The organism is Paenibacillus sp. FSL H7-0714 (genome assembly GCF_038003765.1).
Classification (GTDB): Bacteria; Bacillota; Bacilli; order Paenibacillales; family Paenibacillaceae; genus Paenibacillus_AQ.
Genome location: NZ_JBBOPT010000001.1, coordinates 5822966 through 6745711, shown reverse-complemented (window position 1 = coordinate 6745711; position 922746 = coordinate 5822966). Strand labels below are relative to the sequence as shown.

Genomic DNA, 922746 nt, shown 5'->3' with positions numbered 1-922746 from the left:
ATCTTTGTAGTAGTTATTCCGGTACTCGTTGGTGCAATTTTCTTTATCGGTATGAAGGGATTACCACTGTTTAAAGCGATACAGGTCAAGCTGGATAAATTAAATCTGGTTCTACGTGAACATTTGACGGGTATCCGTGTTATCCGTTCATTTAACCGGATTGATCATGAGAATAAACGCTTCTCCGAGGCTAACCGTGATCTGACAGACACAGCGATCAAAGTAAATAAAATCATGGCCGGTTTGATGCCGCTTATGATGATTGTTATGAACTTTTCCATGATCGCAATTCTTTACTTTGGTGGGATTCGAATCGGCGATGGCGATTTACAAGTCGGCTCACTGATGGCATTTATTCAATATGCGATGCAAATCATGTTCTCCCTGATTATGGTGTCGATGATGTTCGTGCTGATTCCTCGTGCTTCAGCTTCAGCCTTGCGTATCAATGAAGTGCTTGATATGCGGCCGGAGTTCACAGATCCATCAGAGAGTGAATTACACACAACGGCTCAAGCAACTAAAAAAGACGGCCGTGATCATATGCGTGGTTTTGTTGAATTCGATAATGTCTCCTTTTCTTATCCTGGCGCGGAACAACCTGCACTTTCGAAAATTAGCTTCAGTGCTCGCCCAGGTGAAGTTACTGCGATTATCGGGGGTACTGGTTCAGGTAAATCTACGCTGCTTAGCTTGATTCCAAGGTTCTATGATGTTAACGAAGGTGCTGTACGTGTTAACGGAGTAGATGTGCGTGAGATGACTCAGGAAGAGCTACGGAGCAAAATTGGTTACATCCCTCAAAAAGCGGTATTGTTCTCAGGTACGATTAACGAAAACATTCGCTACGGTAAAGAGGATGCTACCGATGAAGAAATCATTCATGCAGCCAAGGTAGCTCAGGCCTACGATTTCGTGTCAGCAATGAAAGATGGATTTGATTCGGAAATTGCTCAAGGCGGCAGTAATGTCTCTGGTGGTCAGAAACAGCGGCTGTCCATTGCACGTGCGCTTGTGAGAAAACCTCAAGTTTATCTGTTCGACGACAGCTTCTCTGCACTTGATTTCAAAACAGATGCCAAGCTTCGTGCGGCACTCAAAGATGAAACCACGGAATCCACTGTTCTAATCGTAGCTCAACGGGTTAGTACCGTTATGGATGCCGACCGGATTATTGTTATTGATGAGGGTGAAATCGCCGGAATGGGCACTCACCGTGAACTGCTCGCGAGCAGTGATGTGTACCGCGAGATCGTATCCTCGCAGCTGTCAGAGGAGGAAATAGCATGAGCGAACAAAACAATAAACCTGCTGCTCCGCGCGCCCATAAAGGTCCTGGACCTGGTGGCGGCCCTGGCATGCGGATGCCTGCAGAAAAGGCTAAAGACTTCAAGGGTACACTTCGTCGTCTGATTAAGTATTTAAGACCTCGTATGGTTCAATTGATTATTGTTCTTGTAATGGCAATTGCCAGTACTGTATTCAGTATCTTCAGTCCTAAGGTTATGGGTAAAGCAACAACTAAGCTATTCGAAGGTGCTTACGGTAAATTAATGGGTGTTGAGGGAGCTTCCATTGATTTTGGATACATTAATGATATCCTGATCATACTTGCGGGACTGTATTTGCTTAGTGCTCTATTTAGCTATATTCAGCAGTACATAATGGCCGGCGTAGCTCAGAAGGTCGTCTACGACATGCGTGAGCAGATCAACAGCAAGCTGGAACGTTTGCCTTTGAAATATTTTGATTCCCGTACCCATGGGGAAATTCTAAGCCGTGCTACGAATGATGTGGATAACATCAGTACTACATTGCAGCAGAGCTTAACTCAATTGATTACTTCTATTGTCACCATTATCGGTGTCATCGTAATGATGCTTACCATCAGCCCATGGCTGACGTTGATTACAATTGTTACATTGCCACTCAGCTTCGTTGTGATTATGGCTATCTCCAAGCGCTCGCAGACTTATTTTGTCGGACAGCAGAAGTCACTCGGTCAGTTGAACGGTCATGTAGAAGAAATGTATACAGGTCACCGGATTATTAAAGCTTTTGGTCGTGAACCGCAGTCCCTTAAGGATTTCGATGAAATTAACGATAAGCTTTACGACTCTGGCTGGCGTGCCCAATTCATGTCCGGTATGATTATGCCGCTCATGATGTTTATCGGTAACTTGGGTTATGTAATGATTTGTGTAGTCGGCGGTATCTTTGTTACTAAAAAAATGATCGATGTTGGGGATATTCAAGCTTTTATTCAGTACTCCCGTCAGTTCACCCAGCCGATTGCACAAACGGCTAATATAGCGAATATTATTCAATCCACTATTGCTTCCGCAGAACGTGTATTTGAACTTCTGGATGAAGAAGAGGAAGTTAAGGAAGTTAATACTACACTTGCGAAGCTTGATGAAGGTACTCCGGAAGGTTCCGTTGAGTTCCGCCATGTGAAATTCGGATATAAAGAAGATGCGATTCTGATTGAGGACATGAATATTGAGGTTAGTCCAGGTCAGACTATAGCCATTGTCGGTCCTACTGGTGCTGGTAAAACCACTCTGATTAACCTGTTGATGCGCTTCTACGAGCTTAATGATGGGGAAATTATCATTGATGGCGTAAATATTACCAACATGAGACGGAGTGACCTGCGCAGCAAATTTGGTATGGTGCTTCAGGATACCTGGCTGTTCAATGGTACGATCCGCGATAACATTGCTTATGGACGTGAAGGTGCCTCAGAAGCTGATGTGGTGCGTGCTGCCAAGGCTGCTCATGCCGATCACTTTATCCGCACACTTCCGCTTGGCTATGATACGGTGTTAAATGAAGAGGCTTCTAATATTTCTCAAGGACAGAAGCAGCTGATTACGATTGCGCGTGCGATTCTGGCTGATCCATCGATCCTCATTCTTGATGAAGCAACGAGCAGTGTCGATACACGGACAGAATTGTTGATTCAAAAAGCAATGAAAGCATTGATGCAAAACAGAACCAGCTTCGTAATTGCTCACCGTCTTTCGACGATTCGAGATGCTGACCTTATCCTTGTGATGAATCAAGGTAGTGTAATCGAGAAGGGCAATCACGAGGAACTGCTTGCACAAGGCGGATTCTATGCTGATCTTTACAACAGTCAGTTCTCCGAAGGAGATTTGGACGCAGGCTAAATTGAAGTGAAAGAAAAAGTATAGCAAACCATAAACCCCTCTTTTCACATGTTGCTGATTTTAAATGTGAAGAGAGGGGTATTTTATATGTGCTGAGGTGTTTTGATTTTTCAGAAAAATAAAAAAAGTTTGATTAAAAATTAAAGCATATATATGATAGAATTAAAAATGACCCGCGGCTCATTTTTAAGGCGGGAAAGTAAAGGAGAGGATGAAGGGAATGTCAGGCTACGGTAAATGGGTGGCAGGAAAAAAGACGAAATGGATTACTCTTCTCGTATGGATAGTGCTAGTAGGTGCACTTACCCTATTATGGCCTGCAGTGAATTCTCAAGTTGCTAATAATGCGCCCAATCTCCCAGATGATGCACAATCAATACAGGCAACAGCAATTGCAGAACAAGAGTTTCCAAGTGGAAGCGGAGTACCTGCATTGCTCGTATGGCATAGAGAAGGTGGGCTTTCGCAAGACGATTTAGTACATATCACTGCTGTATACAACAAGTTGGAGCAGCAACCGTTACCCCATCAGAACTTTGTTCCCCCACTAGGGAAGCTGCCGCCGCAGGCACTGCAAGCCTCATTATCTGAGGATCTTAGTACACTGGTAACCCCGGTGCTTTTTGATAAAACGGCAGATAGTGATCAGCTCGGTGAAGCTGTGACAGAAATGAAGAAGATCATAAACACAGAGACGGGTGGAGACCCCTCCGCGGCTAAGGTAGATGGAAAAGACCTGAGTTTACGTGTTACGGGTCCAGTGGGCATCTCTATAGATGCTTCAGGCCTGTTTCAGAACGCTGACGTCTCCTTGTTAATTGCTACGGTCATGCTTGTGCTGGTGTTCTTATTAGTGATTTATCGTTCGCCGATCTTGGCGTTTATTCCACTTATTGCAGTTGGATTCGCTTATGGTGTAACTAGTCCGATTCTTGGAAAAATGGCGCAAGAAGGCTGGATCACCGTGGATTCACAGGCAGTATCCATCATGACAGTTCTGTTGTTCGGTGCGGGTACGGACTATTGTTTGTTCCTGATCTCACGGTTCCGGCAGTTGTTGAAGGTAGAAGAGAGTAAGAGTCGTGCGCTTCTTCGCTCAATTACCGAATCTTCAGGCGCCATCGCTATGAGTGGCTTCACCGTCGTGCTCGCGCTGTTTGCGTTATTGCTGGCTAAGTATGGAGCTTATCATCGTTTTGCAATACCGTTCAGCGTGTCGATTTTCATTATGGGAATTGCTAGCTTAACGCTTGTACCTGCACTTTTGGCAATCTTCGGACGGACCTCGTTCTTCCCATTCATTCCGCGCACGCCGCAAATGGAGGTTGAACGGGCTAAGGCTAAAGGAAAACCAGCTCCAGAACCCAAAGTCTCCCATAAAAAAGGGATTGGCGGATTTGTAGTTTCCAGGCCTTGGGCTATCGTAGGAGTGACCGTCATCGGACTGGGGATTCTGGCTTCATTCTCTAGTGGAATCAAGTTTACGTATGATATCCTCTCTTCTTTTCCTAAAAATATGGAGTCCCGCGAAGGGTTCGACCTCATCGGTAAGCAGTTTTCTCCGGGAGAACTAGCACCCGCTAAACTGATTATTGATACTAAGGGGCAAGCGAGTGGAGAGGATCTTAAAGTCATTCTCGGAGGGCTCACGTATGTGGACACGGTTTCCGATCCGCAGCAGGGCGCTGTGAACAAGGATATTCTGGGTTATGATATCGAATTTAAGAACAATCCTTATTCACTTGAAGCGATGGGGCATATTCCAGCCCTTCTAGCAACAGCAGAGCAAGCGCTGATTGATGTAGGGGTAGAGAATCCTTCAGATCATGTGTGGGTAAGTGGTCAGACAGCGACGCAGTATGATACCAAAAAAATCGGAGATCGTGACACCGATCTGATTATCCCTGTTGTTATCGGGTTGATCACTTTGCTGTTGTTGATATATCTGCGCTCGATAGTGGCGACTATTTATCTGGTCGGAACGGTCATTCTCTCCTTCTTCTCTGCACTTGGCTTAGGCTGGATTATCATTCATTATGTGATGGGCGCAGATGCCATTCAGGGAGCGATCCCGCTCTATTCCTTTGTATTCCTGGTGGCACTTGGAGAAGATTACAACATCTTTATGATCTCGAATATTTGGAAAAAGCGTAAGACCATGCCGCTTAAGCAGGCCATCGCGGAAGGCGTGAATGAGACCAGCTCGGTAATTACCTCTGCGGGCCTCATTCTGGCAGGTACTTTTGCTGTATTAGCTAGCTTACCGATTCAGGTGCTTGTGCAATTTGGTATCATCACCGCTCTAGGTATTCTACTTGATACCTTCGTAGTACGTCCGTTCCTTGTGCCCGCTATTACGACACTTTTTGGTCGATGGGCATTCTGGCCGGGGAAACATCAAGAGGTGGAGCAAGCTCTGCCTCGTAGTAGTGAGCAATAAGCGACACACTGTAAAAACAAACAGGGATGTCTCAAAGCCATATTGGCTTAGGGCATCCCTGTTGTTATTGTCGTGGTCGAAATCCAATGCTTAATTACTGGTGCCGGGTGTTCGGCTGATCATCAGCTTATATTTGTCGATAGAAGCACCAAGAATGGCTTCATTTCCACCAGCACCGCGGTGTGATTGACGGAAGGATTCACTGGATGTCCAGCCTTTAAATGCCTCCTCATTCTCCCACATGGTACAGATTTTTAATTCCTCAACACCTTCTTTGGCACTTCCTTGCCAAACCTCCATGCGGACGAATCCTGGCATATCCTGTACACCATTATTTCCTCCGAAACGTTGAGCAATGGCTTCACCATGACCTTCTTTAACTTTAATGGTATTTGTTACTACTAGCATATTAGGTAAACCTCCGTTCAGTAGTGTGATATCCATACATAAACATTAGGCTGAATATATAATTGCACTTTATACACTTAAAAGTTCTGGTTCGTTAGAAACGAAGACGATAAGTGTATTCTCTGCAACTAAATTAGATGAATCTGGCGAATGGTCGAGAATTGCCTGCTTTTAGTTGCACAGAGTGCAATTAAAGTATGGCGGAACCTCTAACTACACTGAATAGATGTACAAAGTGCAACTATCGTCTATTCGAACGCCAAGTAGTATTCAGAGCCGAAGCGCCCAGCGTAACTACAATACTCAACTACAACACCCAACACCCAACACAACGTAACTATAAGTATCTATAATTAAATAAATACTTAATCTCTATTTACCTGCTCTGGCGTTAAAGTAACCTACTCTAGCCCTAAAATGGAGTTTGATTGCAGAATACGCAACAGAATAGCCGAAAATAGTCTACATAAGGTATTCTGTTGCACTTTGTACAATTGAATCAGGGATCAATGGCACGAAAGTACGGTTTTCCTCCAGTTTGATTGCACAAAATGCAATCGAACCAAGTTTCTCTCTCGACCAGAGACATTCTATTGCACAAAGCGCAATCAGAGCTTGAATTAGAACCAGCCAGCTCGCTTTTTATTGCGGATTAGTGGTCCAGAGTCCAGCTGTTTTTAGGAAGACACGATCCGGCAGCTTCAAGGCTGTTAAAGCCAATTCAGCTACATCCTCAGGCTGCATCATGCGGTCTTCGTCACCGATTTTAAGTCCAGCGTTGGAAGCTAATCCGGTATTAACAGTGCTTGGAGTCAAGGCTACGACGCGGATGTTGTGCTTACGCACCTCTTGTGCGAGAGCTTCGGTCATGCCCATCAGTGCGAACTTGGATGCGCAGTAAGCCGAGCCTGTCGCGAAACCGCGTTCTCCAGCGGTAGAAGAGATATTGATGATATTTCCACCATTTTTCTCAATCATAGCTGGCAGTGCAGCGCGAGTTACATAATACGTACCGTAAAGATTGACTTGGATATGACTTTCCCAATCGGCAGGGTCCATTTCTACTAAAGTGCCGAATTTTGCAATTCCGGCATTGTTGATTAATGCGTCAAATGTTCCTAGCTCGTTTTGCAGGTAAGCAACCGCACGTTCAGCTTCTTCGCGTACAGCGATATCCGCAACGGCAATGCTGACTTTAACGTCGTATACTTCCGTTAAGGCTGATTTTAACGCTTCGAGATCGCCTGAAGTTCTGGAGATCAGGCCCAAATTAGCACCTTCCTTAGCTAGTGCCATGGCTAAGGCTTTGCCGATCCCTTTGCCTGCACCAGTAATCACAACACTCTTTCCTCTCAAATCCATCTCTAACGTCACGCTCCTTTAAACATTTTTGAAGCTAATGCTTCGTTCATGTCCTATTATACCTGAATGCTATAGGGCATTCACAATCGCCGAAGGAAAACGATTTGAAAACTTCCATGTATAGACGATGTTATTTTCCATGAATCCATCATTTTGTTTCCACGAATGAAATGATTTATTCGTAAAGCTTCGTCAGCGGCACGGATGCGGGTCCCTCTAAGACTTCTCCATCATAGGAGAAACGGGAGCCGTGGCAAGGGCAATCCCAAGAACGGTCGCCATCGTTCCATTCGCATTCACAGCCCATATGTGTACAGGTTCTGTCTACCAGATGAAGCGTCCCTTCCGGATCCTTATAAGCTCCCACACGTTTACCGTCATGGAAGACAACAGCCCCTTCGTCTGCCTTCAAATCACTTGTCTTTTTATGGACGATTTCTACTTTGCCCGCTACAAGCTCTTTTGCCACATTGGCATTTTGAACGAAGAAGCTTTTTAGGCTGGCGCCAGCTTTGAAGCGGGATGGATCGTATAGCTCTGTGTATGGATTATCCTTACGCTGAATCTGATCGGAGATAATTTGAGCGGACAAGGTACCGCTTGTCATGCCCCATTTTCCGAATCCGGTAGCGATATAAATCTCTTCGCTGTCCGAAATCTTGCCGATGTAGGGGACCTTGTCCAGCGTAATTAAATCCTGTGCTGACCACCGGTAAGGGATCGATTTGATGCCCAGCAAGTGGCCTGCGAACAGCTCCAGATTCTCATAATGACCTATCGTGCAAATGCCTTGGCCCGTCTTATGATTCTCACCCCCGACGATAACCAGATTCTGGCCTTCCCACTCCACTGCACGCAGAGAACGGGTTGGTTCGCTGGCGCTTAAATACATTCCACCCTCAAAATCCGTTTCAGGCTGGATCGCCAGACAGTAGGAACGTTCAGCATGCAGTCGCGAGAAATATAACGCACCTCCGTCGTAGAAGGGGAAATGAGAAGCTGACACAGCGTAACGGCAGGTGATACGGAAGTCATTCTTTTCCGTAAAAAGCGTAAGCGTATCGTTCTTCTCCACCTTGTCCGCCATCATTGTATGCTCATAGATCACGCCACCTTTTTCCACGATAACCCTCAACAAGGCCTTCAGATATTGCAGGGGGTGAAAGCGAGCTTGTCCTGGTAATTTAATCGCACCGCTCGCCATCAGAGGAATAGAGACGTTATCCAGCCATTCACCGGGCAGGCCTAATTGTTCATAGGCTTGATACTCTTCTTCCAACTGTTTAAGCGTTTTATGATCTTCAGCATCTGCGTATAAATAGGCCGCTTCACGTTTCATGCCACAAGACACTTCCAGTTCCTCAGCCGTATTTAAGATCCAATTCATAGCCTCATTGTTCGATTGATAATAGAGCCGCGCATTCTCCGCCCCAAAATGTTTCAGCAAATGATGATAGATTAATCCGTGCTGAGTGGAGATCTTGGCGCTTGTAAAACCCGTAGTACCGCTGAGGATTTCCCCTGCCTCCAAGAGTGCGACTTTGTATCCGGCTTTGCTTAAGAGATAGGCTGTTGTAATCCCTGTAATACCGCCGCCCACTACAGCGACATCTGTAGAGATATCTTCAGTGAGCTTTGGAAAAGCCGGTAAATCTGTAGTGTCACGCCATATTGATTCTGGAAATTGCGGAAGACCTTGCGTTATTTTACGGTGTGGATCCATCTTATTATCCCTCCATCTGTACAATGCTCATTTCATTTATTACCACAGTCCCGTTAAAAGAAACTCTGTATTCATATGTGCAGTGCATGAATTCAGAGAAATAGTGCCAAAATAAGGTGGCATCCGGGAAGCGCAGGATAAATAGGAGGGATGATCCATGTCAGTTCAACAGGATAAGCACAATGTTTCTCTGGAATGGATCAAGGGTGAGTTGGACGGATTTGCCGATTTAATTGATAGAACGCTCGTTGCACCTTTTGGGCAGATCAACTTACTTTATATTAAAAGCGTTACAGATTCGCAGACGCTCAGTCGCCATGTGATTACGCCGTTCTATGAGATGGGGGATACTAACGCTTACCTTGATTACATTACGACGTATCCGGGCACGGAAGAGGAGACTACGAAGGAAATAGCGATCGATCTTTTGCTTAGTGGCTACGTTCTTCTTAGCATAAATGATGTGATTTGTTTTTTTGACGCGATGAGTACAGAGAGCAGCGGTGTTAGTGAAACGTCTGCAGAAAGCATTTCACAGGGACCTTCAGATGCACTAACGGAGGATATTGCGGTTAATCTGAACATGATTCGTCGTCGCTATCAATCCACTAATCTCAAAATGGAAACCATGGTCATCGGCGATGTCTCCAAAACAAAAGTGGCCATCCTATACGACATCAGTCGTGTTGATCATAATGTATTAGCGGAATTAAGGGAGAAGATGAATACCCTAAAGGTTGATATTTTACAGGCTACGGGAGAACTTGAGAAGTTTATAAGCAGTGATAAATTGAGAATACTCCCTAAGTCTATTATTACTGAAAGACCTGATAGAGTTGTGTTTAATTTGTCTGAAGGAAAAGTAGCGATACTCCTGGATACAACGGGATATGCGATAGTGTTGCCCTCCATATTTAACGATTTTTTTACATCCATGGATGATAAGATCCAATTTCCTATTGTGGGCCGTTTCTTAAAGCTACTCCGAATTATCGGTGTGTGCATGACGTTATGGCTGCCTGCGATCTATGTAACACTTACCTCGTATAACCCAGAGATTATTCGTGTGCAGGTTGCACTACTCATTTCGGGTAGTCGCGCGACCGTGCCTTATCCATCTTTTGTGGAAGTGCTCTTAATGCTTATGATGATGGAATTTCTGACCGAGGCGAGTTTACGGCTGCCCAAAGCGATTGGTCCTACGGCCACGACGGTCGGAGGTCTAATCTTAGGTCAGGCAGCTACGGCGGCAGGGCTTGTAGGTAATATTATGATTATATTGGTCTCTGCTGTTGCGATATCCAATTTTCTGATTCCTCTGAATATGATGAGCTTGTCGATACGCGTGCTGAAGTACATTTTTCTTATAGCTGCCGCTGTTCTAGGAATGGTTGGTGTAGTGGTCTGTGTTGTAGGATTCGCGATGTATTTATGCAATCAGCGTAGCTTTGGACAACCTTATTTCAGATTGTTTTTTCTTGATAACCTTGGTAAGAAGAAGGGCGGGGAACATTGATGGCCAAAAGCCGTTATTTCTACTGTCTTTTTCTGATGAACAGCTTGATCAACATCATTAATTTTGTTCCTAGGGAACTAATAGACAGACGCTTTGACGGTGCTTTGTTCTCCATACTAATTGCAACGGTCCTTGGCACTTTGTTTGTCTATATATTTACTGTATTGATTGCTAAATTTCCTGGAAAGGGGTTTCCGGAAATATTTAACCCTCTTCTTCCTAAGCTGCTAGTCAAACCCTTACTTGTCTTTTTTGCGGGTTTATGGTGTGTGGCTGGGGGGGTTACCTTGCTTTCCTTTGTAGATATTACGCTGAGATATGTCAGTCCGAATTCAAGCCCATATACTGTCGTGATCGGTTTTCTGATATTGGTCTGTATCTGCTGTCGCTTTGATTCACTATCACTTTTGTATGGTCTTGAAATCATTCTTTTCGTTACATTACCGTTAATTGTCTATGGCATTGTAAAGGCGCTGACCAATCCGGATTTCAATTGGGATTCTGTTCTGCAGATCACTACATACATCTGGCATAAGCCGGATTTGATGAGTCTTTCGGCAGCTACCTTTTCTTTTAGTGGTTATATTAATCTAGCCATCTTTAATCGGGTATTTCATGGGTTAAAGCTAAAGCATGTCTGGATTTTAGGGGTGGAAGGACTTCTCGTACTGCTCATAACCTTTTTGGTCCCTATCGGATATTTCGGTACTGTTGCGATTGAGAGACATGTATATACGTGGTTCTCGACGGCAGACAGTATCCGGATAGAATCCTTTATTATTGAACGGATGCTATTTATTTTTTATTTTGCCTACATGACTTTATCTCTGGTGAGTGTAATTGTTCATTGGCATGTAGGGTTAGGGTTATTCAAAGGTGCTATTTCATCTACGAAAAAAAAATCCCAGAAGGCAGAGCAGTGGAAAGAGTGGCTCATCCTGTGCTTGTTTAGCGGACTGGTCCTCTCCTTAATTTGGATGGATCAATATCAGCTCAACGTGTTGGGCATTTGGTTTCTACAGATCCGCTGGTTTGGTGAGATGTTCTTAATCGCTCTGCTGTTTTATTGTTATCGCAAAGTAAGGAGGCAGAGGTTGTGAGAAAAGCACTTAGTGCAATAGGAATTGTGTTACTGCTACTCCTTGCCGGCTGTGACTTCAAAGAAATTGATTTAAGGATATTCGTACTGGCGATCGGTGTTGACCCTGGTGAAGAAGAAGGGACTTTCAAGATCAGCTTGAAACTGGCCATCCCACAGGGGGAAGTTACTAAGATTGATGAGAAGATGCAGATATTAACCGAAGAGTCCCCTAGTATTTCGGAAGCGCTCCGCAGAATGAAGTCAAAAGTGGAGAAGGAGCTTGATTATTCCCATTGTAAATCGATTATTTTGGGAGAAGGGATCGCACGCAAAGATATTCAGCATGTTATGGATTGGGCCGTGCGGCGCAGAGATGTCCAGCTTATTGTAAATTTTGCAGTCGGGCGTCCGGAGGCACTTCAAGTGCTGCAGGTACGACCCGAATCGGAGCGTATCCCATCGAATTCTCTTATTCTGGCGATGAGTGGTCAGGGAACGGAGTCTCCTTTTATTGCTAGTGTTTATTCCTTTCAGCTGATGAGAAATATTTATGAGAAGGGTATTGATCCGATTTTGCCGATTATCGAGGCCAAAGGGAAGAGTGAGTTCTTAATTAATAAAATTGCTCTACTGGATAGCGAGAAAATCAAGATGGTGCTTACACCAAACGAAACCCGGCTATACAATCTGCTGTCGCGCTCCAACTTACGGACCAATTTGCCAGCCCATATTGAGGGGGTCATGTATCAGTTTTACACAGAGAGCTCATCCTCGGACTACAAGATACTAAATACCGAGAGCGGAAAAGCTACTATTCGATACCATATTAAGATTAAAGGGATCCTCGAAGAGAGTAGCAGCCAGGATTTGGTGACACATAGCTTGTTGAAAAAAATTCAGACGGCCGGCGAGAAAGAATTGGAAGATGATATCTTAGCATTACTGACAAAAATTCATTCGAGCGGTTTGGATCCTTTTGGGTGGGGGCTGCACTATGGAGCTAGACATTTTAATAATGATACCGAAATGGAAGTGTGGAAGGAGCTCTATGCTGGGCTCGATTTTCAGGTCAAAGCTGATGTTAACATCAAATATTCAGGATTGATTAAGTAACTGAGAAAGTAATGAGTGGATAAAAGTGGGATTGACGTTCTTACATTCACGATTTATACTTGATCTAAAAACAAGTTAGAGGATGATAGCAATGAAAAGTCTAAATTTGACTTCCCAACGTCAAGCCGTTTACGATATCGTCCTTAATTCACATGACCATCCCACTGCTGCGGAAGTAATGAACCGGCTAGTAGAACAAGGTCATAGCTTAGCATACGGTACTGTATATAACTCTCTTCGTTATCTTTCAGATAAACAAATGATTCGTGAGCTTAAGCTTGGTGAGGCTGCCAGCAGATATGATGCCCGCATGGATGATCACCAGCATATCATTTGCGAGGTTTGCGGTGCGGTTGATGAGGTAATGAACCAAGTTCCACGAGACTGGATGAATACAGTGGCCAAGGATACAGGTTATACCATTGGTCATGCTCATGTGGTATTCGGAGGCGTCTGCCCGAACTGCAAGAATAAGAACGTGAACTAGGATGAAAGAACCGGAGCCTTTTGCTACGGTAATGATAAGAAATAGGCTTATTTGAGTAGATCGCTCTCTTTGAGGCGGTCTTTTTGTTGCGTTTATATGACAATTTTTAAGAATGATGAGAAAAATGAAGAAAGATAGGAGGAAAATCGGTTCCAAAGGAGGATATATAATTATATAGTAAGTCTGGTAAATAAGTCCTTCTTTAAGACTCGAAGAGAGAGAGAGTGATGACATCTATGAACAAAAAAGCGGGTATGAGTATCCGAACCAAATTAATTCTGACATACCTATTAGTTCTACTGTTGCCCAGTATCATTATCGGTTGGCGAACCTATCAATCTGCTAGCCATGAAGTGGAAGATCAACTGGTGAACAATGCTACCGAAAGTGTTGAGGCAGTAGATGCAATCATCAACTCGAATATTCAATCGAAAATAGATGCTATTTCTTATTTTGCTGCTGAGTTCACCGCTGAGGGGACCAACAGTGAGGCAAATGGAGAGACGGTAGCTTCTATGAAGGACAGATTAAAGGAATATGCTGTGCTACATCCTGATGTGCTAGATATATATGTTAGTACAAGCAGAGGGCAATCGATCCATGCTTCGGAAGCCAAGCTGCCCGAAGGCTATGATCCCAGACAGGAAAGTGCCTATATTAATTCTCTGAAGCACGGGAAAGGTGTTGTGATTTCTCCGGCCTTTCAAACTGTGAATCAGGAAACGGCGATCGCGATATCAACGGTCCTGAAGAGCGGTGACGGGGTGATAACCCTGAATCTCAATCTATCTGCATTAGGAGAATTGACCGCGACCAAGGTGGGCAAGGAAGGATATATTATTATCCTGGATAACAGCAAGAAATATCTTGTTCATCCAACAGAGGCTATTGGGCTGGAGTCATCCGATGACTTTATAAAGACAATGTTCGAGGAAGATCAAGGTACTTTTGATTATGTCTACAAGGGTACGCACAAAAAGATGACGTTTATGGTAAATGAGCTTACGGGCTGGAGAATCGGAGGCACGATAAGCATAGATGAAGTGACTTCAGTAACGAGTGGAATCCGCAATACAGCGCTGCTTGTAATTGTAGCTTCCGTTCTGCTTGCACTAATCGTAATCTATTTTAATATTCAATCTATCTTGAAGCCTCTGATCCGTTTGCGGAAAGCAACTGCCGTGATAGCCAAAGGGGATCTGTCCGAAGACATGGGGGCTTTCCGCAAAGATGAAATTGGCATGCTAGCCGAGAACTTTCAATTAATGGTGCTCAGCCTGCGCCAGATGATCATAGGTGTGCAGGAGATGACGAGTAATGTCTCCTCTTCAGCCGAAGAGCTGACTGCCAGTGCGGAGCAGAATGCCCAAACGATCGAACAAATGACGATAGCGATTCAGGAGGTAGCGGCAGGGACGGAACGGCAGGTGATCGGTGTACGCAAAGGAATGGAAAGTACAGCGGCGACGACAAGCGAAGTGGATCATATTTCCGTATATATGGAGCAGGTGTCTGCGATGATGGACAAGACTTCACTCTCTGCTTCGGAAGGAAATGATTCCGTCATCAGCGTGGTGGATAAGATCAATGGTATCGATAGAACGGTGGGAGAGCTTGGCAGTGTAATCGACAAGCTGAACGAAAGAACCGGTCAAATTGAGGGCATTGTCGGCGTAATCACAGGGATTGCCCGTCAGACCAATCTGTTAGCTCTCAATGCTTCTATTGAGGCGGCCAGAGCTGGAGAGCATGGCCGTGGATTTGCCGTTGTCGCTGCTGAAGTGCGTAAGCTGGCAGAGGAATCAGAGAGATCAGCGCATTTGATTGCAGAGCAGATTACCGCCATTAATAGTGAGATGACGCTGGTGACTCATACGATGGAAGACACAAAGCAGCGCGTAACCGAAGGGATAGAGGCCGTGGATACTTCCGGACGTTCCTTCTCCCGTATCCGTAGAGCGGTCAAGAGTGCCGCAGAGAAGATTGAGGCAATGGGTGGGGCTGTACAGACCTTATTGGTGGAATCAGATCACATGGAGAAGGCTATAGGAGAGATTCGCGGCATCTCTGAAGAAGCGGCTGTGAATACAGAGACCATCGCGACGGCAGCGCAAGAGCAGCTCGCTTCTGTTGAAGAGATGGCGTCTTCGTCTACCGACCTTAGCCGTCTTGCGGAGGAACTGCAAAAGCTTGTGAGTAGCTTTAAAATACACTCTTCCTAGTAATAATATATATTTCATATAGGAAAACGATGCTTTTATCTTCCCTTTTGCAGCCCTTTGCAAGTATACTGATAAACAATAATGTTGGGTTAGGCAACGGAGAGAGGAGAGATAATAGTACATGGCAGAGCAACTGAAAGGGTTCACGGTCGCCTTGGCGGGTCCGCGCAAATCGGAAGAGATGGCCAAGTTGGTGCGAAATATGGGGGGGACGGCGTTATGTCGACCTGCTCAGGGTACTGTCTTTCTTGATGATGAGGCATTGGAGGAAGGATTGAATTCATGGATCAGCCATCCACCTTATTTGGTGATCCTTACCACAGGCATGGGACTGGATGCTCTCTTCCAAACGGCTGAACGCCTTAATATCGCTGAGCGTTTCTTAGAGGTCCTTTCTGGTTCTATTATTGCTGCACGGGGTTATAAGACAGTGAATGCTTTGAAAAAAAGAGGACTTACGCCGGAGGTTCGTGACGACGACGGAAGTACGATCGGATTGATTCGTGGGCTTCAATCTCTGGATTTGCAGGGCAAGGAGGTCGTACTGCAGCTGCACGGCGATCCAGCTCCTCGTATGCTCGCATGGCTGCAGGAGGCTGGGGCGAATACCCGCCAAGTGCTGCCGTATCGTCATACTCTACCAGAACCGGGTGAGCTTGAAAGATTGCTTACAGAAATCATAGAAGGTAAGATTGATGCCGTGGCTTTTACAAGTGCGCCACAATTTCGTTTCCTCTCTCAATTTGCTCGGGAACAGGGCAAGCTGGAGGAGATGCTGAGGTCTTTCGAGGATAAAGTGCTTGCTGTTTCTGTAGGGCGTATTACCTCTGAGGCTCTAAAAGAAGAGGGCCTACAACGTATCATCATGCCTGAGCATGAACGGATGGGAAGCATGATTGTAGAGTTGGGCAAATATGTGGCGGCGAATCGCTAGACCATAGTGTGCGGCAGCTTTACAAGATTTACGTTACTATTCAGAAGCATTCCCGCCCGATTCAATGGGTGGGGATGCTTTTTTACCCGGAAGAGGATGCCTTAAGAGTAGTAAACCTGCCATCTGCATGGACATTCGCAGCAGTTTTCCTTAGAATATAGGCAACATGTGATGAATAATAACAATGAATAAGGAGGAGGATCCCCATGGACAAAAGAAAATGTCTGTTACTTGGTGATTATACCCATCCCCGTTTCCATCCACTTCAAGGAGTGGACCAACAAATTAGCGAGATCTTAAATGATTTATTAACCGTTCAGTGTTCAGAAAACAAAAAAATGATGCGCATTGAGCATTTAGGAAGTTATGACTTATGCATTGCCTACAACGAATTATGGAATGAAACTGTATCTCCTCAGCAAACCGCTGGCCTACTCAGCTATGTGAGCGGTGGTGGAGGACTGATTGTTCTTCATACAGGTGCTTCTTTGACGAAGCGTAACGAACTAGCTCAGCTGATCGGTGGACGCTTTAATGGTCACACCGCTTACGAGCCAATGAATTTTAAGGTGCTAGAGCATGACATTACTGAGGGCGTTGAAGACTTCCAGCTGGATGAGGAGCCTTATCATTTCGAATTTGATCCGTTCACAGATCGGACTATTCTTCTTCAGTATGAATCGGAGGGTCAATGGCTTCCAGCTGCATGGTGCCACAGCTATGGTTTAGGACGAGTAGTGTTCCTTATGCCTGGGCATCATGAGCCATCCTTCCGCCATCCAGCACTACGTAAACTGATCTTGCAGGCAGCTACTTGGGCTGCACGTATTCCGGTAAGTAACTAAGGGATAGAGCGTTTTTTTGAAATACGCACACAGTGAGGTATACTTTAATCATCAACTCCGTTTGTAACGAAACGGAATCTTTGGGAGGAAGTACTATGAGTGATTTGTTTAAAAAAGCGATCTCTTTAGGAGTGGGCCTCACCATTGTTAGTAAGGAAAAAGTAGAAAAGGTTGTTGAGGAACTAGTGAAGCGTGGGGAGCTTGCTCCTTCGGAGTCTAAGGCCCTTGTTGACCGTCTGATTGAACGCGGTGAGGAAGAGCGAGGTATGCTCAAGTCTGTTGTACAAGAACAAGTACAACGCGTGTTGAAGGAAATGAAGGTTCCTGTACAAAGTGATATTGACGAGCTGGAAGGCCGAATTGCTGTGTTGGAGCGTCGATTGGCCGAGCTGGAGGGCATTTCCCATCTAGAAGGAACATCGGCGGAAACGCGTACGGACTAAATGGCAGTACGTATCAGACATGCCGGACGATACCGGTCCATTGCCATGGCGCTTATGCACCATGGTTTTGGCTATATGGTGGAGGAGCTGGGGCTCTATCATTTATTATCCCTTCCACGCCGTCTTGTAACGCAAGAAGCTCATACAAGCCTTACGCTCGGGGAGCGGATTCGGCTCGTATTGGAGGATTTGGGCCCAACCTTTATAAAGCTTGGACAACTCGCCAGTACACGTTCGGATCTGCTGCCTGATTCTATTATTCAAGAATTGGTAAAACTACAGGATAATGTGCCCCCGTTCCCTGTGGAGCGCGTGCGCACGATTGTGGAGCATGAACTCGATCAACGGATGGATGAAATCTTTAATTCCTTTGAGGATACTCCTCTTGCGGCTGCGTCGATCGGTCAAGTGCATAGAGCTGTTCTTCACAGTGGGCAGGTCGTGGCTGTTAAAGTTCAGCGCCCTGGCATACTGCGAACGATGAGTAGGGATTTGGAAATTCTCAAAGATCTGAGCGCCCTTGCTGAGAAGCAGCTAGGCTGGGCGAGGCAATATCAGTTGTCCCGTATGGTAGAGGAATTCTCGAAATCTCTGCTTGGTGAGCTGGATTACGGCCAAGAAGGACGCAATGCAGAGAAAATTGCTCAACAGATGGATTATGACGGAGTATACATCCCGGATATTTATTGGGACTATACGTCAGCACGAGTGCTGACGATGGAATATGTGGTAGGGATTACGCTAAGTCGTCGCGATGAACTACTGAGTAGCGGCGTTAAGCTTAAGGTTATTGCTCAGCAGCTCGTGGAAATGATGCTAAGACAAATTTTCATTCATGGCTTTTTTCATGCAGATCCGCATCCAGGGAATGTTATGAGAATGGCTGATGGGAAGCTGGCTTTGATTGATTTTGGCATGATGGGGCGGCTGAACGAAGAGATGAAAGAGCAGCTGTCTGCGCTTGTCATCGCACTAATGCGCAAGAATACGGATGCGATGGTCCGGGCAATTTTGCGTCTCGGCGTCATCCCTGAGGATGCTGATCGAGCGGCATTGCATAATGATATGGATCGACTTCGCGAAGAGTATTATGATGTTCCGTTCAGTAAGATGAGCATAGGTAAAGCGCTAAATGATCTGTTTGGCATTGCTCGCAAGCATCGATTAGTCCTTCCCCCGGATCTAACGATGCTTGGTAAGACGATGCTGACGCTTGAGGGTGTCATTAGCAACCTGGATCCAACGATTAGCATTTTAGAGATGGCAGAGCCTTTTGGACGGGAACTTGTGAAGCAGCGATTTAGTGGTCCCCGATTGCAGCGCAAGTTCCTTGGCGGCGTAGCCGATCTAACGGAGAGTCTTCTAGAGCTTCCTGGGCAGGCAAGGCAGTTATCTGCGCTAATTAGTAAGGGAAAGCTTAAGGTAGAGATTGTGGCACCTGAGCTGGAGCATTTGGAGCGAAAGCTGGACCGGGTTGGGAACCGCTTAGCGTTTAGTATTGTGATGCTTGCGTTCAGTATTATCATGGTTGGACTCATTATTGGAACTGCGATGCGCGGTCAGCCTTCAGTGTTATGGAATTTCCCTACAGTGGAGATTGGCGGCGTAGTAGCGCTTCTGATGTTCTTATGGTTGATCTTTGCGATTTTTAAATCGGGAAGGTTCTAACCTACAACTACAGGATAGAATAATTATTATTCTGCAGTTTCACACAAATGCCGTTCTATAAAGTACAATATAAAAGATAACTTTCTAAGCTTAACTTTACTTCTATTGTATAAAGTGGAATGGACCGCAAATGGAGTGCCGTCTAAACGTCCGGTGGATCGCTGCTGCCCAGAAACCGAACTTTGACCGCACTCTTTTAACGGGTCAAGGGATACATGGGACGGAAGAATGCCGGTGACGGGGTTCTTCCGCTTTTGTTTGAATATAGCTGAATCGGAAGCATACGCCCCCAAAAGGACAGTCGGGTAGGGGCTGCCTGAATAGGGCTTTGGAAGACGGAAGTTAAGTAAGAGATGTAATCAAATTTAACTGAGAAAATAGTGAGGTGGAGAATTTGCCGGGATTTAAAGAATTAGGTGTTTCAGAATTACTGTGTACATTGCTTCAAGGTCAAGGCATCGTTAAGCCTACACCAGTGCAACAGGAAGCAATACCGCCATTGGTGCAGGGTCTGGATGTAATTGCAAGAGCGAAGACAGGTACAGGGAAGACATTAGCTTTCTTGCTGCCAATTATGGACAAGATCCACACGGAGCGAGCTTATCCGCAGGCGCTAATTATGGCCCCAACACGTGAGTTGGCTTTGCAGATTACAGAAGAGGCACGTAAGCTGGCGCGTCATACGGATATTAAAATCTTGGCCGTTTATGGTGGTCAGGATGTTGAGAAGCAGCTGCGTAAGCTCGAAGGTGGCAGACATCTTATTATCGGTACACCGGGCAGACTGCTAGATCATATGCGCCGGGAGACGCTCGATCTTAGTGGCGTTAAGATGCTCGTTCTGGACGAAGCGGATCAAATGCTGCATATGGGATTCTTGGAGGATGTAGAGACCATTATTACGGCTGTTCCTTATCGCCGTCAAACGATGTTGTTCTCTGCGACGATGCCAGATCCGATTAAACGTCTCGCAGCTAATTACATGAAAGAGCCTCTGGATATCATTATTAAGAGTGGTTCTCCGATTCCGCTGGATAATATCAAACAGCAAGTCGTGGAAGTCTCGGATCGTAATAAAGAAGAGGCGCTCAAAACATTGATTGAACGGGATCGTCCTTACTTGGCTATTATTTTCTGCCGGACCAAACGTCGGGTGTCCAAGCTGAACGAAGCACTCCAAGCAGCAGGTTATGATTGTGATGAGCTGCACGGTGATTTGTCCCAAGGTAAACGCGAAGGTGTAATGAAGAGATTCCGTGATGCGAAGCTGCAGCTTCTTGTAGCCACAGATGTAGCGGCTCGGGGGCTGGATGTCGAAGGTATCACTCATATCTTTAACTACGATATGCCACTTGATGTGGATAGCTATATTCACCGGATCGGCCGGACAGGCCGTGCCGGAGGTAAAGGGCTTGCAATTACGTTCACTTCTCCACGTGAGCAAGATGGACTAGACTTGATCGAGCACGGCATTTCGCAGCGCCTGGATCGCCGCCGTTACGACAAGGATGAATTCGGCGTTGGCGAATTCGTTGCAGTACAAGGCGGCGGACGCCACGGCGGTCGTCAAAGCGGCGGCGCTGAGGCAGCGCGCACGGGCCGCGGACCGAAGACCGGCGGCTCTGGCCGCGGCGGTGCTCCGCGCGGCGAAGGCGGAGCGCGGCAAGGTGGCCGCGGCCGCGGTAAGGAAGCAGGCGGCTGGGGCGCGCCTGCAGAAGGTCGCCGCGGTGGTCGTTCTGATGCGGCGGCTGGCAAGCGTGGCGGCAGCGGCTTTGACGCTGCTGCACCTAAGGGCGGCGGCAAGGCTGCCGGCGTAGTACGAGTAGGCGGCGGCTATGGCGCCTTCGCCTCCAGAGGCGATGCGCCAGCTAGCGGCAACGCAGCAGCGCCTAGCAGCACCGGTTCGCGCGGTGCGAACCGGAAGGGCGGCCCAAGCACTGGCTACAGCGAGAACGTAGCCAGAGGTGCAGACGGCGGCGCTTACGTTGGCGGCACACCACGAGGCGGCTTAGGCAGCGGCTACGGTACGGGCCCGTCTAGAGGCGGCGGCAAAGGTGGTAAAGGTAGCAAAGGCGGCTATAGCGGTGCCAAGGGTGGCGCTGGTAAAGGCGGCCGCAACAGCGGAAATACGGGTTCCTCACGGGGTGGACGCGGCAGCTCCGGCGGCTTTAAAAGCGGCGGCAGAGGCACATCCAGATAATGTGAGTGGAATTTCATAACTAAAACTTGTTACCATAGGGAAGTTAGCGGACAAGCTAACTCCCTATGGTAACTTTATTTTGTAGGCACAATTATCCGAGCGATATTTGTCTAAAAAAGGATCTTAGTGTAACATTTTTGAAGGAAAGCTTGTCTAATAGATAAATAGAGTGTTTCGACTTCGAGGAGGAAGATCTTGCAGATGTCTAAAAAATTGAAAATAATAATCTTGTTAATTGTCGTTATTGCTGTTGGGTGGGGGATTGGGAAATATACGACGCCTTCTCCTTCTGCTTCAGATAGTAGCGGTTCCAATATAAATGTGCAGGATGATCTTCAAGCTAAGCCTGGTGAGGATGGTGATAGCACCGAAGAGGGTATAACAGACCCAGTGGTAGCTAATCCAACTAATATAACGGATCCCTCTGATCCGTCCGAACCGGATAGTAACGGCAAGGGAAATAGCACTGATGATTCTTTTAAAGAGCCTGACAGCATAGCTGTGATGGTGAATAAGGAGTATGGACTGCCGGAGAACTATAAGCCAACGGATCTAGTCTACCCGGAAGTGCGTTTTACATTTAAAGAGAAAATCGAGAAGCGTATGATGCGTAAGGAAGCTGCCGAAGCGTTAGAGAAACTGTTCGCAGGCGCAGAGGAAGACGGGATTTACTTGGCTGGCGTTTCGGCCTACCGTTCTAAGGAAACCCAAACAAGGCTGTTCAATCGTTATGTTGAGAAAGACGGAGAAGAACTGGCTCGTACTTACAGTGCCGTGCCTGGCTATAGCGAGCATCAGACAGGGCTTGCTATCGATGTCTCAGGAAGTGACGGGAAATGTGCTGCGGAGAGCTGTTTTGGTGGAACGAAGGAAGCGGAGTGGCTAGCGCAGCATGCAACCGAATATGGTTATATCATCCGCTTTCCAGAAGGAAAGCAGGACATTACAGGATATAAGTATGAGCCTTGGCATATCCGTTATGTGGGCAAGGATATAGCTACTTATATTGCGGATAAAGGGATTACGCTGGAAGAATATTATGATGTCGTACCAGTATCCAAATAACAAAGTGATAGAGAGCAGGCCTAAGAAATACATAGGGCTGCTTTTTTTTATCTTAGTGTTTACAGAAAGTGTCGATAAGTTGCAATCTGTTACAATTCGGGTAAGATACGTAGTGTAGTCTAAGTACATGGAAGGAAGGGGAATTAGGATGTCGATCTACAATTTTTCCGGCGTTACGCCTTCGGGTAAAGAAGTGTCATTTACAGAGTATGAAGGTAAGGTAGTGCTGATTGCCAATACGGCTAGTAAATGCGGACTTACACCGCAGTATGGGGATCTCCAGAAGCTATATGAGCAGTATAGGGATCAGGGACTTGTAGTATTAGGATTCCCCTGCAACCAATTTGCGGGTCAGGAGCCGGGTACAAGTGAAGAGGCAGAAGAATTCTGTCAGATTAATTATGGCGTTACCTTTCCTGTGTTTGCCAAAGTGGATGTGAATGGACCGGATGCCAGCCCTCTTTTCAATTATTTAAAAGAGCAGCAGCCGGGTACTGGCGACAGCAGTGATATCAGCTGGAATTTCACGAAGTTTCTTATTGATCGTGGCGGTAATGTAGTAGCTCGTGTGGAGCCAAAGGAATCGCCAGAAACGATGTCAGAACAGATTGAGTCCTTACTGTAGATCATTTAGGGACTGATGAATTGTTATTTTACAAGTATCCTTTCGACCTCGGTCTTTGGCCGAGCCTCGACGGGATTTTCTTTTTTTACATAGGAATATAGAATAGGCGCCTTAAATTTTGTTGTGATAAATTATACTTGACGCTTTACAGAGACCATGTATTCTTTGAAGAGAATGTAATGCCCATGCAAAATATGCATAAAGCGTGGAATACAGCAGGATAATAACGGCAGGAGGGTTCAATACAAGCATGAAGTTAATTACAGAGGTAGCAGCACAAGCGGGAATTGACGAAGAGCATCTGGAACTATACGGAAAATATAAAAGTAAACTTTCACCGTCCTTATGGGAAGACATGAAGAACAAACCAGATGGTAAGCTGGTATTGGTCACTGCGGTGAATCCAACCCCTGCTGGCGAAGGGAAGACCTTAACAACCATTGGGCTGGCACAGGCATTGAACGCAGCAGGAGTAAAGACCGTGGCTGCCTTGCGCGAACCATCCCTCGGACCATGCTTAGGCATGAAAGGCGGTGCCACGGGCGGCGGCAAGTCACAGATCATTCCGGCAGATGAGATTAATTTGCACTTTACGGGTGATATTCATGCGGTGACTTCTGCACATAATTTATTGTCTGCGATGATTGATAATCATATCTTCCAAGGTAATGAGCTGGGTCTTGATCCGCAGCGTATCGTTTGGAAACGCGTGATGGATATGAATGATCGCAGTCTGCGGAATATAGTGACAGGGCTCGGAGATGGAAATGGAGCCGTGCGGGAAAGTGGGTTTCAGATTACAACAGCTTCTGAGATTATGGCTGTATTATGCCTATGCGATAATCTGAGTGATCTCAAAAAGCGTCTGAACCGTATTTTGATTGGGTATGACCAAGAGGGACAGCCTATAACGGCCGAGCAAATAGGAGCAGTTGAAGCGATGACAGCGCTGCTGAAGGAAGCAGTCAAGCCTAATCTGGTGCAGACCTTGGAGGGCACTCCTGTTATTGTACACGGTGGTCCATTTGCGAATATCGCCCATGGCTGCAGTAGTGTTATCGGTACTCGTTATGCACTCAAGCTGGGGGATGTTGTTGTTACGGAAGCAGGCTTCGGAGCGGATCTTGGTGCAGAGAAATTCATGGATATCAAATGCCGGCAAGCGGGTCTAACCCCTTCAGCGGCAGTGCTTGTCGTGACGGTGAAATCCTTGAAATATAACGGTGGTGTACCTAAGAATGAGCTCCAAACGGAGAACCGGTCGGCGCTGCGCTCTGGATTGTCTAATTTGGAGCGTCATGTAGAGAATCTCGGCAAATTTGGGGTGCCTGTTCTTGTTGCCATCAATCATTTTGAAGGCGATAGCCCAGAAGAGATTAATGACGTTGTGGAGGCTTGTCGCCGATTGAACGTTCCTGCGGCAATATCCAAGGTATGGGCAGAAGGTAGTGCGGGCGGACAAGAGTTGGCTTCGGAATTAAAGAAACTTCTGGATCATAGCGACACTGAACGTTTTGCTCCTTTGTATGAGAATGAACTCGACATCTCTTCCAAAATCACCAAGATTGTTCGCGAAATTTACCGTGGTGCGGAGGTTAACTTTTCCCCTGCGGCCAAACGCAGCCTAGCGGTGATTGAGCGTCTTGGGTTAAATAATCTTCAAGTATGTATGGCGAAGACTCCTTATTCCTTCTCAGATCAGCCTAGATTGCTTGGCGCTCCAGAAGGTTTCATGGTAGGTATCCGTGATATTACCCTTTCGCTCGGTGCAGGGTTTGCTGTAGTGATTACGGGCAATATCGTTACGATGCCAGGTCTACCGGCTAAGCCAGCTGCTGAGGCACTATGGATGGATGAGGATGGCGTGATTCACGGTTTGGTGTAGATACAGTTTATGATCAGGCTTTTCCCTGTTGGTGTAGGGGAAAGCCTTTTTTGCGCGTAATAAGAAAGTATATCCTGAGGGGGCAGAACATAATGTCCTACGCCCATGGCAAAGCTAACGAGGTCGCAATCGGCAGCAGTGACGGAAAATGCTTAAAATTGTGAACAATCTGAGAATATAGGCGAAAAGACTTGTAATGTGATAAATATCACAATATAATCAGTTTATAAAGTGAAATAAATCACAATTAATCCATCGGTGATCAGATATCTAATTTGGTCAGTCAAGCAATTCGAATATATAACCAGGTTGTCCATTTGAAGGAGGAAGAAAATAATGAAAGTAGCTGTCATTGGATGTACCCATGCCGGAACTGCCGCAATTGTAAATACTGCCAAGCTTCACCCGGAAGCCGAGATTACGGTGTATGAGCGTAATGATAATATTTCTTTCTTATCTTGTGGAATTGCTTTATACGTAGGTGGAGTGGTCAAGGACCCACACGGGCTGTTCTATTCTTCCCCTGAGAAGCTTGCTGAGCTTGGTGTAAAGACCAACATGCGTCATGAAGTGACCGTTGTGGATACGAAGTCCAAAACATTGCGTGTTCGCAATTTGGTAACCGGACAGGAGTTTGACGATACCTACGATAAGCTGATTATGACTACGGGATCATGGCCGATTGTACCGAAGCTCGAAGGGATTGAGCTGGAAGGCGTCTTGCTTTGCAAGAACTATGATCATTCCAATACCATTATAGAAAAAGCTAAACAAGCGAATAAAATCACAGTCGTAGGCGCTGGATATATCGGCGTTGAGTTGGTGGAAGCCTTCCAAATGAACGGAAAGCAAGTTACGCTGATTGATGGTGAAGATCGTATTTTGAATAAATATTTGGACCCAGAGTTTACTGCGCCGATCGAACAATCCTTTAAGGATCATGGTATTAAATTAGCGCTGAATGAGAAGGTAAGTTCTTTTGCTGGTGAAGGTGGCAAAGTTACCAAGGTTATCACAAGCGAAGGGGAGCATGAAGCGGATCTTGTAATTCTCTGCATCGGCTTCCGTCCGAATACTGAGCTGTTAAAAGGTCAAGTGGATATGCTGCCAAATGGCGCAATTCTGGTCAATGATTATATGCAGACTAGTTGCCCAGATGTGTATGCCGCTGGTGACAGCTGCGCGATTCATTACAACCCTACGGGTAAGCACGCTTATATTCCACTGGCAACCAATGCCGTACGGATGGGCACTTTGGTCGCACGTAACTTAGTGAAAGAGACGATTCCTTATATGGGTACTCAAGGGACTTCGGGCATTAAGATTTATGAAGATAATATCGCTGCTACCGGTCTTACTGAAGAAGGGGCTAAGGCTGAAGGAATGGACGTAGAAACTACCATGATTATTGACAACTACCGTCCAGAATTTATGCCAACCTTCGAGCAGGTGCAATTAAAAGTGGTATTTGATCGCGCCACACGCCGCATTCTCGGAGCACAAATCTTGTCCAAGACGGATTTGACGCAATCGATTAACACAGTATCTGTATGTATTCAAAATAAAATGACAATCGATCAGCTTGCCTTTATCGATTTCTTCTTCCAACCTCATTACAACAAGCCTTGGAACTTCCTGAATACAGTAGGACTCGAATCGCTACCGGCATCAGTACCAAGCAAAGAGGCAGTAACCGTATAATTTAATTGCATGTGAACAATAAAGTTGGGTAAACCGGAGCCATATATGGCTCCGGTTTTTTGTGATTGATACTGGTACTATTTACCTTTAAAATAATATGGAGCCTATTCTTACAATTGTAATTATGGATGCGCTTCGTTAAATTTGACATGTCAGTGAAAAGTTTCACTTAGTTTTTCATTAAGTGATAATTATCACGTTAATGTGTTTTATGACACGCTACAATGGTCGTAAAGGAACAAATTTTAAGTAAATAGATGAAGGGGATAGGAATCATGGCTTATAATAAACCGCAGCAGATTGCCGCAGTCACGGTCGAGAACGGTATAAAAAAGGCGCACAATCCTTTAAGCACCGTACTAATTCTGGGCTTTCTGGGAGGAGCGTTTATCGCGCTCGGATTTTTACTGGATATTCGCGTCATTGCTGGCGCACCACATGAATGGGGATCCATCGCTAACTTTATTGGGGCAGCTGTCTTCCCTGTCGGATTGATTCTAGTACTGCTTGCAGGGGGAGAACTGCTGACAGGCAATATGATGGCTGTGCCACTTGCTTTTATGGCGAAGAAGATATCCTTCTGGGAAGTGGTTAAGAATCTCGTATTGATTACCCTGAGCAATCTAGCGGGAGCTTTGTTTGTAGCTTACTTTTTCGGTCACGTGGTTGGTTTAACCTCTGACGGTGTGTATTTGGAAAAATTAGTGGAGATGGCAGGACATAAGCTTGAGGCAGACTTCTTGCCGGCATTTGTTTCCGGTATCGGTTGTAACTGGCTCGTAGCTTTAGCGGTATGGCTCTCCTATGGAGCAGATAACTTCAGTGGCAAAATCCTCGGCATCTGGTTCCCAACAATGGCTTTTGTAGCTATCGGCTTCCAGCACGTTGTAGCCAACATGTTCTTAATTCCGGCAGCTATTTTTGAAGGTTATTTTTCATGGGGAGAGTACTTCAACAATTTTGTTCCGGTATGGCTAGGAAACTTGACGGGCGGTGCGATCTTTGTTGCGGCAGCTTATTGGATGGCTTACCTGCGCAAAGAGCCTGCATCTATTCAGTCCGTGGACAGCATGTCCGGCAGCGGTGTAAAAAAACACGCCTAAACCTATCTTATAAAGCACTCCTTAGAATAGTTGAGGGGTGCTTTTTGCTGTATAGACAAATAAAATCCGCCGTGATGTATCCGAACTCGGGGGAACGAATTCGGATGCACAGCGAATTTTAAAAGGGGGAGTGTTTCTAGGCTCTATTACCCTGACTCTGTAATAACGAAACACTTCATTATTGTTTAGTCTACTTTACGGACGACAGCGGCAACTATAAAATATAAATAGATAGTAGAAATAGGGAGGAATGCGGACGTGAAAGGTGCTACTTTTTTCTCAGCTACGGTAGAAGTTAGTCCTAAATAAGAGGTAAAGTATACTGAGACTTTATCACGATAGCACGTCAATGCGTCTGCTTGCCCTGAACCCTGTTTTGGGATAATACTGGATGGAATAATGACACATATATTACAGGGGATGTACACTACTTATGAAGTTTTTACAGAATTATCCTAAAGAAGTTAAGATATTTTTAATTGCTAGTCTTATTAATGCAACGGGTAGTGCACTGATGTGGCCATTGGTTACAATGTATGTTTTTGATGAGCTTGGACGCAGCATGTCGGATGCTGGATTAGTGATTCTTATTCAATCAGTTGGAGGAATTGTGGGTCAACTACTCGGGGGCTCACTCTATCATAAGGTAGGCGTTAACCGGCTGATTGTTGGAGCGCTGGGCATGAATGCACTTGCTCTGTTCACTTTGCCGGCAGCAAGTAACAACTGGACGTTATTTATGGTCGCGATGGGACTGGTAGGGCTCTTTAATTCACTGTCCTTACCTGCGATTCAGGCATTTATCGGCTTTCGTTTTACGAAGCAGCGCGGAGAGCTGTTTAATGTTATTTATGTCGCTAATAATATTGGTGTAGCACTGGGTACGGCGTTAAGTGGTTTTTTGGCCGATATTTCTTATATGCTCAGCTTTGTGATGAACGGCGTAACTTCAGCGGTATTTGCGGTATTCTTTTTTGTATATCTCAAGAAAGTCGGAGGAGATTCTTCACAGGAGGTCGCAGAACACCAGAAGGCTGGTCCTGACAAACAATCTACCTGGAAGCTAATGGGGCATACACGAATTTATCTTTATATGGGTATTGCCTCGATGTTCCTACTATTAGGGAACTCTATATGGAATACAGGGGTATCTCCGTTCATTATTTCTGAGGGCTGGCCTAAGAAGACTTATGGTTTTCTCTGGACGCTTAACGGAATTCTCATTTTTGCGGCTCAGCCGCTCGTAACAGTAATTAAACGCTGGTTCGCATCTACCTCAACGGCGCAAATGACAGTAAGTGCTCTATTTTATTTGGGTGGGTATGCTGTTCTTTTATGGATGCCGACTTATTCAGGTCTAGTGCTTGGGATGGTACTCGCTACGCTTGGGGAAATGCTGATATCTCCGGCCATGCCTTCCTTTATTTCGGATCATGCAGGTCGTAGTGCTCCTTTCTATTTAGGGCTAAGTGGAGGCATGGGGGCAGTCGGTAGGGTGATTGGACCATACTTAATGGGTAGGTTATACGATAGTGGAGGCTTAGCGCCTACCGCATGGTTGGCATGTGCGATGGCACTGCTGTCCGTAGGATTCTTTATCGTTCATGCGTATATCAACCGCCGAGGAAATTCATTGGAGCGGTCAATAGGATAGTTGAGCATAGTGGATTCAAATGATCTACTGTGAATTCTATAGAGGTGCAAGGCAAGGGGTGTACATCTTTATGAAACTTAGCAACAGGGATAGGTTTATAATAAGGTTCTCAGAGATTAAAGACGTGCGGGAGCTGATTCATCTGGATCATATGATCTGGACGGAGAACACTAGCCCGGGGCCATTACTGTGGCGTTCCCAAGAGGATTATCTACTGAATGCTCCCCCGGGTTCGCAGCTAGTAGCGCTAAAGGATGACAAGCTATGCGGATATGTTGGGTTTGGCTGCCCTAGTCGAATGGAGAGTAACAGGCATGTGTGCGAGGTCAATATTGCTGTTCATCCGGATTATCAACGTTTAGGTATTGGCCGGCAGCTCATAGAGGCTATTAAGGAACATGCCGCAGATAACGCCATTCGTAAGCTGCGTCTACGCGTATTATCCTGTAATGAATCAGCGCTTTCTTTTTATCGTAAATGCGGGTTTGTGGAAGAGGGACGTCTGCGGGAGGAGTTTTATCTTGGCGGTCGATATGTGGATGAAATATTTATGTGCTGCATGCTGACAGGAGGAGAAGGATATGGAGATCATCTCACTTAATGTGGGGCGGCCAGTAACAGTGGATTATCGGGGAAAACCTTTGGAGACTGGGATTTATAAAATGCCTGTCGAAGGATCAGTTCAGCTAAATACCAATGGTTTTATCGGAGATGGTCAGGCGGATCTGAAACATCACGGGGGCCCTGATAAGGCAGTTTGTGCCTACCCCATCGAGCATTATCCCTACTGGGAGCAGCAGCTTGGGAAGAAACTGGAATACTCTGCCTTCGGAGAAAATATAACAACTGCCGGCTTATTAGAGACAGATGTGTGCATTGGCGATGTGTACGAAATAGGTACCACTGTGCTGCAGGTCAGCCAGCCACGTTATCCTTGCTTCAAAATCTCACAAAAGCATGGCCCGGCAGATCTCCCGGCTCAAGTGCTGGACACTAGATATAGCGGATTTTACTTGCGTGTGCTTCGTGAAGGAAAGATCTCAACCGGAGATGCGATTGTCAAAAAAGAAAGTGGAGCTGGCGGTGCGTCCGTGGCGCATGTACTACATTTAATGCAAGTAGTGCTGCAAGAGGAAGCTGCACTGGCATCTCTTGCGGAGCTAGAAACTCTCTCCGCCGTAGTGCGGAACAAGTTTCGAAAACAGCTGGGTCTGCCGGAGAGTTAAACACTATCTAAAAACCAAAATAAGCCTGGAGGCGTATGCCTTCCAGGTTTATTTCTATTTATGAGCTTATACTTGTTGCTTGCTTAGCCTAACTTAACCGAGCAGCTGCCATTCACTACGTAATAAACCGTATACGGCATGGTTGACGTAGCCGTCAGGCAGTTTCTCTGACTGTCTAATCACACCCTCAAGGACAAAACCAAGCCGTTCCGGGATCGCCCGGCTGGAAACATTTCCGGTCGCGCAGCGAATTTCTACACGCTGCAGCTCCATTTCCAGTAGTGCATAGTCTACTAGCACCCGACAGGCACTGGTCATATACCCTTTACCTTCATATCCTTCACCCAGCCAGTAGCCGATCCCAACAGATCGGTTATGCCAGTCAATCTGGTGATACCCAATAACACCGGCGAGCTCACCGCGAACCCATAGTCCAGCGGTAAAAGCACCATTGTCAGTGCTTTGTTTAACCGCATTTTTGATGAAATTTAGAGTGTGGGCCTGTTCCGTAACGGCATCCACCCAAGGGAGCCATTGTCGTAGTCGTTCCCGTGAGTGCTCTACTAACGCGAACATGTGCCGAGCGTGCTCTGGCATTAGCGGCTTTAACATCAGCTCTTCATCGATGACATAATTAAACAAGCGGTTGCCTCCTTTTTGGCACAAGGCCTTATGTATGATTATGGATTATTTCTTATGATTATCATGCTACTCTATCGCCCTGACAGAAGTCAAAAGGTCTAAAGACACTAAAAAATGATCCGTGCCTTGTGCCCCCTTTTATTGAACAATCTACGGTTAACGGGTATATTAGTAGGAAACATGTTTATACAAGAAGTAGTGTAACACTACAGAATGAAAGGTTGATAGCTGTGGAGAACCGTAGCACCCCCTCCAATTTTATTAAGAATGTTATTACCGAAGACCTCCGTACCGGTAAAGTAAAAGAAGTTATCACACGCTTTCCACCGGAGCCGAACGGTTATTTACATATCGGACATGCCAAGGCGATCTGGATTAACTTTACACTGGCGGACGAGTTCGGTGGCAAGACTAACCTAAGATTTGACGACACGAATCCGGCTAAAGAGGATACGGAATATGTAAACTCGATTCAGGAAGATGTAAAGTGGCTCGGTTATGAATGGGAAGAGCTGCGTTTTGCATCTGATTATTTTGAGGAAATGTACAAACGTGCCGAATTATTAATTACAAAGGGCAAAGCCTATGTCGATGACCTCAGTGCGGATGAAATTCGTCAATTGCGTGGAACGCTGACGGAACCAGGAAAGAACAGTCCGCATCGTGATCGTAGTATCGAAGAGAATTTGGATCTGTTCCGGCGTATGCGTGCAGGCGAATTCAAGGACGGTGAGAAGGTTCTTCGCGCCAAAATTGACATGGCGTCACCGAACATTAACCTGCGTGATCCTGTAATTTATCGGATTACACATGCACATCACCATAACACAGGCGATAAATGGTGTATCTACCCAATGTATACCTTCGCTCATCCGTTAGAAGATGCTATTGAGGGGATTACTCACTCCCTTTGCTCGCTCGAATTTGAAGATCAACGTCCATTCTACGATTGGGTTGTAGCTGAATGTGAGATGCCAGCTGTCCCTCATCAATATGAATTTGGTCGTCTGAATCTGGCTCAAACGATGACTAGTAAGCGTAAGCTGAAGCTGCTTGTAGACGAAGGACATGTGGATGGTTGGGATGATCCACGGATGCCTACGATTTCTGGTCTACGCCGTAGAGGATATACGCCGGAAGCAATTCGTAAATTCGTGTATGAAGCAGGGATTTCCAAGAGTCAGGGTCTGGTGGACCTGCAAATGCTGGAGCACTTTATCCGTGAGGATCTTAAGCTAACTGTACCGCGTACTATGGCTGTGTTACGACCGCTTAAGGTTGTTATCACCAATTACCCAGAAGGTCAAACAGAATGGCTTGAAGCGGAGAATAATACAGAGAATGAGGAAATGGGCGTACGTCAAATTCCGTTCTCGCGTGAAATTTATGTTGAGCGTGATGACTTTATGGAGAATCCGCCAAACAAATATTTCCGGTTGTTCCCTGGTAATGAAGTACGTCTGAAGCATGCTTATTTCATCAAATGTAATGAGGTTATTAAGGATGAGAATGGCGAGGTAGTGGAGCTGCATTGTACGTATGATCCAGAAACGAAGAGCGGAAGTGGATTTACAGGCCGCAAGGTAAAAGGTACGTTGCACTGGGTTGAAGCTAGCCAAGCGGTTCCTGCGGAATTCCGTCTATACGAGCCTCTGATTTCTGCTGAAGAAGCGGATGAGGCTGTGGAGGTTGAAGGTTTGGATTCCTCGGTAGAGAAATCGGAGCCTAGCTTCTTAGATCAGCTTAATCCTAAGTCCATAGAAATTCTGCAAGGGTTTGTTGAACCTGCGCTTAAGGATAGCGTGGCTCAGGATAAATTCCAGTTCTTCCGTCATGGCTATTTTAATGTGGATAGCAAATATTCGGCGCCTGGACATCTCGTATTCAATCTTATCGTTTCACTGAAGAGTTCATTTCAGCCTCCTAAACAAGGCTAAATAGATAAATTAATCAAGGTAACAGCAAAAAGCAGGCTCAAACGTCCCGAATAGGTACGTTTGAGCCTGCTTTTTGTTGAATTATAATGCTTCGATGTCGAAGATCTCTTCATCTTCCTCTGAAGGGGGGCGATACCCTCCACGGCTAACAAAGAGCCACATGAAACCAAAGCCAAGCGTTCCAATAAGCGTCAAAAATACACCCGTCTGATACATGCTTTGTGCACCCAGATACTGATACATCCAACCTCCGAGAATACCTCCAATGAAACCGGATATCCCACTCCAGCTTAGGGTGTAGAGCGCTTGTCCGGAAGAGCGATAAGGCCGTGGAATCAGGAGCATCGTCAATTGGGTACCTACATAGAAAAAGCCGCCGAACGTTATGCAGTGTAAAATTTGAATGAACACCACTTGAAGGGCAGTAGTCGCATCAGCCATAAACCACCAACGCAAAACGAACAAACCACTGACCAATGCAAGCCAGCCGAGCAGAACAGAAATTTTACGTTTCAGGAACCGGTCACAGAGAACGAATACGCCTACCTCCAAAATGGAGGAGAGGAATACGGCAAGACCAATCATTTTTTTTGAGCCGCCCAGATCCGTAATATACAAGGATATAAATGTGGTGTTCATAGTGTTTGGAATGGATACCAGAATACCAAACAATAAAAAGCACAAGAAAAAAGGATTGAAAATCAACTTACTTAAGCCCTTATACGGCATCGGAGCTCTCATAATGGTATGGTTAATTTTAGGTAATACAAGAACGGATAGGATTGATGCACCTAGTAACGCTGTAAGCAGATAGGTCAAGATGGATACATCAGCCCAATCCAGGATAAAGCCGGCGACAATCGCAATCAGTGCCCACCCTATTGAACCCCAAAGCCGGAAAGAACGGAAGCGCTGATTAGTTCCGTCAATATAGCTGAGAATCATCGTGTTGCTTTGAGCAAATAGTGGTCCTTGGAAGAAATAGAACAAAATAATGGCGTTGTAGATCGTTTCATATGTATTTGCTCGAAACATAAACTGTGAGAACACTAGCGTTCCGAATAACATTAGCAAAACGATACGCCGTATATTCTGAGAACGGTCTGTTAAGAACGCCCAAAATGGATTTGCAAATATGGATACTAGCGCTCCCATAGAGAATAAGACACCAATCTCTAATTTGTTCATCCCTACATCCAGCAGGTATAGTTGAAAGAAGCTGGTGAAGAGGACCATGGTTCCATATACAAAAAAATTGAACCATTTTAAAGACGTGATAGAAGATGGAATAACGCCTTTTCGCAAATGGTTCACTCCTTTCTCACTAAATATCTTGCATGGAGTAGAGTGGCCAATAGTAGGCCCTTCTATCACTGTAACACGTGTTGAAAAGGGATACAAACACCCTTTTTTACTTTTTTACATTATTTTGGGTTTTATTTATGTTTGAGACGATAAGCGACAAAAAATGCGTGAACGCGTGCGTAGAAGGTACAAACGCTAAGTGTAACTGGCGTTATTTTGGCCTTTGACTATTCACGCAGGATGGCAAATGACAAGGCAGTATTGTCTGATCGGCGCGTTTAACTTCAGTTTACAATCTGCAGATAGGATGGATGTAAGGCGAGAAAGATATTACTAGCTTTTCTCGTAGAGCTATTAAGAAAAGGGGAGTCATTGTCATGAAGAAATCCGAATCCAAGCGAAAGATGGCGCTGAAGCCGTTCTTAACGCTACTAAGAGAAACCAAGCCTTCATACGGCTTATTGGCTATAGCCATTGCGTTAAGCATGATATCGACATTGGTTAGTCTGGTCATCCCGATGTTCACTAAGAACTTAGTGGATGGCTTCTCTCTGGCCTCCGTGAGCAAGCTGCAGATTGCGGGTATAGCAGCTGCATTTATTGCGCAGACCATTGCGGGAGGGATCTCTATCTATCTGCTCAATTATGCAGGTCAGAAGATGGTTGCAGGTCTGCGGGACCGACTGTGGCGTAAATTTCTAGTTCTGCCTGTGGCTTATTATAATGACAACCGAACGGGAGAAAGTGTCAGCCGCATGACGAATGATACAGGGATCATCAAAACGCTGATTTCCGAACATCTAGCCAGCTTATTTACCGGAGTGATCTCCATTGTAGGTTCGATCTCAGTTCTGCTATTTTTAAATTGGAAAATGACACTTGTTCTATTCACTGTTCTTCCACTTTCTGCGTTGATACTAGTACCACTTGGGCGGCAGATGTACAAAATTTCCAAAGGAATGCAAGATGAGACAGCTTCTTTTACTGCTACACTTAGTGGTGTTTTATCTGAGATCCGTCTGGTCAAATCCTCAGGCGCAGAGAAAAAAGAGTACGAGGCAGGCAAGACTGGAATTATGAACCTGCTTTCCTTTGGTATTCGTGAAGGCAAGATTAGCGCGATGATCAGTCCACTCGTCTCCTTTGTTTTTATGATGCTGCTTGTGGTCATTATCGGTTATGGTGGGATGCAGGTATCTTCCGGTGTCTTGACGGCTGGAGAACTGGTCGCCTTTATTCTTTATCTTATTCAGATTATTATGCCACTTACTCAACTGACTACGTTCTTCACACAGATTCAGAAAGCTAAGGGTGCCTCAGAGCGTATTATTGAGACCTTGGCAGCAGAAGAGGAAGTATATGAGGGACAGGAAGAGGCAAATGGCACAGAAGGTCCGATTTCAGTAGAGGGATTAAGCTTTGGATATAAAAATGGTGAGAAGGTATTGAATGATGTAAGCTTCCAGATGCTTCCTGGTCAGGTGACGGCTATTGTCGGACCGAGCGGGGGCGGCAAGACCACTTTGTTCTCGTTGCTAGAACGTTTTTACGAGCCTCAGTCAGGTCTGATAAAGCTGGGTGACAAGCCAGTGTCTACATTCTCATTGCGTTCGTGGCGGAAGCTTATAGGGTATGTCTCGCAGGAAAGTCCACTGTTGGCTGGTACGATTGCTGAGAATTTAACCTATGGATTGGATCGTGACGTTAGCAGGGAGGAGATGCACGCAGCTGCAGCAATGGCTTATGCAGATGGTTTTATTGATGCACTTCCTGAAGGATATAATACGGATGTCGGCGAAAGAGGCGTGAAGCTGTCTGGTGGACAGCGGCAACGGATTGCTATTGCTAGAGCACTGCTGCGGAACCCGAAGATTCTTATGCTTGATGAAGCCACTTCCAGTTTGGATAGCCAATCAGAAGCCGTGGTGCAGAAGGCACTGTCCAATCTGATGAAGGGTCGGACTACGATTGTAATTGCGCACCGTTTGGCTACTGTTGTAAATGCAGAGCAGATTATTTTTATGGAAAAAGGTCAAATTACCGGAAAGGGAAATCATGAGGAACTACTGGAAAACCATGAGCTGTATCGTGAATTTGCCACCCAGCAGCTACAGATGAATAACCCCGAGGTTCAGGACATTGAAGAGGAGGCTCCAGTGCTACATGACAAAAATACTAGTAGTGGACGACGATCCGCACATTCGCGAATTGGTAGAAGTATTTCTGAGAGCTGAAGGAATGGATGAGATCTATGGAGCTTCCGATGGACTGGAGGCTCTTCAGATTCTGGAAGGCAATAACATAGATTTAGCTATTATTGATGTGATGATGCCCAACATGGACGGCTGGGAGCTATGCCGGCGGATGCGCCAGAACTATGATTTCCCGATTTTAATGCTGACAGCCAAAGGGGAAACCTCACAAATTGTAAAAGGCTTTGAGCTGGGTAGTGATGATTATTTGGTCAAGCCATTTGAGCCGGTTGTACTTATTGCGAGAGTAAAGGCGCTGCTTAAACGATATCAGATTTCTGCCGCGCAAAGTGTGACCGTAGGCCGATTGCGTATGAATCGCAAAACCTACGAGGTCTCTTCAGAGTATGGGGAAATTACCTTGCCGCTTAAGGAATTTGAGCTGTTGTTTAAGCTGGGCAGCTATCCGGGGCAAACATTGACAAGAGACAGGCTGATCGAAGAAATTTGGGGTTATGATTTTGAAGGGAATGAGCGGACACTCGATGTGCATATCAATCGTTTGCGTGAACGGTTCAATCAGGATAACTATGGATTCGTTATTCGTACGATACGTGGTCTAGGGTATCGGTTGGAGGGGCATGCATGAACTTGTTTAAAGATATTGTGAAGCATGTTTTGATGTTTATTCTCTTTCTTGTTGCAGCTGCGCTTTGCTGGACTGCGGCTTATTTTCTAATGAACCAAGTGAATGCTGCATATGGCTGGCCTTCCTCGAAGTATGTTTTGCAATTGGTCACCTTTCTAGTTGGCTTTGTGATTTTACTGCTGGTCTTTTTCTTATTTTCTATTTTCTTTCGTGGCTGGGAACGTGTCTTTTATAAATCGGTTATTGAAGGAATTCGCCGTATTTCCAAGGGAGACTTTGATGTTGTACTTGAACAAAATAGGGAATACCGTGAATTCGGCGAAATTGTAGAGAGCATTAACGAAATGGCTAGTGAGCTGAGTCAGATGGAGACCATGCGCCAGGATTTTATCTCCAATGTATCACATGAAATTCAATCCCCGCTAACCTCCATTCGAGGGTTTGCGCTTGCGCTGCAGGACGAAACCTTAAGTATGGAGAGTAAGAGGCACTATATTGATATTATTGTGGCTGAGAGTACCCGCGTATCTGGGCTCAGTGATAATTTATTGAAGCTATCAGCGCTCGAATCGGGTAATTTTCCGTTTGAAAATCAGGTTTATCGTCTGGACAAACAGCTTAGAGATACAATTCTGGCTTCTGAGCCACAGTGGCTGGAGAAAAATATTGAGGTAGAGGCCGAACTGGAAGAAGTGAATGTAACTGCGGTAAAAGATTTAATGACCCAGGTCTGGACTAATCTTCTTCATAACAGCATTAAATTCACTCCCGAGAATGGATGCATTCATATCAAGCTTCGAACGGTAGATGAGCGGGTAGAGGTGGAGATTCAAGATAGTGGGATTGGTATCTCTGAAGAAGACTTACCCCGCATCTTTGATCGTTTCTATAAGGCAGACAAAGCTAGAACAGCAAGCGGGGGCGGTAGTGGCCTGGGCCTATCACTGGTTAAGAAGATCGTTGAGCTGCATAACGGTAAAGTAACCGTGGCCAGCCGACCGGGTGAAGGAACGGCTTTTGTAGTGAGCTTGCCTATGCCAAAGAAATAAATCGGCATTGTTTATGTAAATATGAATATTTACATAAACATGCAACAAAATCCGACATGTCTTTACAATTTTCTACTATTCTAAATATAGAATCTACGAAAATCCAAAAGACATCGGAGGATTAATCATTTTGAAGAAGAGCAAAATTCGCGTTTTTCTAACTAGTTCGCTTGCCGTATTATTGTTAGCACCCAACTTTTCATTACAGACAGTTTATGGTGCTTCAGGAGAATCAGCGCCTGATATCACGTCTACAGCTTCTGAACATTCAGGAAAATGGATGACAGGTGAATACCATGCACATACGTTTGAATCGAACGATGCTCAGGAGTCATTGAAAAGTGTGCTCGATGCTGCATTTGAACAAAATGGTTTTGACTGGATGACACTGGCTGATCACCTTCGGGTATCTGACCGGGATGACGAAGGGGTGAATCTCCCTGGCGGCTCCATTCCGATGTCACAAGGTATTGTGGATTATCAGAATGAGAAAATTAAGAAGTTACAGGCAGAAGGCAAATATGCTGGGAAAATTATTTTTTCCGGCTTTGAGTGGGATATGCCCCAATACGATCATGCTGCAGTTGGGATTGTTACAGATCATCCAGGGTCCGCAGAAGCTTTGAAGGCTATTAATCAATTTGAATATTTATTTACTAATCGTGATGTAAGTATGTTCGATCCGGCAGATGTGGCTGAGTGGAGTACGGCGGATAGTAGAGCTTTTTCTACAAAAGAAGATACTCGCACAGCTATGAAATGGCTAAGTAGTCATTATCCAGATAGCTATGTACTGATCAATCACCCCTCCAGAAAAAATGGCACAAGCTCGGAGCTTAAAGTAGAGGATATCCGTGACTTTAACAATATCGATCCGAATCTTGTCTTCGGCTTTGAAGGTATGCTGGGCAATCAGATGGCGAGTGATCGGGGAGAGACGCCTGAGACTTACGGAGGTACAGACGTCAAGGTTGCACAGCTTGGAGGAATGTGGGACGCACTGCTGGGTGAGGGCCGCAGATTTTGGAATTTTGCTAACTCAGATTTTCATTTCAAAACAAAAAATGATCAATTTTCCAGCGGTTACTGGCCTGGTGAGTATTCCAAGAACTATACCTGGGTGGATGGCTCCGATATTAACGCTGTCGTAGATGGCATGCGGTCAGGGAAATCCTTCTCTGTTTTTGGGGATCTCATCAACGCATTAGAGTTTAACGTGTCTGGAGATGGACAAGAGGAAGAAATGGGTGGAGAACTGGACGTAAAACAAGGGGACGACCTAGAGCTTACGATCCGTTTCAAAAGTCCACAGCAAAATAATAATGGCGACGCTGTTAAGGTAGATCATGTAGATTTGATCTCCGGTGAAGTCCATGGCAAGGTTGATCCAGGTACACCTGATTACACCAAAGCGACTAACGATACAACAAAAGTGTTGAAACGCTTCACAAGCGAGGACTGGACTACAGATTCCGAAGGCTACAATGTTATTAAGTATAAGGTAGAGGCAGCGGACAAGGATCGTTATTTCCGGTTAAGAGGGACTAACCTTGGAACTGATGTTGCGGGAGAAACGGTTAACGGTGAACCGCAGATTGATCCAAAAAATAATACCGTCGATAACCTGACTCGTTTCGAAGAAATCAACGCCCGTAATTATAGTGATATGTGGTTTTATTCCAATCCGATTTTTGTGGATGTGGAGTCGTACAGCGATCAGCAGGCAGTTAACGATACTATGACTGCATTAGATCTAGGAGACACAAGCGCAGTAACTTCTGATCTAACGTTGCCTACCGAAGGCAAACACGGGACAAGTATTGTGTGGAAAAGCTCCAATCCGGTTCTAATGACGAACGAAGGTAAAATCATCTTCCAACCTAAGAAGGATACGAAGCTGACCTTAACAGCTACAATTCAGCGGGGATTGGCTACGGAAACGAAGTCTTTTGAAGTAACGCTAAGCGGAGATGATAGTATCACCCCATTGGCGCTTCATAGCACATTAAAGACTGAGAACGGACAAGCTTATTTAAGTGGTGACTGGACAAATCAGAGTGTTTCGGTAAGCGTGTATGCTAGCGTATATATTCCTGGTGCAGATGTATCCATTCAATTAGCGACTGATGTAAACGGAAATTTCCTGCCCTATAAAAGTGGGAAAGTGGTTGAGATTTCGGATGAAGGCCAACATCAACTGCAATTCAAGGCAACGGATTCTTTAGAAAATAAGACAACATTGCCGCTTGCTGTGAATATCGATCGTACAGCACCTGTGATTACCCTGAAGGGGGATAGCCGTCTTAGTCTGACCCAAGGGGATGACTTCAAGGACCCGGGCGCAGACGTTACTGACAAGGTTGGGATTGCAGGCTCTATCCTGGTGACGGGAACAGTGGATGTTCAGACTCCAGGAACCTATACACTGAAGTACAATGCGACAGATTTGGCTGGCAATGCAGCTACTGAGATTGTACGCACAGTAGTTGTAACTGCGGGCACTAGCAGTGGAGAGGGGAATAATAACGGAGGAGGCAACGGACCAGTTGCAACTCCAGCTCCTACCGCGGCGCCATCTCCTACAGAGCAGCCTTCTACAACTCCGCGTGTGGAATTGGAGGTAAAAGCACAGCAGGGAGGAACGGGCACACTTAAAGACGTGGGCAGCTTTACGATTCCGGCTGGAGCGTTGTCTGGTAACAGCGAAATTGCCTTTTCGGTTATTGCTGCTGATGAGACACCAGCAATGGGCGCTCTTCAGGCTGTGAGTGCAGCAGTAGAGCTTACTAGTGACAAGGCAGGCATGCTCAATAAGCCTGTGAAACTGTCCCTCAATTACGATGCGACCAAGATTACATCGGGGCATAAAGCAGCTATCTACTATTACAACGAACAGCTTAAAAAGTGGATTTATGTTGGTGGTCAGAGTCAAACGGGTGGGACTATAACTGCAAGCTTAAATCAGCTTGCCAAATATGCTGTGTTTAATTATCAGGCCCCATCGATTACCGATTTGAATACTCATTGGTCCACGGCGTTTACAGACCGTCTAATCGGTATGGGTGTCATGAAAGGGTACGAGGATCATACCTTCCGTCCGAATGAGGATATTACTCGGACACAGTTCGCTTCTATGATTGTACGGGCGCTTGGTTTGCAATCAACAGGTAGCACAGTGAAATTCGCGGATCAAAGTGCAATTCCAGCTTGGGCTGCAGATGATGTAGCAGCGGCGGTAAATGCCGGAATCCTTCGTGGATATGATGTGAACGGCAAAATGTTCTTCGAGCCTTCAGAAAAGATTACCCGTGCCGAAATGTCAGTTATGCTCGCGAATGCTTTGAAGGCTAATGCCCATAAGCAAACGGATAAAGAGGGGGACTTCGCGGATCTTACCTCCATTCCACAATGGGCACAGGCATCTGTAAAAGCGGGTGTTGAAGCGGGTATTTTGGGTGGATTCGAGGATAACACATTCAGACCTGAGAACAATGCTACAAGAGCGGAGGCAGCAACGACGCTTTACAAGCTGCTCGAGGCTCTATATCTATAATAGTGGATGGTGAAGGCTATCCTTTAATCTCTAAATGAAACGCCGCTTTTCCCAGATGGCTTGGGGAAAGCGGCATTTTTAATGAGACGGACTAGCCTCCAATTTGAGACATACGCCGAGCCGTCGGCGTGTGGCTTTGTGCTTTTTTCTCCAAGGCTAATGCCATTTCGTGGTTATGTGGCTTGTTACCCAGAGCTTTGCGGAATAAGGCCTGCACTGCTGCGGGATCGCTTATTAGGGGGCGGACATTGTACTCATCTTCCCAATACAGACAAGCTTTGATATGGCCATCTGCTGTTAGTCTTAGTCGATTGCAGTTATCGCAAAAGTGATCGCTTACGGGATGGATTAATCCGAACGTTCCTTGCGCTCCAATAACCCGCCGATTCTGGGAAGGGCCATTACCAGATGGCATCTCAGCTTCCTCGGTTTCCCAACCAGCTGAAGTACAAGCTTCTATTACAGTTTCCAGCGGCAGATAGGATTGGCGCCAAGAATCAGTAGCACTTCCGATGGGCATATATTCAATAAAACGTACATTTAGTGGACTGTTCAACGTAAGGGAGATGAAGTCTTTGATCTCGTCATCATTAATCCCTTTCATCAATACAACGTTAAGCTTGATCGGCTCCAGCCCGGCAGCTTGTGCTGCCTCGATCCCCTTTAGTACCTTGGAGACCTCACCGCCGCGTGTAATCATAGAGAAGCGATCTTGCCGTAAAGAGTCCAGACTGATATTCACCCGTGACAACCCGGCTTCTTTTAGCAGTGCTGCTTTAGCTGGAAGCATTAATCCGTTCGTAGTCAGTGAAATATCCTCGATCCCCGGAATGGCGGATATCATAGTTACTAGCTTCTCCAGGTCTTTGCGTACAAGAGGTTCTCCACCTGTTAGCCGTACCTTGCGTAATCCAAGTGGTGCTAGCGATTCCACAACTGCGGTGATTTCCTCATAGCTCAGAATCTCGTCCTGCGGCTGGAATTCCATCCCTTCCGCTGGCATACAATAAATGCAACGCAGGTTGCAGCGGTCGGTAACCGAAATGCGGATGTAGTCATGTAAACGTCCAAAAGGGTCCGTCAGCGGCTCCATAGCGTTGCTCCCTTCATTTGTTGGTGTTTTGAATGCTTCCCGCCTTAAGAGGAGGCGAAGGTGTTTATACTTGTTTAGAATTTTAAAGATCGCTCGCGGGTACGTCAATGATCAAACTATTGAACGGGTTAAACTCCACCTATTTGAATAAGGAGGGTTGTGATTTAATTGCATAATAATGGACAAACTAAATAGAATGACAAAGCCGAAATAGACTTGCAAAAATGTGACAAAAGTACGACAAATGAAGAGATTAGTCATAGAATGCTCACGGAAAGCGTTTTTAATATCCGATATAATCTAGGTGCGGATTACTTTTACGTTCACTTTTGCGAAAACAGAAAGGATACCGGAAATTGCACGTCGATCATGTGACGGTGTGTGACCGGGAAACCCAATGAGGAGGATTTGCAAAATGACTATGCAAACTGTTCCATCGCTCGCCGTGCCGGAGGCATTTAGCCATTGGTTGGAAAGTCGGGGATTAATATATCAGCTTTTAGTGGATTTTTTGGGCAGAAAACCATCACTCTCACTTGTGGCTCAGTGGAGCCGCAATCGCAAGATGAGTGTTGCTGCAGAGATGACGGAAGGCGGACGGGAACTGAAGCGCTATCTGAGTCAGGAACCGAATAAGCTCCCCCATATATGTGAGCAAGAGACCCAAGAGTATAAACGGCTTATGCACGAACAGACAGTAAGCTCCTTTAAATTACGTGAAGCTGCTATTCTGGGTCGTTCTGAAGATTTCTGCAACGTGCTTGCTGATGTGTATACATCAGCAGGAATTGTATTTAATAAATGTAATGGTGAAGCTGATGATCATATTGCTATTGAGCTGGAATTTATGGCAGTAATGCATGAGCGGATGTTGTACAATAGCTTCTCAATTAGAAGTGCTATGGATTTACTTGATATTCAGGTAGCCTTTTTGGAAGATCATTTACTGCAATGGACTCCACAGTTCTGTGAGAAGTTAAATGCAGCAACGAATAGTACGTTGTATTTGGGGCTTTCCCATATGCTCGCTGAGTTTCTCCCCCTTGATCTGCAGATGCTGCGTTCATGGAGAGCTTCGCTGGAGAGCAGTGCAACAGCAATGGTATAAGAACACTATAATGCAGAGCCCGGCCTATATATTAGGTCGGGTTTTTCGTGCTATGGAAGTGTAAATAGCGATTTAATTGAAGCTCTAAGTGGAGCGATGAAATGAAGATCTGAGTGAAGTCCCAAATGACGATCCAAGTGAAGCTCTAGAAGAATAATTAGGGAATTTCTCCCTAAAACTCTGAAATTATTGGTCATAAGACATGTAATTAGGGAAAACCTCCCTATAATTCACCTGATTTGGCGCTAAATCAGGTGAATTAGCTATTTTTTAGGGAGGAATTCCCTAATTTCGTACATTTAGAGTGATTATCGGAAATTTTTAGGGAGTTTTTCCCTAATTAGTTTAGACCTACTGTCCACCGCACAACTACCCATCGCAAATCATGCACCGCCTACCGCACAACCGCCTATCGTCAATCCCCCGCCCGTCCAACCACTCATCTCCCACCTACAAAAGTCTACTGGGTTACTTTGCCCATTCCATAAAAAAGAAGCTGCCCCATAAGTAGTATTCACTACTTTGTAGACAGCTTCTTCATTTAGCATGTTTACTTGATATGCATCAAGTGTTCTAGTCAATTACCTTTTTACTGCGGAATTTCATCAGGAATTCATACACGACTGGCACTACTACAAGTGTCAGCAGCGTGGAGCTGATCAAGCCGCCGATAACGGTAACGCCTAGCCCTTTGGAGATGATCCCTGCACTGTTTTCAAGTCCTGTAACCAGTGGCAGCAATGCACCAATCGTTGCAAGTGCAGTCATCAGGATTGGACGTAAACGTGTGCCGCCTGCTTCAAGCAAGGCTTGACGTGTGGTCATTCCTTCTTTTTCCTTATGAATAACGCGGTCGATGAGGACAATGGCATTCGTGACTACAATACCAATCAACATCAACGCACCCATGAGGGAGGAGACGTTTAAGGTTTCCCCAGCGATCAGAAGGGCTACGAGTACCCCGATAATGGTGAAAGGAAGTGAGAACAGGATAGCAAATGGAGCTAATCCACCGCCAAACGTAACCACAAGCACGAAGTATACGATGGCAATAGCAGCCGCCATAGCAATACCTAATTGACCAAATGTGTCATTGATCTGCTCGGTTACACCACCGAAGCTAACCGTCACGCCATCTGGTAATTCCATAGCATCTATTTTTTCCTTCACGAGGTTTGAAGCACTATTGACGTCACTTGAAATAATCTCGGCAGTGACATCCACCTTCATCTTACCGTCCATCCGAGTAATCGAGTCAGGGGAAGAGCCGTTTTCAATTTTAGCGACTTGCCCGATTGGCACGGAAATGCCTAGTGGTGAAGTCAATGTAGCCTCTTCCATTTCTTTAATGCTCTTATACGTTTCTTTATCAGTTTCGATATAGACTTTGTAGTTCTTGCCGTCCATTTCTACTTCTGTGAGTACTGGACGTGTACCTGCAGGAGCAAGCTTCATCGCAATTTGTCCCGCTGTAAGTCCAAGGGAGCTAAGCTTTTCTTGATCCGCTACAATCGTATATTGATCGTAAGCTTCTTTGAGACTTGTTTCGCCATCCTTGAAATTAGTGGTGTCAGCCTGTACGATCTTGGCGATCTCATCTGCTACCGGCTTAATTTGATCTAGTTCGTCTCCGAATACATTCACGGTTAACGTGCTTCCACCCATACCTCCGCTCATCATCGCGGACATATCGCCCCACACACCATCTGGGACTTCTGCGGTTAGGCCTTCGATCAACTTCTCTTTTACATTTTCGAAATCAGGAGTATTACTATCGTAAACGATGAAAAAGAGTCCTGAGTTGCTGGATCCGCCCATACCCATCGGGCCGCCGCCACCAATGGAATATTGCATTTTATCTACATGCTGTTGCGCTAAAATATATTTCTCAGCTTTCAGACCTTGTTCTTGAACTTCTTCAGTTCTTTGTCCAGCCTTCGGTGAGTAGGTTAGCATAACCGTTTTATCCTCTTGGGAAGGCATAAAGCTAACGCCGATAGGCTTGATCAGGAACAAGCTGCCCGCAAGGAGCAGAACCGCTACTCCGAACGTAACGAGTTTATGGGAAAGACACCAGTTCAGAATTTTTTGGTAACCAGCAGACATTCTGTCTGGTTTCTCACTATGCGTCTTCTTACCTTTCAATCCGTTGCGGAACAGGGAGTGTGCCATTGCAGGAACCAGGGTAATCGCAACTACCAACGAAGCGAGCAGGGCGAAGACCATGGTTAAAGCGAAAGGCAAGAACAGCTCTCCAACCATACCACTTACTAGAGCAAGCGGTAAGAATACCGCGATGGTTACAATCGTAGAGGACATGATTGGTACGAACATTTCACGAGTGGCTGCACTGATTAATTCCCGGCCTTTTAGCTTCTCGCCAGATAACGAGAGTCGCCGGTATATGTTCTCTATGACGACAATCGAGTCATCGACTACCCGTCCGATGGCAACGGTCATCGCACCAAGGGTCATCATATTAAGCGTAATGTCCATTTGACGCAGACATAATACTGCGATCAGCAATGATAAAGGAATAGAGATGATAGAAATGATCGTCGAACGAATATTCCGCAGGAAGACCAAAATGATAATTACTGCGAAAAGGGCGCCAAATACAGCTTTGGACAACATTGTATTTACGGAGTCCTCAATCGGCTTACCTTGGTCAAGCAGAACTGTAAGGTCAATGCCTTTATATTGTGCTTTTAATTCTTCAGTTTTGTCCTTAACACCATTTACGACATCAACAGTGTTGGCATCGTTGGCTTTTACAATCTGGATACCGATCGATTCTTTACCATTCGTACGGGAGATCGATTCAGAATTCCCAACAACCTCAATTGTAGCAAGCTCTCCCAGCTTCACGGTTGGCAATCCCATATTTGCAGCTCCGCCAGTAGCTCCGCCAGCAGCTCCGCCAGCAGCGCCTGCACCAGCTGTACTTCCGGCACCTGCACCGGTAGCGCCAGCTCCAGGAGCCCCAGCGCCAGCAGCGCTCGCTGCACCAGTTGGCATAACTGGAATGGTCACATTTTTAAGATCTTCAACGGTGGTAATGTTGCCATCCACGACAACTGCCTTTTGAGCTTTGTCCATCTCGAACAGTCCTAGTGGAACACGGAGGGAAGAGCCTTGAATGATCCCTTTAACCGTATCTTCGGTCAGTCCGTATTGCTTGAGCTTCTCTTGATTGAACTTAAGCGAAACTTCTTTGACGTATTGTCCAGAGATTTGAATAGAAGCAACACCCTCAACATCTTCAAGGGCAGGACGAATATCGTTCTCGGCAATACGGGTTAGTTCCTCGAGATCTTCTGAATCTCCATTCGATAAACTAAGGGAGACGACAGGCATTGAGCTAAGGCTAAAACGGGAAATGGAAGGCTTTTGCACATTGTCTGGCAATGAGACCTCATTCAGCGCTTCGCGAACAGCTGCTGTAGCATTATCCAGATTTGTTCCATAATCAAACTCGATTTGGATACTGGAGGCATTCTCCAGAGAAGTGGAGGTGATTGTCTTTACACCATCCACATTGCGCAGCTTTTGCTCCAACGGTTTACTGACATCATTAACGACGCCTTCTGGTGCAGCCCCCGGATAAATAGTTGTTACGCTAAGATAGGGTATACTAATATTAGGTAAGGTTTCTTGCTTCATTGTCAGTCCGCTATACAAACCGGCAAATACAATAATTATCGTCAGAAGCCAAATGGCAAATTTGTTCCTGAGCGAGAAATTAATTAAGCTTTTCATAAGTTTTGTTTCTGCTCCTCTCGGGCCTTTTCTTTACGAAATAGGGCGCCATTTTGAAAATTTATAATACTCGCTATCCATGTTCTTCTCTCTCACGAACTCTTTATAGAGCAATTAACGAAATAAGCATGAATGATTTGAAAAAGAGGTAACCAGCTTCCTCAATTCTTCCAATGGTGTAGTGAGCTCTGAGCAGGATTGGAGGTTGGACAACATCCCCTGTATGATTGCTTTGCGTGGGTGTGGTAAGAGAACTTCACCTTCTAGAATGTTGAGTGATTCCAGCAAATCGGCTGACTCTTCGGGTTCTATACTATCTAATTTACTGACCACAGTCTTCATGTCCTTAATGATCTGCAGTGGATTCTTGCGCTTACTCTCCTCATTCTCCTCCATCCAGCTTGCTAGAATAGTAGAGTTGATGAGAGGAGCCTGCTTACTTGTAAGAAGACCAGCTACAATAATATCTAGTAGATTCATTAGATGATCAGCCATAACGGCAAGGGACAAGTGGGTATCCTGACGAAAAATAACGGCAATATATGATTTGATTAGTCCATGACCTACAATACATAAATCTCCGGTATAGGGAATGATGTCTTTTCCATAAAGGGTCTCCATCTTCACCTGAAACCAGCGCAAGAAGGAAGCATTGTTTCTACGCAGCCATTCCGGTACTTCTGTATCAAATCCTTTTCCGGCAACTTCCTGAATCTGACGCTGTAAGAACTCACGTAATTCGTACACATGACTCAGTAGAATTTCTATTTGATTCCTAAGCTTTTCACGCGGTGTTCTTTGGGTTTCTTGTTCTTCACGTAATAAGGGATCACGAATCATTCGGTAACAATAGAGAAAAATACTGCGTTCCAGTTCTTCTTTGGATTTGAATACTAGATACAAGCTTCCCTTCGAAATTCCGCATAATTCGGCGATCTCTTGCATGGACGTGGAAGAAGAGCCTTTCACAGCGAATAACTGCATGGCGATCTTAATAATCTGTTCCTGCTTGTCCACAGTTTTATCGCTCATTGGGGGGATAACCTCCTTTCTGACTACCCAGTTCTATAATTGACTAATCGGTCAAAATAATTATATTCGATCCATCTTGTCATTACAAATTTCAGAACAGAAGGGTTACAGTTTTGTTGTAAATAGATTTTTACACAGTAATTGTCTAGGAAGATATAGGTTCTTCATGTAATATATAAAATGTGTCATTTTGGTGTTGCTTTTATGAATAAGAAGGTAGGTACAATATGAGAAGAGGACTTCAATCTATAATTATTATTGGGGCTTTCATAGCATTTTATTATTTTGGTTTTGGTATTTTTGGGAGTACTGCTGGAACAATTATTAGTATTTTCTCCACACTGACAGTCGTTTCAATTAGCTTAGCTATTTTTATGGAGAACCGTAATCCTTCTACTACGATGTCATGGATTCTTTTGCTTGCGTTGATCCCGGTGCTCGGTTTGGTCTTTTATTTTCTATTTGGACAGAATGTATTTAAACGTCGTAAATATGATAAAAAAGCACAAAGAGATCTTATGGCCTATGAGCGGATTGAGAATGACGCTTTGCGTACGCATCAAGATTGGTCGGTCTTTGACCCCTCGCGTCAAAAACTACTATTATTATCCAAGACTCTAGCGCGTACTCCTATTTCCTTTGCTTCAGAGACGCGCATCCTTACCAATGGTGAAGAGACGTTTGGTACATTACTGCTAGAGCTGCGACAAGCGAAGCACCATATACATATGGAGTATTACATCTTCCGTGCAGATCACATTGGAACGCGTATTCAACAGATTTTGATCGCAAAGGCGCGTGCGGGTGTATCTGTCCGATTTATGTATGATGCTGTGGGTAGTTTTCAGCTTTCTAAAGCTTTTTTGAAAGAGTTGGTTGATGCTGGAGTACAAGTGGCATCGTACGGTAATTCCACCTCCTTTTTCTCTAGCCGGGTTAATTACCGGAATCACCGAAAAATCGTCGTCATCGACGGTGATGTCGGCTTCATGGGTGGACTCAATGTGGGCGATGAATATCTAAGCCGTAGCAAAACTTATGGATTCTGGCGTGACACCCATATGTTAGTTAGAGGTGAAGCGGTACGGACGATGCAAATCATCTTCTTGCAAGATTGGATGCATACTACAGGTGAAAAAATACTGGAGCAGGATTATCTCACACCACAGCTACACTTTATGACAGGGGACGGAGCAGTACAGATCATTGCGAGTGGGCCGGACAATGAACGCCGTGCACTCAAAAATATATTTTTCTCCATGATCACCTCAGCTGAAAAATCAGTTTGGATTGCCAGCCCTTATTTCATTCCGGACGAGGATATCCTGACTGCGATACGTGTAGCGGCTATATCTGGTCTAGATGTTCGCTTGTTATTCCCTGCTAAGCCGGATAAATGGATTCCGTTTCTGGCTTCGCATTCTTATTTCCCGGCATTGCTGGAGGCTGGAGTGAAGATTTATGAATACGAGAAGGGCTTTATACACTCTAAGCTGTTAATCGTGGATGGTGAAATAGCGACTATTGGTACAGCAAACATGGACATGCGGAGCTTCCATCTTAACTTTGAGGTAAACGCATTGCTTCTTCAGACAGAGAGTGTTACACGAATCGTTGCTGATTTTGAACGGGATTTATTGTCCACCACTCAGATTGTGCATGAGACCTTTATGAATAAACGCATGGTGGTACGTATACTGGAATCTGCCGCCAGATTAATGTCTCCATTACTATAACTTCATTACAGATTAAACCACCGCGGAGGGTGCTGCCTTCTCTGCGGTGGTTTTTGTTTAAAAAGTAGTAAAGCCCAGGTTAGTCTGCAGCCGGAACAGGATGTACTTGAACCAGGTCACATCGCTCTGATAGGCCTCAAAAGGTAAAGTGAACGTATGACCCTCGTTATTCCATAGCCGATTAAAGTAGGCTTCCATGTCTGTGAACAGCGGCTGATCTCGCTTCATAGAAATCCACAGATCATTCTCTAGATTGTAGTCATCTAGATTGCGAGTGGTGAAATTGGTGGAACCGCCAAGAACGATGGAGCTGCCGGTTTGTTTGGCGATAAAGAGCAGCTTTGGATGATATTGCTCTTTGGTTGTATTGTACCAACGAATAGAGATTTCACCGTTCGTGCGTTTGTTCAGATCCATGGCAACTGGACGGTTGGGGATCCCGATTTTATCACGCCCGAAGGCGTTCTGATTTGGATCCAGGATTAGGTTTACCTTAGCCCCGCGTGATGTAGCCTCTACCAACGCATCCAGAATGGCATCATCAGCAAGATAAAACATCCCCATCCATACGGTATCCCCCTTCCGGGCGGACCTAATGCCTTGCAGCGCATATTTGTATACCTTTCCTTCTGTTAAATAGCGAACTTCTAGAGCTTCCGCTGATGGTAGGTTCTTTTCTTGGGTGAAATTGGGCTTATGAAGTAGCAATGGACCTGCATCTGAAAGATTGGCTGCCGCCTGCTCGGTCTGGAGAATATCGGCAATAATTGGACCTTGTACCTCCAAAGCAATATTGGAGTGGTAGGCGCTGGCATCGTGAACATTTCCAGAGGAAATTAGTGCAGTGTTCTCACTGACAATTACTTTGCGATGGTTCGCCTTCACATTCAGCAGCTTCAGATAAGATCGAGCGGTAATATCCGGTCCACCACTGGCCATAAGATTGGGGATAAAGCCCTTACCGGATTGTCCGAACCATTGAATGAAGGTGCGCCAGACGGCTGAATAGGCAGGTGTAGAATCCCGCAGCGAATTAACATCGGTCATGATGACTCGGATCCCCACGGCCTTCATTTCTTCCAGAAGATGATTGGGCGCCGAGTTGTAATTGGTATTGACCTCATCGGTGATGAAGACAATCTCCATTTCGGGATAGGTTTGCTTTTGTGAGATTAATTTATCTGTCAGCATTCGACTGACTGGAGGGAATGACTGATCTTCATGGGTATAATCATTGAACAGGAACAGGTCGATGACTAAGAACTCCCTTGACTCCTCGATGATATGTAGCATTCTCGGAAGAATTTCACTCTCCTGCTTACCTGTGTCCGTACCGTCTGGATAGGTTAGGTCATGCCAGAAGGATACATTGTTCACTTTGTATATGGGACTTTCATAGGAAATCCCAACGGGTAGAGGTTTATGTGTCTGGTATATCATGACGCCGATTAACCAGAGAATTAGAATGACGCAAGCCCATATCACTCGTTTGCGGCGTCGTGAAGAGGTGCGTTTCTTTGGAGCAAAAGCATGGGTTCTATCTTGTATCACTTGGGGCTGAACGGGTTGTTCACGATCTGATCTCATCGGAAGTTCCTCCTGAAAGTATTGCAGAGCACTTCCTTTATAATTATTATGCTCCGGCGTGTACCAACCTATTAACACCTAGTGGGTAGAAATGAAGCATCCCTCGTATTTCACTCACTTCATATTGTAAATTCATCTGAAGGGATATGTTATAATAAGTGCAGTTTAGGAATAGGAGGAACGGAGCATGAATCATACGCCAGAAGAGGCCGGACCATATGATGCGAATAGGCAGTCTGGCGCGGATCATGGCAATGACCTACCGACTGTAGAGGTTTCAGATAAGAAGTCTTTATTGCCTGCATCAAGGACAGGTGAACGCAAAATAGAGCATGTACGCCTTTGTCTAAATGAAGAAGTTGGTGGCGTTGGTGTGACTACGGGGTTTGAACATTACCGATTTCGGCATAATGCTCTTCCAGAGCTGAATTTCGATGATATATCATTGCAGACTACGTTCCTGGAACGTGAACTTCGTACACCACTGCTGATCAGCTCGATGACAGGCGGCAGTGCAGCTACAGGAGCCATCAATGCCCGACTAGCAGAGGCAGCACAGCATCGTGGATGGGCGCTGGGGGTTGGTTCTGTGCGAGCGGCGGTGGAGCGCTCTGAGCTAACCGAAACATTTTATGTACGGGACAAAGCACCTGATATACCGGTTATCGCTAATATTGGCGCCGTACAGCTGTCCTATGGTTTCGGGATTGAGGAGTGTCGCCGGGCTGTGGATATTGCTGGTGCGGATTTTCTTGTGCTGCATCTCAATGGTCTTCAAGAGGTCTTCCAACCGGAAGGGAATACTGGCTTTGCTTCCTTACTATCGCAGATAGCAAAAGTATGCCGTGCACTTGAGGTTCCTGTAGGTGTAAAAGAAGTCGGCTGGGGCATTGACGGTGATACAGCAGCACATCTTTATAATGCAGGGGTAGCTTTTGTTGATGTAGCGGGTGCAGGTGGAACATCCTGGAGTCAGGTCGAGAAGTTTCGGAGTAGAGACCCTATACGGCGCGCAGCGGCTGAAGCTTTCGCAGACTGGGGTACTCCAACCGCAGATTGCATTGCGGAGGTACGTGCTGTCTCCCCGAAGGGGGCATTGATTGGCAGCGGCGGCTTGAAGCATGGTGTGGATGCGGCGAAGGCATTGGCCCTCGGTGCTGATTTAGCAGGCTTTGGACGCAATCTTTTAGGACCGGCAGTAGATTCTGAAGAGGCGCTAGATGCTGCACTGGCTCAGGTAGAGCTGGAGCTTAAGATAGCAATGTTCGGCATCGGAGCTCCCGATTTAGCAACTTTACGTGGGACTTCCCGTTTAATACGTAAATAAAAGTATATGGTAAATATAGAAGTGAGGAAGTGAAAAAAGATGATGATTAAATTGGTTCATATGGATGAGTCTGCTTTTCAATTTTTCTTAGGTCAAGCTACTCGTGATTACGCTGAAGATAAGATTAAAGCCGGCGCTTGGGACCCTGAAATCGCGATGAAGCTGTCTGAGGAAGCTATAACACAGTCTTTACCTAAAGGGTTGAGCACAGATGGCGCTTATCTATATTCTATAGTAGAAATAAGTAGTGATATCCAGGTAGGATACATCTGGTTTAATGTAAGTGAAGGCCGCAGCGGCCGAGAAGCTTTCATTTATGATTTCTATGTTTTTGAACCGTATCAGAGTAAAGGCTATGGCAAGCAGGCTATGGTCGCACTCGATGAAGAAGCTCGTGAGATGAACGTCACCAAAATCGGGTTACATGTCTTCGGTCAGAACAATCGTGCATTTGAGCTCTACAAAAAAATGGGATATACCGTAACTGACATTACGATGTCTAAAGATTTGTAATACTTAACGTGGAGACCTCGAAGGAGGTCTTTTTTGTGTTGTTCTAAGAAAACTAATGTAAATAATTGTGATAAATATATTTGAATTAGGAGGAATAGAAAAATATGATTATTAAATAAATTCCTGAAAATGGATTCAGCTATATGGAATATTGGAAGGGGGATTAAGGTGAGACCAAGGTTTGTATTACCAGCGGCTTTATCTGTAGCTGCAATACTGTTACTGGTTAGTTGCAACCGTGGGGATTCGCCAGGGAAAAAGCAATCTGCGTCGGGGCAAGTTCAGGCAAGTCCGGTTGCGCCGGTAGCCTCTTCAAAGGTAGCGGGAAAACAGCTAGAAGCGGCGTTGTCTCCATTGACAGTGGAACAAAGATTAGAGGATTTTGATTATATGTGGAAGATTATTGAGGAGAACTACCCTTTCCTAGAGGTAAATAAGCGTCTAAATGGAGAGGATTGGCTTGCGAACAAAGAGGAGTACCGTAATGAAATTGCAGCAGTGAAGACAGATGATGAGTTTTTTAGACGAATGAAATTCGTACTTAGCAGGTTAAATAATGGGCATACCAATTTTTTATCTAAGGAAGAATATCCATGGTTTCTAAACGCCTATGTTCAGGCAGGTTTTGGTTATGAGCCTTGGATCAACGTGTTTCAACAGCCAAATGTGTTGGCTCGTTACAACCAGAAACCTTTAGCGGAGCAGCAAAGCTCTAATGGCATCGTTAACGATATGAATAGTGGTGAGGCAGGGAGTCAGACAGGAAAGACTTCCGGGAATGTAAAAAAGGTTATTATAGAGCCAGAGCAAATAGCGTATCTAGGCATGCGAAGCTTTGCTGGAAGTCTCATGGAGATGGATAGTTCGGAGATTCGTGATTTTTTAATAGAAGTTAAAGATTATAAGACATTAATTCTAGATATCCGCGGAAATGGCGGAGGAAACAGTAATTACTGGAGAGCTCATATTGCTCCTCTGCTGATCAATAAACCTATCGAATACAATACATACTTACTTTATACAAGAGGCAACTATGCTGAGACCTTTATGCAGGCACGTCAGATCACAAGGGGGCAGCAGCCTATTACCAACATCAAAGACGAACAGTTGCCTAATTTACCATCGGAAGCATTAAAAATGTTCAAGACATATAGTAAAAATACAGATGTAGTAATCCCTCAAGAATCCGTTGGTTTTAAAGGAAAGATCTATTTGCTGGTAGATAGCTCTGTGTATTCAGCGTCGGAAGGTTTTGCAGCATTTGCAAAAGGCACCGGGTTTGCGACGGTTGTTGGTGGCAGAACAGGTGGGGACGGACTAGGGATGGATCCACTTGTCGTTGCATTGCCTAATAGCGGTTATGTATTCAGATTTTCCTTTGAGATGGGACTTAACTCTGATGGAAGCTGCAACGAGGAAGTGAAGACAGTCCCTGATGTGGAGGTTGATCCAGATACTTCTAAGCCCCTATTGGATCAGCCGGCGGTGCAAAAAGTATTGGAACTTGCCAAATCCTATTGAAATGGGTTCGCTTGGATAAGGCTGGATTGACACAACTGTAAGACATCCGGTGTTGCTGGAGAATATGTTCTAATATATAATGGTTTAGATCGTATTACTTATTCGGATGATCAATTTAGCTGAAAATAGGAGTTGTCATATAAATGGCTTTGAAAGCGGGAATCGTCGGTCTTCCTAACGTAGGAAAATCCACATTGTTTAATGCAATAACGCAAGCGGGAGCAGAATCCGCAAACTACCCTTTTTGCACGATTGACCCTAACGTTGGTGTCGTTGAAGTTCCGGACGAACGTCTTGATAAACTGACTGAGCTGGTACAACCTAACAAGACTGTACCTACTGCTTTTGAATTTGTTGATATCGCTGGTCTTGTGCGCGGTGCGAGTAAAGGTGAGGGACTAGGCAACAAGTTCCTAGCTCATATTCGCGAAGTAGACGCTATCGTTCATGTCGTTCGTTGTTTTGAAGATGAGAACGTTACCCACGTGGATGGAAAAGTAAATCCGATCAGCGACATTCAGACCATTAATTTGGAACTGATTCTTGCTGACATTGAGAGCATTGAGAAGCGGATTGAGCGTTCCCGTAAGAACATCAAAGGCGGCGACAAGAAATACGCTCAAGAAGTTGAACTGCTTGAACGCGTCAAAGAAGTGCTCTACGAAGATAAACCTGCACGTAGTATAGAATTGTCCGATGACGAGAAGGTTATTATCCGTGATCTTCATTTGTTAACATTGAAGCCTGTGCTGTATGCAGCGAATGTAAGTGAAGAAGAAGTAGCAAGTGCTGAGAATAATCCTTATGTGCAGCAAGTACGTGAATTTGCAGCAACTGAAGGTGCTGAAGTTGTTCCGATCAGTGCTAAAGTAGAAGCTGAAATTGCCGAGCTTGAGGGCGAAGATAAAGCGATGTTCCTAGAAGAACTTGGGCTAGAAGAATCTGGTCTGAACCGCTTGATCAAAGCGGCTTACAAACTTCTAGGCTTGTATACGTATTTCACGGCAGGCGTTCAGGAAGTTCGTGCGTGGACCATTCGTAAGGGAACTAAAGCACCCGGAGCTGCTGGTGTAATTCACACAGATTTTGAACGTGGATTTATCCGTGCTGAGGTAGTGGCTTACGCAGATCTTTTGGCAGCAGGCTCAATGAATGGTGCCAAAGAACGTGGTCAACTGCGTCTAGAAGGTAAAGAGTATTTGGTGCAGGACGGCGACGTTATGCATTTCCGTTTCAACGTTTAAGAGGACTGAAGCATACTAATGATAAGAGGGTCATCTCAGTCGGTAGAGGGTATCTACTGCTGGGATGATCCTTTTTTTAAAATATAAGACATTTATTAAGGGATTTACGCGTACAGAACTGTAGCCATTTCACAATATCTTTGGTATAATATAAAGTCGTATATCTAATTTTATGACATATGTTTTAATCGCTTTATTTGCGAATTTGAAATTGAACTAGGAGAGGTGAATTCCCTTGTTGGACCGATTGCAATCCCTGGCGGACCGCTATGAGAAGCTCAGTGAACTGCTTTGTGATCCGGATGTTGCAAACGACAGTAAGAAACTGAGGGATTATTCCAAAGAACAATCAGACCTACAGCCTGCATTTGAGGCGTATACTGAATATAAGAGTGTAATGGAAGAGCTTGAAGCTGCTAAGCAGATGCAAGGCGAAAAGCTTGATGATGAGATGAAGGAAATGGTCAAGATGGAAATTGACGACCTTTCCAAACGTCAGGTAGAGCTGGAAGAGCAAATCCGCGTATTGCTACTGCCTAAAGACCCGAATGATGATAAGAACGTAATCGTCGAAATTCGTGGTGCAGCGGGTGGAGATGAAGCGGCATTGTTTGCTTCCGACCTTTATCGGATGTACACCCGGTTTGCAGATTCACAAGGCTGGCGCGTGGAGCTAATGGATGTCAACGCGAGCGATCTTGGTGGATTTAAAGAGGTAATCTTCCTTATTAACGGCCGCGGTGCATACAGTAAGTTGAAATACGAAAGTGGTGCGCATCGCGTACAACGTATCCCAGCGACTGAATCCGGTGGACGTATTCATACCTCTACTTCTACAGTATCGGTGATGCCGGAAGCTGAAGCATTTGAGATTGAAATCCATGATAAAGATATTCGTGTGGATACCTTCTGTTCAAGTGGTGCAGGCGGACAGTCTGTAAATACGACCAAGTCTGCAGTACGTGTAACCCATGTACCTACGGGCATCGTTGCTACCTGTCAGGACGGTAAGTCACAGAACTCCAATAAGGAAAAGGCGCTTCAAGTGCTTCGTGCCCGTATCTCCGATATGAAGCGGCAGGAAGAAGAAGCAAAGTATGCTGGTGAACGGAAGAGCAAAGTAGGTACGGGTGATCGTAGTGAGCGTATCCGGACGTATAACTTCCCGCAGAGCCGGGTTACAGATCATCGCATTGGCTTGACACTGCACCGTCTGGAGCAGGTTATGAACGGAGAAATCACTGAAATTATTTCGGCTCTTTCAATTGCTGAACAAGCTGATTTGATGGATAGTATGGACAATGGATAATAATGCTTTGAACGATGGCGTATTTGTCATGTCGGAAGTGAAAAGCATCCGGGAAGCCTTTGCGGAGGCTTCTTCTTTTTTGAGCCAGAGCGGTTGTAATGAACCGCAACGCAGTGCGCAATTACTGCTTGAGCATGTGCTAGGCTTGTCCGGGGCTGCGTATTATATGGCACTGGCGGATTCTTTTCCAGCTGCGGTCAAGGAACAGTGGGAGGCGGGAGTTACCCGCCGGAGTAAGGGTGAGCCGGTGCAATATATCATTGGCGAGCAAGAGTTCTACGGGCGTCCTTTTGAAGTGACGCCTGATGTGCTTATTCCACGGCCGGAGACGGAACTGCTCGTCGAGGCGATTTTGCGGTACGGCGCGGAGCTTTGGCCGGACGGCACGGTTGCGCCGAGTGAAGCGGCGCAGGAAGAAGGCGCTGCTTCGTTAGCAGCAGCGCAAGATCGTGCGGGCGGCGCGGAAGGTGGACGCGCCGTACGGCCGCTGACCGCCGTCGATATCGGCGCCGGCAGCGGAGCGATTTCCGTCACGCTGGCGGCGGAAGCGCCGGCGTGGCGGGTCTGCGCCGGCGATATTTCGCCGGCGGCCCTAGCTGTGGCGAAGCGCAATGCGATGCGCTCCGGCACAGCCGTGGACTTTCGGCTCGGCGATCTGCTCGAGCCGTTCGCGGGGATGGAGACGGATATTCTCGTCTCCAACCCGCCGTACATTCCCGGCGAGGATATCGCCGGGCTGCAGCGTGAGGTGCGCGACCATGAGCCGCGCACTGCGCTGGATGGCGGAGCGGACGGGCTGGACCCGTACCGCCGCATGATGGGGCAGCTGGCGCTGCTCCCGGCACCGCCGCGCCTGATCGGCTTCGAACTCGGCTTCGGACAAGCCGAGCAAGTAGCCTCGCTACTTGAAGCGGCGGGCCATTGGAAAGAGATCATCACCATTAATGATCTGGCTGGAATTCCACGTCATGTGCTAGGTATAGCACGATAATACTGCATGCTGTGCAGGGGACTCCTGTTGATCGGGGAGTAAAATTGTATTTTCAACCCGACTTCCTTTACAATAGAATTTAACCGGACTTCTTGGTGAACCATAAAAGAAAGCCCAGATTTAGAGTAGGGAGGCAGAACGTGCTTCAGAAGATTAAAAAAATTGATGGTGCTATCGTAGTCGTTCTGTTATTGCTCATGACTGTCAGCATCTTCGCCATATATAGTGTGACTCATGGAAGAGAAAAGCTGGACGGACATCATATCCGTATGATGATGTATTATGCAATTGGCTTTATTGCTTTTATTGGAATGACCTTTTTAGATTACAGAATTTTAGTGAAATACGCGCTATATATTTATTTGTTTGGAATAGGTATCCTGGTACTCGTCAGCTTTTTGGGCGAGACCAAGAATAATGCCCAAGGCTGGTTGTCCCTCCCTGGAGGACTGAGCCTTCAGCCTGCCGAGCTATTCAAGCTAATATTGATTCTATTTCTGGCAGCGATGCTTGTTCGTAAGAATAAGAGTAAACTCTTGTTTTGGCGGGATGTTGTGCCGCTCGGCCTATTAACCTTATTTCCGTTTCTTATTGTCCTTACACAGAATGACCTTGGGAATGCCTTGTCTTACATCGTGATTCTTGCAGGTCTGTTGTGGATTGGAAATATTAAGTACACTCACGCATTAATCGCTTTGGTGATTGTAGCAAGCTCTGCGATTGCCGGAATTATGAGTTATATCCATTATCATGACGAAATTAAAACGTTTCTTAACGATATTGGCCGTTCGCACTGGATTGAACGTTTCGACCCATGGCTTGTTCCGGATAAAGCGACAGCGAAAGCTCTTTATCATACCAAAAACGCCAAGCTTGCGATTGCCTCAGGTGGGATGAGTGGAGAAGGCTATATGAACGGTAGCTCTGTTCAGACGGATCGGGTGCCTTATACGTATTCAGACTCTATCTTTGTGCAGATTGCCGAGGAATTTGGCTTTGTCGGTTCTGCATTTGTGCTGCTACTGTATTTTATCCTGATTCACCGAATGATTCTGATTGCGCTGGAAGCCAGAGATCGAGCAGGTCCATTTCTGATCGTCGGCATTGTCGCGATGATGCTGTATCAGATTTTTGAGAATATTGGTGCGTTTATTGGTCTGATGCCTTTGACAGGTATCACATTGCCATTCATCAGCTTCGGAGGTACCTCCCTGCTTATTAACATGGCCAGCATTGGGCTGGTAATGAGCGTGCGTCTGCATGGTCAAGATGTAGAGGAAGATTTGCCTAAGCCTACTCCTTATGCAGCCGCCAAACAGGTTTAATCACTAAATCAAAAGACAACCGTCAGAAACTCATCTTTTAAGGATGGGAACTGGCGGTTTTTTATTTTGGGAATTGAATCTCTGATATCGGGTGTATTACATAAATTTGGAATTGTGGCCTTGAATGCTCTACAATAGAAAGGAGAGACTTTCCTCAGGTGAGGGTGGTTGGAACCTTAATAGAGTAAGGGGTTTGTGTATGCTTAAAAAGCTCAAGAAGATCGATAGCGTGATTCTTATTGTTCTGGTTATGCTGATGGTTATTAGTATTCTTTCGATATACAGCGTGACTAATGGTAGATTAGTTCAGAAACTAGATGGGTTCCATCTACAAATGCTTAAATACTACATTGTAGGGTTTGTAGCGTTTTTTGTGCTTACCTTCGTGGACTATAGGATATTTGTTAAATATGCTCTTTATATTTACATCTTGGGTATTGGTCTGCTAGTGTCGGTTAGTTTTTTTGGTAAGGTAAAGAACGGTGCGCAATTAGGGCTAGAGATAGGTGGACTTAGCTTTCAACCTGCGGAGCTTTTTAAGTTGATATTGATTCTTTTACTCGCGTCCATACTGGTCCGTAAACAAGGAGCCACGCTAACCTTCTGGAAGGGAGTCGTTCCGCTGGCGCTTCTTACATTGCTCCCTTTTGCCATAGTTATTGTACAGAATGATCTCGGAAATGCGCTAAGCTACATCGTAATATTAATCGGTCTTCTATGGATCGGGAATATCAAAATTTCACATGCACTCATCGGATTACTAATCGTTGGCGGATTGGGTCTTGCAGGAATTCTGAGCTATATTCACTATCATGATGAAGCGGTATATTTTTTTGAGGAAACCCTTGGCAGGAAGCATTTAGTGGATCGTTTTGATCCTTGGCTCGTACCTGATTTGGCGTCAGATGATGCAAGCTATCACACGAAAAATGCTAAAGTGGCTATTGCCTCCGGAGGGATGAGTGGCGAGGGGTACATGCAAGGAAGCTCTGTGCAGAGTAACCGTGTTCCATATACCTATTCGGATGCCATATTCGTACAGGTTGCGGAGGAGTTTGGGTTTGTGGGTTCAGCGCTGCTGCTGTTGCTCTTTTTTATTCTTCTTCATCGGATGATACTGATTGCTCTAGAGAGTAGGGAGCGTAGTGGTCCGTTTTTGATTATTGGAATTACGGCAATGCTGCTATATCAAATCTTAGAGAATATTGGAGCTTTTATCGGCCTAATGCCGCTCACGGGAATTACACTTCCGTTCATCAGTTATGGAGGCACATCTCTTTTAATTAATATGGCATGCATGGGGATTGTAATGAGTGTGCATCTTTATGGTCGGGATGTTGAGGAGGATTTGCAGTTGCCTAAGGCGCTTGCTGTAAAATTATAGATTTAATAGATTCATAGGTTTGCAGTCTCTCATCTCTGGACATACTACTAGCATGAGAGTTAAGAGGAGAGGGGCTGCGACAAATGAACGATAATCATATGGATAAAAGAGATTCCTTACGTGTAACTTTTAAGTATACTGCCATTTTAATTTGTTTTTTTATGATCGTTATCATGGCCTGGGAAGGTCAAAAAACCGATGCAGCAGTAGCCGAAGTATCGATTCCACAGGATTCTATCCGGCTGCGTATTCTGGCGAATTCGGACGGAACACAAGATCAACTAGTGAAGCGGCAAATCCGCGATACAATCGTAGAGCAAATGAACCAGTGGGTAACTGCACTTGAGGACCCACAGAGTTTAGAGCAGGCACGCGCTTTAATTAGAACTCATCTACCAGAGCTTAATGCACTAGTTGGATCGGAGCTAGAGAAACGTGGCATTCAATATTCTTATAAAGTTGAGCTGGGTGTAGTTCCTTTTCCGACCAAATTGTACGGTGGAACAGTCTATCCGGCCGGAGAATACGAGGCTGTTCGGGTAACGCTGGGTGAGGGAAAAGGGCAAAATTGGTGGTGCGTACTGTTTCCGCCGTTGTGCTTTATCGATGCGGGTTCTGGAGATGCGGCGGCACCTGCTGCTAACAAAGGGGCGAAGACCGTTTCGGCTGCCGGGGCAGATAGCGGAGTTAAGGCGCAACCGGCAGTAGGAACAGCTGTACAAGCAGATTCTTCGGCAAAGGATGTTGCGGCAGCGGATTCCGCAGAGCCAGAGGTACGGTTCTTCGTTTGGGAACTGCTGCAAAACCTTTGGAACTGGATTAGCGGATTATGGTCGTAATGCTGATGTTAGCCCTTTGGTTTTGTGGAAATGGTCTATAGTTTTGAATCTAGATATGTTACTATTTCATAAGCAGATCGACTGCGGCGCCTTCATTGGGGCCGCTTTTTGGTAGGATTAGAGTTAATGAACCTCAAGAGTATTTATCCTAAGATTGCAAGAAAAGCTATTGTTCAATATATATCCTGTAGAAAGCCTGTGATGAGAATGAATGAACCACACGACCCTTTATTCGCCGTTCAGCGGCGGAGTGGAAATAGAAATGAGACTGTATATTGGGAACTGGATTTGCTGGAAGATGCAGCTTCGGATTCCGGTGTACTTCAGCCAAGTGAGGAGAATAAGTTAGCCATCGTGGAGGCGGCAGCCATGCTTCGTGAAGGTGGAACGGTCGCTTTTCCAACCGAAACGGTCTATGGACTTGGAGCGGATGCACGGAATACTGCGGCAGTTGAGGCTGTTTTTGCGGCAAAAGGGCGACCGTCTGACAATCCCCTAATCGTGCATATTGCTGATCCAGGTGCTTTGGACGAGCTGGTTACAGAAGTGCATCCTACGGCTGCGGTATTGATGGATGCTTATTGGCCAGGACCGCTGACAGTTGTTCTTCCTGTTCGTGAGGGTGTTTTGTCATCCTGTGTAACGGCAGGACTGGACACGGTAGGTGTTCGTATGCCTGATCATCCGGTAGCTTTGGCGCTGATCAGTGCAGCGGGCTGTCCCGTTGCGGCACCTAGTGCTAACCGTTCCGGTCGTCCGAGTCCGACCTTAGCTTCACATGTGATGGAAGACTTGGCCGGATACATTGGCGGTGTACTTGATGGCGGCGCGGCTGGAGTTGGACTGGAGTCAACTGTGGTGCAGGTGCAGCCTGATGGAAAGGTTGCAGTGCTTCGTCCTGGTGGGATTACTTTGGAGCAGTTAGCTGCTGTAGTGGGAGCAGAAGCCATTGCTGCTGAGCCAGCTGTGGTTAAAGAATTTGGAACTTCCGCAGCAGCGGAAGCTCCAGTAGCCACTGCACCGAAGGAGTGCCACGGTGCAGAAGCTGTTTCCGACAGCTCGGCGCCACGCGCGCCGGGCATGAAGTACACGCACTACGCGCCGCGCGGCTGGCTCGGTGTGGTGAGCGGATCTTCTCCGCAACGTGTTGCGGATGAAGCCGCGAGTCTACTTCAGGCGGCACAGCTGAACGGCGAAGTGACGGGCTTACTCCTCTTCGAGGAGCATAAGCCCCTCTATCCCGCCGATCCTGCCGCCTGCGTTCTTTCCCTCGGCTCGTTATCCTCGCCGGAGGAAGGGGCGCGCTCCCTATATGCCGCGCTGCGGCGCTTCGATGAAGCGGGAGCGACTTACATCTTGGCCGAGGCTTGTCCGTATACGGGCCTCGGCGTAGCTATTATGAACCGGCTTATGAAGGCAGCCGGTGGTTCCGTCATTGATGCCGGATAGCCACGGCGACCTTTCTATCCAGCTATAGTATAGGTTCTTCGAATCTGAAATCTCCTATGAAGTCATGATTACCCCCTTGTCCGCATATCGTTGTTGTACAAGATATTTCGGACTTGGGGGGTTAAGCATGGGCATAGGAGATGTATATGCCGGTTGGGGACAGACAGTTACTATTGCTATAATGGCGATTGCATTAGGGATGGATGCCTTTTCGCTCGGAGTAGGGATCGGGATGAAAGGGATTCGTCTGCTGCATATTCTGCAAATGAGTGTGCTCATTGCTTTTTTTCATATGCTGATGCCTCTTCTAGGTTTATTGACTGGAAGTTATGTCGGACATTTGCTAGGTCAAGTAACAACTTATGCCGCAGGAGGGCTACTTGTGCTGTTAGGCGGACATATGGTGTATAACTCCTTTCGTCCGGAAGTGGTAGGTACGCGAGCTATGAATCACCGAACCTTATGGGGAATGCTGCTTCTATCACTCAGTGTAAGTGTGGATTCTTTTTCCGTTGGGGTATCCTTAGGGATGTTTGTGAATGGTGTGCTTCTGACTATACTAGCCTTTGGTGCCTGTGGAGGTCTGATGTCAATTATCGGCCTGCTTCTTGGCCGGCATGTCAGTCGTGGACTCGGGGAATATGGGGAAGCACTGGGCGGGGCTATTTTATTGGGGTTTGGCTTGCTATTCATCTTTTGATACAATAACGGCATTACAATATTTTAATTTCATGGGGGTGCAAAAGCATGCTGCATATTTTATTCGTCTGCACCGGTAACACATGCCGTAGTCCTATGGCTGAGGGGCTTTTACGAAAGCTTGCGAAGGAACGCGGAATCGACCTGGAAGTGCGGTCTGCAGGTGTATCTGCCATTTCTGGTACTTCTATATCGAGACATGCTGCAGCTATTTTGCGAGAAGAAGGCATTCATGATCATTTAGAGTCGTCGCAATTAACAGGGCAATTCGTCGCTTGGGCCGATCTTGTACTTACCTTAACCAGTGGACATAAGCAACATTTGCTACAGTATTTTCCGGATGCCGTAACAAAAACATATACATTGAAGGAATACGTGCATAACGAAGAAGCTGTGACTGAGGATATTAAAGAATTGGACAGCCTTTATGCAGATGCTGAGTTAAGCATAGCTCTAGGTGGTGAACCCAACGCAACGGATCTACAACGAATGATTGAAATCCGCCAGCGTATCCCAAGCTTTGATATTTCTGATCCATTCGGGGGTACGCGTGAAGATTATGAGCTTACTGCTGCTGAGATTCGCACTTCGTTGTTTAGTTTATTAGATAAACTGGAATCCTTACGCCATTTGTAAATGGTTGATTTTCAGTCGGCTTTGCTTTAAGATGAAAGTACAACTAATCGGTTCCGATGTAACTGGCGACAAATGTGGATCAAACCACGATGGAGCATCGGAATAAACGGCCGGTCGCCTGGGCAAAAGAGCAAATCCGCAGCTACCTGCGGACTGCTCTTTTTTGTTTAAATGAAGCTTGTTTGAAGCTTGAGGAGGTAGGGTGATGGACAAAGTTGTGGAGTTATCTTTAACTGAAGCTACTGTCACTGTGTTAAGGGAGTTGGCGGAAGCTGGTAACCTTGGATCTGGTAAAATTGTTGTCCTAGGAGTTAGCACAAGTGAGGTCGCTGGTGTCCGTATTGGAACCGGTGGTGCGCTTGAAGTCGCACAGCAACTGCTTGAAGGGGCTCGTTTGGTCGCAGCGGAAAAAGGATTTCATCTCGTTTATCAGTGCTGCGAGCATCTGAATCGTGCGCTTGTAATGGAACGCTCTTTGCTAGAGTCGCTTGGGCTAAATGAAGTTTCAGCTGTACCTATACCTGGTGCTGGCGGTTCGATGGCTGCGGCTGCCTATCGCTCTATGAAAGATCCTGTTCTGGCGGAAACGATAGAAGCGCATGCTGGCTTAGACATTGGTGAGACTCTTATAGGTATGCATTTGCGCCGCGTGGCAGTTCCTTTTCGACCGACCTTACGGTACATTGGAGCAGCTAGAGTGAACGCAGCATGGGCCAGAACTCCGCTTATTGGCGGCGAACGTGCGGTTTACCGCACTCTTGAACAGAGTGGTTCACAGGTTTGTGATTGATGAACTTAGATTTATGTTTTTGCAGAAACGTAGACCTAAAGCTTTTTCGTGGCGGGCAAATCGTTTCTATTTAAATACAACATATCTACACACACTAGGGAGGAAATAAGAACATGGAACAATTACGTAAGAGTGACCCGGCAGTACTGGAAGCAATGGAACTGGAACTGAAACGTCAGCGTGCCAACATTGAGCTTATTGCCTCAGAGAATATCGTTAGCGAAGCCGTAATGGAAGCCATGGGCTCAGTGCTTACGAACAAATATGCAGAAGGCTATCCAGGCAAACGGTATTATGGTGGCTGTGAAGATGTGGATATCGTTGAGAATCTGGCTCGTGATCGTGCAAAAGAATTGTTCGGTGCGGAACATGTCAACGTACAGCCTCACTCTGGAGCACAAGCGAATATGGCTGTATATCTCGCTGCACTTAACCCGGGCGACACGGTTCTTGGCATGAACTTGGCGCATGGCGGACATTTAACGCATGGTAGTCCAGTAAATGCTTCTGGATTACTCTATAACTTCGTAGCTTATGGTGTACAAGAAGATACTTTCCTAATTGATTATGACGAAGTACGCAAAGCAGCCTTCAAGCACCGTCCTAAGTTGATTGTTGCTGGTGCAAGTGCGTATCCGCGCATTATTGATTTCGAAAAACTTGGTGCTATCGCCAATGATGTCGGCGCGTTGTTTATGGTAGATATGGCCCATATCGCAGGTCTTGTTGCTGCTGGTCTTCATCCGAGCCCGGTTCCTCATGCTCATTTCGTTACAACTACAACACATAAGACTTTACGCGGTCCCCGCGGAGGTATGATTATGTGCAGACAGCCATGGGCGGCTGCTATCGATAAAGCCGTATTCCCTGGTTCCCAAGGTGGACCGCTGATGCATGTCATTGCGTCAAAAGCAGTCGCATTCGGCGAAGCTTTGCTGCCATCCTTTAAGACCTATGCTGAGAATGTAGTGAAGAATGCAAATGTTCTTGCAGAAACACTGATAAGCGAAGGGGTTAACATTGTATCCGGTGGTACAGATAACCACTTGATGTTGCTTGATACACGTAACCTGAACATTACCGGAAAAGATGCGGAAAAAGTACTAGATTCCATCGGAATCACTGTGAATAAAAACGCAATTCCATTTGATCCTACAAGTCCTTTCGTAACAAGCGGTATTCGTATTGGTACACCTGCGGTTACTTCCCGTGGTATGGACGAGCAAGCTATGGTGGTTATTGGCCGCATTATAGCTAATGTTCTGAAGAATCCGAAGGATGAATTGAAATTAGCTGAGGCAGCTCGTCAAGTTGCTGATTTGACGGATCAGTACCCACTTTATCCAGAACTGAAATACTAGTTCCTATTCGTATTCATTAATAAATTCACCTCCACCGAGTCCTGATTTTAGGGTTTGGTGGAGGTTTTTTGTTGTTTATTGTTCACAATATTATCTGGGTAAATTGATGGAAAATCATGAAATCAATCATGAAAGTTCATGGAACTTTCATAAACAATAGTGAAAAAAATGTGAATAGTATGAAAAATGTAAATTTGCACAACCTAATCTAGGTTTTATTCCAGAAAAGGCAATGGAATTACCAATCCTTACCTTTATAAGCGAAGGAAAATACAGGGGTAGGGGTTCAATATGGATACATGTGCCTTTCTAGGTGAAATGCGGCGATGGGAATGCTATAATAGACAGGATTTAGCCATAGAGAAGCAAAAGCGCTTTCTAGGGTTATAGACACGACTTACAATTACCGGAGGGACAGGAAATGGGAAAATTGGTGATTTGCGATCATCCTTTAATTCAACACAAACTAACATTTATTCGCGACGTAAGAACAAACACGAAGGATTTCAGAGAGCATGTTGACGAAGTTGCCACATTGATGGCTTATGAGATAACACGTGATATTCCTCTAGAAACCATTACAGTACAAACACCGGTCACTGAAACGGAAAGCAAAGTGATTTCTGGAAGAATGCTTGGGCTTATCCCTATTCTTCGTGCTGGTCTGGGTATGCTTGAGGGCGTTCTGAAGCTTCTTCCTGCTGCTAAAGTAGGACATGTTGGCTTATTCCGTGATCCGGACACGCTTCAACCGGTTGAGTATTACATCAAGCTTCCTACAGATGTACAGGAACGTGAGCTGATCGTAATTGATCCAATGCTAGCTACGGGGGGATCTGCGATTGCTGCTATTACCTCGCTGAAGAAGCGTGGCTGTACACAAATTAAAATGATGAACCTGATTGCAGCTCCAGAAGGTGTTGCTGCGGTTCAAGAGGCTCACCCAGATGTTGATATTTATGTAGCTGCGCTTGATGATCATTTGAATGAGCATGGATATATCGTTCCAGGACTTGGCGATGCTGGAGATCGTTTGTACGGAACTAAGTAAATAGTAATTCGTAATAGGATATAAGAAATTTGATTATTTTTTGATGAGAGGGTAGGGGTTATGTCCAAAATTAAAGTGATGACTATTTTCGGAGTGCGCCCCGAGGCGATCAAGATGGCTCCTCTAGTTCTTGAACTGAAGAAGCATCCTGAGCACATCGAGTCAATTGTATGTGTAACAGCACAGCACAGGGAGTTGCTCGATCAAGTGTTGGAAGTGTTCAATATCACTCCTGATTACGATCTGGATGTGATGAAGGATCGTCAGACGCTTAATGAGATTACTATTCGAGTACTTGAAGGCCTGGAACCTGTACTCAGAGAGGTTAAACCTGATCTCGTATTGGTGCACGGGGACACATTAACGACGTTCCTTGCAAGCTATGCCTCATTCCTGCAGCAAATTCAGGTTGGGCACGTAGAAGCAGGACTTCGGACATGGAACAAATTGTCTCCGTATCCTGAAGAAATGAACCGTCAGCTTACAGGTGTATTGGCAGACCTGCATTTCGCTCCAACGGATTGGTCAGCTAGTAATCTGAGACATGAGAACAAAAAAGAATCAAGTATTTATATCACAGGCAACACTGTAACCGATGTGTTTCAATATACCGTACAGCCTGATTACCGGCATCCTGTTTTGGATTTTGCTTCAGGAAAAAAACTTATTTTGATGACTGCTCACCGTAGAGAATCGCAAGGTGAACCGCATCGGAATATCTTCCGGGCAGTCAAAAGAATCGCTGATGAATTCGAAGATGTAGCCATTGTTTATCCTGTGCATCCGAGTCCTGCTGTTAAGGAACCTGCACATGAAATTTTGGGTGGACATCCAAGAATTAAGCTGATTGATCCGCTGGATGTCGTGGATTTGCATAATTTTTATCCGCATACCCACTTGATATTGACCGATTCTGGCGGTTTACAAGAGGAAGCTCCTTCATACGGAGTACCAGTTCTTGTGCTTCGTGATACGACGGAGCGTCCTGAAGGGATAGACGCTGGAACGCTAGAACTTGTGGGCACGGACGAGGAGAAGGTGTATGCACGGACACATGCTCTTTTGACTGATAATGAGCTCTATCAGTCGATGAGTCGGGCCGCCAACCCGTACGGAGATGGCAAAGCCTCCCAACGAATTGTCAATGCGATTTTGCACCATTTTGGTGTAAATAAGGAGCGTCCTGAAGAGTTTCACAGAATGTTCACAAAAAATAAATAATTTCATTTAAAGTAATATCTGATCTGATTAAAATCAACATACAGTGAAACTGTACGGTTTATATGGTTTTGGAACATTTTGCTGTGATTATTTTCATGTTTTCAAGGGTTTTTGGGCAATGTTCAATGAATTGACAAAGACTCCAGAAATTCAGTAAAATTAGTTGGGATTGTAGCCATGAAAGAACAAAATAGCAGGGACAGCTTGTTACAGACCGCGCTTATCATTGGAAGTGCAGGCACTATACTCGCCGCTTACATTGTTATTGGTTTTTTTGCGGCAAGGTGGCTGAAAGACTTGATGGAGGGGCCGAAATATTGGCTCGCTATTGGCACTATAACCGGAATGATTCTGGGAATTGTGAACGTCGTCCTGTTAATTAAAAAATTTTTGGGGGAGCAGAATGGATAATATGACTCCCATGATCAATACCGTCACTAGAGTTACGCTCGTCCTTATGGCAGGACTCTTAATGGGCTGGGCGCTTCATCATGAGACCAGGGATTTTACACTGGGCATGACTCTGGGTCTGGTGGCGGGATTGGTAAACTTTCGTTATCTGGCCGTCAAGGTTCGACGGGTAACGCAGTCGATTGCGAGCAACGAAGGGAATGCCTTCAGCCTCGGTTTTGTTACACGGATTAGCTTCGCAATTTTGGTCACCATGTTCGCGGTCAAGATTGAGCATTTTTCCCTGGTAGCAACTATTTCGGGCGTATTCATTCCTCAGCTTCTCGCCATTCCTGCGGGGATATATCTGAGTGTGAAGAACAAACTTTAACCAGATTAAAGAGAAAGGGGGATGATACTATGCATGAGATGCCGAAAATCTTTGTCGGGGGAATACCGATAGATATATCAGCCGTATTGATGCTTCTGATCAGTTGTACAGTAGTATTTGTGCTGGTGATGCTGTCGGTTCGTAAGCTTTCGGTTGAGAATCCATCTAAGCTTCAGAATTTTATGGAATGGGTTGTTGAATTTGTAGAGGGTGTCATAAGCAGTGCCATGGACCTGAAGAAAGGAAAACCTTACATATCTTTGGGGCTAACGTTGATTCTGTTTATCTTTGTTTCCAACCTTCTTGGATTGCCTTTCTCAGTTGTAACTGAAGCACATGGACCTGTAACCGTGTTTGGCCATGTGATTGAAGCAACCAGGAACTTGGCGCATGGTGATCATGTTGAGATCTTATGGTACAAGTCGCCGACTGCTGACATTAATATCACTGCAGGATTGGCAATTATTGTGTTTATACTGATGAACTTCCTGGGCATTAAGCTCAACGGCAAGCATTATTTCAAACACTATATTGAGCCGTTTCCAATCTTTTTGCCACTGAACATTATCGAGAACCTGGCAAAACCAGTAGCTCTGGCTATTCGTCTATTTGCTAACATTTTTGCCGGAGAAGTACTGATTACAGTCATTTTGAAACTGGGGATTCTCAGTATTCCTTTCCTTGCTGTATGGCAAGGCTTCAGTATTTTCGTCGGGGCACTACAGGCGTTTATCTTTACGATACTAACGATGGTTTATATCGCACAGATGACGATTCACGAAGAAGAAGCACATTAATGAACTGCTGCGAAGGGAACGGTTATCGTCTGATTTTCTTTCGCGGGAGATATCTTATATCATTAAACACAATATGAACCAAAATTAAAGGAGGATATTTACAAATGGAATATTTAGCAGCAGCAATAGCGGTTGGTTTGGGTGCACTTGGTGCAGGTCTTGGTAATGGTATGATCGTTAGTAGAACAGTTGAGTCCATCGCTCGTCAACCAGAAGCTCGTAATGCGCTTCAAACAACAATGTTTATCGGTGTAGGTATCGTCGAAGTTATTCCGTTGGCAGCAACAGTTATCGCATTCCTAATCATGTTTTCATCTTAATAAACCGTATTTACGGTTTGGCGGGGACGGCCGATGCCATCCGCGCCTTACTTTTGTATACGTCCGCATGACGCGGTAATGGAAGGGAGTGACCTCAGTGGAAATTGTTTGGACAAACATCTTATTTTCAATTGTAGCCTTTGGGATTCTATATTTCTTGCTCAGTAAGTATGCGTTCAGCAAACTGTTCGCAGTTATGGAGAAACGCCGTGAGCTGGTAATGCAGCAAATGGATGAAGCTGCGAAGACTAGAGAGCAAGCGGTCGCGTATGTGGAAGAGCAGAAGCAGGCGCTGAACAGTGCACGCCAGGAAGCTCAACAGATTATTCAACAATCGCAAATTACTAGTAATCAACAGGTAGAACAAGCTTTGGCACAAGCTAAAGTTGAAGCTGCACGCGTCAAAGAAGAGGCCGTGCGCGATATCGAGAACGAGAAGAATAAAGCAGTGGAAGAGTTGCGCAGCGAAATTGGAACGGCATCTGTTCGTATTGCTTCTAAACTTCTTAAGAAAGAAGTTAGTGCTAGCAGTGAGCAGGAGCAGCTTGTGAACCAATACCTCAATGAGGTAGGAGGCCGATCATGAGCCGCGATACGGTAGTTGCCAAGCGCTACGCTAAAGCATTGTACAGTGCAGCGGTAGAGAAGGGGATTACCCTTGAAGTAGAAGAACAGCTCAAGGCAGTGGTCGAAGTTTTACATTTAGACCAAGAGGTACAGCGGTTTATTCTTGCACCACGTATCTCGGAGTCCGACAAGCTGAAAGTGCTGCGCACAGCACTTCAAGATAAGCTCTCTCCTATTGTAATGAACATTGTAGAACTGTTAGTAGAGCGAGGCAGAACCGATATTTTTGCCGAACTGCTGGATACGTATATCAAGATTGAAGGAGACGCTCTTGGCATTGGTGATGCTAAGGTATACTCCGTTTATTCTTTAAGTGAAGAAGAACAAGCGGCTGTAGCTGCAGAATTCGGCCAGCTAGTAAACCGTAAAATTCGGGTTACGAATGTGGTCGATCCAAGCCTGCTGGGAGGACTGAAGGTTTATATCGGCGATACGCTGTATGACGGAAGTCTTTCTAGTAAATTGGAACGTCTCGAGAAATCCTTTAATGATAAGCATAGAAGATAGGGGTGAGGATATTGGGCATCAGACCTGAAGAGATCAGCACTTTGATCAAAAGTCAAATTGAGCAATATAAAGCCGATATCGAAGTTGCCGAAGTGGGCACCGTCATTCAAGTCGGAGACGGTATCGCTCGTGTCTACGGTCTGGAAAACGCAATGGCAGGCGAGTTGCTAGAGTTCTCCAACGGTGTAGTGGGCATGGCGCTCAATCTGGAAGAAAGCAACGTCGGTGTTGTAATTCTGGGTGAGTACAAGGAAATTCGTGAAGGCGATCAAGTAAAACGTACTGGACAAATCATGCAAGTTCCAGTTGGAGAGGCCCTTCTGGGTCGTGTTGTTAACGCACTCGGTATGCCGCTTGACGGTAAAGGCCCAATTCAAACGACGGAGTTCCGTCCGGTTGAGAATAATGCTCCTGGTGTTATCGACCGTAAATCGGTTCATGAGCCAATGCAAACTGGTCTTAAAGCGATTGATGCGATGGTACCAATTGGTCGTGGACAACGCGAACTTATCATTGGTGACCGTCAAACAGGTAAGACTGCAATCGCAATCGATGCGATTATCAACCAAAAAGGCAACGGAATGAAATGTATTTATGTTGCCATTGGACAAAAACAATCCACAGTAGCACAGGTTGTAGAAACTCTCCGCCGTCATGGCGCGTTGGAATATACAATCGTTGTAACTGCTTCGGCTTCAGAGCCATCCCCACTGTTGTATATTGCTCCATACGCAGGTTGCGCAATGGGCGAGTACTTTATGTACAAGGGCGAACACGTATTGATCATTTATGATGACCTTTCAAAACAAGCTTCGGCTTATCGCGAATTGTCCTTGCTGCTTCGTCGTCCACCGGGTCGTGAAGCGTTCCCTGGTGACGTGTTCTACTTGCACTCCCGTCTTTTGGAACGTGCGGCTAAGCTTAGTGATGAGCTTGGTGGTGGTTCATTAACCGCGCTTCCGTTCATCGAAACACAAGCATCTGACGTATCGGCTTACATTCCTACGAACGTAATCTCGATTACAGATGGTCAAATCTTCCTTGAATCCGATCTGTTCTACTCTGGTCAACGTCCGGCGATCAACGTCGGTATCTCCGTTTCCCGTGTAGGGGGCTCCGCTCAGATTAAAGCGATGAAGAAGGTAGCTGGCTCGCTCCGTTTGGATCTTGCTCAATATCGTGAACTTCAAGCTTTCTCACAGTTCGGCTCAGATCTTGATAAATCCACGCTTGCTCGTCTGAATCGCGGAGCACGTATGATGGAAGTTCTGAAACAAGGTGTAAATCAGCCGTTGTCTGTTGAGCATCAAGTGCTTAGCTTGTACACAGCTGTAAAAGGATACTTGGATGATATTCCTGTTAAAGACGTAAAACGTTTTGAAAAGGAATTCCTTGCTTACATGGACAGCAGTGCTGCTGAAGTTGCTCAATCCATCAGAGATACCAAGGATTTGACAGCAGATAACGAAGCCGCTCTTAAAGCAGCGATTGATAAATTTAAAAGAGGCTTTGCTACTAGCTAATATAGATCGTACCTAAACGATTCTTACTAAGTGAGCTTTGGCTATGCCGAAGCTCAGGCTATTACTTATAAAGTTGGCTTTGAATTCGTCAAAGCTAAGAAGATGCTTACGAAGTTAGCTTTGACTTCGTCAAAGCTTTAAGGTGGTGAAATCATGGCAAGAAGCATGCGTGATATTAAACGTCAAATTAAGAGTGTTCAAAACACAAGACAGATCACAAAAGCGATGGAAATGGTAGCCGCCTCCAAGCTGAGAAAAGCCCAGGAGAAGGCAATTGCCGCCCGTCCTTATGCTGAGAAGCTGAAAGAGGTTGTATCGAGCATTGCTGCCGGTACAGAAGGCGTTCAGCATCCCATGCTGGTCAGTCGCCCTGTGAAAAAAACTGGTTATCTTATCGTGACCTCTGATAGAGGGCTTGCGGGAGGATACAATGCTAATATTTTACGTAAGGTGACGATGCTCATCGCGGAACGACATAAATCCAAAGATGAGTACGCCTTGTTCGTTATCGGTCGTAAAGGCCGTGACTTCTTACGCCGCCGTGAATATCCGATTGTACAGGAAGTTACTGAGCTATCGGATGCGCCGAAATTTGCTGACATTAAATCTATTGCTAATTCGGCAGTACAGCAGTTTGTAGATGGTACGTATGATGAGTTGTACGTTTGCTACAACCAATTCGTCAATGCGATTACCCAGATCCCAACCGTTGATCGACTGTTGCCTATGGAAGGCGTAGGAAATCATGAGCATCATGAAGCGACTGCAAATTACGAATATGAACCTTCACCAGAAGGCGTACTCGAAGTACTACTTCCGAAATACGCCGAAACTTTGATTTATAGCGCAATTCTGGATGGCAAGGCCAGTGAGCTGGGTGCGAAAATGACAGCGATGGGCAGTGCAACAAAGAACGCGTCGAAAATGATCGGAGAACTTACCCTTACGTACAACCGTGCCCGTCAGGCGGCAATTACGCAGGAAATTACCGAGATCGTGGCCGGAGCGAACGCTCAGTCTTAAAAATACAAGAACAGTTAAGCAGCGTGCTTGACTTGCCTTGTATTTTACGAGAAACAGTGCCGCATGGAGCGATACATAGTATCGCCCGCTTTTGGAGTATGGCTCCTTAAGAACGGCACTGCAGTTCTTCTTAAAATATAAGTAAGTATAGGTTTTACACTATACAAAATGCTTATATTTCTACGAGAAACGGTTGTCATCTTTATATGACGACAACGTCGTTTCTTCTTGATGTAATAGCTTTCGAGGAGGGAAATGAAGATGAACAAAGGACGCGTTGTAAGCATTATGGGTCCGGTTGTCGATATTGAATTTGAACGCGGCCAATTGCCCGAGATATTCAACGCTATCAAAATTGAAACCGTCTTGGACAATGGTCGCCAGATTAACCTAACACTTGAGGTTTCCAATCACTTGGGAGACAATTTGGTACGTTGTATCGCGATGTCTTCTACAGATGGTCTGGTTCGCGGACTGGATGCGATTGACCAAGGTGGTCCTATTTCGGTTCCTGTTGGGGAAGCGACATTAGGCCGGGTATTTAACGTACTTGGAAATCCAATTGATAACGCTGGTGAAGTTGTTGCTGAAATAAAGAACCCGATTCACCGTTTGGCTCCGACATTTGATGAATTGTCGACACAAGCCGAAATTTTGGAAACGGGTATTAAAGTTATCGACTTGCTTGCACCTTACGCTAAAGGCGGTAAAGTTGGTCTGTTCGGCGGTGCCGGTGTAGGTAAAACAGTAACGATTCAAGAATTGATTAATAACATTGCCCAAGAACACGGCGGTATTTCCGTATTCGCAGGTGTGGGTGAACGTACTCGTGAAGGTAATGACCTTTATCACGAAATGACGGACTCCGGCGTTATTAAGAAAACAGCAATGGTGTTCGGACAAATGAATGAGCCCCCAGGCGCGCGTCTACGCGTAGCTTTGACCGGTCTTACTATGGCGGAATATTTCCGTGATGTAGAAGGTCGCGATACGCTGCTCTTTATCGATAATATATTCCGCTTTACCCAAGCGGGTTCCGAAGTATCCGCTCTTCTCGGACGTATGCCGTCCGCGGTAGGTTACCAACCAACCCTGGCTACTGAAATGGGTCAGTTGCAAGAGCGTATCACTTCTACCAAAAAAGGCTCCGTTACTTCCATTCAAGCAATCTACGTACCAGCGGATGACTACACTGACCCTGCTCCGGCAACGGCGTTTGCTCACTTGGATGCAACAACTAACCTTGAGCGTAAGATTTCCGAGAAGGGGATTTTTCCAGCGGTTGATCCACTGGCTTCCAGCTCACGTCTGCTAGCTCCGGAAATTGTTGGTGAAGAGCATTACAATGTGGCACAAGGTGTTAAACAATTACTGCAACGTTATACCGAACTTCAAGACATCATTGCCATCTTGGGTATGGATGAATTGAGTGAGGATGATAAGGTTATCGTAGCTCGTGCTCGTAAAGTTGAGCGGTTCCTGTCACAGCCTTTCCACGTAGCTGAACAGTTTACCGGCTTCAAGGGTAAATACGTGCCAATCAAAGAAACTGTACGTAGCTTTAAGGAAATCCTGGATGGTAAGCATGATGATCTTCCAGAAGCAGCGTTCCTTTTTGTGGGTACAATCGAAGAAGCGGTTGAAAAAGCGAAATCGATGTAACACTGAGCTTATTGAATGCTTTCGAAGCGAGCTTTACTTCGTAAAGCTAAGTGTATGCTTTCGATGAGAGCTTTACTTCGTAAAGCTTTAAGGAGGAATGGAAGTGAATACCTTTTTGTTGGAAATTGTCACGCCGGAGCATCTCGTCTATTCTAAACAAGTGAATAGCTTGACAGTACGGGGAGTCGAAGGCGAGTTGGGTATTTTGCCGGGACACATTCCGCTTGTGACTCCACTTCAGGTTGCTCCGTTATCCGTCAAATCGGACGGTGTTACGATCTCCATCGCCGTTCATGGCGGTTTCGTTGAAGTGCATAAGGACAAAGTAACAGTGCTGGCCGAAAGTGCCGAACTGCCAACGGATATTGATGTTGAACGCGCCGAGGCTGCTAGAGAACGCGCTCAGCGCCGTCTCCAGACTCGTAGCAAACAAGATGATATCGATCACCGCCGTGCGGAGTTGGCGCTGCAACGCGCTGTTACACGGATTAAAGTGTCCACTGGTAAAGGACAACAGTAGGATATAAGCGGTCAAGCTCTAAGCTTGACTGCTTTTTTTGTTATAGTAATCTATGTAGTAAAGGTTAAGATTTCTTCATTTTTTTGGATATTGGCATTGAATTGTTTAAAAATTTGTAAAAGTACTGGATTCTTTTGCCCTGCACAAGTATGATATAAGAGTCGATTTCCGAGTAATACGAACACGGAGGGTTAGCATGGGGGATATATTGTCCAATGGATGGTCTAGTGCCGCTGGAACCAGCAGCATGATCTCAATGATTGTTTCTTTGCTCAGTGTTGTATTATCTTGGTGGGCATTGCAGAACCTTAAGCTGGATTTGGTCATAAGATATCCCAAGAGTCCTCAAGGAAGGCTGCTGCACTTGCTTCTGGCTATTGTACTTGGTCGTTTTGTTGCAGGATTCTTTCTGGATTACCTTAGCTGGAGTGGGATGATCCGCTATATGTTTTAGGAATATGTAGTTTGGTTATAAGTGTCATAGGTCGCAATGGTCAAAAAGTGTCGAATAATAAGGTTTTATTATGTCAACACTGAACTTTAAGGAACATGCCCGGCTGAATGGGCGTATTGATGGAGTATGCGAATTTTTTTGCAATTACTTTTAATCTAAAAAATAATTTAAGAAATAATGGACGCGGAGGGAAACCGAAAATGAGCAAATTTATCGTCCGCGGTGGCAACAGATTGACCGGGAGCGTGAAAGTTAGCGGCGCAAAAAATTCCGTATTACCGATCATAGCCGCCTCTCTATTGGCAGAAGAAGGAGTAAGCGTCATTGTGGACGCACCTCCGCTTGATGATGTAATGACGATTTCAAAAATGTTGGAATCTCTGGGTGCAGGGGTTACATATCAAAACGATATTATCCAGGTGGATGCTACAAACATCACTTCCTGTGAAGCACCTTATGAATGGGTACGGAAAATGCGGGCATCTTTTTTAGTCATGGGTCCTCTGTTATCACGGCTTGGTCATACAAGAATTTCTTTGCCTGGTGGCTGCGCCATTGGCACACGACCGATTGATCAGCATTTGAAAGGATTTGAAGCGCTTGGTGCGGAGATTAGTCTCGGCCAGGGCTACATTGAAGCGAAAAGTAACGGTCGCCTGCGCGGAGCCAAAGTGTATTTGGATGTAGCTAGCGTGGGTGCGACCGAAAATATAATGATGGCAGCGGCACTCGCCGAAGGTATGACCGTGATTGAGAATGCGGCTAAGGAGCCTGAAATTGTCGACCTGGCCAATTATTTGAATGGTATGGGCGGAATCGTTCGCGGTGCGGGTACAGGTGTTATCCGTATTGAAGGCGTAGAACGTCTGCATGGCGTTAAACATCATGTGATTCCTGACCGTATTGAAGCTGGTACCTATATGGCTGCCGCAGCAATTACAGGTGGGGACGTATATGTGGAAGGTGCAATCGCTGATCACTTGGGACCTGTTATTGCTAAGATGGAAGAGATGGGTGTAACCATTATTCCTGATGAGAATGGGGTTCGTGTAATTAGTGACAAACCTCTTAAAGCTGTTGATTTGAAGACTTTGCCGTATCCAGGCTTTCCAACGGATATGCAGTCACAAATGATGGCATTATTGCTGCGCTCTGAAGGAACTAGTGTCGTTACAGAAACTGTATTCGAGAACCGGTTCATGCATGTGGATGAATTCCACAACATGAATGCTGAGATTAAGATCGAAGGTCGCTCAGCAATCGTTACAGGTAATGCGCAATTGGTCGGAGCCAAGGTTTGTGCTACGGATTTACGTGCGGGAGCTGCGCTTATTTTGGCAGGTCTTGTTGCTGAAGGCACTACTGAGGTAAGCGGAACTCATCATATCGACCGTGGATATGTACATTTGGCTGAGAAGCTGTCTGGACTAGGTGCGGAAATATGGCGTATCTCCATGGAAGACACAGCCGCGCAAACGGTGAAGGACGAAACTCTTAAACCAGAAGTAGCCAAGAGCGAATCAAGCAAAAGCGATGAGGTTAAACCTCGCTTTCAGGTTCAAGCAACTTGGGTATAATATCAGTCATTAGGTGAGAACAGGCTGCAGTGATGCGGCCTGTTCTTTTTTTAAATATAAGAGTTTATATGTTCTACGCTATAAATTATCCTTATATTTCTCGCATAAACGCTTACCGTCCTTATAGGGACAGCGAAGGCGTTTTTGCTTGTATTATTAGAAAGTAAATCTGAATCCTCATCTAATGAGGATTTTTTTTCGTTTGTGATTTTTTAACGCGGGGCATAGTGATAGATACGAGAAAGCTAGTCTCTTTCTCTCAAATATTGTTCTAGTATTTGCTGTAAATTCATATCTATAAGAATCAACAGTGACTCACGGAAGGAGCCATAGAGATGAAAGATTTCCGCTACTTGCGACGTAATAAGTCAACGCGCTGGCACTCGCGTCCCCTTGCTCCCCGGCTCAGGCGCCTCGGTCCCGCCGCCTGGATCGCAGCGCCTATCCTGGCGGCGCTGCTGATTCCACTGGCGGTTGTCCCGCTGCACCGGGGACAACCGGCGCCTCCGGCCTTGCCGACGGTAACGACCTCACCAGCCGCACCAGCGGGGCCGGAGGCGGCTGCGCAGGAAGCGCCGCAGCCGAAGGTCTCCGTCTATTTGTCGCGTAGCGGACAAATAGAGACGTTGCCGCTGGAGGAATACGTCAGCGGCGTACTTGCGGCCGAGATGCCGGCCAGCTTTGAGCTTGAAGCGCTCAAAGCGCAGGCCGTAGCGGCCCGCACCTTTATCCTTCGCCGCCTGCTGGCTGGCGACAGAAGCGGCGTCCCCGTTCCGGGGGCGGATGTAACAGATACGGTAAGCCATCAGGCTTACGTATCTAAGGATACGCTGGAACGGAAGTGGAAGCTCGGCGGAAGAAGCGCCGACCTTGCAAAGCTTCAGCGCGCGGTCCTTGAGACGCGCGGTGTCATTATGACCTATAAAGGGCAGCCGATTACGGCCTCCTTTTTCGCCTCCAGTGGAGGATATACCGAGAACTCGGAAGAATACTGGAATGCAGCGATTCCCTATCTGCGCAGTGTAACTAGTCCTTGGGAGAAAGAGATTACCCCAAACTATGCGGTGACATCTACATTCACCATCTCGGAAATACTTACTAGACTTGGGCTAAACGACAGAGTAATTCCTGCTTCAAAAAATACTACCCAATCAGGCATGACAAAAAATATCTCTACTTCCTCTGAATTGCCGGTAGAAGTGTTGTCTCTCACCACTGGACATCGGGTTAAGGAAATCTCTATTGGAGGTACTATTTTTACTGGAAGAGAAGTGCGAGAGAAGCTAGGGTTACGTTCCAGCCAATTCAGTTGGGGGCGAAAAGGGAATAAAATCTATATAACTACCTTCGGAAATGGGCATGGTGTGGGAATGAGTCAGTGGGGAGCTAATGGGATGGCGAAGGAAGGCGGAACGGCTACTCAAATTCTCAAACACTATTACAGTGGTATCTCTTTTACGCAAATCTCAACTCTTCTGAAAAAATAACTTGAAAGATACGTATAAAAGATAGAAGCCCGGTAACACTGGTTACTGAGGTGATAACCATATGAATGAACAAGACAAAAACAAAACAAACCATGATGAATCTCTCAAAAAATCGCAGGGAGATTCAGGTGCTAAACCTTCTTCATGGAGCAAGATGTTATCTAAACGTTGGGTGTTCCCAGCAGTCTACACGGCGGCAGCGGCAATTATACTAACTTTGGTGTGGGTCTATCAGGATGCCGGCCAAAAACCGCTGGACACCGCCGCCACATCACAGCAAGTAGGAGCTTCAACTAACGAAGCTGGTACTGCAAACAGTAATCCAGATGCCCTTGAAGTTCTTGCTTCAGCGGAAAGCTTGGTTTGGCCAGTAGCCAATCCAGGTGAAGTAGAAGTGGTCAAACCGTATTATGATGAGAATGGTACAGAAGACAATCACGTTGCCGCAATGGTGCAGTATAACGACAAATTTATTCCTAATGTCGGTATCGATCTTGCCCGTGAAGACAACAATACGTTCGACGTCAAAGCAGCGCTTAGCGGTGAAGTTACTAGAGTGGACGATGTTGCAGTGTTAGGTAAGGTCATTGAGATTACCCATCAAGGTAATATGAAGACCGTCTACCAAAGTCTTGGCGAAACGAAAGTTAAACAAGGCGATGTTGTGAAGCAAGGAGATACGCTTGCAACCGCAGGTCGCAGTGAAATCGAGAAGGACCTTGGCAATCATGTACACTTTGAAGTGTATAAGGACGGCAAAGTAGTTAATCCATCAGAGTTACTGCCAGGGCGATAAGAATATTTACTGCAGGGGGCTAATGCCCCCTGTTTTTATGTGAAAAAGGCTTTTCGTAAGCAGCATGCTTATAAAGAGCCTTATTTTTCTATGAGAAACGGTTATTGTCTTTGATGAACCAACGACGTTCCGTCTTGCTAATAACAAGGCTTCTTGGGTTGTCCATTAAATAAAATGAGCCCTCCCAGGCTTGTCATGTCTTGAAAGCGCGAATATATAAGCCCGCCCCTCATATAATGTACCAAACTATCCACAGTTGGGAGGCGGGAGCGTGCACGATTACATCAAGGAACGTACGATCAAAATCGGACGCTGCATCGTGGAAACCAGGCATACGGTCCGGACCATAGCCAAGGAATTTGGCGTTTCAAAGAGCACGGTGCACAAAGACTTGACGGAGCGTCTGCCAGAGATCAACCCTGATCTGGCTGATCAGGTGAAGCACATTCTTGAATATCACAAATCCATCCGACATCTTCGGGGGGGAGAAGCCACAAAAATTAAATATAAAAAAACGACGGGGAAAAAACGTGAGGTTGCTGTAGCATCAAAGCCATAAGATTTTCGGAAATTTAAGGAAATATTCAGCTTTAAAACATTGTGTAGTTCCCCTAAAGTATGTTATTTTTAAATTTAGTACTAACTGCTGTTTTTTCAATTAAAATAACACTTTGGGGGCTCTTTCATTATGTTTAGCAAGGATATCGGAATCGACCTCGGCACGGCCAATGTGCTCATACATGTTAAGGGAAGGGGAGTCGTTCTGGATGAACCTTCCGTGGTCACACTTGAAAGTGATACGAAGAGAGTCCTTGCGGTGGGAGAACAGGCACGTCGCATGGTTGGACGTACACCCGGAAATATAACAACTATCCGTCCTTTACGGGATGGTGTCATTGCAGATTTTGAAGTCACGGAAATGATGCTGAAGTATTTTATCGACCGTGTTGGCGGTCGCACCTGGTATTCACGGCCTCGCATTCTGATATGCGCCCCTACAAATATTACATCTGTGGAACAAAAGTCCATTCGGGAAGCGGCAGAACGCAGCGGGGCTAAGGAAGTATTTATGGAAGAAGAGCCAAAGGCCGCTGCGATTGGAGCGGGAATGGACATTTATCAGCCAAGTGGAAACATGGTCGTCGATATCGGTGGCGGAACGACGGATGTAGCCGTACTTTCTATGGGCGACGTCGTTACCGCTTCTTCGATTAAAGTCGCTGGAGACAAGTTCGATGAGGCCATTTTAAGATATATTAAACAAAAGTATAAATTGTTGATCGGTGAACGGACGGCAGAGGATATTAAGGTTACTATTGGTACGGTTCGACCTGGTTTGATGAAGTCCGAAATGGATATTCGTGGCCGGGACATGGTAAGCGGACTTCCCCAAACGCTCACTATTACGGCGGCTGAGGTTAAGGAAGCATTATGGGATCCGGTTTCTTCCATTGTGGCTGCAGCTAAATCGGTACTGGAGCGTACACCACCAGAGTTGTCTGCGGACATCATTGACCGGGGTGTGGTTCTTACTGGTGGAGGTGCTTTGCTTAACGGATTGGACGAGCTACTCTCAGAAGAATTACATGTACCTGTTTGGGTAGCGGAAGACCCTATGCACTGTGTGGTAAAAGGAACAGGAATTATGCTGGACAATTTGGACAAGGTCGTTAAGAAAAAGTTCTAAGCAGCCGATATAAAAGGTAGCATTAGATTCGGAAGGAGACTACCTTCATGATAAGAGGTTTATATACGGCCGCTGCAGGTATGGTTGCGCAGCAACGTAGACACGATACGGCAACACAGAACATCGCTAACTTAAATACAACGGGATATAAGCAGGTTGACAGTGTTAATCATGCTTTTCCGGATGTCTTGATCTCGGCTATGATTAATGGCAATACCACGCCGGTGGGGCGCCTTAACACGGGAGTTTTTGCAGAACAGTCAATATCCCAATATTTACAGGGTGATTTAAGGGAGAGCGGCAAGTCTATGGATTTTGCTTTATCTACAGATTTGCAAGTCGCCGACCCTGTGACGGGTCAAAATATAGCCTTTGATGGTTCAGGGAAATATGTAAGTCCTGAGGGTGAGGTTATTTACCGTCCACAGGCTTTCTTTACTGTTCAGGATGCTGAGGGCAATAACTTATTTACCCGAAATGGAAGCTTCTCAGTAAACGCGGCTACGGGAGAAGTGTTGAGCAGTGGAGGCTTCAAGGTTCTGGATTCCACTGGCAAGCCTCTTGTCTTGACAGGAAATCAGGACACCCTTAAAGTGGACGGGCAGGGGAATGTACTAAATCCAGTAACAGGACTTCCGACAGGGACCAAGATTGGTGTGAGTGTAGTTACAAAGCCGCAGGAGCTTGTGCGTGATGGTAAAGGTGTGTTTCACGCTGATGATATAGCGGCGGCAGACATTCGTTACTCCAATGCAACTGATAACTTACAGGTGCGTCAAGGATATTTAGAGGGTTCCAATGTTGACCCTACTCAGGTTACTGTTGATTTGAATGCCGCATACCGGGCGTATGAAGCGAACCAAAAGATCGTCCAATACTATGATAGCAGCTTGCAGAAGGCTGTAACTGAAGTCGGCAGGGTATAAGTGCTGCTTTTGAAGTGGGTTTTACAGGTACAGCTTATAGGAGGTTTGATCTATGAACAACTCAACGATTAGTGCAGCAGTCTCCATGTCCAGCCTTCAGCAGCGGCTTGATATTATAGCGGATAATCTAGCCAATATGGATACAAATGGTTATAAGAGCAAGAAAGGTTCCTTTGAGGATGTGCTGACTCGTGTGCAGCAGCAATCGGATGACTATGATCAGCCGGGCCGCGCTACACCTCTAGGCTTTAATATCGGTTTTGGGACTTATGTGCCTTCGATTACGACTAATTGGGAAGAAGGCCCCCTTAAAGAAACAGGTAATCCAACCGACTTGGCGCTTCAGGGTAATGGGCTGTTTGGAGTTCAGGTCAATGGAACTACAGCTTATACAAGACAAGGTGACTTTCACTTTACGCCTGACACCACCGATGCAACGAAAATGGTCCTTGTAGATAATACGGGGAATCCGGTACTGAATACAGCAGGTAATCCTTTAACGGTCCCTGTGGGCGTGAATGCAGCTATCGATGAATCCGGTCGTGTATTAACGAAACAGTCAGAGAATGGACCTGTTCGGGTAGCAGGTACTATAATGATTGTAGAACCTAAGACACAGAATGCTTTAAAGGCAGTGGACGGGAATTTCTATATGCTTGCCGATGGAGTTACAGCACAGCAGGCTTTTGTACAAAGAGCGGCAGGTGAGGCGTCTGGAATTGGAGTACGCTCAGGGTGGCTGGAGCAGTCAAATGTCGATATGACCACAGAAATGACAGAAATGATGCAGATTCAACGTACGTATCAACTCGCAGCTCGGGCGCTTTCTTCCAGTGATCAGATGCTAGGTCTGGCCAATAACATGCGCGGGTAGAGGTGAAGGAATGGAACGTCAGAAAAAGGTGAAGTCGGAAGACAAACCAGAAGACAAGAAAGAGCCGAAGCGGCGAGGATTATCAAAATGGACACTCATCCAGTGGATTCTTATTCCTTTGCTTCTCATAGCTGCACTTGGAGGCGGACTGGTTGTCGGTTACGTTGTCCTTGGCAAAAAAGAGTTTAGCGATGTTCTACAATGGAGCACGTGGAAACATGTCTATGATTTGGTTTTTGCTCCATAATTTAAGATGATAACGACTCCCTTCTTGCTTAAGGGAGTTTTCTTTTTTATACGGATAAATGTATAATGGTGGGGGGCCTCGGGCAGCAAAAAGGGCCCTCTCCGCCATGCTATCGCATCCGGTGGAGAAAGCCCCTTATCTCAACCTCCACTTCTGCAGGTGGTGAAGGATATATATAGTTTTTACCGAAGCTGCCTAAATTTATGCAGTTCGGCGAAGAATAAATGAAGTAACATCCGAAAGGAGTTTTGTTAATAATGCTGGATATCAACCAAATTCAAGAAATCATCCCCCATCGGCCTCCATTTCTGCTGGTGGACAAGATCACTGAGATTGAAATGGGTAAACGAGCTGTTGGCATTAAAAATGTAACGATCAACGAACCTTTCTTCGCAGGTCATTTTCCAGGTTATCCGGTAATGCCGGGCGTACTGATTACAGAAGCTCTTGCACAAGTTGGTGCGGTTGCTATTCTAGGGGTAGAAGCGAATCGCGGTCGGATTGGCTTTTTAGCCGGGCTCGATGGATTCCGTTTCCGTGGTCAAGTCGTACCGGGAGATACGCTCACTCTTGAAGTGGAGATTACTCGCCTTAAGGGCAGTATTGGAAAAGGACAAGCTACTGCGTCGGTTGAGGGGAAAGTTGTTGCCTCTGGGGAAATTATGTTTGCGCTCAGCTAATATTAATTAGCGAATATATATTATACATGGAGAAGGAGAGATTCTAAATGACTCAATTAAGCCCAAAAGCGGCAGAAACCTTATCTCGCTGGCTGGAGAACGCATCTGTTGATGAGTCTACGAAGGCGGAGCTGCGCGCTCTGGAGAACGAGCCACAGGAGCTCGAGGAACGATTTTATAGAGATCTAGAATTCGGTACAGGTGGTCTACGCGGTGTAATTGGTGCAGGTAGTAATCGTATCAATCGTTATACGGTAGGTAGAGCTACACAAGGTTTCGCTAAATATATTCTGGAGACGCATACTGGAGAGGGAAGACCTTCTGTTGTTATCGCTCATGACTCCCGTCGTTTCTCGCCTGAATTCACACTTGAGGCTGCTCTTGTATTGGCTGCTAATGGCATTGAGGCTCATTTATTCACTTCTCTGCGTTCAACACCCCAATTGTCGTTCAGCGTGCGCCATTTGAAGGCAACGGGCGGTATTGTTATTACTGCAAGTCATAATCCCCCTGAATATAACGGGTATAAGGTTTATAATTCTGAAGGTGGACAGCTTGTCCCTGACGAAGCCGAAAAGGTCATTTCTTACATATTAGGGGTTGACACTTTTGATGGTGTGAAACGGATTTCCCAAGAAGAAGCGGAGCGTCAAGGTCTGCTGCACTGGCTTAGTGAGAAGGATGACGAAGCGTTTACCGATACTGTCGCTGCGGTTAGTCTTGCAAGTGAAGAGATCGCCTCTACGCTTGGAAAAGACTTCAAAATCGTATACACCCCGCTACATGGTACTGGTAACCTGCCAGTCCGCCATGTGCTTGAGAAAATAGGTTTCACACAGGTGCATGTTGTACCTGAGCAAGAACAACCAGATTCCGAATTTTCCACTGTAAAATCACCGAACCCAGAAGAACGCGAAGCCTTTACACTGGCTATGAAGCTGGGCGAAGAGTTGAATGCAGACCTCTTAATTGGCACGGATCCCGATGCAGACCGTATGGGGGCAGTGGTTCGTGATAATGAAGGTAAATTTGTTGTTTTGTCGGGCAATCAATCTGGAGCTTTGATGATTCATTATTATTTGAGCCGTTTACAGGAACAAGGTAAGTTGCCTAGCAATGGTGCAGTTGTGAAGACTATCGTGACGAGCGAGATGGGGGCTGCTGTAGCCTCTCATTATGGTGCAACTGTATTTAATACGCTAACGGGCTTCAAATATATTGGGGAAAAAATGACTCAATTCGAACAATCCGGAGATTACACATATCTTTTCGGTTATGAAGAAAGCTATGGTTATCTTGCAGGTAACTATGCTCGTGATAAGGACGCCGTTCTTGCGGCTATGTTGATCGCTGAAGCAGGTGCTTATTACAAAGCTCAAGGCAAAACATTATATGATGTTCTTCAGGAATTGTATGAGCAGTTCGGATACTTCTTGGAAAGCCTGGAGTCCCGTACATTGAAGGGTAAGGATGGCGTTGCGCAAATTCAAGGTATCATGAATGATTGGCGTACGAATGCACCACAAGAAATTGCGGGATCTGCCGTTACAGAGGTGCTGGATTATTCGCTAGGCCTTAATGGTCTGCCGAAGGAAAATGTACTAAAGTATTTGCTGGCTGACGGTTCATGGTTCTGCCTGCGTCCTTCCGGTACCGAGCCAAAGATTAAAGTTTATTTTGCGGTTGTGGGTGAATCCTTGCAGAATGCTAAGGATAAGGTAGCTACACTATCCAAGCAGGTTATGGCTCGTGTTGACGGGGAACAATAAAATAAGAATATAGATTGCGCTCTATATTGTGAAATTATATTTTTTACGTAGAAACGGGTACCGTCTCTAAAAGGATGACGATCCGTTTCTACTTTTGTAAAAAGAGTTTTGAAGTGAAAGAGGAGGTACTTTTGGTGCAGCAAAAATGGCAACGTTGGAATATTTCTTCCCGAAAGTGGCTGTGGATCATAGTTGTGGTTGGCGTTTTAGCTGCCTTGCCAGTTGTCTATGACCGTCTGCAGACGGAGAAGTCTTCCAAGACAGTGGAATTTGTATTTGATTACCGTGATTTAGTTGAAGTAGCAAGCTATCGTGCTAACCCGCAGGATTATATTTCCGAACAGTTAGATCGTCTAAAAGATGCTGGTGTTCAGAGTATGGCGATTTACGAAAGCACGCTGGAAGATTATCGGAAGGCGCGTCGTCTAATGATGTGGGGTGCGGCTGATATCGCTAATCTTACGGATACAATCATTCCGGTGAATGAGAATTATACTTATGTTCTTTTTACTAATCCTGATTACTACCAGGCCCTGGCGCCTGTCATTAAAGAGGCATTCGGTAATCTTGGGATTACTTCGAAGGAATGGAGTTTCCGCGGACAACAAGGTCTTATTATTGAGACTCCAATAGAAGATGCTACACTGAAGCCACTTCAGCCGGATCCATTTACACTGGAGATGCTGCATGACAAAGGGTTCACCATTGTACCGCGTCTTGTGGATTCTTTGACTTATAATAAAGCAACAGTTAAGAAGCTGTTAGATCGTTATGAAGAATTGGGTGTAAAACGAATCCTATTCGAGGGAGAGTCCGTTAAAGGGTTTAATGATGATGCCGATACGGGTAGTATCACTGACTTTGCAAATCTCCTTAAGGAACGTGGAATCGGAATTGCAGCGATTGAAAATATTAAGAAGCAGCAGAAGGGCTTTAACAAGCTTGCCTATTTGCTGGACTATAACGTAACACGGTTATACTCCCTTAGCGAAGGGGATTCTGCCTTAGATCCAAAAGTGATCTCAGATCGTTTCGCGCTGGCAACAAAGGATCGCAATATCCGAATGATTTATTTAAATACGATTCCTTCGCGAAATACAGCTAAGGCACAGATTACAGATACGCTAGACAACCTTGTCACGAGTCTGAGTGATCCTGGTGGTGCCGTTGAGCAGATCAAAGACAATGGGTTTAAGTTAGGACAAGCTACGGCTTTTGAGGTTGTAGATTCGTCTTATCAGCGTTACTTCAAGTTAGTTGCGGTAGTTGGCGCAGTCTCTTTAGTAGCGCTGCTGATTTCATACTTTATTCCATGGCTTACGATCCCGGCATGGGTGCTAGGATTACTGGGAAGTGCAGGCCTGCTGGTCTTGAAACCAGAGCTATTTGAGCAGGCACTGGCGCTAGCGGCTGCGATAAGTGCACCAACCCTGGCGGTTGTACTTGCCATTCGTAAGGTTAATGAAATGGGACCTCCGCTACGGAACAATACCCTTACCTATAAGGCTATGAGCCCGCAACGTCGGTTTACGCATAGTCTGGTGCTTTATTTGAAGACGTCATTAATTTCTTTGAGCGCTGTGCCATTCGTGATCGCACTGCTCAACAACATAACCTACAGCCTAGTGCTGGACCAGTTCCGTGGTGTTAGTCTGCTCCATATGGCGCCTATCGGCCTTGTAGCACTTTATGTACTCCTCTATCGCGGAGAGTTTGTCTTTAACAAGACAGGTAAGCTGCTGCGTACACCAATCACATTAGCTATGGTTCTTGCCGCTATGGTTCTTGGGGTCGTAGGTATGTATTATTTAAGCCGTACTGGAAATGGTGGTAACGTAACACCTCTAGAAATGGCCTTCCGTACATTCCTAGAGAATACGGTTGGTGTCCGGCCGCGTAATAAAGAGTTTTTGCTCGCACATCCGTTATTAATTCTTGGTGCATTTCTGGCCTTTAGATATCGGAATGCAGCATTTATCATGATCATTGCCGTAATTGGTCAGCTCTCCATGGTGGATACCTTTGCACATATTCATTCACCTGTTCTGATCTCGCTGGTTCGTGGATTGCTCGGTCTTGGACTCGGACTGATCATTGGTGTAATTGCCGTAATCGTATGGCAGATTGCAGAAGGGTGTTGGAAACGATGGTCGCCACTCCTAAAAAGATAGTTATCTCTGGTTACTATGGTTTCCGTAACAGTGGAGATGAGGCGGTGTTGCAGTCCATTCTAATTGCACTGCAGAAACAGTCTCAAGCTTTGGGTATATCCATTGAGCCTATAGTGCTGTCCATTGATCCTGAGTGGACGAGCGCCACATACGGAGTGAAATCCGTGCACCGGATGAAGCTTGTTGAAGTCCGTCAAGCGATTTATGAGAGCGCTGGTCTGATCAGCGGTGGGGGCAGCTTGCTGCAGGATGTCACAGGTAGCAAGAGTATTCCTTACTATTTAGGTATTATCAAGCTTGCGCAGTGGATGGGGAGACCAACCTTTATCTATGCTCAAGGTATCGGGCCAGTGAATCGCAAGCTTTTTCACCCTTTAATCAAATCCGTGTTTCGTAAATGTACTTATATATCTGTGCGGGATGAACAATCCCGCGAGCTTCTCCTATCTATGGGACTGGAACAGAAAAAGATAGAGGTTGTTCCCGACCCGGTTATGGGCTTGTCTTTGCCAGAGGACACGGATGCTACTACACAATCTTCAGAATTATCTGATTCACTTCCGGTGATTGGGATATCGGTACGTTTTTGGGAGCAAGACCGCAGAGAACTGGAGGCTCTTGCACAAGGCTTGATTAAGGCCAACCGTGAGGTTCCGTTACATTTGCGATTTCTCCCTTTTCACACCCCTTCGGACAATGAGGCTTCACGTTATATGATGGAGAAGCTGAAGGGAATCATAATCGAGCATGGTGGGCAGATCAGTATATGTGAGGATGCTATTCACCCGCAGCATATGCTACGGGAAGTGGGACAATGCGATGTTCTGATCGGCATGCGACTTCATAGCTTGATTTACGCGGCTGGAAGACGTGTTCCACTGATTGGTATTTCTTATGATCCAAAGATCGATCATTTTCTGGACAGAATCCAGTGCCATCCTGTTGGAGCAACGAACACACTTGATGCTGAACATGTTGCTGCCGAGATTGTTCATCTTTTGAACACAGGACAGGAATGGAGAGCGGCACGGGAAGATGTCATTTCCAAGTTGATTCAAGAAGCAGAGGCACCAGCTCGGCAAATCGTAGAATATTTTCACCATAAAGGATGATCTAAAGTGAAAGCAGAAAGCGCGGTACCTACAGTTCCTATTTTTGGAATTAGAGTCTCGAAAGTTGATATGGCAGCAACAGTTGCCTATTTGACGGAGGCTGTTCATACCCGTATCCCGCATCAAGTGATTACAGCTAATCCAATTATGGTTATGGCTGCACTGGAAGATCCAGCTTATATGGATATTATGAAATCGGCTGAATTGGTTGTCCCCGATGGGACAGGCGTTGTATGGGCTGCTAATTATTGTAATGAGCCGGTATCAGAACGGGTAGCAGGTTATGATCTGTTACATGAATTGATGCGGCAGGGTGAAAGATATAGTTGGAAGGTATATCTTCTAGGTTCTACGCCTGAAGTGATTCGGGAAACCGCTGAAAGGTTACAATTGCAATATCCGGGTGTTATCATTGCAGGATATCACGACGGTTATTTTGGTCCGGATGCAGATGAAGAAATTGTGGCTGGAATTGTTAAGGCTAATCCTGACTTATTATTTGTTGCCAGAGGTGCGGATAGTCAGGAACCTTGGATTGCTAAATATAAGTTCAAACTGGGCGTTCCGATCATGATGGGGGTCGGCGGTAGCTTTGATGTGATCTCTGGGAAGAGCAAAAGAGCGCCAATAGCCTTCCAAAAAATGAGAATAGAATGGTTGTACCGTCTCCTAAAAGAACCTACACGGTACAAACGAATGCTTGCACTGCCGAAATTCGCATTAAAAGTGGTGCGTGAGAAAGATAAAGTAACAAAAGTCTAGCAAAATGCCGATATTCACCTAGAAAATGAGATAAATAGCCTAAATAAAGGATTGGAATTTGTTTTTGTAACAGCGTATAATTCAATGCGGTAGAGAAATGGGGGTCGACTGATCAAATGTTAATCATATACATCGCTGGATTTATCGTATGCATGGGACTCGCACTTGGCCTCACACCTTTGGTGAAGAAATTCGCCATTAAGATTGGTGCAACAGATGTGCCGAATGCTCGTAAAGTGCACACGAAAATTATGCCCCGCCTTGGCGGATTAGCTATTTTTCTAGCGTTTGTGTTAGGCCTGCTTGCCGTATTGCCGATTATTCCATACGAGTTCACTCCGCGGGAGGTCAACTTCATCAAAGCGCTGCTATGTGGTGGCGGACTGATTGTACTTATCGGGGCACTCGATGACCGATTCGAATTATCAGCAAAAGTGAAGCTACTGGGCCAAATTATCGCAGCCTGTATCGTTGTTTTCGGCTTTGGTATTACTGTAGATTTTGTGAATATTCCATTTAACAATACGTATTCCTCACTGGAGAGCTGGATTGCTATCCCGCTTACGATTTTCTGGATTGTCGGTGTTACCAATGCCGTTAATCTGATCGACGGGCTGGACGGGCTTGCGGCTGGTGTATCAGGAATTGCAATTGCTACGATTGCGGCAATGGCTTTCGTGATGGGAAACACCATGGTGGCAATGCTGTGTCTGTTGCTTCTGGGTAGCATCATCGGATTCCTGTTCTTTAACTTCCATCCTGCTAAGATTTTCATGGGTGATACGGGTTCACTGTTCTTAGGCTTTTGCTTGGCATTACTTGCTTTGCTAGGATTTAAACAGATTGCAGTGGTTTCGTTTATTACACCTTTGCTTATTATCGGTGTACCATTGTCGGACACGTTCTTTGCGATCGTGCGCCGTAAGCTGCAAAAGAAACCAATCTTCGCACCAGATAAAGGTCACTTGCATCACTGTCTACGCGAGCTTGGCTTTAGCCACCGCCAGACTGTACTTATTATTTATGGTATTGCTGCATTTTTCGGTATTTTAGCGGTCATTCAATCATCCGCAGCTCTTTATGAAGCGAACTGGGTTACGTTCGTGGTCATCTGCATCATGCTATTCTTCCTGCAGATTGGTGCTGAAATCACAGGTTTGATCGGCAAGACTAAACGTCCTGTACTTAATGCGATAGCCAGATTACGCATGAAAGCTAGTCAAGAACGCGGATCTAAACTGTAAGATGAACTTATATAATATTATAGTAGGAACTAAATCTTATTACGCAAAAAGCTCATCCTATCACAGGATGGGCTTTTTATGTTCTTAGAATTTATTTAAGAATTGTTTTTTATAAAATTATTAAGCAGTATTCCTTCAGATTATCGTCCTATGTACCGATAAAATAATTAATATCAACAAAAGGGAGAGATTAATGACATGCAGCGCATGAGAAAGACATTTATATGGTCGCTACTGCTTGCTTTAGTAGTAACTCTAGTCCCCAATGGACTTATGAATACCGCAGAAGCGGCAGATAAGCCCACTAGTTATTTTACACCTGACAATAAAGATTTACGAAATACAGTTGATCTGACGCTATTACCGTCACTGAATCAAATCTCCAGATCTAATGTATTAAAAGTAACCGATGCGAACTTACGGGTTTCTGGAACTTTCACCAAGGTAACTAGCTCAACGCTGGGCGCAAATGTGCAACGTTTGAATTGGGATCAGTCAACTGGAACTGGAAAATGGGTAGAAGATCCTACACATGTGATGCCAGGTGTTGTTCAGTTGGATGTGGACAGCCCGGATAACCGGTTTACTGCAAATCTGACGTTGTATCCAGGGATTAACCGGATTACGTTGACCGGGTCACAGGGAAGTAACGATCGTTCTGAGGCTTTTTATGTTCTTTTTGATCAAGTACCTTATGTTGAGAGACTTCAAGTATTAGGCGGTTCAGATAAGCTTGACCTGAACGAAGGTGCGCAGCTTGTAGTAGCGAATTCAGAAATTACTTTGGAAGGTAAAGCACAAAATGCATCAAAGGTTACTGTTTCTATTAACGGTAAAAGTGCAGAAGGTACTTCTCTATTGCAGGACGGAACTTTCTTCTCACAGCGGATGTTGCTTAATCCAGGTGTGAATGAGCTGAAGCTAGTCGTTATGAACGGCTCTGATACATTGTCCTTTCAATATACGATCTTCTACTTTGATGAGAAGAATCCCATTGTTAAATTATACTTAGGGGATTCGAGTGATCATGTACAAGATCTGCTTGGCAGAGATGAGCCGATATTTACGGAGAACAATGATACTGCCAAAGTATTTGTACAGATGATGCTTCCGGACAATGCAGGGATTCCATTTCAAGGTTCAGCATCTATAAAACTTGATAATTCGGTTGTGACTGCTAATTACGGAAGTGGGATAACTATTGATTCTAGTGGTAAATTGACCTTGACTCCGGGGTCTGAAATTTTGGTTCCTTCACCGAAGAAGGATTCACCTTCATATCGTCTAGTGACATTCAGCATTCCACTGGCTATGGTGAAAGACACTACAGGGAATATTTTAGTAGCTCAAGCGCACAATCTTTCGGTTGCTTATGGAACTAAAACGATAAATCGTCCTATAGACTTTCAATACATGCAGGGAAAAACGGTTATTACAGATATGAGACTGTTAGAAGGATATAATCCCGCAGATAATACCATTCCACCAGGCGTATCACTGAATGGAGCGAAGGTTGACTCCAGTGAGTTCTATATTCGGGTCAGAACTAATAGCAAACCAAATGATACTACGTTACAAGCTAGCTATTTACCTTTATCCACTAAAACCTTAGTTCCTGTGTTGGTTAAGACCATATCAGATACTGAATATATTTATAAAATAACGGATTTCCAGAATGGTAATCAAACCGTACGCTTTAATTTCAAAGATTCTACCGCCAATAAAGATGTTAATATTTCCTTTGCATCAAAGAACTACATTTATGTAGCCAACCTTACTGATGGAGAGACTTATACTATTGATTCAAACGCAAATAAATCAATCACAATTAAAGGGCAATACATTGATTTCAAGAATTTATCTAGTGCTTTCTTTGTAGCTGAAATGTATGTTAATGGGATAAAAGTTAAAGCAAAAGACGATGCTTGGGTTGACAAAACAACAGGTAACTTTGATGTTACATTAGCGGTTAACGCTACAACAGGTCCGTTGGTATACGGGGAGAACAAAATCATCTTAACTGCAACAGGTATTGATGATAAGGGACAAACAAGAGAAGTGCGCAAGGAATTACGTATCTATATTATAGATGAAAACGTGTCAACGATTAGTAAGTTCCAACCTGCTGTTGGTACGGGTAGACCAGACTTTCCTGCTCGAGACTTCACATCAACTGATACTGGACTTGCTAAACTTTTCAATTTAACACCGGATTTCATTTATAAAGATAATATCTATACAACAAGTCTGAAGACATATGATTTAGTTCTTCGAGGAACCGGAGCAGTTAAGCTCAATTTGAATTTGGGTACTAAGAATATTGTTTCTGTTGATATTCCTACAAATTCGCAAACAACTGAGACTGCTACTTTTCCTTCGGATAGATACACTTACAACTTCGCGGGAAATCAAAAAGAGTTTATTATGCGAATCCAAGATCTCACTAATGACGCACCAGGAACGTATATATACACACTTGAATTGATTAACAGTACAGGCGCTAAGACTAGCCGGAAGTTAGAAATTGTTAGGGAAGTAAGTGCATATCGCATTCTTTCACCTCAGCCTTCTGTAGGGACTCAATATGTTGTGAACAAAAACTTCGTACACTTCGATATTGAAGCTGAAGGAGCTACAGACGTTATCATAGATAAAGAAAAGGCAGTTAGACGTACGGATTTAGGGGCTAGTCGATTTGTATTAGATTATGTAGGATTAAAACAAGATAAAGCTAATGCTATTAAAATTTCGATTGTCCGTGGAGGATCAACCACGACAGATACCATTTCTGTATTTTATACAGGGGCTGTAGATGTCGATTCTCAGTATATGGCACCAAAGGTAGCAGATAAATACAGCGTATTTAACAAGGGGTTAGAATTAAACTTTCCTAAAGGAACAGTAATGCAAAGTACAGATAGACGGAGTCTTACGAAATTCTATCCTGACACTAAGCTGCGTTTTGGTATTGCTGAGCCGAAGACAGGTGTAGTAGAACGCCGAAATGATTATGGAAATGTAATTGGTTTCCCTGAGACTTTTGAGGATAGTGGTATTCCAACATGGTCAATTCCTGATGAGTTTACTCTTCGTTTTAGTTCCACTTATGAGACGAGCAACTTTGGGCGCATTTCGCCAATGTACTGGATTAGTGGTGGATTAGGGGAGTTGGGAACAGCCTCAACAGCAGGATATATTCCTGCTACAAATGGATTAGCTCCTTATTCCGTTGATGGATTGTTTGGGGATCCGCAGATTCCCGCTGAACGCAAAATTAAACCTTCCAAACGCGGGACGTTGACCCTTTCGTTTGACCCCAATGTGGTAGTGGAGGCAGGTACCCAAGTTACTGTGTTCAAATATAATGATAAACGGGAATGGGAGAATATTGGAGGCACGGTAGATACCAATAAACATACAATTAGCGTTCCATTTGATGAATTTGGATACTATACCGTCATGAAGATGAGCCGAGGATATAATGATGTTACGAATCATGCTTGGGGCAGAAATATTTTAAATGCTTTGTATTCAAAAGGAATTATGAATAATCTTCGCTTTGAGCAATTCGGAACCGACGATCAGACAACAAGAGGAGAGTTCGCAACACTTCTTGTTAAAGGATTGAACCTTCCGCTTAATTATGATGATAAGAAGACATATGCGGATCTTGTACCCGGAGCAAGCTCAATTACCTGGGACTATGCCCATATTGAGACAGCGGCAAGAGCAGGTATCGTTACAGGACTCTCTGATGGTGTATTCGGACCAGATCAGCCGATTACCAGGGAACAAGCAGCTGTAATGATCGCCAGAGCACTTAAATTGAAGCTGGCAGTGAATGATCAGAAATTAAAAGACAATGTCGCCAAGTCATTCATGGATTCCGGTAAGATAGAATCCTATGCATTGTCTGCTGTTCAAGCAGTATCGAAAGCCAAAATCATGAATGGAACTGAAGTGAACACTCCAGGACAGAAGAAGCCTTCATATAACTTTAATCCTAAGTCCAACATGACCAGAGCTGAAGCTGGAAAAATTGCTGTTGAACTATTGAAAAAGAGTACTACTATATTCCCTAAAAACCTGAGCTAGAGGGATGGCTTCATATTGTATGATTTTATTACAGAGGGTTGTTTAGTCGCCCTCTGTTTGTTCATTTTTCAGCCACTATATATTCGGTATACTTTATATCTGATTACCATTTGGGTATAATAGAAAAAGAAAAAGCAAAGTTTTGAAGAGCACGTGGATTTATACAGCTTAAATTACCATTTAGACATCTTTGTAATCTGCTTCGATTTACGATACAATAACTGAGAAAATATTATTTTCTGAAAGGTGAAAGCCAAACATGAAACCGATTTTAGCAAAAGCACAGTTAGATTACATGAAAGCCAAGAATATGTTTGAGAATAGAGCAAAAGTGTTAGAAAAGGAAATTGCGGCTAAGCGGGCACTACAGGAGATTACACAGGAGGTTATGGAGGAGCTTGTTCAGGCTACAGGATTCCATGATTCTTACAATGAGCTTGTCGTTGCTGAGAACGCTCTGATCGAATGGTCTCATACTACAATTAAGCATGAGAAGAGCTACCGCGAGAATCGCGCAGCTATTGATGCAATGTATGACAATGTAAACTCAAGTCCTGAAAAGCGTCAGGAATTGATCCAGTTATCTATGAAGATTCGTTAGACCCTGCTGTAATAGAAGCAAGCGCCGGCAACGGCGCTTTTTTTGTTTCGTTCTGTATGGATGCTGTCTATAGGGGAGCCTCGAATGGTGAAGGTAAGTAGTAGCCATTAGCTTAAGAATCATCAAAAACAGGAGGCAACCAAGAAAGAACAAGTTAGATCGAACCTGTAAGCGAAAATTTCTAGGTTGGCTTTAAAAACCGAAGCTCAGAAGAGGAATCACCATATAATTGTCCTATTGTGTTGTGAAATCAGAGCTTTTCGCCCCCTGCATACTCAAATTTTGTAGGAATGTTTAAATAAATGGCACTAGTGTTAATGATACTTAGTAAATATTGCATAATGACGTTTGGAAAACGACTATGGTATACTATTTTCCGTGGCAACCCATGATTAACAATAGTTAGTAGAACATACATATGTATCTTCTATTGGAATTGTACCGGGAAACAAAAAAAGAAAAGATTTTTTTTGAAAAACCGCAACTTTTCCAAATCTTCTGCGTTTAAGGTGTAGAGTCATTTACACAGGCAGTTGAAATTAACCGGTGGTAAAGCGAATTTAACAAAATGGAAAAATTAGCTTTACGTGACTTGAGGCACATTGTATAATACTTAGGTATAATTAGGAATCTAGTATTGTCATGTCCTGATCATTGTTTACCAGTTTCTGTGATACCCGTCACAGACATTATTTATACTTAATTTGCTCAACTCTGGAAAGGGGGTGCATCGGCTAATGAGTGACACGAGCTACTCAACTAAAGAAAAATCTCAGTTTATGAACGTCCAAGGAGGAGAAAAAAAGGTTATGAAGAAAATTTTATCCGTAGCATTATCTACAGCAATGGCATTCTCGATGTTTGCCTCTGTAGCGTTTGGTGACGCAGCAGCAACTCCGCAACAAAAATTTGACGCTTTGGCAGCAAAAGGTATTCTCAATGGGTACCCAGATGGTCAAGCTCACCTTGAAAAAGATCTTACTCGCGCTGAATTCGCGAAGATCGTTACTAAATTGTTCGATCTTACTGAAGTAACTAACAAATTGTCTTACAAAGACAAAGGTTACAACGCTAAGAACTGGGCAGTTCCTTACATCGAAGCTGTTACTGCAGCTAACTTGATGCAAGGTAAAGATACTGTTAAAGGTATCTTCGACTACAACGGTAAAGTAACAGTTGAAGAAGTAGCGGCTGTATTGTTCCGCGCTTTGAAACTTGAAACACCAGCTACAACTGACAACACTGCATCTGCATGGGCTAAAGGTTATGCTCAAGCAGTAATCAATGCTGGTCTGATTGCTAAAGACACTAACTTCAAAGCTAACGCTAGCCGTTCTTTGGTAGTTGAAACAGCTTATGCAGTTGATCAATTGAAAGCAGCTCCTACTGTAGCTTCTGCTGAAGCAGTAAGCCCAACTAAAGTAGTTGTTACTTTCTCTGACAAAACTACTACAACTGTTGAATTGACTACTGCTCTTGTAGCAGGCGTTGAAACTACAATCAACTTCAAACACAACAACCACGATTACACTACAAAAGTAACTTTGGCAGCACCTAAAGTTGTTTCCGCAACTGCTCCAAACGCTAAACAAGTAGTTGTTAAATTCAACCGTGCTATCGATGCTGATACATTGGCTGAAGGTGGAAAAGTTCTTGATGGCGTTGTGAAAGTAACTAAAGTTGGAAGCAAAGATGATGAAGTGGCTAACGCTGTTGTAACCTTTGATGCTGACAATACTGAAGCTACAATTACTATTCCTGGAACTAAAGGTCTTAAAGGTAACTACACTGTTGTAGTGAACGATACTGTTAAAACAACAGCTGGTGAAGCTATTCCAGCATTCACAACTTTGCTTACTGTAGCTGATACTGTAGCTCCAACAGTTGCTTCTGTTACTTCTACTGCAAAAGCAACTACTAAAGACGTTTATGTAAAATTCAGCGAACCAGTTAAAACTACTGGCATCGTTGCTTACGTAAATGGTTCAAATGCTGCTGTAACTGTACAAAATGATACTTACACTGAGTTCAAACTGAGTGGAGTAACATTGGATAGCGGTAAAACTTATGATGTATCCCTGCTTAACGTAACTGACTATGCAGGTAACGTAGCTAATCCAAACCCAATCAAAACTACTGTAACTGTTGTTTCTGACGTTGCTGCTCCTGTAATCAAGAGCGTAACTCCTGTGAGTGACAAATTCGTTGAAGTTGAGTTTGATAAGAATGTTGAACGTGCATCTTTGGTTGGTAATGTTCGTCTCTTGAACTCTGTTGGAGAAAGCCAAGGAACATTCAGTGTTGTTACTGCTGATAAAACTGGCAAGAAATTTACCCTGCAGAGCCCTCTGAGTAGCTTCCCATCCTCTGGTACTTTCACTGGATCCGTTGTATTCGGAGCAACTGTTAAGGATACATTGGGTAACACTTTGGGAACTGCTTCAAGTCAAGCAATCACTTTCACTAAGGACACTGTAGCTCCTACAGTTACTGGTATCACTTACACAACTTCTACTTCTGTTAAAGGTCTGAAACTGACTTTCTCCGAAGATGTTGTTAACACTGGAGTAGGTTCAGTAGTTCTGATCAATAACAAAACTGGTCAATCTACTGCGATTGCTAACACTACAAATGGTAGTGGAAAACACTTCACTTTCACAGGTGTTAATGTAGATGCTGGTGAATATTCTGTGCGTCTGCCAGAAGGACTCTTCAAAGATAAATCCTTCTCTGGTAATAAACTTGCTGCAACTGTATTAACTGTGAAAATTGGATCAGAATCTTCTGATGGCGATGCTCCAGTACTGTTCAACAACCAAATTGTAATCAATGACAGCACTGTAACTGGTAATGTTTATGGTGATGCTACTATCACTGTTGATTTGAAAGATACAAGTGGTCTGAACGTTACATCTGTACTAGATGTTAATAGCTACACATTGGACGACAAGGCATTGCCTGCGGGTTCTTATGTAACTATTGCTACTCTGGATGAAAAGGGAGCACCAGCAACTAGCTCTTCCAGTCCGAAATATGCTCGTGCAACAATTCATATCCCTAGCTCTTCGATCACTGAAACTAAAACTGACTACAAATTCGTAGTTAACGGCGTTACTGATGTGAATGGTAACACTATTGAAGCTGTTTCGAAGACAGGTACGCTTACTAGCAGAACTAGTGCACTCTTTGATTCTGCAGTAATTTCCAACGGAAATTCTTACGAGCTGGTTCTTGGATTCTCTAAAGAAGTAAGTAATCTGCAAATTTCTGATCTGGAAATTTACATCAACAATGATTCAGGACAAAACCGTGTTCTTCCTGATGCTAAGAATTACAGCGTAACTAAGATTGCTAACGGATCGGATAAAGGCAAGTGGTCTGTTACTTTCAAGAAGGCTGCTGTTAATGCAACCCCTGCTACAGACGATTTGGATCTGAACTCCAATGATGTTAACAGAATCATCGTTAAGATTGCTAAGAATGCAACTGCAATCGATAAGGATGGTAACAAAATCACTGGTGAAACAGAAATCTCTGTTAAATAAGATTCGTTTACCGAAGCAAGAATAGCCTCTTCGGAGGCTATTCTTTTTTTATAGGCATTTATCCCCATATGAGGAGGAACTTCATTGAAATCGGTATGGAAAGTAACAACAGCTGCTGTATTACTGGCTGGTGGTGTATGGGCTGGATCACTGTTGAATGTTACTGCTGAAGGTGCAGGTGTTGGTTCACAGCCTGGCACAGCAGATGATCCAGTGGTTACCAAAAGCTATGTAGATCAGCAAATTCAGAAAGCACTTACAGGTGGTTCAGTTACAGCTCCAGTAGCTACAGCTACACCGAGTCCAAGCTCAGCTCCAACAGCTACAACAAACCCGACTACTAGCAGTAATGAATCCGTAATTGTCGATGTAAAACCAGGACAAACTTTAATTGCTTCCGCGGGTGCAGAATTTATCGTTCGTGCGGGTAAAGCGATTATCTACTCTCAAGATGCAAATGGTGTTGCTGATTTAACGGATGGTAAGGATCTTGCCAATGGAGTAGCTGCGCCGACTAACCATTTATTATCTTTCCCTCGTGATGGTCGTGGGATTACTGTGCAAACAGGACAAACCCTTGGCCTTGTTGTCATGGTTCGTGGCGGATATACACTAAAATAATTTGTAATTATATATATTCATAATGCCCGTAAAAGTACTTAATCATACCTTCAAACTGATTTCCAAAGTTACAAATCATTGGCGCGATTGAAGAGTAGCTGTTGGACGCACAATATTCCTGTAATCTTACAAATTCACAGGAGGTGCTGTAACATGGCACGTAACAATCGTACAGTGGTACCGGAAAGTCGGGCAATGCTGAAGCAAATGCAATATGAAATTGCAGCTGAATTTGGTTTGTATGGAGCGCATTATGGAGGCGGAGCAGACACAGAGTTTGCTTCTGAATTGGGAGCAAGCGGAGGTAGTGGTTCTGGCCGTAGCCAGTATCTTGGACATCTTAGTTCAAGAGATAATGGCTCTGTTGGTGGAGAAATCACGAAGAGACTCATTAAGCAAGCAGAACAGTCTCTTCTTTAATAATATCAGGGGTGAAGGAATTCTTATTAATCCTATCTGATATTTCTAATTAATACTGTGGAATCAATATTTATACTGTGATGGAGGGGCTTCGGAGTAATTGACACCACCTCCCAAATAAGATAATATGACTTTTGAGGAAAGCCTTAGACCTTTTCCATATGGGAAAGGTTCATTTTTTTGAAGAGTTTAGTGAATATAAACATGAAATACTGCAATCATCCTTCATAAAAAGAACAGGCCCCTGAGTTTCTTTGTTTATAGTTTTTATTAATTTGGCCTGTGATTAATAAGGAACTCCTTATACAGTGTCAGACTAACCATAAGGGAGGTTGTTATACTTGTCTATTAAAGGGCGTCATTTGTTTACTTCTGAGTCCGTGACGGAAGGGCATCCGGATAAAATCTGTGACCAGATTTCCGATGCGGTATTGGATGCATTTTTAGCTAATGATCCAAATGCACGTGTAGCCTGCGAAGTTGCAGTAGCAACTGGTCTTGTTTTGGTGATCGGGGAAATCAGTACCAAATCTGAGTATGTAGATATTCCTGCCATCGTACGCAATACCATTAAAGAAATTGGCTACACTCGTGCAAAATATGGTTTCGATTATAATACTTGTGCAGTGTTGAGCTCACTTAATGAACAGTCAGCTGATATTGCTCAAGGCGTAAACTCTGCTCTCGAGCACCGTGATCCAGCACAATTGGCTGAAGAAACAGCAAATATTGGTGCGGGTGATCAAGGCTTAATGTTCGGTTTTGCTACGAATGAGACACCAGAACTGATGCCGTTACCGATCGCTTTGTCTCACCGTATTGCTCGTCGCTTATCTGAAGTTCGTAAGAACGGAACCTTGGAATATTTGCGTCCTGACGGGAAGACACAAGTTACGATCGAGTATCAAGATGAGAAGCCTGTACGCGTGGATGCTATCGTAGTATCTACACAGCATGCGGAAGAAATTTCTCTTGAACAAATTCAGGCAGATATTAAAGAACATGTAATTATGCCGGTTGTTCCTGCGGAACTGCTCGATGCTGAAACTAAGTATTTTATTAACCCAACAGGACGATTTGTGATTGGTGGTCCTCAAGGGGATGCTGGTCTGACTGGACGAAAAATTATCGTTGATACGTATGGCGGATATGCTCGTCACGGCGGCGGCGCATTCTCTGGTAAGGATCCAACTAAAGTGGACCGTTCTGCGGCTTATGCAGCTCGTTATGTGGCGAAGAATCTTGTAGCTGCGGGTCTAGCTGATAAATGTGAGATCCAGCTTGCTTATGCCATTGGTGTGGCTACTCCTGTCTCGATTAATGTGGATACATACGGAACAGGTAAAATCAGTGAGGAAAAGATGGTTCAACTGATCAGCAACAACTTTGATCTTCGCCCTGCGGGTATTATCTCCATGCTTGATTTACGTAAACCAATTTATAGACAGACTGCAGCATACGGCCATTTTGGACGGACTGATGTTGATCTTCCTTGGGAACGCGTAGATAAAGCGGAATTACTCAGAGGTCAAGCAGGATTGTAGTTAATTATATGTTCTTATAATTCGTTAAGCCCGCAAGTTGGCACTTAGTGTCAGCTCTGCGGGCTATTTTTATGTAATGGGCAGAATTAGGATTGATTCTAATCATAGAGAAGTAGACTACTAAACTTTGTAAGCCCTTTAACCGAAATATAAGAATATACATAAAGACGTTAGTATGGTTTGAGAGGAGTCTATCACGGCATGAAAAGAAAAATTTCAATATGGACGGCAATTTTTCTAGCGGGAGAACTGGTACTTGGAGCAGGGTATCCTTCTATCGGAATTGGAATATCGGCAGTACATGCTGCAGCGGAATTTGGCATTAGTGTGTCGCCAGCACCTGGAGCAACCTTTGTAAATATCGGGTCATCTCTTAAATTAAGCTTTGATCGTCAAGTAAACCCACAGGCTGGAGAAATTACGATCACGGGTCAGGGTGATAGTACACCTTTTGTGACGATTCCTATTGGTAGTTATGGTTTAATTGGTAGTTCAAAAGATTATGAGCTTAAATTAGGGCCAAACCAACAATTCACTCCGAATAAGGCATACACGGTCACAATTCCCAAAGGATTGTTCAAAGATAACGAGGGTAATGAATCAGGACTTACTTCATGGGCATTTACCACCGCTCCTGAGAGTAATACGGCTATCACGGCAGGCAACTTTTCACCGGCTAGTAATGCAAGAGTAGATGCCGGGAGTTTAAAGGAACTTAGTCTGACACTAAATAAGCAGCTGTTAAAAGGTGGGGGCTCTATCCGAATCCTGTCCTCAGCAGATAATACAACAGTGCAAGAGTTCAGAATAAAGGATGATGACACTAGAGTTAACGTTCTGACTGATGCTAACTCTACTACAGTTAAATTAACGCTAGAGAAAGCATTGGCAGCCGGAGGGAATTACTATGTTCTTATTGATGCCTACGCTTTTAAGGATGTTGATAATCGAACGTTCTCTGGTATTTCTAGCGGCAATGTATGGAGTTTCTCTACAAAAGGTGTAGCTGAAATTCCGATGACTCCATCACCGGCTAATGGTACAGGTGGTGTATCTACCACAGGAGCGCTACAGCTTACTTTTGACCGTCCTATGATGCCTGCATCAGGTGTGATTACGGTGTCCCCAGGGGCTGTTAACGATGCTAGAACGAGATGGCTTAATGTGAACTCGCCAGCGGTTACTGGAGGAAGCAGCAGAACCATAACATTGAATCCGGCATTAGCAGCCTCACCTCTGCTAAATGGCACTCAATATACAGTTACCATCCCCCAAGGTGCTTTTTATGACCAAGATGGAAATATATTTCCTGCCTCGGGCGCTTACACTTGGACCTTCACAACGGTATCTTTGACTGGACTTGGCGTAAGTGCATTGAATCCATCTGATCGAAGTGAATCTATTGCTAACAACAGATCCTTTTCGATCGCTTTTAATCGGGATGTGAATTATAACGGTGCAGTGGCCAATGGTGTGGCTCTATATAAAAGCGGAGGATCTCAGGTGCCGGTTAACGTTACTCGGAGTACCACTACAGCTAAAGAATTTATAATCACACCTTCTGTAGCGTTAGATAGTGATTCAACTTATTACATTGATATCGCTAAAGGGGCTTTTGTAGACGCAAGTGATGCCAACGTTCTATATGAAGGATTAAGTGGTAAAAATTCATGGAGCTTCAAGACCTTGTCTCTGGACAAAACTGCTCCACAGCTCACATCTGCACAGCTTGAGAATAACCGAACGATTCGTCTGAAATATAATGAGTCGCTCAATTCATCCATAGCGTTGTTGACCTCAAGCTTTGGAGTTACGGTGAATGACGAGAATCGAGCGATTGAAAGCGTCTATATTCAGGGAGACAGCGCTTATCTGGTGCTGAGTACAGGAGTAGCTGTTGGGCAGATTGTAAAGGTCAGCTATAATGGCGGACTGCGGACCATTCAGGATCCAAGCGGAAATGCGGCGAGCACTTTTAGCTCTAAACAGATCACGAACTCCATCGAGTCCTCCATGCCGACACCTAAAGATGGGAGAATCACAGGGAGATCCGTAGTATTAAACTTTAACGATACACTAAAATCAGTTTCCTATTACGCTCATAACCAGTTCTCAGTGACTGCAGATGGAAGCTCACTTGGGGTCAACTCGATCAGTTCCAGTGGCAATACAGTAAATTTAACATTGGCTAGTGAAGCATCAAATGGACAGAATGTTCGGGTATCCTATTATGCAGGTTCTTATCCTTTGCAAAATTCTTATGGACAAAATATTGCGGACTTTACTGATTTCAATATCCGTAACAGTAACGATACGATTGCGCCAGTGTTTCAAAGTGCAACCGGAGGCGGCACTAAAATCATTTTAAATTATAATGAAGGCTTGTCTACAACCAATCTCCCACTGAATAGTCAATTCTCTGTTTTAGTGGGCAGCACGCCTAATTATGTAACTAATGTATCGGTCAGCGGCACTCAGGTTACTTTAACGCTTCAGAAAGCGCTGACGTTGAATCAGAATGTGACCATATCTTATGTGCCGGGTTCTGCCGGGGTGAGCGATTTGAATGGAAACCGAGCGGCGTATATTAACCTGCAGCCTGTATCCATTTCGGAGAATAGCGGCACCACTGTTCCGGAGATTAATTCAGCGGCCGTGTCGGGTGACGAGCTAACAGTTACTTTTGCAAAAAATATGCAGGCATCCGGTTCCCTCTTCACCAATCAGTTCGGAGTTAGAGCAGATAGCAGCAGCGTAGGAGTGCAATCCTACTATATCTCAGGCAATATTCTGAAGATAACATTATCCTCAGCTGTAAAAACCGGGCAAGCTGTCGACTTATCCTATATGTCTGGTAACGGTATGATTAAGGATTTGAGTGGGAATATACTATCCTCATTCTCAGCAATATCAGTTCAGAATCTAACCGGCGTGACCACCGGATCTGGAAGTCGTCCATCCTATCTGGGAACACTTGCAACGAGTGAGTTTGGAAAAGAGTATCTACTGTTAAAGAGCGACTCCTCACAAATTGTGGATGACCGTTCTTTATACAATCAATCCGTAAAAAGATATACTATAAACGCAGATCGAATAGCTGCAAGTTATGAATATCTGAATAAGATGAACAATGATATATTAGCTTTTGAGGTTCCTTCCACCGAGCAAGCAGCTTTTGTATCCGTTCCTCTAAAACCATTGCTCGATGCGGTAAATCGTAATAAAAATACTAAGTTTATGATTCGTCATGGAGATAACCTATTTAGCGTAGGGCTCAATGATATGGATATGAACGGGCTTGCGAGCAGCCTGAACTCGGACAGTAAAAATATTTCGCTCGTGCTTCGCTTGGATAAAGTTCCAGCAGGCACATTTACACCTTTTGAGCAAAAGCTGCAAACGTTGGGTATGCGAACCGTTACTAGTCTCACGGATGTACGTGTGACGGCGATCGTTAGCGGTAATTATTCGAATGCCAAGGCACTGGCTGTACCAGGAGAATACACCGTACGTACTACTTCTTCGTTAAATAGTGCGCAGACATCTGTAGTCAGATTAGATCCTTCTTATGACGATGCAGCTTATCTACCCACAAAAATCAGTACGGTAGGCAGCTATACGATTATTCGTGCTCGAACCACCGGTAATCAAGTGCTAGGGACCTTCTTGTCTCTCCGGACTTTCACGGATATGAGTAAGCACTGGAGTAATGCGATTGTAGCTGAGCTTGGCGCTAAGAGTATTATCGATAGCAGCTACGGCAATGCGTTTAATCCGGAGAAAAAAATTACCCGCTCTGAGTTTGCTGTTATGCTTAGTCGGGGTCTGGGTTTGCTTGGAGATCGTGAGACAGCACAACGCTTCCGAGATGTACGGCCTTTCACACAAACAGGAGACTATATTGGTGCAGCGGCTAAAGCTGGACTTATTACAGGGAACACGGATGGTACTTTCCGTCCGAATGATAATATAACACGCGAGCAGATGGCGATCATGATGATCCGTGCGATGGAATATACCAATCATCCTATTACACTAAGCGGTACTTCTGCCTCAACACTTGCAAGATTCAAGGATAAGGCAAAGATTCAGAATCAAAGTGCGGAGTTCGTCGCAAAGGCAGTGCAGTCAGGGATTATTTTGGGCATGACAGTAAGTGAATTTGGGCCCCAAGGCAATGCCACCCGTGCTCAAGCTGCCGTGATGTTACAACGGATGCTGAAACAGGCTGATTACTTGTAAACAACTCTTATAGATAACCAAACAATTGGTAAAGCCCGGCAATTATGCCGGGCTTTTTTTGTCGTCTAATTATGACAGTTTTGACTCTATAAAGCTTGAAATCTCTCAATTTCGCAACTTTTTGGCTTATTTTCAGTCTATTAAAAGAGTACTAGAAAAATAGGAACCAGTTTCCAGACATTGATATGGACTGATAGAGTACAAAAGAGATGGGAGAGTTACGTTGAAATGAATGAAGTTTTCATGGAGAAGAAGAGTAGCGAGGTTGTACGGGGAATAAGATTATCTTCCACTAAAAAGTGGATTGCTGCTTCATTGGCTGGTGTGTTATGGATTATGCCGGTAATCGGCAGTGAAGGTATGATGCTGTTTGGTCAGGGGTCTGCACCAATCGCAGCTGCAGCCACAGCTCCTTTTAAAGTAAGTAAGCTGGGAGAAGAAGTGATTACTTCGGGCGCCATTATGATGAAATATAAATATACTACTACACGTTCTGGGGCGAGTGCTTCTGGGCTTGCGGATGTCATTCGTGTAGATCTTAACAATCCATATGTTTCTTTAGATGTAATGACTGGTAAAGGTGGAAACCTGACTACGCGGCAAAGTACTGGCGGGATGGCCAAGGAAACTGGAGCCGTGGCCGCAGTAAATGGCGATTATTTTAATACAGGTGGAGAGGGTGCTCCGATCGGTGGACAAGTATCAGGTGGAGTACTGGTGTCTACCCCTTCACAATTGGATGGAATGTATGCCTTTGCAGTGACAAAAGATCGCAAACCTATTATTGACGAGTACAGCTTTGAAGGGATGGTAACCGCGCCAGATGGCGCACAGTTTGAGATCTCCGGTATCAATAAAGGCGCTTATAGCCCTGAAGGCGGCAGCTCGACTTATAGTCATGCTAATGCTATGTATATCTACACAGATGTATGGACTGCACTCGACCGCCCTAAAAATAGCTCTACCACTCCAACAGAGGTACTTGTTGAGAATGGTGTAGTTACTCAAATCTCAGAAAATGCTGCACTCCCTATGGCGGTTCCAAAGGGAGCTTATATTTTGCGGGCACATGGCTTAGCCGCACGATATGTTACTGCCCATTTGACGGTAGGACAACCTGTAACAAGTGTGTATTCCCTGAAATCTAAGACTACAAAGCAATCGCTAGATCCTGCGAGTCTACAAACAATGATTGGCGGACATACGATTCTAGTAAATAACGGAAAAGCAGCAACGTTCTCTCGTTCTACTAGCAGCATTGGAGGCTATCGTGCACGCACGGCTTTAGGATATTCTCAAGACGGACGTTATGTATATATCATAGCTACTGAGAAAAATGGCAATAGTTCAGGGATGTCTCTAACCGAATTGCAATCATTCATGACCAATATTGGAGTCTGGAAAGGTCTTAATCTCGATGGAGGCGGCTCTACAACGATGGTAGACCGGCCCCTCGGTGAAACCTCTACTACTCTCACTTTTAATACAGAGTATGGCACAGAGCAACGCAGTATCGTTAACGGGCTTGGTGTCTACACTAACGCACCGCAAGGTGAAGTCAAAGGAATCAAAATTAGCGGAAGTTCCGCACTGCTGGTTGGACAAAAGGCAACATATTCTTTAAAGGGTTATGACACTTACTACAACCCTATTGATGTAGCAGCAGGTAATCCTACATGGGTATCAAGCGGCGGAAGCGCAACGGTAAGTGCAGGTGAAGTAACGGCAGTGAAGCCAGGTACCGTTACCTTAACGGCTAAAAGCGGTTCTGCAAGCGCCTCTACAACTGTTACAGTTCTGGGTGGTAATGATCTATCCAGTATGAGTGTAGGTACAGCTACAGCGCCACTGACAGCCGGAACTACTGTGTCTGTCCCTGTTACAGCGGCAACGAAGAGTGGAACAACTATCATTGTTCCGGATTCAGCACTGAAGTGGGAGTTTGTAGGCTTTAAGGGAGCCGTGAAAGATGGCAAGCTTACTGTAAACGCCGTTGATGCAGGGGTTACTACAGGTTATGCTATTGCCCGTTATGATGGATTTAGTGCAGTGGTTGTATTATCAACAGCAGCAGCTACAACATGGGAAGATTTCGAGAAGGTAAGCTATCCAATCGACTTTACTACCAATGTTCCAGCGGTACAGGGTACTGCAACGATAGTGGATGGAACGGCTGAAAGAGTAGGCTCCAAGGTGCTTTCACTCAGTTATGATATGACGGCTGGCAGCGGCAAAATGTATGCTTATGCTCAGCTTAATGGTACAAGCGGCAAAACAGTTCCAGCGCTTGCAACTTCGATGTCGGTTGATGTGATGGGCGATATGAGCTTGAATTGGCTGCGTGCTGAATTTGTAGACAACAGTGGAGCTACAGCTTATGTGGATCTTGCGAAGATCATCGATTGGAATGGTTGGAAGAACATTAACATTGACTTGTCAGGCTCAGGCATTAAATTCCCAGCAACGCTGAAGAGACTCTATGTTGTCAACGTAGAGGAAGGCCAAGATGAACGGGCGAAGACGGGTACAGTTGCCGTTGATAATATCAAGTTTACAATGCCATCGCTTTCTAGTGATGCAGGCTTACCGAAAGGTACGGCTTCCATGAGCATTGGTTCAAAAGCAATGACCGTAAACGGAACAAAGAAAGCTATTGATGTAGCTCCAATTGTAAAAGACGGCAGTACTTATGTGCCAATTCGGTATGTCCTTGATGCTTTCGGAGGCAGCGCTACTTGGGATCAGGTGAATAAGAAGATCATGGTATTACGCGGAGCCAAGGCACTGGATCTTACCGTAAATAAAAAAGAATATCTGCTGAACGGCAAACGTCAAAGTGCTGAAGTAGCACCAATCATTTTACAAGGTAGGACTTTAGTACCGTTAAGACTAGTTTCTGAACAGCTAGGATTAACTGTAAAATGGGAACAGAAAACGAAGACCGTAACTATCGAATCGTGATATGTTAATATAAAGGAAAACCTTTAAAACGATTCGATAGAAAAGGGGCAAGCATCCGTGGAATTTCAAGCCGATGCGATTGATCGCGTCATTAAAAATACCATCGACGTGATGGAGAGCAGCAAGTATCAGATTTTTGAAATATTGCAGGTTGCGCGTGATGAACTTGCTGCACTCAACAAAGAACTGCAGCGGGTCATGGACGAAACGGATGAGACATTGAAAAAAGTAGACAAGCTGGAGCTGCAGTATCATCGCTCCAGAATCCGGCTGACAGAGGTCAGCCGGGACTTTGTCCGCTACTCGGAGAAGGATATCCGTATTGCCTATGAGAAGGCTACGGAGCTACAGCTCGAACTCATGATGACGCGTGAGCGAGAGGTCTATCTTCGATCAAGACGTGATGAATTACAAATGCGAGTGCGCAGTGTCGAAAATTCTGTAGAGCGCGCAGAGTCAATTGGTTCGCAAATGAGCGTAGTGCTCGAATATTTGTCGGGAGAACTAGGTCAGGTGACGAGAATTGTCGAATCTGCGAAGAACAGACAGATGATAGGACTCAAGATAATCCTGGCTCAAGAGGAAGAACGGAAGAGAATTGCCCGGGAAATTCATGATGGTCCTGCTCAAATGCTGGCGAATCTAGTCCTTAGGACGGAAATTGTAGAAAGAATGCTGGTAAAGCAGGAATTTGGGTTGGTGCAGGACGAAGTAATAGATTTGAAAGGACAGGTTCGATACAGCCTGGAAGAAATGCGTAAGGTCATCTTTAATTTACGACCGATGGCTCTCGATGATTTGGGATTAATTCCGACTTTGCGGAAATATGTGCATGATTTTGAGGAGAAGACGAAGCTGAGGACGACCTTGGAAACCAGAGGTCAGGAACATCGACTATCTTCAGCCATGGAGGCAGCGGTATACCGATTGGTCCAGGAAGCTTTGTCTAATGCAGCTAAACATGCCTACCCGAGTTTCGTATTGGTAGAGATTACTTACCAAGCGCAGTTAATTAAGATTGTGATTAAGGATAATGGGTTAGGTTTTAATGTGCAGAAATTAAAAAATCCGCAGGGCAATCGTGAAAGCTTCGGGCTAGTAGGTATGCGGGAACGTGTAGAGCTGCTTGAAGGCAGAATGGAAATCATATCAGCCGAGAATCAGGGGACAACAATCGTGATCCACATTCCGACGAACGTGGAGAAAGGGAAGGAGTAATGTGATGGAGAACTTAAACTCTACTAAAACGCCCATTAAAGTTCTTTTGGCGGATGATCATCAGCTTTTTCGTGAAGGGCTGAAACGTATTTTGAATATGGAGGAGGATATCGAAGTCATCGGTGAATGTGGTGACGGTATCCAGGTCTTAGAGTTCTGTAACGGAACTAAACCAGACATCGTACTGATGGATATTAATATGCCAATTGAGAATGGCGTGGAGGCCACTCAAAAACTGCGGGAAATGTTCCCGGAGGTTAAGGTAATTATTTTATCGATTCATGATGATGAGAGTTATGTTTTTGAAACCCTTCGTAAGGGTGCCAATGGTTATTTATTGAAGGATATGGAGGCTGAATCCCTTATTAATGCGATCCGTTCGGTCTGTGAGGGACACGCTTTTATTCATCCAAAGGTTACCGGAAAGCTAATCAATCAATTGCGGCGCATGACTTACCTTAATGAGACTGGAGTAGCTGCTGATACGGTAGTGAAGGAAGCCGGTGTTAAGTTTGTGGCCGGTGACAACAATCCTCTAACACGTCGTGAAGCGGAAGTTTTGCGCCTAATGGCGGAAGGTAAGAGTAACAAAATGATCGGTGAGTATTTGTTTATTAGTGAAAAAACGGTCAAAAACCATGTTAGCAGTATTTTGCAAAAAATGGAAGTTGATGATCGTACGCAAGCTGTAATTAACTCGATCAAATATGGTTGGGTAACCTTATAAGAATATTTACAGATTTACGGTACATATAGGAATGAATTCAAGGAGAGCACAGCTTGTTCCTTTAAAATATAAGAAAGTATAAGTTTCACTCCATACTTTATGTCTTATATTTCTCGCTTAAACGCTTACCGTCCTTGCAAGGACGCCGAAGGCGTTTATGCTTGATAGGAACTCTGGGCAGTCACCGACCTTTTAAAGCCGGCATATAGTGTTGGTATACAGAGGAGGTGCATCTCCATGGTAGCCCAGTTGATATGGATTGCGGCTGTTTATGTATCCGCTGCAGTGATTATTCATATGCTGCATAATAGGCAGAAGGTGCGGCAGACACCGCAGTCCGTGAAATGGATTCATTATATTTTGATTACTCGCAATCATGCATCTGTTGTGGAATGGTACATTCGGGCGCTGACATTTCAAGCTTTTTTAACCGGAAAACGATTTCGAGTAACGTTCATGGATGATGGCTCGAGCGATGGAACCCTTGGAATTGTCTCCAGGATGGCCGATAGTGGCTGCTCTATCGATCTTGCAACATCTATGTACACTTTTCAGGTGAGTGAAGAAGAGTTGGGGCAACAAGGGATTGTGGTAGACTTGCGGTTGTCAGTGCAGTCTGTTTCGTTGCCTTTTATGGGGATGGCAGGAAGTAGGGGATGCGAATCAAAGCGCGACAGATCTTAAGTGAATATGTGAGTAACGGGTGAAGCACACTCTCCAAGAAATGGAGGAGTGTGCTTTTTGCGTTAGAGGCTGGGAAAGTAGTGTGGGCAAGAGTGATTAATGGTGAGACTTAAGGAGGCCGATTTTATGCGAGCTGCTGTATATGCCTTGGAATGTAGGGGGATCTGGAGTGTTTGGATTTCTTTAGATCTTACAGTAGATAGATGGTGGTGGTCTGGCGCTGGGCTGGAGAGTCAAGGTAGAGGCTTAGTAACGGAGGACAAGCTGGTTTTATTATCTCCTGCGCTGCCGCTGGGGTGGACGGTGAAGCTGCGCGATCGGTTTAAACAAAGAGACGGGATGAGGAACTGGGGGGCTAAGGAGTGGGGGCAATACGTAAGCAGTGTTCTTGAGCCTGAGTTGAAGGAGGAACGGGAAAGGAAGGGTGGCTTAGTGATAGGGTATCGCTATGGCAGGCTTCTGAAATAAGTGGGCGATTTATAGAACAGTCTAGAAAGAACAATGAATGCAGAGGAAATGACCTCGATTATGCTTTGCTTGAATCGGAGGTAGAACAATTCGTACATGCGGTGGCCGGCCGCTCTTTACTGCAGCCGGGCTTGCGCGCTGCTGCTGCGTAGCGCAGCGCTTCCGGCCGTGCGGTGCACGGCCGCCCTTGACCCCACCGCGGCCGCAGGCCGGTGGGGGCTCAGCCCAGCGCAGGCGGGAGCCGCTGGCTCTGCGCTGGGTTTTCTGGCGGAGCGGCGCGAGCGCTCCGCCAAAACGCGCCCAGAGCGTTTCCTGCTCTGGGCGGTAACGGGAGCCGGGAAGACAGAAATGATCTTCCCGCTCCTAGTGGCCGTGCTCGCCGCCGGTGGGCGGGCGCTCGTAGCGACGCCGCGGCGCGACGTCGTACTCGAGCTCGCTCCGCGGCTCGCGAAGGCTTTCCCGGCGGAGATTCTCGCCGTGCTTTATGGCGGCAGCGCAGAACGCTGGGTGAGTGGTCGCTTAACGCTCGCGACCATATTATGGCATAGTTAATTTCTATTTATTGGAAAATTCCCCTTGCACCACAACCAAAATCTATATCTCTACTTTTACTCAAGGATAGACTATAATACAGGATGTGCCTGTTTTTAGTATAAAGTCTTGGATTATTCCGTCCATTCTAATAGCGGAGGTGTTCATGATAAAACACAAAGTACTAATTGTTGAAGATGAAATTCTAGTGAGGATGGGTTTGAAAAACTCCATTCAATGGAGTAAGTTCAACATGATTGTTGCAGCAGAAGCATCAAATGGGCAGGAAGCTTGGGATATCTTTCTGAAGGAAAAGCCGGATGTAGTCATTACTGATCTTCGTATGCCTATACTCGATGGTATGGCATTGATTAGCAAAATCCGCGAGATAGATAAAACATGCAAAATTATTATCTTAACCTGTGTTGAGGATTTTGAAAATTCGCACAAGGCCATAAAGTACAGTGTCACAGATTATATATTGAAGCTTAGCATGACATGGGATGAGATTGATGCCGTTCTTAGGAAAACGAAAGTAGAACTTGAAAAGACGAATCGGGAAGTTAGCCTGTACGAAGCTTCAGAAGATAACAAGGAGGAACTGAAGCAGTGTCTGATTAAGAGTTTTATCGATATAGATGCAAGCGAACAGGACAATTTGTCAAATCAGGTTTCGGTACTGGAATGGAAGGTCAAGCCCTACAATCTCGTTGTAGGTATCATGCATATCGATACTGACCGAAATTCTACACAAAGCACTAGTAAGGAGCATAAACAAATTAAAAGTCTTGCTATTACGAATATGCTTACCGAAAATTTTGAAAGAATACCTGGCTCGGAGGTTATTTATGAAAGCGATTACCGATATGTGATCATTTTCAACGCTGATAGCCTTCATACAGACATTGCCTGTGATAATCAATGGCAGCATGGTATAAAACCGATATTGGATCATACTGAAAGTGTCATGATGATGTACCTGAACGCCTCAGTTGTCTTTGGTTTTAGTTCTTTGGGAACAGGCTTCAGCTCATTGAAGAAGCTTTACCATGAAGCATCTGCCGCATTGCAAGAAAGTTACTTTTTCAATAGGGAAAATAAAATGTTCTACGCAGATGGATTTAACAGTAGCAGCCCGGAGGATATCTGCAACCGCATTATAGATGCAATGAAAAATAATGAAAGAATAAACGAATTATTTGCTTCAGGAATGGATGAGATCGAGAGGAAAGTCTCATGCTTTTTAAACGAATGCACAATTGATTCAGAAAATATTCGCATGTTATTTTATAAATTGATCAATTGGCCAGCAGAGATTTTCAAACTTACGAATGAAATGCTTGAAGTATCTATGTATTCCTGTATGAATGAAATATTTAAATGTGATGTAATGGAAGACATGATCGAAGCCTATATACGATATCTAATTGAATTAGCGGATATAAAATCCGAAAAAATGATTTACAGCAGAGAGGTCAGTGGCATCGTTAATTATATCAACACGAATTACATGAAAGATATTTCATTAGGTGAGGCGGCTCAAAAAGTAAATAAGAGTCCGGGTTATATTAGTGGTTTGTTCAAAAAGGAAATGGATATGAGCTTTACTGAGTATCTTATATGGGTAAGAATCAATAAAGCAAAGGAACTGCTTGCCTCGACTTACCTGAAATTATACCAGATATCTGAAAATGTCGGATTCACAGATTATAGTTATTTTAGCCGCGCTTTCAAAAAACAGACGGGCACTAGGCCGCAATATTATCGTGATCAATGGGGAACTTTACAAATTGGTGATGAAAATGGGTAAATTCATTAGAAACTTATTACAACGCCAAACCCTGTTTAAGGAATTTGTAATTGCTTTCACTATAGTAAGTATGATCATGACGATTTTAGGTTACTTGTTATATTACAATACAACTTTTAAAATACTTCAAAACCGTCAGGAAATAGAGACTATTCAGCAGTTTAAGCAGCTGGATAGGAATTTCATTAATTTTTTCGATAGTATTAATAAAGTATCTGTCATTTTATTGGATAACCTTTCAAAACGTTATAATTCCGAATATGAGGATGGAATAAGTCAACTGATGAAAATAAATGATTATTCGGATGACAATGCAATTAGTCTTCTCAATAACATGGGCAATGATTTTAGTCAGCTTATGGAGGAGAATAGTTTGATCGATTCCATATTTATCTATACAGGCAAGGGTGGTGTTATTGGCAGAAGAGCCACTTTTTCCAAAAGCCAGATAAGAGGGGAAATGGATGAATACGTTTACAAGTCAGGCTTGTATGAGAATATTGTAGAAAATTATCCAAAACTTCAATGGTTTGGAGGAAACAATATTCAAAATATAGGAGGATTCGATGATCATGGGAGCAGCGATAATGATGCCAGCTTGATTACAGCGGCTAGAAGCTTCAAAAGTATCTATTCAGACAATTCCAATGGGTCTAACGGAGTTCTTCTGATTAATATCAATGAAAGCGAATTGACGGATTATTATAAATATGCATTTGATTATGACAAATCAAATGCATATATTGTCGATACGTCAGGTAAGATTATTTCAGGAGTTGACAATTCGCTTCTGGGTACAAAAAGTACGGAATTTAATGAAATCGATTTGAAGAAAGATTATGGAAGCTTCGTGCAGAAAGATGGTAAAGACAAAAAAAACATATTTTATTATAAAGTCAAATATACGGGATGGATATTGTTTTATGAAGTTCCTTTATCCATGTATAGAAAAGATATAAATATACTAAACAAGATATTGGTACTTATCTTTGTCATTAATTTGATTCTGATCTTAGCCATTTCTTTATTGATCATGAAACGTATAACGATACCGCTTAATTCATTAACATCTGCAATGCGGAAAATCGGAAATGGCAGTCTGGGACTTATGATTAATAACTCTTACAATAATGAATTTGGTCTCCTGGCCAAGAGATTCAATCAGATGTCGCTTGATATAGAGAATTTGATGAAAGAAAAGGAGGAAATCGAAAAGAAAAAACGAGAACAGGAGATAGCTGCGTTACAGGCGCAAATCAACCCGCACTTCATTCTAAACACGATAAATACAATCAAATGGATGGCTGTTTTGGCCAACACTTCAAATATCGCTGAAAGTATGTCGGTGTTTGGTGATCTCTTGAAGCCTTTGTTAAAAATGAAATCGGATTTCAATACGGTAAAAGAAGAAATTGAATATCTGAAGAATTATGTGAAAATTCTTAATTACCGTTATGGAAATATAATCAAGCTCAATGTTGAACTTCCGGATGAATTGTTTGAATATAAACTGCCTCGCTTTATATTGCAGCCAATCATTGAAAATGCAGTTCAGCATGGGATGGATAGCACGAATCAGCCGTTTATGATCTCAATTACAGCCGCTGCCGAAGATGAAAACATCCAAATAAAGGTTTGCAATAATGGAAAAGAAATCAGCAAGGAAAAGTTGGATGAAATAAGACTGTCATTACGCCATCCTATAGACAGCGAGAATAACGCTTCGAGCCGAATAGGCCTTAGCAACATTGAGAAACGGCTTAATATCTATTATGGACATGGCTACGGCTTAGCAATTGATAGTAATGAAGAGCGCAATACAGTTGTAACCATAATAGTACCCATGCAAGGATAGAAGATTAGACAGAATATGCTCATATTCCATGATAAAAGTATAGGTGTCCAGAAATGTGAGAATAGTCCATGCAAGTCTATACTTTGTGGCCTTCGGGTCTACAAAGTTTTTTTTATTATGGTAAGAAAACGTATAACTGTCCATTGAGCGAGAGTAATAGTATTTCGTATAATTCAATCAACCCATTGAAATGAAAGCGTTTGCCAGTTCTCGAAGAACAGAAGGAAGTAGATCAACTCAAAAGGATGGAGATTATGGAAATTAGATTAAAATCTAATAGAAAAAGAAAACCGATGGGCAGAGCCCCCTTTTTACTGTCATTGCCGTTTGTAGCATTCTTTATTGTCTTTTCTTATATACCGTTATTTGGTTGGGTCTATGCATTTTTTGACTATAGGCCAGGAGTTCCTCTTTTAAAAACACCTTTTGTTGGACTCAAGTATTTCTTGGAGATTTTCAGGGAATGGAGTCAGACCGGTATTGTAATTAGGAATACATTGGTATTGAGTTTTTTTGGTATCTTGTTATCACCTTTAGCGGTAGTGTTCGCGATATTGTTAAATGAAGTTAAGAGCAAACGATTCAAAAGTTTCATCCAAACAACGACAACACTACCCAATTTTATAAGTTGGATCATTGTCTATGGTCTTATGTATTCCATTTTTTCAATGGATGGCATGGTTAACACTGTCTTTATGAAGCTTGGTCTGATCGACCAACCACAGAACATCTTTGGTAATGCAGACATTGCATGGTATTTCCAAATTGCGTTAGGTCTATGGAAGGGTCTTGGATGGAGTGCGATTATTTACCTTGCTGCCATTGCAGGGATCGATCAAGAGCAGTACGATGCTGCTAAGGTTGACGGAGCAGGACGTTGGAGATGTATGTGGAATGTAACGCTCCCGGGAGTAATAACGACATACCTTGTGCTGCTACTGCTCGGAATAAGCAATATTCTGTCAAATGGATTTGAGCAGTATTATGTATTTAATAATCCGCTTGTTTCAGAAAAATTGATGGTTCTAGATCTGTATGTATATAACATGGGCATTGTATACGGTCAATATTCTTACTCGATCGCGATTGGGATTTGGAAGACAATCGTAGGTATAGCCATGCTGTTAACAGCCAATCAAATTTCTAAAAAATTACGAGGTGATTCTATTATATAGCCTGGTGTTTACTGAAAAGTAACTATTAATTGATTGGAGTAATGAGAATGAAACATAAACTAACATTGAATGATATCATTTTTAATATAGCCAATTATGCTTACTTCGCATTGTTTGCTTTAATGTGTATCTATCCATTTTATTACGTATTCATTTATTCGGTCAGTATTCCGGGCGAAGCATTAGGCGGAGTGACTTTATTGCCGCTTGGATTTACTCTTGCAAACTATGAGATGCTATTAAAGTTGCAGAATATACCTAACGCGTTTTTAGTGTCGGCTGGGAGAACAGTTATAGGTACGATCATCACGATCATATGCAGTTCCTTTTTTGCTTACCTGGTCACGATTCCCTATATGTGGTACCGGAAATTTATTTACCGCTTTGCAATATTCACGATGTACTTCAATGCCGGTATCATTCCGTGGTATTTAACGATGAAGGAAATTGGCCTGAAAGATAACTTCCTAGTTTATATCATCCCGTCTGCGGTTTCTGTTTTCTTCGTCATCCTAATAAAAACCTATATAGAACAATTGCCGGGGTCACTCTCCGAATCCGCGATGATTGATGGAGCAGGCGTTATCAGGATCTTTGCCCAGATTATTTTCCCGCTGTCAAAGCCAATTGTAGCGACCATTGCTGTATTCTCGGCGGTAGCACAGTGGGGCTCATGGTTTGATAATCTGTTGCTCGTTTCCGATCATAAACTCCAAACCTTGCAACTCATCTTATACCAGTATCTTAATTCCAGTCAGATATTAGCAAATATGTCGGCCCTTGATCTGGCAAGAGGCGCTGCCGTGAACGCGGTAACGCCGCAGTCCATTCAGGTAACGATAACGATGTTAACTACTTTGCCAATTATCCTAGTATATCCTTTCCTCCAGCGTTACTTTGTTAAGGGAATCATGATAGGTGCAGTAAAAGGCTAGAGTTGTTAGTGAATGTTGGGGGTGTAAGATGGAACTTGCATCTCATGACATATACCTTGAAAGCGCAGCTAAGTGCTTTCGGGAACGTTTTTCTCGAAAAAAGGGAGGCATTACAATGAAGAAGTTGAAATACTCAGCAATTGTTGCGGTTGTTCTTTCGGCAGCTCTATCCATTACAGCATGCAGCAGCGCAAACAACTCACCCACTTCAACAGATGGTTCCAGTAACAATTCACCAAAAGTAAACAATTCATCCACCGCGGCTCCACTTCCAGATATTACGCTTACACTTCGCGGGTCAGATTCACCTGTTCCAGGTGTTCAGAACAATGAAATCATGAATGAAATTGCCAAAGAACTTGGTATTAAAATCGACTATTCAACAAGAGATGCAACCAAGGACAAAGTGGTGCTTGCCGGTGGCGATCTGCCCGATATCATGCAGATAGATAATGTTGATCTGCCAACGTATATTAAAGGCGATCACATTATTCCGCTTGACGACCTTCTAACGGAGTATGGACAAGATATTGCAAAAAATGTACCCAAAATGGTCTCATTCAGCAAACAGCATCTTAGTGCGGATACCGGTAAGCTGTATGGGTTAACTACAAATATCGAAGTAAATAAGACTTCGTCGAGTCCAGTGTATAATTATGACATTGGGCCAACTCTCCGCTGGGATTATTACAAAGAATTAGGTTATCCCGAGATTACCAATGATGACCAATTACTGGATATATTAAAACAGATGCAGCAGAAATATCCGAAGACAGCTGACGGCAAGCCGGTTTACGGTATATCTGGGTGGACTGACTGGGGTCTATGGCCCTACTATGTATCCTATGCCTTCTCACATGGCTATATGGATGGCGTTGCGGATGCTTATCTCATCGATGCGAAGGGCAACCTTCAGTCAAACTTCACGGCAGAGGGCGGCATTTTCAAGGATGCAATGCAGTTTATGAACAAAGCGTATAATATGGGTCTCGTAGACCCGGAAATGTTCACACAGAAGAATACAGATTTTGTCGCAAAGGTAAAAAACCTTCAGATACTATCTGTCCAGAGCACCTGGTGGAATGGTGATGCCCAGAAGGCAATGCTTGCTCAAGGTATTAAGGAAGGCGGTTATTATCAAATTCCGGGTTTAACTCCATCAGTTTGGGAAGGCTATGGTTCTCCAATTCTCGGTGGTCTTAGCACTCGCAGCTTTGTTATTTCGAAAAACAGCAAGAATCCTAAAAGAGCGATGCAGTTTCTTAACTTCCTCTACTCGTATAAGGGCAGCCACCTCCTCAATAACGGTATTGAGGGGAAACATTGGGATTTAGAAAACGGCAAGCCTGAGTTTAAGGATGCAACATTAGAGGCAATGAAGACGGATTCGACGTTCAGAGAGACGTCAGGCATTGGTTTGTATGCAAATATGATAGGGCTGTTAGGCAACGACGACAGTGGTAACCCATTAACACTGGGTTCAACGGATAAGGCAATGAAGTTTAATGTGTCAGATGCCGATAAAGACTTTAACGCGCACTATGGAGTTGATTATCCGGGTCAAGCATTCATTAAAGCTCAGGAAGCAGGAAAGGCAAAGGTTGAGAAATTCGATACAACATGGCGGGACCTTATGCCTGAACAACCTAGTGATATCAAAATGATTGAAGGTAAAATATCGAATTACGAATTGCCATGGGTAGCCAAACTCATTCTGAGCAAGTCGGATGCCGAGTTTGAGAAGATGTGGACCAAAGGTGTAGAGGATATGAAAGCAATGGGATATGACGAATTAATGAAATGGACAATTGAAAACAATGCCAGTGCCGTTCAACAGGTCTCCGAAATAAATTAAAAATGTAATAAAATAGCAACAACAAACAATGTTTAAATAACGGATGGTTTCTTCGGAAAAGTCGAATTGTTCTCGATTTTTCGGTGATGAAACCATCCGTTACTTTATAAAGAGCAATTCCAGTTTGACACAGTGCCTTCCAATTACTGTGGAGATTGAGGTGTAGGATGATAGTCGGGAGCTGTGATGCTAAATGTATATTTGAAAGACTGTCAGGTGTCTATACAGAACCAGTCAGAGATGTCAATAAAGCCATCACCATACCGGACTGTTCGATTATAGGCAACGGGAAATAGCAGTAGATGTTGGAAGGAAGGGAGTTTGATGGTACTAAGCCTTGTACCATCTGCCTCCGCGAATGCCGAGAGGCTATATAATTGTAAGGCAGGAGGTATAAATATGAACAATACAAGTAGAATCAACGGAAAGTTCCACCATTCCGTGCGTATCCTGGCGCGGGAGAATGCGCCGGAAACGTATTCATCCGAGCCCACATTAGTGGAGCAGGCTAAGCAAGAGGCTGCCAGAAACGGTATGCGCCTGTGGTACTAACAGCCGGTCAAAGATTGGCAAACTGAGGGCCTTGTTCGGCAACGGATTCTTTGGTTCCGTGCTCTTTGGTGGCGTGATCAAGGATCGGATCCACCTCAATGATAAGACCCTCTAAACCGGCGGCCTGGAAACGTCGGGAAACTACAATGGCGGCAACCGGAGCACGCCGATGTCGATGGATACTGTCAAAAAAAATCAAGATGAGCTGGAAAGCCAATCATACAACAATGGCGGAGGCAATGTCAGCGATATGTTCGGCGACCTTAAGGGCATGGGAAGTTATCAGGACTTTGCTGACCTCTGGGTTGACTTCGCTCCCGCCGGACATACGGAAGCCGCGGCCAGAAACTATGTCCGCGACCTAGACCTCAACACTGGTATCGCTTCGGTTTCCTACCAGAACGACGACGATACCTTCCGGCGTGAGTATTTTGCCAGCTACCCCGAGAAGAATTTCTTACAAGTGAATTAAATCCATTAATAGTAGCGATAGAAGAATTAGACAGAAACGATAATTAATAATAACTCTTATGAAATAGGCGAACGTATCGGTAACGGGGGGGGGGATATAAGTATAACCACAAGTTGATAGATAAAGAATTTGCAATTAAGATTTTGAACCCAGCCTTTGTTCCAGAAGATGAAAAAGGAGAGTATAATAAGCGATTTTTTAGAGAGGGAAACATTCATTTTGATGTTAATCAGGCTCAATCTAAAAATTAGTGGTTGACGAATTTAAGTGAGCATAGAGCGAGGATGAAAATGGAAAAACATCTGCAAATCCTGTATCGTTGTAAGTCCTACCAAACAACAAAAGGAAATGACAGATGCCACTCCAGTATATCAACGAACTGCTCGAATTACCAGAGCTACAACTTCATAAGATCGTCTCCATGGATGCCCAGGAAGTTCACCTAGAGGCATCGCCAGTGGCCTACAAACAACCTTGTCCCATCTGCCATTCCGAACAAGAGGTGAAGCGTGACGGCCGCAACGCGACGGTTGCGGCTGCCGTAAGGAAGCTGGAGCTCGAAGGTCAACAGCGGGTTCGATTCATCGAAGAGAAGCAAATATTGCGCACCAACGTGCTTAATCGGTGGATAAGTCGTTCGATTCCAATGGCGGAGTTAAAGCAACGCTCGGAGATGGCTGACATTCCACTCCATCACCGAGCGTATGTCATCGTGACCGGCAGCATTCTAAGAAGCGATCAGGTAGGAGACAGCTTTCCACCCGATGTCCGTAACGAGATTGTATCCGAAGTAAGTGAAGTGGTTAGTACAGATGCTTCGGATTTGCTCTCTACGTACACAACGAGATTTTGTCGATTTCGACGGCGATATCGTGATTTTGTTCTCGAATCACGGCGGCAACTTGAACAGGGAAGTTTTGTATAGGGAACTGGAGAGCCTCTATGAGAGCGTCAGGGAGCGATGGCGAATCGATATGCTGTTCTCCATAGGCGCGACCGTTGGCAGTTAACTTGAGGTGCCCGCGAGCTATCGGCAGGCTAAAGAAATACAGATTCAGAGAGTGATTAACAGTGACCGGTTTATCGTCGACGGGGAACATGCTGGTATGCGGGCGTCCAGTATCGAATTTCTGCTGGGACTACAGACGCTGATGTCGCTGCTCGCCAAGAAAGACCGTCAGGCAATGGATTGACGACTCGTTCGATGGATTGAAGGAGCATATACGCGCTTCTCTTGCGGATGTGCAGGACGGCGCGCTGGAAATTATGCTTCAAGTCGCCAAGCAAACAGGGCGTAACAACTTTATGGAAAGTTTCGCCCAGTTGTTCCGTTTAAGGAGCATAGACCAGATCAAACAATATGTTCAGCAATTTGCAAGCGAGGCGCTTGACGCCGTTTCCGCGGCGGAAGAGAGCCGAAGTCCGGTCATTAGCAAAATCGTACAGGATATCCATACCCGTTACGAATCGGAGCTGTCGCTTAAGACGCTCGGTCATATCTACAACGTCCATCCCGTCTATTTGGGCCAATTGTTCAAGAAGGAGATGGGCGTCGGATTCACGGATTACCTCAACGGCTATCGCATCCAAATCGCCAAGGCTGTTTACGAAATTCCGCCAACCGAATTCCGTTCCGCCCATAGAGGGGTACCGAAAGGGTAGGGAGGGTAGCATGAACCCGAAATCCAAAGATCGCCGGTTGCATTGTGGGCAGCCGGCGTTTTTTTGTACGATGGCACAATCGACGAACGTGTTGTACGAAGATAAGATGTATAGAGTGCGGGTTCGGGTTCGGGTGGGGCAGAGCGGCAGAGGTAACGTCGAGAAGTTTGTGTAGTAGGTTTATCCATCGGGGACGATGGATGGTAAGGTTAGTATTATTTCGCTGGAGGGCGTAGTCCCCAGCGAAGGCACTGGAGATCGTTATCATTCGGTCTATTCCTTCTCCGGATAGCGTTCCTCAAATAGCTCTCTCTGTTTCTTCTTCACAGCAAGTTTCTCCAAAGCAACATATGACACGGTTCTCGAAGCGTTCATTGTAGTCAATCTTCTCCAGATATATGATCTTCTCAGCAGCATCCATGTTGGTTAGACTATCCATCGGCTTGAGTCTTTGCCTTTTTTGTGTTGAGCGATCTTGTTCATGAAGTAGACGCCCCAATTCGATTCGCTCATGACGAACGGCGCCGGGTCGAAGAGGCTGAAATATGATGGATCGGTGAGCCACTTCTCCGAGAACTGCTTTTAGTTCCACGCTCGAGGATCGCCAAGCAGGTCGGTTCCCGCTTTCTTTTGTTCCCAATAAGCCGGAATCACTTCTTTATATTTCATGACGGGAATGCTGTAGATGAGCTTATCAAGCGTCTTCTCTTCTGCGAATTTAAAGCCCGTTATATATTCGAATTGGTTCTGCTTCAGATGCGGCAGCATGTCGTTGAACGCCTTCGGGTCTTGTTCTCTCAAATAATCGCCCAGACAGAACACTTGTCTCGGCCTCGGCTCGACGAATGCCGAATAGGACAGCCCGATCAAAACGTTATCCGTCTTGATGCCGTGATCTTCCATCATAAGAAGCAGTGTATAGGCATCACAGGCCATATAGAGGGTGCTGACAAGTGAACATCGCTTGCAGCTTGTCCTCTCCTTCGACGGACGTTGCCTGATCCGTCAAATAACGGCCCAAGGAATGGTCGGGACTTTCATTCGTGCCCAAGCGTCCGAATTGCCGATCAGAATGGCGTAATCGGTTAGTTTGTTTTTTTTTGGCCATTTCCTCAACGATGACTTCCATAACGCTTTGATCTTTCGTGAAACATATTGTAGCTGAGCCGGTAATTGTAGACCGTCTCCAACTTCGTGTAAGCGCTGGTCCCAAATTGGGCCAATACGACAAAAACGAGAGCGAAAGCAAGGCCCAAGTAGCCGTAAATCGCTTTTCGAATTTTGGTGTACGACTTCTTGAAGGAAACCATGCCTGTTGTGTTCGTTCTTAATTCCGTTTTCATAGGATAACAACAAGCCTCTTATTCGCAATTGCGAGGATTCCGATTATTTCAACTTTCTTTGACGCCGATATTCGCGAGGCGACAGCCCTGTATGCTTTTTAAATTGCCGCGACAAATAGGAGCACTCCATTCCGACTTGGGCCGCAATCTCGGACACGCCTTTGTCCGTACGGAGCAGCTCATGCTGTACCCGCTCCATTCGTCGGTTGTTGATATAGCCGATCGGTGTAAAGCCTAACGTCGCTTTAAATACGATCATGAAATAGTTCGGATGCAGATGAACAAGCTTAGCCAGCATCTCCACCCGAATCGGTTCGGCAAGATGACGGTCGATATAAGCCAGCACCGCGTCCAGCTTATGAGTGCCGGGCACCGATGAAATCTCCGTTGCAGCTGCATGTGCAGCGAATTCGGACAGCAATTCGTACAGCAATGCTTTGATCCGGAAAGGCGCATCCAGCCTGGAACTATGGTAGTAATGAATAAGCGCCTCGAATCGTTTGGCCGTTCGAGTGCCCTTCCGCATCTCCACCTTATGCGGGACGCGAAGCATATCGAACAGATGCATCTCCCCCGCTTTGGCGGTGAAATGGCACCAATATTTGCTGAACTCCTTCCCTTCATATAACGAAAACGATATCGGCAGGCCTGCCTGCAGCAAAAACAATTGCCCCGGCTCTGCTATATATTCATAATCGCCGATGCGGAGACGCGCCTTCCCTTCGATTATATAGTAGAAGCGGTTAACGTCCTCTACGATGGCATCCGCCCTCCACCACTTGCCGATCCGTGCCTTCTGTGCGGTAATAAGCTCTATTTGGGCGCTCGATAAATATTGCCGAATGTAGTCCGCCTTCAAATTGTCCGCCCCTTCCGTTTAATCGATTACAATTGAACTATAACTCATTAGAATTATACAACTTTTCGAACATGTCCGGTATTACAATTAGTGCAGATGCCGACTGGCACTTATCCATACAAGGAGTTGACAATAAGATGGCAAATATCGATTGGTTTAACGAAGCGCGGTTCGGCATGTTCGTTCATTGGGGAGCGTATTCGGGGGCGGGCCGCGGCGAATGGGTGCTCAATCGCGAGAACATTCCGTTGGAAGAGTATACGGAGAAGTACGCGAATCATTTCCTGGCGGAGCGTTACGATCCTCGGGAATGGGTACAACTTGCGAAAAAAGCGGGCATGAAATACATTGTGCTGACGACGAAGCATCACGACGGATTTTGCTTGTGGGATACGAAGACGACCGATTTCAATACGGTCAACATTGGGCCAAAGCGCGACCTCGTTCGCCCGTTTGCGGAAGCGGTACGCGAGGCGGGACTGAAGCTTGGCTTCTACTTCTCCGTCATGGACTGGAGCCATCCCGATTACCCGGACCCTTACTTGCTGCCGGAATGGCACGACGAGGAAGCACGCCGCAGGTTCGTCCACTTCTATCAGTCGCAGCTGGAGGAGCTGCTCACGCAGTATGGCAAGGTAGACATGCTCTGGTACGACGGTGTACATCCCAAACCGATGGACGGCGAGCGCATAAATACATGGGTGCAGTCGCTTCAACCGCATATCTTGATCAACAACCGGAATGGAGAACCCTGCCATTTCGGCACTCCAGAGCAGGAGATCAAAGCTGCTGAGCGCGGCCAAGCTTGGGAATCGTGCATCACGCTAAACGATAATTGGGGTTACCACGCCGGAGATTACAACTACAAGTCTTCGACGGATGTCATCCGTATGCTAACGCAAGTGGCGGAAGGAGCCGGTAATCTGCTCCTCAACATCGGACCGAAAGCGGACGGCACCGTTCCCGACGAGAGCATCGCCATTCTGTCTGAAGTCGGTCAATGGCTGGAGCGCAACGGCGAGTTTCTGTATGCCTCGTCACGCTCTCCGTTTGAATGGAACAACTTCGGCCGGCTTACGACGAAAGGAAACAGAGTATACGTGCATATCTTCCACAGCACCGGCGATGAGCTATGTATTTCCGAAATCGGGAACCCCGTGCTCTCCGCTCGTGTTCTTTCGACAGGGCAGCCTATTCCTTTTGATCAATATCGCACGCGACTATTCCTGAAACAGCTCCCAGCCAAAAACAATAGAGAAGTGTTGACGCTGGTGCTTGACGTGGAAGGACCTCCCCAATCAACCCGCATGTAACGACAGCTTCTAGAAGAAAAAAAGGAGTCTCGCGAGGACTCCTTTTGGTAGTGGGCCATGCATGGCGATTAACTAGTACACAGTGGCGTTAATGAATAATCAAATGATACGAAAAGGTAGACTGGGAAAAGAATTTCCGCTATGTTAGAAATATCTGACATGAGACGGGAGAAGCAAGGCGATGGGAAGGGCGCGACCGTCAAACTATCCTTCATGGATGGGTCGGGTCGCGCCTATTCTACAATGCTGGTTTTCCATTTTGGTTCGGCGCTTGTTAAACAAACGCTCCAGTTTTGCATCCAAAGAAGCATTGGAGGAACGCATTTCCCAATTCATCGCCTACTATAATACTCACTTGGCTAAACCCTTCAAATGGAAATTTGATGGGAAGCTGCTGAAGATTTAACATGCCTGATTACTTACTTACGCCATCATGTACTAGTTGGGCTGCATGTTCTTTATTTTCCTTAAACGGCTTTATTTGACGTACATTCTCTAACCCGACTTCTTTAAAGCCTCCTAATGCACACGCAGCTAACTTATAGTACTTATTCTCGCTATCGCGTAGCTTTTTCTCGTATTTCTGTTTCAGATCTTTGATTTCTTGTTCTTTATTAATGAGTTCACTTTCGAATTTATGATCTTTTTCGATTAGTTCTGCCAATTGTAAGTTTTCTTCTTGATTAGCCACCTTGCTAAGTAAACGGTAATGAATAATCATGACGTCTTTGGCCAAATTGAGTATCCCTTGGCGATTGTCCTTTTCCAATAACTTAGAGAATTCATCAAAATAATTAACAAGGCCAACCGGGTTCCCTTTTACATTTGTTTCTAAAGAGTCTCGTTCCTTAATGTATTTATTATCGTTGATGGTAGCGATTTCTTCCTTCATCCTCATTATCCAAATTGGTCTGTCTGGTCTTCAATATATTCTTGTTCGCTCGGCAGGGAACGATGTATCACCAAATGACCTAATTCATGATTTAGTGCGAATCGAAGACCTTGCGCTATTTTATTATGTGGTTATGTATGGTTGTCGCGGTTTGTGGATAAAGCGTGGATAGAGTCGGGAATAAGTTGCCCAGTCATACAAAATGGAGATATGAGTTCTTATTTAATCCAAGAAGCGCAATAATTTATTGGTATTTAGAATTAGCTACATTAAATGTCCAACTAAAAAAATCATTGGTGGATTTATTTTGACTTAAAATTTTTGTCCGATAATAACGTAAATCTCCACTTTTTTCGTCAAAGAATTATATGTCCAAAATATTCAATGAGGAAATTTGGGTATAGAGTCTCGACCCATCAGCTGCTGCGCTTCCATCGAGGCTTTGATCTCGTTATCATAGACGAGCTGGACGCGTACCCCTACCACAATGATCCTATGTTGGCTTATGCCGCAGAACAAGCCTGTAAGGTAGATGGCTCTTTTATCTACTTATCAGCCACTCCACCACATGAAATGCAGCGGTTGGTCCGGTCAGGCAGACTTCCACATGCCAGAGTGCCTGTCCGCTTCCATGGTCATCCTTTGCCTGTGCCGCAGCACCTGAGTATGATATCCATTCAAACATGCCTAAAGCGTGGGAACTTACCTAGATCGATCATACATACGCTTCGTAAGTCGCTCGAGCGCGAGGCGCAAATCTTTTGTTTTGTGTCGCGTATTGCACATATTGAAGGATTACTGGTTCTGCTTCGTCGGAGCTTTCCCGGCGTAGTTATCGAGGGTACTTCCTCCAAAGATTCCTTCCGGGCAGAGAAGGTAACTGCTTTTCGCGACCGGGCTATCTCCCTATTAGTAACGACTACGATTCTGGAACGAGGAGTTACAGTCCCACGCAGCGATGTATTTATTTTGGATGCGGATAGCGATCTTTTTGACGAAGCCTCCTTGGTTCAGATGGCTGGACGTGCCGGGCGATCAAAGGATGATCCTGCTGGGCGTGTTGTATTTGCCTCTCCCCAATGGACCCGATCACAGCGAGGAGCGATCTCCCAAATCCGTACTATGAACATCATCGCTCGCCGCAAAGGATACATTAGCAAGGAGGCGCCGAGATGAGCTCTCTGTTCTCATGGTTAACTAAATCTCAGGCACTCTTGTCCCCTTCCGTAACTCCATGCTTAACCTGTGGGAGGCGCAATACAGGATCCTCACAATTTCCTGGAATTTGCAGGAATTGCGTAGAATCCATTCCTTGGATACGCTCCCCACGCTGCTTGAATTGTGGTCGGCATGTGGGCTGTCCTGACTGTACCCGCAGTATTGAACCGTCACCGATTATTTGTAATCGGAGTGCAGTGGCCTACACTAGTGTTATGCGAGAATGGTTGGGTCAGTATAAATATCGCGGGAATGAACGGTATGCCCCTTTACTAGGCCTCATGCTGGATAGAGCCTATCTAACCCTAAAAAAAGAGAAGCAGAGCGCTCTTTTATCCCGAAAACCATCTATCATCCATCGTTCTTGGTCTGCTGATTTGTTAGTGCCAGTGCCTGTCAGTGATGCCCGGCTTATGGAGCGAGGATTTAATCAAGCGGAAAGATTGGCGGATGTGCTGTCTAGACGTAGAAAGGTCCCACAGCTTCCGCTGCTAATCCGTACACATCATACGGGAAAACAGAGTTTTAAGAGCCGAGCGGAACGACTAACGGATATGAAGCACGCTTTTGCGGAGAATCCGGCAGTAACAACACAATTTGCGGATTGGATGAATAGTGAGGTATCTCTAAATCGTCCTCTTCGGATTATTATTGTTGATGATATTTATACAACGGGTAGTACCATTCGTGCGTGCGCTGAGATCATACAACAAATGGGTGCAGATTATGGTTATACGGTAGAGGTGTATAGCCTAACTTGGGCACGTTCCTGAGGAGAGCGAAATGCATGATTGTGAACAGCCCATTCACTTTTTGAAGAGATCCATGCCCGTAATAGCGTTTCTTCCGTCCCATAGACGAATTCTTTGCAATCATGTAATCTAGGAGCATAAGGATATTATGCGTTGTACAGAATGTACGGAGAGGAGCGGCTGCTTGTTATGAATCTAGACAATTGTCCAAGGTGCGGCCGGTTGTTTGTTAAGAATCTTATGGGGTTGTGCCAGCCCTGCATCAAAGAGCTGGAGCATGAATATGAGATCTGCGTGGATTATTTGCGGGAGAACAAAGGAACCAACATTCAAGAGCTGTCCGATGCTACGGAAATTTCGATAAAGGAGATCACCCGCTTTATTCGAGAGGGCCGGATATCTATAGCAAATGCTCCTAATATGATGTATCCCTGCGAGGTATGTGGAACGCTGATTCGCGATGGGCATATGTGTGATAGTTGTCGTACTCGGCTCAGGAAGGATCTCTCCAATGCTGCAAAGGAAAGTGCTGCTGAGGATACTACCAAAAAGACAACAGACGGTGCATATCGTGCAATAGACAAATTGCGTGGCCTATAAAATCTGCAAAAAAACGTTTGCAGCTATAAAGTATGTTTCAGTCTACGCCGATAAACTTAGTAAAGATTATCGGCTTTTTTATATTAGAAGGAAGGTGAAGTTATGAAAATTAACGAGACCGGACGAATTAACGCGATGAATCCGTATCAACGCAGCGCGGATGCGCAAAGGCAGGAACAAATGAAGAAAAGTTCACGCAAGGATGAGGTTTCGATCTCTGATGAAGCAATTCAGCTCTTGCAAGCACAGAATTCTGGTAATGATGCTGAACGTGCACTTAAGATCGATAGCTTGAAGCAGCAGGTCTCCACGGGTAACTATCAGGTAGATGCAAAAGATCTTGCTGAGAAGCTATTACCTTACTTCAAAGAGTTTCAGGGAAATTAGGTGGATTAGAAATGTCTATTCAAAGGTTACTTGAATCGATACAATTATTAATTGAACTGCATGAGAAGCTTTTAGAGGCCGCAGAGAGTAAGACACAGGCCATCGTTAACAATAATTTAAGTGAGATAACACTCACGATGTCTAAAGAATCCAGAATTCTTAAGGAAATTGAGAAGCAGGAAGCTGTCCGAGAGACTGTTGGGCATGAGCTAATGCAAGAGAAAGGCATAAAATCTCGCTTGGAATTAACTGTATCTGAGTTATCGAGATTAGTATTTGATCCAGAAGATAAAAGCAGGCTTTTGGCTGCCCGAAAAGAACTTGTAACCCTGCTTGGAAAATTAAAAGAAGTAAACGAATTAAATCAGCTTTTAATCTCCCAATCTCTCTCTTTTGTCGACTATTCCCTTAATCTTTTTATAGGTGGGGATGAGGATGAAGCCGTCTATAAACGCCCCGATACACAATCAACTGCTGCACGTGGTCCTCAACGAAATGGGATTTTTGATGCCAGAGCTTAACATATATAGCTAGACCTAAATAAGGAGTTGTTCCTCAATGACATCTACATTTCATACCCTTGAGACAAGTAAAAGGGCGCTATTCGTGACTACAACAAGCTTGCAAACTATGGGCCATAATATATCTAATGTAAACACAGAAGGTTATACCCGTCAGAGAGTGAATATTTCAGCCTCAAGACCAATATGGGCACTGGGATTCACAAAAAGTGAGGCAGCTGGGCAACTGGGAACAGGGGTTCAATATGATAGTATAACCCGTATTAGAAACAGTTATTTGGATCTTCAATTTCGCCGTGAGAATCAGGAACTTGGTGCAGCCGAAGTTCTTAATACATCTATGGTTGCGATTCAGAACATCATTAATGAGCCTTCAAGTAGTGGACTCAGTACAGTGATGGATGACTTCTGGAACTCGTGGGAAACATTGAATCGTGATCCTTCATTATTGAGTGCGCGAGTTGCCGTCGCAGGTACAGCTCAGAATCTAGCAGATACTTTAAAACACATCAGTGATTCCCTCACGAATTTAACTACAGATACCGCATCTAATATTGATAAAAAAGTTATTCAAGCAAATGATATGATCGAAAACATTACTAAGCTAAACAAGATGGTAAAAGACAATGAGAGTTTTGGTGATCATGCCAATGATTACCGAGATCAGCGAGATTTGTTAATAGACCAATTATCCAAAATCGTTGACATCACGGTAACTGAGGATGAAGCCGGAATGGTCAGCATTACTGCAGCTGGTGTTAGTGTGGTTAATGGGATTGACCCTACGACTCCTTTAACAGCTGGGGATGCACAAAATGCAGCATCGGGAGAATTAAAAGGATATATCAGGTCTTTGCAAGAAGCGGATACCATACGGAATCAATTGAACGGTATGATGAAGACACTAGTTTCAGGTAAAATCACCGTTTCCCTGGATAATGGATATGTAACCTCTTCTCCAATGACAGCACTGAATGATGTAACCTTGAAGGATGGATCGACGATTATCGCAGGGCAAATGATCCCAGTTGGATCAGAGATCACTTCTCCTATGAAGGTAGAAGTTAATGGTTTCAACGGTTTGCATGCACTGGGTTATACATTGTCAGATCCGGCTACTTCGGGACTTCCTTTTTTTGTCGCCAAGGACGGTGGCAATGAGATTACAATAGATAACATTACCTTAAATCCTGAGCTAGCGAAGAATACAGATAAGATTGCTGCCTCCTCCAAATATGAGACCGTCAATGGAGTTAATAAGACCATTCGTGGTAATAGTGATATGGCAATTGCGCTCGTGGGATTGAGAGATGCGGTGTTTAAGTTTCCGGACAACTTGACATCACTTTCACAAGGTACAACGGACGATTTCTTCAGAGCACTTACTGCAGATCTTGGACTTCGTGCTCAGAATGTTGAACGTAATTACAATAACGAAACAAGTCTAACAAATTCATTAGAATCCCAAAAACAATCTGTCAGTGGTGTCTCTATGGATGAAGAATTATCGGACATGATTAAATTTCAACAAACCTATAATGCTGCTGCACGAATAATGACGACATTTGATGAAATGCTTGACAAGGTAATTAACGGCATGGGAACTGTTGGCCGCTAGATATTAGGAGGATGAAAAAATGCGAGTAACAGGATCGATGCAAAGTATGCAGTTAATGAATAATTTGCAGAAAATTAACCAAAGCCTAACCCAAGGCCAGAATCAGCTGGCTACTGGTCAAAAGATTACGAAACCTAGTGATGATCCTATTGGACTCGGATACCAAATGCGTTATGATACCGATTTGGCGCGTAGCGACGAGTTTTTAAGCAATACACAAACAGGTGGCGAGATTTTAAGTACTATGGATTCTCTGCTCCAACAGTCAAATGACGTTCTGAAACGCGCACGAACGCTTGCTTTGCAGGCTTCTAACGGTACTTACTCTGCTGAACAAAGGTTAACGATCTCTGCTGAAATTAAACAGCTGAAAGAACAGCTCGTGACAATAGGTAACAGCAAATATAATGGAAATTATTTGTTTAATGGACAAAAATCTGATCAAGCTCCCTACACTACGAATGGTGCAGCGACTGATAGTACCGATCCTGGTGTACTTTATCTTTACGTTAGTCCTGCTGTGAAGGTTCCAGTAAGCATTACAGGGGAAGAGATATTCGGTGGAGCAGGGACAAATAATGCATTTAAGGTGCTTGACGATCTTGCTGCTGCATTGGATAGCAATAATGCCGCAGGGATCAGTGATAGCTTAAATGGAATTGATACTGTTGCTGATAAATTGTCCATCGCATGGGCTGAAATTGGTGCGCGTTCCAACCGTTTTTCACTTATGGAGACACGTATTACTAACGAACAGGTCAGTCTAAAAGAAATGCGAGCAAATGTTGCGGAAGTTGATGTTGCTCAAGCAATTACGGATTTGAAATCGAAAGAACTTGTGCTACAGTCTGCGTTATCCACTGGTGCTAGAATTATGCAATCCTCATTACTTAATTTCTTGAACTAAATGTTTGAACCTTGATTTATGTCGAAGGAGAGGGTTATGTGGGAATTAGCGGAATTGATTCAGGGTCATGGGGCAAGTATATTCCTGCAGAACTGACAGTCCAACTGCACCCTGCTGAATTGGTAACGGACTGGACAACCGTATTCGATGATTTGGATCTCAAACGGCCACAGTCGTTGATGAGAGATTTGGCGAACCAGAATCGTAGTATAGCGATTGAAAATGTTTCCATTAAGGCACAAGAGGGAGATCGCATTGCGAATATATCTTCTGGAGAAAAAAATGTATTTGGTGCTATTGCACATGACCGTTATATGAGGAAAGGGCAGAAGGAAATCACGTTGGAAGCTCTACCTCGTCAGGGTGTATATATTGATTTTCGCATCCATGCTCCTGAAATTCAAGTTGATGCAAGGGGAGTACTGCCAAGATGATGGAGATTAACAGTAAGACCTATGGTGTTCTTAACCTGAAAGAGGATCAAATTTATTCATTCGAAGCGGGACTCTTAGGTATTTTAGACATTAAACAGTACGCTTTGTTTCCTATGGAGGGAACGTCTTTTTTCGTATTGCATGGACTCGATGAAGATGTGAGTTTTCTATTGTTGCCTGCTCAGTTGGCCATTGTCGATTACGGCTTTCGAATAACAGACGAGATTATTGAACTTCTCTCCTTAGAGACATCGGAAGATGTAGGTGTGATGCTGGTGGTTAATATCCAAGGAGAAGATTTATTTGTTAATCTCATGGCGCCAATACTTTTGTCTCCACACTCCTTAAAAGGATGTCAATATATTATTAAGGATCAAGAACTCCCAATTCGTTATCCGCTCTCTCACAAGGAGGACGACTAAATGCTGGTGCTGAGGCGTAAAGTCGGTGAAACTGTTATGATCGGTGACAAAATTCAAATTCAAATTTTGGGTATTGATGGTGATCAAATCAAGATTGGGTTCCTTGCTCCTAAAGATGTTCAAATTTTGAGGCAAGAGCTGTATGAAGGTATTGTTGTCGAGAATATGGCAGCTAAGGTACAGAAAGAACAACTACAACCAGATCAAATCCTTAATCTGCTAAAAAAATTTAAAATGTAAATCATTTTGAAGAAGGTAGGTTAGGGATATGAATATTAACCGTATAGATGTAACACAAACGGATAAGGTCAGCGGTATTGGGGCTGTAAATCGAATAAATCCGGTACCATCCATATTTGACTCTCAATCGCAAGAAATAGAGAAGAAATCGACCATATATAATGAACAGACAAAAGTGGAACAGACTAAGCTAGATGAGCAAATCAAGAAATTGAATGAATCCATAGCTAGCTCAGGTAAGGAGCTTCGGTTTAAATATAATGATGAGGCGCATCAGCTTTATGTAGAGGTTCTGAATTCGGATACAAAGGAAGTTCTAAACAGTCTTCCTCCAGAATTCTTGATCGATTTATCTCTGAAAATGAAGGAGATCGTGGGGATGTTCTTCGATAAAAAAATTTAATGAATTTGAGGTGACAGGAATGGCGTTAGGAATATCAGGATTATCAGGTTCAGGCTTGGATACCAGTAAATTAATTACTGCAATCATGAATCAGGAAAAGGTACCCTTAAATAATCTTACAACTAAAAAGGAAGTCACGACGGCTTATAAAGACTTCTTCACAGCACTCAATAATAAGACATCTACTCTAAGAGATGCGGCTACGGCATTGTCGGATCTTTCCACTTATAATGCATTTTCTGCAACTAGTTCGAACGCTAGTACGTTATCAACCTCAACGGTTGGAGATAAATCATCAGCAGGGTCATATTCTGTTACAGTTGCAAACTTGGCTCAGAAGCATGTCGTAGCGAGCAAAGGTATAGATGTATCTACAACATTTGCTGCGAGTGGGCTTCCTACTACATTCGCAATTAAAGGTCAATCCATAGATTTGACAAGCATTGGAATTAAAAGTGATACAACAATGGGGGATGCTTTATCCCTTATTTCTAATGCGATTAATGGTTTAACCGGCACAGGAGTTAAGGCATCGGTCATCCAAACTGAAAGTGGAAAAAAGAGTTTAGTACTGACTGCTTCTGATTTTGGTACAGCTAATAAAGTTGATATCGCTCAATTAGATTCCAATTGGGCATTCGTGGAAAAGCAAGAAGCGATGGATGCTAAAATTACAGTTAATGGAATTGACATTATTAGCTCAACCAATACAGTTGAAGATGCCATAGAAGGCGTTAAATTAACACTTACAGGTGTTGGTTCTTCAACAGTTGAAGTTGGACAAGATGTTTCCGGAATAACTAAAAAAATAGAGACTTTTGTTTCGGCATATAATGATATAGTCAAGACTATTCGTGACAATACGAAGGCCTCAACTAAAAATAGTGATGGGTCACTTTCACTGACATTAATGGGTGATTCACTATTGCGTGATATGCAAACTCAGTTGGGCGGTTGGATGCAACAAGTAATAGGAAGTACTGATCCGAATAGAGATATTAAACTCCCTAATATTCTTTCGGATATAGGAATAGAGATTGATAAAGGAGTCACTTCAGCATCGTTGATGACAGGTAATATCACCTTTGATAGTACTCTATTTAAAGAGAAGATGCTGGCTAATCCCGAAGCTGTAAAAAAATTGTTGACAGGTTCATCTTCCGGTTCCATTGGAAATGTTGGAATGGCTGATTTGTTTAAAGATAACCTGAAAGTATGGACTGATAGTGTTGATGGACTCATCACAATGAAAATTAAAGGATATAGCTCAGATATTACGTTTCTAAGTGAGCAAATTACCGGTATGAGTAATCGATTGGATATGAAGAAGGCAGCACTTGAGAGAAAATATGCAAATATGGAAGTCATGTTATCTGGCTTGAAGAGTCAGTCAGACTATGTATCTAACATTCTGAAAAGTATCACTGGCTCTTCAGATAAATGAGTAGGGGGCTAATTTGAATGGCATCACCCAATTTAGCTGGTTATCAAGCGTACCAGAAGAATAAATTCCAGACCGCATCTCCACATCGATTAACCCTGATGCTTTATGATGGGGCTATTAAATTTGCGGGCAAAGCAAAAGAATCTATCGATAATGGCGATATTGCAGGAGCGAATTTTAATGTCACTAAGACACAAGATATAGTATATGAGCTGTTGTCCTCTCTCAATGAGAAGCAGGGAGGAGAGATTGCTTCTAATCTAAAGAAATTGTATTTCTATATGATAGACCGATTAATTGAGGGTAATATTAAAAAACAGTCAACACCGATTAATGAAGTAATCTCATTGTTACAGGAATTACGTTCTGCGTGGGTGGAGATTGGAAAGGGTGGTACACTTGGGTGAAGTTGACGAATACCGTTCGTTAATTCAACAAAGGCGTGAACTTTTGTTGAGATTAATTGAATGTTCTGAATCGCAACTGTTATTGTTATCTGACGAGGAGAATGAGAACGTGGCATCCTTGTTTGATAAATCAATACAACAATGGAATCAATACACCCAACAAATGGATAGGGTTCAAAATATTTTGAGTTCTTCGGTGATGCCAGAATATTTAGACGATTCGAAGGATCTCGTCAAACTCGTCCAAAAGCTAGCTTCAAGTGTGGATCAAACAAAAAGTCTTCTGGAGCAGTCAACGGGTCATGTAGGGACGGATTTGATGCATGCTAGATCACAGCGCAAGCTAATGAATGCATACTATAGCATGGAGAATTCTGATCAAATCCCACTTTATTTTGATCAAAAAAAATAGTTTGTTTTTCGCAAGAATATTCGAAAAAAGAACTAAACAAAATATTGAATTCACCGATATATACAATAGGCCACAAGGACGTGGCCACTAACCAATCATGGAGGATGATATCAAATGGGTATGTTTATTAACACAAACGTTGGTGCAATTAACGCTAACCGCAACCTGAGCTTCAACAATACGCAAATGGGTAAGACAATGGAAAAATTGTCTTCTGGTTACCGCATCAACCGTGCGGCTGACGATGCTGCTGGTTTGGCAATTTCCGAGAAAATGACTTACCAAATCAACGGTTTGAACCAAGCGCAACGTAATGCGCAAGATGGTATTTCCTTCTTGCAAACAGCTGAAGGTGACTTGACAGAAGTTCACTCCATGCTACAACGTATGAACACACTCGCTAACCAATCAGCGAATGGTACGTATGTAACTGCTGACCGTGATAAGCTTCAATTGGAAGTAACACAACTGCTTGCTGAAATTGGACGTGTAACTACTAACTCCAAATTTAATGGTGTAAACTTGTTGAATGCTTCTGCTTCTGTTGATTTCCAGATTGGTGTTTCTAAAGCGGAGACACTTACTGTGAAACTGACTGATAACGGTACGACGAAATTGGGAGTAAACGCTATTTCTGTAGCTACTGTTACTGGAGCTAAAGCAGCAATGTCTGCAATCGCAACAGCAATTGACACGGTTTCAACTAACCGCGCTCAGCTCGGTGCATATCAAAACCGTTTGGAACACACCATCAACAGCTTGGGTGTAACTTCCGAGAACTTGTCGGCTGCTAACTCCCGTATCAAGGATGCTGACATGGCCACTGAAATGACATCATTCACGAAGAACCAAATCTTGGTTCAAGCAGGTACTGCAATGTTGGCGCAAGCTAACTCAGCACCACAAGCAGTTCTTAAGCTGTTGGGATAATATTTTTGAGATCGTACGATAAGCCTTCAGACTCTGGAGGCTTATTTTTAGTTTATATATACCAATAACATTCTAACTTAATCATTCGAAAAGATGGCCTTTCATCCAGAAAGATAATCGAAAAGTCTAAACAAAATAATGGAAATACCGATATAAATAATAGGCCATAAGGATGTGGCCATTAAACCAATCATGGAGGATGATTTCAATGGGTATGTTTATTAACACTAACGTTGGCGCAATTAACGCTAACCGCAACCTGAGTTTCAACAATACACAAATGGGTAAGACAATGGAAAAGTTGTCTTCCGGCTATCGAATCAACCGTGCGGCTGACGATGCTGCTGGTTTGGCAATTTCCGAGAAAATGACTTACCAAATCAACGGTTTGAACCAAGCACAACGTAATGCACAAGATGGTATTTCCTTCTTGCAAACAGCTGAAGGTGACTTGACTGAAGTTCACTCCATGCTGCAACGTATGAACACACTCGCTAACCAATCAGCGAATGGTACGTACGTAACTGAAGACCGTAAGAAGCTTCAATTGGAAGTTTCACAACTTCTTACTGAAATTGGACGTGTAACTACTAACTCCAAGTTTAACGGTGTTAACTTGTTGAACACAGCGGCTACAGTTGATTTCCAAATTGGTGTTTCTAAGACAGAGACTCTTACTGTACAATTGTCTAACAACGGCGTGAAGAGTTTGAATGTAAGTGGTATTTCTGTATCTAGTGTTGCTGGTGCTAAAAATGCAATGTCTGCTATTGCGGCGGCAATCGATACAGTATCCACTAACCGTGCGCAGCTCGGTGCATACCAAAACCGTTTGGAGCACACCATCAACAGCTTGGGTGTGACTTCTGAGAACTTGTCGGCTGCTAACTCCCGTATCAAGGATGCTGACATGGCGACTGAAATGACATCATTCACGAAGAACCAAATCTTGGTTCAAGCAGGTACTGCAATGTTGGCGCAAGCTAACTCAGCACCACAAGCAGTTCTTAAGCTGTTGGGATAATATTTTCAAAGGTTCACAAGATAAGCCTCCTGAGTCTGGAGGCTTATTTTTTTTGAGTTTAAGTAGATTTTACATAGATATCACTTTATCTGAATAGAAAAAAATAGTTCTATTTCCTCTAGAAAATATTTAAAAAAAGACTAATTGAAAGTAATAGATTCGCCGATATATATAATAGGCCACAAGGATGTCGCTATTAAACCAATCATGGAGGATGATTTCAATGGGTATGTTTATTAATACAAACGTTGGTGCAATTAACGCTAACCGCAACCTGAGTTTCAACAATACACAAATGGGTAAGACAATGGAAAAATTGTCTTCCGGTTACCGCATCAACCGTGCGGCTGACGATGCTGCTGGTTTAGCTATTTCTGAGAAAATGACTTACCAAATCAATGGTTTGAATCAAGCGCAACGTAACGCACAAGATGGTATTTCCTTCTTACAAACCGCTGAAGGTGACTTGACTGAAGTTCACTCCATGCTGCAACGTATGAACACACTTGCTAACCAATCAGCGAATGGTACGTATGTGACTGCAGACCGTCAGAAACTTCAACTGGAAGTAACACAATTACTTACTGAAATTGGACGTGTAACTGAAAACTCTAAGTTTAATGGTGTGAACTTGTTGAACACTACAGGTACAGTTGATTTCCAAATTGGTGTTTCTAAGACAGAGACTCTTAAAGTGAATTTGTCTAAAAATGGTACTACTGCATTGAAAATTGATAAGATTTCTGTAACCAATGTTACTTCTGCTAAAGCAGCAATGTCTGCAATTGCAGCGGCAATTGATTCAGTATCTACTAACCGTGCTCAGCTTGGTGCTTACCAAAACCGTTTGGAACACACGATCAACAGCTTGGGTGTAACCTCCGAGAACCTATCGGCTGCTAATTCCCGTATTAAGGATGCTGACATGGCTACTGAAATGACATCATTCACAAAGAACCAAATCTTGGTTCAAGCAGGTACTGCAATGTTGGCGCAAGCTAACTCAGCACCACAATCAGTTCTTAAGCTGTTGGGATAATAATTTCGAGAGTATGAACGATAAGTCTCCAAATTTTGGAGGCTTATTTTTTTTTCCTTCTATACAATGCCATTGTTGTAAGACCGATATAAATGATAATAAGAATATCATAAATAAGGTGTGAAATAGATGAAAATAACAATTGATGAGCAAAAAGAAATTATATCCTCTCCATTACGGGAAGAATTCAATAAAATTTGGTTAGAGTTTACCACCGAAATTTACCAAGCGGAACGCCTGATTTATTGTGTTGATATCGATGGTCAAGTTCTATACAACCAATATGAGCAGTATATTCTACATCACATACAGGAGATTGAAAATATCCATATTCATACAATGTCACGTTTTGATAGTATAAACGAAACGGAAGAGCAACTTGTTCAATATCTAAATAAATTCATTCCTGGGATGATAACTATAGTTGATCGGATGTATGGAGATATGTCTAATGAACTCTGGGGGGAATTAGCAACAGGTTTAGAAGGGCTACAATGGATTGCAAGTTCATTTGAATTTTTGAAGATATTGTATAGCTCTGATATATTGAACAATATTATTATTAGTAATTATTGCTCTGATCTTGAGAATATCGTAAAAGATCTTGATGCTAATCTCACTGAAGATGATTTGGTAGCTGTTGCGGATCTATTTAAGTACGAATTATTACCTTTATTGGATAAATATAATACTGAGATTGGAAAGTCAAAGGTTCAGTTATCATGAATATTATCGAAAAGAACTCAACGTTTTTAAAGACTAGTTATCCTGAATTTATGCAGATCATAAAAGAAAATATTATGTATGATGGATCTGAACTCAGTGAAACTAGAAATCAAGAGCCTAATCTAATTTTACTAAAGGATGATAAACAACATTATTTGCATAGTAAATATAATGCTACAGAAGAAGCTAAACGTTGGGTATTATCTTTGGGGCCTGAACAGCTTCAGGTAGAGCATCTTCTAATTATTGGGTGTGGGCTAGGGTACTACTTAGAGCAATTACTAGAGAACACGAAAGCAACTAGTATATATGTTTATGAGCCTGAAGTTAGCATATTTAATGCTTGGGTAAATTCTAGAGATGTTCAGAACGTTCTAAAGGATCAAAGAATTCGATTTGTTGTTGTTGGGGAGTTTGACTTATTGCAAACTCAGCTGACTATGCATATTTCCCAATATGCTAATAATTCTTTGAGTATAATTGCTCCTCCAATATATAGGAAATTATATGAGTCGACAATCAATAGCCTTCAATCTAAGGTCAAAGAGGCACTTAGTACACAACTATCCAATCAAGCTACCTTAAAAAATTTCAAGAGTGAATGGGTACAAAATATTTTATTTAATTTGCCTTATGTTGTGATGAGCACTCCTGCTGTAAAGCTAAAAGAAATTGCTATAGGCATACCAGTCATTATTGTGGGCTCGGGACCCTCATTGCAATATGACATTTCTTATCTTCATGATTTACAGTCCAAATGTTTAATTATTGCAGCAGGATCAAGCATACAAGCGCTCGAACATCATGGGGTTATTCCACATATAGTCGTCTCTATTGATGGAGGACTACCAAACTACAGAGTGTTTGAGAATATAGATACAAGTAAAGTAGCACTGCTTTATAGTCCACAAATTAATTATAATATACTAGAACATTATAAAGCCCCATTAATTGCAGCAGGACTAAGTTCAGATTCGATTACGCCGAATTTTGTTGATAAAGAGGATATTCCTGTATTTAGATCAACAACATCAGTAACTGGCACAGTACTTCAGATTGCTGAATATATGGGAGCATCTGAGATTATTCTGATGGGTCAAGATCTTTCTTATCCAGATAAACAGATTTATTCATCAGGTGTGAGACATGCCACAAAGGAGCAAAGCGCTCAACTACTTGAAGAGGCTAATGAATTGGTACCTAATGTAGATGGAGGATTTAACTCTACTTCATTGAAAATGAAAGTTACGTTAAATGATATGGAGCTTCAGATAAAATTAATTAACTTTAGTGGAGTTAAAGTGATAAATTCCTCAAGACATGGAGCACATATAGAAGGAACAGAGTGGGTCCCTGTGGATGAAATGTCTGAGAGATGGACAGATTTACCAAACAGAGATTTTGATGTGAATGAGTTATTATTGCACTTGACGAATAAAGAAAAGGCAGCAAATTTAATTAAATTACAAATGGAATATCGTGTGTTGTTGAAAGAAACCAATGATACTGGAAAGCGAATAAAGAAGTTAATTATAAAGTTAGATGCTATGGCTGGTATGTCAGTCAATAGTAGTATTAATACAATTTCGAGTAGATTAGTTGAGATCGATAAATTGTGGACTCGAATTACGCGCCAACAATCTTTTATCACGTTATATTCTTTCTCCTTAAAACATCATACTAACAGTTATATGAAGTTTGTATCTACGATCGTTGAAACTGAAAATGTACGTGATAAGTCGAGGCTGATTGTGGAGCATTTGGGTGAACTAGTTAGGGCAATGGATGAGTTTACCCCTGAATTAATAGGCACATTAAGCGATGCTATGAAACGTTTAGATAGTATGATAGATGAAATGAGTGAGGCAATGCATGGGTAGACAATTTAACGGTAAGAAGATTCTAATAGTTGGTGGTACAGGTACAATCGGACAAAGTCTGTTGCGTGCAATCCTCATAGATAATCCTGAGGTCGTTCGTATCTTTAGCCGGGATGAATATAAGCAATTTATGCTACAGCAGGAATATAAAGAATTTAGCAATATTCGGTATCTCATAGGCGATGTTCGTGACTATAATCGTTTAGAAAGAGCAATGCAGGATATCGATTATGTGTTTCACACCGCGGCTATGAAGCATGTTCCTGCGTGTGAATATAACCCTTTTGAAGCGGTACAGACAAATATACTTGGCACGCAGAATGTGATTCAAGCGGCTTTAGCATGTGATGTTAAGAAGGTTATTTTTACAAGTACAGATAAGGCAATTTCCCCTACCAATACCTACGGGGCTTCTAAGTTAATGGCAGAAAGGCTTGTCGCAGCTGCACAGTATCAAGCAGGTTCTAAGCAAACTAAGTTTGCTGCTGTTCGTTTTGGCAATGTAATGGGCTCGAGGGGATCTGTAATTCCGCTTTTCCAATGGCAAATTGAAGAGAAAAGAAAGATCACAGTGACTTGTAAAGAAATGACTCGTTTTATGATGAGTTTAAGACAGGCAACTGAATTAACCTTAAAAGCCATGGAGCTAGTACAAGGTGGAGAAATATTTGTGTTAAAGATGCCAATTGTTCAGTTGATAGATCTGGCCAATATTATTGTTGAGAATTCCGCGCAAAAATTAGGCATTGATTCAAACGGTATCATTATTGAAGAAATCGGGATGCGCCCTGGTGAGAAGATGTATGAGGAGTTAATGACAGAAGAAGAGTCCGTACATGCATTGGAGACAAATGAGATGTTCATTATTAGAAACTCGTTTATTGAAAAACATAACTATTTTGAAGCGAAAAAAGCTAAAAGACAGAGTTATAGTTCACATGGTCTAGTTCCGCTGAGTCACCAAGGTTTATTATCGTTATTAAATAATGAAAAACTATTACTTTGATATCCTTACAGCAATATAAGCAGATTAAAGAAAAGGGGCTATTTGTTTGAAAAAAGTAGTAAAAATTTTGGTAACTTTGCAGCCACATAACCCTTATATAACAGAAATTAGCGCCCATATAGAACGAGATAAAATACGGGTTGCAGAGAGAAACTTTTGATGAAAATTTTCATTAGAGTAGATGCTTCCGAAAAAATAGGTACAGGTCATGTTATACGTTGTCTCACACTAGCTGATGAGCTACGAAAAAACTTACATGAAGTGATTTTTATAAGTGTGCAGATGCCAGAGTATTTTATCAGTTTGATAAATAAAAAAGGATATTCCTTCAATAAACAGGCTTCAACTCATATGGTAGGAAGCGTTATGGATGCATTCAACATATTAAAATTTTTACAATCAAAATATGAGATCTCTAATGAAGATTGCTTAATTATTGATAATTATCAAATTGATCATATCTGGGAGACTGTTATGAAGCAGTCGTTTGGTAAAATAGTGGTTATTGATGATCTGGCTAATAGGCAACATGTGTGTGATTTATTATTAGATACTAACGAATATGATTCTCCTGAGAATAGATACGAAGGCCTGATATCTATTGAAACAAAGAAACTTCTGGGGTCTAGATATTCCTTATTACGAGAAGAGTTTTTAGAAGTTCGTAATTTGATGTTTGAAAATCAAATTTCAAAAAGAATCTTAACAAATATATTAATATGTTTTGGAGGAAGTGATCCTACCAACGAAACTATGAAAGTAATTAATGCTTTGGAATTATTACTGGACCATTATAAGGAACTTGAACTGACGGTTATCTTAGGACGAGCTAATCCTAATATCAAAACTATTCAAGAAAAATGTAAGGGTTTAAAAAAGGTAAGATGTTTAATTCAACCACCATCAATGGCATTAGAAATGTCCAGGGCTCACATTGCTGTGTGCGGTGGAGGGACTATGACTTGGGAAAGATATTGCATGGGATTGCCTGCACTTGTTATAGCTATAGCAGAAAATCAGATAGGTGTGGCACAACATGGTGAGAAAAATAATATTGATAGATATTTAGGGGAATCAAAGTTTGTGAGTGAACAAATAATTAGAGCCGAATTATTAGATTTTCTTAATTCATCACGAACTTCAGAAGAAACACGCCTGAAGGCTATGAACCTAGTTGATGGGCAAGGAGTAAAACGTGTAACCAGAATGATTATGGATAACAATATTTAATGAATTTATTATGAAAACTATGATTATATATCTAAAGAGATAATGTTAAAGGAGTTAAAGCTATGAATGATATAGAACAAACTATATCTGTAGCCGATTAATTCCTTTTTTAATGGTAGAGATCTTTATTAAATATACAGTTAACTAGTAGACATCATTCTGAGAGAGGGAACTGGAAATATGGGGAATTCAGAAGTAGTTATTAATAGTTATGGGTATTATGAATTATCTGAACCGCCATCGGATTCGGAGCTTGAAAGATATTATGAAAATATCTACTATCAAGAATCTAAAAGCTTATATTCTAATACGTACAGTGAAGATGAAATTTTATACTTTAAAAATAAATATCTACAAAAATTCCATGTATTAATGGATCATAGCATTCAAAAATGTAGTTCTAATAGATTTTTAGACATAGGATGTGGAGAAGGGTGGGGGCTCAGCTTCTTTCATAATCTTGGATGGAAGGTTATGGGGGTGGATTACTCTAACTATGGTTGTGAAACACATAATCCAGATATGTTACCATTCATAAGTTGCGGTGCTCCTTCACAAAAATTAGATGAGCTGAAAGCCTCCCAGCAAGTGTTTGATGTCATTTGGCTTGACAATGTGTTAGAACATTTAAAGGAACCATTAGAAATGTTGAAGTATTGTCATTCTCTTTTGTCTAATAATGGCCTATTGGTTATTGAGGTTCCGAATGATTTTTCAGTTGTTCAAAATAAATTACTATTGAATGGAGACATCGATGAAACTTTCTGGGTTGTGAACCCTGATCACATATCATATTTTAATAAAGATGGTCTAATTAATCTTTGCTCAGCTGCTGATTTAGATTTTGCTGATTTAATTTCTGATTATGCTATCGATTTTGATCTATTTAACGTAAATACTAATTACAAGAAAGATCCTACTTTAGGAAAGGCTTCACATAAGGCTAGAATTGAAATAGAAAATTTAATTCATAGTATTTCTATAGAAAATGCAAACAACCTTTACCGTGTATATGCTGAACTAGGGATAGGCAGACAGATTACTGGTTTTTTTAGAAAAAGAGTTCGAGAGCTATAGTAATCGATAATACCATAAGAATTAAGAATAAAAACATAGGGAATAGGATGGGGTAATATGTCGAAAGTTTTAAGTAATGCAAGTAATAGCGAATTACAGCGTAGGACTACGGTGGCTGAACAGTTAAGAGGCTCAACTATTCCAAATAGTGAACTGTTAGATAACCTTGGATTATATTTAAGAAGACAAAACTTATCAAGAATACTATATATTCATGATCTATATAAGCAAATTATTGATGTTCATGGAATTATCATGGAATTCGGAGTGAGATGGGGACAAAACTTAGCATTATATCAGTCATTTCGGGGAATTTATGAACCATATAACTATAATCGAAAAATAGTAGGATTTGATACATTTGAGGGATTTATTAGTGTTGATCCTGAAGATGGCATGCTTGCCAAGGTTGGAGATTACGCTGTAAGTGAAAATTATGAGGTTCAATTAAGCGAGTTGTTAGATTTTCATGAGAAAGAGAGTCCCATTCCACATCTTAAAAAATATGAATTAGTTAAAGGGGATGCATCTGAGACTATTCTTGATTACTTAAAAAGACATCCGGAAACAATAATTTCTTTAGCATATTTCGATTTTGACTTATATAAACCTACTCGTGACTGTCTACAAGCGATTATGGAACATACAACTAAAGGAACAATTATTGCCTTTGACGAATTAAACTTTTCATCGTTTCCTGGTGAAACAGAAGCTTTAAAAGAAGTGATAGGATTAAACACTTACGCAATAAAACGTAGCCCGCTTAATCCGTTGTGTTCATATATAGTAATTAACTAATTATTCTAAAGGAAGGTAATATGAATATTACTGCTATTATTCAAGCTCGTATGGGCTCAACACGTTTACCGGGTAAGGTATTGAAGAAGCTCGCTGATCATACAGTGTTAGGGCATGTCATAACAAGGTGCCAAGCAATTCCTTCTGTGAACCAAGTTATTGTGGCTACTACTGTCCAGGAAGATGATATCGACATTTGTAAGGAAGCCTTAAAGTATGGAGTTCCTATTTATCGAGGTAACGAGGATAATGTGCTCAGTCGCTATTATGAGGCTGCAAAAGAGGCTGATTCTGATATCATTGTACGGATTACATCTGATTGCCCTTTGCTTGATCCGGAAATCTCAGAAACCGTTATTCAATATTTTTTGAATCATAATTACGATTATATTAGTAGCGGTTTAGATGGTACATTTCCTAGAGGACTAGACACCGAAGTGTTTACTTTTAAGGCTCTGGAAGTAGCGTACAAACAAGCCACACAAGAGTATGAATTTGAACATGTGACACCTTATTTATATCAGAATAAGGAGCAGTTTAATATCCATGCTTTCCAAAATCACACAGATCAATCTAAGTACAGACTAACTCTCGATACCGAGGAAGATTGGAAATTGATATCAAAGATTTATGATGAGTTATATAAGGGTGAAATATTTTATATCAATGATATTCTTGAATTGTTTAAGCGATATCCAGAGTTAGCATGTATCAACGCTGAAGTGAAACAAAAAAAATTAGGGGATTAATATATATATATCCCTGCAATATCATTATTTACACGCTTGACTAAAGGAGCGTATAACTCAGTGAATATGATCAATTTTAAAGAAGTCACGAGCCAGGGATTTGTAGGGCGGATGGAAGATGTAATTCCTGCCAAGGCGGTGTTAGTTACCAGTGCTTCTAAGAAGGTTCCTTTACTAAAATGTGTGTTGAAAAGTATACAGAAAATAGGACATCCTTCTTTTCTAATCAGCGGAGACAGCAATCCAAACGCTATAGCGCAGTTTTTTACAGATTCATTTTGGCATATGCCTAGGTTGGACGGAATGGATCTACAGAAACTCTTGTTTTATTGTAATGAACAACATATTAAATATATTATTCCTACTAGAGATGGAGAATTAAGCTACTTCTCACGATATAAAGGTGAGTTGCAACAAAATGGTGTTCATGTCATGGTTTCCGAAATGAAGGGTGTTGAAACTTGTCTTGATAAGCTTTTGTTTTTTCAAGAAGGTCTTGCACTTGGGTTTTCTGTAATTCCTACCGCGGAAGAATCCTCAGCACTGGATGTATCTCATTTTGTTGTAAAAGAGCGATTTGGTGCTGGTTCGGAGTCTATTGGACTAAATAAAATACTTGATGAAGCAGAGGAATATGCAAAACGTCTGCAACATCCGATTTTTCAACCTTATATTAAGGGAATGGAAGTTAGTGTTGACGTTTACGTACAGAAAAATGGCGTATCCAAGGGAGCCATAGCAAGAAAACGTGAGATTGTTGTGGGTGGAGAATCTCAAATAACTACTACGTTTAGGGATGAAATGTTAGAGCAGCAATGCGCAGACTTTGCAGAAAAATTAGGATTGTATGGACATGTACTTTTTCAAGTGATCATTGACGATGAAGGAAAGTACCATTTTATTGAATGCAACTCACGTTTCGGAGGAGCCTCACGATTAAGTATAGAGTGTGGTTTGGATAGTTTTTATTGGTTCTTACTTGAATCTGGGGGAAGCGATTTGACGCAGTATCCATTTGTTCGCGCTGCTCAGGACAAACGGCTAATTCGATATGCTGAGGACTTGATTTTATGAAGGTTGTAGTATTTGATCTGGATGATACTCTTTATAATGAAATAAGTTATGTAGAAAGTGGTTTTCGTGCCGTTGCAGAATATCTATATGAACGCTATTCTAGTAACGTCGAAGAAAGTATGAGTATTATGTTAAATGAACTCAAAAAGAATGGTAGAGGTAAAGTATTTGATCGCTTACTTGAATACCACTTACTATATTCTCGAGGAAGAGTGAAAGAATGCTTAGGTATATATCGTCAACATAAGCCTAAGATTGAACTTTTTGATGACTCTAAAAACTGTATTGAAAATTTAAGCAACCAAAACATTCCATTATATATTGTGACTGATGGTAACAAAATGGTGCAAAAGCGTAAATTAATAGCCCTAGGCCTATATGAACATCCTGCAATAAGAAGATGCTACATTAGCCGCAGGTTTGGGATTAAGAATGAAAAACCATCTCCTTATTGTTTTCTACAAATTTGTACTGTTGAGAAGGTAGATCCATTTGATGTGGTTTATATTGGAGACAATCCGAATAAAGACTTTGTGGGAATAAAGCCGCTCGGATTTAAGACCGTTAGAATATTAAGAGGTGGATTTGCCTCTCTTACAAGACCCAAACACTTTGAAGCAGATATACAAATAAGAAGCTTAGATGAGTTGTATAATCGTGTATATGATTTTTAAGTGTGACAGTCTTAAATCTTATATTTGGATAGGGAGAATGAGTGAGAAATGGAATTTAAAATTGGTGACCGTCAGATTGGAAAGAAATTTAAGCCCTTTGTAATTGCAGAAATGTCAGGAAATCACAATCAATCACTAGATCGTGCGCTCACTATTGTTGAGGCTGCTGCGCACGCTGGTGTGGATGCTCTAAAACTGCAAACCTACACGGCTGACACAATGACGCTGAATATTCATGATGGTGATTTTTTTATAGAAGATCAGAATAGTCTATGGAAAGGGAACTCATTGTATCGACTTTACGAAGAAGCCTACACACCGTGGGAATGGCATGAACCTATATTTAAAAGATGTAATGAACTTGGCCTGTTGGCTTTTAGCACTCCTTTTGATGAGACGGCAGTAGATTTCCTAGAATCGTTGAATGTGCCTGCATATAAGATTGCTTCATTTGAAAATACGGATATCCAACTAATTCGCAAGGTTGCCTCCACAGGAAAACCCATTATTATTTCTACAGGAATGGCCTCTATAGCAGAGTTAGACGAAACGGTACGCGCGGCCAGAGAAGCTGGAGCTGAGAATATTGTGCTTCTCAAGTGTACAAGTACATATCCTTCATCACCGGATAACACCAATATTATTACCATCCCGCATATGGAGCAACTGTTTGAATGCCAAATTGGTATTTCAGATCACACCATGGGTGTCGGTGTATCTGTAGCTAGCGTTGCTTTGGGTGCTACAGTGATTGAGAAGCATTTTACATTGCGACGTGCTGACGGTGGAGTGGATTCAGCATTCTCTTTGGAGCCTGAAGAAATGGCTTCTCTCGTAATTGAATCTGAGCGGGCTTGGCAGGCAGTGGGCATGGTTTCATATGGAGCATCTGTAAGAGAGCTGGAATCAATGAAGCATCGACGCTCCCTGTACATTTCTAAAGAAATGAAGCAGGGTGATGTATTTACTAGAGATAATGTAAAAGCGATTCGGCCTGGTATGGGTCTTCCGACTAAATATCTAGATCAGTTACTGGGAAGAAAGATCAGCAAAGATGCACATATAGGAACAGCTATTACTTGGGATTTGATCTAGTTTAACTGAAATTCAGTTATTTTTATTGAAAGATTTAATGATAAATACGAGCTATTTAGGATAAAAAAGCTCTATTGTATGAGGAGGTTAAAAAATTGAATATTTTACTCACCGGCGGAGCCGGTTTTATCGGCCGTTGGGTCGCGAAGAGACTGCTCGATGAAGGTCACAAGCTGTGGATTGTTGACGACTTATCCAATGGACGTGAAGCGAATATTGAAGAATTTCGGACACATCCGGGCTTGCAACAGTTTATTAAAGGTACAATTCTAGATGAAGCTTTACTAGTTGATTTATTTGATAAACATAGATTTGAAATATGCTACCATCTTGGAGCTTCTATCAACGTTCAGGATTCAATTGATGACCCTAAGACAACATTCGACAATGACACCGTAGGCACATTTATTATATTGGAACAGTGCCGAAAGCATAACACAAAGGTCGTTTTCATGAGCACTTGTATGGTATACGATCGTTGTAGCGATGAAGGTGGCATAACGGAGTTACATCCAACAAAACCAGCTTCTCCATACGCGGGAGCTAAGGTAGCAGCAGAGAATATGGTACTCTCTTATTTCTACGCTTATAATCTACCGACTGTAGTTATTCGTCCATTTAACACCTATGGTCCTTATCAAAAGACTGGTGGTGAGGGTGGGGTAGTTGCCATCTTTATTAACAATCACTTAAATGGAAAAGATCTTAATATTTATGGAGAAGGAACACAAACCCGTGATCTTTTATATGTTGAAGATTGCGCGAAATTTGTAGTTTCCGCAGGTTTTTCGGATGAAGTCAACGGTGAGATTGTGAATGCGGGATTAGGTAGAGACATCTCTGTTAACGAATTAGCGCTTCAAATTACTGGGGACGCCACTCGGATTAAGCATGTGAAGCATATCCATCCTCAGAGTGAAATTCAAAAGCTGCTATGTAACTCTTCCAAGGCGAATCAGCTTCTAAAGTGGCAACCTGAAGTTACGCTGGAAGAAGGAATAGCACGTACTACTGAATGGATCCAATCTGGTGGTCTTAACTGAATTGGAATGCAAAAAGAGGGGGCATGACAACGATGTCTGATCAATCAGCGCTTAATCCGGTGCGTACAACATTACTTCCTTATGGACAGCAGTGGCTTGACGAACAGGACATCGAAGCAGTTGTAAAGGTTCTTAAGGGTGATTTTATTACTCAAGGTCCAGCGATTGATGCTTTTGAAACTAAAGTGGCAGATTATGTAGGAGCCAAATATGCTGTAGCATTTACGAATGGGACCGCAGCACTGCACGGTGCTTGCTTCGCTGCAGGGATTGAAGAAGGCGATGAAGTAATTACTACACCAATTACTTTTTTGGCTAGTAGTAATTGTGTGCTCTACCAGGGCGGTAGACCGATATTTGCTGATATTAACATGGATACCTATAACATAGATCCCACTGAAATTGAGAATAAAATTACAGCAAGAACTAAGGCGATTATTGCCGTTGATTTTTCTGGACAACCCGTGGAGATGGACCGAATAGCTATGATCGCTCGAGATCATAATTTGGTTCTGATTGAAGATTCAGCTCATTCTTTGGGAGCTAGCTTTGCAGGCCAAAAGGTAGGGTCCATTGCTGATATGACAATGTTCAGCTTTCATCCGGTCAAACATATTACAACTGGTGAGGGCGGAATCATTACAACGAATAACGAAGAATATTATCGTAAACTGCTAATGTTCCGTAGCCATGGAATGACCAGAAATCCAGAGGAACTCACAAGGAATGATGGTCCATGGTACTATGAAATGCATGAGTTAGGCTACAACTATAGAATGACGGATATGCAGGCTGCTCTCGGTGTTAGCCAGATGGACAAGCTAGACTCGTTTGTAGAGAGAAGACGTGAAATTGCGGAAAGATACAATGAGGCCTTTTCTTCGTTACAGGGAGTGGTTATTCCCGCACAACATGCTCAGTCAGAATCATCGTGGCATTTGTACGTTGTGCGATGGCTCCCTGAACATTTTGCTGGGGACAGAAAAGATATATTCCAAGCTTTGAGAGATGAGAACATTGGCGTTAATGTTCATTATATCCCTGTATATCTCCAACCTTATTATAAAGAATTAGGTTATCAGTCAGGATTATGTCCAAATGCGGAATTGTACTATGACTCAGCAATTTCCCTTCCCATTTTCCCGAAAATGTCGAACTCTGACGTTAATGATGTTATTACGGCGCTAAAAAAAGTATATAAACGATTTTATGAATAATTATGACAAGGTTGTAGGATCGGAGAGTACCTATGAATAAGCACGTATTAATGCCAACTTATATGAAGGACTTCGCTTGTATAGGTAGCGAGTGTGAGGATAGCTGCTGTACGGGGTGGCAAGTTACCTTGGATAAAAAGTCATATAAAGAATACAAAAATATAAAACATCCTCAATTATCCAAATCACTTCAGCAAGGTATGAAACGCAATAAGAGCGATGCCACATCTTCAGCTAATTATGCTAGCTTTCATTTAGATCAGCACGGACGTTGTCCAATGCTTAATGAACGGAATTTATGTGGTATTCAATTAAATCTGGGAGAAAAAATGCTCTCTCCCACTTGTAAAACGTATCCAAGAGTTGTAAATCTAGTAGATGATACTTATGAGATGTCGGCAAAATTGTCTTGTCCAGAAGTTGCGAGATTAGTTCTGTTAAACAAAGAGAAGATGGAGTGCGAAGAGGCTGAGGTTACATTAGATCCATCGTGGTCCATGCTAAGCGTTCTTGATACTCAGAATCCCAAACTGGCAGAGAAATACTTCTGGAATATTAGAGTGTTTACCATCGATGTTCTACAGAATAGAAATTGGTCTATTGAGGAACGTTTAGTTTTTCTAGGGCTGTTTATCCAGAAATTAGAGCAATTATTAGCTCAGAATCATATTGAGCATATCCCTGATCTAATTCATGAGTATATTGATAAGATGGAGTCCTCTGACATACAAGCTAGTTTGGATATGATAAAAGGTAATGTCAAAATGCAGATGCATATCATTATGCATTTTGTGTCACTTCGTGCCAAATTAGGGGTTTCTAGCGAAAGATATGTTTCGATTTTTTCTGACATGTTGTCGGGATTTGGCTTAGATCAAGGGGATACGATTGATGTTGATCTACTAGAACAACAATATTTGAGCAATTATACAATGTACTATGAGCCATTTATGAGTGATCACTCTTATATGCTGGAGAACTATTTGGTGAATCATGTTTTTGAAAGCATGTTCCCAAAAAGTGGTGATTCGTTATTCTCTGATTATATGTTAATGGCGGTTATTTATATGATGGTTCGAATTCATTTGATTGGAATATCAGGACACTATAAGGGATTAAACGAGGAGATCGTAATCAAAGTCGTGCAATCTTTTAATCGGGTGACTATGCATAGCTCCAATTATTTAGAGATGATCAAAACATATTTTAAAGAGAATGAGTTTGATTCGTTGGCTCATATCGTTGCAATCTTAAGTACTAGAGTCGCTGAGTAAGGGGTGATCTGTTGAAGACAATTGCATTAGTGATGATTGTTAAGAATGAAGAGTCAGTCATTGATCGCTGCTTGAAAAGCGTGAGTCATATGGTGGATGAAATAATCATTCTAGACACAGGATCAACAGATCGTACAAAAACTATTGCCCAAGGCTATGGTGCCAAAATATTTGACTGGACCTGGAACAATAACTTTTCCGATGCTCGTAATACTGCGTTAGCTCATTCGACATGTGATTGGAATCTGGTGCTAGATGCGGATGAGTATATAGATAATGATTGTAGTGAAAACATTCGTGAATTTATCAATAAGCAAAATGCCATTGGTAAGATAAAGCTGGTCAATCAATTTAAGGGTAATGATGGCGAGCTATCGTATGCGCATGGGTTTGTTTCACGTATGTTTCCAGCAGGTATTCGATATGAGGGACATATTCATGAACAGCTTATATCTGATCTGCCTAGAATCAGCGTTTCTGTTGAGGCTCATCATGATGGCTATATGGAGTCTAAAGCGGATCGTAATATCCCTATATTACAGGCGGAAATCGATAGCAACCCGAGGGACGCTTATTTTCTTTTTCAAATTGCAAAGGAATTTAGGGGAATTGAAGATCATGTTCAAGCTTGCGAGCATTTATACAAGGCATATTCTCTTCTAGATAAAAGTGAAAACTATGCCCCGAATGTTATTGTAAACTTGCTCTATGAGATTATCGCTACAGAGAGATATGAGGACGGGCTTCCTATCATCAGTAGAGAACGTGAATGGTTACATGATTTTACAGATTTCCACTTTGTTTGTGGTGTTCTTTACATGAAGCTTATTTTGAACAATACCGCGAAGTATGTCGGATTGTTGCCTCTTATTGAGCAATCTTATCTTAAATGCCTACAAATCGGCGATACAGACCAGTATGAATGTGTTTATGGGACTGGAAGTTTCTCGGCGCTGCATAACTTGGGAAGTCTTTATGAAGTAATGGGGAAGCTTGATAAGGCTAAGCAATGTTACCAAGAAGCTTCTGCTAAGTTTGATTATGAGCCATCTGGTAGAAGACTAGAGCTGCTCAAGTGAAGCGACCTTAATTGTAAGTGAGTAAATGTCGAAAAAGCTTTCATTTCACTGTTTCACTATAGGAGTAGACGGGTATTAAATACCGTCTGCTCTTTTTTTGATCCTTACGCCGCAACTATTTCTTGATTATGGTAAATTAAACGTCCTATTTTACGTGGTAAATTATTGCATGTAAACATTTACTTTTCCAATTGACAATGAAGAAGTTACGGTGGTATAGTCGATTTGTGAGCAAGACTCACGTTCATCTGATGACGAAGGGAATGTTTAATCAATGGAAGGTAAAGTAAAATGGTTTAACGCAGAAAAAGGTTATGGTTTTATCGAGACTGCAGACGGTGGCGACGTATTCGTACACTTTTCCGCGATTCAAACTGACGGTTTCAAGACTTTGGATGAAGGCCAATCCGTAGAGTTCGATATCGTTGAAGGCGCACGCGGACCACAAGCAGCTAACGTAATCAAATTATAATCATACGGCTAAGCCGACCTACATATAAGTAGATGGTTAGCAATTTAGACAGCGCTAGCAAGGATCTTGGGATTTCTCCCAAGGTCCTTTTTTTGTGCTCTCAAAAGCCTCTATCAAGGCAGTTAATAGAAAGAAAATAGCGTACTTTGTAAATTTTTAATATGGAAAATGTTAGAACTCTTCGAAATGTGGGTAATAGCTTTACGTTGAGCTGTTTATCTTACCTCGACGCACACTATGTTAGCCTAGGCCAATACTTCCAAAAAGAGATTCATATAGCCTACGCTATCAAAACTTTTAGGAGGATGATTAGCAGGATGAAAAAGAAGTTGCGCGGTCTCATGACCGGAGTTTTAGGAGTTAGTATGTTATTAGGATCTCTTGGCAGCGTATCTGCCGCCTCCGTACCTAAGGATATTCAAGGTCACTGGGCCCAAGCTCAGCTACAGGAATGGCTAGATAGTGGATACCTTGGAGGATACCCAGACGGTACAGTTAAACCAAACAAGGCAATTACACGTGGAGAGTATGTGACTCTAGTAAATCGCCTGTTCGGTTTTAAAGAAAAAGCAACTGTAAGCTTTAAAGATATGAAAAGCACAAATTGGAACTACAGTGAAGTGGCTAAAGCCGTGGAAGCTGGCTATATCGGAGGATACGAGGACAATACGTTCCGTCCTAATAGTCCGCTCACAAGACAAGAGGCAGCAGTAATGGCTGCGAAATTACTTAAATTGAGCACCAATAGCACTACTAGCAAATTTAAAGACAATGCACAAATTGCAGCATGGGCAAAAGGTGCAGTAGCCGCTGCAGCGGATAAAAAGATTATTAACGGTTATCCGGATGGAACCTTCGGTCCTAAGAAATCGTTAACACGTGCAGAGGCTGTAGGTATCATCAATACCTCAGTCATCTATTACCCAGGTAGCGGCACAGGTGGTGGAGTAATTCCTACCCCAACGCCAACGGCTACTCCGACACCAACAGCTACCCCAACCCCAACAGCTACTCCAGGTGGTAGTACTGGTGGTGGAAGTGGTGGTGGATCTGGCGGCGATAACGGAAATGTCACAACACCAACCGTAAGTGGGGCAACCTATGGTAACGTTGGTTCGGTAACAGCCGATGTATACCTGACATCTTCCGTAACAGGCTCAGTGTACTATGTTGTAGCTCCTTATACTGCTAACGTAACTGCACCGAGTGCATTACAGGTGGAAAAAGGACAGATCAGCAATGGAACTGCAAGCGAAATTCATGGTAGTGTTGCAACTGTAGCCAACACAACGGTTACATTCTCTGTTTACGGATTGAATCCTGGGACAGAATATGCAACATATATCGTAGCAGCGGATGCATCTGGCAATCTGTCTACTGTCACAACAGTTCGATTAACTACTGCTCAGGCAACTGCAAACTCGATTACGCTTTTTGAACCAGGACAAGTAGGTACTGTTACAGCCGATGTATATGTTAAATATGGTGTGACAGGTGCCGCTCCAACCCCAGTAAGATATGTAGTATTGCCTGCTAATGAAAAAGCACCTAGCGCAGCACAAATTTCTTTAGGTCAGAATAGTACTGGTACAGCATTGACTGCTCCATGGACGGACGCGCTTACGTTCGCTCCTGGTGTAAAACATACGCATACATTGACTGGATTGACAGCCAATACTGCCTATAAGGTATACGTTATTACAGGAACAGATACGCAATTGTCACCTGTAGAAATCATTCAAATTCATACCAAGTAACTTGAACTTATACTGTTTCAGTTAGGGAATATAAGAATGGAATTCGTACTATAATAACGACAGGTTTACTTTTGGTCCGGTGAGGCGAATAGTTGCTCTTACCGGACTTGTTTTATTTGTGAACACTACGACAATATTTGTTATCTAATTGTAAGGGCTGTAAGGAATTACTTTTTACTTAGGCTTAACAATTTGGTATAATGAAGGTGTAACTAAAGGAGGAGTGGCCATGCAATTCACCATTCGAGGTCAACAAATTGACGTGACCGACGCTTTGAGAGAGTATGTTGATAAGAAGCTCAGCAAACTTGAGAAGTATTTCGAAGCACCCCCTACCTCTGAAGGGTCTGTGACGCTTGGCGTAGTTCGCGGCCTTCATACGGTGGAAGTAACCATTCCGCTTGCTGGCGTGACGCTTCGTGCGGAAGATCGCAGCGATGACATGTATGCTTCCATAGATGCCGTTGTGGACAAGCTAGAACGTCAAATTCGCAAACACAAAACGAAGATCAATCGTAAGTTCCGTCAAGAGGGACTGAAGACGCTGTTTGTGGATGGAGCTAGTACCGCTGTTGCTGTAGAAGAACAAGATTATGATGATTTAGAAGTTGTGCGGAACAAACGCTTTACAATGAAGCCGATGGATGTGGAAGAAGCAATTCTTCAAATGAACATGGTAGGACATAATTTCTTTGTGTTTTCCAATATCGACACCTCGGAAGTAAGCGTAGTTTACAAACGTGATGATGGTAAATATGGACTGATTGAACAGGGCTAAGATACAATGATGCCAGTTATGCTCTAAGTATAAAGGGCCTCGAGAGTTAGTCAGAACCTAAGAAATTTAAACCGAGCCCCTATTCGCTTGCAGCGAATAGGGCTCTTGTGCGTATAAGCGACTATATTTGAAAAATGTGGCTGATACACCTTGTATTGCGGCATCTCTTACAAACTGTTACAATTTATGAAGCAGCGGAATCGAATTTATAAATGGCCCTTTCAATTTTGTGAGGATGGGCTCGGTTCCACCATCTGTGTTGCATGAAAGGGGTTAACCATGCTAGGACTTGTAAAGAAAATATTCGGAGATACAAACGATCGTGACGTTAAACGTCTCATGAAGACAGTCGATGTAATTAATGGATTGGAACCGGAATTTGTAAAGCTATCTGATGAAGAATTACAAGCTAAGACAGCAGAATTCCGTGCCCGTATTGAAAAAGGCGAAACTTTGGAAGAAATTCTTCCCGAAGCATTTGCTACCGTACGTGAAGCTTCCAAGCGGACACTTGGTATGCGGCATTTTGATGTGCAGTTGATTGGTGGTATGGCTCTGCATGAAGGCCGAATCTCCGAGATGAAGACTGGTGAAGGTAAGACACTAGTAGGTACATTGCCAGTGTATTTGAATGCTTTGCTAAGTAAAGGCGTACACGTAGTAACGGTCAATGACTATTTGGCTCAGCGCGACAGCGCACAAATGGCACAAATCTATAACTTCCTGGGCATGACGGTTGGGGTTAACCTAAGCGGTATGGACCATGCTGATAAACAAGCTGCTTATGCCTGCGATATTACGTATGGCACGAACAACGAATTTGGTTTCGATTATTTGCGTGACAACATGGTGCTTTATAAAGAGCAAATGGTTCAGCGCCCTCTGTATTTCTGTATTATTGATGAAGTGGACTCTATTCTTATTGATGAAGCACGTACACCTCTTATTATTTCCGGACAAGCTGAGAAGTCTACAGAATTGTATTTTTCAGCAGACCGTTTCGTGAAAAAGCTTAAGGCTGAAGAAGACTACACAGTTGATATTAAGGTGAAGTCTGTAGCCTTGACTGAAAAAGGTGTAGCTACAGCTGAGCGCGCTTTTGGTATTGAGAACTTGTATGATCACAGTCATGTAACCTTGAATCACCATATCGTCCAAGCCCTAAAAGCAAATGTAATCATGCGTCGTGACGTAGATTACGTTGTAAACGAGGGTGAGGTCGTTATTGTTGATGAATTTACAGGACGTCTAATGTCAGGTCGTCGCTATAGCGATGGGCTGCACCAAGCGATTGAAGCGAAGGAAGAAATCGAAGTACAGAATGAGAGTATGACTCTTGCAACGATCACATTCCAGAACTACTTCCGTATGTATCGCAAACTGGGCGGTATGACAGGTACAGCGAAGACTGAGGAAGAGGAATTCAAGAAGATTTATGGTCTTGAAGTTCTTCAAGTACCTACGAACAAACCAAATCAGCGCGTAGATATGCCGGATGTTGTCTACAAGAGTGAGAACGGTAAGTTCAAGGCTGTAGTGGAAGAAATTGTAGAACGTCACAAAAAGAACCAGCCGGTACTGGTTGGTACAGTGTCGATCGAGAATTCAGAGCTCGTATCTGAAATGCTGAAGCGCAAAGGCGTTAGACACCAAGTGCTTAACGCGAAGCATCACGCTGCGGAAGCAGAAATCATTACCCATGCAGGTCAGCCAGGTACAGTTACGATTGCTACCAACATGGCTGGACGTGGTACGGACATCGTGCTGGGTGAAGGTGTGACAGATCTTGGAGGTCTGCATATCATTGGTACAGAGCGTCATGAATCACGCCGGATTGATAACCAGCTGCGCGGTCGTGCGGGTCGTCAAGGTGACCCTGGTTCTACACAGTTCTACTTGTCGCTTGGCGATGAGCTTATGAAGCGTTTTGGTGCTGACAACGTTCTGACTATGATGGATCGTCTCGGATTCGAGGAAGATCAGCCGATTGAGAGTCGTATGATCACACGTGCTGTAGAATCTGCTCAGAAACGTGTTGAAGGTAATAACTTTGATATCCGTAAAGTCGTATTGCAATATGATGACGTGATGAATCAGCAGCGTGAAATTATTTATAAACAACGCCGTGAGATTCTGGAGTCCGATAATATTAAAGATGTCGTGCTTGAAATGATCAAGCCAGTAATTGAGCGTATCGTTCTTGCACACTGTAGCGATGATATTCCTGAGAACTGGGAACTGCAAGAAGTTGCTGATTACGTAAACAGCAAGCTGCTTGAAGAAGGTGCTTTGACCCGTGATATTCTATGGGGCAAGGAAGCAGAGGAAATCATCGAGTTCATTTTTGAACGTGTGCTTGAGAAATATGCTGCTCGTGAAGAACGCCTGGGCTCAGAACTCGTACGTGAATTCGAAAAAGTAATCGTGCTTCGTTCCGTAGATAGCAAATGGATGGATCATATTGATGCAATGGATCAATTGCGTCAAGGGATTCACTTGCGTGCTTACGGTGGTACGGATCCACTTCGCGAGTATCAATTCGAAGGCTTTGAGATGTTTAATACTATGACTGCTACGATTCAAGAAGAAGTAGCTACTTATATTATGAAGGCTCACATCGAGGCGAATCAGGAACGTCAATCCGTTATTGATGAAGACAAGATCTCTACAAACAGCGAACCTGTTGAGAAACGTCCGGTTCATGTTGAGGCTGTGACTGGCCGTAATGATCTTTGCCCTTGCGGAAGCGGCAAGAAGTACAAGAATTGCCACGGTCAAAACGCATAAGACAAACGTTTAGTAGCGCTCATATTCAGGTGTTGAAGATGTAAGTCTTTAACCCTGATCTCTATGGGTATACTAACCATAAAGAGCGGCTGGGCCCGGGGGTATCCCCCGTTTACGGCCCAGTCGCTTTTTTGGATATTTAGTATTCGAGCGAATGAGGAATGGAGAGAAGGTTTGGAACTGGAGAAGCGTAGCGCTCGCCTTTATCTTCAGATTCCAACCGCAAGTGCGGTTATCTAATCAAGGAATCTGAGGATAACAGCGATCGGAAGTCCAATCCTTCTCGGAATGGCTGAACATTCACTCATTACTAATTTTCCAATAGCGAAGACCGTAACAACCAATTTTGAAAGGTGAAGTGACCTATGATAGAACCAAATGTAAAGCAGGATCTGCGTGAAATAGGCAAGAAACTAACTGACCTTAGGGGGTCTCTTTGACTTAGATCTTAAGCAAGAGATGATTTCTAACTTTGAAGAGAAAATGGTGGCTCCAGGATTCTGGGATAATAGTGAGCAAGCGCAGAGTGTAATCGCTGAGATGAACGCTGTGAAATCTTCCGTAGATCAATACGAGAAGCTTCAACAGGAATACGATGATGCTGCTATGATGGCAGAGCTTGCGGATGAAGAGGGCGATGAGGATCTGGCAACAGAAATCGGAGAGACGATCCGTAGCCTAGGCAGTAAAGTGGATGAATTCGAGCTGCAATTGCTGCTTAACCAACCGTACGACAAGTTAAATGCTATTCTTGAGCTTCATCCGGGTGCAGGCGGAACAGAATCTCAAGACTGGGGACAGATGTTGCTGCGTATGTACACACGTTGGGCTGAGAAACGTGGATTTAAGGTTGAGGTGCTTGATTATTTACCGGGTGATGAAGCAGGGATTAAGAGTGTCACACTGCTCATCAAGGGTTTCAACGTCTACGGATATTTGAAAGCCGAAAAGGGTGTACACCGACTGGTGCGGATATCCCCGTTTGACTCTTCTGGCAGACGCCACACCTCTTTTGTGTCCTGTGATGTTGTTCCGGAAATTACGGATGATGTTGAAGTTGAGATCCGCACCGAAGATCTTAAGATCGATACGTATCGCGCGAGTGGTGCCGGTGGACAGCATATCAATACTACGGACTCTGCTGTACGGATTACTCACTTGCCGTCGGGCGTAGTGGTAACCTGCCAGAACGAACGTTCACAGATCAAGAACCGGGAACAAGCCATGAAAATGCTGCGTTCCAAGCTCTATGAGCGCAAGCTGCAAGAGCAGCAGCAGCAATTGGATGAGATTCGCGGCGAGCAATCGGAAATCGCTTGGGGCAGTCAGATTCGTTCCTATGTATTCCATCCGTATAACATGGTCAAGGATCACCGTACTTCCGTGGAAACAGGTAATGTGGGTGCAGTAATGGACGGAGACCTGGACGCATTCATTGATGGGTACTTGCGTAGCCAGATCAAGGTTGAGGCGGATTAAGGGATTTTTTCGGGAATATAGGAAAGTATAAGCTTACTCCATACTTTATCTTTATATTTTTTTAGGGGAAACGGATACCATTCTTTGATATGGATGGAATAGCCGTTTCTTCTTACGTAGAGCAAGATGACACTTTAAGGAGCGCCATGAAATGCAAAAAATCAATTCTCGTAATAAACCCCCGCTGATTCCACTGAATGGACCCGTCCGTCATGTGGTGGATACAATGCTTATTCTGATCGGTTCGCTAATCACGGCATTGGGGTTTAATCTTTTTTTTCTGCCTAATCATATAGCTTCTGGTGGTGTATCGGGTCTTTCTGTATTGGCTGAAGCTTGGTTTGGGGCTGAACCGGCATTTACGCAATGGGCACTTAATATCCCGCTGTTTGTGCTCGGAGTAATCTTCCTGGGTAAACAATACGGCGTTCGCTCGTTGCTCGGGAGCTTTGTATTGCCGCTATTTATCTTGTTGACAAAAGATTTGCCTACACCGACAACCAATCCACTTTTAGCCTCCATTTATGGCGGTATCTGTGTGGGGGTGGGACTTGGCGTTGTGTTCCGCGGACGGGGCTCAACAGGTGGACTTACGATTTTGGCGCAGATCATTCAAAAGATATCCGGTCTCAGCTTCTCGGTTTCCGTTGTGTTGCTGGACGGGACGGTTATTGTGCTGGCTGCATTTATACTCGGCATGGAGCAGGCGCTGTATGCGCTGATCGGATTGTTTGTTACAGGTAAGGCCATTAATGCAATAGAGGTAGGCTTCCGTTATACGAAGGTTGCTTATATTATCTCGGACAAGACAGATGAAATCTCTGCGGCGATATTAAATGATCTGGATCGTGGTCTGACAAAGCTGGACGCACATGGCGGGTACACTGGAGATGCACGTACTGTTCTGATGGTTGTGGTAGGTCAGAATGAAGTATCAAGGCTAAAGGCGATTGTCCAATCCGTAGATACAAGTGCATTTGTTATTATTACCGAAGCACATGAAGTGTTAGGCGAAGGATTTAAAAGAGAAGCGTAATCTCTCCTACGGGGGAGGCGACGCTTCTCTTTTTTTCTAAATGAGGTTATATTTAGGATGAATAAAGTTCACATATTGTGTTGTATTTATATTAATAGGGATGTATAATAATACATATTTCTAAGACGGTATGCATTATATTAAATAATTTATTCATGATAAGCAGGAAGTGGGGATGACAGTGGAAGGCAAGCTGAGGGCGGCGATTGTTGGATCAACGGGTTATGGAGGCGTAGAGCTGATTCGGCTACTACAAAGTCATCCTAAAGTAGAGATTACTTCGGTAATTTCCTCATCTAGTGCAGGGGATGCGATAGAGGAAGGGTTTCCTCATTTGACGGGCATTATTGACCGAAGGCTGGATGGCGTTGATCCGGCGCAGATGGCTGAGCGGGCGGATGTGGTTTTTACGGCTACGCCGTCTGGTGTAAGTGCAAAGCTGGTGCCGCAGCTGCTGGAAGTTGGACTTAAGGTCGTAGATCTATCCGGTGATTTCCGATTGAAGGATGGCGTAGAGTATGAGCACTGGTACAAACATACAGCTCCTGCTGATGAGTACCTAGAACAAGCTGTGTACGGACTTTGCGAGGTGTTCGGAGAGCGTGTGGCCGGGGTTGATTTTATATCTAATCCAGGCTGTTATCCTACGGCTACACTTCTTGGACTAATTCCTGCGATTCAGGCAGGCTGGATTAAGCATGACAGTATTATTATTGATGCGAAATCAGGGGTTACCGGAGCTGGACGCGGAACGAGCCTGATGGTGCATTATGCAGAGATAAACGAGAACTTAAAAACTTATAAAATAAATAAACATCAACATATACCAGAAATCGAGCAGACACTCACGGAGATTGCTGGAGAAAAGGTAACCGTAACGTTCACCACACATCTCGTGCCAATGAGCCGAGGTATTATGAGTACGATGTATGCAGGAATGACGGGCAATTATACGGAGCAGGATTTTGTGAATTTATATCGTGAATATTATGCGGGCAGACCTTATGTGCGGGTGCGCGATGTAGGTGTGATTCCAGCGACAAAAGAAGTTAGCGGCTCTAATTATTGTGATATCGGATTTGCGACAGATGCTCGTACAGGGCGGGTGACCATAGTCTCCGTCATTGATAACGTTGTAAAAGGTGCGGCAGGTCAGGCAATACAGAACCTTAATTTGATGATGGGATGGGAGGAAACCCTTGGCCTCGGTTACACACCTGTGTATCCATAAGGATCAGCGGTACAAATAACATGAGCGAGATTGAATTATTTACTACCTTGGAAGGTGGAAGCATTACTTCACCTAAAGGATTTAAGTCCGGAGGACTGCACTGTGGATTGAAAAAAACAGACCGCAACGATCTCGGAATGATTCTTTGTGAGGTTCCAGCTACGGCTGCTGCCGTATATACGACAAATGTTTTTCAGGCGGCTCCTCTGAAGGTGACGCGAGAAAGTCTTGTGAACGGAACGTTGCGGGCGGTAGTCGTGAACAGCGGGAATGCTAATGCCTGCACAGGTGAACAAGGCGAGGCCGATGCTTATGAGATGCGCGCTGCTGCGGCTCAACATTTGGGTGTGGAGGTTAATGATGTTGCTGTCGCCTCGACTGGTGTGATCGGTGAGCTGCTGAAGATGGATTGCGTACGTAGCGGTATTGCTGCAATACCAGAAAAGCTTGACGGTGAGGCTGCTGGAGCGGAAGAATTCTGTCAGGCCATACTTACAACTGATTTAGTTAAAAAAGAGGTTGCCGTGAAGGTGCTTGTTGGCGGTGTAGAAGTTATTATTGCTGGAGCTGCGAAGGGCTCCGGGATGATTCATCCTAACATGGCTACCATGCTCGGTTTTATGACTACAGATGCTGATATTTCAGCGGAAGATTTACACAGTCTACTTCGTTCTGCTACGAACGTTACTTTTAATATGATTACAGTTGATGGAGATACAAGCACGAATGATATGCTAGTCTCGATGGCTAGTGGGCTTGCAGGTAATGAGAAGCTGACTCGATTTCATCCGGATTGGGACGCTTTTGCTGCTGGATTCACTTATGTGTGCCAGACGCTTGCCAAAGCGATTGCTCGAGATGGCGAAGGTGCAACTCACCTGATTGAGGTTCAAGTGAATGGTGCTGTTCATGACGAAGCTGCTTCAGCGATTGCCAAGACAGTGGTGGGTTCTAGTCTAGTGAAATCTGCTATTTTTGGAGCGGATGCGAACTGGGGACGGATTATTGCTGCGGTTGGACGCGCGGGTGTGCCAGTATCGCCGGAGCGTGTGAACATTTCGTTAGGTGATATCGAGGTGCTACTGCATTCGAAGCCGGTTGCTTTTGATGAGGAGAAGGCTTTGGCCTATTTGCAAAAAAGTGAAACTGTGCTGATCACTGTAGATTTGCATGATGGAACCGGAAAGGCTACAGCTTGGGGCTGTGACCTAACTTACGATTATGTGCGTATTAACGCTGCATACCGTACCTAATTTGTGGCGGCTTAAGCCCACAAGGGAAGGATACCGAACTTATGACGCTAAATAGCGAGCTTGAACTTATAGATGCATTAGATGGTAGTGGATTGTTTGTGATGAAATGCGGCGGCAGTACGCTGGCTGCTCTTCCTGATTCTTTTTTCGAAGATTTACGAGATTTGCAGCAGGAAGGCATTCAACCTGTAATTGTTCATGGCGGAGGGCCAGCCATTTCAGAGAATCTAGCAAAGCTGGGCATTGAAAGCAGCTTCGTGAACGGTCTGCGAGTAACCACCGAGGCAGTACTAGATGTCGTAGAGATGACGCTGGCAGGGAGTATCAACAAGGCGATTGTAAGGCGAATTCAAGGAAGTGGCGGTCTAGCTCTAGGGCTATCCGGCATCGATGGAAATATGATTACTGCTAGACCCGTAGCTAATAGCGCTGAAGTAGGTTTGGTAGGCGAAGTAACGGAAGTGAAAGCTGATATCGTAACAGGGATTATAGGTATGGGATATATTCCTGTCATTGCACCTATTGGTGTAGATGCTGAAGGTCAGCGCTACAATATTAACGCAGATACAGCAGCAGGGGCAGTCGCTTCATATGTAGAGTCTCCCCAAATGATCGTAGTTACAGATGTGCCTGGCATTATGAGTACGGTGGAGGGTCGAAAGGTTGTGCTTCCATCCGTTACCGTACAGGAAATCGAAGCTTTAATTGAAAGTGGAGAAATTTACGGTGGCATGATCCCAAAAGTACGGGCAGCTATCGATTGCATTCAAGGCAGCGTTTCAGAGGTTATTATTGTGGATGGAAAAGAACCACGGGTGCTTAGCCGAGTGCTACAAGGTGAAGCGATAGGCACACGTATTATTCGTTCGTAGAATCATAGATGAGTATCAATTAGAGGTGCAGCCTGGTACACAGGAGCACAAGGTGGGAGAGTGACTTAGAATGAGCAAGCTTACACAAGCTGAATTGGATTCGCAAGCAGGGGCACAGCAGACCGATACAGTAGGATCAGGTACACCGGATGTTGCAGCAGGCAAGCTTAGCGCGGTATTCCCTTCTTACGCCAGATATGATCTCAGCTTAGTGAAAGGCAAAGGCACCTGGGTATGGGATGATAAGGGCAATAAGTATCTTGATTTCACAAGTGGATTAGCTGTGACCAGTCTAGGTCATGCTCCTGAAAAAGTCGGTGCGAAGCTAAAGGATCAGATTGATACGCTCTGGCATGTCTCGAACCTGTTCCATATTCCTGGACAGGACAAAGTTGCAAACCTTTTGACAGAGAATAGCTGCGCTGATCAAGTGTTTTTCTGCAATAGTGGGGCAGAAGCGAATGAGGCTGCTATTAAGCTGGCTCGTCGTTACCACCAGAAGATTAAAGGTGTGGATCGTTATGAGGTCATCACATTTGAACAATCCTTCCATGGACGTACATTAGCCACACTAACAGCTACAGGTCAGCAAAAGGTAAAAGAAGGATTCCTGCCGCTTCCAGCAGGCTTCAAGACTGTGCCCTTGCATGATCTCCCGGCGTTAGAGGCTGCTATCGGAGATCATACCGCTGCTATCATGCTGGAGATGGTGCTTGCAGAGGGTGGCGTGCTTGAGGTAGAGCCTGAGTTCTTGAACGCTGTAGTGGCACTGTGCAAGAAACACGGATTGCTTCTGATTGTAGATGAGGTACAGACAGGTATGGGACGTACAGGCAAGTTGTTCGCTCATCAGCATTATGGAATTGAACCAGATATTTTCACTTTGGCTAAAGGGATTGCTAGTGGGTTCCCAGCGGGTTTAATGCTTGGCAAAGGATATTTGCGTGATGCTTTCTCACCAGGCAGCCATGCGTCCACCTTCGGGGGAACACCACTCGCAACAGCGGTTATGGCAGCGACAATTGAAACGATGCTGGAGGATGAGCTTCCACAACGCGCTGAAGAAATGGGTAAGTACCTGACAGGTCTTTTGAAAGAGAAGCTGGCGGATAGTTCTTTTGTGAAGGATATCCGTGGTAAAGGACTGTTGATCGGGATTGAATGTCAATCACCAGTGGGCGATATTGTTTTGGCTGGACAAAAGAAAGGCCTGTTGTTCGTGACAGCGGGTCCTAATGTCCTTCGTCTGTTGCCTAATCTATATGTAAGTAAAGAGGAGATCGACCAAGCGGTAGACATCGTCTCCGAACTCATTCATACTTATGCTAAACAAGCAAACGGGGAGGTAGGCTCATGAGTCAGGGCGTACAGAGTAACAAGCACACCATTGCACAGCAACTGAAAGGCCGTGATTTACTGGAGCTGAACGATTACAGCCCGGAGGAAATTACGTATCTGATTGATTCGGCGATTGAGCTGAAGAAGAAGCAGAAAAATGGCGAAGAATTTCAGCCGCTGAAGGGGAAAACGATTGGTCTTATTTTTGAAAAATCCTCTACTCGTACGCGCGTATCGTTTGAAGTTGGAATGTATCAGCTGGGAGGGCATGCCCTTTTCTTGAGCAAAAATGACATTCAGCTTGGACGCGGTGAAACGGTTGGCGATACAGCACAAGTAATGTCACGTTACCTCGACGGAATTATGATCCGTACCTTCGGCCATGACAAAGTAGAGGATCTGGCTCGTTATGCTTCTATTCCAGTAATCAACGGTCTGAGCGACCTGGCACATCCTTGCCAAGTGCTGGCGGATTACCAAACCATTTATGAGCACAAAGGAAAGCTCAAAGGCCTGAAGCTGGCTTACATCGGCGATGGCAACAATATGGCGCATTCTTTGATGATTGGTGGAGCCAAGCTGGGTGTTGATGTATCAATCGCTGGACCAGAAGGTTATGAGCCGGATGCAGCAGTTGTAGCAGAAGCCCGTGAGATCGCTAAAGAAACCGGAGCTAAGATTGTGGTTACTAACAGCCCGCAAGAAGCTGTACAAGACGCTGACGTCATCTACACCGATGTGTGGGCGAGCATGGGCTTCGAAGAGGAGCAAAAGGCGCGTGAAGCGGCATTCAAGGACTATCAGGTCAATGAGGAGCTTGTAAAAGGCGCGAAGAGCGATTATCTCTTCCTGCACTGCCTGCCGGCCCACCGTGAGGAAGAGGTTAGCACAGGCGTGATTGACGGCCCTAACTCGGTCATCTTTGATCAGGCTGAGAACCGCCTGCATGCGCAAAAGGCTTTAATGGCTGCGCTGATGAGTTAAGGAATCATAGATAATTAGGATTGAACTTATATTGGTCTAAGATTATATAAAATACTATATAAGATGAACTTAATAAGTAGCGTTGGAATTCCGGTGCGGAGCAATGAAGTGAAAGTTTGCAACTGTAGGAGCGTTAGCGTTCGCCTTTATAATCAGATTTCATCTGCGAAGGCAGACTACAATCATAGAAATCTGATTATAACAGCGACCGGAAGTCCAAACATTTCACGTAGTTGCGCTTTATCACCGGAGTTCTATAAGCGCATTTAAGCGAATCTTATACCCCCCACACGAAAGGAAGTTGCCACACCATGGCTAAAGAAAAAATTGTACTCGCCTATTCCGGCGGACTAGATACATCCGTTATTTTGAAATGGCTTAAAGAAACTTATGATGCTGAGATCATCGCCTTCACAGCCGATATCGGCCAAAAAGAAGAGCTCGACGGTTTGGAAGAAAAAGCACTAGCTACTGGTGCATCGAAAGTATACATCGACGACCTGCGCGATGAATTCGCTAGCGATTTCATCTACCCTATGTTCCAATCTGGCGCACTTTATGAAGGCCAGTACTTGCTCGGAACTAGTATTGCTCGTCCGCTAATCGCTAAGCGTATGGTGGATATCGCCATCGCTGAAGGCGCTACGGCTATCGCGCATGGCGCGACAGGTAAAGGTAACGACCAAGTGCGTTTTGAACTTGGCGTAGCTGCTCTTGCACCAAACATTAAGGTGATTGCACCTTGGCGTTTGGAAGAGTTCCGCAATCAATTCCCGGGTCGTGCGGAAATGATCGCTTATGCGGAAGCTAATGACATTCCGGTACAAGCCTCTGCGGCGAAGCCGTATTCGATGGACCGTAACCTGCTGCACATCAGCTATGAGAGCGGCGTATTGGAAGATCCTTGGTTCGATCCAAGCGCACCTGAGAACAAAGGAATGTTCCTACTGAGCAACGCTCCAGAGGATGCTCCGGATGAAGCGGAATATTTGGAACTCGATTTTGTTAAGGGAGACTGCGTAGCCCTGAATGGTGAGTCCTTAAACCCACTTCAAGTGATGGAGAAATTGAACGAGCTAGGCGGTAAACACGGTATCGGACGTGTGGATATGGTTGAGAACCGTTTTGTCGGCATGAAGAGCCGTGGTGTGTATGAGACTCCGGGTGGAACAATCCTGTTCGTCGCTCATCGCAAAATGGAGTCCATCACGATGGACCGTGAAGTGATGAACCTGCGTGACAGCCTGATCACTCGTTACAGCACTTTGGTGTATAACGGTTTCTGGTTCGCACCAGAGCGTATTGCACTGCAAGCTCTTGTAACACAGAGCCAGCAAAATGTAACAGGTACTGTTCGTCTTAAACTGTACAAAGGCAACATCATTGGCGCTGGAGTGAAGAGTCCAGTCAGCCTGTACAATCCTGAGATTGCAACGATGGAAGCTGATCCTACACAAGCTTATGATCAAGGGGATGCAACTGGTTTTATCCACTTGAACGCATTGCGCCTTAAGGTTTCTACAGGTGTAAATGGAGCTTCGAAATAGAACGATAACATAAACTTAAACGGGCATTCCGAAGGCCGTTCCTCCCGTCAGGATAGGAGCGGCCCTCTGGCGTCCAAGAGGAGGAAACTACAGGTGAGCAAGCTTTGGGGCGGACGGTTTACTAAAGGAACAAACAAGCTGGTGGAGGAATATACGGCTTCCATTGGATTTGATAAGGCTTTGGCCAAAGAAGATGTACAAGGCAGTCTGGCGCATGTCACAATGCTGGGCAAATGCGGAATCCTTCCACAAGAAGATGTGGAGACGATTAAGCAAGGTCTGAACAAAGTATTGGACAAGGTTAACGCTGGAGAGGTTGTTTTCTCCGTAGCGGATGAAGACATCCATATGAATATTGAAAAACATCTGATTGAGGAAATCGGTCCAGTCGGAGGTAAGCTGCACACAGGACGCAGCCGTAATGATCAGGTGGCAACGGACATGCACCTTTACTTACGTGGCCGTGTAGTTGAGCTAGTTAGCTTGCTGCATGAATTGCAGGAAGCTTTGATCGAGCAGGCCAAAGATAATGTGGAGACAATTATCCCTGGTTATACGCATTTGCAACGGGCACAACCGATCCTGTTTGCTCACCACTTGTTGGCTTACGTCTCCATGTTCCGCCGCGATGCAGAACGTCTGACGGACAGCTACAAACGGATCAACGTGCTGCCACTCGGAGCAGGAGCACTTGCGGGAACGACCTTCCCGATCGACCGCCATTTTGTAGCGGAACAACTGGGCTTTGACAGTGTGTATGAGAACAGTCTGGATGCTGTCAGCGACCGCGACTTCATCGTTGAGTTTCTGGCAAATGCTGCGCTTGTAATGACTCACCTATCCAGACTCAGTGAGGAACTGGTGTTGTGGAGCAGCACGGAGTTCAGCTTTGTGGAACTGGATGATGCTTTCTGCACAGGCAGCAGCATTATGCCGCAGAAGAAGAACCCGGACGTACCAGAACTGGTACGGGGCAAAACAGGCCGCGTTTACGGCAACCTGATTGGCTTGCTGACCGTACTGAAATCTCTGCCACTCGCCTACAACAAGGATATGCAGGAAGACAAAGAAGGCATGTTCGATACCGTTACTACGCTGACTGGTGCACTGCAGTTGTTCGCGCCGATGATCTCCACCATGAAGGTGAACAAGGGACGTATGCGTGAAGCCGTGAACACGGACTTCTCGAATGCAACGGATATCGCCGACTTCTTGGTCGGCAAAGGTCTTCCTTTCCGCCAAGCACATGAAGTAATCGGAAAAACCGTGCTCTACTGCATTAACGAAGGCAAGTTCCTGCTGGATCTGTCGTTGGAAGAGTTCATGCAATTCTCACCGCTGTTCGACGAGAATATCTATGCTGTTCTTCAACCGGAAGCTGTAGTTAACGCCCGTAACGTTTATGGCGGCACAGCCACCGTTCAGGTGAAAGCTGCAATCGAACGAGCGGAGCTGGCATTGCACGAAGCTAATGAATGGGTTGTACAACACGGGGACGCTATATTGTAAACCGTATCAATACCAAATCTCGCCTCAGACTTTTATAGGTCGCAGGCGAGATTTTTTTTTATCTAAAGGGGCTCTAATTACAACACGACTGGATTCACAGTGTTCTTTACGGTTATCCTTAGATTAGGGATAGGAGGGTGCGTAAGTATGAGTAGAGAGCAAATCCTAGACGAGCTTAGATCACAATTAGAACTGGGGAATCATATTATTGGAGTAGCCACAGGTGCGGGAATAACGGCAAAGTATGCGAAGCAGGGTGGAGCAGACTTCCTTCTGATGTTAAACTCGGGTAAATTCCGGCAGATGGGGAGGAGCTCTCTCGCTGGGATTTTGCCTTTTTGTAATAGCAATGATATGGTGATGGACTTTGCATCTAGAGAGATCATACCTTTGGTCAGAGATATTCCTATTATTTTTGGGCTCAATGCAACCGATCCGACAAAAGACATGGAGACCTATATCAGTGAAATAAAGAATAAGGGATTTTCCGGAATTAATAATTACCCCACGGTTGGATTAATAGATGGTCAATTTGGAGAAGCGCTCGAAGAAGAGGGGAATGGTTATCTACTCGAAGTAGAAGCTATAAGGACCGCCCATGAAAAAAATTTGTTTACCATAGCCTTTGTATTTGACGAAATCCAAGCCGCTCAGATGATCGAGGCAGGAGCAGATATTATTTGTGCACATTTAGGCTTAACCGAAGGGGGATTATTAGGAGCCAAAAAAGTATTCTCTCTGGAAGCTGCCAAGGCTAAGGCGGACAAGATTTTTAATACATGCAATGAGCTAAAGCCAGAGTTAATTAAGTTGGTTTATGGTGGTCCCGTGAAAACGCCAATTGATGTGCAGTATATGTACAGTAATAATCAAAATTTGATGGGGTATATCGGGGGCTCTGCTTTTGAAAGAATTCCCTCGGAGAAGTCCATTACGAATATAACCAAAGCTTTTAAAGTGTCGGGGACGCTGGATGAAGATGATTTTATGGTCAAAATGTTAGACGGCATCACAAAGCACTATGATTATGTTGAATTTGTAAAAGAATACGTAGCTCAAAATTATATGAATGAGATCTTGTTTGCAGATTTAGCTAAGGTGGCCCATGTATCCCGAAGTTACTTAAGTAGTTTGTTTACCAAAAAAGTAGGCTGCAGCTTTCAATCGTATCTCGTACAATTTCGGATGGATAAGGCAGCGGAAATATTACATAGAGACCCTATCCAGTTATCTGAGCTAGCACCATTAGTTGGGTACCAAGACTATGCGCAGTTTAGCAAAATGTTTAAGAAGTATAAAGGGTTCTCGCCAAAACAATATAAATCTAACATAAACACAAAAACATAAGACATAAAAGCGTTTTCATTGATAAACCAAAGAAGTATGATTAACTCATAAGTTGATCATGCTTTTTTGAAATATAAGAAAGTATAAGTTTCACATTATACATTATCCTTATATTTCTCCTTGTAGATATTTGAAGAGGAGGTTGAAGAAATGAAGACGATTGCCATTGCCGGAACTTTTGACACCAAGGGTGAAGAATATCTCTACATTAAAAATTTGCTGGAAAGCTTGGAGCTAGGTACGTTTACGATTCATACGGGTGTGTTTGAACCCACTTTTACACCGGATATCTCTAACCGAGAAGTAGCAGCAGCCGCGGGTGTAAGTATAGATGAGCTCGTTGCCAAGAAAGATAGGGCACTAGCAACAGAATTATTAGCCAAAGGTATGGAAAAATTAGTACCTGAATTATATAAGCAAGGCAAATTTGATGGAATTATCTCCTTTGGGGGCACTGGAGGTACTTCACTTGTAACCCCTGGTATGCGGGGATTGCCTATTGGTGTACCAAAAGTGATGGTTTCGACCGTAGCTTCAGGGAATACTGCTCCATATGTAGGCACTAGTGATATTGTCATGATGCCATCGGTTGTAGATGTTGCTGGTCTGAACTCCATTTCAACAAAGATTTTTACCAATGCGGCCTTCGCCATCGCCGGTATGCTTAAATTTGAGAATAAACAAGTGATAGAGAAAAAACCATTAGTAGCTACAACAATGTTTGGGGTAACAACCCCCTGTGTGACGGCAGCCCGTAACTATCTTGAAGCTAGAGGATATGAAGTGCTTGTATTCCATGCAACAGGTGTAGGTGGCCAGTCCATGGAAGCGCTAATCGAGGCTGGTTTTATTGAAGGTGTATTGGATCTGACCACAACAGAATGGGCGGACGAAATTATTGGTGGTGTGCTAAATGCCGGACCTCATCGGTTAGAAGCTGCTGGAAAACATCATATTCCACAGGTTGTATCGGTAGGCGCGCTTGATATGTGCAACTTTGGCCCTTATGATACGGTACCCGAGAAATTTGCTGGACATAAGTTCTATAAGCATAACCCTACAGTTACTTTGATGAGAACAACAGTAGAAGAGAATGCAGCCATCGGTAAAAAGCTTGTCGAGAAATTAAATATGGCCAAAGAAAAAACGGTATTAATGTTGCCGCTTAAAGGGATATCCGGCATTGATGTTGCAGGGGAAGCTTTTTATGGGGTAGAGGAAGATCAAATGTTATTTGATACCTTAAGAAATGGTGTAAACAGAAATGTTGTCGAGGTTATCGAAATGGATTGTGCCATTAATGATGTGGAGTTTGCAGAAGCAGCAGCGCAGAAGCTAATAGATCTCATGAGCAAATAAGGCTTTTATAAGATAAATAAATATTTAAATGGAGGCGTTACACATGAACAAAAATACAAGAACTGAAATCATGGCGAAGTTTAGAGAAGAAGTAGCAAATGGAAAGATTCTTTTAGGTGTTGGGGCTGGCACAGGGATTACTGCAAAAAGCAGTGAAGCTGGCGGAGCAGATATGCTGATTGTTTATAATTCAGGAAGATACAGAATGGCAGGCCGAGGATCACTTGCGGGGTTATTATCTTATGGAGATGCCAACCAAATCGTAGTCGAAATGGGCTCTGAGGTATTACCTGTTGTGAAAAATACTCCCGTATTAGCAGGCGTATGCGGAACGGATCCTTTTAGAGTGATGGAGGTTTATTTAAAACAACTTAAGGAACAAGGTTTCAGCGGCGTGCAAAACTTCCCAACCGTTGGTTTGATCGATGGCGTATTCAGACAGAACCTGGAAGAGACAGGGATGGGATATGGTTTAGAAGTAGATATGATTAGAGCGGCGCATGAATTGGATATGCTCACAACGCCTTATGTATTTGATCCTGAACAAGCTAAAGCTATGGCAGAAGCAGGCGCAGATATTTTGGTGGCGCATATGGGCTTGACTACTAAGGGTACAATTGGAGCTAAGACAGCTCTTACTTTAGATGATTGTGTAGAAAGAATTGAAGCGATTATTAAAGCAGGAAAGGCAGTAAATCCCGATATTATGGTTATTTGTCACGGTGGACCGATTGCTGAACCAGAAGATGCTGCGTACGTAATTGAACGGACAGAAGGTATAGACGGATTCTTTGGTGCATCCAGTATTGAGAGATTTGCTGCTGAAAAAGGGATCACAGAACAGACTGGATTATTTAAAAAAATCACCAAACAAGCATAAATGCCTTCGGCGTCCTTATAAGGACGGTAAGCAATTAAGCGAGAAATATAAGGATACAGTAGTGTGAAACTTATACTCTATCTTTATATTTTAAAAGAACCCTCCTAAGAGGGTAATCTGAGTAGAACAGATATTAAAGGTGTAGCTTATGGCTGCACCTTTTTGTTGTCTATTAGAAGAAGCTAGTTATTACTCAACGGTAGCCAAGCCAATATATCGCGGATTTTGGCATCCCAGTAGCCCCATTCATGGTTGCCAGGACCTTCATCGTAGGTGAAATCAAGGGAGGTTGCTCGGCATGCATCGCGGAATTTTAAGTTATCTGTGTACAGGAAATCTTCTGTGCCACAGCATTGATACAGCGCTGGTTTCGGTTCCGTGGAGCGGTTCACTTCCTCAAGCAGCCATAGAAGGTCTTCGGGCGTTCCGGCGATATCTTCTGTTCCGAAGATCATCTCGTATTCTTTGCTTTTGACGGTAGGATCTTCCGCGTTCATAAAATTATGCGCCATATCGAGTGCTCCTGACAGACTCGCTGCCGCTGCAAAAGACTCCGGTTTACGCAGTCCCAGCTTGATCGCCCCGTAACCACCCATCGATAGTCCAGCTACAAAGTTCTCCTCACGTTTATCTGACAATGGGAAAAACGAGCGCGCAAGCATTGGCAACTCTTCACTAATAAAGGTCCAATAACGGCCTCCAACCGCCATATCCGTGTAGAAACTGCGATGTACATTCGGCATAACTACAGCTATTCCCATCTCTGCTACATATCGTTCTATAGAAGTCCGGCGAAGCCAGATCGAATCATCGTCTGACAAACCGTGCAGCAAATACAGCGTAGGGTGAAGTTCGCCTCTAGTTACGTTGCTCATCCCGATTTGTGTGGTTGTTTTTTGCGGCAAAATTACAGTCATTGAGGTATTCAATCCTAGTACTTCCGAATAAAATTTGCACTCTATTAAAGCCATTTCATCCATCCCCTCTCTCTCCAAATAATAGCACACAGAAAAAGTGAGAGATATTGTAGAAATATCTGAATTATAAGGATTTTAAGGATTGCTGTACCTAGATATGAGAGAATATAATGGAAGTAGAAAAATAAGGAAGAAACGTGCAAATGCGAAATTATTTTCATAGGCGGGAGGCAAAAAGTAGGATGAAATCGGGCCTAAAGCAGGAAAAAGGTTTTACTTTGATCGAAGTGCTGGCCGCTATTGTGATTTTGTCGATAGTATCACTGGTGCTTACGTCTTACTTTACAAACGCCATGAGTTACTCTAAATCGAACCAGAACAAGACGATTATGGTCAATCTGGCGCGGAATGCGCTGTTTTATGTGGAGAAGCAGGATTTTAAGGAAATGAGTAATTTTTTTGTAACAGATCCATTAAAGCATAAGATGATTGTAGATGCAGGTGAGGAACTGCCCATGATTAAGGCTTCTGAGTGCACGACGACTATAACATGTGTTTATAGCAATAGTTTTGTAAATGGTGGAGCTTTACCAGATGTATTAAATCCAGTCGTTAACAACATCAAATATGAGATTAATATTCGATACCAGTTTCAATTACATCAGGAGATGCAGGAAGGAAAGAATAGTGGTGGAGGGGTAGATACCCGCAAGAGCGAGATGGCACCTTATCTTATCCCTGTCGAGGTGAAAGTTAGTGGTAATGGTGGGCCTGGTGGAACAGCTTATAATACGGTGGTGGAGGGATATATTACGGATGAGAAGATTCGCTGACCGCCTAAAATACCAGCAGGGCTTCACACTGATTGAGATGATCGCCGCGATTACCCTCTTCGCTATGGTTGCAGGAATGCTCTCTATGATGATGATGTTCGGTTTCCGCAGCTATCATAAAATAACGATTGAGAACTCACTTCGTGAGGAAGCTGATTTGATTATGTCATCTATCATTAATGAATTATATGTATTCGGACCAACTAGAGTGGAGAATACGACAGATGGATTAAATCTGATAAAGGATTCAGATGGTGTGATATCTACGCGAACTATTCAATTTGTTACTTCTGAGGGCGGGGAAGGTGGCATTACCACACTTACCATTAATAGTGTCATAAACGATCCTCGTACCTCAATTCATTCCGATCTATCTGGTTCTACGATTGTTTCTACCAATTCTAATGGTACGGGTTGCAAGGTTAATGTACCTTGTAGAAGCGGACTCGTTGATATAAAACTACTTTTAACTCAGCATTACGATGGAAGGACATATGATATGGAGATGGTGAGCAAATTTGGTTTTTAGGAGGAATCACATAATGACAGGACAATCATCCCGGTCTATCCGCGTCAGAATAGCTCATACTAGTTTGCAATGCTTAAAAGAAGAGAGAGGCTCGGCACTTGTACTGGTCATGTTCATTGTACTGATTCTTACTATTCTCGGTTTAAGTGTACTTAGTGCTACAGTGGGCGGTGCACAGCGGACAGAGACGCGTAAAAATGATGTGCAAAGTCTACACTTAGCTGAAAAAACGCTTGATGAGGCTGTGGCGTATATTACATCGAGCTTAAATAAAAAAATAGAGAGTAATATAGATATTAGCCAAGCAGAACTGGATCAGTCCATAAAGAATTTTTTGACTGCACTTCCAACCACACTTCCAGATACACTTTCAGCAGGTCTTAAGACAAGTACTGATTTGGCAAACGCAACTGGGAAAATAAGTGGAATTACATATGCGGTAGAGGGGACGATTGGAACAGGAACGTTGGTCAAATACATAGTGACTATCAACTCGGAGGCTGAAGTTAACGGGGTCAAGCGTAATCTTAAGCAAAGGGTGTTTATAGACACATTTCCAGATTTTCTTAAATACACTATTGGGTCAGAAAAGAATCTTACGATTAATGGAGCACCCTTAATTATTGGGAACATTTACGCAGGAGACATACTAATTATCAGCGACAAGGCTGAGTACACGTATAAGAAAAAATTCCATACACTTGTATCAAGTCCCTTTGAAATAGATGGTGAGGCGCATGTTCAATCTCTTGATAAGCTGATATATCGAGAGGAAGGCAAAAGTGAGTTGAAGGCTTCTGAAATTACTAAAGAAACCTCCATGACTGGAAAAATCCCTCAAGATAAGGTGGAAATTAGAAATCGTCGTACATTCGTAGAAGTTAATGTTGAGGGATCATTTGTGGATAAAGTGGCGGAAGCAATAGGGGCAGGGGCTGACAGAACTACGATTCGAAATAAGCTTGCTGAAGGCAAACTAGCATCCTATTTAGCGGGTATGAATCTATATAATTTTGACGCTATTGATCAGGTTGGCTTGATCAAGCCAATTCTCAGGGATGATTCGCCTGAGGCTCAGAAGGATTATAAGGAGGAAATGAGGGAATATACTAAAAAATTAAACACTATAAAGCATCCAACCAAATCTGTTATTTATAATGGAAATCTGGATCTGGACGGCAGTGATGACTTTCCGGGTGTCTTATACTCAGAAGAAGACAAAAACTCAACGTCATCCCGTAAGTGGCTCATTGTAGACGGAAATCTAATCGTTGATAACTATGGTAATGAAAAACCAGTACAGATACGAGCGAATATTTTGGTGACTGGAAAGGTAGAAATTCGGGGGAATGTTCAAATTGATTCCACTATGTTTGTATTTAAAGAACCCTCGACTATTAATGGAATTCCCGAACATACTACATTGGTAGAAGATGCAACACTTCAAGGATTGGATGGTAAGGAACTAGTATTGATCTCCCGTGGTCCAATACTTATTAATCGTTTGGCCGCCTTCAGTAACACCCCTACTCAGTTAGATGCTTTTTTCTATACTGATTCGGATGCGGATTTATATGGTGTAGGATCTATATTCTCGCTTAGCGGAGGATTCTTTGCAAAGGGGAATCTTACTATAAATGCTGTGCGGGGAACAGCTGTAGGCAAAGATAATAATATTGTAATAGACAGCAACAGCAATTTGATCCGGTTCAAGGCAGCTTATAACGATCAGATCTTTGAAGATCAGAAGGCCGGACTTCCCCGTGTGAAGACAGTGAATATTAGCGTAGAAGACATGCAGTTGGAGTAGCGTTTGATATAAATGTGGAATATAAAACCCCCGAGTCGCAGTATCTTTGCGACTCGGGGGTTTTGCCTTTTTAGTAACGATCTTCGTTCTCTACAATTACCTCTACAGAGGCTTGGATTATAGGGTCTTCAATATACGAAACAGTAATAGTGGCTTTCCCCTTCTTTAGACCGGTTATTTTACCATCACCTGAAACCGTCAGGATGGCTGTGTTGCTGCTTGTCCAGAGGAGTTTATCTTTAAAGTCATTTTTGATTAAGCTTTCTGGCCAAATTACAAGACCGTTATTAAATAAATCTCTGGAATTATCCGGTCCAACTCCTATTTTGAATGGCGCGGGTAAGGATAGGTTAGTTAATTTAACACCAATTGCTATTTCTTTAAAGGCTTCAATAACAGGGGAGGATCCTTTTACAATCACTTTGACCTTGACTGATTTGGTAAACACGTTGCCCTTTAACTTTATAGTTTTGTTATCAGGGGTAGGGAAGTATGTTGCATAATTACTTCCATCCCCTTCCAGGCTCCATACGTATTCAACCGGATCGGAATTCTCTACAGGTTGAACGACAGACACATTTAACGGTATTTCGCTTCCAATATTCACAAAAGAATCGCCGTTAATCCTTATCTCACGAACAGGATTAGTAATTTTAATTGTAAGTTCTTCAGTATCGGCTCCATCAGGCTTTCGGGTTGTGTTCACCGTAGCTACAATAGTCACAAATCCAGATCGTTTAGCCTGCAAGGTGGCGTTACTTCCGATGTATGGATCAGGATTCTTGGTTATCGTTGCATCGGCTGAATTAGATCCTGGCTTGATGGACCATTCGTAGCCGGTTATCGTTTCTTCAAAGGGCTCATAGCTCGCTTCGAAGGAAACTTTCTCGCCGACTATAGCGTGATCTGCTCCCTTAATAGTTAAATCAGGTGAAACCACAGTTACTATTGCAGTGGTAGAAACCTTACTTCCATCGTTTCTTATATCTCTTGCCGTAATTACTAGTGTTGCTGCTCCGGCTCTCAAACCTGTGATGACCCCTGTCTCTGTAACTGATACAACATCTGGCTGCATCGACAACCAAATTACTTCTTTATTGTTTGCATCTTCAGGCGTTATGACCGGTAGAAGTTTCAGCTCACTACCTACCCGAATCCGAGTATCTTGAAGTTGAATGTTCGCTACTTTAACGATCGCTTCAAAGGAGATCGGCGAGAAGTTTATTGTTACCCGGTCCCGTGTGACTGGTGTCGGATTCGGTAAATTCCCAGTGAATGAAGACAGAACAATACTGTGCCCACCATTATATGGAGAAATGGATTTTCCGATTACCGAGCCAACAATATCACCTGTAAAAGATATATTTGCTAGTGGAGCCAGAACTGAACCATAAATTTTGTATCTATGAAGGTTCAATGAAGTGGCTTCATAAAAATTGTATAAAACGTTATTACTGCTCACTCCTACAAGGGTATTGGAGCCATTGCTGACGGTTACATTCTTTCCAGGAATATTGACAACAGTAGTGGAACTATGTGGTGTATCAATGATCAGACTTTTAATATTTCCATTGATCGGTGTTACATAAAAGACGTTAAGGTTAGGATCAATTCCTTTTAGAGTGATGGTGTGCTCCGGACCTGTTGGTTGGGCAGTCTCCGGTAATGTTGCATACGATAATGAGCGACTTTTCAGGCCTTTCGCAACCTCAGCGAAATTAATGAACTTATCTTTATGCAGGGTTTGTCTAAGGAGGTAATCTGGAGCAGTTATACTACCTCCGTAATAAGCCATCCCATTTAGAGTACCGCCATCTAAGCTCAGGTTTCCACCTGCCACAATAGTCGCAGTAGTTTCGGTATTCGTTAATGATTGCCCTACACCAAAAGAGTTGATATATATATTCCCACCTGCTGCTATGCGCCAGTTATTGGTGAATCCAATGTTTCGAAAATCAATGTTCTCTAGCATAAAGATTGAATAATCATTAGCTATGCCGAGTGAAGTAATTGGAGCGTTGGATCCAGGGAAAGTAAGCGCCTCTGCATGAATATCCTCATAAGTAATCTTTGAATTATCTAGCAGGTATAATTTCTTTTCTTGCGGAACTGCTGTAAGACTAAAAGTGATAGTAATACTGTTTTCTGGCGTATAAGATTTGACGTTGTTACTCTCTGTTAACTTGTAAGTGATGTTTCCTAGATTTTTTCTTAAAGTATATCCTGTGCTTAAAGTACCGCTCTTGGTCATACCATCCGGGAGAGGTTCGCTAAATTCCAAATTCGGAGGAAACTTTTCTTCAAACTGAACGTCTGAAATCACTAGGTTATTAATTCCTTGTTCACCGGGATCAACAGCAAGATAGGGAACAGAGTTTGGCGTTACAGTGTACGTAAATATAATCGGCTTACCCTTCTCAACAGTAGCGGAAGGCTGTGTACGTTGAATCGTGAGGTTCGAATCGATCTTTTGTACAGTCATGTTTACGATTTTAGTTGAGAGTGCGCCTTGTTTGTCCCAAGCAGTAATCTCGATTTGAAGATTTCCACCTGCAGGGAGAGGGTTGTTAAAAGCCTGAGTAACTGTCTCTCCAGATAAAATTGCCTTCTCGTTCATTATGTAGCCGGCAATTACATTGTCGTTTTGTTTAAACTTTACACTGGTAAATAGGTTCTTGTCCTTCAAATCCCAGTCATCGACTGTATAACTGACGACCAGTTGGTTCTGATACGAAGGCTTTATACTGTTGTCAGAGGGTGTGTGCACTGTGATTTCCGGAGCATGATTAGCACCTGTAAATGCACGGTACATCGTATTTACGAACAACTTTTGTTCCCACTTTGGAAAAGACGTTGCTTCAGTTTTTTTATAAGACGTTCCAATGATATGTCCGGTTCCTGAGTAAGTCACATTTCCTTTAGAATACGTATAGTAATGGTTCCAGCTATCATTGCTATCACGGTTACTACCAGTGATATTGTACCAAGGGGTCACTGAGGGGTCCTCTAAGTCAAGGGTGAAATATTGATTATGTGTACTGGCTACAGTATTCCTACCATCTTGAACACTTAAATTAAAAGGATATTGTGTGAGTAACCCATCATTCACAGGAGTAATAGATGTTGATGTGCTTGGAGCATTTAATCCCAAGTTGGTCTGAGGGGTGGTTTGACCGGTAATTCCTTGGAACTTCTTCGTCCATTGGCTGCTATTGTTGTTGCTGGTATTAATATAAATAGTATCGTGAGTGAACATGGCAGATTGTTTAGTTTCATTTATGAATTTTAATACGGCATCCGCCGAAAGTTCGTTAATTGGAGCTTTTTCATTGTATATATCCCGGAATCCAAATAGGAGCATGTCGTATGTGCCGTTCAAACCGTATTTTGGTGTAGAACTTTCCTTATTCTTAATGTAATCGTTGAATTGAGTCATTGTTTTTGTATCGATAACCAGTTCGTAGTCTTTGTCTAGGCTATTTAGAAAACTGGAATCCATAACTAATTCATTATTAATGAGTTGGCTGTCATTATTTCCATCAGGTAATATCTGCAATACATTAACCATCGTCTTCTTACCCTTAAATTGAATAGTGCCGGTAGTGAAATCACTTAGAACCTTTTGATTCAAAGAATCTACTGCCTCTAGCTTCCAATATAATAGACCTGAATAAGTCTTAGGGAGCTTATATTTGATTTCACCGGTTGGCGAAGTGCTCAAGGACGTGGTAGCAACGACTTGATCTTCAGTCATTTTTATGGACTTATCTAAGCCCAGATAGAGCTTAACAAGTATAGGATTCGTTCCTAAATTAACATTTGAAACGTTGAACTTGAATGTGAGCTCGTCGCCGGGCGTATAGATCTTGGGCACAGTCGCACCGTATTCGATAATTTGACTCTTGTTAGTAATGTTTAGTTGAGGTCTTTGCTTCATTTTGGACAAATAAGTGGAATTACTTATTTTCAATTCGGAGATAAAGGCATTTAACTCAGAATCATTGAAGAATAGAACATTGGATTTTGGGGTTAATGCCTGGTATGTATTAAAGGTATTATATAAAATTCCGTTCTGTGTTGGAGCTGAGAAGGGCTGCTTGTGGAAAATTACATATAACCCCTTATTAATAAAATAATCGGTGATTTCTTTCGCTTTTAAATTAGTTATGTCATTCATAACTGCTTTGGTATTATGATCTTTTCCGGAGACCCCACTCGTACTGTAAGTCCCCTTCCCGATATAAACCGCATCGTATCGCCCGTCCAGATCATCTCGCAGCGCCACAAAGCGCTTCATACTCATCGTATCAATCGTAAAGTTAGCTAATCCAGAGGTTAGAGATGCAAGCTCGCTGATACCACTTTCAGTAACCTCCAGCATCCGAATCTGGTATTCATTTGAACTGGCTTCTACATTCATGAAGTGATTTTTGAGTGGCAGAACAAGCAGAAGGAGAAGCAAGATCGTTACTGTAAAAAGATAGAACCGTTTGTTACTGGCAAATTTCATGGTCATCTCTCCCTGATTGTTAACTATTGGTAGATATGGTCGAATCGTATGTTATATATGCTAGTTTACGACAGCTTTTTCAGCTGATTTCATTGTAAAATTATCCAATCTATGTTATATACATTCTAGGACATTCAGCATTGATAGACAACATAAATCTATTGAAATATACCTATAAATTTATTACTAAAGTCCCAATTATATTGAAAAATACGCTAGTTTGACAAATTTGATGGATCCGTAATTATGGAAAAACTATTTTCGTGTTTTGCAGAAATAGAACTGGTAATTTATCTTTTGTTTATTCCTAGTATTATCCATTATTGAGGTCGGCATAAAGGTATAACCAATAACGGCATATGGAGCTGAACGGACATGGCCATCGCCAAAAAGAGACTTGGAGATTTGCTGGTAGAAAATAATATTATTTCGCAGGAACAGCTGCTTGAAGCACTTGCGGAACAGCGTAAAAGCAAGCGTAAGCTTGGCGATCTGCTAATCTCTCAAGGCTATATCACGGAGCAGCAGCTGATTGAAGTGCTTGAATTCCAGCTGGGTATTCCGCATGTCAGTTTATTTAAATACCAGATTGATCCTGCGATCACACAGATTATTCCTGAAAGTATGGCTAAGCGTTATCAGGTACTTCCCTTCTTAAAAGAAGGCGGTAAGCTGATGGTTGCGATGGCCGATCCGCTGGATTATTTTGCGATAGAAGATTTACGAATGAGTACAGGGTTCCGAATCGAACCTGCTATTTCCACTAGGGATGAGCTGCAGCGGGCGATTGCACGTCATTACGGCATGCGTGATTCTATGAATCAGATGCTAGTAGAGCTCCCGACACAGGAAGAAGTAGAAGAGACAGAGATTACAGATGAGGATTCTCCTATCGTACGTTTGGTCAATCAGATGATTCAGCAGGCTGTTGCTCTGCGGGCATCTGATATACATATGGATCCAGGTGAGAATAATCTAACGATCCGCTACCGTATTGACGGAACCTTACGAACAGAGCGGATTATTCCTAAGCAGATGCAGGGCTTTATCACCGCTCGTCTGAAAATAATGGCCCGACTGAATATCGCTGAACGGCGTTTGCCACAAGACGGCCGAATCAAAATGCAGTTTGATTTCAAAATGGTAGATATTCGCGTGTCCTCATTACCTACGATGCACGGGGAGAAGATTGTACTGCGGTTGCTAGATTTAAGCACAGGTGTCAAATCTGTAGATGCTTTGGGATTCAGTGAGGGGAATGCGGAAGTTTTTAAGGAAATGATTGCTCGTCCTTACGGAATTCTGCTAATCACTGGACCTACAGGTAGTGGGAAAACAACGACTTTATATTCAGCGCTGAATCAACTCAATGTAGAAAGTGCAAATATTATCACAGTTGAAGATCCAGTGGAATACCAGCTTGAGGGTGTAAACCAGGTGCACGTAAACTCGGCTATTGGGCTAACCTTTGCAGCTGGGCTACGTTCGATTCTCCGACAAGATCCGAATATTGTAATGGTCGGTGAGATACGGGATGCGGAAACTGCTGAAATTGCGGTTCGTGCCTCATTAACAGGTCATCTAGTGTTGTCTACTTTACATACAAACGATGCGATTAGCTCCGTCTCTCGCTTGCGGGATATGGGAGTAGAGCCTTATTTAATTGCCTCCTCACTAATTGGTGTGGTAGCTCAGCGGCTCGTTCGCAAAATCTGCACCGACTGCAAAGAAACCTACAAACCGTCTGAGCAGGAAGCGATTATGCTACGTAGCTTGGGGTTGCCATCGGATGAACTACATCGTGGTCGAGGTTGCGGTAGTTGTAGCAGTTCTGGTTATCGTGGCCGAATAGCGATTCATGAGGTGCTCAGTATTGACGATCATTTGCGGCAGCTTATTACGAACACTGCTTCAGTAGAAGAACTGCGTGTCGCAGGTAAAGCGCGTGGACTTGTACAACTGATGGATGATGGACTACTCAAAGTTAGTCAGGGAATCACGACGTTACAAGAGGTCATGCGCGAGACGGTCTCACATTAGGATATATAAGGTGTATTGCATTTTAATCTAGGGGGAGCAGCGGATGCCAACGTATACGCGGGATATTAGACAGCTTTTGCAGACGGCTTACTCCTCCAAAGCTTCCGACTTACATATCTCTGTAGGCTCGCCTCCGGTGATACGTATGGATGGAACGCTTCACCCACTTGAGGGTGTACCAGTAACAGCTGATGAAGCTGCAGAAATGGCAGAAGCGCTGCTTGGCAGTGAACGAAACGAAGTGTTTCGGAATGCAGGCGAGGTGGATTTCTCTTATCCGCTGGATAGCGGCGTAAGATTTCGGGTGAATGTCTATCGTCAGCGGGGTGAGATTAGTATCGCTGCCCGGGCCATTCCTGCAGAGATTCCGAGTCTAGAGCAGCTGTCGATGCCTCCGATTTTGTCCACTTTGTCACTTAAACCACAAGGTTTGATACTAGTAACAGGGCCTACGGGCAGCGGTAAATCCTCTACGTTAGCAGCTATGCTGAATTACATTAACAAGACCGAAAGCAAGCATGTTGTGACACTTGAAGATCCTATAGAATTTCTGCATAGTCATGGAACCTGTCTAGTGGATCAACGTGAAGTGGGCAGCGACACAGCTAGCTTTGCGAGCGGACTACGTTCTGCATTACGTCAGGATCCGGATGTTATTCTCGTTGGAGAGATGCGGGATTTGGAGACCATTACAGCAGCAGTTACTGCCGCGGAAACAGGTCATCTTGTGATGGCAACCTTACATACAACAGACGCACCACAGACGATTGATCGAATTATTGACGCTTTTCCGGGTCATCAGCAGGGACAGATTCGTTCACAGCTAGCCTCAGTATTACTGGCAGTTGTCAGTCAGCGGTTGTTTCCAAGGGCAGGGGGACGTGGGCGGATATGTGCAACAGAGATCTTAGTGAATACACCTGCAGTAGCTAACCTCATTCGTACCGAAAAGACACATCAGATTAAAAATGTGATGCAAACGGGACGCTCGCAAGGCATGCATACGTTGGACATGAGTATCCGTGAGTATTTATCACAGGGGTTCATTGAACCAGCAGCAGCTAAGTCGTTTATGGCGGAGGTGAGTAGCTGATGCCTCTTTTTGAATATCAAGTGAAGACAACCGCAGGCAAGTCCATTAAAGGAAAGCTAACCGCAACAGATAAGCCTACGGCAATGGAGGAGTTACGCAAGCGGGGCCTTACGGTATTCTCGCTGATCGAACGCAAAACAACGATTCTCTCAATGGATATTTATATCGGTAATCCGGTTAAGCCACTTCATTTCATCATTTATTGTAGACAGTTTGCCACGCTTATGCGTGCTGGAGTGTCGATTGTAGATGCAACGCGTATTTTGGCAGAGCAGACTGAGAGCAAACCGCTCCGTAAAGCACTTGTGGAAGTGAATTCAAGCCTGATGCGCGGAATCTCGTTCTCACAAGCTGTTCAGGATCATAAAAAAATCTTCCCGCAGCTATTCGTCAGCATGATCCGTGCCGGAGAGGAATCAGGTGATATTGAGGGGACGCTCGACAGACTGGCGATGTTTTTCGAGAAGCAGCATTCCACGACGGAGAAAATCAAATCTGCACTCACTTACCCGATTACGGTCGGGGTTATGGCGATTGGAGCGGTTATATACCTCCTGTGGGCTATAGTTCCACAGTTTGTAACGATGTTCGAATCGATGAATGCGGAGCTTCCGGCGATTACAAAGATGGTATTGGCACTTAGTAAAAGTATTCAAGGTCAATGGTATTTCTGGATACTCGGAGTTCTTCTCCTAGTGATAGCTTTTCAGATTACAAAACGCACAGAAAAGGGTGCCTACGCACTCGATTATGCCAAGCTGAAGATTCCGGTGTTCGGTAAATTGAATCAAAAAGGCTCGATTGCTCAGTTTACGCGAACTTTTGCATCTCTTTATGCCAGCTCAGTTCCGATCCTGCAATCCTTGGTGATTGTAGAAGAGGTAGCAGGAAATAAGGTTATTGGGGGATTTATCCGTAGTGCAGGAGATTCGCTGAGACAAGGAAACCCACTGTCTGAACCTCTGAAAAAAGCATGGGTTTTCCCGCCGCTAGTTACACAGATGATTGCGATTGGTGAAGAGACAGGAGCACTCGACACAATGTTGTCTAAGGTAGCTGATTTCTATGAGATGGACGTAGAAAATACCGTTGATCGTCTGAAGTCACTGCTTGAACCATTGCTGATTGCTTTTCTAGCAGGTGTTGTAGGTGTGATTGTGGCCGCTATTATGCTGCCGATGTTCAGTCTGTATGGCAATATGTGAACCTTGTGGTTCCTTGTAAATATTGAGAGGGGTGACGCCGGGGAGGCGGGGCAGGGTTGCAGATCCTTTGCTAGCGCTAGACAAGGAAGGACGAGCATTGTAGCGGGATTCACGGAAATAAAAGATATAGGCTGTACCATCACATACCACTTAGAGGGGGAAATAAAATGTTAGCACAAGCCATTAAGAGAAGATTGAGCAAAGAGGAAAATCAAAAGGGGTTTACGTTGATTGAGTTATTGGCCGTTATCGTTATCTTGGGGATTATTGCGGTTATTGCTGTTCCTTTGATTGGGAATGTAATCGGTAATTCAAAAAGTAGTGCGGATGCAGCAACGGCACGTCAAGTTTATGATGCTGCGAGATTATATATTATCGGTGAGAAAGACGGAGCTTTTGAAGGACGCGGAAAAGTAGAGATTAAAGCTATGCAAGATGGAGGTTATCTTGATAAGATTTACCTTCCGAGCGATAAAAAAGAGGTCACTTCAGGATTTGTGTTTTTTAATGCAAAGGGTCAACTTGATAACACCACCACTGCTAAAACCGATGCTGTTACTTTAGAAACAGGATCTGACGCAGCGGATATTCATGAATTCAGTGCTGCTAATGTTCTAAGCGCTAAAAAATAATTAGGCTTTTTCATCCCTAAGGAATCGGACTTCCCGATTCCTTTTTTAAAATCCAGAAAGCCAACAGAGGACATCCATGACGATATTCATCGCAAGTTACATCACATTACTGGGCCTGACTTTAGGCTCCTTCTATAACGTAGTGGCACTGCGGGTGCCAGCTAAGGAATCCTTGCTTAATCCACCGTCACATTGCCCGAACTGTAATACGCGGCTGAAGGCGCGAGATTTGCTTCCGGTGATAAGCTTCCTGCTGTCAGGAGGCAAGTGTCGTTACTGCGGCACAAAGGTGTCGCCTTTATATCCACTAGGAGAAGCGGCAACGGGTTTGCTTTTTCTATGGGTGTACTTACGATTTGGTCTGACGGGGAAGGGAATCCTCGGGTTCGTGTTTGTGAGTTTAGCGGTTATTGTGACGGTTGCAGATTTGAAGTACATGCTGATTCCGAACAAGGTATTGCTATTCTTTTTGCCGATACTGCTCATTCTTGTATTGCTCTATCCAGAGGGGCTGTTATGGCATCACTTGCTGGGGGCTGTGCTTGGGGGAGGAGCTCTTATCCCCTTTGTTCTGTTAGGAGGGATGGGTGCCGGGGATGTGAAGTTATTTGCGCTGCTGGGCTTGGTCATCGGATTTCCTAATGTGATTTTGGCTTTTCTGATGGCTTGTCTGCTTGGAAGTGTGGTCGGAGGACTGCTAATGCTGCTCGGAATCATCAAACGCAAACAACCGATACCTTTTGGACCATGGTTAGCAATAGGGGCTTTAATTAGTTACGGATATGGTTCACACATCATTGGCGCGTATCTCTCGCTCATCGGATAGGAGGACATCGATTATATGCTTGGATTAGGCCCTAAAGTGGCCGGGCTTTCTATTGAAGCTACCGGAATCCGTTATATTAGTTTTAAGAATAAACAGTCATGGGAAGTCCGCAAAAAACGGTATCTTCCGCTCCTTCCAGGCATGATCATTGAGAATCAGGTGGCGGATAGCGAGGCGCTTTATGATCGGGTTAGGCAGTGGGTGAGGAAGGAAGGGTTAAGGGGCAGCAAGGTTTCCTTGTCGATTCCACCTTCGCAGATCATTATCCGCAAAATGAGTATCCCAAGTACCAACGATAAGCAGGTTGAACAGCTCGTAAAGCTCGAAGTGGAGACGGGGCTGCATTTGCCATTTGAAAATCCTGTTTACGACTATGTGACGCTCGAAGTGGATGAGGAACATAGCCATTTGCTCGTATTTGCCGCTCCGCGGAAATCGATACAGGATTATGTAGAGATTTTGGAGCGTGCGGGTCTTCGAATAAGCAGTGTTGAAATTTCGGCTACCGCCTTGGCGCGAAGTATAGCAACTGGACATGGGGAAAGCTTTGTGGAAACGATGCTGATTAATCTAGAGCCATCCGTCATGGACGTTTATATGTTCAGAAATGGTAATCCGGTGTTCATTCGTACGATTAACTTGCTTGATCTGCATAAAGGTCGAAATGTTGCGGCATTGGAATTTATGGTAGACGGTGAAGTTTTGGCAGAAACAGCAGTTGCTGTGGAAGAGCAATTATCACCGGAACAAATGGTGGAGATCACTGCGGAAATCTCGAGGATGCTCAGCTTCTACCAATATAGCTTGCACGATGGCTCGACTCGTATCAAAAACTTAGTTATAACAGGTGTCCCTTCCATTCGTAAACAGCTAGATCTAGAGCTTCAGCAGTCGCTGGCAGAACTCGAGATTACACCGATAAGTCTAGACCAGATGGGTAAAGATGCTGTATCTGATCTTGAGCTAAATGATTACCGAGTAGCAGCGGGGACAGCTCTAAAAAGCATCATCAGCGTGGACACGATTGACCTACTGCCAAGAGAAGATCGGGAGACGTTATTATTCCCCTATGTGACCATGGGTCTTGTGGCGATCTGGCTGGTGGGAACGATTGGGACGAGTATTTATTTTTCGGCTAATAAGGGTCAAATCTCTAATGGTAAAGAGGAGCTGCAAGGCTTGCAGGATCGCAGTTTAATGCTACAGGTAGAGCTTGGGAAACTTAAGAACAGCGGACCTGGGCAGTTAGATCGGAAGACGGCAATCGCAGAGATTCAGAACAATAAAGTAATTGCTGTTCCTATTCTAGATGAATTAGTCGAAGGGTTACCACCGGGTTCTCTGCTCCGTGACATTAACTACACCTACCGGACATCGATTGACCTGACTGTTAATGTACCAACTATGGTAGAAGCCTCTAACTATTTAAGACAACTGCGTCAGATGTCCTTTACAGTGGATGCTTCTATTTCGAAGCTGACCGAAGGAACTGTGGATCAGAGTGCGGGGCCAACGAATGCAGCCACTTCCTTAAATATGTATACAGCCATTTATAAAGTAAACTTATTAGCAAATAATCAACAGACAAATGGAACGGATGCAAGCCAAGAGGAGGTGAACAGCGATGGAACAGTTCAATAAGTATCGCTCTCCAATCGTAATGGGTGTATTGATTCTGTTCTTGATGCTGTTTGCCTTTTATATGCTGGGTGTTCAACCGACAAATAAGGAAATATCCGCACAGAACGCAGAGATCAGCCAGCTGGAGAAAGAAGCAGAGATTCTTCAAACTAAAATTAATGAACTAAAAAGCAGCGCTACTTCTTTGGATTCCGAACAACAGAAACTTCTGGCAGCACTCCCGAAAGGCGATGACAGCGAAGGATTGATTGATGATTTACGAGCGGTTGGGATGTCCTCACAGGCACGCTTAAAGGATGTCAGCTTTATTTTGGATGAGGCTAATCCGATTCAGCAAATGACTGGTTCGGCTGAAGTGCTGTTCCCGACGGTCAAACAAGTCAAAATGACTGCTGTAGTAGAAGGCACCTATACAAGCATACGGCAGTGGATGGATGAGCTACAGGCGCTGGCACGTATAGTGAATGTAGACTCATTTAATTTCCAGCAATCCTATGAAGAGCGATCTAAGGATAGTCCTGAAAGTATCTTGACAGCTAACGTAGCTTTCACAGCTTATTATGAGGTTGTTACTCCTTCTTCGAATTAGATCTCTAACCGTTGTAATAACACTATTTCACGACTCCACTTTTCCTGTAAATCAGGAGGGTGGATTTTTTTCGTTACTATAAAATATAAATGCGTTTTCATTCCTCTGATTATTGGGTATTTTAGCTTGCGGGGTGCATAAGCTGGAACAGTGGCTATCGCCTGTATTTTTCAGATGACAAAGGAGGAATTCAGAATGAACAAAAAGTGGATGATTGGTTCGTTGGCCCTTTCCATAGGCCTTATCTCAGCAAGTGGGGGAGCTATGGCAGCTTCGCCGTCAGCAGGAAGTACGGCAATCAAGAAGGTGGCTGTGTCTGCGCCTGGGAAAGAGGGCCCTGCTACCATCAATAATTTGACAGTGAAAAGTATCATTCCGCTGGTAGTCCATGCAAGAGCTCTTTATTTCTATAGTAATCGAGGCGGAAACATCTTCCCGATAGAAACCTTCATGTATAAAGCGCAGGAGTACCGTTATCTTTCCAGTGACATTGGCACAAAGACGAAGCTGATGAATTACATAAAAAAAGCCTACACTCACAATGCAGCAGCATATTATGTGCAGACTCAATTTTTGGAGTATAACGGAAGAATGTCGCAGGTTAATGCAGATGTGGGCAATTTATTAATGTATGAAAAAGCCACCGCCCGCATGCTCTCTAAAACTGCGACAACCGCTGAATTTGAACTGACTGTTCCTTATCCAGGTGCGCAGGAAAGCAGTGAGTCGGTGTATGTGAAACTGAAGAAAGTGGAGGGATACTGGAGAATTGACACGTCACCGGATATTCTTTTCTGAGGAAAGGGGAAGGTATTAGAGGAAAGATGATGGCAGGGGCTATGAACTAACTGCGCTTCAGGTCAGAGATATAAACAACACCTGCGAATTTGCCTTTACGGGTAATGATGACACAGTCATTCTTCATAGGATCTGGGCGGCTCATAGCAGTAGCTAATACGGATTCAAGTGGAGTGGAGATATCAAAAATGAGTGGCGTTTTGTTCATGAGCTTCATGGCAGGTTCTTTGTAGAACAGATCTACTCCTGATCTTCCTGTGGCTTTTAAAAAGAAACGGTCGCACATTAACAATCCAAGCGGTTCATTCGTGGCGTTACAGACGATGATGCATTTGGATTCTGGGTGCTGGAACATTACGCGAAGGGCTTCTCTGCAAGTACGTGAGGCAAAAATAGCAGGTGCACTGCGGACAATATTAGAGAGATCATTTACAAGAGCTGTTGACATGGTGTTCATCCTTTCTGATTGTAGATCTATTTCTAATGTACCCCCGAATCGTAAATTTTAAAGGCGAGAAAGGTCATCTACAGGTAAAATAGATGCACAAGCTAAAACGGTCAGAACCTCATGAGGTTCTGACCGTTTTTTTTTGTAGGTAATCTATTCACTTCGAACGCCATCCTCAACCAACTGCTTTCTAGGTGCTTCTGGAATAACAGATTTACTTACGCCTCCACGATTGATGGCGATTAACCGTTTTTGTGCGTAATACACGTCACGGGATAATTTCTTTACCTCAGTGGATTTACCGTCAACAATCCGGGTGCTGTAAGTCTCAACAACATATCCGGTCTTCCCATTTTGTATAACGCGTGAGCCTCCACGGGGGAGGGAAGGGTCGTTTACGTACTTGTCGACTGGAGGCAGCACCTCTACGATTTGTGAGTGGACCTTATATGTAACATTTTTCGGAAAAGTACCGAAGAGCTTGATCGATAGTGATCGACCTTGCACAGCAGCTTTAATGACTAGATATTTGCCAGTCGTATTGCGAAAACGGAAGTTGATATAGCCTTCAGCGAAGGTGGCATCCTGGCCTTTGGGTAGATAGTTGACCGGCAAGGAGTGATTGCGGCGCTCCACAATCTCCAGTCCGGTGCGCAAAGCGGCATTGTACAGCGTACTGGAAACTTGGCAGATTCCGCCGCCGACGCCGGCTTGTAGCTTACCGTTCACAATGACTGGCGCTTCGCGGAAGCCGTAATCTATTTTTGCTTTTTCAATAGCTTTGCCATAGTCAAAAACGGCTCCAGGTGGGAGCACGGTTCCGTTCACAGCTTTGGCTGCTGATTCGACGTTGTAGATTCGTCCAGGTCCACTTGCTCCGAGAGAGGTGCTGAATTGCATGATTTTTCGCTCAATACCTTGCTCCTTTAGAGCGTTTAGAGTGATGTCCGGTTGTAATATGGTTAATGGAACTTCCAAAGTAATTCCCTTCTCTTGCTGCGAGAGTAGTCGACTAAAACGAGTGGGGGCAGCGGCCCATAGTGAGGTTACCATTCCTGTCCAGTCTACCTCAAGGGAAGTCTTCTCGGACGTATACACTACACGATCATCCCCGGTAATTCGCCGCGTAGCATCTACTGGATCACCGAAGGATTCTCTCTCCCAAGCGGGACTTAAGATGGTCTGTAATTGAGCAATATCCAGATGGGCTTCAAGACTCCAATTCTGGGGGAAGCTGTAGCGGGCTTTTACACGATCCCATAGCCGCCCCTCCGTAAGATCTTGTAGACCTTGCTCAAAAGCAGCGGCTTCATAGGCCATTCCAGCTTGTTTAAGCTTGAGGGTAAGCTCAGAATTCCCTTCGACCTGCAACACAAGGGGGATAGATTCAAGGGCCTGTAGCTTTTTCTCCAGTTCGGAACGTACCTCTGAGATATTCAGCCCGCCCACCTCCCATCCGGCAAGGGTTGTACCTTTTGGAAGCGTGTTTTTATGGCCATATAGTTGAAGTCCCCCATAGATTAATGAACCGATAAGAATGAGTGCAATGACTATTATGAGGGTAAGATGGATTTTTTTCATGAATAATCTCCTTCCTGGATGGCTTCTGCGAGCGGCACAGTAGGTGCTTTTTATATGTATATGTACAGACATTACAAAACTTTCGAATAGTGGGGCAGTTACGGGGTACTCAATCGGTTACAGATTTGTTACAATAGATACATTGCGGAAATATTGAAGTTTATGGAAACTTAAGCTGTACCCTGTCGATTCACACAAGTGGAAAATGTCATAATTGGGAAGTGAGAAAATGATTGAAATGCAAGATGTATGGAAGACGTACCCTAACGGAACTCACGCACTGCAAGGAGTTTCAGTAAAAATTGACCGCAATGAATTTGTGTATGTTGTCGGTCCATCCGGCGCGGGTAAATCTACTTTTATGAAATTGATTTATAGAGAAGAAGTGCCAACTAAAGGTCAAATTTCTGTGGGAGGCTTTAACATAGGGAAGCTTAAACAACGTAAAATCCCATATGTGCGTCGTAATATCGGCGTTGTGTTTCAAGACTTTCGGTTATTACCAAGGATGACAGCGTATGAGAATATCGCTTTTGCCATGGAAGTTATTGAAGCCCCGAAGAAGGTCATCAAGAAACGTGTGAATGAAGTTCTCGATCTGGTTGGCCTCAAAAATAAAGCAAATCGTGAGCCCTCACAGCTCTCAGGTGGAGAACAGCAGCGTATTGCAATTGCTCGGGCTATCGTTAATAACCCATCTGTTATTATTGCGGACGAGCCTACAGGTAACTTGGACCCTGAGACTTCATGGGGCATTATGCAGCTGCTGGACGAAATTAATTTTCGTGGAACAACAATTGTAATGGCTACCCATAATAGAGATATCGTGAATAAAATGCGCAAGCGGGTGCTTGCGATTGAGAACGGAAACATTGTGAGAGACCAGGCGAGAGGGGAATACGGCTATGAGTTTTAAGACCTTCTTGCGACACTTGCGGGAAGGCTTCAAAAGCGTATTCCGTAATGGCTGGATGTCGATTGCTTCGATCACTTCCATCGTCGTCTCTCTTTTTGTCCTAGGTGTATTTATTCTTCTTGTTCTTAATGTGAATGCTGTAGCGGATGAGGCAGATAGCCAGGTACAGATTAATGTGCATTTGGCACTAAATGTAGATCAGAAGTTGCGTGAGACTTTGCAGACTGAAATTGGCAATATGCCGGAGGTCAGCAAGATTACGTTCATCTCCAAGGATCAAGGACTTAAAGATCTCCGTGCAGATATGGGTGAGGACGCGGCTGAGCTTCTGGAAGGGTTCGATGAAGACAATAACCCTCTCCCAGATACGCTTAAGGTAGAAGTTGTCGAACCTACTACAGTATCATTTGTGGCTGAGAAGATTGAAGCACTCAACAAGACACATACTGAACAGCCCATTTACAAAGTGAAATATGGCAAGGGCTCAATAGAAACCTTGTTCAAAATAACACGCGCTGTACGAAACATTGGTTTTATTTTTGTAGCAGGTCTGGGGCTCATGTCTATGTTCCTCATCTCTAATACGATTCGGGTTACGATACTTGCTCGTCGTAAGGAGATTGGCATTATGAAGCTCGTAGGCGCGACAAATTATTTTATTCGCTGGCCTTTCTTTATAGAAGGGGCATTGATCGGTCTGATCGGATCGCTCATTACCTCCGTTGTCTTGTATTTGGGTTACAGCACTTTGGAATCGACCGTACAGGGAGATCCTATGCTCCAATTGCAGCTAATTCCGTTCGATAATATTTGGATGCTGGTCGTCGGTGTACTAGTTGGACTAGGCGTGCTGATCGGCGTCTGGGGAAGCACGGTTTCTATTCGTAGGTTCTTGAAAGTTTAATATTAAAAAGTGAAGGATGGGGAGTGCAAGTTGAAGAAGATTGCTGCCGGACTAACCGTAATGTTACTAGCTGTCACTATATTCCAGCCCTCTGATGGATATGCCAAAAAAACAAGTGTTGCCGAAATCGATAAGCAGCTAAAGCAGCTGCAAAAAGAGGTGCAGGAAGCTAAGGCGCAGCAGGAGAAAGCGGCGTCCCAAACGCAGGAAGCACAGCATTATAAGAATAAGACGAATCTCAATCTGCAGTATGTCTTACAGCAAGTGGATCAAGTTAAGGGCAAAATGACCGAAATCTCTACCCAAATTTCCGATACAGAACAATCTCTGAATGTTACGGCAACGGAGTTGGATAAAGCAGAAGCACGAGTCGCCTCTAGAGAGGAAGTCTTAGGATCCCGTGTTCGATTAATGTATACCGATGGTGCGGTTTCTTACTTGGATGTTTTGCTCTCCTCGACAAGCTTCGCTGATTTTCTGGATCGCGCGGATTCACTTAAGATGATTGTGGATCAGGACCAGGAGCTGTTAGTTCAACATAAGTTGGACAAGCAGACGGTGATAGAGAAGAAACAAGAGCTTGAAGGGCAATATGCCCAAGCCAAGCAGCTGTATACTTCTTTGGAACAACAGAGAAGTCTGCTGAAGGAGAAAGAAGCTGAGAAACAGGAGCTTATCGCTTTCTATGATAAGCAAATTCAAGAAAGTGATGATTTAAGTGAAGAGCAGAATGAAAAGCTAGTCAAACTGGCAAGCGAACGCTCTGCGCTGGAAACGCAAAAGGATAAGATTAAGGCAGAGGAAGCCGCTCGCAGAGCAGCAGCGGCTAAGGCGGAAGCGGCTCGTAGAGCTGCGGCGGCTGCCAAGAAGGCTGCAGCTGCAGCTAGTAAGGGAAGCAGTAGTTCTAGCTCCAGCTCTAGTGATACGGGATATTCAGGTGGAGATGGGCCGTTTCTACTTCCTGTAGGATCCGCAAGAATCTCATCCCCTTATGGACCACGGACACATCCAATCACGGGTGAGAAGGGGAAAGTACACACCGGCGTCGATTTTGCGGTTCCACAAGGAACCAATATTCATGCGGCGGATTCCGGAACGGTTATCTTGGCTGAATGGTGGAGCGGTTACGGATATTGTGTAATTATTGATCATGGAGGCGGAGTTTGGACGCTCTACGGACATATACGTAAAGGCGGTCTTAGAGTTAGTGCCGGGGATAAAGTCAATCGCGGAGATGTGGTTGCTGAATCAGGTTCCACAGGTAATTCAACGGGTCCCCACCTTCACTTCGAAGTACGGATTGACGGTAAGATTGTAAATCCTATGCCTTATCTCTAATTTTTAACGAACTTATAACTCATATTATTTGATTGTACGGCATATACTGGAAGAGATACCGTACCTTTCAGGACGGACTTAGGATGTTGTTTACAAGATGGACAAGAAGGGACGGTGGGAACATCATGTTAAAAAAAAGCACCGCGGCGTTTATGATTATCGCCGCCCTGCTATGCGGTAGTTTAGTAACCTTGGGCGTGACGGGTTATACTCATGTCTTTGGACAAGCTGCAGGACAAGGATTAGCCTCTGCGTTGCAGGTTGCAGGTCTACAGCAGAAGGAATCCCAGAAGCTTGGGACTGCGCTCAGTTTGATTGAGAGCAATTACTACGAGACGGTAGATCGGGAGAAGCTGATAGATGGTGCTGTCAACGGTATGATGGAAGCGCTAGGCGATCCCTATTCCAACTATATGGGTAAAGAAACTGCTGAGAAATTTGAAGAGAGCATTGAGGGTTCCTTTTCAGGTATCGGTGCAGAAGTCTCTTCGGATAACGGTAAAGTAGTCGTGGTCTCCCCAATCAAGGGTTCACCTGCTGAAAAAGCAGGAATTCAGGCTAAAGATGTCATTTTGTCCGTTAACGGAGAATCGCTAGAAGGCATGGATCTAAATGCTGCTGTTGCGAAGATACGCGGACCTAAAGGCAGTAAGGCTACTTTGAAAATACAACGTTCCGGCTCTGTAGAGCCTCTGGAGTTCGCTCTTACTCGGGATGATGTGAAGCTTGAGACGGTATACTCAACTATGGAAAAAGACGGTGTAGGGGTAATCGAGGTCACTCAGTTCTCCCTAAATACTGCAGAACGATTCAAGGAAGAGCTTGGGAAGCTAGAGAAGCAAGGCATGAAGGGATTGGTCATTGATGTCCGTAATGATCCAGGCGGTGTCCTCCCGATTGTTATTGAGATGGCTGAAGAGTTCATTCCAGCTGGTAAAAACATAGTTCAAATAGAATACAAAGATAAAAAACGCGAAGTTAGCACCTCCAAGGGATCTAGCAAGGCTTATCCAGTGGTAGTGCTAATGAATAAAGGTAGCGCGAGCGCCTCGGAAATATTGGCGGGTGCCTTGCAGCAGTCAGCGGGAGCCAAGCTAATAGGTGATAATTCATTTGGTAAAGGCACGGTGCAGACAAGCTTTGACAAACAGCTTGGAGATGGCAGCTTACTGAAGGTTACCATTGCTAAATGGCTTACACCGGACGGCACATGGATCCACGGCAAAGGAATTAAACCGGATATCGCGGTAGCGCAGCCGGATTACTTCTCAGTGGCTCCGATTAACAAGAGCGTGACGCTGCAATATAACATGAACAACGGTGATGTAAAGAGTGCACAGACGATGCTGGATGGCTTAGGTTACAAGCCTGGTCGCAAAGATGGCTATTTCGATGCTGGCACTAAGAACGCAGTGAAGAAATTCCAGAGTGAAGCGAAGCTTCAAGTCACAGGCATGATTGATGCCAAGACTGCTGAAGCGCTAGAGGTGGCACTGATCAAGGTGATTCAGGACCCTGCCAACGACAACCAACGGAATAGAGGGATTGCTGAGATTCAGAAGGAAATTAAGGCGGCAGCGTCGAAAAAGTAAGAAGGCTGAATTCAGCCTTCTTTTTTTCTGTTAAGATTAGAAAAGGTAAACACTTAGGGCAGAAGGGTACGGTTCAATGCGCAGCAGAATCTTTTGTCGTCTCTAAAGGACGCCGAAGACGTCTCTGCTTGTTATAAACTTATCATTAACCGGAAGAAAAGGAGTGTGACGAACAGTTTGAATGTGATTCAGGAATGGTTAGGAAGCTTGGGCACTGCGTTCTTACACTTATTGATCCAGCCATATTACTATATTGCTATTATATTTATTGCGTTGTATTACCGTCGGCAGGTGGCATTAGAACGTAAGCTAATTCATGTGAAGTTACATAGCTGGGGTCAAGAAACGTGGCGAACGGTGTGGAGCGGGCTGGTAATGGGACTAGTAGTTTCTATTGCAGCCATATTGTTAGGAGTATCCTTATCAGGTACAGCTGTGGCCTGCATTTGGGTAGTCAGTATAGTGTTATCGCTATTGCGTGTACGGTATTTGTGCTTCGCTTATTCTATAGGTTTGCTAGGTGTGATTCAATTTGTACTGTCTTTCTTTCCGGATGCCTTACATAGCGGAACGATCGGGAATATTACAACAGCCATACGGGAGATGGATATTCCCGCATTGCTAGTGCTAGCTGCGCTACTGCACATGGCGGAGGCGCTGCTGGCCCGCTGGCAAGGGGCGAAGCTTGCGACGCCCCTCTTCTTGAAGGGCAAGCGCGGCATGGTTGTCGGCGGCTATCAGCTGCAGGCTTTCTGGCCGCTGCCGCTGTTCCTGCTGATCCCTTCGGGGGCAGGAACGGATCTGCCATGGCAGCCGCTGCTGGGCGGCGGGCTTGGCATTGTCTCTCTGCCCGTCATCATCGGCTTCAGCGAGATGACGCAGGGCATGCTGCCCGGGCGCAAGGCGGCCCGCACTTCAGGACGGCTGCTGATGTACAGCATCGTCCTGCTCGGCTTAAGCCTGCTTGCCGCTTGGTGGAGCCCGCTGACCCTGCTCGCGGCGCTCGCAGCGATGGTGCTGCACGAAGGGTTAAGCTGGTACAGCGCTCTGGAAGAGCGCAGCATCAGCCCCATCTTCGTGCATCCACCGCGCGGCCGCAAGGTGCTGGCCGTGCTGCCGGGCAGTCCCGGACAGGAGCTGGGCATACTGCCCGGCGAGATTTTACTGAAGGTCAACGGGGTCCTGTTGACCGATGCCGCGCAGCTACATGAGGCGCTGCGCATGAATCCAGCGTTCTGCAAGCTGGAGGTGCAGAACCGTGAAGGGGAGAGCAAATACCTTCAGAGCCCGATCTACGACGGGGACCATCATCAGCTCGGCATCATTCTGGTACCGGAGACAGATGGAGCGGTTACTGCGGAGGCGAAGCCTTCCAGCATCTTCAGCATCATCGCGATGAAGACAGGTACTCGCAGCCGGCATCTTCCGAACGGCCGACTCAAACGGAACAAAGCTACTGAAGCCAAGAAGGAATCAGCGGAAGGATAACTAAAGGCAAGCCCGGACTCTGGAAATAGAGTCCGGGCTTTTTTGTAGAACTCCTATCCCCGTCCACCCTTCAAATAGAAAATAGCGATTTGCGTACGATCTCGCAGCTCTAATTTACTTAGAATATCCGTTATGTAATTTTTGACCGTACCCTCGCTAAGAAATAGCTGTCCGGCGATTTCTTTGTTGGTATGCCCCTCAGCGATAGAAGCGACAACGGCCAGTTCCATTTTGGTCAGTCCGAAAGATTCCAGTGGCTGTACCTGTAGAGATTCAGGACGGGTCGCGGGCTGTAGAAAGGTGGTTAGTTTACGCGCGATATCAGGGTGGATTAGCATGTTGCCTTCATTAACTGTTTTGACACCTTGTATGATACGGTCAGGCGGTATGTTTTTGAGCAAATATCCACTGGCACCGTTCCGCAGCGCCTCAATGATATACTCATCGTCATCGAAGGTAGTTAGCATCAGTATCGAAACCTGAGGAAAAGCCTGCTTAATTTTCTCTGTCCCTTCAACACCACCGCAGCCTGGCATCCGAATATCCATCAGAATCACATCCGCCATATCTCCCGCTTGGAGCAAATTCAAAGCCTCGTTTCCGTCACTTGCAGCTCCGATCACTTCAATATCGGGGTCCATCCCTATCAGTACTTGCAGACTTTGACGAATAAAAGGATCGTCATCTACAATCATCACCTTAATCATTAGCGTAGCTCCTTCTTCATAATATAGATTTCTTTTTTGCTTCAAGTCCTACGTTGCCTATACAATCTCTCCCTGCTTATAAATGGGCAACCGCGTAACAATGGTGAATTGAGGCTCCTGCCGCCATTCCAAGGTTCCGCCGATCAGATGTGTTCGTTCGAACATTCCTTTCATCCCGACCCCTCCACTTTCCGGCAGTTTGGTTAGTTTATTGCCTTCGGGAAGCGTCCCGTTGTTGCTGACCTCCATCGTAACTCCAGTATCACTAAAGTCGACTTTAATCGAAATTGCAGTTGCATTTCCGTGACGAAGGGCATTGGTTATGGCTTCTCGGGCGTTCTTATACAAGATCACCTGAATACTAGGATATAGCGGGTAAGGTATCCCATGCACTTGGTATGAGGTCTCGATTCCCGTATCGCGGCCGATCTCTTCTAGCAGACGGTCTAACGCATAAGCTCCCTCTAATTGTGGCGTATAGTTGATACGCTTCACTGCAGAGCGCATATCGTCCATGCTGGCTGACAATTGATCTCGAATGAGCTCCATCATCTGCATTCCGCTTTCAGGGGAGGTGGGTAAGGTGAGTAGCGCGGCTTCCATCATCATTTTAATGCGGATGAGGCGGTGGCCGATATCATCATGGAGCTGGCGGGAGATGCGAACCCGTTCTTTGGACTGGGCTGCATCTTCTATTTGGGCGTTAAACTCCAGCAGTCGGTTGCGGGCTTCATCCAGCTCGAAATGCTTTTTTCGCAGCTCATCGTAAAGATTGAGGGTGTTCTCACGGCCCCGACCCGCCCTCTGTAACAATTCGTTGAGATAGGCGATGAGCAGAAAAGTAATGTTGATGAATGTGATTATAAGTTTTGGAGAATCCCAGAGCGCTATGTTCAAGGTAATCAGATGCACAACCGTAAACACGAGAGGTACTGCTTGGGGCTGAAGTCTAGAATAATAAAGTAATGCTGAAATGGCCGGGAAAATCATTATGCTGCCGTACTGGTAACATAACCAGGCAGTGAACAGTATTTCCACAATGCTTATTAAGGCATGAAAGGAACGGGGTAGCTTTGGCACCATGACCACAAGGAATAGAAGCATCAGAATATGCAACGTGAAGATTCCATAGTCGGCATATGGGTAGATGTAAATGCTAATACAAGCAGGAATTATGATGAGTAGGTATCGCAATAGGGTCAGTTCTCTAGTCACACCTAAGACATCCTTTATAGAGTTTCTTCTAATCTTAGCATATTCGCCTACTTCTTCAGGAGATGACTTAAGTCACCTTCAAAAGATGACCTTTCGTACCTCCGTGGTCAATCCCTTTAAGCTAAAATTGTAAATATAGAAGCGCAAAGACAGGAGCGATGAAAAGATGGCAATCGCCGTATTAACCGATGTGGTGAAACGATATGAAGGTAAATTAACAGTAGATCATGTGAACATGACGATAGAAGAAGGAGAAATCTTTGGCTTGCTAGGCCCGAACGGAGCGGGTAAAAGTACAACGATCAGTATGATCTGTGGCTTGCTTAAGATTGACGGGGGAGACATTGTTATCGACGGTCTGCCCGTGTCCTCGAAATCACTTGAGGTGAAGAAAAGAATTGGTTTGGTTCCACAGGAATTAGCCTTATACGACACGATGACAGCGGCGGATAACGTTACCTTTTTCGGAAGATTGTATGGTTTGCGTGGCAAGCTCTTGAAGGAACGGGTAGATGAGGCTCTTGCGTTTACAGGCCTTAGCGATCGTGCTAAAGAGAAACCCTCAACCTTTTCCGGAGGGATGAAAAGACGTCTGAATATTGCCTGTGCTATTATGCATCGTCCCAAGCTGATTATTATGGATGAACCTACGGTGGGGATTGATCCGCAATCTCGTAATCATATTCTTGAATCGGTTAAGGAGCTCAATCGACTCGGTTCAACGATTATTTATACCAGTCACTATATGGAGGAGGTTGCGGCCATTTGCGATCGAGTAGCCATTATGGATAAAGGGCATATCATTGCTTGCGGCACGGAAAAAGAACTGCGAGAACGCGTTGCCAAGGAAGAAAAAATCGTCATTAAAGCTGCTAATATCACACCGGAGCTTGTTCAGGAGCTGACGCTTCACCCTAGAATTAGACGCGTAGAAGCAAAGGATGAAGTAGTCGAGCTGTATCTGCCTTCTTCACAAGGGGAGCTACAGGACATCCTTTTTATTTTTGCCAAGCATAAGGGGATTATCGGCTCGCTAAATATTGAAGAACCTGATCTGGAGACGTTGTTTCTAAGCTTGACCGGAAGGACCTTAAGAGATTAAAGGGGGGATTATTCTGATGAATACTTGGACGATTATGATCTATGAGCTGCGAAGACTATTTAGCTCACGTTCTATGATATTAAATATGTTTTTGTTGCCCCTGTTATTGATCTTTCTCTTAGGTGCTTCGCTCTCCGGTGTCGTTGGTGACAAAGGCTCCACTACTATTGATGTTGTGCGAGTGGCTGTTGTTAATCTTTCTGGCGAGGGCTATGAGAGCTCGGCGATGATGGATAGCTTTTTGAAGTCAACAGAGCTTAAGGATATCATTACTCCGGTTATGGTGGATAGTCGAGAGGCGGCAGAAAGCGGTCTGCGAACAGGAAAATATGGTTATGCGGTTGTTGTTCCTCCAGGCTTTGATAGTAAGGTACAGAGCGGTGAAGCCGCACAGCTGGAATTTATACTGGGCCAAAAAAGTACAGATAACAGGGTGGCAGGGACGGTCTTCGATAATTTTCTGAGGAATCTTAATTATAAACAGTCTGTGGCGATGACACTGGGTCCAGAAGCTTTGAACGTTATGGCACCTAGTTCCACCAGTAATGAGCCTTCCGTAAAGCTTGGAGAACTGAGCGAGGGAGGATATTCATATACTTCTTCCCAGTTCTATGCGGTATCCATGATGCTGATGTTTTTGCTGTATAGCGGCTTGACGGTATGTACTTCTCTTTTTAATGAAAAAGAAAATCATACCCTTTTCCGGATAAATTCAATGCCAGTCAAAGGCTCAGAACTGTTTATTGGCAAAATGCTTGGTGTGGGTGTTGTAAGTATAGTACAGTGCGCAGCGATTATTATTCTGACGAATGTGCTGTTCGGTGTGAATTGGGGAAATCGCCCGGGCTTGTTACTCCTATTTTGCTTGCTGATGATTGTGGCTTCGATGACCTTATCTATCGTTATTTCTATGTTCAGCAAGACTGGAGCAAGCGCAAGAAGTGTGGTTACGGTACTCACTGTAAGCATGACCTTCATTAGCGGGGGAATGGCACCACTTCCAGAATCGTGGGTGAACTCTATAGGGGCGTTTACGATTAATCATTGGGCAATGCAGGCTATTCTGAAAATGATGTTACATGCCGATGTATCGCAAATTATGCCGAATTTGGGAGTGTTATCGCTGATCTGCCTAGTGTTGTTCAGTGCAGCGGCTATTTCGTACCGGAAGGTGGGTTATCATGGATAAAATCTTAACGATTGCCTGGAACATGGTGAAACGAACCATTGGTACTAGGAAGGGGGTGCTCATCTATATTCTGCTTCCTTGTATTGTACTTGCAGGTATTGTTTCCGTTACTGGAACGATGGGAGAGAACCCAGCTGTTGTGCTGTATTCGAATATGGATAACGGGGCAGCAGGTAAGCATTTGCTCACTGAACTAAAGAATTCCGGAGAATATAAATTTGTAGAAAAGACTGACGAGACTGCTTTAAGAGAAGGCGTAGTCGATCAGAATGGAGAAGCGGGGATTCTAATTCCAGCAGGCTTCACTTCGGCACTACTTGCTGGAGAAGAGCCACAAATTAGTGTGTATGAGCTGAAGACGAATGAAACTTCCGTTATGATTAAATTAAAAGCGAGCACAATTGCTGATGAAATGAGGAGTACGGCCGCGATCATAGGGGCAGTTAATAACGGATCTAAGGACGTTGACGCACAGTTTACTACGGTTATGCAAAGAGCGGAACAGCACAGTATTGGCAGCATTCGAACTGATTATAATCTATATCCTCGGGAGGGACTGGGAGTCGTTACGGGCTTAACGCTAATGTTTCTCATGAGCCTGGTCACGAGCTCTGTGTCTCTGATTATGGATGATCGGAAAGGCCGGACGATGATGCGAATGTTCAGTGCTCCGGTTCGTTCTTACGAGATTGCTATTGGTAATTTTCTGGGTAGCTTCATGGTCGGACTGATTCAGATCGTCGTAGTGCTCGCCTTAGGTCGCTGGGTGCTGCACTATGATTATGAAGTTCCAATCTATCTCTATTTCCTTGTTCTTGCGGCATTTATGCTGGTGTCTATGGGGATCGCGAGTACAGTGGCAGGATTAATTCGTAATCCTAATAATGCTGGTATGCTGAATTCCCTTATTATCACACCGACTTGTATGCTTGGCGGCTGCTTTTGGCCTTTATCCATTATGCCGGACTATATGCAGAAGGCGGCTAACTTTGTTCCGCAAAAATGGGCCATCCAAGCGGTCGACATCGCTGCAACCGGTGGGGGCTGGAATGAGTTGTGGTTACCCTTTGCCATCTTAGGTCTTATGGCTGCTGTGCTACTGGCGATTGGTTCTGCCATTCTCCGCCCAAGTGAAGCTGGAATTAATGCTTAGAAAGCATAAGGCTAGATATTCATAGCTTGGGCTGTTACCTTCAGGTACAATAATAGGTATCAAATGTATTTGATTCTTATTATGTACAATAGAGGACATTTCTAGGAGGATGAACAGATGAGCAGCAATAAATTGGCTTGGACATGGCGGGTGAAGGAAGAATGTCTGGAAGAGTATGTAGCGATGCATTTAAATCCTTGGCCAGAAGTTTTGGAGGAGCACAGTAAGGCTGGTATTTCTAACTACTCCATCTTTCAGAATGGTAATCAATTTTTTTATTGCTTTGAATGTGAGGATACAGAAGCGGCTTTCGATTACATTGCTAAAAGTGACGCCTGCAACCGATGGAATGCCATTACTTCAAAGATGGTTGAAGGGTCATTTGATTTCAATGATGAGGTGCCAATGTTGCCTTTACGTGAAGTGTTCTATCTAAAATAGTGAAGCTGATTCTTTATTAACTAAAATTTGCATAAGGTAAAATATCGGCGTATTTTGTTTACAGTCTTTTATATTACGGTTATAATATATTTAATATTGTTTAATTGAATAATTTTTTGTTTTTTGGAGGAGCCTGTCAACAAGGGCTCCTCTTTGTCTTTTTTGGGCTTGGAGATGTCCCTGGTTGGCAGTTCTTATATACAACAAGGGAGTGGATGAAACATGGAGTTTGTTCTATATCTTATGCTGATTATACTATTCACCAAGCTAGCTGGTGATTTATCTGTACGACTGGGACAACCGTCGGTACTGGGTAAGTTAATTGTCGGTATTATACTAGGTCCTGCGGTACTGGGTTGGATTCAAAATGGAGAGTTTATTCATTATTTTTCGGAGATCGGTGTTCTATTGTTAATGTTTATAGCAGGGCTTGAGACTGATCTGGATCAACTGCGCAAGAACTGGAAGTCAGCTTTCGCAGTAGCCGTCGGAGGTATTATTTTACCTTTTCTAGGTGGATTCGCCATCGGAGAAATGTTTGGTTTTGCTTATCATAATGCTATGTTTATGGGTGTCATTCTTAGTGCAACTTCGGTCAGCATATCGGTTCAGGTACTGAAGGATATGAATAAGTTGAATACACGTGAAGGTTCTACCATTCTGGGAGCCGCTGTAGTCGATGATATTCTGGTTGTTATTTTGCTCGCTGTATTAATGAGCTTTTTCGGCACAGGAGAATCAGTGTCCATTGGTCTTTTAATTACGAAAAAAGTGTTGTTCTTCGCTGTAGCGCTTGTTGTGGGTTGGTTCGTTGTGCCGCGGGTTATGAAATGGATGGCTCCGTTAAAGGTGACAGAGGCTGTTATCGCAGCGGCGCTAATGATTTGCTTTGCGTTCGCGTATTTTGCTGAAATTATGGGGATGGCAGGCATCATCGGTGCTTTTGCAGCTGGGATTGCTATTTCACAAACCTCCTTTAAGCACACTGTGGAATCTAAGCTTGAGCCTATCGCCTATTCGATTTTTGTTCCGGTCTTCTTTGTCAGTATCGGACTTAATGTTTCCTTTGAAGGGGTTGGCAGTCAACTAGGATTCGTCCTCTTGTTGACGGTGATTGCCATTCTGACCAAGTTGTTTGGTGGCGGTCTGGGGGCGCGTCTTACAGGATTTAATAACCATTCATCGCTTATTATTGGTTCAGGGATGATTTCGCGGGGTGAGGTTGCATTGATCATCGCGGCAACAGGTCTGCAAAGCGGATTGTTGCAGCAGCAGTATTTTACTTCCGTAATTATTGTTGTCATTGTAACTACACTTGTAACACCACCACTCTTAAAATATATGTTCCGCGATCCAGTGCGCGCTAAACAAAAATAATAATCATAGCAAAAGGGTGTCTCGAAAGCCATTTTACATGGCTTTTGGGGTGCTCTTTTTTTGTTTGCTCTAATTCCCTATCCTTCGGAAGGAGAAAGCCCCCCGTCTTAAGACTGAGTATAAAACCAGCCGTAGGGCTGTTTTGACTTCGACCAAAAATGTCTAAACTAAATCTCGGGATGGAAAATAATACATAATGGGGCAGTCATAAGAGGAGTACCAGAAATATACGGGGTGGAAGGGGAAACGATAATGAAATGGTTAACCAAATGGTCGTTCGGTAACAAGGCGGCGGTAGGGCTTTTAGTGGTAATGGCGCTTGTAGTGGGAGGGCTGAGCTATACTTCGCTACCGATGGAATTTATGCCAGAGGCAGATAATCCGCAAGTGACTGTAACGGTGCTCGGTCCGGGTCAGGATGCCCATGCGATGGAGACGAAGGTTACGAAGCCGATTGAGGCTGGGGCCGCATTTGTTAAGGGAAAGAAAGAAATACTGTCCACTTCCGGAGACGGATACGCACAGGTGAATATTTTTTATGACTCAAAAACAAATATGAAGGATGCAGCTGGGGAGGTGCAAAAGGTTGTAGATTCGTTGCAGTTCCCTGAAGGTGTGATGGCCCCTTTTGTACTTCAACTGAATACTTCCATGATTCCTGTGTCGCAGGTCACCCTTTCGTTTGACGAAGGTCTGACTAAAGAAAACCTTAAGCTTGCGGAAGAAACGATCATTCCAGAGATGCAACAAGCAGAAGGTGTAGCCAACGTCGCCTTATATGGGAAAGTAACTCCGCAAGTGCGGGTGAAGCTAGATCCAAAATTAATGGCTGAGAAAGGAATTACGACACCTCAAGTACTAGGGTTACTTCAGGGACGTAATGTATCGGCATCCCTTGGAGAGCAGACGATTGGTGGTCAGACAGGTAACGTTAATGTGGTTTCTACAATTGATAGTATCGATACTCTAAAAAAGCTACCCGTATCCTCGGGTGTTAAGCTACAGGATATTGCTGTCATCGAATTGAAGGAAGATCAAGAGAGCGTTAGCCGCTCGAATGGGAAAGATGTTCTTTTCGCCATAGTAACCAAAGAAGCTAATGCGAATGCAGTAAGTGTCGGAGATCATATACAGGATACCGTAGCACATATTAACAAAACCATTCCAAATGCAGAGGCAGCGGTCGTATTCAGCACATCAGATATGGTGGTTACCTCTGTGAATAGTATGATGCGTGAAGTATTGCTGGGCGCATTGTTCGCGACGATCGTAATTTTACTGTTCCTACGCAACCTGCGGGCAACCCTGATTACGGCGGTTTCTATCCCGCTTTCTCTAGCTGTTACCTTATATCTCCTTGATATATCCGGCATAAGTCTGAATATTATTACGCTCGGAGGTGTGGCCGTTGCGGTTGGTCGCTTGGTTGATGATAGTATCGTAGTGATCGAGAACATTTACCGTAGGCTGCAAAAAGAACCCTTCTCCCGTGAAATGATTATAAGCGCAACTGGGGAAGTGGCTAGAGCGATTACTTCATCTACGATTGCAACGGTAGCGGTATTTCTGCCGATGGGTCTTCTGCGTGGTAGTTTACAGGCGTTTCTACTTCCGTTTGCCTTAACAGTCACGTATTCATTGCTTACTTCACTCGTCGTAGCTTTGACGGTAGTGCCACTGTTAAGCTCATGGCTGCTGAGAAGAACTTCAATGAAAGAACACGAGCCGTCTAAATGGTTCACCCGATTCCTCGATTGGAATTTGCGCCGGAAATGGATTACTTTATCGCTAGGTCTTCTCCTTCTGATTGGCTCTATCGCTGCTTATGTGACTATGCCAAAAGGTGCGCTTGATGCTTCAGATGCCAGCTATGTCTCTGTTCAGTTGAATTATCCGAAGGATGTTCCTGTCAAAGAGATTTTAGAAAAAGGAAAGCAGTTAGAGCAAGATTTGATGAAACAGCCTGAAGCGGAAACGGTGATCATGCAATCAGGGAACAGTGCAGATGCGGCCCAGTGGGGGTCCGTCAGCTCGGAGACCTTAGTGGACTATACCGTTGTGATGAAAAAAGGTGCGGATGCGCAAGGCTTCATCGATCATGTCCGTGATGTGAAGGATTCCTACGCTGGGGCAACACTTGTTGCTAATCAAATGAGTATGATGGGTTCAAGCTCCACTAGCGAATATATTGATATCGTGGGTGATAATCTTACAGATATTACTGCTGTTGCAGCAGAAGTTACGAATAAGTTGAAGACTGTGGAGGGTATTCAGAAGGTCAGTAGCAATATGGAGGATACCAAACCTGTCTTTACATTTAAGGTAGATCCAGCACAGACGAATGCACAAGAAATTACCATGCAATTGTCGGCTATGCTGAACCCGATCCCTATGGGGCAAATCGAACTGGACGGTACACCTGCGGGAGTAGTGTTAGATCCTATGGCTGAGCCTAAGACAGAGCAAGATTTAAAAGCAATGACGCTCATGACTGCTGAAGGTCCAAAGCCGTTGTCTCAACTAGCAACCTATGAGGTTCGGAATGAACCAGCACTGTTGTTCCATAAAGATGGGAAGCCATATGCGAGAATTACAGCGGAAGTGGATCCGAAGAAGGTGTCTGAAATCGGAGCGGATATTAAAAAGCAAACCGATAGTCTTACCCTTCCAAAGGGTGTGACTCTATTTGCAGGCGGAGCCTCGGTTGATCAGTCAGAGGATTTCGCTGACCTTGGTATGACAGCGCTGATCTCCATCGGGTTGGTGTATCTGATCATGGTCCTCACCTTCAAAACCCTTCGTGCTCCGCTGGCAATCATGTTCTCCTTGCCTTTGGCTGCGATTGGGGCAATTGTTGGACTGATCGTATCCGGCGTAACACCTGATTTCACTGCCCTGTTCGGGGCTCTGATGCTAATTGGTATCGTCGTCACGAATGCGATTGTGCTTATCGACCGTATTAAGCAGAATGAAACGCATATGGGTATTCGCGAAGCCATTCTGGAAGCGGCCGGAACACGGATGCGCCCGATTCTGATGACGGCTATTGCTACCATTTGCGCCATGACTCCACTGCTGTTCGGCCATGCCGAGATGGGCAGCATCGTCTCGCAAAGCTTGGCGATTGTGGTCATCGGTGGCTTGACCGCGGCAACGCTGCTTACGCTGGTTGTGGTTCCAGCGATTTACGAGCTGTTCTACTTCCGTAAATCGGCTAAGGAGCGCAAGGGCGTAGTGAAAGTAGAAACTCCGACGCATGGTGCGTAATATCAAAAAGTTATAGTGATAAACAACTGAAACAGGCCCTTCTCAGACATTTTTAATGATGCTGGGAAGGGCCTTGTTTTTTAGAAAATGAGAATTTACTTGCGTATTTGTGCGAGAGATCTAAGTTTTGATTTTATAAATAATGATTTTTACAACGATATACAATGCATTTAGCATAATTAATATGAAAGGGATGATAGAGAATATTCTATGGGACGAAGATAAGGCGGATAGCATAAATAATGCGAGGAGCAAATAGGGAAGGGACAATAAATATTTTCTGTGGAATACATTATGGACAAATTCAAATTTCACAAGGAATACATTCCTTTCTAATGGGAAAACGCTACCCTCGAAATTAGGATATCATAACTCCAGATTTTTGCGAAGGTGCAGGCCGAGTAGATCATAGTGTTGATTTTTAGTTACATGCGAAAAGCAGGCCGACGATACTTGGTATCGTGGCCTGCGTTTTTAATACTACTCATTAGCTGTTAACCGCAAGAACAATTCAATACCGGCTTACGCGCAGCCTGTGTCTCATCCAATCGGCTAATTTCTGTGGTATGAGGTGCGTTGATTACGATTTCCGGTGTCTCCTGCGCTTCTTTTACGATCTGGATCATCGTATTAATGAAGCCGTCGAGCGTTTCTTTACTTTCCGTTTCCGTCGGCTCGATCATCATACATTCCTCAACAGTCAGAGGGAAGTACACGGTTGGCGGATGGTAGCCGAAGTCGAGTAATCGTTTAGCAACGTCTAAGGTGCGTACACCATACTGCTTGAGGTTTTTGCCGGACATTACGAATTCATGTTTACATACGCCCGGATATGGGATTTCAAAATACGGCGCCAGACGGTGCATCATATAGTTCGCATTCAGCACGGCATTTTCGGATACCTCACGCAGTCCGTCTGGACCATAGGTGCGGATATAGGCGTAGGCACGAACGAGAATACCAAAGTTGCCGTAAAAAGCTTTCACGCGTCCAATCGATTCAGGACCGCCGAAGTCGAGTGAGAAGCTGCTATCTTCGTTTTTCACCACAGTTGGTTGTGGTAGGAACGGAATCAAGATTGATTTTACGCCGACAGGTCCGGCTCCAGGGCCACCACCGCCGTGCGGGGTGCTCATTGTCTTATGCAAGTTCAGATGCACCACGTCAAAGCCCATGTCGCCAGGGCGGGTAATGCCCATAATAGCATTGGAATTGGCTCCATCGTAATAGAGTAAGCCGCCTGCTTCGTGCACGATCTCAGCAATTTCGACGATTTGGGTCTCAAACAAGCCGAGTGTGCTTGGATTGGTCAGCATCAGTGCGGCTGTGTCACTGCCAACAGCTGCTTTGAGTGCTTCAAGATCAACCATCCCTTTATCTGTGGAAGGGATCGTGATCGTTTCAAGTCCTGCTGCTGAAGCGCTAGCAGGATTGGTGCCGTGTGAGGAATCCGGCACGATAACCTTCGTGCGGGTCTCCCCGCGGCTTTCATGGTAAGCGCGGATCATCATGAGGCCGGTCCATTCACCATGAGCACCTGCGGCAGGCTGTAAAGATACAGCATCCATGCCGGTTAGTGCGGATAAGTCATTTTGCAGGGTATACATTAATTCCAGTGCGCCTTGAATACTTTCTTCCGGCTGGTACGGGTGGATCTTAGCTAGGCCTACGATGCGGGCAACATCTTCATTGATTTTAGGATTGTATTTCATCGTACATGAACCGAGTGGATAGAAGCCGTTATCTACCCCAAAGTTGCGGCGTGACAAGGAAGTGTAATGGCGAATGACGTCCACTTCGGATACTTCTGGAAGCACGACGGGTTCGCTACGGAGTAAACCTGATGGAATCAGAGCTTCCAATGTTTCTTCCTGCGGCACATCGCATATTGGCAAGGAATAGGCCGAACGGCCGGGACGGCTTAATTCAAAAATTAGACTTTGCTCCGGTTTCATAAACAGCCCTCCAGTGCGCTAGCGAATTGGTCGATTTCGTTTTTGCTTCTTTTTTCCGTAACGGCTACCAGCATTTGTCCAGCAAGTTCAGGATAATCACGGCCCAGATCATAACCGCCTAAATAACCTTCCTTCAGCAGCTTCGAATTAATTGCACTTACGCTGCTTCCTTCCGGAAGCTTCACGACAAACTCGTTAAAGAATGGGGAGGAAAAGGTAAGTTCAGCCCCTGTCAGTTCGCTTAGTTTATTAGCGGCGTAATGGCTTTTACGAATGTTCAGCTCGCCTACTTCACGCATCCCTTCTTTACCCATTACGGACAGGTAGACGGATGCGCAGAGTGCGAGCAGCGCCTGATTGGAGCAAATATTCGATGTCGCTTTTTCACGACGGATATGCTGTTCACGAGCTTGGAGTGTCAGAACGAAGCCGCGTTTACCGTTACGGTCAACAGTTTGACCAACGATACGACCTGGCATGCGGCGCATTAAATGCTCTGCTACAGCGAAGAATCCACAGGTTGGTCCGCCGAGGGAAGCTGGAATACCGAGTGGCTGAGCGTCACCGACTACGATGTCGGCTCCGAGCTTACCTGGTGTTTCTAGTACGCCAAGAGCGATCGGATTTGCACTGACGACGAACAACCCTTTAACAGCATGGATCAGCGGTTCAACGGAGCTAAGATCTTCGATGCTGCCAAAGAAGTTAGGCGATTGCATCAGTACTGCAGCCGTATTACCATCAATGGCCTCAGCAAGCTTAGCCTGATCGGTAACACCGTCTCTATAGTCAATCTCCACTACCTCAAGACCCCAAGCATTAGCTGATGTGCGTAACACTTGGCGCGCTTCAGGATGAACGGTGCGGGAGACAATTAATTTTTTGCGTTTGGTAGCACCAGCTGCGAGGACGGCTGCTTCGGATAATGCGGTTGCGCCATCATACATGCTGGCATTGGCTACTTTCATACCGGTTAGTTCGCAAATGTAGGATTGGAATTCGAAGATCGCTTGCAGTTCGCCTTGGCTGATCTCCGGTTGATAAGGGGTGTAAGCAGTGTAGAATTCTGAACGGGAAATGACATGGTTGATCACCACAGGGATGTGATGGTCGTATAATCCGGCGCCGAGGAAGCTGGCGTGCGAATCGAAGTCAGCATTTCGGTCAGCGAGACCTTTCATGTGACGTAGCAGGGCGTACTCATCGAGTGGTTCAGACATCGGCATAGTGCCTTGATAACGGACGGCTTCAGGGATATCGGAAAACAGCTCATCTATGGACTGAATCCCGACGGTTTCCATCATCTCTACGCGGTCCTGTGCTGTCATGGGCAGATAACGGTGCTTCATTAAGGTTTCACTCCTTGGCTTTTTTAAAATATAAGAAAGTACAATTTTCACGCTATACTTTATCCTTCTATTTCTCGCTTAAAAGCTAACCGTCCTAATAAGGACGCTAAAGGCGTTTATACTTGTAAAAAGGGGCCTTAATCACGACAGCTTTAAGCTGCTTGCCGCGTATCTCTACGAAAACCTCTGTGCCTATTTCACTATAAGCTGTATCAAGCAAAGCTAATCCCAGGTTGCGTTTCAGCGTTGGAGATTGGGTTCCGGTTGTGACCTCTCCGATTTTGATGCCGTCCGCATAGACTGGGTAATGGGAGCGTGGAATGCCTCGATCAATCATTTCTAGACCGACAAGACGGCGGGGGAGACCCGCTTCTTTTTGCTGTATCAACGCATCGCGTCCGATGAAATCTGCTTTGTCCAGCTTTACGAAAAACTGAATCCCTGCTTCAAGAGGAGTGATGTCAGCCGACAGCTCCTGACCGTACAGTGGCAATTTTGCCTCGAAACGAAGCGTATCCCGTGCGCCCAGTCCAGCAGGTGTTAATCCGTGAGGAGAGCCAACTGCGAGAAGGCCGTTCCATAACGTCGCTGCCCCATCCAGCGGAGCATAAATTTCGAAGCCATCTTCACCGGTATAACCCGTACGGGAGATCAGTACTTCTACACCGCAGACGGTTGCGCGTTCGATGAAGTGGAAAGGCTTGAGCGTTGAGATCGGTGCATCAGTAACTTCTGCGAGTATGGTCTCTGCCAGCGGACCTTGCAAGGCGAGCAAAAGCGTCTCGTCAGAGACATTAGTGAGTGTGACTTCACCGAATTCAGAGGTCAGATGCTCTTGCAGCCACTGGAAGTCCTTATCGATGTTGGAGGCATTTACGACGAGCATATAACGGCCTTCACTTAGTCGATACACGAGTAAATCGTCGACCACCCCGCCGTTTGGATAACAGAGCAGCGTATATTGTGCCGCACCATCGGTAAGGCGGCTGACATCGTTGGTCGTCATTTTTTGTAAAAAGGCTTCAGCGCCGCTTCCGATCACCATGAATTCACCCATATGCGATACATCGAACAGTCCAGCCTGCTGGCGAACAGCCTCATGCTCCTTCACGATACCTGTAAACTGTACTGGCAGCTCCCAGCCGCCAAAATCAATGCACCTGGACTCCGCATATGCGGAATAGAGATCATAAAAAGGCGTTCTTTTCAAAGCATCCATGTCGTCACTCCCCTAGTCTGATTACATACGAAAAAAAGGACAGGCAGAAGCAATCATGCATAAATGCACTAATCGCTTTCTGCTCTGTCCTTTGTACCTGAGAGTTACCCTGCGTAACTAACATGCAAGTTTCCCCGTTGGTGACCTGACGCACTCAGCCTCGCGTCTGATGCTCTCCAGAGGTACGTCCGACAAAGGTCCTTTTGCCTGAGAGATTCACCCCTGTTAGGGCTTACTCCTTCGGCGCCGTCTTCAAGTGAGACAGTCTCTCCCTATGCCATCATCCGCAACTGTATTTGTTTCTTATGTCTCCATTAAACGGGTATAGGAGGGCGCTGTCAACAAGAAAAAGTCAAAAAAACGACAAATTTATTTTACTTTTAGTAATATTGACATTATGCTCCGCGATCACTTAGGCTATAACTAAATTTAGAATTCCAATTTGGAAATGAGGCGGCTTGAAATGAGTGAAGTTTTAGATAACCTTCTTTACAGCGAAGAGCATGAGTGGGCACAGCAAGTGGAAGGACGCGTAGTACGTGTTGGGATTACGGATCATGCTCAGCATTTGTTAGGCGATATCGTATTTGTGGAATTTCCAGAAGTGGGTTTGGCCATTTCAGCTGGCGACAGCGTAGGTAGTATCGAATCTGTTAAGACCGTATCGGAACTGTATTCACCCGTCTCAGGGACGGTTACCAAGATTAATGACGGTTTAGAAGCTAGTCCAGAACTGATCAACGATAAGCCTTATGGCGAGGGTTGGATTTTTGAAATTGAAGTGGACGGAGAGTACGCTGATGCTGTAAAAGGTCTGCTAGATGCAGCTGGATATCGTGCATTGGTAGGGGAGTAATTCTAATTTTTTTCTGAATATTAATTTCACCGAATGTGATATTTATAGCAGCAAGTTTCCGTTTTTGGGGACTTGCTGTTTGGTGTTTTTATATAGATAGTGGTGGTGATTTTTGAGTTAAATCCTGGGACTCTTTAGAATTATGGGATTTTATTTAAAAGCGAATCTACTGATTGTGGAATTAGGGAAAACCTCCCTTATTTTAGACGAATATAGCGTGACACAAAGGGTTTTAGGGAATTCCTCCCTAAAATTTCGGTGAAAAGCGCTATTTCTGACTAAATAGGGTATTAATCAGGGAGGAATTCCCTAATTCTGCGCCTGGACAAGGGAATAGGCAGATAATCAGGGAGTATTTCCGTAATAAATAGTGGCGAGCCCATTTTGGTATGTTGATAAGCAGATTCGCTCCCGCACAGGCCTAGCTACTGTAACTAGCTCTGAGTAAAACATTTTTTAGGCACCCTCTTGAAGCTGCCGCAGCACAATGATCTCTACACGGCGGTTCTTTTGCTTACCTGCAGCTGATGTGTTCTCCGCGGTGGGCTGGGTATCAGCATACCCTGCATATTGAAAATTGTCGGGGTTCAACCCTTCATGATCTAAGAAAAAGCGAAGCACTGACAGCGCACGAGCACCAGATAGCTCCCAGTTGTCGTTATAGTGAGAAGCCGAAGATACTGGAGTATTGTCGGTATGTCCTTCAATGCTGATCTTTGCGCCGATATCGCTGAATAAGCCAGATAACTGCTGAAGAGCAGGTAGGGCTGGAGACTTCAGGTCTGCCTTACCTATATCGAAGAGAAAACGGTCACTGAGTGTGATTTCTATCCCCTGCGGTTTGTCGGCAACAAAAATTTGTTCTCCGAGATTATTTTCCTCTACATAGTTCGTAATCACACCCATTAATTTAGCAAGTTTAGCCTCTTGTTCTCGAAAAGCAAGTTCACGTGCCGAAGGTGTTTCGTTCTCCGTTTGTTCAGCAGATCCATCATTCGGTCTCGCAGTTGCAGCTGCATTCCCATTCCCGTCTGTACTTTCCGGTTTGTTCTCAGTTGATTTCCCAGCATCTAAAATGCCGTTCCCACCCTCAAGGACAGTGCTGCCAGATTTGAAGGTCTCGGATAACGAGCCTGTCACGATGTTATATTTGTCAGTATCCAGGCTGCTCATCGCATACAATATAACGAAAAAAATAAGTAAAAGTGTAATTAGATCAGCATAAGTAATCATCCAACGGTCGCGGCTTTCCCGAGTCTCTACACGCCGCTTGCGCCGGTCTCTTTGTCTCATAGAAGACCTCTAGTTTCCGCACGGTCATTCGTGTCCGTGTCTGAGATGAATGAGTTCAGTTTTTTACGCACCAGCAAGGGGTGATCCCCGTTCTGCAAAGAAAGAATGCCGACGAGCAGCATTTCCATACTATGTAGCTGGCTTTGACTGCGGGATTTGATTTTGGAAGCGATGGGTAAAAATATTAAATTAGCGATGGCAACACCGTACAATGTTGCGGTAAATGCCACTGCGATAGATGTGCCCAGATTTGACGGATCTGTAAGGTTGCCAAGTACACGGATGAGCCCCATCACCGTCCCGATAATTCCCATCGTTGGTGCATATCCACCTGCAGCTTCAAAAATCTTAGCATAATTCTCATGCTTCAATTCTTTAGCATCCATTTCTAATTCAAGGATCTGTCTTACCTGCTCAGGATCAGTGCCGTCGACAATAAGAAGTAGACCTTCACGTGTAAAAGGGTCCGGATGTTCTTCAGCTTGTTTTTCTAACATTAGAACGCCGCCGCGACGGGCCACGGTTGCCATTGCAATAAGTTCTTCTGCTTTTTCTACATCACGATCAGGGTTGCTACCGAAAGCCATGCGTAATGCTGTTGGAATGGAGCGCAGCTTAGATGCCGGGAAACTGATCATAACGGCGGCAAACGTACCCCCGAACACAATCAAAGCTGCATTAAGCTGCAGCAGTCCTGAGAGGCTTCCGCCTTCCCAGAGATAGCCGCCGATTAACGCAGCCAGTCCAGCCAATAGGCCGATTATTGAGGTAATATCCATGCTTCAAGCTCCTAACATTTCTATGTATTATGGTTTGCAACGATCTAGGCAACACTGTATAATGAACGGGAACACATATTCTTATCTTCCATATTTTTTAATTATAAGAAAGTATAAGTTTCACGTTATACTTTAATCCTTATAATTCTCGCACAACAGCTTAACGTCTTTTAGAGACGCCAAAGGCGTTTTAGCTTGCCATCGTATGGAGAGAGAACATTCAGACAACAATTATAATATATTAATCTAGTTTAGACGATAGAGGGGAGACGGGCAAATGAGTGATATTGTCGTCAGTACAAAGACTTTTGAATTGGAGTCCGAGTATACACCCCAGGGCGATCAGCCTCATGCCATAGAGGAATTACTACAAGGCATCCGGCAGGGCAAGAAGCACCAGACGCTGCTGGGCGCGACGGGTACGGGTAAGACGTTTACCGTTGCACAAGTTATTTCCAAATTAAACCGCCCGACGTTAGTTATTGCGCACAACAAGACTTTGGCTGCCCAACTGGCGAGTGAGTTTAAGGAGTTTTTTCCGCATAATTCGGTAGACTATTTCGTCAGCTACTACGACTATTACCAACCAGAGGCGTATATTCCCTCCTCCGATACTTATATCGAGAAAGACTCCAGTATTAATGAAGAGATTGATAAATTGCGCCACTCCGCAACGAGCTCCTTGTTCGAACGGCGTGACGTTATTATTGTGGCGAGTGTGTCTTGTATTTACGGCCTCGGTTCGCCGATGGAATACGGAAGCTTGCTTTTGTCCTTGCGGGTAGGGATGGAGAAGCCTCGAAATGAGATTTTGAGCAGGCTAGTGGATATCCAGTACCAGCGTAATGATATCAATTTTGTACGCGGAACCTTCCGTGTACGTGGTGATGTGGTTGAGATTTTCCCGGCATCTCAGGGTGAGCATGCCATTCGGGTCGAATTGTTCGGTGACGAAATTGAGCGAATCACTGAGATTGATGTACTGACGGGTGAACTGATCGGGGAGCGCGATCATGTCGCTATTTTTCCGGCGTCTCACTTTGTTACCAAGGAAGAAACGATGCGAGTGGCACTGGTCAACATTGAAAAAGAGCTGGAAGACCGCTTAACGGTTCTTCGTGACGCAGGAAAGCTTCTTGAAGCTCAGCGTCTGGAACAGCGGACACGTTATGATATTGAGATGATGAAAGAAGTGGGCTTCTGCTCTGGGATTGAGAACTATTCCGGTCCGCTCACCTTCCGTGAACCAGGGGCAACTCCGTATACATTAATGGATTATTTTCCAGATGATATGTTGATCATTATTGATGAGTCCCATGTAACACTTCCACAGATTCGGGCGATGTATAATGGTGACCGGGCGCGTAAGACGGTACTGGTAGAGCATGGTTTCCGTTTGCCGTCTGCGCTGGATAACCGTCCACTCCAGTTCGAGGAATTCGAAGAAAAGGTGAAGCAGATCGTATATGTTTCAGCGACACCAGGACCCTATGAAATGGAGCACTGCGACACCATGGTGCAGCAGATTATCCGGCCTACAGGTCTTTTGGATCCGATCATTGAGGTTCGTCCTACAGAGGGACAAATCGATGACTTGATTAGTGAAATTCGTGATCGGGTGGAACGAGATGAACGTGTACTCGTCACAACGTTGACGAAGAAGATGTCGGAGGATCTGACGGATTACTTTAAGGAAATTGGGATTAAGGTTCGTTATATGCACTCTGATATCAAAACGCTGGAGCGGATGGCGATCTTACGTGATCTTCGTCTTGGTACATTCCATGTTTTGGTAGGCATTAACCTGCTAAGAGAAGGTCTCGACCTCCCAGAAGTATCGCTGGTCGCTATTCTCGATGCTGATAAAGAGGGCTTCCTTCGTTCCGAACGCTCCCTAATTCAGACGATTGGTCGTGCGGCCCGTAACTCCGAGGGTCGTGTAATCATGTACGGTGATCGAATCACTGATTCGATGGAGAAGGCGATGAGCGAAACGTCGCGTCGTCGCGCCATCCAGATCGCCCATAATGAGAAACACGGCATTACCCCAACCACCATTAATAAAAAGGTGCGTGACATCATCGAGGCAACGAAGGTTGCTGAGTCTAAGGCGGATTACCTCACGGGTGTTGGTGGCAAGATGAATAAGAAAGAGAAACAAAGCCTGATCCAGCGTCTGGAAGCCGAGATGAAGGACGCTGCGAAGAACCTGCAATTCGAACGCGCGGCAGAGCTGCGTGACGCATTGTTGGAGCTTCGGGCCGAGTAATAAACCTTAAATGCATCACCGATATTTAAAATAAGGAATTGAACGGTGCTGTCCTGGCCGTTCTTTTTGAATAAATAGATGGACGCGCATCCCGCAGGGACAGTGCTATGCAATGATTTTGGCACTTACGCGTATCCCATAGGGACAGCGTTCCGCAACGCTATAGCAGTTGCGGTAATCTCGCACTTTCCGCTCTTAGCTAGTGTGCGCCTAACGTCCAAGCGGCCCCGTAGGGATAAGCGCTCCGAACGCCGTAGTCACTAAGTTCCGTCCCCCCAACCTCCTTCGCCAAAAAATGCGGGTGTCCAGAGGGTGCAACCCTTGGGGCCCTCCCTTGGAAGGGAGGGTTTGGGAGGGATCGAAAACGCTTTTAATAAAGCTCTGAAATCGTTAAAGTTTTGATATTTGATTCATTAAGGAGAGGTTCCGTTGGCGAACGATAATATTGTAATTAAAGGCGCGAGGGCGCACAATCTCAAAAACATCGATGTGACGATTCCACGTGACCGTTTCGTCGTGCTGACGGGGCTGAGCGGCTCGGGTAAGTCTTCGCTTGCATTTGATACGATTTATGCTGAAGGACAGCGGCGTTATGTTGAATCTTTGTCAGCTTATGCTCGTCAGTTCTTGGGGCAAATGGAGAAGCCGGATGTGGATTCGATAGACGGATTATCCCCGGCAATCTCTATTGATCAGAAGACAACAAGTCGCAACCCGCGCTCCACAGTTGGTACGGTTACTGAGATCTATGACTATCTCCGGTTGCTTTTTGCTCGGATCGGTCACCCTCATTGTCCAGAGCATGGAATTGAGATTACTTCCCAGACCGTTGAACAAATGGTAGACCGGATTATGCAGTATCCTGAGAAGACTCGTTTGCAAATCCTAGCGCCTATTATTTCAGGACGTAAAGGTGAACACAAAGGACTCTTCACAGATATTTCTAAGCAAGGGTTCGTACGTGTGCGTGTGGACGGTGAGCTAAGAGATCTGTCTGAGGATATTGAACTTGAGAAGAATAAAAAACACACCATAGAAGTTGTTGTAGACCGGATCGTCGTTAAAGACGATGTGGAGACCCGGCTGACGGATTCACTGGAGACAGCACTTAAACTTTCGGGCGGTAAAATCCTTGTGGATATCATCGGTCAGGAAGAGCTGCTGTTCAGTTCTAATTTTGCTTGTCCGATTTGTGGTTTCAGTATTGAAGAACTGGCACCACGTATGTTCTCCTTCAACAGTCCGTTTGGAGCCTGCACAGAGTGCGATGGACTTGGAATGAAGATGGTGGTCGATCCAGATCTGCTTATTCCTGATGCTGAGAAATCCATTGAAGAAGGTGCTTTTTTAGCTTGGACCGGAAGTACTTCTAATTACTATCCGCAATTTCTGAAGTCCGTGTGTGAGCATTTTAATATTCCACAGAACGTTCCAGTGAGCAGTTTAACACCTGATCATATGAATAAATTACTGCATGGTACAGGTAGTGAGAAGGTTCGCTTCAAATATGAGAATGATTTTGGACAAAAGAAAGATGCGATGGTTGCTTTTGAAGGGATTATTCCGAATCTGGAGCGTCGTTACCGGGAGACCGCATCTGACGGTATTCGTGAATTTATCGAAGGATTTATGAGTGCTAAGCCTTGTCATGTCTGTAAGGGCAAACGTCTGAAGAAAGAAATTTTGGCGGTGACGATCAACGAGCAAAATATTTCGGATATTACCGATCTCTCGATTGGTGACTGTCAGCATTGGTTTGAAGAAATAAAGTTAAGTGAGAAAGAGACAGCTATCGCCAATCTCATTCTTAAGGAAATCTGCAATCGTCTGGGATTCCTAGTGAATGTCGGACTGGACTATTTGACACTTAGCCGCGCAGCAGGCTCGCTATCTGGTGGTGAAGCACAGCGTATCCGGTTGGCCACTCAGATCGGTTCCAGTTTGATGGGTGTACTGTACATTCTGGATGAGCCAAGTATTGGTCTGCATCAACGGGATAATGATCGCCTGATCTCTACGCTTGCTCATATGCGTGACCTAGGCAATACGTTGATTGTTGTAGAGCATGACGAAGATACGATGATGGCAGCGGACTATATTATTGATATCGGACCGGGTGCGGGTATTCATGGTGGACAAGTTATGGCGCAAGGAACACCGGAAGAGATTATGAAAGATCCGAATTCCTTAACCGGTGAATATTTAAGCGGTCGTAAGTTTATTCCAGTTACCGCTAAGCGTCGTGCTACCGATGATCGTTGGATAGAAATTCGTGGCGCTAAAGAGAATAACCTGAAAAATGTGAATGTGAAGATTCCATTGGGTGTATTTACGGCGGTGACTGGTGTGTCGGGCTCCGGTAAATCTTCACTTATTAACGAAATTCTGTACAAGAGCTTGGCACGACAGCTGAATAAGGCTGTGAAGGTGCGTCCGGGTCAGCACAAAGAAATTCGTGGCTTGGAAAATCTCGATAAGGTTATTGAAATCGACCAATCGCCAATTGGGCGTACACCACGCTCTAACCCAGCAACCTATACTGGCGTATTTGACGACATTCGTGATCTGTTCTCGAAGACGAATGAGGCAAAGGTACGGGGGTTCCAAAAGGGACGCTTTAGCTTTAACGTAAAAGGCGGACGCTGTGAAGCTTGCCGTGGGGACGGAATTATCAAGATTGAGATGCACTTCTTGCCTGACGTATACGTTCCTTGCGAGGTATGTAAAGGTAAACGTTATAACCGGGAAACACTAGAAGTGAAATATAAAGGGAAAAACATTTCCGACGTGTTGGAGATGACTGTAGAGGATGCTACAGAGTTCTTCGTGAATATCCCTCGTATTCACCGTAAAATGCAAACGCTGATGGATGTGGGTCTTGGCTACATTAAGATTGGTCAGCCAGGTACAACATTATCCGGTGGTGAAGCGCAGCGTGTGAAGTTGGCTTCTGAGCTATATCGCCGTAGTACAGGCAAGACACTCTATATTTTGGATGAGCCTACAACAGGTCTGCATGTGGACGACATTGGTCGTTTACTTGAAGTATTGCACCGCTTGGTGGATTCCGGAGAATCGGTTCTTGTCATTGAGCATAATCTGGACGTTATTAAGACTGCTGATTATATCATCGATATGGGACCAGAAGGCGGCAGTGGCGGCGGAACTGTACTGGCAACAGGAACACCAGAGAAGCTCATCACCGTTACGGAGTCATACACAGGTAAGTATCTGAAGCCGGTTCTGATTCGTGATACGGAGCGTACTGAAGCGCTTATGCTTGAGACGGCGGAAACTACCTAAGCTATAAATAGCTGGATAGTATAACTACTAAATAATAAAGGTCGCGGCAATTTGCCGTGGCCTTTATTGTTTGTTGTCCAAAATTATTATTTTGGGAAAACAATTGATCGGTACAATTGCTGGTAGTCAGCAGTAAATTAGAGCCTTTATCCGTTCTGATGTGAGTTTTCTAGTAAACGTTATATGACTCCTATAAAAAGAATACTAAATAATAGACGGGATAGGCATATGTAGGGCATGTCCGTCGTAAGATTTAATGAGGAACATGCTGTTGCTGTAAGTATACTTAATGGGTAATAGAATAACTGTAGGCTCGATGGTTCCTTGAAAAATAAATAACTAATTGTAATATACATTTTGATCTATTAAAAGCTTCAGCTACTAGATTGGGGAAGCAGCCTTAGAACTAAAATCAAACCGATAATCGGCTAATTTGAGGGGGGTTAATCCATAACTGATACTTCATTTCATCACCTTCAAAAAATAGAGCATTACTCGTTAGGTTTGTATCGCTTTCTCCAGAAAACACCAAACGTCAATGAACAAAATCATTAATATATCCGATTTTGCAGCGATAAAATATTTTTTTTGCGGCAAATACATAATTTTTCTACAAAACCTATTGCATCGCCCAAATGGTAGCGATAACATAGAAGAGGATATGGGGAATACTGGATCTTGCTTGACAACATTTTTGAGGAGGTAAGGTAATGCTACTTGCAGAAGTTGCCGCGCAAGGACCGTCTAAATTTCATACCTTTGATGTTTTTATGATTTTATTCACTATCCTAATTTTGGTTGGAGTCGTTCGGTTACTGAGAGCTCCCCAAAAGAACAAGTTCGCCATTGCTTTCGGAGCGGTTAGTTTGTTGGTTTTTATAATCTCTGACTATGCCATGGTGATGCATTGGTTAAGTTAACGGAAGAATTAAATTGAACAGCTTTGCACCAAAAGACTCCTTTAACGCCGTGGGCGCATTGAAGGTGTCTTTTTTTCAAATTATATAATGTAAAATTAATCCATTCGCAGAGAGAGGGTCTGGTGAAGGTTGATGAGGATTGGGGAGAAGCTGGTGAAGAAAGGAATGGGCTTGCTGCTGTGCGGTTTGCTGCTGTGCGGTTTGTTGCTGTCAGGAGTATGGAGTGAGTCGGTTTATGCGTTGGGTGATACGACTAAGACGGTTAGCGCGGCGACCACAACCCAGAGAGACAAAATCAAAAATTCAACAGCAGCGGAAGACCCCGTACCAGGGATTATTAAAAGTATCACCCCCTCCGTAGTGGGCATTATCGGCAAAGACGATAGTGGGGGGGCTAGCGGACCGGATGATCGATACAATCTGACGCATGGTTCTGGCATTATTGTGAAATCGAATGGATGGATTGTAACCAATGCACATGTCATCAAAGATCTGCAGAATGCCTTGGTAGTGACGTCGGACTCCAAAACCTACAGCATTAAAGAAACATATCTAGATGAAGTTAGTGATCTGGCCCTGATCAAAATCAATGCAACCTCCCTTAAACCTGCAAAGTTTATTCCATCGACCGGCAAAACCGTTGTTGGTGAGAAGGTAGTGGCCGTCGGAACACCGATTAGCTTTTCTCTAAGGAATTCAGCGACCGTAGGGGTTATAAGTGGCCTTAACCGTGAAGTAGCTGCGGCTTATCGTCTGATCCAAAGTGACACAGCGATTAATCCCGGGAATAGCGGGGGGCCGCTAGTGAATATGAAGGGCGAAGTGCTGGGAATAAACAGCCTGAAATACTCAGCGGTGGGCGTGGAGAATATGGGCTTCTCAATACCGTCGGATACCGTGCAGTATATTATGAACCAGCTTTTTAAGTACGGTGAAGTAAAACACCCGAGTCTTGGATTGGAGTTAGAGCCGAGTTGGTCCTCGATTGTGGGCTTGCCAACGCTTGATCCCCTGACTGTAACCAAAGTGATTTCTGCTGAAGCACGCAAGGCGGGTGTTGCCGAAGACGACGTCTTGTACAGCATTGACGGCCACCGTGTGGTCTCACTAGTTGAGATTAATGAATTGTTTAAAAGCTATTCTCCAGGTACAACGGTACGACTGGTTATGCAAAGTGATGGGGATATCGTCATCCGTAAGCTGGTGCTCACTCAGGGTGATCCCCTATTAAGTGAAGAGGGTGCAGGAGCAGATGGAGACGAGCATACGGAAGAGTGATCAGAAAACTCGAGAGGGGGACGGAAAATGGGCTTTAAAGTTTTAAAACAAGGATTGTGTGCGATGCTGGCCTTATTATTGCTATTTTCTATATTACCGATACCAACCGCACGGGCAGCAGAAACAGATAAGCTGCAGCTGAGTCTTAAAGTTGGCAGTACTTCTGCTACGGTGAATGGCAAGAAGGTGACTATCGAGCGGCCTTATATGGAGAACGGAACGGTTATGGTACCGCTCGGGGTTTTTAAAAAGACATTTGGCAGCACGGTTTCCTTAGAAGGAAATGATGTAGTGAAAGTAACGTACGGCTCTCATACAGGGTTAATGACGATTGGTAGTATTAGTGCCTGGAAGGATGCGACTAAAGTTAAACTCACCTCCGCGCCTCGGATGGTTTCAGGTGTGTTGATGGTGCCGCTGCGTTTTGTGGCGAGTGTACTGGGTGCAACCCTCTCCCAGGGTAACGGTGGTGAGCTGATCATTACCTTAGCTCCTGCTGACAATGAAGGCAATGTGCCAGTGGATACTGGTATTGATAGCGATGTGGGGAAGACGCAAATTGGGAACAGCTATTATCGATGGACACTAAATTATCCGTCTGGACTGATTGCTGGAAATAGCGGTGGTGATGAGAGTGTGGCTACCTTCTCCAGTGCGGACAATCTTTATTATTTGGAGATTCATGCAAGTGATCAGGCAGTTGCTGTTGATGCAGATGGGCTATTAGAACAACTAGTCCGGGAAGTCGAGTTAGGCAGTGAACTGATATTAGACCGGGAGTCGTTCCCGAAAGCCTCTGTACCCTATGCACGATTGGTCAGTAAAGATTCTAGCGGAGCACTTTGGGAAAACAGGCTGATCTATGCTGAAGGTAGACTTTACGAGATTTATTTGACGGATGAGAAAGCCACTAATTATAAGGATTTAGCCAAATATGCGGGGTTACTGAGCTCTTTTCGGCCCTCTTTTGACACTAAAGATAACAAAATCCGTGATCTCTCTACCGTAAAGAATGGCTTAAGTGAAGCCTATAATGAGGACTATGGTATCTCACTACAGGTTCCTGCCGCTTGGACTAAGGATGACCAGCATTTTTATTATGAAAGCAAACATGGAAGTCATTTGAGTGTGGCGATTACATCGGCACCTGCTGGTTCTACACTAGAGAGCTGGGCTGAAGAGTTGAAGACAAAAACGCAGGAGAACTTTGTAGCGGACGCTTATGTTTTTAAGGATAGCATGAAGTCTGAAATCTCCGGCGTACCTGCGCAAATAAGTGAGACACAGCTGAATTTCGGCAACGGTTGGGCGACAGAATATCAGGCAATCGTGCTCAAGAATGGGTACCGTTACTATTTTGAATATGTGACACCTCCTGGACAAGAAGACGATAAGACCAAATTCAATGCTATTATATCCTCCATTGATATTGATTTTGATCTGTTGAAGGAGAACTTCGGGCGACTCGCTAGCGATGACTATAAGACAATCAAGAATAAAACGATAACCAAAGTATCCAAAAGATACGGCTATGCCATCGACATTCCACGTTTATGGACACCCAATCAAGATGTATTCGAGACACAGTTGGTAGAGTATTGGTTCATCGGAGGACGTTTCCAGATTAACTCGAAACCTGAAAGCTCAGTCGATTATGCGGTGAATATGCTCAAAGATTCTTATCAAAATAAAAATAATGATCCTAAAGGTCCTCGCATTGAAAGTATAGTGGAGTCTACCTTTGCCGGTGCTCCTGCTACGATCCTTACTGTGCATCAAATCAAGAATGGTGTTCCTGTCCGCAGTAAGCACGTTGTTTTTGGTAAAAATGAGGTGGTCTACACGATTACTGTTACGCTGAATGATGCCAATGCTACTGCAGAACAGCAAGCATTGTTGGATAAAACGCTGCAGTCGTTTCGGTTTACAGGGAATGAGTAGTTTAGAGGTGATTGGAGTTCATGACTAACTAATAGTAGAGTGTAATTCAATTAGATGAGAACGTCTTTGTAGCCAAAATGGCGTGGGGCGTTCTTTTCTTTATATAAATGTTGGTAAACACATGGCGCTGAGATGTGATATTTGATACAATTATCAAGTTAATCAACTAGAAATGACCCGCCACATGGCGGTTTGGGAGGATATAAATGAAAGAGCAACAAATACGCAGAGAAGACGTGGAGCTATTGGCACCTGCAGGTGACTGGGACTGCATGCGTGCGGCGGTAGCGAACGGAGCGGATGCTATCTTTTTTGGCGTAGAGAAGTTTAATGCACGGGCGAGAGCGAATAACTTTCGCATGGACGAGCTGACGGAAATTATGGCGTTTTTGCATAGCTATGGTGTGAAGGGTTTCCTGACCTTTAATATACTGGTTTTTGAAAATGAATTGTCTGATGCGAAAGAACTGATTGATGCTTGTGTAGATGCTGGCGTGGACGCAGTGATTGTACAGGATTTAGGTTTGGTCAAAATGATTCGTGAAATCTCACCAGACTTCCCGATTCATGGATCGACACAGATGACGATTACTTCCCCGGAGGCGGTTGAGTTCACTAAGCCTTTCAGTTTGGAGCGTGTGGTACTCGGTCGTGAGAACAATCTGAAGCAAATTAAGACGATTGGGGAACAAGCCCGTCTGCCGATGGAAGTATTCGTTCACGGAGCCTTATGTGTCTCTTATTCGGGTCAATGTCTAACTTCGGAAATGTGGGGTGGACGCTCCGCCAACCGCGGAGAATGTGCTCAAGCTTGCCGTCTGCCTTATGATCTGATGGTGGATGGAGAAGTTAAACCAATGGGTGATGTAACTTATTTGCTCTCCCCTAAGGATTTGGCAGCTATTGATCTTATGCCTGAGCTGATCGAGGCGGGTGTAACTTCTTTCAAAATCGAAGGACGCCTCAAGAGCCCGGAATACGTTGCGAATGTAGTTAGTAAGTACCGTAAGGCAATTGATCGGTATTTTGATGGCGATCTATCCAAACCATCGAAGGAAGAAGTTCGTGAACTGCAACAAAGCTTCTCCCGCGGTTTCACGCATGGTTTCCTAGATGGAACGAACAATAAAAAGCTCGTAGACGGCACTTTCCCGAAAAGTCGTGGTGTATATCTCGGAACGGTTGAACAAATTCTTCGTGATGGAGTTGTCTGCCGTATTCATGCACCGCTTAAGCGGGGAGACGGAATCGTGTTTGATGCAGGGGATCCGACGAAAAAAGAAGAAGGCGGACGCGTTTACGACCTTCGTCGTAAAGGTGTGAAGCTCGAAGGTGAAGCCGGAGAAGGCTGGATCATCGACATCGTAGCCGGTCGTAATGATGTGGATCTGCGTCGTCTAAATGTCGGTGACCGCATTTGGAAGACAAATGACCCTGCGTTAGACAAGGCGCTGCGCCAGACTTATGAGACAGAGAAGCCGTACCGGGTATTCCCGGTACATGTGCGAGTGCAGGGCTGCGTCGGCGAGAAGCTGACCACCTGGTGGACGGACGTTCAGAAGAACGTTACCGTCCGTGTGGACTCGGAGCTCGCGCTGGAAACAGCGCAAAAGCGTCCGATGGATGCCGCGCTGCTGGAAGAACAATTCGGCCGCCTGGGCGGAACCGTGTTCCAGCTTGATGCGCTAGAGTCGCATCTGCAAGGCGACGTCATCGTCCCTATGCGCGAGCTGAACAGCATCCGCCGCCAAGCGGTGGAGCTGCTTGCGGGCGAGCGCCCGAAACCGCCCGTGTACGTGAAACGGGCGATCGAGGTCTACGGCGACGCTACCCGCAGGGACGTCGCTCCGCAGCGCGCCGGTGAAGCGGAGCTCACCGCGCTGTGCCGCAGCCTGCCGCAGGTGCAGGCTGCGCTCGAGGCCGGCGTGAGAAACATCTACGCCGACTTCGAGTTTATCAAGCAGTTCCCGGCAGCGGTAGATGCGGTACGGGCTGCAGGGGCCAGCATCGCGCTGGCCACACCGCGCATTCATATGCCGGGCGAGAATGGCTACCACGCCAATATCCTGCGCTTGCAGCCTGATGCCGTGTTAGTACGCAATACCGGCGCGCTGTATTATTATCTGCGCCGCCGCCAAGAGCAGCCTGATGCCGTGCATCCACGCCTGATCGGCGATTTCTCATTGAATATTGCCAATCATAAGGCAGTGGATCTGTTCCTTGAGGCAGGCTGTGACATGGTAACACCATCCTATGACTTGAACATTCAACAGATGGTCGACCTGCTTGAACATAGTGATACCTCTCGTATGGAGATCGTAATCCATCAGCATTTGCCGATGTTCCACACAGAGCACTGTGTATACTGTACCTTCATGAGTGAAGGCACAGACTTTACGAACTGTGGTCGTCCATGTGAAGAACATCGCGCTTCTTTGCAAGACCGTATTGGAATGTCACATCCAGTTCGTGTGGATGAAGGCTGCCGTAATACCGTCTATAATGCAGTTGAGCAGTCCGGTGCGGAGTATTTGAATAATTTCCGTGATCTAGGCGTATCCTCGTACCGCGTGGAGTTCCTGGAAGAGACACCAGAGCAAGTGGCTGAGGTAATTAGCCTATACAGCCGCGCACTGCGTGGTGAGATCTCTGGTACGCAGGTATGGAAGAGCTTGAAGGCTACCAACCAGCTGGGGGTTACGCGGGGGCAATTGGTGAACGCGAAATAATAAGGGTTAAAGGAATAGGGCTAGGTGACTACCAGAGTAAAGCTGGGGTTGCTTGGCCCTTTTTTATAGATGTCATCTCGTCCTCTTTGTTACTTGCATATACTAGATAATATATAGGTGAGAGTTAGCAAAGGGGGGATCTTGTAAAAGACTTATATAATTCCTCCCTCTCCGATTTGATTGGAATAGATATACAAATATAACAAACACTCTGACATTAATCTGTTATAACTGTTATAATTAAAGGAAATATGCCATTTTACTATACAGAGTATTTAAGATGGAAGAGTAACCGACAGAAGGAGTTAATGTGATGAAGATCCGTAAAGCCATTATCCCCGCTGCAGGTCTTGGTACCCGTTTTTTGCCTGCAACTAAAGCAATGCCTAAAGAAATGCTACCGATAGTAGATAAACCGACGATCCAATATATTGTCGAAGAAGCAGTTGCTTCGGGAATCGAGGATATTATTATCGTGACGGGGAAAGGGAAACGTGCGATTGAAGACCATTTCGACAACTCTTTTGAACTAGAGTTTAACTTAGCAGAAAAGCAAAAGTGGGAACTTCTTGAATCCGTTCGCAAATCCTCCGAAATGGCTGATATCCATTACATTCGCCAAAAAGAACCAAGAGGTCTTGGACATGCGATTTGGTGTGCACGTAAATTCATTGGTAATGAGCCGTTTGCTGTTCTGCTAGGTGATGATATCGTTGAAGCGGATAAACCGTGCCTCAAACAGATGATAGATGTTTATGATGAATATAAATCTTCAATTGTAGGCGTTCAACCCGTTCCATGGGAAGAAGTGTCGCGTTATGGTGTTGTAGACGCTTCGCCTTTGGCTGAGCGGGTTTATAAGGCCAATCGCCTTGTAGAGAAGCCTAAGAGAGAAGATGCTCCTTCTAATCTAGCAATCCTAGGACGGTACATCTTAACTCCACGTATTTTTGATATGCTTGGAGAACAGCAGGTAGGTGTAGGTGGAGAGATTCAGCTTACGGATGCCATCTCCCGATTAAGTGAAGTGGAGCGGATTATTGCTTATGACTTTGAAGGTAAACGTCATGACGTTGGTGAGAAGATGGGCTTCATTCAGACCACTATTCATTATGCACTTCAGCATGAAGAGCTTAAAGATGACTTACTTCGTTATATGAAAGAGCTTGTAGATAATGAAGTCGCTAAGACAGGGCTTTAAATAGAACTCATATCATTGAAAAAAGCGCGCCGCTGTAATTACAGTGGCGCGCTTTTTTGATTTCTTCCTTTTTTAGAATTGTGAATTTGCGATGGCTTCGATCTGTGCTGCTTCCGCAGGATCAGCTGCGATCAGTGAATTGTATATCGCCTGATCTTCGCCACCAGTTTTCGTCAATGCAGCAAGATACCAACGGGCAATTTCACGATTCGTTGCATCTGCGAAATCTTGGCTTATGGCTGGTTTCAAGATGGAGACTGCATTTTGTAGCTGTCCAGACATATAATGCATTTTCCCTACCTTCAGTTTTATATCTGGAGCAAGAGTCTTGGAAAGTTCATTATCCGCAAGTACATGATTGTAGGCCAAAAGCCCAACGGCAAAGCCAGCTTTCATATTTTCTAATCTATCTTCATCATCTTGTTGTGCATAAGCTGCCTGTCCTAAATCAAAAGAGCGGCTGATGAGTGAACTGTACCAATTTATATCCCAAGGAGTTTCGCTGTTCATTATATCCGTGTAATTAGCATCTGAATTCAGCTTTAGAGTTGTCTTCGCTGCATCCTCTTGTCCGGATAAGAGCTGCATTTTGCCGACGTTTAAAGCGATAGTTGGCGTTACTGAGAAAGGACGCCCTTGCAATTGTTCTGGTGGAAGAGTCTTCAGATGTTCTATACCGGCAAGAATGTGATTATATGCTTCTTGAGCTTCATTGAAATACGCTTGTTTTTTTGTCTCATCCTTTTGGTTAAGGGCTTGCTGACCTAATGCAAAGGAACGGCTGATGAGAGTATCATACCAACTAATATCCCAGTTGAACTTATCAGCATTATCACGGTAAACACCGTATGCAAGATCATTTTGACCTTTTAAATCATAGTAGCTCACCATTTGAGCTAAAAGATATTTGTTGTACGGCTCATCTTTTAGTGCTCGAGTTAATACATTATGGGCCTCTTCAAGAAATTGCTCATCTTGCGTTTGATTGAATACCGTCATATCCAAAGCAGATAAGGAGATGGCGGATTCAGGATGATTAGGACGGGTTTTTAAAGACTCAACCAGTGGTGCTTTAATTTCTTCGTATGAAGTACTTACTCTAATCAGATTCTTACCCTTTAGAGCAGCATTACTGGAACCGATATAGCTAATCGAGAGGAATAGTAAGAATATAGTGCCTACCGTGAGAACAGCGGAATATCCAAGCCGCAAACCAGTTGTATTCCAACTTTTACGTAGCTGTTTGCTATCCATTACAACTGCCATGCCCGCCAGTCCAAGGAAAACGAGTATTCCCATAAAGGCATAACTCATATTGAAATCAAGTAGACTATGCACAAGAATGGATAATGCAATGATTAGATAAAAGAAACCATTCTCAAAATCATTTTTATCGCGTTTCACATACCCACGAATATACTTATAGAAAATATACAAAATGAATCCCATAAATACGATGAAACCAAGGATGCCAACCTCAATCAAGTATTGTAAAAAGAAGTTGTGCACTTGCCGGCTAGTGTAAGGGTTATTCTGATAGTGCTCATATAGTGAGGACCAGCCTCCGCCACCAGCACCAAGGATTGGATAATCCTTAACTACCTTCATGGCATCTTTATAAAAAGTAATCCGTTCAAGTACGCTATGTTGTTGGAAATTGATGTTCTCAAGACGAGTCTCCATATTATCAGGCAAGATACTTTTTGCACTCGTACCGATAAGTAAGAAAGCTACAATTGCTACTAGAGCGACAGATCCGAGCGGAATCCAAAGGCTTGTCCGTTTACGTGAAGACCAATTACTCAGCTTCTTATGCAGCCATGGAGCGACAAAACGCTGAATGACCCAAGATAGGCCAGCCACAACTAGTGAAGCTCCTAATAGATATGCCCAACCTTTTAAAGCGGAAGTAGAAGTGAAATTCGCGTTTAACTCTATTCCTAGATTAGTTACGGGTGTCGTAATGAGCAAAGATACAATACCGGCAACTCCTAGATGCAGAATCCAAAGGATTTGCTGTGCAGGTTTTAGGAACAGAAGTAGAAGTATGAATACTACAGGTAGCAGGACCAAGCCACCGCGAGATAAGGTTAACAAGATCGACACAATGATGGGCACTAACATAAAGCCATGAGTCAACGTTCCATACCATTTTTTAGAGCGAATAAGCACGAATATTGCTACAAAGAGAAAGGCCATTAAGAATGCAGCGTATGTATTCGCATATTGAAAGATCGAAGTCAGACGAAGTCCGTTAGAGTCCGTCATTACTGCATCTAAGTAGATATTATTTCTTACGGTGTTTGAGAACCAACCCACTAGAGCTCCCGCTAGTTTGTTACTCCCCAACCAATTTAGTAGTCCAAACCCTACTATGAAATAAGCAATTGCTAGAATGGCATTTTGAATGACAACATTTACTTGCTTTTGCTTCAAGAGATAAAAGGCTATAATGAAGACTGCAACATACATGCTCTGAATAAACAGCATATTCATCGCCGTATAATGCGAAACTGCGACAAACAATGATAAAGCGTAGGTCAGAGGCAGTAAGATAGAAGCTGAAGCTACTAAGTCCCTCTGTTCATCTAGTTTGAATTTTTTGTAGTATAAGCCAAGGCAGACTAGCAGCAAAAGGCCGCTTAGTAGTGCTGATACATAGATTGGCTTCTCGAAGTCTAATTGTTGTCCGTTAAATAATCCCACTTGAAATGGGGCCCAACACAAAAATAAAATGAAAGCAACAACCAATGCCCAGATCGGAATTGCTATCTTTTCAACATTTCTCGACTGAGCGGCGTTTTTACCGTATACTGGTTTCGACACGTTATAATCTCCTTTTCCTGTAGGTACGACAATATTTTAGCATATGACTGATTTGAATTAAACTTTATATTCGTCTGGCAAGCTAGCAAGGCTTAATTTCAACATAAAAGTAAGGGGAAAATGATGAAATCCTTTAAACGTTTATTTCTATTGATATGTACAATTGCAATCTTTACAGGTAGTTATTATTACATCAATCTTTACATTAAGGATAATACTAAAACGTACCTACATTTGGTTGTAAAGTCCGAAATATCAGATGAGTACCAAGTCTTTTTTTCCACCTCAGAGAATAGTTGGTCAGAAGCCAATTCAACTAGCTTAATGTACAGCCAGCAGAGCGAATGGCAAAATTTAAAGTATGAAATACCAAAAGGATATTCATTTATCAGAATTGATCCTGGGAAAAGAGAAAATGAGATCTCCGTTAAAGACATATATTTATCTGGCAATTCCAAAGTAACTGTGAATATTAAAGAGGCTGATTTGAAGTTCAATCAAATAAAAATCGGCAACTATGACGAAAACGAACACTTTGTGCTCAGTTCAACCGGAAGTGATCCATACTTTCATTTTAATATGGAATTATTATTACAAGAATCAACTAATAACATAAACATAGGTTTACAATTATTAACTATAATTACTAGTTTATTGGTAGCTGTATTTTCATTTTTCATAGGGAAATCATTAAAGCAAATTTTGAAATTCGGTAGGGACTTTTTTGTAAATAGAACTTTAATAATGAATTTAGCTAAAAATGATTTTAAAACTAAATACGCTTCATCATATTTAGGAGTGCTTTGGGGATTTATAAATCCACTTTTAACTATAGCGACATACTGGTTTGTATTTCAGGTTGGCTTAAGAAGTGGAGATATTGGCGATACACCTTTTATAATTTGGTTTATTGCTGGAATAATACCTTGGTTCTTCTTTTCTGAGGCTTTGTCAAGTGGAACTAACTCCTTCGCTGAATATAGCTATTTGGTGAAAAAAGTTGTTTTTAAAATAGAGCTATTACCTCTAGTTAAAATATTCTCAGCTTTTTTTGTCCAACTGTTCTTTATTGTTTTTATATTTGTTGTCTATGCTTTCTATGGTCATCTTCCAACAATATATAGTCTTCAATTAATATATTATGTTTTTTGTTTAGTGGTTTTAATAGTTTCTCTAACCTTCCTTACTTCGGCAGTAGTCCTTTTCTTTAAGGACTTGAATCAAATAATTGCTGTAATATTACAGATGGGATTCTGGTTTACTCCGATCGGATGGCCAGTTAGCATGCTATCGGATTTTTGGGCTGGAGTATTCAAACTTAATCCTATGTTTTATATAGTTCAGGGATACAGAGACTCATTAATTGACCATATCTTCTTCTTTGATCGTCCTTATCAGACGATATATTTTTGGCTGTTTTGCTTAGTTATGTTTACTTTCAGTCTGAAAGTTTTTAAAAAGCTAAGACCTCATTTTTCTGATGTACTATAGGAGTGGTAATTATGGATAAAATCATCGAAATAACAAATATTTTCAAATCTTATAAATTGTATGATAAGCCTACGGATAGGTTAAAGGAGGCTATTCATCCTTCTAAGAAGACCTACCATAAAGAGTTTATTGCTCTAGATGGGATAACTTTTTCTGTAGAAAAAGGTGATGCTCTTGGTATTTTGGGTAGAAATGGGTCAGGGAAGTCTACACTTCTGAAAATGATTACGGGAGTTCTGACTCCAACTAGTGGTGATATTTATGTGAATGGTAAGATTTCCGCTATATTGGAGCTGGGGGCGGGTTTTAACCCTGAGTATACAGGAAGAGAAAATATTTATTTGAACGGATTAATGATGGGATATAACCGTGAGAAAATGGACGGTAAGGTAGACTCTATTATTGAGTTTGCAGATATAGGTGATTTTATAGATCAACCTGTTAAGGTATACTCGAGCGGTATGTTTGCAAGGCTTGCATTTGCAGTTTCAATTAACGTTGAACCTGATATTTTAATTGTGGATGAAGCATTAGCAGTAGGTGATACAAGATTTCAAACTAAATGTATAGATAAAATGAAAGATTTGAAGCTTAGAGGAACAACAATCCTATTTGTATCTCATGCTTCAGAGCAAGTTAAACGTTTTTGTAACAAGGCGGTTTGGATTAAAAATGGAAAGATAGAAGCTATGGGTGATTCGAGTGAAGTGGTAGATTTATACGAAGATTTCATGAGAAATGATTTGGGATATTCAGAAGATACAATTGATGTACGAGATATTCAAGAGTCAAAATCTGACCCCGACTTTATTCTACCAGCGAATCCAGATATCTTAGCATTAATAACCAAAGTAGAGATTAACAAGAATACATTCCGAACATTTGATGAATTGATAGTTGAAATAGAATACGAAGTATATGAAGAAACTATTGATGATTTATTACTGGGAGCTGCAATATACACTCCAAAGAGAGAGTATATCTTTGGACCTAATACCTTTTTGGAAAAAATAACAATTCCAAATAAAATGGGCCGGCATAAGGTGAATTATTGTATTCCTCAATTACCATTGCTTGGAGGAACATTTTGTCTGGATGTGGGATTATTTAACAATGAGGGTATTGTAAATATTCATTACAAGGAAAATGCTGTAACATTCAGTATAACTAATAAATATTTTTCTGAAGGACTAGTTTATATTAACCACAAGTGGGAGGTCTTGAAATGATTGATATCCTATTTGATCAATTTCAGAGATATAATAATGTAACCAATGTTATTAATACATTAAGGAAGTCAGGACAGGTTTTTAAAATTTTAGAGGTTGGTGCTAACGAACATCAGAATTTAGAAGGATTTCTGCCTGATGATCAAATTACCTATCTTGATATTCTTTTACCAGAAAATTTAAAAAATAATCCAAAATATATTTTGGGTGATGCTACTTCAATGGATTTCCCCGAGAATTATTATGATATTGTAGTTGCGTTAGATGTATTTGAACATATAGCAGATGAAGATCGTATCAAGTTTATAAGTGAATTATATAGAGTCAGTTCAGACTTTTTCGTAATTACTGCTCCTTTCCATTCTACGAAAGTTTATGAAGCTGAGAAACGTGTTAATGCATTATATAAATCGATATTTAATAAGGATTTTATATGGCTCGAAGAACATATGACCAATGGATTGCCTGATTTAGACAAGCTAACCAAGTATTTAAACTCAAAAGAGATGGAGTTCAAAATTATTAGTCACGGTGATATAGATATTTGGGAGAGAATGATGGCTATTCATTTTATAACCGCTCAAAATCCTAAGTTGACTGTTTATAGAAAAGAGATCGATAGATTTTATAATCAACACATTTTTGAATTTGATTATACAAATGATTCTTATAGGAAAATTTGTATAGTGGCTAAAGGTTGCAGTCTTTCTAAACTGGCCAAAGCTGATTCGGAAGAAATGCAATGTACGGATAAAGATAGAATCATGAACAAGCTAGCTGCTCTAGAACGAACTTTCTATAATTTAGCTTCATTAAGCACTGAAACTGTTATAGACAAAAGTAAAGCTGATTTTATACAAGTCTTTTGGGATAATGGTGAAGGTTTTAATGAGATGAATAGTACTCGAGAAAAAGTGGTTAGTGATACATGTCATTTCGAAAAAGTAATTGATCTTGGGGGGCTGAAATCAATCCGAATAGATCCTTCCGATTTCAGGGGGGCATTTAGATTCAACGAAATTTCCATCACGAAAGAGGATGGAGAAAAAGTTTCATATGAAAAGTATAGTTTAAGAGGGAATTATAACTTTGAATATAATAATCTATTTGTTTTTTATAATGATGATCCCTATGTAATTCTTGATTTTAATAATCAATTAACTGTAACGGATATAAGAATGAATATTACAAAAATTAATGAAGATGAGTTTAAAGTCTCAATGATCGACAATGTGACCAATGAAATGAAAAAATTAATCGAAAAGCAGGAGACTCATCACCAAGAATTAAGCTTGTGCAAGGAGGAAATTTTAAATCTTAATAAGAACAGTGCTGATTTAATTCAGTATAATGCAGAATTAAATCACTGTAATTTAGAGTTAAATCGTCATAATGAAGAAATGGTTCTCAAAAATAATGATTTAATGGTGCAGCTAGAAGATTTGAATCTTTTAGTGGGAAAATTGAATAAGCTAAATGATGCAACTAATAGCCTTAACGAACAATTATCTCAGGATATACTTAATTACAAAAAGCAGCTTGAAGAAAAAAAACGAGAATTACAAGAAATATATGGATCGAGATCATGGCGATACGTATCTAAAATCAAAAAAATAATAGGTAAATAATGAGGAGAGAGCAGGTGTCTTTTTTGTCCGGGAAAATATTAAATATATGGTACTTAATTATTGGTTTTTTTGGTATTACGAACAAAATAAGTATAGTTCCAGCTAATGATTTGGTAGAGAGAGGTGATGGAGCTTGGCGCTCTCTGGGCGAAGATCCATACTTTATACTGAAAGGGAATATGATGAGTGGATGGAATAAGTTGTACTGGAATTCTAAATCGGATAAATATATTCCTCTGAAAATATATTGGGATAATGGAGAGGGGTTTTCCGAAGAGAGAAGTGCAACTTTCTCAGGGATACCAAGTGGAAATGTGAATTATAAAACGTTTTTATTTATACCTCCAAAAGTACAAGGAATTAGACTTGACCCGGGAGAAGGAAAATCGGAATTTGAATTTAGGGATTTAAAAATAAGAAGAATAAGCAGAGTATCCGTAGTAGTTTCCGCGTTTCGAAATTTTCTTAAGCAAAGAGGTATAGGGTATAAAAAGCCTGGTATGATTTTTAGTAAAATAGTAAGTATATATAGAAATGAAGGGATTGCTTCATTATGGCTTAGAGTTAAAAGGAATTTAGATATCAACTCTAATAATGTTGTTAGTGGATATGAATCCTGGATTGAAAAAAATAAACTAATGGATTTTGAGATTGAAAGAATAAAGGACAAGATTGAACAGTTCACCTACAAACCCCTTATCTCTGTTATTTTGCCGGTTTATAATGTGGATGAAGTATGGCTTAGAAAATGTATCGATTCCGTTATTAAGCAATATTATAGCAATTGGGAATTATGTATTTCTGATGATGCCTCAACTAAAAAACACATTAGAAAGGTTTTGCAGGAGTATGAGGAGCAAGATTCTAGGATAAAGGTAGTATTCAGAACGGAAAATGGTCACATTTCGAACTCGTCTAATTCCGCTTTACAACTAGCAAAAGGTGAATTTATTGCCTTATTAGATCATGACGATGAATTGACCGCAGATGCTTTATATGAAAACGTAAGTCTTTTAAACATTAACCCCGATGCTGATGTTATTTATAGCGATGAAGATAAAATCTCAACCGATGGTGAACGCTTTTCACCTTATTTTAAGCCTGATTGGTCTCCAGATTTATTGATGTCTCAAATGTATATTTGTCATTTGACATTGTATCGGAAAATATTAGTGGATAAGCTTGGGGGATTTCGAACTGGTTATGAAGGTAGCCAAGATTACGACTTAATGCTAAGAGTTTCTGAATTAACAGATGAAATTTACCACATCCCCAAAATACTTTATCATTGGAGAACAATTCCTAATTCTACAGCATCTAATACTGGTTCGAAAAATTATACACATATTGCTGGTCTTAAAGCACTTGAAAGTGCAGTTGAAAGAAGAGGAATTGAGGCGGTAATTGAATCGATAGAAGATGAGTCAAACATTTATTTAACTAGGTATATGCCAGTAGGTAATCCTAAAGTTTCAATTATAATCCCAACGAAAAATATGGTGACTGTTCTCCAAACTTGTCTGGAATCAATCTTTGAAAAGACAAATTATGAAAATTTCGAAGTTCTTATTATTGATAATGGTAGCGATGATTCTGAAGTAATTGAAGCTTATCGTTATTGGGAGACAAAAGAAAAGTCGCGTTTCAAAGTATGGCCATTAGATATTCCTTTTAATTATTCTAAGTTAAATAATTACGGTGTGACTAAAGCAAAGGGTGAATTGCTACTCTTATTGAACAATGATGTAGAAGTGATATCTGAAAATTGGTTGACTGATATGGTCGGACAGGCTGTTCGTCCTGAGGTCGGAGCAGTTGGGGCAAGTTTGTATTATCCAGACAATTTATTACAGCATGGTGGGGTAGTTCTTGGATTAGGGGGAGTTGCAGGTCACAGTCATAAGCATTTTCCCGCAGAGAATCCTGGATACTTTAGGAGGTTAAAAGTAATTTCTAATTACACTGCGGTTACTGCAGCATGTTTAATGATACGCAAAGAAATATTTCTTGAAGTGGGGGGCTTAGAGGAAGAGTTACAAGTAGCATTTAATGATGTTGATTTCTGTCTAAAAGTATGGAGCAAGGGGTACAATAATGTGTGGCTTCCTCATGTAAAGCTATACCATTATGAATCAAAGAGTAGAGGTTACGAAGATACTCCTGAAAAGCAGGAACGGTTCTTGAAGGAAATTAATTGGATAAAAAGACATTGGTCCAATATTCTTGAAAATGATCCTGCTTATAATCCGAATCTTACAAAAGATAGAGAAGATTTTTCTCTTGGGGAACCTCAAAGTATTTATAATAACAATATCGGAGTGAATAGAAGGAAAATATCAAAACAGATGCAAATAAAGGGAGAGTACAGTGGTTGAAAAAAATAAGCACTACATAATTAAATTAGCAGTGTTATTTATATGTGTCTATTCATTTCATTTAATAATTAAAGTTGCCCCAGGTGATGATACTTGGTTTAGTGATGTATCAGATCAGTTTTCTTTTCTTAGCTATTTAAAATTTCGTTATAATGAGTGGTCTGGAAGAATGCCAGCTGAAGCAGCGTTATATTACTTTTTGGATGGAAGGATATGGATTTGGAGAATAATAAACACAGGAATGATTGTTTCTTTGGGTTATTTAATTGTGAGAATTATAAAAGAAAAAGTTCAGTTTCGGGAAATATTGGCAGCGATTCTCCTATTAGGTTTTTTTAGTCATAGTATTATGAGTTCTGGTCTATTGTGGATTACTGGTTCCATGAATTATCTTTGGCCTATCTGTGGAGCGTTATTTGCGATGATACCATTTGCTGACTATTCATTAAGAGGGAGATTTGCGAAAGGAAATACCAGATTAGTTCTTTGTGGTATTATTGGTTTACTATCAGCTTGTAGTAATGAACAAGTAGCCCTATGTATGATCTCTTTTTCAGTTATTTCAATCTTTCATTCTTTTTTTACAAATAAGAGTTGGGATATTAAATTAATGTTCTTAACAATTATCTTTGTGACGGGAGCTCTCATTCTATTTCTTGCTCCAGGCAACGATAAAAGATATATTGCAGAAACTGCTACGTGGTTTCCAGGATTTGATTTATTATCTATTAAAGATCATATATATATCGGGGTTATTTGGATATTTAACAAAACTACCTTTGAAATGCAATATATAATATTAATGATTTCAACAGTTTCTATTGTTGTAATGTATAAAAAATATGACAAAATGAGACTAATTCAAAGTGCTTTATTGTATGTTTTTTCATGCATGTTTTTAATTGTTGTATTTACAAAAATTATGGGTAGTTCCACTTCTTTACTATACGATTTCACCGCTATACAAAAATTTAATTTTGGCTACGAAATCTCTCATATTTGGAGACTGAATTTCGATTTTCTAGTTGCTATTGTTCCTTATATATTCTGGATTTTATATTATATGTTACTTAGTTTCATTATTTTTCTTGTTACTGATAGAAGTTTATTCGTTATTTTAACTTTATTAGCATCAATTGCTACAATGGTCGTTATGTTTGTTTCACCTACAATCTATGCGTCAGCGAGTAGAGTTCTAACTGTTGCTAGCGTTTTGATTATGTTAGTTATTGTTAATATCTTTATTAGATTCAATTTATTGAGTTTTAAAGTTACTTGGGTTATCTTTTGTACCTTTTCGACAATTAATATACTAACACTCTTTATCAGTTGGGTAATCCATGGTTACACTCCTGTACTGTAGAGTAATAGAATTGGGAGATATTTAATGAATCAGATAACAATTCTAATTCCTGCGTATAACGAAGAAGAAGTGCTTTATCCTTTATATGAAAGACTTTGTGATGTTTTTGATAGCTTGCCTTTGTTCGAATTCGAAATTCTGTTTGTAAATGATGGTAGTAGAGACAATACAATGAGTATAATTAAAGCATTGCGGAAATCAGATCCTAGAATTTCATTTGTAGATTTGACCAGGAATTTTGGAAAAGAAATTGCTATGATGGCTGGCTTTGATTATGCAAAAGGTGATGCAGTTATTATCATAGATGCAGACCTACAGGATCCACCAGAATTAATACCAGAAATGATTAAGTACTGGCAGGATGGATTTGAAGATGTATATGCTAAGAGAAGAACAAGAGCTGGAGAAACATGGTTCAAGAAATGGACATCATCTCTCTTTTATAGTCTGCTTCAAAAATTTTCAAGTATTCCAATACAACCCAATACTGGGGATTTTCGCTTGTTAGATAGAAGGTGCATTGAGGCTTTAAAACAAATGCGAGAAACTCAGCGCTATACAAAGGGCATGTTTAGTTGGATTGGTTTCAATAAGAAGGAAATTCTATTTGATAGAGATGCGAGATTAGCTGGTAAGACCAAGTGGAACTATATAAAGTTAATTGATTTAGCTATTGAAGGAATTACGTCCTTTACTACTAAACCTTTACGTATATCCGCCCTATTTGGATTTGCTATTTCATTATTTGCTTTTATCTATATAGTGTGGATTGTCTTCAAGACACTAATTTATGGTGAAAGCGTGGCTGGTTATCCATCATTAATGACTGTAGTATTATTCTTGGGAGGAATACAGCTCTTATCTTTAGGAGTTATTGGAGAATATTTAGGAAGAATATTTAATGAAACTAAAAAACGACCTTTATATTTTGTTAATGAATACAATGATTTTAAAAAGATGGCCGAATGAAGAACTACCGGGAAATCTTCAATTATATTATTTTCGGGGTATTAACAACGGCAGTTAATTTATCAGTTTTTTATTTTTTTAGTGAGGTTGGTTTTGATTTTAAAATATCAACCACAATTGCTTGGTTTCTTTCGGTATTATTTTCATTCATTACTAATAGAAGATATGTTTTTAAAAGTAACAAAAGTAGAAGTAATTCAACTTTTAAGGAGTTCAATCAATTTTTTGTTCTTCGAATATTATCATATATTATTGATCTGGTAAGCATGATATTACTCGTGAACTATTTATCGATGAATATTCTGATATCAAAAGTAATAACTAACTTAATCGTAATAGTATTGAATTATGTGATTAGTAAAAAAGTAATATTCAAATAAAAAGTTGGAGGTAACATAATGAAAGGCATAATCCTAGCAGGTGGTACAGGCTCACGCCTGTATCCGTTAACGAAAGTAACAAACAAACATCTTCTTCCCGTTGGCAAATACCCAATGATTTTTCATTCCGTTTATAAATTGAAGCAAGCTGATGTAACAGATATTCTGATCGTTACTGGTAAAGAACATATGGGTGATGTAGTTAATCTATTAGGTAGCGGACATGAAATGGGTGTTTGCTTTACTTACAAAGTACAAGATGAGGCAGGCGGAATTGCGCAGGCTTTGGACTTGGCAGAGCAATTCGTCGGGGATGATCAAATGATCGTTATCCTTGGTGATAACGTGTTTGCTGATGATATCGCTCCTTATGCACGTAATTTCCGTGAGCAAAAGACAGGTGCTAAGATCCTGATTCAGGAAGTTCCTGATCCTAAGCGTTTTGGTGTGCCTGAATTAGAGGGTAATCGGATATTGTCTATCGAAGAGAAGCCTAGTGAACCCAAGTCTGGCTATGCAGTCACAGGGATATATATGTTCGATAGTGAAGTGTTTAATATTATCAAAACGATTACACCTTCTGCACGTGGAGAATTAGAGATTACTGATGTTAATAATGCATATATTAAACGTGGAGAATTGACCTTTGATGTTCTACAAGGTTGGTGGACAGATGCAGGTACACATGCCTCATTAGCTAAAGCACATAACTTGGCGCAAGACCTTCTATTTGGTGAAGAATTCGGAAAACTGAAACTTTAGATGTGAAGGAGGTTTGCAATATGAAAGTTACACCCTTAGAACTACAAGGTGCGAGCATTTTAGAACCTGTAGTCCACGGCGACAACCGTGGATTTTTCATGGAAAGCTACAACGAAGAAGTAATGAATAAACTCGGGTTGAATTATAATTTCATTCAAGACAACCAGTCCCTCTCCGCAGAGGTCGGTGTCCTACGAGGTCTTCACTACCAACTGAACCCTAAAGCCCAAACAAAATTAATCCGCGTCTTATCCGGTGTTATTTATGATGTTATCGTCGATATCCGTCGTAATTCACCAACATTTGGTCAGTGGGTTGGCGTAATTCTTAGCGAATATAACAAACGCCAACTGCTTGTACCTAAAGGTTTCGCGCATGGCTTCTGCACGTTGGTCCCTAATACCCAAGTGTTATACAAGGTGGACGAATATTATTCCCCTGAGAATGATCGCGGCATATTATGGAATGATCCAGCGTTAGGTATTGATTGGCCGACTTCTAGTCCGATATTATCGGATAAAGATCAACGTCATCCTGTACTGATGGACGCGGAACTTAACTTCGAATTATAAACATAACATTTCATTGAACAAAAGGTGGGCTATAAATGAAACTGCTAGTTACCGGCGGAGCCGGCTTTATCGGCAGCAACTTTGTATTATACATGCTGCAACAACATCCTGATTATCAAATCGTTAACGTAGACGCGTTGACATATGCAGGTAATTTGGAGAATTTGAAGTCAATTGAAAATCATCCGAACCACAAGTTCGTAAAAGCAGACATTACAGATGTACAGGCAATGGATGCTTTGTTTAGCCAAGGTGTTGATGTAGTGGTAAATTTCGCGGCTGAATCGCATGTGGATCGGAGTATTTTGGAGCCAGAAGTGTTTGTGAAGACGAACGTGCTTGGAACACAAGTACTTTTGGATGCGGCGAAAAAATACAGTGTTACTAAATTCGTTCAGGTTTCTACGGATGAGGTATACGGATCACTTGGAGCAACCGGTTTGTTTACTGAAGAAACTCCTTTGACTCCGAACAGTCCATATTCGGCAAGTAAAGCTGGTGGCGACTTGCTTGTACGTGCATACCATGAGACATTCGGACTGCCAGTGAACATTACCCGCTGCTCGAACAATTATGGCCCGTACCAATTCCCTGAGAAGCTTATTCCGCTTATGATCTCCCGCGCACTTGCGGATCAAGCGTTGCCTGTATATGGTGATGGGATGAATATCCGTGACTGGTTGTATGTTGAGGATCACTGCAGCGCGATTGATTTGGTTATCCACAAGGGCGTGAACGGTGAAGTATACAACATTGGTGGCAATAACGAACGTACAAATGTGCATATCGTGAACACAGTATTGCAGGAACTTGGCAAACCTGATTCACTGATTACTTATGTTCAAGACCGTCCGGGTCATGATCGCCGCTATGGCATTGACCCTACCAAGATTATGAACGAACTGGGTTGGAAGCCGAAACATACGTTTGAAACAGGTATTAAAGAAACCATCCAATGGTATCTCAATAACCGCGAATGGTGGACTCGCATTCAATCTGGGGAATACCAGAAGTACGCTGAATTACAATATGGCGATCGTTTGGGAGAATCTCTATAATGGTTCAACTGAAGGTACTTGTTACAGGTGCGGCCGGACAATTGGGTCAGGATGTTGTTTTACTACTCCAGCATCATGGTCACCAAGTGATGGGCTGCGACCGTCAAGAGATGGATATCACCGATCTGGATCAGTGTATCCAGGTTATTGGTGAGTTTGGACCGGATGCTGTCATTCATTGTGCTGCGCATACAGCAGTAGATGCGGCAGAAAGTGACATCGATGCAGCTTATTTAATTAATGCAACGGGCAGTCGAAACGTAGCGCTAGCTTCTGAAAAAGCTGGAGCTAAGCTGGTGTACATTAGTACGGATTATGTATTTGATGGTTTGGGAGTACAGCCTTACCATGAGTATGATAATACAGACCCTAAGAGTATATATGGTAAATCGAAACGTGCGGGTGAAGTGTTAGTTCAATCCCTTTCCTCTAAGTATTTCATCGTACGCACATCATGGGTGTACGGTAAATACGGGAATAACTTTGTCAAAACAATGCTGAAGCTTGGTCAAGAAAAGCCACTGCTTCAAGTCGTAGATGACCAAAAAGGTTCGCCTACCTATACAGTCGATTTAGCTCGATTTTTGTTAGAGCTTATCCAAACTGAGAAGTATGGTGTATACCATGCGTCAAATAGCGACTCATGTACTTGGTTTGAATTTACACAGGCAATTTTTGCAGAGGCTGAGGAAGTTTTAGGTTTGAAATTTACCGCTAAGCTTGAACCGTGTGCTACAGAACAGTTCCCGAGACCTGCACCACGTCCTCGGAATTCGGTGATGGAGCATCTGTCGATACGTACGAATGGATTTGAGGATATTCGACCTTGGCGCGAGGGCCTGAGAGATTTCCTCTTAGAGCTAAAAGAATAAGATAGTAGCAATTGAAACTCCCAAATCGTTTATAACGATACGGGAGTTTTTTGTATTCTTTCGTTATAATAAGAAGGGAGTGTGTAGTTAACAAGAAATTACAAAGTCGAGGATACTCATGAATAACAAAACAGTAAGTGTACATATCGTCACCTACAACAGTGCTGACGACATCATAGATTGTATAGAGGCAGTAATGGCACAGGATTATTTGGTCAAAAAAATTGTCGTAGTGGACAACGCTTCAACTGATGGTTCGGCGGATAAGGTCAGAACGTTCTATCACCAGTTTAACTCGGACTCACCCGCTGCATTCTTGGTGGGGCATGAAGCTATGAACTCCGCAAGGGAGATAAAGCAATATCCAACAATTGACCTTCTGGAGAATGAGCTTAACACAGGCTTCGCCCCAGCCCACAACCAGGCCATTTCGGCCACGAATACAGATTACGTGCTCGTCCTTAACCCTGACCTTACGCTGGCTCCAGACTATATCTCCAGACTAATCACACAGATGGAGAATAATCCACAGATCGGCAGCGCCACAGGCAAGCTTTTGCTGAAGGCGGATCATGGGCTGGTAGACAGCACAGGTCTCCGAATGAACAGAGCACGCCGTGCATTTGATCGCGGTGCGGGTGAGCCAGCTGACCAATGGACGCAATCGGGTCCTGTATTCGGTGTATCTGGAGCGGCTGCGATGTATTCTCGACGGATGATCAACGACATAATTGTTGATGGCGAGTTTTTTGATGCAGACTTTTTTGCCTATAAGGAAGATGTGGATGTGGCTTGGAGGGCGGAGTTATTCGGCTGGCAGGGATATTATGATGCTGAGGCGATCGGGTATCACGAACGTGGCTGGAAAACGTCTGGTCGTAACACTAAGCCGTTGTTCATCCGACGAATATCTTACATTAACCGCTACAAAATGATCTACAAGAATGAACCGACTCGAATTATGCTGAAGACAATCTTCATTTCTCTCCCCTATGAAATTGCAGCTCATGGTTATATGCTTCTGAGAGAGCCACAGTTAATTACAGCGTGGAAATCCTTTTTTACTCAGCTCCCTGCGTTAAAAAAGAAGCGGGAGTATATACAAGCCGCGATAAAAGAGAGAAAGAAACACGAAAGTTAAACCACATCTGGAAAAACCTCCCTAAAACGTCACCTCCTCTCAGGGAGGTTTTATGTTATAATTATTGTCGGTAGATTACTATATTTGTCAGGAGCGTTACGCAGTGAATGTAGATGTAAGCATACTTATTGTTAATTACAACACGTGTCGCCTGACGATGGATTGTCTCAGGTCGGTGTATGACTCTGCAACGAACTATTCCTATGAGATTATTTTAATAGACAACAATTCCAATGATGATTCGGTAGAGAAGATTAGTAGAGAGTTTCCAGGTGTAATGTTGATCGCAAATAACGACAATGTCGGTTTTGCCCGTGCTAATAATCAGGGGATGGAAGCTTCATCCGGACGGTATGTGCTGCTGCTGAATTCAGATACGGTGGTACGTAAGGATACGCTAGAGACGATGATCTCCTTTATGGATAGTCGGCCTGATGTAGGAGCGTCTGGGTGCAAGATTATTTTACCGGATGGCTCGCTAGATAAAGCTTGCAAGCGGGGGTTTCCTACACCGTCTGCTTCGTTCTATTATGCTTTTGGATTTAGTAAGCTATTTCCGGATCGTCCGAGGTTTAACGGTTACCAGTTAGGTTATCTGGACCCTGATCTTGATTACCCGATAGATTGTCTGGTTGGTGCGTTTATGCTGCTGCGGCGGGAGACGATTAACCAGGTGGGTGGATTAGATGAAGAGTTCTTTATGTACGGCGAGGATTTAGATTGGTGTTATCGTATTAAAGAGGCTGGTTGGGAGATTTATTATTATCCGAAGACTGCTATCGTGCATCTTAAAGGCGGTAGCGCCAGACGCAGACCGTTTAAGATCGTCTATGAATTCCACCGGGCAATGATTTTATTTCATCGTAAGCATTATAGTAAGAAGTACAACAGTATGATAAATGGAACAGTATATGCCGGCGTAGGTGTGAAGTTCGCACTTTCGCTTTTGCGGAATGCCTTAACTTCGCCTAAAACAGTCCCATCACCTGCTCAGAGTCTTAACTCCGCTAATGAAACAGGTGCACGTAACGAAAAGAATACTGAGGTGAATTTATGATTCGGCGTAATCAGAAATTTTTGACACAGCTCTATATGGTGGCTGACTTTCTTGTCATCCAGCTGTCCTTCCTTATAGCCTGGTGGCTAAAGTTTAGAAGTGGTTGGATGGAGTACGAAAACCCGTTGCCTGTAGAGTCGTACGCTTACTGGAGTATGATTTATGGCGGAATTGCAGTGTTAGTCGGTATACTGCTGTCGCTGTATTTGCCGAAGCGTAAGAAACGGTTTGTCGATGAATTCATTAAGATTTTCCAAGTGCATATTATGGGCATTTTCATTCTGCTTGGTCTGATGTTTTTTGTGAAAGAAATAAATATCTCCCGAACATATCTAGCTCTTTACATGGGATTGAACATTCTTTCTATTATGCTGTACCGTTATGTACTGAAGAAAATGCTTAAATCTTTTCGCGAAAAAGGCTTCAACCGACAGTTTGTACTTATCATCGGTGCAGGTACGCTAGGCAAAAGATTCTACAATAATCTAGAGCAATACCCCGAGCTTGGATATGAAGCGATTGGTTTCCTGGATGACTATCATACTTGGGATGGAATTGAAGAGCAACGATATAAACCGATTCTAGGAACAGTTGACCAGTTGTCTGGAATGCTAGAGATGCTGCCTGTGGATGAGGTTATACTTGCTCTGCCGCTTGATGCGCATTCGAAGTATCCTTCAATTATTGCGGCCTGTGAAAAAGCAGGTGTACGCACACTGATTATCCCTGACTTTTTTGACTACTTACCAGCCCGCCCTTACTTTGATAACTTTGCAGGCATGCCAATGATTAATGTTCGTGATATTCCACTAGATATGACGGGTAATAAGATGGCAAAAAGATTGTTTGATATTGTGTTCTCTTTGTTCGCAATTATTATGATCTCTCCAGTGATGCTTATCGTGGCTCTTGGTGTCCGACTGACCTCTCCGGGACCGATTATATTCCGGCAGGAACGTGTGGGACTGAACCGTCGTAATTTTATGATGTATAAGTTCCGCTCCATGAAGATGCAGCAGGATGGTGAAGAGGATACAGGCTGGAGTACGCGGGAAGATCCTCGTAGAACAAGATTCGGGACCTTTATCCGTAAGACAAGTCTAGATGAGCTTCCGCAATTTTTTAATGTGTTGCTGGGACATATGAGTGTGGTGGGACCTCGACCAGAACGCCCATATTATGTGGAACAGTTCCGTGATGAAATTCCGAAGTATATGGTTAAGCACCATGTACGACCTGGAATCACAGGTTGGGCACAGAGCAATGGACTTCGCGGTGATACTTCCATCGAGGAGCGGATCAAACACGATATTTTCTATATCGAGAACTGGTCTTTACTGTTCGACATTCGAATTATTTTCAAAACGATTCGCAACGGCTTCGTCAACAAAAATGCTTATTGATTCCTGCACTTATTTAGATTTGTGAAATTTTAATAATACCCCGTTTTGCCACTGGCAGAGCGGGGTATTAATTTTCTAATCTAAACTTTGTAAAGGAAACTCACAACTATGAATAAGAAAAAGATTATTGCAACCGTAGTAATGATTGTCGCACTAATAATGATTCTTGTAATAACGTTGAACAAAGGGGAAGAGCAACCCGCGAGCGGTTTTGAAGCGCACAGAATCGTTGCACATGCCATGGGTGGCATTAACGGTCATACGTACACCAATGCTTTTGAAGCATTTGTTGCTAATTATGCACAGGGAACTCGCGTATTTGAAGTAGACTTGTTATTATCGGCTGATGATCAGCTAGTAGGTAGGCATGAGTGGTCAGGCAACATGAGTAAGCTTTTAGGTCAGTTGGATGTTCTTCCTGCTAATAAACAAGGGGAGGTACTAGATTATAAGGAATTCATGGACAGCCCAATCCTGAATATATACTCCCCGATCGATGTCGAGAAGTTGCTTGATCTGATGCAGCATTATCCAGATGCTTATATCGTGACCGATACGAAAGAAATCAAACCCGAACTTATAAATAAACAATTTACATTGTTGGTAGAAGCGGCGCAGCGCCGGGATCCAGCCATATTAGATCGGATTGTTCCACAAATATATAATCAGTCGATGCTTGATGAGATCAATAAGGTGTATTCTTTTCCAGAAGTGCTTTACACTCTGTACCAATCCAAGGATACGGATGAACAAGTTATTGAGTTTGTTAATAAAACAGGTGTGGATATTACCATGCCAGTTGGCCGAGCCACCAAGAGCTTTGTTAAAAAGCTGAAGAAGGCTGGCGCTCGTGTATATGTTCATACAGTAAATGAAGAAGCTGAAATTAGGGAACTGGCCCGTATGGGCGTGGATGGTTTTTATACTGATTTTGTACCCGAAGAGGATTTGATTAACATCTCAGGTGTACGTTGAAATCTTAGACTACTTATTACCATTAAAAAATACGAAAAAATGTTCGCATTTTTGTTCGCTTTAAATTGACACACCTGCTGTGCTGGCATAGACTAGATCTATATCTTTTGCGGCGGCAGGAGTGTCTTTGTCTTGCCCAAATGACTATTAAGGATGATTCTCATGAAATCAGTGCAGCAAATGATCAAACCTTGGCGGCATGTATTTAAGCTAGACCCTGACCGGATGATTTCGGATGAGGATTTGGAGGCCGTTTGCTTATCTGGCACGGATGCCATACTGATAGGGGGCTCAACAGGAGTAACCTATGAGAATACAGTGGATCTCCTAGCAAGAGTAAAACAGTTTGAGTTACCTTGTGCACTTGAGGTATCCGAACTTGAAGCTGCTGTTCCCGGATTTGATCTTTATATGATCCCTATGGTGCTTAATACGCCCGATCCAGCTTGGATTGTAGGCCATCATCGCCGAGCTATTGAACGCTATGGATTTATGATTCCATGGGATTCGCTTCTAACGGAAGGTTATATTGTGCTGAATAGTGCCTCTTCAGTTGCACGGATTACAGGGGCTGAGACGGCCATTGATGCTGAAGAAGCGGCTGCTTATGCTCAGGTTGCGGACAGGCTGATGTCACTGCCGATTGTTTATCTTGAATACAGCGGTAGGTTCGGGGATATGGAGACTGTGCGGACAGTACGCGAAATGGTGGAACACGCCCAACTTTTTTATGGTGGGGGCATTACTTGTGAGGCGGAAGCCGAGCAGGCAGCAGCTCTATGTGATACAGTAGTGGTCGGCAATATTATTTATAGTGATGTACAGCAGGCACTGCTAACAGTTGCGGCTGTAAAAAAGACAGTACAAGAGCAATTCGATTAAAATATAAGAGAGTATAAGTTTCACGTGATACATTATCCTTATATTTTCGCATAAACACTTACCGTCCTTATGACGCCAAAGGCGTTTATGCTTAGTGGTTATTTTTAGGACTACTTATGATTTGTGATTTTATATTTAGAAAGGAGCATGTTACACATGCAACTTATTAGCATACAAGACGCAGTAAGTCGACTGAATCCTCCACAAAGACAGGCTGTCGAAACTACTGAAGGACCACTTTTGATTATGGCTGGTGCGGGCAGTGGGAAGACGAGAGTGTTGACTCATAGAATTGCCTGGCTGATTGCCAATCGAAAGGCGCCGCCTTGGGCGATTTTGGCGATTACGTTTACGAATAAAGCCGCGCGGGAAATGCAAGAACGTGTATCTAAGCTTGTCGGACCTGAGGGAAGAGATATCTGGGTATCCACCTTTCACTCTATGTGTGTTCGGATTTTGCGGAAGGATATCGAGCGGATTGGTTTTACCTCCAACTTCTCCATTCTGGACTCTACAGATCAGTTATCCGTAATACGTAACTGTATGAAGGAACTGAATATTGATACGAAGAAATTCGAACCAAAAGCTGTGCAGGCTATCATTAGCGCATCCAAGAATGAACTGATCACTCCGGCGCAGTATGAGCAGAAGGTTGGCGATTATTTTGAAGGCTTAGTTGCAAAGGTATATAAGATGTATCAAAGACGTCTAAGAAGCAATAACTCGCTTGATTTTGATGATTTGATTATGAAGACCATCGAACTGTTTAAGGAAGTTTCCGAGGTCCTTGATTTCTACCAAAAGAAATTCAAATACATCCACGTGGATGAGTATCAGGATACGAACAGAGCGCAGTATATGTTGTGCCGTATGCTCGCTGATAGCCATCACCGGATTTGTGTGGTAGGGGATAGTGACCAGTCGATTTATCGCTGGCGCGGAGCGGATATTACGAACATTCTTAATTTTGAAGAGGACTATCCAGAAGCGAAGACCATTCTTCTAGAGCAGAACTACCGTTCAACTGCTAATATCCTGAATGCAGCCAATGGTGTGATCGCACTCAATAGTGGACGTAAGCCGAAGAAGCTGTGGACCGATTCCGAGGAAGGCGCCAAGATTAAGGTGTACCGGGCGGACTCCGAGCATGATGAAGGTTACTTTGTAACCGGAGAAATCAGCAAAAATGTGAAACAGGGTCAAGCCTACCAGAATCATGCGATACTGTATCGTACGAATGCCCAGTCACGGGTAATCGAGGAAATTCTAATTAAATCTGATATTCCGTATCAAATCGTAGGCGGGATTAAGTTCTATGATCGTAAAGAAATCAAAGATCTGCTCGCTTATTTACGCCTGTTATCTAACCCTGATGATGATATCAGCCTGACGCGTATTATTAATGTACCTAAGCGGGGATTAGGGGATACAACGGTTGGTAAGCTGGCAGCTGCGGCTGGTGAGCGTGGTGTTTCTATTTTCCGCGTACTGCAAACTGTAGATGATTTGGGCTTTGCCGGACGGACGCGGAATATGCTAGTAGAGTTCTACGATATGATTGAAGCTCTGCACCGTATGGTGGAGTTCTTGTCCGTAACAGAACTGACGGAAAAAATACTGGAGATGTCACAGTACCGTTTGGAGCTGCAAAATGAAAACACTCTCGAATCTCGCTCGCGACTAGAGAATATCGATGAGTTCTTGTCCGTGACGATGGAGTTTGAAAAGAATAACGAGGACAAGTCGCTTGTCTCCTTCCTCACGGATCTTGCACTTATCGCAGATATTGATAGTGTGAATGATGATGAAGAGGACCGTAGTGACGCTGTAGTCCTGATGACGATGCACAGCGCCAAAGGTCTGGAGTTCCCAACGGTATTTATCGTCGGGATGGAAGAAGGCGTGTTCCCGCACAGCCGAGCCTTCCAAGACAACGATGAGCTCGAAGAGGAACGCCGGCTTGCATATGTAGGGATCACCCGCGCCGAGAAACAATTGTTTCTCTCTTGCGCGCGGATGCGTACGCTCTTTGGGCGGACGACGGCGAATCAGCCGTCCCGCTTCATTGAAGAGATTCCGGAGGAGTTGAAGGAAGATACCGCGAAGACGCAGGACCGCTTCCAACGCGGAGGCTCAGAGGTAGGCGGTGCTTACGGCGGACGCGGCTTCAGTGGCGGCAGTCGTGGGAACTTCGGCGGCCGAAGTGGAGCTGCTGGTGCGGCGCCGATTGGCAGCGGAAGCACAGCGTCCGCAGCGACAAGCAAGAGCAGCGTGACCGTAACCTCCGGAGGCGCACAGCACGCTACTGGAGCAGGGGCTGCAGCAGCTGGCGAATACAAAGCGGGTGATAAAGTTTCGCACGGCAAATGGGGCACTGGCACCGTTGTAGCTGTAAAGGGCACCGGGAATGATACGGAGCTGCAGATTGCTTTTCCGGCACCAGTGGGTGTAAAACGACTGCTTGCAGGGTTTGCGCCGATTACCAGGGTGGAATAATAGTAGGAAACGATTAACGAACGGATATTTAGACCACGCTAACCATTAGGAAACTTATTGACGGAGGGATGTACCTGCATGGATGCTATGCATGTGATGGAAGAGCTTGTTGCGGAGTTAAATAATTATAATTACCACTATTACACGCTGGATGCTCCGCTAGTCAGCGATAAGGAATACGATGTTTTATACGACAAGCTTGTAGCACTGGAGGCTGAGAGTGGCTTCGTACTACCGGATTCACCTACACAACGTGTAGGTGGAGAGCTGCTTAAGGGCTTCACGCCGCATCGGCATCTGGCTCCGCTTTGGAGTCTCGATAAAGCACAGAATATTGAACAGCTGCGGAGCTGGAATACGCGGGTACTCCGCTTAGTGAATGAGTACAATCTTAAGAACCCAGGCAACCCTCTACCTGATCCTTGTTATGCAGTAGAACTGAAGTTTGATGGCTTGACGCTGAATCTAACCTATCGGAATGGTGTTCTCGAACAGGCATCGACGCGTGGTAATGGTGTCATTGGTGAAGGAATACTTGCTCAGGTGAAGACCATTAAGTCTGTTCCATTAACGATTCCTTTTAAAGAAGGTGTTATTGAGGTTCAGGGTGAAGGGATTATGAATCTGTCTGTGCTCGCTGATTATAATACCCGGGCTGCAGAGCCGCTTAAGAATGCACGTAATGCGGCGGCAGGTGCACTGCGCAATCTTAATCCGAAGACTACTGCAGAACGTCGTTTGAATGCATATTTCTATAATGTAGGTTTTGGAGAAGGTGTAGAGTTCGCCGATCATCAGGAGATGATGGATTTTCTACGGAATAACAAATTCAAAGTAAATCCTTATCTGACTTACTGTAATGATTTCGATGATGTGACTGAGCAGCTTGCTGGAATCGAGGAGAGTCGTTCAAGTCTTGATTACCTCATTGATGGAGCGGTGATCAAGGTGACGGATTTCCGTATTCGTGAAGTTCTTGGTTACACTGACAAGTTCCCTCGCTGGGCAGTGGCTTATAAATTTGAAGCTGAAGAAACAACGACCGTGCTTGAGTCTGTTAGCTGGAATGTAGGACGTACAGGTAAAGTGACTCCTTTAGCTCGTGTTGAAGCCGTAGAGCTTGCTGGAGTTACCGTACAGAATTGCACATTAAATAATGTGGGCGATATTGAGCGCAAAAACTTGAAATTCGCCTTAGGCTCACGAGTGTTTATTCGGCGTTCTAATGATGTTATCCCGGAAATTCTCGGCAAGGTAACGGAAGAGAATGACGGAGGAGAAATTATTTTCCCTGAGGATTGCCCGGCTTGTGGATTTCCGCTAGAAATGCGCGGTGCGCATCTTTTCTGTAATAATAAGCTGAACTGTAGACCGCAAATTATTAGTCGGATCACCCATTTCGCTTCACGAGATGCGATGGATATTGAGACGTTTAGTGAGAAGACGGCAGGCCAGCTCTACGACGAGCTTAATGTTCATGATTCTGCGGATCTGTATGAATTGTCCTTTGAGCAGCTTGTACAGCTGAACCGTTTCGGGGAGAAAAAAGCACAGAATTTGCTGCAAGCGTTAGAGGATAGCAAAGGTCGCGATCTCGCCTCATTCCTCTTTGCGTTAGGAATCCCTAACACAGGTAAAGCAACAACTAAGATGCTGGCTGATCATTTCCGCGATCTGGATGCTGTGATGCAGGCTAAAGCGGAAGAACTTGCCGAGTTGCCAGACATTGGCGGGATTGTCGCCGAGAGTATTGTTAACTTCTTCGCAGATCCTATAGTTGTGGCGAATGTTGCTCGGTTGCGGGCGCTTGGGGTTGAAGCAAAAGCTCCTGAGGCCGCACGCCCTGTTAGCACGGATTCCTTCTTTAGCGGAAAAACGGTAGTGTTGACCGGTTCATTACAAAAGCTTACACGTGACGAAGCCGCCGAACGTCTGGAAGCACTCGGAGCGAAGGTGTCTGGAAGTGTATCTAAGAAGACGGATTTGGTTATTGCCGGCGAGAAGGCAGGTAGTAAACTGGCCAAAGCACAGCAGCTGGGCATTCAGGTCATCGAGGATGAGGATGAGCTGATTCGACTGCTGGAGATGTAAGCATATTTTTACTAAATTCTAAAAGGGTACCAGTTCCATTTCGTTTAAGTACGAGTGGAGCGGGTACCCTTTTTTTGCGTAACCTACTTATTGTCGTTCGATTTTAAGTACATGTTTCTATTTTCGAGGAAAAACGTTCAATGGATCTGCTAATATAGAAGCTAAAGATAATTATTACTATATTTGAAAGGAACCCCCTCCTGTGAAGAGAGAAACGATATTGTTAGTAGATGATGAGAAGGAAATTGTAGAGCTGTTATCGATATACCTCTGTAATGAGGGCTATCGCCTGCTTAAAGCTTATGATGGGATGGAGGCACTGGCGTGTCTGCAGAAGGAAGAAGTAGATCTGATTATTCTTGATGTCATGATGCCTAAGATGGATGGATTAGCTGCATGTATGAAGATCCGTGAAGAGCGGAAGATGCCAATTATCATCCTTTCAGCCAAAAATACGGATATGGACAAAATCTCAGGACTTAGCATAGGAGCGGACGACTACGTGGGCAAGCCGTTTAATCCTTTGGAGATTGTGGCACGAGTTAAGTCACAGCTGCGTCGTTATCACGCTTTCAATAAAGATAGTAATAGCCTAGGGAATGACAGCAAACTGAGCTTTGAAGATTTAACTATAGATACGTCTAAGCATGAGGTACATATAGACCAGCAGAAGATTAAGCTGACCCCCCGGGAATTTTCTATTTTAGAGCTTTTGGCAAGGCACCAAGGTCAAGTGCTCAGCTTAGAGCAGATATACGATAAGGTGTGGAACGAACCATTTTTAGATGGGGGTAATACTGTTATGGTACATATTCGTAACCTCCGCGATAAAATCGAAGTGGATTCGAAGCGCCCACGTTATATACAAACCGTCTGGGGAGTTGGCTATAAATTAGATGGACCTTCCTGAAAGGATTAGGTGAGGCTTCTTGAATTCAAAATATATAACTACGATTCGTTGGAAGTTTATATACGCCTTTTTGCTTAGTGTGCTTTCCGGTGGATTACTGCTGTTTGCAGGTTACCAGCTCGTTAATTTCATGATCTATCTTAATCCAGTGTCAGAGTCGGCTCCCTATTCACGTATCTTACGCTGGATCATTAATCATATTGGCTCTATGCCACTGCTGACCGCAGCTGGTATTATCAGCTTTTTGCTGTTCTTTTTTATCTATACTCGTAAAATAGTACTGTATCTGGAGGAGATCACCAAAGGAATTCGGGAAATCACAAGCTCCGGGATGTCGCACCGAATTGAAGTCAGAACCACGGACGAGCTGGGAGTGCTGGCTGAGAATATTAATGAAATGGCTGAACGTTTGCAGCACTCTGTGGAAGAGGAACGTAAAGCAGTGAATGCAAAAAATGACTTGATCACGGGTGTCTCCCACGATTTACGAACCCCCCTTACCTCTGTCCTCGGTTTTCTGGAATATATCGAGCAAGATCGATGCCAGGAAGAAGTAGAAATACGATATTACGTGAGCATAGCCTACAACAAATCCCTTGTGCTGCGTAAACTGATCGACGATCTTTTTGAATATACACGCGTAAATAGTGGGGAATACCCTCTAGTTATGGAGCGATTAGATTTAAAAGCATTTATACGGCAGCTAGCGGAGGAGTCAGTTCCCGAACTAACAAAGGCTGAAATGACCTATGAGATCGATGACCAAGCTGGTGAGTTGTGGATAGAGGCTTCCCCTAAAGAATTAGTTCGTGCATATGAAAATTTGATTACGAACGCGATCCGTTACGGTAGAAGCGGCGGGAAAGTGGAGATTGGTTTCAGTAAAAGGGGAAATGAAGCGGTTGTCCGCATTAGCAATTTTGGAGAGATGATTGCAGAGAGCGATATTCCGTTTATTTTTGAACGATTCTATCGAGCAGAGAAGTCTCGTTCACAGCATACAGGCGGTTCAGGCCTAGGTCTTGCCATTTCCAAAAGTATCGTCGAACGCCACAATGGCGTTATTTATGTAGAAAGCTCCCCGCTTCGGACGGATTTTATCACCTATTTCCCATTCTTCATAGAATCTTAAGAAAACTCTTGGCGGGTTCTTAAGATTTGGAAGATATCCTTGTGAGCACAAGGAGGGAATGACTATGCACAAACTTCGGACGGTTCGCATCCATTATCTTTATATTTTTATAGGGAGTGCTCTTTTGAGTGCTGCCTTTCTTTTTGCTGTCCAGCGGGCTGTTGCTTTGCTGTATTCTCATTATTCGGGGAAGTCAGGCGTCTTTTTTGTTCGTCTTATCCATTGGACCATTAATCATATTGGAACAATCCCTAGCGTCATAATTCTATTTGTTCTATTCTTCAGTGGGTTGTTTATTCTCCGTTCACAGAAAATTGCCGATGATTTGCACACGGTAATGATTGGAAGCTCAGAGTTAGCAGACAAGGGAGTAACAAAAGAAATCAAGGTCCTCTCTGGAGGAGAATTAGGCCAAATCGCCGCTAACCTGAATCGCATGCAAAGAATTGAAGTTCCGAATAGAGGCGTAGCAACAGAAACGATGCAGGACACACCAGCTGTAGCTTTATTGATAAGAACTCGGGCAATTCTCCGTGCTCTCCGTGAGGTAGAGGAGGCTGACAACACGGATGATGGGATGGAAGCCCAAGCACTTCTTGAAGCAGCGAGTGTTGAAGCCCGTAGTATGGAGCGGTTCTTAGAGAACCTGATTATAGAATCATGAATGCCGTTACCGAAAAAAAACAAAGTGTAGCCCATTCAGGCAAGGATGGCAGATGGATCGTGCGTACCCGGATACTCCGTCTGGGGTATTTATTATTTGATGGGAGTATCATTGGAATAATAATAGCGCTCGTAGGTTTGCTTTACGTATTTCAATACGGCGGGCAAGTGGTTAAACAGCAAGAGGATAAACTTCAGCTGCCGGAATCGAGCATCATTAAGACCTCGGACGGGACGACATTACGAATGATCCCTTTACCGGGCTCGGGGTATAGACATTCAGCGGAGCTGGAGGAAATGCCTGCATTATTGATAAATACGTTTTTAGCGGTGGAGGACCGACGCTTTTATAGCCACCAGGGATTAGATTATAAAGGGATTTCTCGCGCTTTTCTAAATAATATTGTGGATATGGATCTCTCTGAGGGCGGGAGTAGTATTACTCAGCAGCTAGCTCGCAATCTTTATTTGAACAGGAACAAGAATGTCATACGTAAGCTAAACGAAGCATCCATTGCTCTTGCATTGGAGAGGCAGTTATCAAAACGAGAGATTTTAGGGCTTTACCTCAATCAGATTTACATGGGGCGTGGACAATATGGAGTAAAGGCAGCTGCGGAGCGTTATTTCAGCGTATCCGATTTGAAAAAACTAGAAATATGGCAAATCGCCACCCTGGCGGGAATCCCTAAAGGACCGTCTATTTATAATCCGGTAGACAATAGTACATTATCCAAAACAAGAAGGAATCTCGTTCTACAGATCATGCTAGATCAAGGACTGATCACTAATGAACAAATGCGTGAGGCTAGAGATAAACAGTATCAACCTCCCGCCGCAAACAAAGAAGAAGTCATTGGTGTGCATTATGTGGACGCTACGCTTAAGGAAGCGGCTCAGATCACTGGGAAGTCTGTGGAGGAGCTTCGAACGGGTGGCTACACTATCGTTACAGGGTTGAACATTAAAGCACAGCAGGCGCTAGAGCAGGCTTTTCTAAAGGGTTCTTCTTTCCCGCCTGACGGAAAAGATCAGCAGGTAGAAGCAACTATGACCATAATGGATCATCGTACAGGTGAAGTGGTGGCACTAATTGGTGGGCGTGAACAAAATGAGGGGAGCTTGAACAGAGCTACAATTGATGCGCGGCAGCCAGGCTCCAGCTTCAAGCCGATCATTGATTATGGACCCGCGCTAGAGAGCGGGAAGTATAGCCCGAATAGTATACTGTCTGACCGAAAATACGCTTATGGCAATTATGTACCTGAGAATTTGAATGGTGTGTATCAAGGTCAAATCACAATGAGTATAGCGCTGCAAAAATCCGTGAATGCGCCAGCTGTTTGGCTTTTGAAGCAGGTTGGAATCTCTTCTGCACGGCAATTCGCAGCCAAATTAGGAATTGTACTGACGGAGGAGGATAACCATTTATCAATAGCTTTAGGAGGGCTTCATAATGGGGTATCGCCACTTAAAATGACACAAGCCTATGGTGTCTTTGCTAATGGAGGTAAATTCAATGAGGCTCATATGGTACGCACGATAATGGATTCAAAAGGGAAGGTTGTGTATTCACATCTCTCCGAATCACGGCAGGTAATATCGCAGCGAACCGCAGAGGCAATGACGATGATGCTACGTAATGTTGTCAATGAAGGAACGGGCAAAAAAGCGCAAATGAACAGACCTGTAGCGGGGAAAACCGGAACAACCCAATTGGATCTGCCAGGCGTGAGCAAGAAAGCTAACCGGGATTTGTGGTTTGTTGGTTATACTTCGGAATGGACAGCTGCAGTGTGGATGGGGTTTGATCGTACAAATAAGGATAATTATATGACAGAGGGCAGCGGGAAGGCTGCCGCTCTATTTTCTACAGTTATGAGTAAGGCGTTAAGTGGTTACTGATGTTACTGATGTTACTGATGTTACTGATGTTACTGATGTTACTGGTGTTACTGATGTTTATTGAGCGGCCCATTCTTCTAGTTTCTCGTCTCTAGGAAGCAGGAGAGCAAGGAAACCCAAAAGAGGTAGGAATCCACAAGCTATAAACACTTTTGAAATTCCAATGCTGTCAATCAGATTGCCGAGTACCAAGGAGCCAATTCCTCCGAGCCCAAAAGCAAGACCAGTGATTAACCCTGAAACTGTTCCGATATTGCCTGGATAAAGCATCTGAGCATAGATTACAGTAACAGAGAAGCTGGACAAAAGGATGAAGCCGCCAATCAGTAAGAGTATAGCTGCCCACATTTGGTTCACGAAGGGTAGAGCCAGTGCGAAGGGCACTGTTCCGACCATAGAGAGAAGAATGAGATTACGCCGTCCGAAGCGGTCTGCCAGTGGGCCTCCAAAGAATGTACCGACAGCTCCAGCTGCCAGATACATAAAAATATAGATTTGGGCCTTATCAAGCGTCATTTGATATTTGTCCATTAAATAGAAAGCGTAGTAACTGCCGATAGAAGCGCCGTACCAAGATCTTACAAAGACTAGGAAAACGAGGATGATTGTTGCCGTTCGAATACTTTTGCGTCGGGCAGGATCGATTGCACGAGCTGTTGATTTTTTATGAAACGTATATCCCGCATCCAGCATCTCTCGATACCAGCGAGCGACATAGGTCTGGACGGCAATTCCGGCAGCCGCAACGATAGTGAAGCCAAGAGCGCCGATCTGCCCAAAGGGAATGAATATCCATTTCGTGAGCATTGGTCCTAAAGATTGTCCAGCATTGCCGCCGACTTGAAAAATAGATTGCGAAAGACCTTTCCGCTGACCGGCAGCCATATGAGCAACACGCATACCTTCCGGATGAAAGGTAGCAGATCCGAAACCGATTAGCATGACGGAAAACAATACAAGGATATAGTTGTTGGCATAAGCCAATAAAAGTACGCCTAGAAATGTGCTGCACATACCCAGTGGTAACAATATAGGACGAGGCTTACGATCAGCCGCATACCCAATGACTGGTTGGATCACAGAGGACGTCATGTTTAAGGCAAAGGAGATCCACCCGATCTGAGCGAAGGAGAGCATCAAGTTATCTTTGAGAATAGGAAAGATTGCTGGGATGACTGCCTGAATAGAATCGTTAAATAAATGAACAAAGCTGACAGCCAGCAAAATCTTATAGATTGTTGCTTGCTGCAGATTACGCTGCTCCTTGTCCTTGGTGTTTGTTTGGGCCGCAGCACTAGATGGATTGTTTTTCATTTAGACTCCTCTCATACGTATTATTAGAAGTTAATATATGGGATTACGATAAATTCTATTTAGCCATAAATTAAGGATTATTGGAATCAATTTGTGTTGGTTTGTGCTAGTTTGAAAGTATTTATTCGTAGATTATTTTTTATTTCAAAAAAAGCTTGCAAACATAAGAACAGCATGGTATATTATCTCTTGTGCTTATGACGCATCGAACGAATGAAACACAAACGATGAAAAAATAAGTTGACAAGAAATACGACAACATGATATACTCTAATTCCTGTGCAAGAGACATTGAATGTCGAAATGCTAGGAGCAAGTTCTTTGAAAACTGAACAAATGGAACGCGTTAATTTTTAAAAGATTCATTTAATGAATCGTCAGTTTCAAAATGAGCATATCGCTCTTTTCAATACTAATTGGAGAGTTTGATCCTGGCTCAGGACGAACGCTGGCGGCGTGCCTAATACATGCAAGTCGAGCGGAGTCATTTTGAAAGCTTGCTTTCAAAATGACTTAGCGGCGGACGGGTGAGTAACACGTAGGCAACCTGCCCCTTAGACTGGGATAACTACCGGAAACGGTAGCTAATACCGGATAATTTCTTTTTTCTCCTGAAGAAAGAATGAAAGACGGAGCAATCTGTCACTGAGGGATGGGCCTGCGGCGCATTAGCTAGTTGGTGGGGTAACGGCCCACCAAGGCGACGATGCGTAGCCGACCTGAGAGGGTGAACGGCCACACTGGGACTGAGACACGGCCCAGACTCCTACGGGAGGCAGCAGTAGGGAATCTTCCGCAATGGACGAAAGTCTGACGGAGCAACGCCGCGTGAGTGATGAAGGTTTTCGGATCGTAAAGCTCTGTTGCCAGGGAAGAACGTCCGGTAGAGTAACTGCTATCGGAGTGACGGTACCTGAGAAGAAAGCCCCGGCTAACTACGTGCCAGCAGCCGCGGTAATACGTAGGGGGCAAGCGTTGTCCGGAATTATTGGGCGTAAAGCGCGCGCAGGCGGTCATTTAAGTCTGGTGTTTAAACCTTGGGCTCAACCTGAGGTCGCACTGGAAACTGGGTGACTTGAGTACAGAAGAGGAAAGTGGAATTCCACGTGTAGCGGTGAAATGCGTAGATATGTGGAGGAACACCAGTGGCGAAGGCGACTTTCTGGGCTGTAACTGACGCTGAGGCGCGAAAGCGTGGGGAGCAAACAGGATTAGATACCCTGGTAGTCCACGCCGTAAACGATGAGTGCTAGGTGTTAGGGGTTTCGATACCCTTGGTGCCGAAGTTAACACAGTAAGCACTCCGCCTGGGGAGTACGGTCGCAAGACTGAAACTCAAAGGAATTGACGGGGACCCGCACAAGCAGTGGAGTATGTGGTTTAATTCGAAGCAACGCGAAGAACCTTACCAGGTCTTGACATCCCTCTGAATCCACTAGAGATAGTGGCGGCCTTCGGGACAGAGGAGACAGGTGGTGCATGGTTGTCGTCAGCTCGTGTCGTGAGATGTTGGGTTAAGTCCCGCAACGAGCGCAACCCTTAACTTTAGTTGCCAGCAGGTAAGGCTGGGCACTCTAGAGTGACTGCCGGTGACAAACCGGAGGAAGGTGGGGATGACGTCAAATCATCATGCCCCTTATGACCTGGGCTACACACGTACTACAATGGCCGGTACAACGGGAAGCGAAACCGCGAGGTGAAGCCAATCCCATCAAAGCCGGTCTCAGTTCGGATTGCAGGCTGCAACTCGCCTGCATGAAGTCGGAATTGCTAGTAATCGCGGATCAGCATGCCGCGGTGAATACGTTCCCGGGTCTTGTACACACCGCCCGTCACACCACGAGAGTTTACAACACCCGAAGTCGGTGGGGTAACCCGCAAGGGAGCCAGCCGCCGAAGGTGGGGTAGATGATTGGGGTGAAGTCGTAACAAGGTAGCCGTATCGGAAGGTGCGGCTGGATCACCTCCTTTCTATGGAGAATCGTCTTCTGCAATGAAGACATTCAAATCGGAAGTTAAACTTCCAAAATCATTTAACGCGTATCCATTTGTTCGGTTTTGATGGAATTTGCGGGGCCATAGCTCAGCTGGGAGAGCGCCTGCCTTGCAAGCAGGAGGTCAGCGGTTCGATCCCGCTTGGCTCCACCAACAAACTTCATCTTTTTGTTATGTCTAGAATATTTTTAAACTTGATCCTTGAAAACTGGATACCGAAACGAATTTGCGTTTTAGAACATCTTTTAGCTAAAACTTGTGTAAACAAGTACGTTAGTTATTAGCTGGAAGCGAAGATTTTCAATTGTGCGAACAAGCGAAACATCGGAGCGAAGGTTAAGCTAATAAGAGCACACGGAGGATGCCTAGGCGCCAGGAGCCGACGAAGGACGTGGCGAACAACGAAACTGCCTCGGGGAGCTGTAAGCAAGCTTTGATCCGGGGGTGTCCGAATGGGGAAACCCAGCTGTGGTAATTCGCAGTTACTCATCTCTGAACACATAGGAGATGTAGAGGCAGACCAGGGGAACTGAAACATCTAAGTACCCTGAGGAAGAGAAAACAATAGTGATTCCGTCAGTAGCGGCGAGCGAACGCGGAACAGCCTAAACCTAAGAGCTTGCTCTTAGGGGTTGTGGGACGTCTCACATGGAGTTACAAAGGAATATGGTAGGCGAAGAGGTCTGGAAAGGCCCGCGATAGAGGTAAAAGCCCTGTAGCCTAAACTGTGTTCTCTCCGAGACGGATCCCGAGTAGTGCGGGGCACGTGAAACCCCGTATGAATCCAGCAGGACCATCTGCTAAGGCTAAATACTACCTGGCGACCGATAGTGAAACAGTACCGTGAGGGAAAGGTGAAAAGCACCCCGGAAGGGGAGTGAAATAGAACCTGAAACCGTGTGCTTACAAAAAGTCAGAGCCCTATTAATGGGTGATGGCGTGCCTTTTGTAGAATGAACCGGCGAGTTACGTTTAACATGCAAGGTTAAGTCGAGAAGACGGAGCCGCAGCGAAAGCGAGTCTGAATAGGGCGATTGAGTATGTGGACGTAGACCCGAAACCGTGTGATCTACCCCTGTCCAGGGTGAAGGTGCGGTAACACGCACTGGAGGCCCGAACCCACGCATGTTGAAAAATGCGGGGATGAGGTGGGGGTAGCGGAGAAATTCCAATCGAACTCGGAGATAGCTGGTTCTCCCCGAAATAGCTTTAGGGCTAGCCTCGGTATAAGAGTAGTGGAGGTAGAGCACTGATTGGGTGCGGGGTCCGCAAGGATTACCAAGCTCAGTCAAACTCCGAATGCCATATACTTATTGCCGGGAGTCAGACAGTGAGTGCTAAGATCCATTGTCAAAAGGGAAACAGCCCAGACCATCAGCTAAGGTCCCCAAGTGTGTGTTAAGTGGGAAAGGATGTGGAGTTGCACAGACAACCAGGATGTTGGCTTAGAAGCAGCCACCATTGAAAGAGTGCGTAATAGCTCACTGGTCGAGTGACTCTGCGCCGAAAATGTAACGGGGCTAAACACACCACCGAAGCTATGGCTAGATACGTATGTATCTGGGGTAGGGGAGCGTTGTATGTGGGTTGAAGGTGTACCGTAAGGAGCGCTGGACAGCATACAAGTGAGAATGCCGGTATGAGTAACGAAAAGATCAGTGAGAATCTGATCCGCCGAAAGCCCAAGGTTTCCTGAGGAAGGCTCGTCCGCTCAGGGTAAGTCGGGACCTAAGGCGAGGCCGAAAGGCGTAGTCGAAGGACAACAGTTTGAAATTACTGTACCACCGTAATCCGCTATGAGCGATGGGGTGACGCAGGAGGGTAGTGACGCGGACTGATGGATATGTCCGTCTAAGCAGTGAGGCTGATGTGTAGGCAAATCCGCACATCATTAAGGCTGGGCTGTGATGGGGAGCGAAAATTACAGTAGCGAAGGTCATGATCTCACACTGCCAAGAAAAGCCTCTAGCCAGGAGAAGGTGCCCGTACCGCAAACCGACACAGGTAGGCGAGAAGAGAATTCTAAGGCGCGCGGAAGAACTCTCGTTAAGGAACTCGGCAAAATGACCCCGTAACTTCGGGAGAAGGGGTGCCCCGGTAGTGTGAATAGCACGAGGGGGCCGCAGTGAAAAGGCCCAAGCGACTGTTTAGCAAAAACACAGGTCTGTGCGAAGCCGCAAGGCGAAGTATACGGGCTGACGCCTGCCCGGTGCTGGAAGGTTAAGGGGAGTGGTTAGGGGTAACCCGAAGCTATGAACCGAAGCCCCAGTAAACGGCGGCCGTAACTATAACGGTCCTAAGGTAGCGAAATTCCTTGTCAGGTAAATTCTGACCCGCACGAATGGCGTAACGACTTGGGCGCTGTCTCAACGAGAGATCCGGTGAAATTTTAATACCTGTGAAGATGCAGGTTACCCGCGACAAGACGGAAAGACCCCATGGAGCTTTACTGCAGCTTGATATTGAATTTGGGTACGATCTGTACAGGATAGGTGGGAGCCGTAGAAATCGGAGCGCAAGCTTCGGTGGAGGCGCCGTTGGGATACCACCCTGATCGTATCTAGGTTCTAACCTAGTACCCTTACCGGGTACGGGGACCGTGTCAGGCGGGCAGTTTGACTGGGGCGGTCGCCTCCTAAAGAGTAACGGAGGCGTTCCAAGGTTCCCTCAGAATGGTTGGAAATCATTCGAAGAGTGCAAAGGCATAAGGGAGCTTGACTGCGAGACCTACAAGTCGAGCAGGGACGAAAGTCGGACTTAGTGATCCGGTGGTACCGCATGGAAGGGCCATCGCTCAACGGATAAAAGCTACCCTGGGGATAACAGGCTTATCTCCCCCAAGAGTCCACATCGACGGGGAGGTTTGGCACCTCGATGTCGGCTCATCGCATCCTGGGGCTGAAGTAGGTCCCAAGGGTTGGGCTGTTCGCCCATTAAAGCGGTACGCGAGCTGGGTTCAGAACGTCGTGAGACAGTTCGGTCCCTATCTGTCGTGGGCGCAGGAAATTTGAGAGGAGCTGTCCTTAGTACGAGAGGACCGGGATGGACGTACCGCTGGTGCACCAGTTGTTCCGCCAGGAGCATGGCTGGGTAGCTACGTACGGACGGGATAAGCGCTGAAAGCATCTAAGCGTGAAGCCCCCCTCAAGATGAGATTTCCCAATTAGTAAGACCCCTTGAAGACGACGAGGTAGATAGGTTGGAGGTGGAAGTGCAGTAATGCATGGAGCTGACCAATACTAATCGGTCGAGGGCTTATCCTATACTTAAAACGCAAATTCAATTCGGATTCAGTTTTCAGGCATCAAGCCTGTAACCAATAAGCTGCATGTTCTTTTGAAGGACTGATATTTTCGCAGCGATTTCGAGAAGCGGAAGCTTCGAAAAATCATGTTTGGTGGCGATAGCGGAGGGGTTCCACGCGTACCCATCCCGAACACGACCGTTAAGCCCTCCAGCGCCGATGGTACTTGGACCGAAGGGTCCTGGGAGAGTAGGACGTTGCCAAGCACAATTAGACCACTGTTGAGTAATCGACAGTGGCTTTTTTGCGTTTATTATAGACTGTGGAAAACTTGTGGATAAACTTTTGGATTTGCAGAAAAAGTTACGCACATGTGGATAGATGATTGAAAGAGAAATAACCCCTAAATAGTGTGGATTAAATACATATTTATATGGATCTGTCAACAGAAAACCTAAGTAGTACACGGGTTGCTGTGGATATAACCGGGATTATGTGGATAGAGCTATTGATAAGTGGATAACTATTTTAACTTGGATGTGACAAGATTTCAAGACTATTTTTAAAACTGCATAGAGCTGTGGATAACTAAAAATAAAGTTATAAATAATGCGATAGATTAGCGCGCAATTGACGCTCTTGTTATACTTATCCTAAATAGTAATCTTATAAAGGATGAGGTGAGTTTGTGGTAATAAGACAGTTACGTTCAGAAGAATTCGATGCAAGCATGAACTTGTCAGAATATGCTTTTCAGTACAAGCTTCCTAGTGAAAAAAGGGCAAGTGCTAAGGAAAGATTCAAGGCTGAACAGGTATGGGGTGCTTTTGAGAACGGAACATTGGAAGCTAAATTGACGATTATACCTTTCCAAGTCTACATACAGGGCAGAGTGGTACCTATGGGTGGTATAGCAGGAGTGGCTACATGGCCAGAGAACCGCAGACAAGGACATGTGGCAAATCTATTGTCTCATGCGCTGCATACGATGAATGAGGCAGGTCAAACGCTCTCTTTTCTACACCCGTTCTTGATTCCGTTTTATCGTAAATTTGGCTGGGAGGTTTATTGTGAATATAAGAAATACTCTATTCCAGTAGCGAAGTTTCCCAAAAAGGTCGAAGTTGAGGGCAAGGTTAAACGGGATATAAAAGATATCGAAGTATTAGATAGCCTATACAATCGATTCGTTGTCAGATATAACGGGACACTTAAGCGCGATTTGGACTGGTGGGAGAACTCTGTTCTAGATGATGAAGGAAAGAGTGCAGTATTTTACTCCAAGAGTGGTGAACCAGAGGGATATGTGCTGTATAAGGTAGAGAACAGAGAACTGGTTATTGATGAATTTGTTTTTTTGAATGAACAAGCTCGGCAGGGGTTGTGGACATTTCTTGCGAACCATGATTCGATGGTGACCGGTGCATCCTTAAAGCTAGTGCCTTCGGATGACATGTTACCTTTCTTGCTGCCAGATCCACGTATAGGACAAGAGAATTATCCTTATTTTATGGGGCGGATTGTTAATGCCAAGTCATTCATTGAAACTTACGCCTTCAGAGGAAATAGTAGTCAAAAGAAGCAGCTAATATATATCGAAGATAAGTATGCACCTTGGAATGATGGGTTATGGGCATGGAATATCTCTAATGAGGGCTCGGCTACTTTGATACGAGTGGAAGGGGAACGGGCGGAAGCAGACTTGAGCTGTGATATAGGCACTTTGACGGCCTTGATGCTTGGATACAAACGACCAACAGAGATGGCTCGTTATGGAAGTGTCTCTGGCCACGCAGCAGCACTGGAATGGTTTGAAGAAATTATTCCACAAGCACAGACAGCTTTATTTGATCATTTTTAAAAATATAAGAAAGTATAAGTTTCACGCTATACATTATCCTTATATTTCTCGCATAAACGCTTATCGCCCTAATAAGGATACCGAAGGCGTTTATACTTGACAAAAATTAGGCTCTCCCCTTCGAAAGAAGTTGGGAGAGTTCTTTATTTCCGAATACATTCGCTGAAAAAAGTGAAAAATAAGAGAATCCACTTGGAATTAGCACAGAATATGTTATAATATTAAAAAGTCAAAGAAAGTCAAAGTCAACGAAGCATAATGACAGCGATCCGATCCTCTGAACACGTGGGATTATCCACAAATGTTTAAGTTCAATTAAAGACCATTGTCATTATGAATGCAAGTTGCAATCGGTATTATAAAGATTTAAGCACTGGAGGATGAGTGATGCGCAATATCTCTGATATTATCGAACAATATCTGAAGAATATTTTGCATGAAAGTCCCGAAGGTACGGTGGAAATCCAGCGAAATGACCTGGCGGACCAGTTCTCATGCGTACCGTCACAGATCAATTATGTCATCAGTACACGCTTTACTCTGGAAAAAGGTTATGTGGTGGAAAGTAAGCGTGGTGGCGGGGGATATATTCGTATTCAACGTTTTGAATTACCACCAAACGTGGCACTGCATGCCCATTTAAACCATACTATAGGTGGCGGGATTGATCAGAACGCTGCTGAAGGGCTGATTTATCAGCTGGAGGAAGCTGGTTTTCTAAGTAAGCGTGAAGCGTGCCTTATGCGCGCTGCTGTTTCTCGGGAATGCCTAACGGTTAAGATTCCATACCGGGATGAGATTCGTGCCAAGATTATGAAGGCGATGTTAATCTCTTTGTTAGGCAAATAATTGTCAACCATAAGGGAGGGGCTTTCGCTTATGCAATGCCAGGAATGTGGCGTCAAGCCGGCAACACTCCACTTCACTAAGATCGTGAATGGAGAGAAGACGGAGTTTCATATCTGCGAGAGCTGTGCACGGGAGAAGGGTGAACTCATTCCCGGAACGGCTGGAGGATTCTCCATCCACAGTCTGCTCTCAGGTCTGCTTGATCTTGAAGGTGCCGGCAAGGAGAAGTCGGCTGCAACGAAGACAACGCAGAGTCTGCAATGTGAGAATTGTGGGATGACGTACTCCCAGTTTAGTAAATTAGGCCGTTTTGGCTGTAGCTCCTGTTATGAATATTTTAACAGCGCACTGGACCCGCTTTTTAAGCGAGTGCACGGCAGTACTTCACATGTAGGTAAGATTCCGAAACGTGCAGGAGCTCAGATTGTGTTTAGACGCCAAATTGATGAACTCAAGCAGGAATTACAGCAAAGTATTACACAAGAAGAATTCGAGAAAGCAGCGGAGCTGCGAGATCAGATTCGTAAACTTGAAAAAGAAATAGCACAAGAGTAAAGTCTTTGATATATAGGGGGGATATGACATGTCAAGTCTCCGATTTACTGAACAAGCGCTTAGTGATTGGATGCGTTCTGGAGGTAGTCATTCTGAGATTGTAATTAGCAGTCGTATGCGTATTGCCCGTAATCTAGAGCATCTTCCGTTCCCAATGCTGGCTTCCTTAGAGCAATCGGAAGAAGTATTAGAGCTACTGGCTCCTGTGTTTCATGAGGAAGCAGCTGCAGATTTCGGATCTTTTCAACTCCTAAAGCTTGATGAAGTGAATGAACTGGACAAAAAGGTACTGGTTGAGAAGCATCTAATCAGTCCTAACTTGGCTAATGATTCGCGCAGTGCGGCTGTCTTATTAAATGAAGATGAGTCGGTCAGCATCATGATTAACGAAGAGGACCATCTGCGAATCCAATGTCTGTTTCCTGGTCTTCAGGTTAGAGAAGCATGGGATCGTGCGACGGCGATCGATGATATATTCGAGGCAGCTGTCAATTACGCTTTTGATGATAAAAGAGGATATTTGACTAGTTGTCCCACCAATGTTGGTACTGGGCTTCGTGCCTCGGTAATGCTGCATCTACCAGCGCTTGTAATGACTCATCAGATCAATCGCATATTGTCTGCAGTAAACCAAGTGGGATTGACTGTAAGAGGAATTTACGGTGAGGGTAGCGAAGCAGTAGGGAACATCTTTCAAATTTCTAATCAGATCACTCTCGGTCAAACGGAAAGTGAAATTATAGAGAACCTTCACAGTGTAGTTACCCAGATTATAGAGCATGAGCGAAATGCACGTGAACGGTTGCTTGTTGATTCCGCCCTGAGAATAACAGACCGAGTGAAACGTTCTTACGGAATTTTATGTTATGCAGCTCTTATGGAGCTTAAAGAATCTGCTCAACGCCTGTCTGATGTGAGACTTGGGGTTGACCTTGGCATTCTGGAAGGTCTTTCGATTTCAGTGCTTAATGAACTTAACGTTAAGACACAGCCAGGATTTCTGCAAAAGATGTTCGGCGATGAGCTGAACGCTACTGAACGAGATATGTATCGGGCAAAACTGCTCCGAGAGACACTGGGAACACAACATTAATATAGATATTTATTATTCATGGAGGTGCAGGAGATATGATGTTTGGAAGATTTACGGAACGCGCACAAAAAGTGCTAGCGCTGGCGCAGGAAGAAGCTGTTCGTTTAGGACACAACAATATTGGTACAGAACATATTTTGCTCGGACTTATTCGTGAAGGAGACGGCATTGCTGCTAAGGCATTAATAGCTTTAGGGCTAGGTCTTGAAAAAATCCAGGACGAAGTGGAGACACTGATTGGCAGAGGTCAAGAACAGCCTACGAACATTGCTTATACTCCTCGCGCTAAAAAAGTGATTGAGCTGTCGATGGACGAAGCCCGCAAATTGGGTCATACGTATGTTGGCACTGAGCATATTTTGCTTGGACTTATCCGTGAAGGGGAAGGTGTCGCGGCTCGTGTGCTTAATAACCTCGGCATCAGCTTGAACAAAGCTCGTCAACAAGTTCTTCAGCTCCTAGGAAGCAGCGAGGCTGCCTCTAGTCATAGCGGGACTCCGGCTAACGTCAGCACACCGACCCTAGATGGTCTTGCGCGCGATTTGACCGCCTATGCTAAGGAGGGCAATCTAGATCCAGTTATCGGCCGTAGTAAAGAAATTGAACGTGTTATTCAGGTACTGAGTCGCCGGACTAAGAATAACCCGGTACTGATCGGTGAACCTGGTGTTGGTAAAACAGCTATCGCTGAAGGACTTGCACAAAAGATTATCAATAATGAAATCCCAGAAACACTTCGCGACAAACGCGTCATGACGCTCGACATGGGCTCAGTAGTGGCTGGAACAAAATATCGCGGTGAGTTTGAAGACCGCCTCAAGAAAATTATGGATGAGATTCGCCAAGCAGGTAATATCGTGCTCTTTATCGATGAGCTTCATACGCTAATCGGTGCTGGTGGCGCGGAAGGTGCGATTGACGCATCTAACATTCTGAAACCGGCGTTAGCCCGTGGAGAACTTCAGTGCATTGGTGCGACTACGCTTGACGAATATCGTAAATATATTGAAAAAGATGCAGCATTGGAGCGTCGTTTCCAACCGATTACGGTGGATCAACCTTCTCCAGAGGAAGCGGTCCAAATTCTTTTCGGACTTCGCGATCGTTATGAAGCGCATCACCGTGTGAAGATTACGGATGAAGCTATAGTGGAAGCAGTGAAGTTGTCCGACCGTTACATCCCGGACCGTTTCCTGCCAGATAAAGCGATTGACCTTATCGATGAAGCAGGATCTAAAGTAAGGCTTCACTCTTACACCATCCCGCCAAATCTGAAGGAACTTGAGATGCGCTTGGATGATATCCGTAAGGAGAAGGATTCCGCAGTGCAGAGTCAAGAGTTTGAAAAAGCGGCAGCCTTGCGTGATACAGAGCAAAAAATCCGTGAAGAGCTTGATACGACTAAGAATCAATGGAAAGAAAAACAGGGTCGCACGGATTCAGAGGTTACACCTGAAGACATCGCACAGGTTGTAGCTAGCTGGACGGGTATACCTGTAAGCAAGCTGAAGGAAGAGGAGACCGACCGTCTACTTAACATGGAGGCTTTACTGCATGAACGAGTGATCGGTCAGGACGAAGCTGTTAAGGCAGTTAGCCGGGCACTACGCCGTGCGCGTGCGGGTCTTAAAGATCCGAAACGTCCAATGGGTTCCTTTATCTTCCTCGGTCCTACTGGTGTAGGTAAAACTGAGTTGGCTCGTGCATTGGCTGAAGCCATGTTCGGCGATGAGAATGCGGTCATTCGTATTGATATGTCGGAATACATGGAGAAGCACTCCACGTCCCGCTTAGTCGGTGCCCCTCCTGGATATGTTGGCTATGAAGAAGGTGGCCAATTAACCGAGAAGGTACGCCGTAAACCTTATTCTGTAGTGCTGCTTGATGAAATTGAAAAAGCGCACCCAGAAGTATTCAATATTCTGCTGCAAGTTCTTGAAGACGGTCGTTTGACTGACTCTAAAGGACGGGTAGTCGATTTCCGTAATACATTAATTATTCTGACTTCTAACGTAGGCGCACAAGCGATCAAGAAGAATTCGACACTTGGATTCACAGCTGTGCAAGATGCTGGAGCAGAATACGGTAATATGAAGGGCAAGGTTATGGAAGAGCTTAAGAAGAGCTTCCGTCCTGAGTTCTTGAACCGGATTGACGAAATCATCGTCTTCCATTCCCTCGATGAGAAGCATATTGCTGAAATCGTTACATTGATGTCTGATGAGCTGCGCAAGCGGCTGCGTGAATATGATGTTGATTTCGTTCTCACAGATGCGGCGAAGGCTTTCCTGGCTAAGGAAGGTTACGACCCAGCCTTTGGTGCACGTCCATTACGTCGTGCGATTCAGAAGCATATTGAAGACCGTCTTTCCGAGGAATTGTTGAGAGGAAATATCCAAAAGGGTGATTCGCTCAACATTGATGAAGTTGGCGGAGAACTTGTAGTGAATAAAGTGGATGCTCCTGTAGCTCCATTGCTTGAAAAAGAAGTAGAATCCGAATAAAAAAACGGAATAAAAAAAGCTTCCGCTCCTCAGTTTATAGAGGGGCGGAAGCTTTTTTAATATAAATTTATCACTTAAAAATATACATTTAGTACAAATTCCGAATGACCTTTCGTTAAAGGGGCAGAAATGGTAAACTTTCATTAGAAGAAAATATCCGCAATTTAAAAGTTCGGACCGTAAGGAGAACAAATGGCTAAACCAAAAACTAAATTTTTTTGCACCGATTGTGGATACGAATCGCCAAAATGGTTCGGAAAATGTCCCGGGTGCCAAGCTTGGAACTCCATGGTGGAGGAAACGGAAAGCGTAGTCAAAACACAGGGAATGAATGCCCCTATTTTTCATAGTAAAGAAAAGGCACAATCGATCATAAGTATAGAAAGTGACAAGGAACCGCGCATACTGACAGGTATAGGTGAGCTTAACCGTGTTCTCGGTGGGGGGATCGTACCAGGATCGCTGGTACTAGTAGGGGGAGACCCAGGAATCGGTAAATCTACGCTCTTATTACAGACGTCGCATGCTCTGACAACTCAGGGATTGCGAGTGCTGTACATTTCGGGCGAAGAATCGGTAAGGCAAACTAAACTACGTGCGGATCGCCTCGGTGCGTTGTCAGCTGAGCTATATGTACTATGTGAGACGAATATGGAAAGCATAGAAGAAGCGATTGAACAAATTCAGCCGCAATTTCTTGTTATCGATTCGATTCAGACTGTATTTATGCCAGAAGTAACTAGTGCGCCAGGCAGTGTGACCCAGGTTCGGGAATGTACGACAAGATTTATGCGTATCGCTAAGATTCGGGGAATTGCTACAGTTCTCGTTGGGCATGTCACCAAGGAAGGCGCTATTGCAGGCCCACGGATGCTTGAACATATGGTGGATTGTGTGCTGTATTTTGAGGGAGAGCGGCATCATACGTATAGACTCCTGCGGGCTGTAAAGAACCGCTTCGGTTCAACGAATGAAATCGGCATTTTCGAAATGGGTGAAGTGGGTCTAACAGAAGTAGAAAATCCATCGGAGCTCTTCTTATCGGAGCGTCCACTCGGCGTAGCCGGATCTACAGTCGTGGCTAGTATGGAAGGGACTAGACCGGTGCTTGTTGAGCTTCAGGCTCTTATCGCTGCCACTCATTTCCCCTCCCCACGCCGGGTGTGCACAGGTATGGATCACCAGCGGATGGCACTCATTATCGCTGTACTTGAGAAGCGGATGGGCATGTTCCTGCAAAATCAGGATGCATACCTTAATGTTGCTGGAGGAGTGAAGCTGGATGAACCGGCGATTGATTTAGCAGTAGCTGTTAGTATCGCTTCCAGCTTTCGTGATATTTCAACAAAACCTTACGATGTTTTCTTCGGTGAAGTAGGACTTACAGGTGAAGTAAGAGGTGTTTCACGCGCGGAAATGCGTGTGAAGGAGGCCGCGAAGCTAGGCTTCCGGCGGGTGATCATGCCAGAGAAAAGTTTGAAGGGCTGGAAGCACCCGCAAGATATCCAGATTATTGGCGTCAGTACCGTAGCAGATGCACTATCGGTCGCGTTAGATTAGGGGGCACAGGGATTATGAAAGAATATAACCAATTAGAGAATATGAATGATCTGCTCAGACTGGCGGCACCGGGGACACCCTTTCGGGAAGGTCTTGAGAATGTGCTGCGAGCTAAGACGGGAGCACTAATCGTCGTTGGGTATAGTCCTGAGGTGATGGAGGTAGTGGATGGAGGATTCTCCATTAACTGCGATTTTTCACCCAATTATTTATATGAGCTCGCCAAAATGGACGGTGCCATTATTCTTAGTGAGGATTTGAAACGAATTTTGTATGCAAATACACAGCTAATTCCGGATTCGTCCATCTCTTCAATCGAGACAGGCATTCGTCACCGGACCGCCGAGCGCGTAGCGAAGCAAACAGGTAAACTGGTTGTTTCTATTTCACAGCGCCGCAATATCATTACCCTGTATCAAGGTTCCATTCGGTATGCGTTAAAAGAAATCGGAGCTATTTTGGCTAAAGCTAATCAAGCGATTCAGACCCTCGAAAAGTACAAAGCGGTTCTTACACAAGGACTGACGAATTTGTCTGCTTCGGAGTATGAGGGAATCGTCACCGTAGCTGAAGTGGTCGGAGTGATTCAGCGGGTAGAGATGGTTCTACGCATAAAAATGGAGATCAAACGATATATAAATGAACTAGGCAATGAAGGACGCTTAATCAGCATGCAGATGGAAGAACTGGTTGGAAATACAGAGGAAGAAGCATGGCTCCTATACAGAGACTATGCTAAGGAAGAGCAAGAAGATAAAATTCGTGAAATTATTGCCGGTCTCAAACGTATTAGTGATGATGACCTAATGGATGACAACCATATTGCTCGATTGCTGGGCTACTCTTCTACGGCAATTTCTTCCGAAGAGGTGGTTACTCCGCGTGGATATCGTCTGCTCAACAAGATTCCGCGGCTTCCAAATGTGATCATTCATAATCTGGTGGAGCGGTTTGAAATGCTGCCTAATTTGATGTCTGCAAGCATAGCTGAACTGGATGAAGTGGACGGAATTGGGGAGGTGCGGGCTCGTAATATTCAGGATGGGCTCAAACGTTTACAGAAGCAAGTTCTTATTGACAGGCAAATGTAAATAACATACAATCACGTAATATTGGAGCTGTTTAAGGCCAATGTGAGAAAATTGAGGTGAAGGAATGATACAAAAATCAATTCCGAGTCTTTTTACCATAGGTAACTTGATGCTCGGAATGTTTGGTATCATGATGGCGTTTGACGGTAAAGTTAGCATGGCCGCTATCATGGTTATTATTGCTATGCTGTTAGACGGATTGGATGGCCGAGTTGCTCGTGCACTTAAATGTGAGAGTGAATTTGGTAAGGAACTGGACTCTTTGTCTGATGTCGTTTCTTTTGGAGTAGCACCGGCTGTTATTATGTACGTCTCAAGCCTGCATGATTTAAATTCTGCATTAGCCTGGACAGTAACTGCAATTTTCCCGGTGTTTGGTGCATTGCGCCTAGCTCGCTTTAATGTTCATCCAGGAGTTCCTGGTTATTTCATCGGATTGCCAATTCCTGCTGCTGGTGGTGTACTTGCCACATTAGCTCTTTTTAATAAAGATGTTTCTGCTCCATTTATGATCGTGGCTACATTGCTCTTATCATATTTGATGGTCAGCACTGTTAAATATCCTAATTTTAAGAAGGTTGGATTACCTAAAAAAGTGGTTGTCGGAGCGCCAGTAGTCATTGTTGTTGCCGTGGCTGTTGCTGTTGTGTTCCCTGAACAAATTGCTAAGCTAATCTTCGTCTTACTTGGGATTTACGCGTTATATGGTTTTAAACAAAACATCGATCGATTGACAGCCAGACGCCGTCACCGTCGTAGAAGACGTTCTGAAGATAAAGTGTATCACTCGAAGAACGGTTAAAGCAGTCTTGTAGTAAGGTTGAACTAATATAATTATAGCTAGAGGCTTTGTCGTCCTTAGGGGATGGCAAAGCCTTTTTGCAATTCCAGCGCTACCCCAAGTTTATCGTCTTGAAAATTGGAACATACTGGTGAGGTATAGATCATTCAAGGATGAATAAAAAGGAGGTGCGTTAGGTTATGTGGAAAAAAGTGATATTGTCTTTTGCTTTAATATGTGGTGCTTGGTCTGGTTTTTCGCTATACCATGCGCTTGAAAGAGGATTCCCCAAGGGGATGGAAAAGCTGAGTGAAAGTTTACCTGTAGAGGGAAGCATTTTATTTACGGTGCTGGGTGCCATTATTTTTTTGTTTGCGGGGTCTTTATGCGCGGAATGGGGAGGTTCAAAACTGCGGGAGGCGGTTCTGTACTGTTCGCGTATACCAATGAATGAATTGGCTGCAGGTGCAGCTGGGCTTACAGGGGGGCTTTTGCTATCTCTTCTGTTATATCCTGCTATGATTTGGCTTGGAAAAGCTGGGCAGTTGCTGCAGGTACCCGTTACGTTAGCTTTTGGATATATGGGGCTGCGGATCGGTCTGGAGAAAAAAGAGGAACTAGCTGCACTTTGGACAACTGGACGCTGGGGGCAAGCGGCTGAACCGGAAGGTCGTGGCCTGGAGGAGCATAAAATCCTCGATACAAGCGTTATTATTGATGGTCGGATCGCCGACATTTGCAAAACTGGATTTATTGAGGGAACGATTGTCATACCGGAATTCGTACTTGAGGAGCTCCAGCATATCGCAGATTCTTCCGATCTACTGAAACGTAATCGCGGACGGCGGGGACTTGATATTCTCAATAAAATCCAAAAAGAGCTCGATGTGAAGGTATTAATCTACGAGGGAGATTTTGAAGAAATCTCTGAGGTGGATAGTAAGCTGGTGAAGTTAGCGAAGGTACTGCGAGGTAAAGTAGTTACCAATGACTTTAACTTGAATAAGGTTTGCGAATTACAAGGAGTCTCAGTCCTGAATATTAATGATCTTGCGAATGCCGTGAAGCCCGTAGTGTTGCCTGGTGAGGAAATCGTAGTTCAGGTCATTAAGGATGGCAAAGAGCATGGACAAGGCGTAGCCTATTTAGACGATGGAACAATGATCGTTGTGGAAGGCGGACGGGAATATATCGGAACTACGATGGAGGTTCTCGTCACGAGTGTGCTTCAAACTTCAGCTGGACGGATGATATTTGCGAAGCCAAAGCTCTTGGAAAAAGCACAATAAGCGTAGATAAAGTGCATGGCAAATGTCCTATGGGTTGGAAATGCCCGCCAAACACGTTATGATGGGAATATACGTGAAAGACAGGAGCCTGAGTAATGTCAAACGGTGTGGGCGTCGTCATTGTGGCGGCAGGCAGAGGAACGCGAATGGGGACTGTAGAGAGCAAGCAATATCTGTTACTGCAGGGTAAACCAATCATCGTTCATACGCTGGAAGTATTTCAGCAGCACGAATTGATTTCTGAAATCGTGCTCGTAACCGGTAAGGAAGATATTGAGCGCTGCCGGGAATGGATACAGCTCTATAAGCTGGACAAGGTTAAGGCTATAGTACCTGGTGGATCTGAGCGTCAGCATTCCGTACATAAAGGATTGTTGAAACTTACGACACAGTGGGTAATGGTACATGATGGTGTTCGTCCGTTTGTGCAGCCGAATGAAATTGAGGCATGTTACGAGCGAGCGAAGCAGATCGGTGCTTCAGTTCTTGCTGTACCAGTCAAAGATACGATCAAACAGGTAGATAACGAAGGCAAAGTACTGTCTACGCCGGATCGGCGAAGTCTGTGGGCGATTCAAACCCCGCAGACTTTTCGTCTTTCTGAATTGCTGGATGCCTATGCGGCCGCGGAGCGGGATGGATTTCTAGGTACTGATGATTCCAGCTTGGCAGAGCGTGCTGGTATTCCGGTTTCTGTGGTAGAGGGAAGCTACAGAAATATTAAGATTACGACGCCAGATGATTTGGATTTTGCAGAATTCACAGAAAGAAACAGGGGAGAGGGACAATCATGATCGCTGTAGGACAAGGGTTTGATGTACATCAACTGGTTGAGGGAAGGCCTTGTATTATTGGAGGCGTTACGATTCCTTATGAAAAAGGATTAGTAGGACATTCCGATGCCGATGTGCTGCTGCACGCAGTAAGTGACGCGATTCTAGGCGCACTAGGACTTGGTGATATTGGCAGACATTTTCCGGACACAGATCCAGCGTTTAAGGACGCGGATAGCTTGAAATTATTAGAACAAGTGTGGGCACTTGCTAGCGAGCGAGGTTATAAGCTTGGAAATATCGATTCAACGATTATTGCCCAAAAACCAAAGATGGCGCCATACATTCCACAAATGACGGAGATTATCGCTCGTGCGCTTCACGCGGACCCGTCCAAGGTGAACGTTAAAGCTACGACTACTGAACAGCTTGGTTTTGCCGGTCGTGGTGAAGGAATTGCCGCACAATCTATTGTCTGTCTACTCCAAGATGTGATATCATCTTGAGATGGTCTAAGTAGCAAATCTAAGTTTTAACCATATGAAGCGGAGGGAATATAATGACGGATCAAGTCCGGGTGCGTTACGCACCGAGCCCTACGGGACATTTACATATAGGTAACGCCAGAACGGCGCTGTTTAACTATCTGTTCGCCCGTAATAAAGGCGGTAAATTCATTATCAGAATTGAAGATACAGACGTGAAGCGCAATGTCGCAGGCGGTGAAGAGAGCCAGCTTAAGTATTTGAAATGGCTAGGCATGGATTGGGATGAGAGTGTTGATGTTGGCGGAGAGTACGGACCTTACCGCCAGACTGAACGTCTTGACCTATATCGTGTATATTGGCAGGATTTGCTGGATAAAGGTTTGGCTTACCGCTGTTACTGCACAGAGGAAGAACTGGAAGCAGAACGTGAAGAACAGACTGCACGTGGAGAAACCCCTCGTTATTCCGGCAAACACCGTGATTTGACGGAAGAACAACGCCTTGCCTTTGAAGCTGAGGGACGAGTAGCTAGCATTCGCTTCCGTGTACCAGAAGATCGTACGTACACGTTCGATGATATCGTAAAAGGTACTATTTCTTTTGATACGAAAGAAATGGGTGATTTTGTTATCGTGAAGAAGGACGGAATTCCGACCTATAACTTTGCGGTAGCTGTTGATGATTATTTGATGGCTATCACCCATGTACTACGTGGGGAAGATCATATTTCCAACACACCACGTCAGCTTATGATCTATGAGGCTCTTGGTTGGAACCCCCCAATATTTGGTCATATGACACTGATTGTCGGTGACAACCATAAGAAGCTTAGCAAGCGGGATCAATCTGTAATTACATTTATTGAGCAATATGATGAATTGGGTTACTTGCCTGAGGCTTTGGTTAACTTCATTTCTCTACTGGGCTGGTCGCCAGAGGGAGAAGAGGAGATCTTCAGTAAAGAAGAACTTATTTCTATTTTTGATGCGGACCGTTTGTCCAAAAGTCCGGCTGTATTCGATAAGTACAAGCTGGCGCATCTAAATAATCACTATATTAAGCATGCTGATCCTAAACGGATCTCGGCATTAGCGATTCCACATCTGCAAAAAGCGGGGAAAATACCGGCTGAGCTGAATGATGAGCAGCAGGCATGGGCAGAAAGCCTTGTAGCACTGTATCAAGAGCAGATGAACTCTGCCTCCGATATCGTAGAGCTATCTGAACTATTCTTCCGCAGCCATCTGGAGTTAGAAACAGAAGCGGCGCAGGTTCTGGCGGAAAGCCAAGTGCCTGAAGTCTTGTCTGCTTTCCTAGCTAAGGTTGAAGCTTGTCAGGATTTCAGTGCTAGTAATATGGCTGTACTGATTAAGGAAGTGCAGAAAGAAACAGGGCACAAAGGCAAAGCGCTCTTTATGCCGATACGTGTGGCTTTGACCGGACAAACGCACGGACGTGATCTTAATATAACGATTGCTTTGCTCGGCCAAAACCGTGTCATCGAACGTTTGAAATCACAAATTAAAGGAGCTTAAGGTAGCATTACTTATCATTAAGCCTCTTGTCAGTCCCTTATCTTTTACGCTAAGATAGAACCATATGATAATAGCTGTGATCAGGAGAAGTACGTCCATAAAGGCAATTGCCAGAGAGAATAACCGAGAAAGGGATACCCTTTCGGGCTGGGAGTTATTCATTTGTCCGGGGCAGAACATGCGCCTGTGAGCTGCACGGTTGAACGATCCTAAAGGCTCGTTAGATCGTGCCGGGTACATCGCCGTTAATGATGCCAAGTGGAACGAAGGAACTCTGCCGATGGTAACAACAGCAGTCTGTTTGATTCGTTCAAGCAGAGTGGAACCGCGGTTAAACGTCTCTGCAGCTTTATGCTGCAGGGGCTTTTTTTGTTTCAGGGTATCTTTTCTAATATAACAAACCAAGCAAACACCCACAGCATATGTATGATAAGAATAATGGATTGGAGACAATACCTTCCTTGTGTACCTGTAAACAGGAGATGGGGGAGTCAAGAAGAGAGGAACCGTGATGTTTAAGCATATTAAGTCGGACATTCGGGCGGTATTTGATAACGATCCCGCTGCCCGCAGCTGGTTCGAGGTTGTCTTCACATATGCAGGGTTGCACGCCATTTGGGGTCACCGGATTGCCCATTCTTTTTTCAAACGCCGCTGGTATACAATGGCCCGTATGGTCTCACAGTTTAGTAGATTTATGACCGGTGTTGAAATCCATCCCGGAGCTGTCATCGGAAATAGGCTGTTTATCGACCATGGTATGGGGATTGTTATTGGGGAAACCTGTGAAATCGGTGATGATGTTATTATCTATCAAGGTGTTACACTTGGGGGGACAGGGAAAGAAAAAGGTAAGCGCCATCCCACAGTTGGCAACAATGTAGTTATTGGTTCTGGTGCGAAGGTATTAGGATCGTTTCGTATCGGCGACAATTCAAATATAGGTTCGAATGCGGTTGTGCTGCGTGAAGTTCCAAATAACAGTACAGTAGTAGGAAATCCGGGCCGTGTAGTAAAACGTAACGGTGAACGTGTATCCGATCGCTTGGATCATACCAAGATGCCAGACCCGCTTGTAGATTCACTTCGCTTTCTGCAAAAAGAGATCGAAGAGATCAGAGAGAAACTTGGCGAAGAAGATAAGCAAAAGACCGCGCAGCGGCTAGTCGAAACTCAGCAGTACATTGGTGATTACGAAATTTAAGCATATCCGGTACTTAAGGAATCGGGACAACAGAAAGGGTTGGAATAGGATGGCTTTACAAATTTACAACACAATGACACGCAGCAAGGAGCAGTTTGTGCCCCAAGAGTCGGGCAAAGTGAAAATGTATGTATGTGGTCCAACCGTTTATGGATATATGCATATCGGAAATGCTAGACCTATTATTGTCTTTGATATGGTCCGGAATTATTTGGAGCAACTCGGCAATGAGGTACGGTATGTTACGAACTTCACAGATGTAGATGATAAACTGATACGCAAAGCAGAAGAAATGAACACTTCAGTAGCAGAGGTTGCTGAGATTTTTATTAATGCTTATCGTGAGGATCTTGAAGGGCTTGGAGTAAAACCGGCAACATTGAATCCGCGGGTAACAGAAAGCATGGAGCTGATCATTGAATTCATTAAAGAGCTTGAGGAAAAAGGGTATGCCTACGAGAGTGGTGGTGATGTATACTACCGTACTTCCAAATTTGAAGACTATGGTAAGCTGTCCCGTCAGAATCTAGATGAATTACAGTTTGGTATTCGCGTGGAGGTAGACTCACGGAAAGAGAAACCTGAGGACTTTGTGCTGTGGAAAGCAGCAAAACCAGGTGAAGTGTACTGGCAGAGCCCGTGGGGAAATGGACGCCCAGGCTGGCATATTGAATGCTCGGCTATGGCAAGAGAGTTCTTGGGGGATACGATGGACATCCACGGGGGTGGACAAGATTTGCAGTTCCCGCATCATGAATGCGAATGCGCTCAGACAGAAGCTCTGACGGGTAAGCCACTCTCTAATTACTGGATGCATAATGGATTTATCAACATCGGTGATGAAAAAATGTCGAAATCATTGGGTAACGGATGGCTTGTGAAAGATATCCGTGGGCAATTTAAAGCTGGAACTATTCGTTATTTCATGCTATCGACCCATTATCGTAATCCGTTGAACTTCTCGGTGGATTCAATGACTTCAGCTGAAAAGAGCGTAGAACGTATCTCACTTGCAGAAAGTAACGTTAAGCATCGTCTTGAACTTGCTGCTGAAGGTGCTCAGGGTGAGGTCAGCTTAGAGATTAATGATAAGTTATCTGCTATTGTGGCCAATTTTCATGCTAGAATGCAGGATGACTTTAATACCCCTGATGCGATTACGGCTATGTTTGATTGGGTGAGTCTTGCAAACCATACCCTTGCGAATAGTGAAGCAGCCCCTGCTGATTTTGCTGCGTTGCTGCAAGCTTTTGGGGAAATGAATGCTGTGCTGCGTTTGACACCTGAGCATGAGGAAGAAGAGATCGCGAGTGAAGAAGTTGAACGATTGATCGCGGAGCGGGTTGAAGCGCGTAAAAATAAGAATTGGAGCCGGTCCGATGAGATTCGTGATGAATTAGGTCGCTTGGGCATATTGCTTGAGGATACTCCGCAAGGAATGCGGTGGCGGCGGAAATGAGTGAGGAACGCAAGTTTCAGAACGGGTGGTTTCCTTACGAGCCTTCCAAACCTGCGCGACTCCTCTCGCCAATTGTGCTTGCCTATGTAGGAGATGCCATTTACGAAGTGTCAGTTCGCCAGTATTTAGTATCTCTTCCGAATTTGCGCCCAAACCATTTGCATCGCTCTGCTACAGGACTTGTATCCGCTAAGGCGCAGAGTGCAATTCTTGGATTTTTGGAGCCAAGTCTCACAGAAGAGGAAAAAGATGTCGCCCGTCAGGGGAGAAATGCTAAATCGGGAAGTATTCCTAAGAATGCAGATGTGCTTGAATACCGTCATGCTACTGCTTTTGAGTGTCTGATAGGTTACTTATACTACACAGGTCAACAGGAGAGAATACAAGAAATTGTGAACAGTGGCATACAGTTTATGTTGAAACAGCCGTGATAAGGCTTTTGCGAAATAGAGAATAGGAGAAGTGAACATGGAAGAAGATTTGAAGACAGAAGAGGAAATATTGGCTGGGAAGCATTCAGTGCTTGAGGCGCTTCGTGCGGGTCGTACATTAAATAAAATATGGATTGCAGAAACGGCTCAGAAGCATCTGACCGCACCAATCGTCGCTGAAGCACGTAAAGCGGGGATTGTCATTCAGCATGTGGACAAGCGTAAGCTGGATCAGCTTGCTCCTGGAGTTCAACATCAGGGGGTAGTTGCTCAAGCCGCACCTTTTGCCTATGTCGAGGTAGATGATCTGCTGGCTGCAGCTGAAGCCAAAGGAGAGCCTGCATTCTTGATTTTGCTGGATGAGATTGAAGATCCTCATAACCTGGGGTCCATTCTGCGGACAGCAGATTGTACTGGAGTGCATGGGGTAATCGTACCTAAACGTCGTTCGGCTCAGATTACTGCTACCGTCTCCAAAACATCGGCGGGTGCCGTGGAATATGTTCCGGTTGCGCGAGTCACTAACCTAGGTCAGACCATTGATCGTCTGAAAGAGCAGGGAGTCTGGGTAGTAGGTACGGATGTGGATACAGATCAGAATCTGTTTGGATCCAATATTTTCACAGGACCGGTAGCTGTTGTAATCGGTAATGAGAATAAAGGAATGGGACGCCTGATTCGTGAAAAATGTGATGTATTACTTAAGCTGCCGATGGCCGGAAAGATCAATTCATTAAATGCCTCTGTCGCCGCAGGAGTCATTATGTATGAAGTGGTACGCCTTCGGCAACAGCAGGGATAACTATGGCCGACTGGCGCGATGTGCTGCTTGTGGACGGGTACAATATGATCGGTGGCTGGCCGGAACTTGCGGCACTGTCCCAGATTGGTATGCAGGAAGCACGCGACCGCTTGATGGATTTGCTGGCTGATTACCAGGCTTACTCAGGACGACGAGTTATTGCTGTGTTTGATGCATATCGCGTTCCAGGATTGGGTCGGTCATTTGTCCAGGGCAAAGTCCAGGTGTTTTTCACCAAGGAAAAAGAAACCGCAGATGAATGCATTGAGCGATTGGTTGGAGAATTTAGCAACCGACGTCGGCAGATCTATGTTGCAACAAGTGACTTTGTGGAGCAACATATTATTTTCGCCCAAGGTGCACTGCGGATTTCTGCAAGAGAATTGCACCTAGAAATTGAAGAGAACCAGAAACAAGTGAAAAAAGCTATCGAACCGGGAAGTATCAGTTCTACACGTCATGCTTTGGAAGACAAACTGCCTCCTGATGTGCGGAGTAAATTGGAAAATTGGCGTAGGCAGTGACAAGAGGAAAGATTTAGGTGATATTTTTATTCCATTTTATGCTATTCCAGATTGTTTTTGGACAAATCCGGTTGACGGTGTAAGGTAACATAATATATACTGATCCTATATTTCGCGAAGTAACGATGTGTCTTGCGTTGCAGCCGGGGGGATTCTTGGTGAGTGTCGACCTCAAGGAAATAATGCTATCCGAGTATGATTTCATAAGTGATGAAGATATTGTCGAGGCTTTCCGTGGTGGCGACAGTGGCGCATTGGAACACTTAATTAATAAATACCGTAATTTTGTACGTGCTAAAGCCCGCTCTTATTTCTTGATCGGGGCAGATCGTGAAGATATTGTTCAAGAAGGAATGATTGGTCTATATAAGGCTATTCGTGACTTTAAAGGTGACAAGCTCTCTTCATTCAAGGCTTTTGCTGAGCTCTGCATAACACGTCAGATTATAACTGCTATTAAGACGGCCACGCGTCAGAAGCATATTCCGCTCAATTCTTATGTTTCTTTGGATAAGCCCATTTATGATGAAGATTCCGACCGGACGCTTATGGATGTCATTTGTGGAACTCAGGTACTAGATCCAGAAGAGCTAATTATCAATCAAGAAGAATTCATTGGACTTGAAGATAAGATGGCGGAGATTTTAAGTGACCTAGAGCGTAAGGTTCTGATGTTGTATTTAGACGGACGATCTTATCAGGAAATTGCTGAAGATCTGAAGCGGCATGTGAAATCTATTGACAACGCTTTACAACGAGTAAAGCGGAAATTAGAAAGATATCTAGAAGTGCGTGACAATTAATGATATAATGAACACAAGAGGGCTCGTACATCGAGTTCTTTTTTTTAGTCTCATGAAATTGCTTAGATAGAATTAGGAGCTAACACCATAAATTTCTATTTGAGTTGATTTTAGTTGTTGCCGTTGAGGGTAGGTTTATACACAGTCGGAATGCCCCATAATGATAAGGAAGACAGCGAAGTGTGAGGAAGAGATAGACCCAAGGACAGGGTACGGCCATATGACTATAACACCCGAAATTACCCAGTGCAGAACGGAATTCTTTCGTTGACACAGACCTTGACATTATGCTAAAGTGTTTTAGGTAGGCCTAAATTCGCGGCTTTTTTTAGGATCAATATTTACGTCTTCTAATTGTATTGTTAGAAGGACGTCTCGGGAGGTGCACATCATGCGGGTAATTATCACTTTGGCTTGTACAAGTTGCAAACAAAGAAACTATGCGACTACCAAAAACAAGCGAAATCACCCCGACCGCATGGAGATGAAGAAATTTTGCAAGTATTGTAACTCGCAAACTCCTCATCGCGAAACCAGATAGTCTGTGGAGGTGTAGTCGGCATGAAACGTAGTTTCAAGTCTATGTTTTCCTTTTTCACTGAGAGCTGGAGTGAACTCAAAAAAGTTCGCTGGCCAAGTCGTAAAGAATTGACCAACTATACATTGATCGTTCTCGGTACAATTGTAGTTGTCGCTATTTACTTCTGGGTTCTGGACATCGGTATTTCCGCTGTGATTGAAGCGATTATTTAGAGAGGTCCCAGGTGGCTTGATATGGAAAAAAGATGGTATGTCGTTCATACCTATTCTGGGTATGAGAATAAGGTCAAAGCCAATTTGGAAAAGCGCGTTGAGTCCATGGGCATGGAAGACAAAATATTCCGCGTTCTTGTTCCTATGGAAGAAGAAATCGTAAACAAAGACGGTAAGAAAAAAACCGTTATGCGTAAAGTTTACCCGGGTTATGTTTTGGTGGAAATGGTTCAGACTGATGATTCCTGGTATGTTGTCCGCAATACTCCGGGCGTTACTGGATTTGTTGGTTCGACAGGCTCAGGGTCTAAACCAACAGCTTTGCTTCCGGAAGAGGTAGAACAAATTCTGAAGCATATGGGCATGGTTGAACCTAAAGCGAAGATTGATTTCGAAATCAAGGAATCCGTACGTATTATGGTTGGTCCGTTTGCGAATTTTGTGGGATCCGTGGAAGAAATTTTGGCTGACAAGAGCAAGATCAAAGTGCATGTGAACATGTTTGGACGGGAAACCCCGCTAGAGTTGGATTTCACTCAAGTGGAGAAAATATAACATAAGCTAAGGGTTTCTTGTGGGAGAGCGCCAATGGCGTTCGAAGACCACTATTTTTGCAAGGAGGTGTCACTCATGGCTAAAAAAGTTATTAAAATGGTGAAACTGCAGATTCCTGCAGGGAAAGCAAATCCAGCGCCTCCAGTAGGTCCGGCGTTAGGTCAAGCAGGTGTCAACATCATGGCATTCTGTAAGGAATTTAATGCTCGTACTGCCGACCAGGCTGGCTTGATCATTCCGGTTGAAATTACAGTATTTGAAGACCGTTCCTTTACGTTCATCACTAAAACTCCTCCGGCTGCTGTTCTGCTTCGCATCGCTGCTAAAGTAGAAAAAGGATCCGGCGAACCAAACAAGAAAAAAGTAGCAAAAATCGGCCGCGCTGCGGTTCGTGAAATTGCTGAAACAAAAATGCCAGACCTTAACGCTGCATCTGTAGAAGCTGCAATGCGTATGGTTGAAGGTACTGCTCGCAGTATGGGTATCACAATCGAAGACTAGTAGTTTTCGAAGAATCGGTCATTCGTGACCCGCAAGTATGTGGGAGGAATTTCCGCTAACACCACAAAGGAGGAACATTTTCATGGCTAAACATGGTAAGAAATACCAAGAAGCTGCTAAGCTGATCAACAGCGAAGCAACTTACGAGCCTTCAGAAGCTGTAGAGCTTGTGAAAAAGGCAGCGACTGCAAAATTCGACGAAACCGTTGAAGCAGCAGTTCGTCTGGGTGTAGACCCGCGTAAACAAGACCAAGCAGTTCGTGGTGTTGTTGTCCTGCCTCACGGCACTGGTAAAACACAACGCGTGCTTGTATTTGCAAAAGGTGAAAAAGCGAAAGAGGCAGAAGCTGCTGGCGCGGATTTTGTTGGTGATCAAGACATGATCAACAAAATTCAACAAGGCTGGTTTGAATTTGATGTCTGCGTAGCTACACCTGATATGATGAGTGAAGTCGGTAAACTGGGTCGTCTGCTTGGTGGTAAAGGTCTTATGCCTAACCCTAAAGCTGGCACAGTTACATTCGATGTTTCCAAGGCTGTGCAAGAAATCAAAGCCGGTAAAATCGAATATCGTCTTGACAAAGCAGGTCAAATTCACGCGCCAATCGGCAAAGTGTCCTTTGATGCTGCACAATTGAACGATAACCTTAAAGCTCTTATCGACGCTTTGAACCGTGCGAAACCAGCTGCTGCTAAAGGTGTATACCTTAAAGGCATCTCGATTTCTTCCACAATGGGTCCTAGCGCTCGTGTGAATACAACCGTCTTCAGATAAATAAGGGTTGACTCTTTGGGTCAATTTTGATAATCTATAACAGTTGTGAAACTTAAGGTATCAATCTTAACCTTGAATATGCTTACCGTAGACAGTAGGTGCCTTAGTGCTTAATTCCCTACCGAGGTGTTGTGATAGAAACAAGAAGTAACGAGCTCGCTCGTATAACTTTCGTTTTATCAAGCCTTCGTGATTCTGCGGAGGCTTTTCTAATGCCTGCGTAGGAGCGGTGATGCTTTCCTTGGAAAGGACGCCGACACATAAATTTTCAGGAGGTGTATACATTGGCAAATGCAAAAGTAATTCAAGCAAAACAGGATGCGGTTGACGTTGTTACTGCGAAACTGCAAAACAGTCTTTCGACTGTTGTAGCGGACTATCGTGGATTGAACGTTTCCCAAGTGACTGAACTGCGTAAGCAACTTCGTGAAGCTGGCGTTGAGTTTCAAGTCCTGAAGAACACATTGCTACGTCGCGCAACTGCTGCGGCTGAGTTGACTGAGTTGGATGAAGTTTTGACTGGTCCAACAGCTATCGCATTCAGCACAACTGATGCAGTAGCTCCAGCTAAAATTTTGAACGATTTCGCCAAGAAAAACGACGCTTTGAAATTGAAAGGCGGCGTAGTAGAAGGACGTGTCATCGACGCGGACCAATTGAAAGCACTGGCTGAGCTTCCATCCCGCGATGGTTTGCTGTCCATGCTGCTTAGCGTACTTCAAGCTCCAATGCGCAACTTCGCGCTTGCAGTTAAAGCTGTTGCTGAAAAAGAAGAACAAAGCGCGTAAGCCTTTGGCTCTTACAGCATAAATCAATACCACAAACAAATTTAAATTATAAATGGAGGTTCAATCATGAGTAAAGAAGCAATCTTGGAAGCAATTAAAGGCATGAGCGTATTGGAACTGAACGACCTGGTTAAAGCAATTGAAGAAGAATTCGGCGTAACAGCAGCAGCTCCAGTAGCAGCTGGCGGTGCGGTAGCAGCAGTAGCTGAAGAGCAATCCGAATTTGACGTAATTTTGACAGGCGCTGGCGCTTCCAAAATCAACGTTATCAAAATCGTTCGCGAAATCACAGGCCTTGGCTTGAAAGAAGCTAAAGACCTTGTAGACAACGCACCAAAAGCAATCAAAGAAAAAGTAAGCAAAGACGAAGCCGAAGCTACTAAAGCAAAATTGGAAGAAGCAGGCGCAGCTGTAGAAGTGAAGTAATTCCTTCTATACTGAAAACCCCTTGAACTTGTTCAAGGGGTTTATTTTATAAAAATATAAGAAAGTATAAGTTTCACATTATACTTTATCTTTATATTTCTCGCTTGAACGCTTACTCGTCCTTATAAGGACATCAGAGGCGTTTATGCTTGATAGAGTTAGTAGGGTTGTGTGAATACAAACTATTAACATAAAGGAAAGGGAGGATAGAGATGTCGCAACATTATTATTCGCAGCAACCGGAAGTGCGTCATGACAGACGTACCATCGACACCGTTCTAAGAGGCAAAAGCTTTCGTTTCACAAGTGATGCAGGTGTGTTCTCTAAAGGAGACATCGATTACGGTAGTCGAGTTCTCATTGAAGCTATGGATATTCCGGACGGTTCAGCAGTGCTTGATGTGGGTTGCGGATATGGACCGATAGGCATAAGTGCAGCATACCTAGCCCCCAAAGGGCAAGTTACGATGATTGATATTAATAGTCGTGCGGTAGAACTTGCGCGTGAAAATGCCCAGCACAATGGAATCCGGAATGTTACGGTAATGGAAAGCGATGTGCTCGGCGCATTGAATGAACAACAAAAGTTCGATGTGATTCTTACCAATCCTCCGATACGTGCAGGAAAAGCTGTAGTGCATCAGATTTTTGAAGAAGCTTATGAGCATTTAAATGAGGGTGGATTTCTGTGGATTGTCATTCAGAAGAAGCAGGGCGCTCCATCAGCGGTAGCTAAACTTGAAAGCTTGTTCTCAAATGTAGAAGAAGTGGGCAAAGATAAAGGTTATCGTATTATTAAAGCTCAAAAATAAAAATCAATAGGTTATTGACATGTGATAGTGATAATGGTATTATTATAAAATGTCAGTATTAAGATAGGCTCCATGTCTTTAGTTTGCTGAAAATGTCAAGCGATATATTGTCGCCGGCTAGCGCAAGCCGCACGGCAAGTTTTTTGCGAATTGGTTCTCTATGCTCTGGCGTAGCGAGTGTTACGCGGTAATAGATAATAGCGCATAAACTGTTGCTTGGTGACGTATAATATGTACGTTTTGGGCAAATCTACTGGATAAGGAGTATTTTGGTCATGGATAAGTGCGCTCTTTTTTCGAAGATTTCGATAAGGGCTTTTCTTTTATTTATGACTGAATCCTTGTAGTATGGTTCCATTATACGGTTCCAAACAAGGGTTCGCAATCAATTTTTAAGTGAGTAGACATGAGGGGTGAGTAAAGTTGGCAGGACATCTTGTTCAGTATGGTCGACGCACTCGGCGGAGCTATGCGAGAATTAACGAGGTACTCGAGGTCCCGAACCTGATCGAGATCCAACAAAAATCTTATGATTGGTTTTTGGAGGAAGGATTGCGGGAAATGTTTCAGGACATCTCGCCGATCCAGGATTTCACAGGTAATTTGGTACTAGAGTTCATTGATTACAGCCTGGGTGAACCAAAATATACGGTTGACGACGCTAAAGAGCGGGACGTGACGTATGCGGCTCCTCTGCGTGTAAAGGTGCGGCTCATTAATAAGGAGACCGGTGAGGTCAAAGAGCAGGAAGTGTTCATGGGAGATTTCCCGCTGATGACGGAGACCGGCACTTTTATTATTAACGGTGCGGAACGGGTTATTGTCAGCCAGTTGGTTCGCTCTCCAAGCGTCTATTTCAGCACAAAAGTGGATAAGAACGGCAAAAAAACCTACACCGCCACAGTAATCCCGAACCGCGGAGCCTGGTTGGAACTTGAGACCGACGCTAAGGATATTATGTATGTTCGTATCGATCGGACTCGTAAAATTCCTGTTACCGTACTTTTGCGTGCTCTCGGTTTCGGTAGTGATGCCGAAATTCTGGAATTGCTTGGCAATGATGAATATATTCGCAATACGCTGGATAAAGACAACACGGACTCCACGGAGAAGGCGCTTATTGAAATTTATGAGCGTTTGCGTCCGGGCGAACCGCCGACACTAGACAATGCCAAAAGTTTGCTGGTCGCGCGTTTCTTTGATCCAAAACGCTACGACCTAGCTAATGTAGGCCGTTACAAAATCAATAAAAAGCTACACATTAAGAACCGTCTTTTCAATCAACGTCTTGCTCAGCCTTTGGTTGACGAAGCTACAGGGGAAATCCTGGCTGAGTCTGGTCAAATGGTCGATCGCAGACTGCTTGATGAATTGATTCCTTACTTCGAAAAGAATGTTGCCTTTAAGAACTACCGTGTTACTGGTGGTGTTATGGACAGCGAAGATATTCCTCTTCAAACGATTGACGTATTCTCGCCAATTGAAGAAGGTCGGGTTATTAAGCTGATCGCTAACGGCAACATCGACAAGTCTGTTAAGCACATTACTCAAGCTGATATTATATCCTCGATCAGCTACTTTATTAATTTGCTTCACGGAATTGGTAATACCGATGATATCGACCATCTGGGTAACCGTCGTCTGCGTTCTGTGGGTGAACTTCTGCAGAATCAGTTCCGTATCGGTTTGTCCCGTATGGAGCGCGTTGTGCGTGAAAGAATGTCGATTCAGGATGCTAATGCAATTACGCCTCAAGCTCTGATCAATATTCGTCCGGTTATCGCGTCCATTAAAGAGTTCTTCGGTAGCTCCCAGCTGTCTCAGTTTATGGACCAGACGAACCCACTTGCGGAACTTACGCATAAACGTCGTCTGTCTGCACTCGGACCTGGTGGTTTGACACGTGAACGCGCGGGCTTTGAAGTTCGTGACGTCCATCACAGTCACTACGGCCGGATGTGTCCAATTGAAACACCGGAAGGTCCGAACATTGGATTGATCAACTCCTTGTCCACCTTTGCTCGTATCAACGAATACGGCTTTATCGAAGCTCCGTATCGTTGGGTAGATCCAAAGACAGGTAAGGTAACTGAACAAATCGATTATCTGACTGCTGATGAGGAAGATAATTATGTAGTTGCTCAGGCTAACGTATTGATCGATGAAGATGGCTCCTTTAAGGAAGACATGGTAATCGTTCGTTACAATAAAGACTCTGACAACATTACAACAATGCCAAGTAATCGTGTAGATTACATGGACGTTTCGCCTAAACAGGTCGTATCCGTCGCTACGGCGCTCATTCCGTTCCTTGAGAACGATGACTCCAACCGCGCTCTGATGGGATCTAACATGCAGCGTCAAGCCGTTCCACTTCTAATTCCTAAAGCTCCGCTCGTCGGAACAGGGATGGAACATAAATCCGCTAAGGATTCTGGCGTATGTGTTGTTTCTAAATATGACGGTATTATCGAACGCTCTTCAGCTAATGAAATTTGGCTGCGCCGGGTTGAAACTGTCGAAGGCAAAGAAGTTAAAGGCGATATCGTTAAATATAAATTACACAAATTTATGCGTTCCAACCAAGGTACCTGTATTAACCAACGTCCTCTAGCTAAAAGAGGGGATATTGTTAAGAAGGGTGACATCCTGGCGGACGGTCCTTCTACAGAAATGGGCGAACTTGCTCTTGGTCGTAACGTAGTCGTTGCGTTCATGACTTGGGAAGGTTACAACTACGAGGATGCGATCCTGTTAAGTGAAAAGCTAGTTAAGGAAGATGTATACACTTCGATTCATATCGAGGAATACGAATCCGAAGCTCGTGACACTAAACTGGGACCTGAAGAAATCACACGTGATATTCCAAACGTGGGCGAAGAAGCTCTGCGCAATCTTGATGAGCGTGGAATTATCCGCATCGGTGCGGAAATCAGTGCTGGTGACATTCTAGTTGGTAAGGTTACTCCTAAGGGTGTAACTGAATTGACTGCAGAAGAGCGTCTCCTACACGCTATCTTTGGTGAGAAGGCTCGTGAAGTACGGGATACCTCTTTACGCGTTCCTCACGGTAGTGATGGTATTATCGTGGACGTTAAAGTATTTACACGTGAGAACGGCGATGAGCTGCCTCCTGGCGTAAATCAATTGGTTCGTGTGTACATCGCTCAGAAACGTAAGATTTCAGAAGGTGACAAAATGGCCGGACGTCACGGTAACAAGGGTGTCGTTGCTCGTATCCTGCCAGAAGAAGATATGCCGTTCCTTCCAGACGGTACGCCGGTACAGGTTGTTCTTAACCCTCTAGGCGTTCCTTCTCGTATGAACATCGGACAGGTGCTTGAGGTCCATATTGGTATGGCCGCATTGCGTCTGGGAATTCACATTGCAACGCCGGTATTCGACGGAGCACGTGAGTACGACGTATTTGATACGATGGAAGAAGCTGGTATGCAGCGTAATGGTAAGACTGTATTGTACGATGGTCGTACAGGTGAGCGCTTCGAACGTGAAGTTACTGTCGGCGTCATGCATATGATCAAACTGGCGCACATGGTTGATGATAAGATTCACGCCCGTTCAACAGGACCTTACTCACTAGTTACGCAACAGCCACTGGGTGGTAAAGCTCAGTTTGGTGGACAGCGTTTCGGGGAGATGGAAGTGTGGGCGCTTGAAGCTTACGGTGCTGCATATACATTGCAAGAAATTTTGACTGTAAAATCCGATGACGTGGTTGGTCGCGTGAAGACGTACGAATCCATTGTCAAAGGTGAAAATGTACCGGAACCAGGTGTTCCTGAGTCGTTCAAGGTATTGATCAAAGAACTGCAGTCCCTGGGTATGGATGTTAAGATTCTTAGCGGTGACGAGCAGGAAATTGAAATGAGAGAATTGGACGATGAGGACGAGACGTCAGGCGACAAGCTGAGCCTCAATTTAGAAGGCGCAGAAGTCGGAGTAGAATAATCACGTTGGAGCTTTTGAGTTCCATTTTATAAAGGACCGCGCCCTCTTTTGATGTAACAGTCAGAGGAGGGCAAAGCGGTACTAAATCAGGATTAGGTTAAGGAGGGTTGCTCCTTGTTGGACGTTAACAATTTTGAATTTATGAAAATCGGACTCGCTTCTCCGGAGAAGATTCGTTCATGGTCCCGCGGAGAAGTTAAGAAACCGGAAACCATTAACTATCGTACATTGAAACCGGAAAAAGAGGGTCTTTTCTGTGAGCGTATCTTTGGACCTCAAAAAGACTGGGAATGTCATTGCGGTAAATACAAACGTGTCCGTTATAAGGGCGTAGTCTGCGACCGTTGTGGCGTTGAAGTTACTCGTGCTAAAGTTCGTCGTGAACGTATGGGTCACATTGAATTGGCTGCTCCGGTATCTCATATCTGGTACTTCAAAGGTATCCCAAGCCGTATGGGTTTGGCACTAGATATGTCTCCAAGATCACTTGAAGAGATTATCTACTTCGCTTCGTATGTTGTAACTGACCCAGGTGAAACACCACTGGAAAAGAAACAACTTTTATCCGAGAAAGAATATCGTAGCTACCGTGAAAAATACGGTTACGGATTCCAAGCGGGCATGGGTGCTGAAGCTGTTAAGAAGCTTCTTCAAGACATCGACATCGAAAAAGAGCTGGAATTCCTCAAAGAAGAACTGCGTACGGCCCAAGGCCAACGTCGTAACCGGGCGATCAAACGTCTGGAAGTCATTGAAGCATTCCGTAACTCAGGCAACAAACCTGATTGGATGATCATGGATGTTCTTCCGGTTATTCCTCCGGAGCTTCGTCCGATGGTTCAATTGGATGGTGGCCGTTTTGCTACGTCTGATTTGAACGATCTTTATCGTCGTGTTATTAACCGGAACAACCGTCTGAAAAGACTGCTGGATCTTGGTGCACCTGATATTATCGTGCAGAACGAGAAACGGATGCTACAGGAAGCTGTCGATGCTCTCATCGATAACGGCCGTAGAGGACGTCCGGTAACGGGTCCTGGTAACCGTCCATTGAAATCTCTCAGCCACATGCTGAAAGGTAAACAAGGACGTTTCCGTCAGAACTTGCTCGGTAAACGGGTTGACTACTCTGGTCGTTCCGTTATCGTTGTAGGACCGTACCTCAAAATGTATCAGTGCGGACTTCCTAAGAAAATGGCGCTAGAATTGTTCAAGCCTTTTGTCATGAAGGAATTGGTTAATAAGGGCCTAGCCCACAACATAAAGAGCGCAAAACGTAAAGTTGAGCGTGTAAGTCCTGAAGTATGGGATGTACTTGAAGAAGTAATCAGAGAGCACCCAGTACTTCTAAACCGCGCACCAACACTTCACCGTCTCGGTATCCAAGCTTTTGAACCGATTTTGGTGGAAGGTCATGCTATTCGTCTTCACCCACTCGTATGTACGGCTTATAACGCCGACTTTGACGGTGACCAAATGGCGGTGCACGTTCCTCTGTCAGCAGAAGCTCAAGCGGAAGCACGTATTCTCATGCTTGCATCCGGTAATATCTTGAACCCTAAAGACGGAAAACCGGTTGTAACACCTTCCCAGGATATGGTCCTTGGTACTTTCTACCTGACCATGGACAACAAGGAAGAAAAAGGATCAGGTATGATTCTGCGTACCGTAAATGAAGCTGTATCGGCTTACCAACGCGGAACTGCAGGTCTTCATGCTCGTGTAGCTATTCCAGTTAAAGCACTAGGTAAGACTTGCTTTACGGAAAAACAACAAGGCGCAATGTTGATTACTACGATCGGTAAGATTATATTTAATGAAATTTACCCAAGTAGTTTCCCTTATATCAATGAAGCGACTAAGACTAACTTGCTGCATGGCACGCCAGAGAAATACTTTATCTATGAAAAAGGCGCTGATATTCGCGAGCTGATTGAATCCGCTCCTGAAGCCAGCGCTGTAGGTAAAGAATATCTGGGTCTGATTATCGCACGTTGTTTTGAAACTTATCATACAACCAAAACCTCTATGATTTTGGATAAAATTAAACAACTCGGCTTTACTTACTCCACACGTTCCGGTGTTACCGTTGCTGTGTCGGATGTTATCGTGCCTGAGGAGAAAGTTACGATCCTGAAAGAGTCCGAAGCTAAGGTAGATGTGGTTGCTAACCAATATCGCCGTGGTCTGATCACTAATGACGAACGGTACGACCGTGTTATTGAGATCTGGTCGAAGACGAAGGATGATCTTACGAACATCCTGCTTAAATCGATGGACCGTTTCAACTCTATCATGCTCATGGTTGACTCCAAAGCGCGGGGTAACAAATCGCAGATCACTCAGCTGGGTGGTATGCGTGGTCTGATGGCAACACCTTCGGGTCGGATTTTCGAATTGCCAATTAAAGCGAACTTCCGTGAAGGTCTTACGGTCTTGGAGTACTTTATCTCCACTCACGGAGCGCGTAAAGGTCTTGCCGATACCGCACTTCGTACTGCTGACTCCGGATACTTGACTCGTCGTCTCGTTGACGTAGCTCAGGACGTTATCGTCCGTGAGGAAGATTGTGGAACGGACAAAGGATTTACAGTTAGTCGAATTCAGGATGGTAAAGAGGTTATTGAGGATCTGTATGACCGTATTGAAGGTCGTTACTGCTTCGAGACTGTTCGTCATCCAGAAACAGGCGAAATCATTGTTCACCGCAACGATTTGATTGACTCCGATAAAGCGGAAGCAATCGTAGACGCTGGTGTAACTAAGCTACAAATCCGCTCTGTACTAAGCTGCCGTGCTCGTCATGGTGTTTGTAAGAAATGTTACGGTCGTAACTTGGCAACTGGTAAACACGTTGAGATCGGTGAAGCGGTTGGTATTATCGCTGCGCAATCTATCGGTGAACCAGGAACCCAGCTTACAATGCGTACGTTCCATACCGGCGGTGTTGCCGGTGATGACATCACGCAAGGTTTGCCGCGTATTCAAGAGTTGTTTGAAGCCCGTAACCCTAAAGGTCAGGCTACAATCAGTGAGATCGATGGTGTAATCAAGGAAATCCGTGAAACTAAGGATCGTCGTGAAATCGAAGTTCAAGGTGAAGCAGAATCCAAGACTTATTCCATTACTTATGGATCACGTCTACGTGTCAGCGAAGGCCAAGAAATTGAAGCCGGCGATGAGTTGACAGACGGTTCGATTGACCCTAAAGAAATGCTGCGAATCAAAGGGATCCGTGGGGTACAAAACTACATTCTGCAAGAAGTTCAGCGTGTATATCGTAACCAGGGCGTTGAGATCAATGATAAGCACATTGAAGTTATGATCAAACAAATGCTTCGAAAGATCCGTATCATTGATGCAGGTGACACAAGTCTGTTGCCAGGCGCGTTTGCGGATATTCATGAATATGAAGCTGCTAATAAGGAAGCCATCTTGTCAGGTAAAGAGCCTGCAGTTGCTAAACCGGTCTTACTCGGTATTACCAAGGCATCTCTTGAGACAGATTCCTTCTTATCCGCTGCATCTTTCCAAGAAACTACTCGTGTCTTAACAGACGCTGCTATCAAAGGCAAAGTAGATAAGTTGCTTGGACTCAAAGAAAATGTTATTATCGGTAAGTTGATTCCTGCAGGTACTGGTATGAATCGTTACCGTAATGTTAAGCTAAGTGATCCAAATGCAGAAAGCGCGCTTGAATCTTTAGAGCCGGTTCCTGCTGAATAAATTAGCAAACATGGTAGTGAACTCGTGTCATACCTAATCATAGGTGTGACACGAATATCTGCTGTGTATAATATTCATAAAAATTATTGCTGAATTTCTTGACACCATCTATTGATAATGCTAAAATGTCTAAGGTGCGTGAGTAGCCATGTTATCCTTGTTCATTGGAGGTAATGATTATGACTGATGATAGAGGACTACAGGATGCTCAGGTCAAGATCGGTACCAAACAAACCGTCAAGGCGGTAGAGTTGGGCCAAGCTGCAGAAGTCTATGTGGCAGAGGACGGAGATCAAAGGCTTACTTCCAGGATAGTTATGCTTTGTAACAAACAAGGTGTTAAGATCACATACGTGGATACGATGCTGAATTTGGGCAAGGCCTGCGGAATAGAAGTTGGCGCTGCGATGGCAGCCGTCTTAAAACAATAGCTACGGAAATGTTTTTGTACTGGGGTGAACTCCAGCGGCAAGAACTTTTCATTTGTCTTTTTATGAACCGCCTGGGTCTGTGGGCTTAGAGTTCTTAAATCGGCTATCATTTCAGGAAGGGGGTGGCAACAACATGCCAACAATTAACCAATTGGTTCGTAAAGGCCGTCAAGCCAAAATCGAAAAATCTAAATCTCCCGCTCTTCAAAAAGGGTATAACGCCCTCAAGCGTGAGGCTACAAATTTGAGCGCTCCGCAAAAACGCGGTGTGTGCACTCGTGTTGGTACTATGACTCCACGTAAACCAAACTCAGCGCTTCGTAAATATGCCCGTGTTCGTTTGACGAACCGTCTCGAGGTAACAGCTTATATCCCGGGTATCGGACATAACTTACAAGAGCACAGTGTTGTATTACTTCGCGGAGGTAAAGTAAAGGACCTTGCAGGGGTTCGTTACCATATCGTTCGTGGTGCATTGGATACAGCAGGTGTAGCTAACCGGATGCAAGCTCGTTCTAAATACGGTGCTAAACGTCCTAAAGCTAAGAAATAAGAAAAAATTCTAGAATAATAAACATTTAAGAAAGGGGGATATCCATGCCACGCAAAGGTCCAGTTACTAAGAGAGACGTATTGCCAGATCCGTTGTATAATAGCAAGTTGGTTACTCGTTTGATTAACCGCATTATGCTGGGTGGTAAAAGAGGTGTCGCTCAAAGCATTCTGTACAATTCATTCAAGTTGATTGAAGAACGTACGGGTAAAGATCCGATGGAAGTTTTCGAAGCTGCCATCAAGAATATCATGCCGGTTTTGGAAGTCAAAGCTCGTCGTGTCGGTGGTGCTAACTATCAAGTACCTATCGAGGTTAAACCAGAGAGACGTACTGCTCTGGGATTACGTTGGCTCGTAAACTACTCTCGCAACCGCGGTGAGAAGACGATGGAAGAGCGTTTGGCGGCTGAGATCATCGACGCTTCCAACAACACAGGCGCTTCTGTTAAGAAACGCGAAGATACACACAAAATGGCTGAAGCAAACAAAGCGTTCGCTCACTACCGTTGGTAGGATTAAGGTCATTCAAATAACTTATATTTTGAAGGGAGATCCATTTCATGGCTAGAGAGTTCTCCTTAAAAAATACACGTAATATCGGGATCATGGCGCATATTGATGCTGGTAAAACAACTACCACAGAGCGGATTCTTTTCTATACAGGCCGTACGCACAAAATCGGTGAAGTTCACGAGGGTGCTGCTACAATGGACTGGATGGAGCAAGAACAAGAGCGCGGAATCACGATTACGTCCGCTGCTACGACTGCTGCGTGGAAAGGTCACCGCATCAATATCATTGATACCCCAGGACACGTTGACTTCACTGTTGAAGTTGAACGTTCCCTGCGTGTATTGGATGGGGCAGTAGGTGTATTTAGTGCAAAAGAGGGCGTTGAGCCTCAGTCTGAAACCGTATGGAGACAGGCTGACCGTTATAACGTTCCACGTATTGCATATGTGAACAAAATGGACATTATCGGTGCGGATTTCCTTAACGTAATCGAAACTATGCGTGATCGCCTTCAAGCCAATGCAGTTGCTATTCAATTGCCAATTGGTGCAGAAAGTGATTTCACTGGTATTATCGACCTTGTTGAGCAAAAAGCACACATGTTCAGAGATGATCTAGGCCAAAACATCGAAGTAACGGATATTCCGGAAGAATATTTGGCCAAAGTTGAGGAGCTGCGTCTCGAGTTGATCGAGAAAGTTGCTGAACTTGATGAAGATCTGACTATGAAGTACCTGGAAGGCGAAGAAATTACAGTTCCGGAAATTAAAGCTGCACTGCGCAAAGGCGTAGTTGAAGTTAAATTGTTCCCTGTAATTGTTGGATCCTCCTACCGTAACAAAGGGATTCAGCTTATGCTGGATGCTGTTGTTGATTACTTGCCATCTCCTCTTGACGTTCCAGCTATCACTGGACATCTTGATGATGGAACTGAAGCAGTTCGTCATTCTTCGGATGAAGAACCGTTTGCAGCTTTGGCATTTAAAATCATGACTGACCCTTATGTAGGTAAACTTACGTTCTTCCGTGTATACTCTGGTATTCTAGAGTCCGGATCTTACGTAGTTAATGCTACTAAGAACAAGCGTGAACGTATTGGTCGTATCCTTCAAATGCATGCTAACAGCCGTCAAGAGATTTCCATCGTGTATTCTGGCGACATCGCTGCAGCAGTTGGTTTGAAAGACACCAGTACAGGTGATACACTGTGTGATGAGAAGCATCCAGTAATTCTGGAATCAATGAACTTCCCTGATCCAGTTATCGAAATCGCTGTTGAACCAAAAACAAAAGCTGACCAAGATAAATTGGGCGTTGCTCTCGGTAAGTTGACTGAAGAGGATCCAACTCTTCGTGCTCATACTGATGAAGAAACAGGCCAAACTATCCTGGCTGGTATGGGTGAACTTCACTTGGACATCATCATCGACCGTATGCGTCGTGAGTTCAAAGTAGAAACCAATGTGGGTAAACCACAGGTTGCTTACCGTGAAACGTTCAAGGCACCTGCTCGCGTCGAAGGTAAATTTGTACGCCAATCTGGTGGTCGTGGTCAATACGGTCACGTATGGGTTGAATTTGAACCCCTCGAGCCAGGTACTGGTAGCAAATTCGAAAGTAAAGTTGTCGGTGGCTCGGTTCCTAGAGAGTACATCGCTCCTGCACTTGCGGGTATCGAAGAACAAATGAAAAACGGCGTACTTGCAGGCTTCCCGCTTGTAGACGTTAAAGCTACCATCGTTGATGGTTCTTACCATGATGTCGATTCCAACGAAATGGCATTTAAAATTGCCGGCTCGATGGCGCTTAAAGCAGCTAAAGACAAGTGTAAACCTGTCCTGCTTGAGCCAATCATGAAAGTAGAAGTAACTGTTCCTGAGGAATATATGGGTGATGTTATGGGTATGCTGAACTCCCGCCGTGGCCGTATCGAAGGTATGGATTCCCGTGGTGGAGCGCAAATTATCCGTGCTAAGGTGCCTCTTTCCGAAATGTTCGGATACTCTACAACTCTTCGTTCTGGTACTCAAGGACGTGGCGTATTCTCAATGGAGCTTTCTCACTATGAAGAAGTTCCTAAATCCATTGCGGAAGAGATCGCTGCTAAGAACAAAGGCGGAGAATAATTACTAGTTTTAACTTGCCGTCCGAGTATAATTACTCAGTCATCTAAGATAAACATATATGCGGGCGGCTCAAATATAAGGAACCCCACATTAAGGAGGAACTGTTCAAATGGCAAAGGCAAAGTTTGAACGTAACAAACCGCACGTTAACATCGGTACTATTGGTCACGTCGACCATGGTAAAACGACTCTGACTGCTGCAATCACTACTGTATTGTCCAAAACTTACGGTGGCGCAGCTATCGCATTCGATCAAATCGACAAAGCTCCTGAAGAGCGCGAACGTGGTATCACAATCTCCACTTCCCACGTTGAATATGAAACTCCTAACCGTCACTACGCTCACGTAGACTGCCCTGGTCACGCCGACTATGTTAAAAACATGATCACTGGCGCAGCGCAAATGGACGGAGCTATCCTGGTTGTATCCGCAGCTGATGGCCCTATGCCACAAACTCGCGAGCACATCCTGTTGTCCCGTCAAGTAGGTGTTCCATACATCGTTGTTTTCTTGAACAAATGCGACATGGTTGAAGACGAAGAGTTGTTGGAATTGGTTGAAATGGAAGTTCGTGACTTGCTGAGCGAGTATGACTTCCCAGGCGACGACACTCCAATCATTCGTGGTTCTGCTCGTGAAGCTCTTCAAAACCCAGAAGGCGAATATGCTAAGAAGATTGTTGAAATGTTCGAAACAATCGACGAGTACATTCCACTTCCAGAGCGTCAAACTGACAAACCATTCTTGATGCCTGTCGAAGATGTATTCTCCATCACTGGCCGCGGTACTGTGGCAACTGGTCGCGTAGAACGCGGAACAGTTAAAGTCGGAGAAGAAATCGAAATCGTTGGTATTCACGAAGAAACTAAGAAATCTGTAGTTACGGGCGTAGAAATGTTCCGTAAATTGCTGGATTCCGCTCAAGCGGGCGACAACATCGGAGCTTTGCTTCGTGGTGTAGACCGTACTATGATCGAGCGTGGCCAAGTATTGGCTAAACCGAACTCTGTTAAACCACACACTGAGTTCACTGCTCAAATCTACGTTTTGACTAAAGAGGAAGGCGGACGTCACAAACCATTCTTCACTGGTTACCGTCCACAGTTCTACTTCCGTACAACTGACGTAACTGGCATTATCAACTTGCCAGAAGGTACTGAAATGGTTATGCCTGGTGACAACATCACTGTAACTGTTGCTTTGATCTCCCCTATCGCTATTGAAGAAGGTACTAAATTCTCCATTCGCGAAGGTGGACGTACAGTTGGAGCAGGTAGCGTAGCTTCCATCCAAAAATAAATTCGTTTCTATCTGCGGGTAGACTCTGAATCATAGTGCCCCGGATTCTTCTTGCGGAGAATCCGGGGCTTTTTGTTATTTTATAGGATAAACCATCTTAAATTCGACAATATACGATAAAATATGTATGAAATTTCGAATAATTCTACAAAATTCAACAAAATTCAACGATAAATTGTTTACAATTTTAATAATCATAGAGTAAAATGAAAGGAAGGTAATATTGTAAAAAAATAGTAATTGAGGGGAGAGTGATAACATGGGAAAATGTCCTTTTTCATTCATGCATGCTATAACATCACGTAATAATAATGAGGATTCTCACACCCCTAATTTAATAGAAAATAAACACCAGATTAAGCGTACTGAAGATTTTTTTCATACTCTTGAGGGTTATGACGAACTCAATGAGCAAATGAGAATGATTGATCTATCTGAATCAGATTTTAACTTATTACGTAGGGTGAAGCCTAGCGTTGAAAAGAATATAGACTATATCATTGATCAATTTTATAATTCGGTATTAGGTGTGGATAAACTAGAAGCCATTATATTGGAGCATAGTAGTATCGAGAGGTTGAAAACAACACTCCGCGAGCATATCATTGAAATTTTTGATGGCAAAGTTGATGAAGAATACATAGCAAAGCGAATGAAGATTGCTAATATTCATAAAAGAGTAGGACTTGAGCCTAAATGGTACTTATCTGCTTTTCAAAATCTTCAGAACGTTTTTATACAAGTTATCTATAATGAGACACATGATGACAATACGCGTCTACATGTAGTTAAGACCGTAACTAAGCTGCTTAACCTTGAACAACAACTTGGCCTAGAGGAATACGAGAAGGAGAACGTCAAAGAGAAGGAACAGCAATACCTTTTGGTTAAAAATGAATTAAAGCAGAAAATTGCTGAATTCAGCAGCGAATTAATAGATTTTAGTATCGATACAAATGCCGCTGTGAAGCAGCTAGTAGCCAGTAGCAATGAAGTGAGTAGAACATTCCAACGTACAGCTACATCCGCTGTAGAGTCGCAGGGGTTGGCTACAGATGGACATGAGCATTTGGATAGCTTAACAGGACAGATTAATCTTATTTATCAAAGTACTAGTGAAATGGAACATTCAGTCCACGAATTAAGCAATTCCTCTAAACAAATTCAAAAAATCGTAAACTCAGTTAAAGATATTGCAGATCAAACTAAAATTCTTTCACTTAATGCAACGATAGAAGCCGCTAGAGCCGGAGTGCATGGTAGAGGGTTTAGTGTAGTTGCTCAAGAAGTTAGTCGGTTGGCAGAGGATACGAAGAATACTGTAATTCAGATCGTAGAGCTGACTTATAAATCGGGAAGTCTCACACAACAGGTCGTTGAGGAGATACGTAAGGTACAAGAGCTAACCAAAAGTGGGAGATATCAATCCGTTGAGACTAGTCTTTTGTTTTCCGAAATTGTAGAGGCGATGAAGAGTAGCACACAAGAAATTGTTATAGTAGAAGAAGAAATAAGAACATTGATTCAGACAATAGAGGGAATTGGGTCAGCAACAGCACAGACTGCGGAGTCAGCTGAGTTTTTTAAGTCTGCCACTGCGAATCTTTAACCTATATAATAGTAATAAAGCAACGCATGAAAAAAATATGCGTTGTTTTGTTATTTTAGCTTGCAATACTGCTGCCTATTATATATAATAATAAATGTTGTTCTGAGACGTTGCGATGATGTGAGAGGTTACTGACACACCCGGCCCCTTTGCCATGAGGTCGACGTCAGAAAATTTTCACGGAGTATGTCCGATAATAAATTGGGCGATAGAAGGAGGGACTAAAATGGCAAAGCAAAAAATTCGTATTCGCTTGAAAGCATACGACCACAGAATTCTTGATCAATCCGCAGAGAAAATCGTTGAAACTGCAAAACGTTCGGGTGCTGGTGTATCTGGACCGATTCCGTTGCCAACTGAGAAGCAAATCATTACTATTCTCCGTGCGGTACACAAGTACAAGGATTCCCGTGAACAGTTTGAACAACGGACTCACAAACGTTTGATCGATATTGTGAACCCAACACCACAAACTGTGGATGCCTTGATGCGCTTGGATCTACCGTCCGGTGTAGATATCGAAATCAAATTGTAATTCTATTTTTAGCAACTTAGGAAAAGAAAAGAGGTGTCAACATTGAAAGGTATCTTAGGAAAAAAACTCGGTATGACTCAAGTGTTTACTCCAGAAGGTAACGTAATTCCTGTTACTGTTATCGAAGCAGGACCTTGTGTAGTACTGCAAAAGAAAGACCTGAATATCGACGGATATGAAGCAGTGCAATTGGGCTTTTCTGATAAAAAAGAAAGTCGCTCCAATAAGCCTGAACAAGGTCACGCCAAAAAGGCAAATGCAACACCTAAGCGCTACGTTCGTGAAATTCGCGGTGTTGACCTCGGGTCTCTCGAGGTTGGACAAGAACTGAAGGCTGATATTTTTGCTGAGGGCGAATTTGTTGACGTAACTGGCACATCTAAAGGTAAAGGTTTCCAAGGTAACATCAAACGTTGGGGACAAAGCCGCGGACCAATGGCACACGGATCGCGTTACCACAGAAGACCGGGTTCCATGGGTTCTATCCAAGCTAACCGTGTTCCGAAGGGCAAACGCCTCCCAGGACATATGGGTCACACGACTATCACGGTTCAAAAGCTTGAAATCATCAAGGTTGACGTTGAACGTAACGTATTGCTGGTTAAAGGCGCTATCCCAGGTCCTAAAAACAGCTTCGTGAAAGTTAAACAAACCGTTAAGAAATAATTACCTAAGAAAGGAGGAACATGAAATGCCAAAAGTAACACTTTTTAATATTAGTGGCAACGAAGTTGGTGAAGTAGAACTTAGCGATACAGTATTCGGTATTGAACCGAATGAGCACGTTCTACACGAAGCTGCGCTTATGCAAAGAGCTTCCCTTCGTCGTGGTACACACAAAGTAAAAGGACGTTCTGAAGTTCGTGGCGGTGGACGTAAGCCTTGGAAGCAAAAAGGTACAGGTCGCGCTCGTCAAGGATCCATTCGTTCTCCACAATGGAAAGGCGGCGGCGTTGTCTTCGGACCAACACCACGTAGCTATTCCTGGAAATTGCCTAAGAAGGTTCGTCGTTTGGCGATCAAATCCGCTTTGTCCTCGAAAGTACTCGAGAATGACATTATCGTATTGGATAGCTTGACAATGAATGCTCCGAAGACGAAAGAATTCGCAGCAATCTTGAACAACCTGAAAGTGGAACGCAAAGCTTTGATCGTAGCTACTAGCTATGATGATAACGTAGCACTTTCCGCTCGTAACATCCCTGGGGTGAAATTCGTAGCGGCTGACGGCATTAATGTTCTTGACGTACTGACGTACGACAAACTGATCATCACTAAAGAAGCAGTTCTGAAGGTAGAGGAGGTGTTCGCGTAATGAAAGATCCTCGTGATATTATCAAACGTCCGGTGATTACGGAACGTACTTCCGACTACATGAGCGAAATGAAATACGCTTTTGAAGTGGATATCCGTGCTAACAAAACCGAAATCAAAAAAGCTGTCGAGGCTATTTTCAAAGTAAAAGTAACTAATGTGAACACAATGCGTGTGCCTGGCAAACTGAAACGTTATGGTAAATATTCTGGTTACACTCCAGAGTGGAAAAAAGCCATCGTTAAGCTTAGCCCGGACAGCAAACCGCTTGAATTTTTTGAAGCGGTAGAATAATACTCTTAAAGTAAGGAGGAAACTATAGTGCCAATCAAAAAGTACAAACCGACCTCTCCGGCAAGACGCCATATGTCTGTGTCTACGTTTGAAGAAATCACAACAAACCAGCCAGAGAAATCGTTGCTTTCTCCGCTGTTCAAACATGCGGGACGCAACAACCAAGGTAAAATTACGGTTCGTCACCATGGCGGCGGACACAAACGTAAATACCGTATTATCGACTTCAAACGGACTAAAGACGGCATACCAGGTAGCGTTGCTACAATCGAGTATGACCCGAACCGTACATCTAATATTGCTTTGATCCACTATGCTGATGGAGAGAAACGTTATATCATCGCTCCTAAAGGCCTAAAAGTTGGGGATAAAGTAGAGTCCGGCCCAACAGCCGACATCAAAATTGGTAACAGTCTTGCGCTGGAGAACATCCCAGTGGGTACAGTTATCCACAACATTGAGTTGAAACCAGGTAAAGGCGGACAATTGGTTCGTGCTGCTGGTACAGAAGCTCAATTGCTTGGTAAAGAAGAAAAATACTGTTCCGTTCGTTTGTCATCCGGTGAGGTTCGTAAGATCCTTAGCGTATGCCGTGCAACTATCGGTTCCGTAGGTAACGAAGATCATGAATTGATCAAAATCGGTAAAGCTGGACGTAGTCGCTGGCTGGGCCGTCGCCCTGAAGTACGCGGTGTTGTAATGAACCCGAACGATCACCCACACGGTGGTGGTGAAGGCCGCGCTCCAATCGGACGTAAATCGCCTATGTCTCCATGGGGTAAACCAACCCTTGGTTACAAAACGCGTAAGAAAAACAAGGCATCTGATAAATATATCGTTCGCCGCCGCACAAAATAAGACGCTTCTGGCAAGTTAATAAAGCGCGAAGCGTCGATTCGCGGTTTGAAGAACCGGATGAAGGGAGGATTCACACATGGGTCGCAGTTTAAAGAAGGGGCCGTTTATCGATGGCTACCTGCTTAAAAAAGTTGAGGAACTGAACGAGGCTGAAAAAAAGGTTGTAGTTAAAACTTGGTCCCGTCGCTCAACCATTTTCCCTCAGTTTATCGGACATACGTTTGGTGTATATGACGGCCGTAAACACGTGCCTGTATACGTAACAGAAGATATGGTAGGTCACAAGTTGGGCGAGTTCGCGCCAACACGTACTTACAAAGGCCACGCGGGTGACGATAAGAAAACAAGAAGATAATAATAAGGTCTCTGTTTGAAAGGAGGTTAAACAATGGAAGCAAAAGCACATGCAAGATCGGTGCGGATTTCCGCTCGTAAAGCGAAACTGGTTGTTGACTTGATTCGTGGTAAGCAAGTGGGGGAAGCAATTGCTATTCTTCGCCACACTCCGAAATCCGCTTCTCCGGTCGTTGAGAAGTTGCTTAATTCGGCAATTGCGAATGCTGAGCATAACTATTCTTTGGACGTGAACAGTTTGTTCGTTAGCGAGGTTTTCGTTAACCAAGGACCTACTATGAAACGTTTCCGTCCGCGCGCCATGGGCCGCGCAAGTCGGATCAATAAACGCACGAGCCACATTACACTGGTGGTATCTGAGAAATAAGGAGGGATAACACGTGGGTCAAAAGGTAAATCCAATCGGACTCCGGATCGGGATCATTCGCGATTGGGAATCTAAATGGTATGCAGGAAAAGATTTCGGTACTCTTCTGATGGAAGACGTCAAAATCCGGGAATACCTTAAAGGTAAGTTGAAGGATTCCGCTGTTTCCCATATCGAGATCGAAAGAGCGGCTAACCGCGTGAACGTTACAATTCACACTGCTAAACCAGGTATGGTTATTGGTAAGGGCGGAGCAGAAGTAGAAGTACTTCGCAGCGCAGTTACAGCAATCGCTGGTGGCAAAAAAGTACACATCAACATCAATGAAATCAAGCACCCTGAATTGGATGCAATTCTTGTAGCTGAGAGCATTGCTCAACAATTGGAACGTCGTGTATCGTTCCGTCGCGCACTCAAACAAGCGATTCAAAGAACAATGCGTTCTGGCGCAAAAGGGATTAAAACTCAAGTAGGCGGACGTCTTGGCGGAGCTGAGATTGCTCGTTCAGAAGGTTATAGCGAAGGAACAGTTCCACTTCATACGCTTCGTGCCGATATCGATTACGGAACGGCTGAAGCACATACAACTTACGGTCTTATCGGCGTAAAAGTATGGATCTACCGTGGAGAAGTTCTTCCCCCAGCTAAGAAACAAGCTGCTCAGGAAGGAGGCAACTAATCATGTTGGTACCAAAACGCGTAAAACACCGCAAACAACAACGCGGACACATGAAGGGTATGGCAAAGGGTGGTACTGAATTGAACTTCGGCGAATTCGGCCTGGTTGCAATGGAACCATCTTGGATCACTAACCGTCAGATCGAAGCTGCTCGTATCGCAATGACACGTTATATCAAACGTGGCGGTCAAGTTTGGATCAAGATTTTCCCAGATAAGCCTATTACTCAAAAGCCTCTCGAGGTTCGTATGGGTAGTGGTAAAGGTAACGTTGAGAAATGGGTAGCCGTAGTTAAACCGGGCAAGATTATGTTCGAACTCGGAGGCGTGTCGGAAGAAATCGCTCGTGAAGCGATGCGTCTTGCCGCTCACAAGCTGCCTGTTAAGACTAAGTTTGTGAAACGTGAAGAATTGGGTGGTGAAGCAAATGAAAGCTAATGAACTTCGCAACTTAACCACTGCTGAGATTGAACAAAAGATCGCTGGATTCAAAGAGGAACTTTTTAATCTCCGTTTCCAATTGGCAACTGGCCAACTGGACAACCCGACTCGGATTCGTGACGTGCGTAAGGAAATAGCTCGTGCTAAAACCGTAATCCATCAAAGAGTGCTTGGGATTAGTTAAGTGAGACGGATCTCAGATCCGTATTCAGGAAGGAGGCTAACTAATGAGCGAAGAACGTAATGCACGTAAAGTGCTAATCGGTAAAGTGGTCAGTGATAAAATGGATAAAACCATCGTAGTCGCTGTTGAAACCTATAAGAAACATAACTTGTACCACAAACGCATCAAGTCTACGAAGAAATTCAAAGCACATGATGAGGAAAACGTTGCGAAAATTGGCGATACCGTAAAAGTCATGGAAACTCGTCCGTTGTCCAAGGACAAACGTTGGAGACTAGTTGAAGTGGTTGAAAAAGCGGTTATCATCTAAGATAATCAAAAGAGTTTTTCCGGAAGGAGGAAATTATAATGATTCAACCATTTACACGCTTGCATGTGGCTGACAACTCTGGTGCGAAGGAACTGATGTGTATCCGCGTACTGGGTGGTACTGGACGCCGTACAGCAGCAATCGGTGATTTGATCGTTTGTTCCGTTAAACAAGCAACACCAGGCGGCGTTGTCAAAAAAGGTGATGTTGTTAGAGCGGTAGTTGTTCGTACGAAACGTTCCGTTCGTCGTAAAGATGGATCTTACATCGCATTCGACGAAAATGCAGCTGTTGTTGTTAAAGACGACAGAAGCCCTCGTGGAACACGTATCTTTGGACCAGTTGCTCGCGAACTTCGCGATAAAGACTACATGAAGATCGTTTCCTTGGCACCGGAAGTAATCTAATAAACACGAGCACCAATAAGTTGAAGGTTAGTTATAGGAGGTGTAATAAATGCCTAGAGTGAAAAAAGTTCTGGAATCCCATAACAATAAACTGCACGTGAAGAAAGATGATGTGGTGCTTGTGATTAGTGGTAAAGACAAAGGCAAAAAAGGCCGTGTCATCGCTGCTTATCCTCGTGAAAACCGCGTTCTGGTAGAAGGCGTCAATATGGTGAAAAAACACCAAAAGCCGAACCAGCTGAATCCACAGGGTGGAATTATTGAGCAGGAAGCTTCGATTCATGTGTCCAACGTAATGCACATCGATCCGAAGTCCGGCAAAGTAACACGTATCGGTTACAAAGTATTGGACAACGGTAAAAAAGTTCGGATTGCTAAAAGATCCGGAGAGATTATCGACTAATCTAGCCCTTAAGAAAGGAGGTTAAATCTTCATGGCAGCAAGAATGAAAGAACGTTATCTCAACGAAATAACACCTGCTTTGATGCAGAAGTTTAACTATACAACTGTTATGCAAGTGCCTAAGATCGAGAAGGTTGTCATCAACATGGGTGTGGGTGACGCTGTTCAAAACTCCAAAGTACTTGATGCTGCAGTTAATGACATGCAGTTGATCGCTGGTCAAAAACCAGTAATCACTAAAGCTAAAAAATCCATCGCTGGTTTCAAACTACGCGAAAATATGCCGATTGGGGTTAAAGTAACACTGCGCGGCGAGCGTATGTATTACTTCTTGGACAAATTGTTCAACGTAACGCTTCCACGCGTACGTGACTTCCGTGGTGTTTCCACTAAAGCCTTTGACGGCCGTGGTAACTACACACTTGGTCTTAAAGAACAATTGATCTTCCCCGAGATCGAATATGACAAAGTGGATAAAGTCCGCGGTATGGACATCGTTATTGTAACGACTGCTAAGACGGACGAGGAATCCCGCGAGCTGCTGGGTCAGCTGGGAATGCCTTTCGCAAAATAAAGTCGGTTAATCCATTTTCTCCGAAAATGTTTAGGAGGTGTCAGGCTAAGTGGCAAAAACTTCGATGAAAGTTAAACAACAACGTACGCCTAAGTTTAAAGTACGTGCATATACACGTTGCGAACGTTGTGGTCGTCCACATTCGGTACTGCAAAAGTTCAAAATTTGCAGAATTTGTTTCCGTGAATTAGCTTATAAAGGCCAGATCCCTGGCGTGAAAAAAGCAAGTTGGTAAGAAGTTTATAAACGGGAAGGAGGTTTACACACATGACTATGTCTGATCCTATTGCAGATATGCTTACTCGTATTCGTAACGCTAACATTGTGCGTCACGAAACGGTAGAAATGCCTGCTTCTACTATGAAGAAACAAATCGCTGACATTTTGAAGCGTGAAGGTTTCATCCGCGATGCGGAATTCGTTGAAGATAGCAAACAAGGGATTATCCGTATCTTCTTGAAATACGGCCCTAACCAAGAGCGTGTTATTTCTGGTTTGAAAAGAATCAGTAAACCAGGCCTTCGCGTATACACGAAGAGCAATGAAGTGCCTCGTGTACTCGGTGGTCTAGGAATCGCGATTATCTCCACATCTAAGGGAGTTATGACCGACAAAGAAGCTCGTCAATCAAAATCTGGCGGAGAAGTTGTCTGCTACATTTGGTAATAAACGTCACAAGATAAGGAGGTGCAACACATGTCTCGTATTGGTCGTAAACCAATCGCAGTACCTAGCGGTGTAGATGTCACTTTGGACAACGCCGTTATTACAGTAAAAGGTCCAAAAGGTTCTTTGACTCGTGAGCTTCATAAAGACATGAAGGTTACAGTTGAAAATAACGAAATTACCGTTGTTCGTCCGTCGGATAACAAATTGCATCGTTCACTTCACGGCACAACCCGCTCCGTTGTCAACAACATGGTAGCAGGCGTGACTGAAGGTTTCTCGAAATCTCTGGAATTGGTTGGGGTCGGATATCGTGCAAGCAAATCCGGAGATAAAGTCGTTCTGAACGTTGGTTACTCCCACCCGGTTGAAATTACACCGGAAGCAGGTATTGAGTTTGAAGTTCCTGCGAACACGAAGATCATCGTTAAAGGTATCGATAAAGAACGCGTTGGCGCATATGCTGCTAAAATTCGTTCCGTTCGTGAGCCAGAACCGTATAAAGGTAAAGGTATCAAATATGAAGGCGAGCGTATCATCCGCAAAGAAGGTAAAGCTGGTAAGAAGAAATAACCAGTTTGAACTTAATTGTAAGATACCCCGTGCATCTTAAAGTGAAGCTGTTTACGGCAAACTGAAGGGAGTGAAAGGGAAGTCATGATTACAAAAGAAGATAAAAACAAGGCTCGTCTCAAAAGACACCTGCGTGTTCGTAAGAAGATCCAGGGAACTACTGAGCGTCCACGTTTGAACGTATTCCGTTCTTCAAAACACATCTACGCTCAACTGATCGATGATGTTAAAGGGGTTACTATCGTATCCGCTTCTACACTTGATAAAGAACTGAGCGCTAACATCGGTAATGGCGGCAGCGTTGAAGCTGCAGCGAAAGTTGGCCAATTGGTCGCTGAGCGTGCTAAAGAAAAAGGCTATGCAGTGGTCGTATTCGACCGCGGAGGTTACTTGTACCATGGACGAATTCAAGCATTGGCTGACGCAGCTCGTGAAGCTGGTCTTGAATTCTAGAATAATTCTTAAAAGGAGGTTAACGACTTGCGTGTAGATCCGAACAGTTTAGAACTGACAGAAAGAGTTGTACACATTAACCGTGTAGCAAAAGTTGTAAAAGGCGGACGCCGTTTCAGCTTTAGTGCACTCGTTGTTGTGGGCGATGGCAATGGCTACGTCGGTGCTGGTATCGGTAAAGCCGGCGAAGTTCCGGATGCCATCCGTAAAGGCATTGAAGACGCCAAGAAAAACCTGATTCACATTCCAATCGTAGGAACTTCGATTCCCCATCTCGTTACTGGCCACTTCGGCGCAGGACGCGTGTTGCTGAAACCAGCATCAGAGGGTACTGGCGTTATCGCTGGCGGTCCAGTTCGTGCGGTATTGGAATTGGCAGGCGTTGGCGACATTTTGACAAAATCACTGGGTTCTTCGAATTCCATGAACATGGTCAATGCAACTTTGGAGGGACTTTCCCGTCTGAAACGCATTGAAGAGGTCGCGAAACTTCGCGGCAAATCTGTCGAAGAATTGCGCGGTTAAGGAGGGGAACGTCAATGGCAAAATTGCAAATTACCCTCGTACGTAGTGTAATCGGACGTCCAGAAACACAACGTGTTACTGTTAAGACGCTCGGCCTACGTAAACTCAACACGACAGTGGTTCACAATGACAGTCCTGCAATTCGCGGAATGATCAACAAAGTGAGTCACTTGCTATCTGTAACTGAAATTGAAGGCTAATCGCCTCGCATAAATTAACAAACATAAGGAGGTGCAAACGATGAAGTTACATGAACTTGCTCCAGCTCCTGGTTCCCGCAAAGAACGCAATCGCGTTGGTCGTGGACCAAGTAGCGGAAATGGTAAAACTTCCGGTCGCGGTCACAAAGGTCAAAACTCACGTTCTGGCGGTGGTGTTCGCCCGGGCTTCGAGGGTGGACAAAATCCGCTCTATCGTCGTCTGCCTAAACGTGGTTTCGTCAATCCTACCCGTAAAGAGTATGCGATTGTGAACCTTGAAGATCTGAATAGCTTTGCAGAAGGAACAGAAGTGACTCCGCAGTTGTTGCTTGAAACTGGTGTTGTCAAGAATTCCAAAAGCGGCATTAAGATTCTCGGCAACGGTGAGTTGACCGTAAAATTGACTGTACAAGCAAATAAGTTCTCTCAATCTGCGGTAGAGAAAATCGAGGCTGCCGGCGGTAAAACCGAGGTGATCTAATGTTCAAGACGCTTAAGAATATCTGGCATGTTGAAGATTTGCGCAAAAAGATCCTGTTTACCTTGTTCATTCTGATTATCTACCGTATCGGTTCGTTTGTTCCGGTTCCTGGTGTGAACAAAGATGTACTGCAAACAGCAAATCAGAGCGGTGACGCTTTGATGGGACTCTTGAACACCTTTTCGGGCGGAGCGCTCAAAAACTTCTCGATATTTGCGATCAGTATTTACCCATACATTACAGCATCCATCATCGTGCAATTGCTATCGATGGATGTTGTTCCTAAGTTTGCTGAATGGGCTAAACAAGGGGAGCACGGGAAAAAACAATTGGCGCAAATCACTCGTTACGGTACAGTGATATTAGCCCTGATCCAAGGTTTTGCTACGTCGATAGGGTTTAACCGGATTTATGGAACTCAAATGATGCCGAATGCGACATTTGCTGATTACTTGCTGGTTGCCATTATCTTGACGGCGGGTACTTCTTTCTTGATGTGGCTTGGTGAACAGATTACCGAAAAGGGAATCGGGAACGGGATTTCGATCCTGATTTTTGCGGGAATCGTCGCCGGTATCCCGGGACATATCACGAGTACGGCTAACTCAAGCTTTATTCAGCCGGATCAGGTGTTCCTGAATATTCTTAAAGTCGTTATCGTGCTGATTGTGATTGTGGCGATTATTACAGCAGTTATCTTCGTACAGCAAGGTATTCGGAAGATTCCTGTTCAATACGCTAAACGCGTAGTCGGCAATAAAATGTACGGTGGACAGAATACGCATATTCCGCTCAAGATTAATGCGGCTGGTGTTATTCCGGTAATCTTCGCCGTATCATTGCTTCAGTTCCCAGTTGTTCTCTCCAGTTTTTGGTCAACGCATGATTGGGCGAAATGGATTGCTAAGTATTTAGCAATGGATGCACCCCTTGGTATGCTTCTGTATGTAGTGATGATTATTGGTTTCACGTTCTTCTATACGTTCGTGCAAATGAATCCTCAACAGATGGCTGATAACATGAAGAAGAATGGTGGGTACATTCCAGGTATCCGTCCTGGTAAAGCCACAGAGAAATATCTGACTAGAGTAATGTCTCGCTTGACCATGTCCGGTGCGTTGTTCCTAGCCGTGATTTCTGTAATGCCGGTATTCTTCGGTGCTTTATCCGGATTGCCCAAAGAAGTTCAAATTGGTGGTACTGCACTGCTAATTGTTATCGGTGTGGCATTGGATACTATGAAGCAGATCGAGAGCCAATTGATTAAACGCCATTACAAAGGCTTCATCAATAAATAGGCGATAGGTTCCGGCGAAGCTTGAGATCTCTTTCTTCCCGGCACCTATTGTGCTGTTTCTTGCTTGGTGGCGAACTTTTGGGGGGAGAGAGAAATCGTGAACATTTTATTCATGGGCCCTCCGGGGGCAGGCAAGGGAACACAAGCGGCAGAGATCATAAAAGAATTTGGCATTCCTCATATTTCGACAGGAGATGCTTTCCGTTTGGCAATCAAACAGGAGACTCCAGTAGGACTGAAGGCCAAATCATTTATTGATCAAGGTTTGCTTGTACCAGATGATGTGACCATTGGTATAGTTGAAGAACGGCTGCAGCAGTCCGATTGCGAAAAAGGATTTCTATTGGATGGTTTTCCAAGAACTCTTTCGCAAGCGGAAGCGCTGGAAGAAATTCTTAGCCGTTTGAACACTTCTTTGGATCATGTCATCAACTTGAATGTTGACCGTGGACTGTTGATGGCGCGTCTTACTGGACGTCGTATCTGCACAGTTTGCGGAGCATCCTACCATTTAATCTTCAACCCGCCGAAGCAAGATGGCATTTGCGACATTGATGGCGGTGAATTGTATCAACGTCCGGATGACAACGAAGAAAGTGTAGGCAAGCGTCTGGATGAGTATGATAACAAGACAGCGCCGCTGCTTGCGTTTTATGATAATAAAGGTCTTTTGCGTCAGGTAAATGGGGAAAACGAAATCAATGTCGTTTCTTCTGAAATCGTATCTTTATTGCGGGGTTAATGTAATGATCATTTGTAAATCCGAACAGGAACTTGCCTTTATGAGGGAAGCTGGTCGAATTGTTGCCGAGTGTCACCGTCTTATTGCTGAGGCCATTGAGCCTGGCATTACAACGGGCGATCTCGACAGAATCGCCGATCAATACATTCGCAGTCAAGGTGCTGTGCCGTCTTTCAAAGGCTACAACGGTTTTCCTGCCAGCATTTGCGCTTCAGTCAACGAACAATTAGTGCATGGATTTCCAGGTAAACGCAAACTGATCGAAGGCGATATTGTAACGCTGGATATCGGTGCAGAGTACCGCGGTTATCACGGTGATTCCGCCTGGACCTACGGTGTGGGCAGCATTTCCGAAGAGGCTCAGCGTTTGCTGGACGTTACGGAAGGCTCCTTGTACGCGGGACTGGCGTTAGTTAAACCGGATGTGCGCTTGTTTACAATCTCCCATGCTATCCAGCAATACATCGAAGAGGCTGGTTTCTCAGTCGTTCGTGAGTATGTTGGTCATGGTATTGGGGCAAAACTGCATGAAGAACCGCAAATTCCGAATTATGGCATAGCGGACCGCGGACCACGTCTGAAACCGGGTATGGTACTCGCGATTGAGCCGATGGTAAACGTAGGAAAGAGACATGTCAGAACGCTGGAAGATAACTGGACTGTCGTTACGGTGGATGGCTCACTATGTGCTCACTTTGAGCATACAGTAGCAGTTACTCCGGACGGCATGGAAATTTTCACAAAACTGAATGCGTAGGTGATCTCCACTTGAATACTGTGAGCAGCCCGCAGGTTGGTCAATTAGTGAGAATTCTCAAAGGCAAAGATGCCGGAGAGGCAGCCGTTGTTATCGCAGTTGTTGATAGCAGATTTGTATACATTGCAGATGGAGACAAACGTAAGTTTGATGGGCCAAAGAAGAAGAATATTCTTCATCTTGAGCTCATACCCTTCATCAGCAGTGAGGTTGTGAACAGTTTGGAAGAAACTGGGCGGGTAACAAACGGAAAGCTGCGTTACGCAGTCATGAAGTATGCTGGACCCACCGGAATAAGTGCTGATGAGAAAGGAGACTAACTGTGGCTAAGGAAGATGTCATTGAAGTAGAAGGTACTGTCCTTGAACCGTTGCCAAATGCAACGTTTAAGGTTGAGCTTGAGAACGGTCATCAAATACTTGCCCATGTATCCGGTAAATTGCGGATGCACTTTATCCGTATTTTGACCGGAGACAAAGTGGTCGTGCAGTTATCGCCTTATGATTTATCAAAAGGTCGTATAACTTACCGTAAATAGATGGGAACTACGAAAAAAGTTTTGCTTCGCAAAACTTTGAGGAGGTAATTAACATGAAGGTAAGACCTTCTGTAAAGCCCATTTGCGAGAAATGTAAAGTAATCCGCCGCAAAGGGACTGTTATGGTGATTTGCGAAAATCCGAAACACAAACAAAAACAAGGTTAAGAAGGGGGTGTAGCGTAAAATGGCTCGTATAGCTGGAGTGGATTTGCCACGTGACAAACGCGTTGAGATCGCCTTGACTTATATTTTCGGAATCGGTAAAACGACTTCTCAGAAAATTCTTAATGAAACAGGCATTAGCGCTAATACACGTGTCCGTGATTTGACGGAAGATGAAGTCAGCAAACTGCGTGAAACGATCGACAAAATAGTTAAGGTTGAAGGTGACCTGCGTCGTGAAATTTCCTTGAATATTAAACGTCTTACTGAGATCGGCTGTTACCGCGGTGTTCGTCACCGTCGTGGATTGCCTGTTCGCGGTCAACGTACTAAAACCAATGCCCGTACCCGGAAAGGCCCGCGTCGTACGGTAGCAAACAAGAAGAAATAATAAGGGGGGATAAGAGACAATGGCTAAACCGAAAAAAGTCGTACGTACTAAACGTCGCGACCGTAAAAATATCGAATCCGGCGTGGCACATATTCGTTCCACGTTCAATAACACCATCGTTACCATCACAGATCCTCACGGAAATGCAATTTCCTGGGCAAGCTCCGGCGGCCAAGGATTTAAAGGTTCCCGTAAGTCGACTCCATTCGCAGCACAAATGGCAGCTGAATCAGCAGCTAAAGCAGCTATGGAGCACGGCATGAAGTCGGTTGAGGTTATGGTTAAAGGACCGGGCGCGGGCCGCGAAGCAGCCATCCGTTCCCTTCAAGCTGCAGGGCTTGAAGTTAACCTTATTAAAGACGTAACTCCGGTTCCTCACAATGGATGCCGTCCGCCGAAACGTCGTCGCGTATAGTGAAATCAGTATTGTAAATGTGGTATAATTCTGACGCATCTGCTAATAATAGGTGTTTAGGCATACTACATGATGCACCTGATGGGGTGACAGTTTCATATAGGAGCGACGTTGAAGGAGGGGTAAACTCGTGATAGAAATCGAAAAGCCGAAGATTGAGACCGTAGAAGCTAATGATGAAGGTACCTATGGGAAATTCGTAGTTGAACCGTTGGAACGTGGGTATGGCACGACTCTGGGGAATTCACTTCGCCGGATATTGCTTTCTTCGCTTCCAGGAGCCGCAGTGACTTCGGTCCAAATTGACGGCGTTCTGCATGAGTTCTCGACCGTTCCAGGCGTAATGGAAGATGTGACGGAGATCATTCTGAACCTTAAAGCCTTGTCCCTGAAGATTCATTCAGACGAGGAAAAAGTGTTTGAGATTGATGCCGAAGGGGAAGGCATCGTTACCGCAGGTGATATCCGTGCGGACAGCGATGTTGAGATCCTCAACCCGGATCTTCACATTGCAACGCTGGGACCTGGTGCGAGACTTCACATGCGTATTTTTGCAGGCCGTGGTCGCGGCTACGTCCAAGCGGACCGGAACAAACGCGACGATCAGCCAATTGGCGTTATCCCGGTTGACTCCATCTACACTCCTATTTCACGCGTTAACTACGGCATAGACAATACACGTGTTGGTCAAGTGACCAACTACGACAAATTGACGCTTGAAATTTGGACAGATGGCAGTATTAGACCGGAAGAGGCTGTAAGCCTCGGAGCCAAAATTTTGAACGAGCACCTCGTATTGTTCGTAGGTCTTACGGACGAAGCGAAAGACGCCGAAATTATGGTTGAAAAAGAAGAAGACAAAAAAGAAAAAGTGCTAGAGATGACAATCGAAGAGCTTGATCTTTCTGTCCGCTCCTACAACTGCCTCAAACGTGCTGGTATTAATACCGTACAAGAGCTTACCACGAAGACTGAAGAAGATATGATGAAGGTGCGTAACCTTGGTCGTAAATCTTTGGAAGAAGTTCAGGAGAAGCTTGAGGAACTTGGTTTGGGACTACGTACAGAAGAATAACTACAGATTGTTACAGTAAAGGAGGGAAAACACATGGCATACCAAAAATTGGGCCGTGATTCCAGTGCGCGTAAAGCGTTATTTCGCGACATGGTAACGGATCTATTTTTATACGAGCGCATCCAAACAACGGAAGCTAAAGCGAAAGAAGTTCGTTCTATCGCTGAAAAGTTGATCACTAAAGCTAAAAAAGGCGATCTTCATGCTCGTCGTCAAGTAGCTGCATTTGTTCGCCGCGAGACTGTTGATGGTGAACAAGATGCAATTCAAAAATTGTTCTCTGACATTGCTCCTCGTTACACAGAGCGTCCAGGTGGATACACTCGTATCCTGAAACTCGGACCTCGTCGTGGGGACGCTGCGCCTATGGTTTATCTTGAATTGGTAGACCGCGCGTAGTATCACAAGTATTGATTTCCGATGCTTCCCTTTCATCCGGCCCTCTTTGGAGTAAAGATGGGGGAAATATCAGCGTTATTGTGCTGCAGAGGCGCAAGACTCTGCTGTACTAATAACCGTGGGAATCACCTTGGTTCAATTGAAGGAGCTCCCGCAGGGGCTCTTTTTTTTGAAGTAATGGAGTGAAGTTTTAATGGATGCCGTCCTTCTAGGGACGGCAAAGCCATTTTTTCCTCTTGAATAAGATCAGACAGTGCTTCGATCGACGTTTCTGCTGAACGGTTTAAAAAGGAGAACGGAATGCGTAATCTATTGATGAAGGTCAATTATGACGGAACAAATTATGATGGCTTTCAGACCCAGCCTCAGGGCAATACGATTCAAGATCGGCTGGAGCAAGCGATACTCCATCTGACAGGTGAGGAGCTTAAGATTACTGCTTCTGGTCGCACAGATGCCGGAGTACACGCCTACGGTCAGCCTTTTAACTTTACGACCTCCTCTCGAATCCCACTTGAACGTTGGTGTCTGGCGCTTAATGCCCGGCTGCCACAAGATATCGTGGTTACTGAGGCTAGGGAAGTACCGCTGACGTTTCACTCTCGTAGAGGAGCTAAGCGTAAAACTTACCGATACACGATTAACGGCAACAGGTTTCCAGACCCGTTTCAACGGCGCTGGCAGCTTCATCATCCGGTGAGGTTGGACATTCCTGCGATGCAGCAAGGCTTAACGCATATTTTAGGGACACATGACTTCACTTCGTTTGCTTCACGGAGGTCTACTAAGGCCTCTCATGTACGAACGATCTTTGAAGCTCATATGGAAGTAGACCGCAGCATGTGCCGACCCTCTTCATTAGATCAGGGAGTGATCCAAACTTATATAACGGGTAGTGGATTTCTTCAGCATATGGTTCGCATTATTATGGGGACTTTGATCCATGTGGGGGAAGGTAAAATAGATGCTGATCATGTTGCTGAGATATTGGCGGCATGTGATCGTTCTGCTGCTGGTCCAACAGCTATGGCCAAGGGGTTGGCTTTGTGGAGTGTAGAATATGACGAGACTGAAAGTGAATCTTTTTTTCTATAAATTTCTTCCTGAATAATAGACTGAATGTTTAAAAATCACTTGCACTTGTTATGTTTATACTGTAATATAAAAGTTGTGTTTTCTTGATGGCTATCCCACAGCCCCGATCAAGGAAATGCCAAAAAAATGCTTTGCTTAACTCACATAATTGTAATTCAATGAGAAACAAGATATACGAAACAGAAGATTTTCGTACGAGAACAAGGAGGAAACATTCATGCGTACCACCTATATGGCGAAGCCGAACGAAGTTGAACGCAATTGGCACATTATTGATGCCGAAGGCAAGACACTCGGTCGTTTGGCCAGCGAAGCCGCTGCTTTGATCCGTGGCAAACACAAACCGCAATTCACTCCACACGTTGATACAGGAGATTTCGTTATCGTAATCAACGCTGAGAAGATTCACTTGACCGGTAAGAAATTGCAAAACAAGAAATACTACCGTCACTCGATGCACCCAGGTGGCTTGAAAGTTACTAATGCTGAAACTTTGCTGAATACTAAACCAGAACGCGTAATTGAATTCGCTGTTCATGGTATGATTCCTAAGACTCGTCAAGGGGACCACATGAAGCTGAGATTGAAAGTATATGCAGGCGCCGAGCATCCACATGCAGCACAAAAACCTGAAGTTTACGAACTTCGCGGATAAGAATAGAGGAGGACAGTTTCATGGCACAAGTACAATACTATGGGACAGGTCGTCGTAAACATTCGGTAGCACGTGTTCGCCTTGTACCGGGTGAAGGACGCATTGTCATTAACAAACGTGAGATGGACGAATATTTCGGTGTGGAAACACTGAAAATGATCGTAAAACAACCTTTGAACCTGACTGAAACACTAGGCAACTACGATGTAATCGTTCTTGCACATGGTGGCGGCATTTCCGGTCAAGCTGGAGCAATTCGTCACGGTATCTCCCGTGCATTGCTTAAAGTTGACCCTGAATATCGCGGTGCGCTTAAGAAAGCCGGCTTCCTGACTCGTGACCCACGTATGAAGGAACGTAAGAAATACGGCTTGAAGGCTGCACGTCGTGCGCCTCAGTTCTCGAAACGTTAATATTTATCAAGAATTCAACCCTTGGCCTTTACGGTCGAGGGTTTTATTTTTTTTAGCAGCCCCTTTCGAACAAGAAATGGGCTTTTTTTGCATTCATTTACTAATTCTGAGGGTTGAAACTCATTGACTTCCTCAGTAAAAGTTATATACTATTTCATATAGAAATAGTTGGTTTTATTACTTCTTTTACCTCATTTATTCATACGATTAATATTTTGGATGGAGGAATACCTTAATGAACCTGCTCGAGAAAGAAGATTTGATCAGAATAAAGGCCGAAGAATTAGAGAGTGCTTCACCCGAGGATATTATCCGCTGGGCTGTAGAAATATTTCCTAACATTACTTTTGCCTGCAGCTTTGGTGCCGAAGATGTAGTGCTTGTTGATATGCTTCACAAAGTTAGTCCATCTACTGATGTCTTTTATCTCGATACAGATTATCATTTTAAGGAAACCTACGAAACCAGAGATTTGATGGCAGACAAATACGGATTAGAGTTTGTACGAGTGTCTCCGCAACTCACCACGCAGGAGCAAGCACTTCAATACGGTGATGCGCTATGGACGGTTGACCCAAATCAATGCTGTGGTATTCGTAAAGTTGAACCATTGACTCGTATATTATCTCAATATGAGGCATGGATTACTGGAATTCGTCGCGATCAAGCGCCTACCCGTGCAAATGCTAAAAAGGTCGAGTATGATTATAAATTTGGTTTAGTGAAGTTTAATCCTATTGCGGATTGGACGTCAGAAGATGTATGGAACTATATTCGTGAAAATGACGTAATCTATAACCCTCTACATGACCGTAACTATCCAAGTATTGGCTGTGAGCAATGTACACGTCAGGTTATGCCAGGTGAAGATCCGCGTGCTGGCCGTTGGTCTGGATCAGAGAAGACAGAGTGCGGATTGCACAAGTAAGACATATCCCTGTGGGAACATAGAAGGAGAGACTAAGATGACTTCAATACGTCCGCATGGCGGAACTTTGGTTAACCGTGTAGTAGAGGGTACTGAAAGAGAAGAATTGCTAAATCTCGCGCGTGATAGTAAGGTAATTGCCTTAAATACCTGGACTTTATCCGATTTGGATCTTATAGCTGTAGGAGCATTTTCGCCACTGACAGGCTTTTTAAATGAGCAAGACTATCATTCAGTAGTAAAAAACATGCGATTAGCAGATGGCACAGTATGGAGTATTCCAATAACACTGGCTGTAGAAGATGATGTGGCTGCCGGTTTATCAATTGGGGATAAAGTTTCTCTAATCGGTGAAGAGGACGGAGAGATTTACGGATTATTGGATATTGAGAGTATATATACTGTTGATCAAACGATTGAAGCACAAAATGTCTTCAAAACAACAGACCCTGAACATCCAGGTGTGAGCAAGCTGTTGGCTCGCCCTGCAACTTATGTTGGGGGACCCATTACAGTCTTGAACCGCCCACAGCCAGAGAAGTTCGGTGAATTTTATTTTGATCCTGCGGATACGCGGAAGATATTTGCTGAAAAGGGCTGGAGAACGGTTGTAGGCTTCCAAACACGCAATCCGGTCCATCGAGCTCACGAGTACATTCAAAAGTGCGCTATGGAGGTTGTAGACGCTCTATTCCTAAATCCGCTTGTGGGTGAGACGAAGTCAGATGATGTACCGGCAAATGTACGGATGAAGAGCTATCTGGCGCTTTTGGAGAACTATTATCCTGAGGATCGTACCTTCCTTGGTGTTTTTCCGGCGGCAATGCGTTATGCAGGCCCTAGAGAAGCAATTTTCCATGCAATGGTTCGCAAAAATTACGGCTGTACCCATTTCATCGTCGGTCGTGACCATGCTGGGGTAGGTGATTATTATGGCACTTATGAAGCACAGGAAATTTTCTCGAATTTTAGTGCTGAAGAACTTGATATTACTCCATTATTTTTTGAACATAGCTTCTTCTGTAAAAAATGCGGGAATATGGCATCCAGTAAAACTTGCCCTCATCCTAGTGATGATCACATGACATTGTCGGGTACGAAGGTACGTGCTTTGCTCCGTGATGGCCAATGTCCTCCGCCAGAATTTACACGGCCTGAGGTTGCGAAGATTCTGATTGAAGGTATGACTCAAGAAGTTACAGCTTAATCATTAACAGCTAGTACTATTTGACCTTCTTGTCCCATATAGATGAGTATTATCTATCGGGACGAGGGGGTCTTTGTTATGTCTGGCCGAAAGCAGAGTAAAGTCTCGGTCTGGATTTCATGGAGCAGTATCAAAAAAAGTATGCTTGGCGTGATATTGCTAGCTATAATGATCGGAATTATTGCATATGACATGCCTACCGCTAAAACACTAAATTATTGGAGTCTGCCCTTGTCAGGAAAAGTTATTGCGCTCGATGCGGGACATGGTGGAGCTGATGGAGGAGCGGTTAGCCGGGAAGGGCTAATTGAGAAAGATATTAATCTCGCGGTATCGCTTTATTTGCGTGATTATTTGCAGCAGGCAGGTGCTATTGTAGTAATGACTCGTGAAGGTGATTATGATTTGGCTCAGGAAGGTACTAAGGGCTATTCTAAGCGTAAGACAGAAGATCTTAAACAAAGAGTAAGAAGTATCGAAGAAAAAGGCGCAGACCTTTTTATAAGCGTTCACATGAACAGTGTCCCTTCCAATCGTTGGAGTGGAGCACAGACCTTTTACTACCCCAATCACAAGGATAATAAAGCTATAGCGGAGTTTGTGCAGAGTGAGCTGAAGACTACGCTGGAGAATACGGATCGTGTGGCTAAGACAGTGAATACTGTTTATCTGTTAAAAGCATTGAAAATACCAGCGGTACTTGTAGAAGTTGGCTTCTTATCACATCCTCAGGAATCTGCTCTACTTGGAAATGATGTCTATCAGCGTAAGGTTGCGACTAGCATTTATCGGGGGATTCTTCGGTACGCCTCCGAGTAGTCAGGACTACTCATGGGGAGACAGGTAATGCTATAATAGACAAAAACTCCGGAGAATTTCTCAACCGGAAAGGAAACAGAGGTGCTTCCCATGCTGACTAAGGAACAAATTCAGGAAATACTGCAGCCATTAACAGACTCTGAAACTGGAAAAAGCCTTGTGGAACTACAGCTGATCCGTGACATTATGATTAAAGAAGACCGTATTTCTTTATCTATCATATGTCTGAATCCTGAAGAGCAAAGTCGCATGGATCTAGAACAACAGGTTCGTGAATTGCTTGAAGCGGGTGGGGTTTCTAATGTACATATCCGGCTTCGTGATGCAACCGATTATGAACGTGCTATACTTCGCGGAGAGAGCGTAGAGGATTTCGATGAACCTGGGAAACTTAAAGGACATGCAGCAGGCCTTGATGACCATGAATTAATTAGCGAGAGCTCTGGCGTGAACTTTATCGCCGTGGCCAGCGGCAAAGGTGGAGTTGGTAAGTCAACCGTAACGGTGAATTTGGCCGTAGCCCTTGCAAGAAAAGGGAAAAAAGTTGGTCTTATCGATGCTGATATTTATGGTTTCAGTATTCCCGATATGATGGGGATCGAAGAGGGACCAGTTGTAGAAGAAGGAACGATTATTCCTGTGGAACGTTTTGGAGTGAAGGTCATGTCTATGGGCTTCTTTATTCGTGAGAATAGTCCAGTTATTTGGCGGGGACCTATGCTGGGTAAAATGCTTCGCCAGTTCTTCAATGATGTTGGTTGGGGTGAACTTGATTATATGCTGCTTGATCTTCCCCCAGGTACTGGTGATGTGGCACTTGACGTGCATCAGATGCTGCCTCACAGCAAAGAGATTATAGTTACGACACCTCACGCTACCGCAGCGTTTGTGGCGGCTAGAGCGGGCTCTATGGCTCTACAGACAGATCATGAGATTATTGGAGTCATTGAGAATATGGCTTATTATGAGTGCACTGACTGTGGTAAGAAAGATTATATCTTTGGCAGAGGCGGAGGAGCGAGGCTTGCCGAGACGCTTCATACGGAGCTGCTTGCACAAATACCGCTAGGTGCACCGGACAACCATATTTCCGAACCGGATTTCTCACCTTCTGTATACAAAGAAGAGACACCATCAGGACAATTATTTGCAGAAATTGCTGATAAACTTATTGCCAAATATGAGCACTAACTCTTGTACATAAAAAAGAGGCCTTCCCACACGTATTAGTGGGATAAGGCCTTTTTTTTAAGAACTTGAATCATCGCCGCTGCCGCCGCCACTGCTTTCCTGTTTGTCGCCACCTTCGCTACCCTTTTCTTTTTTCTCTTTTGGTTCAAGTTCTTCTTGTACGACTTTTTTAAGTAAATTCAATACTTCCATGCGAAATAATGGAGTTTGCATGGATTCCTGCATGGTCTTCATGGATTGTTTACGGTAATCAGGTGTTTTAGTGAGATTTAAAAACATTGTCATCATTTCTGGAGACTTCATAATTTCTTCGACTGATTTCTGATAAGTGGGATCCTTAATTAGCTGTAGGTGTAGTTCCTTGCTTTGTGATTGAATGGCTTTAGCAAAATCGCCCGCGAATTTGGGATCAGTCATTATCTTCTCGATTTCCTTCTGATATTCCGGTGCAGTGAGAGTATTTTTAACAGCGAGCTTGATCTCCTCTGTTGTTTGAAGTGGCATCATCTTCATGCTCATTCCACTGGTACCGCTAGAGCTGGAGCTTGATAATGATTCCTCAACCGCTTTTTTACCCTCATCGCTTTTCAATATATCTAAAACCATGGTCTTCGTTTCTTTATAACTGCCTTGTCCGGAAGAAGAACTGCTCTGCTCACTTCCGCAAGCCGTTAAGGCCATAACAAAGCTCAATGCCAAACCCACAGATCCGATAAATCTCCATTTCATTGGCGCTGCCCTCCTTTATAGGATTCTCTAGATGTATTATGCCGAATTAGATCACATTTATGTTGTGGGTGTAATGGTGTTTTGTCGGTATCCTTGGTAAAATAAATCTGACAAGAGGAGGTGAATTGGCTGAGTATAAAAAAATGGTTTTATTTATTTTGGACTACCCTCCTTATAGGAGCGGGTGGGGCTGTAATCGCTGGTCTGGCACTGCAATTCGTAAATGGTAAGATTGATTTCAAAAGTGTCGGGGATTTCTTTTTATACCCGCTGATTCTGCTTGGCTACGGTATGCTTGTAAGCGTTTATTCGCAACTTGGTTTTTTTGCCTATTTGATTTTGAATTATATGGGCAACGGCGTTTTTCCACAAAAGGTTTGGAAATACATACAACTAGTGCTTTCTGTGCTCGCATTGCTTGAACTAATTTTTTTGCGTACCGTCGTTGGTGGGGAAAGAAATGTTATGTCTGATCTAATATTAGGAATCGTTATTTTGCTAGCAGCTATTATTGTGTCTTATTTCAAAGTAAAAAGTACAAACATCTCAGCTTTGATTCCAACCCTCTTTTTTATGACAGCTATTTCAATTGTGGAAGTTATTGGCGTGCTCCGTATAGGTGTTGATAGTGCAACGGTATTTATTGTTGTTCCGCTTATCGCTTGTAATGCATTCCAAATTTTGATGCTACACCGTATTCTGAAGCCGGCAGCCGGATAATGAATGGGGAAGGCACTAAACAAAGAACCCCGTGCTCTGATCTCAGAAGACGGGGTTTTTTGCTCTAACTGTATCTTAACGATTAAAATCTGATTGTAGAGGTTAATCTTAAAGAACGATACGCTCACAAAACTAAGTGTATGCTTCCGATGCGAGTTTTGTACGAGGCTCAACAATGATGCATATGCTTTACAAAACTTAGTAGATGCTTCCGAAGTGAGTTTTGTACGAAGTAACACAAGTGTAGTAACGCTCACAAAACTAAGCGTATGCTTTCGAAGTAAGTTTTGTACGAAGCGTCCCGATGATGTATATGCTTTACAAAACTTTTAGGAGGGGAATATATGGACATCAAGCGCTATATGATAAAAGACACAAAAGAAATCCGGCTTAACAAGCTGGATCCGGACGACACAGGTGTTTTTAAATCCAAAAAAGAAGTAGAAGCCAAAACAGAAGAGCTTAAAGCACGTTTGGCAGAGCTCCAAGATATTTTGTTTGCTCAGAAAAAGCATTCGCTGCTTGTTATTCTGCAAGGAATGGATTCCAGCGGTAAGGATGGCACGGTTAAGCATATTTTTTCAGGCATTAATCCACAAGGATTTATAGTGACCAGCTTCAAGAAACCATCTCTAGAGGAAGAGGCTCATGATTTTCTATGGAGGGTTCATCAGAAGACACCCCCTAAGGGATATATCTCTGCATTTAACCGCTCGCATTATGAAGATGTATTGGTACCACGGGTACACGGAGGGTTAAAAAAGGATGACTTGAAGCGTCGCTTTCGTTACATACGGCAGTTCGAGGAAATGCTGGTGGAAGAGGGGACGACAATTATCAAGCTTTTTCTGCATATTTCTAAAGAGAAGCAGCTGAAGAAGATTAAGGAACGGCTTGAAGATCCCAAAAAACATTGGAAATTCGATGCAAGTGATCTCCAGGAGCGGGAGTATTGGGATGATTACCAAGAAGCATATGAAGATGTTTTCAAGGAATCTAGCATAGATAAAGCACCCTGGTACTGGATACCCGCCAATCATCAATGGTACCGCAACTATTTGACCTTATCCATCGTTGTAAAGACACTGGAGAGTCTGGATCTGAGCTATCCGAAGCTGAATACCCCCACACCTGACATATCGGAACTCATTTCTCCACGTCATTAATCCTTTGGACAGATCAACATTCATTACGGCACCAGAGATTGTATGTGTTTTTACAGCCCAGCTGCGTCCTCAATGGCATTACTCAGTGAAGCTGAGTCGCGGACTTCTTTACCTTCGGTGTTGCTTTGACTAATCAGCTCAGAGACGGTAACGAATTCATAACCTTGTCTGCGGAGCTCGTCGATAATGAGTGGAAGTGCTTCATGTGTTTGTTTACAGGAATCACTGGCATGTAGAAGGACGATATCACCTGGATGCGCTTTTGTCGTTACACGCTTCACGATATTGTCTACGCCGATGTTCTTCCAGTCCAGGGAGTCTGTATCCCATTGAATGACCTTGTAGCCGAGATCGCTGGCAACCTGAAGGACTCTTTTGTCAAAATCACCATTAGGCATACGAATCAAGTTGGGTTCAGTGCCGGTTAATTCGGTAAGTACGGTGTGAGCCGTTGAGATCTGTGTACGAATTTCTTCGTTGCTTAGTGTGCTGTAATTGACGTGTTTATGACCATGACTTCCAATTTCAAAACCTGCATTCTTAATGTTAGTTACAATGTCTGGGTGAGTCTTACTCCATGGAGACGATAGGAAGAAGGTGGCTTTGTCCACTTTCTTGTCTTCAAGTACCTTCAAAATTGGTTCGGGTCTTTTCTCCCCCCAGCTAATATCGAAGGTCAGGGCAATCAGCTTCTTCTCTGTTGGTACACTGTAGATCGCGGAAGGTCCGGATTCAGAAAAAACGGTTATGTTTCCCCTCTCGACATAGACAACTCCAGCAGCAAGAAGCACAGCGGCGAAGATATAGATGAATCGTTTAATCTTTTTGCCGCTGAATACATAAAAAGAATTCATAATGACAGCGCTCCTCTCCCATGCGAAATGCTTGTTTGTTCTAAATGTATGCTCGTACCGCAAGGTTATGACCTAAGAAACAGAGATCACAATTTCAGGAGGGTATTTATGTTGTCGTTCTTCACGTTTATTAAAGATCTAAAAACGATCCGGAAGGCTTTATTGCTATCCTGTCTGCTCTTCGCAGTAGGAGCGGTTATAGGGTGGGTAGCTACTAGCAGTCTGGAAAAGCTATTGGTTCAGCAATTAGAGGGGCTCAGTGAAATCAGTGGCAACCTTAGAGATTCTTCTAATCCGCAATGGAGCTTCTTTGTATTTATATTTTTGAATAACAGCATCAAGGGTGTTCTTATCATATTTTTAGGAGCGTTGTTCGGTATACTGCCAGCCATATTCTTATTTATTAACGGAGCGGTTATCGGCTATCTGATTCATTTATCAGCACTGCAAGGACAGGATTTATTCGAACTAATAGTAAAAGGACTGCTGCCACATGGGATTATAGAGATTCCAGCAATCATTATTGCTTGTGCATTTGGACTTCAGTTCGGCGGGAAAGTAGTTGCAAGTCTGTTTAGCTCATCCACTAAAAAAGTGAACAGAGGTGTTGGTTGGTCTTCGTTTATGCGTCAAACACTTACGGCATCTATTTGGACAATAATCCTGTTATTTGTTGCAGCCATCATTGAAAGCACAATAACTTTTTCTCTTTTATCATAAAACTTCCGAGAATGGAGCATAACAGTAAAGCTATTCATCCAAGGATTGCCTAAAGGTCAGAAGTATATAATCGTGACGAAACCATAAAGGGAATTTTTAATAATTATGGTTATAAAAAGAGTACTCCGGTTAATCTAGTGTAAGAGGATCTTAAGGCAGCTTTCTCCATGAGATGGACTAACTAATTATGTACAAGGGGTTTTTGGTTTTAGTGAATGTGTTACTTGCAACTTCATGAAGGAGGCCAAGCATATGTTGGGAATGTTGTTCAACGAAAAAGAATGCAAGGAACTGGATTATGTTTTGCGGAAAGAACTTGATGAGATGCTGTTAGATTTGAGCGATCAGCGCTTGGACCAAAATATCAGGCATGCCATCGCCAATAGATATAAGACTGTATTTCGTATGTATGCTCGTTTTGCTCCTCAGAAAGAGCTTTCCAAGTATGCGTGGGGTGGACGTTCTTCTCAGTATAAACACTAAGGATAAGCGGTAAATGCAAGAGTCTTATATGAATTTAAGATTTTTTAATAAAATAGCTTGACTAAAAAGGAGTGCTCGTGATAAATTATATCTCGCGCTCCTTTTGCTTGTGTAAAAGGGAAGCGGAAGGCAAGAAAAGTTGAAAAAAACTTTTTCAAAAAAAAGACTTGCCAAACAACGAAACACTATGATATATTATAAAGGTCGCCGCTGAAAAACAACGACGACGAAATGAGAGACATTGATCTTTGAAAACTGAACAACGAGTGAGTAGGAAATCACGAAAGTGAAATCCAAAATTAGAGAATTAATTTTCTCGTCAGATGTTTCAAAATGAGCATATCGCTCTTTTCAATACTAATTGGAGAGTTTGATCCTGGCTCAGGACGAACGCTGGCGGCGTGCCTAATACATGCAAGTCGAGCGGAGTCATTTTGAAAGCTTGCTTTCAAAATGACTTAGCGGCGGACGGGTGAGTAACACGTAGGCAACCTGCCCCTTAGACTGGGATAACTACCGGAAACGGTAGCTAATACCGGATAATTTCTTTTTTCTCCTGAAGAAAGAATGAAAGACGGAGCAATCTGTCACTGAGGGATGGGCCTGCGGCGCATTAGCTAGTTGGTGGGGTAACGGCCCACCAAGGCGACGATGCGTAGCCGACCTGAGAGGGTGAACGGCCACACTGGGACTGAGACACGGCCCAGACTCCTACGGGAGGCAGCAGTAGGGAATCTTCCGCAATGGACGAAAGTCTGACGGAGCAACGCCGCGTGAGTGATGAAGGTTTTCGGATCGTAAAGCTCTGTTGCCAGGGAAGAACGTCCGGTAGAGTAACTGCTACCGGAGTGACGGTACCTGAGAAGAAAGCCCCGGCTAACTACGTGCCAGCAGCCGCGGTAATACGTAGGGGGCAAGCGTTGTCCGGAATTATTGGGCGTAAAGCGCGCGCAGGCGGTCATTTAAGTCTGGTGTTTAAACCTTGGGCTCAACCTGAGGTCGCACTGGAAACTGGGTGACTTGAGTACAGAAGAGGAAAGTGGAATTCCACGTGTAGCGGTGAAATGCGTAGATATGTGGAGGAACACCAGTGGCGAAGGCGACTTTCTGGGCTGTAACTGACGCTGAGGCGCGAAAGCGTGGGGAGCAAACAGGATTAGATACCCTGGTAGTCCACGCCGTAAACGATGAGTGCTAGGTGTTAGGGGTTTCGATACCCTTGGTGCCGAAGTTAACACAGTAAGCACTCCGCCTGGGGAGTACGGTCGCAAGACTGAAACTCAAAGGAATTGACGGGGACCCGCACAAGCAGTGGAGTATGTGGTTTAATTCGAAGCAACGCGAAGAACCTTACCAGGTCTTGACATCCCTCTGAATCCACTAGAGATAGTGGCGGCCTTCGGGACAGAGGAGACAGGTGGTGCATGGTTGTCGTCAGCTCGTGTCGTGAGATGTTGGGTTAAGTCCCGCAACGAGCGCAACCCTTAACTTTAGTTGCCAGCAGGTAAGGCTGGGCACTCTAGAGTGACTGCCGGTGACAAACCGGAGGAAGGTGGGGATGACGTCAAATCATCATGCCCCTTATGACCTGGGCTACACACGTACTACAATGGCCGGTACAACGGGAAGCGAAGCCGCGAGGTGAAGCCAATCCCATCAAAGCCGGTCTCAGTTCGGATTGCAGGCTGCAACTCGCCTGCATGAAGTCGGAATTGCTAGTAATCGCGGATCAGCATGCCGCGGTGAATACGTTCCCGGGTCTTGTACACACCGCCCGTCACACCACGAGAGTTTACAACACCCGAAGTCGGTGGGGTAACCCGCAAGGGAGCCAGCCGCCGAAGGTGGGGTAGATGATTGGGGTGAAGTCGTAACAAGGTAGCCGTATCGGAAGGTGCGGCTGGATCACCTCCTTTCTATGGAGAATCGTCTTCTGCAATGAAGACATTCAAATCGGAAGTTAAACTTCCACAATAGAACCTTCGGGTTCGAACACTCACTCGTGTTCAGTTTTGAAAGAGTAAGTCTCTTTCATATACGTTTGGTGGCGATAGCGGAGGGGTTCCACACGTACCCATCCCGAACACGACCGTTAAGCCCTCCAGCGCCGATGGTACTTGGACCGAAGGGTCCTGGGAGAGTAGGACGCCGCCAAGCGGACAACCATTCTTTGGTTGATTCACAATGTTATATGGGCTTTTAGCTCAGTTGGTTAGAGCGCACCTCTGATAAGGGTGAGGTCGGTGGTTCGAGTCCACCAAGGCCCACCATATAACTTTATATCTTTTATGGGGCCATAGCTCAGCTGGGAGAGCGCCTGCCTTGCAAGCAGGAGGTCAGCGGTTCGATCCCGCTTGGCTCCACCATAATTTTAATTCAATACCTTCTTTAAACATTGATCCTTGAAAACTGGATACCGAAACGAATTTGCGTTTTAGAACATCTTTTAGCAACTTGTGCAAACAAGTAAATGTTATTAGTGAGATTTTTCTTAGGAAAAATCAAGGTTAAGCTAATAAGAGCACACGGAGGATGCCTAGGCGCCAGGAGCCGACGAAGGACGTGGCGAACAACGAAACTGCCTCGGGGAGCTGTAAGCAAGCTTTGATCCGGGGGTGTCCGAATGGGGAAACCCAGCTGTGGTAATTCGCAGTTACTCATCTCTGAACACATAGGAGATGTAGAGGCAGACCAGGGGAACTGAAACATCTAAGTACCCTGAGGAAGAGAAAACAATAGTGATTCCGTCAGTAGCGGCGAGCGAACGCGGAACAGCCTAAACCTAAGAGCTTGCTCTTAGGGGTTGTGGGACGTCTCACATGGAGTTACAAAGGAATATGGTAGGCGAAGAGGTCTGGAAAGGCCCGCGATAGAGGTAAAAGCCCTGTAGCCTAAACTGTGTTCTCTCCGAGACGGATCCCGAGTAGTGCGGGGCACGTGAAACCCCGTATGAATCCAGCAGGACCATCTGCTAAGGCTAAATACTACCTGGCGACCGATAGTGAAACAGTACCGTGAGGGAAAGGTGAAAAGCACCCCGGAAGGGGAGTGAAATAGAACCTGAAACCGTGTGCTTACAAAAAGTCAGAGCCCTATTAATGGGTGATGGCGTGCCTTTTGTAGAATGAACCGGCGAGTTACGTTTAACATGCAAGGTTAAGTCGAGAAGACGGAGCCGCAGCGAAAGCGAGTCTGAATAGGGCGATTGAGTATGTGGACGTAGACCCGAAACCGTGTGATCTACCCCTGTCCAGGGTGAAGGTGCGGTAACACGCACTGGAGGCCCGAACCCACGCATGTTGAAAAATGCGGGGATGAGGTGGGGGTAGCGGAGAAATTCCAATCGAACTCGGAGATAGCTGGTTCTCCCCGAAATAGCTTTAGGGCTAGCCTCGGTATAAGAGTAGTGGAGGTAGAGCACTGATTGGGTGCGGGGTCCGCAAGGATTACCAAGCTCAGTCAAACTCCGAATGCCATATACTTATTGCCGGGAGTCAGACAGTGAGTGCTAAGATCCATTGTCAAAAGGGAAACAGCCCAGACCATCAGCTAAGGTCCCCAAGTGTGTGTTAAGTGGGAAAGGATGTGGAGTTGCACAGACAACCAGGATGTTGGCTTAGAAGCAGCCACCATTGAAAGAGTGCGTAATAGCTCACTGGTCGAGTGACTCTGCGCCGAAAATGTAACGGGGCTAAACACACCACCGAAGCTATGGCTAGATACGTATGTATCTGGGGTAGGGGAGCGTTGTATGTGGGTTGAAGGTGTACCGTAAGGAGCGCTGGACAGCATACAAGTGAGAATGCCGGTATGAGTAACGAAAAGATCAGTGAGAATCTGATCCGCCGAAAGCCCAAGGTTTCCTGAGGAAGGCTCGTCCGCTCAGGGTAAGTCGGGACCTAAGGCGAGGCCGAAAGGCGTAGTCGAAGGACAACAGTTTGAAATTACTGTACCACCGTAATCCGCTATGAGCGATGGGGTGACGCAGGAGGGTAGTGACGCGGACTGATGGATATGTCCGTCTAAGCAGTGAGGCTGATGTGTAGGCAAATCCGCACATCATTAAGGCTGGGCTGTGATGGGGAGCGAAAATTGTAGTAGCGAAGGTCATGATCTCACACTGCCAAGAAAAGCCTCTAGCCAGGAGAAGGTGCCCGTACCGCAAACCGACACAGGTAGGCGAGAAGAGAATTCTAAGGCGCGCGGAAGAACTCTCGTTAAGGAACTCGGCAAAATGACCCCGTAACTTCGGGAGAAGGGGTGCCCCGGTAGTGTGAATAGCACGAGGGGGCCGCAGTGAAAAGGCCCAAGCGACTGTTTAGCAAAAACACAGGTCTGTGCGAAGCCGCAAGGCGAAGTATACGGGCTGACGCCTGCCCGGTGCTGGAAGGTTAAGGGGAGTGGTTAGGGGTAACCCGAAGCTATGAACCGAAGCCCCAGTAAACGGCGGCCGTAACTATAACGGTCCTAAGGTAGCGAAATTCCTTGTCAGGTAAATTCTGACCCGCACGAATGGCGTAACGACTTGGGCGCTGTCTCAACGAGAGATCCGGTGAAATTTTAATACCTGTGAAGATGCAGGTTACCCGCGACAAGACGGAAAGACCCCATGGAGCTTTACTGCAGCTTGATATTGAATTTGGGTACGATCTGTACAGGATAGGTGGGAGCCGTAGAAATCGGAGCGCAAGCTTCGGTGGAGGCGCCGTTGGGATACCACCCTGATCGTATCTAGGTTCTAACCTAGTACCCTAATCGGGTACGGGGACCGTGTCAGGCGGGCAGTTTGACTGGGGCGGTCGCCTCCTAAAGAGTAACGGAGGCGTTCCAAGGTTCCCTCAGAATGGTTGGAAATCATTCGAAGAGTGCAAAGGCATAAGGGAGCTTGACTGCGAGACCTACAAGTCGAGCAGGGACGAAAGTCGGACTTAGTGATCCGGTGGTACCGCATGGAAGGGCCATCGCTCAACGGATAAAAGCTACCCTGGGGATAACAGGCTTATCTCCCCCAAGAGTCCACATCGACGGGGAGGTTTGGCACCTCGATGTCGGCTCATCGCATCCTGGGGCTGAAGTAGGTCCCAAGGGTTGGGCTGTTCGCCCATTAAAGCGGTACGCGAGCTGGGTTCAGAACGTCGTGAGACAGTTCGGTCCCTATCTGTCGTGGGCGCAGGAAATTTGAGAGGAGCTGTCCTTAGTACGAGAGGACCGGGATGGACGTACCGCTGGTGCACCAGTTGTTCCGCCAGGAGCATGGCTGGGTAGCTACGTACGGACGGGATAAGCGCTGAAAGCATCTAAGCGTGAAGCCCCCCTCAAGATGAGATTTCCCAATTAGTAAGACCCCTTGAAGACGACGAGGTAGATAGGTTGGAGGTGGAAGTGCAGTAATGCATGGAGCTGACCAATACTAATCGGTCGAGGGCTTATCCTATACTTAAAACGCAAATTCAATTCGGATTCAGTTTTCAGGCATCAAGCCTGAGCATTTACGCTGTAAATGCCCGTTTGGTGGCGATAGCGGAGGGGTTCCACGCGTACCCATCCCGAACACGACCGTTAAGCCCTCCAGCGCCGATGGTACTTGGACCGAAGGGTCCTGGGAGAGTAGGACGTTGCCAAGCGGATATTCCCTGATAGCTCAGTTGGTAGAGCACTCGACTGTTAATCGAGTTGTCACAGGTTCGAGTCCTGTTCGGGGAGCCATGCTCTCATAGCTCAGCAGGTAGAGTGCTTCCATGGTAAGGAAGAGGTCACCGGTTCGAATCCGGTTGAGAGCTCCACAGATTTGCAAGGCCCGTTGGTCAAGGGGTTAAGACACCTCCCTTTCACGGAGGTAACATGGGTTCGAATCCCATACGGGTCACCAACTTTTACTTGTACTTACCCTTAGAGGGTCCCATAGATATGGAGGCTTAGCTCAGCTGGGAGAGCATCTGCCTTACAAGCAGAGGGTCGGGGGTTCGATCCCCTCAGCCTCCACCATAATCTTCCTGAGAGATTATGGGCAACATAGAGGTAACATCAATGGGGATTAGCCAAGTGGTAAGGCAACGGACTTTGACTCCGTCACTCATAGGTTCGAATCCTATATCCCCAGCCAAGTGCGAGCCATTAGCTCAGTTGGTAGAGCACCTGACTTTTAATCAGGGTGTCGAAGGTTCGAGTCCTTCATGGCTCACTTTTATTATTACATGCGCGTGTGGCGGAATGGCAGACGCACCAGACTTAGGATCTGGCGTTTCACGACGTGGGGGTTCAAGTCCCTTCACGCGCACCACTTATTGCGGACGTGGCTCAGCGGTAGAGCATCGCCTTGCCAAGGCGAGGGTCGCGGGTTCGATTCCCGTCGTCCGCTCCATAATTTTTGCGCCCTTAGCTCAGCTGGATAGAGCGTTTGACTACGAATCAAAAGGCCGGGAGTTCGAATCTCTCAGGGCGCGCCATTTTTTTATTAAGCAATTATAGTATTTTAACGGGATGTAGCTCAGCTTGGTAGAGCACCTGGTTTGGGACCAGGGGGTCGCATGTTCAAATCGTGTCATCCCGATTTTACCTTTGCGGGTGTAGTTCAATGGTAGAACTTCAGCCTTCCAAGCTGATAGCGTGGGTTCGATTCCCATCACCCGCTCCATAATTTTATAGTAACGGGATGTAGCTCAGCTTGGTAGAGCACCTGGTTTGGGACCAGGGGGTCGCATGTTCAAATCGTGTCATCCCGATACTCAGCTTAATTGCTCTTAGAAAGCTCTTACTTCGGTAAGAGCTTTTTTTGTTATGTATAGAATTAAAACACACATAAATTCATATAACATATGCTCTATCATTCTTCCAAAAGAAACTGTACTTCTGGCGGAATGCCAATCCGTAGATAATAACTTTTACAGGATTCTTCTTGCTCAGGATTACTGCCTATGGATAGTAGCTTTACAGCAAAGACGTTAGCTTGACGCTCAAGCTTGCCAGGAGAGAAGTAAGAACTTTCTTCCAGGAAAAAGCGGTTAATCCCCTTGTGAAGGCGATCATGTCCTAATTCATGCGCACAAACGAAGCGCTGCCACTCAACTGGCAACTCATTATGAATGACGATAAATCTTCTTCTTAGTTTTCGGTAATATAATCCCTTTGTGCCTGTCCCAAGGTTCATGAAGCGAATATGAATACCTAGCGCTGAGGCCAGCTCGAACGGACAATTGGTTTTATATTTTTTAATCAGATTATTGATCAGTTCATCCATATTCTTCACCTGCAGCATGTTAGTGTAGTTATTAAGTGTTGTTGGATTTCTTTCTCTTGTTCATCTGTTTGGCTTCCCAGAATAAGCCGGTCAGTACATCTTTTATCCTCTGCTTGTCATCCTTGTCTAATGGGATTCCATCAAACATCAGCTCTCCATCATCCTCCAGCATTTTACGGAAGTCACGTTTGTCCTTGCTTGTAGCCCACTCTGGGACAATCTCTTCGCTTGGAAGAGCCTGTTCCTGCAAATACCCCGCTTGATCCATTAGCTCCTCGTACGGGACTCCTGTAGCCTCTGCTATTTTGCGTAATGTAGTCGGCTTAGGAACTCCTCTTAGACCATTTTCAATCCGTGAAATCTGTGATCCGCTAATGCCTGCTGCTGCTGCCAATTGATTAATAGTGAGTCCCTTTGTTTCGCGAAGTTGCTTCATATAATCCCCAAAATCCTGTTTCATCTCAACCACTCCTTATAGACTGAAGCTTATGTTATTAATATAAGCCATTTTTGCCACTTGGTAAACAACAAAGCGTATATCATTGCCAAAAGGCAAGATAATGGAGGGAAAGCTATTCTTTTTCGCCCAAAACAGACTCAAACGGGGTTTTACGAGATTGGTAGAGAAGTGGTATATTATAGAAAAATACGAACAGAATACGAACACTTTTATATTTTAGCACATTGCTTAGGAAACTTCCGCAATTTAATCTCATTCTGTTAAAACCTAAAGGAGTGCATAAAATGATGAACTTATCTGCTTTACCGGAGCTAGACCGTCGCCGAACCCAGGTCGCTATAGAGAGCATGTTGGAGAAATACCGTATTTTTAAGACCGTTACATTTGAGGCTAAGGAAGCCAGTACTACTTATTCGTATACAGAAAGATTTCATGGTCCTACGAATACTGTTACTGATCAGACTGCTGCGATAGCTTCTTATAATGTGGATATACCGGCTGCTAGGAGGGCTTTTTGCTCGGCGATAGACTCTGTGGTAGAAAGACTCGATACGAGGGAACAGCAATTAGTAAGAGAGCGTTATATGAAAAGAGACGAAACGTACGATTATACGATTTACAATCATGTGTTTGATCCACCGGTAAGTAAGGATACTTACGTGAAGATACGCTCGAAGGCTTTTTATAAGATGGCTTTGGCTTTAACGGATCTCGGTCTACTGTCCCTTAACACTTTAATAACAGCACCTAGAGTGAAGAAAGAGAAGATTAGTATTACTTAAGAGATATAGACGGTTACTAAAGACTGTGTCGTCCGAGCGGATGATGCGGTCTTTTTTTATTGATTTTATGATCCTCCGAAAAACCGCTCTATACCATCCCAAAGCTAGCTTAAACCTCGTCGGTATACCGTCTCTGCAAGGCAAATAGGGGTGTATATTTATAACATGGCAAATGAAGCAAAAAGAACACCGCAAGAGCATGAATGCTCTGCTAATAGTTCAACCCTAGTGGTGATGAGAACAAATCTAGCGGTGAAAGATTCTTTTGGCATTGGCCTGGTATAGAAGGGTATTATCCAACATCGGATAGTATCCTTTTTTGTTCTTAATTTTAGTAGAGGGGGTGTCTTCTTAATGTTAATGCAATTGAAGGTTAACACCATCAAGGATCGGCGAACCGCCGCAGTTCAGAAAGGAATGGAGTGATGTCGGTACAACAATTACGAGAACACATTACGAGTGCGCTGGAGAAGTACTTTCCAGATGTGCCTGTATATGTGGAGGGGGAGAAACCTCAGACGGCTTATTTTTATCCTGGACTGATCTCAGCGACTTTGGATCGGCAGCGGGAAGGCCGATATTTAGCGGTCTATCGCTTCGGTATCCGTTATGAACAAGGCAGTCTGCTGGAAGCTGAGAGAATGGCAGATAAGCTGAGTGAGGCAATGGCAGGGATGGAGCAAGAGGGTGGCTCCTTTCGTGTAGCTAGGCAAGCCTGGGAAGCTGGGGTAGAGGGGCATGGACCGCTTTTTACAACAGACTATATGGTGTATTTGCAAAGTGAGAAGCCTGACCCCATTAAGATGGGACAAATGATAGGAGGAGAAAGACTGAAATGAGCACAAAGGTGAGTAATGGAGATCGTTTTGGTAAAGAGCAGATTGTGAATTCATCGCTTTTTACGGTTAAAGAAAAGGATGTACTGAACGTTATTTTGCAGGATGACAAAAGTTATACGATCGAAGAAGCGAAGCAATCTATGGGATTGTTTATGAATAAGGAGGTTTTGAACTAATGGCAGGCGGAACATGGACAACTCAAAACAAAGTGCGCCCAGGGGTGTACGTAAATGTAGCATCGAATCAAGGTGCCATCGGCAAAATGGGAGAACGCGGGATTACTGCTTTGGCACTTGCCTTATCTTGGGGAGAACCTGGAGTGATCATGGAGATTACCCCGCAGGACGACGTGAATAAGCTGCTAGGTTATGGTTTGGAACATCTAACATTGCTGCCAGTACGCGAAGCGCTGAAACGTGCGGGAACATTACTTCTCTATCGATTGAATGAAGGGGTTAAAGCGGCAGTTACGAATAGTGGTCTGCAAGTAACGGCTAAATACGGCGGTGTACGCGGAAACGATCTTTCTGTTGTTATTGAAAAGAATATTGAGAATAATGCTCTTTTTGATGTAAAGACACTGCTGAATGGAACTGAACTGAATAAACAAACGGTTGGAACGGCTGAAGAGTTGGTCGCTAACGATTATGTACAATTCCAGAAAAATGGTGCAGAAGGCTTGAAGCTAACCGCAGGGATGCCGCTTATTGGCGGAGCTAATGGTACGGTGACAAATGGTGCGCATAGCGATTTCTTGTCTGCTCTTGAGGTGCTTGAGTTCCAAACGGTTGGACTAGTATCGCAGGATAGTACGCTTAAGGCGCTGTATAGCTCTTGGGTGAGAAGACTGCGGGATACGGAAGGTAAGAAAGTGCAGGCTGTACTATCGGATTATGCTACTGCGGGTCATGAGGGTGTGATCAGCGTGAAGAATGGGGTAGTACTGAGTGACGGAACTAGGATTGATAACAACAATGCTGTTGCTTGGGTGGCCGGTGCTACGGCTGCTGCTGAGGTGAATCAATCACTGACTTATCAGGGATATGACGACTCCGTTGACGCTGATGTGCGGCTTAGCCATTCTGAGACGACTGCAGCTTTGCTGCGAGGTGAATTGCTCTTTACTTACAGTGGAGGGCGAGCTGTGGTGGAGCAAGATATTAACACGTTTACGGCATTTTCTCCGGATAAAGGCAAAGCGTTCTCCAAAAATCGTGTGCTACGCGTGCTGGATGGGATTGCGAATGATCTGAAGCGTATTTTTGAGAACTACTACATTGGTAAGGTAGCGAATAATGAAGATGGACGGGCTCTGTTCTGGTCACAATGTGCGACTTATATGAATGATCTGCAGGATATGGGTGCGATTGAGGGCTTTAACGCGCAGACAGATGTTGTCGTTGTGGCTGGTGAGGATAGTGATAGTATCGTGCTGGATGTGGCTGTGAAACCGGTAGATTCCGTAGAAAAAGTATATATGAAAGTGAAGGTGGTTTAAGATGGCATTTTTAAAAGCTAGTGATACGATTTCCGGCCAGGAGGGCCGTGCGTATGCCGTGATTGGTACGCAAGCTGAAGAGATGTTCTATGTGAAGACGCTTGAAGCTACGGTAGAAAAAACAAAGGCAGAGGTGAAGACTCTAGGCCGCCGTGGTGTTCAGCATAAAGCGACTGGATGGTCGGGCAGCGGTTCGATGACGATTTTTTATATGACTAGCCGTTTCCGCCAGATGATGCTCGATTATATGAATACAGGTGTCGATCAATATTTCGATATTGAGGTTACGAATGAAGACCCATCGTCCAGTGTTGGAGCACAACGCATTATTTTAAAAGGCGTGAACCTTGATAGTGTCATCATGGCTTCTCTTGATACAGAATCAGATGCGCTGGAAGAAGAAGTGAGCTTTACCTTTGAAGACGTGCAGATTGTGCAAGCATTTGGCGCTCCCGCCGGCTCCGGAAAATAATAAAGACAACTAGATAGGAGCAAGTAAGGCCCGGGCGTGCAGGTGAGCGGCGGGTCTCTTCTCTGTCTAGTTAGTAGTACTAGAAGAAACTAAATCATTTTAGGAGGAAGACAATGAGTGAATTAAGTTTGTTTTTTGCGCAAAATGTAGCATGTGACACGACCGAGGAGTTTGTAGTATCGCAGCGGTTTAAGGATAAGGAAGGAAACGCAGTTGCCTGGAAGCTACGCAGTATGAACGAGGATGAGAATCAGGAATGCCGTAAAGCAGCTACTCGTAAGGTCAAAGGTAAGAACGGAGTGTATACCTCCGAGATTGAACCGAATGATTATATGGCTAAGCTTATGACCTCAAGTGTGGTGCATCCAGATCTGAAAAATGCTGAGCTACAACGTTCTTATGGTGTTCTTGGTGCCGAAACGCTGCTGCGTAAAATGCTGCTTCCAGGTGAATTTGCGGCACTGGGTGAACGGGTACAGGCCTTGAATGGCTTCGGTACAGATATGAACGAGCTGGTGGATGAAGTAAAAAACTAATCAACGAGGGCGACAGTGAAGCGAACTTAGCTTACTACGCCCTCCACGAGCTGCATATTTTACCGCATGAGCTGATGAAGCTGTCTTCGCGCGAACGTGCCGCAATTTATGCGATGATTGCTGTTCGTGTGGAGAAGGAGAAGCGGGATCAGGCACGGAGTAAGGCGAGGAAGAGATGAGGGGGTGAATGAATGGCAGGTATGCAAAACAATATAGCTGGAATCCAGCAAGTCTCCAACCAATGGATCAATGATATAACCAATCAAATTACAACTCAGGTTTCTGCAAATATTTCAAATTCCTTTTCCGCAACCTTAAACCGAATAAGTATGAAAATAGTCAATAAACCCGTGTACAACATTACTAACAATTACAGTGCAGCTTATACCAGAATTCAAGCTTCTATTGGAGGCGCAGTACAGGCTCAGGAGAGACTGAACGGTGCGGCAGAACAAGGAGCAGCAGGGGCTGAACAGCAGGCGGGTACATGGGAAAAGATCACCGGTGCTTTTGGGAAAGCCAAAGGTGTGCTGGAAAAAGTTAAAGGAGTTATGGAAAAGGTGCTTGCGCCTGCAGCTGAACAGCAAAAATGGGAGGATCTTTTTAAAGCGAAAACCGGAAATGCTGATGTTGGTGTGGCAATGTTTGATAAGTTCAAGAAGAGGGCACTAGATACCGGGCAGGATGTAAACAAGTCCATGGAAAGTGTCTTGTCGTTTTATCCTAAAACTCAAAATACGGATCAGTTAGATAAGCTTATGGATTATTCCACAAGGCTAAGCATGATGTCTCCGGAGGGTAAAGATATTGGTGATACTTCATCGGCGATTACTTCTGCTTTTGAGGGGGATTCTAGTGATTTAGCATCCATGCTTCAGGTGGATAAAGAGGATCTGGGTGGACTTGATCTAGTGGCCGGAACGGGCAATATGGAAGCCTTTTTGAGTACTTTGGGAGATATTATGACAACGTCAGGGATGACGAGTGATTCGCTACAAACCATGATGGATTCACCCGTTAATCAATGGCAAGCTCTTCTTGGAAACTATAACAACTCTCTGGCTGGTATGGGAGAAGGTGCTCTTGCAGCATTGTCACCACTATTAGGCATTCTTAACCAGGCATTTTCAGATGGAAGCTTTCAGCCAATTATCGATGGGATAGCGATTGGACTGGCGATACTTGCACAAGTATTCTCGCAGGTCGTACAAGGTGCATTGTATCTCTGGAGTGTTCTTAGCAACCCTGTTGTTTTGCCGATTGTTTTGGGTGTTGTTGCTGGAGTTATTGCCTTAGCAATCGCGATGAATGCCTCAACAATTGCAACTAGAATTTCATCTATTGCTACCGGAATTGCTACCGCAGCCCAAGGCATTTTCAACGCTGTGATGAGTGCTAATCCAATTGCACTTGTAATAGGGCTTATAGTTGCACTTATAGTAGCATTTTTAGGGATTGTGGCAGCCCTTCAGCCTGTGAGGGACTTTTTGGCGAATATGTTCAGGGGACTGGGACAGCTCGTTGCAGAATTTGTGGGCTTTGTTATCGATCTTTGGACCGGATTTGTTAATGGTATTATTGGCGCTGTGAACTTTTTGCTAGATAGTATAAATAAAGTAGTTGGAGCTGTTGGCAAATTTATTGGTATAGAGTCGGAGATCAATCTTCATATTGAAGAGGTTGATAGCAGTCAATTCAAAAAGGATTTGCAAATGGACATTGGAGCTTCTTTTAATTCAGGGGCAGAAAAAATCCAGAATTTTGATATCAATAAGTTTAAAGAAAAATTAAATGTGGGTGGAAATAAGAGTAATAACACCACATTAAATCAGTGGAATACTACCCATTCAGGGGATTTGTCAAAACCTTTGCAAACGCCTACCGTACCTGAAATTCCAGTAGTTCCTACGATGAATACACCTTCAGCTACGGGTTCTTTTCAAAATGCAGGAACTCCAGGTAATCTAAACACCGTAAACCGCGTGAAGCAACTCGACTCCATCAACGACACTGTAGACATCTCTAGCGATGATCTGAAAATGCTGCGTGAGCTAGCGGAGATTCAGGCGATCCAGAATTTTGTGGAGCTTACGCCGACGGTGCAGGTGACGACCGGGAATATTAATAATGCCGGAGACATTGATACGATTATCAACAAGATCGGGCAAAAGCTGAACGAGGAGTTTGTCTCTACAGCACAGGGGGTGTATACGTAACGTGGAAGAGTACGGGATTTTTCTTGGTTTTAATAATCAGGCGGAAGCATTCCGGCTGCCAGTCAACCCGGAGACCTTAGAGATCAAAGAGAGCGGGGATGGAAAAAGCTATACCATTATAGATTTGGGTGAAATCAATACGATTGCTTATCCGAAGCTTACGGAGATTACAATTGAAAGTATTTTTCCGGCACAAAAGTATCCGTTCGTATTGGTGCAAGAAGACGGGTTGAAGAGACCTTTTGAATATGTGGAGCTGATTAAGAAGTGGATGACTAGTCGCAGACCTATTCGTTTTGTATTCTCTGGGGTGAGTTATGCTGATGACTTGAAAAAAGCTGATGGGAAGCTAAACAACCCTCAGAAATGGTTAAAGGAATCATCGACTAGTGAGGATAAATCCATAGAAATTGATTTCGGTGTGAACATGGCTATGAGTATTGAAGGTTTCTCTTGGAAGCTCAGTGCGGGTACATCAGGGGATATTGAATATTCTTTATCTCTCAAAAAGTATGTATTCTATCAAGCGGTAGCAGTTAAGGTTGTCAAAGATGAAGTGAAGGTAGAACAGAAGCGGGCTAATGAAAAGCCCAAACCTAAAACGTATATCATGAAATCTAAAGACAATCTATGGAAAATAGCTAAAGAAATTCTTGGAGATGGCAAAAGGTGTGGAGAAATCCAGAAACTTAATGGCATTAAAGATAGTGAGCTGAGGAAGCTTCCAATCGGTAAGGTCATTAAGCTACCGTAGGAGGCTGTTATGGAGCTACTTGTAAAGAATAAGGAAGGACATTTATGGGATATTTCAGGTATCGTCTCCGATATTACATGGAAAACTGCTCGTTCAGGCAAACCATCAACGCTAGAGTTAACACTTGTGGACAGTGGTATCTATCAGCATCCCAAGTTTAGCATCAGCAACGGTGATATTATTCAGTTCAGCAAAGATAATGTGGATGTATTCTACGGGTTTGTGTTCAGCATTGATACAGGCTCGGATCAGGAGATTAAGCTGACTGCTTATGATCAGATTCGTTATTTACTAGGCAATGGTAGTTATGTTTTGCAGGATGTCACGGCTAGCGATGTTATTACTAAAATAACCAAGGACTACGGCCTGAAGACAGGTGTGCTGGAGAATACAGAGTACCGAATTCCCTCATTAATTGAAGATGACAAAAAGCTGTTGGACATCATTATGGGAGCGATCGGCAGTGAGCTTCAGTATAAGGGGCGGTTGATGGCTTTTTACGATGATTTTGGCAAGCTTACGCTGCGTAAACCGGAGTCTATGCTGCTTAACCTAGTGCTGGGAGCGGGGCATTATCTGTACGATTATTCGCTCAAAAAAAGTATTGATGATGATACGTACAACACCATTTTTCTATACAAGGATAACGAGAAGTCTGGTAAGCGTGATTTCTTTCCGGTTAGCGATAAGGATAATGTGAAGCGCTGGGGTATCCTGCACTTGTATCAGAAGGCCGATGACAAAGCGAATGCTGCACAAATTCAGGAGAAGGCAAATAATCTGCTAAAAATGCACAACCGTGAAAAGCTTAGTCTCTCCGTACAGGCGATTGGTGATATGCGCGTAAGGGCTGGTAATTTCATTTATGTCCTGCTTGATGAATTCAAGACTCAGGTGTTTCTGGTGGATCAATGCAGTCATAAGATTTCCGGTGGGGAGCATACGATGTCCCTCGATATAAAGGTGGTGTAGAAATGATGTTGGATATTATAAAAAAAGCAAGCTTAGGAGCCGTGGGAAATACAAATCCCGTGGCTTTTTCTTATGGGACGGTAACGGAGGCAGCCCCTTTGCAGATCCAGGTGGATCAACGTTTTATTTTATCGGGGAATGCGCTAGTGCTGCCTGAATCGGTAATGGAATGTAAAGTCGAGCTAGAGGGTAGAGAAGTGGTAGTGCGTCGAGGGCTTGCCTCTGGTGATCGGGTTCTGATGGTTCGGATGCAGGGTGGACAAAGCTATATTGTTCTGGATCGGCTGGTGAGTCCGATATGATTCCTGCGATTGGAAAATCTGGACCGATAACTGCCCTTCTTGAAGGCGAGGTCAACCTTGAACGTGGGGAAAGCCCCAGTCTAACTTACCGAATGGATTGGGACAGACAAAGGATCACTGGCCAAGCGGATGGACTTGAGGCAGTGCAGCAGGCAGCGGCCAAAATTCTGCGAACCGATAGATTTGAACATCTGATTTACAGTTCGGATTACGGAACAGAGTGGCAGCTGGTTCTGGGTAAGGATCGGCTGTTGGTCAGAGCTGAAATCAGACGTGTCATTAGTGAGGCCTTACTTCAGGATGAACGAATCCTTAGCTTAGAGAATATTGAGGTTTCGTTTACCGGAGAAAACTTAACTTTTGACTGCAAGGTGGTCACACGTTACGGGAATTTTCAGCTGAGAAAGGAGTGGAATGAGGATGTATGAGGATCAGACGTATGAGGCTCTTTTAGAGCGGATGCTGGACCGGGTTCCGTCAGGTCTGGATAAACGCGAGGGCAGCATCATTTATGACGCGCTCGCTCCGGCAGCAGCAGAGCTCGCGCAGATGTACATTGAGCTGGATGTGAATAATAATCTGTATTTTGCAGATACAGCGACCGGAGAGTACTTGGAGCGAAGTATCTCCTGGTCAGGAATTGTTAGGCGAGAAGCGAGCAAAGCGCAACTGAAGGGGATTTTTTATAAAGCGGATGGAGGATTTGTAGATGTCCCTCTCGGAAGCCGCTTTTCACTCGATATGCTGAATTATATGGCTGTGGAGAAGCTATCTCCTGGAGTGTATCGGCTAGAAAGTGAAACCGCTGGAGAAGAAGGAAACCGATATTTTGGTTCTTTGCTGCCAGTGGATTATATTTCAGACCTCGCGCGCGGAGAAATAGCTTCTCTTCTGATCCCTGGAGAGAACGCCGAAAGTGATGAATCGCTACGCCAGCGTTATTTGGATTCAGCCAGACGCCCAGCTACTAGCGGCAATAAATATCACTATATGGAGTGGGCGATGCAGGTTATTGGGGTGGGAGGTGCACGTGTTTTTCCGCTATGGAACGGTCCTAAGACGGTGAAGGTGATTGTTGTGGACGCTGAGAAAAAACCTGCTTCTGAGTTATTGGTGACTAAGGTTCAGCATTACATTGATCCGGTCTCTGGAGCGGGTGAGGGGCAAGCACCCGTAGGTGCAGTTGTAACAGTAGCGTCGGCGAAAGGCAAAAGTATTAGTGTAAGCGCAAAAGTTACCCTCGCTTCAGGTTATGCGCTGCAAGCTGTAAATGATGAATTCAAGGGGATTCTTGAGAGTTATCGCAAGGAGAAGGCTTTTTCAGCAACCTATATTAGCCAGTCAGTAATCGGTGCACTATTGCTAGCTACTGAGGGAGTCGCGGATTACAGTGAACTGAAGCTGAACGGTGGAGCGGGCAACGTAATGTTGAACGAAGAAGAAATACCTTTGTTCGGCAACGTTTTACTGGAGGTGTAGCATGGGTTACCCGGAGAAAGTTGATATTTTTCAAGAAAAGCTTAATAAAAAAGCAAATGGTGGCAGCTATGTTATTGAAGAGAGATTACCGCTTGTAAATGGCATGTATAGTGGTGCGCTTGCGCATGACAACATCAATAATCAGACCATCGCGGTGTACACAGGGTCACAGTATTCCGGGATCGAGCTACGTAATTTTACGGTGTCTTTTCCGGATGAAGCGCCATGGCGGTGGTTGATTAAGATTTTTGCCGATGTGCCCGAGGTTTATGTGACTTACGAAACCCCCGGGGATACAGTTGAAGCGGATGATATTAATGGTTTGCAGGTAAGTATTACCGCTGTTCAAACTGAAATAGAACGGTATAAGAACAAGGGTCAGATTGACGGAGGATCATTCAGAAGAGAGGTGTAAAATGGCACAGACTATACAAATAAAGCGGGGAACAAAGGCTGAGCTAACGAGTTATGGCGTGTTGAAGGCGGGTGAGCTTGGTTTTTGCAGTGATACTAAGGAAGTTTATATTGGTGACGGCACGTCTAATTCCATGGTCGGAAGGGCGTTGTCCGGGCCAGAAGCTTCGCGTCCGGTTGCAGGAGCCGTTGGCCGTTTGTATTACGTGACTACGGGTACGAATAGCGGATATTTGTATTTTGATGATGGGGCAGCTTGGCGGCGGGTGAACGCGCAGAAGCTTAGCGATCTGACAGGTACAATTGATGATATCGCTGATGGAGCAACCTACGCGAAGGTGCTTAAAGCGGATATTAGTGCGGGACATATCAATAAAGTATCAGATGGCACGAATGTAAAGACTGCCGCTGAGATCAAGACTCACATTGACGATGTGACCAAGCACCGGACGATCAATGATGCCGGGACTACGATTACAGATTTGTGGTCAGCGCAAAAGATTAAAAATGAAATTGAGTTGGCCAAGCATAACATCGAACCGCAAGCGTCGGTAAAAGATCAGAACCTGCTGGCTCCACCTGCCAGTCCGGTTGAGGGTGACCGATACATTATTCCAGCGGGAGCAACCGGGGCATGGGCGGGGAAAACCAATCAAATCGTTGAATATCAATCTGCCGCTTGGGTATTTTATGTTCCGGCTGTAGGCTGGACCGCTTACGTCGATGATGAGCAGAAGATTTATAGCTGGAACGGTAGCGCATGGGTGCGCACAGGTGGTGCGTTACAGACTATTACCGCTGGTAACGGGCTGATCGGCGGCGGTCAAGCCGATGCTGTGACGCTGAATATTGGTGCAGGTAATGGGATCACGGTTACTGCAGACGCGATTGCGGTGACGGCTGGAAAAGGGATCACCGTGGACTCGGCTGGTGTAGCCGTAAGTGTGGATGGAAGCAGTATCGTTTACGATGCAGCGAATGGCAATAGACTTACTGTAGCCAGTATTGATGGCGGAACATTCTAGGGGGCGGGACAATGGCTTTAAAGACATTGATTCAAATACGCCGCGGATTGGAAAGTGCGATTGGAGCACTGGCTATTGGTGAGCTTGGCTATTGTACAGACAGTGGCAAGCTGTACATTGGTTCTGCTGCTGGTAATGTCTTACTGGTAGCCGCGCAGAGTACCGGAGATATGCTGAAAAGCATTTACGATACGAATAACAATGGCAAGGTGGATTTCGCGCAACAAGCGGATAGTGTAGCTTGGGCGGGTGTAGCGGGTAAACCAGCGGTATTCCCTCCGGCGGCGCATACACATGATTATTTGCCCAAAGGGCCCCTAACCTGGAATCAACTGAAGGGGGTGTAGAGGATGAGTTACGGCAGCTCTTTATACAGCGAATTGCAATATTCGGCAGATAAAGATTCGAGCCATCCGGGTGAAGTCGAGGCGCCTGATCTAATGCAGTATTTGCCGGATTATTATAAGGATGTCCGTGAAATGGAGAAGCTTCAGGAGACCATCGGGCTAGAAATTGGTGGACTGAAGGTAGGCACTGTAGATGTACTGGATCAAGCGTTTGTTGAAACAGCAACGGTGAGCCTTGGACGTTGGGAGGCTGAGCTTGGACTAAATATTGATTCATCCAAGTCATATGCCACACGCCGAGAGATGATTAAGGCGAAGCTGCGTGGAAACGGGACGACAACGCCGGAGATGATCCAGCGGACAGCGTCTGCTTTTTCAGGTGGAGTGGTTGAAGTGAAGGAAGTGCCTGATGAGTACCGTTTTGAGATTCATTTTGTAAGTACGTTGGGCATCCCTCCCAATATGGCAGGGTTGATTCAAATCATCGAAGAGATTAAACCTGCGCATTTGGCTTATGAATTTGTGTTCAGCTATACCTGGTGGGACTCTGTTAAGGCTTTGACCTGGGAGAGTGCCCACAGTAAAACATGGAACGAATTAAGAACTTATAGATAGGAGAGTGACACATGCAAACGACAGGAAATTTGGGGTTAAAGAAGCCCGAGGGAACAGACATTGTTGATATCGCAGATCTGAACGGGAATATGGATATCTTGGATAATGCCGTTAATGGCAAGGTTGATAAAGTTACTGGGAAACAGCTGTCGACTAACGATTACACCGCAGCTGAGAAAACTAAGCTGGCGGGGATTGCTGCGGGTGCAACGAATTATGTGCATCCAGCTACTCACCCACCGGCTATTATTACTCAAGACGCGAGTAATCGTTTTGTTACTGACACGGAGAAGACAGCATGGAATGCGAAAGAGACCCCGACTGGTGCTCAGGCAAAAGCGGACGCAGCTGTCGCAGCAGCAAAAGCAGACTATATTCGTCAGCCGGGGTATGCTGCAACTAGCGGCACAGCTACAGCTTATACTGCAGTTCTTACTCCAGCACCTACGACAACACCGGATGGATTCGGTATTACTATCGTTCCACACGTCACTAATGGGGCAAGCCCTACGCTCAGTGTTAATGGACTTGCAGCTACACCTCTTAAAGATCAAAAAGGCGTAGCTTTTGCAGCTGGCAAACTTCTCGTTGGCAAGCCCTATACATTCCGTAAAGTGGGGACGGATTTTTTAGCAGCTAGTGGGGGAGGAGGTGAATACGGAACAGCTACAGCTGCGGATGTATTAGCGGGTAAGACGATCGGCACCGAGAATAACGGCGTGGTAAATGGCACAATACCAGTAAGAAATGCGACTAACGGCGTAGGCGGTACAGGGCACCACACCGCAACTGAAAGCTCAGTAGGCGTGTATACGAGCGGAGACACTCAGAATTACGTATATGTTCGACCAAATCCGAGCATGTCGCGGGTAGCGTATGAAGGCGATACTTGGGTACGTGCAGCAGCTCCTGACCTTATACCTCAGAACCTTTTAGCAGGAAAAACAGTGTTAGGGATGGCGGGCGCTATCGCTCAAAAGGGGCAGACAACAGCGTCGATTAACACGGCTTGGGATGGGAATAACTTATGGGCGAGGATACCTTTGGGCGCGTATCTCACTCCAGGGGGTACCGCAAATACTGCCGACATACAAATACCAGTGGCGCAGGCAAGAGCAGACGGGAATATCCAATCGGGAAATATACGTAATGGTGTTTGGGTGTATGGCGTGCAGGGTACTTTACAGCCTAAGTTATACGCCGAGGGTGTAAGTAGTAATGTAGGTTCAAACGGAGCCTTATATGTGGAAGGTTTAGCATTTAGACCTAAAGTAGTTATCGTATATCGCACCGCAAATGGTACATTCGCCGCGGGTGCGGATATGGGGAATTGGACACGAGGTATAGTAAATACTAATGGTCAGTTTTATGGGGCGATATTTGAACTTACTAATAGCTCATTCTGGCTTGGGTATGCTCTGTATCAACAAGTAGATTACAATTGGAGTGCATGGGGTTAAGGAGGAAGAATTCAAATGGAAATAGGAAGAAAGATCTATTATGATAAAGTAACAGGAGTCGTCTTAGTTGATACCGGAGAACGTTCCGGTAGTGTGGTTGAGACAACGCAAGAGCAGGACTTTAAAGTCTATAAGGTTCTAGCCGAGCGAGTTACCGAAACTGTAGGATGCTTAGAACTTGAATATGGTGAGTGCGGGCAGGATTTTAGAGAATGTAATGGATACCGTGTGAATATTCAAACGGGAAAGTTAGAGTTTAGCTATCCAGATCCAAACGTCGATCCTGTAGAGCCGCAGGAACCGCAATACATCGAGCCTTTGACTAAAAAGGTGGAAACGCTGTAGGTTGACAATGCAGGTTTGTCGCTAGAGTTGGTACACGTGCAAGCAAGGCAGGATCAGGCTGAGAAAGATAAGGCTGACATGCTCCTAATGATTGTACAAGGAGGTGTAGCTTAATGAACTGGTATGCGACGATTAAACATTAATATGTGGCGGGATATTACACAACCGATCAGGTACAAATTTTTGTCACCGCCAAGATAATCACTACTGAACAAGCTATAGAGATTATTGGAGATAGCGCCCCATAGCTGGCGTTTTTATTTTGCCCTCGAATCTAGTTCGGGGGCTATTTTTTATCAATTTAAAGGGAGTTTTTATATGACCATTGCGGGAGCAAATACAGGAGGAGGCGATGCTGAAGCAGCGCCTATAGCGTATCGTGTGGAAGAAGTAGAAAACAGAATTACAGTTATCCAAGACGAGCTGCTTAGATTTGAAACAGAATATCTTAGTTTTAATTCTGAGCTCTCATTATTAAAAGAAAAACAATCGCGCCATGAGGAAGATGTGAAGCAAATTAAACAATCAACGATAGAAATGAAAATTCAATTTAACGAGATTATGAGGCGTTGGGACACTTTAGACTCACGTGTGTTTCAGCTATTGCAACAATCCCAGACGGACAGCAAGAGCGAACGAAAAGTGTTTGTTGATCTACTTAAATACGTTCTGGCTGGTACTATCTTTGCTATTATTGCCTTTTTATTTAAAGGAGGGGTATAGATGCTCACTTTGTCCCAAATCAAAGAAAAATCAAGTAAACGTCTAACCAACCTACATCCCGTAGTCCGTTCCGCTGCTACTGCGCTAATCGAGCGCTGTCACAAACTCAATATCCCCATACTCATTACGCAAGGTCTTCGCACAATTGCCGAGCAAGATGCTCTTTACGCACAAGGTCGCACTAAACCTGGAGCGATTGTCACCAATGCGCGTGGCGGGTATAGCTATCATAATTTTGGATTAGCCGTAGATTTTGCTCTTTTGCTACCGAATGGATCGAGTGTGTCATGGGATATGCGCCGGGACGACAATAACAACCAGATCGCAGATTGGCAGGAGGTTGTAAAAGAGGCCAAGGCACTTGGCTTCGAATGGGGTGGTGATTGGACTAGCTTTAAGGATTACCCACATTTTCAAATGGCATTTGGCTTAATGCTCACTCAGTTACGTGCAGGGGCAAAGCCCTCAACATCTGCGGTGGAGTCAGCGTATAAGGTCATCAATCGGAAGGAGGAAGAAGAATTGAAGGGTGATATTTTTGCCGTCGTAAAAGTTAACGGGGTTAAGGTTACAGATGGAGTTCTTGAAAAAGGCATAACCTACGTTCCCGTTCGTATTATTGCAGAAGCGCTAGGTGCACAGGTGGGTTATGATTCCGCCACTCGAACGGTTGAGATTAAAAGTACTCACTAAGGAGGTATCTATCATGGAAGCTAGAGAGATTTTAGATGATGTTATGGCGTTTGCCTCAATATTAGCTGTATTCGTGCTGGCTCTGGTTCAATTGGTCAAAAATAGTATCAACATCCCGCGTAATGCAGTCCCTGTCATCGGACTATTGATAGGCTTGCTCATCGGAGCGGCAGCGTATCCTTTTACCGATCTGGATATCGTCCTTCGGCTTTGGGCTGGAGGGCTGGCTGGTTTATCTGCGACGGGGTTGTTTGAGCTAGCTTTTAAGGATCGTCCGGGGACGACGAAAGAGTAAATGGATAATAGGTTCAAATCATAAAAAAGGGCTGTTCCAAAACGTCTGAATAGACCTAAGGAAGAGCCCCATTGTTTTTTTACGAGATTACATAGTTAAGCTTCAGAACGAAAGCGTACTTCCAGGTAGCAAAGAGTACAGCCCTGCAAACCCTTCTCCTTCTAATATAGAAGTGACATGATCAATATGCGATTTGGGAGCATGAACGAGCACCGACCGGCGGCTAGGAACCGTTTGGAGCATTTCTCGAATGTCCGGTAAGCCTTGGTGGACTTTATAGCGAATGAGTGAGATTGTACATCTCGTGTCGCTAGATTCTTCTACTATAGAATGTTTAACGAGACGGTGCCCGAAACTACCTGCCGCCAAATGTCCCGTAAAAATCACATGGTTGTCAGGAGAAGCAGAGAGCTGGTGAAAATACTCTTGTGCTTTTGCCGACTGCATCATTCCGTCATTGGTAAACACGATTGAGCTCTTGAGATTCAACAGTGCCTTTGCACGTTCCTCTGGATTAGATACAATGCACAAGTTCTTTCTATTAAAAAGCATATCAACGCGCTGAATAGCGCCCTCTTTCAGCCATTCGGTCTTATCGCTCAAACCTCTTAAAGGTGCTATGAGCTCTTCTTCGACGATCAGCTGATCATCCGGGAAGCACTCGCTTGCCCATACGATTAATTCCTGGCTTCTGCCATGGATAGGCACCGGAAGGAGGACTGAACCCCCTTTTTGCAGAGTGTTACAGATCGCTGACTCTAATTGCTGTAGCTTTACAAGCTGCTCATCAGGATCCGCGCCATATGCGGCATCGATAATGGATAGATCGACGATATCTTTAGCTCCGGCTTCCATAATCGTTGGTGAATCTGCCATGAGCAGCAGCGACTCCTTCGTATAATCCCCTGAGAAAAATACGATTGTTCCATCCCATTCGAGGATCAGCCAAACCGAACCTGCTAAATGTCCGCTTCGCCCCCATTGTACTCGAAGATTAGGTGCAATCCTCAGCCAAGTCTGAGGGGGGATATGCTCCTCCAAATACATGAACTGGATAGATTGCTTATCTATTTCTTCATAAGGTAGTGATGCGGACTGAGCGGCCACATATTTATCCCAAGCTTCGAAATAATCGGGAAGCTGTTTAACGGTAGCTTTCGTTGTCCATACCTTACCTGAATATCCATACTTATATAGTAGGGGAAGTGCTATGGAATGATCCTCATGCGCATGGGACAGAAACACTGCCTGCAAATGTGGGATGATGTCTGTATCTAGCAGGGGGTATTCACCTGGACCTTCTTTTTTGACACCACAATCGAGTAGAATACCAGATTGCCCATCTTTGTTCTGCAAAAGATAGGAGGAACGGCCATGCTCTCCGGCCCCTCCCCAAATCGTTAGTATGCTCATCGTTGTCTCCGCTTTCTATCTGGGCTTAAATATTCTAATACTAGTAGTAATATAGTAGTAACGCCGACAGAGATTACTGCCATGGCCATCCCCATCGCTACTGCGCCTTGTTCAAACTGGGCAAAAATATAGGTCGCCGATGTCTGCATTGAAGGTGGAAGAATGAGTAAGGAGGCTACCAGTTCCCGATTGGAAATGGTGAAGGTCATCATCCATCCAGCCACCATCCCCGGTAGAATGAGTGGGAGCAGGATACGTCGGAACACATAAAGCTTGCTTCCTCCGAATACTTGTCCCGCTTGCATAAGGGAAGAATCGATCTGCCCATAGCTCGCTTTTACATACTGAACAGTATAGGGGATGAATAGTACAACGTAGGTAAGCACAACCATCCAGTAGGTATTATAGAGCGGAATAGGCATCCAGCGAGCATTCCATAGCAGGATTAGCCCTACTACAATTACAATTCCAGGAACTGTGTTGGGAAGTAGGCTGAATAGATCTGTAATTTTCTGCTTGAATGTAGCTCCTTTTCCTACAGTTAAGGCAAACCAAGTCCCAAGAATAACCGCGATACTGGAAGCAACGATGGCTAATGTGAAGCTATTTAATAAAGCCTCAAGACCTTGAGAACCCGGTGATAGCAGCTCTGCATAATGTTTTAAGGTTAAATTGCTCCATGATACGCCTTCTCCTCGCAGCTTCAACAATGAGGCTGTAATGATCGAGAAATAGGGAATGCCGATAGATGCTAGAAGTAATAGAACAACATATCCCCAACTAAGAACCCCTACAATTCCAGTACTTTTATAACGTTTGGTACGAGTCCCTTTTCCGCCTATTAAGCGATAAGAAAAGCGGCTGCTAATTAGAGTCTGGATGTACCACATGACGAGACAAACTCCGAGCAGCAAGGAAGCTAGTGAAGTAGCCTTTCCAAAATCTATTGGCCAACTAGAGATATACTTATGGATCTCAGAGGTCAGAACGTAAAAGCCGATCCTACGACCAAAGGTCGCAGGGGTACCAAATTCGGCAATCGTTTTGACGAAGATGAGAAGAGCTCCAAGCCCATAGCTGGATAATAGCAAGGGAATGATTACTCTTTTAAATCTGTAAAAGAACGGAGCACCATGAACAGAGGCTGCTTCCTCCAGATTGCCTCCGATCTGCAAAAGCACATTACGCAGCAGTAAATACAGGAAGGGGAATAAATGCAGGCTCATGATCAGCACCATCCCTCCATAACTAAAGAAATACGGAGTCAGCACGGAGGAAGCGGGCAGAAACTGTTCCATATACCCACCCGTCTGCATAAATAACATCCAACCCATTGAACCAATGTATGGCGGAGTCATAAAAGGAATTAGTAGCACAACATCCAGCCAATTATGATGCCCTAAGTCCGTTTTAGCCATAATCCAGGCTAGAGGTAGTGCAAATAGCGTAGTTAGTAGAATAACGCTTACCCCGAGCCCGATAGAATTCAGCAGTACCTCAACCAGATCATGACTACTCATAATGGTTCGTAGTGGCGCGGCTATATTCAGCTGCTCATTGGGATAGATACTGGTCCAAAAAATGAGCAGGAGTGGCAGCAGTACGAGCACTGTCAGTATAAATAAAGCAAGTCCGCCGCTCACCCATTTAAATGAGCGTAAAGAGTTAATATTCATTACGCTTATTTAAAAATTTGTGTGAAGATCGAGGAAACTTCATCACTATGTTCGTTCATCCATTCCCATTTCACATCAAATGTCTTAATTTCATCGAGATTCGCACGATTCTCTGCTTTCACATCGGTTCTGCCTGGCAATAAGTAGGCTTTAGCAACTAGCGCTTGAGCTTCATCAGATAGAAGATAGTCGATAAAAGCTCTGGCATTATCTACATTCGGACTTGTCTTAATAATCGCAGCCGGGCGAGGGCTGATCACTGTTCCTTCAGCAGGGTAGACGATATCTACAGGCTCTCCATCAGCTTTTGCCTTATAAGCCATATAATCTACACCTGAGGCAACGACGGATTTAGCACCGGTAATAACCGGATCAAGTGCCTCCTGATTGGCTCCCGCCATCGCTACACCATTGCTTTTGTATTGTTTAAAAAGATCCCAACCGCTGTCCCCTTTAGCGCTTAAATATCCAGTTACAAAATCTAGAGCCGAGCCAGATAGCGAAGGATCTGGAATATTGACAGTTCCTTTCCATTCCGCTTTAGTTAGATCATCCCATGAAGTCGGAGGTGTGCTTACTTTTTTAGTATTGTAGACAATCCCCAGTGCGGATGCGCTATAGCTAAAATAATTACCATCAGCTGTGTCTGACCAATCGCTAACGAGCTTATCTGCATTAATCGCCTCTTTATATGGAAGCAATAAACCATCATTCTTCATCCCTTGCATGGACGGAAGGGAGGCAAGAACAACAACATCGACTACTGGATTGGACTTCTCTGCTTCCATACGGGCTAGTATTTTTCCAGTAGTGCCTTGGAACATTTCGACCTTCACACCGGTTTTGGCTTCAAAGCCGTCTTTAATTTTATTGGCTAGACCTTCAGGACCTGCGCTGTAGACGACAAGACTGCCACTCAGAGCTTTCTCTGTGGGTTGTGGTGCTTCAGTTTGAGCTGTAGTGTTAGCGGTTGAAGTCGGATTGCTTGCGTTAGCAGCAGGAGTGTTAGTAGAGCTACAGCCGGCTAGACTCGCTCCGATTATAGTTGTTAGAAGAAGTGTACTAAGTCCTTTAGTGTTATTCATTGATTTCAATGTGAATGCCTCCCTAATATTTTTTGCATCTTGCTGCATGGAACAGCATCATACGAGCTATTCCATGCAGTGGACGCTTAATTCAGATGATGGATCTGGTGCTCTGAAGCGTAGACCTGGATCGTCTCTCCAACAGGTAGACGTTGATCATGATAAGCGGTCCAAGCGGTTTGGTTCTCCATTTCTAGAATGACCTCATAGCGATCACCCATATAGCTCACATGTCGAATCGTCCCCGTAAAAGGGAGAGAGGAAGCATTCTCCTGAGACCAACGTAAATGTTCCGGACGAAGCATTTGCTTATCGGGAACGATCCAGTTGGATTTTCCAATAAAGTGGGCTACAAAAGGATGGTTTGGTTTCTGATAAATTTCCTCAGGAGAACCTGCTTGTAAAATAGTACCACCTTGCATCACGACCACTTCATCTGACATAGACATCGCCTCGGTTTGATCATGGGTGACATATAAAGCGGTAATACCCATGTTTCTCACCAAGGAGGTTAACTCCAGCCTCATTTCATCTCGCAAGACCGCATCTAGTGCACTTAACGGCTCGTCGAACAATACGAGTTGGGGTCTAGTAACTACAGCTCTGGCAAAAGCAACCCGTTGCTGTTGTCCACCTGACAGCTGATGGGGAAAGCGTAGCTCGAGTCCTTCCAGCTTTACGGATCGAAGGGCTTGCTGAACCCTAATCCGTAAATCCTTTTTCTGCTTAGAGGCACGAAGTCCGAAGGCGACATTCTCGAAGACAGTTAAATGCGGCCAGAGCGCGAAATCTTGAAAGACCATGCCAAAGTTGCGGCTATGGATGGGGCGACTAATTTTTTTGTTGCCTGAGAAAATAAACTCGTCATCCATTAGGATTTCTCCAGCATCCGGTGTTTCTAGCCCAGCAATCAGACGGAGTAGTGTCGTCTTTCCACAACCTGAAGGACCGAGTAATGTCGTAAAGCTTCCAGCGGGAATCTTCAGATCTGCAGCCTTCAAGGCATGCACATCTCCGAATTTCTTTTCCAATCTGTGGATTGTAATTTCCTTCATCTCTATCTACCTGCCTGTTCTTAAGCTTGTTCTTAGTGTAAAGGTAAAGAATTCCCGCTATATTTGCTGAATGTAACTGTGATATTAACTTTTTTGCCGATTTATTTTAACATTCATAGAATTCTTCTATGTTACCGTTTAGTGAATAGGCGAGGAGTGGATGATAATGAACCTTAATTTAATCAAGCTGGAAATCGTAGAACTGTTAAATAAACATAAGAAAATAACTACAGTAGCCGATAAACTCGGACTGAAGCAGCCCACCGTTACGTACCATTTAAAGAATTTAGAGCAGCAATTGGGGGAGAAGTTATTTGAATCCAGAATGGATAAAATGATTCTTACGGAGAGTGGAAAAGCGTTTCTTCATTATGCGACTAAAATCAATGCACTAGCTGCAGAAGCGGAGCGGGTTGTAAAAGAGTTCAGTCAGGCGGGGCGGGGAACGCTTAAGATTGGTGCCAGTTACGTTCCAGCTACTTATATTCTTCCGAAAATATTGGGGCTGTTTGGAGAACAACATCCGGGGATTACGATCTCTTTATCGGTTAAGCCTTCCCCTGTAATCAAAGAAATGCTGGCTAGCCATGAGATTGACCTTGGTATTTTGTCTACAGAATCTTTTTATCTACCAGATCTGCATACTCAAGCCTTGTGTGAGGACGAGCTCGTGCTTGTTTTTTCGCCATCTCATGAATTTGCCTCATTTTCTAATCTAAATCCGGCTATGATTGCTTCAGCAAGTTTTATATTACATGACAAGGAGTCGAGTACACGCCAACTGACGGATAAATGGTTTGAGCGTGAAGGGAATGAACCGAGGACCTATATTCTACTGGATTCACTGGAGGCCATAAAGCAATCGCTTATGAGTGGAAAGTACGTTTCGTTTATATCGCGTCTTGCTGTGGAGGATGAGGTAGCCAGAGGAAGATTGCTAATGCGCACCATTCCAGATTATAATTTTCAAAGACATATTTATTATTCGTATAACCGCGATCGTCATTATTCTCCGCTTATTGGCCTGTTCATCGATCAGATTCGAACGCTCCGTATTTAAATACACATAATGAAGGTATGCTAGAGCCATTATATATAAGAAAGAATACATAAAATATAAGGACTGTATAAATTGAGAAATTGGTGTATAATCTTAGATACTGTGTCGCTTTACAGCGCAAAATAGTTGGAGATTTTCACGCAGTTTTATTGTATGATATGAGGAAACCTTTAATAGGCGATTTTTAGACAGACAATAATTAACACATTGATCCGGAAGAGAATGGGGGGAGCAGCATGACCGAACTTACGACTACCGTCAGCAAAAGCAACTCTAACAATCTGCTGCGACGGGACGTACGGTTCTTGGGGAACATTTTAGGAGAGGTCTTGGTTCACCAAGGCGGTAACGAACTACTAGAGATCGTGGAGAAAATTCGCGAAACCAGTAAATCGCTGCGCTCACTATTTTTACCTGAACTGCACAGTGAATTTAAGGAGTTAATCAATTCTTTGGATCCAGAGAACCGTCATCAGGTAATAAGAGCGTTCGCTATTTATTTTCAGCTCGTGAATATTGCCGAACAGAACCATCGGATTCGCCGCAAACGTGACTATGAACGTTCAGCTGGGGAGACAGTCCAACCCGGTTCTATAGAAAGCGCGATTAAAGAGCTTCGTGAACGTGATTTCTCTCATGAGGAAGTTAACGAGATTATTGCAGGATTATCTCTGGAACTTGTAATGACGGCACATCCAACGGAAGCTATGCGCCGTGCTATTCTCGATATTCATAAGCGGATATCTGATGATGTTATGGGTCTGGATAACCCTACCTTAACCTTCCGGGAGCGTGAACAGCTCCGTGAGAAGCTATTAAATGAAGTGATTACGTTATGGCAAACGGATGAACTGCGTGACCGTAAGCCTACCGTACTCGATGAAGTACGTAATGGGATGTACTATTTCCATGAGACGATCTTCCATGTATTGCCCGATGTTTATCAAGAACTTGAACGTTGTCTCAGTAAATACTACCCAGGGCAGAATTGGCATGTACCAACCTACTTGCGTTTTGGCTCATGGATTGGTGGAGACCGTGACGGTAACCCTTCGGTAACTTCTACAGTTACTTCACAGACTTTGCGCATGCAGCGTAAGCTGGCGATTCGGGAATATCAACGGATTATGCGTGAACTCATGAAATATCTAAGCTTTAGCACAAGTATTGTTAAGGTGACGCCTGAGCTAGTAGAATCCATTGAAGCTGATCGTGAGATCATTAATCTTGGCAAGATGGAAGAATGGCGAAATGATAATGAACCTTACCGTATTAAGCTCAGCTATATGATCTCCAAGACACAAAATGTTCTGGATGATGAGAAAAAAGATACTCTTGAGCGTTATTCTACACCTGAAGAGTTTATCAATGATTTGAACGTGATTGACCGCAGCTTACGGCATCACTATGCCGATTATGTGGCCGACACTTACATTAAGAAATTGATCCGCCAAGTGGAGCTGTTCGGTTTCCATACGGCGACACTTGATGTGCGTCAGCACAGTCAAGAACATGAGAATGCTATGACTGAAATTCTGGCGAAAATGAACATTACGCCGGATTACTCCAAACTGTCTGAAGATGAGAAGATTGAGCTACTGGAGAAGCTGTTGAATGATCCACGTCCAATCACTTCTTCTTATCAGACGTATAGTGAGGGTACAGAGGAATGTCTTGCAGTGTACCGGACGATCTTCGCTTCGCAAGAAGAGTACGGCAAACAATGTATTACTAGTTATCTGATCAGTATGGCAGAAGCGGCAAGCGATATTCTGGAGGTTATGGTCTTCTCCAAAGAGGTAGGACTATTCCGCAAAGATAATGACGGTACAGTCGTATGTACGCTGCAAGCTGTGCCACTTTTTGAAACGATTGATGATTTGCATGAAGCACCACAAATTATGAATAGATTGCTCAGCATGCCTATCTACCGCGATGCAGTAAGAGCAATGAATGATTTGCAGGAAATCATGCTTGGATATTCAGATAGTAACAAAGATGGCGGCGTGGTTACCGCTAACTATGAACTGCGTGTTGCTCTGAAAGAGATTACAGCTACAGCCGATAAGTTCGGAATCAAGCTGAAGTTCTTCCACGGTCGTGGTGGAGCGCTCGGCCGTGGCGGCATGCCGCTTAACCGCAGCATTCTGGCTCAGCCAGCCTCGACGATTGGCGGAGGCATTAAGATCACCGAGCAGGGAGAAGTTATCTCCTCCCGTTATTCGATGCAAGGGATTGCTTACCGCAGTCTAGAGCAAGCGACATCTGCGCTTGTGACTGCAGCGATCAATGCGAGAATTCCACAAGCGGATTTATATGAAGAGAAGTGGGAAGAGATTGTTGCCCGTATCTCTGAAGTTTCGCTTCACAAATATCAGGATTTGATATTCCGTGATCCGGACTTCCTGACTTATTTCAAAGAATCTACACCTCTGCCTGAGGTTGGAGAGCTTAATATTGGTTCACGCCCTTCCAAACGGAAGAACAGTGACCGGTTTGAAGACTTGCGTGCAATTCCGTGGGTATTTGCGTGGACACAAAGCCGTTATTTGCTTCCAGCGTGGTATGCTGCTGGAACCGGACTGCAGAGTTTCTATGAGGGTAAGGAAGAGAATCTGAAGATAATGCAGCATATGTATGAGAACTTCTCATTCTTTACTACACTGATAGATACGCTGCAAATGGCTATTTCAAAAGCGGACCTGATCATTGCTAAGGAATACGCCAGCATGGGCAAGAACGAGGAAGCACGTCAACGGATCTTCGGCCAGATTGAAGATGAATTCAAACTGACCTCTGAGTTGATCCTGAAGATTACTGGTCAGCAGGATATTCTGGATAATGTCCCTGTGATTCAGGAGTCGATTAGACTCCGCAATCCTTACGTTGATCCACTTAGCTATCTGCAGGTTCAATTGCTATCTGAGCTTAGAGCGCTCCGTCAAATCGATGGAGACGATAGCGAATTGCTCCGCGAAGTATTGCTTACCATCAATGGCATTGCCGCTGGTCTTCGGAATACCGGCTGATATAGTCTTAACACAAAGAGTCCGCCCTTTATTGGGGCGGACTTTTTGTGCTTGTATAGGAAATTACGATAGCAGAATCATAGACCGAAATAAAGCGATGCGCTGTGGCACACGCGTTATGGACTTTGCCAGGAATGTGTGCAAAGGATGCACAAAAGGAGCGCCGGAGCCCGTGTTTATTTGCATCTTTATAGGAATTACTGTTTGCTCGCACACATAAACATTTTTAAGTTTCATATTTCTCTGCTTCAGGGTCAAAATGCTGAATTAAAGGGAATTATTACCCGTAAATCGGTATTTTAAGGTCATTTCGATAAAATATAGGAGTTGTTCCCTTTATATCAGCTGAACTTGGTGTAATTAATTGAATTTGTCCAATATACAGGGAGAAATTCCTTATAACTTTTTCATAAAACAGCTGTGACCTAAGTTATAGGGTGGTTTTCCCTATAACTCGTTCCATCAAAATGTAATCCTCAACCTACACTGGAGTTCCTACTTGCTAAATCACCGAAAACCCTGACGAAAGTATAACAATGTCTGCTCCATATACGACAAATTTAAACTAACAGCAGCCTATTCAACCGACGGGATGATTTTGTTGCTTAATACGAGCTACTTTGCTCATAAACTAAATATTGTGCTGCGAAGTGATTCTTTTGTTCTGAAAAATATTGTGGTGCTTTGCCCAATATTGATCTTTCAGGCCCTACCCAAGTAACCGAGATGTAAGCGAAGGTAAATAGTGTGGCACTTATTATTCAGGTGATGGAGTAGCGTAGAGAATGTTTGGAACTGTAGGAGCGTTAGCGATCGCCTTTATTGTCAGATTTCTACCGCAAGTAGCGGTTTAAATCAGGAAATCTGACAATAACAGCGACCGGAAGTCCAAATATTTCTCGAAGCTGCACTTAATCACCTATACCAAGTTGTCCAGTTTTTAACTCAGTTTACAGAGAAGGTTACAATACAATCCTTGATTTTTACACAAACTTGAATTACGATTTAATTGCTTGTACCGTGGATATTTGAAAATAAATACCAAGGGCGGCAAGTCTGGGGGAGTTAACAGGTGGAGAATTTGGAAGGCAGATTGACAAAGCTCGCCTTAAAAGGCGACCAAAGGGCATTTGCCGAGCTTGTGGAACTATATAAAGACAAAATATATCATTTGGCGTACCGGATGCTGAACAATCGCCATGAGGCGGAGGATATAGTTCAGGAGACCTTTTTGCGTGTGTATAGAAACTTGGATCGGTATGATGATAAACAGAAGTTCTCTACCTGGATTTATCGGATTGGTACGAACCTCTGTATTGATAGATTACGCAAACGGAAACCAACCTATTCGCTCGATGCAGATATGAACGATCAGGAGGGCCTTGACGGCTATTCGTTGATTCCAAGTGATAATGTAACACCTGAGACCGAATTACTGCTCTCTGAGACACAGGGGCTAATCTATGAGGCCATTGACAGTCTGCCTGTGAAATACAGGTCTGTGATGATTCTTAGATACCTGCAGGATTTGTCGCTTCAGGAAATAAGTGACGTGCTCGACATGCCTGTAACCACGATTAAGACGCGTGTACACCGAGGTCGTGAATTTTTACGTAAAAAATTAGGCCCGAAAATGTAAAAATAGATTTTTTTTTATGAAACATCTTTGGGAGAGCGACGTATGTAAGTTAAGCAAGTCTTATGTGTCCTGACCCTTTGTCTTAGGATAATTAAATAGCACTCATGAAAGGATTGGCTCCTATGGAATGCAAACTGGCCGTCTCTATGATGCACGACTACTTGGATGACGACTTGCCCGATCAGCAGCAGAGGGAGTTGAAGGAGCATCTTCTATCCTGTCCAGATTGCCGTGCAAAGTTTAAAGAATTAGAACAGACAGATATGTTGATGTTCTCCCTAATGCATCAGAATCCTGTTGCCTCAGATGATCTTGTGAGCCGGATAATGAGTTCATTGCCAAAGACCAAGAAAGAAAATGCTTTTGTTACCTGGATCAAGAGACACCCTGCACTTACAGCGGCATCTCTGTTTCTTGTCGTAATGCTGATGAGTTCCGTAACTTTTTGGAGTCCAGATAGACAACTTGTAGTTAGAGGTGCAGATCTGGATCAAGTGGTTATCAAAGGGGATACTGTAATCGTACCTTCCGGCAAGATTATTACCGGTGACCTTACCATAGAGAATGGTAAAGCACAGGTATATGGGGAAGTGAACGGCAACGTAACAGTCATTGACGGTTCTTTGTATCAGGCTTCAACAGCTCATATTTCTGGGCAAGTCAAAAGCATAGACCAAGCGGTAAGTTGGCTCTGGTATAAAGTGACGAACATGTTCTCTGAAGTTGCCTACCGTTAAAGAAAGCGACAGTGGTTACCTTGAGCTGGAATATTATTTTGCGCCTCTTTTTCCGGAAAGATGGCGCTTTTTTGTTGCCTAAATTTAGAAAAATTAGAAAATGGGTGAGGGGCTAAACTTGCAACTGGAGCCCGAACGTTATAACCTAGATATTGATACAGATCTAACAGACATTTTACATAAACCCAGCTAATATGAAATGACGGGGGTTTTAGGCAATGAGTTATTTTACAGACTTAACATGGAAAGATTCCATTAAAGATATTATTGATATACTGATCGTCAGCTACATTATTTATAAAGTGCTTAATATGGTCCGCGGAACTCGAGCGATTCAGCTGCTGAAGGGGATTCTGGTCCTGGTTTTGATTTGGGCTGTGAGTACCATGCTAGACCTCTATACGCTCAAATGGCTAATGAATCAAATGTTTACATTCGGGGTGCTGGCGGTCTTTATCATCTTTCAGCCGGAACTACGAAGGGGACTGGAGCAGCTTGGACGAGGTAAATTTTTCGGACGGGCTGGGGAAAGTGATGAAGAACTCAGTAAATTAATTGGCGAAGTGATTAAAGCCGTAAATTATTTATCACATAGAAAAATAGGGGCATTAATCGTATTCGAGCGAGAGACAGGCCTTAATGAATATACGGAATCGGGTATCGCCATGCGTTCTTTAGTCAGCTCTGAGTTGCTGATTAACATCTTTATACCTAACACCCCTCTGCATGACGGAGCCCTTATTATGCAAGGGAATCAGATCGCCGCGGCTGCATGTTATTTACCTTTGTCCGAGAACCCTTTTATTAGCAAGGAACTGGGGACAAGACATCGCGCGGCTATCGGGATTAGTGAGGTTGCGGACTCTGTGTCTGTCATTGTCTCGGAGGAGACAGGACAGATTTCTCTGGCCATCAATGGTCAAATTGTAAGGGACATTAAGGAAGAATCAATGATTTCGAAGCTCCATCAAGAGCTGAGTGTAAGTTCATCGCTGAAGGAGAAAGGTTCAACTTTCTGGAAACGGAAGGGGGACAAAAATCATGGATAAGTGGATGAACAATAACAATTTCAATAAGATTCTAGCCCTTGCATTTGGGATCATACTGTTTACTATGGTTCGTATCGACACTGCGCCTGTTGGACAGACCACGGTCGATACTAAATCGAAGATTATTGAGAATGTAAAGATCGAAGAGATCGGTCTAGATAAAGATAAATTTGTACTGGAATACAAGGATGTAGATAGTGTGAGTATGGAGGTTAAGGGGAAGAACTCGGATATCTCTTTTCAGTTCTCGGACGACTATAAAGTGACCCTTGATCTAAGTAAGGTTGAGCCTGGAGATAATACGTTGCCACTCTCATATTCATTACCTAGAGGTGTAACTCTTGTCAGAATGACTCCTAAAGAGGTCAATGTACATGTAGAGCTGCGAAATACAAAGTCTTTTCCCATAACATTGGTTACCAAGGGAGAACCAGCAGCAGGGTATCAATTAGGTACCCCAGTCTTGCAGCCTACGGATACTGTTGAGGTTACGCTGCCAGATAATGAGTTAAGCAAAGTGGTGAAGGTACAAGGCACCATTGAGCTAAATGGCGAGAACGAAACCTTTAAAGAGAAGAAATTGAAGCTGCATGCTTATGATAATGAAGGAAAAGAAGTGAAGGATGCCGTCATTGAGCCGGCTACCGTTTCGGTGGAGTTGCCAATTACCTTGCCTTTTAAGAGCTTACCGCTGGATATCGGCTTTACCGGACAACTTCCGGGTTCTCTCGTCTTATCAAATGTGACACCTGAGCTGGAATCAGTCGTGGTATATGGCCAAGCCAATGCATTAGCTGCATTATCTACCTATGAAGCAAGTGTCGATCTTAGCGCTATAGATTCTGCAGGAACGAAGCAGCTGAAGGTAGAACTGAAACCTCCGGCAGGAACTGAGAAAGTAATGCCTGAAACCGTGAATGTTTCATTAACGATCTCAGAAATTGCTGAACGGACGGTTGAAGCGGTACCCATCAAGTTACAGGGTGTCGGTGATGAGTTTGAAGGAAGTATTGTTAATCCAACAAGCAAGGATATAGCCCTTACCTTAACAGGTGCACCTACTTTGCTAAATCAACTAAATAAAGACGATATAGGTGTTGTGGCTGATGTGACTGGCCTGACTGCCGGGACTCACGAGGTTTCTTTACGGGTATCACTGCCTAAATTCATCGCACTGGCTAATTCAAGTGTGCCTCTTACGGTAACTGTACAGTTGCTGTCACCTGCAACGCCGGTGCCTACGCCTCATCCAGACACGGGTAGTGTAACTACTCCTGAGCCAAGCTCTGAACCTGTTATAGGCGATGAGGAGGCCACTGAGAAGCCTACACATAGCGGAGAAGTTGGAGCTACAGCGACGCCTGTCCCCACGGATAGCAGTCCAGAGAATAATGGCACAGCTAACACAAGTACGAATTCCGAGAATCCTGTAGGTACAGGGGGCACGTAACCTTTTATTGAAATACGTCTTTTAGGATATGTCCCAAAGGTACACCAAAATAGTATTCAAATCATAGGATAGAACATTAAGCTAATGTAGCGTATTCAAAGGAGAAAAATAATGGGGAAGTATTTTGGAACTGACGGTGTGCGGGGAGTAGCAAACCGTGAATTAACTGCAGAAATGGCTTATAGCATTGGTCGCTGTGGAGGATATGTACTAGCGGGTAACGTGCATAAACCAAAGGTTGTCATTGGGATGGATACACGAATTTCCGGACCTTTGCTCGAATCGGCTCTTATTGCTGGTTTGCTGTCTATTGGGGCAGATGTAATCCGTATAGGTGTAGTGAGTACACCTGCTGCTGCCTATATTACGAGATTATTAAAGGCAGATGCAGGGGTCATGATTTCGGCATCACATAATCCGGTTGAAGATAATGGCATTAAGTTCTTTGGCGGAGATGGTTTCAAGCTTACGGATGAAACTGAGCTGCGTATTGAAGAACTAATGGATGCTGAAGTTGATGAATTGCCTCGTCCTATCGGCTCTGGATTAGGTATGGTTACGGTTGATAATGACGCCAAGTACCTTTATCTGGAGTATTTGAAGACAACCATTTCTCAAGATTTCAAGGGAATTAAGGTTGTACTCGACTGTGCTCACGGCGCAGCGTATGAACTTGCACCAAGATTGTTCAGAGAGCTGGGCGCTGAGGTTATTTCTATTGGTGCTGAGCCTGATGGATTGAATATTAATGCTGGATTTGGTTCGACACATCCAGAGACTTTGCGTGAGGAAGTATTACGTCATGGAGCGGATTTGGGACTTGCTTTTGACGGAGATGCTGACCGATTGATTGCGATCGACAATAAAGGCGATGAAGTGGACGGAGACTTTATTCTCTGTATTTGTGGGGATGCAATGAATCGTGCTGGTAAGCTGAAAGATAGCACGATTGTATCAACGGTTATGAGTAATATCGGATTCTACAAAGCTACCGAGAAATTATCCCTGAACACTGCTAAAACAGCTGTAGGCGATCGGTATGTGATGGAAGAAATGCGCCGTGGTGGTTTTAATCTAGGTGGAGAACAGTCTGGACATGTTATCTTCCTTGATTATAATACAACAGGTGATGGTATTCTGACGGCTATCCAGCTGGTAGATACGCTTAAAGCTTCCGGTAAGCAGCTTAGCGAGGTTAAGAGCATGATGACGAAATACCCGCAGGTGCTGATTAATGTTCGTGTACAAGATAAGACCAATTATCCTAACAACCAGGCTATCGAAGCAGCTATCGCTGAAGTAGAAGGCAAGCTAGGCGACAATGGCCGTGTACTTGTACGTCCGTCGGGTACGGAGTCTTTAATCCGTGTCATGGCAGAGGGACCTGATAAGGCAGATCTAGATCTTTATGTGAATCAAATTGTAGAAGTTGTTCAACGCGAATTGGTATAATTCATTACCATATCTATATAGCCGGTGTAGAGAGTGATTTGGACTCGTTACACCGGTGTTTATTATTTTTGGATGGATCGTCTGAACAGGGATTTGTGAAATTTAGGTTGGTGCAGCATTGCCAAAGTAATGTAAGGTGCATATAATAGATTAAGTGTCATTCTAGAAGGAAAGCGGGGATTGTGAGGTTTGCAATAGCAAGCGCCAGAGCTTGGTCGAGCGCGGGGGAGAAGGGAAAGCTGCTACATGGTTATGTAGACAAGGCTTGAACGGATCACGGCAGACGTAAGCTGACGAGGTGGAGGTGTTCGAAATGTTCGGCGGGGACCTCCCGGTGATGCACCAGAGCCGTAAATGGAGACGGAAAATGGAAGGGCGACCTTTCACACAACGTTTTCATGGGTGCATAAGAAATATAAAATTCATGTGTGCGCGCATCGTAAAGAAACACGTTGGTTCTGCCACGGCAGAGAAGAAGGCTGTGCATTTCATGAACATAAGATGTAAGTGACAGTTTATTTTGTTGATCCAAAAATACAACAGAATATTTGCTTTTTCTCAAAAACATGCCGCACGGCACGTTTCTTTCCTTATGCCGCCACATTACGATAACTCGGACGGGGGAAATAATAATGTGTGGTATTGTAGGATATATTGGTAATCAGAATTCGCAGGGGATCTTGGTTGAAGGATTGAAGAAGCTGGAGTATCGGGGATATGATTCCGCTGGTATAGCTGTATTCACTGGGGAAGGACTGCAAGTAGTGAAAGCACAAGGCCGTTTGGCGAATCTGCAGTCGAAGCTGGAAGGCAGCCCACTGGCAGGTAGCGCAGGTATCGGACACACACGCTGGGCAACTCACGGTAAACCATCCGATGAGAATTCCCATCCACATACGGATAACAGCATGAAGTTCTCGGTCGTTCATAACGGTATTGTCGAAAACTATCTGGATCTGAAAGAAGAGCTGATTGCTGGCGGATGCCACTTTGTCTCCGAAACAGATACAGAAGTTATTTCACACCTGATTGCTCGCGAATATGATGGAGATATCGTGAAAGCTGTGCAAAAAGCGATTACCTTCATGCGCGGTGCTTTTGCATTAGGCGTCCTGACTGAATATGAACCAGATAAATTGGTGGCTGTGCGTCAAGCAAGCCCGCTAATTATCGGTCTTGGCGAAGGAGAAAACTTTATCGGGTCAGATATTCCTGCACTGCTTGAATATACCCGTAACGTATATATTTTGAACGACGGCGAAATGGCAGTCTTGACAAGAGATGCTGTCGAACTGATGACGATTGAAGGAAATTTTATTTCTCGGGAAATGATTACTGTCGATTGGGATGCAGTTACCGCAGAAAAAGGCGGCTACGAGCATTTCATGTTGAAAGAAATCCACGAGCAGCCTAAGGCTTACCGCGACACTATGCGTGGTCGTATTAATGCTGAAGGCAACAAGGTTGTTTTGCCAGAGTTGAACATCACAGAAGAACAAATCAAGAACATCCGTAACATCCAAGTTGTTGCTTGCGGAACGGCATACAACGCTGGTGTGGTAGGACGTACTATGATCGAATCTTTGGTTCGTATTCCAGTAGAGAATGACATTGCTTCGGAATATCGTTACCGTTCACCAATCGTGACCCCGGAAACTTTGGTTATCGTTGTCAGCCAATCCGGTGAGACTGCAGATACATTGGCAGCTCTTCGTGAAGCGCAAGCTAACGGTGCACATGTTCTGGCAATCACAAACGTAGTGGGCAGCTCTATTGCTCGCGAAGCGAATGATGTGTTGGTAACCTTGGCAGGTCCAGAAATTGCAGTAGCCTCGACCAAAGCCTACACTTCACAATTGGTCGCTTTCGGATTGTTTGCTCTTTACTTGGCTGAAGTTCGCGGTACACAAACCGAAGCTCAAGTGGCTAAGATTCTAGCAGCTATGCAAGCTCTACCAGAACAAGTGGAAGAGATCCTGGCTCAAAAAGAAGCGATCAAAGGTTATGCAGAGCAAATTTCTGAGCACAAGAATCTGTTCTTCATCGGCCGCGGCGTAGATTATGCTGTTGCTCAAGAAGGTTCCTTGAAGCTGAAAGAAATCTCTTATATTCACTCTGAAGCTTATGCAGCAGGTGAATTGAAACACGGTACATTGGCTCTGATCGAGGAAGGCGTTCCGGTTATTGCCCTGGCAACTCAGGAAGCTGTGCTTGAGAAGACCGTCAGCAACATCAAAGAGGTGAAAGCTCGCGGCGCAGACGTGCTTGCGATCACTCACCAAGAGCATTTGACTGACCTGCTTAGATCAGTGGATCAAGTGTTTGTAATTCCTAAGACATTACCAATGCTCACAGCAGCGTTGTCCGTAGTACCTCTGCAATTATTATCTTATTATGCTTCTCTTGCGCTAGGTCATGACGTGGATAAACCACGTAACTTGGCGAAGAGTGTTACTGTGGAGTAGGAATTGTTGGGGATAGCCAATTAATGTAGAATGACATTAAAGTTGGTTATTAGACATTAATGTGAGTAACTTAACAATAATGTTTGTATCTTAACAAAATAGATTGTAATTACTGTTTATAATCATTTTAGCTTGCTAAGTCGCTCATATTTTTGAGCGGCTTTTTTATGCCTTTAAAGAGGAAGATAGGAAAACGAAGTAAAATTAGGCTTTACTGTGAGGAGAAAATAAAGTGTTAGATTCAGCAAATAAAGTTGTAGACTCGGAAAATAAAGTATTAGACTGACGCTGCTTGATTAAGCTAACGGGCAGTTTAGAGCAACATTAAATTCGGTATAATTTTGAAAGGAATGACAGCGGTGAAGACAGATAAAGAAATGTTGATATCGGTTATATACAACGACACTTCAAGAGATGACGAAATTGACGATGCCGTTATGGATTTATCCAAATTTGATGACGATGAAGTGATACAAATTCTTATGAAAGTAGCAAATGACGCTTCATTCGATCACATGATAAGAGCCAGTGCAGGAGAATCTTTGGCAGATATTTGGTTAAGAAGAAGTATCATCAACTATACACAGTTAGGAACTCTGACAAAGATTGCATTGAAAGAAGCATTGGCAATGATTAAATCCAACCGAACTGATTGGTATACGACTTTTTCGGAATTATTCCCGATGAAAGTAAAGTGAGAACCGATTTTACGCTAATAGAACACGATTGCCTTCTGAGTTTTCTCACCGTACTATCCCTCCTTTACTACCCGTTTGTGTCAACTGCGTCCTATCTGTTGGGAGAGGAGGGATACTCCTACTCCCTTATATCTTCGTACTGTGCAGATTTTCCTATAATTACCGGAATAAAGAGATTTGGCCGAAATTAGCATGCAGAATCGCATTTAATTGGGAGGTCTGGCACGTTCCTGCGTCTCTCCCGAGCTTAAGTTTCTCATTTCGGGCTGGAATCCGGCATGATCCGGTGCCCCTGTCAGTCCAAAATTCCGGGAAAAATGCGCGGCTTGGCATACTGTTCTGATTGTGGCATTTAGCGAAAATGCCAGCCGCAGTTTTTTGAAGATTAAGAATATAGATGTAACCTTGTACCCGTCTCATACATCTAATCAGCAGAAACAGTGACAACGAATGAACAATAAGACCTCATAGAGAATGGAGGCTGACGGTTGGATATTGATCAAGAGGAAGAAGTCAGGCGCGCGCAGGAAGGAGACGAGGAAGCTTTCATCCATCTTGTGAAAAGGCTGGAGCTGCAAATGTACAATGTGGCGAAATCGATTGTGAAGAAGGATGAGGATTGTGCAGACGCGATGCAGGAAACGGTATTGAAGGCCTACAAGGCCATTTCAACGCTGCACAGCCCCTATTTTTTCAAAACATGGCTGTTTCGTATTTTGATCAACGAATGCAATCTGATTTTACGTAAGCGTGCGCAGAATATCACTATGGCCGAGCTACCCCAGAGGCAAATGGTTTCCACCGAAGTTGAAGCTATCGACCTTCGCGAAGCGGTCTACCGGCTGGAGGAAGTGTCGCGGACGATCATTATCCTGCATTATTTTCAGGATCTTCCGCTGCAGCAGATTGCAGACATCATGGAGCTGTCCGAGAGCGCGGTCAAGACACGGCTGCACAGGGCAAGGAAAACGTTATATGGATGGCTTGCAGACCCCGCAGAAAGGAAGGTGAACGCATGAGCAATCCGGAACTTGAGCTTGATCTGGGAATCTTGAAAGAGCAGAGGATTGAAGAGATGCCGGAATTAGTACGTGTCCGTATGGAGCAAACCTATCAAATGATGAGCAGCGTACCTCCGAAGCCTGTCTCTGTCAAGAAAAAAAGCCGCTGGCTGCGGAATGTTATGATTACAACGGCAAGTGTGGCGGCTGCGGGAGTTATTTTCATCAGTCTGGGATTCATTTCACCTGCGATGGCTCAAACCTTGAAACAAATTCCCTTCGTAGACAGTGTATTCAGATTGGCGGGAGACCTCGGGCTGCAAACCGCGAATGAGAAAGGGATGACTGCAGCTGTCCATCAGACGGTTACCCATCAAGGAGTAACGCTTAGTGTATCCGAACTGATGTATGACGGGAGCCGTTTATCCCTGGTGTTGACCCGTGATATGCCGGAGGACGCGAATGAAACTTTTTATGATTTGTGGGGGAGCGAGAAGGGTCCGGAAGGGCTTGTGAACAACATCGACTTTTTTATCAACGGTGAACCGGTAAATACAAGCTGGGGGATCTCCTCCGGCGGAGACCAGGCCCCTGACTCCCTCATTGTTACCACCTTTGAATCGGTAGAGGTGCCCGACGAGTTCGATTTTTCTATGGTGGTCAGAATAGCTAAGCTAAATCAGGATTTCGAATTCAATATTTCGGTGAAAAAGAATAATACGAACAGTATCGTGCTGACCCCGGCAGAGATGAAGACACACGATCATATCCACATGAAAATCAAGCGAATCGAGCTTAGCCAAACGACGACCCGTTTGGTTGTCGAGATTAGGGGTGAGCCCGGTGAAGACATTCGGGAGTTTCAGCAAAAGATTCCGGATAAATATAAAATCACAGGGTTCCTTAATATTGATTTTGATCTTACCGATGAGCAGGGGCGAACCCCGACATTTATCGGAGGCAGCGGTTCGGGTGAAGGAAATTATTTATCCTATACAACCATGTTTGAGCCGATGGAGGCCACGCCGAAAACTGTCACCGTAAAGCCGTATATCCGCTCCAGAGAAAATAAAGTATATATTCCCGAGCTTGAATTTACAGTGCCTGTACAATAGCAGATTGGCAAAAAAATCTCCGGCAGATCACTTGGGACTGACCCCCGTTTATGAGACAGGGATCAAAGCACCTTGCAAGTTTAAGCAGCCAGTCGTCGGAAATCCACCGGCGACTGGTTATTTAGTTTCGCTTGAATCCGAATTGAGTTATAGTAGGTGATGTAGTCTCGAACGGTCTGTTCAACGATTGCCGTCGTTGTACACATAAGATCTTCGAGGTAGAACGTGCTGCTTATGATCGCAAAAAAAAGTATCGTCCTGGCAATTCGATGATTCACACACATAAATAATTCCTTTTCTTTCTGCTCTGAAATAACTCATATTAATCATCCTCGCTCTTCGTACTGGGAATCTGCTGACGCTGAGCTTCCATCAAATTACGTTTAAATGTAACAAGAGCTGCGGATACGATACTCCAGATTTCAGTTTCAGATAATGATTCAGGATCTAACCCTTCTAATACCGCTATTTCCTTAATCCTCTTATTATCAAAAGATTTTAATCTAACTTGCATCGTTTTCACTCCTTCACAGTTTGCGTCTACTGCTCAGTATCTTCGTACTATGCAACAATCACTATGACTCTCGATGAAAAATCTTCTTTAAGCTAACTGTGAGGCTAGCGTAAACAAAATGATCAAAAGTATTAACCATACGTAGTTAATTACATTTCGGGATTAGCGCAATGATCTTAGGCAGCTTCGTTTGGTTAACGAGGGTAGTTTAAGTAAATGTAAATATTTACTTGCGAACTAATGTTCGGTATAATAAACTTGATTCCATTACAAAAAGGAGATGTTGGATATGTATAAACACATTAAAGATTTTGCCGCAACTTGGCAGAATGAAACAGAAGCAACAATGCGGACACTGGAGATGCTGACCGACGAGTCTCTTGGCCAACAGATAACAAGCGATCATAGAACGCTTGGACGTGTTGCATGGCACCTTGTACAGACGTTGCACGAAATGCCATCTCGGACGGGACTGTCTTTCGAAGGACCGGGCGAAGATATGCCGGTGCCAGCTTCGGCAGCAGACATCGCGTCAGTCTATAAGAGGACCTCACAAGCGCTCCTTGATGCTATACAGTCCAGTTGGAAAGATGAGAATCTGCTTATCATGAGCGATATGTATGGTGATCAATGGCCAAACGGCTTAATGCTGGATATTCTCGTAAAGCATGAGATTCATCATCGTGGTCAGATGACAGTCCTGATGCGTCAGGCAGGCCTTCGTGTGCCGGATCTTTACGGCCCGACAAAAGAGCAGTGGGCTGAGTACGGAGCGCTACCTCCAGTAATTTAGAGTAAGATTATATTCGCTTTGGCCGTTTGGCTATAGTGGGATTTATAAGTATTTTATCATAGGATTGAAAGTGGTGGCTTGAATCATAGACAAGAGGATACCATCGGACTGAAACTGTTGATTCTATTGAACTCCCATGGAAGAACGCAATTACTTCTATAATCTGTGGTGTCGCGTGAGCGACATGGATGGCTAACGGGTAAGTTGAGCCACGCGGATTGAGGTTAAGATTTATTGAACTAACTGGATACTATAGTTTAATAGCATAAATTGTTGAGCAGGCCGAAGCCTGCTTATTTTATTGAACGGTTAAGCTGCTTGCTTAAGGGGCATACCTTTGTGTGGGATGTAAGCTTTTTTGTCTTGTGCAAGCTAACTACTCTTTTACTGTCGGGTATTAATTAAAAATATCTTTTACCAAGCTCACGAATATATTTCCTATCAAAAACTTTGAAGCCATTACGATCGTAACGATTACAAGACCGATGACATTGCCAAGGTTTTGTTTTTTATCATCATTCATTCTGCAACACCTCTCTATTCCTCAAACGATAAATTCATAGGCTCGTCTAGAAGTTCACACATAAAATCGATATTCGTCGTAGGCACCTTGGTATCCACTTCCTCGAATTGAAGCCCATCTATCCAGACCTGTCCACTCCCGGACAACAGCACACCAAAAGCAATCGCGGCACTATTATCCGGCACATCCAGCACGATGCTGTAATGGTTCCACTCCGTATCTCCAATAATGGGGCGGTCACTCATGTTATCGAATTGCAGTACATCATGAAGAGCATCATCGACTCGCATCCAGAACCCACAAAAGCCTCTCACTGCTTTTGTTTTGATAAACCCTGAGAGCTTTAGTCTTTTGCCCATATATTTGTCCGCTTTGAATTGCTGCATCATCGTTGCAAATTCGCCTTCCGTCGGTACCACTGTAACCGACTTTAAAAATCCGGACGCTCTCCCTTGATGGAAGGTTTCCCGGTCAATCCCCATCTGATAGTTGAAGGGGTGACTCCCGCTTAATTGCCATCCCTTTAATAATTGTTCATTTTTCATTTTCATTTCCTCCCTTTGCATCGTTAATTTGCCCATGATTTTGCGATACTGCCCTGGCGGTAATTGATAGTATTTCTTAAAAGAACGGGTGAACGATTCTTGGCTCTCAAAGTGATAATAAATGGCAATATCTATAATTCTTTCATCTGTGAACAGTAACATGTTGGACGAATTTGCAATTCTCCGAAATCGGATATATTCAGATACGCTCACGCCAACCTCTTGCTGAAAAATCCGATGGTAATGATACTTTGAAAACCCTGCAAACTTAGCCATACTCTCTAGTGACAATTCTTCGGGCAAATGCGTCTCTATATAGGCAATCGACTCTTGGATGATCGGACTGTAGCTCATGTTATAACCTCCTTAAGAATAAAATATCAGAAGCAACCGCTGCATATTTGATATATATTGCTTTGTTTCTCGGGTATATAAAGGATAACTCCATCCATATTATTGTGTTCACATAAAGATAGCAATAATGATCAAAAAGGTGTGGTGCAATGAATGTATATTTGAAGTAGAACGTAAAATTATTTTTCGGTAAGGAGTTAGATGCAATGAAATGGAAGGCGAATACCCTTAGTCTGCGTAGCTTGTTGTGCATGCCGCTCACTTTGATCATGCTTAGTGCCTCGATAACATCAGCGGTTATCCCGGTCAAGACTGCATATGGGGAAGCAGCGGTGAATGAACAGCAAGTCAGAACAGCAAGATCGTATCAGGCTACTTTATCCGATTGGAAGCGTTGGGCCGCGGATCATGCTTATGCCTTACAGACGATCCAACCGGAATCATGGTCTTCGAACGGAGGATCCATTGGGCAGGACAAATTTAGCGACCTTGATATACTGATCCCGTTGCTCGCTGATAAGCGAATCGTATATTTGGGAGAAAATTCACATGGTGTGGCCGAATTTAATCTAGTCAAAACGCGCCTCGTTCAATACATGCACCAAACGCTAGGGTTTAACATTGTTGCATTTGAGAGTGGTTTGGGCGATGCAGCCCTTGGTCAAGGACGGATAAAAAAGACGGCGACTCCCGATACGATGAGGCGTTCCATATTTGGCGTATGGTGGACGGAAGAGACGAAGCCGCTATTCGAATACATGAAGGAGACACATAAGAGCGAATCGCCTTTGCGACTGACGGGCTTCGATATTCAGGTGCAATCCCCGCTTTTTCAGAATGCGAACTGGATTCCAAGTATTAAGCTGAAGGACAGAGCGCTGCAAGCGGAACAAGAGGTTCATAAGTGGAGAATGAGCAAGGATCAAAGCGGATTCCGTAAGGCCAAGCCTGAGCTGATTAAGGTGTATGAAGAGCTATTGCAGGCTGTGACTAAGAATGAAAATGCGTTGAAGATGGACTATCCCGATGAGCCGCATATCGTCAAGTTAATGAAGCGAGCGCTAGAGGATCGAATCCGGGTCATTCAGGAATTTAATGAGCTGTGTATCCAATCCAATCTATTAACAGAACAAGGGGATTATAGCGGCGCTCAGTCCATGATGGAATGGCGCGATCGGGCGATGGCCAGCAACCTTGCATGGTTGGTGACAGAAGTTTATCCGGAAGAGAATATCATCGTATGGGGCCATAATGGCCATATCAGCAAAGCACAGTCTCTGATTTCCACCATGCCGAAGAGTATGGGAGAGCTTATGCCAAAGGAACTGCAACAGGAAAGCTACGTCATGGGTCTATTTATGGGCGAAGGACAAGCAGCCGAGAATACGAGGGAACCGATTCAGTTGAATCCGATTATTCCGGGGTCTATGGAAGATATTTTGGCGGCTGTAGGACAGCCATATACATTCATGGATTTACGCTATCGGGAAAATGATCGGGGAAATTCTTGGATGTTCGAACGGATGATAGCCTCTTATCAGGTGCAAATGCCGATGCCGTTAGAGCTAAGACGGCATTTCGACGGCGTCCTTTTCATCAAACAAGCGAAGATGCCGACATATTTGCCGGACACACATAAGTGAGAAGGAAACCGTTTTAAAAAAGTTATTCTTCTTAGATTTCAGGCTCAGCTTCGTATCCCTTCGGGACAAGCCATTTTTTTGATTAAGACTCCTGAGCAGACAAATCTAAACTACATTGAAATAGGTGGAACGGAACAATGTGCACTTACCTTGGAAGTCAATGATTTTCACGGACTCTACAGCCAAATGAAGAACAACGGAGCTAAGGTATCGGAGATTGAAGATAATGGGGTCTGTGGTAATGTCTGGTGATAAGGAAGTCTGGAACCAGTAAATAAAGTTTAGAACCGCTAAAGTCAGTCCCGATGATGCTCATGATATCATCGGGATTTTTCTATATAGGGAGTTATTATGTCAACTATTGGAGATAGAATTAAAAAAGGGTGAATTTAAGCCAGCCTTAGATATTTTATTGGAAATAAATAATAAACCTAGCTTGGATTTATATTGGTTGTTATATGGTGAGAAACAAACAACGAGACAGAAAAATAATGCTGAAGGGAAATTTAATATAAAAGAAACTGATATGATTGAGAATTTTGATAAGCTGAATTTAGATGATCAGGACGAAATAATTGAATTTTTTAAATGATAGTAAGCCGTTACATATAGATAGGAATAAGGTTTTTGATTAGTGAATAAGAGGGTTAGACTAACTGCAGTCGCCACAAGGGCTCAAGCTAGTGCTATTCCGTCAAGGAGAAGTGACTCACCGGAGCAAAATCAAAATCCTCGACTCGACAACCTTGCCGTCATTGCAACTCAGCTCCAGCGCCGCCAGCGGATACATTCCGACATGTACCATTTCAACATTGTTCTCTAGCTTAACATGTTAACCTAGAGAATTTAAATTGACATCTATTTTGTAAACAATGTATAATTAAGGAATATTTACCTATATTTTAATTAATTTCTTCTAGATCTATTTCTATGAACCTCATTGCGACCGCTCGCCTTCAAACAATAGAAATAGAACCCCATCATGCGATTTGTTGAAACGGGTATTAATTACTTCTTAACAAAGGAGGCGACACTCTAATCTTCTATAATGGCAGTTTGATTGGGAGAAGTTGAAATCTGACTAAATGAAAATTAAAGGAGTGGACTTATCTTATGAAACGGTTATTCAAGAGTAAATGGTTGATAGCGATTCTGGCACTTGTATTTATTGGATCCGCAGCACCTGCTGTATTTACTCAGACGACGCATGCTGCCGGCACGCCGAACCCTCATGTCATTATAAATGTAAATAGCAATAAAACATTGGGAGTCAGTGGATGGGATAAACAAGCGGATGGCGCGCTTATCATACAATGGAACTTTAATTGGAATTCCATTGTTAATGATCAAAAATGGTATTTGGAAGCTCTAGGAGACGGCTATTATCACATCAGAAACGTAGAAAGCGGAGATTTACTGGAAGTCAGCGAATCGTCTACATCCGATGGTGCTAATGTGATTCAATGGCCGGATAATGGCGGATGGAACCAACAGTGGAGAATTATTCCAACTAATCAAGATAGAGGTGACTCGTCGTATATTATCAACCGAGGTAGCGGCAAGTATTTGGATATGTCGGGACAATCGACATCCGACGGAGGACAGGCTGTCCAGTGGGATTTTAATGGCGGCGCCAATCAGCGTTGGTTCATCCCGCCTGCATCGTAACACATATGAAGCTAATGCCGCGCCGTTTCTACACTTAGAAACGGCGCGGTTTTTTAGATAGAGAAATTCAAGTTGACACATAAATGCAATCACTAGCGTTGCATAGTTCTAGATTGACGTTGCTTCATAAGCTATAGGGCAGGATAGATTAATAAATACCGAGAGGATGCCGTGATAAGTGGCATCCTTTTGTTTCGCTAAAGGACAGTTTGGCTATAGCTAGTGCTACAATTGGCATGAGAGAAATTTCTTGAATAAATGAGTTGTTAAAATGAGCAAAACGAAAGTAATGGCATTCTTCAGTAATTTCAGGAAGGATATTCCATTGAATTATAAAAGCATTCTCATCCTTGACTTTCCCCTGCACGGGAAACTGTATACTCACATTATGTTATAGATTGGAGGTGATATTTTGTTCAAAATCAGTGTATTTTCCAGGCTAAGCAAAGTCTCCTTAAAAACACTGCGCTATTATGACCAGATTGGCATACTAAAGCCGAGAAAGGTGGATCACGATACTTGCTACCGTTACTATTCCGCAGATCAGCTACTAGAGCTCAACCGAATCTTAATCTATAAGGAATTGGGTTTTACATTGCCCCAAATTAAACAGCTGCTCCAGGAAGATATTACATTGGAGAATATTCAAGGGATGTTTAAGCTGAAAAGAAGCGAAATACAGCAAATCATCGATACGGAACAAGCCAAACTCGTCAGGATTGAGGAGCGTATGCAGCTTATAGAAAAAGAGGGGCAATTCGAAACGGGTCAAGAAATCAGAGTCAAAGCAGAGGGTGCTCAATTATTTCTTTATCAGAAAGCATGCGGGAAAGAAGAGGACATTCCGGATTTGCTTCGTCAATTTGATCAGTTTATAACGACGGAAATTCGTCAATTAATTCAAGGACCTCAGGTTGTTTTGTGGAAAGAAGTCGAAGGAAAAGAGGATGAGTTTGAGTTTGAAGTCGGGTATTTTTTAACCTCTGAGCTGCGATCATTTCCAGAACCGTTTCAGCTACGGACTCTTCCTCCTGAACCGATGATGGCCACAATGGCTTTTCATTCAAATACTAATTTTGATTGTGCGGCCTGTGTTCATTTAGCGAAATGGATTGAGAAAAATAACTATCAAATCAAGGAGAACGAATCGGGTAGGGAATTATATTTACCGTTATCTCCAGAACGAGATGCACAATTCATAGAAATACAAATTCCCATTATAAATAGATAACTGAAGAAGGTGGAGTGGGGGGAATTGAAAAATAAACGGATCATTTATATTCTGGCACTGGCTGTTTTTCTGATTGGAACCATTGAATATATTATTACGGGAGTTATTGAGATGATTGCTGTGGACTTGGGAGTATCTACTTCAGAAGTTGGATTATTGGTGACTGTGTTTGCTCTCTCCGCAGCCATTGTCGCTCCGGTTTTGATTGCATTAACGATCAATGCAGATCGCAAGAAACTACTAATGACCACCCTTGGTGTGTTTATTGCCAGCAACGGACTTATGTTTGTAGATCTTGCTTATGATACAGTACTATGGATACGTATTATCCAAGGGGCTAGCGGAGGAATCGCTACTGTTGTAGCCATGGCAATAGCGACACGACTCGTTGAAAGAGAAAAAAGGGGCAATGCCATCGGTATCATTTTGATGGGGCTTAGCAGTTCGCTAGTGCTCGGTGTTCCTGTGGGCACATTTTTTAGTGAGATGTTTGGATGGAGAGTGCTATTTGTTTTAATTGGATTATTAAGTGTTCTTCCATTATTTATCATCTATAAAAAGGTTCCGGCAATAAAAGAAGAAGAAAAGGTTACCCTTAGAATGCAGCTCTCTATTTTAAGAAATCCAACCATTCTGATGGCCTTGGCTATTACGTTATTTTATGTCGGCGGCTATTCTACACTGTTTACTTATATTACGCCTTTCTTGCAAGCCACGTCCTCTCTTTCCATGACCGAAATTAGCGGTGTTCTGTTCCTGGCGGGCATTTGCAGCTTTGTCGGATCAAGGCTGGGCGGACAATTGGCAGATGCAAAAGGATCGAAATTCACCATTTGTCTCGGACTCCTGTTACAAGGGGCAACTCTTCTTTTATTCGCTCTAGCCGGTGTCAATCTCTTGGTATTAATCTTGGTTTTAATGATTTTTATGTTAGCAACGTGGAGTATTTCCCCGGCCCAGCAACTATATCTGGTTACTCTGGCACCTCGAAATCCGGACATTGCCCTTAGTGTAAATACTTCGTTCATCCAATTTGGTTTTGCACTGGGATCTGGATTAGGCGGGCTAGTCATCAGTCGTACATCTGTCCTATATTTGAATTGGCTGGGCTTTGCCGCTGTAAGCATAGCTTTACTTCTTGCCATCTTACTATTTAAAAAAATGAGCAGTAGGACTGGAACTCCTATTGTTACTAGATAAATACGAAATGGACTGAACTAGGGTGAAACTAAAATGATATTCCGTCTTATTGAAGTGAGACAATCATGTATTCCTCATCTCTTAGAGTGAGCAATGATGTTTCTATTTTCCACCCTAAATGGTGTATAAGACAGTATAACTCTTAAGTCATAACGTTATAAAAAGTTGCACCCTATCACCTCGTTAGATATGATTATCTAACGGGGTGTTTTTTTGTAACTACGCCTGAACAAAAGGCGATTCTGAGGTTAGGAGTGATCGACATGGAGGTTTTTGCAGACTATTTAGCGCAAATTGATAACCCACAGCATCGGGAGCGAATGGAAGAGGTGTTGGCTTGGGTAACTAAGAAATTCACAGATTTAAAACCAAAAATTGCGTGGAATCAGCCTATGTTCACTGATCACGACACCTATATTATTGGCTTTAGCGTATCCAAACAACATATGGCTGTTGCGCCTGAAATCGCAGGAATTAATCATTTCTCAGATGCAATTGTACGGGCAGGCTATGATCACACCAAGCAGTTGTTACGGATCCGATGGGATAGTCCGGTTGATTTCTCATTACTTGAGAAAATGATTGAGTTTAACATTATGGACAAGGCAGATTGTTCAACTTTTTGGCGAAAATAAAAAAGTAGTTAGCCTCGATGATGAATACATCATCGGGATTTTTTTAATTAGGAGTAAGACACTCCTACATAAAAGGTTGCTAGAAATGGAGCTAATGACCTCGCCTGTCGGTATTGGGGGCGAAAATATTAGTTCTTTTTGTCGAATCCATAATTCTTTCTAAGCGGATCATTAGCAAACATGCTAATATAATGACTGAAAAGGTTGAAAGCCCTTACTTTTTTACGGATAGGGGCGATCATCTCATGCTCATATGACAAAGAGGGGAAGAGACTGCATGCGGCGGATACTGTCGATGTTAAAGTTAAATACGCTGCGAAATCAAATGTTGCTCGGTTTTCTCGCCGTCATGCTCATCATTCTGACGTTCGTTGGAGGGATTACGTTCCATTCAGTCTCGACGCTACTCAAGAACAATGCGGAGAAGCATATTCAGCAAACCGCGATTCAGGCTAACGGCCGTTTGGAAAGCGTTCTCGAACAGATTAATTCTCTGACGACGCTGGTCTCGACTAACGATTATATTCAGCAACTCCTTTTACGCGATATAGAGGGTCATCCCGCTACCTTTACGGAACGGCAAGCGCTGCCATCTATTATTAATCTGGTCCAAATCTACACAGACGGTATCAAATCTGTTGAGCTTTATAATAAAGACGGAGTGAGGCTGTATCCTCTCGACGGCAGTACCCTTAGAGATAAGGTACCCGAGGATTGGATTGAAATGGCGACCAGAAAGGAAGGCAGTCTCGTTTGGTTCGGTATTGATCCGCTTGATTCTACATCGCTTGTAGCGATTCGACAGATCAGCCTTATTGATCGGCATTTCACAACTGGAGGGTATTTACTCATTCGCTCAGACCGAGATAAGTTTGCACTTAAAGACTCTTTATCCGGGGAAGGGGACGGAGAAACAGTATTACTTCTCGCTCCTGATGGGCAGTTCATCACGTCTAACGATGACAGTATTTCACAAAAGACAGCAGCAAAGCTGGTGGAGGAATCCGACGATCAGAATGTTTCCATCGGCAAACGGTCCTTTATCGTTGTCAAACAGCGGTCTTCCGTGACAGGATGGACGCTACTCATCTTAACCCCGGTTAACGTCATCACCAAGGGGATTTCGGTCTTGCGGACGACCATTGTCGTATCGGCTTTGATGGGTACCTTACTGTTCACCCTGCTTTCTTTTTTCCTATCTATACTTATTACCAGACCTGTGTTCAGGTTGATCAAAGCTATGAGAAGTACCCGTCTAGGCATCCTGAAGCCTATCGAGAATGTATCGTCCACTATGGAAATTCAGGAACTGAATTATTCCTATAACAAAATGGTTGATAATATCAACGAGCTGATCCAGTTGGTTTATGAGAAGGAGTTATCCCGGAGTCATACGGAGTTGAAGGCACTTCAAGCGCAAATTAATCCGCATTTTTTGTTTAATACCCTAGATGTTCTGTACTGGTCGCTGCTGGATAGGGATGAAGATCAACTGGCGGAGTATGTTGTCGCCATGTCTGATTTATTCCGCTATACGATCACCGGCTCGAGTAAAGGGGGATGGGTGAAGTTACAGGATGAGCTGGAGCATGTAAAGCGATATTTGCTTATTATGAAGATGCGATTTGAAGATCGCTTGGAGTGGGAAATTGAGGCTCCTCCTGAATTTTCGAATGTGGAGTTACCCCGACTGTTGCTGCAGCCCCTTGTAGAGAATGCCGTATTGCATGGGGTCGAGAGCAAGATTGAACCGGGATGGATAAAGCTAACGGTTGCTGGAGATGAAGAATGGGTCACCATTACGGTGGAAGATGACGGGATGGGTATGGACGAGGAGATGCTGCGCTCTCTTGTGGAAGGGCTGGATAGCGGAAAGGTATCTTCTTCAAAAGATTCCGGCGTCGGAATCGCTAATGTGCATAGAAGGCTTCAACTATTTTTTTCGAGAGAGAATGAGCAGGGTGCGGCAATGACCATCGATAGTCAAAAAGGTCAAGGCACCCGTATAAACATCAAAATTCCTGTTCGAGGAGACAAAATGCCATGAGAAGCCGAACAATTCTTATTGTCGACGATGAACCGAGATCTAGAGAAGGAATGAAGAAAATACTAGAGGTGTGGGCAGCCGGTCATTATGAAATCCTTACGGCAAGCAATGGGATCTCGGCTATTGAAATTCTGGAGGAAATACCGGTGGAGCTCATGATATCGGATATCCGCATGCCGGGAATCAGTGGTCTTTCTTTAGTTAGCCAAATAAGGGATAAAAAAATACAGCGTCAGCCATCCGTTATTCTCATCTCCGGTCATGCCGAGTTCGAGTATGCTCAGCAAGCGATTCAGTTGTCCGTAGTTGAATATTTGCTCAAGCCAGCCAGCCGGGAAAAGCTAATCGCATCTGTGGAGAATGCCCTGAAGGCAGGGGAGGAGCAGGAACATATCGGCTTCATGCGGAAGATGGCTGATCCACAATTAATGGCCATAAGAGATGAAGATGCCGCATTAAGCGATCCGGTCCGTCAGGCGATAGATTATGTGGAAATGCATATAGAAGAGGCGATCAGCCTGCAGGAAGTAGCCGGACTTGTTCATCTGAACGGGAGCTATTTCAGTTCTCTTTTCAAGGAGCAATGCCAGATGAATTTCAGCGAATACGTCGCCCGTAGAAAATTGCAGAAAGCGAAGGAATTACTGCTGAAAACGAATCTGCCTATAGCGGAAATTGCCAGCCTTACGGGTTACCAGACGGTTAAATATTTCAACAAGCTGTTCAAGGAATACGAAAGAATGAGTCCAGGGCAGTATCGTTCTTCCATGAGGAATGGTATAGAAGCGAATATCCAATAACGGCTCGGCAAGGGGGGAATATCTACGAAGAGGATCGGATTATACATTACCCTTTTCTTAACATTGTTGTTGATAACAACTTCTTGCAATGGGGATAAGGGGAATAGCAGTAAGAGCGACGGCGAGAAAATCACTTTAAAAATGATGCATCTATGGCCGGATAGCAATAACTCCGCGCAAAACAAAATGGTAAAAGAAATCATCAGAGAATTTGAAGAAGCTAATCCGAATATCACCATTAAGACGGAAGTTCTTGAAAATGAGCAGTATAAAAGCAAACTGAAGGTACTTGCCGCTTCCAACGATCTACCGGACATCGGATTCACCTGGGCAGCAGGCTTTATGGATCCTTATGTTAGGGGAGATAAGTTTGCAGCCGTGGACGATCTTTTACAGGATGAGTTGAAAGGAAAATTCGTAGCTGGTACGACGGAGGGGTACTCCTTTGATGGGAAGACGTATGCCCTTCCTGTCGAACTAAACATAGTTCCGGTCTACTATAATAAAGAAATATTTTCAGAATTTAATCTGCAGCCTCCCCAAACCTTGGATGATCTCAAAGCGATCATTCGAACACTGAACAACAATGGCATAACACCTGTTACTCTTGGAGGCAAGGACGGTTGGCCGGCTTCCTTCTGGTACATGTATCTAGCTGATCGTATTGGGGGACCTAACCTGATGGATAAAGCTGTTGCGGATCAGGACTTCACAGATCCTTCCTTGCTAGAGGCTGCAAGACAAGTACAAGAGTTGGTAAACCTGAACACATTCATCAAAGGCTACAACGGATTATCCAATGATGAAGCCAAGGTACAGTTCATGAACGGAAAGTCAGCCATGTTCGTTACAGGGACTTGGGAGCTGCCAGATTTCACGACCACTACAAATATAGCCCAAGAATTTAAAGTCAACATCGGTTATTTCAAGTTCCCGACAGTTGAAGGCGGCAAAGGCAACGTGGATGATTGGGTCGGTGGTCCGGGTACTGGATTGTTCGTTTCCAAAAATTCGAAGCATGCTCTGGAGGCCAAAGAATTCGTCAGCTTTTTCGTTCAAAAGTGGGGAGAGCATTCTGTAGTCAATGCAGGCGTAATCCCGGCTACCAAAGTAGATACTGCGGCCATCAAGCTACCGCAAATGTTCATTGATCTATTAAACGAGTTAAATAAGGCTAATAAAGTAACTCTTTATCTGGATACACAAATGAAGCCAGTCGCATCTACTATACACATGAATCAGATTCAGGCATTGTTCGGTGAAGCCGTCACACCAGAAGAATTCATCAAGAAACAGGATGATGCGCTAAAAGCGGATAAGTAATGATCAGAAATATAAACAGATCATGGAGACACCAAGGGAAAGATCCCTTGATGTCTCTTTTTTTGCGCTCTATAGAACTGAATCTAAAAATAGTGGAAGTTTTCCTAAAGAGGGTGTCCTTATGCTTAAGGATTGCAGGCTCTATAATTATGTATGCGGTTACAAAAAGCCGAAGTAATAATACAAAAGGGGAGGCAAAGATATGAAAAGTATGAAACGTAGTTTAGTGGGGATCTCTACATTGCTCGTGATGTCATCTGCTCTCGCAGCATGTGGTGGGAACTCGAATTCTAACTCATCTAGCTCAAGCCCAACGACTGCACCAGCAGCCAACGCTACCGAAGCTCCATCAAAAGGAACAGGCGAGAAAGTCACTATCAATCTCTGGAGCTTTACAGATGAGATACCTAATATGACCAAGAAGTATATGGAAACTCATCCGGACGCGAATGTTGAGTTCAAAACTACAGTTATTGCAACCACCGACGGCGCTTATCAACCTGCGCTTGATCAGGCTCTGTCCGCTGGAGGAAAAGATGCTCCGGACATTTATGCAGCTGAATCAGCATTCGTGCTCAAGTATACACAAGGCGATGCATCCAGCTATTCGGCCAACTATTCTGACCTGGGCCTTGACGACCAAATGGTTAAGGACGCTGGCATCGCTCAATACTCGGTTGACATCGGTAGCCTAGACGGCAAATTGAAAGCCCTCGGCTATCAAGCGACTGGCGGTGCCTTCATCTATCGCCGTTCCATTGCGAAGGATGTTTTTGGAACCGACGATCCAGCCACTATTAAAAATGAAATTGGACCAGGCTGGGATAAATTCTACGAAGCAGCCGCGAAGCTGAAAGCTAAAGGATACGGCATCGTTTCCGGCGACGGAGATATCTGGCATCCAATTGAGAACAGCTCGGACAAGGGTTGGATTGTTGATGGCAAGCTTCATATCGATCCGAAGCGGGAAGAGTTCCTTGACCTCTCTAAAAAGTTAAAAGACAATGGCTACCACAACGATACAACGGATTGGACGGAAGCTTGGTACGCCGATATGTCAGGCTCTGGAGCCCAACCAATCTTCGGTTTCTTCGGTCCTGCTTGGCTCATCAACTACGTGATGAACGGTCAAGTAAAAGACACGAATGGCGACTGGGCGGTTTCCGAACCACCAACAGGGTTCTTCTGGGGTGGCACTTGGCTGCTTGCCAACAAAGACGTCACCAAGGACGATGCCAAGAAACAGGCTGTTGCAGACTTTGTGAAGTGGGTTACACTCGACACCTCTGAAACGGGACTCCAATATTTCTGGGCTAACGGTACCATGAAGGAAGGCGAGCAAGGTACGAAGGACAGCGTTGCTTCCTCCGTTGTCATGTCGAAATCAAACGGTGAAGTTCCACTGCTCGGTGGTCAGAACATGTTCGACGTGTTTGTACCGGCCAATGCAAACGCTTCAGGTAAAAACTTGACCCAGTACGACGAAACAATCAACAAGCTCTGGCGTGATCAAGTGCGTGAATACACCGCGGGCAACAAGGACCGTGCCAAAGCGATCGAAACCTTTAAGCAACAAGTCAAAGACCAACTTGGCATTGAAAGCGAATAAGAAGGATTCGGAGGGGCGGGGGAGTAATCCCGCCCCTTCATATCAACTAAAGAGGTGAGAGCATGCGCCGCAAAAATGTGAACTATTCGAAATACGGTTATATTTTTACCTTTCCGTTTGTCCTGGCATTTCTGATTTTCTCACTGTATCCCATTTTATATACCGCAGTCATTGGATTCACCGATATGAAAGGAATAATACCAAAACCGATCCATATTCTTGATAATCCTTTTCAAAACTTCAAAGATCTTCTCTTTGATAATCCTTCGTTCCGGAAGTCTTTGATCAACACTGGATTGCTCTGGATTACTAACTTCGTTCCCCAGATGCTTCTCGCGCTCTTGCTAACGGCATGGTTCACGAATAAGCGTCTCAATATAAAGGGACAAGGCTTGTTCAAGGTTCTGCTCTATATGCCTAATATCATCACAGCGAGTACGATTGCCGTGTTGTTCAGCACTTTATTCGCCTATCCGATGGGTCCTGTAAACAGTTTGTTTCAAATGTTGGGATGGACCGACGCTCCGGTGTTCTTCCTGCAGGATAAGACGACAGCACGGGGCATTGTCGCGTTCATCCAGTTCTGGATGTGGTACGGCAACACCATGATCGTCCTGATTGCTGGCGTTATGGGTATAAATCCTGCTCTCTTCGAGTCTGCATCGATTGACGGGGCTAACGGGTTTCAAACCTTCTTCCGCATCACACTGCCGAGTCTGCGTACGATATTGCTGTTCACACTGATTACATCGATGGTGGGTGGTTTGACCATGTTCGATATTCCGCAATTATTCCTTGCAGGTGGACCGGACGATTCTACGCTTACCACGTCCATGTTTATCTACGGGCAAGCATTCAAGGGCAGCTATATGTACAATCGTGCTGCAGCAGCAAGCATGATTATGTTCTTGATTTCGGCAATATTGGCCGGAATACTGTTCTACGTGATGCGTGACCGTGATGCGTCAAGACTTAAAAAAATACAAAAACAAAAGAATAGAAAAGCTGCTATAGCAGCCCGTGAGGGAGGTGTAACACATGGCAAATAATCAGAAAAGCGGAACCGTTAACCGAAAGATCAACAAGACAATTATCTATGTTGTTTGCATCTCTTTGGCGGTGCTCAGTATCCTGCCGTTTTGGATCATGTTTGTAAATGCCACACGCTCTACACCGGAAATTCAAAGCGGACTTTCTCTGCTTCCTTCGAGCCACATGATGAGCAACCTGCGAGTGTTGCTCGATAAGAGCTTCGATCCGCTTCAAGGGTTCCTGAATTCATTTATTATTGCCAGTTCTGCAACCCTCTGTACAGTCTATTTCTCGTCCTTGGCGGCCTATGGGCTAGTCACCTACAGCTGGAAGCTACGGGGGCCATTCTTTACCTTCATCATGTGCGTGATGATGATTCCTTCCCAGGCAAGCGCAATTGGATTCTATCAGTTCATGTATAAATTACATTGGACCAACAATTTTCTTCCGCTGATTCTACCAGCAATTGCTGCACCTGCGGTGGTGTTCTTCATGCGCCAATACTTGCTCGCAACTCTGTCGATAGAGATCGTGGAAGCTGCGCGCGTAGATGGGTCTGGTGAATTCTTCACTTTCAACCGGATTATCTTACCGCTGATGATGCCGGCAGTAGCCACACAGGCCATCTTTGCCTTTGTGGCTAACTGGAACAACCTGTTCATGCCGCTGATATTGCTGACACAGAAGGAGAAATATACTATGCCAATCATGGTAAGCTTGCTCCGAGGTGATATCTACAAAACGGAGTTCGGCTCGATCTATATGGGTCTGGCTTTGACGGCTTTACCGTTGTTTATAGTTTACTTCTTGTTATCCAGATATATTATCGCGGGCGTGGCACTTGGTGGCGTCAAAGAATAACCCAGGCAAGCTGGCTTCGAATAAGGAAGCACCGTGGAACGAATCAATTCCAATCTAGGCCTGTTGATTAGCTAAATTATAGTTATGGAAATGTGAGAGCATTAGCTGAAAATACTTTAGGAGCGCCTTAGTGTACCTTTTTTTGAAATATCAGAAAGTATAAGTTTCACATGTCTACTCATGTTCTGATATTTCTCGCAGAAACGGAACCGTCCCTATAAGGACGGTAAAATCCATTTCTGCTTGGCTAATCAACAGGCGTAATCTCAATCAGGAGGAGAGTTCTATTATGGCAACAAAAAATGAACCGTTAGTTACCCATCTCTATACAGCCGATCCCTCCGCTCATGTATTTGAGGGCAAGCTGTATATTTACCCATCCCATGATATTGACCATGATGGACCTACGAATGATAATGGTGACCAATATGCGATGGAGGATTATCATGTGTTTTCCTTGGAAGATCCTAAATCCCCCTGTGTAGATCACGGAGAGGCGCTTCATCTTCGGGATGTGCCTTGGGCTTCGAAGCAAATGTGGGCGCCCGATACCGCGTACCGGCAGGGGACGTATTATTTATTTTTCCCAGCCCGGGACAAGGAGGGGATTTTCCGTATCGGAGTAGCTACGTCAACTTCTCCGTCTGGTCCTTTCCAGGCTCAAAAAAGCTATATCAAAGGGAGCTTCAGCATCGATCCAGCCGTATTCGTGGACGAGGACGAAAGAGCCTACATGTATTTTGGCGGCTTATGGGGCGGACAATTAGAAAAGTGGCAAGACGGTATTTTTCAACAAGATGCGGTAGAAAAGGGCCCTGAGGAACCGGCTTACGGTCCTTGGGTGGGTGAACTGAGTGAAGACATGCTGTCATTCAAATCTGACCCTCAGGAGATCACCATTATTGATGAAGAAGGGAACTCTATCCTTGCGGGTGATGAAGACAGGAGGTACTTCGAGGGTCCATGGATGCACAAGTATAAAGGGAAATACTATCTCTCGTACTCTACTGGCACAACCCATAAGATCGTCTATGCAGTGAGTGATAAGCCTTGCGGACCCTTTGTCTTCCAAGGAACGATCCTGAATCCAGTCGTTGGCTGGACGACTCATCATTCTATCGTGGAATTTAACGAGAAATGGTATTTGTTCTATCATGACGCATCGCTGTCTGGCGGCGTGGACCATAAACGCAGTATGAAATTTACGGAACTCCATTATGAAGAAGACGGCAGAATCCGGCCGGTAGTGCTTTAATCGAACGTACAGCGTCCCTTTTTTATAGGGTTTATTATGAAATTATACTTAAGGGTGTCTTGAAGCTAATACTTCAGAGACATCCTTATTTGTCTTTTCATCTTCATATTACAGGAAAAAATTTCTAATATTCTGATTGTTTTTTTTATAAATGAGTTTTATTGTAAAGTGGAATGAATATTCATTCCGCAAGAAGGAGAGGTGTTCTTATTGTCTACAAACAAGCAAGAGGAAATTTATAAAGCGGCTTTAAAATTATTTGCAGAAAGAGATTATGATGGAACGACTGTCCCTATGATTGCGGAAGCGGCAAAAGTAGGAGCGGGTACCATTTATCGATATTTTGAAAGTAAAGAGTCATTAGTTAATTCATTGTTTCAAAAAGTAGTGATGGAGTTTTCAGAGACCATTAAAACTGATTTTCCAAACTCAAATGAAATTCGTGAGCAATTTCGCCATGTGTTTTATCAAATGGTTAGATTTGCAAAAAGCAATATATACGCTCTGCTATTTATAGATTCACATGCGGAGTCATATTATTTGAATGAGAAGAGCCGGAGCGTGTTTGATGGATTTATGAATTTTTTAGTCGCAATCATAGAAAAGGGTAAAGAGAGAGGGGTATTCAGCTCTCTTCCTTCAAATGCATTAATCTGTATTGTTTATGGCGCATTTGTTAGCTTCTTCAAAGAAATTCAACATGGAAAAATAATTGAGACTCCAGAGCTTATTCAAGGAATAGAAAGAAGTTGCTGGAATGCTATCAGAATCGACTGACTCAGCTGATATAAAATAATAGTGTATGGGAGGATTATTTTTTGGAAAATTACCTATTAAATAATGGAGTTTTGTTACCAAAAGTCGGATTGGGTGTATACCAAATGAAAAATGAACACGAAGATGCAATCATTTGGGCATTGAGAAATGGATATAAGCATATTGATACCGCCGCTTTTTATCATAATGAGGAACTTGTTGCAAGTACAATTAAAAAATCAGGTGTAAATCGAAAGGATATATTTATTACAACAAAACTGTGGAATTCAGATCATGGTAAAAGAACGAAACAGGCTTTTGAAATGAGTTTGAAAAAGCTGGGAACAGATTATATAGATCTTTATTTGATCCATTGGCCATCCCCAAAATATGTTGAGAGCTGGTTGATATTAGAGGAATTGTACAAAGAGGGTAAAATCAGAGCCATTGGTGTGTCTAACTTTGAACAAACGCACCTGAGTGATGTATTGAAGCATGGCTCAATAGTACCTGCAGTAAATCAAATTCATACGAATCCGTTTTTACAGCAGCCCGACTTGCATAATTATATGGTGAATAAGAATATCCAACATGTAGCGTGGAGTCCTTTTGGACATGGAAATAAAAATTTATTCGATAACCCTATATTAACAAGCATTGCTGAAAGACACGGTAAAACAACGGCTCAAGTTATGTTAAGATGGAACATTGAGCGTAATGTTGGGGTTATTCCCAAGTCGGTTAATCCTGCAAGATTAAAGGCGAATCTGGAAATCTTTGATTTTAGTTTATATGATGAGGAAATGAAACAAATATCGACATTAGATAAAAACAAAAAGGGATTTGTTAATCCTGACAACAAGCTGTTTTTATGGGCTACTACACTTTTGCGGTAATTTAGTTGGAATTCCAAGAGGGCAAGGATTAAATAGAAAAATCCTTGCCTTTTAGATTTATTAAAGTTATTATAGATTCACAAAGTCGTTAATTGGAATACTTAAAGGAATTATTCTTAGTATCTAGAAACAAGAAAATAGTGGATCTGGCAACAATTATAATGACGGAGTAAGATCCGTTCTTTTTTTAGGAAAATTAGAGATAACATAAGTCTCTAATATCTTTAATATAAATTGAAAAGCGAAAGGGAGAATTAGTATGACTCATGATTGTGTAATAATCGGTGGAGGACCGGCAGGTCTAAATGCTGCTCTGGTGCTAGGCAGGGCAAGAAAAAATGTGGTTGTTATTGATGAAGGACGGGCACGTAATAGGGTTACTCGAGAAACGCATGGCTTTCTTACTAGAGATTCTATAAGTCCAAGCGAATTTAGGAGGATTGCGAGGGAGCAGATTAGTGCCTATCCATCCGTTACTTTTGCGGAAGATACCGCCCTATCGATTACGGGAATTGATGGTGATTTTCAAATTACGACGGTTCAAGGTCAGACCTATAAAAGTAAAAAGGTGCTCTTCGCCATAGGGATGAAGGACCTCCCGATGGATATTAAGGGACTCTCAGACGTATATGGTAAAAGCGCCTTTATCTGCCCCTATTGTGATGGATGGGAACTAAGAGATCAGCCTCTTGTCGTAATTGTTAAGGGAGCCGATGCAACGCATATGGCCCAAGTGTTATCTGGGTGGACGAAAAAGATTACCATATGTACTAATGGATCTGATGACTTGACGGATGCACAACGCGAAGAGCTAAATCAGCATAACATTCCTGTCTATGACTCACCGATTCAGTCGATCGAATCTGACAATGGCATGGTGCAGCAAGTTGTGTTGAAGGATGGTACTAGCATCGTATGTAGGGGGATATTTTTTAGACCGAAGCTTATGATCGGGTCGGGTTTGCCACAAGCCATTGGTTGTGAACTCACAGAAACAGGAACAGTCATCATCGATAATCTCGGTAAAACGAACGTTTCAGGCGTTTATAGTGCCGGTGATGCAACAACACATCTTCATCAAGCCATTATTGCCGCTTCTATGGGCTCCTTAGCTGGGGTCGGCATTAACAACGAACTAAATGAAGAGGAATGGCGTAACATATGATGTTATTGTACAAAATAGTCTAATTCATTTATTCCCTTGAGCTGAATCTTCATCCAGATTAGTATAGAAACTAGCTATATTTATTCTGAGAGGGGTAGTTCAAAATAAAAATTGGATTTCTAATTATTGATATGCAAAACCTTTTCTTACACGATCATATGGAGAAGTTAAATGTAAGTGAGGCTTGTGAATACATTAATCATGTGTCTGGGTTACTTCGTGCGAAGGACCAAATCGTCATCCATATACAAGACATGGAAGGGGCGAATGCGGATACGGATCCAGAAGCAAGAAATAGCATACCGGAAATTACAGTAGCACCGACAGATATCCAGATGGCAAAAGAATATTCTAATGCTTTTTGGAGGACGGATTTGGAACAACTTCTACGTGAACATGGTGTTGAATTCATCATCGTTGCGGGCTTCGCCGCAGAACATTGTGTAACCTTTACTATTAACGGTGCACAAGAAAGAGGCTTTCAAGCAGCCCTTTTACAGAAGGCAATCCTTAGCACACGGCCAGATGCTATTACCTCGATTTACCGTGATCGGCACATGATCTCTTACCCGGTGATCGAATTTTTAATGGAGACCATTGCTTGAGATTCTACTAATAGAAGCTATTGTTTATAATTGGAGTTACGTATTAGATAACTAATATGTAACTTCATTTTATTATTGTGAAAAATACATATGGAGGTAATTAAGTTTGAGTACTCACTACTATCTCAGTTGGTTTAATAATTTTTTTCCAGAGAAGCTGGTCCATTGCTTGCATGAGGATATACAAGACAGAAAATCGCTTGTTATGATTAGCGCTGAACCGTCTGGTTATACAGGTGAGCAAATTAACATTGATGATGTTTCTGAATGTACATGGTTAAATCAGGCTAACATTATTTTTGATGAATATCATTTCATCGATTACCGCATGCAGAAGGAAGATGCCCAGCGATTAATTCACAACGCTTCTGTCATTTTTTTATGCGGTGGAGATCCTGTTTTGCAAAACGATTTTTTGGCGGATTATGAATTATCAAATGTTATTAAGAACAGCAATGCCGTTATAATGGGTGCCAGCGCCGGTGCGATAAACATGGCTGCAAAATGGTTATGCTTGAAAAACACTGGCAATGAAGTTGAAACAAGTACTATTTATGATGGTATTGGCTTTGATCATTTTGCCTATGAATCTCATTCTAAACGCGACTACGCTACGTTTGTTCAAGGTTACCTGTTCCCCTTGTCTGAAGAGATTGATGTTTATGCGGCAGAACAGGAGAGTGCAATGCGTGTAAAGGACGGCAAAATAGAAATAATGGGTCCTGTATATTTAATTTCCCACTCAAAGATTCAGAAATTGGTTGAGACGCTCTAATTAGGCTTACAGCGAATCATCTCAGGTTTTTAATATCTCCAGGATTTATTGTTGGGCAGAAATGATAAATTTTTTAGACCGCCTTCAATGGCGGTCTTTCTATGTCTGGCAGATGCTAGCTGTTCATTTTATTGAACTAACGGGCAGGATAACTCAGTAATTTCGCGAATAAGACGTTATAAGAAATCACCAAGAAACTATAAGGAGCAGAAAACATGAAATGCCCTCACTGTAACAACGAATTAAGTGAACTTCCTTTATGTTACGGAAGTGAAGCACCCTATTATTTTTACACTGTACCAGAAGAGAAAAGAACAGAATTAATTAGAGATTTTTGTGTAATTGATGAACAGCATTTCTTTATTAGAGGACATATTGAAATACCAATAATTGATAGTAAAGAGAAATTTATATGGAGTGTTTGGGTTTCTCTTAGTGAAGAAAACTTTTTGAAATCTAATGAATTATTGCATGTAGAAGGAAGGGAAACTGAAAAACCTTATTTTGGTTGGTTATCGACTGAACTTTCAATATATCCAATAACTACATTATCGTTAAAGACAATGGTACATACACAAGAAGTTGGTGCTGTTCCGTTAATAGAATTAGAACAAACGAATCATCCACTTGCAGTTGAACAAAGAGAAGGAATTACAATGGGGAGAGTTAAGGAAATTGCTCATTTAATAAATCATAGTCTGTAAGAGAAGAATTTGAAAGTTGCTCTCCTTGGTCTGCTAAGGATTTTTCGGTGAGGCGTAATCAGCAGATAACCCTGCAAGGCTAAGTCTATCGGACTGGTGCGTAATGTCGATTAAGCTAGCGGGGCACATTAGTGGAATAGCGGTTGCTTCGGCAGCCATTTTTTTATTTGTTCAACTAACGGGCAGGTTAACGCTATAAACCTTTTAGGATTAGTATGCTTAGGTAAAAGAAGTATTCTCATGAATTCTCTAATGTAAATAAATACAAATTCCACTTCAGTTAATCCATTTTCTATACATATTTTTAAGAGTATATTGAGGTAAATAAAGTGATTATTCACTTTGATAAATCCGAAATTGCTTTGTCGGTATTATTTTATGGCTTCGTAAGGATTGCAAAACCATCGAAATATGGGAGTTTAAAACAGATGTTGTGCCGTAGTTAGTTTTATGAAAGGAAGGTATAGGGTGAGTATTTATTACGCTTCAAGCAAAGAGGATATCACTAAGGATGCACTCCAAGAGTTATTTCTTTCGGTAGAATGGGAGTCTGGCAAGTACCCAAACGAGCTTTTACAAGCAATCGGAGGGTCTCATTCAATTGTTACCGCTTGGGAAGGAGGAAAGCTTGTTGGTTTAATAAATGCTTTGTCAGATGGTGTTTTAACGGTATATTTTCATTATATGCTTATTAATCCGAGTTATCAGAGTATCGGTATAGGTAAGGAAATGATGAATATAATGCTTGATAGATATAAAGGGTGTAAAACAAAAGTATTAATTTCTTATCCTCATGCAGTGGATTTCTATAATAAATTTGGCTTTAATACAGAGGATGGAGCTACACCAATGTTCATCACAGAGTTGATATGATTGATGGTATAATTTTCGTATACAAATAATTACATAAATTAAATCCTTAAAAAAGGGGATGAGCAATATGGCAAATATCGAGCACTTACAGACCGTGAATGTTCCAGCTTCAACGGTATATGAAGCATTAACCACTACAAAAGGACTTTCAGAAATATGGACAAATGAACTAATAGTCAATGATCAGATCGGTTGTATAAATGAGTTCCAATTCGGCGGCAAAGGTTTAACAAAGATGCGGGTTGATGAGCTTGTTCCCGATAAAAAGATTTTGTGGCAGTGTGTTGATTCAGATCCAGAATGGATAGGTACGACAATTTCTTTTGATATGAAGGAAAAAAACGGGAAGACTTCAATCATTTTTCGTCAGATGAATTGGGAGGAAGTGACCTCATTTTATCGCGTATGTAATTATAACTGGGCTATTTTTTTGTACAGTCTTAAACAGTATTGCGAAGAAGGCGAGGGTCTTCCGTATCATAAACGGAAGTTTTAGAACCATTGAAAACACGGATGGGTGACTAAAGTACATGATCCCGAGAACTGATTTCGAAAGTACTGGGTAAGTACGAAGAAGTTGTCACCCAAGTCTTGACAATCCTTCGTTCAACAAACGGGAAACCATAGTTCTATAAATAGCGGTAATCTAAGATTTTAATTTGCCTTGAACAACTGATGAATGAAAACGATTGAACTTTTGTGGTTAAACCATTAAATTTTTATGTTTTTAGCCTAAAAGATGCATTGACCCGGAAAAGGTTGGAGCCTATAATCATAAACAGGGAAAATTCATTAGATATGGAGCTATCTGTAACCTGAGGATTTCTCAATAGTTCTATTTGTAAACGCATACAATGAGGTTTTTCCATATTTTCTAAGAAGGAGGAGATTGATAAGTTAGATTGTTTCTTTTTTTCTCATTTTTGCAAACGTTTGCACAACGTAATTTGCACTTAAAATTAATGAGGAGGTTATTTAATTGGTACGAAAACAATCTAGGCGGTTTGTTTCTTGGTTGATCATTTTTTCGCTAATCTTTAGTTTATTCGGTTTATCGGGCGGGGCTTCAGCCAGCAACACTGATTATACAGTCTCCTATACGAACACCACAGCATCTTCTGTGACACTGCATTGGACTACGAATAATTGGACGAATACTACGGACACAGTCATGTCTAAAAGTGGGACCACGTTTACGGCCAACCTCAATGTGCAGGAGGGCGCAACACTCATTTATTGTTATCACATCACAGCCCCGACGGATAGCTGGGACAGCAACGGAGGGAAGAACTGGACGGTAGTTATTCCGGTTGCTGGGAAGTATGAAGCTGAGAGCGCAGCCTTGGCAGGTAGCGCAAAAATAAATACGAATCACAACGGATTTACCGGCACTGGTTTTGTTGATGGATACACAACCACAGGAGCAACTACCACCTTCAATGTTCAATCTTCCGTTGCAGGCGCCTATAATGCCACGCTTCGCTATGCCAATGCGACTGGCAGTGCCAAGCAAGTTTCCATTTATGTGAATGGAGCAAAGGTAAAGCAGTCCACTTTAGCGAATTTGGCAAACTGGGATACATGGAGTGACCAAACAGAAACGCTCTCCTTACAGGCAGGAAATAATACGATCGCTTACAAATATGACTCGGATGATACTGGGAATATCAATATCGACTATCTAACTCTTTCAGCCACAGCAACACCAACCGAAACACCAACAGTAACACCAACGCCAACACCAACCGTAACACCAACGCCAACACCAACGCCAACACCAACCGTAACACCAACACCAACAGTGACGCCTACACCAACACCAACCGTAACACCTACACCAACGCCAACTTCGGCTGGCTTAACGGTTCATTTTAAGAAACCAGCAAACTGGAGCTCAACGATCCGAATCCATTACTGGAATCTGAGTCCGACAACGGTTCCAACAAGCGGAGCTTGGCCAGGAATTCTGATGAAATCGGACGGAAACGACTGGTACAGCTATACTATTGCCAACGCCACCGGCACAAGCCTTATCTTTAATGATGGCAACGGCAAACAGACGGCCGACTTGTCCCGCAGTGTAAAAGAGGGCTGGTATAACGCAGATAATGTGTGGTATGACGCTAATCCAGAAATTCCGAAGATCCCCGTGATTTCAGTCTCTCCTACGCCGAAGACATATGATTCTGCCCAAACTGTGAAGCTCTCCAGTATCAATACTGGCGATAAAATCTACTATACGACAGACGGGTCGACACCAACGACATCTTCTACCTTATACACGGCTCCAATCCAAGTAGTTTCTACTACGACTATCAAGGCTTTTGGTGTTAACTCCTTAGGTCAAGCAGGCAGTGTAGGCACTTTTGCTTATGTCATTGACCTAAATCTCGACCTGCAGGCCCCAACGATAACCGCGAATTTACCTGTTGGGAATTCAAGCTCTGCGGTTACCGTCTCTTTTAATATAAAAGATAACAAAGCGGCAACGACCACTGCATATTACACAGATAATGGGACGGAACCAACTACCAGTTCAAATCTCTATATCTCGGGCAATGCTTTAACTGCTCTGGCAGGACCGTCCATTCTTATTAATAAGACGACGACACTGAAATTCCTGGTGGTCGATGGTGCCGGAAATGAAACGAAACAGAGCTTTATCTATACGATTGGAAATAAAGGCGATTTCCGTGAAGACACCATTTATTTCGTAATTACTTCACGATTCTATGATGGTGATCCGAGTAACAATGTACATTCATGGGAGGATGCTAAAGCAGGAAATCCGGATTCAGACCCAGCTTGGAGAGGTGACTTTAAGGGACTGATTCAAAAGCTAGACTACATCAAAGCGCTCGGATTCAGTGCTATTTGGATTACGCCAGTGGTGCAGAATGCCAGCGGGTATGATTATCATGGCTACCATGCGATTAATTTTTCCAAAGTAGATCCAAGGTATGAATCAGCGGGAGCCTCTTATCAGGAATTGATTAATGCAGCTCATGCCAAAGGGATAAAGGTTATTCAGGATGTTGTTGTGAATCATACAGGTAATTTTGGGGAAGAGAATCTGTTGCCTATGTTCAAAAAAGATCCGACTGCAGCGGACACCATAAATAACATGTTTAAAATTACGGATAAACTGCCAGCTAACTATGATACAATGACCCCTGATCAGCAATATCAGGCCAGACTCGCAATCATGAAAAATGCGGAAACCAACAATAACATGTATCATACCGAAAAAAGTCTTTCCTGGGAATCTTACACCGTACAGACAGGACAGATTGCAGGAGACGCCGTGGACTTGAACACGGAAAATCCTGTAGTGAATCAGTATCTAATTGACAGCTATAATCAGTATATTGATATGGGTGTTGATGCTTTCCGGGTCGATACTGTGAAGCATGTGAGTCGGTATATTTTTAACAAATATTTTGTTCCTGCTTGGAAAACAAGAGGGGGCTCAAACTTCTTTGTCTTCGGTGAAGTGGCTACTCGGTATAGAGATGTATGGAACAGTGGAATTCCGGCAATATCGACTCCATTCTATACATGGAAAAGCTCGAAAGCCTATCCGGGTGATGGACAAAATGACTACGCTTCCAACAAGCTGTCTGTGGAACAAGAGTGGGCAGATAACTCTACTACAGCAGGGCAGCCAACCTCGAACAATGCTTTTTTAATAGGCAATAATTATCACGCACCTGACTATTCGATGAAATCGGGTATGGATGTTATTGATTTCCCGATGCATTGGGCATTCAAGACTGCACAGGAAGCATTCAGTATGAAGAGCGGTGATCAATATTATAACGATGCTACTTGGAATGTAACTTATGTTGACTCTCATGACTATGCACCTGACCAAGCCCCAGAGAATCAACGATTTGCAGGGACACAAAGCACTTGGGCTGAGAATCTCTCGCTGATGTTCACCTTCCGGGGAATACCTGCGATCTATTATGGTTCTGAAATTGAGTTTAAAAAAGGATCAGTCATCGATGTAGGCCCAAATGCACCACTTAGCTCAACAGGGCGTGCTTACTTTGGCGATCAAATTGAGGGTAGTGTTACTGTTCGGGACTACGGTAAGTATACAAATGCTACTGGCACACTTGCCGATTCATTAAACTATCCTTTGGCAAAACATATCAGACAACTCAATTTAATCAGAAGAGCTGTTCCAGCCTTGCAAAAAGGCCAGTATTCCACAGAAAATGTATCCGGTGAATTGGCATTTAAAAGAAGATATACCGATAGCTCAAAAGGTATTGATAGCTTTGCGTTAGTTACGATCTCAGGAAATGCGACATTTACCGGAATTCCGAATGGAACTTACGTGGATGCGGTGACTGGCGATACCAAAAACGTTACTAACGGTACAATCACTCTGGTATGCTCTGGAAAAGGAAACGCTAGAGTGTATGTATTGAACGGTAGCGGTGGAATTGGAGTAACCGGAACCTACCTGAAGTAGTATAAAGTCTTTTAGTAAAAAGAGAAGAAGCAACCTCAGTTCGGATTGTTCACCGATCTAAGGTTGCTTCTTCATATACAACTTAATCATTTAATCCTTTTCCATCCAGAATTTGCGGCATCCATTTTTCAACCCTAGATACTCGAGTTTTAGATTGCTTGGGCTCATTAAAATGATGAAGGTATGCTTTTTGCCGCCCGGGCGTCAAAGCTTCAAAAGCATTTTTCAAGGCAGGCATTTCATCAAGTTTAGTTTGAAATTCATCAGGAATGATGAAATCTGTATTCTTTTTGAATTCCACTTCCAAACCAGCTTTTTCAACTTCGATGGCTTCATAAATATATTCTTTTATGATGCTTTCTTTTTCAAGGATCTCTTGAACATTGGTGAACCGGATCTGGCGTGCAGCTTGTACATTCTCCGTTTGTTGAATCAGAATCCCATGGGTATCCTTTAATAAGACACCTTTATGAAACAGCAGTGCAATATATTCTTTAAATCCATGGATTAAGACTATGTTTTTGTTCTTAAACGTGTAACAAGGATGCATCCATTTAAAGTCTTCGGTCAGCTCACAGTCAAGAACGATATTTCTCAACGTCTCGTATTCTTCCTGCCACTGTTTTACTTTCCTTAGAAATCCATCTACCTTGGGATTCGTTTTGCTATTTGTCATTAAGGAACACCCTTCTTCCTCATAATAAAATTAAGCATTTTCAACTTCCATTTATTTAGCTTATCCTTTTTTCGGCCGATCTAACTGTACAGTTTGCATACAGACACTAGTAAAGCTAACATAATAGTAGATGTCTCTTATAAAAATGGCTAGTAAAACTTATGTTAGAGAGGTAATTATGAATACAATAACCGTCGATTTAGTTGCAAGATTAATCAATGAACAATTTCCAGAGTGGTCCGATTTAGAGATTAAACCAGTAAAATTCAGTGGGAATGATAATCGAACGTTTCATTTAGGTGAACATATGAGTGTGAGGTTACCAAGTGCAGCTGCTTATGCTCCACAAGTAGAGAAAGAGCAACTATGGTTGCCTATATTAAGTAAAGAACTCACGTTACCTATTCAAGTACCTTTAGCCAAAGGGAAGCCTAACGAAGAATATCCATTGCCGTGGTCTATCAATAAGTGGGTAGAGGGTGAGACATTAACGTACCAAAATATTAATAATCTTAACCAGTTTGCAAGAGATTTGGGAGCATTTTTAATAGAATTACAATCTATTGATGCTAGTGGGGGACCTTTAGCAGGAGAACATAATTTCTATAGAGGTGGATCTTTAGCTGTATATGATGAAGAGTCTAGACATGCGATTGAGCATAATAAAGATATTTTTAAAGAAGATCTATTGAGAGAAATCTGGGAATTAGCATTAGATTCTAAATGGAATTCCAAGCCGGTTTGGGTTCATGGAGATATTGCGCCAGGGAATTTACTAGTCAAAGATGGAAAGCTGTGTGCAGTCATTGATTTCGGAATCTTGGGTGTAGGCGATCCTGCTTGTGATGCGGCAATGGCATGGACCTTTTTTGATGAGGATAGTAGAAAGGTATTCAAGGATGTATTACAGATGGATGAAGAGACTTGGAATAGAGCAAGAGGATGGGCTTTATGGAAAGCATTAATCACATATAATGGAAATCGATATTCTAACCCAAAGGTAGCGAGAGAATCTTTAAATATTATCAATCTAATAGCACATGACTTCGAATTGTAGAAATTGCCCTACATAAAACATGTAAACTAACCCATACTAGTTCATAAGTATGATAATTTATGAACATTTAGCGACTGACAACGATTATCATATTAGAATTATTATAAATAACTTGACAGGCCTTAATTTGGTTAATTATAATAATTACAAATAGTATTCAGATATGTGATGTTTGCAGATTTGAATATTGTATCCACAAAAAATAAAACTTAAAGGAGATTTAAATAATATGTCACTTATCGGAACAGAAGTCCTACCATTCAAAGCAAGCGCATTTCAAGATGGGAAATTCATCGATGTATCAGAAGAAAACTTTAAAGGTAAATGGAGTGTAGTTTGCTTCTACCCAGCTGACTTTACATTCGTATGCCCAACTGAACTTGAAGATCTGCAAAACCAATATGAAACCCTGAAACAATTGGGTGTTGAAGTATATTCCGTTTCCACAGATACTCACTTTACACATAAAGCATGGCATGAAAGCTCTGCAGCTATTGGCAAGGTAAAATACATTATGATCGGCGATCCTTCTCATGTGATTTCCCGTAACTTTGATGTTCTGATCGAAGCTGACGGTCTTGCTGATCGTGGTACATTCATCATTGATCCAGACGGTATTATCCAAACCGTTGAAATTAATGCTGGTGGTATTGGTCGCGATGCTAGTGCACTTGTTAACAAAATCAAAGCAGCACAATATGTACGCAATCATCCAGGTGAAGTTTGCCCAGCGAAATGGTCCGAAGGTGCAGAAACTCTTAAACCAAGTCTCGATCTTGTAGGTAAGATTTAAGGAGCGAAAGCTAAATGAAATTAGATCAAGAAATAAAAGCTCAACTAGCTCAATACCTAGAACTCTTGGAAGGCGACGTAGTACTGAAAATCAGTGCAGGCTCTGACGAAGCATCTCAAGAGATGGAAGCGCTGGTTGATGAAATTGCCAAAATGTCAGCTAGGATAACGGTAGAAAAAACCGAACTGCCTAGAACCCCAAGCTTTAGCGTAAATCGTGTGGGTGAAGATACGGGCGTAACCTTTGCTGGAACTCCGCTAGGACATGAGTTTACTTCATTAGTGTTGGCTCTACTGCAAGTTAGCGGAAGAGCGCCTAAGGTTGAGCAAAGTGTTATTGATCAGATCAAAAGCATTAATGGCGAATATAAGTTTGAAACTTATGTCAGCCTAAGCTGTCATAATTGCCCTGATGTTGTACAAGCACTGAACCTAATGAGTATCTTCAATCCTGGCATTACCCATACGATGATTGATGGCGGAGTGTTCAAAGAAGAGGTAGAACGCAAAGAAATTATGTCTGTTCCAAGCGTTTACCTTAACGGAGAATTTTTCGAAAGTGGTCGTATGACGGTTGAAGAAATTCTAGCTAAAATGGGTAGTACTGTAGACGCATCAGAGTTTGACAATAAAGCTCCTTATGATGTTCTTGTTGTTGGCGGTGGCCCAGCAGGTGCAAGTGCAGCAATTTACGCAGCGCGTAAAGGAATTCGCACAGGGATTGTCGCTGAACGCTTAGGCGGACAGGTTAACGACACACTTGGCATTGAGAACTTTATCAGTGTAAATTACATTGAAGGTCCTCAGCTAGTGGCTAAACTCGAAGAGCAAGTGAAAGAGTATGGCATTGATGTGATGAAGTTACAACGTGCCACACGTTTAGATAAGAATGATTTAATTGAAGTTGAACTCGAGAACGGTGCTGTTCTAAAGAGTAAGACGGTCATTCTGTCGACAGGTGCTCGTTGGCGCAATATGGGTGTGCCTGGTGAAGCTGAATTCAAGAATAAAGGCGTAGCCTACTGCCCACACTGTGATGGTCCTTTATTTGCAGGCAAAGATGTTGCCGTTGTCGGCGGCGGTAATTCAGGGATTGAGGCAGCTATTGACCTTGCGGGTATAGTGAAGCATGTAACGGTTCTGGAATTTGCTCCAGAGCTCAAAGCAGATGCTGTACTGCAAGATCGTCTCTACAGCCTTCCTAACGTTACTGTGCTTAAGAACGTGCAAACGAAAGAAATTACCGGAACTGATAAGGTAGATGGTATTTCTTATATCGATCGTGCGACAGAAGAAACTCACCATATTGAATTACAGGGTGTGTTTGTACAGATCGGTTTGGTTCCGAACACAGATTGGTTAGGTGACATGGTTGAACGTACTCGCGTTGGCGAGATCGTTGTAGATAGCCATGGTGCTACAAATGTACCAGGAGTATTCGCTGCTGGCGATTGCACTAATAGTGCTTATAAACAAATCATCATTTCGATGGGATCCGGTGCAACTGCAGCTTTAGGTGCATTTGATTATCTGATCCGCAACTAATCGATACTGTTAATAAAAGCAAGTAACCCAAAGCCCTCACTTTTCACAAAGTGGGGGCTTTTTTGGATGTTATCCGTATGATGTGGGAGAAAAAAGGGGATTTGTAAACTTTTTTGGAGGATTTTATGAGAATATCTCGAATACATATTTCAAATATGAATTAAACAAAATTAAGAATTTAGCACGGTTGGAGAAACCTTTTGCTGGAATGGAGACTATATTTCTGTGATTAATAATATTGAATCTTTAGACAAATTTATCGCGATTATACCTATAATAAAATTATCTATTCCGGCTGATTTATCCATAGCCATATGTGATTTGGATCGGTTTGTTGCTTATTTTCCTGGCGATACCATTAATTTAAACATTACCGAAGGACAGCTTTTAAACAAAGAAGAACCGCTTTACATAGCTATACGAGAGAATCAAGCATTAAAGTCCGATGTTCCGGCCAACTTTTATGGATTCGAGTTTACGGGTACAGCGACACCTCTTCACGATAAAAACGGTCAGGTCATTGGCGGGATTGCAGTTCAGATTCGTAGACAAAGTGAATTAAAGGCTATTGTAGAACAGATCTCAGAATCACTGACCCAAGCTAATGAGCAAATCAATAATATTTCGTATGGATCCAATTCACTTGCGGATTACTCTCAGCAACTACTTATTCAATCCCAACAAGCTGGTAGAGATGTGGAGAATACTACAGAGGTCCTATCGATTATTAAAAAGGTTGCTGACCAAACGAATTTACTCGGGCTGAATGCAGCAATAGAAGCAGCTCATGCAGGTGAGAAGGGAAGAGGGTTTGAAGTCGTAGCTAAGGAAATTCGGAAATTTTCACGGGAAACCGTTTCTTCAACTCAAAACATAAATGAAACCATGTTACAGATTAAGGGGATTACGAACCAAATGGCTAATTCGATAGAGAAGATAGCGGCGATCGGACAAGAACAGGCTGCATCTGTTCAGCATACTTCTGCATTTATTGAGGAAATAAAAATAATGTCCCAAAAGCTTAACGAGTTTGCGAATAAATTGTAGCAAGAGAATCAGTTCTTTTTTTGTTGAAACAAAAGAATATTTTAAACGTATATTTAAATTCATGGATGGTATAGTAAGATAGTAGTTGAGTAACAAACTTAGGAGGAATAAATTATGTCAACGCCGCACAATGCAGCACAAAATGGTGAAATCGCCAAAACAGTATTAATGCCAGGAGATCCGTTAAGAGCGAAGTATATCGCAGAAACCTATTTGGAGAACCCAACCCAATTTAATACGGTACGGAATATGTTTGGATATACAGGCACTTACAAAGGTAAAGAAGTGTCAGTAATGGGTTCGGGAATGGGAATGCCAAGTATCGGTATTTATTCTTATGAACTATACAAAAATTATGGTGTGGAAAACATCATTCGCATCGGTAGTGCAGGTGCCTACACAGATAAATTGAATTTATTTGATGTGGTACTGGCGGATAGTGCGTGGAGTGAATCTACATACGCCTATGTGCAAAGTGGTGTAGAAGGAGACGTACAGCTGCCAAGTAAAGAATTGAACGAAGTCATTGAAGAAGCGGCTAAACGTATTAACAAGCCACTTTTGACGGATAGAATTCATTCAAGCGATGTATTCTATCATGAAGATAACGTGCCAGGCCACAATGAATTTTACAATGAACATGGCTGTGTATGTGTAGAAATGGAGAGCTATGCATTGTTCCATAATGCGAAAGTATTAGGTAAACAAGCAGCATGTATTCTTACTATTTCAGATTCATTAGTTACTCATGCAGTAACCACGGCAGAAGAAAGACAAAATTCTTTCAACAGCATGATGGAAGTTGCATTAGAAGCAGCGATTTCTCTTTAAGATTAAGAAGTGAAAGATAAACTAAAACATCTTTATACAGAAATTGTATAGAGGTGTTTTTTTGTGTTTTCAAGACTAAAGAGGATATACCCTTAGGTTCGTTATTGACAAGAAGAAAAATCCAGATCATAATAACATATGAGCACTTGTTCATATGTTATTATGATCTGGAGCTTTTGAATACCACTGCGCGCGCATACAAATACTATCTTGCTGAAGGTAAATAGGAGGTAAATCATGAAGGACAAGAAGAATAACCACAATCATCAGATTGAGCATGTAGACAGGCAACACTCCGATCACGATCACAGCGATCACAATCACTCCCATGCAGGACATGATCATTCCCATGGGCCTCACGGTCATCATCATTTTGATCCTAGCGGAAACAAAAAAGGACTAATGATTGCATTAATAATTACAGTAGGAATTATGTTTTTGGAGTTTTTTGGCGGACTGATCACTAACAGCTTAGCGCTGCTATCGGACAGTGGGCATATGCTAAACGATGCAAGCTCCTTAGCATTAAGTCTAGTGGCGGTCTGGTTTGCAACTAAACCTGCATCTCCCAATAAAACGTATGGATTTCATCGGTTTGAAATTCTAGCGGCACTATTGAACGGGGTCACCTTATTTGTAGTTGCTGGTTTTATCATCGTGGAAGCTTATGGCCGATTCTTCGAGCCGCCTACGGTTGCAAGTGGTTCTATGATGCTGATCGCATGTATAGGTCTTTTAGCCAATGTTGCTAGTGCTTGGTCTCTTATGAGAAAAGGAGATGTAAAGAATAACATTAACCTTCGCAGCGCTTATCTTCATGTGCTTGGCGATGCTTTAGGCTCGGTAGGAGCTATTATTGCAGGTTTAGTTATGATGATTTTTGGCTGGTATATTGCTGACCCGATTATAAGCGTACTAGTTGCTCTATTAATTCTTAGAGGTGCTTGGGGAATCATCAAACATACCGTTCATGTTCTTATGGAAGGTACACCGATTACAGTGAATCCTACTGAGGTGAAGGCAGTTCTAGAAAATATCGAGGGCGTTATAAATGTTCATGATCTTCATATTTGGACAATTACCTCGGGTCTTGATTCACTAAGCTGCCATCTCTTAATCAAAGATCAGGAAGATGATCAACGTATTTTGCAGCAAGCCATTCAGTTAATAGCGGAACGCTTCAAAATCCAGCATACTACTATTCAAATTGAGACATCGGTGATATCCCATGAAGTGATGAAAGTCTAATTATATTTTATATTTTGAATAGATTAGGGGGGCTATAGTATAATAAAACTATATGGAAAGGAGTGATTGGTGCATGGAAGATCATACGCACGAGCACGAATCATGTAGCACGGGTGAACGAAAAAGTCATCACTCTGAGAAGACTAAAAAGAACCTGGTTAGCCGACTCAATAGAATTGAAGGACAAGTAAGAGGGCTAAAGGGATTAATTGAGAAGGACACCTATTGTGATGATGTGCTGCATCAAATCTCTTCGGTCCAATCTGCTTTGAACGGCGTAGGAAAGCTTTTGTTAGAACATCATATGAAGAGCTGTGTCGTAGAACGAATTCAAGATGGTGAAAATGAAGTGTTAGATGAGTTATTAATTACCATCAATAAATTAATTAAATAATTGATAATAGAAAGGATTCGTTGGAATCCTTTTTTATTTAGATTCATGTATAGTATAGGGGGGTATACTAATTTTGTTAGAAAATATACTGAAGGAGGACGACCCATATGAACGTAGAGGTATTTACAACACCGACTTGTGAGGATTGCAGAAATTTTAAAAAGTTCTTAAGTGAGCATCATATTCCATTTACTGAATTTAATATTGCAGATCATCCTGACCATGCAGATACGTTATTTAATCGAACTGGAAAAAGATTGGTTCCTACCATTTTCATTAACAATCAGGTATTCTTCGGATTTGTGTTCAATCGTCAAGAAATTGAGAAACAGCTGCTTGTCTAATGTTCAGTTCGGACAATTTCTCTGAGCATGATAAGTTAGCTCACGATTGGGTATATATAGAGTAGGGGACTATACTAAATTACATCTTGAGAGGAGTTATTATGATGTCACATCAAAACTACAAAGCGTGTATTGAAGAATGTTTAAAATGTATGGTGGCTTGTAATCACTGTTACTCATCTTGCTTGGAGGAAGATCATGTTGGAATGATGAAGGAGTGCATTCGCCTGGATCGTGAATGTGCGGAAATATGCGGATTCACTGCACATGCCCTGTCGATGAACAGTAAATATGCCAAGGCCTTATGTTTAGCTTGTGCAGAGGCTTGTGAAGCCTGCGGCAACGAATGTAAAAAGCATGACCATGATCATTGCCAGCAATGTGCAGAAGCATGTTTTGCCTGTGCGAAAATCTGCCGTGAAATGGCCGCTTAACTCAGTAGGACTCTCTTCAGAGAGGACGGATTCATGAAGGAGTTTTCTCAGAAACAGGATTTCTGTTACTGAGAAAACTCCTTTTTAAGTATTTAGAGTATATCTTGTCGCTTGACATAATATAGGGTAGGGGGGTATACTAACATCAAGAAGAGGATGATGCAAACAATGGAAATCATCACAAAAGTGGAAGAGGTGTTTATATAATGACTACTGCTGCGGCGGGACAATCGCAAACTTCATTACAAATCACAGGGATGACTTGTGCTGCTTGTGCGAACCGCATTGAAAAAGGCTTGAATAAACTAGAAGGTGTAAGTGAAGCCAACGTAAACTTTGCAATGGAAAGGGCTACAGTGACTTATGATCCGAACATAGTGGACGTTAGTAAGATGGAAGCAAGTATTCAGAAGCTTGGGTACAGCACAGCTAAAGAAGCTGTAGATTTACAGCTTGTAGGTATGACATGCGCTGCTTGTGCATTGAAAATTGAGAAGACTCTGAATAAGCTACCTGGCGTAAGCACTGCCAGTGTGAACTTTGCGATGGAAACAGCACATGTCGAATATAATCCCGTTGAAGTTTCTGTATCTGACATGCAGAAGCGGGTGGAGAAGCTTGGATACAAGGCTGTTCCCAAACAAGAGCAAGGTGACCCAGCGGAACAGCGACAACAAGATTTATCCAAGCAAAAGCGTAAGCTGCTGATCTCCGCGATTCTATCGTTTCCACTGCTGTGGGCGATGGTGAGCCACTTTTCCTTCACTTCGTGGATATGGCTGCCTGATCTTTTTATGAATCCATGGTTCCAATTGATTTTGGCAACGCCGGTTCAATTTTATATCGGAAAACAATTTTACATCGGTGCTTATAAAGCGCTACGTAACGGCAGTGCGAACATGGATGTTCTAGTTTCACTCGGGACCTCGGCGGCGTTTTTTTACAGCCTGTACTTAACAATCGTTTGGGCTGTCAATGGTGGGAGCGCGCATCATGGACCAGAAATGTATTATGAAACAAGTGCAGTATTGATTACGCTGGTTCTAATGGGTAAATTGTTCGAATCCTTGGCAAAAGGACGGACATCAGAAGCTATTAAATCCTTGATGGGCTTGCAGGCCAAGACAGCTTTAGTTGTCCGCGACGGTGAAGAATTAAGCATTCCTGTAGAGGAAGTTATTACTGGTGATATAGTACTTGTTCGTCCAGGGAATAAAGTACCTGTGGATGGTGAAGTTCTGGAAGGGATCTCTTCGGTAGATGAATCCATGCTGACCGGAGAAAGCCTCCCTGTTGAAAAGAAAGCCGGAGATTCCGTCATTGGAGCGACGATTAATAAAAACGGCATGCTTCGAATTAAGGCAACAAAAGTAGGTAAGGAAACTGCTCTTGCGCAGATCATCAAAGTGGTAGAAGAAGCGCAAGGCTCGAAAGCCCCGATTCAACGGGTCGCTGATGTCATCTCCGGTATCTTCGTTCCAATCGTTGTTGGGATTGCCGTTATTGCATTCTTAGTGTGGTACTTTATCGTAACACCGGGTGATTTTGCAGGAGCTTTGGAAAAAGCAATCGCCATTCTGGTTATCGCTTGCCCTTGTGCTTTGGGTCTGGCTACGCCAACCTCCATTATGGCTGGTTCCGGACGTGCAGCTGAACTGGGAATCCTGTTCAAAGGCGGGGAGCATTTAGAGCAAACACATAAAATTGATACGATTATCTTGGATAAAACAGGTACAGTAACAAAGGGCAAACCTGAGCTTACCGATATTTTGGTTGAAGGCAACGAGACAGAATTTCTTAGACTGGTGGGTGCAGCTGAGAAGAATTCAGAACATCCACTTGCAGAAGCTATTGTCACAGGTATCTTGGAAAGAAATATTGAATTGCCAGGGACAGAATCATTTGAAGCCATACCGGGTTTTGGAATCAAGGCTGTCGTGGAAGGCAAAGAGCTGTTAATTGGTACTCGGCGTCTCATGGACAAATACGGTGTAGAGGCAAGTCATGCTTATAACATCATGTCTACTTTAGAAGAATCCGGTAAAACAGCAATGCTTGTGGCTATAAATAAAGGGTACGTGGGTATGGTAGCTGTTGCGGACACCATTAAAGAAACCTCTCAGGCTGCTGTCAGTCGCTTGAAAGGAATGGGAATCCAGGTCATCATGATTACCGGAGATAACGAACGTACGGCAAAGGCGATCGCAGCTCAAGTTGGCATTGACCATGTACGCGCTGAAGTGCTTCCAGAAGGAAAAGCGGAGGAAGTGAAAAAATTACAAGCGCAAGGCAAGATAGTAGCCATGGTTGGCGATGGTATTAATGATGCTCCAGCTCTCGCAACTGCAGATATTGGGATGGCCATTGGTACCGGTACGGACGTGGCTATGGAAGCTGCGGATGTTACTTTAATGCGAGGCGATCTATCCAGTATTCCCGACGCTATCTACATGAGTCGTAAAACAATGACTAATATTAAACAAAATCTATTCTGGGCACTTGGCTACAACTCACTTGGCATTCCGATTGCAGCACTTGGTTTCTTGGCTCCGTGGGTAGCGGGTGCGGCAATGGCTCTCAGTTCGGTTTCCGTTGTTCTTAATGCACTTCGTCTGCAACGTGTGAAGATCCGTAACTAAATCACTAGAGGAATGAGGACGGAGATAAGGATATGGGAGAGATCACAAAAATCGCAGTTGCACCTCCAATTCAAGTGGGGGGAAGCCTGTTTACACCAGAGCAGCTTGCTACAATAGGAGCAATTCTAGGAACGAATGCAAAAATTGAAATGACATCTTTTAAACAGCTTTATTTGGAGGTGCCTCTTGAACAACGTGAATTGATTGTGGAGCAACTTGAGCGTATAGGATTAGAAGTATATTCAGCGGGTTTTGTCACGAAAAGCCTGATTGCTTGTAATTTTTGTAAAGGGGCTGAGGAAGCAGGTCTGGCAGTTGCACAGAAATTAAATCAGTCCATCGCAGGGATTGAAACACCTATGCCACTGAAGATTGGTTATGCGGGCTGTGCACTCGGAACCAGCGAGCCTCTGTTGAAAGACATTAGCGTTGTGAAAATGCGTAATACCTATGAGATTTTTGTGGGTGGAGAACCAAAAGGGCTTAAGACTTCAATCGCTCAATCCCTTAGATCAGGGCTAAGTGAAGATCAACTTATTCCAGTGATTCTGTCATTGATTAACTACTATAAGGCCAACGCCAAAGGGAAAGAGAAATTCAGAAAGTTCATTGACCGGGTGACGATAGAATTGCTGCAACAAGTTGTTGCTGTGTAGGATAAGGTTTTAATTTTAAGAGGGGCTTCCTTTATAGGAGCTCCTCTTTTTAGTGTGATCTAAGAATAATGCTACGAAATGCAAAGTTTGTAAAATTAATAAACTATTTAAGTAAATAAAGTGTTAAAATTTATAAAAATAATACCTTTATTATCAAGATAAATAGATGCCATAGGGGATGGCATGGAAGATGCGATGATCATTATATAAACAGAATGAGAGGGAAGTTGACCAAATTATGATCAATCTTAGTTCAGAGCGACAACAGCAAGTTAGCTATATTGGGATTACTGAGGCTGATTTAAATGTATTGAAAAGTAAGGAAAAAGAATTCAAGCAAATCGTAAGCTCCCTTGTAGATGAATTGTATAAGCAGATGATAGAGGAACCTGAGCTACTCCACATCATTGAACAGCACAGTACGCTTGATCGATTGAAGGAAACGCAGCAGTGGTATTTTTTATCCATGGCATCGGGTGTGATTGATGAAGCATTTATTGAAAGACGACTGCTTATAGGTAAAATTCACTCGCGTATTGGTCTGACAACAAATTGGTATTTGGGCACTTACATATTATATTTGGATCTCGCTACAGCTTATTTTGAACGGATATTACCGACTGATTGGAAACCTGTCATTCATGCATTAACCAAGATGTTTAATCTGGATTCACAGTTGGTTCTGGAAGCCTACGAAGTCGATGAAAAAGCAAAAATAGAAAATTTATTAGAAAAGCAAAACCACTTGCTTACAGGTGTTAGTTCTGCGGTTCAAGAATTAGTATCCTTAATGGTTCAACTGAAAGATAGCAGTGAATCCATCGAGGAATTAGCTAGTAAGAATGCTGATTATCAAGAGAAAACACATCAAACTGTGTTATATCTTGACAAAGAGGTAGAGTCTATTCATCAAGTGGGTACAATGATTAGGGAGGTTGCTGATCATACACATCTTTTGGGCTTAAACGCAGCCATTGAAGCGGCAAGAGCAGGGGAGTACGGTAGAGGCTTTGAAGTCGTCGCGAATGAAGTACGCAAGTTAGCTCGTCGCTCTAAAGATTCAATCGGAACGATTGATGAGAAGCTGAATAATATCAACTCCACACTTTCCAAGGTGAAAAAAGAATCGGAACACAATTCCATGTATTCTAGAGATCAGGTGAAGGGCTCTCAAGAACTGGCCTCCTTCGTGAATCTGATTGAAAAAGTGACCGTCGAGTTAGAAAACTTGAAATAATCAAGCATGTCCTCATATTGCGGATCGAATGTTATGTATTCATTTCTGGTACAAGGAGCGATGAGTGTGCCTGTAGATCATCATGAACAAGATGCAGAAAATTCATCTAGAAAGATTGTGGCAGGTTTATTCATATCGCTGGATGGAGTGGTAGACTCACTTGAAGCCTCACCTAAGAAGTGGGGGAGCAATGAAATGAATGAGACGATTGCTGCCGGTGTTGCACAGGCGGATACTGTACTGCTTGGACCACGTACTTACAAGATGTTAGCCCAGTTCTGGCAGCATCAGAGTGACAATCTACCCATGGCAAGATTCCTGAACCATTCTGACAAATATCTGGTCTCCAGTACGATTACGGAGGACATGCTCGAATGGCAACCTGCGAGCCTGATCAAGGGCAAGCTCTTCGAAGAGATAATGAAGCTAAAGCAACGGCCTGGAAAGAACATTCAGATCCCTGGTAGTCCGAGATTAGTCAGATCCCTATTACAAAATGGATTGTTAGATGAGCTTAGGCTTAATATCTGTCCCGTAGTCATTGGCTCTGGAATGCGTCTTTTTGACGAGATCACGAATCAAGTCCCACTTCATCTTGTGGACTCAAAAGCTTACAGTAACGGTGTAGTAGGCTTAACGTATCGCATATAATCTTTGAAATGAAACACTCCTTCAGAATATTCTGAGGAGTGTTTTTTTGTTTAACAGTGCGGTTTAGACGTCGGTTTTGGAAACACCGTTTAAGCTGGGAACATAATCGGCAGCTTTATCGATGTTTACCATCTGAGCCGCTTCATTAAAGTTATTGTTATTCTGTGCATTGTTTTTCTTACTTGGTTGATGTTTGCCTGGTTCACCTTTGGGACTGGCGTTATTTTTTGGCATGACATTCACCTCCATATTCTCCCCATAGTATGAGAAGGTAGTTTGAATTTTATGCCAGACAAGGAGGTGATGGGGTGCACGCGTTGTTTATAGATGAAGGAATATCATGCATAAAAGTATATTATTCCCTATTGAAATCATTTAAAATGGTAGAGAATACATGGCTCGAATTACAAATATGTATAATTTTGTTCTTCCGGGAGATTCAAATGAGAGTGAAACCCGTTATTTTTTCATATCAGGGCTACTTTGCAGTTTTTGCTTTCTTATCATTCATTTTGTGGGGATCATCATATCAGCATATGGGCTTGTCTGGCATCAAAGAGCGTGTAGCGAGTTTAGAAGGAAAATGTACGTTTAACTCGGAGAAGGGTAAAGGGTTGGAGGTTATTATTTATTTACCGACAACGACTTTTGTGGAGAAGAAAAATAGAGGAGGCGATGACGATGATACGTATCTTGTTGGTTGATGATCATCCTTCAGTTGGAGAAGGAACCAAGAATATGATTGAGCAGGATGCTGATATGGAGGTAACCTTTGTTTTGTCAGCGATGGAAGCTTTCGATATGCTGGAGCAGCAAGGATTTGATGTGATATTATGCGATCTTAATATGCCTACAATTAGCGGACTCGAATTCACCAAAAGAGCCGTTCAGCGTGATCCTGAATCTAAAGTGGTGATTTATACCGGATATGAAATCAGTGCGCATTATAACCTGTTGATGGAGTCAGGGGTTACAGGATTTATCTCTAAGACAGCTTCCAGAGAACAACTGTTAAATACCATTCGTTGCGCACTAAGAAATGAGGCTGTCATTCCAGTTTCTTTACTCAAGCAGCTGCGCAGAAGTGATATCAAGATATCCAATAACCGAGATAATCAGCTCATTGAAGAAGTATCTATTAATCAAAAGGAACAAGAAATACTCCAGGAAGTTGCCAGTGGAAAAAGTAACAAAGACATAGCCAGCAAGCTCTTAATGTCACAAAGGACAGTGGAGTATAATCTGACGAGAATCTTCGAGAAGCTGAGTGTGCATTCGAGATCAGAAGCTATCGTAGAGGGAAAACGGCTGGGACTTGTTAGAACGGAGCAATTTTGAGCTGGACAAATACATAGTCTTGTAAATTTACAAATTCGAAGATATGAAGGAGAGATCTCATAATGATCGACATGGACAAAATATATTTGATTACAGATATCCCCGGTTATTCACCACAAATTAGTCGTCTTTTATCCATGATGAACTACGCAAGACACACAACATTAGAGGCTGTTAAGGACTTAAGTGTAGACCAACTAGACTATTTATTGGATTCAGAGAGTAACTCTATTGGATCATTATTATTACATTACGCTGCGGTAGAATATGCGTATCAAGTGGCAACGTTTGAGGGAAGAGATTTGTCTGAGGAAGAATTAACAATATGGGGGCCAGCGTTAAGCTTAGGAGACGAAGGGCGAGCGATGATTAAAGGGAATGATCTTAACTATTATTTAGACCGTTTAAATGAAGTAAGAGAAAGAACGTATGCATTGTTCGCAACCGTTGATGATGACTGGTTATATACAGAAGAGGAATTCTGGCATAACAAACAGGCGAACTACTATTTCATGTGGTTTCATGTATTCGAAGATGAAATTAATCACAGAGGCCAAATTAGATTGATACGAAAAAGAGCGCTAGCTTAAAGAAAGGGGAGCATAAATGGAGTTCATAGAGAAGAGTATTAAGCCTTTATTTAACAAGTATCCGTTGCTCTCGAAATTTATCTTAGCAGTGCTAATCTTTGATATCGTCTATTACACAGGTAAAGAAGTTGGGCGAATTGCCTATTATATGACTCACTAAATCTTTATAAAATGTACCTAACAGAAAAAGGTGAATTCGACTCCATGCTGAGTGAGAATTCGCCTTTTTCTATGACTTGACCTAAAAATAAACGGAGGAGAGTTACGAAGGGGCAATTTGGAACTGTAGGAGCGGTAGCGACCGCCTTTGTCTCCGAATTTCATCCGCTAACAGCGGTACAATTCAGGGAATTTGGAGACAACAGCGGCCGGAAGTCCAAAAGTTCCCCGTAGTTACCACTTCCTCCTTAAATGTATTGTCTCAAGATGAGGAGGGATTCCAGTTCATTATCAGTTCACACAAATTTGTTAGGATTGGAAACATCAAAGGCAGAGAAAAAGAGCGTGACCCAGGAGAGGAAGAGATCGGAATGAACATATTAGAGGTTAAGAATGTTAAAAAATCGTATACTTTGTATGGTAAGGAAAAGGTTCCAGTACTCCATGATGTGAACTTAAGCTTTGAGACAGGTGAATTTGTCTCCATCCTCGGTGAATCTGGTTGCGGTAAGTCCACACTAATGAATATCATTGGTGGAATGGACTCTGATTATGAGGGCGATGTCCTTGTTCGCGGGAAGAACCTAAGCAAGATGACCGAAAAGGAAATGGATGACTATCGCAAAAACAACATTGGCTTCGTATTTCAAAACTTCAATCTGATTCCACACTTATCAGTCTTGGAAAATGTTACGGTTGCGATGCAGATGACGAATACAAGCGAGAAAGAACGTAATAAGCGTGCTATAGAAATTTTGACTGAGGTAGGATTAAAGGATCATCTGAAAAAACGTCCAAATCAACTGTCCGGTGGACAGAAGCAACGGGTATCCATTGCACGCGCATTGTCGAACAATCCAGATATTATACTGGCAGATGAACCTACGGGTGCGCTGGATAAGGATACAGGTGATCAAATCTTAGTTTTGTTGGACAGCATAGCGAAAAGAGGAATCTTGGTCATTACCGTGACCCACTCGCAGAAAGTAGCTGATTACGGTAGCCGTATCGTTAAGCTTGAAGAGGGATTGGTGAAAGACGATATTCATTTGAAGGAACGTTCCATGGCTACCTACGATGGGGGAGATGGTTCGGCCAGAAACCTCAGCTTAATGGCTTCTTTCAAAATGGCCCTTCAAAATATGAAGCTTAATGCCAAACGTAATGTATTGGTAGCTTTGGGTGGATCGATAGGTATTTTAAGTGTACTCTTGATGCTCTCCTTAGGAAATGGGATCACTAGCTATATTAATAATGAAATTAATTCAAGTATGGACCCTTTGCTGGTAGATATCACTAAGCCAAATCCAGAAGCCAAAGACATGAAAGGCCCAGAAGCGATGATGTTACCGGGTGTTTCGTTTACAAAGGCCGATGTTGAAACGATTCGTAACCTCCCAAATGTAGATCATGTGGAGACTATAACAACGATTACAGGTAAGTCTACTACGGTTTTTGGAGAACAAACGGGTAGTCTCACACAATTAACCACCTTAAACGATACATTTGATAAAGCGACGATTAAAGCAGGGGCTTTACCGAAAGAAAATGAAGTATTATTACCAACGAAAATAGCGAGTCAATTAAGTGGAAATGACCAACCGAATGCTATGGTAGGGAAGTCTATTCATCTGTATATTAATGAAATGGATGCTCAACATAAACCGATAACGTTGGAAAAAGAAATCAAGGTCTCTGGTGTTTATGAAGCCACTGATCCAAGAGCGCAAATGTCACCAACAGGATATATTCCAACACAGACACTGGAGCAAATGTATACTGATAAAGGGATTACCATTGGCCCGATTCAGGTTAATGCTTTTGCAACGGATATGAAATATGTGAATGATATTAATAAAGCGGCTGTTGATGCGGGCTTCTCGGGCTCCCAAACGGCAAAAGTCATGGAGCGTATCACGACTTATGTGGATATGGCTACGATCGTTCTATCTGGTATTGCAGGGATTTCGCTCATCGTATCAGGGATTATGATATTGGTTGTACTTTACATTAGTGTAGTGGAACGGACGAAAGAAATTGGGATCCTTCGTGCGATTGGAGCAAGAAAGAAAGATATCAAGCGAATATTCTTTTCCGAATCCGCATTATTGGGTATATTTAGTGGTGTCTTCGCAATAATCTTTGCAGCTATTATTAGCTTTGGTTTAAATATACTTCTGGAAAATGCTTTTGGCGTAAAGCTTATTAACTTATCTGGATCTTATATCGTATTCGGATTAGTTGTAAGTACAGGGATTAGTATTGTCGCTGGTTTGATGCCTTCATCGAAGGCTGCCAAGCTCGATCCAATGGAATCTCTGCGATACGAATAAATACAATGTTGGAAAGGAAATTGATGTATGAGCACAATTCTAGTGGTTGATGATGATTCCCATATCCGCAAATTAATACGATTATATCTTGAAAAAGATCAGTTTTCCGTAGTGGAAGCGGAAGATGGTCAAATAGCATTAGACATTCTAGCTCATACAAAAATTAATTTAGCGATTGTGGATGTGATGATGCCTCATATCGATGGTATTGAACTGACAGAAGATATTCGATCTTATATTGATATGCCGATCCTAATGGTTACAGCCAAAGGAGAGTCTAAGGATAAAGTCAGAGGATTTAATGCGGGGTCAGACGATTATTTAGTAAAGCCGTTTGATCCCATTGAATTGGTACTGCGTGTGAAATCTTTATTAAAGAGATATCATGTAACCCCTTCGAATGTTATTCAATTAGGGGGAGTGACGATTGATCTAGGGAATTTAACAGTCGCTAATGCCGATCAAATGGTTGAATTGAAAAAGAAGGAATGTGAATTGCTGTTTGCTTTGGCGGGTTCGCCAAGGCAAATATTCACCCGTACTCAGCTAATAGAGAATATATGGGGAATGGATTATGAAGGCGATGAGCGGACGGTTGATGTGCATATCAAACGCTTGAGAGAACGTCTTGAACCCATCCCACAGTTCATTATTTCTACGGTAAGAGGACTTGGATATCGTCTGGAGCTAGTCTAGATGGTGAGAAAAAGTCTGCGTCTTCGCATCGTCGTTACGTTCATTGGTATTGTTTTAGTCAGTTTAATTATTTCCTTTTTTCTTTTTATGCAGTTTTCAGAAAAAAATAATACCCCAAACCATATGTTTATTAATATTGCTAAAGATATAGCAAAGGTGACAAATCTAATAGATGATCCGGAAAAAGTAAACGCATTTGCAGATCTGCTTAATCGATTTGGTATAGATATAGCGGTTGTTAATGAGCCAAGTGAATCTGTTTTTTCTTTAGACAAGGAGAAAGTTGCTATCTTATTCAATTCCAACACAACCGATGCGGTCTTTCTATCGGGTAGGGGTGGACTTGCTATCGTAGGGGTTCCTAAGATAGATGATGGAAAAGGTGCTTTCATTATTAAGATTGATTTTTCATCGACTGTAAGAGGCTTGAGAATTACGCTTCTGTTTACACTATTAGCTGTACTAATCATCGGAAGCTTGCTTATCTTGTTCATGTCCAGGTATATTGTGAAGCCTATTAAGAAGCTAACTGTTGCAGCGAAGGAAATGGCGTCAGGCAATTTATCTGTCCGATTGACTTATCGTAATAAAGATGAATTTGGTGAACTGATGGAGAGCTTTAATCGTATGGCAAGTGAGCTGCAGAAAATGGACTCAGTTCGTGATGATTTTGTCAGCAATGTTTCTCATGAAATGCAGTCACCGCTTACATCGATTAGAGGATTTACAAGAGCGCTGCAAGACGGTGTCATTCCATTAGAAGAGCAAAAAGAGCATCTGGATATTATCTATGAGGAAACCTTACGCCTATCTAGGCTTAGTGATAATCTGCTCCGATTAGCCTCACTCGATTCGGAACACCATCCGGTTAATCCCACCACATTCCAATTAGACGAACAATTAAGAAGAACAATCGTATTAGCGGAACCACAGTGGGCACGGAAAGATATTATGATTGAATTGGATTTATTGCCTTGCGAGATCACGGTGGATAAAGATTTATTTGATCAGGTCTGGCAGAACTTAATAAATAATGCTATAAAATATACGGGGCAAGACGGTACCATTCATGTTGAAATTGAGATGAACGCGCAATTTGTGAAGGTATATATTAAAGATTCTGGTAAAGGCATTCCTGAGGAAGCACTTCCGCTTATCTTTGATCGATTTTATATGGTGGAGAAAGCGCGTAGCAGCGCTCTTAAAGGGAATGGACTTGGACTTTCCATTGTGATGAAGATTCTGAAAATACATGATTGTAATATTGATGTGGAGAGTAAAGTTGGAGAAGGAACCCAGTTTGTTGTAACGATTCCTAGAACCTAAACCACATGAATAGTTAATGGGCTAAAGCTAAAGGCAAACTTTGAGGGGGATGATGATGCAAGATCTAAATCCTATCTATTTACGCGAATTGAAGCATACGGACTGGAAAGATGTTCATTCGTATTGTTCACAGGATCGTGTGTGCCGTTTTCAAGCCTGGGGTCCAAATACTGCTGATCAAACTCGTTCATTTGTGAGCCAGGCACTAGATGACTCTCAAAAAGTTCCCAGAACTCGGTTCGCGCAAGCCATAGTTGCAGTAGGAACTGAAAATTTGATCGGCATGGTTGAATTAAATATTAGAAGCCATACGGACAGAAGCGGTGAAATCGGCTATATTGTCCATCCTGATGTCTGGGGACAGGGAGTCGCTACAGCAGCAGCCGGACTAATGTTGAAGTTTGGTTTTGAAGAACTGCATCTACATCGAATATACGCGACCTGTGACCCTCGAAATAGTGGATCATCCAAGGTGCTCACCAAGATTGGCATGACCTATGAAGGCAGATTAAGAGATGCTTTACTCATAAAAGATGGCTGGCGAGATTCTTTAGTGTTTAGTGTATTGGAGCAAGAATGGGATAAGGAAGTGCGCTAAAATAAAGTCTTGCTTCTAAATGTCTAGTTCATTACAATATAAGTATTCGCTTATATAAGTGTTGGAAGGAGGAGAAGTAGGGATGCAGTCACTGACGGATATTGCAGATGATTTGAAGCTCTTAGGAGATAAGACGCGACTGGCCATGCTTTCACTTTTGAAAGAACGGGAATGGTGCGTGTGTGAATTCCTTGATATTTTTGATATATCCCAGCCGGCGATTAGTCAGCATTTACGGAAATTGAAGAATCGAGGGATCGTGAAAGAAAGCAAACGAGGGCAGTGGGTGCATTATTCATTAAATGTCGAGGATAAACCACATCTTAAGGCTGTTCTTCAACAAATGCCCAGCTCAGCCGCGATATTGGCTAGTTTGAATAAAGAAGTTAAAGCACCGTGCTGCGACTAAAATATAGTTGTAGTTTTTTAAAGTATATATAACTATATAGTTATATGGTGATATAGGATTTATTAGGATTTATTCGTAGATTATAGGAGTGTTGAGAAAGTGGTCATTCTAGCCATACTTATTTTTATGGTAACTTTAATTTTTGTAATCTGGCAGCCTCGAAATTTATCGATTGGATGGTCAGCCTGCGGCGGAGCGATCATTGCTTTACTAGCTGGGGTAGTTAGCTTTAATGATGTTCTGGATGTAACACAAATGGTTTGGAATGCGACGTTGGCGTTTGTTGCAATTATCTTAATTTCCTTAATTTTAGACAGTATTGGATTTTTTGAATGGGCAGCGTTACATATGGCGCGAGCAGCACGGGGGAACGGAACACGAATGTTTGTCTATGTCATCGTTCTTGGTGCGTTGGTTTCTGCCTTTTTTGCAAATGATGGAGCGGCGCTAATACTTACCCCTATTGTACTTGCTATGGTAAGAGCGCTGAATTTTGATGAGAAAAAAGTATTTCCATTCATTATTGCTAGCGGCTTTATTGCGGACACCACCTCATTGCCGCTTGTGGTTAGCAATCTTGTGAATATCGTATCGGCTGACTTTTTTGGAATTACCTTTATGGAGTATGCGGGGAAAATGATTGTACCTACGCTATTCTCATTGATAGCGAGTATCGTGGTGCTTTATTTCTTTTTTCGCAAAAGTATTCCGAAGCGATTTAATGATTCCGAACTAAAAGATCCGCAAGAGGCTATTAAAGATAAGAAGATGTTCCGATTATCATGGATTGTACTGGCTATTCTTTTAATAGGGTATTTCGTTAGTGGATTCTTGAAGATACCGGTATCAGTGGTTGTGGGAATCATTGCAATTTTGTTCATGCTCCTCGCGAGAAGAAGTCCTTCCGTCAAGGTGAAAGAAGTGCTTACAGGAGCACCTTGGGCGATTGTGTTCTTCTCCATTGGAATGTATGTCGTGGTATATGGACTTCGGAATGCGGGTCTAACTGATCTACTCGCTAAGGCGATAGGAATGATTGCTGATCAGGGTCTATTCGCTGCAACTATGGGTATGGGGTTTATTGCTGCATTGATCTCATCATTGATGAATAATCTGCCTACTGTAATGATTGACGCACTCGCAATTGATGCAACGCATACAACCGGAGTTATTAAAGAGGCATTAATATATGGGAATGTTATAGGTTCAGACTTAGGGCCAAAAATCACCCCGATTGGCTCACTAGCAACGCTGCTGTGGCTCCATGTGCTTTCGGCCAAAGGTGTGAAGATATCCTGGGGAACGTATTTTAAGACGGGTATTATATTAACTATCCCAACGTTGTTTATTACACTTTTAGGTCTTTATCTGTGGTTGTTGATTACTTAATTTGAAAAGGGGAAGATCAGGATGAACAAGAAAACGATTTATTTTTTATGTACAGGAAACTCTTGCCGGAGTCAGATGGCTGAGGGCTGGGCAAAGCAATATTTAGGGGGAGAATGGGACGTGTACAGCGCTGGAATTGAAGCCCATGGTCTAAATCCAAAAGCTGTACAAGCCATGAGCGAAGTAGGCATAGATATCACCGGACAGACCTCGGATATGATTGATTCTAATCTGTTGAATAATGCTGACTTAGTCATTACGTTATGTGGGGACGCTGCGGATAAATGTCCAATGACACCTCCGAAGGTCAAACGAGAACACTGGGGCTTCGATGATCCGGCAAAAGCGCAAGGGACCGATGAAGAGAAGTGGGCAGTGTTCCAGCGTGTGCGTGACCAGATTGAGGTAAGAATCAAACGATTTGCGGAGACCGGCGAATAGTTACCAGGTGAAGCATCCTATTCTTTTAAAAATATAAGAAAGTATAAGTTTCACACTACACCTTATCCTTATATTTCTCGCAAAAACGCTTACCGTCCTTTAGGGACGTCGGAGGCGTTTTTGCTTGTCTTAGGATATTTCACAACGGGCCATTTCACTTTCCTTAAGGCGTTCATTACCTCTGGTCCAACGTTCAGGTTACTTTGAACCAATTCATGGGGAGTGAGAGCCATCCATTGATTCAGAGAAACGTCGGCAAAACGATCGCTTTTGAACATTTCAAGGAACCATAAGGAGTCGTCGCCTGTATTCTGAATATAATGTCCAAACGCAAAAGGAACATATCCTACATCGCCCGCTCTGTAGTTGAAGGTGCGTGCTACACCATTTCCAGCGAATACGGTCATGCGTCCTTTTCCGGTAAGATAATACTGCCATTCATCGTTATTTGGATGCCAGTGCAGCTCTCTCATCCCTCCGGGTTCAATTTCTACCAATGCGGCAGCTACGGTTTTGGAGATGGGAAAGTTACTGGAATCGACTATTCTGACGCTCCCGCCGGGAGTTTTCAGCGGAGGTTGAGCCAATAAGGAATGTTTAAAGGTTTGTGGGATCTCTCCGTATGGAGATTCTACCTTTTGACTTTGCAATGAACCCGGAACCTGATCCTGATAAATATAGACCTGTTCGGTGGGAATAGAGTCAAATGCAGCGGCAGGCACCCCAAAGTTAGCCGAAAGAACTTCTTTAGGAGTATGGGCAAACCAATCGGAAATGGACAAGGTGTTTAGATCAGAGAAACTTCCATCGTCGAATACAAGCAGAAACTCACAGCCTTCTTCAAGACCTTGTATAGAGTGGGGAATACCTGGCGGAAAATACCATAGATCACCTGGCCCCACATCTGCTATGAAGTTTCGACCATTTTGATCTACGGCAGTAATTCGAGCTCGACCTAGCAGCATATAAGACCATTCCGCTTGCTGATGCCAGTGGAGTTCACGAACTCCACCGGGGGTTAGGCTCATGTTGACGCCAGCTAGTGTAGTGGCGATGGGGAGGTCTCTGACCGTCACCTCTCTCGACCAGCCACCATGATTAAGCTGCATATGTGCATCGGAGAAAGAGAATTTTAAATTGGGGACGAGACCGGCATCGGTCACGGGAGGGACAAACATGTCGGGATTCTCCAAATCCCGCATTATATCACGTGGTCCTTTATCTAATCCCCCTGCGACATCGCTTCGAATGGGCTGAGGGATATTTGTCTTTCTTGGCGAATCCTGTCCATCTGCAGTCATCCATCGCACTCCTTTCATGATTCTAAATAACTCAATGAAAATATATGCGGAATGCTGTCTTTTATGATGAATAGCAAAAGTGGAACAAGTTGACATGCGCAAGGGGATCATAGATTATTAACCTATAGAGGTTAAGGTTCCAGACGGAGTAGAGAGGGAGAGGGGTTTGAGATGAATCATATTAAGGAGTCCTTACAACGATTAGGGAAAATAAGAGCTTATGTCATAGGTCTATTAGTGATTATGTTCGCCGCGGGTTCCGCGGTTACACCTACATCGGTGTCGGCGGCTGTTCAGTTAGGGACTCAGGTAATGCCACTGTCATATGGGGGGTATTACGTCCTTTTTCCAGGTAAACTCGCTCCTTATTTTAAATCAGGTAAATTAATGGTGCCGATTCGGGCTTTCTCGAGTGCGATTGGTGCAGATTTGCTCTATGACGCATTAACGAACAGCGTTACGGTTTCACTACTGGATCGCTCTGTAGGGAAGATTAAAGCAGGGCAGCTAGAGGCAGAATTTAATGGGGAGACAGAAGATTCATTAGGGATCGCCCCAGAGATCAAGGACGGAATCCTGTTTGTTCCAGCATCCCCTATTCTAGAGGGGTTAAAGACATTTCGCTGGGAAACTCAGTTCAATAACGTGAATAAATTAACCCTTGGCATTGGCGCCAGAAAAGGGGAGGAATGGGCAAAGCCTGAGGCGGATCGAGCGCTTGCCCCTTACCCAGTGGAAACAACAGCACATCCATATCCTTTATATCCGTTTAAGCTAACACAGACTCAATCTGGGAAAGAATACAGACTAACCTTAGGCGTGCAAAATACCTCTGGTTTTGTTATCCCTAAAGGTAATGCGGAACTGGAGCTGGTGAGTGTGGACAGTAAAGGGAACTCTTACTACCAAACGTTAAAAGGACCTGACTCTTTAACCTCCAAGGCGGCATTATTATCATTTTCCGTTTCCATTCCTACAGAGGCTGAATACGTCATTTTCAGATCACGTACATTGAGAGCGGGATAAGTATCATAGGTGTTCTAACAAGATATACAGAGAGCAGGTTAAGAAATAGATGACAGGTAACGAAGGGCAGCACTATCGCTTCAGTGAAGCACCCATTTGGGAATTGCAGCGGGCTTATTATGAAGAACAGGGATTAAAGGCTTGGAATAATGATCAGGTTCCGCAGTATATTACGAGTAATCCTATGATTGCGACAGCATATGCGGAAATGATCTTCGGATTTCTGCAAGATCGGGCTGGACAAGGACATCTCTCTGAAACAGTCACTATACTGGAATTGGGAGCTGGGGCGGGTCGGTTAGCGTTCCATATCCTTAAGAAGCTATGCGAAATCATAGATTATGCGGGGACTCCACTTCCTCCTTTTCGTTATGTGATGAGTGATTTACCCGTTAAAAATATAACCAGCTGGCAGCAGCACCCAAGCTTACTTCCATTCGTAGAGCAGGGTATACTGGATTTCGCACGATTTGATGCTGTACAGGATACTGAACTGTATTTAGTGCGTGCTGAGCTCAGCATCAAACCTGGGGATTTACAGCAGCCGCTGCTGCTTGTGGCGAATTATTTTTTTGACAGTATCCCGCAGGAATTAATTTATGTGGATGAAGGTAAAATATTTGAATGTGAGGTGTCGATTCAGTATTCAGCGGATGCAGATTCGGACAACCCCTCAGATGTACTCGGCAAAATCATTCCTCAGTATCATTATCGCCGTGCGGCTAATTACGAAGCGGAGACCTATACCTATCATGACGTTATAGCGCTTTATCAGCAAAAGCTGGAGGATTCCCATATCCTGTTTCCGGTGGTGGGGCTTACATGTCTGGAGCGGCTTGCTAGGTTGTCTAAAGAAGGTTTCGTACTACTAACAGCAGATAAGGGAGATCACCGTATCGAGAATTGGGAATTTGCCGAGCCACCTGAGCTTATTCATCACGGAAGCTTCTCCTTAACGGCGAACTATCATGCGATTCAGCATGTGTTGGAGCAAAAAGGGGCTCAATCCTTATTTACCACACATCACTATAAAAACTTGAACATCGGATGTATTCTTATGCTGGACGCGCCGATGAGCTATACGAACACTCGGCTGGGCTACAAACGGTTTGTAGAGCGTTTTGGTCCGGATGATTTCTTCAGTATGAAGGAATGGGGCGACCATCAATTAGACGCTATGGAGATACAGCAAATTTTGGTCTTTTGGCGATTAGGCGGGTACGATGCGGAATGGTTTATCCACAGTGCTGAACGGATTTCTGAGCTATTACCCACTGCAAGTGATGAAGAAATGCTGGATCTTCAGCAGGGGATACGATTAATGTGGACAGGTTACTATCCGATGGTACAGAGCTATGACCTATCACTGGATGCCGGGTTACTGCTGTATGAAATGGATAAGTTCGAGGAGGCGTTAGCCTACTTAGAGCGGTCTATGCATGTCAATTCGGAAGAACCATTAGCCTCGGTGCTTTATAGTATGGCGATTTGTAATTATGAGCTTGGAGCTGAAGGGGCTGCACTGGATTACGCGCGTAGAGCTTTTGCTGTAGAGCCGGATAATGAAGTAGTGTTGGAACTAATAACGGCACTGAGCGAGGATTAAATCGTAAGAAGACAGAAGTACAGCACCATTTACACAGGACCATCTATTTGGTATCCTATACAAAATAATTAAACGCGATGACGAGAAGAGTAAATAAAATCATTCCTTCACAGAGAGCCCTGAATGATGAGAACAGGGTAAGGGAGATTTTATCGAAACAAGCCTCTGAGCGGCATATCGGAACCGATCGACGGGGATGGTATGACGGGAGCTCCTGTTATAGAGCTAGAGTATAAGCGCTGCGTAAGCTGCATTGCCGTACTTGATGAGATTAATATGGCGACATATTAATGAACCTGGGGTGGTACCGCGAGAATTTCGTCCCCAAGACCATAAGTCTTGGAGGTGAGGTTCTTTTTATTTTACAGAGGCGGATATCACTTATAAACAGGAGGTAATACCAATGAACAAGGAACCGGAAGTATTAGCAGAGAGTTACATCGACAGATTGATTCAAGAAGAGCTGGAAGCTGGGACTTACAGTAGAGATATTTGCACGAGATTCCCACCGGAGCCTAATGGGTATCTGCATATTGGCAGTGCGTATGCTATTCACACGAACTATACGACTGCGAAAAAGTATGGCGGGAAGTTCCATTTGCGGTTCGATGACACCAATCCTTTAAAAGAGGATCTGGAGTATGTAAATGCTATTTGCGAAGATATGTTATGGATGGGCTACCCGCCGGACCATACTTTCTACGGATCAGACTATTCGGAAAAAATATATAATAGCGCGGTAAAGTTAATTCAAAAAGGAAAAGCCTACGTCTGCGATTTATCACCTGAAGAGGTGTCAGCTTATAGAGGAACGCTTACGGAGCCGGGAAAGAACAGCCCTTATCGGGAGCGTTCTGTGGAAGAGAATTTGAAGTTATTCACGGAGATGAGGAATGGAGCCTATCCGACGGGAGCCAGAGTATTACGGGCCAAAATAGATATGAGCTCACCTAATATCAACTTGCGTGATCCAGTGATTTACAGAATCATTCATGCGGAGCATTATAGAACCGGCAACGATTGGTGTATCTATCCGATGTATGATTTTGCCCATCCTATACAAGATGCGATCGAAGGGATTACGCATTCCCTGTGTTCCATTGAGTTTAAGGATCATCGACCACTGTATGAGTGGGTACTGAATGAACTGGATACCCCTGAGGCTCCAAAGCAAAGGGAGTTCGGACGCGTGAATATCACCGGCGTCGTTACTAGCAAACGGTATATTAGACAACTGGTTACAGGACATTATGTGGATGGCTGGGATGATCCAAGACTTCCAACGCTTCGCGGACTGCGGAGAAGAGGTTTTACGCCGGAGAGTATTCGGAATTTTGTGAAGGAAATTGGTTTTGTTAGAAATAGCACCATTGTAGATATTGCCATGTTAGAACATTCGCTTAGACAAGATTTGAAGGCGAAGGCAACTAGCGTGATGGCTGTTCTAAAGCCTCTTAAGGTGGTTATTACTAACTACCCTGAGAATCAAAGCGAATGGCTGGAGATTGAGAATAACAGTGAGGATAAGACGCTAGGGGAAAGGGAAGTTCCTTTTTCACGGACGCTTTATATTGAACAAGAGGATTTCATGGAGGAGCCACCCAAAGGTTATCACAGGCTGACTATAGGGAATGAGGTTAGGTTAAAGGGCGCCTACTTCATTAAGTGCAATGAGGTGCTCAAGGACGAGGCAACTGGAGAAGTTATAGAGCTTCGCTGCACCTATGATCCGAGAACGAAGAGTGGAAGTGGATTTAATGAACGGAAGGTTAAAGCGACCATCCACTGGGTATCGGCAGAGCACGCGATCAAGGCGGAAGTTCATCTATATGAGCGGTTGCTAAAAGATAACGACGGTCCTAAAGAAGAGGATGAGCGCTGGGACGCGTATCTTAATCCAGATTCCCTAACCATTCTGAAGGATTGTTTGTTGGAGCCTTCCATGGCGAGTGCACTTCCAGAAGATAAATTTCAATTCATCCGGCATGGATTCTTCTGTGTGGATAAGAAATATACCACAGCAGATAAGCTAGTACTGAACCGAATTGTGCCGCTGAAGGATACATGGAAAAAGAATTCGTAACCTTTAATGATGATATTTATGATTAGAGTAATTGGCTTAAGCCGGGCGAAGATCGGGTAATTCCTGATGTCGTCCGGTTTTTTTGTTCTTGGTCGTAGGTGGACAAGCATATGAAAATTTCTAATGAAACATATTTACATTTTTCAGAAATGAGCATATACTTTAAATATAAGTTGCACAGAGGAAACTTTCGTGTATATAGACAACTTTTTTTGGGCAAGAGGAGGAATTGACATGTTGGAACAAACTTTAATAGAAAAACCACATATAGAACAACCGCATATGAGACAACATAAAAACTCCATTTCGGCGCAAGCCGTACTTAATGGGGAGACCAAAGGAATTAAAAGATTACTTCCTTTCTTAGGTCCAGCGTTTATCGCTGCGGTTGCTTATCTGGATCCAGGTAACTTTGCCACCAACATTACGGCAGGTTCAAAATACGGCTATCTTTTATTATGGGTGATTGTAGCCTCGAATTTAATGGCCGTTCTTATTCAGGCGTTATCTGCCAAGCTTGGTATTGCTACAGGAAAGAATCTGCCGGAGATCGCTCATGATCGTTTTCCGAAGAGTGTATCGATCTTCTTATGGATTCAAAGTGAACTGGTGATTATAGCTACGGATCTGGCGGAGTTTATCGGGGCAGCATTGGGGCTTTATCTATTATTTGATATTCCCATGCTGCCGGCAGCACTCATTACTGCGGTCGGTTCATTTGCTATCCTAGAGCTTCAGCGCCGGGGTTACCGTTCCCTTGAGGCCGGAATTGCTGCAATGATTCTTATAGTTGTATTAGCCTTTGCTTTTCAAGTAATTGTAGCTAAACCGGATATGGGTGCTGTTGCTGTAGGCATGTTTACACCTAAGTTTGAAGGGGTGGACAGCATTCTTTTGGCCGCAGGAATTCTAGGCGCAACCGTGATGCCACATGCCATTTATCTACATTCATCACTTACACAGAACCGAATTGTCGGAGTAAATGAAGCGGAAAAGAAACAGATTTTTAAACTGGAATTCATAGATATTATTATTGCGATGATTATTGCAGGTGCAGTGAATCTGGCAATGGTTATTGTCTCGGCCGCATTATTTTTCAAAAATGGTATCGTGGTTGAGGATTTGGATGTTGCGTTTCAGCAATTTAGTCACTTAGCTGGACCCGTAACGGCTATCTCCTTTGGCTTAGGACTACTCATCGCAGGACTATCGAGCTCTTCTGTAGGAACTATGGCTGGCGATGTGGTAATGCAAGGCTTCATCAACAAAAGAATTAACCTGTACTTACGCCGTGCGATTACGATTATTCCACCTTTGGCTATCATTGGTTTTGGTGTAAATCCAACGAAAGCACTCGTTATCAGCCAGGTGATCTTGTCCTTTGGGATTGCCTTTGCTCTGGTACCACTGGTTATGTTTACAAGCAATCGTCAGATTATGGGCGGGTTAGTGAATCGTAAGATGACAGCGGCTCTCGGCTGGCTTATCTCTGGTCTGGTTGTATCGTTAAATTTATTTTTGGTATATCAAATATTTGGATAAGGCAGGACATCTTTATTTGGTGAGTGAAAAAAGGTATACTTGAGCATGTTTATAATTCACGCCAGAGTAAGGAGATCGACAATGTCCATGCAAGAAATATCCGGTTATAAGTCTATAGCCCTTGATATTGCACAAAGAATTGTAAGCGGGGAATTTCCCGTACAGAGTAAGCTATCCGGGCGTTCTCTATTGGCAGGGCAATATCATGTTTCTCCCGAGACGATTCGTAAGGCTATGGGATTATTGAAGGATGAGAATATAGTGTTTGTTTCGCAGGGGAAAGAGATTATTGTCATCTCTGATCAAAAGGCGTATGAGTATATCACCAGGAATAACTATCTGAAATCAGCTTATTCATTGAAACAGGATCTACAGCAATTGTTGCTTGAAAAGAAGAAGCTCGACGGTAAATTTGAGAAGCTACTAACTGGAATTATCGAGGCATCAGACCGGATGAAGAATTTAAAGCCGTACCACCCGGAAGAAATTACAATCCATGAAGAATCACATGTGGTTGGCAAAACCATTGGAGCATTACAATTTTGGCAGAATACAGGGGCTACTATTATAGCGCTTCGCCGAGGTGCTGATATAACCATCTCTCCAGGTCCGCATGTCATACTCAGAGAACATGATGTACTTGTAGCAGTTGGTGATGAGAAAATGTACCAAAGAACGGAACAATTTATCAATAAAAATGCAGAAAATCATTTATAATAATAGCTTAAAAAAGGCTATCCAGCGGGGGTTATCACTGGATAGCCTTTTTTTATAATTAACATATTACAATTATTAACAAACAACCTATTGAATTCATGTAGGTTGTCAGTTTGGGGATTGTTTGTTATAGTTTAACTTACAGAGTAATTAGAGAGATGATCTGACGATAGATATTAGAAGGAGGAACCTCATGCTGAAATTTGAAGGAGTAGGTAAGAAGTATGCTAATGGTTATGAAGCAGTTAAGAACATTAGTTTTGAAATCGAAGCTGGAGAAATACTAGTACTGATCGGTCCCAGTGGTTGCGGAAAGACAACAACAATGAAAATGATAAATCGTCTTGTCCCGCATACATCAGGCCATATTTATATCCACGGCAAAGATATTACCAAGGAGAACCCCGTAAACCTCCGCAAGAACATCGGTTATGTTATTCAGCAAGCTGGTTTGTTCCCGCACTACACCATAGAAGACAATGTTGGCCTGATTCCCGATCTAAAGGGGTGGGATGTGAAGAAGAAAAAAGAACGGGTGCTCGAAATGCTCCGTCTAGTCGGACTTGATCCGGTTCTATATGCCAACCGTTATCCGAAACAATTATCAGGTGGGCAGCAGCAGCGTGTAGGTGTAGCCCGTGCATTGGCAGCTGATCCCGAGATTATATTGATGGATGAACCGTTTGGTGCTTTGGACCCTATTACCCGTGAGCAGCTGCAGGATGAATTGCTGCGCATGCAACAAGAAGTGAAGAAGACAATAGTATTTGTAACACATGATATGGATGAAGCACTGAAGCTTGGAGATAAAATCGCTATTCTTAAAGATGGTGAAATCGTTCAACTAGATACACCGTATGAGCTGCTCAGCCGGCCTGCTAATGATTTCGTAGAGTCATTTATCGGCAAAAACCGTATTTACCAAAACCCTGAGTATATCCCCGTAACAGAAGTCATGCGTGACAATCCATCCACATCCCTTCCAAGCCGCACGTTGGGTAAAGCTCTTACCTTTATGCGTCAACGCAAAATGGATACACTACTGGTTGGAAACGAGAAAGGTAAGCTGCTTGGCATAGTCTCCGCTTATGATGTTACCGCTAAAATGGAACAAAGCCTTACTATCGAAGAAATTATGACACCACCTGGGGTGGTGCTGCAGGATACAGCAACAGCAAGAGACGCATTATCATTGATTACGGAAGCTCCATACGGCATTATTCCGATTGTAACCGCTGAGGGGAACATTGCCGGGATTGTTACAAGAGGCAGTCTTCTGACGGCGTTTGCTGCACAATGGGGAGGCGCGAAAGAGGAGGAAGTGTCTGTATGAGAGATCAATCGTTATGGCGACAACTCATATATCAATTAGATTTACGTAGGGAAGATTTGATTCATTCTATGGGAGTGCATATGCAACTTGTGCTCTTGTCCATGTTATTTGCAATTATTGTTGGTATTGCGCTTGGAATTATGATTACACGGGTTAAACCTCTGAAAGGTATTACGCTTGGTGCGGCTGGGATTTTTCAGACAATACCTAGTCTGGCGATGCTCGGATTTATGATTCCTCTATTTGGCATAGGGATGAAGACAGCAGTTGTAGCTTTGTTTCTGTATTCACTGCTGCCAATTATCCGCAACACCTACACGGGAATTACTGATGTGGATCCGTCTATAGTAGAAGCGGCCCGGGGAATGGGAATGAAGAGCTGGCAGATTCTATTCAGGGTTCAACTCCCTTTAGCTTTAAGTGTAATTATGGCGGGGATCCGTACTGCTGCAGTTATTAATGTCGGGACAGCAACACTGGCAGCCTTTATCGGTGCTGGCGGATTGGGTGAATATATTTTCCTGGGTATTCAACGGAACATCGAAGCACTAACCTTACTTGGCGCTATTCCGGCCGCGATTCTTGCACTCGTGCTGGATTATCTGCTTGGATTGCTTGAACGGTTAACGACTCCAAAGGGATTGAAAGTATAACTAAAACTCTGGTCTCGAAAGAATATAAAAGGGGAGATTATATATGAAAATTCCAAAATTGATGACAGGCGTTTTAACTACAGTATTAATGGGGGCGCTACTTGCCGGGTGTGGTGGCGGGAATAATAATGCTGCTACGGGTAACAGTGGAGAAATCACAATTGGCTCCAAAAACTTCACGGAGAATGTTTTACTCGCTCATATGATGGCAGATCTGATAGAAGATAAAACAGATATTAAAGTGAAGCGCCAGATGAACTTGGGAGGCTCTAATGTAGCTTGGAGTGCACTTGAGAATAATAACATCCAGCTATATCCGGATTACACCGGTACCATTGTAGCTAATTACTATCAGGAGAAGACAGGAAACTCCGAGCAATCGTTGGCCAAAACCAGAGAACTGCTTGAAAAAGATGGACTGGCCTTTCTGGATCCATTCGGCATAAATAATACCTATACTTTAGCTGTTAGCCGCAAAACGGCTGAGAAGTACAATCTAAAGACTTTCAGCGATTTGGCGAAAGTATCTGGAGAAATGGTTCTTGGCGTAGAGTTCGAGTTCTTGGATCGTGAGGACGGGTACCCAGGTATCCAGAAACTTTACGGTATGGATTTCAAGCAGAGCAAAGGAATGGACCATGGTATCATGTACCGTTCGATCGACGATGGGGAAACAGATGTAACCAATGCATATGCGACGGATGCGCAAATTAAAGTACATGATCTGGTGATTCTGCAGGATGATAAAGAATTCTTCCCACCTTATGATGCAGGACCGATTATTCGTCAGGAAACGTTAGATAAATACCCTGAATTGGAAGGCATCTTAAATCAATTGAACGGACAGATCAGTGACGAAGAAATGCAGCAATTGAACGCAGAGGTTGATGTGGATGCGCTCAAGGAAGAGGATGTAGCTCGTAATTTCCTGATCAAGAAGGGATTAATCGAAGGCTAAATATGAAATACAAACTAAAGCAGGCTAGGGAATTTCCTAGCCTGCTTCTTTGCTGATTATTTATAGGTGTGGCTAGTTTTTGAAATAGTCTGCCAATCCTTCCGCGATAGCCTTGGCTGCTTTTTTCTGATAGGAGGATTTGCGGACAATTGACTCATCTGTAGGGTTGGTAAGAAATCCGAGTTCAACTAAGGTAGCTGGAATTCGATTCTCCCTTAGGATGTGATAATCGCCAAAGGACAACCCGTTGCTCTTAAGACCGATACCTTGTCCCAGCCGGGTTTCAATTGCTCGTGCCAGCTTCAGATCATCGGACTCGGAGTAAAAGAAGGTTAGTGTCCCGGACACTTTTTTCGGAGAAGAATTATAATGAATGCTTACAAATGCATCTGCACGTAGAGCCTCACTCATCTGAACACGCCGAGCGAGTGTAGGCTTCTGATCCTCCCGGGTACGTGTCATTTCTACCCGTGCACCTTTAGCTACAAGGGCATCGCGAACATAAATTGCAGTTTGCAGATTCAAATCCTTTTCCATGGTGTTATATGTAGTGCCGAGCATTCCCGGATCACTGCCGCCATGACCGGGATCTACGACGATTAATTTTCCTCGTAAATTTCCTGTGCGAGAAATGTTGCCTGTAGTGCTTGTGCTTCTTGGCGTGGTTCCAGATCGGATATATTGCGCTGCGACCCAACCGATGTCACCGCTAGCTGTTCGAATTCGTGCCCAATCGTTCTGATGAAGGAGGAGGGTAGCTGTATCCTTAGCTTTTAAAGAACCGAGCACCTTATATTGGGTGCCTGGACCGCTTCGTACGCGTAGTGAATCTGCCGTAACTGTAACCTTTGTGGTGCTACTCAAGGCGCTGGTTGAGGTGGAAGAAGTGGTGCTGGGTTTGGAAGCTACCGATGATCCAGAAGCGCCAGATTGCTTGGAGCTATTGTTCACCTTTTTTAGGTAATAGCCGGCTACCCAGCCAGAGGTGTTCCCCGTCGTAACCTTCAACCACCCGTGTTGTTCATCGGTCACAGTTACTTTTGCTCCGTTCTTAATAGATCCTACAACAGTTGCATTCTTTGCCGGCTCATTGCGTACATTTAAAGAGTTCGCGTATACCTGAGCGGTATAACTTCCCGTTGCTGTTTTGGCTTCAGCAGGCTGGGGTGCTGCTATAGCTACAAGGCAAGCTGTGAGCAGTGTGACACCTATCATTTTTTTCATAGTATCCTCGCTTTTTCAGAGTAGTCATAATTCTTTACCCAATTTACGAGATTTAGAATAATATTTTCTGAGATGATTTATGAGAACTTGGCCTCTTTTCCGGTGGTCTAAAGACTTGTATAATTATTACATATCGGGAAGAATGAAGGAGCACTGCCGTGACTAAACCAAAGCTATTCATTGGATCTTCCAGAGAATCCATACGTTATGCAAGAGCGATTCATGAGCAGCTGAAGAGGGATGCTGAAGTACATCCTTGGTATGCCAATGCCTTTCGAGCGAATGAATACACGATGGAGGCACTGGAGAGAAATTTGGATGAGAGCGATTTTGCCGTATTTGTGTTCTCGCCAGATGATGTCGCCAAAATACGCGGTAAATTTTATTATGTGACTCGTGATAATACGGGGTTTGAAATGGGATTGTTTTGGGCCAGATTACGGCGTAATCGTGTTTTTTGCTTAGTGCCGGATCAGGTGACTGCCCGCGACGATTTAATCCCTGGACAGAATGTTGAAGAATATCATCTGTTGTCCGATTTGTCGGGAATTACAGCTTTAGAGTATGAGATGCACCATGATAATCCTACGGCTGCTGTGGATGTGAGCTGTGGTAAGATTATTGATAGTGTCCAGGGGTTTGGAAAATTCCGTGACCCGGTGAAAGATTTAGAGCAGCTAAAGATGGAATTAAGGCGCAAAGAAAGTATCCTTCATTTTTTTTGGCAATATAATAGTAATGTGACCATCTCTGAGGATGGAGAGAAGTATCACGCACTCAGTGAGGCGATTCGCAATTCTTTCTTACCTCCGAAGCATTGTCGTGTGATCGGTGCTGCGATCTGGCAGGCTCAAGAGAAGGAACAGCTTGTTCAGGTGGGAGGGAATGTCGGACGTGGGCACTCCTATTCCTTGACTGTTACGAAAGGGAATGAGAAGCAGCCTAGTGTGGTAGATGCATTTTTATCGAGCAAATGGACTTTTTTTCAACGCACGGAAGTTGCGGAGGTATATATCCTATGCTATCCTCTAGGTAAGAAGTATGTTCTTTCCGTACACTTTTCAGGGAGTGATGGATTATCTGCGGATGATCTTAAGGCGGTAGTTGCGAATAATCAGGATTTATTCCGTACCATCAATCATTTAGTAGGGGAGGATTCAGCATGAAGCGAATAAAGGGTATTAACAACTTATCGGGTGCTGTTCTCCGCTCTGCAAGTGGTGGAAGCAGGAGTGCAGAAGATAATAAGAATACCACAAGCAAAACAGGGTCGAGCCATTCCGCTCAGCAACCAGCTTCAGCTCAAATTTATACTGCGCCTTCTTTAGATGGCGGAGACGATGAATATAAGAAGCTTATTAGCGGGAAGGTAGACAACAATAAACCATCCTTTGCGTGATGAGCATAAGTGGCTGTCTCAAAAGTAGTGATCTACTTATGGGGCAGCTTCTTTTTTTTGAGAGTAATTAGGGAAAAGCTCCCTGAAAATAGCTGATAATTACTCTAAATGAGTGAAATCAGGGAATTCCTCCCTAAAAATCGGGGAAATATCTATATTTACCGTCGAATCAGGTTAATTATAGGGAGGTATTCCCTAATTGTTTGTCTATTGAGTAGAAATCTCCGATTTTCAGGGAGATATTCCCTAATTCTTGAGCAGAGCTTCCGGTTCACTTCTTACAGCAAGACACAATGTTGCAACAGCACAAAAAGCACTTCTCCACGAGCGGGAGAAGTGCTTTTTTATTAACTGGTACAGCCCCTCAGTTCTATCGGCTATTCTTCTTGGCAATCTCGCGTCGTACGACAGGGGCGACCTCAGTTGCCAATAGTTCAATAGCTTTGGCTACCTTGGCGTAAGGAAGGCCGCCGATGTCGAGCTGAGTCATAAAGCGGCTATGGCCGAACAGCTCATGCTGATAGAGGATTTTTTCAATAATTTGCTGCGGGCTACCTACAGCCATCGTGTTATCAGCAGATACATATTGCCCAAAGTCGTCACGAGACACGCTGTAATCTTGACCAGGTTTTGGGCTGATGGAATTACGATAACTATAGTAGTATGGGTAATATTCATCGAGCGCTTGCTGTGAAGTTTCGGCAATGTAGCCGTGGCTAGTAATCGCAATCTTTAAAGATTCAGGGGCATGACCCGCCTGAATTCCAGCGCGTCGATAAGTTGCAGCAAGCTCTTGGAAAGGTTCTGGACTACCGCTAAGAATGGCGATGGCCATTCCAGTTCCGAGTACGCCAGCTTTTTCCGCGCTTTCAGGAGAACCACCTACACCAATCCATACAGGAAGGCTTTGCTGAAGAGGGCGTGGTGCAATCTCAGAATCCTTCAAGGATGAGCGGAAGGAACCCTCCCAGTTCATAATTTCATGCTTATTAAGCTCGAGAAGCAGATTAATATTCTCGGCGAATAGTCGATGATAGTCTTCAAGTTCGTACCCAAAGAGCGGAAAAGATTCCACAAAAGCACCACGTCCAGCAATAATCTCTGCACGGCCATCTGATAGTAAATCAAGTGTGGCAAAATCCTCGAATACGCGCACGGGATCAATGGTGCTTAATACAGTAGTGGCGCTCGTCAACTTGATTCTGCGGGTAACCTGGGAGATGGCTGCCAGCACGACTGGAACCGAAGAAATTGCAAAATCAAGACGATGATGCTCACCTACACCGAATACATCAAGCCCCGCCTCATCCGCCAGCTTGGCCGCAGCTACAACTTCGTCGAGTCGTTGTTTCGGGCTGATCTTATTCCCGGTATGACAATCAGCTACAATGTCTCCTAAGGTGTAGATACCGAATTCAAAATCGGATGCTGGTGCTGTGGTTACCTCGTTACTCATGATTACAAACCCCTTGTTATTCATATATTTGATAAAGCTTGTTCGTTTATAGAAGAATGTGATTATTATAACACGATAACTTACAAATTGTAAGTTTATGAGTAAATGTTTTGATTTCTACTCTTACAGATGTAAAAATGAGGAATAATAATCCATGTTCTTACATCCTGCTCGTCATTAGTATTATATTTTATTTTGAGAATCTATCCAATTGAAGCATTTATATGAGGAGGCGTGTGGTGGTGAGAGGAACTTTATTGAAGTCGTATCTTCGTACTGTGATTATTGGTTTAGGGTTATTGCTTATGGTAAACCCGGTACAAGCTGCTGCGGTTGATTCGCACACTTCCTTTATAGGCTCGAATTTAGATGATTATTATGTAAATTTGTCTGCTGCGAAGGTTGAGTGGTCCACTACGATGGATTTGCCAACGCTAGGAGATATAGCGACGGACTACATTATGGGCAAGGGCGTTGTTGCAGTCGGTGCGGGCAAAGCTTTTATCCTACAAAAGGGTCAGCTTTTAGCCATTAACGCCCAGACGGGGAAAGTGGTGTGGAAATACGGCTCCAAATTAAAGGCACCGTTACTTTACCAAGATGGTGTGGCTTATGTGACTTCAGAAGCGGGCACAATCTATGCAGTCAACGCGGCTACTGGAAAAAATAAATGGAGTTCATCGGCAAACAGTAAAGGCATCAGCCAATTAGTTATTGATAAAGATCAGCTTTTTACTGCCAATGGTGATATTCAAGCCTACAATCTGAAGGATGGGAAACTGCAGTGGCGTGATAATTTCGGTGAAAAGCTGTATGAACCGTTCATGGTTGAGGGAAATCTGATATTAGCTCAAAACTCAGAATCCGGAGCGTATACGTATGACATTCTACATGCCTTTGATCGAACAACGGGTAAAGAGCTTTGGAATAACAGAGATCATTATTTTCCGATTACTGAGATTAATGGAACGCTTATAACACAACGGAAGGCTACCTTATTCGACACTCTTCCTCTTACTACACTCGACAGTTTGGATGTTAAGACAGGTAAAGTAGTGAAGACGGTAGTTTATAACCCTGCTAATATTGACCCAAATGATCCTGAAGCACCAAGGGGGGGCATTGCTTGGAGTGACGGTGACAGAATTTTTATAACAGGACAAAAAGGTGTCTACAGCTATCCAGTCAATGCTGATCCTGCTACCGTAACACGCGATAATTATTCTTACGAATCCATCGGAGCTAAGTTATCCTACGCCGCTGGTCCTTATGATGGAAGAATTCTTTTTAGTAACGAACAGAGCATTTATGGTGTTAAAATGGTGAATAAATCAGCGGTTCAGTACAGTGGAATCAGCAATCCGATTGCCCGCTTCGATCTGCTCGGACATGGCATGTATGTAGCCCAGACTGACGGCAAATTAATCGCGATAGATTTGATTTCCGCAAAACCGGTTGTACAGCTCAAAACATCAGGTAGAGTGTTCGGCCCAACCTTGCTGGAAAGCGGTATGATTATTGTGCAGAGCAAAGGTATTTTGACCGCTTTCAAGGAGCCTCAGGTTTTGAAAATGAAATAATCGACTCCATAAAAAACGGCTCTCCGATAAATACTCGGCAGAGTCGTTTTTTATGGATTAATCCACAATTCCAGTGCGAAAAATACAAATCTATTTTATGATAAATAGGTTATATAATGAGTAGGTTATACATTAACGAAATTAAAGAGAAGGACCGGGGGATATCATGGAACAGCAAGCGATTTGGGCGATAGGTATTTTTCTACTGATTTATGGACTGATTATTTCTGAGAAAATTCACCGTACAATCTTAGCGATGTTAGGCGCTATTGTTATGGTAGCGATGGGCATTGTGGATCAGGAGACGGCACTGCATCATATTGATTTTAATACCATCGGATTACTTGTAGGCATGATGATGATTGTAGGGATTACTGCAGAGACAGGACTTTTTAAATATGCGGCAGTGAAATCAGCAAAGCTGGCGAAAGGGAAGCCGAGAAGAATCCTGATTGCTTTGTTTGTTGTTACTGCTGTGGCTTCTGCTTTCTTGGATAATGTTACAACAGTGCTACTTATGGTGCCTGTTACCTTCAGTATTACAAGGCAACTGCGCATAAATCCGCTGCCTTTTTTGATGTCACAAATTATTGCATCGAATGTCGGTGGGACGGCAACATTGATCGGAGATCCACCGAATATTATGATCGGAAGTGCTGTGAAAGAGCTGACTTTTATGTCCTTTATCAGCAATCTAACACCTGTGATTATCATCATTATGTTAGCGTATATCCCGCTTTTACTACTGATGTTTGGTAAGCAAATTAAATCCACTCCGGAATTGCAGCAAAGTATCATGAACATGGATGAGAAGGCAATGATTACAGATCATAAGCTGTTGCGAAAATGTTTGATCGTACTTGGAATTACGATTACGGGCTTCTTTTTACATCAGGCGTTACATTTGGAGTCAGCGACGGTTGCCTTAGCGGGGGCTTTTTTACTGCTCTTATTAACCGGAGGAGAACACATGCTGGAAAAAGCTTTTCACAGCGTGGAATGGATTACGATCTTCTTTTTTATCGGACTGTTTGTTTTGGTATCAGGACTCGTCGAGACAGGTGTCATCGCGGAGCTGGCTGCCAAAGCGATTGATTTAACGGGTGGGGATGTGCTCATGAGCTCGATGATGATCTTATGGGTCAGTGCAATTGCTTCTGCGTTTCTTGATAATATTCCTTTTGTAGCAACGATGATTCCTTTGATACAGGAGATGGGGCAGATGGGGATCACCAATCTGGAGCCCCTCTGGTGGAGTCTAGCCTTGGGTGCCTGCTTGGGTGGCAATGGTACATTGATCGGTGCCAGTGCTAATCTGATCGTTGCTGGTCTAGCTGGAAAAGAGGGCTATCCGATTACATTCATGAAGTATTTGAAGGTGGGTTTCCCTTTAATGCTGCTGTCCATTGTGATCTCAAGCATATATTTATATTTAAGGTATCTGATGTAAACAAGTGTGTCTGAAAAAAGTTTTATTGTTGACAGCTTTTCAAATGGATGATATTTTAAATATTATAATTCCAATTGATTTACTTTGAATAAAAATTACCGACTGTTCCTACAGAGGTATTGCGAATGTAAAAGCGCAATACCTCTGTTTTTTTGTATACAGAATTGAAGGAGGGGTCACGATGGGAGAAGCGTTGCTGTCGATTTCAAATCTAAATAAACGTTTTGAGTCGACCGGAGGTCATGTTCAGGCACTGTATAATGTTGATCTCCATGTGCAAGAGGGTGAATTCATTACGGTCATCGGGCCCAGTGGCTGTGGCAAAAGCACGCTGCTGCGCATCGTGGCCGGTTTGGACAGTGGATATACGGGGAGGGTTACCTTAGGAGGGACGGAGATTGGGGGTCCCGGAATCGATAAGGGATTTATTTTTCAAGAGCATCGTCTCTTTCCTTGGCTCACCGTAGAGAAGAATATTGCTTCTGATTTGCCGCTAGGCAACAAAGAAATTAGACGTAAGGTCGATGAGTTGATTGATCTCGTCAAGTTAAATGGGTTTGAGAAATCCTATCCCCGGGAGTTATCGGGAGGGATGGCCCAACGGGTGGCGATAGCCCGTGCGCTACTGCGAAATCCCAAAATCCTGCTGCTGGATGAACCGTTTGGTGCACTGGATGCGTTCACTAGAGCGCATATGCAGACGGTGTTACTGGACATTTGGCGGGCCAACAAAACAACCATGATTTTTGTAACGCATGATATTGATGAGGCTGTATTTCTAGGTAATCGGGTAGTGATTCTAGAACCTCGCCCCGGGAAAATACGTAAGATTGTCCCGGTTGATTTGCCGTATCCACGTAAAAAAACAACGTCTTCTTTTCAAGAGTTACGCCTGAAGGTGCTGAATTATTTTGAAAAAGTCGATGAGCTTGAGCTTATTGACGGGGCAGGAATATAAATATGTCGACCATACCAATGGAGACCTCCGAAAGTGTTCAATATTCGAGGGTCTCTTTTTGTTATTTAAAGAGATTGTAAAGCTAAAAAAAGGTGGGTGCAGAGCATGTCAAACCGGGCTATAGCCGTAAGAACTTCCGGACGCCCCGGAAAGGTAACAACATTGGGACTGGGCCTTCTGCTGCCGGGCACCGTGCTGATTCTGTGGCAGACCCTTGGACACTATGGAATGATCTCAGAGATGCTGTTCCCGACGCCGTATACCATTGCTGAATCATTTGTAACTCTGGCTGCTTCAGGGGATTTATGGCCGAACTTTAGGATCAGCTTGGTCAGAGCCCTTTCCGGATTCCTGCTCGGTGGTGGACTTGGTCTGCTATTAGGCATTCTCGTAGGTCTGTTCCGCAGATCAGAGAAATTGCTAGATCCATCCCTGCAAATGATTCGCATGATACCAAGCTTGGCGGTAGTGCCGCTATTCATTTTATGGTTCGGGATCGGTGAGGAGTCTAAAGTGTTGTTGATTGCTAAAGGAGCATTTTTTCCGCTTTATATTAATACGTTCATGGGCATTCGCGGCGTGGATAACAAGCTGTTCGAAGTATCTCGAGTGCTTGGATTCAGCCGGTTAAAACAGGTTGTAAGACTTGTACTTCCAGCGGCATTGCCGAATATTATTCTCGGAGTGCGCCTTTCCTTGGGGCTCTCTTGGTTAGGTCTGGTAGTCGCAGAGCTGATTGCTTCCACTTCAGGCATTGGGTATATGATGTCGGACGCGCGTCAATTCGCGGATACACCTGTGGTGTTCGTGGGAATTATTATTTTTGCCATTGCAGGACTGGTGAGTGATTCTATTGTTCGCTACATTGAACGTCGGCTGCTGAGATGGCAGGACAGCTATCGCGGATAAACAGAAAACGCGCAAGAAACGAAAGGGGGATGCGCCATGAGTGATGGAGCAGAAGCTATTTTGAATAACACTACAAGAGCAAGAGAATCGCTAGATAGCAGTGATATTGCTCCTTTATCGACTAAGAAATTGGAGAAATCCGCGGTACCTATAGCATGGAAATCTCTACTGTCAGATTGGGGAACGGGCGCTATCATTCCGGTGATTACAATAGTACTTTGGCAGCTGGCAGGAAGCACCGGACTGATCTCCGCGCAGTTTCTGCCGACTCCATTGTCGATCGCCAGAGCTTTTACAGGCCTATTGGTGACTGGAGAGTTAACTCATCATCTAGGTGTCAGTATGGGGAGGGCGGGAGTTGGATTTCTTATCGGAGGTGTTCTAGGCCTTTTATTCGGAGTACTGACTGGCTTGTTTCGCAGTGTGGAATATGTGCTCGATCCTAGTGTACAGGTCCTTAGGCTTGTTCCTCATCTAGCTATAGCACCGCTGATTATTTTGTGGTTCGGATTTGGGGAGATGTCCAAAGTAGTGATCATTCTGACAGGGTCATTCTTTCCACTCTATATTAATACGTTTATGGGCATCCGCAATGTGGACAATAAGCTGTTTGAGGTGTCCCGGGTGTTAGGCTTTAGTCCTTACCAAAAGCTGCGCAGGCTGATATTGCCGGCAGCATTACCCGGGATTTTGTTAGGATTGCGGCTGTCATTGGCTGTAGCATGGATCGGTCTTGTTGTAGCTGAACTCATTGGATCACAATCCGGCATTGGATTCCTGATCAATGAGGCGAAGCAGAACTCTAATACAGAGGTTGTGTTTGTAGGCATTATTATCTTTGCTATTGTCGGGAAGCTAATCGATTCTTTGTTCCGAATCATTGAACGCAAGTGCCTGTTCTGGCGCGATAGTTACGAAGGGTAAATCATTTGAGGAGGTCTTGAGCTATGAGTGGATCGATACAAAAAGGATCGTTGAATTTGGTGGCGGATGTGCTTGTTATAGGTGGAGGACCGGCAGGAACATGGGCAGCCCTTACGGCCTCAGCGAAGGGGGCGAAAGTTATCCTCGCAGATAAAGGCTACTGCGGTTCGAGCGGTGCAACGGCCCCCTCAGGAACAGGAGTCTGGTATGTGAAGCCGGATGAGAAGCTCCGGGAGGAGGCCAAAGCAAGTCGTTATACATTGGGCGGTCAGTTGGCTGAATCCCGCTGGATGGACCGAGTGCTAGACCGTACCTATGCCAATATGAACAAACTTGGCGTTTCAGGATATCCATTCCCTGTAGATGAGCAGGGTAACCAGTATCGCAAGAGTCTTCAGGGACCGGAATATATGAAATTAATGCGTAAGCTAGTGAAAAAGGCGGGCGTTAAAATTTTAGATCATAGCCCAGCCATGGAGCTCCTTGCGGATGAGCATGGCGTAGCTGGAGCGGCTGGAGTCCATACCCAGAGTGGTGAGACCTGGACAGTTCAAGCAGGGGCAGTCGTTATTGCTACTGGGGGTTGTGCCTTCCTAAGTAAGGCGCTTGGTTGCAACGTGCTTACTGGTGATGGCTATCTATTTGCAGCTGAGGCTGGGGCGAACTTGTCCGGCATGGAATTCTCCAATGCCTATGCTATCTGCCCTACGTTCTCCTCTGTAACCAAGACAGCATATTACAACTATGCCAGCTTTTATTATGAGGATGGAAGCATTGTGGAAGGGGCGGGTTCCAAGAAAGGGCGTTCAGTTATCGCTCGGAATCTGCTAGCAGGCAATCAGGTGTATGCCAAGCTGGATGGAGCGCCCGAGGATTTAAGACCGCTGCTGCGGGTGGCGCAGACGAATTTTTTCTTGCCCTTTGATCGACAAGGGATCGATCCTTTCAAGGATGCTTTTCCGGTTACGCTTCGTCTCGAAGGAACGGTTCGTGGGACGGGTGGTATTCATATCACGGACGAAAGCTGTGGCACAGGTGTTCCCGGACTTTATGCGGCAGGAGATGCAGCTACCCGTGAGCTAATTTGCGGGGGATTTACTGGTGGTGGCAGCCATAATGCGGCTTGGGCTATGTCATCCGGCAGTTTTGCAGGAGAAGGGGCTGCTGTCTATGCGCAGAGCCTTGGCTCGAATGCAGCGTACCGTAATCCAGTCGGCTTATCATCTTCTCCACTGGTTCATCAAGAAGTGAAGCCTGGAGTATCAGCTCATACGTCAGAGGTTGTGTCTGCTGTGCAGGCTGAAGTGAAGCCGTATGACATTAATTTATTCCGTACGGATAAAGGGCTGACCTCTTCATTAGGTCGTCTGGATGAATTGTGGAAAGAACAGCGTAGCCGTGAGATTCAGCGTACACCTGAAGGGGTTAAAGCGCGTGAAGCAGAAGCCATGACTGCAACCGCCCGCTGGATGTACAATTCCGCGCTTGCCCGTACGGAGACGAGGGGCATGCATAAGCGTGAAGATTTTAAGGGAACGGATCAAGAACAGCATCATCGCTTGATTAGCGGTGGATTGGATCAGGTATGGGTGAAGACAGAAGCCGTGGCCAAGGAGGGTGTTCTATCATGATTGAGGTGATCAGCGCTGCCAGATGTGTAGAGTGCAACCAATGTGTATCGGTCTGCCCGACCTACCAATGTCTTCGAACGGGTAGAGGATGGCATTCCTGTTATTGCCCGGCAGAGCGATTGCCAGACTTGCTTTATGTGTGAGCTGTATTGTCCTGTGGATGCTCTCTACGTTGCGCCAGATTCAGAGAAAGTGATTGGGGTGACAGAGGCAGGGCTAGAGGAGCAGGGATTACTTGGTGGTTATCGTGAAAAGGTAGGCTGGGGCAAAGGCAGACAACCGGTAGCAAGTCATGACTTTATGTACAAATTGGCGTCGAGGGCAGGGTTCTGACCTTGATTAAGATTAAGATAAATAACATAAATCTAGGGGGAGAAAGAAATGAAACCAGCGTACAGAGAGATTCAAGGGAAACGTTCTAAAAGGATACGATTTGCACTTTTAACTACGATTATGATGGTTATGCTGGTTCTTCAGGCTTGCGGAAATAACGCTGGAGGAAATGGAGCATCTGCATCCGGCGGCTCTAGTACAGAGAAATCTGGAGGCAAAGCCGAAAGTAACGTTCCAGCGGTACTGAACTTTGGTTTTATAGGCTCTAATAAGCTGAATGTGCCAGGTGGCGCGGAGGGCTGGGGCTTTTATAAAGGGATCATTCAAGAAGAGTTGAAGAAATATGGCATTACTGAAGTGAAGCTTACGGGCTTTCCAAACGGTCCTGATCAGACAGAATCCTTAATTAGTGGTCGATTAGATATCGGCAGCCTTGGGGATACACCTGCTATTATTGCTTATGCTTCTGGCGCCAAGACACGTCTGATTTCACAATCCTCAGCCAACACTATCGGTTATCTAATCGGTAAGAAGGATGGACCAAAGACGGTGAAGGATCTGCAAGGGAAGACTATTGCCATTCAAAAAGGCTCTTTCATGCACCGCTATGTGGTTGGATTACTTCAGGAGGAAGGCGTAACTGACTATAAACTCGTGCATATGCTCATTCCGGATGCTACCGCAGCTTTGGCCCGTGGAGATGTAGATGCTACGACTAATTTGGGTGTACCTGCGCTGAAGTTAATTGACCAAGGTTACACTCACTTAGACGATGCCTCGAAGCATCCGAACTTGCTCGGCACTAGTGCAACTGTCGTATCCGAGGACTATCTGGCGAAATTCCCTGACTTTCCCAAGGCGTGGAACGAAGCCCGTGAGAAAGCCTTGGCGGATTTGAAACAACACGAGGATGAATATTATCAATTTTTGGCCGAAATCGGAGATACAACGCCAGAGCTGGCGAAGCAAGTAAATCCAATCAGTGATATCAAAGATACCGCGTTCACTGACGAAGGAACCAAGCTGCTGGAGGGTACCAAGAACTTCCTTGTCGAAGAAAAATTAGCGAAAAAAGACTTCAATATTAGCGATTGGCAGCTGAAGTAACAATTGCTTGGAAAGCGCAAATGCTTGGGAGGAAAAGATATGTCGCAGCTTAAGAAGGAAATGACAGTGGATGTGCTCGTGCTTGGCGGAGGACCCGCAGGAGCTTGGGCGGCATGGAGTGCAGCATCGCAAGGCGCAAAAGTAGTCTTGGCCGATAAGGGCTACTTGGGCACAAGCGGCGCCACTGCTCCGGGCGGTACAACGCTGCTCGTTATCCCTCCAATTGCCGAGCTGCGTGAGCAGGCGGTTCAATCCAGACTAAAATCTGGTGGATATCTGTCGGAGAATGCTTGGATTCACCGAGTGCTGGATCAGGTAGAGCAGAATCTGGCTCTAGTCGAGCAGTGGGGTTATCCTTTTCCGAAGGATGAGGTAGGAAACTCACTGCGCACACATCTGCACGGACCAGAGTACATGCGGATTATGCGAAGAGTTGTCCGCAAAGCGGGGGTCACGATCCTCGATCAGTCGCCAGCGCTAGAGCTTCTTCATGATGAACATGGGGTTGGCGGGGCACGTGGGATTAACCGTCTGACAGGGGAGTCTTGGGAAGTGAAGGCCAATGCCGTTGTGATGGCAACCGGAGGCTGTGCTTTTCTCAGCAAAGGTCTTGGCTGCAATGTACTGACAGGAGAAGGGCTGTTGATGTCCGCTGAGGTGGGAGCCGATTTGTCAGGCATGGAATTCAGCCGCCAATACGCTCCGAGCTTTGCAGATGGAACTGTAACACGTGGCCGTATGCTAGCTTGGGCAACGCTTTATGATGCGGACGGTCATCCGCTGCATAAAGGGGATCGGACCTTTGGCAGCATCCCTGAAATGATGCTCAAGGGGCCGGTTTATGCTTCGCTCGATCTGGCAGATACAGCGGAGAAACAGGATTTTCTGCGAAAAGCGCATCCGATTTTCTTTATGCCGCTGGAGCGGGCGGGAATTGATGCGTTTAAGCAGAAATTCCCGCTCACCCTGCGCTATGAGGGAACCATGCGCGGCACTGGGGGTCTGCGCCTTACGGGCACGGACTGCCGGACGACCGTGCCCGGACTCTATGCGGCCGGAGATGCCGCATCTCGCGAGAAAGTGACCGGCGCCATCTCCGGCGGCGGGGCTTATAACGCTTCCTGGGCCATATGCAGCGGAAGCTGGGCAGGCCAGGGAGCCGCGCAGCATGCGCGGTCCTGCCGAGGACAGGCGAACAGCCGCAATCTGACCGCAGCGGGACGCTACGGTTTGGCGGCTGGCGCCGACACCTCGGAAACGCTGGAGGTGAAGCCGCTAGTCGCGGCGATCCAGCGTGAAATCTTACCGCTGCAGATTAATTATTTCCGCAGCGAACCGGGCATTTCTTCAGCCTTGAAGCGGCTGAATGCCTTGATGCCCTTGTTGAACGGGCGCGTTCCCGCCACCGTACAGGGCATCGTGCAAGCACGCGAAGCCGCGGCTATGCTCGCGGTCGGCAGATGGATGTACACCGCCGCGCTGGCCCGGAAGGAGACGCGCGGCCTGCAAAAGCTCGCGGAATATCCGGAGCTTGATCCGCGTCAAACCCACCGGCTGATTGTATCCGGTATAGAGCAAATAAGCATCGGTACCGAGGCTGTGCCCCATGCTCATGAACTGAATCTACTAAAGGAGGGGCAGGCGATATGATCGAACTAATCAGCATGGAACGCTGCGTGGGTTGTAAACTGTGCACGAAAGTATGTCCCACAAACGTATTCGAAATGCAGGGGAAGATTCCGGTTATTGCGCGTCAGGAAGATTGCCAGACTTGTTTTATGTGTGAAGCTTATTGCCCTGTAGATGCACTTTATGTAGCGCCACAGGCAGATCAGCTGATCGGTGTAAATGAGGAGGCGTTAATCCAGACAGGGTTGCTAGGGAGCTGGCGGGCTGAGATCGGCTGGGGACCGGGCGCTAACGGCTCAATGGCTGAAAGGGATACCACCCCTTATTTTGAAGTATTTACTGAGCAGTACCGTACATGAAAAAGCCGCCCAGAGTTGGAGTCTGGGCGGCTTATTGTTGTATAGAAATTCAATCTATGTAGGCCTTTGTCCCGGGATTTCCACCGCGAAGAGCGGTTTCAATCAAGAAATCTGGGGACAACAGCGGCCGGAAGTCCAATTATTCACCGCAGTGACTACTGTGCTTTAAGTTGATATCATTAGTTCGGTATATATCTAAAAAAAACTATAGCAGTGCTTCGATCGCTGGCTCAATATCCAGCGGATCCACAGTAGATTCGAATCTTGTAATTACATTGCCTTCGCGATCAATTAGAAATTTAGTAAAGTTCCATTTGATTTCGTCATTGTTCAGTGCTTCCGGATCTTTGCTCTCAAGCATGCTTTGAAGCAGCTTTCCTGAAGAATGGTTCATGTCGAAGCCTTCAAATCCAGCCTGCTCAGTAAGGTGAGTGAAGAGGGGATGTTTATTTTCGCCCTTTACTTCAACTTTCTCAAAGAGAGGGAACGTAACGCCGTAATTGATTTGGCAAAATACATTCACTTCTTCATTGCTGCCAGGTTCCTGTTCCCCAAACTGATTGGAAGGGAAACCGAGAATTTGGAAGCCACGATCTTCGTATCGCTCATAGAGCTTTTGCAGGTCGGAGTATTGGTGGGTAAACCCACACTTACTTGCTGTATTCACAATCAAAAGTACTTTACCTTTGTATTCCTCTAGTTCGATCTCTTTTCCTCGAATACTGCGTGCTGTATATGGATAAATGCTCATGCTGCTACATCCCTTCAGTTATGTATTGTCAACGCTAAAGCTGCCAGTGAATAAGAACAGGAAATATTTTCAATGATTTAATTGTAAACAATCAAAATATCGCTGTCAACTTCATACATAGAAAGGGATTGGAACCTTTTAATCAGTGGCAGAATAGTATGGGTATGGGTTATTTCATACTTCAAAGCCTATTCTAGCGAGTTGTTATAAGAATAATTGTATCTCATGTGATTTTATTGCGTTAAAGCTACTCAGCGTTCCATTATTATCTTGCATCGGAAACATTTTTTGATTAAGATAGCAGAAACCAGCGCAAAAGACGCGCTGACATAAATAAGACTATGACGAAGAGAGTAAGCATTATAGCGGATCTTAACAGGGAAGGTGTGCCGGAGACTGAGAGCACCCTCATGAGACGATTAATGCCGAAGTTCACTTCCGAGTCGGCCCCTGAAGTAGTTTGTCACAGGTCGTGACAGGTATGAGTAGGGAGGCCCGCGCCCCGCGTTACCGGGTTTAAGATAGAGTTAATCTTTAGTCGAGGGAATCCGATTTTCTATTCCTTTGTGCTAGTTTAAGGGTTAATTCTAAATAAGGGTGGTACCACGGCTCCTCGTCCCTTGCGACGGGGGGCCTTTTTGCGTTTCAAATTATAAATAAGAAGAGGGAGTGGAAGGGTAATGAGTAACGTAGAATTGGATGTTCTTAGAGGTCGTCTGGATGAAATTAATGGGCAATTGCTGGAGCTGATCTCCGAGCGGGCTAAAATTGTGCAGGAGATTGGAGTAGTTAAAGAAAAGCAAGGTGTGCCTAAATTCGATCCAGAACGTGAAAAGAAAATGCTGGATCAGCTCGTAGCGAGCAACAAAGGACCTTTCACTAACGGAACCATCCGCAGCCTCTTCAAACAAATTTTTTCAGCATCTCTGGACTTACAATCCGATGAACATAAAAAAACTTTACTAGTAGCGCGTAAGAGTCACAAAGAAGACACTGTGATTGTTCTGCCGGGAGATGTTACTGTTGGCGGTCCTTCTTCACTGATGGTAGCTGGTCCTTGCTCTGTGGAAAGTGAACTACAGACCCGCACCGTAGCTGCAGCCCTGCAAAAAGCTGGTGTACGTGTTATGCGTGGAGGTGCCTTCAAGCCGCGGACTTCTCCTTATGATTTCCAAGGTCTAGGTATGGACGGCCTAAGAATATTACGTGAAGCAGCAAATGATTATGGTCTGCTGACCATCAGTGAAATTGTAGATCCAAGACATATTGAAGAGTCCTTAGATTATGTAGATATCATCCAGATCGGTGCACGGAACATGCATAATTTCGAGCTGCTTAAAGCGGTCGGAGAAGTCAATAAGCCTGTGCTGCTGAAACGCGGATTGGCTGCTACGCTTGATGAATTCATACATGCAGCGGAATACATCATGTCTCGTGGTAATACACAAATCATGTTGATTGAACGCGGAATTCGTACGTATGAAAAAGCGACCCGCAACACGCTCGATATCTCAGCAGTGCCTATTCTTAAGCAGGAATGCCATCTGCCAGTATTGGTCGATGTTACTCACTCCACAGGACGCAAAGATATTCTTATCCCTTGTGCAAAAGCCGCACTCGCAGCCGGAGCCGATGGTATTATGGTCGAGGTTCATCCTGATCCTGCAACTGCGTTGTCCGATGCTGCGCAGCAGCTGAATATTGATGAGTTCAACAACTTCTTTAATGAAGTGAAAGCTTCCGGACTATACCGGTAATCTAGAAATATAGAATTTGAATGATAATTCAAGGATTGGCTAGAAAATGAGGTGAATAAGCGCTTACAAGTCTATCTAATCTTTTTGTGAAGGTGAAGGCGGGTCGAGTACAATAAGGAACATTAGCGTTGCACCGGCCCCGGGTCTTTTTGGAAAAGGCCTATATACCTTATTAGTCACAGGAGGAAATTAGATTTTGAAGCAGCTTACCTTAAATAATGGGTGGTTTTCTAACACTCGAACCGATATTTTATCGGGGATGACCGTAGCCGTTGCACTGATTCCTGAAGCGATCGCTTTTTCGATCTTGGCGGGAGTAAGTCCGATGGTTGGTTTATATGCCTCTTTCTGTATTGCAATTGTAACCGCACTTGCCGGAGGCAGACCCGGAATGATCTCGGCGGCTACAGGGGCTATGGCCCTATTAGTCGGAAGTCTCGTACTAGAGCACGGAATAGAGTATCTGTTCGCGGCAACTGTACTGGCTGGTGTGTTTCAGATATTGATGGGGATGCTAAAGCTGGGGCGGTTTATCACGTTTTTGCCACAGCCGGTCATGACGGGGTTTGTCAACGCGCTGGCGATACTGATTTTCATGGCGCAGCTTACCCATTTTAAGGGACAAGGCTGGGTGATGTATGGACTGGTAGCTCTGACATTGCTTATTATCTATACGGTTCCTCGGTTTACCAAAGCCGTACCCTCAGCGCTTGTAGCGATTGTTATCGTTTCTATTCTTAGCATCGCTCTTCATCTGGACGTAAGAACCGTAGGGGATATGGGGAATATTACAGCAACTTTGCCACTATTCCATTTACCGCAGATCCCGTTCACGCTGGATACGCTGCTTATTATTTTGCCATATTCACTCTCGCTGGCCGTAGTTGGATTATTGGAATCACTGATGACTGCCACCTTAATAGACGATATTACGGGCACAGGTAGTGATAAGAACAGAGAGGCGAAGGGACAGGGGCTGGCGAATGTAGTCACTGGTTTTTTCAGAGGGATGGCAGGCTGTGCGATGATTGGCCAGTCAATGGTTAACATGAAGTCAGGAGGACGCACGCGTCTGTCCACGTTTGTATCAGGGATCTTTTTATTGTTCCTAATTATCGTACTTGGCGATGTGGTTAAGCAGATTCCGATGGGCGCGCTCGTTGGCGTAATGATAATGGTCTGTATCAGCACCTTTGAATGGGGCTCGCTTAAATCTCTAACCCGTGTTCCGCTTAGCGATGCGTTGGTTATGATTGTGACGGTGGTCACCGTGGTGGCTACAGACAATCTTTCTATTGGCGTTTTATTTGGGGTTCTGCTAAGTGCTTTAACGTTTGCTTGGAAAATAGCTTCGATCCGCCTAACAGTTCAGGAAGCTGCCTCTTCCAAAACATATGCGGTTACCGGCCAGCTGTTCTTCGGCACGACAAGCCACTTCATTCATGAATTCGCCTACGATAGCGATCCGGATCATATTATTATCGATTTTTCACACTCCCATGTGTGGGACCAATCCGCAGTTCATGCCATAGCGAAGACGATGAGCAAATACGCCGAGCGTGGCAAAAAAGTCACCATTACCGGACTTAATGATCAGAGCTCACAGCTGGTTCAGCGGGTGGGACTATCCATATAAAAAAAGATTGCGCTATATGCGCGATCTTTTTTTATAGCAGATATTAACTGTAAGAGAAGACGAGCAGGGTTTTACTTTTGGTGCAAACTGATATAAAGTATAAAGTGGATAATGTTTATCCGCTTTATACGCGGGTGGTATAGTCTACAGTTTATATTAAGCAATTTATGTAGATCGAGGTGCTGTACATGCATATGAAAACAGGGGTAGAACAGTCAGTGTATGCACTGGTTCTGCTTAACATGCTGCCGGACAAAGCGGTGTTGTCTGGAGAAGCGATTAGCCAGCAACTCGGAGCATCGGCGACCTATTTTCAGAAACTGTTAAGAAAGCTGGTAACCGCAGACATCATCACGTCTGTTCCCGGCATTAAAGGTGGCTTTAAATTAAAGAAGAGACCTGAAGATATTCGTGTATATGACGTTTACCTTGCGGTGGAAGGCCAGCAGTCGCTGTATTCATCCAATGGTATTCTGGTAGACATGTTGGATTTAGAGAAAGAAGATAGCTGCTGCCTGTTAACCAATCTGATGGAAGAAGCTGAATCCTCTTGGAAAGCTGTATTAAAGCGGGAGACTATTGCTTCGTTGTCGGAGGAAATGCGTGGTGAACGCTTTAAAGATAAGATTGCAGCCTTAGAGGAATGGATCAGCAATAAAATGGTCATCTAACCAAAGAAGGGATGTATTCGCATGAGATTAAGCGTATTGGATCAGGCACCCGTGACAAGTGGTAACACAGCGGAAGGTGCTCTGAATAAAGCAGAAGAACTAGCTATTTTAGCAGATGAGTTGGGATATAGCAGAATGTGGATGGCAGAGCACCATGGCGGAAATACATTTGCTAGCTCAGCTCCAGAAGTAACGGCAGCCCGTTTAGCCGCTAAGACCAACCGTATTCGAATCGGCACCGGCGGTGTTATGATGATGCATTATTCTCCGCTTAAGCTGGCGGAAGTATTTAAAACGTTAAGTGCTTTTACCCCAGGGAGAATAGATTTCGGTGTGGGACGAGCTCCTGGTGGCGATACAAGTGCTATGTACGCTCTGTCTGAAGGCCGCGAGTTAATGCTGCATAACATGTATGATAAGCTTGGCATTACTATGCAGCTGCTTAGTGATCAGATTCCGGAAAGTGAGTTGTATACCAAAAATCTTGCCGCTCCAACGAAGGTGGCGCTCCCTGAGGTATGGTTGTTAGGCTCGAGCGGCAACAGTGCGCGAAAAGCAGCACAGATGGGAGTCGGATACTCCTTTGCGCAATTTTTTAATGGTGCGATGAGTAATGAGATTTTGGATCAATATCGGAATAACTACCAGCCTTCTATCTTCATGGACAAACCTGAGATTAGTGTATCCTATATGGTAACCACAGCAGAAACGAAGGAAGAAGCTGAGTATGAGGCATTACCGCAGGATATTTTTCGGTTGATGATGAGCAAGGGCAGAATTACTCAGGTGCTGACACCAGAAGAAGCTCAGAACATATCGTTATCGGAAATTGACCGGATGTCAATCAAGGAAAGCCGTAAGATTCATTTGGTTGGTGCGGTTAAAGACATCGCCGTACGCCTGCAAGAAGAACAAGCACAATATGGTTTCCAGGAAGCGATGATTTGCAGCATTCCGCATTCGCAGGAGAAACGGCTAGAGGTTTACCGACTACTGGCGCGTGAACTGCTAGGTTCTTGATTCTTTCCTCTCAAACCCGCATTTGATGCGGGTTTTTTGTATGCCAATTTAGCTTTTTGATCGGCGCATACCCTCAAAAGACAATAAATTAACCCTACCGCCTCCTAAAAGTAACATTTGAATGCCTAACTTCATCTATGATTAATGAAAGATTTAATTTTAAAAAGAGGATAGGAAGTGATCAAGGATGTTTCCTCTACATAAATCCGTTACGCTGACAGCCTTGCTTCTAATGAATCTGCTGGCAGGTTGCCAACATCAGGTGGACCCATCCCCCTCTCAATCGGCTAACGACTACCACACCTCAAGACCGAAGCCAACAAACACCGCTGCTAACCTCATTAAGCTGGAGTGGAAGCTGGTGGATACAATGCCCATAGTCTCTCAACTAAGTGCTCCACCCACAGGCGCTACTTTGATTACAGAGAAGAAGCTGGAAGATTTCGGAGGAGTCAAAGTGAGTGTGTATACGATGGCTAGTGACGAAGACTATGTGTATGCCAGAACTTCTACTTCCAAAGGACAATACAGTCTAGGGGCGATAGGAACTTATAATTATCGTCAGCCGGAGGATATCAAGGTAGAAGTGGTGCGGATTTTTAGCGAAAAGGTGCTGAAAATCACGGGTGGACTAGGAGCAAATAATTCGCTCACTAACTATTATTTAATCGACGAGAGTGGTAACCCCTCGGGCTTGCTGCAGATAGATACCGGACATTCCAAAGAGCTGGATGTTGATGGGGATGGATCTATTGAGGGTGTAGCCGCGCATGGAAACCCGATGAGTGCCTACATTTACCGCTGGAATGTTGATCACGCTGAGGTAACTTACGTTAATGATGCTTTGAAGGCGGACTCCGTGGTGCTAACGGATGAAGGAATATATGAAGCTTTTAATATCGGGGATAAGCAGAGCAAAAGATTCCGATTGACCCTAGAAGGACTGATCCCAGAGCGGTAACGCCATGACCACTGCTGCTGAAATATTTCCTGCGACCAATTCCCTCAAACCTCCGTATAGACGATTAAGCTTAAATGATTATCCATAATCTAGGAGGGGTATTGGATGAATATGCAAATGAATCCGAAATTGAAACAGCTGCGACCGGGGAAAATAGTTAGCGGTGTTGCAGCGGTGCTCATTGTATTGTTGGTTGGCGCGAACTCTTTTGTATCTGTGGAATATGGGCATGTAGGTTTGTACAAAACCTTTGGTAAATTAAATGACAATACGTTGTCACCTGGTATTCATTTTAAAGTTCCGTTTATTCAGACGGTGATTCAAGTCAATACGCAGGTAACGAAAGCGGAGACCGATACTTCAGCCTCTTCAAAAGATCTTCAGCCCGTATCCACACATGTAGCGGTGAACTATTCCGTAAATAAGGCTTCCGCCTTTAATCTGATGAACAATATCGGAGGTAATTTTGATAATGTAATTATCAATCCGGCCATTCAAGAAATCGTTAAAGAAGTGACAGCCAAATATCCAGCAGAGGATTTGATTACACGCCGTGATGTAGTGTCGAGTGAGATCAGTGAGCACTTAACCGCTAGGCTGGCAAAATATGATCTGATCGTTAACGATATTAACATTGTTAACTTTAAATTCTCTGAGGCGTTTAACCAGTCGATTGAAGCGAAGCAGGTCGCCCAGCAGCAGGCGCTGAAGGCCGAAAATGATCTCCGGCGGATTGAGATTGAAGCGAAGCAAAAGATCGCACAAGCTCAAGCCGAAGCCGAATCTTTAAGACTTAAGAAGCAGGAGGTTACACCTGAGCTGGTGCAGCTGAAGCAAATAGAGGTTCAGGAGAAAGCGCTGGAAAAATGGAACGGCGTACTGCCATCTGTAACAGGGGGAGCCACTCCATTTGTGGATGTTCAATCCCTGACTAAATAATTCATTATTAGATTTCTGATTTATTTCACAAATTGCTAACATCTGCTCCTCTGATGGGAAAGCCCTACTTCTATAGAAGTAGGGCTTTTTATGCTATTAATATTGATAAAGCATTGTAGGAATTTGCCAACCAGCACCAACCGACCAGAAGAAGACATAATCGCCACGTTTGATTCGTCCGTCTTCGACTCCGCGTTGAAAGGCGATAAAAGGACTGCTTGTAGCCGTATACCCGAACTCGTCTCCTACATAGATGAATTTCTCATCAGTAAGTCCAAGACCCTCTTGGATGAGTTCGATATTTTTGAGAGAGAATTGTGAAAGGCAGAAGGCAGAGATATCATCTGTAGTCAGGCCGTTTCTTGAGAGAAGCTCTTTCATGTCTGCAACCGCCGCATTTACACAAACTGTACCGTCAAACGGTGTCCAGCGTATCCGAATTTGCTCAGGTGTAATGTCCTCGTGATAAATATTCGATAAACCGCAAGCAGGGAACATAATATTCTCAGATCCCTCAGAATCAGTGTAATAAAGGGAGTCAATGAAGCCTGATTGCTCGCTACTTCGTTCCAGAATGACAGCTGCTGCGGCATCCCCGAAGTTAGGGTAAGTAATTTCATCATCCGTATTGCAGTGCACTGAGCTATAGTCGCTTCCCACGACGAGTGCGTACCGGATACTAGGATTAGCTTGCATATAACGACTTGTCTGCTCTACAGCAGACACCATTCCTGCACAGTTGGCATTGGAATCTTGCGTAATGGTCCGATGTTTACCTTGTAGCATGCGGTGCAGCAGGAGTGCGTTGGTAGGATAGGTATATTCCGGTGTCTGTGAAGCGAACATGATCATATCCATATCTTCACCTTGTAAATTGGCTTCTTGTAGCGCTTTTTGGGCGGCCTTGAGTCCCATCGTTAGGGCATTTTCATCCTTATCGTTTACGATGTATCTCCGGTCACGACCCATGACTTCTAGGAATCGCTTAATGTCCTTGCCCATACTCTGGAAATGCTCCAGATAATAATCATTAGATACGACATGTTCCGGATGGTAATAAGCGGCTTGGCGGATGGTTATATGTCCCAAATGAAACCTCCTATGCTTCAATAATTTCGTAATTTTCTAATTTCGTTGCCCGGGCTACTCGGCTTAGCTGCATTTTTAGGACAGGGCTTTTGGCAATAATGAAGGTTACTTTTTTAAATCCTGATTCTTTATACAGTATGTAGCATTGCTCAAGCATAGGAAGAGTGTCGGGCGAGGATACGTTTAATGTCTTGCAATCTAAAATGATCTCATATTGTGCTGGGTCAAATGTACTTACGATTTGGTTGTACTCCTGAATGAAGCGCCCGGCGTCCTCGGGTGACATAGAACCTTCTACTTGCACATTCAGTTTTTGGGCTGCAGCGTTTGAGGTGAAATTAAAGTTTCCCATTTTAAATCGATCTCCTCCTAAATATGATGAAAGAAAAATTTAAATAAATAGGCTAAAAAACCCATTTATATAGATATTATCGTATTTTTTAATGGGAAAGTTTAGGGGGATCATCCTTTATATTTTAAAAAATACAAGAAGGTATAAAATTAACTTTAAAAGATAATTAAGTAAATAATGACCTGCTTCAAATATATTTATATGAGTTAACCGAGGTTAGGGCGGGTATGATCGCCCAGTCGACTTTGCAAAGCAGAGTTCTATTGGTATGATTACAGAGATGAAAAAAATTCACTATCCAAATCATGGAGGAATGACAAAAATGAGCGAAATTACACTATCGCGGATCATTGATCATACACTGCTTAAAGCAGATGCACGGAAAGAAGATATCGTTAAATTGGCAGAGGAAGCAAAAGCATATAAGTTTGCTTCAGTCTGCGTAAACCCTGCTTGGGTAGCTACTGCCCATGAAGTGTTGAAGGATACGCCTGAGGTTAAAGTCTGCACAGTTATCGGCTTCCCGCTCGGATCCTCGACAACAGAGACCAAAGCATTTGAGACTACCAATGCTATCGCTAATGGTGCAGGTGAAGTGGATATGGTCATCAACATCGGAGCGCTGAAAGATGGTAACAATGAGCTGGTTAAACGTGATATTGCAGCAGTTGTAGACGCAGCTCGCGGCAAAGCACTGACTAAGGTCATTATCGAGACCTGTTTATTAACGGAAGAAGAAAAGGTTCGTGCCTGCAAGCTTTCTGTTGAAGCTGGAGCAGACTTCGTAAAAACATCCACAGGATTCTCTACAGGTGGGGCAACGAAGGAAGATATCGCGCTGATGCGTGCAACGGTTGGACCTAATGTGGGTGTGAAGGCTTCCGGTGGTGTTCGTAGTGCAGAAGATGCACATGTAATGGTACAAGCTGGTGCAAGCCGTATTGGTACCAGCGGTGGTGTAGCTATTGCTAAGGGTGAAACAAGCCAAAGCAATTACTAAAAGAAGATAAGTAAAATGGTAGCGGTGAGATGAGGTGGATAAGCTTTATCCGCCGCTATTCTATTTTTTATTGCGTAGATGTTCTGTGTCAGGTACATATGGTTATACATGTTTCTTCGGCTTAAAAATTTTTATTGAAAGCGTTATCTGATATTCATCGGACATGCTTTCCTTCGAATAAATCAAAATATAATAATTCGCACCGGAATAATGAGATTTTTTTCTTTTCAAATGATGTCGTTTATGAGAGAATGGGTACAATTATTATTTGTTAAAGATTTCTATTCTTATTTATAAAGGGAGGAAATACCTATGTCAGAAGACCGTAAGCTGTCATTTGAAACTTTGACTGTTCATGCAGGCCAGGAAATTGATCCAACTACTTTCGCACGTGCTGTACCGCTTTATCAGACCACGTCTTATGGATTCCGTGATGCTGATCATGCAGCGGATCTGTTTGCGCTCAAAGAATTCGGTAATATTTACACTCGGCTGATGAATCCGACTACAGATGTATTTGAACAGCGTTTGGCAGCACTAGAAGGTGGAGCAGGTGCACTTGCTACAGCTTCCGGGGCAGCGGCTATTTCGTTCTCCATTCTAAATATTGCGGGCGCTGGGGATGAAATTGTATCTGCGGCAAGCCTATACGGTGGAACTTATAATCTTTTTTCTACAACGCTGCCTAAGCTTGGCATTAAGGTGCATTTTGTGGATTCGGATAATCCAGAGAACTTCCGTGCTGCGATTAATGATAAAACCAAAGCTTTGTATGCAGAAACCATTGGTAATCCACAGGGGAATGTACTAGATATTGAAGCCGTTGCAGCGATCGCACATGAACACGGAATTCCTCTTATTGTGGATAATACGTTCCCAAGTCCATATTTACTGCGTCCGATTGAGCACGGAGCTGACATCGTTGTTCATTCGGCAACTAAATTCATCGGCGGGCATGGTACATCTATCGGTGGAATTATTGTGGACGGTGGTAAGTTCGATTGGAAGGCAAGCGGTAAGTTCCCAGGACTTACAGAGCCTGATCCAAGTTATCATGGCGTTGTCTATACGGAAGCTGTTGGACCGATTGCTTATATTATCAAAGCCCGCGTTCAATTACTTCGCGATTTAGGTGCTTCTATTTCACCATTTAACTCTTGGATGCTGTTGCAAGGGCTCGAAACACTCCATTTGCGGATGGAACGTCACAGCCAGAATGCACTAAAGGTTGCGCAATATTTGGAGGCACACGCAGATGTAGAATGGGTAAGTTATTCTGGACTTCCTACTCATCCTTCTCATGAATTAGCACAAAAGTATTTACCTAAAGGCCAAGGAGCGATCCTTACCTTCGGTATTAAAGGTGGAAGTGCTGCAGGACGCAAGCTGATTGAAAATGTGAAGCTGTTCTCGCATTTGGCGAATGTCGGTGACTCCAAGTCATTGATTATCCACCCTGCAAGCACAACACATGCACAGCTGTCGGATGAAGAGCAAACCACAGCAGGAGTAACTCCGGAATTGCTCCGCTTATCGATTGGTACGGAATCTATTGATGATATTATTTATGATCTGGAACAGGCCATTGCCGCCAGTCAACAATAGAACAATGAAGTTCAAGGAAGGCATCTGCTGCTATGCGGCGATGCCTTTTTTTGTGATTTAATAAGGCTAATTATTCATATGATTTGGCAACGCTTGCATATTTCATGGGAGGTTCCCGTATTTATAAGTGTGGTAATAAGATGTCGGTGGCATGATGTTTATTTACTAGGCGTACCGGCAGCAATCCAAAGATAAAAGGTGGGTGCGAAGATGAAGGGTGAACGTCAGCAGGATGGTTTTCGGAGTAGTGAAGAGCGCCCGTTCAAGTTCATGTATAAGGCCGGTGATCGGGCTGTTGGGATGGAAATGAGTCAAGCCGGATCCGTTGCCTCCGCTGCCGCAGAATTTATCACCGGAGTAGAGCAGAAGGATGTCGTAGAACCTTTGAACCGTTCTTATTTTAAGCGCCCTGGAGAACAGTCGGCTTTCTTAGTGCTGCGTGAAGGACGAGAAGAACGTGAAGAGCGCCCTACTGCAAGAGAAGGAACAAGATCCGTTCAAGCTGGACCTTGTCTGATACGAAGTGAGGAATGGCTGCTTGAACCTGAATTGTTCTGTCTTTATGAGAACTGGTTATCCAGTGAAGATGAGCTGCAGGCTAATCGAATGCTGCAGCGGATTTATTATCGATTGCAGGCAGCGACCACAGCGCTGCTGGAATCGCCGGATGGTGAATGGGCAGCGCTCACCCTGCTGCATCCAGAGGAGCTTGCGGCGCAGCCCGCAAAGCTCACCGCGCTTCAGGACGCGCAGCTCGAAGCGCTTTTTACTGCGGTGGCGGAGAGCCAGCGGCAAGGCGGCGATTGCCGCCTTGACCTGCTGGTCGCCTACACCGCAAGCGGAGCCGAATTCGCCGCAAAGCGCGAATTCATCGAGGTCGTGGCCGATCAGACACTCGGCCACGCTTATGCGGCGGCGTGCCGCATCGGGGCGCTGATCGCGCCCGAAGTGGAGCCCTCCGCCGCCGCGGAAATCGCGCGCATCGCCGATTTCCTAGTGCTCGACGGCGCGGCGAGCGAGCTCGCCCCGGAAGGGGCCGCCGCAGAGGGCTTCACCCTGGCGGCGGGGGAGATCCTTGCCGCCGTGCGGAGCGTGAAGCCGGCAGCGGTAGTTCTCGCCGCGGGGACTCCGGCGGCGTCGGCTTTGGCCGATCTGTATCAGATCGGCCTCAGCGGGATCTTTTGCAGCGCAGGTCAGCGGACCGAAGCGCTGCTTAGAGCAGCCTGTCTGATCTGGATCGCCAGGCAGCAGGAAACACTGGATACTGCCGCCGGTGGAAGGCAGTAGGACAACAACGAAGCGGCTGTCACATAAGCCACTTTCTCTTCTAAATAAGACGATACGTTTCATTTAGAATCGATAAAAAGACAAAAGAGCAGTGATTCTGCCGTTATTGGAGAATCACTGCTCTTCGTTATTGAATGATCACTGTAATTTATTGTTGGGAGATCTTCTTCAACAGAGCTTTTAGATAAAATTCGCCACTAAACGGGCAGCTAACACATATTCTGAAATAAATGGCGTTTAGCTGAATAGATAGGCTTTACTTTTTAATTCCTGGTGGTATGATTAAAATATAAGTTGCACTAAGGAAATATAGTTGTACTATTGCAACAATGATTATCATTCTCACTACCTATAGTTATCAATCATGCTGTCCCGGCTAAGCCGGGGCAGCATGTGTCATTTTAGGGGTCTTAATAATGGCTCTCATTCTCACTTGGCAGAAGCAAAACTCCACAAAACAGAGCGTATGCTCACGAACTAAGTTTTGTTTCGAAGAAAAACCAATGAAGTTAGGCTCCACAAAACAAAGCGTATGCTCACAAAGCAAGTTTTGTTGCGAAGTAGAGTCAATGAAGTAAAACTCCACAAAACTTTAAAGGACGGCGATTATTATGCAAGCAACATCAAAACATTTACCCAAGCAGTCATCTATCTCTGGCAGCATGAAGAAGCCAGGCGCTCCAAAGCGCCGGTTCGATCCGCGTGCCATGCTCAGCAATTCTGAAATGCAGGCTGCTCTGGGCAGCGGACTGCTTATGCTTTTTGCTTGGTCAGTTGGTGGATGGTCAGAAATTCTTTCCATAGCGCTCTATGTCATTTCTTATACGATTGGTGGCTGGAACAAGGCAAAGGAAGGCGTAGAAACGCTCGTCAAAGAACGAGATCTCGATGTGAATCTATTAATGATTGCAGCCGCACTAGGCGCAGCTTCCATTGGATACTGGAATGAAGGTGCTATGCTTATTTTCATTTTTGCACTCAGTGGAGCATTAGAGAGTTATACGATGGAACGTAGTAAAAAGGATATTTCCTCGCTGATGGCACTTAAACCGGCTACGGCTATGCGCATTGAAAAAGGAAGTATGAATGAGGTTAATATTGACCAGCTGGTGATCGGAGATCTGCTGCTTGTGCGCCCGGGAGATTTGATTCCGGCAGACGGCAAGGTATATCGGGGGGAATCAGCAGTAGATCAGGCTTCCATTACGGGAGAATCGGTTCCTGTAGAGAAATGTGCCGGTAGCGAGGTTTTTGCAGGCACTGTGAATGGAGAAGGCCCCCTTTATATTGAGGTAACGAAAGCAGCTGAGAACACCCTTTTTGCTAAAATCATCAAAATGGTAGAAGAGGCAGAGACGGAAGTTCCTAACTCCCAGCGTTTTATTAAAAGACTAGAAGCCATCTATGCACGGGTTGTCGTAGCCTCGACAGTGGCACTGATTATCCTTCCACCGTTTTTGCTGGACTGGAGCTGGAGCGCAACCTTCTATAAAGCGATGGTCTTTCTAGTAGTAGCATCACCTTGCGCTTTGGTCTCTTCCATTATGCCAGCGATGCTGTCAGCCATCTCCAAAAGTGCGCGAAAAGGGGTTCTGTTTAAAGGCGGGGTCCATCTGGAAAATATGGCACGCACAACGGTTGTGGCATTCGATAAGACAGGGACGCTTACAGAGGGAACTCCTCAGGTAACTGATTTTATTGCAGGTGAAGGCTACAGTCGGCAAGAGTTGCTAACGGTTAGCGCATCCATTGAGCATATGTCCCGTCATCCACTGGCGGAAGCGATTGTGCGTAAAGCAGAAGAGGAAGGTTTAGCGCTACTGGGAGTAGAAGACAGTAAAACCATCACAGGTTGGGGAATTGAAGGTCAAATCGACGGACATCTCTGGAGAATAGGAAAGTCTAATTTGCTCGATGAGCTGACTCCATCTTCTATGAATCCTGAACTAGAGCATTGGAAACTTAAGCGGCAGCAGTTGGCTGAAGAAGGGAAGACCGTCTCCATCATTCTGGACGGTGAGCAAATTGCCGGAATGATTGCTTTACAGGATACGGTTCGCCCACAAGCAGAAGCCGCAGTGCGTAAGCTGCAGGAGCTTGGGATTAAAGTGGCAATGCTTACCGGTGACCGTGACGCTACAGCTCAGGTTATTGCAGGTACAACTGGAGTGGATATGGTATTTGCCGATCTATTACCGGAGGATAAAGTGAAGCATATCAAAGCACTACGTGAAAAGTATGGTCACGTTGTTATGGTTGGTGATGGTGTGAATGATGCACCTGCTTTGGCGACAGCAACCGTAGGCATGGGGATGGGTATGAAAGGAAGCGGCGCAGCACTTGAAATAGCCGATGTAGTGCTTATGAATGATAATATAGAAGAGATCGCTTCAACCATATCATTGGCGCGTCGTTCGCAGCGTATTGTGAAGCAAAATATGATTTTTGCTGTGACTGTGATTGCAGTGCTTATGATCAGCAACTTTGTGCAAGGGATCGCACTTCCTTTTGGCGTGATAGGGCATGAAGGCAGTACGATATTAGTGATTCTAAATGGACTAAGATTATTGCGATAATATTTTTTAAAATTAAATTGTTCACAAAATAGTTTCGGAACTTGGGAGTCTGGCATATTGACATATTTGCTTTCAGTTATCATAATTAACACTACATTATAATTATTTTAAATAAGAAGCGACGTCATTGCCGTTTAGCTCAAGGAGGACATAGATATGTATAAATCAATAATTGTTGGTACTGGACCGGCAGGATTAACCGCCGCTATCTATTTGGCTCGTGCCAATTTGAACCCACTAGTCATCGAAGGACCTCAACCCGGTGGACAATTAACCACAACTACAGAAGTGGAGAATTTCCCTGGATTTCCTGAAGGAATCATGGGCCCTGACTTGATGGATAATATGCGTAAACAAGCTGAACGTTTTGGTGCAGAATTCCGTACGGGCTGGGTGAACAGTGTAGAACTTGGAGAGCGCCCTTTTAAGCTGAATGTTGAAGGAATGGGTGTTCTTACTACAGATACATTGATCATTTCCACAGGCGCTACAGCAAAATACCTCGGTATCCCAGGGGAGCAAGATAACGTAGGACGCGGTGTGAGCACCTGCGCAACCTGTGACGGATTTTTCTTCCGTAATAAAGAGATCGTGGTTGTTGGTGGCGGAGATTCCGCACTTGAGGAAGCAGGTTTCTTGACTCGTTTTGCTTCCAAAGTGACTTTGGTGCACCGTCGTGGAGAATTGCGTGCTTCGAAGATCATGCAGGATCGTGTACGCGCTAATGTTAAAGTAGACTGGAACTTGAACCGTACTCCTCTGGAAGTGACTTCGAGCGAAAGAGGCGTCAATGGACTAAAAGTGCTTAACAATGAGACTGGTGAAGAAGAAATCATCGAAGCAAGCGGCGTGTTTGTTGCGATTGGCCACCACCCTAATACCTCTTTCTTAGGTGGACAGATCACAACCAATGCGGATGGCTATATCATGACGAACCCAGGCACTTCCGAAACTAATATCCCAGGTGTGTTCGCATGTGGTGATGTACAGGATACTCGTTACAGACAAGCGATTACTGCAGCAGGTAGTGGATGTATGGCAGCTATGGATGCTGAGAAATATATCGAAAGCTTAGAGCACAGTGCAGTTATTCTATAATTTGGTTTGAAAAACCCTCATTGCTACAATTGATATCATCACTGTATTTCTTTTATAGGAGGTCATACCATGGAGAATGTAATTGTATATACCTCAACAAATTGCCCGCATTGCCGTCAGGTGAAGAGTTTTTTAAGCGAAAAAGGCGTATCCTACGAAGAACGCAATGTCGAGCAGAACGATGATTTTGCGCAGCAAGTATGGGACATGGGAGTGAGGGCTATTCCTGTAACTGTAATCGGTGAGCATAAAATTGTTGGCATGAACAAAACTCAGTTCGACAAAGCACTCGCGACTGTTTAAAAATATAAGAATTTATATGCTGCACAACTATAATATCCTTATATTTCTACGAAGAACCGATGTCGTCTTAATAGGACGATAAAGTCGTTTCTTCTTGTTAAATAAGATTTGCGTAAGGAAATTGTAATGGGCCGCTTCCGATTAGGAGGCGGTCTTTTTTGAAATATAAGAAAGTATAAAATATCTGCGAGCTTTAGCATACAAAAAATAGTCTGACGCATCTGTGCGCAGACTATTTTTATGAAAGTAGATCTAGAAGTAGAGTTTAGGTTTGAGTGAAAGATGTAATGAGCTGAAATAGTACGTATACAGCAGCGCCGCTGCCAATAAGAATAAATCCTGATTTCTTTTTAGCTTGAAAAAAACGGAGCACGCCGAGGCTGATCAAAGGGGCAATAATGAGCAGAAAAAGCAACACAGTGATGAACATCTGTGCCGAGATATCAGACGTATCAACATAGGTCATGGACTCGCTCTCCATTTCAAAAAAGGGGTTGTAGTGATAAATGTCACACTAGCTTGACCTTTATTATATAGGATTTCTGTTCTTTTTACTGCACTTTTGATTCACTCAAATGCGTCAATTTTACGTCAATTATTTCAAAATATAAGAATGTATATGTTCCACGCTATAAATTATTCTTATATTTCTCACATAAACGCTTCGCTTACCGTTATGGATTATAGGGTCACCCGAATATCGCCCAGGAAATGCATAACAGCAGAGAAACCTGCGCCGATCATCGTTCCACGGCTGCCGAGCTTAGAGAATGTAATTTCGAGTTGCTGCTTATGGTAAGGAAGAGTACGCTCAGCTACAACCCGACGCAGCGGTTCGCCTAGCCATTCTTCAGCCTCAGACAATGCCCCACCGATCACAATAAGCTCTGGATTGAAGCTATTGATTAGATTGGTCACCCCGATACCGAGATATTCACCCATCGTTGAGAAGTGATGCAGGGCGTCTTCTTGCCCGCCGGCTGCAAAGCGAACCAGCTCTGGCGTAGTATGGGCAGGGAGGGAGAGATCGGGATTATCATAAGTTTTCTCAGAGGCATATAACTCCCAACAACCACGACTCCCGCAACTGCAAGGCTTGCCTTGTGCTTCAATCGTCATATGTCCGGTTTCGCCGGCATATCCTCTTGCACCCTTGTACAGCTCCCCACCAATAATAATTCCAGATCCAATCCCTGATCCCGCACTGATGTAAAGGAGATGCCTTACCTCTCGTGCCGCTCCAAAGTTGAGTTCACCCTGTGCACCCGCGTTCGCTTCGTTATCAATGGTGACAGGAACGGAAAATTCAGCTTCGAGTATCGCTCGCAGCTCGACCATTTCCCAGCCAAGGTTGGGAGCGAAGAGTACAACACCATTTTCATCCACCATCCCGGGGACACCTACTCCGATGCCGACGATGCCGTAAGGGGATTCTGGGGCGTTGATAATCAAGCCTGAGATAAGTTTTTTCATTTGTTCCAGAACGTAAGGGAAATCATGGTTTTCTAAAGAGAAATCGCTTTCGTAAAGAATGCCCCCGCTCAGATCACATAAGACCGCTGTTAGCTGCTTTACCCGTAATTCTATGCCGATTACACTACCAGCCATCGTGTTAAAATGCAGCATTAACGGTTTGCGGCCACCGCTTGATTCCCCAGGTCCGACTTCAGTTACCAATTCTTGCGTGCACAGCTCGGCTACCAAATTGGACACAGTAGCTTTATTCAGTCCGGTCATCTCTGAGACCTTCGCGCGCGAGAGTGGAGAGTGTCTTCGAATGGTATGTAGTACAATCGATTTATTTATTTTTTTGACCAGCGCTTGGTCTCCAGTAACCTTCACAAATCACACATCCTTCTTAAATTATAAGAAAGTATAAGCTTCACGGTATACTTTCTCCTTATAATTCTCGCATAAACGCTTACCGTCCTTAAAAGGACGCTAAAGGCGTTTAGCTTGGCATAGTTCCCATTTGTTGTATGCCACTTAGTCTAGAGTGATGTGCTGCAAATTGCAATACGTAGCGTCCAGAGGAAATTTTCCAACAGGGATCTCCTATATTTGGGAAGAGGAGAGAGGAGGCTAGACAGGGTCCCAAAAAATGGACAAAAAAAACTTATTAAAACTTTGTTTAACCAATATACAAAGTCCAAAAGATGTGTTAAGATGATCCTGTAAACGCTTGCGGGCGAAGCACAAATTGAGGAGGATTACACAATGGCTTATTTTGAGACAGTGAACAAAATCTCTTACGAGGGAAGCCGTTCCACCAACCCTTTCGCATTTAAATTTTACAATCCTAAAGAAGTCGTAGCCGGCAAAACTATGGAAGAACATCTGAAATTTGCAATGGCTTATTGGCATACATTAACTGCTGGCGGTTCTGATCCGTTTGGCGCTGAAACAGCAATTCGCAGCTGGAACAAATTGAACGGTCTGGACAAAGCTAAGGCTCGCGCTGAAGCAGCATTTGAATTTATGGACAAGATGGATCTCCCTTACTTCTGCTTCCATGATGTAGACATCGCACCAGAAGGCGCATCTTTGCGTGAATTCTACAGCAACATCGACACCATCGTTGATATCCTTGAACAAGGCATGAAGACTTCCGGCAAGAAATTGCTGTGGAATACAGCTAATATGTTCACTAACCCACGTTATATGCACGGTGCAGGTTCTACACCTAACGCTGATGTTTTCGCACATGCAGCAGCACAAGTGAAGAAAGGTCTGGAAGTTGGTAAACGTCTGGGCGCTAGCAACTATGTATTCTGGGGCGGTCGTGAGGGTTACGAAGAATTGCTGAATACAGATATGGGTCTTGAACAAGACAACATTGCTCGTCTGTTCAGCATGGCTGTAGATTACGCTAAGGAAATCGGCTTTGACGGTCAATTCCTGATCGAGCCTAAACCAAAAGAGCCTACGAAACATCAATATGATTTCGATGCAGCAACAACGATCTCTTTCTTACAAAAATACAACCTCGACAAGCACTTCAAGCTGAACCTTGAAGCTAACCATGCTACGCTTGCAGGTCATACTTTTGAACATGAGCTTCGTGTAGCTCGTATCAACGGCATGCTCGGATCGCTTGATGCTAACCAAGGTGATACATTGCTCGGATGGGATACAGATGAATTCCCAGTTAACATCTACGATGCAACACTTACACTGTATGAAGTACTCAAGAATGATGGTCTTGGCAAAGGCGGAATCAACTTTGACTCTAAAGTACGTCGTCCTTCCTTTGAGCCTGAGGATCTGTTCCTAGCACATATCGCTGGTATGGATACTTATGCAAAAGGCTTGAAGGTAGCTGCTAAATTGATCGAAGATCGCGTATTCGAAGATTTCGTTGAAAAACGTTACAGCAGCTTCAATGAAGGCGTTGGTGCGGACATCGTATCCGGCAAAGCAACTCTGGCTTCCTTGGCTGAATATGCATTGAACAATGAGAACCCGCGTCCTAACCAATCCGGACGTCAAGAATACCTGAGAGCTACACTTAACCAATACATCTTGGCTGAGTAGTCTTTACAGGGAGCTTGAAGCTTAGGCTTTGAATCCAGTTTGAACAAATGCAACGGGGGTTGCTGAAGAGAGCATTCTTCGGCAGCCCCCTTTTTGTACAAAGATATTCTAGAAACGCTCATAAAACTAAGTGGATGCTTACGAAGCGAGTTTTATTCGGAGTATTTCAACGAAGTAAGCGCTCATAAAACTTTTAGGAGGTCAACAATGAAATACGTTATAGGTGTAGATTTGGGCACTAGCGCAGTGAAGACTGTTCTAGTGGACCCACAGGGCAAGGTGGCTTTTGAGCATTCCGAGTCCTACCCGCTAAGCAGACCGCAGCCGAACTGGAGCGAACAAAATCCTGAGGACTGGGTAAAAGGCACGCTGGTCAGTCTTCGTCGTCTGATTGAAGTATCGGGCATAGACCCATCACAAGTTGATGGTCTTAGCTTCTCCGGGCAAATGCACGGATTGGTACTAGTGGATAAGGAAGGGCAAGTGCTTCGTCCGGCCATTCTTTGGAATGATACTCGTACTACTGCACAGTGCAGAAGAATAGAGAAGACGCTCGGAGCAAAGCTTATTGAGGTTGCTAGAAACCGTGCACTGGAAGGCTTCACACTTCCTAAAATTCTATGGGTACAAGAGAATGAACCTGAGGTATTATCACAAGCGTATCAGTTCCTGTTGCCAAAAGACTATGTGCGTCTCCGGTTGACCGGTGATTATGCGATGGATTATTCCGATGCTGCAGGAACGCTTCTATTAGATGTAGGTTCTAAAACGTGGAGTGCTGAAGTTGCTGAAGCTTTTGAACTGCCGCTTTCCCTTTGTCCTAGACTGGTAGAGTCCTTTGAGCAGACAGGAACGTTATTGCCGGATATTGCGGAAGCGTCAGGTCTTTTATCTTCAACAAAGGTATTTGCTGGTGGTGCGGATAATGCATGCGGGGCTCTTGGAGCAGGTGTCCTTGGTGAAGGCCGGACGATGTGCAGTATTGGTACATCTGGTGTAGTTCTTTCCTATGAGAGCAACAAAGACTTGAATCTCGAAGGCAAAGTCCATTTCTTCAACCATGGTGAAAAAGATGCCTACTATATCATGGGCGTTACTCTAGCGGCTGGTCATAGCCTTACATGGTTCAAAGAAACCTTTGCGGCAGACAAAAGCTTTGATGAATTGCTAAGTGGAGTAGCTTCCATTCCAGCGGGTAGCGGCGGACTGCTCTTTACACCTTATATCGTAGGGGAACGTACACCACATCCAGATGCGAATATTCGCGGAAGCTTTATTGGTATGGATTCAGGGCATACGTTGACACATTTTACACGTTCTGTATTAGAAGGCATTACCTTTTCGCTACGTGAATCTATCGAGATTGTACGTGATTCAGGTAAAGAGATTACAGAAATCATTGCGATCGGTGGCGGGGCTAAAAATGAGGCATGGCTCCAGATGCAAGCAGATATTTTCAATGCATCCATCGTGAAGCTTGAAAGTGAGCAAGGTCCGGCTATGGGAGCAGCGATGTTGGCAGCTTACGGTAGCGGTTGGTTCACATCACTTAGTGCATGTGCAGAAGCTTTCATCCGTCCTGCGGATGTATATAAACCAGATCCGAAGCAAGCGGCAATCTATGACGGCTTATTTAACCTCTATCAGGAAGTCTACGGTCAGACCCGCGAACTGAATAACAAGCTGGCAGCGTACCGCCAATAATTAAGGACGCCGAAAGGTTTATGCTTGATATGTCTGATAAAAAAGGTCTTTCGCATATGGCGAAGGACCTTTTTATGACCATCACGTTTATTGATCTAAGGATAGGCTGTATTCGAAGTTGTTGCCGTTCCTATTTTTCTTCTGTAAAGTATGGGGTATCTCCAGGGCAGCGTTAAACTCTGCATGAGATAGTGAAGGTTTCGGGGGGCGGAAGGCCATGTTCCAATGGATTGTTAAGCTGTTGAATGACATCAAAATCCGCAATAAGCTGTTGCTTGCTTTTTTACTTACTACGTTACTTCCGGTATTACTGGTAGGCGGTTATCTTACGTTTGAGATGAGGACCATGGCGTTTCAGAGCGCACTGGAACAAGCTTCAATCAACGTAGATCGGGTAAAGAAAAGAACAGAAGAAGTCATCGGTGTATCTCAAGATATCGCATATCGCTTGAGCAATGATGCACGGTTGAAGAGACTTGCCATACGTCAGTATGTTAGCACTTATGATGTGGTGGAAGCTTACCGCGATTACTCGGATATGCGTGAGTATCTAAGGTTGTATAAAGATATATCCAACATTCGCTTATACACTGACAACGCTACGCTGCTTAATAACTGGGAGCTGATTAATCCTTCACCTGAGATTAAGGAGAGCCAGTGGTATCAGAGAGCACAGCGGTACGATAGTCTTGTCGGTTGGGAATATATCGAAGATGAGCGTGATAAGCGGAATTATTTAAGTCTTGTTCGCAAAATCGAGCTGGAGGGCTCCAGTAAGATCGGTGTACTCGTTATTAATGTGAACAGTCAGCAGCTTGCATCCATTCTAAGCCAGGAATCTTTTGATACCATGATCGTCGATGATCAAGACAATATCATTGCAGCGAACCGGAAAGATCGGACAGGTAAAAAGCTGGTGGATGTTTCTTTTGACACGAAGCTCTTGGGTCAGGGAAGTGGAAGCTATGAAGCGGTAGTAGATGGTGAAGCTTCCAAAATTGTGATCGAGGAGCTTAAACCACAAGCCAGCCGAAATGCACTACGAATTATATCTGTTTTTTCGATTGAAAGTATAGTTAAAGAACCCAATCAAGTGATTAAGCTTTCGATTACTGTGGTTGCGATAAGTGTTTTATTGGCCTTTTTAATTATATATAGCTTCTCCTCGTTGTTTTCGCGACGATTGCTGCATTTAAGCAGACATATTAACCGAGTCAGTACTGGGGATTTTGATACGACATTAAAGATTGATGGCAAGGATGAAATCGCCCTGTTAGCTCGTCAATTCAATTCCATGGTACGCAGCATTAATGATTTGATGTATGAGGTACAGGAATCCAATGCTCAGAATAGTCTGCTGGAACAGAAACAAAATGATATACGATTCAAAATGCTGGCCAGCCAGATTAACCCGCATTTCTTATTCAATGCACTAGAAGCGATTCGGATGGAAGCTCACATGAAGGGGCAAGTGGAAATTGCCCGTGTGGTACGTCTTCTAGGTAAAATGATGCGCAGTAACCTGGAGGTAGGCCGAAGTAAAATTTTGCTTAGTCAGGAATTAGAAGTGGTACGTTGTTACTTGGATATTCAGCAATTCCGTTATGAGGAGAGGTTGAAATATCAATTTACTATAGACCCTGCCGTTGAATCTCTTTATATGCCCCCGCTTCTTATTCAGCCACTTGTTGAGAACGCAGTAATCCACGGACTGGATAATAAGATGGAAGGTGCATTTGTGACGGTGGAAGTTGTACAAGTTGGGGATCATGCTAAATTTACGATTACAGATAACGGAGTAGGAATATCTCCAATTCAGCTGGAGGAATTACTGAACACGCTTGAGCGTAAGGAAGAGCGTGAAGGTGAGCGAATTGGACTTCGTAATGTACATGACCGGCTAAAACTATCCTACGGCGCAGAATATGGGCTAACGATTGAAAGTAGACCTAATGTAGGAACGGTTATTTTCTTCTGCATACCAATGGAGGACAACAATCTATGATAAAAGTGATGATTGTCGATGATGAGCCGAAGCTACGGGAAGGACTTCGAAGTCTGATCCCATGGGAGAAGCTCGGTTATACGGTGGTAGCTACAGCAGCTAATGGCTTGCAAGCACTTGAAAAGTATCATACCTTCTACCCGGAGCTGATCGTTGCTGATATTCGTATGCCTGGAATGGACGGTCTGGAAATGATTAGTGAGCTTCGTAAAGAAGGCTCGGAAAGTCATGTGCTCATCTTAAGTGGACATGCTGATTTTGAATATGCTAAGCGGGCGATTGGATATCGGATCGACGGCTATTTGCTGAAGCCAGTGGATGAGGATGAGATGATCGTATGTCTGGAACAGCTACATGAAACGATCGAGCAGGAGCAACGGTTCAGTGACTGGAATGAGGAGGAGCCCGCTCGCAATAGGGAAACTTTACTCCGAGCGCTTCTGCAGCCAACTTCAGAGGAAGAACTGGAGGAGGACCTTAGCAGACATGTGGATGCGCTAGGACTCGATCAGGGGAATTATGAAGTCATTCTCATTGAATTAAGAAAAACAGCTGGTGCAAATGATGAGGATCTCCGGGGAATCAAAACAGTAATGGAACAGCATTTTAGTAATCATCCTAATGCATCATTCTTTACATTGTCACAGTATTTGGGCATTCTCATGAAGGATCCGGACCAGAGCGCGAGCAAGCGGGAAGAATTATATAAGGGATTATCTGCAGTGATAGAACCAAAGGGTTACGACTTCATTGCAGTAGCGGGGGGAGTAGTACCTCGACCTGAAATGGTGGGAGAATCGTTTAATTCAGCACGTGAACTGTTAAGACGTTCCTTCTTCTTCAAAAAGGGGATCATCATCAGTACAGATCCTTCAGGATTTCTGATGGAGATGAAGGAGAAGACTGAAGAGGATCAGGAGACGGAGAGTCGTCTGCTGCTTGCAGTAGAAACCGGAAGTCTGAGCGCGATTCGACCGATAGTGCTGACTATCTGTGCTGAACTTGTATCTGCGGGCAGCGACGAATTGCGAATTAAAGAGACCTTTGTGAGACTCCTTAGTACTGTCCTGGCCCGTCTGGAGCCTACATATCCGGAAATTCGCACCTATGCAGCAGAGCATTCCCCTCCAATAGGGGAGCTTTATCAAAGTTATTATTTGTCTGATTTGCAGGATCAGGCTGTCTCATTTCTCGAAGAAATTGCGGGTCAGATGACCAGTGGTCGTGGAAATGAAATTAAGAAAATTACAGAAATAATCAACCGTCGCTACAATGAGAACCTAAAGCTGGAGACCTTATCCGAGTTATTCTGCTACAACAGCGCTTACCTCGGTAAAATGTTCAAGAACACCACAGGAGAATACTTCAATACGTACGTGGATAAAGTCCGGATTGAGAAGGCTAAGGAATTTCTGACGCAAGGGATGAAAGTATACGAGGTGGCCGAGAAGGTAGGGTATATGAACCCCGATTATTTCAACGCTAAGTTCCGTAAATATGTAGGAATCTCACCAACTTCTTATCGAAAAAGCATCTAAGGATGGTGTAGTGTTCTTGTTTGATATACCTGCGGCTGTGGATCAGATGTTTTTCTGACCACAGCCCGCAGGTCTTTTTTTTTCTACTCCCACCAATTGTACGTGGTGAAGTATTAATGTAGTTAAATAGACACCTGCTTAAGCTTATGCGGGTGGAGGGCTAATGCATTTTCATTAGAATCAGGGTTCTAAACATCTGCTGGTTAAGGAGCGAAGAGGGATTTTTGAAACTGTAGAAGCGTTGAAAGCTTCTAATTTTAAATTGGTGACTGGTAGAAGAACGAAGAGGAATATTTGGAACTGTAGAAGCGGAGCGTTCGCCTTTATCCTCGGATTTCTACCGCGAGAAGCGGTTCAAATCAGGAAATCTGAGGATAACAGCGATCGGAAGTCCAAATATTCCGCGTAGTGGCTGGTTACCAGAAGCCTAGTTAGAAATTTCGAAGAACCAGCGATCAAAAGTTCGAATATTCCTCGTAGTGACTAATATCCAGCAAGCAAAGTGTTTTTAGGAGTCCAATCCAAAGAATAATGCAAACGCCAGCAGCATTAGCCCCCCTGTGTCGAGGAGCGAAATGAGAATTCACCCCGGACAAAAATCTCTAATTTTCACCTGATTTTAAGTCGAATTTATAGGGTACTGCAATCGCTTACAAAGTTTTAGAATTAAGGCATAGAGAGGAGGGGCTTTATGAAAGCGGACACAGTAACTGCTCAAATCCCGCCGGACACCCGAATGCGCAACAAAAAGCCTGCTTCAGGAGGACGGTTTTGGAGAAGCTTTAAGAATCAAAAGTATTTGTGGCTGATGTCGATACCTTTTGTAATATGGGCATTCGTCTTCAGTTATCTCCCATTATGGGGCTGGACGATGGCTTTTCAAAAGTACAAGCCCGCACGTGGCTTTTTTGAACAAGAATGGGTAGGTTTTGAACACTTTAAGACATTGTTCAGTGACTCGCAATTCCTTCTGGCGCTACGTAATACGCTGGCGATGAGTGGAATGGGCTTGGTCGCAGGCTTTATCTTTCCGATAACGTTTGCAATATTGCTCAATGAATTGCGTCTTGGATTTTTTAAACGTTTTGCTCAGACCGTCTCGTATTTGCCTCACTTTGTATCATGGGTGGTTGCAGCGGGAATTGTAACTAAAATGTTATCTAGCGAAAATGGTCTTGTAAACGATCTCTTGTTAACAATTGGATTTATAGATTCACCTATCCAGTTCATGGCTCAGGGCCATCTCTTCTGGGGAATCGTTACTTTATCAGATGTGTGGAAAGAAACCGGATGGAATGCGATTATCTACCTTGCGGCCATCTCGGGTATTGGACCTGAACTGTACGAAGCGGCCCGAGTAGACGGTGCCAGCAGGCTCCGCCAGGTATGGCATATCACCCTTCCAGGTATCCGGCCGACCATTACAGTGCTACTCATTATGTCGATTGGTAATTTGCTGAATATCGGCTTTGAGAAACAATTCTTGCTTGGAAATAACCTCGTTACCGACTACTCTCAGGTGCTGGATCTGTACTCTCTGAAATACGGACTAGGCATGGCGAGATATTCCTACGGTACCGCGATCAATATATTCAACTCAGTGATCAGTGTAATCCTGCTGTTTACGATTAATGGAATCTTCAAGCGTACAACTAAAGAGAGCCTTCTGTAACACAGAAGGCCCTTCTACCAATCGTGGCTGCAATATTGCCCTTTTCATGAAAGGAGAGCGTTACAGTGGGAAACACAGCTATCACCGGAAAGTCGTGGTCAGACCGGATCTTTGACTTCATAGTGTACTTTGTAATACTGTTCGTGGTTGTAATCACGATCTATCCGTTTCTGAATGTGCTTGCTATCTCGCTGAATGATTCAGTGGATAGTGTGCGCGGCGGCATCACCATTTATCCTCGGGAATTTACCTGGGACAATTACTTAAAAATCTTCAGTTTCGCAGGGCTGATCACCGGGTTTAAAATATCCGCTTTGCGGACAGTCGTCGGTACTTTGTTCGGTCTGATCAGTGCCTCGATGCTAGCATTTACGATCAGCCGTCCTGATTTTGCAGGCCGCAAGTTCGTCTCCACATTCTTGGCGATGACCATGTATATCTCTGGAGGAATGATTCCAATATACATGCTAATCAAGGATCTCCATATGATGAACAGCTTTGCAGTCTATGTATTACCTGGACTGGTTAGTGCCTTTAACGTCTTCGTCATCCGCTCCTTCATTGACGGACTGCCGTATGCACTGCAGGAATCGGCGAAGCTGGATGGAGCGAATGATTTTACCATTTACTGGCGTGTCATCCTGCCGCTGATGAAGCCGGCCCTAGCAACAATCGCACTGTTCCTAGCGGTAGGTCAATGGAATGCATGGTTTGATACGTATTTGTATAATGGTTCAAGCCCTCATCTGACAACATTGCAATATGAACTGATGAAGGTTCTGCAGAGTACAACCAGTGGTAATGGTGGCGATTACCGCTCAAACATTGCTTCTCTAGCTTCGAATCAGGTCTCGCCAGAGTCTATCAAGATGGCGATTACGATTGTCGTAACCGTGCCAATTTTGTTGGTGTATCCGTTCATTCAGAAATATTTTGTTCAAGGTATGACACTTGGCGCTGTGAAGAGCTAATCACAGCTAATAGGGGAGCATAGTCTCCCCTAAGCTTTAAGAGTGTTTTGTATCCGTTTTCTTTTCTTGTGGGAAGTTTTGGGATAAGTATTAACAGGATTTATCTGTGATACGATAGATAAACAATTTTAAGGAGGGTTTATGTAATGGGGAATAATAGAAAAATAAAAGCTAAAGCAACGGCACTTACACTTACTTCTATTATGATGCTCGGCATGCTCGCAGGTTGTGGTGGAAACAACGGCAATAATGCAGCTGGAGATGCAGCTGGAAATGCAACAAATAAGGGGAATGCGGCTAATTCGGCCAATGCGGTTGAGGATACTTCTCCGCTCACGATGACTTTCTTCAGTGCTGACCCTAACCCGAACTGGACAGGCATGCAAGATGAAGTAGGTAAAGTGATTACGGAAAAAACAGGAGTTACCTTGAATGCTGAATACGCGGTTGGTGACCCTGCTCAGAAAGTAGCGTTGATCGCAGCAAGCGGTGATTATCCGGATCTGATCAGTGCCAAGACCGACGTAAGCAAGCTGGTGGATGCAGGCGCAATGCTTGATCTGACAGATCTGATTGAAAAATATGCTCCGAACATCAAAAAAGTATTAGGCGAAGAAGGCATGAAACGCTCACGCTACAGTGACGATGACCACGCGATCTATGCTATTCCTACGTATGCAGGTGTGGATAACAAATACTTTGATGCTGGCGGCGGATTTGAACTACAACACCGTGCTGTTAAAGAAGCGGGATATCCTGCAATTAAAACTGTCCAAGATTATGAGAACGTAATCAAGGCTTACCTGGAAAAACATCCAACTGATGAAAATGGTAACAAAAACATCGGTCTGACCCTAAATGCAGATGATTGGTACATGTACATTACAGTAACTAACCCAGCATTCACTACTACAGGCTCTCCTGATGATGGAGAATATGCAATTGATATCGACACACAAGAAGTAACTTATCACTTCCGTCGTCCTGCCGAGAAAGAATATTTCCGCTGGCTCAACCATATGAACGATATCGGATTGCTTGACCCGGAAAGCTTCGTTCAAAAGTATGATCAGTACAAAGCTAAAATCGCTACCGGCCGTGTTATTGGTTTGATCGACCAAGACTGGGGTTATGGCGATGGAGAAAGAGCATTGAAAGCTGAAGGTAAGCTGGATCAAGGATACGGACACTATCCAGTAACCCTGTCTGAAGAGTACAAAGAAACTTCCTTCTGGCCTACAGGCTTTATGGGTGGTAACGGCATTGGGATCAGTGTAGATGCTAAAGATCCGGTACGTGCAATTAAATTCTTGGACTACTTAGCTTCCGATGAAGGTCAAGTATTGGTTAACTGGGGTATCGAAGGCAAGCATTACAACGTAGTTGACGGCAAACGCGTCATTCCTGAAGATGTGAACAACCGTAAATATAATGACACTACCAATTTCCAAAAAGAAACAGGACTTGGCAATGTCGGATCAAACTATGCTCTGCTTAGCGCTCACTATGGTGACGGCGTATTGGATCCAACTGGAAACTACTATACAACTCGTTTCCCTGAGCAAGTAACTGTAGGCTACAATGCAGTTGAAAAAGAAACACTTGCTGCTTATAAAGCAACAACTTGGAAAGACCTCTTCCCAAATGAAGATGAATTCAAAGTTAAACCTTGGGGCGCGGCATGGAACATCACGATTCCTGGGGATAGCGAAATTGTCGTTCTCGACAACAAGCTGAAGGATATCAGTTGGAAACGGATTCCTGAAGCCATCTTGTCCAAACCAGCTGATTTCGACAAAGTTTGGGATGCTTACATGGCTGAACTGGATAAAGCTGGTGTGACGAAAGCTGAAGATTTACGTGAAGAGCTGGTTAAACAACGCGTGAAACTTTGGAATGAGTAATTATTCCTGAAACACGGCTAATAAAATAAAAGCATGAAGATGGCGGGAAGTCCGAACGAAAGTCCGGGCTTCCCGCCGATTTCTTTTCATCTGTAATTATAGGATAGGAGGAATATACGTGGGAGAAAGTAAGAACACTGGGGTGCATGATCTCTGGTATAAGCAGCCGGCGGCTGAATGGGAAGAGGCACTGCCCGTGGGTAACGGCCGTTTGGGCGGTATGATCTTTGGCGGAACGGAAGAAGAACTAATTCAACTAAATGAAGACACCTTGTGGTCGGGCTTTCCGCGGGATACAGCTAATTATGAGGCGCTGCGTCATTTGGCTCCGGCCAAACAATTAGTGGCAGAGGGGAAATACAAGGAAGCGGAAGCACTAGTGGATGCCAAGATGTTAGGCAGACGGACTGAATCCTATCAACCGCTCGGAGACTTGCGAATGAAGTTCAATCTTGGTGGTCCTGTAGAGGATTATCAGAGGAAGCTTAATTTGGATCAAGCGCTTGCTACGGTATCCTATACTGCTGGGGATGTAAGGATTGTGCGCGAAGTTTTGGCCAGCAGACCAGATGAACTTATAGTCATTCATATCCGTGCAGAGGGGAAAGAGGGGCTGGGTATTTTGCCGGATTTCTCAGTGGATCTGACTTCGCCGCATCCTTTCCGACTAGAGATCACTCCGGATGGCGCGCTGATGATGACCGGTCGTGCTCCATCGCATGTGGCTGATAATTATGTAGGAGATCATCCGCGTGCCGTATTATACGAAGAGGGTCTTGGCATAAGTTTTGCCGCTGCAATGGAGATCCGTACAGATGGCGGCAAATGTAATGCTGAGAACGGCATGTTGTCGGTTTCAGGTGCGCGCTCCATTACGATCCGCCTAGCTGCCGCAACCGATTATGCCGGGTATGACCGGATGCCAGGAAGCGGCGGTAAGCTACCTTCGGAGTTGTGCCTAGAGCAATTGGCTTTGTCCTCTAATGGATATGCAGAGCTGAAGCAGCGCCATCTAGAGGATCATCAGTCCTTGTTCCGCCGCGTGGAGTTGACGCTTGCACCTTCGTCCTCCCGGATAGAGATTCCCACGGATGAGCGACTAGTACGGTATCAGGAGGGGCAGGCAGATTCTGCGCTAGAAGCGCTGCTGTTCCAGTATGGCCGCTACCTGATGATTGCTGGCTCACGACCGGGGACGCAAGCTCTGAATTTGCAAGGGATCTGGAATCCCTATCTTCAGCCGCCATGGAACAGCAATTATACGACTAATATAAACACTGAAATGAATTATTGGCCAGCCGAGTTATGCGGGTTGGGTGAATGCCACGAACCTCTAATCGATTTTATTACGGAGCTTAGTATGGCTGGCAGCCGTACAGCAAATATTCATTATGGCGCACGTGGCTGGACGGTGCATCATAATACAGATTTGTGGCGTATGACGTCTCCGTCAGACGGCAAGGCGATGTGGGCATTTTGGCCAATGGGAGGCGTTTGGCTCTCTCGCCAATTGTGGGAGCGTTACGCTTTCCGTCCAGATGAGGAATATTTGCGAAACACAGCTTATCCTTTGTTAAAGGGAGCCGCGTTATTTTGTCTGGATTGGCTGGTAGAGCTGCCTGATGGAAGCTGGACAACGGGTCTGTCTACCTCACCGGAGAATGTATTCTTGACTGCTGATGGCACGCCATGCAGTGTTTCAGCTGGCTCAGCTATGGATTTATCGCTGATCGCTGAGCTGTTCAGGCATTGCATTCAGGCTGCTGAGATTTTGAATACCGATGCCCAGCTGAGGCAGGAGCTACGCCAGAAACAGGAACGACTCGCTCATCCTGGGATTGCACCGGACGGACGTATTCGTGAATGGAATGAGGATTTTGCTGAACAAGAGCCTGGGCACCGCCATGTCTCTCATTTGTATGATTTATATCCTGGAAATGTAATTAGTCCTTCCTCCACACCAGAGCTAGCGGAGGCGGCAGCGTTATCGCTTAAGAAGCGCTTGGAAGGCGGGGGCGGACACACGGGCTGGAGTGCAGCCTGGCTACTTAATCTATATGCGCGTTTGAAGGATGGAGAGAGTGCGTATAGCTGTTTACGTCGTATTTTGCAAGATTCAAGTCTGCCGAATTTATTCGGTAATCACCCTCCATTTCAGATTGACGGTAACTTCGGAACTACGGCCGGAGTTGCTGAGATGCTCTTGCAGAGTCATCAGGAAGGGCTTGAATTATTACCCGCTCTTCCAGAAGAATGGTCTGAAGGTAGTGTGAAAGGCTTGGTAGCACGAGGCGGCTTTATCACAAATATAGAATGGAGCGAGGGGCGCTTAAAGAAGGCAGAACTGACCTCTACTCATGGACAGCTATGTAGAATTGTTAGTTGCGAGCCTTTACTCATTCAAAGACCAGATGGTTCACGAATAGGGATAGAGATGGAATTTGAAACTGTAATCGGAGAGACCTATATCATTACACCACTAAGCGAATAAAACACATCGGTCTAGCATATAGACTGTTCTCAGAGTAGAATTATTCTACAGGGAGCAGTCTTTTTTTGCCAAAACGCTCATTATCTATTAAATGGTGGGGTTCATTATAAGTCTATAGGAGCCGGAGGAACGGAATATATATGTGGAAAAAACGCTTCACATTAGTAAAGATCATTCTGGGAGGAGTGATTATATTCGCTGCTATTCCACCGATGATTTATTGGGGCTGGGGTAATGCTTATGCGGCATCGAGTTCCCCCACCCTTCGTTCTGTAAATGAAGTAGCGCAGAAGCTAACGGGTGCAATGAACAACCGCAGGGAGACCATTACTTTTACTTATGAGAGCAAAGCTTCAAATTTGAAAACGAAAATACAAGCGGCTCTGGATCAAGCGATGGCTAGTGACCCTTATTTGTATTACATTATAGACAGCTACGGGTATACTTATCGAGGAAGCGCAAGCTCTGTAAAAGTTACGGTGGAAGTGAAATATTTGGAGACGCTGGAGCAGACGGCTTTTGTAAACAAAGAAGTGAAGGCTGCGCTGAAGAAGATCATAACGCCGGGCATGAACAATCATCAGAAGGTGAAGGCTATCCACGATTGGGTTGTGCTTCATCTGAAGTATGATACTTCGTATCGTAAATATACGGCTTATGAAGGATTGAAGAGTGGCAGCGCCGTTTGCCAAGGGTATTCGCTGTTGACCTATAAGCTGTTAAAGGAGGCTGGATTCACGAATAAAATCGTTGAGGGTACAGCCAAACAGCCTGGAGGACGTAGCCAGTTGCATGCCTGGAATCTTGTGCTGTTAGATGGACGGTGGTATCATCTCGACACGACTTGGGATGACCCGACACCTGATAAGGCAGGTGTGGTTAGCACAGCATACTACTTGAGAACGGATGCGCAGATGCGTCAGGACCATAGCTGGACGAAGTCTTATCCGGCAGCTTCTGTAGGCTATCATAAGACCTTGTCTGCGCTTGCGGAGCGTGGTGGACAGAATGCGGCTGTCTATAAACAGCTTCAGAAGGATCTCAATTATGAGCTATATGCTGAGGAGCTAATTGTACGTTCGGTAGGAGATCTGACTCGGCTAGCGAATAAGGCAATTGCCTCCGGTGAGGTGTCTATATTATTCCGTTATCAAGGGAGTGGGACTAAACTAAAGAATGACCTGCAGGAGCTATATAAGCTTGGACTAGAGGATGTATCTTACTCCAGTTCTGCTTTTGACAATACGGGCGATCTCAAAGTGTTTGTGACCTGGGAATAGAAGGATAACCAAAAAGGACATCCCATAAGCCTAAATGGCTACAGGACGTCCCTTTTTTGTTTTTTTTACCGGGTCTATTTTATTCTGGGTGAGTACTTAGGTCGCATTTATCCAAAGGAATAATATTACTCTTCCGGAACCAGCGATAGCCGACCCAGATCAAGACAAACAGCGGCAAGCTGATATAGGAAACGGCGATACCATACCAGTCGATATTTCCACCTGAGAAGGCGCCCATATTCTGACCGAGGATAGCTACAATACAAAGTCCTAAGGCAAAGATAGGTCCGAATGGGAACCATCTAGCTCGGTAAGGTAGTTCATCTAGCGAATGCCCTTGTGCTATAAAAGCACGTCTGAAACGGTAATGGCAGACCGCAATACCCAACCAGTTAATAAATCCGCACATACCAGAGGCGTTCAGTAGCCAGTTATATACGGCACCGTCACCAAAGAATGAAGCGAGAAAGGCGAGCATTCCGACAGCCGTAGTTACTAGCAAAGCGCCAACAGGGACACCACGGCGATTGAGCTTACCCAGTGCGCGCGGAGCCATGCCATCCTTAGCCATTGCATACAGGACACGGGTGGAAGCATACATTCCAGAGTTCCCTGCCGACAGTACAGAGCTGAGAATGACGGCATTCATTACGGATGCAGCAATTGCAAGCCCGGCTTTATTGAACACGATCGTAAACGGACTGACTCCGATATCATCGATGCCTCCACGCAGAAGATCTGGATTCGTATAAGGAATCAACATTCCGATTACAAATATAGCAAGGATATAAAAGATTAATATACGCCAGAATACTTGGCGGATCGCAATAGGGACGTTGCGGCGTGGGTTCTCGCTCTCACCAGCAGCAACGCCGATTAGCTCGGTACCCTGGAAGGAGAATCCGGCTGCCATAAAGACCCCGACGAAGGCGAAGAAGCCACCGTGGAAGGAGCTGCCCCCGATTTGGAAGTTACTGAAGCCTACGGCTTCTCCACCCATAATGCCGAATATCATGAGGACACCGACAACGAGGAAGGCGATAACGGTAATGATTTTAATAATGGCAAACCAATATTCTGATTCCCCGTAGCCACGAGCAGATAGGAAGTTTAGGCCGAACATCAGCAGTAGGAACACCAGACTCCAGAGAAAGGAAGGGCTGTCCGGGAACCAATATTTAATGATGACGGTAGCCGCTGATAGCTCTGCTGCAATCGTAACCGCCCAGTTATACCAGAAGTTCCAGCCGATGGCGAAGCCAAAGGCGGGGCTGACGAAACGAGTGCCGTAGGTACTGAAGGACCCGGAGTCCGGTAAATAGGTGGCGAGCTCCCCAAGACTAGTCATGAGAAAATAAACCATTACACCCACTGCCGTGTAAGCTAGAAGCGCTCCACCAGGTCCTGCTGAAGCGATCGCGCCGCCACTGGCTAGAAACAGACCCGTACCAATAGATCCGCCAAGCGCGATCATGGTCAAATGTCTTGCTTTGAACGATTTTTTTAGCGCAGGCTGATTTATGTTGCCTTGCGCTGGGTTTTGCTGATTGCCCTGCATGAATATGACACTCCTTATGATCTAATCTTACTGTTCATGAACGGGGAGTGCTGAGCTGCTGACTCCCGCAAGGCGGGAGGTATACTTCGTGATTTCCAGAAGGTTATGGATGACTGTACGAAACATACAAATTCTGTAAACGCAAAGAAGCCGCAAACTATGTCTGCGGCTTCCATCTATACAGCTCCGCATCATACTCCCTGTGAAGATAGCGCAACACACTGCAGTCTGCTACTTACGCAGGCTGTACAATGTGACAGTTCCGTGCCTTTCGGCAACGGCCCCAGCCTGCACCGCTGTAAGAGCTACAGCGCAAGCTTCGGCGGATATTCCTTTCGGCGTGATTCATAGACGGCTCTAACGTCTCCACACGCGTACTCTTTATATCCGCGACCTCTACCTCATCTTAGTATGACGAGGCTATCTTTACTTCATTCATTTATAAACAACAGGAATTAGTATAAAGCAAGTTTACTTCTCAAAGCAATGACAAAATCAGGTACTTCCATGTTAATTACGACGGCGTTCTGACATCTGCTGCCATACGGTGCCTGCTGCGGCTTCACCTGAGGCGATACGCTCCAAAGCCATCTTGGCCTGAAGGCCAACCTCGAACTCTGGATCATCTGCTGCAAGTGTGAGCGCATCTTGAGCTTCGGATGTGCCAACTTCATAAAGAAAACGAGCTGCGCGCCAGCGGACAAGCTTGCTCTTATCTGTTAGCGCCGCCGTCATCACTGGCGTGGCGGCAGGATCGCCGATGTCGGATAGCGTATCGCCAGCCGTACGTCTTACGGCTGGGGCGCTGTCAGCCATCGCCTCATAGAGCAGCTCCATCGCCTCAGGCGTGCGAAGGTCGCCTAGATACACGACCGCAAGCCTGCGAATATGCAGCTTGGGATCGTGTAGCGCCGCCTTAAGCTCCGGCAGGAGCTCCGCCGTCGGCGTAAGATCCTCTAGCGCGGCGTAGCGCACGCGCCAATCCTCATGCTTCAGGTCTCGCAGCAGCTCATCCTGTGTGCGAGTTCGTCTTTGCTCGACGAACTCACCTTCGGCTCCGTGCGCAATGGCTTGCTGCACGAGGGAGTCGAGGCGTTCCTGCGGATACGCTGCCTCGATCTCTTGCTCGACCTCGCGCGCAATGTCCGCGGGCTCGCCATAACGCACACCGTAATCAGTGAGCTTGCGCTCTTTGATCATCACGGCGCTAGCCACATCCATAACCGCTTTAGTAAAGCGGTTAGCTAAGGATATGCGCTCTTCATTCGCGCCCGTTTTTACGCGGATTTGCATCGGAATTCCGCGGAACAATTGGACGAAGACCTGCGCTTCCCCAAAATGAGCACCGGCATTCTCGTCAGCTAGGCTCCAATCTCCAGTTACACCTTCGCTGTTAGCGAAGCGGCTTTGAACTTCTCTTAGAATGGCTGCCCAATCGGCATTGCCTTTGCGCTCAAGTGCTGCGAAGTCAGCAGCATGATAAATGCTAATAACGCCCGGTATCGTTAACATTTCACGTGCCCAAGCAGGTGCGGAACGCTCACTTTCTGGAGTATAGGTTCTGCGAATTCCGGGTTCTAAACTTTCGTCCAAATGTAGCTTCATCGTATTTGGACTTGGAGTCGGTTCAATAAAAGTAATCTTCATACGTAGCTCCCCCTTGAACGGTATATGCACCGCCATACTTTATACACATATTATCTCATTTCTGGCGTGAAACCAAAAGAACTCTTCTATTATTTCGCTAAAGTCTGCAATTGTGAGGAATAAAAGGGCGAACCTTTATCATGCTATTTGTATATTTTGCAAAATATGCTGCTGTTCAATATAGTTGTAGTATATTCGCTAAAGCTAGGGTTGCTCGGTAAACTTCTGTAGAAGAGGTGTTGTATGCCTAAAACTCGTTACCATAACGTCGATAATGTAAGTACCGATAAATCATTAAAGGAATTTCGCCAGTGGCGTGAGGAGCGTCGTCGCAAGAAGAAGGACTATTCATATGTTGTACCGAATACGCCGCCCAGATTATCTTATCTGTCTGAGAATCGATTGGAGTCTACCATTACGTGGATTGGGCATTCAACATTTTTCCTTCAATATGAAGGGATGAATATCATTACAGATCCCATCTGGGCGAGAAGGCTGGGCTTTGAGAAAAGACTGGGACAACCTGGGATTCCACTTAGCGAAGTGCCACCGATTGACCTGATTCTGATTTCGCACTCTCATTATGACCATTTGCATATCGCCTCTATCCGTAAATTATATCGGGCAGGGACAACGCTTGTAGTTCCTGTTGGTCTGAAGCGAAAAATGCTTCGCAAAGGGTTCCACAACTGTGTGGAAATGGAATGGTGGCAGGAGATCAAGCTAGGTAAGATCAAGCTTAGTTTTGTGCCTACCCAGCACTGGACGCGGAGAACGCCATGGGATACGAATACTTCTCATTGGGGTGGGTACATCTTGGAGCCCGCTGATTCCGGAAATCAGAAGTCTTCTCCGAATCTTTATTTCGCTGGGGATAGCGGTTATTTTCCTGGCTTTAAGGAGATCGGAAGTCGTTATAAGATCGATATCGCGCTTATGCCGATTGGGGCCTATGAACCGGAATGGTTCATGACCTCTCAGCATGTAAATCCTGAGGAAGCCATTCAAGCTTTCCTAGATGTAGGGGCGGAGACCATGATTCCGATGCATTACGGTACCTTCAGACTTGCTGATGATACCGCCCGGGAAGCACTGGATCGCATGGATAACGCCCGAGTTAAACACGCGATTTCGGAGGAAAGAATTCGTACACTCGGTTATGGAGAAACACTGGTCGTACAAAAGGAGAATCGCACATCTGGGGAATAATTGAAAAAATTCCTCCTTAAAAGTTGTCGCCGTAAAACAGTTGGAATAAGTTTCGTAGGAGAGAGATCAGCTTAAATGCCTATTTCACGGGATTTTTGCACTGATTTTATGCTATAATGAGCCGAAACCCTAAAGTGAAAAGGATGGTAATGCGTAATGATTAGCACAAGCGGCGTAACACTCCGCTACGGAAAACGCGCTCTCTTCGAAGATGTAAACATAAAATTCACCCCTGGTAACTGCTATGGTTTGATTGGTGCCAATGGTGCCGGTAAATCAACCTTTCTGAAAATTCTGTCTGGGGAGATTGAAGCGAACACGGGTGATGTTCATATAACACCAGGTGAACGCCTTGCAGTTCTGAAGCAGAATCATTTCGAGTACGATGAATTCCCAGTACTTGAAACAGTAATTATGGGTCACACTCGTCTTTATGAAATCATGAAAGAAAAGGACGCGCTTTATGCGAAGTCTGATTTCACGGAAGCAGATGGTCTACGTGCCGGTGAGCTTGAAGGCGAATTTGCAGAACTTAATGGCTGGGATGCAGAGCCGGATGCGGCGGCTATGCTGATCGGTCTTGGCATTATGCGTGAACTGCATGATAAGAAAATGGCCGAACTGAGCGGCAATGAGAAGGTACGGGTACTCTTGGCGCAAGCCTTGTTTGGCCGTCCAAACAACCTCCTGCTCGATGAGCCTACCAACCACTTGGATCTAGAATCGATTGGCTGGTTAGAGAACTTCCTCATGGATTATGAAGGTACTGTTATCGTCGTATCCCATGACCGTCACTTCCTGAACAAAGTATGTACGCATATTGCGGATATTGATTTTGGCAAAATCCAGATGTACGTTGGTAACTATGACTTCTGGTACGAGTCCAGTCAGCTTGCTCAAGCTTTACAGCGTGATTCGAACAAGAAGAAGGAAGACAAGATCAAGGAACTGCAAGCCTTTATTCAGCGTTTCTCGGCCAATGCTTCCAAGTCTAAACAGGCGACTTCTCGTAAGAAACAACTCGAGAAAATTACGTTGGATGACATTCGTCCATCTAACCGTAAATATCCGTTCCTCAACTTCAAACCTGAACGTGAAGCAGGTAAGCAGCTTCTGACGATCAGCGGATTGACCAAATCGGTTGAAGGTGAGAAGGTTCTTGATGAAATCAGCTTTGTAGTTAACAAAGGTGATAAGATTGCTTTCGTGGGTCCTTACTCCCAGCCTAAATCACTTCTATTTGATGTGATCATGGGTGAGCAGGAAGCGGATGCGGGTGAATATGCGTGGGGCGTCACTACAACTCAAGCTTATTTCCCAAAAGACAACTCCAGCTATTTCGATGGCGTGGACTTGAATCTCGTAGAATGGCTGCGTCAGTATTCTAAAGATCAGGATGAGACGTTCCTGCGTGGATTCCTTGGACGGATGCTGTTCGCCGGAGAAGAAGCACTGAAGAAAGCGAGTGTATTGTCCGGGGGCGAGAAGGTTCGCTGTATGTTGGCGAAGATGATGCTGAACGGTGCGAACGTGCTTGTATTCGATGAGCCTACCAATCACTTGGATCTGGAATCCATTACGGCACTGAATAACGGACTGATTGATTTTGACGGGACTATTCTCTTTACTTCCCATGACCATCAGTTCATCCAAACGATTGCTAACCGTATCATCGAGATCACACCTACAGGTGTAATTGATCGCACGATGACTTACGATGAGTATTTAGAGAATCCTGAAATTAAGGAAATGCGCCAACGCATGTATCCTGTAGAAGTATAATATTTACTTTCCGTTATGCGGAAGGAACCCGTTAAGCAGCTACTCTAATCCTGATAGGATTAGGGTAGCTGTCTTTATAATTTCGATTTTGAAAAGGTAACGGTAGGTGAAGCATGTGGACAGAACTATTTTTATTATGCGGCATGGGGAGACCGAGTTTAATACGCAAGGTCGTTACCAAGGTCAATTGGACTCACCTCTGACTGAGCATGGAATGGATCAAGTCAGACAAATGGGTAGGCTGCTTCGTTATTCGGTGGAGCATCCCTCCGAATGGAAGGTGATTTCAAGTCCACTTGGGAGAGCGCTGCAAAGCACACAAATTTTGTGTGAAATCTTAGGTTATGATTTCAATGAAATAGAAACGGATTCTAGGTTAAGTGAAGTTTCCGTTGGTTCTTGGTCAGGGCTAACGCTCAAGGAAATTGAACAGGGCTGGCCGAATAGTCTTGAAGATACGACTATGTATGATTGGTATTTTCGTTCACCAGATGGAGAGAGCTATGAAGCGGTTCAGGAGCGTGTCACAGACTGGCTGGATAGCTTGTCCTCCACTCCGCGGGTCATTGCGATTACACATGGATTAACAAGTAGAATTCTACGGGGAGTATACGCTGGGCTTGCAAGACAGGAAGCCTTATCACTTGAGGTTTCCCAAAGCGCATGTTTTCAGTTGGCTAATTGTACAATAAAGAGAATCAGTTATGAATTTGATGAGTTCTAGCCCATCCTTTAAGGCAGGCGAACGCATAAAAGGCTGCGTTGTCCCTGAGGGATGCGCAGCCTTTTATGTTTATAAAATAGTACTAGGACCCGCCGGTACGACGGCGTTGGTTGTTAGGCTTTTTGTTATTCTGACTTTTTAGTGGTTTAGCGGATCCGGCCTGAAAAGTTGATCCAGGTTTGGAGGAAGATTGTTGTTTCTTCTGCTCCAGCTTTTGCCGGATAGCTTCAGCTAAATTGATTTTTCCTTTTTCATTGTTTTCGCTCATTATGATAACCTCCTTTGAAGCAAGTCCTTCACTTTATTCTAATTGTTTTTAAATGCTGCTACAAGGGCAAGAATAATTGAAAGAATTCTTTTCTAACAAGACTGAAAACGAGGAGATAGCCAAAATGGTTGATATTTACGAAGATATACGTAAAGGCGAGCGGGGCGCTTGGGTTAGCATAGCGGCTTACCTCATTTTATCGACTTTCAAGCTGGTTAGCGGTTATCTATTCGCCTCTAGTGCATTGGTCGCGGACGGAGTCAATAATTTAACTGACATCGTAGCATCTGCAGCCGTGTTGGTTGGTCTAAAGATTTCGCGGAAGCCACCTGACTCTGACCATGCTTATGGACATTTTCGGGCAGAGACAGTAGCTGCATTGTTGGCTTCTTTTATTATGGCGGTAGTAGGTATTCAAGTGATTGTGGAGGCGGTGCGGTCCTTTTTCGATCGTGCAAAGGAAACCCCGCAGCTATGGTCTGCTGGTGTGGCTCTAGTGTGTGCAGTAGCAATGATGGGAGTATACATATACAACAAAAGGCTGGCTAAGCAGATAAATAGTAGTGCACTCATGGCAGCGGCGAAAGATAATTTTTCCGATGCTATGGTTAGTATAGGTGCTGCTGTTGGGATTGTAGGTGCTCAGTTCGGACTGCCATGGATTGATTCTGCGGCGGCAGTAGTTGTCGGACTGATTATCTCTAAGACGGCATGGGATATTTTTCGTGACTCGACCTACCGGCTTACGGATGGCTTTGATGAAGATAGATTGATGGATCTACGTAGTACGATTGCTCGAACACCGGGAGTAGAGGGGATTAAAGATGTGAAGGCACGGGTTCATGGGAATCATGTACACGTGGATGTTGTAGTGGAGGTAGACGCGAATATTACAGTGGTGGAGGGTCATAGGATCAGTGACTCCATTGAAGAGAGAATGAGCAAGCTACACAATATTATGAATGTACAGGTGCATGTGGAACCTAAAGATTAAATTTGAAAAATTCTACTTTAAGGAAAAAACAAACATATTTAAGGAGGATTCAAGACTTTAGTCCTGTATTTTACCATAAAGTGGCATGATTATATGTGCAATTTGGAGCATGTTCCAAATCCCGGGCAAGCCTATAATGAGGGCATAAAGGAATGTAGTTCACACCTTTGTTGAAATCTCATCATGGTATTGGGGGAACGTATGATTAAATCACATAAGCAATTAACAGCATCCTTATTGGTTTCAGCTGCAATTGTTGCAGGTTTAGGAGTATCTGCTCCTGGAAATGCAGCAGCAGCCTCAAGTCCATCAAATTCAGTTATGGCAGCAGCAGCCGGTCAAACAGCGGTCATCGAGGCAAGTGTTCGCCTTCGCAGTACACCTTCTACAAGTGGAGAAGTAGTGAAGTATTTGCAAAAAGGAGATCAAGTGCAGATTGTGGCACAACCGAATAGCTATTGGTATCAGGTGAAAGCAGCGGATGGATCCGTAGGCTATACAAGTACAGATGATAAGTATATCAGCGTAAATTCATCTTCAGTAGGTACACCAACAGCACCATCAGCACAAACGGGAACCATAAAGTACGGAGTGAATCTTCGAACTGCGCCTTCTACAAGCGGAAAAGTACTGAGGCTTCTGAAGAAGGGGGAACAAGTACAGCTTCTGGCACAGCCGAACAGCTCCTGGTATCAAATTCAAACCTCTGATGGTAGCATTGGATATATAAGTTCAAGTGATCAATATACTTCGTTCGCTAATAATGGGGGGACTGGGACGGTAACGCCGACACCAACGCCGCCAGCACCAGTACCACCTATTTCTACACCTGGGGCTTCTGCCCAAATCGAGAGTGTAATCTCAGCAGGTATGGGCTATCTGGGTACACCTTATGAGTTTGGTTCCAGCAGATATGATACAAGCACTTTCGATTGTTCTGATTTTATCCGGCAAATTTTCATGGATGCTGTGAATTTGAAACTGCCTGCTGATTCCCGTCAACAGGGAGATTGGGTGAAATCGAATAGTACGGTAGTTACGTCTACTTCCGGTTTGAAGCGCGGCGATCTAATGTTCTTTATGGATTATAAAGGGAACTCCGCTTCAGCGTATGAAGGGATCGACAAATCTAAGGCAAGAATATCGCATGTTGCTATGTATCTAGGAGATGGACAAGTTCTCCATACGTATTCCGTAGCTTCAGGCGGGGTGAAAGTAGATAAATTAAGCGCTTCTTGGACGAATCGTTTCCTCTTCGGGGGATCGGTCATCCGATAATTATATAGGTATACAGAAGCGGCAGCATCGCATGTTTGTGACGGGTGAACAAAGGCGGCGTAAGCGCAAAAGCTACCCCCTCAGTAGAATGATCTACTGAGGGGGTAGCTTTTTGTAAATATAAGAATTTATATGTTCCGTTCTATAAATTATCTTTATATTTCTCGCTTAAACACTTGCCGTCCTTATAGGGACGCCGAAGGCGTTTATGCTTGTTATCATCTTTTCTGTACTAATTACATAGTTACATTGGCAGCAACAGGAACCTTTACCCACGCTTTTCCTAGCCAAGTGTAGATTTCTCTCCATTCATTGCCCCAAGTATCCGTAATCACTTCACCTGTGGTATCAAGCGTTTGAGCGCTAAGCCAGCCTGCGGGAATCATACTGCCAACTGAAAAGTGGAAAGCTGTTTTTTCGGTTAGAACAATTTGTGGTGTGGCTGGAGTAATATCCGATGGGGTAATGATCGTTTCAAAAGATGTTGTGTAAGTGCTTCCAGTTCCGGGCGTAGAATCTGTAGTTGTCCCTGTTACCTCAGCGGCTGATGCTGTAGCTGCTATTGAAGCCATAAGTCCCAAGGCAAGTGTAATGCTGGCGAATTTTTTCATGTTAAGTTCCTCCTCATTATGATCTAACTTCAAAACTTTTTCTTATTTTCTCAAGTGACATCTGTGTGGGAATGACCTATACTTTCTGCATGATGAATAAGATATATGGATAGATATGGGAGGAGGCTACATCGATCTACCTCTGCGTCCCGTGAAGAGGGAAACAACAAACAGAACCAAGAATACGAAAAATAGTATCTTTGCAAGACCAGCAGCGGCTGCTACAAGATTGAAGAAACCAAAGATACCAGCGATTACAGCTACAACTAGCAGAATTGCGGACCATTTTAACATTACATATCACCTATCCTTTTTTTGATTTGTAGTCATTGTATAAACGGGGACTTTGATTCTGAAACAAAGGGGAGCAGGGAGTTTTGACAACGCTCGACAGATTGTTTCGGCATATGGTAGTAGGGGTAACTATGCAGTATACAAGGCTGATTAGCCACTATTTATGAGATTTGGAAGGGGTTATGAATATGATCATTGAACTTAGTGTAGCTCTCGTTGCTATCGCATTCGCAATACTTGTTTTCTTTCTAATTAAGACTTTGCAGTCAGCGAAGCAATCTCTCGACAAAGTAAGCCAGACCTTGGTGGAAGTGCAGAAGACGATGGATGAACTGACTTATGAAGTGAAGACTACAGTCAGACATGCAAATGAAATTACCGCTGATGTACAGAATAAAATTCAGAAGATTGATCCTGTCATAGATTCTGTGAAGAATTTGGGAGAAGTTATGAATGAGTTAACCTTAACCGTTAAGCAAGTTTCAGTAACTGTGATTGAGAGATATCGTAAATCACATGAACTGAGGGAGAAGCGTAAGGGGGTATCCATAAAAGAAGCTCCGCTGACTCCAGCTGAGGAACGTACGGTAAACTCTTATGATGCTGTTAATAACGAGAAAGCACCGGGGAAAATAGCTACTGTGTTAAAAAGTGTAGATGTAGCTGCAACTCTTTGGAAAAAATTCCGTCATTAAAGTTAAGGCAGCAAGTCCTCTGTAAATGGCGGCTGCAGATAAGAAAGGTGGGATAACAACATGAACATTATCATACTCTTGTTTAGTCTACTTTCCCCATACTTTGATGCGTCTCCACAGTTGACGCCTATCTCGACTTTTAGTGATCAGCCTAAGACAGTTCTTACATTCGAACATTCCTCAGAAACGAGCCCTGCTATAAATCAGTTTGATTCACTGCAAGGTGTTGCTTTATATGCTACGAAGGAAGAATTGCTTCTGGCCAAGGGCAATCCGCTGGCGGTAACAAATGATCCATTGCAAGGGACAGAGGAGTACCAATACGCAGATGTAACAGTGGGTGTTGGTGAGGGGTTTGTACTGTATGTGCATGTCTCACCTTCTCAAGCACAGCAGTTTGGGCTACAGGTAAATGGGGTGGGAATTGATCCCGTGAAGGATAATGTGCAATCGACCTTGGGTAAACCGTATTTTATTGCCGAAGATGGTGATGTATATATGAGAGGAAACAATGCGCTCAAAATATATCGAAATTTGGCAGGTGAATTTGAAGGTATTGATTTATTTGATAGTATTTCTTCTTAATATGTTTCACTTTTGATCATTTTGGTTAATAAACAGAGGCTGTCTTTACCATAGAGTAACCTCCCGAACCACTACATGTAGTGGTTCGGGAGGTTACTTTGCTGAAGGCGTAAATGAACCTATTACTATATTTACATATATTAAAAATAGAAATAACACATTTAAATAGCGTATGATATAGGTAATGAGTCGCAGAATTTTACGTTCGTAATACTATTCGTGTGAGGTGAAGATGATGAGAATCTTAATCGTAGATGACAATCCGACTAATGTTATCATTATCCGTGAAATCCTGAAAAAAGAAGATTACCGAAATTTCGTAACCGCATCCTCTGCAAAAGAGATGCTTACACGGTTGGGTATCGGTTCTGTGAGTGAAGATGGACGTCCTCGGATGTCAGATATCGATCTGATTTTACTGGATATGATGATGCCGGAAATGGATGGAATCGAGGCATGTCGTGTTGTACAGCAATACGAACACCTAAAGGATATTCCAATAATAATGGTTACAGCTGTTGGCGATTCCAAGAAGCTGGCAGAAGCACTGGATGCAGGTGCAGTAGATTATGTTACGAAACCCATTAACAAAGTGGAGCTGATGGCCCGAATTCGGCTCGCGCTGCGGTTGAAGCGAGAGAAAGATTGGCATAAGGAACGAGATCAGCGAATTCAAGAAGAATTGAGACTGGCCGCACTTGTTCAGAATGCTGTGTTGAGCTTGCCTCTTCAGGAAGAGAATTTTGAGGTCAATGCCATCTATCAGCCATCCTCTGAGCTTGCCGGTGATTTATACGCGTGGTACCCCCTTGGTGATGGCCGATATGGAGTGATCCTGCTGGACATTATGGGACACGGAATATCGTCATCTCTTTTTTGTATGTTTCTTGCTTCTGTGTTAAAGGACACGGTAACTACGTATGTAGAGCCGGAAAAGGTAATTCAGGAGCTCAATCGAAGGTTTAATCAGCTCTATATTGAGAAAAAGCTGATCCAATACTACTTTACGACCATTTATCTTGTGATAGATACCCGTATGAAACGTATTGACTACGTCAACGCCGGGCATCCACCTGCGCTATTTTTTGAAGGTGTGGCTAAGACTCCAGTCATGCTGGAAAGTAACTGTCACCCAGTAGGTTTGTTTGAACGGATTGATATTCAGCCACAGAGCTTAACCTATGAAGATGAAGGGCATCTAGTTCTTTATACAGATGGTCTATTGGAACTGGTTGAGGGCGAACAAGAAGAGCAGCTGAAATTTATGATTCAACATTTAAATGTTGAACATGAGTGGAACGAAGAAGCTATTCGAGCTGCTTTTTTCAATGTTGAGGTTCCTAAAGAGCGTGATGATGATAAGTGTATTGTGTGGATCTCACTGAAGAAGGGAACAGATAGAGAATGAAGATAAAGGCTAAACTCTTAATTGGCTTCAGTGCCATGTTAGCGATTATGCTTGCACTTACGATGATAGGATACGACCGCTTAAATTATATGAATAACCAACTGGAAGGGTATCAGGATAGATATATGAAGGGGCGATCTTCTTCGGGGATGCGTGGAGAAGTCAATGATATGGCGCGAATATTGACCACGACCATGTTAAGTGCAGATGCATCATCGGTAGAATCTCAAAAGAATGAGATTAATAAAAAGATTACTAAAGCGAATGAGCACTACGAGAAAATAAAAGCATCGATGACTAGCGCTGAAGAAATGCAAATGGTTGGTCAAATAGATGATGCGTACACCACTTATTTAAATTATCAGGAAAAGGTATTGAAACTGCTATCGGCTGGTTATTTTCAGAATGCTAGCACGTATTCCAACACAGAGGGACAAGCGATTCAGAATGCCGTGTTAAACGCTCTGAACAGTCTCTCTGATTATAATGCTTTTATTATGAATGAAGAGAGTACGAAGGCCAACGAAGCTTATAAAAGTTCGACTCAGATGGTAGTTCTAATGATGATTATGGGCTTACTTCTCGGACTTGGAGTGGTTCTATGGATCATCCCAAGCATCACTCGGGGGCTTAATGTCGTTTCGATGATGATTACCAGCTTTGGCAACGGTAAAGTGAGGGCTATACGGCGTATAAAGGTTACTACTAAAGATGAAATTGGTGAGGTTGCTCTTGTCTTTAAAAAGATGGCTTTAGATCTTGAACAGAAGCAGCAAATGGAACAGGCCTATGCGCAAGCGCAGAATGACCAATCCTGGCTGAATGCGAATGTTGCTCGGGTGACGGAACTATTGCGAGGTGTTAGCTCCTTGGATCAGGTCTCACAGACCTTCATCAATGAGTTTACCCCTGTGCTGGGAGCACAGTTCGGAGCTGTATATTTAAAAGATGCCAATCGTCCTGATTTTTTACGAAGCAGTGGATATTATGCAGTAGATAATGATAAGAAACCTAAGGACGGGTTTGTGATTGGTGAAGGGCTTGTAGGGCAAAGTGCGCTCGATATGCACCCGATCAGACTGGAGAAAGCTCCTGAAGACTATTCATCCGTTAAGTCCGGATTCGTGGATGCACAACCTGGATATATTTCTATCCATCCGCTTATTTTTGAAGACGAACTGCTAGGCGTAGTAGAATTTGCTTCATTCCAACCTTTTAGCAGTTTGAAAAATGATTTGCTGCAACAACTCGCTAATAATTTAAGTATTATTTTTAATAATATTAGCCGTCGTTTGATCGTGGAGAAGTTGTTGCGTGATTCACAAGCTCTTACGGAAGAGCTGCAGTGTCAGTCGGAGGAATTACAGACTCAGCAAGAGGAATTGCGTCGTTCCAATGAGAACTTAGAAGAGCAGACGGATGCGCTTAAACGTTCGGAAGAACTACTCCAGCGTCAGCAGGAAGAACTGGAGCATTATAATACGGAACTTATTGCCAAGACCCGCGCTTTAGAGGAACAAGTGCAGGAGGTTGAAGAGAAGAAAGACGAAATTGAGCATGCAAAAATTCAATTAGAGAAACAGGCCAAGCAATTATCCGTTACTAGTAAATATAAATCAGAGTTCTTAGCGAATATGTCTCATGAATTGCGAACTCCGCTCAACAGTCTCTTGATTCTGTCGCAGCTACTCACGGAGAATAAGGATGGCAACTTGTCAGAGAAACAGGTTGAATTTGCACATACGATTTATATGTCAGGTGCAGACTTGCTTAAGATGATTGATGAGATTTTGGACTTATCCAAGGTTGATGCTGGCAAAATGGAACTGAACCAAGAAGAAATTAAATTAACGGAGCTGAAGAGCTTTGTGAAGCAGAATTTTGCTCCGCAAGCGCTCAAAAAGGGACTTTCTTTAAAAATTACCTTTAACGAGCCACTGCCAGATAGTGTCATTGCCGATGGTCATCGGTTGAAGCAGGTGTTAAGAAATCTGCTTTCTAATGCCTTTAAATTTACGATGGAAGGATTTATTGAGTTCTCGGTTAGTCAAGCAGATGACAATCTTATTCCGCTAGATCTGCCAGGTGAAGTTGAATATATTGCTATTGCTGTAAAGGATAGCGGAATTGGTATTCCGGCAGACAAAACTGATATTGTGTTCGAAGCCTTCCAACAGGTGGATGGAACTACCAGCCGTAAATTTGGGGGGACAGGCTTAGGTTTGTCCATTAGCCGTGAGTTAGCACGTTTAATGGGTGGAGCTATTGTACTGGAATCCCGTGAGGGCCAAGGTAGTACCTTTACTATGTATTTGCCAGTTATAGGGAATTATATTAAGCAGCAACCTGCAGTAATAGAAGCTGCTGCTTCTAGAGAAGATGCAACCTTCGAGGGGTATATTGGAGATATACTTCCAACCCTTGTACCAACGCAGGCTCATGCACCTATCCCACAATTGGTGATCGATGATGATCGTGATCAATTAACTGCAAATGATAAGGTTTTACTTATTATTGAAGATGATGAGAGCTTCGCAAAAATACTGCTGGATATGGCTCATGGCCGCAACTTCAAAGGACTGGTAGCCCTCCAAGGGGATACCGGATTGCAGATGGCGAAGACTTATTTACCAGATGCGATTATTCTTGATATTCAGCTGCCGGTTATGGATGGCTGGACCATCCTTAGAGAACTAAAGAGTGCATCACAGACTCGCCATATCCCTGTCCATGTCATCTCTGTAAATGATGAAGTGAAGCAGGGGCTTATGATGGGGGCAATGGCTTATTTAAGAAAACCTTCTTCTAGAGAGGCGCTTGAACGGGCTTTCTCGCAAATCGAGAACTACACCTCCAGTACGTTGAAGTACTTGCTGATTGTAGAGGATGATGAGATTCAACGTCGTTCGATCATGGAATTGATTGGTCATGACGATGTGGCTATAACCGCAGTTTCAACTGGCGGAGAGGCACTGAATGAGCTGCGGAAGCAGAGATATGATTGTATGGTTCTAGATTTGATGCTTGAGGATATGACAGGCTTCGATCTGCTGGATCAGATTCGTGATGATGAGGAATTAAATGATCTGCCTATTATTATTTATACGGGTAAGGATTTGGATGGCAAAGAAGAGACGCAGCTGCGCAAATATGCGGAATCAATCATTATCAAGGATGTACGTTCTCCAGAGCGGTTGTTGGATGAGACAACATTGTTCTTGCACCGGGTAGAAGCAAATCTTCCGGAAGATAAACGTAAGATTCTGCAGAAGCTTCATAATAAAGAAGAATTGTTTGAAGGAAAGAAAATACTGCTCGTCGATGATGATATTCGCAATGTCTTTGCGCTCTCCAGCGTACTCGAAGAGTATCATATGGAAGTGAAGTTTGCGGAGAATGGACGCGAGGCGCTGGAAATGCTGGTAGAGCAAGAAGATTTTGATCTTGTGCTAATGGATATGATGATGCCAGAAATGGACGGATATGAGGCTATGCGCCGGATTCGCGAGATGCCACAGTATCAGAAACTGCCTATTATTGCGCTGACCGCCAAAGCTATGAAAGAGGATCGTGCCAAATGCATTGAAGCTGGAGCCTCTGACTATATGAAGAAGCCAATTGCAACAGGTCAACTTCTATCTTTAATGCGAGTCTGGCTGTATTCGTAACCTTAATATTGGGGTAATACTTTAAAAGAACTAACAAAAAGCCATTCTTCAAAAGTACGGCGTGTTGATAAGGGAGTCGGGATAACAATGAAAGCAATAGAACACGGATATGAGGAGCAACCCGTTCTGGCGGGAAGTGACGAACTGGAGCAAATTGAGATTGAGCTGCTTCTTGATGGGGTACACCGTTTATATGGCTATGATTTCCGGAATTATGCGTTGCCTTCATTAAAACGACGCATCTGGCATCATGTTCATGCGGAGAATGTACTCACCATATCCGCGCTGCAAGAGAAGGTTCTGCATGATCGGGCTTGTTTTGAACGATTTGTTTACAGTCTCTCTATTCCTGTTACTGAAATGTTCAGGGATCCAGGATTATTTCTAACTTTTCGCCAGAAGGTAGTTCCTTTGTTAAGAACCTATCCCTATATTCGTATCTGGCATGCCGGATGTTCCACTGGGGAGGAAGTTTATTCTATGGCCATCCTGCTTCATGAAGAAGGGCTTTATGATAAGGCTCGAATTTATGCCACAGATATGAATGAGCGTTCTTTACAGCAGGCTAAGGAAGGCGTTTATGATATTAGCAGAATGAAGCAATACACAAAGAATTATTTGGAGGCAGGAGGTACCCGGGCATTTTCCGAATACTATACTGCGAAGTATAACTCAGTTATTTTACAACCTTATTTACGCAAAAATATTATTTTTGCTGAGCATAATTTAGCTACTGACACTTCTTTTAATGAATTTAATGTTATTTTCTGCCGAAATGTAATGATTTATTTCAATGATGAGCTTCGTGATCATGTTCACGGGTTGTTTCATGAAAGTCTAAGTCGCTTTGGAATCCTTGTTCTGGGCTCTAAAGAGTCTATTCACTTTACGAAATATAGCGATTGCTATGAATCTTTAGACAGAGTGGAGAAAATATACCGTAACATAAAATAACGCATGAAGGAGGGTGGTCCTATGGGGTTTCAAGAACCAATTCATATACTACTAGTCGACGACCGTCCTGAAAACTTGCTGGCGCTGGAGGCGGTACTTGAGAGCCAGCATTACGAGCTAGTCAAAGCCACCTCCGGTGAAGAGGCACTGCGGTGTTTGTTAAGGTATGATTTTGCTGTCATCGTACTGGACGTACAGATGCCAGGTATGGATGGGATCGAAACCGCAAAATTGATCAAAGCCAGAGAAAAAACAAAGGATATCCCCATTATTTTTATCTCTGCGAACAGCAAGGAAGCGGAGCACTTATTCGCTGGTTATTCGGCAGGGGCTATTGATTATATGGTCAAGCCTTTCATTCCACAAATTTTGAATTCTAAGATACAAGGCTTTGTCGAAATGTACATCACGAGCAAGAAGCATCAGACTCAAACCATGCTGCTGCAGCAAAAGACGAAAGAACTGGAAATCATTAATAGTGAGCTTATCAAGGCAAAAGAAGAGGCGGAGATTGCCTCCAAAGCAAAGTCGGAATTTCTAGCCATGATGAGTCATGAAATTCGTACACCTATGAACGGCGTAGTTGGCATGATCGATCTGTTAATGGAGACGGATCTTACTTCTGAGCAAATGGAATATTCGGAGATCATTCGGAAAAGTGCGGACACGTTGATTACGGTAATTAACGACATTCTTGATTTTACTAAAATGGAATCCGGAAAAATGGAAGTTGAAGAGCACTTATTTGAACTTCGAAATTGTATTCAAGAGGTGTTCAGCCTCTTCTCGATAGAAGCGGGAAAGAAGAACCTGGAGCTCGCTTATTTTATTGATCAGAAATTGCCTCGGCTTTTATATGGGGATATGGCTCGTTTACGCCAAGTTTTAATTAATCTGATCGCTAACGCAGTTAAATTCACAAATCAAGGTGGGGTCTATCTAGTCGCCTCGATCAAGAGCGTTGCGGATCATAAGATGGAAGTTGAATTCACAATTATGGATACGGGGATTGGTATTTCTCCAGAGAAATGTGACCGATTATTTGAGCCCTTTTCGCAGCTTGATTCTTCCATGACACGAAAATATGGGGGAACAGGTCTGGGACTAGCTATATGTAAATCTCTTGTCGGAATGATGGGCGGAGAAATTCGGGTAGAATCGATGGAGCAAAAAGGAGCCACGTTTATCTTTACGATTCAGGCATCTATGCCAGGAGAAGATTTGATAGGTGGATATCAAGAAGAGGAATCCACGCATCTTGTTCCCAATCAAGAGGGGAGAAGTAGAATCCTTGTTGTGGATGACCATCCGATTAATCAGCGTCTAATGGTCAGCATGCTGGATAAGCTGGGCTATGCGGCCGATATGGCTGAAGATGGTCAACAGGCTGTGGATATGGCGATTAAACATCCTTATGATTTTATCTTTATGGACCTTCAAATGCCAGTGATGGATGGCTTGGAGGCGACCGCTCAAATTCGTCGAGAGGGTGGTCCTGCTGCGGAGAAGACCGTTATCATTGCAATGACGGCGAACGTTATGGAAGGGATTCAGAATCGCTGTAAGGCCTCTGGAATGGATGATTACATCAGCAAACCGCTGAAGATGAGTAATATAAAACAAATTATTTCTCGATATTCTAGCAACGACAATGTATTAGTAGAACCTGATATATCTATTTTCCAAGCGTAATCTAGTATTTACCAATCCGTTTTTTTAACGTTATCTGATTCAAAGGTATATCATTAAGGTTATTAATATAGAAAATATTTGTTCAGGAGAGATCGTCTAATGAATACGCATAAAAGTAACAAGTTCCATGCTAAGACAGAAACCAAAGGGAATGTATGCACAGTTTTCCTGAGTGGTGAACTTGATTTATCAGTTGCTTCCGATTTCCGCCTGGTTATGGAGCCACTTGTGGGAGATACCAAACTTGATCTAGTTATTAATCTAAAAGAATTAAAATACATCGATAGCACAGGGATTGGTATTCTACTTTCGATCCTGAAATCAAGACAAGGAATGGACGTTAAGTTTATGGTTGAGGATGTTCCTCCACAAATTCAGAAGCTGTTTGACATGACTGGTATTTCCAAGTTTTTTGCCTCCCAAGAGAATTCCCACTAGGAAAGGATAGAACAAAGAATGAGTGATGATGTGCAAAAAGTAATTCTTCAGTTGCCTGCTAGCGCAGAGTATGTGGATATTGTTAGGTTGAATTTATACGGCATTGCCTCGAAAATGGGTTTCACCTATGAGGATATAGAAGACATGAAAGTGGCAGTGTCAGAGGCGTGTAACAATTCAGTATTATATGCTTATGGCCAAAAAGACGGAGTAGTAGATGTTATTTTTGAGGTGGAAGAAAGCTCCTTATCCATTACAGTCAAAGACGAAGGGGAGAGCTTTGACGGCTTGGACAAGTCTAATGAACGTATGACACTGCACGATAAGGAGTTAAGTGACGTTCAGGTTGGCGGGTTAGGGTTCTACTTAATGCAAGCGTTGATGGATGACGTTAGTGTCGTAAGTGAAGCCGGAAAAGGGACGGTGGTAACTTTGAAGAAGCACCTTAATTTTAGCGAGGAGAAAGTATGAGTGACAAAGTGACTCCCCCCGAGTCCATGAATGAAGCAGTCACCCAAATTTGGGAGTATCAGCAGACCAAGGATAACGATCAGGCGACGTTGCTGATACAGAAATATGAGCCTATGGTGAAAATGGCTGCTGGGAAAATTTCCCGTAATCGCCCCGACTTGTATGAGGATTTATATCAGGTCGGGCAAATGGCGCTCATCCGGTTACTGCAGCAATATGATATCAGTCTCGGAATCCCTTTTGAGCCCTATGCGATGAAAAGCATGATTGGACATATGAAGAATTATTTGCGTGATAAATCTTGGTACATACAGGTTCCTAGACGGATTAAAGAAAAAGGAGCGCTTGTTCAACACGCGATTGATGAACTTACAGTGAAGCTTGAGCGTTCTCCTGCGGTCGATGAGATCGCTCATTATCTTGATCTGTCTGTTGAAGAAACTGTAGAAGTACTGGCAGGCAGAGAATGTTACCATTACGTATCTCTAGATTCACCGCTTTCTCAAGAGGAGACTGGAGCTACGCTAGGGGAGCTTATCAGCTCTGATGCGAACGATTACGAGACTGTAGAGAAACGAATGGATCTGCAGCAAGCACTAGGACAATTGAAGGAGCAAGAGCAGCAAGTGTTGCTGCTAGCCTTCCAAGATGGTCAATCCCAGCGGGCAATTGCTCAGAAGCTGGGGGTTTCACAGATGAGTGTTTCACGGATACAGAAGCGGGCCACTGAGAAGTTAAAGCAGATTATGGCCAACTCATCCTATTGAGCTCCTTTATGTGTAATATACATTACCTGGATTTGAATTCTACTGTTCGACGATAAGGACATGCCTCTCTCCGTGCCTGGAGAATAGCATGTCCTTTATTTGTGTTCCATAACGCCCTTACCCCGCTTGTCCGGCTAACCCTGAAGGATTAGACAGACAAGCGGGGTAAGGGGGAGCGGTGATAGATGGGCGATAGATAGCCCAGTTGTTAGCTGTTCGCATCGATGTATTTTTTGATCTCGCCAAGGTACTCACCGATCACGGGAACATCAAGAAATAGGCTAAGAATGTAGCCCAGAACACCAAGAACTACGAACGTTCCGAGAGATAGGCCGAGACCTCGGGATATACCGGCCATCAAGTTTGTGATAATTCTTTTTTTTGGATCTGAGTAGTTATCAAGGATGTCCTTAAATTCTGATTTTTCTAGTGAATCAGCAATCTTGTCCAGACGATTGTTTAAGCGTTTGACCTCATGACGTAATTCGAAAGGATGTTCATCAATTTCATATGCTTTTGTTTGGCTATTTGATTCTCCCATGGAGCACCCCTGCTTTCTGTAGCCCGATCGGGCATTCATTAAGGATCTATTCAATCAGATGAAACTTTATATAGGGTATAACTAAACAACAGCCAGCTGCGGACAGCTGGCTGTTGTCGGATGAAATGATAGCTGTATTATGCCGCAGATTAGTAACTGGATTTATAGGAGGATTTAACATCCTCTTTCGCATCTTTAGCCTCATCGGCGACTTCTTTAGAGGATGCTTTGGCTTCGTCAGCCACTTCTTTAGAAGCGTCTTTAACATCAGAGGCTACATTATTTGAGGCTTCGCTTATAGTGTCACCAATTTTGCTGCCTGCGTCTTGAAGGGTAGCGGCAATTTGCTGCTTGCTGTCACTGACAGTAGTGTAGATATCAGAGGCTTTGACTGAAACCGTACTAGCCAGATCGGTTGCTTTTTCACCTACAGTTGTGGCAATGGCTTTGGTCTTGTCAGTTACGACACCAGCAACTTCTTTTGTTTTGTCAGTAGCAAGCGTAAGTTTATCGGACAGATCACTGCGCATTTCACGACCAGGCTTTGGTGCAAATAATAGGGCTGCTGCAGCACCTATTAAGCTACCAATAAAGATGCCTTTGAAAAAGTTGCTTCCGTTTTCTACTTCATGCTCTACTTTATGTTCTACGTTACTCATCACCAATCACTCCTTATAAGTTATCTTACTTCGTATTTAAACTTTGGCGTATAGGCTGAAACAATTGATGAGCAAGGCGTAGATGGCGAGGGGCTCTTGTTATGGACTATTTATTAACAGCTTGGAATACCGCATAGCCGAATTCGGGCAGATTCAGATGTAGTAATGATGTGAATTTTTCTGTTCGCTTCTGCGTCTCTAGGTTTACCCATATAGCATCCATCCCGGGTACAGGAATGGTGGCGTCGACTAGCACCTCTTCATTGTTTAGCACGATTAAGAAGCGGTTATGTTCGTCCCACCGTTCATATACAAGCAGTCTTGGGTGGTCCGGGATCTCCAGCGATTTAAAGCCGCTACTACGGAACGCAGTATGCGACTTACGAAGACCGATCGTCCAGCGATAGTATTCAAACAGTTCCCTGTTCTGTTTCTGGATGTCCCACTCCATACATTTACGATTATCTGGGTCATATTCACCTTCCATACCGATTTCATCGCCATAGTAAATACATGGTGTTCCCTGAAAGGTCATTTGGAACAAAACAGCCAGTTTTAATCTCCGGATGTCACCACCGCAAAGGGTCAGGAAACGAGTTGTGTCATGGCTGTCTAATAGATTAAAATTGGCCTCTGTAATTTGCTGCGGGTAATTCGCTAGCATAGTAGCAATCGCTAGAGAGAATTGTGAAGCATTAATTTGTCCGTGAGCGAAGAAATTAATCTGAATATTGGTTAGTGGGTAATTCATAACGGCATCAAATTGATCGCCAAGTAGCCACGGCAAGGAGTCATGCATAATTTCGCCTACAAGATAGGCTTCTTGATTAATGCTTTTGATCGTATTACGGAATTGTCGCCAGAACGTATGAGAGACTTCATTGGCGACATCAAGCCGCCAACCGTCTACACCGATTTCCTCAATCCAATAACGACCAACGTTCAACAGATAATCTCTGACTTCAGGATTCTCAGTGTTGAATTTTGGCATGATAGGCTCGAATGCAAATGTGTCATAGGTGGGAATTCCGTCGATGACTTGTGGTGGCCACTCACGCACATGAAACCAATCGGCATAACGGGAAGAGCGCCCGTTGGTGAGCAGATCAACAAATGGCGGAAAGGTATGGCCGCAATGATTAAAGACACCGTCTAGAATGACGCGGATCCCTTTGGAATGACAGGCGTCGACAAGTTCTTTTAGCAAAGCGTTGGTTCCAAAATGAGGGTCCACCAAGAAATAATCCTTTATATCATATTTATGATTGGTGGTTGCCTCAAACAGAGGATTGAAATAGATGGCGGTAATGCCCAATTCACAGAGATAATCCAAATGGTCTAGTACACCTTGCAAGTCTCCTCCGAAGAAATTCCGGGGACTCGGCGTACCGCCCCAATCTAGCACATCTGCCGGATCGTTAGTAGGATCGCCATTTGCGAAACGCTCCGGAAAAATTTGATAAAATACTGCATCCTTCACCCATGCTGGAGGGGAGTGTACATCTTCACGGTTCAAGAAAGGAAAGTCGAATAAGCCCTCATATATTATGACTGGAGGCTCTGAGAAGAAGCCTTTTTCCAAATAATAAAGGACCTCATCTTTGTTATAAAGTGCAAAATAGTAAGTGAGTCTGCGATAAACAGGACGGACCGCAGCCTGCCAATAATCGAATAAGCTATCAGAAGCCATGTGCTGCATGGGAATAACCTCATGGGTTTTGTCCCAACTGTATTTATCTCCGCAAAAAAGATCAATCTTTGACACGTTATCCCGTTTAGTTCTTATGCGAATATGCAGTGTAGACTCATCGTAGGCATATGACCAATTCTGCCCCATGCGATGATAAACGGCTTCTTGTTGAATCATAATCAATTTCCATCCCTTCGCGGCATGTAAACGCAAAAAAGGGCCAACCTCATGATAATCAGAGGTTGAACCCTTGGCGGTTTCATTGCCTTTAAATTTTGTCTGAATCTTATCATACCCCTCAAGATTAAAGCAAGGGATTATTTCACATGAATTCACAATATGGAATATTTAGTATGTAGTTGAAAAAAGGAGAGAATATAAGGAAAAACAAGAAAAGTGCTATTAAATAACCCCATTTGGATCTATACTCTGATTGCAATCCAAATTATGGGTATTATAGAATGAGGGCGAACGAACTTGATTTTTCTTAATACGCAAACAAATTAAAGGCACTGTTACCTAAAAGGTACAACCTCGGCACTTTGTGCAAATGAGGTTGTACCTTTTTTGCATGCTCTTTTTCTATGCGTGTTAGGTCTGATCACTTATGAATAAAGGGGAGATGAGCAAATGAAGAAGAGTAAACGATCTAAAATGCAAGCGGTATCATTTAGTTTGACCCTAAGTCTGTTGTTGGCATTGACCGTTACGGCTTGCGGTTCAGGCAATGGGAACTCTACGGCTCAGCCGAATTCAAGCCCGAATTCCACAGTGAACGAGCCGGGGGGAACTACAAATGAGACAAATCCCGCCGAAGAGGAGCTGAAACCGGAAGCTGGGGCCGAATTAACGGTCTGGGAAGCCAAGGAGCAGGTTGAGTACATGAAGCAGTTAGCCGCTGATTTCGAAAAAGAATACGGCGTTCCTGTCACGGTTGAGGAAATGGCGGGCGGCGATCAGGGAACAAGGTTGGCGACAGATGGCCCGTCCAAACTAGCCGCCGATGTGTTGACTCTCCCGCATGATCAGATCGGTCAGGCTGTCAAAGCGGGATTGCTTTTGCCAAATGATGTGTTTGAGGAAGAAACGAAATCAACTATGGTGGAGACAGCTATTCAGGCATCGACTTATGAAGGTATCCTGTACGGTTATCCTAAATCGGTGGAGACCTATGCGCTGTTTTACAACAAGGATCTGATATCCGAAGCTCCAAAAACCTGGGATGATGTGATCGCTTTTGCCAATACGTACAATAAGCCGAAAGAGAACAAATTTGCGATCATGTGGGAATTCGTCGGGTATTACAGCTATCCATTCATTGGCAGCTTCGGCGGATACATTTACGGTGACAACAATACGAATGTCAAGGATATCGGCTTGAATAATGAAGGTACCGTCAAAGGATTTACTTTTCTCCAGAGCTTAAAAGGAATTCTGCCATTGAATGCAGGAGATATCACCTATGACGTTAAAACCCAATTGTTTCAGGAAGGCAAGCTGGCAATGAACATCGATGGGCCATGGTCCATAGCGATGTTTAAGGATCATATCAACCTTGGAGTGGCACCTCTTCCGAAGGGACCTGACGGTCAAGACAGCATTTCTTTTTCCGGAGTTAAATCGTATTATGTCAATTCCTATACGGTATATCCAGTCGCAGCTCGCCTGTTCGCACATTTTGCAAGCAGCAAGGAGAATCAGCTCAAGAACTTTGAAATGACGGGTGCGATTCCTGCGAATATTGAAGCCGGAGAAGCGCCGGTAATCAAAGATGATCCGATTATAAGTGGATTCTTCGAGCAATTCCAACACTCCGTGCCGATGCCTTCCCTATCGGAAATCAAATCCGTCTGGGAACCGCTAAAGGCAGCATTTGTATCCCTGTGGAACGATCCGGGTCTTGATGTTAAGCAGACGCTCGATAAGACTGTATCAACGATTCAGGCCGATCTGGATTCGAAGTAAAGGACAGGTGATTTGAGCTATGCACAAAAAAACAGGTGCAGCGCTACTCTCGGCTATTATTCCGGGACTGGGCCAGTTCTTCAATCGACAGTGGCTGAAAGGATTAGTATTCCTGCTGGTGGGGTCTGCTGGAATCTATTTTATTGCTCATGATCTAATGGGTTATTTGCGGGGGTTGATCACACTTGGTGAATTTCCAAGCCGTATGGTCAAAGTAGGTAAATTAACCCGGATGGTGGAGGGCGATCACTCCATTTTTATGATGATCAATGGTCTGATGTCATTGCTGGCGCTGCTGTTTTATACAGCTTTTCATTTACTGAATATCAGGGATGCCTTCTTAGTTGGAGCTGCGCGCGACCGGAATGAGCCCATTCATTCATTCGGTGAATCGCTCAGACATATGGGGCGTAGAAATTTCGCTTATCTTGTACTAGCGATTCCTTTTGTGGCAGTGGTTTTTCTGACGATATTGCCGCTTGTTTTTTCGGTGCTACTGGCGTTTACGAACTATGCCGACCCGATTTTACCGCCTGCGCATCTAGTAGAATGGGTGGGTTTCGGTAATTTTAATAAAATGCTAAGTTTGGATGTATGGAGTTCAACCTTCGGCGGAGTGCTGACTTGGACACTGATCTGGGCGATTATTGCTACTGCGACGACTTACATTGGAGGTGTGCTCATCGCCGTACTTATTCACCAGCCCCGTGTTCGGTGGAAAAAGCTTTGGCGTACACTGCTGATCGTTCCCTTTGCTATTCCTAATATGATTTCTCTGCTCGTCATGCGTAATATGTTCAATAATCAGTTCGGACCGATCAATAGTTATGTAAGAGCTTTGGGATTGGAGGGGGTGGCCTGGCTGACTAATCCTTTCTGGGCAAAGGTCACCGTAATTCTGGCTAATATGTGGATCGGAATTCCGGTTACCATGATTCTGGCCTTTGGGGTACTGACAACGATTCCAAGGGATATGTACGAAGCTGCTGAAGTGGACGGAGCTGGGGCATTCTACAAATTCCGCATGGTTACACTGCCTATGGTGCTGTTCGCTACCGCTCCAATCCTGATCATGCAGTTCGCCGGTAACATTAATAGCTTTAACGTCATTTACCTGATGACCAACGGAGAACCGGTTAATCCGGATTACCAGTATGCGGGCCATACCGATCTGCTGGTGACTTGGCTCTACAAACTGGCGCTTAACCAATCGCAATACAGCTTTGCTTCCGTAATCGGGATTGTCATCTTCCTGCTGGTCGCGACCTTCTCCATCTGGAGCTACCGCCGAACGCGATCCTACAAAGAGGAGGATATGATTGCATGAAGCCAAAACTGACAGAAGCGTTTAAAACGATTGGAAGCCACTTGCTACTGATTGTGCTCAGTTTTATTAGTCTTTTTCCAGCGTTTTGGATTATTATGTCTTCATTCAAGACGGGAAACAGTTTGTTCAGCGACTCGTTGATTCCTAAAAATTTCACGTTCATTCATTACAAGGAACTGTTTGAGCAAACTAAATATTTGATTTGGTTCATGAATACACTAAAGGTTGCAGCGCTGTCTACGCTACTTGGCACTTTTCTGCTGCTGTTGACTTCGTATGCCATCTCTCGCTATCGGTTCACGGGCAGAAAAACGACACTGACTGCGCTTCTAGTTCTGCAAATGTTTCCGGGATTCATGGCTATGATTGCAGTTTACGTGCTGCTGAACACGCTTGGGCTACTGAATTCCCATTGGGCACTTGTGCTTGTATACAGCAGTGGCGCCATTATCACCAATGTGTTTGTGGCTAAAGGTTTTTTTGATACTATTCCTAAAAGTCTGGAAGATGCTGCGCGGATGGATGGGGCGAGTCATATGAAGGTTTTTCTATCTATAATGATCCCGCTGTCCAAACCGATGCTTACCTATGCCAGTCTTATGATATTTAATGGCTGCTTTGTGGATTTCATATTCGCGGACCTTGTATTGCGTACGGAAGAGACGAGAACGCTCGCTGTCGGGCTTTTCCGGATGGTGAATCAAAGCAATTCGACCGAATTCACATTGTTCGCCGCCGGAGCGGTGCTGGTTGCTCTCCCGGTCACGCTACTGTTCATTTTCCTTCAGCGTTTCCTGGTGGACGGTCTGACCGCGGGTGCAAGTAAGGGTTAATTCGATTTGCGCTCCCACTCTACAGCAGTACTGAATTCTATAAAAACCACTTCCTTTTCAGAAGAGCAAGAATCTGATGCGGGAGTGGTTTTTTAATTTAAAAGCTTCATTTATGTTCCTGTCATTCAGGATTTATTGCTGATGGAATTGTTTTTGTGTGGTTTCTAAAATCTTCTTGGTGTTGAGAGGATTGAAGAATGATGAAAATAGGAGTAGAATTCCTCATGGAACTAACACTTAAGGGAGTTTGTGATGTACAAAAAATCCCCGGAGCACGGGGTTATTTTCTAGCATTTATTAAATGTAGAATCCTAATAAATCCTTGTGAGTTATAGAGCAGCAAAGAGAAAAGAGGAGAGTTACCATGGAAACAGTATTAGTAAGAGAATATCGGTCAGATTTGCTGGAATGTGTCCATAGCGGACATATTGCAATCGTAGGAGAACACGGGAACGTAAAGGGCTATGCAGGTGATCCTGAGTTTGTATCCTTTACCCGTTCTGCGGCCAAGCCACTTCAGGCTATCCCAGGCATTCGTGGAGGAATCGTGGAGCATTATGGTTTTACACCCGCAGAGGTTGCCCTAATGACTGCTTCTCACCGAGGAGAGAGCTACCATGTTGCCGCGCTAGAGAGTATTTCCTCCAAGATTGGGATCGATGAGCAACAAATGATATGTGCCACTAGCTATCCACTGGATTATACGAGTAGAGAGAATGCCATTCGCGGCACGGGCAAAAGAAAGTTCTATCATAACTGTGCGGGCAAGCACATGGGGATTTTATCATATAGTAAGCTCAAAGGACTACCACTTGAAGAATACTCTCAGCCGGAGCAAACGGTTCAGCGTGAAATTATAGATACGATTGCTTATATGGCTGGTGTAGCACCAGACAGTATTGGTCTAGGTACGGATGGATGCGGTCTGCCGGTATTTGCCATGCCTTTGACAGCCTTGGCGACTGCGTATTTGAAATTAGCCAATCCTGATTTAATTGCTGACGAGGCAACTCGCAGAGCGGTCACCACAATCACTGCGGCCATGAATGCTCATCCGGAGATGGTTTCTGGGTCTGGACGCCTTGATTCAATCCTTTTGGAAGATGAAAATATTATTGCTAAGGGTGGATTTAAGGGCGTATATTGCTTTGGGTTGCGCCGCGAGCGACTGGGCATTGCCTTCAAGATTTTGGATGGATCAGAAGAAGAGTGGGGACTTATTGTACAGGGGATTTTAAATCAGATTGGATACAGTCAGAAAAATACTTTGGAAAAGCTGCGTAATGCATTTTCAGGTGTGATCTACAATGATGGTGGTACACGGGTAGGTCATGCAGATACAGAATTTCAGCTTCATTTCATGAAATAGGAACTTAAAAAGGAGCCCCTCGCTGCGCATCCATCTCGGATTCGCAGCGAGGGGCTCCTTTTGTAAACGAAGAACAATTATTTCTGACGTAGACGGCCGAGTTCGGAGACGAGCGCTTCTACCTGAGAAATACTGAGTCTATCGCTGCCCATGGCTACCTCATAGACATCGAAGATATCTTCATATTTATCTACTGAAAAAGCGGAGGCTTGCATTGCAGCAGCACTTGCCATCTTCAGTTTGTTCTTGATGGCCTCGATCATATATTCAACATTTTCCTGACTAGGTTGTGTTAAATCCATAGGGTTATTAACATCCTTTCTGTACACTGATTCATGTATTTTACCATGATTGTGAGCTTGATCACCATTTTTTTGTCGAGCTCACAGAAATCATGTTAAATTAAAAGCATGAAATCAAAAAATATCATCGAAGGGAGGAAAGGTATTGGCAATTAGAGAACAGGGAAGCGGAAAACGAAGCAAAATGGACGATGTAGGATTGGTGTCCTTTTTTATGGAAATTGCAGCGCTGCATTCAGCTAAGAAAGTTACCTTTCTGTGTATCGGAACGGATCGATCTACAGGTGATGCTCTCGGTCCACTAACAGGCAGCAAACTTCTGGAATATGGCTTTCCGCACGTAATCGGTACGTTGCCATCTCCTTGCGATGCAGATAATTTGGTGACCAGAGTCGCTGAGATTCCATCTGAGCATATCATTATTGCTGTGGATGCTTGCCTAGGACCTCCAATAGCTCTTGGATATTACTTCGTTTCGAATGGGCCGCTTCAGCCAGCACAATCGGTGGGGGTATGCCTTCCCGCAGTGGGGCATTATAGCTTGGCGGCGATTGTAGATATCAACGGTCCCAAGCCCTATCGGACGCTGCAGACGACTCCACTACATAGAATTATGGTTATGGCTGAACAAATTGCCGCCGCAGCAGCAAAAGGGTTTGGAATTGGGCGTTAAGAATAGGATGCCGGTTTCAAGGAGAGCTGTTTTGCTTAATAATAGATATTAGTTAATATATCTTAGTATTTTGGAAAGAGGGAAGCAGCCATGGAAAGAGTACGTTGTGACGGAAGCAATATTTGCTACAGTGATCAGGGGAAAGGCGAGGTTATTGTATTACTGCATGGCTTTTGCGGAAGTGCTGAATACTGGGAACAAATCATTCCCATCTTAAGCAGCGACTACCGAGTGATTGCTCCCGATTTACGTGGTCATGGAGCTTCAGAGGCTCCACTAGGCCCCTATACTATTGAACAAATGGCAGACGATGTTCTGGGCTTGTTAGATACACTAGAAATTTCTGAATGCACCATGCTGGGACATTCTCTTGGTGGGTATATTACACTTTCGTTCGCGCAGCGGTATGCCTCTCGATTGAAGGGCTTCGGATTAATCCATTCTACTGCATATCCGGATAGTGAAGAAGCTCGGGAGAATCGATTGAAAAGTGTCAGCAGGATTCAAAATGAAGGCATTACTCCTTTTGTGGACAGCTTCGTCCCAGGAATTTTTGCTAAAGCAACCGCTTCTGCATCACCGCAGCTGCTGGAGCGAGCTAAAGAAATTGGTTACAAAACGCCTCCACAAGGAGCAGCGGGAGCTACGCTGGCGATGCGTGAGCGTCCGGATCGGCGTGATGTGATCACAGCTACCACGTTGCCGGTACTACTTGTTGCTGGCGAGCAGGATGAACTGATTCCTGCGGAGCGCACCTTTACTTCGGATAAACCAAATATAACGCAAGCTACGATTTCTGGAGCGGGCCACATGAGCCTCTTTGAAGCTCCTGAACGGTTAGCTGAGGTTATCAAGGAATTCACCCAAGCTACGGTTAGTATTAACAGCCATTCGTGATCGCTGAAATAATAATTCAAAAAGAGGCAGCTCCGCGTCAAAGTAACGCGTGGGCTGCCTCTTTTTTAGGAGACTATTGAAACTTACGGATTCCCAATCCGGCAAAGATAGCTATGGTTGTTACGCCGCCAATGAGGAACGGCATTTCATGTCAATAAGTAGAAGGATTCTAGTCATTATTTTTCCCGTAATTGCTTTAGTGGCATAGCGTAGTGCAATGGTTTAAGATAAATGAATAAAACACATATAATACCTAGATACAAAAGCTTCGCAGTTACAGTATGGAAAAGGGGGAAGTTCATGTTCCGAAGAGACTATATTGTCCGAATGATCGAAGATATGACGGCGATGGTTGCCAAGGTTCTAACGCTGAAGCAAGAGCGAAAGACAACGGAAGCCTTATGGGAAATTGATGAGCTATTGAACCGACATTTTCCGCTGAACTCACGTCTTTTAAATTCACTATCTGTAGAAGATATTATAGATATGTTCCGGTTTAACGGTGTATTGGAGTCAGATAAGCTTCAAGGTTTAGCTAAGCTGCTTAAGGAAGAGGGCAGCATTTATGCTGCAAATGGCGATCATGACGCGGCACTATTCAGAAATATGAGAGCACTGCATTTATATTTGTACGCAGATTTGCACGGCGCTGATCGAGAAATGCTGCAAATGACGGAGGATATTAATGAACTCCTGGAGGAAGTCAAAGCGTATCGGCTTCCAGCCAAGACGGAACGGCTGCTTCTAGATTATATGGAGTCAATAGGACATTATAGTAAAGCGGAGGACAGTCTGTATCGACTATGGGAGCAGGGAGAAGATGTCTCACTGGAAGGTGATGAATTGTACAGAGGGCTGCTGCTTAAATCACCGGAAGAATTGGAACAAGGCTCGCTTCCTATCCATGAAGTGGAACAAGGATGGAAAGAGTGGCGCCGGATCACAGAAGTTCGAAGGGAGTCGGAAGCCTAATGAATACCCCTTTATTTATTATCGATGCCTTTGCAGGAAAAGCATATTCAGGAAATCCGGCAGCAGTATGCTTGCTGAAGCATCCAGTCGACGAGGCATTTATGCTTAAGACAGCAGCAGAAATGAACTTGTCAGAGACGGCATTTCTCTGGCCGGAGAATGATGGATATCGCCTGCGCTGGTTCACGCCCAAGGTTGAGGTTAATTTATGTGGCCATGCTACTCTAGCGAGTGCACATATATTATGGGAGGTGGGATTGCTGGATCCAGAGGTGGAAGCTAGATTTTATACACGCAGTGGGTTGCTTAGAGCTTCTCGTGCGGATGACCTCATCTCACTGTACTTCCCGCCTTATGAGCTTAAGTCTTCACCTACAATTCCGGCTCTTATAGAAGCGCTTGGTATTACAGAAGAAAATGTGGTAGAAACTATGCTCTATGCTGACAATGTACTTGTACGGCTCGATCAGGAATCCCTAGTTCGCGAACTTAGCCCAGACTTCGGGGCTTTATCCCGGCTTGAAGAGCGAGCCTTTGCGGTTACTGCAGAAAGCTCCATCGAAGGCATTGATTGTGTGTCACGGTTCTTTGCACCGAAGATGGGGGTAAATGAGGATCCGGTCACAGGCTCAGCGCATACTGCGCTAGCACCTTTCTGGGCTAGTCGACTTAACCGTACGCAGTTGACCGCTTATCAAGCTTCCGAACGAGGAGGCTTACTTCAACTTGAGGTAAGCAAAGATCAGATTAAGATGTCTGGCCGGGCAATAACTATTGTTAGTGGAGAGCTGCATGTGAAGCCCTGATAGGCTACCTCTTGTAGAGCCGTGATATAATGGAACGATGATGGTTAGGAGACATAGATTCTCCATTTTTAATCCCGAAAGTGAGATGTGCGTTGTGGAATCTTTAAAAGCTCTTATTGAACAACTGATTAATGACCGTACCTTGATTATGGCTACCTTAAGCCAAGTACGTAACAAAGGGGAGACCTGTACGAAGGTACAGATTAAACCTGTCGAACTAAAAGGTAAGTTGCATTATCAGTTTGCGTCCTATATTGGTACAAAGGTTGAACATCGCAACGTACCGGCAGAATTAGCAGCGGAGGACATGACTCTTTTATTTAGAGAATCATATCGCCAAGGCTTGTTATGCACGGTGGAAGCGGATTATCAGGTGCTGATTAGTAAAAAATTCAAAGTATCCATCCTTACCAAGTCTCCAAGTAAAAAAGAAGAGCCGGATCTGGCACACAATCGCCGCAAGCGTTATGTGCTGGAGGATGGAGAACCTGTGCCATTTCTTGTGGAGCTTGGCATAATGAACAGAGAAGGAAAAGTGCTGGCCAAGCGATACGATAAGTTCCGGCAGATCAACCGTTTTTTGGAGATGGTTGAGGATGTGCTTGCCGATCTGCCAACGGGACGGCCATTAACGATTGTTGATTTTGGATGTGGTAAATCGTATTTGACCTTTGCTCTTTATCACTATCTGACCGTCCGCAAGAAGCGGGAGCTTAATATTATTGGACTTGATTTGAAAGCGGATGTAATTGAGCATTGTAATGAGCTTGCTGCGAAAATCGGTTATGATCACCTGAAGTTCCTTGTGGGTGACATTGCCGAGTACGATGAGCTGGATCAGGTAGATATGGTTATAACGCTTCATGCTTGTGACACAGCTACAGATGCTGCACTCGAAAAAGCAGTACGTTGGGGCGCCTCCGTCATTTTGTCTGTGCCTTGCTGTCAGCATGAATTGTTCGCGCAGATTGAGAATGAAGTAATGAGTCCGATGCTGTCGCATGGGATACTTAAGGAGCGTTTCTCTGCCTTGGCTACGGATGCTATCCGTGCCAAATTGCTCGATATGATGGGTTATAGCAGCCAGCTGCTGGAATTTATCGACCTGGAGAATACACCGAAGAATATTTTAATCCGCGCCGTTAAAAGCTCGGGTGGTGATAACTCCGTCAAATGGCGTGAATACACCGCATTCCGTGATTTTATAGGGGCGAAACCTTACCTTGAGCGCGTATGTGCTGACCTGCTTCCGAGTGAAAGTTTGGTGGAGGGATAATAGCACGGCATTTTAGGAGCGGTAAGTTGCTTTAGTTGTATTTTGTGCAGCTATATATGCTTTGAAGATGCTTTTTTCGGACTTAATTGTACTCTGTACACTTAAAAATGAACAATTCTCCGCATATGGCGGAATTCTCGAAAAATAGTTGTACATTATGCAATTACACTAGGATGCAGTAACGAATATCAGAGGTTAGTTGTACTTTTTGCAACTATATAGCTTTTTTGATGAGAATTGGGACGGTACAGCTCCTTCGTGGAGAGGTATCGTCCTTTTTGCATTCTAGTTTTGCGAAGGGGAAATGTGGAAAGGATAGATATAACTTAACGAATATAGGGGTATCTAAATGGGGAGCGTTAACAGAGAGCGGAGTCTGGATTCAATAATCGTATATTTTAGTGCAGCCTTAGTCATCGCAGCCGGAGTAGGAGCTTGTTTGCTGCGTGGATTTTTTTTTACAGAGGAGATGTACCTCTTTCTGACCCTATGGTTTGTGATGTGTTCTGTGTCTTTGCTTTATTTGTACATTGGAGTAGGCAAGTGGAGAAGTAGCGCAGGGGGAGCAGGTGGAGTACGTAGAGCTTTGAAAATAATGTTGACTGCACCTTTAATAGTTCTATCACTCTATCTGATTCATTGGCTAAGAGATCCTCTTTCGGCACAGGGAACAATGAATGAAATATTACGGTGGGGCTTGTATGCTAGCTTTGCATTTTTGGTTTGTTTTTGCGCGTTGAATCGGGTGGGGCGTCAGCTTATCATTGCTGCGTGGTCTATTTTGGGCATATTCTTAAGCATAAGTGCTTTGCTGGCAGTGTGCGGGGTGGTAGCGTTACCTTTCGCTATAGCTTACAGCAATTCATCGGAAGTAAGCATTACAGGTGCCAGATTAGCAGGGGTGATGGAATATCCTAATGCCTTGGGTGCTGTGATGGCTGTTTTTCTACTGGAGCGGCTGTTTGCTGTCGCTGCTTATTATGAAAGACCTCAGAAGAGTGTGGATGGATGCGATAGATTGGAGCGGCGAGAACCGCGAAGCACGGCCGCCGCGCTGCTGCGCTTGCTGCCGCTGTTTCCGTACGCCGCCGCGCTGCTCCTCAGCGAGTCGCGCGGCGCGTGGCTGACGGCGGCTTGCGCCTGCGCTGCCGTTTTGCTCTGGAAGCGGCAGCTCATCGCGCCGCTTCTTGCCGCTGGCGCCGCGCCCGTGGTCGCCGCGGCGCTGCTCTACCGCCAACTGGCCCGTGCCGGGTTGGCGGTAGATCCTTTGCCCGGCCTGCTGTTGCTGGCCGGGCTTTGGGCCGGCGCGTTGCTAGCCGGCCTATGGCTGTGCCGCCGCCAGCGCAACGCGGCGGGCAGTGCCCGAGCCGCCATGCTGGCATTGGCGGCAGCAGGTTGGACGGCGGCGGGCACCGCCGTCCTCCTGCACGTGCGCGAGCGGATCACCGGACCGTCATCGACGGTATCCGCGCGTGGTCTGTTCTACCGCGACGCCTGGCGGCTGGCGGTAGAGGCACCTTGGCTGGGGCGCGGGGGCGAGACTTGGCGGAGTTCATACCTCGCCGCCCAATCTCGCCCTTATGTTGGCAGCCAAGTGCATAACGGTTATCTCGACATCCTGTTGAACCTAGGATTTGTCGGCCTGGCAGCCATACTGCTTATGCTGCTAGCAGCAGGCTGGCTGCTGGCTCAGAGATCGCCGCGTCTGCTGCCGCCATTTTTGGTTATCGTTATGCATAGCGCAGTCGATTTTGACTGGAGCTACGGATTAATCTGGCTGCTGCTTTTTTGGCTGCCAGCACTTGCCCTGTCTGAATATGAGCAGAAACATCAATCTGCGAATACCCGCTTTACGTCCATAAGTTTGCTCACCACTCATTTCGCATCCGCGAACCTCGGCGCCACTATCCCTGCATTCGCGAGCCTGTCACATCCATATCCCCGCCGACTATTTATCACTGTCGCCTGCTGCCTTTGTCTCATGTTATCTGTATTGTCCCTTCAGGCCGCACAAGGAGAGAGGTACTACCGGCAAGCAGTTCAGACGGTTGATCCCTCGGTGAAGGTAGATTTGCTAGAGCAATCACTAGCGTGGAATCCCCAGTCTCCCAAAACAGCTGTAGCATTATCCAGGCTACTTACGGGTGAACAAAGTGTGAGTATACTCCAGCAGAGTTTGCAATATTCTCCGGATAATGCAAGTTTAAACTGGGAAATGGCTAGACGATGGATGTACAGTGATGATCCGGGAGCTGCATTATATTGGATACGTCGAAGTATTCAGCTTGATAAATACAACTCTGTTAAGTGGGTCAAAGGGATTGAAGGCATGCTTATGATGGGCCGGAAAAAGTTAGCGGAAGGGAATCGAATGGAGGCCATAAGCTGTATTGCCTCAGGGAACGAGCTTCTGCGGGAGTATAGAGTGTTGGCAGAATACGAGGGAAGTAAAGGTGAGCAGCATAATGACCGGAAGTTCCAAATAACAGAACAAGCCGACGACCTGAGTCGACGGCTTAGTGTACTTGCTTCACGATTTTAACTGACGTGAAATGATCCAAGAGTATAGAACAGGAACGAGAATAACAAGTACAAGAGCTGTAATAATAAGGGTCTGAGACAAGACGCCGCTCAAAAAGGCTCCCCCAAAAATAAGCAACCCGCCGATCATCCACATTCTTCCGGAAAGACGATGTGTTTTTCGCCACACCTCTGGGCTAGAGAGCGTCCATGCTGTGCGAACACCGAACAAATAATTATCTTTTACCTGTGGCATGTAGTTGCCGAGCGCAATAAACATCACTCCTAGGGCTCCTATAGCAATTTTACCCACATTAATATCTTTACCCAGACCGTAAGCAACCGTGAGCACGAGCATGAGATTAAAAAGCACCCCAATGGCGAGTCTGCTCATAGCATAGGCATTTTCGAACTTCTTATAATTTTCCCGTTTAGGATCGATGCTACGTGTGAATTGCATGATCAGCGGAAGCACAATACCCAGGATTCCGAACATAAAAATAGCTATGTTTTTATCCCAATACCGGTTGACTTTACCCGAAATTCCCCACTGCGCGGGCAGCTCCTGTGGCAGCTTGCCATAATTGATTAAAGCATAAGCTAATGAAGCTAAACCTAATATCACAATCAGTGTATCTTGCCATCTCCATTTAAAATCCTTCATCTTCAATCAGCCTCCTTCTCAGAATCCATACCACGGCTTTGTTTTCCGTCCAGTGATTTGCTTTCCGTCTCCGTTTGCTTTCCCGTACCTGTAAGCTCGAGCAACCAGCCAAGAACCTCTTCGAGAACCGTCGTATTTAATGAATACATAATGAATTGATCTTTTCGTTCATCCTGTACGAGATCGGCATGCTTCAGTGCATTCAGATGGTGAGAAATGCTTGGTTTTGACATGTTGAAAAAATCAGCAATTTCACCTGCGGTTCGGTCCTTCTCCCTTAGTAACCGAATGATTTGGCGACGGGTAGGGTCAGCTAGTGCTTTGAAAGACTCATTCATATTCTTATCTGTCAATGCGTATTCTCCTCATTTTAATTGAGAAAGAAATTGTCACCGAATCTTTGGATTTACCGCCGTTTGAGGCTATGCCCTTGCTAATACTAACTGTGGGCAAGTACTCGATGAATGGTTCGAAACATAGAAGCGGAGGAGAGGATATATGATGCTGACGAATAAGGTTGCAGTTGTTACAGGTGCGGGTTCTGGGATTGGAGAAGCAATTGCTCTTCTTTTTGCCCAGCAGGGGGCTAAGGTTATTGCAGCGGACATCCATCTGGGGGGTGTTGAAGCGGTGGCCAAGAAGGCAGAACAAGGTCATGGCAACGGGGTGGTGTATCCTGTAAAAGCAGACGTTTCGAAGGAAGAGGACACTCAGCGAATGATTGATATTTGGTGGACTTCATATTCTCGTTAATAATGCGGGGATCATGGATAAAATGACCCCGGCTCATGAAATCACAGACGACTTATGGGAGAACGTAATTGCAGTGAACGTCACCGGACCCATGAGAGCCATTCGTAAGGTCTTACCGATTTTTATGGCACAAGAAGGTGGATGTATCATCAATGTAGCATCGATCGGCGGCTTAGAGGGATCACGTGCAGGAGTGGCCTATACTGCCTCCAAGCATGCTGTCATCGGTATGACTAAAAATGTAGGGTATCAGTACTCGAAGCTTGGAATTCGCTGTAATGCTATAGCACCAGGTGGGGTATAGACGAATATTGATTTGTCTAATCCGAGTGCTTTTGGTAGTCAAAAGGCAGGAGATGGTATGGCGTCAATGCCGCGAACAGGGGAAAGCAGCGAGATCGCATCGATAGCTTTATTCCTGGCTTCAGAAGCTGCGAGCTTCGTGAATGGAACGGTAATAACGGCGGATGCCGGATGGACCGCTTATTAAATAGCTTTTACATTTTAGACAAACAGGTGTCCATTTCCATCTTCATTGCTGGAAGTGTACACCTTTTCTGGTTATACAGGTTGTTCTAACTCTTTTTAAGAGAGGGTCGATATAGGGTAATGGCCTCGCCGCTGTAAGTAGATGTGATAAGGTTGCTTGTGCTAGAATAGGCTAAGAGAAACTGGAAAATAGAGCAGAGCGGCAGAGCTTTTAAAAATATAAGAAAGTAAAAGTTTAGTATCTATACTTTATGTTCTTATATTTCTCGCTTAAACGCTAAGCGTCTTTATATAGACGCCAAAGATGTTTATGCTAGATACATAGCCATATTCTGCGGAAAAGGGAGGAGGAGTACGGTTGCATGTTATTTCTGATCTGATCTCAACATTGTTTGAATGGATTCAGAGTCTTGGTTATTTTGGGATTATGATCGGACTTATGATTGAAGTTATTCCGAGTGAAATTGTACTGGCTTTCGGTGGCTTTTTAGTATGGAGTGGAGATATTAATTTTTTCGGCGCCGTATTATTCGGTACGATCGGCGGAGTCATTGCACAGATTTTTGTGTATTGGATTGGCCGTTATGGTGGCAGACCTGTTTTGGAGAAATACGGGAAATATATTTTCATTCAAAAGAAGCATATTGACCATTCGGAAGAGTGGTTCAATAAATACGGGACTGGCGTAATCTTTACAGCTCGTTTTATTCCGGTTGTTCGTCATGCCATTTCCGTTCCAGCTGGGATATCGAAAATGCCTTTAGGTAAGTTCACTTTGTTGACTACGCTTGCTGTTATTCCATGGAGTGCTCTGTTTGTATATCTGGGTATGACCTTGGGGAATAAATGGGAAGATATTGACAAAGTAGCAGCTAAGTATACCAACGAAATTATACTTGTAGCGATCGCTCTGATCATCATTTACTTTGTGTTTAAATGGTACAAATCCAAGAAAAAGGGGACTACAAAATGAAGCAGAATGTAGCTCAAAAGTTTGGAAAAGGCCTAACACCGCGCCAATTCGTAGAAAGTATGACGAAGAATCAACAGGCTTTTGAATCCTGGTATGAGAAGTTTAATTGGGAAGATGAGAGCGATAAGGAATATTTCGAAAGTCTGAACCATCGCGACGATTTGCGGGTACTTATCCTAGCAGCGGATTGGTGTGGAGACGTAGTACGCAATGTTCCTGCTGTATTCCGTATTCTGGAGACGGCGGGAATGAAGACAGAGGTATTTATTTTGGAAGAGAATCCGGAGCTTATGGATGATTTCTTGACCATGGGTGGCAGATCTGTCCCAGTCGTGATTTTTGCAGACACTGGAGGATATGTGCTCGGACATTGGGGTCCTAGACCAGAGCATGTGCAGCGTATAATGAGAGAGTTCAAACGTGAGAATCCTGATCGTGAGGCCGCTGATTACGACAGCAAAATCGCAGAAGCACGTAAGGCCATGGGGCAAGCCTATGGGGAAGGAACGGAATATCAGGCAGTTATCGCAAAAGAACTGCGTAGTCTGATTTTCGGATTCTAAACCGATGCTAAATATACGTTCATTTAATCTGGGTCCGCTTCAAACGAATGCCTACTTACTGACAGGTGCGGATCCTGCGAAGGGCATCATCATAGATCCTGGTATGAATCCTGCTGCATTAGTGCGGAGTATCGAAGGAATGGAAATCGAAGCTATTTTGTTAACACATGCACATTTTGATCATATGGGCGGTGTAGACGAAATTCGTAAAGCTAAGAAATGTCCTGTTTATTTACATCCACTTGAAAGTGAATGGCTAAGCAGCCCCAAGCTGAACGGTTCACTAATGTGGTCGGAGGTGTCACCTCCTCTAGCTACAGATCCTGCGGAATATGATCTGGCAGAAGGGCAAGTTCTGCAGTTCATTGGACACACCTTCCGTGTGTACCATACACCTGGTCACTCTCCAGGCAGTGTAAGCTTCCTTTGTGGAAATGATCTATTCTCCGGAGATGTACTCTTTAAAATGGGAGTTGGGCGCACAGATTTGCCTGGTGGTAGGGAACGGGATCTGTTCGATTCTATTCGTGGCAAGCTATACAAAATGGATGATGAAGTAAAGGTTTATCCAGGACATGGTCCACGGACAACCATTGGATTTGAAAAGATTCGCAACCCTTATGTTCCTCAATAGACGTTGGTTCTAGTAGAACCGACAAAAACCGAGGAAGTTTTAATAGACAAAAGACTACAAAAGGACTAGAATGAGGTTAATTAAATGTAACATTAACCTCGCGAAGCACGCAGACTGCGGAATTAATCCCGGTTTGCGTTCTTTTTTTGTCTTCATATAGGCTTAAAAGCATGGAGGGAAGTAGAATGGAGAAGAATATATACTACCCGCTGGACTACGGTTGGTATGACTCCAAGGAGAAATGGAACCATTTTTGCAGCAGTAATTGCCGATTTTTTTCGGAGTGTTCAGGAAAGGGTGGCTTTTGTTCATCCATAGAACGTAGAGACATACAATTTGAAAATAAGGAACTTCGTAATGGCTTGCTTCAGGAGACCTGTGGGGTTTACGGGGGAGTACCAGTGGTTTCAGGAGGCGAGCTCAGAAGAACGCCTTTTTTTTGGCATTTTCCGGCAAGGAAAGGGATAATTCAGCCCTGGCGGCGTAAGTTGTGGGATCTCAAAAAATAATTATGGAGTGGAATGAACGATTCATAATACATATTCGTACTACAAATAGAAACGAAATCTTGAATGGAGGGGCAGATGAGCGATCAGTCGCTGGAGAGAATCAGACGGGCACAGCAGGGAGATACTTCAGCACTGTCTTCACTGCTGCGAGAACACTATACTTTTTTATTCAAATATTTAATCAAGGTGACCATGGACCCGTTGCTGGCAGAGGATCTTGTACAGGACACCATGGTCAGATGTATGGAGAAGATCAACACCTATAACGGAACTTCTTCCTTTTCCTCTTGGTTAATCACAATTGCCACCAGAATATTTATTGATCGCAAGCGGCGCTGGAAGCGTGAAGCGGAATGGAAACAGCGGGAGCAACAGGAACAGGGGATCCGTTCGATTCGTTGGCGATTTGAGAGCAGGGGGGAAGAGTGGAGTGAAGTGCTGGATTCCCTCTCCAAATTACCTTCTGCGCAAAGAGTGGCTGTGCTACTGAAGCATTACTATGGCTATAGTTATGACGAAATTGGCGAAATCCTGCGAGTTCCTTCAGGTACAGTCAAGTCGCGTGTATCCCTTGGACTTAACCAACTACGAAAGGAGCTGAATGAGGATGGAGAAGGATAAAGATAAGGAGCCTGAGTTGTATTTGCATAAGCTTTCAGATGAGCTTGACCGGTTAGATGCACAATATAATGACATCACACCACCTTCATTACAGGAACTGGAGAGGTTAATGGTTGATGCCTCTGTGCATAGAAAGAGCATGGAACGTAAAGAGCTGCTGTTATTCTGGGGCATATCGTTGATCCTGATCAGCGTATTTCTATCCATTCTCGGTTCTGCACCGATGATCTATTGGATTATTCAAGCGATTATTCCTATTGCGGGACTCATTGCTCTAGGAATAGCGAGGATCAGGAGGAACAGAGAAGGTGCGCAAGAATGAATGAGCTGCAGGATGTGCCTCTATGGTTATGGTTTTGCATAGCGATAGCATTAATGCTGCAAGGGACATTGCTATTCAGGGACGCAAGACGACGCGGAAGAAAAGCCTGGTTCTGGGGTCTATGGGCTATAACTACAGTTCCTTCACCCGCTTTGGTCTATTTACTTGTTGTCATTCTACCGGAAAGACGTAGGAGAAAGAAGATGTGAAGGTCCAGGATATGAGCTCGTTCCTTTCATTACACAAAAGGAGTGGTACTTCATGGAAGATGTAAATTGGGGATTAATCATGCCGTTAATCATTCTGCAGGCTTTGCTTGCTATTATTGGACTGATATCTCTGGCCAAAGCGGATAACGTTCGTGGTCCAAAATGGATGTGGATTATTATCATTATTTGCGGAAATATATTAGGCAGCGTAGCTTATTTCACAATAGGAAGGAAAGATGTCTGATGTCACTCCTTCAAGTTACGAATTTGCGCAAAAGCTATGGGGCGCATGTTTCCGTAAATGATATAAGCTTTGAAATTGAGAAAGGACGGTGCGTCGCTTTACTTGGGCCTAACGGTGCTGGGAAAACAACCACACTTCGTATGCTGGCAGGGCTGTTAGAACCCACCTCTGGAATGATTTCATTTGAGGGGAGCCGTCCGGGAGCAGGATATCGCAGGGGATTAGGATATGTGCCACAGTCTCCAGCTTTTTATGGGTGGATGACTGGACATGAATATGTTATTTTCGCTGCAAAGCTTAGTGGAATGGGAACTAAAGACGCTACCAGCAGGGCATTGGAATCGCTTGAGCGTGTAGGGCTTAAAGGTGATGCTCGTCGCCGGATTGGTGGATACTCTGGCGGGATGAAGCAGCGGCTGGGTCTGGCTCAGGCGCTTGTGCATCGGCCTCGTCTACTATTGCTTGATGAGCCTGTATCTGCACTTGATCCGATTGGTCGCAGAGAAGTAATGGGACTGATGCGGGAAATACGTGAAGAGACAACTGTAGTTTTTTCTACACATGTGCTGCATGATGCAGAAGAAATTTGTGATGATATTATTTTAATGAATCAGGGCTTGATTGCTGAGAAGGGGTCTTTATCACAGCTTCGTTCACAATACAGCCTTCCTGTTATTCGTGTACGTACGGAGAAGCAAGAAAAAGCTATTCAGTGGCTGGAGTCTCTTGCTGCCAAACCGTTTGTACTAGAGACTCAGTTGTTCGGAGATCAGGCCATTTTTAATGTGAACGATGTAGACATGGCTCGTTGGACGATTCTGCAAGAAGCGGCGCAGCTTGAAATTCCATTGCTGCAATTTGAAGCGGGTTCTTCCACGTTAGAGGATTTATTTATGAAGGTGGTGGGAGTATGAGAAGCGCCTGGGTCCTTTATCGCAAAGAAATGCTCGAAATGACTCGCAGTTATAAGTTAATCTGGATACCTGTCGTTTTTATCATATTAGGCATTATGCAGCCGTTAACTACTTATTATTTGCCGGAAATATTAAAAGCTTCAGGTGATGTTCCCCCAGGACTGCTAGAGGGGTATGAAATACCGAGTGCCGCAGCTGTGATGGCGCAATCTCTGGGACAGTACGGAACGATCGGAATGTTAGTATTGGCGCTTGGCGCGATGAATGTTTTAGCTGGTGAGCGCTATAGCGGAACTATGGAATTAATTCTGGTAAGGCCGGTTTCTCCGGCCGCAATAGTGTTCGCTAAATGGGCAGCGCAGCTGACCCTGTTGATCGTTGCTCTTGGATTGGGTGCAGCGGGCGCGGCTTACTACACGGAGCAGTTGATTGGTTCACTATCTTGGGGCGATGTTATCGCAGCTTCTGGAGTATATAGTTTATGGTTATTATGTGCTGTCTCGGCTACGTTGTTGTTTAGTGCCTTTTTAAAACCTCCAGTAGCCGCATTTTTAGCACTGGCGTTAATGGCTGGCTCGTCATTAGGCTTAAGCTTATTGCCTAGATGGTTTGACTGGACACCCGCAGGACTTTCCGGGCTGTCAGCAGGAATTCTTACAGCTGGAGAGGGCTTTAGAGCAGGTCCATATCTTTCTGCCGGTGTATTGATCATAATTTGCCTTGTTGGGGCTTCGCTTTTGACAAGGAAGAATAACTTTCCCGACTGATTATTATCCTGTGCTGTATCGAATATAGTATATTTAAAAATATAAGAAAGTATAAGTTTCACACTATACATTTTCCTTCTATTTCTCGCATAAACGCATATCGTCCTTAGGGGACGCCGAAGGCGTTATTGCTTGGTAGAATTCTCAGGATCGTCCGGCCTGCCGCTAGACAGTTCTATCTTTTTTTAGTAGACTGTTGAAATAAGCAAAATCATGATAGATTTTGGGGTCAGGAGGTAGGGCGATGCTGCGTTTAGGAGAAAAGATTGTCATTGTTGCGGACGCTTTTGAGCAGAGTCTTCCTATCGGGGAATACGGCTACCTAATTGCTTACGACCGCAATCCCGATAATGCGTTTGACTATGTTATACGTGTACCGGAAGCCAACAGGAACTTTTATGTTCCGGCTGAAGACATTGAGGCGGAAGAACATTTATTAGTAGCTGAGGCTGAAAGAGCAACGCATGAAGCGTTAATTGATTATGCTTTGTCCACGTACAATGAGAAGCTGTTCCATCATTTGATGAACGGTGAAGATATGGATACAGAAGAGACGGAAACAACGTCAACCGAAAGCATGTCCCAAGCAGATTTCATCAAACAAGTGAATCTTAGAGCTTGGATTTAAGGAAGGCCGGCGAAAGCCGGCTTTTTTGTTATAACCCCATCATTGAATTGTCCAAGCTTCTACAATATAATTAAAAACGTTATCCGGGCGCTTTAGCCCTTTAAACAGGAGGGATTTATCTTATGAGCATTACCGTTAAAGATGTGCAGCATGTGGCCAAGCTGGCTCGTCTGCAATTGAGCCCGGAAGAAGAGGCAACCTTTACAGAACAAATGAATGCTATTTTACAATATGCTGAGAAGTTGAATGAGCTAGATACGGAGAATGTGAAGCCGACCACGCATGTACTGCAGGTCAGTAATGTGATGCGTGATGATGTTGTGAAGGAAAGCCTAACGCAAGAGGAAGCACTTCTTAACGCGCCGGACGATGAAGACGGACATTTCAAGGTTCCAGCTGTTTTGGAATAACTACATAATTAGAAAGGGGGAAGAATCTTGAGCCTGTTTCAAAATCGATTGCCTGAAGTACATCGCATGTTAACTGCTAAAGAAGTATCGGTCAGTGAACTGACTGAAGAATCACTGGCGATTATCGCTGAGCGGGATAAGAAAGTAAATGCATTTTTGACCTTGAACGAGGAGGGCGCTCGTAGCACCGCACGCGCTTTGGACGACAAACTGGCATCTGGAGCAGCACGTGGATTGCTGTTTGGTCTTCCTGCCGGAATTAAGGATAATATTGTAACTAAAGGACTACGCACGACCTGTGCCAGCCAATTTTTGAAAGATTTCCAGCCGATTTATAACGCTACTGTGGCTTCTAAACTGCAACAGGCAGATGCCGTAACGATCGGTAAATTGAATATGGATGAATTCGCAATGGGTGGATCTAATGAGAATTCAAGCTTTGGTCCTGTACGCAATCCTTGGGATTTAGAGCGTGTGCCCGGCGGTTCCAGTGGCGGATCTGCTGCAGCAGTAGCTGCGGGCGAAGTATTCTTCTCACTAGGTTCGGATACTGGGGGTTCCATCCGCCAGCCTGCTTCCTATTGTGGTGTTGTAGGTCTCAAACCTACTTATGGTCTTGTATCACGTTATGGACTGGTAGCCTTTGCTTCCTCACTCGATCAGATTGGACCATTAACACGTAATGTAGAGGATTCTGCATATGTGCTTCAAGCGATTGCTGGTTATGATGCCCAGGACTCTACTTCAGCTAAAGTTGAAATTCCTGATTATTTGAGTTCTCTGACTGGTGATGTTTCCGGACTTCGCATTGCTGTACCTAAGGAATACTTAGGAGCAGGTGTCGATGCTTCTGTGCGTGAGACAGTCTTGTCCGCACTTAAGGTGCTGGAAGGAATGGGTGCTGTCTGGGAGGAAGTTTCGTTACCACATACGGAATACGCAGTAGCAGCTTATTATTTGCTGTCCTCTTCGGAAGCTTCATCTAACCTTGCGCGTTTTGACGGTGTGCGTTATGGTGCACGTGTAGATGAAGGCGGAGGGTTGCTTGATCTATATCTTAATTCCCGCAGTCGCGGCTTTGGCCCTGAGGTCAAACGTCGTATTATGCTAGGGACTTATGCGCTTAGCTCCGGGTATTACGATGCTTATTATTTAAAAGCACAAAAAGTGCGTACTTTGATTAAACAGGACTTTGATGACATCTTTAAAAAATATGATGTGGTCATCGGGCCAACAGCGCCTACGACAGCATTCAAATTAGGTTCACAGACGGAGGATCCGCTGACCATGTATCTGAACGATATTCTCACGATTCCTGTGAGCTTGGCAGGTATTCCTGCCGTTAGCGTTCCTTGTGGCTTTGCGGAAGGCATGCCAGTAGGTTTGCAAATTATCGGTAAAGAATTTGACGAGAGTACGATTCTGCGTGTTGCTCACGCTTTTGAACAAAATACTGATCATCACAAGCAGCGTCCACAGCTGTAGTAAAGGAGGGAATGGGATTACTTATGTCTAAATACGAAACGGTCATCGGCTTAGAGGTTCACGTAGAACTTCATACCAACTCCAAAATCTTTTGCGGATGCTCCACTGAATTTGGAGCTCCGCCTAACACGCATACCTGTCCTGTCTGCCTGGGTCACCCCGGCGTACTGCCAGTTCTTAACAAACAAGCGGTAGATTACGCTATGAAAGCAGCGATGGCGCTAAATTGTACCATTGGTGATGTTAGTAAATTCGACCGCAAGAACTATTTTTACCCGGATTCACCGAAAGCTTATCAGATTTCGCAGTTCGATCAACCTATCGGTTTGAACGGCTGGATCGACATTGAAGTGAATGGAGAAACGAAACGGATTGGTATTACTCGTCTTCATTTGGAAGAGGATGCGGGTAAGCTTACGCACGTAGATGGCGGTTTTGCATCGCTCGTCGATTTCAACCGGGTGGGAACACCGCTTATCGAAATCGTATCTGAACCAGACTTGCGCTCGCCAGAGGAAGCTCGTGCTTATCTGGAGAAAATCCGTGCCATTATGCAATACTGCGACGTATCCGATGTCAAGATGGAAGAGGGATCGATGCGCTGTGACGCGAACATCAGTCTACGTCCAGAAGGACAAGAGGAATTCGGTATTAGAGCAGAGCTTAAGAACATGAACTCCTTCCGCGGTGTGCTGCGTGGACTGGAGTATGAACAATATCGTCAGGCTGAGATCCTGGATGATGGTGGAGTAGTTGTACAAGAGACTCGCCGCTGGGATGAAGCCCAAGGGAAAACTTTATCTATGCGTGGAAAAGAAGAAGCGCACGATTATCGTTATTTCCCAGATCCAGATCTGATCGTGCTGCATATTGACGATGCCTGGAAAGAATCCATTCGTTCGACAATCCCGGAACTACCGGATGCAAGACAAGCTCGCTACAGTGAAGAACTGGGTCTTACAGCTTATGATGCTGGCGTGATTACTTCCTCTAAACCGCTAGCGGACTTTTTCGAAGGGTGCCTTACTTATACGAAGGATGCCAAGGCTTTAGCTAACTGGATCATGGGTGATCTGCTTGCTTATTTGAATAGTAATAACCTGGAATTGTCTCAGGTCAAAATTACGCCGCAAGGGCTCGGGGAAATGATCGGCCTCATTGCAGGTGGAACTATCAGCAGCAAGATCGCTAAAACGGTATTTAAAGAAATGCTAGAGAGCGGTAAATTGCCTGCTGCAATCGTTGAGGAAAAAGGTCTGGTACAAATCAGCGATGAAGGTGCCATTAAAGGAATTGTGGAAGCTGTCGTAGCTGCCAATCCACAATCAGTGGAAGATTATAAAGCAGGTAAACAGAAAGCCATCGGTTTCCTCGTAGGACAAGTTATGAAAGAAAGTAAAGGTAAGGCAAATCCAGGTCTTGCGAATAAACTTCTGATCGAGGTATTGAGCAATTAAAACGATTATCGTCTTTAGTAGTCGATAACGTTGTTTATACTTGGGGTAATATACTTATGTAATAAGCTAAGGGCTTGTCGGCAACGGCAGGCCCTTAGCGGCATATAAGGGGACTAACAGGGATGAATACAATTATTAAGCTAAACCTCCAGGATGATAGTACCGTTAATGAACTATGGAGCCTCCAGCATAAGGCCTACCGGCTAGAAGCGGAGTTAATAGGGTTTCGTGAGATCCCGCCGCTTATGGAGACGAGAGAGATGCTCAGCCACTCTAAAGAGGATTTTTACGGCTGCTTTGATGAAGATGAAGAACTGATGGGTGCCATTGCTATAGAAGAAGAATCACCGGGCAAACTCACGATTACGCGGATGATGGTGGGACCGGACTTTTTCCGCAGAGGTATTGCAAGCAATCTCTTGGAATATGTATTTGAACATTTTCCAGGGATGGAGCAATACATCGTATCTACGGGGAAGCTAAACCTGCCTGCCGTTTCTTTGTACAGCAAGCATGGTTTTGTACCTATGGGATCGCAGGAAGTTGCTCCCGGTGTCGAATTGATTGATTTTTATCGGAGTGGTTCACTTTGAAGAAGCATATACACAGACCCATGTTTACGAAAGGAGGAGCCGAGATATGACAAATGATTCTGCAATGCTCTCAGCGCAGGAAGAGCAGCGGGGTTCAGCCGATCTTGAGACTACGGAGAGTGAGATTCAGAAGAAGATAATCCCTCCACGTCCAAAACGGCGCCGCCGCAAACGCAAATTTATCGCTGGACTATTGGCAGCTCTCATCCCAGGAACTGGGCACTTATACTTTGGGCTTCTCCGCAAAGGAATTACCTTTATCTTCTTGATACTATTGGATATCTCAGCTTTAATTTATTTCTCATCCATTGGAATGCAGATTAATGTTCCGTTGCTTATTTTACTTGCACTAATTATTCCGGCGATATATTTCTATAATGTGTATGATGTACTGCAATCAGCGGACAAGATTCTCCGTTACCCTGAAGATCAAGAGCTTGATGATTCTGTGGCAAAAATAACTTCACCTCCTAAGCGTCGTAGTATCGTCAGTGAACCTGGCGTATCCTTTGGATTTCTACTTCTTTTAGGGGGAGCGCTTCTCATTCTGTTTCGCCAAAAGCCAGCATGGCTGCAATTTTTTATTGAGCATTACTCCGAAGTGGCCGTGTCTGCAGTTTTATTATGTGGTGGTATATATGTAGGAGCGAGAGAAATTGTCAGAGGAATCGTTTCGCGCAAGAAAAATGAGTCTCATAACCGGCGTGTAGGAAGATATACGGCATCGGTCTTGCTTATTGCTATTGCCATCCCGTTGTTTCTGGATTGGAGAGACGGGTCGGATTATATGCTTTTACTCTTGAAGTGGTGGCCGGTCATCCCAGTGTTATGGGGGATTGAGTTCCTGTTCATGTATTTCTTCTCTGGTCGTTCAGGCTCTGTACAAAAGGGAACAAGAATCAGATTGGATTTACGCGGCCTTTTATCTGCTATATTGCTTGCTGCGAGTGTGTTTATCGTTGCCGAACAAGAACATTACTTATATCTGTGGAAAAATGTGAGTCTCAATCTTACTGCAGCTGCAGTCGACTATGGCGAGGCGAAGGGAAGTAAATTTCAGAAGGCTCCGCTTATTGTTCCAGTGAAGCTAAATACAGCCAAAATATCCGTTGATGGTATTAATGGGGATATTTTATTGCATCGGGCTCCCGTAGATAATATTCAAATTACTACTACAGTTTGGGTAGATCAATTGGAAGGTCCGATGGCTGAGGCCATTTCGGAGCAGTCCTTTGTGGATGTTGTTGAAGGACCAACTATAAAAATCACTTCAAACAGCAAGGCGTACGGAGAATCAGGTAAGCGTCAGCCGCGAATGGATTTGGACATTTCTTTGCCGGAAGACCGCCGGTTTAATCTCGATGTTCGCACTATGAATGGTGGGATCACCCTGCAGAACATAGAAGCGATCGAAGATATTTCGCTGGAAACGGGGAATGGAGAACTTATTCTTCATCGTATCTTTGGTAATGTGAAAGGGAAAACACTGAATGGAGCTGTGCGTGCGAGATCCGTCCAGGGCAGTGTTGATTTATCAACGAGCGGTGGCAATATGAATGCTTGGAATGTCACAGGGGCCTTGAAATTATCAACGGCAGTTGGCAATATCGGTGCAACCGGGAATGAAGCCGAGATCGATATTTCTAGCAAAAATGGTAATTTAGAGATTGATGGAGCCAGATCGAAGCTGCATGCAGAATCCTTGAATGGCATCATTGATGTTCGTTCACATGAAGTCGGAGGAGACTGGGACATTTATAGTGCAGTTGGCGATATTCAATTGTATTTGCCGCAGTTAGGGAACTATAAGTTGAATGGCTCAAGTGGATATGGCGATATTATTTCAGATTTACCTACCTTAACCATTGATAAGAAGAAGATATCTGGTGAAGTGGGCACAGGTGAGTTCAAGATTCAGGTTGAGGGAAACAGCAACTTAAATGTGAGAGGTTATTGAAAAAAGTAATTTTTCTTATATAATAATGAATATAATGTATCGACTTCGTTGACAAGATTGAAAACCCAGTCTTACAATTATAAGAAATATTTCTTTTATTTTTAAATTTAAAAGGCGGTGACAGTCATGGGGAGTGGCGTACAACATGCATTGGAACAATTAAAAACAACAGGTGTCCGTATAACGCCCCAGCGTCATGCGATTCTTACGTATTTGATGGAAGCAATGAATCATCCTACAGCTGACGATATATATCGGGCATTAGAGCCTAAATTTCCGAGCATGAGCGTGGCAACCGTATATAATAATCTCAAGATGTTTATGGAAGCTGGCATGGTTCGTGAGTTGACCTATGGGGATAGCTCCAGCCGTTTTGATGCCAATGTGTCTGATCATTATCATGTTATATGTCAGAAATGCGGTAAGATTGAGGATTTCAGTTATCCTTCGCTTAGGGATGTAGAGCTGCATGCTGAGCAAGCTACAGGCTTTAAGATTACAGGATTGCGTATGGAGCTGCATGGATTTTGCAAAAGTTGTAGAGAGAAGCAGCATTAAGACTAGAATAGAACGGTATTAAGGCTATCTACCAAGTTATCACTAAACGTGCGAAATCCGAAAGCGGAGGACTCACGTTTTTATTTTTTTACAAATATAAGAACGACAACGTCATTTCTTCTTGAATATAACAATTTGTAGGATAAATGACTATTTTCTACTGGTTATACGAAACCAAGTGGATGTTATAATCGTAATGTTAGACTCTATTAAAAATCATATTATTATCTGGAGGATATATTTTGGACAGAAGACTGGGACAGAGGCGCGTCAAAAAGCGCGGAGGTTTTTTTAGGCGGTTATTTGGACTTTTAATCATTGTAGCAGCAGCATATTGGGTAGTGTTTTATGTATTGCCAAATCGTCAGCACATAGATGTAGATTGGAAAGCTCAAGCGCATCCCATCTTTGTAAAAGGAGAGCATACAGGTTATTCTGCCTCGGGGACTGGGGATAGCATGCTATTACCATTACCATTGTTGCAAGAGTATGTGGATCCTTCCATTCGTTATGAAGAGAAGACGAAATCGGTCATCTTATCAACGGATAGTGAGCTTCTTTACATGCAGGAGGATAAGACTGATGCTAGTCTGAACAATCGTCCGCTGCAACTGCGGTTAGCACCTGAAGTAAAGGAGAAAGTGACCTACCTTCCTGCGGATGTATTAGAAGATCTATATGGGTTTGAAATACAGGAGGATACAAATACCGGAGCAATACTACTAATGACGGCAGGAGAGTCTGTCTCGCTAGGAAAAGTTAAAGGTGAAAAAGGCGACAAGTCAGTAGCTCTACGAAATGAGGCATCCATCCACGCACCTATAGTTGCGGATATGTCTCCTGGGGCAGTCGTGAATATTTGGAATGAAGAAAATAAGGACTGGCTGTTTGTACAATTAAGCAGCGGGTATGCAGGTTATGCCAAGGCAAGTGACATTGTTCGGGATGGTCAAAAGACAGTGGAACCGAAAAAATCCACGCCAACACGCGCTGAACGTAACTGGAAAGGGAAGTCAGTGAATTTGTATTGGGAGGCTGTTTACCAACGCAAACCTAACCCAGAAACCTTCGGTGAGCTACCAGGCGTTAACGTGGCTAGCCCAACCTGGTTTAGTATTATAGATGGTGATGGCAATGTGCGCAGTAAGGCCGACAGTGCGTATGTGCAGTGGGCGCATGGGCGCGGGTTAGAGGTATGGGGGTTGCTTAGCAATAGCTTCGATCCAGACATGACTACTGAGGCATTGTCCAGCTATGAGAAACGGATGAATGCAATCGTACAGATCTTAGAATATTCGGATTTATACAATTTGGATGGAATTAATATCGATTTTGAGAATGTGTATACGAAAGACGGAGAGAATGTCACTCAATTTATGAGAGAGCTAAAACCGATGGCTCAGGCTAAGAATCTAATCGTCTCCATAGATGTGACACCTAAATCCAATAGCGAGATGTGGTCAGCATTCCTTGATCGTAAGGCTCTTGGGACATTAGTCGATTATCTAATCGTGATGGCTTATGATGAACATTGGGCAGCTAGCCCTATCGCGGGCTCTGTTGCCTCCTTACCTTGGGTAGAAAATTCAATAAGCCGGATCATAGAGGAAGACAATGTGCCGCCTGAGAAGGTGATTTTGGGGATCCCATTGTACACCCGCATCTGGACTGAGGCTCAAGTAGATGGCAAGACAAAGGTAAGCTCCAAATCCGTTAGTATGAATGCCGTTGAAAAAATTATCAAAGAGAAGAAGCTAACTCCTACATTTGATAAGGCTGCTGGGCAGAATTACGTAGAGTACAAGGAAGATGGCGCTCTTAAGAAAATATGGATAGAAGATAAGGTTAGCTTAAAATCAAGAGTTGAGCTTGCTAAGTCCATGGGGCTTGGAGGCATCGGATCATGGAATCGCAGTTTTAGCAATCCATCAGCATGGGAAGCATTACAAGAGATTCATAAGTAATCATAATTTCATTTATAACAAACAAAGAGGCTCCCATATCGGGGGCCTCTTTGTTGTATTAGCAAATATTTGAGTGCATTTTAACTAGTTAGTAATGAGCCTCTGTAAGGTGTGTTTAGTGGTTTAGTTGCTGATGCTCAAGCTGATCTGCAGTAATAGTAGCCTCAGCCCGATCCATAGTAAGAATGGTGTGGCAGAACATACAGCGGTCTGTTTTACCGAGCATCTTGGTCAGCTTGTGACACTCAGGGCACTCTAGCTGAACTGCACTCGTTGAGAGCATGCCAGCCCAGAAATAGATCGCAAGACTTGCCATCATGGAAATTAAACCGATTACAAGTCCGATTCCAGCGAATACTTTCCCAGTCGATCCCCAGAATACGATGCCTGCTGTACCCAAAACCATAAGTCCCATTCCGAGCATTGTGAGCAGTAATCCCCATGTGCGAAAAGCGTTGATCTTAGCCGTTTTAAACTTCATGAGTGTTTGCTCCTAACTAAATATAGTTGGGTTGTCCAGAAGGAACTGTCTTTCATATGTAGAATAATAATTATAACTGAATTATAACTGACTGGACGCAAATTCGCCAAATTTAATGGAGGGAAGCATGGAATTATCCAATGTAACTTTGTTGAGTGGAGAAACGTTTGAAGAAAATGTTTTAGGAGCTGTCGCTTTGCGGCAGAAAGGGAGTACTCCTTTTCAAAGCGCGCTACTTCACGATTTTGATATGGTTGTGTTAGTTTTACATGAGGAACAGGATTTAGAACATATTGTTCGCCACACCATTGCCGGTGACACACGGACCCAGTCAGTCCATATTGGCCTTTCCGCTTTGGAGCGGGCTGTCATGGCGGGAGATAATAACGAGCTCCTTACTAGTTTGATGATTGGGGAAGTGATCTGGGATCCCAAAGGAATACTAGGGGATATGCGCCGGGAGATTTTACAATTTGAAGGGCCTCTTAAGGAACGAGTTGAGTTCATGGAGTTTGCACGATTCTTGCATTTGTATGTGAAATCTAAACGGTATATAGAAGCTGGCTACATTATGGATGCGTATAACTGTGTATTGATGGCTCTATATCATTGGGCAAGAATAGAAGTGAGTGAATCTGGTTCATTTCCAGAGCCGGCTGTTTGGGAGCAGGTTAAAAGTATGAACACTTCTGTCCATAAACTATATGAGGAACTAACCATCAGCACGGAGACCTTAGAGCAAAGAGTAGAGCTTGTTCTTCTAGCCTGTGAATTTGGGATCATGTCCAAAATGACGGATTGTTGTGCATTGCTTTTCAATATTCTGAATAGTCGTAAGGAAGCATGGAGTATAAAAGAATTACTACAGCATTCTGGCCTGTGTCAATTAGAGGCTGAGTTGCCCCTAGTTTTACGAAAGCTTGTTTCTCGTTCGCTAATCCGTGAGATTACTTTATGGGCTGACGGTCATGGGGGAGAGGGGCATGCGATCCGATATACCTTATAAAGAAGAAATTAGATGCAGGATTTGCCGGTAATCTATAGATAAAATAAGTAGGGATAGGGAGAGGCTGAGCACTCTCTTTTTTGTTTGCTCGCTATTATGATGCGCTCATATTTATTCTAATAAATTTATGGTTGACTCTTTCCTAGTTCATGTGTTAAATTATAACTCGTCCCTCTGACACAGAGATGTGCTTTCGAAAACATTCGAAAGACAACCGAAAAAAGAAATTAAAAAAAGGTTGACTAAAACGAGGACGCTGTGATATATTATAAAGGTCGCTGCTGAACAACACAACGACGAAATAAACAGCTTGATCTTTGAAAACTGAACAACGAGTGAGTAGGGAATCACGAAAGTGAAATCCAAAATTAGAGAATTAATTTTCTCGTCAGATGTTTCAAAATGAGCATATCGCTCTTTTCAATACTAATTGGAGAGTTTGATCCTGGCTCAGGACGAACGCTGGCGGCGTGCCTAATACATGCAAGTCGAGCGGAGTTATTTTGAAAGCTTGCTTCCAAAATAACTTAGCGGCGGACGGGTGAGTAACACGTAGGCAACCTGCCCCTTAGACTGGGATAACTACCGGAAACGGTAGCTAATACCGGATAATTTCTTTTTTCTCCTGAAGAAAGAATGAAAGACGGAGCAATCTGTCACTGAGGGATGGGCCTGCGGCGCATTAGCTAGTTGGTGGGGTAACGGCCCACCAAGGCGACGATGCGTAGCCGACCTGAGAGGGTGAACGGCCACACTGGGACTGAGACACGGCCCAGACTCCTACGGGAGGCAGCAGTAGGGAATCTTCCGCAATGGACGAAAGTCTGACGGAGCAACGCCGCGTGAGTGATGAAGGTTTTCGGATCGTAAAGCTCTGTTGCCAGGGAAGAACGTCCGGTAGAGTAACTGCTATCGGAGTGACGGTACCTGAGAAGAAAGCCCCGGCTAACTACGTGCCAGCAGCCGCGGTAATACGTAGGGGGCAAGCGTTGTCCGGAATTATTGGGCGTAAAGCGCGCGCAGGCGGTCATTTAAGTCTGGTGTTTAAACCTTGGGCTCAACCTGAGGTCGCACTGGAAACTGGGTGACTTGAGTACAGAAGAGGAAAGTGGAATTCCACGTGTAGCGGTGAAATGCGTAGATATGTGGAGGAACACCAGTGGCGAAGGCGACTTTCTGGGCTGTAACTGACGCTGAGGCGCGAAAGCGTGGGGAGCAAACAGGATTAGATACCCTGGTAGTCCACGCCGTAAACGATGAGTGCTAGGTGTTAGGGGTTTCGATACCCTTGGTGCCGAAGTTAACACAGTAAGCACTCCGCCTGGGGAGTACGGTCGCAAGACTGAAACTCAAAGGAATTGACGGGGACCCGCACAAGCAGTGGAGTATGTGGTTTAATTCGAAGCAACGCGAAGAACCTTACCAGGTCTTGACATCCCTCTGAATCCACTAGAGATAGTGGCGGCCTTCGGGACAGAGGAGACAGGTGGTGCATGGTTGTCGTCAGCTCGTGTCGTGAGATGTTGGGTTAAGTCCCGCAACGAGCGCAACCCTTAACTTTAGTTGCCAGCAAGTAATGTTGGGCACTCTAGAGTGACTGCCGGTGACAAACCGGAGGAAGGTGGGGATGACGTCAAATCATCATGCCCCTTATGACCTGGGCTACACACGTACTACAATGGCCGGTACAACGGGAAGCGAAGCCGCGAGGTGAAGCCAATCCCATCAAAGCCGGTCTCAGTTCGGATTGCAGGCTGCAACTCGCCTGCATGAAGTCGGAATTGCTAGTAATCGCGGATCAGCATGCCGCGGTGAATACGTTCCCGGGTCTTGTACACACCGCCCGTCACACCACGAGAGTTTACAACACCCGAAGTCGGTGGGGTAACCCGCAAGGGAGCCAGCCGCCGAAGGTGGGGTAGATGATTGGGGTGAAGTCGTAACAAGGTAGCCGTATCGGAAGGTGCGGCTGGATCACCTCCTTTCTATGGAGAATAGTCTTCTGCAATGAAGACATTCAAATTGGAAGTTAAACTTCCAAATCTCAGGTTTAGGCCTGTTACTCACTCGTTGCTCAGTTTTGAGAGTTTAAGCTCTCATCTTTAAACTTGATCCTTGAAAACTGGATACCGAAACGAATTTGCGTTTTAGAACATCTTTTAGCAACTTGTGTAAACAAGTAAATGTTATTAGTGAGATTTTTCTTAGGAAAAATCAAGGTTAAGCTAATAAGAGCACACGGAGGATGCCTAGGCGCCAGGAGCCGACGAAGGACGTGGCGAACAACGAAACTGCCTCGGGGAGCTGTAAGCAAGCTTTGATCCGGGGGTGTCCGAATGGGGAAACCCAGCTGTGGTAATTCGCAGTTACTCATCTCTGAACACATAGGAGATGTAGAGGCAGACCAGGGGAACTGAAACATCTAAGTACCCTGAGGAAGAGAAAACAATAGTGATTCCGTCAGTAGCGGCGAGCGAACGCGGAACAGCCTAAACCTAAGAGCTTGCTCTTAGGGGTTGTGGGACGTCTCACATGGAGTTACAAAGGAATATGGTAGGTGAAGAGGTCTGGAAAGGCCCGCGATAGAGGTAAAAGCCCTGTAACCTAAACTGTGTTCTCTCCGAGACGGATCCCGAGTAGTGCGGGGCACGTGAAACCCCGTATGAATCCAGCAGGACCATCTGCTAAGGCTAAATACTACCTGGCGACCGATAGTGAAACAGTACCGTGAGGGAAAGGTGAAAAGCACCCCGGAAGGGGAGTGAAATAGAACCTGAAACCGTGTGCTTACAAAAAGTCAGAGCCCTATCTATGGGTGATGGCGTGCCTTTTGTAGAATGAACCGGCGAGTTACGTTTAACATGCAAGGTTAAGTCGAGAAGACGGAGCCGCAGCGAAAGCGAGTCTGAATAGGGCGATTGAGTATGTGGACGTAGACCCGAAACCGTGTGATCTACCCCTGTCCAGGGTGAAGGTGCGGTAACACGCACTGGAGGCCCGAACCCACGCATGTTGAAAAATGCGGGGATGAGGTGGGGGTAGCGGAGAAATTCCAATCGAACTCGGAGATAGCTGGTTCTCCCCGAAATAGCTTTAGGGCTAGCCTCGGTATAAGAGTAGTGGAGGTAGAGCACTGATTGGGTGCGGGGTCCGCAAGGATTACCAAGCTCAGTCAAACTCCGAATGCCATATACTTATTGCCGGGAGTCAGACAGTGAGTGCTAAGATCCATTGTCAAAAGGGAAACAGCCCAGACCATCAGCTAAGGTCCCCAAGTGTGTGTTAAGTGGGAAAGGATGTGGAGTTGCACAGACAACCAGGATGTTGGCTTAGAAGCAGCCACCATTGAAAGAGTGCGTAATAGCTCACTGGTCGAGTGACTCTGCGCCGAAAATGTAACGGGGCTAAACACACCACCGAAGCTATGGCTAGATACGTATGTATCTGGGGTAGGGGAGCGTTGTATGTGGGTTGAAGGTGTACCGTAAGGAGCGCTGGACAGCATACAAGTGAGAATGCCGGTATGAGTAACGAAAAGATCAGTGAGAATCTGATCCGCCGAAAGCCCAAGGTTTCCTGAGGAAGGCTCGTCCGCTCAGGGTAAGTCGGGACCTAAGGCGAGGCCGAAAGGCGTAGTCGAAGGACAACAGTTTGAAATTACTGTACCACCGTAATCCGCTATGAGCGATGGGGTGACGCAGGAGGGTAGTGACGCGGACTGATGGATATGTCCGTCTAAGCAGTGAGGCTGATGTGTAGGCAAATCCGCACATCATTAAGGCTGGGCTGTGATGGGGAGCGAAAATTACAGTAGCGAAGGTCATGATCTCACACTGCCAAGAAAAGCCTCTAGCCAGGAGAAGGTGCCCGTACCGCAAACCGACACAGGTAGGCGAGAAGAGAATTCTAAGGCGCGCGGAAGAACTCTCGTTAAGGAACTCGGCAAAATGACCCCGTAACTTCGGGAGAAGGGGTGCCCCGGTAGTGTGAATAGCACGAGGGGGCCGCAGTGAAAAGGCCCAAGCGACTGTTTAGCAAAAACACAGGTCTGTGCGAAGCCGCAAGGCGAAGTATACGGGCTGACGCCTGCCCGGTGCTGGAAGGTTAAGGGGAGTGGTTAGGGGTAACCCGAAGCTATGAACCGAAGCCCCAGTAAACGGCGGCCGTAACTATAACGGTCCTAAGGTAGCGAAATTCCTTGTCAGGTAAATTCTGACCCGCACGAATGGCGTAACGACTTGGGCGCTGTCTCAACGAGAGATCCGGTGAAATTTTAATACCTGTGAAGATGCAGGTTACCCGCGACAAGACGGAAAGACCCCATGGAGCTTTACTGCAGCTTGATATTGAATTTGGGTACGATCTGTACAGGATAGGTGGGAGCCGTAGAAATCGGAGCGCAAGCTTCGGTGGAGGCGCCGTTGGGATACCACCCTGATCGTATCTAGGTTCTAACCTAGTACCCTAATCGGGTACGGGGACCGTGTCAGGCGGGCAGTTTGACTGGGGCGGTCGCCTCCTAAAGAGTAACGGAGGCGTTCCAAGGTTCCCTCAGAATGGTTGGAAATCATTCGAAGAGTGCAAAGGCATAAGGGAGCTTGACTGCGAGACCTACAAGTCGAGCAGGGACGAAAGTCGGACTTAGTGATCCGGTGGTACCGCATGGAAGGGCCATCGCTCAACGGATAAAAGCTACCCTGGGGATAACAGGCTTATCTCCCCCAAGAGTCCACATCGACGGGGAGGTTTGGCACCTCGATGTCGGCTCATCGCATCCTGGGGCTGAAGTAGGTCCCAAGGGTTGGGCTGTTCGCCCATTAAAGCGGTACGCGAGCTGGGTTCAGAACGTCGTGAGACAGTTCGGTCCCTATCTGTCGTGGGCGCAGGAAATTTGAGAGGAGCTGTCCTTAGTACGAGAGGACCGGGATGGACGTACCGCTGGTGCACCAGTTGTTTCGCCAGAAGCATGGCTGGGTAGCTACGTACGGACGGGATAAGCGCTGAAAGCATCTAAGCGTGAAGCCCCCCTCAAGATGAGATTTCCCAATTAGTAAGACCCCTTGAAGACGACGAGGTAGATAGGTTGGAGGTGGAAGTGCAGTAATGCATGGAGCTGACCAATACTAATCGGTCGAGGGCTTATCCTATACTTAATACGCAAATTCAATTCGGATTCAGTTTTCAGGCATCAAGCCTGAGCATTTACGCTGTAAATGCCCGTTTGGTGGCGATAGCGGAGGGGTTCCACACGTACCCATCCCGAACACGACCGTTAAGCCCTCCAGCGCCGATGGTACTTGGACCGAAGGGTCCTGGGAGAGTAGGACGTCGCCAAGCGGACAACCACATTACCCGTGGTATTTTTTTTGCCCTTAATATTGATGTGTCTTAAAAAGGGCCTTTAGCTCAGCTGGTTAGAGCGCACCCCTGATAAGGGTGAGGTCGGTGGTTCGAGTCCACTAAGGCCCACCATATTCCCTGATAGCTCAGTTGGTAGAGCACTCGACTGTTAATCGAGTTGTCACAGGTTCGAGTCCTGTTCGGGGAGCCATTTATGGAGAGGTGTCCGAGTTTGGCCGAAGGAGCACGATTGGAAATCGTGTAGGCGCCACAAGCGTCTCGAGGGTTCGAATCCCTCTCTCTCCGCCACAAAGTTTATTAGCATGGCCCGTTGGTCAAGGGGTTAAGACACCTCCCTTTCACGGAGGTAACATGGGTTCGAATCCCATACGGGTCATAACATGGAGGCTTAGCTCAGCTGGGAGAGCATCTGCCTTACAAGCAGAGGGTCGGGGGTTCGATCCCCTCAGCCTCCACCATATTCATTTAAGAACGACGCGGGGTGGAGCAGCCCGGTAGCTCGTCGGGCTCATAACCCGAAGGCCGCAGGTTCAAATCCTGCCCCCGCAACCAATTTTCATCAAGTAATTATATCTTTTGGAACCGTGGTGTAGTTGGCCTAACATGCCTGCCTGTCACGCAGGAGATCGCGAGTTCGAATCTCGTCGGTTCCGCCATTTTCTTGGCTCGATAGCTCAGTCGGTAGAGCAGAGGACTGAAAATCCTCGTGTCGGCGGTTCGAATCCGTCTCGAGCCACCATATAGTATACAACTTAATATGCCGGTGTAGCTCAATTGGTAGAGCAACTGACTTGTAATCAGTAGGTTGGGGGTTCAAGTCCTCTCGCCGGCACCATCTTTGGGGGATTAGCGAAGTGGCCAAACGCATCAGACTGTAAATCTGCTCACGTACGTGTTCGGTGGTTCGAATCCATCATCCCCCACCATTTTTTTTAGGGGCATAGTTTAAAGGTAGAACAACGGTCTCCAAAACCGTTGGTGTGGGTTCAATTCCTGCTGCCCCTGCCAATCTTTATCTAAAGTCTTTCTCTAAAGTTTAATATGGCGGTCGTGGCGAAGGGGTTAACGCACCGGTTTGTGGATCCGGCATTCGTGGGTTCAAGTCCCATCGGTCGCCCCATTTACTTTAAGAAGAACAGCAACAATATTAGTTTAATATGGCGATTGTGGCGAAGTGGTTAACGCACCGGATTGTGGTTCCGGCATTCGTGGGTTCGAGACCCATCAGTCGCCCCTTTTATTTTAAAATGTTATTGGGGATTAGCCAAGCGGTAAGGCAACGGACTTTGACTCCGTCATGCATAGGTTCAAATCCTATATCCCCAGCCATTTTATGCGGACGTGGCTCAGCGGTAGAGCATCGCCTTGCCAAGGCGAGGGTCGCGGGTTCGATTCCCGTCGTCCGCTCCAAAGTTTTCATATGGCGCCATAGCCAAGTGGTAAGGCAAAGCTCTGCAAAAGCTTTATCCCCAGTTCAAATCTGGGTGGCGCCTCCATTAATTTCATATGTGCCGGCGTGGCGGAATGGCAGACGCGCTCGACTCAAAATCGAGAGGGAAACCGTGGAGGTTCGAGTCCTCTCGCCGGTATATCAAAAAGGTTTGTAAAGTCGCTTGTATAAGCAACTTTACAAACCTTTTTTCTTTGTCTTTGAGCTTTTATTCTTAAGCCGTTGAATTAGAGGCGTCTCTAATCAACGGCCTTTTTGTGTGGAGTGTTGTTTTATTGACTGCTTAGTCGGAATGCTCGTGGGGTGAGACCAATTTCACGTTTAAACATATTGCAGAATTGGGCGTCATTCACAAACCCAGCAGCAGCTGATACTTCAGAGATATGCATTTGGGTATGTTGCAAGAGAGACTTTGCATAATCCAGACGTTTCAATAGTAGATAGCGCAGAGGTGAAGAACCGAATCGTTCTTTAAATAAATGGCGGAAACGATCATAGCTGTATCCAGACATCTCAGAAAGTGTTGCGACCGATAGCTTATGGCGGTAATGCTCATTCATATAGTTTAGAACATATTGGACTCTGTCTTCCGTTGGTGATTGAAACCCAGAGGCGCTAAGAAGCCGTATCAGATGAACAGTGATTTCGCTCATTTGAAGGTTCAATAGTTCAGAGAATCCATCTTGTTTGCGCGCAAACTCTGCTTTCATTCGAAGCAAGATCTGTAGAACAGTATGGTCTTTATCATCTTCATATACGCCCTGCAAATTCTCCATATTTGGGTGATTTGAATGGAAACCTACAAATAGTATAGTAGCATCCTCGCGATGATTCTCATCATGTTTATGATTGGGTGGTATCAGCGCGAATGAAGAAGAACGAAAATGATAACTTCGGGAACCTACATTGGTAGTTCCTAATCCGTTTAAATAATAGACTAGTTCATAACATTCATGCTGGTGTGGTGGAATATAGGTATTAACCTCATGTGCTGCATTTACAATATATAGAACACGATCCATGATGAGCCTCCAATAATTATGTTTTAGCCGAATCGTACAAAATTATGACCGAAATCATATAATTATTTTCATTAATATTTGATATGATCGTATCAAGAAATCCGAAGATTAGCAACCTGACTGGCCATCTCGTTCGGAAATTAGTCGGATTATTCGTAAAAATTATAATTTTCTCTCTTTTTTTGAGTGTATTCGTTAAAATCATTAAAATTTTGACAATGTTACATGAAAAATGAGAGTTTCCATCTAAATCGTGAAATATACAACGGACTAAGAAGGAGAATCTCTCAAATTACTAACCAACTATAAATAGGGGGAATAGAAAAATGAAAAAGAAAGTTCTTTCTTTGTTGTTACTAGTAGTAATGGTAATGGTCACAGCCTGTGGAAATAATACGTCGAGTAATGGATCTTCCGCGAATGCAGGATCTAACGCAGCTGAAGGTGGAGAAACAGGTTCAGGGGATAAACTCAAAGTTGTACTTCTGATTCCAGGAACGCTTGGAGATAAATCTTTCTTTGACTCTGCGAATAGCGGTTTGCAAAAGGTTAAGGATGAGCTGGGTGCAGAAACAAAAGTTGTAGAAATGGGTGTCGATAAAACGAAATGGGAGCCTACGTTTAACGATATCGCCGCTGAGGACTGGGATGTTATTATTTCTGGCGGATCGGAAATTACAGAGATGTTTAATGCAACGGCTGAATTATATCCTGACAAAAAGTTCATTAACTATGATACCGATATAGATGAAGCACCAGAGAATATGTACAACATGTCTTATGCAACAAATGAAGTATCTTTTCTAGCAGGTGCTGTAGCGGCGCTAGCTACACAATCGGATATGGAAAATGCTAATCCTGAGAATGTGATCGGTTTTGTAGGCGGCATGGACATTCCAGGAATTAACGCTTTCTTGGTAGGCTACATTCAGGGCGCTCAATATGTTGATCCTGATGTGAAGGTCGCTGTATCATATGCTGGCGATTTCGTTAACCCGGCTAAAGGCAAGGAGCTTTCGCTGATTCAATATAACTCCGGTGTGGACGTTATTTTTAACGTGGCTGGGGGTACAGGTCTTGGGATCTTTGATGCAGCTAAGGAGAAGAAGAAATATGCTATCGGTGTAGACTCCGATCAGGCGATGTTGCTTAACGATACAGATAGCGAAAAAGCAAACTTGATCGTTACTTCTTCTATTAAAAAGATTGATAGTGCTATTCTGGGTGCCGTGAAGAGATTACAAGACGGTACACTTGAGATGGGTAAACGTGATGTGTTGAGCTTTGTAGATGATGGTGTAGGCATTGCAGAGAATGAAATCTATAAAAATATCTTTCCTGCCGATCTTCAGGCTAAAGTTGAAGAAGTGAAGCAAAAGCTGATCAATAAAGAAATTACAGTAGATAACGCGATGGGAATGGAAACCTCTGAAGTAGAAGCCATTCGTAACGCAGTTAAGCCTTAAGTATAGCTATAAAGTGATAAACCTACAGTTGGAGATTCTTCTTTTAGAAGAATTCCAGCTGTATATTTTTGCAGACCTCCAAGTCGAAAGGCGTTGAGACCTATGAACAAAGCTCTGCTGGAAATGCGGGGAATTACCAAGGTGTATCCCAATGGTGTCGTTGCAAATAAAGACGTGCATTTTTCTTTACGTGAGGGAGAAATTCATGCGATTGCGGGCGAGAACGGCGCTGGTAAATCAACTTTAATGAAGATCATGTTCGGCATGGAAGAGCCTAGTGAAGGTGAAATCTTTATCAAGGGTGAAAAAGTGAAGCTGCAATCTGCTCAGGATGCCATTGATAGAGGGATTGGTATGGTTCACCAGCATTTTATGCTGGTCCCTTCTTTTACGGTAGCAGAGAACATGGTGCTGGGCATGGAACCTCGTAAGGGCGTTGGCATCAATTATGCAGAAGCTGTACGCATGACCGAAGAGACTGCGAAAAAATACAATCTGGCAGTGGATCCAAAAGCAAAAGTGGAGGATCTCACGGTTGGTATGAAGCAAAAGGTTGAAATTCTGAAGGCGCTGCTGCGTGGTGCAAAAATCCTCGTTCTGGATGAGCCGACCGCAGTGTTGACCCCACAGGAAACAGAGGAATTGTTCCGGGAGCTTAAGCAGTTAAGAGAGCAGGGTCATACGATTGTTTTTATTTCACACAAGTTGAAAGAAGTTAAAGCGATCTGTGACAGAATTACGATCATGCGTAGTGGACGTAGTGAAGGTGTCTTCCAAACGAAGGATGTCACGGAGCAAGAAATCTCACGCCTTATGGTGGGCAGAGACGTCGTGTTGAAATATGACAAGGAGATTCTGTCTATTGGGGAGCCGGTACTCACTGTGCAGGGCTTAGATGTAAATGATGCACACGGCAAAGCGTTGCTAACAGATATCAACTTTGCAGTACGCGGGGGACAAATTATCGGGATTGCTGGTGTAGAAGGGAATGGGCAGACACAGCTCATTGAGGCTCTTACGGGTAGCCTAAGAGGGGTCTCAAGCCAAGGCTCTGTGCTAGTGAAGGGAAAAGATATTCGTGAATCGGATATTTTAGATATTCGTAAGCTAGGCGTTTCCTATATCCCAGAGGATAGGATGCATCAAGGGATAGCCAGTGATGCGAGCATAGCGGATAATCTGCTGTCCACTCAGTATCGTACAAAAGCTATGAATAAAGGTCCCTTTTTAAATGGATCACGAATTGCCAAGCTTGCAGTATCACTTGTAGAAGAATTTAAAGTCCGCTGTTCGGGACCTTCTCAGCCAATAGGTATGTTATCAGGTGGTAACATGCAGAAGGTTGTCGTAGCTAGAGAGTGTTCTACAGAACCGCAACTGCTTATTGCAGAGCAGCCGACACGGGGCGTGGATATAGGCGCGGCGCAGTTCATACATCAAAAGCTGTTGGAGCTGCGCTCAGACGATTGCGCTATTTTGCTAGTGTCAGCAGACTTAAATGAGATCTTGGAGATCAGCGATAGTCTACTAGTGATGTATGAAGGAAAGATTGTTGCCTTTTTCGAGGAGCCTTCCAAGGTTAGTGAAGAAGAATTAGGGCTTTATATGCTAGGGATTCATCGACAGGACGAGGAGCAAATCAGGAGGGCCGTAAATCATGTTTAAAGTAAAATATTTTGAATATATTCGAACATCGGCAGTAATCGTAATTGCACTCGCTATTGCTTTTCTGATCATCTCATTGGTCAGCAATCAGCCGGTGAAGACGATTGGGATATTCCTATTTGAGCCGCTATCCAGTAAAGGTCATATCGGTAATGTGATTGAGATGGCCATTCCGCTCATGTTCACTGGGCTAGCAGTTTCCTTGTTGTTCCGGGCAAATATGTTCAATTTGGGAGCTGAAGGGATTTTCTATTTCTCCGGTGTTGTAACTTCCGTGTTGGCTATTCATTTAACGCTGGACGGGTGGCTTCATCCGATCGTAGCTATTGCTGCGGGTTCTATTGTTGGTGCGTTGCTCTCGGCAATACCCGGGATCCTCAAAGCCAAATGGAATGCTAATGAGCTCGTTACATCCTTGATGTTCAATAATATTTTGTTTGGAGTAGGTTTATATCTACTGAACTATCACTTACGTGATGCAAAAGCATTTGCCAATGTATCCTACAAATTCGAGAAAACGGCACTGCTGAGTAAAATGGTACCTGGCACCCGTATTCATACCGGACTTATTATCGTTATCGTGCTTATTATTGCAGCGCATTTATTCCTATACAAGACTAAATGGGGATATGAGCTGCGAATGACAGGCATCAACCGGAACTTTGCACGTTATTCAGGCATGAAGACCGCGAAGGTTATTATACTGGTTCACTTGATTGCTGGTTTTATCGCGGGAATGGGTGGTTCCGTAGAAGTGCTAGGGATGTACAATCGATTCCAATGGACATCGTTACCAGGTTATGGCTTAGATGGTGCTCTTGTAGCGATGTTAGCCAAGAATAATCCGCTATCCGTAATCGGCGCTGCATTGTTCCTTGCATATATCCGGATCGGAGCCGACATGATGGCACGTCTATCGGATGTACCTTCAGAGATGATTTCTATTATACAGGCGATTATCATTCTTCTGATTTCGGCTGAACAATTTCTGAAGTTCTGGAAAAATCGGATGCTCTTGAAGGAGGCGAAGGAAGCGTGAACAGCTTGTTTGATGTAATTTTTACGACTGACTTTGCGTTTTCTGTTCTTCGAGTGACGACACCGATTCTATTCGCCGCATTGGGAGCGTTAATCTCTAATAGGGCTGGCATCATCAACATTGGTATGGAAGGCATCATGCTTGTCGCGGCGTTAGCCGGTGTCATTGTAAGCAGCTACACGCATAGTGCGTGGGTAGGTTTACTTGGGGCTGTGATGTCCGGAACACTGATCGCTGGAATATTAGCTTTTTTCACACTGAAATTTAAAACACATATCATTCTCGGCGGTGTAGCTATTAACATGTTCGCTTCAGGAGGAACCGTGTTTATTCTTTATCTGCTGAGTGGAGACAAGGGTTCTTCTACTTCTCTGGCGAGTAAAGTGCTACCTAGTGTAGAGATTCCTTTACTGAAGGACATTCCGGTGCTGGGGCCTATTCTATCGGGACATCACATTTTGACGTATGTATCTATTATTGCTGTGTTTGTTGTCTACTATCTCTTAAACCGTACACCACTTGGTCTGCGCATTCGTTCAGTGGGTGAAAATCCACATGCGGCTCAATCTGTGGGAGTAAGTGTTGTGAAAATACAGTATATGGCTTTGCTGCTTAGTGGATTTTTCGCTGGTTTGGGTGGAGCTTACATGTCGATGGGTTACCTGTCACTGTTCACTCGCGATATGATCGCTGGTCGGGGCTGGATTGCGATTGCCGCAGAGTCTATGGGGAGAAGTACGACAGTGGGTACGGCGCTGACCTCTCTATTATTTGGTACGGCAGACGCCTTGTCGAATGCGCTACAGGTCTTGAAGATTCCTGCAGAACTGATCGCGACGCTTCCTTATGTAGCAACGGTAATTGGACTAGTGATCTATGCCGTATCTGAGACACGGAAAAAGAATAAAAAACTTAAAAGCCCGCTAGTGAAATAGCGATAAGAGTAACGAGGATTTATACAACTAAGGAGTGAATGACTATGCGAACACCTATTATTATTGACTGCGATCCAGGGCATGATGACGCAATCGCTATCCTGCTTGCAATAGCAAATTCGGAGAAGCTGGATCTGCGCGGGATTACAACGGTTGGTGGAAACCAGATCCTCGATAAAATCACAGAAAACGCACTTAAAGTGATCAGCTTTGTGAATGCTGATATTCCTGTAGCCAAAGGGGCTGCGGGTCCGCTGTTCGGCAAGCTTGTTACAGGTGAGGAAGCGCATGGTGAATCTGGCATGGACGGCCCACTATTGCCACCAAGTAAATTCCGGCCTGTAGAAGAAGGCGCTGTGGAATTCATGCTGAATATTATCCGTTCTTCGGAGGAGAAGATTACGCTCGTACCGATGGCTCCTTTAACAAATATCGCCCTGCTAATCACTGCTTATCCAGAGATTAAGGAAAGAATTGAAAAGATTTCACTGATGGGCGGAGGAATTTCTTATGGAAATGTAACCTCTACTGCGGAGTTTAACATCTATGTAGATCCTGAAGCTGCTCGTATCGTGTTTGAATCGGGTATTCCGATTACCATGAGTGGTCTGGATGTGACCGATAAGGCAGCCATTTTCGAAGATGAGATCGTAGCATTGAAAGAGCGTGGGCCAGTGTCCACTATGGTCGGAGAACTGTTAGATTTCTATTCGATCTTCGGAAAGAAAATGGGCTATGTCGGTAGTGCACTGCATGATCCATGCGCCGTAGCTTGGCTCTTGCACCCAGAACTGTTCGAATCCGAGCATCTATATGTAACGGTAGAGACAGAAGGCAAGCTGACGCGGGGAATGACGGTTGCAGACAAACGAAAGAAGACGGATCGCCCAGCGAATGTAGAAGTCCTGGTGGGAGTAGACCGGGAAGCATTTATGAAGTTGATTTTTGATTCACTGGAAAAGCTAGATCAAGAGCTGCTTGCGGCTGAAGGGAACTAACCTATGGCAGGATGGGAGAAACTTCAGGAGACGGTTCAGTTTGAATTGGTTCAGCGTGGAGAAGAAGGCTGCAGGATTGACGGCTTCGCGGATAAACTAGCAGCTGCAGGTGCCGATGAGATCAAGCTGATGCAAGTATACAACGAGTTGATGGAGCTTACGGTTGCTGAGGACTTTCCTTATGAAGAGCCGTCTTCACTGGAGGAGATTCGTCGTCTTCGTCCAGAAGGTCCACGCAAGCTTGAGGCTGACTGGAGCGAAGCAGAATGGAGAGATAAGTTCTACGGAGCTTGGCTAGGTAGAAGCATCGGTTGCGCACTTGGCAAACCATTGGAGTATTGGGACTACCTCTACGGTAAAGATGGACGTCCGGGTTGGGAGAATATCGAGCTGTGGTTCCGGGGTGCCGATGCATGGCCTATTACTGGCTATACGCCTGGGCATTCACGGGCAGAGGCAGAATATAGTCTTGGTTTAAGTGATTGGACGTATGCGAGTACCAGCGAGACTATTAAGTTTATGGAGAGCGATGATGATATTCGTTACACGGTTCTAGGCCTTATGTTGCTGGAGCAAAAGGGGCTGGGCTGGGATTCTTGGGATATCGGGAAGCTCTGGCATAAACATCTGACATACGCCCAGGTATGTACGGCAGAGACACAGTCGTATATGAATTTTGCGCAGGAAACGTCTCATCTGCATGGTGAGAAGCCTGCGGATTGGCTGGCGCGGCAGGAAAGAGTGCGGATGCACTTGAATCCCTACCGGGAGTGGATTGGTGCGGCTATACGCGCAGATGGACTGGCTTATGGTGCAGCAGGCCATCCTGAGCTTGCAGCGGAGTTAGGCTGGCGAGATGCTTCTTTTTCACATGTGAAGAACGGAATCTATGGTGAGATGTTTAATGCGGCGATGATTTCGGCTGCTTTTGCTGAAAAAGATAACGAGCGTATTCTTGAGATTGGTCTTAGTGAGATCCCTAGTACTAGTCGCCTGGCAAGTGACGTTCTACGAGGTATAGATATTGCGCAGAAGGCCAAAAGTGAGCGTGAGTTGGTAAGTAAGATTTGGGATACATTCAGCCACTATGATGCGGTGCACACCAATAATAATGCTGCTCTTGTAGCTGCTTCGCTGGTCTATGGCGGGAATGATTTTGAAAAAGCGGTCGTTACATCCGTTTACGGAGGAATGGATACAGACTGTAATGGTGCTACAGTGGGTTCTATTATGGGAGCGAAGCTTGGAGCAAGTGTGTTGCCGGCTTCGTGGATTGAACCGCTCCATGATACGCTATATGCGGATCTACCTGGTTTTCATCCGATAGCGATTTCGGAATGCGCGGAGCGCAGCTATCAGGTCTTCTTGAAGATTCGAGGAGAGCTTGGCGAAAAGTCTTAGATCAAGGATTACGAAAAGAATGAAAGGATGTCTTAAGCTATCGAGCTTAGACATCCTTTTTTTTTCGTGGCGATCTAGTTCTTGAAATAGATGTAACAGCGGGTTTAGGAGTTAGGTAACAGGAGAATCCTGATTTGAAGAGGGATTAAGCTCAGTCATTTATTGGGAGATAAGCACGTGAAAATAGTCCGATATAATGGGCTTTTATTCTTTAATCCTTTTAATCTGATATATTATTAAAATAAAAATGATGACACAGAACATAAAATGCCTTATTATTTAAAGAGATTTTTAGTAAAACAGTTTTTAAATAATTATAGTACAAACCTTGGCTTAGAAGGTTTCAGAATAAACGGAAAGGAAGGGGGAGTTTGCAATCCTATCGCTGAGTCGGGTGAGTAAAGGATTCAAGCTGAAGGACGGCACATATCAGGCGGTAGATGATGTATCGCTTGATGTGAAGAAGGGATCGATTCACGGGATTATTGGTGAAAGCGGGGCAGGGAAATCCACGCTGCTACGATTGATTAATCTGCTGGAAAAGCCGGATCAAGGGACAGTTACCGTAGAAGGGCATAATTTAACCGAAATGCCGAGTAAACAGCTACGGAAAGCTAGGGAAAAGATTGGGATGATTTTTCAGCAATTTAATTTGGTCAATAACGTCACGGTAAGCCGCAACATTTCGATCCCTCTGGAACTGGCGGGGGTGCCGAAGCGTGAACGGATGAAGCGGGTGAAGGAATGTCTCGATTTTGTCGGATTGGCTGATAAGGCAGAGCAATATCCCGCACAGCTAAGTGGAGGACAGCGACAACGTGTGGCGATCGCCCGGGCGCTTTCGAACAGTCCAGGACTATTGCTATGTGACGAACCAACATCCTCACTAGATCCAGGAACAACTGCGGATATTCTAGACGTCCTGAAGCATATTAATGGGGGCCTTGGGGTTACGGTAGTGATTGTTACGCATGAGATGGATGTTGTCAAAAGCATATGCACTGACGTATCGGTGATGGAAAATGGTCGAATCGTAGATTCATTCTCACGCCAAGATGGTGATTTCCGGCCTGCTGCAGTCCGTACTGGATCTTACCGGGATCAAATTCTGGGTAAAGCGGGGGAAACGCATGTTTGATAGTGTACTTCAATATCAGGCACAGATGTGGGAATCGATCGGAGAAACTTTTATAATGGTCGGTATTTCTGTTGGTGCCGCACTGCTGCTGGGGCTTCCACTCGGGACGTTGTTGTTTTTTTGCCGAAAAGGGCAGCTCTATGAGAATAAAACATTGTCACTGGTACTCAACAGCATCGTAAATATTATCCGTTCATTTCCATTCCTGCTGCTTGTGGTTGCACTCATTCCGGTCACTCGTTTCCTCGTCGGAACTGCGATTGGAACAATGGCTGCCACGGTTCCGTTATCCATTGTTGCCATTGCTTATTACTCTCGTCTGGTGGAGCAGTCTTTGCTGGAGGTTCCTAAAGGAGTCATAGAAGCGGCGTTGTCTATGGGAGCCTCGAAGCTGGGGTTGATCTTTAAGTTTCTGTATGTAGAGGCTCGTTCGGGTCTAGTGCTCGGACTTACTACCTCCACCATTAGTTTTATCTCTTACTCGACCGTAATGGGGGTTGTTGGAGGGGGCGGGGTTGGAGATTTCGCGATCCGTTACGGATATCAGCGTTTTGAGACTGAAGTGATGATCTATGCGATTGTTGTGATGATTGTATTGGTTCAGTTGGTTCAATTCACAGGAGGTACGATCTCACGGCTGTTAGATAAGCGTTAATCGTTCAACCCGTACATCAAATTTTGTAATACAAAATGATTGAATATATAAACTGGGGGTTAGTTGTAGTAATGAAAAAATCAATGATAGTTGTGCTTATGTTAATGGTATTGGTCGTAGCGGGTTGTGGCTCTAATAAAGCAGCCGAGAACAATTCTGCAAAAGGTAGCGATGAGCTAACGAAATTAAAGATTGCTACTTTGATTCCACCAATGACGGAAATTCTGGATATTGTGAAGCCACTTCTGAAGGAAGATGGCATTGATCTTGAAATCGTTGTGCTGTCTGACAATGTACAGCCTAATGAGGCTTTGGCGAATAAAGAGGTAGATGCTAACTTTTTTCAACACGTTCCTTATATGAAGCAGTTTAATGAAAGCAAAGGCTCCAATCTAGTAGAGGTACAGCCTGTCTACGACGCTATTTACGGTGGATACTCCAAGCGTTACAAGAATGTTGCGGATCTGCCGGAAGGCGCAACACTAGTAATGGCTAATGACCCTTCAAATATCGGCCGTTCTTTACAAATGTTCGCTGCAGCTGATTTGATTAAGCTAAAAGAAGGTGTAGGCATTAAGGCTACACAAGCAGACATTACTGAGAATCCAAAAAACTTTAAGTTTGAGGAAGTGGATCTATTGATGTTGGCCCGTATGCTGGATGATGGAGATCTAGTGGCAATGACTCCGGCTTATGCCAGCCCGCTTGGATTGACACCAAAGAAAGATGCACTGATTACTGAAGGCGCGGATTCTGAATTCACGATCACCTTGGTTGCGCGTGAAGACAACAAGGACTCTGATGCGATCCAGAAGCTAGCTAAACGGATTAGCGGACCAGAAGTGAAGAAGTTCCTTGAAGATAACTATGCGGATATTGCGTTGCCTGCTTTTAAATAAGCTTAAATAGTTAGATTAGTAATTCAACGAGACTTGTCCATTATGGGCAAGTCTTTTTTTACATATCAGAAAGTATGTATTGGGAGGCCCCGCTTTGTGGGGATATTTTGGTGTGTCACTAGAATGTAAGAACTGCTCTATATAATGGGTTGTAGAATAACAAAGCGGAATGGAGATGGGAAATATGTCTGTACTCAGTGCAATTAATCTCACAAAACATTACGGTAAGGGTACTAACCTGGTCAAGGCACTGGATGGTATTAACGTAAAGGTACACAACGGTGAATTTATAGCGATTGTCGGGACTTCAGGAAGTGGCAAATCAACGCTCTTACATATGCTAGGCGGGCTTGATCGGGCGACAGAGGGTCAGGTGATCATAGATGGTAAAAATATTTTTGGGATGAAGGATGATGAGTTGACGGTATTTAGAAGAAGAAAGATCGGATTTGTGTTTCAGAACTATAATCTAGTGCCGATTCTTAATGTATACGAGAATATTGTGTTGCCCATAGAGCTGGATGGAAACAAAATAGACAAGGATTTCGTGGATCATATTGTGAATACGTTAGGTCTTTCGCAAAAATTGGACAACCTCCCTGGTCAGCTTTCAGGCGGTCAGCAGCAAAGGGTAGCCATCGCACGGGCCTTGGCAGCTAAACCTTCCATTATCCTAGCAGATGAACCTACAGGGAACTTGGACAGCATCACTAGCCAGGAGGTCATTGGATTACTCAAAGTAACAAGCAGACAGTTTAATCAGACGATTCTAATGATTACTCATAATGAAGAGATTGCTCAGCTTGCAGACCGGACCATCCGGATAGAGGACGGTAAAATTACTGGAGGGGCATTGTGATGATGTTTCCAAACAGTAATAAGCCCGTTGTTAAAAAGCTGACGAGCAGAAGCCTGAAAGCCAATCGGACCCGAAATCGTTTTGTGATTCTGGCCATCGTGCTTACTACCTGGCTCATTACTTCTTTTTTTAGTATTGGACTGAGCAACTATAAGACCTTCGAAATGCAGCAATTGAAAATAAACGGAACCATGGCTGATGTCTACTTAACCTCCCCGTCAGAACAACAAATGAACAAGTTAAAGGAACTCTCCTATATTAAGACCATCGGACTCCAGTCCAGAGTAGGTAATGTGATCAATACGCCAGAAATAGGAGATCTTAATTTAGCTCTGCTCTGGTATGACTCTACAGAATGGACAGAGATGCGTAAGCCAGTGATCGATGGTCTAAAGGGAACTTATCCAGATAAGGAAAATGAAATCGCCGTTCCTTTATGGATATTACAGTCAATGGGGATGGATGATCCACAGATTGGTATGAGCTTGCCGTTAACTTACTCTTTTACCCGCGATGGGGTGAAATCTCAGCAAAGTAGCAATTTCGTACTAAGTGGATGGTTTACCGATTACAGTCATGTTCGTACCGGAAATTCTGGAGCTATGCTGGTATCGGGGGCTTTTGCTACAGCTCATGGCGTAGATCTTAAGAATCCCAAAAATGCCACTATTCTATTTAATGAGAAAAATACGGATGGACTTATCTCACGTTTGCAACAGGATATTCCTTTGGGAAAAAATCAAAAGCTTGAACCTGTCTCTAACCAATCGTCTACCTCTTCGGATAGAACAGCAACTTTGATTGGTTACGCTGGAATTATATTATTTGTTATGTTGAGCGGATATTTATTGATTTATAATGTGCTTTATATTTCTGTCTCACGGGATACAAGGTTCTACGGTCTGCTTAGAACGCTAGGAACTACACAACGGCAGATTAAAAAAATAGTTAGGGCACAGGCTTCACGGTTAGCACTTATCGCTATCCCACTGGGACTTGCCGCAGGAGCTGTGACTTCCTTCGTAATGGTGCCGCTTGCTATGAGTACAATGGATTTGGATACGGGCGTGGTGATTTCTTTTCACCCGTTAATCTTTATTGGAGCTGCGTTGTTTGCTTGGTTGACCACCATGTTTAGCGCTATCAAACCTGCCTCTATCGCTGGCAAAGTTTCTCCAATAGAAGCGGTGAGATATACAGGGACGATGGTTAAAGCTAAGACGAAGCGGGGAACTGGCGGATCTAAGCTGCACCGACTGGCTTGGCGTAATATTTTTAGAGTGAAAAAACGGGCGATGGTTGTGTTTCTCTCTTTATTTCTGGGACTGACAACTTTTCTGGTGATCAATACACTTGTGCTTAGTATGAGTACAGATCATTTTATTGCTGAATACATGGATAACGATTTCACGCTGTCTAATCAAACGATGTCCTTTGGATTTGAGGGGGAAGAGAAAGCCAAGATTACAGGGGATATGATCAAGGAAATTCAGGAAATAAAGGGAGTAAAAGAGGTCTTCAAAGCTTATACTGGGATAGGTCAGATCAAGTATGATCCTGAGGTGTTCAGTAAGTATGTGGATGAATTCGCAAAATCATATCACACAGATCGCCCTACCGACGAACAATTGGCTGAGCCTCAAAGCATGTTTTCAATGACCCATGTTGTTGGGGTAGATTTAGATCAGGTCAAGAAGATGGAAGAAAAATTAGGAATCACTGTGGATATGGAACGTTTTGAAAAGGGTGAGATTGCCTTGCTGGACAATTTTAGTCTCGGTGGTATTAAGATTGGAGATAACTTTAAAATTAGTCCTATAAATAGCGATGCAGCACAATCTTTCGAAATTGGAGGGCTTGCTGATTTCAGCTCTCTAGGGTCGTCACACTTTGTAGCTCCGAATGTATACATTAGCCATACTGCTATGGAGAAACTCATGAATGACCCACTTATAAGTAAAGTATATATTAATGCAGACCCAAAAGACTGGAAGCCGATTACCGATCAATTGGAAGGACTCATCGGCGGAGATGGTGAGCTGAAGTTGGAGTCGAAGCTGTATATGGAAAAGTTCATGGAATCGGCTAAGCTAACCTTTTACATTATGGGTGGCGGAATTGCACTCATTCTAGCGCTGATTGGAATTTTGAATTACGTTAATATTATGTATACAGGGGTTGTAGCTCGGAAGCTGGAGTTCGCAGTGATGGAGAGCATCGGGATGACCTCTAAGCAGATGAGAAAGCTGTTGCTGTTTGAAGGGGCAGGTTATGCGATCATTTCGACACTGCTAATCTCAACAATAGGCACATTAATCAGTTACGGTGCTTATAGCCTGTTTAGCCAAGAAGCTACTTATGCAGTATTTAGCTTCCCAACCCTTCCGCTTTCTATTGCAATTGTACTCGTTTTTGGGGTTTGCCTGAGTGTTCCGCTTATTGCTTATAAGCAAATTAAAAAGGACAGCATTGTGGAACGTCTGTGGCAAATGGAATAGAGCTAATTAATTAACAGCGTAGCCTTCCTCTGCTTGTTACAATGATAAGTATAGAGGTGAGTTTAATGACAACCATTCTAATTGTAGAGGATGACCGTCTCTTAAACGAGGGGCTGAAGTTCATGCTTGAAAAAGAAAACTATAATATTATTCAGGCCTATTCTTTTCAGGAGGCGGCTTCTAGAATTCAGGATCAGACCATCGGTCTGGTCCTTTTGGACATTAACCTCCCAGATGGGAGTGGTCTTGCACTGTGCCAGGAAATTCGGCGAACGAGTTCCATTCCGGTTATATTTCTAACTGCCAACGATACTGAGCAGGATATGGTAGCTGGATTTGGGCTAGGAGCTGATGATTATATTGCGAAGCCATTTAGCATGGTCGTACTTTTGCAGCGTGTTAAGGCTGTTCTTCGACGAACAGGCACTGATGGTGGCTCAGTGCTGTTTCAATACAAGGATATTACAATTAACTCAGCCAAAATGAAGGTTTACAAATATGGACAAGAGATAAAACTAACCACCAATGAGTATCGTCTCCTTACTATCTTAACCGAGAATAGCGGTCAGGTTCTAACTCGGAGGTTAATGCTGGAGAAGCTATGGGATATAGAAGGTGATTTCGTGGATGAGAATACGCTAAGCGTAAATATTCGTAGGCTACGGGCCAAAATTGAGGATGACCCTAAAGATTGTCAATACATTAAAACTGTATTCGGTATTGGCTACACATGGGGAGAGTAAGGATGAAGAACCCTTTTAGAAAAATTTTTTTGAGCTCGTTCACCCTTTTGGCAGTAGTCGTTGTGTTGTTTGTATCTATGCTTATCTATTATAAGCCTGAGAAGCATGTAGTTATTGGATGCGTGGTGTTTATTAGCGTGATGGCTCTGCTGTTTATAAGTTTTGTGCTCGCGCTTCGTAAAGAAATGCTAAACACGCTATCTTCATTGTCGGGATTGATTCAAGATCTTATCAATGGACAAATGACTCAGATGTTCCCGGTGCAGAAGGATACACTCCTCTCTAAATTACAGCATCAGGTTATTCAATTATCTGAGCTGTTGTCTTCGCAGAAGCAGCGCTACCGTGAAGAGAGTCAAGAAGTCAAAACATTGATCTCTGATATCTCTCATCAACTGAAGACCCCTTTAGCCAATTTAGGGATGTATAACAGTCTTCTTATGGATGAAGGGCTCCCCGCTGAAACACGCAGTGAATTTACTCGCCATATGGGTAGTCAGATTGAGAAGCTGTCTTGGCTTATGGAGAATCTGATCAAGTTATCACGGCTCGAATCCGGTATTATAGAGCTTCATGCTGCGGAGAAGCATAATCTTGAGAATACTGTGCTGTCAGCGATCAAACAGGCATTTCCAGCAGCCGAGCAAAAGAATATAGAGATCTTACTGGAAATGGATCAGGAGATTACGCTGCAACATGATCCCAAGTGGACGGGAGAAGCTATCTATAACATCATCGATAATGCTCTGAAATATACGCTCGGGTCCTGCAGTGTTAGAATTACGATTCGCAGATATGATCTTTTTGCAAGGATTGATATTGCTGATGGTGGAATAGGAATTCCTGTCGCTGAGATGAATGACATTTTCAAACGATTTTACCGAGGAGCGGGATGTAATGGAACAGAAGGTGTTGGCATAGGCCTTTATTTAGCCCGTAAAATTGTGACCGAGCAGGGTGGATATATAAAAGTGAGATCGGAGTTAAGTAAAGGAAGTGTTTTTTCTATATTTTTGCCGTTACGCTGATTCTGAAGGTACTCGAAGCTTAGCCCCTAAATTGGGGGTTTTTCTCATTAAAGTCGCTATTTCATTGAGGAAAAGTGCTTTGCTAGCCCTATAGTGGTCTGCAGTCGCACAGCTACCTCGACTAAGGTCCAGTACCAAAAACCGTCGTTGGTCTGTTTTGAAAGTCTGCGAATTGCTCTAGAATAAGGCTATAAGGTTAAGGACAACGAAAGGCGGTGAGAAAATAATGCAAAGAAGACAAGGAAACGGATTGGCGGTTGTGCTGATTGTGATTGGTGCGGTAATGCTTCTCGGTTTAGCGCTTCCTCTGATTCACGGTATTTTCAGACTACTGTTCCCAGTATTGCTGGTTGTTCTCGGGTACTATGGGATTAAGAGTGGACGCAAGGTTATCGGTTGGGTACTAATGTTCATTGGTGTCATGTCCCTGATCGCGAAGCTTTCCTGGATCATCGGACCACTTCTAGGTGTGGCGTTGATCGTATGGGGAGTGTCAGCTTTAAAGGGTAGAAGAAATGGTACTTATTAAGAAGGATTGTACTTAAACAAGAAGCAGGGAGGGAGCAGGAGATTATGAGTGTTTTTCGTCGCATGAGGGATATTACAGTAGCTAATCTAAATGAACGTCTAGAGCAAAGCCAAGATCCTGTGAAGCTAATTGATCAATTTCTACATTCAACTCGCGAGGAAATCAGTGAAGCTGAAAGATTGTATCAGCAATACGCTTCCCATACGAAGCAATTGCAACAGCAAGTGAACCAAGCGACTGCCATGAGAAATAAACGTGAGGAACAGGCGTTACTCGCATTAAAGGCAGGAGAAGATCATCTTGCAAAGCTGGCTTTGCAAGAAAAGATCATTCACGAGGAAAAGTTGGAGCAGTACAGCGGGCTACTTGAACAAAGTAAGCAATCCTTGTTTGAACTTGAAGGACAGCTGAATGAGCTGAAAATAGAGTATCAGACAGTTTATAGCAAACGTCAGTATTACGCAGCACGTATGGAGTCGCTGAGACTGCAGCAACGTATGAACCAAAGAGCAAGTGCTTATGGTAACGGCGGTGATGTTCCCAAAATGTTCGGACGTCTGGAAGATCGGATGTCAGATTGGGAATTAGAAGCGAAGAGCTTGCGCGATGTGCGTCGCATGGGACAGGAATATGCGGTGCAAGCAGGTGAGACTGTAGCAACCGTACTCGAAAGAGAAATGGCTCGCTTAAAGGAGAAACTGAACAATGGTGGAAAGGAGTAGCGCTATGAGTCGATTATATCGTTCAACTAGAGATAAAGTGATGACGGGTCTTGCAGGTGGATTATCTGAGACACTCGGTATTGATTCCACGCTATTCCGGATTCTGTTACTGGTCAGTATTCCGTTTACAGGAGGTGCCGTGATTCCAGTGTACTTCATTGCAGCGCTGGTCATTCCGAAGGAGCCTACGCATTATAATCCTTTCGGACCAGGCCCTGGTGCACCGGGTGGCCCATTCGATGGTCCTTACTCAGGTAGACCGGAACATGGACACGGACCGCATGCTAATGGCGGACATGGACCTTATGGACGCCAACCTAACTACAATCCCAATTTTGAGAAGAACAACGCATATTCAGCTCCGGATTCCGGTTTGGATGCGATGATGAAGGATATCGAGAAAAAGGCTTTACAAAAAGAAGTAGAAGAACTCAAACAAAAACTGTCTAAATATGAGAAAGGGGAATTGTAAATCATGGGAGTATTTCAAAGAATTAAAGATATGACTAAGGCGTCGGTAAATGACTTGTTGGATAAGGTAGAGGACCCAATCGTAATGCTTAACCAATATCTGCGCGATATGGAGGCTGAAATCCACGAAGCGGAAGTTACAGTTGCCAAGCAAATGGCGAACGAACGCCGCATGAAACAACGCGTGGAAGAAGCAGCAAAAATGTCCGCACAACGTGGAGCACAAGCTGAATTGGCACTGAAAAATGGCCAAGAAGAAGTGACTCGCAAGCTGTTGGAAGAAAAAATCTACTTCGATCAAAAACAAGCGGAATACAGCGATCTTCATGCTCAAGCTGAAGTGCAAGCGAAGGAATTGGTTGGGCAGCTGCATGATATGAAGGATGAATTCTACAAGCTGCGCAACAAGCGTAACGAGCTCGTATCCCGTGCTCAAATGGCTAAAGCGAAGAAACAAATGACGCAAATCAGCAGCGTACATTCCATCGAAAGTGGCAGTGCGTCACTCGGATTCCACCGGATGGAAGAGAAGATTATGCAGCTTGAAGCAGAAGCAGATGTAATGCGTGCACCTTACAGCCCATCCGCTGCCTACACTAAACCAGTCGATGTTGAGAAGCAACTGAAAGTGGATGAGCAACTGGCTGCACTGAGAAGCAAGCTGAATGATACACCGGCTGCTCCTTCTTTAAACAAAAAAGAAGAATAAATCCTGTTCCTAAAACTTAAGTAGATATGATATGCTGGACAAGAAGAAGCCATACGGTATGGATCTCCATACCGATATGGCTTTTGTAGCGGCTGGCTATAATATATTGATGGTTGTAGTTTTGCTTACAAAGTTAGTTTTGCTACGCAAAACTTTTGGGAGGTGCGAAATGGATAAACGAAACCGTTTGATTGCCATCGGACTGATCGGTGTTGGCTGCATGATGATTTTTGGTAGATGGCTCGGCTTTTTCTCCATTGTCGCGCTTCTATTCCTGTTCCTAGGGGTCTACCGCACGACGTCAGGAAAAGTGAAGCAGGGTTATAAGCTGCTCGGGATTGGCGCTATATTACTTTTGCTGGATCATTTGGTGCTCGTGCTGGGGATTTGTTTGATTTCATTGGGGATGTTTTTTACTAAATCCAAAAGAGTTCAGCGTAAGGAAGGGTTTATGCAGAAGCAAAACTTTTCGTCTAGATTTGACTGGGATCGCTCACCCTGGGTGATGCATAGCCTCAGCTCATGGCATATCCTTGGAGAGGCCGATCTTGATCTTTCACTGGCTATGGCGGAGCAAAAGGAAACGGTTATGCTGTTTCAAGGAATCTTTGGTGATATGGACATTCAATTGTCAGATGATTATGGTGTAGAAATAGAAGCCTTTGTGCTTTTTGGATCGATTGAATTCGGTAATGGGCGCGATACTGGTATGCTAAACCGTCTGAATTGGAAGTCCCCTAACTATGAGAGCAGTGAATATAAGGTAAAGTTTAGTGTGTCTTATTTGATGGGAGATTTGGATGTGCGATTATCCTGATTAGTTTGATACAGAAGGGAGGGTCCCCGTATGGATAAAAAGAACAAAAATATGATGTCACGTAGTATGGGTGAGGGGGCTCTGTTCTCTTTTGTCATGCTGCTTGTGATATTGTACACCATGTATACATATGGCTATTTAAAGCCTTTTGAAAGCTGGATGATTGGATTACGCACGGCATTTACTCTAATTCTGCTGCCCATGGGGTTCGGGGTTGGCTTTGGTTTCTATCAGAGCTTCCGAGTAAAGCGAAAGTTGGAACGCCTGAGAGAAACTCTCGTATTGTGGGAGAAGGGAAACTTAACGCTATCTATGCCTGACTTGGGTGACGATGAGCTGGGAAGGCTCGGAGAACAATTAGGCCGAATTAGTGGAAAATGGGAAAACCAAGTGACAACACTGCAGCGATTGTCTACAAATAACGCGAAGCTCGCGGAGCAAGCACGAGTATCTGCTATTATGGAAGAGCGCCAGCGGCTTGCGCGTGAATTGCATGATGCAGTCTCACAGCAGTTGTTCGCGATCTCTATGACCGCCACGGCTGTAGGCCGGACGCTGGAGAAGGATTTTGACAAGGCGCAACGGCAAATTGCACTTATCGAAGAAATGTCTGCTGTAGCACAATCAGAGATGAGAGCACTATTGCTTCATTTAAGACCTGTTTATTTGGAAGGTAAGGGATTAGAGCAGGGGCTGCAGGAGTTGATCAAGGAACTTAAGGTTAAGGTTCCGATTGAAATCGTGTTTGAGATGGACCCTGATGTACAATTGCTAAAAGGGGTAGAGAATCACTTATTCCGTATTGTGCAGGAGGCAATCTCCAATACGCTTCGTCATGCGAAAGCAGAAAAGATGGAAATCAGGCTGCATCGGCGAGGAGATACAGTTCGTTTGACGCTCCGTGATGATGGGATTGGTTTTGAATTGGATGATAGTAAACAAACTTCCTACGGTTTGTCGAATATGCAGGAGCGGATGAATGAAATCGGAGGTTCCATTCAGTTTATTACCGCTCCGGGTAAAGGAATGCGGATTGAAATTACCGTTCCGTTAGTCAATGAATAATAGGAGGAAAGAGTGACCATGGAGATGGAGGAAGCCATTAAGGTATTGCTTGTAGATGATCATGAAATGGTGCGGATCGGACTAGCTGCTGTTCTAGGTACTGAAGACGGAATTGAAGTCGTAGGGGAAGCTGGAAGTGGGGAAGAAGGTATCCGCCTGGCACAAGAGTACAATCCGGATGTAGTCCTGATGGATCTCGTAATGGATGGGATGGATGGGATTGAAACGACCAAACACTTAATGAAGCAGTATCCCGAAATCAAAGTTATTGTGTTGACAAGCTATCTGGATGATGAAAAAATGTATCCGGTGATTGAAGCAGGTGCGTTCAGTTATCTACTAAAGACCTCACGAGCTAGTGAAGTGGCAGATGCCATACGCGCTGCGGCAAGAGGCCAGTCTGTACTGGAGTCACAGGTCGCCTCTAAAATGATGAATCGTTTTCGAAACAATGCAAAGGGTGAATCCCCTGCTTATAAAGAGCTTACGGAGCGCGAGATGGAAGTATTACGCCTGCTGGCGCAAGGTAAATCGAATCAGGATATCGCGGACCAACTAATTATTGGGATCAAGACTGTGAAATTTCATGTAACGAATATTCTCGCGAAGCTGGGTGTGGAAGACCGGACCCAAGCAGCAATTTATGCATATAAAAATGGACTAGCTGAATAATTGGATATCCCAATTGGTGTGAGTACAAGAACTGGCCAGAGTAAGAAGGGCTGGTTTTTTTGTGTGCACGAGTATAAGAAAATACTTGTCTCCGTATAAAATCTTGTAAAGCGGACATCCTGTTTAGTAGATTAATAGACCGGATTGAGAGGGTGTTGGATTGTGGGGTATGTAGAAGAAAGTAAGGGAAAGAGACACGGTGCAGGCCGAAAAAGCGGTATTAAAGGAATGTTGCTGGTATTGATTCTATGCTGTACTGCGTTACTTTTGGCAGGTTTTCGGGGCGAAGGTGAAAAAGAGAGCAGTCAGATCGCCCAATTGCAAAAGTCACTTCCTCTCCTGACCTCCCTTGGTAAAAGTGTTACAGTACCCGGCTCCCCTCTTCGTTTAGTTTTAAAATGGCAGGGAGAATTCAATGGTGATGGTCTAGAGGCTGGTGTCACTGCAACTAACCTATCCGATGATCTTGGGTTGGGAGAAACAAGCCGGGAAGACGAGGGTGAACATCTTACTTATCGTTCGGCTGCCGACAAAGCCGGTTTTCAAACCACCATGTTCTGGAGTGAGCTTGGAAACGGACGTAGTTATGTGATTGTAACCCTGGAGACACCCGATTTGTTAAATGCTCCGGATCTGCAAGCTGAAGCAGAAGAAGCTGGCGCGAAACTTCGGAAGATCGGAATCGCAGCGGAATGGAACACCTCACTTCAGGGTGCTGCGAAGGAGCAGGAGGACCCTCAGAAGGCTCTATTGTTAACGGAGCAGAATATGTACGCACAACTGCCCGATCTTAAAGTACAGGAAAGCTACGAAGACGAAACAACAGCCAGCCATACTTATAGTACATCAGCATTGTTGCATTCCGTAATCAGCGGAAACCACGAGGTAGTTCTACAGACAGCTATTCATCAGGATACAAAAGAGGGAAGCAGCCGCGTTACGATTGGATTACCATTAATAACAATAGAATATTGAAAAAGACCAATCAAGGATCTATTGTAGAATGCCCGTACTTACAATTTTAACATCAACCTTGGTATGGAATTTTACTTTCCGGTAATCCTCAGACCAATTTTTGTTGCTCCAGACATTGTGATGATAAGCAATAAGTTTTCTTCCTACACCAAAGATATCACAGTTTGCCTTTTGGATTTCATTAACAACTGTCTTGGCTTCCTTTGTAAGCAAATCCGAAAGATCTTGATTGACTTTTTTAAGTTCTTTTTCGTCGAGTACATCCGTAAACTCTTCTACGACGGCTTGCAGCTCTAAGCCCAAATTCACATCAATGCTTTCATCAGCAGAAACGGATACCTTGAATTTTCGCTTTATTTTTTTTGAACCGACATTAATGGTAATGAAATTCCGAATATCATCGGAATGTCCCAAATCAAGTTTCTTAGTGAAGCGGGCATTTTTCCCCTGTTGTCCCATCAGCAGAACCATCATGATTGACTGATCGGGGTTCAACATTCCGCTGTAGTTCTGGTCATGAAAGAGAGCCACCCCTTTCGTGATTATATCGCCCTCATCTCTGCCTAGATATGGAAGAGCAAAGTCATGCCCTGGATCCATCAGGGAACGGAACACGGTATCTGCCGTTTCTTTTGGAAAAATACTCATTTCTTCCAGACTATCGATCTTTTGCTTAATGAATTCCCCGATCTTTAATTCCCCAACCTTTTTTTGCTCAAGAATTTGGGCAGCTTCTCCTTCCGTAATAATTAGCCGAACGTTGGATGTTGGATTGCTTGGATCCCTGTAATTCACATCCAGAATAGGGTACAGGCCACGCTCAGCCGTAGTCCTTCCCATAAGCTCAAAACCATATTTAATAAATCTAATGTTTCCCCTAACTTTATTTCGCAATTGATTGCTCGCATTGCGCACAGTCGGTCCGAAACTCGAATGGATTTCATTCTTGGTAGCTTTCTGCTCAATATCGGGGGGGATGATTAATTCGATGGTTTCTTTGATCTCTCCGTTCTCTGTATAATCAATTGCTGCACAATAAGCCAGATGCAGGTCTTTCAAATATTCCCGGTCCCAACATCCAGTGAGACAGATGGAAACAAGGGCAATTAAAAGTAAATGCGACTTGAATTTCATGTCAAACTTCATGCAAGACCACCTGGCTTTCTCTTCATAAATAGGGAAATCATCAGCAATACCATCGATAATCCGGCAATAAACACATAGGTCGCATAGTTAGCGGCTGTATCAAAAAGATGTACATCAGCAGGAGTTACAGGTGCAAGTGCGATCATAAAAGTAATGATTTTTACAAACGGAGCAAAATGTTTATGGCTTTTTCGACTAAATAAAACACTGAGTCCAATGGATGCTGCGTAACAGTAGCTAACAATAGAACAAACAAGCGTGATGGCCCAAATCGGCAGAAATAGGATATCTGCACGGTCCACGATATAAAAGTTAAGAGATTTTACTAAGTAGATGACGGGTTCGGGCATGATTTTGATTTGCTCGGAGTTAAATACCATTAGACAGGTAGAGACCACAAAGACATAGAGCAGGGTTACGAACCCACTGGCTAGACTAATGGTCATTAATTTTTGTTTATTTGTACCTTCGGAAAGCGGATAGACGATCATCATCATTTCGAAACCATACATAGATTTAGTTGATTCCTGTGCTCCCTTCACGACATTCCAGAATCCGTTCTCCAAAAGGGGGAGCATAAATTCAAAATGAGCTTGAGTTAAACCATAGCTGACAAATAGGATAAGCGGGACAAAAAGAACTGTTGCCAATGTATAGAATCTGGCCAACACTGTAAGCTTTTCCCTTGCCAAATAGAGAGTCATGATCGAAAAGAGGGTTAATATAGCCCATCTTGGTGTGGATTGCAAAATCCACCTCTGCAGCACCTCTACCGCACTGAACATAATATTGGAGCCAAGCAGAACAAAGTAACTGATGTAAGCGATTATAAGTATTCTACCGATAATTGGACCTCCGAGCTTTAAACATATAGTAAATAAGTTGAGTCCGGGGAAATTTTTCAGCAGAACCCATAGAAGAATGATAACAAGTTGGGTAATGATGCCCGCAATCAAAACAGAGAGCGCTCCTCCACCCTTGGCCGCTTCGTTAAGCTTGAAGGGAAGAGACAGAATGCCAACCCCGATTTGGGCTTGAATCATAAAGCAGAAAAGTTGCCCCCTCGTTATCATTTTTTCTTTTTGAGTCATTCTTATAACTCCTGTCAGTTCAGATTAAATGATTATTCTTCTTCAGCCTCTGATTTGCTTGTATTCTTGCGGATGGACCATATTGGAAGACGCAAGAAGGTGTCTTTCAAGCTTTGAATATTTACCGGGCTTAGAGGCGTAAGGTAAGGTTGTCCAAAAGATTCAAGCTTACACAAATGTACAAAAATAAGTGTCAACCCAAATGATATGCCAATATATCCGAACAAAGAGGCAGCAACCATAAGTGGAAACCGCATAAATCGGATCGCGGAGCTCATCTCGTTGGAAGGGATAAGAAAGGATGATATGGCAGTCAATGCAACAACGATGATCATTGCGTAGGAGACCAATCCAGCCTTAACAATGGCATCCCCGATGACCAAACCACCTACAATCCCAATGGTTTGACCTACACGGCTGGGCAGACGGAGCCCTGCCTCCCGCAGCAGTTCAAATATGAGTTCAAGCAGCATCGCTTCTACCAATGGGGGGAATGGGATCCGGGTCAGTGAACCTTGAATTGTGAAGAACAATTGCAAGGGAAGGACGCTGGAGTGAAAAGAAACGGTGGCAATATAGAGCGCGGGCAGTTGGAATGCTGTTACAAAACCAATCAGACGGATAAAACGGACAAAGGAAGCAATCAGCCATCGATTGCTATAATCATCCGGCGTCTGATAGAAGGTGAAGAAGCTGGCAGGTACAATCAGAGCTGTGGGATCTCCATCCAACAGGATTGTGACGTATCCTTTCAGCAAGTAGAAGGAGGTATGGTCTGGGCGCTCAGTATTGATATGTTGTGGAAATATAGAGTACGAATTATCCTCCGTTAATTCCTGAATAAAGCCGGTGGAGAGCACCGAATCAAGAGTGATTTTTTTTATTCTAGATTCTACTTTTTTTACTAATTCAGGTTTGGCAAGGTTCTCCATATAGATTAAAGCTACCTTTTTGGGAGCGATTTTCCCAAGGGTGAAGTAGCGAACAGTAAGGTTTGGAGTGGTGATTTGTTTACGGATCAGGTATAAGTTAACCGTCATATCTTCAATAAAACCGTTATGCGGCCCCCGAATAACTGCTTCATTCAGAGGTTCGGTTATGGTTCGTTCGTGTTTGGCAGGAGTAGAGAGGATATAAAATTCAGATATTCCTTCAACAAAGTAGAGGCAGCCTCCGTTAATAAGTCCCTGAATGCCTTTATTTAGTTCTGTTTCCACACCGAAGCTGAGCGTTGTAAATAGTTTGGAAAGCTCTTTGTTTTTGCTATTGTGAAAAGGAGCAATCACATTCTGCTCAACCAGCTCCATGTCTGCCATGGACTCTAGATAAAAGAGAATTCCTTCAGTTCCGTTAAAGGATATTCTTCTTTTTTTGAGATCATTTGAATAGAACAAGGCTGCTTCGATGAAATCGGCGTTTTGATCTACAGTAGTGAATGAGATCTGTGTTTGGTCAGTCATTAAGGGCGCTCGACTTTCGAGTTATTTTCCTTTAACGTTCCCGAATGATTTGCAGAATATTCCTGAATGAAAGTAACTAATTGGTATAGGTGTTTGTCTGTACAGCTTGAGAAACAAAACGATTCACTTATATTAATGGATAAAGTGACAAACACTTCGTCAATATAGATAGTTCTATAAGGTGAAGTATAATTAGTAATAAGAAATTTTAATTGAAATTTGCGAAATCCCGAGAGTATTTGTCAGGAATCTGATAGCATCCTTTTTAGGAATATGCTAAAATGACATAACGTCGTTTTCTCGACGCTGAGAATGTCAATAAACTATATTACATACAGAAAGATGAGGAGCCATGGCTGAAAATCAAACCCTTGATGCACTGCACACACCCGGTGCTGTCTTTTTTATCTTTGGGGCAACCGGAGATTTAGCCCGGCGTAAGCTTTTCCCGGCGATTTACAGCTTGTACCGTGAAGGTAAGCTGGCACATGATTTTGCGGTAATTGGCGTGGCGCGGCGCCCGCGTACTCAGGAAGAATTTAGAAGTGATGTGAAGGAATCCATCCTTGAATTCTGCCGTTATAAAGCGGGAGAAGAGAATGAATGGAATGAGTTTGTACAGCATTTTGAATACAAATCTCTGGACATCAACGATATTGATGGCTTCCGTGAATTAAGAGCTCAAACAGAAGCTCTTGAAGAGAAGTTCAGAATTCCGGGCAATCGGATGTTCTATCTTGCGCTGGCACCTGAATTATTCGGCAGTGTCTCGTTCAACCTTAAGGCTGGCGGCATGCTGGATAGCACAGGTTGGAATCGCCTCGTCATCGAGAAGCCTTTTGGATATAATCTGGAATCAGCTGAGCAGCTGAACGAGCAGATCCGTGAGGTGTTCAAGGAAGAGGAGATCTACCGGATCGATCATTATCTTGGTAAAGAAATGGTTCAAAATATTGAAGTCATTCGTTTTGCAAATGCTTTTTTCGAGCCGCTTTGGAATAATAAGCATATTGCCAATATTCAAATTACACTTGGCGAAACCGTGGGTGTTGAAGAGCGTGGTGGTTATTATGACCATGCTGGAGCGTTACGGGATATGGGCCAGAATCATATATTGCAACTGCTGACTATGATTGCAATGGAACCACCAAGCCGTCTGCTTGCAGAAGATATTCGTGACGAGAAGGTGAAGGTACTTCGTTCACTTCGTCCTTATGGTACATCTGACGAGGTTCGTGAGAACGTCGTGAGAGCACAGTATATTCAAGGCTTGCATAATGGAAAGACCCTTCCTGCTTATCGTCAGGAAGATAAGGTTGATCCTGAATCGAGTACTGAGACATATTTTGCTGCCCGTGTGTTTGTAGATAACTTCCGCTGGGCTGGAGTTCCTTTCTATATTCGTACAGGTAAACGTCTACCGGTGAAGACAACGGAAGTGGTAGTTGAGTTCAAGGGAATGCCAACCAATGTTTATTTGGGACAAAAGCATACGCTGGAGCCTAACCTGCTTGTTATCCGTGTGAACCCTATGGAAGGCATTTATGTAAAGATTAATGCCAAGAAGCCGGGTTCCGAGTCTGAAATTCAACCATTAGCTATGGACTTCTGTCAGAGCTGCTTGGTTGGAATCAATTCCCCGGAAGCTTACGAGCGTTTGCTTCATGACGCGGCACGTGGAGATTCCACTTATTTCACTCGTTGGGATGAGGTATCGTCGGCATGGTCGTTCGTGGATCGTATTGCGAAGGCTTGGAAGGAAGAGTCGAGTGATCTTTCTGCTTATCCTGCTGGCACTTGGGGTCCGGTTGAAGCGGATCAATTGCTTGCTCAGGATGGCTTCCATTGGTGGCCGGTAAACGGTCAGGAAGAAGATAATGTAGTATGGCTGAAGAATAACTAAACTTTGCTTTAATGCTATCTCCCTGCAGAGGATGCAGGGAGATTTTTTGTAATGCTGAGATTAGAGAACACTCAGCCTCCCCAGGCCACTCTGGCTCCAAATGCCGCTCGGGCGACAGGAGCATTTTTTAAATAACTGCACTTTGTACAATTAAAATCACATATTGGGTGGAAATTAGTCTTTTAAGTGTATTCTCTGCAACTATTTTCTCCGCATAAGGCCGAAAAGCTAGCACATTGAATTTTTAATTGCATCAAATACAACTAAAGGCGATTGGAAATGCTAATACTTCTTATAAGTGTAGGAAATACAACTATTTTACTATAAGAGACTGCGGAGAAATGTGAAACGAAATCAAGGGAGAGGCCTATATTCAACGGGGGGCCATGGGGAGCCCTGTTTTCAATTAACACACACCTCTTTGGGATGACCGAACGGACATTATCCTCCGAAATGCATGTTTTAGTCGAGCTTAAGGACAAATGTATGCGAAAAACCGAATATAATGTGCCGCCAGTAACGTAAACGAGCCGATTGTATGCGAAAAACCTAATACAATGTACCGCCAGTAACGTAAACGAGCCAAATGTATGCGAAAAACCGAATACAATGTGCCGCCAGTAACGTAAACGAGCCGAATGTATGCGAAAAACCGAATATAATGTGCCGTCGGTAACGTAAACGAGCTAGCGCTGTTATCTGCCCTGAATCACCCGTGAATGGGCTTGTTATTAGGGAATAAGTGCAATAAGGACGCAGTCAGGCGTTTTTCTTGTTGAGCTACGGGAACTGGTGAACAGGATATAGACTTGATTTGGGAGATATTTTGCTGCAATAGCTTTTTAGTAGATAATGTCTGCCGGATTTTGATATACTTTAGAGGATGCTTTCACTTGAAGCGGACTGGAGCTAGACCTAAGATAGCTATTCATTCAGAAATGAAGGGGTATGAACGATGAGCAGAGCACCGATTTGAAGATAACCCCAGTGTAATTGAAGCAGAAGCAGGAATTTTATATATGAAGGGATATGTGTAATGAACAAAGCAATAGATCAGAAGCTGCAAAAGGAAGTGGACAGACGCAGAACCTTTGCGATCATTTCCCACCCGGATGCGGGTAAAACAACTTTAACGGAAAAACTACTGTTATTCGGTGGTGCTATCCGTCTCGCGGGAACGGTTAAGGCCCGTAAGGCGAACAAGCATGCAACGAGTGACTGGATGGAAATTGAAAAGCAACGGGGGATTTCTGTTACTTCCTCTGTGATGCAATTTGATTATTTGAATCACCGCGTGAATATTTTGGATACACCGGGTCACCAAGACTTTAGTGAGGACACCTACCGTACACTAACAGCAGCGGATAGTGCGGTCATGCTTATCGACGTGGCAAAAGGTGTGGAAACCCAAACGACCAAGCTGTTTCAGGTATGTGCTAAACGTGGGATTCCGATTTTTACTTTTATCAATAAGCTGGACCGTGAAGGACGCAGTCCGTTTGATCTAATGGAAGAGCTGGAGCAGGTACTGGGTATTCGCTCTGTGCCTATGAACTGGCCGATCGGTAGTGGACGTGAGCTATGCGGCGTATATGACCGGATGAAGAATCAGGTGGAGCTGTTCCAAGGTGACGATCACTCCGTAATCAAGGTACAAAAGGTTGACGGATATCGTGATCCAATCATTCGTGAAATGGCGGGAGAATATCTGCATGATCAACTGTGTCAGGATTTGGAGTTGCTGGATGTAGCAGGCGATGCTTTTGACTATGAAAAAGTACTAAGTGGTGAACTCACACCTGTGTTTTTTGGTAGTGCGATCAACAATTTCGGCGTACAAACTTTCCTCGATAATTTCTTGGATCTGGCACCGAAGCCTGAACCACGCCGTAGTACTACAGGTTTGGTAGAACCAATGAACGAGAAGTTTACTGGCTATGTGTTCAAAATCCAAGCCAATATGAACCCGGCTCACCGTGACCGGATTGCTTTTCTACGTATTGTGTCCGGGAAGTTCGAACGAGGTATGAGCGTGAAGCATGTACGTGCGGGTAAGGACATTAAGCTGGCCCAGCCGCAACAATTCTTAGCGCAAGACCGTGATATCGTAGAGGAAGCTTATCCGGGAGATATTATCGGGTTGTTTGATCCAGGTATTTTTAGAATTGGAGATACACTGAGTCAGGCCGGAGATTTGGAATTCGATGAGCTGCCAACATTCTCACCAGAGATTTTTGCTAAAGTGAGTATTAAAAATGCTTTGAAATCGAAGCAGTTCCAAAAGGGTGTCGATCAGCTGACTGAAGAGGGTATGATTCAAGTATTCCGTACGGTTAACTTTGACGATATTCTGCTCGGTGTAGTTGGACAGCTGCAGTTTGAAGTGTTCGAGTACCGCATGAAGGGTGAATATGGTGTGGATGTTCAGTTGCAGCGTATGCCATACCAGTTCGCGCGTTGGATCGTAGATGAGGCTAAACCGGATGCGAGTAAGTTCCGTATTAACTCTACGCTCGTTACAGATAAGAAGGGCAATTTTGTCGTATTGTTCGAGAATGAATATGCTATGCGGACAGCGATGGATAAGAACCCGACAGCTACGTTCCTAGAGATGGCTCCAAAAGCATTGCTATAGTAAGGAAGCTACAACTTTCTGATTGTTAATAAAAACCTCCGCCTTCAGCGTGCAACTGCACAATGGGAAAGCGGAGGTTTTTGACTAGTTGCGTGCTACCTATGACGTGATATTCCCGGGAGTAATCGTCTCCAGGTGATCATGCAGCATAGAAACCAAATTGTCTTGCTTAGCGGTGTCTAAGTCCTTCCATATCATTTCAAACACGGCGCCAAGTCCCGGGAGTGCTGCTTCCGGTCCGTCTACCGAGCCTTCAATCATATGCCGCAAATCTTCTTCAGATTGACCATGCACTTTATGAATAATCGCCTGGCGTAAGTCAATAGTAACCGGCATAAAGTACCTCCTTTTTGAAATATAGTGATATTCACTTCGTTTTAATGTACCCTGTATAGGTGCTGGAAATTCAAGTTTTTGTTCGTGTATGCTATACTGTTTTAGATATAGAAATGCTACGGGAGGTACATAAGACATGGCCAAAAAACAATATGCCATCATTGGCATGGGGCGTTTCGGATCCAGTGTTGCGAGAGCACTCAGCGGTATGGGGTTTGACGTACTTGCGATTGATGCGGACGAGCAGCGGACACAGGAGATTTCAAATATAGTAACACACGCCGTATCTGCAGATTCAACGGATGAAGAAGCGCTACGCGCACTTGGTATTCGCAATTTTGATGTGGTGGTTGTGGCTATTGGAGAGGACATTCAAGCAAGCATTCTTACAACTTTAATCCTGAAGGACCTTGGTGTACCAGCAATTATCGCAAAAGCAAAAAGTGAGCTGCACGGCAAAGTATTAGGGAAAATTGGTGCAGACAAGGTGATTTATCCTGAACGGGATATGGGAATGCGGGTTGCGCATCATTTGGCTTCGCCTAATATATTAGATTATATCGAGCTGTCGCCTGATTATAGTATTTTGGACATGAAGGTATCCGGATCGATGCTCGGGAAAAATCTACAAGAGCTCGATATCCGTGCAAAATATGGCTGTAACGTAATGGCTATTCGCCAAGGTGAAGAGATGAACATCTCCCCTCGCGCGGAGGATCGCTTGATCGATGGGGATATCCTTGTAATCGTTGGGCATAAAGATAACCTGACGAAGCTGGAGATCGCGTATCAGTAGGTGGTAACGTAATCATCAGGTTTATAGGGGAGTAGAAGAGAAGAAGAATAAAGATAAAGAGCAAAAAATATAAGAGCAAGAATAACTGGCAAGGCATAAGAAAGGAAGACTTTATGGAAATCATGTCTCCGCAAAATACGCGGGTTAAAGAGTGGGCCGGGCTGCAGGAGAAAAAGCACCGTGACAAGGCTCGTAAATATATCGTAGAAGGCGTTCATCTGGTACAGGAAGCGCTGCTGGCTGAAGCAGATGTGGAATGCCTTGTTTATGACCTGGACAAGGGAATGCCCGCTGAACTCAAGGGGCTTCTTCAGTCCGTTCAGGGCATGGATGTGATCGGCGTAACAGCGGCGATCATCTCGAAATGCAGCAGCACTAATACACCGCAGCCGGTGTTCGCCATCGTGCGGAAGGAACAGCAGGAGGTAGAGGCTATCCTAGCGAAGAAGGATAGTCTGGTGGTTGTCCTGGACGGTGTCCAGGACCCCGGTAATGTCGGCACCATCATCCGTAGTGCGGATGCAGCGGGAGCAGACGGAGTGATCCTAGGCCAAGGCTGTGCCGACCTCTACAATCCGAAGACCATTCGTTCCACAATGGGATCGATGTTCCATCTCCCGGTGGTGGAGGGAGATTTAAGTGAGATTTTGCCACAGGCCCGGGAACGCGGGGCGTTGCTGGTGAGTACTTCGCTGCAGGGAGAAGAATCGTGCTATCAGCATGATTTTCACGGCAGTCAGTGGCTGTTGATTGGCAGTGAGGGCAAAGGCATTTCGCCGGAAACTGCGCGACTCGTGGACAAGAGTATCATCATCCCGATGGCAGGCCGCGCTGAATCACTAAATGCGGCGATGGCCGCGACGATTTTGCTGTTTGAGGGAATGAGACAGCGAGAGGCTTAAGTTGTTTCTAAAAAAGGAACGGACGATAAAAAACTGCAAGCTCATGATTGAGTTGCAGTTTTTTTGTCGTTTTTAAGAAGCCTGCTCAAACTGGCTATTGTAGAGCTCTGCATAGAATCCGTTCTGAGCCAGCAATTCTGCGTGGCTGCCGCTTTCCAAGATATCGCCGTCCTTCAGGACCAGAATCACATCGGCATTCTTGATCGTTGAGAGTCGGTGTGCGATAACGAAAGAGGTTCTGCCTTCCATAAGCTTATCCATCGCCTGTTGAATCAGCAGTTCTGTACGGGTATCCACCGAGCTTGTAGCTTCATCAAGAATGAGCATCGGCGCATCTTTCAGCATCGCGCGAGCGATGGTGAGCTGCTGCTTTTGTCCGGCGGACAGATTAACTTTATCGTTCAGTACGGTGTTGTATCCGTCACTTAAGGATTTAATGAAGCGGTGCAGGCCAACGGACTTGCAAGCCTCTATAAGCTTCTCGTCTGTAATGTTCTGCTGATTGTAAATCAGGTTCTCTTTGATGGTACCCTCAAACAGCCAGGTATCCTGCAGGACCATACAGAACAGATCATGAATGTTCTCTCTCGTAAGGCTGCTGATCGGCGTATCATCGATGTAGATTTCTCCACCCGTTAATTCGTTGAATCGGATGAGCAGATTGACCAGCGTAGTTTTGCCTGCGCCGGTAGGACCAACGATCGCCACTTTTTGCCCAGGTTTTACATCTGTCGAGAAGTTATTGATAATCAGTTTTTCTGAAGTCTCATACGCAAATTGTACTTGGTCAAATTTTACTTTACCTTTAGCAGTTGGCAGTGTGTTCTCTTTGTGGCTCTCGTCTTCCATTTCCTCAGCCTCCAGAAATTCGAACACGCGTCCGCCGGCTGCAGATGCAGCTTGCAGACTCTGCGCGGCCTGGGCAATCTGGGACAACGGCTGGGTAAAGTAACGTACATACATAATGAAGGCGACGATAACCCCAAATGAAATCGTACCGTTCATAGCGAGTACACCTCCAACGATACAGACAGCAACGAATCCTAGATTACCAATAAAGCCCATTAGGGGTGGCATCAGCCCAGAGAGGAATTGCGCTTTGAAGGCGCTGTTCTTTAGTCCCTGATTTAATTCCTGGAAGGTAGTGCGCATCTGCGCTTCGCCATTATACGCTTTAACTACATTATGTCCTGTGTACACTTCTTCGACATGACCGTTGATTTTACCTAAATACTCCTGCTGGCTAGCAAAATATTTCTGCGATTTCTTCATAATGACCACCATAAGCCCAAAGCCGATGATCGTTGCCACGATAGCGGTAAGGGTCATAATTACATTGGTCTTCAGCATCATGACGATCGAACCGACGAACATAGCTAAGGCGGTTACGACATTACCAATACTCTGATTCATCGATTGCCCGATGGTATCTACATCATTCGTTACCCGGGATAAAATATCACCTGTGGCCGATTTATTATAGTAGGAGATTGGAAGTTTGTTCATTTTATGAGCCAGATCAGTTCTTAATTTCTTCGAGACCTTCTGGGTAATAATCGACATGATCAAGCCTTGTGAGAGTGACAACAACGCACCGACGCCGTAAATTACGACGAGGGTAATACCAATGGTAGTAATGCCGTCCATATCGATGCTGCCGGCAAGACCAGCTGTAATTTTGTCGGTGATCTCGGAGAGTTTGTCCGGACCGAATAACGTGAGCACCGTTCCAGCTGCTGCGCAGATTAGCGCAATCACAATAACCGGAACATATTTACGGCAATAGCGGAGCAGCTTGCTCCATGTATTCTGGCCTTTATTTTTGGTTTTCATTATGCAAGCTCCTCCTTCGTAAGCTGAGAATAAGCAATTTCCTGATAGACGTCGCAGGACTGCATTAGTTCGTCATGCGTTCCCATGCTTGCGATTCGTCCGGCTTCCAGCACAATGATCTTGTCGGCATCTTTAATCGTACCAATACGCTGTGCAACGATCAGCATCGTTGAATCATGCGCGTCTTTCTTAAGCTCACTGCGTAGTTTGCGGTCAGTCTTATAGTCAAGCGCGGAGAAAGAATCGTCAAAGATTAATATTTCTGGACGCCGGGCAATCGCTCTGGCAATCGACAGCCGCTGTTTTTGCCCGCCAGACAGATTCGTTCCGCCTTGGGCGATATGGGCATCATAGTTCCCCTCTAGCTTTTCTACAAATTCAGAGGATTGGGAAGTGTACACCGCATCTACAATATCTGAACTGAGGACCTGACCGGATCCGTTCTCACCAAATGCAATATTGGAGGACACTGTTCCGCCAAATAGAACAGCCTTCTGAGAGACATAGCCCATTTTATTCCGCAGTGCTTGCTGGTCGTATTCTCTGACATTGATACCATTTACCAGCACTTCACCTTCTGTAGCATCATAGAAACGGGGAATGAGGTTAACAAGTGTACTTTTCCCGCAGCCTGTAGATCCGATAAAAGCAACCGTCTCCCCCTGCTTCGCCGTGAAGCTGATGTTCTCCAACACATATTCCTCTGCATCTGGATATTTGAAGCTAACCCCCCTGAATTCAATTTCATCTTCTCGCTTCACAGGGAATTGAGTTACTGATCCATTCTTCAAGCTAGGTACTGTTTCTAGCACTTCATTGATACGCTTAGCCGATACTTGAGCACGGGGCAGTAGAATAAAGATCATAATCAGCATCATAAAGGCCATAACCACTTGCATGGCATAAGATGAGAATACGATCATATCTGAGAACAAGCCCATCTTGGCAGTACCCTCGGCTGCTTGAATGAGCACTGCACCCACCCAATAGATGGAGAGACTGAGTCCACTCATAATCAAAGTAATACTCGGCATCAATAGGGTCATTACATTGTTGGCAAATAGGTTGGTACTGGTAAGCTCGTTGTTAGCTACAGCGAACTTCTGTTCTTGATATTCCTCGGCATTATACGCCCGGATGACACGAAGACCGTTAAGATTCTCTCTGGATACACGATTCAGATTATCTGTAAGCAGCTGCAGCTTTTTAAATTTAGGCAGGACGAGCACGATACAGACTGCGACAATAACTACTAGCAATGCGACCGCGGCACCTGTCGTAAGAGTCCACTCCCAGCTTTTGCCCGAAATCTTGAGTATCGCCCACACTGCGAGGATGGGTGCTTTCACAAGTAGCTGTAAGCCGATCACAATCAGCATTTGTACTTGCGTGATGTCATTCGTGGAACGGGTAATTAGACTGGCTGTTGAGAAGTTGCTGATCTCCTCCATAGAAAAGGATTGTACCTTATCGAACAATTTGGAACGCAATCTTGCAGACAAATCGGCTGCTATTCTTGCAGCAATGCCCGCTACAACAACCGAGGTCGCCAGACTGCCAAGAGCACAGAGCAGCATCCAACCGCCTGCGACAAGGATTTCATTCATTTCGCTCCCTGGTGTCTGGATCAGCCGGGTAATATCACTCATGTAGTCAGGCAGTTCTAAATCCAGCCAGACTTGAGCGATAATGAACATGAGACTGATACAGAATAAGAACCATTCTTTGGGTTCCAGATTCTTGAGTAATTTCAACATAAGAATGACTCCTTTGCATTATCGTTGCTATGATCTTAACGGAGAATGATAAACTGAAAGTTAACTTTTGCTATGAAAAGAAAGAAGAGACCGTCCCTTAAGCCATAGAATGACTGCTTGGGGTGGTCTCTTCTGTTTGAGCAGATATACGTGAACACATTAGCATTTTATAAAAAGTACACATAATCTATGAATTCTTCAATAAAGTCTGCGCCAGTTTCACTTTTCCTTTTTTGATACATTGTGAATCCAACACTTTCGTACATCCGTTGAGCAGGGTTTAAATCGTCATTCGTGGTTACAATAATTTTTGTTACATCATTCTGGGTGATTCTATTAACCGCCTCTTGAAGCTGGATTTTACCATAACCATTGCCTTTATGTTTTGAAGCAATGCAATTATGTCCGATTTCTGCATACTCAGGCATGTTTCTCGGGTCCCACACCACAAATCCGATGGGTTCTTCATTTACGGTTGTGATAAAAGCATATTTATCTGCAATTTGTAAATGGTCAAAGAAAAAGTTGTCAAAATCCTGCCAATCAGAAATAGAGCTTTGTTCATATCTGCGATCAAATGAATACGCATCTGTCAATAATTCAAGGAGAATTCCCCGGTTAAAGCCGCTCAGTTTTTTGAATTGTACACTCATTTACTGGTAACCCCCAATTCTTTATTTACCTTTTTAAAATCGGGGAGCAGCACGGTGAAAGTGGTTCCTTGCATTGGAACACTGTCGCAGGTGACGGTTCCGCCGTGCAGCTCAATGATTTTTCGGACAATCGTAAGCCCCAGGCCATTACCGGCAGTAGAGTGAGAGGTATCTTGCTGATAGAACTTGTCGAAGACCTTGGGAAGTGCACTTGGACTGATGCCTGCTCCATTATCACGGAACGTAATTTCAACCTGATCTTTCAACTGCCTCATAGTAACTTCGATTTCGCCGTGCTCGGGAGTGAATTTAATCGCATTGTCCAATAAATTCAGCCAGACCTGGTTCAGCATCTCTTTATTCCCAGGTACCCTATAGTCCTGTACGTTGGCTTTGAAGGAAATATGCTTTTTCGTAAGTTTAGTATGCAGTAGCAGGACACATTGGCGAATTTGTTCTCCGACATTGAAGGGCTGCCGGTCGGTTAATATGGCCTGTGCTTCCACTTTGGAGAGGTTCAATACATTGGAGGCCAGTGTAGCCAGACGGGTAGATTCCTCGATAACAATATCCAGATATTCATTCCGTTCATCCTTACTCAGCTCGTCATCCTTCAGGATTTCAGCGAACCCTTTAATCGACACAATCGGAGTACGGAATTCATGGGAGAAATTGTTTACAAAGTCTGTTCGCAGAATTTCAATGCCACCCAGTTCCTCGGCCATCCGGTTAATATTCTCGGAAAGAATCTTGAATTCCGGAGGGTGCTTGAGCTGCAGCCGCATGGAGAAATCGCCCCCGGCCAGTTGGTCAATAGCATCAATAAATGTGCGGATTGATTTCAGCATTCTGCGACTGGTAATTACTGATGTGACGGTGCCGATAATAATGCAGGCAATCAATATAATCAAGGTGAGAATTTTTTTGTCCTGAAGAATCCGCTCATCAAGTAGGCCGAAGGCCAAGGACAAGTAGGTCAGAATTCCGGTGATTAACACTGTAATGAGGAAAATAATGAATACAGCAAGCGAGAAGTAGATTGGCAGACTGATTTTGCTGCTTAGCTTTTTGATCATTTTCTCACCGCCTTGTATCCGAGACCGCGGACGGACACAAGTTCGAATTCCGGATAGTTTTCAAACCGTTTCCGCAAGCGGTTGATATGTACATTAACCGTAGTGTCCGTAGTCTCGCTGTCCATCCCCCAGATTTCGTCCATCAGCTGGATTCGAGTGAAAATGCGCTCCGGATAGGATAAAAGCTTATAAAGGAGATGGAATTCCTTCTGGGGAAGTGTCTGTTTTTCATTGTCTCGAGTTACTGTTAACGTATCGAAATCAAGAATAATTTTACCGACTACAAGCTTACGGGCGCTTACAATCTGCGAGCGGCGCAGAAGGGCTTGTATTCTCAACAGCATTTCTTCTGTATCTACAGGTTTGGTCATATAATCGTCGGTTCCGAGGCGAAAGCCTTTTTTCTTATCTTCTGGAAGCTGTTTGGCCGTGGCCATGAGGATCGGGATCATGTTGTTCGCATTCCTTAGCTCCTCGGCAAATTCATAACCATCCATCCCCGGCATCATGATATCGAGAATAATTAGATCAATATGCTGGACTTCAAGAACTTCCAGTGCCTGGATTCCATTCTCGGCGGTTAATACTTCATAACCTTCCCGTTTCAGGACAGCGTTCATCAGCTTTCTGACATGCTTATCGTCTTCCACAACGAGGATCTTAATCATGGTTTCACTCCAATAGGTTTCGGATTTGACCCTTTTCCCCATAATTCTAATTGATAAAAGTGCTAAAGACAAAGTCTTTAGCGGTTGGGCAAACTAAGTAGTCTCCCGTTCCACCAATGTAAACGAAAGTGGCTGCAGCTCCATATCCCGCTCAAGCAGCACTGGAGCTAGCAGAAGAAAAGCGTTCTCCGCTTGTCCCGCAATCGGATTCAGAATGGTCGTGATTCCAAGAGTTCGCGATAGCTCTGAATTATCAAAACCAACGATGGCGAGATCCCCGGGCACGTCCAAATTCTGCCTGCGTGTTTCGTTGAGAATACCCGCTGCCACCAAATCATTGGAGCACAGAATCGCATCTGGCCGGTCTGCTTCATCCATAAGGGAGCGCAGCAACTGCTCTCCGTCGCGGATACTGTAAATCGTAGAGTAATACCATTTCTCCATAATGGGAAGATTATATTTGGTCATGATTTGCTCATAGGCTAGGCGTCTACTGTGGGTATTAATGCTGCTGGGACGGCCAAAAGCATTAGCGATGCGCTTATACCCCCGCTCTATCAAATGCTCCAAAGCGAGTGTGTATCCATCATATTGGTTCATGGCCACGGACGGTATTTCAGGATGGTCCATACGCTGCCAGGATACGATGGGTCCGTATTTGCAGTAGGAAGAGATAACATTCTGTTCGTTGACGGAGGTTAGGATGAGTAGGGCGTCGACCCGTTTCATTTTGAGATCTTCAAAAGCCTGAAGCTCCTTCTGCTTATCCCCGCCGGTAGTATAAATAATCGTCTGGTATCCGTAACGACCTGAGATTTCGACGAAGCTGTTCATAAAACTCAGAATAAGCTCGTTTAGGTCCATGGTGATCATGCCGATTTGTTGTGTTTGACCTTTGGATAAAGAAATGGCATTTCGGTTAGGAACATAGTCCGTTTCTTTCATGATGGCGAGAATTTTCGCACGAGTCTCCTTGCTAACATGAGGCGATTGGTTCAGGACGCGGGACACCGTGGCTTTGGAAAAGCCCGACAGCTTAGCGATTTCGTCAAGAGTGGACATCGGTTTGTTCTCCTTCACATGATTAGTACTTGACATGTAACGCGTTCCAAGGTTTAGGATTCGAATTAGAGCAGTAATCCTATACTATCACAATAGCAAAGGCGGGAAAAAATATGGAATTGCAATTTTCAAAAGGATTCTTATGGGGTGGTGCTGTAGCAGCCAATCAGCTTGAAGGGGCGTATCAGGAGGATGGTAAAGGATGGTCCACCCAAGATGTTATGCCGAAGGGGATTAAGTCTGCGCCTACAGAGGTTCCTACCGACGATAATATGAAGCTGGTGGGAATCGATTTCTATCACCGATATAAAGAAGATATTAAGCTGTTCGCGGAAATGGGCTTTAAAGTATTCCGGACGTCCATTGCCTGGTCCCGGATTTTTCCGAAAGGGGACGAGCTGGAGCCCAATGAAAAAGGTCTGCAGTTTTACGACGACCTATTCGATGAGTGTCATAAATACGGCATCGAGCCACTGGTGACTATCTCCCATTATGAAACTCCGCTACATCTGGCAAGAGAATATGATGGATGGGTTAACCGTAAGATGGTGGATTTTTACGAGCGCTACGTGAGAACGATATATAATCGTTACAAGAACAAGGTTAAATATTGGCTGACCTTTAACGAGATTAACTCCATTCTTGAGTTCCCATTTATGAGTGGCGGGATCAATACGCCGTTAGAGAAATTGAGTAAGCAGGATCTGTATCAAGCTATTCATCATGAGTTCATAGCAAGTGCTCTGGCTGTGAAAATCGGCCATGAAATCAATCCTGATTTCCAAATCGGGTGTATGGTGCTCAGTATGCCGATTTATCCGCTCACTCCGCATCCGGACGATTTGATCAAGGCAATGCAAAGTGATCACAAAAATATGTTCTTTGCGGATGTTCATGCTAGAGGGTATTACCCTGGCTATATGAAGCGGTTCTTCAAAGAAAATGGGATTCACATTCATTTTGAACCAGGGGACGAAGAGATTCTGAAGCATACTGTGGATTTCATATCGTTCAGTTACTATATGAGCACTTGTGAAACGGCTGATCCTGAGAAACAGATCAGAGGAGAAGGGAACCTGCTGGGTGGGGTGCCTAATCCGTATCTGGAAGCGAGCGAATGGGGCTGGCAGATCGACCCACAAGGCTTGCGTTATGTTATGAATATGTTCTACGACCGATATCAGAAACCGCTGTTTATCGTGGAAAATGGTCTTGGCGCTGTCGATCAGCTGGTATTAGATGGGAACGGCGAAAAGGTAATAAACGACGACTATCGGATCAATTATTTACGAGATCATCTGGTTCAGGTCGCGGAGGCTATTGCCGACGGAGTGGAAGTCATGGGCTATACAAGCTGGGGCTGCATCGACTTGGTTAGCGCAACGAGCGCCGAACTAAAGAAACGTTATGGCTTCATTTATGTGGACCGTCATGATGATGGTTCAGGTACTCTTGAACGATACCGGAAGAAGTCCTTCCACTGGTACAAAGAAGTGATTGAATCAAATGGACAGAACCTGTTCTAGGATGTCGGTTGACATCATGAATTGAACATGTTAATTTGTAAATAACAATTAATCGGATATCAGGATTGCTACTGCATAGCAGGCAAAACCTAAGTTTCATTTATGTTTACGGGAGATTTCTTTCTCGTGCATGAATGTGATTTAGGTTTTTTTGCGTTCATTCCTTCTCGATTGATTAATATATCGGTTACCAAAGGGGTGTAGGATAATGAGTTATGAACAGCTAGGTAAAGACATCATTCAATCTGTCGGTGGAGAGAAAAATATTAACAACGTAATTCACTGTGCTACTCGACTAAGATTCACGCTTAATGATGAACAGAAAGTTGATAAAGAAAAGCTGGATAAAATGGAAGGGATTATTGGTGCGGTTAGCAAAGGGGGACAATTCCAAGTTATTGTGGGTACCCATGTTGCTGATGTCTATAAAGAGATAAGCAAATCCATATCCCCTAGTAATAATTCTGGCGATAATACGGTTAAGAAACCTATAGGAACCCTGATTTTTGATGTGATTTCTAGAAGCTTCTCGCCTTTAATTGGTGCCTTAGCGGGTGCGGGTATGTTGAAAGCGCTATTAACTGTACTGACTTCGTTACATGTTTTAGCGGCGGATGGAGAGACTTACAAAGTACTAGCCGGCGCTAGTAATGCTGTGTTTTACTTCCTGCCAATTTTCCTAGGCATTACGTTATCGATTAGACTTGGTGTAAATGCTTATGTAGGGGGCGCTATCGGTGCGGCCTTACTCGAACCTAATATTACGGGATTAGCCAGTGTTGAATCTCCACATTTTCTAGGTATTCCTTTAGTAATGTCGGATTATTCATCGAGCGTTTTTCCGATTTTCATCGCCATCTGTATATATGCTTTACTAGATAAGCAACTAAGAAAATTTATACACAAGGATTTACAATTGTTCTTGGTACCTATGTTATGTTTGATGTTAATTGTTCCTTTAACCATTTTGGTTTTCGGACCGTTTGGAGTGAATGTAGGGAACTTAATCGGAGACGCTATTGTGTTCCTCAGCAGTAAGAGTGGTATTATTACGGGTGCAATTGTGGGGATTTCCTGGACGTACCTGACCGTGCTCGGTTTGCACTGGGGACTCGTTCCGATTATTCTTGAAAACATTGCTAAGGGTGGAGATCCGATCTATGCAATGGCAGGTATGGCTATTTTCGCCCAACTTGGTGTAGCCTTAGGGATTTTCTTGAAAACAAAAGACAAAAAGTTGAAAACATTGGCCGGAAGTACCTTTTTACCTGGCGCGCTCTCAGGCGTAACTGAACCTATTATTTACGGATTGCTGACACGTTACAAACGGACTTTTATTTATGTATCTATTGCCGGTGGTCTAGGTGGAGCGATGTCGGGTCTTGCTGGTGTAAAAATGGAAGTATTCGCATTTGTTAGCGTATTAAGTCTTCCTGCATTCTCACCTTTGGCTATTCAAGCGATCATAGCTCTTGGGACGATTATATTGGCTACGGTGATTACGATGTTCTTTGGTTTTGAAGACAAAAAGAAAGCGAATGCTGTAGAAGAAACATCAAATGGTGTAGAAGAAAAGACGAATACTGAAGAGAGCGAAGTTATTCTCCCACACGCTGTGAAAAGTACGACTGTTGTAAGCCCTCTAGCTGGTAGAGTAATCCCTTTATCCTCAGTAGATGATGCTGCATTTGCTTCTGAAGCAATGGGCAAGGGGATGGCAATCGAACCTTCAGAAGGTAAGCTGTACTCCCCGGTAAGTGGGGTTGTATCCACTATTTTCAGAACAGGTCATTGTATTGCAGTCGTATCGGATGATGGCGTTGAAGTCCTGATCCATATCGGTATAGAAACTGTGAAGTTAAAAGGGAAATACTTTGATGTGAAAGTGGAAGAAGGAGCAACGGTTAAACAGGGTGACCTACTGATTGAATTTGATCTCGAACAAATAAAAAATGAAGGCTATCAAAGCACAACGCCAATCATTATCACCAATACAGCTAACTATAGTGACGTCATTGGCACCAAGAAAGCAGCGATCACACCGGGCGAGGATTTGATGACTGTTATAGTTTGATTTAGTGCAGGCCATAAGAATTAACACGAAATCGATCTCTTAGTCTGAATGCTGAGAGGTCGATTTTTTATGAAAAACATTATAAAAATATAGCTAGTTGCGCATAATGGAAAGGATTGTTAGATGCTTGTCGATTAAATAAGTCCATGGTATGATTTTTATAAATTAATAATTGTGGATTGTTACTGGTCGTGCAGGCAAAACCCGAAGTTTAGCCATTTGTTAATGGTTACTTTTGGTTTTGCCTTTTTTAATTTCTGGTACAAGGGGTTGCCGTATGCGGATCGAAAAAGTGTTAAACAACAATGTTGTTACTGTCATAGATGATCTTAATTTTGAACTGGTAGTCATGGGAAGAGGACTTGCCTTCAAGAAAAAACAAGGGGACTATTTAGAAGAAGACAAAATTGAAAAGATCTTCACTTTAAGCAATCAAAAGCTTTCAGATAAGCTAAAAACACTGCTTTCTGAGATTCCAATAGAGCATATGGAGCTTTCAGAAGAGATTATCAATTTCGCCAAGCTGCAACTAGGTAAAATGCTGGATGATAGTATCTACATCAGTCTGACCGATCATATCAGCTTTGCGTTAGAGCGATTCTCAAAAGGGATGAAGATTAAAAACGCCATGCTTTGGGAGATCAAAAAGTTCTATAAGGAAGAATATGAGGTTGGGAAAGCTGCACTTCAAATTATTCATTCAAAGTTTGGCAGTATGCTTCCCGAGGATGAGGCTGGACATATTGCTCTCCATTTGGTGAATGCTGAACTGAATGAAGAGATGCCGAATATGGTCAATATTACGAAGATTATGAATGACATCTTAAATATAGTGAAGCATCATTTTAGACTAGAGTATGATGAGGAGTCCCTCGCTTATTATCGGTTTATCACTCACTTGAAATTTTTTGCCCAACGTCTCATTAATGGCACTCCACCGCCGGATAATGAGAATGGCCTATTTAATTTAGTGAAGGAGCAATACAAAGAAGCTTTCGCCAGCGTTGAGAAAATAAAAATCTATATTGATAAAACATACAATCGTGAATTAATAAATGATGAAATGTTGTATCTCACCATACACATTGAAAGAATTACAAACCAAAAAATGGAGTAGCAAACATCCTAATGATCAAGGAAGCCCTTGATTTATTAGGATTTTTTTTAAAAAAAGTTCAGCTATATTAAATTTTAACTTTGACTTTCGGTGGAATCACGTATAAGATAACTATTATGTTATCTATGATAATCATTATCAATAGAATGATAACAATTATCATAGAATATAACTTCGAGCGTTATATACAGGGGGATAAAGAGAATGCACAAAAGGTTAATTAGTTTATTTATGGTTATTGCTATCATATTGGTAGTATCGGGCTGTGGTACTAACCAAAAGAATAATTCAACATCAAACACGGGAGAAAATGACAAACCAGCTTCTGAAAACGCAAGTAGTGAATCTACAAGCGGTCCGATCGTATTAAAAGATTCTAAAGGCGAGGTTAAGCTGGATAAACCTGCGCAAAAGGTTGTAGTTCTGGAGTGGACATTTACGGAAGATATTATTGCGCTCGGAATGCAGCCGGTGGGGAATGCCGATAACGAAAACTACAAATTATATGTAACTTCTGAAGTGCCACTCGATGCAAGCGTAACGGATGTTGGTTCACGCGACGAGCCAGATCTAGAGACCATTGCTTCATTAAAGCCAGATTTGATTATTGCGAATACGGGTGGACACGAAGGAATTTATGATCAATTAAAAGGCATCGCTCCAACACTGATTTTCGGTCTGTATCCGGAAGAAGGACAAGGCAATCAGTATACGTTGATGGAAGATACTTTCAAAACAATTGCAGCGGCTGTAGGTAAAACCGCGGAAGGCGATAAGGTTCTTGCTGACCTGGATGCACATTATGCGGAAGCGAAGGCAAAGCTGGCTGAAGCAGGTAAAGAAGGCTTGAATTACGTGCTGACGCAAGCTTACAGCTATCAGAATGCGGCAACATTGCGTCTTTTTACAGATAACTCACTTGCTGTACAAACATTGGAACGAATTGGTTTGAAGAACGACTGGAAACCCGAAAAATTCGAAGCTTACGGCTTCACTACATCAACGGTTGAAGCATTGCCGGCTGTTCAGGATACTAACCTGATGTATATCGTCCAGAAGGATGATAATATTTTCACGAAAGAGCTGAAGGATAATTCCGTGTGGAACGGCCTTAACTTTGTGAAAGAAAATCGTACCTTCGGATTGAGCAGTACTACTTGGGTGTTCGGCGGTCCGATATCCTCCAAAGTTATCGTGGATGAAGTTATAAATACATTAACGAAATGAGTGCTTTTATGAACGGGAAGAGCAGCAAAGAAGCCTCAAGCGGAATGACTTGGCGAATCATTGGAATATTTGGGGGCGGCCTTGCCGCCCTCTTTGTTCTGTCCATTCTAAGCCTAGGCTTCGGTGAAGCCAAAATCCCTGCAGCTACGGTATTGGAGGGATTGCTAAATCGTCAGGATGTGATGGAACATAATCTGCTCTGGGATATCCGGATGCCGCGTACGGTGATTGGCCTACTGGCTGGGGCCGCTCTAGCTGCGGCTGGAGCATTATTGCAAACGATAACGAAGAATCCGCTTGCTTCCTCAGATACATTGGGGATTAATGCTGGAGCTTATTTTATGGTTGTCCTAGGTATGGTTACTTTTCCAGCTTTGCAGCATGAGTTCCCATTTTTGCTTGCAGTAGCAGGGGGGCTGCTTGCTGCACTGGCTGCCTATTTGTTGAGTGGTGGTAAGGGGGCCACGCCTGTTCGATTAGCTTTATCAGGTATGATCGTGTCTATGGTTCTCGGCGCGTTTACATCGGCCCTACATATTTTTAACAAGAACGAAACGCAAAATCTATTTTTATGGGGCTCAGGCTCACTGATTCAGCTAGATTGGGACGGTGTTAAGTATGCCTGGCCTTTTGTTATTCCATTGCTAATAGCAGCTATGCTCGCAGGTAGGCAGTTTGATGCGTTGGAGCTTGATGAGTCCACTGCTCGTTCACTCGGGCAACGTGTTGGATTGGCACGGGGGTTAGGTCTAGGTTTATCTGTATTGTTGGCTGCAGTCGTGGTCAGCGTGGTCGGTCCGATTGGATTTGTTGGTCTGGTGGCTCCTCATCTGGTTCGGCTTAGCGGTATTCGAAAGCATCACCTGCTCATTCCTGCAAGTGCGCTGTGGGGAGCACTGCTCATTACGGCAGCGGATACGCTTGCGCGTATGGTTCGTAGCAGTGTAGGTGAGATGCCAGTTGGGGCGGTTATGGCGATTATTGGAGCACCTTGGCTCATATGGCTGGTGCTCACCAAGATGAAGAATATATCGGGTTCAGGCTCAGGTCAGTCATCTATGAATATAGGTGGAACTGCGCTTCGGATGCGCTTTGTTCCGGCGGTGATAACCATGACCGTACTGCTCGTTGCGGTTATCCTTGTGAGTTTGTCACTTGGGGGAACGAGAATACCGATTAGCGAGCTACTGAGCAGTCTTATCCACAGCGGAGATGGATCTTATTCCGTCCTGCTGAATTTACGGCTTCCGCGTACACTCGTTGCGGCTGGAGGCGGTATCGCGCTTGCCATTAGCGGTGTCTTGATTCAAAGCGCTGTCCGAAATCCGCTGGCTGACGCCTCCATTATTGGTGTGACCTCGGGTGCTGGATTGGGGGCGTTAACCGTAATGGTCGCTTTTCCGGCATTGACGGTATTAGCAGTCCCTATTGCAGCAATTGCGGGTGGTGCTTTGGCTGCAGCCTTTGTGTTTGTTATGGCATGGCGTAGAGCCTTGAATCCATCGGTCCTTATTCTGCTTGGAATTGCAGTATCGGCAATTGCTTCTGCGGGAATACAGGTCATGATCGTCAAGGGCAGTTTATGGAGCAGCAGCTCCTTAATTTGGTTAACGGGTTCGACTTACGGACGAAGCTGGAATCAATTTAATAGCTTGTTTATCTTCCTGATTGTACTCGTTCCTTTTGCTTATTATTTAGGACGTAGATTCGATTTACTAGCATTTGGCGATGAGAGTTCAACAGGTCTGGGCTTACCCGTTCGCGGAACTCGGCTTTGGGCGATGATTATCGGTGTGATGCTTGCAGCGGGAGCCGTTGCAAGTGTAGGAACCATTGGGTTTCTCGGACTTATGGCGCCGCATGCTGTACGGATGATGATTGGGCATCACACAAGACGATCTATTGTTCTGTCAGGATTACTTGGCGGATTGATGCTCGTGATTGCAGATACGCTGGGTAGAACCATTATGGCGCCGAAAGAAATTCCATCGGGTCTTATTATCATGCTAATTGGAGCACCGTATTTCTTGTTCTTGATGTACCGATCTCAGGCTAGAAAAGTGTAATACCCTTGGGACGCTACAGAATATGATGATTCGATAAACGTAAGGAGAGAGAGTGGTAATACCACTCTCTCTCCTTTTTTTTCTCCGGGTGCTTAGCTCTTCTTTTATCAAGGTTTGATTGAAGTTTAGATTATTTTTTTGTAACCTATAAATCATGAAACTTTTATATACTTAGAAGCGTCAGATGAGTAGGTAAAAAATGTATTCGTCATTCCAGGAGGGTGGATCTGTGAAGAAGTTATGGATTTCAATTTTAGTAGTTTTAGTAGTCTTTCCGATGATGTTTCAATCCTCTGTAAAGGCTGCTACTCCGATCAGTATTATTATTGACGGGGTTCGATTATCTACAGATCAAGCACCGGTGATGGTGAATGGACGGACGATGGTACCGTTGCGGGCTATTTTTGAAGCCTTTAATGCCACCATCAAGTGGAATCAAAAAGCACAAACTGTAACTGCAACTAAAGATGATACAACGATTATGTTAAAGATTGGCTCAAAGACCGCCACCATTAACAATAAGGCTGTAACTCTAGACGTGCCTGGTTTGAATCTGAAGGGGAGAACGATGGTCCCAACAAGGTTCGTCAGTGAAGCACTGGGCCATGAAGTGGGATGGAACCCCAAGACGCAAGTTGTAACTATAACGACTTCAGCCTCTAACGTTGGAAATGCAGGCCCAGTATCCAACGTAGTAGCGCAGGATGTGAGTGATTTCGGTGATGGTCGTGATCTTCAGGTTAGTTTCACTCGAGCGGCAAATGAGTCACTAGTGGATCATTACCGTGTTTTGATTGTGAAATCAGGGAATATTCTTAACTTGTCGTCCGCACAAACGATAACCTCTTACAATTATTCTACGGTATTACCAACAGGTACTAATCCTTCGATTCAATTGACTTCTGCTTCGAGGACTGTTGATGGTGATTTAATTAAGAGTAATCAAGCGTATGTAGCTTATGTCTTGACGGTTGGCAAAGGAAGTAATGCCAGTGCACTTTCTAGTGGATCCTCCACTATGACACTAGTGAATAAGACTGTAGCGGCAATAAATAATGTACAAGTAAATGATATAAGCGATTATGGGGATGGAAGAGATTTATCGGTCAGCTTCAATAAGCTGTCAGATGAGTCGAAGGTAAGTTCTTATCGGATATTTGTTGTCAAAGCTACTAATTATTCGAATTTTAATTTAGCTACAGCAAATAATGTGACCAGTGCTAATTACACGTTAGTCAGCAAGACGGGTAATAATATCACGCAAATTTTATCTTCAGGAGCCAGAGATGTGGACGGAGCTCTTGTTAAAACTGGCGTGAGCTACAGAGTGTTTGTCATGGCAATTGATAGCAGTAATGCAGCAAATAATGTGTTGTCTTCTGTTTCATCAGCAATTACGCTGTCCAACATAGGGGTTTCTAACTTAAGTGTTAGCGACGTTAACAACTATAATGATGGCCGAGATTTGAGAGTATCATTTACTCATGCGACGGACGAAACCTATATTAGCCAGTATCGTATCCTGGTAGTTCCGACGTCATATTACAGTAGCTTTAGTTTAGCTGAAGCCAATAATATATCCAGTGCCTACTATACAGCAGTGAGTACAACAGGTACTACAACCAATCAAGTATTGACTTCATCAACCAGAGATGTACGTGGAGCTTTGATAAAGAATGGAGTCAACTATAAAGTATATATTTTATCTATTGGAAGCAGTAATACTGGCAATGTGCTTTCGTCACCTTCATCGGTCATTACGTTGTTGAATGATTCTAGTGTGAGTATCGTCTCAAACTTGAGTGTCAGTGACGTTAACGACTATGGTGATGGCCGAGATTTGAGAGTGTCCTTCACTCATCCGACGGATGAAACCTATATTAGCCAGTATCGGATTATGGTAGTACCCACATCCTATTATAGTAGCTTTAGTTTAGCTGAAGCGAATAATGTATCAAGTAGCAACTATACATCGGTGAGTACATCTGGGTCTTCTACCAGTCAGGTATTGAATTCGTCAACTAGAGACGTTCTCGGAGCTTCGATAAAGAATGGAACTAGCTATAGAGTATATGTGTTAACCATCGGAAGCGGGATTTATTGGGATTCGAATGTGCTCTCTTCCGCTTCATCGGTCATTACTTTGTTGAATGATTCTAGCGTAAAAGCCGTTACAAACTTGAGTGTCAGCGATGTAAATGACTATGGCGATGGCCGGGATCTAAAGGTGTCGTTTAGCCATGCCACAGATGAAACGTACATTAACCAATACCGAATTATGGTGGTGCCTACGTCCTATTACAGCAGCTTCAGCCTATCCGAAGCGAATAATGTATCCAGTTCCAACTACACTTTGGTAAGTACTTCAGGCAACAGTACGAGTCAAGTCTTAGACGCCTCAGCCAGAGACGTACGTGGCAATTTGATAAAGGATGGAACCAGCTATAAAGTGTATGTGTTATCTGTCGGTAGTGGGAATTATGCCGGTCCAAATGCTTTGTCCTGGGAGTCATCGGTTATTACGTTGTCTACGACTAAGAGCCCAGTGAGCTCTGTAACCAATGTAACGTATAAAGAGGAGAATGGGAGAATCCTGATTAGTTTCGTAAAATCAGCCAATGAGTCCAATATTTCTGAATATCGAGTATTGGTGGTTCCTTCCAAACAAGGGTTTGGCTCTGCGGATGCTATTGAGGTGAGATCCTCGTATTATACGTCTGTAACCCCTAACGGGACGAATCCTTCAATATTCACTGCGACTAGGGATGTAAACGGAGATTCAATTGTTAAAGGTGTCAAATATAAGGTTTATGTTCTTGCTGTAGCCAATAATAGTGGTGTACAGAATGGTGGTCTTTCAAATTCAACAGAAGAGTTTGAAATATAACCGAAATAAAGTTATTGTAAACATTTCAAGTTGACACCCTGTGTGATTTATCATATTATAATTCGTATTGTTATAAGTAAATAAACCAAACTCTATCCAGTGGATGGAGTGGCGGAATTTTGTCAAAGATGTATTCTTTGGTTTCAGTCGCCCCTTGTCATTTCGATGACAAGGGGCTTTATTATGTGATTTGGACGGTTCAATAGGATGGTTCAACAGAAAGGAAAGAAGATTACGATGAATATGAAGTTACTCAAATATGCTTTACTAGTATTTATAGGAGCATGTAGTTATGGATCGCTGTCTACGATCGTCAAGCTTGGAATGAACGATGGATTTAGAATGCAGCAACTGGTCGGGTCGCAATACTTTTTTGGATGGTGTATGCTGCTCTTGTTAGTTGTATTATTTTCCCGGAAAAAACTCGGATTAAAGGTAGGTGCTTCGTTATTAGGCGCGGGGATTACCATTAGTATGACGGGGATTTTCTATGGGTTTGCCGTCGAACAATTACCTGCTTCGATTGCGATCGTTCTCTTATTCCAATTTACTTGGATTGGTGTGATTCTGGAGGCTGTTGTAGATAAAAAATGGCCTAGTCGAGAGAAAATAATTTCAATGGTTATTCTTTTGATAGGAACCATATTAGCTGGGGGGATTCTAGAACCTAGTGTAGGCGAAATGACTACGAGTGGTATTGTTTTCGGTTTGATGTCTGCGGTGTCGTTTGCCTTTTATATTTTTGTCAGTGGGAGAGTGGCTACGCAGGTACCTGCTGTGAATAAAAGCTTGTATATGACTACAAGTGCAATGATTATTATTATGGTTGTTTTTTCCCCTTCCTTTATTTATGACGGAGCACTTACAGATGGACTTTGGAAGTATGGTCTTCCTTTAGGGTTGCTTGGTATAGTTATTCCTGTGCTTTTCTTTTCTATTGGTGTTCCGAAACTGGGATCAGGTCTGGGAACGATTCTTGGTGCGGCGGAGTTGCCGGCAGCTGTTGTAGCCTCCGTGTTAGTCCTGCAAGAAGAAGTATCCCTACTTCGCTGGGTTGGAATTTTCGTTGTTCTGATCGGAATTGCTGCACCACAAATCATACCGATGCGAACAGGGAAAAAGTCACCTAAACCTTCCTCCAAACCATCACTCCGTAAGGTAGAACTTTAAACTGTATACTAACATCGATGGTATGATCAGGTCCTTATAGGATGAGATCATCAATCGGTGTTTTTTTTTGCGAAAAAAGATTGGTGTTAATTTTTCTGGTATGGCGAATCATTGTCTATTATATAGTGGTGCTATTCTATTTAATGGAGATGACCACTGATGAACAGAAATGACTATGACTATTTTAAGTCTTTGCACGATCAAGAAAATCCGCTAATGCTATATAACTGCTGGGATGTAGCTTCGGCTAAAGCGATAGAAAAAGCCGGTTCAAAGGCTATAGCCACAAGCAGCTTCGCTATGGCGGATGCATGGGGGTATTCGGATGGTGAACAGCTCTCATTTGAGCAGCTACTGTGGGCTGTTACGAGAATAGCAGAACATGTATCTGTGCCATTGACGGTAGATATTGAAGGTGGGTATGCTGTAAATGAAGAGTCCTTAGCCAATAACATAGAACAATTATTCCAGCTAGACATCTGTGGGATTAATTTTGAGGATCAAAAGGTGAATCATCCGGACGATGAATTATGGGCAATCGAGGAACAAAGTCATCGTATTCGAAGTATACAGCAAGTGGCAGCCAAACTTCAGAAGAAGGTGTTTATTAACGCCAGAACCGATCTCTTTTTCAAAAATGGGAAGCATTCTTTGGATTTAGTGAATGAAGCAATTGAGCGTACCTGTGCTTACGCTGCTGCTGGAGCGGATGGAATTTTTATACCGGGACTCACCGATCGAAACTTGATTGAATATTTTGTGCAGCAGTCGCCACTGCCTGTAAATGTTATGGTGATGGATGGTATGATTTCAAATGCTGAATTGCAGGAGCTTGGCGTAAAAAGAATTAGCTATGGACCGTATAGTTACTTTCAAGCACAGCATCATCTTCAAGACGATGCCCGGTCCATTCTGCAGCCACCCGCACATTATTTAGAAATGAGCTAACGACACTATGATCACGAATAAACAGCAAATCGATAAATATTATGAGATGTTAGTCGAAAAAAACTCCAATTATGAAGGTGTATTTTTTGTCGGCGTAAAAACAACAGGTATTATGTGCAGGCCAACTTGCCCCGCTAAAAAGCCTTATAAAGAAAATTGTGAGTTTTTCGCAACAGCCAAAGAAGCTTTGTTAGCGTCTTATAGACCTTGTAAAAGATGCCAGCCTTTGTCTAATCCCACGAAAATGTCCTTAGAAGTAAAGCTTCTTGTCGAAGCTATTGAGCGTAATCCGGAAAGAAAATGGACCGATAAAGATTTTGATGAGCTGTCGATAAGTGCAAATACAGCACGCCGGCAATTTAAGAAGCAATTTGGGATGACCTTTATTGAATATGCACGTTCCAGACGTTTAGGGCTGGCATTCAAACATATCAGGAATGGGGATTCTATCATAAACGTACAACTGGACAGCGGGTATGATTCGAGTAATGGGTTTAGGGATGCTTTTTCAAGAACGATGGGAACGGTCCCGAATCACTCCAAGCAGATTAAAGTGCTGTACTGTACCTGGATAGAAACGATATTAGGATCTATGCTTGCGATTGCAGATGAAGAGTACCTTTTACTGCTGGAATTCGTGGATCGAAAGGGACTTGAGAACGAGATTAAGAGATTACGTACCCGCTTAAATGCAACTCTTTTGCCTGAAAAGGTACCGGTGCTAGAGCAAATTGAAGAGGAATTAACTCTTTATTTCGAAGGGGGACTTACGGAGTTTAAATCACCGATTCGTTATTTAGGCTCTGATTTTCAGCAAAAGGTATGGAATGAACTTCGAAGAATTCCTGTAGGCCAGACGGTCTCTTACAAGGAGCTTGCAGAGAATATAAACAACCCTTCGGCTTGTCGAGCTGTAGCCAGAGCTAATGGAGCGAATCAATTATCGATCTTGGTTCCGTGTCATCGCGTGATTAATAGTAATGGTGAATTAGGGGGCTACGGCGGCGGCATTGCAAGAAAAGAATGGTTAATCAATCACGAGAACAACCTTAGTTCGAAGGTAGCTTATTAACTAAAAACATACTGAACTCGATGTGTCTGAAAGTCTGGATACGTCGTTTTTTTATGCTTTTACCAGATTTAAAAGTACTGTTTTAAGCAAAAGAAGGGAAAATTATGAATTCACAACAATATCCAATTGTGTTAGCATAATATATATTTTCATAAGAAAGCGAGCCTTATCTTAGGAGATTGGAGTGAACATCATGCTGAAGGTTCTGATCGTGGATGATGAGCCCTGGGTGCTTGAAGGGCTGAGAACGATGATTAACTGGGAAAAATATGGCTTTGAAGTGTGCGCGGAAGCCCATAATGGCTCAGAAGCATTGAGACTTATACAAGAATATAAACCGGAACTGGTCCTAACGGACATTAATATGCCGGTTATTAACGGTCTCGAGCTTATCGCAAAATTGAATGAAGTGATGACAAAGCCTCCGAAATTTGTGGTATTGACTGGGTATGATGACTTTAAATATGCACGTACGGCATTGCAGCAACGAGTGAATGACTATTTATTAAAACCTATTGATGATGAAGAAATAGAGTCCTTATTAAGCAGGATTACGCCTATGATCCAAAATGAAATCGCTTCCAATGAGGAGCTTGATAAGAAGCAATTCTTTGTCGTAAATAATATCGTCAACCGCCTAATACAAGGCGAGTATAACGAAAATTTAGAGCTTCTAACCCAGAGCACGTTGAAGCTTCAAGCGAATGCAGAGATAATGTGTATTCTTATCGAACCAGCCATGTCCATCAATCCATTGCATTCACGGATCGTCGACTATTTTCCCAAGGAATGTACCCGTTTCTTTCAGGATCGGTCGGGAAGAACAGGGATCATTCTTGAGTCTGCTTCTATTGGGAATGAGAGTCTGGACGCTATCGTCAACCAGATTCGTTCGGATATCGCTGAACATTTACATGAACCGGTACTCCTGGCGATTAGCACTAGAATGGTAGGCATATGTTCGATTCGAGAAATCTATATGCAAGCACTTGATGTATGGAAACGAAAGACACATCAGCAGAAGAGGGGGATCTTTTATTATAGCGAGCTTAGGGTTCTAAAGAAGAAGGAACACCATAAGGATCACTTCAAACAGCTGCTGGATAAGGTCCTGGCAAATGATTTAGAACAGATACAACCTTGTGTAAAAGAAGCGTTCGCCTCTTTCGTAGAGAATCTGTTGACGATTGAAATCGTGCAAGCCCAAGTGGCTCATTTGGAGCTTACAATTTGTACACTTATAGCTCAAATGAATGGTACTCCAGATACGATGATGATAAAGATTCAGCAAGAATATGGAAATTTAGGGGAATTAAATGATTATTTTGCATTAAGCCGCTATGTTCAAAGTCTATGTATGCTGGCGACGGTCTATCTATCTGAATTAGAGCAGCAGAATGAACAAAATACGATTTACAAGGTGATTCAGTGTGTGGATCGTGAATTTCGGAATAAATTGAAGCTTCAGGATTTAGCACGGCAATTTCATATCAATTCTACCTATTTGGGACAGCTATTCAGGAAACAAACGGGGCAGGGCTTTAGTGAATATTTAAATGCCAAAAGGATTGAGGAAGCCAAAAGTCTGCTTAAGCGAACGCAGCTGAAAATATCGGATATTGCGGTGCAGGTGGGATTCTCAAACACAGACTATTTTATTGATAAGTTCAAGCTGATTGTAGGGGTAGTCCCATCGGTTTATAAAAATGAAAATAAAAACTAATAGCTCTAGGGGAAGCAAGGTGTTTCGTATGGAGAGAAAAAAATTTAGATTTAGAAAAGTAGTGAATGACATTCCACTGAACTATAAATTTTCCCTCATTTACGTTATAGGCGTTCTACTCCCTATTATTATTATTAACCTTGTTTTCTTGGATCGGATTTCCGATTTGATCAAATCCAGAGAACAGCAAAACTTAGAAATCTCTTTAGAGAGGGCCAGAAAGGATATTCAAGATTTCATTGAGGGTGGAGTAGCAGTTAGTTATACGCTGTCCTCGGATAAGAATCTGTATGAATTGCTAGAGCGGAGGTATGGGAACTTGATTGAATTTTATGACACCTTCGACGAACAGCTTCGAGATCGGATGAACAGTTATATGCCAGTTAACAATCAACTTGAACGAATTACTGTATTTACGAATAATGACTCCATTGTTTCCGGTAGTAACTATCAGGTCATCACGGACAAGGTAAGGGAGAGTGAGTGGTATAAGCAGTTCAGTGCTGCGAATAAACATATGTTTCTTGCTGCTTATCAAATGAGCGCAGCGCCTAATGTGGCTTCTAATGCCCCGTATTTAAGTGTAATTGAGCGAATGGATGTATACAGCTCACTGAATACCTATGAGAAGCTGCTTAGAATTGACCTGGATCTCAGTAAAATATATGACATTATAATTAGAGAAAAGGATTATTTGAGTCTTTACCTGGTTAACGGGCAGGATGAAATCATTATGTCTGCTCAGAGCGGGTATCAGAGGGGTACGAAGGATCCTTATCCTGTGTTCGAGCTTCAGGATGATGAGCACAAGGAAGACATACATATTGTACCCGTTGGCGGGGCTAGTTATATAAAAAGCTGGCGAATTATAGGGGTTACGCAAGGGGAGCGTATTGCTCAGGCGATTATGGAGATTCGAATTTATGCGGGTATTTTGGCGTCCATTGTCACCTTGCTCACAACCGCCTTTTTATATGTGATGTTAAGATCGTACAATTATCGGGTGAAACGGTTGTCTAGGCATATGCAGAAAGTAACGAATGAGAAATTCGATCTTATTCAAATCGATGAAGGACAAGATGAGATTGGTGACTTGATTCACAACTTTAATAGAATGACCACTAAAATTAATTCTCTAATTAACGATGTATACAAACTAGAGATTCAAAAGAATAACCTGGAGATGGAAAGAGTAAGGGCTGAACTGAATTTTTTGCAAAGTCAGATGAATCCCCATTTTCTCTTCAATACTTTAAATGCCATTTTAGTGGTCTGTACCAAAAATAATTATTCGGACGTTACAGACATCATTAAGAGTTTATCCAAGTTGCTCAGAAGACTACTTAGCTGGAAAGAAGATCTCGTTACATTGGAAGAAGAAATGACGTTCATTGAGATGTATCTGAAAATAGAAAAATTCCGGTTCAGAGATAAATTTGACTATCAATTTGAGATCGATGAGCAGTCGCTGCAATATAAAATTCCAAAGCTAAGCATGCAGCCGTTAGTAGAAAATTCCTGTAAGCATGGTCTGCAGGCCATAGAAGGACTCGGTATCATTAAAGTAAAGACGGAAATCGAGGATGGTCGTTTGCAAGTTACGATTTCAGATAACGGCAAAGGGATCGAACCAAGCCAGCTTAAAGAAATTTTATTTAATGTTCAAAATGAAGAAGCCTCCTCAGGAACGAATATCGGAATCCGCAACGTGTATCGCAGACTGGAACTATATTATGAAGATCAGGTTCGCTTTGAAATCAGCAGTGTCCCGAATGAAGGGACTGTTGTCACGTTTGGCATTCCGCTAAAGCTCCTGGAACGAAAAAATAGCTAGAAGGTGAGGGAGCCTATGAAATACAAAGTATTGTTGATCGATGATGAGCCTAGTGCTCTTGAGGGGATGCAGCTATGGATAGACTGGCAGGCGCTTGGCTTTGAAGTATGTGGAACCTCCAGTAATGGCAAAGAGGGCTTACAGTTAATAAAGCAGCTACTGCCGGATCTTGTCATTACAGATGTAAATATGCCGCTAATGAATGGTCTGGAAATGGTTTCCGCCTGGCAGCAAGAGGAGACTAAACCGATTAAGTTTGCCATACTAAGCGGTTATAGTGAGTTTGAATATGCTAAGACAGCTATACGTTATGGCATTAACCATTATCTGATGAAACCGCTTTTCGAAGAAGAGGCGTCAGAAGAATTGAAGGAGATATATCGGGAATTAGAACAGGAAACTCAGAAGCGAAGCTTAAATCAAATGGCAAACTCAGAGGAAGTTGTCTCTCTTCTTAAGAGCATTCTGAATGAGAAGGCAGAAGATAAGTCAGACTTTACAGTTCTTACACGTCTATCGGAAGGCAAAAGCCTTTGGAATATTTGTTTACTACAGACAGACCCGACGATGTATACGGAAATCAGAGAGAAAGCAGTAGCTCTCCTAACGAATACGGAATCGATGTTTCTGATCGATCTGGAGGCTTTTTGCTTTGGAATCGTATACGGCTATCCTTCGGAGTCTGATGAGGGTGCCGCAATATATCCTGCAGTAGCTCCCTTGCTGAATGAACACCCTAAGCAAGCCATGTATATTGCAGTAGGGGATAGCGAGGGCTCTTTGCTTCAAATTGCGAATAGCTACCGAACGGCGAAAGAAGCGTTAATGTATTATTTTTATAATTCGGATCATTCAGGATTCTTGACCTATCAGGGAACCAAAGATAGTCCCTTCAGCTATCACTATGATCAAATTCAACTGATGGATGACTTAATGAGGCCTATTAACACACTGGACATAAAAGGCTTTAAACAAGCTGTGGGCTTGGCCTCTCGCAGTTTTCGTGAGATGCGCATCGCTCCAGAGGTTGTGAAGAAGATCGTTATTCATATTATGTATAAGATCGTTGAGTTTACTTCGAAAGCTAGTGAAGTTCAGGTATCCTCCTTGTTAACCCAAATAACAATCCCCGAAATACGGGACTCGATGATGAAGTTGAACGATTTAATGCGTAATCTTTTATCATGTGGTGAGGCGAGTATTGATATTCTTCTAAAAGAACAAATCCAAAAATCACAGGGGATTGTACAGGAAATCAACAACTATATTGAAGCGCATTATCACGAAAATCTTACAATTAAAAAGCTGTCGGAGGTATTCTTCCTGCATCCAGTGTATCTGGGACAATTATTGATCAAGAAGAATGGCATTCATTTTAATGAGCAGCTGCATGACCTCCGGATTAAGGAATCTGCGCGTTTACTTCAACACAATAAGCTGAAAAACTGTGAGATCGCCGAGAAAGTAGGGTATTCCAATTATAGTCAGTTTCTCAAACAATTTGAAAAGAAGATGAAGATGAGCCCTAATGAATTTAAACATACGAATACCTAAACTTTTTGGGGGTACACCTTTAGTTCTGGTGTATTATCAATGGCATCATCACCTCTATAATTTAACTTGTAAGGGCTTACAATATGGTTACACCAACAAAATATGGAGGTGCTTTATGGGGGGCAAGTCAATATCAAAGTTCAAACTTAGTCTGATTGCTGTGTTATCCCTAAGTTTTGCTCTAGCAGGGTGCGGTGGAAATAACAGCGGTAATACTGCTAAGGGGGAAAACAAACCGGCAGAAACAACAGCTGCAACTGCAGCTGGAACCGATGACAAGAAGGTAGAGCCTTTTGAAGTTAGTATCTTTCTTGGAGAAGCAGGTCAGCAACCCACACCAGATAACAAAATTTACAAGATGATCAAAGAAAAAACAGGCGCATCATTCAATTTTGAATTCTTGGCTGGAGACCTTAAACAGAAGCTTGGCGTTATGATTGCCGGTTCGGATTATCCAGATCTGATGAGTTCCAATACCCAACTGACGGCAGCAGGTGCATTTATTCCTCTCGAGGACTTAATTGAAGAACACGCTCCGAATTTGAAAGCGCATTACGCAGCTTACTGGAACATGATGAAGGATCCCAATGATGGACACATTTATACACTTCCAAACTATGGTGCGTACAATGGTGAGATGAATACAACCTATTACTCTGGCCCAGCTTTCTGGATTCAGAAAGCTGTACTTAAAGATGCCGGTTATCCAACGGTTAAAACTTTGGACGAGTATTTCGATCTTATCGTGAAATATAAAGAGAAAAATCCAACCATTGATGGTCAACCAACAATTGGGTTTGAGATTCATAACAAAGACTGGAGAAACTGGGGATTGTTTAACGCTCCTCAGCATCTGATCGGTCATCCTAATGATGGCGGAGTAGTAGTTAAGGATAACGTAGCAGAAATCTTTGCGGATAAAGACTATGCAAAGCAGTACTATAAAAAACTTAATGATATGAATGCGTTGGGTATTATTGATAAAGAAGCATTTGTAATGGATTATGACCAATATTTAGCTAAATTGTCTAGCGGAGCCGTACTGGGAATGTTTGATCAGCACTGGAACTTTGGTAAAGCAGAAGATTCACTCAAGACACAAGGGAAAGATATGAGCACTTATGTAGGTCTGCCTCTTGTGTATGATACTAACACCAAAGATTATTATCTGGATCGTCCTGCTCTTAACTTGAATAATGGATTCGGGATTACTGTCAATGCTAAGGATCCAGTGAGAATCCTTAAACTTATGGACACATTGATTCAAGAAGATTGGCAAAGAACCCTCACTTGGGGGATTGAAGGCGAAGATTATCAAGTGGTAGACGGTCGCTTTATAAGAAACCAGGAGCAACGGGATAACGCAGTTGATGCTACATGGAAGCTAAGTAACAAAGCAGAAGCTTGGTATGCTACCGCTCCGAAAATGCAAGGGTACTTTGCAGACGGTAACTCAACGGATGCGGCAGCCCAACCAGAAGAATATAAAGCAGGGTTGGAAGCGTATGACAAGGAAGTTCTTGAAGCATATGGATTCAACAGTTATGTAGATTTCTTCAGTAAGCCTGGACCGAACCCAGTGGCTTATCCTGCTTGGTCGATAGATCTTGTTGAAAATTCTCCAGCAAAAATTGCCGATACGAAGATGGGAGAAGTTAAGACCAAGTACCTGCCAAAAGCAATCTTGGCTAGCCCTTCCGATTTCGATAAAGTTTGGACTGAATTTGTTGGAGAACTTCATAAAGCGGATATTAAAGCTTACGAAGACAGAATCAATGAACAGCTTAAATGGAGATTTGATACTTGGAGTGTTAAATAGTTAGAGCTTGCTTAAAAATCAGAAAGTGGTGGCTTATTAGCCAACCACTTTCTGAAATATATGGATGATGTGGGGAGAAAATATATGGATGAGATTTTAACGGGAAAAAAAGTTAACCGGCATCCTAAAAGAAAAAAGAAGCAACCGATTACTATGACCTTGATTAAGAATCAGAAACAGCTGATTTGGATGTCAGTTCCATTGCTGCTGTATATTGTACTATTTGCGTACGTACCTGTTTGGGGATGGACAATGGCTTTTCAGGATTATAAACCAGCTAAGGCATTTGGCGAACAGACATGGGTCGGCTTGAAACACTTCAAGTTTCTATTTACGGATGATACCTTTTTAAGGGTACTACGAAACACACTGGCTATGGGATTAATTAATTTCTTTCTAGGATTTATAACCGCGATAACATTGGCCTTACTTCTTAATGAAATCAAAAATGTATTTTGGAAAAGAACCGTGCAGACCATATCCTACCTACCTCACTTTCTTTCCTGGATTATTGTAACAGGGATTGTAGGTGTCTCCCTCTCGGTTAACGACGGGATTATCAACATCGTGCTCATGAAATTACATCTTATCGATTCACCAATCCTTTGGTTGAGTGAAGGGAAGTATTTCTGGGGTATTGTGGGTGCTTCAACCGTCTGGAAAGAGGTTGGATGGAGTACAATCATCTACTTGGCTGCTATGGCTTCTATAGATCCAGCTTTATATGAGGCTGCTGAGATTGATGGGGCTAACCGGTACAAAAAAATGTTCAATGTAACATTGCCGGGAATTAAACCAACCATTGTAATCCTGATGATCATGTCCATAGGACATGTACTGGATGTCGGATTTGAGGTTCCGTACTTGTTAGGGAACGGGCTTACTGTAGACTGGTCGGATACGATTGATATATTTGTATTGAAATACGGGATTGGGCAAGGGAATTACTCCTTAGCCACTGCGGGAGGCATATTTAAAACAGTCGTAAGTGTAACGTTACTGCTTTTAGCTAACTGGACGTCGAAGCGGCTAGGGGAAGAGAGGCTGTTATAATCATGGAAAAAACTCAATTAATACCTCAGAAATCTCCAAAAAGTAATAGTAGAAAACGTATGAGAATTATAGGGATCGAACCAGTAGTGTTCGGTACCTTCAATACTATCTTTATGATATGTCTAGTCATTGTTACCTTGTATCCATTCTTGAATACTATAGCAGTTTCCTTAAATGAGGGGAATGATACCATCCGCGGCGGCATTTATCTATTGCCTAGGGAGTGGACTATACAGAACTACAAAGCTGTTTTTGCCTCTGGTACAATTATTCCTGCTTTTTGGATCTCGGTAGCACGAACAGTGATATCTACGATCCTGAATCTATTTTTAACCACAATGCTTGCTTATACTTTAAGCCGGAAAGAATATGTTTTCCGCAAGCAGATTACCTTTGTTTTCGTCCTAACCATGTATTTTAATGCGGGTCTGATTCCAAACTATTTCCTAATTAAGGATCTTCATTTGCTTAATACATTTTGGGTATATGTAATACCGACTATGATAAGTGCATTTAATATGATCGTCATCCGTACTTATATTGGTAGCATACATGAAAGTCTTATGGAATCCGCGAGAATCGACGGTGCCGGGGAATTTAAGATTTTCATGAAAGTAGTCTTCCCTTTATGTAAACCTGTTCTTGCTACCATTGCCCTTTTTGTCGCGGTAGGTGCATGGAACTCATGGTTTGATGCTTTTATCTACACCTCTTCCCGCCAGCACTTGAGTACATTGCAGTATGAATTAATGAAACTAATACAATCTAGTATGAATGCGAACAGTAGCGCAAGTGTAGCTAACGGGGCAGGGGTAACTGCGGAGTCAGCGGGGTCAATGGTAACTCCAAAGTCCATTCGTGCAGCCGTTACTATCGTTGCTTCGGTTCCGATTCTGCTAGTCTATCCATTCATGCAAAAGTACTTTGTAGTTGGAATGAACGTAGGAAGCGTGAAGGAATAAGTAGCTTGCACCCACTATTAAATAATAGGAAGGTTGTTTGTTGAATTATGACTCCATCTCCAATCACATACACGAACCCAATACTTCCAGGTTTTTATCCAGATCCTAGCATCACTCGAGCAGGGGATGATTTCTACTTGGTGTGTAGCTCCTTTGAATATTTTCCTGGGGTGCCTATCTTTCACAGCCAGGACTTGATTCACTGGACACAAATTGGTCATGTATTAGATCGTGTAAGTCAGCTAGATACACGTAAGAGCAAAAGCTCTGGAGGTATATTTGCTCCAACCATCCGGAATCATGAAGGAACGTTTTACATGATAACGACCGAAATACACGGGAAGGGAAATTTTTATGTTACGGCTACGGACCCAGCGGGTCCGTGGTCAGATCCAATCATTATTCCTTATGGAGGCATTGACCCTTCTCTAATGTTTGATGAGGATGGAAAGGTATATGTAACTACCCAGCAGGGGGCAGACTATGATTCCCACGCCATTCAATATGAGATTGATATTGCTACAGGAGCAGCATTAACAGAACCTGTTGTCATCTGGACTGGGGATGGTGGACCTTGGACGGAAGGACCACATTTGTACAAAATTAACGGAATGTATTATATCATGTCTGCTTCAGGCGGCACGGCAAAGGAACACCGAGAAATTATCGGTCGTTCTTCCTCCCCTTACGGTCCTTTTGAAAGATTAGAGCAACCGATATTGACCCATCGCGGGACTGATAGTCCCATTCAGTATCTAGGACATGCTGATCTGATCGAAGATCGTAACGGGGATTGGTGGGCCGTATTCCTTGGAGTACGTCTAGTAGATTCCAAGTATACAATGCTAGGAAGAGAGACCTTTCTTGCCCCTGTAACGTGGAATGAAGACGGATGGCCGATGATTGATAATAACGAAGATATCGTAGGAGTGGATATGAAGGTTCCGCGTGTACCGGGTCAATCACCAAAGCCTGCGCTAAGCGGAAGGTATGACTTTGAAGACGATGTATTACCGTTCGCAATGACCTTTCTTCGTAATCCCGCTGAGGCAAGCTGGTCTCTAAATGAACGCCCGGGATGGTTATCTCTTCGGGGTCAATCTAAGGGTCTCAGTGATATAGGACAGGTGGCCTTTATAGGAAGAAGACAGCAGCATACTTCAGCAGAATGGAGTACATTACTGGATTTTAACCCTACCGTGGACGGTGAAGAGGCTGGACTTTGTGCTAGATTGGATGAGCATGCACATTATGAGGTTGGCTTGGTGCAAAAAGATGGCCACAGAGTCATTGCAGCACAATTAACTATTGATGGAATAACCCGTGTAGAAGCAGAAGTACCAATTACAGCTGAGCGAATTTATCTGAAAATACAGGCGGAGCTTACCGAATACACCTTATTGTTCTCCTTGGATGGGCAGGAATGGAATAAGCTATCTACAGCGGCAGCATACCCATTATCCCCACAGGCCGTAAAAGGAAATGGATTTACAGGTGTTCTTATCGGTTTATATGCGACAGGTCATGGTAAAGTAGCTGAGGTACCTGCCCACTTTGATTGGTTCGATTATCGGTCATAATGAATAGCGTTTGTTAGGAGGGAACTTGTTGAGACAAGCTAGTGATTTTACAGAGCCTGCACTAAAGACAGTGTTCGCAGAGGATTTCAAGATTGGCGCAGCCGTCAACCCATTAACTATCCAATCACAGGAGCATTTGCTTGCTTATCATTTCAACAGTATTACCGCTGAGAACGAGATGAAATTTGAAAGTCTGCATCCACTTGAGGACACTTATAACTTTAGGGCAGCAGACCAGCTGGTTGCCTTCGCCAGGGAACATCATATGGCGATGCGCGGACATACCTTGATTTGGCACAACCAGACAACGGACTGGCTGTTTGAGGATAAGGGCGGAGGACCTGTAAGCAAAGAGATTCTGCTTGCACGAGTTAAATCACATATTCAGACCGTTGTAGGACGTTATAAGGAAGAAATTTATGCTTGGGATGTTGTAAACGAGGTAATCGCTGATGAGGGAGAAGAACTTCTTCGCCAGTCGAAGTGGCTCGACATTGTTGGCCCGGACTTTATCGCCAAAGCGTTTGAATTCGCGCATGAAGCCGATCCAAAGGCTTTGTTGTTCTACAATGACTATAACGAATCCCATCCATTAAAGCGTGACAAAATCTATAAACTGGTGAAGTCGCTATTGGAACAAGGCGTGCCGATCCATGGCGTCGGATTGCAGGCACACTGGAATTTATACGATCCTAGTCTGGATGATATTCGTACAGCGATCGAAAAATATGCATCCTTAGGACTTCAGCTCCAACTGACAGAGCTGGATGTATCCATGTTCCGTTTCGATGACAAACGAATGGACTTAAAGGCAGTACCTGCTGAGCTGCTCGAGCTTCAAGCAGATCGATATGAAGCGATGTTCGCACTGCTGAGAGAATACCGGGACGTGATTAGTTCGGTCACGTTCTGGGGAGCAGCGGATGACTATACCTGGCTGGATGATTTCCCTGTTCGTGGGCGGAAGAACTGGCCGTTCCTATTCGATGAAGCGCATAAGCCGAAGCCAGCTTTCCATCGAATTATCACCTCTGCTACGAAATCATAGAGTGGGCAAGCTGCTCAAATAATGAACTGTGAACCCGTCCTTATATCGTTAAGGGCGGGTTATTTATACGTTGATAGATTAGTAGGTAGAATAGATCTCAAAGGGCGGATTAAAGTGAGCGTGACAATTAGAACGATTCTGGAAGATTTAATAGGAGCCATGGAACAGATAGATGGGACTGTGGATACTCTTAAGCCGGGGAATCCGGAAATGGTGATTACAGGTATGGTTACGGCATTTTGCGCTACGCAATATGTTGTGGAACGAGCGGTTGCTATGAACGCCAATTTGTTGATCACACATGAAGGTGTGTTTTACAGTCATCATGAGACGAGCAAGTGGTTAGAGGCTGACCCTGTGTCTCGCGCGAAACGGAGTTTGATTGAGCGTTCTGAACTGGCTATTTTTCGTTATCATGATTATTGGCATCGGCATCAACCGGATGGGATCATGGTGGGCTTGCTACGAGAGCTTGAATGGTCAGCCTATGTGGTTGAGCAGCAATCCACTGCTACGATCCTATCGATTCCAGCTATGACGGTAAGTGAAGCGGCTCTGTATATAAAAAGAAAGCTAGGCATCTCCTATGTACGTGCTGCCGGAGACCTATCCCAGACATGCAGACAAGTGGGGATATTAGTAGGTTACAGAGGAGGTGGGACGATGGCTATTCCTCTTTTTAATCAGCATAATCTTGATTTAATTATTGCTGGCGAGGGCCCCGAATGGGAAACTCCAGAATATGTGAGGGATGCTGTCCACCAAGGCAGATCAAAAGCGCTGATTATGTTAGGTCATGCGGAAAGTGAAGCTCCAGGAATGAAATATTTAGCTGAAGTTCTGGCACAGAAATACCCAATGATTCCTACTTATTTTATTGCTGAACAACCGGTCTATCAGCTGGTTTAATTCGTATAAACCGAAATGAAGAATAAATTTGCATATTATGGAGAAAATGATTGGAAACCAGGTCACTGAGAAAGGAGTGCTTCAATGGAAATTCCTTTGGAGGCTGATGAAGTGTTAAGTCGTATCAAAAAGCTTCAAACCGATGGAAGCTCGATCAGCAAAAAACAAGTGAAGCAAAGCGATCCTGATCTTATGAGAAGTGCGCTGTTCTTTTTTCCGAGCTGGGAGCATGCATTGAAAAACGCCGATCTGTTGTAGCCATATGATTGTATAACGAAGCCGAGTGGTTCAGGGATTGATCTCTGATGGCCGCTCGGCTTTTTTTAGATATATTGAGTAAACAAGAGCAAAAGAAAGAGAAAACGAAGTGTATGCTCAATATGAAATGAAAAGCATGGCTTTCAACATTATTTTGCCCACGGCTCAACTTTACAAGAAACCTTACACGGAGTATGATTCATCACATAACTGACAATTACATAAGAAGTCCGCTTAATTTCCGTTAAGGAAAGCGGGGGAACCAACAACTGGGAACCAGTGTAACAATCGGTACTAGTTATGGGGTGAATCCTGTTCCAGGTGCAGAAATGCATCCATGCAGGTAGGGCAACTCTCACTGCCCGAATCCGACAGCTAACCTCGTAAGCGTATGGAGAGAGGATGAATGGCGTATTTGATGATGAATAGCCACAGAGAATCCCTCTGTGGTTTTTTGCTGCGTTAAAAAGCAGATATAGTTGTAGAACCTATCTATGAAAGAGGTGTTAACTTTGCCTATTGCTAAACTGAATGGAACTTCGCTCTATTACGAAATCAATGGAACAGGGGCTCCGGTTGTGTTTATCCATGGACATGGATTAACACATAGTATGTTCAAGCCACAATTGGAGTATTTTTCTGATAAATATAAAGTGATTCTGTGTGATTTACGGGGGAATGGCAAATCAGGTGAATTACTGCAGGCCCCAAACGAGATTATTGAAACCCAATGTCTAGATATAATTATGCTATTGAATGATTTGGGTATTCGTGAGGCTGTTTTTGTTGGGAGTGCCTATGGGGGGCTCGTCGTTCAGCATATTGCGAAACAATACCCAGAGCGAGTAAAAGCGATTGTTGTCGCGGATAGCTTTTGTAGAAGTCAGGCGTCAACGATAATTGGTAAAATCCAGCTTATGGCTGCTTATTGTAGCTGGTTAATGTATTACGCTCCAAGTGAGCTTGTACTGCCTTCGATTCGTATGATGTACCGGGAACGCTGGAATCTGGCTTATAACGAGATTAGAAGAGGACTTCTCGATAAACGTCCACGGGAATTGTATCGGCAAAGGCTGGCTACGAGCCATGTGGATTACACTAGATGCTTAAAGTCTTTTAAGCGTCCCGCCTTATGTATTGTAGGTGACTTTAGTGAATTTGGAGTTAATTGTATGAAGGATATGGTGTCTCAGCTGCCACATGCTCAGTTAGTGATCATCCCTAACGCATTAGATCCTAGTAATCTGTGTCAGCCGGAGAAATTTAATGCTATACTTCAGCGGTTTTTGGAGAAACAGCAGGAAACTCAGCAGATTAGTTGATCTTAGTGGTAAGTGAGAAATGAGAGGCGTCCCATAGCCGGGGAGTATGTACTGGCTACGGGGCGTTCTTCTGTATGTCTGTTTTTTGTACAATGCTGTCTACTGATGTAAGATTAAAGATATTCGATATTAACTATCTAAAGGAGCTGAGTCATGATGTCTCAAGCCGAAACCATAAAATTGACCTCATTATCTTCAAAAGGAGGCTGCGGCTGCAAAATCGGTCCCGCCGATCTCATGCAGGTTATTCGCAGTCTACCACCAACCGTTCCTAATCCGGATCTACTTGTAGGTCTGGATACCAGTGATGACGCTGGGGTATATCGATTAAGTGATGATCTAGCGTTAGTGCAAACTGTTGATTTTTTCACGCCGATCGTGGACGACCCTTATTCCTTTGGGCAAATTGCAGCAGCTAATGCGTTAAGTGATATTTATGCTATGGGCGGCAAGCCGCTTACAGTGCTTAATATTGTGGCCTTCCCTATTTCTGTTTTGGACAAAAGCATTCTCGGTGACATTTTGCGCGGTGCAGCAGATAAAGTGCAGGAAGCAGGAGCAACGCTTGTGGGCGGACATTCCATCGACGATAAAGAGCCTAAATTTGGATTGGCCGTTACGGGCCTTGTGCATCCGGACAAAGTAAGAACGAATGCAGGTGCGCAGGCAGGAGACAAGCTGATTTTGACTAAACCTATCGGTGTGGGCATCTTAACGACTTCTATTAAAAAGGATCAGCTATCCCCAGAAGAAACTACACGCCTTACGACAGTCATGTCTACATTGAATAAAAAAGCGGCTGAAATCATGGAGCCCTATGATGTACATGCTTGTACAGATGTTACCGGATTCGGGTTGCTTGGACATGCCTCGGAAATGGCAAAAGGGAGCAATCACGGACTGATTATTCGTCAAGGCAATGTACCGATGCTGCCAAGAGTAAGAGAGCTCGCGGAGCAGGGCTTTGTTCCAGGCGGCACTAAGAATAACTTTGCTCATTTGGAGGGCAGTATTCTTTATCCGGAAGAGATGGACCAATTAAGCCGCTATATTCTGTGTGATGCTGTGACTTCCGGTGGATTGCTGATCTCTGTTGCTCCTGAACAAAGTGAGGATTTGCTAAAAGAGTTAGTAGATGCAGGTGTAGAAGCAGCATTGATCGGAGAGGTAACGGAAGAGCATCCGGGTCTGATTGCAGTTATAGCTGCGCAATAACGCTGGAGTTCAGCTTAGAGGCGACCTAAGAAGTTAGCCACCAGAGGAGAGAGCGCATTGTTTCAGGATATTACATTGGAAGAACTAAGAGTGTTAAAGAATAAGAAGCAGATCACCGTTATCGACGTTCGATCTCCTTCTGAATATAAAGATGCAACGCTGCCGGATAGCTTGAATATTCCCTTTTTTGATGATGAGGAACGGGCTGAAGTAGGTACGTTGTATAAACAGACAAGTGTGCAGGCTGCGAAAGAACGCGGTTTGGAGATTGCTGCTGCGAAGCTACCTTCCTTTGTCAAAGAATTTGCTGCGATTCAAGGGGACAAGGCTGTATTCTGCTGGAGGGGAGGTATGCGCAGCCGTACAACTGCGACCGTACTTTCTTTAATGGATATTCACGCTTACCGATTGATTGGCGGCTATAAAGCTTACCGTAAATGGGTACTCGATGAACTGGAGTCCTATGAATTCAAGGCGAAGCCTTATGTCATTCATGGAAATACGGGTACAGGTAAAACAAACCTGCTGCACCGCCTGAAGGCACAGAGCTATCCTGTTTTGGATTTGGAAGGAATGGCAGGTCACCGCGGTTCTATCTTTGGCGAGATCGGACTTCATGCAAACAATCAAAAAACGTTCGATAGTCTTCTTATGGAGGAATTAATTAAGCTTGGGGATGCTCCTTATGTACTGTTTGAAGCGGAGAGCAAAAAGATTGGGAAGGTCGTAATGCCCCCATTCATGGCCGAGCAGAAAGAGATTGGAACACAAATTTGGATTGAGATGCCACTACAAGCCAGAGTGCAGCAAATCCTTGAGGATTATCGACCAGAAGAATATAAAGAACAGTGCATTTCAGCATTTCGAAGTATCAAATCACGAATTCATATCCCCATTGCGGCGGAAATCGAGCGTTGCTTGCAAGCTGATATGTTCGGAGAGGCTGTTGCGCTGCTGTTAGAATACTACTATGATCCTAAATACGATTATACGTCTACTCAGTATGAAGGCATTGAGAGAGTTACCTTTAAGGTGAACAATTTGGATGAAGCTGAGGCTGCGGTAATCTCTTTTTTAAGTAATCAGAAGGTATAAGCTTTATGTATCGTAAAGTATGAGGGGTTTAGAGGAGGCTCGGCTTAACAAATGATCTATTTAGACTATAACGCTACAACACCTGTAGATAAGGAAGTAGCAGAGGTTATGATTCCTTATCTTTATGGTCATTTTGGCAATCCTTCAAGCAGTCATTCTTTGGGACAAAAAGCTAAAGTCGGAATCGAGCGAGCAAGAACACAGGTGGCTAATTTCCTGAATTGTACGCCGGGTGAGGTGCTTTTTACAAGCGGGGGCAGCGAGTCGAATAATACCGTTATCAAGGGCGTCGCCCAAACGTATCGACATAAAGGCAATCACATTATTGTGTCTGCTGTGGAGCATCCTGCGGTAATTAAACCGTGTCAGTATCTGGAGCAGTTGGGCTACACGATTACTTATGTACCTGTTGACGCGTATGGAACGGTGCAGGTAGATGATGTGAAAAATCAGCTTACAGACCAAACTATACTAGTCTCCATTATGCACTCTAATAACGAAACGGGCACGATTCAGCCGATCAAAGAAATAGCTGAGGTCTGCCATGAACGGGGTGTCCTTGTACATACCGATGCTTCGCAGTCCGCTGGAAAAGTAGAGCTTGATGTGGCTGAGTTAGGGGTGGATTTTCTAACGCTGGCAGGCCATAAATTATATGCGCCAAAAGGGATTGGAGCATTGTACATCCGAGAGGGCATTCACATCGAGCCATTAATTCACGGAGCAGGGCATGAGCAGGGGAGACGCGCCGGAACGGAAAACACCCCTTATATTATTGGATTAGGAAAAGCCTGTGAGCTTGCTTCGGACTCTGCATCCAGAGAGCGTGTGAAAGAAGTAGCGGATTATTTCTACGATAGATTGCAGAAGGCATTTGGCGACAGAATTCACCTGAATGGTCATAGGCATAAGCGATTGCCCAACACGCTTAACGTTAGTTTTCTTGGAGCGGTGGGTCACGAAGTGATTGCTTCGCTGGAAGATGTGGCTGCCTCAACAGGCTCAGCTTGTCATTCTGGAGAAACATTGATTTCACCTGTTCTAAAGGCAATGAATGTCTCAGCAAGTATTGGGCAGGGAGCGGTTCGTTTTAGTGTGGGACGGTATACGACTAAAGCGGAGATCGATGAGGTTATCGGTAAGCTGAAAGAGTATTTGTTGTGAGTGGATTGCCAGGGATAGCTAAGTTTGCTCAATATCGTCTCTCCGGATCGAAAGATTAAGAAATTTTAATCGAATATTATAACAAAAGCATCTGTTACTCCTTTAGTGGGGAGGGCAGATGCTTTTGTTTGTGTTAGTGATTATACAATAGTAAAGCCTGCACTTGCATAACCAGTGACTGTATTTACAAGGGTAAGACCTGTAGCAGTGGCTGAGAATACCATAAGAAGACGTGTCTGCGGTGTTACAGCAAAATTGATACCATTCGTAATTCCGCTGACAAAAGTTCCTAAATTAATAGTACCAGTGATAGATGGAAGTGGTACTATTGCACCTGGAATAGGAGTAAATGTGTTATTTGGTGTGGCCGATTGGTACAATTGCGCTGTTACATTTATCGTAGTACCAAGAAGCGATAAAGCAATGGTATTACTGAAGTATGCAGCAATAGATGTTATCACTCCTGAACGAGGAACGGACATTGCAAAGTTGATAAGAGGTCCAAGAACAGTACCTGTCAAATCTATATTTCCACCAACAAGAGAAATGCCTGTGGCTGAACTTCCGAAGCCTATAAGGCTTGTTGTTCCCACCAAACCACCTAAAACCGTGGTCATAATAATTGGTCCACCAGATGCCAGTGGAATGATTGCGCCATCACCGGTTGCCCCAGTAACTCCTGTAACTCCGGTAACCCCCGTCGCACCAGTCGGACCAGCAAGCCCGGCAGTACCCGTAGCCCCCGTCGGACCAGCAAGCCCGGCAGTACCCGTAGCCCCCGTCGGTCCAGCAAGCCCGGCAGTACCCGTAGCCCCCGTCGGTCCAGCAAGTCCGGCAGTACCCGTAACCCCCGTCGCACCAGTCGGACCAGCAAGCCCGGCAGTACCTGTCGCACCCGTCGGCCCAGCAATTCCAGCAGTACCTGTCGCACCCGTCGCGCCAGCCAGCCCGGCAGTACCTGTAGCGCCTGTCGGTCCAGCAATTCCAGCTGTACCTGTAGCGCCTGTCGGTCCAGCAAGTCCGGCAGTACCTGTAGCGCCCGTCGGTCCAGCAAGTCCGGCAGTACCTGTCGCACCCGTCGCGCCAGCAATTCCAGCAGTACCTGTCGCGCCCGTTGCGCCAGCCAGCCCCGCAGTACCTGTCGCGCCCGTTGCGCCAGCCAGCCCCGCAGTACCTGTCGCGCCTGTCGCTCCAGTTGCCCCTGCTCCAGGACCTGGAGGTCCCTGTATACCTTGCGCCCCAGTCGCACCCGTCGCGCCTGTCCCGCCAACACCATATTCTCCTTGAGGACCCTGAGGACCCTGCGCCCCTTGAGGTCCTTGCGGACCAGTCGCACCTGTTGCTCCACCAGCAATTAGTAAATAATCTGATGAACTACCTGGTGTTCCTTTGGGTCCGGTAACAGTAGCTATATAAGTGCTGCCATTAAAGGTTACTACTTGACCCGCTGGATACAATGGGCTTTGTGCCGGATTAAAGACTACAATACCTTGCAGCCCAGCACCAGTGGCTCCTTGAGGACCCTGAGGTCCTTGAGGTCCTTGAGGCCCTTGAGTTCCTTGGGGTCCCTGAGGACCTTGTGGCCCCGTCGCACCCTTAATAGGTAAGCCGAGCGCTTGTGAAATAGAAGCTTGAATATGTCTGATTTGAATTACCAACTGATCTTTGCAATGAGAGTCTATTTTCGTGGCGAGGATAAAAGATAATAACTCGGCTAACAGCTGTTGAAGATTAGTACCCACGCTCACGACGGAGAAGGGACTGACCTCAGTAGATACAATGGTTATTTCTACTACAGAAAGAAGCTCCGTTCTAAAAGGGCTGCATATCCTAGCCTCATGCAAGAATTCCATGAGCTCTCTTAACACTCTTTGAAGATTGGAAATATGAAGTGTAGTGGGATTCGTAAGTGCGGGAGGTACCACTGTAGCAAGCTCTGTGACTATTTTTAATAGTGCAGCACACTCTCTTTTTCTGACAGGACTGCTTATTCTTCCTTGTTTGTTTAGGATAGCGTCACCTTTGAATGGTCTATGATAATGATCTGACATGCTTCTGTATCTCCTCCTTGAGCTTCTCCTTTTCATACCTTTAAAAATTGGGAACCTGCCCAATCAGCATATTCAGAGAAGCTGAAGTTGTTACAGTAATCGCTCTGGAAGTCGATACACATGAACCTACATTAAAAAGGCAAGCCACCGCTAATACAGTAGCCTGCCTTTTTTGATAGAGTAGTTTAGTAGTGTTATTGATCTGTACTCCGTTCGCATTCTCACTCAGCCTTCAGTTTTATGAACGAGTATTAGAACGCCTGTATTCCATCGGCGTGATGCTGAAGTTGCGTTTGAACATCCGATGGAGATAAGAACTGCTCGTGAAACCGGCCATTTCAGCAATATCCGATACGGACAGATCGCTCTCTTTCAAGAGGCGACATACTTCCTGCATTCGTACATCCATGATGACATCCACAATAGCTGTCATTGTTTGCTGCTTATAAAGACGGCTGACATATATAGGTGACAGGTTAAGCTCATCAGCAATCTGGTTCAGGCCCAGGCTGGGGTCCGTGTAAGATTGATTGATTTTTTGGTTAATTTGACGGATCAGATCACTTTGCTTAGAGCTACGTTTATCGGCCTGTAATTCCTGAATATCATCGAAGAGTTGGTAAAAAGCTTCTTCAAGCTCCTTCATCGTCTCGTAATTCTCAAGTGAAGGTATCTTGAGGATATCTTCCACAGATGTAGAGCTGAGCTTTTTGATATTATCGATGATTCTCTTAATCGATAGCGTCACCCTGGATAGCGTTAGTTCTAGTACATGGTAGGGGTATTGGTCCAATTCGCGCACGATGTCAGAGAAATGGCTACGGGCTTCGTCTGTTCTACCACTGGTGAGGGCATCGACCAGCTTTTTCTCGTTATCCGCAGGGTAAGAGTATAGGTTATTCTGCAATTCGTTAATCTTCTCCGCGTTGATTAGGCAGCCATGCCCATAAAAAAGTCTATGTTTAGAAGCTTCTTTGGCCTGGTTATATAGGCGGTTCAATCGATCTGGATTATCACTAATGGGACTGTACACTAGCGATAATCCTATTTTCAGATAATCGCAGCAAGCCACACGGATTTGTCGCAGCAGTACTTCGATCAATTCTGTATCGAGAGATTCAGCGGACGTCATACTGCTAAGTAACATAACTACGCTGTCATCGTTCATATCTACGCTTTCAACTTGATAAGTCTGACCGCAAATTTCCGAAGCAATATTCATGATCGCGAACTTGTATGCAAGTAGATAAGCACCTCGCTCTTGTCGCAGGGTATTGTATTCATCAATACGCAGCAATACAAGCCGATAACCTTCGTTTAAGTTGAAAGCAATACTTAGTTGCTCGAAATCACTAGGCTGGCTGCTGTGGGGGGCTTTTATACCGAGAACAAGATTACGTAATGAATTCTGTCTAATCGTAAACATGCTGTTGCGCTTGTCAGCTTCAAGGCTATTCATTCGGCTTACAATGGAATCAATAGGAAGATAGAGGCGTTTGGACAGCATTCTAGAAATGATAAGTCCGAATATTAAAATAATCAAAGAAATCAGTAGTGTTGTATTACGGATTTGGTTGGTCTGTTCTGTGATCACATTATATGGAGTAATGCGAACATACTGCCAACCAAGAGAATCTGGTGAAGTATAGGACACTAGCGATTTCTGGCCTTTAAAAGGAGCTGTGAAATAACCTGCGGAGCGGGATTTAACTTTATGCTCTATCCAACTGCTTTCATCCTCCGAGAGCTTCTCCAATGTCAGCTTGTTCCCCGATAGAAACCGATCTTGGTCATCTAGAAGGTAAGTCTTACCACTATCGGAAGTATTACTATTACCTAACTCCTTATTTATCCAAGCCGCTGAAATATTAACAATAACAGCAGAATTGATGGAGCGGTCCCAATTGATCGCATCATAACAGAGATAAGTATATACAGAGATAGCCTCTGATTTGGGTTCACCGATGGAGTAGGTACGCGGGATGGGAGTAAATGTTTTGTAATCCTGATAATGATTCAACATTTGAATGATTTCAGTGTCCTCTAATTCTCCTGTGGTGTACACACCGTTCTGCCCTTGCGCAGCCGAGATATATACCGTGTCATTATTCGGATTATATACATAGATGGATTCAATGTACGGCATAGAATTCAGATAGTTGTGGAGATCTGACATCGCAGCCGTAACCTCATAAACGGAGGGCTTGTTATAGAACAACAGGTGGGAAATAGTGCTAGTTCGATATAGTTGAAATGAAAGCGTTTGTGCCACTTCGGCCATATTGACTACCTTCTTGCCAGTCTGAGTCAGATCTCTTAGATCCGAACGGAAGGTCTGTGTCTTCTCGACCCCGATATAGTATGTATAGTAGACAAAAGTAGAGACAAGAAGGGTTAACGATATGCAAAGGGTTATGGTGGTGAGCAGCTTGCCGTACAGTAGTCTTTTTCTTCGTAGACCATTATTCTTCATACCGTCCCCCCTGATCATCATATGAACTTCTTTTATTATAAATCGCCAAGAGTGAACAGAACAGTGAAGCAACCTTAGAATGTTGCATTTTTCTATCTGCAGGGAGTGAACAAACTAAATATTTGTGTACATAACAGCATTTTCTACAAGAATTATAAGTGTTAATCGGAAATAGACAAGCTTTGAAGTCTATCGAAGGCCCTTGAGTGATTTTACATAAATATCACAATTGTCCAATCCTTGTTTTGCAAGTTTGTGCAATAAGGCTTGTAAGCTTCACTTCTATGTTCAGGAGAATCTCCCTATAGTGGAATTATGCAGTTTCAATATTAAAGGGGAGTGAGAGATCTTGAGCCAAACCTCATCCAAAGGTATCTCAACCGTCGAACTTGGCATCCAGGCTGATGGTAGAGCACGCTTACGAACGAGAAGAAAGAAGAAAGGATTTCTGTATGAGCTGGTGCACAATCGGGTAATGTTTCTGATGCTGCTGCCCACCTTGATATTTTTTCTGGTGAATTCCTATTTTCCAATGGTAGGCATCTATTATGCGTTCACACAATTCGACTTCAACAGCAGCATGTTCAATTCCAAGTTTGTCGGGTTGCAGAATTTCGAGTTTCTCTGGAGATCCGGTACGCTAGTGAAGCTGACGATGAACACGATCGGTTATAACATCGCTTTTATTGTACTTGGGAATGTACTGGCGATTGTTTGCGCGATTCTGCTAAGTGAATTGAGTGGGAAGTGGTTTAAAAAAATCAGTCAATCGGTGATGTTTCTACCGTACTTCGTATCCTTTGTAATTCTCAGCGTGATTGTCTACAACCTATTTAATTATGACAGCGGTTTCTTGAATACGATGCTTACACAGTTCGGGCTCGATCCGGTCGATGTCTACAGTAAACCTTGGGCTTGGATCTTTCTGATTATCGTTTTCTATCTATGGAAGAATCTTGGCTACAGCATGGTTATCTATCTAGCGGCGATTACTGGCATCAGTGACGAATATTATGAAGCGGCTACAATTGATGGAGCTAATATTTTTCAGCGGATCTGGTATATTACGGTGCCGATGTTGAAATCGACCTTTGTAGTTCTTCTGCTATTCGCACTTGGCAGTATTATGAAGGGACAGTTCGACCTGTTCTATCAACTAATAGGTAATAACGGGCTACTCTACAATGCGACGGATATTCTCGATACTTACGTCTATCGTTCGCTCAAAGTAACGTTTGATGTGGGCATGGCGACAGCAGCTGGGGTCTATCAATCCTTATTCGGCTTTGTCCTCATTATGACGGTCAACTATATTATCCGCAAAATTAACGACGACTATGCCCTGTTCTAGGAGGACAAGAAATGCGAATTTATAAGGATAAATATACTAAGTTGCTTCATGCAATCGCCTATTTGGTCATCATTGGATTGTCGGTTGCTTGCTTGCTGCCCTTTCTTCTAATTATTTCTGCATCATTAACCAGTAATGAATCCATTATCCGCGATGGCTATCATCTGATTCCGGCACAGTTCTCACTTGAAGGCTACAAGACGGTATTTATCTTTCCGGATGAGGTGTTGCGTGCATATGCCGTTACAGCTACCACTACTGTAATTGGAACGATACTAGGACTCTTCTTCATGACTATGGCAGGTTATGTGCTGGCCCGGAAGGATTTTAAATATCGTAATACCGTTTCCTTTTATATCTACTTTACGACCTTGTTTGGTGGAGGACTTGTTCCTTGGTACATCATGATCACCAAGTACCTCGGTTTGCTGGACTCCTATGCCGTATTGGTGCTACCTGGTCTGATGACGCCATTCTTGATCATTCTAATGAAAAACTTCATTAAATCAGCAGTCCCCGAGGAGCTGTTCGATTCCGGAAAAATTGACGGGGCCGGTGATTTCAGAATCTACTGGCAGATCGTGCTCAAGCTCTCCATGCCGGGAATCGCTACAGTCGGCTTGTTCCTTGCTTTGTATTACTGGAATGACTGGTTCACATCTTCTCTGTTCATTAATGATACTCATAAATACCAACTACAGTTCTATCTGTACAATGTTATCAATTCAGCACAATTTATTGCACAGATGGGTGCTGGAACTGGGGTGACACTTGCAACGGAAGTCCCTACTGAGTCTACTAAAATGGCGATGGCAATTGTTGTGACCGGTCCGATTCTATTTCTGTATCCGTTCGTTCAGCGTTTCTTCGTGAAAGGATTGACCATCGGAGCTGTAAAAGGTTAGAACCGTTAACCTACACCCTACCCGGGCTTAGGTACAATCGGCTAACATAGAAGAATAGTGAAAAGGGAGGATTCAGATGATCAAACTACGGGGTAAAAGTATGTCTATTCTGCTCACGTCAGTACTAAGTTTGACTCTACTGGCAGGCTGTGGAGGGAATTCGAGTTCCACGAATGGGGATAATACGGCAGTAAAAGAGAGCAACAAAGGCGGGAATACGTCTCAGGGTACCAACGCTGGGACAGAGGAGAAAACGGGGCTGGATACATCTAAGGAGGTTGAACTGCAATTTTATATGCTGGGCGATGCGCCTAAGGATCTTCCGAGCATTGAAGCGCAAATTAACAAGATGGCTAAAGAGGATCTGAATGCTACCGTTAAATTCATCTATACAACATGGACAGATTGGGATCAGAAGTATAAATTGCTGCTTTCCTCTGGTCAATCGATTGATTTGATCTTCACTGCGGACTGGACACAGTATCAAGCTTACGCTAAAAAAGGAGCTTTTTTGGCTATTGATGATTTGCTGCCGACGGCTGCCCCAGCCCTCCAGCAATTTGTACCGCAGGATATGTGGGATGCAGTTAAGATTAATGGTAAGATTTACACTGTACCTGCCACTTATAAGGAATATGTAACGAATGGTTTTGTTTGGCGTGAGGATCTTCGTAAGAAATACAATCTACCTGAGCCAACAGATCTGGCCAGCTACGAGGCTTATATGGATGGCATCAAGAAAAATGAACCGAAGATGATGCCGTTATCCCCTAACGGTAATGTGAGAGAGAATCTGCATGATCTTTACGCTGCACTTCACGGGATTGTCGGAAGTCCGTTACCTTATGGTATCGGAATCAAGTATAGTGAACCTTCGAAAGCTTATCTATATTGGGGCTCGGAGGAACATAAAGAAGAACTATTGACCATGAAACGCTGGCAGGAAAAGGGGTTAATTCCTAAAAATATATTGAACACGAAGGACACCCTTCAGGGTCCGATTATTGTGGGTAAAGCGGCAACTATCTTCGGAGATAACCCGACTCGCTTCAACGATACACTGATGAAAATGAAAGCGGGCCATCCTGATTGGGAGCTGGGTTACCATCCTTACGGTAATACGATTGGTTACGCCACGCCGGTTCATCCGATCCATAATGGATTCGCCATTCCGAAGAGCAGTAAGAACCCTGAACGTGCATTAGCCTTCTATGAGAAAATGGTTATGGATAAACGTTATAATCAGTTGACGCAATACGGTGTTGAAGGGGAAAATTATAAGGTTGATGCAGAAGGTTATTATGAGCTTATTGGAGACGCTTCTACGAACGGTTTCACTCGTGAAGGGATGAATGGCTGGGCTTGGCGGAACCCGGAATTTATGTTATTCGACAAATCCTATGATGGCGTCAAAGAGATTTTCGATGAGCTTGATAAGATTCAGAAGCCGGATATCTTCACAGGTTTCGCTGAAGATTACACTTCCTATCAGGCTGAAAAAGCGGCACTGGAGCAGGTAGAGAAGCAATACCTGTATCCGCTGCAAGCTGGATTGGTAGAGGATGTAGATGCGGGTCTAGCTACCTTCATGGAGAAGGCTAAGCAAGCCGGCCTTGAGAAAATTCAGGCTGAATATATCAAGCAATGGAATGCTTACGTACAGGAGAAGGGTCTGTAATAAAAAAGAGCAAGGGATGTTCCTTAAGCCATAAAGGCGGGGAGCATCCCTTTTTTGTATTCTAGGAGACTACGAGAAGCGCTGGCGGAATTCCCGCGGAGTGGTTCCCTCAATGCGGACGAAGCTGGAGCTGAAGTAAGGCGCTTGATTGAAGCCGACCTCCTCGGCGATCCGGGCAATCGTGTAACTGGTCTGCATCAGCAATAGCTTACTCTGCTGAATTCGGTAGTGCAGCAGGTAATCCATAGGTGCACAGCCGTATTCCTTTTTCATGCAACGAGCGATATATACAGGATGAAAGTTTAGGTTCACCCCTAGCTGCTGTGCTGTGATGCGCTCACGGAAATGACTGCGCAAATAGGAGGCAGCTTGCTCTGCACATATTTTGGAGGGAGAGGGACGCTCATGGCGGAGAGAGGCAGATAATTGCTGGAGAACCTCTTGGAATAGCAGCTGCTGCTGAAATGGAGTATCGCTCAAATGGGATTTAGGCGCTAGTTGATTCAGCTGCGAGAGCAGTTCTTCCATCTTGGACGGTTGTAGCAGAGAGGTATATTGGGGCAGCTGTAAGGTAAAAGTGCGTATATTAAATTCGTCTGAATGAAGAGGATGCTCCACTCTGGTATGTTCTGTCTCTGGTGTTGAAGCTGTAGCCTCGGAAATATTCCAATCGCCCACTGTCTGAAAATGCAGCCAATAATAAGAGGTGTGTTCCTTGCAGCTGTCCGTACTGAAATGATGGCTATCTGGACGAAGAAGCAGTGCCTGACCTGCACGTACCTGAAAGGTGAGACCTCCTTCATTCATATATAGGCAGCCCTGCTTGACTACAAGCAAGTCAAATACCTTGATATTGTGGCGGCTCATGTGGTAATGCCCTGGTGAGAAGGTGTGCAATCCACTTACGATATAATAGGGCATTGGCGGGACGATAAAATTAATAATGTTCATGGAGAGATCTCCTTTTATGAGGTTGAAATAATGAAATTATTGGTTTGAAATCTGTACCATCACCAAAAGTATATCATCTATAATTTAGTCTGACCTAAAGAAAAAATATGCTGTTTCTTAGGTCTAGTATGCATGTTTGGTTTAAGGGGAGGTTTATTTAGTGAAAAAAGAAAGACAGGGCTTTGGACTATGGGTATTAGCTTGGCCTATATTTATAGAGGTGTTTCTTCAGACCCTGCTAGGTACGGTAGATACACTCATGGTCAGCCGTATTTCAGACGATGCAGTCGCCGTAGTCGGCATTTCCAATCAATTGTTCGGTGCGTTGACCACACTTTTTACCACCTTTGCGGGCGGTGCGGGGATCCTGATCGCGCAAAGAATGGGTTCAAAACGTTTCAGCGAAGCGCGTACGATTGCAATTATGGGCGTATCGGTTAGTCTCATTCTTGGTATTGTCGTGAGTATCATCCTGTTCTTCTATGCGGGTCCAATAGCGGGGATTCTAAATATATCGCCTGAGCTATTATCACTGTCCAATATCTATATCTCGTATGTCGGTGGCGGTCTGTTTTTGGTGGGGATGATTGCTTCCCTTGGAACAGCGATTCGTAATACAGGGAACACCAGAGGACCAATGTACACAGGGGTCATCATAAATGTCATTCACATTATTCTGAACTATACTTTTATATTCGGGATGTTCGGTCTGCCACAGCTAGGGCTTGCGGGAATCGCAATCTCAAGTATTATCAGTAGACTGGTCGGTGTGATCATGCTGTATACCATGTTTAGAGGTTCCTTCGAGATTAAGATTAGACTTAGGGACTTCCGTATATTCAACGGCAAGCTATTCAAGGAAATTATAAGGATTGCTTGGCCTCTAGGGATTAATTCTTCCTGCTGGGTGTTCTCGCAGTTGATTGTCTATTCCTTTCTAGCCGCACTGGGGGCTGAAGCGTTAGCCGCACGGACTTATCTCAATACCTTAGAGTCCTTTTGCTTCACGTTAGGGTATGCAATCGCGCTGGCTGGACAGATACAGATCGCGCATTTGTTCGGGGCAGGGAAGCTGAAAGAGGCTTATCGTAGTGCATATCGCACGCTGTATATCGGCTTGGCTATTGTATCAGCGAACATGTTACTGCTATTTCTTTTCGGCAGGAATCTACTAGGTTATTTTACTTCCGACCCGCGGATTATTGCGATTGGGATTTCCCTACTGGCCCTAAATCTCCTACTGCAACCTTGCAAAATGCTGAATATGGGCATGGGTAATGCGCTGAACGCCATCGGCGATACCCGTTATACGATGTATACTTCCATCGTGTCTATGTCCATTATTGGAGTGGGATGTTCTTACTGGTTTGGAATCAGCTTAGGCTGGGGGCTCACAGGGATCTACTGCTGTATGATTGCTGATGAATTTGTGCGGGGGATGCTTGTTCTAATGCGCTGGAGAGGGAGGAAAGTTATCCGTCAGGCGGATATCGGTTTGAGTGAAGGGAATGCCTCACTACATGGAGCCGGGAAAAGAAGTACTTCGTTAACTATATGAGCGGGACTCTATAAGCCGACCATGGTGGGCAATGGAGTGTAATGATGTCTTTTTGCACCAATAGCAATAGTGTCTCTGGGGTCCGATAGTTGCCCAAAAGAGCCGTTTTTTCGAAAATAGCGACTCTGGAGTCCAATAGAAAGTTTGAGAACTGCAAGTAACATCGAGCGACAACAAACATCAAGCATTCCAAGCACCACTGAGCACCCTAAGCGCGCCAAGCACCAATTCCCATCTGCTGCGCAATCGCCCACCGAGCTGTGGGTGTTGGGTGATGTTTTTGGAGAGAGGCTACCCATGAGTAAATAATTACTTAGGGGTTAGCCTCTTTTTTGTGCGAGTATAAAATTTAAGTTTGATGGTTCTGAAATTTGATTATTCATTCATATAGAATTTGATTCTATGATATAAATGAGTTAGCCTTTAGAGCATGGGTACCTGTTTTATGAATACATACTACTGAAGGGTTTGAGGAAAATGCCGTTAAAATGGAGAGGCTTGACGATCCTAACACTGCTCTTAATGATGATACTAATATCGGGATGTTCTAATGGTACCGTTCACGTCACGGTGAATAAGAATCAAAGCGTAGATTTAGCAATGAATGTGAAATTGGATTCCCGAACAGAAGCATTGATCAACGATAAAATGGAGAAGAGTCTGACAGACAAATTGAAGGAGGAAGGGATTCAGCTAGAAAAACGACAAGAAGGTAAGTCTACAGTCTATGAAATCCAGAAAAATTACGCTTCATTTGAGGATATAGGTTCAACCTCTATGGGGCTGGATATTGTGGATCTACAGCTCGTTACTAAAAAGAATTTGTTATATACCACATATGATGTTGAGGCACAGCCTCAATTTAATAGTTATATGGATACCATCATGGATAACATGGGGACATTGAGTTTATCAAAGCCGATTATTCGGGCGGTGCTGAAAAACTTGGCATTTGATTTTAAATTAACGTTGCCAATAGACCTAATTGGTGATAATAATGCAGCCGTTGATGAAGGCAGAACACTTACCTGGAATGTTACCCTGGGGGATACGGAGCCGATCAAAATGCAGCTTTATGTGCCAAATGTATGGAATATAGTGATCGTGTTAATCATCCTAGTGGTGGTAATCATTGCTGCGATTCTATTTTTCGTCAGAAAAAGAAAACACCGCAAAGTAAATCGTGCTTAAGTAGTTCGAGATATGTATTGAAAGTGCCGGGAAGCCATGCTGCTTTACCGGCATTCTTTACTTTATAGCAGGTGTAGAATTATAATTAGTACCAAGTACTAATATCAGATACTAAATGAAGAGGTGATTGGAATGACAGGTGCAAAAATTACAGCTATCGGAACTTATGTCCCGGCTAAAAGACTGACCAATGCCGATCTTGAGCAGATGGTGGATACTGATAATGAGTGGATTGTGGGGCGGACTGGAATTCGTGAACGCAGAATTAGTCGGCAGGATGAATACACAAGCGATTTATGTGTAGCCGCAGTACAGGATCTAATGAAACGTTATGGAAAAAGCGTTGAGGATGTGGATATGGTCCTAGTAGCTACTAGTACACCTGATTTTTCCTTTCCCTCAGTAGCTTCTTTGATTCAAGATCGCTTAAATATTCCGCAGACTGCTGGAGCTATGGATTTGAGTGCAGCCTGTGCGGGTTTTGTATATGCACTTCATACAGCTCATAGCTATGTTGCTTCAGGGATGCACCGTAAGGTTCTAGTGATTGGTGCGGATACGATCTCCAAGATTACAGATTATACTGATCGCAGTACATGTATCCTTTTTGGTGATGGGGCCGGTGCAGTGCTTGTGGAGAGTGATAAGCAATCGACGGGATTTTTAGGCTTTCAGCTAGCTAGTGATGGCAGCGGCGCGCATCATGTGTATCGCACGGGTCTAGCCCATACGGTGAATAATATTGAACTGGTAGATACACAGATGCTCGTACAGAACGGACGCGAGGTATTTCGTTGGGCGGTCAGAACCGTTCCTCTCGGTGTACAGCAGCTTCTTGAAAAAGCAGAAGTGGGTCTGGAGCAAGTCGATTGGTTTATTCCACACAGCGCAAATATGAGAATGATTGAGCCGATTTGCGAGCGTATGAACTATCCGATGGAGCAAGTGCTGCATAGTCTTGTGAATTTTGGCAATACTTCTGCCGCAACAATTCCCTTAGCTCTTGATTTGGGCATTCGTGAAGGCAAAGTAAAGAACGGGCACAAGATTCTGATGTATGGCTTTGGTGCGGGGCTGACGCAGGCCGGTCAACTGGTAGAGCTGAACTTGGATGAGCAAGTAGGGGAGCCAACTTTATTGTGAGTTGTTCAGGTAAACATAAATAATAAAACTTTGTTAAAGCAACGACCGTTTCTCGGTATTTTTTCGAGGAACGGTCGTTTTTGTTTCATTACTAAAAGTATTCTTGGGCATATATTATGCATGTATTAGGCTACTGTTGTGATCATATTCGGCTAATGATATGCAGATGTTATTCATTTATTAGGCATCTTTTGGGATTGAGTTAGACGTTTTGACCCATATCACAGCCTTTGGATGCATCTTTTGAAGTTTACAGATATTTAATGCTAGGCAAATAATCCATACCTACAATAAAAACAGCAGACCCCAGTCTACCAAAAAAATAGTATGGGATGTACTTTGAATAGGATGAAGAAAGGAGGAGTTATCGAATATATCCGAGATAAGGGTAGTTAGCTCATCTGTTGATGGAGAGTTTTCATGTGATTCAAAACTATAAAATAATGCTTGGGAGAGATGATTTTGTTCAGAAAAGGTAGGAAATTTGTTGCATTATTACTGGCACTCACAGTGATTTGTTCTACGATGCCGAATATCACCCCTGTGTTTGCAGCTGAAGAATCTGAGATTCTATCTGTAGATCAACCAACGACTTCTGTACCCACCGGCCGATATGAAGAAGCACAGACGATCCACCTCACAACTGCAACGCAGAATGCTGACATTTACTATACACTCGACGGCACGCTTCCGGATGTTCATAGTTTGAAATATAACGGGCCGATCTCGATCTCCAAAACAACGAATTTGTCAGCCATTGCGATCAAAAATGGTGTGGCAAGTAAAGGAGTAACCTTCTCTTATATCATCAAGACCAAAGAAAAGCCATTGCTCCAGTTTGTAGCGATGTCAGACGTACATGTGGGCTCACATGCTTCAGCAGATGCACGTTATACCCAATTCTTTGATACGATAGGGTCGATTTTCCCGAACCCGGATGCGATACTCGTCGTTGGCGATATGATTAATGATAATGGGAACGACAAGCCTAATGACCATGTGATGGTTCGGGAAATTTTTGAGCAAAATTTAGCTAGAAAGCAGTGGAATAACACCCAGATCCGAATGGCTATAGGTAACCACGATTCCACCGTTGCTAAAGTCAACGAACATTATCCCACGGACTGGTTCACAAGCCAGCCGAATGGCTATTATGAATCTGAAATCGGTGGCTATCATTTCTTATTTTTAAACGGGAACAACTACAACTCAGATACAGGTCAGCGTAATTGGCTAAAGGGTAGACTTGCAGAGCTTACAGCTGAGCCGAAGAATCAGAATACCCCCATCTTCGTGAATGTGCACCAACCTATATCGAATACGGTAATGGATGGGCAACAGGCATCGAATCCTAATCTTTATACGGATCTCAAAGACTATCCTCAAGTGATTACCTTCTCCGGACATTCCCATCTGAATATTAGTGATGATCGCTCCATTTACCAGAAGGATTTCACTTCAGTTAACCTTGGCTCCATGTCTTACATTGAATCCGATCGTGGTTACTCCCAAGTGACTAAGAAGGGACTTGAAGGACGTTTTGAATTTCCTGTCAGTCAGGCCGACTTCGTTGAGGTATATGCGGATCGGGTTGAAGTGGATCGGATTGCGTTTAACGCAGATCCTGGAGATATCTACACAGACGGTAAGTGGACGGCTGAGCCGCAGCCTCCATTCAACAGTGCGGGTACAGTTGCTGGAGATAAGTGGGTCATTCAGCTAAAAGGCTCGACGAATGAAGCTATTAAGAGCAATTTCAAGTACACGACGGCTAACCGTAATAAGGTTGCTCCTGTATTCAATAGTGAGCTCGACATAACGAATCAGGATACGGTACCTTTACTTTCCTTTAAGCAAGCGAAAGATGATCAATCTATGCATCATTATGAAATCAATGTCATCGATAAAAGGTCCGGAGTTAGCAGCAAATCTGTGAATGTATTCTCTGACTATTACTTTTCCCCGATTCCGAATGCAATGAATATTCCACTCGAAGGACTTGCGCCTCAAACTTCATACATTGTTCAAGTGACAGCTGTTGATGCCTACGGGAATCGCTCTGCAACTCTTGAGCAATCGTTCACAGCCGGCAATGAAGCACCTGAACTGACGCCAATTGATCCATCGACCATGTGGAAGGATCTAGTGGTCGATATGAAATTGGATGGAAACCTATCCGATGAAGCTAAAGACGTGACAGGGCTTGCAAGTCTAGCAGGCAATGTAACGTATGTCGATGGTAAATCCAATAAAGCTGCGCTCATTGCAGCGGGCAATAGTAATTATATTGATTTGGGCAAGCGTGATGATTTGAAATTCGGAGCAGGAAGCTTCACCGTGTCTTTCTGGCACAAAGGCAATCTTTCCGGGGATCAGACTCTCCTCTCCAATAAAAACTGGAATAGTGGCGGTAACCTAGGCTGGTATATTGGACCTGCCTCCACCAATGGTATGACCTTAAATATCAGTGATGGAACGAAAAGAGCGGATATTACAGCATCAAGTGTAGGAACGGAGTGGCATCTCTTTACCATTACAGCGGACAGAACAAACAACTTAGCAAAAGTTTATGTAGATGGGACGGAGAAAGCATCGGGGAGTATTGCCTCGCTTGGTACTCAAAGTGTAGATACAACCTTTAACACGCTGATTGGTGTGGATGGCAACAAAGGAAATGGCGGAGCAACGATTACCATAGATGATCTGAGAATCTGGAAGAGATCGCTCACAGCTACGGAAAACAAAGCATTGTCGGATTCCTATAAGGGTGTTCAGCTCTTTACCTTTGAACAGCTCACCACATTAATTCATGACGCTGCATCCTTCCAAAAGAACAGCGATAAAGTCAGTGGTGTATCTTACCCGAAAGACCAGCTGGACGAGCTTGCGAACCAACTTCAGAAAGCCAGACAACTGACGGCAAGTAATAGCGCAACCGAAATTGACCTTGCTTATGTCGAGCTTCAGTGGGTCTATAAAAAAATACAACAGGCAGCAATATATTCCTTTATTCCTAAGAACGCATTCACTATCAACTCCTTTAGTTCTTATGCGGACAATGAAAATGCCAATGCTGCGAACATCCTAGATAACGATACCGCTACGATTTGGCATTCCAAATGGCAGGAGCCTGCAGCCTCATTTCCACATTGGGTGATTATCGACATGAAGGGTAGTAAGAACTTAACTGGTATTGGGCGCACTAGCCGCTTAAGTCAGACGGCTCTGGAATTTCCAAAGGATTTTGAACTCTACGCCTCGGATCAATTATCGGATTTGACCGATCCGGCGTACTTGAGCAATCCGGCGAATAAAGCGATCGGCACATTCCAGAAAACCTGGAAAGGCACGAGCTATCAAGACTTCAATATTTTGGATAAAGCGATACAAGGTAGATATGTGAAATTTGTTGTCACGAGCACCTATAACCCAACCGCTTTATTCACCAGTATGAGTGAAATCGATTTTACTGGTAGCTCAGTGCTCTCTGCGGATACACTTCTACAGATGTCCTTCGAGAATAATTTGGAGGATCAATCTGTAAATGCTATACCGGCAACACCGGTTAAAGATCCACAGTTCGTGAAAGGTCGCGTCGGACAAGCCTTGAGTATCGATTCCAAGAGCTCAGCGCTGCAATATGTTGATCTTGGCAAGCCAACAAGTCTGCAATTCGGTAAGGACAAGAACTTCTCGTTCGCATTTTGGGTTAAATCGCCTTCTGTCTCAGGAGACCCTGCGATTCTATCCAACAAAAATTGGGATTCCGGTGCAAATGCAGGTTATGCCTTAGCGCTGAAGGGAAGTGCACTCCAATGGAACTTTAATACATCCGGCGAATCGCGTGCAGATGCCCAAATTCCAAATGTTGTAGATGGCACCTGGCATCATATCGCCATATCGCATGATCGTGTTTCAGGGCGAGTTGATTTTTATAAAGATGGTGTTCCTGTAAATGTGACCAAAGTTAATGGCACGAACTATCAGGGTATAGCAAGCACCATGACCATTGCAGGTCGAACGGGTACGCTGGATACAGGATTGTCAACCATGATCGGAAATGATGGTACAGGCAATTACAGCAATGCGCTGCAAGTACAGCTTGATGAGCTTCATATGTATGGAAGAACATTAACCGCGCAGGAAGTTTCTGATATGTATAACAGTGCTCCGCCGCTTGCTTCCATTGAGGATTTTTCAGGTTCATTAAATCTGATCGGAGCTAAGCACACGGTTCAAGGTACGCAATTCCGATATAATCTAGATTTGCGTACACCTGATATGACGACTAAAGTGGACAAAGCTGTCGTTGAGATAGCTTATGATCCAGAACATTTCGAATTTGTCAGCGCATCTCGCGCAACCAAGACAGACGCCTCGACCCCTGGTATCGTTAGACTAGAACTTCCAGGAGGTAATGTCTATAACATCGAGAATCCGCTGGAGTATGCAAAGTCCAGAATCTCGGAGCTCAAATTCAATACGCTTGGTGCTTCCGGCCAAGGCATCATTGAAGTTAAGCATGCGGATTTCTATACTGGATCAACAAAACTAACGATTAAGGCATTTGATTCGGCGCCTGCCGTTATTCAGATCCATGCTAAAGCTTCCGAAGATCTTAATGCAGATGGTTATGTTACGATAGGTGACCTTGCACTTGCGAAAGGCATTTCGGATGAAGAGCTGGCAGATATGGCAGCCCAAGCCCAATACCAGCCCTATAAACGTGTAGTTGTCATCGGGATTGATGGTGGGGGTGTAGCGGTCTCCAAGGATGCGCCTTATTGGGAGACGCCTAGCTCCAAGAAAGAAAAGGTAGGTGATCGCCTGCAAATTCCAGCCATTCGGAACATTATCGAGCATGGAGCTATTAGCTATACGGCTAAAACTACTTTACCTTCCAGCTCATCTCCAAACTGGGGTTCGATGATTAATGGTGTTGGTTATGAAAAGCATGGTCTATATAATGACGATACCGCAGCCTACACATACAGTGAATCATGGGACTACCCAACGGTATTCAAAAAAATTAGGGAGGCATTGCCTGCTACTAAACAAACGGTATTCTCCACCTGGAGCAACATCGTTCAGGGGCATATTGAACCTTCTGTTGGTGTCGAAGGTTATTCCCTAGGAGATGAAGCTGATGTAGCGGCGTTCACGCAATACGCTGCTAGCGGCAAAGCGAAAGATACCTCGTTAATTTTCTTCCAATTGGATGATATGGATGGGGCGGGCCATGGTGATGGATTCTATACGAAGTCGTATTATGAGCAAATAAAGAAGACGGATAAGAACATCCAGACCATCTATGATGCTTTAAAGAACAATCATTTGTTGGAAGACACGCTCATCCTCATGCTGCCTGACCATGGTGGGGGTAAAGAGAATGCAGACGGAACTTTGGGCATGGCAACAAGTCATGGGCAAGATGAGCCCCTTGCCACCACAATCTTCTTCGCGGCGAATGGTAGAACAGTAGCCACCGAAGACGGGAAGGAAAAATTATTGCAAGGTGGGAATACAAGAGACTTGGCTGCAACAGTTCTAACTGCACTTGGCCTGAACCCATCCATTGGAGATTCTCATGTCATTGACGGTATGTTCATACCTCAAACCGAACAACAATCGGGTGCTGCGGACTTGCGATTCACAAAATTAGTTGATGCTGCTACACAAAAGGTTAACGGTTATGAAGTATCAATCAACAATGCGACTTCAGATGTGACAGCCATCGATTTGAATGTAGACTCCAGCAGTCTCATCTTCTCATCGATTGAACCGGCTCAACCTGGCGTTAAGATTGTGCGCAAAGAGACGGTTAATGGAATGACAAGAATCATTCTAACCTCAACGAATGGCATTCAAGCAGATGCTCCGATTCTTAAGCTACGAGTATCACCACAAGAAAAGGCTACTGCTGTACAAATTACGCAAGCGATGATTGCAGATGCGAAAGGGCATGAAACGATGCCGAATTTGACCACTGCAACTAAAGAAGTACAGATCTCTCAGGCAACACTAGTAGATCTTCAGGTAAACGGTCAATCGTTGATCGGCTTCACACCGGATCAAATGAACTATGCGATTCGTGTACCGAATAATGTTTCGGTCGCAGAGGTCACTTATAAGGTAGCAGATCCTTTACTAAGCGTTCATGTCATAGGTGGTAAATCTCTGCAAGTAGGCGAGAATCTGGTGGAAGTGCATGTCCAAGCTCCAGACGGCAGCTCGAATGTGTATACCATTATCGTCATCCGTGAGTCAGAATCCTTACCTAACCAAATTCTGCTGTCCGATCTACGAATGAATGGGGAAACTCTACCAGCTTTTGCACCTAGTACGTTGAACTATAACGTAACGGTTCCCTATAGTACGTCGGTAACGGATATTACCTATACGGCATACGATCCGACTAGCGTAGTTAAGATTACGGGTAGTGGAGCCCTTGAGGTTGGTAGGAACGTCGTGAAGGTTACCGTGACAGCTCAAGACGGATTACAAAATATTTATACGATCATCATTACGCGTCAGCCTGAAGCGGAGTCTTCAAGCAATGCAGATCTGGTAGATCTTCGCGTTAATGGAACTACGATTCATGGATTTGCCTCTGGGCAATACAACTACGAACTGACTGTACCTTACTCGACAACCGTTACGCGAGTAACCTATACAGCAGCGGATCCTATGGCTACTGTATCGATAACAGGCAGTGGAGATTTACATGTCGGCACTAATATGATCACCGTAACTGTGACAGCTCAAGATGGAACCAAACAGATTTACACTATTTCTGTTATGCGCGAAAATGATACCTCGACAACACCACCAACGGGTGGGGGGAACCCAGGATCAAGCGTTACGCCGCCAGTGGTGGTGAAGCCGGAGCTGCCTGCAGGGGTGGTTGTTATCCCAGATGAACTCTTAACGAAGAGTGCTGAAGGAAACATCATTTTGCAGCTTCAAGCGGATAAGAATCAAGTTATGATTCCGATCGATCAACTCGATCAGATCGGCAATAGGGATCTAGAGATTCAAGTGAATGGGGTTCGTGCCGTTATGTCCTCCAAAGTATTGAATGAGCTTCGTAAGCTTCTGCCATCAACTGCGAAGACAGCAACAATACTTTTGAGGATGGAAGCCATTCAATCGAATCAACTTACAATAACTCCACCGTATTCACGGGTTAGTGACATCATGGACTTCTCATTAATCATGTCAGATGAGTCTGGTAATAAATATTCACTGAAGCAATTCCCAGTACCCGTGAAGATAACACTACCGATTCTAAATGGAACCAATCCAGCTCTAGCGGGTATTTATCGTATTGAGGAAAATGGCAGCTTTACCTATCTAGGGGGGACGATGAATCCGTCCAAAACCAGTCTTACCGTAGATTTGAATCATTTTAGCCAATACGTTGTTCTTTCGTTCCAAAACAGCTATCGAGATGTACCTGAAAGTCACTGGGCATACAAGACTATTCAGGAACTATCTGCTAAACAAATTGTGAAGGGACAATCTGACTCTATGTTTAACCCATCGGGTTCCATCACAAGAGCAGAATATGCAGCTCTCCTCAGCAGAGCGCTTTCCTTAACTGCGAGTCGTCCGACTTCATTCCAAGATGTAGTCGCTGGATCGTGGTACGAAGAGGCGGTCAATGCAACCTTTGAAGCAGGTATTATTCAAGGCGTATCCGAGGATCGTTTTAACCCGAATCAACAGATTACCCGCGAGGAAATGGCAGCTATGCTGGTAAGAGCCTATGCATATCGTACGGGCGTTAAGCCGGAAGCAAGCTCATTCCATGCGACTAATGACAGCTCTAAAGTTAGTTCTTGGGCAGTAACCTATGTACAAGGTGCGCTAGAAGCTAAGCTTCTGACGGGTCATCAGGATGGTAACTTCCTTCCGCAATCGATGACAACCCGTGCCGAGGCAGCTCATAGTATTTCAAATCTACTTACGAAATTCTAAAATGAAATTGTAAGTTCCCTACATGAAAAATCCCCTCAAGTTAGACAATGCCTTAGACATCTTATCGAGGTCTGAGACGTTGTAAACTTTGAGGGGATTTATTCATGTTATACCTTAAAATTTCAATTGGCTTCCGCAGGACTCGCGCACAACAAGCACTGGCTCCACAACAAATGAACCGCCACCTGACTGATTGTTAATCAAGTCATAGAGCATATGGGCAGCGAGGATACCAAGGCGTTGTTTGTTTTGACGGATGGTAGACAGTCTTGGTGTAGTATATTTGCAGGCTTCGATGTCATCACAGCCGATGATGGCGATATCCTCAGGGACCCGGAGGTCATGTTCTTTTAATGCACGGATGGCTCCTAAAGCCAGCAAATCAGAGGCAGCAAAAATGGCCTTTGGTAAACTGCCGCTTTGAATTAATTGTTGCATAGCCGTATACCCGCTGGACTCAAAGAAATCATCGCCATGTACAAACCAACGCCGGTTCAAAGGGAGACCGAAACTTTCGATAGCTTTGGTATATCCTGCTTCCCGTAGATTGGATATTTCTGAATCCGCGGCACTTCCTATAAAACCAAGCTCCCTATAACCAAGAAGGTAAAAATGCTCTACGACCTTAGAGGATATTTGGAAGTTATCTGACATAACAAAGCCTGACTTTTTCCCTTTTAGTTCGAGATCTACCCCGATACAAGGGATACTGCTCATGTCCAGATCGTGGATCGTTGGCTCCATCTTCTGTCCAGATATAATGACACAGCCATCCACATTAAAATGAACAGCGCGCGCGAAGTAATCTCCGCTGCTAATAAATTTTTCGTTAGAAAAGAAGATGAGATCGTATCCCAGTACACCCATCTGTTTCTTGAAGGAGTTTAATACCTCAACGAAAAAAGGGTGCGTAAATTCTACATTAAGCTCACCCGCAAAAATCACACCGATCAGATTTGATTTTTTGGTTGCAAGTGTCTTGGCGGAGTTGGATGGTGAATATCCAGTTTGCTCGATGATCTCTAGGACTCTTTTCTTGGTCTTTTCCGAAACATCGCTGTAATTATTCATAATTTTCGAAACGGTCGAGACAGAAACGCCTGCCATTTCGGCAATCATTTTGATATTCATATGTAGTATAAGCCACCCTCCGCTTAATAGTTGGAATATGGGGGAAAGACTGTAGTAGAACGGTTATTTATGAGTTTTTTTGAATGGAGTGAAGAGTAAAACAGTTGTTTTAAGTCTATTCTTATTACCGAAACAAGTCAAACGGATATTTTAATACTGAGATATATTCCGAAAAAAAATAATGTAAAAAAATTCAAAATTATATCTTTACAAATATGGAAATTTAAGCAACAATAACATTGTCGAAACCGATTTCGATTCTTCGCTTGAATTACGAATATTACGAAATTCGAGGAGTGATGTTTAGGATGAAGAGGAATTTCACGGCAGCAATAGCTGCTATGCTCCTTGTCACCGGGCTGCTATCACCGGTTGGGAGCATGAATGCTTCAACGGCAGAGCCATTAAAGGGAAACTCACCTGATTCAGCGGCAACGAAAGTGGAAAATGAAACAATCGATGTATTGAAAGCGTTTACGGATGTATCTCCAAGCCATTGGGCTGCAGGTCCATTACAGCGTTGGAGCGCAAATGGGATTATTAGTGGATATGACGATGGGTCGTTTCGACCGGGTAAGGAAGTCACAAAGGCAGAGTTCGCGGCTATTATGAATCGTATATTTAATTATCAGGAGCAATCGGATAAGCTTCCAGCGGATGTGCTGGCTACAGACTGGTATAAGAGTGATATTGCCAAAGGGATTACAGCTGGATATTTAAGCAGTGATAAGAATAACAATATTTATCCTTCACATGCGCTTTCGCGTGCTGAGGCGGCACTATCCTTGGAGAAAGTGTTTCGTTTCAATACGGACAAAAGTAGCACAGTAGCATTCACTGATTTGAACGGAGTCAGTGATGAAACTGCGAAAGCGATAGCAGCCCTATCGAGTGCTGGCTTTATTAAAGGTTATCCTGGAGGTTTGTTTAAGCCTGAGGGCGGAATTACACGTGGAGAGCTTGCTCAGCTTGCTGATCGAATGGTTTCGGGACTCATCTTAAAATCTGGAGAGACTTCGCTTGGAACAGTAAAGGGCAATGTAATCATTAATCATACCGATGTGGTTCTTAAAGATACTGTCATCCAAGGCAATCTTTATTTAACGGAGGGGATTGCCGAAGGGAATGCGAAGCTTGAAGGTGTAAAGGTAACAGGGACTACGTTTGTACGAGGTGGCGGTGAGCAGAGTATTGGCTTACACAATACTTCTCTTGGGCCGCTTCAAGTAGCCAAACTTAACGGGAAGGTTCGAATTTATGCCAGCGGTTCAACAGCTGTGGGTACTGTGCAGCTGCAATCCGGAGCTATCTTGGAAGAGAGTAGCGATCTTACGGGAGCAGGCTTTGGGGATGTTGAGATGAACGTCGTTCCTCATATTATCTCACTTCGAGGGATATTTGCAGCGGTTCGCTCGGCAGACTCAGCAGTCAGCGGTTCTTTGCTAAGAATCTCAGGAACTGTTGCCAGTCTTACGGTGGGCAGCTCAACGCAATTGACTCTGGAGAACAATGCACAGGTGGCCGCGTTAATCCTGACTGCGAGCGCTGGAGGCACAGCGATTCAAGGCAGCGGAAGCGTAACCTCAATAGATAACAAAGCCGATGGAGTAACGATTGGCGGCTCGCCATTAAAGAAAGGAAACACTAGTAAAACGACACTGCCAGTAGCAACTTCAGCCTCAAGCAGTTCTGGTAATGTTGGTCCAACACCAACCAACGATCCATGGACGCTGGTTTGGGGAGATGAATTCAATGAAGGGACCATTGATCCTACGAAATGGACCTATGACCTTGGAGATGGTTCGCAATTTAACAATCCAGGTTGGGGCAACAACGAGAAGCAATGGTATACAAGTGATGAGAAGAACGCAAAGATACAGGATGGTAATCTAGTGATTACCGCGCGTAAAGAAGCAGCAAGTGGCAAGGAGTACACTTCTTCGCGACTTAAAACGAAAGGTCTGTTTAGTAAGAAATATGGGAAATTCGAGATTCGGGCTAAAGCGCCTACCGGAAAAGGGTACTGGCCAGCGATCTGGATGCTGCCGGAGAACTACGAGTACGGAAATTGGGCTTCCTCTGGTGAGCTTGATATTATGGAGGGCTGGGGCAGCCGTCCTAATACAGTAGCGGGTACCATTCATTACGGCGGCGAATGGCCTAACAATGTATACTCTGGCAAAGAGTACGTGTTCCCGGAAGGCTCCACGATAGAACAATTCCATACGTACTCCATTGAGTGGGAGCCGGGAGAAATTCGCTGGTATGTAGATGGTGAGCTGTTCTTGACTAAAAATGACTGGTACAGCATCAGCAATGGACAGCCTGCGAATAATGCTTATCCAGCACCGTTCAATCAGGAGTTCCACCTGCTGTTAAATCTGGCTGTTGGCGGCAACTTTGATGGTGATCCAACACCAGAAACCGTGTTTCCAAAATCGATGCAGGTTGATTATGTCAGAGTCTATGAACTGACAGGCCGTGAGTATCGTGAGCCGGTACCAGTTACGCTGGATAAGGAGCCTTACTTGGAAGGCTCAAAGCTAGCACTTCCTGACGGAAACCTTGTCTATAACAACAACTTCACGGAGCAGGTTCCGGGAGATGATGGAATGGGCATACCGAATACTTCACACTGGGTTTTGTTTAAAGAACCAGGAGCTGATGCTACAGTTTCCACTGTACCGATTGGGGGACACAACTTCCTAAAGGTAAATATCAGTAATGCTGGAGGCAATGCCTATTCCGTTCAACCTCAAGCGATCGTATCCGTTGCAAAAGGTAGATTCTATAAGCTCAGCTTCGATGCGAAAACAGATGTGTCACGTAATATTAGCGTTAAATTAACGGGGGGAGAATCACGTGGCTTTGCGGCTTATTCTCCAGCACTTAAGGCAGAGCTGACTTCCGAGATGTCCCATTACGAAACGATGTTTCAAATGAAGGATAACTCAGATATTGCAGCACGGATAGAGTTCAATATGGGAACTAACGCTTCACCAGCTTGGTTAGGTAATGTCCGTCTGGAAGAGATAGATAGTATTCCTTTTGATCATGATGGAATAAAGACACCGCTCGGTAGCGGTAATCATCTGTACAATGGCACTTTTGATCTTGGTGAGCCCAATCGGATGAGCTATTGGCACGTAGAAACAGCCAATGATACAACGACCACTGCCAATGTAGATGATACAGGAAAGCTGAATCTGCAGATTGGCGGCAGCGAAAGTGGCGAAGTTCGATTGCTTCAGAAGGGAATTCAGCTCATACAGGGCCAAGATTATGAGCTTACCTTTAATGCTGCAGTATCCTCTGCACGTACTGCCATAGTTCAGCTTCTTGGAAAAGACGGCAGCGTACATGCGCAGCAGTCAGTTAATTTAGCCCAAGGTGAACAAGAAATAAAAGCAGTCTTCACCAACCTTGCAGGTACAACCGATCATGAGGGACAATTCGTGTTACTTCTGAACGGTGCTGCCGATACAGTCATCTTGGATAACTTCAAGTTGCTGCGCACGAGCTTTTATTATGATCCATCACTTGTCTACTACCCGCTGGTGAATGGTGAATTCAACACTGAATTTCATGCCTGGGATCGGCTGTTGACGGAGCAGGGCGGACAGAGCACTGCTACTGCTACAGATGGAACAGCGAAGTTTAACATTACGAATACGGGTAGCCAGCCATATTCCGTGATGTTGTTTCAAAATAACTTGAAAGCTGCAAGCGGGATAGATTATGTGCTGGAGTTTGATGCCAGTTCAACCATTGCCCGAAAAATCGGTGTGAATGTTGAAAATGCGTCTTATCAGGCTTCGTTCACAAATATTGTAGAGATTACACCAACAACTAATCATTACAAATATGAATTCCGTCAAGGTAGCAAGGACACCCTGTCTCTAAAATTCCTGCTTGGTAAAGTGGAGGGTGTTAGTATTGCCCAAAGCCATGATATTATCATCGATAACGTGAAATTTGAAATCAAAAATGCACCGGCCAAACCGCAGGAATTACTAAGCGATAGCAGCAATAACAGAGTTTCGCAGCCGATTGTGCTAACCTTCATAGATCATGAGGATTGGAGAAAGAAAATCGTTGCAGTGAAGGTTAATGGTATAATTCTTGAAACCGAACAGTACACCATTCAGCCTGGAAAAATTACAATCGATTCGGCAGTATTTCCATCCGAGGGCAGCTATACAATCACTGTAGAAGCTGACCACTACGCAAATGGATATGTGCTTCAGACGATACTTGCTAACGATAACAATCTAGTCATAAATGGCTCGTTCGGCAGTGGGAAGACAGGGTGGTCTACATGGTCTGGAGAAGGTGGTATTTCTGCGTTTGATGTGAAGGATGGCGTGGCAGAAATTTTGATTACGTCAGCAGGATGGGAGGCGTGGCATACACAATTTTACCAAGAGGGTATCCCACTGGAAGGCGGAAAAACGTATGAGGTGAGCTTTAAGGCGAAATCAACGGTTCCGCGGCAGATCATCCTAGAATACTCCAATACTTCTGCAGCTTCCGCTCAAGCTAAGTTTGATATTACTGCCGATTGGGCAACGTATGGCGCACAATTTATGGTGTCCAACAGCAATCCGCTGAAGCTGAATTATCTGATCGGCAAATCGCTGGGCACTGATCCTACGGCTAACAGTACGCCACATACGATTTCTTTTGACGATATTGTGGTCCGGGAGGTACAAGGTGGTCCGCCAGTGAACCCACCAAGCGGTACGCTGGATAATGGAACCTTTGATGTGGATTCCAAGGGGTGGAGCCAGTATTTTGATGGAATTGGATCTGCTGCTGTAAAAGATGGGGAATTTGTGATAGACCTGACGGGCACAGGGCAAGCTGCCTACAGCGCACAAGTGGATTACGAAAACTTGAAGCTTGTTCAGGGAAAGACGTACACCTTGAAGTTTAAGGCCCGTTCTACGGTAAACCGTAATATTCAGGTAGCTGTGGAGCATAAAGGCGGGGACTACAACAAATATATGGAAGCTGAGCTTATAGCTTTGACCCAGAGTATGAAAGAATTCAGCTACACATTTACCATGAACGGTGCGACAGACGCAGGGGCTCATTTGGTATTTTTACTAGGGCTTATTGATGGAAACAGTACGGAGACGAATAATGAAATTAGTGCGGGCAGCACGATTTATTTGGATGATGTAAGCTTAATCGAAAGTTAAACGAAAAAAACGGCAGTGTTTTCCTTTTTACAGGAGCACTGTCGTTTTTTGTTTTGGAATTAAGATTCTTCTTTAGGGATAAATTCGAAGATCTTACCATTCTCAAAGGATTCTATTAATTTTAGCAACCAGCGGTAGTAATTAATGGATTCGGTAATCTTCTCTTCATCTGTATTTAAGAGCTGCATAAGTTTACTATCGTCACTATACTCTTTTTTCATATCGTTAATTTCTGCAAGTGATTTCGCTAGTGAAATCATATTTCCTTCGACGGCTTTTCTCCATTTAATAGAGAAGTAATCACTGAAGTTCTGATGCCAGTCAGGCACAGTGGTAAACAGGTCTTTGCGAGTCCCTCTCCCCCAAACTTTATCGATCATTTTCAGATCTAGGAGGGTACGGACTCCCGTACTCATGGACGTTTTGCTCATTCCCATTGTTTTGCTAAGCTCGTCCAGTGTCACTGGACCTTGATTGAAATACATATAACCGTATAAATGCCCAATGGATAAAGTGATGCCGTATAGGTCCATATTTTTACCGATAGAGTCTATCACGCGTTCACGGGCCTTACTAATCTTCTCTATTTGTTCGGGTGTTAACCCTTCTAAATCGTTCATGATGTCCCTCCTGAGGAATAGGTCGATAGACTGCTGCAACCTTATACAATGTATTGTAATCAAATCCCCCTCCATAAGTAAAGAAATCATGAAGAAAGGAATTTGGTGTAAAACAGAGTATTCTATACATAAAGTACGTAAAGTTAAAACTGTACACTAAATTTTATCCGTATATGGTGTTTGCATGAATTTTCAATAGTCCGGTACACTACTATAAGTGAACTAAACCCGGATATATTTTCGGGAGAAGGAGGACGGCATGGCTATTATAGAGGTGAAAAAGCTAACCAAAGTATTCGGTCATGATGCGGGAAAGGCGATTCCATTATTAGAGCAAGGGTGGTCAAAGGAAAAGATCGCTCAGGAATTAAAGTTGACGGTCGGAGTCAACAAAGCCGAATTCAGCATTGAAGAAGGAGAAATATTCGTAATTATGGGATTGTCCGGCAGCGGTAAGTCAACGTTGGTTCGTTTGTTGAACCGTTTGATTGAGCCTACAGGGGGACAAGTCCTTTTTAAAGGAAAAGACGTCGTTAAAATGAACCCGGAGGAGCTTCGGCAATTTCGGCGCAAGAACATCGGCATGGTGTTTCAGAAGTTCGCATTGTTTCCACACCGAACGGTATTGGAGAATGCGGAATACGGACTTGAGGTTCAGGGCGTAGATAAAAAGAAGAGAACTGAACGGGCCATGGAGGCATTGCATCTAGTGGGTCTAAAGGGATGGGAGAACCATCGCCCGGATCAACTCAGCGGAGGGATGCAGCAGCGTGTAGGACTAGCAAGAGGACTTGCTAATGACCCAGATATCCTGCTCATGGACGAAGCTTTTAGTGCACTAGATCCGCTGATCCGTAAAGACATGCAGCAGGAGCTGCTGGAATTGCAGTCCAGAGTGAAGAAGACGATTGTGTTCATCACTCATGATCTAGACGAAGCCCTGCGGATTGGTGATCGGATTGCGCTGATGAAAGATGGTGTTATCGTGCAGATTGGTACACCGGAAGAGATTCTCATTCAACCTGCCAATAAATATGTAGAGCGGTTCGTGGAGGATGTGGACTTGTCCAAGGTGCTAACAGCAGCTCATGTGATGCGGCAACCGGAAACGGTTAGACCTGAGCGTGGACCTCGGGTAGCACTTCAATTAATGCGTGATAGCGGCATATTCAGCTTGTATGTGGTAGACAAAGAAAACAAGCTCTTGGGTGTTATTACAGCTGAGGACGCAGCACAGGCACTAAAGGATAATAAATCGATCCTAGAGGTTACACGGCGGGAGATCCCTCGTGTATATCCAGAAACGCTGCTCAATGATTTCTTTGAACTAATATCTGAGACACATTTGCCTGTAGCCGTCGTAGATGAAGCGGATAAATTAAAAGGCATTGTGATTAAGGGAGCCGTTCTTTCCGCACTCGCGGGTAACGCGGTACCGGAAGGAGAAGGATCTTAATGGACATTCCAAAACTGCCTTTAGGAAAGGCCCTCGAGTGGTTGGAAAACTGGCTAACTACGTATTGTGGCCCCTTGTTTGACTTTATCGCTACAATAATCGGTGGAATGGTTTCTGCAATTGAAGGTGCGCTGACCTTCCTGCCTGCATTAGTGCTTATCGTACTTATTGCAGCTTTGTCTTATTGGATTGGGAAATGGCGCATGGCTTTATTTGCGGTAATCGGACTGCTCTTAATCGATAATCTCGGATTATGGGGACCTTCGATGCAATCTTTAGCCCTTGTTCTAACCGCTTCGATATTGGCTGTAGTAATCGGCGTACCGATTGGTATTTTGTGTGCGCAGAGAAATGCGGTTAGAAATACAGTTACGCCTATTTTGGACTTTATGCAGACGATGCCGGCATTTGTGTATTTATTGCCAGCGGTATCTTTTTTCTCACTTGGGGTAGTTCCAGGTGTAATTGCATCGATCATCTTTGCGATTCCACCGACAATTCGTTTGACCAATCTCGGTATTCGTCAGGTTTCAGAGGAGTTAGTTGAAGCAGCCGATGCTTTCGGTTCAACACCAACTCAGAAGCTGGTTAAATTGCAGCTGCCGATCGCACTGCCAACGATTATGGCAGGCGTCAATCAGACGATTATGTTATCACTCTCGATGGTTGTCATCTCATCTATGATCGGTGCGCAAGGTGTAGGTGCCTATGTATACCGCGCGGTATCGCAGGCTAAGACAGGAGATGGGTTCGAGGCGGGGATTGCTATCGTTATTATAGCTATTCTACTCGACCGTTTAACGCAGAACGCACTAAAACCAAAACAGAGATAGGGGTTTTAAATAGATATGAAGAAAAAAAATATAGGTTTATTCCTGTTAGTGATTATGATGATTACTGTTATTGCCGGATGTTCATCCACTAGTAAAGAAAAAGTGAAATTGGCTTATGTGGCATGGGATTCCGAAATTGCGAGTACTTATGTTGTTAAAGAAGTACTTGAAACTAAGCTTGGAGCTACCGTTGAAATGCTGCAGGTAGATGCAGGCCCAATGTGGGCAGGGGTTGCTGATGGTAGTGCGGATGCTATGGTCGCAGCTTGGCTACCAAGCACGCATGCAGCTTATTTAGAGAAGTATGGTTCGAAAATCGAAGATTTAGGTGCTAATTTGAACGGAACTAAAGTTGGTTTAGCAGTTCCAGCGTACATGGATATTAATTCTATTGAAGACTTGAAGAACAGTGACCTGGCAGGTAAATTGAGCAATCGAATTATCGGAATTGAGCCTGGTGCTGGTATTATGACGACGACTGAAAAGGCTATTGCGGAATATGGTCTTAGTGAATATACGCTTCTAGAAAGTTCATCGGCAGCGATGGCTCAGGAGCTGCAAAAAGCCTATGACAACAACGAGCCTATCGTTGTAACGGGTTGGACACCACACTGGATGTTCGCCAATATGGACCTGAAATATCTGGAAGATCCAAAAGGTGTATATGGTGCGGATGAGCAAATCCATACGATGGTTCGTCAAGGTCTAAAAGAAGACATGCCGAATGTCTATAAGTTCTTGGATCAATTCGAGTGGACAGCAGAAGACATGGCGAAAGTAATGGTTGAGGTTCAAGGTGGGAAGTCACCAGAAGAAGCTGCTAAAACTTGGGTAGAAAACAACCCGGATAAAGTGAATGCGTGGATTCAAGGTGTAGAATTGTAAGTAGATAGAATTCTGTGGTATGATGTGAAGAATCAATGGATTACAAAAGTGTAACTTGTACGCTAACCACTGTTCTTTACAAATGCACTTCATAAGCAAAATCATTCAATAAAACACCCCGGAAGGGGTGTTTTTCTTGGGAATATAAGCAAAGTATTCAAAGGAATATCTATACTTTTCTTATATTTTAATGCTCACACTTATGCTTTAGCGAAGTAAATCAGGAGGCAGCTGCTGCAAGGAGTCAAGAGAGGAGACTGCTTCATGACAGAGACCATAAATACCTGGATAGATTGGCTGCTGCAAACGCTTGGCCTTAGTGGACCCTCTATTTTATTTGTGACGATTCCATTGGCGCTGTTGCAGAGTATATTAGGATTTTTTCCGTTCGTAATTTTGATTGTCCTCCATGTGTCAGTATTTAACGTTATTGGAGGTATGATAATTAGTTGGCTGGCTTGTAATCTGGGTGGAATACTGATGTACTTCCTCATTCGACGATACCTTTACAATTGGTTTGATCGAAAATGGAGGTCCAAGCTGAAAAGGTATGACAAATGGCAGCGTTACTTGGACCGATATGGAATTTGGACGCTGGTCCTTCTACGTACGATTCCCATTATTCCGAACAATGTAATCAATTTTATGTCCGCTGTTTCACCGATAAAAGCATCATCTTTTATTTGGGGAACCGTGCTTGGGAATCTGTCTTACATTTGGCTATTCGGTACGATCGGCTCAAGTCTAATTGTCCCTAGGGAAGAATGGAATGGATATATTACTTGGTATGCCGTGTTTATCGCTATTCTAATCGGTATCTTTATACGGCGGCACTGGGACCATCTACAGGAAGATAAACGGAGTAGAATGCACTAATATTAATTGATCATCAAATAAATGAAGAACGTTTCTTTGGCATTATCCGCCGGAGGGAACGTTCTTCTTTTTTGTCTTCTTTCCGAATACCTTAAACTAAGTGGAGGTGGCTTGACCTCTACGTAAGGTGGGAGGGACTATCGCAATGGGGAGATTAAGAAAATGGGGGAACCGAGGGCTAAGATTACCTGATCTAGGTCAGCTTCGGCTGCCAAAAATAAATGGGGGCGGGACGCCGAGGTTCTCTGGAAGAAGCTCCGCGTTCAAGTCAAAACCTAGTAGGGCAGCGGCAAGACCACAGAGTGCACGCTTTGAAGCTAAGCGAAGTAGAAGTCATATGAGATCATCCAGTAGGGCAGAGAGAAAGATGACCGTTTCCGGCGGAAACACGCGTAAGCCAAGAAGCCGGCGCAAATTTTGGTTGATTGCATCCTTGGTATTGATTGTGCTTGTACTACAAGCACTGCGATACGTGGAGCTGCACATGAAGCCACCTATCTTGCATTTAGCGCAAATTCGTGTGAAGCAAATCGCAACAGAGTCGATAAATAAAGCGATCACTTCACAAGTTGCGAACGGAGGAAATGCGGAGGAACTAATTGATTGGAAGACCGATAAGAACGGGAAAATATCAGGCTTTATGTTGAACTATGCGGAGCATATGCGTATTACTTCGCAAGCAGCAGAGGTAATCCAGACCACGTTGCAGGATTTGCATAATCAGACAGAATATATTCCGCTCGGTCAGGCACTAGGTAGTCCTCTCATCGCCTCTTATGGACCTGATATCCCGATCAAGATTGAACCGCAAGGTGCTGTTAAGGTTGAACTCAGCACTCGCCAGCAAAATGCCGGAATCAATATGATTTTAGTTGAGGTCTATATCCATATTGTTACGGAGGTAGCGGTGGTTATTCCTTTTGACATGGAACCCCAAGTAGTGGATACGGAAATTCCTGTGTCATATTTGATGGTCGTCGGAGACGTGCCTATGTATTACTACGATAATCAGGGTCAGCCTGTCGGAGCTAATGGCAGCAGTGCCCCTGGAATTGCTATTCCTGCACCATCTGTAAGTGGAGATAAAAATGGAGTATCAGATCAGAGCAAGGATACCCCTGGGAATAGCCAAGAGGATAGCAATTCATCACCAGCTGCACCCAATTCTTCGAATACAGGCGCAGCTCATACAGAAGAAGGCGGCAAAGGTTTAAATGGAGGGAATTAAGGGATATCGTGCTTAACCGCTCATAGACTATAGGTAGAGTTGCTTTAAATAAATGGAGCGTGAGTCCAAATGTCACATGAATCGCTGAATATGGAACGCTTGGCAGGGAGATATGGTTTCCTTGAACGTGCCGGACTTCTACCCCTGCCAAGTGAAGATGGGATTTCTATTGTAGTTGAGCTTAGCCGTATGGAATGTGCCAGGGTCTGTTTACCCCTGTTGCTGCGCCACTCAGGAGTGGCTGTGCGCATTATTGCTGTTTCAATGACGCCAGATTTCCCCATGGAGGTATTAGCAAGACAGTTCTCGCCAGAGGAACCAGTGCTCTTCCTACCCTATGAGAAGGAGGAGTATATGCCCAACCTAGCTCTGGCCCATATTGAGACCACCTTTGCTGTTCTGCTTGAAGATTCGATTATGGTATCGCCTGGCTGGTTAAGCGAGTTAATGTGGGCTTCCTTTGATGATGCTTCCGTTAGAGTCATTGCTCCGCGTTCTTCTACCGAGAGAGGGGAAGGGAAGAAACGGCTTCACTTTGGTACTCATCATGAATTAGCTGAGCATGTAAGCTACAGTCTTGGACGGTATCAAGGCGAATGGCGCGAGGTGGAAGTGCTAACCGGATCTTGTCTTCTATTCACTAAGGAATTGATTCAGCGAATTGGCGGCTTTGACACCTCGCTTCAAGCGCGGCATCTCATGATAGCTGACTGGTGTCTCCGAGCGCGGCAGATTGGAGCGAAACTGGCACTGAGTGAAGCTGTGTATGTTCATGCTATTCAGTCACTGGATAGATACCTGAGAACGAAGGACGAATCCAAACAGACTAATGGCTGGCAGACATACTACAAGAAATGGGCACTTGAAAGCGGGATAGAGAACGAAGGACTTTTAGTACCGCCTACTGAATCCTTAAAATCTCCACAGCCGGTTATACCATTGGGCAGGATACCCTTGGCTTCTCCGTTGGTAACGGCCATAGTGTATTGTGATGAAGCTTGGGATTGTGATGAGCTGAAGGAGCAATGGATAGCTGCACGGGAGCAGCAGAGCTACAAGTATATTCGCTGGGTTTGGATCAGAGATACTTTGGTGGACGCTGCTCCTGAGTTTCCGGTTAGCGAACATGATGTAGTGATAACGGTTCATGGTGAGGATGTATGGCTACGGGCGTTAAAGAACGCATCTGCATTATATGAGAGTGAGATCATTCTGTATTTGTCCACTTCTATCCAATATGAGAAACATTATATTGAGCGGGTGGTGAAGGCCATAACCCAAGGCTCCGCTGATCTGATCGTAAGTTTATCGACTGAAATGGAGGAAGCGGAGGTTCATTTGCTTGCAGGGGGAGATTCAGCGTTCACACTACCTCTTGAACGTGTTGCTTACAAAGGAGGGATCGTGCCTGGGATGATTAGCAACAGGAAGTTTACTTCCCGTCAATTGCTGCTTCACCCTAATGCCTCTCTGGTAATAGGCTATATTGGGGATTTGTCCGATTCCAAGGAGGCACACCCATGAAATATTTAATTCTAAGCGGAGGTTCTTGGGAGGACTACGAATATAAAAGATTGCTAGAGCTTCTTCCCGACCGGGAAGGGGTCTGCTTTGCTGGACGAATGACCAATGAGCAGCAGACTAACAATCAGATTAGGGCAGTTGCGGCTGCAGATATTTATTCTTTGAACATGAAGCAATACACGATTCTTGTCTCTTCTCCTTATTGGCTCTCAGAGGTTCTCTCCTTGCAGGCAGCTTATGTAGTGGCTCTGCTAGAACGTTGTCCGGAAGAAGAAAAGAAGTGTTTATGGGATAAATACAGCGGTTTGCTTGGCGCAAAGGCTGACCTTGTAGCTACCCGATCTGAACGGATATATCTAGAGCAGAGCTTACGGAGGGAAGGTGTGCTCTATCTCGGCGGGGATCAGCAGGAATCCTATGGAGTTACCTTTCAGGGAGATCGGCTGTATTTTCTTACGGATTATGAGGTGCTGTGGAGGAAGGCCATAATGAACTTGTGGCAGGATTCAACGATATCACCTGCTGATTGGGTTACTATACAGCTTGAGTTGCGGGCGGACTATTACATTTCCATGTGTGCTAAGCTGCCCAGTCAACCTGTTGTACATTACTTGGCAGCTTCCTATCTGTACTTGTTGGGGGATTCCGTAGCAAACCGCTATCTGGCGCAATCTTTTGAGCTCATGGTGCTGTATGAATATTTAGATTGCCTTCATTCACATTTTCGCTTTTTTTCGGCTATAGAGGGTAAGACTGGGGATTTGGAAACAGCTGTTCAACAATATACGATTACGGCATTTACAGCTGAGGAGAAGCGGGATGCGGAAAGACTGCAGGGCTGGCTTCACTCCGGGCAGTACGAACTTGTCCGGGCTGAGCTGTTTCGTTTGAATGAGGATGAAGCTGCGGCAGTACGAATTCTGAGTTCGCTCACTACCTCAGAGGCAAAGATGTTATTGATTCAGAATTATATTCGGACCTTCCAATGGGAGAAAGCGCTAGAGCTTCAGCAAGATTTGGAGGGAAGTGTTGATGGGGTTATAGAAGGCACAATACACTTGCTACATGGCAGACGGCATGAGGCTATACGCAGCTTCTTGAATGCGGCAGGGCAAGACAATCAGGCGTGGCCGCTTTTATCAGAGATGGCAGATCTAGAAGAGGCGGTAAAACGATTGAAAAGGAGAGTGGAGGGATGAGTAGTCATAGATGGCCTCTCCGCAAAACAGCAGGTAACCGCTTGACCGCTATGATGCAGGTTCGAAACGAAGCTGGAAGGTATCTGGAGCAGGTACTTGAAGAACTGAGTGAGTTTGTGGATGATATTGTAGTTGTTGATGATGGAAGTACAGATCATACGGCACAGTTATGTCGTTCTTTTGCCAAGGTTACGAAGCTTGTGACACTGGAGACCTCCTTGTTTAATCGGGAGTGGGAGCTAAGGCAGATATTATGGGATTTGGCGGTATCTACGAATCCGGATTGGCTCCTGTCTGTAGACGCTGATGAGTTCTATGAAGAGGCAGCTAAACGGGAGATGAGACGGCTGATTGATCAGGATGTGTATGACTGGGTATCTTTCCGGCTATTTGATTTCTGGGGTGGCACCACCCATTATCGTGAAGATGAACATTGGAATATCCATACGAAGCATACTCGTACACTTGTCCGATATTTGCCGAATTTTCATTATTTCTTCCCGAAAATGGATCATCATGTTCCTAGGCTGCCGCTTTCTTACTCTGTATTGCCGGGTTTTCTTGCCGAACTGCGGGTGAAGCATTATGGATGGGCGGTTCCGCCGGAAGAGCTTAGACTTAAATACTCGCGTTATATGGAGCTTGATCCAGAGGGGCGCTGGGGGAGTCTGGAGCAGTACCAGTCCATTCTAGATGCGCAGCCCCATTTGATCGAATGGAAAGAATAGCTCTGAAATTCGAATCTGCCAGTCGGTTAGGTCTGACTGGCAGATCTGAAGAGCAGCCCCCATGGGATCTGACCTGAGGAAATCCCATGGGGATAAGCTTTTGCAGCGAGTATGAGCTTGTAGTATGAGAGACCGACTGTAGCGGTAGTTCCTCCGATTCTGAGCAAATTTATTTCATCTGATTGAGCGATCTTTGGAGTTTCTCCGCAGGAGCAAGCCATTGCCACATATAATAGCCATTCGGCGCAGTCCGTCGAGGCATTATAATGAGGGGTTTGACTGAGATAGATGGAACACCACTGTTTCTTTACGGGGATAGGAGCCTCAAGCAATCCATAGTATAAGGGCTGCGGCAGCTTGCACCACTGGAATAAAGAGCCCTCTGATTGTCGATAAAGCGATAATACACTATCCCAAGCACCGACCTGAAGCAGCAATTGCATTGCGTAGCTCAGATCAGGAAGAGCAGGCTTAATGTCAGAACGACTTGTTATGATATGATGAATTGTTAGCATCCCCGGTCTGTATGGCGATATGGAGATAAGCCACTTCATGGCTGATTCAGTATCTCCAGCACGGCAAGACAAAGCCCAGAGATAACCGAGTATAGATGAACGTTCGGAAAGAACAGATGGATTATGAAGCAGCTGCTCAAGCGGTGCGAGAGTGTGTGCCCCCTCTTGCTGCTGAGTACAAGCAAGGAAAGCCTGCACAATGGTTTGAACGGCTAGCGGTAGCTGCGAAGCAAAAGAGAGAGTAACCAGCCATTCAAAGTCACGAGCATTGAGCGCCGCGGGCACAAGATAGCCTAAGGTAATTGGTGAGAGAGCGTGGATATGGCAGCGGGTCAATGCGATCAGACTTAACCTCTCTCCAGATAGCAGGCTTAGTGGGACAAGCTGTTTCCACGCATCCGTATAATCTGGTTTGAATTGTATAGCAGCCTCGTAGTGTTTCCGCGCGTTTGGATATAGGAATAACTTCTCGCATACTCTACCCGCTAGTAGTTCTGTTCGATACGTTCCACTTCCCGAAGAAGATGGATATGGATGTGCTGTATCCCCGCTCTTCAGTGCTTGCTGCAAGAAGTGTCTAGCTTGTATAAGCTGTCCTTGTTCGAGCAACAAAGCAGCATAGCCCTCTAATAAATCAGTGAAATCAGGAAACAATAAGCTCCCCGCATGAAAGACTTCCTCAGATTCCTGCTGCCTGTTACATCGTTGTAAGGCATAGGCAGTCTTTAGATAAATATCAGAGGCATACCCGGATTGGGTTGGAACATCAGCGAGTAATGGAAGAAGTACATCTGCCGCTGCATGATATTGTTCCTGTTGATAATGCTCTACCCCTAGTGCATAACGAAGGATTAGATGGTTCGGTTGAAGCTGCAGACCACTATTGATGAGAGCTAAATTGCGCTGGTATTTATTTTTGTGCTGCAGTTCATCCTCTAAATAACCGTAGTGATAAATACGCAATTCTGCGTAAGCAATCTCCCCCGCAGGAAGCTCCCAAATGCTGCTGGCCGTCTCCTCATGAATGATTCCACGAAAGATGATTCTTTTATCGTTTCTGAACAGGCGGCAGACATGATCGGTAACAAAATCCGCTTCAGGGGCGTCACCGATATAGTGGATAATGGGTAGCCAATATCCGTGAATATGCGCTGCGTCCAGCAGGTGCTGGAGCTGCTCCCTCCTCCAATGATCTACAGCCTCGTCGGCATCAAGTACTAGAATCCAAGGGGAAGTTGCATGCTTCAGACTTAGGTTTCGTGCTTTCGAGAAATCATTCTCCCAAGTCATATCGATGATCTTTGCACCGAACTTAGTTGCTATGTCTATGCTATTATCCTCAGACCCGGTATCCACAATGATGATTTCTGATACGATTCCTTGCACAGAAGACAGGCATTTCTCCAGGTGGTTCGCCTCATTCTTAATGATCATACAAAGTGTGATATCGGGTGTGGTCATAGGAAACGTCCCTCCTATTCTGAAACTTTGGGAAGCGGAAGAGCTAGGCGTACTCTTTTGACCGCTGGTGAATAGGTAGCAGAAGAGGATAATGAAGCAAGCAGACGATCCGCTAACATAATCTGTGATCGCCCCTGCTCAGATGCTTGATTAAATGCCACTTCTATAGAAATGGGCTGCTCTGTGGCATTTATCAGCTGTGCGGCTGCTTCATTACATCCCTCACTCTGTAATAATTCTAGGAGAATCCTGTTCTTAGTCACTGTGTAGTCTGGCAGATGAGCGTGGAACCAACCGTAAACCTCACTCTCGCGACCTGCACATTTCAGGGCTCGTAGTAGCCGGGCAATGACGGGAGTAGGTTCGGGATGAAGCTGTGCGGTTTTAGTGTAACAAGCAATGGCTTCGGTCTCATCACCCATCTCTTCACATAATTGACCCAGCATATAATAGGTTAAATATGAACCGAATCCAGCCTCAGTATGGTAGCCGGGAGGAGCAGCTCCGATGATCAGCGCTTGTAGCGACGCTACTTTGGCTTCTGCAAAGGCACCTAATTGTAAGAGTAGAGCCCCTTTGATATGAGCTAAGTCTGGGTAATCCGGATGTGAGCTAATCCCACGGTCACAAGCTGCAAGCGCCCCAGGATAATCTTTTAATTCTGCAAGCGAGCGAATTTCATATTTGTGCAGCAGGTGGATGTAACTTGTATCAGGCGGTGCCTCTTCTAGTGATTGTTGGATATGTTTTAGAGCAGGTTGATACTCCCCCAAACGCATATACTCAACAGCCATATTAAAATGGTGGAAAGGATCTTTAGGATTTAACCTTAGCTGCTCTTTCAGCAGCTCGACATTTCGTTTGATTTTATCTTTCTTGACCACTACCCCTTCTGCGTAACCATAATGATGGATGACTACAGTGGTCAAATGCATCGGTGCCTGGGGTGTAGCTGTTATGATAGCCTCAGCGATCTGTTCGTGAATAATACCGCTAAACCGGTACTTAGGGCGATTACGAAACATCCGAATAATCGGATTGACGGTGATCGTCTGTGAAGCGGGGGTTAACCCTTTATGATTATGAATGCGTAGGAAAAATGCCTCGTACTCCATATGCTCGGCACATAGCAGTAATTCTCCCTTGCTCTCCTCACTTAATTCCTCATCTCCATCTAGAACAAGAATCCATTGTCCATGGGCCTGCTGGAGACCTGCGTTGCGGGCAGCAGCAAAGTCGCCGCTCCAAGGGTGTTGTATGATTTTGGCCCCGAAGCTTAGGGCAATTTGAACCGTAGCGTCGGTGGATCCAGTATCGACTACAATGATCTCATCGACGACTCCGCGTACGCTTTTTAAACATTGGCTCAAGCTATCTCCTTCGTTCTTAACGATCATGCATAAGGAAATTAGTGGCTTTCTTCTTGAACGGTTCATAGGGCTGACCTCTTTTCGTTCTGACGGAAGCTCCACTGAGTGTGCCAAGATGTACGATTCAGCAAGGTAATGGATTTACGGATAGCTCCGATATCCTCCTGCAAGGGGCCATGAGCATGGGCATCCTTTAAACTTTGTAGAGCGTCTTCCATACTCAGCTTCGCTTGCTGAAGATAACAGAGGGATAAGCCGATCCTTGCGGATTCATGCTCAGGCTCTTGTTCCAGCGCTTGCTGAAACCATTCACTGGCTTCGGAATAATGCCCTTTGTCAAAGATCATCTCACCAATATAAAAAAGCACGCTTGCATCGGCGATCTTATCACGAACAAGTACAATAAATTCCTCTCCTGCGGCCTGCCAATTCCCTTCTTTATATAATGCTGTGGCAAATTCAGATCGATAAGCAGGGAACAGGTCCACTAAAGTATGACTAAGTGTGAGCTGATGCAGCTTTACGGATTGCCCGATGAGGTCGGAAAGGAATGAGGAATATATGTGATCTACCTCTATTTCTACCGGACATGCCACTTGTTGGCGTTGGGATCGCTCAATGTATTCCAGTCCAGAACGAAGTTCACCTGATATATGGTTGAGCAAGTCCTTTTTAAATTCTCCATATCGTTCCCATTGGCAAATGGCCCAAAGAGTATACCACTGCTTTTGATGCTCTAAACCAAGGTGATCTTGGGAAGCTAGTGAGGTCATCTGCCCTATAGCTGTACTTGCGTCTTCTAGCTTGCCGGTGATGATGAGTGATGAGATGATTCTATATGCAGTATCCAATTCCAATGGAAAAATATCTCGGGATAAGGTAGCTATGGTCTCATAAGCATTTATCTCATATAAACTGTCAATGATCGCGGATCTACTGATTGAGGTAGTTGGGGGAACGAGTTGGATCAGTAAAGTGGCGATTTCCTCATCGGGTACAGCTAAGCGTTGAAAAGCAGCAGCAATCCCCTGCAAGGCGGGCGTATATAAAGAATGGTGTTGAAGTGCACGATGAAAAAATCTCGCAGCATCCTCAAGAAGACCAAGCCGCTGTGAGATTAAACCTATCCGGTATAGGGGGCGAAAGGTACTCATTCCTTGTTCACATACATATTTTCCGCTAAGCACTTCATGCTCAGGAATGGACTCTGCATGTTGATAAGCTAATAGCGCACGTTCCAAAAGGCCTTGGCTCTCCAAAGATTGCCCTAACAAAAAATGCAAATCAGGATAGTCGCCATAACGTTCCAGTTCAATCATCAGCAAGGGGTCAATCGCATTCATTTTTCCTTGAGCATGATAAATTTTACAGAGATCCCTAATCATCGTGGGACGATAGGAGGCTTCGAGTACTACATGGTGAAGGCCTTGACGAAGCAACGTCTCAGCTTCCAGAAGACGACCGTCCTGACAGAAGTTTACTGCCAAATTATAGGAGTGGAAAGGATCATCCGGATATTCGGTTAAAGCGAGGAGCAGCAGGTGTCTATTTCGATTGATTTTATCTTTTCGTGTCATGATTTCAGGTAAATATCCAAAGTGTATAATCTCAAGTTGACTATGCTCAATCGCCGAGAGGTTATGTTTGCTAAGGATTGAAGTGTCAATTCCCTCATGAATTCTTCCACTATATTGATAACCCTGTCCATTTCGGAATAAGCGGACTGCACTGTGCTTTACCTTATCTTCAGGTCGTTCGCCAACCCAATTATCAATGTTTACTGTAAAAGCCTGAGCTTGTGTGTTCTGCAGAAGGCTGCGGATTTCTGTAAGTGGGGTCTGCAAGCACTCATCGGCATCAAGGATAAGAATCCAATTTGTTGAGGCATGAACGAGCCCTTCATTACGAGCTGCCGCGAAATCGTCTGTCCATTCCCGTTGGAAGACTCTAGCCCCGTACGCTTCGGCAATAGCTATGGATTCGTCGGTAGAGCCCGTATCGATCATCACAATTTCGTCAGCACCAGCTATGCTTGCGAGACAGTGAGGTAGGAGATCAGCTTCATCTTTTACGATGAGGTGGACGCCAAGCGTAATATTATTCACGGTTGTTCCTCCTTGGAAAGCATTATGTGTTTGTTGCACATATGTATAGCTGCTGACACAAGCATAAACGCCTTCGGCGTCCTTATAGTTAAAGAAAAAGCACATGGATATCCATGTACTCTTTCTTGTTACAACATATGATGGTCATCTGGATTACGTGCCCTGAGCATTGAAACTTACATTGATCGTGGATGCAGAGCCTGAATTGGCTGATTGATAGGATAGGCGGGTATATTTCAGGAATCTGGCTGGCACTATGACATCGATAGAGCCTGCTGCTAAGGGATTATCTCCTGTGGTATCGACGAAATAGTTCGTTCCATCAGCACTGATTTCCACACGTGTGTTGACCGGATTTGCCCCAGTATTGTTAATGAAGAAGGAATACGTTCCCAGTACGCTCGTAGTAACGGCTGGTAGAGGTGTATAGGTGTTAGCGGTCGCAATACCTGTAGTGGTCTGTTCTATAAAGCTGCGTTGTGAAATAGAAGTGACACTACTTAGAGTACCAGCTGTGATCGTAGCTCCGAGCACACTAGTGATGGTGCCGTTAAGAATGTTGGTGACTGTACCTGCGGAAGACAACGTACCGGCAGTAATTGTAGCTCCGAGTACGCTGGTGATAGTCCCGTTAAGGATGTTGGTGACTGTACCTGCGGAAGACAAAGTACCGGCAGTAATTGTAGCTCCGAGTACGCTGGTGATGGTGCCGTTAAGGATGTTGGTGACTGTACCTGCAGAAGACAAAGTACCGGCAGTAATCGTAGCTCCGAGCACACTAGTGATGGTGCCGTTAAGGATGTTGGTGATTGTACCTGCTGAAGATAGAGTACCAGCTGTGATGGTAGCTCCGAGTACGCTGGTAATGGTACCGTTTAAGATGTTGGTGACTGTACCTGCGGAAGATAGAGTACCAGCTGTGATGGTAGCTCCGAGCACGTTAGTGATGGTGCCCTCAAGGATGTTAGTAATAGTACCTGCGGAGGACAAAGTACCAGCTGTGATGGTAGCGCCGAGCACACTAGTGATTGTACCGGCGGTAATGGTAGCTCCGAGCACGCTGGTGATGGTGCCCTCAAGGATGTTAGTAATAGTACCTGCGGAGGACAAAGTACCAGCTGTGATGGTAGCGCCGAGCACGCTAGTAATGGTGCCGTTTAGGATGTTTGTAACTGTTCCGGCGGATGATAACGTACCTGCTGTTATGGTTGCCCCAAGCACACTAGTGATTGTACCCGCAGTAATCGTAGCGCCGAGCACGCTAGTAATAGTCCCGTTAAGGATGTTGGTAACTGTTCCTGCGGAGGACAAAGTACCCGCAGTAATTGTAGCGCCGAGTACGCTAGTAATAGTCCCGTTAAGGATGTTTGTAACTGTACCTGCGGAGGACAAAGTACCCGCAGTAATCGTAGCGCCGAGCACGCTAGTAATGGTGCCGTTAAGGATGTTTGTAACTGTTCCTGCGGAGGACAAAGTACCGGCAGTAATTGTAGCGCCGAGCACGCTAGTAATGGTGCCGTTAAGGATGTTTGTAACTGTTCCTGCGGAGGACAAGGTACCCGCGGTGATCGTAGCGCCGAGCACGCTGGAAATGGTACCATCAAGAATAATCGTTGTTAGATTTCCGCTTGGATCTGTAGTGAGCGGATGATCAATCAGCGAGGCATCTCGGCCGAATATAAGCGTTCTTAGATTATCAGGATTCGCTTGAAAAGAGCTATAGTTAGGCAAAGTTCCTCGTCCTTTCCTTATAAATGATTGAGTTATACCAAAAGACTGGGCTTGGACGTATACACAATCTTGCTTGCCAATACCTTTTGAATGTAGCGTGGAGGCGGAGACTAACAGGGTGATCTCCCTGATTCTTAATTGTGTAAGAGATCATCGTTTTAGCTCCGTTTTTTTTTGTTTTATTTTGCTGCGCTTTTTAAGCTCCAGGCCGTTATGGATTTCATTCACTTCCTACGGGCTTTCTGGAACTCAATCCATGAAAAGGCCCAAACCGTCGTTTGAGCCCTGAGCCTAAATAAACCGCAGTCCAATAAGCTGCAAACCGATAGGGACAATCCTTAGCCATTCGAATGGTGTGATATTAATATATGGTGGGAAATAGGGGGTGATTGGGCAGAGAAAGCAATATACGCACATTCCCACAACCTGTTACTGAGTGTGGCATAAAATAGAATAAGCTTAAGTACGGGGAGGATAACTCATGCCGAACGACTCAGTATTCAATCAGAGTAGCCAGCCACTTTTTACAGAACAAGTCAATACGTATGTTGCACCTGGTATAGATTCAGCTCCTGAGGGGGGAGCAGCTAAGGCGGGGTTATTGTTTGGAATCCCATTTACTTCTACGGTAACGACGGCTGCCCCGTTAGTTATTCAGATTAGTAATCCGGGAGGAAGCGGACGTACCTTATATGTATCCCGTGTTACTGCCAGTTCAGCGACGGCGGCGGTTGCTTTATCACTACTTCGGAACGCTACGGTCACCGGAACCACCGTTACACCGATTAATTATAATTTTGGCAGTGCGTTAACCAGTGTTATGACGGCAAGAACCTCTACGGCTGCGCCTACTGGAGGCCCGGCTACTCTAGTATCTCTATTGCTGGCGGTCGGTCCGGTCATTGTTGATTTTACTGGACAAATTGTTGTTCCTCCCGGAAATTCCATCACTACCTCCGTAACGATTGCATCGGGGTCATCAGCGGCGACAACGTCTATCAGCTGGTGGGAATATTAGAAACAGGAGGGGATAAATATGCCTAATCAATTTGTATTTAACGACAACGATCAACCGCTTTATGTGGATATGGTGAACACCTTCCAAGCGCCAGATATTAGCGCGCCGCCTGAAATAAGCGCTTCGCAGGCTGCAGTCTTGTATTCAACTAACACATCTGCGTCTAGTTTGGTCGTACTTAGTCTAATCTCCGCAATCGCTTCTATTCGGATTAGTAATGCTTCAGGCAGTGGAAAAACTGTTTATATCTCACGTATAAGCGGCAGTATTGGCGGTTCTTCTCTACTATCCGCAATGTCGGGTAGCTTTACAATTGTAAAAGGAGGGACGGTAACTTCACCAGCAACCTTAACGCCAACGAATAATAATTTGGGCAGCTCGGCGACGAGTGCGATGACCGTTCAGTCTTCCACAGCAGCCATTAGCGGGGGAACGACGCTTTTCAATTATCAATTGGCACCGGGGGCTTTCACACAGAACTTTACGGGCAGCATCATTGTCCCGCCTGGAACTGCTATTTGTGCTAACGTAACCTCATCCAGCTCAGCCGTAGGTTTAACGATTACCTCAGCGTTGGGTCTTCTTTGGTGGGAACAATAGCGTTCTTGCTGCGAACCATTCACAGAGCTGAACCTTGACATCACTTGGGTTGAGGTTTTACATAAAAGGGTGGAATGTATAGAAAATAAAGGGGATTGGCATTATACAATAAAGTTGCATGTCAGATTGGAATGTGAAAAGAGGGACAATTATGGAAAGTTGTTTATTTATTCATGGCTTTACCGGAGGTGAGCATGAGATCTCTCCCTTGTCCCAGTTTATGGAGCAGCATAATTACCGTTCCAGAACGTTTACCCTGAAAGGGCATGGGGGGAGCAGGAATGATTTATTGCATTCGGATCGACATGATTGGCAACAGAGTGCTGAAGATGAATTGACAGAGCTGTTAAAGACGGATGAAGGTGTTCATCTGATCGGCTTTTCTACCGGTGCCCTTATTGCTTCACATCTTTCTGTACGGTATAAACCCTGGATCAAATCCCTTACTTTATTGTCCACTCCCGTATTTCCGCTGAATCCCGTGGAGATTCTTAAGACTCTTGGGAGCTTTTCCATGCTAAAAACGTATATTAATAAATTCACTTCAACGCCCCCAAGGGCGACGAGAGAGTTTCAACGATTGGTCCGGGAGAGTTTTTCAATCTATCCGCATATTGAGACTCCAACCTTGATCGTGCAGGGTAAGCGAGATCATCTGGTGAAGACTCGAAGCGCTGACTTTCTGCAGCATACGATTCCTACAGCCCAAAAACAGGTGATAATGGTGGATAACAGTGGTCATATGGTTTGTCATTGTGAAGATAAGGACCGGATTATGAATGAAGTACTGCATTTTATTCAGAGTGTAGGAAGCTAAGCATATAAGGTGAATAATGAACCCCAAAGAGCCCCCAATAAGGAGGCTCTTTTTCTTGGGAATTTTAAATTTTATAGCTTGACAACGCATTCACAATCATGGTAATTTTTAGTTGGGAAACCGGTTTCCCTAAAATTATTTGTTTTTTGTGTTAAAGACGTTAAAAACATTAGAGACATCACTGGGCGGGCTTGTTTTTTAATCAAGGAAGTAGGCTTTAGAGTGTTATGAATACGCTTTAATAAGAGAGGGAGATGCACGCAATGAAACGTAGGTTATGGTATGTACCCGTTCTAATTACATCTATTCTTCTTTCTACCGTGATTAATTTGTTTGTCTTAACACCGCAAAAAGCTGAAGCGGCAAGCATCGGCACGATTAATGAGAACGACACTATTTATCAGATTATGGTTGACCGATTTAATGATGGAGATACTTCCAACAATGCTACTGGTGCGGCAATTCGCTATGGAGAAAACTCTGAGGAAGATTTCCGTTATATGAAAGGCGGAGACTGGCAGGGGATTATCGATAAGCTATCATATATTAAAAATATGGGCTATACCGCGATTTGGATTTCCCCAGTGGCTGAGCCACAAATGACTAACCGGGAAAACAACGGTACCGGTAAAAATACAGCCTATCACGGATACAACGTTAAGAACCCTAACGCTGCCAATCCATATTTCGGAACGAAGGAGAAGCTGAAGGAGCTTGTGGATTCCGCACATGCGCTTGGCATCAAAGTAGTGATTGACGTTGTGCCAAACCACGTCGGTGATTATATGCTAGGTTCCCAAGCCTATTATGACATCCCATCATTGCAGCCAGTGGCTCCGTTCAATAATCCAGCATGGTACCACCATAATGGAGATATTAACTGGTCTCTAGCGGATGGAAGATATGATCAGTGGGCGCAGGATTACTTAGAAAATCATGATTTGGGCGGGCTAGATGACATTGATTTCGATGTTCCTGCGGCTAAGCAGGCGATATTCGATTCCATCAAAGGCTGGTTTGATTATACAGGCGCTGACGGTGCGCGTGTGGATGCTGCCAAGCTGATGAAGCCAACAGATATTGGTGAGCTACAAAATTATCTGGGCGTTAATACATTTGGCGAGAATTTCGACGGAAATGCTGAATTTGTCTCACGTTGGGTCGGAAACAACAAGGAATGGGGCATGCTCGATTTCCCAATGTTCTTCTCCGTACTTAACAGCTTTGCTTATGGGCAGTCTTTTGAGTCCAATATCAAAAGCACCTTGGCACAGGATTCCTACTACAACGGGAATGCCAATCACATGGTTACCTTTATCGACAATCATGACCGCAACCGTTTTCTAACGGAAGCCGGGGGAAGCGTAGATAAGCTGCAGAACGCTTTAACCTTTATTTTTACAGTTCGTGGAACACCGGTTGTCTTCCAAGGAACAGAGCAGAACAAAGGCAATGGCAACAGTCAGATCATGACAGGCGGTATTGCGGATACTTGGAACCGTTGGTCTATGGTGAAACGGGATGCAAGCGGAAACGTGATTGAGAACTATTTTAATGAAAATGCCAGCACCTACAAGCACGTAGCCAAACTTAATGAAATTCGTAAAAATAACCCAGCACTACGTTCAGGTACTCAACGTGAAATGTGGGCTGCACAGAACTTATATGCCTTCTCACGTCGTATCGACACTGGAACTAATCAAGGTCAAGAAGCTATCTCTGTATTTAGTAATCAATCTAATGGTTCGCAAACGGTAACCATCCCGCTACGTGCCGAGAGTAGTTTGACCGCAGGAACAGTTTTGTATAATCAGCTGAATACTGCAGATACAGTGACTGTACAATCAGGCGGAGTAACTGGAAAGCAAATTACTGTAACTGTAGGTGCGAATTCAGCCAAAATCTATGCGAAACAACAACAACCATCAGAAACAGTTCCTCCAACTACTCCGACTAATGTAACGGCAACTGTTCAGAATGCATCTAGCGCTTTGATCAGCTGGACGGCTTCTACCGACAACGTAGGCGTAACTGGATATGAAGTTTATCGTAATGGTGTCAAGGTAGGCACAACGGCGACTACTTCCTATACGGACAATGGTTTATCCGCTAGCACTACCTATAACTACACGGTAAAAGCATTTGATGCCGCAGGCAATCTATCTCTTCTTAGTGCGATTGCGTCTATTACAACACCAGCAGGGAACAGTGTCACGATTTACTATAAGCAAGGTTATACCTCGCCTTATATTCATTATCGCCCAGTAGGAGGAACATGGACGACATCTCCGGGTGTGGCTATACCTGTATCTGATGTAGCCGGATACAACAAAATAACAATTAATATCGGCTCCGCCAGCCAGCTTGAAGCATGCTTTAACAACGGCAGTGGCACATGGGACAGTAACGGGGGGAGCAACTATCTATTCGGTACTGGAACCTGGACTTATACGCCAACAGGAAGTATTACATCAGGTGGACCAGTGACACCAACACCAACAGTAACACCGACACCAACACCAACACCAACGGTAACACCGACACCAACGCCGACAGTAACGCCAACGCCAACGACTACACCGACTGGCAACACTGCAACGATCTATTATAAGAATACGGCTTACAGCAGCTCTTACATTCATTACAAGCTGGATGGGGCGACAGTCTGGACGACGGCTCCTGGTGAACAGCTTCAAGCTTCTTCTTTCCCAGGATATAAGTCGATCACAATTCAGCTGGGCACTGCAGCCGGACTGACCGCAGCCTTTAATAATGGCAGTGGTACATGGGATAACAACGGCAGCAGTAATTACCATTTTGATGCTGGAACCTGGAGCCTGGTGAACGGAAGTATCAGCGCAGGGGAACCTCAAGCAGACAGTGTGACGTTTCGTGTAAATGTTCCAGCGTCTACTCCGGCGAGCGGACCTGTGTATCTTACCGGTACCTTCAACAGCTGGAATGCAGCGGATCCAGCCTATCAACTGACTAAAGGTAGTGATGGGGTGTATTCCATCACACTGAGCTTACCAGCAGGAACAGCGGTGCAATATAAAGTTACGCGGGGCGCTTGGACTAATGTGGAGGTAAACTCGAACGGAACGGACATTTCCAATCGAACGCTTACTCCAGCAGGCGGCGCACAAACAGTGAACCTGACCGTGCAGCGTTGGAAAGATCTATAAGTTACTATAAGAGTGGATCATAATACCTTTCACATGACAAGGAGCGGCCCCCCCGTGTGGGGCCGCTCCTTGGTAAGTAGTACGAAGCTCTTTCATTGTAGAAGATACAATAGAAAAGTAGTCCAATTATGAAGTTGCTCCAGAGAATTTAGCTCTCATCGTGGATTCACGAGGAATTAGTTCTGGCTCTAGTAGCAAATGCTTGTGGGGCGCATCATTGCCACGAATACGCTCCATCAGCAGCTGCCCTGAAGATACACCCAGCTTAAACGTATCGATATTAAGCGAAGTTAAAGGAGGTGTTGTATAACGGGACAGCGGATATTCATCGAAAGCGGCGATGCCGAGTTCAGATGGAACATCAATTCTGAGTGCTTTTGCGGCTTGAAGCACCCCAAAGGCTACATAACTGTTCATACACACCACAGAGTCTGGCCGTTCTTCACGCTGCAAAAGCTCAAGTGCAGCATGATAGCTATCATGTTCATCAGCCTTGCAGTTAATGATCCATTGCTGAGGAACGGTAAGATCCGCCTGCTGTAATGCGCTTAAGTATCCACCTAGGCGATGTGTATAAATTTTTTCCTGCTGCTGCCCGCCTATGAAGGCTATCTTTGAATAACCTTGTTCGATGAGATGCTCGGTCAGCATGTTGCCGCCTGCTTCATTATCGAAATCAACCCAACTTCCGGGGGTCATAATCTCTCCAATGGAGATGTAAGGAAACTCCAGTTGATTCAGTTCTTCAGATAGCTCTTCAGTCAGCACGGAGTTGTTGGCAATAATACCGTCGACACGTTTGCTAAACACAAGCCTATTTAGAAAATGCCCTTCTGGACTGCTATGTTGCACATTGGAAATGGTCAGCTCGTATTTTAAAGGTGCAATTACGCTCTCGATTCCACCAATAATGTTGTAGAAGAATTGGTTCAGAAACTCACTTTCTTTAGACATATCAACCAGTAAGCCAATATTGCAGCTGCTTTGTCTAGCTAATCCAGTAGCAATACTGCTTGGCGTGTAGTTCATTTGCTTCATAATCTCTCGAACCTTTTGTTTCGTTTCCTGTGATATTTTTGGGGAATCATTTAGTACTTTAGATACAGTAGATTTAGCCACATTGGCTGCTTTAGCAATATCAGAAATCGTTACTTTCATCGTCGTCCCTCATAACTTGAAAACGGTATTTGTAACCATAATAACACAAATTTAGCAGTCTCTCTAATGATGTATGAACAGATAGATAGAACGATAAAAGTATAGAAGGAGTCCATAAGTTATGCCTCAATCATGGTTTGTATATCATACAAGTGAAGATCCATTTGCCTATCCTGTAGGTACAGGGACCCTGAAGCTCAGATTATTTACACAAGCTGGACAGCAATTATCCTGTACCGTAATCCACTCGGATCGTTATGATTCTCCGGGGCAAGAAGTTCCTTTGCAGATGGAGCGGATTGGGTCGGCCGGTATTTATGAGATTCACGAAGCAATTATTCAGACCAGCACTAGAAGAAGCAGATATCTATTCCATATAGCGAATGCTGCGGGGCAGTATATCTGGTATGGAGAGAGGGGCGCGTCGGAGAATCGGGAACGAGCAGGTTCTTTTCAATATGCATATCTTCACCATTCTGAGGCTTTGAAGTTACCGTTATGGAGCCAGGATGCGGTGACCTATCAAATTTATCCTAACAGCTACAATGGTGGAACTCTAAAAGGCATTATGGACAAAATACCTTATCTACAGCAGCTTGGTGTAAACACAATTTACATGACGCCTGTATTTGAGTCTCCTTCCGAGCATAAATATAACACCTCCGATTATTATAAGATCGACCCTGCATTTGGCGATGTAGATGGATTGAAGACGCTAGTCAGTGAGGCACATCGTCATGGAATTAAGGTCATTTTGGATGCCGTGTTTAATCATTCGGGAGATCAATTCTTTGCTTTTAAAGATGTCATGGAACAAGGCGAGCAGTCTCCTTATAAAGATTGGTTCTTTATTCGTTCTTTTCCCGTAACAGAGACGCCTGCCCCGAATTATGAGACATTCGCTAAAGCTGAAGCGCATATGCCTAAGCTGAATATGGATCATCCTGACACGGCTAAATATATGATAGAGGTTGCTAAGTATTGGATTCGTGAGACAGCGATCGACGGCTGGCGTCTTGATGTAGCGAATGAGGTCAACCCGGCTTTTTGGTCCCGGTTTCGGCAAGAGCTCAAGTCTGAATTTCCTGAAATTCTACTCATTGGAGAGATAATGCATGCTTCTGGGCCTTGGCTTAGAGGGGATCAATTCGATGGTGGCATGAATTATGTGCTTCGGGATGCCGTGCTGGAATTCTTTGCAGAGCAGTCAACAGGGCCAGATCGCTTTATGGAGCAAGTACTCCATCAGGAGGCGTTGTATAATGACCAGGCGAATTCGGCTATGTTTCAATTGATTGGCAGTCATGATACGTTGCGTTTTCTTACAGCGTGTAAGGAGGGGGGACGTGGCTGGGACCGCGAGAGTACGGCAATACAGCGCATGAGGCTGGCAGTTTTTTTTCAGATGACTTATATCGGTATTCCGATGATCTATTATGGGGATGAGGTTGGGATGGAAGGAGCTACGGACCCTCACTGTAGAAAAGCTATGGTATGGCAAGAGCAAGCTCAAAATACAGCGCTGCTGAAGTGGTATCAAGAGCTAATTTTCCTAAGAAAAAGCTGTGATATTCTACGAAAAGGTAAGTTTCGTCCTTGGTTCACGGATGAAGTCCGTAATGTCTTCGGTTATACACGGGGAATGGATCAAGAGAAGATAGGTTTAATTATCAATAATTCTCCGAACGCGTACGAGCTTGAGCTTAATGTATATCGTTCGGATAAGAATTTGCTTACCGATTTACTGTCAGGAGCTACTTTTAAAAATAATAACAAGCTTATAGTGAGCATTAAACCGTTTGGATGTTTAATGTTGTACTAAAATAGTATAAGGCCTCTCTTCAAAAGAAGGGGCCTTATTCATCAAGAAACGGGTGTCATCTCCAAAGGATGGCGAAGCCGTTTCTTTTTTAAAATATAAGAAAGTATAAGTTTCACGCTATACATTATCCTTATATTTCTCGCATAAACGCTGACCGTCCTTTAGGGACGCTAAAGGCGTTTTTCCTTGTTTGTAGCACTTTTTTTATTTTTGTTCTTTAAGTCTCTATACTCCTGATTCTCCCATTGTTTTAGCAACGGAAAAGGGTCAAAAGCCCATTCAGTAATCCCTCGGTCACGGTAGATGCCAAAATGTAGATGTGGCGGGAATTTCCCTTGTGTTCCTGGATTTCCGTAACCTGAGCTGCCAACCCAGCCAATGATTTCACCTGGTGAGACGATATCTCCACGAGAAATGGATTTGTTATACCCGGATAAATGGGCGTAATAATGGTAACGGTTCTCGATATCACGAATTCCAATTCTCCAGCCACCGTAGCGGTTCCAGCCTTTAGTTTCCACTAAGCCAAAGCAGGTGCTGCGTACCGGCATACCTTGCGGTGCAAAGAGGTCAGTCCCTTCGTGAATACGTGCCCCACCCCAGCTTCTGCCGGTTCCCCAAGTGCTACGATAAGAATAAGAATTACTTAAGGGAAGTGGAAAAGCATTACCTGATAGGTCAAGCCGACCAAAATGTTCATATAGCTTGGCGAACTGAGCTATGCGCTGAGAGGCACGACCATTGTGATAATACTCCCAAATGCCAATGCTGAAATCATTAGCTGAATCACCATATTTTTGCAAGTGTCTAGCCATACTATATAGAACATCAGCATCATTCTCTGGATCGGCGATTCCATCTCCTGAGCCATCACGGCCGAAGCCGTTAAAGAAAGTGATGGATTCAGGAGAAGTATCCTCCTGATCCGGGTTGAGTGGACCGGACCATACGGGTGCTGGAATCATGATTCCAGTAAGACGGTTGGTGACGGGTTTGTCTGAGGAACCTTTTTTGGCGATGGTGCGTTCATATTGATCAATGGCTGCGAATCTAAACCAAGGGATTCCAGTGGCTGCACTCAGTTGATCATAAATCCCCCTACGGGCAGACCATATGGATTCTTTGCTAGCATTAACAGAATTGCCGCTGCTTTCCACCGGTTGGACTGTAGCCTGTACTGCAGCTACTGGAACGGGAAGGCCTAAACCACCCCAAAGGATAGCGGCCGCGGACAGACATAACATAGTTCTCCGGTTATTAGTATTCTTAAATAGGGCCAGCAAGATAACAGCCTCCTTTTGTCCGGGCGTAGAATTGAATGTAGGCACTTCGGATAAAGCTTTTATTATAGATTGAAGCAAAAGGCTACTTTTTATCCGTTCTTGTCTAAAGGTACCAGTAAATTCTTCGCCGGAATCGAAGTTGAGATGCCCTGCATATTTCACAAAAACAGGCAATTGTAAAGCGCACATGGTATAATATGAGGCAGCATCTTTCATCTGCAGCATCACATTCAGGAGGAAGCGGGGTTTATTATTTTGACGAATAAAACAGCAAAGCAGCCTAAGCCGGATTGGATTAGAATCAAGCTAACTACCGGTGATAACTATCAGGAAATCAAGAGCATGATGCGTTCTAAAACTTTACATACCGTATGTGAAGAAGCTAGGTGTCCGAATATTTATGAATGCTGGGCAAATCGAACGGCTACCTTTATGATTCTTGGTGATATATGTACTCGCGCATGCCGTTTCTGCGCTGTGAATACAGGGTTGCCGACAGAGCTGGACCTGCAGGAGCCTGAACGTGTAGCAGAAGCTGCAGAGGGAATGAACCTTCGCCATTGCGTGGTGACCAGTGTGGCCCGTGATGATCTTGCGGATGGTGGCGCTCAGATTTTTGCTGAGACGGTAGCGGCAATTCGTAAACGCCTTCCGTTGTGTAGTGTTGAAGTATTGATTCCAGATTTCCTGGGAGAACGGAATAGTCTAGAGATTGTTATGAACAGTAATCCAGACATTCTTAACCATAATATTGAGACGGTGGAACGGATGTCAGACCGTGTACGGGCTAAAGCGAAGTATCGCCGTTCGATGGAACTGCTGCGCAGAGCTAAGGAAATGAAGCCGGATATTCCTACCAAATCAAGCATTATGCTTGGAGTCGGTGAAGAGTGGGATGAGATTTTACAAGCAATGGATGATTTACGAGCCGTAAATTGTGATATATTGACTTTAGGACAATACTTGCAGCCTTCTCCAAAGCATTTGAATGTGGAGAAATATTATCCACCAGAGGAATTTGCGCTGCTTAAGGAAGAGGGATTAAAGCGTGGCTTTAGCCATGTGGAATCAGCTCCGCTTGTTCGCAGCTCTTATCGTGCGCATGAGCAGGTGAAATCTGCCGCTCAAGCTCGTGAGGAGCGCACGGTTTCTTCTAGTTAATTTTTGATTTTTCAAGGTAGCAGGGGGCTGAAGGAGCGAAGCGATCTGAGTCTCCCACCCCTAGGTTACACATAAAAAAACGTTGATTTGAGTCATTGGAGAGAAATGTTGGAGCTGTAGGAGCGTTAGCGTTCGCCTTTGTTGATTAATTTCACCGCTGAATGCGGTTCAAATAAAAGAAATTAATCAACAACAGCGACCGAAAGCCCAATATTTCTCGGAAATGACGGCATAATCAACGAAAATACTTTCCTTCGAAAGGCAGGCGACAAAAGGTTTGATCGTTATAGGCGGAAAAGGCTACGAACTAATGTTAGATCATAAGGATGGTTGGAATCCGGAGGCGTTTCGCGGAAGATATAGCGAAGTACTGGAAAGATACGACTACATTATTGGTGACTGGGGTTACAGTCAGCTGCGTTTGAAAGGTTTTTATCGGGACAACCACCCAAAGGTGAATCGGGATACAGCGATTTCTGGCATGGTCGATTATATTAATGAATATTGCAATTTTGGCTGCGCATATTTTGTGTTGCATAAGTTAAAAGAGGTACCACAAGAGGGTTTGTTCAAGGATATTCTGATCAAAGAAATACCAGAGCCGAGTGAGGAAGAAGATTCGGAGCTAGAAGCTGAGGATAATGATGGAGCGGCTATAGATAAGGAGCTCTCCTCTAAAGAAACATCATCTAAGCAAGGTTCGAATTCATCTGCTGCATTTAAAGAGATGACTTCTGCTAAGGATAGACCTTTGAGAGAACATCAAAGTCGAAATCACCGGGGTAAAGATTCGCAAGGGAAGAAATCCAAAAAGGAATTTCAAAGCAGACCACCACAAGGTCAATCCCAAAAACCCCAAAACACACAAAAGCCTCAAAATAATCAAAACACACAAAACACACAAAACACACAAAACACACAAAACATAGAAAATCCACAATCTTAACGATGAAAGCTGACCATAAGTAGAGTCCTTCTACGAATGAGACAGCTTTTTTCTTTTGAATAGATATGTACAAATAATAAAGGCAGAAAACCCCATCTCTGGAGAATTGCTGCCTTTTCTTATGGATTATTTTATAGATAATTTCAATTGCTTTTGTGTAGCATTGTAACTCCATACGAGTGCCGGAAACTTCTTCTTAAAGGCATTTAATTCAATGTAGGTCTCACCATTCTGAGATAGCGCCTCTTTGGAGGAAAGCGTAAAGCCGGTAGATGTGCCTGTTCCGCTCTTTACGATGACCTTCTTGTTCTTGGCATCCCAGGTGATCTCGCCCTCGACAAGCGCAGCCAGCACCAGCGATGAAGCATAAGTTTTATCGCCCTGCTTCACAAGACCAACATTACCAGCAAAAGGAACCCCGTTGATATTTAAGATATGATGATCTCCGGTGACTTCTAAAGTCTTCATTCCAGCAATCTGCAGGGCGGTAATCAACTGTGCAGTTTTCCCTTTTACCTCAATATCCGGTGCGAGACCGATGTGATTAAAGTCTTCTTTTTTAGGTGTTAGATATTTCTGCGTGGTCAATTTCAGCATGTCGCCATTAGACACTGGAAGTAGGCTTTGAATACGCGCTTTGCCGTAAGAACGAGTGCCTACAACAGTAGCCAGCTTGTTGTCGCGCAGGGCGCCCGTAAGAGCTTCTGACGCACTTGCAGTGTATTCGTTGGTTAGAATTACGACGGGCACACCGATTTTGCTGCCACTAGTAATCGTTACAGGAGTTAACGCGCCACTTTGATCAGAGGTATACATCATGATGCCTTTATCCATAAAACTAGAGGCAATGTTGTATGCCGAATCCATGTAGCCACCCAAGTTATCACGTAAATCAAGCACCATGGATTTCATTCCCGCTGTACGCATCTTCTTCAGCATAGCGGCGAATTCTTCATCAGAATTCTGTGTGAAACCACTTAGCGAAATATAGGCAATCTTCGGACCAATGAGGGTTCCAAAAACGGAAGTCGAGTTCAATTCATTTCGGGTGACAACATAAGATTTTGTGACACCGTTTCTGAGGATCAGCAGGGTGACCTTAGTGCCCGCGGCTCCACTTAGTTCCGAATCATCCGTTTCGTCAACAGGTATTCCGTTGATTTTGAGAATCGTATCGCCGCGTTTCAAGCCTGCCTTTTCAGAAGGAGAACCTGGAGAGATTTCTTCGATGTAGAGCTCTGTTGGCGTATATTGAAGTTTAACACCGATGCCAACGTATTCGAGATCAACCGCATGTTCAAATTGCGCCGCTTCCTCGGAATTGAAGTATTGGCTGTATGGATCATCCAGTGTGTTCACCATGCCGTCAATTGCTCCGCGAATCAAAATATCTTTATCTACATCTGAAAGATTATAGTTCTCCAATAGCTTCATTACTTCATTAATAAGATCACTGTTGTCTGTGGAAGCTTTAGCGGCATCTGCAGCGGAAGCCAGTGGAGCAAATGTAATAGATAAAGCTAGACAGCTGGTTAACAGTGCACTTATTATTTTTTTTGATTTCATGGAATCAAACACCCTTTTTATTAGGATTTCACAAGTTTATTGTAGATGCTATATGTGTCATCGATTGTCCATACACCAGTATCCGACTTGGATAGAATATAGATAAGGCCTTGCTCATAAGTCTCCTCTTCACTAGCTTCCTTGTCTTTGCTTTCTACATATATAGCAGCTTCTTTGGCACTGTAATAATAAATATTTGAAATGCCTGGAGTATAGGTAATATCATACGAAGCAAAGAAATCATCCAAATCTGCCTTGAGAGAGGAATCATATTCTTCTCCATATGAAGTCATCGTGGAAAGAACTGCTGTAGGATTCTGTTCGTTCATTGCTTGATAATACTTGCTAATAGTACCTTTGAGGGCATCCGCATCGTTTTGAGGGATGTTGGCTGCTGGTTTTATACCTTGTTCATGAGTAAGGAGAACGGTCGAGCTTTGGGATTCCACGGATGAAATCTTCCAGCTTCCGTTCTTGCGGACCAGGGTATATACGTATTCATTCTCTGTATCTGGAGTATAAGTCCCACCTATTCTGCGTGAACTTTCAAGCGTATACACAGTGGCTTCGTCAGCTGTAATGTCGAGGATTTCCAAGCTATCAATAGTATTCTTTATGTCAAAAGCTTTAAAAGATTCATTGAGTTCGGCCACTGATTCCGTGTAAGAGTACTCCGGATCCATAAGGGAGTAGAAGCTAGTCGCTTTTTCTTCATTGAAATATTGATTAGACAAACGGATTAATGCTGTAATGGCTGCTTCGTCCTTACCTTTGGAGACAGGAGTAGTAATTTGTACACTTCTACTGGTAGAATTCCAGACAGCTGTGCCCCCGGTTGCCTCTGCGATAAAACGCAAAGGGATGTATGTAGTGCCGGCTGAGGAAACTGGTGCAGTGGTTAGTTTTTTAACGGTTCCGTTAACAGTAGCGCGGTTACTGCCAATTTTGAGGGTAATCGCAAGATTTGAACTTTTTCCTGTTACCGTTCCAGTTTTGGCATCCCAGAGAACTTGAAGTCCAAGCTTCTCAAAGACAACCCGGAAAGGTACAAGTACAGAATTGTTCGCTAAGTATGGGGATCCAGCGGTGAAGGAAACCTTACTTCCGTTAATATAAACATCAATTGGTTTCGATGCTGCAAAAGCCGGGACCGCAAGTATGAGGGCCAGTAGACTTATGCTTAAGAGGGATAAAAATCTTTTCAACAGTACTCTCTCCTTTTATGTAACTCTTTGTAAAATAGCCTCATTATACCATTTGGCTTCTCTCTCAGTCTATCAGTTGGTGTTAGTTTTGTCACACAAAAAAGCCGGAGAAATGGATATCTCCAGCCACTGAAAATCGTTGGATCGAAGGTTAATCTTAAACTAAAAAAGCTTCACGTACACGGTTCCAGAACGGAAAAGGACGGTACCTGGCGAAACTGACCTTCTTGTCCGATACTTGGCAGCGTACTGAAATCAGATCATCTACTGGGATATTGTTATGATCTATCGTGAGTAGTAAGCGCTGATCCTTACATGAAAGAATATCGCAATGGTGATGCTTCGGCAGTAGTAATGGCGACCCCATTGTTCGAAATACGCGGTTGTTAATTGAGGCGATTTCGGCAATCTGCAGCGCTTCTATAGATGGGTGAACCATGGCTCCCCCAAGGCTTTTGTTATAGGCCGTGCTACCAGAAGGAGTAGAAATACAAAGCCCATCACCCCGGAACATTTCGAAGGTAACATCATTGATGTCAACTTGAATCATTATAGTTCCATCTACCCCTTTAAGGGTAAATTCATTTAGGGCAATGTGGGACGAAGAACCGGATTTCTTGTGAATTTCCAGCTCAAGCAACGGATATTTCACGATACGAGGTTTCTGAGGCTCAGAATCCTCGGTTCCGCACATGTAGTCGATTAAGGTGGGTAGCTCTTCCGCTTGCCAGTCCGCATAGAAGCCTAAGTGTCCTGTGTGCACACCTACGAAGGCTAGATTGGGGATTTGATCGATAAAGGTATGAAAAGCGTGCAGCATTGTGCCGTCTCCGCCAATAGAGATGACGATTTCGGGAGACTCGGCATCCAGTTGCAGGTCCCGCTCCGCCGCCAGCTTGTGAAACTGCTCGGCAAGTTTGATTGATAGTTCATCACCGCGGTCCAGAACATAATATCTCAAGATGTACAGGCTCCTTTTGTATAATTCAGTCATACACCGATCATAATCAATCTTGACCCGGAACACAATATGTTAATCAACTTCGCCGTACCCATCGAATCATTGTCATGAATACAGGGATAAGCAGTGAGACTAGAATTGCAGCAGTTAATAATAGGCTCAGCAGGGCGAGGCTTGCCGTGATCCCTGAGGCAGAAGGAGTAAAGGCAGCAGAGACTGGTAATGATACCCATGCGGTAGACAGCCCTGTTTTCATCACAGGGTTCCAGAGCAGCAAGACCAATCCTGATGCGAGTATGGCGTGAATTAGCCGTGCAGTCAAAAATGGCAGATACCGCAGCCCGGTACCGTTCAGAATACTTGCCACCTGGGCATGTACAGATAATCCGCCCCAAGAGAGAATGAAGGCAGCTGCCGCTACCTTGAACTGAAGCGGGATGGAAGCTGCGGCTTCACCTGCTGAACGGGCACCGATTGTCACCTCAAAGAATCCGCTAATGAGAGCCTGAGCTAGTTCTGGAGGACCACCTACAAGGGACACAAGATGTCCGGTCATGTTAAAGAGGGAGGATAGGATACCGGCACGGGCTAGCAGTTCCATTAGCACATTGAAGAATACAACCAAACCGCCTACGACAATAATAAGCTTTAGCGAGGACTGGATTGCTCCCTTTAATAGCTCCCCAAAGCTCCGTCCATCTTTGCGCCGAGCCTCCTCCATGGCAAGAAGTGCTGCATGGATTCTTCCAAAACCTTTTTTGGCTGGAACAGAGGGGGCAGTAGAACTAGTTATGGATGGGTCTTGGGAGGGGGAGCTCTGTTCTTTGCGTCCATGGAACGACATTAGCAAGCCAACAATCAAACCGCTCCCATAGTGGGCGAGGGCTAGGATGAGCCCCAACGATGCGTCTCGAAAGAAACCAACGGATACTGCACCTAACAGAAAGATTGGGTCAGAGGAGGTTGTGAAAGCGACTAATCGTTCGCCCTCTACTCTGCTAATCAGATTCTGTTCCCGCAGCTTAGCGGTTAATTTAGCGCCAACAGGATATCCTGATACATATCCCATCGCAGCGACAAACCCGCCGCTACCTGGTATACCAAAAAGAGGGCGCATCAATGGATCGAGCAGTGCACCGAAGAGATGAACGATCCCTAGGCCTAGCATGATTTCGGATATGACGAAGAATGGAAATAGGGAGGGGAATAACACATCCCACCAGATGGCCAGGCCTCGTAAGGCTGCGCCAAGGGATGCCTCCGGATGAAGCAACATCAGCAGCATACAGCCTGCCAATGTTATTCCCAGCAGTGGGCCGCCAATCTTTTTAAAAGTCATAATTAACGCCTCCTGATCTATGGTTAGATGTATGCGAAAAGAAGGACAAACAGCACAAAAAAAATAAAGGAAGCGGTTACATAAATCGGTGCTTTTTCGTTCGAAATATGATATTATGTAAATAAGAAATGCACCCTCTGTTACAAGAATAAATGGGATGGAGTGATGGCGATGAGCGTTGTAGCCGGAGTTCTCGTTTGTGCTTTTGTATATGTGATCCGGGTCTCTCTCGTCCCTTCAGGTGATGAAGAATTTCGGACCTACTGACAATAACCTCCAGGCGCTAAACTATAGTTTAGCGTCTTTTTTCTGCCGTTTAGGGGCACTTTCGACGGATATCCGAGCCGTGCTTTTTTTTGGTATAATAAAGTAAGAAACGTTTCATTAATATGGAAGAGAGCTGGTAACCTCAATGAATCCAAATGAGAGTATATATGAGAACCTAGGAGGAGCTGAGGCGCTACATCGATTGGTGGAAGTGTTCTATGCCAAAGTGCAGCTTCATCCGCAGCTGGGTCCGTTATTTCCTGAAGACATTTCTCCTGTTCTGGAGAAGCAGTATCAATTCCTGACACAGTTTTTTGGCGGTGGCCCATTGTATTCAGAACTGCATGGACATCCCATGATGAGAGCAAGGCATATGCATATTCCCATTACTCCAGAACGTGCTGAAGAATGGTTGCAGTGTATGAAAGAGGCGCTTGAGGAGACCGGCGTAGAAGAGCCGCTACGTTCGTTCGTGCTCAGCCGTCTTGCAGGTCCCGCACATCATTTTGTTAACATGCCCCAGGAATAATAAGGGACAGGTTGATCCTGAAAGGAATGAGAGTACTTGCCAGAGTTAATACCCCTATATTCTATTAAGGTCAAATGTTGCAATTGTGAACATGAATTTTCAACCTCTCGCGTACGCCCTAGCCTAAAAAAGGCTATCCGCCGCGATGCTGATTTTTGCGCATATTACAAAAACGAGAATCCGGATTATTATGTTGTACGTGTCTGCCCGAGTTGTGGGTTTGCCTCTACAGAAAATTCAGCGGACAAGCTGACGGATCTGCAGCGAAAAACATTTAATGAACAGGTAGGAAAACGATGGAAGAGCCGTGACTTTGGGGATAAACGAAGCTGGGAAACTGCACTTGAGACCTATAAACTGGCGCTTTTATGCGCTCAAAGTATTAACGATAAGGATCGAATTATTGCAAGTCTGCTTCATCACATTGCCTGGTTGTATCGGTATCAAGGGAATACGGAACAGGAACAACGCTTTTTGCGCTATTCATTAGCTGAATATGTGAAGGTATACGAAAAAGACGGAATAGCTGGCAATGATGCCCGGCTCATGTATCTTATCGGCGAACTTAACCGGCGCATCGGAGAGTTCTCTGTGGCTGTAATGTGGTTCTCCCGCCTGATTAATGATCAGAAGATTATGGATGCTGCGATGATTCGAGCTGCCAGGGAGCAGTGGGTTGTGCTAAGAGAGCAAATGCGCGGCGAAGCTGTAGATATTGATGCCGATGGATTGCCTTCAGGTTCTTAAAGCTTCACGAACAACAAAAAGCGCAGAAGAGAGTAATGCTCTCGTCTGCGCTTTATAAAAATGGTAAGATTGGGATTTAGATGACCTTCTATTTATCGGACTGCCCGATCGAATAGGAGGTAATCTCCGTCGTTATCTACAACTGTGGGACTGGCGCTGCAACATGGGAAGACAAGTAGTTTTTTCTTGCCGTCACGAACGATTTGCAATTCTTTTGGCTTCATAGGGAGAAGAACATTCTCCGAGTTGCAGAAAGGGCAATACTGCACATACATATCGCCTAAAATAATGTCATAAGGCCAGGTATGACTAAAAGGAATCATTGTGAACCCTTCCCAGAAGGAGACTCTTCATTTCCATCCTCAGCTTGCGGTGAATTCTGCTTTTTGGATAGCTCAGCTATTTTTTGTAGCAAAATATGTTGGGGCATATGCATCAAGTGTTCCAGTGGAACGCCTAGTTGCTTGGATAACGTTATGGCTGTTTCCGGTGAAATTTGTAGTGGCTTCATATGGATGCCCTCCTAAAGTTTATCGGCTATGAATGTTCCGGTATCGTTATTCACTTTACCATGGTGTTAAGTCAATTACAAAGAAAACCAAATGAGAGCAAAGGAATGGTGAGAAGACATGAAACAACCATTATCACTGACTTGGGAACTTGATTCCATATTTCCTGGGGGATCGTCCTCTACTGAGTTAGAAAGCTTTTTAAAGAATCTTGAACAAGATATTGCAGCCTTACAGGGTCTGGTGAAGAATGCTGTAGCTCCAACGGATGTTGAGTCTACAAAGGCGCTGGACGAGGTTATAGAACTGCTTCAGAGCTGTTCAGGAAGACTTGTGGAGGTCTCTTCCTTCGCAGACTGTCTGGGCGCTCAGAATCAAATGGACAAAGGTGCGGTAAGACTGGCGGCTCGAGTGACAAGTATGCGTGCCGGATTCGAAGGCATTAGCTCACAATTCAGTAATGTGCTTCGTCAGACTATAGACAAGGTATGGGCAGAGTGGATGGCACGTCCGGAGATTGCTCCATTAACGTTCGTGCTGAGCGAGAGCCGTGACTTGGCCCGTGAGAAGATGAGCCCAGAGTTGGAAAGCTTAGCGCTTGAACTAGCCGTTGACGGATATCATGGATGGAGCGGGCACTATGATACGATTGTAAGCTCGATTAAGATCCCATTTGAGGATGAAGAAGGAACAAAGCTGCTCTCCGCAGGTCAAGCTTTTAACAAGCTGGATGATCCAGATCCGAAAGTACGTCAATCCATGTTCCATAAATGGGAAGAAGCATGGACCGAAGCAGCAGATAACTGTGCGGATACCTTGAATCACTTAGCAGGCTTCCGTCTGAAGCTCTATAAAGGAAGAGGTTGGGAAGATATTCTGAAAGATCCGCTAAGCATCAATCGTATGTCACAAGATACTTTGAATGCGATGTGGGACGTGATTACGAATAGCAAGCCTGCACTCGTGACCTATCTTCAGCGTAAAGCTAAGCTGCTTGGACTGGATGCTCTTTCCTGGGTAGATGTCGAAGCGCCAGTGGGTAAATCTTCAGGTAAAATCCCATATGATCAGGCCGCTAAAGATATCGTTACCCAGTTCCGCAAATTTAGTCCGAAGATGGCAGAGTTTGCAGAGCGTGCTTTTGATAATAACTGGATTGAGGTTGAGGATCGTCCGGGAAAACGTCCTGGAGGTTTCTGTACATCCTTCCCTGAGAGTAAGGAATCGCGGATTTTCATGACTTATAGCGGTACAACTTCCAATGTTTCAACCTTGGCACATGAGCTGGGACATGCTTATCATTCTTACTTGCTGGATGATCAACCTGTATTTAATCAGAACTACGCTATGAACGTTGCAGAGACTGCTTCAACCTTCGCAGAGGTCATTGTATCTGACGCTCAGGTTAAAGCCGCTGGCAACGCTGAAGAGAAACTGGCGTTGCTTGAAACGAAAATTCAAAACAGCGTAGCTTTCTTTATGAACATTCACGCTCGGTTCTTATTCGAGACTCGTTTTTATGAGAAACGTAAGGAAGGCCTTGTAAATGCTGAGGAGCTGTCTGAATTGATGGTGGAAGCACAGAAGGAAGCCTTCTGTGGGGTGCTTTCGGAATACCATCCTCATTTCTGGGCTTCTAAACTGCATTTTTATATCACAGATGTGCCGTTCTATAACTTCCCTTACACCGTTGGCTACATGTTCAGCACAGGATTGTATCGACTGGCTCTGCAAGAAGGAGCGTCCTTTGCAGACAAATACGATAGCTTGTTGCAAGATACTGGTGTGATGACTTTAGAGGATTTGGTACTTAAGCATCTGGGTGTGGATCTTACGAAGCCGGACTTCTGGCAAGGCGCTACAGATCTGATTGTAGCTGACATTAATGAGTTCTTGGAGATGACGGAGCAATTAGTTTGAAAAAGTCTAAACTAAGACAAATTTAGCGGTAGAAAAAACAACAATTTTTCAGCATGAACACGCAAAAGTCCCTGATACAGGGGCTTTTTTTAATGATAAAATGTCGAAAAATCACGATTTATAAAAAGAAATATGTGATTAATCTATGGATTTCGCGCATCTATAGGGATAATAACCCAATTTTGCCGAATAATGTTGTTTGCCATTTGTTAGTAACCTATAATGAGTCTTAAGCCTTATATAAGGCACGCTAGAATACCACTTGGCTAAACTCACAAAAATAAGCAAGCGCTTACGAAGTCAGTTCTGCGAAGTGCACTCAAATCAAGCTATGCTCACAAAACTTTTAGGAGGAAAAGTAATGCTTAAGACGGAACAACTATCATTAGCGAGACAGATGGATATGGTGTTTAAGGAGCTGCAGGAAGAATTATCGGGATTAACTTCTGGTACGGTTTTTGTGCAAATACGAAATAACATGATCGGAAAATTCGGGATACGACATAATCCTCTTTCTGGGCGAAGCGGGGGATTCACTGATGCAAAAGAAGGGATGACAGATGGACAACAGTCTTCTTTTCGACTAATGGCACTGGAAAGCCTGAAATACAAGCGGCGTTGGACGCATGGTGAGATTTCTTATGAATTCGCCATTAGACAGGGAATGGTGATTGTAGATGCTACATTGGAGTCCAATTATAATATGGCGAATCTAATGATTCGATCGCCTCGTAATGCCTTTGCTGAAAGTTCCGAACAGTTTTTTGGTTAAGCGTTGTTTACATAAAATTTCAATAATTGTGAAAATCAAAAACCCTCCCACAGCTTCAGAAAGAAGTGTGAGAGGGCTCGAAAGCTACTCGGCTTTAGGCTTAATATGCCCTAGCCGGATAAAACACTTAAGATAACGTTGTTACTGACGACCAGACAGTTGTTGTTCTGCCAGTTGTACTAGACGTTTAGTGATGTAACCGCCCAGAGAACCAGTTTCGCGAGAAGTGTAGTTCCCGTAATAACCGTCAGCTGGGATCGTTACTCCAAGCTCCTGTGCTGCTTCATATTTCAACTGTTGCAATGCCGCAGTTGCTTGAGGAACGACCAGGTTATTGGAACGGCTGCTACGACCTTGACCTGCTTGACCCATGTGTGTCACCTCCTTCGCCCGTTGTGAAGATAGTATGAGCGCTAAGAGGTTAATTCATGCATCACTTCGAAAGGTTTTAAGGATGGTAATTATTAGTGAAATAAAAGTGAGGATAGAAACCCTTTATTACTAGGGATTACACAAAAAAAATCGGTCTTCCCTTACGTAATCGCAAGGTAAGACCGATATAATGTATATCTGCTTTAAATCTCAGGATAGATCATTTCCAGCACGGTGGATAGATTCTGACTTTGACCGGGTTCTACCGTTAAAAGACCTGTAAAGGAAGCATCCTCGGATACATTCGGTGCATTCGCGAGCCATGTATAGGGCTCAATACACAGAAATTGATCCGCCGGTCCTTTGGTATATAGCACCCAGTGACGGAATAGATTCTCGTCAGCAGTATAACGAAGGCCATAACCATCATCACGTAATAATAAGGCTTCTACAGGCTGTTTTTCTCCAATACGTAGAGCAGTATCAAAATTAGTTCCCTGCATGTTCATTCCGGTGTTCAAGGCTTCCAGATCACCAAGTGGAATCAGATTGCCGCTAGGGAGCAATTCATCGTTCAGTTCATAAATACTATTTACTGGGAGCTTAAGATTCCAGCGCTCAGGTTCTCCATCAATCATAAACCAGGTGTGATAACCGATCCCAAAAGGAATTCGATGATCTCCAAGATTTGTAACCTTTAAAGTTTGGGTAAATCGGGCTTCCTGAAGCCTAAACGTCATTTCGAATTTAAGTGGGATAGGGAATTGCTCCATCCAGTGAGGATCATCTTCCGTTCGGAATTCAGTAGTGACCGCGCAACCATCCTCATCTTCTTCAATATCGCTGACACACCAAGCCTGAGTTCGGTGTAGACCATGAATATGATTGTCATTAGCGGTATTCTGGTCGAATTGATAACTTGTACCCTCGAACTGAAATTGGCCCTTGCGAATTCTTCCGGGTGGAATTAATAGCGGCATGCCAAAATGGTAAGGTTTTTGCATAAAGAAAGCTTGATCGCTTTCATCAGGCCGCCGTAGAATTTCCCGTTGTTTCTTTACATCAAACAATGAAATCACGTTATTTCCTAGTCGCGGCAAAAGCGTGACTTCCAGTTCACGGCTGTGCAAAATATAAGTATCATAACCGCCCCACTGCCCTTTGGTCACCTGTTTCATGAGATATGCTCCTTTATCGTAACTGTAATCGAATAGAACATGGATAACCTTATCATAACAGATTTATACGGTAGTGGTTAAGTGATTTGACAACTTCTCTTTATGGTTCTATGATGAAGGCATTAATTCATGATGATAATGTGATGACGGGGACAAGTAGGCAGGTATTGCACCTTCAGAAAGCCGGTGGTTGATGCGAACCGGTAGGACAAACCTGATGAATGGACCCCTGAGCGCCGAGCTTGAACGGGAGCTAAATGCCCTAGTAGACCGGCCGGATCTTCCCCGTTAACGGAAGACTAAGGCTGTTTTCTTCTTGTCTAAACAAGATTAAGCAGCGAATAAGGGTGGCACCACGGTCTCACGTCCCTTGCGGATGGGGCTTTTTTTGCGTTCTCGGAAACTTAGAAATGACATCAAACGGAGGTCTATATTATGAAAAAAGTATTGTCAGGCATTCAGCCGAGCGGTTCACTTACACTGGGGAACTACATTGGAGCACTGAAAAATTTTGTGAAGCTGCAAGATGATCATCAATGTTTCTTTATGGTTGTCGATATGCATGCGATCACTGTAGCACAAGATCCGGCGGCACTGCGTGAGCAGTCAGAGTCCGTAGCAGCCCTCTTTATTGCAGCGGGAATTGATCCTGCACGTTCTAATGTCTATATGCAGTCGCATGTGCCACAACACGCTGAACTAGGCTGGATCATGACGACACTTACAGCAATGGGTGAGTTGGAGCGTATGACCCAGTTTAAAGATAAATCATCAGGTAAAGATTCTGTTGGCGCTGGTTTATTCGTCTATCCTTCCTTGATGGCAGCAGATATTCTTGTTTATAACGCAGATCTTGTGCCGGTCGGAGAAGATCAGAAGCAACATTTGGAGCTGACTCGTGATTTAGCTGGCCGCTTCAATAATCGTTTTGGCGAATTCTTTACCATTCCGGAGCCGTACATTCCAGAGGTGGGTGCACGTATTATGTCTCTGGATGATGGTACCAAAAAAATGAGCAAGAGCAACCCTAACGCTGGCAGCTACATTGCTCTGTTGGATTCACCGGACGTGATCCGTAAAAAAATCAGCCGTGCAACGACTGATTCAGGACGTGAAGTGATTTTTGATCCAGCTAATAAGCCAGAGATCAGTAATTTGATGAGTATTTATTCCGAATGTTCTGGAATGACACTCCAGCAAATTGCCGATCGTTATGAAGGGCAAATGTATGGTGGCTTTAAGAAGGAGCTTGCTGAAGTGGTTGTATCTACGCTTGAGCCTTTACAACAAAAATATAATGAAATTCGTAGCTCGGGTGCGATTACAGATATTCTCGCTGAAGGTGCTGGTCGTGCACGTATTGTTGCAACTGAGACGTTGAATGGAGTTAAAGAACGGATGGGATTTCTGCCAGCTCGTTAATTTAATCAGCGCTCAGGCTTTCCTGTTTGCGTCTGATCTTGGCCTTGAGGATAAATCCCCAGCCAATATTCATGACACAGAGAAACCCGAGCAGAAGTGCCAACCAAAAGCTATAACTGATCGCGATTGAAGCGGCAGTAAGAATAAGAATAGAAGAACAAGCGAACCAAAGTGAAAGTCCTTTACCCATTAGGAGAGCCTTCCTTTCTATGTCTGCTAAAATGAATCCCGGAGTATGATAATAATACTCCGGGATTTTTTGTGATTATAGAATAGATCTCTGCGTAAGTCTACAGTTTCATCGTAAAGAACCAGGGTCAATGGAAAATCGTTTGTCGAGCTTCTCGCTGCTAAGCCAACCTACATAAGTATTTAAAGGTCGATATTGATTGTCCATCACTAACACAGCCACAAATGGGTATTGTTTGCGATGTAAATAACGTACGTCCCCCCAGCGAACCATATATCCTGAAGGAAGTTCCTCGACTTCGGCTACTGCATAAGAGGTGAAGTATAGAAAGGACTGAATATCAGGGTGCGACTTGGATATCTCCACAGCGGGATGATTCGAGCATACAGCATGTTTGAACCATTCCAGTCGATTATTGACTAACTGCCCAACATCATAACTACCATCTTTTTTCACTTTTACTACGTTCCAGCGCTTTAGTGAAATTGTAGGGATTACAATATAACGTTCGCCGGCATTATGATGTAAATCCTTGAGTTTGATATTACGCGTAAGACGTGCGTGAACGACGGTTCTCCAAATATAATAAAGAATAGTACAGGCATACAGCGTAATAAATAAAGGTTGCGGTGGAACGATACCGGTGATCCAGAGAAGGATGGCTGCGATATGGCTACCAAATATAAATGGATCAAAAATGTGGATGATGTTCCATGCAATCCATTTCTCCGTGAATGGACGTGCAGCCTGAGTGCCATAGGTATTAAATAGATCAGAAAATACGTGAACACCTACACCAATGAAGCTCCAGAGCGCAATATGGCTTAGAGCTTGTAAATCAGTAAAACCAAATAAGGGCCCTAACACGAAGGAAATCAGCGCGGGCCACAGAATTAGAAAGGGTAGGGAATGTGTGATTCCTCGGTGATTTCGAATATACATTGCATTGTCCTTCAGTCGAAGCGCAGTATCGGCATCAGGAGCCTGAGAGGCGAGCACTGTTGCCAGCATAACAGCCCCGGCCAGTTTCGGATCAGAAGCAACGATGGGATCAACGAAGGAAAGCCCAGCTAAGCCTAGGCCCATAACTAAATGTGTAGCAGTATCCATTGGTCAGTTCTCCTTTGTTGTTCGGAAGTTCTCTATTTAATAATTACCCAAATACAGCTCTGGTTATTAAGGGGATTGAAATAAATACAAAATAAATATTGTCACGTAATTGTCGAATTCATGAACTTACTGTTCCATGACTGTCAAAGTCTTCACGGGTTTGTTATGATAAAGTTAACAGCGAAGTTAAAAAAACTTCGGTTAGAACGTTACATGTTCGTTTAGAAGGAGGATCATTAGGTGTGGACAATCATATAACATTTCAAGCTTCTTCCGACTCTGCAGCCATGTCTGCAAAATCTCCACCGGAAGGTGCTAGCTGGCGTGATTTCATTGCAGTAACAAAACCCGGTATTATCCGATCTAACCTTATTGCGGCCTTTGCGGGATATTGGCTGGCCTCGGGTTGGGATGTTCATTACGGCAGATTAGTTCTGACTCTGCTCGGTACAATGCTGGTTATGGCTTCAGCCTGCGTTTTTAATAACTATTTCGACCGGGATCTGGACATGAAGATGGAAAGAACCCGTGAACGGGGGCTTCCTACAGGACGACTGAAACCAAACACTGTATTATTATACGCCATTGGGCTTGGTATTGCAGGTTTGATCGTGCTGTTTGCTTTTTCAGGTATGCTTGCCGGTCTGTTTGGAATTGTTGGCATGTTCGTTTACGTAGTAGTATACACGCTTTGGTTGAAGCGGACATCAACATGGAGCACCTCCGTAGGTGCGATTTCTGGAGCAATGCCCCCGGTAATTGGTTATGTTGCGGTTTCAGGAACGGTTGATCTAGGCGCTTGGCTGATCTTTGCCATGTTGTTTCTATGGCAACCCCCTCACTTCTGGGCGTTGGGCATTAGACGTAAAGAAGAATATAGAGCGGCAGGATTTCCATTACTACCTGTAGTTAAAGGGACGCGACGTACGAAGTTTCAGATGATTCCTTATGTAGCCCTTTTGCTGCCTATTCCAGTGTTAATGTACGCCTATGATTACGCAGGCATATTTTTTCTAATCATTTCATCAGCGTTGTCCTTGGCTTGGTTAGTATTGACCTTGATGGGCTTTAAGGCTAAAGATGATGAAGTCTGGGCGAAGAAGAATTTCCTCTTCTCCATTAACTACCTGACAGTTAGTTTGATCGTACTTGTATTGAATACGATTCACGGTTAAGAAGAGGGAGGGTATACGTGTCCGTGCAAACCTTTAAGCGTTATAAATGGACTTGGCTTCTGCTAATACTTGCTTTGATTATGGCTGGTTATCTGGCAATTAACTCTTTGAATTTAGGAAAAGAAAAATTGCCAGTAATCGGAGAAGTGCAGGACTTTTCTCTTGAAAATGTGAATGGAGACCAGGTTACTCTGGCTGATACACAAGGTAAAGCACGGCTGGTATACTTCTTTTTTACACAGTGTCCGGATGTATGTCCTATAACTACGTTTTTGTTATCTCAGACACAGAAGATTCTGGTCGAGGATGGCAGTTTTGGTAAAGATACGGGTTTTGTCTCTATCTCTTTTGATCCGAAGAATGATACTCGGGAAGCTATTAAGGCTTTTGCAGACCGGTTTCAGGCGAATTATGATGGATGGTATTTCTTGCGGGGGGATCAGGAAGAAGTTCGTAAGTTAGCGACGGATTCTTTTAAAGTACTAATCGCAGGGAATTCCAAAGAAAATTTCGTACATGCCAACCGTATAGCGTTAGTTGACCGAGACAATCAACTTCGTGCATTGTATGACGCAGGAGATACGGAGAACGTAACTCCTGAATTTCTTGCCGATCAGCTGACGAAATTGGCTCGGGAATAGAATATCAAACATTAAAAACGCCTTTTTCGAATCCCTCTTTATTGAGCGGATAACGAAAAAGGCGTTTTTTTAAATATACGATAGTATAAGTTTCATGCTATACATTATCTTTATACTTGTTTCAGCTAAAATGGAAGTGGTTCAGGGTAGATGATGAAATCTTCTAATCCGGCTTTTTCGAGCTGAGTGATGTTGTATTCATCAGGCGTACCTTCCACACCAGCATATCCGCGACGAGTATAAATATGATCGGCATCAGGGAAGGCATCCCGGAGCACACTGCGTATTTTTTTGCCAGAGCTATCGTTATCCAAATAAAGGTATACTTCTCCATCTCCTACTTGTTGCCGGAGGGATTCTAATTTTAGTGTATTTAATGTACCAAAGGTACATAGGATTTCTACTTCCGGTACCAGCACGCGCCGTAATCTGCTGCGATCGTTCTTACCTTCGACAATAATCGTTATGGACATTAGCTGACAATCACCTCCGGGAATGGGTCTAAGCTTCAGGCTCATTATAGTTTACCGAAGGATCGTCATTTTTAACAACTGTTTCTGCAAGAAAGTCTTCATTCCCCGGGAAATGTCGTAAAAGCAAAGAATCATGCGGCTCGCCCGTTCCATTTGGAAGTGAGGTTCGATAGTTTACCAGTGTTTTTAGGTGGAAGAAGAAGCAATGCTACCATTAGTAGTAGAAAGGCTATGAAGTAAGGAGAAACGAAGGACCTTAGCTGTCCAGCAGCCACGGGCCCAGCGAATGCACCAAGTGACATGGCTATCGACTGCATGGAGAAAGTCCGACCCATTCGCCCAGGGCCACCGAGACTAATAAAGAGTGATGCCATTGCAGGAAACAACACTCCTTTGGCTGCGCCGAGCATAAAAAGAATCGCAGCAGTCGGAATCCTGTGAAATGAAGCGAGTGCAAAGAAGCTGATGGCCATTCCCAGTAATGCCGCTGCTATTCTTCCCCCCGGAGAAAGACGGTTCAGGAAGAGCATGCTGAGCGTTACCAAAGCACCTAAACTGAGGAGTGACAGTAGTATACCAGTGGAAAGAATACTGTTGCTCCCTGTTTGAGATAGTGGGAGCTCGAAAAAGAGAACGCCTTGTGAACAGGAAACGAAAAAAGGTAAAAGGTAATACCGTTTGGATACCAGTTCATCATCTTTCGTTGGTATAGAAGGTTTATCTGGAACTTTTAATGCTGATGGCGCTGAGCTTAGCGGCTTTAATATATGTCTCGAAGGCGCAGGTACACTAAAAAAAGCCATGATTCCTGTTGCGATAAGGAGCCATCCAAGTGTGGTGAAGGTGCCAGAGTAGCCGGCTTTTGCTACGATAAAAGCTCCTGCAGCAGGCGATACAACTGAAGCTAACGTATGAACGATACCATGTCCGGACATATATTTACCCTGCTCTGTGGCATCCGATGACAAAGAAGCGAGTAACGTCATACAGGCTGGAGAGAGGAAAGCGAGCACGAATCCACTTGCTGCTCTTAGCATTAGCAGATGCCATGGAAGCTGTACATGAGCTTGCAGCAGTAGGATAGCTCCCGCTGCGACAAGGCTGAAGACGATGTAGCGGCGGGAGCCATTACGATCGACGAGTACGCCTGCAAGCAGATTGCCGGGAAGGTGGGTCAACGAGTACATGCCCATCATCCAGCCAATAAAGGTGGGTCCCGCACCAAGAGAGATGGCAAAGGGCGTAAGGACGGGATACTGAGCATGTAAATCGAAGAACGCCAAAAAGAGAAATAAGTATAGCCACAGCGCAGTTTTCACAGGGAAACACCTCCGAGAGCCACCTACAGCACAAGTGAATGCAGGACGGCGTAATAATGAAGAACCAATTCTTAAGCACTACTTGTACTTTACGTGGGACAGAGAGGGCTTATACCGCTTTTTTAATTCCGCTAGTAGGTATACCTTTTACGGAGGGTGGAACCATGAATTATGATGGGTATTCATGTATAATAATTAATATTGGCGTTATGTCTATGGGAAGAGAGAATCCTTGGGACGAAACTAGGCGATAGGGGTGTTGTGAGATTGATGGATCCAGAGGTATGGTCACAGTTTATAAGGGAAAATTGGCTAGTTATTGTAATTGCGCTTGTCCTGCTGTTTGCGGTTGTTAATTTGGTTAAAACCGTTCTGAAATGGGCGATTGTCATCGTGATCGTTGTAGGTTTGTTCATCTATAGTGGTGTTACAATGGACCAAATTGGTAACGCTGTGAATAAGGTGGCAGATGGAACGGTAAGCACGCTGAAGAAGGAAGCGCAAGAGGTTATGCTTAAAGAAGCGCAGGATGCGAAGTACACTTCAAATGGAGACGGGACCTTTACGATTACAACGCCGAATATTGAAGTGAAGGGCGCAGCGGGTGAAGATAAAGTAGAGGTTACTTTCCGTGGTGTGAGTCTTGGAAAGTGGAGTGTTACGGATACGACAAAAACATTTATCGAGGAAGCCCGAAAACATCAATAACAGGCTTGGACTCAAAAATACAACAAGCGAGCAAGCACGCGACTGAAAGGAGAGAGCGGATATGATAAACGGATGGATGACTAGTGTGAGTGATGCTAATATCATCTCCATCGCCCTCCTGCTGGTTGTAGTCTTCTCTCTATTGCAAGGCTGGAGCAGAGGTTTCTCAAGCGCTACCGGAAGATTATTTGGGCTGCTGGGAACAGGATTATTTACTATAGCATCTTTGGTATTAGCTATCCCAGCTGCGGCCTACCTCAATCCCTATGTAGAGACTTGGGCATCGGGTATTAGTCTTCCTGATACGAAGCTTACACAGTGGCAGCAAATTTATTATACGGCGGTGTCTGTGTTATCAGAATCACCGCTAGTTCGATTTCTATTGTTACTCCTGATTTCTTATCTGTTAATTCGTATGCTCTTAGGACTGTTATCCATGTTGCTTCCTTTTCCACAATTGCGGCGTACTAAGAAGTTTAAAGACAGAAAGATTACGCAGGTAAGCCGTATGGGAGGAGCAATGGTTGGATTAATTATCGGCTTAATGCGTAGTCTGGTAATTGTTCTCGCTCTTTTCATCTGTGTTGGATTAAATCCGGAGAGTGGATTTAGTCGTTATGTGGAGTCCTCTCCAATCTATAGTCAGAGCGCTGCTGCTGTATTTGAACCTATTGTTGGTGAGACTGTGCAGAAGAAACTTCCTATTCTGACAAAGACCGTTGCAGCAGAGATGAATGATATCCTTCGCAGAAAATATGAGGTTATCGATCATGAAATTCCTCAGGATATTATAGGAGCAGCAGAAGACATTGTTGGACAAGCGCAAGATGAAGAGAAAAAAGCGAGACTTCTCTATGATTGGGTAGGTACACGCGTGACTTACGATTATGCTAAAGCTGACAATTATTTGCAAAACAGGGTCTGGCATGAACAGACACCACAGGATACATTCGACACTCGGCAAGGGGTGTGTATAGACTATGCCCGACTGTACGCTGTGATGGCTCGTTCACAGGGCTTGCAGGTACGGGTTGTAACAGGTCAGGGTTATGATGGGCGTGGCGGTTATGGTGCACATGCTTGGAATGAAGTATATATAAGTGATCGGCAAGCTTGGATTCCGCTGGATCCGACTTGGGCTAGCAGTGGAGATTGGTTCAATCCGAAGGATTTTGATGAAACGCATATTAGGGAGAACGCCCTCTGAGTGAGGGCGCTGAACTCAAGGGGTGTGGTACAATAAACTCAAGTAACGTCAGTTCTAACTTAAATGCGAGGGCATGCTCACAATAAGCAGCTAAGAACTCACCTTCATCATAAGAGTAATGTCTCAGGCAAAGGGTTGTCAGACATTTTTTTAAAATATAAGAAAGTATAAGCACTATACTTTATGTCTTATATTTCTCGCTTAAACACTTACCTTCCTTATAAGGACGGTCAAGGCGTTTATGCTTGTAGAAGGGGAGAAAGCTGGTGAGTTTGTTTGGTAAGCAGCTCCCGCCTAAGGACGGGATATCTTCAAGAAATTCTGTAGGTTTGAGACTGAATATTTTTTTCTTTGGCACTTTTTTTATTTTTTGTATTATTATCGTACGTCTTGCAGGTTTACAGTTTACTGAGGGAGCTCTGTTGAGTGAAGAAGAAACGAGCCGGGAAACGAAAATTGTTCCGCTCGCAGCGATGCGTGGGATTATTTTTGCTGCCGAAGGAGAGCAGATTGCCTATTCAACACCTACGGAGTCGCTTTACCTTACATTAACTAAAGATTATACAGCTAGAACGACAGATAAAGTAACGGGTGAGACCTCACTTACGGAGAAGGCGAAGTACAACTCCGATATGCTTGCAGCAAGGCTTGCAGCTGATTTTGCTAAATATGGAGATCCGAATGCGCCGAAGCTGACGCAGCAAGATATCTTGGATTCATTAGATTTAGATTTCAAAAAGTATTTAGGTTATGTGCCGCGACGGATCAAGACTGGATTAATTCCAGAGGAAATAGCCTATTTCATGGAGCATAAAGACAATTATCCGGGGCTAACGATCGTGGAGGAGAGTGTTCGTCACTACGATAAAGATACGGTAGCGGTGCAGACAGTCGGCTTTGGAAAACCGTTTAAATCGACTGAAGATATAGCGATGTATAAGAATGTCCGTAGTGAAATGAAAAAAGATTCTCCCCCTGGACTTATGTATAAAGCAGAAGAATATGTGGGGTTTGATGGTCTGGAAATGCAGTATCAACGAGAGCTACGAGGAGAAAATGGTTATCAGGTCATTTCGGTGACTCCTCAGAATATGGCTGAGAAGGTTGAACAGAACGTTGCTCCTGTAAAAGGTAATAATATTTGGATGACAATTAATAAGAAGATTCAGATGAAGACAGAACAGGCCATATTGGATCAGATTAAATGGCTGCATACCAATGCTGTTCAAGGTGAGACGCATCCAGATGCTTTAACCGGATACGCCGTAGCAATGGAAGTGGAGACTGGAAATATTGTCGCCATGGCAAGCATGCCGGATTACGATTCAAATGTATGGACTAAAGACTCCTTACCAACACCTGTTTGGAATAAAATAATGAATAATCATCTAAACGGTACGATTACTTCGAATTCATCTGGTAGATCAGGTCATGATTTTAGTTCACTTGTATTTATGGGATCTACGATCAAACCATTAAGTGTGTTAATTGGTTTAAAGGAAGGTTTCTTTAATACCTCAACAACCTATTCAGATGTGGGCATTACTTATTTCGGTAAGGATAATAAATCATCCGTAAGAAATTCATCGGGTCACGTATATGGTTCACTAGATCCGGCCAAGGCGATTATGAATTCCTCTAATGTATTTATGATTGATATGGTGGGTAAGCAGCTTTACAAGAAATATCCGGGGGATAAAGGCATTGAGGTATGGGACAGATATATGAAAGAGTTCGGGCTGGGTGTATCTACGAAAAGTGGTCTCCCAGGTGAATCAGCGGGCCAGATTAACTATACTGATCTTAAGGCCGCAGGCAGCTCGCAGGCCGCACTTATCTATGCTTCTTTTGGCCAACAGGGCAGTTATACTACATTGCAGCTTGCCCAGTATGCTTCTACTCTTGCAAATGAAGGAGTGCGTATTAAGCCTCAACTCGTTAGCAAGATCACGGATGCGCAAGGTAAGGCGGTTAAGGAATTTCAAAGAGAAGTGCTTAATACGGTAACGTTTGACAAATCCTACTGGAAAGAGATCAAACAGGGGATGAGCAGTGAAGTTAGTGCTTTTGATGATTTTCCTTATGATTTTGCACGTAAGACAGGTACCTCTGAAAAAACAGACAGAAAAAATATAAACCGTGATAATGGGGTATTTATTGCCTTTGCTCCGCGAGAAAATCCGAAGCTAGCCGTAGCGGTTGTTATACCAGAAGGGGGCTTTGGCTCCAAAAGCGCTGCGCCGGTGGCTCGTAAAATTTTTGATGCCTATGATTGGGAGTACGGGCTCGATGGTGTGCCGAAAAAGAATGTCACTCCTGCGTCAGGCCCCGTTCAAGAATAATTAGAGAAAAAGGAGAGAAATAAACTGTGAGTTTTTTCCGTAAGCAGGCCTCACCTCCAGATGAGACCAACAGTAAAAGTTCCATAGGCCTGCGACTCAACGTGTTTTTCTTTAGCACGTTTGTTATATTTTGTGTAATTATTATACGCCTGGCTGTGTTGCAATTCGTGGAAGGACCCACTTTAACTGAAGTGGAGACAAGCAGAGATACCAAAAATGTACCGCTAGCTTCCATGAGAGGTGTAATTTATGCTGCTGAAGGTGAGAAGTTAGCGTACTCTACACCGGTTCAATCGCTGTATATTACGCTCAATAAGGAGTATACCGCTAAGCAAACAGATAAAATTACCGGTAAAACTACCCTAACTCCAGAAGCTAAAGCCAAGTCAGATGCATTGGCAGCCAAGCTGGTAGCTGATTTCAATAAATATGGTGATCCAAAAGCTGAGAAGATGACAGAAGCAGATGTTATTGACGCACTGGATTTATATTTCCGGAAATCACTTGGCTTTATGGCACGGCGAATTAAGGCGGACCTGACTACTCAGGAAGTGGCCTATTTCATGGAACATAAGGGAGAATACCCAGGCCTTGAAATTGTCGAGGAAAGCATTCGTCATTACGATAAAGATACGGTTGCCGTACAGACGATAGGTTATATCAAGCCTTTTAAATCAGCAAACAGCCTTAATATTTATAAGAATATCTTAAATGCTATGAAGAACAATCCGGAGCCAGGACTAACGTACAAGGACGACGAATTTGTCGGATTTGACGGCCTGGAGCTGCAGTATCAGAGAGAGCTTCGGGGACAAAACGGCTATCAGGAAATCTCCGTCAATCCACAGAACATGGCAGAGAAAGTCGAACGTGTAGTCCCTCCTGTCAAAGGCAATGACGTCTGGACAACTATTAATAAGAACATTCAGATGAAGACAGAGCAGGCGATTATGGATCAGATTAAGTGGTTGCATTCCAATACTGTACAGGGTAAAACGCATCCTAATGCTTTAACTGGTTACGCTGTAGCGATGGAAGTCGATACGGGGAATATCGTCAGTATGGCAAGTATGCCGGACTACGATACGAATATTTGGACATCGGGATCCTTATCCACTGATGTCTGGAACAGTATCATGGATAACTACCAGAACGGTACCATTAATCCGATTTCTTCAGGGACGTCAGGTAATGGACTTAGGTCTGTACTGCTACTAGGTTCAACAATTAAACCTTTGAGCGTACTCGTGGGTCTGAATGAAGGTCTCTTTACAACCTCAACCTACTATCCGGATAGAGGTTTCGCGACTTTTGGTAAAACAGGTCATGAAACTAAGGTAAGAAACTCCGGAGGACATGTGTACGGTTCTATGGACCCTGCAAGAGCGATTGAGAAATCGTCGAATGCGTTCATGGTGGACATGATCGGTAAACGATTGTATGACAAATACAAAAGCAAAGGCGTAGATGTCTGGGATAAGTATATGAAAGAGTTTGGACTTGGTGTATCCACGGGAAGTGGTCTGCCAAATGAATTCTTAGGACAGATTAACTATACCAATATAGAGGCTGCGGGTAGCGCCCAAGCGGCACTTGTATATGCTTCTTTCGGCCAACAAGGTAGTTATACGGTGTTGCAGCTTGCCCAATACGTAGCTACACTTGCTAATGAAGGACAGCGGATCAAACCTCAGCTAGTTAGCAAGATTACAGATGCTGACGGAAAAGTAGTCAAGGAGTTCGGTCGTGAGGTAATAGATGAAGTAACAGCCTTCGATAAATCCTACTGGAAAGAAATTCAACAGGGTATGCGAAGTGAAGTTAGTGCTTTTTCTGATTTCCCTTATGATTTTGCTCGTAAGACGGGAACATCTCAACAAGTGGCAAAGGGTCAAATTCGCGATAACGGTGTATTTATTGCTTATGCCCCACGAAATAACCCTAAGCTGGCAGTAGCCGTAGTCATTCCAGAAGGGGGCTTTGGTTCCCAGAGTGCTGCGCCGGTCGCACGTAAAATTTTTGATGCTTATGATTGGGAATATGGACTTGATGGCGTTCCGAAGAAGAGTCTACAGTCAGGTAATAATACAAATGATCCTGCGAATGAAGGAACGACTACAGGTACTCAGTAACTTTGACTCTAAGGTGAATAATGATTAAAAAATAAACAGCTGCTCTATTGAGAGCATAAAAGAATGGAGGGGTGGCAATGACTGCCAAATACCGCCTGCTTGCTTTGGATATGGATGGAACCCTACTGAATGATGAACAGATTATTACACCTACAACGGTGAAATGGCTTCAAAAGGCGGTCGACGCAGGCGTTCATGTCTGTCTGTCGACAGGCCGAGCTTTTACAAGTGCATTTCCATATGCTGAGCAGCTTGGACTAGAAACACCTATGATTACTGTGAACGGTAGTGAGATATGGCGAGCACCACATGAAATTTATCGGCGATCATTGATGGATCCTATGCTGGTACAACAAATGTATGAACTTGCTAAAGAAGATGACATCTGGTTCTGGGCCTATTCTACGGAAAAAGTCCACAAACAGGATAACTGGGATGGGGATGTAACGGGCAGAGAATGGCTTAAATTCGGTTATCACACCGAAGATGATGAGCTTCGTCATAAACTGCTGCTTCGTCTTCAAGATATGGGTGGATTGGAGATTACGAACTCCTCTCCACATAACCTGGAGATTAACCCTCTAGGAGTGAATAAAGCAGCCGGAATCATGGAAGTCTGTAAGCTGCTAGGACTAGACATGTCCCAAGTTATAGCGGTTGGTGACAGCCTCAATGACCTTGCAGCGATTCAGCAGTCAGGGCTTGGGGTTGCCATGGGCAACGCTCAGGAGACGGTTAAAGAAGAGGCTGACGTTGTGGTGGCTTCTAATAATAATGATGGAATTGCAGAAGTCATTCAAAAATATATTTTTAATGAAGCTATTGCGAAGTGAATCCATAGAGCATATTTGCTATTAGGAGGTTAAGTGTTGACGATCCTGGGTTGGATTCTTATTATTGCTTTATTTGCCGTAGGGCTAGCGGGGGCTGTGTACCCTATACTGCCGGGTGCGCTTGCGATTTATCTTGCCTTTTTCGTATATGGCTGGTTCTTTTCTTTCGAGCCTTTTGGTGTCTGGTTCTGGATCATTCAAACGCTGATCGTTGTAGTTTTATTTATTGCTGATTACGTTGTAGGGGCGTGGGGCGTTAAGAAATTTGGCGGCTCACGTTCATCGATTATCGGGAGTACGATTGGGCTAATCATTGGTCCTTTTGTAATCCCAGCCTTTGGACTTATTATTGGTCCGTTTCTGGGTGCCTTTATAGGAGAATTGATCGTAGGTTCTTCACCAGCTAAAGCTGCCAAAGTAAGTGTAGGATCAATACTTGGGTTGTTTAGTAGTACTGTTGTCAAAATTGTGCTACAAATTATTATGGTCGTCCTCTTTTTTATATGGGTCGTCCGGTTTTAATTTTAACAGTGAAGAAGGGGAAATGGTTTGTCCAAGAAAGAGTCTTTCGTAAAAGGCACGCTTATCCTTGCTGCTGCAGCTTTGGTGGCAAGGGTACTCGGGCTTGTTCAGCGGGTGCCGCTGGATCATATTTTTGATGATGTGGGGAGAGCATCATTTGGGGTATCGAACAATATCTATTTAATGCTGCTCACCGTGGCTACAGCAGGTATTCCAAGTACGCTCAGTAAAATGGTCTCCGAGCGGTACGCTCTGAATCGTCCTGAAGAGGCGAGACAAGTGTATCATGCAGCATTGCTGTTTTCAGTAGCAGCAGGGGTAATCATGACGGCCTTGCTGTACATAGGCGCTCCGTTCTATGCGACACATATTGCTGATGTACCTGAATCAGCGATGGCAGTTAGGGCTATTGCACCTGCGCTTTTACTTTTTCCGGCAATTGCCATGATGCGTGGATATTTTCAAGGGCGCAACAATATGATGGCTGGTGGTATTTCACAGATTGTAGAGCAGTTCGCTCGCGTACTAGTCGCTATTTTACTAGCTTATATTCTATTACAGCAGGGGTATAACAATACAACTATAGCTGCGGGAGCATCCTTCGGTAGCGTAATTGGTAGTATTGCAGCATTTGGTGTCATGATTTATTTTGCAATTAAGCTGCGCCGAGAGGATAAACAGCAAGGATTAAATTACAATACCACTCAAAAATTGCCGATTTGGGGAATTTACAAAGATATTTTCACACTATCAATTCCGATCGTGCTCTCTTCACTTACGATTCCCGTAGTGAATGTGATTGATACTTCTTTGGCTGTTCCACTGCTTATTGATCAGATGGGTAGAGAGAGTGCAACAGCAGCTTTGGGTATACTAACCACGCGTGCTCAAAGTGTGGCCGGAATTCCACCGGTACTAGCCATTGCGCTAGGTACCTCGCTGATTCCGATCATTTCAGCTGCCTATGCCCGTCGTGATGAGGGACACTTGAAGAAGCAAATTACACTTGCTTTGCGGATTTCTATCCTGACAGGGATGCCAATTGTGTTGGCACTTGTGGCAGCAGCTTATTCTGTAAACGGGTTATTGTTCAGCAGCTTGGACGGAAGCGGAATTGTGGCGATGCTTACGATTGGAACGATCTTTCAGATCACCATGATGACAACGAACTCCATCTTGCTCGGTATGGGCAAATCACGCGTTTCAATGTATTATGTGCTAGTGGGTATTATTGTTAAATTAGTCGCAAGCTTCTTACTAAGTAAGATATTTGGGATCTACGGGATTATCGGCGCAACAGCACTTTGTTTCGTAGTTATTACTATTCTTAACTTACGGATGCTGAAATCCATTGTACCTTTCGAAATTATGGGTAAACGGTGGGGCGGCTTCGCAATTGCGGTTCTGGTGTCCGGTGGTATTGGTTTTGGACTTAACCAAGCTGGAATTCTGTTAACAGATCTAATGCCTGCACGTCTGGCATTTCTGATCACTTGTCTTGTTGTAGGGGCCGCAGTTGTTGTTATTTATCTGGTCATGCTAATTGTACTGGGTGTGCTTACTAAACAGGAAATCTCCAGTTATCCGCGTGCATTGCAAAAATTGTTGAATCCGCTGATGAAATTGCAGCCTGCGCGTGTTCGTATGAGAGAATAAGTTTGACTTCTGCATGACATTTTGCTTCACTTAAAGAATAGAAATTTGACAGATATGGAAGAAAGGACTGAACAAGCTATGGACAAAATTAGTTCTCCTGCTGAATTTCAGGTAGCCATTCAATCTCCTCGATTAACTGTAGCCATCTTCAAGGCGGACTGGTGCTCGGATTGTAAATTTATCGATCCTTTTATTCCTGAGGTAGAGCAAGCCTATGCAGATCGTCTAACGCTGGTTGAGGTTGACGTTGATGCTGTGGGTGACGTTAGTCAGGAACAAAATATTATGGGTATTCCAAGCTTTGTCGCGTATTCCGATGGGCGTGAATTGGTTAGATTCGTTAATAAATTACGTAAATCCCGCGAGGAAATTGAGAATTTCCTGGATAAAGCGGTTCAAGTGCATCAAAGCCTTCAACAGTAATTCCGGAAAACCACCGCTTTCGCCTGTTCGAGCAAAAGCGGTGGTTTTTTAAGATGCTTCTTCATTACTAAAAACTGCGGGTGATATTTTTGTCGACAAATCAGTTGAAATGGCTTAGTTATCTTACTTGCCTTATCATGTTCCTCGCTGTACTAGGGGGAGCGGTTGTAACGAAGACTGGATCGGGATTGGAATGTGGAAATGAATGGCCGCTCTGTCATGGGAAATTGATTCCGGCCTATACTGTAGGTTCGATGATTGAATACACCCATCGCTTGTTTAGCGGATTGGCAGGGTTATTGTCACTTGCCTCGATGATTGCCTTTTGGCGTTATGCTCGAAATCGGCGGGACTTGTTAGTATATGCATTTATGACGTTGCTGTTTGTAATTGTTCAAGGTGGTATGGGAGCGCTTGCAGTGATTAAATCCCAATCTGCTGCTGTAATGGCACTGCATATGGGCTTTTCCTTGATTGCTTTTTCAAGTTCTCTAATGCTGGCTCTAGGAACTAAAAGGCGACATGAAGCAGGTGAGTACGATCCTAAGATGGAGCTTCAGAAGAAACCCGTCAGTAAGGCTTTCCGCAATTTAACCTGCTTCACGGCCTTATATTCCTATGTTGTTGTTTATATTGGAGCCTTTGTTAGTCATACGGATTCGCGCGGTGGATGTTCTGGCTGGCCGCTCTGTAACGGTGAATGGGTTCCCGAGCTTTCCGGGGGAGTAGGTATTGTTTTTACGCACCGGATTGCGGCTTTGATCTTATTCATTCTTACTGCGGTGCTTGGACATTTAGCTTTTTGGAAACATAAGGATTACCCAGAGCTAAGAGCTCTTGGCGTAGCGGCTGTTCTGCTGTGCTTGATGCAGGTATTTAGTGGTGCTGCTGTTGTTTACACACTTGATAATGAAAGATTGTACATATTTGCCGCTTTGGCTCATATTTTGTTGATCGCTAGTTTGTTTGGTGTCTTATGTTATATGAGTGTAAGAGTCTGGCAGCTGAATCGTGCGAGAAATGTCGTTGTTGAAAAAAATCCAACGAATCCAATGACACCGTTGTAACACCCTTGGTAGAAAGTTCCCACCGTGGATAGAGTCGCTTTACCTGCGGAATAATAAAGTGGAAATCGGTATATCGTGGTGCTGGACAAAACTTTAGGAGGACTGGGATATGCTGCGGGTTATACTTGGAGAGCCGCCTCGAAAGAACAGCGGTGTATTGGCTGACGCGATGGAGAACATGGCCACATTTGCAGCCTTACTGCGCAAGGAAATGAACGCTCATGAGGATAATGACCATGAATACCGCAAGCTGGAGATTTGGACACGTGGACTGATCTCCTCATTGGATGAATTGGAGCAAAGCTGGTTCGCAGCTGCTTTTTACCGGAAATCGGTAATCGCTGGTTATATGGACGATATGTCACCAGTGGAACAAGGCGATTATGCGCGGTATGTTTATTTTTATAAAGATGGATTTATTCGTGTGTTCTCTCTTCTGGACAAGCTTGGAACGGTACTGAATCATTTTTATGACCTCAAAACCTCCAAATTAAAAACGCACTTTTCTTATTTTACAGTACTGCGTCAACTTCAGTTATTGAATGTGCATCCTGCATTAGCGGATCAACTGGAACAGATCAAGAACTCTTATCGTGATCCACTGGAGAATCTACGCAAGCGCAGAAATGCTGAAATTCATTATATGAATTCCGAAATGCAGGATGATTTATGGCAGCGGCATCAAGGCTTGCATGACAAAATTCAGCTTGAGGATTTAGATAGCCATCTTGAGGATTTAAAGCAGTCCCTTGAAATGAACTGTAAAACATTAATCGCGGCATTCAGCTACAGCAATGAACAGCTGCGTAAGGAAATAAGCAAGGCAAAGCGTGTACAATCCTAAGCGTTCAAGATATTTCCTTTTGACAAAAAACAAGAAACTTACTATACTTATGCTTGCATTAAAGTCTGTACGAATTCAAACATAAAATTTCATACTCTATATCTTATCGAGAGTGGCGGAGGGATAGGCCCGATGAAGCCCGGCAACCGATTTGTATACAGCGCGATTAGCGTTATGTACAAATGTCATGGTGCTAATTCCTACAATGACGCAAGGTTTGTGGTCGTTGGCAGATGAGAAGGCATTGTCTAAATAAACACACAGAGCCTCTTGCGATCTGCATCGATCGTCGGAGGTTTTTTTGTATGGAATAAGTGAATTATAAAGGGGGCGACGAGCGTTGATTAATCTAAAAGGAATAACAAAGGTATATGGAAAAGGCAGCCATGCGGCTACAGCACTTTCCGGATTGAATTTGTCTATCGAAAAAGGTGAAATATTCGGAGTTATTGGCCATTCTGGAGCGGGGAAAAGTACATTGATCCGTTGCATTAATCTGTTGGAGCGTCCGACAGAAGGGGAAGTTTGGGTAGATGGCATTGAACTAACCAAGCTTACTCAAGGTCAGCTGCAGGAGCAGCGGCGCAAGATAGGAATGATTTTTCAACATTTCAATCTGCTATCTTCTGCGACTGTATATGATAATATTGCTTTTCCTCTACGACTCACAGGTACCTCGAGAGCAGATATTGATGCAAAAGTGAAAGAACTGCTTGCTCTAGTTGGGCTTGAAGAACACCAGGATAAGTATCCGTCTCAATTATCAGGAGGACAAAAGCAACGAGTCGGCATCGCTCGGGCACTTGCCAGCGACCCTGATGTGCTGCTGTGTGACGAGGCAACCTCTGCGCTTGATCCACAAACGACAGACTCTATTCTTAAGCTATTGCTCGATATTAATAAACGGTTCCATCTGACTATTGTGCTGATCACTCACGAAATGCACGTGATTCAGAGCATTTGCGACCGTGTTGCGGTCATTCATGGTGGTGGTATCGTTGAGCAAGGTAAAGTCACGGAGGTATTCCTGAAGCCGCAGCATGAGGTCACTCGCGATTTCATTCGCAGTGAATCACAGAATGAGGGACCCCTTCGTACGGCGCTTGACGCTGCTGCTGGGGACAACTCTCAGGCCGTCAAAATTACTTTTTTCGGAGAGAAGACCTACGGCTCTGCACTTTCCAATGTAGTACGTGAGACAGGTGTTAGCTTCGCCATTCTGCATGGTACCATCTCAACGATAAAAGACGTACCTTATGGACAAATGATTGTTCGGTTCGAAGGTCCAGCTGAAGCGATCGCTGTGACGATAGCCGAACTAACCGCTCAAGGCCTTGAAGTGGAGGTGATTTCGTAATGAATTTCGCAGACTTAAACTGGCAAGAAATGATGGATGCTACAGTTGCTACCTTGCAAATGTTAATATTCTCTGGATTGTTCACAATTATTCTTGGTTTACCACTCGGAATTCTATTGTATTTATGGGGAAGATCGAATAGTATAGTAATCAGAGTAATTTACTCGGTCTTATCATTCTTTGTAAACATCTTGCGTTCCGTACCGTTTATCATTTTGATGGTGGCTTTAATTCCTTTTAGCAAAACCATCGTTGGAACCTCCATTGGAGTACTTGGTACGATTCCACCGCTCGTGATTGGTGCAGCTCCATTCTTTGCTCGCTTGGTGGAAACGGCATTAAGAGAAGTGGATCGTGGAGTAATCGAAGCGGCGCAAGGGATGGGAGCATCCACGAATCAGATCGTTATGCGTGTTCTTTTGCCAGAGGCTCGTCCAGGTCTGCTCGCTGGGGTTACGATCACACTGGTTACATTGGTCTCCTATACGGCAATGTCCGGGATGGTAGGCGGCGGCGGGCTAGGGGATCTAGCGATTCGTTACGGATATTACCGATATGAGAAGGAAGTTATGATTATCTCTGTAGTCTTAATGGTCATACTGGTGCAACTGCTACAAATGGCCGGTGATCGACTAGTACGACATTTCACACGGAAATAAGGTACGTCCATATATAGCCTTATTCATACAAATACCAAGGATAAGAGGGGGATTTAAAATGAAAAAATTACTACTTACTTTTTTTAGTCTGACACTGGTTGTGGTGCTGGCTGCTTGCGGCAATAACAATAATGCTTCTAACTCGGCTGCTACTAATGCACCAAAAGATGGTGCTGCAACTGAGTCATCTGCAGAACCTGTAAAATTGGTGGTTGGTGCTTCACCTGTTCCACACGCTGAGATCCTAAAAGCTATTGCTCCATTGCTTGAAGCGCAAGGAATTACATTAGAAATCAAAGAATTCACTGACTATGTTCAACCAAACGTTCAGCTTTCAGAGAAGAATCTGGATGCTAACTTCTTCCAACATCAACCTTACCTGGATGACCAGAATCAAAAGAACGGTTCGGATCTAGTTTCTGTTACAGCCGTTCACGTTGAACCTTTTGGTGCTTATTCCAAAAAAATCAAATCCATCGACGAGCTGGCTGATGGTGCGAAAGTAGCCATCCCGAATGATGCTACAAACGGTGGTCGTGCACTGATCTTGCTTGCCAAAAATGGACTGATTTCTTTGAAAGATGATACCAACATCACATCTACCCAAGCAGATATCACTGAAAATAAGAAAAACCTTAAAATCATCGAGCTAGATGCAGCAATGTTAGGTCGTCAATTGGATGAAGTAGATCTTGCCTTGATTAACACTAACTATGCTTTGGAAGCTAACCTAGTTCCTACTAAAGATGCTTTGTTCATTGAGGGTACGGATTCCCCTTATGCTAACATCCTTGTAGCTCGTCCTGACAATAAAGAATCTGATGCAATCAAAAAGCTTGCCGCTGCACTGAATTCTCCAGAAGCTAAAGCTTTTATTGAAGAACAGTACAAAGGCTCGATCATTCCAGCATTTTAAGACAGAAAGCTGACTTAATCTCTAATACAGCATAAAACCCGCTGCCTAATGGCATGCGGGTTTTATGCTGTATGTTGTAGGGGAAGTGTAAATCCTCTATAATAAGAAAATCCCGATCTCCTGAAGAGGAGGATCGGGAATGATATTGAATGGGATTAGAATACTTGCATAACTTCTTGTACGCCTTCTACTTCTTCAAGAAGGGCGCGTTCAATCCCGGCTTTCAAGGTGATCGTGGAGCTTGGGCAGCTGCCGCAGGCACCCATAAGTTTCAACTTAACGATGCCGTCTTCTACATCGACCAGTTCAACGTCGCCGCCATCGCGTTGCAGGAACGGACGAAGCTTATCCAGCACTTCCAATACTTCATCATACATTTCGGTGCTTTGTGCATTCTCACTCATTTCTCAATCACTCCTTTCGTAAGTTCATTATAGTACAAAAAGTTAAAAAATAAAATGGTTAGGCGGAATAGGGAGATCATCATGAGACCAATTATTGAATTTTGTGCCAGTAACATGGGTCACGGAACAGACAAGCTAATGCATAAGTTGGAGGAAAATCCAGATTACGATGTGATCGAATACGGATGCCTGAACAATTGTGGGGAATGTTATTTAACCCCGTTTGCCATGGTTGAAGGGGACATCGTTGCAGCAGATACTGTTGACGAGCTAGAAAAGAAAATTGATACTAAAATCAAAGAGCTAGAGGCTTGGTTTAATATGGACCTTGATTAAATGCTTTTTGTGGAAAATAAAGGGCTGCTCTTTTTCGTATTTATAACGGAAAAGAGCAGCCCTTAGGTTTATCCTAAAGTGCGTTTTGACATCCAGAGCACCCCGCTCTTAAGGATACGGGGAACCCGTCCTTTGACGGAGCGTTGGCCCATCAGACCAAATCCAGCTTTCTTGCCTAGTGAGCCTAAGGTACCCTTTAGACGAATAGGATGAAGCTTAGGGGTCTCGCCGCGCCACATGGCTTGAATAACCTGAGCAACCTGCTCACCCTGCGCTCCTGCGGCTTGTGCGCTTGGAGCGAATGGCAGGCTGGCACAGTCGCCAATTACATACACTTCTGGATAATCAGGTACACGATAATATTCATCCAGAATGATTCGTCCTCCGCGATCCTTCGGGACTGTTAATTCCTGAACAACCTTCACCGGTTGGATCCCCGCGGTCCATACTGTAACATCTGAAAGAATTTCCTCTGTACCGTTAAAAAGCGCATCTTTCTCTACATGGGATACGGAGACACGTCCAAGTGTCTGTACTTGATGGTGGTGAAACCATTCCTCCACGTACTGTGACAGCTTCGCAGGGAAGGCAGATAAGACACGTTCACCGCGATCCAGAATAGCAATATTAAGATCTGGTCGGCTCTCCCGAAGCTCTGCCGCCAATTCCACTCCACTTAGTCCTCCGCCTACAATGTTTATAGTTCCATAAGGCTTCACATCGTTTAAACGTTGGTAAGTTTCGCGTGTCCCTGCAAAGGTCTGGATACTGCAAGTATATTGATCAGCTCCAGGGATGTTATGGTAATTATCGGTACAACCTAGTGCAATGGCAAGTATGTCATAAGACACAGTCTCGTCAGGCTCCATTGTAACGATTCTACTCTCCAAATCAATGGAACTCACCTCACCGTAACGGATAGTGAGACGGGGATGAACCGGAAACTGGATCCGCAAGTGATAGTCAGTTACTGTACCTGCGGCAAGCGCATAATATTCCGTTTTGATTCCTTGATAAGGCATTCGGTCAATTAAGATAATTTCAATATCCTGTGGAAGGTGATTATTGAGCAATTCTTGAATTAGGGCCAAGCCGCCATAGCCGCCGCCCAGAACGAGTAGTGTTCTCATGCTGACCGAACTTCCTTTCCAATATAGGATAACGGATCTAAGGTAGTCTTTTATTCGTACACCTTTATCGCATTGTAGAACGTGTCGCGTTCTACTGGAATTCGTCCAGCACCTTTTACTAACCAGATCAATTCATCGCGAGTGAGGCCTTCAGGTGTTAAGGCACCAGCCGCATGGCTAATGCGTTCTTTAAGAATAGTACCATGTACGTCAGAAGCACCGAAGTTCAGTGCAACCTGTGTAAGCTGAGGACCGATATTAATAAAGTAAGCTTTGATGTGATCGAAATTATCCAGCATCAATCGGCTGATCGCAATCGTCTTCAGATCCTCATAAGCGGAGTTGCGGCGCATAATTCCTGCATTCTTGTTCTTAGGCTGCATAGATAATGGAATGAATACCATAAAGCCATTGGTTTCATCCTGTAGATCACGAATCTGCATCATATGCCGGATACGATCCTCATGAGATTCAATCGAGCCGTAGAGCATAGTCGTATGGGTCTTCATGCCAAGCTGATGTGCTGTCCGGTGAACTTCTAGGTATTCTTCCACATTAGCCTTATCTACACGCATTTTTTTACGGTATTGATCGGATAATATTTCTGCGCCACCACCGGTAAGCGTCTTAAGTCCAGCAGCACGCAGCTGTTCCAGCACCTCACGAATACTCAACCCGCTAATTCGGGTGAAAAAATCGATTTCGGCTGCAGTGTATGCTTTTAAGGTTACCTCAGGAAAACGTTCATTCAAGGCTTTTAAAGAATCCACGTAATACTGGAAAGGAACCTTGTCATTATGTCCGCCGACGATATGAAATTCGCGCACACCTGGATGAATATGCTGTTCGACATATTGCACCATTTCCTGACCGGAAAGGGTATAAGCTCCCTCTTCTCCGTCATCTTTGCGGAAATTGCAGAATGCACAGTGAGATTCGCAAACATTGGTGAAATATAGACTCATGTTTTCGATAAAATATACCCTGTTGTTGTTCTTTGCGAGATTGACTTCATTTGCTAATTGGCCAATCGTAAGTAGGTCGTTACTCTGATATAAATAAACGCCATCTTCTAAATTCAATCTTTCGTCGCCGCGAACTTTTTCAATAATGTTCATCATTCGGGCGTCTGTTTGGGGGGTGAAAAGAGTAGACATATTATGAATTCCTCCTGAAAGTTTTACGGGGTCCATTGCCCGCAGATAATTCCCAGACTTACCCAGATGGTAGCTGTTCATTCATGAAAATAAAGCGGAGGGTTATCCTCCGTGACAAATTTCCGAATTTTTACTTATGTTTGCCTTCCTTATTATAAACCTCTCTTATAAGGGGATCAACAGCTGGATATGGATGGTTTATTTTGGTGCGGCAGGTCAGGCATAAGGCAGTTGTGACTTGAGGGTAATGGAATAGTCGGTTATACTGAGTTTATTAAGTATATATTTTTAAGAAAGTAATTTTTGACCGGAAGGTCCCTTAAACATAAGTTTTTCTGTTGAAGTAAGTTAATTTATAGGAGGATATGATCATGATTAATATTAGCGAAAAGGCAGCAGAACAATTAAAGGTGATGCTTGCTGAACAAGAAGTGCCGAACATGTTCCTCCGTATTGGAGTAACGCCCGGTGGTTGCAGTGGATTCTCTTACGCTATGGGCTTTGATGATAATGAAACCGATCAGGACGTATATATGGACATCCAAGAAATGAAGGTTGTCGTGGAGAAAGAGAATCTTCGTTACCTTGATGGTCTCGAAATTGATTTTGAAGAATCCGGCATGACAGGTGGTTTCACCATTAATAACCCGAACGCTACTGCAACCTGTGGCTGTGGCTCAAGCTTCCGTACAGCTACGGATGCAGGAAAACCGAACGAAGAGCCTTGCTAATCGCGACGTTACGCCTTCAAGCCCCATGTTGAGTTCTACAACACGGGCTTGGAGGCGTTTTTTATTCTCAATGACAAAAGTCATCACAAGGAGCTCTAAGCATGCTAATTAGGAAATTAAATGCAGAAGAACAACCACCCTTACATTTGTTGTTATTAGCCGATCCTTCCCTAAGTCTTGTTGAAGCGTATTTAAAAAGAGGGCAATGTTTTGTAGCTGAAGTGGAGAATTGCATTATAGGTGTCTATGTTTTGCTACAAACGAGACCTGAGACAGTGGAGCTAGTAAATATAGCCGTTGATGAGAATCAGCAAAGTAAAGGGATAGGAAAGCAGTTGGTCTATCATGCGATTCAGAATGCGAGATTACTTGGTGCGAAGACGATTGAAGTGGGTACGGGGAATTCTAGTGTAGGACAACTGGCTCTTTATCAGAAATGTGGATTTAGAATTACCGGAATCGATAGAGATTTTTTTATCAGACATTATAGTGAAGAGATTGTTGAAAATGGGATCAAGGTAGTGGATATGATCCGTCTTACGCTAGATATATGAGTGACATACAAACAAAAGCCCTCCGTTGGAATTCCTCGAGAGGGCTTTTGTTTGTTCCTGCGTACAATTAGGCTGGAATAATAAACTTGTAATTAATCATAAACACGATGAGCCCTGCGGCTCCAAGGGAAAAGGCAATACAGCCAGCACCCAGTGCTCTGCGCCTGTCTTTAATGAATTTAAAGCCAATAGCGCAGATCAGTATAGTCGTTCCAGCCAATACGATGGACATCCCAAGCATGGCCACCCAATATAATACCTCGAAAAACTGAGCCATTCCGAGCCCTCCCCGCGCTGTTTTTTAGCGAGCCTCTAATTCATTATTATATAGTAGGAATTGAAAATGTAACCGCTATTAATAATACAACGATTTTGAAGATTATTCTAGTTATAGTGAACTCATCCATTGCGATTTAGATGTCGAATGTTCAGAAATGAGGTTCTACAAAATCTGCAATCTAACCTGCGAGGTTGAGAATGTTGTCGATACAAGCTCTAAGCCCTTTTTGCTAAGAGCTTCCTCCTACACGGACAATCATACAAGAGGGTGGGGCCTTTTCTGAGTAATGTATAGGGTAGGCTGGAATGTGAAAGGAGGGAAAGGACGATGTCGGGAAGACAATTGGCTAGCAAATGGTTGAAGACAGAAGCATTGCTCAGTGACGCGAGGGTTTCTCATTATATACCAATGACGAGGGTGTATTCGGCTGACTCACTGTTAGCCATGCTCCGGAGATACGGAAATGTTGTTATTAAACCAATAGTTGGCGGTGGAGGCTACGGTGTAATTAAAGTGTTTCGGGATAGTCGAGGTTTTGGATTTACTTATATGGACAGAACTCGAATTTACAAGGACTTTAGATCCATGCGACGAGCGCTTCATTTCGTCAAGGTTAGACGTAAGTACTTGATTCAACAGGGGATTTCTCTCGCCAGAATTGGTGGGCGTCCTATTGATTATCGGGTCAAAGTAGTGAGGAATGGCGGTGTTTGGGAGTTTCGCTCTATGGTGGGAAGATTGGCCCGGCCTGGCCTGTTCGTAACTAATTTATGTAAAGGAGGCACGATGCTTTCTTGTCGAGAAGGACTTCGCAGATCCTTGCCTCGAATTAAAGCCTCAGCGAAGAAAGCAGAAATGCGCAGGCTGACGCTCGTATGTATCGAACTGATGGAGCGGCATTTCCCTGGAATAGGCGAACTGGGTTTTGATTACGCCGTGGATTATTCAGGTAAAATATGGATTCTGGAGGTTAATACAAGACCTCAGTAAATTAACAAAAATTTTAGAATTGACGATAATAGAGTAGTAAGATAAAATTGCGTTTAGTTGCGTTCTTTTGGGGTAAATTATATTGTGATTTATTTACAATAAAAATATATTTTTAGCTGTATACAAGTGGTTCAGTCCTGTGTATAACTATTATCCCCATATTCCACTGTGCAGTTATCACCTTTGTAACGCTTACGCACATATTATACACAGGATTTCCACATGTACTTGTGGATAACACGAACGCTTGTTCGAAAAATGATAGTTTGATATGATAGATTTAGATCCAAATACAGGAAAGGTAGATGAACGTTATGGTTGAATTGTCCGATGAGATGCTTCTAGACTCTTACCATAGAGCGATAGAACTGCAACTAGAGCATGATTTCATCGCTCTTCTACTCGTTGAGATTCGCAAACGAAACTTACACTCTCCAGTTCATGCGGTTCTTCATTAAAAGAGCGCAAAGTATACCTTTGTAGCTGGCTACATATAAATAAACCGCGAGTCACAAACATAAAAGGGTATCCTGATAGGCTAGTATTGATAGGCCTGTCAGAATACCCTTTTTTATTGTGGTAGATTGAATTAGAGTTTCATATTACTACTGTGTCCTGGTGAAAGCTTGGCTTCCGGATCGATGTAGACTTTTGCATTATTCACAGCCGTTGGGGCTTCGCCGAATCCTACAGCAATTAGCTTCAGCTTACCTGGATATGTGGTGATATCGCCGGCTGCAAAGATTCCCGGAATACTCGTTTCCATACGTGAGTCAACGACAATGGAGTTCCCTTCAATATCGATACCCCACTCTGCAATGGGGCCCAGAGAGGAAACAAATCCGAAATTGACGATTACACTGTCGACTTCGATTTCTTGTGTTTCCTTGGTCTTGATATGGGATAAGGTAACCTTAGTAATAAACTCGTCACCATGCAGTTCTGTAATTTCAGTAGGTGTAATTACGTTAACTTTGGAAGCCATTAGATTCTCTACGCTGTGCTCATGCGCACGGAATTTATCCCGGCGGTGAATCAGGGTTACTTGCTCCGCGATCGGTTCCAGCATTAGTGCCCAGTCTACTGCGGAATCTCCACCACCGCTAATCAGAACTTTTTTATCTTTAAAGGCATTTAAATCATTTACAAAATAATGAAGGTTGGCTTTTTCAAACCGTCCTGCGTCTGGCAGTTCTAAACGACGAGGTTCAAAAGCGCCTACCCCAGCTGTAATGATAATAGCTTTACTGTGATATTCTGCTACATCGGTTGTAACTACAAAATGGCGTTCGTCCCGTTTCTGAACAGAAATTACTTTCTCCTCCAGCCGGATATTCGATTGGAACATATCCATTTGCCGTGTCAGGTTGTCAACCAATTCTTGTGCAGTTACTTTTGGAAAACCTGCTACATCATAAATGTATTTTTCAGGATAAAGTGCAGCAAGTTGTCCTCCCAATTGGGGCATACTTTCAATAAGTGTTACTGATGCCTGACGCATCCCACCGTAAAATGCGGCAAACATGCCAGCTGGACCGCCACCTATGATTAAAAGGTCGCTCATAGGAACGCCGGATTGCTCTTGTGTCACGGGATATTACACCTCCGAGTTGATATATTCATTTTGCCATACTTGTATTCTTTCTTATTATAAACATTGTGACACATACCTGCAAAGAAAGACTTTAGAACACAATAAGAATGTGACGTTTTTTAGTATTTTAATGTTTGATTAATAGTACACTAAGGTTTACAATGGATATGGTCAATTTAGAAATCCTTTAAGTTTGATTGGAATTTCTTCTAAATATAAGTGTATAAATTCACAAAAAGGACCGTACATTGTTTCAATAAAAAATACAAAGACAGATTTACCTCTTGGAAGGAGCCGGAACATGAGTAGTATTCCCAAAATCGTAATCTTAGGCGCGGGCTATGGGGGTATTTTGACCGCACAGCGCTTACAGAAGGCTTTGAACTATAATGAAGCGGATGTCACGCTCGTAAACCGTCACGAGTACCACTATTTTACTACCCATCTACATATGCCTGCCGCGGGTACAGACAGTATTGAACACACTCGGGTGTCTATTTCTAAACTAATCGATGAATTCAAGATCGATCTCGTTAAGTCATCTGTTCAGGAAATTCGTACCCAGCAGAAAAAGATTATTTTGGAGGATGGTACTCTTTCGTATGACTATCTCGTCATTGCTTTGGGCGGAGAGCCTGAAACATTCGGTATTCCAGGACTTGATAAATACGCACTGACGATCCGGAGCATCAACTCCGTTCGTTTGATTCGTGAACATATTGAGTATCAATTTGCCAAATATAAGAACGAGAACAATGCTCAGGAGCATATTAATTTCGTAGTCGGTGGTGCCGGCTTTAGCGGAATTGAATTTGTGGCCGAATTAGCTGACCGCATCCCTGGGTTGTGCAAAGAATTTGACGTTGATCCAAGCATGGTAAATATATATAACATAGAAGCTGCTCCAACAGCTCTGCCTGGATTTGCTCCAGAACTTGTTGAGTATGCGATGAACTTGCTCACTAAGAAGGGTGTTACATTCAAAATGGGCGTTGCGATCAAAGAATGTTTACCAAACGGTGTAATTCTGGCATCAGGCGAAGAGATTAAGGCTTCTACAATTGTCTGGACAGGCGGAATTCGAGGGAATCGTCTGATTGAAGCTGCAGGATTTGAAGCTATGCGTGGACGTGTGAAAGTAGATGAATATTTACGTGCACCAGGCCAAGACAATATCTTCATTATTGGAGACGGCTCCTTGATGATCAATCCAGAAGGACGTCCTTATCCGCCAACGGCACAAATTGCTATGCAACAGGGAGAGTGCTGTGCACATAATTTGGTGGCTGCGATCCGTAATCAACAACCCAAGAAATTCGCATTCAGCAATAAAGGAACAGTAGCTTCTCTAGGTAAAGGTCAAGGGATTGCTGTAGTTGGCAGCAAAACTTACAAGGGTTGGACTGCAGCTCAATTGAAAAAAGTTGTGGATATGCGCTATTTGTTCATTATCGGTGGGATTCCGCTGGTTCTGAAAAAAGGAAGATTTTTATAAGATGCGTCACTGCAGCGTGCAGGTGCGTGGATTGCTGACCCGAGAAGAATTGGACCGATATAACGGACTGATTGAGGTTGGATCTTATCTGGAGGATCAGAATCAGTACGATCTAGCGTATGTTGTTCAAAAGGAAATTGATCTGCTCATTCTCCCTGGCATTGAACGCTTAAAGGAAAAAGGGCGAGCGCGTGACAGGGCTACGGCTGAATATTTGGAAAGTCTGCGTGATGATGAAGATGACAGCGAAGAAGATGAGGAAGCAGGAACTTCGTTATAGCATTTAAAAAGGGTGAGTCTCCATAAAGATCTGGAGACTCACCCTTTTTATTATTACAATTACAATTTAAGCATTTCTTCAAAAGAATCCTCAGTCAGCAGGTTGCCGACATAGAAAGGTCCGAATTCGCCGTAGCGAGCACTGACTTCGTCAAAGCGCATTTCGTAAACCAGCTTCTTGAATTGTAGCGGATCTTCAGCGAACAGGGTTACGCCCCATTCCCAATCATCAAAACCTACGGAGCCGGTGATAATTTGTTTCACCTTACCAGCATAACCACGTCCGATTAATCCGTGAGAAGCCATCAGCTCCCGACGTTTATCCATATCAAGCATATACCAGTTATCGGCGAGCTCGCGTTTCTTGTTCATTGGATAGAAGCAAATATGCCTCGCTTGCGGCAAAACAGGTTTTAGACGTGCGATAACATGCGGATTCTGCATAGGATCACTACCATCGCTGCCCCCCGCAAGGTAATTGCTTAATTCAACAATACTTACGTAGGAATAGGCTTTAGTTGTATATTGAGCAAAAGCGATTTTGTTAAAGGCCGTCTCAAGCTGGTTCAAATCTTCCAAGCTTTCGCGCAAGAACATCATTACGAAATCGGCCTTCTGGCCAACGATGGAATATACCGCGGAGCTGCCTTGTTTGGCTTCTTCGACAGGACTCCATTCTTGCATAAAAGCATGTAATTCTTCCAGAGCAACGGCACGTTCTTCATCATCTGCTGCCGTCCATGCGGTCCAGTTCAGTGAGCGGAAGTCATGCAATGCATACCAGCCTTCCAGTGTCATAGCGGCTTCGTTCATGATCTCACTCCTTAAAAGTTTTACGAAGCATAGGCTCCGCTTGAAATAACATCGCGTAAAACTTGCATCGGAAGCATACGCTTTGTTTTACGAAGCATAGGCTCCGCTTGAAATAACGTCGCGTAAAACTAGCTACGAAGCTCCTGCATCATAGACTATGTATGATTTATTAATCTATATGCATTGTATCGCAATCAAGTTGCTTAGAGCAAATGATGACATTCCGTTGTAAGAGTTTTAGACCTAATTTTGAATAAAGTTCATTGCTTCGTGACATTTTTTCTAGTAAACTTACTACTAGCTCGTATAAGATGTGCGCTTCTTTATAGAAAGGGGTAGTGACGGTAAGATGGGGTTTATTCCAGTGTTTATCCTAACCGTTTTATTCTTTGTGATGATGTTTGGTATTGGATTTATTCTTAACATGTTAATGAAGACAACCTGGTTTCCCGCTTATCTATTCGTACTTATTATTCTACCCGTCGTAGTCTATTCCATTTGGGATAGAAGCGCGATGTCGCTCTGGGAGCATCTCTCCAGTTTCCACTTTGTTGATTACTTGACTGGTGTCGCTGGTCTTGCAGGTGCTATATTGAGTGGATGGACCATTCAAAAACTGCGCTTTGGCGGTTACAAGATGTTTTAAAGATTTAATCGGAAGACCTGCGGCTCTGATGTGAGAGTCGTTTTTTTTGAACATATAAGCTTTTAGTTCTACGCTAAGAATCAATTTTGAAATTCAGCGAGAAACGGAACCTTCCTCTTCCAGAGGACAGTGAAGCCGTTTCTTCTTGTTTAATAGAGGTAGATAATCGTATGAAAAAGCTGATTATATAGCGAAAAGAGTCGGAATTGGTAGTTTATTTACATTTCCGGCGACGTTTTTTATGATAGAATAGAATCCTGTATGAATTCGTGAAAACAAGGGGGTATCCGTAGATGCGCATGAGTAACTTACATCATTTCACCGAACATCATCGGTACTGCGTTTCCCGCGAATTTGGTCTTAGTGTTATAGATGGACGTATGCTTAGCTCTGTGTATCAGCCTATGGTAGGAGCTTTTGCAATCAGTTTCTATCGCTTGCTGGTTGAACATGTACCAGCAGATAGCATTGGCTATTCTGGAGTGGAGCAACAGCGCAGATTATTTATGACGCTAGGCGTTGAACCAAATGAGAAAGGCCGCAAATATTTAATAGATCAGGCTTCCCGATTAGAAGCGGTAGGTCTGCTACAGACCTGTCGAATCTATGTGCCGGAAACCGATGATTACTTATATGAATATGAGCTTATGCCGCCGCTATCGCCAGCTGACTTTTTTGCCACTCAGCATTTGACGTTGCTGTTACGCGATAAAATCGGCAAATTTGCTGTGCTGTCCTTACGGGAACAATTCTGGAATCGAGAGCCAGAAGAATGGAGTCGCAGATCCATAGGCAAAGAGAATATCTCCGTGCCTTTTTATGATATTTTTCAACTTAATACACATGTCATTGATTATGAGCTGGAGCAGGCACTTGCAGAAGTAGCCACTGTGCGTCAGCCTGGTATGCGTGAATCTGGAGAACAAGCGATTGGATATAGTGATATTATTTTGCGTTTTCCAAGGGAATCCGTGAACCGGGCTCATGTAGAAAAACTGCGTTTTGACCATACTCAAATGGGTGTTATTAACTATGTAGCTCATAAGTACGAACTCAGTCCGCAGGATTTATGTCGTCTGCTGGATGAAGATGGCGTGTTCTCACCGGATGGCGAGGTTATTCTGGATGCACTGCAATATAAAGCGAGCCAGCATTTCAGGCAGGATATGAAACGACAAGAAAAGCGTGAAGTTGCTGCTGCTAAGGTTGTTTCCATCCGTTCCAGTGCCTCTGAAGAGAATGATGATTCTATAGCACCACCGGAGCAATCTGTAGAGATGGAGTATTATGTAGAAGTACCACCACAATTTTTGTCCAAATGTGACATCCACCAATATAATATGATGCTGCGGAACGAACCTTATACGCGGCTGCTTCAAACTTTTTTCCCAGGTGCAGTACCCAGTCATTTGATGGATATGTTCGAGAAAATAGATTTGAACTATAAGCTAAGCGGTGAAGTAATCAATGTACTTATTCATTACTTAATGACTATGGTAGCCTCAGGTGGAGAACAGCGAATGAACCGCAATTTTGTGGAGGCTATCGCTTCCAATATGCTGGTTAAACAGGTGAACACCTACGAAAAGGCTGTAAAATATATCAGGGATCAGTCCAAAGTGAAAGGCAAGGGAGCTACAACTAACACGGCGGCAGGATCTCGATCACGTTCATATGCTAAAAATACAGGTCGATCCGCTAAACCGGAAATTCCGATTGTGCTGGACGATGGAAGTGCCGGAACGGTATCGGAAGAGGAATTCGCGGCGATGATGAAGAAAGCGGCAGAAATTAAAGCCAACAAGAAAAAAGGCGTTTCCCAAGCGCCGTAATGAAAGAGAGGTGGAACTATGGAGTCTATGGGCGATGTGCTTCGTTCGATTAACAATCCAACTCTACGGCAGCGTCAACGCGATCTTGAACAGGAGTTATTCAATCATCCGCTTGTGAAGGCATTACAGTCTGAACATCCTGAGTTAGATGATTCGCGACTGCGGCTTCATATGAGCCGCCTGTATCAATATGTAGAGGAAAGCCGCCACTGTGCGAACTGTCCGGGTCTAGAGAAATGTCCGAATGATTTCCCTGGTCACTTTAGCAAACTTACGGTCGAGAGCGTGAATGGTTCGGCGGACTTATATGAGCGCAAGACGGCATGCCGGCTTAAAGTGGCACAGGATAATCAGGATAGCATCCGCAAACGTATCCGTAGCTTTTATGTGGACGAGCGTGTGCTCAATGGCGGTTATGATGAAATAGATATTATGGGCAAGGATCCACGCCGGGTCTCTGCTGTTAATAAAATATTTGATTATATCACGAGCGTTAAAGAAGAGGGTCTGACCTCGCGCGGGATTTATCTACATGGGACTTTCGGAACAGGCAAAACATTTCTGATGTGTTACTTGCTTCATGAGCTTGCTGTTGCCGGCTATACTGGAGTTATCGTATATATGCCAGATTTTATCGAGGATTTGAAGTCGATCATGATGGACGGCCAGAAGATGAAGGAAACCGTAGATACGTTGAAAAACTGCGATTTACTTATTTTTGATGATATTGGTGCGGAGAACTTGAATCCATGGGCGCGTGATCATGTGCTTGGTGCGATTCTGAATTATCGGATGAACCGTAAGCCAACCTTCTATACCTCAAATTATCCGCTCGATGGTTTGGAGAAACATCTTAGCTTTACGAGCAAGGATGGCGAGGAGATTTATAAAGGTCAACGTTTGATGGATCGTATTGCTCCTTTTGTGGATGTTATTCCACTGCATGGGGAGAATCAACGGGGGACGATTAGATAAACTCGAAATATTCATAACCGTAACATTCAAAAGAGCAGCGATTCTCCTTTTATTGGAGGATCGTTGCTCTCTGTTTTTTCTTATTTACTCTCAAAAAAAAGAAGCCGCCCCCTAAGTAGCATTCACTACTTTTGAGACGGCCTCTGTTTATATTGCGATGATTCCCTTACTCCGAAATGAACTTAATGATAACCATGCCGAAAAAGACAACGGTCATAAATGCAGTCATTCCGAAAAATCCATTCATTAAATCGCCTAGATCATTGCGGGGTTCTTCGTTGATATGTTCTCGTGGGTCCCGTGCTTGCGCGTTGACATCCATAGCTTCTGCCTCCTTACAGGGACAATGCCTGTATTGTTAAGATGCAAATTGAGTTGACCATTATGAAATAAGTCATTGACATTTAATGCGCTTTCTTAGAGTATACCGAAAGGCTGGGGAGATTGTAAAGAAAAGAGTAACGTAAATAAAATTAGTTTGAGGGCAATATAATTGTATGTGATATATAACATATCCCTTAAAGATATGTTATACTGGAATTGTGTCGGTAAGTGGTAATTTGGTTATCATATTACATGAAACAATTTATTAACTTATATTTTCGGAGCAGCTTCCATAAACTAAGCTTTGGTTTAGAGTGGAGTAATGTTTCGTAAAACTTTAGAGGAGGAACAATATCATGGCTATCGTGAACGTGTCTGACCAAACCTTCAGTAACGAAGTGGAAGGTCAAGGTACTGTAGTAGTAGACTTCTGGGCTCCTTGGTGTGGTCCTTGTAAGATGATTGCTCCAATCTTGGACGAATTGTCCGCAGAACTGGGAGACAGCGTGAAGATTGCAAAATTGAATGTGGATGAGAATCCGGAAACGGCTTCCCGTTTTGGCGTGATGAGTATCCCAACCTTGATCTTCTTCAAAGACGGTCAACCGGTAGATAAAGTTGTGGGATTGAACTCCAAAGAATCCCTGAAAAATATCGTAGCTAAACATCAATAATTGTTAAATGCTACTGTTCGGGCCTCGGCCCTGCCGCTCAGCGCCTTCGGTTCATTCCGGAGGCGTTTTGTGTGCTGAATGCCAATTAATTATGGGTCCAATTTAGCTGGAGGGGATCATTTTGGACAATATCCGCAACAAACTGGCTCTATTACCCGACCTGCCCGGGTGCTATCTGATGAAGAATGAAGAAGGCACCATTATTTATGTGGGTAAGGCGAAGGTGCTTAAGAACCGGGTTCGCTCTTATTTTACAGGCAGTCATAATGGTAAAACTCAGCGGCTTGTCGCTAACATTGCTGATTTCGAATATATTGTTACGTCCAGTAACATGGAAGCGCTCATTCTCGAGTGCAATCTGATTAAGAAGCATATGCCGCGTTATAACGTACTTCTGAAGGACGATAAGACATTTCCTTATATCAAATTAACGAATGAAACTCACCCTCGGCTTGAAGTCACACGCCGGGTGATTAAAGATAAAGCAAAATATTTCGGCCCTTATCCTAATGGTTATGCTGCACAGCAAACGAAAAAGCTCCTCGATCGTATGTATCCGCTCCGTAAATGTGGCGTAATGCCAAAGGAAGTCTGTCTTTACTATCACATGGGCCAATGCTTGGCGCCGTGTGAGAAGGAAGTGCAGAAGTCCGAGTATGAGCAGATTACGCAAGATATCGCTGCTTTTCTGAGCGGAGGTCATGATGCGGTTAAAAAGGATCTACAGCAGAAGATGCAGGAAGCTGCTGAGGAATTATATTTTGAACGGGCGAAGGAACTGCGGGATCAGATTATCCATATTGATGCATTGATGGAGAAACAAAAGATTAACACCACAGATACTAAGGATCGTGACGTATTTGGTTATGCGGTAGACAAGGGATGGATGTGTGTACAGATTCTGTACATGAGACAAGGGAAGATGATTCAGCGCCACTCCTCTGTCTTTCCGTTCTATGGGGAAGCCTACAGTGACTTTATGTCTTATGTGACGCAGTATTACAGTGATAATCCTGCTCTGCCGCAGGAGATTCTTCTGCCGGATGTGCTTGACGAGGAAGCAGTGGTTGATAAAGAAGCTAAACCGGCGATTGTCATTGCTGCTCCAGCCGAAGAAGATCTACAAAAGGGGGAAGAGACCCCCGAATCGCCTGAAGAAGTTGAGGCCCGTGAAATGGCCGCTGCGGAAGCATCAGCAGCAGGTGTCGTTGATGCTGCAGGTGGCGCCTCTATTCTACAGGAGTGGCTCGGCACCAAAGTGCTAGTGCCACAGCGTGGCCTCAAGAAGCAGATGGTCGGTATGGCCTGCCAAAATGCTACAGTCGCAATCGACGAGAAGTTCCGGCTTATTGAACGAGATGAAGTACGTACCTCTGGTGCTGCAATGAGCTTAGGCGAGAGCTTGGGGCTCGAACGCTTAAGCCGGATCGAGGCGTTCGATAACTCGAATATTCAAGGGACTAATCCGGTTTCTGCGATGGTTGTCTTCATTGATGGCAAGCCCGCACGAAAAGAGTATCGTAAATATAAGGTTCGTACGGTGGTGGGTGCGGATGATTATGGAACGATGCGCGAGGTCATCCGGCGGCGGTATGAACGGGTGCTGAAAGAGAACCTGCCGATACCAGATCTTATCGTAGTCGATGGTGGTAAAGGGCAGATATCCTCAGCTATTGATATTCTGGAGAACGAGCTGGGGTTATTCATTCCGGTCTGTGGTCTCGTCAAGGATGATAAGCATAAGACGGCTCAGCTTTTGGTTGGAGATCCGCCAGAACCTGTCGCTTTGGCTCGGGATAGTCAGGAATTTTATCTGTTGCAACGGATTCAGGATGAGGTGCATAGATTCGCCATCACCTTCCACCGTGAACAACGTGGGAAGTCCATGGTTACTTCTAAACTGGACTCCATACCAGGTATAGGCGAGAAGCGGCGCAAGGCGCTGCTTAAGCATTTCGGATCGCTAAAGAAAATTAAAGAAGCCTCCATAGAAGATTTTAAATCACTTTCTATTGGCGAAAAGCTGGCTAGTCAAATTCTTGAGGCGCTCAAGGATGAAGAGCCAGCGACATAGGCATTCGAAATACTGGAATGATGTATACGTAAATATAAAAAAGGTGTCACAGCAGTTTTCTGCTGTGACACCTTTTTTAATTATAGGTTTAAATTACAGATGTAGGTTCAACCGGCTTAGGTTCTGATTTTTGCGGTGGATTAAACCGATAGACGATGTAGGCGACTATGAACGGCATGATAATCGCGAAGATACCAGCCCCTACATTCACGCTTTCCTTCATAAAGATCAGCGTAGCGCCCATCAGAATGCTGTCAAACACGACGTGACTGAACATGACGGCAATAAAGCCGTAACGAAGGAAAATATAGCTAAAGAGCAAACCAATCACGGTCAGCTCAATAGGACGGGAACTGATGGGGTAGATCGGATACAGCGTATGGCCAAACGCCCAAACCAGCGTGGTGATCAGGCAAGCAATGAACGTGCTTCGGAATACTTTTTTCAACATAGGAATTCCGAAAAAACGATAAATGGCTTCCTCGGATAAACCAGCGAGCCATGCAACGATGGGCAGCAGCCAAGCATATCTCATGTTGTAAGGAGATTGAGTAGCGTCAGTAGTGGACCAGTTCTGCAAGGTAAGTGATAATACGATGAACATAAGGGTCTGCACCCCTAGCAGCACGAATGCCCAGACGTATCCAGCCCGGATACTATCCAGAACATATTTTCCATAGCCAGGCTCTTTAGCACGAGGCCATGGGTTCATCCCCTCTTCTTTTTTCCATAGGCCGTCCCCTCCAACTAAAGAAAAATAGAGCAGGGAAGACATTAGGAGGCTATATAAGGCATAAATGATGAACATTATGACGGAAGTTATCTGAGCCTCGAGTCCTTCGCCTGAGGATTCAGGGAGCATATTATAGGTGCTGATCATCATGATTACAAAATAAGCTGAGCTTAGGAATATTCCACGCTTAAAGGAGGTATGTTCTCTTCTAAGTATGCTGTAGATGAGTGCCAGAATTCCTAAAGCTAAAGTAGGCAAACCGTAGCCGAATAAAGTAAACTTTTCCGCGAGAGAGGTCTGGTCCTTTACATAGGTGGTATGCCAGGCTGGAGCGGTGAATCCTGCTTTAAAGCTGGATACCTGTTCGCCAGTGAAATCGAAATAATAGTGTAGTAAGGATTCGCCGATCTGAACGGAACGATCTGTATACACGAGCCCGTAGTTTCCCGTATTCGATTCAATTTGTAGCTTGGCGGGATTTACATCCCATTCCTGAAGCCAGGGACGGGCAAGATTTTCTTTTTGTGCAAGTGATAAGGTAGTACCCTTGTCCTCTTCTTTTGCACTGGTGGATACATTGTTTGGTAATCCGGTACCTGATCCTTCTGCACCTTGTGTGAAAGCGACAACTGCACCAGTATACATATTGAGGTCAACAGAGATCAGTGGCTCTTGTTCCGCTGAAGGACTAAGTGTTACACGAAAGATGTCAAAAGGATATCGTTGATCCAATTTCTTTTTTGTATAGTCCTCCAAAAGCTTCTCGCGGGACATATAACCATAAAAGGAAGAGTCCGTATCGTACAGTACATTCCACTGATCGGTTGGTGCTTTGGTGTAGTTCAGCTTTTGTTCTGCGAATGATATGGCTTTGTCGCGGGCTTCCGCCTTACTGATGACAGTAGTATCTTCCCCAGCAGGGCTATTTAGCACCGAGGGAGCAATCTGAAACATAATAAATAGAATAAGACCGATAATGCCCGAGATGATGAGCCTCATGGAGAGGGCACGTTGCTGTAAGGGCTGGCCAACGGGATTCATGTAACGCCTCCTTGTAAACTGACAATGTTATGTTCCATTATAGTATTAGTGCCATGATAGTTACAAAAATCATCGTATATTCTTTTTATGGGTAATAGAGATATTATAGAATAGGTAGCTGAATATATACCATGAATTTAAGGTGATTATTTCTTCATTTTTCATGAAAATCGATGCAATTGCAGGGAAAACACGGAAAAGTGATGAGAAAAGGCACTCTTAGTGGTACATCCTCTCCAAACCGCATTTTTCATATGAATCACCATTAATAGTGTCTTTGTGATTTATCGAAATAACATATATAATTTGTATGCAATTGTATATAGCCGAATTTCAGGTGAAAACGGGGGAACCATAAGAAGTAATGAAAAGATGAGTATACGCCATAGGCGTTGTCTTTATTCATCAGGGGTGAATTTCGTTCTAGGAACGAATAGGGCAGCCTGCACAGTCCGAATCCGTCAGCTAACCTCGTAGGCTAATTTACTGCAGGAACCAAGGGTAGCATTGGTTTTCCAGTGCTTTTTTTGTTGGAATTCTTTAAATTTTGATAAGAGGGTGAGCGTAGTGGCTTCACAGTTTCGCAGGGTTTCTGAATCAAAGTTCCTGAAGCTCTCTCCGCCTCAGATTATGGTGCTTGGTTTTGCATCGATCATTCTGATTGGAGCCTTGCTGCTTATGCTTCCCATTTCAAGTACCAGCGGGAATGCTGTTAGTTTTATTGATGCGTTGTTTACTGCAACATCTGCCACCTGTGTGACAGGACTTGTGGTGCTGGACACCGGGACGACATTCACCATTTTTGGGAAAACCGTAATTATGGTGCTTATCCAGGTTGGTGGCTTAGGGTTTATGACAATGGCGACCTTATTTGCCATGATGATGAAACGCAAAATTTCCTTGCGGGACAGACTGATCCTTCAGGAAGCAATGAACCAAGGCTCTATGGAGGGGATTGTTCGACTGATCCGGAGAGTACTTATTTATTCCTTGGTCATCGAAGGCTGTGCAGCGGTGCTTCTGTCCATACGCTGGGCGTTTGATATGCCACTGGGAAAGGCCATTTATTTTGGAATATTTCATGCGGTGTCTATGTTTAATAATGCTGGATTTGATATTTTCGGGGATTTCCGGAGTTTAACCGATTATGTATATGACCCGCTAGTGAACATCGTGGTGATGTTTCTGATTGTCTCTGGCGGTATTGGTTTTATTGTCATGTCGGATCTGGTGGAGTTTCGTGTCAAACGTAAATTATCTTTGCATAGCAAAGTTGTACTCTCCACCACTGCAGGGCTTATTCTTATCGGCGCTTTGGTTATTTTTATATTTGAATTTACGAATCAGCGCACACTGGGGAATTTAAATTTCGGCGGCAAAATATTATCGGCATTCTTTCAGTCGGTATCGCCCCGAACCGCTGGCGCCAATACGGTGGATATTGCCGGACTGCGGCAAGCCTCGCAGTTCTTTATGGTTATTCTTATGTTTATTGGTGCATCTCCTGGATCAACAGGTGGCGGGGTTAAGACAACAACCTTTACGATTATGATTGGTGCAGTAATCGCGATGCTGCGCGGACGTGAAGATGTTGTACTGTTCCGTTACCGATTGGCGCAAGAGCGTATCTATAAAGCGTTGACGCTAACATTACTCGCTTTGCTATTGGTCCTCACGGTGTCGATGTTACTGTCCACAACAGAGGATAGTAATTTCTTAGCGATATTATTTGAGACGACCTCAGCTTTTGCCACGGTGGGACTAACCATGGGCCTGACACCTGAACTTTCTATCTTCGGCAAGATTCTGATCTGTCTGACGATGTTTGCGGGTCGGCTAGGTCCATTGACATTAGTGTATGCGCTTGGACCAAAACAGGGTAAACCATTGTATAAGCACCCAGAAGGTAAAATAATTATTGGATAGGAGTTAATCCGAAATGAAAGCACAGCAATTTGTAGTAATCGGTTTAGGCCGCTTTGGCTCAAGCCTTGCACTTGAGCTGATGGAAATGGGCTACGAGGTGCTCGGTATTGATCACCATGAGGAGCGTGTGGAGGAAATGAGCGATCACCTGACGCATGCGGTAGTGGCTGATGCTACAGATGAAGGAATTATGCGCTCGCTCGGCGTACGGAACTTTGACTGTGGGATTGTAGCGATTGGCGACAATATGGAACGAAGTATTCTGGCGGCGATTTTGTTAAAAGAGATTGGAGTCAAGCAAGTAGTAGCCAAGGCGATCTCGATCCTTCATGGTCGTGCGTTGTCCAGGCTGGGCGTGGACCGGGTTATTTTTCCGGAGCGGGATATGGGCATTCGTGTGGCACATCAGCTCGTGACACCCAATTTGCTGGATTATATTGAACTGTCCAAGGATTATAAAATCGTCGAGCTAACCGTTCCGTCTTGCATGAACGGGAAAAGCTTGTCAGATTTAAATACAAGAGCGAAATATGGCTGCAGTATTGTTGCCCTGAACCGGGAAAGTGGAATTATAGTGGCTCCAACGGCACATGATCATTTGAGTGAGGGCGACGTTATGGTACTCATTGGTTCTAATGAAAGTATTGATCGATTTGAGGATGAAGTTGTAAACCAAGATTAAATAGATAAGCCCTCCGTCCTTTACATGGGACGGAGGGCTTTTTTAATTAAGGCTGCACGCAGAGGTATGTACTATTTCTCTCGTTCCGTCAGAAACATCTCTTCTGTGACCTGCACGAGGCTGCGGGCCGCTGTGCTCAGGCTCCCATCGTCACGGTAAATCAGGCAGGTAGTTCGCTGAGTCTGCTCCAGCTCCTTAATATGCAGAGAGACCAGCCCACCGCCGTTTAACAGCTGCGGACGCAGATAAGACTTGGGCAGTAACGCTGCCACATTGACTGTCGGCAGCAGCCGCACGATGGCTTCGAAGGAGTCAATCTCCATCCGAACGTCTGGATCAATTCCACAGCGCTGGAACAGATCGTCTGTTAGACGTCGGTACCAGGTGCCTTTGGAGAACAGGATCATAGGCAGTCGGGACAGATCATCCATGGTTAGCTTGGTAGATTGATTCAGAGGATGATGCTCAGAAACAACCAGTCGAAGCTGATCCTCAAACAGAGAAATGCAGCGCAGTCCAGGTTCTTGAATAGAGGAAGCGATCAGACCTATATCTGACTTTCCTTCACTGACAGAGGAGACAATTTCATGTGTTCGGCCTGTGATTAGCTTCAGCTCCGCAGTTGGGTATTTCTCCATATATGCGTTTACTAGTGGAGGCAGAGTGGTCTGCAGTGAGGTAAGTGACGCCCCTAAGGTGACGAGCTTAGGCTCGCCTTCTTTGTATTTTGACAATGCCTCCAGAAATTTAGAGCGCTGCTGCCGTTGTTCAAGTGCGTAGGAATAAGTAAGACGCCCAACCTCGGTTAACTCCAGACGCTTGCCATAACGATTAAATAGCGCGACACCCAGTCGTTCTTCCAGCTTGGAGATTTTACGAGATAGGGCAGGTTGGGACAGATTGAGCTGGCGGGAGGCCCGATTCAAGCTGGAGTGCTCCACAACCGCTGCAAAAACATCTAAATCGTCAAACATATTTATGTTCCTCTCGTAGTGCAATCTATAAACAGTAGTGACGAAATTCATAGCCATGAAGACAATACTTCTTGCTCCATAAGGAAATAAAAGATTTGTCGGAAAATGTTGTTTCTCTAAATGAGAATTATTATCATATAAAATCTATTCTTATGCGTTTATTGTATAACGTTTAATAATTAGATTGCAATTCCCTTATAAGGGAAAAAGGAGTAACATGAAAAGTGACACAAGATATTCACATTTTGTGAAAAAGAAAACAAAGTCCGGGAAACCAAGGATAGCGGTAAATATAGACGTTTTGTCATGACATAGTCTACGTTATCCTGTGTCAAATGTAGTTCCGGCGGTGAATACACAATAATGAAAACGCTGTTTTAATCGGAAAGGGGTTACTTTGTATGAAAGGATTTTATTCCAGAAAGATTCATTCCTTGCTAGGCGTTATCCCGCTTGGAGCTTTCTTCATTGAGCACATGATGACGAATTTTGCGGCTGTAGAGGGTGGCGCTTCCGGTTTCACTGACAGCGTGATATGGCTGAACAGCCTGCCGCTTGTCTTCTTCCTGGAATTGTTCGGTATATGGCTACCTCTGCTGTACCATGGCGTATATGGACTGTATATTGCCTATCAATCCAAGCCGAACTTGAACCGTTTCAACATTGAAAGAAACTGGCGTTATACGCTGCAACGTATTACAGGAATTATTACCTTTATCTTTATAGTCTGGCATTTGTTCCAAACCCGGGTTCAGGTGGCAGTTGGTAGTGTAGAGCATGAAGAACTGGGCGGTCTGATGCATGATATCGTGACTCAACCACTGATGTTGACACTGTACATTATCGGTATCGTTGCAGCATGCTTTCACTTCTCAAACGGCCTATGGTCTTTCTTGATCAGTTGGGGAATCACGGTAGGACCTCGTTCACAGCGGGTATCCTCTTACCTTTGTCTCGGTATATTTGTTCTTGTAACGTTTATGTTCCTCATTTCGCTAGTCACTTTCCGTGATGCTGAATTTCAAACCGCAGCTTCCATAGCTCAGTCCATAAAGACTTTCATCTAAGTAATTATCCTCTCAGGACTAGATTCCAGAATCCTTTCTGATATTTTCAATAAAGGGAGTGAACTATCATGGCAACAGCAAATATCATTATCGTGGGTGGCGGTCTGGCCGGCCTGATGGCTACCATCAAGGCAGCGGAGTCCGGTGCGCATGTTCAATTATTCTCATTAGTGCCTGTAAAAAGATCACACTCCGTTTGTGCGCAAGGCGGCATCAACGGCGCGGTAAATACGAAAGGGGAGGGCGACTCTCCTTGGGAGCACTTCGACGATACCGTTTACGGCGGTGACTTCCTGGCGAATCAGCCACCGGTCAAGGCGATGTGTGAAGCAGCACCGGGTATCATCCACCTTATGGACCGGATGGGCGTAATGTTCAACCGCACACCTGAGGGATTACTCGACTTCCGTCGTTTCGGCGGAACGAAGCGTCACCGCACTGCATTTGCTGGCGCAACGACAGGCCAACAGCTTTTGTATGCGCTGGATGAGCAAGTGCGCCGCTGGGAGTCCGAAGGTCTTGTAACGAAACGTGAGAACTGGGAGTTCCTCTCGGCCATCGTCGACGACGAAGGTGTATGCCGCGGCATAAGTGCCCAGAATCTCAAGACGATGGAGATTGAGACTTTTCCTGCAGACGCTGTTATTTTGGCTAGCGGCGGGCCTGGTATTATTTTTGGTAAAACAACGAACTCCGTAATTAATACAGGCACAGCAGCAAGTGCGGTGTACCAACAGGGCGTACATTATGCCAATGGAGAATTTATCCAGATTCACCCAACGGCTATTCCAGGAGATGACAAGCTCCGCTTAATGTCGGAATCAGCACGTGGCGAAGGCGGCCGTATCTGGACTTATAAAGACGGGAAACCGTGGTATTTCCTCGAAGAAAAATATCCGTCCTACGGTAACTTGGTGCCGCGCGATATTGCTACACGTGAAATTTTTAATGTGTGTGTGGATCAAGGGCTGGGCATTAACGGTGAGAATATGGTGTATTTGGACCTCTCTCACAAGGACCCGAAAGAGCTGGACGTGAAGCTTGGCGGGATTATTGAAATTTACGAAAAATTCATGGGGGATGACCCTCGTAAAATACCAATGAAAATCTTCCCGGCTGTGCACTATTCCATGGGCGGTATGTGGGTTGATTACAACCAAATGACAAACATTCCTGGTCTGTTTGCGGCAGGCGAATGTGAATATCAATATCATGGAGCGAATCGTCTAGGCGCTAACTCTCTGGTATCTGCCATTTACGGTGGTATGGTTGCTGGACCAAAGGCTGTTGAATACATTAAAGGTCTGAAGAAATCGTCACAAGATATCTCTTCTTCTGTATATGATAGCTTCCACAAAAAGCAGACGGACAAATATGAGTCTCTGCTAGCGATGTCAGGTACAGAGAATGCTTATGTGATTCACAAGGAACTGGGCGAATGGATGACCGCCAATATGACGGTTGTACGGCATAATCCGAAGCTGGAAGCGACCATTGGCAAAATCAAAGAGCTTAAAGAACGCTATCGCAATATCAATATGAACGATACGTCACGCTGGAATAACCAAGGTGTAGCTTTCACCCGTCAGCTATGGAACATGCTGGAGCTGTCCGAAGCGATGACACTGGGAGCGCTTATGCGCAATGAGAGCCGCGGCGCTCATTACAAGCCGGAATTCCCGGATCGTAATGATGAGGAATTCTTGAAGACCACGAAAGCAGCTTGGACTGCAGACGGTCCGCAAATCTCTTACGACGAAGTCGATGTCTCACTGATCCCTCCACGGGTCCGTGATTATTCGAAGGATTAATCTTTCCCAGCAGTGAAACAGCTTGCGAGGCAAGCTTAATGAAATAAAATTAGGCAATTTGAGGAGGGAACCATTATGGCGGAAACTGCTACAGCTCCCAAAAACGTAAAGTTTATCATCACCCGCCAGGACGATCCACAAAGCTCATCTTATGTTGAGGAATTTGAGCTCCCTTATCGTCCGGGTATGAATGTAATCAGTGCTTTGATGGAAATTCAGCGTAACCCTGTGAATGCCAAAGGTGACAGCACCGTTCCGGTATGCTGGGATTCCAACTGTCTAGAAGAAGTATGCGGAGCTTGCTCGATGGTGATCAACGGCAAACCTCGCCAAGCCTGCGCAGCGCTTATAGACAATCTTGAACAACCTGTACGCATTGAGCCAATGAAGACATTTCCGGTGGTGCGTGACTTAGTGATTGACCGTACCCGGATGTTCAACGCACTGAAACGAGTAAAGGCCTGGATTCCAATCGATGGTACGTATGACCTTGGGCCGGGACCACGTATGCCGGAGAAGAAACGGCAGTGGGCTTATGAATTATCTAAGTGTATGACTTGCGGCGTATGCTTGGAAGCTTGTCCGAATGTCAACGAGAAGACGGATTTCATCGGACCCGCAGCCATCTCTCAAGTACGCCTGTTCAATGCTCATCCTACAGGTGAAATGAATGCGGATGAAAGATTGGACGCATTGATGGAAGATGGCGGTATTGACGGTTGTGGTAACTCACAGAACTGTGTGCGCGCTTGTCCAAAAGGTATTCCTCTTACCACCTCCATTGCAGAAATTAATAAGCAGACGACAAAACATATGTTCAAACGCTGGTTAGGTGTGTAATAAGTAGTACCGCCGGATCTTTAATATGGAGCTATCCTCAATGGTGGATTTATATTCGCTGAGGATAGCTTTTTTGTTTATAATTGGTAGGGAATAGGAAATTCGTCTAGCTCAGAAGAATGAATAGCATATGCTATAATATCCATTGTTAACGTACGTTAGGTGTGGAACAACAGGGAGGAATAATCGTGATTTGTCGGGAGCATGATGGAGCAATTGTAATGGTTAAACAGCATGATCACGGGAAGTTAGCTGGAGAGCTTGCCATTTGGTTTAAGGAAGAGCATGTGCCAGAAGAAGGACGCCGGGATGAGGTGCTTTGGGCGGTAGCTGAACATGACCGGGGCTGGATTGATCTGGATGAGACGCCCTTTTGGAACGATGCGGAACACGCGCCTTACAGCTTTATTGATTTTCCTGTAGTGCCGAAGCTGACCTTTTATAAGCGAGGACTTGATGAGATCGAGGCGCGGACACCTTATGGAGCGCTTTTGTGCAGCTTGCATTTTGAACGACTCATTAAGATTTCGGGACTGGATTATCCAGAACTGACTTTATATCAAGAGCATGAAGAGGAACGTAGATCCCGTATTCACCGAGAACTGGAAGTATCTAAACCTATTGGTGAAGATGAGCTGTATTATGATGCCCGTCTTTTGGAATTCTGCGATGACTTATCTCTATATTTGGCTTTAAATGAACCGGGTAGCCCGAAATCTGAGGAGCATCCATGGTGGCGTGAAGGATTCTCTGGCAGTGAAGATTTCAGTTTTACGTCAGGTCGTACGATAACCGTGGAGTGGAAAGATAAGTCAACGTTAGTGCTGGATCCTTTTCCCTTTAAGAAGACGGTGGAAGTAGCCTTTATGCTGAAACGAGTCCAACGATCAGAAATTGCTAATAGAGGCATCGCACCCGCATACCGTGATACGCCAGAGGAAGAATGTAGAATTGTACTGACGGCTCTAAACGAAAGCTGAAGGGAAGGAGAAACTCCGTATGAAGATACAATCGTCTGGGGCTTCTCCCAATAAGAAAAATAATCATTCAGGTAAAGGCACCCACTCTAGTGCCTCTGGACGTCGATCTAAGGGCAAGACAACAATGACCCGACGGCAATTCCTGGTTCGAGGTGCGGCTACTGTAATCGGCGCAGGCTTGCTCACAAGTGGTTACGCTTGGCAAGGGGAGCCCAACTGGATTCAGGTTACTAAGCTGAAGTTGTCCTTCAAAGATATTCCCTCTGCTTTTTCAGGCATGAAGGTTGTCCATTTCAGTGATACTCACCTTGGGTTTAATAAGGATGCCCGTGATCTGGCTCGACTTGCAGAACGTATCGCTAAGGAGGAACCGGATCTTATATGCTTTACAGGTGACATCGTGGACAGCAACCCTGAGGATCTTGTAGATGCCATACCTGTATTGGCAGAGCTGAATGCTCCACTAGGAAAATATGCGGTGCTAGGCAACCATGATTTCAAGAATACGAAGCGGATTATCGAGTTGTTTACATCTGCTGGTTTCCGGGTGCTAAGGAATGAATCTTATCTTCTAAAAAGAGGCGGGGCAGTTATGGCTGTGACCGGACTGGATGATCTGCTGCATGGCGAGCCTGACCCTGTGAAGGCACTCAAGGGTGTACCTGCAGGAATCTTTACCGTTCTGATGATGCATGAACCGGATTATGCTGATATAGCAGAGGCTCATTCATTTCACCTACAGCTATCCGGGCACAGCCATGGAGGACAGATTCGCCTGCCGTTTCTAGGTGCGCCATTCACCCCTTATGGGTCTCAAAAGTACATAAATGGATTGTATTATACAGATACCAAGCGCATGCCAGTGTATGTGAATAGAGGTTTTGGCGAAACAGTCATGCCTTTTCGTTTTCTATGTAGGCCTGAATTAACGGTGCTGACATTGCACCATTCATCGGATGAATAGGCTGATATTTTAGCTGCATGGAGGAGAGAGTATGAGCACTTATGAGGCAGTATCGTTCCAGACGCAACAAGGTGTGGCGGTTGACCTTAGGATGATTCCGCCCGAGGATGCCTGTCATTTGCAGCAACTGCTCTCCCACCCAGAAGTGCAAGCTCATATTCAAATACGCACCGGAGCTGGATCAGAACTTGCTCAGGTGGAGAAGCTGGTGAACCGGATGTTATTCGCATTCGATCCTTGCGCGTTACATGCGGGTATCTATTTGAAGGAGCAGCAGAAGTTGATCGGTATTGTTGCTTTACAGCATTGGAACCGCCGTGAGGGCAAGGCCACTTTAGGATATATGCTAGACCCGGTGTACTGGGGAGGCGGATTGGCGACAGAGGCGGTTGGCTTATTTTTAAATTACAGTGTTCATACGCTTGGAATCACGCGGATCGAAGGGCGCTGCCGAGGAGATAATATTAGATCCGAACGTGTGATGCTTAAGAACGGCATGATGCTGGAGCGAGTGATGCCCAGAGTAGGCTCCTTGGACGATGTAATGAAAGTATTCACATTGTTACACAAATGAAATAATGCCGTTATGAAACTCTAACAGTGTCCGGTTAAACTAAGTACATGACCCCCTTTTAAAAATATACTGCTTTGGGACCCGATGATTCGGGTCCATTTTTTTTGTCAGGACCTAATCCGATCGTTTATGATTAACAAACAGTCGAATGAATTGAGAAGGAGGCGTAACATCTTGAATGATGTAATACAGACGTTAATGAATCACCGTTCTTTCCGGCAGTATTCTGATCTACAAGTGGAGCCGGATAAGCTAAAGATAATGATCGAATCGGCCCAAGCAGCGCCCTCATGGGTTCATGGACAGCAGGTCTCCATTATAGCTATCAAGGATCCTGCGCGTAAGCAGCAGCTTTCGGTCTTGTGCGGCAATCAGAAGCATGTAGCAGCAGCCCCCATCTTTCTGGTGTTCTGCATGGACTTCTATAGAGCGAAATTAGCAAGTAAAATGGAAGGCAAGTCTTTTGAAGCGGTAAAAGATGTAGATGCTCTGCTCGTTGGAGCTACAGATGTTGGTATCTCAGTGGCTAACGCGATTGCAGCGGCAGAATCCATGGGACTTGGGATCATCCCTATTGGGGGTGTCCGGCGCAATACAGCAGGCGTTATTGATCTGTTGAAGCTGCCGGAGTACGTATTTCCTATCGTCGGGCTCTGTGTCGGATATCCAGCCGAAGAGACCGCACAGAAGCCGCGGCTGCCGCTGGAAGCGGTGTTTCATGAGGAACAATACAATCCGGATGTGGAAGGCCTCCTGGAGGCGTATAATCAAACCCACCGTGAATATATGCAGCAGCAGGGATTAACGGAGAGAGATTGGACGAGCACGATTGCTCATTTTTACGATATCAACCCGGAATATGGGGATGCGAAGCGCATACTGAAGCAGCAAGGGTTTACCTGCGACAACCTATAAATAAACGACAATGCACCAAGCGGAGATTGGTTTAACGGAGGGTAACCCCACCCCTAAACCAATAACGCTTGGTGCATTTGTTCGAAATATAAGAAATCTTTACAGTGAAACTTTAATTTTCTCGCGCTGCTTGTAATAAACCCAATGTGTAAAACCTATCGCTTTTAGCTGTGCAGCTACCGCATCTCGGTCTTCTGCGACTCGGGACGGCTTATGCGCATCCGAACCGAAAGTAACCTCAACGCCAAAATGATGTGCACGCTCCAGTATATCTTCTGATGGATACCAACCGCCAACCAGCTTGGTTCCGCCTGAGGTATTAATTTCGATCGCCACGCCACATTCACTAATTACTTGCAGACAGTCATCAATTGGCTTTGGAGCAGGAATTTCTGAAAAAGCAGGATAATTTCCCTTCATCGCATCAATGTGTCCGAGAATTTGAAACATGCCACTGCGGGCGGAATCAGCAATCAATCGATAATAATCAGACTTCACACGAATCTGTTCATTTTTGCTAAGCCCTTTCCAGCGACCCTTGTTAAAGATACTGACGCCACCAACACTATGTACCGATCCAATCACATAATCAAAAGGGTAGGCGGATAATGTTTTGCGGTAAAGCTCGGCATGCTCAGGGAAGTAGTCTGATTCAATACCTAGCAGAACGTCGATTACACCTTCGTATTCTTTTTTGAGGGAGAGGACTTCCTCAACATAGTTTGAGAATTCGGACTTACCCATAGCAATTAGAGGAAAAGCTTGCTCGGAAGGGCTTCCGAAATATGGGGTGTGATCAGAAATGCCTATTACCCCTAAACCTGCTGAAATTCCGGCTTCGATATAATCTCTAATCGTTCCATCAGCATGGCCACAGCGAAAATGATGTGTATGCAGGTCAAATTTCATCAAGATCAACTCCTTTAAACAAGGTTATGCAATTAGCTCAGAAGTATCGATTCCACTATTGGATGTTTTTTATTCAGATCCAATAAATTGTGTCTCCGGCATACCTTTGAGATCGCTGAGAAACTGTCTCATGGCTGAGTTCACGTATTTTCCAGACTTCGTTATGACGCCTACAGGATGCGTGACTTCCAATTCAATAATAGGCACAATTTTGAGGGAACCGGCTCGCACCTCAGCGGTCACTGACTGCTTGGAAATAATGGCTGCACCTAAATCGAGTTCTACCATCCGTTTCACTTCCTCGCTGCTGGTCAGTTCCATAATTACCTGTGGCTCTATGCCATGCTTGGAGAATACCTCGTCGGCAAATTTACGGCCCACTGTATCCGGTGAGAGCAGAATTAGCGGGGTTTTGTTTAGGGCTTCTATACCTGCAGTCTTAACTTGAGCCAGGGGGTGTCTAGGTGAGACCACCAACTCGAATGTATCATAATAAAGAATGGAAGTAGTCATACTCGGACTTCGTCCGATCAAATAGCCAATGCCGACATCGACAATGCCATTCTCGACATGTTGATAAATTTGAGACGAGGACATAGAGGAAATAGATGTTTTGATATGAGGGAACTGGTCTTTAAAATAGGACAAAATACGCGGCAAAATTTGAATGGCGATAGAGGTAGTAGTGCCGAGAATAATATGTCCTTGGGGATTATCTTCAAGGTCCGCAAGTCTCTGTTTAAGCTCCTCGACAATCGTCACAATTTGTTCCGCATGCTCCAGAAATACAGTTCCTCGATCGGTTAACGTAACAGGCTGGTTCCGGTCAACCAGCTGTGTTTTGAACTCTTCTTCAAGGCTCTTGATTTGTGCTGAAACCGCTGGTTGGGTCAAGTTAAGCAGTTCTCCGGCCTTGCGAAAGCTCATCGTTTTGGAGATCGTTATTAGTGTCTCCAGCTGGCTGATGTTCATGGAATACCTCCTTTGGACAAGCAAATATGAAAGTGATGGGGTAAAATATTACGTTCCATGTTGGCATTTGATTTAAATTATAGGAGATAATACCCGACAGAGCAATGTTGCAACATAAACAAACTTGGGTTCGAATTCGACATGTACATTAATTTTTGCTGAATTGTGCCGATATATAAAGTATAATAAATCCATATTACTTGGGACTTTTGGTATATGACTAAAGCACGATAAAGGGGGAGACAGGACTTTCATGAAAGCAGAAGTAATTAATCCGTTTTTAGAATCTGCACGGACAGTTATAGAACAAGTGATTCAGGTCTCGCCTTCCACTGGGAATTTAGGCATCAAAGAAATTGAACTGATCGATAATCATATATGGATTCAAGTGGGAATGACAGGCCAGCTGAGCGGAAATATTATATTTGGTATCGCAGAGCAGGTAGCCTTGCGAATGGTATCGATTATGATGGGCGGCTATGTGATTACGGAGATGGATGAGATGGGTCAGAGTGCAATTTCAGAGCTGGGCAATATGATCAGTGGAAATGCTAGTACGATTCTATATAATCAGGGGGTTTCAGTGGATATAAGTCCTCCCCAAATTATGAAGCTTGAGAGCATGTCCTTTTTGCCTCGCAGAGCACTTAGTATTCCATTGTTGATGGATGGGGTTGGAGAGATGGATATTCAGGTGATGATCTCTTAGGCAAGAGTTAGGAGCTGAAATACTTTTTATGGTACTTAAAGATAAGGTTGTTGTGATTACAGGAGCATCCAGCGGTATTGGTGCATTAACCGCACAAATGCTTAGTAAGCAAGGTGCGATTCCGATCCTTTTGGCACGTTCCGAAGCGAAGTTGAAAGAAACGGCGGCCGGTATTCCGGGCGTTTTTGGACTGTATACATGCGATGTAACAGATGCCGACGGTGTACAAGAGACCTTTGCTCAAATTTTGGCGACTTACGGCAGAATTGATATTTTGCTAAATAATGCTGGTTACGGTAAATTCGCCGCTTTTACAGAGATGGAGCCTCATGAGTTTGATGATATGATGGATGTTAACTATATGGGGATTGTTCGCTGTACGAAGGCTGTTGTTCCACATATGTTAGAGCGGGGAAGTGGCCAGATCGTAAATGTGGCTTCTATGGCAGGGAAGATCGGTACAGCCAAATCGGTAGCCTATACAGCCACCAAGCATGCTGTTCTCGGATTCACGAATGCACTCCGTCAGGAGCTGCGGAAGAGCGGAATCATCGTCTCGGCTGTGAACCCTGGTCCCATTGCCACTGATTTTTTCAAAACGGCTGACCCTTCCGGCAATTATGAAAAGAGCGTAGCTCGGATGATGATGACACCAGAACATGTCTCTTCCAAGATCGTAAAGGTCATGGAAACTGGCAAAGAAGAGATTGATCTTCCGGGTCTGGCAGGGTTTGGTATTCGGCTTTATGGTCTGTTTCCTCGCTTGGCGGACAAGCTTACTTATAATGCGATGAACAGAAAATAGAGCCTGCCGTCAGCATTATTGGCCTTCCATTTGGTGGAGAGGCCTTTTTGGCATATAATGAAGATATTATCTCAAGCGAAAAGGATGAATTACACTTATGAATAAAGCTTCTTTTGCGGCTATCGGCATTCAGGAAGACCTAGTTGCCCGATTGTCGGAATTCGGTATTAACGCTCCATCCCCTGTACAAGAGCAGACGATTCCACTTCTGCTGGAGGGAAGAGATGTTATTGCTGCTTCCCAGACTGGAACGGGTAAGACCTTGGCCTATCTGTTGCCTCTGCTTCAAACGATCAACCCGGAGCAGAAGGTGGTCCAAAAGCTGGTGCTCGCCCCTACACAGGAGCTGGCGATGCAAATCTTACGTGAGGCGGAACGTTATGGCGAACACCGTGGGATTCGAGTAATGGGTCTTATTGGCGGGGCAGCCATCAAACGCCAGATTGACAAACTGCGTGAGCATCCACAGCTTGTTGTGGGAACCCCTGGCCGGATTCGTGAATTGATTGGTCTTCGCAAGTTAAAGATGCATGAAGTCAGCACGATCGTTCTAGATGAAGCGGACCAAATGTTTCAGCTAAGCGGGGCCGGAGAGGTAACGAAAATTGTTAGCAGCGCACTGCGTTCACGCCAGCTCGTTATGCTGTCTGCAACCATTGGTCCGGAGACGAAAGCCTTGGCAAATCGTGAAATGAAGAACCCGGCAGAGGTTGGAATTGCTCCTGGTGTCATGACAGCAGAGAGTTTAGAGCATCATTACGTTGTAACTGAAGAACGCAACAAAATAGACATGCTGCGTCGGGTCATCCGTCATTACAATCCAGATAAGGCGATTGTGTTCGTGAATGCGACTGATGATATTGCAGAGGTAGAGGCTAAGCTAAACCATCTTGGACTGACCGCAGCCGCACTTTACGGTGATGCTGATAAAGTAACGCGCAGTAATGTACTGTCACGTTTCCGCGAAGGGAAATTCCGTGTGCTTGTTGCCAGTGATGTAGCTGCCAGAGGACTGGATATTGAGAATTTGTCACTGGTAGTAAGCTTCGATCCTGCCTTTGATTCCGAGCATTATGTACACCGTGCGGGTCGTACGGGTCGGATGGGAAAACGCGGATTATCCGTAACGATTGTGACAGAGCAGCAGACCTTTATTATGCGTAAATTTGCGCGTGAACTGGATATTGCCCTTGAAGAGCGGGAAATGGTCGGTGGCAAGGTGCTAGCAACAGATGAAGCGCGCAACGCTTTGAATAGTGGACGGGGACGAAATGAGAGCAGCGGACAACGCCGCGATGCTTCTTCTCCGCGCAGCAGTAAGCCACAGGCGCGAACATCTGGGAATGCAGGAACTCAGCCGTCTACAACCAGCACAGAGCAGCAACCTGTTAAAAGACTGGCAACGATCCAGACAAGTGAGGCAAGCGTAGAATCACAGCGCGATTCTCAGCGCAGTGTGAACCCTTCTGCAGGCGCGCGTGGAGGTGCTACTCCTGCACGAAGCAAACGCAGCAGCAATGCGGAACGTGAGAAGAACCGTAAGAATAAAGGAGCACCAAAGTGGTTGAAAGACAAAACTCCGAGAGGTGACGGTCAATGAATAATTCTCCCGTATTGCAAATTACGGGCCTCAGTGGTGGATACAGCCTGAATAAGCCGGTGCTGCATGATATTGCACTTCAGGTGCAGCCTGGCGAGATGGTTGGTTTAATTGGTTTAAATGGAGCAGGAAAAAGTACGACCATGAAGCATATTCTAGGATTGATGTCGCCCCATAAGGGCGATATCACAGTAAAGGGCAAGACTCGTGCTGAAGATCCCATCGGATATCACAATGCTTTGAGTTTTGTACCTGAATCGCCTCTTCTGTATGATGAAATGACAGTACGTGAGCATGTTGAATTTACAGCAAGAGCGTATGGGGTAGAACAAAGTGACTACGAAACTCGCACCTTACATCTAGCCAAGCTGTTCCATATGGAAGATAAGATGGACACGTTGTCGACTCATCTATCCAAAGGGATGAAGCAGAAGGTCATGATCATGTGCGCTTTCGTGGCACGCCCTGCATTATATGTGATCGATGAGCCCTTTTTAGGACTGGATCCGCTCGGGATTCGCTCTCTGCTTGATTTCATGATGGATCTGAAAAAATCAGGCTCCTCTATTCTGCTTAGCTCTCATATTCTTTCTACCATTGAGAATTATTGCGACCGCTTTATTGTGCTGCATAGAGGTAAGGTGATTGCTCAGGGAACGCTGGCAGAAATTGCGGCAACCACTGGACTACAGGGGCTGACTTTGGAGCAGCTGTTCTACGAGCTGGTTCAGGGAGGGAAATAATATGGATTTGAAAGAGCTGTGGCGCACGCGGCGAGGTCGATTCATGGGAAGTATGCTTCCTTATGTGGGATATATCATTCAAAGCGGCGTAGCTATGGTCTTCCTCTTTGTGTTGATTGTCTTCTCTGCTTGGTATACATCGTTGTTACAGAATGTGCCTGAAGGCATTCCCATCCGCTGGATTATGCTTGCAATACTGCTGCCTGCAGCAGTAAATAGCAGCTTCCGCACCTATTTGCAGACTCCGGATACGATCTTTCTATTGCCTCAAGGACATCGAATGAAGGAATATTTCGCACCTTCGTGGGTGAGTGGGAACGTATGGAAGATTGTTCGATTGTTATTTGTACTCATTACCCTTTGGCCGTTGTACATACGTACAGATGACTCGCCTAAGCGGCTGTTATTTACAATATTGATTCTGATTGCTGTGAAGCTAATCGCGAGTTACGGCTTATGGAAAGAGATAGCTATGCTGTCGCGTCCGATGGCAGGCATATTCACTTTCTTACGCTGGGCAGTAGGAGGATTAATTATTGCCGCTTGGTTGTGGCAGCCTGCCGGTAGAAGCCTGATATTTATGGCGCTATTAGCAGCAGCCTATCTTGTTGCACTATCCGTACCTGGACGCCACGCCGTACCTTGGGAAAGACTAATCGCCATGGAAAAAAATCAAGGTGGACGCGCCCTGATGGTTCTGGGTTGGTTCGTGGATGTACCGGGCCGTGAGCAACGGGTATATCCTCGTCGTTATCTTTCCAAATGGGGGGCTCGGCTGCCTTGGCGTAAGGATACGGCTTACCGCTATCTGCTGACCAAAAGCTTCGCCCGAGGAGATATCTTCGGAATCATTATGCGGATTTCGGTACTGGCTTTGCTGCTGAATTGGTTGAACCATGACAGTTACTTCGGTACAGCCATCTATTTGTTCTTCCTGTTCATTATTGGTGTACAATTGTCGGCACTCCGCAAATTGCATAGTGAGTCTTTTTGGTTGACAGTGTATCCCTTTCCTGAAGGTAGTAAGGCGGATAACACAACGCAATTCGTATTCCGCGCGCATCTGGTAGTGGCACTGATTCTTGGTTTACCTTTCTTAGCCTCTATAGGCGACCGCCTACTACCAGTGATTGGTACCTTTGCAGCAGGGATTCTGGTATCCTTTCTGTTTAAGGGATACTTGTCCCGCAAAGCAGCACGGATGGTTGATGAGGATTTGTAAGAGATTATTTCAAAATAAAAAAGGCTTTCTCAAAAGTAGAGGATTCTACGGATGAGGGAGCCTTTTTTTGTGTGGGGAATGAGGTGTACCACTGGAAAAGGGAAAGAGCTCAAGGCTCTCTCCCGAGACTGTCATCTTTAGTTAGACAAAGAGTGAACGGCTGATGATTACCAGCAGGATAAAGAGAACCAGAATGGCGCCAGTGCTTGTGAATCCACCGCCACAACAACCGTTAAATCCGCCTCTTACTTCTTCGCTCATGTTCATTCCCCTTTCGGTGTGTGTTGTACTTGAGTACATCGTATTGTATGTGCGGAGAGAGAAGCATGTATAGGCCAATGCCGGAGGAGTCCAGAAAAAAATCAGCCCCGTAGAAACGGAGCTGATTGGAAGGAATATGAAAGATTTGTTAAGCTTTTTCCAGATCACGAACGCCTGCGTATACAAGATCAAACAGATCTTCGAGCTGTTCTTCTTCGATACAAGAGAAAGCAATCCGCAGATCTGTTTCACCGAGAGCGATAGTGCCCAGTCCGTAATTATGAATCAGGTGAAGCCGAAGAGCTTCAGCCGAAACAGTATGCAGCTTCAGACACATGAAGTAGCCGGAGTTAAAAGGATAATACGTCCATACGTCATCGCCGTATTTGCCGCTATCGAGCAGCGCTTTTACTTTATTCGCACGGCCCTTCATGATTTGGAACTTCTCTTCCTTCTGCTCTTCGAATTGTGGAGATTTCAATGCATCCAATACGAAGGTCTGTGATGGGTGTGCACCGCTGGAAATAGTGGCGCGAATGATGCCTAATGTTTTTTGCTCCAATGCAGCCAGCAAACCCTTGTCTTCCGAGGCATAAGTGATGAAGCCAACACGGAAGCCCCAGACGAATTCTTCTTTAGTTGCACCGTCAATTTTGATTGGAAGCACACGTGGGTGCAGATGAGCAAGCTTACCGAATAATGATTCCTTTAGTGAGTCTTCAAAGAACAGTCCGAAGTAGGCATCATCACTTACGACAACTACGTTAATGCCTTCCTCAGCCGCACGAAGGATAGCTGCGACGATTTCATCGCCTTCCTTAATCCCTGGAGTATATCCTGTAGGATTGTTAGGGAAGTTCAGCAGAACGATCGCTTTTCCGCGTTCTTTTTGAGCCAGTAGCGCTTCTTCAAGACCCGCACTGTTAAAGGTCATTTCTTCTGTAAAAAGCGGATAGTTAATGGTCTCCCCATGGCGGCGAATTCCGAAGGTTAGTTCATAGTTTTCCCAGTTCTTATCTGGGTAGATGATAGCGTCACCTGGCTCAGCGAAGAGGTCAGCGACAATGCTAAGCCCATGAGTCAAGGCGTTGGTTACAACAGGATTGCTGATGGTTTTATCTTCTAGCGATGGATTTTCGCGCAGCATCTTTTCACGCCATACAGTACGCAGCTCTGGTTTACCTGCTGGAGGAGCGTAACTATACAGATCCTTAGGATTGTAAGCGGAAAGTTTATCCTGAATGACGCCGAGGTGCATAGGTACACCGCCTTCGGTAGCAATACCGATGGTTGCGTTGTATTTCTTGGCGTGAGCTCCTGCTTCAGCAGATTGACTCAGGATACCCTCCTTAGGGAAGTAAATTTCTTTGCCAAGCGTAGAGAGCATATCATATACATGTTCATTTCCTGCTTTGATACTTTCGTTTAATTGTCCAGCTAGTGGATTCATCAGTTTCATCCTTCCAGGGTTCTTTGGGGATACATACTGTTAACATTGCCTAACATTATATCACCGCCACTTGCAACCGTCACTTGGAAAGATACGTTTTTTTAAAATTTAAGGAAGTTTAAGTTTTACACTATACGTAGCGCTTATTTTGAACGAGAAACTGGTTTATCCTTATCTATTATTCGGAGTGGTAGGGGCAGTATTTTTTCATCATTTCAATGGTTTCTTCATCACGTGGATGATTTCTTTCAGATAGGCCGGAAATGACCCCGGAACGTCCTTCTTCTTTTAGATTCTGCCCAAACTTAAACTTCGCCGTGATCTCATCTGGGGTAATGCGCACTACCGCGACGCCCTTTAGACGGGGACGGTATTTAGGGTCCTCTGCATCTATCTGATTATAGCCGCCCTCGGGCTGGAGTTTTTTCATAAATAAGGAGAGTACGATGGCTTTTTCGCTAATGTCTTCGACGGGCTCGGCTATGCCATAGGCGGTAACACTTTTAAAATATGCGGTTGCTGGGCAGGCCATCTCTGGATCGCTAAAATAAGACGGAATCAGTGCATACTCATCCGCTACGGTAAAGCAGACCTTCTGCTGATTGCGGATCGCCTTCATTTTGCCACCAGCATGACTACCGTGGAAATAGAAACAACCATCTGTATATACAAAATTCAGCGGTGTCACCCGCGGTAGCCCCTGTTCATCGCTTGTACCGAGAAAACCGAAGCTCATTCCGTCTAGAAAAGAGATCAATTCTTCCTCCTGATCTACTTGAAATTCTTTTCTGCGCATAGGGTTCACGTCCTTTTTCTTAATAGTGTAGAGCATTTGCTCCGATGTAGATGTTCTTTCAAGAATAGTAGAGTAGTTGACAATTAAAAAGGACCAATTAAGATAGTTTTTAATGGACCACTTGCTGGCCAAGGAGGGAAACAATGAATATTACGCTGGCATTCGATCAATATCTGGCGATACACCGCTACAAATATTTAGCGTTATATCATGCACTTCGCGCTGGAATATTGGAGGGGACTCTCCCGGGTGGCACTCAGCTGCCGTCTACACGAAGTCTGGCTATGCACTATGACTTGTCACGCGGATCGGTCTCGCAGGTGTATGAAATGTTGCTCGCTGATGGTTATGTAAGGACGGTGACTGGACGGGGGACATTCGTATCAAAAGATAGCTTTGTTTCAGCTTCTGGAGATAATAAGCGTGAAAATGTGACTTTGGGTGAGGTGGCAGATGTTGCTGGGGGAGGCCCTGCATCTGAGAGAACGATCCCACTTTCGGCATGGGGAGAACGACTGCTCACGCGCCCGACACCCTTGTACGTGCAGCATAGCAAGAATGTCGTAAGCTTCCTTAGCGGCGGTATGCGGATGGAGCACTTTCCTTACGCCGAATGGCGCAGTGCGCTAACGTATGCTGGAGGGAAAGAAGGCGGTATGCTGCAAAGCACTTGTCCTCCCGAAGGAGATGAAGGGCTTCGCAAAGCTATCGCTGCGCATCTGCGGATTACCCGTGGGATTCGTGCGGATGTAGAGCATATCGTATTGTTTAGCGGTTCGATGCAAGGCATCGTTATTTTGACCCAGCTGCTGCTGGATGCAGGGGGCGAAGCGGTTGTCGAGGATCCGGGTTTCCATGGGATTCGCCGAGCGGTAGAGATCAATGGGGGGCGATTGCTGGTAGGAAAGCTGGATGATAGCGGTCTAATTCCGGAGGATTGGGATGCGCGTCTGTTGTTTGTTACACCAAGTCGCCAATTTCCTACAGGTGTGGTGCTGCCTTTGGAACGGAGGCGTATCTTGCTGGAATGGGCGCAGCGACATGAAGCGGTAATCATTGAGGATGATTATGACAGTGAGTTTCGGTGGTCGGGACGTCCAATCGAGCCATTAAAAGCGCTAGATCGCGGAGAACGGGTCGTGTATATTGGCTCCTTCTCAAACACGATGTTCTCTGGCCTTCGGCTTGGCTTTGCAGTGCTTCCACCCTCTCTGGTAAAACCGACGATCGCCGCCAAGGCGCTATATGAGCCTTTACCAGTCGGACTGCTGGAACAGCGGGCTTTGGCACGGTTTATGAATACCGGCGGCTATGGCCGTCATCTGCGTCGGATGACCCGCATTTATGGTGAACGCGGTCGCATCCTTAGGGCAATGCTGTCAGAACAGCTTAATGAGCTGTTTGAGCTGCTGCCTGGCGATGCGGGGCTGCAAGTATATGCGCGGTGGCTACGCAGTAGAGAAGAGTTCGTGGCATTCCGGGCGGCAGCGCACAGGCGCGGCACGGATTTCAGAGATGTGGCGTTATATCAAGTTTCGCCGGGGGAGCCAGCCGCATGTTTTGCTTTTGCCCATCTGAATGCTGTGGAGCTGGAGGAAGGAATAAAGCGCCTGCTTTTGGCGTGGGAAGATGTACAAACTGCAACATGACAAGGTATGATGGTGGGGATGGGAAGCAAAACGAAGTGAATGCTAACGATGCAAGTTTTGCGGAGTAACTCAAGTAGATTATGCTAACAAAACAATGTGAATGCTTACGAAGTGAGTTTTGCGGAGTAACTCAAGCAGATTATGCTAACAAAACAATGTGAATGCTTACGAAGCGAGTTTTGCGGAGTAACTCAAGTAGATTATGCTAACAAAACTTTTAGGAGGGAACGTTATGCTGCACGCATCGCCATCCTCTTTTGTTATATTACCTGCCTTGGCGAAGATTGTGTGCGAACCAAGCTGGAAATGGCAAAAAAGAGAGAAGTCGCTGCAAAATTATGATTTATTCTATGTATGGAGCGGGGAAGGGACGGTTATTCGTAACGGGGAACCCTTCCAAGTGGGCAAGGGGAGCTGCTTCTTGTTCCGTCCGGGTGACCATACTAGCGCTACTCATAATCCGCAAAGACCACTTGTCCTTACATATATTCATTTTGATGTCACCGGAGAGGTGACGGATGTTCCGCTGCCCTATCGCGTACTTGCAGAAACCGTTGAATTTGAGCATCTGCTTGCTCGTTACGTCCGGCTGTTCCTAGTGGATACGTACGCGGCTGAGGAAGAAGGGCAGCTTGTTCTAAAGCAACTAATGATTCATCTGCTTAGGGAGGACCGAGTGAAGCCTGTAGAACGTTATGCTAGCAACCATTTAACAGAGATTATTCACGAAATAGCGAACTATGTGAGCCAACATCCCGGGATTTCGCATCGCGTAGAGGATCTTGCTGCACGTGCAGGGCTGTCGCCGCGGTATTTCTCAATTAAGTTTAAGGAGCTTACTGGCTCTTCCGTTCAATCTTATGTCATTCGAGCTCGGATTGAGCGTGCTCAGCATTTGCTGCTCTACGCTGGGATGAATGTTACTGAGGTAGCGGATGCACTTGGATACCGTGACATTTTCTTTTTCAGCCGCCAGTTCAAGCAGTATACCGGAAAAAGTCCATCTGAGATCCGCTGATTTGCATTCGTTGTTTCAGTTATTTCATCCAAGGGTAAATACTTTGCAGTTTAGTTTACAGAGAATTTACATAACTTCTTGGAAGGGGAGACGCATGGGATGATGATCAGACGCCGAATCTGCAACACCGATTGTAAAAGTGGAGGCGCAGGACTTTTTAGAAACCGTTTGAGAAGATTAAAACAATCGAGTGCTTTTGCCATAGATAGCTGGTTCTAAACTGAGCAGGTATACAATCGCTGGATATGACCAAAGACTTTAAATAACCGGGGCCAACAGGCTTCCGGTTTTTTTGAAATATAAGACATAAACGCTTACCGTCCTTTTAAGGATGCCGCTAGGCATTTATGCATGGCAAACTGAAGGATTTACCGTTCCTCTCGTTGTATTTGATACAATAGAATAAATCTCCTGTGAGGGTAATTTTGCATTCTGTTGCATATCTTACATTCAATTGCCCAAAAAACGCCCATACTAGAGATTATCACGATGATCTATTGCATGATGTAACAGAGTTCGAGAGCATATAGGTGGGAGGAGAGATAAAATGTACGAAATCGTACTGATACGTCATGGTGAAAGCCAGTACAATGTGCAGAATTTGTTTACGGGTTGGAGTGATCCGGATTTAACCGAAAAGGGTATTCAAGAGGCTAAGGCTGCTGGCAAGCTTTTGAAGGATGAAGGGTATACATTTGATCTAGCTTTTGCATCGGTACTCAAACGATCGATCAAAACACTCAACTATGTTCTCGATGAAATGGATCTGCTATGGATTCCTGTGCAAAAGTCCTGGAAGCTGAATGAACGGCATTATGGTGCACTTCAGGGACTTAGTAAAAGTGAAACGGCGATAAAATACGGTGAAGAACAATTGCATCTCTGGCGACGGAGTTTATCGGTTCGGCCTCCACTGCTTGAGCTTAATGATCCTCGGTATGCCAGAAACGATATTCGTTATAGCAGTATTCGTCCGGAGGATATTCCGCGAGGCGAGAGTCTGGAAGATACTGTTCATCGTGTGGGTGATTTCTGGAGAAACCGCATCGTTCCCCTTGTACGTAAAAAGGAACGGGTGCTCATTTCAGCCCATGGCAATACACTGCGAGCGTTGATCAAATTTATGGAAGATATTGATGAGGCAGCACTGCTGGAGCTCAATATTCCTACAGGAGTACCACTCGTGTACAAACTGGATGAGGACATTAATCCAATCAGTCGCTTTTATTTAGGAGATCCGGAACAGGTTGCGGCCAAGGCGCGTGATGTTGCTAAGCAAGGACATGTGTAATAGGCGTAACAGATGTAAAGAGCATATAATGACTTGAAAAGATTAAGGGACAGCCATGGGGCTGTCCTTTTATTTTTAGTGTGTAGTAGGTGTCCAAAAGGTAAATGCAGTAGATGTTAACATATTATCCATTGCCAATGATAGAATAATACTATATAGTTACATTGATAATGATTATCAATATCATCATATAATATGTCGATTGGAGTGAATTATTTTGTTTAAATCTCCAAAAACTTATCTATTGCTTGTGTTTACTTTGGTTATAACGTTACTGCTAGCAGCTTGCGGACAAGCAGTTGAGCATAACAACTCCTCAGTAGATGGGACAGAGAGTGCCGTATCTTCATCAAACACCAATGACTCATCCAGCGAAGTGGACATGGTTACATATCAAGCAAGTAACGGAGATATTCAAGTACCCAGACATCCGAAACGGATTGTCGATTTAACCTCCTTCGACACTGGATACTTCTTGGCGTTAGGTATCAAACCGGTTGGTGTTATGAATGGTGTCTTAAACAGTCCCTACTTTGAAGGAATGCTGGAAGGCGTTCAAGGCCTTGGGGATGAACCATCTCTTGAACACATTTTAGAGCTGAACCCTGATCTTATTGTTGTATTCTCCGGAATGGAAGGACTCGACAAGCTGGCCGAAATAGCGCCAGTAGTAGCCATTCAATACGGTGCAAAAACTATCAGAGATCAAATGCTTGATTTCGGTACATTAACGGGGAAAGAAGCCGAAGCTAAAGCTTGGGTGGAACAATGGAACAAAAAAATCAAAGAATTGAAGCCTAAGGTGTTAGCAGCTGTAGGTGGCAAAACCGTTTCTATCCTAAATCCGTTTTCCGGTGGACTATTCGTATTCGGTCACAGCTACGGGCGCGGTGGAGAAATTATTTATAATGAATTTGGCCTGAAAGCACCTCCTGAAGCGCAGAAAGAAGCTATAGACAGCGGCACTGGTTGGGCAACAATCTCCCTTGAGAAGCTGCCTCAATTTGCTGGAGATATTGTATTCACATGCCCATGGGCTGGCGATACGAGCGATCCGAAAATCGTCTATGACAACCCCTTGTGGAAGCATCTTCCTGCCGTAAAAGCAGGCAACGTATTCCAACTGGACCCAACCGCTGATACATATAGTGATCCCGTTACGCTTGAAGCGCAGTTAAATTACATTACTGAGAGTCTTTTATCTGCAAAATAATTCTACTTCAACGAAAGTTCACGAACTTGCATTTGGTTTTTATAGCAGGGAGAATCGGCATTAAGCGATGCTGATTCTCCCTGCTATTTTTAATGTAGCTGTTTTATAATGGGCCCATCTTAACTTCGGTTTATAAGTTTAGCTATCGGCCGAGTGAGCCTTTTTAGTTATTTTGAAAAACTTGAATTCTGTGATACATGAGTATATTCAATAAATCTATGAGGATTTTCTATGTTAGGATGATATTTCTGATGATAGTATTCAATGTAAGTTTAAAAAGTAAAGGAGGAATTAATGAACATTTTCGCACGTTTTAATTTGTAAGTATGAGTTAGGAGAATTATGCAAAAAATCTAAACCGGTTTAGATTTAATCAGTAACACACTTGATGCTTGAATAAGCCTTACTCCACAGCGGCTAGCGCTCTTAGAGAATAACTCCTTCCTGAAAGTAAAATCATCCTATTGGTTTATGAAGCGAACGTTTATGCATTAGAAATTTTTAATTGAAATCTCGCTCTTTACGATGACCCATTATCCTAAGCTGTACCTTAATCGAAAGGAATGGTGATAAGTATGAGGAAAAATTGTAATCGCTTACTTAAAATATTATTCTGCTGCATTCTGATAACCTCAATCATAACGCCTAGTACCAGTTCTCCCGTTTTGGCTAAGGTTCTCCCGGGATTAGCGGATGTGTCCAGAGAAGTGGCCGCTGAAGGTATTGTGTTGCTGCAAAATCCGGAGTATAAACCAGCAGGATCACAAGTAAATGAGAATGAACAAGTGCTCCCTATCAAGATGAGTGAAAATGTATCGGTATTTGGCCGCATACAAGCGCATTATTACAAGTCAGGCACAGGATCTGGCGGTGCGGTAAGAGTAGATTATGTGAATGGGATTCTGGAAGGTCTTCGGAACAATCCCAGTCTCAAGTTAAATGAAGATCTGGCGAAGGTTTATGCCGACTGGATCAAAAAGAATCCTTTCAACAATGGCGGTGGTGGCTGGGCAGCAGAGCCGTGGTCACAGGCAGAAATGCCTTTAACCGATGAAATTGTGGATGCAGCAAAAGCAAAAACGGATACAGCTGTGGTCATCATCGGCAGAACAGCCGGTGAAGATAAGGATAATACGGACGTCAAGGGTGCCTATAAGCTGACAGACCTTGAAGTAGACATGCTCAACCGGGTCTATGCCAAATTCGACCGAGTGGCCATCGTATTGAACGTAGCCAACGTTATCGATATGTCATGGGCTAAAAACTATCCCAAAGCTGCTATTTTGTACACATGGCAAGGGGGGATGGAAGGCGGTAGCGCAGTAGCCGACGTACTGACCGGAGATGTTACGCCAAGCGGAAAATTGAGCGATACGATTGCAGCTACACTCGCTGACTATCCTTCTACTGCACATTTTGGCAGCAAAACTGAAAATTCTTATAGTGAGGATATTTATGTAGGCTACCGCTATTTTGAAACCTTTGCTCCGGATAAGGTGCTCTATCCATTTGGGTACGGACTGTCCTATACCAAATTCAAGATCACGACTGATAATGTCAACGCTGGTGAGAATGAGGTTGCAGTGACTGTAACTGTTCAGAATACAGGTAAGGTGGAAGGCAAAGAAGTTGTACAGATTTATTACGGTGCACCACAAGGTAAACTTGGCAAGCCTGCCAAGGAGCTTGCTGCTTTTGCTAAGACCCGGCTGTTACAGCCTGGGGAATCACAGTCGATCACCATCACGTATGACACCAAAGATATGGCCTCATATGATGACAGTGGAATTACAGGTCATGATTCATCTTATGTCCTAGAAGCTGGTGACTATAATATTTACGTAGGCAACAGTGTAAGTGACAGCGAAAAGCATGGAGTATACAGCCTTAATGCTTTGAAGGTTGTAGAAACCTTGCAGGAAGCGCTCGCGCCAACTAAGGAATTTGATCGTATCAAACCAGGACAACCGAATGAAAATGGTACTTTTACCACTGTCACTGAAAAGGTACCGACACGGACTACCGACTTGGATGAAAGAATCAAGCAAAATCTCCCTGCGTCCATTCCACAAACTGGGGACAAGGGTTATACCTTATTGGATGTATACAATCAGAAAGTGACTATGGATCAGTTCATTGCACAATTGTCCAACAACGATCTGGGGGCCATTATTTTAGGGGAAGGGATGTCCAGCCCCAAAGTTACTGCCGGAACCGCTGCGGCTTTTGGTGGTGTCACTAAAAATCTGCTGAAATTCGGACTCCCTATCGACAGTGCTGCCGACGGTCCTTCAGGAATCCGGATGGAGACCAATGCAGAGAAGGCAACCAGTATCCCGAACGGGACGATGCTTGCCTGTACGTGGAACACCGAGCTGAATGAAAGATTGTTCGATCTTCTCGGTAAAGAAATGCTGATTAACAATATCGATACGCTGCTTGGACCGGGAATCAATATCCACAGAAGTCCCCTGAACGGAAGAAACTTTGAGTATTTTTCAGAGGATCCGTTACTGACAGGTATCATGGCTGCTGCGCAGACAAGAGGTCTTCAGAAGAACGGTACATCGCCTACTATTAAGCATTTCGCAGCGAACAATCAGGAAACGGATAGACATCTTGTGAATGCACTTGTCTCTGAAAGAGCGCTTCGCGAGATTTATTTGAAAGGTTATGAAATGGCAGTAAAGAGTGGAAAGGCGCGTTCAGTGATGACGTCCTATGGTCCGGTAAACGGAACTTGGGCCTCCAGTAACTATGACCTGAATACGACCATCCTCCGTGGAGAGTGGGGCTTTGACGGGATTGTCATGACAGACTGGTGGGCGAAGATGAGTGAGGATCAGGGCTTCTATGCCACTACCAATCGTTATGATGAAACCAACGGCAAAGCCATGGTCCGTGCCCAAAATGACCTTTACATGGTAATTCCGAACGATTATGCAGAAACGCATAAGAATCGGAATAACAGTACCTTTAATACGATGACATCGCTTGCTAACGGCAGTCTGACCCTGGGAGAATTGCAGCGTTCTGCCAAGAATATCACGAGCTTTTTGATGAAATCTCCAGCCTTTGCAAGAACGGCAAAGATTGATTATGTGGTCAATTATACGCCGGGAAGAGATTGGTTCCGGGTGAATACGGACAAATCAGGAGATCCACAGCTCTCTGATATTACGGTTGGCGGCAAAAAGATCAAAATATTTAATCCATTGAAACTCGACTATAAAGCCTTTGGTGAAACGACTGAAACTAGCAGCTATCCTGAAGTCAAAGCTACGGCGATAGCTGGTGTAGACGTAAGTATACGACAAGCCGATAAAGATAGACCGGCTGCTGTAATTACTGCTTCGGCCGGAGGAGAGAAACGGATCTACAAGGTTATTTTCTCTTCGGAGGAAGGCTTGGAACCGATTTTTGAGAATCCGACCTATGCTTATTTAAAGAATATCTCTATTGATGGTAAGCCGCTTGAGGGGTTTGCACAGACTAGGTTCAGTTATGATGTAGGTCTCAGTAACGGGGCTACTTTACCTGAAGTTACGTTTGAAACGAATGATGGTGTAAAAGCGACGGCCAACGTAGATCTCATCAATAAAAGAGTGACGATCAAATGTATCAGCTCCGATCAGGCGAATTCCTATGTGATACAGTTTGGTACGACACCACAGAGCGATGAGTTCGATAGTACAAATCTAAGCAACTTCTGGACGATTAATAAAGAGACTGCTACCAATACAGAAAACAACAAAAACTGGTCTTTGAGCACTGCTCTCGGCAATTTGAGAATCATCGCTGAAAGAGGCGACTTCTGGAGTGATCATGCAGATTTGAAGAACTATTTCCAGCAGGAGGCCTTCGGCAACTGGGAAGCAACAGTGAAAATTAATATGAGCAAAGCGCCAAATCAAAATTATAACGGCGTCGGCATCACGGCTTCACAGGATAACAATAACTATATCTGGGTGAAGTATGAATACAGTAGCGGCAAGATCATCGGTATGACCAAAGAAACCGGAGGTACGGAGCCTGTTACCATCGGACAACTGTCTGCCAGTCAGCTCACCAGTATTTTTGGAGAAAAGAAAGAGCTGTATTTACGTTTGAAAAAAATAGGCAACAGCTATTCCGGTTATGTCAGCGCTGACGGCAAGGAATATATTTCACTTGGCAGTACAACTGCGAATTATGCCAATCCGAAGTTTGGATTACTTGCATCTAATGGAAGTCAGAATCTTACAGATCCATTTGTTGTTGATTTTGATTATGTCAGAATCAACAGTGATGTAGCTTTGGCAGTAAAGAAGATTGGGAAAAATACTAAATTGAAGGTAGCTGAGACGGAATTTGCCTCCATTACTCCGATAATCACGCCAGTAAGCAGTAATGACGTAGACGGTGGATTATGCTACACCAACACAAGTAAGGGAGAAGCCATCTCCTATAAGGTAAATGTAGAGAAAGAAGGCATGTACAAAGTCACATCACGAATTCGCTCTAGCCAATCGGATGTCGCCCAAATGTCCTTTGGCATCTATGATGGCGATAAGCTACTGGGTACCTTCGACCTCACCACGACTAAAGGGGTATGGAAAACCTTTAGAATTCCTGATATTCAGCTGTCGGCGGGCGAGCATACCCTTAGAATTGTATTTGAGAGTGCTGGTATTGACCTGAACTGGCTAACCTTCCAGCTGAAGCAGGACAATGTAGACACATCGGTGTTAGATGCGGATATCAAGGCTGCTCAAAATATCGATATGAATGCATACACAGCTTACAAAAAGCTCAAATTCAACGCTGTGCTGGATGAGGTTAAGGCTGTTCTTGCTGAGCCGATTAACGACGAGGTTGTTGCAGAAGCCATAGCTTCCTTGAAAGCGGCTATAACAGATTTGAGCATATCGTCTATGCCAATCAATATTGCTCCGAGAGAAACGCTGAAAGTAGAGAACGGTATTAGAATCTATCCTTATAATGCACCATGGATTTATGCAACGAATACCCAGTTCAGATTCGAAAGTGGTACGGACGCCATGAGTTATGTCAATTCTAATGACCTTGTTTATTTCGGTCAGGTTGACTTAACTAATCTTGTGGAAGTAAGAGTGCAGTATGCCCGTGAAGGCGGATCGTCTCCATCTTTTAAATTCTATACAGAGGCTGACAATACGGGTAAACCAGTTAAAAGAGCTACTACACAAGGAAGAGCATACGCTGATGCTTACAGCGGCGGAGGTTCTTTTGAACTTGGTAATGAATTTGCAAGCATTAGTTTTGCTCAGAAAGCAGGCGCTGCTTGGGGGAATTATGGAATGGCAAGCACTAAACAAACGCCTGGAAATTCTTACATTGATCATTATTTGACAGCGGAAACCTTCCTAGACAGAACCAAAGTGACTGGAAAACAAAATGTGTATATGATTTTTAACGGATTAAATGCAAATTTACAATATGTTGAACTCATTTATGCTGATCCGATTGAAGTCACGTTCGATCAGAATTATCTGGACTCACCGGCTCCTACCAAAGTAACCGCATTTAAAGGTGAAGCATTAAGCACCTTACCTCGGGTACCGGAACGTGAAGGCTACATTTTTGCTGGCTGGTTTGATAATAAAGAAGGGACTGGTAATGCATTAACCGTAGAAACGGTAATGAACATAAGCACGGTGTATTATGCCAAATGGACAGAAGATACCCATGCTAAAGAAATTATATCGATTGTTCAGCCGCAACTGCTGAGTGTGCCGTTCGGAACTGCTGCAGGAGAATTGAATTTACCAGCTACAGTGGAAGCTACATTGGGCAACAAAAGGGTAATTCACTTGCCTGTACAATGGGATAGTAAAGATTTCAACGGTGGAAAAGCGGGGAGTTATACGCTGGCAGGTAGCTTTGAGCTTCCTGAGGGGGTATTGAATAGTACCCATCAAACTGTTTCTATTACAGTGGTTGTATTGCCAGAAGGCACTAAACCTATCCAGATTACTAAAGTTGAGAAGCTGGAGGGCAAAAATGTTGAATTTGGCACCGCTTTTGATAAGTTGGAATTGCCGTCTTCAGCTACAGTAACGCTTGATACCTATGAGCAGAAGGAACTTGTTGTTAAATGGAGCCCTGCTGGTTATAACGGCAATGTGGAAGGATCATACGTGCTGAGCGGTACTATGGTATTAGAAGAAGGAATGATCAACCCTAATGATCTGAAAGCTTCCATCACCATTCAGGTAATGCCCGAAGTGATTCGTGTCGCTGAGATTGTCACAGTGCAGGATTTGGAAAGTAAGAGCGTTCCATTCGGCACTCCATTTAATGGATTGAAGCTACCATCATCGGTCATAGCTACTTTGAACAACGGTGAGACAAAGGCGATATCCATCGATTGGAATAGTGAAGGTTACAATAGCGATAAGCAAGGAGCTTATATCCTGAAAGGAGCGCTAGTACCTCTGGAAGGTGTCAGCAATCCCAAAGACCTGAAGGCATCCATTACGATCGAAGTACTGCCGGAGGTCATTACGATACCGGAAATCACGGCAGTGCAAGCACTAGCAAGTAAAAGTGTTGCTTATGGTACCAGTTTTGACGCACTGGAGCTACCAGCTTCAGTATCAGTAACCCTGAATACCGGGATGAATAAGGTCGTTTCTGTTCAGTGGAACAAGGAAGGCTATAACGGTAATACGGAAGGAACGTACACCATCAAGGGGGATCTTGTCTTCCCTGAGGGTATAGCTAATCCACTTGGCCTGAAGGTACAGATCTCTGTGATCGTTAAACCTTACAGCGGTGGAGCTGGTGGTCAACCAAGTACACCAACACCGACTACCCCAGCGGAACCTTCAGTACCATCGATTCCTGGAGAAGTCGTAAAACCTGGAGAACAGCAGCCTCAGTCTCCGATAACAGATGGAAAAACGAAGACACCGGAGCTAATCAGACAAGAGCTTAAGAATAAGTTTAAAGATGCTACTCTAATTCCTAGCTGGGCAGAATCTGCGATTGCAGCGCTGGTGGAGAGAAATATTATCGGCGGACGCACAGACGGAAGCTTTGATCCAAGTGGGAAGGTAAACCGTGCCGAGTTTGTTGCCATGGTAGTAAAAAGCTTCAACTTCAGCATGGGCGAGAATCAAAAGCAGTTTACTGACGTTCTGAAAGATGCTTGGTATAAAAACTATGTTGAGATTGGGACTTCTAATCAACTGATCAATGGTATCGGTAATGGCATGTTTGCTCCTAATAGCAGCATTAGCCGTCAGGACCTGTGTGTAATTCTATTCAATGCATTGAAGAGACTGAATGTTGAATTGCCGCAAGCGACTAACCATGACTTCCCAGATGATGCTTCTATTGCGGGTTATGCTAAAGAAGCGGTCTATGCCTTCAAAGATCTTGGTATTGTAAATGGAGGCAGCGGTGGAAAAATGGATCCGACAGCTTCGGCCTCAAGAGCTGAAGCAGCTGTGATCATCAACAATGTACTGGATTACTATGCTAGCGTAACAAGCTCTAAAGTGAAATAAACAAAACAAGGGTATCCCGGCGCCGATTTTTAATCGGTTAGGGATACCCTTATTTTGTTATATTATAGCTTTACTAAAGCGGCCGATGTAGCGTCCCTAGCAATTCCCCCATCTTTACCTTCGTGTTGACCTCAAGCTTGGGTCTCGGGGTAAAAGTACCGCTCTCCATAAGTAGTACTACAGTAGAGCCGAACTCGAAATAGGCTAGATCATCGCCGATTTGCCACTCGGTAGCGTTAGCATCCGTATACCCGATGCTGCTGACGTTCATCGCGCCTACCTTTACTACTGCTGTTTCTCCGTAGTCTCCGGCGATATACGTGATAAGACGTTCATTGCGATTCAGTACGCCCTTCATATGTCGCATGCCGAAATCGTTGACAGGATAGGCTCGTCCACGAATATGATCACTCTCAACCTTATGTCCAGTAAGGGGAGAGTGAATCCGGTGATAATCCGTAGGACTTAGATAAAGGACGAAGAAAAAACCTCTCTTGTATAGCTCCAGATGCGGAGAATGATTCAGTAGATCCTCGATCTTATAATCCTGCCCTTTTACATTCATAATCGTACCAGAGGAAATGTCACCCATAGCAGTAATCATTGCATCTACGGGACTAACTAAAGCGTCAGCATCGGTTGCAATAGGCCGCATGCCAGGCTTCAGCCGGCGGCTGAAAAACTCATTAAGAGTGAGATATTCTCCAGGATTCTTCTCCGCTTGGGCGGAGGGGATTTGATAAGTCTTAATAAATACCGGGATTAGAAAACGGCTGAGTCTACTATGAGAAAAAGACCCCATTAACCGTGAAAGCCATCGGTGCGAGGATAGCTCGGTCATTAGCCGCAGCAATTGTTTTACCATGCCCATCTCCCTTCCATAATACAGCAGTACGGTCGTATGTGGCCGCCTTCTGCTCTGCATTATATTGACATAGAATAGGAGACAAATCAATAACTGTTATATATGAGGCTGTTCTTTTCTAGTAAAAAACGTGCGTATCCCATAGGTCTTCGGTAACTCTCCTTCCAAATCTCCGTAAGGCCGGCTTTGTGAAATCCATAGCGTTGGTCGCGGCCATTGCATTCTATGAAGAAGATGCGACCATCCTTTGTAATGCCTATATCCAGTCCGATATCGGCCAGCCCTGGAAGGTCTTGTTCGAGACAACGAGCTATAACAAGGCTAAGTGTTTCGACAGCCATACGGATATGGGCCGCTATTCCTCTAGAGAAGGCTTTTTCCAGCGCAAAGGAAGAGCTTAACGCTTCTCCTCCACGGGCTATATTAGAGACAAACCCCCCAGGGGGTGCTAGTTTAGCAAAGAGACCGGTAACCTGCCAATCGCCTCCCCAGCCACGTTGAACGGTGACGCGTAAATCAAAGGGACGTCCTCCAATCTCAGCAAGGGGAATACGCTCCTGCACGAGATAAGGGACAGAGGCAAGGCGTGCCCGGAGCATTTTTGGCAGCGCCCCCTGATATACAGGAGTGCTTATCCAGCGCCGCATGGAGGGGGAGAGATAATTTAAGCTCCAGCGCTGAGGCCCTTTACGAACCAGTCGCATGACCCCATTCCCAATGCTTCCACGGCAAGGTTTAAGAATAAGATCGGGGTAACGATTCATCATTTGTTTGAGTCCAGATACGCCAGTTGTTGCTGGTAAAACCTCACGCAGCTCTTCATGCTGCTCAAGCAGTTCATGGATCTCATCCTTGCCGTATCGATTGCAAGTATTGTACACCAAAGGATGGTGCCGTAGCAGACGTTGCATTCCTGGGCTATTCTGGCTGTATATGGCCCGGTTATGGATGACAGTTGGCGTAGAAACTACTACGCTTTTATATCCATGAGATCCCTTTATATAGGCGGCGCTGAAGCCTGAGTCTGTATCGATGTCCGCGAGCTTCAGAAAGCAGGGAACTAGGCCGTATGCAGCGGCCGCCTCTTCATAGTTGGATAGAGACTCCTGTCCTGTTTTTAGCCGGGGAACGCCCCGGTGCATATCGGCATTTAGTAGTATTCCAACGAGCTTATGCCCCATGTTTGTTCCTCCTGTTTCTTCGGTCACGTGATTCCCGCTTTTACTACTCTTGTCATTGTATGTTTGTACCCGCATGTCAGGGTGGACGAATGCGCGGCGGCAGAAGCCTTTTTTTAAATATAAGAAAGTATAAATTTCATCAGAATCTTATTAAGGGCTTATCGCAAAAGGGTGTCATCAGCCCATACCGCTGCATATGATGCCTAGGAGAAACAATAGATGGAAGGAGGAGACTGCTTGTGAGGGGTTCCAAAAAAAAGCAGCCGCGCAGTCCACAAAAACGACTCTACTATGTAGATAATCCCAATATAAAGGAACTGAGCATGCTGGAAAGCAAAGGCAGTTCTAAGGATTCGGGGAGCAGCAATGACGGAGTCAGTAAAGCAGAGCTCGCTGATGTTCAGGTAAGTGGAGGAGCAATCGCTGAAGTCGTTCAAGAGGAATCAATTTCCGTACCAGTTCTGCAACCAGAGCCAGAGCCTATAGTGGAAGAGCAGCTTCAGAAACAGGCGGATAATCTTCCTGAGACGATTTGGTTCGCTCCTGAAAAAGAGCGGTTCCAGCCCGTTTATACAGATGATCTATCGGATGCAGCAGTTACAGGAGCTAAAATCGCTCCACGTACCATTGACGGTTCTAAGCTGAAGTTCGGCATTATTGGTACACCATGGTTGCAAGATTACGCTGTACAGAGCATCAATATCGCGGACAAGGCAGTTACTTCTTCGAAAATCGCGCCTGAATCCATTGTGGGTGAACATTTAGCTGAAGGAAGCGTAAGTGGCGGTAAACTGCTGGATCATTCCATCAGTGGAGAGAAGCTGAAGAACGGTAGTATTAGTCCAGAGAAGCTGGCTGATCGGATTATCGGCGGCGGTCAAATTGCGGATAAATCAATTGAGAGCCGTCATTTGAGCGATCTGATTATTACGGCTGATCTACTGGAAGATGGAGCGGTTACTGGTGAGAAAATAGGAAGCAGCAGCATCACAGGCCGCCACATCGCAAACGGGAGTATTGACCGTTCCAAGCTAGCTGATGCAGCGGTATCTGGCGATATAATAGCCGATGGTGAAATCAGCAGCTCCAAACTGGCTGATGCTGTGATTGAGGGTCGCCATCTTAGCGATGCTTTGATAACCGCTAGACATTTGGCTCCGGGAGCGATCGGACCAGGGCAGCTTGCCAGCAAGCTGATCGGCAAGGAGCAGCTCCAGTCGGGTGTAATCGAAGGCGCACATGTAGCGGATGGTGCTATTGGTTCCAAGCAGCTAGGTGCAGAAGTAGTGAGAAGCATCCATCTAAGTGCAGAAAGCGTACACGGTTCCCATATCAGCGACGGGGAAATAACGAGTCGCCATCTAGCTGACCGAAGTATCTCCTTTTTAAAGCTAACAGAGGGTGCGGTAGGTACTGCACAGCTGGTTGAGCAAGCGGTCACCTCATCGAAAATCGCTGATCAAAGCATACTCGCACATAAGCTAGCAGATGAAGCTGTAACCACCAGACATATTGCCAAATCCGCCATACGCGGACCGCAAATTGCTATGCAAGCTGTTTCCTCTAATCATCTGGAACGTGAGGCTGTGAACCACTCCCATTTAGCTTCGGAAGCGGTAGGCTCGGAGCAGCTTATGGATGAAGCTGTTCATACTGAACATCTATCCTCTGGTGCTGTTACTGGAGAAAAGCTGGCTTCAGAGTCTGTGGGTGCGGAGCACCTGCGTCCACAGAGCGTTACTTCCGCCAAGTTAGCGGACGGAGTGGTGAGCTCGGCTAAACTAGCAGCAGGATCGGTGATTGGAAGCACGATTGCTCGTGAAGTGGTAAGTGGCGAGCATATTGCTTTTTGTGCAGTGGAGGAGAAACATCTAGCAGATGCCAGCGTGAGCGGTCGTGCCTTGCAGGATGCTGTAGTGGATAAAGATCATCTTGCCACTGGAGCTGTGGAACGGAGACATCTCGGAGAAAATAGTGTGACTACTGCTGCGATTCAGTCCGGCTCGGTTTCGGGAGATAAGCTGGCTTCTGCTGCGGTGAGAGAGATTCATTTGGCCGCTGGGGCAGTGCAGCCACATCATCTGGCAGATCATGTGGTGACATCGTTAAAGCTGTCCCCGGAAAGTGTATCGACGGATAAGATTAGTGATTTATCGGTCACATCGGCTAAACTTGCTGATGGAAGTGTGGATTCCAGTAAATTAGCAGTGTCGGCAGTTCAGGCAGAGCATTTATCTGTGAATGCAGTTCATTCAAAATCCATTAGCGATAGTGCGGTTCAGAGCAGACATATGAATCCGGGAAGTATCGGCGGGGCGCATATCCGGCCGTTGTCCATCGGAAATGGTCATATCATTCCTAATTCCATCTCTTCGATTCAAATACAGGAGGGCAGCATTAGCGGGTCTAAGCTGGTCAAAGGGGCTGTGGATTCCCAGCATCTTTCACCGGGCAGTGTAGACGGCAGCCATCTATGTATGGATACGATTGAAGGACGTCATATCGGGCATGGTGAGATCAAGCTGGCTCATCTAGCCGAAGATGCACGTAGTTCCGACTTGCTGCCAGAAGGCAGTGTTACCGGAGAGAAGCTCGCAGAAGAATCCGTAGATTCTATTCATCTAGTACCCGCAAGTGTAGACGGAAGTCATCTGAGGCTGGGTGCAGTAGAAGGTCGTCACATTCAGCATGGTGAAATCACACTGGCTCATTTGGCAGAAGAAACGTTTAGCTCTGAGCTACTGCCTAACGGTAGTATTACCGGCGAGAAGCTCGCTGAGGAATCCGTAGGTTCTATTCATCTCATGGCCGGGAGCGTAGATGGCAGTCATCTGAGCTCGGATACAGTGAAGGGACGTCATATTGGGCACAGTGAAATCACCTTAGCTCATCTAGCCAAAGATGCACGTAGCGCAGACTTGCTCCCAGATGGCAGTATTACCCGAGAAAAGCTGGCGGAAGAATCTGTGAACTCAAATCATCTTATACCTGGAAGTGTGAATGGCAGCCATCTGAGCCCGGATACAGTAGAAGGCCGCCATATCGGGTACGGTGAAATCACCTTAGCTCATCTAGCCAAAGATGCACGTAGCGCAGACTTGCTTCCAGATGGCAGTATTACCAGAGAAAAGCTGGCGAGAGAATCTGTAAATTCAAATCATTTAATACCTGGAAGTGTGGATGGCAGTCATCTGAGTCCGGATGCAGTGGAAGGTCGTCATATCCGAAATGGTGAGATTACGTTAGATCATTTGGCAAAAGAAACGCGCAGCTCTGAATTGTTACCCGACGGTAGTATCACCAGTGAGAAGCTGGCAGTAGAATCCGTAGATTCAAATCATCTAATACCAGGAAGTGTAGATGGCAGTCATTTGAGTCCGTACGCAGTGGAAGGCCGTCATATCCGAAATGGTGAGATTACGTTAGCTCATTTGGCAAAAGAAACACGTAGCTCTGAATTGCTGCCGGACGGTAGCATTACCGGTGAGAAGCTGGCAGTAGAATCCGTAGATTCAAATCATCTAGTACCAGGAAGTGTAGATGGCAGTCATTTGAGTCCAGACGCAGTGGAAGGCCGTCATATCCGAAATGGTGAGATTACGTTAGCTCATTTGGCAAAAGAAACACGTAGCTCTGAATTGCTGCCGGACGGTAGCATTACCGGTGAGAAGCTGGCAGAAGAATCCGTTAGTTCTATTCATCTTGAACCTGGAAGTGTAGGGAGTAGTCATCTGAGTTCGGGTGCAGTAGAAGGCCATCATATCGGGTATGGTGAGATTACAATGGCTCATCTAGCACCAGAGACACGCAGCTCAGAATTACTGCCGGACGGCAGCATTACCGGTGAGAAGCTGGCAGAAGAATCCGTAGATTCAAACCATCTGGCACCAGGAAGTGTAGATGGCAGTCATTTGAGCTCAGGTGCAGTAGAACGACGTCATATCGGGTACGGTGAGATTACCCTGGCTCATCTAGCACCAGAAACACGCAGCTCCGATTTCCTGCCGGATGGTAGCATTACCGGTGAGAAGCTAGCAGAAGAATCCGTAGATTCAAACCATCTGGCACCAGGAAGTGTAGATGGCAGTCATTTGAGCTCAGGTGCAGTAGAACGACGTCATATCGGGTACGGTGAGATTACCCTGGCTCATCTAGCACCAGAAACACGCAGCTCCGATTTCCTGCCAGATGGTAGCATTACGGGTGAGAAGCTGGCAGAAGAATCCGTAGATTCAGTTCATCTTGTACCAGAAAGTGTGGATGGTAGTCATCTGAGCCCAGGTACAGTAGAAGGACGTCATATCGCATACGGTGAAATTACCCTAGCTCATCTGTCAGAAGAGGTTCGTAGTTCTGATCTGCTGCCGGACGGCAGCCTTACCGGAGAGAAGTTGGCAAAAGCATCCGTAGATTCAAATCATCTTGTGCCTGGAAGTGTAAATGGAAGTCACCTGAGTCCAAGTACAGTAAAAGGCCGTCATATCCGGCACGGAGAGATTACTCTGGCTCATCTGTCAGAAGAGGTTCGTAGTTCTGATCTGCTGCCAGATGGTAGCATTCCTGGTAAGAAGCTGGAGGGTGGATCCATTCATGCTTTCCATCTGGCCCCAGGCAGCGTGTATGGGGGGCATTTAGCGGGGGATACGATAGATAGCCGTCATCTGCGATCTGGGTGTATCACCTTGAAGCATCTGTCAGAAGAGGTGCACAGCTCCGATCTGTTGCCGGATGGCAGCATAACAGGTGGAAAGATTGAAGGCGGAACTATCCAATCATTCCATTTGGCCCCAGGTAGCGTCTTTGGTGGGCATTTGGTAGAGGAAGCGGTGGATGGTCATCACATTCGATCAGACAGCATCACCTTGAAGCATTTGTCAGAAGAGGTCCGCAGTTCCGATCTATTGCCGCAAGGCAGTATTACTGAAGAAAAGTTAGCCGAAGGCTCAGTGAATGCTTTACATTTGCAGTCGTGGAGTGTGTACGGAGAGCATCTGGCTGACAAAATCGTAGAGGATCGGCACTTGCAGCCTGGTATCATCAAATTGGAGCATCTCGCAGATGAAACTCGCACCTCAGCGCTGCTTCCGGATGCAAGCATCGATGGAGCCAAGCTGAAGGCAGACAGTATTGATTCCGTTCATCTGATTGAGGGTAGTGTAGGCACGAAAGAGCTTCAGGACGAAGCGGTGGTTGCTTCGAAGATCTCTTCATTTTCTATTCAAGCGCGTCATCTAGAGGAAGAGAGCGTTCAAGATTATCATATTGCCCCCGGCGCAGTAAATGGGTTCCATTTGGCACCGAGTTCTGTAAATGCTGAGCATCTATCCTTCAGTCCGATTCAGACTGCAGGTAAGCGAGAAGCGCTTCAGCAGTTTGGAATGACAGCATTCATGTTCAATGGGGATGCTGAGAGTGTGGAAGTGACCGTATCGTTCGATGAGAACTTTGGTCATACCGGTTATGTGCTCGTCGCCATGACGAATCAACCTTACTTCTATGCTTCCTTAAAGAGCAGAGCCAATGGAGATGCAGTGATACAAGTGGTGCGACTGCGCGAAACTCCGCATTTCTATGGGGTCATCTCTTGGATTGCTATCGGCGCTCCATTAGCCAGACCGGCAGTGGATGATCGTGTGTTTGATTAATTCGCAATGATGATGTACAAAATGCTAAGCGCAGCCGATGGCTGCGCTTTTTGTTGTGTTGTCCTCCTAGCAATTAAGAGGGTGAGTACATTTGTCCTGTTTTCCACATGACAGGAGACAAAGGCCGTTACCCTGTTCGGCGTAGTACATAAACTGTGATGTAACCCTCAGCCTGACGAATAGGCTCTGTAAGGAAGGTGGATGAGCATGAAGCCCAAACGTACTTCTGCCCGCCGCACGGGACGGCGGGTCTCTCGGATCAAACGGCGGACTTCACGCCCAGTGCGGCAAGTCGCCGCAATCCCTATCGTTAACCATCCAAATCCCTATGTTTCTGTTATTATTCCTGCCATGAACGAAGCGAAGACCATTGCGGGAGTGATATCCGGAGCTAGAAGGGTCCATCCGCGCTGCGAGGTTATTGTAATCGTCAACGGATCAGCCGATCAAACGGCAGAAATTGCCCTTTCGCTTGGTGCGCATGTTATTTCCTATGAGTTGCCGCTGGGACACGACGCTGGTCGCAGTGTCGGAGCAGGGGTAGCTAAGGGAGAGGTTCTCTTGTTTACCGATGGAGATTTAGTGATTCCTGCCTCGGGGCTACGTCCTTTCGTCACCGCCATTAGTGGTGGCGCAGACATAGCGCTTAATGATTATTCCGGACCGGTAAGGAGACTTTCGCCCCATCCGGTGGTGCTGTCCAAACATGCACTTAATATTTTACTTGGCCGTCCAGATCTAAAAGGATGTTCGATGACGGCGGTTCCGCACGCAATCAGCCGAAGAGCGCTTGAAATCTTAGGGAGTCAATCATTATCTCGTCCCCCTCTGGCACATGCTCAGGCAGTTCTGAGTGGTTTACGTGTGGTAGCTGCTCACAAAGTGCATGTAGGGAAACTGAATGCGGTCAGACGTAAGGAAGATGGCACAGATCCTTTGCAGCAGTTGATTACAGCAGATCATATGGAGGCTGTATCCCTCTTGCTTGAACACCGGGGAAACAGGGCGGGGTTCACCGACGGAACCCGGCGCAGAGAGATGGTGAGATGATGGTTGCTCTGTTACAAGTGTCTGGTAGCTCTGCCGTTCGACGAGGAACAGCAACTCGTACGGTAAAGAAACGTTCAGCATCTAGTCAGGCCAAAACAACACTGGCACCCCGCCAAAGGGTAGCGAATCGTTCGGTAAAAAGAGGCATCCCTACCGCTCGGCCACCGATTCTGTCTCGGCAATCCAAGGTAGGTCGTGAGGTGCTGAATTTACCGAGCTTACGTGGGACCTTGTCAGTTATTATCTCCGCGCGTAACGAGGAGCAGACCTTGGGACGTCTGCTGCAACAGGTATCGCGGCTGGGACCTACTGAAATTATCGTCGTGCTTAACGGTTGCAGCGATAGCAGCTTTCCCATTTCCAGACAACATCGTCAAGCAATAGTTGTGCATTGTCCGGAGTCAGTTGGACATGATGTAGGGCGGGCTATTGGTGCGAAGTTGAGTCGAGGAGATATTCTGCTCTTCCTGGACGGAGATATGGTTATCCCTGCATCTCAGCTCGGATTATTCACAGCTGCTGTAGATGGTGGAATTGACGTGGCTCTTAATGATTTGGATCCACTGATGCCTTCTTTTGGATTATGCGATGATGTTACTCGCAGCAAGCTGTTTCTGAATTATGCTCTTGGACGGTACGATCTCGGAGTTAGCTCTATGACGGCTGTCCCTCACGCGCTTTCCCGGAGAGCACTTGAGACTATAGGCTACCGTGAATTAATAGTTCCTCCTAAAGCCCAAGCTCGTTCTGTATTAGAGAAGCTAAGGGTGGAGAAAGTTGGAACGGTGAATGTGATTAAGCATAATCGGCTGCGTCAAGCGAACATAGGCGCTGGAAATGCTGTGGAGAAACTGATCATAGGGGATCACGCAGAGGCTCTCCTTGAGGTGCTTTCCCGTCGAGATGATGGGGGCCTACTTAATAGCGAAACGCAGCGTGAATACCGCAGACAAGTAGCCGCTTGGAGGAACCGGATATGACGATGACTAGTATTATTATTCCGACCTACAACGCGTTGCCACTGCTGCGGTCATGTGTGGAATCGATACGTGCTTATACTCCACTGCCTTACGAGATCATCGTTGTAGATAATGCTTCATCAGATGGAACGGATGCCTATTGCCGCGCGAATCGTATAACGTTTATTTCATTGCCTGAGAATCGAGGCTTTCCATCCGCCTGCAATTTGGGTCTACTGCTAGCATCAGGGGATGAATTGTTACTGCTGAATAATGATGTGGTGGTTTCCCATAGATGGTTAACTAATCTGAAGAGATCGCTATATAGTGCTCCTGAAGTTGGTATTGTTGGGCCAGTGACAAACTATGCGAGTGGACGTCAACAGGTGAAGACTGATTATGAAAGTCTGTTAGATTTTCATAAGGCTGCAGAGATAACTAACCGTTCCAATCCTCAAAAATGGTTGGAGACTAAACGTTTGGTAGGATTATGTTTTTTATTCAAAAGAGAGCTACTTACTTCCGTAGGTCTGTTGGATGAGAGATACTCACCTGGACATTACGAGGATGATGACTATTGTTATCGCGCCAGGCTAAAGGGATACCGATTGCTCATCGCAGGGGATTGCCTTGTACACCATGAAGGAAGTGCGAGCTTCAAGCAGGTATACCACACCGGGCTACAGGAGCTGGTGGAACGAAATCGTAAGCTCTTTATGAACAAATGGAATGTGGATCCAACGAGTTTCATATAAAGTGCAGATCCGAAGGCAAAGGACTTAGATAAAGAGGAGGAAAGTAAGTGAAAGGAGTCATACTGGCGGGCGGAACAGGATCCAGACTTCAACCGCTGACCCGGCTTATGAACAAACATTTGCTTCCGGTCGGCAAATATCCTATGGTCTGTTACGGCATAGATCGGCTTCGCCGGGGAGGGATTACCGACATTCTTCTGGTCATCAGCAAGCAATCTGCTGGTCTGTATACGGATTTTTTAGGCAGCGGTGCAGCATTTGGTGTATCTCTGACTTATAAGATTCAGGAAGCTGCTGGAGGCATTGCAGAGGCTCTCGATTTAGCAGAAGGATTCATTTTCCCTGGGGAACGGTTTGTCGTATTGCTTGGTGATAATCTGTTTATGGATGATCTGACGCCTTACGTGGAGAGCTATCTCCGGCAGCCTGAAGGTACAGCCAAGGTATTGCTGAAGCCGGTGGACGACGCACGTAGATACGGTGTTCCCGTGTTCGATAGTCAAGATTCTGCATGGATTGCTTATATCGAAGAGAAACCTGAGCATCCCAAGACCAAATTTTGCGTAACAGGTATTTATATGTACGATGAAGCTGTGTTTGACATCATCCGCCAAGTATCCCCTTCCAAGAGGGGGGAGCTGGAGATTACCGATGTAAATAATATATATGCTGCTAACCGCAGGCTCAGCTATGATGTTCTCAAGGATTGGTGGAGCGATGCGGGGACGTTCCAGTCTCTGCGGGAGGCGGGAGAGAAGCTGAAGGATGCACTGCCATAAGTGGCAGCGGTAACGTGGAGTGGCCGGCCTTGGTCGGGCACTCCTTTTTTATAAACTATAAGAAAGTATATCTTTCACCATACTTTGCTTATATTTCTACGAGAAACGGGGGTCGTCCTTATGGACGGCTCCCGTTTTTTCTTGATTGGCGCAGCAGTCCGGACGAAGGACCTGATCTCAAGCTTGCGTAGAGATATTATCTTCATCAACCCGGTTCTGTTTGCGGTATTTGAGCGGTGAGGTTCCGGTCATGGTTTTAAATACTCTTCCAAAATGGGTCAGGTTACCAAATCCTGCACGCTCAGCGATTTCCGAAACGGTTAATTTGGAGTCCTGCAGCAGAGAGCGGGCTTCTTTGAGGCGGGTGTTATTTACATATTCGCTGAAAGTAAAACCGGTTGTGTCCTTGAACGTTCGGCTTAAATGGGAGGTGCTTATGGAGAACCTGTCCGATATGTATTCCAGAGACAGAGGCTCAGCGAAGTTACCGTTGATGAAATGGATGATTTGGGAAATTTTCTTATGGGTCCGGTTCGTTTCTACAAAATGCTCGTTTTGATCCGGAAGCTTTTTTCGTTGGATGAAGATCAGCAGCTCCATCAACAGGATTTTCCGATAGTAGTCGAAATTTGGAGGTCTCTTGGTGTCTTCATGAATCAATTTGCTAAAAAGATTTTCGACAAAGATCTGGTCGTTGCCGCTTAACTTGATCGCATTTGATCTGGAGTGAAAGCAGGAGAAGAGGTCACATGGAAGAGGGCTGTCCGCAAAAAAGTCACGAAGGAACTCCCTTTTAAACAATAAAGTAACTCTTTCGTACATCGTACCGTTTACATTAATCAGTCTGTGCAGGTCATTAGCGTTAATGAACAATAAAACCCCGCTGACGATTTGAAAGGTTCGGTCTTCTATAAAATAGTACAGCTCTCCAGACACTAAGTAGAGAATTTCATAAGCATCGTGATAATGATTTGAAGGCATACTTGAGACATTTTTTTTCTCTCGGCTAATGTGAAAGGGATCAGACTTATAGAAGTTCATTTCCAGGGGTGTCATCTCCAATCCGGCGGGAATGATCCTCGCAGAAACATGATCCATACCTGAATCAATCGTATCACGTTCATTGACCTGTTGAACAGGATAGAAATTAAATAGCGGTAAAAGTAGAAAATCATTAACAATAACAAAATATGCAGAGATTGAATAGAAATGAATGCGCTATATTTACATATAAATCGTATTTAAGGAGGGGAAAAGAAAATCAGGGTCCGCTGCAAGTGAAAGTTAAAGCGCTTAAACTATTATCTGCGAAAAGAGGGAACGAGAGTGCAAAAGAAGGGTCATTTGAAAAGAAGGCTGCACCAATCCATTTCTTTGTTGCTCGTGCTTATACTGCTGCCATTCCAGATTGCAAATGCTGCACCTGCACCAGATGCTGTCGGTTCAGATTCAATAACCGGTGTAAAGACGATTGCCGAATGGGTGTTTGATGAGGCCGCTGAAAATGTGGGGGTAATCTCGGCTACATACGGTATCTATGAGACAGCGTCTACTTTTCGCAATGTAGGCGGTGTGTTCGAGGATGTGGATGTAAGTAAGAAAGCGATCAGCTATCAGGGCTGGGACAATGGAAACGGGAAAAAGTATTGGCTTGCTACCGTGTCTACAACCGGGTTTGAGAAGATCACCTTATCCTCTGAGCAAAATTCATCCGGGTCAGGTCCGCGTGATTTTAAAGTGCAGACGAGTGTAGACCGACAAACGTGGGAGGATGTGCCGAATACGAATCTTAAAATGGCCGTCTCCAGTTTTGATTGCCCGGGAGATACCTGCAGATTGGTGAATACTCCCCTTCCGAACAGCAATGATCGGGAAATATTATATATTCGCTGGATCGTCAGCTCCGATAGCAACACCAGGGGGAATGATGAGGGCATAGGGGGTTCAGGTTCCAGTAGAATCCGAAATATCAAGGTGTCCGGCGAGCCGATCCCGGGGAAAGAACCTGTCATTCCTACCGTAGATCTTGTCCAGCAGCCTTCAGACGGTTCTGGAAATGTGTCTCCCGAAGCTCCCGTTGAAATCAAATTCAACAAGGCCATTGCCCTTGATCCGGGTTATGCTGTCCGATTTTCCGATGAGAACGATCAACCGGTTGATGGGGTTACACTTGAAGTCTTAAACAGAGATACTTTGCGGATAAACCATCCTCCGTTGACTTATGGGAAGTCTTACACGGTAACTATACCCAAGGAGCTTATCAAGGGGGCAGATCTTGTGCCTCTAGTTCGGGAAGTTTCCTGGAGTTTTGGCGTTCAGGATTCGCCTCTTGCTCCAAAATCCATCAATATGACGTTTAACGGAGATCCAAAGACGAGCATTGCCTTGGCCTGGTACACGGATGCAATGACGGATACCGTGGTACAGGTTATAGAAGCCTCAAAGGTTATGGGGAACATTTTCCCGGAGAACGGGGCTTTGACTTATCAGGGAGAGGCCGAAGAAATTGAGACCTTTATGAGTAAAAGCGACAGAAGCACGAACCATAAAACGAAATTTATTAGTCATAAAGTCATTGCAGACCAGCTTCAACCGGGAACAGCTTACAAGTTTCGGGTAGGTAACGGCAAATCAGGTGATTGGAGCTCTATCGGCTCGTTCACTACCGATGCTGCCGGCCACCAGCCTTTCCGTTTTATCGCCGGTTCCGATTCACAGGCTTCCAGCAAGTCTGACTTTGAGCCTTGGGGTGATACCTTCCGGAAAGCAGTTGATTATATAGGCGACCCTAAATTCCTGATCAGCGCCGGAGATCTGGTGGATAACGGTGATTTGGAGGAGCAGTGGCAATGGATGCTCGGAGCAGCCCAGAATCAATTGCTGCAAGTGCCATATGTGCCTGTACTTGGCGGTCATGAGGTCATGGATTATGACGGAGACGAGACGACGCCGAATAACAACTTCTACAACCATTTCAACTTGCCGAAACAGGTTGTTGCTGATACTCATGAAGGCTCTGTGTATTCTTTTGAATACGGTGATGCACTCTATCTTGTCTTCAATTCGCAGTATTCGGGGGCACTTGCAGAGAATGGGAAAGAAGTGGAATGGGCAGATGACCAATTCTGGGACCAAGTGGCCTGGATGAAGAGTACGGTCGCCCGCAGCGACAAGAAGTGGAAGTTTGTTACTTTTCACAAAAGCCCCTATGCAGCAGGCGACAACTCTGCACAATGGGAAGACGATCGCGTCCAGTTTTACAAGAAATACCTGATTCCTGCCTTTGACGAGATGGGCATCGATATGGTGTTCGAGGCCCATGATCATATGTATATGAGATCCTTCCAAATGTACAATGATGAAGTTATTCCCAAGGAGAAGCTGACATTTGATGGAGAGGGCAATGCACTCAACCCCAAAGGCACGGTCTATCTCATGTCCAATGCATTCGGAAATAAATTCTATTATAAGAACAATCAATATGAACTGGATGAGAATGGAGAACCCCGCGAGATTCAGGACGAAAACGGGAATCCGGTTCCTTATGATGATTACTTTGCAGCCATCGACGAACAGCCGGAGAAGAAGATGTTTACGGATGTTTCCATCACAGACCGGGTGCTTTCCTTTACAGCATATACCGCAGCCGTAGCGGATGAGAATCAGCCGGACACCGTTGGCGACGGCCTAAAAGCATATGACAAGTATGGGATCAAGCGAACGGACACCAAGCCGGACCCGGCGGAAGCGGTGAAGGTGAAATTGAACGGCAGCAAGGCGGTTCTGACCTGGAGTGCACCTTCCGCAAGTACAGAACCTGTAAGAGGATTCCGGATTTATGAGAAGAATGACAAGGTGAAGACACACTGGAGTATATATGTGCCAGCAGCGGAAGGTCAAACGGAATACACCTACACGGTAGATGATATCAATCCTGCGAAAAAATATGAATTTATTGTCAAAGCGGTCGGCACAAGAATCAATTCAGATCCGGTCGAAGTCAGTACAATCGAAGGTCCAAGCGAGTCGGAGCCGCCTTCAGCACCTTCAGATTTAAAAGGCACTGCGGTTTCTCCTTACCAAATCAACTTGAAATGGACGGCATCGGCCGGCAATATTCAGGCAGCGGGCTACAACGTATACCGCAACGGCAGCAAGGTCGGCACGACGAAGGAAATATCCTACGGCGATACCGGGTTAACTCCGGATACGGCCTATAGTTATACTGTGAAGGCCTATAATGCAGAAGAGAAGGAATCGCTGGCGAGCAATACCGTTCAAGTAAAGACCAAACCTTCATCCACTGGAGAGGGTGTCCATAAGGCATTTCCGCAGCATACGTCTTATGTGGCCGGCTCCATTAAGCCGAATCACTTGACTCAGGCCCAACTGGACGCTACGGTGGGCAGATTATATAACGAGTGGAAAACAAAATATCTGAAACAAAATCCATATCAGTCAGACCAGTATTACGTGTGGTATAGCGACGGAGATTGGTTTGAGAATAACGAGATTACAGTTTCAGAAGCGCATGGCTACGGAATGCTGATTACCGCTTTGCTCGCGGGTCATGATCCGGAGGCTAAGAAGTATTTTGACGGGATGTATCGCTATTTCAGAGCACATCCAAGTGAAATCAATCCCGATTTAATGGCATGGCAGCAAGCGGATACCGGTACCGAAATTATTGATATCAATGGTGTGGATTCGGCAACCGACGGCGATATGGATATTGCGTACGCTCTTCTGCTTGCCGACAGCCAATGGGGCAGCAGCGGGGAAATTAACTACTTGTCCCAGGCCAAAAAGGTAATCAACGCCATTATGAAAAGCGATGTCAACCATTCCGAGTGGACATTGAAATTGGCGGATTGGGTCAGTGACAATGATTCCATGTTCGGCAATGCTACACGTCCTTCCGATTTTATGCTGCAGCATCTGAAAGATTTTAAAAATGTATCCGGGGACCCCAATTGGGATCGTGTTACCGATAAGACCTACAACATCATTAATAGTCTGTATGAAAATTACAGTCCCAAAGCCGGTTTGTTGCCGGATTTTGTATTCAAGGATGATACGGATGGGCAATACAAACCGGTAAGCCAGAAAATATGGGATACCCCGGATGGATACTTCCTGGAATCGGAAAATGACGGGGATTACAACTACAACTCTTCCCGTATTCCCTGGCGGATCAGTACGGATTATCTCCTGACAGGTGATAACCGGGCTAAAGAGCAGCTCAGCACGCTGAACCGCTGGATTCGGGCCAAGGCGGATAATGATCCGGCCAAGATCCTTGCGGGATATAAGCTGGACGGCACAGAAGCAATCAATGATTATGCAGACACATCCTTCTCCGCACCGATGATGGTCAGCGCCATGATCGATTCATCCAATCAGGAGTGGCTGAATAGATTATGGGATTATAATGCGGCTGTTTCCACCGAAGACGATTTATATTTTGGTAATAATTTGCGTCTGCTCAGCATGATTGTGGCATCCGGCAACTGGTGGACACCAACCATCGTTGATACTGAGGCTCCCATGGAACCAACAATAGAGAGAGCGGAAGCGGTATCCAGCTCTGCCATTGATCTAAAATGGACACCTTCCACGGATAATTTGGGAGTAACGGGATACAGGATTTACCGCAATGACGTTGAAATCAAGACCCTGGAGGCAACAGAATACAGAGATAGCGGTTTATCTGCGGATACCCAGTACAAATACTATATTATAGCTGTTGATGCAGCAGGAAATACGTCCAAGATAAGCAATGTGAGAATCGTATCTACATTAAAGGCCAGCGGGGACGGTGGCTCGGGCGGCGGAGGTGGTAACCCGACTCCAACGCCAACGCCGGCAGCTCCGAAGCCAAGTGAAGGTCCGTCGACAACACCGGCACCAACACCGGAACTGCAGCCAAAGAAACCTGTTTTCAGTGATATCGGCAGCCATTTGTGGGCCAAAGAGGCTATTGAAGCTCTGGCGGCTAAAGGAATCGTTCAGGGAACGTCGAGTACTTTCTTTGAACCGGGCGCCAAGATGAAAAGAGCGGACTTTATATTGCTTCTGGTCAGAGCGTTTAATTTAAAGGCTGGTTTTGAAGTGAGCTTTGCGGATGCCGATCAGGACGCATACTATTATGAAGCGCTGGGAATCGCCAAACAATTGGGCATTGCCAGCGGAGTCGGCGGCAACAGGTTCAATCCGGGAGCAGAGATTTCCCGGCAGGATATGATGGTATTCATCGTAAGAGCATTGCAGAAGTCAGGAAAATTAGCAGAGGCCGGTTCTATCTCCGACCTTGGCAAATTTGCGGATGCCTCCAAAGTGGCTGATTATGCCGTGAAGGCAGCAGCCGTACTGGTCAGGGAGGGCATTGTCCTTGGTGAAGGGAAATTGCTCCATCCAACGGGAGCTGCAACCCGCGCCGAAACGGCGGTTCTCTTTTACAGAATCATCAATAAATATTATTAATCCAAAAGGCCAACAGCCCGTTCCAATGGACCGGGCTGTTGGCCTTTTATTTTCCATTTACAAGACCTGTTGCAATTTTCTAAAGTATCCTGAGTCCGCCAATCCGCTTGTTTAGAGACGTAACTTGCCTTTATATCCTCGGCACCGTCCCGGCTTCTGCCGCATATGCTGTAGCAGGGCGTTTGAGCAAAGGAGACATGAAGGTGCAGAATAAAATAACAAAAGTCCTGCAGCACATGGCCCATACGCACGAACAGATGGCGCGGATACTAGATGCCGAGCGCCACGTGGCTGTCCGTATGTCGCAAATTGTCCACGATCTGCCAGATGCAGATCCCGGTTTTGACGGTATCAGCGGGATGATCGAAAGCTCAACTCAAGTAAACAAGAATATTATTGCTTACTTGAATGCACTTGCAGATCTGGAAGAAGCGATGGCTGAAGGGGTAGGCAGAGTAATTAAGGAATTGAACGGCCAAGAAGAAGAGTAACGCTATAGGAGCAGGAGGCGGATGATGAGCAGAGAAAAGGCTTATCTGCAAATGCTGGAGTCGACCGCCACTATCCAGTGGAACATTGCAATGATTCTGGAAGCTAAGGCGGTTGAAGCTGAAAAGGTAAAACAGTGGGCACAACATCATATCCACGCTAGAGCTTTCGAATCTCATGAAGAGCAGCTGAAGGAATCCCTCTCCATTCACGAAGTTATCGTGGAAATGGTCGAAGGGCTGACTAAACTGGAGAATGGACTCTACAGCAATTTAAAAGCAGTGCTGGGCAGTGGTGAAGATGATGGTGGCGGGGAAGGTTTTGGAGACATGTCAGGTGATGGATTCAGTTTTGGAGAAGACAGCAAATGAGCGGGGACCGTCTCTCTGAACATGCCGTCAAGCTGGAGATGATCCGCTCCATTTCGCGCAGTCAGGCTGCTTTGGCGGCCATCTTGGAGAGCATCGCCGAATTGACGGGGCAATCTGAGCTGACGGCCCGCAAATTGAGCGACAATATCAGAATCTTAAGTGGGTATCAGAGCGCGATGTGCCGGATGATGTCCGGGATTTCACTACATCAACCGAAACGGGGTATTCCTGCTGCGCCATGGCTGAGCAAGGCATACGCCGTAGGAACCTCCAGAGATCATGGAGCACAGGAGGAATAGAAGCATGAAGAAAAAGAGCCTTAGAACATTACGTTCAGGCAGAACCCGCAGACGCACACTACTGCTCTCGCGGAAAACGAAAGTGCGTAGAGGTCTAGCCCGCAAACCCCGCAGAGGACTTTCTCGGAAAGTCGTTCGTTATGGAAAGACGAAGAAGGGGCTTTTGGTACGAAAGAAAAGAAGACTCCGCCGCAAGCTTGTTCGAAAGGTGAGGGTTATACAAGCACCAGTTCATGTAGTGCCGGTTATCGAGGCTCCACCTGCCCCGCAGGTCATTCCGCTCCCCCCGGACCTTGGCGTTTCGCCGGAAACGCCACCGGCAGACGCCTTTCAGCAGGGGTACACAGAAGCATACAACGTGGGGTTCGACGCCGGTTTCGCCAAGGGCTTCGAGGACGGGCATAAGCTGGAGTTTAATTGAGCAGCGGCAGGTAAGTTAAGGGGAAGGGACCCGGAGATCTAATCTATGACGTGTTATTCTGATCTTTCGTGTCCCTCAGCTTAGAGGGATTGCATCCTCTCTGGAATCATCCTACTATCGGAATTTGTCTCCGAATATGATAGACTTCTAAAACGAGAATCTATTCAGAGGTTTTCAGATGTCGATAAGAAAGAGGGGATAGCAGGATGCAAGTAGGAAATGGGATCAGAAAAGCTAGACAGGATGAGATCGAAGAGATCATGGAATTGATCTCAAAATGTGTACAAGTTATGCAGGCCGCTGGAAGCGACCAGTGGGATGAGAGCTATCCGAATAAAGAGATTATCGAACTGGATATCGCACAGGGTACCTTATATGTATGTGAAGAAGATCAAGCTATCGCGGGTATTCTTGTACTGGATGAGAATGCTTCTGAGGAATATAAGAAGATCGAGTGGAAGCAAAATCAAGGGCCACATCTGATTATGCATCGTTTAGCAGTTCATCCACATATTCAGGGAAAAGGGATTGCGACTAGGCTAATTGCTTTCGCGGAGGATTACGCAGCGCGTAATGGTTACACAAGTATTCGGCTGGATACTTATGCGAAGAATACTAGAGCATTGGAAATCTATCCTCGCCTTGGTTATGACCATAGAGGTGAAGTGGGTTTTCCGAACCGCACGGCGAACTTTCCAGTATTCGAGAAGGTGCTGAAACCGGAACATAGTTAGGAAGCTTTAACATAAAAAAAGGTTCAGAGGGTTAACCTCTGGACCTTTTTTCTTTATTCCCTTAACGGCATGTCTGATATCGAGTATCGGTATTTTTTTGATCCCGGTTAAGGATAAGAAGCCTTCTACCGGATACGCCGATCAGGTAACGAACGTTAACGATATCTTCATCGCTCATATCATCAATGGACAGAACTGCTGTAAGGCGTATTCTTGTTGATGTGCGACCCGTAACGGTGAGTCTTCTTGGGATAAAAGCAATGGTTCCTGTATCTCCTGATATTACATAAAGCCTGTTGTTTCTAGAAACGGTTTTTAAATTACAGAACATGGTGTTGCTCATTGTAATGCCCCAGTACTTTCGAAAATACGAAATAACCTTAGCTCTGGTACTGAATCTAACCGGCAGACGATAATAATCGGCGCCATCAACGCGGATCACTCTACGAGAATCGGCAGAATCGTAGACCTCGAACCATACTTTTTCAGCAGCGGCGATGAATGCTTGCAACTCATTTGGGGTTTGAGAAATTGTTGGCATTTGATCTCCTCCTCGCTATTACTTTATTAAAAGCGAAGCTATCGGTTCGGGTGATAGGACGAGTATAAAAGCGGAACTTAAGAAACATTGATAAATAGCGTGGGAAATCATAATTAAAGTTATGTTTTATTACATTTAAATAGAGATAATCATTATTTTTAATTGTAAACAGATCTAATTAAGAAATTTGTGTTAGTTTAAATAACTTTTGTTGACATTAAACCTGTCTTTGTCTTATGATTGATTTATTCAAATTTGGAATAGAATAGCTTCTCTTTTCGTATATCCTTAATAATTGGTTTAAGGGTCTCTACCGGAAACCGTAAATTTCTGGCTACGAAAATATGCTACGGCATATTTTTGTGGCCTTTTTGTGTTACACCGTGAAACGGCAAACGAATGAACAATGAGGGGGATAAGGACAATGGGGAGCATTCTGATCAAAAATGCTGAGATCATTACAATGAACAAACAGGAGGAAATTATTGTCGGGGATGTTCGAATTAATGACGATCTCATTGTAGAAATAGGCACTGGTCTGATCCCGCAGGGAGACGAAAAGGTCATCGATGCCACGAACCGTACGCTAATTCCCGGTTTTGTTCAGACGCATATTCATTTATGCCAGACGTTATTCCGTGGGAAGGGAGATGATCTGGAGCTTATGGACTGGCTGCGTAAACGGATTTGGCCGTTAGAGGCAGCGCATGATGAGGAATCCCTTTATTATTCGGCGATGCTCGGTATTGGAGAACTGATTTCCAGCGGAACCACTACGATTGTTGATATGGAGACTGTTCACCATACGGACTATGCTTTTCAGGCCATTGCTAAAAGTGGAATACGTGCTTTGTCCGGTAAGGTAATGATGGATCAAAAAGGAGGAGATGTGCCTGAAGCACTGCAGGAGGATACCGCTTCTTCTTTACAGGAAAGTGTGGATTTGCTTGAAAAATGGAATGGCTATGGCAATGGACGGATTCAATATGCGTTCTCTCCGCGTTTTGTAATATCCTGCACCGAACCCTTGTTAACCGAGGTACGAGATCTCTCCGCAAGGTATGATGTGAAGGTGCACACCCATGCTTCTGAGAATTTAGGGGAGATTGAGATTGTGCAGATGATGACCGGGATGCGTAACATCGTCTATCTGGACCATCTAGGATTAGCTAATGAGCGCTTAATACTGGCGCATTGTGTATGGCTGGATGTTGAGGAGCGGCGCATATTGCGGGATCGTGGAGTTCATGTAAGTCATTGCCCTGGCTCAAATCTGAAACTAGCGTCTGGAATTGCTGATACACCGGGGATGCTCCATGATCATGTGTCACTAAGTCTGGGTGCTGACGGTGCACCGTGCAATAACAATCTGGATATGTTTAATGAAATGCGGCTCGCGGCAATTATTCAGAAGCCTCAACATGGACCTACGACGATGGATGCCCGCAGTGTATTTCGTATGGCAACTATAGGTGGGGCAAAAGCGGTAGGGATGGAAGATAAGATCGGTAGTATCGAGGTGGGTAAAAAAGCAGACCTAGTGCTCCTGAATCTCTTCAATTTCCATACCTTCCCCTCCTATGACGTAGATCCCATCTCTAGAATTGTATATTCAGCTACCCGGGCAGATGTGGAAACTACGATTATCGACGGGGAGATTGTGATGGAAAGAGGTCTGCTGAAGACTGTAGATAAGGAAGTTGTGTTAAATGAAGCGAACCGTTCTATTAAAAGATTGCTCAAGTATACTTCAATCGTCTGAAGATTGATCAACTCATAGTTAACAGGGATGTTCCAATGCCGAAAGAGCAGCGGGGCATCTCTTTTTTTGAGTGGAAGATAATTCTACCATTTTGATAAAAAAAGTAAGTATTGTTATACTAGAACAACCTGATATTTTACAAATTACTAGAATAGATTTGATATTTCGAACAAATGAACATGTAAGAGGGGATTATAAGTGAAAAAGCAAGGGCCGGATCGCGCCCATTTTTTTATCGTTGTTATATTGTTATGGTTAAAGCTGTTGCTTCTGAGAGTGTTGTTCTTTGATAGAATTGCTTGGGAATGGATTGCAGCGGATGTAGCGCCAGTTCTTTTTATTATGGGGATTTTAACGGTGATTACGCCATCTAGGGTGAGAACAACCGTCTATTGGATATTTAACGGCTTTTTATCGCTGTTGCTGTTCGCAGCCGCTGTATATTTTAATCACTTTGGTTCTGTTCCAACCTACCTGGCCTTATCTGAAATCAATCAGGTATTTCAAGTGAAGGCAAGCGTAGAATCTACCATAAAGAGTATTGATTACTTATTCTTCGTGGATTTTGTCATCTTCGCTATCTATGGTTTGATTCGCAGATGGAAACAAGGAAAGACCTACCCGCGTGAACGCTTTAGTTCCCGGAAGACAGGATTCGTGCATGTGGTGGTGATTCTGGTATCCATTATTGGAGGCTTATCTTTATCGGCATATTCTGTCCACTCTGCACGGGGGATTACAAATGAGCTTGTACAGGCGGAAACTGCCGGATTTCTAAATTATGAAGTCGTTGCTGCGATTAAGATTAATGAAGATAACAATCTCATTGGAACGGGTGATATTAAGGATACGATTGCGAAGGTTGACGCGCTGCAATCTTCCTATCCATATAGTGACAAGCCGGCGGGTACGACTCCTGATTATTTTGGCTCACAAAAGGGTAAAAATGTAATTGTGCTACAATTAGAAGCTTTTCAGAATTTCCCACTACATCAATCCCTGGATGGTCAAGAATTGACGCCAGTCATGAATAAGTTAGCGGATGAGGGCTTTTATTTTCCTCATGTTTACCAGCAGATTGGTCCAGGGAATACATCTGACGCTGAATTCATGAGCAATACGTCTATTTATCCGATTGGTACTTTGGCCATGTCTACCGGATTCGGGGACAGAGAATTGCCAAGCTTACCACGACTGCTAAGAGATAAAGGGTATGAGGCATACACCTTTCATGTGAATAAAGTAGGGTTTTGGAATCGGAATGAGCTATATCCGGCGCTTGGGTTTAATGGTTATTATGACAAAGATTATTTTACGAATGATCATTTTAATGCGTTTGGTGCTTCCGATGAACAACTGTATATTACGGGTGTCGAGAAATTGACAGAGCTGAAGAAGAAGGGAACTCCCTTCTACGCACAGATGGTGACAGCATCCAGTCATCATCCTTTCAAAATCCCAGATTCCTTTAAGAAAATCACTGTGCCTGATAATTTGAAGGATACGATGCTTGGTGATTATTTGACTGCTATAAACTATACTGATTATGCCATAGGTACTTTAATAGAAGGTTTGAAAGAAAATGGATTGTGGGATAACACTGTTCTGGTCATGTATGGCGACCACTTTGGCCTGCAGCCTCAGGACGTTCCGCCAGAGCAAGTGGAAAGTGCACTTGGTGTTCCATATGATTCCCGGATCAGCCGCTTTAATATTCCACTCATTGTGCGTGTGCCGGGAATGGAGCAAGGGAAGGTAGTAGAGCGTACGGGAGGACAACTAGATATCCTTCCTACGATTGCTAATTTAATGGGTGTTTCACTACAACAAGAAGGTTATACAGCCTTTGGTCATGACTTGCTCAACATTGATCGTAATGTGTTAGGGATGAGATATTATTTGCCTTCCGGCTCCTTCTTTAATGATGACATTCTCTATGTCCCTGGAAAAGGATTTGCAGATGGTGAAGCTGTGTCGCTGGATACGCTCAAGCCGGTAACGGACTTCTCGAAATATCAGAGCGATTATGAGTATGTATTGAAGCTAATGAATTTGTCCGACGAATATGTGAAGCTGTTACCACAGAGATAGGGGGAATCATGAAAAAGTTCTGGAAACCGGAGTATCTCGTAAGCCTTGCCGGCTGCGGTCTCATTATTTATCTGCTATTCGTAGGACCTTTTATTGGGGTTGCTGATAATGGAGATTTCCTGCGTATGATGAATACCATCGGTCTGAACTACTATGATACTGCAGCATCGTATACCGACCAGTTTTTTAATTTTAGCCATTCTCGTTTTGCGTATGAGAATTTGTTTAGGGGCTTCTATCCTTCTTCACAGATTTTGATTGTGCTTGTACCGAGGTTGATCGGCGGGCTCATACATGGCAGCTTTTTTGATGTTAGATTGCTCGGTGCAGTTTACGGTCTTCTTTTACTGGTGGCGACCTGGCTGCTGGTGAAGTACAATGCTCGCGGCTCTTATGTTACGGGGCTGCTGCTAGGTGCAGCTATTTTGTTTGTATTCTATGATATTGGGTATTTGGCATACTTTAACTCCTTGTTTGGAGAACCGGTATCGATGGTGTTTATGCTGTTGACCTTTGCACTGGGATTAAGACTCACTAGCCAAGAAAAGCCTACGACTAAGGGGTTAACCTTATTTTTTATTGCGATACTGTTTCTGGTCACCTCTAAAATTCAGAATGCGCCGATTGGGATTGCCTTTGCATTGATCTTCCTGCGGTTTATGACGCTTGATGGTGAGCGAAAATGGAGAAAGCTGGCCTTACGCTTTTCGATTGCGATATTTCTGGTATCCATCGTTGTGTACGTGACGGCGCCAAAAGAGCTGAAGCATATTAACCTGTATCAGACTGTGTTTTTTGGGATATTAAACGAATCACCAGATGTGAAGGGAGATTTGCAGGATCTCGGATTGCCGGAGCGGTTGGAGGTACTTGCGGGCACGAATTATTTTCAGACCGATACAGTGATCAAACAGGATGATCCTTCGCTGGTACCGGATTTCTACGACCAGGTATCCCATAAGGATGTATTGTTCTTCTACTTAAAACATCCAGGACGGTTAATAGATAATATGGAATATGCTGCGAGTAACAGTATGGCGATTCGTCCTTATTATCTAGGGAACTATGAGAAGAGTGAAAATAAGCCAGCAGGTGCATTATCGTACACTTACAGCGGGTGGAGCGAATTCAAGAACAAGCATATTCCGCATACGCTCGGATTTCTCACTATATTCTATCTGGTGTATTTTGCCGGGGCGGTGTTCCAATATTTCCGTAGTCGGGATGTTCAGGGAAGAGTTGCTGGTGAACTGCTGATGTTATTAGGACTGATAGGGATTTTCTCCTTCCTGGTTCCGATTCTTGGGGACGGAAGGGCTGACATCGGTAAGCATTTATTCTTGTTTAATGTGTGCTTCGATATGATGGTTGTAGTCATGTTCGGATGGGTTGTACACAAGGTAGTGGGAATTGTAAGACGTTAATTTATGGAACAATTCAAACAGCAAGTTTCCGATTATGGAGACTTGCTGTTTTTATTAAAATATAAGAATTTATATGTTCCATGTTGTAAATTATCCTTATATTTCTCGCTTAAACGCTTACCGTCCTTATAGGGACGTCGAAGGTGTTTATGCTTGTTCATCCTCTAATAGCTCACGCAGCATACCCTGGCGGTCATTCATAAATGCTTTGGTCACGGTATAGTGCTCTGTTTCCTCCAAGGCGACAGACCTTATGCCCTCACCTTCTAGAAGAAAAATCTCAGCTCCCGGATAGGACATTAGAATGGGAGAATGGGTCGCGATAATAAACTGTGAATCCTGTTGCACTAGCTCATGCATACGCACCAGCAGAGACATTTGCCGTAGAGGAGATAGAGCCGCTTCAGGTTCATCGAGAATATAAAGACCACGTCCTCCGAAACGATGAACGAACGCTGCAAAAAAAGACTCTCCGTGAGACTGCTCGTGCAGGGACTTGCCTCCATAGGAGTTCTTGATTGGTGGACCAAAACTAGGCTGTTCATCTAATTCATCAATGTAGGAAGCCACATTATAATAGCTCTCCGCGCGTAGAAAAAAGCCGTCCTTTGGACGTCTAACCCCTCTAGCAATTCTGAAATACTCATAGAGACTCGAATGCGAGGAACGAGTGTTAAAAGAGAAGTTAAGTGTTCCACCTTCAGGATTAAAGCCCCACGCAGCAGCAATTCCCTCTAGCAAGGTAGATTTCCCTGTGCCATTCTCCCCGACAAGAAAGGTTACTGGCTTTTGAAAAATAAGCCGATCCAGTGTTCTTACGGCTGGCAGATGAAATGGATAGGTTTGGAATGATGGAACCTGATCACGAAGCAGTTCTGCATGGCGCAAGTACAACGTGGTGTTGTTCATAGTGTCCCCCTTGTGAATGCTATAAATAATCATTTCCGCTCAGATATGAAGAGATGTAAGTCTCAAGCTAGACCTTTATAGTGCGTGTTCTAAAAGTACGGTTTTCAGCACCGAGAAGATTGAAAGAAGGTAGAAACTGAGGAGCGGAGCGTAGTGGAAGCTACGTGAGCACCGGAAGTTTCGCCTGAATTCAATATTCGATGTCGAGTAAGCTTCTTGGGCTACTTCGTGATCAAAAGCGGACTTTTTGAACAACCTCTTATAGTATACCAGCATCCTGTGAGTGGATGAAATCATCTAAGGTTCGGGCAAGCCGGGCAAAAGACAGGGGACATCTGCCAATTTAGTTCTAGTAAAGACAGATGTCCATGAGGCGAGTGCTGACTCCGCATATAGTTATACTGTCTTGAGAATACGACGGGGCAGGGTGAAGGCCGTGAAAGCGAGAAAGAGAAAAAAACAAAAGCATCCGCGAGAATATCGCGACGGTTATCACGAAGGATATCGTCTTGGCATGTGTGAGGCTGTGCAACGTCTGAATACTCCAGGGGTCGAAGCCAGCCGACCATTTAAGTTAATGTATGTTCCTCAAGGATTTCAGGCGATCGACACTGGCGTAACGGAGGCGCTGCAGCAGCTTGTAAGTGAGCTTGTAATAAGTACTCCTGAAACGATGCTAGAAACCGCGGCACGGGAAATGCCTGGGGCAGTGTTAGTGATGAATGGGCTTCATGTATTCCCGGAAAATCATTTAGAACAGATTTCGGAGATAAGAAAGCTAGGCATCCCAACCGCCATTTGGTTTGTGGATGATCCTTATTTTACAGAGGACACTTCAGTCATTTGCAAGCATTATGATCACGTATTTACACATGAGCTGGGTTGCGTAGAGTTTTATCAATCCCTTGGGGTGTCATCGGTTCATTATTTGCCACTATGTGTCAATCCAAAGATGTTCTACCCACGGCGTACCGGCCCGCAATATCAGTATGACATTGTATTTATTGGTAATGCATTTCGTAATCGGACAGAGCTGTTTGACGAACTGGCACCTTATCTTAAGGGGAAAAAAGTGCTTATCGCTGGGGGGTTCTGGGAACGCCTCGCAACCTATGATCAACTTACACCTTTTATCAGCAATGGCTTTATCCCGCCTGAGGAGACAGCGAACTACTACAGTGGTGCAAAAATAGTCATTAATATTCACCGCCCGTGGGAAGAGGGTCAGGATAACCGGAATAGCTACCGCCTTCCTTCTCGTTCTATTAATCCGCGCACCTATGAGATCAGTGCCTGCGGTACTATGCAGCTTACGGATGTTCGTGAGGATCTGGGCAATTATTATCGGCCTGGTTATGATCTGGATACTTTTGGCTCCGCTAAGGAATTGCAGCAGAAGATTGAGTACTATCTGAAGCATGAAAAAGAGCGGCGAATCTATGCTTTACGGGGATTGCGGACTACCATGCGAAACCATACATTCACTGCGCGTTTGCCTCATTTGCTGAATGTAATTGCTTCACGTGTATGAAATCTATAACGGGATAAAGGAGCGAGGATTATGAACAATAATGAATTTATTATGCCTACCCCCCCATTACCTCTTACACCTCCGGAGGAAGAAAAGCTGCGTGGTCGTCTGAGTGGTTTTAAGGGTGGTTATGACGAGGGCTATTTACGGGGGCGCCTTGCGATCCTGAATGGTCGGTCTGAAGAAGTATTTCCTGTACGGAATATTCATGTCATGTATGTCGCTTCTGGCAAAGGCTACCCGTACTCTCCTTTAGATGATGCGGTTCTTTGCGCACTGCAAAAATTAACAGCTCAAGTCACGATTACGGATGTGCGTCAAAATCTAGTAGAGCTGGCTGCAACGCAAAGACCGGATCTGGTATTGGTGCTAGACGGTATGGATTTACCTCTTGAGCAGATCGATGCTCTACGCACTAGTGGCATTCGGACAGCTATTTGGCTTACTGATGATCCTTATTACACTGACTTTACGGTCAAGATTGTGGCTCACTACGATTTTGTATTCACACTTGAACGTAATTGTATTGATTTCTATCGGGGACTTGGTTGCCCTGAGGTCCATTATCTCCCTTTTGCTGCTCACCTGGAGCATTACCGTCCTACTACAACACGTTCGTCAGTCAATCGGGAAGTTAGCTTTATTGGCTCCGCCTATTGGAACCGGGTCAACTTCTTCCGTGAGATTCTCCCGGACCTGATGAACTATAACACGGTGATTAACGGAATCTGGTGGGATCGTCTGCCTGAGGCTCCGCTCTACGGTGACCGTATTGAAATTGGCAAATGGATGTCCCCACAAGAGACGGCGGTAGCTTACAGCGGCTCCAAAATCGTCATTAACCTCCACCGCTCGCACATTGATGAAGTAGTTAACAACAATACGCTCTCGATTCCCGCCGTTTCTCCGAATCCACGTACCTTTGAAATTGCAGCAACGGGCACGTTGCAATTAGTAGATGCCAGAGATGATATGGGATCTTTTTACAAACCGGATGAAGAAATTGTGACCTTTGCGAGTCCTCAGGAAATGATGGATAAGATCCGTTATTACTTAACCCATGAGGAGGAACGCCGGGCAATCGCGCTGCGTGCTTTTGAACGGACGCTCAAGGATCACACTTACGCAAAACGTATTCACCAGATGCTAACAGTAATCTACGGCTAGACTTTGGCCCAAACTGGATATGGAAATGTGCGCTTAGCAGGGGACAGGTGTCGTGCCGGCATCTGTTTTTCCTCGATATACTGTAGAACCGGACCTCAGCGTATGCCTGTAACCTGATGAAAAGAAGCTGATGGAGCGGCTTGGATAGCTGAGCGGAGGCGAAGGTGGGTTATGGGCTGAGAGGGCGAGGCTCAGGCTAAGCAAATGCTTCCGAAGCGAGTTTTACTACGAAGTAAGAAACTTGAGCAACGCTTCGTAAAACTAAGCGAATGCTTCCGAAGCGAGTTTTACTGCGAAGTAAGAAACTTGAGCAACGCTTCGTAAAACAAAGCGGATGCTTTCGAAGCGAGTTTTACTGCGAAGTAAGAAACTTGAGCAACGCTTCGTAAAACTAAGCGGATGCTTCCGAAGCGAGTTTTACTACGGAGTAAGAAACTTGAGCAACGCTTCGTAAAACTTTTAGGGAGGTGAATGGCTGCTCCAGGCCCTCGTTAGGGAGCGCCGAAACGCCATGGCTGATAAAGCTACAATCGTCCTCTTTTCACATGTATCTAATACACGCAGTATTACCGGAGCGGAGAAGCTGTTGTTGTTTTTCGCTCAGGAGCTTTCTCCGTACTTTAATTGTATTCTCGTTGCACCACAGGACGGCAAGCTGACTGCTCAGGCTCGAAGCTTCGGAATAAGTGTACAGTTGCTCTCGATTCCTCTTTTATATGGAATGTACACTCCTTATGCAGGGCTCGAGGCAGATGCTCGTAAATTCCAGGAAAGCAGGGAGTACCACGAGTTAACAGACTGGCTGACCTCTCTGCGCCCGGCGTTTATTATTACAAGTACCTGTGTCCATGCTTTGCCAGCAATGGCTGCCAAGTCACTGGGCATTCCGGTGGTATGGAAAATATCAGAGACGATAACAGACAATGAATATACACCCATTAGTGTAGGGCTGATTCATCGGAATAGTGATGAGATTCTTGCTATTTCACAAACGGCAGCAGCTTGCTTTCCAGAGGAAGTAAGAGCGGAGAAAGTGATTCAGCTTCCCCCTTCTTGGAATGACAAAGAGATGATGATTGAGGCTTGGAGCAAGCTTCGGGGCGAACGACGGCGAGAGCTAAAGATTAAACCGCAGGAGCAGCTGGTCGGTTATATTTCTTCCTTTATTAATAAGGAAAAAGGATTGGAACATTTTGTGAAAATGGCTGTGCTTGTGTACGCGGTCCATCCTAGTGCGAAATTTGTTGTCATAGGTTCAGCTGGTGACAAAAGCTACTATGATCGCTGTGTCCGCAAGGTAAAGCTCGAGGGTCTGTATACCCGATTTAAATTTGTTGGTTATGCTGAATGCCTTCCATCTGCTTATTGCGCTATGGATGTGCTGGTTGTTCCCAGCCTGATCCGCGAAGGCTTTGGAATGACCGCTTTGGAAGGAATGGCTTTTGGAAAGCCTGTGGTCGCTTACGACTCCGGGGGCTTGCGGGAAATCCTGCACTCAGCAGGCTGCGGCGAAAATCTCGTGCCCGCGTCGGACATTTCCGCGCTGGCCGAAAGAGTCAACGTTATGCTGGCGCAGCCGGGACTGGCGATAACCATAGGCGCCCAAGCGCGGGAGCGAGTCGACGCCGTTTATGGTCCGGCGGCTTATCGGAGCCGCCTACAGGGTCTTGCGGAGATGTGGAGCCTCCGCTATTGCAGCGCACCGCCGGTGCGCGAGGCTGACAGCGTGGTGGAACTACCCGCTGTCCTGCCTGAATTGCCCGCTGCGTCGCCGGCTTTGCCGCGAAGCAAGGGCCTGCCGAGCCGCGTCGCCCGCAAGCGACGCGGCAAAGCCCGGGCGCGCCGGCGAAGCGGGCGCCCGTTGGTTTTACGCCGCGCTGCTCGCAAGCGGCGTAAGGGTTCTGCCCGGCGGCGGAGCACCGCCGGGGGCAAGCGCCGCCGAGCCCGCCGGGGTGGGCGGCGGCGCGCTGCGTAAGTGCCTCGCTTGCCGCGAAGGTGGCAAGCTGAGCGGAAAGAGGGGCATTTATGCCCCAGATTATCGCGAATTCGGCTAAACGTGCAAAAAGAGGGGTATAAATGCCCCAGATTGTCGCGAATTCGGCTAAACGTGCAAAAAGAGGGGTATAAATGCCCCAGATTGTCGCGAATTCGGCTAAACGAGCAAAATGAGCGGTATAAATCCCGCAAATTGCCGCGATTCCAGCCGGAACCGCCAAATGAGCGGTATAAATCCCGCAAATTGCTGCGATTCCAGCCGGAACCGCCAAATGAGCGGTATAAATCCCGCAAATTGCTGCAATTCCATCCGGAACCGCCAAATAAGCGGTATAAATCCCGCAAATTGCCGCGATTCCAGCCGGAACCGCCAAATGAGCGGTATAAATCCCGCAGATTATCGCGAATTCGGCTAAACGTGCAAAAAGAGGGGTATAAATGCCCCAGATTGTCGCGAATTCGGCTAAAAGAGCGAAAAGAGGGGGAGAAATGCCCCAGATTGCCGCGAATCCGACCGAAACCGCCAAATAAACGGTAAAAATCCCGCAGATTGTCCCAATCTGCTATTCTACCAATCCTGCTAAAAGCCCAACCCGCGCTTCTAGCAGTCTCAGTCCACCCGACTGAGCCAAGTCAGACCATCATCAAACAGGCAGGGGAGTGAACTCATGAAGATCATGACGATTTTAGGCACGAGGCCTGAAATCATCCGCCTCAGTGTTATCATTCCGCTTCTCGACGAACATGCTGAGCGGCACATCCTGGTGCATACCGGCCAGAACTTCACCGCCAGTCTCAGCGGCATTTTCTTTGCAGAGCTGGGACTGCGGGCGCCGGATTATGTGCTGCAGGATAAGCAAGCAGGACTCGGCGGCCAGCTTGCCGCCATGTTCGGAGGGCTAGAGAGCATTTTACAGAAAGAACAACCAGACCGTGTCTTACTTCTGGGGGATACGAATAGCGCGTTATGCGCGATTTTGGCCGAACGAATGGGTATTCCGGTGGTGCATATGGAGGCAGGCAACCGTTGCTATGACCTAAAAGTGCCCGAAGAGAAAAACCGCCGTGTCATAGATGCCGTTTCGACCATTAATATGCCATATACACAGCAGAGCAAAAGACACCTAATCAGCGAAGGCTTCCCAAGCAGACGTATTGTGTTAACAGGAAATCCGATTCATGAGGTCATGACTCATTTTGAACCGAAAATCCAGGCTAGCAGCATTCTGGAGCAGCTGAATCTTACCTCAGGGCAGTATTTCCTTGTAACAGCACATCGTGCAGAGAATGTAGATGATCCAGAGTCCCTTGTACAAATTATGTCAGGTCTTAACGCAGTGGCTGAGCATTTTGGAATTCGTTTAATATGCAGCATTCATCCTCGCACTCGCTCCAAACTAACTGAGCAATTTTCTCTTCCAATGAACCCTCTCGTTGAATTTCATGAGCCCTTCGGATTTTTTGATTTTGTTTATTTGGAACAGCACGCCTTGTGTGCCATCACCGACAGTGGGACCGTACAGGAGGAATGCTGCTTGATGAAAGTACCAACCGTTACGATTCGCAGAACAACAGAGCGTCCCGAAACGGTAGATTGCGGAAGTAACGTGGTGTCAGGTGTTGACCAGAAAAGTATTCTACGTAGCGTCAAGCTGATGGCGGCGCTCCGTCGGGATTGGGAGGCTCCGGAAGGTTACTTGACTCCGGATGTTTCGGTAAAGGTAGTTAAATTTTTGCTTGGAGGGAACCTGCATGTTCAATAATAAACGGATTGTGGTCACAGGCGGCACCGGTTCCTGGGGGCATGAGCTGATTAGGCAACTTCTGCCGCAAAATCCTAAGGAAATTATCGTATTCTCCCGCAGTGAGTCCGCTCAGGTGGCGATGAGCCGGGAGTTCGAGGATCAACGACTCAGCTTTATCATTGGCGATATCCGTGACAAGGATGCGCTGGTCGCCGCGTGCCGTGGCGTTGATTATATCTTCCATTTGGCGGCGCTCAAACATGTTCCGGTCTGTGAGGATCAGCCGTATGAAGCGCTCAAAACCAATGTTGTAGGCACTCAGAATGTAATCGAAGCAGCCATTGTGAATGGCGTTGAGAAAGCCATTTACATTTCTACGGATAAGGCTGCAAACCCGTCGAACTTCTATGGGATGACCAAAGCGATTGGAGAAAAGCTGTTCGTCTATGCCAATCTGATAGGCTCAAACACTCGTTTTGTAACCGTACGTGGAGGAAATGTGCTCGGAACGAACGGCAGCGTCGTACATTTGTTCATGAAGCAGATCAAGGACAAGGGACAGGTACGTATTACCGATATGAAAATGACCCGCTTCTTTTTCACACTACGCGATGCGATTACGTTGTTATTTAAAGCTTCTGAGGTTAGCTTAGGTGGAGAAATCTTTGTCATGACGATGCCTACTTGCCGGATTATCGACCTGGCTGAGGTGTTAATCGAGGCCTCTGGAGAGCCGAATGTAAGTATTATCGAGACCGGAATTCGTCCGGGGGAGAAAATACACGAGATTCTAATGAGCGATTTCGAAAGCTTAACAACCGTTGTCTACGATGAACAGTATCTAGTGATTCTCCCTACGCTGAACATGCCGGAGTTAAAGGCACATTATAGCGCTTATCCTCATGTCTCTTTTAATAGTTTCAGCTCCGAGACGAATCTAATGGATCAGGAAGAGATCAAAAGCATCTTGATTCGAGGAGGTTTCCTGCAATGAAGCTGCTTATCCTTGGTGGAAACGGTATGGCGGGGCATATGCTGGCGGATTATTTCCGCCGCCAGGGCAAGCATCACGTCTTCCATACAACCCGGGATAAGAGCGATCTTGGCGGGCTGTATGTAGATGCGAACGATATAGCCGGAGTAGAGAAGCTGGTCGATATCGTCTCCCCTCATTGCATCATTAATGCGATGGGGGTACTCAATCAATTCGCAGAACGTGACAAAATAGGGGCTTACCACGTGAATGGCTTTCTTCCTCACCACTTGTGGCGGATGGCGGAAGCTGTTCATGCAAGACTTATTCATATCAGTACCGACTGCGTGTTTGAAGGAACACGCGGGGGGTACACAGAAGAGGATGTTCCTGATGGAACCTCTGCCTATGCGATTTCGAAAAGTCTTGGCGAGGTGCGGCAACCTGGGCATCTTACGATCCGGACTTCGATTATTGGTCCGGAAATCCGCCCAGACGGCATTGGTTTGATGGATTGGTTTCTGGCACAGCGTGGTCAAGTGTCAGGATACCGCCGGGTGATGTGGAACGGAGTCACTACACTCCAATTAGCTAAGGCAATGGATACGCTGCTGGATTCCACGGTATCGGGGCTGATCCATTTAGCGCATCCGAAGCCGGTAAGTAAGTATGAGCTGCTTCAGCATATTCAGGCTGTTTTTCATAAAGAGGATGTGGAAATCATCCCTGAGGATGAACATGTTCAAGATCGAACATTAGTGAATACAAGAACGGATGTTAATTTACCGTTGCCTTCGTACCCATTGATGCTGCAAGAACTGGCTGACTGGATGAAACAGTCAGAGATGTCCCCATGAAAGGTCAAAAACTACTGATTACCGGGGCAGCCGGATTCACCGGTCGACATGCCGTTCATTTGTTCTTGGCAGGAGGCGCTGAGGTTACTGCTGTGGTGCGTCCGCCATCCACAGCGGGTGCCCTAGCTTCCGCTTTGTTTCCAGAAGGAGTGAAGGTTTATTACTGTGATTTAAGCAATCGGAAGGCCGTAGCTGAGATGATCAAGGAAACTACACCGGAGGCTGTCCTTCATTTGGCAGGAAACAACTCGGTGCCCGAGTCTTGGCGTAACCCTTTGCTCTTTATGGAGACGAATGTGATGGCAACGTTATATTTGTTAGAAGCCATGCGAAGTCTACCTACCAGTCGAATTCTTGTAGCAGGCTCGCGACTTAAATTCAAACCGGGTGTGGTGGCAGGACCCCCACACCCATATAGCCTCAGCAAAACAATAGAAGAGCTGGTGTCTCTGGCTTGGGGGACGCTGTTTAAACAGCCCGTTCTGCTGGCTGAGCCCTGCAACCTAATCGGTCCCGGTCCTTCTACTGGTTTCTGCTCTTTATTGGCACAGCATATTGTTCGTAGTGAAGTACATGCAGGCGAAGAAATCCCTCCCTTTAAACTTTCATCTCGCTATGCATTACGTGATTTTTTGGATGTACGCGATGCTGTAAGAGCTTATGACTTTATATTGCGCGAAGGTACTAATGGAACCATTTATCAAATCGACTCAGGGACACAACGGCAACTTGGGGATATTGCGGAGCAACTGATAAGCCGCTCCAGTGCTTCAATTCCGATGGACTGGGGACCAGCACAAGCTGCTCTCTCTATTCCGGTTAACGGAGTGGCGGGGGATAAACTAATAACTTCAGATGCCTCTGCAACACCTGAAGACAATGTATCTTCACTGGGCTGGAAGCCGGGAATTGAGTTTAGTCAGTCCTTAACAGATATTTTGGACTATTGCCGCGTGAACTGGGAAGGACGGATGTTATGAGACCGAAAGTATCGGTAGTGATTCCTTTTTATAACTGCCCTTATATAGAACATGCCTTGCAAAGTGTGCTTTCACAGTCTTGGGAGCCATACGAGATCATCGTCGTCGATGACGGCTCGACCGTTCACACAGATCTGATTAGACCGTATTTTCCGCGAATTCATTATTTAGGGAAAAGTAACGGAGGAACCGCCTCTGCACTGAATCACGGCATCTTGCATGCAAGCGGAGACTATGTGGCCTGGCTCAGCTCAGATGACTTATTCTATCGAGACAAAATCAATAATCAGGTGCTGTTCATGGAGCAGAACAACCTGTTCATCTCTTATACCAACTTCAATTTTATTAACGGTCAATCTCAACTAGTTCAGATGAACGCATCGTTATTGTTTCCTAGTCACCTCGATTATTTACGTTGTTTTTTACAGGGGAACCCTATTAATGGCTGCACGGTGATGTTCAAACGAGAGGTATTTGGAGCGATTGGGTTTTTTGATGAGTCACTTCCCTATACACATGACTATGATTTATGGTACCGCGCGATTCTAAACGGGTATGCACCTGTGATGCTGAATCAGTCACTCACCGCTTACCGTAATCATGAAGGGATGGGGACGCTTAAATATTACGATGTCATTATGGCAGAGGCAGCTGCAACCAACGCTCGCTACAAGGGTCCGCTCCAACACTTGATCTCTTCGATGGGGGGGTAAGAAGTTATGTACCGGGAAATTGAAGTGAATGACTTTCTACCAATCTTATTGGAGCAGTTGAAATTCTGTGAAAGTATACTGGATATCGGCAGCGGCACTGGTACCCTGCTTGAACGGTATGAAGCCGCAGTTGTCCTAGGACTAGAAATTCACAGACCTTACCTACTGCATCGTGAATATAAATCACCTCACATTATTCCAGTGCATGGGGATGCTAGTCATATGGATAAATTATTTCTTGCTAAGACGTTCTCGGCAGTCACTTTTATCGACTCCATAGAACACTTTGAAAGGAAAGAAGGACAGAGATTACTCGGGATGGCCGAGAGAATCGCCTATAATCGTGTAGTTGTATTTACACCTCGGGGTTTTTTTCCGCAGGAGGGAACGGACCATTATCACTTGCAAGGAGAACATTATCAAAAGCATCGGAGCGGATGGGAGCCGGAGGACTTTATGGAGCTGGGGTATGCTGTAACTGTACTTAAAGGCTTTCATCATGCTCAAAACCCATCGTTTCGTGAGGCGTATGGCGAAGGCCATGCTCCGGTAGATGCCTTATTGGCTTGCAAAACAGTATAAAGAGCGAGCTTCAGGTGAAGGAGGTGAGCGCATGAGTGAAGAACCTAAAGTGTCAGTGATCATTCCTTTTTATAACTGTCCATATGTGGATCTCGCCATCCAAAGCGTCTTGGAACAAAGTTATTCGAACATAGAGATCATTGTAATCGATGATGGATCTACTCTTTGGATGGAAAAGCTTGAGCCCTTCAGGGATAAGATTATTTATATACGAAAAAGCAATGGAGGAACCGCCTCCGCGCTAAACAGAGGGATAGGAGTGGCTACCGGAACTTATTTTGCCTGGCTAAGTGCTGACGATTTATTTCATCCGAATAAAATCAATCACCAGATGCAAATGCTCAAGAGCACAGATACTTTGTTTAATTATACAGCCTATTATTATGTAAACGAGCAGGGTGAGCGGATTTCAGAGACGATAAGTATGATTTTTGACAGCAGGGCACAGTTTATTGAGACCATGATGATAGGCTGTCCGGTGAATGGAAGTACGGTTCTTCTCCATATGGATATCTTCCGCACAGTAGGGAAATTTAATGAGAAATTGTTGTATACACAAGATTATGATCTATGGCTGCGTATTTTGCCGTATTATACATGGTCTTTTATAGAGGAACCGCTGCTTGATTACCGAGTTCATAACGAAATGGGCTCAGTGATTCACAAAGAGGAGCAGAAAAAGGAGATTGAGCAGGTACAAGCAAGACATCGCCGGGTTCTATCACGCTTGTTGCAAAAGGAGAGAAGGAAATGAAATTAATATTTCCTGTTCTAACTCTAACTAGGGGCGGAGCGCAGCGTATGCTCACGGAGCTGGCTAATCGTCTGACAGAAATGGGTCATGAAGTGACGATCCTCTTACCCAGTGATGGTGTCGTAGAATACGAGATGAAATGTAAACTGATCTATGCAAAAGAAGGAGAACTGGCAGCAAGCGATTTTCCTGCAGGAGATGTGATTATCTCCAACTTCTATACCACAGTCGAGGTATCACAGCGGGCAAGTGAAGAGGGGAAAGGCATTCATGTTCGATTGGCGCTTTGTTATGAGCCTACCTTTTTACCTGACAATAGCCGTTCTTTTTCATCGTATAATATTGCATCCAACCTACTGGTTCTATCACACTGGCAACAAGGAATTGTCCAGATGAACCATGGGATTAAAGGGAGAATCGTACCGATCGGGGTAGGTCCTGTTTTTAAAAATACGAAAATCCGTGATCGTAATAAAAGGCTGGTAATTTCCGCGATTATGCGCAAACCAGAGGGCGGATTCTCAGCTCACCGTGAGCAGGATTATTTACTTCGGCAATTAAACAAGGTTAAAGCCCACCATCCAGAGGTTGAAATATATTTAATTTCTCCTCCCGGAGAACAAGCGGAATCTGCAACGCTACAAGCCCTAGTGAACGACGAACGTTACCAAATAAGAACTCCAGCGAATGATACAGAACTTTGTTTCCACTATAGTGAGAGCGACATTTTCGTAAGTTCGAGTACGTATGATACAGGTTCGTTACCAGGGATCGAGGCTATGCGTTGTGGTGCAGCGCTCGTTACGGTTTACGCCGGTGGGAATAAGGAATATTGTACACATGGTCATAACTGTTTGATGTCCTACCGGTTTGAGAATCGGCTTGCAGATGACATTATAACCTTAATCAGAGACCCGTCTTTACGCCGACGATTGGCTCGTAAGGGGGAAGAGGTTTCACAGGATTTCACTTGGGAAAAAAGTACACGAATATTTCAAAATATGTTATTTGAGATTGTATCAAGGAATCCATTTTAGTATGTCCCAAAATTATAAAAGAACCTTCAAATCCACAAAAAAGTGGTTTGAAGGTTCTTTTGCAGTTAGAAGATGGCAAAGGAGTTCATCATTTCACGAAAAGACTGCGCATATTTTTCCGTACCGTAACGTGAAACCATATAATTTCTTCCTTGCTGGCGGAGTGCATTTCGCATTGGCATATTGTTCATTAGCTCTAGCCCTTCATTGACGGCCGTTTGGATGTTGCCAAGAGGATAAAATTTACCTGAAATATTATGCACAATAAAAGATCTAACGCCGTCGGAATCCGTGCTAAGTACGGGACAAGTGCAGCAAATGGCTTCCGCAACGGCATATCCAAATCCCTCTGTAACCGAGGTGGATAACAGAAACCCACCAGAATTGGCTATCGAGGAATAATAAATCGGCATCACATGATTTGGAATATTGGTAAAGGTACTCAGACGGTCATTCAGACCTAAGGTTTGCAATTCTTCTTGGAAGAGCTGCTTTTGATCCTCTGTGGCTAATTCAGGATCATGAAACATCCATAAATGAAGGTTTGGTTTGTGAAGGCGAATTTGATGGGCAATTCTCAAATATTCGCGCCAATTTTTGTTGCTTTCCAGACGCCCGACCCAAGCGATGACCGGATCAGCGGGAGGTTCAGCAGGGATGTGCTGAAAGGACTGAACATCAACAATATTGGGAATGACATACCGATGTAGCCATGGACAGATTTCAATAAACAGCTCCAGTAAATGATCCGTTGGTGGGATTAAGACAGCGTTACAGTAGGAGCGGAAATAAGGAATAGCGTCTTTGATTAGATCTTCCGCATGACTCCGTTTTCCAAGTCCTTGAGATTCGTATATCAAAATACCGCCATAACCGAGCTCACGCAGACGCTTGAGCAATAAATAATCGGATGTAACAATAATGGCATCATAGTTATGTGTCTCAAGTACTTCTTTAATCTCCTCATCTATAGAGGAAATGAAGACCGGAAAGTTAGCCTTATTCTGGCTTCCTGAACCAGGCATTAGATATAAAACATGACATTCGATCCCATTACGCTGGAGACTCTCGCACCGCAGCTTATTTAAAGTTTCCACCCCGCCACTCGGTATATAAAACGTGAATAAAACTTTCATGCACGTGCCTCCTGACTTTTGCGGAGCAATACCGACTCGTTGAAATACGGCTTACTGTTTATAAGATACGCCGATGTGCATTCGCAGGTGACGGTAAACAGTCATAGTTCCAAATCCTTTCAGGATAGCTTGTTCTTCGGAAGGTCATGCTAACGACTGTTACGCTGCACACATACAACAATAGAGATGGAGGATGAATTCATGATGCGATCCAAGATCAGCATGTCAGTCTCAGCCGCATTACTTCTAGGCTTGGTGAGTATTACAGGGTGTGGGACGAACACGGCAGAAAAGACTAATGTGCAAACTAATAGTGTCCGGGGGGTAAATGACGGACGTATCGGTGTAAACTCCGTGCGCGGAGGAACAATGGGTACGCATAATATTACTAAAATGGAGGTCAGTCAGGATCTTGCTGATCGTATTGCTGCTATGCCTGAAGTTCGCACTGCGAACGTAATGCTTGCAGGTAAAAATGCGTATGTCGCCGTAACGTTACATGATACAACTACTGGTCTTCGGGCCAAAGGTACTACATCTTATCGAGCCAAATCGTCTACAGTTCCTCACAATTATGGACCGACTGGAGTAATGTCGGGTACAGGAAGAGTGAAAATAGGACGCGATGGAATGAATGATACAGGGGCCGTAACGAATGGAACGAACGGAGCTCTGAGAGGCACTGTGAATACAGTCCCTGGTACAACAAGCACTGGACCTGCAACACTTGGCATGGGTACTCACAGAAATGGAACAACCGGAATGGGAAGTCTGGGAACAGGTACAGGTAAAGGTACAGGAACGACTGGGACAAGAACCCATACTTATAATAATGGACCTCTGCTGAATAGCAACGGTTCGAAACATGATGTCAATATGGGAATGGGTATTGGTAACGGAATGGGCATGGGAACCAGAAATACAACCGGAACCGGGACCGGAATGACAGATGGTTTGGGGACTGGAATGGGTATTCGCAGTACCACTCCAAACTACACCAATAGTACGCATGGTACGAATTACAGAAGTAATTCCACACACATGAACAGTACTCATTCGACTCACATGAACAGTACAAATAACACTATGAATATGAAAGAAACAGATACAGTAACTAAAGAAATTAAAGCGAAAATCGCTGCTGAAGTTAAAAAACATGATGCAACGATTAAGGATGTATATGTATCAGCAAACCCAGACTTTGTAGAGCGTGTTAACGTTTATGCAGAAGAGGCCCGTGCGGGTCATCCAATCAAGGGTTTTGTGGATGAATTCCGAACGATGGTTGAGCGAATTTTCCCGACGCGTAATTATTAATCAATAGTTCGATTTTATAAACCAAAAAAAGCAACAGTCCTCACCTTTGTGGCGAGAATTGTTGCTTTTTTATTATATAACCACCTTATTAAATGGTAACTGGGCGACCGCCAATCCATACGCCTCGCAAATTCAATTCAGCGTCAAGACGCAGGATATCACCACGTTTTCCGGCTTCCAAGGTACCGATCGAACGCTCCATTCCAATCGATATCGCCGGAGTAAGGCTTGCAGCACGGGAGGCTTCTTCTAAGCTGAGCCCTACTTCTTGTATGAGATAACGGAAGCCACGAATCATGGTAAGTGTACTACCCGCCAAAGCGGCAGGGTTATCTTTAAGTGTGGCGATGCCATCTTGAACCAGCACAGGTAAATCGCCGATTGTATATTCACCATCACTAAGACCAGTTGCAGACATGGCATCTGTAATTAATAACAAATTGTTATCTTTTTTTAGATTAGCCACTAGAGAAATCGCTGCAGGATGAACATGTATGCCATCGGCGATGATCTCCGCACGAATGCGTTTATCGAACAGTACAGCACCAGCAGTTCCAGGCTTACGGTGATGTAGCGGTGTCATTGCATTAAACATATGCACGGCTTGATTTAATCCGGCATCTGCCGCGGCAATAACCTCTTCAAAGGAAGCATCGGTGTGACCGAGAGCAGCGGTAATACCATGCTTACGGAGCCAGAGGATAGCTTCTAGTGCACCTTCGCGTTCCGGAGCCAAGGTGACTTGCCGGATCATGCCCGGATAATCATTCTCCCATTGTTCCAGCCACTCAATATTGGCAAGAACAATATGCTCAGGATTCTGAGCGCCGGACCATTTTGGGCTGATGAATGGTCCTTCCAAATGCATGCCCGCAATTTGTGTGTATGGCATCTCAGTGGCGCGATATGCGTTTATTTCGGCAAATACTTGGTCAATGGCTGGCTTAGAGGCAGTCATAGTCGTAGCCAACATGGTAGTTGTGCCTTGGGAGCTGTGAAATTTAGTGATGGTATTTAAAGATTCAGCATCACTATACATAAAGTCGTGGCCAGCTCCACCATGTACATGCACATCTACAAATCCAGGGATGAGCAGGTCTTCCGAAGCTTGACCATCAGCTGGCCAGTGCGCGTAAGCCTCTGGAAGCCATGTTGCCTCGCCGGCATAATGAATTTGCTCACCCGATACGGCAATCACGCCATGCTCAATTAATCCTTTTGGAGTCAGCACCTTACCAAACAGTAATTTTCCTGGTTCTTTATTTATTTCAGCCATTTTCCTGCTCCTTCATCTACAAGGACGATTACATTCGGATGGCTCTGCAGTAAAGATGCAGGGCACTGGGTAGTAATCGGACCTTCAACGGCATTCCGGATGGCTTCAGCTTTGCCGGCACCGCGTACTAACAATAGAATCTGGCGAGCTTTCAGAATGCCGCCGATGCCCATGGTTATTGCTTGCCGCGGCACATCGTCCAAAGAGTCGAAGAATCTGGCATTTGCTTCCCGTGTGTCTTCAAGCAAATCAACGACATGGGTTTTGCTGCTGAGATTGGCATCTGGTTCATTGAACCCGATATGGCCGTTGCTTCCAATCCCGAGGATCTGCAAGTCAACCGGTCCGTTTTCTTCCAGCATTTTGTCGTATGCGAGGCACTCCGCTTCCATATTTGCTGCATTGCCGTTAGGGATATGTGTCTGTCCTGGGTCAATATCAATATGATTGAATAATTGCTCGTTCATGAAACTGCGATAGCTCTGCGGGTGATCAACAGGCAATCCGATATACTCATCAAGATTGAAGGAAGTGGCTTTCGAGAAGCTTACAAGTCCTTTTTGGTGCATTTCAACCAATTTGGCATAAACACCAACTGGGGAACTTCCGGTCGCTAGACCGAGCACCGCTTTTGGATTGCTTTGAAGCAGGCTGGCGATAAGATTCGCACCCGTTTGTACAAAATCTTCATCACTATTGAACTTAAGAATATTCATTAAGATTGACCTCCTCGTTTGTTTCGGTAATGTTGGACATTCAAATAAGATTGCTCCAGTCTAGGAATAAAATCCCCAAAACGGGTGCTGACCATTCCAGTAAACAAAATATCAATGATGTGTAGCTGGGCAATACGTGAAGCCATATCTCCTCGGCGCATTCCTTTTTCCAGAGAAGAGGAGAAGAGAGGAATATCAGCCAGAGTTGCCAAGGTGCTGCTGCCGTAAGAGGTTAGAGCGATGGTGCTTGCTCCGCTGGCTTTGGCACAAGTTAAAGCATCAATGGTCTCTGGGGTTTCTCCGGAATACGATACTGCGAATACGACATCGCCTTCAGATAGCGAAGAAGCAGATGTAATCTGCATATGGGAATCAGCGAAAGCGGTGCAATTCACGCCAATGCGGATCAGCTTCTGATAGAAATCTTGTGCGACAATGGAGGAAGTCGCCATCCCGTAAAGATCCACTCGCCGTGCTTGGCACAATAAATTAACGGCTGCTTGTAATCGTTCCAGATCTAGGAGTGAAGTAGTATCCCGAATGGATGTCAGGTGGTTCGTTTGCATCGCTTCCACAATTACGGAAAGCGGGTTACCTGCAACGATATCCTGATAAGAAGAACCGCCATCTTGAGGCGCTGCATCGCTATGAGCAATTTCAGCCGCCAGCTTTACTTTGAAATCTGGGAAGCCTTTAAAATGTAGAACCTTACAAAAACGTGTGATAGTAGCAGGACTAATACCGCATTGCTCCGCGAGTTCTGTGATGCCCATATGAACGATTTCACCTGGTGATGAAAGGATCCGTTCCGCCAGCTTGCGCTCCATTTGAGACAGCTTGGACTTTTCATGCTCAAGTGCATATAAAATTGGGGACATCAATCCACCTCGACTTCTAATGTAGCTTTTTAAAATTATTTTTAAAATTACTTCTTCAAATAAGAAAATTATTTTCATACTCAGAATAAAACAAAATCTATCCGGATGCAAGGGGTAAAAATGAATACAATAAGGATAATATGCGAGAATTATTAGTCTCTCTTCTATTTAAATAAAAACGGCCCACTCACAGAAGACTGCGAGGTGGACCGTTTTTGAACAATACCTGAAACGTGCTATACCGTAGAACGTTCAATAATGCGATACTCAAGCTTACGGTGTACAGGATGACTATCATTATTTTGGATCTGATCATAGATGATCCGAAAAGCTGTAACGCCCATTTCGGGTAACTGGTTATCTATGGTGGTTAGACCTAAAAGTCGTCCGATCGGCTGGTCGTCAAATCCGATGACGGCCAGATCCTCAGGAATACGGATACCGTTCTTCCACGCTTCGATGATTAGACCGGCTGCCACATGATCGCCTGAAATAATTAGGGCATTAGGCCGGTTCTTCATTTTCAGCAGTTGGTGCAGTACACGTCCACCGTCCTCTTCATTCATACAGTTATACATCATCCAATCTTCCTGAAAAGGCTGGCCTGTAGCGGCTAGAAAGTCACTAAAGGCAATTTGCCGGATAGAACTACTGCTGCCATGTTGTCTGCCTTCACAGTAACCTATCTGTTCATACCCCTTATCATGCAAGTACTGCAGGCCGGAGCGAAAAGCGGAATAATGTTCGATATACACAGAAGAGAAGCGGCGTTCACCTCTATCTTGGCAGATGACTATCGGCCCATATGCTGTATACTCATCAATGACTTCTGAGCTCATTCTCGTAGATACAATTACCACGCCGTCAATTTCTTTGTTGCGCAGCATCTCCAGTACCTTGAGTTCTTCTTCATGACGATAATCGGTCTGGCACAGAATCAAGCGGTATTGCGCTAGCAACGCTTCTTGGGCTAAGCCTTCAATAATTACAGAGAAATAAAAAATGTTGATATTAGGGATAATAACGGCAATGGCGTGGGTACGGCCGGTAATTAGATGCACGGCATTCATATTACGCGTGTAGTTTAACTTTTCAATCGTATTTAAAACAGCGGTTCGTTTGGTTTCACTTACATAAGGATGATTATTGAGTACTCGCGAGACCGTTGTCACGGAAACACCAGCCATACGGGCGATTTCTTTTATATTAGCCATTCGAGAACAACAGCCTCCCTTTGGTGCTTGTGTGTAGTGTCTAGTCTTTTTATTCTATCATATCGTCCGTAAATTACTTTGCAAATAAAAAGCTTGCTATGGAATCCATTTCATAAATTAGACTGTAGTTGCAAGGGATTACCGGACTAAACCGGCGTAACCTAACGGGCGTGACGGACCGGTACATCTAGTTTCATTTCTAATGTAAAGGTCCGAGGATCGGCTTCATTTAAAATCTACAAAAAACGGTTGTCATCGTTAAAAGATGACAACCGTTTTTTTCTTTGTAGCTATACAGTTTGTGACGCTTTTGGTGCTCTATTGCGCAGCATCTCCCACACAATGAACGCAAGGACAAGCAGCTGAGGCACTAAAGTTTCCCAAGTTGGATACATCCCGAGCCAGCTAATAGAAGGTAATCCATCCTGTACATGTGCGGGTAGTTTCCCTGCGACTTGAAGGGAGTGAATGCTCTCTCCAAGAAAGCGGAATACTAAATAGTAAATAAGAAGTGTAGCTGTACGGAAGAAGGCAGCAATCGGCAATTTCGCACTTAAGGCAATAATTGCGTAACCTACAATTGCTAGAATGACTAGAGCACTACCGATCCCTAGCAGCAATTGAGACACTTTAATGGAGGGGGCCATCCCTACATAAAAAATGGTGGTTTCTGCTCCTTCACGTAAAATCGCAAGCGCTGCTACGGAGGACAAAGACCAGAGATTGCCCTTGGCTAATGCTCCATCCACTTGCCGTCCAACATAGTTGTTCCAATTTGCGGTATTTGATTTACTATGCAGCCAGCGTCCAATGGTAAGCATCATAATGACGGCTACAAGACCTGTGATGCCTTCAATCATCTCGCGTGCTCCACCAGATGCGGCGCGGGAAATGGTATAGGTGAGTAGAACGGCTAATGCGATACTCGCTACAAGTCCTACAGCTGCACCAGACCAAATCCACTTCTGTGCTTTTGTGTTGCCATCACGTTTCAGGTAGGCCAGAAGGGCAGACAATACGAGGATCGCCTCCAGTCCTTCACGCAGAAGAATTAGCGCAGCATCCCAAGCATTATAGGTTGTCTCACCAGCCAAAGGAGTCAGCTCAGTGACCATATTATCCATGATCTTTAAGGCTTGATCTAGCTTAGGTGGATTAGAGAGCAGATAGCCAGTGACTGCTGCACTTTCGTTCTCAATATTGGTATAGACCGCTGGAGATGCGATCTGTACTTGTCCTTCAGCAGAGGGCCAATCTACGATGAATTGCTCCATGATATTAGCTGCTTCTGCGCTGTTGCCTGCTTTGGCGGTGGAAGAAGCTTTGTTGAGATGGCTGATCAGTCCTTCAATAGATGCTGGTTTACCGGAAGTATCCCCAGCATCTATTGCTTTGCCTTCACTGTAATCAGCAAGCAGCTGATATAAGGCTTCTGCTTCTGATTTCGCCGACTCCTCGCGGAGCGGTTCTGCCTGCAGCGCAATGCGCAGCAGGCTGATCTTCGTCTCCAGCAAGCTGTAGACGGCGGAATTGTCGGCCCGGATGTTGCGCTCTGCCGGCTTCCATCCGCTGACGATGTCACGGTACGCTGCCGCTGCCGCGCTCCAGTCGGCGCTGCGCACCGCATCCCGCGTGCGCTCCGCCGCGGGCAACAGCTTCACCGCCGTCTCCTGGCCGGCGGCTCCAGTGTCACCGCCGTCCGTGCCGGAGGCGGCGGTGACATACGCGTCCACGCTTCTTGCGAGCGTGGACAGTGCCGTTTTGGCGGGCGCACCATCGCCCGCCGCAAGGGCCGCCGCCGCGTCTGCAAGCGCGGCGTCAACGGCGGCAGCCGGACCGGCAAGTGCCGGGTCCGGCGTGTTCGCGTTCGCGGTGCGCCACAGCGCAGCGAACGCTTCTACATCGGCGGCGGCCGCGTCCCAGCGGCTCTGGCCGGCTTCGACGAGCGCGCTGCCGACAGGCGGCAGCAGCTCGTCGACCGAGCCATCACCCTCCGCCCCCGCCGGGTTAGAAAGCATCAGTATACATATGATGCTAAACAGAATCAGTACGGCTGCCTTCGATAGCAGCCGTTTATTAAGAGAGTACATCGGGATAATCCCCTTTCAATAATGGACAGGAACATTCGATTGGAAAATTAGGGCTGGCTTAGCCTAAAAGGGCTTCCCCGATGTAGCCGCCTTTGCGAATACCTGGGAAGCAGGCAAATACCGCACTGCCTGTATGCGTCATATATTCGTTTAGCCGATCGCTTTTCGAGAGGCGCTGCTGGATCGCAACAAATTGCTTCATTAAATCCCGTTGAAAGCTGATGAATAATAAACCTGCATCGAGTTGACCTGTTGCGATATCTAATCCGCTGGAAATGGAGTAGGAGCGGCGCAGCATTTTGACTGTGCCATCACCATGGGCTAAGGCAGAATGTGAATCCGGTGGAATGATTGGCTTCCCGGATGCATCAGCCGCTTTCAGATTCAGATCATCAAATTCATCCTTTGCACCGATAGGTGCTCCGGTATGGCGATGACGTCCAAAGGTAGCTTCTTGATCGCTTAGAGAGGAACGGTCCCAGACCTCGATTCGGAAACGTACACGGCGAACTGCCATATAAGTGCCGCCGCTCATCCATGAAGGACCGTCACCGCTGCTGTTCCAGACCACTTCGTTCATTTCTGCTTCGTTCGTAGTATCTGGATTTCCTGTGCCGTCTTTAAAACCTAGAAGATTACGCGGCGTCGCTCCCTTAGGATCTGCTGTTCCTGTGCGCTGGAAGCCTTCCTGTGTCCAGCGGAGTACGGCTGTGCCACGGGCGATACGTGCCAGATTTCGGATGGCATGGAAAGCCACCTGCAGATCATCAGCACAGGCTTGGACACAAATATCTCCACCACACCACTTTGGATCCAGGTTGTCTCCAGTAAATGCTGGAAGGTCGGCTAATAGGGTTGGACGCTTGGAAGATAAACCGAATCTGTTGTCAAAAAAAGAAGGGCCGACACCAAAGGTAAGCGTACAGCGTGAAGGGTTTAAACCATCCACTTCACCTGTATCGGAGGGTGGGAGATTAGGGTTGTCATTGACGTCGCCAATGAGGCTGCCAGTAGTAAGAGAAGCTGCGGCAGTTGTCCATGCTTGCATTAGCTTTTTTACATCGGATAGCTTCGTTGTGGTCAGATCAAAGGCTGCGAAGTAAATAAAATTTTGCGCAGGGGTTAGAATGCCGGCCTGATGACTCCCGTAAAAAGGAATGGAATCAGCATCGGAGGCTACTGTTGGCTCAGCTACGGCATTGCGCGCAGCCATAATTCCACCAACACCTCCACCACCTAATAATAGACCAAGGCTAGTGGCGCCAGTAAGCCGCAGCATATCGCGGCGGCTTAGTTTTTTATCTAATATAAGATTGCTCTTGGATTCTTCATTGAGAGGGGCACCCTCTGCATTCGCTGGTAAACCGGTAGATCTATTTTGCTTATTCATGATGATCACACTCCTAGAATAGTTCCCATGTTGGACAATGGCTCAGCCAAGGCATCCAAATTCTGACTCAACTTACGCACATCTTCTTCTTTCAGCTCTTTATAGGAAACATATCCATCTCCAGATTTGAAAGGAGCAAGCTCGGCTTGCAAGGCTGCGAACCGTTCACCAATTGTTTTTTCCAGCTCAGCATCTTTTTTCGCCAGTTCTGGCTTTAACAGCTCGTATATCTTTTGGGCGCCTTCAACATTAGCAACGAAATCGTACAGATCCGTGTGGGAGTAACGTTCTTCCTCACCTGTTACTTTAGAAGAAGAAACCTCATTAAGCAGTTCTACAGCACCAGTAACGAGCAGATTGGCATCGATCTCTACGGTCTCTACTTTCGCACGTAGAAGCTGGGCATCTTTCAATAATTGGTCAGCAACTTCGGTCATATCTTTGGTAGTGTTATCCTGCCAGAGTGCCTTTTCAAGCTTATGGAAGCCGCGCCATTCAGCAGCATCTACGTCATTCTCACGGGCATCAATATTCGGATCCAAATCACCAAGTGCTTCTGCAATCGGCTCAATTCGCTCGTAATACATGCGGGCTGGTGCATAAAGTGCCTTTGCATCCTCAATCTTTGCTTCTTTAACTGCATTCGTGAAATTTTCCGTTTGCTTTACAAATTCATCACATTGCTCGATGACATATGTACGATATTGTTCAACCGCTGATGTAAAGTCGGCAGTAGTTGCTGTAGTAGTATCAGATGTATTTGTTGCCTTGGTACTGTTAGCAGCATTTGCAGAGTTATTATTGCTAGTATTGCTAGTATTGCTATTACTGTTATTGTTGTTACTGGCACACCCGGTAAATAGTATGGAGGCTGCAAGTAGACCTGCAGGCACGGCATATGTGAATTTCATTGAATGAAGCACCCCTTTTTTTATATGTGAATGATAATCGTTATCATTTATGCTGGACTTATCATAAGTCCGTATACATTTACTGTCAATATAAAATTGTGATGTATTTCATAGTTATATTTTGCAAGATAAAAAAACTCCCTGGACTGGGAGTTGAGTTTGTAGAAATATATCTAATTACATCCGGGTATTAGCAAGTTAACACTTCGTTTGATTTGATCATTTTTTGCGCGAATGCAGCAGATATCGGACACAGCTGCCCTTAAACGCAGCTTTTTTCGAGATTTGGATCGCTATCGGACCTCATAGTCTCTATTGACCTAAAAAACACCCAATATTACTCTCTTTCTTATAAATAGCTGCAGAGGGGTCCGAAACTCTGCTTAAAAGGCGAAAATATACTAATAACGTCATCTGGGTCCGTAACCCTCTGAAGGAGATGATGAATACACTGTTGAAGCGGGCAGTCAACGACCAACAACACAAAACAGCGATTCTGCAATAATGGATGAATCGCTGCTATGTGTTGCTTACAATTTTTATAATTAACCGGGCCGTCTCATCTATAGGAAAAAAACTACTTATTCGACAGCCCCATTCTGTGTCGTCTTTATTTTATTGTTCATTATGGGATTCATGTTCCGTAGTGGGATGATTTTTGAATACTTCTGCGGCTTCCTCAGCAGAAAATTCCGGTTCGAATTTACCGACTAGTGGCAATTTGTTTAATTTCGTAGTTTGTACCTCTGCCTTAGTAGGTTGATTATTTTTCGAGTTGCTCATACTTACACCTCCTTTTAATAAGAAACAACAAGTTGTAGTTTGCCCTGTAAGGAGATGATTCTATCCAAGAGGATTTCAAGTTTTGCGGATGAATGTCCTCACTAAAGCGGTGTAATAAGCTTCGGATGGTTAAGCCCATTTTGTAGTTATGACAGCACCATTAACTTCATCAATACATAATATGTTTTGACTGTATCCCTTTACCTTGTTATACCAAACAAACCCAGGGCAAGGAGGGGTGACACCATTGAAGGGGAACGAACACCACAGCAAATTTCTGTTGACTCATCGTGAGCGCGAAGTTTTCGAGCTTCTCGTGCAAGACAAAACGACTCGTGATATCGCTGGTTTATTATTTATCAGCGAAAAAACAGTTCGGAACCACATCTCCAATGTAATGCAAAAACTAAACGTTAAAGGCCGTTCACAAGCGGTTGTCGAGCTGATCAAGCTTGGGGAGCTGAAAATATAGCTGGCCATGTCTTCGGAAGTGACGCGTTTAAGCCTTCTCCACCTCTAGGGGTGAGGGAAGGTTTTTTGTAGTGTCCGGAATATTAAATTTGACTACATTTTATGGATTGACGGATATTGGGAATGGTTGTAAAATCATCATAAAGTTAAAACCTTTAAACTTTTGAAATCATTTTGATACTTTCGATAAAGATGAAACTGACATTCAATGTTCGATTCTCAGTCAGGACATAGTTGTGGCGAGAAGAGTTAGTCCTTTTTTATTTCCCTGAAAGTTATAACGTTTAAACTATTGAACTTGGAGGCATAGAAGCTTAGATGAACATTCATGATGTAGCCAAAAAGTCGGGGCTCTCTGTAGTGACCGTATCCAGAGTTCTTAACAATTCACCTTCTGTACGTGAAGGCAATAGGCGGAAAGTGCTGAGTGCTATGGAGGAATTAAATTATCAGCCCAATTCAGCGGCGCGGAGTCTCGTGCGTGGCAAGACGGGAGTCATCGGTATGTCGATTACCAACTTTAACGACTCCTTCTATGACCGCGTGATTCGCGTGGTGAACCGGAAGCTGGCAGAACAAGGTTACTTCTTGGCCCTGTCGATAGCCGAGAATGAGGATGAAGGCGTTAACTTCCTGTTTCAGAAGGACCGCGTTGACGGGATTATCCTGTTATCTCCGCTTGAGGAAAAAGAATATGTGGAGGAGCTGAAAAGAAAAAATATTCCGTTTGTCTTGCTGGATAACCAGCTCCAGCATGAGGATGTTCCCAGTGTCGTCGTCGATAACTATCAAGGGGGGTATGAAGCTACCAAGCACTTGATAGGTCTTGGACACACCCAGATCGCCTATATCGGTGGCCCTTCGGTGTTCCTGAGTGTAGCAGAGCGCAAGCGGGGTTATGTACAGGCGCTGGATGAAGCGGGACTAACGCCTTTCGGCACGGAATATTGCGGATTTACGGTAAGTAGCGGTTATGAGGTGGCCAAGAGATGGATCCGTGAAGATAAGCTGCCGACAGCCATTTTTTCAGGAGACGATTTTATTGCTTTAGGTGTTGTTCAAGCCCTGCGTGAGGAGGGGATTCTGGTACCTCAGGATATCTCAGTGGTTGGCTTTGATGATCAGCAGTTCGTAGGTGAATTTTATCCCCGATTGACGACAGTCAGACAGCCTGAGGCGCAAATGGGCAGCATTGGTGTTAATTTGCTGATGAAATTAATCAATGGGGAGGTGATGCCAGCTGTTGTAACGAAGCTCGCTCCTCAGCTTCTCGTGCGTGAATCCACCGCATCTGTAAGGTTAACCTAATTATTAGGAGTGAAACGAACTGTGAAGTACTTTTTGGGAGTCGATGCAGGGGGCAGCAAAACTTATGCAATGATTGCAAATGAACAGGGAACGGTCATCGGTGTAGGCAAGGGAGGGAACGGGAATCATCAAAACAATCGTGAGCAGGCGGAGAACAGTTTGCAACAGGCTGTATCGGGAGCGATTATTGCGTCGGGGCTGACAAAGGATCAGATGGAGTATTCCTGGTTCGGTCTGGCTGGAGCGGACAGAGAATCCGATTTTCGAATTTTACGACCAATCATCAGCAGACTTGGCCTTCCCCGAACTGAGATTTCCTGCGATACCTGGATTGCCTTGCGATCAGGTACAGAGAGTAATTATGGGATCGTGCTGATCTGCGGCTCGGGAGTGAACTGCGCCGGTAAAAATCCGCGAGGCGTTACATACCAATGTGGTGGATTTGGCTATCGGTTCGGTGATTACGGCGGCGGCTATGATCTAAGTATTGAGGTATTCCGTAGCGTTCTTCGGGCGGATGATGGAAGAGAGAAAGAGACTGTCTTAAGCGAACGCTTAATTCATTTGCTGGGCTATTCCAGTGTTTCGGAGTTAAGGGAGGATTACCTGGATCATTCCAGAGACTTGCCTCCCCAGATTGCTGAGCTGCTGTTTCAAGCGGCAGATGAAGGAGACCAGGTTGCTATCGGACTGCTGACTAAGCAAGGGGATGAGCTGGGTTTGGCAGCGGTATCTACAATCCTCCATTTGGCTATGGAGGAGGATTCCTTTGACATCGTACTTGCAGGCAGCCTATTGACCAAGGGGGATCGCTCAGGCATCATCCGGCGGGCCATTGAACAGAGAGTGAAGCATTCGGCTCCAAATGGCACTTTAAGGATTCTAACCCGGGAACCGGTTGTAGGCGCGGTCGTTTTGGCAATGGAAAGCAGCGGTGTGCGTGTGAATCAGGAGGTTCTTGATCGTCTATCACTGGGTAAGGAGGGGCTATTATTATGAAGGAGACTTTGAAGCTCGTTGTCATCGGAGCGGGTTCATCGTATACGCCTGAGCTTATTGAAGGCATCATCATGCATCATAGAGAGCTTCCCGTCCGCGAAGTATGGCTGGTGGATATTGAGGCGGGAAGGGAGAAGCTGCATACGATTGCGGAATTAAGCAAGCGTATGATTGCTGAGTCCGGACTGCCGATTACCGTGACCCAGACGCTTGAGCGCAGGGAGGCCATCGCCGGAGCAGACTTTATCTGCACTCAAATCCGGGTAGGTATGCTGGAAGCGCGAAAATGGGACGAATTAATTCCGCTTCAATACGATGTCATCGGTCAGGAGACGACGGGTCCCGGAGGGATGATGAAAGGCTTGCGGACCATTCCGGTTATTCTGGATATTTGCAAGGACATCGAGGAGTTAGCTCCGGATGCCTGGTTGCTGAATTTTACGAATCCGGCCGGTATGGTAACTGAAGCTGTTCACAAATATTCATCGGTAAAAAGCGTAGGCCTGTGCAACTCGCCGATCGGTTTTCAAAAGTGGCTCTCTGAGTTCTTCGGACTTCCTATAGAGAAGATCTATGCGGAGTTTGTCGGCATCAACCACCTGCACTGGGTATCCGATATCGTAATTGACGGTAAAAGCAAGCTACAAGAGCTCATTGATTACCCCCAGAACTACAAGGCGAGTAATGTGCCGTTTGATTCCTGGGACCACCGGTTTCTGAATGCTTTGAAAGCCATCCCTTCTTATTACCTGAGCTATTACTACATGACGGACGCGATGCTTGCGGAACAGAAGGAAGCAGCAGCAACGATCGGATCGCGCGCTGAGGTAGTGAAGAAGGTGGAGGAAGAGCTGTTTGAGCTGTACCGGAACGTAGAGCTAAAGGAGAAGCCAAAGCAGCTGGAGCAGCGTGGTGGAGCCTATTACTCGGAGGCGGCAGTGCTGCTGATGCGCTCCATTTATAATGATTCCCGTGATATCCAGACGTTGAATGTAAGGAATAACGGAATGATTGACTTCTTGCCGGACGATGCCTCCATTGAGGTGAACTGTTTGGTAACCAAACAAGGTCCGCTGCCGATTCCGCTGCGCAAAATTCCGCAGCCCGTCAAAGGCCTGCTGGCCGCGGTCAAGCAATACGAGAGCCTCACCATCGAGGCGGCTGTGCATGGAGACCGGGATATGGCCCTGCAGGCTATGGTTCATCATCCGCTCGTGCCTTCGGTCACCGTAGCTGAACAGCTGCTGGATGAAATGCTGGAGAAGAACAAAGCGTTTTTGCCGTTGTTTCACTAGAATCGTCCAGAGGAGGAAAAACGGATGAACACGGCCGAGAAACCAAGTAGATGGAAGAAATTCACCAGTCAATTGGATTTACAGTCCATGGTTTGGCCGGGAATTATCTTTGTATTCATTTTTAGCTACATTCCGATGTATGGCGTGGTTATGGCATTCCAGCAATACGATATTTTTGGCGGCATTATGAAGAGCCCCTGGGTTGGATTTATGCATTTCAGAATGTTCTTCGAGGCACCGGAGTTCTGGAATGTGATGCGAAATACCATTGTGATTAGCTTGCTTAAATTGATTATCTCTTTTCCAGCACCGATTCTTCTTGCACTAATGCTGAATGAGATCGGTAATATGGGCTTTAAACGCGTTATCCAGACCGTCAGCTATTTACCGTATTTCCTGTCCTGGGTTATTGTATCCGGTTTTGTATTTTCGCTGTTATCTGTTGACAACGGAACGGTAAACTATGTGCTGGAGCGATTCAATCTGGTAGGGGAGCCAGTTAACTTCCTGGCGTTACCCAAATACTTCTGGTCTATTCTAGTAAGTGTAAATGTGTGGAAGGAGGTCGGATTTGGGAGCATTGTCTATCTGGCCGCGATTGCAGGCATTGATCCGACTTTATATGAAGCCGCTTCCATAGACGGAGCAAGCCGATTTAAGCAAATTCACTTGATTACACTCCCCAGCATTACCCCCATTATCATCATTTTTATGATTCTTGCCATCGGCAGTCTGCTTAGTGCGGGCTTCGAGGACATTTTGCTGCTGGCAACCAATCCAATCCTGCGACCCTACTCCGATGTTATCGACACCTATGTGTACCGTGTGGGGATATTAAATGCCAGATTCTCTTATGCGACAGCGGTAGGGCTTTTCAAAGCGGTGATCAGTGTCATTCTGCTGGTGATGGCCAACAAAATCGCGCGCCGGGCAGATGTTAGTCTCTGGTAGGTACTACTACTCATAGCGAATGCTTCCGATGCAAGTTTTATTGGGATGTATCGACTGTAAGTAATGCTCCATAAACCTTTTAGGAGAGGTGAACAATGAGACTAAGCCTGGGCGACAAAATCATGCAGCGGACTATTTATATCCTTTTGACGCTGCTGGCGCTACTTATGCTGTACCCATTTTGGAACGCGCTGGTCATTTCCTTTAATCTAGGGAGCGATACGGCGCTCGGCGGTGTAACCTTGTTACCGAGAGCATTTACCCTGGAAAATTATTACATTGTGTTTCAGGATCATCGCCTGCTGAATTCTTTTCTGATCACCATTCTTAGAACGCTCGGCGGCACGGCATTGTCCGTCTTCTTCACGGCCCTGTTAGCTTACGGAATGTCCAAGAAAACATTGCTTTTTCGAAAACAATATATGGTGTTCTTCATGATTACGATGTTCTTCAGTGGAGGGCTCATCCCTAGTTATTTACTAGTTCGCTCTTTGGGTATGCTGGACACCTTTTGGGTTCTGATTATCCCCGGCATCATCAGCGTCTGGAACATGATTGTCATCCGCACCTTCTTCAACGCTTTGCCGGAGGGGTTGGAGGAATCGGCCAAAATCGACGGTTGCAGTAACTACGGCATTTTCTTCCGAATCGTTATTCCCGTCTCCGGCCCGGTGCTGGCTACGATTGCTTTATTTACTGCGGTCGGTTACTGGAACGACTGGTTTACGGGAGCGATCTATATTACGAAGGACGAACTGCTTCCTATACAGACACTGCTGCGGCAGGTTATGAACTCCAACATTATGACCCAAATTGGTTCATCGAATGCCATCGCGCTGGATCATATGAACCGAAATCGGACGATTACTACGAAGTCACTGACCATGGCTACGATGATGATCGCTACTATTCCGATTATCCTGACGTACCCTTTTCTCCAAAAGTACTTTGTTAAGGGCGTAATGATCGGTTCATTGAAAGAATAGCAGTCTCCATATTATGTAGAAAGAAGGGAAAAGAATGGGCAATCGTATGAAATGGGTATCGCTTCTGCTGACTTCGCTGGTGCTTCTTCTCGCTGCCTGTAGCGGAGGGGGGAATTCTAACACTTCACCAAACACAAGCGAGAAAAATCTAAATACCGAGGTCACCACTGATGACGGCAGCGGGATTAAGCCCGTCACCTTCAGCTTTTATGGAAATTACGACTGGCTTACGACATCACCATGGGGGGATAATGAGGCGACAAAATGGATTCAGGAGAACCGTAAGGTTAATGTTGAACCGATTCAATCGGGAGGTGCGGCCGGAGAAAAACTCAACACGATGATCGTCGGTGGTGATTTACCGGATGTCATTTTTACTGACCGGGGATCCTCAGTGGAACGGCTGGTGCAGGCAGGGCAACTTATTGCGCTGGATGATTACTATGACAAGTATCCGAACTTCAAGAAATATGTGAAGGAATCCACCCTGAATTTGCTCCGTTCAGATGACGGAAAAATCTATCAAATCCCCAACTGGTATACATCCGGGCAATTCGGCAACGGCGGATGGATGGTGAATAAAGATATTTATAATGAGCTCGGCAGACCGGCGCTGGAGACCTTTGATGATTTGTATCAATATTTACGCTTGGTGCAAGAAAAGTATCCGGATGTTGTACCTCTGGAGGTTGGCGAGAAGGGGGCAGGTCTGGAAATTATGTATGGCGGGTTTAAGGAGAACTCCACCAGTAAGTTCATTTCACTCATGGGATATCCGGAAGGCGACAAGCTGTCATCTATCTTGGACGATCCCGCTTACGAGGAGATGGTGCTGTATATCAATAAGCTCTATCGTGAACGGCTGATTACGCAGGATGCACTGCAGCAAACCCAGGATGCGGTCAAAGAAAAGGTCAATACCAGCCGGGTAGCGGTCATGGTCGAATCCAATATCACTACGTATGGAGCCGAGGGACACCGTGCACTGACTGCGAACAATCCGGACAGCGGTTATGAAATTATTTGGCCGATTCATAAAGCCGGACTAGACAAAACGCAAGTGTTTGTAAGCGGTTTCGAGACGCTGGGTTGGAACGTCAGTGTCATTACGGAAAAGGCCAAGGATCCGGAGGCCATCTTCGCTTACTTTGACTGGATTACGGGTCCGGAGGGACAGAAGGTGCTTTTCTTCGGTCCTAAAGGCTTGTACTGGGATGAGGAGGACGCAGACGGAGCACCAATTCCGAATGAGAAATACAAGACGACTCCTGCTAACGAACGTACCGAAACGATGAGAAAATTCGAGGACTTTAACTGGGCGGGAAATACGACCTTTATTGATACGGCGAAAATGAGCTTAGAGGCGTTGCTTTCCGCGAACCAGAAATCATGGGAGACAGTGGCGCAGTCCACGGTGACCTGGAAAACCGCGCTGGACATTACGGAATTTGTGAATACCGATCCGCTTCCGGATACGGAGATTGGCATCATCGCACAGAATGTCGGGGATATTTATACCCTTGCTTACGCACAAATGGTTCAGGCGAAGTCGGATGAAGAGGTATTGTCGGCACTGGAGACAGCCAAAAAGAACACTCAAAAAGCGGGGCTGGATAAGCTGCTTGAGTTCAGAACCGAAAAATGGCAGGAGAATGTCAAGAAAATCAACGCGACGAAATAAGACTTTTATAAAATCTTATACTTGTGGAGGCGATATTATGGCATTTGCTCTGAGATCGAGATGCATAGCAATGTTAAGCTTCGTATTGGTTTCTTCGATAGTAGGTGGTTCCGTGCCGGCTAAGGCCGATGAGGAGAGTAATCCCCCTTTTGAAACGGAAGTTATTGTACGGACCGTAAACCAGTTTAAGAACACGGCGGATGTCCATAATTTCATTCAGCTGTCCACAAGCTACGGTGTCGATGTCATCAGCATGAACGTGAAGCAGGATGAAGATGATGAGGTTCCGTCTGGAAGTGTATTTTATCAGAGTGATATCGCTCCGATCGCGCAAGGCTACGAGAATTTCGATGCCCTGCAGGCTGTCATTACAGCAGCCCATGCTGCAGGAATTAAGGTTCATGCCTGGATTCCCCAGTTCCATGATCAGCAAGCCTTCCTTGCTCACGATGAATGGCAGATGCAAGCGCTGGTTAATGGGGTTCAGACTCCGTTCACAGGTTCTAACGGCAACGAATATTTTGTCAATCCGATTCACCACGAAGTGCAGCAGTATGAGCGTTCCATCATTCAGGAAGTGATCGAGAATTATGCTGTTGACGGTGTTGTGCTAGACTGGATCCGCTTTGACAATTACAACATGGACGTCAGTGATTACACGGTTGCGAAGTATCAGACGCAGTTCGGGTATTCCCCGCTCAGCATTGACTTCGATACGGATTCGCCTCAGCGTGAGCAGTGGAATGAATGGAGAACTGAACAAATTGGACAGTATGTAGGCGATATCCGTGAGGATATTTCCGAATCCTCAAATCCGGATGTGCAGCTCGGTGTGTATATTTTGCCGCCGGAATTTACAGAGGTTGGACAGAATGTAGCCAAATTTAAAGATGATATCGACTTTGTCGCACCGATGGCGTACTTTGATGACTGGGAGTTCAATAGTGATTGGGTATACAGCACTTCCTACGGCATCCTGAAGGATACGAGCGACCGGATCAGTGGCAGTGACGTGGAGATTGTAGCCACACTGGATAATGACTGGACTGATGATCAATATCAGGAGATTTACAAGGGAATCCGCGAGAATTATCCGGACGTGAAGCGCCTGTCGTTCTTTGCCTACGGGGCCTGGCCAGAAGATGAATTGGCCAATATCAAGGAACGTGAAACCTGGCCGACGCCAGGCTGGACGCCTCCGGTAGAACAAGACTATCCGGCTCAATTACCAGCAGGATGGAAGGCTCGAAATATCGGTTCCATGCCGGGGAACGTTACCTACAATTCATCCAATAAGCAATTTACACTCAGCAGTAGCTCTACGGATATTTGGGGAAATGGAGATCAACTGAATTATATATACCAATCCGTGAGTGGCAATGCAGAGATTATTGTAAAAGTGCAGTCCACTAGCCGATTGGACGGCTGGGCCAAGGCTGGTATTATGATTCGGGAGTCGCTGGGTCATAATTCGAAGCACGCGGATATGATGCTTACCCCCGAGAATGGGGCAACCTTCCAGTATCGTGCAGAGACAGCGGGTAATATGGTCGACCATACTGCGGCTGCCTCGGCTCCAAGATGGCTAAAGCTGAGCAGAAGTGGAAATACCTTCAAAGGGGCTATTTCGACGAACGGGAATAACTGGAAAACGGTCGGAACTGTTCAGATTCCGATGAACCGCAAGGTGTATATTGGCATAGCACTAAGCAATCCCGGGGATGACTCGAGGAATAAGGCTGTGTTTGGAAATGTGAAGATTACGGATTAAGTCTAATACAATTACAACTATACATCATCATTCGCTTTATTTTCTATGGGCAAAGCAAAGATATCAGAGGCTTGATTTGTATTTAGACCTCCTGGAAAGCACCCGAAGCCTGGGGATTTGCTGTCAGGGTGAGAAAGAACGGATACCGGCTGACTTTGGAATCTGAGGATGTAATATAATCGGCAGAACACAGTGCAAAGCAGATTGGGTTAGAAGACATTCATCTCCGAAATACGGGTGAATGTCTTCTTTCTTTGCTCATAGTGTTCTGAAAATGTCATTTATCGTGTAATACAAAGCATTAAGTTCTTCCATATAAACTGTTTTTATTTTGGTTTTATCAGGATTGTCACTTATCATTTCCATAAAGACATCCGGATCATTAATGATACCATTAAGACTTGCGCGCTTTAACAATTCTGCATCGGAAATATCATCCTTAAACGACAGTCTTAAGATTTCCATAGTGTCGTTTACTATACCTTTGAAATTCTCTTCTTCCCCAAAGAAAGTTGCAATCTTATTCAAAAAGTCTGCATATTTATCTGGTATTTTTGAATTTTCTGAAAAAAATATCATTTATATCTTCTCCCTATATTAATCGAATTTTTAAATAGTTTTAAGTAATTGGCCAGTCTGAAATCATCTAATTATAGTCAGAAACATTATAATTGGATTTGGAACAATTGGCGGTTAAAAATGATACAGTAGTACTGTTTACACAGATTAAGTGAGTACGATATATCGGAAATTCTAACTTGTTTCATAGAGTTAAGTTATAGTTGACCAATTCGAAAGCGGCGGAGGCTGGGGATGCTAAAGACAGTATCAGTTATTTTTAATGAGCGACCAAAAAGGTGGGGATTAAGAGGGGATCCATATCTTTGGGATGAGCTAGAGAGGTACTTTCAGGAAGTGAATTATCCATGTACAGGTGAGGAGTTTGCAGAGATATTCAAATACGCATTTGAGGAATTAACAGGAAGTAGCTTAGGTGATTTAGATAAACAAATCTATTGTGAGAAATACAGTCATGGTGGTATGTCCAGTGGGCATGTTTGTCTGGAGTTTTGGATTGAAGTAGCGATTCCATTGCTAATTGAACGATTGGAGGGATTAGCAATTTAAATTGGTGAACAATCGGATGCATCTCACCTTCCCCCCACCACCAATGTAATGTAAAAACTAAACGTTAAAGGCCGTTCACAGGTGGTTATGGAGCTGAAAATATAGCTGGCCATGTCTTCAGAAGTGACGCGTTTAAGCCTTCTTCACCTTTAGGGGTGGGAAGGTTTTTTGTTGTTTATGCATATTTGCTAAAAGAATATTCAATTGATAATCATTCTCAATACATATATAATTAATCCAAAGTAAGGGGAAGTAGGGATGAGCATGAAGCGTAGCGATGGTCTGAATGAAGCGGAAACGATTGATGCCCATAAGACGCTTAGATGCGAAGGGTTTAGTATTACTTACCAGTTGGACGGAAGCCACTTTGAGATAAAACCACCGGTCGAGTTAGGGGAGGGCAGCTGCCGGAGCCTGCTTACTCAGCGTTATCTTCAGATGACGGATTTTGATCTCCAATTTAATCGGGATATCGAAGCGAAGGGCGAGTTTAGAACACCTCGTACGGAGCTGATATTCTGTATGGGACATGGAATTGAATGGGGGACCTCGCTGAAGCAGGACTATTTTGCCATAGATACAGGAGAAAGTGTGTTGCTTCACGGCGGAGTAAGAAGTGAAAATTGTATATACCTTAGCGGAGCGGGCTACAGATTCCTCAGCATAGATATGAGTCCGGCACAATTTGAGCGGATGACCAGCGGACTGACCGAGGATACACGGCTCCAAGCCGGAGGAGGAGCTGGGTTGTTTTTTGGCAAAAACGCTATCACACCATCTATCCGACTGATTCTGTCTCAAATTGCGGATTGTTCCTATAGTCAGGGTATGCGGGAACTCTATCTGGAGGGGAAAATGCTGGAGCTAATGGCTGTCTATCTCAATGAATCTTTATTTGAAGCTGATCGGATTTCCCACACAGTCAAGCTATCTAGAGATGATATGGAGAGCCTGCGACTAGCCAAGGAAATTCTGCAACGTGATTATTTACATCCACCCACGCTAGCAGGGCTCTCTCGCATTATTTGCCTCAATGAGTTCAAATTGAAGAAGGGCTTTAAGGAAATATTCGGTTATACTGTCCATGCCTATGTGATCGAACAACGGATGCAAAGGGCACAGCAGCTGCTAGAACATGGAAATATGACGGTAAGTGAAGCAGCATCCAGAGTCGGATACGTGAATGTCAGCCATTTCTCAGCAGCCTTTCGTAAAAAATTCGGTGTGCGTCCTGGAGAGTATCTGATCAGTGGTAGACAGCGTTCTTTAGGAACAAGGATGTAAGCTCGCATCGAAAACAGATGCTCCTGATTTGGTTGATTATAATCCCGGAAACGGTAGCAACCAGGAAGAGCGTTCCTATACACTAGTGCACAGAGAATCATTCTCAGTGCACTTTTTTTTGTGCGTAATTATAAAGAGTGGGGGAACAGCTGTGAGTAAAACCAAAAATGGCATGTCGAGACTGTTGGAGATTGCCGGAGAGAAGCGAGGCCTGCTGATCCTGTCTGGTGTATTGTCATCTGTCAGCGCCGTGCTAATGCTGGTACCATTTTTGTCAGTTTATTTCATCTTGGCCGAGCTACTGCGGCATGCAGCATCTCCTGGACAGGTTGACGGTGATGCAATGATCCGCTGGGGATGGATTGCACTCGGCGGCTTGGTTGGAGGGTTGGTGACCTCATATTGCGGTATTATGTGTTCGCATATTGCGGCTTTTCGTATTCAATATAATCTGCGTGTGCGAATGACCGAACATCTAGGCAGATTGCCGCTCGGCTTCCTGAATGGAACTTCGACCGGCGCAGTGAAGAAGACGCTGGAACAGAATGTTGACAAGGTGGAAAATTTCGTAGCGCATCAGCTCCCTGATCTGGTCAGCGCGCTGGCGTCTACGGTGCTGATGATTGTGGCGATGTTCTGGCTGAGTCCGCCGTTAGCTGTTGCCTGTCTTCTACCGATCCTCATAGGAATGGTTGTGCAGTCAGCACTTATGATGAGCAGTAAGGGAAAAACCAGTGTGAAGCAGTATCATGATTCTTTGGAGCAGATCAATGCTTCGGCGGTGCAGTATGTGCGGGGGATGCCAGCGGTGAAGGTGTTCGGGCAGACGGTGCATTCCTTCCGAAAGTTCTACAGTGATATGACCAGATACCGTGATTATTGTCTGGAGTTTACGGACCGTTATCAGTCAGGTTATGTTCTATTCAAAACATTGCTGGCCTCCTCGTTTACCTTTATTTTACCGGTGGGTGTTTTTATGCTAAGCGGTCAGCCGGATTCCATGTCCTTTGCGCTTGTGCTGCTGTTCTTTCTAATTATGGCACCAGGCGTATCATCTCCGCTCTATAAACTGCTTATGCTGGCTTCGAGCACCCGGGATATCGGCGAAGGCGTAGAGCGGATGGATCGTCTTTTAGCACAGCAGCCTGTACCAGAAATAGCAAAGCCGCTATCACCGCAAGCTTTCGACGTTGAATTTATGGACGTAACCTTTTCTTACAGTGAAGATGAGGGGGCTGCGGCTGCGCTCAGCGAGGTCTCTTTCCGGGCAGTACAAGGGAAGGTTACAGCGCTGGTTGGACCGTCAGGATCAGGTAAATCGACGGTGGCCAGCTTGGTGCCGCGGTTCTGGGACCCGCAAGAGGGTGCGATCCGTATCGGTGGAGTGGATATCCGTCATATGGCGATTCATGAACTGATGAATACAGTTGCTTTTGTATTTCAGGAGACCTTCCTGTTCTATGACACTTTGTATGAGAATATTGCCGTCGGCAAACCGGGAGCCACGCTGGATGAAGTCCAGGCTGCAGCAAGAGCTGCGCAATGCGACGAGTTCATCTCTCGGCTTCCGCAGGGATACGATACGTTAATCGGTGAAGGTGGCGTCTATCTCTCCGGTGGTGAAGAGCAGCGTATTGCGGTAGCCCGGGCTATCCTCAAAAATGCACCGGTACTTGTACTCGACGAAGCGACTGCTTTTGCCGACCCGGAAAATGAGCATCACATGCAGCTGGCACTAACGGAGCTTATGCGCGGGAAGACGGTTATTGTTATTGCTCACAGACTCTCCTCTATTCGTGAAGCCACACAAATTCTGGTACTGCGAGATGGGCAAATCGTGGAGCGCGGAGATCACGATAGTTTGATTGATCTCGATGGACTTTACACTCAAATGTGGCATGCCTACAGTGACGCTGGAGATTGGCATTTGGAAAAAGGAGGGGAACAGCTATGAAGGTGTTGCACAATATTACTGCTGGCAAACCGCAGCAGTTGCTGAAGCCTGTGTTTTTTTCCTTACTGGCTAACATAGTTAGTGTGCTTCCGTTTGCGCTTGTAATTGAGGCGGTGCGGTTGATTTTTGCTCCTTATATTACGGTGGGTGCAGAGCTTCAGATAGAACGGCTTTGGTGGATTTGCGCGGGACTAGCCGCTGTTATGGTGCTGATGTTCCTGAGCGAGATCCCCGCATACCGCACTGCATACCGCGGGGCTTACAATGTTGCGGCACAGGGACGGGCGGAATTAGCAGAACATCTGCGTAAGCTTCCGCTAGGCTACCTGACGCGCCGGGATCCTGGTGATTTGGCCAATATGATGATGGGCGATTTCACGCTGGTTGAGACAGGAATTTCACATCTGCTGCCACAGCTTGCAGGGGCTTTTGTACTGCCGATATTCGCACTTGCGGGTTTACTATTCCTCGACTGGCGGATGGCGCTTTCCATGTTCGTGGCACTGCCGGTTGCCCTCCTAATTATGTACCTGTCAGGCAGACTGCGGCGCAGATTAGGGACGAATCATATGAAAGCGAAACTGAACGCCGCGAATCGGCTACAGGAGTATTTGAATGGTATTCGGGTGATGAAAGCCTACAACCTGACGGGAGAACGCTTTGTCCGTCTGGATAGCTCATTTCGAACTTTGATGAAGGAAAGTGTGAAGCTTGAAGGGATATTCGGACCGGTCATTCTAACGGCTATGGCTCTTCTTCGTGCGGGTCTGACCTTAATGGTATACGTAGGTGTGCATCTATTGTTAGGCGGGGAGCTCGGTATTTTGCAGCTGGCGGTATTCCTTATTGTCGGCACACGCATCTATGATCCACTGACGACGGCGCTCGCCAACTATGCTGAATTCCGGTACAACGAACAAGCGGGTGAACGCATCGTAGACCTGCTTCGCCAGCCGGTAATGACAGGGACTACAGCTCCACTTCCCGATAGCAGTACCATTCGCTTTGACAATGTTACCTTCAGCTATGGAGGTGAGACTGTTCTCAAACAATTAAGCATAGAAATGCCGCAAGGTTCATTGACTGCAATCGTGGGTCCCTCCGGCAGCGGAAAGAGTACAGTGCTGCGTTTGATCTCGCGTTTCTATGATCCTGACGAGGGAAGTGTTCTGCTAGGCGGACGCAATATTAAAGATATTGATCCAGAACATTTGCTAGGGTCTGTGTCGGTTGTGTTTCAGGATGTGTACCTGTTCCAAGATACCATTGGAAACAACATTGCCTTTGGGCGGCCGGGCGCGTCGCAGCAGGATATTCAACAAGCAGCAGAAATGGCCCGTTGCCATGATTTCATTATGAAATTACCGCTAGGTTATGACACGCCGGTAGGCGAGGGTGGCAGTACGCTTTCCGGAGGGGAGAAGCAGCGGATCTCCATTGCTCGTGCGATTCTTAAGAACGCTCCGATTGTATTGCTGGATGAGGCTACTGCATCGCTTGACCCGCAGAATGAAGCCGAAATCCAGAAGGGAATTGATGCGCTGATTACGGGCAGAACCGTTATTGTTATCGCGCATCGGCTGAAAACCATACGAGGAGCAGACAACATTATTGTGCTGGAAGATGGCCGACTGGTGGAGCAGGGACGACATGAAGCTTTACTACTACGAGGCGGATTGTACGACCGTCTCTGGAAGCTGCAGCAGCAATCCGTCGGATTCCGCATCACGTCATAGGGAACGTCATTCACGCTTTTAGGAGGGCAAACGTATGGCTATCACAAAGGATGAATCTAACTGGCCGATTATAAGCCTAAGTCTGGGAGAAAATTTTGATCAGGAAACGGTAGAGGAATATATCGCTTATTGGGAAGAATTGCTCTCCCGTCAATCCCCCTTTGGTCTGATCATGCTGCATTCTTCAGAGAAGAACGCACGTCCGGAGCGTGCAGTCACTCAGCTGTATATGAACTGGTGCAAGAGGAACAAACATGAAATCGCTCAATATTGCTCAGGCATCGCGGTTGTAATGCAGAACGCCAAATTGCTCGCTCTTTACAAGCCGGTTACGGCAGTGTCTACTAAAAGAACCTATGGCTGTCCCGGAGGCGCCTTCGCGAAAGAGGTTGAGGCTGTAAAATGGCTGGAGGAGCAACTGGCTCAAGCATCATCTGTTGCGAAAATTTAATATAGTCGGCTATATCTTCGAAGCGGCAAGTTTAAGCCCTCTTCACCCTTTAGGGTGGAGAGGGCTTTTTCAACGAGTTTCGTTATTTTCCTCTATGCTAAGCGACCGGGAGCGTCAGATTTGATCTATTAAAATTGGTTTGACTAGTCACCTATCATTTGACAATGATAATGGTTATCGTTTACGATTTTGGCTTGTATAGGGATTTGCAGCTGCAAAGAATTAGCATGCTATTGAAATTGGGAGGATTAACAGTGAATTGGGAAGAATACATCCAGATATGGGACACTTCATGGATTCAACTGGTGGATATTCGCCAACATGTGATACGTAGACAGAGTAAGCAGCAACATATACTCCCAGCTAGTTGTTTTATATTTGTCGTGCGAGGGCAAGGTGCGATCTGGTTGGATGGTAATCGGCATTCATTAGAACGATTCTTTGTCTTACATGCGGGAAAAGGAAGTAGCATCAAGTTCGAGGTTGGACATGAGGATGTCACTTACTATTACATTTTATATAGAGGTACTATTTCTACTAAAGCTAGTAAAACAATATTGAAATCCTATCATATAAATAACCCTTTTCATCTGCAATACGCATGTAAACCTATTTCTCCGGTTGTTTTATATCGTCATGCGGAATCGATGTATGAGGAATGGAATCGCAGACCGGCTATGGAACGGTTCCAGGCGAAAATCCAGTTTTATCAGTTCGTATATACACTTGTCCAGCAGTTACAGCTTCAAGGAGTTGCCCCCAAAGAAATAGATTTAGTGGAACAGATCATTCAATACATTCACAAACATTATTATGAACCTATCTCACTTGAATCTATGGCAGAAGTTTGGAATTATAGCATTCAATATTTATCGAGGCAGTTCAAACGCCGGACAGGGAGAAGTCCCATTGAATATGTAATTCAGACGAGGATGGCTAAAGCGAAGGAATTACTGATTCAAACCGATGCCACCGTACAGGAAATTGCTGTAAACGTTGGTTATAGTGATGTCTTTTATTTTACCCGTCTGTTTAAGAAGCAGGTTGGGACGACGCCAGTTCAATACAAAAATAAGGTGAAGACAGGTTTGATCGTTTCAGATAGTCCATGGCAAGAGTTCTTATCCTCCATGGGCAAATATTCTTCTGCTTGTTATATTGATGATGATAATCATTATCAATTAAAACTTGAAGGGGATAAACAGATGTTAAAGGGGATCGAAACGAAAAAAGGATTAATGTTAATGCTTGTGCTTACACTGTTACTTGCAGCTTGCGGAAATGGGAACACTAGCCGTAATAGCAATGCGGGAGCAGAACCAACACAAAGTAAACCTTCCAATCAGGCCATTGAAAAAACGGGTTTGCGGAAAATAGCAACGGTCATGGGGGATGTTAATGTTCCAGCCAATCCCCAACGTGTTGTAGTTGATTGGGATTTGGGGCCAGTCTTGGCCGTTGGGGTAACACCGGTTGGAGCATCAAATACCCAACTGGAGTATTCTCAGTTTCTCAAACCTTTCTTAGATGAGACGGTACAAGATATAGGGGCAGAAGGAAGTATTTCTTTTGAGAAAGTATTAGAGCTAGCGCCAGACGTCATCATAACCTGGAATAAAGATGCTTATAGTAACTATTCTAAGATCGCACCGACCGTATTATTTGATACAAGTAAATACGCAACGATTCAAGAAGAGATTACAGCTATGGGAGAAATCCTTGATCGAGAAGAAGAGGCTAAACAGTTTGTGGCAGATTTCGAAAAACGTAAAATAGCTGCCCGCGAAAAAATTAATAATGTAATTGCAAAAGATGCAACTATTTCTATCGTAGATTATATCACGGTAGAGAAATTTTTAATGGTCATTGGTAATCAGGGTGAGAGAGGCGGTAGAGCTACTTACGATATTTTGGGTCTGAATCCCGCTCCAAAAGTTCAAAGTGAAATCATTGATAAGGAAATGAGCCGTGTTGAAGTTTCTTGGGAAACGGTAAATGATTATGTAGGTGACTATGTTATTGTCCTTACAGTAAAGGACAAAGAACCGCCTAAGTTGCCAGCAACATGGAAGATGTTGGATGCAGTCAAAAACAATCGAGTGATTGAGATTGATATGGAAAAATATTTTGCAGCAGATTCGTACTCCTCCTTGTTACAAGCTGAAGATATTGCCGACAAATTATCGAAGCTGGCTTCATCAAAATAACCTTATTGGATTGAATCTACCTGAAGTCATTTTAAATAAAAAGACGAAGCCATTTATGGCTTCGTCTTTTGTAGGTTTGCATACTTTTTTAATGCTAGAGAATATTGTCCTTTTTACAAATGAACTATTGCACCGAAAGTACAGTCTCCAGCTCAGGGATATATTCCTTGACCATATTGTTGTCTTCCCACAGTCCTGTAGTCCCAGCTGGGGCTTGACCTTCTGATACGACTAAGTATGGTTTGATGGTTACGGTACTCGGTACAGTCTTGAAGGGTTCAAAACGAATATTATAAGATTCGCTTAAGGGTTGAGCACCAACGGGTTTCAGTTGAACGCCACGTTCATCCACAATGTCAAACTGAAGAGCGATGACGCCCTCGTTAGCACCCTTATATTTCGAAGGGATAGAAGCGAGCATTTCTTCTACGCTCTGGCCAGGTTTGGTTTTGTACTCAACGGAGACCTGGGTTGTAATTGGGGTGATTTCCACCTTACTGATCTGCAAGTTAATGTTATCATGATGCTTGGTTTCCTCTGAAGTTAGAGTGGTAAAAGGCGTTGATTTTGTAACGGGCAGAACGAATTCGAACGGGACATCGTAACCCTTTAACGTTACATTTACAGTCAAGTCAAACTGATCAGGGAACTGGACCGTCTGTGTTGTTGTACTCGGCTCATAATAAGTGTTCAAAACCTGAACCATTATGCTGGAAGCAGCCTCACCATCCATGTGTTCGTAACTCCAGAGCAGAGGTTGGCCTTTATAGAGAACCTCAAACTTATCCACTGCCCCTTTATTGGCATCTGAAGGCGGCGAATTGGGCTCCGAAGCCAGACGGTTTCCAGGAGTGGTTATATTCATAAGAATTCGGGTTCCGTCAAATAACAACGTTGGAATATTCATAGTCACATCGCCATGGGTCACGCTTTGGTTTACGTTTGTGATGAAATCCTCGGCTTGTTGAACACCGGGATCTAAGTTCTTTTCACCCCATAATGAATAGATTTGTCCCAGAACCGGAATTTGCTTGAGTGCATCAGCCATTGCGGGCGATACAAAGCCGGAAGACAGGACTGTAACTCCAAGGATTGCAGCGGCTGCAGTGGAAACCCACCATTTATTAAAAGTTTTGGATACATCTATCTTTCTCTGAACGGGGGAAATGGAATTATCGGTTTCCCTGATGATTTGGTAAGTCTCATTCAGCTTGGAGCGGGCAATATCCGATAACTGATCGGGAAGTAGGCTTTGGCAGTTCTTTAATTGTTCTTCTAACTTAGTATTTACCATGTCGCAACTCCATTTCTTGATTGAATTGAGATGAATGCTTTAGCTTTTTGCGGGCGCGATGCAGCCGGGTCTTCACGGCTACCGTAGAAATTTCGAGAATTTCGGAAATTTGACGGATCGACATGTCCTGTAAGTAATGAAGGTGAATGACAATCCGTAGATTCTCCTCAAGATGTTGAACGGCGTCCCATAATTCGATTTTCTCATAATCCTTGGAAATGGAAGGGACTTCGGGAAGCTCTCCATAAGGGAGGGCTCTTGCGTTGTTTTTGATCATTTTGTTGCATTCATTAATCAGGATCCGGAAGATCCACGTTTTGAAAAAAGCGGGCTCTCTGAGTGTATGGATGGACTTAAAGGCTTTAAGCATCGTCTCTTGCAGGGCATCTGCACAATCTTCGTCTTTGTTGACGATGGACCTTGCAGTTCTATATAAAGGTAACTCTATCTCCTGCATCAACTGCACGAATGCTTCTGGGTCCCCAGCTTTGGCTTTGACGACAATAGGATTAATATGCAAAGATTTTTACCTGCTTTCTTGACTAAAAGTCTTAGGATGTTCGTAACGTTACTTAAATATTAGATCGGATAGGTAGCTAGAAGGTTACAACGAAAGAAAACCTAAGATATCCGAAGACTGCACCGCTTGGGCAAAATCAGGACACACGGGATTCTCCAAGCATTCTGGGTTCACAAAATAATGTAGTATCTGGTGGGGCAGTTTTGCTACTGAAAGCAAAAGCCCCCTCCGCCGTTTTGGCGGAAAGGGCCAGTCGTCCATGTTATTTGGTATTTTTAATAATGTTAGGTTTGTTTATTCAACAGTATCTTTAAATTTTCTATTTCTCTCTTATGAAAATCAACGGTCTTACCCTCTGTGACTCTCCAGTCCCTTTCTAGCAGCTCAATTATTTCGTGATGCTTTTCAATAGACTTATCATATTCCCCTTTTATTATATATATATGAGAAATGGCTTCAAATGCATCTGTATACTTTGGACTTGGCTGTAGTTCGTAACCTTTGGAATAGTATTCTATGGCTTCGTCGTACCTGCAAAGTTTAGCCATACAGTCTCCTCTGGAGGACCATGCAAGCCAATCCTCAGGATACAAATCAGTCATTTGCTCCCAGAGAGCCAGCGCCTGAGAAAGGTCGCCCTCTTCCTTGCATATCAGCCCTCCATATTTTTGATATAAATGACCAGGATGGATTTGGTTCAATTGTTCCAGAATTTCTTTTGCTTCAATACATCTGCCGTCTGCGATTAAGTAGTTCATAAGCCAAACATAAGCCTGCCAGTAATTCGGGTGATTCGGCACGAAATTCTTATAATACGCAATGAGTTTATGGTGATTTGAAAAGTTCCAATCAAAAATGATTCCATTCTCCGCATCTCGCAAGGCATTATGATTACTTTTGCTGTCCGGAGCTAATAGCAGCGCATCCTTGGCATAATGGGAAGCCAATTCACGGTGCTCATCTGAACGATGAATGTGTAACTGAGCTAGCAAGGTGAGGGATGGGGATTTTTTTGCGCATCATTTAGTTTTCCTTTTAAAAATTGTTCAGCATAGTTAAAATCGTCTTCGGATATAAAATGTTCAGTACTAATCATATTTCCAATTCGTTCTAAATGGGTATCATCGGTTAATGCAAATAATTCATCAATTGTAACACCAAAAATCACGGATAAATCAGGAAGAATCTGAATATCAGGCATGGTTACATTGTTTTCCCACTTAGATACTGCTTGGGATGACAGATTCAGTTTTGCTGCTAGTTCTTCCTGAGTTAGTCCTTTTTGTAATCGTAGTGTTTTGATTTTTTTTCCTATCTCAATATTCATTTGGATAACCTCCAATTCGTATCATTTCGACTAGTCAATTGAATTATAACTTTTAGTATAAAATATCCTCAATGACCGCTTGGTTAAGCGGATTAACCTATCAGGTTACCTTGGTAGGACGTTGGTTCAATTTATAAGAAGGGCGATTTGAGATTTATCGACAATTCTCCTCTGAGGGTTGGAGGTGAAGAAATGTAAAAAATTTACTTGTGATCTCGATTTTCTTTCTCAAGGTTGCGGAGCATATCTTGTTATGACATACTCGTCAGCAAATGGTTCACTAAGTTAAACGATTGAACGAAACGAAAGCGGTGAGAATCATTAATAAACAGCAACAAGTCGAAGTCATCAAAGACGATTTCAAGATGTGCCAGAAGGTCTTTTTAGCTATTGGTAATGAGACAAGACAATCTATTATTACTGTACTTATGGAGACTACCTGTACGAACGGGTTACGCGTAGGTGAGATTACTGAAAAAACGCATCTATCACGACCTGCTGTCTCCCATCATCTAAGAATCTTAAGAGAAGCCGGAATTATAATGGTGAGGGAAGAAGGCTCTAAAAATTATTATTTTATGGACGTTAGAACAAAATTAGGAGTGTTAAAAAATCTTATAAACCATCTCGATGAATTTATGGAACAATATTATTAGAATTGGAGGTTTCTTAATGAAAGCGATGATCATTGAAAAATACGGAAAAAGTCCTCTTCTAATGGCAGACATTCCAACACCTTCAGTAGTTGATTATGATGTGTTGGCAGAGATCCATGCGGCGAGTATTAATCCTATCGATTTCAAGGTGCGGGATGGCAAAACTCGTATGTTGTTGAAATACGATATGCCGCTTGTGTTAGGAAATGATTTTTCAGGTATAGTCACCAAAGTAGGAAACAAAGTAACTAAATTCAAAATAGGCGATGCAATATACGGACGGCCAAGAAAAAATAGAATTGGAACCTTCGCAGAATATATATCCATACATGAGGACGATATAGCCTTAAAGCCACAAAACCTTTCTTTTGAGGAAGCGGCATCAATCCCATTAGTCGGGCTTACATCCTATCAAGCATTACATGATATATTACAGCTATCGGCAGGGCAAAAGGTATTGATTCAAGCTGGCTCGGGCGGCGTTGGAACCTTTGCTATCCAGCTTGCCAAAGCGATGGGAGTTTATGTGGCTACAACTACTAGCGATGCTGGAGCTAATCTGGTCAAATCTCTTGGGGCCGATCAAATAATCAATTATAAAACAGAACAATTTGATAAGGTCTTACAAAATTATGATGGAGTATTCGATACGATTGGCGGAGAGACATTAGAAAAGGCTTTTAAAATAGTCAAACCAGGCGGACAAATTGTATCGGTTTCTGGGCTGCCCAATGCACGCTTCGGAGTTGAATATGGGTCTGGTTTTTTAAAAACGAGTCTTTTTCGATTGGTTACCCGTAAGCTAACAAAATTAGAAAAGCAATATGATGTCAAATACAGCTTCTTGTTCATGAAACCTAGCGGCAGACAACTGGAGATCATTTCGGAGCTTATAGAAGCAGGGAAAATAAAGCCTGTAATTGATCAAATATTCTCTTTCGAAGAAGCTCAGAAGGCGATGGAGTATTCTGAATTGGGCAGGGCAAAAGGAAAGATCGTATTAAAGATAAAGTGACAGGGAATTTAACCCAACTCATAGAATATAACTACTTGTGTCAAGAAAGGAGAATTTTGATGTGTTTTCACTGTTATAGGAAGATAAGAATCCGTCACCTCTCCGAAACCAACGTGTTAAAGTAAGATACTACACAAATCATATGGGGTGTACCGGATGAAGATAAATAATAATTATTTGAAGGAACAATTAAAACATGTTTACTGGCTTAATGGGGGGCCTTGTGCTGGGAAGACTACCATGACCAAGAAATTTGTAGAGGAGCTAGGCTTTCAAACATTGGGGGATGATGTCTTAAAATACAGACCATTCACTAGTCCTGTTGAATACCCTGCCCTTCAATTTCCTAATCCTGATTTGGATTGGAATGAGTGGTTCAATAAACCTGTAGATGAGCACTGCGAGTGGCTATTTCAAATCGTCGAAGAGATGATGGACTTCTTTATCATTGATTTGTTAACAATTCCTAATAATAAACCAATTATAATAGATTTAGGAATAATGCCTGAACGTATACTACCGTTTATTCCAAAAGAGAGAATGATTTGTTTTTATACGTCCGATGAAGAGATAGAGAGATTATATTACTTTAGAGAAGATCATAAGATGATTTTAGATTGTATTAACGCCTACACGATAAATCCAGAAGAAACGATTAAACACGGTAACAAATCTATGGTTAAGTTCTCCAATGAGATTAAGACTGCTTGTAATAAAATGGGGATCAAAACCGTTGAAAGAATACCAAGTATGAGCGTGGAAGAACAATTTAGGTTAGTTAGAGAACATTTTGGATTGTAGAGATGACCAAAAGGCAGATCTATTACAAAGACCCCTTCCTTGTTTAGGAGGGGGTTGTCTTTATATATTGGTGTAAATTTTAATATAAGTGCAACCCATCCTAAGAATTCTCTACTATATAGATAAGAGTGTTTAAAAGGAGAAAAACGAATGGAAGACCAAGGAATAATCCACCTATACTTACAGCGTTCACAGCAAGCCATTTTAGAGACTAAAAATAAATATGGGGCTTACTGCAGAGTCATTGCAAGAAACATTATTTCAAATTTCTCGGATGTTGAAGAGTGTGAGAACGATACATACTTAGCGGCATGGAATGCGATACCGCCTAATCTGCCTAGGAATTTTTCGGTATTTTTAGGGAGGATCATCCGTAATATTGCGCTTGATAAGTATGGTTATAACACAGCGAAAAAGCGTAATCGTGAGTTTGAAGTCATTCTAACGGAACTAGAAGAATGTCTAGCTTCGCCTGATACTGTAGAAACAGAGTATGAAGAAGGTGAGATCGCAAACTTAATAAATCAATTTTTATATGGCATAGATGAGCAAGCGAGAAACATATTTATTGGAAGGTACTGGTATTCCTATTCAATAGATGAGCTTTCTATGAGATTTAATATGAGTAGTAGTAAAGTGAAATCTATATTATTTAGGACAAGAAATAAACTTCGAGTTCATCTAGACAAAGAGGGGGTTAACCTATGAAAAAAGAAGATTTATTTAAGGAGATCGGACTCATTGATGAAAACTTAATTGAAGCGGCTGGGCACAATGGAACAGAGAAAAGGAAAAAAGGAATTTCTAAAAAGTGGGTTATTTTGGTTGCCTGTCTTGTCCTATATAGTTCAACCGCTTCAGCTTTATTAGCAACAGAATATTATAAAAATCAAAATTCAGAGCCTTACATACGTTATTTAAATGCTGAAGACATGGAGTTAGAGCCTGCTACTCAATATGATGCGGAAAAATTTCTACATGCTTTAAAAAGTGATAATAATGAATATGTATATATTGCTATTAATAGGCTGGTAGAAAGCTTTAATGATCCCACGTTGAGAGTAAAAGCGTTAAAAGAACTTCAGCCATTTATAAAAAATGAGAATCAAAAAATCGCTGATGCGGCTGCTTTTGCCGTAGATATTTTGTCGAAAAGTTATCGGAGCCCTTATATTGTTAAGCTAGCAGATGGAAGTATGATATTTACGTTGTTTAATAATTATTCGGACTATGGAAGTCAAAATGTCATTTGGAGAATAAAAGACAATGTGCTTAAAGAATATTTAAGTTTTTCTGCACCATCTATGTATATTACAAAAATGATCCCTTCTCCAAATCATAAGTTAATTGCGATCGTAACATGCTCTAATAAAAGTAATTTCGTTCAAATTAGCAATATTGAAGAGGGAATGACAAGTCCAGAGTTAATAGAATCTGCAAGAGTCAAATATGGTGCACAAAAAGAACTAGATACATGGATTCGCAACGATCATGAGAATTATAGCTATGCTGATAACCTGGTGTGGAAAGACAATGATACATTAGTATTTGAAGGTTCTCTTGCCTACCAGAATACTGAGATTATTGAGAATGTTACTGTGAAATATCAGTTTAGTAAAAAGATAATAGAAGTAAAAGAGAAGGGGTTGTGACCATCGGATAAACGTACTTTTTTTTCTTGTCCACATTTATACCTTACCAAAACGATGCAATTGCATTTAATGAATAATATCGATAATAAGGGAGGTTTTGAGGATGGGAAATAGAAAAGCTGGCGGTTATGACCCCGTACAGATCTTTAACTCCACATCGTTTAATGCATTTGGAAAAGTTGAATATGCATCCATCTTATGTAGTGATGACAATTATAATGTTCAGCGTGACGAGACTTGGAAAGCTTCTAGCCGTGGAGTCTGTTTGGTGACTAGAATCACTGCAACGGTTAGAACACCGAGTGGAAATATTCAAGCGGAACCTTATACGTCTTCCGGCACTTCTTACAGCCAGTTTGCCATTATACAGGTAGGGGTAAATAAGTTCCAAGTGACGCGTGTTGTAAGTAACAAAAGACGTAAGTAAAATTGCAAGCGGGGGATTATCAAGGATAGGCACCAAGCATGAAAAGACGACAGGCCAAAGATAAGAGGCTGGTCGTCTTTTTTTTCGTTCTAATGTTTCTTATACCATAATATTCTGCGATGCATTGAGGAATCTTTCAAGAGCCGGAATGGGCGTAAGTCCGGTTGATAATTGCCTTCAATGATCCAAATCCGGCAGTTCCTGTCGATGCCTATATCGAACCCGACTTGTCTAAGCTTTGGGTAACGCTCTCCCAGTCGTGTAGCTGCCAATAATGCGATCTGTTCCGCTTTGACAAGCAAGCTCCGATCTCCGATTCGGGCTAATTTGAGTGCCTCAAGGACTGGAATGGTGCGGCTAGCCACATTTGTGACTAGATATCCTTGCGCCGCAACTTTCGCGTATGAGCCTGTCACGATCCAAGTGGATGAAGAGCTCTTTTGTCGCTGAACCATTATCCGAATGTCGAATGGCTTGTGTTGTATTTGGGCAAGCTGCAGACGCCTTTGGACAATATATCCACGACCTCTGTCTTTTTTACGGAACAATTTAAGTAACTTATCGCTGTCTGTCATGGTGAAGACTTTCTTTTCGTTATGAATACGATAGGCGTTTGCACCGTTTCGTTTAATGAACAGGATATCCCTTCCGTAACTCCCGTTGCGGGGTTTTAATACGACGCTTTGATAGTGAAGCAGCATATTCGTTAATGCGTTCTTCTTAAGCAACTGTGTCTCTGGCAGCCGTCCGGCGAGAGAGGAACCTTTGCGAAGGATGCGATATTGCAACCATTTGTCTCTTTTGATTAACATTAGAATCACAGCCTTTTTCAATCTTCTACGGTAATTCTAAGTCAAATTAGGAATCAGTATAAGTGGATATTCGTCCATATTTATGAGCCGAAGCAGGTGAAAAAGGCTTTTAGGCGGCTAAATTTCATTACTGTTCAGCTTCGGCTGGGCGCGGATTATTTATTGGCATTCGCCCAAACACTCTTTCCGCGAATGCATATGATGATTGTGCCTACTCATTGAAAGGAGCGATCATATATGGGATTTTTTCCAACGCCGGGAGGCGGCCAATTCCCAGGGTTTCCGGGTGGACCAGGAGGACCAGGAGGACCAGGAGGACCGGGTGGACCAGGTGGATTTCCTGGGACTCCGGGACCTCCAGGAGCTGCACCGGGAGGCGTTCAAGCGCCGACGGCACCTCCACCGCAATTCGTACCGCAAATGTCGGCCACCGCATTTGCCATCGACCCCGGTGCGATCAGAGGCTGTCTGTTCCGCAACACATACATTTGGCTGAACAACGGCGAGCAATTCTGGTTCTTCCCGGTATTCGTCGGGCGTAATTCTGTTGCAGGGTTCAGATGGTTCGGTCTCTTCTGGGGGTACTTCGGTATTGATTTGAATCGGATTCGCTCGTTCACCTGCTTCTAAAGCAGACAGCGAAAGAGAACAGCCCGGGGGCTGTTCTCTTTGGGGGTCTTTTATGGATTTATATCCTGGTATTTGTCGATATACAGACTCCCGTCCAATTGGAGCTCTGCGTAAAATACTTGATCTAAAGAATGAATGTTGGCTTTCTTTAATTGTTGGTTGAGCCAGACAACGGAGACATCTATTTTATTAAGATTCTTTTCTACGATTTTACCATCGATGATAAGCTCAGTTGGGATATTGTGAATAGGTGCAACGTTTACTTTTATATCTTTTTTTGTTGCAGGCAGCAGTTCTTCTTTTATCAACACGCTAAGTTTACCGTCAGGTTCCAGAATTGCAAATTCGACTTCTTCGGGTGAAAAGACATCCTTATTCCGAAGTAACATGCTTAAATCGTCGATGTTGAGGTGCTGCTTAGCTAATGCCTCTTCCAGAATCTTGCCTTGTTTGACGAGAATCGTAGGTTGGCCGTCGAGAATCTCACGTGCTTTGACAGAGCGCAGTCCAATCAATGCAACGCTGAACGCCAAGAGCGACCATAAGACCAAGCTAGATATTCCTTGCAGCAGCGTGATTTGTCTGTTGACGATAATTTCCGCAGTGGTGGAGCCGAAGGTGATCCCTGTTACATAATTGAAAAACGTTAGATGTCCGACTTGTTTTTTACCGAGAAGACGCGTCAAAACGAGTAGAGCAACGAAAGACGTTGCCGTACGAAATAGAATTTCTCCATATGTCATATGCTGAGCCCCTTCTTGCATAACAGATAGTCTTAAAGTGACCCCCATTTTCCTCGCTTATACTTGTTAAGTGAAAGGAATCGAATGAACATGAACGGCTGGACGAACGTTTAGATAGGACATGCCGTTGTGTTTTTAGTTAGAAACTGACAAAAAAGTATCCTGACTTTATAATTGTTTTATATATCCAAGTAGTGTCGCTGATCAGGAGGACGGAATGCAATTTCAACCAATGTATTATGACGGGGAATTATTTCTACCGAAGATTGAATTAAATATGATATTGAACCAATCGGTTGCTATTATAACGGACTTGAAGCGAAAGCAGCTTTTAATGAATCAATTAGTGGACCATTCTCAATATTATTTATTTCGGGCTGGGCAAAGCGAGTATATGCGTTTAACGGTGGAAGAGCTAATTACTTTTCTTATCCAAGTAACGGAGAGGAATGAGCGTGCCGCTTTGTTAATGGATTATTTTGTTCTAAAAGAAGAACGGAAGGTGAGGATCAAGGATCTAAGCTCATCTAAAAGGATGTATGTGACCTTGCTACGTGTTTTTTTTGCGCATCAGCCTACGCTTGTACTGGAGGAACCTTATTTTTACTTGGAAGAGCAGGATCGTCGTCAATTCAAACGGATTCTGGATGATCTTTCGCAAGAAAAGCAGATATTAATTTTAACTTCGAATTTAGAGGATGCCCTTATTTCCTGTGATACCATTTATCGGTTGAACGAGTCCGGATTTCATCCATTGGATATTCGGGACTTCGAAGAGGATAAGCAGGAATTACAGAAACAAGACGAGACCAATATAACCTTGCAGAAGATCTCAACCAAAAGAAATGACAAAGTAATTTTATTTAATCCGCCTGAAATCGATTTTATAGAAAGTGTAGAGGGTTCGATCCTTGTTCATGTGGATGGGGAAAATTATGACTGTGCTTTGACGTTGACCGAACTCGAGCAAAGATTGTTAAATTTCGGTTTTTTTAGGTGTCATCGGTCCTACATCGTTAATCTGCAAAAAGTAAGAGAGATTATTACATGGACGAAGAATAGCTACAGCTTGCGGTTAAATACAGGTAAAGATGCTGTGGTTCCGTTATCCCGTTCAAAATTGTCTGAATTAAAAGCACTTCTGAACATTTAATTTCCTGGGTAATGTCGAACCAATCAAGCACTTTGTGGTACTATTCAGGCGATAATAGCTACATTTCGGCGGGTTTTGATGGCTGGAAGCATGCAATCTTTATATGCTTAAGGCATCAACGCTAAGGAAGTGGTGTTAATGGATGTTATCCAAGTAGAACGTGTCCGTAAGAGATTTGGAAATAAAGATGCGTTGGCAGATGTGTCTTTTTCAATTCCAAAAGGGGAAATTTTTGGCTTCCTCGGTCCGAGCGGTTCAGGAAAAACGACATTAATCAAGATTTTAACTGCGCAGTTAAATCCGACAAGTGGACAGGCAAGTGTATTTAACCAGCCAGCGGAGATGATGCAGCAGTCTGCACAGAAGATGCGCTTCGGCATTTTGACGGATAACAGTGGTCTATATGAAAGATTATCGATTGAGGAAAATTTGGAGCTGTATCGTAAGTTATATGATCTTCCCAGATCTGCGGTCGATAAGGTGCTGCAGTTTGTAAACTTAAGCGGAGAGCGCAAAAAGAAAGTCAATCTCTTATCGAAAGGGATGCGTCAGCGTGTCATGTTGGCCTGCGCGATTATCCATGAGCCCGAATTATTATTTCTAGATGAACCTACTTCGGCTTTAGATCCGGTAAACTCAGCACATATTTATAAAGGCTTACGCTACTTAAATGACAAAGGGACAACGATTTTTTTAACTACGCATGACATGGCTGAGGCAGAATTGATATGCAACCGCGTAGCGATTCTGTATCAGGGGCAAATCCAAACCATCGGTGCACCGAAGGATCTTAAACGACAGCACCGGGAGAACGTAGTTTGTGTTGAATTAATCAATGGGGAAGCTTACGAGCTCCCGATCGATGAGGGAACGGCTGATCAAATCGCGGATTGGATGAGACGAGGGTTAATTGACCGGTTAGAAACGAAAGAGCCAAGTCTAGGTGATATTTTTATTAAAATGACAGGAAGTGAGTTACTATGAGTATCTCATTAAAACGTGTCCAGGCGATATTTGTGAAGGATTACAAAGAGTTTTCTCGCAATTATGCGATCTCCATTATGTTGATTTTTCCAATTATCATTGCACTTCTTTTTCGACGTGTAGACCCGTCTGTGCCTGGAGTTTTCGCTATAGTTCTTAATCTTTCGTTTGTGGTAGTAGCCTGCTTTGCACAAGCATGCTTGATTGCGGAAGAAAAGGAGCATAACACTTTAAGATCATTAATGATGACTCCGGCCACGACCATGGATGTTTTAATCGGTAAAAGTACTTTAGTCTTTGTAATGTCTGCTGTTGTTCTGGCTATTGTTACGTACATAATTGGTTATGAGCCAGCTAGTATATGGGCGTTTGTGTCAGCATTGATTCTTTCGATTATTTTATACACAGCACTCGGAACGATATGTGGTTTATTCTCCAAGACGGTGCTTGAAGCATCCTTAGCTATACTTCCTGTGATGTTCGTATTCACTGGGGCACCATGGGGAACGTTACTAGTGGATGATTTTCCTATCTTCAAAGTGCTGGAGTACGTACCAAGCACTCAACTTGTGTATTTCTTAGAAATAAGCAATATAAGCTTTACGACGGGAGATTTATTAAAACCCCTCCTCATTACCTTGGCGTGGACAGTTGTGCTAACAGTAGTGTCTGTCATTTTGTATCAGCGGCGGTTGAAGGACGAGTAAGGGTACTCTTAAGGGACTTTAGCCAGCCTTCGATGGGTCTTTGGTAGGGTCGAAACAAGCGGCCGACTGAGACTATATGACGATTATTCTCTAATTGAGGCTGTGATGTTGTCATGACGGGGCCTGCTGGGTAATAAAGATGATTAGAACTTTCAAATTTGGCTGAATTTGGATTGGGAGCCGAGGAAAGGGAGGGAAAGATCATGGCGGCACAGACAGTATCAGGCATCAGCTCTGTACAGACCATTGCGGCCTACGGCGGTACAGAGAGTGATGTCAGTTCCCTGGAGAAACAGCGGAACCGGCTGATGATGGAACTGGATAAAGTGAATGCGGCACAAGGAAGTGAGATGCAGACTCCTTATCGCCGGGAGCAGCTGCAGCGGCAAATCCGGCTGCTGGAGTCCCAACTCGTACAGAAAAGCGGGAGTAGCGCCCCCGTAAATTTTGTACCGGCTTCTCCGCTTCAAGATCACCTCCCCCTCTCGCGGATTGAGTGGAAGGGAGGCCTCAAGGGCATCGGTCTGACCGATCCCCGGACGGCGACGGTGAACTCGGAGGGCCATTTCGACGCGTTAATTTAGGCAAGAGAGAGAAGGTGCGAAAAGCGTCCGGTGATGAACCGGCTTTTCGCACCTCTTTTTTGAATGCGCGGTGAACCGTATCTTAAGTAGCGGCAAGTTTCTCCTAGGTACCCAGCAAAACTGTGCATGAGATGTCGGATGGATGCCGACGATACTTGCTATATTGTTAGTGAAGGGAGGTCATTCGAATGGATTTGCTTGCAAATCTGAACGGGGCTCTACAATACATTGAAGAGAATCTTGCTGATGATATAGACCTGAAGGAAGCGGCGAGGTTGGCTTGTTGTTCCGAATATCATTTTTCTAGAATGTTCTCATTTCTTGCAGGCATCACGCTATCAGAATACATCCGTCGGAGACGCCTGACATCTGCGGCATTTGAGCTTCAAGCTGGAGAATTAAGAGTTATGGATGTGGCGGTGAAATATGGATATAGCTCAGCAGACGCATTTTCTAGAGCTTTCCAAGGCTTGCACGGTATTCCGCCCTCTTCGGTAAAGTTGCATGGCCCTTCATTAAAAGCCTATCCGCGCTTGACCTTTCAATTAACGATTCAAGGGGGTAGTGCAATGAACTATCGTATCATTGAAAAAGAGTCATTCTGTATCGTAGGCATTACGAGAAGGGTACCTATCCAATTTAATGGCGTAAATCCGGAAATCGCATCTATGTGGAAAAGCTTAACTAGCGATGACATCGACCAGCTCAAAAAGCTCTCGAATGTCGAACCTCAGGGACTGATTCAAGCATCGATGAATTTTTCTGAGGGGAGAATGGAAGAAAAGGGGGAACTTGACCATTATGTTGGCGTTGCTACAACCAAGGAATGCCCCGAAAATTTAACGAAACTAGATGTTCCTGCAGCAACATGGGCTGTATTCGAAGCCGTTGGACCATTTCCCGATACATTGCAAAATGTCTGGGGACGCATCTATTCTGAATGGTTCCCTACCGCTAATTATGAGTTGGCAAGAGGCCCGGAGATTTTATGGAATGAGAGTAAGGATATATCTTCACCGACCTTCAGAAGTGAGATTTGGATACCGGTTTTGAAAAAATAATAAACGGTGATTACTATTGCACTTCTGATTTGTCAGGCCATCCCATAGAAGGATGGCCTTTTTTTGTTGTGGGGGATGGTTTGTAAAGTTGAGATTGACCCTTATTTTTACATATGAGAGAATAATGGAAATTTAAAAATGAAAGGAAAATAATGTATGAGCAATCTTTTCCGATTCATTCCTATTAGTCAACTAGCAGATAAATTTCCGGAAGGATCTTGGTGGGCGAAGTTTTACCAGGATTTCAGTGACGAGCAGCTAGCCGCTTATTATGAAGGGGATTTGACGCTGCCTTCTCTTAATCTGGATTGGGAGCAGGCTTTCCCGCAACAAAAAGAGGTAATCATCATTTTTATCGATGGGAATTTTACTGTAGACAATCTCTATAATAAAGAAACAGATGGTGCCATAGGGCTTATGGTAACCGGTAATTTGAATGCGAAAAATATAGCTGTAGGCGGTCAGGAAATCTATGTTTCGGGCAATCTGATGGTTGAGGAAATATTGTGCGGCACCTACAATCATGGGGAAACAATTGTTATAGGTGATCTTAGCGCTGCTGTTTTAGTTCAGGATGACGAGTACAGCATCAAAGTAGACGGGCAGAAATCTATTGCATGCTTAGTAAATGTATGGGAGGGAGACGGCGTATTTCAGGAGCTTCCGGTGGACATTCATGAGGTGTTGATTGATGAAGTTTTTCTGGATATGGATGAGGAGGACATGGAATTTTCCTTTTGCACGCTGGTGAATGTTATTGTAGAAAGGCGTTCCGCATTGAAAAAAGTAAATGAAACCCTCACGAGAAAGAAACCTGTTCATTTATATTTTACCCATAACACGATCAATGAGGAAAATATATTGAAATTGACTCAGTGTATTTTAATGACGGATGACAAACCATCTTTTGATTTTCAGGAGCAAGGCGTATTTTTCAAAGTTCAACTGGAGCATATTGATGCAGACGGGGATGAGCGGGATCTCAGCGTTTATATGAAAGATCACCGGCATCACTATTATATTTGGCTGGAGCAAGATCATTCCATCGGTTTGTTGAGGAGAACCATAGATGAAGGGTCTGAGTGGGAGGATATTACAGAAGAGTCTCAGGAACAGCTAGCGGAGATTAGCGATTGCTGGACTATGTTGTTGACCTGTATTAATATGGCTGAGCTTTATTTACGAAACATTGAGGTCCAATATGTGCAAGACATTTTGCAACACGATGTGATTCAGGAATTATATTCGGAAGAAGAGGAGGATGACGGGTTCTGGGACGGCTCAAAATATTACAGCTTCCGTAATGCGCATACGGACGAGGACGGAGACTACCTGCATGCTCGGATTGAAATCAAGACTCCAGATGAAGCGTATTATTTTTATACAGTGGATCATGGAACTTATGTTTCCCGGCATTATCAGCCGCCCAATCAATATGGCAAGCAGGACATGTCTTTTTTGGACCTTAGGCGCTGGGAGGCATCAGAGCAGTATTTTACAAGATTCAAGCAATTTATTGATCAGAAGATAGAGGCTGGTGTAAATAGTTAGGCTTGATGACGTTCTAAGAGATGAGCTTTGTCGTCAAGGAGGTCACGCATCACGCATGGCAACTGATCTTCCACCGAGGAGACCAGCATGGCTGAAACAACAAAACAGGCGAGAGGGAAGCACCAATACTTCCTCCTCGCCTATTCGTGTTCATGCATTTTGTCTAGGGTTTATCCACTTTACTCCGGTGTTCCTTGGGTTAACCCATGGATATACGTGAGCGTCGGAGAATCGACGGCCCCTTGCCCCGGATTATAGGTAAAGGAGTACTCGATGGTATCGCCGTGTTGCAGGTTATTTACAGGGTAGGTATAGTTACCGTTCCCTGCTGGGGTCATGGCTACGTTTAGCTGCCCTATTTCGATTTTCAATACCTATATCCCATCTGGTAGAATAGGGAAAACCATATTTCTCTATATTCTAGTAATTTGATTATACGCTTGGGGAGGTAGACCATGGACAAAGAACTAACCGCACAGCTGACACAGTGGCATGAAGATGATGAACACCAGAAGATTGTAGACACCCTGATGGCGATTCCTCCAGAGGACAGAGATTACGAGGTAGTCAGCAGTCTGGCAAGAGCGTATAACAATTTGGGACGTTATGAAGAAGCGCTTGGACACTTCGCGATGATTGCGGAACAGGGGCAGAATGACCATCTGTGGCATTTTCGTGTGGGATATTCCTACTATTATTTGAATCAATATGAGGAAGCGGTGAGAGTGCTGGGTATTGCCCATGACCTCGATCCGGATGATGAGAATACGGTCATGTTTCTGAAATTCAGCCAGCGCAAGCTACGCAAAGAACGGCACGCCGCAGCCAGACAGGCAATCAGAGAGCAACATAATGATTCGGGGACGACTGCAACTCCTTTTGAAGGGATGGACCTCTCCGAATTTTGGAAAGATAGCGATTATGCGCTAAAAGAATATGTTTCTGCCCCGCCTACGGATGAGCTGATTGCTTCTGTAGAAGAAGAACTGGGTTACAAGCTTCCTGCCTCTTATATCAGTCTGATGAAGCAGCACAATGGGGGAGTTCCTTATAATACTTGTTTTCCGACGGAGGATGCGACCTCATGGGCTGAGGATCATATTGCGATTACGGGCATTATGGGCATCGGACGCGAGAAAAGCTATTCACTCTGTGGCGATCTCGGCAGCCCGTTCATGATTGAGGAGTGGGGGTATCCTGACATCGGCGTAGTAATTTGTGACTGCCCTTCGGCAGGCCATGATGTCGTGATGCTGGATTACCGGAACTGTGGGAGGGACGGCGAACCTGAGGTAATTCATGTGGATCAGGAAGATAATTATGAGATTACGTTCCTGGCCCAAGACTTCGAGACATTTATACGCGGTCTGGTGAGTGATGAGGACTACGACACCTCTGAAGAAGATAAAGAGGAGGATTTGCGCAAAGTAGCCGTAGGCCAATTCTCGCCTTTGCTTGCGAAGCTGTGCAGCCATGTGTCTGAGGTAGATCAGCTTGAGCAGAAGATCCGTAGAGTCTGTATCCGAATCGTAGAAGAGAAGGGACACTTTTCCTTTCATGCGGATGAGCTTTCTACTCTGATGTACGATGTGCAGTTCTGGCTGTACACAAGCTCTTATCCAAATACGAGCCGTCAACAATATCTGGATGTATATGAGGAAATGATCGCTTTTGGCGGCGAGTTCGGTCAAGGCGGGTATGCTCCGGGCTGGATCAGCGACTGGCTGGATGGGCGAATACGGGAAGGGCTGATTGTTCAGAAAAACGGGGTGCTTTGCTTCACGGATCAAGCCCGCTCTGAGGTCATTGCACGGCTGGAAGCAGAATCCGCAGAAGAGGACGTTGCCCCTTTTATACTCGTGGATCAGCAAGGTGGAGGCATGTTTGTCATTCTAAATGTGGGTAGCTACCGATCGGAAGTGTTCGAGGCCCGGGCAGACGAAGGATTTGAAGGTAACGGGTACGATTGGGCTTCTTTGGCGGCTGTGTTTGTGAACGAATATATGCCTGAATGGGTAGATACGATTCATTTTGACCCGGAAGCGGATATGTTCTGTGCTTATTCGGAGAATAGCGAAGCTATTAAGCAGTTCGCGGTGCGGTTGAAGCAGGTCTGTGAAAATGAGACGTTGATCCGGGATCTTTTTTCCCGCGCGGAGCTCGATTGATCACAACAGTATTCAGGGGCTCGGTCACACAGAAGGTTGAGAGAATGCGTCAGGTAGGAATCCGTTTCAAGATTTGTTTTCGATGGCACCAATATATGGATGATACGGTTTTTAGCTGACCGTCAGCATCTGCTGCAAGGACGAAGGCTATAAGTCTTGGCTGATTTGCAGCAGATGCTCTTTTTTAGAAAGTTACGGGCATAGATTTGAACATGTGAAGTAGATTATTTTTGATATAATATAGTTAAAAATTTAGTTATTGTATTCTATTGATAGGGAATAATGAGAGAAAAGGAGAGATGGAAATGACGTATATCGTTGATTTTAAAGATGTGTCTACGGTCGGAGTAGAGTCTTCACCTGTAGCAGAGGCGCTTGCTGGTTTACGTGCGAATGAAGCTCGTTACTTTATGAACAAGTACAAGCATGAATTTACAGTTGTCCCAGCTAACGAAAGCCAGGAAAACCTTGATTATGTGAGCCGAATTTTAAAAGAAGAACGTAATATTGAGTTTGCGGCAAAACCTTTAGAAACGTCGCGTTTTCAAGTGGAAAATATTAAATTCACTTATGTCTTTTATGAAGATGGACTTGAGGTTAATGTCATGTATACGGTTGATGATCCTAAGAAGCGAGCCGTTGGTTTTAAGCTTTCTGAGGGGATGGAGATACCAAAGGAGTTAGAAGAGAAGTTTAAATTTGCTAGGCAAAAGTCTAAACTAGCCGGTACAATCCGTGGCTCGTATTTTGTAATCAAAGGAGAGTATTAAAGGAGTAAGAATAATACAAGCCTCTATTCCGAGTGGCGGGATAGAGGCTTTATTTATTTGCTATCTGCATAAGCCAAGTATCTTAAAATGAGGGCGTAACCAAGGGATTCACGGTAACTGTAACCATCGGACCAAGTAATTTAAAGTCCATACTTTCTTTTAATTTATCTAATCCTGCGGAAATGATTTTACAGAATTATCTCCGCAAGGCGATGTATCCCCTGCTCAATTGATGCTTCATCTACTTTTGCAAACCCCAATACCCATCCCTTTCTTTTGCTATCCAGACAATAGGGTCCAAGAGGGTAAACACGTATTCCATGTTGTAGGGCTAAATTTGTCACAGTTTCTTCGTCGTATGATTCCTCAGCCTCAAGTAACATATGCAATCCTGTTTCTACTCCACTGAGTGTAAAACGCTCCCCTAAACCACTAGCCATAATAGCTTTTGTCATGATTTCGTGTCTTCTTCGATATACATTTCTGACTCTTCTCATATGCCGCATAAAATGACCATTTTTAATGAAATGGGTTAGTGTTAGCTGATCCATAATCGGAAGATGACGGTAAGTCAGCTCCTGTACCTTCGCTAGTTGAGCAATTGCCTCGGATGGACCTATAATAGCCGAAATACGAATGCCAGGAGCAATCATTTTAGAAAAACTCATGAGATACAAAGTATTATTGGATGCCTGACTAAACAACGTTGGCAGCGGCTCCCCACGATACCGGAATTCACTATCATAATCGTCTTCAATGATCCAAAACCGTTCTTGAACCGCTTTATGTAGCAATTGTTGCCGACGGGTCTCCGACATAACGACCCCTACTGCGCACTGGTGAGAAGGGGTGGCAAAGATCAGTTTGGATTGAGGGTGAATATGCTCCACCACTAGACCATACTCATCAACGGGAATAGGTACCACATTCATTCGTCGATATTTCATCGCCATCCAAGCAGCTGGGAAACCTGGATCTTCTACTGAAACTGTGTCCCCATCAGCTAAAAGCGACTGTGCGATTAAATCGATACTATGCTGAGCTCCTGAGGTCAACAGAATCTGATTAGTTTGGATATGTATGCCCCGTTCAAGGGATAAATAACGCTGTATTTGCTCACGTAATGGTGTGTAACCGTAGCAATTACCGTAAGCCCAGCTTGATAAATCCATTTCAGCAGATGCGTGGAGCAGCGATTGCCGCCAGCTTTTTTGAAATTGTTCATCCAAATAGGGTTCATGAGGACTGAAATCAATATCCACTTCTAGCTGTTCTTTACCTCTGAACCAGTCATGTAAATGATCAACAGCTGAGTCTAACAAGGAGAGTGAAGGAGGTGTGGGACCCTCTGTTTCTATTTCCTTCGTTGACACATTGAATTGCTTCCATTTACTAACTCGCGTTCCTCCTCGGCGAGAGGTAACAGTATAACCTCGACTTAACAATTCCTCATAGACGATCTGTATAGTTGAACGTGAGACACCTACGATGTGAGCAAGTTCGCGGGTAGGTATTAGTAATTCTCCTGGCGCCCAAACTCCGCTAGTAATATTATGAATCGCTTGATCAAGCAATTGCTGCCAGATCGGTCTCTTATCATTACGAATTACTTTCATCATCGTACACACCTCCAAATAGACGTCCAATCATAATAATATTAATTATGGATTGCTCTAAACGGTGATTTTTGGATATTTTAATGCAATCCATTCATTGATATACTACCGTAACAACGCTGGTATTCGCAATTTGGTCGTTGCCGCACGCTAGAGTTAAAGGAGAGATATCGATATGAATTCGGTTCGTTACAAGAGCAGGGAATGCCTGGATCAAGAGAAGATTGAAGGGTTCCTTCAGCAAGCGAGATTGGGTTATCTTGGGTTGGCTGATGGCAAACTCCCCTATGTTGTGCCACTTAATTATGTATGGACAGAAGGGAAACTCTATTTTCACGGGGCTGGAGACGGAAGGCGTAATCAGGTGATGAGTGTTAATTCAGAGGTGTGTTTTACGGTATGTGAGGAATACGGAACCATTACGGATCCGGTACCTGCGAAAACGGATACAGCTTATATGAGCGTAATGATATTCGGACAAGCAGAACCGATCACGGATTTGGATGAAGCCACTCATGTACTTCAGGAAATGATGAATAAGTATGTACCAGGTTACTATAATCGCCCCCTGTCCAAGCAGCATGTGGAGAAGTATAGATCAGCTGTATTCGGCGGTCCGGTTCAAGTTTATCGGGTAATTCCAAGCCATATGACGGCAAAAGAGAGTCCTATTGAAGCGGAAAAAATGTATAAAAAGGACATGGATACTGAACGCCAAGTTTAACCACAAGATATTCCCAACGAGTATCAATAGCTCAATAAACACGATAAGGCAGCCGATCAGTCAACGTGATCGACTGCCTTTATTCAGCTAATTGGGCAGATTACTTGAACACTATTACAATAAAATTGTTCAAATGATGAAATAATCTGTTATTAAAAGCGCTATTATTTACCATTTGTTATTTACTTTGAAATAAGATATTATGAAGTTAACTTCACATGAAGTAAACTTCATATGAAACGAACTTCACTTCAGAAGAATAAGTTAGTTAGGAGAATTACATTTGAAAAAACTATTCTTACAGCGACTTTTATTATCAATCTTGTTAATGGTATTGGGATTTATTCAATTATATCTCGATACATCGGAAGGATTTAATTATGGTTATGTCATGTTATTCATAGGTGGAATAATTTTGTTGATTTCAATAATTTCTTACCTTAAATCCCGCAATAACAAAATATTAGAAAGGAACATGTCAAAGGAATATGATGAAAGAGATATTTTAATTGATGGAAAAGTTTCTCACTTTTCAATGCGTTTTTTGATGTATGTAATTATAATTATTATGTTTTTAACTAATTTTGTAGTAATTCCTACAAATACTGCATTATTAATTGTTTTAATATCTTTAATCATTAGTGAATTTGGTTCTAGAAAATATTATAATCATGTCCTTTAATCAAGGAGATATTTAATGAAAAATAGAGTGAAAGAATTACGACTAGAACAAGGAATAACTCAACAAGAACTAGCTGATAAAGTAAGTGTATCTTCTAGAACAATCATCTCATTAGAAAAAGAAAAGTATAATCCATCTGTGCTACTTGCGTATAAAATAGCTTCAGTTTTTAATTTATCAATTGAAGAAACGTTTATTTTTGATGAAGATGACAAATAATATTTTTCATAAATATGCACATATGAAACAAACAATGGAGGAATATAATTGCTTAGTATATTATTTATTTTTGGGGTAGTTTTGATAGTTTGGGGTCTTTATCTTATGAGAAAAGAAGAGGGTTTATTTGGGAAGAATAGAAAAAGTAAAAACATATTTAATTTCATACTAATGGGACAAGCTTCAGGATTAGGACAATTTATAAGTGGGATTTTGTGTATTATAGTAGGGATTATCGCAATTATTATGAAGTAGTCATAAATATGAAGTTCTATTTTTTTAGTATGTGTTAGCGGCGGATCCTCCTTTAGAGATCCGCCGCTTATTCAGTTTAAAGGGGCTACTCATGATTTCAATAAATTCCTCAATTCCTATTTCTGTCCCGTCCCTTTTTCTTGAACGTGAGCAATGCTAATCTCCACAAAGTTCAGCACTTCGTCGGATACGGGATATAGTCCTGACTCTAATGTAGGGAGCTTCCTCACTTCCCAAAACTTCTCCATCAATTTCTCGTCTCCATTAAAGGTTTCGTGTGATAGCTTCATTAACTCGCAGGCAATGTTATAACCTTCATCAGATTCAGGTGGAACAGATTGCTGTATGCACCATTCAATCCGGCGCAGCAAAGAGGCATATTGCTGAGTGGTCTGGTCATTACTGTTGAGATTGGGGAGTGCATTCTGTAGAAATGCACTTTCGTCATCGTTGAAATAATCGATCCACTGTTTAGAAATGGGTTGTACGTTATGGACCAGATGAGAAACCCGATCCCAGGAGAGTGTACCTTCTAGATCAATCATGTTGATCAAAGACGTAGTATTTGCAATACTGCCCTGAAGAGAAGTAAGCTGCTCCTGAAGATGATTATGATGTGCGATTAGAATATGACGAAAAGATAGCTTGTCCATTACATTTTGAATGTCTTCAAGCGGTAGTGATAGTGATTTAAGCAACGTTATCTTTTCGAGAGTGAATAAATCTTCCTCTGAATAATAACGGCGGCCGTTATCTTCCTTATAACTCGGTGTAAGAAGACCGATCTGATCATAATAACGTAGGGTTCGAACGGAAATATTCCGCTGTTTGGATACTTGTCCTGTTGTCCATCTATTCATGTTTCTTCTTTCCTCTCGAAAATAATGCTTGCAGGTGACGTAACGTCACCTAATATCATTAAATTATATCACAGAGGATTGAGGGATTAAGGATGACCAGTACGGAAATGTGGAAGAAGATGGATCAGTGGACATGGCGTGAGTTTATTGCTTTACTTGCGCTTGAATTTGTATTCGTTATATTCGTTATCAAGTATGCGGTACAGTCAATGTATGAGCAATGGTTGGGGAATACTCTTTACTCAGGGACTCTTACAGGGCTTACCATCGCGATTGTACTTTTGGTAGGATTATATTTCATTGCTTTACGACCGAAGAAAATGTCCTGGACAGAGGTAGGAGTAAAGGGGTTTCCTGCGAAAGATTGGTGGAGGATTGCCCTGTGGACACTCATTCTCATCGTATTTAGTGTGGCCACTCTCTATCTCACGAGTTTTCTTGGGAATACGGTGGACAACAGCAAAACAGAGAGTCTGAAGCAAAATGTCACTCTATTTACTATAATTATTGGTATCGTGTCGGCAGGGATCGTGTCACCCTTTTATGAGGAGATATTTTACCGTGGATTTATATATCGTTGGCTACGGGCTCGTGTTAGTATGAGATGGGCGATTGTGATTAGTTCGCTAATCTTTACTTTTGCACATTTTCCCACTATGAATGCCATGCCCGTGAATTTTATTAGTGGAGTTGTGCTTGCATGGACCTATGAACGTACGGGATCGGTCGTGCCTGGTATGATTGTTCACGGTGTGTTTAATACGATTGCCGTATTGTTAACAGCGATGAGTTAGAATGATGATTATATTATGTATACACGATGAGCGCTGATGACAGGACACGATAGTTGAGTAATTATAAATAACTTAAGGATATGCCGGTTTCGCTAGAATCTTCATCAAAAAAAAGCCTTTTGGAATAAAATCCAAAGGCTTTTTGTATGCTTATTTTTTTCAAGACCTTATTCAACATCATAATTGATCAGAAAGAAAAAGTCTATACTTTGGGCTGGATTTTATTTACTATTGTGAAGCCGGCAAAACTTAATAAATGGAGTGTTGTTAATGGACGTTACCTATCATCTCGATCAGGCCGACTTACAGGATTATATTGGACGGATTTTTGGCACCAGTTATTTAGTTACTCGTGTTTCACGAATGCATGGTGGGGCACAAAAGGTGGTCTACAAGATTGAGTGCAGTAATGGATTTTCCTGCGTTTTGTATGTGTGGGATCTTTCCATGAATTATTTTGAAGAAGAAAAAGCGAATGAAGATATAAATGAACAGTCCTATGGAAGTGATTTGTTTGAAATAAACAATAAGTATTTAACACAGCATGGAATTCAGACCCCAGCACTTTATGATCTGAATAAGGAAAGAGACCGTTACCCATTTGATTATGCGCTTGTTGAATATATAGATGGACGTAAGGCAGAAAGCTTTTTCCAACATTCCGAATTAGCTGTTCAAGATAAAGTGTTTCAGCAGTTGGGGGATATGCTTACTACTATGCATACCACCGAAAGGCAGTTTTTTGGGAAAGCCAATGCTAACGAGATCAGTACAGAACAATGTCATTCATTACAAATGGAAAATGCGAAAGTACAGCTAGCTTACGCCTCTCAGCATATGGAGAAGATCGGGTCTAATCAAAGTAAACTGCTCGATAAGTTGTATGAGCTTGAATCAAGAATTAAGCCTAGAAAGCAGTATGGATTTATTCATGGGGAACTGGGTCCTGACCATGTATTGGTTAATGATAAGCTGGAGCCCTTTCTGATCGATATCGAAGGAGCAGCGTTCTTTGATATTGAGCATGAGCATAGTTTTTTGGAGATGCGTTTTGGAGATTTCTATCGGTATCTTAAGAACGATAAGCTTGATCCGGATAGGCTGTTATTTTATCAATTGCATCACCATATATCACTAACTTCAGCGGGTTTAAAGCTACAGCATAGAGGATTTCCCGATCAACAATTCGCAAAAGGTCTAGCTGAATATCAATCAGAACGTGCGCTTAGGTTTATCGAAAAATGAAGAAATGGAAATGAAGCAAGAAGCGGCGCGACATCTCTTGTCAAATATCGTGGGGAGCTGAATATTCGAGTTAATACACGGTAACGTTTCAACGAAGGGGGAGTCAACCTAACCTAGGGAGACTCCCTCTCTCTTGTGCGTTCTAGGGACAAGCCTGACGGTAGTCAAGAGGTGTATACGAAAGTAAAGACTAGTATATAGATGGGGGTCCTTTCCTTTCCTATACTAGAACTAGGAAGAGAAGCAGCATGAAGTAGATGCACGACCTATTTTGAGACAATGTGGAGGGGTAATATGAAGAAAAAAAGTAGAATACTTCTGATCGTCGCATTGATCCTAAGTTTAACTATCACGGCATGCGGCAAAACCACAAATGAAGGGGAGAAGCAGCCTGAGAAGCAGCCTGAGACACCTGTGGAACAAAAAAATGAAGTGATTGAAGTTTCAACAGTTTCGGCAAGCGATCAGTATCTCAAATTCGATGAGGGCGAAAGCTTTGAGAAGAACTCGGTCTATGATGCGTATGAGAAAGATATCGGTGTGAAGCTCACGAATAAATGGGTGTCCGCCGATGACGTTCAATTCAAGGAAAAAGTGAAGATGTCCATCGCCTCCAATGATCTTCCGGACTTCATGAAGGTTAATGCTACACAGCTGAAAGAGCTGACCGAAGCGGATATGATTATGGATATCACGGACGTATATGACAAGAATGCGACGGATGAGACTAAGAAATTCTTGTCGATGGATGGCGGAATGCAACTGAAGACCGCCACTTTCGACGGTAAACTCATGGGGATTCCAAGTTCTTATAATCCGTACCAGTATCAGTTCCTCTATGTACGCACGGACTGGCTGAAGAAATTGAACCTGCCGGAACCAAAGACGATGGCGGATCTCTTGACGATCGCCGAAGCGTTCAAAACAAAAGATCCAGGCGGCACTGGGAAACCGTATGGAATTGTAATTAGCAAAGATCCATTTAACAACCAGTCCACAGCTGTTACAGGACTAATAGCATTCTTGAATAGTTACCATGCTTATGAAAATCTTTGGATGGAAGACGGAAATGGCAATTTGGTCAACAGTGACATTCAGCCTCAAGTGAAAGACGCACTTAAGGCGCTGCAGGAAATGTTCAAGAAAGGATTAATTGATCCTGAGTTCGTCGTTAAAGATGTGGAGAAAGCAGCAGAGCTCCTCTATAACAATAACGCAGGTATCGTATACGGCCAGTCTTGGGTACCGGCTCAGCTCGCTAAAGGCGCAGTAAAGGATGGTAAAGTCGTACAAGAGTGGGGCGTATTCCCGATTCCATCGGTGGATAGCGAACCTGCACTATCGCAGATAGGTTTGGGTGTTGACGAATATTATGTTATCTCCAAGCAAGCGAAGCATCCGGAAGGCGTTATTAAATTGCTGAACCATTGGATTGTCGTGGATAATCATCCGACGCCAGAACAGAAAGTATATGAGTATGGTAAAGACCTGAAGGAGAAAGGCAACAACTACTGGCTTCTAAGCCCGCTTCGTGTTGGTAAACAAAAGGATAATAACGGTGAAATATTGCCAAAAGCGATCGAGAACAAAGACGAGAGCATTTTGGAGACGAAAGATCAAAAAACTCGTTACGAGCGTGCCATGAAGTATGTTGACGGTACCGATATCAACATGTGGTGGGAATATCTGATCTCAGGTCCAAAAGGTGCATATTCACTTGTTCCTGAAATTCAGAACAATAAACAGTACCTACAAAACAAATTCTACGGCGCACCGACTCCAACCATGGCAGATCGACAAGAAATCCTGAAGAAGAAGCGGGATGAAGTATACTTCAAGATTATGATGAATCAAGTATCCGTGGATGAATTCGATAAATTCGTAGAAGAGTGGAAAAAGCTTGGCGGCGACGAAATGACCAAAGAAGTCAATGAATGGTACGCGACTCACAAACAATGATAGCAGGAGAATCGAGGGGTTGAACACAAACAACCTCTCTTTTCTTTAACCTAGTTCTTCATTTTTAGTCCTATAGCGAGGTGGATGGCATGAATGTATTAACGCGTATGTGGAAGAGGGAGTGGCCGCTTCACTTGATGTTGGTTCCTGGGATCGTATTGGTCCTCATCTTCAGTTATATCCCGATGGCCGGCATTATGATGGCCTTTCAGAAATACGTACCGAATAAAGGGTTGTTCGGCTCACCATTTATTGGTCTTAAAAACCTTCAGTTACTGATGGATTACCCCGATATCGGCCGGATATTCTTCAATACAGTATACATTGCGGTGATGAAAATTGTAGCAGGTATGATCGTTCCGGTCACCATAGCGATACTTCTGAATGAGCTGCGGAAAGAATGGGTCAAACGGACCTTCCAGACGCTCGTGTACTTGCCGCATTTTCTATCATGGGTCTTGTTAAGCGGTATTCTAATCGATGTATTGTCTCCATCTTCCGGTATTCTCAATCAAGTGCTTGGCTTGTTTGGTATAGACCCTGTTTTTTTCCTGGGAGACAACAAATGGTTCCCTTATGTGATGGTCATATCGGATGTATGGAAAGAGTTCGGATTTGGTACGATTGTCTATCTGGCTGCGCTTACCAGTATTAATCCGTCACTGTACGAGGCAGCGGAGATCGACGGCGCAGGACGCTTTAAGCAGACGTTACATGTGACGCTGCCGGGGATGCTTCCTATTATCGTTCTCATGTTTACGCTTAGTATCGGGAATGTACTGAATGCGGGATTTGATCAAATCTTCAACCTATATAGTCCTCCGGTCTATGAAAGCGCGGATATTATCGATACCTTCGTATATCGTATGGGGATTGAGCAAGCACAGTTCGGTTTCGCTACGGCCGTAGGACTGCTGAAATCGGTCATCTCTTTCATATTCGTATCTATGTCCTATATCTTAGCCTATCGTGTAGCGAATTACCGCATTTTCTAATGCAATCGGCGGTAATTCAGAAGGGAGACACATCGTGCGTACTAACAGATCATTCGGAAGAAAATTGTTTTTGATATGTAATTTTATTTTTCTGGCATCCGTATCTTTGTTATGCCTCATGCCTATTATTCATATTTTGGCGCTCTCGTTCAGCTCCGGGCAGGCAGCATCCGCCGGAAAAGTCATCCTGTGGCCTGTTGAATTCACAACGGCTGCTTATGCTAACGTATTTGGAAAACCTGAATATTTACGCGCATTCTGGGTATCGATTCAGCGGGTCCTTATGGGAACGACAATCAGCATGTTCCTGACGATTATCACGGCCTATCCATTATCCAAAGATTCTCGCCAATTTCGGCTGCGGACCTTCTATTCATGGTTTTTCGTATTCACGATTTTATTCAGTGGCGGGCTTATTCCAAACTATTTAACCGTGAAGAACCTTGGGATGCTCGATACAATCTGGGCTTTGGTGCTGCCGGGAGCGGTCACGGTGTTCAACGTTATTCTGCTGCTGAATTTCTACCGCAGTCTGCCCAAAGAACTTGAGGAATCTTCGCTGCTCGATGGGGCGGGTCAATTTACTACCTTATGGAAAATATATGTGCCGCTATCGTTGCCGGCATTGGCAACGACAGGTCTTTTCACTATGGTGGGGCATTGGAATAGCTGGTTTGATGGTATGATTTACATGAATCATCCCGAGAATTATCCGCTGCAGACCTTCCTGCAGACGATCATTATCAAAATGGATTTCCGCTTTATTAAACCTGAGAGGGCAGAATTAATGATCAAATTGTCCGATCGTACGAGCAGGGCAGCTCAAATATTCGTAGCAGCATTTCCGATTCTTATCGTGTATCCGTTCTTGCAGAGGTTCTTCATTAAAGGAATTGTGATGGGGAGTGTCAAAGAATAAAATAGGGCACTCAAACTATGACATTGCATTGCAGGAGAACAAACGATGAAAATCCGATTCTTGATTAAAGATTCCTCTATATTCCAGAAAATAATGGCTGCCTTTCTGGCAGCCTTGTTTCCGCTCATGGCGATTACCTGGTTGATTAATGAGAAGGGTTCGGACAATATTCGGAGTGAAATTTCCGAGTCTATTCTAAATACGACTCGCTTCTATCTGGATTCACTCGACAAGGAAGCAGACCGGATCAGCCGTTATTTGCCGAACTATGTGATGGACAAAGACTTGATGGAAATTGCAACTACAGGCAATTACATGAGTTATTACGATCGTGCGCAAAAAATATTAGATATCCAAAGACGGCTTGAATTGATGAAGAACTCAAGTCCATTTATTCAAGAAGCAAGGGCGTATATCCCTCTTATCGACCGAACGATTCTTAGCAATAAATTTGAAACTTCGATGAATAAGCAGGAATATGCTTCTATGCAGCAAAACAAGAGATTATACGAAGAACCTTTCATTTACTGGAACGATCGATTATTTATTTCCATGCAATACCCCATTAATACCGTTAAAAATCCGATTTATATCGTAGCGGTTGAATTATCGACTATCAAAATCAGAGAAACGTTATCTCAAATCGGCAGCTCGCGTGGTGGACAGAGCGTATTGCTCAATCTGGAACGTGGTTGGGAGATCGAGAGTGACATGGATCCGGAACTGCTGGAACAAATGAAATCCTTCGCTGCGGATAAGCGGGAATTGCAAAAAGACGAAGGATACGAAACGATTATGTATAATGGTAAGCGGTTTCTTACGGTATATAAATACTCCAGTCTCTGGAATTCCTATTCGATTATGTGCATTCCCGAAGAGACGATTTTGGGTTCTCTTGAGATCTATCGAACATTGTTCTGGTGGGCTTGCGCGCTAGCTGTGGGTATTGTCGTTTTCTTCTCCTACTTTCTATTACGATTTATCTATCGGCCATTAATGAAACTTGTGCATTCCTTTCGGCGCGTTCAGCAGAATAGGCTGGAACCGATCGTGATCGATCGTGGAGCCGATGAGTTCGGGTATTTGTACCAAGCTTTTAATAATACGATCCGATCCTTGAAAACACTAATCGAGGAAAATTACGAGCAGCAAATCAGGAACCAGCGTTCCGAACTGAAACGATTGCAATCGCAAATTAATCCTCATTTTTTATATAACTGTTTTTTTGTATTGTGCCGGTTAATTAAATCCGAGAATCAGAAGGAAAAAGCTTATCAATTCTGCCTGTACATCGGACAATATTTTCAGTTCATTACTCGTGATGACGAGGATGATATTCCGCTGGGGCTGGAGGTCAATCATTCTCGCACGTATGTAGACATGCAAACCATATGTTACGGAGACCGTATTCAAGTCAAGTTCGAAGGTGATGTTCCCGATCTCTTCGTGCCGAGGCTGATTCTGCAGCCGATCATCGAAAATGCTTATAAGCATGCCTTGGGCAATATGATTCAGCAGGGTGAGCTATGGGTTCATTGTGAGCGGGTGGGTGATGTATTCTCCATCTATGTCGAAGATAATGGCAGAAGCATCTCCGATGCGGAGATCGAACAGCTTCAGAAGCGACTGCGTCAATCCACCACTCGGATGGAGGAAACAACCGGAATCATAAATGTGCATCGCAGAATACAACTGCGGTACGGTGAGGAATATGGCATTACAGTGTCACGTTCTGCTCTTGGTGGACTTCAAGTAAGAATCAATCTGAGCGCGAACTAGAGGAGGAATCAGCATGTACCGACTGCTAATCGTCGATGACCTTCCCATTATTGTCGATGGTCTTCTGGAGCTATTCAATGAGACCGATCATTTACAACTCGAGGTTATGAAGGCATATTCAGGTGAAGAAGCACTGGAGGTACTGTCTCATCATCGTATTGATATCGTGATTTCCGACATTAAGATGCCTGGACTGGAAGGGATTGAGCTGCTTCGGGAAATCAAATCCCAGTGGCCGGCCTGCAAAGTTATTTTCTTAACAGGATACAATGATTTTCATTATGCAAGGAGCGCAATTACGTACGGTGGGTTCGATTATATTCTGAAGGTCGAAAGTGATGAGAAAATTATTCAGTCCGTAGAACGGGCGATTGAGAAAATTGAAGAAGAAAATAACCAAGAACAGATGATCGCTAGAGCGCAATCCAAAATGAGACTGGCATTGCCCTCCCTGCAAAAAGAGTATGTGTGGGAGCTCTTTCAAGGCAAGCATGTATCGGATAGCCAATTAAAGCAGGCGTTCAAAGAAATCGATATCCCGCTTGATGCGACATTGCCGGTTTACTTGCTCATAGGCAGGGTAGACGCATGGAAAGAAATGTTCACGACGCCGGATAAAGCGTTATTGACTTACGCCGTACAGAACATTTGCGATGAGTATTTGTCCACGCAGGTCAGATGCTATTCCGTTGTATTCGAGTTATCCAAAATCGTCTGGATGATTCAACCGAAAATCCCGGATGGATCGTCTATCGAATACGGGGATCAGGATTGGATCAGAGCTCATCGGTATACGAGCGGTATTCTGGAGACTGTGCAGGGAAATTGCAAGAGATTGCTGAGTTTATCGGTTTCTTTCCTTCTTGGAAGTGAAGCAACGACATGGGATAACATATCTGATCGGTTTCACTCGATCAAATACGGCCTGGTACAAGGACATGGATTATTTAATGAGGTCATATTGACCGATAAAGACATTCAAAGAGAAGTGAACGGTGATCTGAGTGGGAACTACCACGATGCCTTCTATCACGCCCGTGTTCAATTGCTGATGTCTTGTCTCGAGAATAATCATCGGGAGCAATTCAACAAGCTGTATGCCGAACTAACGTCCATTTGGAATGATGAGGAGTCGCCGAATGAGCGGAAGATCGAACTGTATCATTCGCTTTCAGCTATTTTTCTGTTCTATATCCATAAGAATCGGGAAATTCGGGATTACATCAATACGCTGATGGATCTGGATAAGTTATATCGCTATGGTGATTCCGCATCATGGTCGGAGCTGATTCAATACTTCTCGCAAATGGCGGATTGCTTCTTCGAATGGAATGCGCTGCGGGGTACGCAATTGCCGACAGAGGTCGTGAATAAAGTACATCGATATATTGAAGAACATATTTCCACTGATATCTCCTTAAATGCGCTGGCCGATTACGTGAGCTTGAATCCATCTTATTTGTCCCGACTTTATAAGCAAATCACTGGAATGGGGTTATCTAAATATGTGAACGACTATCGTAACCTGATCGCCAAAGATATGCTGCTCAACACATCGATGAAAGTGAATGAAATTGCTGCTGCCCTGGGGTACAACTCAGCGCTTGCGTTTATTCGCTTCTTCAAGAAGCAGAACGAAACGACGCCGCAAGATTTCCGTATGGCAAGGATCCATATACAGAATCAAGGTCAATAAATGTATATGAAATGTCAGTAACGATCTCTTTTGCCTCCGTTCCTACCGCCTTACAATGGAAGTACACTAGGTGCGCAAGAGGAGGAGTAGTCTTGAGAACATTAACAGCTGTATTACTTGGCGCTGGCAGTCGAGGAAGATATATTTATGGGCCCTACGCGGAGAAGTTCCCGAATGAATTAAAGATTGTTGCCGTAGCTGAGCCGGATGATGAACGTAGAAATCGATTTGCAGAGATTCATAGAATTGCCCCAGAACATGTCTACGATTCTTGGGAGAAAGTATTCGATCAGGGTCAAATTGCGGACGTGATGATAATTGCTACGCTCGATCGGATGCATTATATACCAGCGATGAAAGCGATGGAGCTAGGCTATCATGTCATGTTAGAGAAGCCGATGTCTCCTTCCATGGAAGAATGCATCGAATTGGAGCAAGCTTCGCTTCGGTATAAGCGATTGCTCGTCGTAACCCATGTCCTGCGATATTCCCCGTTCTGGTCTGGGATCAAAAAATGCATCGAAGACGGTGAACTCGGAACGATAGGTACGATTCAATTAACCGAAAATGTGGGCTACATGCATATGACACACAGTTATGTCCGCGGGAATTGGCGCAATTCGGAGGAGACGAGTCCCATGATCCTGGCCAAATCATGCCATGATCTGGATCTCATCTCATGGCTTATGAATCAACCGTGTACAAGCGTGAGCTCGTACGGATCATTACTGCATTTCAGGGCGGAGAACGCTCCGGAAGGCTCCGCGGATCGCTGTATCAACGGCTGTGAGGTTGAAAAGGAATGCGCCTTCTCGGCGATGAAAATATATATTCAGCCCCCGGAACACCCTTGGGCACGCTATATGACGAATGATTTGTCGCAAGAGGGGATCTTGAAGGCGCTGAAGGAAGGACCGTGGGGTCGCTGCGTGTATCGCTGCGATAATAATGTCGTGGATCACCAGGTAGTCAACATGGAGTTCGAGAACGGAGCGAATGCATCGTTCATCATGTCAGGGCTGACACAGAGCGGCACGCGCCGGGTTCAAATTATGGGAACACAAGGCGAGATCATCGGGGATATGGACAAAGGATCTTTCACGCTGTACCGCTATGTATCGGGCGAGAAGGTTGAGATTGGCTGCAATGTGGAAGGCGATGGTCATGGAGGCGGCGATGACCGTATGGTAAGCTCATTCCTGCGGAATGTGCGTCAATTCGACAGCAATCCATCGCAAGGTTTGACCTCGGCGACGGCATCCCTGCAGAGTCATTTGATCGCATTCGCGTCGGAACATTCGAGATTGAACGCAGGTCAGGCGGTCAAGCTTTCGGACTTGCAGAAGAAAGGACAAATGTCTGTATAAGATCAAATGATACTAGGAAGCCTCTTTCGAAGTGATGGGATGCCGTCATGGAGAGGGAGGTTTTTTAGTATGTATTTGATTCAAGTAATTGAGTCAATATGGGGAAGGTTTTTCGTTACATAATCTCAAGGCATAATAAAAGACCGCTCTACTGGAATGACTTCCGGATCTGCGGCCTTAGGACAAGATTCTATTATAGGGTCAATCTGTATCTAAAGGTGGTGAAATTAATGGAATTTAACAGTCTTGATACGAGCTTCTTCTTCATAGGTGAGTGGTTTTGGGGATCTTGGAGTGTGCAAGTGGCGTTGCACAGAATATTCCATTTTTTGATAATCCTCATTACCTGAATTCATCGTTGGATTCCAATTTTCCGTTACCCAATTTTTAAGTTCTTTAAGACCTGCTAGCATTTCCTCCAGCCTCCTTTGGCGAAGAAACAATATATTTTGTATTGTTCTGGTTACGCTTTCATTATATCATAGAAATTAGTTTTTTAAAGCTGTGTCCACGTGAAAAACACAGTTTTTAAGTGAACATTGTGTGTTAATTAGGGTTTGTGCTTCCTATGGAGAAAAGTGTCTCCTTGTAGGAGACACTTATATTAGATTTAAAAGGATAATCTATTGCCCTTGAGAGCCGCAAAGGATTTCTAGTAATTACCAATACGGCAGATGACTTTAAGGTCGTAGATAGTGTTACTCTGATAATAACTAGAGCTGCATATATCGTCCGATATTCTATTTTTAATTGGAAAATAAGGTCTTATTTTATGGGCATTTACTTAAATGAAACTATTTTTCTAGTATGATCGTTCTTCTGGTGGAAATAAATTTTATTTTTAAAAAAATAGAGAAAATAATTTACAGAACTAAATTTAAGTGATATCTTGAATATGTAGAAAAGAAACCGTTCACATCTTAAGGGGGATTATCAATGACACTCAACAAGTTCCACGGAATTATACCTGCCTTCTATGCTTGCTATGACGATCAAGGAAATATTTCCGAATCCCGGACACATGCCTTATGTGATTACTTATTTGAAAAAGGAGTTCAAGGTGTTTATGTGGGAGGTAGTTCTGGAGAATGTATCTACCAGAGTCTGGACGAACGCAAAGCGGTACTTAGCTATGTAGCTAGTAACCTGAAAGGTAAAATGACACTGATTGCTCATGTAGGAGCCCCTTCTACTAGAGATAGTATCGAATTAGCAAAACATGCGGCGAGCTTAGGATATGATGCACTATCCGCAATCCCACCTATATATTTCAAATTACCTGATAGTGCAGTAACTAAATACTGGAGCGATATTATGGAGGCAACTCCTCTACCGTTCATTATCTACAACATTCTTCAGACTACGGGATATACACTAACTCCAGCTTTATTCGAGAAACTGCTTACTAATAAAAAAGTTATCGGCGTTAAGAATTCTTCTATGCCACCTATGGATATTGAACGCTTCAAAAGAGTGGGTGGAAAAGATGTAGTGGTCTTTAATGGAACGGATGAACAGTATGTTGCGGGAAGAATCATGGGAGCCGATGCTGGCATTGGTGGTACTTATGCAGTTATGCCGGAGCTGTTCTTGCAAGCTAATACATTTGTACTTGCCGGCAAGTTTGAGGAAGCAGGACAACTTCAAAGTGAGATCAACGATATCATCATCGCGCTTTGTTCCCTCAAGGGTTCTATGTATGCGGAAATTAAAGAGGTTCTGAGATTAAGAGGCGTAAACATTGGTAGTGTAAGAGCACCGCTTGAAGGGGTAGCCGCTGAAGATGCTGGTCCAATCGCAGATATTATGAAATTGATTGATCAAGCGATCGAAAAATATTGTGGTTAATGCAATGAAGAGAACCATCGTATGCTTTGGTGATTCCAATACTTGGGGCTACGACGCAGAGACGGATCAAAGGTTTAATGATGAAATACGTTGGACCGGGCTTCTGCATGCAGAACTGGGCGACGCTTATCGTGTCATAGAAGAAGGGCTTCCTGGTAGAACTAGTGTTAGTGACGATCCGCTATTTGAAGGGTTAGCCGGAATATCTTATCTCTATCCATGCCTCATGTCACATGCACCACTTGATTTGGTAGTGATCATGCTTGGGACGAATGATACGAAAGAAATATTTGCACTAACTTCTTATAACATCGCACAAGGTATTGTTAGGCTCGCTCATAAATCTAGAGGGAGCGGGGCAGGTCCAGCCGGAAAAGCTCCAGAAGTGCTTGTATTGGTTATTCACTAGTTCGCTTAAGAACAGTTCAGATGTTGTGAAGATGCCTCCAGACTGGTGGCCTAAATCGATCACATTCTCCAACTATGTGGATGTGTTTCAGAACCAACCAGCTTTAAGATGGACGTTTAATAGTATTTATGTCTCAGGCGTATCTACGATTATCGTTATTATTGTAGGCGCTATGGCTGCCTATGCATTCTCAAAGATCAATTTTAAAGGTAAAGATATCATCTTCATTATTTTCATATCGAGCTTGATGATTCCTAAGGAAATTATGATCGTGCCTTTATTCCGGATTACACAGCAATTTGGAATGGTGAATTCGTATAACGGTATGATTTGGCCGAACGTTGCGGGTGCATTTGGAGTGTTCCTATTAAAAGGATTCTTCGATTTAACCCCTAACGCTTTGAGAGAAGCCGGGAGAATAGATGGTGCAAATGAATGGAGAATCTTTACTCGCATCATGGTGCCTATTATTAAACCTGGTATTGGAGCCTTATTTATTCTGAATTTCGTGCAAGTCTGGAATGATTATTTGTGGCAGCTGGTTATAGGCCAAGAGAACAAAATGAAAACATTAATGGATGGTACTGCAACCTTAATGCAGGATCTGAATCCTAATTTCGCATATAAAATGGCCGGAGCCACCATTGCTGCAATTCCGATGTTGCTAGTGTTCATGTTATTCCAACGTTTCTTCACCAATGGAATTACAGCAGGAGCAGTCAAAGAATAAATAAAAATGTGGAGTGGGTTACTGATGAATACTGAAAATAATGTACTTAAAAAGATAAAACATAAACTAGTCGTCTCCAGTCAAGCCTTACCCGAAGAACCGCTGCATAGTCCGTTTATAATGGGAAGAATGGCTTATGCAGCATACTTGGGCGGTGCTTCAGGCATTCGGGCAAATAGCGTAGCGGATATTCAAGAAATTAAGAAAACAGTGGATCTACCTATCATTGGGATCATCAAAAGGGTATATGATGGTTCTGAAGTGTTCATTACACCAACCCTGAAGGAAGTAGATGAGCTTTACCGCGAAGGGGTAGATATCATTGCTATGGATGCGACAGACCGGACTCGTCCGGATGGATCAACCATCTCAGAACTATTTCCTCACATAAGAGAGACCTATAAAGATCAACTGTTTATGGCAGATTGCTCTACATTTGAAGAAGCTGCTAAAGCCGTTGAGCTGGGGTTTGATCTTGTGGGAACTACCTTAAGCGGATATACAGAATACACCAAAGAGCGGTCACTTCCAGATTTCGAGCTAGTTAAACAAATCGTAAGTAAATTCTCTGTGCCTGTGATAGCTGAAGGCGGTGTTTCCACTCCTGAAGAACTGAAGACAATGTTCGATCTAGGTGTTTATTCAGCAGTTGTCGGCTCAGCGATTACAAGACCAATGGAGATTACCAAAAGGTTTGTAAACGCTATTCAGTAGATTGCCGGAGAGGGTAGATAAGGATGAGAATTCTCGCTGTAGATATTGGCGGTACCAATACCAAGATGTGTATATGCGATAAACTTGGGAATGTTCATAACTTTAAGGAGTATGCAACTGAGAGCCACTTGGGAGGGCCGCATGTAATCTCAAGATTGCTTGATAAAATTGCAGAAAATGATGATTTTGATGCCATTGCTATAAGTACGGCCGGTCAAGTCAAGGCTGAAGAAGGAATTATAGTCTATGCTAACGAAAATATACCTAGCTATACAGGGATGAAGATTAAGGAAATTGTAACTAATCATTTTCATAAACCTGTTATGGTAGAGAACGATGTGAATTCAGCAGCATTAGGCGAGGCTCATTATGGTGCTGCCCAGAACTTTAACAATTTTTTATGCTTGACGTTTGGCACGGGCATTGGTGGTGCCATTGTATTGAACCGCCAAATCTATAAAGGAGCAGATGGGGTAGCGGCCGAATTTGGTCATATCCTGACACATCCATTGTCAGATGCGGTGGAGGGACTGCCTTTTTATGAGAAGTATGCTTCAACCACTGCTTTAGTCAAGATGGCTCAGCAGGCAGATCCCGAATGTACAGACGGAAAAGTCCTTTTTGATAAAATTCACAAAGGGGACGAAGCTCTGAAACAGATCTTGGATTCATGGGTAACTGAGGTGTCCGCGGGTTTAGCCTCAATTATTCATATTTTCAATCCATCCGCTATAATTATTGGGGGCGGTGTTATGGAGCAAGAAGATTTAGTTCAAAGGGTCGAGGAACGGACGAAGTCTTTAATTATGGAGAGTTTTGCGGGTGTAAGAATTGTTAAGGCCTCACTTGGGAATAAGGCAGGCTTGCTTGGCGCTTCCTCTTTATTCGCACATTAAATCATTGTAAAGGAGGGGCTTATTTGCGAACAATCAGTATTTTTTCTTCTATTCATTCCAAGTACAATAATTTGACGAATACGGAGAAGAAGGTAGCGGACTACGTCCTGGAGAACACGAGAAGTGTTGTCTATATGTCGATTACTGATCTTGCAGATGCGTGCGATGTAGGTGAATCAAGTATTTTTCGATTTTGCAAATCTTTAAGTTATAAAGGGTATCAAGAGTTCAAGATTGCACTCGCTCATAGTATCACTGTGGAGAATGAGATCCCGCAGCTTACGGATCAAATTCTAATGGACGACACTACTGAAGCTGTGGCTTCCAAAGTGCTGACCACAAATGTAAGTGCACTGAACGAGACCTATAATTTAATTGATATACAGAAGATCAATGAAGCTATTGATTATATGATAAACGCGGAACGAGTATCATTTTTTGGCGTAGGCTCTTCATTAATCACGGCGATGGAAGCCAAAATTAAATTTATGCGCATTACAAACAAAACGGAGTGTTTGATGGATTCACATCTTCAGATGATGTCTGCGGCGCTAATGTCTAACCGAGATGTAGCTGTAATCATTTCTTACTCCGGTTCAACGAAAGATAGTATCGAGGTTGCAAAAAAGGCGAAGGAACGAGGCGCTAAGGTGGTGTCCATTACGAGATTTGAAAAGTCACCTTTAACGTCGTATTCGGATCTTACCTTACTTTGTGGTGCTAATGAGGGTCCTCTGCAGGGCGGTTCATTATCTGCTAAGATCTCACAGCTCTATCTGCTGGATATTTTATATGTGGAATATTTCAAAAAGACTAGTGAGCAGTCCATTATCAATAAAGAAACAACAGCTGCAGCAGTTAGTGAGAAGCTCCTATAAGTGCGAGTTCAAAAAGTATGGTTTTCAACACCGAGAAGATTGGATGAAGGTAGAAACTGAGGAGCGGAGCGTAGTGGAAGCTACGTGAGCACCGGAAGTTTCGCCTGAATTCAATATTCGATGTCGAGTAAGCTTCTTGGGCTACTTCGTAATCAAAAGCGGACTTTTTGAACAACCTCTGTAAGATAATTGAGATGTGGGGAGAATCAGACATTATGATCTTAGGTTCATTGTCATCTTGGGAAGAGCATAGCAGATACGAGAATTCAGTCATTGTAGAGACTATTGAGGAATTGAAAGTCATCTTACAACACGAACCTGATCTTGGGCGAATCGAGATCCGCGGTAACGAGATATACGTTTCGATTATGGCGCTTGAGGCGAAGTCGCTAGAGGAACAGGTTGCTGAAAAGCATGAGGCTTATATTGATGTGCATTATCTGATCGAAGGTGAAGAAACGATCGGTTGGTCCCCTCTGCAAGAAGGGATCGAGGCTACTAAGCCTTACGATGCCGAAGCAGATTATGCGCTTTATCCTCCGTCATCCGATGAAATTTTGTTAACTTTGAAGCCGGGGATGTTCGCTGTCTTTTTCCCGCATGATGTACACAGACCTGGTATGGGTCAACCGGGCATGAAGATTAAGAAGGCTGTTATTAAGATACATGTAGGGTTATTAAGTTCATAGATTTTGTACAAGAGTGACAGACACATTCGATATTCTGAACGGTAAAAGTCAATAAAGCAGCGATTCTCCTTTTTATTGGAGGATCGCTGCTTTGCGTTTCGGTCATTTGCAGCTTGCTTCTGTAGATTATGGGCAGGTAAAAGCCAAATCGACTTCTAGCACTACTGAAGAAGTGAAACGGAAGCTCTGATAGATAATTAGGGAAAATCTCCGTAAAATTCTGCGATTTTTGCTTATTTGACTAATAATTAGGGGAAATCTCCCTCTAATTCAACTGATTCGTTGGTGAATATAGATATTACCACGATTTTTAGGGAGGAATTCCCTAATTACTCTCTACAAAGAATCCGTCCGATAATCAGGTTTCTCTAATTTTGTGACAACCACGTCTAATTTTACGTATAAACATTATAACGTTATATTTACTTAACGCGCTATTCGTGTTATTTTAAACATTATAATGTTATATGGAAAAAGGTGAGAACAATGGATGAAAGATACGTGCTCCGTCAGGTGAAACGAGTAAGCGGAGAAGAGATCGACATTGTAATCGAAAATGGCAAGATCGCTGAGATCACCCCGGCAGGTGAGGCGCATGGGGAGCAGGAGTGGGAAGGTTCAGGCGCGTACGTATCCAGTGGCTGGATCGATATGCATGTGCATGCCTTTCGCGAATTTGATCCGTATGGTGACGAGATCGATGAGATCGGTGTCCGGCAAGGGGTGACCACTCTAGTCGATGCCGGTAGCTGCGGGGCGGATCGGATAGGTGATCTGGCTCTGGACGCGTCTCAGGCTAAGACGAATGTACTGGCTTTCTTAAATATCTCGCGGATCGGACTGCTAAGAATTGATGAATTGTCCAACTTGGAATGGATTGATAAGGAGAAGATCCTGCAATCCGTCCGAACCTACGGGGAGATAATTGTGGGATTAAAGGCTAGGATCAGCAAAAGCGTTGTGGGTGCCAGCGGGATTGAACCACTGCGTATTGCACGAAGCCTTTCAATGGAGACGGGCCTGCCGTTAATGGTACATATCGGTTCAGCACCGCCAGATATCAGAGAGGTTATGCCCCTTTTGCAGCGTAAGGATATCGTGACCCATTATCTCAACGGAAAAGAGAATAATTTGTTTGCTGCGGATGGTCAGCCGCTTCAGGTACTGACTGAGGCCATTGAACGGGGAGTTCATCTGGATGTGGGGCATGGAACAGCAAGCTTCTCTTTTAAGGTAGCTGAGGATGCTAAACGTAATGGTATTGGATTGAATACGATTAGCACGGATATCTATCGAGTGAACCGATTGAAGGGACCTGTCTTTAGCATTTCTAATGTACTTTCCAAGTTTCTATGTTTGGGCTATGCTCTGGATGAGATTGTGGCAGCGGTTACTTCCAATGCGGCGGAATGGCTGGGCAGGCCGGAGCTGGGCCGAATTCAGGTGGGAGATCCTGCAAACTTGACTCTCTTCACCCTGCAGCATAAGTCTGCAGTGCTTGTGGATTCTGAAGGAGAAGAAAGAATGACGGATAAAGTAATCCATGCAAAAGGAGTGGTTATAGGTGGGGAATTCATTAAATGCGAAATACGGGCTTAAACGCGTAATCAATGCAAGCGGCAGAATGAGTATCTTGGGGGTGTCGGCTCCGTCTGACACAGTGATGGAGGCGATGAAGCAAGGCGGACAGAGTTATGTGGAAATAGCGGATCTGGTGGATAAAGCCGGAGATTACACGGCACGAATTCTCGGCGCTGAAGCAGCGCTTATCGTTAACTCAGCCTCCAGCGGTATTGCATTGTCCGTTGCGGCGCTAGTGACCCAAGGCAATCGGCGCCGCAGTGAACGTTTGCACCAAGAAGCCATTCCACGCAATGAAATCATCATTCTGAAGGGGCATAATGTACAGTACGGAGCTCCTGTGGAAACGATGGTCTATCTAGGTGGTGGGAAACTAATTGAGGTCGGTTATGCGAATGAAGGCCGGGCCGAGCATATAGAGGATGCCATTTGTGAGCAGACGGCTGCCATTCTGTACGTGAAGTCCCACCATGCAGTGCAGAAAAATATGTTATCCGTCGAAGAAGCATGGGAGATCGCAAACCGTAGGGGCATTCCACTAATCGTAGATGCAGCAGCGGAAGAAGATCTCTGTAAATATGTGAAATACTCTGACCTGGCGATTTATAGTGGTTCTAAAGCTATTGAAGGGCCTACATCCGGTATTATCGCCGGCAAACGTAATTATGTGGAATGGGTTAAGGTCCAATTGTATGGAATAGGACGCAGTATGAAGGTTGGTAAAGAAACTTCCTTTGGTCTGCTGCAAGCACTAGAGGAATACATGGTCAAGGAAGACAAGAGTGACACCGAGAAAGCGTCTTTGCAGGGATTAATGGTGTTGAATGATCTTCCGGGAATTCGTGTAACCATTGTGCAGGACGAGGCGGGCCGTGCCATCTATCGCGGTCGGGTTCAAGTTGATCCAAAGCAGGCTGGTATTACGGCGAAGGAATTGGTAGAGGGGTTGCAGCAAGGCGAGATTGCGATCTATACCCGCGATTATGGAGTGAAGCAGGGATATTTCGATATTGATCCACGGCCGCTTCTGGGGGATGATCTGCACGTGATTGTAGACAGCATTCATAAATTAATAGGGGGACAATAAGATGACGATTTCACAACGTTTTTATAAGGGCCGCACCGCATTAAATGTACTCGCTAAAGATATCGCTAATGCTAAAGAGATTTATGAAGCGGCGGAAGGTTATGTACTGGTCGGTGTGCTCTCTAAAGATTATAAGTCGGTAGAAGAAGCCGTAACAGCCATGAAGCAATATGGTCAAGAGATTGAAGATGCGGTATCCATTGGCTTAGGTGCAGGGGATAATCGCCAAGCGGCAATTGTGGCCGAGATTGCTAAGCATTATCCGGGTAGTCATATTAACCAGGCATTCCCGGTGGTTGGAGCTACACGCGCTAATCTTGGTGGGAAAGACAGTTGGATCAACAGCATGATCGCCCCTTCTGGTCACGCTGGTTATGTGAATATTTCTACAGGAGTCTTCAGCGCTGCGCAGAGTGAAGCGGCGATTGTACCTATAGCATCGGCAATTGCGCTTGTTCGGGATATGGGTGGTAATGCACTGAAGTATTTCCCGATGGAGGGATTAAGCCGTGAAGAGGAATACCGCTCTGTCGCTAAGGCCTGTGCTGAGGCAGGGTTCGCACTCGAACCAACCGGTGGAATTGATATGGACAATTTCGAGGAAATACTAGAGATTGCGCTTGAAGCAGGGGTGCCACAAGTGATTCCGCATGTCTACTCATCCATTATCGATAAAGAATCGGGCCAGACCCGGACCCAGGATGTGCGTGATTTGCTTGGAATTATGAAGAGGCTGACAGATAAATATGCCTAAACGAATCGGGGCATTCGGAGAAGTGATGATGCGTCTGCAGGTGCCGGGAGTTCAGCTGCTATCCCAGGGAAACAGCTTAAACTATTCATTCTCTGGTACCGGGGTTAATGTCAGCGCTGCACTGGCACGCTTCGGGCATGAAGGTTATTTGATTTCCCGTTTGCCGACTACTTCCTTGGGAGAGGCCGCCGCCGCGTATTTGCGGAAGCTGGGCATCTCTTCTAGCCTCGTTATACGAGGAGGAGAATATCTGGGCTTGTATTTCTTGGAGAACGGATTTGGTGCACGTCCAAGCAAGGTAACTTACAGCAATCGTCTGGAGAGTAGCTTCAATACGGCTCCTGAGGAAACTTATAATTATGAAGAGATTGCGCGAAGCCTGGATGTGATCCATTTCTGCGGCATTACGCTGGCTATGAACGATAGTGTACGTCATCATATGAAATCCTTGGCTAGAGCTGTCAAGCAGCAGGGTGGGACTGTGATCTTTGATTGCAACTATCGTCCGTCCTTGTGGGGACCGGAAGGCTATTCACAAGCGAAGCCGCATTACGAGGAGATGCTGCAGCTGGCCGATATCGTAATGATGAATGAGAAGGACGCAATCTTTATCTTGGGGATCAGCACTGAACAAGCTGAACGTGAAGAGCAGCTGATCGAACTGATTCCAGCAGTTGCGAAGCATTACGATATCTCGGTGATCGCAGGCACCCATCGCAGTATTCATGGCGACAACTCACATTCACTGCGTGGGTTTCTTTATAAGAATCAGAGCTTCTTCTTTTCGGATACGCTGAGATTTCTCGTCTATGATAGAATAGGGGCTGGAGATGCCTATACGAGCGGAATTGTGCATGGCGAGCTAACAGGATTTACACCTGAGCAGACAGTACGGTTTGCCGCTGCCGCTAGTATGTTAGCCCATACTGTCGAGGGCGACACTCCCATGGCTTCAGAAGCGGATATACTTCGAGCTATGACTCTATCCGTAGGCGATGTAGAAAGGTAGTGAACCTCTTGAGTTTGTCCCGAAAAGATAAGCCCTTATATATGCAAATTGCAAATATTATAAAGGATCGGATTCTACACGGAGTCTATCCTATTGGATTGAATATTCCTTCCGAGCCTCAGCTAGAGCAGGAATTCAATGTCAGCAAGATCACTGTACGCGGTGCCATTCAGGAGCTCGTCCAAGAAGGATTTCTGGAAAAGGGGAGCGGCAAGGGGACGAAGGTGATCCGTAATACCTCATCATCCAAGCTGTCCAAGTGGAAAAAATTCACGGAAATTCTAGTGGATGAAGGGCACCAAATTCGGAAGCAATGGCTGAAGGCGGAGCGAGTATATAATGAAGTCGAAAGCGAAGCCTTTCGTTTATTCGGCGAACGTTGTATACGCTTGGAACGCATATATAGTCTCAATGATATTCCATACGTTCATTACACGCATTATTTAGTAAATGGTATGGATGATTTGGATCTACTGGACTTAAATGCCCAGTCCTTGTATGAACTGCTTGAAGAGCGGAGCGTTTCCTTAGAGAAACTGCGTGATGAATTTTCCATTGCCGTTCCTCCGCCTGATGTAGAGGAGATATTGCTCCTTGATAAGAAGTGTCCCTTGCTGAAGCGAACTCGTTATTCTTATGATGAGCTGGGCAAGGTAACTGAGTATAGTGTAGGCTTTTACAATACAGAGCTGCAGAATTATGTAGTGAACTATGAGGTGTAGTTAAAACGACTCGTGATATCGCTTGGTCAATGATTCATTAGCAAGAAAACCATACGCAATCACATCTCCAACATAATGCAGAAATTGAAAGTTAAAGGCCGTTCACAAGCGGTTGTCGAGCTGATTAGGCTTGGGGAGCTAAAAGTGACGCATTTATACCTTCTCCACCTTTACGGGTGTGGGGAGGTTTTTTGTTGTAGAGGAAAACTAAAACCAAGCGATTGCTGTCCACTGATGGATGTTATCGCTTGGTTTAGTGTTTAAGATCGATATTCATGGTGTCAAAATCAACCTTGCATTTAGCTCTTATCATAAAATCAATACCAACAATTCCATCAAAGCCATAAGGCTCTTGTATCGAACCAAGCTGAATTGGTAAATCAGTCAAAGTAATAAGTTCAATGAGTATGTCAGGAATCTGCTGCTCATAGCAAATTTCGCTAGTCCCCCCAACCCCATACATTCGTTTTGCTCGTCCATTAATAAAATCAACATGGATGCCTATTACAGCTAATGCATCGGTATCAAAGACGGTTGCCGCACTCCTAAAAAAATTCTTCTATAACCTCAACGTCGTTTCTGCTCGTATGAAATACATACAACTCACGCGTCGGATGAAGCTTGTGTAGTTTTTTGTAGCCGCTACAAGCTTCTTGCGGATTATCGTATTCTTGAATGATCGATAAATAATGGAAGTTAATGTTATAATTTTAGTTATATGGTACTGTACGGTTGATAAGACCTACATAAATTTCTTATATCTGAATCAATACCATATAAGCGATTGTACCGAATGCTATGGATAATAGCATATTTCTTCGCCAGAGATGAAGCAACGCGACGATTGCGACGGATATTAGCTCCGGTAATCCGTGATTACCGGACAATACGTTAGTGTTCTTTAGGCTATAAATAACAAGGAGTCCAATCGTTGCTGATGGAAGAACTCTACCTAGGTATTGAATGTACTTTGGGGTTGGACGTCCCGGTGGGAAAATAATGAACGGAATAAAACGTGTCATCATCGTGCCTAGCACAACCATGGCAATTGTAATGATCTGCTGAAAAGTAGACATCGTCATGCGGTTTCACCTACCGGTTCCTGTTGTTTACGAGTGATCGTAAGTGCTGCAATAATTAGGATCATTGCGGGGATCATGAAGCTGTCACGTCCAAATATGATAAGGCACAGTATGGAGATAACAACGCCTACTAGAGCACTTCTATGGGTCGATCCACTCTTCCATTGCTCAATAAAGATAACAACGAATAGTGCTGTCATCACAAATTCGAGACCTTCCATATTCATGTGAAAAATCGATCCGAATACTCCCCCGATACAAGCGCCTACGACCCAATAGCAATGATTTAGCAGCGTGACGAAGAACATATACCAACCGCGATCCACTCCTTCAGGGATCTTCGCGGAATAATTGATGGTGAATGATTCATCACAGAGACCAAAAATCAAATAAAGCTTCTTCAGCCCCGTACCTTTAAACTTCTCCAGCATAGATATGCCATAAAATAGATGTCGTGCATTAACCATTAAAGCAAACAATAATGCACTTAATGGATGATAAGCACCTAATAACAAGTGAACCGTTAGAAATTCCACCGATCCAGCATAAATAAGCGAGCTCATTAGAAAGGTATAGATCACATGAAACCCTGATACATTCATGTAAATTCCGTAGGCGATCCCCAAAAATAAAAAAGCGGCAAGAATGGGAAAGGTAGCAGGAGCCGCGGTGCGGAATGCTACATAAAGTTTGTTATTGTTACGCATGTTACTTACAACCCCTTAGCTTATGTCCATGTCATTGTAGCAGTGCGAATCCATACAATCAACGGTATAATTGTATGGATTACAATTTTGTGGGAGGACAATATGCCGATCAATTCTTTTGTTAATTACCCGATGTCGTGGCGACCTGACAGACATACGCTGAAGCGTCCGATCTATCATTCCATAGCCTCATTACTTGAACAAGATATAGCTAGCGGTCTTTTGGTACCCGGAACGAAGCTTCCCCCTCAACGTGAGCTAGCGGATTTTTTAGATGTTAATTTCACAACAATTACACGCGCTTATAAGCTATGCGAAGCTAAAGGACTCATCTATGCTATTACAGGAAGTGGTACCTTTGTGGCAACGAATGCAACGCGCTCGATAGCAATATCGAAGGACAAAATTTCTCATGACTGTATTGATCTGGGGCTTGTTGCTTCGTTTGAGCAGAGTAACTCGATCGTAGCTCAGGTCGCAAGAAGGGTTATGCATAGAGGCAATATAGAGGAACTATTAAATTACAATGATCCTACAGGAATGCCACATCATAAACTGGCAGGCCTATCATGGATGCAAGCATTTGGAATACAGGCAAATATCAATAACATCGCAATTGCATCCGGTGGCCTGAATGCGTTGGTCATTACGTTATTTGCTCTCTTCGAACCTGGACAACGGATTGCCGTTGATGTATTCACCTATTCTAATTTTATTGAGCTTGCCCGAATGTATCGTATTCAGCTTGTTCCGATTCCAGGCGATGCCTCTGGAATGCTACCACAAGTGCTGGATAACCAGTGCCAGCTGCTGGATATACGTGGTATATTCCTGATGCCTTCTTGTACAAATCCTACAACCGTTATGATGACTGATGGGCGGAAGCGTGAAATTGCTAACGTTATCCAGAAACATAACTTGCTGCTCATAGAAGATGATATTCATGCGTTCTTAACGGCAGGTCATTTAGAAGAATACAAACAACCGATGTACTCATTGCTTCCTGATCAGACCATCTATATTAGCAGTACGACAAAATCTATTTGCTCTGGACTTAGGATCGCTTATATCGTATTTGGAGAGAAATTCAAAGAGAGAATTGAGCGGGCTATTTTCAATATTAATGTGAAGACATCCTCCCTAGATGCCGAGATTATTTCTGAGCTTATTGTATCGGGTAGTGCTGCTGAGATTGTCGCATATAAAAAAGAACTGGTCCAAGCTGCGAACAAGCTATTTTCGACATATTTTCCACAAACAGCAGCAGAAGGGCACCCCTTAAGTTTTTTTAAATGGATTCCCTTATCAGGATACCGTACAGCCGCTGAACTGGAGTCAGAACTGTTACAACAAGGCGTTCGAATATTCCATTCCGATTGGTTTCTTAGTGGTGCCAGCACACCGGACAAGTATGTACGTGTAGCCTTATCGTCGTCATCCTCATTGGATGAGCTGGACACTGGACTGAAGATTCTGAAGCAACATATGTCCTTAGACTAGGATATGTCTGAAAGCTCAGCTTACAGAGAGATTCTCTGTGGGCTGATTCGGATTTTTTGCATCTTAGTATGTGATAAATATAACTATTTAAATTTATGAATATACAAGCTGTGATGACTGATGTAAAATTACACTACCTGAAGCGTTCTGGAACAGCTTAAGGGCTTTTTGCATGCTCTTTTGCAGATTGCAAAGAATAGGGGCATGTCTACTATAGAAAGATTAATGGAGGTAGGAGAGTTTTATGAAGAAAAAAGCATTAAAAAGAATGTTGATGTTGTCGATGATGGTCGTTGTCGTCGCTGTACTTGCAGTAGGTTGTGGTTCAAAGAATAACACGAATACAGCATCGACAGAGGGTAACGCAGCAGAGGCCTCAAAAGAAGCTGTTACTTTGTCGCTTGGCTTACTGCCTTCGATTGATGCGATTCCTTTTGTAATTGCTCATGAGCAAGGTTTTGATAAGAAGCATGGAGTGAACCTAGATATCCAAACGTTCAAGAGTGCAAAAGACCGTGATGTCGCCTTTCAAGCAGGCAAGTTAGAGGGGATCAGTGCTGATTTGGTTGCAATTTCTATCTACAATGAAGCCGGGCTGGATGTGAAGATCACTAGCACAACTTTTGGTGAATTCGATTTATTGACTGGGAATGACGCCATCCAAGATGTGAAGGATCTGAAAGGCAAAACCGTCATTTTGTCCAAAAACACTTCCACACAATATACTGTGGCGATGATGCTGAAACAAGCGGGTTTAACGGAAGATGATATTACGGTAACTGAGGTTCCACAAATCCCTACCCGTTTAGAATTGCTTAAGAACAATAAGGCGGATGCAGCTATTTTACCTGAACCATTTGTAACTATGGGTAAAGCTTCAGGTTTGCGCGTGCTTAGCTCCACGCATACAGCGGGAGTGAATCCATTTGTACTGGCTTTCCCACAAACCGCTATTGATGCTAAGGCAGATGCGATTCGCAACATGTATGCTGCTTATGACGAGGCTGTAGCGTATATGAAATCTCATGATCAATCCGAATATATCGATCTTGTGATCAAAGAAGTTGGTTATCCAGAAACGTTGAAAGATGAGATCAAGGTACCTGATTATGTCCCTGCCAATCAAGTGGATGTGAAAGAAGTAGAAGCCGCATTTGCATGGGCACGGGAAAAAGGTTTGCTTAGCAAAAATATCTCGGCTGAAGATGTGATTTCTGATGTCCAATTCAAAAAATAAGGGACTCGTCATTAAGGGTCTTAAAGTAGAGTACAAGACAGGTCAACTGGCCTTAGGAAAGATGGATCTATCTTTACCGGAACATGGGATTTACACGATCATCGGACCCTCTGGCAGCGGAAAATCAACTTTATTACGGGCGATTGCGGGCTTGCTGCCAAGCTATATGGGGCAAATTCTTTTTAATGAAAAATCCGTGCATGATAAAGAAACTCTGATCGGCCTGGTACCGCAAAACTACGGGCTTCTTCCATGGAAGACTGTACATGATAATATTCAAATCGCGATGAAAATCTCGCATACTGCGAGCACTTCCAAGCAAGAACGGGAGAATCAGATTAATCAGTGGCTGTCATCGATGGGAATCTCTGATTTAGCTGATCGTTATCCTCTTTCTCTTAGTGGAGGACAGCAGCAAAGAGTGGCAATCGCCAGAGCGTTCGCCATTTTGCCCACTATTTTACTGCTGGACGAGCCATTCTCCGCACTGGATGCGATTACTAGGGAAACGCTACAGATTCTCTTTTTGGATAACTGGTTAGCGCATCCGGCGACTACCTTATTTGTTACCCATGATGTGGAAGAAGCTATTCTGCTGGGGCAGAAAATTATTGTTATGCCGTCTAATAAAAAAGAAGCTCCGGAAATGATCGATAATCAATTAGTGTTTCAGATGAAGCATGAAGATAAGCGGGACAGTGTAGATTTCTTTGAGCAGACTAAGCGAATCAGAAAGGTAATGCAGGAGATATGGTGAGAAAAAATCGGATTCATCACATAATAAGACTGTTGTTTGTGTTCTTTTGTATGAATGTGGTTTGGTATATTGCCTATTTGCTTATGAATCATTCGATTTTGCCGAGTCCATTCGCGGTATATAACGCTATGTTTCACTTAGGTGGTCAGGAGATTGCTTTAAATGTAGGGTATAGCTTGTTCAGAATTTTTGCAGGTGTAGTGCTGGCATTAATCATTGGACTGCTCATTGGTCTTCTGATGGGACGTTCGCTGACTTGGAATAAGCTGCTGGACCCTGTGGTCTACTTGACCTATCCTGTTCCCAAAATTGCCCTGCTTCCCGTTGTGATGCTGTTCTTCGGGCTTGGTGAAACGTCTAAAATCTTAATGATCATGCTGATTCTCTTGTTCCAGATTATTATCTCCGTTAGGGATGGTGTGAAGGCTATTCCTGAGAATACCTATGATGTCTTAACGAGTATAGGGGCAAGTACAGTGCAGAAATTCTGGCATGTGACACTGCCAGGTGCACTGTCGGTCATTCTGAGTACGATTCGTATTTCACTGGGAACAGCGATATCTGTACTCTTTTTCACTGAGATTTATGGAACTGAGCATGGCATGGGCTTCTTCATTATGGATGCTTGGTTAAGACTGGATTATCCGGAGATGTATGCGGGAATTATGCTGTTCAGCTTGGTGGGATTTGTCCTCTTCTTACTTGTTGATTATCTTGATTACAAGTTTATGAAGTGGCGGAATTAAATGTAGTTGGAGATATAACTATAGCTTTCCTTTGTCGAGTTTAGGCAAGGGGGAGCTTTTTTTGTGTGATTTTAGAGTGGAAACAAAGGGGCTTCAAATTAGTATATCAATTCGGTTAAGATGGATAAGTATTCGATAAACTGTATTGGATACACATCCAAACTAAGGGAGTAAAACGATGAATAAGCGCACATCGGGATTTGAGCACAGCACAGCATCCTTTGCTGAGAAGAAGGTTACCTGGCTGGAACTATTTTATGATCTGCTTTTTGTAGCTGCAGTTTCAAAAGCGAGTCATGTCTTGTTGCATGTAGAAGCGGGTACAATTCCACTTGAATATTTATCTAAATTTATCTTAATATTCATTCCGATCTGGTGGGCCTGGGTGGGACAATCGCTTTTTGTAAATCGGTTTGGACAGGACATCTTTTCACACCGAATATTTCTGATTCTACAATTATTTTTTGTATTAATAATGACGGCCAGCTTATCGGTTAACTTTGATCAATACTATATGCCATTTCTAATCGGTTATGTTGGCTTAAGAGCTATGACTGCCATTCAATATCTTACGGTAAATAAGAATGAAGCAGCTGATAGAAAGGACACTGCCCGTTATCTGGGAAGTCGTTTTTGGATTGGATTAGTGATCTCTGCTTTATCACTTTTCTTTGACTCTTGGATACGTTATGTAGTTTTGTATACAGGAATTACTATAGACATTTTGCTTCCATTAATCGGTCGGAGATACTTGGTGAAAAGCCCGATAAACACTCATCATTTATTAGAACGTTTCTCGTTGTTTACCCTTATTCTGCTTGGCGAATCTGTGGTCAGTATACTTGCAGTCTTACAGTCTAGCCACTGGACGTGGCAATCTATTTTATTTGCATTATTAACTTTTCTATTAATTATAGCTATGTGGTGGCAATACTTTGATAATGTTGAAAAGAAAGTGGACAAAACGATAGAGACTGCCGGGCAAACCATAATTTATGGGCATTTATTTATTTATGTATCCTTAAGCATGATTGCAGCTTCAATCCAACTGCTATTTTTAGAACAATTAGATTACACATTTATGGTATGTTTTATTTTTGGATCGGTCCTGCTCTACTTCTTCTCTACCTCACTGGTCTTCCATAAATATAGACGTATACAGCAACGGTTAGGGATATTTCATTTGGCGTTATTATTAGGTATACTTGGAGTTTTTTTCGCAGTAGATTTGTTGTTCCTTATACCCAATTACCTGATCATTGGAGAAATGGTGTTATTTTTTGCTGTGTATGCAAAATTAACGACTTGAGCTTCGTTGTATCGAAGCTGAATAAATTGAAGAAGGAAGCCGGGTCATTGCAACCCGGCTTCCTTCTTTCATAATGGGAGTGTGCGGTATCCCCCTGTCGTTATTGCCCAAGAAGCGCTGGCACGATAAATCGGCCGAACACATTAGCTGGTGAGCCTTTCTTGTATTTATCCGCAGTAATGACTGCAACCAGCTCATAGGATGGAACCACAATAATATGCTGGCCCATGAAGCCAAGCGCAAAATAATAAGGGATCTCCTTTGGCTGCTGCTCCGTACCTGCATTGAATGATGATACCCACCAGTGCCATCCGTAGAAGCCCTTCTGTGGTAGCGTGGCTGCGACATAGGGGCGAGTGGACTTCTGAACAGTACCCGAATGAATGAGCTGTTGATCCTTCCAGCGCCCTTCTTGCAAATAAAGGAGACCAAATTTCAGCATATCCTCAGGCATCATATAAAGGCCAAACCCACCAGTATGTATGCCTTGTGGATCACTGTCCCAGCGATAGCTTTCGATGCCAAGCGGCTGAAATAGCTGATCTTCAGCAAATGCTGCAACGTCTTGTCCAGAACATTCACGCAGGATAGCGGATAAAATCTGGGAGCAGCCGGAGTTATAGTTCATCTCAGTGCCTGGCTTATGAGATAGCGGCTGGGCGAGCACAAACTTTATCCAGTCTGCGGTTCTAGTCATAGTCGGAAAGGAATTTTGCCCCCCAAATTCTGTCCAGTTAAAGCCTGCTGTCATTGTTAATAAGTGACGGATAGTGATTTCTCTTTTTCGTTGATCTTGATCCTCTTTTAATAAAGGGAAAAATAGAGAAATAGGTGTATCAGGTGGCGGAACGATTTGTTTATCTATGGCTATGCTGACTAAGGCGGAGAGCACGCTTTTGGTGCATGAGTTAATTTTACCTAGCTCCTTAGCGATTTCTGGCTCGCGATAATGCTCCAGTATAGGCTTTCCATGTTGAACGATTAGACAACTGCGAATTTCTAGGCCAGTAATACCGTCTATAAGCGGCTGAAGGTTCCAATCAGTGATGTGAATGGCCCCCTTTCATAGATGATTAAGCTGTAGCTGCCTACCATTATAGCTTATATAGCATACATTACATAAACCTTGTAATTTCCTGTCGTTAAATAAATATGGAAAATATAAGGAGGTATCTGTATAATGTTATGAATCACGTGTTAGAGGAGGATGAATTCTTTTGAAAAGCAATAATACTCACTTTGTTCATCAGACAGCTAAAACGGTATTGATCACTTCAGTGGCACTCGCGTTATTGTTACCTCCAAGCTTGGCCGCAGCCGATTCTACATCTGTTAGTAGCGACACTTCGGTAACACAGGTTAGCGCACAAGCCCCGACTACTACTACGACCTCCGAGGCTGATCCGACAAAAGTAAAATTCACGCAGGAGCAAGCGGTTGCGAAGCTAAGAGAATTATTCCCATCCCTAAAAGATGCAACTGTAAACAATGTTCAACTGGGATCTAACCAAAGCTACCCCGTTCCAACAAATCAAATGATCTGGAATATTCAGTGGCAGATTCAAGAGGGGAATATGGGACATGGCTTTAGCAGTGAGATAGATGCCATTAATGGAGATATCATCAATACGTACATTTCATACCCTCGTGAGAACAACGAATCCTATTATCCACCGAAAGTATCGCAGACTCAGGCACTGGAGATCGCCAAGGCTTTTGTGACTAAGGCAGCCTCATCGGTTAAGAGCAGTGATCTGCAATTAAATGAGAATGCTGCTTATAATTATTTTTCGAACTCTTTATTCGGTCCTGTTCAATACAGCTATTACTTCAGTGTCATGAAGAATGGTCTTCCTTCTGGATCGGATAACATTAATATAGCCGTGGATGGCAACGGTAATGTAATTCAATTCTCTAAGTTTTCTCAAGGGCTTGAGTATCCATCTGCACAGCCGAAGATTACCTTGGAGCAAGCACAGAAGCAATTTGCGGAACAGTTTGATGTAGGCCTTTTTTACATTCCTACTTATAAGAACGGAAAACCTAACAACTGGATTCTAGGCTGGCGTCCAGTGGATCAGTCTCTATATCCTATCGATGCATTGACAGGCAAGAGAATAGATTATGAAGGAAAAGAATCCGTATCTACCGCAGTCGTGTATTCAGATGTAGCAAAGAGCAAGGATGTCTTTCAAGCAAGAACTTCAACTACAGAGCTTACTGCAAAAGAAGCGGAACAGCTTGTAAAGAAGGTTGCATATATTCCAGCAGATCGTAAATTGATCTCCCAAAGCTTGAGAAATGACTATCAGGATACAGATCGGAAGATCTGGCAGTTATACTGGGGTGGGGCTAGTGGAAATGAACGCTACATTGGGGCTGGCTTTCCAGAACAATCCTCTGCCGAGATCGATGCAAAGACCGGTGAAATATTACAGTACCAGGTTCAAGCTTATGGTGCTGCTCAGGATAAGAAGAAGGAAGAGGCAGCCCCTGCTGGAGGGAAGAAGCTTAGTGAGGCCGAAGCTAAGACTAAAGCACTTAGTATAATAAATAGCCTATATCCTCAGGCGAGTCAGAAGCTAAAACTTGTAGAATATGGAGATAACTCAAACGTTACTTCAGACGGATCAGGATTTAGATATCAGTTTATTAGAGTTCATCAAGGCATTCCTGTGAGTGACAGTACCCTTACGGTTAGCTTGGATCTTTACGGCAGACTGATTTCTTACATGGGGAATCGGATAAACGGTATCGATGAAATCACATTATCTCCTGATGCAACAATTTCCAAGAAGGAAGCGCTCGAAAGTTATAAACCTAAATATCAGACTAAGCTGAAGTATACTCAGGTTGGTGGATACTATAGTTATAATAGCTATGCCGCGCCAAAGGTGAAGCTGGTATATGATACAACTTTTGATGAATCTAATGGATTATATCAGGTTTTAGATGCAGCCACTGGAAAATGGGTAGCGGTCTATGATTACCTCGGTCAGCAAGATGCTCAAATATCTGCAACGGATATCAAAGGTCATGCAGCAGAACAACCCTTATCAGAATTAGTAAAATATCATGTGATTACTCCGGATGCCGATGGTAAAGTAAACCCAGATCAAGAAATAACAGTTGGCGATTGGTTAACCTATCTTGCCAAGGCTTCTAATCCGAATTTCAGCAGTTATATTGCTAATAATGAACGGAAAACTGTGGCAGGTGTGAAGCCTGAGAATTCATATTATGATGTTGTTACTTATGCAGCAGATCGTAAGTGGATCAACAAGGATCAAAGCCTGCAAATTGATAGTAAGTTAACCCGGGAACAGCTTGCTGTTCAGCTGGCTAATTTTTTGAAATACAACAAACTCACAGCCTATCTTGATAAAGATGTAACGGTAAGTCAGTTCAGTGATAGTGCATCTATAAACAATAAGGGTGCAGTGGCTCTTGTTGTGAAATTGGGAATCCTAAAGGATGACAACGGCAAGTTTAATCCGCAGCAGACGGTAACGAAAGCACTGGCGGCTACGGTGATTATGAAGCTAGTGGAACTGCAAGGTAAGACTGATCAGATCATTGGTCAATAAGAATATATAATGCAGAGCCTGCTTCCCATTTGATGGTGGAAGCAGGCTTTTCTGTATGAGGAGCAAAATAGGGAGTAAAAGAAAACAACCCGAAAGACAAACACCTTTACAGAAGGGTTGTGTCTTTCGGGTTATATTTGTTTTTGCTATTCAAATACAATTACTGGAGCTGTTTATCTACTTCTTTAACTGGATTCTCGTTAGCGTTCTCTTCTACCTTGCTGCTCATAAACCAACCGATTGCAGCGATGAGCACGAGTACAACATAGAAGGTAACCTTCCAAATGGTACTATGCGCGAAATCCTCGGAAAGAACACCAAGTGAAGGGTGTGCCAAGGTAATGACTGCGAGCTTAACGCCGACCCAGCCTACGATGAAGAAGGCTGCAATTTCAAGACCTGGACGGGTGTGCAGCAGCTTAACGAAGAAGGAAGCTGCAAAACGCATAATGACCAATCCGATAAATCCGCCGGCAAAGATGACGAGGAATTGTCCACCGTCAAGGCCTCCGATTTTTGGAAGACCACTTGCAGGTAGTGCAACCGCAAGTGCAACTGCGGCTAGGATGGAATCCACCGCGAAGGCGATGTCAGCAACTTCTACTTTAAAGACAGTAAACCAAAAGCTGGATTTCTTTTTGTTGACTGCACCGCCCGTACCGCTTTCAGCTGCTTCATCCGTAACGGGCTTCTTGATTAATAGTTTTCGGAAGATATGGTTCCCCGCGATAAACAGTAAATAAAGTGCGCCGATGGCTTGTACTTGCCAAATATCAACCAGGTAAGAGATGACAAATAGTGAACCGAAGCGGAACACGAAGGCTCCGGCTAATCCGTAGAATAGTGCTTTTTTTCTTTCCTCATCAGGAAGGTGTTTAACCATAATTGCCAATACCAGTGCGTTATCTGCGGCTAGTAGTCCTTCAAGTGCTACAAGAACTAGTAATACCCAGCCGTACTCTAATAATAATCCCCAATCCATTACTGTTGTCCTCCCTTTTCTTATGCAAATATCTACTAAAAGATACTTACCTTACCATTTTAACCAATTTTATATAAAAAAGACCTTTACCAAACAGATTAGCCTTTGGAATAAAGGTCTAACCTGATTGGTAAAGGTCTCGCTAACAATGTTGAATTGCCAATAAAGCCGGAGAATATCCTCATATTCTCGTATTGACGACTTTATTTAACAGCTACTCCCCTTTACGGGATATATTAAATTTTTGATTTAATTCATTGTGATTTTGCCTAAGGAGATCATATACGAGTTGAAAGTTAATGTCAATAAAATGTTGGAGGAATAAGAGTTGATAGTAAGGGAATGTTGGAGGCTGTAAATCTGGATTGCATTGCTACGAATAGGAGAGTTTAATTTTTCTGAGAGGGAGATTAAAAGTACATGTATGTCTGTTAATCTATGCTGATAATCAATGAAGAAGTTTATTTAAATAACAAATAAAAGGGCACTTACTAGACGAATATCTATGTTCTCCTATAGGTAATTGGAGTAGTATACATTAGGTTTTCGTGGAGGTGCTAAAAATGGGCCATTCCAATCATATGTCTAAGAAAAGCTGCAAAAAAAATGATTCTCCGTCAAAAAGAAAATATCATTTGGTTAAAAAATGTTCTTCAAAGAACTATTGTTGTAAGCGAAAAATCATCAAAAAGAAATGTGCTAATAATCGCACCCGCGGCATCACTGGAGCAACGGGCCCCGCTGGAGTAACGGGCCCTACCGGAGTCACGGGAACGACGGGTCCCGCAGGAACAGCTGGAGTCCCGGGAACGACGGGCTCCGCCGGAGTAGCGGGAGCCACGGGAGCGACGGGCCCCGCTGGAGCAACCGGAGCCACGGGAACGGCGGGCCCCGCGGGAGTAGCTGGAGTCACTGGAACGACGGGCCCAGCGGGAGTAGTGGGAGTCACGGGAACGACGGGCCCCGCTGGAGTAGCGGGAGACACGGGGACGACGGGTCCCGCCGGAGTAGCGGGAATCACGGGAACGACAGGCTCCACGGGAGCAGCTGGAGCCACGGGAACGACAGGCTCCACGGGAGCAGCTGGAGCCTCGGGAAAGACGGGCCCCGCTGGAGTAGCGGGAGACACGGGGACGACGGGTCCCGCCGGAGTAGCGGGAATCACGGGAACGACAGGCTCCACGGGAGCAGCTGGAGCCACGGGAACGACGGGCCCCGCGGGAGTAGCGGGAGCCATGGGAACGACGGGCCCCGCCGGAGTAGCGGGAATCACGGGAACGACGGGCCCGGCAGGAGTAGCTGGAGTCACAGGAACGACGGGTCCGACCGGAGTAGCCGGAGTCACTGGAACGACGGGTTCCGCGGGAGCAACCGGAGCCACTGGAACGGCGGGTCCCGCGGGAGTAGCTGGAGTCACGGGAACGACAGGCCCCGCGGGAGTAGCTGGAGCCACGGGGACGACGGGTCCCGCGGGAGTAGCCGGAGCCACGGGGACGACGGGTCCCGCGGGAGTAGCCGGAGTCACGGGAGCAACGGGTCCAGCTGGAGTAGCTGGAGTCACGGGAACGACAGGCTCCACGGGAGCAGCTGGAGTCACGGGAACGACAGGCTCCACGGGAGCAGCTGGAGTCACGGGAACGACGGGCCCCGCTGGAGCAGTGGGAGCCACGGGAACGACGGGCCCCGCGGGAGTAGCTGGAGTCACGGGAACGACAGGCTCCACGGGAGCAGCTGGAGTCACGGGAACGACGGGCCCCGCTGGAATAGCAGGAGCCACGGGGACGACGGGCCCTGCCGGAGCAGCTGGAGTCACGGGAACGACGGGCCAAGCGGGAGTAGTGGGAGCCACGGGAACGACAGGCCCAGCTGGAGCAGTGGGAGCCACGGGAACGACGGGGCCCGCGGGAGTAGCGGGAGCCACTGGAACGACGGGCCCAGCTGGAGCAGTGGGAGCTACGGGAGCGACGGGCCCCGCCGGAGTAGCGGGAGCCACGGGAACGACGGGTCCAGCTGGAGCAGTGGGAGTCACGGGAACGACGGGTCCGACAGGAGTAGCCGGAGTCACTGGAACGACGGGCCCAGCTGGAGCAGTGGGAGCCACTGGAACGACGGGTCCGACAGGAGTAGCAGGAGTCACGGGAACGACGGGCCAAGCGGGAGCAGCGGGAGCCACGGGAACGACGGGTCCCGCCGGAGTAGCCGGAGTCACAGGAACGACGGGTGCGGCAGGAGTAGCTGGAGTCACGGGAGCGACGGGACCCGCCGGAGCCACTGGAACGACGGGTCCAGCTGGAGTAGCCGGAGTCACGGGAGCAACAGGCCCCGCGGGAGTAGCTGGAGCCACGGGAACGACGGGCCCCGCGGGAGTAGCTGGAGCCACGGGAACGACGGGCCCCGCGGGAGTAGCTGGAGTCACGGGAACGACCGGCCCAGCTGGAGCAGTGGGAGTCACTGGAACGACGGGTCCAGCTGGAGTAGCGGGAGCCACGGGGACGACGGGGCCCGCGGGAGTAGCGGGAATCACGGGAACGACGGGCCCCGCCGGAGCAGCGGGAGCCACGGGAACGACGGGTCCAGCTGGAGTAGCTGGAGTCACGGGAACGACGGGTCCAGCTGGAGCAGTGGGAGCCACGGGAACGGCGGGGCCCGCGGGAATAGCGGGAGCCACAGGAACGACAGGCTCCACGGGAGTAGCCGGAGCCACGGGAACGACGGGTCCCGCCGGAGTAGCCGGAGCCACGGGAACGACGGGTCCCGCCGGAGTAGCCGGAGTCACAGGAACGACGGGTGCGGCAGGAGTAGCTGGAGTCACGGGAGCAACGGGCCAAGCGGGAGCCACGGGAACGACGGGTCCAGCTGGAGTAGCCGGAGTCACGGGAGCAACAGGTCCCGCGGGAGATGTCGGACCCGCTGGAGTAGCAGGAGTCACGGGAGCAACGGGCCAAGCGGGAGCCACGGGAACGACGGGCCCCACTGGAGTAGCTGGAGCCACGGGAACGACGGGCCCTGCCGGAGCAGCCGGAGCCACGGGGACGACGGGTCCCGCTGGAGTAGCCGGAGTCACGGGAGCAACGGGCCCAGCTGGAGTAGCTGGAGCCACGGGAACGACGGGCTCCACCGGAGTAGCTGGAGCCACGGGAACGACGGGCCCCGCCGGAGCAGACGGAGTCACGGGAGCAACGGGCCCCGCCGGAGCAGCCGGAGTCACGGGAGCAACGGGCCCCGCCGGAGCAGCCGGAGCCACGGGAACGACGGGCCCCGCCGGAGCAGCCGGAGCCACGGGAACGACGGGCCCCGCCGGAGCAGCCGGAGCCACGGGAACGACGGGTCCCGCGGGAGCAGCCGGAGCCACGGGAACGACGGGTCCGGCAGGAGTAGCCGGAGCCACTGGAGCTACAGGTGCCCCAGGCGGAATAGCTCAGTTCGGGTATGTTTATAATTTAGGGGCTCAGGTGGTTCCAATAGAGGCGGATGTCTCTTTTGATACAAATGGACTTCTAACACCTGGAATTACACATGCCCCTGGGACCACTACAATCTCGGTTACTAATACGGGTAATTATGAGGTTGATTTTTCAGTTTCAGGTGTGGAACCCAATCAATTCGCATTATTCTTAAATGGCGCCGAGGCTGCAGGTACGGTATATGGTTCAGGTGCTGGCACTCAGCAAACTAATGGGCAGGCGATACTCGCTCTCTCATCGGGCGATGTTCTTACGCTGAGAAATCATAGTTCAGCTGCTGCAGTTACTTTACAGACATTGGCGGGAGGCACTCAGGCAAACGTCAATGCTTCTATAGTTTTAAAGCAATTAAGCTAGGCAACAAAGAAATAGATTCTTCAGCATTAAAAAAGCGTGCAGGACTCTATTAGAGTTCTCCACGCTTTTTGTGTTAGCCCTTAACCGCCCCGGCGGTAATTCCTTTTGTCATCTGTTCTGTGAAGAGCAGATAGATCAGGATGGTTGGGATCGCAATGATCGTCATAACAGCAAACTGAGCACCGTAGTTGGACGAGTATTCTCCGGCGAATTTCATAATGGAGAACGGAATGGTTTTGAGATCCTCCGAGGTGAGGAAGGTGTTCGCCATAATAAATTCATTCCATGTGCTGATGAAATTGAGTACACAGATGGTAGCTAATGCGGGTTTCGTAATAGGGAAGATGATGCGGAAGATCACACCGTAAATGCCGCAGCCATCGATAACCGCCGACTCTTCAATCGCACGAGGGATGGTCTCTAGAAAACCAGTCATGATGAGTACACTCATTGGGATGACAATAGCCGAATAAGGCAGAATCAGTGTGTACATATTGTTCAGCATTCCGAGCTTGTTAAACAGAATAAAGTTCGGCAGCAGTGTCGCGTGAATGGGGATGATCATGCCCATCATGATAAGTGACAACACGATACCACTTAGCTTCCATTTCATACGGGTGAACGCATACCCCATCATCAGTGACACTAGTGCGGACAGCGCAACGGTAATTACTGTAATGATAAGACTGTTGGCAAAATAGCGTGGTACACGCCCATAGGTAAAAGCGTTTCTATAATTCTCCCATTGCGGAGGGGATGGCCATTTCAGAAAAGAGCTTCCGAAAAAATCACCACTCTTTAGCAGGGAGTAATCGATCAGCCAGATGAGCGGAAATAACTGAATCAAAGCAATGAGACAAAGAAACACCATCATTAGGATTTTGCCAGTTGTAGGTTTACTGCGCTTCTGTTTATGAAGCTTCAGATTGAGGGGCGAAGCGGCAGGTGCTAATGAATTATTCATATGATTTCCTCCGGTTACAGGGATTCTAAAACTCTCCGATATCTTTCTTCAGAACCTTGTTGAGTATTACGGTCAGTACAAGGCAGAACACAATGAATAGGATGGATATGGCATTACCGTAGCCGTATAGCGACGATGAGAAGGCGGTTTTGTAAAGGTAGTTTCCTAAGAATTGCGTGCTATTAGCCGGGCCACCGTTGGTCATTAAGAACACGGTTTCCATTTGCTTAAGACAGGTTGTAACCGCGATGATAATGGCAACTCGCATCATAGGCGAAAGCAACGGGATGATGATGCGTGTGTAGAGGGTATAGTTGTTTGCGCCATCGATCTTTGCGGCTTCGCTTAGATCACTTGGAATGCCTTGCAGACCTGAATAATACAGCAGCAGTGCGTATCCAAAGCCTTGCCACATTACAACGATGATGATGCACCAGATCGCTGTCTTCGGATCTCCAAGCCAATCATGTGTGAGTGAATCCAGCCCCACGCCACTTAGCAACTTGTTGAGCAATCCGTAATTGGGATGGAAAATCCCGCTCCACAGCTTGGCTGTAACTACAACAGAAATTACCGCGGGGATAAAAAAGATCGTCCGGAATATTTTTTCGTATTTACCGGAATTGGTCAGGAATATCCCTATGAGAATAGCAAAGGGATGCTGTAAGAATACAGTGGCAGCGGTTAGTAACAGGGCATTGCCCAGCGAGGTCCAGAATACTTTGTCATGAAATAGGATTTCGCGATAGTTATCAAAGCCAATAAAATTGTACTTGCCGATTCCGCCCCAGTCTGTAGAGCCGTAATAAGCGCTCATGAAGATAGGGATGCAAATCATAAAAGCAAACAGGAATAACCCGGGTGCGATGAGTAGAAATATCGCTTTTTTGTCGCTTAACACTCTGTGCATGGAAATCTCCGTCCTTTGAAAGAGTAATCTATCTACTACCATCGTAACGGGAAGCTAGACCGTGGAACATGCCGTATATTTCAGATGATTGTACACATTTTTTAAATTATGAAATGATAAATTCGTTGACGGCGAAGGCGTTTATACTCGAACAACAAACCCCCGGCCTCTGGGGGGAGTCGGGGGTTTGTACGCCACTATTTATGATGTTAAATCAGAAGCGCCGCCATTCATGTACTTAGTAGTATTAGAGTTTATTTACCAGCCAATTTATCGGATGCAGCGTCAAGTGCTTTGGCGAATTCCGTTGTATTCATAGCGCCGGAGAGTAGACTTTGGTGAGCTTCCATTACCTTTTGCTTGAACTCGTCGTTACCAATATCCTGTAGCGGAGTTCCGCTAGAAGAGGTCATCGAGCTGAAGACATCGACTAGTTCTTTTTGGAGTTGAGTTTCATTACCAGTCAAGAATTCATCGAATTTTTGTGCAGGTGTACCCGCGCCAGCTTGCCATAACATCTTGGACCAGTTCTCAGGAGCGAAGAAATATTTCAAGAAATCAACAGCAGCTTCAGGATGCTTGGAGTTTTTACTTACTGCATATCCACCACCGTACCAAGCAGCATCATCCGTTGATTTACCTTTATCCGAACCAGGGAAAGCGAATGCGCCTACATTATTACGGAATTCTTCAGAGAAGTTCACATCTGTAGCTAGGCCAGACTCCCAAGCGCCCATAAAGAACATAGCGGCTTGTCCTTGTCCGAACAAGTTACGCGCTGCACCGTAATCGGCGGTCAGCCAGCCGTCGGCAAAACCTTTAGCATTTGCGAAATCTTGCATTTCAGTTGCAGCTGCAACAAGACTAGGATCATTAAAGGATATTTTACGAGCAACAGCTTCATCCATCTTATTAAAATCACCATTTTGACGTTGAGCAACAAACTCATACCAGATTGGCAGCGTCCATGCATCCATACCGTTCATAGCGATAGGGTTAATCTTGTTGGCACGCAATGTTTTGACAGCTGCGAGCAAGTCAGCGGTAGTCTTTGGAACCTCGATGCCGTTGTCAGCAAAGATTTTCTTGTTATAAAACATAACCATATAGTCTGCACTACGTGGCAATCCATACAGTTTGCCATCTTTGCTGAAGCCGTCCATGGAACCAGAAACAAACTGATCACCTTCGAAGTCAGCGCTGTTCAGTTCAAGCAGTAAGTCATTATCGAGCAGAGGACTCAGGAAAGAAGGCTGACCCCAAGCTTGAATGATATCAGGCATCTGATTACTGGAAGCATATACTTTGATTTTTGATTTATAAGGTTCATCTTGAAGCGCTTCCACTTCTATCTTGACGTTAGGGTGCTCTTTCATATAAGCGTCGATAATGTCTTGCTCCACCTTGCCTGAACCGTTTGCCCGATCCGCAAGTGCGGTGAAGAACTTCAGTGTAATTTTTTCGGCTGGTGCGTTCGCTGTGGCCTCGGCAGTAGCTTCGGCTTTGTCATTTGCAGGAGCGTTTGTAGCTTTCGCATTGTTATTTCCGCCACCACAGCCTGCAAGCAGAGCTGGAAGCATTAGACTCATAAGCATTAGCTTGATTCCTTTACTTTTCATCAAAAACCCACCTTTTTAGAATGATGTATTTTGAAGAAACGATTGTTATCCATCAAGGAAGACGACAACGTCGTTTCTTCTTGAAATATAAGAATGTATAAGTTTCACGCTATACATTATCCTTATATTTCTCGCATAAACGCTGACCGTCTATAAGAGACGTCGAAGGCGTTTTTGCTTGCATCCTCATCTTAAGAGTTTCTGGCTAATAGAAACATGGTTCATATTTAAGAATGATGTAGGCATTTTTTAGCGAATGTAAAAAGCCGGTTCAGGGTGTAATGATTTCAGTTATACTTGCTTTACACATCTTTCTATTATATAAGAAGGTGGTTCTCATGAATCGAAACTTTCGCTTAGTCAGCCGTTATCGCCATCTTCCGCTCCAATTTAAGCTGTTGTTATGGTTCGTCCCCCTGCTTCTGGTGACCATATTCGCTATGGGCTGGAACTCGTATCAGATCTCTTCACAGCAGGTGGTGGAGAAAATGAAACAGTCGCAGGATCATCTTACCAAAAAAACAGCAGAGCAGATCGATGAGATGGTGCGAGGCATGATTTCTTTTTCGAATACACTCTTTCTGGATGAAAGTGTGCAGCGGCTCTTAGCATCGTCTGAAGCACAAAAGGAACGTAATTCTGTATTTAAGACCGTTACCAATCTTATGGTTGCAGGCAATTCAATTCAATCGCTGATTCTGTATTCTTTAGACGATAACAATGGAGCAGAGCCTTTTGCTGCGAATCAGGCAGGATTGACGACAGGTATGAAGTACTCAGATTTTATCAAAACCTCGTATTATAAAGAAGCTATTAAAGCAGCAGGTAGCCCAACCTTTGGACTCTCCAGGCCGACTGACGGCATTTTTGTAGGCGATCATTATCATAAGATTGTGCTTTCCAGAATCATCATGAATATTTACACCTTAAAGCCGGCAGGACTCGCTGTGATCGGTGTGGATGCAGGGAAGATTGGGAGCCAATATCTCGACAATGCTGAAGATGATGTAGATATGTTCGTAATTGATCGGGATGGGCTGATTATTACGGCTTCGAATCCGAGCTGGATTGGCAAAAGAGATCTGGAACTTCCGTATTTTGCGGACAGCGACCCTAAGCTGACTGTGAAAAAAAGGCTGGAATTTACAGCGGATCATAAACAGTGGATTGTGTCGCATCTGCAGTCGGAGACGACAGGCTGGTATGTGGTGGTGGCTCATTCCAAGCGGCAGCTTGTTAAAGAGCTCGGTCAGATTTTACAGGTCACGATGACGATTGCTGTTCTGTGTTTAGTAGTTAGCCTAATGGTTACCTGGCTGGCAGCTGCCGCTATCACGAAACCACTGAAGAAGCTTTCCCGTTCGATGCGCAGACTGCAGACAGGTGATTTTACGCAGCGGGTATTTTTTGAAGGAAATGACGAGATCGGCTTACTCGGGCATGGTTATAATCTAATGGTGCAGCGGATTAAATCGCTCATCAATGATGTATACGCCTCAAGAATGAAGCAACAGGAGGCAGAGTTGAAAACGCTTCAAGCTCAAATCAGGCCTCACTTTTTATATAACACGTTAAATACAATCTGTTGGGAAGCTGAGAAGAAGGGAGATAAAGAAATTGCCGATATGGTGTATTCTCTCTCTCAAGTGTTCCGACTGAGCTTAAATGATGGACGGGATACGTTTACTTTGGAGCAGGAAGTAGAGCTGGTGACCAATTACTTGTTCCTTCAGAAAAATCGCTTTAAGGAGCGTTTTGAATTCGAAATTTCTCTGGATGAGAGTATCAAGGATTTCACAGTACCAAAGCTGCTGCTGCAGCCACTAGCCGAGAACGCAGTGATTCACGGGATTGAGCCGCTGTCTGGAAGCGGGCTGATATCCGTTCGAGCTTACCGTATAGAGAAGACTATTGTGCTTGAGGTACAGGATAATGGTGCAGGGATCACGGCAGATAGACTTCTAGAGCTTCATCAACGTTTAGCAAGGGGAAATTCTTTACCTGAGGAAGACAATGTTGGACGCACAGGATTTGCGCTCATGAATGTGCAGGAACGACTGGCCTTATTTTTTGCAGGAGCCTCTTTACAACTAGAGAGTGTGGAAGGGGCAGGCACACGTATTATTATTCATATCACTGTGGAGGGGCCATAAATGATGAAGCTGCTGATTGCTGAAGACGAAGATACGATCCGTGAGGGCATTGTGAATATGATTGATTGGAAGTCACATCAGATTGAGGTCATGGGTGAGGCGGGGAACGGAAGTGAAGCGCTGGCTTTGATGGAGAATGAACAGCCCGATCTTTTGTTAACGGATATTCGTATGCCACAAATGGGTGGTCTCGAGCTGATTGAAGTCGCACGGCGTAGAGGTTACGGCTTCCGGTCGATTATTTTATCCGGGTATAACGAGTTTTCTTATGCGAAGCAAGCGATCTCCCTGGGTGTTGTTGATTATGTGCTGAAGCCATGCCGACCTGAGGAAATTCTGAAGACGGTACTGAAGGCCAAGGAACTTATTGAAAGACAACGATATCAGGAGGATGAACAGCTTAAAAGAGATCGTTCTTGGCATAAAAATGCACCGCTTGTCAAAAGCCAGGTTCTGTCTCAATGGATTTATCATCCCCCGGTTCCGCTAGAACGGCGACAGGAGCTGATCGGAGAGTTATCTATGGCGATTGGCTTTGAAGGACCACAAATTGGTCTGGTCAGCTTTGATTTTGATCCACCCTCCGCTACAGGAACAGGACAGGATTTTGTACTTCTACGTTACGCAGCGTTAAATATTATCAGTGAGACCTTGTCGCCTATCTATAGAGGAAAAATAGAGACTTTTCATGATGGCAATAACTTGCTATGGATTGGCAACGGATTAGCCGGAACCGATTCTCGCAAGCTTTACCGAGCACCCCTCCAATTGAAAGAGCAGATTGAGAAGTTGCAGAGTAATTTGGAGAAATATCTCAAACTGTCAATCAGTATTGCCGTTGGCTCCTGTCGTTCGGATATTTCTGAAGCGCATCTGTCGTATAAAGAAGCCCTTCAGGCGATGGAATCGCGATTTTTGAACGGAAAAGGTGGTGTCTATTACTATACAGAAGGAACGGGAGTAATAGGTGGCGCTCCACAGGAAATCGGGATTTTAGATGATTCTGAATTAAATGTGCTGGAGGATGAAATGCTTGTGGCGGTGGGGGCTGGGAGCAATGAGCTCGCACTCGATCTGCTGGAGAAATGGCTGGATCGTTTTCGTAGCAATCCGGGATGTCTTAAGCAAGAAGTGAATATTCGGGCAACTGCTTTTGTAGTTCGATTAAAGAGACTCGCGCAGGAAAAACAAGTCGCTGGCTTCGAATGGAAGCAGCATTTGGTCAATTGGATGGAGCAGGCTCCACAGATAGAGACGTTGGAAGAATTGTCTACGATTTTGAATAAGGTCATGCAGAATGTGGTGGAGGCTTTTTCTAAACATCGTCCACTACATCGCACAGTAGTCACTGCTATGGAGATCATCCGCAATAAATACAATACCAATCTGACACTAGAGTATGTCGCGAAAGAAGCCTATGTTTCTAATACTTATTTAAGCTCACTTTTCCGTCAGGAGCTTGGTGTGAATTTTCTCGATTACTTGCACCAATACCGGGTAGAAGAAGCGAAAAAGCTGCTCCGCCAAAATCTAAAGATGTACGCCGTTGCCAAATTGGTAGGGTACGGTGAAGAGCGTCACTTCAGTGCTACTTTTAAAAAATGGACTGGACTTACACCTTCACAATATCAAAAGGGATTAGGGAAGTAGGGGGGATTTGTTATCTACTAGGCTCTGTGTGGTTAAACTCTACATATAGCTAAATAGGAGGTAACCGAGTTATGAACCCCAAATGGTGGAAAGAAAGCGTCGTGTATCAGATTTATCCGATCAGCTTCATGGACAGTAACGGAGATGGAATCGGAGATTTGCAAGGTATTATATCCAGACTGGATTATTTACAGGATCTAGGTGTAGATGTGATCTGGGTCTGTCCTATTTATAAATCACCTAACCATGATAACGGGTATGATATCAGTGATTACTGTGACATTATGAAGGAATTCGGTACGATGGATGATTTTGACCGGTTGCTCAGGGAGTTGCACGCACGTGGAATGAAGCTGATGATGGATTTGGTTCTGAACCACACGTCACATGAGCATCCTTGGTTTGTAGAATCCAGGTCTTCGAAGGACAATCCTAAACGGGACTATTATATTTGGCGAAAAGGTAAAAATGGCGGCCCCCCGAACAACTGGGAGTCTTATTTCAGTGGCTCGGTATGGGAGCTTGATCCGCGGACGGATGAATATTATCTACATCTCTACTCCAAATACCAGCCCGATCTGAACTGGGAGAATCCTGTGGTCATTGATAAGCTGCATGAAATGGTGGAGTGGTGGCTGAAGAAGGGTGTGGATGGATTTCGTTTTGATGCGATTGCACATATCGTGAAGACGAAAGGGTATCCAGATGCAGACAACCCGAACGGAACACCTACGGTAAGGGCCTATGGTATGTTCTCCAATCTGGAGGATGTGCATACCTTGCTACAGAATCTATACGATAAGGTGTTATATTTCTACGATATTATGACGGTAGGAGAAACCTCGGGACTCGGACCAGAGCAGGCGCTGGATTATGTAGGTGACGGACGCCGGGAGCTGAATATGACTTTTCAGTTTGAACATATGTTTCTGGATGCCGCTTCGCCGGGTAGTGGGAAATGGGATGTGGTTCCCTGGAGTCTACTTGAACTGAAAAAGATCATGAGTAGCTGGCAGACAGTTTTACATGAGAGAGGCTGGAATGCGAACTATTTATGTAACCATGATCAGCCGCGTTCGGTGTCTCGTTTTGGGAACGATCTCTTTTACAGGATTCCTTCTGCAAAAATGCTAGCGACCTTCATTCATATGCTGGAAGGCACTCCTTACATTTATCAAGGAGAAGAAATCGGCATGACGAATGTCTGTTTCGATTCCATTGATGAATACCGGGATGTGGAGACACTTAATTATTATGAAGAAAAGCGAAAAAACGGTGTTCCAGAAGAGCAGATTATGTCTGCGATTCATCATAAAAGCCGGGACAATGCCCGTACCCCCATGCAATGGGACGATGGACATGCAGGTGGTTTTACAACAGGGACGCCCTGGATTGAAGTGAATTCCAACCATATGGAGATTAATGCTGGCAATGCGGTTAAAGATCCGGATTCTATCTACAACTACTATAAACAGCTGATAGCGTTAAGAAAAAAATACAAGGTGATTGTGTACGGCTCATATGAGCTACTGCTTGCAGAGCATACTGAGATTTATGCGTATACCCGAACTTTAGAGGATCAGCGATTGTTGGTTATTTTGAATTTTTTTGATAGAGAGCCTGAATTCGAATGGCCAGCGGGGTTCGATCCAGATCAGCTGGAGCTATTAATCAGTAATTACCCGCAGTCAAAAGATCAGGATATTCGTTCTTTCAAGCTTCGTCCTTATGAAGCAAGGGTCTATTTGCAGCAGCGTGTGTAAAGGAAGTTTCAATAAGAGTTGTCATTAAAGCCCAAGAGGTCAAGATGATGACTCTTCTTTGAGTTTGTCAGCAAAAGACTGTACAATGGCGATACATTAGCATACATGAAGTGGAGTTGCGGGATGACGCCTGTAGGAGGAGAGGAGAGACAACATGACTGAATGGTATGAAAAGAGCTTTGGTGAGGACTATCTGATCGTATATAAGCACCGGGATTTCGGTGGAGCACGTAAAGAAGTAGATCAGATGATCGCCTGGCTGAGACTGCCTCCAGGTTCGAAAGTACTGGATTTATGTTGTGGGATGGGACGTCATTCTCTGGCACTTGCGAAGGAAGGATACGAGGTTACCGGAGTGGATTTGTCGGAGGTCTTGTTGCGTGAAGCTCGATCTCAAGTCGGGGCGGAGAAGGTAACCTGGATCCGTTCCGACATGCGTGATTTACCACTAGATGGAGGATTCGATGCCGTAGTTAATCTGTTCACTTCTTTTGGTTATTTTGAAAAAGATGAGGAGCAAGTAAAGGTTCTGCGTGAAATCTATCGTCTGCTGAAGCCAGGTGGCAAGTTCGTTATTGATTTTTTGAATCCTGCGCATGTGATTCGTCATCTGGTACCGCATTCTACGCGTGAGGACGGAGAGAATTTGATAGATGAGTCACGCCGAATTGAGGATGGTTATGTGAAGAAGGACATCATTCTAACTACTAAGAATGACCCTACGCCTCGTCAATATCATGAGCGTGTGAAGCTTTATTCACTGGAGGAGTTCAAGGAAATGATTGAGAAAGCGGGCTTGCAGCTCGAAGCTGTACATGGCAGCTATGAAGATGAGGTTTATGATGCAGAAAGGTCCACGCGGATGATCTTTGGTGGAACACGTCCCTAAATGGTTTCCGGAAAAAGATTCAAAGGTGGTGAACGCTCCATGTCTAAGGCAGAGATTACTTCATGGGACAAGAACATTCTCCAAGTCTCGGTACCCATGGACTCGCCTCTTCGTCAAGTGAACAGCTATATTCTTTCGGACGAAGATGGCAGAGTCACTATTATCGATCCGGGTCCGCGCAGCCCGGATACAGAGAATTGCTGGCTCGGCATTCTGCAGGAGCTGGACTTGTCGTGGATGGATATTCGGGATATCGTCGTCACGCATCATCATCCCGATCATTATGGATTAGCCGGGTGGCTGCAGTCACAGAGTGGCTGTAAAGTGTGGATGACGGAGCGCGCCCATGCGGAGGCTAGGTTGATGTGGGGCTTGGGCACTGGTGAAGATCAGGGGAATGACATGGATGAAGATACGGGAAATGGCGTAGACAATGATGTAGGCATAAATGAGATCTTACCGGATTATTTCATCCGGCATGGGATGACGGAGCAGTGGTCGAACGGGATTAAAGCCCACTTGGAAAGCTTTAATTCCCAAGTGGAGCCGCAGCCTGCCGTTTCTTATTTCAATGTGGCGGAGCCCTTCAAGATGGGCGACCGTGAATGGCAGCTCATTATTACCGGCGGACATGCACCGGGGCATGTGAGCCTGTATCATGCTGACAGCGGGCTTATGATCTGTGGGGACGCTGTGCTCCCGCAGATCTCGCCCAATGTCAGCCTACTGCCAGGCAGCGATCCACAGCCGCTGCAGACGTTCCTTCAGGGGCTGCGGGAACTGGGCAGCTACCCGGTCAGCATGGCGTTCCCGGGTCATCGCGAGCCCTTCGCTGGCTTCGCGCACCGGGTAAGCAGCCTGCTCGCTCATCATGAGGAGCGGCTGGATACAGCGGCGGCGCTGCTCACCAGCGGTCCGCTCAGCGGATTCGCGGTGTGCGAATTCCTGTTTCGCAGCCGAGTAACGACTGTTCATCAGATGCGCTTTGCGATGAGTGAGACCCTGGCGCATTTGGCGGAATTAGTGCGCCGGGGACGGGCAGTCATGCTGGAGGCAGACGGCGGTTATTTATTCGCCGCAGCTGAAAGTGTTGGAGAACATATTAGCTAGCGTATCTTGCAAGATCGAATTGTACTGAAAAGTATAACTTGTTAAAGAGCAGTCCTGATTGTGGGGACTGCTCTTTTTGTATTTGAGTAACCTTGTCCCTCCGTCCCTCTATTCATCCTTCGATCGCTTCCATATTCATGCGTTAGCGTATGTATTCGGACTCAAGTGACGCTATTCGTGGATTTTGGGGCTTTTGAGGTTAGTATCGGACCGGAAAGGCGTTATTACTAGTGCAGAGTAGTGGTTTTGGTCATTTTTGAGCGAATAGTCTCTGGAGACCGAAAGTGTTCAAATTTAGGGCGATTTATGAGTATAGCGTCTGCTGAGTCCGACAACGTGTGCGAAACGCTTCTTATGTAGATTAACTAACTGTTGGTAGCTATTAAAGGGAATTTCACCCTATAATTTTGGATTTAATGATTCTAGAGCTGTTTATAGGGAATTTAATTTCTCCTTATAATTCTACTGATTTGGCTATAGATTGAGATTTTCATATAGATTATAAGGGAGGATTTCCCTATAGCCAACGAGCCCCTGCAGAAGCACCATCGTAGAACTCCTCGTCCGCTACCCACAAAAAAGCGATTGTCTCAGCAGCCCGCAGGGCTGTGAAACAATCGCTTTTTCCTCAGAGTTTCATATAGTCGATCTGAAACTCATCATTCAGGTGTACCTAAAACTCCTCACTCCGGAGTTTCATCATATTCCGCAAGTTTCCTAGCGGCCTCTTCTCGATCCTCTGGTGTGTGAGGCAGATCCAGCTCAATTTCGCGCTCCGCTTGCTTGCGGTGTGCGATTCGGCTACTGGCTGCCGCCGCCACGGCTCCAACGATGTCGTCGAGATAGGTGTGGATTTGTCCGGTACTTTTGTCATTTAACCTTTGAAGAACGCCTGGCTTCAGCTTGTCCACATAGCCATAGTTGGTAAATCCGATACTGCCGTATACGTTCACGATAGAGAAGGCAAGAATCTCATCTACGCCGTACAATCCCTCGTCATTTTCGATCATATCTTGAAGTGGGGAGAACAGCTTGCCCTCTTCTGCCATTACATCTAATTGAATGCCTGTTAGTACAGCATTTTGTACTTCTCGCTTGCTAAGCACCATCTCTACATTATGGATACATTCATCCATCGTTAAATTCGGATAGTATTTCTGTTGCAGGAACATAACGAGTTCCGCGATTTCTTCCAGGGTTACTCCACGCTTGTTCAGCCAGAATTTGGTCGCATCTGCGACGGCCTTGCTGTTCAGACTGTACGGAATTTTTTCGATTTTGTCATCAGCCATGTTCAGTCACCTCGTTGTTTAGTAAGTCATTTCATTACAGCAAACGTTAGTATGATGTTAAGGACTGTTGTTACCTCAGATTGTACGTTTACTGGAAGTATTTGTCCAGCGAGGGAAGTTTCAGCGAACTGAAATCCAGGCCCTACTTGAGATGAAGAAGTAGTTCACAGGCTTTTCCAACAATTTAGGATAAGCTGTTGTTATTTTTTGGACAAAGGTCTCGTATACATAGCAGTACAAATGATATCTAACCTTGAAAGGGGTAATAAATGATGAAACCTATGCAACAAATCCGCGGAATCTCCGCAGTATGCTTACTCGCAGTTCCACTGGCACTGTCCGGCTGTGGGCTGTTTGGTTCAGAATCGGCATCGATTGATGCTCCGCCACCAGAGGTTGAAGCACAAATGTTACAGACTAGTGGAAATACTACGTTGGATTCAGGTGTATTCGGTCCTGTGACACAGGATGATACACAGACAGCGGTTAAAGGCAGCACCAAAACTTCACAGGGCAATGCTTCCGGAGATCGCACAACTGTATTTTTGGAAGATGGTAATGGATTACTCGCTCCTGTATCCCTAAGCTTGCCAAAGAGCAAAGATTCCAGCGCACTCAAAAACTCGTTAATGGCATTAGTGAGCAAGGGAGAATATGCCTCATCAGTGCCTGAAGGTTTCCAAGGCATTCTTCCAGCTGGAACGGAAGTCAAAAATATTACGATAGACAAGTCGAACTCAGCTGTTGTCGAATTTAATTCAGAATTCAATAACTATGATCCTTTAGAGGAACGTAAAATCCTCGAAGCTATCACTTGGACGCTGACCGGTCAAGATGACATTAAAAGCGTACAACTCTGGGTAGATGGTAAAAAGCTCACAGAGATGCCGCTTCAAGGAACTCCGCTGGATCGTCCATTATCCCGCACAATGGGCATAAACTTGCCGAAGCAAGGTCCACTTCTGATGAACTCCAGTGCGGTTACTGTTTATTTTTCCACAACATCTCCTGACGGTATCCAATATTATGTACCTGTAACCCGCTTTGTACCCGCCGGACAAGAACAGCTGACCGCTGCTTTGAACGAATTGATTGCAGGTCCTGAATCCGGAAATGGGCTGGAAATGGTCATGACACAGGGAACGATACTTGATTCCGTTGATGCTGGGCAGAACGGTGTAGTTACCGTGTCCTTGACGGATGATATGTTCACAGATGGTAAAGGTGTACCCGCTGAAATGCTGGAATCGGTCGTACTGACGGTTGCGCAAAATTCGGATGATTCTCTGGTACAAATTCGCTTAAACGGCAAGGAATCGATTACGGATACAGATAATGTGGACTACAGCAAACCTGTTTCCGCACCTGAATATTTGAATGAGATCCCGTTATAGAATGACCCTGTAAGGTTTAAAAGATGCTTTTGTGCCTCCTCTTTGGTAGAATAAAAGTTGCTCAAAAAGACGTTACGTCCCAAGCATTGTGCTACTCGGTATTTATGACGGGGAAATGGGACTCACGCTAAACTTTTAGCTATACGATGTAGGAGGCAGAAAAGATGAGATCAAACGGGCGAAACGACGACCAATTACGGCCGCTGACAATAACAACCCAAACGAATAAATATGCTGAGGGCTCCGTGATCATTGAAATGGGAGATACCAAAGTCATTTGTACGGCTACTGTGGAGGAAAAAGTGCCTCCGTTTCTTAAAGGGCAAGGAAAAGGCTGGGTAACCGCTGAATATTCGATGCTTCCTCGGGCAACTCAATCCCGTAATCAGCGTGAAGCTGCACGTGGTAAGCTTACCGGACGGACTATGGAGATCCAACGGCTGATCGGACGAGCGCTTCGTTCCGTAGTGAATTTACATGCGTTAGGCGAGCGTAGTATTACGCTGGACTGTGATGTGATTCAGGCGGATGGTGGTACGCGGACCGCTTCGATTACAGGTGCTTTTGTTGCTATGGCATTTGCTATTAACAAAATTGCACTTCAGCACAAGTTGCCTGTGTTTCCTATAACAGATTTCTTGGGGGCAATCAGTGTCGGTGTTGTAGGGGATAAAACGCTGCTCGATTTGAATTATGAAGAAGATTCCAAAGCAAAAGTAGATATGAATGTAGTTATGACTGGCGGCGGTGCCTTTGTTGAACTTCAAGGGACTGGCGAAGAAAGACCGTTCACTCGTCAAGAGCTGGATCTTTTGCTGGGTCTAGGTGAGAAGGGAATCTATGAACTGATTGCTGCGCAGAAAGAAGCGCTTGGAGCGATTGCTCTCAAAATCCCTTCCGGCCAGCCGGGCCAAGAGGTGTAGCATGAAGTCTGACGGCGGTATTCTTATTGTTGCGACGAAGAATAAGGGGAAAGTACGCGAATTCGAGCATGCTTTTGCCCCGTTAGGGCTGACAGTGAAAAGTATGTACGACTATCCGGATCTGCCCGATGTGGTGGAAGACGGAGCCACTTTTGCCGAGAACGCCTTTAAAAAATCCAAAGCCGTAGGTGACGCCCTTGGAATCCCGGTACTCGCTGATGATTCGGGTCTTTGCGTAGACGCTTTGGATGGCCAACCGGGTGTGTACTCTGCACGTTACGCAGGGGAAAATGCAGGAGATGAAGAGAACAATCTGAAGCTGCTTAGCGAACTTGAGAAGCTAAAACAGGGCGAGGATACCGGACAGCCTTTGCTAAGTACAGCTCGGTTTGTCTGTACATTGTCCTTATACGATCCAAGCTCAGGACGGGAGTTAACCGCTGAAGGTGCAGTGGAGGGATGGATCACATCCGAACCTGCTGGTGGTGGAGGCTTCGGCTACGATCCGTTGTTTTACTTGGCGGAATATGAAAAGACAATGGCCGAGCTAACGCTCGAAGAGAAGCAGCGGATTAGCCACCGAGGAACTGCGCTAAGGTCGCTGACTGAGAAGCTGGCAGCTGCAGATGACTTGAATTCCTAATCCTAAACCTCTATGCGTCGCATATGAGATGAAATAAAGAAGCTTGCAAATCCAAGATACATATCTTGGTTTGCAAGCTTCTTTTGGTTTATTAGGTGAAACTTATCATATTAATGGATTAGTTCAGCTTCCAGAGTGCAGGTGTTGCTGTCGGTTCCCAGCCCAGAAGTGAAGTGTGGGGCTGCAGACATGTATACGTTAACCCGTTGTAGCTAACCTTATCACCCGCTTTGTATGCTACTCCTGCTGCCCAGGCAGATATTCCCGGACTCGGTGTTGCAGTTGGCGTTGGTGTTACGGTTGGTGTTGAAGTAGGTACTGTAGTTGGTGTCGGCGTTGGTGCAACGGTTGGCGTTGGAGTAGGTGCTATAGTTGGTGTCGGTGTTGGTACAACGGTTGGTGTTGGAGTAGGTGCTATGGTTGCAGTCGGCGTCGGTGTTACGGTGGGCTTCGGTGTTGGCGTTGCGGTTGGCGTCGCCGTTGGTGTTGCTGTCGGTGTCGGTGTTGTCGTAGGTGTAGGTGTAGGCGTTGGAGTGATGCCTCCATACAGTTTGTCGTATTCCTGCTGGGACGAGCTTCCGTTCAGCGTAATTCGCTGCGGACCACCCGAGAAATTCAGCTTCATCATGCCTGGAACTTCCAGTGTGGCTCCGTTTGCAATCGTTTGAGATGCAGTCCCGGTAATACGATAGCGATTAAAGTCCCAATCCGTAGAGATTTGCTCTACAGTACCGGCTCCCCATGCAGAGGTCAAGGTTGTTGTTGTCGGTAGATCGAATTCCAGCTTCCAGCCACCGGAGATATCCGCGCCTGTGTTATTCGTTATTTTCAGGGAGTAGGTATAATTCGGATGATCGTAAGCGCCACTGAAGCTAAGACTGAAGTTCGTAGGTGCAGGTAGTTGTGGCTTCGGAGTTCCACCTGGCAGAGAGGCTGTCTTAAGCTGGTCATAGGCAAAATCGGTCAACGAGTTGCCGTACGTGTAAGTGCCATCACTCTTTTCAGAGTAGTCGCCGGTCAGTTCCCAGAACATCATCCCTCCCAAGCCTTTTTGCTTGATATAATCCAGTTTGTAGCCGAGTGACTCCTTATCTTCATACGTAAGAAAGACCTTCTTGTCTGCGTTGAACAAGTATGGAGTTTTGGTAACAGGATCGAAATAACGTTTGTTCGCTGGATCTTTGAGCAGATTCAGCACATGCCAGATTGGATTTGCGCCAGCCGGCTGCTCTGGTGCAGGATCATTCCAGATTCCGTATACGCCGTCGGCTCCACCTCCGGTTGTAGGAGCTGTACCATAAAGACCGGTGTTGTTGATGCCTCCATTTACATTCTTCCAGCCACGTGAGTAATAAGGAACTCCGATGACGATTTTTTCCGGAGGAAGCGTACCCAAATAGTATCGAACGGCCCAGTCGGTATTCAGAACCGGAGTACCCAGCGCAGCTGTTTCAGTATCACGAGAATCCGGGTACAGGGCGGAATGCGGCCCAACATATCCATTCCAAGCGCCGTGGAAATCATAGGTCATAAGGTTCGCCCAGTCCAAATACTGGTTAGCTTCCCCTAGCTTCATTCCGCCCAGAATCCAAGAGGAGGCGGTTGCGGCGATGGTTAGGTCATATTTCTGATTGTCCTGTGCGCCTGCCTGATCCAGCTTTTCACGAAGCTTTTTCATGAGGAGAACATAGTTGTTGTAATTCACTGTGCGCAGCGGCTCAGCCACACCGAAGTCATTCGGGTTACCTGATTGACCAGTACCAGATGGGTACTCCCAATCAATGTCCACACCGTTGAATTGGTAGGTACGTAGAAAATCCACAACACTGTTGGCAAAGGTCTCGCGGCCAGTTTCCGAATTGGCCATGTTATAAAAACCACCAGAACCCGACCAACCACCAACCGAAATCAGGGTGCGGACATCGGGATATAACTGCTTATACTTTACGAGTTGATTAAAATGTCCTTTATACGGCAAATTAGTTAATTGGTCAGGGTAGTCTTTTTCGATAGCTGCTGTACGGTCCATCAGATCAATCTTGTTCGTTTGAGGGTTTACCTTGGCGAACGCATAGTTAATGTGAGTGATTTTGCCCCACGGTATTTTATCGACAGTATAAAATCCTTTGTTCTCCTGATCTCCCCACTCCGGGAAGTAAGCTACAATTTTACGCGGATGATCTGCAGCCGGAGCTGGAGCAGTAGGCGTCGTCCCTGCTGCTAAGGCTACTTGCGACGATCCACCTGCACTTGTGTAAAGTGGAAGCAGAATGATGGCGCTCATTAAGGCCGCAATGTAGCGTGCGGATTTACTTCGCCTATTACGTGTACTTATGTTCATTTAACATTCCTCCAAAAGGGATAATATAACTGCGGGAGTAGATTAGGAACGGTGATCCTTTCGCGTTAATAATGAGTCTTAATTCAGCTTCCAGAGTGCGGGTGTGGTCGCTGGTTCCCAGCCTTGAAGTGAAGTATGGGGCTGGAGGCAAGTATACGTTTTGGCGTTGTAGCTAACGATGTCACCCGTTTTGTAAGCGATTCCTACAATCCAGCTAGAACTCCCAGGGGTCGGTGCTACAGTTGCGGTTGGAGCTGGAGTTGCCGTCGGTGCTACTGTTGCTGTCGGTGTTACAGTGGCCGTTGGTGTGGGAGTTGCGGTTGGTGCCACTGTTGCCGTCGGAGTCGGAGTTGCTGTCCCGCATACGTTGATGAATTTCCAGACTCCAGCAGCACCGCTAAGGTCGGGACGATCGCCTTGAGTCCACCACTTAGCTTCATAGACTGAACCGTTGTAAGAAACTTGCTGGCCGCCAGTATATACGGCAGTCTGGTTCCACGCCGCTGCGCATTGTCCTGGAGTAGCCGTTGGTGTTGGAGTTACCGTAGGAGTCGGAGTTGCGGTTGGAGTTGCTGTTGCCGTAGGCGATGGTGTGGGAGTTGTTGTTGCGGTTGGTGTCGGTGTCGGCTGTACCACTCCTCCGCCAAGGTCGGCGTTCAGCTTGTTGGTCAGTGTTTTGTTCCGGTCACCACTTGTCTCCCAGAACATGGCACCCGCTAGGCCTTTTGATTTGAGATAACTGATCTTATGGCCAAAAGATTCTACGTCGTCATAGCTGATATAAGTTTGGTTCGTTGGATTATAGAGATAAGGCACTTTAGAAATGTCATTCCAATAACGGGTATAGCCGTTTTTGTTAATGTAATTAGCTTCGAGGTCATAAAAGTCATAACTGCCCTTTTCCCATGTACCCGTGGACGAAATACCAGCGGACAATTGATATTGGCCATTTCCTGCGGCAGGAGCACCTCCCCAACCACGGCCATAGAATCCCATACCAAGCACTAACTTGTTCGCGGGTACGCCATTTGCTAAATAGCTGGTTACTGCTTTATCGACGTTGAAATTTTGCGGTTCGGTCAGGCCTGATGCAGAAGCGGCTGGATCATAGTACAAAGGAGCATTGTGACCGGTGGTCTTATTCCAGCTCCCGTTGAAGTCATAGGTCATAATATTAATCCAGTCAACAATGGAAGCAATACCTGCAAGATTATTGTTATTGACGTACGTCGGTCCTGCACCGGAAGCAATGGTCAGCAGATAGGTTTTTCCGTCGGTCTGACCGGCAGCATTTAGCTTCTCACAGATTTTTTGCAGAAGAAGGACATAGTTCTCCTTGTCTTCGGGACGGTAGCTGTTGCCTGCAAGCCCACCGCTGACTGGGTACTCCCAGTCGAGATCGACTCCGTCCATTTTATATTTACGAATAAAGTCTACCGCAGAGTTGGCAAAAACCTCACGGGTTACGGCCGTAGCCGCCACATCCGAGAAGCGGTTCGACCAGGTCCAGCCTCCAACGGAGATCAACGTTTTCAGGTTCGGGTTCTTTTCTTTCAGCTTCCACAGCTGCTTCAGGTTACCTTTGATGGGATCATCCCATTTGTCATCCCCAAAGCTCTTTCCGGTGTCAATCCACGGGTCACCCAGTACAATAGTGCCGTTCGGAACGTTAATGGTCTGTGCTTGCTCATTTTGACAGCTCCAAGTTACCGGATTAGGGCCAGTAGGGTCAGGGTTGCCGTGAATACCATTCCAACAAATATCTGCAAAGGCGTAGTTAATGACATTCATTTTGGTGGGATCGATATCTGATACATTGTAAGCCCGCCCGTAAGCGGCCCAAGAAGCGTAATAACCAACCAGTTTATAATCCTGTGCGGCGTTGGCCGTTTTGGCACTACTACCCAGTGCTGAAAAAAGTGTAAGAACAAGCGCGGCGATCATCGCGATCGCAAAGGTCTTACGTGAACTTTTTTTCGTGAATATCATTGATTTTATACCTCCAAGGTTCAATGTGTAGTTCGAAATTCTTTTCGGCAAGAAATCCCAACCTTCACCTCCCATAGTTTGAAATTCACTGTACCTTCACCCTTGCAAATCTCTCATTCTACTGACACCCATTTCATAGATTTAGCAGCAAAAAAAAAGCGGTCCACATAAAGCTTACACAACAAGTAAGCGCTTTCTAAACTGCTGTTTTAAGGATTCCTTTTTGATAAACTTGTAGATGTAACATTGTTGAAGGGGTGTAGGGTGAGTAGAAGAGTGGGTTTGGAGTTCAATAATTAGGATTAATTTCTTATTTATGGGTGAAGGCATTTCTTATTTTCAAGCATAGAGAGCGATTATGCTAGGGATAAAATTCAGTAATATAGGGGGATATTTTTCTAATTCATGGATACTTGTTTATTGGGAACTTTGATAGAAAAGGTGTATGTCCTCTTTTTAAGGAAACTCATGCAGAACACATAACCTCCGATGTTATGAATATAAATTATATACATGCCTGCAATAATTTTACGGAACTATGCAACGCATCGCTGTTTCTTTTCGTTATAGTAGTATCATAAGGAAGGTGGTGGGTTCACCGATGGTTGTGTTTTGGTTGATCGCAGCCGGTGTCCTGTTTGTTGTAGAGATGATGACGCTTACTTTTTATTTGCTATGGCTTAGTATTGGTGCGTTGGCCGCAGGTTTGGTGTCGTTGATTGTTCCTGAAGCCATTTTGTTTCAGGTGATCCTCGGATCACTGGTCGCACTTGGTCTGACTATATTCTCGAAACCACTGGTTTCTAAATTTCGCAGTTCACGTGGGTTCAAGGATACAGGCACAGAAATCGTAGGCAGGCAAGGAGTCGTCATTGAGCCGATTGAGCAAGGGCGCTATGGGCAAGTGAAGGTAGGCGGAGATACGTGGAGCGCGAGCTCTGACCAGTCTTTGGGCAAGGACGAAGTAGTCAGAGTAGTGAAGAGAGGCACAACCATTATCGAAGTAGAACGATGGGGGGACATGAACTAATGGAATGGGCAATTATTTCAATTATTCTAGTGGTAGTCGTAGTATTTGTGGCATTAACGATCAAAATCGTACCGCAACAACGGGTAGGTGTAGTGGAACGTCTGGGTAAATTCAATCGTCTACTGACGCCGGGTCTGAACATTCTGATACCTGTGATTGATCAGGTGCGTACTTACCATGATCTAAGGATTCAACAAGCGAATGTGCCTCCGCAAACGGTGATCACGAAGGATAACGTGCAGGTGCAGATAGACACGATTATTTTCTATCAGGTAGTGGGACCAGAGGAAGCTACCTATGGCATTTCCGATTATGTATATGGGGTAAGAAACATTTCAACGGCAACAATGCGGCAAATTATTGGTAAGCTGGAATTGGACGAAACGCTGTCTGGGCGTGAAAAAATCTCAACTGATATTCGTCTGGCGCTTGATGAAGCTACAGAGAAGTGGGGCGTAAGAATCGAGCGTGTGGAAGTCATCGATATCAAGCCGCCGCTCGATATTCAAGAAGCAATGGATAAGCAGATGAAAGCGGAGCGGAGCAAACGGGCGATTGTTTTGGAAGCGGAAGCTGCCAAGCAAGATATGATCCTGCGTGCTGAAGGGGATAAGCAGAGCAAGATTCTGAAAGCGGAAGGCGACAAGGAAGCACGTATCCGCCAAGCAGAGGGTTCAAGACAAGCACAGGAGCTGGAAGCTCATGGTGAGGCGAAAGCAATTCAAGCCGTGGCTGAAGCAGAAAAATCACGCATTGAGCTGATTCGCTCAGCAGGTCTGGATGAGCAGGTGCTCGCATATCGCTCCTTCGAGGCTCTGGCTGAAATCGCCAAAGGTCCTGCAAATAAAGTGTTCTTGCCAACAAGCGCTGTTGAAACGCTGGGAAGTCTTGGGGCGATTGCTGAGGTATTCAAAGCGAGCAAGGATAGTAAATAGATTTTACAATTCGTGCTTCTTCCGTTAAAGTAAAAAGCAAAAACAACCCTATGCATACGAAGCTATTGTTGCTCATGCAAACTTTGAAGGAGAGAAGCTACCGTGACACAAAAAGAAATCTCACCGTTAGTTGAACTGCTCGGATTACAGCCCCATGTTGAGGGCGGTTGGTACAAAAGACTTTGGAACTCCGAATTTGAAATTCCGCAGGAAGTGCTTGGGGATAGCTATTCCGGATCGCGCCATTCGGCATCTTCGATTTATTTTTTGCTACACGAGGGGGAACAATCTGATTGGCATACTGTTTTGTCCGATGAAGTTTGGTTCTGGCATTCCGGTAGTCCAATAGTGCTTAGTCTTGGAGGTAATGGAGATAAGCCTGAGAATGTGCAGGAAGTTATTCTGGGTCTCGATATTGCTGCAGGTCAACAGCCGCAGGTCGTAGTTCCAGCGGGCGTATGGCAGGCGGCTCGCCCGTTAGGATCAGAACCAGTACTGGTATCCTGTATCGTTTCTCCAGAATTCCATTTTGATGATTTCAAACTGATTGAGAAATAAAGAAGAACGGGGGCTTTATATATGCCTCCGTTTTTTTATGAGGATTTTGGGAATGATGAAGCAGTCTGTTATACTTTTGTGGTAGCGCTTGCTTCTGAAGCGTGAATTTAGGTTAAGTAAGATTAATGAAATAACAATAAGCTTGGAGGGTTAAGCGATGAGTGAATTGAATGCACCGTTCTCGGGAGGTCCGACTTTAAATGATGGAGTGACCATGCCGTGGCTAGGCCTTGGCGTGTATCAGACTAAAGATGGGGAAGAGGTTATTCACGCGGTCAAGACCGCAGTGGAGCTTGGATATCGCAGTATTGATACGGCTGCTGGTTACAATAACGAAGAAGGTGTAGGTCAGGCTATTCGTGAATGTGGAGTGGCCCGTGATGAACTGTTTATTACGACGAAAGTGCGCAACCCTGATCAAGGCTATGAATCAACGCTGAAAGCGTTTGAAGTTAGCCGGCGCAAGCTGGGGCTGGACTATATAGATTTGTATCTCATACATTGGCCGGTGGCAGGAAAGTATCGGGAGACTTGGAAAGCTCTGATTCATCTGCAAAAAGAGGGTCTCATCAAATCTATCGGTGTGAGCAATTTTCAGATTCATCATCTGAAGGATATCATCGAGGACACTAGCGTAGTTCCAGTGGTAAACCAGGTGGAATTCCATCCGCTATTGACTCAGCGCGAGTTGCTGAAGTATGCCAATGAGCAAGGAATCCAGCTTGAAGCTTGGAGTCCGCTAATGCAAGGGAACTTAGATCTCCCCCTCCTTAAAGAGCTGGCTGGAAAGTATGATAAGACCCCTGCTCAAATTGTACTTCGCTGGGATTTGCAGCAAGGCGTCATTACGATTCCGAAATCAGTACATGCGGATCGAATCAAGGAGAATGCGGGATTCTTTGACTTCACGTTAAGTGATGAGGATGTTAAAGCCATCGAAGATTTGAACAGAGACCATCGGTTCGGTCCGGATCCGGACAATTTTAATTTCTAAAAATTACGAATACAAGCCAAACAGCAAGCCACCGATACGGGGACTTGCTGTTTGGCTTGTCGCTTATTGGATGGAGACGTTATATTTACGCAGCCAGAGATCTACTTGAGCTAGGTAAGCAAACAGCTGAGGACCGGACATGAGCTGACCGAACCAAGGCAGATTGGTAGAGGATTCTGGGGAAGCGGCGATCTCACGGATTTTGGCGGCATCGATTAAAGGAAGTATTGGCGAAGTAGAATCATCTAGAATGTTCAATACTTGTGTTCGTACTGCGTTTAAATAGGCTGGATTGTGGGTTTTCGGGTAAGGACTTTTTTTACGATATAGCACATCGTCTGGAAGAATTCCCTCAAGCGATTTGCGCAAAATCCCTTTTTCACGACCGTTCAGGTTCTTGATTTCCCAAGGAATATTAAAGACATATTGAACGAGGCGATGATCACAATAAGGAACACGTACCTCTAGTCCGGCTCCCATACTCATTCGGTCCTTACGGTCGAGCAAAGTAGGCATGAAGCGGGTGATGTTTAAATAGGACATTACGCGCATTTGTGCTTGTTTACCTGTCTCCCCATTCAATGTTGGGACTTCGGCTACTGCATCACTGTATCTGTCACCCAAATATTCCAGCGGCCGAATCCATTCATTAACTTCAGGGGATAATAGACTTGCACGCATTTTAGGAGCAACTGACCAAGGAAAAGTGCCCGAGGAGAGCATCTCCTCCCGATGGAACCAAGGATATCCGCCAAAAATCTCATCGGCAGCTTCGCCGGAAATGGCTACAGTAGCATTCTTTTTAATCTCACGGCAAAATAAATACAAAGAAGAGTCAACATCGGTCATCCCAGGTAAATCGCGTGTGTACAGCGCATTATCAAGTGCTTCTACAAGCTCTGGCGTATCAAATGAGATATAGTGATGGTTCGTATTTAATTCATCGACCATTCGCTTAATCCATGGACCATCTGCTCCGGGCTGAAAAGTATGGCTCTTGAAGTGCTTGTCGTTGTCGACATAATCGACGGAATACGTATCCACTCGTCCCTGGCCGTTTCGGTTGTAGTAGTCCACTGCAAGTGCTGTCAGCGCACTGGAGTCCAGCCCTCCTGACAAGAGCGAGCAGACAGGAACATCTGAAACCAGTTGGCGTTCGAGCGTATCCTGCAGCAGTTCACGTACTTTAGCGGCTGTCTCTGCTTCATTGTCAGTATGTTTTGCGCTTTCCAGCTTCCAATAAGCGTAACTACGCAGACCTTCGCGGCTATAGATCATGGCATGCCCCGGACGAAGTTCCTGCATATCCTTATAAACACCGTGTCCTGGCGTACGGGCTGGACCGATAATAAAAATTTCCGCTAACCCTTCGGGCCCGACTATTGGCTGTACCTTGGGGTGCTGCAGCAGCGCCTTAGGCTCTGATCCGAAAACTAAGACGTCATCCACTTTACTATAGAACAGAGGCTTCACACCTAAGCGGTCACGTGCAAAAAAGACCTGATCCCGAAGTCCGTCCCACACTGCAAAGGCAAAGATCCCATTGAGCTTCTCTGCACAATCCGGTCCCCATTCGATATAGGCATGCAGCAGAACCTCGGTGTCACATTGGGTACGGAATTGATGACCCCGCTGCTTAAGTTCTTGTTTGAGCTCGGGTGCGTTATATAATTCGCCATTGTACACAATCGCGTATACCTGTTCGTCATGGCGGGTGATCATAGGCTGCGCGCCGTTCTCTGGATCGATAACGCTAAGTCTGCGGTGACCGAATGCGCAAGGACCTGAAATCCAAGTTCCAGCTGCATCGGGTCCGCGGTTTGCTAAAGTTTCAGTCATTTTGACCAGCAACTGCGAGTGCTGCGTGAGATCTCCGCGCCACTGGATAAATCCGGTTATTCCGCACATGATGGTTCATCCTCTCTTTTTGTGCGATTGTTGTCCTTACTTTTTTGCCAAGTAATACAGATATATGCCGAAGGAAGGCATAAAATGTATGTCCTTATCCGAACACTAGGGGAGAGAGGAATTTGCCAGGAGGGAAGGATGACAGGTGTATTACATTAAAGATGCCAAAATTCGCAGAATGATGGAGTATGACGGTGCGCCTTGTGCAGAAGTAGGTGTATTGCCAGGTGCTGTTAGTGATCCTGCGCTTTTGGTGTATATCGTAGAAGATCAGCGCGAAGAAGGCTATGAGATTGTCCGTATCCTCACTAACGACGCAGATACTTCTACCGATTGGTTTGATAACAATATGCATGATGCTTTTAAAGATGTGACTTCTAGCGCGTTTACAGGCAGTATGATTATGACGCCAGAAGATGAACGTTCCAAGTTTCAGAGAGAATTAATGACATACGGAGATTTAAAAAAGCAGCTGGAGCAGCATTTTCGGAATCTGGAGTAATATGGAGTAGAAATAAGGGGTATCCGTAAGCTATGAAAATAGCTAGGATACCCTTGTTATTATTAAAATAGGATTAAGATTACTTATTTTCCAAAATGTTTGATCTTGAAAATTCTGCTGAATAAGGTATAATAAATATCGTTGCGTCAATACATATCATTAATTCTTATATGTCCCGGTAGCTCAGCTGGATAGAGCATGCGCCTTCTAAGCGCACGGTCAGGGGTTCGAATCCCTTCCGGGACGTCAAGTAACAGCCTTCCTTCGGGAGGGCTGTTTTTGCGTGCTGGGAAAGAGAAGCCCGAGTGGTTCGTCGGAGCATAAGCATCGATAGGATCAGCTTCGCAGTCAGCCCGAAAGGGCTGCATCCCGCTCGGGGCAAGTAACAGCCTTTCTTCGGGAGGGCTGTTTTTGCGTGCAGGGAAAGAGAAGCCCGGGTGGTTCGTCGGAGCATAAGCATCGATAGGATCAGCTTCGCAGTCAGCCTGAAAGGGCTGCATCCCGCTTGAGGCAAGAAACAGCCTTCCTTTGGGAAGGCTGTTTTTGCGTGCAGAGCATCCTCGCCAAAGTAAGTAAACTGAAGCTCTGATAGATAATTAGGGAAAATCTCCCTATAATTCAGAGCTTTCTACTCAATAAACTAATAATTAGGGAAATCCTCCCTGTAATTTAACTATTTCGTTGGCGAATATAGATATTCCCCCGATTTTTAGGGAGGATTTCCCTCTTTTCATTCATTTCAAGCAATTATCGGCTAAATACAGGGAGCTTTTCCCTAATTACTCTCAAAAAAGGCCAACCCTATAATTTGGGTTGGCCTAATTATACTAAAAGAAGGTGCCGAGAAAGTAGCCTCCACTACTTTCTCGGCACCTTGAGCCTTCCCGTGAGAAGGCTGTCTTGCATATGCCCACCGCTAAAGAAGCGGCCAGATCTCCTCCCAGACAGTGTCTAGAATAGCCTGCATATTATCTTCCATACTGTTAATAGCGATTACCACTTGTGCATCCGGTGCAACAATGCAGAATTGACCATGAGCGCCATCGGCACGATAAGCATCGTGCGTACACAACCAGAATTGACAGCCGTACCCTTGGCCCCAATCACCAGCTCCGTTATTTTCGATCTGCTTTTGTGTAACAAAATCAACCCAAGCTGCGGGAATAAGTTGCTGTCCCTTCCACATTCCTTTTTGCAAAAGAAGCTGTCCAAATCGGCTTAGTTCTTCCGTATTGATCTGAAGTCCGGCACAACCGAGGGTGAACCCTTGAGGGGCCGTTTCCCAATCGACGTTTTCTATGCCTAGTGGGGTAAAGAGACGGGGAACGAGGTAATCTTTTACGGTTTGTCCGACACGGGCCTGAACCATTGCAGAGATCATAATGGTATCCCCGCTGCTGTAGGTAAACTGTTCCCCAGGAGGTCTGTCTAAAGGTAGCGATAGATAATGTTGTATCCAATTTACATCCTTCAAGGCCATTCTTTCTTCAACCCAAAACGGTGGGGAATCATGCCCTGTACTC

Annotated in this window: 802 protein-coding genes, 33 tRNA genes, 10 rRNA genes, 6 pseudogenes, 7 riboswitches and 3 other annotated features (2 of these 861 only partly in view); of the genes and pseudogenes, 701 read left to right on the top strand and 150 right to left on the bottom strand. The window is 44.5% G+C overall.

From position 1 onward, the window contains the following. The 3 genes from NST34_RS30380 to NST34_RS30370 all read left to right on the top strand — a co-directional run. Nucleotides 1–1290: the 3' portion of an ABC transporter ATP-binding protein gene (locus tag NST34_RS30380; RefSeq protein ID WP_340973283.1), read on the top strand. 471 nt of this gene lie to the left of the window's left edge; only the last 1290 of its 1761 coding nucleotides appear in the window; its start codon lies beyond the left edge, outside the window; its stop codon occupies nucleotides 1288–1290. Further along, nucleotides 1287–3176 (top strand): ABC transporter ATP-binding protein, encoded by a 1890-nt coding sequence (locus tag NST34_RS30375; RefSeq protein ID WP_341129377.1) that lies wholly within the window; start codon nucleotides 1287–1289, stop codon nucleotides 3174–3176. Before NST34_RS30380 ends, NST34_RS30375 begins: the two co-directional genes overlap by 4 nt. Before the next feature lie 211 nt (nucleotides 3177–3387). After that, nucleotides 3388–5616 carry an MMPL family transporter gene (locus NST34_RS30370; protein WP_076285618.1) on the top strand — a complete coding sequence of 743 codons (2229 nt, stop codon included), beginning with the start codon at nucleotides 3388–3390 and terminating at the stop codon, nucleotides 5614–5616. A 90-nt stretch (nucleotides 5617–5706) separates the two neighbouring features. Here the strand turns inward: NST34_RS30370 and NST34_RS30365 are convergent, their stop codons facing one another. The 3 genes from NST34_RS30365 to NST34_RS30355 all read right to left on the bottom strand — a co-directional run bounded on the left by NST34_RS30365 (nucleotide 5707) and on the right by NST34_RS30355 (nucleotide 9109). Further along, entirely contained in the window at nucleotides 5707–6024 is a 318-nt protein-coding gene (locus tag NST34_RS30365; RefSeq protein WP_042192566.1) for an antibiotic biosynthesis monooxygenase, read from the bottom strand. 642 nt (nucleotides 6025–6666) lie between these two features. Next, nucleotides 6667–7386, bottom strand: coding sequence for a 3-ketoacyl-ACP reductase (locus NST34_RS30360; RefSeq protein ID WP_042131427.1), 720 nt, complete (start codon nucleotides 7384–7386; stop codon nucleotides 6667–6669). 175 nt (nucleotides 7387–7561) lie between these two features. Further along, entirely contained in the window at nucleotides 7562–9109 is a 1548-nt protein-coding gene (locus NST34_RS30355) for an FAD-dependent oxidoreductase (protein WP_341129376.1), read from the bottom strand. Nucleotides 9110–9266: 157 nt separating this feature from the next. Here NST34_RS30355 and NST34_RS30350 point away from each other — a divergent pair, with 157 nt between their 5' ends. From NST34_RS30350 to NST34_RS30265, 18 genes are all read left to right on the top strand, one after another. Then, nucleotides 9267–10625: a spore germination protein gene (locus NST34_RS30350; protein WP_341129375.1), complete on the top strand. Its 1359-nt coding sequence runs from the start codon at nucleotides 9267–9269 to the stop codon at nucleotides 10623–10625. After that, complete coding sequence (locus NST34_RS30345) at nucleotides 10625–11725, top strand: GerAB/ArcD/ProY family transporter (protein WP_341129374.1); 1101 nt, start codon at nucleotides 10625–10627, stop codon at nucleotides 11723–11725. The genes NST34_RS30350 and NST34_RS30345 overlap by 1 nt, the downstream gene beginning before the upstream one ends. Then, a complete protein-coding gene (locus tag NST34_RS30340; protein WP_341129373.1) occupies nucleotides 11722–12819 on the top strand; it encodes a Ger(x)C family spore germination protein in 1098 nt (365 codons plus the stop codon). Before NST34_RS30345 ends, NST34_RS30340 begins: the two co-directional genes overlap by 4 nt. Nucleotides 12820–12910: 91 nt before the next feature. Then, the gene (locus NST34_RS30335) at nucleotides 12911–13306 is read left to right on the top strand and encodes a Fur family transcriptional regulator (RefSeq protein WP_042131422.1); all 396 of its coding nucleotides are present in this window, start codon (nucleotides 12911–12913) and stop codon (nucleotides 13304–13306) included. 236 nt (nucleotides 13307–13542) lie between these two features. Further along, nucleotides 13543–15528 carry a methyl-accepting chemotaxis protein gene (locus NST34_RS30330; protein WP_341129372.1) on the top strand — a complete coding sequence of 662 codons (1986 nt, stop codon included), beginning with the start codon at nucleotides 13543–13545 and terminating at the stop codon, nucleotides 15526–15528. 121 nt (nucleotides 15529–15649) lie between these two features. Next, complete coding sequence (locus NST34_RS30325; RefSeq protein ID WP_341129371.1) at nucleotides 15650–16462, top strand: uroporphyrinogen-III synthase; 813 nt, start codon at nucleotides 15650–15652, stop codon at nucleotides 16460–16462. Nucleotides 16463–16668: 206 nt separating this feature from the next. Continuing rightward, nucleotides 16669–17307: a ThuA domain-containing protein gene (locus tag NST34_RS30320; RefSeq protein WP_042192549.1), complete on the top strand. Its 639-nt coding sequence runs from the start codon at nucleotides 16669–16671 to the stop codon at nucleotides 17305–17307. 95 nt (nucleotides 17308–17402) lie between these two features. Further along, nucleotides 17403–17750 (top strand): phasin family protein, encoded by a 348-nt coding sequence (locus tag NST34_RS30315; RefSeq protein WP_042131416.1) that lies wholly within the window; start codon nucleotides 17403–17405, stop codon nucleotides 17748–17750. Then, on the top strand, nucleotides 17751–19418 hold the full coding sequence (locus NST34_RS30310) for an ABC1 kinase family protein (protein ID WP_076285626.1): 1668 nt from the start codon (nucleotides 17751–17753) through the stop codon (nucleotides 19416–19418). Between the two features lie 394 nt (nucleotides 19419–19812). Beyond that, nucleotides 19813–21618, top strand: a complete 1806-nt coding sequence (locus NST34_RS30305; protein WP_339799224.1) for a DEAD/DEAH box helicase — start codon at nucleotides 19813–19815, stop codon at nucleotides 21616–21618. A 201-nt stretch (nucleotides 21619–21819) separates the two neighbouring features. Continuing rightward, entirely contained in the window at nucleotides 21820–22683 is an 864-nt protein-coding gene (locus tag NST34_RS30300) for a M15 family metallopeptidase (RefSeq protein WP_341129370.1), read from the top strand. 148 nt (nucleotides 22684–22831) lie between these two features. Then, on the top strand, nucleotides 22832–23308 hold the full coding sequence (locus NST34_RS30295; protein ID WP_042192540.1) for a glutathione peroxidase: 477 nt from the start codon (nucleotides 22832–22834) through the stop codon (nucleotides 23306–23308). A 250-nt stretch (nucleotides 23309–23558) separates the two neighbouring features. Continuing rightward, entirely contained in the window at nucleotides 23559–25193 is a 1635-nt protein-coding gene (locus NST34_RS30290) for a formate--tetrahydrofolate ligase (protein ID WP_341129369.1), read from the top strand. Between the two features lie 336 nt (nucleotides 25194–25529). Then, the gene (locus NST34_RS30285; protein WP_076297929.1) at nucleotides 25530–26894 is read left to right on the top strand and encodes an FAD-dependent oxidoreductase; all 1365 of its coding nucleotides are present in this window, start codon (nucleotides 25530–25532) and stop codon (nucleotides 26892–26894) included. A gap of 275 nt (nucleotides 26895–27169) precedes the next feature. Beyond that, nucleotides 27170–27997 (top strand): formate/nitrite transporter family protein, encoded by an 828-nt coding sequence (locus NST34_RS30280; protein ID WP_042192534.1) that lies wholly within the window; start codon nucleotides 27170–27172, stop codon nucleotides 27995–27997. 433 nt (nucleotides 27998–28430) lie between these two features. After that, on the top strand, nucleotides 28431–29651 hold the full coding sequence (locus NST34_RS30275; RefSeq protein WP_076118992.1) for an MFS transporter: 1221 nt from the start codon (nucleotides 28431–28433) through the stop codon (nucleotides 29649–29651). A 70-nt stretch (nucleotides 29652–29721) separates the two neighbouring features. Continuing rightward, a complete protein-coding gene (locus tag NST34_RS30270) occupies nucleotides 29722–30252 on the top strand; it encodes a GNAT family N-acetyltransferase (RefSeq protein WP_149645363.1) in 531 nt (176 codons plus the stop codon). Then, the gene (locus tag NST34_RS30265; protein ID WP_341129368.1) at nucleotides 30233–30877 is read left to right on the top strand and encodes an MOSC domain-containing protein; all 645 of its coding nucleotides are present in this window, start codon (nucleotides 30233–30235) and stop codon (nucleotides 30875–30877) included. Before NST34_RS30270 ends, NST34_RS30265 begins: the two co-directional genes overlap by 20 nt. 93 nt (nucleotides 30878–30970) lie before the next feature. Here NST34_RS30265 and NST34_RS30260 read toward each other — a convergent pair whose 3' ends face one another. Further along, a complete protein-coding gene (locus NST34_RS30260; RefSeq protein ID WP_076285633.1) occupies nucleotides 30971–31519 on the bottom strand; it encodes a GNAT family N-acetyltransferase in 549 nt (182 codons plus the stop codon). Nucleotides 31520–31749: 230 nt separating this feature from the next. On the opposite strand from NST34_RS30260, the gene NST34_RS30255 reads away from it, so the two are divergent. Then, nucleotides 31750–33456 (top strand): glutamine--tRNA ligase/YqeY domain fusion protein, encoded by a 1707-nt coding sequence (locus NST34_RS30255; protein ID WP_076285634.1) that lies wholly within the window; start codon nucleotides 31750–31752, stop codon nucleotides 33454–33456. Nucleotides 33457–33537: 81 nt separating this feature from the next. On the opposite strand, the gene NST34_RS30250 is transcribed toward NST34_RS30255, so the two are convergent. Then, on the bottom strand, nucleotides 33538–34770 hold the full coding sequence (locus tag NST34_RS30250; RefSeq protein WP_371915739.1) for an MFS transporter: 1233 nt from the start codon (nucleotides 34768–34770) through the stop codon (nucleotides 33538–33540). A gap of 368 nt (nucleotides 34771–35138) precedes the next feature. Between NST34_RS30250 and NST34_RS30245 the strand changes: the two genes are divergently transcribed. From NST34_RS30245 to NST34_RS30230, 4 genes are all read left to right on the top strand, one after another. Then, nucleotides 35139–36995: an ABC transporter ATP-binding protein gene (locus NST34_RS30245; RefSeq protein WP_341129367.1), complete on the top strand. Its 1857-nt coding sequence runs from the start codon at nucleotides 35139–35141 to the stop codon at nucleotides 36993–36995. Next, nucleotides 36925–37602, top strand: a complete 678-nt coding sequence (locus NST34_RS30240) for a response regulator transcription factor (protein WP_076285637.1) — start codon at nucleotides 36925–36927, stop codon at nucleotides 37600–37602. Before NST34_RS30245 ends, NST34_RS30240 begins: the two co-directional genes overlap by 71 nt. Next, the gene (locus NST34_RS30235; RefSeq protein ID WP_341129366.1) at nucleotides 37599–38651 is read left to right on the top strand and encodes a sensor histidine kinase; all 1053 of its coding nucleotides are present in this window, start codon (nucleotides 37599–37601) and stop codon (nucleotides 38649–38651) included. The genes NST34_RS30240 and NST34_RS30235 overlap by 4 nt, the downstream gene beginning before the upstream one ends. A gap of 130 nt (nucleotides 38652–38781) precedes the next feature. Then, entirely contained in the window at nucleotides 38782–42204 is a 3423-nt protein-coding gene (locus NST34_RS30230; RefSeq protein WP_341129365.1) for an S-layer homology domain-containing protein, read from the top strand. A 91-nt stretch (nucleotides 42205–42295) separates the two neighbouring features. On the opposite strand, the gene moaA is transcribed toward NST34_RS30230, so the two are convergent. Next, the gene (gene moaA / locus NST34_RS30225) at nucleotides 42296–43297 is read right to left on the bottom strand and encodes a GTP 3',8-cyclase MoaA (protein ID WP_341129364.1); all 1002 of its coding nucleotides are present in this window, start codon (nucleotides 43295–43297) and stop codon (nucleotides 42296–42298) included. A gap of 415 nt (nucleotides 43298–43712) precedes the next feature. Between moaA and NST34_RS30220 the strand changes: the two genes are divergently transcribed. Continuing rightward, nucleotides 43713–44405 carry a TorD/DmsD family molecular chaperone gene (locus NST34_RS30220; protein WP_341129363.1) on the top strand — a complete coding sequence of 231 codons (693 nt, stop codon included), beginning with the start codon at nucleotides 43713–43715 and terminating at the stop codon, nucleotides 44403–44405. A gap of 383 nt (nucleotides 44406–44788) precedes the next feature. On the opposite strand, the gene NST34_RS30215 is transcribed toward NST34_RS30220, so the two are convergent. From NST34_RS30215 to NST34_RS30205, 3 genes are all read right to left on the bottom strand, one after another. Beyond that, nucleotides 44789–44953 carry a hypothetical protein gene (locus tag NST34_RS30215; protein WP_341129362.1) on the bottom strand — a complete coding sequence of 55 codons (165 nt, stop codon included), beginning with the start codon at nucleotides 44951–44953 and terminating at the stop codon, nucleotides 44789–44791. 25 nt (nucleotides 44954–44978) lie between these two features. Continuing rightward, nucleotides 44979–48164, bottom strand: coding sequence for an efflux RND transporter permease subunit (locus tag NST34_RS30210; RefSeq protein WP_341129361.1), 3186 nt, complete (start codon nucleotides 48162–48164; stop codon nucleotides 44979–44981). A 114-nt stretch (nucleotides 48165–48278) separates the two neighbouring features. Then, a complete protein-coding gene (locus NST34_RS30205; RefSeq protein WP_341129360.1) occupies nucleotides 48279–49196 on the bottom strand; it encodes a TetR/AcrR family transcriptional regulator in 918 nt (305 codons plus the stop codon). A gap of 227 nt (nucleotides 49197–49423) precedes the next feature. On the opposite strand from NST34_RS30205, the gene cls reads away from it, so the two are divergent. Continuing rightward, complete coding sequence (gene cls / locus NST34_RS30200; protein WP_042192502.1) at nucleotides 49424–50932, top strand: cardiolipin synthase; 1509 nt, start codon at nucleotides 49424–49426, stop codon at nucleotides 50930–50932. 57 nt (nucleotides 50933–50989) lie between these two features. On the opposite strand, the gene NST34_RS30195 is transcribed toward cls, so the two are convergent. Then, nucleotides 50990–52519, bottom strand: coding sequence for a phospholipase D family protein (locus NST34_RS30195; RefSeq protein ID WP_341129359.1), 1530 nt, complete (start codon nucleotides 52517–52519; stop codon nucleotides 50990–50992). A gap of 187 nt (nucleotides 52520–52706) precedes the next feature. On the opposite strand from NST34_RS30195, the gene fni reads away from it, so the two are divergent. The 65 genes and pseudogenes from fni to NST34_RS29870 all read left to right on the top strand — a co-directional run bounded on the left by fni (nucleotide 52707) and on the right by NST34_RS29870 (nucleotide 125698). After that, nucleotides 52707–53846 carry a type 2 isopentenyl-diphosphate Delta-isomerase gene (fni, locus tag NST34_RS30190; protein ID WP_341129358.1) on the top strand — a complete coding sequence of 380 codons (1140 nt, stop codon included), beginning with the start codon at nucleotides 52707–52709 and terminating at the stop codon, nucleotides 53844–53846. Nucleotides 53847–53885: 39 nt separating this feature from the next. Beyond that, on the top strand, nucleotides 53886–54359 hold the full coding sequence (locus NST34_RS30185) for a GNAT family N-acetyltransferase (RefSeq protein WP_231573354.1): 474 nt from the start codon (nucleotides 53886–53888) through the stop codon (nucleotides 54357–54359). 168 nt (nucleotides 54360–54527) lie between these two features. Further along, nucleotides 54528–55880, top strand: a complete 1353-nt coding sequence (locus tag NST34_RS30180) for a S41 family peptidase (RefSeq protein WP_341059279.1) — start codon at nucleotides 54528–54530, stop codon at nucleotides 55878–55880. Nucleotides 55881–56023: 143 nt separating this feature from the next. Continuing rightward, nucleotides 56024–57124 carry a redox-regulated ATPase YchF gene (ychF, locus tag NST34_RS30175; RefSeq protein WP_060625988.1) on the top strand — a complete coding sequence of 367 codons (1101 nt, stop codon included), beginning with the start codon at nucleotides 56024–56026 and terminating at the stop codon, nucleotides 57122–57124. A 235-nt stretch (nucleotides 57125–57359) separates the two neighbouring features. Beyond that, nucleotides 57360–58433: a peptide chain release factor 1 gene (prfA, locus tag NST34_RS30170; protein WP_042192496.1), complete on the top strand. Its 1074-nt coding sequence runs from the start codon at nucleotides 57360–57362 to the stop codon at nucleotides 58431–58433. Beyond that, entirely contained in the window at nucleotides 58426–59424 is a 999-nt protein-coding gene (prmC, locus tag NST34_RS30165; protein ID WP_341129357.1) for a peptide chain release factor N(5)-glutamine methyltransferase, read from the top strand. The genes prfA and prmC overlap by 8 nt, the downstream gene beginning before the upstream one ends. Nucleotides 59425–59564: 140 nt before the next feature. Continuing rightward, the gene (locus NST34_RS30160; protein WP_042192492.1) at nucleotides 59565–60749 is read left to right on the top strand and encodes an FtsW/RodA/SpoVE family cell cycle protein; all 1185 of its coding nucleotides are present in this window, start codon (nucleotides 59565–59567) and stop codon (nucleotides 60747–60749) included. Nucleotides 60750–60948: 199 nt separating this feature from the next. Then, the gene (locus tag NST34_RS30155; RefSeq protein WP_076285647.1) at nucleotides 60949–62133 is read left to right on the top strand and encodes an FtsW/RodA/SpoVE family cell cycle protein; all 1185 of its coding nucleotides are present in this window, start codon (nucleotides 60949–60951) and stop codon (nucleotides 62131–62133) included. 83 nt (nucleotides 62134–62216) lie between these two features. Next, a complete protein-coding gene (gene spoIIR / locus NST34_RS30150) occupies nucleotides 62217–62972 on the top strand; it encodes a stage II sporulation protein R (RefSeq protein ID WP_081382658.1) in 756 nt (251 codons plus the stop codon). A gap of 207 nt (nucleotides 62973–63179) precedes the next feature. Next, entirely contained in the window at nucleotides 63180–64421 is a 1242-nt protein-coding gene (locus tag NST34_RS30145) for an L-threonylcarbamoyladenylate synthase (RefSeq protein ID WP_076285717.1), read from the top strand. A 127-nt stretch (nucleotides 64422–64548) separates the two neighbouring features. After that, entirely contained in the window at nucleotides 64549–65121 is a 573-nt protein-coding gene (locus tag NST34_RS30140) for a manganese efflux pump MntP (RefSeq protein ID WP_042192488.1), read from the top strand. Between the two features lie 47 nt (nucleotides 65122–65168). Further along, a complete protein-coding gene (locus tag NST34_RS30135; RefSeq protein ID WP_076297917.1) occupies nucleotides 65169–65756 on the top strand; it encodes a low molecular weight protein arginine phosphatase in 588 nt (195 codons plus the stop codon). A gap of 48 nt (nucleotides 65757–65804) precedes the next feature. Then, a riboswitch (ZMP/ZTP riboswitch) is annotated at nucleotides 65805–65887 on the top strand. Between the two features lie 74 nt (nucleotides 65888–65961). Then, a complete protein-coding gene (locus NST34_RS30130) occupies nucleotides 65962–66546 on the top strand; it encodes a TIGR01440 family protein (RefSeq protein WP_341129356.1) in 585 nt (194 codons plus the stop codon). Between the two features lie 113 nt (nucleotides 66547–66659). Continuing rightward, on the top strand, nucleotides 66660–67907 hold the full coding sequence (gene glyA / locus NST34_RS30125) for a serine hydroxymethyltransferase (protein ID WP_341059281.1): 1248 nt from the start codon (nucleotides 66660–66662) through the stop codon (nucleotides 67905–67907). 421 nt (nucleotides 67908–68328) lie between these two features. Continuing rightward, the gene (upp, locus tag NST34_RS30120) at nucleotides 68329–68958 is read left to right on the top strand and encodes a uracil phosphoribosyltransferase (protein ID WP_042131376.1); all 630 of its coding nucleotides are present in this window, start codon (nucleotides 68329–68331) and stop codon (nucleotides 68956–68958) included. A 60-nt stretch (nucleotides 68959–69018) separates the two neighbouring features. Further along, complete coding sequence (gene wecB, locus NST34_RS30115; RefSeq protein ID WP_042192480.1) at nucleotides 69019–70179, top strand: non-hydrolyzing UDP-N-acetylglucosamine 2-epimerase; 1161 nt, start codon at nucleotides 69019–69021, stop codon at nucleotides 70177–70179. A gap of 177 nt (nucleotides 70180–70356) precedes the next feature. Then, complete coding sequence (locus tag NST34_RS30110) at nucleotides 70357–70590, top strand: AtpZ/AtpI family protein (protein ID WP_042192476.1); 234 nt, start codon at nucleotides 70357–70359, stop codon at nucleotides 70588–70590. After that, the gene (locus NST34_RS30105; RefSeq protein ID WP_076285650.1) at nucleotides 70583–70960 is read left to right on the top strand and encodes an ATP synthase subunit I; all 378 of its coding nucleotides are present in this window, start codon (nucleotides 70583–70585) and stop codon (nucleotides 70958–70960) included. Before NST34_RS30110 ends, NST34_RS30105 begins: the two co-directional genes overlap by 8 nt. A 29-nt stretch (nucleotides 70961–70989) precedes the next feature. Beyond that, nucleotides 70990–71757 (top strand): F0F1 ATP synthase subunit A, encoded by a 768-nt coding sequence (atpB, locus tag NST34_RS30100; protein ID WP_042192471.1) that lies wholly within the window; start codon nucleotides 70990–70992, stop codon nucleotides 71755–71757. Nucleotides 71758–71861: 104 nt separating this feature from the next. Further along, nucleotides 71862–72077 (top strand): F0F1 ATP synthase subunit C, encoded by a 216-nt coding sequence (atpE, locus tag NST34_RS30095; protein WP_060625974.1) that lies wholly within the window; start codon nucleotides 71862–71864, stop codon nucleotides 72075–72077. A 97-nt stretch (nucleotides 72078–72174) separates the two neighbouring features. Beyond that, complete coding sequence (gene atpF / locus NST34_RS30090) at nucleotides 72175–72663, top strand: F0F1 ATP synthase subunit B (RefSeq protein WP_060625973.1); 489 nt, start codon at nucleotides 72175–72177, stop codon at nucleotides 72661–72663. Further along, complete coding sequence (locus NST34_RS30085) at nucleotides 72660–73211, top strand: F0F1 ATP synthase subunit delta (RefSeq protein ID WP_042192468.1); 552 nt, start codon at nucleotides 72660–72662, stop codon at nucleotides 73209–73211. Before atpF ends, NST34_RS30085 begins: the two co-directional genes overlap by 4 nt. 11 nt (nucleotides 73212–73222) lie before the next feature. Continuing rightward, nucleotides 73223–74734, top strand: coding sequence for a F0F1 ATP synthase subunit alpha (atpA, locus tag NST34_RS30080; protein ID WP_042131369.1), 1512 nt, complete (start codon nucleotides 73223–73225; stop codon nucleotides 74732–74734). Nucleotides 74735–74887: 153 nt separating this feature from the next. Further along, on the top strand, nucleotides 74888–75757 hold the full coding sequence (atpG, locus tag NST34_RS30075) for an ATP synthase F1 subunit gamma (protein ID WP_042131368.1): 870 nt from the start codon (nucleotides 74888–74890) through the stop codon (nucleotides 75755–75757). 261 nt (nucleotides 75758–76018) lie between these two features. Beyond that, complete coding sequence (atpD, locus tag NST34_RS30070) at nucleotides 76019–77419, top strand: F0F1 ATP synthase subunit beta (protein WP_042192466.1); 1401 nt, start codon at nucleotides 76019–76021, stop codon at nucleotides 77417–77419. A gap of 103 nt (nucleotides 77420–77522) precedes the next feature. Beyond that, entirely contained in the window at nucleotides 77523–77939 is a 417-nt protein-coding gene (locus NST34_RS30065; RefSeq protein WP_042131365.1) for a F0F1 ATP synthase subunit epsilon, read from the top strand. Nucleotides 77940–78135: 196 nt separating this feature from the next. After that, a complete protein-coding gene (locus tag NST34_RS30060) occupies nucleotides 78136–78393 on the top strand; it encodes a DUF1146 family protein (RefSeq protein WP_076285651.1) in 258 nt (85 codons plus the stop codon). A gap of 200 nt (nucleotides 78394–78593) precedes the next feature. After that, on the top strand, nucleotides 78594–79970 hold the full coding sequence (gene murA, locus NST34_RS30055; protein ID WP_341129355.1) for a UDP-N-acetylglucosamine 1-carboxyvinyltransferase: 1377 nt from the start codon (nucleotides 78594–78596) through the stop codon (nucleotides 79968–79970). Nucleotides 79971–80305: 335 nt separating this feature from the next. After that, complete coding sequence (spoIID, locus tag NST34_RS30050) at nucleotides 80306–81457, top strand: stage II sporulation protein D (RefSeq protein WP_340973231.1); 1152 nt, start codon at nucleotides 80306–80308, stop codon at nucleotides 81455–81457. Between the two features lie 61 nt (nucleotides 81458–81518). Further along, nucleotides 81519–82253, top strand: a complete 735-nt coding sequence (locus NST34_RS30045; protein WP_042192459.1) for a M23 family metallopeptidase — start codon at nucleotides 81519–81521, stop codon at nucleotides 82251–82253. A gap of 271 nt (nucleotides 82254–82524) precedes the next feature. Then, nucleotides 82525–82812, top strand: a complete 288-nt coding sequence (gene spoIIID / locus NST34_RS30040) for a sporulation transcriptional regulator SpoIIID (protein WP_019915029.1) — start codon at nucleotides 82525–82527, stop codon at nucleotides 82810–82812. A gap of 129 nt (nucleotides 82813–82941) precedes the next feature. Further along, on the top strand, nucleotides 82942–83940 hold the full coding sequence (locus tag NST34_RS30035) for a rod shape-determining protein (protein ID WP_042192456.1): 999 nt from the start codon (nucleotides 82942–82944) through the stop codon (nucleotides 83938–83940). 47 nt (nucleotides 83941–83987) lie between these two features. Next, entirely contained in the window at nucleotides 83988–84866 is an 879-nt protein-coding gene (locus tag NST34_RS30030) for a flagellar hook-basal body protein (RefSeq protein ID WP_076285653.1), read from the top strand. A 52-nt stretch (nucleotides 84867–84918) separates the two neighbouring features. Beyond that, nucleotides 84919–85740, top strand: coding sequence for a flagellar hook-basal body protein (locus NST34_RS30025; protein WP_076285654.1), 822 nt, complete (start codon nucleotides 84919–84921; stop codon nucleotides 85738–85740). 10 nt (nucleotides 85741–85750) lie between these two features. Beyond that, complete coding sequence (locus tag NST34_RS30020) at nucleotides 85751–85987, top strand: DNA-directed RNA polymerase subunit beta (RefSeq protein WP_042192450.1); 237 nt, start codon at nucleotides 85751–85753, stop codon at nucleotides 85985–85987. Nucleotides 85988–86244: 257 nt separating this feature from the next. Further along, on the top strand, nucleotides 86245–86667 hold the full coding sequence (gene fabZ / locus NST34_RS30015) for a 3-hydroxyacyl-ACP dehydratase FabZ (protein ID WP_042192447.1): 423 nt from the start codon (nucleotides 86245–86247) through the stop codon (nucleotides 86665–86667). 47 nt (nucleotides 86668–86714) lie between these two features. Beyond that, complete coding sequence (locus NST34_RS30010; RefSeq protein ID WP_341129354.1) at nucleotides 86715–88436, top strand: phospho-sugar mutase; 1722 nt, start codon at nucleotides 86715–86717, stop codon at nucleotides 88434–88436. Between the two features lie 134 nt (nucleotides 88437–88570). Then, nucleotides 88571–90607 (top strand): DUF5693 family protein, encoded by a 2037-nt coding sequence (locus NST34_RS30005; protein WP_076297912.1) that lies wholly within the window; start codon nucleotides 88571–88573, stop codon nucleotides 90605–90607. Continuing rightward, on the top strand, nucleotides 90583–91719 hold the full coding sequence (csaB, locus tag NST34_RS30000; RefSeq protein ID WP_341129613.1) for a polysaccharide pyruvyl transferase CsaB: 1137 nt from the start codon (nucleotides 90583–90585) through the stop codon (nucleotides 91717–91719). The genes NST34_RS30005 and csaB overlap by 25 nt, the downstream gene beginning before the upstream one ends. Before the next feature lie 6 nt (nucleotides 91720–91725). Further along, nucleotides 91726–92481, top strand: coding sequence for a WecB/TagA/CpsF family glycosyltransferase (locus NST34_RS29995; RefSeq protein WP_341129353.1), 756 nt, complete (start codon nucleotides 91726–91728; stop codon nucleotides 92479–92481). A gap of 116 nt (nucleotides 92482–92597) precedes the next feature. Further along, nucleotides 92598–93725: a glycosyltransferase family 4 protein gene (locus NST34_RS29990; protein WP_341129352.1), complete on the top strand. Its 1128-nt coding sequence runs from the start codon at nucleotides 92598–92600 to the stop codon at nucleotides 93723–93725. Nucleotides 93726–93932: 207 nt separating this feature from the next. Beyond that, a complete protein-coding gene (locus tag NST34_RS29985) occupies nucleotides 93933–97820 on the top strand; it encodes an S-layer homology domain-containing protein (RefSeq protein WP_341129351.1) in 3888 nt (1295 codons plus the stop codon). Nucleotides 97821–98079: 259 nt separating this feature from the next. Beyond that, nucleotides 98080–98421 carry a hypothetical protein gene (locus NST34_RS29980; RefSeq protein ID WP_042131350.1) on the top strand — a complete coding sequence of 114 codons (342 nt, stop codon included), beginning with the start codon at nucleotides 98080–98082 and terminating at the stop codon, nucleotides 98419–98421. 809 nt (nucleotides 98422–99230) lie between these two features. After that, entirely contained in the window at nucleotides 99231–101966 is a 2736-nt protein-coding gene (locus tag NST34_RS29975) for a hypothetical protein (protein WP_341129350.1), read from the top strand. An 84-nt stretch (nucleotides 101967–102050) separates the two neighbouring features. Next, nucleotides 102051–102587 carry a hypothetical protein gene (locus NST34_RS29970; RefSeq protein ID WP_341129349.1) on the top strand — a complete coding sequence of 179 codons (537 nt, stop codon included), beginning with the start codon at nucleotides 102051–102053 and terminating at the stop codon, nucleotides 102585–102587. A gap of 153 nt (nucleotides 102588–102740) precedes the next feature. Beyond that, complete coding sequence (locus tag NST34_RS29965; protein ID WP_341129348.1) at nucleotides 102741–103007, top strand: alpha/beta-type small acid-soluble spore protein; 267 nt, start codon at nucleotides 102741–102743, stop codon at nucleotides 103005–103007. A 341-nt stretch (nucleotides 103008–103348) separates the two neighbouring features. Next, nucleotides 103349–104551, top strand: coding sequence for a methionine adenosyltransferase (metK, locus tag NST34_RS29960; protein WP_042192431.1), 1203 nt, complete (start codon nucleotides 103349–103351; stop codon nucleotides 104549–104551). A gap of 201 nt (nucleotides 104552–104752) precedes the next feature. Beyond that, nucleotides 104753–108793: an Ig-like domain-containing protein gene (locus NST34_RS29955; RefSeq protein ID WP_341129347.1), complete on the top strand. Its 4041-nt coding sequence runs from the start codon at nucleotides 104753–104755 to the stop codon at nucleotides 108791–108793. A gap of 243 nt (nucleotides 108794–109036) precedes the next feature. Beyond that, the gene (locus tag NST34_RS29950; RefSeq protein ID WP_341129346.1) at nucleotides 109037–111754 is read left to right on the top strand and encodes a stalk domain-containing protein; all 2718 of its coding nucleotides are present in this window, start codon (nucleotides 109037–109039) and stop codon (nucleotides 111752–111754) included. Nucleotides 111755–111811: 57 nt separating this feature from the next. After that, complete coding sequence (locus tag NST34_RS29945) at nucleotides 111812–112972, top strand: sensor histidine kinase (protein ID WP_042131343.1); 1161 nt, start codon at nucleotides 111812–111814, stop codon at nucleotides 112970–112972. A gap of 4 nt (nucleotides 112973–112976) precedes the next feature. Beyond that, on the top strand, nucleotides 112977–113699 hold the full coding sequence (locus NST34_RS29940; protein ID WP_042131342.1) for a response regulator: 723 nt from the start codon (nucleotides 112977–112979) through the stop codon (nucleotides 113697–113699). A gap of 237 nt (nucleotides 113700–113936) precedes the next feature. Further along, entirely contained in the window at nucleotides 113937–114383 is a 447-nt protein-coding gene (locus tag NST34_RS29935; protein WP_341129345.1) for a glycosyltransferase family A protein, read from the top strand. 126 nt (nucleotides 114384–114509) lie between these two features. Next, a complete protein-coding gene (locus tag NST34_RS29930) occupies nucleotides 114510–114851 on the top strand; it encodes a hypothetical protein (RefSeq protein ID WP_341129344.1) in 342 nt (113 codons plus the stop codon). A gap of 123 nt (nucleotides 114852–114974) precedes the next feature. Further along, nucleotides 114975–115385, top strand: a pseudogene (locus NST34_RS29925) (DEAD/DEAH box helicase family protein); the annotation flags it as partial. Between the two features lie 163 nt (nucleotides 115386–115548). Beyond that, nucleotides 115549–117192 carry a response regulator transcription factor gene (locus NST34_RS29920; RefSeq protein WP_341129343.1) on the top strand — a complete coding sequence of 548 codons (1644 nt, stop codon included), beginning with the start codon at nucleotides 115549–115551 and terminating at the stop codon, nucleotides 117190–117192. Then, on the top strand, nucleotides 117149–119047 hold the full coding sequence (locus NST34_RS29915) for a sensor histidine kinase (protein ID WP_341129342.1): 1899 nt from the start codon (nucleotides 117149–117151) through the stop codon (nucleotides 119045–119047). The genes NST34_RS29920 and NST34_RS29915 overlap by 44 nt, the downstream gene beginning before the upstream one ends. Nucleotides 119048–119301: 254 nt before the next feature. Then, nucleotides 119302–120222 carry an ABC transporter permease gene (locus tag NST34_RS29910; protein ID WP_341129341.1) on the top strand — a complete coding sequence of 307 codons (921 nt, stop codon included), beginning with the start codon at nucleotides 119302–119304 and terminating at the stop codon, nucleotides 120220–120222. Between the two features lie 47 nt (nucleotides 120223–120269). Continuing rightward, nucleotides 120270–121157 carry a carbohydrate ABC transporter permease gene (locus NST34_RS29905; RefSeq protein ID WP_341129340.1) on the top strand — a complete coding sequence of 296 codons (888 nt, stop codon included), beginning with the start codon at nucleotides 120270–120272 and terminating at the stop codon, nucleotides 121155–121157. A gap of 115 nt (nucleotides 121158–121272) precedes the next feature. Next, nucleotides 121273–123012, top strand: coding sequence for an extracellular solute-binding protein (locus NST34_RS29900; RefSeq protein ID WP_341129339.1), 1740 nt, complete (start codon nucleotides 121273–121275; stop codon nucleotides 123010–123012). Between the two features lie 399 nt (nucleotides 123013–123411). Then, nucleotides 123412–123564 carry a hypothetical protein gene (locus NST34_RS29895; protein ID WP_341129338.1) on the top strand — a complete coding sequence of 51 codons (153 nt, stop codon included), beginning with the start codon at nucleotides 123412–123414 and terminating at the stop codon, nucleotides 123562–123564. Between the two features lie 124 nt (nucleotides 123565–123688). Continuing rightward, nucleotides 123689–124036: a glycoside hydrolase N-terminal domain-containing protein gene (locus NST34_RS29890; RefSeq protein ID WP_341129612.1), complete on the top strand. Its 348-nt coding sequence runs from the start codon at nucleotides 123689–123691 to the stop codon at nucleotides 124034–124036. Nucleotides 124037–124149: 113 nt separating this feature from the next. Then, a complete protein-coding gene (locus NST34_RS29885; protein WP_341129337.1) occupies nucleotides 124150–124287 on the top strand; it encodes a hypothetical protein in 138 nt (45 codons plus the stop codon). A gap of 104 nt (nucleotides 124288–124391) precedes the next feature. Beyond that, nucleotides 124392–124961: a hypothetical protein gene (locus NST34_RS29880; protein WP_341129336.1), complete on the top strand. Its 570-nt coding sequence runs from the start codon at nucleotides 124392–124394 to the stop codon at nucleotides 124959–124961. Nucleotides 124962–125052: 91 nt separating this feature from the next. After that, nucleotides 125053–125229, top strand: coding sequence for a hypothetical protein (locus tag NST34_RS29875; protein ID WP_341129335.1), 177 nt, complete (start codon nucleotides 125053–125055; stop codon nucleotides 125227–125229). 16 nt (nucleotides 125230–125245) lie between these two features. Continuing rightward, nucleotides 125246–125698 carry a hypothetical protein gene (locus tag NST34_RS29870; RefSeq protein WP_341129334.1) on the top strand — a complete coding sequence of 151 codons (453 nt, stop codon included), beginning with the start codon at nucleotides 125246–125248 and terminating at the stop codon, nucleotides 125696–125698. A gap of 273 nt (nucleotides 125699–125971) precedes the next feature. Here NST34_RS29870 and NST34_RS32210 read toward each other — a convergent pair. The 5 genes and pseudogenes from NST34_RS32210 to NST34_RS29845 form a co-directional block, all read right to left on the bottom strand. Next, a pseudogene (locus NST34_RS32210) lies at nucleotides 125972–126155 on the bottom strand (IS256 family transposase); the annotation flags it as partial. Nucleotides 126156–126280: 125 nt separating this feature from the next. Beyond that, nucleotides 126281–126634: a hypothetical protein gene (locus tag NST34_RS29860; protein ID WP_341129332.1), complete on the bottom strand. Its 354-nt coding sequence runs from the start codon at nucleotides 126632–126634 to the stop codon at nucleotides 126281–126283. Then, the gene (locus NST34_RS29855) at nucleotides 126624–126806 is read right to left on the bottom strand and encodes a hypothetical protein (RefSeq protein WP_341129331.1); all 183 of its coding nucleotides are present in this window, start codon (nucleotides 126804–126806) and stop codon (nucleotides 126624–126626) included. The genes NST34_RS29860 and NST34_RS29855 overlap by 11 nt, the downstream gene beginning before the upstream one ends. A gap of 4 nt (nucleotides 126807–126810) precedes the next feature. Then, the gene (locus NST34_RS29850) at nucleotides 126811–127041 is read right to left on the bottom strand and encodes a hypothetical protein (RefSeq protein WP_341129330.1); all 231 of its coding nucleotides are present in this window, start codon (nucleotides 127039–127041) and stop codon (nucleotides 126811–126813) included. Nucleotides 127042–127084: 43 nt separating this feature from the next. Continuing rightward, complete coding sequence (locus NST34_RS29845; RefSeq protein WP_341129329.1) at nucleotides 127085–127900, bottom strand: AraC family transcriptional regulator; 816 nt, start codon at nucleotides 127898–127900, stop codon at nucleotides 127085–127087. Between the two features lie 137 nt (nucleotides 127901–128037). Between NST34_RS29845 and NST34_RS29840 the strand changes: the two genes are divergently transcribed. Next, entirely contained in the window at nucleotides 128038–129213 is a 1176-nt protein-coding gene (locus NST34_RS29840; protein WP_341129328.1) for an alpha-L-fucosidase, read from the top strand. 415 nt (nucleotides 129214–129628) lie between these two features. Here the strand turns inward: NST34_RS29840 and NST34_RS29835 are convergent, their stop codons facing one another. Continuing rightward, nucleotides 129629–130105: a hypothetical protein gene (locus NST34_RS29835; protein WP_341129327.1), complete on the bottom strand. Its 477-nt coding sequence runs from the start codon at nucleotides 130103–130105 to the stop codon at nucleotides 129629–129631. Between the two features lie 384 nt (nucleotides 130106–130489). On the opposite strand from NST34_RS29835, the gene NST34_RS29830 reads away from it, so the two are divergent. The 47 genes from NST34_RS29830 (at nucleotide 130490) to NST34_RS29600 (ending at nucleotide 178414) form a co-directional block, all read left to right on the top strand. Next, nucleotides 130490–131281 carry a helicase-related protein gene (locus NST34_RS29830; protein WP_341129326.1) on the top strand — a complete coding sequence of 264 codons (792 nt, stop codon included), beginning with the start codon at nucleotides 130490–130492 and terminating at the stop codon, nucleotides 131279–131281. A gap of 257 nt (nucleotides 131282–131538) precedes the next feature. Next, nucleotides 131539–132096, top strand: coding sequence for a ComF family protein (locus tag NST34_RS29825; RefSeq protein WP_341129325.1), 558 nt, complete (start codon nucleotides 131539–131541; stop codon nucleotides 132094–132096). Nucleotides 132097–132264: 168 nt separating this feature from the next. Further along, nucleotides 132265–132675 carry a TIGR03826 family flagellar region protein gene (locus NST34_RS29820; protein WP_341129324.1) on the top strand — a complete coding sequence of 137 codons (411 nt, stop codon included), beginning with the start codon at nucleotides 132265–132267 and terminating at the stop codon, nucleotides 132673–132675. Between the two features lie 102 nt (nucleotides 132676–132777). Beyond that, complete coding sequence (gene flgM / locus NST34_RS29815) at nucleotides 132778–133062, top strand: flagellar biosynthesis anti-sigma factor FlgM (RefSeq protein ID WP_341129323.1); 285 nt, start codon at nucleotides 132778–132780, stop codon at nucleotides 133060–133062. An 11-nt stretch (nucleotides 133063–133073) separates the two neighbouring features. Beyond that, complete coding sequence (locus NST34_RS29810; RefSeq protein ID WP_341129322.1) at nucleotides 133074–133583, top strand: flagellar protein FlgN; 510 nt, start codon at nucleotides 133074–133076, stop codon at nucleotides 133581–133583. A gap of 37 nt (nucleotides 133584–133620) precedes the next feature. Continuing rightward, nucleotides 133621–135201, top strand: coding sequence for a flagellar hook-associated protein FlgK (gene flgK / locus NST34_RS29805; protein ID WP_341129321.1), 1581 nt, complete (start codon nucleotides 133621–133623; stop codon nucleotides 135199–135201). 19 nt (nucleotides 135202–135220) lie between these two features. Next, nucleotides 135221–136108 carry a flagellar hook-associated protein FlgL gene (gene flgL, locus NST34_RS29800; RefSeq protein WP_341129320.1) on the top strand — a complete coding sequence of 296 codons (888 nt, stop codon included), beginning with the start codon at nucleotides 135221–135223 and terminating at the stop codon, nucleotides 136106–136108. Nucleotides 136109–136146: 38 nt separating this feature from the next. Next, nucleotides 136147–136542: a DUF6470 family protein gene (locus NST34_RS29795; protein ID WP_341129319.1), complete on the top strand. Its 396-nt coding sequence runs from the start codon at nucleotides 136147–136149 to the stop codon at nucleotides 136540–136542. Next, nucleotides 136539–136964 (top strand): flagellar assembly protein FliW, encoded by a 426-nt coding sequence (gene fliW, locus NST34_RS29790; RefSeq protein WP_341129318.1) that lies wholly within the window; start codon nucleotides 136539–136541, stop codon nucleotides 136962–136964. The genes NST34_RS29795 and fliW overlap by 4 nt, the downstream gene beginning before the upstream one ends. Continuing rightward, nucleotides 136965–137204, top strand: coding sequence for a carbon storage regulator CsrA (gene csrA, locus NST34_RS29785; RefSeq protein WP_341129317.1), 240 nt, complete (start codon nucleotides 136965–136967; stop codon nucleotides 137202–137204). Nucleotides 137205–137232: 28 nt separating this feature from the next. Further along, on the top strand, nucleotides 137233–137607 hold the full coding sequence (locus NST34_RS29780; RefSeq protein ID WP_341129316.1) for a flagellar protein FlaG: 375 nt from the start codon (nucleotides 137233–137235) through the stop codon (nucleotides 137605–137607). A gap of 19 nt (nucleotides 137608–137626) precedes the next feature. Continuing rightward, nucleotides 137627–139051 (top strand): flagellar filament capping protein FliD, encoded by a 1425-nt coding sequence (gene fliD, locus NST34_RS29775; protein WP_341129315.1) that lies wholly within the window; start codon nucleotides 137627–137629, stop codon nucleotides 139049–139051. Between the two features lie 17 nt (nucleotides 139052–139068). Continuing rightward, entirely contained in the window at nucleotides 139069–139458 is a 390-nt protein-coding gene (fliS, locus tag NST34_RS29770; RefSeq protein WP_341129314.1) for a flagellar export chaperone FliS, read from the top strand. Then, nucleotides 139451–139870: a hypothetical protein gene (locus NST34_RS29765; protein WP_341129313.1), complete on the top strand. Its 420-nt coding sequence runs from the start codon at nucleotides 139451–139453 to the stop codon at nucleotides 139868–139870. Before fliS ends, NST34_RS29765 begins: the two co-directional genes overlap by 8 nt. A gap of 114 nt (nucleotides 139871–139984) precedes the next feature. Beyond that, a complete protein-coding gene (locus NST34_RS29760; RefSeq protein ID WP_341129312.1) occupies nucleotides 139985–140800 on the top strand; it encodes a flagellin N-terminal helical domain-containing protein in 816 nt (271 codons plus the stop codon). A 208-nt stretch (nucleotides 140801–141008) separates the two neighbouring features. Then, nucleotides 141009–141824: a flagellin N-terminal helical domain-containing protein gene (locus tag NST34_RS29755; protein WP_341129311.1), complete on the top strand. Its 816-nt coding sequence runs from the start codon at nucleotides 141009–141011 to the stop codon at nucleotides 141822–141824. A 223-nt stretch (nucleotides 141825–142047) separates the two neighbouring features. Continuing rightward, nucleotides 142048–142863, top strand: coding sequence for a flagellin N-terminal helical domain-containing protein (locus NST34_RS29750; protein ID WP_341129310.1), 816 nt, complete (start codon nucleotides 142048–142050; stop codon nucleotides 142861–142863). Nucleotides 142864–142992: 129 nt separating this feature from the next. Continuing rightward, nucleotides 142993–143589, top strand: a complete 597-nt coding sequence (locus NST34_RS29745; protein ID WP_341129309.1) for a hypothetical protein — start codon at nucleotides 142993–142995, stop codon at nucleotides 143587–143589. Beyond that, entirely contained in the window at nucleotides 143586–145469 is a 1884-nt protein-coding gene (locus NST34_RS29740) for a motility associated factor glycosyltransferase family protein (protein WP_341129308.1), read from the top strand. The genes NST34_RS29745 and NST34_RS29740 overlap by 4 nt, the downstream gene beginning before the upstream one ends. Then, nucleotides 145462–146475 (top strand): SDR family NAD(P)-dependent oxidoreductase, encoded by a 1014-nt coding sequence (locus NST34_RS29735; protein WP_341129307.1) that lies wholly within the window; start codon nucleotides 145462–145464, stop codon nucleotides 146473–146475. The genes NST34_RS29740 and NST34_RS29735 overlap by 8 nt, the downstream gene beginning before the upstream one ends. 159 nt (nucleotides 146476–146634) lie before the next feature. After that, nucleotides 146635–147705, top strand: coding sequence for a UDP-2,4-diacetamido-2,4,6-trideoxy-beta-L-altropyranose hydrolase (pseG, locus tag NST34_RS29730; RefSeq protein WP_341129306.1), 1071 nt, complete (start codon nucleotides 146635–146637; stop codon nucleotides 147703–147705). Nucleotides 147706–147885: 180 nt separating this feature from the next. Then, nucleotides 147886–148782, top strand: coding sequence for a class I SAM-dependent methyltransferase (locus NST34_RS29725; RefSeq protein ID WP_341129305.1), 897 nt, complete (start codon nucleotides 147886–147888; stop codon nucleotides 148780–148782). 57 nt (nucleotides 148783–148839) lie between these two features. Continuing rightward, nucleotides 148840–149580, top strand: coding sequence for a crotonobetainyl-CoA--carnitine CoA-transferase (locus tag NST34_RS29720; protein WP_341129304.1), 741 nt, complete (start codon nucleotides 148840–148842; stop codon nucleotides 149578–149580). 20 nt (nucleotides 149581–149600) lie between these two features. After that, complete coding sequence (locus NST34_RS29715; protein ID WP_341129303.1) at nucleotides 149601–150329, top strand: glycosyltransferase family protein; 729 nt, start codon at nucleotides 149601–149603, stop codon at nucleotides 150327–150329. 66 nt (nucleotides 150330–150395) lie between these two features. After that, entirely contained in the window at nucleotides 150396–151403 is a 1008-nt protein-coding gene (locus tag NST34_RS29710) for an ATP-grasp domain-containing protein (protein WP_341129611.1), read from the top strand. Next, nucleotides 151400–152077, top strand: coding sequence for an HAD family hydrolase (locus NST34_RS29705; RefSeq protein WP_341129302.1), 678 nt, complete (start codon nucleotides 151400–151402; stop codon nucleotides 152075–152077). The genes NST34_RS29710 and NST34_RS29705 overlap by 4 nt, the downstream gene beginning before the upstream one ends. 48 nt (nucleotides 152078–152125) lie before the next feature. Continuing rightward, nucleotides 152126–153172: a pseudaminic acid synthase gene (gene pseI, locus NST34_RS29700; RefSeq protein WP_341129301.1), complete on the top strand. Its 1047-nt coding sequence runs from the start codon at nucleotides 152126–152128 to the stop codon at nucleotides 153170–153172. 95 nt (nucleotides 153173–153267) lie between these two features. Beyond that, nucleotides 153268–154215, top strand: a complete 948-nt coding sequence (locus tag NST34_RS29695) for a dTDP-glucose 4,6-dehydratase (RefSeq protein WP_341129300.1) — start codon at nucleotides 153268–153270, stop codon at nucleotides 154213–154215. A 32-nt stretch (nucleotides 154216–154247) separates the two neighbouring features. Then, nucleotides 154248–155432 (top strand): UDP-4-amino-4,6-dideoxy-N-acetyl-beta-L-altrosamine transaminase, encoded by a 1185-nt coding sequence (gene pseC, locus NST34_RS29690; protein WP_341129299.1) that lies wholly within the window; start codon nucleotides 154248–154250, stop codon nucleotides 155430–155432. Nucleotides 155433–155464: 32 nt separating this feature from the next. After that, entirely contained in the window at nucleotides 155465–156706 is a 1242-nt protein-coding gene (fliB, locus tag NST34_RS29685) for a flagellin lysine-N-methylase (protein ID WP_341129298.1), read from the top strand. A gap of 11 nt (nucleotides 156707–156717) precedes the next feature. Beyond that, entirely contained in the window at nucleotides 156718–157785 is a 1068-nt protein-coding gene (locus NST34_RS29680; protein WP_341129297.1) for a glycosyltransferase, read from the top strand. A gap of 274 nt (nucleotides 157786–158059) precedes the next feature. Then, nucleotides 158060–158257, top strand: a complete 198-nt coding sequence (locus tag NST34_RS29675; protein ID WP_019915069.1) for a cold shock domain-containing protein — start codon at nucleotides 158060–158062, stop codon at nucleotides 158255–158257. A 317-nt stretch (nucleotides 158258–158574) separates the two neighbouring features. Then, nucleotides 158575–160014, top strand: a complete 1440-nt coding sequence (locus NST34_RS29670) for an S-layer homology domain-containing protein (RefSeq protein WP_341129296.1) — start codon at nucleotides 158575–158577, stop codon at nucleotides 160012–160014. A gap of 229 nt (nucleotides 160015–160243) precedes the next feature. After that, a complete protein-coding gene (hpf, locus tag NST34_RS29665) occupies nucleotides 160244–160792 on the top strand; it encodes a ribosome hibernation-promoting factor, HPF/YfiA family (protein WP_042131328.1) in 549 nt (182 codons plus the stop codon). A gap of 279 nt (nucleotides 160793–161071) precedes the next feature. Continuing rightward, on the top strand, nucleotides 161072–163579 hold the full coding sequence (gene secA, locus NST34_RS29660; protein ID WP_341129295.1) for a preprotein translocase subunit SecA: 2508 nt from the start codon (nucleotides 161072–161074) through the stop codon (nucleotides 163577–163579). A 365-nt stretch (nucleotides 163580–163944) separates the two neighbouring features. Continuing rightward, nucleotides 163945–165058 (top strand): peptide chain release factor 2 gene (gene prfB, locus NST34_RS29655; RefSeq protein ID WP_341129294.1). Its coding sequence is split into 2 segments (ribosomal slippage): nucleotides 163945–164016 and nucleotides 164018–165058, totalling 1113 coding nucleotides; the frame shifts between segments, so codons are not numbered across the junction. 151 nt (nucleotides 165059–165209) lie between these two features. Next, nucleotides 165210–166094: a YitT family protein gene (locus tag NST34_RS29650; RefSeq protein WP_076285679.1), complete on the top strand. Its 885-nt coding sequence runs from the start codon at nucleotides 165210–165212 to the stop codon at nucleotides 166092–166094. 175 nt (nucleotides 166095–166269) lie between these two features. Beyond that, nucleotides 166270–167325: an N-acetyl-gamma-glutamyl-phosphate reductase gene (gene argC / locus NST34_RS29645; RefSeq protein ID WP_445667680.1), complete on the top strand. Its 1056-nt coding sequence runs from the start codon at nucleotides 166270–166272 to the stop codon at nucleotides 167323–167325. A gap of 20 nt (nucleotides 167326–167345) precedes the next feature. Continuing rightward, nucleotides 167346–168578 (top strand): bifunctional ornithine acetyltransferase/N-acetylglutamate synthase, encoded by a 1233-nt coding sequence (argJ, locus tag NST34_RS29640; protein WP_341129293.1) that lies wholly within the window; start codon nucleotides 167346–167348, stop codon nucleotides 168576–168578. A gap of 41 nt (nucleotides 168579–168619) precedes the next feature. Next, nucleotides 168620–169450, top strand: coding sequence for an acetylglutamate kinase (gene argB / locus NST34_RS29635; RefSeq protein WP_339243736.1), 831 nt, complete (start codon nucleotides 168620–168622; stop codon nucleotides 169448–169450). Nucleotides 169451–169520: 70 nt separating this feature from the next. Beyond that, nucleotides 169521–170807: an aspartate aminotransferase family protein gene (locus NST34_RS29630; RefSeq protein ID WP_341129292.1), complete on the top strand. Its 1287-nt coding sequence runs from the start codon at nucleotides 169521–169523 to the stop codon at nucleotides 170805–170807. Further along, nucleotides 170804–171772: an ornithine carbamoyltransferase gene (gene argF / locus NST34_RS29625; protein ID WP_341059311.1), complete on the top strand. Its 969-nt coding sequence runs from the start codon at nucleotides 170804–170806 to the stop codon at nucleotides 171770–171772. Before NST34_RS29630 ends, argF begins: the two co-directional genes overlap by 4 nt. A gap of 311 nt (nucleotides 171773–172083) precedes the next feature. Further along, nucleotides 172084–173319: an argininosuccinate synthase gene (locus NST34_RS29620; RefSeq protein ID WP_042192353.1), complete on the top strand. Its 1236-nt coding sequence runs from the start codon at nucleotides 172084–172086 to the stop codon at nucleotides 173317–173319. A gap of 93 nt (nucleotides 173320–173412) precedes the next feature. Next, the gene (gene argH / locus NST34_RS29615) at nucleotides 173413–174828 is read left to right on the top strand and encodes an argininosuccinate lyase (protein WP_341129291.1); all 1416 of its coding nucleotides are present in this window, start codon (nucleotides 173413–173415) and stop codon (nucleotides 174826–174828) included. A gap of 147 nt (nucleotides 174829–174975) precedes the next feature. Then, entirely contained in the window at nucleotides 174976–176175 is a 1200-nt protein-coding gene (locus NST34_RS29610) for a phosphoenolpyruvate hydrolase family protein (RefSeq protein ID WP_341129290.1), read from the top strand. Nucleotides 176176–176325: 150 nt separating this feature from the next. Then, entirely contained in the window at nucleotides 176326–177534 is a 1209-nt protein-coding gene (locus NST34_RS29605) for a Tm-1-like ATP-binding domain-containing protein (RefSeq protein ID WP_341129289.1), read from the top strand. 43 nt (nucleotides 177535–177577) lie between these two features. Continuing rightward, nucleotides 177578–178414, top strand: coding sequence for a phosphoenolpyruvate hydrolase family protein (locus NST34_RS29600; protein ID WP_042192344.1), 837 nt, complete (start codon nucleotides 177578–177580; stop codon nucleotides 178412–178414). Nucleotides 178415–178596: 182 nt separating this feature from the next. On the opposite strand, the gene NST34_RS29595 is transcribed toward NST34_RS29600, so the two are convergent. Next, nucleotides 178597–179385: an alpha/beta hydrolase gene (locus NST34_RS29595; protein WP_341126836.1), complete on the bottom strand. Its 789-nt coding sequence runs from the start codon at nucleotides 179383–179385 to the stop codon at nucleotides 178597–178599. A gap of 188 nt (nucleotides 179386–179573) precedes the next feature. Between NST34_RS29595 and NST34_RS29590 the strand changes: the two genes are divergently transcribed. The 3 genes from NST34_RS29590 to NST34_RS29580 are packed head-to-tail and all read left to right on the top strand — an operon-like array spanning nucleotide 179574 to nucleotide 182503. After that, a complete protein-coding gene (locus NST34_RS29590) occupies nucleotides 179574–180164 on the top strand; it encodes a type IV pilus modification PilV family protein (protein WP_341129288.1) in 591 nt (196 codons plus the stop codon). Then, nucleotides 180148–180693, top strand: coding sequence for a prepilin-type N-terminal cleavage/methylation domain-containing protein (locus NST34_RS29585; RefSeq protein WP_341129287.1), 546 nt, complete (start codon nucleotides 180148–180150; stop codon nucleotides 180691–180693). The genes NST34_RS29590 and NST34_RS29585 overlap by 17 nt, the downstream gene beginning before the upstream one ends. Nucleotides 180694–180706: 13 nt before the next feature. Continuing rightward, entirely contained in the window at nucleotides 180707–182503 is a 1797-nt protein-coding gene (locus tag NST34_RS29580; RefSeq protein WP_341129286.1) for a hypothetical protein, read from the top strand. 70 nt (nucleotides 182504–182573) lie between these two features. Here the strand turns inward: NST34_RS29580 and NST34_RS29575 are convergent, their stop codons facing one another. Beyond that, nucleotides 182574–187013: a DUF5057 domain-containing protein gene (locus tag NST34_RS29575; RefSeq protein WP_341129285.1), complete on the bottom strand. Its 4440-nt coding sequence runs from the start codon at nucleotides 187011–187013 to the stop codon at nucleotides 182574–182576. Nucleotides 187014–187388: 375 nt separating this feature from the next. Between NST34_RS29575 and NST34_RS29570 the strand changes: the two genes are divergently transcribed. From NST34_RS29570 to NST34_RS29535, 8 genes are all read left to right on the top strand, one after another. After that, nucleotides 187389–189053, top strand: coding sequence for a GspE/PulE family protein (locus NST34_RS29570; RefSeq protein WP_341129284.1), 1665 nt, complete (start codon nucleotides 187389–187391; stop codon nucleotides 189051–189053). 43 nt (nucleotides 189054–189096) lie between these two features. Continuing rightward, complete coding sequence (locus NST34_RS29565; protein WP_341129283.1) at nucleotides 189097–190146, top strand: type IV pilus twitching motility protein PilT; 1050 nt, start codon at nucleotides 189097–189099, stop codon at nucleotides 190144–190146. After that, nucleotides 190146–191351 (top strand): type II secretion system F family protein, encoded by a 1206-nt coding sequence (locus tag NST34_RS29560; RefSeq protein ID WP_341129282.1) that lies wholly within the window; start codon nucleotides 190146–190148, stop codon nucleotides 191349–191351. Before NST34_RS29565 ends, NST34_RS29560 begins: the two co-directional genes overlap by 1 nt. A gap of 167 nt (nucleotides 191352–191518) precedes the next feature. Continuing rightward, complete coding sequence (locus NST34_RS29555; protein WP_341129281.1) at nucleotides 191519–191983, top strand: type II secretion system protein; 465 nt, start codon at nucleotides 191519–191521, stop codon at nucleotides 191981–191983. Nucleotides 191984–192059: 76 nt separating this feature from the next. Further along, nucleotides 192060–192809, top strand: coding sequence for a prepilin peptidase (locus NST34_RS29550; protein WP_341129280.1), 750 nt, complete (start codon nucleotides 192060–192062; stop codon nucleotides 192807–192809). 15 nt (nucleotides 192810–192824) lie between these two features. Continuing rightward, nucleotides 192825–194450, top strand: a complete 1626-nt coding sequence (gene pilM / locus NST34_RS29545) for a pilus assembly protein PilM (RefSeq protein WP_341129279.1) — start codon at nucleotides 192825–192827, stop codon at nucleotides 194448–194450. Next, entirely contained in the window at nucleotides 194434–195039 is a 606-nt protein-coding gene (gene pilO, locus NST34_RS29540; RefSeq protein WP_341129278.1) for a type 4a pilus biogenesis protein PilO, read from the top strand. The genes pilM and pilO overlap by 17 nt, the downstream gene beginning before the upstream one ends. A 195-nt stretch (nucleotides 195040–195234) precedes the next feature. Beyond that, complete coding sequence (locus NST34_RS29535; RefSeq protein ID WP_341129277.1) at nucleotides 195235–195837, top strand: DL-endopeptidase inhibitor IseA family protein; 603 nt, start codon at nucleotides 195235–195237, stop codon at nucleotides 195835–195837. A gap of 46 nt (nucleotides 195838–195883) precedes the next feature. On the opposite strand, the gene NST34_RS29530 is transcribed toward NST34_RS29535, so the two are convergent. Further along, the gene (locus NST34_RS29530) at nucleotides 195884–196285 is read right to left on the bottom strand and encodes a CBS domain-containing protein (protein ID WP_341129276.1); all 402 of its coding nucleotides are present in this window, start codon (nucleotides 196283–196285) and stop codon (nucleotides 195884–195886) included. A gap of 153 nt (nucleotides 196286–196438) precedes the next feature. Beyond that, nucleotides 196439–197866 (bottom strand): VanW family protein, encoded by a 1428-nt coding sequence (locus NST34_RS29525; RefSeq protein ID WP_341129275.1) that lies wholly within the window; start codon nucleotides 197864–197866, stop codon nucleotides 196439–196441. Between the two features lie 229 nt (nucleotides 197867–198095). On the opposite strand from NST34_RS29525, the gene ftsE reads away from it, so the two are divergent. The 5 genes from ftsE (at nucleotide 198096) to NST34_RS29500 (ending at nucleotide 204104) form a co-directional block, all read left to right on the top strand. Further along, on the top strand, nucleotides 198096–198782 hold the full coding sequence (ftsE, locus tag NST34_RS29520; protein WP_042192319.1) for a cell division ATP-binding protein FtsE: 687 nt from the start codon (nucleotides 198096–198098) through the stop codon (nucleotides 198780–198782). Next, on the top strand, nucleotides 198772–199686 hold the full coding sequence (gene ftsX / locus NST34_RS29515) for a permease-like cell division protein FtsX (RefSeq protein WP_341059331.1): 915 nt from the start codon (nucleotides 198772–198774) through the stop codon (nucleotides 199684–199686). Before ftsE ends, ftsX begins: the two co-directional genes overlap by 11 nt. Before the next feature lie 30 nt (nucleotides 199687–199716). Further along, nucleotides 199717–201024 carry a murein hydrolase activator EnvC family protein gene (locus NST34_RS29510; RefSeq protein ID WP_341129274.1) on the top strand — a complete coding sequence of 436 codons (1308 nt, stop codon included), beginning with the start codon at nucleotides 199717–199719 and terminating at the stop codon, nucleotides 201022–201024. A 125-nt stretch (nucleotides 201025–201149) separates the two neighbouring features. Next, nucleotides 201150–202616 (top strand): S41 family peptidase, encoded by a 1467-nt coding sequence (locus NST34_RS29505; RefSeq protein WP_341129273.1) that lies wholly within the window; start codon nucleotides 201150–201152, stop codon nucleotides 202614–202616. A 177-nt stretch (nucleotides 202617–202793) separates the two neighbouring features. Beyond that, on the top strand, nucleotides 202794–204104 hold the full coding sequence (locus NST34_RS29500) for a PDZ domain-containing protein (RefSeq protein ID WP_341129272.1): 1311 nt from the start codon (nucleotides 202794–202796) through the stop codon (nucleotides 204102–204104). Nucleotides 204105–204157: 53 nt separating this feature from the next. Here NST34_RS29500 and NST34_RS29495 read toward each other — a convergent pair whose 3' ends face one another. Further along, nucleotides 204158–204811 carry a response regulator transcription factor gene (locus NST34_RS29495; RefSeq protein WP_339271817.1) on the bottom strand — a complete coding sequence of 218 codons (654 nt, stop codon included), beginning with the start codon at nucleotides 204809–204811 and terminating at the stop codon, nucleotides 204158–204160. Between the two features lie 57 nt (nucleotides 204812–204868). Then, nucleotides 204869–206026 (bottom strand): sensor histidine kinase, encoded by a 1158-nt coding sequence (locus tag NST34_RS29490; protein ID WP_042192307.1) that lies wholly within the window; start codon nucleotides 206024–206026, stop codon nucleotides 204869–204871. A gap of 166 nt (nucleotides 206027–206192) precedes the next feature. On the opposite strand from NST34_RS29490, the gene NST34_RS29485 reads away from it, so the two are divergent. The 6 genes from NST34_RS29485 (at nucleotide 206193) to NST34_RS29460 (ending at nucleotide 214555) form a co-directional block, all read left to right on the top strand. After that, nucleotides 206193–207128, top strand: a complete 936-nt coding sequence (locus NST34_RS29485) for an ABC transporter ATP-binding protein (protein ID WP_042192304.1) — start codon at nucleotides 206193–206195, stop codon at nucleotides 207126–207128. Nucleotides 207129–207144: 16 nt separating this feature from the next. Further along, on the top strand, nucleotides 207145–208317 hold the full coding sequence (locus NST34_RS29480) for an ABC transporter permease (protein ID WP_042192302.1): 1173 nt from the start codon (nucleotides 207145–207147) through the stop codon (nucleotides 208315–208317). Next, on the top strand, nucleotides 208310–209470 hold the full coding sequence (locus NST34_RS29475; RefSeq protein ID WP_076285708.1) for an ABC transporter permease: 1161 nt from the start codon (nucleotides 208310–208312) through the stop codon (nucleotides 209468–209470). The genes NST34_RS29480 and NST34_RS29475 overlap by 8 nt, the downstream gene beginning before the upstream one ends. A 117-nt stretch (nucleotides 209471–209587) precedes the next feature. Further along, nucleotides 209588–209911, top strand: a complete 324-nt coding sequence (locus tag NST34_RS29470) for an L-rhamnose mutarotase (RefSeq protein ID WP_042192298.1) — start codon at nucleotides 209588–209590, stop codon at nucleotides 209909–209911. Nucleotides 209912–210133: 222 nt separating this feature from the next. Then, a complete protein-coding gene (locus NST34_RS29465) occupies nucleotides 210134–211288 on the top strand; it encodes a cation:proton antiporter (protein WP_042192295.1) in 1155 nt (384 codons plus the stop codon). A 252-nt stretch (nucleotides 211289–211540) separates the two neighbouring features. Further along, nucleotides 211541–214555, top strand: a complete 3015-nt coding sequence (locus tag NST34_RS29460) for an efflux RND transporter permease subunit (protein WP_341129271.1) — start codon at nucleotides 211541–211543, stop codon at nucleotides 214553–214555. A gap of 494 nt (nucleotides 214556–215049) precedes the next feature. Here the strand turns inward: NST34_RS29460 and gcvPB are convergent, their stop codons facing one another. From gcvPB to gcvT, 3 genes are all read right to left on the bottom strand, one after another. Then, entirely contained in the window at nucleotides 215050–216510 is a 1461-nt protein-coding gene (gene gcvPB, locus NST34_RS29455; RefSeq protein WP_341129270.1) for an aminomethyl-transferring glycine dehydrogenase subunit GcvPB, read from the bottom strand. Beyond that, nucleotides 216507–217859 carry an aminomethyl-transferring glycine dehydrogenase subunit GcvPA gene (gene gcvPA / locus NST34_RS29450; RefSeq protein ID WP_341129269.1) on the bottom strand — a complete coding sequence of 451 codons (1353 nt, stop codon included), beginning with the start codon at nucleotides 217857–217859 and terminating at the stop codon, nucleotides 216507–216509. Before gcvPA ends, gcvPB begins: the two co-directional genes overlap by 4 nt. 106 nt (nucleotides 217860–217965) lie before the next feature. After that, nucleotides 217966–219078 (bottom strand): glycine cleavage system aminomethyltransferase GcvT, encoded by a 1113-nt coding sequence (gene gcvT, locus NST34_RS29445; protein WP_341129268.1) that lies wholly within the window; start codon nucleotides 219076–219078, stop codon nucleotides 217966–217968. A gap of 185 nt (nucleotides 219079–219263) precedes the next feature. After that, nucleotides 219264–219362: riboswitch (glycine riboswitch) on the bottom strand. A gap of 179 nt (nucleotides 219363–219541) precedes the next feature. On the opposite strand from gcvT, the gene gcvH reads away from it, so the two are divergent. Continuing rightward, nucleotides 219542–219934 (top strand): glycine cleavage system protein GcvH, encoded by a 393-nt coding sequence (gcvH, locus tag NST34_RS29440; protein WP_341129267.1) that lies wholly within the window; start codon nucleotides 219542–219544, stop codon nucleotides 219932–219934. A gap of 456 nt (nucleotides 219935–220390) precedes the next feature. On the opposite strand, the gene NST34_RS29435 is transcribed toward gcvH, so the two are convergent. Both NST34_RS29435 and NST34_RS29430 read right to left on the bottom strand, forming a co-directional pair. Beyond that, entirely contained in the window at nucleotides 220391–221227 is an 837-nt protein-coding gene (locus tag NST34_RS29435; protein ID WP_341129266.1) for a flagellar motor protein MotB, read from the bottom strand. Beyond that, on the bottom strand, nucleotides 221224–222006 hold the full coding sequence (locus tag NST34_RS29430) for a flagellar motor protein (RefSeq protein ID WP_076286986.1): 783 nt from the start codon (nucleotides 222004–222006) through the stop codon (nucleotides 221224–221226). The genes NST34_RS29435 and NST34_RS29430 overlap by 4 nt, the downstream gene beginning before the upstream one ends. Before the next feature lie 277 nt (nucleotides 222007–222283). Here NST34_RS29430 and uvrB point away from each other — a divergent pair, with 277 nt between their 5' ends. The 7 genes from uvrB to galU all read left to right on the top strand — a co-directional run bounded on the left by uvrB (nucleotide 222284) and on the right by galU (nucleotide 235647). Continuing rightward, entirely contained in the window at nucleotides 222284–224275 is a 1992-nt protein-coding gene (uvrB, locus tag NST34_RS29425; protein ID WP_042192280.1) for an excinuclease ABC subunit UvrB, read from the top strand. A gap of 429 nt (nucleotides 224276–224704) precedes the next feature. Then, nucleotides 224705–227578, top strand: a complete 2874-nt coding sequence (gene uvrA, locus NST34_RS29420; RefSeq protein ID WP_340973119.1) for an excinuclease ABC subunit UvrA — start codon at nucleotides 224705–224707, stop codon at nucleotides 227576–227578. Between the two features lie 710 nt (nucleotides 227579–228288). Then, a complete protein-coding gene (locus NST34_RS29415; protein ID WP_042192275.1) occupies nucleotides 228289–228498 on the top strand; it encodes a hypothetical protein in 210 nt (69 codons plus the stop codon). Nucleotides 228499–228651: 153 nt separating this feature from the next. After that, nucleotides 228652–229776, top strand: coding sequence for a S1C family serine protease (locus NST34_RS29410; protein WP_341129265.1), 1125 nt, complete (start codon nucleotides 228652–228654; stop codon nucleotides 229774–229776). Nucleotides 229777–229803: 27 nt separating this feature from the next. Further along, complete coding sequence (locus NST34_RS29405; protein ID WP_341129264.1) at nucleotides 229804–231717, top strand: stalk domain-containing protein; 1914 nt, start codon at nucleotides 229804–229806, stop codon at nucleotides 231715–231717. A gap of 206 nt (nucleotides 231718–231923) precedes the next feature. Further along, on the top strand, nucleotides 231924–234446 hold the full coding sequence (locus NST34_RS29400) for a U32 family peptidase (protein ID WP_341129263.1): 2523 nt from the start codon (nucleotides 231924–231926) through the stop codon (nucleotides 234444–234446). 313 nt (nucleotides 234447–234759) lie between these two features. Next, complete coding sequence (gene galU, locus NST34_RS29395) at nucleotides 234760–235647, top strand: UTP--glucose-1-phosphate uridylyltransferase GalU (protein ID WP_341129262.1); 888 nt, start codon at nucleotides 234760–234762, stop codon at nucleotides 235645–235647. A 72-nt stretch (nucleotides 235648–235719) separates the two neighbouring features. On the opposite strand, the gene NST34_RS29390 is transcribed toward galU, so the two are convergent. Beyond that, nucleotides 235720–238473, bottom strand: coding sequence for an O-antigen ligase family protein (locus tag NST34_RS29390; protein WP_341129261.1), 2754 nt, complete (start codon nucleotides 238471–238473; stop codon nucleotides 235720–235722). Nucleotides 238474–238797: 324 nt separating this feature from the next. On the opposite strand from NST34_RS29390, the gene NST34_RS29385 reads away from it, so the two are divergent. The 22 genes from NST34_RS29385 (at nucleotide 238798) to NST34_RS29280 (ending at nucleotide 265827) form a co-directional block, all read left to right on the top strand. Beyond that, nucleotides 238798–239964: an ABC transporter permease gene (locus NST34_RS29385; protein WP_341129260.1), complete on the top strand. Its 1167-nt coding sequence runs from the start codon at nucleotides 238798–238800 to the stop codon at nucleotides 239962–239964. Nucleotides 239965–239975: 11 nt separating this feature from the next. Beyond that, nucleotides 239976–241193, top strand: coding sequence for an ABC transporter ATP-binding protein (locus NST34_RS29380; protein ID WP_341129259.1), 1218 nt, complete (start codon nucleotides 239976–239978; stop codon nucleotides 241191–241193). Then, nucleotides 241190–242821 (top strand): methyltransferase domain-containing protein, encoded by a 1632-nt coding sequence (locus tag NST34_RS29375; RefSeq protein ID WP_341129258.1) that lies wholly within the window; start codon nucleotides 241190–241192, stop codon nucleotides 242819–242821. The genes NST34_RS29380 and NST34_RS29375 overlap by 4 nt, the downstream gene beginning before the upstream one ends. Nucleotides 242822–242835: 14 nt before the next feature. Continuing rightward, on the top strand, nucleotides 242836–245196 hold the full coding sequence (locus NST34_RS29370; RefSeq protein WP_341129257.1) for a glycosyltransferase family 2 protein: 2361 nt from the start codon (nucleotides 242836–242838) through the stop codon (nucleotides 245194–245196). Beyond that, on the top strand, nucleotides 245189–246559 hold the full coding sequence (locus NST34_RS29365; RefSeq protein WP_341129256.1) for a DUF6056 family protein: 1371 nt from the start codon (nucleotides 245189–245191) through the stop codon (nucleotides 246557–246559). The genes NST34_RS29370 and NST34_RS29365 overlap by 8 nt, the downstream gene beginning before the upstream one ends. Nucleotides 246560–246583: 24 nt before the next feature. After that, nucleotides 246584–247528: a glycosyltransferase family 2 protein gene (locus NST34_RS29360; RefSeq protein WP_341129255.1), complete on the top strand. Its 945-nt coding sequence runs from the start codon at nucleotides 246584–246586 to the stop codon at nucleotides 247526–247528. Beyond that, nucleotides 247525–247908 (top strand): GtrA family protein, encoded by a 384-nt coding sequence (locus NST34_RS29355; protein ID WP_341129254.1) that lies wholly within the window; start codon nucleotides 247525–247527, stop codon nucleotides 247906–247908. Before NST34_RS29360 ends, NST34_RS29355 begins: the two co-directional genes overlap by 4 nt. 18 nt (nucleotides 247909–247926) lie before the next feature. Continuing rightward, nucleotides 247927–248670, top strand: a complete 744-nt coding sequence (locus tag NST34_RS29350) for a sugar phosphate nucleotidyltransferase (protein ID WP_042192244.1) — start codon at nucleotides 247927–247929, stop codon at nucleotides 248668–248670. Between the two features lie 20 nt (nucleotides 248671–248690). Next, nucleotides 248691–249242, top strand: coding sequence for a dTDP-4-dehydrorhamnose 3,5-epimerase (gene rfbC, locus NST34_RS29345; RefSeq protein WP_341129253.1), 552 nt, complete (start codon nucleotides 248691–248693; stop codon nucleotides 249240–249242). 35 nt (nucleotides 249243–249277) lie between these two features. Further along, nucleotides 249278–250300 carry a dTDP-glucose 4,6-dehydratase gene (gene rfbB / locus NST34_RS29340; RefSeq protein WP_042192239.1) on the top strand — a complete coding sequence of 341 codons (1023 nt, stop codon included), beginning with the start codon at nucleotides 249278–249280 and terminating at the stop codon, nucleotides 250298–250300. Nucleotides 250301–250308: 8 nt separating this feature from the next. Further along, nucleotides 250309–251172, top strand: a complete 864-nt coding sequence (gene rfbD, locus NST34_RS29335; RefSeq protein ID WP_341129609.1) for a dTDP-4-dehydrorhamnose reductase — start codon at nucleotides 250309–250311, stop codon at nucleotides 251170–251172. Between the two features lie 118 nt (nucleotides 251173–251290). Continuing rightward, on the top strand, nucleotides 251291–252313 hold the full coding sequence (locus NST34_RS29330; RefSeq protein ID WP_341129252.1) for a glycosyltransferase family 2 protein: 1023 nt from the start codon (nucleotides 251291–251293) through the stop codon (nucleotides 252311–252313). A gap of 157 nt (nucleotides 252314–252470) precedes the next feature. After that, entirely contained in the window at nucleotides 252471–253370 is a 900-nt protein-coding gene (locus NST34_RS29325) for a glycosyltransferase family 2 protein (RefSeq protein ID WP_371916453.1), read from the top strand. Further along, the gene (locus tag NST34_RS29320; RefSeq protein ID WP_076286915.1) at nucleotides 253367–254773 is read left to right on the top strand and encodes an undecaprenyl-phosphate glucose phosphotransferase; all 1407 of its coding nucleotides are present in this window, start codon (nucleotides 253367–253369) and stop codon (nucleotides 254771–254773) included. The genes NST34_RS29325 and NST34_RS29320 overlap by 4 nt, the downstream gene beginning before the upstream one ends. A 108-nt stretch (nucleotides 254774–254881) precedes the next feature. Then, a complete protein-coding gene (locus NST34_RS29315; protein ID WP_341129251.1) occupies nucleotides 254882–255748 on the top strand; it encodes a phosphatidylinositol-specific phospholipase C/glycerophosphodiester phosphodiesterase family protein in 867 nt (288 codons plus the stop codon). Nucleotides 255749–255910: 162 nt separating this feature from the next. Beyond that, nucleotides 255911–256630, top strand: a complete 720-nt coding sequence (locus NST34_RS29310; RefSeq protein WP_179086618.1) for a heptaprenylglyceryl phosphate synthase — start codon at nucleotides 255911–255913, stop codon at nucleotides 256628–256630. A 156-nt stretch (nucleotides 256631–256786) separates the two neighbouring features. After that, a complete protein-coding gene (pcrA, locus tag NST34_RS29305) occupies nucleotides 256787–259126 on the top strand; it encodes a DNA helicase PcrA (RefSeq protein WP_341129250.1) in 2340 nt (779 codons plus the stop codon). A gap of 78 nt (nucleotides 259127–259204) precedes the next feature. Next, entirely contained in the window at nucleotides 259205–261217 is a 2013-nt protein-coding gene (ligA, locus tag NST34_RS29300) for an NAD-dependent DNA ligase LigA (RefSeq protein WP_042192224.1), read from the top strand. A gap of 202 nt (nucleotides 261218–261419) precedes the next feature. Then, complete coding sequence (locus NST34_RS29295; protein WP_076297845.1) at nucleotides 261420–262127, top strand: response regulator transcription factor; 708 nt, start codon at nucleotides 261420–261422, stop codon at nucleotides 262125–262127. Nucleotides 262128–262146: 19 nt separating this feature from the next. Then, a complete protein-coding gene (locus NST34_RS29290; RefSeq protein ID WP_076286910.1) occupies nucleotides 262147–263259 on the top strand; it encodes a sensor histidine kinase in 1113 nt (370 codons plus the stop codon). A gap of 64 nt (nucleotides 263260–263323) precedes the next feature. Continuing rightward, the gene (locus tag NST34_RS29285; RefSeq protein ID WP_341129249.1) at nucleotides 263324–263923 is read left to right on the top strand and encodes a hypothetical protein; all 600 of its coding nucleotides are present in this window, start codon (nucleotides 263324–263326) and stop codon (nucleotides 263921–263923) included. Further along, nucleotides 263920–265827, top strand: coding sequence for a transglycosylase domain-containing protein (locus NST34_RS29280; RefSeq protein WP_341129248.1), 1908 nt, complete (start codon nucleotides 263920–263922; stop codon nucleotides 265825–265827). The genes NST34_RS29285 and NST34_RS29280 overlap by 4 nt, the downstream gene beginning before the upstream one ends. A 57-nt stretch (nucleotides 265828–265884) precedes the next feature. Here the strand turns inward: NST34_RS29280 and NST34_RS29275 are convergent, their stop codons facing one another. Further along, a complete protein-coding gene (locus NST34_RS29275; RefSeq protein WP_341129247.1) occupies nucleotides 265885–267141 on the bottom strand; it encodes an MFS transporter in 1257 nt (418 codons plus the stop codon). Nucleotides 267142–267554: 413 nt separating this feature from the next. Here NST34_RS29275 and NST34_RS29270 point away from each other — a divergent pair. The 16 genes from NST34_RS29270 to gltX all read left to right on the top strand — a co-directional run bounded on the left by NST34_RS29270 (nucleotide 267555) and on the right by gltX (nucleotide 286759). Further along, nucleotides 267555–269112, top strand: a 16S ribosomal RNA gene (locus tag NST34_RS29270). Nucleotides 269113–269213: 101 nt separating this feature from the next. Next, nucleotides 269214–269289 (top strand) — tRNA-Ala (locus NST34_RS29265). 181 nt (nucleotides 269290–269470) lie between these two features. After that, a 23S ribosomal RNA gene (locus NST34_RS29260) occupies nucleotides 269471–272399 on the top strand. 130 nt (nucleotides 272400–272529) lie between these two features. Beyond that, a 5S ribosomal RNA gene (gene rrf / locus NST34_RS29255) occupies nucleotides 272530–272646 on the top strand. The 16S, 23S and 5S rRNA genes sit together here with 1 tRNA gene alongside, the layout of an rRNA operon. Before the next feature lie 422 nt (nucleotides 272647–273068). Further along, entirely contained in the window at nucleotides 273069–274241 is a 1173-nt protein-coding gene (locus NST34_RS29250; RefSeq protein WP_341129246.1) for a GNAT family N-acetyltransferase, read from the top strand. A gap of 387 nt (nucleotides 274242–274628) precedes the next feature. Beyond that, the gene (locus NST34_RS29245) at nucleotides 274629–275090 is read left to right on the top strand and encodes a CtsR family transcriptional regulator (protein WP_042131251.1); all 462 of its coding nucleotides are present in this window, start codon (nucleotides 274629–274631) and stop codon (nucleotides 275088–275090) included. Between the two features lie 30 nt (nucleotides 275091–275120). Continuing rightward, nucleotides 275121–275645: a UvrB/UvrC motif-containing protein gene (locus tag NST34_RS29240; protein WP_042192214.1), complete on the top strand. Its 525-nt coding sequence runs from the start codon at nucleotides 275121–275123 to the stop codon at nucleotides 275643–275645. 28 nt (nucleotides 275646–275673) lie between these two features. Further along, nucleotides 275674–276738 carry a protein arginine kinase gene (locus tag NST34_RS29235; RefSeq protein WP_042192210.1) on the top strand — a complete coding sequence of 355 codons (1065 nt, stop codon included), beginning with the start codon at nucleotides 275674–275676 and terminating at the stop codon, nucleotides 276736–276738. A 35-nt stretch (nucleotides 276739–276773) separates the two neighbouring features. Further along, entirely contained in the window at nucleotides 276774–279242 is a 2469-nt protein-coding gene (gene clpC, locus NST34_RS29230) for an ATP-dependent protease ATP-binding subunit ClpC (RefSeq protein ID WP_042131248.1), read from the top strand. A gap of 192 nt (nucleotides 279243–279434) precedes the next feature. Next, a complete protein-coding gene (gene radA, locus NST34_RS29225; protein WP_042131247.1) occupies nucleotides 279435–280802 on the top strand; it encodes a DNA repair protein RadA in 1368 nt (455 codons plus the stop codon). A gap of 14 nt (nucleotides 280803–280816) precedes the next feature. Continuing rightward, nucleotides 280817–281893: a DNA integrity scanning diadenylate cyclase DisA gene (gene disA / locus NST34_RS29220; RefSeq protein ID WP_042131246.1), complete on the top strand. Its 1077-nt coding sequence runs from the start codon at nucleotides 280817–280819 to the stop codon at nucleotides 281891–281893. A gap of 64 nt (nucleotides 281894–281957) precedes the next feature. Then, nucleotides 281958–282695, top strand: a complete 738-nt coding sequence (gene pssA / locus NST34_RS29215) for a CDP-diacylglycerol--serine O-phosphatidyltransferase (protein WP_042192208.1) — start codon at nucleotides 281958–281960, stop codon at nucleotides 282693–282695. Nucleotides 282696–282874: 179 nt separating this feature from the next. After that, entirely contained in the window at nucleotides 282875–283963 is a 1089-nt protein-coding gene (locus NST34_RS29210; protein WP_042131244.1) for a PIN/TRAM domain-containing protein, read from the top strand. A gap of 95 nt (nucleotides 283964–284058) precedes the next feature. Continuing rightward, nucleotides 284059–284757 (top strand): 2-C-methyl-D-erythritol 4-phosphate cytidylyltransferase, encoded by a 699-nt coding sequence (ispD, locus tag NST34_RS29205; RefSeq protein WP_076286858.1) that lies wholly within the window; start codon nucleotides 284059–284061, stop codon nucleotides 284755–284757. Beyond that, nucleotides 284754–285242, top strand: coding sequence for a 2-C-methyl-D-erythritol 2,4-cyclodiphosphate synthase (ispF, locus tag NST34_RS29200; RefSeq protein ID WP_042192203.1), 489 nt, complete (start codon nucleotides 284754–284756; stop codon nucleotides 285240–285242). The genes ispD and ispF overlap by 4 nt, the downstream gene beginning before the upstream one ends. Nucleotides 285243–285295: 53 nt before the next feature. Continuing rightward, nucleotides 285296–286759: a glutamate--tRNA ligase gene (gene gltX, locus NST34_RS29195; RefSeq protein WP_341129245.1), complete on the top strand. Its 1464-nt coding sequence runs from the start codon at nucleotides 285296–285298 to the stop codon at nucleotides 286757–286759. On the opposite strand, the gene NST34_RS29190 is transcribed toward gltX, so the two are convergent. Beyond that, nucleotides 286739–287164, bottom strand: a complete 426-nt coding sequence (locus tag NST34_RS29190; protein WP_076286856.1) for a hypothetical protein — start codon at nucleotides 287162–287164, stop codon at nucleotides 286739–286741. The two genes, gltX and NST34_RS29190, sit on opposite strands and share 21 nt — an antisense overlap. 106 nt (nucleotides 287165–287270) lie before the next feature. Between NST34_RS29190 and cysE the strand changes: the two genes are divergently transcribed. The 60 genes from cysE (at nucleotide 287271) to NST34_RS28890 (ending at nucleotide 332524) form a co-directional block, all read left to right on the top strand. Continuing rightward, the gene (gene cysE, locus NST34_RS29185; protein ID WP_042192199.1) at nucleotides 287271–287963 is read left to right on the top strand and encodes a serine O-acetyltransferase; all 693 of its coding nucleotides are present in this window, start codon (nucleotides 287271–287273) and stop codon (nucleotides 287961–287963) included. A gap of 49 nt (nucleotides 287964–288012) precedes the next feature. Further along, nucleotides 288013–289422 (top strand): cysteine--tRNA ligase, encoded by a 1410-nt coding sequence (gene cysS, locus NST34_RS29180; protein ID WP_076286855.1) that lies wholly within the window; start codon nucleotides 288013–288015, stop codon nucleotides 289420–289422. Further along, nucleotides 289419–289853 carry a Mini-ribonuclease 3 gene (locus NST34_RS29175; protein WP_042192194.1) on the top strand — a complete coding sequence of 145 codons (435 nt, stop codon included), beginning with the start codon at nucleotides 289419–289421 and terminating at the stop codon, nucleotides 289851–289853. The genes cysS and NST34_RS29175 overlap by 4 nt, the downstream gene beginning before the upstream one ends. 37 nt (nucleotides 289854–289890) lie before the next feature. Continuing rightward, nucleotides 289891–290655, top strand: coding sequence for a 23S rRNA (guanosine(2251)-2'-O)-methyltransferase RlmB (rlmB, locus tag NST34_RS29170; protein WP_042131237.1), 765 nt, complete (start codon nucleotides 289891–289893; stop codon nucleotides 290653–290655). Nucleotides 290656–290657: 2 nt separating this feature from the next. Next, nucleotides 290658–291179 (top strand): NYN domain-containing protein, encoded by a 522-nt coding sequence (locus tag NST34_RS29165; protein ID WP_341129244.1) that lies wholly within the window; start codon nucleotides 290658–290660, stop codon nucleotides 291177–291179. A gap of 158 nt (nucleotides 291180–291337) precedes the next feature. After that, nucleotides 291338–291982, top strand: a complete 645-nt coding sequence (sigH, locus tag NST34_RS29160) for an RNA polymerase sporulation sigma factor SigH (RefSeq protein WP_036680496.1) — start codon at nucleotides 291338–291340, stop codon at nucleotides 291980–291982. Nucleotides 291983–292373: 391 nt separating this feature from the next. Next, nucleotides 292374–292523 carry a 50S ribosomal protein L33 gene (gene rpmG, locus NST34_RS29155; RefSeq protein ID WP_076099620.1) on the top strand — a complete coding sequence of 50 codons (150 nt, stop codon included), beginning with the start codon at nucleotides 292374–292376 and terminating at the stop codon, nucleotides 292521–292523. Nucleotides 292524–292543: 20 nt separating this feature from the next. Continuing rightward, nucleotides 292544–292735, top strand: a complete 192-nt coding sequence (gene secE, locus NST34_RS29150) for a preprotein translocase subunit SecE (protein ID WP_036680497.1) — start codon at nucleotides 292544–292546, stop codon at nucleotides 292733–292735. Between the two features lie 21 nt (nucleotides 292736–292756). Further along, the gene (nusG, locus tag NST34_RS29145) at nucleotides 292757–293290 is read left to right on the top strand and encodes a transcription termination/antitermination protein NusG (protein WP_036680499.1); all 534 of its coding nucleotides are present in this window, start codon (nucleotides 292757–292759) and stop codon (nucleotides 293288–293290) included. A gap of 75 nt (nucleotides 293291–293365) precedes the next feature. Next, nucleotides 293366–293791: a 50S ribosomal protein L11 gene (gene rplK / locus NST34_RS29140; RefSeq protein ID WP_042131235.1), complete on the top strand. Its 426-nt coding sequence runs from the start codon at nucleotides 293366–293368 to the stop codon at nucleotides 293789–293791. Between the two features lie 82 nt (nucleotides 293792–293873). After that, nucleotides 293874–294566, top strand: a complete 693-nt coding sequence (gene rplA, locus NST34_RS29135) for a 50S ribosomal protein L1 (RefSeq protein WP_036680504.1) — start codon at nucleotides 293874–293876, stop codon at nucleotides 294564–294566. A 67-nt stretch (nucleotides 294567–294633) separates the two neighbouring features. Continuing rightward, nucleotides 294634–294786: a sequence feature (ribosomal protein L10 leader region), on the top strand. Between the two features lie 64 nt (nucleotides 294787–294850). After that, on the top strand, nucleotides 294851–295354 hold the full coding sequence (gene rplJ / locus NST34_RS29130; RefSeq protein ID WP_042192187.1) for a 50S ribosomal protein L10: 504 nt from the start codon (nucleotides 294851–294853) through the stop codon (nucleotides 295352–295354). A 66-nt stretch (nucleotides 295355–295420) separates the two neighbouring features. Continuing rightward, the gene (rplL, locus tag NST34_RS29125) at nucleotides 295421–295780 is read left to right on the top strand and encodes a 50S ribosomal protein L7/L12 (protein WP_036680508.1); all 360 of its coding nucleotides are present in this window, start codon (nucleotides 295421–295423) and stop codon (nucleotides 295778–295780) included. A gap of 212 nt (nucleotides 295781–295992) precedes the next feature. After that, a complete protein-coding gene (locus tag NST34_RS29120; RefSeq protein WP_042192184.1) occupies nucleotides 295993–296592 on the top strand; it encodes a class I SAM-dependent methyltransferase in 600 nt (199 codons plus the stop codon). A 423-nt stretch (nucleotides 296593–297015) separates the two neighbouring features. Next, nucleotides 297016–300561 (top strand): DNA-directed RNA polymerase subunit beta, encoded by a 3546-nt coding sequence (gene rpoB, locus NST34_RS29115; protein WP_042131231.1) that lies wholly within the window; start codon nucleotides 297016–297018, stop codon nucleotides 300559–300561. Between the two features lie 114 nt (nucleotides 300562–300675). After that, nucleotides 300676–304287, top strand: coding sequence for a DNA-directed RNA polymerase subunit beta' (rpoC, locus tag NST34_RS29110; RefSeq protein ID WP_042192182.1), 3612 nt, complete (start codon nucleotides 300676–300678; stop codon nucleotides 304285–304287). Between the two features lie 179 nt (nucleotides 304288–304466). Continuing rightward, on the top strand, nucleotides 304467–304718 hold the full coding sequence (locus tag NST34_RS29105; protein WP_042131229.1) for a ribosomal L7Ae/L30e/S12e/Gadd45 family protein: 252 nt from the start codon (nucleotides 304467–304469) through the stop codon (nucleotides 304716–304718). Between the two features lie 133 nt (nucleotides 304719–304851). Next, nucleotides 304852–305271, top strand: a complete 420-nt coding sequence (rpsL, locus tag NST34_RS29100) for a 30S ribosomal protein S12 (RefSeq protein WP_036680518.1) — start codon at nucleotides 304852–304854, stop codon at nucleotides 305269–305271. Nucleotides 305272–305315: 44 nt separating this feature from the next. Continuing rightward, nucleotides 305316–305786, top strand: a complete 471-nt coding sequence (gene rpsG / locus NST34_RS29095) for a 30S ribosomal protein S7 (RefSeq protein ID WP_036680520.1) — start codon at nucleotides 305316–305318, stop codon at nucleotides 305784–305786. 47 nt (nucleotides 305787–305833) lie between these two features. Next, nucleotides 305834–307912 carry an elongation factor G gene (gene fusA, locus NST34_RS29090; RefSeq protein ID WP_042192180.1) on the top strand — a complete coding sequence of 693 codons (2079 nt, stop codon included), beginning with the start codon at nucleotides 305834–305836 and terminating at the stop codon, nucleotides 307910–307912. A 109-nt stretch (nucleotides 307913–308021) separates the two neighbouring features. Further along, entirely contained in the window at nucleotides 308022–309212 is a 1191-nt protein-coding gene (tuf, locus tag NST34_RS29085) for an elongation factor Tu (protein WP_042192178.1), read from the top strand. Between the two features lie 259 nt (nucleotides 309213–309471). Further along, complete coding sequence (locus NST34_RS29080; protein WP_341129243.1) at nucleotides 309472–310821, top strand: globin-coupled sensor protein; 1350 nt, start codon at nucleotides 309472–309474, stop codon at nucleotides 310819–310821. Between the two features lie 226 nt (nucleotides 310822–311047). Continuing rightward, a complete protein-coding gene (gene rpsJ / locus NST34_RS29075) occupies nucleotides 311048–311356 on the top strand; it encodes a 30S ribosomal protein S10 (protein ID WP_017692074.1) in 309 nt (102 codons plus the stop codon). Between the two features lie 42 nt (nucleotides 311357–311398). Beyond that, entirely contained in the window at nucleotides 311399–312022 is a 624-nt protein-coding gene (gene rplC, locus NST34_RS29070) for a 50S ribosomal protein L3 (RefSeq protein ID WP_076286852.1), read from the top strand. A gap of 25 nt (nucleotides 312023–312047) precedes the next feature. After that, nucleotides 312048–312671, top strand: coding sequence for a 50S ribosomal protein L4 (gene rplD / locus NST34_RS29065; protein ID WP_042192174.1), 624 nt, complete (start codon nucleotides 312048–312050; stop codon nucleotides 312669–312671). After that, nucleotides 312671–312964, top strand: a complete 294-nt coding sequence (gene rplW, locus NST34_RS29060) for a 50S ribosomal protein L23 (RefSeq protein WP_036680537.1) — start codon at nucleotides 312671–312673, stop codon at nucleotides 312962–312964. Before rplD ends, rplW begins: the two co-directional genes overlap by 1 nt. A 27-nt stretch (nucleotides 312965–312991) precedes the next feature. Beyond that, nucleotides 312992–313822: a 50S ribosomal protein L2 gene (rplB, locus tag NST34_RS29055; protein ID WP_042192171.1), complete on the top strand. Its 831-nt coding sequence runs from the start codon at nucleotides 312992–312994 to the stop codon at nucleotides 313820–313822. A gap of 76 nt (nucleotides 313823–313898) precedes the next feature. Beyond that, complete coding sequence (rpsS, locus tag NST34_RS29050) at nucleotides 313899–314177, top strand: 30S ribosomal protein S19 (protein WP_036652940.1); 279 nt, start codon at nucleotides 313899–313901, stop codon at nucleotides 314175–314177. A gap of 33 nt (nucleotides 314178–314210) precedes the next feature. After that, entirely contained in the window at nucleotides 314211–314543 is a 333-nt protein-coding gene (rplV, locus tag NST34_RS29045; RefSeq protein WP_036680546.1) for a 50S ribosomal protein L22, read from the top strand. A gap of 13 nt (nucleotides 314544–314556) precedes the next feature. Then, on the top strand, nucleotides 314557–315222 hold the full coding sequence (gene rpsC / locus NST34_RS29040) for a 30S ribosomal protein S3 (protein WP_042192169.1): 666 nt from the start codon (nucleotides 314557–314559) through the stop codon (nucleotides 315220–315222). A gap of 2 nt (nucleotides 315223–315224) precedes the next feature. Continuing rightward, the gene (rplP, locus tag NST34_RS29035) at nucleotides 315225–315659 is read left to right on the top strand and encodes a 50S ribosomal protein L16 (RefSeq protein ID WP_042131224.1); all 435 of its coding nucleotides are present in this window, start codon (nucleotides 315225–315227) and stop codon (nucleotides 315657–315659) included. Beyond that, complete coding sequence (gene rpmC, locus NST34_RS29030; protein ID WP_019908232.1) at nucleotides 315649–315846, top strand: 50S ribosomal protein L29; 198 nt, start codon at nucleotides 315649–315651, stop codon at nucleotides 315844–315846. The genes rplP and rpmC overlap by 11 nt, the downstream gene beginning before the upstream one ends. A 43-nt stretch (nucleotides 315847–315889) precedes the next feature. Continuing rightward, a complete protein-coding gene (gene rpsQ, locus NST34_RS29025; protein WP_042131223.1) occupies nucleotides 315890–316156 on the top strand; it encodes a 30S ribosomal protein S17 in 267 nt (88 codons plus the stop codon). A 38-nt stretch (nucleotides 316157–316194) separates the two neighbouring features. Then, complete coding sequence (gene rplN / locus NST34_RS29020) at nucleotides 316195–316563, top strand: 50S ribosomal protein L14 (protein WP_036680556.1); 369 nt, start codon at nucleotides 316195–316197, stop codon at nucleotides 316561–316563. Nucleotides 316564–316612: 49 nt separating this feature from the next. Next, complete coding sequence (gene rplX / locus NST34_RS29015; RefSeq protein WP_076286851.1) at nucleotides 316613–316966, top strand: 50S ribosomal protein L24; 354 nt, start codon at nucleotides 316613–316615, stop codon at nucleotides 316964–316966. Nucleotides 316967–316997: 31 nt separating this feature from the next. Then, entirely contained in the window at nucleotides 316998–317540 is a 543-nt protein-coding gene (gene rplE / locus NST34_RS29010) for a 50S ribosomal protein L5 (protein ID WP_042131222.1), read from the top strand. Between the two features lie 49 nt (nucleotides 317541–317589). Beyond that, a complete protein-coding gene (locus NST34_RS29005; RefSeq protein ID WP_013312154.1) occupies nucleotides 317590–317775 on the top strand; it encodes a type Z 30S ribosomal protein S14 in 186 nt (61 codons plus the stop codon). Nucleotides 317776–317807: 32 nt separating this feature from the next. Then, nucleotides 317808–318206, top strand: a complete 399-nt coding sequence (rpsH, locus tag NST34_RS29000) for a 30S ribosomal protein S8 (protein ID WP_036680560.1) — start codon at nucleotides 317808–317810, stop codon at nucleotides 318204–318206. A gap of 30 nt (nucleotides 318207–318236) precedes the next feature. Beyond that, entirely contained in the window at nucleotides 318237–318779 is a 543-nt protein-coding gene (gene rplF / locus NST34_RS28995; RefSeq protein ID WP_042192166.1) for a 50S ribosomal protein L6, read from the top strand. Nucleotides 318780–318863: 84 nt separating this feature from the next. Then, nucleotides 318864–319232: a 50S ribosomal protein L18 gene (gene rplR, locus NST34_RS28990; RefSeq protein ID WP_042131220.1), complete on the top strand. Its 369-nt coding sequence runs from the start codon at nucleotides 318864–318866 to the stop codon at nucleotides 319230–319232. A gap of 27 nt (nucleotides 319233–319259) precedes the next feature. Next, entirely contained in the window at nucleotides 319260–319757 is a 498-nt protein-coding gene (gene rpsE / locus NST34_RS28985; RefSeq protein WP_036652980.1) for a 30S ribosomal protein S5, read from the top strand. A 14-nt stretch (nucleotides 319758–319771) separates the two neighbouring features. After that, entirely contained in the window at nucleotides 319772–319957 is a 186-nt protein-coding gene (gene rpmD / locus NST34_RS28980; RefSeq protein ID WP_036680567.1) for a 50S ribosomal protein L30, read from the top strand. Between the two features lie 40 nt (nucleotides 319958–319997). Next, nucleotides 319998–320438, top strand: a complete 441-nt coding sequence (gene rplO, locus NST34_RS28975; RefSeq protein WP_036680569.1) for a 50S ribosomal protein L15 — start codon at nucleotides 319998–320000, stop codon at nucleotides 320436–320438. Next, nucleotides 320438–321736 carry a preprotein translocase subunit SecY gene (gene secY, locus NST34_RS28970; RefSeq protein WP_076286850.1) on the top strand — a complete coding sequence of 433 codons (1299 nt, stop codon included), beginning with the start codon at nucleotides 320438–320440 and terminating at the stop codon, nucleotides 321734–321736. Before rplO ends, secY begins: the two co-directional genes overlap by 1 nt. 96 nt (nucleotides 321737–321832) lie before the next feature. Beyond that, the gene (locus NST34_RS28965; protein WP_076286849.1) at nucleotides 321833–322477 is read left to right on the top strand and encodes an adenylate kinase; all 645 of its coding nucleotides are present in this window, start codon (nucleotides 321833–321835) and stop codon (nucleotides 322475–322477) included. Nucleotides 322478–322481: 4 nt separating this feature from the next. Continuing rightward, entirely contained in the window at nucleotides 322482–323234 is a 753-nt protein-coding gene (gene map, locus NST34_RS28960) for a type I methionyl aminopeptidase (protein WP_076286848.1), read from the top strand. 11 nt (nucleotides 323235–323245) lie between these two features. Continuing rightward, nucleotides 323246–323554 carry a KOW domain-containing RNA-binding protein gene (locus tag NST34_RS28955; RefSeq protein WP_042131215.1) on the top strand — a complete coding sequence of 103 codons (309 nt, stop codon included), beginning with the start codon at nucleotides 323246–323248 and terminating at the stop codon, nucleotides 323552–323554. 2 nt (nucleotides 323555–323556) lie between these two features. After that, nucleotides 323557–323772: a translation initiation factor IF-1 gene (infA, locus tag NST34_RS28950; protein ID WP_036652996.1), complete on the top strand. Its 216-nt coding sequence runs from the start codon at nucleotides 323557–323559 to the stop codon at nucleotides 323770–323772. A gap of 53 nt (nucleotides 323773–323825) precedes the next feature. Continuing rightward, on the top strand, nucleotides 323826–323939 hold the full coding sequence (gene rpmJ / locus NST34_RS28945; protein ID WP_003322638.1) for a 50S ribosomal protein L36: 114 nt from the start codon (nucleotides 323826–323828) through the stop codon (nucleotides 323937–323939). A gap of 19 nt (nucleotides 323940–323958) precedes the next feature. After that, the gene (gene rpsM, locus NST34_RS28940; protein ID WP_341129242.1) at nucleotides 323959–324327 is read left to right on the top strand and encodes a 30S ribosomal protein S13; all 369 of its coding nucleotides are present in this window, start codon (nucleotides 323959–323961) and stop codon (nucleotides 324325–324327) included. Nucleotides 324328–324346: 19 nt separating this feature from the next. Further along, nucleotides 324347–324742, top strand: a complete 396-nt coding sequence (gene rpsK, locus NST34_RS28935) for a 30S ribosomal protein S11 (RefSeq protein ID WP_019908251.1) — start codon at nucleotides 324347–324349, stop codon at nucleotides 324740–324742. A 130-nt stretch (nucleotides 324743–324872) separates the two neighbouring features. After that, nucleotides 324873–325817: a DNA-directed RNA polymerase subunit alpha gene (locus NST34_RS28930; RefSeq protein WP_036680585.1), complete on the top strand. Its 945-nt coding sequence runs from the start codon at nucleotides 324873–324875 to the stop codon at nucleotides 325815–325817. Between the two features lie 33 nt (nucleotides 325818–325850). Further along, nucleotides 325851–326216 (top strand): 50S ribosomal protein L17, encoded by a 366-nt coding sequence (gene rplQ / locus NST34_RS28925; protein WP_019908254.1) that lies wholly within the window; start codon nucleotides 325851–325853, stop codon nucleotides 326214–326216. A 300-nt stretch (nucleotides 326217–326516) separates the two neighbouring features. Then, complete coding sequence (truA, locus tag NST34_RS28920; protein WP_042192157.1) at nucleotides 326517–327311, top strand: tRNA pseudouridine(38-40) synthase TruA; 795 nt, start codon at nucleotides 326517–326519, stop codon at nucleotides 327309–327311. A 217-nt stretch (nucleotides 327312–327528) separates the two neighbouring features. Continuing rightward, a complete protein-coding gene (gene rplM, locus NST34_RS28915; RefSeq protein WP_036680589.1) occupies nucleotides 327529–327966 on the top strand; it encodes a 50S ribosomal protein L13 in 438 nt (145 codons plus the stop codon). A 20-nt stretch (nucleotides 327967–327986) separates the two neighbouring features. Next, nucleotides 327987–328379, top strand: coding sequence for a 30S ribosomal protein S9 (gene rpsI / locus NST34_RS28910; protein WP_025706574.1), 393 nt, complete (start codon nucleotides 327987–327989; stop codon nucleotides 328377–328379). A 235-nt stretch (nucleotides 328380–328614) separates the two neighbouring features. Beyond that, entirely contained in the window at nucleotides 328615–329307 is a 693-nt protein-coding gene (locus tag NST34_RS28905) for a phosphoadenylyl-sulfate reductase (protein ID WP_341129241.1), read from the top strand. A 37-nt stretch (nucleotides 329308–329344) separates the two neighbouring features. Continuing rightward, entirely contained in the window at nucleotides 329345–330514 is a 1170-nt protein-coding gene (sat, locus tag NST34_RS28900; protein ID WP_341129240.1) for a sulfate adenylyltransferase, read from the top strand. Nucleotides 330515–330592: 78 nt separating this feature from the next. After that, entirely contained in the window at nucleotides 330593–331333 is a 741-nt protein-coding gene (cwlD, locus tag NST34_RS28895) for an N-acetylmuramoyl-L-alanine amidase CwlD (protein WP_076286844.1), read from the top strand. Between the two features lie 90 nt (nucleotides 331334–331423). Then, a complete protein-coding gene (locus tag NST34_RS28890; protein WP_076300967.1) occupies nucleotides 331424–332524 on the top strand; it encodes an Mrp/NBP35 family ATP-binding protein in 1101 nt (366 codons plus the stop codon). Nucleotides 332525–332581: 57 nt separating this feature from the next. Here the strand turns inward: NST34_RS28890 and gerD are convergent, their stop codons facing one another. Next, nucleotides 332582–333253, bottom strand: coding sequence for a spore germination lipoprotein GerD (gene gerD / locus NST34_RS28885; RefSeq protein WP_042192146.1), 672 nt, complete (start codon nucleotides 333251–333253; stop codon nucleotides 332582–332584). 129 nt (nucleotides 333254–333382) lie between these two features. On the opposite strand from gerD, the gene NST34_RS28880 reads away from it, so the two are divergent. Both NST34_RS28880 and NST34_RS28875 read left to right on the top strand, forming a co-directional pair. Further along, the gene (locus tag NST34_RS28880) at nucleotides 333383–333973 is read left to right on the top strand and encodes a KinB-signaling pathway activation protein (RefSeq protein WP_341129608.1); all 591 of its coding nucleotides are present in this window, start codon (nucleotides 333383–333385) and stop codon (nucleotides 333971–333973) included. Nucleotides 333974–334317: 344 nt separating this feature from the next. Beyond that, a complete protein-coding gene (locus NST34_RS28875) occupies nucleotides 334318–335139 on the top strand; it encodes a PPK2 family polyphosphate kinase (RefSeq protein ID WP_042192144.1) in 822 nt (273 codons plus the stop codon). A 50-nt stretch (nucleotides 335140–335189) separates the two neighbouring features. Here the strand turns inward: NST34_RS28875 and pdaB are convergent, their stop codons facing one another. Beyond that, entirely contained in the window at nucleotides 335190–335993 is an 804-nt protein-coding gene (pdaB, locus tag NST34_RS28870) for a polysaccharide deacetylase family sporulation protein PdaB (protein ID WP_042192142.1), read from the bottom strand. 108 nt (nucleotides 335994–336101) lie between these two features. Between pdaB and NST34_RS28865 the strand changes: the two genes are divergently transcribed. The 20 genes from NST34_RS28865 (at nucleotide 336102) to NST34_RS28770 (ending at nucleotide 343918) form a co-directional block, all read left to right on the top strand. After that, nucleotides 336102–336713 carry a stage II sporulation protein M gene (locus NST34_RS28865; RefSeq protein ID WP_341129239.1) on the top strand — a complete coding sequence of 204 codons (612 nt, stop codon included), beginning with the start codon at nucleotides 336102–336104 and terminating at the stop codon, nucleotides 336711–336713. Nucleotides 336714–336965: 252 nt separating this feature from the next. Beyond that, a complete protein-coding gene (locus NST34_RS28860) occupies nucleotides 336966–337196 on the top strand; it encodes a hypothetical protein (RefSeq protein ID WP_036680631.1) in 231 nt (76 codons plus the stop codon). A gap of 358 nt (nucleotides 337197–337554) precedes the next feature. Next, nucleotides 337555–339112: ribosomal RNA gene (locus tag NST34_RS28855) — 16S ribosomal RNA — on the top strand. A gap of 124 nt (nucleotides 339113–339236) precedes the next feature. Further along, nucleotides 339237–339353, top strand: a 5S ribosomal RNA gene (rrf, locus tag NST34_RS28850). A gap of 36 nt (nucleotides 339354–339389) precedes the next feature. Beyond that, nucleotides 339390–339466, top strand: a tRNA-Ile gene (locus NST34_RS28845). A 20-nt stretch (nucleotides 339467–339486) separates the two neighbouring features. Beyond that, nucleotides 339487–339562: transfer RNA gene (locus NST34_RS28840), tRNA-Ala, on the top strand. Between the two features lie 139 nt (nucleotides 339563–339701). After that, nucleotides 339702–342630 (top strand): 23S ribosomal RNA (locus tag NST34_RS28835). Nucleotides 342631–342703: 73 nt separating this feature from the next. Continuing rightward, nucleotides 342704–342820, top strand: a 5S ribosomal RNA gene (gene rrf, locus NST34_RS28830). Nucleotides 342821–342826: 6 nt separating this feature from the next. After that, nucleotides 342827–342902 (top strand) — tRNA-Asn (locus NST34_RS28825). Nucleotide 342903: 1 nt separating this feature from the next. Further along, nucleotides 342904–342979, top strand: a tRNA-Thr gene (locus NST34_RS28820). Between the two features lie 11 nt (nucleotides 342980–342990). Next, nucleotides 342991–343065, top strand: a tRNA-Glu gene (locus tag NST34_RS28815). Nucleotides 343066–343105: 40 nt separating this feature from the next. Further along, nucleotides 343106–343181: transfer RNA gene (locus NST34_RS28810), tRNA-Val, on the top strand. Between the two features lie 43 nt (nucleotides 343182–343224). After that, nucleotides 343225–343299: transfer RNA gene (locus NST34_RS28805), tRNA-Gln, on the top strand. 5 nt (nucleotides 343300–343304) lie between these two features. Beyond that, a tRNA-Lys gene (locus tag NST34_RS28800) sits at nucleotides 343305–343377 on the top strand. A gap of 15 nt (nucleotides 343378–343392) precedes the next feature. Further along, nucleotides 343393–343476, top strand: a tRNA-Leu gene (locus NST34_RS28795). Between the two features lie 6 nt (nucleotides 343477–343482). Further along, nucleotides 343483–343557, top strand: a tRNA-Gly gene (locus NST34_RS28790). A gap of 8 nt (nucleotides 343558–343565) precedes the next feature. Next, nucleotides 343566–343642: transfer RNA gene (locus NST34_RS28785), tRNA-Arg, on the top strand. Between the two features lie 30 nt (nucleotides 343643–343672). Continuing rightward, nucleotides 343673–343746, top strand: a tRNA-Pro gene (locus NST34_RS28780). 10 nt (nucleotides 343747–343756) lie between these two features. Beyond that, nucleotides 343757–343830, top strand: a tRNA-Gly gene (locus tag NST34_RS28775). 14 nt (nucleotides 343831–343844) lie between these two features. Continuing rightward, nucleotides 343845–343918: transfer RNA gene (locus tag NST34_RS28770), tRNA-Pro, on the top strand. A gap of 101 nt (nucleotides 343919–344019) precedes the next feature. Here the strand turns inward: NST34_RS28770 and NST34_RS28765 are convergent. Both NST34_RS28765 and NST34_RS28760 read right to left on the bottom strand, forming a co-directional pair. Further along, nucleotides 344020–344433 (bottom strand): ImmA/IrrE family metallo-endopeptidase, encoded by a 414-nt coding sequence (locus NST34_RS28765; protein ID WP_076285600.1) that lies wholly within the window; start codon nucleotides 344431–344433, stop codon nucleotides 344020–344022. Between the two features lie 31 nt (nucleotides 344434–344464). Next, nucleotides 344465–344893 carry a helix-turn-helix domain-containing protein gene (locus tag NST34_RS28760; protein ID WP_042192135.1) on the bottom strand — a complete coding sequence of 143 codons (429 nt, stop codon included), beginning with the start codon at nucleotides 344891–344893 and terminating at the stop codon, nucleotides 344465–344467. A gap of 287 nt (nucleotides 344894–345180) precedes the next feature. On the opposite strand from NST34_RS28760, the gene NST34_RS28755 reads away from it, so the two are divergent. The 22 genes from NST34_RS28755 (at nucleotide 345181) to NST34_RS28655 (ending at nucleotide 360660) form a co-directional block, all read left to right on the top strand. Then, nucleotides 345181–345675, top strand: a complete 495-nt coding sequence (locus NST34_RS28755) for an ArpU family phage packaging/lysis transcriptional regulator (RefSeq protein ID WP_042194591.1) — start codon at nucleotides 345181–345183, stop codon at nucleotides 345673–345675. A gap of 425 nt (nucleotides 345676–346100) precedes the next feature. After that, complete coding sequence (locus NST34_RS28750) at nucleotides 346101–346514, top strand: phage tail terminator family protein (RefSeq protein WP_076120997.1); 414 nt, start codon at nucleotides 346101–346103, stop codon at nucleotides 346512–346514. Beyond that, the gene (locus tag NST34_RS28745) at nucleotides 346511–346690 is read left to right on the top strand and encodes a hypothetical protein (protein ID WP_341059389.1); all 180 of its coding nucleotides are present in this window, start codon (nucleotides 346511–346513) and stop codon (nucleotides 346688–346690) included. The genes NST34_RS28750 and NST34_RS28745 overlap by 4 nt, the downstream gene beginning before the upstream one ends. Beyond that, entirely contained in the window at nucleotides 346690–348012 is a 1323-nt protein-coding gene (locus NST34_RS28740) for a phage tail sheath family protein (protein ID WP_341129238.1), read from the top strand. The genes NST34_RS28745 and NST34_RS28740 overlap by 1 nt, the downstream gene beginning before the upstream one ends. A gap of 1 nt (nucleotide 348013) precedes the next feature. Then, entirely contained in the window at nucleotides 348014–348484 is a 471-nt protein-coding gene (locus tag NST34_RS28735; protein WP_076285579.1) for a phage tail tube protein, read from the top strand. Nucleotides 348485–348597: 113 nt separating this feature from the next. Beyond that, nucleotides 348598–349020, top strand: coding sequence for a phage tail assembly chaperone (locus tag NST34_RS28730; protein WP_042131197.1), 423 nt, complete (start codon nucleotides 348598–348600; stop codon nucleotides 349018–349020). A gap of 191 nt (nucleotides 349021–349211) precedes the next feature. Further along, the gene (locus NST34_RS28725) at nucleotides 349212–351236 is read left to right on the top strand and encodes a hypothetical protein (RefSeq protein WP_076300989.1); all 2025 of its coding nucleotides are present in this window, start codon (nucleotides 349212–349214) and stop codon (nucleotides 351234–351236) included. Nucleotide 351237: 1 nt separating this feature from the next. Continuing rightward, on the top strand, nucleotides 351238–351990 hold the full coding sequence (locus NST34_RS28720) for a LysM peptidoglycan-binding domain-containing protein (RefSeq protein ID WP_076300990.1): 753 nt from the start codon (nucleotides 351238–351240) through the stop codon (nucleotides 351988–351990). 9 nt (nucleotides 351991–351999) lie between these two features. Further along, nucleotides 352000–352962: an XkdQ/YqbQ family protein gene (locus NST34_RS28715; RefSeq protein ID WP_076300991.1), complete on the top strand. Its 963-nt coding sequence runs from the start codon at nucleotides 352000–352002 to the stop codon at nucleotides 352960–352962. A gap of 5 nt (nucleotides 352963–352967) precedes the next feature. Next, nucleotides 352968–353264 carry a DUF2577 domain-containing protein gene (locus NST34_RS28710; protein ID WP_076301021.1) on the top strand — a complete coding sequence of 99 codons (297 nt, stop codon included), beginning with the start codon at nucleotides 352968–352970 and terminating at the stop codon, nucleotides 353262–353264. Further along, nucleotides 353261–353692: a DUF2634 domain-containing protein gene (locus NST34_RS28705; protein ID WP_076300992.1), complete on the top strand. Its 432-nt coding sequence runs from the start codon at nucleotides 353261–353263 to the stop codon at nucleotides 353690–353692. The genes NST34_RS28710 and NST34_RS28705 overlap by 4 nt, the downstream gene beginning before the upstream one ends. Next, on the top strand, nucleotides 353685–354743 hold the full coding sequence (locus NST34_RS28700; protein WP_076300993.1) for a baseplate J/gp47 family protein: 1059 nt from the start codon (nucleotides 353685–353687) through the stop codon (nucleotides 354741–354743). Before NST34_RS28705 ends, NST34_RS28700 begins: the two co-directional genes overlap by 8 nt. A gap of 1 nt (nucleotide 354744) precedes the next feature. After that, on the top strand, nucleotides 354745–355158 hold the full coding sequence (locus tag NST34_RS28695; protein ID WP_341129237.1) for a phosphoglucomutase: 414 nt from the start codon (nucleotides 354745–354747) through the stop codon (nucleotides 355156–355158). Nucleotide 355159: 1 nt separating this feature from the next. After that, entirely contained in the window at nucleotides 355160–356182 is a 1023-nt protein-coding gene (locus tag NST34_RS28690) for a DUF2793 domain-containing protein (protein ID WP_076300995.1), read from the top strand. A gap of 11 nt (nucleotides 356183–356193) precedes the next feature. Beyond that, nucleotides 356194–356529: a hyaluronate lyase N-terminal domain-containing protein gene (locus NST34_RS28685; protein ID WP_076300996.1), complete on the top strand. Its 336-nt coding sequence runs from the start codon at nucleotides 356194–356196 to the stop codon at nucleotides 356527–356529. A gap of 3 nt (nucleotides 356530–356532) precedes the next feature. Further along, nucleotides 356533–357144 carry a putative phage tail protein gene (locus tag NST34_RS28680; RefSeq protein ID WP_234537580.1) on the top strand — a complete coding sequence of 204 codons (612 nt, stop codon included), beginning with the start codon at nucleotides 356533–356535 and terminating at the stop codon, nucleotides 357142–357144. Nucleotides 357145–357155: 11 nt separating this feature from the next. Further along, the gene (locus tag NST34_RS28675; RefSeq protein WP_341129236.1) at nucleotides 357156–358604 is read left to right on the top strand and encodes a hypothetical protein; all 1449 of its coding nucleotides are present in this window, start codon (nucleotides 357156–357158) and stop codon (nucleotides 358602–358604) included. 15 nt (nucleotides 358605–358619) lie between these two features. Next, nucleotides 358620–358949, top strand: a complete 330-nt coding sequence (locus NST34_RS28670; RefSeq protein WP_341051542.1) for a hypothetical protein — start codon at nucleotides 358620–358622, stop codon at nucleotides 358947–358949. 146 nt (nucleotides 358950–359095) lie between these two features. Next, nucleotides 359096–359197, top strand: a complete 102-nt coding sequence (locus NST34_RS32205; protein ID WP_445667679.1) for an XkdX family protein — start codon at nucleotides 359096–359098, stop codon at nucleotides 359195–359197. A 70-nt stretch (nucleotides 359198–359267) separates the two neighbouring features. After that, the gene (locus NST34_RS28665; protein WP_341129235.1) at nucleotides 359268–359672 is read left to right on the top strand and encodes a hypothetical protein; all 405 of its coding nucleotides are present in this window, start codon (nucleotides 359268–359270) and stop codon (nucleotides 359670–359672) included. Continuing rightward, nucleotides 359673–360365 carry a M15 family metallopeptidase gene (locus NST34_RS28660; protein ID WP_341129234.1) on the top strand — a complete coding sequence of 231 codons (693 nt, stop codon included), beginning with the start codon at nucleotides 359673–359675 and terminating at the stop codon, nucleotides 360363–360365. Between the two features lie 13 nt (nucleotides 360366–360378). Then, nucleotides 360379–360660, top strand: a complete 282-nt coding sequence (locus NST34_RS28655) for a holin (RefSeq protein WP_341129233.1) — start codon at nucleotides 360379–360381, stop codon at nucleotides 360658–360660. Nucleotides 360661–360762: 102 nt separating this feature from the next. Here the strand turns inward: NST34_RS28655 and NST34_RS28650 are convergent, their stop codons facing one another. From NST34_RS28650 to NST34_RS28635, 4 genes are all read right to left on the bottom strand, one after another. Beyond that, a complete protein-coding gene (locus tag NST34_RS28650) occupies nucleotides 360763–362073 on the bottom strand; it encodes an MBL fold metallo-hydrolase (protein ID WP_341129232.1) in 1311 nt (436 codons plus the stop codon). Continuing rightward, a complete protein-coding gene (locus NST34_RS28645) occupies nucleotides 362070–363749 on the bottom strand; it encodes an ABC transporter permease (protein ID WP_341129231.1) in 1680 nt (559 codons plus the stop codon). The genes NST34_RS28650 and NST34_RS28645 overlap by 4 nt, the downstream gene beginning before the upstream one ends. A gap of 5 nt (nucleotides 363750–363754) precedes the next feature. Beyond that, nucleotides 363755–364834, bottom strand: a complete 1080-nt coding sequence (locus NST34_RS28640; protein WP_341129607.1) for an ABC transporter substrate-binding protein — start codon at nucleotides 364832–364834, stop codon at nucleotides 363755–363757. Between the two features lie 86 nt (nucleotides 364835–364920). After that, nucleotides 364921–365889 carry an ABC transporter ATP-binding protein gene (locus tag NST34_RS28635; protein WP_341129230.1) on the bottom strand — a complete coding sequence of 323 codons (969 nt, stop codon included), beginning with the start codon at nucleotides 365887–365889 and terminating at the stop codon, nucleotides 364921–364923. A gap of 166 nt (nucleotides 365890–366055) precedes the next feature. Here NST34_RS28635 and NST34_RS28630 point away from each other — a divergent pair, with 166 nt between their 5' ends. The 11 genes from NST34_RS28630 (at nucleotide 366056) to NST34_RS28580 (ending at nucleotide 381584) form a co-directional block, all read left to right on the top strand. After that, a complete protein-coding gene (locus tag NST34_RS28630) occupies nucleotides 366056–366949 on the top strand; it encodes a LysR family transcriptional regulator (RefSeq protein WP_042192084.1) in 894 nt (297 codons plus the stop codon). Nucleotides 366950–367185: 236 nt separating this feature from the next. Next, nucleotides 367186–369978, top strand: a complete 2793-nt coding sequence (gene ppc / locus NST34_RS28625; protein ID WP_341129229.1) for a phosphoenolpyruvate carboxylase — start codon at nucleotides 367186–367188, stop codon at nucleotides 369976–369978. 1072 nt (nucleotides 369979–371050) lie between these two features. Beyond that, nucleotides 371051–371617, top strand: coding sequence for an RNA polymerase sigma factor SigW (gene sigW, locus NST34_RS28620; RefSeq protein WP_042192081.1), 567 nt, complete (start codon nucleotides 371051–371053; stop codon nucleotides 371615–371617). Between the two features lie 122 nt (nucleotides 371618–371739). Then, nucleotides 371740–372354 (top strand): zf-HC2 domain-containing protein, encoded by a 615-nt coding sequence (locus NST34_RS28615; RefSeq protein ID WP_042192079.1) that lies wholly within the window; start codon nucleotides 371740–371742, stop codon nucleotides 372352–372354. Nucleotides 372355–372572: 218 nt separating this feature from the next. Next, nucleotides 372573–373403: a diadenylate cyclase CdaA gene (gene cdaA, locus NST34_RS28610; protein ID WP_042192076.1), complete on the top strand. Its 831-nt coding sequence runs from the start codon at nucleotides 372573–372575 to the stop codon at nucleotides 373401–373403. Beyond that, nucleotides 373396–374853 carry a CdaR family protein gene (locus NST34_RS28605; RefSeq protein WP_149647920.1) on the top strand — a complete coding sequence of 486 codons (1458 nt, stop codon included), beginning with the start codon at nucleotides 373396–373398 and terminating at the stop codon, nucleotides 374851–374853. The genes cdaA and NST34_RS28605 overlap by 8 nt, the downstream gene beginning before the upstream one ends. Before the next feature lie 111 nt (nucleotides 374854–374964). Beyond that, nucleotides 374965–376305 carry a phosphoglucosamine mutase gene (glmM, locus tag NST34_RS28600; protein WP_341129228.1) on the top strand — a complete coding sequence of 447 codons (1341 nt, stop codon included), beginning with the start codon at nucleotides 374965–374967 and terminating at the stop codon, nucleotides 376303–376305. 632 nt (nucleotides 376306–376937) lie between these two features. Beyond that, the gene (gene glmS / locus NST34_RS28595; RefSeq protein WP_042192067.1) at nucleotides 376938–378770 is read left to right on the top strand and encodes a glutamine--fructose-6-phosphate transaminase (isomerizing); all 1833 of its coding nucleotides are present in this window, start codon (nucleotides 376938–376940) and stop codon (nucleotides 378768–378770) included. A 341-nt stretch (nucleotides 378771–379111) separates the two neighbouring features. Continuing rightward, nucleotides 379112–379468 carry a hypothetical protein gene (locus tag NST34_RS28590; protein ID WP_341129227.1) on the top strand — a complete coding sequence of 119 codons (357 nt, stop codon included), beginning with the start codon at nucleotides 379112–379114 and terminating at the stop codon, nucleotides 379466–379468. A 494-nt stretch (nucleotides 379469–379962) separates the two neighbouring features. Beyond that, on the top strand, nucleotides 379963–380487 hold the full coding sequence (locus tag NST34_RS28585; protein ID WP_445667703.1) for a sigma-70 family RNA polymerase sigma factor: 525 nt from the start codon (nucleotides 379963–379965) through the stop codon (nucleotides 380485–380487). Further along, nucleotides 380484–381584 (top strand): DUF4179 domain-containing protein, encoded by a 1101-nt coding sequence (locus tag NST34_RS28580; RefSeq protein WP_341129225.1) that lies wholly within the window; start codon nucleotides 380484–380486, stop codon nucleotides 381582–381584. Before NST34_RS28585 ends, NST34_RS28580 begins: the two co-directional genes overlap by 4 nt. Nucleotides 381585–381664: 80 nt before the next feature. On the opposite strand, the gene NST34_RS32200 is transcribed toward NST34_RS28580, so the two are convergent. After that, nucleotides 381665–381862: an IS3 family transposase gene (locus NST34_RS32200; protein ID WP_179085823.1), complete on the bottom strand. Its 198-nt coding sequence runs from the start codon at nucleotides 381860–381862 to the stop codon at nucleotides 381665–381667. Between the two features lie 44 nt (nucleotides 381863–381906). Then, the gene (locus NST34_RS28570) at nucleotides 381907–382098 is read right to left on the bottom strand and encodes a hypothetical protein (protein WP_341129224.1); all 192 of its coding nucleotides are present in this window, start codon (nucleotides 382096–382098) and stop codon (nucleotides 381907–381909) included. Between the two features lie 289 nt (nucleotides 382099–382387). Here NST34_RS28570 and NST34_RS28565 point away from each other — a divergent pair, with 289 nt between their 5' ends. Then, entirely contained in the window at nucleotides 382388–382891 is a 504-nt protein-coding gene (locus NST34_RS28565; RefSeq protein ID WP_036683089.1) for a DinB family protein, read from the top strand. Between the two features lie 537 nt (nucleotides 382892–383428). On the opposite strand, the gene NST34_RS28560 is transcribed toward NST34_RS28565, so the two are convergent. Continuing rightward, complete coding sequence (locus NST34_RS28560) at nucleotides 383429–384313, bottom strand: helix-turn-helix transcriptional regulator (protein WP_076301018.1); 885 nt, start codon at nucleotides 384311–384313, stop codon at nucleotides 383429–383431. 206 nt (nucleotides 384314–384519) lie between these two features. On the opposite strand from NST34_RS28560, the gene NST34_RS28555 reads away from it, so the two are divergent. The 23 genes from NST34_RS28555 (at nucleotide 384520) to NST34_RS28445 (ending at nucleotide 409874) form a co-directional block, all read left to right on the top strand. Further along, on the top strand, nucleotides 384520–385956 hold the full coding sequence (locus NST34_RS28555; RefSeq protein ID WP_341129223.1) for an erythromycin esterase family protein: 1437 nt from the start codon (nucleotides 384520–384522) through the stop codon (nucleotides 385954–385956). 78 nt (nucleotides 385957–386034) lie between these two features. Then, nucleotides 386035–386208 (top strand): hypothetical protein, encoded by a 174-nt coding sequence (locus tag NST34_RS28550; RefSeq protein ID WP_341129222.1) that lies wholly within the window; start codon nucleotides 386035–386037, stop codon nucleotides 386206–386208. 109 nt (nucleotides 386209–386317) lie between these two features. Beyond that, entirely contained in the window at nucleotides 386318–386548 is a 231-nt protein-coding gene (locus NST34_RS28545; RefSeq protein WP_339267361.1) for a hypothetical protein, read from the top strand. A gap of 521 nt (nucleotides 386549–387069) precedes the next feature. Continuing rightward, complete coding sequence (locus NST34_RS28540; RefSeq protein ID WP_076285552.1) at nucleotides 387070–387624, top strand: RICIN domain-containing protein; 555 nt, start codon at nucleotides 387070–387072, stop codon at nucleotides 387622–387624. A 412-nt stretch (nucleotides 387625–388036) separates the two neighbouring features. Beyond that, nucleotides 388037–388855: a MerR family transcriptional regulator gene (locus NST34_RS28535; RefSeq protein WP_341129221.1), complete on the top strand. Its 819-nt coding sequence runs from the start codon at nucleotides 388037–388039 to the stop codon at nucleotides 388853–388855. 24 nt (nucleotides 388856–388879) lie between these two features. Further along, nucleotides 388880–390055, top strand: a complete 1176-nt coding sequence (locus NST34_RS28530; protein ID WP_341129220.1) for an MFS transporter — start codon at nucleotides 388880–388882, stop codon at nucleotides 390053–390055. Nucleotides 390056–390318: 263 nt separating this feature from the next. Then, on the top strand, nucleotides 390319–390690 hold the full coding sequence (locus NST34_RS28525; protein ID WP_341059429.1) for an iron chaperone: 372 nt from the start codon (nucleotides 390319–390321) through the stop codon (nucleotides 390688–390690). Between the two features lie 295 nt (nucleotides 390691–390985). Continuing rightward, nucleotides 390986–392737, top strand: a complete 1752-nt coding sequence (locus tag NST34_RS28520; RefSeq protein WP_143759590.1) for a histidine kinase — start codon at nucleotides 390986–390988, stop codon at nucleotides 392735–392737. Further along, nucleotides 392734–393537 (top strand): response regulator transcription factor, encoded by an 804-nt coding sequence (locus NST34_RS28515; RefSeq protein ID WP_042192060.1) that lies wholly within the window; start codon nucleotides 392734–392736, stop codon nucleotides 393535–393537. The genes NST34_RS28520 and NST34_RS28515 overlap by 4 nt, the downstream gene beginning before the upstream one ends. A gap of 66 nt (nucleotides 393538–393603) precedes the next feature. After that, nucleotides 393604–394860 carry an extracellular solute-binding protein gene (locus tag NST34_RS28510; protein WP_341129219.1) on the top strand — a complete coding sequence of 419 codons (1257 nt, stop codon included), beginning with the start codon at nucleotides 393604–393606 and terminating at the stop codon, nucleotides 394858–394860. Nucleotides 394861–395062: 202 nt separating this feature from the next. Continuing rightward, nucleotides 395063–396469 (top strand): ABC transporter substrate-binding protein, encoded by a 1407-nt coding sequence (locus NST34_RS28505; RefSeq protein WP_341129218.1) that lies wholly within the window; start codon nucleotides 395063–395065, stop codon nucleotides 396467–396469. A gap of 62 nt (nucleotides 396470–396531) precedes the next feature. Continuing rightward, the gene (locus NST34_RS28500; protein ID WP_042192055.1) at nucleotides 396532–397518 is read left to right on the top strand and encodes a carbohydrate ABC transporter permease; all 987 of its coding nucleotides are present in this window, start codon (nucleotides 396532–396534) and stop codon (nucleotides 397516–397518) included. Then, nucleotides 397508–398362 (top strand): carbohydrate ABC transporter permease, encoded by an 855-nt coding sequence (locus NST34_RS28495; protein ID WP_042192048.1) that lies wholly within the window; start codon nucleotides 397508–397510, stop codon nucleotides 398360–398362. The genes NST34_RS28500 and NST34_RS28495 overlap by 11 nt, the downstream gene beginning before the upstream one ends. 289 nt (nucleotides 398363–398651) lie before the next feature. Continuing rightward, entirely contained in the window at nucleotides 398652–399617 is a 966-nt protein-coding gene (locus tag NST34_RS28490; RefSeq protein WP_341129217.1) for a glycoside hydrolase family 43 protein, read from the top strand. Between the two features lie 210 nt (nucleotides 399618–399827). Then, nucleotides 399828–400394, top strand: coding sequence for a TetR/AcrR family transcriptional regulator (locus NST34_RS28485; protein WP_341129216.1), 567 nt, complete (start codon nucleotides 399828–399830; stop codon nucleotides 400392–400394). A 41-nt stretch (nucleotides 400395–400435) separates the two neighbouring features. After that, the gene (locus tag NST34_RS28480; protein ID WP_076285543.1) at nucleotides 400436–401269 is read left to right on the top strand and encodes an aldo/keto reductase; all 834 of its coding nucleotides are present in this window, start codon (nucleotides 400436–400438) and stop codon (nucleotides 401267–401269) included. 259 nt (nucleotides 401270–401528) lie between these two features. Further along, the gene (locus NST34_RS28475; RefSeq protein WP_341129215.1) at nucleotides 401529–402434 is read left to right on the top strand and encodes an NAD(P)/FAD-dependent oxidoreductase; all 906 of its coding nucleotides are present in this window, start codon (nucleotides 401529–401531) and stop codon (nucleotides 402432–402434) included. Nucleotides 402435–402538: 104 nt separating this feature from the next. Further along, entirely contained in the window at nucleotides 402539–403039 is a 501-nt protein-coding gene (locus tag NST34_RS28470; RefSeq protein WP_076285541.1) for a cysteine hydrolase family protein, read from the top strand. A gap of 106 nt (nucleotides 403040–403145) precedes the next feature. Next, nucleotides 403146–403814, top strand: a complete 669-nt coding sequence (locus tag NST34_RS28465) for a Type 1 glutamine amidotransferase-like domain-containing protein (protein WP_076300934.1) — start codon at nucleotides 403146–403148, stop codon at nucleotides 403812–403814. A gap of 215 nt (nucleotides 403815–404029) precedes the next feature. Beyond that, nucleotides 404030–404518 carry a DUF2199 domain-containing protein gene (locus NST34_RS28460; protein WP_076285539.1) on the top strand — a complete coding sequence of 163 codons (489 nt, stop codon included), beginning with the start codon at nucleotides 404030–404032 and terminating at the stop codon, nucleotides 404516–404518. Nucleotides 404519–404986: 468 nt separating this feature from the next. Continuing rightward, on the top strand, nucleotides 404987–405391 hold the full coding sequence (locus tag NST34_RS28455) for a GNAT family N-acetyltransferase (protein WP_076285538.1): 405 nt from the start codon (nucleotides 404987–404989) through the stop codon (nucleotides 405389–405391). A 67-nt stretch (nucleotides 405392–405458) separates the two neighbouring features. Next, nucleotides 405459–405887 carry an SRPBCC family protein gene (locus NST34_RS28450; protein WP_076285537.1) on the top strand — a complete coding sequence of 143 codons (429 nt, stop codon included), beginning with the start codon at nucleotides 405459–405461 and terminating at the stop codon, nucleotides 405885–405887. 483 nt (nucleotides 405888–406370) lie between these two features. Further along, nucleotides 406371–409874: an alpha-amylase family glycosyl hydrolase gene (locus NST34_RS28445; RefSeq protein ID WP_341129214.1), complete on the top strand. Its 3504-nt coding sequence runs from the start codon at nucleotides 406371–406373 to the stop codon at nucleotides 409872–409874. Between the two features lie 82 nt (nucleotides 409875–409956). On the opposite strand, the gene NST34_RS28440 is transcribed toward NST34_RS28445, so the two are convergent. Further along, nucleotides 409957–410550, bottom strand: a complete 594-nt coding sequence (locus NST34_RS28440) for a YdeI/OmpD-associated family protein (RefSeq protein WP_076285535.1) — start codon at nucleotides 410548–410550, stop codon at nucleotides 409957–409959. A gap of 178 nt (nucleotides 410551–410728) precedes the next feature. Here NST34_RS28440 and NST34_RS28435 point away from each other — a divergent pair, with 178 nt between their 5' ends. From NST34_RS28435 to NST34_RS28375, 13 genes are all read left to right on the top strand, one after another. Further along, on the top strand, nucleotides 410729–411607 hold the full coding sequence (locus tag NST34_RS28435) for an aminoglycoside phosphotransferase family protein (RefSeq protein WP_076285534.1): 879 nt from the start codon (nucleotides 410729–410731) through the stop codon (nucleotides 411605–411607). 229 nt (nucleotides 411608–411836) lie between these two features. After that, entirely contained in the window at nucleotides 411837–412400 is a 564-nt protein-coding gene (gene ahpC, locus NST34_RS28430; protein ID WP_042192019.1) for an alkyl hydroperoxide reductase subunit C, read from the top strand. A 14-nt stretch (nucleotides 412401–412414) separates the two neighbouring features. Further along, nucleotides 412415–413944: an alkyl hydroperoxide reductase subunit F gene (ahpF, locus tag NST34_RS28425; protein ID WP_042192017.1), complete on the top strand. Its 1530-nt coding sequence runs from the start codon at nucleotides 412415–412417 to the stop codon at nucleotides 413942–413944. A 225-nt stretch (nucleotides 413945–414169) separates the two neighbouring features. Further along, entirely contained in the window at nucleotides 414170–414991 is an 822-nt protein-coding gene (locus NST34_RS28420; protein ID WP_076285532.1) for a methyl-accepting chemotaxis protein, read from the top strand. 114 nt (nucleotides 414992–415105) lie between these two features. Then, nucleotides 415106–415822, top strand: coding sequence for a purine-nucleoside phosphorylase (gene deoD, locus NST34_RS28415; protein ID WP_076285531.1), 717 nt, complete (start codon nucleotides 415106–415108; stop codon nucleotides 415820–415822). 237 nt (nucleotides 415823–416059) lie between these two features. Then, the gene (locus NST34_RS28410) at nucleotides 416060–417070 is read left to right on the top strand and encodes a cation diffusion facilitator family transporter (RefSeq protein WP_341129213.1); all 1011 of its coding nucleotides are present in this window, start codon (nucleotides 416060–416062) and stop codon (nucleotides 417068–417070) included. Nucleotides 417071–417143: 73 nt separating this feature from the next. Next, nucleotides 417144–417464, top strand: a complete 321-nt coding sequence (locus NST34_RS28405; RefSeq protein ID WP_042131123.1) for a metal-sensitive transcriptional regulator — start codon at nucleotides 417144–417146, stop codon at nucleotides 417462–417464. 107 nt (nucleotides 417465–417571) lie between these two features. Further along, a complete protein-coding gene (locus NST34_RS28400; protein ID WP_060625785.1) occupies nucleotides 417572–417808 on the top strand; it encodes a glutaredoxin family protein in 237 nt (78 codons plus the stop codon). 104 nt (nucleotides 417809–417912) lie between these two features. After that, on the top strand, nucleotides 417913–418242 hold the full coding sequence (locus tag NST34_RS28395; protein WP_042192011.1) for a four-helix bundle copper-binding protein: 330 nt from the start codon (nucleotides 417913–417915) through the stop codon (nucleotides 418240–418242). Between the two features lie 206 nt (nucleotides 418243–418448). Beyond that, complete coding sequence (locus NST34_RS28390) at nucleotides 418449–420881, top strand: heavy metal translocating P-type ATPase (RefSeq protein ID WP_042192009.1); 2433 nt, start codon at nucleotides 418449–418451, stop codon at nucleotides 420879–420881. Nucleotides 420882–420913: 32 nt separating this feature from the next. Next, nucleotides 420914–421537: a nitrite reductase gene (locus NST34_RS28385; protein ID WP_076285530.1), complete on the top strand. Its 624-nt coding sequence runs from the start codon at nucleotides 420914–420916 to the stop codon at nucleotides 421535–421537. A gap of 238 nt (nucleotides 421538–421775) precedes the next feature. Next, a complete protein-coding gene (locus tag NST34_RS28380) occupies nucleotides 421776–422774 on the top strand; it encodes a globin-coupled sensor protein (RefSeq protein ID WP_042192005.1) in 999 nt (332 codons plus the stop codon). 6 nt (nucleotides 422775–422780) lie between these two features. Continuing rightward, complete coding sequence (locus tag NST34_RS28375) at nucleotides 422781–423425, top strand: dihydrofolate reductase family protein (protein WP_341129212.1); 645 nt, start codon at nucleotides 422781–422783, stop codon at nucleotides 423423–423425. A 63-nt stretch (nucleotides 423426–423488) separates the two neighbouring features. Here NST34_RS28375 and NST34_RS28370 read toward each other — a convergent pair whose 3' ends face one another. Continuing rightward, on the bottom strand, nucleotides 423489–423659 hold the full coding sequence (locus tag NST34_RS28370) for a hypothetical protein (RefSeq protein ID WP_156113190.1): 171 nt from the start codon (nucleotides 423657–423659) through the stop codon (nucleotides 423489–423491). Between the two features lie 209 nt (nucleotides 423660–423868). On the opposite strand from NST34_RS28370, the gene NST34_RS28365 reads away from it, so the two are divergent. The 11 genes from NST34_RS28365 to arsC all read left to right on the top strand — a co-directional run bounded on the left by NST34_RS28365 (nucleotide 423869) and on the right by arsC (nucleotide 432704). Then, nucleotides 423869–424129, top strand: coding sequence for a hypothetical protein (locus NST34_RS28365; protein WP_143759589.1), 261 nt, complete (start codon nucleotides 423869–423871; stop codon nucleotides 424127–424129). Further along, nucleotides 424107–424763, top strand: a complete 657-nt coding sequence (locus NST34_RS28360; protein WP_076300947.1) for a response regulator transcription factor — start codon at nucleotides 424107–424109, stop codon at nucleotides 424761–424763. The genes NST34_RS28365 and NST34_RS28360 overlap by 23 nt, the downstream gene beginning before the upstream one ends. A 62-nt stretch (nucleotides 424764–424825) precedes the next feature. Beyond that, nucleotides 424826–425353, top strand: coding sequence for a DinB family protein (locus tag NST34_RS28355; protein WP_076300948.1), 528 nt, complete (start codon nucleotides 424826–424828; stop codon nucleotides 425351–425353). A 16-nt stretch (nucleotides 425354–425369) separates the two neighbouring features. After that, nucleotides 425370–425513, top strand: coding sequence for a hypothetical protein (locus NST34_RS28350; RefSeq protein WP_179085821.1), 144 nt, complete (start codon nucleotides 425370–425372; stop codon nucleotides 425511–425513). 370 nt (nucleotides 425514–425883) lie between these two features. Further along, nucleotides 425884–427845: an ABC transporter ATP-binding protein/permease gene (locus NST34_RS28345; protein ID WP_341129211.1), complete on the top strand. Its 1962-nt coding sequence runs from the start codon at nucleotides 425884–425886 to the stop codon at nucleotides 427843–427845. A 27-nt stretch (nucleotides 427846–427872) separates the two neighbouring features. Further along, a complete protein-coding gene (locus NST34_RS28340) occupies nucleotides 427873–428541 on the top strand; it encodes a response regulator transcription factor (RefSeq protein WP_341129210.1) in 669 nt (222 codons plus the stop codon). Next, nucleotides 428542–429867 carry a sensor histidine kinase gene (locus NST34_RS28335; RefSeq protein ID WP_081383082.1) on the top strand — a complete coding sequence of 442 codons (1326 nt, stop codon included), beginning with the start codon at nucleotides 428542–428544 and terminating at the stop codon, nucleotides 429865–429867. A gap of 49 nt (nucleotides 429868–429916) precedes the next feature. After that, nucleotides 429917–430465, top strand: a complete 549-nt coding sequence (locus NST34_RS28330) for a GNAT family N-acetyltransferase (protein ID WP_339798726.1) — start codon at nucleotides 429917–429919, stop codon at nucleotides 430463–430465. Between the two features lie 82 nt (nucleotides 430466–430547). Next, a complete protein-coding gene (locus tag NST34_RS28325; protein WP_042191975.1) occupies nucleotides 430548–430874 on the top strand; it encodes an ArsR/SmtB family transcription factor in 327 nt (108 codons plus the stop codon). A 99-nt stretch (nucleotides 430875–430973) separates the two neighbouring features. Then, nucleotides 430974–432263 carry an arsenic transporter gene (locus NST34_RS28320; protein ID WP_341059457.1) on the top strand — a complete coding sequence of 430 codons (1290 nt, stop codon included), beginning with the start codon at nucleotides 430974–430976 and terminating at the stop codon, nucleotides 432261–432263. A gap of 21 nt (nucleotides 432264–432284) precedes the next feature. Next, nucleotides 432285–432704 (top strand): arsenate reductase (thioredoxin), encoded by a 420-nt coding sequence (arsC, locus tag NST34_RS28315; RefSeq protein ID WP_076285522.1) that lies wholly within the window; start codon nucleotides 432285–432287, stop codon nucleotides 432702–432704. A gap of 89 nt (nucleotides 432705–432793) precedes the next feature. Here the strand turns inward: arsC and NST34_RS28310 are convergent, their stop codons facing one another. Beyond that, a complete protein-coding gene (locus NST34_RS28310; protein WP_341129209.1) occupies nucleotides 432794–434005 on the bottom strand; it encodes an oxalate decarboxylase family bicupin in 1212 nt (403 codons plus the stop codon). A 171-nt stretch (nucleotides 434006–434176) separates the two neighbouring features. Between NST34_RS28310 and NST34_RS28305 the strand changes: the two genes are divergently transcribed. The 8 genes from NST34_RS28305 to NST34_RS28270 all read left to right on the top strand — a co-directional run bounded on the left by NST34_RS28305 (nucleotide 434177) and on the right by NST34_RS28270 (nucleotide 443923). Then, the gene (locus NST34_RS28305; RefSeq protein ID WP_341129208.1) at nucleotides 434177–435031 is read left to right on the top strand and encodes a copper amine oxidase N-terminal domain-containing protein; all 855 of its coding nucleotides are present in this window, start codon (nucleotides 434177–434179) and stop codon (nucleotides 435029–435031) included. 49 nt (nucleotides 435032–435080) lie between these two features. Then, complete coding sequence (locus NST34_RS28300) at nucleotides 435081–436637, top strand: tetratricopeptide repeat protein (RefSeq protein ID WP_341129207.1); 1557 nt, start codon at nucleotides 435081–435083, stop codon at nucleotides 436635–436637. Nucleotides 436638–436705: 68 nt separating this feature from the next. Beyond that, nucleotides 436706–436966: a binding site (T-box leader), on the top strand. A 74-nt stretch (nucleotides 436967–437040) separates the two neighbouring features. Then, nucleotides 437041–438720 (top strand): glutamine--tRNA ligase/YqeY domain fusion protein, encoded by a 1680-nt coding sequence (locus NST34_RS28295; RefSeq protein ID WP_341059459.1) that lies wholly within the window; start codon nucleotides 437041–437043, stop codon nucleotides 438718–438720. Nucleotides 438721–439002: 282 nt separating this feature from the next. Then, nucleotides 439003–440262: an Nramp family divalent metal transporter gene (locus NST34_RS28290; RefSeq protein ID WP_042194556.1), complete on the top strand. Its 1260-nt coding sequence runs from the start codon at nucleotides 439003–439005 to the stop codon at nucleotides 440260–440262. An 81-nt stretch (nucleotides 440263–440343) separates the two neighbouring features. Continuing rightward, on the top strand, nucleotides 440344–440979 hold the full coding sequence (locus NST34_RS28285; RefSeq protein ID WP_341051605.1) for a TrkA C-terminal domain-containing protein: 636 nt from the start codon (nucleotides 440344–440346) through the stop codon (nucleotides 440977–440979). 193 nt (nucleotides 440980–441172) lie between these two features. Then, entirely contained in the window at nucleotides 441173–442312 is a 1140-nt protein-coding gene (locus NST34_RS28280) for an ABC transporter ATP-binding protein (protein ID WP_341129206.1), read from the top strand. Further along, on the top strand, nucleotides 442309–442965 hold the full coding sequence (locus tag NST34_RS28275) for an ABC transporter permease (protein WP_341129205.1): 657 nt from the start codon (nucleotides 442309–442311) through the stop codon (nucleotides 442963–442965). Before NST34_RS28280 ends, NST34_RS28275 begins: the two co-directional genes overlap by 4 nt. 43 nt (nucleotides 442966–443008) lie before the next feature. After that, nucleotides 443009–443923 carry a glycine betaine ABC transporter substrate-binding protein gene (locus tag NST34_RS28270; protein WP_076285514.1) on the top strand — a complete coding sequence of 305 codons (915 nt, stop codon included), beginning with the start codon at nucleotides 443009–443011 and terminating at the stop codon, nucleotides 443921–443923. Nucleotides 443924–443995: 72 nt separating this feature from the next. Here the strand turns inward: NST34_RS28270 and NST34_RS28265 are convergent, their stop codons facing one another. After that, nucleotides 443996–445147, bottom strand: coding sequence for an N-acetylmuramoyl-L-alanine amidase (locus NST34_RS28265; RefSeq protein ID WP_341129204.1), 1152 nt, complete (start codon nucleotides 445145–445147; stop codon nucleotides 443996–443998). 158 nt (nucleotides 445148–445305) lie between these two features. On the opposite strand from NST34_RS28265, the gene NST34_RS28260 reads away from it, so the two are divergent. Further along, the gene (locus NST34_RS28260) at nucleotides 445306–446313 is read left to right on the top strand and encodes a TIR domain-containing protein (protein WP_042191948.1); all 1008 of its coding nucleotides are present in this window, start codon (nucleotides 445306–445308) and stop codon (nucleotides 446311–446313) included. After that, nucleotides 446310–446546, top strand: coding sequence for a hypothetical protein (locus NST34_RS28255; RefSeq protein ID WP_076285512.1), 237 nt, complete (start codon nucleotides 446310–446312; stop codon nucleotides 446544–446546). The genes NST34_RS28260 and NST34_RS28255 overlap by 4 nt, the downstream gene beginning before the upstream one ends. Before the next feature lie 370 nt (nucleotides 446547–446916). Here NST34_RS28255 and NST34_RS28250 read toward each other — a convergent pair whose 3' ends face one another. Further along, on the bottom strand, nucleotides 446917–448002 hold the full coding sequence (locus NST34_RS28250; protein ID WP_076285511.1) for an LLM class flavin-dependent oxidoreductase: 1086 nt from the start codon (nucleotides 448000–448002) through the stop codon (nucleotides 446917–446919). A 242-nt stretch (nucleotides 448003–448244) separates the two neighbouring features. On the opposite strand from NST34_RS28250, the gene NST34_RS28245 reads away from it, so the two are divergent. From NST34_RS28245 to NST34_RS28200, 10 genes and pseudogenes are all read left to right on the top strand, one after another. Then, on the top strand, nucleotides 448245–449582 hold the full coding sequence (locus NST34_RS28245) for a PQQ-binding-like beta-propeller repeat protein (RefSeq protein WP_341129203.1): 1338 nt from the start codon (nucleotides 448245–448247) through the stop codon (nucleotides 449580–449582). A 166-nt stretch (nucleotides 449583–449748) separates the two neighbouring features. Then, complete coding sequence (locus NST34_RS28240; protein WP_339798682.1) at nucleotides 449749–451032, top strand: ArsB/NhaD family transporter; 1284 nt, start codon at nucleotides 449749–449751, stop codon at nucleotides 451030–451032. A 181-nt stretch (nucleotides 451033–451213) separates the two neighbouring features. Continuing rightward, complete coding sequence (locus tag NST34_RS28235; RefSeq protein WP_341129202.1) at nucleotides 451214–451990, top strand: ABC transporter ATP-binding protein; 777 nt, start codon at nucleotides 451214–451216, stop codon at nucleotides 451988–451990. Between the two features lie 105 nt (nucleotides 451991–452095). Further along, entirely contained in the window at nucleotides 452096–452899 is an 804-nt protein-coding gene (locus NST34_RS28230; protein WP_076285507.1) for an ABC transporter permease, read from the top strand. A 36-nt stretch (nucleotides 452900–452935) separates the two neighbouring features. Then, the gene (locus NST34_RS28225) at nucleotides 452936–453823 is read left to right on the top strand and encodes an ABC transporter permease (RefSeq protein ID WP_341129201.1); all 888 of its coding nucleotides are present in this window, start codon (nucleotides 452936–452938) and stop codon (nucleotides 453821–453823) included. A 23-nt stretch (nucleotides 453824–453846) separates the two neighbouring features. Next, a complete protein-coding gene (locus tag NST34_RS28220; RefSeq protein WP_341129200.1) occupies nucleotides 453847–455454 on the top strand; it encodes an FAD-binding protein in 1608 nt (535 codons plus the stop codon). After that, nucleotides 455451–455787: pseudogene (locus tag NST34_RS28215) on the top strand (4Fe-4S dicluster domain-containing protein). Before NST34_RS28220 ends, NST34_RS28215 begins: the two are co-directional and overlap by 4 nt. Nucleotides 455788–455835: 48 nt before the next feature. Then, the gene (locus tag NST34_RS28210; RefSeq protein ID WP_339243516.1) at nucleotides 455836–456894 is read left to right on the top strand and encodes an ABC transporter substrate-binding protein; all 1059 of its coding nucleotides are present in this window, start codon (nucleotides 455836–455838) and stop codon (nucleotides 456892–456894) included. A 39-nt stretch (nucleotides 456895–456933) separates the two neighbouring features. After that, complete coding sequence (locus NST34_RS28205; RefSeq protein WP_341129199.1) at nucleotides 456934–458544, top strand: FAD-binding protein; 1611 nt, start codon at nucleotides 456934–456936, stop codon at nucleotides 458542–458544. Beyond that, nucleotides 458541–458882 carry a 4Fe-4S binding protein gene (locus NST34_RS28200; protein WP_042191924.1) on the top strand — a complete coding sequence of 114 codons (342 nt, stop codon included), beginning with the start codon at nucleotides 458541–458543 and terminating at the stop codon, nucleotides 458880–458882. The genes NST34_RS28205 and NST34_RS28200 overlap by 4 nt, the downstream gene beginning before the upstream one ends. 205 nt (nucleotides 458883–459087) lie before the next feature. Here NST34_RS28200 and NST34_RS28195 read toward each other — a convergent pair whose 3' ends face one another. Further along, nucleotides 459088–459633, bottom strand: a complete 546-nt coding sequence (locus NST34_RS28195) for a glutathione peroxidase (protein ID WP_042191922.1) — start codon at nucleotides 459631–459633, stop codon at nucleotides 459088–459090. A 680-nt stretch (nucleotides 459634–460313) separates the two neighbouring features. Here NST34_RS28195 and NST34_RS28190 point away from each other — a divergent pair. The 6 genes from NST34_RS28190 to NST34_RS28165 all read left to right on the top strand — a co-directional run bounded on the left by NST34_RS28190 (nucleotide 460314) and on the right by NST34_RS28165 (nucleotide 466617). Further along, nucleotides 460314–461390 carry a bifunctional 3-deoxy-7-phosphoheptulonate synthase/chorismate mutase gene (locus tag NST34_RS28190; RefSeq protein WP_076285501.1) on the top strand — a complete coding sequence of 359 codons (1077 nt, stop codon included), beginning with the start codon at nucleotides 460314–460316 and terminating at the stop codon, nucleotides 461388–461390. Nucleotides 461391–461583: 193 nt separating this feature from the next. Further along, nucleotides 461584–463026: a SulP family inorganic anion transporter gene (locus NST34_RS28185; RefSeq protein ID WP_445667702.1), complete on the top strand. Its 1443-nt coding sequence runs from the start codon at nucleotides 461584–461586 to the stop codon at nucleotides 463024–463026. A gap of 188 nt (nucleotides 463027–463214) precedes the next feature. After that, on the top strand, nucleotides 463215–463697 hold the full coding sequence (locus NST34_RS28180) for an RrF2 family transcriptional regulator (RefSeq protein ID WP_042191916.1): 483 nt from the start codon (nucleotides 463215–463217) through the stop codon (nucleotides 463695–463697). Nucleotides 463698–463718: 21 nt separating this feature from the next. Next, the gene (locus NST34_RS28175; RefSeq protein ID WP_341126863.1) at nucleotides 463719–464717 is read left to right on the top strand and encodes an LLM class flavin-dependent oxidoreductase; all 999 of its coding nucleotides are present in this window, start codon (nucleotides 463719–463721) and stop codon (nucleotides 464715–464717) included. Between the two features lie 187 nt (nucleotides 464718–464904). Beyond that, nucleotides 464905–465678: a hypothetical protein gene (locus tag NST34_RS28170; protein ID WP_341129198.1), complete on the top strand. Its 774-nt coding sequence runs from the start codon at nucleotides 464905–464907 to the stop codon at nucleotides 465676–465678. A 105-nt stretch (nucleotides 465679–465783) separates the two neighbouring features. After that, on the top strand, nucleotides 465784–466617 hold the full coding sequence (locus NST34_RS28165) for a prohibitin family protein (protein ID WP_076285497.1): 834 nt from the start codon (nucleotides 465784–465786) through the stop codon (nucleotides 466615–466617). Nucleotides 466618–466713: 96 nt separating this feature from the next. Here the strand turns inward: NST34_RS28165 and NST34_RS28160 are convergent, their stop codons facing one another. Continuing rightward, nucleotides 466714–467706 carry a ketoacyl-ACP synthase III gene (locus NST34_RS28160; protein ID WP_076285496.1) on the bottom strand — a complete coding sequence of 331 codons (993 nt, stop codon included), beginning with the start codon at nucleotides 467704–467706 and terminating at the stop codon, nucleotides 466714–466716. 10 nt (nucleotides 467707–467716) lie between these two features. Beyond that, on the bottom strand, nucleotides 467717–468058 hold the full coding sequence (locus NST34_RS28155) for a hypothetical protein (RefSeq protein ID WP_042191906.1): 342 nt from the start codon (nucleotides 468056–468058) through the stop codon (nucleotides 467717–467719). Between the two features lie 322 nt (nucleotides 468059–468380). Here NST34_RS28155 and deoC point away from each other — a divergent pair, with 322 nt between their 5' ends. From deoC to NST34_RS28125, 6 genes are all read left to right on the top strand, one after another. Continuing rightward, entirely contained in the window at nucleotides 468381–469058 is a 678-nt protein-coding gene (deoC, locus tag NST34_RS28150) for a deoxyribose-phosphate aldolase (RefSeq protein ID WP_143759565.1), read from the top strand. Between the two features lie 312 nt (nucleotides 469059–469370). After that, complete coding sequence (locus tag NST34_RS28145) at nucleotides 469371–470663, top strand: homocysteine synthase (RefSeq protein ID WP_042131076.1); 1293 nt, start codon at nucleotides 469371–469373, stop codon at nucleotides 470661–470663. 210 nt (nucleotides 470664–470873) lie between these two features. Next, nucleotides 470874–471950 carry a hypothetical protein gene (locus NST34_RS28140; RefSeq protein WP_341129197.1) on the top strand — a complete coding sequence of 359 codons (1077 nt, stop codon included), beginning with the start codon at nucleotides 470874–470876 and terminating at the stop codon, nucleotides 471948–471950. 611 nt (nucleotides 471951–472561) lie between these two features. Next, complete coding sequence (locus tag NST34_RS28135) at nucleotides 472562–474526, top strand: heavy metal translocating P-type ATPase (RefSeq protein ID WP_341129196.1); 1965 nt, start codon at nucleotides 472562–472564, stop codon at nucleotides 474524–474526. A gap of 156 nt (nucleotides 474527–474682) precedes the next feature. Further along, nucleotides 474683–475624 (top strand): thioredoxin-disulfide reductase, encoded by a 942-nt coding sequence (trxB, locus tag NST34_RS28130; RefSeq protein ID WP_042191901.1) that lies wholly within the window; start codon nucleotides 474683–474685, stop codon nucleotides 475622–475624. A gap of 69 nt (nucleotides 475625–475693) precedes the next feature. Beyond that, nucleotides 475694–475927 carry a glutaredoxin family protein gene (locus NST34_RS28125; protein ID WP_042191899.1) on the top strand — a complete coding sequence of 78 codons (234 nt, stop codon included), beginning with the start codon at nucleotides 475694–475696 and terminating at the stop codon, nucleotides 475925–475927. Between the two features lie 265 nt (nucleotides 475928–476192). On the opposite strand, the gene NST34_RS28120 is transcribed toward NST34_RS28125, so the two are convergent. Beyond that, nucleotides 476193–476393, bottom strand: a complete 201-nt coding sequence (locus tag NST34_RS28120; protein ID WP_042191897.1) for a hypothetical protein — start codon at nucleotides 476391–476393, stop codon at nucleotides 476193–476195. 215 nt (nucleotides 476394–476608) lie between these two features. Further along, entirely contained in the window at nucleotides 476609–477769 is a 1161-nt protein-coding gene (locus NST34_RS28115; RefSeq protein WP_076285493.1) for an ROK family transcriptional regulator, read from the bottom strand. A gap of 375 nt (nucleotides 477770–478144) precedes the next feature. On the opposite strand from NST34_RS28115, the gene xylA reads away from it, so the two are divergent. From xylA to NST34_RS28070, 9 genes are all read left to right on the top strand, one after another. After that, on the top strand, nucleotides 478145–479461 hold the full coding sequence (gene xylA / locus NST34_RS28110) for a xylose isomerase (RefSeq protein WP_042131068.1): 1317 nt from the start codon (nucleotides 478145–478147) through the stop codon (nucleotides 479459–479461). Between the two features lie 207 nt (nucleotides 479462–479668). Then, complete coding sequence (gene xylB / locus NST34_RS28105) at nucleotides 479669–481165, top strand: xylulokinase (RefSeq protein ID WP_341129195.1); 1497 nt, start codon at nucleotides 479669–479671, stop codon at nucleotides 481163–481165. A 217-nt stretch (nucleotides 481166–481382) separates the two neighbouring features. Further along, the gene (locus tag NST34_RS28100; protein ID WP_341129194.1) at nucleotides 481383–483170 is read left to right on the top strand and encodes a sensor histidine kinase; all 1788 of its coding nucleotides are present in this window, start codon (nucleotides 481383–481385) and stop codon (nucleotides 483168–483170) included. Further along, nucleotides 483167–484708: a response regulator transcription factor gene (locus tag NST34_RS28095; protein WP_076300668.1), complete on the top strand. Its 1542-nt coding sequence runs from the start codon at nucleotides 483167–483169 to the stop codon at nucleotides 484706–484708. The genes NST34_RS28100 and NST34_RS28095 overlap by 4 nt, the downstream gene beginning before the upstream one ends. Nucleotides 484709–485444: 736 nt before the next feature. Beyond that, nucleotides 485445–486380, top strand: coding sequence for an ABC transporter permease (locus tag NST34_RS28090; protein WP_231573511.1), 936 nt, complete (start codon nucleotides 485445–485447; stop codon nucleotides 486378–486380). A 65-nt stretch (nucleotides 486381–486445) separates the two neighbouring features. Continuing rightward, the gene (locus NST34_RS28085) at nucleotides 486446–487351 is read left to right on the top strand and encodes a carbohydrate ABC transporter permease (RefSeq protein WP_042191881.1); all 906 of its coding nucleotides are present in this window, start codon (nucleotides 486446–486448) and stop codon (nucleotides 487349–487351) included. A gap of 146 nt (nucleotides 487352–487497) precedes the next feature. Continuing rightward, nucleotides 487498–489255 carry an ABC transporter substrate-binding protein gene (locus tag NST34_RS28080; protein ID WP_076285489.1) on the top strand — a complete coding sequence of 586 codons (1758 nt, stop codon included), beginning with the start codon at nucleotides 487498–487500 and terminating at the stop codon, nucleotides 489253–489255. Between the two features lie 118 nt (nucleotides 489256–489373). Continuing rightward, nucleotides 489374–491746: a glycoside hydrolase family 95 protein gene (locus NST34_RS28075; RefSeq protein ID WP_341129193.1), complete on the top strand. Its 2373-nt coding sequence runs from the start codon at nucleotides 489374–489376 to the stop codon at nucleotides 491744–491746. Between the two features lie 140 nt (nucleotides 491747–491886). Continuing rightward, nucleotides 491887–493026, top strand: a complete 1140-nt coding sequence (locus NST34_RS28070; protein WP_341129192.1) for a transglutaminase domain-containing protein — start codon at nucleotides 491887–491889, stop codon at nucleotides 493024–493026. A gap of 79 nt (nucleotides 493027–493105) precedes the next feature. On the opposite strand, the gene NST34_RS28065 is transcribed toward NST34_RS28070, so the two are convergent. Then, the gene (locus tag NST34_RS28065; protein ID WP_042131059.1) at nucleotides 493106–494584 is read right to left on the bottom strand and encodes an amino acid permease; all 1479 of its coding nucleotides are present in this window, start codon (nucleotides 494582–494584) and stop codon (nucleotides 493106–493108) included. 201 nt (nucleotides 494585–494785) lie between these two features. After that, a riboswitch (Lysine riboswitch) is annotated at nucleotides 494786–494991 on the bottom strand. A 103-nt stretch (nucleotides 494992–495094) separates the two neighbouring features. After that, nucleotides 495095–496231: a virulence factor gene (locus tag NST34_RS28060; protein WP_042191874.1), complete on the bottom strand. Its 1137-nt coding sequence runs from the start codon at nucleotides 496229–496231 to the stop codon at nucleotides 495095–495097. Between the two features lie 243 nt (nucleotides 496232–496474). Between NST34_RS28060 and NST34_RS28055 the strand changes: the two genes are divergently transcribed. The 3 genes from NST34_RS28055 to NST34_RS28045 all read left to right on the top strand — a co-directional run bounded on the left by NST34_RS28055 (nucleotide 496475) and on the right by NST34_RS28045 (nucleotide 499946). Next, nucleotides 496475–497440 carry an MBL fold metallo-hydrolase gene (locus NST34_RS28055; RefSeq protein WP_341129191.1) on the top strand — a complete coding sequence of 322 codons (966 nt, stop codon included), beginning with the start codon at nucleotides 496475–496477 and terminating at the stop codon, nucleotides 497438–497440. Between the two features lie 156 nt (nucleotides 497441–497596). Next, the gene (locus NST34_RS28050; RefSeq protein ID WP_042131056.1) at nucleotides 497597–499222 is read left to right on the top strand and encodes an ABC-F family ATP-binding cassette domain-containing protein; all 1626 of its coding nucleotides are present in this window, start codon (nucleotides 497597–497599) and stop codon (nucleotides 499220–499222) included. A gap of 115 nt (nucleotides 499223–499337) precedes the next feature. Beyond that, nucleotides 499338–499946, top strand: coding sequence for a histidine phosphatase family protein (locus tag NST34_RS28045; RefSeq protein ID WP_341129190.1), 609 nt, complete (start codon nucleotides 499338–499340; stop codon nucleotides 499944–499946). An 82-nt stretch (nucleotides 499947–500028) separates the two neighbouring features. On the opposite strand, the gene NST34_RS28040 is transcribed toward NST34_RS28045, so the two are convergent. Continuing rightward, on the bottom strand, nucleotides 500029–500214 hold the full coding sequence (locus NST34_RS28040) for a hypothetical protein (protein WP_042191867.1): 186 nt from the start codon (nucleotides 500212–500214) through the stop codon (nucleotides 500029–500031). Nucleotides 500215–500338: 124 nt separating this feature from the next. Here NST34_RS28040 and NST34_RS28035 point away from each other — a divergent pair, with 124 nt between their 5' ends. Both NST34_RS28035 and NST34_RS28030 read left to right on the top strand, forming a co-directional pair. Then, nucleotides 500339–501208 (top strand): cation diffusion facilitator family transporter, encoded by an 870-nt coding sequence (locus NST34_RS28035; protein WP_042191865.1) that lies wholly within the window; start codon nucleotides 500339–500341, stop codon nucleotides 501206–501208. A gap of 201 nt (nucleotides 501209–501409) precedes the next feature. Beyond that, the gene (locus tag NST34_RS28030; RefSeq protein ID WP_076285484.1) at nucleotides 501410–502486 is read left to right on the top strand and encodes a C40 family peptidase; all 1077 of its coding nucleotides are present in this window, start codon (nucleotides 501410–501412) and stop codon (nucleotides 502484–502486) included. Nucleotides 502487–502722: 236 nt separating this feature from the next. Here the strand turns inward: NST34_RS28030 and NST34_RS28025 are convergent, their stop codons facing one another. Together NST34_RS28025 and NST34_RS28020 are read right to left on the bottom strand one after the other, a co-directional pair. Beyond that, nucleotides 502723–503097 (bottom strand): hypothetical protein, encoded by a 375-nt coding sequence (locus NST34_RS28025; RefSeq protein ID WP_076285483.1) that lies wholly within the window; start codon nucleotides 503095–503097, stop codon nucleotides 502723–502725. A 126-nt stretch (nucleotides 503098–503223) separates the two neighbouring features. Next, the gene (locus NST34_RS28020; RefSeq protein WP_042131050.1) at nucleotides 503224–503391 is read right to left on the bottom strand and encodes a DUF1328 family protein; all 168 of its coding nucleotides are present in this window, start codon (nucleotides 503389–503391) and stop codon (nucleotides 503224–503226) included. A 188-nt stretch (nucleotides 503392–503579) separates the two neighbouring features. Here NST34_RS28020 and NST34_RS28015 point away from each other — a divergent pair, with 188 nt between their 5' ends. The 9 genes from NST34_RS28015 (at nucleotide 503580) to NST34_RS27975 (ending at nucleotide 514069) form a co-directional block, all read left to right on the top strand. Then, a complete protein-coding gene (locus NST34_RS28015) occupies nucleotides 503580–504086 on the top strand; it encodes a DUF948 domain-containing protein (RefSeq protein ID WP_076285482.1) in 507 nt (168 codons plus the stop codon). A 60-nt stretch (nucleotides 504087–504146) separates the two neighbouring features. Further along, a complete protein-coding gene (locus NST34_RS28010; RefSeq protein WP_076300663.1) occupies nucleotides 504147–504671 on the top strand; it encodes a hypothetical protein in 525 nt (174 codons plus the stop codon). Between the two features lie 235 nt (nucleotides 504672–504906). Next, nucleotides 504907–506079 (top strand): SpoIIE family protein phosphatase, encoded by a 1173-nt coding sequence (locus tag NST34_RS28005; protein ID WP_076285480.1) that lies wholly within the window; start codon nucleotides 504907–504909, stop codon nucleotides 506077–506079. After that, nucleotides 506076–509747 (top strand): response regulator, encoded by a 3672-nt coding sequence (locus NST34_RS28000; RefSeq protein ID WP_076300662.1) that lies wholly within the window; start codon nucleotides 506076–506078, stop codon nucleotides 509745–509747. Before NST34_RS28005 ends, NST34_RS28000 begins: the two co-directional genes overlap by 4 nt. 87 nt (nucleotides 509748–509834) lie before the next feature. Then, nucleotides 509835–510701 (top strand): CheR family methyltransferase, encoded by an 867-nt coding sequence (locus tag NST34_RS27995; RefSeq protein WP_076300661.1) that lies wholly within the window; start codon nucleotides 509835–509837, stop codon nucleotides 510699–510701. A gap of 21 nt (nucleotides 510702–510722) precedes the next feature. Further along, the gene (locus NST34_RS27990) at nucleotides 510723–512393 is read left to right on the top strand and encodes a response regulator (RefSeq protein WP_341129188.1); all 1671 of its coding nucleotides are present in this window, start codon (nucleotides 510723–510725) and stop codon (nucleotides 512391–512393) included. 99 nt (nucleotides 512394–512492) lie between these two features. Continuing rightward, nucleotides 512493–512831 carry an STAS domain-containing protein gene (locus NST34_RS27985; RefSeq protein WP_042131044.1) on the top strand — a complete coding sequence of 113 codons (339 nt, stop codon included), beginning with the start codon at nucleotides 512493–512495 and terminating at the stop codon, nucleotides 512829–512831. Between the two features lie 18 nt (nucleotides 512832–512849). Further along, a complete protein-coding gene (gene rsbW, locus NST34_RS27980; RefSeq protein ID WP_042191848.1) occupies nucleotides 512850–513302 on the top strand; it encodes an anti-sigma B factor RsbW in 453 nt (150 codons plus the stop codon). Beyond that, the gene (locus tag NST34_RS27975; RefSeq protein ID WP_042131042.1) at nucleotides 513299–514069 is read left to right on the top strand and encodes a sigma-70 family RNA polymerase sigma factor; all 771 of its coding nucleotides are present in this window, start codon (nucleotides 513299–513301) and stop codon (nucleotides 514067–514069) included. Before rsbW ends, NST34_RS27975 begins: the two co-directional genes overlap by 4 nt. A 208-nt stretch (nucleotides 514070–514277) precedes the next feature. Here the strand turns inward: NST34_RS27975 and NST34_RS27970 are convergent, their stop codons facing one another. From NST34_RS27970 to NST34_RS27960, 3 genes are all read right to left on the bottom strand, one after another. Beyond that, a complete protein-coding gene (locus NST34_RS27970; RefSeq protein ID WP_042191847.1) occupies nucleotides 514278–514610 on the bottom strand; it encodes a DUF5665 domain-containing protein in 333 nt (110 codons plus the stop codon). A 149-nt stretch (nucleotides 514611–514759) separates the two neighbouring features. After that, complete coding sequence (locus NST34_RS27965; RefSeq protein ID WP_076300659.1) at nucleotides 514760–515269, bottom strand: YtxH domain-containing protein; 510 nt, start codon at nucleotides 515267–515269, stop codon at nucleotides 514760–514762. 106 nt (nucleotides 515270–515375) lie between these two features. Beyond that, nucleotides 515376–517136, bottom strand: coding sequence for a glycoside hydrolase family 13 protein (locus tag NST34_RS27960; RefSeq protein WP_341129187.1), 1761 nt, complete (start codon nucleotides 517134–517136; stop codon nucleotides 515376–515378). A gap of 453 nt (nucleotides 517137–517589) precedes the next feature. Between NST34_RS27960 and NST34_RS27955 the strand changes: the two genes are divergently transcribed. From NST34_RS27955 to NST34_RS27940, 4 genes are all read left to right on the top strand, one after another. Further along, entirely contained in the window at nucleotides 517590–518924 is a 1335-nt protein-coding gene (locus NST34_RS27955; protein WP_341129186.1) for a sugar ABC transporter substrate-binding protein, read from the top strand. 19 nt (nucleotides 518925–518943) lie between these two features. Then, entirely contained in the window at nucleotides 518944–520251 is a 1308-nt protein-coding gene (locus NST34_RS27950; RefSeq protein ID WP_042191843.1) for a sugar ABC transporter permease, read from the top strand. Further along, complete coding sequence (locus tag NST34_RS27945) at nucleotides 520248–521084, top strand: sugar ABC transporter permease (protein ID WP_042131038.1); 837 nt, start codon at nucleotides 520248–520250, stop codon at nucleotides 521082–521084. Before NST34_RS27950 ends, NST34_RS27945 begins: the two co-directional genes overlap by 4 nt. A 364-nt stretch (nucleotides 521085–521448) precedes the next feature. Beyond that, complete coding sequence (locus NST34_RS27940; RefSeq protein ID WP_042191842.1) at nucleotides 521449–522453, top strand: asparaginase; 1005 nt, start codon at nucleotides 521449–521451, stop codon at nucleotides 522451–522453. 77 nt (nucleotides 522454–522530) lie between these two features. Here NST34_RS27940 and NST34_RS27935 read toward each other — a convergent pair whose 3' ends face one another. Next, entirely contained in the window at nucleotides 522531–522755 is a 225-nt protein-coding gene (locus NST34_RS27935; protein WP_042191840.1) for a DUF1128 domain-containing protein, read from the bottom strand. A 145-nt stretch (nucleotides 522756–522900) separates the two neighbouring features. Between NST34_RS27935 and yyaC the strand changes: the two genes are divergently transcribed. From yyaC to NST34_RS27905, 6 genes are all read left to right on the top strand, one after another. Further along, nucleotides 522901–523428 (top strand): spore protease YyaC, encoded by a 528-nt coding sequence (gene yyaC / locus NST34_RS27930; protein WP_341129185.1) that lies wholly within the window; start codon nucleotides 522901–522903, stop codon nucleotides 523426–523428. Between the two features lie 90 nt (nucleotides 523429–523518). Then, a complete protein-coding gene (locus NST34_RS27925) occupies nucleotides 523519–524325 on the top strand; it encodes an alpha/beta fold hydrolase (RefSeq protein ID WP_341129184.1) in 807 nt (268 codons plus the stop codon). A 300-nt stretch (nucleotides 524326–524625) separates the two neighbouring features. After that, on the top strand, nucleotides 524626–525297 hold the full coding sequence (locus NST34_RS27920; protein ID WP_341129183.1) for a DUF6483 family protein: 672 nt from the start codon (nucleotides 524626–524628) through the stop codon (nucleotides 525295–525297). Continuing rightward, the gene (locus NST34_RS27915; protein WP_042191832.1) at nucleotides 525297–526103 is read left to right on the top strand and encodes a PhzF family phenazine biosynthesis protein; all 807 of its coding nucleotides are present in this window, start codon (nucleotides 525297–525299) and stop codon (nucleotides 526101–526103) included. Before NST34_RS27920 ends, NST34_RS27915 begins: the two co-directional genes overlap by 1 nt. Before the next feature lie 85 nt (nucleotides 526104–526188). Continuing rightward, on the top strand, nucleotides 526189–527379 hold the full coding sequence (locus tag NST34_RS27910; RefSeq protein WP_341129182.1) for a class I SAM-dependent methyltransferase: 1191 nt from the start codon (nucleotides 526189–526191) through the stop codon (nucleotides 527377–527379). Nucleotides 527380–527728: 349 nt separating this feature from the next. Then, a complete protein-coding gene (locus NST34_RS27905; RefSeq protein ID WP_341129181.1) occupies nucleotides 527729–529921 on the top strand; it encodes an O-antigen ligase family protein in 2193 nt (730 codons plus the stop codon). Here the strand turns inward: NST34_RS27905 and NST34_RS27900 are convergent. Continuing rightward, nucleotides 529910–530563, bottom strand: coding sequence for an SdpI family protein (locus NST34_RS27900; protein WP_076285470.1), 654 nt, complete (start codon nucleotides 530561–530563; stop codon nucleotides 529910–529912). The two genes, NST34_RS27905 and NST34_RS27900, sit on opposite strands and share 12 nt — an antisense overlap. Nucleotides 530564–530565: 2 nt before the next feature. Beyond that, on the bottom strand, nucleotides 530566–530901 hold the full coding sequence (locus NST34_RS27895) for an autorepressor SdpR family transcription factor (RefSeq protein ID WP_341129605.1): 336 nt from the start codon (nucleotides 530899–530901) through the stop codon (nucleotides 530566–530568). A gap of 160 nt (nucleotides 530902–531061) precedes the next feature. Between NST34_RS27895 and NST34_RS27890 the strand changes: the two are divergent. The 19 genes and pseudogenes from NST34_RS27890 (at nucleotide 531062) to NST34_RS27800 (ending at nucleotide 546613) form a co-directional block, all read left to right on the top strand. Continuing rightward, a pseudogene (locus tag NST34_RS27890) lies at nucleotides 531062–531806 on the top strand (SDR family oxidoreductase). A gap of 357 nt (nucleotides 531807–532163) precedes the next feature. Then, the gene (locus NST34_RS27885; protein WP_042191826.1) at nucleotides 532164–532778 is read left to right on the top strand and encodes a DedA family protein; all 615 of its coding nucleotides are present in this window, start codon (nucleotides 532164–532166) and stop codon (nucleotides 532776–532778) included. Beyond that, the gene (locus tag NST34_RS27880; protein ID WP_341129180.1) at nucleotides 532775–533341 is read left to right on the top strand and encodes a thioredoxin family protein; all 567 of its coding nucleotides are present in this window, start codon (nucleotides 532775–532777) and stop codon (nucleotides 533339–533341) included. The genes NST34_RS27885 and NST34_RS27880 overlap by 4 nt, the downstream gene beginning before the upstream one ends. Before the next feature lie 4 nt (nucleotides 533342–533345). Further along, nucleotides 533346–533975 (top strand): MBL fold metallo-hydrolase, encoded by a 630-nt coding sequence (locus tag NST34_RS27875; RefSeq protein WP_094872421.1) that lies wholly within the window; start codon nucleotides 533346–533348, stop codon nucleotides 533973–533975. Nucleotides 533976–534160: 185 nt separating this feature from the next. Then, nucleotides 534161–534484, top strand: a complete 324-nt coding sequence (locus NST34_RS27870) for a hypothetical protein (RefSeq protein ID WP_341129179.1) — start codon at nucleotides 534161–534163, stop codon at nucleotides 534482–534484. Between the two features lie 75 nt (nucleotides 534485–534559). Beyond that, entirely contained in the window at nucleotides 534560–535105 is a 546-nt protein-coding gene (sigY, locus tag NST34_RS27865) for an RNA polymerase sigma factor SigY (protein ID WP_042191818.1), read from the top strand. Next, nucleotides 535092–535427, top strand: a complete 336-nt coding sequence (locus tag NST34_RS27860; RefSeq protein ID WP_076285467.1) for a YxlC family protein — start codon at nucleotides 535092–535094, stop codon at nucleotides 535425–535427. The genes sigY and NST34_RS27860 overlap by 14 nt, the downstream gene beginning before the upstream one ends. Beyond that, nucleotides 535424–535636, top strand: coding sequence for a hypothetical protein (locus NST34_RS27855; RefSeq protein WP_042191816.1), 213 nt, complete (start codon nucleotides 535424–535426; stop codon nucleotides 535634–535636). Before NST34_RS27860 ends, NST34_RS27855 begins: the two co-directional genes overlap by 4 nt. Nucleotides 535637–535688: 52 nt before the next feature. Further along, nucleotides 535689–535880, top strand: a complete 192-nt coding sequence (locus NST34_RS27850) for a PLDc N-terminal domain-containing protein (protein ID WP_149644902.1) — start codon at nucleotides 535689–535691, stop codon at nucleotides 535878–535880. Continuing rightward, nucleotides 535880–536794, top strand: a complete 915-nt coding sequence (locus NST34_RS27845; protein ID WP_339798604.1) for an ABC transporter ATP-binding protein — start codon at nucleotides 535880–535882, stop codon at nucleotides 536792–536794. The genes NST34_RS27850 and NST34_RS27845 overlap by 1 nt, the downstream gene beginning before the upstream one ends. Continuing rightward, nucleotides 536791–537561 (top strand): ABC transporter permease subunit, encoded by a 771-nt coding sequence (locus tag NST34_RS27840; protein ID WP_339267196.1) that lies wholly within the window; start codon nucleotides 536791–536793, stop codon nucleotides 537559–537561. Before NST34_RS27845 ends, NST34_RS27840 begins: the two co-directional genes overlap by 4 nt. A 244-nt stretch (nucleotides 537562–537805) precedes the next feature. Further along, the gene (locus tag NST34_RS27835) at nucleotides 537806–538189 is read left to right on the top strand and encodes a hypothetical protein (protein WP_042131017.1); all 384 of its coding nucleotides are present in this window, start codon (nucleotides 537806–537808) and stop codon (nucleotides 538187–538189) included. A gap of 122 nt (nucleotides 538190–538311) precedes the next feature. Then, nucleotides 538312–538599, top strand: coding sequence for an Asp-tRNA(Asn)/Glu-tRNA(Gln) amidotransferase subunit GatC (gene gatC / locus NST34_RS27830; RefSeq protein ID WP_042131015.1), 288 nt, complete (start codon nucleotides 538312–538314; stop codon nucleotides 538597–538599). Between the two features lie 27 nt (nucleotides 538600–538626). Beyond that, the gene (gene gatA / locus NST34_RS27825) at nucleotides 538627–540084 is read left to right on the top strand and encodes an Asp-tRNA(Asn)/Glu-tRNA(Gln) amidotransferase subunit GatA (protein ID WP_042191806.1); all 1458 of its coding nucleotides are present in this window, start codon (nucleotides 538627–538629) and stop codon (nucleotides 540082–540084) included. Between the two features lie 11 nt (nucleotides 540085–540095). Beyond that, the gene (gatB, locus tag NST34_RS27820; protein ID WP_076285465.1) at nucleotides 540096–541541 is read left to right on the top strand and encodes an Asp-tRNA(Asn)/Glu-tRNA(Gln) amidotransferase subunit GatB; all 1446 of its coding nucleotides are present in this window, start codon (nucleotides 540096–540098) and stop codon (nucleotides 541539–541541) included. 122 nt (nucleotides 541542–541663) lie between these two features. Beyond that, entirely contained in the window at nucleotides 541664–542134 is a 471-nt protein-coding gene (locus tag NST34_RS27815) for a GNAT family N-acetyltransferase (protein WP_076285464.1), read from the top strand. 46 nt (nucleotides 542135–542180) lie between these two features. Further along, complete coding sequence (locus NST34_RS27810) at nucleotides 542181–544091, top strand: DUF4097 family beta strand repeat-containing protein (RefSeq protein WP_341129178.1); 1911 nt, start codon at nucleotides 542181–542183, stop codon at nucleotides 544089–544091. A 126-nt stretch (nucleotides 544092–544217) separates the two neighbouring features. After that, nucleotides 544218–544649 (top strand): Fur family transcriptional regulator, encoded by a 432-nt coding sequence (locus NST34_RS27805; RefSeq protein ID WP_042191799.1) that lies wholly within the window; start codon nucleotides 544218–544220, stop codon nucleotides 544647–544649. 242 nt (nucleotides 544650–544891) lie between these two features. Continuing rightward, nucleotides 544892–546613 (top strand): glycosyl hydrolase family 18 protein, encoded by a 1722-nt coding sequence (locus NST34_RS27800; protein ID WP_341129177.1) that lies wholly within the window; start codon nucleotides 544892–544894, stop codon nucleotides 546611–546613. A gap of 115 nt (nucleotides 546614–546728) precedes the next feature. Here the strand turns inward: NST34_RS27800 and NST34_RS27795 are convergent, their stop codons facing one another. After that, nucleotides 546729–547094: a DUF2614 family zinc ribbon-containing protein gene (locus NST34_RS27795; protein ID WP_076285462.1), complete on the bottom strand. Its 366-nt coding sequence runs from the start codon at nucleotides 547092–547094 to the stop codon at nucleotides 546729–546731. A 127-nt stretch (nucleotides 547095–547221) separates the two neighbouring features. On the opposite strand from NST34_RS27795, the gene NST34_RS27790 reads away from it, so the two are divergent. The 21 genes from NST34_RS27790 to NST34_RS27690 all read left to right on the top strand — a co-directional run bounded on the left by NST34_RS27790 (nucleotide 547222) and on the right by NST34_RS27690 (nucleotide 555050). After that, the gene (locus NST34_RS27790) at nucleotides 547222–548100 is read left to right on the top strand and encodes a nucleotidyltransferase-like protein (RefSeq protein ID WP_042191792.1); all 879 of its coding nucleotides are present in this window, start codon (nucleotides 547222–547224) and stop codon (nucleotides 548098–548100) included. 427 nt (nucleotides 548101–548527) lie between these two features. Further along, nucleotides 548528–550085: ribosomal RNA gene (locus NST34_RS27785) — 16S ribosomal RNA — on the top strand. A gap of 233 nt (nucleotides 550086–550318) precedes the next feature. Next, nucleotides 550319–553247 (top strand): 23S ribosomal RNA (locus tag NST34_RS27780). A gap of 73 nt (nucleotides 553248–553320) precedes the next feature. Continuing rightward, nucleotides 553321–553437: ribosomal RNA gene (gene rrf / locus NST34_RS27775) — 5S ribosomal RNA — on the top strand. Between the two features lie 58 nt (nucleotides 553438–553495). Then, a tRNA-Ile gene (locus NST34_RS27770) sits at nucleotides 553496–553572 on the top strand. A 3-nt stretch (nucleotides 553573–553575) separates the two neighbouring features. Further along, nucleotides 553576–553651: transfer RNA gene (locus NST34_RS27765), tRNA-Asn, on the top strand. Between the two features lie 5 nt (nucleotides 553652–553656). After that, nucleotides 553657–553749: transfer RNA gene (locus NST34_RS27760), tRNA-Ser, on the top strand. Nucleotides 553750–553765: 16 nt separating this feature from the next. Beyond that, nucleotides 553766–553837: transfer RNA gene (locus tag NST34_RS27755), tRNA-Glu, on the top strand. Nucleotides 553838–553843: 6 nt separating this feature from the next. Beyond that, a tRNA-Val gene (locus NST34_RS27750) sits at nucleotides 553844–553919 on the top strand. A gap of 17 nt (nucleotides 553920–553936) precedes the next feature. Next, a tRNA-Met gene (locus tag NST34_RS27745) sits at nucleotides 553937–554013 on the top strand. A gap of 26 nt (nucleotides 554014–554039) precedes the next feature. Next, a tRNA-Asp gene (locus tag NST34_RS27740) sits at nucleotides 554040–554117 on the top strand. Nucleotides 554118–554124: 7 nt separating this feature from the next. Further along, nucleotides 554125–554200: transfer RNA gene (locus NST34_RS27735), tRNA-Phe, on the top strand. 20 nt (nucleotides 554201–554220) lie between these two features. After that, a tRNA-Thr gene (locus tag NST34_RS27730) sits at nucleotides 554221–554296 on the top strand. A 5-nt stretch (nucleotides 554297–554301) separates the two neighbouring features. Beyond that, nucleotides 554302–554387, top strand: a tRNA-Tyr gene (locus tag NST34_RS27725). 8 nt (nucleotides 554388–554395) lie between these two features. Then, nucleotides 554396–554469 (top strand) — tRNA-Trp (locus NST34_RS27720). A gap of 36 nt (nucleotides 554470–554505) precedes the next feature. After that, nucleotides 554506–554581, top strand: a tRNA-His gene (locus NST34_RS27715). A gap of 40 nt (nucleotides 554582–554621) precedes the next feature. Next, nucleotides 554622–554694: transfer RNA gene (locus tag NST34_RS27710), tRNA-His, on the top strand. Between the two features lie 21 nt (nucleotides 554695–554715). Then, nucleotides 554716–554790: transfer RNA gene (locus NST34_RS27705), tRNA-Gln, on the top strand. A 6-nt stretch (nucleotides 554791–554796) separates the two neighbouring features. Continuing rightward, nucleotides 554797–554871, top strand: a tRNA-Gly gene (locus tag NST34_RS27700). 12 nt (nucleotides 554872–554883) lie between these two features. Further along, nucleotides 554884–554957: transfer RNA gene (locus tag NST34_RS27695), tRNA-Cys, on the top strand. Nucleotides 554958–554971: 14 nt separating this feature from the next. Continuing rightward, nucleotides 554972–555050 (top strand) — tRNA-Leu (locus NST34_RS27690). A gap of 133 nt (nucleotides 555051–555183) precedes the next feature. On the opposite strand, the gene NST34_RS27685 is transcribed toward NST34_RS27690, so the two are convergent. Then, nucleotides 555184–555933, bottom strand: coding sequence for an AraC family transcriptional regulator (locus tag NST34_RS27685; protein WP_076300397.1), 750 nt, complete (start codon nucleotides 555931–555933; stop codon nucleotides 555184–555186). Between the two features lie 326 nt (nucleotides 555934–556259). Between NST34_RS27685 and NST34_RS27680 the strand changes: the two genes are divergently transcribed. The 21 genes from NST34_RS27680 to NST34_RS27580 all read left to right on the top strand — a co-directional run bounded on the left by NST34_RS27680 (nucleotide 556260) and on the right by NST34_RS27580 (nucleotide 577217). Continuing rightward, nucleotides 556260–557399, top strand: coding sequence for a BMP family ABC transporter substrate-binding protein (locus NST34_RS27680; protein ID WP_339267182.1), 1140 nt, complete (start codon nucleotides 556260–556262; stop codon nucleotides 557397–557399). Between the two features lie 102 nt (nucleotides 557400–557501). Beyond that, nucleotides 557502–559064, top strand: a complete 1563-nt coding sequence (locus tag NST34_RS27675) for an ABC transporter ATP-binding protein (RefSeq protein ID WP_341129176.1) — start codon at nucleotides 557502–557504, stop codon at nucleotides 559062–559064. After that, nucleotides 559057–560103, top strand: a complete 1047-nt coding sequence (locus tag NST34_RS27670) for an ABC transporter permease (RefSeq protein WP_042131006.1) — start codon at nucleotides 559057–559059, stop codon at nucleotides 560101–560103. The genes NST34_RS27675 and NST34_RS27670 overlap by 8 nt, the downstream gene beginning before the upstream one ends. Beyond that, nucleotides 560100–561038, top strand: coding sequence for an ABC transporter permease (locus NST34_RS27665; RefSeq protein ID WP_042131005.1), 939 nt, complete (start codon nucleotides 560100–560102; stop codon nucleotides 561036–561038). The genes NST34_RS27670 and NST34_RS27665 overlap by 4 nt, the downstream gene beginning before the upstream one ends. A 44-nt stretch (nucleotides 561039–561082) precedes the next feature. Continuing rightward, nucleotides 561083–562036, top strand: coding sequence for a nucleoside hydrolase (locus NST34_RS27660; RefSeq protein ID WP_076285325.1), 954 nt, complete (start codon nucleotides 561083–561085; stop codon nucleotides 562034–562036). 3 nt (nucleotides 562037–562039) lie between these two features. Further along, the gene (locus tag NST34_RS27655; RefSeq protein WP_341129175.1) at nucleotides 562040–563437 is read left to right on the top strand and encodes an ADP-ribosylglycohydrolase family protein; all 1398 of its coding nucleotides are present in this window, start codon (nucleotides 562040–562042) and stop codon (nucleotides 563435–563437) included. Between the two features lie 376 nt (nucleotides 563438–563813). Then, nucleotides 563814–564575, top strand: coding sequence for a methionine ABC transporter ATP-binding protein (locus NST34_RS27650; protein WP_340975006.1), 762 nt, complete (start codon nucleotides 563814–563816; stop codon nucleotides 564573–564575). Further along, nucleotides 564568–565230 carry a methionine ABC transporter permease gene (locus tag NST34_RS27645; RefSeq protein WP_042191779.1) on the top strand — a complete coding sequence of 221 codons (663 nt, stop codon included), beginning with the start codon at nucleotides 564568–564570 and terminating at the stop codon, nucleotides 565228–565230. Before NST34_RS27650 ends, NST34_RS27645 begins: the two co-directional genes overlap by 8 nt. A 71-nt stretch (nucleotides 565231–565301) precedes the next feature. Beyond that, nucleotides 565302–566129 (top strand): MetQ/NlpA family ABC transporter substrate-binding protein, encoded by an 828-nt coding sequence (locus NST34_RS27640; RefSeq protein ID WP_042191777.1) that lies wholly within the window; start codon nucleotides 565302–565304, stop codon nucleotides 566127–566129. 184 nt (nucleotides 566130–566313) lie between these two features. Then, complete coding sequence (locus NST34_RS27635; protein WP_076285322.1) at nucleotides 566314–566988, top strand: ABC transporter ATP-binding protein; 675 nt, start codon at nucleotides 566314–566316, stop codon at nucleotides 566986–566988. Continuing rightward, nucleotides 566988–569486 carry an ABC transporter permease gene (locus NST34_RS27630; protein WP_341129174.1) on the top strand — a complete coding sequence of 833 codons (2499 nt, stop codon included), beginning with the start codon at nucleotides 566988–566990 and terminating at the stop codon, nucleotides 569484–569486. The genes NST34_RS27635 and NST34_RS27630 overlap by 1 nt, the downstream gene beginning before the upstream one ends. 65 nt (nucleotides 569487–569551) lie before the next feature. Beyond that, on the top strand, nucleotides 569552–570229 hold the full coding sequence (locus NST34_RS27625) for a response regulator transcription factor (RefSeq protein WP_341129173.1): 678 nt from the start codon (nucleotides 569552–569554) through the stop codon (nucleotides 570227–570229). A 2-nt stretch (nucleotides 570230–570231) separates the two neighbouring features. Further along, nucleotides 570232–571257 carry a sensor histidine kinase gene (locus tag NST34_RS27620; RefSeq protein WP_341129172.1) on the top strand — a complete coding sequence of 342 codons (1026 nt, stop codon included), beginning with the start codon at nucleotides 570232–570234 and terminating at the stop codon, nucleotides 571255–571257. Nucleotides 571258–571483: 226 nt separating this feature from the next. Continuing rightward, nucleotides 571484–571786, top strand: coding sequence for a LiaF transmembrane domain-containing protein (locus NST34_RS27615; RefSeq protein ID WP_076285318.1), 303 nt, complete (start codon nucleotides 571484–571486; stop codon nucleotides 571784–571786). 44 nt (nucleotides 571787–571830) lie between these two features. Next, nucleotides 571831–572508, top strand: a complete 678-nt coding sequence (locus NST34_RS27610) for a PspA/IM30 family protein (protein WP_042130994.1) — start codon at nucleotides 571831–571833, stop codon at nucleotides 572506–572508. A gap of 4 nt (nucleotides 572509–572512) precedes the next feature. After that, on the top strand, nucleotides 572513–572980 hold the full coding sequence (locus NST34_RS27605; RefSeq protein ID WP_042194525.1) for a PspC domain-containing protein: 468 nt from the start codon (nucleotides 572513–572515) through the stop codon (nucleotides 572978–572980). Between the two features lie 3 nt (nucleotides 572981–572983). Beyond that, the gene (locus tag NST34_RS27600) at nucleotides 572984–573688 is read left to right on the top strand and encodes a PspA/IM30 family protein (RefSeq protein ID WP_042191765.1); all 705 of its coding nucleotides are present in this window, start codon (nucleotides 572984–572986) and stop codon (nucleotides 573686–573688) included. 169 nt (nucleotides 573689–573857) lie between these two features. Further along, nucleotides 573858–574505 carry a cell wall-active antibiotics response protein LiaF gene (gene liaF, locus NST34_RS27595; RefSeq protein ID WP_042191763.1) on the top strand — a complete coding sequence of 216 codons (648 nt, stop codon included), beginning with the start codon at nucleotides 573858–573860 and terminating at the stop codon, nucleotides 574503–574505. 30 nt (nucleotides 574506–574535) lie between these two features. Then, a complete protein-coding gene (locus tag NST34_RS27590; protein WP_042191761.1) occupies nucleotides 574536–575570 on the top strand; it encodes a sensor histidine kinase in 1035 nt (344 codons plus the stop codon). An 18-nt stretch (nucleotides 575571–575588) separates the two neighbouring features. Continuing rightward, on the top strand, nucleotides 575589–576242 hold the full coding sequence (locus NST34_RS27585) for a response regulator (RefSeq protein ID WP_179085807.1): 654 nt from the start codon (nucleotides 575589–575591) through the stop codon (nucleotides 576240–576242). 162 nt (nucleotides 576243–576404) lie between these two features. Then, the gene (locus NST34_RS27580; protein ID WP_341129171.1) at nucleotides 576405–577217 is read left to right on the top strand and encodes a YwmB family TATA-box binding protein; all 813 of its coding nucleotides are present in this window, start codon (nucleotides 576405–576407) and stop codon (nucleotides 577215–577217) included. Nucleotides 577218–577235: 18 nt separating this feature from the next. On the opposite strand, the gene NST34_RS27575 is transcribed toward NST34_RS27580, so the two are convergent. The 3 genes from NST34_RS27575 to NST34_RS27565 are packed head-to-tail and all read right to left on the bottom strand — an operon-like array spanning nucleotide 577236 to nucleotide 580914. Continuing rightward, nucleotides 577236–578363 carry a Ger(x)C family spore germination protein gene (locus tag NST34_RS27575; RefSeq protein WP_081383017.1) on the bottom strand — a complete coding sequence of 376 codons (1128 nt, stop codon included), beginning with the start codon at nucleotides 578361–578363 and terminating at the stop codon, nucleotides 577236–577238. Beyond that, a complete protein-coding gene (locus tag NST34_RS27570) occupies nucleotides 578360–579454 on the bottom strand; it encodes a GerAB/ArcD/ProY family transporter (RefSeq protein WP_341129170.1) in 1095 nt (364 codons plus the stop codon). The genes NST34_RS27575 and NST34_RS27570 overlap by 4 nt, the downstream gene beginning before the upstream one ends. Before the next feature lie 32 nt (nucleotides 579455–579486). Continuing rightward, entirely contained in the window at nucleotides 579487–580914 is a 1428-nt protein-coding gene (locus NST34_RS27565) for a spore germination protein (RefSeq protein ID WP_341051697.1), read from the bottom strand. A gap of 352 nt (nucleotides 580915–581266) precedes the next feature. Here NST34_RS27565 and zwf point away from each other — a divergent pair, with 352 nt between their 5' ends. Continuing rightward, complete coding sequence (zwf, locus tag NST34_RS27560) at nucleotides 581267–582817, top strand: glucose-6-phosphate dehydrogenase (RefSeq protein WP_042191750.1); 1551 nt, start codon at nucleotides 581267–581269, stop codon at nucleotides 582815–582817. Between the two features lie 1036 nt (nucleotides 582818–583853). Further along, complete coding sequence (locus tag NST34_RS27555) at nucleotides 583854–585452, top strand: peptide chain release factor 3 (RefSeq protein ID WP_042191749.1); 1599 nt, start codon at nucleotides 583854–583856, stop codon at nucleotides 585450–585452. A 99-nt stretch (nucleotides 585453–585551) separates the two neighbouring features. Here the strand turns inward: NST34_RS27555 and NST34_RS27550 are convergent, their stop codons facing one another. Continuing rightward, nucleotides 585552–585788, bottom strand: a complete 237-nt coding sequence (locus NST34_RS27550) for a small acid-soluble spore protein SspI (RefSeq protein WP_042130985.1) — start codon at nucleotides 585786–585788, stop codon at nucleotides 585552–585554. 136 nt (nucleotides 585789–585924) lie between these two features. On the opposite strand from NST34_RS27550, the gene NST34_RS27545 reads away from it, so the two are divergent. Beyond that, on the top strand, nucleotides 585925–586584 hold the full coding sequence (locus tag NST34_RS27545; RefSeq protein WP_076285312.1) for a potassium channel family protein: 660 nt from the start codon (nucleotides 585925–585927) through the stop codon (nucleotides 586582–586584). A 113-nt stretch (nucleotides 586585–586697) separates the two neighbouring features. Next, nucleotides 586698–587486: a TrmH family RNA methyltransferase gene (locus NST34_RS27540; protein WP_341129169.1), complete on the top strand. Its 789-nt coding sequence runs from the start codon at nucleotides 586698–586700 to the stop codon at nucleotides 587484–587486. Nucleotides 587487–587558: 72 nt separating this feature from the next. Here NST34_RS27540 and NST34_RS27535 read toward each other — a convergent pair whose 3' ends face one another. From NST34_RS27535 to NST34_RS27510, 6 genes are all read right to left on the bottom strand, one after another. After that, nucleotides 587559–589319, bottom strand: a complete 1761-nt coding sequence (locus NST34_RS27535; protein WP_076285311.1) for an ABC transporter ATP-binding protein — start codon at nucleotides 589317–589319, stop codon at nucleotides 587559–587561. Beyond that, a complete protein-coding gene (locus NST34_RS27530) occupies nucleotides 589319–591076 on the bottom strand; it encodes an ABC transporter ATP-binding protein (RefSeq protein ID WP_076285310.1) in 1758 nt (585 codons plus the stop codon). Before NST34_RS27530 ends, NST34_RS27535 begins: the two co-directional genes overlap by 1 nt. 167 nt (nucleotides 591077–591243) lie before the next feature. Continuing rightward, nucleotides 591244–591729, bottom strand: a complete 486-nt coding sequence (locus NST34_RS27525; protein ID WP_076285309.1) for a GNAT family N-acetyltransferase — start codon at nucleotides 591727–591729, stop codon at nucleotides 591244–591246. After that, nucleotides 591726–592805 carry a HAMP domain-containing sensor histidine kinase gene (locus NST34_RS27520; protein ID WP_076285308.1) on the bottom strand — a complete coding sequence of 360 codons (1080 nt, stop codon included), beginning with the start codon at nucleotides 592803–592805 and terminating at the stop codon, nucleotides 591726–591728. Before NST34_RS27520 ends, NST34_RS27525 begins: the two co-directional genes overlap by 4 nt. After that, the gene (locus NST34_RS27515; RefSeq protein WP_341129168.1) at nucleotides 592802–593473 is read right to left on the bottom strand and encodes a response regulator transcription factor; all 672 of its coding nucleotides are present in this window, start codon (nucleotides 593471–593473) and stop codon (nucleotides 592802–592804) included. The genes NST34_RS27520 and NST34_RS27515 overlap by 4 nt, the downstream gene beginning before the upstream one ends. A 93-nt stretch (nucleotides 593474–593566) precedes the next feature. Next, nucleotides 593567–594535 carry a LacI family DNA-binding transcriptional regulator gene (locus NST34_RS27510; RefSeq protein ID WP_341129167.1) on the bottom strand — a complete coding sequence of 323 codons (969 nt, stop codon included), beginning with the start codon at nucleotides 594533–594535 and terminating at the stop codon, nucleotides 593567–593569. A gap of 113 nt (nucleotides 594536–594648) precedes the next feature. On the opposite strand from NST34_RS27510, the gene NST34_RS27505 reads away from it, so the two are divergent. The 23 genes from NST34_RS27505 (at nucleotide 594649) to NST34_RS27395 (ending at nucleotide 626158) form a co-directional block, all read left to right on the top strand. Further along, the gene (locus NST34_RS27505; protein WP_341129166.1) at nucleotides 594649–596061 is read left to right on the top strand and encodes a glycoside hydrolase family 1 protein; all 1413 of its coding nucleotides are present in this window, start codon (nucleotides 594649–594651) and stop codon (nucleotides 596059–596061) included. A gap of 208 nt (nucleotides 596062–596269) precedes the next feature. Beyond that, entirely contained in the window at nucleotides 596270–598135 is a 1866-nt protein-coding gene (locus tag NST34_RS27500) for a beta-glucoside-specific PTS transporter subunit IIABC (protein WP_341129165.1), read from the top strand. A gap of 277 nt (nucleotides 598136–598412) precedes the next feature. After that, complete coding sequence (licT, locus tag NST34_RS27495) at nucleotides 598413–599252, top strand: BglG family transcription antiterminator LicT (RefSeq protein WP_341129164.1); 840 nt, start codon at nucleotides 598413–598415, stop codon at nucleotides 599250–599252. Between the two features lie 204 nt (nucleotides 599253–599456). Next, nucleotides 599457–600479 (top strand): ABC transporter substrate-binding protein, encoded by a 1023-nt coding sequence (locus NST34_RS27490; protein ID WP_341129163.1) that lies wholly within the window; start codon nucleotides 599457–599459, stop codon nucleotides 600477–600479. After that, a complete protein-coding gene (locus NST34_RS27485) occupies nucleotides 600476–602545 on the top strand; it encodes an iron ABC transporter permease (protein ID WP_341129162.1) in 2070 nt (689 codons plus the stop codon). Before NST34_RS27490 ends, NST34_RS27485 begins: the two co-directional genes overlap by 4 nt. A 229-nt stretch (nucleotides 602546–602774) precedes the next feature. Then, nucleotides 602775–605432 carry a stalk domain-containing protein gene (locus tag NST34_RS27480; RefSeq protein WP_341129161.1) on the top strand — a complete coding sequence of 886 codons (2658 nt, stop codon included), beginning with the start codon at nucleotides 602775–602777 and terminating at the stop codon, nucleotides 605430–605432. Nucleotides 605433–605675: 243 nt separating this feature from the next. After that, entirely contained in the window at nucleotides 605676–606602 is a 927-nt protein-coding gene (locus NST34_RS27475) for an EamA family transporter (protein WP_341129604.1), read from the top strand. 159 nt (nucleotides 606603–606761) lie between these two features. Beyond that, entirely contained in the window at nucleotides 606762–607550 is a 789-nt protein-coding gene (locus NST34_RS27470; protein WP_341129160.1) for an isocitrate lyase/PEP mutase family protein, read from the top strand. Between the two features lie 7 nt (nucleotides 607551–607557). Next, nucleotides 607558–608622 carry a bifunctional transcriptional activator/DNA repair enzyme AdaA gene (locus tag NST34_RS27465; RefSeq protein ID WP_076285299.1) on the top strand — a complete coding sequence of 355 codons (1065 nt, stop codon included), beginning with the start codon at nucleotides 607558–607560 and terminating at the stop codon, nucleotides 608620–608622. Nucleotides 608623–608815: 193 nt separating this feature from the next. Further along, nucleotides 608816–610345, top strand: coding sequence for a response regulator (locus tag NST34_RS27460; protein ID WP_076285333.1), 1530 nt, complete (start codon nucleotides 608816–608818; stop codon nucleotides 610343–610345). Nucleotides 610346–610373: 28 nt separating this feature from the next. Continuing rightward, nucleotides 610374–612179 (top strand): sensor histidine kinase, encoded by a 1806-nt coding sequence (locus NST34_RS27455; RefSeq protein ID WP_076285332.1) that lies wholly within the window; start codon nucleotides 610374–610376, stop codon nucleotides 612177–612179. A 15-nt stretch (nucleotides 612180–612194) separates the two neighbouring features. After that, the gene (locus tag NST34_RS27450) at nucleotides 612195–613733 is read left to right on the top strand and encodes a response regulator transcription factor (RefSeq protein ID WP_341129159.1); all 1539 of its coding nucleotides are present in this window, start codon (nucleotides 612195–612197) and stop codon (nucleotides 613731–613733) included. Between the two features lie 115 nt (nucleotides 613734–613848). Next, nucleotides 613849–615552, top strand: a complete 1704-nt coding sequence (locus NST34_RS27445; protein ID WP_341129158.1) for a sugar ABC transporter substrate-binding protein — start codon at nucleotides 613849–613851, stop codon at nucleotides 615550–615552. A gap of 84 nt (nucleotides 615553–615636) precedes the next feature. Next, nucleotides 615637–616605 (top strand): ABC transporter permease, encoded by a 969-nt coding sequence (locus tag NST34_RS27440; protein ID WP_076285296.1) that lies wholly within the window; start codon nucleotides 615637–615639, stop codon nucleotides 616603–616605. A 59-nt stretch (nucleotides 616606–616664) separates the two neighbouring features. After that, nucleotides 616665–617567 (top strand): carbohydrate ABC transporter permease, encoded by a 903-nt coding sequence (locus tag NST34_RS27435; RefSeq protein WP_143759544.1) that lies wholly within the window; start codon nucleotides 616665–616667, stop codon nucleotides 617565–617567. Between the two features lie 47 nt (nucleotides 617568–617614). Next, the gene (locus tag NST34_RS27430) at nucleotides 617615–619147 is read left to right on the top strand and encodes a glycoside hydrolase family 43 protein (RefSeq protein WP_341129157.1); all 1533 of its coding nucleotides are present in this window, start codon (nucleotides 617615–617617) and stop codon (nucleotides 619145–619147) included. A gap of 28 nt (nucleotides 619148–619175) precedes the next feature. Further along, a complete protein-coding gene (locus tag NST34_RS27425) occupies nucleotides 619176–620195 on the top strand; it encodes an endo-1,4-beta-xylanase (RefSeq protein WP_341129156.1) in 1020 nt (339 codons plus the stop codon). Between the two features lie 114 nt (nucleotides 620196–620309). Then, nucleotides 620310–621104, top strand: a complete 795-nt coding sequence (locus tag NST34_RS27420; RefSeq protein WP_076300403.1) for a Nif3-like dinuclear metal center hexameric protein — start codon at nucleotides 620310–620312, stop codon at nucleotides 621102–621104. An 84-nt stretch (nucleotides 621105–621188) separates the two neighbouring features. Continuing rightward, complete coding sequence (locus NST34_RS27415) at nucleotides 621189–621362, top strand: hypothetical protein (RefSeq protein ID WP_170880375.1); 174 nt, start codon at nucleotides 621189–621191, stop codon at nucleotides 621360–621362. Nucleotides 621363–621583: 221 nt separating this feature from the next. Continuing rightward, nucleotides 621584–621768: riboswitch (cyclic di-AMP (ydaO/yuaA leader) on the top strand. A gap of 106 nt (nucleotides 621769–621874) precedes the next feature. Further along, a complete protein-coding gene (locus NST34_RS27410) occupies nucleotides 621875–622684 on the top strand; it encodes an alpha/beta fold hydrolase (RefSeq protein ID WP_042191701.1) in 810 nt (269 codons plus the stop codon). A 156-nt stretch (nucleotides 622685–622840) separates the two neighbouring features. Beyond that, a complete protein-coding gene (gene selD / locus NST34_RS27405; RefSeq protein ID WP_076285292.1) occupies nucleotides 622841–623899 on the top strand; it encodes a selenide, water dikinase SelD in 1059 nt (352 codons plus the stop codon). Between the two features lie 57 nt (nucleotides 623900–623956). Continuing rightward, a complete protein-coding gene (gene mnmH, locus NST34_RS27400; protein ID WP_076285291.1) occupies nucleotides 623957–624994 on the top strand; it encodes a tRNA 2-selenouridine(34) synthase MnmH in 1038 nt (345 codons plus the stop codon). 51 nt (nucleotides 624995–625045) lie between these two features. Continuing rightward, entirely contained in the window at nucleotides 625046–626158 is a 1113-nt protein-coding gene (locus NST34_RS27395; protein WP_076285290.1) for a cysteine desulfurase family protein, read from the top strand. Nucleotides 626159–626298: 140 nt separating this feature from the next. On the opposite strand, the gene NST34_RS27390 is transcribed toward NST34_RS27395, so the two are convergent. Both NST34_RS27390 and NST34_RS27385 read right to left on the bottom strand, forming a co-directional pair. Next, nucleotides 626299–628209 carry an exosporium glycoprotein BclB-related protein gene (locus NST34_RS27390; RefSeq protein ID WP_341129155.1) on the bottom strand — a complete coding sequence of 637 codons (1911 nt, stop codon included), beginning with the start codon at nucleotides 628207–628209 and terminating at the stop codon, nucleotides 626299–626301. A gap of 238 nt (nucleotides 628210–628447) precedes the next feature. After that, complete coding sequence (locus NST34_RS27385; protein WP_341129154.1) at nucleotides 628448–630682, bottom strand: AraC family transcriptional regulator; 2235 nt, start codon at nucleotides 630680–630682, stop codon at nucleotides 628448–628450. Between the two features lie 475 nt (nucleotides 630683–631157). Between NST34_RS27385 and NST34_RS27380 the strand changes: the two genes are divergently transcribed. The 3 genes from NST34_RS27380 to NST34_RS27370 all read left to right on the top strand — a co-directional run bounded on the left by NST34_RS27380 (nucleotide 631158) and on the right by NST34_RS27370 (nucleotide 634616). Beyond that, nucleotides 631158–632033 carry an ABC transporter permease gene (locus NST34_RS27380; protein WP_256721700.1) on the top strand — a complete coding sequence of 292 codons (876 nt, stop codon included), beginning with the start codon at nucleotides 631158–631160 and terminating at the stop codon, nucleotides 632031–632033. Between the two features lie 11 nt (nucleotides 632034–632044). Further along, a complete protein-coding gene (locus tag NST34_RS27375; protein ID WP_076285287.1) occupies nucleotides 632045–632938 on the top strand; it encodes a carbohydrate ABC transporter permease in 894 nt (297 codons plus the stop codon). Nucleotides 632939–633008: 70 nt separating this feature from the next. Continuing rightward, on the top strand, nucleotides 633009–634616 hold the full coding sequence (locus NST34_RS27370) for an extracellular solute-binding protein (RefSeq protein WP_143764094.1): 1608 nt from the start codon (nucleotides 633009–633011) through the stop codon (nucleotides 634614–634616). A gap of 69 nt (nucleotides 634617–634685) precedes the next feature. On the opposite strand, the gene NST34_RS27365 is transcribed toward NST34_RS27370, so the two are convergent. Next, nucleotides 634686–635567: a helix-turn-helix transcriptional regulator gene (locus NST34_RS27365; protein ID WP_341129153.1), complete on the bottom strand. Its 882-nt coding sequence runs from the start codon at nucleotides 635565–635567 to the stop codon at nucleotides 634686–634688. Nucleotides 635568–635727: 160 nt separating this feature from the next. Here NST34_RS27365 and NST34_RS27360 point away from each other — a divergent pair, with 160 nt between their 5' ends. The 4 genes from NST34_RS27360 to NST34_RS27345 all read left to right on the top strand — a co-directional run bounded on the left by NST34_RS27360 (nucleotide 635728) and on the right by NST34_RS27345 (nucleotide 647439). After that, nucleotides 635728–637125, top strand: coding sequence for an MATE family efflux transporter (locus NST34_RS27360; protein ID WP_042191684.1), 1398 nt, complete (start codon nucleotides 635728–635730; stop codon nucleotides 637123–637125). Nucleotides 637126–637647: 522 nt separating this feature from the next. Next, complete coding sequence (locus NST34_RS27355; protein ID WP_341129152.1) at nucleotides 637648–638316, top strand: hypothetical protein; 669 nt, start codon at nucleotides 637648–637650, stop codon at nucleotides 638314–638316. A 132-nt stretch (nucleotides 638317–638448) separates the two neighbouring features. Then, nucleotides 638449–639459, top strand: a complete 1011-nt coding sequence (locus NST34_RS27350; protein WP_341129151.1) for a ketoacyl-ACP synthase III — start codon at nucleotides 638449–638451, stop codon at nucleotides 639457–639459. A 462-nt stretch (nucleotides 639460–639921) separates the two neighbouring features. Then, entirely contained in the window at nucleotides 639922–647439 is a 7518-nt protein-coding gene (locus NST34_RS27345) for an S-layer homology domain-containing protein (protein ID WP_341129150.1), read from the top strand. Between the two features lie 114 nt (nucleotides 647440–647553). Here NST34_RS27345 and NST34_RS27340 read toward each other — a convergent pair whose 3' ends face one another. Further along, nucleotides 647554–648570 carry a LacI family DNA-binding transcriptional regulator gene (locus NST34_RS27340; protein ID WP_076285281.1) on the bottom strand — a complete coding sequence of 339 codons (1017 nt, stop codon included), beginning with the start codon at nucleotides 648568–648570 and terminating at the stop codon, nucleotides 647554–647556. Nucleotides 648571–648878: 308 nt separating this feature from the next. Here NST34_RS27340 and NST34_RS27335 point away from each other — a divergent pair, with 308 nt between their 5' ends. Then, a complete protein-coding gene (locus NST34_RS27335; RefSeq protein ID WP_341129149.1) occupies nucleotides 648879–653774 on the top strand; it encodes a carbohydrate binding domain-containing protein in 4896 nt (1631 codons plus the stop codon). A 59-nt stretch (nucleotides 653775–653833) separates the two neighbouring features. On the opposite strand, the gene NST34_RS27330 is transcribed toward NST34_RS27335, so the two are convergent. Next, complete coding sequence (locus NST34_RS27330) at nucleotides 653834–654394, bottom strand: GbsR/MarR family transcriptional regulator (protein WP_042191677.1); 561 nt, start codon at nucleotides 654392–654394, stop codon at nucleotides 653834–653836. Between the two features lie 259 nt (nucleotides 654395–654653). On the opposite strand from NST34_RS27330, the gene NST34_RS27325 reads away from it, so the two are divergent. The 8 genes from NST34_RS27325 (at nucleotide 654654) to NST34_RS27290 (ending at nucleotide 663123) form a co-directional block, all read left to right on the top strand. Continuing rightward, nucleotides 654654–655850, top strand: a complete 1197-nt coding sequence (locus tag NST34_RS27325; RefSeq protein WP_042191675.1) for a quaternary amine ABC transporter ATP-binding protein — start codon at nucleotides 654654–654656, stop codon at nucleotides 655848–655850. Next, a complete protein-coding gene (locus tag NST34_RS27320) occupies nucleotides 655850–656683 on the top strand; it encodes an ABC transporter permease (protein WP_042191673.1) in 834 nt (277 codons plus the stop codon). The genes NST34_RS27325 and NST34_RS27320 overlap by 1 nt, the downstream gene beginning before the upstream one ends. A 15-nt stretch (nucleotides 656684–656698) precedes the next feature. Beyond that, a complete protein-coding gene (locus NST34_RS27315; RefSeq protein WP_076300369.1) occupies nucleotides 656699–657568 on the top strand; it encodes a glycine betaine ABC transporter substrate-binding protein in 870 nt (289 codons plus the stop codon). 264 nt (nucleotides 657569–657832) lie between these two features. Next, on the top strand, nucleotides 657833–658444 hold the full coding sequence (locus NST34_RS27310; RefSeq protein WP_076285278.1) for a TVP38/TMEM64 family protein: 612 nt from the start codon (nucleotides 657833–657835) through the stop codon (nucleotides 658442–658444). Between the two features lie 145 nt (nucleotides 658445–658589). Then, nucleotides 658590–659672, top strand: a complete 1083-nt coding sequence (gene yunB, locus NST34_RS27305; RefSeq protein ID WP_445667678.1) for a sporulation protein YunB — start codon at nucleotides 658590–658592, stop codon at nucleotides 659670–659672. 69 nt (nucleotides 659673–659741) lie between these two features. Next, nucleotides 659742–661196, top strand: coding sequence for a hypothetical protein (locus NST34_RS27300; protein ID WP_341129148.1), 1455 nt, complete (start codon nucleotides 659742–659744; stop codon nucleotides 661194–661196). Then, nucleotides 661193–662395 carry a hypothetical protein gene (locus NST34_RS27295; RefSeq protein WP_341129147.1) on the top strand — a complete coding sequence of 401 codons (1203 nt, stop codon included), beginning with the start codon at nucleotides 661193–661195 and terminating at the stop codon, nucleotides 662393–662395. Before NST34_RS27300 ends, NST34_RS27295 begins: the two co-directional genes overlap by 4 nt. Then, nucleotides 662392–663123 (top strand): glycosyltransferase, encoded by a 732-nt coding sequence (locus tag NST34_RS27290; RefSeq protein ID WP_341129146.1) that lies wholly within the window; start codon nucleotides 662392–662394, stop codon nucleotides 663121–663123. Before NST34_RS27295 ends, NST34_RS27290 begins: the two co-directional genes overlap by 4 nt. Before the next feature lie 26 nt (nucleotides 663124–663149). Here the strand turns inward: NST34_RS27290 and NST34_RS27285 are convergent, their stop codons facing one another. The 4 genes from NST34_RS27285 to NST34_RS27270 all read right to left on the bottom strand — a co-directional run bounded on the left by NST34_RS27285 (nucleotide 663150) and on the right by NST34_RS27270 (nucleotide 670305). After that, entirely contained in the window at nucleotides 663150–665099 is a 1950-nt protein-coding gene (locus NST34_RS27285; protein WP_341129145.1) for a glycosyltransferase, read from the bottom strand. 14 nt (nucleotides 665100–665113) lie between these two features. Then, nucleotides 665114–666535: a tetratricopeptide repeat-containing glycosyltransferase family 2 protein gene (locus tag NST34_RS27280; protein ID WP_341129144.1), complete on the bottom strand. Its 1422-nt coding sequence runs from the start codon at nucleotides 666533–666535 to the stop codon at nucleotides 665114–665116. Next, a complete protein-coding gene (locus tag NST34_RS27275; RefSeq protein ID WP_341129143.1) occupies nucleotides 666532–668574 on the bottom strand; it encodes a glycosyltransferase in 2043 nt (680 codons plus the stop codon). Before NST34_RS27275 ends, NST34_RS27280 begins: the two co-directional genes overlap by 4 nt. 153 nt (nucleotides 668575–668727) lie before the next feature. Continuing rightward, nucleotides 668728–670305 carry a DUF6385 domain-containing protein gene (locus NST34_RS27270; protein WP_341129142.1) on the bottom strand — a complete coding sequence of 526 codons (1578 nt, stop codon included), beginning with the start codon at nucleotides 670303–670305 and terminating at the stop codon, nucleotides 668728–668730. Nucleotides 670306–670786: 481 nt separating this feature from the next. Between NST34_RS27270 and NST34_RS27265 the strand changes: the two genes are divergently transcribed. The 4 genes from NST34_RS27265 to NST34_RS27250 all read left to right on the top strand — a co-directional run bounded on the left by NST34_RS27265 (nucleotide 670787) and on the right by NST34_RS27250 (nucleotide 675925). Then, entirely contained in the window at nucleotides 670787–671323 is a 537-nt protein-coding gene (locus NST34_RS27265; protein ID WP_341129141.1) for a hypothetical protein, read from the top strand. Between the two features lie 18 nt (nucleotides 671324–671341). Continuing rightward, nucleotides 671342–671923, top strand: a complete 582-nt coding sequence (locus tag NST34_RS27260; protein ID WP_076285271.1) for a hypothetical protein — start codon at nucleotides 671342–671344, stop codon at nucleotides 671921–671923. A 118-nt stretch (nucleotides 671924–672041) separates the two neighbouring features. Continuing rightward, nucleotides 672042–672740 carry an alpha/beta fold hydrolase gene (locus NST34_RS27255; protein ID WP_081383011.1) on the top strand — a complete coding sequence of 233 codons (699 nt, stop codon included), beginning with the start codon at nucleotides 672042–672044 and terminating at the stop codon, nucleotides 672738–672740. A gap of 263 nt (nucleotides 672741–673003) precedes the next feature. Then, complete coding sequence (locus NST34_RS27250; RefSeq protein WP_341129140.1) at nucleotides 673004–675925, top strand: carbohydrate binding domain-containing protein; 2922 nt, start codon at nucleotides 673004–673006, stop codon at nucleotides 675923–675925. 126 nt (nucleotides 675926–676051) lie between these two features. Here NST34_RS27250 and NST34_RS27245 read toward each other — a convergent pair whose 3' ends face one another. After that, nucleotides 676052–677083, bottom strand: a complete 1032-nt coding sequence (locus NST34_RS27245; RefSeq protein ID WP_341129139.1) for a LacI family DNA-binding transcriptional regulator — start codon at nucleotides 677081–677083, stop codon at nucleotides 676052–676054. A gap of 121 nt (nucleotides 677084–677204) precedes the next feature. Here NST34_RS27245 and NST34_RS27240 point away from each other — a divergent pair, with 121 nt between their 5' ends. Further along, nucleotides 677205–678905: an alpha amylase N-terminal ig-like domain-containing protein gene (locus NST34_RS27240; RefSeq protein ID WP_341129138.1), complete on the top strand. Its 1701-nt coding sequence runs from the start codon at nucleotides 677205–677207 to the stop codon at nucleotides 678903–678905. A 170-nt stretch (nucleotides 678906–679075) separates the two neighbouring features. Here the strand turns inward: NST34_RS27240 and NST34_RS27235 are convergent, their stop codons facing one another. Beyond that, nucleotides 679076–680188 carry a M23 family metallopeptidase gene (locus tag NST34_RS27235; RefSeq protein ID WP_341129137.1) on the bottom strand — a complete coding sequence of 371 codons (1113 nt, stop codon included), beginning with the start codon at nucleotides 680186–680188 and terminating at the stop codon, nucleotides 679076–679078. Between the two features lie 255 nt (nucleotides 680189–680443). On the opposite strand from NST34_RS27235, the gene lipA reads away from it, so the two are divergent. Continuing rightward, nucleotides 680444–681349 carry a lipoyl synthase gene (lipA, locus tag NST34_RS27230; RefSeq protein ID WP_042191639.1) on the top strand — a complete coding sequence of 302 codons (906 nt, stop codon included), beginning with the start codon at nucleotides 680444–680446 and terminating at the stop codon, nucleotides 681347–681349. 310 nt (nucleotides 681350–681659) lie between these two features. Then, entirely contained in the window at nucleotides 681660–682295 is a 636-nt protein-coding gene (locus NST34_RS27225) for a YutD family protein (RefSeq protein ID WP_081393141.1), read from the top strand. 126 nt (nucleotides 682296–682421) lie between these two features. Here NST34_RS27225 and NST34_RS27220 read toward each other — a convergent pair whose 3' ends face one another. The 4 genes from NST34_RS27220 to ylbJ all read right to left on the bottom strand — a co-directional run bounded on the left by NST34_RS27220 (nucleotide 682422) and on the right by ylbJ (nucleotide 687366). Continuing rightward, entirely contained in the window at nucleotides 682422–683861 is a 1440-nt protein-coding gene (locus NST34_RS27220) for a S41 family peptidase (RefSeq protein WP_076285267.1), read from the bottom strand. A 20-nt stretch (nucleotides 683862–683881) separates the two neighbouring features. Further along, entirely contained in the window at nucleotides 683882–685066 is a 1185-nt protein-coding gene (locus NST34_RS27215) for a stalk domain-containing protein (protein WP_076285266.1), read from the bottom strand. Between the two features lie 157 nt (nucleotides 685067–685223). After that, nucleotides 685224–686027: an NAD kinase gene (locus NST34_RS27210; RefSeq protein ID WP_042191633.1), complete on the bottom strand. Its 804-nt coding sequence runs from the start codon at nucleotides 686025–686027 to the stop codon at nucleotides 685224–685226. A 76-nt stretch (nucleotides 686028–686103) separates the two neighbouring features. Further along, a complete protein-coding gene (ylbJ, locus tag NST34_RS27205) occupies nucleotides 686104–687366 on the bottom strand; it encodes a sporulation integral membrane protein YlbJ (RefSeq protein ID WP_341129136.1) in 1263 nt (420 codons plus the stop codon). Between the two features lie 412 nt (nucleotides 687367–687778). Between ylbJ and NST34_RS27200 the strand changes: the two genes are divergently transcribed. Together NST34_RS27200 and NST34_RS27195 are read left to right on the top strand one after the other, a co-directional pair. Next, complete coding sequence (locus NST34_RS27200; protein WP_042191628.1) at nucleotides 687779–688162, top strand: globin domain-containing protein; 384 nt, start codon at nucleotides 687779–687781, stop codon at nucleotides 688160–688162. Nucleotides 688163–688198: 36 nt separating this feature from the next. Continuing rightward, nucleotides 688199–688909: a DUF2225 domain-containing protein gene (locus NST34_RS27195; RefSeq protein WP_341051791.1), complete on the top strand. Its 711-nt coding sequence runs from the start codon at nucleotides 688199–688201 to the stop codon at nucleotides 688907–688909. Nucleotides 688910–689001: 92 nt separating this feature from the next. On the opposite strand, the gene NST34_RS27190 is transcribed toward NST34_RS27195, so the two are convergent. Further along, a complete protein-coding gene (locus tag NST34_RS27190; protein WP_042130921.1) occupies nucleotides 689002–689232 on the bottom strand; it encodes a hypothetical protein in 231 nt (76 codons plus the stop codon). Further along, a complete protein-coding gene (locus NST34_RS27185; protein WP_149645011.1) occupies nucleotides 689229–689420 on the bottom strand; it encodes a YycC family protein in 192 nt (63 codons plus the stop codon). Before NST34_RS27185 ends, NST34_RS27190 begins: the two co-directional genes overlap by 4 nt. A gap of 118 nt (nucleotides 689421–689538) precedes the next feature. Between NST34_RS27185 and NST34_RS27180 the strand changes: the two genes are divergently transcribed. After that, complete coding sequence (locus NST34_RS27180) at nucleotides 689539–691338, top strand: M3 family oligoendopeptidase (RefSeq protein ID WP_076285262.1); 1800 nt, start codon at nucleotides 689539–689541, stop codon at nucleotides 691336–691338. A 361-nt stretch (nucleotides 691339–691699) separates the two neighbouring features. Next, nucleotides 691700–692110, top strand: a complete 411-nt coding sequence (locus tag NST34_RS27175; RefSeq protein ID WP_076285261.1) for an O-methyltransferase — start codon at nucleotides 691700–691702, stop codon at nucleotides 692108–692110. A 141-nt stretch (nucleotides 692111–692251) separates the two neighbouring features. Here NST34_RS27175 and NST34_RS27170 read toward each other — a convergent pair whose 3' ends face one another. Together NST34_RS27170 and NST34_RS27165 are read right to left on the bottom strand one after the other, a co-directional pair. Further along, nucleotides 692252–692482 (bottom strand): alpha/beta-type small acid-soluble spore protein, encoded by a 231-nt coding sequence (locus NST34_RS27170; protein WP_042130917.1) that lies wholly within the window; start codon nucleotides 692480–692482, stop codon nucleotides 692252–692254. 203 nt (nucleotides 692483–692685) lie between these two features. Then, on the bottom strand, nucleotides 692686–693660 hold the full coding sequence (locus NST34_RS27165; RefSeq protein WP_076300354.1) for an aldose 1-epimerase: 975 nt from the start codon (nucleotides 693658–693660) through the stop codon (nucleotides 692686–692688). Between the two features lie 134 nt (nucleotides 693661–693794). Then, nucleotides 693795–694034 (top strand) — a binding site (T-box leader). A gap of 61 nt (nucleotides 694035–694095) precedes the next feature. On the opposite strand from NST34_RS27165, the gene trpS reads away from it, so the two are divergent. Continuing rightward, the gene (gene trpS / locus NST34_RS27160) at nucleotides 694096–695082 is read left to right on the top strand and encodes a tryptophan--tRNA ligase (protein WP_341129135.1); all 987 of its coding nucleotides are present in this window, start codon (nucleotides 694096–694098) and stop codon (nucleotides 695080–695082) included. Nucleotide 695083: 1 nt separating this feature from the next. On the opposite strand, the gene NST34_RS27155 is transcribed toward trpS, so the two are convergent. Then, nucleotides 695084–695272, bottom strand: coding sequence for a hypothetical protein (locus NST34_RS27155; RefSeq protein ID WP_042130914.1), 189 nt, complete (start codon nucleotides 695270–695272; stop codon nucleotides 695084–695086). 108 nt (nucleotides 695273–695380) lie between these two features. After that, nucleotides 695381–696382, bottom strand: coding sequence for a metal-dependent hydrolase (locus NST34_RS27150; RefSeq protein ID WP_341129134.1), 1002 nt, complete (start codon nucleotides 696380–696382; stop codon nucleotides 695381–695383). 242 nt (nucleotides 696383–696624) lie between these two features. Between NST34_RS27150 and cyoE the strand changes: the two genes are divergently transcribed. Both cyoE and NST34_RS27140 read left to right on the top strand, forming a co-directional pair. Further along, complete coding sequence (gene cyoE / locus NST34_RS27145) at nucleotides 696625–697557, top strand: heme o synthase (RefSeq protein ID WP_042191612.1); 933 nt, start codon at nucleotides 696625–696627, stop codon at nucleotides 697555–697557. 17 nt (nucleotides 697558–697574) lie between these two features. Continuing rightward, on the top strand, nucleotides 697575–698198 hold the full coding sequence (locus NST34_RS27140; RefSeq protein ID WP_305953490.1) for an SCO family protein: 624 nt from the start codon (nucleotides 697575–697577) through the stop codon (nucleotides 698196–698198). A 125-nt stretch (nucleotides 698199–698323) separates the two neighbouring features. On the opposite strand, the gene NST34_RS27135 is transcribed toward NST34_RS27140, so the two are convergent. After that, a complete protein-coding gene (locus NST34_RS27135) occupies nucleotides 698324–698671 on the bottom strand; it encodes a DNA primase (RefSeq protein WP_076285257.1) in 348 nt (115 codons plus the stop codon). Nucleotides 698672–698802: 131 nt separating this feature from the next. Beyond that, complete coding sequence (locus NST34_RS27130; protein WP_076300351.1) at nucleotides 698803–699990, bottom strand: MFS transporter; 1188 nt, start codon at nucleotides 699988–699990, stop codon at nucleotides 698803–698805. Between the two features lie 270 nt (nucleotides 699991–700260). Here NST34_RS27130 and NST34_RS27125 point away from each other — a divergent pair, with 270 nt between their 5' ends. From NST34_RS27125 to NST34_RS27065, 13 genes are all read left to right on the top strand, one after another. Then, on the top strand, nucleotides 700261–700698 hold the full coding sequence (locus NST34_RS27125; protein WP_042191604.1) for a hypothetical protein: 438 nt from the start codon (nucleotides 700261–700263) through the stop codon (nucleotides 700696–700698). A gap of 61 nt (nucleotides 700699–700759) precedes the next feature. Further along, entirely contained in the window at nucleotides 700760–701905 is a 1146-nt protein-coding gene (locus NST34_RS27120) for a transglutaminase domain-containing protein (protein WP_076300350.1), read from the top strand. A gap of 266 nt (nucleotides 701906–702171) precedes the next feature. Further along, complete coding sequence (locus NST34_RS27115; RefSeq protein ID WP_341124088.1) at nucleotides 702172–704247, top strand: peptidoglycan D,D-transpeptidase FtsI family protein; 2076 nt, start codon at nucleotides 702172–702174, stop codon at nucleotides 704245–704247. Nucleotides 704248–704273: 26 nt separating this feature from the next. Continuing rightward, on the top strand, nucleotides 704274–706379 hold the full coding sequence (locus tag NST34_RS27110; protein ID WP_341124089.1) for a peptidoglycan D,D-transpeptidase FtsI family protein: 2106 nt from the start codon (nucleotides 704274–704276) through the stop codon (nucleotides 706377–706379). A gap of 77 nt (nucleotides 706380–706456) precedes the next feature. Further along, nucleotides 706457–707212, top strand: a complete 756-nt coding sequence (locus NST34_RS27105) for a Cof-type HAD-IIB family hydrolase (protein ID WP_076285252.1) — start codon at nucleotides 706457–706459, stop codon at nucleotides 707210–707212. 36 nt (nucleotides 707213–707248) lie between these two features. Further along, complete coding sequence (locus NST34_RS27100) at nucleotides 707249–707734, top strand: DUF456 domain-containing protein (protein ID WP_076285251.1); 486 nt, start codon at nucleotides 707249–707251, stop codon at nucleotides 707732–707734. A 27-nt stretch (nucleotides 707735–707761) separates the two neighbouring features. Further along, a complete protein-coding gene (locus tag NST34_RS27095) occupies nucleotides 707762–709390 on the top strand; it encodes a putative polysaccharide biosynthesis protein (protein WP_341129133.1) in 1629 nt (542 codons plus the stop codon). A 78-nt stretch (nucleotides 709391–709468) separates the two neighbouring features. Beyond that, the gene (locus NST34_RS27090) at nucleotides 709469–709813 is read left to right on the top strand and encodes a thioredoxin family protein (RefSeq protein ID WP_042194485.1); all 345 of its coding nucleotides are present in this window, start codon (nucleotides 709469–709471) and stop codon (nucleotides 709811–709813) included. Nucleotides 709814–709902: 89 nt separating this feature from the next. Next, complete coding sequence (locus NST34_RS27085; protein WP_076285250.1) at nucleotides 709903–710880, top strand: COX15/CtaA family protein; 978 nt, start codon at nucleotides 709903–709905, stop codon at nucleotides 710878–710880. A gap of 109 nt (nucleotides 710881–710989) precedes the next feature. Beyond that, nucleotides 710990–711724, top strand: a complete 735-nt coding sequence (locus NST34_RS27080; protein ID WP_042191592.1) for a Cthe_2314 family HEPN domain-containing protein — start codon at nucleotides 710990–710992, stop codon at nucleotides 711722–711724. A 100-nt stretch (nucleotides 711725–711824) separates the two neighbouring features. Next, nucleotides 711825–711964: riboswitch (SAM riboswitch) on the top strand. 100 nt (nucleotides 711965–712064) lie between these two features. Further along, nucleotides 712065–713081 (top strand): methionine ABC transporter ATP-binding protein, encoded by a 1017-nt coding sequence (locus NST34_RS27075; RefSeq protein WP_339267032.1) that lies wholly within the window; start codon nucleotides 712065–712067, stop codon nucleotides 713079–713081. Next, entirely contained in the window at nucleotides 713081–713740 is a 660-nt protein-coding gene (locus tag NST34_RS27070; RefSeq protein ID WP_042191587.1) for a methionine ABC transporter permease, read from the top strand. The genes NST34_RS27075 and NST34_RS27070 overlap by 1 nt, the downstream gene beginning before the upstream one ends. A 58-nt stretch (nucleotides 713741–713798) precedes the next feature. Next, a complete protein-coding gene (locus NST34_RS27065; RefSeq protein WP_341129132.1) occupies nucleotides 713799–714656 on the top strand; it encodes a MetQ/NlpA family ABC transporter substrate-binding protein in 858 nt (285 codons plus the stop codon). Nucleotides 714657–714811: 155 nt separating this feature from the next. Here the strand turns inward: NST34_RS27065 and NST34_RS27060 are convergent, their stop codons facing one another. Continuing rightward, nucleotides 714812–715060, bottom strand: a complete 249-nt coding sequence (locus tag NST34_RS27060) for a NifU family protein (protein ID WP_042130899.1) — start codon at nucleotides 715058–715060, stop codon at nucleotides 714812–714814. 81 nt (nucleotides 715061–715141) lie between these two features. Between NST34_RS27060 and NST34_RS27055 the strand changes: the two genes are divergently transcribed. Beyond that, nucleotides 715142–715396: a YuzB family protein gene (locus tag NST34_RS27055; protein ID WP_042191582.1), complete on the top strand. Its 255-nt coding sequence runs from the start codon at nucleotides 715142–715144 to the stop codon at nucleotides 715394–715396. A gap of 68 nt (nucleotides 715397–715464) precedes the next feature. Here NST34_RS27055 and NST34_RS27050 read toward each other — a convergent pair whose 3' ends face one another. Continuing rightward, nucleotides 715465–716526 carry an NAD(P)/FAD-dependent oxidoreductase gene (locus NST34_RS27050; RefSeq protein ID WP_042191580.1) on the bottom strand — a complete coding sequence of 354 codons (1062 nt, stop codon included), beginning with the start codon at nucleotides 716524–716526 and terminating at the stop codon, nucleotides 715465–715467. Nucleotides 716527–716576: 50 nt separating this feature from the next. Continuing rightward, nucleotides 716577–717683 carry an aminofutalosine synthase MqnE gene (mqnE, locus tag NST34_RS27045; protein ID WP_341129131.1) on the bottom strand — a complete coding sequence of 369 codons (1107 nt, stop codon included), beginning with the start codon at nucleotides 717681–717683 and terminating at the stop codon, nucleotides 716577–716579. Nucleotides 717684–718054: 371 nt separating this feature from the next. Here mqnE and NST34_RS27040 point away from each other — a divergent pair, with 371 nt between their 5' ends. Beyond that, complete coding sequence (locus NST34_RS27040) at nucleotides 718055–718414, top strand: HesB/IscA family protein (protein ID WP_341129130.1); 360 nt, start codon at nucleotides 718055–718057, stop codon at nucleotides 718412–718414. 101 nt (nucleotides 718415–718515) lie between these two features. After that, a complete protein-coding gene (locus tag NST34_RS27035; RefSeq protein ID WP_076285244.1) occupies nucleotides 718516–718968 on the top strand; it encodes a GNAT family N-acetyltransferase in 453 nt (150 codons plus the stop codon). A 67-nt stretch (nucleotides 718969–719035) separates the two neighbouring features. Here NST34_RS27035 and NST34_RS27030 read toward each other — a convergent pair whose 3' ends face one another. Then, the gene (locus tag NST34_RS27030; protein ID WP_042191571.1) at nucleotides 719036–719245 is read right to left on the bottom strand and encodes a hypothetical protein; all 210 of its coding nucleotides are present in this window, start codon (nucleotides 719243–719245) and stop codon (nucleotides 719036–719038) included. 330 nt (nucleotides 719246–719575) lie between these two features. Here NST34_RS27030 and NST34_RS27025 point away from each other — a divergent pair, with 330 nt between their 5' ends. Continuing rightward, nucleotides 719576–720238: a YheC/YheD family protein gene (locus NST34_RS27025; protein WP_076285243.1), complete on the top strand. Its 663-nt coding sequence runs from the start codon at nucleotides 719576–719578 to the stop codon at nucleotides 720236–720238. 314 nt (nucleotides 720239–720552) lie between these two features. Next, entirely contained in the window at nucleotides 720553–720696 is a 144-nt protein-coding gene (locus NST34_RS27020) for a sporulation histidine kinase inhibitor Sda (RefSeq protein ID WP_036685584.1), read from the top strand. A 131-nt stretch (nucleotides 720697–720827) separates the two neighbouring features. Here NST34_RS27020 and NST34_RS27015 read toward each other — a convergent pair whose 3' ends face one another. Beyond that, nucleotides 720828–721802: an NAD(P)/FAD-dependent oxidoreductase gene (locus NST34_RS27015; protein WP_094877850.1), complete on the bottom strand. Its 975-nt coding sequence runs from the start codon at nucleotides 721800–721802 to the stop codon at nucleotides 720828–720830. A 331-nt stretch (nucleotides 721803–722133) separates the two neighbouring features. Between NST34_RS27015 and NST34_RS27010 the strand changes: the two genes are divergently transcribed. Continuing rightward, entirely contained in the window at nucleotides 722134–723327 is a 1194-nt protein-coding gene (locus NST34_RS27010) for an NAD(P)/FAD-dependent oxidoreductase (RefSeq protein ID WP_042130890.1), read from the top strand. A 1-nt stretch (nucleotide 723328) separates the two neighbouring features. Then, complete coding sequence (locus tag NST34_RS27005; protein WP_042191567.1) at nucleotides 723329–723607, top strand: hypothetical protein; 279 nt, start codon at nucleotides 723329–723331, stop codon at nucleotides 723605–723607. Between the two features lie 59 nt (nucleotides 723608–723666). Here the strand turns inward: NST34_RS27005 and hemQ are convergent, their stop codons facing one another. Next, on the bottom strand, nucleotides 723667–724419 hold the full coding sequence (gene hemQ, locus NST34_RS27000) for a hydrogen peroxide-dependent heme synthase (RefSeq protein ID WP_341129129.1): 753 nt from the start codon (nucleotides 724417–724419) through the stop codon (nucleotides 723667–723669). Between the two features lie 349 nt (nucleotides 724420–724768). Here hemQ and NST34_RS26995 point away from each other — a divergent pair, with 349 nt between their 5' ends. The 3 genes from NST34_RS26995 to dnaI all read left to right on the top strand — a co-directional run bounded on the left by NST34_RS26995 (nucleotide 724769) and on the right by dnaI (nucleotide 727872). After that, nucleotides 724769–725065 (top strand): YuiB family protein, encoded by a 297-nt coding sequence (locus NST34_RS26995; protein WP_042130887.1) that lies wholly within the window; start codon nucleotides 724769–724771, stop codon nucleotides 725063–725065. Between the two features lie 293 nt (nucleotides 725066–725358). Further along, nucleotides 725359–726897, top strand: coding sequence for a DnaD domain protein (locus tag NST34_RS26990; RefSeq protein ID WP_042191562.1), 1539 nt, complete (start codon nucleotides 725359–725361; stop codon nucleotides 726895–726897). A gap of 18 nt (nucleotides 726898–726915) precedes the next feature. After that, nucleotides 726916–727872, top strand: coding sequence for a primosomal protein DnaI (gene dnaI, locus NST34_RS26985; RefSeq protein ID WP_042191560.1), 957 nt, complete (start codon nucleotides 726916–726918; stop codon nucleotides 727870–727872). A 166-nt stretch (nucleotides 727873–728038) separates the two neighbouring features. On the opposite strand, the gene NST34_RS26980 is transcribed toward dnaI, so the two are convergent. Then, entirely contained in the window at nucleotides 728039–728194 is a 156-nt protein-coding gene (locus NST34_RS26980; protein ID WP_143759540.1) for a YqzM family protein, read from the bottom strand. 358 nt (nucleotides 728195–728552) lie between these two features. On the opposite strand from NST34_RS26980, the gene trxA reads away from it, so the two are divergent. Then, nucleotides 728553–728870, top strand: coding sequence for a thioredoxin (trxA, locus tag NST34_RS26975; protein WP_042130884.1), 318 nt, complete (start codon nucleotides 728553–728555; stop codon nucleotides 728868–728870). A gap of 178 nt (nucleotides 728871–729048) precedes the next feature. Next, nucleotides 729049–730944, top strand: a complete 1896-nt coding sequence (gene uvrC / locus NST34_RS26970; protein WP_445667701.1) for an excinuclease ABC subunit UvrC — start codon at nucleotides 729049–729051, stop codon at nucleotides 730942–730944. An 88-nt stretch (nucleotides 730945–731032) separates the two neighbouring features. Here the strand turns inward: uvrC and NST34_RS26965 are convergent, their stop codons facing one another. Next, on the bottom strand, nucleotides 731033–732718 hold the full coding sequence (locus tag NST34_RS26965) for a CPBP family intramembrane glutamic endopeptidase (RefSeq protein ID WP_076285240.1): 1686 nt from the start codon (nucleotides 732716–732718) through the stop codon (nucleotides 731033–731035). A gap of 314 nt (nucleotides 732719–733032) precedes the next feature. Continuing rightward, a riboswitch (cyclic di-AMP (ydaO/yuaA leader) is annotated at nucleotides 733033–733214 on the top strand. Nucleotides 733215–733348: 134 nt separating this feature from the next. On the opposite strand from NST34_RS26965, the gene NST34_RS26960 reads away from it, so the two are divergent. Together NST34_RS26960 and NST34_RS26955 are read left to right on the top strand one after the other, a co-directional pair. Beyond that, complete coding sequence (locus NST34_RS26960; protein ID WP_076285327.1) at nucleotides 733349–734644, top strand: TrkH family potassium uptake protein; 1296 nt, start codon at nucleotides 733349–733351, stop codon at nucleotides 734642–734644. Nucleotides 734645–734657: 13 nt separating this feature from the next. Further along, a complete protein-coding gene (locus NST34_RS26955; protein WP_042191554.1) occupies nucleotides 734658–735326 on the top strand; it encodes a potassium channel family protein in 669 nt (222 codons plus the stop codon). A gap of 71 nt (nucleotides 735327–735397) precedes the next feature. Here NST34_RS26955 and NST34_RS26950 read toward each other — a convergent pair whose 3' ends face one another. After that, the gene (locus NST34_RS26950) at nucleotides 735398–736300 is read right to left on the bottom strand and encodes a LysR family transcriptional regulator (RefSeq protein WP_042191552.1); all 903 of its coding nucleotides are present in this window, start codon (nucleotides 736298–736300) and stop codon (nucleotides 735398–735400) included. A gap of 401 nt (nucleotides 736301–736701) precedes the next feature. Between NST34_RS26950 and NST34_RS26945 the strand changes: the two genes are divergently transcribed. The 7 genes from NST34_RS26945 to NST34_RS26915 all read left to right on the top strand — a co-directional run bounded on the left by NST34_RS26945 (nucleotide 736702) and on the right by NST34_RS26915 (nucleotide 743451). Then, entirely contained in the window at nucleotides 736702–737367 is a 666-nt protein-coding gene (locus NST34_RS26945) for a succinate dehydrogenase cytochrome b558 subunit (protein ID WP_042130879.1), read from the top strand. A 68-nt stretch (nucleotides 737368–737435) separates the two neighbouring features. After that, nucleotides 737436–739178 (top strand): succinate dehydrogenase flavoprotein subunit, encoded by a 1743-nt coding sequence (gene sdhA, locus NST34_RS26940; protein WP_341051832.1) that lies wholly within the window; start codon nucleotides 737436–737438, stop codon nucleotides 739176–739178. 75 nt (nucleotides 739179–739253) lie between these two features. After that, nucleotides 739254–740018: a succinate dehydrogenase iron-sulfur subunit gene (gene sdhB / locus NST34_RS26935; RefSeq protein ID WP_042130877.1), complete on the top strand. Its 765-nt coding sequence runs from the start codon at nucleotides 739254–739256 to the stop codon at nucleotides 740016–740018. Nucleotides 740019–740206: 188 nt separating this feature from the next. Further along, a complete protein-coding gene (locus tag NST34_RS26930) occupies nucleotides 740207–740998 on the top strand; it encodes a DUF3891 family protein (RefSeq protein ID WP_341051834.1) in 792 nt (263 codons plus the stop codon). A gap of 19 nt (nucleotides 740999–741017) precedes the next feature. Further along, nucleotides 741018–741962, top strand: a complete 945-nt coding sequence (locus NST34_RS26925) for a metallophosphoesterase (RefSeq protein ID WP_341129127.1) — start codon at nucleotides 741018–741020, stop codon at nucleotides 741960–741962. Between the two features lie 31 nt (nucleotides 741963–741993). Further along, nucleotides 741994–742536 carry a GNAT family N-acetyltransferase gene (locus NST34_RS26920; RefSeq protein ID WP_341129126.1) on the top strand — a complete coding sequence of 181 codons (543 nt, stop codon included), beginning with the start codon at nucleotides 741994–741996 and terminating at the stop codon, nucleotides 742534–742536. Between the two features lie 174 nt (nucleotides 742537–742710). Continuing rightward, on the top strand, nucleotides 742711–743451 hold the full coding sequence (locus NST34_RS26915; RefSeq protein WP_341129125.1) for an NADPH-dependent oxidoreductase: 741 nt from the start codon (nucleotides 742711–742713) through the stop codon (nucleotides 743449–743451). 99 nt (nucleotides 743452–743550) lie between these two features. Here NST34_RS26915 and NST34_RS26910 read toward each other — a convergent pair whose 3' ends face one another. Further along, nucleotides 743551–744360 (bottom strand): histidinol-phosphatase, encoded by an 810-nt coding sequence (locus NST34_RS26910; protein WP_042191541.1) that lies wholly within the window; start codon nucleotides 744358–744360, stop codon nucleotides 743551–743553. 69 nt (nucleotides 744361–744429) lie between these two features. Beyond that, complete coding sequence (locus NST34_RS26905; protein WP_042191539.1) at nucleotides 744430–745332, bottom strand: LysR family transcriptional regulator; 903 nt, start codon at nucleotides 745330–745332, stop codon at nucleotides 744430–744432. A 253-nt stretch (nucleotides 745333–745585) separates the two neighbouring features. Here NST34_RS26905 and NST34_RS26900 point away from each other — a divergent pair, with 253 nt between their 5' ends. From NST34_RS26900 to NST34_RS26880, 5 genes are all read left to right on the top strand, one after another. Then, on the top strand, nucleotides 745586–746041 hold the full coding sequence (locus NST34_RS26900; protein ID WP_042130872.1) for a chemotaxis protein CheX: 456 nt from the start codon (nucleotides 745586–745588) through the stop codon (nucleotides 746039–746041). Between the two features lie 28 nt (nucleotides 746042–746069). After that, nucleotides 746070–746846: an SDR family NAD(P)-dependent oxidoreductase gene (locus NST34_RS26895; protein WP_076300333.1), complete on the top strand. Its 777-nt coding sequence runs from the start codon at nucleotides 746070–746072 to the stop codon at nucleotides 746844–746846. A gap of 97 nt (nucleotides 746847–746943) precedes the next feature. Continuing rightward, nucleotides 746944–748446 carry a DEAD/DEAH box helicase gene (locus NST34_RS26890; protein WP_341129124.1) on the top strand — a complete coding sequence of 501 codons (1503 nt, stop codon included), beginning with the start codon at nucleotides 746944–746946 and terminating at the stop codon, nucleotides 748444–748446. Beyond that, nucleotides 748443–749189 carry an ABC transporter ATP-binding protein gene (locus NST34_RS26885; protein WP_076285232.1) on the top strand — a complete coding sequence of 249 codons (747 nt, stop codon included), beginning with the start codon at nucleotides 748443–748445 and terminating at the stop codon, nucleotides 749187–749189. The genes NST34_RS26890 and NST34_RS26885 overlap by 4 nt, the downstream gene beginning before the upstream one ends. A 1-nt stretch (nucleotide 749190) precedes the next feature. Continuing rightward, entirely contained in the window at nucleotides 749191–750411 is a 1221-nt protein-coding gene (locus NST34_RS26880; protein WP_341129123.1) for an ABC transporter permease, read from the top strand. Nucleotides 750412–750552: 141 nt separating this feature from the next. Here NST34_RS26880 and NST34_RS26875 read toward each other — a convergent pair whose 3' ends face one another. The 3 genes from NST34_RS26875 to NST34_RS26865 form a co-directional block, all read right to left on the bottom strand. Next, on the bottom strand, nucleotides 750553–750672 hold the full coding sequence (locus NST34_RS26875; protein ID WP_212567871.1) for a YjcZ family sporulation protein: 120 nt from the start codon (nucleotides 750670–750672) through the stop codon (nucleotides 750553–750555). A gap of 148 nt (nucleotides 750673–750820) precedes the next feature. After that, nucleotides 750821–752122: an aminotransferase class I/II-fold pyridoxal phosphate-dependent enzyme gene (locus NST34_RS26870; protein WP_341129602.1), complete on the bottom strand. Its 1302-nt coding sequence runs from the start codon at nucleotides 752120–752122 to the stop codon at nucleotides 750821–750823. A 178-nt stretch (nucleotides 752123–752300) separates the two neighbouring features. Next, on the bottom strand, nucleotides 752301–752918 hold the full coding sequence (locus tag NST34_RS26865; protein WP_042191524.1) for a pyridoxamine 5'-phosphate oxidase family protein: 618 nt from the start codon (nucleotides 752916–752918) through the stop codon (nucleotides 752301–752303). 143 nt (nucleotides 752919–753061) lie between these two features. Between NST34_RS26865 and pdxR (NST34_RS26860) the strand changes: the two genes are divergently transcribed. From pdxR (NST34_RS26860) to NST34_RS26840, 5 genes are all read left to right on the top strand, one after another. Beyond that, nucleotides 753062–754567 carry a MocR-like pyridoxine biosynthesis transcription factor PdxR gene (pdxR, locus tag NST34_RS26860; protein ID WP_341129122.1) on the top strand — a complete coding sequence of 502 codons (1506 nt, stop codon included), beginning with the start codon at nucleotides 753062–753064 and terminating at the stop codon, nucleotides 754565–754567. Nucleotides 754568–754799: 232 nt separating this feature from the next. Next, entirely contained in the window at nucleotides 754800–755585 is a 786-nt protein-coding gene (locus tag NST34_RS26855; RefSeq protein WP_042191520.1) for a helix-turn-helix domain-containing protein, read from the top strand. Between the two features lie 547 nt (nucleotides 755586–756132). Continuing rightward, on the top strand, nucleotides 756133–756876 hold the full coding sequence (gene gpmA, locus NST34_RS26850) for a 2,3-diphosphoglycerate-dependent phosphoglycerate mutase (protein ID WP_042191518.1): 744 nt from the start codon (nucleotides 756133–756135) through the stop codon (nucleotides 756874–756876). A gap of 217 nt (nucleotides 756877–757093) precedes the next feature. After that, on the top strand, nucleotides 757094–758089 hold the full coding sequence (locus tag NST34_RS26845; protein ID WP_076285228.1) for an ABC transporter substrate-binding protein: 996 nt from the start codon (nucleotides 757094–757096) through the stop codon (nucleotides 758087–758089). A 695-nt stretch (nucleotides 758090–758784) separates the two neighbouring features. Beyond that, nucleotides 758785–765621: a glycoside hydrolase family 3 N-terminal domain-containing protein gene (locus NST34_RS26840; protein ID WP_341129121.1), complete on the top strand. Its 6837-nt coding sequence runs from the start codon at nucleotides 758785–758787 to the stop codon at nucleotides 765619–765621. A 73-nt stretch (nucleotides 765622–765694) separates the two neighbouring features. On the opposite strand, the gene asd is transcribed toward NST34_RS26840, so the two are convergent. Together asd and NST34_RS26830 are read right to left on the bottom strand one after the other, a co-directional pair. Continuing rightward, nucleotides 765695–766486, bottom strand: coding sequence for an archaetidylserine decarboxylase (gene asd, locus NST34_RS26835; RefSeq protein WP_042191516.1), 792 nt, complete (start codon nucleotides 766484–766486; stop codon nucleotides 765695–765697). Nucleotides 766487–766572: 86 nt separating this feature from the next. Then, nucleotides 766573–767667 carry a YheC/YheD family endospore coat-associated protein gene (locus NST34_RS26830; RefSeq protein ID WP_076285226.1) on the bottom strand — a complete coding sequence of 365 codons (1095 nt, stop codon included), beginning with the start codon at nucleotides 767665–767667 and terminating at the stop codon, nucleotides 766573–766575. Between the two features lie 239 nt (nucleotides 767668–767906). On the opposite strand from NST34_RS26830, the gene NST34_RS26825 reads away from it, so the two are divergent. The 5 genes from NST34_RS26825 to NST34_RS26805 all read left to right on the top strand — a co-directional run bounded on the left by NST34_RS26825 (nucleotide 767907) and on the right by NST34_RS26805 (nucleotide 776855). After that, nucleotides 767907–773312, top strand: a complete 5406-nt coding sequence (locus tag NST34_RS26825; RefSeq protein WP_341129120.1) for a WIAG-tail domain — start codon at nucleotides 767907–767909, stop codon at nucleotides 773310–773312. 207 nt (nucleotides 773313–773519) lie between these two features. Next, nucleotides 773520–774362 (top strand): glycosyltransferase family 2 protein, encoded by an 843-nt coding sequence (locus NST34_RS26820; protein WP_341129119.1) that lies wholly within the window; start codon nucleotides 773520–773522, stop codon nucleotides 774360–774362. Beyond that, complete coding sequence (locus NST34_RS26815; RefSeq protein ID WP_143764120.1) at nucleotides 774359–775342, top strand: glycosyltransferase family 2 protein; 984 nt, start codon at nucleotides 774359–774361, stop codon at nucleotides 775340–775342. The genes NST34_RS26820 and NST34_RS26815 overlap by 4 nt, the downstream gene beginning before the upstream one ends. Further along, entirely contained in the window at nucleotides 775339–776076 is a 738-nt protein-coding gene (locus NST34_RS26810) for a glycosyltransferase family 2 protein (protein WP_042191509.1), read from the top strand. Before NST34_RS26815 ends, NST34_RS26810 begins: the two co-directional genes overlap by 4 nt. 47 nt (nucleotides 776077–776123) lie before the next feature. Beyond that, on the top strand, nucleotides 776124–776855 hold the full coding sequence (locus tag NST34_RS26805; protein WP_042191506.1) for a sugar phosphate nucleotidyltransferase: 732 nt from the start codon (nucleotides 776124–776126) through the stop codon (nucleotides 776853–776855). A 177-nt stretch (nucleotides 776856–777032) separates the two neighbouring features. Here the strand turns inward: NST34_RS26805 and NST34_RS26800 are convergent, their stop codons facing one another. After that, on the bottom strand, nucleotides 777033–777836 hold the full coding sequence (locus NST34_RS26800; RefSeq protein WP_339302241.1) for an AraC family transcriptional regulator: 804 nt from the start codon (nucleotides 777834–777836) through the stop codon (nucleotides 777033–777035). A 345-nt stretch (nucleotides 777837–778181) separates the two neighbouring features. Here NST34_RS26800 and NST34_RS26795 point away from each other — a divergent pair, with 345 nt between their 5' ends. The 6 genes from NST34_RS26795 (at nucleotide 778182) to NST34_RS26770 (ending at nucleotide 785652) form a co-directional block, all read left to right on the top strand. Beyond that, nucleotides 778182–783338 (top strand): glycosyl hydrolase family 8, encoded by a 5157-nt coding sequence (locus tag NST34_RS26795; RefSeq protein WP_341129118.1) that lies wholly within the window; start codon nucleotides 778182–778184, stop codon nucleotides 783336–783338. Between the two features lie 203 nt (nucleotides 783339–783541). Then, on the top strand, nucleotides 783542–783829 hold the full coding sequence (locus tag NST34_RS26790) for a hypothetical protein (protein WP_042191504.1): 288 nt from the start codon (nucleotides 783542–783544) through the stop codon (nucleotides 783827–783829). Nucleotides 783830–783853: 24 nt separating this feature from the next. Beyond that, the gene (locus NST34_RS26785; protein ID WP_042191502.1) at nucleotides 783854–784198 is read left to right on the top strand and encodes a hypothetical protein; all 345 of its coding nucleotides are present in this window, start codon (nucleotides 783854–783856) and stop codon (nucleotides 784196–784198) included. Beyond that, complete coding sequence (locus NST34_RS26780; protein ID WP_042130853.1) at nucleotides 784195–784497, top strand: hypothetical protein; 303 nt, start codon at nucleotides 784195–784197, stop codon at nucleotides 784495–784497. The genes NST34_RS26785 and NST34_RS26780 overlap by 4 nt, the downstream gene beginning before the upstream one ends. Before the next feature lie 4 nt (nucleotides 784498–784501). After that, nucleotides 784502–784918 (top strand): hypothetical protein, encoded by a 417-nt coding sequence (locus NST34_RS26775; protein ID WP_076285968.1) that lies wholly within the window; start codon nucleotides 784502–784504, stop codon nucleotides 784916–784918. Nucleotides 784919–785124: 206 nt separating this feature from the next. After that, the gene (locus tag NST34_RS26770; protein ID WP_042191497.1) at nucleotides 785125–785652 is read left to right on the top strand and encodes a GNAT family N-acetyltransferase; all 528 of its coding nucleotides are present in this window, start codon (nucleotides 785125–785127) and stop codon (nucleotides 785650–785652) included. A 61-nt stretch (nucleotides 785653–785713) separates the two neighbouring features. Here the strand turns inward: NST34_RS26770 and NST34_RS26765 are convergent, their stop codons facing one another. Further along, a complete protein-coding gene (locus NST34_RS26765; protein ID WP_076285969.1) occupies nucleotides 785714–786193 on the bottom strand; it encodes a DL-endopeptidase inhibitor IseA family protein in 480 nt (159 codons plus the stop codon). Nucleotides 786194–786451: 258 nt separating this feature from the next. Then, nucleotides 786452–786550, top strand: a riboswitch (purine riboswitch). Nucleotides 786551–786617: 67 nt separating this feature from the next. Between NST34_RS26765 and NST34_RS26760 the strand changes: the two genes are divergently transcribed. From NST34_RS26760 to wsfD, 3 genes are all read left to right on the top strand, one after another. Then, the gene (locus tag NST34_RS26760; protein ID WP_341129117.1) at nucleotides 786618–787955 is read left to right on the top strand and encodes a 5'-deoxyadenosine deaminase; all 1338 of its coding nucleotides are present in this window, start codon (nucleotides 786618–786620) and stop codon (nucleotides 787953–787955) included. Nucleotides 787956–788153: 198 nt separating this feature from the next. Next, nucleotides 788154–790046, top strand: a complete 1893-nt coding sequence (locus NST34_RS26755; protein ID WP_341129116.1) for an LTA synthase family protein — start codon at nucleotides 788154–788156, stop codon at nucleotides 790044–790046. Between the two features lie 8 nt (nucleotides 790047–790054). Continuing rightward, nucleotides 790055–791470: a glycan biosynthesis hexose transferase WsfD gene (gene wsfD / locus NST34_RS26750; protein WP_341129115.1), complete on the top strand. Its 1416-nt coding sequence runs from the start codon at nucleotides 790055–790057 to the stop codon at nucleotides 791468–791470. A gap of 147 nt (nucleotides 791471–791617) precedes the next feature. Here the strand turns inward: wsfD and NST34_RS26745 are convergent, their stop codons facing one another. Beyond that, nucleotides 791618–792379 carry an AAA family ATPase gene (locus NST34_RS26745; RefSeq protein ID WP_149644975.1) on the bottom strand — a complete coding sequence of 254 codons (762 nt, stop codon included), beginning with the start codon at nucleotides 792377–792379 and terminating at the stop codon, nucleotides 791618–791620. Between the two features lie 436 nt (nucleotides 792380–792815). Between NST34_RS26745 and NST34_RS26740 the strand changes: the two genes are divergently transcribed. From NST34_RS26740 to NST34_RS26730, 3 genes are all read left to right on the top strand, one after another. Beyond that, entirely contained in the window at nucleotides 792816–793910 is a 1095-nt protein-coding gene (locus NST34_RS26740) for a CgeB family protein (RefSeq protein WP_341129114.1), read from the top strand. A 51-nt stretch (nucleotides 793911–793961) separates the two neighbouring features. Further along, complete coding sequence (locus NST34_RS26735) at nucleotides 793962–795077, top strand: CgeB family protein (RefSeq protein ID WP_341129601.1); 1116 nt, start codon at nucleotides 793962–793964, stop codon at nucleotides 795075–795077. A gap of 511 nt (nucleotides 795078–795588) precedes the next feature. Beyond that, nucleotides 795589–797052: a glycosyltransferase family 4 protein gene (locus NST34_RS26730; protein WP_076285975.1), complete on the top strand. Its 1464-nt coding sequence runs from the start codon at nucleotides 795589–795591 to the stop codon at nucleotides 797050–797052. Nucleotides 797053–797229: 177 nt separating this feature from the next. Here NST34_RS26730 and NST34_RS26725 read toward each other — a convergent pair whose 3' ends face one another. Continuing rightward, on the bottom strand, nucleotides 797230–797382 hold the full coding sequence (locus NST34_RS26725; protein ID WP_341129113.1) for a hypothetical protein: 153 nt from the start codon (nucleotides 797380–797382) through the stop codon (nucleotides 797230–797232). 358 nt (nucleotides 797383–797740) lie between these two features. Here NST34_RS26725 and wecB (NST34_RS26720) point away from each other — a divergent pair, with 358 nt between their 5' ends. The 8 genes from wecB (NST34_RS26720) to NST34_RS26685 are packed head-to-tail and all read left to right on the top strand — an operon-like array spanning nucleotide 797741 to nucleotide 804713. After that, complete coding sequence (gene wecB, locus NST34_RS26720; RefSeq protein WP_076285976.1) at nucleotides 797741–798835, top strand: non-hydrolyzing UDP-N-acetylglucosamine 2-epimerase; 1095 nt, start codon at nucleotides 797741–797743, stop codon at nucleotides 798833–798835. Beyond that, nucleotides 798825–799811 (top strand): polysaccharide biosynthesis protein, encoded by a 987-nt coding sequence (locus NST34_RS26715; protein WP_076285977.1) that lies wholly within the window; start codon nucleotides 798825–798827, stop codon nucleotides 799809–799811. Before wecB (NST34_RS26720) ends, NST34_RS26715 begins: the two co-directional genes overlap by 11 nt. Beyond that, nucleotides 799808–800647 carry a dTDP-4-dehydrorhamnose reductase family protein gene (locus NST34_RS26710; RefSeq protein WP_341129112.1) on the top strand — a complete coding sequence of 280 codons (840 nt, stop codon included), beginning with the start codon at nucleotides 799808–799810 and terminating at the stop codon, nucleotides 800645–800647. The genes NST34_RS26715 and NST34_RS26710 overlap by 4 nt, the downstream gene beginning before the upstream one ends. Further along, nucleotides 800644–801627 carry an NAD-dependent epimerase/dehydratase family protein gene (locus NST34_RS26705; protein ID WP_042191474.1) on the top strand — a complete coding sequence of 328 codons (984 nt, stop codon included), beginning with the start codon at nucleotides 800644–800646 and terminating at the stop codon, nucleotides 801625–801627. Before NST34_RS26710 ends, NST34_RS26705 begins: the two co-directional genes overlap by 4 nt. After that, on the top strand, nucleotides 801624–802340 hold the full coding sequence (locus NST34_RS26700) for a glycosyltransferase (protein WP_341129111.1): 717 nt from the start codon (nucleotides 801624–801626) through the stop codon (nucleotides 802338–802340). The genes NST34_RS26705 and NST34_RS26700 overlap by 4 nt, the downstream gene beginning before the upstream one ends. A gap of 6 nt (nucleotides 802341–802346) precedes the next feature. Next, nucleotides 802347–802922 (top strand): class I SAM-dependent methyltransferase, encoded by a 576-nt coding sequence (locus NST34_RS26695; protein ID WP_341129110.1) that lies wholly within the window; start codon nucleotides 802347–802349, stop codon nucleotides 802920–802922. 31 nt (nucleotides 802923–802953) lie between these two features. Then, nucleotides 802954–803676, top strand: a complete 723-nt coding sequence (locus NST34_RS26690; protein ID WP_341129109.1) for a glycosyltransferase — start codon at nucleotides 802954–802956, stop codon at nucleotides 803674–803676. Beyond that, nucleotides 803673–804713, top strand: coding sequence for a glycosyltransferase family 4 protein (locus NST34_RS26685; protein ID WP_076285982.1), 1041 nt, complete (start codon nucleotides 803673–803675; stop codon nucleotides 804711–804713). The genes NST34_RS26690 and NST34_RS26685 overlap by 4 nt, the downstream gene beginning before the upstream one ends. A 65-nt stretch (nucleotides 804714–804778) precedes the next feature. Here NST34_RS26685 and NST34_RS26680 read toward each other — a convergent pair whose 3' ends face one another. Continuing rightward, nucleotides 804779–805849, bottom strand: coding sequence for a glycosyltransferase family 4 protein (locus tag NST34_RS26680; RefSeq protein ID WP_042191464.1), 1071 nt, complete (start codon nucleotides 805847–805849; stop codon nucleotides 804779–804781). A gap of 201 nt (nucleotides 805850–806050) precedes the next feature. Here NST34_RS26680 and NST34_RS26675 point away from each other — a divergent pair, with 201 nt between their 5' ends. Then, the gene (locus NST34_RS26675) at nucleotides 806051–807166 is read left to right on the top strand and encodes a YhcN/YlaJ family sporulation lipoprotein (RefSeq protein ID WP_341129108.1); all 1116 of its coding nucleotides are present in this window, start codon (nucleotides 806051–806053) and stop codon (nucleotides 807164–807166) included. Nucleotides 807167–807254: 88 nt separating this feature from the next. On the opposite strand, the gene nagA is transcribed toward NST34_RS26675, so the two are convergent. From nagA to NST34_RS26635, 8 genes are all read right to left on the bottom strand, one after another. After that, complete coding sequence (gene nagA / locus NST34_RS26670) at nucleotides 807255–808442, bottom strand: N-acetylglucosamine-6-phosphate deacetylase (protein WP_341129107.1); 1188 nt, start codon at nucleotides 808440–808442, stop codon at nucleotides 807255–807257. Continuing rightward, nucleotides 808430–809158: a glucosamine-6-phosphate deaminase gene (nagB, locus tag NST34_RS26665; protein WP_341129106.1), complete on the bottom strand. Its 729-nt coding sequence runs from the start codon at nucleotides 809156–809158 to the stop codon at nucleotides 808430–808432. The genes nagA and nagB overlap by 13 nt, the downstream gene beginning before the upstream one ends. Further along, nucleotides 809158–810036, bottom strand: a complete 879-nt coding sequence (locus NST34_RS26660; RefSeq protein ID WP_042191459.1) for a MurR/RpiR family transcriptional regulator — start codon at nucleotides 810034–810036, stop codon at nucleotides 809158–809160. The genes nagB and NST34_RS26660 overlap by 1 nt, the downstream gene beginning before the upstream one ends. A gap of 236 nt (nucleotides 810037–810272) precedes the next feature. Further along, nucleotides 810273–811250, bottom strand: a complete 978-nt coding sequence (locus NST34_RS26655) for a LacI family DNA-binding transcriptional regulator (protein WP_341129105.1) — start codon at nucleotides 811248–811250, stop codon at nucleotides 810273–810275. Between the two features lie 290 nt (nucleotides 811251–811540). Then, entirely contained in the window at nucleotides 811541–813340 is a 1800-nt protein-coding gene (locus NST34_RS26650; RefSeq protein WP_341129104.1) for an FTR1 family iron permease, read from the bottom strand. A gap of 58 nt (nucleotides 813341–813398) precedes the next feature. Next, nucleotides 813399–814730, bottom strand: a complete 1332-nt coding sequence (gene efeB / locus NST34_RS26645; protein ID WP_341129103.1) for an iron uptake transporter deferrochelatase/peroxidase subunit — start codon at nucleotides 814728–814730, stop codon at nucleotides 813399–813401. Nucleotides 814731–814735: 5 nt separating this feature from the next. Then, nucleotides 814736–815641 (bottom strand): iron uptake system protein EfeO, encoded by a 906-nt coding sequence (gene efeO, locus NST34_RS26640; RefSeq protein WP_341129102.1) that lies wholly within the window; start codon nucleotides 815639–815641, stop codon nucleotides 814736–814738. A 615-nt stretch (nucleotides 815642–816256) separates the two neighbouring features. Further along, on the bottom strand, nucleotides 816257–816424 hold the full coding sequence (locus tag NST34_RS26635) for a hypothetical protein (protein ID WP_179085837.1): 168 nt from the start codon (nucleotides 816422–816424) through the stop codon (nucleotides 816257–816259). Nucleotides 816425–816671: 247 nt separating this feature from the next. Between NST34_RS26635 and NST34_RS26630 the strand changes: the two genes are divergently transcribed. The 8 genes from NST34_RS26630 to NST34_RS26595 all read left to right on the top strand — a co-directional run bounded on the left by NST34_RS26630 (nucleotide 816672) and on the right by NST34_RS26595 (nucleotide 825886). Beyond that, on the top strand, nucleotides 816672–816896 hold the full coding sequence (locus tag NST34_RS26630; protein WP_019908812.1) for a helix-turn-helix domain-containing protein: 225 nt from the start codon (nucleotides 816672–816674) through the stop codon (nucleotides 816894–816896). A gap of 317 nt (nucleotides 816897–817213) precedes the next feature. Beyond that, on the top strand, nucleotides 817214–818203 hold the full coding sequence (locus NST34_RS26625) for a LacI family DNA-binding transcriptional regulator (RefSeq protein WP_341129101.1): 990 nt from the start codon (nucleotides 817214–817216) through the stop codon (nucleotides 818201–818203). A 21-nt stretch (nucleotides 818204–818224) separates the two neighbouring features. Further along, nucleotides 818225–819202: an N-acetylglucosamine kinase gene (locus NST34_RS26620; RefSeq protein ID WP_341129100.1), complete on the top strand. Its 978-nt coding sequence runs from the start codon at nucleotides 818225–818227 to the stop codon at nucleotides 819200–819202. Beyond that, nucleotides 819199–820497 (top strand): 6-phospho-beta-glucosidase, encoded by a 1299-nt coding sequence (locus NST34_RS26615; protein ID WP_341129099.1) that lies wholly within the window; start codon nucleotides 819199–819201, stop codon nucleotides 820495–820497. Before NST34_RS26620 ends, NST34_RS26615 begins: the two co-directional genes overlap by 4 nt. A gap of 24 nt (nucleotides 820498–820521) precedes the next feature. Then, nucleotides 820522–821448 carry an ABC transporter permease gene (locus tag NST34_RS26610; protein WP_042191444.1) on the top strand — a complete coding sequence of 309 codons (927 nt, stop codon included), beginning with the start codon at nucleotides 820522–820524 and terminating at the stop codon, nucleotides 821446–821448. 95 nt (nucleotides 821449–821543) lie between these two features. Next, nucleotides 821544–822434, top strand: a complete 891-nt coding sequence (locus tag NST34_RS26605) for a carbohydrate ABC transporter permease (protein WP_042191442.1) — start codon at nucleotides 821544–821546, stop codon at nucleotides 822432–822434. Between the two features lie 46 nt (nucleotides 822435–822480). After that, nucleotides 822481–824115: an extracellular solute-binding protein gene (locus NST34_RS26600; protein ID WP_341129098.1), complete on the top strand. Its 1635-nt coding sequence runs from the start codon at nucleotides 822481–822483 to the stop codon at nucleotides 824113–824115. Between the two features lie 37 nt (nucleotides 824116–824152). Beyond that, a complete protein-coding gene (locus tag NST34_RS26595; RefSeq protein ID WP_341129097.1) occupies nucleotides 824153–825886 on the top strand; it encodes a family 10 glycosylhydrolase in 1734 nt (577 codons plus the stop codon). Nucleotides 825887–826144: 258 nt separating this feature from the next. Here NST34_RS26595 and NST34_RS26590 read toward each other — a convergent pair whose 3' ends face one another. Then, a complete protein-coding gene (locus tag NST34_RS26590) occupies nucleotides 826145–826465 on the bottom strand; it encodes a hypothetical protein (protein WP_042191436.1) in 321 nt (106 codons plus the stop codon). A 234-nt stretch (nucleotides 826466–826699) separates the two neighbouring features. Between NST34_RS26590 and NST34_RS26585 the strand changes: the two genes are divergently transcribed. The 6 genes from NST34_RS26585 (at nucleotide 826700) to NST34_RS26560 (ending at nucleotide 834646) form a co-directional block, all read left to right on the top strand. Further along, nucleotides 826700–827014: a hypothetical protein gene (locus tag NST34_RS26585; protein ID WP_042191434.1), complete on the top strand. Its 315-nt coding sequence runs from the start codon at nucleotides 826700–826702 to the stop codon at nucleotides 827012–827014. 258 nt (nucleotides 827015–827272) lie between these two features. Next, the gene (locus NST34_RS26580; RefSeq protein WP_149644956.1) at nucleotides 827273–828298 is read left to right on the top strand and encodes a helix-turn-helix transcriptional regulator; all 1026 of its coding nucleotides are present in this window, start codon (nucleotides 827273–827275) and stop codon (nucleotides 828296–828298) included. Between the two features lie 172 nt (nucleotides 828299–828470). Further along, complete coding sequence (locus NST34_RS26575; RefSeq protein WP_445667700.1) at nucleotides 828471–830252, top strand: ABC transporter ATP-binding protein; 1782 nt, start codon at nucleotides 828471–828473, stop codon at nucleotides 830250–830252. Next, nucleotides 830249–831988: an ABC transporter ATP-binding protein gene (locus tag NST34_RS26570; RefSeq protein WP_341129095.1), complete on the top strand. Its 1740-nt coding sequence runs from the start codon at nucleotides 830249–830251 to the stop codon at nucleotides 831986–831988. Before NST34_RS26575 ends, NST34_RS26570 begins: the two co-directional genes overlap by 4 nt. Before the next feature lie 34 nt (nucleotides 831989–832022). After that, a complete protein-coding gene (locus NST34_RS26565) occupies nucleotides 832023–832439 on the top strand; it encodes a hypothetical protein (protein WP_076285996.1) in 417 nt (138 codons plus the stop codon). Between the two features lie 254 nt (nucleotides 832440–832693). After that, on the top strand, nucleotides 832694–834646 hold the full coding sequence (locus NST34_RS26560; RefSeq protein ID WP_341129094.1) for an AraC family transcriptional regulator: 1953 nt from the start codon (nucleotides 832694–832696) through the stop codon (nucleotides 834644–834646). A gap of 124 nt (nucleotides 834647–834770) precedes the next feature. Here NST34_RS26560 and NST34_RS26555 read toward each other — a convergent pair whose 3' ends face one another. The 4 genes from NST34_RS26555 to NST34_RS26540 form a co-directional block, all read right to left on the bottom strand. Next, on the bottom strand, nucleotides 834771–835940 hold the full coding sequence (locus tag NST34_RS26555; RefSeq protein ID WP_341129093.1) for a DUF4179 domain-containing protein: 1170 nt from the start codon (nucleotides 835938–835940) through the stop codon (nucleotides 834771–834773). After that, on the bottom strand, nucleotides 835927–836460 hold the full coding sequence (locus NST34_RS26550) for an RNA polymerase sigma factor (protein ID WP_076286001.1): 534 nt from the start codon (nucleotides 836458–836460) through the stop codon (nucleotides 835927–835929). The genes NST34_RS26555 and NST34_RS26550 overlap by 14 nt, the downstream gene beginning before the upstream one ends. A gap of 284 nt (nucleotides 836461–836744) precedes the next feature. Next, nucleotides 836745–837452, bottom strand: coding sequence for a tetratricopeptide repeat protein (locus NST34_RS26545; RefSeq protein WP_341129092.1), 708 nt, complete (start codon nucleotides 837450–837452; stop codon nucleotides 836745–836747). After that, a complete protein-coding gene (locus tag NST34_RS26540; protein WP_341129091.1) occupies nucleotides 837446–837787 on the bottom strand; it encodes a helix-turn-helix domain-containing protein in 342 nt (113 codons plus the stop codon). Before NST34_RS26540 ends, NST34_RS26545 begins: the two co-directional genes overlap by 7 nt. A gap of 365 nt (nucleotides 837788–838152) precedes the next feature. Here NST34_RS26540 and NST34_RS26535 point away from each other — a divergent pair, with 365 nt between their 5' ends. From NST34_RS26535 to NST34_RS26510, 6 genes are all read left to right on the top strand, one after another. After that, nucleotides 838153–838443: an ArsR/SmtB family transcription factor gene (locus NST34_RS26535; RefSeq protein ID WP_042194449.1), complete on the top strand. Its 291-nt coding sequence runs from the start codon at nucleotides 838153–838155 to the stop codon at nucleotides 838441–838443. Between the two features lie 16 nt (nucleotides 838444–838459). Continuing rightward, nucleotides 838460–839458, top strand: coding sequence for an NADP-dependent oxidoreductase (locus NST34_RS26530; RefSeq protein WP_341129090.1), 999 nt, complete (start codon nucleotides 838460–838462; stop codon nucleotides 839456–839458). A 156-nt stretch (nucleotides 839459–839614) separates the two neighbouring features. Continuing rightward, nucleotides 839615–840259 (top strand): hypothetical protein, encoded by a 645-nt coding sequence (locus NST34_RS26525; protein WP_149644778.1) that lies wholly within the window; start codon nucleotides 839615–839617, stop codon nucleotides 840257–840259. Nucleotides 840260–840409: 150 nt separating this feature from the next. After that, nucleotides 840410–840967, top strand: coding sequence for an RNA polymerase sigma factor (locus NST34_RS26520; protein WP_076286005.1), 558 nt, complete (start codon nucleotides 840410–840412; stop codon nucleotides 840965–840967). Continuing rightward, a complete protein-coding gene (locus tag NST34_RS26515) occupies nucleotides 840964–841911 on the top strand; it encodes a hypothetical protein (protein ID WP_341129089.1) in 948 nt (315 codons plus the stop codon). The genes NST34_RS26520 and NST34_RS26515 overlap by 4 nt, the downstream gene beginning before the upstream one ends. Nucleotides 841912–842014: 103 nt before the next feature. Beyond that, nucleotides 842015–842338 carry a hypothetical protein gene (locus NST34_RS26510; RefSeq protein ID WP_076300430.1) on the top strand — a complete coding sequence of 108 codons (324 nt, stop codon included), beginning with the start codon at nucleotides 842015–842017 and terminating at the stop codon, nucleotides 842336–842338. 89 nt (nucleotides 842339–842427) lie between these two features. Here the strand turns inward: NST34_RS26510 and NST34_RS26505 are convergent, their stop codons facing one another. Beyond that, nucleotides 842428–843150 carry a YheC/YheD family protein gene (locus NST34_RS26505; protein WP_076300431.1) on the bottom strand — a complete coding sequence of 241 codons (723 nt, stop codon included), beginning with the start codon at nucleotides 843148–843150 and terminating at the stop codon, nucleotides 842428–842430. Between the two features lie 237 nt (nucleotides 843151–843387). On the opposite strand from NST34_RS26505, the gene NST34_RS26500 reads away from it, so the two are divergent. After that, nucleotides 843388–843780, top strand: coding sequence for a collagen-like protein (locus NST34_RS26500; protein WP_341129088.1), 393 nt, complete (start codon nucleotides 843388–843390; stop codon nucleotides 843778–843780). A 50-nt stretch (nucleotides 843781–843830) separates the two neighbouring features. Here the strand turns inward: NST34_RS26500 and NST34_RS26495 are convergent, their stop codons facing one another. Continuing rightward, nucleotides 843831–844523, bottom strand: a complete 693-nt coding sequence (locus tag NST34_RS26495; protein ID WP_341129600.1) for a DUF421 domain-containing protein — start codon at nucleotides 844521–844523, stop codon at nucleotides 843831–843833. Nucleotides 844524–844740: 217 nt separating this feature from the next. Here NST34_RS26495 and NST34_RS26490 point away from each other — a divergent pair, with 217 nt between their 5' ends. The 6 genes from NST34_RS26490 (at nucleotide 844741) to NST34_RS26465 (ending at nucleotide 850563) form a co-directional block, all read left to right on the top strand. Next, the gene (locus NST34_RS26490) at nucleotides 844741–845676 is read left to right on the top strand and encodes a LytTR family transcriptional regulator DNA-binding domain-containing protein (RefSeq protein ID WP_076300433.1); all 936 of its coding nucleotides are present in this window, start codon (nucleotides 844741–844743) and stop codon (nucleotides 845674–845676) included. A gap of 138 nt (nucleotides 845677–845814) precedes the next feature. Beyond that, nucleotides 845815–846660, top strand: coding sequence for an ABC transporter ATP-binding protein (locus NST34_RS26485; protein WP_076300434.1), 846 nt, complete (start codon nucleotides 845815–845817; stop codon nucleotides 846658–846660). Continuing rightward, complete coding sequence (locus NST34_RS26480; RefSeq protein WP_076286011.1) at nucleotides 846657–847367, top strand: ABC transporter permease; 711 nt, start codon at nucleotides 846657–846659, stop codon at nucleotides 847365–847367. Before NST34_RS26485 ends, NST34_RS26480 begins: the two co-directional genes overlap by 4 nt. A gap of 203 nt (nucleotides 847368–847570) precedes the next feature. Beyond that, nucleotides 847571–847951 (top strand): hypothetical protein, encoded by a 381-nt coding sequence (locus tag NST34_RS26475; RefSeq protein ID WP_341129087.1) that lies wholly within the window; start codon nucleotides 847571–847573, stop codon nucleotides 847949–847951. 188 nt (nucleotides 847952–848139) lie between these two features. Beyond that, nucleotides 848140–849012, top strand: coding sequence for an AraC family transcriptional regulator (locus tag NST34_RS26470; protein WP_042191405.1), 873 nt, complete (start codon nucleotides 848140–848142; stop codon nucleotides 849010–849012). Nucleotides 849013–849168: 156 nt separating this feature from the next. Further along, nucleotides 849169–850563 (top strand): hypothetical protein, encoded by a 1395-nt coding sequence (locus NST34_RS26465; protein WP_076286014.1) that lies wholly within the window; start codon nucleotides 849169–849171, stop codon nucleotides 850561–850563. 179 nt (nucleotides 850564–850742) lie between these two features. Here NST34_RS26465 and NST34_RS26460 read toward each other — a convergent pair whose 3' ends face one another. Then, entirely contained in the window at nucleotides 850743–850934 is a 192-nt protein-coding gene (locus tag NST34_RS26460; protein ID WP_340972674.1) for a hypothetical protein, read from the bottom strand. A gap of 84 nt (nucleotides 850935–851018) precedes the next feature. Here NST34_RS26460 and NST34_RS26455 point away from each other — a divergent pair. The 3 genes and pseudogenes from NST34_RS26455 to NST34_RS26445 all read left to right on the top strand — a co-directional run. Then, nucleotides 851019–852380 (top strand): annotated as a pseudogene (locus NST34_RS26455) (SMI1/KNR4 family protein); the annotation flags it as partial. A gap of 42 nt (nucleotides 852381–852422) precedes the next feature. After that, nucleotides 852423–852731: an immunity 51 family protein gene (locus NST34_RS26450; RefSeq protein ID WP_341129599.1), complete on the top strand. Its 309-nt coding sequence runs from the start codon at nucleotides 852423–852425 to the stop codon at nucleotides 852729–852731. Between the two features lie 305 nt (nucleotides 852732–853036). Then, nucleotides 853037–853501, top strand: coding sequence for a phage tail protein (locus tag NST34_RS26445; RefSeq protein WP_341059606.1), 465 nt, complete (start codon nucleotides 853037–853039; stop codon nucleotides 853499–853501). A 188-nt stretch (nucleotides 853502–853689) separates the two neighbouring features. On the opposite strand, the gene pdxR (NST34_RS26440) is transcribed toward NST34_RS26445, so the two are convergent. Then, nucleotides 853690–855120, bottom strand: a complete 1431-nt coding sequence (gene pdxR, locus NST34_RS26440) for a MocR-like pyridoxine biosynthesis transcription factor PdxR (protein ID WP_076300445.1) — start codon at nucleotides 855118–855120, stop codon at nucleotides 853690–853692. 172 nt (nucleotides 855121–855292) lie between these two features. On the opposite strand from pdxR (NST34_RS26440), the gene NST34_RS26435 reads away from it, so the two are divergent. The 4 genes from NST34_RS26435 (at nucleotide 855293) to NST34_RS26420 (ending at nucleotide 856997) form a co-directional block, all read left to right on the top strand. Further along, nucleotides 855293–855841, top strand: coding sequence for a pyridoxamine 5'-phosphate oxidase family protein (locus tag NST34_RS26435; RefSeq protein WP_076286017.1), 549 nt, complete (start codon nucleotides 855293–855295; stop codon nucleotides 855839–855841). A 283-nt stretch (nucleotides 855842–856124) separates the two neighbouring features. Continuing rightward, nucleotides 856125–856523: a hypothetical protein gene (locus NST34_RS26430; RefSeq protein WP_341129086.1), complete on the top strand. Its 399-nt coding sequence runs from the start codon at nucleotides 856125–856127 to the stop codon at nucleotides 856521–856523. 15 nt (nucleotides 856524–856538) lie between these two features. Further along, nucleotides 856539–856742, top strand: a complete 204-nt coding sequence (locus tag NST34_RS26425) for a helix-turn-helix transcriptional regulator (protein WP_076286019.1) — start codon at nucleotides 856539–856541, stop codon at nucleotides 856740–856742. Nucleotides 856743–856847: 105 nt separating this feature from the next. Beyond that, nucleotides 856848–856997 carry a hypothetical protein gene (locus NST34_RS26420; protein WP_445667134.1) on the top strand — a complete coding sequence of 50 codons (150 nt, stop codon included), beginning with the start codon at nucleotides 856848–856850 and terminating at the stop codon, nucleotides 856995–856997. Nucleotides 856998–857113: 116 nt separating this feature from the next. Here NST34_RS26420 and NST34_RS26415 read toward each other — a convergent pair whose 3' ends face one another. Then, the gene (locus NST34_RS26415) at nucleotides 857114–857857 is read right to left on the bottom strand and encodes a MerR family transcriptional regulator (protein ID WP_076286021.1); all 744 of its coding nucleotides are present in this window, start codon (nucleotides 857855–857857) and stop codon (nucleotides 857114–857116) included. Between the two features lie 92 nt (nucleotides 857858–857949). Between NST34_RS26415 and NST34_RS26410 the strand changes: the two genes are divergently transcribed. From NST34_RS26410 to NST34_RS26375, 8 genes are all read left to right on the top strand, one after another. Then, nucleotides 857950–858651, top strand: coding sequence for a CPBP family intramembrane glutamic endopeptidase (locus NST34_RS26410; RefSeq protein ID WP_341129084.1), 702 nt, complete (start codon nucleotides 857950–857952; stop codon nucleotides 858649–858651). A gap of 315 nt (nucleotides 858652–858966) precedes the next feature. Further along, nucleotides 858967–859896 carry a phosphotransferase gene (locus tag NST34_RS26405; RefSeq protein ID WP_341129598.1) on the top strand — a complete coding sequence of 310 codons (930 nt, stop codon included), beginning with the start codon at nucleotides 858967–858969 and terminating at the stop codon, nucleotides 859894–859896. A 294-nt stretch (nucleotides 859897–860190) separates the two neighbouring features. Continuing rightward, nucleotides 860191–861855 (top strand): extracellular solute-binding protein, encoded by a 1665-nt coding sequence (locus NST34_RS26400; RefSeq protein ID WP_042191393.1) that lies wholly within the window; start codon nucleotides 860191–860193, stop codon nucleotides 861853–861855. Between the two features lie 89 nt (nucleotides 861856–861944). Continuing rightward, a complete protein-coding gene (locus NST34_RS26395) occupies nucleotides 861945–862850 on the top strand; it encodes an ABC transporter permease (RefSeq protein WP_042191391.1) in 906 nt (301 codons plus the stop codon). A 34-nt stretch (nucleotides 862851–862884) separates the two neighbouring features. Next, nucleotides 862885–863769 carry a carbohydrate ABC transporter permease gene (locus tag NST34_RS26390; protein WP_042191389.1) on the top strand — a complete coding sequence of 295 codons (885 nt, stop codon included), beginning with the start codon at nucleotides 862885–862887 and terminating at the stop codon, nucleotides 863767–863769. Between the two features lie 45 nt (nucleotides 863770–863814). Beyond that, the gene (locus NST34_RS26385) at nucleotides 863815–865548 is read left to right on the top strand and encodes a sensor histidine kinase (RefSeq protein WP_076286024.1); all 1734 of its coding nucleotides are present in this window, start codon (nucleotides 863815–863817) and stop codon (nucleotides 865546–865548) included. A gap of 13 nt (nucleotides 865549–865561) precedes the next feature. Continuing rightward, nucleotides 865562–867244, top strand: coding sequence for a response regulator (locus NST34_RS26380; RefSeq protein ID WP_076286025.1), 1683 nt, complete (start codon nucleotides 865562–865564; stop codon nucleotides 867242–867244). Between the two features lie 92 nt (nucleotides 867245–867336). Beyond that, on the top strand, nucleotides 867337–868611 hold the full coding sequence (locus NST34_RS26375; RefSeq protein ID WP_076286026.1) for a Gfo/Idh/MocA family protein: 1275 nt from the start codon (nucleotides 867337–867339) through the stop codon (nucleotides 868609–868611). Between the two features lie 227 nt (nucleotides 868612–868838). Here the strand turns inward: NST34_RS26375 and NST34_RS26370 are convergent, their stop codons facing one another. After that, nucleotides 868839–869024 carry a hypothetical protein gene (locus NST34_RS26370; RefSeq protein ID WP_042130754.1) on the bottom strand — a complete coding sequence of 62 codons (186 nt, stop codon included), beginning with the start codon at nucleotides 869022–869024 and terminating at the stop codon, nucleotides 868839–868841. Nucleotides 869025–869547: 523 nt separating this feature from the next. Here NST34_RS26370 and NST34_RS26365 point away from each other — a divergent pair. The 13 genes and pseudogenes from NST34_RS26365 to NST34_RS26305 all read left to right on the top strand — a co-directional run. Next, complete coding sequence (locus NST34_RS26365) at nucleotides 869548–870459, top strand: dihydrodipicolinate synthase family protein (protein ID WP_341129083.1); 912 nt, start codon at nucleotides 869548–869550, stop codon at nucleotides 870457–870459. A gap of 4 nt (nucleotides 870460–870463) precedes the next feature. After that, complete coding sequence (locus NST34_RS26360; protein ID WP_341129082.1) at nucleotides 870464–870868, top strand: GDSL-type esterase/lipase family protein; 405 nt, start codon at nucleotides 870464–870466, stop codon at nucleotides 870866–870868. Further along, nucleotides 870849–871598 (top strand): carbohydrate ABC transporter permease, encoded by a 750-nt coding sequence (locus NST34_RS26355; protein ID WP_341129081.1) that lies wholly within the window; start codon nucleotides 870849–870851, stop codon nucleotides 871596–871598. Before NST34_RS26360 ends, NST34_RS26355 begins: the two co-directional genes overlap by 20 nt. Before the next feature lie 24 nt (nucleotides 871599–871622). Beyond that, nucleotides 871623–872312 (top strand): N-acetylmannosamine-6-phosphate 2-epimerase, encoded by a 690-nt coding sequence (locus NST34_RS26350; RefSeq protein ID WP_341129080.1) that lies wholly within the window; start codon nucleotides 871623–871625, stop codon nucleotides 872310–872312. Nucleotides 872313–872335: 23 nt separating this feature from the next. Further along, complete coding sequence (locus NST34_RS26345; protein WP_341129079.1) at nucleotides 872336–873208, top strand: ROK family protein; 873 nt, start codon at nucleotides 872336–872338, stop codon at nucleotides 873206–873208. 23 nt (nucleotides 873209–873231) lie between these two features. After that, complete coding sequence (locus NST34_RS26340; RefSeq protein ID WP_042191367.1) at nucleotides 873232–874086, top strand: MurR/RpiR family transcriptional regulator; 855 nt, start codon at nucleotides 873232–873234, stop codon at nucleotides 874084–874086. Between the two features lie 215 nt (nucleotides 874087–874301). Beyond that, complete coding sequence (locus tag NST34_RS26335; protein ID WP_341129078.1) at nucleotides 874302–874775, top strand: YhcH/YjgK/YiaL family protein; 474 nt, start codon at nucleotides 874302–874304, stop codon at nucleotides 874773–874775. A gap of 486 nt (nucleotides 874776–875261) precedes the next feature. Then, nucleotides 875262–876374, top strand: a complete 1113-nt coding sequence (locus NST34_RS26330) for an amidohydrolase/deacetylase family metallohydrolase (protein WP_341059619.1) — start codon at nucleotides 875262–875264, stop codon at nucleotides 876372–876374. Continuing rightward, nucleotides 876340–877443, top strand: a complete 1104-nt coding sequence (locus NST34_RS26325; RefSeq protein WP_341059621.1) for a DgaE family pyridoxal phosphate-dependent ammonia lyase — start codon at nucleotides 876340–876342, stop codon at nucleotides 877441–877443. Before NST34_RS26330 ends, NST34_RS26325 begins: the two co-directional genes overlap by 35 nt. Before the next feature lies 1 nt (nucleotide 877444). Further along, the gene (dagF, locus tag NST34_RS26320; RefSeq protein WP_042191361.1) at nucleotides 877445–878197 is read left to right on the top strand and encodes a 2-dehydro-3-deoxy-phosphogluconate aldolase; all 753 of its coding nucleotides are present in this window, start codon (nucleotides 877445–877447) and stop codon (nucleotides 878195–878197) included. Next, nucleotides 878190–879206 carry a sugar kinase gene (locus NST34_RS26315; protein ID WP_042191359.1) on the top strand — a complete coding sequence of 339 codons (1017 nt, stop codon included), beginning with the start codon at nucleotides 878190–878192 and terminating at the stop codon, nucleotides 879204–879206. Before dagF ends, NST34_RS26315 begins: the two co-directional genes overlap by 8 nt. A gap of 8 nt (nucleotides 879207–879214) precedes the next feature. Further along, nucleotides 879215–879928 (top strand): GntR family transcriptional regulator, encoded by a 714-nt coding sequence (locus tag NST34_RS26310; RefSeq protein ID WP_341129077.1) that lies wholly within the window; start codon nucleotides 879215–879217, stop codon nucleotides 879926–879928. 2 nt (nucleotides 879929–879930) lie between these two features. After that, nucleotides 879931–880075 (top strand): annotated as a pseudogene (locus NST34_RS26305) (LuxR C-terminal-related transcriptional regulator); the annotation flags it as partial. 106 nt (nucleotides 880076–880181) lie between these two features. On the opposite strand, the gene NST34_RS26300 reads toward NST34_RS26305, so the two are convergent. From NST34_RS26300 to NST34_RS26290, 3 genes are all read right to left on the bottom strand, one after another. Next, entirely contained in the window at nucleotides 880182–880391 is a 210-nt protein-coding gene (locus NST34_RS26300; protein WP_081383030.1) for a hypothetical protein, read from the bottom strand. 292 nt (nucleotides 880392–880683) lie between these two features. Then, nucleotides 880684–881010, bottom strand: coding sequence for a branched-chain amino acid transporter permease (locus NST34_RS26295; RefSeq protein WP_042191355.1), 327 nt, complete (start codon nucleotides 881008–881010; stop codon nucleotides 880684–880686). Further along, the gene (locus NST34_RS26290; RefSeq protein WP_076286038.1) at nucleotides 881007–881717 is read right to left on the bottom strand and encodes an AzlC family ABC transporter permease; all 711 of its coding nucleotides are present in this window, start codon (nucleotides 881715–881717) and stop codon (nucleotides 881007–881009) included. The genes NST34_RS26295 and NST34_RS26290 overlap by 4 nt, the downstream gene beginning before the upstream one ends. A gap of 102 nt (nucleotides 881718–881819) precedes the next feature. Between NST34_RS26290 and NST34_RS26285 the strand changes: the two genes are divergently transcribed. From NST34_RS26285 to NST34_RS26265, 5 genes are all read left to right on the top strand, one after another. Further along, complete coding sequence (locus NST34_RS26285; RefSeq protein WP_076300456.1) at nucleotides 881820–883217, top strand: aminotransferase-like domain-containing protein; 1398 nt, start codon at nucleotides 881820–881822, stop codon at nucleotides 883215–883217. Nucleotides 883218–883461: 244 nt separating this feature from the next. After that, nucleotides 883462–884454, top strand: a complete 993-nt coding sequence (locus tag NST34_RS26280; protein WP_339243355.1) for an ABC transporter substrate-binding protein — start codon at nucleotides 883462–883464, stop codon at nucleotides 884452–884454. After that, on the top strand, nucleotides 884435–885211 hold the full coding sequence (locus tag NST34_RS26275; RefSeq protein ID WP_341129076.1) for an ABC transporter ATP-binding protein: 777 nt from the start codon (nucleotides 884435–884437) through the stop codon (nucleotides 885209–885211). The genes NST34_RS26280 and NST34_RS26275 overlap by 20 nt, the downstream gene beginning before the upstream one ends. After that, on the top strand, nucleotides 885205–885957 hold the full coding sequence (locus tag NST34_RS26270) for an ABC transporter permease (protein WP_042191349.1): 753 nt from the start codon (nucleotides 885205–885207) through the stop codon (nucleotides 885955–885957). The genes NST34_RS26275 and NST34_RS26270 overlap by 7 nt, the downstream gene beginning before the upstream one ends. Nucleotides 885958–886135: 178 nt before the next feature. Then, complete coding sequence (locus NST34_RS26265; protein WP_076300458.1) at nucleotides 886136–887266, top strand: low temperature requirement protein A; 1131 nt, start codon at nucleotides 886136–886138, stop codon at nucleotides 887264–887266. 100 nt (nucleotides 887267–887366) lie between these two features. Here the strand turns inward: NST34_RS26265 and NST34_RS26260 are convergent, their stop codons facing one another. Next, a complete protein-coding gene (locus NST34_RS26260) occupies nucleotides 887367–888248 on the bottom strand; it encodes a serine hydrolase domain-containing protein (protein WP_341129597.1) in 882 nt (293 codons plus the stop codon). 235 nt (nucleotides 888249–888483) lie between these two features. Here NST34_RS26260 and NST34_RS26255 point away from each other — a divergent pair, with 235 nt between their 5' ends. Continuing rightward, nucleotides 888484–890853, top strand: coding sequence for a YcdB/YcdC domain-containing protein (locus NST34_RS26255; protein ID WP_341129075.1), 2370 nt, complete (start codon nucleotides 888484–888486; stop codon nucleotides 890851–890853). Nucleotides 890854–891013: 160 nt separating this feature from the next. Here NST34_RS26255 and NST34_RS26250 read toward each other — a convergent pair whose 3' ends face one another. Continuing rightward, the gene (locus NST34_RS26250; protein WP_341059628.1) at nucleotides 891014–891835 is read right to left on the bottom strand and encodes a TerC family protein; all 822 of its coding nucleotides are present in this window, start codon (nucleotides 891833–891835) and stop codon (nucleotides 891014–891016) included. A gap of 563 nt (nucleotides 891836–892398) precedes the next feature. Between NST34_RS26250 and NST34_RS26245 the strand changes: the two genes are divergently transcribed. After that, nucleotides 892399–895656: a beta strand repeat-containing protein gene (locus tag NST34_RS26245; protein WP_341129074.1), complete on the top strand. Its 3258-nt coding sequence runs from the start codon at nucleotides 892399–892401 to the stop codon at nucleotides 895654–895656. Nucleotides 895657–895729: 73 nt separating this feature from the next. Here NST34_RS26245 and NST34_RS26240 read toward each other — a convergent pair whose 3' ends face one another. From NST34_RS26240 to NST34_RS26230, 3 genes are all read right to left on the bottom strand, one after another. Beyond that, entirely contained in the window at nucleotides 895730–896620 is an 891-nt protein-coding gene (locus NST34_RS26240) for a carbohydrate ABC transporter permease (protein ID WP_081393202.1), read from the bottom strand. A 25-nt stretch (nucleotides 896621–896645) separates the two neighbouring features. Further along, on the bottom strand, nucleotides 896646–897530 hold the full coding sequence (locus NST34_RS26235; protein ID WP_042130723.1) for a carbohydrate ABC transporter permease: 885 nt from the start codon (nucleotides 897528–897530) through the stop codon (nucleotides 896646–896648). Between the two features lie 254 nt (nucleotides 897531–897784). Then, a complete protein-coding gene (locus tag NST34_RS26230) occupies nucleotides 897785–899149 on the bottom strand; it encodes an ABC transporter substrate-binding protein (RefSeq protein ID WP_076286045.1) in 1365 nt (454 codons plus the stop codon). A 338-nt stretch (nucleotides 899150–899487) separates the two neighbouring features. Between NST34_RS26230 and NST34_RS26225 the strand changes: the two genes are divergently transcribed. The 5 genes from NST34_RS26225 (at nucleotide 899488) to NST34_RS26205 (ending at nucleotide 906714) form a co-directional block, all read left to right on the top strand. Next, entirely contained in the window at nucleotides 899488–901302 is a 1815-nt protein-coding gene (locus tag NST34_RS26225) for a sensor histidine kinase (protein WP_076300463.1), read from the top strand. After that, nucleotides 901303–902952 carry a response regulator gene (locus NST34_RS26220; RefSeq protein WP_341129073.1) on the top strand — a complete coding sequence of 550 codons (1650 nt, stop codon included), beginning with the start codon at nucleotides 901303–901305 and terminating at the stop codon, nucleotides 902950–902952. A 71-nt stretch (nucleotides 902953–903023) separates the two neighbouring features. Then, nucleotides 903024–904715: a glycoside hydrolase family 13 protein gene (locus tag NST34_RS26215; RefSeq protein ID WP_341059632.1), complete on the top strand. Its 1692-nt coding sequence runs from the start codon at nucleotides 903024–903026 to the stop codon at nucleotides 904713–904715. A 154-nt stretch (nucleotides 904716–904869) separates the two neighbouring features. After that, on the top strand, nucleotides 904870–905604 hold the full coding sequence (locus NST34_RS26210) for a class I SAM-dependent methyltransferase (RefSeq protein ID WP_076286049.1): 735 nt from the start codon (nucleotides 904870–904872) through the stop codon (nucleotides 905602–905604). A gap of 39 nt (nucleotides 905605–905643) precedes the next feature. Then, nucleotides 905644–906714 (top strand): MBL fold metallo-hydrolase, encoded by a 1071-nt coding sequence (locus NST34_RS26205; RefSeq protein WP_341129072.1) that lies wholly within the window; start codon nucleotides 905644–905646, stop codon nucleotides 906712–906714. Between the two features lie 683 nt (nucleotides 906715–907397). Here NST34_RS26205 and NST34_RS26200 read toward each other — a convergent pair. Then, nucleotides 907398–908006: a phosphatidylglycerophosphatase A family protein gene (locus tag NST34_RS26200; RefSeq protein ID WP_076286050.1), complete on the bottom strand. Its 609-nt coding sequence runs from the start codon at nucleotides 908004–908006 to the stop codon at nucleotides 907398–907400. 272 nt (nucleotides 908007–908278) lie between these two features. Between NST34_RS26200 and NST34_RS26195 the strand changes: the two genes are divergently transcribed. The 3 genes from NST34_RS26195 to NST34_RS26185 all read left to right on the top strand — a co-directional run bounded on the left by NST34_RS26195 (nucleotide 908279) and on the right by NST34_RS26185 (nucleotide 910966). Further along, nucleotides 908279–909400, top strand: a complete 1122-nt coding sequence (locus tag NST34_RS26195; RefSeq protein WP_179085838.1) for a GerMN domain-containing protein — start codon at nucleotides 908279–908281, stop codon at nucleotides 909398–909400. 164 nt (nucleotides 909401–909564) lie between these two features. Next, on the top strand, nucleotides 909565–910323 hold the full coding sequence (rph, locus tag NST34_RS26190) for a ribonuclease PH (protein ID WP_076286052.1): 759 nt from the start codon (nucleotides 909565–909567) through the stop codon (nucleotides 910321–910323). A gap of 1 nt (nucleotide 910324) precedes the next feature. After that, nucleotides 910325–910966 carry an XTP/dITP diphosphatase gene (locus NST34_RS26185; RefSeq protein WP_076286053.1) on the top strand — a complete coding sequence of 214 codons (642 nt, stop codon included), beginning with the start codon at nucleotides 910325–910327 and terminating at the stop codon, nucleotides 910964–910966. Between the two features lie 118 nt (nucleotides 910967–911084). On the opposite strand, the gene NST34_RS26180 is transcribed toward NST34_RS26185, so the two are convergent. Together NST34_RS26180 and NST34_RS26175 are read right to left on the bottom strand one after the other, a co-directional pair. Beyond that, a complete protein-coding gene (locus NST34_RS26180) occupies nucleotides 911085–913307 on the bottom strand; it encodes a glycosyl hydrolase family 18 protein (RefSeq protein ID WP_341129071.1) in 2223 nt (740 codons plus the stop codon). A 78-nt stretch (nucleotides 913308–913385) separates the two neighbouring features. After that, nucleotides 913386–915296 (bottom strand): glycosyl hydrolase family 18 protein, encoded by a 1911-nt coding sequence (locus NST34_RS26175; protein WP_341129070.1) that lies wholly within the window; start codon nucleotides 915294–915296, stop codon nucleotides 913386–913388. 601 nt (nucleotides 915297–915897) lie between these two features. Between NST34_RS26175 and NST34_RS26170 the strand changes: the two genes are divergently transcribed. From NST34_RS26170 to NST34_RS26155, 4 genes are all read left to right on the top strand, one after another. Next, nucleotides 915898–916326 carry an NfeD family protein gene (locus NST34_RS26170; protein ID WP_076300470.1) on the top strand — a complete coding sequence of 143 codons (429 nt, stop codon included), beginning with the start codon at nucleotides 915898–915900 and terminating at the stop codon, nucleotides 916324–916326. After that, a complete protein-coding gene (locus NST34_RS26165; protein WP_060621782.1) occupies nucleotides 916326–917261 on the top strand; it encodes an SPFH domain-containing protein in 936 nt (311 codons plus the stop codon). The genes NST34_RS26170 and NST34_RS26165 overlap by 1 nt, the downstream gene beginning before the upstream one ends. Before the next feature lie 102 nt (nucleotides 917262–917363). Further along, entirely contained in the window at nucleotides 917364–917819 is a 456-nt protein-coding gene (locus tag NST34_RS26160; protein WP_076286056.1) for a cupin domain-containing protein, read from the top strand. A 157-nt stretch (nucleotides 917820–917976) separates the two neighbouring features. Beyond that, nucleotides 917977–918813, top strand: coding sequence for an aldo/keto reductase (locus tag NST34_RS26155; RefSeq protein WP_076286057.1), 837 nt, complete (start codon nucleotides 917977–917979; stop codon nucleotides 918811–918813). A gap of 63 nt (nucleotides 918814–918876) precedes the next feature. On the opposite strand, the gene asnB is transcribed toward NST34_RS26155, so the two are convergent. Then, nucleotides 918877–920721, bottom strand: coding sequence for an asparagine synthase (glutamine-hydrolyzing) (gene asnB, locus NST34_RS26150; protein WP_341129069.1), 1845 nt, complete (start codon nucleotides 920719–920721; stop codon nucleotides 918877–918879). Between the two features lie 145 nt (nucleotides 920722–920866). Between asnB and NST34_RS26145 the strand changes: the two genes are divergently transcribed. Beyond that, nucleotides 920867–921223, top strand: a complete 357-nt coding sequence (locus NST34_RS26145; protein ID WP_076286059.1) for a hypothetical protein — start codon at nucleotides 920867–920869, stop codon at nucleotides 921221–921223. Between the two features lie 172 nt (nucleotides 921224–921395). Further along, nucleotides 921396–921469: transfer RNA gene (locus NST34_RS26140), tRNA-Arg, on the top strand. A gap of 670 nt (nucleotides 921470–922139) precedes the next feature. Here NST34_RS26140 and NST34_RS26135 read toward each other — a convergent pair. Continuing rightward, nucleotides 922140–922746, bottom strand: partial view of a serine hydrolase domain-containing protein gene (locus NST34_RS26135; RefSeq protein ID WP_341129068.1) — the 3' portion only. The gene runs 302 nt beyond the window's last position; 607 of the gene's 909 nt are visible here — the last part of the coding sequence; its start codon lies off the right edge, out of view; the stop codon is at nucleotides 922140–922142.

Excerpts from the sequence above, each read along its gene's own strand:
- NST34_RS30375 (WP_341129377.1), top strand. The coding sequence starts at position 1,287 with ATGAGCGAACAAAACAATAAACCTGCTGCTCCGCGCGCCCATAAAGGT.
- NST34_RS30370 (WP_076285618.1), top strand. The coding sequence starts at position 3,388 with ATGAAGGGAATGTCAGGCTACGGTAAATGGGTGGCAGGAAAAAAGACG.
- NST34_RS30365 (WP_042192566.1), bottom strand. The coding sequence starts at position 6,024 with ATGCTAGTAGTAACAAATACCATTAAAGTTAAAGAAGGTCATGGTGAA.
- NST34_RS30360 (WP_042131427.1), bottom strand. The coding sequence starts at position 7,386 with ATGGATTTGAGAGGAAAGAGTGTTGTGATTACTGGTGCAGGCAAAGGG.
- NST34_RS30355 (WP_341129376.1), bottom strand. The coding sequence starts at position 9,109 with ATGGATCCACACCGTAAAATAACGCAAGGTCTTCCGCAATTTCCAGAA.
- NST34_RS30350 (WP_341129375.1), top strand. The coding sequence starts at position 9,267 with ATGTCAGTTCAACAGGATAAGCACAATGTTTCTCTGGAATGGATCAAG.
- NST34_RS30345 (WP_341129374.1), top strand. The coding sequence starts at position 10,625 with ATGGCCAAAAGCCGTTATTTCTACTGTCTTTTTCTGATGAACAGCTTG.
- NST34_RS30335 (WP_042131422.1), top strand. The coding sequence starts at position 12,911 with ATGAAAAGTCTAAATTTGACTTCCCAACGTCAAGCCGTTTACGATATC.
- NST34_RS30330 (WP_341129372.1), top strand. The coding sequence starts at position 13,543 with ATGAACAAAAAAGCGGGTATGAGTATCCGAACCAAATTAATTCTGACA.
- NST34_RS30325 (WP_341129371.1), top strand. The coding sequence starts at position 15,650 with ATGGCAGAGCAACTGAAAGGGTTCACGGTCGCCTTGGCGGGTCCGCGC.
- NST34_RS30320 (WP_042192549.1), top strand. The coding sequence starts at position 16,669 with ATGGACAAAAGAAAATGTCTGTTACTTGGTGATTATACCCATCCCCGT.
- NST34_RS30315 (WP_042131416.1), top strand. The coding sequence starts at position 17,403 with ATGAGTGATTTGTTTAAAAAAGCGATCTCTTTAGGAGTGGGCCTCACC.
- NST34_RS30310 (WP_076285626.1), top strand. The coding sequence starts at position 17,751 with ATGGCAGTACGTATCAGACATGCCGGACGATACCGGTCCATTGCCATG.
- NST34_RS30300 (WP_341129370.1), top strand. The coding sequence starts at position 21,820 with ATGTCTAAAAAATTGAAAATAATAATCTTGTTAATTGTCGTTATTGCT.
- NST34_RS30295 (WP_042192540.1), top strand. The coding sequence starts at position 22,832 with ATGTCGATCTACAATTTTTCCGGCGTTACGCCTTCGGGTAAAGAAGTG.
- NST34_RS30290 (WP_341129369.1), top strand. The coding sequence starts at position 23,559 with ATGAAGTTAATTACAGAGGTAGCAGCACAAGCGGGAATTGACGAAGAG.
- NST34_RS30285 (WP_076297929.1), top strand. The coding sequence starts at position 25,530 with ATGAAAGTAGCTGTCATTGGATGTACCCATGCCGGAACTGCCGCAATT.
- NST34_RS30280 (WP_042192534.1), top strand. The coding sequence starts at position 27,170 with ATGGCTTATAATAAACCGCAGCAGATTGCCGCAGTCACGGTCGAGAAC.
- NST34_RS30275 (WP_076118992.1), top strand. The coding sequence starts at position 28,431 with ATGAAGTTTTTACAGAATTATCCTAAAGAAGTTAAGATATTTTTAATT.
- NST34_RS30270 (WP_149645363.1), top strand. The coding sequence starts at position 29,722 with ATGAAACTTAGCAACAGGGATAGGTTTATAATAAGGTTCTCAGAGATT.
- NST34_RS30265 (WP_341129368.1), top strand. The coding sequence starts at position 30,233 with ATGGAGATCATCTCACTTAATGTGGGGCGGCCAGTAACAGTGGATTAT.
- NST34_RS30245 (WP_341129367.1), top strand. The coding sequence starts at position 35,139 with ATGAAGAAATCCGAATCCAAGCGAAAGATGGCGCTGAAGCCGTTCTTA.
- NST34_RS30240 (WP_076285637.1), top strand. The coding sequence starts at position 36,925 with ATGACAAAAATACTAGTAGTGGACGACGATCCGCACATTCGCGAATTG.
- NST34_RS30235 (WP_341129366.1), top strand. The coding sequence starts at position 37,599 with ATGAACTTGTTTAAAGATATTGTGAAGCATGTTTTGATGTTTATTCTC.
- moaA (WP_341129364.1), bottom strand. The coding sequence starts at position 43,297 with ATGGAGCCGCTGACGGACCCTTTTGGACGTTTACATGACTACATCCGC.
- NST34_RS30220 (WP_341129363.1), top strand. The coding sequence starts at position 43,713 with ATGACTATGCAAACTGTTCCATCGCTCGCCGTGCCGGAGGCATTTAGC.
- NST34_RS30215 (WP_341129362.1), bottom strand. The coding sequence starts at position 44,953 with ATGCTAAATGAAGAAGCTGTCTACAAAGTAGTGAATACTACTTATGGG.
- NST34_RS30210 (WP_341129361.1), bottom strand. The coding sequence starts at position 48,164 with ATGAAAAGCTTAATTAATTTCTCGCTCAGGAACAAATTTGCCATTTGG.
- NST34_RS30205 (WP_341129360.1), bottom strand. The coding sequence starts at position 49,196 with ATGAGCGATAAAACTGTGGACAAGCAGGAACAGATTATTAAGATCGCC.
- cls (WP_042192502.1), top strand. The coding sequence starts at position 49,424 with ATGAGAAGAGGACTTCAATCTATAATTATTATTGGGGCTTTCATAGCA.
- NST34_RS30195 (WP_341129359.1), bottom strand. The coding sequence starts at position 52,519 with ATGAGATCAGATCGTGAACAACCCGTTCAGCCCCAAGTGATACAAGAT.
- fni (WP_341129358.1), top strand. The coding sequence starts at position 52,707 with ATGAATCATACGCCAGAAGAGGCCGGACCATATGATGCGAATAGGCAG.
- NST34_RS30185 (WP_231573354.1), top strand. The coding sequence starts at position 53,886 with ATGATGATTAAATTGGTTCATATGGATGAGTCTGCTTTTCAATTTTTC.
- ychF (WP_060625988.1), top strand. The coding sequence starts at position 56,024 with ATGGCTTTGAAAGCGGGAATCGTCGGTCTTCCTAACGTAGGAAAATCC.
- prmC (WP_341129357.1), top strand. The coding sequence starts at position 58,426 with ATGGATAATAATGCTTTGAACGATGGCGTATTTGTCATGTCGGAAGTG.
- NST34_RS30155 (WP_076285647.1), top strand. The coding sequence starts at position 60,949 with ATGCTTAAAAAGCTCAAGAAGATCGATAGCGTGATTCTTATTGTTCTG.
- spoIIR (WP_081382658.1), top strand. The coding sequence starts at position 62,217 with ATGAACGATAATCATATGGATAAAAGAGATTCCTTACGTGTAACTTTT.
- NST34_RS30145 (WP_076285717.1), top strand. The coding sequence starts at position 63,180 with ATGAATGAACCACACGACCCTTTATTCGCCGTTCAGCGGCGGAGTGGA.
- NST34_RS30140 (WP_042192488.1), top strand. The coding sequence starts at position 64,549 with ATGGGCATAGGAGATGTATATGCCGGTTGGGGACAGACAGTTACTATT.
- NST34_RS30135 (WP_076297917.1), top strand. The coding sequence starts at position 65,169 with ATGCTGCATATTTTATTCGTCTGCACCGGTAACACATGCCGTAGTCCT.
- NST34_RS30130 (WP_341129356.1), top strand. The coding sequence starts at position 65,962 with ATGGACAAAGTTGTGGAGTTATCTTTAACTGAAGCTACTGTCACTGTG.
- glyA (WP_341059281.1), top strand. The coding sequence starts at position 66,660 with ATGGAACAATTACGTAAGAGTGACCCGGCAGTACTGGAAGCAATGGAA.
- upp (WP_042131376.1), top strand. The coding sequence starts at position 68,329 with ATGGGAAAATTGGTGATTTGCGATCATCCTTTAATTCAACACAAACTA.
- wecB (WP_042192480.1), top strand. The coding sequence starts at position 69,019 with ATGTCCAAAATTAAAGTGATGACTATTTTCGGAGTGCGCCCCGAGGCG.
- NST34_RS30110 (WP_042192476.1), top strand. The coding sequence starts at position 70,357 with ATGAAAGAACAAAATAGCAGGGACAGCTTGTTACAGACCGCGCTTATC.
- NST34_RS30105 (WP_076285650.1), top strand. The coding sequence starts at position 70,583 with ATGGATAATATGACTCCCATGATCAATACCGTCACTAGAGTTACGCTC.
- atpB (WP_042192471.1), top strand. The coding sequence starts at position 70,990 with ATGCATGAGATGCCGAAAATCTTTGTCGGGGGAATACCGATAGATATA.
- atpE (WP_060625974.1), top strand. The coding sequence starts at position 71,862 with ATGGAATATTTAGCAGCAGCAATAGCGGTTGGTTTGGGTGCACTTGGT.
- NST34_RS30085 (WP_042192468.1), top strand. The coding sequence starts at position 72,660 with ATGAGCCGCGATACGGTAGTTGCCAAGCGCTACGCTAAAGCATTGTAC.
- atpG (WP_042131368.1), top strand. The coding sequence starts at position 74,888 with ATGGCAAGAAGCATGCGTGATATTAAACGTCAAATTAAGAGTGTTCAA.
- atpD (WP_042192466.1), top strand. The coding sequence starts at position 76,019 with ATGAACAAAGGACGCGTTGTAAGCATTATGGGTCCGGTTGTCGATATT.
- NST34_RS30060 (WP_076285651.1), top strand. The coding sequence starts at position 78,136 with ATGGGGGATATATTGTCCAATGGATGGTCTAGTGCCGCTGGAACCAGC.
- murA (WP_341129355.1), top strand. The coding sequence starts at position 78,594 with ATGAGCAAATTTATCGTCCGCGGTGGCAACAGATTGACCGGGAGCGTG.
- spoIID (WP_340973231.1), top strand. The coding sequence starts at position 80,306 with ATGAAAGATTTCCGCTACTTGCGACGTAATAAGTCAACGCGCTGGCAC.
- NST34_RS30045 (WP_042192459.1), top strand. The coding sequence starts at position 81,519 with ATGAATGAACAAGACAAAAACAAAACAAACCATGATGAATCTCTCAAA.
- NST34_RS30035 (WP_042192456.1), top strand. The coding sequence starts at position 82,942 with ATGTTTAGCAAGGATATCGGAATCGACCTCGGCACGGCCAATGTGCTC.
- NST34_RS30030 (WP_076285653.1), top strand. The coding sequence starts at position 83,988 with ATGATAAGAGGTTTATATACGGCCGCTGCAGGTATGGTTGCGCAGCAA.
- NST34_RS30025 (WP_076285654.1), top strand. The coding sequence starts at position 84,919 with ATGAACAACTCAACGATTAGTGCAGCAGTCTCCATGTCCAGCCTTCAG.
- NST34_RS30020 (WP_042192450.1), top strand. The coding sequence starts at position 85,751 with ATGGAACGTCAGAAAAAGGTGAAGTCGGAAGACAAACCAGAAGACAAG.
- fabZ (WP_042192447.1), top strand. The coding sequence starts at position 86,245 with ATGCTGGATATCAACCAAATTCAAGAAATCATCCCCCATCGGCCTCCA.
- NST34_RS30010 (WP_341129354.1), top strand. The coding sequence starts at position 86,715 with ATGACTCAATTAAGCCCAAAAGCGGCAGAAACCTTATCTCGCTGGCTG.
- csaB (WP_341129613.1), top strand. The coding sequence starts at position 90,583 with ATGGTCGCCACTCCTAAAAAGATAGTTATCTCTGGTTACTATGGTTTC.
- NST34_RS29990 (WP_341129352.1), top strand. The coding sequence starts at position 92,598 with ATGTTAATCATATACATCGCTGGATTTATCGTATGCATGGGACTCGCA.
- NST34_RS29985 (WP_341129351.1), top strand. The coding sequence starts at position 93,933 with ATGAGAAAGACATTTATATGGTCGCTACTGCTTGCTTTAGTAGTAACT.
- NST34_RS29980 (WP_042131350.1), top strand. The coding sequence starts at position 98,080 with ATGAAACCGATTTTAGCAAAAGCACAGTTAGATTACATGAAAGCCAAG.
- NST34_RS29975 (WP_341129350.1), top strand. The coding sequence starts at position 99,231 with ATGAAGAAAATTTTATCCGTAGCATTATCTACAGCAATGGCATTCTCG.
- NST34_RS29965 (WP_341129348.1), top strand. The coding sequence starts at position 102,741 with ATGGCACGTAACAATCGTACAGTGGTACCGGAAAGTCGGGCAATGCTG.
- NST34_RS29955 (WP_341129347.1), top strand. The coding sequence starts at position 104,753 with ATGAAAAGAAAAATTTCAATATGGACGGCAATTTTTCTAGCGGGAGAA.
- NST34_RS29950 (WP_341129346.1), top strand. The coding sequence starts at position 109,037 with ATGGAGAAGAAGAGTAGCGAGGTTGTACGGGGAATAAGATTATCTTCC.
- NST34_RS29940 (WP_042131342.1), top strand. The coding sequence starts at position 112,977 with ATGGAGAACTTAAACTCTACTAAAACGCCCATTAAAGTTCTTTTGGCG.
- NST34_RS29935 (WP_341129345.1), top strand. The coding sequence starts at position 113,937 with ATGGTAGCCCAGTTGATATGGATTGCGGCTGTTTATGTATCCGCTGCA.
- NST34_RS29930 (WP_341129344.1), top strand. The coding sequence starts at position 114,510 with ATGCGAGCTGCTGTATATGCCTTGGAATGTAGGGGGATCTGGAGTGTT.
- NST34_RS29920 (WP_341129343.1), top strand. The coding sequence starts at position 115,549 with ATGATAAAACACAAAGTACTAATTGTTGAAGATGAAATTCTAGTGAGG.
- NST34_RS29910 (WP_341129341.1), top strand. The coding sequence starts at position 119,302 with ATGGAAATTAGATTAAAATCTAATAGAAAAAGAAAACCGATGGGCAGA.
- NST34_RS29905 (WP_341129340.1), top strand. The coding sequence starts at position 120,270 with ATGAAACATAAACTAACATTGAATGATATCATTTTTAATATAGCCAAT.
- NST34_RS29900 (WP_341129339.1), top strand. The coding sequence starts at position 121,273 with ATGAAGAAGTTGAAATACTCAGCAATTGTTGCGGTTGTTCTTTCGGCA.
- NST34_RS29895 (WP_341129338.1), top strand. The coding sequence starts at position 123,412 with ATGAACAATACAAGTAGAATCAACGGAAAGTTCCACCATTCCGTGCGT.
- NST34_RS29880 (WP_341129336.1), top strand. The coding sequence starts at position 124,392 with ATGCCACTCCAGTATATCAACGAACTGCTCGAATTACCAGAGCTACAA.
- NST34_RS29860 (WP_341129332.1), bottom strand. The coding sequence starts at position 126,634 with ATGGCCTGTGATGCCTATACACTGCTTCTTATGATGGAAGATCACGGC.
- NST34_RS29855 (WP_341129331.1), bottom strand. The coding sequence starts at position 126,806 with ATGGCCAAAAAAAAACAAACTAACCGATTACGCCATTCTGATCGGCAA.
- NST34_RS29850 (WP_341129330.1), bottom strand. The coding sequence starts at position 127,041 with ATGAAAACGGAATTAAGAACGAACACAACAGGCATGGTTTCCTTCAAG.
- NST34_RS29840 (WP_341129328.1), top strand. The coding sequence starts at position 128,038 with ATGGCAAATATCGATTGGTTTAACGAAGCGCGGTTCGGCATGTTCGTT.
- NST34_RS29835 (WP_341129327.1), bottom strand. The coding sequence starts at position 130,105 with ATGAAGGAAGAAATCGCTACCATCAACGATAATAAATACATTAAGGAA.
- NST34_RS29830 (WP_341129326.1), top strand. The coding sequence starts at position 130,490 with ATGAGGAAATTTGGGTATAGAGTCTCGACCCATCAGCTGCTGCGCTTC.
- NST34_RS29825 (WP_341129325.1), top strand. The coding sequence starts at position 131,539 with ATGCGAGAATGGTTGGGTCAGTATAAATATCGCGGGAATGAACGGTAT.
- NST34_RS29820 (WP_341129324.1), top strand. The coding sequence starts at position 132,265 with ATGAATCTAGACAATTGTCCAAGGTGCGGCCGGTTGTTTGTTAAGAAT.
- flgM (WP_341129323.1), top strand. The coding sequence starts at position 132,778 with ATGAAAATTAACGAGACCGGACGAATTAACGCGATGAATCCGTATCAA.
- NST34_RS29810 (WP_341129322.1), top strand. The coding sequence starts at position 133,074 with ATGTCTATTCAAAGGTTACTTGAATCGATACAATTATTAATTGAACTG.
- flgK (WP_341129321.1), top strand. The coding sequence starts at position 133,621 with ATGACATCTACATTTCATACCCTTGAGACAAGTAAAAGGGCGCTATTC.
- flgL (WP_341129320.1), top strand. The coding sequence starts at position 135,221 with ATGCGAGTAACAGGATCGATGCAAAGTATGCAGTTAATGAATAATTTG.
- fliW (WP_341129318.1), top strand. The coding sequence starts at position 136,539 with ATGATGGAGATTAACAGTAAGACCTATGGTGTTCTTAACCTGAAAGAG.
- csrA (WP_341129317.1), top strand. The coding sequence starts at position 136,965 with ATGCTGGTGCTGAGGCGTAAAGTCGGTGAAACTGTTATGATCGGTGAC.
- NST34_RS29780 (WP_341129316.1), top strand. The coding sequence starts at position 137,233 with ATGAATATTAACCGTATAGATGTAACACAAACGGATAAGGTCAGCGGT.
- fliD (WP_341129315.1), top strand. The coding sequence starts at position 137,627 with ATGGCGTTAGGAATATCAGGATTATCAGGTTCAGGCTTGGATACCAGT.
- fliS (WP_341129314.1), top strand. The coding sequence starts at position 139,069 with ATGGCATCACCCAATTTAGCTGGTTATCAAGCGTACCAGAAGAATAAA.
- NST34_RS29760 (WP_341129312.1), top strand. The coding sequence starts at position 139,985 with ATGGGTATGTTTATTAACACAAACGTTGGTGCAATTAACGCTAACCGC.
- NST34_RS29755 (WP_341129311.1), top strand. The coding sequence starts at position 141,009 with ATGGGTATGTTTATTAACACTAACGTTGGCGCAATTAACGCTAACCGC.
- NST34_RS29750 (WP_341129310.1), top strand. The coding sequence starts at position 142,048 with ATGGGTATGTTTATTAATACAAACGTTGGTGCAATTAACGCTAACCGC.
- NST34_RS29745 (WP_341129309.1), top strand. The coding sequence starts at position 142,993 with ATGAAAATAACAATTGATGAGCAAAAAGAAATTATATCCTCTCCATTA.
- NST34_RS29740 (WP_341129308.1), top strand. The coding sequence starts at position 143,586 with ATGAATATTATCGAAAAGAACTCAACGTTTTTAAAGACTAGTTATCCT.
- NST34_RS29735 (WP_341129307.1), top strand. The coding sequence starts at position 145,462 with ATGGGTAGACAATTTAACGGTAAGAAGATTCTAATAGTTGGTGGTACA.
- pseG (WP_341129306.1), top strand. The coding sequence starts at position 146,635 with ATGAAAATTTTCATTAGAGTAGATGCTTCCGAAAAAATAGGTACAGGT.
- NST34_RS29725 (WP_341129305.1), top strand. The coding sequence starts at position 147,886 with ATGGGGAATTCAGAAGTAGTTATTAATAGTTATGGGTATTATGAATTA.
- NST34_RS29720 (WP_341129304.1), top strand. The coding sequence starts at position 148,840 with ATGTCGAAAGTTTTAAGTAATGCAAGTAATAGCGAATTACAGCGTAGG.
- NST34_RS29715 (WP_341129303.1), top strand. The coding sequence starts at position 149,601 with ATGAATATTACTGCTATTATTCAAGCTCGTATGGGCTCAACACGTTTA.
- NST34_RS29710 (WP_341129611.1), top strand. The coding sequence starts at position 150,396 with ATGATCAATTTTAAAGAAGTCACGAGCCAGGGATTTGTAGGGCGGATG.
- NST34_RS29705 (WP_341129302.1), top strand. The coding sequence starts at position 151,400 with ATGAAGGTTGTAGTATTTGATCTGGATGATACTCTTTATAATGAAATA.
- pseI (WP_341129301.1), top strand. The coding sequence starts at position 152,126 with ATGGAATTTAAAATTGGTGACCGTCAGATTGGAAAGAAATTTAAGCCC.
- pseC (WP_341129299.1), top strand. The coding sequence starts at position 154,248 with ATGTCTGATCAATCAGCGCTTAATCCGGTGCGTACAACATTACTTCCT.
- fliB (WP_341129298.1), top strand. The coding sequence starts at position 155,465 with ATGAATAAGCACGTATTAATGCCAACTTATATGAAGGACTTCGCTTGT.
- NST34_RS29675 (WP_019915069.1), top strand. The coding sequence starts at position 158,060 with ATGGAAGGTAAAGTAAAATGGTTTAACGCAGAAAAAGGTTATGGTTTT.
- NST34_RS29670 (WP_341129296.1), top strand. The coding sequence starts at position 158,575 with ATGAAAAAGAAGTTGCGCGGTCTCATGACCGGAGTTTTAGGAGTTAGT.
- hpf (WP_042131328.1), top strand. The coding sequence starts at position 160,244 with ATGCAATTCACCATTCGAGGTCAACAAATTGACGTGACCGACGCTTTG.
- secA (WP_341129295.1), top strand. The coding sequence starts at position 161,072 with ATGCTAGGACTTGTAAAGAAAATATTCGGAGATACAAACGATCGTGAC.
- NST34_RS29650 (WP_076285679.1), top strand. The coding sequence starts at position 165,210 with ATGCAAAAAATCAATTCTCGTAATAAACCCCCGCTGATTCCACTGAAT.
- argC (WP_445667680.1), top strand. The coding sequence starts at position 166,270 with ATGACAGTGGAAGGCAAGCTGAGGGCGGCGATTGTTGGATCAACGGGT.
- argJ (WP_341129293.1), top strand. The coding sequence starts at position 167,346 with ATGAGCGAGATTGAATTATTTACTACCTTGGAAGGTGGAAGCATTACT.
- argB (WP_339243736.1), top strand. The coding sequence starts at position 168,620 with ATGACGCTAAATAGCGAGCTTGAACTTATAGATGCATTAGATGGTAGT.
- NST34_RS29630 (WP_341129292.1), top strand. The coding sequence starts at position 169,521 with ATGAGCAAGCTTACACAAGCTGAATTGGATTCGCAAGCAGGGGCACAG.
- argF (WP_341059311.1), top strand. The coding sequence starts at position 170,804 with ATGAGTCAGGGCGTACAGAGTAACAAGCACACCATTGCACAGCAACTG.
- NST34_RS29620 (WP_042192353.1), top strand. The coding sequence starts at position 172,084 with ATGGCTAAAGAAAAAATTGTACTCGCCTATTCCGGCGGACTAGATACA.
- NST34_RS29610 (WP_341129290.1), top strand. The coding sequence starts at position 174,976 with ATGAGTAGAGAGCAAATCCTAGACGAGCTTAGATCACAATTAGAACTG.
- NST34_RS29605 (WP_341129289.1), top strand. The coding sequence starts at position 176,326 with ATGAAGACGATTGCCATTGCCGGAACTTTTGACACCAAGGGTGAAGAA.
- NST34_RS29600 (WP_042192344.1), top strand. The coding sequence starts at position 177,578 with ATGAACAAAAATACAAGAACTGAAATCATGGCGAAGTTTAGAGAAGAA.
- NST34_RS29595 (WP_341126836.1), bottom strand. The coding sequence starts at position 179,385 with ATGGCTTTAATAGAGTGCAAATTTTATTCGGAAGTACTAGGATTGAAT.
- NST34_RS29590 (WP_341129288.1), top strand. The coding sequence starts at position 179,574 with ATGAAATCGGGCCTAAAGCAGGAAAAAGGTTTTACTTTGATCGAAGTG.
- NST34_RS29585 (WP_341129287.1), top strand. The coding sequence starts at position 180,148 with ATGAGAAGATTCGCTGACCGCCTAAAATACCAGCAGGGCTTCACACTG.
- NST34_RS29580 (WP_341129286.1), top strand. The coding sequence starts at position 180,707 with ATGACAGGACAATCATCCCGGTCTATCCGCGTCAGAATAGCTCATACT.
- NST34_RS29575 (WP_341129285.1), bottom strand. The coding sequence starts at position 187,013 with ATGAAATTTGCCAGTAACAAACGGTTCTATCTTTTTACAGTAACGATC.
- NST34_RS29570 (WP_341129284.1), top strand. The coding sequence starts at position 187,389 with ATGGCCATCGCCAAAAAGAGACTTGGAGATTTGCTGGTAGAAAATAAT.
- NST34_RS29565 (WP_341129283.1), top strand. The coding sequence starts at position 189,097 with ATGCCAACGTATACGCGGGATATTAGACAGCTTTTGCAGACGGCTTAC.
- NST34_RS29560 (WP_341129282.1), top strand. The coding sequence starts at position 190,146 with ATGCCTCTTTTTGAATATCAAGTGAAGACAACCGCAGGCAAGTCCATT.
- NST34_RS29555 (WP_341129281.1), top strand. The coding sequence starts at position 191,519 with ATGTTAGCACAAGCCATTAAGAGAAGATTGAGCAAAGAGGAAAATCAA.
- NST34_RS29550 (WP_341129280.1), top strand. The coding sequence starts at position 192,060 with ATGACGATATTCATCGCAAGTTACATCACATTACTGGGCCTGACTTTA.
- pilM (WP_341129279.1), top strand. The coding sequence starts at position 192,825 with ATGCTTGGATTAGGCCCTAAAGTGGCCGGGCTTTCTATTGAAGCTACC.
- pilO (WP_341129278.1), top strand. The coding sequence starts at position 194,434 with ATGGAACAGTTCAATAAGTATCGCTCTCCAATCGTAATGGGTGTATTG.
- NST34_RS29535 (WP_341129277.1), top strand. The coding sequence starts at position 195,235 with ATGAACAAAAAGTGGATGATTGGTTCGTTGGCCCTTTCCATAGGCCTT.
- NST34_RS29530 (WP_341129276.1), bottom strand. The coding sequence starts at position 196,285 with ATGTCAACAGCTCTTGTAAATGATCTCTCTAATATTGTCCGCAGTGCA.
- NST34_RS29525 (WP_341129275.1), bottom strand. The coding sequence starts at position 197,866 with ATGAAAAAAATCCATCTTACCCTCATAATAGTCATTGCACTCATTCTT.
- ftsE (WP_042192319.1), top strand. The coding sequence starts at position 198,096 with ATGATTGAAATGCAAGATGTATGGAAGACGTACCCTAACGGAACTCAC.
- ftsX (WP_341059331.1), top strand. The coding sequence starts at position 198,772 with ATGAGTTTTAAGACCTTCTTGCGACACTTGCGGGAAGGCTTCAAAAGC.
- NST34_RS29505 (WP_341129273.1), top strand. The coding sequence starts at position 201,150 with ATGTTAAAAAAAAGCACCGCGGCGTTTATGATTATCGCCGCCCTGCTA.
- NST34_RS29495 (WP_339271817.1), bottom strand. The coding sequence starts at position 204,811 with ATGATTAAGGTGATGATTGTAGATGACGATCCTTTTATTCGTCAAAGT.
- NST34_RS29485 (WP_042192304.1), top strand. The coding sequence starts at position 206,193 with ATGGCAATCGCCGTATTAACCGATGTGGTGAAACGATATGAAGGTAAA.
- NST34_RS29480 (WP_042192302.1), top strand. The coding sequence starts at position 207,145 with ATGAATACTTGGACGATTATGATCTATGAGCTGCGAAGACTATTTAGC.
- NST34_RS29475 (WP_076285708.1), top strand. The coding sequence starts at position 208,310 with ATGGATAAAATCTTAACGATTGCCTGGAACATGGTGAAACGAACCATT.
- NST34_RS29470 (WP_042192298.1), top strand. The coding sequence starts at position 209,588 with ATGAGCAGCAATAAATTGGCTTGGACATGGCGGGTGAAGGAAGAATGT.
- NST34_RS29465 (WP_042192295.1), top strand. The coding sequence starts at position 210,134 with ATGGAGTTTGTTCTATATCTTATGCTGATTATACTATTCACCAAGCTA.
- NST34_RS29460 (WP_341129271.1), top strand. The coding sequence starts at position 211,541 with ATGAAATGGTTAACCAAATGGTCGTTCGGTAACAAGGCGGCGGTAGGG.
- gcvPB (WP_341129270.1), bottom strand. The coding sequence starts at position 216,510 with ATGAAACCGGAGCAAAGTCTAATTTTTGAATTAAGCCGTCCCGGCCGT.
- gcvPA (WP_341129269.1), bottom strand. The coding sequence starts at position 217,859 with ATGAAGCACCGTTATCTGCCCATGACAGCACAGGACCGCGTAGAGATG.
- gcvT (WP_341129268.1), bottom strand. The coding sequence starts at position 219,078 with ATGGATGCTTTGAAAAGAACGCCTTTTTATGATCTCTATTCCGCATAT.
- gcvH (WP_341129267.1), top strand. The coding sequence starts at position 219,542 with ATGAGTGAAGTTTTAGATAACCTTCTTTACAGCGAAGAGCATGAGTGG.
- NST34_RS29435 (WP_341129266.1), bottom strand. The coding sequence starts at position 221,227 with ATGAGACAAAGAGACCGGCGCAAGCGGCGTGTAGAGACTCGGGAAAGC.
- NST34_RS29430 (WP_076286986.1), bottom strand. The coding sequence starts at position 222,006 with ATGGATATTACCTCAATAATCGGCCTATTGGCTGGACTGGCTGCGTTA.
- uvrB (WP_042192280.1), top strand. The coding sequence starts at position 222,284 with ATGAGTGATATTGTCGTCAGTACAAAGACTTTTGAATTGGAGTCCGAG.
- NST34_RS29415 (WP_042192275.1), top strand. The coding sequence starts at position 228,289 with ATGCTACTTGCAGAAGTTGCCGCGCAAGGACCGTCTAAATTTCATACC.
- NST34_RS29405 (WP_341129264.1), top strand. The coding sequence starts at position 229,804 with ATGGGCTTTAAAGTTTTAAAACAAGGATTGTGTGCGATGCTGGCCTTA.
- NST34_RS29400 (WP_341129263.1), top strand. The coding sequence starts at position 231,924 with ATGAAAGAGCAACAAATACGCAGAGAAGACGTGGAGCTATTGGCACCT.
- galU (WP_341129262.1), top strand. The coding sequence starts at position 234,760 with ATGAAGATCCGTAAAGCCATTATCCCCGCTGCAGGTCTTGGTACCCGT.
- NST34_RS29385 (WP_341129260.1), top strand. The coding sequence starts at position 238,798 with ATGTACAGCCAGCAGAGCGAATGGCAAAATTTAAAGTATGAAATACCA.
- NST34_RS29380 (WP_341129259.1), top strand. The coding sequence starts at position 239,976 with ATGGATAAAATCATCGAAATAACAAATATTTTCAAATCTTATAAATTG.
- NST34_RS29375 (WP_341129258.1), top strand. The coding sequence starts at position 241,190 with ATGATTGATATCCTATTTGATCAATTTCAGAGATATAATAATGTAACC.
- NST34_RS29360 (WP_341129255.1), top strand. The coding sequence starts at position 246,584 with ATGAATCAGATAACAATTCTAATTCCTGCGTATAACGAAGAAGAAGTG.
- NST34_RS29355 (WP_341129254.1), top strand. The coding sequence starts at position 247,525 with ATGAAGAACTACCGGGAAATCTTCAATTATATTATTTTCGGGGTATTA.
- NST34_RS29350 (WP_042192244.1), top strand. The coding sequence starts at position 247,927 with ATGAAAGGCATAATCCTAGCAGGTGGTACAGGCTCACGCCTGTATCCG.
- rfbC (WP_341129253.1), top strand. The coding sequence starts at position 248,691 with ATGAAAGTTACACCCTTAGAACTACAAGGTGCGAGCATTTTAGAACCT.
- rfbB (WP_042192239.1), top strand. The coding sequence starts at position 249,278 with ATGAAACTGCTAGTTACCGGCGGAGCCGGCTTTATCGGCAGCAACTTT.
- NST34_RS29330 (WP_341129252.1), top strand. The coding sequence starts at position 251,291 with ATGAATAACAAAACAGTAAGTGTACATATCGTCACCTACAACAGTGCT.
- NST34_RS29325 (WP_371916453.1), top strand. The coding sequence starts at position 252,471 with ATGGATTGTCTCAGGTCGGTGTATGACTCTGCAACGAACTATTCCTAT.
- NST34_RS29320 (WP_076286915.1), top strand. The coding sequence starts at position 253,367 with ATGATTCGGCGTAATCAGAAATTTTTGACACAGCTCTATATGGTGGCT.
- NST34_RS29315 (WP_341129251.1), top strand. The coding sequence starts at position 254,882 with ATGAATAAGAAAAAGATTATTGCAACCGTAGTAATGATTGTCGCACTA.
- NST34_RS29310 (WP_179086618.1), top strand. The coding sequence starts at position 255,911 with ATGAAATCAGTGCAGCAAATGATCAAACCTTGGCGGCATGTATTTAAG.
- pcrA (WP_341129250.1), top strand. The coding sequence starts at position 256,787 with ATGCAACTTATTAGCATACAAGACGCAGTAAGTCGACTGAATCCTCCA.
- ligA (WP_042192224.1), top strand. The coding sequence starts at position 259,205 with ATGGATGCTATGCATGTGATGGAAGAGCTTGTTGCGGAGTTAAATAAT.
- NST34_RS29285 (WP_341129249.1), top strand. The coding sequence starts at position 263,324 with ATGCACAAACTTCGGACGGTTCGCATCCATTATCTTTATATTTTTATA.
- NST34_RS29280 (WP_341129248.1), top strand. The coding sequence starts at position 263,920 with ATGAATGCCGTTACCGAAAAAAAACAAAGTGTAGCCCATTCAGGCAAG.
- NST34_RS29275 (WP_341129247.1), bottom strand. The coding sequence starts at position 267,141 with ATGAAAAACAATCCATCTAGTGCTGCGGCCCAAACAAACACCAAGGAC.
- NST34_RS29245 (WP_042131251.1), top strand. The coding sequence starts at position 274,629 with ATGCGCAATATCTCTGATATTATCGAACAATATCTGAAGAATATTTTG.
- NST34_RS29240 (WP_042192214.1), top strand. The coding sequence starts at position 275,121 with ATGCAATGCCAGGAATGTGGCGTCAAGCCGGCAACACTCCACTTCACT.
- NST34_RS29235 (WP_042192210.1), top strand. The coding sequence starts at position 275,674 with ATGTCAAGTCTCCGATTTACTGAACAAGCGCTTAGTGATTGGATGCGT.
- clpC (WP_042131248.1), top strand. The coding sequence starts at position 276,774 with ATGATGTTTGGAAGATTTACGGAACGCGCACAAAAAGTGCTAGCGCTG.
- radA (WP_042131247.1), top strand. The coding sequence starts at position 279,435 with ATGGCTAAACCAAAAACTAAATTTTTTTGCACCGATTGTGGATACGAA.
- disA (WP_042131246.1), top strand. The coding sequence starts at position 280,817 with ATGAAAGAATATAACCAATTAGAGAATATGAATGATCTGCTCAGACTG.
- pssA (WP_042192208.1), top strand. The coding sequence starts at position 281,958 with ATGATACAAAAATCAATTCCGAGTCTTTTTACCATAGGTAACTTGATG.
- NST34_RS29210 (WP_042131244.1), top strand. The coding sequence starts at position 282,875 with ATGTGGAAAAAAGTGATATTGTCTTTTGCTTTAATATGTGGTGCTTGG.
- ispD (WP_076286858.1), top strand. The coding sequence starts at position 284,059 with ATGTCAAACGGTGTGGGCGTCGTCATTGTGGCGGCAGGCAGAGGAACG.
- ispF (WP_042192203.1), top strand. The coding sequence starts at position 284,754 with ATGATCGCTGTAGGACAAGGGTTTGATGTACATCAACTGGTTGAGGGA.
- gltX (WP_341129245.1), top strand. The coding sequence starts at position 285,296 with ATGACGGATCAAGTCCGGGTGCGTTACGCACCGAGCCCTACGGGACAT.
- cysE (WP_042192199.1), top strand. The coding sequence starts at position 287,271 with ATGTTTAAGCATATTAAGTCGGACATTCGGGCGGTATTTGATAACGAT.
- cysS (WP_076286855.1), top strand. The coding sequence starts at position 288,013 with ATGGCTTTACAAATTTACAACACAATGACACGCAGCAAGGAGCAGTTT.
- NST34_RS29175 (WP_042192194.1), top strand. The coding sequence starts at position 289,419 with ATGAGTGAGGAACGCAAGTTTCAGAACGGGTGGTTTCCTTACGAGCCT.
- rlmB (WP_042131237.1), top strand. The coding sequence starts at position 289,891 with ATGGAAGAAGATTTGAAGACAGAAGAGGAAATATTGGCTGGGAAGCAT.
- NST34_RS29165 (WP_341129244.1), top strand. The coding sequence starts at position 290,658 with ATGGCCGACTGGCGCGATGTGCTGCTTGTGGACGGGTACAATATGATC.
- rpmG (WP_076099620.1), top strand. The coding sequence starts at position 292,374 with ATGCGGGTAATTATCACTTTGGCTTGTACAAGTTGCAAACAAAGAAAC.
- secE (WP_036680497.1), top strand. The coding sequence starts at position 292,544 with ATGAAACGTAGTTTCAAGTCTATGTTTTCCTTTTTCACTGAGAGCTGG.
- nusG (WP_036680499.1), top strand. The coding sequence starts at position 292,757 with ATGGAAAAAAGATGGTATGTCGTTCATACCTATTCTGGGTATGAGAAT.
- rplK (WP_042131235.1), top strand. The coding sequence starts at position 293,366 with ATGGCTAAAAAAGTTATTAAAATGGTGAAACTGCAGATTCCTGCAGGG.
- rplA (WP_036680504.1), top strand. The coding sequence starts at position 293,874 with ATGGCTAAACATGGTAAGAAATACCAAGAAGCTGCTAAGCTGATCAAC.
- rplL (WP_036680508.1), top strand. The coding sequence starts at position 295,421 with ATGAGTAAAGAAGCAATCTTGGAAGCAATTAAAGGCATGAGCGTATTG.
- NST34_RS29120 (WP_042192184.1), top strand. The coding sequence starts at position 295,993 with ATGTCGCAACATTATTATTCGCAGCAACCGGAAGTGCGTCATGACAGA.
- NST34_RS29105 (WP_042131229.1), top strand. The coding sequence starts at position 304,467 with ATGACTGATGATAGAGGACTACAGGATGCTCAGGTCAAGATCGGTACC.
- rpsL (WP_036680518.1), top strand. The coding sequence starts at position 304,852 with ATGCCAACAATTAACCAATTGGTTCGTAAAGGCCGTCAAGCCAAAATC.
- rpsG (WP_036680520.1), top strand. The coding sequence starts at position 305,316 with ATGCCACGCAAAGGTCCAGTTACTAAGAGAGACGTATTGCCAGATCCG.
- fusA (WP_042192180.1), top strand. The coding sequence starts at position 305,834 with ATGGCTAGAGAGTTCTCCTTAAAAAATACACGTAATATCGGGATCATG.
- tuf (WP_042192178.1), top strand. The coding sequence starts at position 308,022 with ATGGCAAAGGCAAAGTTTGAACGTAACAAACCGCACGTTAACATCGGT.
- NST34_RS29080 (WP_341129243.1), top strand. The coding sequence starts at position 309,472 with ATGGGAAAATGTCCTTTTTCATTCATGCATGCTATAACATCACGTAAT.
- rpsJ (WP_017692074.1), top strand. The coding sequence starts at position 311,048 with ATGGCAAAGCAAAAAATTCGTATTCGCTTGAAAGCATACGACCACAGA.
- rplD (WP_042192174.1), top strand. The coding sequence starts at position 312,048 with ATGCCAAAAGTAACACTTTTTAATATTAGTGGCAACGAAGTTGGTGAA.
- rplW (WP_036680537.1), top strand. The coding sequence starts at position 312,671 with ATGAAAGATCCTCGTGATATTATCAAACGTCCGGTGATTACGGAACGT.
- rpsS (WP_036652940.1), top strand. The coding sequence starts at position 313,899 with ATGGGTCGCAGTTTAAAGAAGGGGCCGTTTATCGATGGCTACCTGCTT.
- rplV (WP_036680546.1), top strand. The coding sequence starts at position 314,211 with ATGGAAGCAAAAGCACATGCAAGATCGGTGCGGATTTCCGCTCGTAAA.
- rplP (WP_042131224.1), top strand. The coding sequence starts at position 315,225 with ATGTTGGTACCAAAACGCGTAAAACACCGCAAACAACAACGCGGACAC.
- rpmC (WP_019908232.1), top strand. The coding sequence starts at position 315,649 with ATGAAAGCTAATGAACTTCGCAACTTAACCACTGCTGAGATTGAACAA.
- rpsQ (WP_042131223.1), top strand. The coding sequence starts at position 315,890 with ATGAGCGAAGAACGTAATGCACGTAAAGTGCTAATCGGTAAAGTGGTC.
- rplN (WP_036680556.1), top strand. The coding sequence starts at position 316,195 with ATGATTCAACCATTTACACGCTTGCATGTGGCTGACAACTCTGGTGCG.
- rplX (WP_076286851.1), top strand. The coding sequence starts at position 316,613 with ATGCCTAGAGTGAAAAAAGTTCTGGAATCCCATAACAATAAACTGCAC.
- rplE (WP_042131222.1), top strand. The coding sequence starts at position 316,998 with ATGGCAGCAAGAATGAAAGAACGTTATCTCAACGAAATAACACCTGCT.
- rpsH (WP_036680560.1), top strand. The coding sequence starts at position 317,808 with ATGACTATGTCTGATCCTATTGCAGATATGCTTACTCGTATTCGTAAC.
- rplF (WP_042192166.1), top strand. The coding sequence starts at position 318,237 with ATGTCTCGTATTGGTCGTAAACCAATCGCAGTACCTAGCGGTGTAGAT.
- rplR (WP_042131220.1), top strand. The coding sequence starts at position 318,864 with ATGATTACAAAAGAAGATAAAAACAAGGCTCGTCTCAAAAGACACCTG.
- rpmD (WP_036680567.1), top strand. The coding sequence starts at position 319,772 with ATGGCAAAATTGCAAATTACCCTCGTACGTAGTGTAATCGGACGTCCA.
- rplO (WP_036680569.1), top strand. The coding sequence starts at position 319,998 with ATGAAGTTACATGAACTTGCTCCAGCTCCTGGTTCCCGCAAAGAACGC.
- secY (WP_076286850.1), top strand. The coding sequence starts at position 320,438 with ATGTTCAAGACGCTTAAGAATATCTGGCATGTTGAAGATTTGCGCAAA.
- map (WP_076286848.1), top strand. The coding sequence starts at position 322,482 with ATGATCATTTGTAAATCCGAACAGGAACTTGCCTTTATGAGGGAAGCT.
- rpmJ (WP_003322638.1), top strand. The coding sequence starts at position 323,826 with ATGAAGGTAAGACCTTCTGTAAAGCCCATTTGCGAGAAATGTAAAGTA.
- rpsM (WP_341129242.1), top strand. The coding sequence starts at position 323,959 with ATGGCTCGTATAGCTGGAGTGGATTTGCCACGTGACAAACGCGTTGAG.
- rpsK (WP_019908251.1), top strand. The coding sequence starts at position 324,347 with ATGGCTAAACCGAAAAAAGTCGTACGTACTAAACGTCGCGACCGTAAA.
- rplQ (WP_019908254.1), top strand. The coding sequence starts at position 325,851 with ATGGCATACCAAAAATTGGGCCGTGATTCCAGTGCGCGTAAAGCGTTA.
- truA (WP_042192157.1), top strand. The coding sequence starts at position 326,517 with ATGCGTAATCTATTGATGAAGGTCAATTATGACGGAACAAATTATGAT.
- rplM (WP_036680589.1), top strand. The coding sequence starts at position 327,529 with ATGCGTACCACCTATATGGCGAAGCCGAACGAAGTTGAACGCAATTGG.
- rpsI (WP_025706574.1), top strand. The coding sequence starts at position 327,987 with ATGGCACAAGTACAATACTATGGGACAGGTCGTCGTAAACATTCGGTA.
- NST34_RS28905 (WP_341129241.1), top strand. The coding sequence starts at position 328,615 with ATGAACCTGCTCGAGAAAGAAGATTTGATCAGAATAAAGGCCGAAGAA.
- sat (WP_341129240.1), top strand. The coding sequence starts at position 329,345 with ATGACTTCAATACGTCCGCATGGCGGAACTTTGGTTAACCGTGTAGTA.
- cwlD (WP_076286844.1), top strand. The coding sequence starts at position 330,593 with ATGTCTGGCCGAAAGCAGAGTAAAGTCTCGGTCTGGATTTCATGGAGC.
- NST34_RS28890 (WP_076300967.1), top strand. The coding sequence starts at position 331,424 with ATGCTGACTAAGGAACAAATTCAGGAAATACTGCAGCCATTAACAGAC.
- gerD (WP_042192146.1), bottom strand. The coding sequence starts at position 333,253 with ATGAAATGGAGATTTATCGGATCTGTGGGTTTGGCATTGAGCTTTGTT.
- NST34_RS28875 (WP_042192144.1), top strand. The coding sequence starts at position 334,318 with ATGGACATCAAGCGCTATATGATAAAAGACACAAAAGAAATCCGGCTT.
- pdaB (WP_042192142.1), bottom strand. The coding sequence starts at position 335,993 with ATGAATTCTTTTTATGTATTCAGCGGCAAAAAGATTAAACGATTCATC.
- NST34_RS28865 (WP_341129239.1), top strand. The coding sequence starts at position 336,102 with ATGTTGTCGTTCTTCACGTTTATTAAAGATCTAAAAACGATCCGGAAG.
- NST34_RS28860 (WP_036680631.1), top strand. The coding sequence starts at position 336,966 with ATGTTGGGAATGTTGTTCAACGAAAAAGAATGCAAGGAACTGGATTAT.
- NST34_RS28765 (WP_076285600.1), bottom strand. The coding sequence starts at position 344,433 with ATGGATGAACTGATCAATAATCTGATTAAAAAATATAAAACCAATTGT.
- NST34_RS28760 (WP_042192135.1), bottom strand. The coding sequence starts at position 344,893 with ATGAAACAGGATTTTGGGGATTATATGAAGCAACTTCGCGAAACAAAG.
- NST34_RS28755 (WP_042194591.1), top strand. The coding sequence starts at position 345,181 with ATGAACTTATCTGCTTTACCGGAGCTAGACCGTCGCCGAACCCAGGTC.
- NST34_RS28750 (WP_076120997.1), top strand. The coding sequence starts at position 346,101 with ATGTCGGTACAACAATTACGAGAACACATTACGAGTGCGCTGGAGAAG.
- NST34_RS28745 (WP_341059389.1), top strand. The coding sequence starts at position 346,511 with ATGAGCACAAAGGTGAGTAATGGAGATCGTTTTGGTAAAGAGCAGATT.
- NST34_RS28740 (WP_341129238.1), top strand. The coding sequence starts at position 346,690 with ATGGCAGGCGGAACATGGACAACTCAAAACAAAGTGCGCCCAGGGGTG.
- NST34_RS28735 (WP_076285579.1), top strand. The coding sequence starts at position 348,014 with ATGGCATTTTTAAAAGCTAGTGATACGATTTCCGGCCAGGAGGGCCGT.
- NST34_RS28730 (WP_042131197.1), top strand. The coding sequence starts at position 348,598 with ATGAGTGAATTAAGTTTGTTTTTTGCGCAAAATGTAGCATGTGACACG.
- NST34_RS28725 (WP_076300989.1), top strand. The coding sequence starts at position 349,212 with ATGGCAGGTATGCAAAACAATATAGCTGGAATCCAGCAAGTCTCCAAC.
- NST34_RS28715 (WP_076300991.1), top strand. The coding sequence starts at position 352,000 with ATGGAGCTACTTGTAAAGAATAAGGAAGGACATTTATGGGATATTTCA.
- NST34_RS28710 (WP_076301021.1), top strand. The coding sequence starts at position 352,968 with ATGTTGGATATTATAAAAAAAGCAAGCTTAGGAGCCGTGGGAAATACA.
- NST34_RS28705 (WP_076300992.1), top strand. The coding sequence starts at position 353,261 with ATGATTCCTGCGATTGGAAAATCTGGACCGATAACTGCCCTTCTTGAA.
- NST34_RS28700 (WP_076300993.1), top strand. The coding sequence starts at position 353,685 with ATGTATGAGGATCAGACGTATGAGGCTCTTTTAGAGCGGATGCTGGAC.
- NST34_RS28695 (WP_341129237.1), top strand. The coding sequence starts at position 354,745 with ATGGGTTACCCGGAGAAAGTTGATATTTTTCAAGAAAAGCTTAATAAA.
- NST34_RS28690 (WP_076300995.1), top strand. The coding sequence starts at position 355,160 with ATGGCACAGACTATACAAATAAAGCGGGGAACAAAGGCTGAGCTAACG.
- NST34_RS28685 (WP_076300996.1), top strand. The coding sequence starts at position 356,194 with ATGGCTTTAAAGACATTGATTCAAATACGCCGCGGATTGGAAAGTGCG.
- NST34_RS28680 (WP_234537580.1), top strand. The coding sequence starts at position 356,533 with ATGAGTTACGGCAGCTCTTTATACAGCGAATTGCAATATTCGGCAGAT.
- NST34_RS28675 (WP_341129236.1), top strand. The coding sequence starts at position 357,156 with ATGCAAACGACAGGAAATTTGGGGTTAAAGAAGCCCGAGGGAACAGAC.
- NST34_RS28670 (WP_341051542.1), top strand. The coding sequence starts at position 358,620 with ATGGAAATAGGAAGAAAGATCTATTATGATAAAGTAACAGGAGTCGTC.
- NST34_RS28665 (WP_341129235.1), top strand. The coding sequence starts at position 359,268 with ATGACCATTGCGGGAGCAAATACAGGAGGAGGCGATGCTGAAGCAGCG.
- NST34_RS28660 (WP_341129234.1), top strand. The coding sequence starts at position 359,673 with ATGCTCACTTTGTCCCAAATCAAAGAAAAATCAAGTAAACGTCTAACC.
- NST34_RS28655 (WP_341129233.1), top strand. The coding sequence starts at position 360,379 with ATGGAAGCTAGAGAGATTTTAGATGATGTTATGGCGTTTGCCTCAATA.
- NST34_RS28650 (WP_341129232.1), bottom strand. The coding sequence starts at position 362,073 with ATGAGCATACTAACGATTTGGGGAGGGGCCGGAGAGCATGGCCGTTCC.
- NST34_RS28645 (WP_341129231.1), bottom strand. The coding sequence starts at position 363,749 with ATGAATATTAACTCTTTACGCTCATTTAAATGGGTGAGCGGCGGACTT.
- NST34_RS28640 (WP_341129607.1), bottom strand. The coding sequence starts at position 364,834 with ATGAATAACACTAAAGGACTTAGTACACTTCTTCTAACAACTATAATC.
- NST34_RS28635 (WP_341129230.1), bottom strand. The coding sequence starts at position 365,889 with ATGAAGGAAATTACAATCCACAGATTGGAAAAGAAATTCGGAGATGTG.
- NST34_RS28630 (WP_042192084.1), top strand. The coding sequence starts at position 366,056 with ATGAACCTTAATTTAATCAAGCTGGAAATCGTAGAACTGTTAAATAAA.
- ppc (WP_341129229.1), top strand. The coding sequence starts at position 367,186 with ATGACCGAACTTACGACTACCGTCAGCAAAAGCAACTCTAACAATCTG.
- NST34_RS28615 (WP_042192079.1), top strand. The coding sequence starts at position 371,740 with ATGGAATGCAAACTGGCCGTCTCTATGATGCACGACTACTTGGATGAC.
- cdaA (WP_042192076.1), top strand. The coding sequence starts at position 372,573 with ATGAGTTATTTTACAGACTTAACATGGAAAGATTCCATTAAAGATATT.
- NST34_RS28605 (WP_149647920.1), top strand. The coding sequence starts at position 373,396 with ATGGATAAGTGGATGAACAATAACAATTTCAATAAGATTCTAGCCCTT.
- glmM (WP_341129228.1), top strand. The coding sequence starts at position 374,965 with ATGGGGAAGTATTTTGGAACTGACGGTGTGCGGGGAGTAGCAAACCGT.
- glmS (WP_042192067.1), top strand. The coding sequence starts at position 376,938 with ATGTGTGGTATTGTAGGATATATTGGTAATCAGAATTCGCAGGGGATC.
- NST34_RS28580 (WP_341129225.1), top strand. The coding sequence starts at position 380,484 with ATGAGCAATCCGGAACTTGAGCTTGATCTGGGAATCTTGAAAGAGCAG.
- NST34_RS28570 (WP_341129224.1), bottom strand. The coding sequence starts at position 382,098 with ATGCAAGTTAGATTAAAATCTTTTGATAATAAGAGGATTAAGGAAATA.
- NST34_RS28565 (WP_036683089.1), top strand. The coding sequence starts at position 382,388 with ATGTATAAACACATTAAAGATTTTGCCGCAACTTGGCAGAATGAAACA.
- NST34_RS28560 (WP_076301018.1), bottom strand. The coding sequence starts at position 384,313 with ATGAGCTACAGTCCGATCATCCAAGAGTCGATTGCCTATATAGAGACG.
- NST34_RS28555 (WP_341129223.1), top strand. The coding sequence starts at position 384,520 with ATGAAATGGAAGGCGAATACCCTTAGTCTGCGTAGCTTGTTGTGCATG.
- NST34_RS28540 (WP_076285552.1), top strand. The coding sequence starts at position 387,070 with ATGAAACGGTTATTCAAGAGTAAATGGTTGATAGCGATTCTGGCACTT.
- NST34_RS28525 (WP_341059429.1), top strand. The coding sequence starts at position 390,319 with ATGGAGGTTTTTGCAGACTATTTAGCGCAAATTGATAACCCACAGCAT.
- NST34_RS28520 (WP_143759590.1), top strand. The coding sequence starts at position 390,986 with ATGTTAAAGTTAAATACGCTGCGAAATCAAATGTTGCTCGGTTTTCTC.
- NST34_RS28515 (WP_042192060.1), top strand. The coding sequence starts at position 392,734 with ATGAGAAGCCGAACAATTCTTATTGTCGACGATGAACCGAGATCTAGA.
- NST34_RS28505 (WP_341129218.1), top strand. The coding sequence starts at position 395,063 with ATGAAAAGTATGAAACGTAGTTTAGTGGGGATCTCTACATTGCTCGTG.
- NST34_RS28500 (WP_042192055.1), top strand. The coding sequence starts at position 396,532 with ATGCGCCGCAAAAATGTGAACTATTCGAAATACGGTTATATTTTTACC.
- NST34_RS28495 (WP_042192048.1), top strand. The coding sequence starts at position 397,508 with ATGGCAAATAATCAGAAAAGCGGAACCGTTAACCGAAAGATCAACAAG.
- NST34_RS28490 (WP_341129217.1), top strand. The coding sequence starts at position 398,652 with ATGGCAACAAAAAATGAACCGTTAGTTACCCATCTCTATACAGCCGAT.
- NST34_RS28475 (WP_341129215.1), top strand. The coding sequence starts at position 401,529 with ATGACTCATGATTGTGTAATAATCGGTGGAGGACCGGCAGGTCTAAAT.
- NST34_RS28460 (WP_076285539.1), top strand. The coding sequence starts at position 404,030 with ATGAAATGCCCTCACTGTAACAACGAATTAAGTGAACTTCCTTTATGT.
- NST34_RS28450 (WP_076285537.1), top strand. The coding sequence starts at position 405,459 with ATGGCAAATATCGAGCACTTACAGACCGTGAATGTTCCAGCTTCAACG.
- NST34_RS28440 (WP_076285535.1), bottom strand. The coding sequence starts at position 410,550 with ATGACAAATAGCAAAACGAATCCCAAGGTAGATGGATTTCTAAGGAAA.
- NST34_RS28435 (WP_076285534.1), top strand. The coding sequence starts at position 410,729 with ATGAATACAATAACCGTCGATTTAGTTGCAAGATTAATCAATGAACAA.
- ahpC (WP_042192019.1), top strand. The coding sequence starts at position 411,837 with ATGTCACTTATCGGAACAGAAGTCCTACCATTCAAAGCAAGCGCATTT.
- ahpF (WP_042192017.1), top strand. The coding sequence starts at position 412,415 with ATGAAATTAGATCAAGAAATAAAAGCTCAACTAGCTCAATACCTAGAA.
- deoD (WP_076285531.1), top strand. The coding sequence starts at position 415,106 with ATGTCAACGCCGCACAATGCAGCACAAAATGGTGAAATCGCCAAAACA.
- NST34_RS28410 (WP_341129213.1), top strand. The coding sequence starts at position 416,060 with ATGAAGGACAAGAAGAATAACCACAATCATCAGATTGAGCATGTAGAC.
- NST34_RS28405 (WP_042131123.1), top strand. The coding sequence starts at position 417,144 with ATGGAAGATCATACGCACGAGCACGAATCATGTAGCACGGGTGAACGA.
- NST34_RS28400 (WP_060625785.1), top strand. The coding sequence starts at position 417,572 with ATGAACGTAGAGGTATTTACAACACCGACTTGTGAGGATTGCAGAAAT.
- NST34_RS28395 (WP_042192011.1), top strand. The coding sequence starts at position 417,913 with ATGTCACATCAAAACTACAAAGCGTGTATTGAAGAATGTTTAAAATGT.
- NST34_RS28390 (WP_042192009.1), top strand. The coding sequence starts at position 418,449 with ATGACTACTGCTGCGGCGGGACAATCGCAAACTTCATTACAAATCACA.
- NST34_RS28385 (WP_076285530.1), top strand. The coding sequence starts at position 420,914 with ATGGGAGAGATCACAAAAATCGCAGTTGCACCTCCAATTCAAGTGGGG.
- NST34_RS28380 (WP_042192005.1), top strand. The coding sequence starts at position 421,776 with ATGATCAATCTTAGTTCAGAGCGACAACAGCAAGTTAGCTATATTGGG.
- NST34_RS28375 (WP_341129212.1), top strand. The coding sequence starts at position 422,781 with ATGTCCTCATATTGCGGATCGAATGTTATGTATTCATTTCTGGTACAA.
- NST34_RS28370 (WP_156113190.1), bottom strand. The coding sequence starts at position 423,659 with ATGCCAAAAAATAACGCCAGTCCCAAAGGTGAACCAGGCAAACATCAA.
- NST34_RS28365 (WP_143759589.1), top strand. The coding sequence starts at position 423,869 with ATGAGAGTGAAACCCGTTATTTTTTCATATCAGGGCTACTTTGCAGTT.
- NST34_RS28360 (WP_076300947.1), top strand. The coding sequence starts at position 424,107 with ATGATACGTATCTTGTTGGTTGATGATCATCCTTCAGTTGGAGAAGGA.
- NST34_RS28355 (WP_076300948.1), top strand. The coding sequence starts at position 424,826 with ATGATCGACATGGACAAAATATATTTGATTACAGATATCCCCGGTTAT.
- NST34_RS28350 (WP_179085821.1), top strand. The coding sequence starts at position 425,370 with ATGGAGTTCATAGAGAAGAGTATTAAGCCTTTATTTAACAAGTATCCG.
- NST34_RS28345 (WP_341129211.1), top strand. The coding sequence starts at position 425,884 with ATGAACATATTAGAGGTTAAGAATGTTAAAAAATCGTATACTTTGTAT.
- NST34_RS28340 (WP_341129210.1), top strand. The coding sequence starts at position 427,873 with ATGAGCACAATTCTAGTGGTTGATGATGATTCCCATATCCGCAAATTA.
- NST34_RS28335 (WP_081383082.1), top strand. The coding sequence starts at position 428,542 with ATGGTGAGAAAAAGTCTGCGTCTTCGCATCGTCGTTACGTTCATTGGT.
- NST34_RS28330 (WP_339798726.1), top strand. The coding sequence starts at position 429,917 with ATGATGATGCAAGATCTAAATCCTATCTATTTACGCGAATTGAAGCAT.
- NST34_RS28325 (WP_042191975.1), top strand. The coding sequence starts at position 430,548 with ATGCAGTCACTGACGGATATTGCAGATGATTTGAAGCTCTTAGGAGAT.
- arsC (WP_076285522.1), top strand. The coding sequence starts at position 432,285 with ATGAACAAGAAAACGATTTATTTTTTATGTACAGGAAACTCTTGCCGG.
- NST34_RS28310 (WP_341129209.1), bottom strand. The coding sequence starts at position 434,005 with ATGACTGCAGATGGACAGGATTCGCCAAGAAAGACAAATATCCCTCAG.
- NST34_RS28305 (WP_341129208.1), top strand. The coding sequence starts at position 434,177 with ATGAATCATATTAAGGAGTCCTTACAACGATTAGGGAAAATAAGAGCT.
- NST34_RS28300 (WP_341129207.1), top strand. The coding sequence starts at position 435,081 with ATGACAGGTAACGAAGGGCAGCACTATCGCTTCAGTGAAGCACCCATT.
- NST34_RS28295 (WP_341059459.1), top strand. The coding sequence starts at position 437,041 with ATGAACAAGGAACCGGAAGTATTAGCAGAGAGTTACATCGACAGATTG.
- NST34_RS28290 (WP_042194556.1), top strand. The coding sequence starts at position 439,003 with ATGAGACAACATAAAAACTCCATTTCGGCGCAAGCCGTACTTAATGGG.
- NST34_RS28285 (WP_341051605.1), top strand. The coding sequence starts at position 440,344 with ATGTCCATGCAAGAAATATCCGGTTATAAGTCTATAGCCCTTGATATT.
- NST34_RS28280 (WP_341129206.1), top strand. The coding sequence starts at position 441,173 with ATGCTGAAATTTGAAGGAGTAGGTAAGAAGTATGCTAATGGTTATGAA.
- NST34_RS28275 (WP_341129205.1), top strand. The coding sequence starts at position 442,309 with ATGAGAGATCAATCGTTATGGCGACAACTCATATATCAATTAGATTTA.
- NST34_RS28270 (WP_076285514.1), top strand. The coding sequence starts at position 443,009 with ATGAAAATTCCAAAATTGATGACAGGCGTTTTAACTACAGTATTAATG.
- NST34_RS28265 (WP_341129204.1), bottom strand. The coding sequence starts at position 445,147 with ATGAAAAAAATGATAGGTGTCACACTGCTCACAGCTTGCCTTGTAGCT.
- NST34_RS28255 (WP_076285512.1), top strand. The coding sequence starts at position 446,310 with ATGAAGCGAATAAAGGGTATTAACAACTTATCGGGTGCTGTTCTCCGC.
- NST34_RS28250 (WP_076285511.1), bottom strand. The coding sequence starts at position 448,002 with ATGAGTAACGAGGTAACCACAGCACCAGCATCCGATTTTGAATTCGGT.
- NST34_RS28240 (WP_339798682.1), top strand. The coding sequence starts at position 449,749 with ATGGAACAGCAAGCGATTTGGGCGATAGGTATTTTTCTACTGATTTAT.
- NST34_RS28235 (WP_341129202.1), top strand. The coding sequence starts at position 451,214 with ATGGGAGAAGCGTTGCTGTCGATTTCAAATCTAAATAAACGTTTTGAG.
- NST34_RS28230 (WP_076285507.1), top strand. The coding sequence starts at position 452,096 with ATGTCAAACCGGGCTATAGCCGTAAGAACTTCCGGACGCCCCGGAAAG.
- NST34_RS28225 (WP_341129201.1), top strand. The coding sequence starts at position 452,936 with ATGAGTGATGGAGCAGAAGCTATTTTGAATAACACTACAAGAGCAAGA.
- NST34_RS28220 (WP_341129200.1), top strand. The coding sequence starts at position 453,847 with ATGAGTGGATCGATACAAAAAGGATCGTTGAATTTGGTGGCGGATGTG.
- NST34_RS28210 (WP_339243516.1), top strand. The coding sequence starts at position 455,836 with ATGAAACCAGCGTACAGAGAGATTCAAGGGAAACGTTCTAAAAGGATA.
- NST34_RS28205 (WP_341129199.1), top strand. The coding sequence starts at position 456,934 with ATGTCGCAGCTTAAGAAGGAAATGACAGTGGATGTGCTCGTGCTTGGC.
- NST34_RS28200 (WP_042191924.1), top strand. The coding sequence starts at position 458,541 with ATGATCGAACTAATCAGCATGGAACGCTGCGTGGGTTGTAAACTGTGC.
- NST34_RS28195 (WP_042191922.1), bottom strand. The coding sequence starts at position 459,633 with ATGAGCATTTATCCATATACAGCACGCAGTATTCGAGGAAAAGAGATC.
- NST34_RS28190 (WP_076285501.1), top strand. The coding sequence starts at position 460,314 with ATGAGTAACGTAGAATTGGATGTTCTTAGAGGTCGTCTGGATGAAATT.
- NST34_RS28180 (WP_042191916.1), top strand. The coding sequence starts at position 463,215 with ATGCATATGAAAACAGGGGTAGAACAGTCAGTGTATGCACTGGTTCTG.
- NST34_RS28175 (WP_341126863.1), top strand. The coding sequence starts at position 463,719 with ATGAGATTAAGCGTATTGGATCAGGCACCCGTGACAAGTGGTAACACA.
- NST34_RS28170 (WP_341129198.1), top strand. The coding sequence starts at position 464,905 with ATGTTTCCTCTACATAAATCCGTTACGCTGACAGCCTTGCTTCTAATG.
- NST34_RS28165 (WP_076285497.1), top strand. The coding sequence starts at position 465,784 with ATGAATATGCAAATGAATCCGAAATTGAAACAGCTGCGACCGGGGAAA.
- NST34_RS28155 (WP_042191906.1), bottom strand. The coding sequence starts at position 468,058 with ATGGGAAACTTTAATTTCACCTCAAACGCTGCAGCCCAAAAACTGAAT.
- deoC (WP_143759565.1), top strand. The coding sequence starts at position 468,381 with ATGAGCGAAATTACACTATCGCGGATCATTGATCATACACTGCTTAAA.
- NST34_RS28145 (WP_042131076.1), top strand. The coding sequence starts at position 469,371 with ATGTCAGAAGACCGTAAGCTGTCATTTGAAACTTTGACTGTTCATGCA.
- NST34_RS28140 (WP_341129197.1), top strand. The coding sequence starts at position 470,874 with ATGAAGGGTGAACGTCAGCAGGATGGTTTTCGGAGTAGTGAAGAGCGC.
- NST34_RS28135 (WP_341129196.1), top strand. The coding sequence starts at position 472,562 with ATGCAAGCAACATCAAAACATTTACCCAAGCAGTCATCTATCTCTGGC.
- trxB (WP_042191901.1), top strand. The coding sequence starts at position 474,683 with ATGTATAAATCAATAATTGTTGGTACTGGACCGGCAGGATTAACCGCC.
- NST34_RS28125 (WP_042191899.1), top strand. The coding sequence starts at position 475,694 with ATGGAGAATGTAATTGTATATACCTCAACAAATTGCCCGCATTGCCGT.
- NST34_RS28120 (WP_042191897.1), bottom strand. The coding sequence starts at position 476,393 with ATGACCTATGTTGATACGTCTGATATCTCGGCACAGATGTTCATCACT.
- xylA (WP_042131068.1), top strand. The coding sequence starts at position 478,145 with ATGGCTTATTTTGAGACAGTGAACAAAATCTCTTACGAGGGAAGCCGT.
- xylB (WP_341129195.1), top strand. The coding sequence starts at position 479,669 with ATGAAATACGTTATAGGTGTAGATTTGGGCACTAGCGCAGTGAAGACT.
- NST34_RS28100 (WP_341129194.1), top strand. The coding sequence starts at position 481,383 with ATGTTCCAATGGATTGTTAAGCTGTTGAATGACATCAAAATCCGCAAT.
- NST34_RS28095 (WP_076300668.1), top strand. The coding sequence starts at position 483,167 with ATGATAAAAGTGATGATTGTCGATGATGAGCCGAAGCTACGGGAAGGA.
- NST34_RS28090 (WP_231573511.1), top strand. The coding sequence starts at position 485,445 with ATGCGCAACAAAAAGCCTGCTTCAGGAGGACGGTTTTGGAGAAGCTTT.
- NST34_RS28080 (WP_076285489.1), top strand. The coding sequence starts at position 487,498 with ATGGGGAATAATAGAAAAATAAAAGCTAAAGCAACGGCACTTACACTT.
- NST34_RS28070 (WP_341129192.1), top strand. The coding sequence starts at position 491,887 with ATGTGGAAAAAACGCTTCACATTAGTAAAGATCATTCTGGGAGGAGTG.
- NST34_RS28065 (WP_042131059.1), bottom strand. The coding sequence starts at position 494,584 with ATGCAGGGCAATCAGCAAAACCCAGCGCAAGGCAACATAAATCAGCCT.
- NST34_RS28060 (WP_042191874.1), bottom strand. The coding sequence starts at position 496,231 with ATGAAGATTACTTTTATTGAACCGACTCCAAGTCCAAATACGATGAAG.
- NST34_RS28055 (WP_341129191.1), top strand. The coding sequence starts at position 496,475 with ATGCCTAAAACTCGTTACCATAACGTCGATAATGTAAGTACCGATAAA.
- NST34_RS28050 (WP_042131056.1), top strand. The coding sequence starts at position 497,597 with ATGATTAGCACAAGCGGCGTAACACTCCGCTACGGAAAACGCGCTCTC.
- NST34_RS28040 (WP_042191867.1), bottom strand. The coding sequence starts at position 500,214 with ATGAGCGAAAACAATGAAAAAGGAAAAATCAATTTAGCTGAAGCTATC.
- NST34_RS28035 (WP_042191865.1), top strand. The coding sequence starts at position 500,339 with ATGGTTGATATTTACGAAGATATACGTAAAGGCGAGCGGGGCGCTTGG.
- NST34_RS28030 (WP_076285484.1), top strand. The coding sequence starts at position 501,410 with ATGATTAAATCACATAAGCAATTAACAGCATCCTTATTGGTTTCAGCT.
- NST34_RS28025 (WP_076285483.1), bottom strand. The coding sequence starts at position 503,097 with ATGAAAAAATTCGCCAGCATTACACTTGCCTTGGGACTTATGGCTTCA.
- NST34_RS28020 (WP_042131050.1), bottom strand. The coding sequence starts at position 503,391 with ATGTTAAAATGGTCCGCAATTCTGCTAGTTGTAGCTGTAATCGCTGGT.
- NST34_RS28015 (WP_076285482.1), top strand. The coding sequence starts at position 503,580 with ATGATCATTGAACTTAGTGTAGCTCTCGTTGCTATCGCATTCGCAATA.
- NST34_RS28010 (WP_076300663.1), top strand. The coding sequence starts at position 504,147 with ATGAACATTATCATACTCTTGTTTAGTCTACTTTCCCCATACTTTGAT.
- NST34_RS28005 (WP_076285480.1), top strand. The coding sequence starts at position 504,907 with ATGAGAATCTTAATCGTAGATGACAATCCGACTAATGTTATCATTATC.
- NST34_RS28000 (WP_076300662.1), top strand. The coding sequence starts at position 506,076 with ATGAAGATAAAGGCTAAACTCTTAATTGGCTTCAGTGCCATGTTAGCG.
- NST34_RS27995 (WP_076300661.1), top strand. The coding sequence starts at position 509,835 with ATGAAAGCAATAGAACACGGATATGAGGAGCAACCCGTTCTGGCGGGA.
- NST34_RS27990 (WP_341129188.1), top strand. The coding sequence starts at position 510,723 with ATGGGGTTTCAAGAACCAATTCATATACTACTAGTCGACGACCGTCCT.
- NST34_RS27985 (WP_042131044.1), top strand. The coding sequence starts at position 512,493 with ATGAATACGCATAAAAGTAACAAGTTCCATGCTAAGACAGAAACCAAA.
- rsbW (WP_042191848.1), top strand. The coding sequence starts at position 512,850 with ATGAGTGATGATGTGCAAAAAGTAATTCTTCAGTTGCCTGCTAGCGCA.
- NST34_RS27975 (WP_042131042.1), top strand. The coding sequence starts at position 513,299 with ATGAGTGACAAAGTGACTCCCCCCGAGTCCATGAATGAAGCAGTCACC.
- NST34_RS27970 (WP_042191847.1), bottom strand. The coding sequence starts at position 514,610 with ATGGGAGAATCAAATAGCCAAACAAAAGCATATGAAATTGATGAACAT.
- NST34_RS27965 (WP_076300659.1), bottom strand. The coding sequence starts at position 515,269 with ATGAGTAACGTAGAACATAAAGTAGAGCATGAAGTAGAAAACGGAAGC.
- NST34_RS27960 (WP_341129187.1), bottom strand. The coding sequence starts at position 517,136 with ATGATTCAACAAGAAGCCGTTTATCATCGCATGGGGCAGAATTGGTCA.
- NST34_RS27955 (WP_341129186.1), top strand. The coding sequence starts at position 517,590 with ATGAAGAAGAGTAAACGATCTAAAATGCAAGCGGTATCATTTAGTTTG.
- NST34_RS27950 (WP_042191843.1), top strand. The coding sequence starts at position 518,944 with ATGCACAAAAAAACAGGTGCAGCGCTACTCTCGGCTATTATTCCGGGA.
- NST34_RS27945 (WP_042131038.1), top strand. The coding sequence starts at position 520,248 with ATGAAGCCAAAACTGACAGAAGCGTTTAAAACGATTGGAAGCCACTTG.
- NST34_RS27940 (WP_042191842.1), top strand. The coding sequence starts at position 521,449 with ATGGAAACAGTATTAGTAAGAGAATATCGGTCAGATTTGCTGGAATGT.
- NST34_RS27935 (WP_042191840.1), bottom strand. The coding sequence starts at position 522,755 with ATGGATTTAACACAACCTAGTCAGGAAAATGTTGAATATATGATCGAG.
- NST34_RS27925 (WP_341129184.1), top strand. The coding sequence starts at position 523,519 with ATGGAAAGAGTACGTTGTGACGGAAGCAATATTTGCTACAGTGATCAG.
- NST34_RS27920 (WP_341129183.1), top strand. The coding sequence starts at position 524,626 with ATGTTCCGAAGAGACTATATTGTCCGAATGATCGAAGATATGACGGCG.
- NST34_RS27915 (WP_042191832.1), top strand. The coding sequence starts at position 525,297 with ATGAATACCCCTTTATTTATTATCGATGCCTTTGCAGGAAAAGCATAT.
- NST34_RS27910 (WP_341129182.1), top strand. The coding sequence starts at position 526,189 with ATGTGCGTTGTGGAATCTTTAAAAGCTCTTATTGAACAACTGATTAAT.
- NST34_RS27905 (WP_341129181.1), top strand. The coding sequence starts at position 527,729 with ATGGGGAGCGTTAACAGAGAGCGGAGTCTGGATTCAATAATCGTATAT.
- NST34_RS27900 (WP_076285470.1), bottom strand. The coding sequence starts at position 530,563 with ATGAAGGATTTTAAATGGAGATGGCAAGATACACTGATTGTGATATTA.
- NST34_RS27895 (WP_341129605.1), bottom strand. The coding sequence starts at position 530,901 with ATGAATGAGTCTTTCAAAGCACTAGCTGACCCTACCCGTCGCCAAATC.
- NST34_RS27880 (WP_341129180.1), top strand. The coding sequence starts at position 532,775 with ATGAAGCAGAATGTAGCTCAAAAGTTTGGAAAAGGCCTAACACCGCGC.
- NST34_RS27875 (WP_094872421.1), top strand. The coding sequence starts at position 533,346 with ATGCTAAATATACGTTCATTTAATCTGGGTCCGCTTCAAACGAATGCC.
- NST34_RS27870 (WP_341129179.1), top strand. The coding sequence starts at position 534,161 with ATGGAGAAGAATATATACTACCCGCTGGACTACGGTTGGTATGACTCC.
- sigY (WP_042191818.1), top strand. The coding sequence starts at position 534,560 with ATGAGCGATCAGTCGCTGGAGAGAATCAGACGGGCACAGCAGGGAGAT.
- NST34_RS27860 (WP_076285467.1), top strand. The coding sequence starts at position 535,092 with ATGGAGAAGGATAAAGATAAGGAGCCTGAGTTGTATTTGCATAAGCTT.
- NST34_RS27855 (WP_042191816.1), top strand. The coding sequence starts at position 535,424 with ATGAATGAGCTGCAGGATGTGCCTCTATGGTTATGGTTTTGCATAGCG.
- NST34_RS27850 (WP_149644902.1), top strand. The coding sequence starts at position 535,689 with ATGGAAGATGTAAATTGGGGATTAATCATGCCGTTAATCATTCTGCAG.
- NST34_RS27845 (WP_339798604.1), top strand. The coding sequence starts at position 535,880 with ATGTCACTCCTTCAAGTTACGAATTTGCGCAAAAGCTATGGGGCGCAT.
- NST34_RS27840 (WP_339267196.1), top strand. The coding sequence starts at position 536,791 with ATGAGAAGCGCCTGGGTCCTTTATCGCAAAGAAATGCTCGAAATGACT.
- NST34_RS27835 (WP_042131017.1), top strand. The coding sequence starts at position 537,806 with ATGCTGCGTTTAGGAGAAAAGATTGTCATTGTTGCGGACGCTTTTGAG.
- gatC (WP_042131015.1), top strand. The coding sequence starts at position 538,312 with ATGAGCATTACCGTTAAAGATGTGCAGCATGTGGCCAAGCTGGCTCGT.
- gatB (WP_076285465.1), top strand. The coding sequence starts at position 540,096 with ATGGGATTACTTATGTCTAAATACGAAACGGTCATCGGCTTAGAGGTT.
- NST34_RS27815 (WP_076285464.1), top strand. The coding sequence starts at position 541,664 with ATGAATACAATTATTAAGCTAAACCTCCAGGATGATAGTACCGTTAAT.
- NST34_RS27810 (WP_341129178.1), top strand. The coding sequence starts at position 542,181 with ATGACAAATGATTCTGCAATGCTCTCAGCGCAGGAAGAGCAGCGGGGT.
- NST34_RS27805 (WP_042191799.1), top strand. The coding sequence starts at position 544,218 with ATGGGGAGTGGCGTACAACATGCATTGGAACAATTAAAAACAACAGGT.
- NST34_RS27795 (WP_076285462.1), bottom strand. The coding sequence starts at position 547,094 with ATGAAGTTTAAAACGGCTAAGATCAACGCTTTTCGCACATGGGGATTA.
- NST34_RS27790 (WP_042191792.1), top strand. The coding sequence starts at position 547,222 with ATGGAATTATCCAATGTAACTTTGTTGAGTGGAGAAACGTTTGAAGAA.
- NST34_RS27685 (WP_076300397.1), bottom strand. The coding sequence starts at position 555,933 with ATGGATCGTGTTCTATATATTGTAAATGCAGCACATGAGGTTAATACC.
- NST34_RS27680 (WP_339267182.1), top strand. The coding sequence starts at position 556,260 with ATGAAAAAGAAAGTTCTTTCTTTGTTGTTACTAGTAGTAATGGTAATG.
- NST34_RS27675 (WP_341129176.1), top strand. The coding sequence starts at position 557,502 with ATGAACAAAGCTCTGCTGGAAATGCGGGGAATTACCAAGGTGTATCCC.
- NST34_RS27670 (WP_042131006.1), top strand. The coding sequence starts at position 559,057 with ATGTTTAAAGTAAAATATTTTGAATATATTCGAACATCGGCAGTAATC.
- NST34_RS27660 (WP_076285325.1), top strand. The coding sequence starts at position 561,083 with ATGCGAACACCTATTATTATTGACTGCGATCCAGGGCATGATGACGCA.
- NST34_RS27655 (WP_341129175.1), top strand. The coding sequence starts at position 562,040 with ATGGCAGGATGGGAGAAACTTCAGGAGACGGTTCAGTTTGAATTGGTT.
- NST34_RS27645 (WP_042191779.1), top strand. The coding sequence starts at position 564,568 with ATGTTTGATAGTGTACTTCAATATCAGGCACAGATGTGGGAATCGATC.
- NST34_RS27640 (WP_042191777.1), top strand. The coding sequence starts at position 565,302 with ATGAAAAAATCAATGATAGTTGTGCTTATGTTAATGGTATTGGTCGTA.
- NST34_RS27635 (WP_076285322.1), top strand. The coding sequence starts at position 566,314 with ATGTCTGTACTCAGTGCAATTAATCTCACAAAACATTACGGTAAGGGT.
- NST34_RS27630 (WP_341129174.1), top strand. The coding sequence starts at position 566,988 with ATGATGTTTCCAAACAGTAATAAGCCCGTTGTTAAAAAGCTGACGAGC.
- NST34_RS27625 (WP_341129173.1), top strand. The coding sequence starts at position 569,552 with ATGACAACCATTCTAATTGTAGAGGATGACCGTCTCTTAAACGAGGGG.
- NST34_RS27620 (WP_341129172.1), top strand. The coding sequence starts at position 570,232 with ATGAAGAACCCTTTTAGAAAAATTTTTTTGAGCTCGTTCACCCTTTTG.
- NST34_RS27615 (WP_076285318.1), top strand. The coding sequence starts at position 571,484 with ATGCAAAGAAGACAAGGAAACGGATTGGCGGTTGTGCTGATTGTGATT.
- NST34_RS27610 (WP_042130994.1), top strand. The coding sequence starts at position 571,831 with ATGAGTGTTTTTCGTCGCATGAGGGATATTACAGTAGCTAATCTAAAT.
- NST34_RS27605 (WP_042194525.1), top strand. The coding sequence starts at position 572,513 with ATGAGTCGATTATATCGTTCAACTAGAGATAAAGTGATGACGGGTCTT.
- NST34_RS27600 (WP_042191765.1), top strand. The coding sequence starts at position 572,984 with ATGGGAGTATTTCAAAGAATTAAAGATATGACTAAGGCGTCGGTAAAT.
- liaF (WP_042191763.1), top strand. The coding sequence starts at position 573,858 with ATGGATAAACGAAACCGTTTGATTGCCATCGGACTGATCGGTGTTGGC.
- NST34_RS27590 (WP_042191761.1), top strand. The coding sequence starts at position 574,536 with ATGGATAAAAAGAACAAAAATATGATGTCACGTAGTATGGGTGAGGGG.
- NST34_RS27585 (WP_179085807.1), top strand. The coding sequence starts at position 575,589 with ATGGAGATGGAGGAAGCCATTAAGGTATTGCTTGTAGATGATCATGAA.
- NST34_RS27575 (WP_081383017.1), bottom strand. The coding sequence starts at position 578,363 with ATGAAGTTTGACATGAAATTCAAGTCGCATTTACTTTTAATTGCCCTT.
- NST34_RS27570 (WP_341129170.1), bottom strand. The coding sequence starts at position 579,454 with ATGACTCAAAAAGAAAAAATGATAACGAGGGGGCAACTTTTCTGCTTT.
- NST34_RS27565 (WP_341051697.1), bottom strand. The coding sequence starts at position 580,914 with ATGACTGACCAAACACAGATCTCATTCACTACTGTAGATCAAAACGCC.
- zwf (WP_042191750.1), top strand. The coding sequence starts at position 581,267 with ATGGCTGAAAATCAAACCCTTGATGCACTGCACACACCCGGTGCTGTC.
- NST34_RS27555 (WP_042191749.1), top strand. The coding sequence starts at position 583,854 with ATGAACAAAGCAATAGATCAGAAGCTGCAAAAGGAAGTGGACAGACGC.
- NST34_RS27550 (WP_042130985.1), bottom strand. The coding sequence starts at position 585,788 with ATGCCGGTTACTATTGACTTACGCCAGGCGATTATTCATAAAGTGCAT.
- NST34_RS27545 (WP_076285312.1), top strand. The coding sequence starts at position 585,925 with ATGGCCAAAAAACAATATGCCATCATTGGCATGGGGCGTTTCGGATCC.
- NST34_RS27540 (WP_341129169.1), top strand. The coding sequence starts at position 586,698 with ATGGAAATCATGTCTCCGCAAAATACGCGGGTTAAAGAGTGGGCCGGG.
- NST34_RS27535 (WP_076285311.1), bottom strand. The coding sequence starts at position 589,319 with ATGAAAACCAAAAATAAAGGCCAGAATACATGGAGCAAGCTGCTCCGC.
- NST34_RS27530 (WP_076285310.1), bottom strand. The coding sequence starts at position 591,076 with ATGTTGAAATTACTCAAGAATCTGGAACCCAAAGAATGGTTCTTATTC.
- NST34_RS27525 (WP_076285309.1), bottom strand. The coding sequence starts at position 591,729 with ATGAGTGTACAATTCAAAAAACTGAGCGGCTTTAACCGGGGAATTCTC.
- NST34_RS27520 (WP_076285308.1), bottom strand. The coding sequence starts at position 592,805 with ATGATCAAAAAGCTAAGCAGCAAAATCAGTCTGCCAATCTACTTCTCG.
- NST34_RS27515 (WP_341129168.1), bottom strand. The coding sequence starts at position 593,473 with ATGATTAAGATCCTCGTTGTGGAAGACGATAAGCATGTCAGAAAGCTG.
- NST34_RS27510 (WP_341129167.1), bottom strand. The coding sequence starts at position 594,535 with ATGTCCACTCTTGACGAAATCGCTAAGCTGTCGGGCTTTTCCAAAGCC.
- NST34_RS27505 (WP_341129166.1), top strand. The coding sequence starts at position 594,649 with ATGGAATTGCAATTTTCAAAAGGATTCTTATGGGGTGGTGCTGTAGCA.
- NST34_RS27500 (WP_341129165.1), top strand. The coding sequence starts at position 596,270 with ATGAGTTATGAACAGCTAGGTAAAGACATCATTCAATCTGTCGGTGGA.
- licT (WP_341129164.1), top strand. The coding sequence starts at position 598,413 with ATGCGGATCGAAAAAGTGTTAAACAACAATGTTGTTACTGTCATAGAT.
- NST34_RS27490 (WP_341129163.1), top strand. The coding sequence starts at position 599,457 with ATGCACAAAAGGTTAATTAGTTTATTTATGGTTATTGCTATCATATTG.
- NST34_RS27485 (WP_341129162.1), top strand. The coding sequence starts at position 600,476 with ATGAGTGCTTTTATGAACGGGAAGAGCAGCAAAGAAGCCTCAAGCGGA.
- NST34_RS27475 (WP_341129604.1), top strand. The coding sequence starts at position 605,676 with ATGAAGTTACTCAAATATGCTTTACTAGTATTTATAGGAGCATGTAGT.
- NST34_RS27470 (WP_341129160.1), top strand. The coding sequence starts at position 606,762 with ATGAACAGAAATGACTATGACTATTTTAAGTCTTTGCACGATCAAGAA.
- NST34_RS27465 (WP_076285299.1), top strand. The coding sequence starts at position 607,558 with ATGATCACGAATAAACAGCAAATCGATAAATATTATGAGATGTTAGTC.
- NST34_RS27460 (WP_076285333.1), top strand. The coding sequence starts at position 608,816 with ATGCTGAAGGTTCTGATCGTGGATGATGAGCCCTGGGTGCTTGAAGGG.
- NST34_RS27455 (WP_076285332.1), top strand. The coding sequence starts at position 610,374 with ATGGAGAGAAAAAAATTTAGATTTAGAAAAGTAGTGAATGACATTCCA.
- NST34_RS27450 (WP_341129159.1), top strand. The coding sequence starts at position 612,195 with ATGAAATACAAAGTATTGTTGATCGATGATGAGCCTAGTGCTCTTGAG.
- NST34_RS27445 (WP_341129158.1), top strand. The coding sequence starts at position 613,849 with ATGGGGGGCAAGTCAATATCAAAGTTCAAACTTAGTCTGATTGCTGTG.
- NST34_RS27440 (WP_076285296.1), top strand. The coding sequence starts at position 615,637 with ATGGATGAGATTTTAACGGGAAAAAAAGTTAACCGGCATCCTAAAAGA.
- NST34_RS27435 (WP_143759544.1), top strand. The coding sequence starts at position 616,665 with ATGAGAATTATAGGGATCGAACCAGTAGTGTTCGGTACCTTCAATACT.
- NST34_RS27430 (WP_341129157.1), top strand. The coding sequence starts at position 617,615 with ATGACTCCATCTCCAATCACATACACGAACCCAATACTTCCAGGTTTT.
- NST34_RS27415 (WP_170880375.1), top strand. The coding sequence starts at position 621,189 with ATGGAAATTCCTTTGGAGGCTGATGAAGTGTTAAGTCGTATCAAAAAG.
- selD (WP_076285292.1), top strand. The coding sequence starts at position 622,841 with ATGTCTCAAGCCGAAACCATAAAATTGACCTCATTATCTTCAAAAGGA.
- NST34_RS27395 (WP_076285290.1), top strand. The coding sequence starts at position 625,046 with ATGATCTATTTAGACTATAACGCTACAACACCTGTAGATAAGGAAGTA.
- NST34_RS27390 (WP_341129155.1), bottom strand. The coding sequence starts at position 628,209 with ATGTCAGATCATTATCATAGACCATTCAAAGGTGACGCTATCCTAAAC.
- NST34_RS27385 (WP_341129154.1), bottom strand. The coding sequence starts at position 630,682 with ATGAAGAATAATGGTCTACGAAGAAAAAGACTACTGTACGGCAAGCTG.
- NST34_RS27380 (WP_256721700.1), top strand. The coding sequence starts at position 631,158 with ATGTTTCTGATGCTGCTGCCCACCTTGATATTTTTTCTGGTGAATTCC.
- NST34_RS27375 (WP_076285287.1), top strand. The coding sequence starts at position 632,045 with ATGCGAATTTATAAGGATAAATATACTAAGTTGCTTCATGCAATCGCC.
- NST34_RS27365 (WP_341129153.1), bottom strand. The coding sequence starts at position 635,567 with ATGAACATTATTAATTTTATCGTCCCGCCAATGCCCTATTATATCGTA.
- NST34_RS27355 (WP_341129152.1), top strand. The coding sequence starts at position 637,648 with ATGATGATACTAATATCGGGATGTTCTAATGGTACCGTTCACGTCACG.
- NST34_RS27350 (WP_341129151.1), top strand. The coding sequence starts at position 638,449 with ATGACAGGTGCAAAAATTACAGCTATCGGAACTTATGTCCCGGCTAAA.
- NST34_RS27340 (WP_076285281.1), bottom strand. The coding sequence starts at position 648,570 with ATGAATATCAAAATGATTGCCGAAATGGCAGGCGTTTCTGTCTCGACC.
- NST34_RS27335 (WP_341129149.1), top strand. The coding sequence starts at position 648,879 with ATGAAGAGGAATTTCACGGCAGCAATAGCTGCTATGCTCCTTGTCACC.
- NST34_RS27330 (WP_042191677.1), bottom strand. The coding sequence starts at position 654,394 with ATGAACGATTTAGAAGGGTTAACACCCGAACAAATAGAGAAGATTAGT.
- NST34_RS27325 (WP_042191675.1), top strand. The coding sequence starts at position 654,654 with ATGGCTATTATAGAGGTGAAAAAGCTAACCAAAGTATTCGGTCATGAT.
- NST34_RS27320 (WP_042191673.1), top strand. The coding sequence starts at position 655,850 with ATGGACATTCCAAAACTGCCTTTAGGAAAGGCCCTCGAGTGGTTGGAA.
- NST34_RS27315 (WP_076300369.1), top strand. The coding sequence starts at position 656,699 with ATGAAGAAAAAAAATATAGGTTTATTCCTGTTAGTGATTATGATGATT.
- NST34_RS27310 (WP_076285278.1), top strand. The coding sequence starts at position 657,833 with ATGACAGAGACCATAAATACCTGGATAGATTGGCTGCTGCAAACGCTT.
- yunB (WP_445667678.1), top strand. The coding sequence starts at position 658,590 with ATGGGGAGATTAAGAAAATGGGGGAACCGAGGGCTAAGATTACCTGAT.
- NST34_RS27300 (WP_341129148.1), top strand. The coding sequence starts at position 659,742 with ATGTCACATGAATCGCTGAATATGGAACGCTTGGCAGGGAGATATGGT.
- NST34_RS27295 (WP_341129147.1), top strand. The coding sequence starts at position 661,193 with ATGAAATATTTAATTCTAAGCGGAGGTTCTTGGGAGGACTACGAATAT.
- NST34_RS27290 (WP_341129146.1), top strand. The coding sequence starts at position 662,392 with ATGAGTAGTCATAGATGGCCTCTCCGCAAAACAGCAGGTAACCGCTTG.
- NST34_RS27285 (WP_341129145.1), bottom strand. The coding sequence starts at position 665,099 with ATGACCACACCCGATATCACACTTTGTATGATCATTAAGAATGAGGCG.
- NST34_RS27280 (WP_341129144.1), bottom strand. The coding sequence starts at position 666,535 with ATGAACCGTTCAAGAAGAAAGCCACTAATTTCCTTATGCATGATCGTT.
- NST34_RS27265 (WP_341129141.1), top strand. The coding sequence starts at position 670,787 with ATGCCGAACGACTCAGTATTCAATCAGAGTAGCCAGCCACTTTTTACA.
- NST34_RS27260 (WP_076285271.1), top strand. The coding sequence starts at position 671,342 with ATGCCTAATCAATTTGTATTTAACGACAACGATCAACCGCTTTATGTG.
- NST34_RS27255 (WP_081383011.1), top strand. The coding sequence starts at position 672,042 with ATGTCAGATTGGAATGTGAAAAGAGGGACAATTATGGAAAGTTGTTTA.
- NST34_RS27250 (WP_341129140.1), top strand. The coding sequence starts at position 673,004 with ATGAAACGTAGGTTATGGTATGTACCCGTTCTAATTACATCTATTCTT.
- NST34_RS27245 (WP_341129139.1), bottom strand. The coding sequence starts at position 677,083 with ATGAAAGTAACGATTTCTGATATTGCTAAAGCAGCCAATGTGGCTAAA.
- NST34_RS27240 (WP_341129138.1), top strand. The coding sequence starts at position 677,205 with ATGCCTCAATCATGGTTTGTATATCATACAAGTGAAGATCCATTTGCC.
- NST34_RS27225 (WP_081393141.1), top strand. The coding sequence starts at position 681,660 with ATGTTAGATCATAAGGATGGTTGGAATCCGGAGGCGTTTCGCGGAAGA.
- NST34_RS27220 (WP_076285267.1), bottom strand. The coding sequence starts at position 683,861 with ATGAAATCAAAAAAAATAATAAGTGCACTGTTAACCAGCTGTCTAGCT.
- ylbJ (WP_341129136.1), bottom strand. The coding sequence starts at position 687,366 with ATGACTTTTAAAAAGATTGGCGGCCCACTGCTGGGAATAACATTGGCA.
- NST34_RS27200 (WP_042191628.1), top strand. The coding sequence starts at position 687,779 with ATGAATCCAAATGAGAGTATATATGAGAACCTAGGAGGAGCTGAGGCG.
- NST34_RS27190 (WP_042130921.1), bottom strand. The coding sequence starts at position 689,232 with ATGATTCCTTTTAGTCATACCTGGCCTTATGACATTATTTTAGGCGAT.
- NST34_RS27185 (WP_149645011.1), bottom strand. The coding sequence starts at position 689,420 with ATGAAGCCACTACAAATTTCACCGGAAACAGCCATAACGTTATCCAAG.
- NST34_RS27180 (WP_076285262.1), top strand. The coding sequence starts at position 689,539 with ATGAAACAACCATTATCACTGACTTGGGAACTTGATTCCATATTTCCT.
- NST34_RS27175 (WP_076285261.1), top strand. The coding sequence starts at position 691,700 with ATGCTTAAGACGGAACAACTATCATTAGCGAGACAGATGGATATGGTG.
- NST34_RS27170 (WP_042130917.1), bottom strand. The coding sequence starts at position 692,482 with ATGGGTCAAGCAGGTCAAGGTCGTAGCAGCCGTTCCAATAACCTGGTC.
- NST34_RS27165 (WP_076300354.1), bottom strand. The coding sequence starts at position 693,660 with ATGAAACAGGTGACCAAAGGGCAGTGGGGCGGTTATGATACTTATATT.
- trpS (WP_341129135.1), top strand. The coding sequence starts at position 694,096 with ATGAAAAAAGTATTGTCAGGCATTCAGCCGAGCGGTTCACTTACACTG.
- NST34_RS27155 (WP_042130914.1), bottom strand. The coding sequence starts at position 695,272 with ATGGGTAAAGGACTTTCACTTTGGTTCGCTTGTTCTTCTATTCTTATT.
- NST34_RS27150 (WP_341129134.1), bottom strand. The coding sequence starts at position 696,382 with ATGGATACTGCTACACATTTAGTTATGGGCCTAGGCTTAGCTGGGCTT.
- NST34_RS27135 (WP_076285257.1), bottom strand. The coding sequence starts at position 698,671 with ATGTCCATAACGATTATTGTCGAAGGTAAGAACGATCGCAGCAGATTA.
- NST34_RS27125 (WP_042191604.1), top strand. The coding sequence starts at position 700,261 with ATGGATCCAGAGGTATGGTCACAGTTTATAAGGGAAAATTGGCTAGTT.
- NST34_RS27120 (WP_076300350.1), top strand. The coding sequence starts at position 700,760 with ATGATAAACGGATGGATGACTAGTGTGAGTGATGCTAATATCATCTCC.
- NST34_RS27105 (WP_076285252.1), top strand. The coding sequence starts at position 706,457 with ATGACTGCCAAATACCGCCTGCTTGCTTTGGATATGGATGGAACCCTA.
- NST34_RS27090 (WP_042194485.1), top strand. The coding sequence starts at position 709,469 with ATGGACAAAATTAGTTCTCCTGCTGAATTTCAGGTAGCCATTCAATCT.
- NST34_RS27080 (WP_042191592.1), top strand. The coding sequence starts at position 710,990 with ATGCTGCGGGTTATACTTGGAGAGCCGCCTCGAAAGAACAGCGGTGTA.
- NST34_RS27070 (WP_042191587.1), top strand. The coding sequence starts at position 713,081 with ATGAATTTCGCAGACTTAAACTGGCAAGAAATGATGGATGCTACAGTT.
- NST34_RS27065 (WP_341129132.1), top strand. The coding sequence starts at position 713,799 with ATGAAAAAATTACTACTTACTTTTTTTAGTCTGACACTGGTTGTGGTG.
- NST34_RS27060 (WP_042130899.1), bottom strand. The coding sequence starts at position 715,060 with ATGAGTGAGAATGCACAAAGCACCGAAATGTATGATGAAGTATTGGAA.
- NST34_RS27055 (WP_042191582.1), top strand. The coding sequence starts at position 715,142 with ATGAGACCAATTATTGAATTTTGTGCCAGTAACATGGGTCACGGAACA.
- NST34_RS27050 (WP_042191580.1), bottom strand. The coding sequence starts at position 716,526 with ATGAGAACACTACTCGTTCTGGGCGGCGGCTATGGCGGCTTGGCCCTA.
- mqnE (WP_341129131.1), bottom strand. The coding sequence starts at position 717,683 with ATGTCTACTCTTTTCACCCCCCAAACAGACGCCCGAATGATGAACATT.
- NST34_RS27040 (WP_341129130.1), top strand. The coding sequence starts at position 718,055 with ATGATTAATATTAGCGAAAAGGCAGCAGAACAATTAAAGGTGATGCTT.
- NST34_RS27035 (WP_076285244.1), top strand. The coding sequence starts at position 718,516 with ATGCTAATTAGGAAATTAAATGCAGAAGAACAACCACCCTTACATTTG.
- NST34_RS27030 (WP_042191571.1), bottom strand. The coding sequence starts at position 719,245 with ATGGCTCAGTTTTTCGAGGTATTATATTGGGTGGCCATGCTTGGGATG.
- NST34_RS27025 (WP_076285243.1), top strand. The coding sequence starts at position 719,576 with ATGTCGGGAAGACAATTGGCTAGCAAATGGTTGAAGACAGAAGCATTG.
- NST34_RS27020 (WP_036685584.1), top strand. The coding sequence starts at position 720,553 with ATGGTTGAATTGTCCGATGAGATGCTTCTAGACTCTTACCATAGAGCG.
- NST34_RS27015 (WP_094877850.1), bottom strand. The coding sequence starts at position 721,802 with ATGAGCGACCTTTTAATCATAGGTGGCGGTCCAGCTGGCATGTTTGCC.
- NST34_RS27010 (WP_042130890.1), top strand. The coding sequence starts at position 722,134 with ATGAGTAGTATTCCCAAAATCGTAATCTTAGGCGCGGGCTATGGGGGT.
- NST34_RS27005 (WP_042191567.1), top strand. The coding sequence starts at position 723,329 with ATGCGTCACTGCAGCGTGCAGGTGCGTGGATTGCTGACCCGAGAAGAA.
- hemQ (WP_341129129.1), bottom strand. The coding sequence starts at position 724,419 with ATGAACGAAGCCGCTATGACACTGGAAGGCTGGTATGCATTGCATGAC.
- NST34_RS26995 (WP_042130887.1), top strand. The coding sequence starts at position 724,769 with ATGGGGTTTATTCCAGTGTTTATCCTAACCGTTTTATTCTTTGTGATG.
- NST34_RS26990 (WP_042191562.1), top strand. The coding sequence starts at position 725,359 with ATGCGCATGAGTAACTTACATCATTTCACCGAACATCATCGGTACTGC.
- dnaI (WP_042191560.1), top strand. The coding sequence starts at position 726,916 with ATGGAGTCTATGGGCGATGTGCTTCGTTCGATTAACAATCCAACTCTA.
- NST34_RS26980 (WP_143759540.1), bottom strand. The coding sequence starts at position 728,194 with ATGGATGTCAACGCGCAAGCACGGGACCCACGAGAACATATCAACGAA.
- trxA (WP_042130884.1), top strand. The coding sequence starts at position 728,553 with ATGGCTATCGTGAACGTGTCTGACCAAACCTTCAGTAACGAAGTGGAA.
- uvrC (WP_445667701.1), top strand. The coding sequence starts at position 729,049 with ATGAAGAATGAAGAAGGCACCATTATTTATGTGGGTAAGGCGAAGGTG.
- NST34_RS26965 (WP_076285240.1), bottom strand. The coding sequence starts at position 732,718 with ATGAATCCCGTTGGCCAGCCCTTACAGCAACGTGCCCTCTCCATGAGG.
- NST34_RS26960 (WP_076285327.1), top strand. The coding sequence starts at position 733,349 with ATGGTGCTTGGTTTTGCATCGATCATTCTGATTGGAGCCTTGCTGCTT.
- NST34_RS26955 (WP_042191554.1), top strand. The coding sequence starts at position 734,658 with ATGAAAGCACAGCAATTTGTAGTAATCGGTTTAGGCCGCTTTGGCTCA.
- NST34_RS26950 (WP_042191552.1), bottom strand. The coding sequence starts at position 736,300 with ATGTTTGACGATTTAGATGTTTTTGCAGCGGTTGTGGAGCACTCCAGC.
- NST34_RS26945 (WP_042130879.1), top strand. The coding sequence starts at position 736,702 with ATGAAAGGATTTTATTCCAGAAAGATTCATTCCTTGCTAGGCGTTATC.
- sdhA (WP_341051832.1), top strand. The coding sequence starts at position 737,436 with ATGGCAACAGCAAATATCATTATCGTGGGTGGCGGTCTGGCCGGCCTG.
- sdhB (WP_042130877.1), top strand. The coding sequence starts at position 739,254 with ATGGCGGAAACTGCTACAGCTCCCAAAAACGTAAAGTTTATCATCACC.
- NST34_RS26925 (WP_341129127.1), top strand. The coding sequence starts at position 741,018 with ATGAAGATACAATCGTCTGGGGCTTCTCCCAATAAGAAAAATAATCAT.
- NST34_RS26920 (WP_341129126.1), top strand. The coding sequence starts at position 741,994 with ATGAGCACTTATGAGGCAGTATCGTTCCAGACGCAACAAGGTGTGGCG.
- NST34_RS26910 (WP_042191541.1), bottom strand. The coding sequence starts at position 744,360 with ATGAAATTTGACCTGCATACACATCATTTTCGCTGTGGCCATGCTGAT.
- NST34_RS26905 (WP_042191539.1), bottom strand. The coding sequence starts at position 745,332 with ATGAACATCAGCCAGCTGGAGACACTAATAACGATCTCCAAAACGATG.
- NST34_RS26900 (WP_042130872.1), top strand. The coding sequence starts at position 745,586 with ATGAAAGCAGAAGTAATTAATCCGTTTTTAGAATCTGCACGGACAGTT.
- NST34_RS26895 (WP_076300333.1), top strand. The coding sequence starts at position 746,070 with ATGGTACTTAAAGATAAGGTTGTTGTGATTACAGGAGCATCCAGCGGT.
- NST34_RS26890 (WP_341129124.1), top strand. The coding sequence starts at position 746,944 with ATGAATAAAGCTTCTTTTGCGGCTATCGGCATTCAGGAAGACCTAGTT.
- NST34_RS26885 (WP_076285232.1), top strand. The coding sequence starts at position 748,443 with ATGAATAATTCTCCCGTATTGCAAATTACGGGCCTCAGTGGTGGATAC.
- NST34_RS26880 (WP_341129123.1), top strand. The coding sequence starts at position 749,191 with ATGGATTTGAAAGAGCTGTGGCGCACGCGGCGAGGTCGATTCATGGGA.
- NST34_RS26875 (WP_212567871.1), bottom strand. The coding sequence starts at position 750,672 with ATGAGCGAAGAAGTAAGAGGCGGATTTAACGGTTGTTGTGGCGGTGGA.
- NST34_RS26870 (WP_341129602.1), bottom strand. The coding sequence starts at position 752,122 with ATGAATCCACTAGCTGGACAATTAAACGAAAGTATCAAAGCAGGAAAT.
- NST34_RS26865 (WP_042191524.1), bottom strand. The coding sequence starts at position 752,918 with ATGCGCAGAAAAGAATTTCAAGTAGATCAGGAGGAAGAATTGATCTCT.
- pdxR (WP_341129122.1), top strand. The coding sequence starts at position 753,062 with ATGAATATTACGCTGGCATTCGATCAATATCTGGCGATACACCGCTAC.
- NST34_RS26855 (WP_042191520.1), top strand. The coding sequence starts at position 754,800 with ATGCTGCACGCATCGCCATCCTCTTTTGTTATATTACCTGCCTTGGCG.
- gpmA (WP_042191518.1), top strand. The coding sequence starts at position 756,133 with ATGTACGAAATCGTACTGATACGTCATGGTGAAAGCCAGTACAATGTG.
- asd (WP_042191516.1), bottom strand. The coding sequence starts at position 766,486 with ATGGTAAAACAATTGCTGCGGCTAATGACCGAGCTATCCTCGCACCGA.
- NST34_RS26830 (WP_076285226.1), bottom strand. The coding sequence starts at position 767,667 with ATGGGGCATAAGCTCGTTGGAATACTACTAAATGCCGATATGCACCGG.
- NST34_RS26820 (WP_341129119.1), top strand. The coding sequence starts at position 773,520 with ATGAAGCCCAAACGTACTTCTGCCCGCCGCACGGGACGGCGGGTCTCT.
- NST34_RS26815 (WP_143764120.1), top strand. The coding sequence starts at position 774,359 with ATGATGGTTGCTCTGTTACAAGTGTCTGGTAGCTCTGCCGTTCGACGA.
- NST34_RS26810 (WP_042191509.1), top strand. The coding sequence starts at position 775,339 with ATGACGATGACTAGTATTATTATTCCGACCTACAACGCGTTGCCACTG.
- NST34_RS26800 (WP_339302241.1), bottom strand. The coding sequence starts at position 777,836 with ATGCCTTCAAATCATTATCACGATGCTTATGAAATTCTCTACTTAGTG.
- NST34_RS26785 (WP_042191502.1), top strand. The coding sequence starts at position 783,854 with ATGAGCAGAGAAAAGGCTTATCTGCAAATGCTGGAGTCGACCGCCACT.
- NST34_RS26780 (WP_042130853.1), top strand. The coding sequence starts at position 784,195 with ATGAGCGGGGACCGTCTCTCTGAACATGCCGTCAAGCTGGAGATGATC.
- NST34_RS26775 (WP_076285968.1), top strand. The coding sequence starts at position 784,502 with ATGAAGAAAAAGAGCCTTAGAACATTACGTTCAGGCAGAACCCGCAGA.
- NST34_RS26770 (WP_042191497.1), top strand. The coding sequence starts at position 785,125 with ATGCAAGTAGGAAATGGGATCAGAAAAGCTAGACAGGATGAGATCGAA.
- NST34_RS26765 (WP_076285969.1), bottom strand. The coding sequence starts at position 786,193 with ATGCCAACAATTTCTCAAACCCCAAATGAGTTGCAAGCATTCATCGCC.
- NST34_RS26760 (WP_341129117.1), top strand. The coding sequence starts at position 786,618 with ATGGGGAGCATTCTGATCAAAAATGCTGAGATCATTACAATGAACAAA.
- wsfD (WP_341129115.1), top strand. The coding sequence starts at position 790,055 with ATGAAAAAGTTCTGGAAACCGGAGTATCTCGTAAGCCTTGCCGGCTGC.
- NST34_RS26745 (WP_149644975.1), bottom strand. The coding sequence starts at position 792,379 with ATGAACAACACCACGTTGTACTTGCGCCATGCAGAACTGCTTCGTGAT.
- NST34_RS26735 (WP_341129601.1), top strand. The coding sequence starts at position 793,962 with ATGCCTACCCCCCCATTACCTCTTACACCTCCGGAGGAAGAAAAGCTG.
- NST34_RS26730 (WP_076285975.1), top strand. The coding sequence starts at position 795,589 with ATGGCTGATAAAGCTACAATCGTCCTCTTTTCACATGTATCTAATACA.
- NST34_RS26725 (WP_341129113.1), bottom strand. The coding sequence starts at position 797,382 with ATGGAATTGCAGCAATTTGCGGGATTTATACCGCTCATTTGGCGGTTC.
- wecB (WP_076285976.1), top strand. The coding sequence starts at position 797,741 with ATGAAGATCATGACGATTTTAGGCACGAGGCCTGAAATCATCCGCCTC.
- NST34_RS26715 (WP_076285977.1), top strand. The coding sequence starts at position 798,825 with ATGTTCAATAATAAACGGATTGTGGTCACAGGCGGCACCGGTTCCTGG.
- NST34_RS26710 (WP_341129112.1), top strand. The coding sequence starts at position 799,808 with ATGAAGCTGCTTATCCTTGGTGGAAACGGTATGGCGGGGCATATGCTG.
- NST34_RS26705 (WP_042191474.1), top strand. The coding sequence starts at position 800,644 with ATGAAAGGTCAAAAACTACTGATTACCGGGGCAGCCGGATTCACCGGT.
- NST34_RS26700 (WP_341129111.1), top strand. The coding sequence starts at position 801,624 with ATGAGACCGAAAGTATCGGTAGTGATTCCTTTTTATAACTGCCCTTAT.
- NST34_RS26695 (WP_341129110.1), top strand. The coding sequence starts at position 802,347 with ATGTACCGGGAAATTGAAGTGAATGACTTTCTACCAATCTTATTGGAG.
- NST34_RS26690 (WP_341129109.1), top strand. The coding sequence starts at position 802,954 with ATGAGTGAAGAACCTAAAGTGTCAGTGATCATTCCTTTTTATAACTGT.
- NST34_RS26685 (WP_076285982.1), top strand. The coding sequence starts at position 803,673 with ATGAAATTAATATTTCCTGTTCTAACTCTAACTAGGGGCGGAGCGCAG.
- NST34_RS26680 (WP_042191464.1), bottom strand. The coding sequence starts at position 805,849 with ATGAAAGTTTTATTCACGTTTTATATACCGAGTGGCGGGGTGGAAACT.
- NST34_RS26675 (WP_341129108.1), top strand. The coding sequence starts at position 806,051 with ATGATGCGATCCAAGATCAGCATGTCAGTCTCAGCCGCATTACTTCTA.
- nagA (WP_341129107.1), bottom strand. The coding sequence starts at position 808,442 with ATGGCTGAAATAAATAAAGAACCAGGAAAATTACTGTTTGGTAAGGTG.
- nagB (WP_341129106.1), bottom strand. The coding sequence starts at position 809,158 with ATGAATATTCTTAAGTTCAATAGTGATGAAGATTTTGTACAAACGGGT.
- NST34_RS26660 (WP_042191459.1), bottom strand. The coding sequence starts at position 810,036 with ATGTCCCCAATTTTATATGCACTTGAGCATGAAAAGTCCAAGCTGTCT.
- NST34_RS26655 (WP_341129105.1), bottom strand. The coding sequence starts at position 811,250 with ATGGCTAATATAAAAGAAATCGCCCGTATGGCTGGTGTTTCCGTGACA.
- NST34_RS26650 (WP_341129104.1), bottom strand. The coding sequence starts at position 813,340 with ATGTACTCTCTTAATAAACGGCTGCTATCGAAGGCAGCCGTACTGATT.
- efeB (WP_341129103.1), bottom strand. The coding sequence starts at position 814,730 with ATGAATAAGCAAAATAGATCTACCGGTTTACCAGCGAATGCAGAGGGT.
- efeO (WP_341129102.1), bottom strand. The coding sequence starts at position 815,641 with ATGAAATTCACATATGCCGTGCCTGCAGGTCTACTTGCAGCCTCCATA.
- NST34_RS26635 (WP_179085837.1), bottom strand. The coding sequence starts at position 816,424 with ATGAGCAACTCGAAAAATAATCAACCTACTAAGGCAGAGGTACAAACT.
- NST34_RS26625 (WP_341129101.1), top strand. The coding sequence starts at position 817,214 with ATGAACATTCATGATGTAGCCAAAAAGTCGGGGCTCTCTGTAGTGACC.
- NST34_RS26615 (WP_341129099.1), top strand. The coding sequence starts at position 819,199 with ATGAAGGAGACTTTGAAGCTCGTTGTCATCGGAGCGGGTTCATCGTAT.
- NST34_RS26610 (WP_042191444.1), top strand. The coding sequence starts at position 820,522 with ATGAACACGGCCGAGAAACCAAGTAGATGGAAGAAATTCACCAGTCAA.
- NST34_RS26605 (WP_042191442.1), top strand. The coding sequence starts at position 821,544 with ATGAGACTAAGCCTGGGCGACAAAATCATGCAGCGGACTATTTATATC.
- NST34_RS26600 (WP_341129098.1), top strand. The coding sequence starts at position 822,481 with ATGAAATGGGTATCGCTTCTGCTGACTTCGCTGGTGCTTCTTCTCGCT.
- NST34_RS26595 (WP_341129097.1), top strand. The coding sequence starts at position 824,153 with ATGGCATTTGCTCTGAGATCGAGATGCATAGCAATGTTAAGCTTCGTA.
- NST34_RS26590 (WP_042191436.1), bottom strand. The coding sequence starts at position 826,465 with ATGATATTTTTTTCAGAAAATTCAAAAATACCAGATAAATATGCAGAC.
- NST34_RS26585 (WP_042191434.1), top strand. The coding sequence starts at position 826,700 with ATGCTAAAGACAGTATCAGTTATTTTTAATGAGCGACCAAAAAGGTGG.
- NST34_RS26580 (WP_149644956.1), top strand. The coding sequence starts at position 827,273 with ATGAGCATGAAGCGTAGCGATGGTCTGAATGAAGCGGAAACGATTGAT.
- NST34_RS26575 (WP_445667700.1), top strand. The coding sequence starts at position 828,471 with ATGTCGAGACTGTTGGAGATTGCCGGAGAGAAGCGAGGCCTGCTGATC.
- NST34_RS26570 (WP_341129095.1), top strand. The coding sequence starts at position 830,249 with ATGAAGGTGTTGCACAATATTACTGCTGGCAAACCGCAGCAGTTGCTG.
- NST34_RS26565 (WP_076285996.1), top strand. The coding sequence starts at position 832,023 with ATGGCTATCACAAAGGATGAATCTAACTGGCCGATTATAAGCCTAAGT.
- NST34_RS26555 (WP_341129093.1), bottom strand. The coding sequence starts at position 835,940 with ATGGTAAATACTAAGTTAGAAGAACAATTAAAGAACTGCCAAAGCCTA.
- NST34_RS26540 (WP_341129091.1), bottom strand. The coding sequence starts at position 837,787 with ATGAATATTGAGATAGGAAAAAAAATCAAAACACTACGATTACAAAAA.
- NST34_RS26535 (WP_042194449.1), top strand. The coding sequence starts at position 838,153 with ATGTGCCAGAAGGTCTTTTTAGCTATTGGTAATGAGACAAGACAATCT.
- NST34_RS26530 (WP_341129090.1), top strand. The coding sequence starts at position 838,460 with ATGAAAGCGATGATCATTGAAAAATACGGAAAAAGTCCTCTTCTAATG.
- NST34_RS26525 (WP_149644778.1), top strand. The coding sequence starts at position 839,615 with ATGAAGATAAATAATAATTATTTGAAGGAACAATTAAAACATGTTTAC.
- NST34_RS26520 (WP_076286005.1), top strand. The coding sequence starts at position 840,410 with ATGGAAGACCAAGGAATAATCCACCTATACTTACAGCGTTCACAGCAA.
- NST34_RS26515 (WP_341129089.1), top strand. The coding sequence starts at position 840,964 with ATGAAAAAAGAAGATTTATTTAAGGAGATCGGACTCATTGATGAAAAC.
- NST34_RS26510 (WP_076300430.1), top strand. The coding sequence starts at position 842,015 with ATGGGAAATAGAAAAGCTGGCGGTTATGACCCCGTACAGATCTTTAAC.
- NST34_RS26505 (WP_076300431.1), bottom strand. The coding sequence starts at position 843,150 with ATGTTAATCAAAAGAGACAAATGGTTGCAATATCGCATCCTTCGCAAA.
- NST34_RS26500 (WP_341129088.1), top strand. The coding sequence starts at position 843,388 with ATGGGATTTTTTCCAACGCCGGGAGGCGGCCAATTCCCAGGGTTTCCG.
- NST34_RS26495 (WP_341129600.1), bottom strand. The coding sequence starts at position 844,523 with ATGACATATGGAGAAATTCTATTTCGTACGGCAACGTCTTTCGTTGCT.
- NST34_RS26490 (WP_076300433.1), top strand. The coding sequence starts at position 844,741 with ATGCAATTTCAACCAATGTATTATGACGGGGAATTATTTCTACCGAAG.
- NST34_RS26485 (WP_076300434.1), top strand. The coding sequence starts at position 845,815 with ATGGATGTTATCCAAGTAGAACGTGTCCGTAAGAGATTTGGAAATAAA.
- NST34_RS26480 (WP_076286011.1), top strand. The coding sequence starts at position 846,657 with ATGAGTATCTCATTAAAACGTGTCCAGGCGATATTTGTGAAGGATTAC.
- NST34_RS26475 (WP_341129087.1), top strand. The coding sequence starts at position 847,571 with ATGGCGGCACAGACAGTATCAGGCATCAGCTCTGTACAGACCATTGCG.
- NST34_RS26470 (WP_042191405.1), top strand. The coding sequence starts at position 848,140 with ATGGATTTGCTTGCAAATCTGAACGGGGCTCTACAATACATTGAAGAG.
- NST34_RS26465 (WP_076286014.1), top strand. The coding sequence starts at position 849,169 with ATGAGCAATCTTTTCCGATTCATTCCTATTAGTCAACTAGCAGATAAA.
- NST34_RS26445 (WP_341059606.1), top strand. The coding sequence starts at position 853,037 with ATGACGTATATCGTTGATTTTAAAGATGTGTCTACGGTCGGAGTAGAG.
- pdxR (WP_076300445.1), bottom strand. The coding sequence starts at position 855,120 with ATGATGAAAGTAATTCGTAATGATAAGAGACCGATCTGGCAGCAATTG.
- NST34_RS26435 (WP_076286017.1), top strand. The coding sequence starts at position 855,293 with ATGAATTCGGTTCGTTACAAGAGCAGGGAATGCCTGGATCAAGAGAAG.
- NST34_RS26425 (WP_076286019.1), top strand. The coding sequence starts at position 856,539 with ATGAAAAATAGAGTGAAAGAATTACGACTAGAACAAGGAATAACTCAA.
- NST34_RS26420 (WP_445667134.1), top strand. The coding sequence starts at position 856,848 with ATGAGAAAAGAAGAGGGTTTATTTGGGAAGAATAGAAAAAGTAAAAAC.
- NST34_RS26415 (WP_076286021.1), bottom strand. The coding sequence starts at position 857,857 with ATGAATAGATGGACAACAGGACAAGTATCCAAACAGCGGAATATTTCC.
- NST34_RS26410 (WP_341129084.1), top strand. The coding sequence starts at position 857,950 with ATGACCAGTACGGAAATGTGGAAGAAGATGGATCAGTGGACATGGCGT.
- NST34_RS26400 (WP_042191393.1), top strand. The coding sequence starts at position 860,191 with ATGAAGAAAAAAAGTAGAATACTTCTGATCGTCGCATTGATCCTAAGT.
- NST34_RS26395 (WP_042191391.1), top strand. The coding sequence starts at position 861,945 with ATGAATGTATTAACGCGTATGTGGAAGAGGGAGTGGCCGCTTCACTTG.
- NST34_RS26385 (WP_076286024.1), top strand. The coding sequence starts at position 863,815 with ATGAAAATCCGATTCTTGATTAAAGATTCCTCTATATTCCAGAAAATA.
- NST34_RS26380 (WP_076286025.1), top strand. The coding sequence starts at position 865,562 with ATGTACCGACTGCTAATCGTCGATGACCTTCCCATTATTGTCGATGGT.
- NST34_RS26370 (WP_042130754.1), bottom strand. The coding sequence starts at position 869,024 with ATGCTAGCAGGTCTTAAAGAACTTAAAAATTGGGTAACGGAAAATTGG.
- NST34_RS26365 (WP_341129083.1), top strand. The coding sequence starts at position 869,548 with ATGACACTCAACAAGTTCCACGGAATTATACCTGCCTTCTATGCTTGC.
- NST34_RS26360 (WP_341129082.1), top strand. The coding sequence starts at position 870,464 with ATGAAGAGAACCATCGTATGCTTTGGTGATTCCAATACTTGGGGCTAC.
- NST34_RS26350 (WP_341129080.1), top strand. The coding sequence starts at position 871,623 with ATGAATACTGAAAATAATGTACTTAAAAAGATAAAACATAAACTAGTC.
- NST34_RS26345 (WP_341129079.1), top strand. The coding sequence starts at position 872,336 with ATGAGAATTCTCGCTGTAGATATTGGCGGTACCAATACCAAGATGTGT.
- NST34_RS26335 (WP_341129078.1), top strand. The coding sequence starts at position 874,302 with ATGATCTTAGGTTCATTGTCATCTTGGGAAGAGCATAGCAGATACGAG.
- NST34_RS26330 (WP_341059619.1), top strand. The coding sequence starts at position 875,262 with ATGGATGAAAGATACGTGCTCCGTCAGGTGAAACGAGTAAGCGGAGAA.
- dagF (WP_042191361.1), top strand. The coding sequence starts at position 877,445 with ATGACGATTTCACAACGTTTTTATAAGGGCCGCACCGCATTAAATGTA.
- NST34_RS26315 (WP_042191359.1), top strand. The coding sequence starts at position 878,190 with ATGCCTAAACGAATCGGGGCATTCGGAGAAGTGATGATGCGTCTGCAG.
- NST34_RS26300 (WP_081383030.1), bottom strand. The coding sequence starts at position 880,391 with ATGTATGGGGTTGGGGGGACTAGCGAAATTTGCTATGAGCAGCAGATT.
- NST34_RS26295 (WP_042191355.1), bottom strand. The coding sequence starts at position 881,010 with ATGACGATGTCTACTTTTCAGCAGATCATTACAATTGCCATGGTTGTG.
- NST34_RS26290 (WP_076286038.1), bottom strand. The coding sequence starts at position 881,717 with ATGCGTAACAATAACAAACTTTATGTAGCATTCCGCACCGCGGCTCCT.
- NST34_RS26285 (WP_076300456.1), top strand. The coding sequence starts at position 881,820 with ATGCCGATCAATTCTTTTGTTAATTACCCGATGTCGTGGCGACCTGAC.
- NST34_RS26280 (WP_339243355.1), top strand. The coding sequence starts at position 883,462 with ATGAAGAAAAAAGCATTAAAAAGAATGTTGATGTTGTCGATGATGGTC.
- NST34_RS26275 (WP_341129076.1), top strand. The coding sequence starts at position 884,435 with ATGTCCAATTCAAAAAATAAGGGACTCGTCATTAAGGGTCTTAAAGTA.
- NST34_RS26270 (WP_042191349.1), top strand. The coding sequence starts at position 885,205 with ATGGTGAGAAAAAATCGGATTCATCACATAATAAGACTGTTGTTTGTG.
- NST34_RS26265 (WP_076300458.1), top strand. The coding sequence starts at position 886,136 with ATGAATAAGCGCACATCGGGATTTGAGCACAGCACAGCATCCTTTGCT.
- NST34_RS26250 (WP_341059628.1), bottom strand. The coding sequence starts at position 891,835 with ATGGATTGGGGATTATTATTAGAGTACGGCTGGGTATTACTAGTTCTT.
- NST34_RS26245 (WP_341129074.1), top strand. The coding sequence starts at position 892,399 with ATGGGCCATTCCAATCATATGTCTAAGAAAAGCTGCAAAAAAAATGAT.
- NST34_RS26240 (WP_081393202.1), bottom strand. The coding sequence starts at position 896,620 with ATGAATAATTCATTAGCACCTGCCGCTTCGCCCCTCAATCTGAAGCTT.
- NST34_RS26235 (WP_042130723.1), bottom strand. The coding sequence starts at position 897,530 with ATGCACAGAGTGTTAAGCGACAAAAAAGCGATATTTCTACTCATCGCA.
- NST34_RS26230 (WP_076286045.1), bottom strand. The coding sequence starts at position 899,149 with ATGAAAAGTAAAGGAATCAAGCTAATGCTTATGAGTCTAATGCTTCCA.
- NST34_RS26225 (WP_076300463.1), top strand. The coding sequence starts at position 899,488 with ATGAATCGAAACTTTCGCTTAGTCAGCCGTTATCGCCATCTTCCGCTC.
- NST34_RS26220 (WP_341129073.1), top strand. The coding sequence starts at position 901,303 with ATGATGAAGCTGCTGATTGCTGAAGACGAAGATACGATCCGTGAGGGC.
- NST34_RS26215 (WP_341059632.1), top strand. The coding sequence starts at position 903,024 with ATGAACCCCAAATGGTGGAAAGAAAGCGTCGTGTATCAGATTTATCCG.
- NST34_RS26210 (WP_076286049.1), top strand. The coding sequence starts at position 904,870 with ATGACTGAATGGTATGAAAAGAGCTTTGGTGAGGACTATCTGATCGTA.
- NST34_RS26205 (WP_341129072.1), top strand. The coding sequence starts at position 905,644 with ATGTCTAAGGCAGAGATTACTTCATGGGACAAGAACATTCTCCAAGTC.
- NST34_RS26200 (WP_076286050.1), bottom strand. The coding sequence starts at position 908,006 with ATGGCTGATGACAAAATCGAAAAAATTCCGTACAGTCTGAACAGCAAG.
- NST34_RS26195 (WP_179085838.1), top strand. The coding sequence starts at position 908,279 with ATGAAACCTATGCAACAAATCCGCGGAATCTCCGCAGTATGCTTACTC.
- rph (WP_076286052.1), top strand. The coding sequence starts at position 909,565 with ATGAGATCAAACGGGCGAAACGACGACCAATTACGGCCGCTGACAATA.
- NST34_RS26185 (WP_076286053.1), top strand. The coding sequence starts at position 910,325 with ATGAAGTCTGACGGCGGTATTCTTATTGTTGCGACGAAGAATAAGGGG.
- NST34_RS26180 (WP_341129071.1), bottom strand. The coding sequence starts at position 913,307 with ATGAACATAAGTACACGTAATAGGCGAAGTAAATCCGCACGCTACATT.
- NST34_RS26175 (WP_341129070.1), bottom strand. The coding sequence starts at position 915,296 with ATGATATTCACGAAAAAAAGTTCACGTAAGACCTTTGCGATCGCGATG.
- NST34_RS26170 (WP_076300470.1), top strand. The coding sequence starts at position 915,898 with ATGGTTGTGTTTTGGTTGATCGCAGCCGGTGTCCTGTTTGTTGTAGAG.
- NST34_RS26165 (WP_060621782.1), top strand. The coding sequence starts at position 916,326 with ATGGAATGGGCAATTATTTCAATTATTCTAGTGGTAGTCGTAGTATTT.
- NST34_RS26155 (WP_076286057.1), top strand. The coding sequence starts at position 917,977 with ATGAGTGAATTGAATGCACCGTTCTCGGGAGGTCCGACTTTAAATGAT.
- asnB (WP_341129069.1), bottom strand. The coding sequence starts at position 920,721 with ATGTGCGGAATAACCGGATTTATCCAGTGGCGCGGAGATCTCACGCAG.